Here is a 922,746-nt window from a genome sequence, read left to right as displayed (position 1 = left end):
CCCACGTGCCTGAAATGCAGTTCGCCTGAGGAGCAACCAGACCATGCAAGACGTCGTAATCGTTGCCGCCACCCGCACCGCGGTCGGCAGTTTCCAGGGTTCGCTGGCGAACATTCCCGCGGTCGATCTGGGGGCCGCGGTGATCCGCCAGCTGCTGGCCCAGACCGGCCTGGACGGCGCCCAGGTCGATGAGGTGATCATGGGCCAGGTGCTCACCGCCGGCGCCGGGCAGAACCCCGCGCGCCAGGCCGCGATCAAGGCCGGCCTGCCCCACGCCGTGCCGGCGCTGACCCTGAACAAGGTCTGCGGCTCCGGCCTCAAGGCCCTGCACCTGGGCGCCCAGGCGATCCGCTGCGGCGACGCCGAAGTGATCATCGCCGGCGGCCAGGAGAACATGAGCCTGGCCAATTACGTGCTGCCCGGTGCCCGCACCGGCCTGCGCATGGGCCACAGCCAGATCGTCGATAGCATGATCAGCGACGGCCTGTGGGACGCCTTCAACGACTACCACATGGGCATCACCGCCGAGAACCTGGTGGACAAATACGCCATCAGCCGCGAAGCCCAGGATGCCTTTGCCGCCGCCTCGCAGCAGAAGGCCGTGGCCGCCATCGAAGGCGGACGTTTCGTCGATGAGATCACCCCGATCCTGATTCCCCAGCGCAAGGGCGAGCCCGTGGCCTTCGCCACCGACGAACAACCGCGCGCCGGCACCACCGCCGAATCCCTGGGCAAGCTCAAGCCGGCCTTCAAGAAAGACGGCACGGTCACCGCCGGCAACGCCTCGTCGCTCAACGACGGCGCCGCCGCGGTGATCCTGATGAGCGCCGCCAAAGCCCGGGCCCTGGGCCTGCCGGTGCTGGCGAAGATCGCCGCCTACGCCAACGCCGGCGTCGACCCGGCGATCATGGGCATCGGCCCGGTGTCGGCCACCCGCCGCTGCCTGGACAAGGCCGGCTGGTCCCTGGAGCAGCTGGACCTGATCGAAGCCAACGAAGCCTTCGCCGCCCAGGCGCTGTCGGTGGGCAAGGAGCTGGGCTGGGACGCGAGCAAGGTCAACGTCAACGGCGGCGCCATCGCCCTCGGCCACCCGATCGGCGCCTCGGGCTGCCGGGTGCTGGTGACCCTGCTGCATGAAATGCTCAAGCGCGATGCCAAAAAAGGCCTGGCCACCCTGTGCATCGGCGGCGGCCAGGGCGTGGCATTGGCCATCGAACGCTAACGCTTACCGCGCACCACGGCCGGCCCTCGGACCCACGACATCCGGCGGTTGGCCGGCAATACGCCCGGCGCACCCCATGGTGCGCCGGGTTCATTTTGCGGCCCGGCAGACGCCGCACAGAGGCCGCTGGCAGCCACCCATCCGTCAGCTACATTCAACTCATGCGGCTGGCGAGACTCGTTTTCCACGCCTTCCTGCCCACTGACTCACGGCTGAAACAGTCCAGGCCGGTGCGTGGAGCCTTATCCGTCGAAGCCGAATCACAGCGCTCAAGCCCACATGGGCAGAGCCCGGTATGCCACCCAGCCCTTCGCCTGCTTCATCGACCCGATAACGAGGAGCGGAACATGCGCCCGATCAGATGCCTGCTCTACACCGGCTTTTGCATAGTGCTGGCGGGGCTGGCCAGCCTCCAGGCCAGTGCCGGCCCCTCCTTCGACGCGGACAGAAAAGGACTCGAGAAACTCTCGACCAACGCCGGCGCCGAGCTGCACCGAGGCTTGCAGAAATTCCACGAAATGCTGATGTACCTCGAACTGCGGGACACCCTGCATGCCACCGAGGCCAAGGCAGCGGCCCTGGAGCACTTCAACGAGTCGGTCGCCCTGTACAAGAAAGTCACTGCAAGCGCCCCCGAGCAGAAGATCCTCTACCAGCCCCGGGATGACAGTGAAAAAGACGCCATCAGCGCCTTCCAGAAGCGCTTGCAAGAGTTGGATATCGCGGTGCCCGACACTGAGAAACAGCTGGCCAGCCTGGCCGTCACTGTGGTGACCAGGCATATCCATGTGCTGGAAAGGTCCAGCTTCAAGGCGACCAAGGCTGACTACCCATCCTTGCGCAAGGTCCTGCGCTCACAGGCCCTGTTGCTCGACCTGGGCATCCTCAGCTCGATTGTCTGGAACCTGTCGGCCGATCAGCCCGGCGGGAGCCATTAGCGCCTTGCCCCCCTGAGGCTGTCACTGCGACTTAGGCTTGCCCATCAGCAACAGCAGCGACAAGCCGGCAAACCCGGCCCCAGCGTAGAACGTCAGCGCCGCGCCATGGGCCTGCCACAGCCAGCCGGCGATCACGCTGGCCAGCAGCAGGGCCATTCCGCTCAACAGGTTGAACACACCGAAGGCCGTGCCCTTGAGGTCGGCGGGCGTGGTGTCGGCCACCAGGGTGGCGAGGATGCCCTGACTGAAGCCCATGTGCAGGCCCCACAGGGCGACGCCGAGCAGAACCAGCGGCACCGATTCGGCATAGGCCAGCACCAGGTCGGCGAGGATCAGCAACAGCAGGCCGACGCTGAGCAAGGCGCTGCGGTTGATGCGGTCCGACCATTTGCCGACCGGATAGGCCGAGACCATGTAGAACCCGGCCATGACCACCATCACCAGCGGCACCCAGGCGGCGGAGAAGCCCAGTTGCTGGGCCCGCAGCACCAGGAACGCCTCACTGAAACGGGCCAGGGTGAAGGCCGCGCCGATGGCCACCACCCACCAGTAATGCCGGGAAAACCGCCGCAGCGAGGCCAGCCGCAATGGCGACTGGAAGTGCCGGCTGCCAGGGGCGTGCTCGGGTTCGCGGATGGCGAAGACCAACAGGGCCACGGCCAGCGCCGCGGGAATCACCGCCAGCCACAAAACCTGGGCGATATCGTTGGCCAGCCATAGCATCAGGCCGATGGCCAGGATCGGGCCGAGGAACGCCCCCACGGTGTCCAGCGACTGGCGCAGGCCAAAACAGGCGCCGCGAATTTGTGCCGGGGCCACGTCCGCCACCAGGGCATCCCGTGGCGCGCCGCGAATGCCCTTGCCGATGCGGTCCAGCAGGCGCGCGCTGAACACCAGTTCCGCCGAGCTCGCCAGGGGGAACAGCGGTTTGGTCAGCGCCGCCAGGCCGTAACCCAGTAGCAGCAGTTCCTTGCGCCGGCCGATAAAGTCGCTGAGGGCGCCGGAAAAGACTTTCACGATCAGCGCCGTGGCTTCCGCCACCCCTTCGATGATGCCGACCGCCAGCATGCTGATGCCCAGGGTGCCGACCATGTACAGCGGCAACAGGCTGTGCACCAGCTCGGACGACACGTCCATGAACAGGCTGACGAATCCCAGCGCCCAGACCGTGCGCGGAATGCCGCGGCTCAGGGGCTTTCCGGTGTCGCTCATTGCAGGTTCCGACATGACAGACAGTCCTCAAGGGGTACAAACGCTACCGGTCGCTTCAAGCCTAGGCGCACAACGGCGGCCCTGCTGCCTTCACTCCCGTCGCAGCCGGCGCTCGAGAGCGGCGGCCAACACCGAGGCTTCCTGTTTCAAGGAGGCGCAGAAGGCCTCGACGAAAATCGACGACGGCCGGAAATCCGGGCGGATCAGCATGACCCGGTACGGCACCGACAACTGCAGCGGGCGGATCGCCAGGCCCCTGCCCGCCTCCTCCATGGCACTCAGCGGGTTGATGATCGCCACCCCCAGCTGCTGGCGCACCATGGCGCAGACCGAGGCGGCATTGGTGGTCTCGATCACCACCCGGCGGTCGACGCCGGCCTGGCGAAAATGCTCGTCGAGGGTCTGACGATAAATGTCCAGGCCTGACAGGTTGATGAAATCCACCCCGCGAAAGTCTTCGCTGTGCAGCAGCGGCTTGGCCAGCAACGGGTGCCCTTCCGGCAGGATGCACACCATGTCGGCGCAAAACAGCAGTTCGCCCTGGGTGCCCCGTGGCAGGTGCTCGCTTTCGGTCAGGCCCAGGTCGTGGCGCTGGGCACTGAGGGACTCTTCGAGCAAGGGCGATTCCTGGGCGGTGATGCTCAGGCCGATGCCGGCGTGTTGCTCCTGGAAGTGCTTGCACACCCGCGGCAGCAGGGTCTGGGAGAACAGCGGCAGGCAGGTCAGGCTCAATTGGCCGTGCTCGAAGCGGCGGATCGATTGCGCCACGCTGTTGATCCGCTCCAGGCCGACATAGGCGCGCTCCACTTCTTCCAGCAACAGCATGGCCTGGGCGGTCGGCAGCAGGCGGCCGCCCTCGCGGTCGAACAGGCTCAGCCCGGACAGGCTCTCCAGCCGCGCCAGCTCGCGGCTGACCGTGGGTTGCGAGGTGAACAGCAGGCGCGCGGCGCCGGTGACGCTGCCGGCCTGCATGATGGCGCGGAACACCTCGATATGGCGCAGGGAAATGTCCACCGCTCGCTCCTTGGTTTGAGACGTTGATTTACACAGTCCATATCAAAACTGAATCGAGATACAAAGAATAGATATTTTATTGAATACATCACCCTCGGCATCATGCAGGCCTCCCTCCTCGCCACAGACGATTGCCATGGCCATTCCCTTTTCTCCCGAGCAACTGACCGCCGCCGCCCGCCAGTACGGCACCCCGTTGTGGTGCTATGACGCGCGGACCATCAAGGTGCGCATCCAGCAACTGAAGGCCTTCGACGTGGTGCGTTACGCGCAGAAAGCCTGCTCCAACCTGCAGGTACTGCGCCTGATCCGCGAGGCCGGGGTGCGGGTGGACGCGGTGTCCCTGGGGGAAATCGAGCGGGCCTTGCTGGCCGGGTTCAGCCCGCAAGGCGATCCGGCCGGCATCGTCTTCACCTGCGACCTGTTCGACACCGCCACCCTGCAACGGGTGGTGGAGCTGAACATCGAGGTCAACGCCGGTTCCATCGACATGCTGCGCCAGCTTGGTGAGAAATCCCCGGGCCACCGCGTGTGGCTGCGGATCAACCCGGGCTTCGGCCACGGCCATAGCCGCAAGACCAACACCGGCGGTGAAAACAGCAAGCACGGCATCTGGCACGAGCAGGTCGGCGAAGCCCTCGCGGTGATCCGCCAGTACGGCCTGAAGCTGGTGGGCCTGCACATGCACATCGGCTCCGGCGTGGACTACGGGCACCTGGAACAGGTCGGCGCCGCCATGGTGGCGGCGGTCAAGTCCCTGGACCACGACATCGAGGCCTTCTCCATCGGCGGCGGCCTGTCCACCCCGTACCGCGCGGGCGACGAGCCGGTGGACGTGCGGCGCTATGCCAATGCCTGGCGCCAGGCCCGCGAGGAAATCGAAGCCTGGCTCGGCCACGGCGTGCGCATGGAAATCGAACCCGGGCGTTTCCTGGTGGCCGAGGCCGGCTGCCTGGTCAGCGAAGTGCGGGTGGTGAAAGACGCCGGCAATCATCACTTCGTGCTGGCCGACACCGGCTTCAACGACTTGATGCGCCCGGCCATGTACGGCGCCTATCACGCCATGAGCCTGATCGACGCCAACGGCCAGGCGGTGCAGCGTCCACTGCGGCCCACTGTGGTCGGCGGCCCGCTGTGCGAGTCCGGCGATATCTTCACCCAGGACGACGAAAGCCTGACCCCGCAGTTGCTGCCCCAGGCCCGGGTCGGCGACCTGCTGGTGATCCACGACACCGGAGCCTATGGCGCCAGCATGTCCTCCAACTACAACAGCCGGCCGCTGCTGCCGGAGGTGCTGTTCGAGGATGGCCAGGTGAAACTGATCCGCCGGCGCCAGCCGCTGGCGGACCTGCTGGAACTGGAGATGGGGTTGTAAGGGCCTGAGACGCAACGTCACAGGTAAGCGGGGGACGATCTGCCTGTCCCCCCTTCCAGACATCGCCCCTTGATCGACGCCGGGACTTCGTGGCCAGCCGCTGGAGTGCTGGCCACGCCAATCAAGAAGCCTGCCCCGACGCCGAGTACCGCCTGGCGCTAGCCCTCGACCACCACCAGGAACTGGCTGTAGCGATCGATGCCGTCCTTGGACAGTTCAAGCCCGGTCTCGCCCATGCGCGACATCCACTTGCCGTTGTCGCCACGCAGGGAAATCTGCCCGCTGGCGGTGTCGATGGCATAGGAGAACTGGCAGTACTGATCGATGCTGTCCTTGGACAGTTCAAGCCCCGTCGCCCCCATCCGCGACATGAACTTGTTGGTGTCGCCCTGCAATGCCAGCTTCTTGTCGTTGCCGATCTGGATCAGGGTGACCCTGAATTTGCAGTACTGGTCGATGGCGCCCTTGGACAGTTCGAGCCCTGTCGCGCCCATCCGCGACATGTAGTTGCCCGAGTCGCCGCGTAGCGAGATGACAGTACCGTTTTCAATCACACGTTGAGGAAGAACGATCATGTTTGGCACTCCTTGCTGATTGGGTAGGTTCCCTGGTGTAACCACAGGCGCAGCAATGCCTTGGCAACTCATGACCGTGCTCATCCCGGAGGGATATTCAACACCCCTGGATTGCCTGCCGCAGGCGCAGTGTAGTCGAGCGATTGCCGGCTCCCGGGACGCCCGGGAGACAACTGGACCAACGGTTGCCGCGGCCCCGCCGCCCTCAGATCAAAGCGCTATGCACGGCCAGATGCAGACGCCACGAGGCTATAAAAAACCGCGGAGCGCCCATGCTCCGAAGAGCCAGGAGTCGAGTGCGGGGGCAGCTTCACAGCTGGGCTGTGAAGCCTGTCGGGGGGAAGGATTCAGTCTTGCTGGGGGTTCATGTACCGCGAGAAATTCTCGATGTAGTCGGTGAGGTTCTCTTCCATCATCAGGCGGAATTCCTCGACGAAATAATCCACCGCCTGCTGCTTGGCCGCCGCCAGTTCTTCGGCGTTGCGGCAACCGCAGGCGCTGACCCAGGCGGCGAAACGCGAGTTGGCGTACATCAGCGAGGCACTGGCCTTGCCGCGGCTGCTGTCGCCGATATGGGTGTTTGCCAGTTCGATGATGGCATCGGCGCGGTTGTAGAAATCCTGATCCGTTTCGTTGGCCAAGGGGCATTCCTCTTGAAAGTGGGCAGATGAGCGATAGGCGATGAAACATGAGCCTGAAGAAAGCCGGCGAGTATAAAAGCCTCGCGCCCAACCATCGACGGCTTTTGCTGCCTCGCGCCCTGCCGTATTCAGTCCGGCCAATGCCGCTCCAGCACCTGCGCCACCTGCGGATGGCGGTCGATGCGCTCCAGCAGATCACAACACTCGGGGCGTTCGCGCCGCAGATGCTCGCGCGTGCCGCACCAGCGCGACACCACCGCCGCCTGGAAATCCAGGGCCGCCAGGGGTGAACCGCTGGCGTACAGCTGTGTGGCGAACTGATCGGCGAACACCTCCCAGTTGCGGTGCAGGCGCTCATGGGCCGCGTCCCGTACCCGCGCCCTCAGCGCTTCATCGGCGCCCTGCAGCCAGCGTTCCGGGTAATCGATCACGCTGATCGCCGAGTAGCAATTGGCGGCGATAAACACCAGCCCGCGAATCGCCTGCGCCCGGGCGCTCTCATCCTCGGGCAGCAGCGCCGAGCGCGGATAACGCAAGCCCAGCTCGATCAGGATCGCCGCGCTCTCGGTGAGGACACTGCCGTCCGGCAGTTGCAGGGTCGGGACCTGTTTCAGCGGATTGAGCCGCGCCAGCTCGTCGGCCCCGGGCGACGGCGCCCAGGACGAGGCTTCGACGATGCGGTACGGCACCTGGCAACACTCCAGGGCGATCTCGACGATGGCCGAGCCGGAGCCTTGTGTCCCATAAAGTTGATACATGACCATCCCCTCGCTTGACTGGGCCTTACATCTGACGGGTGGCTTACGTGGGTTGTTCACTCCAGTGCCGGAAGTCCGCGAGGCGATAGGTCGGATGCTGGTGAACAGCCTCGGCCGGCACGCGCAGAACGCTTCCACGGTAGCTCAGGCGATAGGTGAAACCGCCATACATGATCTTGCGGTCGGGGTCCGGATGCGCCTTGAGGAAGGCTTGGCGATCGGGATAACCGGTAGGGTCCGGAAACCGTGCCAGCTTATCGAACAGCACCACGTCCTCGGCCACCTCCTCCTGGGCCATATCAACCAGATAACGAGAATAGGTGATATTCATCGAAGGTAACCGTGGCCCCTTGGCAAGCAACCCATCAAGCCTGCGATCCAGATGCCCGAACACCGCGCGATAAGCACTCACCAGCAGCGCCCGCCGATAAAGGCTCATCGGCTGGGGAGCCCGCATACGCCGCACCAGGGAGTGGATCAATCGGTTGAGCATCCCGAAGCACGCGATCTCCAGCCTCATGCCGCCTTTTACTTCTAAAAACTTGCCGCACGCGGAAAATCGGGTCTTGTGATGGACAAGCTTGTTGCGCACCGTGATCGCGTAATCGAAAACCATGATCTCGATATGCCTGAGCAACGGATCGGGCTGCCGATTCTGGCGCCGGAAAATACTCAGCTTGTCCCGGAACAACTTGTCGCTCGTCCCGTAGTGCTGGTCGACTATCAGGTCCAGATAATCAAAGACCACGGGGAACATCGAGAGATGCTCATGGCTGTCCAGAGACTTGCGGACCAACGAGGGGTGATAGGTTTTTGCATCGAAATAGCTATGCGACACCCCGTCCTTGATCGTGGTTTTCTGACCGTAGACCGCCAGATCATTGGCAATATCGAACCCCTGCAGCAGCTGTTCGGTAAGGCGCAGTTTCTTCTGCAAAAAGACTTCCGTGATAGTCATCAAATACTCTCGTGTTCAGTAGGTCCGGCAACGCAGACATTGCGCTCATTGGCGCGGGGTAGAACCTCGATGCGCAGCACCCCGTGAGCGCCCGTCGAACAGTCGATACGCACCGGTAAAAACGCCTCGATCACCCGGATATTGCTCTGCAGGTGTTCGCTCATGCGCGGGGTGGTGAAGCTCCCGCCGCCGGCCAGGGCCATGGGCAGCAACAGTTGATCGGCCAGGTGCTCGGCCACCGCCGCGCCGGAATCCAGCCACTCGCGGGCCTGGTCGATGGCCCGATCGGCCACGCTTTCGGCCCGCAGGCTGCTCTGGCCAAAACCGCTGAACAGCTCGGTCAGGTGCTCGAAGACAAACTCCAGCAACAACACGTTGCCCGGGCCGCATTGCTCATCCAGGCGCACCGGGCTCAGGTGCTCCCGAGGCAGGTCCAGGCGAGTGCCGACGCGGCGCAATTCGCGCTCCGCCACATGCTCTGGCAGGCCGGCGCTCAGAGCCCAGGCCCGGCGCCCGAGCAGCTCGCCACGCTGTTCCAGGCGCAGGGGTTGCAGGGTCGAGGGCTGGATAAAGGCTTGCAGTTCGCCACCGCCGGCGGGAACAAAGCCATGGCGCAGCAGCTGCAACTCCACCTGCCCACCCATGCGCCGCAATTGCGGCAGCCAGGCCTGCTGGAGGAAATCCACCGGCGGCGCCAGCGGGTTGTGGGTGCCGCCGCTGATGCTCACACGACTGGGCTCCGGGGCTTGCAACAGGGCCGGCAGCAGGGTCTGCAACACCAGGGCGCAGCTGCCGGCGGTGCCGATGGCGAAACGGTAGTCGCCACCGCGAATCGGCCCCGGCTCGAAGGTCAGCGCCCGGGAGCCCAGCTCGGCGCCCAAGACCCTGGCCGCGCAGACCTGCACCGCCGCCAGCACCGCGGTCAGGTGCTGGCGCAGCAACCCCGGGCGACTGCGCCGGGCCCGTATATTGTGGATGCGCAGGGTCTTGCCGGTGAGCATCGACAGACTCAGGGCACTGCGCAGGACCTGGCCGCCGCCGATGGCGCCGTCCAGTTCGATGACATCCTGTTTCATCATATTCCTCAGGCATAACGCCGGACGCTGTCTCGCAAGTAGGCGTCCAGCACAGCGTTGTCTTGATGGGTGCGCGCCAGCTTGGGCACCGGGCGCTCCAGTTCGGCGGCGATAAAGGCGTGCAGCGCCGGGCGCCGCGGCCCGTAAGCGGCCTCGTCGGCGCTGCGTTTCAAGGCCAGCAACTCATCCACTTCGTCCAGCAGTGGCCGATGGTCGACGGTGCCCAGCAGCTCGGCGAAGGTCATCGGTGGTCGGCCGCGCCCCTGATCGATCCAGCGCACCGCCAGCAACGGCCGGAGCACGTAGAAGTACTTCTTGAACCGCACGCTGTCGCCTTGCAGGTAGCCACGGAAGTTCTTCCTGGCCATCGACAGGTAATGATTACGGGCCGCCGGCGGACTGTAGAAGGCCTCCGCCAACTCTCGCAGACGCGCGGTTGCCGCCGGCTCGCTGCGATACACCAGGGGCGAATCCAGCCACTCCAGCAGGGTCGGGTTGGACTTGCGCAGCAACCCGAGGGTCTTGCGCAATTCCCAGCCGCTGATGTCCAGCTCGTCGTCCAGCGGCCGCTCGATCACGTCCCGCCCGGTGTCCACCTGGATGAACCACTCGGGCTTCTCCACATAGACGAACCGCACATCGTAATCGCTGTCGGTGGAGGCAAAACCCCAGGCCCGGCTGCCCGATTCGCAGGCATACAACACCTGCACGTTACGCTCGCGCTCGATCCGCGCCAGCTCATCCAGTACCCGCTCGCGCATGGCGCTGCTCAGCGGGTAGCGTTCATTGAATTGCATGATTCCTTGTCCTGTTCAATCGACGATCGCCAGCACCTCAGCGCTGGCCTGATCGCCTTGTACATCGGTATTCACAACAGGCGCTTGAGCGATCCGCGAGGCACTTCACCGGCCTCCTCCATCGCCTGCAACCGCTGCGCCAGTGCTTCTCGCAGTGGCTTGGGGGTTACCGGGTCGAACATCGCGTAGCGGGCATCGCACCAACGGGCCAGGGCCTCGCGCCAATAAGCAGCTTCGCTGCCCGCCCGATCCAGGCGACACAGCAGGTATTGCAACTGGCGCCAGCCCGGCTTGAGCCCCAGCAAGGCCCAGCGACGCGCCTGCGGCAGCGCATGCCAGTGCTGGTCCAGACGCTGTTCCAGGGCCTCTTCGAACGCCGCCCAGGGCTGCTCGCGCAGCAGGCCGAGGGCGCAGTTGAAGACCTTGTCCGACGGATCGTCCAGGGCCGCCAGCTGCTGGGCCAGGCCACGTTCGCCGAGGGCTTGCAGGGCCAGCAGGCGCACCGTCAGCGCCTTGGAGGCCAGGGCTTGGTGCAGCATGGCGTCGGCCTGCGGCTCCCGCAGTTCCTTGACCAGCCCCAGCAGGCCCAGCCACTGGCGCTTGTTGCCCGGAGCCGGCTGCTGCAACCGGTCCAGCAGCACTTGCCGTGGGTCCAGCCCATGGCGTGGCGCGGCCCAATGGGCCAGGCAACGCAAGGCCCCCGAAGGGTCGAGCAGGGCTTGCGCCAGATACCCGCGACAATCGGCCAAGCGTGACAACAGCAGCCGCAACGCCTTGACCCGCACACTGGCGCCACAGCTGCGCATCACCGCTTCCAGCAAAGGCACCGCCTGCTCGTCGGGCAGTTCGGCGCAGGCATCCACTGCCATCTGCCGCACGCTGACCTCGGGGTGGCGCAACGCCATGGCCAGCAGCGCCGGCCGGTCCTCGACGCCCTTGAGCAACAGCTCGAAGACAAAGCGCGCGGCCTTGCCCCGGCAATCGCCAAAGGCCCCTTGCACTTCGTCGCGCACCTGGGCCAGTTGCAACACCGTGGTGGCCCGCTCCAGAGTCGCGCCGTGGTCGGCCCGCTGCTTGCTGGCAAGGGCCAGCAACGGTGCCAGGGTCTGCAACAGCAGCCCGGCGTGCTCCGGCGCCCAATACGCCTCGACGGCCGCGGCCGCCTCCTGGCGAACCTGGGGCACCCAATCGTTGAGGCGTTCCAGCAAGGCGGCCAAAGCCTCGGCCGATGGCTGCGCGGACAACCCTCGCACCGCCGCCTGCCGCACGAACCCATTGCCGAAGCGGCTCAGTTCCAGCCAGGCGCTGTGCCTGTCCAGGGTGTCCAACACTTCCCGCACCCGGCGGGCTTCGTAGTCGCTCAGCTGGTCATGCCAGCCGGGCGGGGCCGCTATCACTGCGTCCATGTCGTGCATTGTTCTACCCCTTGACGCACACCACCTGACGCAGGGTGTGCAGCACTTCCACCAGCTCGCGCTGGGCGTGCATGACGTGGTCGATGTCCTTGTAGGCCATCGGGATTTCATCGATCACCGCGGTGTCCTTGCGGCATTCCACATGGGCGGTGGCGCGGATCTGGTCGGCCAGGGTGAAGGTGTTCTTGGCCTTGGTGCGGCTCATGGTGCGCCCGGCACCGTGGCTGCAGGAGCAGAACGCTTCCTCGTTACCCAGCCCGCGAACGATGAAGCTCTTGGCGCCCATCGATCCCGGGATGATCCCCAGTTCGCCCTTCTGCGCCGACACCGCGCCCTTGCGGGTCACCAGCACCTCTTCACCGAAGTGGCGCTCCTTCTGCACGTAGTTGTGGTGGCAGTTCACGGCCTCCAGCGCCACCTCGAAAGGCTTGTTGATCACCTTGCGGGTGGCCTGGATCACCAGTTGCATCATCAGTTCACGGTTGTGCCGGGCGAAGTCCTGGGCCCAGGCCACGGCCTCGACGTAATCGTCGAAGTGCTGGCTGCCTTCCTCGAAGTAGGCCAGGTCGCGGTCCGGCAGATTGGCGATGTGCTGGCGCATGTCCGCCTGGGCCAGGTGGATGAACAGGTTGCCGATGGCGTTGCCCACGCCACGGGAACCGCTGTGGAGCATGAACCAGACCCGGTTGGCCTCATCCAGGCAGACCTCGATGAAGTGGTTGCCGCCGCCGAGAGTGCCCAGGTGCTGGCGGTTGTTGCTGTTGGCCAGCGCCGGGTACTTGTCGGTGATCGCCTTGAAGCGTGGCTGCAAGGCCGCCCAGGCGTGGTCGGCCTGGCGCGGCACGTCGCCCCAGGCGCCCTTGTCGCGGCCGCTGCGCGGCGAGGTGCGGCCATGGGGCACCGCCTGTTCGATGGCGCTGCGCAAACCGTGCAGGTTATCCGGCAGGTCGGCTGCGGTCAGCGAGGTGCGGGCGGCGATCATGCCGCAGCCGATATCCACCCCGACCGCCGCCGGGATGATCGCGCCCAGGGTGGGGATCACGCTGCCGATGGTCGAGCCCTTGCCCAGGTGCACATCCGGCATCACCGCCAGGTGCTTGAAGATGAACGGCATCTTCGCGGTGTTCATCAATTGCTGGCGGGCTTCGTTTTCCACGGGCACGCCCTCGGTCCACATCTTGATCGGCTTGCCGTTGGCGACTTCCAGCAGTTGGTAGGTCTTGTGTTCCATGTTCCTGACTCTTTTTTCTGTGGCTGAAAATCCAGCCTTGTTCGGTGGCCGGTGGTCCGGCATAAAACGGCGACCAGTGAAGGCGGAACATGCAGCGCGCTCTGCCACTGAGCTAGCCCCTTGCGGTTGGCGGGAATCGAACCCGCGACCACGCTGTCCTGTAGTTCCACCGGCATTCGCCGGGTCAATCGGTGCAGGCCAGGCCTGCAGGCAGCGACAAGAGAACAGGCACATGCGCTCTACCGACTGAGCTACAGCCTTGCGGCTGGCGGGGTTCGAACCCGCGACACGATGTAGTACCTGTGGCATTCGCTGCCATCCCGCTCGGGCGGGAGAAAAAACTGCGACGACAAGGGTCGATGAAACAGTGCACTCGTGTTCTGACCTTTGAACTACGGCGCCTTTTCAGGCACCGGCGGGACTCGAACCCGCATCACGAATCTGGGATGTAGTTCCATCAGCATTCGTCGCTGAAACCGCAAAAAAGGTGGCACGACAAATGAGGTGACTGATCGCCGGAATCGAACCGGCATAACCATGATGTACAGCCACTGGCATTCGTGCCTTCACAGGCCCTGACAAGATTTGCTGGGACGTCTTTGGATGTAGTCACAGCGGCATTCGGGGCCTATGAACAAAAATTCTTCGGCGTGCGCCGGGTGAGCGGCGCACGGTTTATCTCATGCCTTGCCGATCAGGGCGCCATCGCCTCGATCGCCTCGACCCAGTGCTGCGCACCGTAGTTGCCCGCGGTGAACTGCTGGATCACATCGAACACCGCGTCACTGAAACCGCCGACGTTGAGGATGTCCTCGCGGTCCGGCGCCTGGGTGGTGGCCCCGGGTTGCATATCGATGCACACCAGCCGCGCCTGCGGGTTGATGGCCTTGATCCGCTCCCACTGGCGCAGGGTTTCGGTGGCGCCATGGCGCCGCGCATCGATCCACGACTCGTTGTCCGAGACCAGGATCAGGGTGTCCACCTTGCACTTGGCGTTGGCCAGTTGTGCCAGGGGCTCCGAGCAGTTGGTCCCGCCACCGCCGATGGCCGCCAGTTTCTGCGCATTGCTCATCACGCTGTCCCGCGGGTTGAGGCGGATATCCACCACCCCGACCTCGAACGGCATGACCCGCGCCGCCGGCTGCTTGCGCAACACCGCTGCCGCCACCAGGGCCGCCACATCGATGCAACGCACCGCCGTGGTGGCACCCTGGCGATAACCGGTGACCGGGCTGTGCATCGACCCCGAGACATCCGGGCACACCACCACCGCGCCTTGCAGCGCCGGCACGTTGGCCAGCGACAGCTCCAGGGCATCCTGCAACGCCTCGCGCACCGGTTGCGGCACCTCGTCCCCGGCCATGCGGTAGGCCGCCAGCAACTGGTACGGGTAGACCCGGGCCTTGGCCACCTCGGCGGCATCCGCCAGCCGCGCCGCCACATACTCGGTGCAACCCGGCACCTGGAACGCACCGTGGCGGGCCAGGGTGTTGAGGTTCATGCGCAGCCCCTGCCAGCCCATATTGTGCGCCTGTTCGGCCCATTGCTCGCGGCTCAGGGTTTCATTGCCGAGCAACTGGAACGGCACCTGCGGCACCGCCGTGGTCGCACCGCTGCGAAAGGCCAGCAAGGCGCGGGTCAGCTCAGGCAACGCCTGCGCATCCACCGGCTTGCCGATCAACCAGGCGAAGAAGGCTGCGCGCCAGGCCTCGCCTGGCTTGGGGTGCACCATCTTGACCACGTCCGCCAGCGACGGCTGGTTGCCCACCGCAGCCTGCAACAGCTGACGCTCGGTGGCGCTGTTCAACCAGTTCTGCACCAGGCGCTTGGGCTGCGACCCCAGGGATTTACGCCCGGTCGCCCCGCTGCGCAGGATCTGCACGAAGTTGCGCAGCATCTTGCCGTTGTCCACCACCTGGGCAAACAGCTCCGGCACCAGGGCCGAGCGTTGCGCGGTCAGCGCCGCCAGCAGCAAGGCCGGCATGTCTTTCATATGACCCTGTTGCCGAGCGTAACGCGCGGCCTGGGCGACGAAACGGCTGTCGACCTCGTTCACCAGTTGCAGCACCGCTTCCAGCTGACCTTCGGGCGAGGTGTAGAAGGTCGAGTTCAAGCAACCGGTCACCGCCAGTTGGGCCAGGCGGTGCTTGGCGTTGTAGGCATAGGCCGGGGCCTGGGCGGCGTTCAGGGTGTTGCTCGCTGGCGCTTTGGCCTGTTGGGTGTTGAACAGCTGGAAGTTGGCCATCTTGGCGTCTCGCTCTGTTGTCTTGTTCGTTGCCAGAGAGATTGCAGCCGCTGTGCCAGTTTTATTTTTCTCGGCGAATTATTTTTCAACTTATTGATTTATAACAATTTTATTTTTAAATGATTTTTTCATTGGCGAGTCTTCGAGACAAAGCTGCTGATAATTTTATATCTTTGTTTATCGTTTTTTATCTTTAGGTATAAACATGTCAGGCAAGCCCACGGTCGCCATAGGTTTTGTCGGTTCCACCCTCGATCGCGTCGGCAAGGGCGCCAACCGCTGGAACCATTGGCGCCCCAGTGTCGGCCTGTGCCAGCAGCAGGACGTGCTGATCCACCGCCTGGAGCTGATCCACGGCCTGGACGCCCGGGACGTCAGCCTGGCCGAGCGGGTGGCCAGCGACATTCGCCAGGTATCGCCGCAGACCGAGGTGCGCCTGCACCCCATGGGCCTGAAGAACCCCTGGGATTTCGAAGAGGTGTACGGCGCCCTGCACGACTTCACCAGCGCCTACCCCTTCGACACCGAGCGCGAGGACTACCTGGTGCACATCACCACCGGGACCCACGTGGCGCAGATCTGCTGGTTCCTGCTGACCGAGGCGCGCTACCTGCCGGCGCGGCTGATCCAGACCTCCCCCGCGCGGCGCCGCGACCCTCAGGAGCACGCCACCGGCACCCACGCCCTGATCGACCTCGACCTGTCGCGCTACGACCGCATCGCCTCGCGCTTCGCCGGCAAGCGCCTGGAGGGCCTGGCCTTCCTCAAGTCCGGGATCGCCACCCGCAACGCCGCGTTCAACCGTTCCATCGAACAGATCGAGCGGGTGGCCGTACGCTCCAAGGCACCGATGCTGCTGATCGGCCCCACCGGGGCCGGCAAGTCGTTCCTGGCCCGGCGCATCTATGAACTCAAGCGCGGCCGGCACCAGGTCCAGGGGCGTTTTGTCGAGGTCAACTGCGCCACCCTGCGCGGCGACGGCGCCATGTCGGCGTTGTTCGGGCATATCAAGGGCGCCTTCACCGGCGCCCAGAACGCCCGCGACGGCCTGTTGCGGGCGGCGGACGGCGGCATGCTGTTTCTCGACGAGATCGGCGAACTGGGGCTCGACGAACAGGCGATGCTGCTCAAGGCCATCGAGGAGAAACGCTTCTTCCCCATGGGCTCGGACCAGGAAGTGGACAGCGACTTCCTGATCATCGCCGGCACCCACCGCGACCTGCGCGGCCGGGTCGCCCAGGGCCTGTTCCGCGAGGACCTGTATGCGCGGATCAACCTCTGGACCTTCAACCTGCCGGGGCTGGCCGGGCGGCGCGAGGACATCGAGCCGAACATCGATTTCGAACTGGAACGCCACGCCCGCGAGCAAGGGCGCCTGGTGCGCTTCAACCTCGAGGCGCGGCGGCGCTACCTGGCGTTTGCCAGTTCCAGCGAGGCGGCGTGGCTGGGCAACTTCCGCGAGCTGTCGGCGTCCATTACCCGCATGGCCACCCTGGCCGACAGCGGGCGCATCGACGAAGCCCAGGCCGAGGAAGAAATCGAGCGGCTACGGTATGCCTGGGGCTTGAGCCAGGAGCAGGATCCGCTGGCCACCCTGCTGGGCGACACGGCCGAACTCGACCTGTTCGACCGCCTGCAACTGCAGGCGGTGATCGAAGTCTGCCGCCAGGCCGACAGCCTGTCCGATGCCGGGCGCAAGCTGTTTGGCGTGTCCCGCCAGACCAAGGTCCAGCCCAATGACGCCGACCGCCTGCGCAAGTACCTGGCGCGCTTCGGCCTGGAGTGGAAGCAGATAGTTGCACCAGCGGACTAAGAGGGGTTGCCTGCGAGCGCGAAGCGCTCGCAAAAGCGCCCCACACACCTGCCCTCAGCCACCCGGCACCGCGAACACCGCGTTGGCCCTGGCCACCACCCGCTCGCCGACCTGCAGGGTGACGGTGGCAAAGGCCATCTGCCGGCCGCGCTTGGAATGTTCCAGGCGCACGTCGATCCATTCGCCGACCTGCACCGCGCCGAGGTAGTCCAGGTGCATGCTGGCGGTGATCAGCGGCAGCGGCGGGTCGCTGGCGAAGGCCATGGCGTAGCCCATGCCGATATCGGCCAGGGTGGCGAGGATGCCGCCGTGCACGGTGCCACGCCCGTTGGCGTGACGGCGGTCGGCGCGCAGGCCGATCTCCAGTTGCAAGCCGCTGCCACGGCAATACACCGGGCCGATCAGCTCCAGCAGCGGGCTGCTGCGGGACAAGGGGGCATAACCTTCGGGTAACTCGAGCGAGCTCATGACAGGTCTCCGTTGCCGATGGCGATGACCGAGGCACGGGTCATCGGTCCCCGAGGTGTACCCCGAAGCGGTGCTCGCGCCCAGCCGAATCCATCCGGCAAATCCCTGGCGATAAGTCGCGGCGACACGACATCCGCCCCTCCCCGGGCAATCGACGATAAGATACGCAGCCGTCCCGCCTGCCCCGGGCACGATCATTTATTTCAAGGAGCGACCATGCACCCTCAGGACGACACCCCCACCCCGCTGCGCAGCCTCGCCGTGGTGCTGCTCAGCACCCTGCTGGCCGCCTGTTCCCCCAGCGATCGTTCGTCCTCGGTGGCGGTCGGCGGCGCCCAGGGCAAGGCCGGCGCGCAACTGGCCTATGAACATGAACTGAGCCTGTCGCTGCCCTCGGCGCAGATCGCGCCGCGCCTGGCCGCCACCCGCGAAGCCTGCGAAAACGCCCAGTTCGGCGCCTGCAATATCCTGCGTCTGCAACAAGGCCAGTATCACGCCCAGGTGATCCTGCGCATCGTGCCCGACGGCGTCGAACCGATAGTCGCGCTGGCCGCCCAGGGCGCCGAGATCGGTGAACGCATCACCAGCGCCGAAGACCTGGCCGACGCCGTGGCCGACGTGCAGCGCCAGCAGGAACGGCTCAAGGCCCAGCAGCAACGCCTCGACCAGCTGGCAGCGCGCAAGGACATCACCGTCAGCGACCTGATCGCCCTGAGCAAGGAACAGGCGAGCATCGAGAACGACCTGCAGGCCCTGGCCCAGGTCGCCGCCGGGCACCAGCGCCGGCTCGACACCAACCGCCTGACCCTGAACTTCGTGCCCACCGACAGCAGCCAGCGCGGCTCGAAACTGCAACAGGCCTTCGACAACCTGCTGGACAACCTCGCCTACGGCACCGCCGAAGCCCTGGAGAAAGGCAGCTATGTGCTGCCGTTCCTGATCCTGGCCTTCCCGCTGGTGATGATCTGGGTCTGGCTGTGGCGCCGGTTCGTGCGCCGTCGTTGAGTCGATGGAGCGCAACCCGATAAAAAGCCCGGCCTGATGTGCCGGGCTTTTTTATGTTGGCGTTTGGCAACGGCGGGGCCTGGGATTTTTATCGCGAGCAAGCTCGCTCCTACAGGTAACGCGCAAGGCATGAGACATGGGTGCTGGAGGATGCCGCCCTCTCTGTGGGAGCGAGCTTGCTCGCGATCCGCACCGCGGCCTGCCCTCCGAACTTGATGCGAGGCTCTATTCCAGGCCTTCCCGCAGCTATCATTGGCGTCGATGGTCACCATCGACCCAATGAAATTCTCAAAAAAAATCCGCCACGTAACATCTGCTCCATACCAACCAAACAACACCCCGGAGCACACCACCATGAAACGCCAAATTCTTCTCAGCATCGCTTTCTCGGTTCTTGCAGCAAACGCTTTTGCCGCGTCCTCGGCCTACCCGGTGGTCGCCGAAGGCGGCTCGGATCGCCTGATTGAAAAACGTCTCGCCGAAGGTGGCGCCGATCGCTTGATCGAACGCCGTGTTGCCGAAGGTGGTTCCGATCGCTTGATCGAGCGCCGTGTTGCCGAAGGTGGTTCCGATCGTCTGATCGAACGCCGTGTTGCCGAAGGTGGTTCTGATCGCTTGATCGAGCGCCGTGTTGCCGAAGGTGGTTCCGACCGTCTGATCGAGCGCCGTGTCGCTGAAGGTGGTGCTGATCGTCTGATCGAACGCCGCGTTGCCGAAGGTGGTTCCGATCGTTTGATCGAACGCCGCGTTGCCGAAGGTGGTTCCGATCGTTTGATCGAACGCCGCGTTGCCGAAGGTGGCTCCGATCGTCTGATCGAGCGCCGTGTCGCTGAAGGTGGTTCCGACCGTCTGATCGAGCGTCGCGTTGCCGAAGGTGGTTCCGACCGTCTGATCGAGCGTCGCGCCGTATGATTGCGCGGTCCGCAGTACTCGAAAAAAAGCCCGGCCTTATCAGCCGGGCTTTTTTCATTTCAGGGCGTCGGGATTCCCCGATCGATCGCTATCACCCTCACCTCGCCATGCACCGCTGATACCGCTCGTCCACCCGTTTGGCGAACCAGGCGGTGGTCAGTTTGCGGGTGATCTTCGGGCTCTTCAGCTGGATACCCGGCAGGATCTGCCGCGGCAAAGCCTTGCCCTGGGCCTGATCGGCCAGGGCGAATACCCGCTTGTACAGCTTGGTGTCCTCGAACTCGAGGCTGTTGCCCTTCTCCAGCTGGTTGCGAATGGTCGGGTTGCGCATGTCCAGGGATTTGCCCAGGGCGCGCACCGCCAGCTCGGTGCTGCCGGGCATGATCGAGTCGTAGCGGATCAGGTCGCCGTCCAGCGCCAGGGAAATCCCCGAGGCCACGCTCAGGGCGTTCTGGAACGCGGCATTGCGGCTGGCGTACCAGCCGGCGTTGAAATCGGCGAAGCGGTACAGCGGCTGCGGGTAATTCACCGGGTAACCGAGCAAGTGGGCGATGCCGAAATACATGCCGCCACGCCGGCTGAACACCTCGCGGCGGATCGAGCCGTCCACGCTATAGGGGTAATTGCGCGCCTGCTGCTCGGCGAAGTCGATGCTGACCTGCATCGGCCCGCCGGTGTGCACCGGGTTGAAACCGCCGAACAGGGTCTTGCCCATGGGCACGCTGCCGATGAAGTCGTCGAAGATCGTGCTCAGTTCCTTCTCCGTGCGCGCCCCGGCCAGGCGCTCGCTGTAGGACTTGCCGTTCGGCGAGCGCACCTGTAACGCCGCGCTGACCAGCATCGACGGCACATGCACCTTGGCCGCGCGGCGGTCGATTTCGCTGCGGGCGATCTTGCCCAGCCCCGGCACCGGCGGGTCGACCTGATAGGTGGACTCCTGCTCGGCCACCGCCAGCACCGCGCAGAGGTTGCTCTTGCTCGGCTCGATGCCCTGGGCGGTAAAGGCCACCTGGATATCCCGGGCCCAGCCCTGGCGATCGGCGACCTTGGCCGGCAGCAGGCGCGCCACCTGGGCCTGGACCTGGGCCGGGCTGGGCGCCGGCGCCTTTGAACCGAACTGACCGGCACAGCCGGCCAGGGCCAGCGAGGCCGCGACAGCGGCCCAGCGAAGTGAATGCAGAGGTTTTATAGACATGGCTTCCCAGTAATTCCGAAGGTGGCCCGCGCTTGAGGTGCATGCGTCGCCGCGGATATCGACCCTCAAGGCGCCGCGCTGTTCCGTGCCAGCGACAGGCCATTTGAGCATTCCCCGTGACCGACGGCGAATTTCACCTAATCTGAAACCTCATCGCCCACAGAAAAACAACACAGGGGGCCCATCGTGAGCGTGCAACTCAACCACACCATTGTCTGGTGCCGCGACAAGCAACGGTCGACGGATTTTCTCGTGCAGGTGCTCGGCCTACCGCCGCCTGTGCCCTTCGGCCCGATGCTGGTGGTGCAGCTGGATAACGGCGTGTCCCTGGATTACTACGACAACGACCCGCCCATCGCCTCCCAGCACTACGCCTTTCTGGTCGCCGCCGACGACTTCGAACCGATACTGCAACGCATTCGCCAGCGCGGCCTGGCGTTCTGGGCCGACCCGGGCAAGCAGCGCCCCAATGAAATCAACCGCCACGAAGGCGGACGCCGGGTGTATTTTGATGACCCCGACGGCCACCTGCTGGAAGTGTTCAGCCAGACCTGAGCGTCCTTTACCTGCCCTGGAGTCCCCTGCGCCATGCTCTCACCGGATTTTCTCATCACCTCGCTGATCGTCGTGCTGATCCCCGGCAGCGGCGTGATCCTGACCATTTCCACGGCGCTGGTGGCCGGCAAGCGCGCCAGCCTGTTCACCGCCATCGGCTGTACCGCCGGGATAGTCCCGCACCTGCTGGCCTCGGTGCTGGGCCTGTCGGCCATCCTGCACACCAGCGCGCTGGCCTTCCAGGGCCTGAAGTTCGCGGGGGTCGCCTACCTGCTGTACCTGGCCTACGCCACCTGGCGCGACCGCTCGGCCTTCGCCGTGGACACCCGCTTGCCCGCCACCAGCGCCAGCGGCCTAGTGCTCAAGGCCTGCCTGCTGAACATCCTCAACCCCAAGCTGACGATTTTCTTCCTGGCCTTCCTGCCGCAGTTCATCAGCCACGACGGCCCCTCGCCGGCCATGCAGATGCTCGGCCTGAGCGGTGTGTTCATGGCGATGACCTTCGCCGTATTCGTGATCTACGGCCTGCTGGCCAACCTGTTCCGCAAGGCGGTGATCGAATCGCCCCAGGTGCAGAACTGGCTGCGCCGCAGCTTTGCCGCGAGCTTCGCCGCCCTGGGCCTGAACCTGGCGTTCGCCCAGCGCTGAAACCTGGTACACGAAACCGGCATGACATTGATCTCTCGACGAGGGCAAGGACATGAACCGCAGCGACGTACTGATCATTGGCGCCGGCCCCACCGGCCTGGTTCTGGCGCTGTGGCTGAGCCGGCAAGGGATCAAGGTGCGCATCCTCGACCAGACCGCCGGCCCGGGCACCACCTCCCGGGCCCTGGCGGTGCAGGCCCGGACCCTTGAGCTGTACCGCCAGCTGGACCTGACCCAGTCCATCCTCGACCAGGGTCACCAGGTGCCGGCCGCCAACCTCTGGGTCAAGGGCGAACAGGCCGCCCACCTGCCCCTGAGCAGCATCGGCGCGGACCTGACGCCCTACCCCTTCCTGGAAATCTACCCGCAGGACCAGCACGAACAATTGCTGATCGAGCGCCTGCAGCGTTTTGGCGTGACGGTCGAGCGCCAGACCGAACTGCTGAGCTTCACCGACCACGGCCACCTGGTCAGCGCCCAGCTGCGCGGCGCCGATGGCCAGGAGGAAACCTGCCAGGCCTTCTACCTGGCCGGCTGCGACGGCGCCCGCTCGACGGTGCGCAAGACCCTTGGCATCGACTTTCCCGGCGGCACCTATCAACAGGTGTTCTATGTGGCGGACGTCGACGCCCGGGGCCCGGCGCTCAATGGCGAGCTGCACGCGGACCTCGACGAGGCGGATTTCCTCGCGGTCTTTCCGCTGGCCGGCGAAGGCCGGGCACGGCTGATCGGCACGGTGCGCGATGAACGCGCCGAGCACGCGGAAACCCTGAAGTTCGAGGACGTCAGCCGGCGCGCCATGGACAGCCTCAAGGTCCAGGTCGACCGGGTCAACTGGTTCTCCACCTACCGCGTGCATCATAGGGTGGCCGAGCGCTTCTTCAGCGGCCGCGCCTTCCTGCTCGGCGACGCCGCCCACGTGCACAGCCCGGCCGGCGGCCAGGGCATGAACACCGGGATCGGCGACGCCATCAACCTGGCCTGGAAACTCGCCGCGGTGCTCAGCGGCAAGGCCGAGGAGCACCTGCTGGCGACCTATGAGTTCGAACGCATCGAATTCGCCCGGCGCCTGGTGGCCACCACCGACCGGGTGTTCAGTTTCATCACCGCCGACGGGCCGATCGCCAACCTGCTGCGCACCCGCCTGGCGCCGCTGCTGATCCCCAAGGTGACCGCGGTGGAAGCGGCGCGCGAATTCCTGTTCCGCACGGTGTCGCAGATCACCCTCAACTACCGTGACATGCCCCTGAGCTGCGGCAGCGCCGGCCATGTCCACGGCGGCGATCGCCTGCCCTGGGCCCACGGCGCCGTCACCGACAACTTCGCCAGCCTCGACTACCTGGGGTGGCAGGTGCATGTGTACGGCGTCACCAGCGACGCCCTGCGCGCCTGGTGCGCCGAGCGGCAACTGCCGCTGACGGTGTTCGACTGGGAAACGGCGCACCAGGTCGCCGGCCTGGCGCGCAACGGTTTCTACCTGCTGCGGCCGGACACCTACGTGGCACTGGCGGAAAAATCGGCGGACCCGAAGGTCATGGAGCGGTATTTCGAGGAGCGCAAGATTACGCTGTGAGGGGGGCAGATAAATTCGTCGACGGGATTATGCAGCGCCTGGATTGACGTCATCGCGGGCAAGCCTCGCTCCTACAGATTTTGTAGGAGCGAGGCTTGCCCGCGATAGGGCCCTTGAGGGCGATACATTTACATCTGGAACACCGCTGGAGCGCGTCAGATCCCGGCGAGCGCCAGGTCCATCGCAAAGTAGGTGAAGATCAGGTCGGCGCCGGCGCGCTTGATCGAGCCCAGGCTTTCGCGCACCACCCGCGCTTCGTCGATGGCCCCGGCCAGGGCGCCGAACTTGATCATCGCGTACTCGCCGCTGACCTGATACGCGGTCACCGGCAGGCGCGAGGCTTCGCGGATGTCGCGGATGATGTCCAGGTAAGCACCGGCAGGCTTGACCATCAGCGAGTCCGCGCCTTCCTGCTCGTCCAGCAGCGACTCGCGCACCGCTTCGCGGCGGTTCATCGGGTTCATCTGGTAGCTCTTGCGGTCGCCCTTCAACGCGCTGCCGCCGGCCTCGCGGAACGGACCGTAGAGCGCCGAGGCGAACTTGGTGGAATAGGCCATGATCGCGGTCTGGGTGAAGCCGGCCTCGTCCAGGGCGCGGCGGATGGCCTGGACCTGCCCGTCCATGGCCGCCGACGGCGCGATCACATCGGCGCCGGCGCGGGCCGCGGCCACCGCCTGCTTGCCAAGGTTGACCAGGGTCTGGTCGTTGTCCACTTCATGGCCGTGCAGCACACCGCAATGGCCGTGGTCGGTGTACTCGCAGAAACAGGTGTCGGACATCACGATCATCTCCGGCACCGCGTCCTTGGCAATCCGCGACATGCGCGACACCAGGCCGTTGTCGTTCCAGGTGTCGCTGCCGTTGCTGTCCAGGTGGTGAGAGACGCCGAAGGTCATCACCGACTTGATCCCGGCGCGGGCGTAACGCTCGATCTCCCCGGCCAGCTTCGACTCCGGAATGCGCATCACCCCCGGCATACTCTTGATCGGCACGAAATCGTCGATCTCTTCCTCGACGAAAATCGGCAGCACCAGGTCGTTGAGGCTGAACTCGGTTTCCTGGAACAGGCTGCGCATCTGTTCGCAGCGGCGCAGGCGACGGGGACGGGCTTGGGGGAACTGGCTGGACATGGGACTTCCTCAGGGCAGGCCAAGTAAGACGAGGCTGGGCGCGAAAAGACCGCAGCCAAAAAGAGCGAAGCTTATGCCCCAAGCCCCGACCGGCACAAACACCGCGTCGCCAAAACTGTGTTTGCGCTTTGGTAACAATGCCGTGAAAGCAGCTCGGTACGCCTGTCAGGCAAATGGCCCGGGACGCAACTGTCGGGCCGATTTTTGATCTAACGAACACACGCCCGAGCCGTTCAAGCAGGCATGAAAAGCCTGCGCTCCCAGCACGTATTCGCGGCGTGTGCAGGACCACTCGTCCGTGAACACAGCCCCTGGCCAACCCTCTGCCGGGCAGCGTATCGAGGGCTCCGCCGAGCCCCATCGGCAGCCAGCTGCGCAGGGTGGCTGTCGCGGACGGGAGAACCGGGCCTACAGGCAGGTCAGCCCGGTTCCTGTTCTGGCGTGGCAGGTCGCCCCAGGGAAGGTTCGCGGCCCGCCCTCAACCCGGGAGGAGAAGCGAAAATGGCCAACTCCGTGAAAAAAATGCCGATCCAGACTGAAGACAAGGCCACCCGGCGCTCGACCATGAGCGACCTGTGGCAACCTCTGGAAAAACTGCGGCAACAGGTCGATCACCTGTTCTATGACTTCAATCGCGGCCCCGGCCTGTCTCCCTTCAGCCGCGGGCTGTTCGATGTGGATCCGTTCTGGCGGCGCGAACTGATCGGCCGCGGCATACCCGCCGTCGACATCACCGAGAAAGACGAAAGCTTCGAAATCACTGCCGAATTGCCCGGCATGGATCAGAAGAATATCGAGATCAAACTCTCCGACGGCAGCCTGGTCATCAAGGGTGAAAAGAGAGAGGAAACCCAAGAAAACAGAAAGGGCTACCACCTGAGCGAACGTCATTACGGCTCCTTCGAGCGGGTGTTCAACCTGCCCAAGGGGGTCGATGCCGAAAAGATCGAGGCGAGCTTCAGCAAAGGCGTGCTGAGTATCTCGCTGCCGAAAAAACCCGCCGCCATGACGGCGGACAAGGTCGTGCAGATCAAAGGCGAATGACCCAGGCCAACCAGCCCCTTGCCGGGAAAACGGCAAGGGGCTTTTTTTGTTTGACGATGACTCCAGCCCGGCACTTCGCTGGACTGCGCCTAAGCCAGATACAGCAGGTTTATCAATCACTTAGACGATTTCAACATAGGCCGGTGCTTTCCGAAACCTGACCCGGCTTCCGGTCGCGTGGCGTTAGGCAAGAGCGTGAGAGGTCACGTTTTGTCGTCTTGTCTTATAGAGTCGGCACAGGGGTGCTGCCGTTCAAGGCTGGAATCTTTGAAAACACGTCAGCCATAAAATCCATGAACACGATAGCCCGCGTGGGAAGCAGTCTATTGGCGACATAAACCATCTGCACGGGGACAGGGGGAGCCGCATGGTGGGTGAGAATGACCTGTAATCTCCCGCTGTTCAGCCCGCCCTCAAACAGCCACGCAGGTCCTTGCGCCACACCCAGGCCTGCCGCGACCGCCGCACTCACAGCGTCGGGCGAGTTGACCCTGAGCCTGCCGGCAATCGGAATGTCCGCGTCCCGGAATCGCCAGGTCGCCCCGGACGACAGTAAGGTGTAGATGATGCAATCGTGGTCGCGTAGATCATCCGGGGTCTGCGGAACTCCGCGTTTAGCCAAGTAGTCCTTGCTGGCGACGAAGACCCGGTCGTACCGCCCAAGAGGCCGGGCGCGCAAGGTGCTGTCCTCCAGCTGTCCTATGCGAATGGCGAGTTCGGTGCCTTCATTGACCAGGTCTACGTATCGATCGTTGAGTTGGAGATCCAAGGTCAATTGAGGGTAGCGCTCCAAAAAGGCCGGCACATGCGGCAGCACAAACGCGTGTGCGAGAGCTGTCGGACAGGCTACGCGCAAGAGTCCCGATGGCTCGACGTTGTTCCTGAAGGACGATTCGGATTCATCCACCGCATCCAGGATGCGCCGGATGTCCGCATAGTAGCGTTCGCCCTCCGGCGTCAAGGAGAGCTTGCGCGTTGATCGGTGGAGCAAGCGCGTCTGCAAATGATCCTCCAGAGCCGCTACATAGCGGCTTACATTGGGTTGCCCCAGCCCTAGATCGCGCCCTGCCGCCGAAAAGCTCCCAGTTTCTACAGCACGCGCGAAGCATGTCATCAAAAGAAATCGGTCCACTTCTCCACCTCAATTCATGCCTGATTTGCATGAATCATATGCGAATAGGCAGTCTTATCCGATACGGAGCATAAGCGCATATTTCTCCATGTCGACCGCAGTGGTCGTCATTCACCGGAGAATTCAAATGTCGCGCTTGCAAGGTAAACGTACTCTCATCACTGGCGGCACCAGTGGCATCGGGCTGGAAACGGCAAAGCAGTTCCTGGCGGAGGGTGCTCGCGTGATCGTAACGGGTGTCAACCCCGATTCGATTGCAAAGGCCCAGGCCGAATTGGGCCCGGAAGTGTCGGTGCTGCGCGCCGACTCGGCCAGCGTTGCAGCACAAAAGGAGCTGGCACACGTCATCAAGGAACACTACGGCCAACTCGACGTTGCCTTCCTCAATGCCGGCGTATCCGTCTGGCTGCCCATTGAGGAATGGACGGAAGATATGTTCGACCGCTCTTTCGACATCAACGTCAAAGGGCCGTACTTCCTGATGCAGGCGCTGTTGCCGGTCTTCGCAAATCCTGCTTCCGTAGTGTTGACGACTTCCGTAAGCGCGCATGCAGGGGCAGATCGCTCGTCCGTGTATGCCGCAACGAAGGCCGCATTGCTGAACATGTCGAAGACGCTCTCGACCGAATTGCTGGGCCGTGGCATCCGTGTCAACGCAGTGAGCCCTGGCCCCGTCGAGACTCCGCTTTACGACAAGCTCGGTATTCCGGAAGCTTATCGCGAGCAGCTCAACAAAGAGATCGCGGCAACCATTCCGCTTGGGCGCTTCGGTACCTCCGACGAGGTGGCCAAAGCAGTGCTGTATCTGGCATCCGACGAGTCGCGCTGGACGGTCGGCTCTGAAATCGTCCTTGACGGCGGCCGCCTGCTGAATGGCTAAGCGCGCAGCTCAAGAATTGCGCGAATGCAACATCGCCTGGGCTGAGTCAATCAGGTCCTGAACGCCCGCCTCAGCACTTAGCGACGAACCAGTCCAATCCAGACTGTGCAAACAGCGGTACGCGGGAAACCTCTGCCGCTGTTTCCGCTTGATAAACCATCCACCAGATTTTCGACGGCCTTGCGCGCATTTCGGCTTGGCGTGAGGCGCTTGAGGCGCGCTCCAGCGTAAGGAATGCCGTTGTCGCAGACTATGCCGATCGTTTCCAAACGCATCTGCGCCAACAAGAAGCGCTGATCGCTGCCGCTTAGCCGAAGCGATCAGTCAACCCAAGCCTTTCGATCAGGAGTCGGGAACATGACGAATCCATCAAAAAGCGCTCTGATCATCGTTGAGTATGTCAACGAATGGCTGGCCCCAACGGGTGGACAAACGTGCATGATTCGAAGGTGCCAAGATCCGACCTAAGTTACTGTTCCGTATAGGTGTATGGTTCAAGTCTGTGTGTGTCGAGGACTTGACATAGGCCCTTTTTTGCCAGCCGGCATACCCGCTCAGCGCGAGCTATTGAGCGCCACGGCCGCCAGGATCAGCGCCTTCAAGGCGGCCTCGTCAAGCTTGTCACCCTCATGCAGATCGATCGCCCGCCGGGTATTGCCCTCGAGGCTGGCGTTGAACAGGCCTGCCGGGTCGTCCAGCGCGGCGCCCTTGGCAAAGGTCAGCTTCACCACGCTCTTGTAGGTCTCGCCGGTGCAGAGGATGCCGCCGTGGGACCACACCGGCACCCCGCGCCACTTCCACTCCTCGACCACCTGCGGGTCGGCCTGGCGGATCAGCCTCCGGACCCGGGCCAGCCTCTCGCCGCGCCAGTCGCCCAGCTCTTCAATGCGCCCGTCTATCAGTTGTGAGGCGGAATCGCTCTGCCCTGCCGGCGTGGCGTCGCTGCTCTGTTTCTTCATCCTGGTCATCCTCTGGAGGGGTCGCCCGACATTTGAGTATCGCTGACAGGGCATTTCCCTCCAGGTAACCGACGAGCGTCACACCGGCAGCGCGGTGCCCGGTTTGTTTTTTGGCATGGGGATTTCCGTCGTCAGGCGCCGCATGCCCTTGATGCGGGCTTGCTTCTGGCGTCGCTCGGATACGCTGGCGCCCCTGAGATTGAAGGCAGGAGGCAGTTGTCTTGACAGGAGGGCGTAGCGGGAATCGAGAGCCAGGCACGCCATCCATGCGCACCTGGTTTCTTTACAGCGGGAGGTGAATCAGTTCCACGGACGGTCGCCGTGCTCGTCCTTGACCCGGGTCGGCAGGCCCATCAGGTCCAGCGCCTTGAGGAACGGCTCGGCCGGCAGCTCCTCGACGTTGACCATGCGCTGCACGTCCCACTCGCCACGGGCCACCAGCAGGGCCGCGGCCACCGGCGGTACGCCTGCGGTGTAGGAAATGCCCTGGCTGTCGGTTTCGGCAAAGGCTTCTTCGTGGCAGGCCACGTTGTAGATGAACACTTCGCGCGGCTGGCCATCCTTGGTGCCCTTGACCAGGTCGCCGATGCAGGTCTTGCCGGTGTAGCCCGGCGCCAGCGACGCAGGATCGGGCAGCACGGCCTTGACCACTTTCAGCGGCACCACTTCCAGGCCTTCGGCGGTCTTGACCGGTTGCTCGGAGAGCAGGCCGAGATTCTTGAGCACGGTGAACACGTTGATGTAGTGCTCGCCGAAGCTCATCCAGAAGCGCACGTTGGGCACGTCGAGGTTCTTCGACAGCGAGTGCACTTCATCGTGACCGGTCAGGTACAGGTTCTGCGAACCGACCACCGGCAGGTCGTCGGTACGCTTGACTTCGAACATGGTGTTGCTGGTCCACTGGCTGTCCTGCCAGCTCCACACCTGCCCGGTGAATTCGCGGAAATTGATTTCCGGATCGAAATTGGTGGCGAAATATTTGCCATGGGAACCGGCATTGACGTCGAGAATGTCGATCGAATCAATGCGGTCGAAATACTGTTGCTTGGCCAGGGCCGCATAGGCGTTGACCACGCCCGGATCGAAACCCACGCCAAGAATGGCGGTGACGTTCTTCTGCTGGCACTCCTCGAGGTGCTTCCACTCGTAGTTGCCATACCAGGGCGGCGTCTCGCAGATCTTGCCCGGTTCTTCGTGAATGGCGGTGTCCAGGTAGGCCACGCCGGTATCGATGCAGGCACGCAGCACCGACATGTTGAGGAAGGCGGAGCCGACGTTGATGACGATCTGCGATTCGGTCTCGCGGATCAGCGCCTTGGTCGCCTCGATATCCAGCGCGTTGAGCGCATAGGCCTTGATTTGCGCGGGCTGTTTGAGGCTGCCCTTGGCCTTGACGCTGTCGATGATGGCCTGGCATTTGGAGATGTTGCGCGACGCGATAGCAATACGACCGAGTTCGTCGTTGTGCTGCGCGCACTTGTGGGCCACCACCTTGGCGACACCTCCTGCACCAATGATAAGAACGTTCTTCTTCAATTTCTTTATCTCTCCTTTCCGCCAGCTTACGAGAGGCTGGACAGGTAGTCTTCGAACCCAAATTCACGAACCACCTCGACACTACCGTCGAGTTGTTTCACTACGATGGACGGCATTTTCAGGCCGTTGAACCAGTTTTTCTTGACCATGGTGTAACCCGCCGCGTCAACGAACGACAGCCGATCGCCGATGGTCAGCGGACGATCGAATTGATACTCGCCGAAGATGTCTCCGGCCAGGCAAGACTTGCCGCACACCATGTAGGTGTGTTCGCCCGCGCTGGGCGCCAGCTTGGCGTTCAGGCGATAGATCAAAAGATCGAGCATGTGCGCCTCGATGGAGCTGTCGACCACCGCCAGGTGCTTGCCGTTGTAGAGGGTGTCGAGCACGGTGACTTCCAGCGACGCGCTCTGGGTGATCGCCGCTTCGCCCGGCTCCAGGTAGACCTGCACGCCGTACTTCTCGGAGAACGCCTTGAGGCGCGCGCAGAAGGCGTCCAGGTCGTAGCCTTCGCCGGTGAAGTGGATGCCGCCGCCGAGGCTGACCCATTCGACCTTGTGCAGCAGGTGGCCGAAGCGTTCCTCGATGGTGCCCAGCATCTGGTCGAACAGGCCGAAGTCGGCGTTCTCGCAGTTGTTGTGGAACATGAAGCCGGATATCTGCTCGATGACCGCCTCGACCTTCACCGGGTCCCATTCGCCCAGGCGGCTGAACGGACGCGCCGGGTCGGCCAGCAGGTAATCGGAACTGCTCACCTGGGGGTTGACCCGCAGACCGCGAACCTTGCCCGCGGACGCCTCGGCGAAGCGCTGCAGCTGGCCGATGGAGTTGAAGATGATCTTGTCGCAGTTGTCGAGCATCTCTTCGATTTCGTCGTCGGCCCAGGCCACGCTGTAGGCGTGGGTCTCGCCGGCGAACTTCTGCCGGCCGAGCTTGAGCTCGTACAGCGACGACGAGGTGGTGCCGTCCATGTACTGCTGCATCAGGTCGAACACCGACCAGGTGGCGAAGCACTTGAGCGCCAGCAGGGCCTTGGCGCCGGACTGTTCGCGCACGTAGGCGATCTTCTCCATGTTGCCGAGCAGTTTCTGTTTGTCGATGAGGTAGTACGGCGTTTTGATCATTTCGAGGCCTCCGGCCAGGCCAGCCAAAAAAAGGATGCGCATTGTGCCTTCACTGAAGGCATATCGAAAGGGCGGACGGTCAGTTCGCTGAGTCAGGGCTTCGTCTCATGCTCGGAGCAAGCCGCCCGCAGGTCCGTTCCGGGCATCGCCGGGTACCCTCCGAGGACTGATGACAAATGCCCCGGTGGCAGGTCCGACCGGTCGAACCGCTTTGTGGCCCAGCTACGCAGACAGCCCGATGATTGGCGGTCATTTGCCGACTTGGGCAACCCTCCCCGGCCCCTCGCTTTGCGCGAACACGTATCTGTTTTTCCCCAGTTTCTTGGCCAGGTACATGGCCTGATCCGCGGCCCGTAACAGCTGATCCGCTTCCACCCCATGGGTCTGGTAGAACGCCGCGCCGAGGCTTGCGGAAACATCGGCCTTCACTCCCGAGATCATCAGCGGCTGGCCGACCACATGAATAATCCGGTCGAGAATCGGGGCCACTTCGTCGATCGATCCAAGGTCATCCAGGACCACAACGAACTCATCGCCGCCCACGCGTGCCAGAAGGTCACATTCCCTCAGACAGGACTGCAGGCGATCGGCGATGATGATCAGCAACTGGTCACCCGCCGCATGCCCCAGGTTATCGTTGACCAACTTGAAGCCATCCAGGTCCAGATAGCAGACCACCACCTTGGCGTTGCGCCCTTGCACTCTTTCGAGAATCGCATCGAGCTTCATGCCCAGCAGCCGTCTATTGGGAAGGTGGGTCAAGGGGTCATACATGGCGATTTCCTGCAGTCTTTTTCGCTGCTGGTCCAAGGTCGCCAGGGAGTAAGCGAGCCAGGCCATCAGCGTGGCCCCCAGCAGCACCAGAAAAGCCTGGAACAGCAGCAGACCGGTATTTCGCCAGTCGGCGATCCTGGAAACCCGAAGCTCCCACTGCGCCTCGTACAGGGTTACCGGAATGCGCGCGGCCGCCGCGCCCAAGGGCGCGGCGGATGCCTGGATCACCTCTTCCTGCCCGGTTTCCGGGTTCACCCCGGAAAACCTGTAGGCATAACCCAGCTTCTCCAGGGACGGTAAATCCGAGTCGGCAAAGGCATCCGGAAACTTCAAGGTCACGACCGTGTACCCCCAGAAGTACTTCCTGCCATTCGGTTCTTGCAGAAATACCGGCAACGTTCCTATCGCACCCTGAGGCCCCTGGATCAAGGTGAACGGCCCGCGGAACCGCAACTCGCCTTCGCGAACGTTCTTGATGACTTCGACCCGATCCTTGCCCTCGAAAAGATCATGGTTCTTGACCAGGATATTCGGAGCGGCCGGCTCTATTTGCCGAATCACGCCCTCCGGCGCCAGCGACAATGCAAAGGCGCCTTTGTACATGGGCAGCATGTAGCGCACCAGCCGGTTGAAATGCGGAACCTTGCCCTCCCCCTGATGAACCATGACCGCCAGGGTATGGGTCGATGACAAAGCGTGCTGTATGACTTTTTCGATCGAACTGGCGTAACTGCTGGCTACTTGAATGGTATGGGCCGAGTCAGCCTCGCGCGCGGCCGAATTCAATTTGACGACAACAAAAGCCCCCGCCAACAAACACAGGACAAACATCGACACCGAGACTTTTATCTTGTCGAAGCCAGAGAAAACCTTGGTTACCACTTCTTGCATCACCGGCACCCTGTTTTATTGCTATTGGTCGTAGGGATCTCGACTGGGGCAAAGGCGCTTGCCGCCCCGTCAGACACAGGAAATCATTCCTAATCCTTTACTTCGTCCTTGAAGAACCCAAGCCAGGGCTGGGACATTACCGGGAAGTGCAGCCGTTGACCCTGGTAAAGTCCCTAGGTTCCATGCTCCATTTACCTATTCCAGCACATTGCCGGGCGCCAGGCGCGCCGCACGATGCGGCACGACCTTACCCGGCTCCAGAAGCCTATCGCGGGGCCCGCACCGCTCAATCATCCTCTTGCAATTTGATGCCCCGGGCGTGCAGCAGGTGAGGCACCACCAGCACCAGCAGGGTCAAGCCGAGGAAGGCCGCGGCGATGGGTTGGGTGACGAAGATCGACCAGTCGCCCTGGCTGATGGACAAGGCGTTGCGCAGTTGTTTTTCCGCCATCGGCCCCAGCAGCATGCCGACGATCACCGGCGCGACGGGGAAGTCGAAACGCCGCATCAGCACCCCGCCCCAACCGATCGCCAGCATCAGCAACAGGTCGAAGGACGAATGGCGCATGCCGTACACGCCGATGGAGGCGAACACCAGGATCCCGGCATTGAGGTACGGCCGGGGGATCTGCAGCAGTTTCACCCAGAGCCCGACCAACGGCAGGTTCAGCACCAGCAGGATGAGGTTGCCGATGTACAGCGAAGCCACCAGGGTCCAGACCAGTTCACCGGAAGTCTGGAACAGCAGCGGCCCCGGCTGCAGGTTGTAGTTCTGGAACGCCGCCAACAGGATCGCCGCGGTGGCGGAGGTCGGAATGCCCAGGGTCAGCAGCGGCACCAGGGAACCGGTGGCGCTGGCGTTGTTGGCGGCTTCCGGGCCGGCCACCCCTTCGATGGCGCCCGGCCCTTTGCTGGCGGCAAAGTCCTGCGGGTGCTTGCTCAGCTTGCGTTCGGTGGAATAGGACAGGAAGGTCGGGATTTCCGCACCACCGGCCGGGATCGAACCGAACGGAAAGCCGATCAGGGTGCCGCGCAGCCAGGCGGGAATCGAGCGTTTCCAGTCCTCGCGGGTCATCCACAAGGACGTCAGGCGATGCCGGCCGGACGCTTCCTCCTTTTGATACAACAGGCTGTACAAGGCCTCCCCCACGGCAAACAGGCCGACCGCCACCAGCACCACTTCGATGCCATCGACCAGCTCGGGAACGCCCAGGGTGTAGCGGGCAATGCCCGAGGTCGAGTCGAGGCCGATCAGGCCAATGCCCAAGCCCAGCCCCAGGGAAGCGAATCCTCGCAGCATGGACGCGCCGAGCACCGCCGACACCGTGGTGAAGGACAGCACCAGGATCGCGAAATACTCCGCGGGGCCGAACTTCAGCGCCAGCATGGCGACGATGGGGGCGAACAGGGTCAGCAGCACCGTGGCGATGGTCCCGGCGAAAAACGAGCCGATCGCCGCGGTGGCCAGGGCCGGCCCGGCGCGGCCGTTGCGGGCCATGAGATTGCCCTCCAGGGCGGTGACCATGGACGACGACTCGCCCGGGGTATTGAGCAGGATCGAGGTGGTCGAACCACCGAACTGCGCGCCGTAATAGATGCCGGCGAACATGATCAGCGCACCAGTGGGATCGACCTTGGCGGTGATCGGCAACAGCAGGGCCACGGTCAGCGCCGGGCCGATCCCCGGCAACACGCCGATCGCCGTGCCCAGCAGGCAGCCGATAAACCCCCAGAGCAGATTGATCGGCGCCAGCGCCGCGGAGAAACCTGTCGCCAGGCTCAAGAGAATGTCCACCGTGTGACCTCCTTCGGGCCCGGTTCAGATCCAGGCGTTGACCAGGGGTGGCAGGGCCACGCCCAGCCCGGCATTGAACAGCCAGTAGATCGGCAGGGTCAGGGCGATGCCGATAGCCAGGTCACGCAGCGGACGCCGGCTGCCGAACCCCCGGGCCGAGCAGGCAAACAGCAAGCCGGCAGCCAGGACGAAACCGATCAGGTCGATCAGCACGGCAAGCGCCACCAGGCCGGCGGTGATCCAGGCCACGCCCAGCCTGCCACCGGGCAGGGCCTGGGCGGTTTCGTCGTCATGGGCGGCCAGTTCGCGGAAACCGCCGGTACAGGCCTGATAGCTCAGCAACAGGCCCACGGCGCCGAGGAAGGCGGCGACCGCGCTGGGATAGACATGGGCACCGAGGATGACGAAGCCCATCTCGGGCGGAAAGCGCAAGGCGCCGATGACCAGCACCAGGCTGATGGCGATCAGCCCCAGGCCAATCGCCAACTGCGACAGAACGATCCTGCTGCGCCCGGCCATCTCAAAGCAGCCCGACCTTGACCAGCATCGCTCGCAGGCGCAGGTGTTCCTCGTCGACGAACTGGCCGAACTCGTCACCGGTGAGGACGCTCGGCGACCAGGCGTTGGCTTTCACATTGTCCTGCCAGACCTTGCTGTGGGTGGCGGCCAGCACCGCGTCGGTGACTTGCTTGCGCTGCTCGGCCGTAAGGTTGGCCGCGCCATAGACACCGCGCCAGTTGCCGATGATCACGTCGTAGCCCTTCTCCTTGAGGGTCGGCGCATCGATGCCGGGAACGCGCTCCGGAGCGCCGATGGCGAGCAGGCGGAACTGCTTGGACTGCACGTACTTGGCCAGCTCGGCATAACCGCCGGTGATCACCGTGATGTGGCCGCCCAGGGTCGCGGCCACCACTTCGCCGCCGCCGGCGTAGGCGACGTAGTTCACCTTGTTCACCGGCACGTCCATCTTGCTCGCCAGCTCGGCGATGCCGATATGGTCGATGGAACCCTTGGAGCCGCCGCCCCACTTGATGCTGGCCGGGCTGGCCTTGAAGTCCTTGAGCAGGTCGTCGAGGGTCTTGTAGGGCGAATCCTCACGCACCGCCAGCACGTTGTATTCGGTGAACAGCCGGGCGATCGGCGTCACGTCCTTGAGGCTGATCTGCGGCTTGTTCTGCTCCACCGCCGTGACCATGATCGCCCCCACCACCAGCAGCGCATTCGGGTCGCCCTTGGTGCTGTTGGCGAACTGCGCCAGCCCCAGGGTGCCCCCGGCTCCGCCCTTGTTCTCGAAGGTCACGGACTTGGCCGTGCCGGCCTCGAGCAAGGCCTTGCCCAAAACCCGCGCGGTCTGGTCATAACCGCCGCCCACGGAACCTGGGGCCATGAACTTGACCGTATCCAGGGCAAACGCCGGGGTTGCGAGGGTGAGCGTGGCGAGGCTGGCGGCAAGGGCCATGCCGCGGCTGAATCGACGCAGTGCTGTAAACATCAGGTTTCTCCCGAGACTATTGTTTTTGTTGATACCGGTTGAATGCGCCCAGGGCTGCCGCCCTGTGTGGCCTGCGGTTAAGTGTAGACGGCCGGCGCTTCGTGGCCGCCAGAGCAGCCTAGCTGAACAAAGCCCCCAGGGCCGGGCGCCGCCGCCAAGGGGCCGCCTGGGGAGGCTTGATTGGGAGGGGTTGGCCGGCATGGAGCCCGGCCGGCTGGAGGAAGGCCAGCCGCTTGTGCGGATAAAGCTCGGTCATCCGTTATTACATATCAGGCCATGCAGCACGCCGAAACGCAGCCCCGGCTCGGAAGGCGTCATATGGGTGACGCCAAACACCTTGAACGCCGCCAGCATCACCGCCAGGCCGCCGGGCAGGATGCTCAGGCGATGGGACTGCAGCCCCGCCAGCCTGAGGCGTTTGACATGCCCGGCTTCCAGCAGGCGCAGCGACAGGCGCAACAGCCCGCCGTAGGTGATGCCGTCCTGGCCATAGTCGTTCAGGCCGTTGGCCTTGAGCACCTTGGCCAGGAAGCGGGCGGTGCCCGAGGAACCTATGGCCTGCTGCCAACCCAACTGGCGATAACGCCGGGCGACTTTCTCGAACTTCAGGCTGGCCATGTGCTCGGCTTCCTGCAGGGCATGAGCCGAGACCGCGCCGCCCGGAAAGTAGCGCGCGCCGAAGGTGCCGCTGCCAATGGCGATGCTCTCGGTCAGCAAGGGCTGGGCGCCCTGGCCCAGGATCAACTCGGTGGAACCGCCGCCGATGTCCACCACCAGCCGCATGCTTTCGCTGCCCGGCACCGTATGGGCGACGCCGGCATACACCAGCCGTGCCTCTTCATGCCCGGAGATGACATCGATGCGGAACCCCAGATGACGCTCGGCGCTGGCCAGGAACAACGGCGCATTGTCGGCTTCACGCACGGCGCTGGTGGCCACCGCCCGTACCCGCCCGGCCTCGAAACCGCGCAGCTTCTTGCCAAAGCGCGCCAGCGCTTGCCAGCCCCGGTCCAGCGCCAGCTCGTCCAGGGTTCCCTCCTGGAAGCCCTCCGCCAGGCGTACCGGCTCACGCAGGGTCTTCACTTCCTGGATCATGAACCCCTGGCTGCGCCTGACCGGCTGGCCGATCATCAGGCGAAACGCGTTGGACCCAAGATCAATGGCTGCGAACAGAGAGGCGTCGCCTTTCATGGGGGGATTCCTGGCAGATTCATCAATCGGCAGGCCGCAACCTGTCGAGCACCCAAGAGGGTTTGCGGCGATCTTGCCATGCCGTCGATGACGCCAAGATGACAGCCGCCGTTGCCCGCGCCGGAGTCAGCGGATGCTTGCCCACTCGGGCAAATGCCCATGAAAGAAGTGCAACAACCGCTGATCGAACGGCTGCGGCAGGAAGCCTCGTGCCGCAAGTCTATTGAGGGGCAATCGGCCCCGCCTGTGAATCAGGTGCGGGGCGCGGCCACTGACAGCGTCAACGCGCTGTCATCATTTTGTCATTTTCCGCGGTGACACTCGGGTCATCTACAACGCGTGCTCTCCTTTAAAGCTGCCAACTCGGGCAGCTTTTTTTTGCCTGAACATCCTGGCGGCCATCGAGCGGTCAGGCGCCCTCGCCTACAACCGCAGGCTGCCCTCGATACAGGTCACCGCCGAGCCGCCGATCCAGACGTCATCGCCAAGCCGCTCGACCTGGATGCGCCCAGCCCGGCCCATGCTCAGGCCCTGGCTGACCACGTAGGACGCCGGCGCCAGGCCCGCGCCCAGCAGCCATTGGGCGATGCCGGCGTTGAGGCTGCCGGTGGCCGGGTCTTCCGGCATGCCGTCGCCGGCGATAAAGGCCCGCACTTCGAACTGCGCGGCGTCGCCATCGCGCTCGGGGTTCCAGGGCGCGATCACCCCCACCGCCAGGCCCTTGAGCTGCGCGTAGTCGGGTTGCAGGTCGAGCACCTGGTCGCGCTCGGCCAGCAGCACCGCCAGCCAGCCGGCGCCGTTGTCCACCCATTGCGCGTCGACTATGGCCCCGGGCGCCAGCCTCAGGCCCTGGCGCACCTGCTCCAGCAACCCGGCCTCCACCGGCCCGGACTTGAGCAAGGGCGGCGCGAGAAACGCCAGCTCGGCGCCGTTGCGGCGAATGCGCACCAGGCCCACCGCGCACTCCTGGACGATCTCCTCGCCCTTGGGCACGCCGCCGGACTCCAGCCAGGCATGGCAACTGCCGAGGGTCGGATGGCCGGCGAACGGCAGCTCCTGCAGGGTGGTGAAAATCCGCAGGCGATAGTCGGCCCGCGGGTCCTGGGGTTCGAGGATAAAGGTGGTTTCGCTGAGGTTGGTCCAGTTGGCGAACGCCGCCATGCGCGCATCGCTCAACTCGTCGGCGCCGAACACCACCGCCACCGGGTTGCCCTTGAGCGGCTCGTTGCTGAAGACATCCACCTGCTTGAAATCGAATCGGCTCATTACGGGTCCTTGTCTGAATGAACGCGGTCAGGCCGAAGCCGGCCTGAGCTGCACGAAGCAAATGAAAATCCCTGTAGCCGCTGCCGCAGGCTGCGCTCGACGACGCAGTCGGCGTAAAACCTGACGACGCAAGCTGCCTGGCACAACGCATCAGGCCTTTTTGCGCCGACTGCGTCGCCGGTCGCAGGCTTCGCCAGCGGCTACAAGGTGCGGAGCGGTCAGACGGGCTTGGGAATTTCCAGGCCGCGGATCACCGCCGGGCGCGCGAGGAAACGCTCCAGCACGCGCTGCACGTTGGGGAAGTCCTTGAAGCCCACCAGATCGCCGGCCTCATAGAAGCCGATCAGGTTGCGCACCCAGGGAAAGGTGGCGATATCGGCGATGGTGTAGCGCTCGCCCATGATCCAGTCGCGACCTTGCAGGCGGCCTTCGAGCACGCTCAGCAGGCGGCGGGACTCGGCGACGTAACGGTCGCGCGGGCGCTTGTCCTCGTAGTCCTTGCCGGCGAATTTGTTGAAAAAGCCCAGCTGGCCGAACATCGGGCCGATGCCGCCCATCTGGAACATCAGCCACTGAATGGTCTCGTAGCGCGCGGCGGATTCCTGGGCCAGCAGTTGCCCGCTCTTGTCCGCGAGGTAGATCAGGATCGCCCCCGACTCGAACAGCGCCAGCGGCCGGTCGTCCGGGCCATGGGGATCGAGGATCGCCGGGATCTTGTTGTTCGGGTTCAGGGAAAGGAACTCGGGGGACATCTGGTCTTGGGTTTCGAAGCTGACGCGATGGGGCTCGTAGGGCAGCCCGATCTCTTCGAGCATGATCGAGACCTTGACGCCGTTGGGGGTCGGCAAGGAATACAGCTGAATCCAGTCGGCGTACTGCGCCGGCCATTTCTGAGTGATGGGGAACGCGGAGAGATCGGTCATGACAGGCTTCCAATGACAGTCAGATGAAAGGCCGTGGCCCGGGGCCGGGCGGCGACGGCGCTAGATTACAGGCATAGGTTCGCGGCGCGCATTCTTAAATTCGAAACATCCGGTGGTTAAGCTCCCCGGCAGCCAGACAGCGGTGCGGATAAAGTAACGGGCCCACGCTCGCAGCCCCACGCCCGGATCGAACCAAAAGGCGTCCTGGGACTCAGAGCACTGCCTGCTGGCAGAAACACTCGTTCAACGACAGGGAAAACCACGCGAAGCCGGGAACTCGCCGTGGAAAGGTTTGTCAGCCTTAACCGATTGCGCTGAAGTGCCCACACTCGATGAAGAATCTGCTGAGTTTCACCCAACGCCTGCAACGCCGGTCCTACGTATTCTTTCCGGCGCTGATGCTGACCAGTGCGCTGCTGCTGTCGCTGGAGTCCAGTGAAAGCCGCGCCCAGCCGGTGGACGGCACCCAGACCCTGATCTTCCTGCGCCACGCGGAAAAACCCGCCGGCGGCCTCGGCCAGCTCAACTGCCAGGGCCTGAACCGCGCCATCGACCTGGCGTCCCTGCTGCCGGAAAAATTCGGCAAGGCCAACTACGTGTTCGCCGCCAACCCGACGCGCAATGTCGAGGAAGGCGAGTTCGACAACTCCTACAGCTACATCCGCCCGCTGATGACCATCAGCCCCAGCGCCATCAAGCTCGGCCTGCCGGTGAACATCGAATTCTCGGCCAACGACACCAGTGCCCTGGCCGACGAGCTGCTGCACGACCGCTACCACAACTCGATCATCTACACCGCCTGGTCCCACGGCTACCTGCCGGAGCTGATCAACAAGGTGGCGCGGGAAGCCGTCGGCGAAAAACGCACCATCACCGACGACTGGGCCTCCAACGATTTCGACTCGCTCTACGTGCTGACCCTGACCTGGCACAACGGCAAGGCCACCCTCGACAGCCGCAGCTACAAGCAGGGCCTGGATAACGGCGAGGAAAGCTGCCCGACTTGATGCGCCGGGCACCAGCCTGGTCCCTGTAGCCGCTGCCGAGCCCGCGAGGCTGCGACAGACCCGCAGGGTTTCCAGCGCCCGCCCCCCCACGAGCGTGCCGCTCGATCGCAGCCTGCGGCAGCGGCTACATTCGGTGCTGAGCAAGCCTTTGCGCTAAGATTGCCGGCTTATTGTCTTTGTCCGGAATAACCTCGATGCCCAGCCTTGCCCCTGCCAGCCCCGTCCGGGGCTGGTCGTTCTGGTGGAAACCCGCCCTGTTCGTCCTGGTGGCGTGCGTCGGCCTCTACTTCGTCAAGTGGTCGCCCTACTACGCCAAGGCCTTTGTCGCCGCCGACAGCCACAGCATCGGCGCCTCGATCATCAACGACCAACCCGCCTCGCCATTGAGCGCCGCCCTGGCCTACGCCCAGGTGTATTTCCTGGCGATCTGGAAAGCCGCGGTGCTGGCGGTGATCCTCGGCTCGCTGCTGCAAGTGCTGATCCCGCGGGACTGGCTGCTGCGCCTGTTCGGCCGCGCCGGTTTCGGCTCGACCCTGCGCGGCGGCCTGTTCGCCCTGCCGGGCATGATGTGTTCCTGCTGCGCCGCGCCCGTGGCGGCGAGCATGCGTCGGCAGAATGTCTCGGTGGGCGCGGCGCTGGCCTTCTGGATCGCCAACCCGGTGCTCAACCCGGCGACCCTGGTGTTCATGGGTTTTGTCCTCGGCTGGGGTTTCACCGCCCTGCGCCTGGTGGCGGGCATCGTGCTGGTGCTGGGGGTGTCGCTGGTGGCCCAGCGCATCGCCCGTCCCGAGCAACTGCCGGAAGCGGCGGTGGAGGCCGTGGTCGAGGCCAGCACGGGCAATGACGGTGCGTTCTTCAGCCGCTGGGCGCGCAGCCTGTGGCAACTGTTCTGGAGCACCATTCCGATCTATGTGCTGGCGGTGCTGGTGCTGGGCGCGGCGCGGGTCTGGCTGTTCCCCCATGTCGAGGGCGCGATCGGCGACAGCCTGCTGTGGCTGGTGCCGATGGCGATTGTCGGCACGCTGTTCGTGATTCCCACCGCCGCGGAAATCCCCATCGTGCAGACCATGATGGCGTTGGGCATGGGCACCGGCCCGGCGGTGGCCTTGCTGATGACCCTGCCGAGCATCAGCCTGCCGTCGCTGCTGATGCTGCGCAAGGATTTCGACGCGCGGGTGCTGGTGACCGTGGCCGGGCTGACCATGCTGATTGGCGTGGTGTGCGGGTTGATTGGCGCGGCGCTGTTGTAACCAGAAGTTCGATGGCGTCCGCCCCGACGCCATCGCGGGCAAGCCTCGCTCCTACAGTTGTAAGCATGATTTGATGGCGTTCTTACGGACGTCATCGCGAGCGAGCTCGCTCCTACATGGACGGCGCGGAACCCTGTAGGAGCGAGGCTTGCCCGCGATGGGGCCAAAGGCCCCGCCCTTCTACCGACTCAACCGCGCTGACGAGCCCGTTCGCGCAAATACTCCAGCACCGCCGCCTGCTCGCCGACGAACTCGATCCGCGCGCCTTTGCTTTCGCGCTGGAAGGCATACATCGGGTCGTAATATTCCTTGAGCAACCCTTCGATCCAGGCCCGGTGCAGGTCCACGCTGCCGCTGCGGGCCTGCTCGGCCAGGGCGGCCTCCAGCAGCTGGTACAGGCGCTGGTGACGCTCGCCACCCAGGCGTTTGCGGATATTGTTCAGGCTTTCCAGCAGGCGCTGGGAAAACCGCGCGAAGCCGTCCTCGCCATGCACCGCGACGAACTCCGCGCACAGGTCGATCACGTAGTCGCGCAGGATCCGCTCGATCCGCCCCTCCAGGCCATCCTCCAGCCAGACCATGGGAAACCGCTGCATGCCCTGGTACAGCGGCAACGGCAAGGCGCAACTGCCGATCATGCGGTTCTCGTCTTCCAGCACGAACCCGCCGATGCCGCGGTCGCGCTTTTTCAGGATGTCCACCGCCAGGCGGTTCTCGAAGTCGATGTTCGACGGCTGGCCGCTGGCGCGCTTGCCGAAACTGGAGCCGCGGTGGTTGGCGTGGCCTTCCAGGTCCAGGCCGTTGGCCAACTGATGGAGCACCTCGGTCTTGCCGATGCCGGTCATGCCGCCGAGCAGGACAAAATCACACTCGGCCACAGCGCCCTCGAGGGTGTCGAGCAGGAAGGTACGCATGGCCTTGTAGCCACCGCCGACCCGCGGGTAGTCGATGCCGGCCTCGTCCTTGAGCCACTGCTGGACGATCTGCGAACGCAGGCCGCCGCGGAAGCAATACAGGTAGCCATCGGGGTGGGCCCGGGCGAAGTCGGCCCAGGCCTGGATGCGCTCGGCCTTGATCGCCCCGGACACCAATTGATGGCCGAGGACGATCGCCGCCTGCTGGCCCTGCTGCTTGTAGCAGGTGCCGACCCGCTGGCGTTCGTGGTCGGTCATCAGCGGCAGGTTGACCACGCCGGGAAAGGCGCCCTTGGTGAATTCGATCGGCGCGCGGGTGTCCATCATCGGCCGGTCGTTGAGGAAGATTTCGCGGTAGTCGGTGATATCGATGGGCATCAGATCACCTCGACCGCGTTGCTCTGTCGCTCCACCAGCTCACCGATCGGCGCCAGCTCCAGGCCGAGCTCGGCGGCCAGCGCGAGGAAGGCCGCATTGCCCTCGGGAGTGACGGCGATCAGCAGCCCGCCGCTGGTCTGCGGGTCGCACAGCACCAGTTTGTGCAGGGCCTGGATACGCCCGAGCTTGTCGGCGTAGCTGTCGAAATTGCGCTGGGTGCCGCCCGGCACACAGCCCTGGTCCAGGTAGTACTCGACCCCGGGCAGACGCGGCACGCGATCGTAGTGGATACGCGCGGTCAGGTTGCTGCCGTCGGCCATTTCCACCAGGTGCCCGAGCAGGCCGAAACCGGTGACGTCGGTCATCGCGGTCACGCCGTCGAGCTTGCCGAAGCGGCTGCCGGGCTTGTTCAGGGTGCACATCCAGTCACGGGCCAGGCCAACGTCGGCGCTGCGCAACTTGCCCTTCTTCTCGGCGGTGGTCAGCACGCCGATGCCCAGGGGTTTGGTCAGGTACAGCAGACAACCGGCGGTGGCGGTGTCGTTGCGCTTCATGTGGCGCTTTTCCACCAGGCCGGTGACGGCCAGGCCGAAGATCGGTTCCGGGGCGTCGATCGAATGGCCGCCGGCCAGGGGAATGCCAGCCGCGTCGCACACCGCGCGCCCGCCGCGAATCACCTCGCGGGCGACTTCCGGCGCCAGCACGTTCACCGGCCAGCCGAGGATGGCGATGGCCATCAACGGATCGCCGCCCATGGCGTAGATGTCGCTGATGGCGTTGGTCGCGGCGATGCGCCCGAAGTCGAACGGGTCGTCGACGATCGGCATGAAGAAATCGGTGGTCGAGACCACGCCGCGCTCTTCGTCGATGGCGTACACCGCCGCGTCGTCGCGCGAGGCGTTGCCGACCCAGAGTTTCGGGTCGAGGTTCTGCGCGCCGCTGCCGGCCAGAATCACCTCCAGGACCTGGGGAGAAATCTTGCAACCGCAACCCGCGCCGTGGCTGTACTGGGTCAGGCGAATCGGCTCGCTCATGGGGCACCTCTGGAAGTCGTGGAGCGGCGATTCTAGCAGAGCGACCCGAGCAGAACGTCAAGCACCCTTTCCCTGCACTGCAGAACCAGCATCGAACGAACGCAGCCAGATAGTCAGCGAATACTCGACCCGAGGCCGCGAAGGTCGTTGATTGCCATCACCTCGATGATTGAACGAGGGCGCATCAGCCCTGTGCAAGGCGCCAGCGCCTTCGCCCTTTCTTCGCGCACAACGCCCAGGCGCTGTGCAACGCCCTGACCGAAAAGACAGCTTATGGGTAGGTTTCACCTTTATTTCAATCAGATACTTCAAGTTGGTACAGCATATGCAAACGTTTGCGAGGTCAGCCTTCGAGAGCTTTCGCCGCCAGTTCGGCCAGGCCGGGCCACTCGGGCTTCAGAACCGCACGAACAGGGATTTTCAATGCACGTACCTTTCACCCCCTCCGCGTCCCGCCACACCTTGGTTGTTTCCTTGCTACTAAGCGCCGTTACAGGACTACTCAGCGCTACCGCCCAGGCCGAGGAAAAAACCCTCGACGACTCAGCCCAGGGCGAGAGCCTGAGCCCCGCCGCCGCGCCGGCGAAACCAGGCCCCTACCTGTCGGACTGGTACAACCAGGACCTGACGCTGATCGGCAGCAAGGACATCAGTTTCGGCCCGCAGCCGGCCGACGATATCTACCTGGAATACGAGTACTTCGGCCGCAAGGGGCCGTTCGAGCTGTATGGCTACATCGACGTGCCGAAGATCCTCGGCATCGGCAACAGCCATGACAAAGGCGCCTGGGACCACGGCTCGCCGGTGTTCATGGAGCACGAGCCGCGGATCTCCATCGACTACCTGGCCGGGCGCAGCCTGGCCATCGGCCCGTTCAAGGAGTGGTACGTGGCCTTCGACTGGATCTACGACCACGGCAGCAACAGCGCCAACCGCGCCAATACCCTGTACAGCGGCCTGGGCACCGACATCGACACCCATTCGCGGGTCAACCTGTCGGCCAACTTCTACGGGCGCTACCAGTGGGAAAACTACGGCGCCAGCAATGAGTACTCGTGGGACGGCTACCGGGCCCAGCTCAAGTACATCGTGCCCATCGACAAATTCAGTAACGGCGCGTCGCTGACCTACATCGGTTTCACCAACTTCGATTTCGGCTCGGACCTGCACAAAGACAACCCGGCCCGCACGGCCAACGCCACGGTAGCCACCAATGTGCTGCTGTACTCCTTCACCCACCTGCGGTTCACTCTGGTCGGCCGTTACTTCCACAACGGTGGTAACTGGCAGGACGGCAGCGAGCTGAATTTCGGCGATGGCGATTTCCGCGCCCGGTCCAATGGCTGGGGTTACTACGCCGGCATCGGTTACCAGTTCTGATCACTCAAGCAATGGAGGCTTTCATGCACGCGATGACCCGTCTTTCCCTTTCCGTGGGCCTGGCCTGCGGCGCCCTGCTCGCTTCGACCGCCTGGGCCGCCGAGGCCCAGGCCACGCCGATCAAACCCAAGGTGATGCTGATCACCATGTTCGCCCCCGAGGCCCAGCACTGGATCGAGCGCCTGGAGCTGAAACAGGAAGTGCGCGTACCGGGGCTGTCGGCGGAGTACCCGGCGATACGTTGCAATAGCAAGGACGTGTGCCTGCTGGTCACCGGCATGGGCCAGACCAATGCCGCGGCCTCGACCCTGGCACTGGCGCTGTCGCCGAAATTCGACCTGCGCAAAAGCTATTTCCTGGTCGCCGGGATCGCCGGCATCAGCCCCAAACACGGCACCATAGGCACTGCTGCCTGGGCCCATTACCTGGTGGAGTTCGGTACCCAGTGGGAACTGGATTCGCGGGACGCGCCCAAGGACTGGCCGACCGGCTACCTGGGTATCAACACCAAGGGGCCGAACGAGAAACCTCCGCTGGACTACAAGACCGAGGTCTTCGAGCTCAACCCGAAACTCCAGGCCAAGGCCTTCGCCCTGTCCCGCCGAGTGAGCCTGAGCGAAAGCAAGGAATCGGCGGCCTGGCGCCTCAAGTACCCGGCGGCCCCGGCCAACCAGCCGCCGGTGGTGACCCAGTGCGACACCCTGGCGGGCAACACCTGGTTCTCCGGCACGCGCCTGAGCGAACGGGCCGAGGTCTGGACCCGCCTACTGACCGACAACAAGGGCGAGTACTGCACCACCCAGCAGGAAGACAACTCGACCTACGAGGCCCTGCTGCGCGCCAGCCGCGAAGGCCGGGTGGACGTGCAGCGGCTGGCGGTGGTCCGCGCCGGCTCCGACTTCGACCGCCCCGAGCCGGGCGGCAGCGAGGTCGACAACCTGCTCAAGTACGCCGACCAGGGCGGTTTCGTCCCGGCCCTGGAAAACCTCTATCGCACCGGTAATCCGCTGGTGCAGGACATCCTGAAGAACTGGTCGGCGTGGGAGAAAGGCGTGCCGGAGGCGTAAACCCAGCCCCCTGCCTGTAGCCGCTGCCGCAGGCTGCGATCGACCCGAAGGGGCGTGGCGATCTTGAGTTCGCCGAGCTCCTGCGGAGCTATCGCAGCCTTCGGCAGCGGCTACACAACGCCATGCCCGCCTGCCGACTCATGCAGGCCGGCCGCCCTTACGGCAACAGAATCACCTTCTCGCCACTGCCCCGATTCACCTCGTGATAACGCTCGACGCCCTGCTCCAACGGCGCTTCGAACAGCCCCTGCGGCAATGGCAACAACCCCTCATCGAAGAACCGGCCGAATTGCTCGAGCATGGCCGCGCAGGCCTGCACGCCGTACAGCAGCGAGTTGATCCCGACCACCGAACCGCCCTTGCGATACAGGCCCAGGGCCGGCAGTTGCACATGGCCGTCCACCGGCGCGGCGATGATGGCGATCCGGCCGAACGGCGCCAGGGCCGCGACCGAGGCCGGCAGCCAGAAACCGGTGGTGTCGAAGATCACCTCGGCGCCGCCGGCGAACACGGCGTTGACCTGGGCCCCGAGGTCTTCCGGCTGGTCCAGCCGCAGGGCCTGGAACCCCTGCGCCTGCAAGGCCTTGACCTGCTCCGGGCGCCGCGCGGCGGCCAGCAGCCGGGCTCCGCGGATCTTCGCCAGGGCCAGGGCGGCGCTGCCCACCGCCCCGCCGCCAATCACCAACAAAGTGGTGCCGGCGCTTACCCCGCTGCGTTCCAAGGCATCCCAGGCAGTGGTGTAAGGCACGCCCAGGCTGGCGGCCTGGGCGAAGCTCAGCTGCGCCGGCTTGTGCGCCACGCCCTTGGCCGACAGCGCCACGTACTGGGCATGGGAGCCGTCCGCATAGAACCCCAGCTCCTTGCCGGTGCCCCAGACCTCCTGCCCCACCCACTCCTGCGGCCCCTCCACCACCACCCCGGCAAAGTCCCGCCCGGGAATGCGCGGCAAGGTGGTGTAGGGAAAACGTCCGAGCACGTTTTTCACGTCGCTGGGGTTGAGGCCGGCGGCCTTGATCCGCACCAGTACCTGATCGGCGGCCGGCACCGGGGTCGGCACCTCGACGTAGTGCAGCGACGAGAGATCGCCGGTCTTGGAAAATTGCAGGGCGTGCATAAGCACCTCCATGAACAGGAATATATAAAAGAATCGAAAGGCCTCAGGACAACCAGTTGCTCACCAGCTGCCGGCCCATGGGCCACAGCTGTTCGCCGGCGAGCATGCCGAGCAGCCCGACCAGGGCGATGGCCGGCGGCGCCGGCGAACGAAAATTCAGCGCGCCATAAAGCAGGCCGACGCCGAGACCGATGGCCAGGGAGATGAGGTAATGCATGACGAACTCCAGGCAGTGCGCCGCGCCTCGGCGGCGGTGATTGGGCATGCCGGGAGTCTAGGGAACGCCGAACCGGGCAACCGGCCAAGCACTTCAGGATTTCGGCCAATCTGTGGGTATGAACGAGTAAGAGCGAAGCCTGGCTGCGATGGCCCCGACGTGGAATGTCTGGCATACCGCGTTATCGTTCATCGCGAGCAAGCTTCGCTCCTACGGGATTGCAGCGCCCACACACAATGGATGCCTGTCCGCCAAGCCCCCGTAGCCGCTGCCGAGCCGCGCGAGGCTGCGATCGACTGCGCAGCAGGCGCAAAGCCTGAGAATGCAGTGGGTCTGGATAAACGCGGTGGCCCGATCACAGCCTCGCAGAGCTCGGCAGCGGCTACAGGAATGACAGGCACTCAGGCGCGGGCTTCCCCGGCCGCGTATTGCGACGGGGCCAGCCCCAGCTCGCGGCGGAACATGTCGCTGAAGCTGCCGGGGGAATACCCCAGCTCACGAGCGATGGTGCCGACCGGCACGCCCTGGATCAGCTCGGCGGCGGCCGTGGCCAGTTGCACCTGGCGGCGCCACTCGGCGAAGCCCATGCCCAAACTGTCCTTGAACAGCCGCGCCAGGGTGCGCACGCTGGCGCCCGCCGCCTCGGCGTGGCGTTCGAAGGGAATGTCCAGGGAAGGCGCGGCCATCACCGCCTGGCAGAGGCTGATCAGGCGCCGGTCGGAACTGTCCGGCAGGACGATCTTCAGCTGCGAGCGCCGGGCGCGCTTGAGCTCCAGCAGGGCCAGGCCCACCAGCGCGTCGTAGTACTCCGGCTGCGGCGCGCCGTCATGCTCCACCAGGCGCACGATCAGCTCGCGCAGCAGGTTGTCCACCTGCAACACCTGTACCTGGCTGTCGAGGGTCGCCGCCAGGCACGGGCGCAGATAGATATTGCGCATCTGCAGGTCGGTGACCACGCGGATCCCGTGGGGCACGCCCGGCGGCAGCCACACCGCCCGTTGCGGCGGCACCACCAGCGCCTCGTTCGGCGTCTCGACCCACATCACCCCGCTCATGGCGTACAGCAGCTGCCCCCAGGCGTGTTCGTGGGGCTCGATGAACAGGCCACGCGGATAGGTGCGCGCCAGGGGTTGCACCGGTACGTCGGTGTCGCTGAGGTCGGGAGGTGCGGCAAGGGCCATGGCCGGGCATCGTCGTCAAGCAAGGGGAGCCCATGGTAACCCCGCCGATCCACCTGGAAAACCGCGAGAAAACATCCGAACGGGCGCCGCAGCGACAGGCAATAAGCCGTTCGGATGCTTGCCCGACCACTGCCCGACCGCTGATACCCTTGCTCGACAATCCGAGTGAATTTTTCCCTGCCCGCGCGGGTCACTAAACCATCACAGGGAGGATTGATAGCTTTATGAACAACGCAAAACTTTTCGTCATCGAATACACCCTGCACGGCACCCCCAAGTCCTTCATCATCCGCTCGGAGAAGATGGACAACGCCGAGGCGTGGCACTGGGCAAGCTGCGACGCCGGTGTCGGCCGCATCGGCCGCTTTGGCCTGGAACGGGTGAAAAAGACCAGCAAGCCCCTGGCGGAAAAGTTCGGTATCGAGAACGTCACCTGGCGACCGTCGACCTGAGCCAGGCGAGGTCGATACCTTGTGCGGCGTGCGCTGCCAAAGCCACCGGCCAGCCGCCTGGCCAGCGAAACCGGTACCTGCACCTGCGCAATTGAAAGTGGAGCCACGACAGGCTCCACTGTTTTTTCGCCCCGCCACTGTTGCAGCACGTCAGTGATGCGCGCCCTTGGCGCAATCGCAGCCTTCGGTGGAGGCGCAGGGTTCGCCGTTGGCGTGGTGGCTGGCGCAGGCCTGGCAGCAGTAGTGCTTGCCGTGACGCACGATGGCATGGGCGCCGACCTTGCAGGTGCAGCCCGGACAGGCACAAGTCTCGTTGGACATAAGGTGACTCCTTTGTGGTGGTCGTCGACGACGCGGATGTTGCCGCGTCTCTAGCAGTGTAGTAACTGCCCGCCGCCGCCATTGGCCCCTGGTCGCGGCGGCTTCAGTTCCAGCCTTCCAGGCGCAAGGTCGCGCGCACCAGGCGCTGCTCTTCGTTTTCGATCTCCCGCAGGTTGTCGCAGAGGCCCTGGATATGCGCGATGGCGGCCTTGCGCGCCTGTTCCGGCAGGCGGCCGGTGACGGCGTTGTGGAGCCGCGCGTGCTGGCGGTCGATCTGGCGCTTCTGCGCCTGGCGGTGGTAGAGGTTGTTGACCGAGGCGAACACCGAATTGAGCAGCAGGTCGGTCAACGAACGCAGGGTCTGCACCAGCACCGGGTTGTGCGAAGCCTCGCAGATCGCCAGGTGGAAAGCGTGATCCAGGCGCGCGTGGGCCGAGGCATCAAGGGCCTGGTCGTGGGCGTCCAGCAGCGCCTGGTAAGCACGGCCGATCAGCACGAAATCGGCCTCGGTGCCGCGCAACGCTGCCAGCCGCGCCGACTCGCCTTCCAGCAGGCTGCGCACTTCGAACAGGTCGTAGAGGGTGCGCGGCTGGGAACTGAACAGGTGCATCAGCGCCGAGGTCGTACCCTGCCCCGACAGTTGGGCGACAAACGAGCCCTTGCCCTGTTCGGTTTCGATGATGCCCCGCGCCCGCAGCAGCTTCAGGCCCTCACGCAACGCCGTGCGCGACACCCCGAGTTTTTCCGTCAGGCGCCGCTCCGAGGGCAGCAGTTGGCCGGTCTTCAGTACGCCGTCGACGATCAGGCGCTCGATGCGCTCACAGACCACATCCGCCACCTGATACCGAGTCGAATCCTTGCTGTGCATGCGCCCTCCACTGGTATGACCAGCCACGAAGAAAAAACCCGATCAAACGGATCGCCAAGCCATCTCGCTGAAATGCTTCAGTTTTTATAAAAAACCCGGCATCGCTGGCGAAACAAACTGGTTCGACCAGCGCCCGGCCCCGTGGACAGTAAGGCCAGCCGGGCCAATGATGCAACTGAGCGGCCCAGGGTCTGTTCCCGTTTGGTGACGAGCCGTGTTGTCGGGCCAAACGGGAACAGACCCTGACCAACCGAGCGCCCATAAAAACAACTCAGGGTCGTTAGCCACCCATGAATATCCTCTACGACGAACGCGTCGACGGCGCGCTGCCCCCCGTCGACAAAACAGCACTGCTCCAGGTACTGCGCCAACGCCTGCCCGACCTGGACCTCCTGCACCAGAGCGAAGACCTCAAACCCTACGAATGCGACGGCCTCTCGGCCTACCGCACTACGCCTATGCTGGTGGCCCTGCCGCGGCATATCGAGCAGGTGCAGGAACTGCTGCGGATCTGCCATGAGCGGCGCGTGCCAGTGGTCGCCCGCGGTGCCGGCACCGGCCTCTCCGGCGGCGCCCTGCCCCTGGAACAAGGCGTACTGCTGGTGATGGCGCGCTTCAACCAGATCCTGCATATCGACCCCGCCGCCCGCACCGCGCGGGTCCAGCCCGGGGTGCGCAACCTGGCGATCTCCCAGGCCGCCGCGCCGTTCGGCCTGTACTACGCCCCCGACCCGTCCTCGCAGATCGCCTGTTCGATCGGCGGCAACGTCGCGGAAAACGCCGGCGGCGTGCACTGCCTGAAATACGGCCTGACCGTGCACAACCTGCTCAAGGTGGAGATCCTCAGCGTCGAAGGCGAACGCCTGACCCTGGGCAGCGACGCCCTGGACGCGCCGGGTTTCGACCTGCTGGCGCTGTTCACCGGCTCCGAAGGCCTGCTCGGGATCATCACCGAAGTCACGGTCAAGCTGCTGCCCAAGCCGCAACTGGCCAAGGTGCTGCTGGCGGCCTTCGACTCGGTGGAAAAAGCCGGCCGCGCGGTGGCCGATATCATCGCCGCCGGCATCATCCCCGGCGGCCTGGAAATGATGGACAACCTGGCGCTCCGCGCCGCCGAGGACTTCATTCACGCCGGTTACCCGGTGGACGCCGAGGCCATCCTGCTGTGCGAGCTGGACGGTGTCGAAGCCGATGTTCACGACGATTGCGACCGGGTCCGCGCGGTGCTCGAACGGGCCGGCGCCACCGAGGTCCGCCAGGCCCGCGACGAAGCCGAGCGGGTGCGTTTCTGGGCCGGGCGCAAGAACGCTTTCCCGGCGGTGGGCCGGCTGTCGCCGGACTATTACTGCATGGACGGCACTATTCCGCGCCGCGCACTGCCGGATGTGCTCAAGGCCATCGCCGCGCTGGCCGCCGAGTACCAGCTGCGGGTGGCCAATGTGTTCCATGCCGGCGACGGCAATATGCACCCGTTGATCCTGTTCGACGCCAACCAGCCCGGCGAACTGGACCGCGCCGAAGCCCTGGGCGGCAGGATCCTCGAGCTGTGCGTGGCAGTCGGCGGCAGCATCACCGGCGAACACGGGGTCGGCCGGGAGAAAATCAACCAGATGTGCGCCCAGTTCAACAGCGACGAGCTGACCCTGTTCCACGCGGTCAAGGCGGCCTTCGACCCCGGCGGCCTGCTCAACCCCGGCAAGAACATCCCGACCCTGCACCGCTGCGCCGAATTCGGCGCCATGCATGTGCACGCCGGACAACTGCCCTTCCCCGAGCTGGAGCGTTTCTGATGACGGCACACGCGGATAACGACGCCAGCGGCGAACTGCTGGAACAGGTCGGGCAGGCGCTGGCCGGCAATACCCCGCTGCTGATCCAGGGCGGCAACAGCAAGGCCTTTCTCGGGCGGGTGGGTGCTGGAGAAGTGCTCGACACCCGCGCCCATCGTGGCATCGTCAGCTACGACCCCACCGAGCTGGTGGTGACGGTCCGCGCCGGCACGCCGCTTGCGGAACTGCTGGCCACGCTGGACGCCGCCGGGCAAATGCTGGCCTGCGAACCGCCGGCCTTCGGCGACGGCGCCACGGTCGGCGGCATGGTCGCCACCGGCCTGTCCGGCCCGCGGCGGCCCTGGGCCGGCTCGGTGCGTGACTTCGTCCTCGGCAGCCGGGTGATCACCGGCACCGGCAAGCTGTTGCGTTTTGGCGGCGAGGTGATGAAAAACGTCGCCGGCTACGACCTCTCGCGCTTGCTGGTGGGCAGCTACGGTTGCCTGGGAGTGCTCACCGAGGTGTCGCTCAAGGTCCTGCCCAAACCGCGCCAGTGCCTCAGCCTGAGCCTGGAAATGGACAGCGCCAAGGCCCTGGCCCGGCTCGCCGACTGGGGCCAGCAACCACTGCCCATCAGCGCCGCCAGCCATGACGGCCGGCGCCTGCACCTGCGCCTGGAGGGCGGCGAAGGCTCGGTGACCGCGGCCCGCGACCGCCTGGGTGGCGAGCCGTTGTCCGCCGATTACTGGGCCAATCTCAACGAACAACGGCTGGCATTCTTCGACGAAGGCCTGCCGCTGTGGCGCCTGTCGCTGCCCAATAACACGGGACTTCTGGAACTGCCCGGCCAGCAGTTAATAGATTGGGCCGGCGCCCAGCGCTGGCTGAAATCCGCGGCGCCCGCGGAGCGCATCCGCGACCTCGCCAGCCGCGTCGGCGGCCATGCCACCTGCTACAGCCACGGCCTGGTGGACAGCCCGTTCCAGCCGCTGCCGGCGGTGCTGTTGCGCTACCACCGCCAGCTCAAGGCGCAACTGGACCCGCAAGGGATCTTCAACCCCGGCCGGCTCTACGCCGAGCTCTGAACGCAGACCCCAAGTATGCAAACCACCTTGAGCGAACAGGCGCGCCAGCTGCCCCGCGCCGCGGAGGCCGAGAGCATCCTGCGCACCTGTGTGCACTGCGGTTTCTGCAACGCCACCTGCCCCACCTACCAACTGCTGGGCGACGAGCTGGACGGGCCACGAGGGCGCATCTACCTGATCAAGCAGGTGCTGGAAGGCCACGAGGCCACGGCCAAGACCCAGCTGCACCTGGACCGCTGCCTGTCGTGCCGCAACTGCGAAACCACCTGCCCGTCCGGGGTGGATTACCACAACCTGCTGGACATCGGCCGCGCCGTGGTCGATGCCGCCGTGCCCCGGCCCCTCGGCCAGCGCCTGCTGCGCCAGGGCCTGCGCGCCCTGGCGCCGAACCCGGCGCTGTTCAAGGCGCTGCTCGGCACCGGCGCCACCTTGCGTCCGTGGCTGCCCGAGACCGTGCAAGGCAAGCTGCCGCGCCAGGTCCAGCCGGCCAAGGCGCGTCCGGCCACGGCCCACACGCGGCGTGTCTTGCTGCTGGAAGGCTGCGTGCAAGCCAGCCTGTCGCCCAACACCAACGCGGCGACGGCGCGGGTCCTCGACCGCCTGGGCATTGCCGTGCAAGCCGTGAGCGAGGCCGGCTGCTGTGGCGCCGTGGATTACCACCTGGACGCCCAGGAGGCTGGCCTGGAGCGGGCCCGGCGCAATATCGACGCCTGGTGGCCGCACCTGGAAAACGGCGCCGAAGCTCTGGTGCAGACCGCCAGCGGCTGCGGTGCCTTTATCAAGGATTACGGCCACCTGCTGGCCCACGACCCGCGTTATGCCGCCCGCGCCGAGCGGGTCAGCGCCCTGGCCAGGGACCTGGTGGAAGTGCTGCGCGACGAACCGCTGGAACAGTTGCACGCCCACAGCGACCAGCGCCTGGCCTTCCACTGCCCGTGCAGCCTGCAGCACGCGCAGAAACTCGGCGGCGCGGTGGAGGCCGTGCTCAAGCGCCTGGGCTTCGAGCTCACCGAGGTGCCCGACAGCCACCTGTGCTGCGGTTCGGCGGGCACCTATTCGCTGACCCAGCCCGAGCTGGCGCGGCAACTGCGCGACAACAAGCTCAATGCCCTGGAAAGCGGCCGGCCCGAAGTCATAGCCACCGCCAATATCGGCTGCCAGACCCACCTCGACGGCGCCGGGCGTACCCCGGTGCGGCACTGGATCGAACTGGTCGAGGCCGCCCTGCCCCCCCTGAATGCTTCCCATCAATCAGCTACGCCCTGAAAGGAGCACGCCATGCACAGCAAAGCCGTACTGGGTCAGCGCGAAGTCCAGCGCATCCTGATCGCCGCGCGGGACGAAGCCGAGCGCAACCAATGGGCGGTGAGCATCGCCATCGTCGACGACGGCGGCCATCCGCTGGCCCTCGAACGCCTGGACGGCTGCGCGCCGGTCAGCGCCTACATCGCCATGGAAAAAGCCCGCACCGCGGCCCTCGGGCGGCGCGAGTCCAAGGGTTATGAAGAGATGGTCAACGGCGGACGCACGGCGTTTCTCTCAGCGCCCTTGCTGACCTCGCTGGAAGGCGGCGTGCCGGTGGTGTTCGACGGCCAGGTGATCGGCGCGGTCGGGGTGTCCGGGGTCAAGTCCGGGGAGGATGCCCAGGTGGCGCGGTTCGCCGCCCAGGCACTGGATTGAGTTGCAACGGGCTTGCAAGGCGATGCAGCCGACCCAGGCGGGCCTGGGTCGGCTGCTGCACAGAAGAAAGCACTTCCGGGCGCCTATGCGTCTGGCCCCCAAGACAGAGGCGGCCCCCTCATCGTCAGAACCTGATACTGAGGCTTGCCTTCAGGCCGTGCTGACGCGTGCTGCCGGTGAACTGCCCGTCATAGGACAGGCCGAGACTGGTAGAGGGGGTGATCGCCACGTCGGCCCCCACTTCGACCAGCGCGGCGTTCTTGGCCAGTGGAGCGCCCGCGACGGTAAAGGCGTTGCCGGCCGAGAAGGCATGGGTCGACAGCGGCGTGGTATCGCCCAGGGCATGTCGCCAGCCCAGCGAGCCGCGGGCGGTGGTTTCGATCCCGGCGACATCCAGTTTCGTCGACGCCCTCAGGCCCAGCGTCGTGAACGTGGTATCGGTGCTCTGTGCCTTGCCATGGAGCGCCGCGGCCCCTCCTCGCTCGGAGAAACCTTTGCTGCGCTGGCGGGTATGCGCCAGGTTGACGAAGGGTTCGAGGGACACCGATGGCATGTCGATGCGGTAGCCCAGATCGCCAAAGGCCTGGAGCGTTCCAGCCCGGTAGTCGTCTTTCAGTTTGTCGGAGAAGCCGGGGAACGCAACCGAGCGGCTGGTCTCGATCTGATGCCAGGTATGGCTCAGACCGGTGCGCAGTCCCAGCGTGCCTTGCGGCAGGTTCCAGCGGGTGCCGGCATAGGCGCCCAGGTGGTAGTTGTCACTGTTGCCCGAGGAGGAGCGTTGCGCCACATCGGCACTGGTGCGGCTATAACCGGCGAGCACACCGAGTCGCCAGGTATCGAAGACCGGTGCATCGGCGCCCACCAGCATGCCTTTGGTCGAACGCTTGAGCGCCGCGGCATTGCCATCGCTGTCGGTGTGGCCCCAGGCGCCAAATCCCTGAGCCCAGGCGGCGGCGCGCTCGGTCGTCGGGCTGACCAGTTGCTGCTGCCCGTCTTCATAGGCAATGACCGGCGAAGAAGCGGCGGCCACATCGCCGAAGGCGGCACGCAGGCGATCGGTGGCGGCATCACGGACGATATGGCTTTCCTCGATGAGGGCCGACTTCATCGACGCATGGATTTCACCCGACAGTTGATCGAAGCTGCCGCGGATCAGGTCATGGTCGTCAGGAAGCTGTGCGATCGCATCGTAGACGGCGTGTCCGGCATCGAAGCCGATCGAGTCGATGGCGTTGGCCGTCGCGGTCTGGTTACGAGTCATGGCCACCGAGGCGAACGCCCGGTCCTTGCGGGTGAAGCTGAGGTCGACGGTCCCCAGGTCATAGTTGTAGAGCAGCTTGGGGTCCAGGAAAGCGAAGTCGGAAGTCACCTCGTCGAACGTACCGCCAAGCCCCTTGTCCGAGGCCAGGATGGTGTAAGTAGAGCGCAGCTTGTAGTTGCCTGTCGCGCCGATGTGGGCAACCGTGCCCCCGTCGAGCACGGTATTGCCGCTGACGTGGACCAGATCGGAGTCCTTGCTGTCCGGATCGACCTCGACGACGAAGCGCGAGCCCTTCTGGAAGACCAGGTCGCCATCGACTTTCAGCGTGCCGATCGAGTTGCCCGGCGACAGGCTGGCCGATTCGGCGATGGTGACGGTCGAACCGGCACCGGAGCCGATCGTGCCCGAGCCGGCCAGGGTGCTGCCCGCCAGTACCTGCATCGAGCCACCCAGCTTGCCATTCACCACCAGCTTGCCGTCTTCGACACGGGTCAGGCCGGTGAAGCCCGCGCTGTCTTCTTTCAGCAGCAGCGCGCCGCTGCCGCCTTTGACGAACAGGCCCGCACCGGACAGGGTGCCCGCATAGGCGGCATCGTTCTTCTGCTCGAATGCGAGGTGGGCGCCGGACGCGATGTCCGCGTTGCCGCTGAAACGCTCGGCCGCCGAGGCCAGGCCGCCCGAGCGGATCGACCAGTCGAGCGACGAATGTCCGCCGAGCGTCAGGTTGCCTGCGCCCTGCTTGACCATTTGCCCCTTGCTGTCGTCGAGCCCGGCGATGTTGCCAGCGAAGCCTGCGTCGCTGGCCTGGTCGAAGACCAGCGTGCCGGCATTGCCGATGTTTCCGGAAATCGAAGCGGCATTGCCGATCAGGGTGCCCGCCTGGACCAGGGTATCGCCATAGGCGTTGGCGGCATTGTCCAGACGCAGCGTACCCTCCCCGCGCTTGAGCAGGTCGCCGCTGCCCGAGACCTTGCCGGTCAGGCCAAGCACACTGGCGTCGGCCACGTCGAACTGCCCGGTCCGGGACAGGAGCATGCTGCGACCGGTGTCGAAACTGTCGGTCGTCTTGAGCGTACCGCCGGTGAACGTCAGGCCGCCGGCGGCATCGCCCAGGTTCGCGTCCCGTGCGACCTGCAAAGTGCCACCCGCCAGCGTCGTGCCACCGCTGTAGCTGTTGTCGCCGGAGAGCAGCGTGGTGCCGCTGCCCATCTGGATCACCTGGCCCGTGCCAGAGATGGCGCCCGTGAACGTCAGGCTGTCATTGCGATTGAAGGCCAGTGCGCCGTGGTTGAGTACATCGCCAACGATCGAACCGGTGTTCCCGCCATTGCCGAGTTGCAAGGTGCCATCGGCAATGGTGGTCCCGCCGCTGTAGGTGTTGTCGGCCGAAAGCACCAGGGTGCCGAGCCCTGTCTTGGTCAGGGCCTTGCCGTTCCAGCCGGTGGCGGGGTTGGCGGCCTGGTCGGCCAGCGCGACACCGACATCGAAGGCATCCGTCAGGCTGGCGAGGGTGAACGTACCGTGGGCCAGGTTGTTGCCCGCGGTCCAGCTCAGGCCGTAACTGGCCAGGTATTGTTTCTGGTCGTCCGACTTGCGCGTATTGACGGTGAGGTAGTCCACCGTGCCATTGAAACCGCCCACCGTGATCTTGCCGAAGTCGCCGTCGATGCCGGTCCGGGTGTCTATCAGCACCTTGTCGAGCTGGCTCGCCTCGCTGATGCCGTTCAGATTGAACGTGACATCCTGGCCCAGCGTCATGTGCTGCGCCTGCACGGCGGGCTCCTGCGCATCGGCGGTAATGGACAGTACCGTCTGATCGGCCATTGCCAGGTCATATGCCAGGTCGAGGGTGGCAGGCCCCTTCATCGCGAGCGTGCTGCCCGCACCGCTGACCGAGAGATCGCCCAACTGGCTCTCGCGGCCCGAATTGCCGTCGCCGAACTGCAGGGTCCCGCCGGTCACCCGGGCCGATCCTCTTATCCGGTCCGCAATGACCAGCGTCCCATTGGATACCATCGTCATGCCTCTGTACTCGGCATTGTCGCCAGTCAGGCGGGTAACCCCTGCGATCTGATTCAACTCGGAGTAGCCGGCGTTCGTGGTGACGAGCTCGGCGCCGAACGTATGGTTCGTATCCGTATGATTGAAATTGATCGTCGCACTGCCCTTGCCGAACTTGACCTTGCCGGTATCCAGAATACCCGCCTGGGTCGCCGCCTCACCGGCCGCCGAGCCGATGTTGATTGTGCCGGAGGAACCCGCATCCCTCCCGAGATAGACAGCGTCGGCCGATACGACGCCACCGTCCACCAGATTGAGCGTGCCTTTGCCGACAAAACCGATGTTCAGCTCGTCGGTCGTCAACGAGGAATGCGCGCCGGCGACGGTGGCGGTACTGATGCTGCCGTCCAGGAGACCGATGTCTGTCCTGGCACTCGACACCCGGCCGCCCTGCTCGACGGTCAGCGTACCGTTGCCGGCCACGCCCACGTTCAGTTGGTCGTGAACCTCCAAACTTGCATTCGTGGTGACGTGGACCGCACCGGTGCCGCCTTTAGCGATACCGATGGCTGCATCATACTTATGGACGGAAACCTTGCCTTCGTTCTCGATCGTGAGCGTCCCGGTGCCACGGGTGCCAACTAAGAGGCTGCCCTCGTTCTCCAAGGCAGACCCTGGACCAGACACCCTGACCGTCCCTTTGCCGGTGGCCTCTCTGGCCACGTCGCCGCCCGCGCTGGTCACCTTGCCCCCGTTCTCGATGTCCAGGACACCTTCACCCTGACTGCCGACGTAGAGAGAGATCCGATTGGTCCAGGTCGATCCCGGCCCTGACACAGAAGCATCGCCACGGCTGCCCACGTCGGAACCGAGGACGCCAGTGAAACTGGTGACCGTGCCGCCATCGCGGATGTCCAGCCTTGCCTTTCCCTGACCTCCGACTAACAGATCGGAAGAGTTGTTCCAGAGCGAACCCTGGCCGGTCACGGTGACCGCACCCGAGCCTTGCGCATTGTAGCCAACGAAAGCGCGGTAGTTGGATACCCGACCGCCGTCCTCGATGAGCAGGGTCCCGGTGCCCGAGGAGCCAATGAGCAGCGAAACGGGCTTGCTGGCATCCTGCGGGTCGAGATTCGTCCAGCTCGAGCCCTGTCCCGACACCTTGACGGCCCCCTTGCTGCCCTCTGATACGCCGATGACGCCGTTCTTACTGACGACGCTGCCACCATCCAGGATGTTCAGCGTGCCGGTGCCGCCCCCTCCGATCTCAAGCCTTCCATCGTTACCGGAAGCGGTCATCGACCAGCTCGAGCCCTGTCCCGACACCTTGACGGCCCCCTTGCTGCCCTTTGATAGACCGATGACGCCGTTCTTACTGACGACGCTGCCACCATCCAGGATGTTCAGCGTGCCGGTGCCGCCCCCTCCGATCTCAAGCCTTCCATCGTTACCGAAAGCGGTCATCGACCAGCTCGATCCTGGTCCGGACACCGTTGCGATGCCTTCGCTTCCAGCTTCGGCTCCAATGAAGCCTGGAAGGGCGCTGCTGACCTTGCTGCCTCCATCGACAATCAGCTCGCCCTGGCCGCGCTGGCCCACCCACAAGGCGGACGTTTTCCAGGTCGAGCCCCCCGTGATCCGGGCAAGGCCGAAGCTCCCCGCCTGGTCGCCAATACTGGCGAAGTCATTGGAGACCTGACCACCATCCTCGACATTCAGTGTTCCGTGACCTGCCGCGCCGATCATGAGATGGCCCGCATGGGTCCATGTCGAGCCGGCGCCGGCAATGGTCACGCTGCCCTGGCTTCCGCTCTCTGTGCCGATTCTGCTGGTAAAGCTGAACAGCTTTGCTCCGTCCCTGACGGTCAGGGTGCCGGCGCCCTGCTGGCCGATGTGAAGGACATCATAGACATTCCATTCCGTCACCGGCCCTGCGGGCAACGCGGGGGCGACATCACCGCTGCCCGTGATCGACGCGGCCAGGGCAAGTGTCGGGAGCGTTCCGAGAGAGGCGAATGCCATGACAGCAGCCGATACCGGCGTACGGACGGCCGGGCGGTGCTTGCGCGGAGATGAGCGGCCACCACGTTTTCCTTGCTTGCGAGTGTGCTCACCGACGACCTGCCAGAGGCCGAGGCCACGATTGAAAACGATACGATAGACATGATTCATGATGCTGTTCCTTTTCTGCTTTATCGCCCCCCCGAAAACAGGAACAGACTTGAGTCTTTCCCTGTTTTCAGAAGAAAAAAGCCCCACCCCGAAGTAATCTCGAGGTAAATACCGGGGCCACAATTGCTCCCCCATGAGGGAGTTATGGATGCACTATCGGATGGCGACAGAGGATGCCTGGGCAACTTGGCTGTCGCGTTCATTAAGGAGATGGCAAGGGGGACAGGCGAACCGACTTCAGATGTATGAAGCGGACTTTGCTGACACCGGGCCATATGACTTCATTGAGTCTGCCGGGCTGTTAAGTTGCTGGATCTGTGGCGGCAGAATCGATGAATACAAAGGGCTGACAGGCATATTTCAAGTTCATCAGCCCAACTAGCCATCCACGATCCATGAATGATGGGCGAGTTCAGTTTTATAATTGTTTCGCGCATTCCCTGACTAAGGACATAAGAAATTCCTTAAAAGAATATTCAGACACCTGTCGTCGGAGCACGCTGGGGCGCTACCCACCTGCAAGAACCCAAGTCCTCAAACGCAAGCAATAGCTATATAGAATCGGGGACAACCGTATGGAGGGTGCCAATACGAGCGAGCGGTATGCCGTCGCAATAACGGAATTTGTTTCAATATATGTGCAAAGAGTATCCGGCGTCGTAGCACGCCGAGTAGATATAACAAGTGATGGCAATCCGATACTAACCCAGCGATGAATGAGCCGATCAACAGGGTCAACTTGATATATCACACCACCGACTCTCCAACCCACTCAGCCCGGGTAGTTGTCGAAGAGCAAGTTGCGCCTGCCTGGCTCGACAAGAGAATGCCGAGAGTCGTAGTGCTGACGCAGACAATGAAGCGCTGAACTGATACTTGCTCTAGAACTTGCCACTCAGTTCAAGCATCGCGCCGAAATCCGTATTGCCTGTGGAAGTACTGCCTACCCAGAATGGGTTGGCATTGATCCAATGAAACCGGACATCCTGATATCGAGAACTTGGTGTATCGACACCTGATCGAGTCCGGCCTGACGACATCACTTGTATCTGGGCCCAAGGGCTGCTGTTTCACCTGGATCAAGGGCCCCCCACTTGCGGCTTACATCACCAACTGCGCGATCAACCAGGCGTTGGCGCCGCTGATAACGGCGAACAGGCTCCAGGCGAGGATGCGGGTCGGCCAACGGTTGACGAACACGCCCATCAACTGCGGGTCGCTGGTCATGCGGATCAACGGGTACAGGGCGAACGGCAGTTGCAGGCTGAGCACCACCTGGCTCAGCACCAGCAACTGGCCCACCGCGCCGTCGCCCATCAGCCACACGCCGACGAAGGCCGGCACCAGCGCCAGGCCGCGGGTGATCAGGCGCCGCTGCCAGCACGGCAGGCGCAGGTTCAGGTAGCCCTCCATGATCACCTGGCCGGCGATGGTGCCGGTGAAGGTCGAGCTCTGCCCCGAGGCCAGCAAGGCCACGCCGAACAGCACGCTGGCCAGCGCCCCGCCCACCAGCGGGTCGAGCAGGTGATAGGCGTCCTGCAACTCCACCACCTCGGTGTGCCCGGTGCCGTGGAAGGCCGCGGCGGCGAGGATCAGGATCGCTGCGTTGACCAGCAGCGCCAGGGCCAGGGAGCCGATGGTGTCGATGCGCGCCAGCTTGATCGCATCCCGCCGGCTGGCCTCGTCCCGGCCCACCAGGCGGGTCTGCACGATGGAAGTGTGCAGGTACAGGTTATGCGGCATCACGGTGGCGCCGAGGATACCGATCGCCAGGTACAGCGGCGCGGCTTCGCTGATTGCCGCCAGCGACGGCGTGAAGCCCCGCGCCACGTCCGGCCAGTAGGGTTTGATCAACAGCAGTTCGACGAAAAAGCACAGGCCGATGGTGCCCACCAGCACCAGCATGATCGCCTCCAGGCGGCGGAAGCCGCGGTTCTGCAGAGCGAGAATCAACAGGGTGTCGAAGGCGGTGATGACAATCCCGGTGGTCAGCGAAACGCCGAGCAACAGATGGAACGCCAGGGCGCAACCCAGGACCTCGGCCAGGTCGGTGGCGATGATCGACACCTCCGCCAGCAGCCACTGGGTGCGCGCCGTGCGGGTGCTGTAGCGCTGCCGGCAGAGCTGCGCCAGGTCGCGCCCGGTGGCGATGCCCAGGCGCGAGCACAGGCATTGCACCGCCATGCCCGCGAGGCTCGCCAGCAGCACCACGAACAGCAGGTTGTAGCCATACCGCGAGCCAGCCTCGATGGCGGTGGCCCAGTTGCCGGGGTCCATGTAGCCGATGGAAATCAGCAGGCCGGGGCCGGCGAAGCGCAGGATGCGCTTGAACAACGGCGCGCTGGGATCGACGACTATGGTGCCGGCGACTTCCGGCGGGCAAAAGGGGGCGGTACCGATTTTCGGGAGGGTGAATTTCACGCGGGCATCCGGAAGGCTGGAACGGTGGCCCAGCTTAGACGTTTCAGCGAACCGGCCCAAGCCTTGATAGCGCCCTGCTCCGGCCTTTTGCAGCCTGCCTCTGTAGGAGCGAAGCTGGCTCGCGATAGCGGCATATCAGTCACCACCACAGATGAGCCGGCCCCTTTTCCCAAACCACCCTGCACCGACCGGCCGCTCCTACAGCGCCAGTGTTTTCAGGCATGATGCGGGGCAGCCATCCGCGGAGCCGCGCCATGAACACTCCAGCCCAACCCACTGTCGCCCTGGCGATGCGTTCGTATTCCGGGCAGGTCGAGCTGCACCATCACGATTTTCCGCAGATCGTGCTGCCGCAGTCGGGGGCGATGGAAATCGAGGTGGACGGCCGTGGCGGCAAGGTCGATGCCAGCCAGGGCGTGGTGATTGCGCCGGGAGCCCGGCATAGCTTCCTGGCCGAGCGCCGTAACACCTTTCTGGTGCTCGACCTGGATAGCTCCGGCAACGAGGCGCCTCTGGCCGATAGCCGCTTCTTCGCCATCGACCCGCAGATCCGCCACCTGCTCGGCTATGCCAGCCACAGCGGCGCGTTGCTCAGCTCCTCCAGCCCGGTCGCCAGCGCCTGGAGCGCCCTGCTGCTGGCCTGCCTGGCCCGCCCGACGCCGAGCGCGCCGCAACGCCAGACGCTGGTGCGGGCCCTGACCTACATCGAGCAGCACCTGGGCAGCCCGCTGAGCGCCCGCGCCATCGCCCAGGCCGCGGGGGTCAGCGAGCGCAGCCTGTACCTGCTGTTCGAGCGGGACATGCACAGCACGCCTTTCGCCTACATTTCGACCCTGCGCCTGGACCGCGCCATCGACCTGCTCGGCCGTACCCTGCTGCCCATCAGCGAGATCGCCCAGCGGGTCGGCTACGCCGATCAGAGTGCCCTGACCCACGCCTTGAAGAAGGCGCGCAACCAGACCCCGGCCGCCCTGCGCAAGGCCGCTCGCGACGCCCAGGCGCAGGCTGCGACAAGAGTTCGGCAGGCCTGATCAATACCGCCGTCGCGGCGGCTTCTATGCTGGCCACACCGCCCTTGCCTCGGTGTGTCTATGACCGCAATCCACTCAACCCGCCTCGCCCCCTCCCGCAGCGGCGCCGCCACCGCCATCGGCGTGATCGCGGTGTTCCTCTGGTCATGCCTGGCGCTGCTGACCACCCTCACCGCCGGCATTCCCCCCTTCCAGTTGCTAGCCCTGAGCTTTGCCGTGGCCTGCGGCGCCAGCCTGGTATTGCTCGGCTTGCGGGGGCGCGCCGGTTTTCGTGGCTGGCGCCAGCCTTGGCCGGTCTGGGCCCTGGGGTTCGGCGGGATCTTTGCCTACCACGCGCTGTATTTCTTCGCCCTGAAAGCCGCGCCGGCCGCCGAGGCCAGCCTGATCGCCTACCTCTGGCCGTTGCTGATCGTGTTACTGGCGGCCAGGGCCGGCGGCGAACCGCTGCGCGGCCGGCAACTGACCGGTGCCTTGCTGGGGCTGGCCGGCACCGCGTTCATCATGCAGCAGCGCGCTTCCAGCCAGGTCGGCGCGATGCCGGTGGCGGGTTACCTGGCGGCGTTCGGCTGCGCCCTGGTGTGGTCCGGCTACTCGGTGCTCAACCGCCGTTTCAGCAGCGTGCCCAGCAGCCTGATCGGCGGCATCTGCGGGCTGGTGGCGCTGGCCGGGCTGCTCTGCCACCTGATGTTCGAAAGCCCGGTGCAACCGGACCTCAAGCAATGGCTGGCGATCCTCGGCCTGGGGCTGGGCCCGGTCGGCCTGGCCTTCTTCGCCTGGGACCACGCCACCAAACACGGCAACCTGGCCACGCTCGGCGCGCTGTCGTACCTGGCGCCGTTGATCTCCACCCTGCTGCTGATCGTCATCGGGCAAAGCCCGGCCAGTGTGTGGCTGCTGTTGCCGGCGTTGCTGATTATCGCCGGGGCGGTGCTGGCGACGTCGGGGGCGCGTTCTGCCCAGGGTTGAGCAGCGTCCGATAAGCCCCACGAAGCCGCTCCCGCGGCCTTTTATCCGAAATTTCGTGGCACCGCATATCCCGCTGGAGTGCCCCGCGACAGGCATGGGAAGATGCGCGCCCCAACGCGCTCACTCTGGAGAATCTGCATGTCCCTGTTCGGTAAACACGCCGCGGTCCTGGTCTTCGCGGTGCTGACCGGTTTCAGTGCCCTGGAGGTGTCCGCGGCCCAGCCGACGAACAACAAGGCCAAGGTCGAGACCGTCTCGATGCTTGGCGGCAAGTTCAAGTTCAGCCTGCCCAAGGGTTTCATCGCCAACCCGCTGCCGGCCGGCGACGAAGCCAGCGGCACCGCCGGCGCCACTGGCACTATGTACACCAACGCCAGCACCAAGACCGTGGTCATCGCCGCACAGAACCTGATCCCCGATGCGGTGCAGGCCAAGGACAACGACGCACAGTTCCTCGACAGCGCGGTGTCGGGCTTCCTCTCGCAACAGGCGGCGGCCCTGCCGGACTTCAGCAAGCAGAGCGAAAAAAGCATGACCCGCGGCGGCCTCGGCCTGCGCCAGATCGACAGCACCGCGACCCAGGGTGGCGGCATGACCCAGAGTTCCACCCTGCTGGCCGGCTCGGGCAACCGCATGGCGGTGGTGCAGGTGATTTCGCGGATCGGCGACAAGGCCAATCACGACAAGCTGGTCAGCCAGATCGTCGGCAAGTAAGCGCAGCGGCACAGCGGCCGCGGCGGGTTCACGGCTTCAAGGGTTGAGGCTGAGCAACCAGCGGTTCAGGTCCTGGAGCTCGGTGTCGCTGATGGTATGGCCGATGCCCGGGTAGGCATGGAATTGCGGAGTCAGGCCCAGGCCGCGCAACAGGCTGTCGGCCTCGGAGCCGTCGCTGTAAGGCAGGCGCATGTCCGCGGTGCCATGGGCGATGAAGATCGCCAGCCGCTCCAGGCCCGCGCCGCTCTTGAGCTGCGAGCGCAGCACCGGCAGGATCTTCCCGCTCAGGGCGGCGATCCCGCGGACCGCCTGGGGATGGCGCAGGCCCAGCTCGTAGGCCATGATCGCGCCCTGGCTGAAGCCCACCAGGAACACCCGGTCGGCGCGGGTGTGGTACTTGGCGAGCGCCTGCCGCACGAATTCGTCGATCAGCTTCGCACTGTCGGCCAGCTCGGCGGTCACCCCGTCGTAAGCGCCTTCGCCCTGCTTGTGAAACCACTGGTAACTGCCCTCTTCCACGGTCTGCGGCGCCCGTACCGAGAGGTAGGTGTAATCCGCCGGCAACCCATCCTTGAGGCCGAACAGGTCCTCTTCATTGCTGCCGTAGCCATGGAGAAAAATCACCAAAGGCCGGTCGCGGGAATCGGCCGGGGCCTGTTCCAGGTAGCGCAGCGGCAGGTCGTCGTGCAGCACCGTCTGCGCCTGGGCAGTGGCGCAAACACTTAGCAGCAACAGGGCCAGGAACTTGAACATGGGACGTCCTTGCGGGTGAGAGGGGCTCGCGGTCACCAAGGGCAAAAGCGTTGCCTGGTGGTCTGGCCGCGGAGCGGCCATCGCGAGCCAGCTCGCTCCTATAGTGAGGAGCAGTGAGGAGTGAGGAGCGGTTCGCTCAATCGTTGGTCAGCTTGCCGCTGCGGATCGGCTCGCGGCCGGCGACCTTGGCCTGCCAGATGCCCGGCTCGGTGTAGCGGCTGCGGTCCAGGGCAAACAGTACGCCACTGGTGGCGGCGCGTACCACGCTGACAATGTCGTTCAACGGGTCGACCACCTCGAAGATCGCATCGCCCCGCTCCACCCATTCGCCAGCCTCGCGCAGGAAGCTGACCACCCCATGGTGCGGGGCGAACAGGTATTGGGTGCCTTCGAACGGCATGCCCTCGCAGCAGGCGTCCGGGGTCGCCGGCCATTGGCCGTCGATAAACCCCTGCTCGGCAAGAAAACCGAGGATCGCTTCGCAGTTGGCCTGGGCCTGTTCGACCCGGGTGTCGCCCATGCTGCCCAGCTCCAGGGTGGTGGCGAGGTTGGCCGGGGGAATCGCCGCCCGCGGGAAGTCGCGGGCCAGGCGCAGCCAGGGCGTGGAGCAGGACTCATCGAACGAGCTGCCGCCGGAGTCTTCGCAGAGCAGCGCCACGCCGGCCTTCAGCCGCGCGGCCAGGGGCTGCCACTGCGGCCAGTGCTGGGGCAACGCGTACAGATGGATCGCCGCTTCGAAATCGCAGTGCAGGTCGAGGGTGATGTCGGCGTCGCAGGCGTGGCGCAGCAGCAGGCGTTGCAGGGCCTGGAGTTGCGAGGTCGGGGCCGGCAGAGCGTCGAGGACATCGCCCATGGTCTGGCGGATCAAGGCGACGTTGGCCGCCGCATCGCTGCCCAGGCGGTCACCGATCAGGTCGCCCACCGGGCCGCTGAGCTCGACGAAGGCGCGGTTGAAGTTCTTCCCGCTGCCGCTTTCGAAACGTCCCAGGTGGCTGCTTTGCAGGTGCTGGTCAAGGCCGATGGGGTTGGCCACCGGCACCAGCTCGATCACGCCCTTGAGTTGCCCCTGGGCTTCCAGTTCGCTCAGGCGTTTTTTCAGTTCCCAGGCGGTGCGCATGCCCGGCAACTCGTCGGCGTGCAGGCTGGCCTGGATATAGACCTTGCGGCTGCCGCCGCCAAAACGGAACACGCTGAGCTGGCGCTGGGTGCCCAGGTGGCTCCAGGGCAAGGAATGGTCGATGCGTTGCATGAAGGGCTCCGGAAAAAAAATGGAGTTCGGCGGGGGCCGTAGCCTGAGGCATTTGCGCGGCCGTGAAAAGGTCGTCGTCCGCTGCCAGTTGATGCGAGCTTTCCTGTAGCCGCTGCCGCAGGCTGCGATAAGGCCGAAGGCCTTCAGCGATCTCAAGGCTCCTGCGCCCCCTGCGGGGTCGATCGCAGCCTCGCGGGCTCGGCAGCGGCTACAGGAGCGCCCCATCGCACGGGGTAAATAGCACTCATGAAAAAGGCGGCCCCGGTAAACGGTAGCCGCCTTTTTCAACCCGGCGAATTACTCGCCGTAGACGTCGAACTTGAAGTACTTGTCCTGCACGGCCTTGTACTTGCCGTTGGCGCGGATCTCAGTAATGGCGGTGTTGAATTTCTCGGCCAGGGCGGTATCGCCCTTGCGCACGGCGATGCCGGCGCCGCCACCGAAGTACTTCGGATCGTTGTACTCGGGACCGACGAAGGCGAAGCCCTTGCCGGCGTCGGTTTTCAGGAAGCCGTCATCGAGGTTGACCGAGTCGGCCAGCAGCGCGTCGATGCGACCGGACACCATGTCCAGGTTGGCTTCCTGCTGGGAGCCGTAACGCACCAGGTTGATCCCGGCCGGCACCAGCACCTCGGTGGCGAAACGGTCATGGGTACTGGCGCGCAGCACCCCGACTTTCTTGCCCTTGAGCTCGGTCAGCGGGTCCTTGACCTCGGTGCCTTCCTTCATCACGAAGCGCGCTGGGGTGTGGTAGTACTTGATGGTGAAATCGACGTTCTTCTTGCGGTCGTCGGTGATGGTCATGGACGACAGGATGGCGTCGATCTTGCGCACTTTCAGCGCCGGGATCAGGCCGTCGAATTCCTGCTCGACCCAGGTGCATTTGACGTTCATCTGCTCGCACAGCGCGTCGCCGATATCCACGTCGAAACCGGTGAGCTTGCCGTCGGGGGTTTTCATCGAGAATGGCGGATAGCCGGCTTCGATACCGATGCGGATCGGCTTGGCATCGTCAGCCACGGCGGTCAGGGACAGCATGGACAGTGCCAGGGCACCGAACAGTACAAGCTTCTTCATTTATAACTCCCGTAGACGGAGGCTTTTATTGGCAGAAAGGTTCGATTGGGGGAAATCGAAGTGGCCAGCAGTCTAGAGCGGCGTCCGGGAGGCAAATTGTGTTTATGCGACAAATACTTATATAAAATCCACCTCCGCATTCAGGCGTCGGGCAAGCCGCCCTGCTGCCGTCGTCGGCGTACCGCGAACGCTTCGGGTGTGGGGAGAAGGTGGTCGCCAAGCGATGGGCCGAGCGGGAGAACGTCATCGCGGGCCAGCTCAGCCCTCCTCAATCCTCGGGCTTGCGCAGCAGGTAGGTGTCCATGATCCAGCCATTGGCCCGCCGCGCCGCCTTGCGCACTTGCTGGATCTGCCCCGCGACTTCCTTGAGCCGGCCGGCAATCAGGATTTCCTCTGGCGTGCCGAGGTAGGCGCCCCAGTAGATCTCCAGGTCCTGGTCCGCCACCTGGCGATAGGAGTCCTCGGCGTCGAGCATCACCACCAGGCTGTCGGCATCGCTCACCTGCCCCGCCGCCAGGCGCCGGCCGGTGGTGATCTCCACTGAGCGGCCAATGCGGTTCAACGGCACCTTGTGCTGCGCCGCCAGGGCCTGGACGCTGGTGATGCCGGGGATCACCTCGAACTCGAACGCACAGCGACCGCTGGCCAGGATCGCCTGCAAGATGCGAATGGTGCTGTCGTACAGCGCCGGATCGCCCCAGGCCAGGAAAGCCCCGGTTTCGCCGTCCGCCAGTTCTTCGTCGATCAGCCGCTCGAAGGTGCGCTGCTTGTCGCGGTTCAGCTCGGCGACGCTGGCCTGGTAATCCACCTCGGCGCCGCGCAGTCGCTCCGGGCTTTGCGCTTCGACAAAACGGTAGCCGGGCTGCTCGATGTAGCGCTCGCAGATTTCCCGGCGCAGGTCGATCAGCGCGTCCTTGCTCTGGCCCTTGTCCATCAGGAAGAACACATCAGTGCGATTGAGCGCCTTGACCGCCTGCAGGGTGATGTAGTCGGGGTTGCCGGCGCCGATGCCGATGATCAGAAGGGTTTTCACGTGGGGCAGGTCTCGATGGCGAATCGGAAATGGAGTATGGCCGGGTTGTCGCGGCGCGTCACAAAGCGGCCGCCGGGCGGCCTATCGCGAGCAAGCTCGCTCCTACAAGGGGTTGCACCGTCTTTGCAGGAGCGAGCTTGCTCGCGAAAAAATCCCCAGGCCACGCCGAGCCAAGCCCGCTAATCGCGCTGGTCCAGGCGCAAGCGCCAGCGCCCGTTGAAGCGCAGTTCGACCTGGGCCAGCGGCTCGACATCGATGGCATTGAAGCTCGCCAGCGGGCACTGCATGACGTGCACCAGCGCCGCGCGGATGACCAGCGGATGGGTCACCGCCAGCACATGCCCGGGCTGCTCGCACAGCGACGCCAGCCACGCCGCGACCCGCTCGCACAGCTGCGCCACCGACTCGCCGCCATGGGGCGCCAAGTGGCTGTCGGCCAGCCAGGCTTGCACGGCCTCGGGCTGCTCGCGCTGCAGAGAGTCAATGGACAGGCCCTGCCAGCGGCCCATGTCACAGTCGCGCAACGCCGCCACCGTCTCCACGCTGGCGCCATACAGGGCGGCGGTCTGCCGCGCCCGTTGCTCCGGCCCGCTGAGCAGGCGCGGCGCCCCCTTGAACGCGCCGGCCCGCGAGCCCGCCAGCGCCTGCCAGTCCATCTCCAGCGGTTCGTCCAGCGGGAAACACGCGCGCTTCTGGGCGACGGTCCGGGCATGGCAGATCAGGGTCAAGCGGGTGGCCGGCACGGGGAATCTCTCGACGTTGAATGGACGCAGCGGGCAATGTGGCTGCGTTTGTATCATGGGCCGCCGAGGGATTCCCAACTTGTCGCAGCCGAACCTAGGCGCTGGCGATCCCCGACCGGGCCAGGTACAGCACCTCATAGCGTTCGGCGCCGCGCGTGCTGTCGGGCGCGCTGGCCGACAGGGTGAAGCGCACCAGCTCCCAGGCCTGCAGGTCGAGGGCGACGAACACGGCGAAGGTGTCCGGGTCATCGGCCAGCCGCTGGTTGTGTTCGACCTGCTCGGCCAGCAACCTGGCGCGGTCCGCCAGCGGATCGATCGCCAGCGGCTCGCGGTACAGCGTCCGTGCCTGGTTGGCACGCCCGCGACGCCAATCCAGGGGCAACCAGGACTCGATGTGCGGGCGGCCGAAGGAGTCGATCACGCTGTCGAAACCGCCGCCCATGAGAAACCGGGCGGCGCCCGCCGGATCGGCCCAGAGGTAGATCGAGGCGTACAGGTTATGCCGCGCCCCGTGCACACCCCGCTCCTGCCCGGCGAAGACCTTGAACAGCAAACCGTCGACCTCGTCCCACAAGGGCCCGCGATCCGCGGCGCGGTGGCGGATCACGCCCATGTCGTAATCGGCGGGCAGGCGGTGTGAATATTGTTTGGCCAACATGGCGATGCTCCTGTGCTTGAAGGTGTTGCCAGCTTGCGCGGGGCCAGCCATTACAACAAGATATCGGCACATATATCTGCGATAAACATTCGATATGAGCGAACCCCTCAAGCCGCTGGACATCGACACCGTGCACGCCTTCGTGCTGATCGCCGACTTCGGCAGTTTCACCCGCGCCGCCCAGGCGCTGGACACCTCCCAGGCCGCCATCAGCCTCAAGCTCAAGCGCCTGGAGGAACGCCTCGGCTATCGCCTGTTGGAGCGCACGCCCCGGCATGTACGCCTGACACCGGTCGGCGAGCAATTCATGCAGGCCGCCCGCGACCTGCTGCGCGCCCATGAGCGGGCCCTGGGCGACATGCAGGCGGCGCCGGCGCGACGGCTGATCATCGGCATCAGCGACCACGTGGCCGGCGCGGAACTGCCGCACCTGCTGAGCCGCATCGCCGCCTACGATCCGTTGCTGATCATCGAGGTGCGCATCGCCTCCTCCCGGGACCTGACGGCGGCCTTCGACCGCGAGGAGCTGGACGCAGTCATCGTGCGCAACGAAGGCGCGCGCCAGGATGGCGAAGTGCTGGTGGCCGAGCGCTTCGGCTGGTTCGCCGCGCCGGCCTGGCAGCAGGCACCGGGCACCCCGCTGCGGCTGGCGACCATGGCCGCGCCCTGTGGCGTGCGGCATGTCGCCGTGCGGGTGCTGGACGACGCCGGCATTGCCTGGACCGAGGTCTTTATCGGCGGTGGCGTGATGGCCGTGTGCGCCGCGGTCAGCGCCGGGCTCGGGGTCGCGGCGTTGGCCCATCGGGTGGCGCCGGCCGGCGCGGTGGAAGTCGGCGAACGCCTCGGGCTGCCGGTGCTGCCGGTCAGTGAAATCATCTTGCTCGCGCGGCCCACCGACGCCCGCTCCGAGGAAACCCTGCGCGCCCTCAGCGCCGCCTTTCGCGGCACCCTGCCGCGCTGACGGCGTGCCTCAAAAAACCTCGAACACCCAATAAACCTGGGCTTTCACGCCCCCTTTTGGCGCATTGCAGGGCGCCTTTATTTTTCACTGGACATGTAGCGTAAATTACATAAATACTGTTTTCACTTTCAGTGAAACAAAAACGACATCCACTTGCGAAGGCGTTTTTATGCCGTCTCTCAGAGACCAGATCACCGACCCGGCCCTCGATCTCACGCCTTCGGAGCGCAAGGTCATCCGGGCCCTGCTCGACCATTACCCGCGCAACGGCCTGGGGCCCATGTCGCGGCTGGCCGAGCACGCCGGCGTCAGCGACCCGACCATCGTGCGGCTGGTGAAAAAACTCGGTTTCGGCGGTTATGCGCAGTTCCAGGAAGCGCTGCTCAGCGACATGGACGCTCGCCTGCGTTCACCCAGCACCCTGTTGCAACCGCGGGCCCAGGTCCCTCGGGACGATGCCTGGAGCCATTACCTGCAAGGCAGCCTGCGCAGCCTGGAACAGACCCAGGCCCTGACCCAGCCCGAAGACGTGCGCATCCTGGTCGACTGGCTGCTGGACAGCCGGCACGCGCTGTACTGCTACGGCGGGCGCTTCAGCAGCTTTCTCGCCAGCTACCTGCTCAATCACCTGCGCCTGATGCGCCCCGGCTGCGTGGCCCTGGACGACAACGCGCAACTGCCCGACCGCCTGTATGACGTGCAGCGCCAGGACATCGTCCTGCTGTTCGACTACCGCCGCTACCAGAGCCAGGCCCTGCGCGTGGCCAGCGCGGCCAAGGCGCGGCACGCGCGGGTGGTGCTGTTCACCGACATCTACGCCTCGCCCCTGCGGGAGCTGGCGGACCTGATCATCAGTGCCCCGGTGGAGTCGGCCTCGGCCTTCGACACCCTGGTGCCGGCGTTGGCCCAGGTCGAGGCGCTGGTCGCCAGCCTGACCCTGCGCAGCACCGACCTGGACCGACGCCTGGAGGGCATCGACGCCCTGCGCAACGAATTCGCCACTCACCTGCTGGAGGACAAATAAGGATGGTCTGCCTTCCCCACCAATCGCCCCGCGACCTGCCATTCACCCTCGATCGCACCGCCCTGCTGCTGGTGGACATGCAACGGGCCTGGCTCGAGCCGCAGCTGGATCCGCATTTGCAGGTGCCGGACGCCGAGTACTTCATCAAGCGCACCCGCGAGCAGGTGATCCCCAACCAGCAGAAGCTCCTGGCGGCCATGCGCGGCGCCCGGCAGAACGTGCTGCACACCATTATCGAAAGCCTGACCGCCGATGGCCGCGACCGCTCGCTGGACCACAAGCTGTCGGACATGCACCTGCCCAAGGGCAGCCCGCAGGCGGCGATCATCGATCCGCTCGCGGCGCGGGAGAACGAAATCGTCCTGCCCAAGACCTCCTCCGGGGTCTTCAACTCGACCAACATCGACTACGTGCTGCGCAACCTGCAGACCCGTCACCTGATCGTCGCCGGCATCGTCACCGACCAGTGCGTCGACATGGCGGTGCGCGACGCCGCCGACCGCGGTTACCTGGTGACCCTGGTGGAAGACGCCTGCGCCACCTACACCGACGCCCGGCACCAGGCCTGCCTGAACGCGATCAAGGGCTACTGCTGGATCACCGACACCCAGACCGTGCTCGGCCGCCTGCGGGAGATGCAGGCATGAGCCGGAACAGCGAGCCGTTGCGGCCGGTGGCCATGACCACCCTGCTCACCACCGACCTGATCGGCGTCAGCCGTGGCCGCTCGTTCCCCAGCGACGAACTGGACAGCTACACCAGCGCCGGCTGCGGCTGGGTGCCGGCCAACAGCGCGCTGACCCCGCAGGACATCATTGCCGAACCCAACCCCTGGGGCGCCCGTGGCGATCTGCGGCTGATCCCCGACCTGGCCAGCCGAGTCCAGGTCGGCAACGGCCCGGACGCCAGCGCCTCGCCCCTGGACTTCATCCACGCCGACATCCGCGAGACCGACGGCCAGCCCTGGGCCGCCTGCCCGCGCACCCTGCTGCGCAACGAGGTGCAGCGCTACGCCAGCGAGCTGGGGCTGCAGGTCACCGCCGCCTTCGAGCACGAATTCAACCTGCACAGCGCCACCGCGCAACCGGAACGCCTGGCCTTCTCCCTGCAGGCCCAGCGCCAGGGCGCGGACTTCGGCGGCTGGCTGCTCAGCGCCTTGCGCGCCGCGGGCGTCGAGCCGGAAATGTTCCTGCCCGAATACGGCAAGCACCAATACGAAATCACCTGCCGCCCGACCCAGGGCGTGGCCGCCGCCGACCGCGCGGTGAACGTGCGCGAGATCACCCGCGAGATCGCCCGGCAACTCGGCCATGGCCTGAGCTTCGCGCCCAAGACCGCGGAGCACGCAGTGTGCAATGGCGTGCACCTGCACCTGAGCCTGCAGGACCTGGACGGCGCGCCGGTGCTGTATGACCCACAGAGCGCCGATGGCCTGTCGCTCCTCGGCCAGCGCTGGGCCGCCGGGCTGCTCAAGTACCTGCCGGCGCTCTGCGCCTTTACCGCGCCGACGCCGATTTCCTACGCCCGCTTGCAGCCCCATCACTGGAGCGCCTCCTACGCCTGCCTGGGCCAGCGCAACCGCGAAGCCTCGCTGCGCATCTGCCCCACCGTGAGCATCGGCGGCAAGCCGGTGGCGCCGCAGTACAACCTGGAATTTCGCGCGCTGGACGCCACCGCCTCGCCGCACCTGGCCATGGCCGCGGTGCTGATCGCCGGACGCCTGGGCATTGAACACAAGCTGATCCTGAGCGCCACCACCGACGAAGTGCCGGACGAACTGAGCGCGCAGCAGCGCCAGGACCGCGGCATCGTCGCCCTTCCGGCTTCGTTGCCCCAGGCGCTGGACTGCCTGCGCAACTGTCCGGAACTGCTGCAAGCACTGCCAGCCCCGCTGCTGGACACCTATTTCGCCGTCAAACACAAGGAAGTAGAACTGACCGAGCACCTGACCCCTGCCCAACTCTGTGAGCACTATGCACACCTGTACTGAAACCGCTGAACTGGGGCTGTACACCCAACCGGCCTACCGGCTGCTGCGGGAAGATTCCGCGCACCCGCTGATCCTCGTCTGCGAACACGCCAGCCGTTATATTCCGGCGCAACTCAACGACCTCGGCCTGGACCCGGAAGCGGCGCGTGAACACATCGCCTGGGACCCCGGCGCCCTGGAGCTGGCGCAAAGCCTGTCGCAGACCCTCGGCGCCACCCTGCTGACGGCCAATTATTCGCGGCTGCTGATCGACCTCAACCGCCCGTGCCAGGCCCACGACAGCATTCCGTTGCAGAGCGAGATCTACCAGATCCCGGGCAACCAGCACCTCGACGAAGCCACCCGCGAGTACCGCCGCAAGCAGCTGTTCAGGCCCTTTCATGCACGCCTGAGCGGGCTGATCGACGCACGCCTGGCCGCGGGCCGGCCGGTGCGGGTGGTGGGCATCCACAGTTTTACCCCGCTGTACTACGGCCAGCGCCGCACGCTGGAGATGGGCGTGCTGTTCGACCGCGCCGAGGGTTACGCCCGGCGCCTGCTGGAAGGCATGTCGGTCCACGACGTGAAGATCGCCGGCAACGAGCCATACAAGATCGACGCCCTGGGCGACATGACCGTACCGGCCCACGGCGATGCCCGCGGGCTGGATTCGGTATTGATCGAGGTGCGCAACGACCTGCTGCGCACCCCGCAGGCCATACAGTGCTGGACGGATTATCTGGCACCGCTGTTGTAGAAAAAGCTGTGCATCAGGATGGAGCTGTCGTTGTAAAAAAGCTGTTTGCTGTACCGGTACAACAACTATAAAAAACCGCCGTGGCGTGTCTTTAAACCTGCCAGGTTCAAATACATTGCCTGCCCCTGCAGGTCATCCTTCGACCTCAGCGACAGGCTCCCGCCCCCCCTTTGGCTGACAAGGAGAACCTCTTCATGGAGATTGAAGAATTCGGCTACAAACAGGAACTCAAGCGCGGCCTGACGCTGCGCGACCTGGTGGTCTACGGGATGATTTTCATGATCCCCATCGCCCCGTTCGGGGTCTACGGCTATGTGAACCAGGAAGCACCGGGCATGGTGCCGCTGGCCTACATCATCGGCATGCTGGCGATGCTCTTCACCGCCCTCAGCTACGGCAGCATGGCCCGCGCCTTTCCCATCGCCGGCTCGGTCTATTCCTACGCCCAGCGCGGGCTCAACCCCCATGTCGGCTTCATCGCCGGCTGGCTGATGCTGCTCGACTACCTGCTGATTCCGCCGTTGCTGTACGTCTACGCGGCCATGGCGCTGAACCACCTGTACCCGGACATTCCCAAGGTCGGCTTCATCCTCGCGTTCCTGGTCAGCGCCACCTTCGTCAACCTGCGCGGCATCACCTTCACCGCACGGATGAACATCGTGTTCCTCCTGGCGCAACTGGTGGTGCTGGGGATCTTCCTGTTCTACGCCTGGAACGCCCTGCACGGTGGCGCCGGTAACGGCCAGCTGACCCTGGCGCCGCTGTACCACCCGGAGAATTTCCACTTCGGCATGCTGATGCAGGGCGTGTCGATCGCCGTGCTGTCGTTCCTCGGTTTCGATGCCATTTCCACCCTGGCCGAAGAGATCAAGAGCGAGCCGGGCAAGAGCGTCGGCCGCGCCGCGCTGATCACCCTGCTGGTGATGGGCGCGATCTTTGTGGTGCAGACCTGGATCGCCACCGACCTGGCCGCCGGCATGGGCTTCAAGTCGGCGGACACCGCCTTCTACGAGATCGCCGAAATCGCCGGCGGCAGCTGGCTGGCGACCCTGACCGCGGTGGCCACCGCGCTGGCCTGGGGCGTGGCGGTGGCCATCACCTCGCAAGCGGCCGTGTCGCGCCTGCTGTTCGGCATGGCCCGCGACGGCAAGCTGCCGAAAATCCTGGCCAAGGTCCATCCCAGGCACAACACGCCACACGTCAGCATCTACCTGGTGGCCGTGCTGTCGCTGCTGATCTGCTACCTGTTCATCAACTCGGTGGACACCCTCACCTCCCTGGTGAACTTCGGCGCCCTCAGCGGTTTCATGCTGTTGCACCTGACCGTGATCAATCACTACTGGCGTCGCAACCAGTCGGCCCAGGTACTGCGGCATCTGATTTGTCCGGTGATCGGCTTTCTAATTGTCTGCGCGATCATGTACAACATGGGGGTCGATGCGCAGAAACTCGGTTGCATCTGGATCGCCATCGGCCTGGTCTACCTGTTTTTCCTCAACAAGCTGGGCGCCAATACGGCGCTGGCCGATCCACTTTAATCAACACCCCCGGCCGCCGCGGCACCATGAAGGTGCTCCGGCGAATCCGAGTGGGCGCCGACAGGTGCCTGCGTGCCACCGCCCGCCCATGCGGGCAGTGGCAGTAATGCGTGGAAACCGACAGTGATTGTCAGGTTCGGCGCCCCGGGTTTTGCGACCAGGCGTCGATCATTTTGATACAGGAGTGCATCCATGCTGGTCTTACGCCCAGTTGCGCCAGACGATTTGCCGGAGTTGCAACGGCTGGCCCGTGAAAGCCTGGTGGGGGTGACGTCCCTGCCGGACGATCGACAACACCTTTTGGACAAGATTCTCGACTCCTGCGCCTCCTTCGCCGCCAACGTGCAGGCGCCGGGGCCGGAGAACTATTTTTTTGTCCTGCACGACCCGGCCAGCGGCCAGTTGCGCGGCTGTTCGGAAATCCTCGCCATGGCCGGGTTTTGCGCGCCCTTCTACAGCCTGCGCAACCGGCCCTTCGTCAGCAGCTCGCGGGAGCTGAACGTGCAGCACGGCGTGCCGACCCTGTCGCTGTGCCAGGACCTGAGCAACCACAGCCTGCTGCGCGGCTTTCATATCGACCCGGACCTGGTGGGCACGCCGATGGCGGAGCTGCTTTCCAGGGCCCGCCTGCTGTTCATTGCCGCCCATGGCTCGCGCTTCGCCGACACCAGCATCACCGAGATCGTCGGCTACAGCAGCGACGACGGCCATTCGCCGTTCTGGGATGCCCTGGGCAAGCACTTCTTCGACCTGCCCTATGTCGAGGCCGAACGCCTGTGCGGCCTGCAAAGCCGCAGCTTCCTCGCCGACCTGATGCCGCAGTACCCGATCTACATCCCGATGCTGCCCAAGGCGGCCCAGGACTGTATCGGCCAGGTCCACCCGCAGGGTCGCGAGGCCTACGAGATCCTGCTGCGCGAGGGGTTTGAAGCCAACCACTATGTCGACCTGTTCGACGGCGGCCCAACGCTGTACGCCCGCCACAGTGGCGTCCGCTCCATCCACCAGAGCCTTATCGCCAACGCCTGCCCGGGCCAACAGAGCGGCAGCGGCCGGGCCTGGCTGGCGAGCAACGAACGGCTGGGGCAATACCGGGCCGCCCTGGTGCACCTGGACGAAGCACCGGGGGACCTAGTCAACCTTGACCCGCAAACCTTCCAGGCCCTGCACCTGCAAACCGGCGACCCGGTACGGCTGGTCGCCCTATGAAGAACCCCGGACACGTTTGCATTCGCCGCCTGAACAGGCGCGCAGAAGGAGCTGCATCATGATCGTTCGCCCGGTACGCGTGACCGACCTGCCCGCGTTGATGGCCCTGGCCCGGCGCGCAGGCCTGGGGCTGACCAGCCTGCCGGCCAACCAGGAGCGCCTGACCCACCGGATTCGCTGGGCCCAGCGGACCTTTGCCGAACAGGTGGAACGGGCCGACGCCGACTACCTGTTCGTGCTCGAGGACGACGACCAGCAAGTGATCGGCATCAGCGCCCTGACCGGCGCCGTGGGCCTGCGCGAACCCTGGTACAGCTACCGGGTCGGCATGACCGTCAATTCGGCGCCGCACCTGGGCATCCGGCGGCAGATCCCGACCCTGTTCCTGAACAACGAAATGACCGGCCAATCGGAACTCTGCTCGCTGTTCCTGCGCCCCGACCAGCGCCGTGACACCAACGGCCGCCTGCTGTCCCTGGCGCGCCTGTTGTTCGTCGCCGAGTTCCCGCACCTGTTCGGCGACAAGCTGATCGCCGAGCTGCGCGGCAAGGGCGACGAGAACGGCTGCTCACCGTTCTGGAACAGCCTGGGCCGGCACTTTCTGCAGATGGATTTCGTCCAGGCCGACCACCTGTCCAGCCTCGGCCACAAACCCTTTATCGCCGAACTGCTGCCGCGCCAGCCGCTGTACACCTGCCTGCTCAGCGAACCGGCCCAGGCCGCGATCGGCCAGGCCCACGAAAACGCCGAGGCGGCGCTGGCCATCCTGCGCCACGAAGGTTTTGCCCATCAGGGCCATATCGACATCTTCGACGGCGGGCCAGTGATCGAGGCCGAGCTGAGCAAAGTCCGCGCGGTGCGCGAAAGCCAGGTGCTGCCGCTGCTGGTCGGCACCCCGGACGACGACGCGCCGACCTGGCTGATCCACAACCGCCGGCTGGAAAGCTGCCGCGTCACCCGCGCCCGCGCTCGCCTGGTGTCCGGCTGCCTGCTGGTGGATCGCCTCAGCGCCAAGCGCCTGCAAGTGCAGCCCGGCGACCTGGTGCGCGCCGTGCCGCTGCTGGCCACCCAGGCCAAGGCGGTCGCGGCCGAAAGCCCAAGGACGGCGCTGGCCGATGCCTGAGCGGCGCCAAGGGCCGCATCGGACTCATTCGAGCTTGAACCCGTCATCCAGCGGCACCCGGTAGCCGTTGGCCAGGCGATTGGTTTCGTTGGCCATGCCGACCACCGCCTGCAACTCACCGAACATCGCCTCCGTCATCCCCGCCTTGCGCGCCGCGGCGGTGTGCGAAGCGATGCAATACGGACAGTTGTTGGTGACGCTGACCGCGACGTAGATCAGCTCCTTGGTCAGCGGATCGAGCGCCCCCGGCGCCATGATCTCCTTGAGGCTGTCCCAGGTACGACGCAAGGTCGGCGGATAGGCCGCCAGGCATTTCCAGAAGTTGTTCACCTGGTCGACCCGGCGGGTGCGCATGATGTCGTCGAACACCGCCCGCACTTCCGGGCTGGCGTCGACGTATTCGGTGAGGTGGCTGCTCATTGAAGGCTCCGCTGTGGGGGACGAGGCTTTCGAGTATAGGCAGAGGGATCGCAGGCCCCCGCAGCCATTCCCTTGTAGCCGCTGCCGAGCCTGCGAGGCTGCGATAGGACCGCAGGTCCTCCAGCGGTCTCGAGATCCTTGCGCCTGCTGCGCAGTCGATCGCAGCCTCGCGGGCTCGGCAGCGGCTACAGGTCCGGCCATGCAGACAATGCAGTGCGTCTATTCCTGCAATCAGCGCTTGGCCGACAGCTCCATGATCATCCGCGCCAGCAGATAGATCCGTGGTGCCACGCTCTCGACTTCGGCGTATTCCTCGGGGGTGTGGATATTGCCGCCGACGATGCCGAAGCCATCCAGGGTCGGCGTGCCGACGCCGGCCGAGAGGCTGGAGTCCGCCGCCCCGCCGCTGCCCTCGATGGTCAGCTTGCGCCCCAGTTCGCCGTAGATGCCCTGGGCCATGGCCACCAGTGCATCGGACTTCTCGGTCTGTGGCATCGGCGGCAAACCGCGCTGCAAGGTGGTCTTGACTTCGGTGTCGGCGATCAGCTTGTTGGCCGAGACCCGCACCAGATCCTTCTCGATGCGGTCGAACTCCTCCGGCACCGCCGCCCGCACATCCGCCTTGGCGGTGGCCTGGTCGGGAATCACATTGGTCCGGTCGCCGGCCTTGAGCACGGTGAAGTTGATGGTGGTTTTCTTCTCTTCGTCCCCCAGCTTGCCCAGTTGCAGGATCTGGTGCGCCGCCTCCATCGCCGCGTTGCGCCCCAGCTCCGGCGCGACGCCTGCGTGAGCGGCCTTGCCCTTGACCTCCACCAGCGCCGTGGCGCTGCCCTTGCGCCACACCACCAGGCCATCGGCCGGGCGCCCCGGCTCCAGGTTCAAGGTCACGTCGTGGGCCTTGGCGGTTTTCTTGATCAGCTCGGTGGCGATTTCCGAACCGGTTTCCTCGCTGGCATCGAGCAGGAAGGTGATCTGTGCGTAGTCCTTGAACTTGAGATTATCCAGGACCTTCAGCGCGTAGATCCCGGCGACGATGCCGCCCTTGTCGTCCATCACTCCCGGGCCATAGGCGCGACCATCCTGGATACGGAACGGCCGCTCGGCCGCGGTGCCTTCCTTGAACACCGTGTCCATGTGCGCCATCAGCAGGATCCTGGCCTTGCCGGTGCCCTTGAGCGTGGCCAGCACATGGCTGCCGCCGGCCGTGCCGTTGGGGACTTTTTCGATGCTGGCGCCAAGCTTCTTCAGCTCGGCGATGGCGATGTCGCTCACCTGGTCCAGCCCCGCCTCGTAGCCGGAGCCCGAGTCGATATTCACCAGGCGCTCCAACAGTTTCAGGGCGTCGCCCCGGTATTGCTGCGCATCGTTCTGCACTTGTGGGTGGGGGGCGGCGCTGGCGTGGGTGGCCAGCAGGCCAAGGGCGAGGGTCAGGCCGATACGGGCGGCCAGCAATGAGCGAGGGGGAGTCTGCGTCATGAATCGGTCCTTGTTTCGTGTCGGAAGGTGCCCGCCCACCCTACCTGACAAATTCGCCCCCCTCCATGCTGGCGCAATGCTCTGCGAACGGCCTTACAAGGAGTTCAGCAGGACCTTCGACGAGCAGCCGCCGCGGCGGCAGCTGACCTTGTTGCGGCCGGTGGTCTTGGCCTCGTACAAGGCCTGGTCGGCATCGTTCAACCAGTCCAGGGCATCGCTATGGTCCGGGGAATAGGCGGCCAGGCCGATGCTCAGGCTGACCTCCAGGGCCGGGCTCTGCTCATAGCCCAATCCGCCGAAACGGCAACGCAAAGCCTCCATCAGTTCGGCGGCATGCTCCAGCGGCACGTCCGGCAGGATCACGCAGAACTCGTCGCCGCCATAACGCCCGGCCAGGTCGCTGATCCGCAGGTTCTGCTTGAGCAGCTTGCTCAACTGGCGCAACACGATGTCGCCGGCGACATGGCCGTAGGTGTCGTTGATGGCCTTGAAATGATCGATGTCGATCAGCGCGATGGCGCCGCCCTGGTTCGGGTTCGTCCCCTGGCGCCGGCAACGCTGGAACTCGATTTCCAACTGGTCCTTCCAGGCCCCGTGGTTGAGCAGGCCTGACAGGCTGTCGGTGCGGCTCAGGGCCAGCAATTCGCGCTTGTGCCGGGACAGGACATTGGCCTGCTGGTAGCAGATAAACCCCAGGGCCAGCGGATACAGGGTCAGCATCGGCAAGCAGGCATAAAGTTGCAGCGCACTGGTCTGGGCCTCGAACCCGATGCCGAACAGCAGCAGCCCGAGCGCGACTCCCAGCATCTGCGCCAGACAACCGGCCAGGAAAAAGGGCACGCCACCCAGGGCGATATTGTTCATCGCCATCAACGACAGGGTGGTGGTGGTCGGCAGCGGGTTGAAGTGCATGGCCGCCACCCAGAACCCACCGAGGAAGGCATCCACCAACAGGTTGTGATGCTCGCCGCGAAACGGCACTGGCGAGCAGCGCGCCCACTGGTACGCCAGGTGCGGCCAGATGAACGCGTTGAACGACATGAACGCCCAGACCCAGGGCGATGGATGCAGCGGGTATATGCCCGCGGCCACGCAGAAGAACCCCAGGGCCAACCCCAGAATTCGCGTTTTGTACAGCCTCCTGGCCAGTGAAAGTCCCTTTCCTCCGTTGTGCGGCGTCAAGGCCAAGTCGCCTCCGTTGAACGGTACGCAAGCCATGGAATGCGGTCGTGTTCAGAAGTCTATCAGCGCAACGGCAAATCGCCATCACCGCTCAGCCCCCGGAAAGCGCTGCGGGTTGCCTGGGCGCAAGGGGCCATGCCCGTCCAGCGAAAACCAGCGGATGCCATCGGTCCAGCTGCACGTAGCCACCCTGCCCGCCTGCATTCATTTGCAGAATGAAGTCCGGAAGAAACTTCGTTTGTCAGCACACCCCGCGCCAACCAGAATCAGGCCCAGCCAACACCGCTACCCTCTTTGTCTCACTACGCCGGGAATCCTTGTTTATGAGCCTGCAGAGCTTCGTCAGCCCAGACCTGATCCGCCAACGTTTTTCACGGGCGATGTCGGACATGTACCGCGAGGAAGTGCCGCTGTACGGTGCCCTGATGGAGCTGGTGACCCAGGTCAACGCCGGGGTCCTGGGCAGCGACGAGAGGATCGCCCGGCAGCTGCGCAGCACCGGCGAAATCCAGCGCCTGGACCTGGAGCGCCACGGCGCCATCCGCGTCGGCACCGCCACCGAACTGGCGACCCTGGGCCGCCTGTTCGCAGTAATGGGCATGCAGCCGGTGGGTTATTACGACCTCACCCCGGCCGGGGTGCCGGTGCATTCCACGGCCTTTCGCGCGGTGCACGAAAGCGCCTTGCAGGTCAGCCCGTTCCGGGTCTTCACTTCGCTGCTGCGCCTGGAACTGATCGACAACCCGCAATTGCGTAGCTTCGCCGAATCGGTGCTGGCCCGCCGGAGCATTTTCACCCCGCGCGCCCTGGCCCTGATCGAACAGGCCGAAACCCAGGGCGGCCTCGACGACCGCGCCGCCGGGGAATTCGTCGAGCAGGCCCTGGAAACCTTCCGCTGGCACCACAGCGCCACGGTCACGGCCGGGCAGTACCAGCAACTGAGCGCCCAGCACCGGCTGATCGCCGACGTGGTGGCGTTCAAGGGGCCGCACATCAACCACCTGACGCCGCGCACCCTGGACATCGACCAGGTGCAAGCGCTGATGCCGGCCCACGGCATCACGCCCAAGGCGGTGATCGAAGGCCCGCCGCGCCGGGAATGCCCGATCCTCTTGCGCCAGACCAGCTTCAAGGCGCTGGAGGAAGCCGTGGCCTTCACCGACCAGCCCGATAGCCGCGGCAGCCACAGCGCGCGCTTCGGCGAGATCGAACAGCGCGGCGCCGCCCTCACCCCCAAGGGCCGGGCGCTGTACGACCAGCTGTTGAACGCCGCCCGCGACGCCCTGGGGGACTTTCCCAACGAAGCCAATGCCCAGCGCTACAACACCCTGATGGCCGAACACTTCCGCGCCTTTCCTGATGACCACGAGGCCATGCGCGAACAGGGCCTGGCGTACTTCCGCTACTTCGCCAGCGAACAAGGCCTGGCCGCGCGCCAACAGGCGGATCGACCGACGAACCTGGAGGCGCTGATCCACGCCGGGCATGTGCGGGCCGAGCCGCTGGTGTACGAGGACTTCCTGCCGGTCAGCGCCGCCGGGATCTTCCAGTCCAACCTGGGCGACGATGCGCAAAGCCATTACGCCGGCCACTCCAACCGGCAGGCTTTCGAGCGGGCCCTGGGGCGTCCGACCATCGATGAACTGCAGCTGTACGCCGATACCCAACAGCGCTCGCTCCAGGCATGCGCCGCGACACTGGGCCTGCCCGCTCTCTGATTTTCCGTCCCACAGCATCAGCCAGAACGGCTGATGCTGGCCCTTTCCAGCAGCCACCACAGGGCAATGGCTACAGGGTGTTTCGGCAGCCCTGATCGACAACATGCCGATACGAAACAGCCCGCCTCGCCCACTCCCCTCCTGCTTACCTTTCCATGACCCCTTCAAGCGCACCGTCAGTCGCCTGAGGGTCATCACTCCTTTCAATATTGTCTCTATATGGATACAGTCACTCATGGATTACGAGATCCTGCAGACGACCGCCTTTGCCCGATGGCACACCACGCTACGGGACCTGCGCGCCAGGATAGCCATCGCTCGGCGTATCGAGCGGGCTTCGGCGGGCAACCTGGGCGATGTGAAAAACCTCGGCGGCGGTCTCTCGGAAATGCGCGTGAATATGGGCGCCGGCTACCGCATCTATTTCACGCTTCGCGGCAATACGCTGATCGTCCTGCTGCTGGGCGGCGACAAGTCCACCCAGCCTGCCGATATCTGCCAGGCCCGTTCCCTGGCCAAGGAGTTCTGATATGTCCGACACACTGCTTGCCTTCGACATCGCCACCCTGCTCGACAGCGACCAGGCGATCAGCGAATACCTGTCCCAGGTCCTGGCCGATGGCGATACCGATGAACTGATCCGCGCCCTGGGCCATGTCGCCAGGGCGCGGGGCATGACGCAGATTGCCAAGGCCACTGGCCAGGGCCGGGCCAGCCTCTACAAGGCTTTTGCCCCGGGCGCCAAGCCGCGCTTCGATACCGTGGTCAAGGTCATGCGCGCGCTGGGCCTGCAGCTGTGTACCACCGTGTCCCGAGGCTAAAGCCGACCCGGGCGGCAGGTAATGAAACAACAGGCTGTGTCGGTAAAGAGTCTTGCTGGAGAGAGCCGAGAGTGCTTGGCAACCGCTGGCAACAGGCGTCGAACCTGCGCGAGTCGCATGAACGCAATGGCGGAAATGGTGGGGCGGAAACCCCGAAGAGGGTGTTCGCCCAGTGCTCTGGCCTGGCAATCCATGCACCGGTAAAGAGCCCTTGCACCGGGCGAACGAGAACTATTTTAATCGAACGACAAAAGAAAGTCCGTGCACATATTCTGAAGAATTCTGAACACAAAGCTGGCGGAATTTTTTTTATTTCGCTCACCTTCGTTCAACTCCCCGCACGGACCTCCCGAGATCCGCGCGCCGGCCGCCACAACGACCAGCGCCCGTTCTCAATCAACCTTCGTGCTGGGTCGTAACTTGCAACACATCGGTGTAGGTCACCACCACGCTCTGGCCGACCTTGAGGTCTTTCAGCCGGGCCTGGACTTCCGGTTTTTCCACGGCCAGGACCTTCTTGTTACCCGCCGGCCCCTGGAAGGTCAGCTGGTTGTTCTTCAGGTCGATGTCGGTGATCTTCAGTTGCACCTGCACCTGGCGATAGGCTTCGCCGCCCGGGTTGGGGTTGTCCTTGGTGGCGCGAATCACCCCGGTGCGCTCGGCGGAATCCGGCAGGCCTTTTTCCACATTGGTGTCCAGCACCGCCACCACCGCGTGAGTGACCCGCACATTGACCTGGTCGCCCACCTTCAAATGCCCCAGGTCCTTGGCCTGATCGCTGAGTTGCACATGCACCGGTTGGCCCTGCGCGCCTTCCAGCACCACACGATGCTTGGCGGCATCCACGGAGAGCACCTTGGTCACCAGTTCATCGGCCTCCACGGTACCGGCCAACGGAATGTCGGCGGCGTAGGCATGCAGGCTGGCAGCAGACAACAGAGTGGCCAAGGCAACGGCTTTGGCCAGAGAGTGAAGCGGCTTCATAGACATTCATCCCTGTAATTGAAAACAAGACCCGCGCCGTTCTGGTGCGCGGTGCCGCTTGAGCATAGACGCGGTCCGGAGCGACGTTGGTAACTCCCATCGATTTGTTGCACGCAGCCAGTCTCAGTAACCGGTCATTTCCAGATAACCGCTGCCGGCATGGCTGCCGCTCAATTGCACCGGCCCTTCCCAATAAGGAATGCGCAGGTTCATCCAGGCCTTGGGGTTGAGCGCCTCGGCATTGATATCCAGGCCGCGACCGGGAATGCGCAAACGCCAGCGGGTGGGCAATGGGCGCCCCGCCACCTTGGAGTCCTCCAGCGGGGTGAGCTGGATATCGTCCTTGTGCAGGGTCTGGGTGCGGCCGTCGGGCTCGATCCAGGTGCCGGTGATGTAGGGCGGTTTGTGGTTTTCCCGCACGCGGAACAGCATCAGCCGCTCGCCGCTGTCCAGGTGCAGGGAGAACCAGTCCCACCCGCTCTGCCCGGCCGCCAGGGGCTGGCTGCTCCATTCGCGGTCGAGCCAGGCCGGGCCGCGGACCTGATAGGTCTGGCCGTCGATCTGCAGGCTGCCCTCGGCCTGGAAAAACGGCTGGCTGTAGTAATAGGACGCCTGGCCCTGCTCGGACTTGCGGCTGTAGCCCGCCTCGCCCTGGAGCACCAGGGGCCGGTCGCTGCGCAGCTGCAAGCGGTAGGCGAAACCCGCGCCGCTGGCTTGCAGTTGCATGTGCGCCAGCGGGTCGGCGTCGGCGGACTGGCTGCTGAAACTCCAGTCGTCGATCCAGGCCTTGAACGGCTGCGCGGTCACCCCGGCCTGCCCCACCCCGCCGCGGGCGTAACGTTCGGCGGCGTGATGGGCAGTGGCCGAAGTCGCCGCGGCGTGGCCCAGCCAGACATTCGGCGCCTGCCAGCCGGGCTGGTCGGGTTCGGCGCGCAAGGCACTGCGAAACAGCGTCCACTGCACGCCGAAGCGCTGGCCGTCGCTGGCCCTGAGGTCGGCGGTGAGGTACCACCACTCGATGCGAAAACCGTCATGCACGCCATGGTCGGCCGGGAAGCTGAACACCCGCCCCGGCATCACCTGGGTGAACGCCGCGGCGTCCTCGCCCAGGCCAGCGAAACCTTGCGCCGGCTCGTCGCCTTTATCGCAACCGCACAGGGCCAACACCAGCAACAGGCCAGGCAGCCGTTCAATCTTCATGGGCAAAGGTCCTGAGCAGATCCGCCGGCTGGCTGCGATACAAGCGGAGCAACGGCCAGGCCGATGCAAGCAAGGTGGCCAGCACCGCCAGGGCCAGCAGCTGCACCAGTTGCAGCGGGAACACCCGCAACGGCAGGCGCCAGCCGAAGGCCTGGACATTGATCACCGTGTCCAGGCACCAGGCCAGGGCGATGCCCAGGGGCAGCGCCAGGAGCAAGGTCAGCAGCGCCAGCAACCAGGTCTGCCCGAGGTTGAGCAGCATCAGTTGGCGCCGGCTCACCCCCAGCGCCCACAGCGGCGCGAGCTGGCCCAGGCGGCTCTGGCTCTGGGTCAGCAGGCTGATAAACAGCGCCACGCCGGCCACCCCCAGGGTCAGGCTGTTGAGCGCGGCGGTGGCGGCGAAGGTGCGTTCGAATACCTGGCTCGACCAGCCCTTGAGCTGCGCCTGCTCGACCATGCGGCTGTCGTCGAGGCCAAAGCGCTGCTGCAAGGCACTGACCAGCGGCGCCACGGCGGCTGGCTCGATGCGCAGATTAAAGCGGTTGGGCGTCAACTGCGGCCAGTGCGCCAGCAGGTGCTCGGCATTCACCAGCAGATGGCCCCTGGGGTTGCCGTAGTCGGCATAGATCGCCACCACTTGCGGCGCCCAATGCCCCCCGGGCACAGGGATATCCAGCCGATCGCCCAGCCGCACCTTGAGCCGGCGCGCCGTCTGCTCGCTGAGCATCAAGGTGTCGGCGCTGGACAGCTGGGTCCAGGGCTGCTCGCCCAGGGCTTCGAGCAAGGGCCAATGCTGGCGGTAGCTGGCATGCTCGATCACCCCGTACAAGTCCGCCGGCCAGCCTTGCAGTTGCAGCGCCACCTGCCAGACCGGCAGCACCGCGGCCACGGCAGGCTGCTCGGGCAGCCAGCGTTGCAGCTCCCGCGCCTGCGCCGGGGTCTGCGGGTTGATGTACAGCTCGGCGCTCAGGCGTTGCTCGAGCCAGTCGGCGAAGGTCTGGCGAAAACCGGCGGTCATGCTGCCGGCGCCGATATTGGCGGCGAGCGCCAGCAGCAGCGCCATCAACGCCAGGCTCAGGGCCGGCAACTGCTGCCGGCAATCGGCGAGAAACCACTGCCCGAGCACCGAGCGGCTGCGCCCGAGCAGCGCGCTGAGCAACCCGTTGAGCAACACCGGCAGGCCCAGGGCCGCGCCCAGCAGCAAGCCGGCCATCAGCACGAAACCGCTGCCCAGGCTGTCGCCCCAGGCCCAGGCCGCGCCCGCCAGTACGATCAGGGCCGTGGCGACCCAGGCCTGACGCCGCAGCCAGCGTGCATGCGCCTGATGCCAGGCCTGGGGATCGGCCAGCGCCAGCAACGGCAGGCGCGCCGCCCGCAGCAGACTGTTGGCCCCCGCCAGCAAGGCGCCGAGCAGGCTCAGACCGATGCCGCCCAACCACCACCCGGGGCTCAGGCTCAACTGCCCCGCCACCTCGGCGCCATACAGGCCGCGCAGGCTGGCAGCGACATCCGGCAGCAGCACGCTGGCCAGCAGGTACCCGCTAAGCACCCCGGCCAGGCCACCGAGCAAGGCCAGGCCACCGAGTTCGACACACAGGCAGGCGATCAGCATCCGCGCGCTGACCCCGCAGGCACGCAGGGTCCGCAGCAGGCCGCGCCGCTGCTCCAGGGCCAGGCCGATGGCGGCGTGCACGATAAACAGGCCGACCAGGAACGACAGGAAACCCAGGGCATCGAGGTTCAGGTGAAAGCTCTCGGTCAGGCGCGCCAGATCGTTTTCCTCACTGCCGCGCTTGAGCACCAGCAGGCCCTTGAACGCATCGGGCAAGGCCGGCGCGCTGGCGGCGAAATCCGCCGGCAACAGCAGCCGTGAGATCTGCTGCGGCAAGCCCAGCAGCGGCTGGGCAAAACCGATATCCACCAGCAGCAGCCCCGGCGCCATGTCCGCCTGGCTGTGCAGCGGCGGCAGTGACTGGCCGCTCGCGGTCACCGGCCGATCGCCTTCGCGGTAGCCGAGGGCTTCCAGGGTTTGCGGGGCGATCCAGGTGCTGCCCGGCGGGCTGACGAATTCGACCATCCGCGCGGAATCCAGCACCTGGCCGGCGACCGCCGCACCGGCCGGCAACGACAGCGGCTCGATCCCGAGCAATTGCAGGCGCTGCTGTGCATGGCTCTTGAGCGTCAGCCGGCCTTGCACCACCGGCGACACCGGCCAGCCGGCCCGGCGCAGGCCGACGAACAGGTCCTGGGAAAACGGCGCACCATTGGCCGTGGCCAGGCTGGCCTGGGGCGCGCCGCCGATCAACTGGCTGGCCTTGGCGTAACTGTCCCGCGCCTGGCTGTTGAGCGCCTGCACCCCGGTCAACAGGCTGGTGGCCAGCCACAGCCCGGTCAGCACACTGAAGAACTGCACCGGGTGCCGCCGCCAATGGCTGAGCAGCGCCCGCAGGCTGTGCCAGAACACCCGCACCTCAGTGCTCGCCCGCGCCGACCAGACGCCCGCCATGCAGCAGCGCGATCCGCCCCAGGCGACTGGCTACACGCTGGCTGTGGGTGACCATCAACAGGCTGGTGGGGGTCTCGGCCAATAGCTCCAGCAACAGCTGCAGCACATCGTCGCTGGTGGCTTCGTCGAGGCTGCCGGTGGGTTCGTCGGCCAGCAGCAACCGTGGTTTGCCGGCCAGGGCGCGACCCAGGGCCACCCGCTGTTGCTGGCCGCCGGACAGTTGTTCCGGGTAGCGCCGCAGCAGATCCCCCAGGCCCAAACGCTCCACCAGTTGCGCCTGCCAACGCCCATCGAAACGCCCGGCCAGCCGCGCCTGGAACCCCAGGTTGTCCTCCACCCGCAGGCTGCCGATCAGGTTGAACTGCTGGAACACCAGCCCGACTTCGGTGCGCCGCCAGTTGGCCAACTGATTTTCGTTCATCCGCTCCAGCTGCTGCCCGCCGATGCGGATGCTGCCGCCATCGACCTTGTCCAGGCCGGCGATCAGATGCAGCAAGGTGCTCTTGCCACTGCCCGACTCGCCCATCAGCGCCAGGCTGCCGCCCTGCTCCAGATGCAGGTCGACCCCCTGCAACACCATCAACGGGCCCTGGGGCGTGGCGTAGCTTTTGCGGACGGCGTGTACATCGAGCATGGGTGGGCTCTGGCAACGGAAGGAAGGCTCAAGGATAGCGCTTGTCAGAGCACGAGGGTTTGCGCGCGCAACTCCGCCCAGGGTTCGACCTGCGCTCAGCGGTATTAAAACGGACTGTTCGAACCGCGGATGGGCAGTGGCTGCCCATCCTGGCTAAAAGCGACCCATGGAAGTGACTGCGACGCCGCGGCGGCCTGCTGGGTGAACCCTGTCCGGCGCAGCGTCGTTCCCGCAGGCCTGCTCCGTGAGCAAGCCTTTGTCGGGGGTCGTTACTTCGGTTGCTCCACGGTGCGCAGATAGGGCTTCAACGTCTTGAAGCCTTGCGGGTATTTCTTCCGGGCGTCCTCGTCGGATACCGAGGTAGGAATGATCACGTCCTCGCCCGGGCGCCAGTTCACCGGGGTGGCGACGGTGTGCTTGGCATTCAGTTGCAGGGCATCGAGCAGGCGCAGCACTTCATCGAAATTGCGCCCGGCGCTCATCGGGTAGACCAGCATGGCCTTGACCTTCTTGTCCGGGCCGATGATGAACACCGAACGCACGGTGGCGTTGTCCACGGCGGTGCGCGCGCCGCCACTGGCATTGGGGTGGATCATGTCGTAGAGCTTGGCCACCACCAGGTTTTCGTCACCGATCATCGGGTAGTTGACCGCATGCCCCTGGGTCTCCTGGATGTCGCCGACCCAGGCCTTATGGTCGCTGACCGGGTCGATGCTGAGCCCGACAATCCGGGTATTGCGTTTGTCGAACTCCGGCTTGAGCCTGGCCATATAACCGAGCTCGGTGGTGCACACCGGGGTGAAGTCCTTGGGGTGCGAAAACAGGATTGCCCACTTATCGCCGATCCACTCGTGGAAATGCAGCGGACCTTCGGTCGTGTCGGCAGTGAAATCGGGTGCTTCGTCGCCAATGCGGATTGCCATGTTTGGTCTCCTTGCAGTGACTGGGAGGGGTAGTTGTCAGGGAACTGACGGCTGTTGCGGCGGCGTTCGGGTACGGCTGAACCTGTCGGCGCGAATGAGTATAGGAGACACATCAGGCAAGGCGAGCGCAGACAAAAAAGCCCGGCAGTGTCGCACTGCCGGGCTTTGGTCTCAGGGTAGGCCTTCAAAACCGGTAGTTGGCGCTCAGCTCCAGGGTCCGTGGCGCGCCTGGCGTGATCAGGTCCACCGAGCCATGCGCCGAGGCGTAATAGTCCTTGTCGAAGACGTTACGCAGGCGCAGGGCCATGTCCCATTTCGGCAGGTTGTACAGCAAGGCCGCGTCCACCGTGGTGTAGGCCGGCATGACCACCTGGTTGTCCAGGGCGGTGTAACGGTCATCGACATAGTTCGCCCCCATGCCGACACGCCACTCCTGGGTCAAGGAACGCACCAGCCACAGATTGGCGCTGTGGCGCGGGGTCAGGGTCGGGGTCTGGCCTTCGTTGGCGACCCCGTTGGTGCGGCTGTTGGACTTGGTGATCTCGGCATCCAGGTAGGCGTAGCCGGCATAGACCTGCCATTTGTCGCTCAACTGCCCGCTGGCGGTCAGTTCCAGACCATCGGTACGCTGCTCACCCGCCAGCACCAGCTTGCTCGGGTTCGCCGGATCGGTGGTTTTCATATTGGTGCGTTCCAGGCGGAACAGCGCCGCGGTCAAGGCCAGGCGACTGTCGAACAGGTCCCACTTGCCGCCGATCTCGAAGTTGGTGGTTTCTTCCGGCTCCAGGTCCTGGTTGCTGGTACTCAGGGCGAACATTTCCGCGGACGGCTGGTAGGAACGGCTAACCGAGATGTAATAGGACTGGATCGAGTCAGGCTGATAAACCAGGCCGACGCGCGGGCTCCAGGTGGTGTCCGTCCGGGACAGGCTGCTGTGGGTCAGATCGTCGGAATACTCCTGGTCGAACACGTCATAGCGCACGCCCACCAGGGCTTTCCAGTGTGGCGTCAGTTCGATCAGGTCCTGCACGTAGAACCCGGCGGTGTCCTGGGTGTTGCTGCCCTTGGCGGTCTGCCGGTTGGCCTGGAACGGCACATCGACCAGGGCATCGCGATACACCGGCACCTGCGCCACGTTGGATTGGCTGAACACCGACTGATCCTTCACCTGGCGCCCCAGCTCCACCCCATAGAGCAGGCTGTGGTTCATCCCGGCGAGCACGGCCTGTTGATTGAGCTCGGTCTGGTTGAACCAGCCGTCTTCCTTGCGCTGCACATTGCCGCGGTTGAGCTTCACCAGCAGTTCGCCATTGGGCGCGGTGACAAAGCGGGTCGGGCTGGAGTCGGCCAGCGTGTTGTTGCGATCCAGATCGTAGTGGTAGTAGCGGCTGGTGTTGCTCAGGCTGAAATCGTCGTTGATGCGGTAGTCGATACCGGCCGTGAACGAGAACACCTCGCTGCGGGTGTAGTCGTCATCCGGGTCGGCGGAACCGAAGCGCTTGTCGCGGTCCACATCGACCGGGCGGTTGCCGCGCGCCGGAATGCCGAAGTCGATCAGGCGCTTGTCGTACAGATAGGTAGCGCCCAGGTTCAGTTCCAGATCGTCTGAGAGCTTGAAGTAGGCCGACGGCGCGATGGCCTTGCGGTCGATATAGCCGTCATCGCGGAAGGTGTCGCTGTTCTCCAGCGCCCCGGTGACACGAAAAGCCTTGTCGTTGTGCTGCTGGTCGGCCCAGCCGGCGTCGAACTGCGTGCGCTTCTTACCCTCGCTGTCGAAGCTGCCCCCCACTTCCTGCTTGGGGGCGAAGTTGGGCTTCTTGCTGATGCTGTTGATCAGGCCACCGGATGAGCCGCGACCATAAAGCACCGCCGCGGGCCCCTTGATCACTTCCACCCGCTCGACATTGGACAGGTCGCGGAAATACAGGGCGTCGTCGCGAATGCCATCGACGTACATATCGCCAATGGCGCTGAAGCCGCGGATGGTGACCTGATCGCGCTGGCCGTCGCCGTTGGACAGGCCGACCCCGGGGACATTCTTCAGCACGTCCTCCATCGACTGCGCGCCCTGATCCTTGATCACGCTCTGGGGGATCACGTTGACGGTTTGCGGGATATCACGCAGCGGCGCATCGATCTTCAACGCACTCCTGCTCTCGGTCGGCATGTAGCTCTGCTCGCTGTACTCACTGTTCACAGCGGTGGCCGGAAGGGTTAGAGCAGACTCCGTTTCTGCCTGTAGATCAGGGACGACCAGAATGCCCAGCAACGACAGAGAGGCCGGGTAAATGCGCGATGAGACCACCATGGATACCTTTTTTGTAGGAATTATCTGAAGATCGCGCGAATGATAACGATTATCTTTTGTAAGTAAATACAAACGATTACAATTTTTAATATTGACAGCGTTTGGGACGGGCGTCTCGATTTGGCGGGGGCGCTGTTCAGCTTCAGCTCGTGCTGGTACGGCGCTTATTGCATAGGCAGGAAACTCATTGGTGGCAGGCTTTGCGCGTGGTTCAGGCCGAGGCGCCGGTGGTGTTCGTCGCAGCCCTGCCGGCTGAAACCCTCGAGGCCCAAAGGCAGCCCATAAGCCAGCGCCGTCCCTATCGGCCAGGGGCAACGAACTATTAGTATTGCGGCCCTTTTCTTCATCGCAGGACGCACAGATGAATTACACCCAGGCCCAACTGAAATACCGGCTGGCCATCGCCGCAGGCGCACTGCTGTTTACCGGCGCCTTGATCTCCACCGTGTTTTCCACCCTGAAAATGCTCCACTGGCGCCTGGACAGCTACACCACCGCCGCGGCGACCATCAACCGCCCGATCAAGAACTTCATGTTCACCGTCTACGAAAACACCCGCCCCCTGGACTGGTTCTGGGACAACAGCCCAACCCCCGACTTCATCCGCCTGAGCAACCCGCCCCACTGGAAATTCCTGGTGATCTACCTGCTGATCTTCATCGGCGCCGCCCTGTTCACCTGGGGCCGGACCCTGATGCGCAAAGTCGAAGCAGTCGAACCGCTGATCCAGGCCCGGCTCAATGCGCCAGCAGAGGAAGGTGTCGCGGTCATGACGTTGCAGCAATTGGAGGAGTCGACCCCGGTGGAAGCCGTGCCTTCGTTTTTCTCGCAGGTTCGGGTGCTTTGTGTGCTGCCGGTGGGGATTGGGGTGGTTTACGTTGGGGTGCTGTGGATGTTGCGGATTTTGTAGGTCCGGTGGTGGGTTGAGTTCTTTGTGCTCAGTGGTTGCGCAAATCAAGGAGACTTTTCGGAGCGTTTCTAATGTATGAAGTCGCCAGGGGAGCCAAAACCATAAAATGGTCCACATGCGGCAATGATTTTAATGAGCTGCAAAAATAAATCTGTCGCCATTTTTCTCTCTTTGATTGCCATAGGCAGCTACATTGATAGCAAACTGACACCCATCAGGCTTTCAAGGATGATCCATGCGCATCCAGCACATAGAGATATCTAACTTCCGAAAACTGCTTTCTGTGCGAATTGACTTTGCTAATGAGACCACGCTGCTTGTAGGTGCAAATAACAGCGGCAAATCCTCCGCCATGCTGGCACTCCGGAGATTTTTGGTTTCGAAGGCTTCTGCTTTTCGGCTCCAGGATCTGACTCTTTGTCATCTCGCCAAGCTGGACGAGATTGGTAAGGAGTGGGAGAACCCACCAGCAAATTTTGAAATTCCTACAGCCAAGGACTGGGCCGACTGGCTCCCTAGTCTGGATATTTGGGTGTCGGCAGATCAAGGAGAGTTCCACTTCATCCGCGATCTCATACCCAACTTTGCGTGGCGAGGGGGGCTTGTGGGAATGCGTTTCCTACTTGAACCAGATGATATGAATACGCTGTACACGGACTATCGCAAGGAGCGCGCGAGGGTTGCAGAGCTTGAGGATGCTCTAGGGAAGGAAGACCCGCCTGGTAGTCCGCTGACGCTATGGCCGCAGAGCCTTCATGATTACTTAAACCGTCGGCTGGGAGATAAATTCAAGGTTCGTTGGTACCGCCTAGATCCTCAACAACTTAAGAAGCCTGACAAGTCGACTCGAATGGCTCAAATGCAGCATTTAAGTCCTACTACCCTGCCGCTGGAAAGCAATCCTCTCAGTGGGTTAATTCGAGTACATGAGATCAATGCACAGCGGGGATTCGGCGACCATTCGGACGACAATCAAGGCGATAATGCTAGACCCAGCGGCGCTCGAAAACTCTCGGAACAACTCAGATCCTATTACTCCCGACACCTTGATCCAGGTGACAGCCCAGATATTTCAGATCTCGAAGCATTGCGAGCGATAGAAGCAGCCCAGTCGGCATTCGATACCAGGCTAAGTAGCAGCTTCGAACCTGCTATTAGAGAGGTCGAGGGATTGGGCTACCCCGGCCGTAATGACCCACGCATCAAAGTCGCAAGTCGCCTGGCAGCAACTGACGGCATGAACCATGAAGCGGCCGTCCTTTTTGAGTTGGATTCAATTCAGGGCGCCCCTGGAGCCCCTCCCCTTCATTTACCAGAGACCGCTAACGGGTTGGGATATCAAAACCTGATATCTATGATTTTCCGACTGATGGGTTTTAGGGATGAGTGGCTAAGAAAAACCAGGGCCGCCAGCGCGAAAGAAATAGACCGCGTCGAGCCCATCCACCTCGTGCTCATTGAGGAGCCTGAAGCCCATCTTCATGTTCAAGTGCAACAAGTGTTCGTGCGGCACGCCTACCAAATTCTATGCCGAGACGCTTTGCTTGAACGCTACCCAAATCTGAAGACTCAGCTTTTGGTGAGCACGCACTCCAGCCATGTAACTCATGAAGTGGAGTACCAGAACCTTAGGTATTTCAGGCGACTCCCTGCTGGGATGTATGGCATTGGTGTACCGGTGTCGACGGTTTCTAATCTCTCTAACGTATTCGGTGAGGGAACAAAGACGAAGGAGTTCGTAACCAGGTATCTGCGAGCACAGCACGCAGACATATTCTTCGCCGACGCCGTCATCTTGGTAGAAGGCTCAGCAGAGCGCATGATGCTGCCGCATTTTTTGCGGAATAAGTTTCCATTCCTTGACCGCTGCTACATCACAACCCTCGATATCGGTGGCAGTCACGCACACCGGCTAAGGCCTTTAATTGACGCCCTTGGCATTCTCACCCTCGTTATTACAGACCTTGATGCAGGGCTAAATAAAGCTGCAAAACCGGTGCAAAGAAACGCAGATCAGATTACGAACAATCCGACATTGCGGAGCTGGATGAAACTGATGCATCTGGGCAGCACAGTGGATGAACTGCTTGAGCTGCCAGCAAACCAAAAAGAGCACCAGATCGACGACCTGTACTCGGTACGCATCGCCTATCAAACTCCTATTTCCACCCACTTGCCCGCTACTGGTGAAGCAATACAAGCTCTTCCAAATACCTTTGAAGACAGCTTTGTGCTTAGCAACGCTGGTCACTTTGCGGAAAAGAAAGACGGCACTGGTCTGATGAAGGCTTTCGTAAAAGTTTTGAATGAAGCGCAAACATCGGAAGCCATCGGGGAAGGGTTTTTCAACGAATTACGCGAAGGAAAGAAAGCAGAGTTTGTGTTGCTCGTTTTGGGTGACACAAACTTTCCCAGCCTCGAAATCCCTGAATACATCAGTGAAGGCCTCAACTGGCTTGAGTCCAAATTGCGAAGCAAGCAAAAAGAACTGCTGGTAATTCCGCCCGAGGGCGCGGAGGTGACGCCATGAGCGAGGCAGCCGTCGCAGATGCCGACACCACTATGCAGGCTTGCCTGAACCTGACAGATCCGAAGAGTTTTTTTCTTTACGCAGGTGCTGGCTCAGGAAAAACCCACTCACTTGTCGAGGCTATCCGCGAACTCAAAAAACGCGAGCGAGAACGCCTGACGTTCGAGGGGCGGCGAATTGCGGTGATCACCTATACAAACGCAGCCTGCGACGAGATTCTTCGGAGGCTAGAGTTTGATCCACTCGTGGAAGTCTCGACCATTCACGCGTTCGCCTGGCGCCTAGTCCAAGGATTCGACAACGAGATCAGAGAGTGGCTAAGGATCAAACTTGCCCAAGACATTGAGAAGATCGAGGGCGAGCTAGCACGCTCGAGAGGCGACAATAAAACCTCTCGAGGAAACAGACGGAGGCTACAAAGCAAAATACGCAGACTTGAGAGTCTCGACGAGATTACGAAGTTCATCTACAGCCCCACAGGTGACAACAGAGAGAGGCAAGCACTTAATCATGATGAGGTCATCAAGTTAACTGCAGCATTCGCTCCTGAACGCCCTTTGCTGGATGTTCTAGTAGACCGCTACCCAGTTGTATTGATCGACGAAAGCCAAGACACCCACGCTCCAGTAATGGAGGCTTTTCTGAAAGTCCAGCATTTGACACAGACACGCTTCTGCCTGGGACTACTGGGCGACACCATGCAACAGATTTACGGCCATGGAGTAACGCGCCTTGATAAAGCGATACCAGGTGACTGGCTGAAACCTGAAAAGGTCGTTAATCGCCGCTGCCCTCGAAGGGTGGTAGACCTTATCAACGTGATCCGAAGTGCTGCAGACACTCATCAGCAGACCCCAAAGCCTGATGCCATTGAAGGTGTAGTGCGCATGTACTGCATTAGTCAAAGCCAAGAACAAGCACCAAATCTTGAGGAAGGCATCGCTCATTCGATGGCCGCAATCACCGGCGACGGAGAATGGGCTATTGGCCCTGAAGGCCGAAAGACCTTGATCCTCGAACATAAGATGGCTGGGCGGCGGATGGGGTTCGAGAAGCTGTTCACGCCTCTATACGCGGTTGAGCACCTTCAAACAGGCTTGCTGGATGGAACCCTGCCCGCACTTCGTGTTTTCAGCGAAGGCGTTCTTCCCATCCTTACCGCAAAGGACGATCACTTCCTTCTGCTTGAAGCCGTACGCTCTCGCTCTCCCTTACTCAGCAAGGATGCTATGCGATCAACAGGGGATCAATCGGCCCACATGCAGCATGTCGAGGACGCGACACATGCCCTGCTCTCTCTTTTCGAAAGAAACGATCCAACACTGAGCGAGGTCGCAACACTTCTGTCGCAAACCCAACTACTTGATGTCCCTGAGAGTCTGATTGGGGCAATGGTGATGGGAGTTCCTGGTGAGGCTCCAGATCCTGAAGATACGAACGCGATGACCAACTACGCCTACCAGCTATTCCTTGAGCGTCCATTTTCAGAGCTGGCAGCCTTTGCGAGTTATGTGGATGGCCTTTCACCCTACGGCACACATCAAGGCGTAAAGGGACTGGAGTTTCCACGAGTCATGGTTGTCATCAACGATGAGGAGGCAGGCGGTTTCTTATTCAGCTACGACAAATTGCTGGGTGTAAAAGAACCAACAAAGACTGATCGGGACAACGAACGTGACGGCAAGGACAATGCACTAGCGCGTACTCGTAGGCTGCTTTACGTGACGTGTAGTCGGGCTGAAAAGAGCCTGGCGATTGTCGTATACACACCCCAGCCGACACTGGCCAAGCGAAACGTTGTTGATGCTGGCTGGCTTCAGGAGAGCGAGGTCGAAATCCTATGAGGCTTCCTCCTTAGTCTCGCGATTGCGGTTATCTTGGTTGGATCGGTCGCAGGGGTCGCGGATTCCCTCGATGAGGAACTAGAGGAGTTTTCGCATTGGGACATTTTCTGACCGAGCCACAACTGACAGAAGTCAGAACCGCACTGTCTGAGCCATTCAACTATTTTCCGACCGATTACGACTACATCGCGCGACAGGTCAAAGGCGTCGATCCTGACGTACTCTATGAAATCTTTTATTCAGAAGTGGCGCCCGTGTGCTTCTCCAACCTTGCAGCAGTCTTGCCCTCTGTCTGGACAGGCTTTGACCCCGACTGGCTCAAAGCCAGGATCGAGGAAAGGCTGGCGGTGCGGAAGCGTAATTGGTTACGCAGGCAGTTTGATAAGGTGCTGGTTCTATGGCTGAAATACAACTACGACTACATGTGGAAGGAAATTGCTTGCAGGCTTTGAGGTTCGGTTATGAACTGACATTAGCGCATGATCGACAACAGAAATAAAAAAGGGTCGACACCAATAGGGGGCGTCAAGTCCATATAATTACGCCCGCCACCGTCGCCACCAACACCCCCGACACACCCCCTCAAACATCCCCTCCAATACGCGGTTGCGCCGCTCAAGCGCGGCCCCTATAGTTCGCGCTCGCGGCAAAATCCGCGAACGACCTTGGCCGGTCGAGCATAGGAACGCTTCAGCGTCCAAAACATCATTGCAGGCGCTTTTTTTGTGCCTGCGATTTTGTGTCATGGCGGCTGTGCGTGGGACACCTTCGGGTGTGCCGGTGTCCTATGCCCGGTCGGCCAACCCGCGTACAGCTGCCACCCTTATTCGCTTGGCCGCGAAAGGTGGTTGCTCTATTCATAGGAGCTGCACCGATGATTGACCATCAAACTTCCCGCTTCACCCCCGTCGATACCCACGACGCCGACGCTCCCGTTTTCTACCTCGATAGCAACGCGCCCTTGAGCGATCTGGCGGCTAGCGCAGCCCATCGTTTCACCGTGGTGCGCGACCTGATGGACAGCCTGTCCACGCTTAACCTGAAAGATATTTCCGACTGCGACCTGGCGCGGGTGACCCGAGGGGTGCATTTGCTGACCCGGGAAGGCTGTGCGGTGCTGGAGGTGATTCAGTGGCGCACGGCGCAGGAGCCCTGAGCGCTATTGAGCCTGGGAGGCTGTTTGTAGCCGCTGCCGAAGGCTGCGATCGGCTGCGTAGCAGACGCACATTCTGCCTCCCGGATTTATCTGTTGCACCGCGTCGCCCGGTTTGGCGGGCGCTTCGTCGGAATGCCGCCCAACCCGATCGCAGCCTCATTCTTCGGCAGCGGCTACAGGGAGTGTCAAAGCCTTCGCACCTTATGAGGAGATCCCCGTGCACTATCCCATCTGCATCGAGTGGGGCGACGAGCACACGGCTACCGGCATCCAGATTCCCGACATTCCTGGCGCGGTCACCGCCGGCGACACCTTCGAGGCCGCGTACAGCGCCGCCATCGAAATCGCCCACGTCATGCTCGAAGAACTGGCCCGTGAGGGGCAAGCCATTCCCCTGCCCTCGCCCACCGGCACACACCGCGCCAACCCCGACTTCGAAGGGATGGGCTGGGGCATGCTGGCTATCGATATCACGCCTTACCTGGGCAAAACCGAGAAGGTCAATGTGACCCTGCCGGGCTACGTGATTCAACGCATCGACCGCTTTGTGCGCGAGCACAACATCAAGAGCCGGTCGTCTTTCCTGGCGGATGCCGCGATGGAAAAGCTGGGGCGTTAAACACCCCGAAGCCCACATACAGCCCAAAACCCCAGGCCGGCCGGCAGGCCGCCGTCTTGCTTTTGCTTTGGCTTTTGATCTGAACGCCCCGTTAACCACGCTGGCCGAACGCAGGCATTGAGCCGTGGGTAACCCGGCAGGGATGCCGGGTTAGCCGCCCCAGGCCATGGATGGCCTGTGGCGGCGGCCCACGGATCAATGCCTTCGTTCGGGCATGCCGAGCCTAGGCGAGGCACCGAGTGGTGGGGCAAAGCGTTTTGGTTACTTTGGACTGGGCCGGCTTCCGGATTTTCCAAAGTGACCCGCTGTAAGAGCGGAACCATAAGTAGCCGTTACCGCAGGAACGGATATGCACCCCGTCCAACATCACCAGCGAAACCACTACCGCTATCGCGAGCAAGCTTCGCTCCTACAAAAGCCCATGCAGCAACAGATATGTACCCAAGAAGATCACGGACGACAGCGCCCTACTGCACCGGCAAAAAATTCATCAGCAGCAGACTTTGCGCGTAGTTCAGTCCAATACGCCGGTAACGTTCGTCGAGCATCTGGGTCAGCAGGTCGAGGCGCGCCACAATCTTCCCAAACTCCACCGCAAAACTCAGATTGCTGCCCTCCTCCGAAATCTCGTTGGAAAACAGCAACAACTCCCCATTGGCCCCCTGCCGCTGGCTGAGCATCCAAGTGGCTTTTTCAATATTGCGCGCCGCATTGCTGACAAACTGCGGATCGATAGTGTCGGTCATAAAAAACTCGGTGCGCCCGCCATGGGCGGTCACCAGCATGCTGCCGATCGCATAGATAAAGGCCCCGACCCGGTCGCCACGAAACTCCGGGCTCAGGGCGTAACTCAACGCAGCCAGGTCACGGCGGTTGCCCAAGGCCGGCAAGGCCTTCTGCTGTTCGATGGCCTGGCGGATTTCCCGCTGGGCGCTGGTGGCATCGGTATACCCCCACTCGCGCCACTGGTTGGGGTTGCGCAGGTAGAGCTTGTTCATCAGCAGGTAAAGACTTTGCAGGTTATCGCGCATGCTCAGGGTGGCCATGCGGTCGACGCTGGTCTGGAAGAACTCCTGGGGCTTGCCATTGCTGAACTGGTGGACCATGTCGCGCCCCTGCTGCTGGCTGCAGCCACTGGCGCAGACCATCAAGACAGCGGCCAGCCACAATGGCTGGCGCGGCATACGTAGGCAAAATACGCGCAAGGAATAACGAGAAAGCGGATAAACCATCGGCACCATTCTGGACTCTGGCCGCGCGGGGAGTCGGCGCGGCCTGGCCCTGAATAGAACCGCAAAAACGCAAAAAGTGCGGTGGCCGGGCCAACCGTGTATCGCCGGCCAACCCCGCCCAAGCCCTGGCCGGTAGCGTGCAGGCTCGCCCCAAAACACCATCAAGGCGCCGACGCCAGCCCGCCAATGGCCACGCGCGCCACCCCGCCCATGGCGGCTTGCCGATACGGCTTCGACGACTGATGCAAAACCGGCGGCGGCCTTGCATACTGCGCGCCCCGCACACTGCCCAAGGAAGAAACGTGTTGGCGCCCGCCCCCTCTTTGTCGAACCTGCTTATCCGTCGCCTGTTCACCCTGTGCTCATGGATCAACGCGCTCCTGAGCGGCATCGCCGTGGCCGCCCCGCTGGCGGTGATGGTGATCACCGACCTGCAACTGATCGTCCCGCGGGACGTCAGCGGCACGCTATTTGGTGGGGCCATGGGCTTTCAGCTGTACCTCGGAATCTGGCTCCTCTGCGCCCTTGGCCTGGGCCTGGCCCTGCTCACGCGCATGCCCGGCGCCCGCCTGGCCTGGATCGTCGCCGGCCTGGTGCCGCTGCTGCTGGGCGCCTGGTGGCGGATCAATTACCCGGACGATGCCGACGGCAACCTGATCTTCAGCCCGCAATCCTGGGAACTGGACTACGCCATGGCGATCGGCTGCGGCCTGGTCTTCAGCGGGCTGCACTGGTATCGGCGCGGGCGCCTCAAGCCCCGGCCAGCCGCCACCAGCGCGGATGTACTGTTGCCCCGAATCGTGGGCGCGCTGATCCTGGCCGGCGTGTTCATCCTCCCGGCGCTGAATTTCATCAAGCAGCCCTTGCCCACCTGTGCGTTCAACAAGGCCGGGCAACAAATGAGCGTGTGCCTGAGCGATGACCCGAACGAGCGGGTGATTGTCTACTGAGGGACGGCGCTAGCCCCTCCGGCAAATTGCATTGCATCGCCTGCCGTCGCAGGATGTCGCCCTGACCCACAACCGCTCAAAAGGACGTGCTGATGACAATTCGTGCTGTGGTTTTCGATTTTGGTGGCGTGCTGTTCGACTGGAACCCGCACCACCTGTACCGCCAACTGATCCCCGACGATGCCCGCCGCCAATGGTTCCTCGAGACCATTTGCACCCAGGCCTGGAATACCCAGCAGGACGCCGGGCGGCCACTGGCCGAAGCGACCCGCAGCCTGCTGGCCGAACACCCGGAGCATGCGCCGCTGATCGAGGCCTATTACGGGCGCTGGCCGGAAATGCTCCGCGGCCAGCTGGATGACGGCGTGGCCTTGCTGGAAGAGCTGCACCAGGCGCAGATGCCGCTGTTCGGGCTGACCAACTGGTCCCAGGAGACCTTCCCCTACGCCTGGGACAACTATCCGTTCCTCCAGCGTTTTCGCGACATCGTGGTGTCCGGGCAAGAGCGGCAGATCAAGCCTGACGCCGAGATCTACCAGACCACGCTGCAGCGCATTCGCGTGCACCTGCCAGACGTGGCGCCGCAGGAGTTGGTGTTCATCGACGACCACGCGCCGAATATCGTCGCCGCCAAGGCCCTGGGCTGGAATGCGATTGAGCACCGGTCGGCGGCAGAGACGCGGCGGCAGTTGCAGGTCTTGGGGTTGGCAGTTTGAACTGACGCAGGCGCGCCAGCCTGTCAGGTCGCAGGCTGGTAGCGCGCGCGGTAGCGTCCGGGGCTTTCACCGGTCCATTTCTTGAACGCGCGGTGGAAGGCGCTGGGCTCCTGGAAACCGGTGCGCTCGGCGATTTCGCCGATGCTCGCGCGGCTCTGGCGCAGCAGTTCGACGGCCATGGCGCGGCGCACTTCGTCCTTGATCTCCTGGTACGACACGCCCTCGCGTTCCAGGCGCCGACGCAGGGTGCTGGGGCTGACCTGCACCTCGCCGGCGAAGGCTTCCAGGGTCGGCCACTGGCTGTAATGACTGCGACGCAGGCGTTGATAGACCTGGGTCGCCAGGCCGTGCTGGTTGCGAAAACGGATCACCAGCCACTGCGGCGCGCTGCGCAGAAAGACCTTGAGCGAGGCCAGGTCCTGGACCACCGGCAGGCGCAGGAAACGGCTGGCGAATTCGATTTCGGTGCGCTCGGCGCCGAAGGTCAGGTTCGGCCCCCAGAGCAAGGCATCGTCGCTCAGGGACAGGCGCGGATAACGAAAGTCGGCGCGGTCGATGGCAATGCGCCGCCCGCCGAGCCAGCACAGCAGGCTGATCATCAGCACCAGGAAGGTCTCTTCGCCAAAACGCCCGACGGCGTCATCGCGAGGCTGGCTGTCGAGGCTCAGCACCGCGCGCTTGCCGCGCACGCTGAGGCTGCCACGGAAGTCGCGCAGGAACAGGCCGAAGTTGGCCAGGCACTGGCGCAGGGCCTTTTCCAGGGTCGGCTCCTGGATCAGCCCGCGGCAGATCAGGGCGAACGCCCCCGGCGGCAGGCCGTGGGAATCGAGCTGGAAAAACTCGTCGCCCAGCTCGCGGATCTGGATCAGCCACAGGGCCGCGAACGCGCTGGCCGGCACCCGCGCCTCGGGCTGGCCGAGCAAGGCCGGATCGATGCCCGCCTCGGCCAGCACCGCGGCCAGGCGCTCGGGCCGCTCACGCAAGGCGTGGACCATGACCTGCACGAAGTAGACCGCGACCGAATCCTTTTCCCGCATGGAATGACTGCTCTCTGTGGCTGTGGACATGGCAAAAAACGCCAGCGCGGCTGAGCGCTTTTGGCATAGGCCGGGGTCGGCGCGAGCACTAGACTCGCGCCTCGAAGGTTGCATTGCAAGACGCGCTCGCGCTGCGCTGCGACACGTCCGGACGAAGAAAGAGAAGCCAAGATGAATCTGCAGAATATCGGTGTGATCGGCGCCGGCACCATGGGTAACGGTATCGCCCAGGTCTGTGCCCAGGCCGGGTTCGAAGTGACCTTGCTGGACATCAGCGACAGCGCCCTGCAAAAGGCCCTGGCCACCGTGGCCAAGAACCTCGACCGGCAGATTGCCAAGGGCAGCCTGGACGAAGCGCAGAAACAGGCGACCCTGGGGCGCATCCGCACCAGCACCGACTATGCCAGCCTGGTCGACGCACAACTGGTGATCGAAGCGGCCACGGAAAACCTCGAGCTGAAACGGCGGGTGCTGCAACAGATCGCCGCCCAGGTTGCCAGCACCTGTGTCATCGCCTCCAACACCTCGTCGCTGTCGATCACCCAGCTCGCCGCCAGCGTCAGCGCGCCCGAGCGCTTTATCGGCCTGCACTTCTTCAACCCGGTGCCGGTGATGGGCCTGATCGAAGTGATCCGCGGCCTGCAGACCAGCGACGCGACCCACACCCTGGCCCTGGACATGGCCACCCGCCTGGGCAAGGTCGCGATCACCGCCGGCAACCGCCCGGGCTTCGTGGTCAACCGGATCCTGGTGCCGATGATCAACGAGGCGATCCTGGTATTGCAGGAAGGCCTGGCCAGCGCCGAGGACATCGACGCCGGCATGCGCCTGGGCTGCAACCAGCCGATCGGCCCGCTGGCCCTGGCCGACCTGATCGGCCTGGACACCCTGCTGGCGATCCTTGCAGCCCTCTACGATGGCTTCAACGACAGCAAATACCGGCCCGCGCCGCTGCTCAAGGAAATGGTCGCCGCCGGTTATCTGGGGCGCAAGACCGAACGTGGCTTCCACCGCTATGGCTGAGCGTTGCTCGCGTTTTGCCGAAAGCCGCGACAAGGCTCTGGAGCTGTTCGCCAGCAAGGGCTTCGGCCAGGTCGGCATGCGCGAGCTGGCGAGCCATCTGGGGCTGACCCCGGGCTCGCTGTATCACCATTACCCGAGCAAACAGCACCTGCTGCTGGACCTGATCGAAGAGTTCTACGACGAACTGCTCGGCACCCTGGGGCGCATCGAACGGCGGCGCAAGGCGCCCGACGATCGCCTGCGCACCCTGATCCGCGCCCACCTGAAACTGCACCGGGAACTGCCCCGGCATTTCCGCCTGGTGGAGCGCGACAGCGGCTGCCTGAACCAGGACCAGCAGCAGCGCGTGCGCCAGCTGCGCGAGCAATATGAACGCCGCCTGCTGATGCTCCTCGGCCCGCTGCCGCGGCTCGGCGACGCGGCGTTGCTGGCCACCGGGCATGCCATCGCCAGCCTGCTCAACAGCGCGCCCGGCTGGCTGGACGAGCAGCCACTGACCGAGCACGAGCGCGAAACCCTGCTGGAACACCTGCTCAGCGGCGCCCTGGAACGGCTGTTGAACAGCGCGCCGCAGAGCGCCGTGGCCTGAACCGCGGCGCAACACCAATCGCCGCCCCTGCGACCATCGACTGCCGACCGCACTCCCACAGACAACAACTGCCCCTGTAGCCGCTGCCGCAGGCTGCGCCAAGGCCCGCAGGGGCTTCGGCGTTCGTGCGTTCGCCGCGAGCCTGCGGCTCGATCGCAGCCTGCGGCAGCGGCTACAGGTAAGGCGGATGGCGGGGTACAAAGGAAACTACGGTTTCTGCGCGGCTATCGTCGCTGCAACGCATTACCTCTGGCAAAAAATGACCTCCTGTAGCCGCTGCCGCAGGCTGCGACAAGGCCCGCAGGGGCTTCGGCGTTCTTACATTCGCCGCGAGCCTGCGGCTCGATCGCAGCCTGCGGCAGCGGCTACAGGTGAGCGGATGGCTGGGCATGTAAGTGGTGGTGCCTGCTTGTATTCATTCCTTGTAAGCGGTGGGTCGTTGATTGCCAAACGCGCTATAGGGCCGCGCCAGTTCCTTGTCCTGCCTGGATATATTTTTTCCCGATAACGGCTATTCAAAGTTATTTGTTCCCCCTCGCGTTTGCCCCGTGCCCGGCCTGCTTAACTGCAAAAGCTGCCGGATAGCGCAGTCTCTGCAACCTCCCACGGAAGGCAACGCCATGAGTTCATCCTCGCTCCACCCCGTCACGCCTTATGGCGTGGCGATTCAAGAAGCAATCTCCCTCGGCAACCTGCCGCAGATGAAGTCCCTGCTCAAACAACGCGATACATCCCAGAAAGAATCCAAGGATCTGAGCAGCGCTTACGAGCAGTTGGCACAGGAAGTCGCCCGTCTGGAACGGCGCTAACGCCGTTTCCATTTTCTAATGCACTGGAGGCAATCATGTCCGGTTCCACTTCGTCCAATCTTGGCTTGTTTCCCCTCAGCTACCGGATCGGCACTTCGATCCCCGGCGCGCCGAGCCTCACCCTCGACCTGCTGGTCTACACCCCCGAGCAGAGCGTGCGCGGCACCTCGCTGGTGACCCAGGCCACCAACCCGCCGCTGGAGCTGCAGTCCGATGTGTGGGGGCAATACACCTACCTGACCGTCATGCCACCCAGCACCAGCAAGATCCTGGTCACCGCCCAGGGTAACCAGGGCGGGCCGGGCTCGAACTCGATCATCACCTTCAAGATTCAACTGGTGGTGGATCACGACTGGAAGAACGGCATCGCCAACTACCAGTACTACAACGGCCAGCGCTGGGTATCGGTGGAGAACGTTCCCGCCCACCTCGTCGAGTCGGTGCCCTCCTACGCCTTCTCAGCCTTGCCGATACCGCTGGAGCCCGGCCCGGTCCTGCTGCCCTATCCACCGATCACCCCGCTGTATGCCGCGCCGATCCATGGCGCCATCGCCAGCGGCGACCTGGCCCAGATGAAGAGCCTGGCCAGCCTGGCCCAGCAGCAACTGGAGCAGTTGCCCCAGCTGCGCAGCGCGCTGGACGCGGCCAAGGACGAGATCGGCCGGCTCGAGCGGCGCTGACCATGGCGCGCCAACCCATCCGGCTTCCCTGAACAAGAACAAGGAGTTGCACCATGCAAACTGGACTGTTCCATACCCGCATCCAAGCCACCACGGGGCTGTTGGGTGCCCCGGTTCTGACCCTCGACCTGTTGGTCAACACCGTGCAGAAAAAAGTCAGCGGCGTGGCCCGAGTGTTCAAGAGCACCTACCCGCCGGTGAACTTCTTCGCCGACGTGTGGGGCGACTATTCCCAGTTACAGCTGCACCCGTCGACCGAAGGCCACATCATCCTGAGCCTGACCGGCAACCCCAGCGGCCCGACCAGCCAGATCGCCGCGACCTTCCAGCTGCACGGGATTCTCGGGCTCGACTGGGCCAGTGGTTTCGCCAGCTACAAATACTGCTACCAGGGCAACTGGCAGGACGTGCAGCACGCCACGGTCAGCCAGGCGTCGATCCCGCACCCCGAGCCCGTGCCTCATCACCCCGTGCCGCTGTATGCGGTGGCGGTGCAGCAGGCGCAAAGCAGCGGTGACCTGGCGCAGCTCAAGGCGGTCGTCCGCCAGGGCGAGCAGCAACTGGCCAGCGGCGATGCGCTGCGCAGCGCCTTGCAGCAGCTGAACGCCGAGATCGCCCGCCTCGAAGCTCGCTGAAAGGTGGCGTCCGGGCCTGGCCTTCCTCAGAGCCAGGCCCGGGTCCCCACTGGCAAACCCTTTGTCCGCCCGGGCCGGCATCGCCAGGGACGGCGCGGACATCCGCCAGGTTCGTGCCGCGCGCCTGTGTGCGCGCAAAGGACTGTCCATGTCAGCCAATCGCCCCGCCCGCTACCTCAGCGAAACCGACCTCAAGCGTTACGTACCGGTGCATGTGGTCTGGGAAATCACCCTCGCCTGCGACCTCAAATGCTTGCATTGCGGCTCGCGCGCCGGCCACCGACGCCCCAATGAATTGAACACCCAGGAATGCCTCGACGTGATCGACGCCCTCGCCGCCCTCGGCACGCGGGAAGTCACCCTGATCGGCGGCGAAGCCTATTTGCGCAAGGACTGGACCCGCCTGATCCAGGCCATCCACGACCATGGCATCTACTGCGCGATCCAGACCGGCGGGCGCAACCTCACCCCGGCGAAAATGCAGGCCGCAGTGGAGGCCGGGCTCAACGGCGTGGGGGTTTCGCTGGACGGCCTGGCGCCCCTGCATGACGCCGTGCGCAATGTCCCAGGCTCCTTCGACAAGGCCGTGGACACCCTGCGCCGGGCCAAGCAGGCCGGGCTCGCGGTCAGCGTCAACACACAGATCGGCGCAGCCACCCTGCCCGACTTGCCGGAGCTGATGAACCAGATCATCGAACTGGGCGCCACCCATTGGCAGATCCAGCTGACGGTGGCCATGGGCAATGCGGTGGACCACCCGGAACTGCTGCTGCAACCCTATCAACTGCTGGAAGTGATGCCGCTGCTCGCGCGCCTCTACCGCGAAGGCCAGGAACGCGGCCTGCTGATGAACGTGGGCAACAACATCGGTTACTACGGCCCTTACGAGCATATGTGGCGCGGCTTCGGCGACGAGCGCGTGCACTGGAGCGGCTGCGCCGCCGGGCAAACGGTGCTGGCCCTGGAAGCCGACGGCACGGTCAAGGGCTGCCCTTCGCTGGCGACGGTGGGGTTTTCCGGCGGCAATGTGCGCGACATGAACCTGCACGACATCTGGCACTACAGCGAGGGCATGCATTTTGGCCGCCTGCGTTCGGTCGACGACCTCTGGGGTTATTGCCGCACCTGCTACTACAACGACGTGTGCCGCGGCGGCTGCACCTGGACCTCGCACTCGCTGCTGGGCAAGCCCGGCAACAATCCGTACTGCCACTACCGCGCCCTGGACCTGCAGAAGAAGGGCCTGCGCGAACGCATCGTCAAACTCGAGGACGCCGCCCAGGCGTCGTTCGCGGTCGGTCGCTTCGACCTGATCACCGAACGCATCGACACCGGCGAGACGGTCAGCAGCGTCAGCGACAGCGGCCAGGTGATCAAGCTGGCGTGGATCAACCAGGGGCAGAAATCCCCCGAGGAAGGACGCCTGCCCACCCAGCTGGCGCTGTGCCGCGGCTGCTGGCAGTACATCCATGCCCACGAAACCACCTGCCCGCACTGCTCGGCCGATGTAGCCAGCGCCGAGGCCGACTACCTGGCCGACCGCGCCCGGCAACAGGCGATCATGGACCGCCTGACCGGCCTGCTGGGCATGCCCCAGACCCGGCTGGTGTAGCCACCAGCCTAGGCTCGCCGCCAACCGGGCGGCGGGCCTGACAGGGGGTTGCAGCAAGGGTGATAACCCGCCACGGGGCCATGAGAAATCCGTCTAAAAACAAGCCCACTGCCACACAGGTTTAGGCTTTGCTAGTGAAGGCCTCACCCCATCAGCTTTTGCCAGCGGGCCGGCTCACCCGGCGCGCCCGCGGCCCCTGCCATCCGGGAGTCCCAGCATGAAAATCAATCCCTACCTGATCTTCAACGGCGATTGCGCCGCCGCCTTCAAGTTCTACGCCCAGTGCCTGCAAGGCACCCTCGAAGTGATGATGACCTTCGGCGAAAGCCCCGCTCGCGACCATGTTCCCGCCGAGTGTCACGACCGGGTCATCCACACCCGCCTACTAGTGGGCGACCAGGCCATCATGGGTTCGGACAGCACGCCCGACCGGCCTTATTCGGGTATCCACGGCTGCTCGATATCGCTGAATGTCGACAGCATCGCCGAGGCCGAGCGGGTGTTCGCCGCGCTGGCGGACCAGGGCACTGTGCAGATGCCGCTGGAGGCCACCTTCTGGGCGGCGCGCTTCGGCATGCTGGTCGATCGCTTCGGCGCCTCGTGGATGGTCAACTGCGAAAAGGACCAGTGACAAGCGCCTGTCGTTAAGCCAAGGGGGCCGCGGCGATTCGCGGCCTCTCAGGCCTCGCCCTCGGCCTCCATCGCCTGCAGCGCTCCCAGGCGCTGACGTATGCCTTCGCCGGCCATCGGCCCGGCCTGGACCGTGCACGCCTCCAGCGGCACCGGGCGGCCATCGGCCAGGTCGGCCATCATCGGCCGCACCGGCCGGCCGGTGGCGCGCTCGACGATCTGCACGCTTTCCCCTTCCGGCGCGTAATGGCGATTGCCCCAGGCGACGAACGCCATCAGCACCACACGAAAATCCTCGCCCCGGGCCGTCGGCACATATTGGTAGCGCAACGGCCGCTGGCTGTAGGCCTGACGCTCCAGCAAGCCGTCCTCGACCAGCGAATTCAAACGCCGGGTGAGCATGTTGGGGGCGATCTGCAGGCTGCGGGAAAACTCCTCGAAACGCCGCAGGCCATGCAGGGCGTCGCGCATGATCAGGATGCTCCACCACTCGCCCACCCGTTCCAGACTGCGGGCAATCGGGCATTCGTCGTGAAGGAGGGTCTTGCGTTGCATGGCGGTTCCTCGAATTTCGCAGTTGCGTATTTGTGGTCCGGGCATGTTACTTTCATGATGATAGTGACGTCCATAGAGCGACACACCCTATACGAGATGAAGGAGCACAAAGGTCATGAACAAACGCATTGTCGTCACCGGCATGGGCGCATTGACCCCGCTGGGCTGCGGTGTCGAACAGGTCTGGCAACGCCTGCTGGCCGGGCAGTCGGGTATCCGCCGGCTACCGGAAGCATTGATCGGCGACCTTCCGATCAGCATCGGCGGCCAGGTTCCCGACCGCACCGAGGACCCGCAGGCCGGCTTCGATCCGGACGCGCTGCTGGCGCCCAAGGAACAGCGCAAGATGGACCGCTTCATCCTGTTCGCCCTCGCCGCCGCCCAGGAGGCGCTGGCCCAGGCCGGCTGGGCGCCGCAGACGGCAGAGGCGCAGGAACGTACCGCCACCATCATCGCGTCGGGCGTGGGCGGCTTCCCGGCCATCGCCGACGCCGTGCGCACCACCGACAGCAAAGGGCCGCGCCGTCTTTCGCCGTTCACCATTCCATCCTTCCTCAGCAATATGGCCGCCGGTCATGTGTCGATCCAGCATGGCCTGAAGGGGCCGCTGGGCACGCCGGTGACGGCCTGCGCCGCGGGCGTCCAGGCCATCGGCGACGCCGCGCGGATGATTCGCGCCGGGGAGATCGACGTCGCGGTCTGCGGTGGCACGGAAGCCACGATTCACCGGGTCAGCCTGGCCGGTTTCGCGGCCGCGCGCGCCCTGTCGAGCGATTTCAACGACACGCCGGAACGCGCATCGCGGCCCTTCGACCAGGCGCGCGACGGCTTCGTGATGGGCGAAGGCGCCGGGCTGCTGGTGATCGAGGAGCTGGAACACGCCCTGGCCCGGGGCGCCACGCCGATCGCCGAACTGGTGGGCTACGGCACCAGCGCCGACGCCTATCACATGACCGCCGGGCCGGAGGACGGCGACGGTGCCCGCCGCGCCATGCAGCAGGCGTTGCGTCAGGCCGGCGTCGAGCCGTCGCAGGTCCGGCACCTGAACGCCCACGCGACCTCGACCCCGGTGGGCGACAAAGGCGAGCTGGCGGCGATCAAGAGCGTGTTTGGCAACCACAGCGACCTGGCCATCGCCTCGACCAAGTCGGCCACCGGCCACCTGCTGGGCGCCGCCGGCGGGATCGAAGCGATCTTCACCATCCTGGCGCTGCGCGACCAGATCGCCCCCGCCACCCTCAACCTGGAAAACCCGGATGCCGGCGCCGAAGGCCTCAACCTGATTCGTGGCCAGGCCCAGCCGCTGGCGATGGAATACGCCATGTCCAACGGCTTCGGCTTTGGCGGGGTGAATGCCAGCGTGCTGTTCCGGCGCTGGGGGTAAGCCGGAAAATTCTCGTCGCACAGAAGGAGGTTTCAGCACCGCTTCGCTGAAACCTCAAGGGCCCGGCGCAGTAAACGGCTGCGGGGCCCGCCTCACGGTAACCAAACTGTAATAAACCCAGATTTGTTGCGGCTTGATCCGCCTTTTTCCAGGACGATCGTGCCAATACCCGGCTGCCCGACCCACGCCTTCCAGACGAATGAGTAGCTTGGGCGCAGATTCCGGAGCGCGCAGTCACCAGGCTCCGAAATCCGAGCGAAGAAGAACAAGAAGACTTCAGCTCTTGTTTTTGTTCATGACTTTTTAGTTTGTGAGGGAAAACGAACCATGGCGATATTCGACTACAAGGGCCAAGACGGCCGCGTGCTGATTTCAGATGCCTGGAACCTGGCCACCTACACCAGCGGCGTAGCGACGGTAGGCGCGCTCTACCACTTGCCCGGGGCGGTCCTGGGCGAAGGAAACACCTTTGTCCTGCCCAAGGGCTGGCGCGAGATCAGCGCCAGCGACCTGGGCATCGACGGCAGCCACCTCGACCTGACAGGCAGCTTCAAGGGCGAAAACGTATCCGGCTCCCAGGCCAAGGTATTCGGCCAATACGACGAGAGCGGCAAGCTGGTGAAAATGGGCTTTTCGATTGCCGGCACCAACTCGCCGATGGACTTGCTGGGATACCCGGCAATGATCGACAACTCCTATATCCACGGCTACGACTACCTGCTCGACTCGATCAAGAACTACGCTACCAGCCATAACCTGACAGGCAAGGATGTGCTGGTCACCGGCTACAGCCAGGGCGGCTCCGTGACCAACAGCATGTACCAGGGCAGGGAAAACCTGGCCGACGGCTTTTTCAAGGATTCGGACTACTTTGGCATGGCGTCGCCAAAGGCCAGCAACAGCGACGGTATCTTCAACTTCGGCTTCGAAAACGACATCGTGCACCGGCTCATCGGCGAACAGACCGACCTGAGCGGCGCCATTCTCGCGGCCCTCAAAGGCAGTGACGCCAGCTACACCTCGACCACCGACAACATCGTGCTGTTCGACACGGTCTACGCTTTGCCCACCTGGCCCAACGGCCCCTTCTCCGTGATCAATCCCAACGGTTGGGTGGCGCACCTGGAAGGCGTTTTCATCAACCCCATCCAGCGCATCGGCCAGTCGACGTTCTACGACTACATCGAGCGTGACAGCACCATCGTCATCAGCAACCTCGACCCGGTCAGCCGCAGCTTTACCTGGGTCAGCGACAAATACTCCCCCACCTCCAACCACTTCGGCACACCGGCCTTTCTCCTCGGCACGGACAGCGCGGACAAGCTGCAGGACGGCAGGAACGACGACTTCCTCGACGGCTTCGCCGGCAACGACAGCTTCAGGGTCAGCACCGGCACCGACATTGTCGCCGGCGGCGTGGGCGACGACAAAGTCTTCCTGCAGGGTACGGTCACCAGTTACGAAGCCGTGCGCCTGAGCGATGGCAGCCTGTTTCTCAACGACACCAACGGACGTTACGGCCTCAAGGAGCTGCACGACGTCGAGCATGTCGAGTTCGAAGGCCTCCTGGGCCAGGCCTTGACCCCGGCCTTTACCGTGACCGGCAGCAAGCTCGATTTCGAAGGCCTGTTCGGGTCGGACAAGAGCTACGCCAAGGCCACCGAAGGCACACAGTTGGCAGACCTGCTGAAGGGTACCGCCTCCCGCGACCTGATCTTCGGCCAGGGCGGCGACGACCTTATCGAAGGTGGCGCGGGCAATGACCTGCTGCACGGTGGAAACGGCAACGACACCCTGCTCGGCGGCAATGGCAACGACGCACTCTACGGCGGCGCGCACAACGACATCCTGGTGGGTGGCCTGGGCAACGACACCCTCAGCGGCGGTGTGGGCAGCGATCTGTTTGTCTTCGACGTGGGCGGCTTCGGCCATGACGTGATCAGCGACTTCAACGTTCACCAGAACGGCTTCGATCAGTTGGTGTTTTCCAAGTCCTTGTTCGCCTCCACGGCCGCCGTCCTCAGCGCCACCAGCCAGCAAGGCAGCGACAGCCTGATCGTGGCGGGAGACAGCAGCATCACCCTGGTCGGCTTCAACCCCGCGCAACTGAGCGCGGACATGATCAGCCTGGTCTGACGCTCGATGGGCACACCCTCCGCTCATATGGGGGTGTTGCCCTGACTGACCTGGCCATTGCAGAAACAAAAAGGGCCCACCTGGCGGTGGGCCCTTTTCTATTCTGTTGATTCTGTACGGGGCTGCTGCGTGGAGCAGGCATCTGCACCGATACCCTGCCCGTTAACTACGTTCAGGCCAGTAGCTGCCTCCCGGCCTACCGGTATACCCATACGCTGACGCACTACAGCAACCAGAGTGCCGGATCGAGTGTCCGGTGTTTCGAGAACGGTGTGTAGACCGGTACCGTTCTGGACGCCGAACCCGGATCAAGGATGTACTTGCAATAGGTCGAGAGGGTTCCGGAAGGGCTGACATCCACATAGAGGTTGGGGCCCTCTTGCTCCAGGATTGCCAGGGTTTCCTTGAAATGAATCGGCTCTCTGAGCACCGCATCGAAATGATCGGCCTCATAGGTACGGATGATCGCTTTTTTCTGGCAGGAGAACACCGGCACCAACGGGTGACCGGGTGCACTGTTTCCATAATGCTCGCGCAGTGCCGAGCGGGCAGGATCGATGGCCGATGAGTGGAAACCATACTCGACCGGCAAGCGGCTGGTGATATGGTTGCCCGCCTTCAGATACGCCTCGACCCGCTCTATCGATGTGCTTTTTCCGGCGATTACGAAGTGCCTGTCAAAGGAAACCGATGCCATCTCGCAGTTCTCGTGCAACAGCCGGTCTTCGTCGAACAGCGCTGGCGGTGCAAAGACCGAGAGCATCCCTCCTCGCTCGCAGGTCCGCGCCAGCACCCGGGAGCTGAACGCCAGCAGGTCGATGCATTCTCTGGGGCTCAGCGCCCCGGACACCGCGGCACACACGACCTCCCCCAGGCTCGCACCCAACAGCACATCGGGATAGATACCCCGCGATAACAGGGATTGGGTCAAGGCATATTCAAAACAGAAGACCGCCTGATTGGAGTAAAGGGTGGTGTCGAACGGGATCAGGGCGCTGACCTGGTCGTTGAACACATATTCAATGATCGACCCACCGATCTCGGCCGTCACCCAGAGATCCAGGCGCTTGAGACTGTCACGAAAAACGGGGTCGTGAACAAACAGGGTCTTGCACATGTGAAAGTACTGACACCCTTGTCCTGGGTACATGAAAATGGTTTTGCGTTGGGTCATGGGTTCTGACTCCTCAAGAAACACATAAGCCCGGCAGCTGGCATCTAGGCTGATCGGGCCAAAAAGGTGAAGTCGACAAAGTGTTCGCTGACCAGGGGACATATGCGACGCAGCAGAAGATGCGGGGCGCGCTTCCCATGCCCCGCGCAGCACACGGCGGCCACATGAGTGACGTTCGGCTCGAGCAGGCTGAAATGCCAGCCTGTGGCCTGTTGCCCGGGGTCATCGAACCGGCATTCGATTCGCTCCTCGTCAAGCATATGGAAACCGAAGCAGTCGAACGCCGTCGCAAGGCCCGCCCCCGTGGCTTTGACATAGGCTTCTTTCAGCGTCCAGTAGCCGACATATCGCTGCCATCGTTGCACCGGCGCCAGACGATCGAGGGCCGAGACCTCGTCCGCGCGAAAACAGCGCTGGCCGATGGCGACAAAATCATCGCGTCGCTCATAGGACTCGGTGTCGATCCCCAGCTGGCCGCCTCTCATCACCCCGACCAGCACCACTCCCGCGCCATGGGAAATGTTGAACGACAGCTCACGCTCCTCATCGGACGGGCACAGAATCGTCGGGCGGCCGTGCGCCGTCTTGCCGAACCGCCAATCCGCCGCGGCCCGCAGGCTGTAGCGCGAAAGTACACAACGCACCAGGGCACGGGTGATCAGGTATTGCCGACGATCATGGGCAAAATGAAAGGTCGACTCGATCGCCCTCTCCTCTTCGCAGAGCAACTCCTGGCGATAGCGTTCAAACAGCGCCGGCTCGATTTCGCTGCACGTTGCCATCCATAAGTGGATCTGCCCCCGGGGCAATTCCAGCCGCTCATGCAGGGCATCGACCTGACCGATATGCCTCATACCGTGACCGAAGATTGTGGTCCTTGAGCCAGCAAGGCCAGCAACCGCGGCAGAAACCGGCTGCCGAGCGCCAGTGCCCGTTGCTCCTGGACAACCTCCTGGAGTATCGACGCAGTCGTCAGCGGGTTTGCCAGCACCACGCGCAAGACACTGATCGAGCGGTTTGCCCAGCGCTCCGGCGTCAACCGGGTACGCGAGACAAAGGAGCGTCCGGCATCCCGTTGCCGCTCCTGGATATCGTCGTTCAGCGCATCCAGGCATTCCTGCAAAGCGTCCACCTTTGCAGCGTCAGCCTTGTGCAAGGCCTGCATGACCGGCGACGGGACATAACGATAAGTCAGCAGGCAGAGTTGCGGTTCGCTGAGCAGCTCGAAGTCGTCCTGCTGCTTGATCAGGTCGGCAAAGTAACGGGCGTTGTCGACGCCGTGATCGATCAACTGCTCATATCCCTGACGCCCAAGAAGGTGCAGGTTGGCGTACAGCAACATCGCCATCGCGCTGCGCGAGCCTTCCAGGGTATGGCGCCCCAGGTCCTTGGAGCCCTTGCGCACGATGTAATTGGCATGTTGGCTGATCGCGGCGGTCAGCGTCGGCTGCCTGAAAAAGACCAGGCCGGCCCCCATCGGCACATACAGCTGCTTGTGCGCATCGATAACCACCGAGTCGGCGCGTTCTATTCCCTTGAACAAGGGGCGTTGTCGATCCGACATCAGGCTCGCGCCCCCCCAGGCCGCATCCACATGGAAATGACAACCCGCCTGCGCGGCCACATCGGCCATGGCATCGAGATCGTCGATAGCCCCGGTTTCGGTGGTCCCTGCGATCCCTACAAGCGCAAGCGGCTTGATATTGTCCAGGCGCAACCGCTCAAGGCAGCGTTGCAAGGCATCGATGCGAATACGCTCGGCGCCATCGGTGGGCACGGCAATCAGTTGGTCCTGGCCAATGCCGAGAAGATCGGCCGCTTTTTTCAATGAATAATGACCGCGCTCGGACACCAGCAGGGCCAGGCCATCGTAACCGTAGTGCTTGAGCCCCTTGGCCAGCCCCTCCCGGGCAACGCCCGCGAACCCCTTGTCGGCGGGCAGCAGGTTATTGCGACTGGCCCACAGGGCCGTGATGTTGGCGGTGGTCCCACCTGCGCAGAATGCCCCCAGGGCATGCTCGCCGCTGTGCAACGTCTGTCGGTAGAAATCCTCGTCATTGCCATAGATCAGCCGGTGCAGCATCCCGAGTACCTGACGCTCCAGCGGCGTGAAGGCATTGGAGGTTTCCAGCTTCACCGGGTTCTGATTCAGCGCCGTCATGATCTTTGCCAACGGCAGCAGATACGACGGCAACGCGGAAGTCATGTGGCCGATGAATGACGGCGAGGCCGTCGGCGTGGCGCGGCTGAACACCTGGTTCTGCAGGTACTGGACATGCTCGTCGAGGCACACGGGCGACTCCGGGAGACAGACGCTGGAGAACGCCGACTCCAGCCCCCCCCGAGCGTCACTCCCGAACCCTGGGTTGCTGAAGTAGCCGGCTGGATGTCCCGCGATAGTGCGCTCCAGCTCCTCCAGTACCCTACCGTTGTTCGCAGAGGGACCGAACAGGCGTAGCAGCTGTTGCAAGCGCGGCGATATCGGCTCGCCCTGCCGCGCCCGGCCAGGCACGCTTCGCTCAAACCCGTGCTCTAGCTGCGTCATAGTATTTTCCCAACGAGCTTGGTCAGCACGTCGCCCGGGCCGACCTCCTTGAACCGCGTGACACCGGCTGCCCGCATGTTCAGCACCGAATCCCGCCACATCACCGAACTGCACAGCTGCGCGGACAGCCGCTCCACCAGGTTGCTGTCGCTATAAAAACCGCCGTCGACATTGGACAGTACCGGAACCTGCAACGGGGAAAACCCGATACCCCTCAGGAAATCGGCGAACGCTTCCTTGAGCGGCGCCATCTGGCGGGAGTGGAATGCCGCGCTGACCTTCAGGGGGACGTAGACGATGCCCTGCTCGTCAAACAAGCCATAGGCTGCTGTCAGGTCGGGTTGCAGCCCCGCGATCACAATCTGCGAGTCCGAGTTGTAGTTGGCCACGTCGATACCATCCAGCCCCCCCTGGTTCAGGCAGGCACGGAGCCTGTCGATGTCGCAGTTGATCACCGCCGCCATGCCGCCACCGGAAGCACTGCTCATCAGTTGCGCGCGTTTATGGACGATGCGCAGACCATCATCGAAACCGAATGCTCCAGCGGCTAGAAGCGCGTTGTACTCCCCCAGACTATGACCGGCCAGGCATGCCGCGGGCGTGGGGTCGTCCTGAATGGCTTTCAGGTAACACAGCGTATTGACGGTAAACAGTGCCGGTTGGGTGTAGAGCGTGTTGTTGAGTTGGCGCTCCGGGTCGTTCAGGCACAACTCCTTGATCGAGTAGCCGAGGATGTCATCCGCCATGCGTGTATAAAAATCGAACTCGTCGAACAACTCGCCACCCATGCCCTGGCTTTGCGACCCTTGGCCGGGAAAAATGTAGGCTTTCATTTCCATGCACTCCTTTTCATTAGGGACCGCCGATTGGCGGCTCAGGCCTCGACCGATTGCGCCGACAGGTTTTTTGTCGACCCGGGCGTTACCCTGTCGGTCTTGGCATACAGCCCTTGGCAATAGCTGCCGATCTGGTCCAGGGCCGGTTGCGTGGACAGCATCAACATGTGACACAACGCATCCACCTCGACGACTTCAAGGCTCGGCATCTGCTGCTTCCAGCCTTGTGCGTAGTCGTCCTGCCCCAAGGCACTGTGTTCCCCGCGCACGAACAGATACGGTTGCAGACCACCGAAGTAATTGCCGCCACGGTTGTGCAGGTAATGGCATCGAACGGCCGCAGGATGAGGCAAGGGCAGTATCTGGAAGTTCGTGCTGTCGTAGGCCGACTGCACCTTGGCGTTATGCCGGATACGCTGCATCAGCTGGCCGACCGAAACATCCGAACTGTGCTGGCAGGCCTGCTCGGCGAGGGCCTGCAGGAAGTCATCGTCGCTGACGTCACTGTCGATCCGTTCCTGGTGAATCATGTTCTCCAGCGCCTGTTCCAGGTCGTCGCCATACGAGGCGCCGATGGCGATATTGGCGCTCTGCAGATAAAGCGTCTTGGTTGAAACCCCCGCCCCGCTCATGGCGTGACTGTCCAGGCTGTCGACCATCACCAGGCTGTCCACCGTTTCACCGAGCTCCTGCAACTGCCGCGTCACTTCATAGGCCAGGGCTCCGCCGAGGGAGTAACCGCCCAGGGAATAGGGACCGTCCGGCTGCTGCATCAGGATCAGGTGGCAGTAATAGGTCGCCATCGCCTGCAAGCCCTGGAGTGGCGCACGTTCACTCATGTAGCCGCGGGCCTGGATACCGAAGAACGGGCGCTCGATGCGCTGTGCCAATGCCTGGTAAGCCTCGACACCACCGATGCCGGCATGAATCCAGAACACCGGGCGCCCGCTACGGCCCTGGTTGAGCGCAACCAGCTCCGGGTAACGCCGGCTGAGGTGGCGTACCGGATGCGACTCGATCGAGGCAACCGGCTGTGCGTCCAGCAGGCGAACGATGTCGTTCAGCGTCTGGCACTCACGCAGATCGGCCAGCGCGAACTCGCCGAAGCTCGCACTCAGCCGCTGGTAAAACAGAATGAAGGTCGCGGAGCCCAGGCCGTACTCGCTCAACGCCCGGTCCTCGCGCCAGGTGGTCGCCGGCAGTCCGGTCACTTCCGCGAGGATCCGCCGAATCCTCTCCAGCAGCGGCCCTTGCAGCTTTTCCTCGGCCCATGGCTGCGGCCCCGCTTCTGCCGCCGACGGCGCCGCGCCGACCCAGCAGCGGACCTTGTCGAACGGGTAAAGCGGCAAAGCCACCGGGCGATGACAGTCACTGCCGTCCAGACGTCGCCAGTCGATATCAATACCGTTCGCCCACAGCGCCGCCAACGAGAGCAGATGCTTTTGCCCGACGGCGTCGTCGATCAGGCTGTCGGTGGTGCGATCCTGTGCCAGAGCTTCCAGCAATCGGCTATCGGGCGTCTCGACAGCCCCTGTAAAACCGACACCATCACGTTTCGACCAGTCCTCCGGGTCCGCGCAAAAAGCCTGCAGGCTCCGCGTCAGTTCGCTCACGTCGGACACCACCATCGCCAGCCGGAAGTCCATGGCCTCACGCTGTTGGCGCAGGGCGCGCGCATAGTCGACCAGGCTTGTGGCCAGGCCCGAGCCCAGGGACTGCAGGTGAGCCGTCGCCAGGGACAGCAACGACGAGGGACTAGCGGCGGACAGCACGATCAGTTGCTCTTCGGTGGCCAGCGGTACCGGTGCCGGGCACTGCGGCTGCGCAATCTCGAACGCCTCGACGATGACATGCGCATAGGTTCCGCCTGCGCCAAACGAGTCGATGGCCGCCCGCCTCGGTACGCGACATTCCTTGCCATCGACCGTGAGGATCGGTTGTGGCCAGTCGCGCAGCGTCGATTGCAGTTCAAAAGGCGCCTGCCGCCAATCGATATCGCTGTTCATCTGGCCGATGCCCGGCGTTGGCAGCCACTTGCGATGCTTGAGTTGCAATAGCACCTTGGTCAGTTGCGATAGGCCGGAAGCGGCCTCGGCATGCCCGATGTTGGATTTCACCGTACCAATCGCACAGGCCACCCCAGGCTCGCTGAAGACCTTGCGCAGCGCCAGCATTTCCACGGCATCGCTGAGCGGGGTACCGTTGGCGGCGGCTTCGATGTAACTGATGCTGTTGGCCGCGACGCCGGCCTTTTCCAGGCTTTCCCGGATCAGGGCCGTCTGCGCCTTGACGTTCGGCGTGGCGTAATGGCTGGCCCCGCCGCTGTGACTGACATGGGTCGAACGGATCACCCCCAGCACTTCGTCCTGGTCGCGCAAGGCATCGCTTAACGGCCGAAGCAGCACGGCGCCCACTCCCTCGCACGGCAGATAGCCGCTGCCGTCGCTGAAACTGCGACTGTCGGGCGCGCTGCCCAACATGTTCGATGCCCCCAGGCCGATGTATTTCTTGGGGTGCAACGACAGATTGACACCGCCCACGATGGCGCCCGTGCATTCGCCCCGCAGCAGGCTTTCGTGGGCGTAGTGCAAGGCCACCAACGACGATGAACACATGGTATCAAGCGCAAGGCTCGGCCCGCGCAGATCAAAAACATGGGAAACGCGGTTGGCGATCGAGCTGTAGGAGGAAATCGATACCAGCGACTCACTGAGCAGATCGCTGTCCACGGCGCTGTATTGCTGGTACATCGCGCCGACGAACACCCCCAGCTTCGACTGGTAACGCTCGGCGATACGCTGACGGGTCAGACCGGCGCTGTCGAAAAGGTGTTGAACCGTCTGCAGGAACAGGCGCCCGTTCGGATCGAGAACGCTGGCCTCCCGCGGCGTCAACTTGAAAAACGCCGGATCGAACGCCGCGACCTCTTCCAGGAAACCGCCCCACTTGCAGGTGCTCTTGCCCAACATCGGCGTGCGGGCATAGAAGTCGTCGGCATTCCAGCGCTCGGGCGGGATCTCACTGATGCCGTCGTAACCTTCGGCCAGGCACTTCCAGAACTCATCCACCGAGTCAGCACCGGGATAACGCCCCGCCACCGCCACAATGGCGATCAACGGCGGCTGTTCGGCGTCACCGGCCAGCCCATGCACGGACGCCTCGACACTACGCGGTGCCGGAGGCTGAACCGGCAATGCGGGCGCGTCGGCGCAAACCGCGTCCTTGACCTCTCCTTGTGCAACCTGTCCCGGCGCAACCTGTCCCGGCACAGGCCAGCGACGGGCCACGACCTCGGCATGCTGCGCCACAAAAAAATCGGCCAGTTCCGCCAGCGTCTGGTACTCAAAAAACAGTGTTTTGGGCAAGGAACCGAAATCACTTTCCAGCTGCGCGATCACCCTCATCATCATGACCGAATCGATACCGTACTTGCTGAGCAAGGCATCGACCTGAATCCGCTGTTCGGCAAGCCCCAGTTCCTGCGCCACCAATCGGGTCAAGTGCGTCAGCAGTGCAGAACGCGACCCGGCCCCGGTCTCTCCCCGAGCCACTGGAGTCGCCAGCGGTGTGACGTCCGGAGCCTCGGCCAACGGACTGAAACCATGCAATGTCGTCGCCACCTGACGTATGCGCCGGACATTGCCCTCGACCACCAACACCTGCTCATCGCCCTGGGCCAAGGCCTGATAGAAAGCCTTGAGGGCGTTTTCGGTGGACAGCGCACGCAGGCCGCTTTCCTGCCACATGCGCTCCACCTGCCGTGGCTCCATGCGCATGCCACCGTCCTGCCAATAGGGCCAGTTGATCGACACCGATCGGCCTGTCCCCTGCCCGGAACGCACCCGTTGCGCACGCAGCCGGGCGTAACCGTCCATAAAACCATTGCCCGCGGCGTAATCGGATTGCCCGGCATTGCCCAACACGCTCGATAGCGAAGAGAACAAGGCAAAGAACGACAACGGCAGCGTCCGGGTCGCCTGGTCCAGATTCACGGCGCCACGAACCTTGGGGGAAAGCACCTGTTCGAACTCACTGACTGACTTGTTCAGCAACAGGTTGTCGCGAATGATCCCGGCGCAATGGATCACCCCGTCCAGCCGGCCACAGGTCTCCAGTACCCAACCGATCAAGTTATCGACTTGCTCCGGATCGGCGATATCGGTACGCCGGTAACTGACCAGGACACCGGCACGCGCCCAGGCCTCCAGTTGCTTGCGCGCCTGTTCGTCCACGCTGGAGCGCCCGACCAGGATCACCCGGCTGTTGAACCCCTGGGCCAGAATTTCCTCGATCAACAGGCGCCCTACCGCGCCCAGCCCGCCGGTAATCAGATAGACATGCCCGGCCCTCCAAGGGCTGGGGCAATGATCGAGCAGCGTCAATTCCTGCCAGTCCAGCGCATACCGCTGGTCATCGCGATAAAGGATTTCCACATGGCGATCGCCCGCCTGCGCGTTGCCGCGCAACTTCGCCGTGAGCGTTGCCAGGCTCTCCTGGGCATTGACCGCGATCACCTGCCCGCGAAAGCCGGGGTATTCACTGGTAATGGTGCGAAACAGGCCGGCAATGCCGGAGCGCTGGGCAAACTGCTCCTCGCTGAGGATCACCTGAACCAACGGCAGCTGCTTGTCGCCACGGCGCAAGCATTGATGGACCTGCTCCAGCAACGCCACGGACAGGCGTTCAAAGGACTGCGCCAGGGCAGCGGATGCCCCGTCGCTGAAGTCATGACACTGGGCATCGGGGTAATGCGCGCTCAGGGCGGTGAACGGCAACGAAGCCATGTGGCAAAAATAAATCTGGTGAGCTGAATGCTGCATGTTTTGTCCCTCGGACTTCAAAGGTTGGCCAGCGTCCACCGGGGACTCAGAATCACCAGTGCGTCGTCTTCCAGAGATGGCGTGGCATCGGCGGGCAATCCACGGGTTACCAGGCCGCGCAGCGACAGGCACAGGCCCCCGGCCTGGTCGTACACATCGATATCGGTTTTCGGCCCCAGGGCGTTGAACGCCGGTTGTCGCCGCAGATGCGCCCACAACGTGCCGCGACAGGCCGCGAACAACTCGATGCTGTCCGCCGCGAAAGGCAAGGCTATTGACGGCTGTGGCCCGGCGGCCGCCGCCGGCTCGAACAGGGCCAGTGCCTGCAGAACCCCATCGAGCACACCGGGATCGATCACATAACGCGCATCGGTATAGGCCTGCGGATCTGCGCTCAGGCCCACCAGCAAGCTGTCCGGCTTGCTCCCCAGCCAAGTCAGGGTACGCAACGACGCGCCGTACTCCAGGCCATGCTCGGCCAGTCTTTGGTAGAAATCGGCGGCGCCGAGCGCCAGTGGCGGATAGGCATCGCGCAGGCTGTCGAGATCAACCACGCTCCGGGCCTGGGCTTCAGGGAAGTCGATGCTGCCTTGACAATGGAAGGTCCCCTCGGCCGCAGAGATCGACTGCCCGAGACAGAATTGCAGGTCCGTGGCGGTGCGCTTGAGCACCAACTCCAGGCTCAGCGGCTGCTCGCCGCTGACCGGTGTCACCCACGCAAGGTCCCGTAGGCGCATGGGCATCACGCTATCGACCGCCTGCCCCAGCGCCGAGGTGGCCGCGCAACGAATCATTTCCACCTGCGCGGCAGCCGGTAGCAGACGTTGCCGGGCAACACGGTGATCCCTGAACAGGGGCTCGGAGCCATTGAAATGACTCACATAACGAACGCCCTCCAGGCCAGAACGGTTTTCCTGCAACAGCGGATGCAGCTGCGCGGGCGCCGCCAGTGACGGCAACAGCGCGACCGCCTGCGCCCCCAGGTCGAGCCAGAAGAACTCCTTGGCGAACGGATAGGTCGGCAAGCTCACGCGCCGACCCGGCCGCTCGGCATAAAAGCGCTGCCAGTCCACCTGCAAGCCCTTGACCCATAGGGCCAACAACTTGCCGAGCTTGCCCTTTTCAAACCAGTGATCGATGGTCTGGCGCAGGTCCTCATCGCCCTGCAGCAGGCCCATGGCCTCGCGGTGATCCTGCACGGAGCCCTGGAACAGCTCGCCCCGCTCGACATCGCGCCCTTCGACAAACGCCTTCAGGGTTTCGCAGACCGCTTCCCGCGTCGAAGCGCCGAACGCCAGGCGATGCTCCATGGGTTCGCGCCCCACCTGAAGGGTGTAGGCCAAATCCCGCAGATCGACCTGAGCACCGCTTCCCTGCAAATGCGCCAGCAAACGTTCGGCGCGCTGACGCAACTGGGGAGCCGACTGCGCCGACAACAGGATCAATACCACGCCGGATGCAATGGGAGTCCGCGGTCGCAGGTCCTGGTACTCCTGAATGATCAGATGGGCGTTGGCCCCGCCGGCCCCGAATGATGAAATGCCCGCACTGCGCGCTACGGAGTGCATCTGGCCGTCCACCTCCACCGACAGGCGTTGCCACTCCTGCACGCTGAGTTGCAGCTTGAACGGTGTGCGCGCGAAATCGATACGCGGGTTGCTGCGCTCGCTATGCAGCGTCGGCAACAGTGTGGAGTGCTTGAGCTGCAGCAGCACCTTGGTCACGCTGGCGATGCCGGCGGCGCTTTCGCAGTGGCCGATATTGCTCTTGACCGAACCCAGGGCGCAGAACTGACGCTCGTTGCCAGCGTCGGCAAATGCATCGCTGAGGCCTTTGATCTCGATCGGGTCACCTAGCGGCGTACCGGTCCCGTGCGCCTCGACATAGCTGATCTGGCGCGCGGGAACTCCGGAGCGCCGCAAGGCCTCGCTCACCACCGCGGTCTGCGCCGCCGGGTTCGGCACCGTGAAACCGCTGGTGCGACCTCCGGCATTCATCGCACTGCCCTTGATCACCCCGTAAATGTGATCGCCAGCGGCCACCGCGGCCGACAGCGGCTTGAGCAGAATCGCGCCCACCCCTTCACCGTCGACGAAACCATCGGCGTCGGCACCGAAGGCCCGGCACTGATCGCTCTCCGACAACATCCCCATCAGGGACAGCCCCATGTAGTGGGTCGGACTCATGATCAGATTGACCCCACCGGCAATCGCGCTGTCGCACGACCCCGACAGCAGACTGTCGATTGCCAGGTGAATGGCGCTCAGGGACGAGGAGCACGCCGTGTCGACCGCCAGGCTCGGCCCCTTGAAGTCGAACAGGTAGGAAACCCGATTGGCGATCGACCAGTAGCTGGCGCCGTTGACGTAGTCGGCGTTCATTGCCCCGACAAACACCCCGACCCGGTTTCCGTTCGATAGCGTACCGGGGGTGTAACCGGCCTCCTCGATGCAGGCATACGCCTGTTCGAGGAACAAACGGGACTGTGGGTCCATACGCTCGGCTTCGGTCGGCGATATCTGGAAAAACAACGGGTCGAACGCGTCGATATCGCGGATGAATCCGCCCCATTTGCTGTAGTGCTTGCCCCACTTGCCACGCTGCTCATCGAAATGCTGGCGCCAGTCCCAGCGTTTTGGCGGAATTTCGCTGATGCAGTTGCGCCCCTGGGACAGGTTCTGCCAGAACTCTTCCAGGTCGTCTGCCTGGGCATACCGCCCGCTCATCCCGATAACGGCGATGTCACAGGCGCTGCTCCGGGGATCCGTAACAGCGCTCGGCGCCTGCGGCCAAGCGGCCAGCGGAATCGGCGCCGGTGCTGCGAACGCTGGCGCCGGCGCGACGTCCGACGGCGTCGACTGCACCCCCAGCAATGTCTCCAACTCGAGCCGATGTTTGTTGATGAAATGCATCACCAGGGCGCGGATGTTCTGTACCTCGAAAAACAGTGTATTGCTCACATCGGCGAAGGACTGATTGAGGATCGCAACCAGCCGTACCGAATAGATCGAGTCGATGCCATAGCTGTCCAGCGGTTCGTCGACGTCCAGGCGCTCCACGGGAATCCGCAGCTCCTGCGCGATCAGGCGCTTGAAGTGGACCAGAGCGGCGTCGAGCAGTTGCCCTTCGTGTACCTGGGCGGTCTGAGCCGTCACCGGCGGCTGGCTCGCCTGCGGCGCGTGTTGTGCGTTGGCTGGCGAACGCAACGGCTGACGAATGACCCCATCGCTGACGGCTTCCAGCACCTCGCCGCTGACCGTATCCGACAGCTGCCCCATCACCTTGAAGCCTTCCCGATGCAAGGCCAGGCGCAGCTCGTCGGTGCGTCCATGGCTGGCGACCAACAAGCTTCCCTGGCGTTTGAGCAACACCTTGATGTGGCGCAACGTCAGCCGGAAATCTCCAGCCGCTTGCGCCAGGGCAATGACGAGATCGTATTCCCCCGGTTTCAGGCCTTGCCCGGCGATGTCACATTGCGGGTCGAAAGCCACCGCTTGCAGTCCGCCAACCTGCCCTTCCAGCCCGGCGATCATCAACCGCTCGGCATCGCCATCGTGGCTGCACACATACCGCTGCGTGGCTTGCAGATGCTCCAGCACATCGCCGCGCGCCGCGAAACAGCCCCCCATGTCCAGTATCGATACGGCGGCACCCGGGGTGGCGGCCCACTGGCGCCAGCGCTCGACAACGCTGCCATCGGGGCGGGCAGCCTGGTCCGAGTCATGGCCAGGCAGCCCGGACTGTGCCGCCAGCACCGTCAACTGTTCGTCGGAAGGAATCAGCGCGGGCGGGTTGCGGACCTTGTCCGTGACCTTGAGCAACGCCAGCTGATCGAGGTCGTCGCCAAACAGGTAGTTCAACGCTTCCATGCCATCCACCGGCTCGATGGAGGCAATGCCGTTACGCGCCATGAGTTCACGGTAGTGTGCGGAGGCCGCGATACCGGTATTGCCCCAGAAGCCCCAGTTGATGACTTTGACCCGGCTCGGCAACTCCCGCGCCAGCTGCTCCGCCAGGGCATTCTGGAACAGGCACCCGGCGCTGTAGTTGGCCTGGCCCAGCGGCGGGGTGAACACCACGGTCGAGGAGAAAAACAGCAGGAACTGCGGGGGCGCCTCTCGCAGTGCGATCCCCAGGTTGAGGCTGCTCTGGAGCTTGGCGAAGTACACCCGACGCAGTGTCGCCTCATCCATATTCGCCAGCGTGCTGTCTTCGAGCAGCAACGCCGAATGGATGACGCCATGGATGCTGCCGAAACGCTGGCGAACCTGCTGCAGGCACGCCTGCAGAGCCTCCAGATCGCAAGCGTCGGCCTGGTAATAGACCGGCGCACGCCCTGCCTGGGCACAGCTGTCTATCTGTCGTTGAATATCGGCATCGAGCGCCCGCCGCCCCAGCCATATCACCTGCGCATTGCAGTGGCCAATCGCGTATTCGCTCCACGCGGTGCCCAGCCCGCCTGCCCCGCCGATCACCACATAGACACCGTCCTGGCACAGGTAGTCGCCGCGTGGCGGCTGCTGGAACTCGGTCTTGAGCCATTGGCGGACGTACCAGTGGCCGTTGCGCCGCACTCGTTGCAGGCCCAGAGGGTCACAAGGCTGGCGGAGGATATCCCTGAGGGCTCCCACGCTGTCGCGCTCGATGTCGACGCTGCGGACCCGCCAGCGCGGCGACTCCTTGGCCATGGTACCGACCAGGCCATGCACGCCTGCCTGGGTAAAATTGCTCGCCTGCCCGTCGAAGCTGCTGGTCTCGTACTGCACCACGGTCAACTCGAACACCGTGCTGGCAACCGGCATCTGCTGCAAGGCCTTGAACAAGTTGAACAGGAACATCACCCCGCCCTGCTGCGCCTGCAGGATCTCGGCCTGATCGAAAGGCGAATGCCTGCCGCTGGGGGCCAGCCATATCAGATGCTCGATATCCCGACCTTCGAGCAAGGCCAAGAGCTCGGCACTGCCGCTGTCGGGGCTGACTTGCAGGCAGACCGCATCAGGCTGGCCTTCGACGATTCGCGCAAGGTCTTCCTGCCGGCTCCCCAGGATCAACAGGCGCCGCAGATCATGGGACAACGGACTGGACTCCGGCTGCGCCAGGGTCCACTGCGGCAACAGATAGACCTTCTGCTCGGCCTCGGTCGTGGCGCGGCTGGCCAGGGTGTGCGGGGTTGAGCCGGGGGTGGTCATCGTGGGCCCGGTCGTATCGCCCGACTTGAGCCGTAACGAGCTGAACCCCTTGATGGCGACACAGACATTGCCCGCGCGATTGCACAGATCGATGTCGAACCGGGTGATCGCTTCGCTCTGCGCCGGCTGACGCCGGACGTACGCCCACAGGGTGTTCTCACAAGGGCCGTACAGTTCCAGGCTGTCGATGGCGAACGGCAGGGCCACCGAGAAACCGGCAGGCGCGCCGGGCAGCATCAACCCCGCGCTCGCCTGCAACGCACCGTCCAGCAACGAGGGCGGCACATCGAACGGTTTGGCCTGGCTCGCCTCTCGGGCCTGCGGCATATGCAGTTTGGCAATCACATAGTCATCGCTACCCCACAGCGTCTCGATGCTCTGGAAAGACTCGCCATACTCATAACCGGCCTCCCGGTAGCCTTGATACAGCTCGGCGCCGCTCAGATGGCGACTGCAGCCGGCGATCAATTGCTCGACGTCATGCCGAAGCGAACGCGATGGGCAATCGGCGACAGTGGCCTGGCAATACACACGCTCAGGGTCTTGAGCGTCGACACACCGCAGGTGCCAGTCAGCGGTATCGGGCTCACCCTGTACCTCGATGTCCAGCCGCAGTTCAGCCGTGCGCTGCCAGATCGGCTGCAGCCAGGCCAGTTGGCTCAGGCGTAGCGCAGAACCACCGCGCCCCTGGCGATGACTGAGTTTCGCCGCCGCCGTGAACATCTCGATGGATGCCGCGGCAGGCAAGAGTTTCTCCCCGTTGATGCGGTGTTCGTCGAGAAAAAACTCACGGCCATCGAAGCGGCTGCTGAAGCGTTGCAGGCCGACGCAGGAAGTGTTGCTCTGTACCAGCGGATGCAGTGGCCGTGTTGTCGGCCATTGGCCGGCGCGACCGGCATCGGCCAGCATGGCCGCCTCGACCTCGTCCTCGACCCAATAGCGCTCACGGGCGAACGGATAGGTCGGCAGACTGACTTTTTGCGGGTACGGCTGTGCATACGCCGTACGCCAGTCCACCTCCTGACCCGCGACCCAGGCCGCGACGGCGGCTGGCAGATCGGTCGCGGCGACACTCGGCCCACTGGCCGACGCGGCGCTGACCGTTGCACTTAACAGGCCCGCCGCAACCTTGTCGCCTTGCAACCAGGCCTCCAGTCGAGTCCGCAGCTCCTGGTGAGAGCTCACGCATAGCGCCAGGCGTTCGCTCATCGCTTCGCGTCCGACCTGCAGGGTAAAGGCAATGCCAGACAGGTCCGCTGACGACAATGCCGGGCTGGCCAGCGCCGCCGCCAGCCGCTGCACGGAAAGATGCAGGGCGGTTGCGGATTTTGCCGAAAGCACAATGGCCACGGGCATTGACCTCGCCGTATGCGGCGGCACGCTCGAAGGCAGGTACTCCTCGATCAACAGGTGGGCGTTAGCCCCTCCCGCCCCGAAAGACGAGATCCCCGCCAAGCGGGGCCAGGTCTTTTCAACGGCGTGCTCACTCAGCGTCGGACGCTGCCACGGCGTCAGGCTGCGCTGCACATAGAATGGGCTGCCGGCGAAATCGATGTTGGGGTTGAGGGTCGCCGAGTGCAGCGAAGGGGCCAGTTGTCCGTGCCTGATCTGCAGCAGCACCTTGCTGATCCCGGCAATCCCGGCAGCACTCTCGCAGTGACCGATATTGGACTTCACCGAACCGATGGCACAGAAGCCCCGGTCCTGGGTTTGCCGGGCAAATGCCCGGGACAGCCCGGCGATTTCAATCGGATCGCCAAGTGGCGTGCCTGTGCCATGGGCCTCGATGTAACTCACCGCACGCGCCGGAACCCGGGCCTGGGCCAACGCCGCCGAGATCAGTTCGGCCTGGGCCAGTGGATTGGGGACCGTGTAGCCATTAGTCTTGCCACCGTGGTTGAGCACCGAAGCCTTGATGACGCCGTAGATCTGGTCACCATCGGCAATGGCCTGACGTTTGCGCTTGAGCAATACCGCACCCACCCCCTCGCCCGGCACATACCCCTCGCCACCTTCACCGAAGCTCTCGCAGCGGCCCTTGGCCGACGCGAAGCCACCCTGGCCCAGCATCAGATATTTGTTGGGATGAATGGACACATTAACGCCACCTGCCAACGCCATTTCGCACTCGCCGTCGCGAATGCTGCGACAGGCCAGGTGTAAGGTGGTGATGGAGGACGAGCACATGGTATCGAGCGCGATGCTCGGGCCTTGCAGGTTGAAAATGTAGGACACCCGATTGGCGATCGAGGCCGGATGCCCCGGAACGGCAAAGGGGTAACCGCGCTCAGTCGATTGAGCGCCGAACAGCTGGTACTCCTCGTACATGACCCCGACAAACACCCCGACACTGCGTCCCTTGCCGCCGCCCGGCGCCGCCGGAAGGCTGCTGCGGGTGTAACCGGCATCCTCCAGCGTCTCATAGGCGCACTCCAGGAACAGGCGCTCCTGTGGCTCCATGCCAATGGCTTCACGCGGCGAGATGCCGAAGAACAAGGGATCGAACTTGTCGACATCATTGATGAAGCCACCGTGCTTGCAGTACGTCTTGCCGATGGTGTTCTTGGCCGGGTCATAGAAGCGCTGGTGGTCCCAACGCTCGGCTGGAATTTCACGGATCATGTCCTGGGCGTTCGCCAGGCAGCTCCAGAACTCCTCCATGTTGCGTGCCCCAGGATAGCGCCCCGCCAGACCGATGATCGCGATCTCCTGATCATCGTCTTCATTGGCGGAGCGCATCGGTGCCGGCGCTTCGGACGCGACCACCGAGGCAGGAGTGACGCCGACTACCGCGGGGGGTGGGGTCTGGGTTTCCGGCTCCAGTATTCCTTGCAGTACCGCTGCATGCTCGGCCATGAAGTAGTCCGTCACTTCCCCCAGCGACTGGTACTCGAAGAACAATGTCTTGGACAAACGCCCAAAGGTCTTTTCCAGCTCATCGGTCAGGCGAATGATGATGATCGAGTCGATACCGTACTGCTCCAGTTGCACCTGCTCCTGGATGTCGTCTTCGTTCAGACGCAGGATCCGCGCGAACTGCTGGCGAAAGTAGGCGAGCGCCGCGTAGCGCAGATCCCCGGCCGGCGCGGGTGCGGGTGCGGGTGCGGCAGGGGCTGGCGCCGGCCCTGTGGAAGCAGCGCTGCTGGGCGCCAGCACGCGCGAGGCCAATCCGTGCAACAGCGCCACGGGCTCGCCCTCGGCGTCGAACAGATCGATATCGATCAACTGCAATGCTGCCGAACTCCCGGCTCCCGGCTGTGGCCGCAGCCAGGCCCAGCATGGCGGCGCCGATGCGCGCAGCAGTTCGAAGTGCGCAAGAGCGAAGGGAACGCTCGCCTGGCCCGCGCCCGACACCTGCATATTCAGCCCCAGGGCCGCTTGCAGGGCCGAGTCGAATACTCCCGGATGGACCAGAAAGTCCTCCTGCGCAGGCTCGGTGAGCTCAGGCGCGCGGAGCTTGACCAGGACACCGAAGTCACCGACCCACAGACGCTCCATACACTGGTGGCCAGGACCGTACTCCAGCCCCATGGCGGTCAGTTGCGGATAACACTCGGCTCCTGTGAACTGGCTCTTGGCCTGTTGCTCAAGCGCCGGGATGTCCAGGCGGCTGGCCGTTCGCAAGGGAGCGCAGACCTCAGCCTTGCAGTGCACCACCCATTGACCGTCAGCCGCTCGCGAGCGGACCTCGAGCTGTTGCCCACGCTCGCCCCCCGCCCGCAGAAGCACCTGCAGATCGATCCCGGCGGCATCCCCCCACATCGGTTGCAACCAGAGCAGGTCGCGCAACTGAAAGGGCGCGGCCGGTTGCCCCGCGGCGCGCAGCGCACGGCTCAACAGTTCGATGTACATCACGCCTGGCAAAATCGCCCGGCCATTGAGTCGATGGTCAAGCAGGAAAAACTCGTTGCCGCTCAAATGCGCGTGATGCGTGACTCCACCTTGAGGCTCGGCCTGGGCGAGCTGTTCCGGCTGCGCCCAATGCCGTTCACGTTCGAAGGGGTAACCCGGCAGGCTGGTCCGGCGTACCGCTTGCCCGGCCCAGAGCCCGGCCCAGGGTAGCGTGACTCCGTCGACCCAGGCCCTGGCCAGGGACTCATGGCTGGCCTCGCGGGATTGCTCGACGCTCCATTGCTCGACCCGGGCGCGCTCGGCAACCCCGCTCCAGAACGGTGGTTCAAGCGCTTCGGGCGACTGCACATAGTCCTGGAGCCGGGCAATCAACTGCGTCATGGACACCGCCAGCAACACCAGACGGTGCGGCAAGGCTTCGCGGCCGACCTGGAGCGTATAGGCAATATCGGGCAGCGCCAGATCCGGCCGGCCGAGCACATGCTCGAGCAACTGTTGCGCCAGTACTGGCAGAGTCTGCGCTTGCAACGCCGAAAGCACGATCAGTTGGTCATCACGATCATTCATCAGCAGATTCCTTTGAGAATTCTTCGAAAAGCAGGTGAGCGTTGGTTCCACCGATACCGAACGAACTGAGCCCGGCCATGCGTGGACGCGTGGAGTCGATCAGCCAGGGACCGCTGTCCTCGAGCAGATAGAACGGGCTGTCCTGCAAGTCGATGTAGGGATTGGTGCGCGCACAATGCAGGTTCTTCACCAGCGTTTTGTGCTTGAGGCACAGCAACAACTTGATTGCACCGGCGATCCCGGCGGCGGCCTCGAGGTGGCCGATATTGCTTTTCAAGGCCCCCAGGGCGCAGCGCGCCCCGGATGCGGGCTGATACCCGCCGCGCTGCCAGGCTTCCTTCAGCGCGTTGATTTCAATCGGGTCGCCAATCGGAGTCCCCGTGCCGTGGGTCTCGATGTAACTCACCTGATCCGGGCTGATCCCCACACGCTGGTACAACTGGTGCACCAGATCGGCCTGTGCCTGGGGATTGGGGGCGGTCATCGAATTGGCACGGCCACCGTGATTGACCGCACTACCGCGAATGACGCCATGGATCTGATCGTTATCGGCCAAGGCCTGCTTGAGCGTCTTGAGGACCAGCACCCCGGCCCCCTCGCCTCGCACATAACCATCGGCATCAGCGGCAAAGGTCTTGCAGCGCCCCTCGGGGCTGAGCATCTTGGCCTTGCCCATGGCCAGCGTGATGCGCGGCTCGAGCAAAATATTGACCCCACCCACCAGGGCCCAGCGGCAATCGCCATTGCGAATGGCCTTGACCCCCTCGTGAATCGCCACCAACGAACTGGAGCAGGCGGTGTCGATCGCCACGCTCGGCCCCGTCAGGTCGAGCAGGTAGGACACTCGGTTGGCCAGCATGCTGTGGCCATTACCGAAATTCGCCAGCGGATCGACCTCACCGTTGATCATCAGCTTGCCGGCGTAATCCATTGAACTGACCCCGACAAACACGCCCACCTCACGCTCGGGCAATGTACGCGGCGCATAACCGGCATCTTCCAGGGCATGCCAGGCCGACTCGAGGAACAAGCGGTGCTGCGGGTCCATGAATTCGGCCTCCAGCGGCGACAGGCCGAAGAAGCCGGGAGAAAACTTGTCGACATCGTTGATAAACCCGCCCCAGCGCAAGGCGGCGCCCCCCGGCTGGTCGGCATAGTCCTGCCAACGCCAGCGGGCAGCGGGGGTTTCGCTGACCAGGTCGTTCCCCTCATACAACTGCTGCCAGAAACGGCCCAGGTCATCGGCGCCGGGGAACACCCCGGCCATCCCCACCACCGCGATAGGTTCATCGAGGGCCGCCGAGGTCGGTACAGGCTCACGAGCCTCATCACCGGAGGGCAACGCCAGGCTGGCCAGCCACTTGCGCGGCGTGCCATGGCGATAGAAGTCCGCTGGTGAGCTGTTGACGCCAAACGCAGTGTTCAAGGCGTCGGCCAGGAGTACGAAACGGAATGAATCAAAGCCCAGTTGGTAGAAGTCCTGGTCAAGGCTGAGCTCGCTGGCCGCCACCTGCAGGACTTGCGCAATGGCCTGCAGCAGGCGCGTCGCGTTATCGCTGCCGATTGCCGAGTCCGGGCCGCCAGGCTCGTGTTGCGCGTCGTAGGGCAGCAAGCGAGCCCCCGCCGCCGAGAGGCTCAACCGGTCGACTTTGCCACTGGCCAGTCTCGGCAGTTGCGCCAGCTGATAGAAGCGATTGGGGATCATGTACCGCGGCAAGGTCCGGCCAAGGTGCTCACGCAGGGTGCGACCATCGAGCGCTTCGCTCAGCGTCAGAAACGCTTCCAGTCCCGAGTCTTCACCGACCTGCTTGACCAAGGCTTCCAGGACACCGGCATGCTCTCGCAGCGCGGCTTCAATCTCGCCGAGCTCGATTCGCTGTCCCTTGACCTTGACCTGCTGGTCATGGCGCCCCGAAAGCACCATCTCACCATTCGCCAGCCGATACCCCAGGTCGCCACTGCGAAAGTACCGCCGGGGCCCCGTGGCATCGAGATCCAGCAGCGCAAAACGCTGTTCGTGTTCGTCATCCTGGCCGATGTAACCCAGGGCCAGGGCATCTCCGGCGACCAGCAATTGCCCTGTGACGCCGATGGCGCAGTGACGATCCTGCTCGTCGACGATGACCACGCTCACGTTGTCCAGCTCACGGCCGATGTTGATCTGCTCTTCAGCCCCCGGTGTGACGCGCTTGAAGGTCGCGTCCGCGCTCATTTCGCTGGAGCCGTAGATATTGATCAGTTCGGACTGCGGGCAAAGAGCGAAGAAGGTTTTTGCCAGATCCGCCGACAAGGGTTCGCCGCTACTGAAGCAATAACGCAAGCTGCCGAGCGCCGTAGCGGCCGAAGGCTCCTGCAGCATCGCCCGCAGCAACGACGGGATCACCACCATCCGAGTGATCCGATGCCCCTCGAGAGCCTGGAGAAAAGCCGCCGCGCCACGTTCGCGCAACCAGTGGTCGGGAAGAACCACACTCGGTACGCCCTGCAGCAACGGAGCAAAAAGCTCTGCCACATGGTCGACAAAATTCAGTGAGGTCTTCTGGCAGCAGCACTCCTGTTCTCCATAGGGGAAGGTGTTCCAGCCCCATTGCAGACGGTTGAGCGTGCCACGCTGGCTGCCCTTGACGCCTTTGGGACGGCCACTGGAGCCGGAGGTATAGATCACGTAGCAGAAATCCTGAAACCGGCTGCTCACGCCATCGCTGACATCTTGAGCGTCGATCTGCGCCTGTCGGGCATCAAGGTCCAACTCTGGCACGGCCCATTCCAGGGTTCCCTGCAAACGCTGTCGGGCGGCCCCGTGACTGACCACCAGCAGGCAGCCACTGTCGGCGACCATGTAGGCCAAACGGCTGGTTGGCAGTGCCGGGTCCAGCGCCAGATAGGCCAGGCCGAGTTTCCAGACGGCCAGCGCAGCGGCGACAAACGCCGGCCCCGGCTCCAGCAACAGGCCGATCACGACCTCCTGTTCGCCATAGGCTGGCAGCGCTTGCCGGATCTCGCGGGCCAGTTGATTGGCGCGCTGATTGAGTCGCTGGTAGTCAAGCTGCTGGTCGTCGCAGATCAATGCCACCTGATGAGGCGTGAGCGCCGCTTGCCGTTCGAACAGCGCCGCCAGGCTGGGTTGTGCCGCTGGCGCCACGGCTTGGGGAATACCCTGCGCCGCGGCCAACGCTGGCAGCGTGGCCAACAGCTCCAGGTACTGCCGTTGCAGTTCCTGCATCATCGCCGGCGGATAAATCGCCGCGTCGAAATGACAGAACAGCGTACTCCCCTCCTCGCCTTCGAAAACCTCGAACGCCAGCGGGAAATCGACTTGCTGCTGGATCTGCAGCATGGGCTGCAGGTGTCGTCCACTCGATGCCAGTCGACGCTGGGTCGAGCGCACCCAGTTCTGGTACATGAACACCGCGTCGTAAAGCGGCTGTCCCGGACGCGCCAGTTCCTGGTGCAGGCGCGGGTACGGATAATGGCCATGCTCCAGTGCCTCGAGCAGCTCCTGCTGCAAGGTCGGCAACCAGTCCCCCAGCGCGGACTCCTCGGGAACATCCAGGGGCATCACCAACAAATTGACGAAGTAGCCCACGAGGTCTTCGAACTGCGTATGCGGACGGCCGAAAAAAGGAGTCGCTACACGCAGTTGCCTGGTCGCCCCCAGACGTCGCAACAACAGGCCAAAGGCCGCCAGCATCAAGCTGTAGCTACTCACGTTGTGCTGTTCGGCCATCCGTGCCAACCCTTCAAGGGTACGGGCCGGCAACGCCACCTTGAGCATTTCGGGCTGCCTGTCGCGCCCTTCGCCTGGCTGCTGGCCACGCAGCGCCAGCGGCATATGCGGGGTACTCAGCCGCGAATGCCAGAAGCGACCGGCGCGCACGCCCTCCTCACTGAGCAGCCAGCGCTGCTGCCACTCGACAAAGGCGGAATAATTGCTGCGCGGTGCCGGTACGTCGGCCTCTGGACCTTGTTCGTAAAGCGCCAGGAAGGTGCCCAGGAAGATCGGCAACGAGCTGCCGTCGAACACCGAGTGATGGAACGTCAACATCAGGACCGTGCTGTCCTGGTCGGGTGCCTGGACAAACAGATCGACACGCAATAACGCATCGCTCTCCAGCTTGAACGGCTTTCTGGCAATCGCCCGCATGGACGCTTCCAGTGCCTGATCGTCGGCGCCCTGGTACTCATGAACCGTGCATTGCGGACGTGGGTGGGCGTTGTTACGAACCCACAGGCTCTCGCCTCGCAACTCGAAATTTGCGCCCAGCAAGCTGTGGCGGGCGACGGTTTCTTCGGCGGCAGCGAACAGCCGTCGGGCGTCCACCCGGCCATCAAGCCGGAACGCATAGGGGATGTTGTAACCGGCCTGTTGTGCGAAATACCGTTGCTCGGTCCACAGACCTTGCTGGCCGACACTCGGCGGATGCTCGGCCAGCGCCGACTCGCGAGGTTGAACAGCGACCGTCGCCGGGACCTGGGGCAAGCTGCGGGCCAGCTCGGCGAAATTTCGACAGTTCAACAACTGCGGCAGCCCGGGCCGGATCCCGTAGTGCTCGAAAATCCGGTTCTGCAACATCACCGCGGTCAGCGAGTCGACACCGTACTGCGCAACAGGCCGCTGAAAATCCAGCTCATCGGGTTCCAGTTGCAACAAGCTGGCAAGCATCAGCCGCAACTGAGCTTCGGCGTCCTGCGGCGCGTCGCCGTCATGCCTTACCCGCTCGGCCTCGCTCGGCGTGGCGGCACGGCCTGGGGCCGACAGGTTCGGCATGCTGAAGCCGTCCGTGTGGGCGGGCAGTTTGCAGATGCGTTCATCAAAGACGTAGGCCGGTAGTCGCAGCCCAGGCTGCTCGCTCAGGGCCGGATCAATGTCCAGGGCCACGCCGCAGCACCACAGGCTCGCCAGCCGAGGGTAATCGCGCTGCTCACGCACCCCCTGCAACAATGCCGCGCCCGAGGGGCTTTCAAGCAACTCGTGCAGGGCCGGCGAACGGTTGCTCTCATCACCATAATGACAACCCGGCAGAGACCCCGCTTGTCCCGGCTCGCTGGCAACAAAAGCACGCAAGTGGGTGACGGCTTCCTGAAGAGTGCTCACGACCATCGCCAATCGCACCGGCAACGCGGTCTTGCGCCAGAGGGCGGCGGCCAGTTGCGCCAGGTCCAGGGCTGCGTTGTTTTCCAGAAAGTCCAGCAGCGCTGCCGCACTGCGACGCAACGCCGGGTCCTGCTTGGCACTGAGGACCAGCAACTGCCGCTCGCCTGCCTGGCTTGGCCGCGCGCTGGGTTCATGGACATATTCTTCAAGCACGGCAAATGCATTGACCCCACCAAAACCGAAGCTGTTGACCCCGGCACGGCGTGGGTGGCCGCTCGCCGGCGCCGGCCAGTCGCGCGGCTGCGCGGCAATGCTCAAGCGACTATGGGCCAGCGACAGGTGCTCGCTGGCCTGCGAGAAACCGGGAACCCCCGGGCGCAGGCGGTTGCGCAAGGCCAATGCGGTTTTCATCAGCGCACCGATCCCCGAAGCGATTTCGGCGTGGCCAATCACCGGCTTGAGACTACTCAAGACGCAATCTTCCGGCGCCGCCCCATCGTCGAGGGTCGACTTCAGCGCTTGAATCTCAATGCTGTCGCCGATTTCCGAGGCAATGCCGTGGGTCTCGACATAGGACAGGGAGCCGGGCTCCACGCCAGCACGGTCCAGCGCCTGGACGATTGCCTCCTTCATGCCCTGGGCATTCGGGGACGTCAGCGAAACCCCTTTGCCGCCGTGGGCCACCCCACTGCCCTTGAGCACCGCGTAGATATCGTCCCGGTCGGCGATCGCCTGTTCCAGGGATTTAAGTACCAGTACCCCCACGCCTTCGGAACGGACAAAACCGTCCGCGCCGGCCTGGAATGAACGGGACTGGCCATCGCTGCTGAGAAAGCCCACGGCCCCCAGGTTGATCGCGCCCAGGGGCGACAACACCAGTTGTACCCCGCCGACCAGGGCCTGCTCGCACTCACCGTTGGCCATCGCCACCAGTGCCCGGTGCAGAGCCACCAGCGAGGACGAACAGCCGGTGTCGTAGTGCTCGCTCGGCCCGCGCAGGTTGAACAGGTGAGAAATCCGGTTGGCGACCATCGCCGATGAAATCGACGACGCCACCAGTGGATTGCCCACCGGCAACTGCACGGTGTACGCATACTCGGATGCCCCGACCGCCATGAACACACCGGTTTTCTTCGCGGCAAACCGCTTGAGCGCGACACCGGCATCCTCGATCGCCAGCCAGGCGTGCTTGAGCAGCAGGCGCTGCTGCGGGTCCATCAATGCCGCTTCATAGGGCGACAATTCAAAGAACAGCGGATCGAAGTGGTAGACATTGTCGATAAAGCCGCCCCAGCGTGACTCGGTGCGGGGGTTCGCGCCGTCGCTTTTACCAAAGAACTGCCGCCAGTCCCAACGCTCCTCCGGGATCTCCTGGGTGCAGTCGATTCCCTCCTCGATGTTGTTCCAGAACGCCGACAGCGAATTTGCCCCGGGAAATTGCGCGCTCATGCCGACGATGGCGACATCATGAGGGCGAGGCTTGTGGCTCGGCGTCAGCACTTGGGCCGGCTGCTGGAGAACCGGCGGCGCGACAGCGGCGCAAACCGGCTCGACGGCAGGCGCAGGCGTGACCCTCGACTCGGGCAACAAGCCGGCTACGTGGCTGGCCAGCAGGTTCAGGGTGTTGAACTCGAACAGACCCCCCGCCACCAGCTCCACGTTCAGTTGGGCATTGATCTGCTGTACCAGCTTGACCCCGATGATGGAGTCCAGACCGTAATCGCCCAGAGACTCGTCGCCATCGATATCACTGGTGGGAACCCCCAGGGCCTGGCTGAAGACCTGCGCCAGGGTGCTGCGCACCTGAGCGAACGCCGACGATACGGCCACCTGCGCCGGAGCGGCCTGGCAGGCAACGGTACGTGCCAGCGCCGCACCTGGGCTGGCTGCCGGGGCATGGGGCTGTGCCGGGGCCGTAGCTTCGGGCGCCTGCACCGATGTCCAGCGGCGCGGGGACTGCGGACCGAGACCGAACCCGCTGCTGCGGCCGACGACTACCTGCAGGTCGCTGCGCTTGAGGGCTGCACAGGGAAGGCTGACGCGATCGAAGGCTTGATCCAGCAAGACGCTGCGCCAGCTCGCGGCCGACAATGCCGGGCCATAAGGCATCCGCAACTCAGGATCGGTGAAGCGCCACCAGCCCTCAAGCAAGCCGAACGTCAGGTGGGAGAACAGTGAGTTTTCAGTCAGCTCCAACAGCAGGAACTGACCATGAGTCTTCATCAACGACTGGATATGGCGCACCGAGGTGCGAATGTCCTGAGTCGCGTGAATCACGTTGGCGGCGATCACCACATCGTAGTGTTCAGGCGTCATCCCCTGGGCTTGCGGCTCTTTCTCGGCGTTGAAAATCCGCGTGGCCAGGTACGGATGCTCGGAGCGGTAGCGACGCTCGGCTCGCTGCAGGAACAACTGCGACAGATCGGTGAAGCAGTATTCGCTGATATTTTCGGCAAACGGCTTGAGAGCGGCCAACACATGCTCGGTACAACTGCCGGTGCCGGCGCCCACTTCCAGCAGGCGAATCCTGGCGTCCGGTTGTCGAGCCACAATCGCCTCGATCTGGGCCGCGACCAGCTTGCCGACCACCGAACCGTAGTAGTGGACGACGGGGTTTTCCTTGTAGATGGACTCCACCAGTGCCATCGAACTGTTGGAAAAAAACACGTCGGTGGCTTTCTTGCGCGAGCCCAGCACATCGGGAGTGGCTTGCAGCGCCACGTCGATAAAACGGCTGACCGATGCCAGGAACGGATCTTTTTCCAGCTCGGCCTTGACTGTCTGCCAACGCTCCCAGCTGCTGTCGACCCGATCTTCCAGGGCGCTGGACAGTATGATTTGATCGCCTGAAAGGGTGATTTCCTCGCGGTCTTCGAGAATGCGCAGGCTGGCGTTGAGCCAACGCAGCAGGTAGTGACCGTCGCTGAGCGCCGATTGCAGGTGCTTCAATGAATAGCGGCCGCGACGGTTGCCCGAAGTCAGACCCGCTTCGCCAAGGAACAGGTCGATCTGTCGCCACATCAACGCCCGTAGCAGCGGTGCGATTTCATCCAGCTGGCCATAGGTGATTTCAATCAAGCGTTGCGCCTGGTCCAGCTCGAGCGTCGTCGCAGGCACCACGTCGGCAGCACAGGCCTGCTGCTTGGCGTACACGCCGAAACCGCTGAAGTTCAGCTGTTGCAGCTTGGTTTCACTGGTCAGCCGCAAACTGGCCATGTGCGTGAACGGCTGCGCCAGGAAAGTTTCGAGCTGGGCCATGCCTTGCTCGACAGGCAACACCCCGAACCCCAACCGTGCCAGGTGCTGCCGGACACCCTGGGAGTCCTCGCGCAGTTGCGCGGTCTCCCAATGCGGCCAGTAGACGACTTTCGCGCAACGATCCCTGCGCTGATTGAGCTGGTCGGCCAACGCGCCGATGAAGCTGCCTCCGGCGGCGTATGCACAACTGTTGGGGGCCAGGTAGAAGGCGTTGATCGATGAGAAAAACAACAGGAAATCGAGAGGCTCCTCGCTGAACAGCTGTGCCAGGTTCAGCGCGATGGCAACCTTGGTATTGACCTGACGTTCGAAGTCTTGCGCCGTCTGCTGCTGCAAGACCTGATTCTCACGCACCATCGCCGAGTGCACGACACCGTGAATCCGGGGAAAGCGCTGGCGAATGGCGTTACAGGCCCGCTGCAATTGCTCCAGGTCCGTCGCATCGGCCTGAACATACAGCGGCGCGGGGCCCAGGGCCGCCAGCCGCTCGATGCTGGCCTGCACTTGTGCGTCTGCCGCGCTGCGACCGATCCACACCAGTTGCGCCTGATAGTTGCGCAGCAGGTAAGCGCTCCAGTCCTGCCCGATAGCGCCGGCGCCGCCCACGATCACATACACCCCACCCTGGCGGTACGTCGACCCGGCAAGCCGATCGGGGCTGCCCAGGCTGTCGTCCAGCAGGTGCAACGAAGGCCGGAACCAGTCACCCGCGCGGTACGCCCAGGGCCTGCCGCTACGCTCGAAGGGCAATGCGGCGAAGGCTGTCGTCCACACCACGCCAAGGTCCTCGACATCGACAATCCGCGCCTGCCAGTGCGGGTGTTCCTTGACCACCGTCCCGACCAGTCCATGGGCCCCGCTGTGGGTGGCCACCAGAGGGTCCTGGTCGAAAATCGCCACGCTGCGCCGGGTCACCACCGTAAACTTGAGCGCCTTGCCGTGGTAGCTTCCCCCCAGTGCCTGCAGCAAGGTGGCGCCCCATAACACCCCTCGGTGCTGCTCGGCCTGCATGCCCGCCAATGTACCGATACGGTCCTCGGGCAGTAGCCAGATCAGGTGTTCAAGGTGCGCGTGCTGTTCGAACAGTGTCGCCAGGGCGGCCTGGTCGCTGAAGACCCGAGGGTCGATGTGCAGCATCTCGCCCGGTGCGCCGGGCAAGTCGAGCGCGTCGCAAACGATCGCCGTCCTGCCGCCCTGCTGCGACTCGCCAGCGGGTGAAGGCTCGCGGACCCAGCAGACGGCGCCCTGCAGGGCATGGCTGGCCGTTCCGGCCGGCGGCGCGGGAACGGGCTCGACAGTGTTCTGCAAAGTGGTCGGCATACTGTGCCTTTCGCGGTCAGTGATGAAGGGATAAGTCGGGAGGTGAATGCGCCGTGGCGGTCTGTCGCCGGTTGGCGCTTGGTAGCCCTCGAGGTGGCCACCCTGGACCCAGTGCAGGGCAAGGCTGTGTACGTCGCTCGCGGCGGAGGCGAGCCCTTCGCGGGCGGCCAGCTGGCGACTCGCCCGCCCTCGATGCAACGCATCGTCGGCACGCCCCTCGATACAGTTCGCCAGGGTGCGGCAGAGCTCGTTACGGTCGCTCACAACCATGGCAATACGCTGCGGCCAGGCTTTGCGGCCGACTTGCAGGGTGTAGGCGAGATCGCCGAGATCGAGTGAGGGAGCGCTGTTTTGCACAAAGGCCAGCAACTGCTGCGCGGCCACCCGGCACTTGTCCTCGGTCTTGGCCGACAGCAACACCAGATAAGGGCCCGAGCCCACGGACGCCGGACGCGCGGGCAAGTCGTCGGCGCTGCGGAACAACGCATGGGCGTTGGTACCGCCCACCCCGAAGGAGCTGACGGCCGCGTGCCGTGGTCGCCCCGGCTGCGCCGGCCACGGCCGCAAGCGGTCCACCAGAAAGAACGGCGAGTGCTCAAGGTCGATCTGCCGGTTTGGCGAGTCGATATGCAGTGTCGGTGGGATCTTCTGGTGGGCCAGGCTGAGGATGGCCTTGATCGAGCCGGCGAGCCCCGCAGCCGTGTCCGTGTGCCCTATGTTGCTTTTCACCGAGCCCAGGCCACAAAACCGTAGCGCTCCGGCGCTGCTGGCGTAGGCGTCGCTGAGCGCGGCGAATTCCACGGGGTCGCCCAGCGCGGTGCCCGTGCCGTGGGTCTCGATGTAACCGACCTCTTGCGGCTCGACCCCCGCCTTGTCCAGCACGCGGCCGATGACCGCCGCCTGTCCCGCGACGCTGGGGGCAAAAAAACCGGCCTTGAGGGCCCCGTCGTTATTGACCTGTACTTCCTTGAGCAAGGCGTAGGTCGGGTCGCCATCGGCCAGCGCCAGGCTGGCGCGCTTGAGCAAGAGCATGGCGACACCCTCACCGCTCACCATGCCGTCGGCTTCGGCATCGAATGCGCGGCACTGGCCGCTGCTGGAAAAGTTCAGCCCGGGCTGATGGAGATAACCGGCCATCGACACCGGAAATACCGTTGCCGCGCCCACCAGGGCGTAATCCGCGGCGCCGCTGCGGATACTGTCCAGCCCCGCCTGCAATGCCACCAGCGACGACGAACAGTTGGTCTGCAGGAATACGCTGGGCCCCGACAGGCCGAGCTTGTAGGAGATCATGGTCGGAATGCTGCCGCCCTGCCCCATCAGCCAGCGGACATACTCATCGGCGTCTTCGATAAAGTACGCCGCGTCCGCCGCTCCCTGCTGGCCGCTCATGCTCTGCCCGGCCGAGATATATACCGCCGTGCTCGGGGTCTGTTCAGGGATATAACCGGCATCTTCGAACGCCCGCCAGGCATGCATCAGCAGGTGCTTGAACGCCGGACTCATGAAGCCCGCGTCCCTGGGCGAGAGTCCGAAGAAGGTCGCGTCGAACGCATGCTTATCGTCCAGGATCGCCTTGACCGGAACGAATTGCGGGTTCCGGATCATGGACTCCGGGACGTTCAGCTCACGCAATTGGGCATCGCTCCAACGGGTGACGCAGGCGCGGCCCTGGCAGAGATTGTCCCAGAACGCCTCCAGGTCCACGCTTTGTGCAAACTGGCAGGACATGCCGATGACCGCCGCGGCCCCCTCCAGCGCGTCCGGCAAGCGTTCGGGCGCCTGGGTCAGGCTTGCGTCCGCCATGCTCGGCGCGCCATCGTCGCTCAGGACCGGTGCCAGTTGATTCAGCGCCGCCCCCAGAAGGCTCACCGTTGGGTATTGAAACAGCAGCGTCACCGCCACCTTGTGCTGCAACCGCTCACTCAGCAGCTGTGCGACCTGCACCGCGCTGACCGAATCACCGCCGAAATCGAAAAAGCCGGTCTCGTCATCCTCCACGGGATAACCCAGTACCTGCTGCCAGGCCTGCCGGACCTGCTCTGCCCTCTGCGGCTGGCTGACTGGCGGTGCTGTCGCGACAACCTTGTCCGGCGCCTTTGGCAACATCCGCGCCATCAGCGCCTTGCGGTCGACCTTGCCGTTGGCAGTCATGGGCAGCGCCTGCTCGCAGACAAAGCGCTGCGGCATCATGTACCCGGGAAGGTGTTTGCCCAGCTCGGCCTTGACCGTTGCGATCAGTTGCTGCTGGTCGATAGCAGCACTGTCGGCCTGCAGGTAGGCCACCAGCATCGAGGCGTGCTCACTCGCCTGATGCAGTACGACGACCGCCGACCGCACCGGGCACTGCGCGACGATGCAGGTCTCGATTTCCTCGACATCGATCCGATGCCCCCGCACTTTGACTTGCAGGTCCTGGCGTCCCAGACAGCGGATCTCGCCGTCCTCCAGGCGCAACGCACTGTCGCCGGTAAGGAACATTCGCTGCCCCGGGCGAAACGGGTCGGCGACGAACTTGTCCGCCGTTTGTTCAGCCAGTCGATGGTAACCCGTTGCCAGCCCGGCCCCGGCAATCGCCAGTTCACCCGGCACGCCTATCGGCTGCAGGCGTCGATACTGATTGAAAACATGCAGCTGGGTGTTTGCGATCGGGCCGCCGATGGTCACGCCCCTGGCGTGATCGAGACGCTTGGCGCTGGACCAGATCGTGGTTTCAGTCGGCCCATAGAGATTCCAGACCTGCGCCGACGACGCCTGAAAGCGTTGGAACAACGCCACCGGCATCGCTTCTCCGCCGCACAGCACTTTCAACCGCGAGGAAGGCTGCCAGCCGACCTGGAACAGCAATTGCCAGGTCGTCGGTGTCGCCTGCATCAGGCTTGGATCGCTGTGCTCGATCAACGCCTTGAGGCGCTCGGCATCACTGGCCACGGCGGCATCGCAGAGGACACATTCGGCACCGCGAACAAGCCCGAGAAACAGCTCCAGCCCCGCGATATCGAAACTGAAGGTGGTCACGGCCAGTAAACAGTCGCGCTCATCGACCTGCAGCATCTCAGCCATGCCGTGGAGGAAGTTGTTCAGCGCGCTGTGGGGCACCATCACGCCCTTGGGCTTGCCGGTGGAGCCCGAGGTGTAGATCAGGTACGCCAGATCGCTGTCACTGCGGACCTTGAGTTGCGGTACCTGGCTGTCGGCATACTCTGCGATGCGGGCGCGCTGCTCGTCCAGGCACAGGACGTCACAAGGCACGGGCCAGTCGCGGGTGATCGTCGACTGGCTCAACAACAGACTGGAACCGCTGTCTTCCAGCATGTAGCGCTGGCGTTCGCCGGGATAAGTCGGGTCCAGGGGGACATAGGCCGCGCCGCTGTGCAGGACACCCAGGATGGCCAACGGCAGATCCAGCGAGCGCTCGACACAAATCGCAACCTTCGCCCCCGGCCCGATCCCCCGTGCGTTCAAGAAGTTGCCCAGCGCCTTCGCGCCTTGCATCAGCGCGCGGTAACCGAGCTTGTGTTCCTGATACCGAAAGGCTGTTTTTTCCGGGTCACGCTCGGCCTGTTGCTGCACCCATTCCAGCAGGCTCGCGACCGCCGGCACCTTCAGGTCAGTGTCGTTACAGCGTTGCAGCAGTGCCCGCTCCTGCGCCGCCACAATGTCGTGGTCCGCCAGCGAACGCTGCGGGTCGGCCAGGACCCCTTCCACCAACTGCAGGTAGTGCACGAGCATCCGTTCGATGCGTGCCGGTTCAAACAGAGCGGTGGCGTATTTGAAGTTGATCAGCGCCCCCTCGGCGCTTTCGATGATCTCGAGCTCCAGCTCGTATTCGCCTTCCTGGCGCAACTGCTCGACCATCGTGATGCCCAGCGGCGTGGTGTATTGATGCTCGAGGTGCTGCAGCCAATGACTGCTGGCGAAGTTCTGATGGGCGAACGCGATGTTGAACAGCGGGCGCTGTCGATGGTTGCGGGGCACCTTGAGTGCCTTGAGCAGCGTCGGGAAAGGATAATCGCTATGGTCGACGGCATCGATCATCGTCTCTTGCAGGCGTCGCAAATAGTCACACGCGCTACCGCTTTCGATATCGCGGCTGCGAATCGGCACCATGTTCATGAAGTAGCCGATGCTTTGCCCAAAACACTCTTTGGGGCGCCCCAGCGTCGGCATGCCGACAACGATGTCCTGTTGCTGGGTGTACCGGCTGAGCAACCCATTGAAGACCCCCAGGAAAAATACCGCCCTGGTCAATCCATGTTCGGAGCAAAAGCACTCCAGACGTGCATTCAGTGCCTCAGGCACCGGCTGGCGAAGACTGCTGCCTTCGAACGACACCGTGCTGCTGCGGGCGAAGTCCGTCGTCAGCTCCAGGGGCGGCGGTACTTGTTCCAGCGCGCCTTGCCAATAGTCGAGCAACGGCTGTGCGGCAGGCCCCGCGAGCATTTCGTTTTGCCAGGCGACAAACTCAGCGAAGTGCGCGGACGGTTGCTCGACGCGCGGCGGCAGGCCGCTGACAAGACTCTGGTAGGCATCGAACAAGTGATTCAGAAACAGCAAGGCAGAAGTGCCGTCGAAGACAATGTGATGAACCCGGAACAACCCCCACCATTGCTCGTCCGCCTGGAAGACATGACCATCGATCAACGCAGTCCCTTCCAGCGGCAGGGGCTGTTTGCTCAACCCGTGCAACCTGTCCAGCACCTGTGGCGTGGGCATCCCGCGAACGTCCTCCAGCACCAGGCCGAACCGTGAAACCGCCTGCGGTCGCAGGCTCGGCTGGCCCTGCACCTCATGCAGAACGCTGGTCAGCAACGGATAGCTGGTCAGGACACGCCGGTAAGCCTGTTGCAGCGCCTCGAGGTCCAGTGCTCGGTCGCAACGGAAACACAAGGGAATCTGATAGGCCGTGATGTCCGGCAACGTCTTGTGCAACGCCCACAACCCTTTTTGCCCGGCGGACAGGGGCATGGGTTCGGCGGCAAATAGCAGACTCTTCAATTGTGCGGTCGAAATTTCTCCCGCTTTGTACGCGGCCAGAAGCTGTTCTTTAGTGGCGACTGCATTCATTTCAACAGTTCCTTAACGTCGTCCAGGGATTTCTCGTTTTGGATAATCTGATCGAGCATCGCGATGACTTGTGCATCCTGAAACGGCGCAACCTCGCTCCCGGCCCCATGGGCGAAGTCGGGGTGCTGCTGGATATGCGCATTCAGCGCCGCCAGCGATGGGTTCTCATGAAAGGCTCGCGCGGAAAGTCGCACCTGGAAACGCTGCTCCAGGGCGTGGGCGAGCTTGATGGCCAGAACCGAGTCCATGCCGTACTGGCGCAGCGGTTTGTCCACCACCAGTTGCGCAGGGCTCAGCCCCAGGTGTTGTTCGAGGAATGCCAGGATGAAGGCATGGACATCCTCGTTAGCCTGGCGGGAAGGTTCCGCTCGCACAGGCTGGGCGATCGGGTCGGGCAAGGTATTGGCCGACCAGCACGGGGTCCGCAGGAAAGCGGTCAGGGGCAACGAGATGCGCCGGCCTTCAAGCGCAGGGCGAGCCGGCATCGGTGTTCCCTCCACCCAAGCCGCGGCCAAGGCATGCAGAGCGTCACTGCTCGGCGAATCGGGCCAGGCCGCGGGCGCCAGAGACTCCAGCACCGGGTTATGGCCGCGATACCCCAGCGATACGTCGTCGAAACCGGCCAATACCGTGCGCAATTCGTCAAGCGAATGCACCACCCAGGCGGCACGACACTCCAGCGGCTCGCGGCCCTGCATCAAGGTGAACGCAACGTCCTCGAGCCGCAGCTCAGGGTTATCCGTGATCTGCTGCAACAAACTCTCGGCGAGTTGCGCCAGGCGCGGTGCATCCGGCGCAGACAGCAGCACCAGGTGCGCTGTATAGGCTGGCGCGGGTGCCGTCTCGCAAGGCTGTGGGGCTTCCTCGATCAGGACACAAGCATTCGAACCATTGATCCCGGTGGTGCTGACCAGGCCGCGGCGACGCTCTCCTGGTGCCACCTGCCAGGATTGCCGGCTGAGTACCGGAGCAATGCCGGACCGGTCGAAGCCAATGTATTCGTTGACCTGTCGCAAGCCTTGCAACGCAGGCTTACAGGCATGCCGCAGCGCCATCAACATGGCCAGCAGGTCCACGACCCCCGATGCGGCGAAGCTATGGCCCAACCCCGGTTTTATCGAGCTCAGTGAACAGGGCTGCCGGTTGTCCTGAGCAAATACCTGCTGCAACGCCTGTACTTCGACCGGATCGCCCAGGTGCATGCCGATGCTATGGGCCAGGACCAGCTGGATCTGCCCTGGCTCAAGCCCTCCGGTGGCAAGGGCCTGAGCGAAGAGTTCGGCCTGACGGGCCGGATTCGGCGCCAGAATGCCGTTGGTACGCCCGTCGTAGTTCACCGCACTGCTGCGAATCACGCCGTAAACCTGATCGCCATCGGCCAGCGCCTGGCTCAACGGCTTGAGCACCACGGCAGCCACCGCTTCGGCCGGAACCAGGCCGCTGGCGTCCTGATCAAACACCCGGCACACAGGCTCCTGTGCCAACGGCATGACATCGGCCAATACCCCCAGCTCCCTGGATGAAATCATCAGGCTGACGCCACCAGCCAGGGCGATGGTGCACTCACGGTTATGCAAGGCGCGGCACGCCTGATGTATCGCCATCAGACCTGAGGAGCATGAAGAGGTCAGGCTGTAGTTGGGGCCATTGAGGTCCAGAGCGTAGGCAATTCGCGCCGACAAGGTGGCATTGCGGTTAGCGTTGATGCGGCCTGCATCTGCCAGTTGCTCGCCGTAGAAACTCTCTTCGGCACCGACAAACACACCACACTGGCTGCCACGGATCGAAGCGCCGAGGTAACCGGCGTCCTCGAACGCATGCCAGGCGGCTTGCAGGAACAGACGTTGCTGGGGATCGATCACTGCCGCTTCATGGGGCGAGAGTTCGAAGAACAGCGGGTCGAACGCCTCCACGCCATCGATAAAACCTGCGTAGAGCCGGGACTGCGTGGCAAAACCGGCGCTCTCGGCCCGCAAACCGCGACACGCCGAGGCGGCTTGAATCGCCGATGTGCCCTCGACCCAGTTCCGCCACAACTGCTCCACCGAATCCGCACCGGGGAAACGACCGCTGACGCCGATGATCGCGATCGGCTCATAGGTTTCGGGCGTGTTCGACGACGCCGATTGCGGCGCCATGTGCGGCTTGTCTGCCGGGACAACTGGGGGACTCTGTGGCGCCGGGTCGCGCGTCAGGAAAGCCAGCAGATCATCGACGCTCGGATTAGCAAAAAAGGTCGCGGGGGTCAGTGCGCAGCCCAGTCGTTGCGACAGTTGCTTGCCCAGTTGAGCCAGCTTGATCGAGTCGAAACCCAGCTCTGTCCAGTTCAGGCTCGTCCGGACACGCTCCGCCGGCAGCTTTATCTGCTCTTCGATAGCCTCGAACACCCATTGGCGCACCTGCCGCGCGTCGACCGGGGCCGACGACGGTTGAACCGGTATGGAAACGCCCGGTGCAGGCTCCGCTGCCGGCGCATGGCCCGACAGGCGACGCTGCAATGGGTTGTTGCCACCTACCAGAACGATCGCCTGAGGCACGGCCGAGGCGAGAATCTGCTCGAAAAGCGCCAGGCCGTCGGGGGTCTCCAGATAGTCCTGGCCACTACCGTCCAGGTAAAAGCGTTCTTCGCGGCGGCTGTTGAGCCCCATTGCCCCATCGCGCCACAACGGCCAGTTGATGACGATGTGGCGCGTCTGACTGTCGAGGTTCTTGGCCAGGGCAAATGCGCTCTGGTAACGGTTCGCCACGGCATAGCTGCAGGAACCGAAGTCCCCCAGAATCGCGGACGACGACGAAAACTGCACATGCCAGGTCAGCCCTTCAGGTTCGAACACCCGGGACAGGACGCGCGTTCCTTCGACCTTGGCCGCGAGCACGCGCTGGAAGTCAGCCAGGTCGATCGCCTCCAGCGTGGTGGTCGGTGCAGCCCCCGCCGCATGGATGACCCCATGAACCTGCCCAAAACGCGCTTTGGCTTGCTGTACGGCGCGACGCAGGCTGATTTCATCGCTGACATCGGCCTGCACATAAAGCAGGCGCCCGACACCTCGATCCAGCGCCTCGATGTCCCTGACGAGGGCCGGTGTCAGCGCTGAACGCCCGGTAAGGACCAGGTTCGCTCCCTGGGCATGCAGGCGACGCCATAGAAGCTGCGCCAGAGCCCCCATCCCGCCGGTGATGAACCAGGTCTTTCCCGCCTGTTCGACCCGGGGGCTGTCGACCAGCGCCAAGGCCTCGGTAACAGCCACATGGCGAATGCCATCCCGATAGAACACGCTGTCCTCTTCAGCGGCCAGCGCCTCTGGCAACACATGAAGGGCGAACCAGTCCGCCATCGACAATGCACCTGTGCCGAGGGTGTCCTGGCAGGCCAGCAGGCTGACCCGCGTCTGCGGCATGACCATCGGCAGCGAACGCACAAACCCCATCCAGCTCTCGACCTGGGCCTGCAACCTCGGCAGTGGATAACGAGCCAGCAGGAACAGTCGATGGACCGGTAACTGTGCCGCCATCATTGCCTGGATGCTGTACAGCAATCCTTCATAACGCTCGCAGTAATAGAGATCGCAGGCGCCCAGTGCGTGGTAGCAGATATCCACGTCGGACCAGCGTTGGCGCACCTGTTGAAAGGCCGCGGTGAAGCCCTCCAGGTCGTCACGGGCGAGCGCCACCCCATTGCTCAGGCCAGTGGCTTCGCCGTCGCAGACCAGGAACATCACCGTGCAACCCGGGTGCGCCTGTTCGATGACCAGGTTCAGCGCCTGGCCGCGCTCCGCACGATCGACCAGACACAGGACTCGCCGCACCTGCGCCGACGAATGACGGTTCTGCCGTTCCTGTGGCTGCCAGACTTCCCGGTAAGTCAGCACCGGTTGCTTGGCACGCGCCTCCACCTGCGCGCTTTCCCTGAGCGGTGAAGACGAGTTCCCCACTGCCGTCGGAGTCAGGCGGCGCAGGTCATGGCTCGGTGCAAGCCAATAGCGGTCACGACGGAACGGATAACCGGGCAAACTCAGGCGTTGCGGTTGCCGGACATGGCACTGCGCCCAATCCACCGGGTCGCCCTGCACCCAGTTGTCGATCTGCTGTTGCAGCGCCTGGCTGGTCCATGGCGCTGCGCTATGCACCGGCGGCAACGTGGGCTTGCTGCGGGGCGGAGTATCGCCGATGGCCAGCCAGGCCAGTTGCGACCAGTCGGTATCCAGTATCTGGCCCAGGCATTGGCTCAAATGGGCCATGTCCCGAACGACGAACCCCAGGCGCCACTCCAGGGTCTCGCGGCCTGTCTGTAATGTGAATGCCAGACGACTCAGGTGAGTGTCGTCGAGCCTTTCGTTGTGCAGGTGCCGCGACAGATCGTCGACGCGTTGCCGCAGTTGTTCACGGCTTTGCGCCGACAACACAATCGCACTCACGACAGCGCCAGGCATGTGGGCTGGAGCCTGATCTTCCTCGGCGATCAACAGATGGGCATTGGCCCCTCCTGCCCCGAAGGAGGACAGGCCGGCAATCCGCGGCACCAGCCAGGTCTGGCCGTCCTGTTGCCTGGTCCGACGCTCCCAGGCTTGAGCCGTCTCCACGAGGTGCAACGGCGTCTGGCTGAAATCGATACGCGGGTTGCACGGGTGGGCATGCAGGGTCGGCGCCAGCATGCCGTGTTTCATCTGCAGCAATATTTTGCTCAGGCCCGCCATGCCGGCGGCGCTTTCCGCGTGGCCGATATTGGACTTCACCGAGCCCAGCGCGCAGGTCTGGCCGGATGCCGTCAGCCCCGTATAGGCACCTACCAGCCCCTTGATTTCAATCGGGTCGCCCAGGGCGGTCCCGGTGCCATGGGCCTCGATGTAGCTGACATCCTGGGCCGCGATTCCCCCACGCTCGAGCGCTTTGACCATGAGCTGGGACTGGGATCGTGGACTCGGTACGGTGTAGCCCGACGTGCGTCCCCCGGCGCCGATCATGCTGCCCTTGATCACCCCGTAGATATGGTCGCCTTCTCGCCTGGCCTGCCCCAGGGATTTGAGCATCACCACGCCCACGCCTTCACTGGCGACGAAACCGTCCGCCCGATCGCCGAAGGCACGGCAGGCATCGCCGTGGGAGAGCATCTGCATGTAGGACAGGCTGGAGAGATGCACCGGGTCGGTAATCAGGTTGACCCCGCCCACCAGGGCGCTGGCGCAGCTGCCGCAACGGATGCTTTCGGCAGCCAGGTGCAGCGCACTCAGGGACGAAGAACAGGCCGTATCCAGCGCAATGCTGGGACCTCGAAAGTCAAAGACGTAGGACACGCGGTTGGCGATCGACCAATAGCGCGAAACCAGCGGATAGTCGCTGTTCATGACGCCGACAAACACCCCGACATCCCCTCCGTTCGAAAGCCCTTGGGGGGTGTAGCCGGCATCCTCGATGCAACTGTAGGCGTGCTGCAGAATCAGCCTTTCCTGCGGGTCCATCAACTCGGCCTCGGCCGGAGAAATATGGAAAAAGACTGGATCGAATTCGTCATGCCCCTCGATGAAACCGCCCCAGCGCGTATAGCAGCCGCCGATCAATTCGGGGTCGCTCGAAAAGCCGGTGCGCCAATCCCAGCGCTGCGCGGGAATTTCTTCGATGCAGTGCACCCCCTTGAGCAGGTTGTGCCAGAACGCGGGGAGATCGAGCGCCTGGGGATAACGACCGGCCATGCCGACAATCGCGATATCGTCGTCACGGTTGATTGTCAGCATCGGCAACCGCGGTGCCGCAGACGAGGCCTGTACTGAAGTCGCTGCCCCCTGCTGCGGTGTCTCGAGCAATGGGCCTTGAACGCGGTTGGTGTCGCTAACGTCCGTCTCAGCCCCGAACAGCCTGGCGCAGGTATCGGGCTCGTGAGCCAGGAAATAGTCCGCCACTTCGTCGATGGTCTGGACATCGAACAGCAGGCTGCTGTCGACTTTACCGAACAACTCGCCCAGGGCATTGGTGATGTACACCGCCGAGATCGAGTCAACTCCATAGCGCACCAATGGCGTGCTGTCATCGAGTTGATCGAGCGGAACCTCCAGGGCATTGCTGACCAGGGCTCTCATGCGCAGCACCGTATTGCTGCGCAAATCCGCGCCAGACGACACCGCGGGCTGGCTGCTGGCGGAGGGAGGATCCTCGGCCGTCACACTGCCGAAAAGCCCTGCGTAGACCTGAGGCTGAACCGAAAGAAAATGGTCGGCCAGCTCTTCAATCGTCTGCAGGTCGAACAACAAGGTGCCATCGACCTTGCCGAACACCTCACCCAAGGCGTTGGTGATGTACACCGCCGAGATCGAGTCGACGCCATAACGCACCAGCGGCGTACCGAGATCCAACTCGTCAACAGGCACCTGTAGGGCCTCACTGACCAGAGTCTTCATATGAGCCAACGCCCTGTCGCGCAGATCACGCACCGGCTTTGCCGAGTCTCTCGCTGGCAACGGCGCCAGCCCCCCATTCGCTTCGGCGGGCAACGACGCAGCCAGGGCGGCGACCTGAGGTGCAACGGCCATGGCCGCGCCCAGGGGCTGCGGCAGCAGTGCCTGCATCTGCAGGTCCGCGCGGGCCAGTACCCCGGCCACATCGCTCACCGTGGCGTACCGATCGCCGATTTCCAGCGCACGATCCAGCAGCATGCCCGGCAAGATATTGAGCGCGTTGAAATCGAGCATGCGGATGAAGCCCAGTTGCGAAAGCGAACTGCGCAGCAGGAACTCGACGGCCGCGATGCCCTCGGCGGTATCAATGCAAGCAACGCCGATGTTCGCCATCCGCTGACGATAGTGCTCGGAAGCACCCGCGCCGAACTCGCCCCAGTAGCCCCAGTTCATGATCTTGACCGGGAACCGGCAAACGTTGCGCAAGTGATGGGCAAAGGCATCCTGGAATACCGACCCTGACGTGTAATTGCTCTGCCCCGCGGTCTTGAGGAAGGCCGCCAGAGAGGAGAAGAACAACATGAAGTCGAGCGGTTCATGGCCGAACACCTGCGCCATGTTCACACTGCTTGCGACCTTGGTGCCTAGCACCAGGGCGAACGTTCGCTCCTCCATGCTCAGGACACTCTGATCGTGGAGCACGATGGCCGAATTGATCACGCCATGAATGTGCGCAAAGCGTTGCTTGATCTGCCGATGGGCCTCGGCAAGCGCCGCCGGGTCGGTTGCATCAGCCTGAAAATAGATCGGCACATGAGACAGGTCGCGGAAACTGTCCAGTTCCGCGGTGATGCCTTGCTCCAGGCTGCGCCTGCCAAGCCAGATCACGTTGGCGCTGTAGTGTTCGATCAGATAACGGCTCAGGGCCTTGCCGATGCCACCGGCGCCACCGAGGATCACATACACCCCATGCCGACGGAACGCCCAGGCCTCTTTCGCCAGCGGCTCATGGCACGCCATCAGGCATTGCCGGTACCAACGGCCTGCACGCAAGGCCCAGGTTTCCCCCTTCGAGTCGAAGGGCAGCGTCAGCAGTTGCTCCACTGGCCAGGGGCGAGTCCCGTCCAGGTCAATCATCCGGAAACGCCATTTACGCATTTCCTTGGCAAGCACCCCTACCAAGCCGTGGACGGAGGCATGGGCGGCAAAGACCGGCTCGGCCTCGTGCACCGATTGAGCCTGGGATGTGACCAGCGTCAATGACAACTGACGGGTATGGCAGTCTTGCGAAAACAGCGCCTTGACCAGTCGGAACAGGTTCATCATGCCTGTTTCCTGTTCTTGTATCAGGTCGGCTCCGGGCGTTGGAGCAATCCACAGGATTTCATCGAGCGCCCCTGCGCGGGCCAGCAGGCGATCACACGACTCGCGACTGGCCAGCTCCTGATGGTCGGCATAAACACGCTGCGGCAACAGCCTGGACAGCTCGGCTTCGATTCCATCCTGCGTGCCGATCTGCAATACCTTGAGAGGCGCGGGTGCTGGCGTGGCAAGCCATTCACAAGGTTGCCACTCGACCGCCAAGGACACATTCCTACCCGGCGTGACAGCGACCGGGGCGACCTCGACCGGGACACGTTTCGCCGCAGAGAAATCCTTGATCGTCAATGCGCTGAACAGCGCGCAAAGCCGCCCGTCGACATCGAGCAGCTGGATATCGAAGACCTTGCCGTCCCCTTGCGCCGCATGCGAGACGATGCACCACATCTCGGATGAACAGGCACGATGCAGATCCGCCCGTTCCAGGGCAAAAGGCACCGGTAGCCAGTCGCTATGATCGGCCCCCAGATAAAACCCGATGATCGCCTGGAACGCCCCATCCGCCATTGAAGGATGGAGCTGGTAGCTTGTGTCGAATGGCGCCAGGTTCAGTCTGGCAACTACGTGGTGCACCCCGCGGTGCAGGTATTCAATGGTCTGGTGGCTGCGCCCGTAGTCCAGACCGATACTCGCGAAGTGGCGATAGCACTCAGCCCCCTCATACCGCCGATGACAGTGCTGGCCAATGAATGCCGGTACATCGAGCGCTGGCGGCGCGGATTGCTGCAGCCTGCCGATCGTGCCCCTGGCGCATGTCAGGTAGTCACCCGAGGCGTCCGTGCTTTCAATGATGAATGACTGATGGGCGCTGTCTTGGACGCTCAGGGTAATACGTGTGTCGAGTACTGCGTCTGCCACTTGTGCCGGCCTGGACCAGAGCAGTTTGTGCAGGCTCAGTGGCGCCTTATCGGGCGTCAATGCCTCATGTGCCGCTCTGGCCATCTCCAGATAGGCAACGGCCGGCAGTATCGGGCTGCCGTTGACTTGATGATCGGCCAGGAAAGGCTCCTGACCGCTGAACACTGAAGAAAACATCAGTGTTCCAGACTGATGCTGTCCGAGCAGGGGATGGGCATGAGGTCCATCTACCACTGGCGATGGGTAAGGTGAAAGCCGGGTATCGGTTTTCAACCAGAGCTTGTTCCGGGAAAACGGATACGTCGGCAGGCTGACGCGAGCCGGACGAACCTTGCCATACAGGTTCGCCCAGTCGATATCCGCGCCATCGATCCAGGCGCGCAGGCATTGCTGTGGGTCAGCGCCGCCATGGGTGTCCCCGGGCACCGCCGGACGGGCTGTCGATTCGTTTATCCTGCCGTGCAGAATATGGGCAACCTGCTCATGGGCCCCATCGAGGAACTGCTCCAGTGACGCAATCGCCGCATCCACATCCTGGGCCACGAATCCGAGGCGCCAATCAAAGGCCTCCCTGCCCACTTGCAAGGTGTAGGCACACTCAAGCAGCTCCTGGGAGGTAGCGGCACCGCCCGCCTGGAAGAACTGCAACAACTGCCTGGCCTGGAGCTGCAAGGCCACCTGGTTGGGTGCGGACAACACCAGGACTGGAGGCACCTGCTGGCCTTGCTGAGCGACCGCCTGCGACGGCAGATACTCCGCAATGATCAGGTGGGCATTCGAGCCTCCGGCGCCGTATGAAGACAGGCTGGCCATGCGCGGACGCCGACGGCCCTGCTCGTCGACCGCACACGGCCATGCCTCCAGATTCCGCTGCACATAGAAGGGAGAGTCGGTGAAGTTGAGATCGGGATTGATTTCATCGGCATACAGCGAGGGTGCCAACTGCCCATGTTTCATCTGCAGCAGGATTTTGCTCAGCGCCGCAACACCGGCGGCGCTTTCGGAATGGCCAATGTTCGACTTGACCGATCCGATTGCACAGAACTGTTTATCCTGGGTATAGGCGCCAAAGGCGGTGCTCAGTCCTTGTAACTCGATCGGATCGCCTACCGGCGTGCCGGTGCCATGCGCTTCGACATACTGGATGTGCCGGGGATCGATACCTGCCTTGTCGATGGCCTCCCTGATCAACGCCGATTGCTGCTCGGCGTTGGGCACGTAGTAACCCGTGGAGTGCCCGCCGTGATTTATCACACTGGCCTTGATGACCCCATGGATTCGGTCACCATCGAGCACAGCCTTGGCCAGGGGCTTGAGCACCACGACACCGACACCTTCGCTGGGAATATAGCCATCCCCTCCCCTGGCGAAACTGCGACAGCGCCCCTTTTGCGAAAGGAACTTGTTGTCCTTGAGCAAGCGGTACTTGTTGGGGTGCAAAGAGAGATTGACACCACCGGCCAACGCCACTTCGCACTCTTGCAATTGCAGGCTCTGGCAAGCCAGGTGGATGGCGGTAATCGAGGACGAACACATGGTATCGAGCGTCAGGCTCGGGCCATTGAAACCGCAGAAAAAACTGACCCGGTTCGCAATGGATGCGGCCACACCATTCGCCGCCGTGCCATCGCTGACCAATGAAGCTTCAACTCCGTAGAGTTGATACTCCTGATACATGGCTCCCGCGAAGACCCCCACCCGGCTTTGCCTGGAATGCCGCTCGGCCACCGACTTGCCCAAGGTCCTTCGGGTGTAGCCGGCGTCCTCGATGGCAGCATAGGCACATTGCAGGAAAAGCCGTTCCTGCGGATCGAGCTTGGCGGCATCCCGCGGAGTGATGTTGAAGAACAGCGAATCGAAGCAATCGGCATCCTTCAGGAAACCGCCCCAGGTATCGCCAGAGCGCTCTCGTTGCGGGTGTCCCTGTTGCCAGCGATCTTCGGGCAGCCTGGATACACAGTCGCGACCTGAGGCCAGGTTGCGCCAGAACTCATCAAGGTTTTCAGCCATGGGATAACGACCGGAGACGCCGATGATCGCGATGTCCTGAAAGTCCGCCTGGGGACCGCCGACCTTCTCGTTATCTGGAAAAAATGCTGGTGTATTCATGATGCCACCCGAAAGTTATTCAAATAGTAGGAGGTTGAGGTTTCCATCGGGCACAGGCCGCCTATACCACCAGGACGGGCCACAGTCGGGCTTCATCCAGAGGCAGGGTTAATGCGACGTTGATTCCGGTTTTGGAACGACGACCTCTTGGCGTGAACTCAGTCAGCCATCAGCGGCTCGCGCGCCCAGTGGTCGAGTACCTTGAGTTCGCCGCTTTCCCAGGCCTGGCGACAGGCTTTGCGGCGGACTTTGCCGCTCGATGTCCGCGGTACCTGGCCGGGAGATACCAGCACCACGGCTTGCGGATTGATTTCGTGTTTCATCCAGACTTCCTTCTGGATATCCATCATCATGTCCTGCAAATTGCCATGACGTTGCGTGCGCTCGACTTCGGCGACAATCACCAGGCTTTCCTGAACGTCATGTTCGCTGACGAATGCAGCGCAGCCATTAGCGACCACCTTGGGCTGACTCGTCACGACCGACTGCTCGATGTCTTCCGAATAGAAGTTGCGCCCGGCGATGATGATCATGTCCTTCAAGCGACCGGTCACGTACAGCTCCCCTTCATGCAGAAATCCAAGATCACCGGAGCGAAGGTAAACCTCTCCCGCCTGATCGCTGACGGACTGGAACGCGTGGTTGCTGGCTTGCGCCTGCTGCCAATACCCACGGGCAACACTCGGCCCCGATACGCAGATCTCACCGACACAGCGCTCGGCGCACGGCGAGGCCGTCTCGGGATCGACAATCAGTAACTTCTGCTGGCCGATTACCGGTCCGACGCTGACCAACGAACGCCATACCGGACTGTCCTGGGCCTGTGGAGTCTCGAATTGCTGGTTGATGATTGCGTGCTTTTCATCCTGCAGAATCTGCCGGTCGACCAGCAGACTGGAAGGCTGTTTATCACCGGCATAGCCGGTAACGATCAATGTGCTCTCAGCCAGTCCGTAGCACGGTGCAAAAGCGAAGGGGTCGAAGCCGCTGGCAGCAAAACGCGAGGAGAACTCAGCCATGGTCCGGGCCCTGACAGGCTCCGCGCCATTAAAAGCATGCCGCCAACTGCCAAGATCCAACGTAGACAATTGCTCATTGCTGATGCGCTGACAGCACATGCTGTAGGCAAAGTTGGGAGCACCGCTGATCGTCGCTCGATACCGACTGATCGCGTCCAACCAGACAAACGGGCTATGGGCAAAGGTTTCCGGTGGCATCAACACGCACGGATAACCAGCCATGACCGGCGCCAACAGACCCGCGATCAACCCCATGTCGTGGTAAGGCGGAAGCCAGCTGACCATGACCTCGCCAGGCTTCCCCCCCAGCCATTCGTTGAGCATCCCCAGGTTGTGTTCAATATTCCGGTTGGAAACCATCACCCCTTTGGGGTTTCCCGTACTTCCTGAGGTGTATTGCAGGAATGCGGTGTTTTCAGGAAGTTGAACCGCAGGTTCGGGCAGCCCCTCGACGTATCGCTCACTTGCCTCAATAGTCAGCAAGGCGGAGTCGGGGACGCCCATTTCGGAAAAAAACTCACCGTAACGCCCCATCCCCTTGGCGTTGCAGAGCAACAAGGAGGCCTGGGCATCGTTCAAAATGCTGACGACGCGCGAGACATGCAAACGATTGCGCGGCGGAAATAAAGGAACGGCAACAGCACCCGCATAAAGACAGCCAAAAAACGCCGTGACGTACTCCGGCCCAGGTTGACAGAGAATCAGGACGCGTTCCCCAACACCCGCTCCGGCAGCCTTGAGCATGGCTGCCACTCGACTTGCGGAACGCTTCAGTTCCGCGTAATCCAGAACCTGCTCCGACACACCCTTCGACGACAAAAATTCGAATGCTCTCTGTGAGGAAGAAGTTCTGGCGCGCTCGCAAAGTTTATCAATGATCGAACTCATAAGTATCACCCCCTTCAGGCAACTATTAAGTAGGTACTCTCGGCACTCATCACTGCTATCGATTTTTTTGGGCAACGACAAACCGTCCATCGCTCATACCAAACGATGAATTAGGCCCAGCTCTATCTCCGTCGCAATGACAGTTAAAAATCACAAGATCATTTATTCACTACAACCAGGGCGCGCCGACTTCCAGATTCAATGAAGACAAGACATCAACAATGGAAGTTACCATTGCATGACATAGTCAATGCCAATGATGTTTTCAGACGAACCCCACCCGCCAGTCAAACTCAAGCGTTACTCGAGTTAAACTTTATAATCTTTATCGTGAAATCAATCGTCGTCCAAGAAGCGCTAATGAGATCACCCAGCGCAACACTGTCTCAATTACGGCGAGATACAGGTATAGAGGCATCCACTCCCAGAACCGGAATGAAAGACAAACCACTAGATACGTAAACTTATCGGATTTTACCGGAAGCGAACCGCTTCCAGCAGGCAGGAGGTAGCAAGGAGCGCTAAAGGGAGAGGCGTCGATGGCGAGCGGATCATTTGCATATTCATGATCTATCGTCACATTCATTGACAAGGCACTAATGGCCTTACGAGCAGGGCATTCCACTTTGCAGCAATACGTCGTTAATCCGCTCCCCATGAAGTAACGCTGAACCAACCCGCGCTGCCACTTCCATGCTACATGCGCCACAGTCAGGACAGCATTTCCATGGTTGATGAAAAGCACCTCAATACCCTGCCTACAACCGGAAAAACGCCTACGCTCAGCCATAACCACTCGAGCGAAGCCTGTATCATACAATGCGTGCAACTGCCCAGGCACCGCAACACGAACAAGAGTCCCACGATGCAACGGTTTAAAGCCCTCTACAGAAAGGCTGTAGATCCGATGTATCAAAGACAAGATCAAAGCCCCGTCTCGATAACCATCAGGCAGATGGGCTTTCATAGGAAACCCCTGAAATTACATCCCTGCATATTTCATGATTCCATACCAGTTAACCGTTGACAGGCATGACAGCGCGACTTCATCAATCTTAAGCCAGTCACATACTTTTCATACGCCATCGTTTTTCAAATCAACCACCAACAACCCAACTCTATCAAAGATACTCTTCAAGACCTTATATAAATCGGCGTTTTTTTATCATTTTTAATCAGTGCTCGCGTCGATACACTCTCATATCTAGACACATCCTCCAGACAGATGGATCGACATATTACGCCTCCGCACTCAACGCGGACTCCTTGCACTGCCGGGAGCGACTTGGGGTACAACCGAATCGACGCCGGTAGCTCTGGGTAAAGTACGACTGACTGGAAAAACCACTTGCCATCGCAATATCCACAATGCTCAGCTCGCTATTAAGGAGCAAATGATGGGCATGCAAAATTCGTCTCTCACTGATCCAGGCCCTGGGAGAGACGCCATACACAACTCCAAAAAGATCCTTGAACGTCGTCAAGCCCATGCCAAACTCCCTGGAAAACTGACTTATCCGCCATTCCTTCAGGAAGTACTGCTCCATAAAAAGCTGCAATCGCTCGACGTTCCTGTTGCTCTGCTGACGCAGTAATGACATCAACTCTGCGCCTTGAGGACCAAAGACAAACAGAATCAGCAACTCTTCCACCTTCAACGATGCCAGCATCGGTGGGTGCTCGTGCACAAGCAAATTCTTCAAACTTTTTACACAATCAGCGAGCAATGGATTGCTCTCAAAAGCGATAATATTTACACCTGATTTTTCCCTCCGCTCAACCTCACCCAGCAATGCGCCGAAGCGCTGGATAAAGCCTTGCAGGAACTGGTCTGACAATGGAATCCATAACAAGTCACTTCGCTGCTCCCCAGTTCTCACCAGATAGCTACCCCGCCTGACAACCAATAGCTCGCCAGCTTCAATGTGCCTTGTTACGTTAACATCTCGAATTGTCAGCTCCCCCCTCATCAGAACATAAACACCTTCTACAGAGATGGATAGTGACTGAAACGCAGGAATACACCATCGACACGAAGATACTTTCTGATCAAGCGTGTTAGCACCTTGCATATCATTATAACCCCAACTTGTACAGCACCCCTATGCCGCCATGCTTAAACAGCATGCCAACATCACCCCTATATACTATTACAATTTTTTTGCAGCGCATCATCAACCTGGGCCGACTACGCGCATTCATGATTTAGTGCAATAGCTCTTATTACCCCAGCAGCCGGCAGCGGTGTATATCTTACGCACAAGCAACTATAGATTATTAACCTTTTGGGTAGTACAGACAGGAAGCAGACAGGAAGGCCTTGGACAAATATTTAAATTATTATTGACATTCAACCTGCTCGACATTATTACCAAACCAACAGATAGCATATAGCCATCATCGCCCTTGACCTTAACGGCTCCTCATAAAATGCCAAGCACCATCTAATCATTAAGCGCAGTCTCGCAAGCCACTCCTCTTTTGCCTCTCAGCCAACTAAATCCGGCAACCAAGAAACTACTGCGCCCACCTCTTGTCCATTGAATGCTAACACGCAAGGTACGAAGCACTTTGTCACTGACAGACTTATATTTTAAAAAAAAAGCCACATCTACTCGCAGCCTTTCTCATGAAGTAATCACAAAATCTTACAATGAATCCATCTTATAACTTCAAACTAGCGCTTGATGCATGCTTCATGCTTTACAAGCGTACAGGCTCCCTCTCCACCCAAGCCAAGTACCCCATTGGCAAAGACCCTCTCCCTGGACGGGTCTCCGAACACCCCATTTTTACCCCCAATAAAAGTGGTTTATCGATCACCCTACCCCTCTGCTATCGACAAGGAGAAAACCGGGGCTCGAGCGAATACCTGCCGATCATCCTGCTCTGGTTCTTCTGATCCGCGTCCTCCCCTCGTCTCATCGCCGCGCATGACATGATGCACCGCCCACCCGGGATCAGACCATGAGCCTCTCCCCCTCTTAAACTCCCCACAAGGCCCTACCTGCGCGCAACTTTCGGTTGGCAAGCGCAGCGCAGGATTCGACTGCGGGGACAGGCATAGACCTACGTCGAGGCGAGGGCAATTGATGAAAAATACAGTCGCCACCACAACGAACACCATAAAGGAGACGCACGATGGCGCGACAACCGACACCGGTATCTGCCAAATGACAAATCAACGATGAGGCGCAGAGACGCGTCACAGAGCGGTACCCCAGGAAAAGATCCAGCAGCAGGGGCCATGACGCCTGGATGTGCTGACGTCACGCAGCAGAAACCAACTCGGCGACCAACAAAGCCCACGAACCTCATGAAAACCTGTATTCCCGCCCTGGCGGAAGGATGAGAAAGAGAATCAAGTCATGATTCAGCGAATGCACACCACAACCAGGAAGAAGGTGAGGATTGCAGAGCAAAGGCCTGAAGAGAGAGGATCTTCACTCCTGCGCGAGCCCCCCCCCCCCCGGAGAAGGCTACAGCTGTAGGCAGCTCCCGAACCACAAGGACAGAAGCGCAACCAGGCGCCAGCGAGGCCGGCCTGAAAAGTCGAGAAATAACGTAAAAGTCATGCGCATGAAAAAGCCCAACCTGTGAAGATTGGGCTCAGTCATTGAATTATATGGTCGGGACGGAGTGATTCGAACACTCGACCCCTAGCACCCCATGCTAGTGCGCTACCGGACTGCGCTACGCCCCGACTAGGCGTGTTACTGGGTTCGCTTCTTAACGAAGCGCTAAAGAATATATCGCAAGCTTTTGAAATTTGGAAGTATTTTAAAAGCCGAAAATCACTTCTTGAGCACCACCAGAACGTCCTCCAGTTCGGAGATCATCTGACGGATCAATTGCTTGTACTGGGTGGTGTCGTCTTTGGCTTCATCACCGGAAAGGCGCAGGCGTGCTCCACCGATGGTGAATCCCTGATCATACAGCAACGCGCGGATCTGCCGGATCATCAGCACATCCTGGCGCTGATAATACCGGCGATTTCCGCGGCGCTTGACGGGGTTGAGTTGAGGAAACTCCTGCTCCCAATAACGCAGCACATGCGGCTTGACCGCACAGAGCTCACTGACTTCACCGATGGTGAAGTAGCGCTTGCCCGGAATGACCGGGAGCTCGTCGTTATGACTTGGTTCCAGCATAAGCCTCAACTCGGGCCTTCAACTTCTGCCCTGGACGAAAGGTGACCACACGGCGTGCCGTGATCGGGATTTCTTCACCCGTCTTCGGGTTACGGCCAGGTCGCTGGCGTTTATCCCGAAGATCGAAGTTACCGAAACCGGACAGTTTGACCTGTTCGTTATCTTCGAGAGCGTGCCTGATTTCCTCAAAAAACAGCTCGACCAATTCCTTGGCCTCACGTTTATTCAGGCCCAGCTCTTCGTAGAGACGTTCGGCCATTTCAGCTTTCGTCAGAGCCCCCATACGTCACTTCCTTAACGTGGCGTTCAACCTTTGTTCGAGCGAGGTGAGGATATTTTGCGTCGTGGAGTTCACCTCATCGTCATTAAGAGTGCGCGATGGATGCTGCCAGGTCAAGCCAACTGCAAGGCTTTTTCTATGAGGATCAATGCCTTTACCCTGGTACACGTCAAACAACCTGAGGTCTGTCAGCCATTCACCTGCATTCTCACGGATTACATCCAGTACCGCACTGGCAGCGACATCGCGATCAGCCAGCAAGGCCAAGTCACGACGCACTTCAGGAAAGCGCGACAACTCACGGAATTCAGGCATTTTTCCCGAGGCTACTTCGGCCAGAACCAGCTCGAAAACGAAGACCGGACGGTCGAGACCGAGGGTTTTCGACAACTCAGGGTGGATAGCGCCAATATAACCAACCAGACGACCTTCACGCTCGATGCGCGCGGTTTGACCCGGGTGCAACGCAGGGTGCTTGCCAGGCGCGAAAGTGAACGCATCGAGTGCACCGGCAAAACCCAGCACCGCTTCCACATCAGCCTTGACGTCGAAGAAGTCCACGACATCGCGGCCTTGTGCCCAGCCTTCCGGCAGACGGGTACCGCATACCACACCGGCCAGCATCGGCTCTTGCTTCAAGCCTTCCAGTTGACCGACGAAACGCAGACCGCTCTCAAACAGACGGACACGGTCCTGCTGGCGGTTCAGGTTGTGCTGAAGCGCCTTGACCAGCCCCGGCCACAGCGAGGAACGCATGGCAGCCATGTCGTTGGAAATCGGGTTGGCCAGCAACAGCGGCTCGACTCCCGGATTAAACAACTCGAACTGTTTCGGATCGATGAAGCTGTAAGTAATGGCTTCCTGATAACCGCGGGCCACCAGTAAACGACGCAGCTCTGGCAGATCGCTACGAGCTTCGGCCTTGGCTTGTGGAGCCAGACGTGCCTGAGGGTAGCGAACCGGTAGGCGGTTGTAGCCGTACAGGCGAGCCAGTTCTTCGATCAGATCGACTTCCAGGCTGATGTCGAAGCGATGACTTGGCACCTCAACGCGCCACTGCCCTGCTCCATCGGCGGAAATCTTCAGACCCAGAGCACCGAGCAGACGCTCGACTTCTGCCGCTTCGATTTCCATGCCCAGCATCTGTGTGATGCGCTCGGCACGCAGAGTGACCGGAGCGATCGAAGGCAGGTGCTGCTCGCTGACTGCTTCAATGATCGGGCCAGCTTCGCCACCAGTAATCTCCAGCAGCAAGCCGGTGGCGCGCTCCATGGCTTCACGGGCCAATTGCCAGTCCACACCACGCTCGTAGCGATGCGAGGCGTCGGTGTGCAGGCCATAGGAACGGGCTTTACCAGCGACAGCGATCTGGTCGAAAAAGGCACTTTCCAGGAAAATGTCGCGAGTAGTCGCGGTTACGCCACTGTGTTCGCCGCCCATGACACCGGCAATCGCCAGGGCACGGGTATGGTCGGCGATAACCAGGGTATCGCTGCGCAGGGCCACTTCCTGGCCGTCGAGCAAGACCAGCTTCTCGCCCTCTTCGGCCATCCGCACACGGATGCCTCCGTTGATTTCGGCGAGATCGAAAGCATGCAGCGGTTGCCCCAGCTCCAGCATCACGTAGTTGGTGATGTCCACGGCCGCATCGATGCTGCGCACCTCAGCGCGACGCAGACGCTCGACCATCCACAGTGGGGTCGGCTTGGACAGATCAACATTACGGATAACCCGGCCCAGATAACGCGGGCACGCTGCGGGTGCCAGTACTTCAACCGGACGCACTTCGTCGTGCGCAGGTGCCACAGATAGCACCACCGGACGGGCGACAGGCGCTGCGTAGAGCGCGCCGACTTCACGGGCGAGCCCCGCCAGCGACAGGCAATCACCACGATTCGGGGTCAGGTCGACCTCGATGCTGGCGTCGTCCAGCTCCAGGTACTCACGGAAATCCTTGCCTACCGGCGCATCCACCGGTAGCTCCATCAGACCGTCATTGCCCTCTCCCACCTGCAGTTCTGCCTGGGAGCACAGCATGCCGTTCGACTCGACGCCACGCAGCTTGGCCTTCTTGATCTTGAAGTCACCAGGCAGCTCAGCGCCGATCATGGCGAAAGGGATCTTCAGGCCCGGACGCACGTTTGGTGCACCGCACACGACCTGGAAGCTTTCCGCACCGTTGCTGACCTGGCAAACACGTAGTTTGTCGGCATCAGGGTGTTGCTCGGTGCTCAGCACCTCGCCCACCACCACGCCACTGAAAACACCGGCGGCCGGCGTTACGCTATCGACCTCAAGACCGGCCATCGACAGACGAGCAACCAGCTCGTCGCGACTTACCTGCGGGTTTACCCAGCCACGCAGCCATTGTTCACTGAATTTCATCCTGCTCTCCTGAAAGATTCGTTACGGGCGTGCGACCTAGCGAAATTGCGCGAGGAACCGCAAGTCGTTGTCGAAGAACAGGCGCAAGTCATTCACGCCGTAACGCAGCATGGCCAGACGCTCGGCGCCCATGCCGAAGGCAAAGCCCTGGAACTCTTCCGGATCGATCCCGGACATGCGCAGCACATTCGGGTGAACCATGCCGCAGCCCATGACTTCCAGCCAACCGGTCTGCTTGCAGACACGGCAGCCCTTACCGCTGCACATCACACATTCCATGTCGACTTCGGCGGACGGCTCGGTGAACGGGAAGTACGAAGGACGGAAACGCACTGCCAGTTCTTTTTCGAAGAACACCCGCAGGAACTCTTCGATGGTCCCTTTGAGGTCGGCGAAATTGATGTCGCGATCGATCAGCAGGCCTTCGACCTGGTGGAACATCGGCGAGTGGGTAATATCGGAGTCGCTACGGTACACACGGCCTGGGCAGACGATGCGGATAGGCGGCTGCTGCGATTCCATGGTGCGGACCTGTACCGGAGAGGTATGGGTGCGCAACAGCATGTTCGCATTGAAATAGAAGGTGTCATGCATCGAACGGGCCGGGTGGTGGCCTGGGATGTTGAGCGCCTCGAAGTTGTGATAGTCGTCTTCGACCTCAGGGCCTTCGGCGATGCCGTAGCCGATATGGGTGAAGAACTGTTCAATACGTTCCAGAGTCCGAGTCACAGGATGCAGACCGCCGGAGACCTGGCCACGGCCAGGCAGGGTCACATCGATGGACTCAGCGGACAGCTTGGCAGCCAGCTCGGCTTCTTCAAACAAAGCCTTACGCGTATTGAGAGCCTCTGTAACACGCTCCTTGGCAACGTTGATCAGGGCGCCGACCTGCGGACGCTCCTCTGCCGGCAAATTCCCCAGGGTCTTCATCACCTGAGTCAATTCACCCTTCTTGCCAAGGTACTGAACCCGGATTTGCTCCAGGGCATTGATATCTTCAGCGCTTTGCACAGCCTCTAGTGCTTGAGAGACCAGCGCATCCAGGTTTTCCATGTACAGACTCCAGATACAAAATAGGGGAAGAGCTTGTAGGCTCTTCCCCTATTTATGACGTTTAACACCTGAGCCCACAGAGGTGAGCCCGGGTGACTGTCGGGGGTACTTAAGCCAGAGTGGCTTTAGCTTTCTCGACAATCGCAGCAAACGCCGCTTTTTCGTTCACTGCCAGATCAGCCAGAACCTTACGGTCGATCTCGATGGACGCTTTTTTCAGGCCGGCGATGAAACGGCTGTAGGACAGACCGTTGATACGAGCACCAGCGTTGATACGAGCGATCCACAGAGCGCGGAACTGACGTTTTTTCTGACGACGGTCACGGTAGGCGTATTGGCCTGCCTTGATTACCGCTTGCTTGGCAACACGGAATACGCGGGAGCGCGCGCCGTAGTAGCCTTTAGCAAGTTTCAGAATTTTTTTGTGACGTTTACGGGCAATGACGCCACGCTTTACACGAGCCATGAGTTACTTCCTCTATTCTTGATCCAAAAATTAACGAAGGCGCAGCATGCGCTCGACTTTTGCCACGTCAGACGGATGCAGCAAGCTGCTACCGCGCAGTTGACGCTTACGCTTGGTCGACATTTTGGTCAGGATGTGGCTCTTGAAAGCGTGCTTGTGCTTGATACCGTTAGCAGTTTTCAGAAACCGCTTAGCAGCACCACTTTTGGTTTTCATCTTTGGCATGTTCGGATACTCCGCATTCAGTTGATAAACATAATCAGAAGGCCTGCCGTGCCCTGTTGATTACTTCTTCTTTTTCGGGGCGATGACCATGATCAGCTGGCGTCCTTCCATCTTAGGATGCTGTTCGACCGAACCGTACTCTTGAAGGTCAGCTTCAACCCGCTTGAGGAGTTCCATCCCCAGCTCCTGGTGGGCCATCTCACGGCCGCGGAATCGCAAGGATACCTTGGCCCTGTCCCCGTCACTCAGGAAACGTACCAGGTTGCGCAGTTTTACCTGGTAATCCCCTTCCTCCGTCCCTGGACGAAACTTGATTTCTTTTACCTGAATCTGCTTCTGGTTCTTCTTCGCCGCGGCAATCTGCTTCTTCTTCTCGAAGATCGACTTGCCGTAGTCCATCACACGGCAAACCGGCGGGACTGCGTCGGCGGAGATTTCCACCAGATCAAGCTTGGCTTCTTCAGCAATACGAAGCGCTTCATCAATCGAGACGATGCCAATCTGCTCGCCGTCAGCGCCAATTAACCGAACCTCGCGTGCCGAGATATTCTCGTTGATCGGGGCTTTCGGTGCAGCTCGTTTATCTTGTCTCATTTCACGCTTAATAATAATTACTCCGAATCTGGGCGACCACGCCGGGAAACCGCTTGTGCAAGGAACTCCGAGAATTGGGCGACGGGCATCGAGCCCAGGTCAGCACCTTCACGGGTACGCACAGCGACAGTCTGCGTCTCGACTTCCCGATCTCCAATAACCAAGAGATAGGGAACCTTGAGCAAAGTATGCTCGCGGATTTTAAAGCCGATCTTTTCATTTCTCAAGTCAGACTTGGCACGAAATCCGCTTTGGTTGAGGGTTTTTTCCACTTCGAGGGCAAAATCTGCCTGTTTATCAGTGATATTCATCACTACGGCCTGGGTCGGAGCCAGCCACGCAGGGAACGCCCCTTCGTAATGCTCGATCAGAATCCCGACGAAACGCTCGAAGGAGCCGAGGATCGCCCGGTGCAACATCACCGGATGTTTACGGCTGTTATCTTCGGAAACGTATTCGGCACCCAGACGGATCGGCAGGTTGAAATCGAGCTGCAAGGTACCACACTGCCAGACACGGCCCAGGCAGTCTTTCAGCGAGAACTCGATTTTCGGACCGTAGAACGCCCCTTCGCCCGGTTGCAGGTCATACGGCAGCCCAGCGCTATCAAGCGCGGCAGCCAAGGCATTTTCAGCGCGATCCCACAGCTCGTCGGAACCCACACGCTTTTCAGGGCGGGTGGAAAGCTTCATTTCGATGTCCTTGAAGCCGAAGTCGGCATAGACATCCATGGTCAGCTTGATGAACGCTGCGGATTCAGCCTGCATCTGCTCTTCGGTGCAGAAGATATGCGCATCGTCCTGGGTGAAGGCACGCACACGCATAATGCCGTGCAATGCACCGGACGGCTCGTTACGGTGGCAGGCACCGAACTCGGCCAGACGCATCGGCAACTCGCGGTAGCTCTTCAGGCCCTGATTGAATACCTGCACGTGACACGGGCAGTTCATCGGCTTGATGGCGTAGTCGCGGCTTTCCGACTCGGTGGTGAACATGTTTTCGGCGTAGTTGGCCCAGTGCCCGGATTTCTCCCACAGGCTGCGATCGACCACCTGCGGAGTCTTGATCTCCAGGTAGCCATTGTCGCGCTGCACCTTGCGCATGTACTGCTCGAGCACTTGGTACAGGGTCCAGCCGTTCGGATGCCAGAACACCATGCCCGGCGCTTCTTCCTGGGTATGGAACAGACCCAAACGCTTACCGATCTTGCGATGGTCGCGCTTCTCGGCTTCTTCGATACGCTGGATGTACGCCGCCAGTTGCTTCTTGTCCGCCCAGGCAGTGCCATAGACGCGCTGCAGTTGCTCGTTCTTGGCATCGCCGCGCCAGTAGGCGCCGGACAGCTTGGTCAGTTTGAAGGACTTGAGGAAACGAGTATTCGGCACATGCGGACCACGGCACATGTCGACGTATTCTTCGTGGAAGTACAGGCCCATGGCCTGTTCGTTCGGCATGTCCTCGACCAGGCGCAGCTTGTAGTCTTCGCCGCGAGCCTTGAACACTTCGATCACTTCGGCGCGCGGAGTGACCTTCTTGATGACGTCGTAATCTTTCTCGATCAGCTGCTGCATGCGCTGCTCGATGGCCGCCAGGTCGTCCGGGGTGAAAGGACGCTCGTAGGCGATATCGTAATAGAAGCCTTCATCGATCACCGGACCGATAACCATCTTCGCTGTCGGATACAGCTGTTTGACCGCATGGCCAACCAGGTGAGCGCAAGAGTGGCGAATGATCTCCAGCCCCTCTTCATCCTTTGGCGTGATGATTTGCAGGGTCGCGTCGCTGTCGATCAGATCGCAGGCGTCGACCAGTTTGCCATTGACCTTGCCGGCCACGGTGGCCTTGGCCAGACCTGCACCAATGGATGCGGCGACCTCGGCTACGGAAACCGGATGATCGAATGAACGTTGACTGCCGTCGGGAAGAGTAATAGTGGGCATGGCGCCTCCTCTCCTAGTGGTGACCCCTACCAAAGGTCACGTGGGTTGGGATGAGCCAGTACGCGGTTCGATCCAGGCCGTTCGTGACGAACGCCTGCCTCACAGTGGCAGGAGCCTTGCGGCCAACCGGTAAAACGAACCAGAGTGACTGGAGTTCAAATCAGAAAAAAATAGAGGCATAGACCGCGGTGGGATTGAAACTCGCCCAGAGCCTGAAAACACCCAAGCCGGGCATGCTAGCACAGATGAACGGTCATCGCGCCGTACTTCCCACCGGAACCAGCGTATCCGCGCTTTCTTTCGAGAAAGTGAACTTGGTGTGTACGCAAGGCCTCAAATACACCGAGAATCGCCATTCTTGTACCAATCCCAGGAGAGCTCGACTCATGCGCCTCACCCAACTATTCGCCCTTGCCGCCCCTTTCGCCCTGCTGCTGCCACTGAGCGCGCAGGCCGCCTGGCCAGCCGGGGTACGTGCCGAATACATGAAGGATTGCACGGCTGCCGCCAGCCAGAGCGTTGATGTGAAAAGTGCGGAAAAGCACTGCGCCTGTGGTGCGGACAAGCTCAATGAGAAATTCACTACAGACGAAATCAAACAGCTCATGAGCAAGCAGACTCAACCGGATCCGGCGCTGAGAACCAAGGCCCTGGACGCTATTGCCGCTTGCCGGGTGGTGAAATAAGTCTTTAATGCGCGAGAGACGGTCCTGCTTCAGGCTCGATGCGATCTGAAAACCGGCCTTTTTTCACAATTTACGCAGCTTTTACGGCTTTTTTTATCACCGAATATTTTCAGCGAAAGCCCCTTAAACCGGGGCCTTCAGCCGATCGGAGCAACAAAACGGACTCAACCACCTGGGAATCGGCACGTCCGGGGGGCTCCCAAGTCGAACATTTCGACTATGATAGCCCGGTGTGCCCAGTTGGCCTGAGCAGCACAGTACTACTGAAAATATATGTTTCTTGGAGATACACCATGTCTAATCGCCAAACCGGCACCGTAAAATGGTTCAACGATGAAAAAGGCTTCGGCTTCATCACTCCTCAAGGTGGCGGTGACGACCTGTTCGTACACTTCAAAGCTATTGAAAGCGACGGTTTCAAAAGCCTGAAAGAAGGCCAGACCGTTTCCTTCGTGGCTGAGAAAGGCCAAAAGGGTATGCAAGCTGCACAAGTTCGTCCTGAGTAATTTCTCAGCGAGCTAAAAAAACCCCGTCCATGTGACGGGGTTTTTTATGCAAGGTGCAAAAGCGCTGACGCTATCAGCCGCAGTTGACCCGGGTGACCACCAGATTGGTATCGGTGTTTAGGTTCAGCCGATCGGAACGGTATTCCAGGGTGATCATGTCGTTCGGCTTGAGAATACGGGCGTTCTGCGCACCTGCGCGAGTACGCGCCTGTTCCAGCAGCTCAGGCGAAGCTTTTTTGCCGATGGCGAATTCGACCGCCTTAGCCTCACAGCGGCTATGGCCGCTCTCGGTCGCTACCGGATCCTTATCCGGCGAAGAAGTGCTGCACCCCGTCAAAACGACTGCAGCCAACAAGGTACCGAATGACGCGAGCTTCCAAGGCATGAAGCCTCCTTTTCAAAAATAAGCAGAGATAGTGCGACAACCGCTCTGACTATTGGTTTCACAAACGGACTGGCCAATGGCCTCTTGGCCAGGCAGCGGGCAAGTCTGCATCAGGTACGGCCACGTTTTCATGCAGCAATCGTGACCGGATATGAACAGCCTCAGTAAATATCGATGTAATCGAATGGTGGCTTCGGCCAGTTCTGTTTCAACGCGTTAAAAATCTGCGTCACCCAGACCTCATCGCTGGCCGCTACCCGCCCGACATAACCGGAACCGGCGGCCCAGGTCTCCAGCCTGAACAGCAGGCCGTCGATGTCCGCGCCACCGACCACGCCCGACGAGATATAGGCAATGCCCGCCTTGGTCACTCGCAGCTGGGTATGCACATCGTCACTGGCCGACGCCAGCAACTGGCGCACCGCCTCGAAGGTCAAGGCATCAGGGTTGTTCAAATCGATCTGCACACTGGCACCCTTTGAAAACAGACAATGACCAAGTGTCGCACAGCCCTCCCCTCATGCCTAAGTCGGAGTGCGAAAAGCCCGCCAAGGTGTTTAACTCTACAAGACCGGAAGCCCTCGACAAGCGCCTGTCCGGCCCTATCCTTTCCGAGCTCGCGAGACTTCCATGGCCACCGTGACGATCGACGCCGACATCAAAGCCAAATGGCCCGAAGGCCACTGCTCCTACAGCCCCGGCAGCCCCGAAGAGCTGGCGATCATCGGCATCGACTTACTGATCAGGGAGCTGGGCACCGAAGCAGCCCAGACATTCATCGAGCAGATATTCGAGAAGTATCCCGGCGAGCACTCGGGCACGCCGGGTACAGAGAAGGCGTAACGCCCGACAGGCTGGCACCTGCCGGGAATATCACTTATTTCAGGCGAGCCAGACGCTCGGTCAGCAGATCGAAGAATCCCTGGGCATCGCCATTCTCCACCCAGAACACGTTCTTCTCCTGCTTCAGGCCGTCGTACCAATCGACGATGGTCTGGCCGAAGGTCGGCCCTTCACGGCTGTCGATCACCATGTTGGCCTGGCGCCCGCTGAACAGTTCGGGCTTGAGCAGGTAAGCAACGACGGTCGCGTCATGCACCGGGCCACCCGGGATGCCGTAGTGCTCCATGTCACCCTTGACGTATTCGTTGAGGATATCGCCCACCACCTTGCTGGCATTGTTGTTCAAGGCCGCGATTTTCTGCAGGCGCGCATCGCTGGTCAGCACCTTGTGGGTAACGTCCAGCGGCAGGTAAGTCAGCTTCACGCCGCTCTTGAGCACCACCTCGGCGGCCTGCGGGTCGGCGAACAGATTGAACTCCGCCACCGGGGTGATATTGCCGCCGTTGAAATGCGCCCCACCCATGACCACCACTTCCTTGATGCCTTGAGTGATATCCGGTGCCTGGATCAGCGCCAGCGCCAGGTTGGTCTGCGGCCCCAGCATGGCGATGGTGATGCTGTGGGGCTTGGCGGCGCGCAGGGTGTCGATCAGGTAATTGATCGCACTGCCCTCGGCCAGGCCCTTTTTCGGCTCATGCACCGTGACCCCGGAAATGCCTTCCTTGCCGTGAATATTCTCGGCATAGATCGGCGTGCGCAGCAGCGGCTTAGGCGCGCCGGCGTACACCGGCACCTCTTCGCGCCCCGCCCACTCACGGGCCAGGCGCGCATTACGCGAGGTCTTGTCCAGGCGCACGTTGCCGGCCACCGTGGTCAGCGCGCGGATCTGCAGTTCTTCCGGCGACGCCAGGGCGAACAGCAACGCAACCACATCATCGGCACCCGGATCGGTATCGATGATCAGATCGATTTTTTCTGCCGCATGGGCGCTGGTAGCAGTGAACAGGGACACGAGCAGAACACTCCGGATCAGGTGTTTCAGTAGCTGAGCATAGCGGTGCATGGCGCACTCCTTTGCGTGGTTGAACAGGGAGAGGCAACGCTCAGAACGTCACCCCGGCAATCAAAGCGATGTTGCAATAAGGCTGACACTCCCCCGTGCGAACGATTGCCCGCGCCTGGCGACTGAGCACCTTGAACTCACCGTGGCTCAACAGCTTGCGCGCGCCCAGCGCCCCCTCGGCACTCAACGCCTCGAGCGCTTGCAGGGTCGGGGATTGTCGATCTAGGATCTCCTGCGCCAGCACATGGCCTTCCACTTGCATCTCGCAAAGCACCACCTGCAAGGTGCTGAGGAAATCCGGAATACCCTGGGTCAAGGCCAGGTCGATCAATTCGACGCCCGGCGGTACAGGCAGGCCGGCATCGCCGATAACCACGATATCGCCGTGCCCCAGGGAGGCAATCAGTCGCGACAGGGCGACATTGAGCAAGGGTGTTTTTTTCATGCGGGAGAGAACGCCTGTACGTCGGACAACGTGGGAATGGAAGGTTGCGCACCTGGGCGGGTCACCGACAGCGCTGCCGCGACCTGACCGAAACGAATCGCCTCGGCCTCGCTCTTGCCGGCGGCCAGCGCGGCGGCAAAACCACCGACAAAGGTATCGCCGGCGGCCGTGGTATCGACCGCCTTGACCTTGGGCGCCGGGAAATGCTCGAAGCTCGTGCCATTGGCGAACAGCGAGCCCTGTGCGCCGAGCGTGATGATGACCTTGCCGGCCCCCGCGGCGATCAAGCAGGCGGCCGCAGCTTCGGCGCTCGCCAGGGAATCCACCGGCAAGCCGCTGAGGGCCGCGGCCTCGCTTTCGTTGGGAATCAGATAGTCGATGGACGCGTACCAGTCCGCCGGCAACGGGCCACTGGCCGGTGCAGGGTTGAGGATCACTGTCTTGCCCAGTTCACGACCACGCTTGAGGCTATGCCCCACCGTGGGCAGCGGCACTTCGAGCTGGCAGATGATTACATCGGCCGCCTGCAGCACCTTGTCGAAGCCTCTGACCACTTCTGGCGTGAGCCGACCATTGCCACCGGCCACGATCACGATCGCGTTCTGACTGCTGTCGTCCACCACGATCAAGGCCACCCCACTGGAGCCCGAGACAACGGTGACGGCCTGGCAATCGATCCGTTCGGCGAGCAACGCCGAGCGCAATTGCTCGCCGTAGGCATCATCACCGACACAGCCGACCATCGATACCTGGGCACCCAGGCGGGCCGCCGCCACCGCCTGGTTCGCCCCCTTGCCACCGGAAACCGTGGCGAACGACTGGCCGATCAGGGTTTCACCGGCACGCGGCAGCCGCTCGGCCCGGGTGACCAGGTCCATATTGAGACTGCCTACTACCACTACTTTTGCTGGCATACATCGATACTCACAATTCGATTCAACGGTACTCGGCGAATGCGCCGGCCACGGGCGCCGTCGACTCGCGCAGGACAATGCTTGGGGTGACGATACGCTGGTCGGTCGGCAATCCAGGGGTGGCAATGCGGCGCAGCAACAGCTCCGCCGCCTGCTCGCCCAGTTGCAGGATCGACTGGCCAACTGTAGTCAGCGCCGGATACACATAACGACTCATCTGGATATCGTCGAAGCCGATCACCGACAGTTCGCTCGGCACCCGGATATTGCGCTCCGCCGCCGCACGCAGCACACCGATGCCCATCATGTCGTTGCTGGCAAAAATCGCACTGGGCCGGTTGCGCTCCAGCAATTGGGCCGCCGCGTGATAACCGCCGGTGCTGGTGAAGTCGCTCTGCAGGATGCGCTGCGCAGGCACCTCCACGCCGACCTCGCGCAACGCCCGCTGGAACCCCGCCAGACGCAATTGCGCCACGCTGGTGTAGTCCGGACCGCCGATGCAGGCAATATCGCGATGGCCCAACTCGAGCAGATGACGGGTCGCCAGGTACGCACCGTATTCGTGATCGATACGCACCAGGTCCGCATCCACCCCTTCCAGCCCGCGGTCGACGATCACCATCGGCGTGCGCACGGCGGCCAGGCCCTTGGCCAGCCCGCCGTCGCCACCGGCCGAGGTCACGATCAGGCCGTCAATGCGTTTTTCCAGCAGCACCCGCAGGTAGCTGCGCTGTTTTTCCGGGTCGTCGTCGGAGTTGCAGAGAATCACGCAGTAGCCGTTGCGCTCGCAATAGTCCTCGATCCCTCGGGCCAGCTCAGCGAAATACGGGTTGAGGCTGTTGGGCACCAACAGGCCGATGGTCGCCGTGGTCTTGGCCTTCAGCGAGCGCGCCACGGCGCTGGGCACGTAGTCGAGCTGCTGGATCGCCGCCTCGACCTTGATCCGCACTTCCTCGCTGACCGGACGCGTCTTGTTCAGCACGTGGGAAACCGTGGTGTAGGAAATCCCTGCGAGCGCCGCCACATCTTTGATCGTTGCCATGACTCAGCTCCGCCGGCTTGCGCGCTGGCTGCGATAAGTATCCAGCACCACCGCAATCACGATGACCGCGCCGGTGATAATGCGTTTGGTCGGCTCGGTCGCGCCGATCTGCGCCAGCCCCGCGGCCAGCACCGAGATAATCAATACGCCGAAAAAGGTGCTGATCACCGACCCGCGTCCGCCCATCAGGCTGGTGCCGCCGATCACCACGGCCGCGATCACTTGCAGCTCCAGGCCGGAACCGGCATTCGGGTCCGCAGCTTCCAGGCGGGAAATCTGGAACAGCGCGGCGATGCCCGCCAGCAGCCCCATCAGGCTGAACACCAGGATCTTGTAGGGTTTGGGGTTGATGCCCGCCAGCCGCACCGCCTCCTCGTTGGTGCCGATGCCGATCAGGTAACGGCCGAACACCGTGCGCGTCAGCACTGCCTGGGCGATGAAGATGATCAGCAAGGCAATGATGAACGATGGCGAGATACCGAAGGCGATCGGGTTCGACAACCAGGCGAAGGCATCACCGATATAGGCGGTGCGCGAGCCGGTCATCTGGTAAGCCACGCCGCGGGCCATTTCCAGCACACCGAGGGAGACGATGAACGAAGGAATACGCCAGGCGACAGTGATCGAACCGGTGATGGTCCCGGCCAATGCCGCGCAGCCCATGCCCAGCAATGCCGCCGGAACCACGCTCCAGCCCCAGCCGAGAATCGCCACGCTGACGGTGGAGGCCGCCAGGGCCAGCACCGAGCCGACGGACAAATCGATGCCGCCGATGATCAGGACAAAAGTCATGCCCACCGCCAGCACCATCAGGTCCGGGATCTGATTGGCCAGGGTGCTGAAGGTGTCGTAGGAAAGAAAGTGGCTGCTCAGTGTCGAGAACAGCGCAATCATTGCCAGCAAGGCACCGGCCAGCCCCAGATAGGTGCCGAGGCCGTAATAGTTGCCGCCACGTTTGCCGGCCGAAGATGCAGTTGTCATGGAAGATCCCTAGGCGCCGCTTCGTTGAGCAACGCATCACGTTTTTGATAGCCGGCGAAAGCGGCGGCAAGCAGTTCATCCTGGGTCCAGCTGTCGCGCTCGAAGGTATCGATCAGGCGCCCGGCGGACAGCACGCCAATCCGATCGCAGATCAGCATCAGCTCCCGCAGGTCGCTGGAGACCACCACCAGCGCCTTGCCCTGGCGGGTCAGTTCGCCAAGCAGGCCATAAATATCGAATTTGGCGCCGACATCGATGCCCCGGGTCGGCTCGTCGAACAGCAGCACCGCGCAATCGCGCTCCAGCCAGCGGCCGATGACTACCTTCTGCTGATTGCCCCCGGACAGTTCGGACACCAGCTGCGCAGGCCCCGAACTGCGAATGCGCATGGCATCGATCTGCCGCTGCGCCAATGCCGATTCGTCACGACCATTGACCAGGCCGCCACTGGAGATCTCCGGCATGTTGCCCAGGGCGATATTGGCGCTGATGGATTGCGTCAGCAACAGACCTTCACCCTTGCGGTCCTCGGTGATCAGGGCAATGCCGTGGGCCACTGCATCGACCGGTGAACGGATATTCGCCACCTGCGCCGGATAACCCAGGGCCACCGTGCCGCTGTCAGCCTTGTCGGCGCCGAAGATCAGTCGCAACAGTTCGGTGCGCCCCGCCCCGATCAACCCGGAAATACCGAAGATCTCACCGCTGCGCACCTCGAAAGACACGTCCAGAACCTTGTCGGAACGACTCAGGCCGCTGACCGTCAGGGCCGGCGCGCCAATCTTGCGCGGGCCGAGATCGATGTGTTCGCCCAGCTCGCGCCCTACCATCAGGTTGACCAGTTGCTCGCTGTTGTAATTGGCCATCGGCTCGACACAGACCAGGCAACCGTCGCGCAGCACCGCAATGCGCTGCGCAACCCGGGCCAGCTCTTCCAGGCGATGGGAGATATAGATGATGGCCACGCCACGGGCCTGTAGACGAGTGATCTGCTCGAAGAGCAACTCGACTTCGCGAGCCGTGAGCATCGCGGTCGGCTCGTCGAGGATCAGCACATGGCAGTCGCCGATCAGGTTGCGCGCGATCTCCACCATCTGCTGGTGGCCAATCCCCAGTTCGCCGACCAGAGTATCGGGGTCGATCGCCTCCAGGCCGACCTGGGCCATGGCTTCGATCGCCGCCTTGCGCAACTGCTTGCGACTGATCCAGCCGCCGAGGCTGGGCAGGTTATCGAGAAACAGGTTCTCGGCCACCGATAGCGTCGGCAACAGGTTGAGTTCCTGCATGACCATGCGGATGCCCAGCTCTTCGGCCTGGGTGCGACTGCCAGGACGGTAAGCTTGGCCGTTGAAGCGCATCTCGCCGGTGGTCGGGGTCACCAGGCCACCAATGATTTTCGACAGGGTGCTTTTGCCCGCGCCGTTTTCCCCGGTCAGCGCCAGCACCTCCCCGCGCATCAGCGTCAGGTCGATACCGGTCAATACCGGTTGCGCATAGGTCTTGCCGATACCGCTGACCGAAAGGACAGCGTTCACAGCGGAAACTGACATAAGAAACTCTCCATGCGCCCGCCTGTTCAGGCGGGCGCCGTTGCGCCGCCAGAAAGATTACTGGGTGACCAGCTCAACCGGAGTTTCGATCACGCCATTGGCGCCACCGTCCACCTTCTCGCCCTTGAGGATCTTCAGCGCCGTCTCGATACCGAAGACCGCCTGCTTGGCGGCGAACTGATCGGCGGTCGCCAGCACGCGACCGTCCTTGAGCATCGGTTTGATGGCATTGATGTTGTCGTAGCCGACCACCTTGACCTTACCGGCCTTGCCCGCCGCGCGCACCGCCGAGACGGCACCGACGGCCATGCTGTCGTTGCCGGCCAGCAGCGCCATGAGGTTCGGGTATTCGCTGAGCATGGCGGCGGCGACGCGGTTGCCGGCATCGATTTCCCAGTCGCCGGATTGCAGCGAGACCACCTTGATCTGCGCGGCCTCCATCGCATCCTTGAAGCCTGCGGTGCGCTGCTGGGCGTTGGTGGTGGTGGACACGCCTTCGATAATGCCGACTTCGTCACCGGCCTTCAGGTCCTTGGCCAGGTACTCGCCCACCAGGCGCGCGCCCTTGCGGTTGTCGGGGCCGACAAAAGGCACGCTGATGTTTTTGCTTTTGAGTACGACCGGATCCAACTGGTTGTCGATGTTGATCACGGTGATACCGGCGTCCACCGCCTTCTTGATTACCGGCACCATGGCCTTGGAGTCCGCCGGGGCGATCACCAGCGCGTTGACCTTGGAAACGATCATCTGCTCGACGATACGGATCTGGTTGGCAGTGTCGGTTTCATCCTTGATGCCGTTGGAAACCAGGTCGAAATCGGCGGCATGGTCTTTTTGATAAGCCTTGGCGCCGTCTTCCATGGTGAGGAAAAATTCGTTGGCCAGGGATTTCATGACCAGGGCGACCTTGGGTTTTTCCGGGGCCTCGGCGAATGCCGAAGAGAGGGGAAGCGTAGCGGATGCGGCAGCCAGAACAGCGACAGCGAGAAGACGTCCAGCGAATGGCAGCTTCATGGGTTCACTCCGATCTTATGATTATTGTGAGCAACGCTTGCGCCGGAGTACGCTCGACGACCTTCAGACCCCGATTAACGCGGCTTGAAGCGAACCTGAGAGGTGTATGACTTTTATCGCCCAGGGCCTGCGCAAACGTTTGCGTAAAACGAACTATGCGAACCCTGCCGCTATTTGTCAACGGGGAAGCCAAGCCCATGAGCCGCCCGGAACGCCAGGACAGACGCCCCGTACGACATCACACAATCATGCGGTGGTACTGACCAGTGTGCCTGACGAAGCGTCCTTGCTCAGTTCCTTGACCAGCTTCCCAGCCACTTCCTGCAGCGCGCCGTTGGTATCGACGATCTGGCCTTGAATCGCCATCACCACGGTCGCCTTGGCTTCAGGGGTCGGATAACTCGCCGCCTGGGCAGCGGCCAACTGCTGCTGTTGCTCCTGCAATTGGGCCTGCAGTTCTTTCATGCGCTTGAGCAGCATTTTCACCACCAGGCTTTGATTGTCCCCTTCAGAGCCTTGGGTCTCTGCCTTCTCGGCCTTGGAAGCGGATGCCACTCGCAGCTTGCCCTCTTCATCGATCCCCAGGGCTTGCGCAGCGCTATCGGCGGCGCCCTGGCTCAGAGCCTCGATAGTGGCCGGTGATTTACCGTTGATGGTGATGGCCCCGGCAGCGGGAAAACCGACAGAAATAGACATGTGAGCTCCATAAAGAAACGATCCTTGGAGGGCATCGGCTGCAAGGACCATCTCTTTAATTCAGCATTTTCCTCATGCCAACCAGAACTGTCGGACAACCGAACGCAAATCTTCCGAGCATTCGGAAAACCGGACAACGAAACGGCCATCGAATCCGATAAATAAAAATAAGTTGATATAAATCATTAAGTTAAAAGAGTTTTGCGACCACAGTCCGGCTGGTACAGATCCTGCTGTTCCCTTTCGCCCGCGGCATTCAGATCTGTCTCGGGTGTATCTAGATGAACCTGCACCAGCACCGTCTCACTACTAGAGAGAAAATAATGAAATCTGCTTTCAACACCCTTGTTCCGGGCGCTTTGGCCCTCCTCTTGCTCCTTCCGACTGCATTGCAGGCCAAGGAAGTCGAAACCAAACAGAAGCTGGCCAACGTGGTCGTGCTCGCTACCGGCGGCACCATTGCCGGCGCTGGCGCCAGTGCCGCCAACAGCGCCACCTACCAGGCCGCCAAAGTCGGCATCGAGCAGTTGATCGCCGGGATCCCCGAGCTGAGCCAGGTCGCCAATGTGCGCGGCGAACAGGTCATGCAGATCGCCTCTGAAAGCATCACCAACGAAAACCTGCTGCAACTGGGCCGTCGCGTCGCCGAACTGGCCGACAGCAAGGACGTCGACGGCATCGTCATCACCCACGGTACCGACACCCTGGAAGAAACCGCGTACTTCCTGAACCTGGTGGAAAAGACCGACAAGCCCATCGTAGTGGTCGGATCCATGCGTCCGGGCACCGCCATGTCCGCCGACGGCATGCTCAACCTGTACAACGCCGTCGCCGTCGCCGGCAGCAAGGAAGCCCATGGCAAGGGCGTGCTGGTCACCATGAACGACGAGATCCAGTCGGGTCGCGACGTCAGCAAAATGATCAATATCAAGACCGAAGCCTTCAAGAGCCCATGGGGTCCGCTGGGCATGGTAGTGGAAGGCAAATCCTACTGGTTCCGCCTGCCGGCCAAGCGTCACACCCTGGATTCGGAATTCGACATCAAGACCATCAAGAGCCTGCCTGACGTCGAAATCGCCTATGGCTATGGCAACGTCAGCGATACCGCCTACAAGGCCCTGGCCCAGTCCGGCGCCAAAGCCATCATCCATGCCGGTACCGGCAATGGCTCGGTGTCTTCCCGCGTAGTGCCGGCCCTGCAGGAGCTGCGCAAGAATGGCGTACAGATCATTCGTTCGTCCCACGTCAATGCCGGCGGCTTCGTACTGCGCAACGCGGAACAGCCTGACGACAAATACGACTGGGTCGTGGCCAACGACCTGAACCCGCAGAAAGCCCGCATCCTGGCCATGGTCGCCCTGACCAAGACCCAGGACAGCAAGGAACTGCAGCGGATGTTCTGGGAATACTGATTGGCCCGCCCGACCTGTTCTGGTCGGGCACCGCTCTACCCCGCACTCGCCCGCCCTGGGCGAGTGCTCCGCCCCGGTTGGCCAGCCCTCTTCTTTATCCCGCAGATAAAAAACTCAATCGTTTTGCAGCAATCCGCGGATATCGCTGTCAGAAGAACCTCTTGAATTTTAAGCGGTTGCGAAATTTCCTACAGTAAAATACTGTACGCGCATACAGCTTAATAAGGAATGTTCCGTGCCCGCCGCAGCACCACCAAGCTCTTATGAACGCCTCGGTTTGCGCGTTCAGAAAATCATCAACTCGCCCAACGCACAAAAAGCCAAGGCCGCCCTGATCTTCCGTCAGCCCGACGAAGCGGTCGACGAGTGGGAGCGCCTGCTCGAAGAAATCGCCGAAAACGACAACGTCACCCTCGCCTATCGCGATGACGGCGGTGTGCAGATTTTCTGGGTTGTGCCGAGGGAAGACTGAGTCGATGATTGCCCGCTGTTTTGCTGTACTGCTGTTTTGCGTTGCCCTGAATGCCCACGCCGATGCGCCCCGTACCTTCAACGAAGCGAAGAAAATCGCCTGGAAGCTGTACGCCCCGCAATCCACCGAGTTCTACTGTGGCTGCAAGTACAGCGGCAATAGGGTCAACCTCGCCGCCTGCGGCTATGTCCCCCGCAAGAACGCCAATCGCGCCGCGCGCATCGAATGGGAGCACATCGTTCCCGCCTGGCAGATCGGCCATCAGCGTCAATGCTGGCAGCAAGGCGGGCGCAAGAACTGCACGCGCCACGACCCGATTTATCAACGCGCCGAAGCCGACCTGCACAACCTGGTGCCGAGCATCGGCGAGGTCAATGGCGACCGTAACAACTTCAGCTTCGGCTGGCTGCCGGCGCGGTCCGGCCAGTACGGTTCGTGCCTGACTCAGGTCGACTTCAAGGCCAAGAAGGTCATGCCGCGCCCATCCATTCGCGGCATGATCGCCCGGACCTACTTCTATATGAGCAAGCAGTACAACCTGCGCCTGTCGAAACAGGATCGTCAGTTGTACGAAGCCTGGAACAAAACCTATCCGGTACAACCCTGGGAGCGCCAGCGCAATCAGCGCGTGGCTTGTGTGATGGGGCGTGGCAACGAGTTCGTCGGCCCGGTCAACCTGAAGGCCTGCGGCTGATATCCGTCCGGGTTGCCGATAAACGTCCGGGGCATGGACAGCCCCCTCAAGGATGATTGAGCGCCGGCAAGACCGGCCTTGACCCGGCACCCAAAAGAACGGCTTATTGCGCGACGCGGTGCTCGATTACCTGCGGCTCGATATTGCGCTTCTTGGCCTTGGTCAGCTTCTCGACCAGCTCGGCTTTCTTGGCTTCGGCTTCGGCCTGGGAATCGAACGGGCCGATCAGCACCCGATCCTTGCCATCTTCGACGACGACATAGGAAATGATCCCGTGTTCGATCAGCCAGCCGGCCAGATCGCTCGTCGCCTGAGGCAGGGTGCCGGCGACCAGCACATCCCATTGCGGCGTCGTGGCGGTCTGCGGCGGCTGTGCCTGGACAACCGGCGCCACCTTCTTGTCCACCTCGGCATGCTTGCCTTCACCGCATCCCGCCAATGCCAGGACCGCCATCATCATCGCTACTGTGCGCACAACCTACCCCTTGAAAGTCTGAGGCGGCGATTTTAGCACCCCAATCCCCTGCACAAACGCCACAAAATCAGCGCAAAACAAGGAGAATGATATTTATCGCCTCTGTATAGTTGCACCTCGGGAATTAATACAGCGTCTGCGCGTCAGAAAGAGGCACCCACACAGTGGTACTTCGCAGTAATCTATACGCACTACTACCGACATCTGCACTGTCTGAATCAGGTGCCCTACTAAGCAATCAAGGAGAAGATCATGCTGATACTCACCCGCAAGGTCGGTGAAAGCATAAATATCGGTGACGACATCACGATCACCATTCTGGGCGTTAGCGGCCAGCAAGTCCGGATCGGCATCAATGCCCCGAAAGACGTCGCAGTCCATCGCGAAGAAATCTACCAACGGATCCAAGCCGGCCTCACCGCCCCGGACAAACGCGAAACACCTTGAGCGCCATGAGCGGCCAGCCCTTTGTCTCATCACAATGGCTGGCGCAGCGTCATCGTTGATTGATTCCCCGCAGCATCCTCCCCCTCTTCAAATGGCAGCGGCGCAGTTCAGGCCGCCAGCGCCAGCCCTGGCAAAAGTGCACTACCCAAGCCCTTCACTGATAGCGCTCCATCCCGGCAATCTGTCGATACGACTCGGCCGGGAGAAAGCCCTTCCTCGTTTTTGTATAAATACTCAGTAGCGTGGCAATGAGCAGGAGGAGTAATTTCAAGACCTACCGCCTCCGCGAACCCGCCGAGGCTCCCCCCCTTGCCATCGGCAGATGCTTTACGAACAAGGAGCGGTCATATGCAAGAGTTCGCTTACCTTCTGATCACCAACGACCTGAATGCAATGCGGACCATTGCCGCCTGCTCGACGGAGGGGCTCTACGAAGTCAAACGCGGAATATTCACCTTCCGCTCCGAGGCCAACGTCGACTACCTGCACCGCGTGCTGACTATCGTCAGCGACGAGTTCGGCATCATTCCCGTGCAGCAGGCCGAGTTCAAAACCAACCGAGCCACCATCAGCAAGGCTTTCAGCCAACTCTGCTAGAGCGCGCGGCGCTCGATGACGCGCAACAGCCCGCAGCGAGCCCGAGGACACGCGACTCCTCACCTCATGACTGGCCGAGCATGACCCCACGTGCCATGCCACTGGCCGCCACTACTATCAGCACAATCAGCAGCGCCTGCAGGTGGCTGATGCGCGCAAACAGCGTGGTGCGACCGGTATCGATCGACGCCCCGCGCCCCAGGGCGATTCGCCATTTGATCAGCGCAACCATTGGCCATATTTCGAGCAACAGGATGATGACGAACAAGGTCATCTTGATGTGAAACAGCGGCTGGTGCAGGTAGTAGTCCGTGCCTTTTTCGTATCCAGCAAAGGCGCGCAGCAAGCCGGTGATCAACAACACCGCGGCGGCCAGCCCCCAGCCATTGTCGGCCAGCAGAGCCCGGCGCACATCCGCCCCTTCGGTGACCACGCGGCGCAACGCTGTACCGCGATTGAGCACCGCCGCAAAGGCGACAGCAAAGGCCAACAGGTGTACGGCTGCGAGAAACCAGTGCATGAGCATCGCTCCACTCTCCATTGACGGATGACAAAAAAAGGCCTGTGAGTATTAGCCCATAACCCGCAGCTTTGCCTTGCCCGACACCCAATAAAAAAGGCGCCCGTCATCGGGGCGCCTCTGTACTGCTCCTAGCCGCGCTCACGCACGACGCTGAACCGCCACCTTGGCCCAAAGGGTGAAGGCGACATCCGGAGTCCAGCCGGCGTTCGAGGTGTGCTCTTGAAAGCACAGATACAGATTGCCCTGATAAGTCACACCATCATCTTTGCGATAGTGATGATTCAACTGCCATTCCGGGTATTGCGGGTCAGGCACCCCGCCAGCGGTCTTGATGTTCAGGTTGGTACTGGGCAGCGACTGATTACCCTGGGCGTCCGTGGCGCTGACAAAGTAGCTGTACAGCGTATCGGTTTTCAGCCCCTCGTCCGTCAAGGTCAGCGAGGCCGTCTGGGCCACCGGCTTGCCATCGCGAAACAGGGTGTAGAACTCGATCGGACGAACACCGTGGGCAGCACTCCAGCTCAAGGTCACGCTGTTCTCTGTCTGCGCGGGAGAAAACAGGTTGCCCGGCGCCGAAGGTCGCTCCTCGCCGCTGCCACCATGGATCAGCGGCGCATAACGATCACGGAACTCCCAGTTGTAACGGACGCCGTACTTGTTGAGGCCGTCATCCCAATTGACCGACCAGGTCATCAGGCCCTTGATCGACAATCCGGCACGATCCAGACGCTTGAAGGCATTGCTCACCGCCGCTGGGTCAATGACATACCCGGTCGCTGCCGCGTCGACGTTGGCCGGCAGACCGATCACGAACTTGTCGGCAGGGATGGCGATATAGCCACGCGTACCGGTGACCAGGCTCTCGGTCAGATAAAACAGAAAGTCTTCCTTCAGCGCGTCGTTGTTCTGGGCAATCCAGGCACCCTGCCCGCCGTTGGCTTCCTGGACCCACAGACCGTCGCCGCCCTGGTTGTAGTATTGCGGCGCGATGAAATCGTAGTAGCCATCCAGCGCCTGGATATAACCGACGTATTTGCCGCCGGTGGCGAGGTAGGGAAACTCCGGCGCCATGCTGATGATGAAGTGCTTGCCCTCGCCTGCGTAGTGATCCTTCACCAGCTTGAGCGCCGCCGGCAGCACGATCTTGTTGTCGGCAAAATCGATGGCGCTTTGCTCGAGGTCGATGTCCAGCCCGTCGAAACCATAGGTTTCCACCAGACGGATGATTTCGTTGGCCAGCGCTTGCTCATTGCCCTTGTGCAACTCGATATGAGCGTCCGCACCGCCAAGGGAAATCAACACCGCCCGCCCCTGGCTGTTGAGCACGCCAACCTGACGCCGGAACTCCTCGTCCGACAGGTTGTAGGGCTTGAAGGTGGGAATGCCGTTGCCCTTCATGAAAGCTACCGCCACCACGTTGTATTCCCTGGGTACATCCACCAGGTCGAGGTTGGCGAACTGCCCCTGCTGGTAGCCGTCACTGGGGCCTGCCGGCCAGTTGTGCCAGAAGCCCATGAGGATCTTCTTGCCTGCGATCGACGGCATCAACGATGCCGAATCATTCGCCTGAGTCTTTACCGCTGCAAAGTTGATCTTGTTCACGTTCTAATCCTTCAGAACCATTTAAAGAGAATGACAACTTCTGCTGTTATTCAAAGTCGACTATTTGAAGTCGACGTCGAACGCCTGATAGAACGCATTGCCAGTGTTGGCGACAATCCACGCCAGAACAATCACGTGGTGGCCTTTCTTGTTCTTGGGCAGTGTCACTTGATGTTCGACCTTGGCCTTCATTTCATCGCCGTGCTGGTCATACGGAACTTGTGTGTAGAAGTCCTTGAAGAAAGCCTGCGGCTCCAGTTGCGCACGGCTGATACGCTGTCTCGTGTCCCAGCCATCTTTGGTGATGAACCAGCTGTAACCGCGGGTCACATGAGGAGCGGTGTACTCCCACTTGACCTGAAACACCTGCCCCGGATCGACGTTGAGCAACGGCCAGGAGAACGAACGCCCAAGCTTCCTCGACATTTCTTCATTGGTGAAGTTGAGGCAGTCACGCTCGTCGGTCTTGCCGCCGCTGAGGATATGCCCATCAGCCGGTGGCACAACGCTGGCGACGTCGCTCTCGTATGGTTTCTGAAAAGGTCCGCCCACCAGGGCCGGGAAATTTTTACCGCCTTCCATCTCATTGACCTGCCAGGTGCCGAGCAGCCCCAGCTCGACGGCGACAGCACCACGGCTGGAGGGGGATACGACACGCCCGTGTTTCGGTTGAACTAATGGCTTATTCATTATTTTTCACTCCTTTGATTAAATGAATCTCCTTCTTGAGGAGAACTTTAAACTAGTCCAAATCAGTGTTTTGTCTACTGATCTCCGCATACAAAATGCCGAGCAAATTGTTGCACCTCAACAAAGCCGGGACATCAACGAATAATTACAGCGCAAACCTACAGGAAGAAAGGCAAATAACTTACACAAGCCAATAAATGAGTATTCAACTAGCCTCTTGTTAACCAACCCTTCAAGAAAAACAATGGAAATCTTCAATAAACCATAAACCCGGCAAGAGCCGGGTTCATGATCTGTTTACTGGATAACGTTCAAAAAGGAATTACAGGCAAGTCGCCAATGCGGCCAGTCTACGCTTGGCGACCCAGTTGTCCTGGACCGCGTAATAATTGACGGTGGTACCCGAAGCCTGCCCCCGAATATCGGCAAAGGACTCCGCCGAACGGGTATAGACCGTGTATCCACCCACCTTGGCAGACTCCAGATAGGCCGACGCATCCACACCGAACACCGCTTCGTCCTGCCAGGCAAACTGCACACACTGCGCCACGATTTGCTCCGCCTTGGCCGACGAGAGCACCTTGTAGGGACTCTTCGAACGCGCCTCATTCATCGCCGAGCCGGCACACCCCGCCAGCAGCGCCGCGACCATTACCGCCATCAACACCCGCATCATGCTACCTCGCCGTAAAAACGCGACAGTATCACTCACATGACAAGCCATTGGCATTCGGCTGCGAGAAACTGCTCGCAGACCATTTCGCGTACTGGCCGGAAAAACAAAACCCGCGCAAGGCGGGCTTCTTCATGAATCGATAACACCTCGGTTAAAGGCGGCGTAAAAACGAGCTCACAATACTCTTGGTGGCGGCCGTTGCATCCAGCTCACGGGCAGCCCCATAGGCATGCCAAGCGATGGCCGCAATTTCATTCAAGGGCCGGGCATCCTCGGCATTGGCCACGGCAACCTCGAATACGTGATGCCGTACATTACCGGCGTCGAACTCCAGGATGTAAAGAGGCTCACTGGCATCCAGCCCTGTCTCCTCACGCAACTCACGTATCGCGGCAGCAGCGAGAGACTCCCCAGGCTCGACCTTGCCGCCCGGTAAAGACCATTTTGCGCGATCCTTGCGGACAAAAAGAATTTGCCCTCCATGCGCACAAATCACCGTCGCTCTACTCTTCATACCTGCACCCTACCCGACCACATCCTGCCCGTATTGCGCAGGGAACGTGCATACAGACCGAAAACCGACTTAAAAGTGTCACAAAAATGTCATGAAATGCATAAGCATTAAGGATGCCAAAAAGACAACGGCATAGCCTGGAACAAAACCCTTCCATACAGACGGGCACATTCACTTCAAATAAAAACTGCATGCATCTCTATAGGTATCCGTGCATTCCAGGATTGTTGATGAGGAGAAGTCTCGAGACTCTTTCCATGACAACGAGTTTCCAATCCACATGACCTGTTTGTAATGACCGCCGAGATCAAGATGCATATTCAAATATCGGCCACCGGAGGTCACATAGATACAGCTATTTATAAAACCAACTTTATCGACACCTTGGTGAGTCAATACAAAATAGCTTTTCTCGAAGTTGGTAACAGCTTCCATGGCACCGTCAACCAGCACACCTACCCATTCAGCACCCTCACTTTTAGCTGGCGCGCTAAAAATGCCCATCATGCCCTTGATATCTCGCGGCGAAGGACATGATTCCTGATCACCCGGCCAGTCAGGGATATTGAGGTAATTGCTAGCATGCACGAATGTAAATAGCTGCGAACACAGCAACACCCAACCCAACAATCTAGACACGTTCCATTCCTTCGCAAATATCAGAAGGAAGGTTCTATCAACTAGAACAACTTTAGAATGTAGGACGATTCCTAAAATATTAGATTTTTCTCTTAAGACCAGCAGTCTCTACATCGAAGCGCCCGCTCTTGGTGGTCAGTTGCAAAGTGCAGTCACAACGACGCCCCTGACTAAAGCGTGCTATCCACCTGGACCAGGCCAGCCTCCAACGCCGCGAAGATCGCCAGCCTGAAGTCATCGGTGGACCTTGAAAGAACACTATCAGGAAGGGCACGCCGAAAAAGGAGATCGTGTACCTGGAGGCAGGTGCCGACTTGGCCTTTTGAGTGGTGGCTTTACAAAGGTTTTTAAAACCGCGGACAACAAAAAAGGGCCCACCTTTCGGTGGGCCCTTCCAGACCGCCCAGCAGAGCGGATTTTGTTTGGTAGGCGCGATTGGACTCGAACCAACGACCCCCACCATGTCAAGGTGGTGCTCTAACCAACTGAGCTACGTGCCTGCTGTGAGGCGGCATTCTACGGAATTCCGGAGGGGTGTCAACACCTTTTTTGCAGCTAACCCTCTGAATATGCGAATTTTTATTTTTTGAGCCTGCCAAGAAGATTTTTCAATGGCTGGTAGGCGTTTTTCAACTCAGGTAGGATCCACGCAATCGTCAAGAATATTAAACAGAGGTTGCAGGATGGCGAACACACCTTACCCACAGTCGTATTACGCGGCGTCAGCCAACGCTGCTCCAGCCCGCCCGCTGCTGCAAGATGATGTGGAAACCGATGTCTGCGTGATCGGTGCCGGCTACACCGGCCTTTCCAGCGCCCTGTTCCTGCTTGAGAATGGCTTTAAAGTCACCGTCCTGGAAGCGGCCAAGGTTGGCTTCGGCGCTTCCGGGCGTAACGGTGGACAGATCGTCAATAGCTATAGCCGCGACATTGATGTGATTGAACGCAGTGTCGGCCCCAAGCAAGCTCAACTGCTTGGCCAGATGGCCTTCGAAGGCGGCAGGATCATCCGTGAGCGGGTCGCCAAGTATCAAATCCAGTGCGACCTGAAAGATGGCGGAGTGTTCGCCGCCATCACCAGCAAGCAGATGGGTCACCTGGAGTCGCAGAAGCGCCTGTGGGAGCGCTACGGCCACACCCGACTGGAATTGCTGGATCAGCGCCGCATTCGCGAAGTCGTCGCTTGTGACCTGTACCAGGGCGGCATGCTCGACATGAGCGGCGGGCATATCCACCCACTCAATCTGGCACTGGGTGAAGCGGCAGCCGTGGAATCCCTGGGTGGCGTTATCTACGAACAGTCCCCGGCGGTACGCATCGAACGCGGTGCCAATCCGGTGATACATACCCCACAAGGCAAGGTCAGGGCCAAGTTCGTCATAGTCGCGGGCAACGCCTACCTGGGCAACCTGGTGCCGGAACTGGCCGCCAAATCGATGCCATGCGGCACCCAGGTCATCACCACTGAACCATTGAGCGATGAGCTAGCAAAAAGTCTGCTTCCCCAAGACTACTGCGTCGAGGACTGCAACTATCTGCTGGATTACTACCGTCTTTCCGCCGACAAGCGCCTTATCTTTGGCGGCGGCGTAGTCTACGGCGCTCGCGACCCGGCGAACATCGAGGCGATCATCCGACCGAAGATGCTCAAGGCCTTCCCACAACTCAAGGATGTGAAGATCGACTACGCCTGGACCGGCAACTTCTTGCTGACCCTGTCGCGCCTGCCGCAAGTCGGACGCCTGGGCGATAACATCTACTATTCCCAGGGCTGCAGCGGCCATGGCGTCACCTACACCCATCTGGCGGGCAAGGTACTGGCAGAGGCCCTGCGCGGCCAGGCAGAACGTTTTGACGCCTTTGCCGAGCTGCCGCACTACCCCTTCCCTGGCGGCCAGCTGTTGCGCACCCCATTTACTGCAATGGGCGCCTGGTATTACAGCCTGCGGGACAAGCTGGGGTTCTGATAACCTGCCCCTCTGCAAATAAAAAACCGCCTATAAGGCGGTTTTTTATTTGCAGAGGGGCAATATCGACTGCCTGAGCAGTATCGAAAACGCCGGATTCCAAAAACAAAAAACCCCGGTCTTTCGACCAGGGTCTTTGCTATCGATCCGAAGAGCTTGCGGCTCCTTCGTCACTTGAAGGCGTTCAGTGCTCCTTCAAGTAGATATGGCGCAGCGGACGGGACTCGAACCCGCGACCCCCGGCGTGACAGGCCGGTATTCTAACCGACTGAACTACCGCTGCGTATCGCTTGGACTTGCGTCCATGTGAACCGTTTAAATCATCTGACTGAAAAACTTCGAGGCTTTTCAATCTCAGAGCAGGAACACCTGATCTGTAAAATATGGCGCAGCGGACGGGACTCGAACCCGCGACCCCCGGCGTGACAGGCCGGTATTCTAACCGACTGAACTACCGCTGCGCGTCGGTTGGATGCTTCTATGGAAGCCTCCGTCTTTCTTTCGAAAGGCACTCAAGAAGTGGTGGGTGATGACGGGATCGAACCGCCGACCCTCTGCTTGTAAGGCAGATGCTCTCCCGGCTGAGCTAATCACCCTTTGCTTCGTTGAGGCCGCGAAATTTACGCAGATACCGATGCTAAGTCAATACCCTGCTTGAAGTTTTTCTGAAAAAGACAAAATCACGACAACGCCTGAAAAAGGAATCAACAACACCGACGACCTAAAGCCGTGCTCGTTGCGCCCTCCACACGCCATCAGTCGCGATAAATCATTTTTTTGCTCATACCGCCGTCGACCACGAACTCCTGACCAGTGACAAAACCGGAGTTCTTCGACAACAGCCACGCCACCATCGCCGCCACATCCTCGACCGTCCCTACCCTGCCCGCCGGATGCTGGGCATGATCGGCATCGCTCAGGGGCTCCGCCCGCCGCGCCGCTGGATCCCGGGCATCGATCCAGCCGGGACTGACCGCATTGACCCGGATCTCCGGCCCCAGGCTCATGGCCAATGCATGGGTCAAGGCCAGCAGACCGCCCTTGCTCGCCGCATAGGCTTCGGTGTCCGGTTCCGATTGCCGGGCACGGGTAGACGCCAGGTTGACGATGGCTCCGCCATGAGCGCGCAGATATGGCGCACAGTGCTTGGCCAGGAGCATCGGACCGCTGAGGTTCACCGCCAGCACCCGATTCCAGTAAGCCAGATCGAGGCTTTCCAGGGTGATGTTGCGCGGGTCAGCGACTGCTGCGTTACACACCAGCGCATCGAGGCGCCCGAACTGCCCCAGCACTTCGGCGACCCCCAGGGCGACCTGCGCTTCATCCGCCACATCCATGCCAATGAACCAGGCACTGTCACCCAGGACCTTGGCCACCTGGGAGCCGCGCACGCGGTCCAGATCGGTCAACACCACCTGCCAGCCCTCGCTGATCAGCCAGGCAGCGATGCCCAGGCCGATACCGCGTGCCGCGCCAGTCACCAGCGCGACGCGGCCGTTGGCAACGCTCTGCTGTTCGGACAACTCGATCACAAGGCTGCCAACCCGCGCGCCAGGTCGGCTTGCAGGTCCACCACATCCTCAAGGCCGACAGCGATACGAATCAGGCTGTCACGAATGCCCGCCGCTTCACGCTCTTGCGGCGCCAGACGGCCGTGAGAGGTGGTGCTCGGATGAGTGATGGTGGTCTTGCTATCGCCCAGGTTGGCGGTAATGGAAATCAGGCGAGTGGCGTCGATAAAACGCCAGGCCCCGTCCTTGCCGCCCTTGACCTCGAAGCTCACCACCGCGCCGAAACCACGTTGCTGACGCTTGGCCAGTTCGTATTGCGGATGGCTTGGCAGACCGGCGTAGTGCACCTTCTCGATGCCGTCCTGCTGCTCCAGCCATTCGGCCAGGGCCTGGGCATTGGCACAATGGGCGCGCATCCGCAGGTTGAGGGTTTCGAGGCCCTTGAGGAAGATCCAGGCGTTGAACGGACTCAGGGTCGGTCCCGCGGTACGCAGGAAACCCACCACTTCTTTCATCTGTTCGCTGCGGCCAGCCACCACACCGCCCATGCAACGACCCTGGCCATCGATGAACTTGGTCGCCGAGTGCACCACCACGTCCGCGCCCAGCTTCAGCGGCTGCTGCAACGCCGGAGTACAGAAACAGTTGTCGACCACCAGCATCGCGCCCTTGGCGTGAGCGATTTCGGACAATGCAGCGATATCCACCAGCTCGGCGAGCGGGTTGGACGGCGATTCAACGAACAGCAACTTGGTATTGGCCTTGATCGCCGCATCCCAGCCGGACAGGTCCGCCAAGGGCACGTAATCGACCTCGATACCGAAGCGCTTGAAATACTTTTCGAACAGGCTGATGGTCGAGCCAAACACACTGCGCGAAACCAATACATGGTCGCCCGCGCTGCACAAACTCATGACCACCGAGAGAATCGCCGCCATGCCAGTGGCCGTGGCCACCGCCTGCTCGGCGCCTTCCAGGGCGGCGATGCGCTCTTCGAACGCCCGCACGGTCGGGTTGGTGTAGCGGGAATAGACATTGCCCGGCACTTCGCCGGCGAACCGCGCGGCCGCATCGGCGGCCGTGCGGAACACGTAGCTGGAAGTGAAGAACATCGGATCACCGTGCTCCCCTTCCGGGGTACGGTGTTGGCCGGCGCGCACGGCCAGGGTGTCGAAAGCTACGCCATCAAGGTCGCTGTCCAGCCGACCGGCATCCCAATCCTGACTCATGCCGCCTACTCCTTATGTCTTCTAATGCTCTAGATCAGTTGTTGTACAGATCGATGATCGCACTGACCGCCTGGGTCTTGGCCTTGGAGGCATCGTTACGTGCGTTTTCGATCTTGTTCAGGTAGGCCTCGTCGACGTCGCCAGTGACATATTTGCCGTCGAACACCGCGCAGTCGAAGTTCTCGATCTTGATCTTGCCGCCACCGACCGCCTCGATCAGATCAGGCAGATCCTGGTAGATCAGCCAGTCGGCGCCGATCAGATCAGCCACATCCTGAGTCGAACGATTGTGTGCGATCAGTTCGTGAGCGCTCGGCATGTCGATGCCGTACACGTTCGGGAAACGCACGGCAGGCGCCGCGGAGCAGAAGTAGACGTTCTTCGCGCCGGCTTCACGGGCCATCTGGATGATCTGCTTGCAGGTGGTGCCGCGAACGATCGAGTCATCCACCAGCATCACGTTCTTGCCGCGGAACTCCAGTTCGATGGCATTGAGTTTCTGGCGCACGGATTTTTTCCGTGCGGCCTGGCCCGGCATGATGAAGGTCCGGCCGATGTAGCGGTTCTTCACGAAGCCTTCGCGGAACTTGACGCCCAGGTGGTTCGCCAGCTCCAGCGCCGCGGTACGGCTGGTATCCGGAATCGGGATGACCACATCGATATCGTGATCCGGACGCTCGCGCAGGATCTTCTCGGCCAGCTTCTCGCCCATGCGCAGGCGCGCCTTGTACACCGACACGCCGTCGATGATCGAGTCCGGACGCGCCAGGTAGACATGTTCGAAAATGCACGGAGTCAGTTTCGGATTGGTCGCGCACTGACGGGTGTGCAGCTTGCCGTCTTCGGTGATGTAGACCGCTTCGCCCGGCGCCAGGTCGCGAATCAGGGTGAAGCCCAGCACATCCAGGGACACGCTTTCGGAGGCGATCATGTATTCGACGCCTTCGTCGGTGTGACGCTGACCGAAAACGATCGGGCGAATACCGTGAGGGTCGCGGAAGCCAACGATGCCATAACCGGTGACCATGGCGACTACCGCATAACCGCCAACGCAACGGTTGTGCACGTCGGTCACGGCGGCGAATACGTCTTCTTCGGTCGGTTGCAGCTTGCCGCGCTGGGCCAGCTCGTGAGCGAAGACGTTGAGCAGGACTTCCGAATCGGAATTGGTGTTGACATGGCGCAAGTCAGACTCGTAGATCTCCTTGGCCAGCTGTTCAACATTGGTCAGGTTACCGTTATGCGCCAGGGTGATGCCGTAAGGCGAGTTGACGTAAAACGGTTGAGCTTCGGCCGAAGTCGAGCTGCCAGCGGTCGGATACCGTACATGGCCGATACCCATGTGACCGACCAGGCGCTGCATGTGCCGTTGATGGAAAACGTCACGGACCAGGCCGTTGTCCTTGCGCAGGAATAACCGGCCATCATGGCTGGTCACGATACCGGCAGCGTCCTGGCCGCGGTGCTGGAGGACGGTTAGCGCGTCATACAGCGCCTGATTGACGTTCGACTTACCGACGATACCGACGATGCCACACATGCGACGCAACCCCTACTTAATGAAACTGAACTGAACACATCTTACTGAGGCGTTTTGGCCGGTAAGAGTTGTTCCTTGAACGGTATTTCAGCGGGTACGCTGATACCGCTGGCCAGCCACTGACTGCTCCACCCCAATATGAGGTTTTTTGACCAGTCTGCAACCAATAGAAATTGTGGCACCAGTCGCGACTGCTGCCACCAGGAATCCTGTTGTACCGGCCCCAGGCTCAACAGCCCGACGGCCACGACCACCAGCAACGCGCCACGCGCCGCGCCGAAGGCCATGCCGAGGAATCGATCGGTCCCGGATAGCCCGGTGACGCGAACCAATTCGCCGATAAGATAATTGATCATTGCGCCCACGATTAAAGTGGCGACAAACATGATGGCACAGCCCGCGATCACGCGAGCCGAGGGAGTCTCGATGTATCCGCTGAGGTATTCGGACAGAGAGCCACCAAACATCCAGGCAACGACTCCTGCGACGATCCAGGTAAGCAGCGACAGCGCTTCTTTGACGAAGCCGCGGCTCAAACTGATCAAAGCGGAGATGGCGATGATTGCAACGATCGCCCAGTCAACCCAGGTAAATGGCACAGTGCAGCCTACAGACGGATAAGGCGGCGCATTTTAACAGAGCGCATGGCCGTCGGTAAGCTGCGATTCACTGTGCTTTGCAAATCAAGGCGATAGCCTTAACCGCGCTCAGGCTGGAAGCGCACGACAAAACCCTTGAGGTTCTGCTGACGGCTCAGCAAATCGCGCAGGCGGTCTGCCTCGGCCCGCTCGATCAATGGACCGACGAATACCCGGTTCTTGCCATCGGCGGAACGGATATAAGCGTTGTACCCCTGGCTGCGCAGGGTTTTCTGCAGGTTCTCGGCGCTTTCCCGACTGGACAGGCTGGCCAGTTGCACCGACCAACTGACCGACAGGCCGTTTGCATCGACACGGCTTGGGGTCGCATCGGGCTTGGCTGGCGCTGCGGCAATCGGCTGGGCCGGAGCCGGCTTGGGGGCTGGCGCCGGAGGTGGAGTCACGGGCTTGCTCGCGGCGACTGGCGGTGCCACCGGGACTGGAGCCGGAGCAACCGGAGCGCTTGGCGCAATCGGCATCGAAGGCGCGGCCTGCTGGGCCACTTCTTCATCGCTGGGTACCGGCTCCTGTGGCAGCGCCTGCGGCTCTGGCACCACCACAGGCTCGACTTGCACCTGGGTTACAGCAGGCGCCTGAGGCACTGCTGGCGCCTCGACATTGATATGTCGCTGCTCATCTTCGCGGGAAAACAGCATCGGCAGGAAAATCACCGCCAACGCCACCAGAACCAAGGCCCCAACCATTCGCTGCTTGTAGACGTTATCCAGCATAGCCATGTGCAGCTTCCTCCGTGGAGCGCCGAGCGAGCCACTCGAGCGCCTCGGCAACACAATAAAAAGATCCGAACAGCAGAATCTCGTCTTCGCCCGTAGCCTGCGCACACTGCCCTTCCAAGGCTGCGGCGACACTCTCATAAGACGCTACCGAAGCCCCAAGGTTCTGCAGTGCCGCCTGCAAGTCCGCAACGGGACGCGCACGGGCAGAATCCAGCGGCGCCACCGCCCAATGCTCGACACAGGCATCCAGGCGGGCAACCACGCCCTCCAGGTCCTTGTCCGCCAACAGGCCGAATACCGCCAGGCGCTTGCCCGCCACTGGTCGGCGCATCAGGCGCTCGGCCAGATACTCCGCGGCATGGGGGTTGTGCCCGACATCCAGCAACAGGTTCAGGCGCTTGCCCTGCCATTCGAACTGACGGCGATCCAGGCGCCCGACCACTCGCGTCTGCTGCAAGGCTTCGGCGATGCGTTCGGCCTGCCAAGGCAGCCCCAGCAACAAATAGGCCTGCAAGGCCAGCGCGGCGTTCTCCATGGGCAGATCGAGCAGCGGCAAGTCGCGCAGCTCGACAGCATTGCCCCGCGCATCGAGACCCCGCCACTGCCAGTTCGCCTCGGTGATCCCCAGGTCGAAATCACGACCGCGCAGGAAGAACGGGCAGTTCAATTCACGCGCCTTATCCAGCAGGGGCTGAGGGGGATTCAGGTCACCGCAGAGCGCAGGCGCGCCCTGGCGGAAAACCCCGGCCTTCTCGAAGGCCACGGACTCACGGGTGTCACCCAGATAATCGGCATGGTCGACGCCGATACTGGTGACCAGCGCCAGATCCGCATCCACCAGGTTGACCGCATCCAGGCGCCCACCCAGGCCGACTTCCAGCACCACGGCATCGAGACCGGCCCGCTGGAACAGCCAGAAGGCCGCCAGGGTACCCATCTCGAAATAGGTCAGGGAAATTTCACCGCGCCCGGCTTCGACCGCGACAAAGGCCTCGCACAGCTCGGCATCGCTGGCTTCGACGCCATCGATCTGCACGCGCTCGTTGTAGCGCAACAGATGGGGGGAATTGTAGACACCGACCTTCAGCCCCTGGGCTCGCAGCAAGGACGCCACGAACGCGCAGGTAGAACCCTTGCCGTTGGTACCGGTCACCGTGACGACCCGAGGCGCCAGCCTGCCCAATCCCATGCGGGACGCTACTTCTTGCGAGCGCTCCAGCCCCATGTCGATGGCTGACGGATGCAACTGCTCAAGGTAGGCAAGCCAGTCGCCAAGGGTACGCTCGGTCATATGTTTGCAGGCACCGGTGGCACCACGATCGCCTCGACGGGCGCGGCCACGAACTCAGGCGTCGGCAAGCCCATCAGTTGAGCCAGCAGGTTACCCAGGCGCGGACGCAGCTCCTGGCGCGGGATAATCATGTCGATAGCGCCATGCTCCAGCAGGAACTCGCTGCGCTGGAAACCTTCCGGCAGTTTTTCACGCACGGTCTGCTCGATCACGCGAGGACCGGCGAAACCGACCAGGGCCTTGGGTTCGGCGACAATCACGTCACCCAGCATCGCCAGGCTGGCGGAAACGCCACCGTAGACCGGGTCGGTCAACACGGAAATGAATGGCAGGCCTTCTTCACGCAGACGCGCCAGCACCGCGGAGGTCTTGGCCATCTGCATCAGGGAGATCAGCGCTTCCTGCATCCGCGCACCGCCGGAAGCGGAGAAGCAGACCATCGGGCAACGCTTTTCCAGCGCGTAGTTGGCAGCACGCACAAAACGCTCGCCAACGATGGCGCCCATGGAGCCGCCCATGAAGGAGAACTCGAACGCCGATACCACCACCGGCATCCCCAGCAGGGTACCGCTCATGGAAATCAGCGCGTCCTTTTCACCGGTCTGCTTCTGGGCCGCGGTCAGGCGATCCTTGTACTTCTTGCCGTCGCGGAATTTCAGACGGTCTACCGGCTCCAGGTCGGCGCCCAGTTCGGCACGGCCTTCAGCGTCGAGGAAAATGTCGATACGGGCGCGAGCACCGATACGCATGTGGTGGTTGCACTTGGGGCAGACGTCCAGGGTCTTTTCCAGCTCCGGACGATACAGCACCGCCTCGCAGGACGGACACTTGTGCCACAGACCTTCAGGCACCGAGCTTTTCTTCACCTCGGAACGCATGATCGAAGGGATCAGTTTGTCTACTAACCAGTTGCTCATGCTTTCTTTCTCCAGTACCGGCGGCCCGAACGCTCTGGTTCGCGGCCCCGCGTATGCCCTTGAGCTAAATTCATGTGTGCGGCGATGATCTGTTCGCTACCGCGGTCAGCGCGAGCTTGACCTGCCTGTACCGAACGGCTCCTCAGCCATCCTGACAACCCCCGGATAGAGCGGCTGCCACTTCGATTTACGGCCCGCCCAGCGACGGTGCCGGCCTGTTTTGTACAGTGGTGTTATGGACGGCGGCAGACTGCCAGCCGTCACATCGACTAACAGCTGCCGCGAACGGCCTGCATAAATGCGCGAATCTTTGCGTGATCCTTGATGCCCTTGCTCTGCTCCACCCCGCCGCTGACATCCACGGCGTACGGGCGAACCTGCGCTATCGCCTGGCCGACATTCTCGGCAGTCAAGCCACCGGCCAGGATAATCGGCTTGCTCAAGCCTTGCGGTACCAGTGACCAATCGAAGGCTTCGCCAGTTCCACCCGGCACGCCCTCGACGTAGGTATCGAGCAGGATGCCGCTGGCCCGCGCATAAGCCGCGCAACGGCTGGCAATATCGTCGCCGGCCTTGACCCGCAGCGCCTTGATGTAGGGCCGGTTATAGCCCTCGCAGTCCGCCGGTGCTTCATCGCCGTGAAACTGCAACAGGTCCAGCGGCACCGCATCGAGGATCTCGCCCAGCTCGCAGCGACTGGCATTGACGAACAGGCCCACGGTGGTCACGAACGGCGGCAGCGCGGCAACGATCGCCCGCGCCTGCTGGACGTTCACAGCCCGCGGACTCTTGGCGTAGAACACCAGCCCGATGGCATCGGCCCCGGCCTCGACCGCCGCCAACGCATCCTCAATGCGGGTAATCCCACAAATTTTGCTGCGAACGGCTGACATGTCGTTTAAACCTCAGGGCAAATCCGGGGAAAGTCCCGGATGGTAGCAAATGCTTTTCCGGGCGTCAGCCGTCAAGTTCCGAGAAGCCGGTGAGGAAATGTGGCCCGATGTATCGCTCGGGCAGCTCGAACTCATCGTGATACTCGACCTGCACCAGATACAGTCCGAAAGGATGCGCCGTCACCCCGCCCGTGCGGCGAATCCGGCTCTCCAGCACTTCCCTGGCCCACTCGACCGGACGCTCGCCCGCGCCGATGGTCATCAGCACTCCGGCGATATTGCGCACCATGTGATGCAGGAACGCGCTGGCACGGATATCCAGGACAATCATCTTGCCGTGCCGGGTGACCCGCAGATGGTGGATTTCCTTGATCGGCGACTTGGCCTGGCACTGCCCTGCACGGAATGCACTGAAATCATGGGTGCCCACCAGATGCTGGGCAGCCTCGGCCATCCGCTCGACATCCAGCGGGCGATGATTCCAGGTGATCTCCTCATTCAAGTGCGCCGGACGGATCTGGTCGTTGTAGATCACGTAGCGATAGCGGCGGGCAATCGCCTTGAAGCGCGCATGAAAATGCGCCGGCATGACCTTGGCCCAGCTCACGCTGATGTCGTGGGGCAGGTTGATATTGGCCCCCATCACCCACGCCTTCATCGACCGCTCGGCCTGGGTATCGAAGTGCACCACCTGCCCGCAGGCGTGCACGCCGGCGTCGGTACGCCCGGCGCAAGACAGCAGCACCGGCGAGTCCGCCACCCGGGACAACGCCTTCTCGAGGGTTTCCTGGACACTCGGGACACCGGAAGCCTGACGCTGCCAGCCGCGATAACGCGAGCCCTTGTATTCGACACCCAACGCAATTCTGAAAAAGCCTGCGGCCGCCATTTCGGCGGCCGCGTTATCTATATTTGCCAAGAACTTACAGCCTGCTGATATGCGCAAAGGCGGCCATTATAAGGCGCGCGCAAGCAGACGCCATGCGCGACCCGCTTTTAGTTGATGTTTGCCCACTAAGCGCCGGCGAGCGTAAACAGGATTGCGTGAAAACCAGGACAAACGCTATATAGATGAATATATAACGAAACCCATAAATCCACTCGACCGGGACCTGAGACCAATGACCGCCATCAACAAGGAGGCCGTGGGCCTCGCCTACAGCCTGCAAGGCATGCTCCACGCCAAACGCAAGACCTGGGCAGCCATCGCGCAGATAGCCGCGCGCATCCAGCCAGGCATGCTCGAATCCCAGGCTCGCGCCTTGGGGCTGGAGGTGCTTGCGGAATTGGGCATGGACCGGATCTGGCACCCGGCGCTGGTGCGCTTTGGCGAAAACACCCTGAAGACCTTCAAGCAACGCTCCGAAGGCGATCCGATATTGGGCGACAACGACATCTTCTTTATCGACCTGGGGGTGGTCTGGGACCGCCACGAAGGCGATTGCGGCGCCACCTTCGTCACCGGCAACGATCCCGAGATGCAAGCCTGTGCCACGGCGGCCCAAACCCTGTTCGAACGGGTTCGCGATCACTGGAGCGAGCACAAGGTCGCCGGCCCCGCTCTGTATCGCTATGCCGAAGAACAGGCGAGCGCCATGGGCTGGGTGCTGAACCTGGAGATCAAGGGGCACCGGGTCAGCGACTTCCCCCATGCCATTTATCGAGCGGGTGACCTGGGCAACTTCGGGGCATGCCCCAACGTTGGCCTGTGGATTCTGGAAATCCAGATCGCCCACCCTACCCGGCCGTTCGGCGCCTTCTACGAAGACCTGCTGGCCTAACCGCGCAAGCGCTGCCATGGGCCCAGAAACAAAAACGGCAGCCTCGATGGCTGCCGTTTTTTTGCTGCTAGCGTCGACTCAGGCCAGACGCGCGAGCATTTCCTTGGCTTCGCTTTTCTGACCGTCGTTACCTTCGCTGATGACTTCGCCGAGAATATCCCGCGCGCCATCGTTATCGCCCATGTCGATGTAGGCCTGGGCCAGATCGAGCTTGGTCGCCACTTCATCGGCGCCGGAAAGGAAATCGAAATCCCCTTCGTCGGCACTGCCCGCGGCGTCTTCCGCGGTAAAGGTCGGCTCGGCCAGGTCCGGCTGCTCGAGGCTCTGCGACAAGCGATCCAGCTCGGCATTGACATCGTCCAGCTCGGAAGCGAAAGCATCCTTGGCAGCGGGCTGCGCATCCATCTCGTCAGCCAGGGACAAGTCGAAGTCCGCAGGCAGCTCAAGATCGTCGAGCGCGGCTTCGGTCACCGTAGGCACTTCGGCAGCCGGCAGATCCTTCAGGTCGTCATCCAGGCTGAGCAGGAAATCCTCATCGGCTTGCGCCGCTGCAGGAAGGTCCTCACCCAGGTCCAGGTCGAAATCCGACAGATCGTCCAGGCTTTCCTTGGCTTCGGTTTGCTGCTGCAGCACCGACTCGAAGCTCAGGTCGTCATCCAGCGGGAAGTCGTCCAGCTCGGGCTCAACTTGAGCAGGAACAGCCGGAGCAACTGGCGCCGCTGGAGAGGCGGCCTCCAGATCGTCCAGGCTCAGATCGAAGTCGGTATCCAGGTCGTCGACAACCGGTGCCGGCGCTGGCTCCTGCGGCTCGTCGAGCAACAGTTCCTTGACGTACTGAGCATCCAGCGCCGCCGCCGCGGCTGCTGCGCCGAGACCCGCGGCCGCCACAGCAGCCATTGCCGGGAAGCGACTTTTCAGCTGTTCGACTTCAGCGTGATTCTTGCCATTGGCCACCAGCTGACGCTCCTGGGCCACAAAGGCGCTGCGATCGCCCTGATGACCGTAGACTTCCATCAGCTTCAAGCGCACCTCGCTACGCTGCGGCTCCAGCTTGACGGCCTCCTCCAGGATCGCCGCCGCCTGGTTCAGGCGACCGCCATCGATATGGGACTGGGCCTGATCCAGCAAATCGGCCGGGTGCTCGACTGCGGCAGCCACCGGCGCCGCGTCCACCACAGGCGCCACGACCGGAGCTGGAGCTGGAGCTGGAGCTGGAGCTGGAGCTGGAGCTGGAGCTGGAGCGAGCTTGACGCTCGGCGGTGGAACTTCAAGGCCTTCGAAGCTGCTTTCCGGCAGATCCAGATCCTTGGACAGCTCAGATTCTTCGGACAGGGCGCGAGCCATGCGCAGATGCTTTTCCGCCTCCTGCTGAGCCTTGCGACGGCGAGCCAACAACAGCAGCAACAACAGCACCAGCACTGCCCCGCCGCCCGCCAGCCCCAGGAGGATTGGATTGGTCAGCAGGTCGTTGAATGTGTCCTCATCGGACGCCGGTGTTTGCGCCTGGGCCGGTTCCGCTTCAGCCGGGGCCTCGTCCGACGTTGCCGCAGGATCGGTCACTGGCGCCGCCGGGGTCGCAGGCTGCTCGGCCAGTTGTGCCGGTATGGCCGCGGTCGGTTGTGCTGGCGCCACGGCACCCGCCCCTTGCGCCTGCAATTTGGCCAACTGGTCGTTCTTCAATTCGATCAGACGTTGCAGCTTGTCCAGCTGGCTTTGCAAGTCCGTCAGACGGCTTTTCAGCTCGGCGTTGTCACGCCGGGCCGTATCGAGGCTTTCCTGAGTCACCGCCAGCTTGTTGCTCAGTGCCTGGCTGTCGCCAGCCGCACCCTTGCCCCGCGCCTTGCCGGACTCGGCAGACACCAGGCTCAGATTATCCTTGGCCGCGCCTTGTGCAGGCGCCTTGTCCGCGCCCGCACGCCGGGTGCCATCCAGTTGCTGCTGAGCGCCACGCGGCGCCAGGCGGCGCCCCTGACGCCACGCCGTATTCTGCGCGGCGACCTCGGCGATCGCTTGCGGCTGCGGCAGGCTGGTGCTCTGCACGGCATCGGGCAGGCGCAATACCTGCCCGGTCTTCAGCCGGTTGATGTTGCCGTCGATAAAGGCATCCGGATTCAGCGCCTGGATGGCCAGCATGGTTTGCTGGACCGAACCGCCATTGCGGGCCTTGGCCGCAATTTCCCAGAGGGTATCGCGGGCCGAGGTGGTGTATTGAGCAGGCTTGCCGACACCTGTGACCGGAGCGGCAACCGCTGGAGCCTGTGCCGCGGATTGCGCGGCCGCTTCAGCGGTTTGCGGGGAAAACTTGGAAGGGTCGAGCAGGACGCTGTAGTCGCGCAGCAGACGGCCATTGGGCCACATCACCTGCACCAGGAACTTGACCATCGGCTCGGAGAGCGGCTGGCTCGACGTGACCCGCAGCACGCTCTTGCCGCTGGCATTGAGCACCGGCGTAAAGCTCAGGTCGTTGAGAAAGGCCTGGCGATCGACGCCCGCCTTGGCGAAATCTTCAGGCGAGGCCAGGCTCGGCACCACCTCGGCGGCGGTGAGATCCTTGACGTCCAGCAACTCGATTTCTGCAACCAGTGGCTGGTTCAGAGTCGACTTCAGGGTCAGCTCCCCGAGCCCAAGCGCCTGCGCCATACCGGAGGACAGCGCCGACGCGGCCGCTATTGCTAACACCAGTTTGCGAACTTGAACCATAGCCTCATCCTTTGTTTGAACATTCCTCGGCCAGCGAGAAGGTGTTGTAGCGCTGCCGTAAGGCATTGCGTGCGGCCTGAAGGGCCGCTTCGCGCGATATATGTCTGCATGCCTTGGAAGCCCGCGACAGCAGCTCACCTCCAGCAACCAGCCAAGCATAGCGCCCAGCTAGAATCATTCTGCAAATTGTTGCCAAGTATCTTTTACAGAAGGTCTTTTATCAACAACTCAGCCAGTTGCACGGCGTTGAGCGCAGCCCCTTTGCGTACGTTATCTGACGTCAGCCAGAGATTAAGTTCCGCCGGGTCGTCGATCCCCGCGCGCACCCGACCAACGTAGACCACATCCTGCCCCACCGCATCGCCCACCGCGGTCGGGTAGTCGCCCGCCTCCACCAACTCGATGCCGGGCGCCGCTTCGAGCGCGGCATTGACCGCGTCCAGGTCGATCGCCGTGGCTGACTGCAGGGTCACGCTATAGCTATCGCCAAAAAACACCGGGGCTTGAACACAAGTGACAGAAATCTTTAATAAAGGCTGCGCCAGCACCTCGCGCAACTCCCGGACCAGGCGTTTTTCCAACAAGGTGTGACCTTGCTCGTCGGGCGTGCCGACCTGCGCCAACAGGTTGAATGCCATCTGCCGGTCGAAGAATCGCGGCTCCAACGGACGCGCATTGAGCAGTTCGGCGGTCTGCCGCGCCAGCTCGGTTACCGCTTCACGGCCCTGGGTGGACACCGCGAGGCTGGCGGTCAGGTTGACCCGCTGGATCTCGAACAGGGCCTGCAACGGCGCCAGGACCACCGCCAGCGACGTGGCTGCGGCGCTGGGGCTGCTCAGTTGAACGGGCTTTTCCAGGCTGCTCAGCACCCGCTCGTTGGCTTCCGGCACCAGATTCGGCGCCTGGGCCGAAGGCAATGCGCCCGACAGGTCGATCACCGCGCAATTGGCCGCCGTGGCCCGAGGGGCGAAGCTCAGGGTCACCGCAGGGCCGGCAGCGAAAAACGCCAGCTGCACCTTGCTGAAATCGAACTCGTCGACCTCACGCACGCGCACATTTTTTCCACGAAACGGCACCGAGTGCCCCGCCGACTCGCTGCTGGCCAACAGGTGCAGGTTGGCGATCGGAAAATCGCGCTCTTCGAGAATCTGGACGAGGGTTTCGCCGACAGTACCGGTGGCACCGATCACGGCGATATCGAAGGACTGGTTCATGGTGCTACCTCTGGCGAAACGGGGGGAGCGGCACTTTACCCGGCGCTTGGGGGCGAGGCAATTTATCAGATCTGGCACATCAGACTTTTCGCAAACATGCTCATAGCCAGCAATCAGAGCTGCTCCGATATGAAAAAAGCCCGCGCCTCTTGCAAGGCGCGGGCTCTTTCAACGCATCACAGCATCAACGCTCAAGCAGGATCCGCAGCATGCGGCGCAGCGGTTCGGCGGCGCCCCACAGCAGCTGGTCGCCGACGGTGAACGCGCCGAGGAACTGCGAGCCCATGTTCAGCTTGCGCAGACGGCCTACCGGGATGTTCAGGGTGCCGGTGACCTTGGTCGGGCTCAGCTCCTGCATGCTGATGTCGCGCTGGTTCGGTACCAGCTTGACCCAAGGGTTGTGCTGGCTGATCAACCCTTCGATATCGGCGATCGGCACGTCCTTGTTCAGCTTGATGGTCAGCGCCTGGCTGTGGCAGCGCATGGCGCCGATCCGCACGCAGATGCCGTCGACCGGGATCGGGCTCTTGAAGCGGCCGAGAATCTTGTTGGTCTCGGCCTGGGCCTTCCACTCTTCGCGGCTCTGGCCGTTCGGCAGTTCCTTGTCGATCCACGGGATCAGGCTGCCGGCCAGCGGCACGCCGAAGTTCTCGGTCGGGTAGGCATCGCTGCGCATGGCTTCGGCGACCTTGCGGTCGATGTCGAGAATGGCGCTGGCCGGATTGGCCAGGTCATCCGCCACGGCGGCGTGGGTCGCACCCATCTGCTTGATCAGTTCGCGCATGTTCTGCGCGCCGGCACCGGAGGCCGCCTGATAGGTCATGGCGCTCATCCACTCCACCAGACCGGCTTCGAACAGGCCGCCCAGCCCCATCAGCATCAGGCTGACGGTGCAGTTGCCGCCGATGTAGTTCTTGGTGCCGGAATCCAGCTGCTGGTCGATGACCTTGCGGTTCACCGGGTCGAGGATGATCACCGCGTCGTCCTGCATGCGCAGGCTGGAAGCGGCATCGATCCAGTAGCCCTGCCAGCCGGCTTCGCGCAGCTTGGGGAAGACTTCGCTGGTGTAGTCGCCACCCTGGCAGGTCAGAATCACGTCGAGGGTCTTCAGCTCTTCAATGCTGTAAGCGTCCTTGAGCGGAGCAATGTCCTTGCCCACGGACGGGCCTTGGCCACCGACATTGGAAGTGGTGAAAAACACCGGCTCGATAAGATCGAAGTCTTGCTCTTCCAGCATCCGCTGCATGAGCACGGAACCGACCATACCGCGCCAACCGATCAGACCTACACGTTTCATCGCAACTACACCTATACAAAAGTGGGCCACCGTCTGAGCGGTGGGCCCGAAAGATTACAGATTCCGCAGCGCGGCGACTACTGCATCGCCCATTTCCTGCGTACCCACCTTGGTGCAACCGGCCGACCAGATGTCGCCGGTGCGCAATCCCTGGTCCAGTACCAGGCTCACGGCCTGCTCGATGGCATCCGCCGCGTCGTTCAGGTTGAAGCTGTAACGCAGCATCATCGACACCGACAGAATGGTCGCCAGCGGGTTGGCGATGCCCTGCCCGGCGATGTCCGGCGCCGAACCGTGGCATGGCTCATACATACCCTTGTTGTTGGCATCCAGCGACGCCGACGGCAGCATGCCGATGGAGCCGGTGAGCATCGACGCTTCGTCGGAAAGGATGTCGCCGAACATGTTGTCGGTGACCATCACGTCGAACTGCTTCGGCGCACGCACCAACTGCATGGCGGCGTTGTCGACGTACATGTGGCTCAGTTCGACATCCGGGTAATCCTTGGCCACCTGCTCGACCACTTCGCGCCACAGCTGGCTGGACGCCAGGACGTTGGCCTTGTCCACCGAGCAGAGCTTCTTGCCGCGCACACGAGCCATGTCGAAGCCGACCCGGGCGATGCGGCGGATTTCACTCTCGCTGTACGGCAGGGTGTCGTAGGACTGACGCTCGCCGTTTTCCAGCTCGCGGGTGCCACGTGGCGCGCCGAAGTAGATGCCGCCAGTCAGCTCGCGAACGATGAGGATGTCCAGGCCGGACACGATTTCCGGCTTGAGGCTGGAAGCGTCGGCCAGTTGCGGATAAAGGATCGCCGGACGCAGGTTGCCGAACAGGCCCAACTGCGCGCGAATTTTCAGCAGGCCGCGCTCAGGGCGGATATCACGCTCGATCTTGTCCCATTTCGGGCCGCCCACGGCGCCCAGCAGGACCGCGTCGGCAGCCCGCGCACGATCCAGGGTCTCGTCGGCCAGCGGCACGCCGTGCTTGTCGATGGCCGCGCCGCCGATCACGTCATGGCTCAGCTCGAAGCCCAGGCTGTACTTGTCGTTGGCCAGTTCCAGCACCTTGACCGCCTCGGCCATGATTTCCGGGCCGATACCGTCGCCTGGGAGAATCAGAATCTGCTTGCTCATGCTTTCCTCATTTGCTCTGTCGGTGTGCTGGTTGGCACGCCCGGAAAAATGCTGTTGCCTGGCCTGCGGCGTCCGCTCACCCGTAGAGAACGAAGCGCTGGCCCGAATATCAAGCCGTCACGGCTTTTTTGGGCGGTTGCGGCGAGCAAAAAGCTCGCTCCTACAGGTTTTGTGTCCTCTCCTGCCGGAGCGAGCTGGCTCGCCATCAATGCATCACTTTAACGCCGATCAGGCGTCGCGAAACAACCACGGCTGGCTGGCACGATGCTTGGCCTCGAAGGCGGCAATTGCGTCGCCGTCCTGCAAGGTCAGGCCGATATCGTCCAGGCCGTTGAGCAGGCAGTGCTTGCGGAACGCATCGATCTCGAATTTCAACACCTTGCCATCGGGACGGGTCACGGTCTGGGCCTGCAGGTCGATCTGCAACTGGTAGCCCGGATTGGCCTCGACCTGCTGGAACAATTCATCGACTTCAGCATCGCTGAGGATGATCGGCAGCAAGCCGTTCTTGAAGCTGTTGTTGAAGAAGATGTCAGCGTAGCTCGGGGCAATGATGCTGCGAAAACCATATTCTTCCAACGCCCAAGGCGCGTGCTCACGGCTGGAGCCGCAGCCGAAGTTTTCCCGGGCCAGCAATACACTGGCGCCCTGGTAGCGCTCGGCGTTGAGCACGAAATCCTTGTTCAACGGACGCTTGGAGTTGTCCTGGTACGGCTGGCCGACATCCAGGTAGCGCCACTCGTCGAACAGGTTCGGGCCGAAGCCGGTGCGTTTGATCGACTTGAGGAACTGCTTGGGAATGATCTGATCGGTGTCGACGTTGGCACGATCCAAAGGCGCGACAAGACCGGTGTGCTGGGTGAAAGCTTTCATGCTGCGCTCCTTAGATCAATTCACGGACGTCGACGAAACGACCGTTGACGGCGGCGGCCGCGGCCATGGCCGGGCTGACCAGGTGAGTACGGCCACCGGCGCCCTGGCGACCTTCGAAGTTGCGGTTCGAGGTCGAAGCGCAATGCTCGCCGGACTCCAAACGGTCCGGGTTCATCGCCAGGCACATCGAGCAGCCCGGCTCGCGCCATTCGAAGCCCGCTTCGAGGAAGATCTTATCCAGGCCTTCCGACTCCGCCTGGGCCTTCACCAGGCCCGAACCCGGGACCACGATCGCCTGCTTGATGGTCGAAGCCACCTTGCGGCCCTTGGCAATGACCGCCGCGGCGCGCAGGTCTTCGATCCGCGAGTTGGTGCAGGAACCGATGAATACCCGGTCCAGCTGGATGTCGGTGATCGCCTGGTTGGCGGTCAAACCCATGTATTTCAACGCACGGACGATGGAGTCGCGCTTGACCAGGTCCATTTCCTTGGCCGGGTCCGGCACGTTCTGATCGACCGCCAACACCATCTCGGGCGAAGTGCCCCAGCTGACTTGCGGCTTGATCTGCGCGGCATCCAGCTCGACCACGGTGTCGAACTTGGCGTCGGCGTCGGACACCAGGTCCTTCCAGGCTTCGACGGCGAGGTCCCATTCCGCGCCCTTGGGGGCGAATGGACGACCCTTGACGTATTCCACGGTCTTTTCGTCCGCGGCCACCAGGCCCACACGGGCGCCGGCTTCGATGGACATGTTGCAGATGGTCATGCGGCCTTCGACGGACAGGTCGCGAATCGCGCTGCCGGCGAACTCGATGGCATGGCCGTTACCGCCAGCGGTGCCGATCTTGCCGATCACGGCCAGGACGATGTCCTTGGCGGTCACGCCAAATGGCAACTTGCCCTCGACCCGCACCAGCATGTTTTTCATTTTCTTGGCGACCAGGCACTGGGTGGCGAGCACGTGCTCGACCTCGGAGGTGCCGATACCGTGCGCCAGGGCGCCAAAGGCACCGTGGGTCGAGGTGTGGGAGTCGCCGCAGACCACGGTCATGCCGGGCAAGGTGGCTCCCTGCTCCGGACCGATGACGTGAACGATGCCCTGACGCACGTCGTTCATCTTGAATTCGACGATGCCGTATTCGTCACAGTTGTCGTCGAGGGTCTGAACCTGCAAACGCGAGACCTGGTCGGCGATGGCGCTGATGCCGCCCTTGCGCTCCGGCGTGGTCGGTACGTTGTGGTCCGGGGTCGCGATGTTGGCATCGATGCGCCAAGGCTTGCGCCCGGCCAGACGCAGGCCTTCGAAGGCTTGCGGCGAGGTCACTTCGTGGATGATGTGACGATCGATATAGATCAGCGCCGAGCCATCGTCGCGCTGCTTGACCAAATGCGAATCCCAGAGCTTGTCGTAGAGCGTTTTGCCGGCCATCAGACGGTTCCTCATCATTTTCTATGCCGCGGGTCTCTGACACCGGTCAATAACCCCTTGGCTTGTGAGGCTGATGCTATGGCGTTACATTAAATAACTCAAATTCATATTTTTTATACTTTGGATAACCAACTGGAATACAACCATGGACCTGGCCAACCTCAATGCCTTTATCGCGATTGCCGAAACCGGCAGCTTCTCCGGAGCCGGCGAGCGCCTGCACCTGACCCAGCCGGCCATCAGCAAGCGCATCGCCGGCCTTGAGCAACAGCTCAATGTCCGCTTGTTCGATCGTCTGGGCCGCGAAGTGAGCCTGACCGAGGCCGGGCGCGCCCTGCTGCCGCGGGCTTATCAGATCCTCAACGTGCTGGACGACACCCGCCGGGCGCTGACCAACCTGACCGGAGAAGTCAGCGGCCGCCTGACCCTGGCGACCAGCCACCATATCGGCCTGCACCGCCTGCCGCCCCTGCTGCGCGCCTTTACCCGTCGATACCCGGAAGTGGCCCTGGACATCCAGTTTCTCGACTCGGAAGTGGCCTATGAAGAGATCCTCCATGGTCGCGCCGAGCTGGCGGTGATCACCCTGGCCCCCGAGCCCCATACGCTGGTCAAGGCCACGCCGGTGTGGAACGACCCGCTGGACTTCGTCGCCGCCCCCGAGCATCCGCTGGTGAGCAACGGCACGGTCAGCCTGGCCGATATCGCCCTGCATCCGGCGGTATTTCCCGGCGGCAACACCTTCACTCACCATATTGTCCAGCGCCTGTTCGAGGCCCAGGGCCTGACACCGAACATCGCCATGAGCACTAACTATCTGGAAACCATCAAGATGATGGTGTCCATCGGCCTGGCCTGGAGCGTACTGCCGCGCACCATGCTCGACGATCAGGTGGCGCGCATTCCTTTACCGGGCATACAGCTCACTCGCCAGCTAGGCTATATCCTGCATACCGAACGGACGTTGTCGAATGCTGCGCGGGCTTTCATGGCCTTACTGGATGCACAAGTCGATTGGCCAGGGACCCAGGCGTAAGCGTCCCGGCATGACTTATGCCACCTCTTTGCTTGCCTGAACCTGCGCCTAACGCTCTTTTCAGCCCAAGGCCCGCTGCTCATGCCAAAACCCGCTGACCGTCTACCGCCCATGCCGCGCGTTCACGCGCTCGACCCGAAACAGTCGGAGCAAAGCTGGGAGAGCGCCCCGCAGTTGCTTGCCGCACTCAATGGCGCACGGCTGGGCGCCTGGTACTGGGACATCGAAAGCGGGCAAATCAGCTGGTCGCGGGGCACCCAGGCGCTGTTTGGCTTCGATCCGCGCCAGCCGCTGCCCAAAGACCTGGAATACCTCGACCTGCTGCCCGAGGAAGACCGCGCCAAAACCATTCGCGCCTTCCATTCGGTGCTGGCCGGCGCGCCGCTGGAACAGGCGATGCATCACCGCATCCGCTGGCCCGACGGCAGCCTGCACTGGCTGGAAATCAATGGCAGCGTGCTGCCGGACAAACATGGCAAGCCCCGAATGATCGGGGTGATTCGCGAAATCACCCACCAACGCCAGCGGGAACAAGCCCTCAGCAGTTCGGAAAAACGCTTTGCCACGCTGTTTCACCTGTGCCCGAACATGGTGCTGCTGACCCGCCTGGAAGACGGCCTGATCAGCGAAGCCAACCAGTACTTCGAAAGCCTCTTCGGCTGGCCGGTGCAGCATGTCATCGGCCGCACCACCCTCGAACTGGGCCTGTGGGTCGACCCGGAACAACGCGCGCAAATGGTCAAGGCGGTACAAAAGCGCGGCCAGGCCGCCACCCTCGAGGTGCAACTGCGCGCCAGCAACGGGCAGATTCACGACGGTATTCTCAGTGCCCAGAAAGTCGAGCTGGAAGGCCAGGCCTACCTGCTCAGCACCTTTCTCGACACCAGCGAACGCAAGCTCGCCGAACAGGCCCTCAAGGACAGCCAGGAGCGCCTCGACCTGGCGCTGGACTCGGCCCAGCTCGGCACCTGGGACTGGCACATTCCCAGCGGCATGCTCTACGGCTCGGCCCGCGCCGCGCAATTGCATGGCCTGGAGCCGATGCCGTTCCATGAGTCCTTCGATGCATTTTTCGAGGGCGTGCCCGACGAAGAGCGCAACAGCATGCGCGATGCCTACCGCAGCCTGCGCGAAGGCCCGGCCGGCAATTATCAACTGACCTACCGCGTGCAACTGGCCGATGGCTCGTCACGCTTTCTGGAAAGCCGCGCCCGCCTCTACCGCGATGAGCAGGGCCATCCGCTGCGCATGGCCGGGACCTTGCTGGACATTACCGAACAGGTCGAGCGCGAGCAGCGCCTGGCGACGTCCGAGGAAAAGTTCGCCAGCCTGTTCCAGGTCAGCCCGGACCCGATCTGCGTCACGCTCCAGGAAACCGGGCAGCTCATCGAGATCAACTCCAGCTTCACCCAGACCTTCGGCTGGACCGCCGACGAAGTGCTCAACCGCAGCGCCGATGAAATCGGTCTGTGGGACGACTCCGCCCAGCGCCTGCAACGGGTCGAACAGGTAATCCGCGAACAGGCGCTGAACAATGTCGCGGTGGTGGTCCGGCACAAGGACGGGCACCCCCTGGCCTGCATCATTTCCAGCCGGCAGATCACCGTCGACAAACAGCCGTGCATTGTCACCACGCTGCGCGACATCACCCAACAACAACGCTCCGAGGCCGCGCTCAAGGCCAGCGAGGAGAAGTTCGCCAAGGCGTTCCACTCCAGCCCCGACGCCATCACCATCACCGAACGCGACACCGGGCGTTACCTGGAGGTCAACGACGGCTTCTGCCGGCTGACCGGCTACCGCGCCGAAGAAGTGATCGGCCGTACCGTGTATCAGGTCGGTATCTGGGCCGAGGAAAAACAGCGCTCGATCCTGCTCGCCGAGCTGCAGCTCAAAGGTCGGGTCAATCACCTGGAAATGCTCGGCCGCAACAAGCGTGGCGATATCCTGACAGTCGAGGTCTCGATCGAACCCATTACCCTCAATGAAACCCCCTGCCTGCTGCTCACCGCGCGGGACGTCAGCCTGCTGAAAAATGCCCAGGCACAGATTCGCCACCTGGCCTACCACGACCCGCTGACCAACCTGCCCAACCGCGCGCTGTTGATGGACCGCCTGAGCCAGCAGATCGCCCTGCTCAAGCGCCACAACCTGCGCGGCGCCCTGCTGTTTCTCGACCTGGACCATTTCAAGCACATCAACGATTCCCTCGGCCATCCGGTGGGCGACACCGTGCTGAAGATCGTCACCGCGCGGCTCGAAGCCAGCGTGCGCATGGAAGACACCGTGGCACGCCTGGGCGGCGATGAGTTCGTGGTCCTGCTCAGCGGCCTGGAAGGCAGCCGCAGCGAAGTCAGCGAGCAGGTGCGTGAACTGGCCGATACCCTGCGTGAGCTGCTCTCCGAACCGATGTTCCTCGATGGCCAGCGCCTGCAGGTGACCCCGAGCATCGGCGTGGCGCTGATTCCCGATCACGGCTCGACCCCCACCGACCTGCTCAAGCGCGCCGACATCGCGCTGTACCGGGCCAAGGACTCCGGGCGCAACACCACCCAGATGTTCCACAACACCATGCAGAAAGCCGCCAGCGAGCGCATGCGCATGGAAACCGACCTGCGCCTGGCGCTGTCCCGGGGCGAGTTCAGCCTGCACTTCCAGCCCCAGGTCGATGCCCGCGACAACCGCATCGTCGGCGCCGAGGCCCTGGTGCGCTGGCACCACCCCGAACTGGGGGCGCAATCGCCCACCGAGTTCATCAAGGTCCTGGAAGACAGCGGCCTGATCCTCGAGGTCGGCACCTGGATTCTCGACGAAGCCTGCCAGGCCTTCAGCCAGCTGATCGCCGAAGGCCTGGTGGACCCGCTCGACTTCAGCCTGTGTGTGAACATCAGCCCGCGACAGTTCCGCCAGAACGACTTCGTCGAGCGTATAGAGCACAGCCTGAGCCATTACCAGCTGCCGCCTTCGCTGCTGAAGCTGGAGATCACCGAAGGCATCGTGATCCAGAACCTGGAAGACACCATCGGCAAGATGCGTCGCCTGAAAAAACTCGGCGTGAGTTTCGCCATGGACGACTTCGGCACCGGTTATTCGTCGCTGACCTACCTCAAGCGCTTGCCGGTGGATGCACTGAAGATCGATCAGTCCTTCGTCCGCGATGCGACCCACGACCCCAACGACGCGGAGATCGTGCGCGCCATCGTCGCCATGGCCCGCAGCCTGGACCTGAAGGTGATCGCCGAAGGCGTGGAAACCGCGGAGCAGCTCGAGTTCCTGCAAGGCCTGGGCTGCCATTTGTATCAGGGTTACCTGCACAGCCGACCGCTGCCGCTGGAGGGTTTGAAAGCCCTGCTGGTCTGAGCGGGCGACATGCAATCGCCGGCCTGACAGATCAACGGGGCAGCAATTGCCAGTGTTTGGCACAACCTGTAGGGTCGCGTTTTTTGTGACGCCCACGAGATCGATCATGCAGGATGCAACCCTCCCCCGCCCGGCCCTTCTGGGCATTGACCTTGGCACCACCAACAGCCTGATCGCCGTCTGGCAGGACGGCCGCGCCCAGTTGATCCCCAACGCCCTCGGCGATGTCCTGACCCCGTCGGTGGTCAGCCTCGATGAAGACGACAGCATCCTGGTGGGCAAGGCCGCGCGGGCCCGCCTGACGACCCACCCGGAACGCACGGCCGCGGCCTTCAAGCGCTTCATGGGCAGCGACAAGCGCCTCGAACTGGGCGGCCGGCCGTTCAGCCCGGAAGAACTCTCGGCGCTGGTGATCGGCTCGCTCAAACAGGATGCCGAAGCCTTTCTCGGCCATCCGGTGCAGGAAGCGGTGATTTCGGTGCCCGCCTACTTCAGCGACGAACAACGCAAGCGCACGCTGTTCGCCGCCGAACTGGCGGGCCTGACGGTGTCGCGGCTGATCAACGAGCCGACCGCGGCCGCCATGGCCTACGGACTGCACGAACAGAAGTTCGAACGCACGCTGATCTTCGACCTGGGCGGCGGCACCTTCGACGTCACGGTGCTGGAATACGCACTGCCGCTGATTGAGGTGCATGCCTCCACCGGCGACAACTTCCTGGGCGGCGAGGACTTTACCGAGGCCTTGTTGCAGGCCTGCCTCAAGGACTGGCAACTCACCCCGGCGCAGATCGACGCCCAGGGCATGGCCAGCCTGGGCGACGCCCTGGAGCAGCTCAAGTGCGCACTCGCCGAAGGCACTCAGTCACTGAGCTGGCGCCATGGGGACACCTCGTATGAATGGACGCTGGACGAAGCGCTGGCATTGAAGATCTGGGAACCGCTGCTGGCCCGCTTGCGCGCGCCCATCGAACAGGCCCTGCGCGATGCCCGCCTCAAGCCTCGCGACCTCGACAGCCTGGTGCTGGTGGGTGGCGCAACCCGGATGCCGGCGGTGCAGCAGATGGTCGCCACCCTGTTCGGCCGCCTGCCTTACCGCCATCTCGACCCGGATACGATCGTCGCGCTGGGCGCCGCCACCCAGGCCGCCTGCAAGGCCCGAGACGGGGCCATCGAAGAACTGATCCTGACTGACGTCTGCCCCTACACCCTGGGGATTTCCACCCGTCGCGGCGAACAGGTCAGTGGGGCCTTTTCGCCGATCATCGAACGCAACACGGTAATCCCGACCTCACGGGTGCAGCAGTTCTACACCACACATCCGCATCAGGCGTTTATCCGCATCGAGGTGTACCAGGGCGAGCGGCCCTGGGTACGGGACAATATTTTCATCGACGCCTTCGACGTGCCTCTGACACCCAGCGAGCAGATCCAGTCCCTGGACGTGCGCTTCAGCTATGACATCAATGGCCTGCTCGAAGTCGACGTCACCCTGCTGGCCAGCGGCGAACGCCATAGCCACAGCATCGACCGCAGCCCCACCGGGCTCGATGCGCAATCCCGGCAAACCAGCCATGAGCGGCTGACCGCGCTGAAAATCCATCCTCGCGACGCCCTGCCCAACCGCACCCTGCTGGCACGCCTGGAACGGGCGTGGATGCAAAGCCTGGGCGACGAGCGCGAGCGCATCGCCGACTGGCTGGACACCTTCACCACCGTGCTCGGCGACCAGCAACCAGCGCAAATCGCCAGCCATCGAACCCAGTTGAACAAGGCACTGGACCAACTGCGTCTCTAGCCGTTGAGCCGCCGTAAACAGGCCTGCAAACCACCGGGCAGCGCGTCTTCACCCGCGCTGTCCGGCGGTACGCCATAGCGGTTGGGCAGCTTGTCGCCGGGAAAGGCGAACAGGATCAGCGACAGAAATGGAAAGAACACCGACAGGCCGCCCAGCACCAGCAAGGTCGGAATACCACGCCCCATGTCATGCAGGCGGCGCAGAATCGCCCCGAGCAAAAACAGGCTGCCCAGCAATGACACAACGATCGCGGACAGCGACGTACCGCTGAACAACGCGGCCAGCGGGGTGATCAGCACAGCGCCCAGCACCTGCCAGAAAAACGCCCCGCGTCCCAGCCGTGTGCCCAGACGCCAGAAAGCCGTGGCGGGCGTCGGACGGCTGTCGCCCTTGGCCAGCAGCAGACGCTCGCTCCAGGACAGCAGCGCACTGAAGGCAAAGCGCAGGCCGAGTCCGTGTTCCGGATTGTCCTTGGCCCGCTGCATGCGCAGCAGCACTTTCTGCCGAGGCACCCCGGCACTGCCGTAACGCACCAGCCCCTTGAGCACATCGAGGGCCAGGTAAAAAGCCTCGCTGTCGATCCCTTCGTCTTCGACCAGCGTCTGCTGCGGCGGCCGTGGCGGCTCGCCCTTGATCAAGCCGTGGCGGAAGCCGTCGAACCAGTCCTGGGGATTGGTGATTTCGGTAATCCGGTCGAGCAGGTATCGACGCTGCTGCGCATCGATCACCGGGTCGTGATACAGCACACCGCTCAAGAGCATGCGCCCGAGCAAATCGTCCGCGAAGGCGTGCAGGTCGCTGCGCAGACATGCGAACAAGCGCTCATTGCTCAACAACCGCACACTGTCGAGCGCTTCCTGGACGCCAAGCAATTGCCGGTCGAGCAAGGCATGCAGCGGATCGTCCAATTGCAGCCAGCCGAGCAAAGCGCTCAGGTCGCCCTGTTCGCGCTGTAACTGGGCAAGCTGCGGCTGCAGCCGGCTGAGCGGATGGGACGGATTGAGCGCCAGGCGCTCCAGACACCGCGAGTCGATCAATTGCCACCAGCGTTCCGGCTGCTGCAGCAACGCCATCAGGAACAGCGTATGGGCGTACCAGTGCCAGACAGCCTCTCCCGTCCCTGGCGGCGGCAGCACTACGCCATGCTGGCTCAGTTGCAGCAGCAGGTTCAGTTCCGACAAGTCGCTAGCGGCATCCGTATCGCTCAATTCGAAAGACTCGGCGATACGCTCCAGGGCGGCGTGACCGTAAGGGCGTAATCGGCGCAGCCACACACGACAGATCTGGTGCGGCTCACCGGTTGTCAGCGCAGCGGCCAGTTGTACCGAAGCCGCGCCCTCATCGATGAAGGCCTTCATCGCCAACGGAATCGGCGCCTGGCTCAACCAGCGCAAGTGCTGCCCGGCCTGGTCCTTGAATCCGCTCAGCACCAGGCCTTCGAGGGCATCCAGTGGCTGCGGTTCGTCCAGCACCTGTTGCAACAGGTCTGCTGCGCCACGGTGCAAGGCCCAGGCATGCCGGTACAGGCGCAACAACCGGGTGTCGGTGTTCTGGCCCAGCAACTGCGCCAGCAAGGGCAACTCGTCGCCGGTCATCCGCCAGTCGATAAAGGCCTGCGCCAATCCCTGCAGCTCGAGCCGGCCAACGCCGAGCCAGCGGATCAGCGTCTCGGGACGTTGTGAAGGGCTGCCGTATTCCTGGGTGACATGGGCGAGATCGGTGGACCAGCCGCTGAAATTCTCCAGACGATCAAACGCCTGGATCAGCAGCGGCAAAAAGTCCGGCTGACGTTTGGCGCACAACGCCAGCAATTGGCTCTCGGCCTTGGGATGACGATGCTCCTGCCAAAGCCGGACCCAGCAAGGCAACGCCTGATCGTCCAGCCCCAGCAGGCTGTTCTGGCACGCCAGCAAGTACAGCCAGTCCACATCATCCGGCGCTTCGCGCTGCTGCTCGATGCACAGCTGCAGCAGCCCCTGGCCACCGATGCCGGCCTGGGTGAATTGCACCAGCAAACGCTTGATGAAGAGCGCATCGTTCGGCAACGGCAGGCAGGTGTGTTGGCTGGCGAAGCCTTCGTATTCGTGGAGCGGTCGCCGGTCGAAGATGAAGTCGAGACTGCGCGCGTACCACAGGCTTTCGGTCTGCGCCGGTTCCGACCAATTTCCCATCAGCACCGTGTCGAAAGGGTCCGGGGTCTTGATCCGGTTCAGATAGTCCTCGACATGACGGGCCTGATCGAACCCCAGCTCCAGCAACTGATGCTCCCAGCCCATGCGCTGGGCCAGCAGGCCCGCGCAACGATGGGACAGCGGCCCGGCGTTGGCCGTCCGCCCGAACAACTCCCAGCGCAGGTCATCGAGCATGCCGAGCGGCAGTTGATCCAGTGTCTTGATAAAGGCCTGCCAGGCCTCAGGATTGAAGCGCCGCGCCGGATCACTCAGCAGCGCATCAAAATCGAGGATGGCCTGCGCAGGCGCAGGCTCGTTCTCCTGCGCCGCTTCAAGTTCCTGCGCCTTGTCACGCACCAGCCGCAGGGCACTCTCGTAGGCCTGGCGCAGTGCCTGGAATCCTTCGGGATCGGTCTCCGGGTGATGCTCCGGCAGACGGGCACGATAGGCATTGCGAATCAGCGTTTCATCGGTGGTAGGGTCGATCCCCAACTGTATCCAGCAACTCATGACCAGGCGAACTCCTCAAGCGACGCCGGACGCTGCGGCAAATCGAGATCCAGGTGCCATGGCAAGTCCGCTAGACAATCCGCCATGTTTTGCGCAAGCCCCTGGGCGATCATCAGGCTGTTGGGGTTCTCCCCCTGTCGATCCAGCTCGTAAGCCAGTTCGTCGTCGCTATTGCCCAGGCAACCCCAAAACGCGCGGCCAACCAGGAAACCATTGAAATAGGCGAACCAGCTGCCGTAGTGGTATTGCGCCCTGACCGCCAGCCGGCCGTGCAGCCACAGGCTCTCGGCCAGATCGATCCACTGGTTACGCACGCCGCAACGCAAGAGAAACCCCATTCGCCCGTAATCCCAGGCCAGGATCCCGCCCGGGCCGCAAGCACCAAAGGTACGGCTGGCGAACTCATGCAGGATGCGTTCACGGGGCTCGAGGGTCTCGAGCAGGGCCTGCCACTCGCTCGGCAGGCAGCGCTGCCAGGCGCGATAGGCGTCGTCGAGGCGGGCGGCATGACCGTGGTCAGTCATCTTTTCCAGCATGTCCAGCAACTGCCGTCGGTCACCAATGCCCCAACTGCCTTGCAGGTCGATGGAGTCCGGACCGGGGTAGAACGCGGGGTTGTCGTATCCGGCGCGAGGGTTGAGCGCAACCATCGGCGCAGAGAGGCTCCACAGCCAGCGCTGTTGTATCTCGTCCATGAAAAAGGCTCCAGGCCGACCGGTAAGGAGGGGGGTCGGCAAAACTGCGGCGGATTGTAGAGAAAGCGCCGCAACGCGGCAAAGGCGAACGATGATTTTCCCAGGCATAAAAAAGGCCCCGACTTGTCGGGGCCTTTTTCAGCGACTCAGCGCTCGATCAAACGCCTGTGTGGCGGCGCATGGATCAATGCTGCAGGGCTGGCTTCTGCGTCCCGTTGATCGGGATGCGTTTGGCTTTCGCCTCTTCCGGGATCACTCGCAGCAGGTCGATGCTCAACAGACCGTTGCTCAGGCTGGCGGCCTTGATCTCGATGTGATCGGCCAGACGGAAGGACAGCTTGAAGGCACGCTGGGCGATGCCCTGGTGCAGGAAGGTGACGCCTTCGTTCGCGTCGCGTTTGCCGCCACTGATGGTCAGCACGCCCTTCTCGACTTGAAGCTCCAGGTCTTCTTCCTGGAACCCGGCGGCGGCCACGACGATGCGGTACTGGTCGTCACCGTGCTTTTCGACGTTGTAGGGCGGATAGGTGCTGCCTGGCTCATTGCGCAGGGCGGTTTCGAACAGGTCGTTGAAACGGTCGAAACCCACCGAGGAACGGAACAGTGGTGCGAGGGAAAATGCAGTACTCATGGTTCAAATCTCCTGAAAACAATCAGCAAGTTTTTTTGTCTCCGCGACCCGAATTCGGCATCGCGTAACCCTTAGATAGGGACCGCCGATTGCATTTCAAGAGACTTTTCGCAGATTTTTTCAGGCCGCCTCGGCCACCGGCAAGCCCAGCAAACGCGAGACTTGATCCGGTTCGGTTTCGCGACGCAGGACGGTGAACAGCTCCACCGCCTCGGGATAATTGCGGGTCAGCATCGCCAGCCACTGCTTCAGGCGGCCCGGCGATTGGCGAGCCGTCATCTGCGCCTTGGCTTGCAGCCAGAAGTCCTGGATCAGCGGCATCAGCTCGGCCCAGGTCATCTCGACCACCTCTTCCCCGGCCCGCGCGGCGGCGATTTGCCGGGCCAGGTCCGGACGCGACACCAGGCCACGGCCGAGCATGATGTCTTCCACGCCGCTGATTTCGCGGCAGCGGCGCCAGTCTTCGACGCTCCAGATATCACCGTTGGCGAACACCGGCACCTTGACCACGTCCTGCACCCGCGGAATCCACTCCCAGTGCGCCGGCGGCTTGTAGCCGTCGACCTTGGTCCGCGCATGCACCACGATATGTTCCGCGCCGCCTTCGGCCAGCGCCGTGGCGCACACCAGCGAGCCATCCGGGCTGTCGAAGCCGAGGCGCATCTTGGCGGTCACCGGGATGTGCGCAGGCACGGCACGCCGCACCTGCTCGACGATCTGGTTGAGCAGCTCCGGCTCCTTGAGCAGCACCGCACCGCCACGGGATTTGTTGACGGTCTTGGCCGGGCAGCCGAAGTTCAGGTCGATGACTTCGGAACCGAGCTCGCAGGCCAGGGCGGCGTTTTCCGCCAGGCACACCGGATCGGAACCCAGCAGTTGCACCCGCAGCGGCACGCCGGACGCGGTCCGGGCGCCGTTCAACAACTCGGGGCCGAACTTGTGGAAATAGGCCGGTGTGAGCAACTGATCGTTGACCCGGATGAACTCGGTCACGCACCAGTCGATACCACCGACCCGGGTCAGTACATCCCGCAGGATGTCATCGACCAACCCTTCCATGGGCGCCAAAGCAATTTGCATGAATCACACTCAACGTAAAACGCGGTAAAAAAACGTGCGGCAGTTTACTGGGTTTCGCTGGGAAGCAGGTATTTCAACGGGTGGATGGTCGCGGACCGGTTCAGTTCGCCCCTTGCAACGCCGGCCCATAACCCTCGAGAAACTCCGCCGGCATGCGCTTGGGCTTGCCGCTGGACAGCTCGATGCAGACAAAGGTGGTCTGGGCCCGCAGCAAGGTGCTGCCATCGCTCGGGCGCACCAGTTGGAAGCGCCGCGACATCTTCAGGCGCTGGTCCCAGTCGACGATCCAGGTCGCCAGCTGCAGCTCGTCGCCTTCATAGGCCGCCGCCAGGTAGTCGATCTCGTGGCGTACCACCGCCATGGCCCGATCCAGGCGGCGGTATTCGCTCAGGTCCAGGCCCAGGCGCTGGGAATGACGCCAGGCGCAACGCTCCAGCCAAGTGACGTACACCGCGTTGTTGGCGTGCCCCAAGCCGTCGATGTCTTCGGCGCCTACCTGCAGATCGATGATAAACGGCGTTGCCAGATCCCAGCCCATGCCCCACTCCCGGTCAGATTATTCGACCGGGGCAGTGTAACGGATTGCTCAGGCGGATTGGCGCGCTTGCAGGCTGCGGCCGGCCAACAGCGTCAGCACACCCTCGATCAGCCGCGGATCGGCCAATACGCGCTGATGCCCGCCTTCCTTCAGGCGCAACAAGCGACTGTCGAACCAGGCGTCGTGGATCAGTTCGGACTCCTTGACCGGGACAAAGCAATCATCTTCGGCATGCACGATCAACCCGGGCATGTCCAACTGGTAATGCGCGACATCCAGGGCCGCGGCGCGCATGCCGACATCCTGCTCCACCTGGCGGATAAAGGCCGAGCGTGCCTTGGGTGGCAGGCGCACATAACGGGCGAAGCCGCGCAGGACGCCGAGTATCCGCGCCGGGGCGGCGATGCTGACCAGGGTCTCGGTACGCAAGCCCAGCTGCACCGCCAGCATGGCGCTGGCGCCCCCCATGGAATGGCCGATGACCGCGCGCAGCGGCGGTAACTCCGCGGCGGCTTCGAGCATCGCCCGGGCAAACAGCATCACATTGGCCTCGCGACCGGGAGAACGCCCGTGGGCGGGACCGTCCAGCGCCACGACGCTGTAGCCGGCGCCCACCAGCGCATCGATCAGGCTGGCAAATTGCGTGGGGCGGCCTTCCCAACCGTGCATCAGCAGCACCGCCGGCCCCTGGCCCCAGCGCAATGCCGAGAGCCCGAAGCGCAGGGTAATGCGCTCCGAACGCGCCAGCAGCGGCAGCTCCCAGTCACGCGGCAGCCGCTCGCGCGGCGTCATGAAGGCCAGTCGCATCTTGCTGGCGACCAGCTTCGGTGCAACCCAGCCCAAGGTGCCGTTAACGCCACGAACCCAACTTAACGTGCTCATCGCTTCTCTCCTCAGGCCAGCGCCTCAGGTCATAGCACCGCCGACTTGGCAGCGCGCAGTAAACGGTCCGACAGCTCACCGGCTCCCAGCGCCCGGGCCAGGGACAAGCCGCCCACCATCAGGGCCAGATCGGCCAGGGCCTTGTCGGTGTCTTCGGGGGTGGTCGCCAACTGAGCCAGCATCAGCTCGATGTGTTCATTCAGGACTTTGCGGAAATCGTCCGGCAGGCGCCCCATTTCACCGACCGACGCAGGGATCGGGCAGGCCTGCTCGGTGGAATCGCGGTGCTTGCGCGACAGATAGAACGCTGCCACCAGCGCTCGCCGCTCTTCGCCGGTCAACGATGCGTCCATATCGGCAATCAGGCCCCGGCGCTGGGCCAGCAATTGACTGAACGCTTCCAGCATCAGGGCGTCCTTGCTTTCGAAATGCGCGTAGAAACCACCGACCGTCAGGCCCGCGGCACCCATCACTTCGCCCACGCTCGGCTCGGCCGGGCCACGCTGCACCAGCGCGGTGCTGGCGGCCTGGAGAATGCGCTCGCGGGTTTGAGCTTTTTTATCGTTCATCGTTGCCTCCGAATATTACGATCAAAATATTATTCTCATAATAAATTTTCGCAAGTCGTTAGTGTGACCGTCGGTCAGGAGAACAGTGTGGGGAGAAAGGGAGAATTGGCCAAACGCCAGACAAACAAAAGGGCCATTCAATAATTGAATGACCCTTATAAATCCCGCAGAGCGGGTAAACGTGGCGTCCCCTAGGGGACTCGAACCCCTGTTACCGCCGTGAAAGGGCGGTGTCCTAGGCCACTAGACGAAGGGGACACAAACCCTTCTATACAACTGATCAGTGCTGAGAGCTGATCGATTCAAGGCCGGTGTGGCCAGACCTTGAACTGTAAAATTGGTGGAGCTAGACGGGATCGAACCGTCGACCTCTTGCATGCCATGCAAGCGCTCTCCCAGCTGAGCTATAGCCCCAGATTTTTCGCCTCGCGGCGGAGCGACATCTTGCAACATCGCTTCTGTAAAACTGGCGTCCCCTAGGGGACTCGAACCCCTGTTACCGCCGTGAAAGGGCGGTGTCCTAGGCCACTAGACGAAGGGGACGCAAACCCTTCTAACAACTGATCAGCGCTGAGAACTGATCGATTCAAGGCCGGTGTGGCCAGACCTTGAACTGTAAATTGGTGGAGCTAGACGGGATCGAACCGTCGACCTCTTGCATGCCATGCAAGCGCTCTCCCAGCTGAGCTATAGCCCCTCGTCGGTGAGGACGGGGCGAATCTTAAGGGCGTATCGGAAGGCTGTCAAATTTTTTTTCAGCTTTTTTTAAAAAAATTTGCCGGCATAACAATCACTTACCGCCCTCCCCCGTAAATCCGGGGCTTTTTCCGACCGTTGTGCCCTCCAGCAACGGTCGCGATCTCACTTCTTGCGCAGGTCCGTGGGAGCCAGCATGCCGGCTCCCGCGAATCAGCAGGCTGAATCAGGCGATCGCGCCCAGCAGCTTTTCCCACTCTTTGTTTTCTTTCTTCGACACGCCACCCAGCAGGTCGATGGCCTGGCGCAGGCGGAAACGGGTCAGGTCCGGGCCCAGAATTTCCATGGCATCGAGCACCGAGACCGAGCTGGCCTGACCGGTGATAGCGGCGAACATCAGCGGCATGGCATCACGCAGCTTCAGTTCCAGGGATTCGACCACGGCCTGGATGGTCGCGGTGATGCTGTCCTTTTCCCACTGGCGCAGGCTTTCCAGCTTCCACAGGATCAGTTGCATCAGTTGCCGCACCTGATCGCCCGAAAGCTTCTTCGACTCGAACAGCTTGGCATCCGGGGTCACGCCACCGGCGAAGAAGAACCCGGCCAGCGGTGCGATCTGGCTGAAGGTTTCCACCCGGCCTTGCACGTGCGGCGCGATCTTCATCAGGTATTCGGGGTTCAACGCCCAGGTCTGCACGCGGCTGGCAAACTCTTCCACCGGCAGGTCGCGCAACCACTGGCCATTGAGCCAGGACAGTTTCTCGATATCGAAAATCGGTCCACCCAGGGAGACGCGCGACAGGTCGAAGTTGTCGACCATTTCCTGCAGCGAGAACTTCTCGCGCTCGTCCGGCATCGACCAGCCCATGCGGCCCAGGTAATTGAGCATGGCTTCCGGCATGAAGCCCATGCGCTCGTAGAAAGTCACGGAGGTCGGGTTCTTGCGCTTGGACAGCTTGCTCTTGTCCGGGTTGCGCAGCAGCGGCATGTAGCACAGCTGCGGCTGCTCCCAGCCGAAATACTCGTAGAGCAGAATCAGTTTCGGCGCCGAAGGCAGCCATTCTTCGCCACGCAATACGTGGGTGATGCCCATCAGGTGGTCGTCGACCACGTTGGCCAGGAAGTAGGTCGGCAGGCCATCGGTCTTCATCAGCACCTGCATGTCCATGCGATCCCACGGGATCTCGACATCGCCACGCAGCATGTCCGGCACCACGCAGACGCCTTCGCTCGGCACCTTCATGCGGATCACGTGCGGTTCGCCAGCGGCCAGGCGCCGCGCGACCTCTTCCTTGGACAGCAGCAGCGCGCGACCGTCGTAGCGCGGCGTCTCGCCACGGGCCATCTGCTCGGCGCGCATCTGGTCCAGTTCTTCGGCGGTGCAGAAGCACGGGAAGGCATGGCCCATGTCGACCAACTGCTGGGTGTACTTCTGGTAGATCTCGCTACGTTCGCTCTGCCGGTAAGGGCCGTGCGGGCCGCCCACGTCCGGGCCTTCGCTCCAGTTGATGCCCAACCAGCGCAAGGCGTCGAAAATCTGCTGCTCGGACTCGCGGGTCGAACGCAGTTGATCGGTGTCTTCGATGCGCAGGATGAACTCACCGCCATGCTGCTTGGCGAAGCAGTAGTTGAACAAGGCGATGTAAGCGGTACCTACGTGGGGGTCCCCGGTAGGCGATGGCGCGATGCGCGTGCGGACGGTGGTCATGGCATGTCTCGGAAAGAATATGAAAAGCGAAGATCAAACAAGAGGCGAATGGTAACAGGCGATGCCGGCCCCGCTCCAGTGAGCAGGGCATTTAAGCCAAGGTTGAGGCCACTCGAGTCGCCCGGGCCGCCGAACCGTCGATTGTCCGCCCGTGGCATTTACCACTGGTCGGCCGTATGCCAGATTCGCCCTCTGACAAATTTCCTTACATTTACCTGAGCTCAGCCTGCCGCCCCATGCCAGTTCAACTCAAGCGTCGCCTGTTTATTTTCCTGTTCCTGGTCCTGCTGATTGCCCTGGGCTTTCTGGCGCAGTGGTTTTTCCATGGACGCTTTTATGAAAGCACCGATAACGCCTATGTCCAGGGTGAAATCACCCGCGTTTCCAGCCAGCTTGGCGCGCGCATCGACGAGGTGCTGGTGCAGGACAACCAGCACGTCGAAAAAGGCCAGTTGCTGATCAGGCTCGAAGGCGATGATTTCCACCTCGCCGTGGATCGCGCCAATGCCACCCTGGCCACCCGCGAGGCCGAACGCCTGCAAGCCCAGAGCAGACTCACGCAACAGGCCAGCCTGATCGCCGCCGGCGAGGCCCAGGTGGCCTCCAGCCAGGCCAGCCTCGGGCGCTCGCAGATCGACCTGTCCCGCGCGCAAACCCTGCGCAAACCGGGTTATGTCTCCGAAGAGCGGGTCACCACCCTGTCCGCCGACAACCATATCGCCCGCTCGCAAGTGGCCAAGGCCCAGGCCGACCTGCAAGGCCAGCGCCAGCAGGTCAATGCCCTGAGCGCCGAGATCAAGCGCCTCGACGCGCAGATCGCCAATGCCCGCACCGACCTGGCCCAGGCCGAGCTGAACCTGACCCGCAGCGAAATCCACGCCCCCATCAGCGGCCTGATCGGCCAGCGCGCGGCGCGTAATGGCCAGTACGTACAGGCTGGGGCCTATCTGCTGTCGATCGTGCCGGACCAGGACATCTGGGTTCAGGCCAACTTCAAGGAAACCCAGATCGGCCATATGCAACCGGGACAAAAGGCCGAGCTGCTGTTCGACGCCTACGGCGACACGCCGATCGAAGCCCGCGTCGACAGCCTGTTCGCCGCCTCGGGCGCGCAGTTCAGCCTGCTGCCGCCGGACAACGCCACCGGCAACTTCACCAAGGTGGTGCAGCGCATTCCGGTGAAACTGACCTTTGCCGCCGACAACCCGCTGCACGGCAAGATCCGCCCGGGCATGTCAGTCACCGTCAAAGTGAATATCCAGCCCCTGAACCCAGAACCCTCGAACGATGGCCGGTGACCAACTGTTGCGCCCGGTCGGCGAACCGACCCGGCGCGACTGGATCGCGGTGATGAGCGTGATGCTCGGCGCCTTCATGGCGGTGCTGGACATCCAGATCACCAACGCCTCGCTCAAGGACATCCAGGGCGCGCTGTCGGCAACCCTCGAAGAAGGCTCGTGGATCTCCACTTCCTATCTGGTGGCGGAGATCATCATGATCCCCCTCACCGCCTGGCTGGTGCAGCTGCTGTCGGCGCGGCGCCTGGCGGTCTGGGTCTCGGCGGGCTTCCTGATCGCCTCCCTGCTCTGCTCCATGGCCTGGAGCCTGGAAAGCATGATCGTGTTCCGCGCCCTGCAGGGCTTTACCGGCGGCGCACTGATCCCGCTGGCGTTCACCCTGACCCTGATCAAGCTCCCCGAGCACCATCGCGCCAAGGGCATGGCCATGTTCGCCATGACCGCCACCTTCGCCCCGTCCATCGGCCCGACCCTGGGGGGCTGGCTCACGGAGCACTGGGGCTGGGAATACATCTTCTATATCAACATCCCGCCCGGCCTGATCATGATCGCCGGCCTGCTCTATGGCCTGGAGAAGAAGGAAGCCCATTGGGAGCTGCTGAAAAGCACCGACTACGCCGGCATTCTCACTCTGGGTGTCGGCCTCGGTTGCCTGCAGGTGTTTCTCGAGGAAGGTCACCGCAAGGACTGGCTGGAATCGAACCTGATCGTCAGCCTGGGCAGCATCGCCCTGCTGAGCCTGATCACCTTTGTCATTGTCCAGGTGTCCAAGCCCAACCCGCTGATCAACCTGGGCATCCTGCGCAACCGCAACTTCGGCCTGTCGAGCATTTCCAGCCTGGGCATGGGCGTCGGGCTGTACGGATCCATCTATCTGTTGCCGCTGTACCTGGCGCAGATCCAGAGCTACAACGCCTTGCAGATCGGCGAAGTGATCATGTGGATGGGGGTGCCGCAGCTGTTCCTGATTCCGCTGGTGCCGAAGCTGATGCAGTTCATCTCGCCCAAATGGCTGTGCACCTTGGGCTTTGGCCTGTTCGGCCTGGCGAGTTTTTCTTCGGGGGTGCTCAACCCGGACTTCGCCGGACCGCAGTTCAACCAGATCCAGATCATCCGCGCCCTGGGGCAGCCGTTGATCATGGTCACCATTTCTTTGATCGCCACCGCCTACATCCTGCCGCAGGACGCCGGCTCGGCCTCCAGCCTGTTCAACATCCTGCGCAACTTAGGCGGTGCAATCGGCATCGCCCTGCTCGCGACCCTGCTGGATGCGCGGACCAAGACTTACTTCGACTACCTGCGCGAATCCATAGTGCCGAGCAACCCGCAAGTGGCCGAACGCCTGGCGACCCTGGCCGAGAAGTTCGGCAGCGATACCGCCGCCCTCGGCAAACTCAGCGAAATTACCCACCAGCAGGCGCTGATCATGGCCTACAACGACGCCTTCCATTTTGTCGGGATCGCCCTGGGCGTCAGCATGCTGGCGATTCTGCTGACCAAGGCGTTGCCGGCCGGGATCAAGGCCGGGGAAGCGCACTGACTTGCCAAGGTAACCGCTGTAGCCGCTGCCGCAGGCTGCGATAGGTCCGAAGGACCTTCAGCGGTAGTAATACCGCCTCGGCCGTACCGGCCAATCGCAGCCTGCGGCAGCGGCTACAAGATCAGACCGTCAGCAAACGCTCGCGCAGCTTGCCGATTTCGTCGCGCATCTGCGCCGCGGCTTCGAACTCCAGGTCGCGGGCCAACTGGTACATCTTCTCTTCGAGCTGGCGAATGCGCTTGGTGATCTCGCTGGGCGAGCGCAGTTCGTTTTCGTAGCGGGCGTTTTCCTCGGCAGCCTTGGCCATGCCTTTGCGCTTCTTGCTGCGCGAACCGGGCACGGTGGCGCCTTCCATGATGTCGGCGACGTCCTTGAACACGCCTTTGGGGGTGATGCCATTGGCCAGGTTGAAGGCGATCTGCTTGTCGCGACGGCGCTCGGTCTCGCCAATCGCCCGCTCCATGGAGCCGGTAATGCGGTCGGCGTAGAGAATCGCCCGGCCGTTGAGGTTACGCGCGGCACGGCCAATGGTCTGGATCAGCGAGCGCTCGGAGCGCAGGAAACCTTCCTTGTCCGCATCGAGAATCGCCACCAGCGACACTTCCGGCATGTCCAGGCCTTCGCGCAGCAGGTTGATCCCTACCAGCACATCGAAGGTGCCCAGGCGCAGGTCGCGGATGATCTCGACCCGCTCCACGGTGTCGATGTCCGAGTGCAGATAACGCACCCGCACACCGTGATCAGCGAGGTAATCGGTCAGGTCCTCGGCCATGCGCTTGGTCAGGGTGGTCACCAGGACCCGCTCTTCCACGGCCACGCGCTTAGTGATTTCCGACAGCAGGTCATCGACCTGGGTCAGCGCCGGACGTACTTCCACCTGCGGGTCGACCAGGCCGGTCGGGCGCACCACCTGCTCGACCACGCGGCCGGCATGCTCGGCTTCATAGTTGCCCGGCGTGGCCGAGACGAAGATGGTCTGCGGGCTGACCCCTTCCCACTCGTCGAAGCGCATCGGCCGGTTGTCCAATGCCGAGGGCAGGCGGAAACCGTACTCCACCAGGGTTTCCTTGCGGGAGCGGTCGCCTTTGTACATGGCGCCGACCTGCGGCACGCTGACGTGGGATTCGTCGATCACCAGCAAGGCGTCCGCCGGCAGGTAATCGTACAGGGTCGGCGGCGCGGCCCCGGCAGGCCGCCCGGACAGGTAGCGCGAGTAGTTTTCGATGCCGTTGCAGTAACCCAGCTCGAGGATCATCTCCAGGTCGAAACGGGTGCGCTGCTCCAGGCGCTGGGCTTCCACCAACTTGTTGTTGCTGCGCAGGTACTCCAGGCGTTCCTGCAACTCGACCTTGATCCCCTCGATGGCATCCAGCAGGGTTTCCCGCGGCGTCACGTAGTGGCTCTTGGGATAGAAGGTGAAACGCGGCAGCTTGCGGATCACTTCGCCGGTCAGCGGGTCGAAAGCGGAGATGCTTTCCACCTCGTCATCGAACAGCTCGATGCGGATCGCCTCCAGGTCGGATTCCGCCGGGTAGATATCGATCACATCGCCGCGCACGCGGAAGGTGGCGCGGGCAAAATCCATGTCGTTGCGGGTGTATTGCAGGTCGGCCAGGCGGCGCAGCAAGGCGCGCTGGTCGAGCTTGTCGCCGCGATCGACGTGCAACACCATCTTCAGATAGGTTTCCGGGCTGCCCAGGCCGTAGATGCACGACACCGTGGTGACGATGATCGCGTCCTTGCGTTCCAGCAGCGCCTTGGTCGCCGACAGGCGCATCTGCTCGATATGGTCGTTGATCGAGGCATCTTTCTCGATAAAGGTGTCGGACGAAGGTACATAGGCTTCCGGCTGGTAGTAGTCGTAGTAGGAAACGAAGTACTCCACCGCGTTGTTCGGGAAGAACGCCTTGAACTCGCCGTACAACTGCGCGGCCAGGGTCTTGTTCGGCGCCAGCACCAGGGTCGGGCGCTGTACCTGGGCGATCACGTTGGCGATGCTGAAGGTCTTGCCCGAGCCGGTCACACCGAGCAGCGTCTGGTGCGCCAGCCCGGCCTCGATGCCCTCGACCATCAGCCGGATGGCCTCCGGCTGGTCGCCGGCGGGCTGGAAGCGGGTGACTAGCTGGAATTCAGACATAACGTACCTCTGGGTTCACTCCAGCACGACGCCGCCGCACAGGAACGAGAAAGACCATAAACGACGAGTGTCGCCGGGAAAATACTGGATTGTGCTGGATGTGGAGGCAAATTCCACAGCTTTCAAGGCAAAGGTCCCAGGGCCCTGTACGACTTTGACGTTGCAATAAGACTAACGGTCGAAAAATAAACCGAAAAACTTGCCGGAAAAGCCCTTTCAGCTGTCGCCGCGCACAGTGATGGCCTCTATACTAGCTCCCCGTTTGTGCACCGCTCTAGTGCATTCGGCTGGAGCGCGACACGTCCCTCCACACTCCATTCAGAGCCGCCGTAATAATGAGCCTGTTCTCCGCTGTCGAAATGGCACCACGCGATCCTATCCTGGGCCTCAACGAAGCATTCAACGCCGATACCCGTACCAACAAGGTCAACCTGGGGGTCGGTGTTTACTGCAACGAGGAGGGGCGAATTCCACTCCTGCGCGCCGTTGTCGAAGCCGAGACGATCCGCGCCGCTCAACATGCCTCCCGTGGCTACCTGCCGATCGACGGTATCGCCGCCTACGACCAGGCCGTGCAGAAGCTGCTGTTCGGCAACGACTCGCCGCTGCTGGCCGCCGGTCGCGTGGTCACCACCCAGGCCGTCGGCGGTACCGGCGCGCTGAAGATCGGCGCCGACTTCCTCAAGCAACTGCTGCCTGACGCGGTCGTGGCCATCAGCGACCCAAGCTGGGAGAACCACCGCGCGCTGTTCGAAACCGCCGGTTTCCCGGTGCAGAACTACCGCTACTACGACGCTGCCACCCACGACGTGAACCGCGTCGGCCTGCTGGAAGACCTGAATGCCCTGCCAGCCCAGTCGATCGTGGTCCTGCACGCCTGCTGCCACAACCCGACCGGCGTCGATCTGAGCCCGGAAGACTGGAAAAATGTGCTGCAGGTGATCAAGGCGAAAAACCTGGTGCCGTTCCTCGACATGGCCTACCAGGGCTTCGGTGACGGCATCGCCGAAGACGCCGCCGCCGTGCGCCTGTTCGCCGAATCGGGCCTGACCTTCTTCGTCTCCAGCTCGTTCTCCAAGTCGTTCTCGCTGTACGGCGAGCGCGTTGGCGCCCTGTCGATCGTCAGCGAATCGAAAGAAGAAAGCGCGCGCGTGCTGTCGCAGGTCAAGCGCGTGATCCGCACCAACTACTCCAACCCGCCGACCCACGGTGCAAGCATCGTCGCCGCCGTGCTCAACAGCCCGGAACTGCGCGCCCAATGGGAAGCCGAACTGGCCGAAATGCGCCTGCGGATCCGCGGCATGCGCCTGCAGATGGTCGACCTGCTGGCCAAGGGCGCGCCACAGCGCGACTTCAGCTTCGTGGCCCGTCAGCGCGGCATGTTCTCCTACTCCGGCCTGACCGTCGAACAAGTGACACGCCTGCGCAACGAGTTCGGCATCTACGCCCTGGACACCGGCCGTATCTGCGTGGCCGCGCTGAACCAGAACAACATCGACGTCGTGACCAAGGCCATCATCCAGGTGATCTGAGCCACGCGCGGTGAGTGAAAGGGGGAAGCCTTTGGGCTTCCCCCTTTTTTGTGGGCCGCCCTCGCCGACCCGATGCCCACTAGACTGAATTCAGCTTGCCTTCTTCCCTATCGAGAACGCCCCATGAGACACGACGACCTGCGAGCCGACCGCGACGAACTGGACCACTTCCCCCGCCCGCAGAAACGCGAAAGGAACCTGGTCCTGCAAATTGCCCTGGGGGTATTTCTCGGTGGCCTGGCGCTGTGGCTGGTGCAACTGGCGGCCACATCGCTGGCCGCGAAGTTCATGCTGGGCACCTTCACTTTCGGCGGTTGAGAATGCTCAACCGGCCAGTTCAGCGCTGCGCTGGCTGGCGGCATCATCGAAGGCCACGTACAGCGACTCGGCGACCTGGCTCTTGATGGCCTTGGCGCTTTCCAGCCCGAGGACAAAACCTTCGGCCTTGCCACCCGCGCGGTTCAATTCAGCGGCCGATCCGGCCTGGGTAATGGCATCCCACAGTTTCATGGCCTGGGGACCGACGCCTTTGGGCAGGCTGATCTGCTCGATGCTCATAAAACCTCCTCAGGCAGAGGCGACAGGGCAAGCAGTGTGGCGGGTAAAAACTTGAACAGGGTCATGAGCGTTACCTTTTCGGCTGGAAGCCGGGAGCGCGTGAAACCACTGCCGGGGCGCCATGGTAGACCTGTGCCGCGATTCCGGTAACCGCCAACGGCCAAATAGCCGCGGATTGGCACAATGGCCAGGGTCGACCAGGCTCACTCAAGCGAAAAATTATTTGGGGATGCTTGACTTCTCCTTCTTAATCAGTAAGATACGCCGCATTCCGCGATAGCTCAGTTGGTAGAGCAAGTGACTGTTAATCACTGGGTCCCTGGTTCGAGTCCAGGTCGTGGAGCCATCTTCCTACACTGATTGGCCAGCAACACTTCAAGGAGCGCCCTGCTCCTGCGGCGAATCAGTTCAGCGTCACCCTCCCCCAAGATCGATTCAGCGCATGCCAGACCGGCATGCGGATACGCGTTTGCGCTGCAGCCGATTGCCTGTCTCCGATTGCCTGGCGCCAGCGCCTGAAGTAGGCTGTGCCCCTTCTCACGTCAGCCGTCACGACTCATGTTTTTCCCCGCACAGCCCCATCACAGCTTTCTCTCGATGAGCCCATCGCAGACCTTCGCGGTGTCGCAATCCGACTGCGCGATCAATCGACGCCGCCGCAGCGTGCTGTTCGCCTTCACTTTCTCCCCTCACGCCTGAACCCCACCGTTGCGCCTGAAGCCGGCGCGGACCTGATACAGCTGCAGCGCTTGTTCGCCGCGCACCGCCCCATCCGCCGCTTTGCACCGCAGAAACCCGGCCCGACCTACGCCCGCGTATGCCGAACCGCAACCCTGCCCGAGCAAAAGCGCCGCGCCACAACAAACCGTTTTTAAGCACCCGCCCCGTCGGGTGCAGGTGTATTCCATGAATAAAACCCTGCTGGCCGCGCTGATCCTCGGCATCTCGATTGTCGGCCTGAGCATCGGCTCCACCGTGCCGGTCATTGCCTTGCGCCTGTATCAGGCCGGCGCCTCGAACACCCAGATCGGCATCATGTCGGCCCTTCCCGCCGCCGGCATGATGCTGTCGGCGTTCCTGGTGAACGGCCTGTGCCGGAAACTCAGCCGCCGGCAGATCTACCTGCTGTGTTTCAGCCTGTGCGCCCTCAGCATCGGTGCCCTGGAACTCCCCGGGATCAGCCTGACCGGCCTGGGGCTGGCGCGGATCGTCATGGGCTTCGGCGCCGGGCTGATCATCATCCTGGGAGAAACCTGGGTCAACGAGATGGCCGCGGACGCCGTGCGCGGCCGAGTGATCGCGGTCTACACCACCTGTTTCACCGTGTTCCAGATGATCGGCCCCGGCCTGGTGGCCCTGCTCGGCACCGAGGGGCCGGCGGTGATCGCCACGGTCAGCACCGGTTACCTGCTGGCCATTGCGGTGATCTGGCTGACCCTGCCACGCCAGCGCCCCGTTGCCGGACACGCCACAAACAAAAGCTTCTCGGTGCTGGGCTTTATCCGGGTGGCGCCGGCACTGTGCGTGGGCATCCTGTTCTTCGCCTTCTTCGATACGGTGATTCTCTCGCTGTTTCCGGTCTACGCCGCGACCCACGGCTACGCCATCAAGCTCGCGGCGCTGATGGTCAGCATCATTCTGCTGGGGGATGCGGCGTTCCAGTTTCCTCTGGGCTGGCTGTCGGACAAGGCCGGACGCGCCGCCATCTACCTGGGCTGCGGCGTGGTGTCGTTGGTGATCGGCCTGGGGCTGCCATTGTTGATGAACTACCCGGCGCTGCTCTGGCCGAGCCTGGTGATACTCGGCGCGGCGGCCGGCGGGGTGTACACCCTGGCGATCATCCTGATCGGCCAGGAGTTCAGCGGCCCCGACCTGGTCACGGCCAACGCCAGCGCGGGCTTGTTGTGGGGTATCGGCAGCCTGCTGGGGCCGCTGCTCAGCGGTGCAGCCATGAGCGGTGGCGCCCACGGCCTGCCCTTGACGCTGTCGGCGGCAGCCGCCGTGGTGGTGCTGTTCGCCTTGGCGCTGGTCCGGCAAGGGCTGCCGGAGCGGGTCGCGGAGTAGCTAGCCGGCCAGGACTGGACTGATTGCGTCCAGCCTGGCGATTCGGCCGGCCCTAGACCTTGCTGGTTTCGACCGCGCCCGAGGCATGGGACGACGCCTGATGAGCAGCCGGAGCATGCTCGCCATGGGACGTATCCACCACCGGAATCTCGTTGCCCTCGGCATCGTGCAGCTTGCCGCCGCTGAAATAATCGCCCTCACGCAACGCTGCCAGGTCCTGGTAGCGCAGGGTGCGCTCGGACGCCACGGCAAACACCGATTGCTGGTCCGAGTTGCCCAGGGTGAAGTGGTTGAAGGTGAGGTTCAGCACAATGGCCATGATCGCCGAGGAGCTGATGCCGGAATGGAAGATGGTGGCGAACCAGCTCGGGAAATGGTCGTAGAAGTTCGGCGCGGCGATGGGAATCATGCCGAAGCCGATCGAGGTGGCAACGATGATCAGGTTGACGTTGTTGCGGTAGTCGACCTTGGACAGGGTCCGGATACCGCTGGCCGCCACGGTGCCGAACAGCACGATACCGGCCCCGCCGAGCACCGAAGTCGGTACGGCGGCAATCACCCGCCCCATGAACGGCAGCAGGCCGAGGATCACCAGGAACACCCCGCCGGTGGCCACCACATAACGGCTCTTGATCCCGGTCACCGCCACCAGCCCGACGTTCTGCGCGAAGGCGCTCTGGGTGAAGGAGCCGAAGATCGGCGCGATCATGCTCGACAGCATGTCGGCGCGCAGGCCGTTGCCCAGGCGCTTGGAGTCGACCTTGGTGTCGATGATTTCACCCACCGCGAGGATGTCGGCCGAGGTTTCCACCAGGGTCACCATGACCACGATGCACATCGACAGGATGGCGGCGAAATGGAAAGTCGGCATGCCGAAATGAAACGGCGTCGGGAAGCCGAACATCGGCCCCTGGGTGACCATGGAGAAATCGGCCATGCCCAGGAACACCGCGATGATCGTGCCCACCACCATGGCCAGCAGGATCGACAGCCGGGAGATGGTCGCGCTGCCGATCTTGCTCAGCAGCAACACCAGGACCAGGGTGATCGCCGCCAGGCCGATATTGGCCATGCTGCCGAAGTTTTCCGCATGGCTGTTGCCCCCCATGGCCCAGCGCGCCGCCACTGGCATCAGGGTCAGGCCGATGGTGGTGATCACGATGCCCGTGACCAGCGGTGGAAAGAACTTGGTGATGCGTGAAAACACCGGAGTGATCAGCAGACCGATCAACGAGGCGGCGATCACCGCCCCGAGAATCGACTGGAAGCCCCCTTCGCCACCGCTGCTGACAATCGCCACCATGGTCGCCACGCCCGAGAAGGACACGCCCTGGACCAGCGGCAGCTGACAGCCGAAAAACGGCAGGCCGAGGGTTTGCAGGAGAGTTGCCAGACCGCCGGCGAACAGCGACGCCGCGATCAGCAGACCGATGTCCGCCGGCGCCAGGCCCGCGGCCTGGCCAACGATCAAAGGCACCGCAACGATACCGCCGTACATGGTCAGGACATGTTGCAGGCCGTAAGCCATATTCGCGCCAAGACCCAGGTTTTCATCTTCAGGCCGTTGCGGTGAAACAGAGGGCGTTTTCATGGTTGGGGGGTTCCCTGATTTTTGTTATGGGGCACACTGTATTCAACAGTCGGGACAAATGTCTATAGAGTTGTATACACTTTATTCGGCGCCGCCCAACCTCAAAAACCAGCGAAACCTGATCGCCAGCCTCTGCCTTTTTCCCGCCGAACCCCGTCCCAGACAGCCACCCTGATAGAATCCCAGCCCCACGGCGCCCACATAGGTGACGCCCTCCGTCCGCGCATGGAAGCGATCGAATGAATCATCTCTGGCATACCTTCCGCCTCGCCTATGGCAGCTTCCGCACGGTGCTGGCCTTGCAAGGCTTTGTGCTGGCCGTGTTCAGCGCCAGCTTCGCCGACAGCCTGTGGCAAGGTTTCTGGGCTGGCCTGGGGACCTTTGCCCTGTTCGTCGCCGGCGGTGCGATATTCGGCTTTCTGCCCATGGCGCTGGCGTTTACCCCGCTGTATGCCCTGCTCCGCGCCAAAGGCCTGGCCAATTGGTTCAGCAGCCTGCTGCTGGGGTTGTCGATCGCCGGTGTACTTTGCCTTCATCCGGCCTTGCGCCTGCTGATGCCGCTCTGGCTGCTGGACAGTGCGTTGATTGCGCTGCTGACTCACTGGACGTATCGCCGCCAGCTGAAGGATGGTTATGAGCAGATGCCTTTATGGCGCTGACCCTGAGCTGCCTGGGGGCTTTGCTCAGCAAAAGAGTGCTCAGCCTGGAAGGAATCGCCACGTGAACAGATGCCTCTCGACCCTGATCAGCCCTGCGTTATTGATGCTGGCGTCCGGCGCCCAGGCCGCGCCGGTCTGCGGCGACTTTCTGGCACGGATCGGCAACAAACCCGCCTTTATCGAGTTCCTCGAATGTCACGCCGAACCCGAGTTGCAGACCAAGCCGCTGCGCGCCACCTATCGTCTGGCGGGGCGGGATGCCCAGGCTGCCGAACGCTACCTGAGCGAGCAGTTCCGGATGCCGCCCCTGCGGCGCTCCTGTTGTGTCTGGGATGCGCCGCCTGGCTTCTACCGCGACCCGCGCAGCCAGTTGGGCTACAGCCTGTTCATGGGGTCGGCGGAAACCTTCGTCGATCGCCGCGAAGCCTGGGGGGATATCGACTATTTCTATCTGACTATCGACCTCGACACCGAGGAACCCTGAAGCCCGGACCGATCAGGCCGGTTGCGGCAGCGCGAGCAATTCGCCAAGGACCTCTCGCAGCCGCGGGCGCTGCGGCACCCGAATGGCGAACTCGTTCTGCAACAGGGCAATCAACTCGTCGGGGTCGGTGATCTGCCGCCGCTCGCTGTCCTGACCCAGGCGATGCACGGCGTAGCTGCCGTTATTCAGGGTCCGGCGCAGGCCTTCGCCCATCAGCGCGACTTTCAGCTGACCGAGAAACGGCGAGTTCTTGTGGGTCGAGACGAACCAGTTACCCATTTCGTAATCCACGGCCTCCTGGCGCTGCAGGTCGAATACATACATCGCCCGCCACTCGCCGGCGACCTTGGCGCGCAGGGTGTAACTGCCATCACGTTCGGTGATTCGATAGGGCTCGTGGGGCGTGGCCTGCTCGTCCTCGGTATCGAGCAGCAGCGGCGCGGTGGGCACCATGCCGCCAAAGCCGACATCCGAAACATAACGCACACCGTCCAGGGTCAGCAGCACCAGGCGGTGAGCGCGCGCGGACCAGGCATCTTCCGGCCCGCCCATCACCACTCGCCCGGTAATGCCCCGCGCCTCATAGCCCAGGTGCTGCAACAGCACCTGGTACATCTGGTTGAGTTCGTAGCAGTAGCCACCACGGCCCTCATGCAGGACCTTGTGCTCCACCGAAGCCAGGTCGATCGGCACCGGCACGCGCAACAGGGTCGACAGGCTTTCAAAAGCGAAGGTGCTGGTGTGGCGCAACTGCAGCTCGCGCAAGGTCGTCAGGGTCGGTGGCGGTGCGCTGTCGTAGCCTAGCCGTTGCAGGTAAAGCGCGAAGTTCATCAGGTGGGGCTGGCTCATGGAGTTGTCCTTATGCATGAGGTGTCGCGTATCGGCGCTATGTATAAGCCATAAAAGCCCCGAACCGACAATTGATTTGGCCAATATCCCTGCTCGAAACAGCCCATGAATGGACCTTGCCAAGGCTTAGGTGTCTGCCTGTAATAGACGGCCGAAGCCCACTCCTTCACTGCTGGAAAAAACCTGCCATGGACATACTGGAAGGCCCGCGAATCCTCCTGCGACCGCTGCAACTCTCCGACGCCGACGCCCTGGTCAAGGCCGCCGAGGATGGCCAGTTGTGGAACCTGCCGTTCACCGTGGTGCCGTCCAGCGCGACGGTGGACGACTATTTGCAGATCGCCCTCAGCGGTCGCGACGCCGGTACTGTCCTGCCCTTCGCCACGGTCCTCAAGGCCAGCAACGAGGTGATCGGCTGCACCCGCTTCTGGAAGATCGACCGCAAGAACCGCAAACTGGAAATCGGCAGCACCTGGATCGCCACGCGCTGGCAGAAAACCTTCGTCAACACCGAAGCCAAGTACCTGATGCTGCGCCACGCCTTCGAGATGCTCGACTGTGTGCGGGTGCAGTTCACCACCGACGAAATCAATGAAAAGTCGCGCAACGCCATTCTGCGCCTGGGAGCAAAACAGGAAGGCATCGTGCGTCATGAACGGATCATGCCCGATGGCCGCAAGCGCAACTCGGTGCGTTTCAGCATCATCGACGATGAATGGCCTGGCGTGAGGCAACATCTCGAACACAAGCTGGGCTAACCGGATCAGGACTGAGCGCCCAAAGGCACAGGCAACGAGCTGTCAGCGATCCGAGCGGGCCAACGGTTGGCTGACGCTCTCGATCGCCACCTGATTGCGCCCGGATTTCTTGGCCTGGTACAGCGCGGCATCGGCGTGCTCGAGGAACGCTTCGATGCTGTCGTGCCCGTTCGGCACGAAGCAGTAGCAACCCAGGCTGAGGGTGACTCGTGCAAAGGGCGAGCCGGTATGCGGGATGTTTTTCTCCATGACGCCGCAGCGAATCTGCTCGGCCATGGCCAGCGCCCCGTGCATCTCGGTATCGGGCAACAGGATCACGAATTCCTCCCCGCCATACCGCACCGCCAGGTCGGCCTTGCGCTGACAGCAATCCCTCAGCACCTGCGCCACCTCGGCCAGGCACTGATCCCCGGCGACATGGCCGTAGGTGTCGTTGTAGCGCTTGAAGAAATCGATATCGAGCATGATCAGGCTCAGCGGGCTCGCCTGCCGCCCGCCGCGCCCGAACTCGGTTTCCAGCGCCCGCTCGAGCAGCCGACGATTGGCCAGGCCGGTCAGGCTGTCATGGGTCGCGATCACCTCCAGCGCTGCCTGTGCGGTCCGCAGGTCGGCCTCGATACGCTCGCCGTTGCGTACCTGGTGCACGAAGACCCAGCCGAACAAGCCGATCCCCAATACCACCAGGGCGACAATGGCGCTGGACTGGTAGGCGCTGGCGTACCAGTCCTTGAGGACCGCATCCTTCGAACTCGCCGCGCTCACCACCAGCGGGTAGGCGTCCAGTTGCCGATAGCCGTAGAGCCGCATCTTTCTGTCGACCAGCGAACGAATCATCGCAGTGCCCGAAGAAGACTCAGGCAAGTACTTGCTGAAAATTTCCCCGCGCGCCAGGGATGCGCCGATCTGCCGCTCCTCCAGCGGACGCCGCGCCAGCAGGGTGCCATCGGACAGGGCGAGGAACATGCTGCCGTTGTCATCGATGTCGAAGCTTTTGAAGAACTGGTCGAAATAGGCCAGCCGGATACCAGCCAGCAGCACGCCTTCGAAATTGCCCTGCTTGTCGTTCAGGCGCCGCGTCAGCGGAATGATCCACTCGCCGTTTTCCCGACTGCGGATCGCAGGCCCGACGTGGGCCAGCAAGGAAGCGTTCTGCTGATGAAAGCGGAAGTAATCGCGATGGGCCACGCCTGCGCTGCGTGGCAAGCGCTCGAACGAGGTGACCACCCAATGCCCCGCCCGGTCGAACAGGAACAGGCCATGCAGCTGTTTGAGCGCTTGCGCCCTCTGCGCAAAGATCTTCTGCAGGAAAGGCTTCTGCTCAGGGCCATAACCATCCTTCTGAATCCAGTCGGCCAGGCTGGCCAGCACCAGGTCGGCCTCGATGAAGGTGTCCTCGGCCTGTTGCGCCATGGCCCGGGTCAGGTTCGACGAGGCGACCTGCGCCCGCGCCATATCGTAGTGATAGGACTGCGCCAGCTGCAGATAAAGCAGGCCGCACAGGCACAGGCAAACCATCGAAATGAATACCACCGCGGCCTTGAGCAGCGGAAGCCGTTTCAAGGTTCGATCGGAGGCATGGTGAGGATCGTGAATCGGGATAGGCAAAGCATCATCCTGGCAGGGTAAGGCATCCAATGCAGCCGGGCCGGCCAATCCTAAGAGGTAATAGCGGACAGTTCAGGGTGGCGACGTCTGAAAATGTAGAGCATTTTTCTGATGCTCATCAGGGATATATAAAAAACACCCTGCCACAATACAAACATCGGCATCCAGCAGATGGTCATGAATCGCTGGCCACCCTCCGCCAAGGTAAAGTACCTTCCGAGACTACACTTACCCTCACATCACGATAGGAAGTCGGAATGAGTAAGGTCGATGAACTCGCCGCAAGGCTGAAACAAAAACAGGACAGCTGGGCCAAGGAAGACATCTCGGCAGACAAGGCCATCGAGCTGTGGCCTGCACAGGTCTATGAGATGTACCACCAGGTCGAGACCTGGCTGACTCCACTTTCAGAGGTCGGCCTGAATATCCGGCGCGTCCCCACTCGCGTGTTCGAGAGCCACCCCTCTGGTGCGACCTTCAACTATGCCATCGATCAACTGCTGATCGAGGGCAACCACCAGAGCATCCTCCTCGACCCTATCGCCCGCTTCACCACGGGTGGCGCCGGGCGTGTCGAAATCCACGGCAAAGGCCCTGAACGCTACCTGCTGCGCAACGGCAGCGAACATGGAGAGGGGCACTGGCTGATCCAGACGGTTCCCGGCTCCGGTAAATCCAGGCCGGACCCGTTCGAACTCAATGAAGACACCTTGTTGTCCGTGATCCAGGAAGGCCTGGACCTCTGAACCCCGCTCAAGCGACTGCCCCTCGGGCAGTCGCGCCGCTGAAGCCGACGGCTAGAGCCGCCGCGCCGCACAATACGCCACTATCACCTGGGACAACGCAGCCACTATGCCCTGATCGGCATCCTTGGCCGTGAACAGCCGAAACTCCGCGTCAGGCAGTACCGGCAAGCCATGCTCAGCCCCCAATACCGCAAGCCCTTGCCCCAACTGACTGGTGGCTATCGGCGCCACCGCGAACCCGGAGAGGGCCGCCGTGCGCAACGCCGCGGTGCTCGGGCAAAGCATTGCCGTGCGCTGGGCGATTCCCGCTTGCGCCAGACGCTGCAGGGCTACCGCCCGATAAGGGCATGGCTCGGGAAACAGTGCCAGTGGCAGCGGAGTCGGCAAGCGACCCACCAGATAAGCGGAACTGGCCCATACCAGCGGCTCCTGCCACAACAGCAGGCCCGGCTCACGGGTTTCACACAGCGAACCTATGACCACCTCCAGGCCGCCCTGCTGCATGCGCTCCAGCAGCGTGCCGGGAATATTCACCTGTATATCGATTTCCATGCCCGGATACTGCGCCGCGAACTCCTGCAAAAGGCGCAGCAGGCGGGGCTCGACAAAGTCCTCGGACATGCCGATCCGCACCCGGCCGTGAAATGGCGAACGCGTCAGCTCGGCCCAGGCATCGCGGTTCAAGGCGAGGATGGCTCGCGCATAGGCCATCAGGCGCTCGCCATCGGCAGTCAAGTGCTGGGAACGCGTGGTACGGGTCAGCAGCGGCTTGCCGACCTGCTCTTCCAGGCGTCGCAGATGCCCGCTGACCGCCGACTGCGTCAGGTGCAGCCGTTCGGCGGCACGGCTGAAGCCTTCCTCGTCCACCACCGTTACAAAGGTCTTGAGCAACAGAACATCGAACATATAATGATACGTAATCAATCAGCCATTTATTTACAATTTATATTCCGCAAATCGCTATGTTGCAATGTCGGCATTCCTCATCCGAGATGCCGTCATGACCCGCCTGCTGCATATCCAATGCTCCCCCCGCAAAGAGCGCTCCGCCTCGCAACAAATCGCCCGAGGCTTTATCGATCGCTATCAGACCCACCATCCACACACCGAAGTCAGCACCCTGGACCTGTGGAGCCTGGACCTGCCGGAATTCGACCAGCACGCCATGGACGCCAAGTACGCCGGCCTGCAAGGCATGGCCCTGTCCCCCGACCAGCAAGACGCCTGGAACACCCTCGAAACTCTCGCCGCCCACCTGCACCATGCCGATCTGCTGGTACTTTCCGTACCCCTGTGGAACTACAGCATCCCCTACAAGCTCAAGCACTTCATCGACCTGGTCACGCAGAAAGACATCCTCTTCAGCTTCACCGCCGAACACGGCCTGCGCGGCCTGCTGCACAACAAAACCGCGGTCGTCGCCTACGCCCGCGGCCTCGACTTCTCGCCGCTATCCGACACGCCTGCGGAACGCTTTGACTTCCAGAAGCCCTACGTCGAGGCCTGGCTGAAGTTCATCGGCGTCACCCAGGTCCACGCGCTGATCGTGGAAAAGACCATCCTGGGGCATGAGGTGGATCAGGTGGCGCGGCGAGAGGCCGGGAATCGGGCCAGGGAACTGGCGGACAGCTTCAAGTGATTCAAATGCAGCGAACATTCGCCTAGCCATGCGGCTATCGAATCACACAAAAAAGCGGGCGACCTTAAGATCGCCCGCTTTTTATTAGCCTGCCGTTGTTCATACAACCGACCGGAATATAGGAACCGAAGACCATTCAACTTCCTGGTACGCGCGCCCTTGCAACCCCGGAACTCCATTCCTGATAAACTTCCCCTCCTTCGCCTCCCCCATCCAGATTGCCCAATGCTCTTATCTCCTGCTCCAACTGCCTCGCCAGCCCTCTCCCGCCGCTTTTCCGTGGCGCCGATGATGGACTGGACTGACAGGCACTGCCGCTTCTTCCTGCGCCTGCTGTCCAAGCAGGCCCTGCTCTACACCGAGATGGTCACCACCGGTGCGTTGCTCAATGGCGACCATGAGCGTTTTCTGCGTCACGACGAGTCCGAGCATCCCCTGGCGTTGCAGTTGGGTGGCAGTACGCCGGCGGATCTGGCGGCTTGCGCGCGGATGGCGCAGGAGCATGGTTACGACGAGGTGAACCTCAACGTTGGCTGCCCGAGCGATCGGGTGCAGAACAATATGATCGGCGCCTGCCTGATGGGGCATCCGGGCCTGGTGGCCGATTGCGTGAAGGCGATGCGCGATGCGGTGAGCATTCCGGTGACGGTCAAGCATCGGATCGGCATCAATGGCCGCGACAGTTATGAACAACTGTGCGATTTCGTCGGCCAGGTGCGCGAAGCTGGGTGCACCAGCTTTACCGTACATGCGCGGATCGCGATTCTTGAGGGGCTGTCGCCGAAGGAAAACCGTGACATTCCTCCCCTGCGTTATGACGTGGCAGCACGCTTGAAAGCGGATTTCCCCGAGCTGGAAATCATCCTCAACGGCGGCATCAAGACCCTGGAAGCCTGCCATGAGCATCTACAGACTTTCGACGGGGTGATGCTGGGCCGCGAGGCCTATCACAACCCCTACTTGCTGGCCGAGGTGGATCAGCAGCTGTTCGGCAGCACCGCACCGGTGATTTCCCGGGCCGAAGCGTTGGCGCAGTTGCGGCCTTATATCGCCAGGCACCTGGCCACGGGCGGCGCCATGCACCACATCACTCGCCATGTATTGGGGCTGGGCACCGGTTTTCCGGGGGCGCGCAAGTTCCGCCAGTTGCTCTCGGTGGACATTCACAAGGCCAAGGATCCGCTGGCGCTGCTGGATCAGGCCGGGCAGTTGCTCGAAGGTCGCTAACGATCACTCGGGTTGAACCTGATGGGTGTTTTGGCATCGTAGTAAACGGATAGCGCCCCAGCATTCAAACACCTGTTTTTCAGGTTGTTGCCCTTGGGGCTCGTTTAGGCATCCGGTTACGCATTCGCGCCCTTGAGCGGCTGTCAGCGCTCGGGTAATGTCAACAGACCCACAGGACAGAGCACTCTCATGACTTCCAAGCTGGAACAACTCAAGCAGTTCACCACCGTGGTTGCCGACACCGGCGACTTCGACGCTATCGCCCGGGTCAAACCGGTAGACGCCACCACCAATCCTTCCCTGTTGCTCAAGGCCGCGGCCATTCCGGGTTACGCCGAGCTGCTGAACGCCTGCGTCAGTGACGTCAAGGGCGATGTCGGCCTGGCCAGCGACCGTTTTGGCGTCGCCGTGGGCAAAGAAATCCTGAAAGTGATCCCCGGCCGCATTTCCACCGAAGTGGATGCCCGCCTGTCGTTCGACACCGATGCCATGCTCAAGCGCGCCCATCGCCTGATCGAGCTGTACGACAAGGCCGGCATCGGCCGCGAGCGTGTACTGATCAAGATCGCCTCCACCTGGGAAGGCATCCGCGCCGCCGAGCAGCTGGAACGCGAAGGCATCCAGACCAACCTCACCCTGCTGTTTTCCTTCGCCCAGGCGATCGCCTGCGCCGAGGCCGGGGTGTTCCTGATCTCGCCGTTCGTGGGCCGCATCTATGACTGGTACAAGAAGGCCAGCGGCAACGACTACACCGGCGCCGACGATCCGGGCGTGCAGTCGGTGACCCGCATCTACAACTACTACAAGGCCAATGACTACAAGACCGTAGTCATGGGCGCCAGCTTCCGTAACCTGAACCAGATCGAGCAACTGGCCGGCTGCGACCGTCTGACCATCAGCCCGGACCTGATCGAGAAACTGGCCGCCGACACTGGCAAGCTGGAGCGCAAACTGGCGCCGGGCCACGCTGGCGAAGCTCGCCAGAGCCTGAACGAAGCGCAGTTCCGCTGGGCCTCCAACGAAGACGCCATGGCCACCGAAAAACTGGCCGAAGGCATCCGTCAGTTCGCCCGCGACCAGGAAAAACTCGAGGCACTGCTGGCCGCCAAGCTCTGACCGAGCGAGCGCCAACGCAAAAAGGGCGGACCCTCACGGGTTCGCCCTTTTTTATGTGCTGCCGCTTTATAGGATCAGTTGCGTTCCAGGGCATTCACCAGATCGTGGAAAGCCTCGCGGTTGGAGTCGTTCAAGCCCATGAGGATCTTGTGCGCCTCCAGCACCTTGAGCCGCACCACCTCTTCCGACTGGTCCTGGGATGGCAGGTCGGTCAGGCATTCCGGGCATGGGATCGGACGATCAACGATGTTGAACACCTGATCGAAGCCCATGGACTGCAGCAGTCGAGTGATGTCTTCGTGGGTGGTGACGACGGTCGGCAACAGGCCGACCTTCTGCCGCGACAGGATCGACAGCTTGGCCAGCAGGCCCAGGGTGGTGCTGTCGATGCTGCGGGTTTCGGTCAGGTCGATCACGATCGCCGAGAAGTTCAGCGCCGTGAAGATTCGCTCAATAGTCGCATCCAGCGCCGAACACAGGGTCAGGCGCACTTCACCGATAAACTTCAGGACAAAGGTGCCGTCCTGCTCGGCGAACTGGATTCTACCGGTACTCATTAAAGATTCCTGCTCAACACCAACAGGGCGATATCATCCGGCATCTCCCCTAGCGTGGCCAATCCAAAAACCTGCCGCAGACCATCCAGGCTGCCGCCGGCCGTTCTCACCCGTTCAGGTAAGGCGGCCTCTTTCTCTTTGAGTGTGGGTTCCGGCAAAAGGTCCAGAATGCCATCAGACATCAGCGTCAAGCTGAAGCTCGGAGGCAGTTCCAGAATGTGGTCTTCATAGGTGGCTTCATTGAACAAGCCTACCGGCAGACCCCGCCCTTCCAGGTAACGCACACTGTCTGGCGTGTACAACACAGGCAATGGCAGGTGTCCGCCAATGCTATAGGTCAACAAGCCCGTCTCCTCGTCGATGACGCCACCGACCATTGTCACGTGTTTGCCCAGCTTACAGCTGATCAGGCCACGGTTGATATGGCCCAGGACTTCCGACGGCTTGAATTCCGGCAAAGTGCCGTTGCGCTTGGACTCGAACAGCAAGCGCGTGGTCATGAACTTGAGCAGCACCGTGACAAAGGCCGAAGACGCGCCATGCCCGGAAACATCCGCCAGGTAAAAGGCTACGCGGCGCTCGTCGACACGAAAGTAGTCGACAAAATCGCCGGACAGGTACAACGACGGAATGATCTGGTGCGCGAACTTGAACTCATCGATGGTCCATGGGCTCACCGGCAGCATGTTCATCTGCACCTGGCGCCCGGCGTTCTGATCTTCCTGCAGCAGGCTCAGGCTGGCTTCGAGCTCGCGGTTGGCGGCTTCCAGCTTCTCCCGGTAGCGCTGGTTTTCCAGCAGCAGGCGCGCACGATCCAGGGCCCGGCGCACCGAGTGCTCCAGCACCGCGAGGTCTTCCAGCGGCTTGATCAGGTAGTCCGCCGCGCCCAGGCGCAAGGCCTCGACGGCATCGTTCATCACACCGGCACCGGAAACCACGATGACCGGGGTTTGCGGTTCGATGTCGGTTACCTGACGGATAAGTTCGAGGCCGCCCATCTGCGGCATGCGCAGATCGCAGATCACCAAGTCGGGCCTTTCCTGCTCGAACACCTGAAGTCCCTGCTGACCGTTACTGGCCTGCAGGACGCTGAAGCCACTGTCTTCCAAATAGGCCGCGAGGCTCGCGCGCACTACTTCGTCGTCATCGATTATCAGCAGCGTGGCACTGGTTTTTGGCATGTGGGCAAACGGCGCCAGAATTAGGTTGGCGTAGGTGGCTGGGCACGAGGCCTGGACACACACTACTGGATTCGCTTTCTAGCCACTCTGGAAATGGAGTCAGGGCCCGTAGCCCTGCACGCTCGACCATCAGAGGTGCCCTTCTAAGGCGCAGACGGTACTCCCATCCGCGGGGCGTTTCAAGCTCATGCCGATGGTCGCCGGACGTCTTTACACCTCAAATCACCGGGAGTTATAAGAACAGGCAAATCCGCAACTTAAACGCAGGTTGGAGCCTATGAGCCCAAACGATCGTGACTACAGTGAAAAGCGCGATTACATCCGCATGCGAGTGGATGCAGAGGTCACGCTGATCCACCAGGGCCAGGTGATTGCGGCCGTCTGCATCGACCTTTCCAGCAGTGGCATGCAGGTTCAGGCTCCGCGCTCATTCAAGGTCGGCGACCTGCTCAGCGTGCGTATCGATTCCGAGCACGCCGCCCTCAGGGGACTGGAAGCGGACACCGAAGTGGTCTGGGTCACCGAGCTGGAAGGCAAGGGCCAGAAACTTGGCCTTACAATCCTGAAGATGAGCTGATTCTAAGATCAACAAAAAAGGCGGCCCCAAGGGTCGCCTTTTTCATGGACAGGTCGCTTAAAAATCGTCTTCGACCTTGCCGTCCTTGACCTTGAATTCGCGGTTCTGCAGGTACGCATTGCGAATGAAGGTGTACTTGTCGCCACTGATCAGCTTCTCGCTCGACAGCAGGCTCGCGCGGGTGTCGACGACCTCCAGGGCAAACACGCTGTTACGCACCGGCACGTCGTTCACATAACGGTAACCGTCGGTGAAGCTGTCGACATACTTGGCCGGCGCATCGCGCAGGGTGCTCGGACCGAAGAACGGCAGCATCACGTAAGGACCACTGCCGACGCCCCAGTAACCCAGGGTCTGGCCGAAGTCTTCATCGTTACGTTGCAAGCCCATCTTGGTGCCCACATCGAAGAAACCCGCCACGCCGATGGTGGTGTTCATCAACAGCCGCGCGGTGTCGACGGCAGCGGCATGGGGCTTGGCTTGCAGGATATCGTTGGCCAGGTTGCCGACATCACCGATATTACGGAAGAAGTTGTGAATGCCGTCTTCGAGAAATTGCGGCGTTACTGCCTGATAACCTTGCGCCAGAGGTTTCAGCGCATAGGTGTCGATGGTGTCGTTGAACGTGAAGATCGGGCGGTTGATGCTTTCCCACGGATCGTCTTCCGCAGCGTGGGTCAAAACCGGCACCAGCAGCATGCCGGCACACATAAGCTGAGCGAGACGATTGCTCCAGCGCATAGCAGAAACTCCTTGGATTGTACTGTCGCGGGCGCTATGCCCTGGCGGTAAGCGCGCTAGTATAAGTCGGATATATCCATTTATGCAGCACTGGTGCAGTGCTTCGCCCTCTCCCCCTCATTTGCATGGCCTGTTCACAGGGATGTCATCCAACGGTCATCTGTCGTCGATACTCTTGCAAGGTATTTCAGGGACGTCACGATGCCTCACGCCGAAGCCTTGCCTGTATCCGCCCCCACCTTGACCGCCGTGCTCTTTGGCCTCAGCGGTTGCCTGGTGGATTTCGGCGCGCGGATGCGCCTGCACAGCGCCGACCACCCGGTCCTGGAACAGGCCCACGCCACTCACGGCGCCCTGGACATCCTGCACAGCCTGCAACATCAAGGCGTGCCTTGCGCCTGGCTTGACGAGTTGCCCGCCACCCTCAGCCAGCACCTGGCAAGCTCACTACCCGACTGGGTCACCCCGTCCCCCAACACAGGCTCCCGCTGGCCGGCTCCCGATGCCTGCTGGCAGGCGCTGATGGCCCTGAATGTCAGCCGCCTGGACGGCTGCGTGCTGGTCAGCGGCGAACCGCGCCTGCTGCAATCGGGCCTCAACGCCGGCCTGTGGACCATCGGCCTGGCGTCCTGCGGTTCGCTCTGCGGGATGAGCCCGACACAATGGCAGGCACTGAACCAGCAGGAGCGCGAACTCAAGCGCGGCAAGGCCACCCTGCATCTATTCAGCCTCGGCGTGCACTCGGTGATCGACCATCTGGGCGAGCTGCCAACCTGCCTGGCCGATATCGGCCAGCGTCGCCAGAAAGGTGAAAAACCCTGACTTGATCAAGATCATGCACATTGCCCGCGAGTGGATTACGCTAAGGCTCAGACATGGACCTTTAGCGAATCGGCGCGGTCCATGGCTGTGCCTATCAATGAAGGGAGAACGCCATGCCTGCCCGCGAACTGCAAGAACAGCTCAATACCCTGCGCGAGCAATTGGAGCAGAACCCACCGCTTTCGGAAGCAGAACGCGCCAATCTGCAGGAATTGATGCAACAGATCGAGCTCGAGCTCAAACTGGAAAACGCCACCCAGGACACCAGCCTGGCCGACGGGGTCAACCTCGCCGTCGAACGCTTCGAGCTTGAACACCCCGCCATTGCCGGCACCTTGCGCAACATCGTGCAAACTCTCGGCAACATGGGGATTTAACCCCTTACAGACAAAAAAGCCCCGCTACCAGAGCGGGGCTTTTCATTACTGGCGAACCAGTCGGAAGTTGGCGAAACTCGCGGTTTCGGTGCTGCGGTACGGGTTGATGTCCAGGCCACCACGACGCACATAACGCGCATACACCGTCAGCTTCTCCGGCTGCAGCAAACGCTGCAGGTCGAGGAAGATCCGCTCCACGCATTGCTCATGGAAGTCCGAGTGCTGGCGGAAGCTCACCAGGTAGGCCAGCAGGCTGGCGTGGTCCAGCGCCGGGCCACGGTACTCCACCACCACGCTGCCCCAGTCCGGCTGGCTGGTGACCGGGCAATTGGATTTGAGCAGATGGCTGTGCACGCTCTCCTCGACGATCCGCGACCTGTCGCACTGCAGCAGTTCCGGACGCGGGTGTTCATAGCTGCTGACGCTGATATCCAGCTCGTCGATGCAGGCACCCGGCAAGGCCACCACTCCTTCCGCCTCCACTTCGCCCAGGCTGCGGATGCGCACGCCCACCGGCTTGCCGGCCGCCGCAGAGAGGTCGGCACGCAAGGTTTCCTCCAGGCTCTGGCGATCCGCGAAAGGGGTCTGGTTCAGTGAGTTGAGGTACAGCTTGAACGACTTCGACTCGATGATGTTCGGTGAGTCCGCCGGAATGCTGAACTCGGCGATGGCCACCACCGGCTTGCCGGAGGGCAACAGCCAGGACAGCTCGAAGCAGTTCCAGAAGTCCACGCCTTTATAAGGCAGGGTGTCGGCGCTCAGGCCCAGCTCGGCCCATTTTGCCGCCCGCGGGATCGGGAACAGCAAGGATGGCGTGTAGGTAGAGACGTATTCACTGGACTTGCCCAGCGGCGAATGTTCGGCTGCGGGATGCATGGCGGAAACCTGACTGAAGAATCAGGCGATTCTATCAGTCTTTGCCTCCGCCTTTGAGCCCCAGGCGCTTACTGGCTGACCGTCAGCTTGCCGACCATGCCTGCCTGATAGTGCCCCGGGATATTGCAGGCGAACTCCAGGCTGCCGGCCTTGCTGAAGGTCCAGGTCAGCTCAGCGGTCTTGCCCGGCTCCACCAGCACGCTGTTCGGGTCGTCGTGCTTCATGCCGGGCATCGCGCCATGGCCCATGGCGGCGTGATCCATGGCCCCAGCGGGCATGTTCTTCATCGCGGTGGGCGTGAGCATGCCGCTCTGCTGCATCTTCAGCATTTCCTGCTGGTGCTCGGCATGCATGGTCGCGGTACCGATATTGAGCTCATGCAGCAACTGGCCCTTGTTGATCAAGACAAAACGCACGGTTTCGCCAGCCTTGATGTCCAGGCTCTTGGGGGTGTAGGACATGTCGTTCATGACCACTTCCACCGTACGCGTGGCCTTGGCCGCCGAGGCCGCCTGACCGAAATCGTAGGTCTGCGCCGGCGATGCCCAGGCCGGCGCACCCAATGCCAGCAAACACGCGGCCAGCGTCAACGAACGAGGTAAAACACCCTTGGACAAAAACATAATCGCACTCCAACAAGATGAGGTTCAGCTTGTGTGAAACTCTAAGGCCGCAGCGCTGCCAGCCAGCTGACTGCTAGATTACAACTTTGTCAGCTTGTGCCCTGCGGCCGTCACCCAGGGTATAAAGCCCGCGTTCCATTTGCCATGAGCCGCCCATGAAACTGCTGATCGTCGAAGACCAACCGAAAACCGGCCACTACCTGCGCCAGGGCCTGAGCGAGGCAGGCTTCAACGCCGAACTGGTGGCCGATGGCACCACCGGCCAACACCTGGCGTTGACCGGCGACTATTCCCTGTTGATTCTCGACGTGATGCTGCCGGGCCGCGATGGCTGGCAGATCCTGCAAGCCGTGCGCGGCGCCGGGCTGGAGATACCGGTGCTGTTCCTGACCGCGCGCGATGCGGTGGAAGACCGGGTCCACGGCCTGGAGCTGGGCGCCGACGATTACCTGGTCAAGCCTTTCGCCTTCTCCGAACTGCTGGCCCGGGTCCGCAGCCTGCTGCGTCGCGGCAGCTCCACGCCCCAGGAAACCACCCTGCAACTGGCGGACCTGCGCCTGGACCTGATTCGCCGACGGGTCGAACGCAACGGCCAGCGCATCGACCTCACCGCCAAGGAATTCTCGTTGCTGGAAATGCTCCTGCGGCGCCAGGGTGAAGTGCTGCCCAAGACGCTGATCGCCTCCCAGGTCTGGGACATGAACTTCGACAGCGACACCAACGTCATCGAGGTGGCGATCCGCCGCTTGCGCCTGAAGATCGATGACGATTACCCGAACAAACTGATCCACACCGTGCGTGGCATGGGCTACGTGCTCGAAGAGCGCCAGGCCTGATGCGCCGCTTGACCCTGAGTGGGCGCCTGGCCCTGTTGTTCGCCGGCTGCACCGCGGTGGTTTCGCTGCTGGCCGGGGTGCTGTTCAGCCGCGCCAGCGAAGCGCACTTCATCGAACTCGACCAGCAACTGCTGGAAGGCAAACTGATCGCCATGCGCAGCGCGCTGCTGGGCGCCGACGACCCGCAACGCTTTGTCGAACGCAAGGCGCAGCTGCAGGATGAACTCAGCCATCAACCGGACCTGACGCTGCGGGTCACAGGCGCGGATGGCGCCCTCTGGTTTGACAGCGCCAAGGGGTTGCCGGCCGCTCCGGCCCAGCCGACCGGGCTGCACAGCCTGCAACACGACGGTACCGCCTACCGCATCTACAGTGCGGCCCTGGAACCTGGCCAGGCCGGCTCGCCAGAGCTGACCCTGATGCTCGACATCACCCACCACCAGCACTTTCTGCAGCGTATGCAGCACCTGATCTGGCTGACCGTCGGCCTCTCGGCCCTGGCCACCGCGCTGCTCGGGGCCTGGGCCGCGCGCAGCGGCTTGCGTCCGCTGCGGCGGATGAGCGAGGTCGCCGCGGGCGTGTCCGCCAGCTCCCTGACCCAGCGCCTGCCGGAGCAGCAGATGCCCGGCGAACTGGCCGAACTGGCCCAGGCCTTCAATGCCATGCTCGGGCGCCTGGACGACTCCTTCCAGCGCCTCTCCGCGTTCTCGGCGGACATCGCCCATGAGCTGCGCACCCCGCTGTCGAACCTGCTGACCCACACCCAGGTCACCCTCACCCGCCCACGGGCGCTGGAAGACTATCGCGAAGCCCTGCACAGCAACCTCGAAGAGCTGCAATGGATGGCCCAGCTGGTCAACGACATGCTCTACCTGGCCAAGGCCGACCACGGCCTGCTGACGCCGAAACGCGAAGCCCTGGAGCTGGGTGAGGAAACCGACATGCTGCTGGAGTTCTATACGCCGCTGGCCGAAGACGCCGGTATCGCCCTCGGGCGCGAAGGCAGCGCGAAGATCCAGGGCGACCGCAGCATGTTGCGCCGCGCCCTTTCCAACCTGCTGGACAATGCCCTGCGCTTCACCCCGGCCGGCGGCGAAGTGCGGGTGCGGCTTGGCGAGACCGCCAAGGGTTCATTCCTGCGGGTGGAAAACACCGGCGAAGGCATTGCGCCTGAACGCTTGCCACGGCTGTTCGACCGCTTCTACCGCGCCGACCCGGCGCGCCATGAAGGCAGCAGTGAACATGCAGGCTTGGGACTGGCCATCACCCAATCGATCATCCGTGCCCATGGTGGGCAGATTCGTTGCCAATCGGCGCAAGGCCGGACGAGCTTTGTGATTGAGTTGCCGAGGCAGGAATAACGCAGGGTTGGCGAGCAAGCTCCCTCGTAGGAGCGAGCTTGCTCGCGATAGCGAGATTACGAATAACGCAATGCAGTCGCCGGCTCGACCTTCGCCGCGCGCCAGGCTGGATACAGGGTCGCCAGGAAGCTCAGGACAAAACCCGCGGTGCAGATCAGGGCCACGTCGCCGCCCTGCAGCTCGGAAGGCAGGTTGCTGACGAAGTACACGTCGGAACTGAAGATGTGCTGGCCGCTGACCCGCTCCAGCCAACCCACCAGCGCACTGACGTTCAACGCCGCGATTACCCCCAGCACGCCGCCGATCAAGGTGCCGACGATACCGATCACCGTACCCTGGACCATGAAGATCGCCATGATCTGCCGTGGCGTGGCGCCGATGGTGCGCAGGATCGCGATGTCCGCACCCTTGTCGTTCACCACCATGATCAGCGTGGCGATGATGTTGAACGCGGCCACGGCCACGATCATCAACAGCAACAGGCCGATCATGGTCTTTTCCATCTTCATCGCACTGAACAGGCTGCCCTGGGTGTGGGTCCAGTCATCGGCCTTGAAGCCAGCGCCCAGGCTGGCAGCGATGTCGCTGGAAACCTTGGGCGCGGCGTACAGGTCCTTGACCGCCAGGCGCACGCTCTGCACCTGGTTTGGCTGCCAATGCTGCATCTCGGCGGCATCGGCCACATGGATCAGCCCCATGGAACCGTCGAGCTCGGCCCCGACCTTGAACACGCCGACTACGTTCAAGCGCTGCATGCGCGGGGTGATGCCGCCCGGCGCGGAGCTGATTTCCGGCACGATCAGGGTCAGCTTGTCGCCGACATTCAGGCGAAAGCGCCGTGCCGTGATCTCACCGATCACCACCCCGAACTCGCCCGGCTTCAAGGCATCCAGACGGCCCTGGACGATGTGCTGGGCAACGATGGAGACCTTGCCTTCCTGGGCCGGGTCGATGCCGCTGATCTGGATCGGCTGCATCGAGCCCTTGTAGGAGAGCATGCCTTCCATCTCGGTGAACGGCACCGCAGCCGTCACCTCGGGATTTTTCATCGCCGCGGCGGCCACCGGCTGCCAGTCGTCGATCGGCTTGACGCCGACGATGGTGGCGTGGGGCACCATGCCGAGGATGCGCGAGCTCATTTCGCGCTGGAAACCGTTCATCACCGACAGCACCACGATCATCGCCAGCACGCCCAGGGCGAGGCCGATCATCGAGGTCATGGAGATGAAGGAAACAAAGCGATTGCGGCGCTTGGCGCGGGTATAGCGCGTGCCGATAAAGATCGATAACGGTCTGAACATTCGCTGGGGCACCGTATGGAAATTAAAGACCCAGCGCCTGTTTCAGGCGCCGGGCTGCGGCCAATCAGATGGGCGTCAGGAAACCTTCCTGCAGGTGCAGGACGCGGTCCATCTGGCGAGCCAGGTTCATGTCGTGGGTCACCACCAGGAACGCGGTACGCATCGAGGTGCTGAGTTCCAGCATCAAGTCCTGGATGCCTTGCGCGGTGTGGGAGTCGAGGTTGCCGGTCGGCTCGTCGAGCATCACCAGCCCTGGCTTGTTGACCAGGGCACGGGCGATAGCCACACGCTGGCGCTCACCACCGGACAGTTCGGCCGGCTTGTGCTCCAGGCGATGGGCCAGCCCTACCCGCTCCAGCAAGGCGGTGGCCCGCTGACGAGCTTCCGGGATCGCGGTCTTGCCGATCAGCAGCGGCATGCAGACGTTTTCCAGGGCGGTGAATTCCGGCAGCAGGTGGTGGAACTGGTAGACAAAGCCAAGGGCGCGGTTGCGCAGCAGGCCGCGGCCCTTCTCGCTCAGCGCCGAAAGCTCCTCGCCGTCGAGCCAGACGCTGCCCTTGGTCGGCGTGTCGAGGCCACCCAGCAGGTTGAGCAAGGTACTTTTGCCCGAACCTGAGGTACCGACGATCGCCACCCGCTCGCCCGGGTGCAACTCCAGTTGCAGGCCGGACAACACCACCACCGATTCCGGACCTTCCTCGTAGGACTTGCCCAGGTCGCGGCAGCTCAGAATTGCTTTTTCACTCATGCCCAACTCACTCATAACGTAGCGCCTCCGCCGGCTGGGTGCGCGCGGCACGCCAGGCTGGATACAGGGTGGCGAGGAAACTCAGGACCAGTGCCGCGCCGCAGACCATCAACACATCCTCGGCCATCAGTTGCGATGGCAGGTAGTCGATGAAGTACACGTCGGCATTGAGGAATTTGTGCCCGATCAGGCCTTCGAGGGCGGAGATCGCCGCGCTCACGTTCAACGCCGCGAACATCCCGACCACGGCGCCGATCAAGGTACCGATCACGCCGATCACCGTGCCCTGGACCATGAAGGTCGCCATGATGCTGGCCGGCGTCGCCCCCAGGGTACGGAGGATCGCGATATCGCCCTTCTTGTCGTTCACCACCATCACCAGGGTGGAGATGATGTTGAAGGCGGCCACGGCGACGATCAGCAGTAACAACAGGCCGATCATGGCTTTTTCCATGCGGATGGCCTGGTACAGGTTGCCGTGGGTACGGGTCCAGTCACGGGCGTAGTACTGGTTCTCGCCCAGTTGCTCGGCAATTTCCCAGGCGGTGCGTGGCGCCTGGAACAGGTCGTCGAACTTCAGGCGCAGGCCCTGCACCTGGTCCGGTTTCCAGCGGTGCAGGCGGCCCAGGTCGTCGAGGTTGGTCAGGCCCAGATAGCCGTCCAGCTCGCCGGCGCCGACATGGAAGATGCCGACCACGGTAAAACGCTTCATGCGCGGGAACATCCCGGCCGGGGTCACCGTGACCTCGGGCGCGACGAAGGTCAGCTTGTCGCCCAGGCCAACCCCCAGCTTGGTCGCGGCCTTGTCACCGATCACGATGCCGAAGCTGCCAGGGGCCAGGTCGTCCAGCTTGCCCTGCTTCATGAAGTTATCGATGATCGAAACCTGGCGTTCCTTGGCCGGATCGATGGCGTTGAGCAGGACTTTCTGCACCTGGCCGTTATTGGTCAGCAACCCCTGCATCTGGGTGAACGGCGCAACCGCCAGCACCTTGGGGTTCTGCTTGACCTTGTCGGCCAGGCCTTGCCAGTCGCTGATCGGCTCACCGGATTCGATGGTCGCGTGGGGCACCATGCCCAGCACGCGGGTGCGCATCTCATGGTCGAAGCCGTTCATCACCGACAGCACGACGATCATCACGACCACGCCAAGGGCGAGTCCGATCATCGAGGTCAGGGAAATGAATGACACGAAATGATTGCGGCGCTTTGCACGGGTATAACGCGTGCCAATAAATACGAAGAGAGGTCTGAACATGTCGGGGCTTGTTCGGAGGAAAAGAAGACGTCCTTGTGGCGGGTCCTGGTAAGCAGCTTTACACTCAGACCACCGCCGCTACCATGGGTTCGCCATGTCGACATTAGATGAAGAAGATCGCCGCGAATACTACCGTATCGAGGACACGATCGCACTGGAAATTAGCCCCTTGTCCGCCCACGAAGCGGCGAGCAAGGAAGTGTTGCAGGATGCGTCGCCGCTGTTCAACCTGCTCAGCGAGCTGCATCTGAGCGAATTCGAATCGCAGCACCTGCTGCGCCAGGTCAGCGAGCGCGACCGGACCCTGGCCAACTACCTCAAGTCCATGAACAAGCGCATCGACCTGCTTAGCCAGGTGGTGGCGCAGACCGTGCTCGGCAAGTTCGGCGAACCGCAGCGGGTGATTCTCTCCGAAGGCGGCATCGAGTTCGAACATCACCTGTCCTACCCGGCCGGCACCCACCTGGCGGTCAAGCTGCTGCTGATGCCCCAGGCCTTGGGCCTGTTGTTGCGGGCCAAGGTCACCCATTGCGAAACCCGCAGTTTCGGCACGTTCGAAATCGGTACCGAGTTCGAATCATTGACCGACGCCCAACGCCAGTTGCTGGCGCGCTATATCCTGCAGAAGCAAGCCCAGGAACGTCGCCAGGCCCGAGAACAGAACGACCCGGCAGCCGATTGACCTGCGGCCCCACCGCGCAGCACCGATCATCTAATGGAAAAATTTCCGTGAAGGAGCAATCGTGACCCTGATTTATGGCCACCGCGGCGCTAAAGGCGAAGCACCGGAAAACACCCTGACCAGCTTCCAGCAGTGCCTCAAGCATGGCGTGCGCCGCTGCGAACTGGACCTGCACCTGTCCATGGACGGCGAGCTGATGGTGATCCACGACCCGACCCTCAAGCGCACCACCGACCGCCGCGGCAAGGTGGTCGAACACAGCGCCGAAGAACTGATGTCCTATGACGCTCGCAAGGGCGGCCCGGGCTGGGTCACGCCCTGCCCGATCCCGCGCCTGGAAGAACTGTTCGAAAAATGCGACTTCGAGCACTGGCAGCTGGAGGTCAAGAGCGCCTCGCGCACCCGTGCCGCCACCACGGTGCTGGCGATTCGCGAGATGGCGCAGCGTTTCGGCCTGCTGGACAAGGTCACCGTCACCTCCAGCTCACGGGAAGTGCTCAAGGCGGCTGTCGAGCTGACCCCGGATCTGTCGCGCGGGCTGGTCGCCGAATACGCCTGGCTCGACCCGTTGAAGGTCGCGCAAAGCTACGGCTGCGAGATTCTGGCGTTGAACTGGACACTCTGCACCCCGGAACGGCTGCAACGGGCGCAGCGGCAGGGCTTGCATGTGTCGGTATGGACAGTCAACGAGCCTGCGCTGATGCGCAGGCTCGCCGACTTCGGCGTAGACAGCCTGATTACAGACTTTCCCGGTTTGGCCAGCGCCACGCTCGAGAGTTACTGAAATCGGTCTCCCCGGCCGGCTCAGGCCACCGGCCGGAGTCGCTCAAAAAAGCCGGTTGAGGCCGTCGTAAGCGGCTACCCGATAGGCTTCGGCCATGGTCGGGTAGTTGAACGTAGTGTTGACGAAGTACTTCAGGGTATTGAGTTCGCCCGGCTGGTTCATGATCGCCTGGCCGATGTGCACGATCTCCGAAGCCTGGTAACCGAAGCAGTGCACGCCCAGGACTTCCAGGGTTTCGCGGTGGAACAGGATCTTCAGCATACCTTGCGGCTCACCGGCGATCTGCGCGCGGGCCATGCTCTTGAAGAAGGCCTTGCCCACTTCGTACGGCACCTTGGACTGGGTCAGTTCCTGCTCGTTCTTGCCGATCGAACTGATCTCCGGAATGGTGTAGATCCCGGTCGGCACGTCGTTGACGAAGCGCCAGCTGCCGTTGTCGACGATGCTGCCGGCGGCCGAACGCCCCTGGTCATGGGCGGCACTGGCCAGGCTCGGCCAGCCGATCACGTCGCCGGCGCCGTAGATGTTCGGCACGCAGGTGCGGTAGTTCTCGTCCACCTCGATCTGGCCACGGCTGTTGACCTTGACCCCGATGTTTTCCATGCCCAGCCGGTCGGTATTGCCGGTCCGGCCATTGCACCAGAGCAAGGCGTCAGCCTTGATCTTCTTGCCCGACTTGAGGTGCAGGATCACGCCATTGTCGAGGCCTTCGACTCGGTCGTATTCCTCGTTGTGGCGCACGGTGATGTTGTTGTTGCTGAAGTGGTAGCTCAGCGCCTGGGAGATCTCGGAGTCCAGGAAGCTCAGCAACTGGCCGCGGTTGTCCACCAGCTCGACCAGTACCCCCAGGCCACTGAAGATCGAGGCGTATTCACAACCGATCACGCCAGCGCCGTAAACGATGAGTTTGCGCGGGGTGTGGCCGAGGCTGAGGATGGTGTCGCTATCATAGATACGCGGGTGGTGGAAATCGATATCGGCCGGGCGATATGGACGCGAGCCGGTGGCGATGATGATGTGCTTGGCCACCAGCTTCTCGACCACGCCGTTGGCGCAGACCACTTCGATGGTCTGCTCGTCGGCGAAGCTGCCGGTGCCGAAGAACACGTCGACCCGGTTACGCGCGTAGTAGCCGGTGCGCGAGGCGACCTGCTTGGAGATGACCTTCTCGGCGCTTTTCAATACGTCGGGGAACGAGAACCAGCGTGGCTCGCCAATGGCCCGGAACATCGGGTTGGTGTTGAACTGCATGATCTGCCGGACCGAGTGACGCAAGGCCTTGGACGGGATGGTGCCCAGGTGGGTGCAGTTACCGCCGACCTGGCGACGGCTATCGACCATCGCTACCTTGCGCCCAGCTTTCGCGGCGTTCATCGCCGCACCTTCTCCAGCGGGGCCTGAACCCAGCACCACTACGTCGTAGTTGTAGACAGCCATGCGTACTCCTCAGAACAGGCCGCGGCACCCGATGTGGCACCTGCGGCTAAATCATGCCGCGGCCAGCGGCATGAAGGATCAATTTGGCTCGGTTACGAACCCGGGCACAGTCTATAGAAGCGTCAACGCCGCGCACATTAACCCTTGGTCGCGTCGCCGGCTACTTTTGCCTGCGACATCGCGCCGCGGCACCGCGCAAGATTACTGCTTTTGTCCGGCAAACAGGCGATCAAACGCGCGGTTGCTGCGTGTGACGAAGCCTGTATCGGCGCGAATCACAAAAAATGCGGCGATATCGTGTTTTTCCGCGTAATCCCAACCGCGCTCGGGACCGAGGATCAGCAGCAGGGTCGACAGACCATCGGCCATCACGGCCGCGGGATGAATCACCGTGACCGAAGCCAGCCCATGCTCGACAGGCCTGCCGGTGCGGGCGTCGAAGGTGTGGGAATAACGCTGTCCGTCGCGCTGGAAATAATTGCGGTAGTCGCCGGAAGTCGAAACCCCATAACCATCGACGGCGATGACCCGCTCGGCCAGCTGTCGATCGTCCCGCGGCTCCTCCAGGGCAATGCGCCACGCCGAACCGTCGGGTTTCCTGCCGACGGCCTTGAGTTCGCCGGTGGCTTCGACCAGGTAACTGTCGATGCCCATTTCCGCGAGCCTGGCAGCAATCCGGTCCACCGCATGACCGGCGGCGATGCTGTTGAAATCCACCTCGACCGCGGCGTCCTTGCACAGCTGGTCGCCCTCGATACGCAGATGGGTATAGCCGACTCGCTGCCGCACCTGCGCCAGCGCCTCGTCGCTAGGCACCGCCTCCCCGCGCCCCTGCGGACCGAAGCCCCAGAGGTTGAGCAACGGCTCGACCGTCAGATCGAAGGAGCCCTGGCTGTCCCGCGACAGCTGCTGGCCAATCTCGATCAATCGCAGGACCGCCGCCGGCATCGCCTGGCAGCTATTGGCCGGCAGATCGTTGAAGCGTTCGATGTCCGAGTCGCTGCGATAGGTCGACATCTGCCGGTCGACCTGCGCAAGTATCCGCTCGACCTGGGCCTGCACCTCACTCGGCGCAGCCAGGCCTGCCCGCCTCACGTACTTGATCGAGTAGGTGCTGCCCATGGTCGGGCCGCCAAAGCTTTCCAGCGAGTCGCCCCGACCGCATCCGGCCAGGGCCATTGCCAAAACGACAGGAAGCCACCCTCGCACCCAAGATCCACCCAGCAAGACTTCGCCTCCCGACAATCGATTTCCCTCTCGGCTTCGTCCGACCAGGGCGGGTCATTATGCGGTAGCCAGCGCGGATTTGATGCAGGCCGAACCCGGCTCATCGCGAGCTCGCTCCTGCGGGTTCATTCCGCGAACTGGCGGGCAATAAATCCCAAGCCGTCCATCTACTTAGCAAGCAAGCTAAGAGTTTTTGTTGCCTCGGCAGACTCGTACACATATTGTTACAAACTGTCTGGCCTGCGGCTTAGCCGCCCCAGACCGTGCAGCCAGGACGGATAACGACCAGGGATCGCTAACAAAATAGCCAAAGTGAGTGAATAAAATGTCCACGACCACGGGCAAAGGCAAGGCGATCTTTCGCGTTGTCAGCGGCAACTTTCTGGAGATGTTCGACTTCATGGTCTACGGCTTTTACGCCACGGCCATTGCCAAGACCTTCTTCCCTGCCGACAGTGCTTTCGCGTCATTGATGCTGTCGCTGGCGACCTTCGGCGCCGGCTTCCTGATGCGCCCGCTGGGCGCGATCTTTCTTGGCGCTTATATCGACCGTCATGGCCGGCGCCGGGGCCTGATCATCACCCTGCTGCTCATGGCCGCGGGCACCGTGCTGATCGCCTGCGTCCCGGGTTATGCTACCCTCGGCGTCGCCGCGCCGTTGCTGGTGCTGCTCGGCCGCTTGCTGCAGGGCTTCTCTGCCGGTGTGGAACTGGGTGGCGTCTCGGTTTACCTGGCGGAAATCTCCACCCCGGGCCGCAAGGGCTTCTTCGTCAGCTGGCAATCGGCGAGCCAACAGGCCGCCGTGGTCTTCGCCGGCCTGCTGGGCGTTGGCCTGAACCACTGGCTGAGCCCGGAACAAATGGGCGACTGGGGCTGGCGCATGCCGTTCCTGGTGGGCTGCATGATAGTGCCGGCGATCTTCATGATCCGTCGTTCGCTGGAAGAAACCCCGGAGTTCCAGGCACGCAAGCACCGCCCTACCCTGCAGGAAATCATCCGCTCCATCGGCCAGAACTTCGGCATCGTCCTGGCCGGCATGGCACTGGTGGTGATGACCACTGTGTCCTTCTACCTGATCACCGCCTACACCCCGACCTTCGGCAAGGCCGAATTGCAGCTGTCGGACCTGGACGCTCTGCTGGTCACCGTGTGCATCGGCCTGTCGAACTTCTTCTGGCTGCCGGTGATGGGCGCTGTCTCGGACAAGGTCGGGCGCAAGCCACTGCTGCTGGCGGCGACCGTCCTGGCGATCCTCACGGCTTACCCGGCCCTGTCCTGGCTGGTGGCCAACCCGAGTTTCAGCCACCTGCTGATCGTCGAGCTGTGGCTGTCCTTCCTCTATGGCTCGTACAACGGCGCCATGGTGGTGGCTCTCACCGAAATCATGCCGGTTGAAGTGCGCACCACCGGCTTCTCCCTGGCCTACAGCCTGGCCACCGCCACCTTTGGCGGCTTCACACCGGCGGCCTGCACCTACCTGATCCATGCGCTGGACAACAAGGCGGCGCCGGGGATCTGGCTCAGCGGCGCGGCGGTGCTGGGCCTGATCGCGACCCTGGTGCTGTTCCGCGGCAACAAGCATGAACTGCGCACTGCGCAGGCAGCAGTAGTGGGTGGCGCCTGATCGACCGCGAAAAGACCCGCCCAATCAACTCATCCCTCCAGCCATCAAACGCCACAAACAAAAACGCCCCGACAAGTCGGGGCGTTTTCATGTGCGGCTAAGGCTTAGCGCGGGAACGCAGGCGGGTTCACACCGGCCATGTCTTCCATCACGCGAACCACCTGGCAGCTGTAACCGAATTCGTTGTCGTACCAGACGTACAGAACAACGCGGTTATCCTGGGTGATGGTCGCTTCAGCGTCCACCACACCGGCGTGGCGCGAGCCCACGAAGTCGGTGGAAACCACTTCCTGGGAATTGACGAAGTCGATCTGCTTGTGCAGATCGGAGTGCAGCGCCATGTAGCGCAAGTACTCGTTCATCTCTTCACGGGTAGCGGCTTTCTCAAGGTTCAGGTTGAGAATGGCCATCGACACGTTTGGCGTCGGAACGCGGATCGCGTTACCGGTCAGCTTGCCGGCCAGCTCAGGCAGGGCCTTGGCGGCAGCGGTGGCAGCACCGGTCTCGGTGATTACCATGTTCAGCGCGGCGCTACGGCCACGACGATCGCCCTTGTGGAAGTTGTCGATCAGGTTCTGGTCGTTGGTGTACGAGTGAACGGTTTCGACGTGACCGTTGACGATGCCGAACTTGTCGTTCACGGCCTTGAGCACCGGCACGATGGCGTTGGTGGTGCAGGAAGCGGCGGAAACGATCTTGTCGTCAGCGGTGATTTCGGCGTGGTTGATACCGTGAACGATGTTCTTCAGCTTGCCTTTGCCAGGCGCGGTCAGAACGACACGGTCGATACCCGGGCAGGCCAGGTGCTGACCCAGGCCGTCGGCGTCACGCCATACACCGGTGTTGTCCACCAGCAGCGCGTCTTTGATGCCGTACTGGGTGTAGTCCACCTCGGTCGGATTCTTCGCGTAGATAACCTGGATCAGGTTGCCGTTGGCGGTGATGGTGTTGTTGGCTTCGTCGATGGTGATGGTGCCGTTGAACGAACCGTGCACCGAATCGCGACGCAGCAGGCTGGCGCGTTTGGTCAGGTCGTTTTCGGCGCCTTTGCGCACCACGATGGCGCGCAGGCGCAGGCCGTCGCCACCACCGGTTTTCTCGATCAGGATGCGCGCCAGCAGACGGCCGATACGACCGAAGCCGTACAGGACCACGTCGGTGCCTTTGCGGGGCGAAGCGTTTTGCTGGCCAACCACGTCAGCCAGTTCTTCGCGAACGAATTGCTCGGCGGTGCGGCCATTGCCTTCGTTACGGAATTTGAACGCCAACTTGCCCAGGTCCACCGAAGCCGCGCCGAGCTTGAGCTCGCTCATGGCCTTGAGCAGTGGGAATGTTTCGTGGACGGAGAGTTCGCTATCGTCGGAAGAGCGATGGCGAGCAAAGCGGTGAGCTTTGAGAATCGCGATGACAGACTGGTTGATCAGGCTGCGGCCATAGATCGAGCTCACCACATTGTTATTGCGGTAGAGCTGACCGATAAGCGGAATCATCGCTTCTGCGAGCGCTTCACGGTCGATCCATTCACCAAGACACTGGTCGGGCTTCTGAGTCACGGGAACCTTCCACATGTAGGGGCTGAAAAAAGGGGCTACATTATGCAGCCGAGTCCCCTGCGTAGCAATGCGCGCCTGTCGCGCGGAACGTAACAAAAACCCATCAGGAAAAAACACACCCCGCTCCAGCCCAGTAAATACGCGGGTTCCAGAAAGGCCTCATTTTGCGCGGCATCCCAGCGTTGTCTGTAACCCTCCGTAACACCGCCCCGATTCGGCACTACATTTCCCGCCAAGAAACGCGTTTTTTTGTCATAACCACTACATTTTCCGCAACCGCGTAATAGACACATCAGCAACTGACAGCCGGTACGCCGGACCGCTACAATTACCGACTTTGTCGCAACGCTGGAGCTCAACCTTCCGTGCCCGTTCTGCGTCTACCGCAACTCCCTGCCGCCGCCGGCAAACAGCACTGGGGCAATCTGCCCGGTGCCGCCCTCAGCCTCGCCATTGCCGAGGCTGCCAGCGCCGCCAAGCGCTTCACCCTGCTGCTGACCGCCGACAGCCAAAGTGCCGAACGGCTGGAGCAGGAGCTGAGTTTCTTCGCCCCGGATTTGCCCGTGCTGCATTTCCCGGACTGGGAAACCCTGCCCTACGACCTGTTCTCGCCGCACCAGGACATCATCTCCCAGCGGATCGCCAGCCTGTACCGGCTGCCGGAGCTGGAGCATGGCGTGCTGGTGGTGCCGATCACCACGGCCCTGCATCGCCTGGCGCCGACCAAGTTCCTGCTGGGCAGCAGCCTGGTGCTGGACATCGGCCAGAAGCTGGATGTCGAACAGATGCGTACCCGCCTGGAAGCCAGCGGCTATCGCTGTGTCGACACGGTCTACGAGCACGGCGAGTTCGCGGTGCGCGGCGCCCTGATCGACCTGTTCCCGATGGGCAGCAAACTGCCTTATCGCATCGACCTGTTCGACGATGAAATCGAGACCCTGCGCACCTTCGATCCGGAAAACCAGCGCTCCATCGACAAGGTCGATTCGGTGCGCCTGCTGCCGGCGAAAGAATTCCCGCTGCAGAAAGAAGCCGTCACCCGCTTCAAGGCCCGCTTCCGCGAACGCTTCGACGTCGATTTCCGCCGCTGCCCGATCTTCCAGGACCTGAGCAGCGGGATCACTCCGGCCGGCATCGAGTATTACCTGCCGCTGTTCTTCGAAGACACTTCGACCCTGTTCGACTACCTGCCCCAGGACACCCAGGTGTTCTCCCTGCCGGGCATCGAGCAGGCGGCCGAAAACTTCTGGAACGACGTGCGCAACCGTTACGAAGAACGCCGCGTCGATCCGTCCCGTCCTTTATTGCCGCCCGCCGAGTTGTTCCTGCCGGTGGAAGACTGCTTCGCCCGCCTGAAAAGCTGGCCGCGGGTAGTCGCCAGCCAGCAGGACATCGAGGCCGGTGGCGGCCGCGAGCGCTTCCCGGCGCAGCCCCTGCCCAACCTCGCCATCGAAGCCAAGGCCAACCAGCCGCTGGCGGCTCTGGCGAATTTCCTCGACGAGTTCACCGGACGCGTGCTGTTCACCGCCGAATCCGCCGGGCGCCGCGAGGTGCTGCTGGAGTTGCTGGAACGCCTGAAGCTGCGGCCGAAGACCGTCGACAGCTGGCCGGACTTCGTCGCTGGCAAGGATCGCCTGGCGATCACCATCGCACCGCTGGACGAAGGCTTGCTGCTGGACGATCCGGCCCTGGCGCTGGTGGCCGAAAGCCCGCTGTTCGGCCAGCGCGTGATGCAGCGCCGGCGCCGGGAGAAACGCGCCGACGCCAACAACGATGCGGTGATCAAGAACCTCACCGAGCTGCGCGAAGGCGCGCCGGTGGTACATATCGATCACGGCGTGGGCCGCTACCTGGGCCTGGCCACCCTGGAGATCGACAACCAGGCCGCGGAATTCCTCACCCTCGAATACGCCGAGGGCGCCAAGCTCTATGTGCCGGTGGCCAACCTGCACCTGATCGCCCGCTACACCGGTAGCGACGACGCCCTGGCGCCACTGCACCGCCTGGGTTCGGAAACCTGGCAGAAAGCCAAGCGCAAGGCCGCCGAGCAGGTGCGCGATGTCGCCGCCGAACTGCTGGACATCTACGCTCGCCGCGCGGCCCGCGAAGGTTATGCCTTCGCCGATCCGAAAGCCGACTACGCCACCTTCAGCGCCGGCTTCCCGTTCGAAGAAACCCCCGACCAGCAAACCACCATCGAGGCGGTGCGCGAGGACATGCTCGCGGCCAAGCCGATGGACCGCCTGGTCTGCGGCGACGTCGGCTTCGGCAAGACCGAAGTGGCGATGCGCGCCGCTTTCATCGCCGTGCACGGCGGCAAGCAAGTGGCGATCCTGGTGCCCACCACCCTGCTCGCCCAGCAGCACTACAACAGCTTCCGCGACCGCTTCGCCGACTGGCCGGTGAGCGTGGAAGTGATGAGCCGCTTCAAGTCCGCCAAGGAAGTGAATGCCGCGGTGGCCGACCTGGCCGAAGGCAAGATCGACATCGTCATCGGCACCCACAAGCTGTTGCAGGACGATGTGAAGATCAAGAACCTCGGTCTGGTGATCATCGACGAAGAACACCGCTTCGGCGTGCGCCAGAAAGAACAGCTCAAGGCCCTGCGCAGCGAGGTCGACATCCTGACGCTGACCGCGACGCCGATTCCGCGCACGCTGAACATGGCGGTGTCGGGCATGCGCGACCTGTCGATCATCGCCACGCCACCGGCCCGGCGCCTGTCGGTGCGCACCTTCGTCATGGAGCAGAACAAGAGCACGGTCAAAGAGGCCCTGCTGCGCGAGCTGCTGCGTGGCGGCCAGGTCTATTACCTGCACAACGATGTGAAGACCATCGAGAAATGCGCCGCCGACCTCGCCGAACTGGTGCCGGAAGCGCGCATCGGCATCGGCCACGGGCAGATGCGCGAACGCGAACTCGAACAGGTGATGAGCGACTTCTACCACAAGCGCTTCAACGTGCTGATCGCCTCGACCATCATCGAGACCGGCATCGACGTGCCGAGCGCCAACACCATCATCATCGAGCGCGCCGACAAGTTCGGCCTGGCCCAACTGCACCAGTTGCGCGGCCGGGTCGGTCGCAGCCACCACCAGGCCTACGCCTACCTGCTGACGCCACCGCGCCAGCAGATCACCCCGGACGCGGAAAAGCGCCTGGAGGCGATCGCCAACACCCAGGACCTCGGCGCCGGCTTCGTGCTCGCCACCAACGACCTGGAGATCCGCGGCGCCGGCGAACTGCTGGGGGATGGCCAAAGCGGCCAGATCCAGGCGGTGGGCTTCACCCTTTATATGGAAATGCTTGAGCGCGCGGTGAAAGCCATCCGCAAGGGCGAGCAGCCGAACCTCGACCAGCCCCTGGGTGGCGGTCCGGAAATCAACCTGCGCCTGCCGGCACTGATTCCCGAAGACTACCTGCCGGATGTGCATGCGCGGCTGATCCTCTACAAGCGCATCGCCTCGGCCACCGACGAGGACGGCCTGAAAGACCTGCAAGTGGAGATGATCGACCGCTTCGGCCTGCTGCCAGAACCGACCAAGAACCTGGTACGCCTGACCCTGCTGAAACTGCAGGCCGAGCAACTGGGGATCAAGAAGGTCGACGGCGGCCCGCAGGGCGGTCGTCTCGAGTTCGCCGCCGATACCCCGGTGGACCCGCTGGCGCTGATCAAACTCATCCAGGGCCAACCCAATCGCTACAAATTTGAAGGCGCCACGCTGTTCAAATTCATGGTGCCGATGGAACGTCCGGAAGAACGCTTCAACACATTGGAGGCGCTGTTCGAGCGCCTCACCCCGAAAACTGCTTGAAGGACGCCCCATGCGCCTGTTTCGCTCACTGACCTTGCTCCTGACCCTGGTCGCTCCCTCGGCGTTTGCCGACATGTATCAGGTCGAAATGATTCTGGTCCGGCAGAACGCGGTTCCCGCCATCGTCAGCCGCGCCGCCCCCGAAGACTGGGCCGCCGGCGCCCAACGCCTGGGCGCCGACAGCCAGCGCACCCCGGCGCTGGGCGGCGTGGTCGAGAAACTCACCGCCAGCGGCGACTACAGCGTGCTGATGCACAAGGCCTGGCAACAGGCGCTGGGCGAAAACCCGGTGAAAGTCGCGGTCAGCGAGGGCCAGGAACAGTTCGGCCAGTTCCCGATCGAGGGCACCCTGACCCTCAAGCTCGGGCGCTTCACCGATGTGGATGCGCAGTTCTGGGTCAACCGGATCGACAGCAACGGCCTGGTGACCGCCAGCGAACGCCTGAAACAGGAAAGCCACACCAAGAACGGCCAGCTCAACTACCTCGACAACGGCCACCTGGCCCTGCTGATCAAGATCACCTCGCTGTCGGCCCCCACGCCGCGCGAGGCGCCGCCTGAAATCGTGGACTGACAGAAGTCCCTATGCCCCCGACCCTGACCAAACCCCTGGCACCTTCCTGGGTCAGCCGATTCAAGGAACAAGCCCTGGAGCGTGGCCGCCGCTACGCCCTGGAGAACCGCGTCAGGATCGTCCAGGCCGGCGACAGCGTCATCACCGCCAGTTGCGAGGGTTCGGGGGGCAACGTCTATCGACAGACCATCAGCCTGCGCGAGTCGGCCAAGAACACCTTGCTGATGGTCGAAGCTTCCTGCACCTGCCCGGTGCGCAGTAATTGCAAACACATTGCCGCGGTGCTGCTGAAAATCGAGGAGACCCTGGCCTACCCGGCGGCGGCGAAAGACGCCGAGCTGCTGGAAAAACTCCAGGCAGTCCTGGAAAACCGCAGCCCCGCCCCGCTGCCACAACAGATCGTCGACAACGTGCAACCGGTGCCCCGGCTGTGGCTGGCCAGTATCGAGTTCAGCGCCTTCGAACCGCGCAACGGCAAGATGCAGCGCTACATCCAGCACCGTGCCGCGCTGTCGTTCAGCTACCTGGAGGAATACGTCAGCGGGCAGAAAAACGCCGACGTGGTGATTCGCCAGGAACACCAGACCCTGCGCATCAAGCGCCAGCCGGAAGTCGAACAAGGCTATCGCGAACAGCTGCGGGCGCTGGGTTTCAAGATTGCCACCCGGCAAAGCAAAGCCCTGCCGGAAAGCGCTGGCGAGCTGTATGAAATGGTCAACGACAGCGCCTGGCTGACCTTCACCCTCAACGAACTGCCCAAGCTGCGCACCCAGGGCTGGGAGCTGCAGATCGACGACGACTTCGGCTTCGACCTGACTGCCGTGGACGACTGGTACGCCACGGTGGACGAAGCGCCGGGGCGCGACTGGTTCGACCTGGAACTGGGCATCATCGTCAACGGCGAGCGCCTGAGCCTGTTGCCGATCCTGCTCAACCTGATGCGCTCCCACACCGAGATCCTCAACCCGGAACGCCTGGCCAGACGCCGCGACGACGAACTGATCCTGGTGAACATTCCCGGGCGCCCCAACTCGCCCAACGGCCCCCTGCAAGTGGCGCTGCCCTATGGCCGGCTGAAGCCGGTGCTGGCCACCCTGGGCGAGTTCTATCTGCAGGAACCCGGCGAAACCACACTGCGCCTGAGCAGTGCCGACGCGACCCGCCTCAATCCGCTGGAAGACCTGCCCCTGCTCTGGGAAGGCGGCGAACACATCCGCTCCTTCGCCCAGCGGCTGCGCGACATCAAGGACTACTCGGCCCCCGCGCCGGAGGGCCTGAACGCCACGCTGCGCCCCTATCAGCTCGAAGGCCTGAGCTGGATGCAGTCCCTGCGCCAGCTGGAAGTCGGCGGCATCCTGGCCGACGACATGGGCCTGGGCAAAACCCTGCAGACCCTGGCCCATGTGCTCAGCGAAAAGAACGCCGGGCGCCTGGACCGGCCGTGCATGGTGGTGATGCCCACCAGCCTGATCCCCAACTGGCTCGACGAGGCGGCGCACTTCACGCCGCAACTCAAGGTCCTGGCCCTGTATGGCGCCGGCCGCCATAAGCACTTCGCCCGGCTGAGCGACTACGACCTGATCCTGACCACCTACGCGCTACTGCCCAAGGATGTCGAGCAACTCGCCGCCCTGCCCCTGCATGTCCTGGTGCTGGATGAGGCGCAATACATCAAGAACCCGTCGAGCAAGGCGGCCCAGGCCGCGCGCGCGCTCAATGCCCGGCAGCGCCTGTGCCTAAGCGGCACGCCACTGGAGAATCACCTGGGCGAGCTGTGGTCGCTGTTCCATTTCCTGCTGCCCGGCTGGCTGGGGGACGTGAAGAGCTTCAATCGCGACTACCGCGTGCCGATCGAAAGGCATGCCAGCGAAGTGCGCCTGCAGCACCTCAATGGGCGGATCAAGCCCTTCCTGTTGCGCCGCACCAAGGAACAGGTGGCCACCGAACTGCCGCCCAAGACCGAGATCATCCATTGGGTGGAGCTCAATGAAGCCCAGCGCGATGTGTACGAAACCATGCGCCTGGCCATGGACAAGAAAGTCCGCGACGAGATCACCCGCAAGGGCGTGACCCGCAGCCAGATCATCATTCTTGAAGCGTTGCTGAAACTGCGCCAGGTGTGCTGCGACCTGCGCCTGGTCAACGAAGACGCGGTGCCGGCGCGAGGCAGCTCCTCCGGCAAGCTCGACAGCCTGATGGAGATGCTCGAGGAACTGTTCGACGAGGGTCGGCGCATCCTGCTGTTCTCGCAATTCACCTCGATGCTGAGCCTGATCGAAGCCGAGCTTAAACGGCGCAATGTCGCCTACGCCCTGCTGACCGGGCAGACCCGCGATCGCCGCACGCCGGTCAGGGACTTCCAGGGCGGAAAGCTGCAGATCTTCCTGATCAGCCTGAAAGCCGGCGGCGTCGGCCTCAACCTGACCGAAGCCGACACCGTGATCCACTACGACCCCTGGTGGAACCCGGCCACGGAAAACCAGGCCACCGACCGCGCCTATCGAATTGGCCAGGAGAAGCCGGTGTTCGTCTACAAGCTGATTGCCCGCGGCACGGTGGAAGAGAAAATCCAGCACCTGCAGCAGGAGAAGTCCGACCTGGCCGCGGGCGTACTGGATGGGCGCAAGGCCGGGGACTGGAAGCTGCAGAGCGAAGACATCGAAGCCCTCTTCGCCCCGCTGCCCGACAAGAAAGGCGGACGCTGATCTGGAGCGGCTGGTGCAGCCTGCGATCGGCTGTGCAGCAGACGTAAATACCGCGGATTCAGGTTTTGCGAGCGCTACGCACTCGGTCGCAGCCTTCGGCAGCGGCTACAGGTTTGCCGCGAGGACCCGCGCCAGCGTCGCCTGCACCTTGCCCATACCATCCTGCAACGCTTGCTCGATCTCGGCCATGGTAATCACCGTCGCGGACTTGCCCGCCGCGGGGTTCACCACCAGCGCCAGGCAGGCGTAGTCCAGCTCCAGCTCACGGGCCAGCGCCGCTTCCGGCATGCCGGTCATGCCGACGATGTCGCAGCCGTCACGCTCCAGGCGGGCGATCTCCGCCACGGTTTCCAGGCGCGGCCCCTGGGTGCAGGCGTACACGCCCTGACTGCTGAATTCGCAGCCTTCGGCGGCCAGCGCGGCAATCAATTGCTGGCGCAGCGACTCGCTGTAGGGATAGCTGAAGTCGATGTGAGTGACCTGCTCCAGGTCGTCGGCAAAATAGGTGTGCTCACGACCGCTGGTGTAGTCGATCAGCTGATGCGGCACGCAGAAATGCCCGGAGCCCATCGCCGGATGAATGCCACCCACCGCGTTGACCGCCAGAATCGCCTCGGCGCCAGCCTGCTTCAGCGCCCAGAGATTGGCCCGATAGTTCACCTGATGCGGCGGGAAGCGATGGGGATGACCGTGACGCGCCAGAAACAGCACCTCGCGCCCGGCGTATTCACCCTTCTGGATATCCGCCGACGGAGCGCCATAGGGCGTATCCAGGGGCAAGGATTGGTGAATGCTCAAGCCTTCGAGCCGGGTCAGGCCGGTACCGCCGATAATCGCGTAGACCGTCATCGCAAAAGCCCTTAATCGATCAATTGGGCATCTTTGAGTGCGCCGAGCGCCGTCAGCCAACGCGGATCCTGACGATAGTCGGTGCAGGCAAACGCCTGGCCACGCATCCGCGCAATACGCGCCGACGGCGTCACTTTCAGACGCTGGGCCGCGCTCAGGGCCAGCTCGGCCGCCGCCCGGTCGTTACACACCAGGCCCATGTCGCAACCGGCCGACAGCGCCGCTTCGATCCGGCTCGCGGCATCGCCCACCACATGGGCACCGGCCATCGACAGATCGTCACTGAAGATGACACCGTCGAACTGCAATTCACCACGCAGGATCTCCTGCAACCAACGGCGGGAGAACCCGGCTGGCTGGGCATCGACCTGAGGGTAGATGACGTGGGCCGGCATCACCGCCGCCAGCTGCTTGCTCAGGCGCGCGAAAGGCACCAGGTCCTTGGCGCGAATCTCGTCGAGGCTGCGCTCGTCATTGGGGATCGCCACGTGGGAGTCCGCCTCGGCCCAGCCGTGCCCGGGAAAATGCTTGCCCGTGGCCGCCATGCCGGCGCTGTTCATGCCACGGATAAAGGCGCCTGCCAGCAAGGCGGCGCGCTCGGGATCGCCCTCGAAGGAACGGGTGCCCACCACGGCGCTGCGCTGATGATCGAGGTCCAGCACCGGCGCGAAGCTAAGGTCCAGGCCGACGGCCAGCACTTCGGTGGCCATGATCCAGCCGCACTGCTCGGCCAGGTACTCGGCATTCGGGTTGTCGGCAATGGCGCGCATGGCCGGCAGCCGCACGAACCCCTGGCGCAGGCGTTGCACGCGACCGCCCTCCTGGTCAACCGCAAGCAGCAGGTCCGGGCGAATCGCCCGGATGGACGCGCTCAGCTCACGCACCTGCCGCGGATGCTCGATATTGCGGGCAAAGATGATCAGCCCACCCACTTCGGGCTGGCGCAGGAGTTGGCGATCTTCAGCCGTCAGCCAGGTACCGGCGACATCCACCATCAAGGAGCCTTGCAGGCCTGTGGTCATAGCAATTCCTTAGTAACGAAGTACGCGCACGGCACCGCAATGAATGCTGGCGTGGCGCGGACGCACGAGCCCATTGCCGGCGGCAAGGCCCGGCAAGCGACGATCGGCGAAAGGTGTGAAGAGAGGTAGGAAACGAGAGTTGGCATGGGCGGCTAGCTTAGCGGATGTAAGCTGCCGCGCCCACCCGGACGGTCAGGCCTTGGCGACCGCCGGAGTCGATTTGCTGCGCGGCTTGAGCTGCGCCGTGGCCATGGCGTCGTCGGTGACGCCGGTTTCGGCGCGCATGCCGGCCGCAAGGAATGGCACCATCAGGCGCATTACCTGCTCGATCGAGGTATTGACCCCGAAGTCGGTCTCGGCAATCGCACGCAAGGCCTTGATCCCCGACATGCTGAACGCCGCCGCCCCCAGCATGAAGTGCACACGCCAGAACAGTTCGATCGGTGGAATACGTGGAGCGGCTTCGTTGACCAGCAGCATGTAGCGGCGGAACACCTTGCCGTACATGTCTTCCAGATAACGTCGCAGGTGCCCCTGGCTCTGGCTGAAGGCCAGGCCCAGAAGGCGCATGAAAATGGACAGGTCGTTGCCGCTGCGAGGCTGGACCACCAGGGCCTGCTCGACGAGGATTTCCAGCAGCTCTTCGAGGCTTGGCTTGCTGTCCGGCTTGGCCGAACGCCGCTCCAGCTCACGGTCGAGGCTGACGCAGAACGGCCCGAGGAAGCGCGAGAACACCGCCTGGATCAAGGCCTTCTTGGAACCGAAATGATAATTCACCGCCGCCAGGTTGACCCCGGCCTTGCTGGTGATCAGCCGCAATGAGGTTTCGGCAAAACCTTTTTCCGCGAACAACTGCTCGGCAGCATCGAGAATGCGTTCAACGGTTTCCGACTGGGCCATGGCTACTCCGCCTGACAAACACTTGTTTGAAACATACGTTTCAGCCCCAGCCTTGTCAAGCCTGCCTGTCCGTTTTGCGGCCGGTCAGTCAGCTATTTAATCATACCTGCCGCTTCCTGTAGCCAGCCACGCGACACCAGGCATGCGCAGCGGCGACCCGACCGTCCAGCGGCGATTGGAAAAAGGAGGATTGCCAAGCGGCATTCACTGTATATAATTCCAGTCACTGTATAAAAAGACAGAGCGATCGACATGCTAAAACTGACGCCACGCCAAGCTGAGATTCTGGCTTTTATCAAACGCTGCCTCGAAGACAACGGCTACCCACCGACCCGCGCGGAAATCGCCCAGGAACTGGGTTTCAAGTCGCCCAACGCCGCTGAAGAACACCTCAAGGCGCTGGCCCGCAAGGGCGCGATCGAAATGACTCCAGGCGCCTCCCGCGGCATTCGCATCCCGGGGTTCGAAGCCAAGCCCGACGACTCCAGCCTGCCCATCATCGGCCGGGTTGCCGCCGGTGCTCCAATTCTCGCCGAGCAGCACATCGAAGAGTCCTGCAATATCAATCCGGCCTTCTTCCATCCACGTGCCGACTACCTGCTGCGGGTTCACGGCATGAGCATGAAGGACATCGGCATTTTCGATGGCGACCTGCTGGCCGTGCACACCACTCGCGAGGCCCGCAATGGCCAGGTCGTCGTCGCCCGCATTGGCGATGAAGTCACCGTGAAACGCTTCAAGCGCGAAGGCAGCAAAGTCTGGCTGATTGCCGAAAACCCTGAGTTCGCCCCTATCGAGGTCAACCTGAAAGATCAGGACCTGGTGATCGAAGGCTTGAGTGTCGGCGTCATTCGCCGCTAAAGGAGGCTGTATGCAGTTCCCTCACACACCACAGCATGCACAACTGCCACTGTTCGAAGCGTTCATGGCCCAACCCCTGGCGCCTATCCTCAAAGAGGTCGTCGAATCGCCCTGGAGCAACGAACCGGAAGCCTTCAGTGAACTGTCGTTACGCGGTGCCGCCGGGAACTGCCTGAGCCTGCTGGCGCCCATCCTCAGGGAACTGAGCCAGGACCAGGATGCGCGCTGGCTGACATTGATTGCCCCACCGGCCAGCCTGACCCAGGCCTGGTTGCGGGATGCCGGCCTGAACCGCGAACGGATTCTGCTGCTGCACCCGCGCGGCGCCCAAAGCGCGCAACAACTGGCTTGCGAGGCTCTGCGCCTGGGACGCAGCCACACCGTTGTCAGCTGGCTCAACCCGTTGAACAGCAGCGCCCGTCAGCAACTTATCAGCGCAGCCCGCACGGGCGACGCACAAAGCCTGAATATTCGTCTGGGCTGACCGCTAGAAGCGTCGATGGACACGCTTGAATGACACAAGGCTTCTCCAGGATTGAGAAGCCGAAAGGAGGCGACGAACGACAGCAAAAAAACCGACAAACGGACTCAGTGAAGAATCCGTGGCCCCTCTTCTTTCTCCAATTCGCCTTCAACCAGGCGACCCGCCATCTGCACACCCACGCTCAACATGGCCTTGGCCACCTCGACATGCTGGCCTTGCAAGAAGGCTTTGGCATCCTCTGAAAAGTCCAGAGTGACCAGAGAACCCTCGTCCTCGGCCCTGCGCAGCTCGATACGACCGTCTGGCAATTCGACAATTTCTAGAAAGGACGTTGGCATAAAGGTCTGTTCTCCACGAAAGGCCGGGATTATATCAGTCATCACCCCGACCTCGCGCGGGCCCAAACGGTTTTCTTTATTGGCCCGGCGTTACAAACAGGCATTTGCCATCAGAAATTCGGCTTGTAATCAAAACTCGCGGCGGCTTCCTTATCGGAAAACGGCGTAATAGCCTGCCTCTTGTTGATGACCGCGTTGACCATCGAACTGGGGAACATCTGGATGCAGTTATTGAACTCCTCGACGGTCCGGTTGAAGACCGTAACGGCGGCTGCAATGTTCACCTGCTGTTCGACGATTTCCTTCATCAACCCACTGACGATTCCCGCCGCCTTGAGTTCCGGATAGGCCTCAAAGGCCATGTTCAGGCCCCCCACCAGTTCCCGGGTGGCCATCTGCGTCGACTTCAGCGCTTCGCCACTGGCCGCCTCAGGCAACCTCCCGAGGGCCGAACGCAGGCCCACCACTTTCTCCAGCACGTTGCTTTCGTAGATCTTGAAGCTGGAAGCCTGCTCCTCCAGGGCATCCAGCACCTTGATCTTCTGCCGCTCATACACGAGCACATCGGCCCATGCGCGCTGAGCACGGTTCCCTGCTCCGACAATCTTGTTGTAGTAGTACCAGAGGAGCCAGGCCACCAGTATCGCTGTAAGAAGGATGATCATTTACTGCTCCATGTCCTGCGTTCTTTTCTTCGGTAGATTGAAATTGTCGTCATGCAACTCGGCAAACTGGTGCAACAGCTCCAGCACCGGCCTCAGGCGCGGCATCGTCGCCCCCTGCATCAAGCCGGCATGAAAGGCGACCGGCTCCGCAAGGCTTACCGCCGAGGTAGCGATGCCGACCACATCATCATTGTTGAAGCTCACGCATAGGCGGCTCTGGGAGGAGAACTCGAAACTGACGTCTTTCAGCTCCTTGGCGATCTGCAGCAACTTGAGCACGGTGACCGGTGTGGCGAAAGTCGCGCAGGCCATCTCCGTCGCGCCAGTCAGGGTGAAGGCAGAATTGAATTCCCGAGTCGTGGTCTTGTAGAGATGCTCGCGATCCATGGATCGATGCTTGTCACCACGAACGGCAACCTCGGCCGTCCAGGGAAAGTCGAACACCAGGCTATAGCGGTCATACCCAACATAGCGGGTTCTGGTTTCCCTTCGAGAACCGCCCTTGCCGTCGGAAACCGATACTTCGTAGGTTTCCATATCGACGTAATGCAGATGGTGGAAAGCGTAAGGCAGATCGTGCACCGCACCGTTATAAACGCCCAGCAGCGTGTTCTTGAGCTCACGGGAATAGTTACCCCGACGATAGTGCGCAAACTCATTCATCATCACGGCCAGAGTGAAAATCCCCGAAGCCGACGCATCATCTACGCCAGCGCTGAGCAGAGCCGCTTTGCGAATGATCTTCTGCGATAGCGCCTTCACCACATCCGGATGAATGAAGTGGTTGGCGCCGCGCCGGCGCATCAGGTAGATCCCGGGAATCAGCAACGGCCAGACCAGTATTCCGGCAATGCACAGGCACCAGGCCAGTTTTTTTGAATTGGGATCTGAACGACTAAGGACAATAGGTTCGGGAAAATCGCGAATCTGCTCCACCGCCTTGAGCAGATCCCGGGACGAAGCGGCCGCGGCCGCCAGACGATCGACACGATCGAACAGCGCAGGCAGCGCATTCGTCTCTGTAGCTGAAGCCATTACTCATCCTTGAATGATTGGTCGTACTCGAAGATATCCGCTAGCGGCGGCTCAACACTCATTCAGGCCGTCACGGAAGCGAATCGCCAAAGCCTTGAGGTTCTGACGCCATTGCTCCAGCTCTTCCCGGCTCAGCTGCGGTGCCTGCTCGTCTTCATCGAGGTTCACTGCGACAATCAACGGCTGGGTGACATCGCCCTTGGGTTTATGCGGCACCCGCGGTGGCTGGAACATCGCCGAATGGGCGGCCAGCAGCTTCGCCAGCCAGGTCTCCGGGTTATGGGCCAGTTCCACCAGCTCGGCCAGCTCGGGGATGGCGATGCTTTCCAGCACCTCACGGGTCAGCAGCAGCTCCGCGCGGGGCGCATTGGCCTGCGGGAGGCGATAGAAGCCAGCAATTTCATGGCACAAGCCAAGCAGCGCGCCATACAAGTGAAACAACACCGACTCTCGTCCCGCCTGCACCAGCGCCTGAGCATTCATTGCCCCGCCCGCTTCGGCTCGCGCCAAGGCTTCCAGCGACAGGCCGGCGAAATAAATTTTCTGGTTGGTACGGGTATAGAGTTCGTGGGCCATGACGGCAATCTCCACAACGAATAGATACAGCAGGCTGGCCTTACAGTGTCATGGAACACTCCAGCCCACCGCAAGCCCAAAAGAAAGGCCGCGCACCCTTGAGAGGTTTACGCGGCCTTTTCAGAAGCGTCCGATGCGGACCTTAACGCTTGTCTTCGACCTTCCAGCTACCACCGTCGTAGAACGCGCGCCAACCAGTCGGCTTGCCGTCGACTTCAGTCTGCACGTACTGCTCCTTGGTCTTGCGGCTGTAACGGATCACCGCCGGGCGACCGTCCGGGTCCTTCTTCGGCGCTTCGCAGAGGAAGTGATACTTCGGATCGATCTCGTCCTTGTGCGGGATCAGCTCAAGCACCAGCGGTGCGCGGGTTTCACGGTTTTTCGGGAACTGGCTGGCCGCCAGGAACAGACCCGATGCCCCGTCGCGCAGGATGTAGGTGTCGTTGACCTTCTCGCATTTCAGCTCGGGCATCTTCACCGGATCCATCTTCGGTGGTGCCGCGTCACCGCTCTTGAGCAGCTTGCGGGTGTTCTTGCAGGTTGGGTTGGTGCACCCGAAGAACTTGCCGAAACGGCCGGTCTTGAGCTGCATCTCGCTGCCGCACTTGTCGCATTCCAGGCTCGGACCTTCGTAGCCCTTGATGCGATAGCTGCCCTCTTCGATCTCATAGCCCGCGCAATCCGGGTTGTTACCGCAGATGTGCAGCTTGCGTTTCTCGTCCAGCAGATAGGCGTCCATCGCCGTGCTGCAGATCGGGCAACGGTGCTTGCCGCGCAGTACCAGCGACTCGGATTCACCCTCGTCGTCCGCGGCGATCTCATCGCCCGGCACCAGGTTGACGGTAGCCTTGCAGCGTTCTTTCGGCGGCAGGCTGTAACCCGAACAACCGAGGAATACACCGGTGGACGCGGTACGAATCTGCATCGGACGGCCACAGGTGAGGCACGGGATATCGGTCATCACCGGCTGGTTGGCGCGCATGCCGCTGTCGCTGCCTTCGGCCACTTCGAGCTTCTTCTTGAAGTCACCGTAGAACTCGTCGAGGACGTTTTTCCAGTCGCGCTCGCCCTGGGCCACGTCATCGAGGTGCTCTTCCATGCCCGCGGTGAAGCCGTAGTCCATCAGGTTGGAGAAGCTCTCGGACAGACGCTCGGTGACGATGTCGCCCATCTTTTCCGAATAGAAACGACGATTGTGCAACGCCACGTAGCCGCGATCCTGGATGGTGGAAATGATCGCCGCATAGGTCGAAGGACGACCGATGCCACGTTTTTCCATTTCCTTGACCAGGCTGGCTTCGGAGTAACGCGCCGGCGGCTTGGTGAAGTGCTGGCTCGGGTCGAGCTTGATCAGTTTCAGCACATCGCCCTGCGCCATATCCGGCAGGACATCGTCGTCGCCCGGCTTGCTCATCTGCGGCATGACCCGGGTGTAACCGTCGAACTTGAGGATGCGGCCCTTGGCACGCAGCTCGAAGCCGCCAGCGGCGACGCTGACGGTGGTCGACAGGTATTGTGCCGGCAGCATCTGGCAGGCCACGAACTGGCGCCAGATCAGCTCGTAGAGGCGCTCGGCGTCACGCTCCATGCCCGACAGCTTGCTTGGATGGGTGTTCACGTCGGACGGACGAATCGCTTCGTGCGCCTCCTGGGCCCCTTCCTTGCTGCTGTAGAAGTTCGGCGAGGACGGCAGGTATTTGTTGCCGAACTCTTCTTCGATATAGGTCCGCGCCATCGTCAGGGCATCAGCCGAGAGGTTGGTCGAGTCGGTACGCATATAGGTGATGTAGCCGGCTTCATACAGACGCTGGGCCATCATCATGGTTTTCTTCACCCCGAAGCCCAGGCGGTTGCTCGCGGCCTGCTGCAGGGTGGACGTAATGAAGGGGGCCGACGGCTTGCTGCTGGTCGGTTTGTCTTCGCGCTTGGCGATGGTGTAGGTCGACGCCTTGAGCTTCTCCAGTGCCGCCATGGCCTGGGCTTCGTTCAGCGGCTTGAAGGCCTCGCCGTTTTCCCGCGCCACTTCGAAGCGCACATTGGCGCCCTTGGCGGTGCCGAGGTCGGCATGAACTTCCCAGTACTCTTCAGGGATGAAGGCACGAATTTCGCGCTCACGCTCCACCACCAGCTTCACCGCCACCGATTGCACACGGCCGGCAGACAGGCCACGGGCGATTTTCGCCCACAGCAGCGGCGAGACCATGTAACCCACCACGCGGTCGAGGAAACGACGCGCCTGCTGAGCGTTGACCCGATCGATATCCAGCTCGCCCGGCTGGGAGAAGGCTTCCTGGATCGCCTTCTTGGTGATTTCGTTGAACACCACGCGCTTGTAGCGGCTGTCATCCCCACCAATGGCTTCCCGCAGGTGCCAGGCAATGGCCTCCCCTTCGCGGTCCAAGTCCGTTGCGAGATAGATGGTGTCAGCATCCTTGGCGAGCCGGCGCAGCTCTTCGATGACTTTTTCCTTGCCTGGAAGGATCTCGTACTTGGCTTTCCAGCCGTGGTCCGGATCGACTCCCATGCGCGAGACCAGCTGCTTGCGCGCCTTCTCCTTGGCCGACAGCGCCGGTGCTTCACCAGCAGCCGCCTTGCCACGCTTGGCGGCAGGCTCTTTGGCGGCGCTCGCCGAACCACTGGTGGGCAGGTCTCGGATATGGCCGATACTCGACTTCACCACGTATTGGTTACCCAAGTACTTGTTGATGGTCTTGGCCTTAGCCGGGGATTCCACAATGACCAGCGATTTGCCCATGGATCGGAAAATTCCTGAATTCGAGAAGTGAGAGGCGGTTGGCGCCTGACGCGGCACCGCTATATATAGTGGCAACAAGGTGAGGTCAAGCGCAGGGTTCTGCGCGACCTCAGCTTAAGGCTGCGAAAAAAGACTGGGTTCGGCCTGCACCAAAGCAAAGCGTGGCACCTGCTCGCCGTCAACCTCGACCGACTCCAGGAACATGCTCAAGGGGCGCACCCAAAAGCCGTAATCGCCATACAGGGCTTGATAGAACACTACTTCCTCTTCCGTCTCGGAATGCCGCGCCACGCTGAAAACGCGGTACTGCGGTCCCTTGTAATGCTGATAGAGCCCGGGTTGTAATTGCATGTTCTGGCCCTCGTGCAAAATAAAAAATAATAAATCTTCAGAAAAACAAAAACCGGGGCACTGGGCCCCGGCTTCCATCAACGCAACGCTTAAACGCGTTCGAAGACAGTGGCAATGCCCTGGCCAAGGCCAATGCACATGGTGGACACGCCAAAGGTGCCGCCATTCTGCTTCATGACATTGAGCAAGGTGCCGGAGATACGCGCACCGGAACAGCCGAATGGGTGACCCAGGGCGATCGCGCCGCCGTGCAGGTTAACCTTCTCGTTCATCTTGTCGAGCACTTTCAAATCTTTCAGCACCGGCAGAGCCTGCGCCGCGAAAGCTTCGTTGAGCTCGAAGAAGTCGATATCGGCGATTCCCAGGCCCGCGCGCTTCAGTGCTTTCTGCGTGGCCGGTACTGGACCATAGCCCATGATCGCCGGATCCACACCCGCCACCGCCATCGAACGGATCACCGCCAGCGGCTGGATGCCCAGGTCCTGGGCACGCTGCGCCGACATCACGATCATGCACGAAGCACCGTCGGTGATCTGCGACGAAGTACCGGCCGTCACAGTGCCGCCCTTCGGATTGAAGGCCGGCTTGAGGGCCGCCAGGCTTTCCAGGGTGGTCTCGGGACGAATGGTCTCGTCGTAGTCGAACAGTTTCAGGAAACCGTTCTCGTCGTAACCCTGCATCGGGATGATTTCGTCCTTGAACTTGCCTTCCACCGTCGCCTTGTGGGCGAGTTGGTGGGAGCGCAGGCCGAAGGCATCCTGTTGCTCACGGGTAATGCCGTGCATCTTGCCGAGCATCTCGGCAGTCAGGCCCATCATGCCCGAGGCTTTCGCCGCGTACAGGGACATGTGCGGGTTCGGGTCGACGCCGTGCATCATGCTCACGTGGCCCATATGCTCGACGCCACCCACCACGAAGACGTCACCGTTGCCGGTCATGATCGCCTGGGCGGCGGTGTGCAGCGCGCTCATCGACGAGCCACACAGACGGCTGACGGTCTGGCCGGCCGAGGTGTGCGGGATCTGGGTCATCAGCGACGCCATGCGCGCGATGTTCCAGCCCTGCTCCAGGGTCTGGTTCACACAGCCCCAGATCACGTCTTCGACTTCCGCCGGATCGACCTTGGCGTTGCGTTCCAGCAATTTGCTGATCAGGTGCGCCGACATGTCTTCGGCGCGGGTATTGCGGTGCATGCCGCCCTTGGAGCGGCCCATCGGAGTACGACCGAAGTCGACAATCACGACGTCTCTAGGATTCAAGCTCATATATTCACTCTCGCTCTAGTAGGGGGCGCTTAACCGAAGAAGCTCTGGCCGTTCTTGGCCATCTCGCGCAGCTTCGCGGTCGGGTGGTACAGCGCGCCCAGATCGGCGTACTGGTCGGCCAGGGCAACGAACTGGGCAACACCGATCGAGTCGATGTAGCGCAGCGCACCGCCACGGAATGGAGGGAAACCAATACCGTACACCAGGCCCATGTCGGCTTCGGCCGCGGTTTCGACGATGCCGTCTTCCAGGCAACGAACGGTTTCCAGGCACAGCGGGATCATCATCCAGTTGACGATATCCTCGTCAGTGACTTCACGCTGCTCGTACACGATAGGCTTGAGCACTTCCAGCACCGACGGGTCGGCCACTTTCTTCTGCTTGCCTTTCTTGTCGGCCTCGTAGGCGTAGAAACCCTTGCCATTCTTCTGGCCCAGGCGCTTGGCTTCGTAAAGCACATCGATAGCCGAACGACGATCGTCTTTCATGCGATCCGGAAAACCTTCGGCCATCACGTCACGACCGTGGTGGCCAGTGTCGATACCGACCACGTCCATCAGGTAGGCCGGGCCCATCGGCCAGCCGAACTTTTCCATGACCTTGTCGATGCGCACGAAGTCCACGCCGGCGCTGACCAGCTTGGCGAAACCGCCGAAGTACGGGAACAGCACGCGGTTGACCAGGAAGCCCGGGCAGTCGTTGACCACGATCGGGTTCTTGCCCATTTTCTTGGCGTAGGCAACGGTGGTGGCCACGGCCAGCTCGCTGGACTTCTCGCCACGGATGACTTCGACCAGCGGCATCATGTGCACCGGGTTGAAGAAGTGCATGCCGACGAAATTCTCCGGACGCTTGAGGGCCTTGGCCAGCAAGCTGATGGAAATGGTCGAGGTGTTCGAAGCGAGGATGGTGCCCTCCTTGACCTGGTCTTCGACTTCGGCCAGAACCGCTTGCTTGACCTTAGGGTTCTCGACGACCGCCTCGACCACCAGGTCGACGTGGCCGAAGTCACCGTAGGACAGCGTTGGGCGAATGCCGTTGAGCACTTCGGCCATCTTCGCCGCGGTCATGCGACCTTTATCGACACGGCCGACCAGCAGCTTGGCGGCTTCCGCCAGGCCTTGCTCGATACCGTGTTCGTTGATGTCTTTCATCAGGATCGGCGTGCCTTTGGACGCCGACTGGTAGGCGATACCGCCACCCATGATGCCGGCGCCGAGTACGGCGGCCTGCTTCACGTCCTGGGCGATTTCGTCGTAGGCCTTGGCCTTTTTCTTCAGTTCCTGGTCGTTCAGGAACAGGCCGATCAGGCTCTGCGCGGCAGAGGTCTTGGCCAGTTTGACGAAGCCTGTTGCCTCGACTTCCAGCGCCTTGTCACGACCGAAGTTGGCGGCTTTCTGGATGGTCTTGATGGCTTCGACCGGCGCCGGGTAGTTCGGGCCAGCCTGGCCGGCGACAAAACCCTTGGCGGTTTCGAAGGACATCATCTGTTCGATGGCGTTGAGCTTGAGCTTTTCCAGCTTCGGCTGACGCTTGGCCTTGTAGTCGAACTCGCCGGAGATGGCGCGCTTGACGGTGGCCAGGGCCGCTTCATGCAGTTTTTCCGGAGCGACGACAGCGTCGACCGCACCGACTTTCAATGCGTCTTCAGCACGGTTTTCCTTGCCGGCGGCAATCCATTCGATGGCGTTGTCGGCACCGATGATGCGTGGCAGGCGAACGGTACCGCCGAAGCCCGGGTAGATGCCCAGCTTGACTTCCGGCAGGCCGATCTTGGCGCTGGAGGACATGACGCGATAGTCAGCTGCCAGGCACATTTCCAGACCGCCGCCCAGCGCGATGCCATTGATCGCGGCAACGGTCGGAACGTTGAGGTCTTCGAAATCGCTGAAAATCTTGTTGGCTTCGAGGTTGCCTGCGACAAGCTCTGCATCCGGCAGCTTGAAGTTGTCGACAAATTCGGTGATGTCGGCGCCGACGATGAAGACGTCCTTGCCACTGCTGACGATCACACCCTTGACCGACGCATCTGCCTTGATGGCGTCCACGGCCGAACGCAATTCGTTCAGGGTAAGACGGTTGAACTTGTTGACGGACTCACCCTTGAGGTCGAAATTCAATTCGACGATGCCACTTTCAAGAGCCTTAACCGTGATGGCTTTACCTTCGTAAATCATCAACTGATCTCCACGATATGGAAGCTGAACAGTACACGTCGGACGCTAACTTCTGACTCGGCAGCGACGTTTCCATCGATGCTACGCCAATCCGCCAGGCACACCCGCCAACGCGATAGTCGGGATTCTGGAAGAGCCGTCTGGTAATACAAACGCTCAATTCATACGCCCGTTTGATTTGGGTACGCCACATTCAGGCAAAATCCGACAATTGTCAATCGCCCAAAAGGTTGTTTGAAACGCGACTTCTTAGTCATTCCAGACGGGCATGCACCATCAACAAGCCTGCTCATCTCAGGACATTCATAGAATCAATCTTTAGAAAAGTCGCCCTAATACGTCGCCCCATAACCGATTCGCGGCTACGCTGGCACAATCCTGGAGCAAAAATGTGGATGCCTGGCCGAAAACCAGGCGTAAGATCAGCGACAACTCTCATCCCCCGCCGCTCAGAACCAGGGGATCAGAAAGGATTTACCGGCCTGCCTGGCCAACCCAGCCCGACCTTGTCGGGCTTTTTATTGCCTGCCTTTCAATAACCTGTGCCATTGCGGCGCAGGTCATGCTTCACGCCAGCGCCTTGAGCACTGCGGCAATGTCTTGCAAAACACTGGCTTCGCCACGTTCGCCCCAATACAAGACGATCATCTGCCGGTCGGCCTCGACCTTGAACACGTTGGCCGGCAGCGTGCGAAAGCGCTCGAGCAAGGCAGGATCCGCACAGACTTCCCGCCATTGGTTGACCCACACGCCCGGCGCACTTTGCCAGTAGGCCCAGCAGGCCGGTTGTGTGCCGCGCCGCGGCCGATGGTATTGCGCACAGGGGCTTGGAGGCTGCGGATCCATCCAGTGCGGCCACTCCTGAGGTGCCAGTTGCATGCCCAGGCCCATGCGGCGCGCCTCCATGCGCAGGGCGATCTGCCCGCTCTGGCGGCGCGACGGGCGCAGCCATGCCAGCGGGCTCAACACCACCGCGAGGATTGACACCACTATCCAGACCGTCATATCTGTACTCCCGATTCTTGATGAGCCGATTGATCCAGGTCGGAACCAATCCGCTTGAAACCAGCCATACTTGAAGCTATTGCAATCCTCAGGAGGAGCACCTCATGCCCTACCACCATATTCTGGTCGCCGTAGATCTAACCGAAGAGTGCGATCCTGTTATCCACCGGGCTCGCGAGCTGTCGGTCAGCAACAGCGCCAAATTGTCCCTGGTGCATATCGTCGAGCCGATGGCCATGGCGTTCGGCGGCGACGTACCGATGGACCTGTCCCAATTGCAACAGCAGCAGTTCGACCAGGCCAAGGAACGCCTCGATCGCCTCATCACCAAATATCCTGAGCTGTCCAAGGAATACAGCCACCTGACCTATGGCCAGCCACGCCAGGAAATCCATCATCTGGCCAAGGAACAGGAATGCGACCTGATCGTGGTCGGCAGCCATGGCCGGCACGGCCTGGCGCTGCTGCTGGGCTCGACCGCCAACGACGTGCTGCACGGCGCCCCTTGCGACGTGCTGGCCGTGCACCTGGTCAAACGCTGAGCCCGCCGGCGGAATGCTCCGCCCGCACCGGCCCTGCAAAAAGCCCGACATGAATGTCGGGCTTTTTTATTGCCGCCAGGTCACTCAGGCATCCAGCTCGGCCCAACGCTCGACCATCACATCCAGTTCAGCGTTGAGCTGTTCCAGCTGGGCGATGACCGCCGTGGTCTCGGCCGCAGGACGCTGATAGAAGCCAGCGTCGGCCATTTCCGCTTCCACGGTGGCGATCTGCTGCTCCATGGCTTCGATCTGGCCAGGCAACGCCTCGAGCTCGCGCTGCAACTTGTAGCTGAGCTTCTTCTTGGCCGCAGGTGCTTCCTGTGCCGCGGCAGGTGCCGCCGCCACAGGCGCAACCACCGCCGAGTTCAGCTCGGCCTTGCCCGACTTGTTCTCGGTCACGCCCAGCAGGCGTGGCGAACCGCCTTGGCGCAACCAATCCTGATAACCGCCGACGTATTCGCGAACCTTGCCTTCACCTTCGAACACCAGGGTGCTGGTCACCACGTTATCGAGGAATGCCCGGTCGTGGCTGACCATCAGCACGGTGCCCTGGAAGGTCAGCAGCACTTCTTCCAGCAGCTCGAGGGTTTCCACGTCCAGGTCGTTGGTCGGTTCGTCGAGCACCAGCAGGTTGGCCGGTTTGCTGAACAGCTTGGCCAGCAACAAGCGAGCACGCTCGCCACCGGACAGCGCCTTGACCGGCGTGCGGGCACGCTGCGGGCTGAACAGGAAATCCCCCAGGTAGCTGAGCACGTGGCGGCTCTGGCCATCGATATCGATAAAGTCGCGACCTTCGGCGACGTTGTCGATCACGGTCTTTTCCAGGTCCAGCTGGTGACGCAGTTGGTCGAAGTAGGCCACGTCGATACGCGTCCCCTCCTCGACCTTGCCGCTGCTCGGCACCAGGCCGCCCAGCATCAGTTTGAGCAGCGTGGTCTTGCCGGTACCGTTGGCGCCGAGCAGGCCGATACGGTCGCCGCGCTGCAGGACCATGGAGAAATTCTTGACCAGGAACGGACCGCCCGGATGAGCGAAGCTCACGTCTTCGAGCACCATGACCTGCTTGCCGGACTTGTCGGCGGTTTCCAGCTGGATATTGGCCTTGCCGGTACGCTCGCGACGCTCGCTACGCTCGACACGCAGGGCCTTGAGGGCACGCACACGGCCTTCGTTACGGGTGCGGCGGGCCTTGATGCCTTGGCGAATCCAGACTTCTTCCTGGGCCAGGCGCTTGTCGAACAGCGCGTTGGCCGTCTCTTCAGCCGCCAGCACGGCCTCCTTGTGCACCAGGAAGCTGGCGTAGTCGCCGTTCCAGTCGATCAGCCCACCACGGTCCAGCTCGAGAATCCGGGTCGCCAGGTTCTGCAGGAAGGAACGGTCGTGGGTAATAAAGAGGACGGCGCCCTGGAAGTCCTTCAGGGCTTCTTCCAGCCAGGCGATGGCGCCGATATCCAGGTGGTTGGTCGGTTCGTCGAGCAGCAGCAGGTCCGGTTCGGACACCAGGGCCTGGGCCAGCAGGACACGACGACGCCAGCCACCGGACAACTCGGCGAGGGTCTTGTCGGCCGGCAGCTGCAGGCGGCTCAGGGTGCTATCCACCAGGGTCTGCAAGCGCCAGCCGTCACGGGCTTCGAGGTCATGCTGGACGTGCATGAGCTTTTCCAGATCGGCATCGGTGACGATGTTCTGGCTCAGGTGGTGATACTGCGCCAGCAATTCGCCAACGCCATCGAGGCCCTGGGCGACCACGTCGAACACCGTCCGCTCGTCGGCCACTGGCAATTCCTGCGGCAATTCGCCGATTTTCAGACCGGGCGCGCGCCATACGGAACCGTCGTCGGGCTTCTGATCGCCCTTGACCAGCTTCAGCATGCTGGATTTGCCAGTGCCGTTGCGGCCGATGATGCACACCCGCTCACCACGGGCGATCTGCCAGGACACCTTGTCCAACAACGGCATAGCGCCGAACGCAAGGGACACATCGCTGAATTTGAGCAGGGTCATGAGCTTCTCCAAAAACCGGGCGCGCATTCTACCTGAGTTGAGGCCTCAGAAGGCCGGCATTTTCACTCCTGAAGCACCCTGAACAACATTTGCAGCGAACTGCCGACAAGAGGCCGGCAAAGCTTTCACCCGCTGCTGGCAAAAGGCTAAGCTAGGGAATAATCAGTGTTGGCATTGTCGGCACTTGTCATGATTTCTCTGCCCGGATGTCTCATGCGCAGTCGCCTTTTCAGTCTTTTATCCTGCCTGCTTCTTTCTGCCTCTGCCGTGCACACCGCTCAGGCCGCGGACCTCTCACTCCAGCGTCAATATTACGATGAAGCCAAGCGCGCCCTGGCCAAGGGCGACTCCGGTCCGTATTTCCGCTACAGCCAGGTCCTGGCCGACTACCCGCTCGAGCCCTATCTGGCCTATGACGAACTGACCGCCCGGCTAAAGACCGCCAGCAACGCCGAGATCGAAAAGTTTCTCCGTGAACACGGCGACCTGCCCCAGGCCAACTGGATGAAACTGCGCTGGTTGCGCTGGCTGGCCGAACGCGGCGACTGGGCCACCTTCGTCAAGTATTACGACCCCAAGCTCAACTTCACCGAACTGGACTGCCTGAATGCGCAATACCAGTTGGGCCACAACCTCAAGGCCGAAGGTTACGCCGCCACCGACAAGCTCTGGCTCAGCGGCAAATCCCTGCCCGCCACCTGCGACGCGTTGTTCGCCCAGTGGGCCGCCGAAGGCCAGTTGACCGAACAGAAGCGCTGGCAGCGCGCCAAGCTGGCCGCCGAGGCCCGCAACTATCCGCTGGCCAATAGCCTGGTCAACAGCATGACCACCCTCGCCCCTCAGGGTCGGCTGCTAGTAGACGTTGCCCAGAAGCCCGAACTGCTCAGCCAGCCGTCGCGCTTCACTCCAGCCAGCGAAGCCATGTCCGACGTGGTCGGCCTGGGTCTGCGCCGCCTGGCCCGCCAGGATCCGGACAGGGCCATGGCCCTGCTCGACGGTTATGCCAGCAGCATGCACTTCTCCCGTGACGAAAAAGTGGCGATCGCCCGGGAAATCGGCCTGACCCTGGCGCGGCGCTTCGACAGCCGCGGCCTTGAAGTGATGACCAAATACGATCCCGAGCTGCGCGACAACACGGTTTCCGAATGGCGCCTGCGCCTGCTGTTGCGCCTGGCTCGCTGGGAAGATGCCTACCAGCTAACCCGCAAGCTGCCCCAGGACCTGGCGACCACCAACCGCTGGCGCTACTGGCAAGCGCGCAGCCTGGAACTGGCCCAACCGCAGAACCCCCAGGCCCAGACCCTCTACAAAGGCTTGGCCAACGAGCGCGATTTCTATGGTTTCCTCGCGGCCGACCGCACCCAGTTGCCTTATCAGCTGAACAACAAACCGCTGATGCTCAGCCAGCAAGTGATCAACAAGGTACGCAATACGCCCGGCGTGCGGCGCGCCCTGGAGTTTCATGCCCGTGGCCAGATCGTCGATGGACGGCGTGAGTGGTACCACGTCAGCCGTCATTTCAACCGTGACGAAATGGTCGCCCAGGCCAAGCTGGCCTATGACCTGAAATGGTACTTCCCGGCCATTCGCACCATCAGCCAGGCGAAGTACTGGGACGACCTGGACATCCGCTTCCCGATGGCCCACCGCGATACTCTGGTGCGCGAAGCCAAGGTCCGTGGCCTGCACTCGAGCTGGGTCTTCGCGATCACCCGCCAGGAAAGCGCGTTCATGGACGACGCTCGCTCGGGCGTCGGCGCGGCCGGCCTGATGCAACTGATGCCCGGCACCGCGAAGGAAACCGCACGCAAGTTCAGCATCCCGCTGGCCTCGCCGCAGCAAGTGCTGAACCCGGACAAGAACATCCAGCTCGGCGCCGCCTACCTGAGCCAGGTGCACAGCCAGTTCAACGGCAACCGGGTGCTCGCCTCCGCCGCCTACAACGCCGGCCCCGGACGCGTGCGCCAATGGCTCCGTGGCGCCGACCACCTGAGCTTCGACGTCTGGGTGGAGAGCATTCCGTTCGACGAAACCCGCCAGTACGTGCAGAACGTGCTGTCCTATTCGGTGATCTACGGCCAGAAGCTCAATTCGCCACAGCCACTGGTGGATTGGCATGAGCGGTATTTCGACGATCAGTAAGCGATAACGCCTCATAGAAAATGCCCGCAGCGATGCGGGCATTTTCGTTTCCAGCGCAAGATCAGGACACAGACTGGCCATCGCTGAACTGCAAGGCCGCCAGGCGCGCATACAGTGGATTGCTGGCGATCAGCTCCTGATGGGTGCCCACCGCCACCAGCCGGCCCTGATCCATCACCGCGATCCGGTCGGCGTTCTTCACCGTGGCCAGGCGATGGGCGATCACCAGGGTGGTGCGATTCTTCATCAGGCTCGGCAAGGCTTGCTGGATCAAATGCTCGCTCTGGGCATCCAGGGCGCTGGTGGCTTCATCCAGCAACAGGATCGGCGCATCCACCAGCAGCGCCCGGGCAATCGCCAGGCGCTGGCGCTGGCCGCCGGACAGTCCCAGCCCCGCATCGCCGAGATGGGTCCGGTAACCCTCGGGCATGTTCTCGATGAAGTCATGGGCGTAGGCGATCCTTGCCGCCTCCCTGACCTGCTCCGGGGTGGCCGAGGGTTTGCCATAACGAATGTTCTCCTCGATGCTGCCGAAGAACAGCGCCGGGCTTTGCGACACCAGGGCAAAACAGCGACGCACATCCTGCGGGTCGAGCTGGGTCAAGGGCACGCCATCGAGCAGGATGCGCCCCTGCTCCGGGTCGTAGAAGCGCAGCAGCAGATCGTAGAGGGTCGACTTGCCCGCCCCCGACGGCCCGACCAGCGCCAGGGTTTCTCCCTCGTGGATAGTCAGGCTCAAGCCATCGACGGCGTAACTGTCCGGACGCGACGGATAAGAGAAGCGCAAGTTCTCCAGCACCAGTTCGCCCCGCACCCGCTCGGGCAAGCTGGCCGGGCCGTCGCTCGGCGGCTGGATCAGGTTTTCCGAACGCAGCAACTCGGCAATCCGCTCCGCCGCGCCGGCGGCCCGTTGCAGCTCGCCGATCACCTCGCTCAGGGTGCCGAAGGCACTGCCGACGATCAGGCTGTAGAAGACAAAGGCCGCCAGCTCGCCACTGGAAATACGCCCGGCGATCACGTCCATGCCGCCGACCCAGAGCATCACCCCGACCGCCCCCAGCACCAGCACAATCACCAGGGTGATCAGCCAGGCGCGCTGGACAATACGCCGGCGCGCGGTGTTGAACGCCTCTTCCACCGTCTGGGCAAAGCGTTGCTCATCCTGGGGCTGGTGGTTATAGGCCTGGACGGTCTTGATCTGGCCCAGGGTTTCCGCCACGTAGCTGCCGACATCGGCGATACGGTCCTGGCTCAAGCGCGACAGGCTGCGCACCCGGCGGCCGAAAATCAGGATCGGCGCCAGCACCAGGGGCAAGGCGATCACCACGATGCTGGTGAGCTTGGGGTTGGTGACAAACAGCAGCACGATGCCGCCGATGACCATCAGCGCATTACGCAAAAACAGCGAGAGTGACGAGCCGATCACCGATTGCAGCAAGGTGGTATCGGCGGTCAGTCGCGACTGGATCTCCGAGCTGCGATTGTTCTCATAGAAGCCCGGGTGCAGGTAGATCAGGTGATTGAACACTTGCCGACGGATGTCCGCCACGCAACGCTCGCCAATCCATGACACCAGGTAGAAACGCACGAACGTCCCCACCGCCAGCCCCAGCACCAATAACAGAAACAGACCGATGGACTGGTTGAGCAAATCCGGCGACCCGGTCATGAAGCCCCGGTCCACCAACAGGCGGATGCCCTGCCCCATGGACAAGGTGATGCCCGCGGTCACCACCAGCGCCAGCAGCGCCCCCAGGGCCTGCCAGCGATAAGGCGCGATGAAACGACTGGCCAGGCGAATCGCCCGGCGTTGACGCGAAGAAAGCATGAAGTTCATCCGGGAGCACACCTGGGAACGGCCCCGCCCCATTCACCACCGCGTGATCCAGCAAGGCGATGAGGTTGAGCCCTGTTTGTCGGAACCGATTTTCCTGGAAACTGATTCTTGGAACCTGCATTTCCTGGAACTTGGGTAAATCAAAATGAGTCAGGTTAATTATGTCCGCCAACACTAGAGCCTAGATGCTATTGGTCTAAGGTCCGAGTGGAAGTCCACAGACATTTCTGTTGGACTGAGGACTCCCCGGATAGAAAACGCCGTAGTGGGACCTTGCAGGGAGTTGTCACAGCTTGGTCACCTGGCGGTTTTAAAGTAAGCGCACAACCTGATGAGGAGACAGGCCATGTCCTTGCAAAACAGCAGCAATGACAAGATTGAAGTGATTCGTACCCACCCCGACCAGTCTCTGGGATGCGCCATCATTGACGCTCAGGGGCGCGAAGTACCGATCACCGAAGACATGATCCAGAACGCCTGCCGCGAACTGGAAAAGCGACTGGTCAAGCCTGCGCAGCAAGATTGACACATAGCCTCACGTCCTCTTGACCCGGCCCTGAAGCCGGGTTTTTTATGCCTGCCGGATTCCTTGTCGCTCCGTCACAAACGACTGGGCTCGAGCCTTCAGCGAACCGACACCGCGCCCAAGGCCGAGACGATCTGCTGCAAGCCTGGCGCTTCGCCCTGGATGCGCACGGCCAACCCATCGATTTCACGTCGCGGCGGATAACCCTTGCGCAACGCATCGAAGGCCGCGCGCTGCTCGGCCACGCTGCCCACCAGGCTGCGGCGGAAATCCGCATCGTCGCGCCGCGGGTCGTAGACCGCTCGGCAGATCATCGCCAGGGACCAGGCCGGGTCGCTATGGGCATCGAGGCTCACCTCCGACAACCATGGCCGGGGCAGCAGGTCGCGCAAATGAATCGCTTGCGGCTGCCCAAGGTAATCGCACAGCGCCTGATAGATCTGCGCCGTCCCGCGCTGCCGGCCATCGAGGCTGTAACCGGCGATGTGCGGCGTGGCCAGCACGCACAGGTCGGCCAGGGCCACGTCGACCTGGGGCTCGCCCTCCCAGACATCCAGCACCGCCTGTAGGTCTTCACGCTCGAGCAACACCTCGCGCAGAGCGGTGTTATCCACCACCGCGCCACGGCTGGCGTTGATCAGCCAGGCGCCGGGGCGCAGTTGCCGCAGGCGCTGCTTGTCCAGCAGATGCCAGGTCGGCAGCTCGCCGGCCTTGGTCAAGGGGGTGTGCAGGCTGATGACATCGCACTGGGCGAGGATCTGTTCCAGGCTGACGTAGTCGCCACCTTCCGCCAGCTGCCGTGGCGGGTCGCAGACCAGGACCTTCCAACCCAGGCCGCGCAGCACCTCGATCAGCCGTCCACCGACCTCGCCCGCGCCCACCACGCCGTAAGTGCGTTGCGTCAGGTCGGCACCTTCGATTTCCGCCAGGGTCAGCAGGCTGCCCAGCACATAGTCGACCACCCCGCGCGCATTACAGCCTGGAGCGCTGGACCAGCGAATGCCCGCCTCCTGGAAATACTCGAGGTCCAAATGGTCGGTGCCAATGGTGCAGGTACCGACAAACCGCAGCTGGCTACCCTCGAGCAGGGCACGGCTGACCTGGGTCACCGAACGCACCAGCAGCACATCGGCGCCCTCGATGGCGGCGCGGTCGATGGCCCGCCCCGGGAAGCGGCGGATCTCGCCGAAGCCGGCAAAAAAGGCATCGAGCAGGGGAATATTTTCGTCGGCAACAATCAGCATGGCAGGCTCCTTTCGCGGAGCCGCAGTTTAGGCGTAGAAGGCCATTTTCGGCCAGCGAGCAATCCACTCCGTCAACCGCCGCCAGCACTTACAAATCGACAACAGAGGTTTTTTCCTGACTCATCCGTCAATGCGTAGAATACGCCGCCCTGCGCATCAACCCTGTGGACGCTTCGCCTGTGAATTCCGTGACCAATACTCCTGCCACCTCCCTCAACCGCCCGGCCCGGGTGCGCCTTGAACTGCGCAGCCTGCTGGCCCTGGCCTTGCCGATCATGATCGCGCAGCTGGCGACCACGGCCATGGGCTTCGTCGATGCGGTGATGGCCGGACGGGTCAGCCCACGGGACCTGGCGGCGGTGGCGCTGGGCAACTCGATCTGGATCCCGGTGTTCCTGTTGATGACTGGCACCCTGCTGGCCACCACGCCCAAGGTGGCCCAGCGGGTCGGCGCCGGCACCTATGGCGAGATCGGCCCGATCGTGCGCCAGGCGCTGTGGCTGGCCCTGGCGGTTGGCCTGAGCGCCAGCCTGATTCTGGTCAATGCCGAGCCGGTGCTGCACCTGATGAAGGTCGACCCGACACTGATCGGCCCCTGCATGGAATACTTGCACGGCATCGCCAGCGGCCTGCCGGCGGTAGCGCTGTATTACGTGCTGCGTTGCTGCAGCGATGCCCTGGGCCGCACCCGGCCAAGCATGGTCATCGGCCTGTTCGGCCTGGCCCTGAACATCCCCATCAACTACGTGTTCATTTATGGCCACCTCGGCGTGCCGGCCATGGGCGGCGTCGGTTGCGGCTGGGCCACGGCCATCGTGATGTGGGCGATGATGCTGGCCATGGCGGGCTGGACCCGCTGGGCCCCGGCCTACCAGAGCAGCCAGCTGTTCAAGCGTTTCGACTGGCCGCAATGGGCGGTGATCAAGCGTTTGCTGAGCGTCGGCCTGCCGATCGGCATCGCGGTGTTTGCCGAATCGAGCATCTTCGCGGTGATCGCCCTACTGATCGGCAGCCTCGGCGCCACGGTGGTGGCCGGGCACCAGATCGCCCTCAACATCAGCTCCCTGCTGTTCATGATTCCGTATTCCCTGGGCATGGCAGTCACGGTGCGGGTCGGCCAGGCCCTGGGCGCAGGCAACCCGTATCAGGCACGCTTCGCCGCCGGCGTCGGCCTGGGTGCGGCGCTGGCCTTCGCCCTGTTCTCCGCGAGCCTGATCCTGCTGCTGCGTGAGTCCATCGCCTCGATCTACACCCCGGACACCGCGGTAATCCAGGTGGCGGCGATGCTGATCGTGTATGCCGCGCTCTACCAGTTCTCCGACGCGATCCAGGTGATCTGCGCCGGCGCGCTGCGTGGCTACCAGGACACCCGGGTGACCATGGTCCTGACGCTGCTCGCCTACTGGGGCATCGGTTTGCCGGTGGGGTATGTGCTGGGGCTGACCGACTGGTTCGGCCCTGCCAGCGGCCCGAGCGGGCTGTGGGAAGGCCTGATCGCCGGCCTGAGTTGCGCGGCGCTGATGCTGTCGATCCGCCTGGCGCGCAGCGCGCGCAAGCGGATCCGCATCAGCCGTGCGGTGGCTTAACCGGACTTCTTGCGAATCCAGTACAGATAGGTGCCGGCCTCTTCCTGCTGGGCGACCAGCTCATGGTCGAGGAACACGCAGAACTTGGGGATGTCGCGGCGGGTCGAGGGATCGGTGGCGATCACCTTGAGCAGGCCGCCGGGCTGCAGGTCACGAATATGCTGGTGCAGCATCATGACCGGTTCCGGGCAATTGAGCCCGGTGGCGTCCAGCGTGCCGTCGACCGGCGTATCGATGATTTGACTCATAACTCACTCCTGAAACTGGCCGGCATTGTCGCGCAATGCCGGCATCGACGCTATCTGTGACATTGCGCCGCAACCACGATCAACGGGCCTTGGGCTTCTTTTCATCCAGCCGGCGCAGGTGGCAGGTCACTTCTTCGCGGTCGTGGTACAGCTGCTTGCAGCCAATGGCCACGCGAATGCCGCGGGCCTTGAAGCCGTCCTCGATCCGCTCGAGCAAGCGCTTCACTTCCGCGTAACGCTGCTTCATCGGCAGCTTCAGGTTGACCACCGCTTCGCGGCAGTGGCCTTCGCCGATCCAGGTTTCCAGCAAGGCGGCGTTGCGCGCCGGTTTCTCGACGATGTCGCAGACCATCCAGTCCACCGGCTGCTTGGGCTTGAAGGTGAAACCGTCGGCCATCAGGTGCTGCACCAGGCCGGTGTCCATCAGGCTTTCGGCCATAGGCCCGTTATCGACAGCGGTGACCAACATGCCGCGGTTGACCAGTTGCCAGGTCCAGCCACCCGGGGCGGCGCCCAGGTCGACGCCAGTCATGTCGCCGTGCAGACGCTCGTCCCACTGATCACGAGGAATGAAATGGTGCCAGGCCTCCTCCAGCTTCAGGGTCGAGCGGCTAGGCGCCTCACGGGGGAACTTCAGGCGCGGAATGCCCATCGGCCACATGGCCGAATTGCCTGCGTCCGCCAGGCCGACAAACACCTCGCGGCCGCTTTTGAAGGTCAGCAGCAAGCGCGGCTTGCCGGCATCGTCCACCAGCTTGCCGGCCGCCGTCAGGGCCTTGCGCAGCGGTGCTTCGAATTTCTTGCAGAAGTTCGACAGCTCCTTGCCGTCATTGGTATCCAGCACTTCCAGCCACAGGCTGCCGCAGGTCGGGAAGCTCACCAGGTGGGCCAGGATCACACTGATGCGGTCGGTTTCCGGCAGATCGACGAAGACGCCCCGCGCCCATTGCCGCGGGAAGACCAGCTCGGCGAAACGCAGCTCGCGCATCAGGCGCTCGGCGCCGTCTTCTTCGCTGCACACAAACTCGGCACAGGCGGTGCTCGGCTTGGCCTTGGCGTACCCGGCCACGTTCAGGCGCGCGGCATGGTCGGCGATCTCGGAACAGACTTCGCCTTCGAAGCCCGGCCGGCAGTGCATAAAGAGGGTGTTCATCGAATCTCCTGGGCAATGGGCAATGAATCATGCGCAAACCTGCCCGAAGTGCGCGCAAAGCCTGTCACGAAAACCGGCGCATGATAGCCGAGTTCGGAACCTTGGACTTGTCCATAGAGTCCAGTTATTAGCCAGCTACTGAAAACAGGGCTAGGTTAAGAGCTCTGCCCGTCCCGTCAGGTCCGTAGCCGTGCGGACCAAAAGGAGTGATTCAATGCCGTCCCTCGATAGCCTGAAAACCCTTAAAACATTAAAAATCGACGACAAGACCTACCACTACTTCAGTCTGCCGGAAGCCGCCAAGCGCCTTGGCGATCTCGACAAATTGCCGATGTCGTTGAAAGTCCTGCTGGAAAACCTGCTGCGCTGGGAAGACGAAAAGACCGTCACCGGCGCCGACCTCAAGGCCCTCGCCGCCTGGCTCAAGGAGCGCCGCTCGGATCGCGAGATCCAGTACCGCCCGGCGCGGGTGCTGATGCAAGACTTTACCGGCGTGCCGGCGGTGGTCGACCTGGCGGCCATGCGCGCGGCCATGGCCAAGGCCGGCGGCGACCCGCAACGCATCAACCCGCTGTCACCGGTGGACCTGGTAATCGACCACTCGGTGATGGTCGACAAGTTCGGCAGCAACACCGCCTTCGAACAGAACGTCGACATTGAAATGCAGCGCAACGGCGAGCGTTATGCCTTCCTGCGCTGGGGCCAGAGCGCCTTCGACAACTTCAGCGTGGTGCCGCCGGGCACCGGGATCTGTCACCAGGTCAACCTGGAATACCTGGGCCGCACGGTCTGGACCAAGGACGAAGGCGGCCGCACCTACGCCTTCCCCGACACCCTGGTCGGCACCGACTCCCACACCACCATGATCAACGGCCTCGGCGTACTCGGCTGGGGCGTGGGCGGCATCGAGGCCGAGGCGGCGATGCTCGGCCAGCCGGTGTCGATGCTGATCCCGGAAGTCATAGGTTTCAAACTGACCGGCAAGCTCAAGGAAGGCATCACCGCCACCGACCTGGTGCTGACCGTCACCCAGATGCTGCGCAAGAAAGGCGTGGTCGGCAAATTCGTCGAGTTCTATGGCGACGGCCTGGCCGACTTGCCGCTGGCCGACCGCGCCACCATCGCCAACATGGCCCCGGAATACGGCGCCACCTGCGGCTTCTTCCCGGTGGATGACATCACCCTGGAATACCTGCGCCTGTCCGGCCGACCGGACGCCGTGGTGAAACTGGTGGAGGCCTACAGCAAGACCCAGGGCCTGTGGCGCCTGCCGGGCAAGGAGCCGGTATTCACCGACAGCCTGGCGCTGGACATGGGCACCGTGGAAGCCAGCCTGGCCGGGCCGAAGCGGCCGCAGGACCGGGTCTCCCTGCCCAACGTCGGCCAGGCCTTCACCGACTTTCTCGATCTGCAGTTCAAGCCCACCAGCAAGGAAGAAGGCCGCCTGGAAAGCGAAGGCGGTGGCGGCGTGGCCGTGGGCAGCGCCGACCTGATAGGTGAAGTCGATTACGCCCACAATGGTCAGACCTACCGCCTGAAAAACGGTGCGGTGGTGATCGCCGCCATTACCTCCTGTACCAACACCTCCAACCCCAGCGTGATGATGGCCGCCGGCCTGGTGGCGAAAAAGGCTGTGGAAAAAGGTCTCAAGCGCAAGCCCTGGGTGAAGAGTTCGCTGGCGCCGGGTTCGAAAGTGGTCACCGACTACTACAAGGCCGCCGGGTTGACCCAATACCTCGACGCCCTGGGCTTCGACCTGGTGGGTTATGGCTGCACCACCTGCATCGGCAACTCCGGCCCCTTGCCGGAGCCGATCGAGAAAGCCATCCAGAAAGCCGACCTGACCGTCGCCTCGGTGCTGTCCGGCAACCGCAACTTCGAAGGCCGCGTGCACCCGCTGGTGAAAACCAACTGGCTGGCCTCGCCGCCGCTGGTGGTGGCCTATGCCCTGGCCGGCAGCGTGCGCATCGATATCAGCAGCGAGCCGCTGGGCGAAGGCAAGGACGGCAAGCCGGTCTACCTGCGCGACATCTGGCCGAGCAGCCAGGAAATCGCCGAGGCCGTCACCCAGGTCAACACCCGGATGTTCCACAAGGAATACGCCGAGGTGTTCGCCGGCGACGCCCAGTGGCAAGCCATCGAAGTACCGCAGGCCGCGACCTACGTGTGGCAGGCGGATTCCACCTATATCCAGCATCCACCCTTCTTCGACGACATCGCCGGCCCGCTGCCGGTGATCAAGGATATCGAGGGCACGCGGGTCCTGGCGCTGCTGGGCGACTCGGTGACCACCGACCACATTTCCCCGGCCGGTAACATCAAGGCCGACAGCCCGGCCGGCCGCTACCTGCGCGAGCAGGGCGTGGAACCGCGGGACTTCAACTCCTACGGCTCGCGGCGCGGCAACCATCAGGTGATGATGCGCGGCACCTTCGCCAACATCCGCATCCGCAACGAAATGCTCGGCGGCGAAGAAGGCGGCAACACGATCTACATCCCCACCGGCGAGAAACTGGCGATCTATGACGCGGCCATGCTGTACCAGCAATCGGCTACGCCGCTGGTGGTGATCGCCGGCCAGGAATACGGCACCGGCTCCAGCCGCGACTGGGCCGCCAAGGGCACCAACCTGCTGGGGGTCAAGGCGGTGATCGCCGAGAGCTTCGAGCGCATCCACCGCTCCAACCTGGTGGGCATGGGCGTGCTGCCGCTGCAGTTCAAGCTCGACCAGAACCGCAAAAGCCTGAACCTCACCGGCAAGGAAACCCTGGATATCCAGGGTCTGACCGGCGTCGAGCTGACGCCGCGGATGAACCTGACCCTGGTGATCACCCGCGAGGATGGCAGCCAGGAAAAAGTCGAGGTGCTGTGCCGCATCGACACCCTGAACGAAGTGGAATACTTCAAGTCCGGCGGGATCCTGCACTACGTCCTGCGGCAACTGATCGCCGCGTAACGCCATGCCGCAACACCAACACCGCCTACGGGCGGTGTTTTTTTGTTTCACTTATTCATCGCCCGCGCCTCGTTATACTGGCCGCCCGCTCGTTCTATCCAGTAACCGCCCCGACGCAGGTTGCGCGAGCGGCTGATTCCATTCTTCGCAACAAGGATTTCACATGACTGTTCTGCCATGGATGTACCTGGCACTTCTCTCCATTGGTTACGCCCTGGCCCTGAGCTACGGCCAACTGGGCCTTTTGGCGGCGGTTTCCGTCGCCTTGCTGCTGTGCGCGGGCTTTGCCGTGCGCCAGCAGAAAAGCCCTTACGCGCGCTACCTGGGACACGGCCTGTTCGTGGTGCTGGCCCTGGCGCTGGCCATGCACTGGCTCCCCGGTTTCTACAATGGCCGGGCGATCGGCCCGCAACGCTTCACCGCCGATGCCGTGCCGTTTTCCATGTACCTGAACCAGGACAAGCCACTGATCGGCTTCTGGCTGTTGCTGGTCTGCCCCTGGATCATCGGGCGCCGCTCGCTGCGCCTGTCCCTCTATACCACTGCCCTGGCCTTGACCCTGACCGCCCTGGCGGCCCTGGGCGGCGCGGTGTTGCTGGGCATCATCAGTTGGGCGCCGAAATGGCCGGACCAGGCCTGGCTGTGGGTGCTGAACAACCTGCTGCTGGTCACCCTGGTGGAAGAAGCGCTGTTCCGTGGCTACATCCAGGGCGGCCTGAGCCGTCGCCTCAAGCACCTGCCCTATGGTGAAAACCTGGCACTGATGTGCGCGGCCCTGCTGTTCGGCCTGGTGCATGTGGGCGCCGGCTGGCAATGGTGGCTGCTGGCGAGCATCGCCGGGGTCGGCTACGGCCTGGCCTACCGCTTTGGCGGCCTGGGCGCCGCGGTGGCCACCCATTTCGGCTTGAACCTGCTGCACTTCGGGCTGTTCACCTACCCGATGCTCGCGGGTTGACCCTGGCCAAGCCGGGGCTCCCTGGACGGGCCTCGGCTTCGCCGCTTCCCCTCACCCCCCCCTTGCAAAATAAGGCATCTGTCAATGAGGCACTTCTCAAATTACTGAAAAAAACCTCAATAATTGGCGAAGGCCGCCGACAACCTATCAAAGCCTTGCGGATAGAAAAACCATGCGTAACAACCAGCCCGTCACTCAGCGCGAACGTACCTTTCCGACTCAGCAACGGTTGATCTCCACCACCGATGCCAAAGGCGTGATCACCTACTGCAACGATGCCTTCGTTGAAATCAGCGGGTTTTCTCGTGAGGAACTGGTCCGCGCACCGCACAACCTGGTCCGTCACCCCGACGTCCCGGCCGCGGTGTTCGCGCACATGTGGGCCACCCTGAAACAAGGCTTGCCATGGATGGGCATTGTCAAGAATCGCTGCAAGACCGGTGACCACTACTGGGTCAACGCCTACGTGACACCGGTCTTCGAAGGCCAGCAAGTGGTCGGCTACGAGTCGGTGCGGGTCAAACCCACCGCCGAGCAGATCCGCCGCGCCGAAGCGCTTTACCAACGCATCAACCAGGGCAAGTCGGCCATTCCGAAACGCGACAAATGGCTGCCGATACTTCAGGACTGGCTGCCATTCATCCTGATCAGCCAGCTGAGCTTCCTGATTGGCGCCTGGCTCAACTCTTCCTGGGGCTTTGCCCTCGCCGCCGGCCTTTGCGTGCCGCTCGGCCTGCTCGGGCTGAGCTGGCAACAGCGCGGCCTCAAGCGTTTGCTGCGCCTGGCCGAGCAGACCACCTCCGACCCGCTGATCGCCCAGATGTACACCGACAGCCGTGGCGCCCAGGCGCGCCTGGAGATGTCGATCCTCAGCCAGGAAGCCCGCCTGAAAACCTGCCTGACCCGCCTGCAGGATACCGCCGAGCACCTCAACGAGCAGGCGCGGCAGTCCGACACCCTGGCGCACAACAGCTCCAGCGGCCTGGAACGCCAGCGCGTGGAAACCGAACAGGTGGCCACCGCGGTCAACCAGATGGCCGCCACCACCCAGGAAGTGGCCAGCCACGTGCAGCGCACCGCCGATGCCACCCAGGAAGCCAATCGCCTCACCGGGCGCGGTCGCGACATCGCCGGGGAAACCCGCGAAGCGATCCAGCGCCTGTCGGTGGTGGTGGGCGAAACCGGCCTGACCGTGACCCAGCTGGCCAAGGACAGCGACGAAATCGGTGGCGTGGTCGATGTGATCAAGGGCATCGCCGACCAGACCAACCTGCTGGCGCTGAACGCGGCCATCGAAGCGGCTCGCGCCGGGGAAATGGGCCGCGGCTTCGCGGTGGTGGCCGACGAGGTTCGCCAACTGGCGCAACGCACCAGCGAATCCACCGGGCAGATCCACACCCTGATCGCCAAGCTCCAGCAAACCGCCAGCACGGCGGTGCAAACCATGGACGCCGGACACCGTCAGGCCGAGGAAGGCGTGGCCCGGGTGCTGGAAGCCGACCAGGCGCTGGTGGGCATCAGCGAAGCGGTGGCCAACATCACCGACATGACCACCCAGATCGCTGCCGCCACCGAAGAGCAAAGCGCCGTGGCCGAGGAGATCAGCCGCAACATCAGCACCATCGCCCAACTGGCCGACCAGACCTCGGAGCAGGCGCAGCATTCGGCGCAACTCAGCGAAGAGCTGACCCGCACCGCCAACACGCAGTACTCGTTGGTCGAACGCTTCAACCGCTAAGCCGAAGCCAGACAAAAAACCCGGAAGGTTCGCCTTCCGGGTTTTTATTGCCTGTTTTCCAGCACCACGCGCGTCTTCTGTATCTGTAGGAGCGAAGCTTGCTCGCGATGGAGCTTGGCAGTCGCCACCGTTGTCGCCTTGAAAAACAATCGCGAGCAAGCTTCGCTCCTACAGTCAAAAAAGCGTTCAGCCATTCAGTTGACGCAAAACCTCGGCAACTTTCTGCGCCGCCGCTTCCAGGTGCTGCTCATGGGTGAAGCCTGAGGCCTTGAGCGGTTTCAGGTCATGGTCGGCCGCCGCCAGCCAGAACAGCTCGATAGCCGGCGCCAGCGCATAGGCTTCGACCGCCGCCCGGTTACCGAGGGCGTCGCGCTCGCCCTGGACGATCAGGGTCGTGGTGCGCAATTCGGCCAAGTGAGCGACCCGCGGTTTCTCCGGCTTGCCGGCGGCATAAAACGGATACCCCAGGCACACCAGCGCATCGGCGCCCAGCTCATCGGCGAGCAAACTGGCCATGCGCCCGCCCATGGACTTGCCGCCGATGGCCAACTGCCCAGCGACATGAGGTCGCACCTGGGCATAGACCTCGCGCCAGCACTCCAGCAGCTTCGGCGCCGGGTTAGGCGGCCGTTTGCCACCATCGAGGCGACGCTGAGCCATGTAGGGAAACTCGAAGCGCAGGACGTTGACCCCATGCGCCGCAAGGCGTGCGGCCATATCGTTCATGAAAGCACTGTCCATCGGCGCGCCAGCGCCATGGGCCAGGATCAGGGTCAGCGGTTCGCCGGCCAGCGACTGCTGCGCGACATCCCAGAGCCAGCCCCGTTCCCGCACGCACTGCGCCCATTGATCCCCGTCAATAACAGGCCCTTGCCGTTTGCCCATGCTTACCTCGCTTTTAGTCTGCCTATAACTCCAGAAGAAGTGAGCGCGCCTTGCCGTGCGCAGTCGCTTTCACTTCAGCTGAACCGTGGATGGGGAACCATGAACACTTCTATCAGTACCGCCTACAACTACAAGGTGGTCCGCCAATTCGCCATTATGACGGTGGTGTGGGGCATCGTCGGCATGGGGCTCGGGGTTTTTCTCGCTGCCCAGTTGGTCTGGCCCGAACTCAACTTCAACCTGCCCTGGACCAGTTTCGGTCGCCTGCGCCCGTTGCACACCAACGCGGTGATCTTCGCCTTTGGCGGCTGCGCCTTGTTCGCCAGCTCCTTCTACTCGGTGCAACGCACCTGCCAGACCCAACTGTTCGCGCCGAAAATCGCCGCATTCTGCTTCTGGGGCTGGCAGCTGGTAATCCTCCTGGCGGCCATCAGCCTGCCGCTGGGCTACACCAGCTCCAAGGAATACGCCGAGCTGGAATGGCCGATCGACATCCTCATCACCATCGTCTGGGTGGCGTACGCCATCGTGTTCTTCGGCACGGTGATGAAGCGCAACACCAAGCACATCTACGTCGGCAACTGGTTCTTCGGCGGTTTCATCATCACCGTGGCCATCCTGCACATCGTCAACAACCTGGAACTGCCCGTCAGCCTGACCAAGTCCTACTCGGTGTATGCCGGTGCGACCGACGCCATGGTGCAATGGTGGTACGGCCACAACGCGGTGGGCTTCTTCCTGACTGCGGGCTTCCTGGGGATGATGTACTACTTCGTGCCCAAGCAGGCCGAGCGTCCGGTGTATTCCTATCGCCTGTCCATCGTGCACTTCTGGGCGCTGATCACCCTGTACATCTGGGCCGGCCCGCACCACCTGCACTACACCGCGCTGCCGGACTGGGCGCAGTCCCTGGGCATGGTGATGTCGCTGATCCTCCTGGCACCGAGCTGGGGCGGCATGATCAACGGCATGATGACTCTGTCGGGTGCCTGGCATAAGTTGCGCAGCGACCCGATCCTGCGGTTCCTGGTGGTGTCCCTGGCGTTCTACGGCATGTCGACCTTCGAAGGTCCGATGATGGCGATCAAGACCGTCAACGCCCTCTCCCACTACACCGACTGGACCATCGGCCACGTCCACGCCGGCGCCCTGGGCTGGGTGGCGATGATTTCCATCGGCGCGCTGTACCACATGATCCCGAAAGTCTTCGGTCGCCAGCAGATGCACAGCATCGGCCTGATCAACGCGCACTTCTGGCTCGCCACCATCGGCACCGTGCTCTACATCGCCTCGATGTGGGTCAACGGCATCGCCCAGGGCCTGATGTGGCGCGCCGTCAACGAAGACGGGACGCTGACCTACTCCTTCGTCGAAACCCTGGTGGCCAGCCACCCAGGCTTCATCGTGCGGCTGGTCGGTGGCGCGATCTTCCTCTTCGGCATGTTGCTGATGGCCTACAACACCTGGCGCACCGTGCGCGCGGCCCAGCCTGCCGAAATCACCGCCGCTGCGCAGATGGCCTGAGGAGTCCGCCATGAAACACGAAGTTATCGAGAAAAACGTCGGCCTGCTGATGCTGCTGATGGTATTTGCCGTGAGCATCGGCGGTCTGACCCAGATCGTCCCACTGTTCTTCCAGGACGTCACCAACAAGCCGGTGGAAGGCATGAAGCCCTACACCGCCCTGCAACTGGAAGGCCGCGATATCTACATCCGCGAAGGCTGCGTCGGCTGCCACTCGCAGATGATCCGCCCGTTCCGCGCCGAGACCGAACGCTACGGCCACTACTCGGTCGCCGGCGAAAGCGTCTGGGATCATCCGTTCCTGTGGGGCTCCAAGCGTACCGGTCCGGACCTGGCCCGGGTCGGCGCCCGCTACTCCGACGACTGGCACCGCGCGCACCTGTACAACCCGCGCAACGTGGTGCCCGAGTCGAAGATGCCGGCCTACCCATGGCTGGTCACCCAGCCGGTCGACAGCAGCCACACCGAGACCAAGCTGCGCGCCATGCGCACCCTCGGCGTGCCGTACAACGACGACGATATCGCCGGTGCCGTCGCCTCCCTCAAGGGCAAGACCGAGATGGACGCCCTGGTCGCCTACCTGCAAGTGCTTGGCACTGCGATCAAGAGCAAGAGGTGAGCCATGGTTCTTGAACTCGATAGCGGCATGATCCGCGGGCTCGGCACGCTGGTGGTGATGATTGCCTTCATCGGCCTGTCGATCTGGGTCTTCAACGCCAAGCGCAACCCGGAGTTCGCCCAGGCGCGCCTGCTGCCCTTCGCCGACGAACCTTCGCCGCAAGTGCACGGCAATCCATCTGATGACGCTCAATCCGAAGAGCACGCGACAAGGAGCATTCGGCCATGACCACCTTCTGGAGTACGTACATCTGCGTACTGACCATAGGCAGCCTGATCGGCCTGACCTGGCTGTTGATCGGCACGCGCAAGGGCGAGACCAAGGGCAGCGTCGACCAGACCATGGGCCACAGCTTCGACGGCATCGAGGAGTACGACAACCCGCTGCCGCAGTGGTGGTTCATGCTGTTCGCCGGCACCCTGGTGTTTTCCGTCGGCTACCTGATCCTCTACCCGGGCCTGGGCAACTGGAAAGGCATCCTGCCCGGCTATGAAAATGGCTGGACCGGCGTGCACGAGTGGGAAAAGGAAATGGACAAGGCAGACGCCAAGTTCGGCCCGATCTTCGCCAAGTTCGCCGCCATGCCCGTGGAAGAAGTGGCCAAGGATCCGCAGGCGCTGAAAATGGGCGGACGCCTGTTCGCTTCCAACTGCTCGGTGTGCCACGGCTCGGATGCCAAGGGCGCCTTCGGCTTCCCTAACCTGGCCGACAACAACTGGCGCTGGGGCGGCAACGCCGACACCATCAAGGCCACCATCATGGGCGGTCGCATGGCGGCCATGCCGGCCTGGGGTGAAGTGCTGGGCGAGGACGGGGTGAAGAACGTCGCGGCCTATGTGCGTCACGAACTCGCCGGCCTGCCGTTGCCCGCCGACAGCAGCGCCGACCTGGTCGCCGGCAAGCAGGCGTTCAGCACTACTTGCGTCGCCTGTCACGGCGCCAACGGCCAGGGCACGGAAATCATGGGCGCGCCGAACCTGACGCAACCGGCGGGCTTCATCTACGGCACCAGCCTGACCCAGCTGCAACAGACCATTCGCCATGGTCGCCAGGGCCACATGCCGGCGCAGAGCGAACTGCTGGGCAACGACAAGGTGCAGCTGCTCGCGGCCTACGTCTACAGCCTGTCCCACAACGCGGCCAGCCAGCCGCAGACCGAGACCCCAAGCGAGCAATAGCCGCTCCCCCCACTGCCGCATCGCTCGATGCGGCAGTTCCCTGCCTCTGCGCGACCAAGTGTCGCACCCTCTCTACCCTCTGCCTTTCCACTCTCCGGATTCAGGTCTAAGCTGCTTCGCAGTGGACTGGCAATGGCCGGTCACAGACCAGAAGTAGCCGTTCCATTCGAAGCCGTCGTTCGAGGACAGGCCGCAAAGGCTGGTGTATACCGGCTGTCGTGCCACTTACCGTCTGTCGCTCGCTCAATGGCTTTCCACACACCCGGTTACAACTGACCTGTACCCCCTCGCCTTTTTCATCCGCTGCGACATTTTGTCCTGGGCCGATTTTGTCCTTACTCCGCGCATGGAAAGGCCGCAGAATCAGCTTTTGAAAGCATTGACCCAGGTCATGGCGCGTTGCAATGACCCCCTGCTTTCTCCATACTTGCGGCCGATTTTTACTCCTAATAAAACACCCAAACCGTGGAACCTTAGAATGAGCACAGCAATCAGTCCGACTGCTTATAACTATAAGGTAGTCCGCCAGTTCGCCATCATGACGGTGGTCTGGGGGATCCTTGGCATGGGGCTCGGTGTCTTCATCGCCTCGCAACTGGTCTGGCCGGAGTTGAACTTCGGTCTGCCATGGACGACCTTTGGACGCCTGCGCCCGCTGCACACCAACCTGGTGATTTTCGCCTTCGGTGGATGTGCGTTGTTTGCCACTTCTTACTACGTCGTGCAGCGAACCTGCCAAACGCGACTGATTTCCGACAGCCTGGCGGCCTTCACCTTCTGGGGTTGGCAAGCCGTGATCGTCGGCGCGATCGTTACCTTGCCGCTGGGTTACACCACCACCAAGGAATACGCGGAACTGGAATGGCCCCTGGCTATCCTGCTGGCCATCGTCTGGGTCACCTACGGTCTGGTGTTCTTCGGCACCATCGTCAAGCGCAAGACCAAGCACATCTATGTGGGTAACTGGTTCTACGGTGCCTTCATCGTGGTCACCGCGATGCTGCACATCGTCAACCACGCTTCCCTGCCGGTCAGCTTCTTCAAGTCCTACTCGGCCTACTCGGGCGCAACCGACGCCATGATCCAGTGGTGGTACGGCCACAACGCGGTGGGCTTCTTCCTGACCACCGGCTTCCTGGGGATGATGTACTACTTCGTGCCGAAACAGGCCGAGCGTCCGATCTACTCCTATCGCCTGTCCATCGTGCACTTCTGGGCGCTGATCACCCTGTACATCTGGGCCGGCCCGCACCACCTGCACTACACCGCGCTGCCGGACTGGGCACAGTCCCTGGGCATGGCCATGTCGATCATCCTGCTGGCGCCAAGCTGGGGCGGCATGATCAACGGCATGATGACCCTCTCGGGCGCCTGGCATAAGCTGCGCACCGACCCGATCCTGCGGTTCCTGGTGGTGTCCCTGGCGTTCTACGGCATGTCGACCTTCGAAGGTCCGATGATGGCGATCAAGACCGTCAACTCGCTGTCGCACTACACCGACTGGACCATCGGCCACGTACACGCCGGCGCTCTGGGCTGGGTAGCGATGATCTCCATCGGCGCCCTGTACCACATGATCCCGAAAGTCTTCGGTCGCCAGCAGATGCACAGCATCGGCCTGATCAACACCCACTTCTGGCTGGCAACCATCGGTACCGTGCTCTACATCGCCTCGATGTGGGTCAACGGCATCACCCAGGGCCTGATGTGGCGTGCAATCAACGATGACGGCACCCTCACCTACTCCTTCGTCGAAGCCCTGCAGGCCAGCCACCCTGGTTTCATCGTGCGCGCCCTGGGCGGTGCGTTCTTTGCCGCCGGCATGCTGTTCATGGCGTACAACGTGTTCCGCACCGTTCGCGCCTCGAACCCGGCTGAAGCTGAAGCCGCCGCTCAGATCTCTGTAGTTGGAGCTCACTGATGAAGCATGAAGCAGTAGAGAAGAATATCGGCCTGCTGGCCTTCTTCATGGTCATCGCCGTCAGCATCGGCGGCCTGACCCAGATCGTCCCGCTGTTCTTCCAGGACGTCACCAACAAGCCGGTGGAAGGCATGAAGCCGCGTACCGCCCTGGAACTGGAAGGCCGCGACGTCTATATCGCCAACGGCTGTGTCGGCTGCCACTCGCAGATGATCCGTCCGTTCCGTGCCGAAACCGAACGCTACGGCCACTACTCGGTCGCCGGCGAAAGCGTCTGGGACCACCCGTTCCTGTGGGGTTCCAAGCGTACCGGTCCGGACCTGGCCCGCGTCGGCGGTCGTTACTCCGATGACTGGCAGCGTGCGCACTTGTACAACCCGCGCAACGTTGTACCCGAGTCGAAAATGCCGGCTTACCCGTTCCTCGTAGAAAACAAGCTCGACGGCAAAGACACCGCGAAAAAAATGGAAGTCTTGCGCACGCTCGGCGTCCCTTACACCGACGAAGACATCGCCGGTGCCAAGGATGCCGTGAAGGGCAAAACCGAAATGGACGCGCTGGTGGCCTATCTGCAAGGCCTTGGCACCATCATCAAAAGCAAACGGTGATTTAGATGGATATCGGGATGATTCGTGGCCTGGGCACCGTAGTGGTGATGGTGGCCTTCATCGGCCTGGCGCTGTGGGTATTCAGCCCCAAGCGCAAGTCCGAGTTCGAAGACGCGACCTTGCTGCCGTTCGCGGATGATCCCGAAGCCATCAAGCACGTCGAGCAAGCTTCTAGGAGTAACAAAGAATGACTACGTTCTGGAGTCTGTACGTCACAGTCCTCAGTCTGGGTACCATTTTCGCCCTGACCTGGCTGCTGCTGTCGACCCGCAAGGGCCAGCGCGCCGAGCAGACCGACGAGACGGTCGGCCACGCCTTCGACGGGATCGAGGAGTACGACAACCCGCTGCCGAAATGGTGGTTCATGTTGTTCGTCGGCACCATCGTCTTCGCCCTGGGTTACCTGGTGCTCTACCCGGGCCTGGGTAACTGGAAAGGCCTGCTGCCAGGCTACAACTACCTGGACACCGAAAAGCAGACCCCCTTCGCCAACGGCCAGACCGGCTGGACCGGCGTGCACGAGTGGGAAAAGGAAATGGCCAAGTCGGACGCCAAGTTCGGTCCGATCTTCGCCAAGTTCGCCTCCATGCCGATCGAAGAAGTCGCCAAGGACCCGCAAGCCCTGAAGATGGGTGGCCGCCTGTTCGCCTCCAACTGCTCGGTCTGCCACGGTTCCGACGCCAAGGGCGCCTATGGCTTCCCGAACCTGACCGACGCCGACTGGCGCTGGGGCGGCGAGCCGGAGACCATCAAGACCACCATCATGGGCGGTCGTCACGCGGTGATGCCGGCCTGGGCCGAAGTCATCGGCGAACAAGGCGTCAGCGATGTGGCCGCCTACGTGCTGACCAACCTCGATGGCCGCAAGCTGCCGGAAAGCGCCAAGGCCGACCCGGCCAACGGCCAGAAGATCTTCGCCGCCAACTGCGTGGCGTGCCACGGTCCGGCCGGTAAAGGCACCCCAGCCATGGGCGCGCCTGACCTGACCCACCCGGGTGCGTTCATCTACGGCTCGAGCTTCGCCCAACTGCAGCAGACCATCCGTTACGGCCGCCAGGGCCAGATGCCTGCCCAGGAACAGCTGCAAGGCAACGACAAGGTCCACCTGCTGGCCGCTTACGTCTACAGCCTGTCCCACAGTGACAAGCCGGCGGACGCCGAGTAAGGCAGACACCTTCGGGTAACAGAAAAGGCCCCGCCAATGTCCATTGGCGGGGCCTTTTTATTTTCCTCTCCCCTCACGTCCGTCGCTCTGCCCCCGCTTGAGATTGCCGCCTCCCCGCCAAGAGTAGTAACGTTGCTACATGAAATTTTTGTCGAGGATATGACGATGCCTACCACCACCATCTCCAGTCGCGAATTCAATCAGGACACAAGTGGTGCCAAAAAAGCCTCAAGAAACGGCCCGGTCATCATCACCGACCGTGGCAGGCCCGCCCATGTGCTGCTAAGCATTGAGGACTACGAAAAACTGAGCGGCCTGAACACCAGCATCGTCGACATGCTGGTCATGCCTGAAGCGCCTGAAATCGATTTCGAAACAGAGCGCGCAACCATCATTCCTCGCGAGATCGATCTGTCCTGATGTTTTTGCTCGATACCAACATCGTGTCCGAATTACGCAAGCCCAACGCTGATCGCAAGGTAGTGGCCTGGGCTCAGACCGTGGCGCCAACCAGCCTGTTTTTGTCAGTCATTACGTTATTGGAACTGGAAACCGGCATCCTGCGATTGGAACGCCGCGATCGCACCCAAGGGGCGCTGCTGCGTGCCTGGCTGGAACTGCACGTGATGCCCGCTTTCAATGGACGAATACTGGCCATTGACCCTGCTGTCGCGATGCGCTGCGCCCGATTGCACGTTCCTGATCGCAGTAATGAATGCGATGCCCTGATTGCGGCGACCGCCCTGGAACATGGGCTGACAGTCGTTACCCGCAACATCGCCGACTTCCAGTCCAGCGGTGTGCAACTGCTCAACCCGTGGAACGATTGAACGCGGTCGCGGCGAAAAGCGTCCATAATTCACAAGTCAATTGATTCAAGTCATTACACCATCAATTGATTTCCCCCAACGCGACCAAAGGTCGCACCCTTGAGCTAGAGCGACAGGCGTATCATTGCGCCACTGCAACACCCCTACTTGATCGCGGTCGGCACGTACTGACCGGGGCATTTCTCCACTGCCGTGGGATGCAATGATGAGCAACCAGATTCCGGTACATGACGTCACCCCTCCTGCCAAGAATTCGAACAACAGCGTAGACCTCTACGCCTCTCGGGAAAAAATCTACACACGCGCTTTCACCGGCCTCTTCCGCAACTTGCGGATGGTTGGCGGTGCGGCCCTGTTCCTGCTGTATTTCGGTACGGTGTGGCTCAACTGGGGCGGCCACCAGGCCGTCTGGTGGAACCTGCCGGAACGCAAGTTCTTCATCTTCGGCGCCACCTTCTGGCCCCAGGATTTCATCCTGCTGTCGGGGCTTTTGATCATCGCCGCCTTCGGCCTGTTCTTCATCACTGTGTATGCCGGGCGCGTCTGGTGCGGCTATACCTGCCCGCAAAGCGTCTGGACCTGGATCTTCATGTGGTGCGAGAAGGTCACCGAAGGCGACCGCAACCAGCGCATCAAGCTCGACAAGGCGCCGATGAGCGCCAACAAATTGCTGCGCAAGTTCAGCAAGCACAGCCTCTGGCTGCTGATCGGCTTCGTCACCGGCATGACCTTCGTCGGTTACTTCTCGCCGATCCGCGAGCTGGTCATCGACTTCTTCACCGGCCAGGCCGATGGCTGGTCGTATTTCTGGGTCGGCTTCTTCACCCTCGCCACCTATGGCAACGCCGGCTGGCTACGCGAACAGGTGTGCATCTACATGTGCCCGTACGCCCGCTTCCAGAGCGTGATGTTCGACAAGGACACCCTGATCGTCTCCTACGACCCGCGTCGCGGCGAAGGTCGCGGCCCGCGCAAGAAAGGCGCCGACTACAAGGCCATGGGCCTGGGCGATTGCATCGACTGCACCATGTGCGTGCAGGTCTGCCCGACCGGCATCGACATCCGTGACGGCCTGCAGATCGAGTGCATCGGCTGCGCCGCCTGTATCGATGCCTGCGACAACATCATGGACAAGATGGACTACCCGCGCGGCCTGATCAGCTACACCACCGAACACAACCTGTCCGGGCAGAAAACCCATAAACTGCGTCCACGCCTGATCGGTTATGCGCTGGTGCTGCTGGCGATGATCAGCCTGCTGGTCACGGCCTTCTTCATGCGCTCGCTGGTGGGCTTCGATGTCAGCAAGGACCGCGTGCTCTATCGCGAGAACGCCGAAGGCCGGATCGAAAACGTCTACAGCCTGAAGATCATGAACAAGGACCAGCGCGACCATACCTACGTACTGGACGCCGCCGGCCTGCCGGACCTCAAGCTGCAAGGCCGGCGCGAGATCAAGGTGGCGGCCGGCGATATCGTCAGCATGCCGGTCGAGCTGTCGAGTTCGCCGGAACAACTGCCGTCGAGCACCAACGAGGTGAAGTTCATCCTCAAGGACGCCGACGACGAAAGCGTCCACGTTGAAGCCAAGAGCCGGTTCATCGGCCCACAAATTCGTTAAGAGAAGTCATCATGCCCGCAGCGACCGCCACAAGCCCCTGGTACAAGCACCTCTGGCCCTGGATCATCATCGGTATCCTGGCCTGCTCGGTGACCTTGACCCTGTCCATGGTGACCATCGCGGTGAACAACCCGGACAACCTGGTCAACGACAACTACTACGAGGCCGGCAAAGGCATCAACCGCTCCCTGGACCGCGAGCTGCTGGCCCAGACCCTGCAACTGCGCGCCAGCGTGCACCTGGATGACCTCACCGGCGAAGTCGACCTGCGCCTGAGCGGCAACAGCGCGCCCGCCACCCTGGAGCTGAACCTGATCTCGCCGACCCAGCCGGAAAAAGACCGCAAGATCACCCTCGCCCGCAGCGAAACCGAACAAGGCCGCTACATTGGCCAGTTGAGCGACAAGGTCGATGGCCGCCGGTTTGTCGAACTGCTGGGTGTCGAGGGCGACAAGACCTGGCGCATGTTCGAAGAGGAACAGGTCAGCCACGACAAGGACCTGCTGCTGGGTGACGAACCGCTGCAAGGCGCGGAACACCTGGACAAGTAAGCGCCCTCCGAACATCGCCGGCAGGCTGCTGCTTCCCAGGCAGCGGCCTGCCGGCGATGAGGTCCGCCCCTGGAACAAAGACCCGCGATGACCACGCCACTGCCCTGCTACCACTGCGCCCTGCCCGTTCCCGCCGGCAGCCGCTTCACCGCCGTCGTGCTCGGCGCCTCCCGCGAGTTCTGCTGCCCGGGCTGTCAGGCAGTGGCCGAAGCCATAGTCGCCGGCGGCCTGGAGAGCTACTACAGCCATCGCAGCGAAGCCTCGGCCAACCCGGAGGCGCTGCCGGTGCAACTGGTGGACGAACTGGCGCTGTACGACCGGGCGGACGTGCAGCAACCCTTCGTCCGGCATGAGGGGGAACTGGCCGAAACCACCCTGCTGATGGAAGGCATCAGCTGCGCCGCCTGTGGCTGGCTGATCGAGAAACACCTGCGCAGCCTGCCGGCGGTGGCCGAGGCGCGGCTGAACCTGTCCAACCATCGCCTGCATGTGCGCTGGGCCGACAGCCAGTTGCCACTGAGCCAGGTGCTCAGCGAGCTGCGCCTGATCGGCTACGCCGCACACCCCTATCAGGCCGACCGTGCTTCCGAGCAACTGGCCAGTGAAAACCGCCTGGCCCTGCGCCAACTGGGCGTGGCCGGACTGCTGTGGTTCCAGGCGATGATGGCGACCATGGCCACCTGGCCGGAATTCAATATCGACCTGAGCCCCGAGCTGCACACCATCCTGCGCTGGGTTGCGTTGTTTCTCACCACGCCGATCGTGTTCTACAGCTGCGCGCCGTTTTTCAAGGGCGCCCTGCGCGACCTGCGCACTCGCCACCTGACCATGGACGTTTCCGTGTCGCTGGCGATTGGCGCCGCCTACATCGCCGGGATCTGGACCTCGATCACTGGCGTCGGCGAGCTGTACTTCGATGCCGTGGGCATGTTCGCCCTGTTCCTGCTGGCCGGACGCTACCTGGAGCGCCGTGCCCGCGAACGCACCGCCGCCGCTACCGCGCAACTGGTGAACCTGCTGCCGGCCTCGTGCCTGCGCCTGGGCGCCGATGGCCAGAGCGAACGCATCCTGCTCAGCGAACTGCGCCTGGGCGACCAGGTGCTGGTGCATCCCGGCGCCATCCTGCCGGCCGACGGCAAGATCCTCGATGGCCAGTCGAGCATCGACGAATCCCTGCTCACCGGTGAATACCTGCCGCAACCGCGCAACATCGGCGATGCGGTTACCGCCGGCACCCTCAACGTCGAGGGCGCGCTGACCGTGGAGGTCCTGGCCCTAGGTCAGGACACGCGCCTGTCGGCCATCGTCCGCCTGCTGGACCGGGCCCAGGCGGAAAAACCGCGCCTGGCGGAGATCGCCGACCGCGCCGCCCAATGGTTCCTGCTGTTCTCCCTGATCGCCGCGGCCGCCATCGGCCTGCTCTGGTGGCAGCTGGACGCCTCCCGGGCCTTCTGGATCGTCCTGGCCATGCTGGTCGCCACCTGCCCCTGTGCGCTGTCCCTGGCCACCCCGACCGCGCTCACCGCCGCCACCGGCACCCTGCACAAACTCGGCCTGCTGCTGACCCGCGGCCATGTACTCGAAGGCCTGAACCAGATCGACACGGTGATTTTCGACAAGACCGGCACCCTCACCGAGGGGCGCCTGGCCTTGCGCTCGATTCTTCCTGTGGGCGACCTCGACAGCCAGCAGTGCCTGGGCCTGGCCGCCGCCCTGGAAAACCGCTCCGAACACCCGATTGCCCGAGCCTTCGGCCGTGCGCCGCTGGCCGCGGAAGAAGTGCTGAGCATGCCCGGGCTGGGCCTGGAAGGACTGGTGGGCGAACAGCGTCTGCGCATCGGCCAGCCCGCCTTCGTCTGCGAGCTCAGCGCCTGTGCGGTCCCGGCGATGCCGGACGAAGCCGGCCAATGGCTGCTGCTGGGCGATAGCCAAGGGCCGCTGGCCTGGCTGGTCCTCGACGATCGCCTGCGCAGCGATGCTCCGGCACTGCTGGCCGCCTGCAAGGCGCGCGGCTGGAACACCCTGCTGCTCTCGGGCGACAGCTCGCCGATGGTCGCCAGCGTCGCCGCCGAACTGGGCATCGACGAAGCCCGCGGCGGCCTGCGTCCCGACGACAAGCTGCAGGTGCTGCAACAACTGCATCGCCAGGGCCGCAAAGTGCTGATGCTCGGCGACGGGGTCAACGATGTGCCGGTGCTGGCCGCCGCCGATATCAGCGTGGCCATGGGCTCGGCCACCGACCTGGCCAAGACCAGCGCCGATGCGGTGCTGCTGTCCAACCGCCTGGATGCGCTGGTGCAGGCCTTCGGCCTGGCCCGCCGCACGCGTCGGATAATCATCGAGAACCTGCTGTGGGCCGGGCTGTACAATGGCCTCATGCTGCCGTTCGCCGCCCTCGGCTGGATCACTCCGGTATGGGCCGCCATCGGCATGTCCATCAGTTCGTTGACCGTGGTGCTCAATGCCCTGCGCCTGACTCGCCTGCCGCGTCAGCCCCAGGCCGAGGCCACGACCCAAACCCGCCCGCTGCCGGCCTGAGCCGCGCGGGCATGGAGCCTACCCATGCCAGCTCTCTACGTGATGATCCCGGCGGCGCTGCTGATCGTGGCCATCGCCATCTACATCTTCTTCTGGGCGGTCGACAGCGGTCAGTACGATGACCTCGACGGCCCCGCCCACAGCATTCTGTTCGACGACCAGGACCCCAAGCACACTGCCGCGGTCGACGAGGCCAAGGGCTCACCGACGGCCGAGCAGCCACCACACAAAGACCAGGCGCCGCCCCATGCTTGAGCTGGCACCGCTGCTGGTTTCCGCGGTGATTCTCGGCCTGCTCGGCGGCGGTCACTGCCTGGGCATGTGCGGCGGCCTGATGGGCGCCCTGACCCTGGCCATTCCCCCGGAGCAACGCAGCCGGCGTTTTCGCCTGCTGCTGGCCTACAACCTGGGACGCATCCTCAGCTATGCCACCGCGGGCCTGCTGATCGGCCTGGCCGGCTGGGCCGTGGCCAGCAGCCCGGCGGCCATGGCCATGCGCGTGCTGGCCGGCCTGCTGCTGATTGCCATGGGCCTGTACCTGGCCGGCTGGTGGAGCGGCCTGACCCGCATCGAAAGCCTCGGACGCGGCCTGTGGCGCCATATACAGCCGGTGGCCAACCGCCTGCTGCCGGTGTCGAGCCTGCCACGCGCCTTGCTGCTGGGCGCGCTCTGGGGCTGGCTGCCGTGCGGCCTGGTCTACAGCACCCTGCTGTGGTCCGCCAGCCAGGGCAATGCCCTCGACAGCGCCTTGCTGATGCTGGCCTTCGGCCTGGGTACCTGGCCGGTGCTGCTGGCGACCGGGCTCGCAGCGGAACGGGTCACCGCGCTGCTGCGTCGGCGCAGCGTGCGCATGGCCGGCGGCCTGCTGGTGATCCTGTTCGGCATCTGGACCTTGCCCGGTCCACATCAGCATTGGTTGATGGGGCACTGAGGCAACCCTTCCCGCTGCCTCCGCCCTTCGGCAGCGACGACGCAAGACTCGTATGACAGGTTCCGCGCCCCCGCCAGCCTTGATGCAAATCAAGATGGTCCGGGCGCCAACCCCCTAGACTCGCGAACACTGCCAGCCTACCGGGGGAATTCCCGCATGCTCGACGCCATTCGTTGGGACACCGATCTGATCCGCCGTTACGACCTGGCGGGACCGCGCTACACCTCCTACCCCACCGCTGTGCAATTCCACAGCCAGGTGGGCACCTTCGACCTGCTCCACGCCCTGCGCGAGAGCCGCAAGGCGCTACGGCCGCTGTCGCTGTACGTGCACGTGCCGTTCTGCGCGAACATCTGCTACTACTGCGCCTGCAACAAGGTCATCACCAAGGACCGCGGGCGCGCCCTGCCCTACCTGCAGCGCCTGGAACAGGAAATCCAGCTGATCGCCTGCCATCTCGACCCCGGGCAAAAGGTCGAGCAACTGCACTTCGGCGGCGGCACCCCGACCTTTCTCAGCCACGATGAACTGCGGCAGCTGATGAGCCACCTGCGCCAGCACTTCAACCTGCTGGACGACGATTCGGGCGACTACGGCATCGAGATTGATCCCCGCGAAGCCGACTGGTCGACCATGGGCCTGCTGCGCGAGCTGGGCTTCAACCGCGTCAGCATCGGCCTGCAGGACCTCGACCCGGCGGTACAGCGCGCGGTCAATCGCCTGCAGAGCCTGGAAGAAACCCGGGCGGTGATCGAAGCGGCGCGCACCCTGCAGTTTCGCTCGATCAACATCGACCTGATCTACGGCCTGCCAAAACAGACGCCGGACAACTTCGCCCGCACTGTCGAGGAAGTCATCAACCTGCAACCGGACCGGCTGTCGGTGTTCAACTATGCCCACCTGCCGGAGCGCTTCATGCCGCAACGGCGGATCAACAGCCACGAGCTGCCGGAACCGGCGGAAAAACTGCAGATGCTGCAGCGCACCATCGAACAGCTGACGGCTGCGGGCTACCGCTACATCGGCATGGACCACTTCGCCCTGCCCGACGACGAACTGGCGATCGCCCAGGAAGAGTCGACCCTGCAACGTAATTTCCAGGGCTACACCACCCATGGCCACTGCGACCTGATCGGCCTGGGCGTCTCGGCCATCAGCCAGATCGGCGACCTGTACTGCCAGAACAGCAGTGACCTGACCCAGTACCAGAATCTGCTGGGTGGCGCGCAACTGGCCACCAGCCGCGGCCTGGTGTGCAATCAGGACGACCGCGTCAGGCGCGCGGTGATCCAGCAGTTGATCTGTAATTTCAGCCTCGGCTTCGAGGCCATCGAGCAGCAGTTCAACATCGACTTTCGCGGTTACTTCGGCGACCTCTGGCCACAACTGCAAGCCATGGCCGAAGACGGCCTGATCAAGCTGAGCAACGAAGGCATTGAAGTGCTGCCGGCCGGGCGCCTGCTGGTGCGTTCGGTGTGTATGGTGTTCGACACGTATCTGGAGCAACAGAATCGACAGCGTTTTTCCCGGGTCATCTAAGGCGTCATGAGCCGCAACCTGACCGTTCGGCGCGGCAACTTGTCGCAGGTGACGGGCAAAAACTGTCGGGACAGACAAGGCGCAAACAAGCCTGATACTTGACGCTGGGATAATCGGCGGCTGCAAGTGACGGTCAGCGCTGGAAATACCCTGAATGGACTGCACGAGCGCATTTTTCCGCAGTGGCCTGGAAGCTACAAACGGACAGCTTTACGACTAAGCGCCAATACGGCACGGACTGGCCGGAACCTCCTCCCGTGAGTTACCCTTACGGCTTATGTGTGTTTTCCCACAAGGATTCTATTGAATGTCCGAGCCAGTAAAACTGCGCGCTCACAACCAGGCCCATTGCAAGGATTGCAGCCTGGCCCCCCTCTGCCTGCCACTTTCTCTGAATCTGGAAGACATGGATGCGCTGGACGAAATCGTTAAACGCGGCCGCCCCCTGAAAAAAGGCGAGTTCCTGTTTCGCCAGGGCGACGCCTTCGACTCCGTCTATGCAGTGCGCTCCGGTGCCCTGAAGACCTTCAGCCTCAGCGACGGCGGCGAAGAACAGATCACCGGCTTCCACCTGCCCAGCGAACTGGTCGGCCTGTCCGGCATGGACACCGAGATCCACCCGGTTTCCGCCCAGGCCCTGGAAACCACGTCGGTCTGTGAAATCCCCTTCGAACGCCTCGACGAACTGGCCCTGCAGTTGCCCCAACTGCGCCGCCAGCTGATGCGGGTGATGAGCCGCGAGATCCGTGACGACCAGCAGATGATGCTGTTGCTGTCGAAAAAGACCGCCGACGAGCGCATCGCCACCTTCCTGGTCAACCTGTCGGCACGCTTCCGCGCCCGCGGCTTCTCGGCCAACCAGTTCCGCTTGAGCATGTCGCGCAACGAGATCGGCAACTATCTGGGCCTGGCGGTGGAAACCGTGTCCCGGGTGTTCACCCGCTTCCAGCAGAACGCGCTGATCGCCGCCGAAGGCAAAGAGGTGCACATTCTCGACCCGATCCAGCTGTGCGCCCTCGCCGGCGGCTCCCTGGAAGGCTGAGGCAGAGCCCCGCCCGAGCCAAGCGGCTCGGGCGGGGCTATACTGGCGCGCTCCACTTCATGCCCGCCAGGACACCGCCACGATGGCCTTCGACTCCTTCGACATCAAATCCCTGATCCGCCCAGTCATCGACTTCCCCAAACCGGGCGTGATCTTCCGTGACATCACTCCCCTGTTCCAGTCGCCCAAGGCCTTGCGCCTGGTCGCCGACACCTTTGCCCAGCGTTATGTCGAAGAAGACTTCACTCACGTCGGTGCCATGGATGCCCGCGGCTTCCTGATCGGCTCGATCATCGCCTACCAGCTGAACAAACCGCTGATCCTGTTCCGCAAGCAAGGCAAGCTGCCGGCCGATGTGCTTGCCGAGGGTTACCAGACCGAATACGGCGAAGCCTTCCTGGAAGTGCATGCCGACAGCCTGTGCGAAGGCGATTCGGTGCTGATGTTCGATGACCTGATCGCCACCGGCGGTACTCTGATCGCCGCGGCCAACCTGGTGCGTCGCATGGGGGCAAAAGTCTACGAGGCCGCCGCCATCATCGACCTGCCTGAGCTGGGCGGCTCGCAACGCCTGCGAGACATGGACATTCCAACCTTCTGCCTGACGCAGTTCTCGTTGAGCGAGCGTTAAATCGCCGCCACTTGGGTTGTCAGGGCCGGCGCTATCGCGAGCAAGCTTCGCTCCTACAGAGATGGCGCCCCACGCCTTCAGCTGGCCTACAACCCCATCTGCTTGCTGATGATTTCGTTCATCACTTCCCGGGTGCCGCCGCCGATGGACAGGATGCGGTTGTCGCGATACAGCCGCTCCACCAGGCTTTCGCGCATGTAACCCAGCCCGCCGAGAATCTGCACGGCATCGTGGGTGATGCGGTCGGCGGTATCGGTGGCGAAGTTCTTGGCCATGGAAATCTCCTTGATCACGCTCTGGCCCGCCGCCATCTTAGCCGCCTGGCGATAAGTGAACTCGCGGGACACCTCCAGCGCGGTCGCCATCTCCGCCAGGCGATGCTTGATCACCTGGAACTTGCCGATGGGCTTGCCGAAGGCCTCGCGCTCCCGGGCCCACTTCAGGCTCTCTTCCAGCGCCAGCTGAGCGGTCATGTTGGCCATTAGCGCCAGCGCCAGGCGCTCGCTCTGGAAGTTGCCCATGATGCAGGCGAAGCCCATGTTCTCGACCCCGATCAAATGACTGGCCGGCACTCGGCAATCGTCGAAAAACAGCTCGGCGGTATCCGACGCCCACCAGCCCATCTTCTTCAGTTGCCGGCCGACGGTGAATCCCGGTGTGCCCTTGTCGATCAGCAGCAGGCTGATGCCGCCGAAACCGGGCTCGCCGGTACGCACCGCCACGGTGTAGAAATCGGCGCGCACGCCACTGGTGATAAAGGTCTTGCTGCCGCTGACGCGGTAGAAGTCGCCGTCACGCAGCGCCCGGGTCTGCAGATTGGCCACGTCCGAACCGCCGCCGGGCTCGGTGACCGCCAGGGCGCTGATCTTCTCCCCCGCCAGTACCTGTGGCACCACCCGCTCGCGGACCTCAGGCCGCGCCCATTTGACGATCGGCGGCAAACCGATGTCCAGCGAACCCAGGCCCGCCACCAGGCCGCCGGAGCCACAGCGCATCAGCTCCTCGCTGGCGGCGATCTTGGCGAACAGGTCGCCCTCGTGGCTGCCCCCCAGGGCCTCGGGATAGCCGATACCGAGGATGCCGGCCGCGCCAGCCTTGAGGTACAGCTCGCGGGGGAAGCCTTGCGCCTCCTCCCACTGATCGATGTCCGGGAGGATTTCCCGCTCGACGAAACGTCGAACGCTGTCGCGGACCAACTGATGGCTAGGGTCGAAGTATTCCTGGCAGGCAGACATCGGCAAGCTCCTCTGAAGGTTGAGGAAACTTACCTAGCGCTTGCTTGGTTTTCAAGAAGGACCGCACGAAACGCCCTGCAGGAGCCAGCTTGCTGGCGATGCAGGCGACGCGGCGCGCCAGGTCGGGCGGCCATCGCGAGCAAGCTCGCTCCTACAGTAGTTTTTTGCTCACAGCCGAAACACTTACAGCGCGATCGGCTTGCGCCCGGCAAACGAGTGCGCCAGGGTGCCGCCGTCCACCAGTTCCAGCTCGCCACCCAGGGGCACGCCATGGGCGATACGCGAGGTGATCAGGCCTTTGTTGGTCAATAGCTGGGCAATGTAATGGGCAGTCGCCTCGCCTTCCACCGTCGGGTTGGTGGCCAGGATCACCTCGGTGAAACTGCCTTGCTCTTCGATCCGCGCCAGCAGCTGGGGAATGCCGATGGCTTCCGGGCCCAGGCCGTCGAGAGGCGACAGGTGGCCTTTGAGCACGAAATAGCGACCGCGATAACCGGTCTGCTCCACCGCGTAGACATCCATCGGCCCTTCGACCACGCACAACAGCGTGTCGTCGCGCCGTGGATCGGCGCATTGCGGGCACAGGTCGTCCTCGGTCAGGGTGCGGCACAGGCGGCAGTGGCCGACGCCCTCCATGGCCTGGCTCAGCGCCTGGGCCAATCGCGTACCACCGCTGCGGTCGCGCTCCAGCAGCTGCAAGGCCATGCGCTGGGCGGTTTTCTGACCCACACCCGGCAAAGTGCGCAGGGCATCGATCAGTTGGCGAATCAGGGGGCTGAAGCTCATGGGTAAAGGTCCGACAAAACGACGAGACGCGGTTTATACCCGCGCCTCCGATTAGCGTCAAATGCTCAGTCCGGGGCGACCCGCACCACCAGCTTGCCGAAGTTGCGCCCTTCCAGCAGCCCGATGAAGGCTTGCGGCGCGTGCTCCAGGCCGTCTACCACATCCTCCTTGAACTTGACCTTGCCCTGCAGCACCCACGGCGCCATGGCGCTGACAAACTCCGGCTGTCGATCGCCGTAGTCGTCGAACACGATAAACCCCTGGATGCGCACGCGCTTGGTCAACAGCTGACGCTGCAACAGTGGCAGGCGATCAGGTCCTGGCGGCAACTCCTGAGCGTTGTACTGGGCGATCAGCCCGCACAGCGGAATCCGTGCCTTGGGGTTGAGCAACGGCAGCACCGCATCGAATACCTTGCCACCGACGTTTTCAAAGTAGATGTCCACGCCCTCGGAGCAGGCCTGCGCCAGTTCGTCGGCAAAGTCCGGGCTGTGGTGGTCGATACAGGCATCGAACCCCAGCTCCTCGACCACATAGCGGCACTTGTCGGCACCGCCCGCCACACCGATCACCTGCAGCCCCTTGATCTTGGCCACTTGCCCCACCACCGAGCCCACGGCGCCCGACGCCGCGGCCACCACCAGGGTTTCCCCGGCCTTGGGCTGGCCGATGTCCATCAGGCCCATGTAGGCGGTCATGCCCGGCATACCCAGCACGCCCAGGGCCATCGAAGGGCTGGGCAAACCCGCCGGCACCGGTATCAGGTTACGCCCGTCGCAAATGCTGTGGCTCTGCCATCCGGTAGCGCCCACCACCAGGTCGCCCTCCTGGAATTTCGGATTCAGCGAGCGCTCGACCCGGCTGACTGCGCCGCCGGTCATCACTTCGTTGATTTGCACCGGGGGGGCGTAGGACGGCGCATCACTCATGCGCCCGCGCATATAAGGGTCCAGCGACAGGTAAAGGGTCTTGAGCAACACCTGGCCATCCGCCAGGTCCGGCAGCGCCACCCGCTCCAGGCGGAAGTTTTCCGGCACGGGCGCGCCCTGGGGCCGGGAGGCCAGAACAATGCGCTGGTTGAGGGTCAATGCTTGCGACATCAGAGCAACTCCTTATCGAGAATTGAATCGGGCCATACAGAGTGCAGACCATCGTACTGCGATCGGCGTTCGATATTTCTCCTACCCTCACCTGCGGCAGCGGCTACAGGCGCCACAAACAAAAATGCCAGGCGCGATGCCTGGCATTTTCGAGTCCGACCGATGCGCGGGCGCGAATCAGAACGGCAGTTTCATACCCGGTGGCAGTTGCATGCCAGCGGTCACGCCGGACATCTTGTCCTGGCTGTTGGCTTCGATCTTGCGCACGGCGTCGTTGACGGCGGCGGCGAATAGATCTTCCAGCACTTCGCGGTCATCTTCGCTGACGCCTTCCAGCAGGCTTGGGTCGATGCTCACGCGCTTGATGTCGTGACGACCGGTCATGACCACGGTGACCATATCGCCACCCGCCTTGCCGGTGACTTCGGCGTTGGCCAGCTCTTCCTGCATCTTGGCCATCTTTTCCTGCATCTGCTGCGCCTGCTTCATCAGGCCGGCCATGCCACCTTTCATCATGGGAATCACCTCAAAGTACTTGGATAAAAACAGCGCCCGGCCTCAAGGCCCGGCGCCCTTCAGTTATTAACCCTGGCTGACCAGGGCCTCGACAGGTTCAATAGTATCGTGACGGACCACCGCGCCGAACTCCCGCACCATCTGCTGGATGAACGGATCGCCGTGGATCGACTCCTCGGCCTCGCGCTGGCGATTGGCACGGCGGCGTGACGCGGCCTGGGCCGGGGTCTCCTGCTCGGGCTTGATCAGCTCGATGCTCACCGTCAGCGTGCGCTGGTGGTACTGGTTCAGGGCGTCGTTCAGGCGCCGCTGCTGGGTGGCGTTGAACAGGGCGCTGTGGGCCGGGTCCAGGTGCAGCAACCAGTTGTCGCCCTCGGCGGCGATCAAGGTGCAGTTGGCGGCAATGCTCGCCGTCATCCCGGAAATCGGCAGCTTCGGGAACAGCTCCAGCCACTCCAGCGCCAGGCCGGTGGCCGGCTGGGCGGCTGGCAACGGCTCGGGTTCCGGCTCGGGATCCGCGGCGTGCTCGCTGGCCAGTTCGTCCAGGTAGCTGTAGGCCGAATCCATGTCCGGCTCGATGTAGTCTTCGTCCAGCGGCGGCTCGTCGTCCAGATCGATACCCGGTGTCGCGGCATCGACCTCGGCAACGCTGGGCTCCGGCACCGGGGCGCTGACCCATTCCGGCGCATCCGGCACCACGCTGTCCGGGGTCGGGGTCGGCATCGGAGTCAGCTCAGGCTGCTCTGCAGCGGTCTCCAGCACGGGCTCGACGGCCGGTTGCTGCACGACGACCGGTTCGACCGGGTCGTTCCACGGCAGGTCGACCACCTCTTCGGCGACGATAGGCGCTACCTCTGGCGGCGTCTCGACCACAGGTTGCGGTGCAGGCGCCACCGGCGCCACAGAAACAGGTGCGGGCGTTGCAACCGGGGCCGCGGCAGGTACGGCCACGGGAGTGGCCTCGACCACCGGCGCCGCAACCGGCGCGGCGGCGGCAACTACCGGCGCAGCAACGGCTGCGCCAGCCACGGATTGGGCGGAATCAACTGTGGCCTGGCTGATCCCCACTGGCTTTAGCGGTTGTCTCGGCGCGTCTGCCGAGTCCGCTGGCCGGAAGGCCAGCATCCGCAGCAGGACCATCTCGAAACCACCGCGCGGGTCCGGCGCCAGCGGCAAGTCGCGCCGGCCGATCAGGCCCATCTGGTAATAGAACTGCACATCTTCGGCCGGCAACGCCTGGGCCAAAGCCAGCACCCGGTCGCGGTCGCCATGCCCGTTGTCGACACCGTCCGGCAAGGCCTGGGCAATGGCCACACGGTGCAGGACATTGAGAATCTCCGACAGCACACCGTTCCAGTCCGGGCCCTGTTCGGCCAGGTGGCGCACGGCCTCCAGCAAGGCCTTGGCATCGCCGTCGATCAGCGCATGCAGGACGTCGTAGACCTGACCGTGATCGAGGGTGCCGAGCATCGCCCGGACATCGGCGGCCATGACCTTGCCTTCACCGAAGGCGATGGCCTGGTCGGTGAGGCTCATGGCATCGCGCATCGAACCGTCGGCGGCGCGGCCCAACAGCCACAGCGCGTCGTCTTCGAACGGCACGTTCTCGACGCCCAGCACGTGAGTCAGGTGCTCGACCACTCGCTCCGGGGTCATGTTCTTCAGGGAGAACTGCAGGCAGCGCGAAAGAATCGTTGCCGGAAGTTTCTGCGGATCGGTGGTCGCCAGAATGAATTTGACGTAGGGCGGCGGCTCTTCCAGGGTCTTCAACAAGGCGTTGAACGAGTGACTGGACAGCATGTGCACTTCGTCGATCAGGTAGACCTTGAAGCGCCCGCGGCTCGGGGCGTATTGCACGTTGTCCAGCAGCTCGCGCGTGTCCTCGACCTTGGTCCGGCTCGCGGCGTCGATCTCGATCAGGTCGACGAAACGCCCTTCGTCGATCTCGCGGCATACCGAGCAGGTGCCACAGGGCGTGGAAGTAATGCCTGTTTCACAGTTCAGGCATTTGGCAATGATCCGCGCGATGGTGGTCTTGCCCACCCCGCGGGTGCCGGTAAACAGATAGGCATGGTGCAGCCGCTGGCTGTCCAAGGCATTGATCAGAGCCTTGAGCACATGGGTCTGGCCGACCATTTCGCGGAACGAGCGCGGACGCCATTTACGTGCAAGAACCTGATAACTCATCGAAAACCGTCGCAACTGGGAAGCGGAAGCCCGTAATGCTAGCGGAGCAAGGGCGAAATTGCATCCGGTGCGCTCGTCTAATCTGGCTAAGCTGCTCTTTGTCGGGCTCGTCAGTGGCCTTTTCCTGCGTGGAGACTCTATGCGTTTAGCCTTGGGCGCCTTTCTGCTGGTTGCCATGAATGGTTTTGCCGCAGAACCGGCCCTGCGCTTCTCGATCCCCGACAGCTGGGCCATGCCCGTGGTACAGATCGAACACGGCCGGAGCACCCAGGGCATTCTCCACGACCTGATGGCCAGCCTTGCCACCCAGGTTGGCAACCCAGCCGAATTCCATGTCCTGGCCCGGGCCCGCGTACAAGCAGCCATGGATCATGGGGAAATCGATATCCGCTGCTATGCCGCCCAGTCCTGGCTGTCCAACCCGTCCGGCGATTACATCTGGAGTATCCCGCTGTTCGTCCAGCGCGACCTGCTGGTCAGCCGCGAGCAGCCCCCGCTCCCGGTCATTCCCAGGGACCTGCCGACGCAGCCCATCGGCACCGTCCTCAGCTACACCTACCCTTCCCTGCAACCCTTGTTCGACAGCCGCCAGTTGATCCGCGACGACGCGCGCAACCAGGAACAGGTGCTGCAAAAACTCTGGGCCGGCCGCTACCGGTACGCGGTGAGCAACCAATGGACGCTGGACTGGTTCAATCAGACCCTGCCAGCCGACCAGCAGTTGCACGGCGTAGTCATCCTCCAGGAACAGGCGGTCGGCTGCGTCATCCGCAACGATCCGGCGCTACCGGTGCAACGAGTGCTGCGCACTTTGTTGCGCATGAAGATGTCAGGAGAGATCGACGACATCATCGGCCTGTACACCGGCCGCAGGCCGACCGAGAGCGTCCCGCAAAGCTATGGGGCGCCGTAGCTGTCAGCCGGCTTCGTCCTGCGGACACCACTCCAGCGGCGGCAGGAAAGTCGCCACCCAGCCCGGCACCTCGCTGGCCGGCATGGGCGGGGCGATGAAATAGCCTTGCGCCACATCGCAGCCCAGCGACATCAGCAACTCGCCATGCTCCATGGTTTCCAGGCCTTCGGCCACCACCTGCCGGTCAAACGCCCGGGCCAGGCCGATCAGGGCCTGGGTCAGCGCCAGGTCGCCCTTGTCGTGCAGCATGTCGCGCACGAACATGCGGTCGATCTTGATGGTCTGGGTGCGCAAGCGCTTGAGGTAGCTCAGCGACGAATGCCCGGTGCCGAAATCCCCCAGGGAGAATTGCACGCCCAGCGCCTGGCAGGCCTCGAGGCAAGCGCTGACGTGCTGGAGATTCTCCACCGCCACCGCCTCGACGATTTCCAGGTCCAGCAACTGCGGGGCAATCTGCGGATGGCGCTCGAGCACCGCCTTGAGCCGGTCGACGAAATCCCCACGCTGGAAATGCCGCGCGGCGATATTGACGCTGATCGGCCAACGCTGTCCGGCCAACTGCCATTGCCGCAACTGGGCCATGACCTGCTCCATCACCCACTCGCCGATATCGACGATCAGGTCGGTTTCCTCCACCAGCGGCAGGAACTCCCGAGGCGCAACCATGCCCCGCTGCGGATGCTGCCAACGCAGCAGCGCCTCGAAACCCACCACCTCACCGCTGCGCATATTGACCTTGGGCTGAAAGTGCAGGCACAGCTCGCCGGCCGCCAGCGCCTGCCGGACCCGCTCCACTGTCTGGTGGGTGGCCTTGACCTCGCGGTCCCGCGACACATCGAACAAGTGGAAGCGATTGCGCCCGCTCTGCTTGGCCACGTACATCGCCTGGTCGGCATGCCGCAGCAAGGTGTCGGCATCGTCATTGTCAGCGGGAAACAGCGTGACGCCGATGCTGGCGCAGACGTTGATCTCCTTGTCCTGGATCTGATAAGGCGTGGCGATTACCCCCAGCACCCGGTGCAGCGCCGCCCGCAACTCGCGAATGTCACGCACATGACGCAGGATCAGCACGAACTCGTCCCCGGCCAGCCGCGCCACCACGTCTTCGCCGCGAATGATCGAGCGCAGGCGCGCCGCTACCTCCACCAATAACAGGTCGCCACTGGCATGCCCGTAGCCATCGTTGACCGCCTTGAAGCCGTCGAGATCGAGCATGCACACCGCCAGCGCAATGTTCTCCTTGCGCGAGTAGTCCAGCGCCTGGTTGAGCAGATCGGACAGAAAGGAACGGTTGGGCAAACCGGTCAGCACATCGTGCCCGACCCGCCATTGCAGCGAGTGCAACAAGCGCCGTTTTTCGCTGATATCGAAACGGATCGCCACATAACGCTGGACCCGACCAGTGGCCTCATCGAGCAAGGGCACGACAGTGCTGTCGACCCAATACAAGGTCCCATCCTTGGCCCGGTTGCAGATCTCGCCCTTCCAGACCTGGCCCAGGGCAATGGTGCGCCACATGCTGCTGAAAAATTCGGGAGGGTGCAGGCCGGAGCCGAGGATCCGGTGATTGGCGCCCAGCAGCTCTTCACGGCTGTAGCCGGAAATCGAACAGAACTGGTCGTTGACGTAAGTGATCCGGCCGGTCAGGTCGGTCTCGGAAAAAATGGCGGCTGCGTCCACGGCCCTGCGGTATTTCTCATCCATGAGTCTGGCTCACTGTCGCTAGCGGTTGAACCGCTCGACCAAGGCACGAGGCCCGGAAGAGATGTTTGGGCGTTCATCCTCACTCACTTCGCAAACCCAGGCAGGCTTAGGCTGCTGGTCCGAAGGTATCTGCTGAACAGAGGTGACCGGCACATTCAGACGCACGTTAAAACTCCATAGACAGCATTCGACAATGCCAGCCCAGACAAGCCGGCAAGAGGCCGACCGAGGAAAATGGCGCACCGTCTCGCCCCACCTGACGCAATTGCAACCGTACAGCGATCGGCACCGTCATTGACCTTCGAATCGACGAAGATCAACTAAAATCAGTCAGGGATCAGCCGAATTTGGCGGGTGGGACACTGGCAATCATCAGCGAGACGTTCGCGCCTGCGCCATACCCTCGATTCTGGTGAACAAGGAAAATGCAATGAGTTCTTGTTTCATCAGTTCATCTTCTGAAACTAGATCACCAAATGCCTGTCCGAAGCGTCGATTCTACGAATTGCATCACATTTTGCAAGGCAAGGTGATGAATCATGGCGTTGCCTAATGCAAAGATTTATCGTTAAGTTCTTGATTCTAAATGGGAATTGAGCGATGCAAATTTCAAGTTTGGGTCCAGCCATCAGGCGTTACCGCAAGGTAGCGGGGCTTACTCAGGCTGAACTAGGCGAAAAAACCGGTTTTGACCCTAAAACCATCAGCCGCTTCGAAACCGGCACCTACACCCCCAGTGTGGAAGCCCTGTTCCTGCTGGCCGATGTACTCGGGGTGAAGCTGAAAGCCTTTTTCGCAGATCTGGGCGACGAAGACGAACAGCGGGCGTATCTGTTCGGTGTCATTCACAAAGCCACCCCGAAGGACCTGGGAAAGCTGATAGCAGCGGTAGACCTGGCCTTGTCCAAGCCTTAGAGCCGAGCAACACGCAGAGGAGGCAGATCTATCGAAGCCGATAGCCTGCCTCCTCTTCATTTCCGCCAGACGACTCCTGACAGGAACTGACAGCGGCGCCCCTTAAGCTGGCGTGCGCAGCCCAACCTTCCCAGGAGTCCAGATGATCGCTACCAGCACTTACCTTCTGCTTTACGTCGACAGCCCCGCCACCAGCGCCAACTTTTACAGCCGCCTGCTGGACAGGCCACCGGTCGAGCTGTCGCCGACCTTTGCCCTGTTCATTCTTGATTCGGGGCTCAAGCTCGGCCTCTGGTCCAGACAGGATGTCGAGCCAGCCACCCAAGTCACCGGCGGTGGCGGCGAACTGGCCCTGGCCGTGGCCGATAAGCAGAGCGTCGACCTGCTGCACGGCCAATGGGCCGAATCCAGCGTGAACATTGCCCAGGCCCCGACCACCCTGGACTTCGGCTACACCTTCGTCGCCCTGGACCCGGACGGGCACCGGCTCAGGGTGTTTTGCCTCACCCCGGAGTGAACAGGAGCCGTGCCGATAGTGTCCGGCAGCACGGAGCGGCGCCGCGCCCAGCGCCCCTCCAGCTGCATCGCCATTACGCTGCCGAGGACGATCGCCGCCCCCACGATCACCGCGCCATGCACCCGCTCATGCAGGACCAGCGCCGCCAGCAGCATGGCGATCGGCGGTATCAGGTACATGGCGATGGATGCCCGGCTGACTTCGACTCGCGCCAGCACATAGGCCCACGCCAGGTAAGCCAACGCACTGGGAAACAGCCCCAGCAGCAATACCGCCAGGTTCACCCGCCACGGCGCCTGGACCACCGCGGCCGTCAGCCCCGGCCAATACAGGCTCAACAGCAAGGTGCCGGCCCAGACCATGTAGCACACGACGGTCAGCAGGTCGTAACGTCCCGAATAGCGCCGCTGCAAAACGAAGTACAAGCCCCAGGAGAAGGCCGCCAGCAGCACCAGCAATCCCCGGGGCTCGATCGACGCCACGCCCTGGTCGCCCCAGACCACCACGACCGCCCCCAGCAACCCCAGCCCGACACAACCCCAGCGCCAGCCGCTGACCGGCTCTCTCAACCAGAAAAACGCAATCAGAGTGCTGAAGATCGGCGCCGACTGCGCCAGCACACTGGATGCCCCCGCGCTCAAACCCTGCTGGCCATAGTTGAGGCTGACGTGATGCAGGGCGATGGCGAAAAAGCCCAGCACCAGCAACCAGGGCAGATCGCGCCAGCGCGGCAGGGAGATTCTTTTCACCAGGGCGATTGCCCCCATGAACAGCGAAGCAATCAGAAAGCGCAGCAACGCCAGATGGCCAGGTTCGTAGCCTTCCAGCCCAATGTGGATACCCACCGGGGAGTAGGCCCAACACAGAATGACCGCGGCGGTCGCCAGGACCAGCTTCAACGCAGGAGAGATGTTCAAGACACAGGCACTCGGCAGCACAAGGAAGGCCTTCAGTCTCCCGCCCGCCACAACTCACCACAATTAACGGATACTGAGACCAGACCTCACTGGAAATGAGCAATGGAACTGAGCCAACTGAAAATGGTGAAAGCGGTCGCCCGCACCGGCAGCATTGCCCGAGCGGCCGAACAACTGCATTGCGTGCCCTCCAACATCACCAACCGCCTCAAGCAACTGGAAGGCGAGTTGGGCGCCCGCCTGTTTATCCGTGCCGGCCGCGGGCTGAAAATCAGCCCGGACGGGGAAATCTTTCTCGGCTACAGCGAGCGCATCCTGGCCCTGGTGGATGAGGCCAAACGGGCGGTCGACTGCAAGGCCGAACCCAGCGGTATCCTGCGCATCGGCGCCATCGAATCCTGCGCCGGCGGGCGCTTGCCGCCCCTACTGGCGGAATTCCATCAGCGCTTTCCACAGGTCACCCTGGAGCTGGTAACCGGCACCTGGTCGCAGCTGTTCGAGGAACTGCAACATCACCGGATCGATGGCGCACTGGTCGCGGTCGACACCCTCCCCCCGAAACTGGAGCGCACCGCCCTGTACAGCGAGCCCCTGGTGCTGGTTACCAGCGCCGACGCCGCGCCCGTGCTGAACCCGCGGGACCTGCAAGACCAGACCCTGTTCATGTGGCCCGGCGGCTGCCCTTATCGCCGCGCCCTGGAGCATTGGCTGAACGCCCACGACGTGACCGCGACCATCATCGGCTACGCGAGCTGGGGCACCATTATCGACTGCGTCAGCGCCGGCGCCGGCATGACCCTGGCCCCGGAAGGCGTGCTCGACCGCTACACCCTGTCCGCAGGCCTGGCGCGCCACCGCTTCGCCGACCTGCAGCCGATCGACATTCGTTTTGTCTGGAACAAGGAAATACAACGCCACACCGCACGGGACGCGTTTGCGCAGTTATTGCAGGAACGATTGGGGAAATGAAACGAACGACCGGCGAGAGACCAGATCAGGTAAAACAGGGGGGGAATTCAGAATATTCGTCGAGGACCGACAGAGGGCGTTATGGAGGCAACCCCACCAGCCACACCCCGGCACACAATGTCACCGCTGCGGCTGCTCCCTTCCAGGCCTGACCGGGTTCACGGCTGATCGTTGCGAGGGGACCAATGGGGTCACCATAACGACGCTCACCTGACGGCGAGCCGCGCCATTGTACCTATCTGCGGCGAAGTTACAACCGCTCTGTAAAGATTAAAAAATCTGAACGGCTTCAAGTACTTGGATCATTACCCCGCTCGCTTGCCGATTCCTGTAGCCGCTACCGCAGGCTGCGATCGACGGCGAAGCCGTCGCCAACCATTGGTCGAGCAGCAACGAAATGCCCTGTTGTCCGCCATTGCGGCCGCTGCGCGACCGATCGCAGCCTGCGGCAGCGGCTACAGGGACCGCGCATGAGCGAGATGGCAGTTTTGCGGCGAGCCGGCAGTCGATTTTTCGCTTTGTTTTGTAAGGGACTTCCTAGAAACTCTGGAACGCCTTTGGGCGGGTTGTACCCCTGAATTTGATCGGGCAGTCTGCGGGGGTCGTTGCAATTTCAACGACCCGGATGTGGAAGTCCGGAAAAGTCATTGGTACAGCGCTCAACAGCGACTGCTGGCGTTTTGCGTCCGCAGATCCGTGTTATGGCGACCATGCGTGGGGCACTTTCGAGTGCGCCGGGCTTTGGGTACCAAGGACTCCCCGGTCTTCCACACCCACGCATGGCTGCCACCCTCTCGCGTGGAAGCGAGACTGTCGGCTTTCACCTTCAGAGAGTCGTAGGTACCCACATGAAAAAGCTCGTCCCCGATCCGCCACTCATCTACCCCGCGCCGACTACGCGATCCCGAACTGGATGCGGCGAATATCTCCCTGCTCCTGTCGCTCAACGACCAGAACCAACCGCTGCTCACACAACTGCAAGAAACCCGCAGCCAGCCGTTCGGCCTGCGCGACGCCCAGCAACGGCCGCTGTTCGCGGTGCAGGCCGGGGTGAATGCCGAAGAAGCCTTGATGCATGTCTCGCTGCGGCTCAAATGCGCCGAAGAAGTCTCGGATGAAATCACTGAACAGGGCAGCGGCATCGAACGCGGGCTGATCTGGTCCATGGGGCATTCCGTGGAGATGGCTCGCGCGGTGGTCGATGCCCTGCTCGATGGCGTGCGCACCAGCCGCTAACCGCCCTTGGTAGGAGCGAAGCTTGCTCGCGAAAACATCGCCGCGGTCTTCTGCCGGACCGAGTCGCTTGCATCGCGAGCAAGCTTCGCTCCTACAGAAGCAAGTGGTGGGCTCAGGCCTGTTCGAGTACTTCGTCGGCCTTGCCGCCGGCCTGCTGGATCACCAGGTGGATGAAGTGCAGCTTGGTGATCACCGCCGGCGGCAGGATGAAGGGATAGAAATCCGGCTGACCCATGCTGCGCGACAGTTCGTTGAGCATGCCGGCCAGTTCGATCCAGGCGTTGACGAAGGCCAGGAACGCCGGGCCGCCAGGGTGCTGCGGGTCATACAGGGTATCCAGCGGGAACGGCTGGTAGTCGAAGTCCATTTCCCGGGCGCTCATGCCGAAGCCCAGCGCGGTATCGACCGCGTCCATCATGTGCAGGTAATGGGCCCAGGTTTCCGCCCAGTCCTCCCAGGGATGCATGGTGGCGTAGGCGCTGACGCAGGTCTGCGACCAATCGTTCGGCGCGCCCTGTTGGTAATGCCGGTCCAGGGCTTCGGCGTAGCTCGCGCGTTCGTCGCCGAACAGCGCGCGACAGGGTTCCAGCCAATGGCTGCCTGCGATCAGGCGATCCCAGTAGTAATGCCCCACCTCATGCCGGAAGTGACCAAGCAAGGTGCGATAGGGTTCGCGCATCTGCACCCGCACCTGCTCGCGATACGCATCGTCGGCCTCCTTGATGTCGAGGGTGATCAGGCCGTTGGCGTGGCCGGTCATGGGCGCCCTGCCCTGCAGATCGATGCCGACAAAATCGAAAGCCAGGCCGGCCTCTTCATCCTCGGCCTTGGCGATCAGCGGCAAGCCCAGGCTCACCAGTTGCGCCACCAGGCGGCGCTTGGCGATTTCCACCATGCGCCAGCGCTCGGGGTTTTCCGGCACGCCAAGGTCGGGAATGGTCCGGTTCAGCCTGCACGCCACACACAGGGTAGCGGCGCCATGCGCAGGCAGCAGCCAGTTGCAGGCCGCCGGGGTATCGAGGTTGGCACAGCGCCGGAACAGCCCGGCTTGCGGATCGACGTCCAGCCGCCAGGTATCGGCCTCCGGCCCTGGCTGCAGCGACGACAAGCGACTCTGCTCAGGCTGATAACCCAAGGCCGCCGAACAGGCCAGGCACTGACTGTTGCGAAAGAACAGCGATTGCCCGCAACGACACCGCCAGACCTTGCTGTTGCGGCTGCCCTCACGGACAAAGGGTGCGGCGATACGGGAACTGAGCTGTTCGAAGAAGCGGTACATGGCGATCTCTCCCTGGGCGTGCCAAGACTAGATCATATGGACGAGATGATCGTTCCATCGCCTTCAGGGCGTTCCTGCCGGGGGAACGCCATTCCATGTAGCCGCTGCCGCAGGCTACGACAAGGTCCGCAGAACCTTCTGGCACCCGACAGAGCAACGCCCGCTGCGCGGTCGATCGCAGCCTTCGGCAGCGGCTACAGGGTTATACCGAGATGCCGTGCTGGCCGAGGAAGCTCACGAAGGTTTCTTCGTCCAGCACCTTGAGGCCCAGCTCGTTGGCCTTGGCCAGCTTGGAGCCGGCACCGGGACCGGCCACCACGCAGTAGGTCTTGGCCGAAACGGAACCGGCGACCTTGGCGCCCAGGCTTTCCAGCTTGTCCTTGGCCACGTCGCGGCTCATCAGCTCCAGGGAGCCGGTGAGCACCCAAGTCTGGCCAGCCAGCGGCAGCCCTTCCACCACTTTCTTCTCGCTCCGCCAGTGCATGCCGAAGGCTTGCAGCTGCGCCTCGATGGCCAGTGCCCGCTCGGCGTTTTCCGCGATGTCGAAGAACTCGCGCACGGCCTTGGCCTGCTTCTCCGGCAGGGTCTGGCGCATGTCCAGCCAGTCCGCCTTGACCACACCGTCGAGGGTCGCGAACTTGTCCGCCAGCTTCTGCGCCGCACCCGGCCCCACCGATGGAATGTTCAGCTTGTCGAGCATGCCCCCCAGGGTGGTGCTGGCAGCGAACTCGGCGCCCAGATCGCCCTGATCCTGCAACTGCAGCCCGCACTGCTGCGGATCGAGCAGGGCACCGATCACCTGCTGGTTATGGCTGTCCTCGAAGAAGCTGTGAATCTCGTGAGCCACTTCCAGGCCGATATCCGGCAGGTAGGTCAGCACTTCCGGCAAGGCCTGCTGCACGCGCTCCAGAGAGGCCAGGGAGCGCGCCAGGACCTTGGCCGTCTCCTCGCCCACATCGGGAATGCCCAGGGCGTAGATGAAACGCGCCAGGCCCGGCTTCTTGCTGTCTTCGATGGCCTTGAGCAGCTTGTTGCTGGAGACTTCGGCGAAGCCTTCCAGATCGATGATCTGTTCGTACTTGAGCTTGTAGAGATCGGCCGGCGAACCAATGAGCTTTTCGTCCACCAGCTGTTCGATGGTCTTGTCGCCCAGCCCTTCGATATCCATCGCCCGACGGGAAACGAAGTGGATGATCGCCTGCTTGAGCTGCGCGCCACAGGCCAGGCGACCGACACAGCGGTACACCGCGCCTTCGCTGATGGTTTCCTTGCCCTTGCTGCGCTTGATCAACTGCGTGCGCTCGACATGGGAGCCGCACACCGGGCAGGTCTGCGGGATATGCACCTTGCGCGCATTTTCCGGACGACGCTCGACGACCACCTGCACCACTTGGGGAATCACATCGCCCGCACGACGGATGATCACGGTGTCGCCGATCATCAGGCCCAGGCGCGCCACTTCGTCCATGTTGTGCAGGGTCGCGTTGGAGACGGTGACACCCGCCACCTTGACCGGTTTCAGACGGGCCACCGGGGTCACCGCGCCGGTGCGGCCAACCTGGAATTCCACGTCCAGCAGCTCGGTCAACTCTTCCATCGCCGGGAATTTATGAGCGATCGCCCAGCGCGGCTCGCGAGCCCGGAAGCCCAGCTCGCGCTGCGAGGCAATGCTGTTGACCTTGAACACCACGCCGTCGATTTCATAAGGCAAGCCGTTACGGCGCTCGCCGATATCGCGGTAGTAATCCAGGCATTCGTCGATCCCCTTGGCCAGTTTCAGCTCGCGACTGACGGGCATGCCCCAGTGCTTGAGCTGCTCCAGATTGCCGATATGGGTGTCGGCGATATCCGCAGTGACCTGGCCGATCCCGTAGCAGCAGAATTCCAGCGGGCGGCTGGCGGTGATCTTCGAGTCCAGCTGGCGCAAGCTGCCGGCCGCGGCGTTCCGCGGGTTGGCGAAGGTCTTGCCGCCAACTTCCAGCTGCGCGGCATTGAGCCGCTCGAAACCGGCCTTGGACATGTACACCTCGCCGCGCACCTCCAGGGTCGCCGGCCAGCCACTGCCGTGCAGCTTCAGGGGGATGTTGCGCACGGTGCGCACGTTGACGCTGATGTCTTCGCCAGTGGTGCCGTCGCCGCGAGTCGCGCCGCGCACCAGCACGCCGTCCAGGTACAGCAGGCTGACCGCCAGGCCATCGAGCTTCGGCTCGCAGCTGTATTCCACCGCCGCACCGCCACCGAACAGATCGCCCACCGGCAGGTCGAGCCCCTCGGTCACCCGGCGATCGAACTCGCGCATGTCGGTTTCTTCGAAGGCGTTGCCCAGGCTGAGCATGGGGATTTCGTGGCGCACCTGAGTGAAGGCCGAGAGCGCCGCGCTGCCGACACGCTGGGTGGGCGAGTCGCTGCTGACCAGTTCCGGGTGTTCGGCTTCCAGTGCCTTGAGTTCATGGAACAGGCGATCGTATTCAGCGTCGGGGATGCTCGGTTCGTCGAGTACGTGGTAGCGATAGTTGTGCTGATCCAGCTCAGCGCGCAGCTCAAGAATGCGGGTTTCGACGGCGGTCATGATGTTCTCTCAAAAAGCAAAAGAGCAGCCTAGGCTGCTCAATATTTGTCTGGGTGGGCCCTTCGGCCCTGTCGCGAGCCCGCTCCGGCAGGCCAAGGGTTATGCCGGAGCGGCTGGCTCGCGAAGCGCTCAGCGCTTCTGGGTCAGGGCGCGACGTTCGAATTCGACGATGCGCTGACGGTAGTGCTCGATGGTCTGGGCGGTCAGCACGCTGCGCTGGTCATCCTTCAGCTCGCCATTCAGTTCCTGGGACAGCTTGCGCGCCGCGGCCACCATCACGTCGAAAGCCTGCTTCGGATGACGCGGGCCTGGCAGGCCGAGGAAGAAGCTCACGGCAGGGGTGCTGAAGTGGTCGATGTCGTCCAGGTCGAATACGCCCGGCTTGACCGCGTTGGCCATGGAGAACAGCACTTCGCCATTGCCAGCCATGCTTTCGTGACGGTGGAAAATATCCATCTCGCCAAAACGCAGGCCGCTTTCCAGGATGTTCTGCAACAGCGCCGGACCCTTGAAGCCGCCGGCATCACGGCAGATCACGCTGATCACCAGCACTTCTTCGGCTTGCGGCTGGTCCTTGTCGGCGTAACCGGAAGCCTTGGTTTCATCCGGGAAGTCGTCGTCACGGCTGCTGAAGCTCGGGCCGCCGTCCAGATCCAGGTTGAGGTTCAGGTCGCCCTGCTGTGGCTCGCTGGCACGCTTGCCACGCTTGGAGCCAGATTCGCGCGGTTCGCGCGCCGGCGCGCTCATCGACGGCAGGTCGTGCTCGTCGAGTTGCGGTTCCTTATGGGTATCCAGCACGCGGGGCGGGCCCAGCAGTTCGGCACTGCTGTCGTCGTCCGGCAGGTTGGACAGGCTACGATCCAGACGGAATTTCAACTTTCCCTTGCCGCCGCGCATACGGCGCCAGCCATCAAAAAGAATACCGGCAATGACAATGATGCCGATGACGATCAGCCACTCGCGCAGACCGATTTCCATGTAATCCCGTGCCTCTATGAAAAATGCTGAAAAATAAGAGGTTTAGCAAACTGCAAACCGCTTTAAAACGTGGCGCCAACTCTATGTTCTGACTGGCCTTTTGCCCACGTATAGGAAAAATTGACATTAAACTAGCACGACCAAAGACAACTTTACACCGTCTGTCGCAACGGCTTCATTCAATATGTCGATCAGCCAGTACTCGGCACAGGTAAAAACCTCTTACTTGTCACTTACATACCGGCTGTGGTCGCCCGGATATCAGGCGTCCACCATCGCCATCGCCTCCTCGACATCCACTGCTACCAGGCGCGAACAGCCGGGTTCGTGCATCGTCACGCCCATCAATTGATCGGCCATTTCCATGGCGATCTTGTTGTGGGTGATATAGATGAACTGCACCGTCTGCGACATCTCTTTAACCAGCCTTGCGTAGCGTCCAACGTTAGCGTCATCCAGCGGGGCGTCAACTTCGTCGAGCATGCAGAACGGCGCCGGGTTCAACTTGAAGATGGCAAATACCAGCGCCAGGGCCGTCAATGCTTTCTCACCACCGGACAACAAATGAATGGTGCTGTTCTTCTTCCCTGGCGGACGCGCCATGATCGTTACCCCTGTATCGAGTAGATCTTCGCCCGTCAGTTCCAAATAAGCGCTGCCGCCACCGAAAACTTTTGGAAAGAGCGCCTGTAAACCGCCGTTAATCTGATCAAAGGTATCCTTGAAACGATTACGGGTTTCCTTGTCGATCTTGCGAATCACGTTTTCCAGGGTTTCCAGGGCTTCCACCAGATCGGCGTCCTGGGCGTCCAGATAACGTTTGCGCTCGGACTGCTGCTGGTACTCATCGATGGCCGCGAGGTTGATCGCCCCCAGGCGCTGAATGCGCGCGGCAATCCGCTCGAGTTCTTCCTCGGCCTCTTTCTCGCTGGCCTGCGCGGTCAGCGTGGCGAGCACGCCCTGCAAGTCGTAGCCGTCTTCCAGCAACTGGTCCTGCAAGGTCTTGCGACGCACGCTCAGGGCCTGCCATTCCATACGCTGCTGTTCGAGCTGGCCACGGATCAACTGCGATTGCTGCTCGGCCTGGGTCCGACGTTTTTCCGCGTCGCGCAATTCGCGGTCGGCATCCTCCATGGCGATCTGCGCGCTCTTGAGCTCGACGTCGACAGTCATGCGTTTTTCCAGCAACTCCTCGAGCTTCAGGCGCAGCTCTTCCAACGGCGCGGCACCCTCCTCCAGGTTCAGGCTGAGCTGTTCGCGCTTCTCTGTCAGGCGTTCCGATTGCAGCTCCAGGCGCTCCAGGGCCTGGCGGGTGGAATCGTGCTGGGCCTTGAGCGACCCCAGGCGCACCGCCAACTGATGAGCGTGATCCTTGTGCTGGCGCGCCTCCTGGCGCACCCGGTCCAGGCGCTCGCGCAAACTGTCGCGCTGGGCCAGCAGCAATTCGCGCTGCTCGGTGTCCAGGGCCATGCTGTCGAGGGCTTCCTGCAACTGCAGACGGGCTTCGCCCACTTGCTCGTGTTCCACCGCGCGCTGCTCGCCCAGCTCCGCCACTTCTTCATCCAGGCGGGTACGGCGCAGGGCCAACTGCTCGGCCTTGGCCTTGCCGGCGGAAAGCCTGGCTTTCAATTCACCCTGCTGACGGGCTTCGTCCTGCAACAGACGGCGCAGGTGTTCGCGACCGTTCTCTTGCTGGCGCTGTTGCGCACGCAGGTTCTGCAACCGGGTTTCCAGGTCTTCCACGCTGGCTTCGCGCTCGTCGCGCTCCAGGCTCAGTTGTTCGATTTCCTGGTTGCGCGCGAGCATGCCGCTTTCCGCTTCGCTGGCGCGGCGCACTCGCAGAAAATGCCGGCCGACCCAGAACCCGTCACGGCTGATCAGGCTCTCACCGGCCGCCAGTTGGCCACGCAGGGCCAAGGCCTGTTCAAGGCTTTCCACCGGCTTGACCTGGCCCAGCCAGGGCGCCAGATCGACCTGGGCATCGACCTTGTCCAGCAGGCTGCCCGGCATCCGCGCCCCCTCGCCCGCCAGCTGGAGCAGGCGCAGGTCGCCCTGCTCGAAGCCGGCCAGGTCGAAGCCGGCAAAATCGTCGACCAGTACCGCTTGCAGGTCGGCGCCGAGCACGGTTTCCACCGCCAGCTCCCAACCGGCCTCGACCTTCAAGCCTTCGGCCAGCCGCGGACGCTCGGCCAACTGTTGCTCCTGCAGCCATTGCGCGGCGCCGGTCCCCGGATTGAGCGCTGCCTGCTGCAAAGCCTCCAGCGAGGCCAGGCGCCCATTGAGACGCTGTAGTTCGCCCTGGGCCTGCTGCTGGGCCTGGGTCGCCTGATGCAGCTCCTGGCGCAGTTGCTCCAGGCGCTCGACTTGAGCGTCTTCGCTGGCCTGCAAATCTTCCAGGGTCGCCTCGCTGGCCGCGAGTTGTTCATTGAGTTCGAGGATCGCCGCGTCTTCCGGGTCGGCGGCGAGCAACGCGCGCTCCTCCACCAGGCGCCGCTGGCGCTCGCCCAGGCGTTCCATGCTGCCTTCGAGCTGCTGGATACGCGACTGCTGCACCTCGGCCTGACGCCGTGGCTCGGCGGATTTGAGGTTGAAACCGTCCCACTGCTCCTGCCAGCCGTGCATGGTGGTTTCGGCTTCTTCCAGGGCCGCGGCGGCCTCTTCGGCGGCGGCGCTGGTGCCTTCCTGCTCGGGCTCGAGCATTTCCAGCTCTTCACCGAGGGTGGCGAGCAAGGTGCGGTCGTGGCCCAGGTGGGATTCGGTCTCCTGGCGTGCACGCTCGGCTTCGCGCAAGTCGTCCTGCAACTGGCGTAAACGCTGCTGGCCGTGCTGGATGCTCTGCTCGACCCGGGCGATATCGCCGCCGACCGAATAGAAGCGCCCCTGCACCAGATTGAAGCGCTCGGACAACTCATGGTGACCGTCGCGCAGGCGCTCGATGGCGGCGTCGGCATTGCGTTGCTCCGCCACCAGGGCTTCAAAGCCGACTTCCTGGTTGCCGATGATCGATTCGCGCTGGCCGACCTGCTCGTTAAGCTCCTGCCAGCGCAGTGCCGACAGCTGGGCCTTGAGCTGACGCTCCTCGGCTTTGTATTCCTGGTACTTCTCGGCCGCCTGGGCCTGGCGGTGCAGGCGTTCGAGCTGGCGCTCCAGCTCCTCGCGCAGGTCGGTCAGGCGCGCCAGGTTTTCGTGGGTACGGCGGATGCGGTTTTCGGTTTCCCGGCGGCGCTCCTTGTACTTGGAAATCCCGGCGGCTTCTTCGATGAAGTTGCGCAGGTCTTCCGGCTTGGCTTCGATCAGCTTGGAGATCATGCCCTGCTCGATGATCGAGTAGCTGCGTGGCCCCAGGCCGGTGCCGAGGAAAATGTCGGTAATGTCGCGACGGCGGCACTTGGCGCCGTTGAGGAAATAGCTGTTCTGGCTGTCGCGGGTGACCTTGCGGCGGATGGAGATTTCCGCGTAGGCCGCGTACTCGCCGACCAGGGTACCGTCGGAGTTGTCGAAGACCAGCTCGATGCTGGCCTGGCTCACCGGCTTGCGGCTGGTGGAGCCGTTGAAGATGACGTCGGTCATCGACTCGCCGCGCAGGTTCTTGGCCGAGCTCTCGCCCATGACCCAGCGCACGGCGTCGATGATGTTCGACTTGCCGCAACCATTGGGCCCGACCACCGCCGCCATGTTACTGGGGAAGTTCACCGTGGTCGGGTCGACGAAGGACTTGAACCCCGCCAGCTTGATGCACTTGAGCCGCACGCTCAGGCAACCGTCAAGGCGGCGACTACCAGGTCGCAACTGCGCCGGGCATAGGCCGTCAGCACCAGGCGGATCGTCGGCAGGTCACGGGCCAGCACGGCGGCCAGCAGTTGCTCGAACAGGTCGAGGAATTCGCTCATTTCCGCCTTGCGCTGCTCCAGGGCCAGGAAATAGGCACGGCTCATCGCCGGCTGCAGGTTCTCGACGGTTTCCTGCAGGTACGGGTTGTCGGCGAACGGGTAGGCGGCGCGCATCACATTGAAGCTGTCTTCGACGAAACTGCGGATGTCCTGGCGCTCGTAGGCGGTGATCAATCGCTGCTGGATCTGCAGGAACGGCGCCATGTCGGCCTGCAGTTCCCAGCCATTGGCCACCGAGTTGCCCAGTAGGATGTACAGCTCGCTCATCAGGGTGCACAGGCTCCGCACCTTGTGCGGGGTGAGTTCGGTCACATGGGCGCCACGACGCGGCAGGATGGCGATCAGGTGACGGCGTTCGAGGATCAGCAGGGCCTCGCGGACCGAGCCGCGGCTGACGTTGAGGGCCAGCGTGACCTTCTGTTCCTGAATGCGCTCCCCAGGCTTGAGCTCGCCGCGAATGATGCGTTCGGCGAGGTGGTGAGCGATTTGCTCGGCGAGGCTGTCCGGCGCCTTGAACGTCATGGTTTTCCTTCAAACTCTCAGATCGGTACAAGCGGCGCAGTGTAGCGCAATTGCTACCTCATGGCGGAGTGCCCAAGGGCCTGAATTTGGCACGGAATAAGCAAAAAGCACTGCGGCCCGGGAGGGTCAATACTGTTTGAAAGCGCGTGTTGATCGGCAAAAAATGATTTCCTGACCTTTAAGTCAGAAAATCATTGACCGAAAAGTCAGACATGACTAAATTCGGCCCCAGTCGGTTAACAACAATAATGAGTCTGCGAGGCCTTCCGTGATCCAGTTTTTACTCAACCAGGAACTCCGTAGCGAGCACACCCTGGACCCGAATCTGACGGTGCTCAATTATCTGCGCGAGCATCTGGGCAAGCCCGGCACCAAGGAAGGCTGCGCCAGTGGCGACTGTGGCGCCTGCACCGTGGTGGTCGGCGAATTGCAGACCGACGACACGGGCGCGGAGCACATCCGTTATCGCAGCCTCAACTCGTGCCTGACCTTCGTCTCGTCGCTGCACGGCAAACAGCTGATCAGCGTCGAAGACCTCAAGCACCAGGGCCAGTTGCACAGCGTGCAGAAGGCCATGGTCGAATGCCACGGCTCGCAGTGCGGCTTCTGCACGCCGGGCTTCGTCATGTCGCTGTTCGCCCTGCAGAAGAACTCCGAACAACCCGACGCGCACAAGGCCCACGAAGCCCTGGCCGGCAACCTGTGTCGCTGCACCGGCTACCGCCCGATCCTCGCCGCCGCCGAGCAGGCCTGCTGCGGCAAGCAGCCGGACCAGTTCGACGCCCGCGAAGCCGAGACCATCGCCCGCCTGAAAGCCATCGCCCCCAGCGACACCGGCGAACTGAACAGCGGCGACAAGCGCTGCCTGGTACCGCTGACCGTATCCGACCTGGCCGACCTGTATGACGCCTACCCGCAAGCCCGGCTGCTGGCTGGCGGCACAGACCTGGCGCTGGAAGTCACCCAGTTCCACCGTCCGCTGCCGGTGATGATCTACGTCGGCAACGTCGCCGAAATGAAACGCGTCGAGCGCTTCGACGACCGCCTGGAAATCGGCGCCGCCACCGCCCTCTCCGACTGCTACGACGCCCTCAAGGCCGAATACCCGGACTTCGGTGAACTGCTGCAACGCTTCGCCTCGTTGCAGATCCGCAACCAGGGCACCCTGGGCGGCAACATCGGCAACGCTTCGCCCATCGGCGACTCACCGCCCTTGCTGATCGCCCTGGGCGCGCAGATCGTCCTGTGCAAGGGCAACACCCGCCGCTCCCTGGCCCTGGAAGACTATTTCATCGACTACCGCGTCACCGCGCGCCAGGAAAGCGAGTTCATCGAGAAGATCATCGTGCCACGGGCCAGCGCCCAGCAGCTGTTCCGCGCCTACAAAGTGTCCAAGCGCCTGGACGACGATATTTCCGCGGTCTGCGCGGCCTTCAACCTGCGTATCGAGAATGGCGTGATCGCCGACGCCCGCGTGGCCTTCGGTGGCATGGCCGCCACCCCGAAACGCGCCAAGCACTGTGAGGCCGCGCTGCTCGGCGCCCCGTGGAGCGAGACCACCGTCGAACGTGCCTGCGCCGCCCTGGGCGAAGACTTCACCCCGCTTTCGGACTTCCGCGCCAGCAAGGAATACCGCCTGCTCAGCGCCCAGAACCTGCTGCGCAAATACTTTATCGAACTGCAAACACCGCACATCGAAACCCGGGTGACCGCTTATGTCTAATCATCACAAAGTCGAGAAGACTCAAGCCGAACTGAGCGCCCTGTTTCAACAGGACCTGGCCACCGGCGTCGGGCGCAGCGTCAAGCACGACAGTGCCGCCAAGCATGTATCCGGCGAAGCGGTGTATATCGATGACCGGCTGGAATTCCCCAACCAGCTGCATGTGTATGCGCGCCTCTCGGACCGTGCCCACGCCAAGATCCTCAGCATCGACACCGCGCCCTGCTACGCCTTCGAAGGCGTGCGTATCGTCATCACCCACAAGGACATTCCGGGGCTGAAAGACATCGGCCCGCTGCTGCCCGGCGACCCGCTGCTGGCCATCGACGACGTGCAGTTCGTCGGTCAGCCGGTGCTGGCCGTGGCCGCCCGCGACCTGGAGACCGCGCGCCAGGCGGCCATGGCCGCGGTCATCGAATACGAGGACCTGGAGCCGGTCCTGGACGTGGTCGAAGCCCTGCGCAAACGTCACTTCGTCCTCGACAGCCACACCCACCAGCGCGGCGACTCGGCCAAAGCCTTGGCCAGCGCCGAGCATCGCCTGCTGGGCACGCTGCACATCGGCGGCCAGGAACACTTCTACCTGGAGACCCAGATTTCCTCGGTGATGCCCACCGAAGACGGCGGCATGATCGTCTACTGCTCGACCCAGAACCCCACCGAGGTGCAGAAGCTGGTGGCCGAGGTGCTGGACGTGTCGATGAACAAGATCGTGGTCGACATGCGCCGCATGGGCGGTGGTTTCGGCGGCAAGGAAACCCAGGCCGCCAGCCCGGCATGCCTGTGCGCGGTGATCGCGCACCTCACCGGCCAGCCAACCAAGATGCGCCTGCCACGGGTCGAAGACATGCTGATGACCGGCAAGCGCCACCCCTTCTATATCGAGTACGACGTCGGCTTCGACAGCACCGGGCGCCTGCATGGCATCCAGCTGGAGCTGGCCGGCAACTGCGGTTGCTCGCCGGACCTGTCGGCCTCGATCGTCGACCGGGCGATGTTCCACGCCGACAACTCGTACTACCTGGGCGACGCCACCATCAACGGCCATCGCTGCAAGACCAACACCGCGTCGAACACCGCCTACCGTGGTTTCGGCGGCCCGCAAGGCATGGTCGCCATCGAGGAAGTGATGGACGCCATCGCCCGCCATCTCGCCCTCGACCCGCTGGCCGTGCGCAAAGCCAACTACTACGGCAAGACCGAACGCAACGTCACCCACTACTACCAGACCGTCGAGCACAACATGCTCGAAGAGATGACCGCCGAACTGGAAGCCAGCAGCCAGTACGCCGAGCGCCGCGAAGCGATCCGTCGCTACAACGCCGGCAGCCCGATCCTGAAAAAGGGCCTGGCGCTGACCCCGGTGAAATTCGGCATTTCCTTCACCGCCAGCTTCCTCAACCAGGCCGGCGCGCTGGTGCACGTCTATACCGACGGCAGCATCCACCTCAACCACGGCGGCACGGAAATGGGCCAAGGCCTGAACACCAAGGTGGCGCAGGTGGTGGCCGAGGTGTTCCAGGTGGAGATCGACCGGGTACAGATCACCGCGACCAACACCGACAAGGTGCCCAACACCTCGCCGACCGCCGCCTCCAGCGGTGCCGACCTGAACGGCAAGGCGGCGCAGAACGCAGCGGAAATCATCAAGAAACGCCTGGTGGAGTTTGCCGCCCGGCAGTACAAGGTCAGCGAGGAAGATGTGGAGTTCCACAACGGCCATGTGCGGGTCCGCGACCAGATCCTGAGCTTCGAGGAGCTGATCCAGCAGGCCTATTTCGCCCAGGTCTCGCTGTCCAGCACCGGCTTCTACAAGACCCCGAAAATCTACTACGACCGTGCCCAGGCCCGTGGCCGGCCGTTCTACTACTTCGCCTACGGCGCCGCCTGCGCCGAGGTGATAGTCGACACCCTGACCGGCGAGTACAAGATGCTGCGCACCGACATCCTGCATGACGTCGGCGCCTCGCTGAACCCGGCCATCGACATCGGCCAGGTAGAAGGCGGCTTTATCCAGGGCATGGGCTGGCTGACCATGGAAGAGCTGGTGTGGAATGCCAAGGGCAAGCTGATGACCAACGGCCCGGCCAGCTACAAGATCCCCGCTGTGGCCGACATGCCGCTGGACCTGCGGGTCAAGCTGGTGGAAAACCGCAAGAACCCGGAAGACACGGTGTTCCACTCCAAGGCCGTGGGCGAACCGCCGTTCATGCTCGGCATCGCCGCCTGGTGCGCGATCAAGGACGCCGTGGCCAGCCTTGGCGATTACCGGCACCAGCCGAAGATCGACGCGCCGGCCACGCCGGAGCGAGTGTTGTGGGGCTGCGAGCAGATGCGCCAGTTGAAGGTGGCGAAGGCCGTGGAGACCAAGGCGGAACTGGCTTCCCTGTAAATCCCATCGCGAGCAAGCTCGCTCCTACAGATATCGCACCCTCCTGTAGGAGCGAGCTTGCTCGCGATGACGACATTGCAGACGACAACGTTGCAAGAGGTGAAACATGTACAACTGGATCAGCGCCCTCGCCGACCTGCAAACCCGCGGTGAACCCTGCGTGCTGGTGACCATCATCGAAGAGCTGGGTTCGACGCCACGCAATGCCGGCTCGAAAATGGTCATCAGCGCCACCCAGAGCTTCGACACCATCGGCGGCGGCCACCTGGAATACAAGGCCATGCAAATCGCCCGCGAGATGCTCGCCAGCGGCAAGCAGGATACCCACCTGGAGCGCTTCAGCCTGGGCGCCAGCCTCGGCCAGTGCTGCGGTGGGGTAACGGTGTTGCTGTTCGAACCCATGGGCCAGGTCCAGGCGCAGATCGCGGTCTTCGGCGCCGGCCATGTCGGCCGCGCCCTGGTGCCGCTGCTGGCCAGCCTGCCGTGCAAGGTGCGCTGGATCGACTCGCGGGAACAGGAATTCCCCGAGCAGATCCCCCAGGGCGTGCGCAAGATCGTCAGCGAAGAGCCCGTCGATGAAATCGATGACCTGCCTGCTGGCAGCTATTGCATCGTCATGACCCACAATCACCAGCTCGACCTGGAGCTCACCACCGCGATCCTCAAGCGCAACGACTTCGCCTACTTCGGCCTGATCGGCTCGAAGACCAAACGGGTGAAGTTCGAACACCGCCTGCGCGAGCGCGGCTTCGACAGCGGCGTGCTGCAACGCATGCGCTGCCCGATGGGGCTCGGCGAAGTCAAAGGCAAGTTGCCTGTGGAAATCGCCATCTCCATCGCCGGCGAAATCATCGCCACCTATAACGCCAATTTCGGCCAGCACAGTGCCCGCGCCGAACCCATTGCCAAGCTACTGCCGGCCTCGCGCCGCAGCCATGCCACTCATTAAAAAGCCACGAACCGAGACTGCCTCATGCCTCTGACTCGCAAAGCCTACCGTGCCGCCATCCTGCACAGCATCGCCGACCCCGCCGAGGTCGGCATCGAAGCCTCCTACGAGTATTTCGAGGATGGCCTGCTGGTGGTCGACAACGGCCAGATCAGCGCCCTCGGCCACGCCAGCGAATTGCTCGCCAGCCTGCCCGCCGATATCGAGATCACTCACTACCAGGATGCGCTGATCACCCCAGGCTTTATCGACACCCATATCCACCTGCCGCAGACCGGCATGGTCGGTGCCTATGGCGAGCAGTTGCTGGACTGGCTCAACACCTACACCTTCCCCTGCGAAAGCCAGTTCGCCGACCAGGCCCATGCCGAGGAAGTGGCGGGGATTTTCATCAAGGAACTGCTGCGCAACGGCACCACCACCGCCCTGGTCTTCGGCAGCGTGCATCCACAATCGGTGAACGCCTTTTTCGAAGCGGCGCAGAAGCTCGACCTGCGGATGATCGCCGGCAAGGTGATGATGGACCGCAACGCCCCGGACTACCTGACCGACACCGCCGAATCCAGCTACCTGGAAAGCAAGGCGCTGATCGAGCGCTGGCATGGCAAGGGCCGCCTGCACTATGCGGTGACGCCACGTTTCGCCCCGACCAGCACCCCGGAACAACTGACCCTCGCCGGGCAATTGCTCGGCGAATACCCCGACCTGTACATGCAGACCCACATCAGCGAGAACCTGCAGGAAGTCGAATGGGTCAAGGAGCTGTTCCCCGAGCGCAAGGGCTACCTGGACGTGTACGACCACTACCAGTTGCTGGGCGAGCGCTCGGTGTTCGCCCACGGCGTGCACCTGTGCGACGACGAATGCGCGCGCCTGGCGCAGACCGGTTCGGCCGTGGCCTTCTGCCCGACCTCGAACCTGTTCCTCGGCAGCGGCCTGTTCAACCTGCCGATGGCCGAGAAGCACAAACTGAATGTCGGCCTGGGCACCGACGTCGGCGGCGGCACCAGCTTCTCGCTGCTGCAGACCCTGAACGAAGCCTACAAGGTCATGCAGTTGCAGGGCGCGCGCCTGAGTCCGTTCAAGTCGCTGTACCTGGCCACCCTCGGCGGCGCGCGCGCACTGCGCCTGGAAGAGCGGATCGGCACCCTGCAGCCAGGCACCGACGCCGACTTCCTGGTGCTCGACTACAACGCCACGCCACTGCTGAGCTATCGCCTGAAACAATCCAAGAGCATCGCCGAGACGCTGTTCGTGCTGATGACCCTGGGCGATGACCGCACCGTGGCGCAGACCTATGCCGCGGGCAATCTGGTGCACCAGCGCTAAGTTGTTCCAGGCATAAAAAATCCCCCGTGATCGTTGGATTCCGGGGGATTTTTTTGTGCCTTTCAGGCCGTCATCGCGGGCAAGCCTCGCTCCTACGCGAACGTCGCAATCCGTAGGCGCGAGGCTTGCCCGCGAAGGGCCCGCGGCAATGTCTCAGAGCTTGGCGGGAGAGCGGCCCGGCTTCTTGGTTTGCAGCAGGTGCGAGAACACCGCGTGCAGGTCGTCCGAGGCGCTTTCTTCGTCGAGGTTGAGCTTGCTGTCGATGTGATCCATGTGATGCATCATCAGGGTCACCGCCAGCTCCGCGTCGCGGGCCTCGATGGCGTCGATCAACTGGGTGTGCTCATCGTAGGAACAGTGCGAACGGTTGCCGCTTTCGTACTGGGCGATGATCAGCGAGGTCTGCGACACCAGGCTGCGCTGGAAGCTGATCAGCGGAGCATTCTTCGCCGCCTCGGCAAGTTTGAGGTGGAACTCGCCCGACAAGCGGATACCGGCGCCGCGATCGCCGCGGGAAAAACTGTCGCGCTCGTCGTTGACCATCTGCCGCAGCTCGGCAAGCTGTTCGGCCGTGGCGTGCTGCACCGCCAGCTCGGTGATCGCCCGCTCCACCAGCCGGCGCGCCATGAACACCTGGCGGGCTTCCTCGACACTCGGGCTGGCCACGACCGCGCCGCGATTAGGCCGCAGCAGCACCACGCCTTCATGGGCCAGGCGCGACAGCGCACGACGAATGATGGTACGGCTGACCCCGAAAATTTCCCCCAGCGCCTCTTCGCTCAACTTGGTGCCGGGCGCCAGGCGCTGTTCGAGGATGGCCTCGAAGATATGCGCGTAGACAATATCGTCCTGGGTCCCGCTGCGACCGGCCTTGCCTGCTCGCGGTTGTTTCTTGAGGGGTTGCAACTGTTCGTTCATGGGCACTCGAGTCGGGAGAACTGCGGCGAATTGACCGTGACTGTAATACGGCACAGCGGGTCGCTGACAAGTATCGCGTAAAAACAATGGCACATTGTACACAACCCATGGGGTCCATTCGCAATAACTGTATGGGCCACAGGCGGTCACAACGACTGTACGGCCATTTGCCGCCCTGGCTGTATTGCAATGAACGGTTACTTTTACGTTTAGGCTTGGCCCCTGCTTTCGTCACCCAACGCCCCTGCGCCGGGCTTTCGGGCGACAGATATCTTTATCAGAACAAGGAACAGTGCTCCATGTCCGACGCCTCCCTCGCGCCGTTACGCCCCCTGGCCGATACTTCGCCCTCGGCCGTAGTCGCCGGCTTCATCGCCATGATGACCGGCTACACCAGCTCCCTGGTGCTGATGTTCCAGGCCGGACAGGCCGCCGGGCTGACCAGCGGGCAGATTTCCTCGTGGATCTGGGCCATCTCCATCGGCATGGCCATCTGCAGCATCGGCCTGTCCTTGCGCTACCGCACCCCGATCACCGTCGCCTGGTCGACCCCCGGCGCCGCGCTGCTGATCACCAGCCTGTCCGGGGTGAGCTACGGCGAAGCCATCGGCGCCTATATCACCTGCGCGGTGCTGGTAACCATCTGTGGCCTGACCGGCAGCTTCGAACGCCTGGTCAAGCGCATCCCGGCCTCCCTCGCCGCGGCACTGCTGGCGGGCATCCTGTTCAAGATCGGCAGCGAGATCTTCGTCGCCGCGCAGCACCGCACCGGCCTGGTGCTGGGCATGTTCTTCAGCTACCTGCTGGTCAAGCGCCTGTCGCCACGCTATGCGGTGCTCGCCGCGCTGCTGATCGGCACTGCATTGGCCGGGGTGATGGGCCTGCTGGACTTCAGCCAATTCCACCTGGAAGTCGCCACGCCGGTGTGGACCACCCCGCACTTTTCCCTGGCAGCGACCATCAGCATCGGCATCCCGCTGTTCGTGGTGGCCATGACCTCGCAGAACATGCCCGGGGTCGCCGTGCTGCGCGCCGACGGCTACAACGTCCCGGCCTCGCCACTGGTCACTACCACCGGTATCGCCTCCCTGCTGCTGGCGCCGTTCGGCTCCCACGGCATCAACCTGGCGGCCATCAGCGCGGCGATCTGCACCGGCCCTCATGCCCACGAGGACCGCAACAAGCGCTACACCGCGGCGGTCTGGTGCGGGATTTTCTACGGCATCGCCGGGGTCTTCGGCGCCACGCTGGCGGCGCTGTTCGCGGCCCTGCCCAAGGAGCTGGTGCTGTCGATCGCCGCACTGGCGCTGTTCGGCTCGATCATCAACGGCCTGAGTATCGCCATGAGCCAGGTGAAGGAACGCGAGGCGGCGCTGATCACCTTTATGGTGACGGCCTCGGGCCTGACCCTGTTCTCCGTCGGCTCGGCGTTCTGGGGAATCGTGGCCGGCGTGCTGACCCTGGTAATCCTGAACTGGAACAACGAATAAGCCTGTAGCCGCTGCCGCAAGCTGCGATAAGCCCGAAGGGCTTCAGCGATCTCAAGACCTTGCGCGTCCTTCGGTCGCGATCGCAGCCTACGGCAGCGGCTAAAACTCGCCCACGCGAAATCCCGGAAAACAGGCCCGAGGCATATAAAGGTTCTGCGGGGGAAATAAATAGAGAAGGCTGTACCGCGACAGCCGTGAGTCGGCGACCCGGACGGGCCACCGACTCAGCACATCAGGCTACCGGATTGATCGAGTTTTCCGGGTACCAGACGTCCAGCAGCGGGCTGACTTCAACGCTGGTCAGCTCGGTGCGGGCCTTGAGCCAGGCTTCGACCTTGGCACGTTGCTCTTCGCTGACCGAACCGCGTTTGCTCAGGCAAACCAGGCCGAAGTCATCGCCACCAACATAGCCGAGGCCGTTGGCTTCCATCGCTTCTTTCAGGAACGCGTCGAGGAAAGCGTCAATAGCCTCTTCGGCCAGATCTTCTTTGAAATCCAGGTTCAGCTCAAAACCCAGCTCCTGAAATTCATCTACGCACAGTTTTTTGCGCAGACGGCGGGAACGGTTAGTGGCCATGGAACAATCCTCATAAGTAATAACGGGCGGCACTTTACCAGTTTAAGCAACCGATTGCCTGACTCTATGAGGGCCTTGGCCTGCCATTGGGAAAAAAATAGCGCATTAGCCCGCCGCGGCACGGCACAAGCCGCTATACCTTGGGGCATAATGCCGACACTTTCGTGACCACTGAGGGAATTTATCGTCATGCCCTCGTCTTTTCTCCCCTCGGCTGTAGGGTTTTACTTCACATGATCAAATCTTTGCGTCCACTTTTTCTTGCCGGTCTTCTTCTGCCCCTGGCCATTTCCGTTTCCGCCGCCCCCGTCAACACCACCCTTTCGCCCAAGGTTCAACAGGCCCTCAAGGCCAGCAAACTGCAAGACAACGCCCTGTCGCTGGTGATGATCCCACTCAGTGGCCCGGGCACGGCCACCGTTTACAACGCCGATGTGTCGGTCAACCCGGCCTCGACCATGAAACTGGTTACCACCTACGCCGCCCTGGAAATGCTCGGCCCGACCCACCAGTGGAAAACCGAGTTCTACACCGACGGCACCCTGAGCGGCGGCATCCTCAATGGCAACCTGTACCTCAAGGGCGGCGGCGATCCCAAGCTGAACATGGAAAAACTCTGGTTGCTGATGCGCGACCTGCGGGCCAACGGCGTGCAGCAAGTGACCGGCGACCTGGTGCTGGACCGCAACTTCTTCGTGCAGCCGCAGCTACCGCAGTTCAACGACGACGGTAACGACGAGAACAAGCCATTCCTGGTCAAGCCCGACGCCCTGCTGGTCAACCTCAAGGCCCTGCGCTTCGTGGCGCGCAACGATTCGGGCAAGGTGCTGATTTCCGTCGAGCCGCCGATTGCCAGCATTCGCATCGACAACCAGGTCAAGGCCATCGGCGGCAAACAGTGCACCGGCAACGTGCGCTACAACCCGGTCCCACAGGCGGACGGCAGCGTCACCGTGACCGTCAACGGCCAGCTGGGCGACGGTTGCAGTTCGCAGACCTACCTGTCGCTGCTCGACCACGCGACCTACACCGCCGGCGCCGTACGCGCCATCTGGAAGGAACTGGGCGGCAGCATCCAGGGCAAGGACCGCCTGGCCGCCGTGCCATCCAGCGCCAAGGTGCTGGCCCGGGCCTTCTCGCCGGACCTGGCGGAAATCATCCGCGACATCAACAAATACAGTAACAACACCATGGCCCAGCAACTGTTCCTCAGCCTCGGCGCGCAATACCGCACCGAAGCCGATGGCGACGATGCCAAGGCGGCGCAACGGGTGGTGCGTCAGTGGCTGGCGAAGAAAGGCATCACCGCGCCGCACCTGGTGATGGAGAACGGTTCGGGCCTGTCCCGTGCCGAACGGGTCAGTGCCCGCGAAATGGCCTCCATGCTGCAAGCGGCCTGGAGAAGCCCGTACTCGGCGGAGTTCATCAGTTCGATGCCGATCGCCGGCATGGACGGCACCATGCGCAAGCGCCTGAAGCGCACCGCGATGTCCGGTGAAGCCCACGTGAAGACCGGGACCCTGAACACCGTCCGCGCCATCGCCGGCTACAGCCGCGACAGCAACGGCAACACCTGGGCCGTGGTAGCGATTCTCAACGATCCGAAGCCCTGGGGCGCGTCCTCGGTGCTCGATCAAGTGCTGCTGGATCTGTACCGCCAGCCGAAACTGGCAGACACCGCTTCGACCCTGTAAGCCGTCACTCAGGTGGCGCGAGGGCAACCTCGCGTCACCCCACTTCCGCGTCCCTGCCTACCCCATCTCGGCCTCGACCCGGTCGCGCCCAGCCTGCTTGGCCGCATAGACCCCGGAATCCGCCCGCAGCAACAGCCCGTCGGCCCCTTCGTGCTCCCGCCAGCTGGCGATGCCGAAACTGGCCGTGACAATGCCCACACCATCGATCGGCGAGCTGCGCAGCCCGCGCCACAGCTCCTCGGCCAGGACATAGGCTTGCTGGCCATCGGTGTCCGGGCACAGCACCATGAACTCTTCGCCGCCCAGCCGGCAAAACACATCCGTGCGCCGCAGACGAAGGCCGATGCGCTCACAGACGCCGCGCAGCACCATGTCGCCGATGGCATGCCCGTACTGGTCGTTGATCCGCTTGAAGTGGTCGATATCCAGCATGATCACCGCCAGGCTGCCCACCCCGCGCTCGACCCGCGCCATTTCCGTCTGCAGGCGCTCCTGGAAATAGCGGCGGTTGTGGATACCGGTCAGCGAGTCGGTGACCGACAGGGCCCGCAACTCTTCCTCGACCCGCTTGAGGTCGGAGATGTCCGACAGATAGCCATGCCACAGCACCCCGCCCCCTGCCAGCTTTTCCGGGGTCGCTTCACCGCGTATCCAGCGCAGGCCGCGCTGTGGCAACTGCACCCGATATTCCTCGCGCCAGGGGCTGAGTTTTTTCGCCGAGGTCCAGATCGAGCCGCGCACCCGGGCCGCATCGTCCGGATGAATACGCTCGAACACCGGGTTGGCATCGCGCTGCAACTGCTGTGGATCGATCTCGTAGATATCGCGGATGCCGTCACTGACGTAGCTGAAGCTGGAATGGCCTTCGGCATCCACCTGGAACTGATAGATGGCGCCCGGTACATGGGCGCTGAGTTTCTTCAGCAGGCGATCGCGGGCCGCCAGCGCCTCGTGGACCCGCTTGCGTTCGGTGATGTCGATACAAATCGCCAGGTGCCCGACCCATAAACCGTGATCGTCCAGGACCGGGGTGGCCAGCATATTCACCACCAGATGGCTGCCATCGCGGCGCATCAGGGTCCACTCGCGGGTTGCCTCGCCCCGCTCTTCGGAACCGTCCACCAGCATCGCCTGGCACATCGGGATCTGCCGGCCGTAACGCTGGCTCAGGGCTTGCGCGCGCGCATTCAGCTCCGCGGGCAGGTGCAGGCTTTCCAGGGTCAAGTGGCCCACCACCTCGGCGCTGTTGTAGCCGAGCATATGTTCGGCGCCGGCATTGAAGGTGCTGATCACGCCCCGCAGGTCGGTGGCGATGATCGCCACCTGGGTCGCCGCATTGAGCACGCTGCGCAGCTGTCCGTGGGTGCCGCGCAATTCCTGCTCCCTGGCCCGCAGCTCCCCGGTGCGCTGCTCCACCAACCGCAGCGCGCGCTGCCGCTGGCTGACCAGGACATACAGCAAGGCACTGAGCAGCAGGCTCAGCAGCGTGCCCAGGACCACCTGGCTGGACACCGAAGAATGGTTGGCCTGGAGGAACACCGCGCTGGGGCGGATGTTCACCTGGTAATCATGGTCGGCCAGGCTCAGCACCCGGCTCACCGCCAGTGGGCTGTCCCCCGGGCCGTTGCTCGATTCATAGAGTTTGCCGTACGACTCGGCGGTCGACAGGTCGATGATCTGCACGAACAGGTTGTCCTGACTCTGCTCGGGCAGACCATCGACCACCAACTGGCGCATGCTGATCACCGCGATCACATAACCGTAAGGCTCGGGGGTCGACATGGCCACATCGGCACGCAGGCTGACGGGAGTCGCGAGGATGATGCCGCGCGCGTAGGAAGGCTCGACTCCGACCAAGCGCACCGGCTGCGAAACCGCCACGCCGCCACGCCGCCGTGCCCGCTCGAGAGTGTCGCGGCGCATTGGCTGGGCCAGCAGGTCGAACCCCAGGGGCGAGCCCAGCGGGCTTTGGGTCTGACTGTAGAGCACCGGTATGTACTCATCGCGCTCGGCGGCTCGCTGCAGCTTGCCTTCGGCATTCAGGTCGGCAATGAAATAATCCGGCGCCCCCTGTTCCTGCGCCATGCGCTCGAACAGCGCACGCTCGGCACCGCTGACGCGCGGCGCCCAGGCGTAGGCCTGGGTACGATGCAAGAGCGGTTGGGTGTAGCCGTCGAAATCCTGGCGCGAGACCGCGCCGGAATTGATGAAGAAGCGCTTGAGACCATCCAGGCGCTGCTCCTGATCTTCGAAGCGCTCTTCGATGCGGCTATAACGTTCGCTGGCCAGCAGCTGGAAGCGTTGGCGCAACTGCTGCTGATACAGATTGAGGGTCGACCAGGCCAGCAGCCCGGTCAATACACAGCCAAACAGCAATACCACTAACGCGACCAGCCAGGCCGACACGTCTTCGCTGATGAAGCCCAGGATTTTCGGGCGTACCGAGTGCAACGACATAAGCAAAACTCATAACGCCAGCGAACGTGAGCGTCACATGGGCTTGCATTGAGTTATAGCTATTCGCCACTAATTTGGCTAGAGCAAAGAGCCTTGAAAATCAAGGCTCTGTGGATCCAATCAACCTCAGCGGGCGGTGATTTTCCAGGCCCGGTGGATCTTGCCGTTACGGGCGAAATCCGGGTCGATGGTCTTGGCGGTGATCTCCTCGACGGCATAACGCGCCGCCAGGTTTTCCTCGAGCTGGAACTTGCGGAAGTTGTTGGAGAAATACAGCACGCCACCGCTGGCCAACCGGGCCATGGCCAGGTCGAGCAGTTGAACGTGGTCACGCTGCACGTCGAACACCCCTTCCATGCGCTTGGAGTTGGAGAAGGTCGGCGGGTCGATGAAGATCAGGTCGAACTCATCGCGGCAGGTCTCCAGCCAGGCCATGACATCGCCCTGCTCCAGACGATTCTTGTCGGAGAAACCGTTGAGCGACAGGTTGCGTCGCGCCCAGTCCAGGTAGGTTTTCGACAGGTCGACGCTGGTGGTGCTGCGCGCGCCGCCCTTGGCCGCGTGCACACTGGCGGTGGCGGTGTAGCAGAACAGGTTGAGGAATCGTTTGCCGGCGGCTTCTTTCTGGATCCGCAGGCGCATCGGCCGGTGGTCGAGGAACAGCCCGGTGTCGAGATAGTCGGTGAGGTTGACCAGCAGCTTCACGCCACCTTCGCTGACCTCGGTGAACTTGCCCTGGGCGCTCTGGCGTTCGTACTGCTTGGTGCCGCTCTGGCGTTCGCGGCGCTTGATCACCACCCGGCTCTTGTCGACGTTCAACGCTTGCGGAATGGCCGCCAGGGCATCGAACAGACGGGCCTGGGCCTTTTCCGGGTCGATGGATTTCGGCGCGGCGTATTCCTGCACGTGCACCCAGTCGTGGTACAGGTCGATGGCCAGGGAATATTCCGGCATGTCGGCATCGTAGACGCGATAGCACTCGACGCCTTCGCGCTTGGCCCACTTGCCCAGCAGCTTGAGGTTCTTCTGCAGGCGGTTGGCGAACATCTGCCCGCCTTCGCTCAGGCGCGCCTGCTCGACCACGGGGGCTGGCGCCGGCGCCGGTTTGATCGGGTTGCCGTTCTTGTTGTACTGGCGCTCCTGCGGAACCAGCGGCGCCTTGTCGGCCTCGGCCTGTTCACGCTCGATCTGCCGTTGCTCCGGGGTACGCCGCTCACCAGTGACGAACTGGTCTGGCTGCACCTTGATCAACAGTAGCTTGCACGGCAAGGCGCCGTTCCAGAACGAATACTGCTTGTGGCTGCGGATGCCCATGCGCTTGCCCAGGTCCGGTGCGCCGGTGAATACCGCCGCTTCCCAGCCCAGGCAGGCCTGACGCAGGCGCTCGCCAAGGTTCTGGTAGAGATACAGCAGGCTGGCTTCGTCACCCAGGCGCTCGCCGTAGGGCGGGTTGCTGATCACCAGGCCTTTCTGGTTCTGGTCCGGGCGCGGCTCGAAGGTCGCCACTTCGCCCTGGTAGATCTTGATCCACTCACTGAGGCCGGCGCGCTCGACGTTGTTGCGCCCTGGCTGGATCAGCCGCGGGTCGGCTTCGTAACCGCGAATCCACAGCGGCGGCTTGGCCAGGCCGGCCTGGGCCCGCGCCTGGGCTTCTTCATGCAGCTTGCGCCACAGGGCCGGGACGTGACCGAGCCAGGCAGTGAAACCCCATTGCTCGCGCTTGAGGTTGGGGGCGATGTCGGCGGCGATCATCGCAGCTTCCACCAGGAAGGTCCCCACGCCGCACATCGGGTCGGCCAGGGCGCCGCCATTGGCCGCGATACGTGGCCAGCCGGAACGGATCAGGATCGCCGCCGCGAGGTTTTCCTTCAGCGGCGCCGCGCCCTGCTGCAGGCGATAGCCGCGCTGGTGCAGGCTGTGGCCGGACAGGTCGAGGGAGAGGATGGCTTCGCCGCGATCCAGGCGCAGGTGAATGCGCAGGTCCGGGTTGAGCTTGTCGATGGAGGGACGCTCGCCGGTCGGCGTGCGCAGCCGGTCGACGATGGCGTCCTTGACCTTCAAGGCGCCGAAGTGAGTGTTGTCGATGCCCGAGCCGTGGCCGCTGAACTCCACAGCCAGGGTGCCGTCCGCCAGCATGTGGTCCTGCCAGTCGACGTCATGCACGCCGTGATAGAGGTCTTCGGCGTCCTTCATCGGGAAGCGCTTGAGCACCAGCAGTACCCGGTTGGCCAGGCGCGACCAGAGGCATAGGCGGTAGGCGGTCTCCATGTCGGCCATGCCGCGCACGGCCGAGGTATGTTCGCGCGCGTCTTCAAGGCCAAGCCCGGCGGCTTCCTCGATGAGCAGGCCTTCAAGGCCTTTGGGACAGGTGAGGAAGAGTTCGTAGCGATCCGACATGGGAGTTCAGGGCCTTTAGCAATAAGTGAACGGACAACGCATCGTCCGCCCGGTTTTCAATCAAGCGCTTTTCTTGAAGAGCGCTCGCGTGGCACGAATCTGTGCCGTCCCGCCCCTGCTGTTCAGCTCGCCGCTAGCGGTGACCACTGGGGTCAAAAGAGCTTAGATGCCGGGGCAGATAATAAAGTCAGCGAAACAAAAGGTCATAACTCGACCTTTCATCGAATAATACCTGAGTGCAACGGAATGGAATTCTCACTAAAGCATTAAGCCCATCATCCAGTAAGAGGCTGATCAGAGCGAGGTTTGCCTGATCAACCCGATGTAAAGCAGGCCGTTCTTATGGCCTCAACATCATTATCGTTACGTCCTTATGACAAAACGATCATTCCATCGTTGTGACGCATTGGTTAGAAATCAACTCAGGTTGGCGCCGCAATGACGCCAACGCCACGCTCGCGACGCCGGCAGCGAGCACCAACGGCAGAAGCATTCTGCCCGGCCTCAAACGAGGCCGACGGGACATAAGACAGTCAACAAGTGAGGGAAACACCCTATGAGAAGACTTAAGCGTGATCCGTTGGAAAGAGCATTTTTGCGCGGATATCAGTATGGCGTTCATGGCAAGTCCCGTGAGCTTTGCCCATTTACTCTACCGTCGGTACGCCAAGCCTGGATCAATGGCTGGCGCGAAGGACGCGGCGACAACTGGGACGGTATGACCGGCACTGCGGGAATCCACAGACTCAACGAACTTCACGCCGTCGGCTAAAACAGGGCACACATTCCGACACCAAAATCTGAATACGTAACGACTTAACCACGCACGTCCCATCCGGACGGCGGGCTGCGGCCCAGGGGCTCCTTTCAGGAGCCCTTTTTATTGGCCGCGCAAAAAGCCGCTGTCCTCAGCGCAACGCCGCGATCGCGTCCACCGACTCGCGAATCAGCGCCGGGCCCTTGTAGATGAAGCCCGAATACAACTGCACCAGGCTGGCGCCGGCAGCGATCTTTTCCGCCGCATGCTTGCCTTCGGTGATACCGCCCACCGCAATGATCGGCAAACGCCCGGCCAGCTCGCCCGCCAGCACCTTCACGGTGTGGGTGCTCTTGTCGCGCACCGGCGCGCCGGACAGGCCGCCCGCCTCGTCGCCATGCTCCATGCCTTCGACGCCAACGCGGCTCAGGGTGGTGTTGGTGGCGATGACCGCGTCCATTCCGGTCTCGATCAGCGCTTGCGCCACTTCGGCGGTTTCTTCGTCGGTCATGTCCGGGGCGATCTTGATCGCCAGCGGTACCCGCTTGCCATGCTGCACCGCCAGCTCTTGCTGACGCTGGCTGAGAGCGCCAAGCAACTGCTTGAGCGACTCGCCGAACTGCAGGCTGCGCAGGCCCGGGGTGTTGGGCGAACTGACGTTGACCGTCACGTAGCTGGCGTGGGCATACACCTTGTCCAGGCAGATCAGGTAATCATCCACCGCACGCTCGACCGGGGTGTCGAAGTTCTTGCCGATGTTGATCCCCAGCACGCCCTTGTACTTGGCCGCCACCACCCGGGCCAGCAGGTGATCGACGCCCAGGTTGTTGAAGCCCATGCGGTTGATGATCGCCTCGGCTTCCGGCAGGCGGAAGATCCGCGGCTTGGGATTGCCCGGCTGCGGACGCGGAGTGATGGTGCCGATTTCGACGAAGCCGAAACCCAATTGGGCGAAGCCGTCGATGGCCGCACCGTTCTTGTCCAGGCCGGCCGCGAGGCCGACCGGGTTCGGGAAGTCCAGGCCCATGACCTTCACCGGCATCTGCGCCGGCGCCTTGCACAGCAAGCCATTGAGGCCCAAACGCCCGCCCGCGCCGATCAGGTCCAGGGACAGATCGTGGGAGGTTTCCGGGGAGAGTTTGAACAACAGCTGGCGGGCCAGGGTATACATGGGCGGGCTTGACTCGGTGGCGGCGAAATGAGGCGGCGATTATAGCCGGGCATGGGGGCCGCAGGCGAGGCACGCGGCGAAATCAGCGGTGAATGGCATATGCCTTGCACCACAACCTGCATCAGCACCCAGGCCAATGGCGGCGTGGGTCGAAAGACAAAGGCGTCGTTACCCCGCCGGCTCTGCCTGGCGTGCGGGTGCGACGTTTTTTTATGGAAGCTTTTTATCGAGGGCGCCACCCCATGAATGAACTCCCCGTCAGCCCGCTGGCCTGGGTCAACGGCAGCGATGCCCCGGAAAAGACCGCGATCAACCTCGGCTTCATGGCCTTGAGCGACTGCGCCTCGGTGGTGGTCGCCGCCACCCAGGGCTTCGCCCAGCCTTACGGCCTGACCCTGAACCTCAAGCGCCAGGCGTCCTGGGCCAACCTGCGGGACAAGCTGGTGAGCGGCGAGCTGGATGCCGCCCACAGCCTGTACGGCCTGATCTACGCCGTGCACCTGGGCATCGGCGGGGTCAACGCCAGCGACATGGCGGTGCTGATGGGCCTGAACCAGAACGGCCAGAGCATCAACCTCTCGCGGGAGCTGCAAGCCCTGAACGTGACCACTCCTGAAGCGCTTCACCGGCACGTGCACCAAAGCCGGGCAAGGCTGACCTTCGCCCAGACCTTCCCCACCGGCACCCACGCCATGTGGCTGTATTACTGGCTGGCCGCCCAGGGCATCCACCCGTTGCAGGACGTCGACAGCGTGGTGGTGCCGCCGCCGCAAATGGTCGCGCACCTGCAGGCCGGGCGCATCGACGGTTTCTGTGTGGGCGAACCCTGGAGCGCCAGCGCGGTGAACCAGAACCTGGGCTTCACCCTGGCCACCAGCCAGGCGATCTGGCCCGACCACCCGGAAAAAGTCCTCGGCTGCACCCGCGCCTTCGTCGAGCAGTACCCGAACACCGCGCGGGCTCTGGTCATGGCGATCCTCGAGGCCAGCCGCTTCATCGAGCAGAGCCGCGAGAACCGCCAGAGCACCGCGCAACTGCTGAGCGCCCGCGAGTACCTCGATGCGCCGCTGGACTGCATCGAGCCGCGCCTGCTCGGCGAATATACCGACGGCCTTGGCCACCGCTGGCAGGACCCGCACGCGCTACGCTTTCATAATGAAGGCGCGGTCAACCTGCCGTATCTGTCCGACGGCATGTGGTTCATGACCCAGTTCCGCCGCTGGGGCCTGCTGCGCGAAGACCCCGATTACCTGGGCATCGCGCGCCAGGTGCAGCAACTCGAGCTCTATCGTGAAGCCGCCACCGCCGTCGGCGTCGCGTCCTGGGGCCAGGACATGCGCAGCAGCCAGTTGATCGACGGCAAGCTATGGGACGGTTCGGACCCGGCCGCCTATGCCCGCAGCTTCCAGCTGCACGCCATGAGCGACAGCTCCCCTCTTCTCGCCAGCCGCTGACAGGAGCCCGAGACCATGTTGCGTATCCTGCTGATCAACGACACCGCCAAGAAGGTCGGTCGGCTCAAGGCGGCCCTGATGGAAGCCGGTTTCGAGGTGATCGACGAGTCGGGCCTGACCATCGACCTGCCGACGCGCGTCGAAACGGTGCGTCCGGACGTGATCCTGATCGATACCGAATCACCGAGCCGCGATGTGATGGAGCAAGTGGTGCTGGTCAGCCGCGACCAGCCACGGCCGATCGTGATGTTCACCGACGAGCACGACCCCGACGTGATGCGCCACGCCATTAAGTCCGGGGTCAGTGCCTACATAGTCGAAGGCATCCAGGCCCAGCGCCTGCAGCCCATTCTCGATGTGGCCATGGCCCGGTTCGAGAGCGACCAGGCCTTGCGCGCGCAGCTGCAGGCCCGGGACCAGCAACTGGCCGAGCGCAAGCGCATCGAGCTGGCCAAGGGCCTGTTGATGAAGATGAAAGACTGCAACGAAGAACAGGCCTACACCCTGATGCGCCGCCAGGCCATGAGCCGCCAGCAGAAGCTGATCCAGGTGGCCGAGCAGATCATCGCCATGAGCGAGTTGCTGGGCTGAATCCCGCAACTGTGGGGCAGTGGCCTATCGAGGGCAAGCCTCGCTCCTACGGAGACGACCGTGAGTTTCTGCAGGAGCGAGGCTTGCCCGCGATCCGGGACACCTGGACTGCAACTCTTGGCACAAATCTGGCTATGTAATCGGCACAGGTAACCAACGGCGGTTGCCCCACCTACGACAAAGACGTCGCACACCCTTCTCGCTCCAGGCGATGCGGGTTGCGGCGTTTTTTCGTTTTGGCCCCACAGCCCGGGGCCGGTGGAGCGGCCGTAATGGCGCCCCACGCAAAAGCTCATGACTCCTTTCGAGACTCTTAACAGCTGAGGTGCGCGATGAATTCAAGCTTCTGGAAATCCGGCCACACCCCGACATTGTTCGCGGCCTTCCTCTACTTCGACCTGAGCTTCATGGTCTGGTACCTGCTCGGCCCACTGGCCGTGCAGATCGCCGCCGACCTGCAACTGACCACCCAGCAGCGCGGGCTGATGGTGGCCACGCCGATCCTGGCCGGCGCCGTGCTGCGGTTCGCCATGGGCCTGCTGGCCGATCGCCTGTCCCCCAAGACCGCCGGGCTGATTGGCCAGGTGATTGTCATCGGCGCGCTGTTCTGCGCCTGGAAGCTGGGCATCCACAGCTATGAACAGGCCCTGCTGCTGGGGCTGTTCCTGGGCATGGCCGGCGCTTCGTTCGCCGTGGCCCTGCCGCTGGCCTCGCAATGGTATCCACCACAGCACCAGGGCAAGGCGATGGGCATCGCCGGGGCCGGCAACTCCGGCACGGTATTCGCGGCGCTGTTCGCGCCCTTGCTGGCCGGTGCCTTCGGCTGGAGCAACGTGTTCGGCTTCGCCCTGATCCCACTGATCCTGACCCTGGTGCTGTTCGCCTGGCTGGCCAGGAACGCCCCGGAACGGCCCAAGGCCAAATCCATGGCCGACTACTTCAAGGCCCTGGGCGACCGCGACAGCTGGTGGTTCATGTTCTTCTACAGCGTGACCTTCGGCGGCTTCATCGGCCTGGCCAGCGCCCTGCCCGGCTACTTCAACGACCAGTACGGCCTGAGCCCGGTCACCGCCGGCTACTACACCGCCGCCTGCGTGTTCGGCGGCAGCCTGATGCGCCCGCTGGGCGGCGCGCTGGCCGATCGTTTCGGCGGCATTCGCACCCTGCTGGTGATGTACAGCGTCGCGGCGGTATGCATCGCCGCGGTCGGTTTCAACCTGCCCAGCTCCTACGCGGCCCTGGCCCTGTTCGTATGCACCATGCTCGGCCTGGGTGCGGGTAACGGCGCGGTCTTCCAGTTGGTGCCGCAACGCTTTCGTCGCGAGATCGGGGTGATGACCGGGCTGATCGGCATGGCCGGCGGCATCGGTGGTTTCGCCCTGGCCGCGGGCATGGGCGCGATCAAGCAAAGCACCGGCAGCTATCAACTGGCCCTGTGGCTGTTCGCCAGCCTGGGCGTGCTGGCCTGGTTCGGCCTGCACGGGGTGAAACGCCGCTGGCGGACCACCTGGGGCTCCGCCGCTGTCACCGCGGCGCGGGTCTGAGCCGTCCATGAGCCTGCAACTGAGCCACGCCCAGGCCAGCGCCATCGGTCCGCGCGCGGAGAACCAGGACGCCTTGCGCATGGTCACCCCGGCGCCGACCCTGGCCGCCAGCAAGGGCCTGCTGTTCGCCATCGCCGACGGTGTCAGCCAATGCGCCGATGGCGGCCTGGCCGCGCGCTCGACCTTGCAGGCGCTGGCGCTGGACTACTACGCCACCCCGGAAACCTGGGCCGTGGCCCAGGCGCTGGAACGCCTGCTGCTGGCGCAGAATCGCTGGTTGCAGGCCAACGGCGGCGGCCAGCCGCTGCTGACCACCGTCAGCGCCCTGGTGCTGCGCGGCCGGCGCTTTACCCTGGCCCATGTCGGCGATTGCCGGGTCTATCGCTGGCATGCCGATCAGTTGCAACGCATCAGCGACGATCATGTCTGGGACCAACCCGGCATGCAGCATGTGCTCAAGCGTGCCCTGGGCCTGGACCAGCACCTGGTGGTGGACTTCCTCGACGGCGAGCTGCGGGAAAACGAAAGTTTCCTGATGCTCAGCGATGGCGTCTGGGCGACCCTGGGCGACACCGCCATCGCCGCGATCCTGCGCGACCAGCCCGACCTCGACAGCGCGGTGCAGACCCTGGTCAGCGCCGCGCACCTGGCCGGCAGCCAGGACAATGCCAGCGCCCTGCTGGTGCGGGTCGAAGCCCTGGGCGAAAGCTCCATCGGCGACGCCCTGATTCACTTGCAGCAATGGCCACTGCCGCCGCCTCTCAAACCGGGCCAGCACTTCGAAGGCTGGCAGGTCGTCGAGGTGCTCGGACAGAGCCAGCAATCCCTGCTGTACCGCGTGCTCGATGCGCAACAACAACCCTGGCTGCTGAAAACCCTGCCCGGTCATCTGCACGACGATCATCAGGCCGGGCAATCGCTGCTGTCAGAGGAGTGGTTCCTGCGTCGGGTGGCCGGCCGGCACTTTCCCGAAGTGCATGCCGCGACCAGCCGCCAGCATCTGTATTACGTGATGCGCGAATACCCGGGGCAGACCCTGGCCGAGCATCTGCAACAACATGGTCCCTTGCCGCTGGCGCAGTGGCAGGACCTGGCCGAGCGCCTGCTACGGGCCGTGGGTCTGCTGCACCGCCGGCAGATCCTGCACCGCGACATCAAGCCGGAAAACCTGCTGCTCGGGGACGACGGCGAACTGCGCCTGCTGGATTTCGGCCTGGCCTATTGCCCCGGCCTGTCCGAGGACCAGGCGCACCTGCTGCCCGGCACCCCGAGCTATATCGCCCCAGAGGCTTTCAACGGCGTGGCGCCGACACCGCGGCAGGACCTGTACGCGGTAGGCGTGACCCTCTACCACTTGCTGACCGGGCATTTTCCCTACGGCGAAATCGAAGCCTTCCAGCGCCCGCGCTTCACCACCCCGGTCAGCGCCAGCCGCTATCGCCCGGACCTGCCGGACTGGCTCGAACAGAGCCTGGAACGCGCGGTACAGGCCGATCCGGCCCAGCGTTATGAAACCGCCGAAGAGTGGTTGCTGGCGCTGGAACAGGGCGAGCGCCGCAGCCTCAGCGTGCGCCCCAGACCGCTGCTGGAACGCGAGCCCTTGAAAGTCTGGCGCACCCTGGCGCTGGTCTCGCTGTTGCTCAACCTGCTGTTGCTGTACCTGTTCCTGCATCACTGACCTCACTGTTTTCCTGTAGCCGCTGCCGCAGGCTGCGACCGGCACCGCAGGGGCCGCAAAACCTGACGACGCGGTTTTACCCGCAGGTAGGGGATAGCGCCTTACGCCGGCTACGCCGTCGATCGCAGCCTGCGGCAGCGGCTACAGGGATAGCGCAGCGTGCGCCAGAAACGGGCAAGACGCTTTGAATCGGTGCAGAAAATCCTCCCTGCTGGCCAGAGGCAGGCTTTCAGCCCTGCTGAAACCGCCATTGGCGGAACTTGGCACAACCGCTGCATTAACTCTCCCAACAGCACATACGACCCGGCCTTCAACGACGAAGGATGGGTTTTCCCGAGAGAACGGGACCGGACAAAGGCGTCCTGCCAGGCAACTGGCGGGGCGCCTTTTTTGTTTGTGCAACGTTTATCGAGCCAGGCCCGGCATGCCCGACGGTCTGTCTACGCGGAGAGCGAAATGAACAAACTCAAGCTGGTGATGATCGGCAACGGCATGGCCGGGGTCCGTACCCTGGAAGAGCTGCTCAAGCTGAGCAATGAGCTGTACGACATCACGGTCTTCGGCGCGGAACCCCACACCAACTACAACCGCATCCTGCTCTCCCCGGTACTGGCCGGCGAACAGACCTTCGAAGAGATCGTGCTCAACGACCTGAGCTGGTACCTGGACAACCACATCAAGCTGCTGCTCAACCGCAAGGTGGTGCAGATCGACCGGGTCAAGCGCCGGGTGATCGCCGAAGACGGCAGCGAAGCCGAGTACGACCGCCTGCTGATCGCCACCGGCTCGACCCCGTTCATCCTGCCGATTCCCGGCAACGACCTGCTGGGCGTGATCGGCTACCGCGATATCGCCGACACCCAGGCGATGATCGACACCGCCAAGACCCACAAGCACGCAGTGGTCATCGGCGGCGGCCTGCTCGGCCTCGAAGCCGCCAACGGCCTGATGCTGCGCGGCATGGACGTGACCGTGGTGCACATCGGCGAATGGCTGCTGGAGCGCCAGCTGGACAAGACCAGCGGCCAGCTGCTGCAAAGCGCCCTGGAAAGCCGCGGCCTGAAATTCCGCCTGAGCGAACAGACCCAGGCCCTGCACGACGCGGGCAATGGCCGGGTCGGCTCGGTGCAGTTCAAGAACGGCGACATCATCCCCGCCGACCTGGTGGTGATGGCCGCCGGCATCCGGCCCAATACCGAGCTGGCGGAAAAAGCCGGGCTGCCGTGCAGCCGCGGGATCCTGGTCAACGACACCCTGCAGACCTACGACCCACGCATCTACGCCATCGGCGAATGCGCCAGCCATCGCGGCATCGCCTACGGCCTGGTGGCGCCGCTGTTCGAACAGGCCAAGGTCTGCGCCAACCACCTCGCTCAACTGGGCTTCGCCACTTACAAGGGCTCGGTGACCTCGACCAAGTTGAAAGTCACCGGCATCGACCTGTTCTCCGCCGGCGACTTCATGGGCGGCGAAGGCACCGAGACCATCACCCTCTCCGACCCCATCGGCGGCGTGTACAAAAAACTGGTGATCAAGGACGACATCCTGGTCGGCGCCTGCCTGTATGGCGATACCGCCGACGGCGGCTGGTACTTCCGGCAGATCCGCGAGAACCACGCCATCGGCGAGATCCGCGACCACCTGATGTTCGGCGAGAACGCCCTGGGCGATGTCGGCCACCAGGGCCAGGACAAGGCCATGAGCATGGCCGACAGCGCCGAAGTCTGCGGCTGCAACGGCGTGTGCAAGGGCACCATCGTCAAGGCGATCCAGGAGCACGGCCTGTTCAGCGTCGACGAGGTCAAGAAGCACACCAAGGCCGCCAGTTCCTGCGGCTCCTGTGCCGGCCTGGTGGAACAGATCCTGATCAACACCGTGGGTGGCGCGGCCGACGTCAAGCCGAAAAGCGAGAAAGCCATCTGCGGCTGCAGCGACCTCAACCATGGGCAGATCCGCCAGGCGATCCGCGAACAGCACCTGCTGACCATCGCCGGCACCATGAGCTACCTGAACTGGCGCACGCCCAACGGCTGCGCCACCTGCCGCCCGGCGCTGAACTACTACCTGATTGCCACCTGGCCGGGCGAAGCCAGGGACGATCCGCAATCGCGCCTGATCAACGAGCGGGCCCACGCCAATATCCAGAAAGACGGCACCTATTCGGTGGTGCCGCGGATGTGGGGCGGCGTCACCACCGCCTCCGAACTGCGGCGTATCGCCGACGTGGCGGACAAGTACCAGGTGCCGATGGTCAAGGTCACCGGCGGCCAGCGCATCGACCTTTTGGGTATCAAGAAGCAGGATTTGCCCGGGGTCTGGAAAGACCTGGACATGCCCTCCGGCCACGCCTACGGCAAGTCCATCCGCACCGTGAAAACCTGCGTCGGCAGCGAGTTCTGCCGCTTCGGCACGCAGAACTCCACCCAGCTGGGCATCGAGCTGGAGCATGACCTGTTCAACATGTGGTCGCCGCACAAGGTCAAGCTGGCGGTCTCCGGCTGCCCACGCAACTGCGCCGAGGCCGGGATCAAGGACGTCGGCATCATCGGCGTCGACTCGGGCTGGGAGATGTATATCGGTGGTAACGGCGGGATCAAGACCGAGGTCGCGGAGTTCTTCGTCAAGCTGAAAACCGCCGACGAAGTGCGCGAATACAACGGCGCTTTCCTGCAGCTGTACCGCGAGGAAGCCTTCTACCTGGAGCGCACTGTGCACTACCTGCAGCGGGTCGGCATGGCGTACATCAAGCAGGCCATCATCGAAGACCCGCAACGGCGCAAGGCCCTCAACGAGCGCCTGCAATTCTCCCTGTCCTTCGAACAGGACCCGTGGAAGGAGCGCCAGGAACAGCCGCAGCTGAAAAAAGAGTTCGAGCCGATCCGCGTCAAGCAACTGGAGGTGCTGCCATGAACTGGCTGGATATCTGCGCCCTGGACGAGATCAACGCCCTGGGCTCGCGCATCGTCAACGGCCCCAGGGGCGATATCGCGATCTTTCGCACCAGCGACGACGAAGTCTTCGCCCTCGACGACCGCTGCCCGCACAAGGGCGGGCCGCTGTCCCAGGGGCTGATCTACGGCAAGACGGTCGCCTGCCCGTTGCATAACTGGCAGATCGACCTGGAGTCCGGCGAAGCGCAGGCGCCGGATATCGGCTGCGCCCATCACCATCTGGCGCGGGTGGAAAACGGCCGCGTGCTGCTGGCCCTGCGGGATGCCGGCTGATGAACCGCCAGACGACCGCCTCGACCTGCTGTTACTGCGGCGTTGGCTGTGGCGTGCTGATCGAGCACGACGGCGAACGCATCCTCGGCGTCAGTGGCGACCCGAGCCACCCGGCCAACCACGGCAAACTGTGCAGCAAAGGCTCCACCCTGCACCTGACCGGCGACCTCGCGGCCCGCGCCCTGTATCCGGAATTGCGCCTGGGCAAGGCCCTGGCGCGCAGCCGCACCGACTGGGACACCGCACTGGAACACGCGGCCAACCTGTTTGCCGAAACCATCGCCGAACACGGCCCGGACAGCGTGGCCTTCTATATCTCCGGGCAATTGCTTACCGAGGATTACTACGCCTTCAACAAGCTGGCCCGGGCCCTGGTGGGCACCAACAACATCGACAGCAATTCGCGGCTGTGCATGTCCTCGGCGGTGGTCGGCTACAAACGCAGCCTGGGCGCCGACGCCCCGCCCTGCAGCTACGAAGACCTCGAACTGAGCGATTGTGTGATGATCGTCGGCAGCAACATGGCCTACGCCCATCCGGTGCTGTTCCGCCGCCTGGAGCAGGCCAAGCGCCTGCGGCCGCAGATGAAAGTGATCGTCATCGACCCGCGGCGCACCGACACCTGCGACCTGGCCGACCTGCACCTGGCGATCCTGCCCGGCACCGATGTCGCACTGTTCCACGGCATCCTGCACCTGCTGCTGTGGCAGGACTGGATCGATCGCGACTTCATCCAGGCGCATACCGAAGGCCTGGCCGAGCTGAAGAACCTGGTCCACGACTACACCCCGCATATGGTCGCGCAGCTGTGCGGCATCAGCGTCGAGCAACTGCGCCAGTGCGCCGAATGGGTCGGCACCTCGCCGAGCTTCCTGTCGCTGTGGTGCATGGGGCTGAACCAGTCCAGTTCCGGCAGCGCGAAAAACAGCGCACTGATCAACCTGCACCTGGCCACCGGGCAAATCGGCCGCCCCGGGGCCGGCCCTTTCTCCCTCACCGGCCAGCCGAATGCCATGGGCGGCCGGGAAACCGGCAGCCTGTCGAACCTGTTGCCGGGACACCGGGACGCCGCAAACCCGGAGCACCGGGCTGAAGTCGCGGCCTACTGGGGCGTCGAGCAATTGCCGGCCAACCCCGGCCTGAGCGCGATCGAGCTGTTCGAACAGCTGCGCGGCGGCAAGATCAAGGCGCTGTGGATCGCCTGCACCAACCCGGCGCAATCGCTGCCCGACCAGAACGCGGTGCGAGAGGCCTTGCTGGCCTGCCCGTTCGTGGTCCTGCAGGAAGCCTTTCGCACCACCGAGACCGCGACCTTTGCCGACCTGCTACTGCCCGCCGCCAGCTGGGGCGAGAAGGAAGGCAGCGTGACCAACTCGGAACGGCGCATCTCCCATGTGCGCCGCGCCGTGGCCGCGCCGGGCGAAGCACGCCCGGATTGGGCCATCACCCTGGACTTCGCCCGGCGCCTGGAACAGCGCCTGCGCCCGCAACGGCCCAGCCTGTTTGCCCTGGATACGCCTGCCCAGCTGTTCGATGAGTACAAACAGCTGACCCGCGGCCGCGACCTGGACCTTTCCGGCATCAGCCACGCACTGATCGACCGTATCGGTCCGCAGCAATGGCCCTTCCCCGCCGGTGCCGAACAAGGGACGCCGCGGCTGTACGTCGACGGCCGCTTCCCGACCGCCAGCGGGCGGGCGCACTTCGTCAGCGACCCGTATCGCGCGGCCAAGGAACAGCGGGATGCGCGCTTCCCCCTGACCCTGATCACCGGCCGCCTGCGGGATCAATGGCACGGCATGAGCCGCACCGGCACCGCGGCCCAGCTGTTCGGGCACGTCAGCGAGGCCGTCCTCAGCCTGCACCCGGACGAACTGCGCCGGCAGAACCTGCAAGCGGGTGACCTGGTCTCGCTGAAAAGCCGTCGCGGCAGCGTGATAGTCGCGGTAGCGGATGACGACAGCGTGCGCCCGGGCCAGGCTTTCCTGCCGATGCACTGGGGCGATCGGTTTCTCAAGGGCGGCGTCAATGCCGTGACTCAGCCGGCGTTCGATCCACTGTCCAAACAGCCGGAACTCAAGCACAGCGGTGTACGCCTGGAACCGGTCCAGTTGCCGTGGCAATTGTTCGCCCTGATCGAAGGCGACGTGCAGCGGCATTTCGAAGCCCTGCGCCTGCTCTGCGAAAGTTTCGCCTACGTCAGCCTGAGCCTGGCCGGTCGCGAACGCCCGGCCCTGCTGCTGCGGGCGGCCAACGCCGAGGCGCCGGCGGCGCAACTGCTCAAGGACATCGACCAGTTGCTGGGGCTCAACGCAGGCCCGGTGCTGGCCTATGACGATCCTCGGCGCTCCATCGGCAAGCGGGTACGCATCGAACAGGGGCGGATCACCGCCATTCGCCTGGCCGGTGAAACCCTCGCCCGGCACTGGCTGCAGAACCTGTGGCTGGAAGGCAAGGCCGATGAGCAACTGCGCCGCTGGCTGCTGGCGCCGATGAGCGCGCCGCCGGGGGCGGCCGGGCTCGTCTCGAGCGGCAAGACCTTGTGCAACTGCAAGAACGTCAGCCAGAGCGCGGTCTGTGCCGGGATCTCCCGCGGCCTGGACCTCGATGGCCTGAAACAGGAGCTGGGCTGCGGCACTCAATGCGGCTCCTGCGTCCCCGAAATCAAACGTCTGCTGGCCAGCTCGGCACAGCCCGTCGCAATCCCCCTGTGAGGAAACAAACATGAGCGCAAAAGTCTGGCTGGTGGGTGCGGGCCCTGGCGATCCTGAACTACTGACCCTCAAGGCCGTGCGTGCCCTGGGCGAGGCGGATGTGGTGCTGATCGACGATCTGGTGAATCCGACGGTGCTGGAGCACTGCCCCCGGGCACGGGTTATTGCCGTGGGTAAACGCGGAGGCTGTCGTTCGACACCCCAGGCGTTCATTCATCGGCTGATGCTGCGCTACGCCCGGCATGGCAAGTGCGTGGTACGCCTCAAGGGCGGCGATCCGTGCATCTTCGGCCGTGGCGGTGAAGAAGCGCAGTGGCTGCAGGAACGTGGCGTCGAGGTGGAACTGGTGAACGGCATCACGGCCGGCCTGGCGGGAGCTACCCAGTGCGGTATCCCGCTGACCCTGCGCGGTGTCGCCCGTGGCGTCACCCTGCTGACGGCCCATACCCAGGACGACAGCAGCCTGAACTGGCAAGCCCTGGCACAAAGCGGTACGACGCTGGTGATCTATATGGGGGTGGCAAAACTGGGCGAGATCCGTGAACAGCTGATCGCTGGCGGCCTGGCACCGCATACCCCGGTGGCCATGATTGAAAACGCGTCCCTGCCCGAGCAACGACTGTGTCGGAGCGATCTGTACGCCATGCAGGACGATGCCCATGCCTTCCAGCTGAAAAGCCCGGCCATCCTGGTCGTCGGCGAAGTGGCCGCTTGCGGTGCACAACTGCCCGCCCTTTCCGAAGCGGCCCTGGCGGCGGCATTCTCGGCCTGACTCCAGGCGCGTTCATCAAATCGCGGACAAAGAAAAACCCGGCCTAGGCCGGGTTTTTCAAAGCTGCAAGCTACAGATTACTGAGCTTGTTGAGCTTGTGCTTCAACCTGCGCTTCTACGCGACGGTTTACAGCGCGGCCAGCTTCAGTTGCGTTGTCAGCAACTGGGCGGGACTCACCGTAACCAACGGATTGAACGCGGCTCGACTCAACACCGTACTGGCTGGTCAGAACTTGCTTAACGGCGTTTGCACGACGCTCAGACAGTTTCTGGTTGTAAGCGTCAGGACCGACGGAGTCAGTGTGACCTTCAACAACGGTGGTGGTTTGTGGGTACTGCTTCATGAAGTCAGCGAGGTTCTTGATGTCAGCGTAGCTGTTAGGCTTAACGACCGACTTGTCGAAGTCGAACTTCACGTCCAGCTCAACACGAACAACTTCAGCAACCGGAGCTTCTGGTTCTGGAGTTGGCTCTGGAACTGGAGCAGGAGCTGGAGCAACCTTGCCAGCGTTGCCGCCGAAGTTCACACCCAGACCAACCAGAGCGGAGTAGTCCCACTTGCCGTTGTCCATTGCGTAGTCGGCTTCAACGCCGGCACGAGCGAACAGGTTGTCGGTGAAGTAGTACTTAACACCGGTACCGATGATAGCCAGGGTCGACTGGTCGCGACCGCTGTGGCCGTCAGCCAGGACGTTGGTACGGCTCTGGTGACCGAAACCACCGGAAACGTATGGACGCAGGGAGTCCACGCCAGCTTGACCGAAGTGGTAGGTAGCCAGCAGGCTGCCGGTGTCACCTTTGATCTTCTGGTTGCCAGTGCCGTCGTTCGAACGGGTGTGGTTGGTTTTGTCGTAGTTCAGGTCCAACGACAGGTCATCGGTCAGGAAGTAGCCGATACGAGCGCCTGGGTTGAAGCCGTCTTCGATGTGCTTAACGCTGTCGTTGTACTGTTTTTTGTAAAACAGTTCACCCTCGACCGCGCCTTGGCCTTGCGCCAGAACGCCGAACGAAGTCACGGCAACAATAGAACCAATGGCAATGCCCAAGGTGTTTTTCAGTTTCATCCGTTAAATCCCCATCTGGTGATTGTAAAGCAGTCCCACATACCGGGGGACAACTCGGCGGTAAGTCTATCAGAACTTACCTAGACGTAAGAGATATTTGCGCCGAACTAAGTTTCAGCAATGCCTGCAAATTTCTCACGCAATTTATCAAGCGCACGCTTGTACCGCATTTTCGTAGCACTCAACCCCATGTGCATGATGTCTGCAATCTCCTGGAACTCCAGTTCTGCGACGAATCGTAGCACCAGAATCTCCCGATCGATCGGGTTCACATGCACCAACCAGCGGTCAAGTCCGCCCTTTTCCTCAGGTTTCGGCGCCTTATCTTCAGACGCTTCCTCGAGGGGATCAAGACTTAACGCATCCATCAAGCGGCGTTTCCGCCGTTCTTTCCGATACTGCGTGATGCATTCGTTGTACGTGATGCTATAGAGCCATGTCTTGAACTTCGATTTCCCCTCGAAGTTCTTGAGGCCATACAGCACCTTCAACATCACCTCCTGACAGACATCGTCAGCATCACGATCGTTCCCTAAATAACGTGCACAAACGTTGAAGAGGGTTCGCTGATAGCGTCGCATCAACTCTTCATACGCACGCGTTACGTGAAACAGCTCCGTGTGCGAGCGCGCAACCAACTCCTCGTCAGAGAGCTCACGGGGGTCATAGCGCGTGGATAGCGATTGGGCTTTATTCAAAACGAGTCGGGCCGACAGTCAGGTCAATGTCCACCGCAGCCCAGACACGGGCATTTTGCGGCGGCATACATTAGCAGGGTTTGCCGGGTTAGCGGCTACTTACATGCTGCTCCAGCATGATCCGATTGGAGAGCGAGACCAGCTCGCCCTCATCGGTCAGCAGTGTAGTCTTAACCGTGCCGATCTCCTCGATCTGCCCTTCGACCTCACCAACTCGCACTTGTTGCCCAACCTGATACAACTCACGCACATAGATTCCCGCAAGAATCTGACCGGCAATATCCCGGCTTCCCAACCCCATGGCCAAGGCAACAGCCAGACCAACGGTAATCAAAACGATCACGATCACATGGTTGAGCAGGTCGGTTTTGACCTCCAACTGACTGATCGCAACGGAAATACTGATGATGATCACCAGGCCCTGGGCGATTCGCCCCAGGCCACTGGCGTAATCCAGACCGACCCCTTCGGCCGCTCCGCGCACCAGCCCATTGGCCAATTGCGCCAGCAATACCCCCACCAACAGCACCAGCGCGGCCCCGAAAACCTTCGGTAAATACAACGCCAGCATGTCGAGCGTAGCCGAAACCCGCTCCAGGCCAAGGGATTCTGCAGCAGAAACCAGAAAAATCAGTAATACGAACCAATACACGATTTTACCGATCAAGGTAGAAATCGGCACTTGCAGACCCGCCCGGGACAGCAGTTTGGTCAAACCGGTACCGCCCATCAAACGGTCCAGGCCCAGTTTGGCGAGCAATTTGGAAAGCAGGGTATCAAGCAGTTTGGCAACCACAAAACCCAGCAGCAGCACGACCAGCGCGCCAAACAGATTGGGAATGAAGTTCGCTACCTTGGTCCACAACGCAGTCATCGCAGTGACGAGGCTCTGAGTCCAGAGATCAAGTTCCATATTCAATCAGCCTTATCAGCAGTGCGAGCAGTAGGTTTACGACGGGAAACCGGCGAGATATGGGCCGATCCGTTATTCAGAGCAATCATCAGCGCCGGCAACCAGCGGCCGAGCAGGCTGAACAGATCGCCCGCCCCCACCTGCCGGTTGGCGGTTTTCAGGACGCGGCCCAGGCACGCATCGTCGTCCCGGGTGGACGGTGTGGCCTTGAGCATGTCACGCAACGACTGTTCAAACGGATCGTGCATACGCACCTCTCGATATGTCAGTGAAAGACGCGATCAAAATTCCCTGGGTCACATAGTTCATGATCAGACCCAGCGCAAACGTCGGAATAACCACCACTGTCCCAGCGCGACCAGCGCCATCAGCAGGCAGGCCACCAGAAACCCGTAGGGGCTGTTGGAAAGCGGAATGCCTCCCACATTGATCCCCAACAAACCGGCCAGAAAACTCATCGGCAGAAAGATTCCGGTGATGATCCCGAAGCGAAACATGATGCGGTTCATGCGCACGCTCAGGCGCCGGTCTTCGGCCTCCAGCACAAGCCCCACGCGCTCTCGGGTCAATTCGAGCTCTTCCAGGTAGCGGGTCAGGCTGTTGTTCAATTCGTTCCAGTAATCGCCATCGTCATCGGCGAACCAAGGCAGCCTGATGCGGCTGAGCTGACCGAAAATATCCCGCTGCGGAGCGAGGAAACGCTTGAGTCCGGCAGCCCGTCGACGAATCTGCAGAATGTTGCTGTGCTCGGGGGTATACCGTTCGTCGGCATCCAGTTTTTCTTCCTCGGCATCGACCACTTCCGACAGGTCGCTGACCAGGTCCTGCACTTTATGGGTCAGGTACTCAGCCATATAAAGGATGAGCTCGGAGGCGGTTTTCGGTCCCTTGCCTTCGCCCAGTTGCACCAGCAGCTCATCGGTCGCGCGCAATGGCCGCAGGCGCAGGGAGATCACTCGCTGGGCCGAACCGAAGATGCGTACCGAAACCATGTCCTCCGGCTCGGCGCCCGGGTTGAGGTTGATGCCGCGTAAAAACAGCAGGAACTCGGAGTCCGGCAGCGCCAACAGGCGCGGCCGGGTATTTTCTTCGAGTAAAAGGTCACAGCTGAACTCGCTCAGACCGCTGGATTTACGCAGCCAGGTCTGGGTTTGCGGATGGCTGCGATCCCAATGCAGCCAGAGGCTCTCATGGGCTTGCAGCTGCAAGTCGTCCAGTTCAGTTCGGGCAATCGCACGCGCACCACCTTTACCATCCAGCACCAAGGCATGTACCAGCCCCCATTGCGCGTTGTCTTCCTCGAACATCCTCATCCCTTGCTTGGTCGACTGCTTATTCGGGCATTTTCAGCGGGCTTGGCGAAACGATCACGCCATTGTTGTCGGCATAGACATATTCGCCCGGACGGAACGTCACCCCGGCAAACGTCACCACCACGTTGAGATCGCCAATGCCGCGCTTGTCGGTTTTCATCGGGTGACTGGCCAGCGCCTGAACGCCCAGGTCGGTTTGCGCGATGACATCGACATCACGGATGCAACCGTAGATCACCAGCCCTTCCCAACCGTTCTTCGCCGCCTTCTCGGCCAGCATATCGCCCAGCAGCGCACAGCGCAGGGACCCGCCACCGTCGACCACCAGCACCTTGCCGTGGCCCTTGAGCTCGACCTGTTCCTTGACCAGCGAGTTGTCTTCGAAGCATTTGATGGTCACGATTTCGCCGCCGAAGGAGTCGCGGCCACCGAAATTGCTGAACATCGGTTCAACCACCTGTACCAGATCCGGGTAGGTGTCGCACAGGTCGGGAGTGAGGTAATGATTCATCGAGAAACTCCTGTAATGGAAAGAACACGTCGCGGTGTCGGAATTCGCAGGGTTCATGCTGAGTGATACGAGGGCAGACGGAGAATGTTTAACATTTCAGCTAGCCCTCACCATACGCCAATTTCAGCAGGCTCGGCGGCACGAACAAGATGCTTGATCGGCGACCGAATATGACCAGAACCGCTCAACGCGTCATATCTTAGCCGCAAGTGCATCGGAACGAAATGCTCTTGTCAGAGCCTGACAACTCAACTCGCGGCAGCCAGTTCGGTGCCCGACGCCAACAACGGGCTCTGCTGATCCTTCAACCATCGCGCGACCAAAGGCCAGACTTCGGCCTGGGCCGCTTTGCTCACCAGCATCTCCACATGTCCGAAATTGCCGCTGAACCCTTGTTCGCGTCCCAGGCAGACAAACTGCTTATGCTCGGAACTCAACTGGTCAAACAGTTTGCGACAAGCCCAGGTCGGATCCTGATGATCCCCCGCCGCACTCACTGCCAATACCGGCAGCGAAACATCGGACAAGCCGGCCCACCAGTCCTTCTGCCCATCGCCGAAACGCCCGAACAGCCCGTACCAGCGCATGCCTTCCAGGGCCAGGCCAATGGGCTCGTCCTCGGGACCGCGCTTGAGTCGCGAGCCGGACAACTGGGCAAAACGCTTGAGAATGAAACGACCGCCCCACTCCACCGCCGGGATTTTCAATGGCCAATAGGTGCGGCTGACCTGACAGCCGAACAGCGCCGCCGACGCCACTGCCGGCTCTCCCAGGTACTGGCCGCCCAAGGCCGCCGCCAGGGTAATGCCACCCAGGGAATGACCAATCCAGTGCGGAACCTGGCCGCTTTGTTCCCGCACGAAGGCGCCAATGGCAGGCAGATCGTATTGCGCATAGTCGGCGACGCGATTCTTGCGGTAGTCGGCATTGCGTCGCGACAGGCCATGACCACGCATCTCGGGGATCCATACATCGAAGCCCATGCGCGCCAGATACGCGCCCAGGCCGATGCCCTTGGGCGAATACCAGAAACGCCGATTGGAGAAGCTGCCGTGCAGCAGGATCACCGGGACACCACGAGATTCGGGCTCATCCGCCATCCCCAGGCGGGTAACGGCCAGCTCGACCGTGGCGTCCGGGCTATTGCCGGGCTTCAGGCGGTAGACGTCTTCACTCAGGTCGCCTCGACGTTCGGCACTGATCAAGGCGACGGGAAACAGGTTGCTGCTGCTTTGCATAATGCTCTTGCACAAAAAAGGGCGGCTTCCAGATGGAGCCCGCCCTACTTGAATCTCAAAGCACCGGCCAGCCCGAAGGCTGGCCAGTGCTTCATTCCGCTTAGACCGCACCCTGCCCCTCGGCCAGGAAGAACCAGGTTTCCAGTACGGAATCCGGGTTCAGCGAGACGCTTTCGATGCCCTGCTCCATCAGCCACTTGGCCAGGTCCGGATGGTCGGACGGGCCCTGGCCGCAAATACCGATGTATTTGCCAGCCTTGTTGCAGGCGGCGATGGCGTTGGCCAGCAGTTTCTTGACCGCCGGATTACGCTCGTCGAACAGGTGCGCGATGATGCCCGAATCGCGGTCCAGACCCAGAGTCAGCTGGGTCAGGTCGTTGGAGCCGATGGAGAAGCCGTCGAAGAACTCGAGGAACTCTTCGGCCAGGATCGCGTTGGAAGGCAGCTCGCACATCATGATCACGCGCAGGCCGTTTTCACCGCGCTTGAGGCCGTTTTCAGCCAGCAGATCCACCACCTGGCTGGCTTCACCCAGGGTGCGGACGAACGGCACCATGATCTCGACGTTGGTCAGGCCCATGTCATTGCGCACGCGCTTGAGGGCACGACATTCGAGCTCGAAGCAGTCACGGAAGGCTTCGCTGATGTAACGCGAAGCACCGCGGAAGCCCAGCATCGGGTTTTCTTCTTCCGGCTCGTAGAGCTTGCCGCCGATCAGGTTGGCGTATTCGTTGGACTTGAAGTCCGACAGGCGCACGATGACCTTTTTCGGCCAGAAGGCCGCAGCCAGGGTGCTGATGCCTTCAACCAGCTTGTCGACGTAGAAACCGACCGGCTCGTTGTAACCGGCGATGCGCTTGTCGACGCTGTCCTTGATTTCATGGGGCAGGCCGGCGTAGTTCAGCAGTGCCTTGGGGTGCACGCCGATCATGCGGTTGATGATGAACTCCAGGCGGGCCAGGCCGACACCGGCGTTCGGCAGCTGGGCGAAGTCGAAGGCGCGGTCCGGGTTGCCGACATTCATCATGATCTTGAACGGCAGCTCCGGCATGGCGTCGACGGAGTTTTTCTTCACGTCGAAGCCCAGCTCGCCTTCGAAGATGAAACCGGTGTCGCCTTCAGCACAGGACACGGTCACGCCCTGGCCGTCTTTCAACAGTTCGGTGGCATTGCCGCAACCGACAACGGCCGGAATCCCCAGCTCGCGCGCAATGATCGCGGCGTGGCAGGTACGGCCGCCACGGTTGGTGACGATGGCGCTGGCGCGCTTCATCACCGGCTCCCAGTCCGGGTCGGTCATGTCGGATACCAGCACGTCGCCGGCCTGGACCTTGTCCATCTCCGACACGTCCTTGATGATCCGCACCTTGCCGGCGCCGATGCGCTGGCCGATGGCGCGACCTTCCACCAGCACGGTGCCGGTTTCCTTCAACAGGTAACGTTCCATGACGTTGGCCTGGGTGCGGCTCTTCACGGTTTCCGGACGGGCCTGGACGATGTACAGCTTGCCGTCGTCGCCGTCTTTGGCCCATTCGATGTCCATCGGGCACTTGTAGTGCTTTTCGATGATCATCGCCTGCTTGGCCAGCTCGCTGACTTCGGCGTCGGTCAGGCAGAAACGCGCGCGATCGGCCTTGTCGACGTCGACGGTCTTGACCGAGCGACCGGCCTTGGCTTCGTCGCCGTAGATCATCTTGATCGCCTTGCTGCCCAGGTTGCGGCGCAGGATGGCCGGGCGACCGGCTTGCAGGGTGCCTTTGTGGACGTAGAACTCGTCCGGGTTCACCGCACCTTGAACGACGGTTTCACCCAGGCCGTAGGCGCCGGTGATGAACACCACGTCACGGAAGCCCGACTCGGTGTCGAGGGTGAACATCACGCCGGCGGTACCGGTTTCCGAACGCACCATGCGCTGCACGCCGGCAGACAGGGCGACCAGCTTGTGGTCGAAGCCCTGGTGCACGCGGTAGGAAATGGCACGGTCGTTGAACAGGGAAGCGAAGACTTCCTTGGCGGCACGAATGACGTTCTCGACGCCACGGATATTGAGGAAGGTTTCCTGCTGGCCGGCGAAGGAAGCGTCCGGCAGGTCTTCGGCGGTAGCCGAGGAGCGCACGGCCACGGCCATGTCAGGGTTGCCCGCGGACAGCTTGGCGAACGCGGTGCGGATTTCGCTATTCAGTTGCTCGGGGAACTCGGCTTCCATGATCCATTGACGGATCTGCGCGCCGGTCTTGGCCAGGGCATTCACGTCATCGACGTCCAGGGCGTCGAGCGCGGCGTGGATCTGGTCGTTAAGACCGCTCAATTCGAGAAAATCACGATAGGCCTGGGCCGTCGTGGCAAAGCCTCCAGGGACGGATACACCGGCGCCTGCAAGGTTACTGATCATCTCGCCCAGGGATGCGTTCTTGCCCCCCACATGCTCTACATCATGGACGCCGAGCTTATCGAGGGAAACTACGTACTCTACCAAGGTGATCTCTCCACTAACTGTGTTGGAAAAGCTCAGAAGCCGGCTGCTCGGGGGAGCGCTTGCCAGCTGTATGGCCTGGACCTGGAAAATAAGTGAGAATGCGGGCCATTGGAGGCCGGCAAATCGCGCCTATCATATCCAAGATTCGTCACTAGCTTAAGGCCCAAGGTGCAAATGAAACGATCTGCTTTCTTTATCTCCGACGGTACCGGCATCACCGCTGAAACCCTCGGCCAGAGCCTCCTGGCGCAGTTCGAAAACATTACCTTCAGCAAAATCACGCGACCGTATATCGACAGCGTAGATAAAGCGCGGGCCATGGTACAACAAATCAACATCGCCGCCGAAAAGGACGGATTTCGCCCGATTATCTTCGACACCATCGTCAATCAGGACATCCGTGAGATCCTCGCGACGTCCAATGGTTTCATGATCGACATCTTCTCGACCTTCCTCGCCCCCCTGGAGCTGGAGTTGAGCGAGCACTCGTCGTACTCGGTCGGCAAGTCCCACTCCATTGGCGGCAACTCCAACTATATGGAGCGGATCGAGGCGGTGAACTTCGCCCTCGATAACGACGACGGCGCCCGCACCCACTACTACGACAAGGCCGACCTGATCCTGGTCGGCGTGTCGCGCTGCGGCAAGACCCCGACCTGCCTGTACATGGCCATGCAGTTCGGGATCCGCGCCGCCAACTACCCGCTGACCGAAGACGACATGGAACGCCTGCAACTGCCGACGGCCCTGCGCGCGCACCAGCACAAGCTGTTCGGCCTGACCATCGACCCCGACCGGCTCACCGCCATCCGCAACGAGCGCAAGCCCAACAGCCGTTATTCGAGCTACGCCCAGTGCGAGTTCGAAGTGCGCGAGGTGGAAAACCTGTTCCGCCGCGAGAACATTCCGCACATCAATTCCACCCATTTCTCGGTGGAAGAGATCTCGGCGAAGATCCTCGTGGAAAAAGGCGTCGAGCGGCGCTTCAAGTAGCGTTATCTGACCAATAGAAGGCTATCGCGAGCAATCGAGCGTCGACCGGCTGCTCCTGCATGGTTTACAAGATCTTGTAGGAGCGAGCTTGCTCGCGATCGGACCAACGGTCCGCCCTGCTCTCAAATCACCAACAGGTCCACGAACCGGTGCACCGCCGTGGCTTCCAGCTGCGCCTGGTCCTTGCACAGGGCAAAGATCTGCGCTGAACGCTGGGCCGTGAAGCGGGTGGCCAGGTTGGCCTTGAACTTGTCTTCCAGCAGCGCAATGCCTTCGGCGCGACGCCGGCGATGGCCAATCGGGTATTCCACCACCACCTGCTCGGTGCTCGAGCCATCCTTGAAAAACACCTGTAGCGCATTGGCGATGGAGCGCTTGTCGGCCTCCAGGTACTCGCGGGTGTAGCGCGGCTCTTCGACTATCTGCATCTTCTCGCGCAACTGATCGATGATCGGGTGGGCGGCATGGAAGCCGTCTTCATAGTGCTCGGCCACCAGGTTGCCGAACGCCAGCGGCACGGCGGTCATGTACTGGATGCAGTGGTCGCGGTCGGCGGCATTGGCCAGCGGGCCGACCTTGGAAATGATGCGGATCGCCGATTCGTGGGTGGTGATGACGATCCTGTCGATCTCGTGCAGGCGATTGCGCACCAGCGGGTGCAGGGTCACCGCCGCCTCGCAGGCGGTCTGCGCATGGAACTCGGCCGGGAAGCTGATCTTGAACAGCACGTTTTCCATCACATAGCTGCCGTACTGCTGCGACAGGCTGAAACGGCGCTGGTCTTCGGGCTTGAGCGCCAGGTCCTTGTTGGTGTGGCTGAACAGCACGTCGTAGAAGCCCCACTGCGGCGCACTCAGCACTCCCGGGATACCCATCTCGCCACGCAGGGCGATATCCGCCAGGCGCACGCCACGGCTGGTGGCATCGCCCGCCGCCCAGGATTTGCGCGAACCGGCGTTCGGCGCATGGCGATAGGTACGCAGCGCCTGGCCATCGACAAAGGCATGGGACAGCGCCGCCAGCAACTGCTCGCGGTTGGCCCCCATCAACTTGGCGGTGACCGCGGTCGAGGCGACTTTCACCAGCAAGACATGGTCGAGGCCGACCCGGTTGAAGGAGTTTTCCAGGGCAATCACCCCCTGGATCTCATGGGCCATGATCATGGCCTCGAGCACCGCGCGCATGGTCAGCGGCGCCTCGCCATTGGCCACGCGTTTTTGCGACAGGTGATCGGCCACGGCGAGGATGCCACCGAGGTTGTCGGAAGGATGGCCCCACTCGGCGGCGAGCCAGGTGTCGTTGTAATCCAGCCAACGGACAATGCAGCCGATATCCCAGGCCGCCTTGACCGGGTCCAGGCGCAAGCGGGTGCCCGGCACCCGCGCGCCAAACGGCACGAGCGTGCCCTCCACTATCGGCCCCAGGTGCTTGGTGCACTCGGGAAAGCGCAGGGCCAGCAAGCCACAGCCGAGGGTGTCCATCAGGCAGTTGCGGGCGGTATCCAGAGCCTCGCGGGACTCGATCCGATAGTTCAGAACGTAGTCGGCGATGTCCTGCAGGACCTGGTCATAATCGGGGCGTTCGTTCAGATCAACATTGGCGCTCATGGGCAGTTCACTCCATCAAGGGTTGGGTTGCATCCTCAAGGTCAGGCTGATCGGGTTACTTTTTTATTCACCCCATTGTAGGAGCGAGCTTGCTCGCGATGACGGATGGACTGTCGACATCGATGTCGACCGTGGTATCGCTATCGCGAGCAAGCTCGCTCCTACAGGGGCCGTTTATGATTTAGAACGCGTCGCCGGGCACACGTACCCAGCCTTCCATCAAGACCCGCGCGCTACGACTCATGATGGCCTTGGTCACGCTCCATTCGCCGTTGTCCTGCACGGCCTCGGCGCCGACGCGCAGGGTTCCCGACGGGTGGCCGAAACGCACCGCGCTGCGCTCTCCGCCGCCGGCCGCCAGGTTGACCAGGGTCCCGGGGATCGCCGCCGCCGTGCCAATGGCCACCGCGGCGGTGCCCATCATCGCGTGGTGCAGCTTGCCCATGGACAGCGCGCGCACCAGCAGATCGACATCCGCGGCCTGCACCGCCTTGCCACTGGAAGCCTGGTAGCCCGCGGGCGGCGCGACAAAGGCGACCTTGGGCGTGTGCTGACGCTTGGCCGCTTCATCCAGATTCTGGATCAGCCCCATGCGCAGCGCGCCGTGGGCGCGGATGGTCTCGAACATCGCCAGCGCCTTGGGGTCGCCGTTGATATCGCCCTGCAGCTCGGTACCGTTGTAGCCGATGTCGCGGGCGTTGATGAAAATCGTCGGGATCCCGGCATTGATCATGGTGGCCTGGAAAGTCCCGACACCCGGCACCTCCAGGTCGTCCACCAGGTTGCCGGTAGGGAACATCGAACCGCCGGCGCCCTCTTCCTCGGCCGCCGGGTCAAGGAACTCCAACTGCACTTCGGCCGCCGGGAAAGTCACCCCGTCCAGCTCGAAATCGCCGGTTTCCTGGACCGCGCCGTTGGTCATCGGCACATGGGCGATGATGGTCTTGCCGATATTGGCCTGCCAGATGCGCACCACCGCCACGCCGTTCTGCGCAATGCGCTCGGCATCCACCAGGCCGCTGCTGATGGCGAAGGAACCGACCGCCGCCGACAGGTTGCCGCAGTTGCCGCTCCAGTCGACGAAAGGCTTGTCGATGGACACCTGGCCAAACAGGTAATCCACGTCGTGGCCGGGCTTGATGCTTTTCGACAGGATCACCGTCTTGCTGGTGCTGGACGTGGCACCGCCCATGCCGTCGATCTGCTTGTCGTACGGGTCGGGGCTGCCGATCACCCGCAACAGCAACGCATCGCGGGCCGCGCCCGGCAGCTGCGCCGCCTCGGGCAGGTCCTGCAGGCTGAAGAACACACCCTTGCTGGTGCCGCCCCGCATGTAGGTGGCGGGAATCTTGATTTGCGCTACGAAAGCCATGAGTTCTCGGTCCTGATAAAGACCGAGGGCGGCGCCTTGCGGCCCGCCCCCGGTACGTCACTTAACTGGCCACAGCCGATTCGAGGAAGTCCTGGGCAAAGCGCTGCAACACGCCGCCCGCTTCGTAGATCGACACCTCTTCGGCGGTGTCGAGCCGGCAGGTCACCGGCACCTCGACCCGCTCGCCGTTCTTGCGCTGGATCACCAGGGTCAACGTGGCGCGCGGCTTGCGCTCGCCCACCACATCGAAGGTTTCGGTGCCGTCGATGCCCAGGGTCTTGCGGTCGGTGCCCGGTTTGAACTCCAGCGGCAGCACGCCCATGCCCACCAGGTTGGTGCGATGGATGCGCTCGAAGCCTTCGGCGGCGATGGCTTCCACCCCGGCCAGGCGCACGCCCTTGGCCGCCCAGTCACGGGACGAACCCTGGCCGTAGTCGGCGCCGGCGATGATGATCAGCGGCTGCTTGCGCTGCATATAGGTTTCGATGGCTTCCCACATCCGGGTGACCTGGCCTTCCGGCTCGATCCGCGCCAGCGAACCCTGCTTGACCTTGCCGCCCTCCTGGACCATTTCGTTGAACAGTTTCGGGTTGGCGAAGGTCGCGCGCTGCGCGGTCAGGTGGTCGCCGCGGTGGGTCGCGTAAGAGTTGAAGTCCTCTTCCGGCAGGCCCATTTTCTCCAGGTACTCGCCCGCCGCGCTGTCGAGCATGATGGCGTTGGACGGCGACAGGTGATCGGTGGTGATGTTGTCCGGCAGCACCGCCAGCGGGCGCATGCCAGTCAGGCTGCGCACTCCGGCCAGGGCACCTTCCCAGTACGGCGGACGGCGGATGTAGGTGCTCATCTCACGCCAGTCGTACAACGGCTCGACCTTGGGCCCGGTGTCCTCATGAATGGCGAACATCGGGATATACACCTTGCGGAACTGCTCGGGTTTCACCGATGCCTTGACCACCGCGTCGATCTCTTCGTCGCTCGGCCAGATGTCCTTGAGGCGGATTTCCTTGCCGTTGGCGTCCAGGCCCAGCACGTCCTTCTCGATGTCGAAACGGATGGTCCCGGCAATCGCATAAGCCACCACCAGCGGCGGCGATGCGAGGAACGCCTGCTTGGCGTATGGATGGATGCGCCCGTCGAAGTTGCGGTTGCCCGAAAGCACCGCGGTGGCATACAGGTCGCGGTCGATGATCTCTTTCTGGATCACCGGGTCCAGCGCGCCGGACATGCCGTTGCAGGTGGTGCAGGCAAAGGCCACGACGCCAAAGCCCAATTGCTCCAGTTCCTTGGTCAGGCCCGCTTCGTCCAGGTACATGGCGACGGTCTTGGAGCCCGGGGCCAGCGACGACTTGACCCAGGGTTTGCGGGTCAGGCCGAGCTTGTTGGCATTGCGCGCCAGCAGGCCGGCGGCGATCACGTTGCGCGGGTTGCTGGTGTTGGTGCAGCTGGTGATGGCCGCGATGATCACTGCTCCATCGGGCATTTGCCCCGGCACCTCTTCCCACTGGCCGGCGATGCCCTTGGCCGCCAGGTCGCTGGTCGCCACCCGGGCGTGGGGGTTGCTCGGGCCCGCCATGTTGCGCACCACCGAGGACAGGTCGAACTGCAAGCCACGCTCGTACTGCGCGTTCTTCAGGCTGTCGGCCCACAGGCCGGCCTGTTTGGCATAGTTCTCGACCAGTTGCACTTGCTCGTCTTCACGACCAGTGAGCTTGAGGTAGTCGATGGTCTGCTGGTCGATGTAGAACATCGCCGCGGTGGCGCCGTATTCCGGGGCCATGTTGGAGATGGTCGCGCGGTCGCCCAGGGTCAGCGCCGCGGCGCCCTCGCCGAAGAACTCCAGGTAGGCACCCACCACCTTCTGCTTGCGCAGGAACTCGGTCAGCGCCAGCACCATATCGGTGGCGGTGATGCCCGGTTGCAGCTTGCCGGTCAGCTCGACGCCAACGATTTCCGGCAGGCGCATCCAGGACGCCCGGCCGAGCATCACGCTTTCGGCTTCCAGGCCGCCGACGCCGATGGCGATCACGCCCAGGGCATCCACGTGCGGGGTGTGGCTGTCGGTGCCGACGCAGGTATCGGGGAAGGCTACGCCATCGCGCGCCTGGATCACCGGGGACATTTTCTCCAGGTTGATCTGGTGCATGATGCCGTTGCCCGGCGGGATCACGTCGACGTTCTTGAAGGCCTTCTTGGTCCAGTTGATGAAGTGGAAACGGTCTTCGTTGCGCCGGTCTTCCACGGCGCGGTTCTTGGCGAACGCATCCGGGTCGAAGCCGCCGCACTCCACCGCCAGCGAGTGGTCGACAATCAACTGGGTCGGCACCACCGGGTTGACCTGGGCCGGGTCGCCACCCTGGTCGGCGATGGCATCGCGCAGGCCGGCCAGGTCCACCAGGGCAGTCTGGCCAAGAATGTCGTGGCACACCACGCGGGCCGGAAACCACGGGAAGTCGAGGTCGCGCTTGCGCTCGATCAGTTGCTTCAGGGAAGCGGTCAGGGTCGCCGGATCGCAACGCCGCAGCAGGTTTTCCGCGAGCACGCGCGAGGTGTACGGCAGGCTGTCGTAGGCGCCGGGCTGGATGGCCTCGACAGCCGCGCGGGTGTCGAAGTAGTCCAGTCGGGTACCGGGTAACGGTTTACGAAATTCAGTGTTCATCGTCAGGACTCGGTCACGGTGATTGCAAAAGGTGGGGCTGGCACCGGCACTGAACCGCCCTCTGTAGGAGTGAAGCTTGCTCGCGAAGACGGAATGACATTCAACATCTATGTCGACCGTTACACCGCTATCGCGAGCAAGCTCGCTCCTACAGGGCTTTGGGTTCAGCCGGTGACGGCAGCCACCATTCAGCGACGTTCGATTGGCACGAACTTGCGCTGTTCAACGCCGACGTACTCGGCGCTTGGACGGATGATGCGGTTGTTGGCGCGCTGTTCGAACACATGGGCGGCCCAGCCGGTCAGGCGCGAGCAGACGAAGATCGGGGTGAACAGCTTGGTCGGGATGCCCATGAAGTGGTACGCCGAGGCATGGTAGAAATCGGCGTTGGGGAACAGCTTCTTCTGCTCCCACATGGTCTTGTCGATGGCTTCGGAAACCGGGAACAACACCTTGTCGCCCACCTCAATGGCGAGCTTTTTCGACCAGCCCTTGATCACCTCGTTGCGCGGGTCGTTGTCTTTGTAGATCGCGTGGCCGAAGCCCATGATCTTGTCCTTGCGCTCGAGCATGCCGAGGGTGCCCTTGATCGCCTCTTCCGGCGAAGCAAAGCGCTCGATCATCTCCATCGCCGCCTCGTTGGCACCGCCGTGCAGCGGGCCGCGCAGCGAACCGATGGCCGCGGTGACGCAGGAGTACAAGTCCGACAGGGTCGAGGCACAGACTCGGGCAGTGAAGGTCGAGGCGTTGAATTCGTGTTCGGCGTAGAGGATCAGCGACACGTTCATCACCTTGGTGTGCAGCTCGCTCGGTTTCTTGCCGTGCAGCAGGTGCAGGAAGTGGCTGCCGATGCATGGCTCGTCGGTCACGCAATCGATGCGTTTGCCGTCGTGGCTGAAGCGGTACCAGTAGCACATGATCGCCGGGAAGGCGGCCAGCAGACGGTCGGTTTTGTCGCGCTGCTCGGAGAAATCCTGTTCCGGCTCGATATTGCCGAGGAACGAGCAACCGGTGCGCATCACATCCATCGGATGGGCGTCCGCCGGAATGCGTTCCAGCACTTCCTTGAGCGCCTGCGGCAGGTCGCGCAGCTTGCTCAGCTTCCGGGTGTAGGCGTCCAGTTGCGCCTGGGTCGGCAGCTCGCCGTACAGCAGCAGGTAGGCCACTTCCTCGAACTGCGCGTCGGCCGCCAGTTCGCGTACGTCGTAACCCCGGTAGGTCAGCCCGGCACCGGCCTGGCCCACGGTCGACAATGCAGTCTGTCCGGCCACCTGGCCACGCAGGCCAGCGCCACTCAATACTTTTGCTTCGGCCATTGCTCTCTCCAATCTTGAATTTGTTAGGGAATCGGCAAATCGTCAAAACCAATACTGCTTTCTGTAGCCGCTGCCGCAGGCTGCGACAGGACCGAAGGTCCTCCTGCGTCGAGAGGCGCGCCGCGGCCGTGCCTGCCGATCGCAGCCTGCGGCAGCGGCTACAGGTTTTGCATCAGTACGGCATCACCCCTTCTTCTGGGAGAACAGCGCATCGAGCTTCTGCTCGAAGGTGTGGTAGTCGATGCGGTCGTACAGTTCCATGCGGGTCTGCATGGTGTCGATCACGTTCTGCTGGGTACCGTCGCGACGGATCGCGGTGTAGACGTTCTCCGCCGCCTTGTTCATGGCGCGGAACGCCGACAGCGGGTACAGCACCAGGGAAACATCCACGGATTTCAGTTGCTCGGTGGTGTACAGCGGCGTGGCGCCGAACTCGGTGATGTTGGCCAGGATCGGCGCTTTCACCCGGCTGGCGAAGATCTTGTACATCTCCAGTTCAGTGATGGCTTCCGGGAACACCATGTCGGCGCCGGCTTCGATGCAGGCGGCGGCGCGATCCAGGGCCGACTCCAGCCCCTCCACCGCCAGGGCGTCGGTGCGGGCCATGATCACGAAGCTGTCGTCGGTGCGGGCATCCACCGCGGCCTTGATGCGGTCGACCATTTCCTGCTGGGAAACGATCTCCTTGTTCGGCCGGTGGCCGCAGCGCTTGGCGCCGACCTGGTCCTCGATATGAATCGCCGCCGCGCCGAACTTGATCATCGACTTGACGGTGCGCGCCACGTTGAACGCCGACGAACCGAAACCGGTGTCCACGTCCACCAGCAGCGGCAGGTCGCAGACGTCGGTGATGCGGCGCACGTCGGTCAATACGTCGTCCAGCCCGGTGATGCCCAGGTCCGGCACGCCGAGGGAGCCAGCCGCCACCCCGCCACCGGACAGGTAGATCGCCTTGAACCCGGCGCGCTTGGCCAGCAGCGCATGGTTGGCATTGATGGCGCCGACCACCTGCAACGGTCGTTCGCTGGCGACCGCATCGCGAAAGCGCTGGCCTGGAGTGCTCTTGTTGTTGGAACTCATGACTCACCTCGTGGAGTGGCTGTCTGCGGGGCGCCGTCCTGGTAATGACGGGCAATGTTGCGTTTGGAAGCGCCGATGTGACGGCGCATCAACAACTCGGCCAGTTCGCCGTCGCGATCGGCAATGGCATCGAGAATCCGGTGGTGCTCGGCGAACGCCTGGTGCGGGCGGTTGGGCGTGGCGGAAAACTGGATGCGGTACATGCGCACCAACTGGTACAGCTCGCCACAGAGCATCTGCGTGAGGGTGCGGTTGCCCGCGCCCTGGATGATCCGGTAATGGAAGTCGAAATCGCCTTCCTGCTGGTAGTAGCCGAGCCCGGCCTGGAACGCCGCGTCGCGCTCGTGGGTATCGAGGACCCGGCGCAGCTCGTCGATTTCCTCGTTGGTCATGCGCTCGGCGGCCAGGCGGCAGGCCATGCCTTCCAGGGATTCGCGGATTTCATAGAGCTCGATCAGCTCGGCATGGCTCAGGGACACCACCCGCGCCCCGACATGGGGCACCCGCACCAGCAGGCGCTGGCCTTCCAGGCGGTGGATCGCCTCGCGCAAGGGGCCACGGCTGATGCCGTAGGTGCGCGCCAGTTCCGGCTCGGAAATCTTGCTGCCCGGGGCGATCTCGCCCTTGACGATGGCCGCCTGAATGCGTCTGAAGACGTTTTCGGACAAGGTTTCCGAATCGTCCTGCGTCACGGCGGGGGGATCGAGCTGATCCAGCATATTGTCGACACCTTGAAAATCAATGCGACAAAAACTAGCCAATACAACCGATGCAGTCAAAGGAAAAATCGATATTGTCGACAATCGTCTAATAACCCTTTGCACCAAACCGGCACAAAAGCCCCCGCCCCGCCGCTGGCGCCATAAAACCAGCATGCTAGAATGCCGCCCGCATTTGCCTGTCACATTAATAAGGCAGCACACGAGGGAGCTTGCGCAGCAATGCCAGTCGCCTTGAACTGAAGAACCCATGCAACGCACCAGGATCTATGAGACTCAAGGCCTTCTCCATACTGTTCTGCCTGCTCGGCGTGCCGGGCCTGAGTGCCGCCGCCGGCAAGACCGTTTACGGTCTGAATGAATACGCCAGACTGTCCGGGATCGACCTGGAAGTCGCCGCCAAGCTCGACACCGGCGCCAAGACCGCCTCTCTCAGCGCCCGCGATATCAAGCGCTTCAAGCGCAATGGCGAGTCCTGGGTACGCTTTTACCTGGCCATCGACGCCGCCCATTCCCACCCCATCGAACGTCCGCTGGCCCGCGTCAGCAAGATCAAGCGCCGCGCCGGCGACTACGACCCCGATGAGGAAAACAACAAGAAGTACACCGCGCGCCCGGTCATCGAGCTGGATATCTGCATGGGCGGTGCCCTGCGCAGCATAGAAGTGAACTTGACCGACCGCAGTGCATTCCAATACCCGCTCTTGATCGGTTCCGAAGCGCTCAAACGCTTCGATGCACTGGTCGACCCCAGTCTTAAATACGCTGCTGGCAAACCTGCCTGCGCCACCGACGCTCATACCGCAGAGTAATTCCAATGCGCTCTCTTACCCTCCATCTGAAAATCCTGATCGCCATCCTGGTGGTGCTGGGCATTTCGATCACGGCCTATCAGATTTTCGTGCTCGGCATCCCGGTGACCGAAGACGCCACCGACGACCTGTGGAACATCGACGCCAAGGTCGAGTTCGTCGCCAACGCCAAGGACCCGATCAAGATCCAGATGTTCGTGCCGCCCCTGAGCCGCGACTACGTCAGCCTGAACGAGAGCTTCATCTCCAATAACTACGGGGTGGCGGTGAACCGCGTCGACGGCAACCGCAAGGTGACCTGGTCGGCCCGCCGCGCCAAGGGCAACCAGACCCTCTATTACCGCCTGGTGCTGACCAAGCGCTACACCGCGGAAAAAGCCAAGATCAAGGGCCCGACCTTCCGCGACAGCATCGCCGTCGAAGGCCCGGAAAAGATCGCCGCCGAAGCCCTGCTCGCGCCGATCCGCCAGCATTCGGCCGACGTCGAGACCTTCATCAGCGAAGCCATCAAGCGGGTCAACAACACCAACGACGATAACGCCAAGATGCTCCTGGCGGGCGATCCGTCGCCGGCGAACAAAGCCAAGATCGTCGACCTGCTGCTGTCCATCGCCCACGTGCCGATGGAAAAGGTCCACACCATTCGCCTGGTGGCCGACCAGCCGCAGGCCCCGGAACTGTGGCTGCGCAGCTTCAACGGTACCGACTGGCTGTACTTCAACCCGGAAACCGGCGAACAGGGCCTGCCCAGCGACCGCCTGCTGTGGTGGATCGGTGACGACAACCTGATCACCGTCGATGGCGGCAAGAAAGCCACCGTCACCTTCAGCCTGAACAACAGCGAAATGAACGCCATTCGCCTGGCCAAGCTGACCGACGAGAACACCGACGCCAACTTCCTCGAATACTCGCTGTACGGCCTGCCGCTGCAGACCCAGCAGACCTTCATGATCATGGTGATGATCCCGATCGGCGTGCTGGTGATCCTGGTGCTGCGCAACCTGATCGGCCTGCAGACCCTGGGTACCTTCACCCCGGTGCTGATCGCCCTGGCCTTCCGCGAAACCCAGCTGGGCTTCGGTATCGTGCTGTTCACGGTGATCACCGCGCTCGGGCTGTCGCTCAGGTCCTACCTGGAACACCTGAAGCTGCAGATGCTGCCGCGGCTGTCGGTGGTGCTGACCTTCGTCGTGGTGCTGATCGCCGCCATCAGCCTGTTCAGCCACAAGCTCGGCCTGGAACGCGGCCTGTCGGTGGCCCTGTTCCCGATGGTGATCCTGACCATGACCATCGAACGCCTGTCGATCACCTGGGAAGAACGGGGCGCCGGCCATGCGATGAAAGTCGCCATCGGCACGCTGTTCGCCGCCTCCCTGGCGCACCTGATCATGAGCGTGCCGGAGCTGGTCTACTTCGTCTTCACCTTCCCGGCGATGCTGCTGATCCTGGTGGGCTTCATGCTGGCGATGGGTCGCTACCGCGGCTACCGCCTGACCGAGCTGATCCGTTTCAAAGCCTTCGTCAAGGCTGATTCATAATGTTCGGCCTGTGGAAGACCTGGAAGGCCCTGGAAGCCCGGGGCATCATGGGGATCAATCGGCGTAATGCGGACTACGTGCTCAAGTACAACAAGCGCAGCCTGTACCCGATCGTCGACGACAAGATCATCACCAAGGAACGCGCGATCAAGGCCGGCATCCATGTGCCGGAACTGTACGGCGTGATCTCCACCGAGAAGGAAATCGACAAGCTCGACGAGATCATCGGCGGGCGCAACGACTTCGTGATCAAGCCGGCGCAAGGCGCCGGCGGCGACGGCATCATCGTGATCGCCGACCGTTTCGAGGGTCGCTACCGCACGGTATCGGGCAAGATCATCAGTCATGAAGAAATCGAGCACCACATCTCCAGCATCCTCACCGGCCTCTATTCCCTGGGCGGCCACCGTGACCGGGCGCTGATCGAGTACCGGGTGACCCCGGACCAGATCTTCAAGAGCATCAGCTACGAAGGCGTACCGGACATCCGCATCATCGTGCTCATGGGCTACCCGGTGATGGCCATGCTGCGCCTGCCGACCCGCCAGTCCGGCGGCAAGGCCAACCTGCACCAGGGCGCCATCGGCGTCGGCGTCGACCTGGCCACCGGACTGACCCTGCGCGGCACCTGGCTGAACAACATCATCGCCAAGCACCCGGACACCACCAATGCGGTGGACGGCGTGCAACTGCCCTACTGGGACGGTTTCATGAAGCTGGCGGCCGGCTGCTACGAGCTGTGCGGCCTGGGCTACATCGGGGTGGACATGGTGCTGGACCAGGAAAAGGGCCCGTTGATCCTCGAGCTCAACGCCCGCCCCGGCCTGAACATCCAGATCGCCAACGACTGCGGCCTGACCCAGCGCACCCACGCGGTCGAAGCGCACCTGGCAGAGCTGAAAGCCCGCGGCATCAGCGAAACCGTCGAACAGCGCGTGCAGTTTGCCCAGGACCTGTTCGGCCATATCCCGGCGGTGGAAGGCTGATCCACAGCAACGGAAAACCCTGTAACCGCTGCCGCAGGCTGCGCCCGACCGCGAAGCGGGCGCCGCTTTCGACATCACCGAGGACCTTCGGTCCTTTCGCAGCCTTCGGCAGCGGCTACAGGGTATGCGGCGAGGCGGGCAATGCGTCGTAAACCGGGCAATCCCCGCCATCCCCACTAGGAGCAAATCCCTGAGGGGACTACAATCGCCAGCCGCGCTCCTCCGATGGCTGATCCGCCCCGCATGTCGACCTGCTCCGTACACCCGCTGCCCTATCGCACCAACCCCGCCGAGTATTTCGCGGCGATCCGCCATGCCCCTGGCGCCGTCCTGCTCGACAGCGGCCGGCCCAGTGCCGAACGCGGCCGCTATGACCTGCTCAGCGCCTGGCCACGGACGCAGTTGGCCGTCCTCAAGGACGAAAGCGGCGAAGATTTCCTGCAACGCCTGCGGCTCAACCTGGACCAATTGGGTCAGGCGGCGATCCCGGCGCCTTACCAGTTGCCTTTCGCCGGCGGGCTGATCGGCTACCTGAGCTACGACTTCGGACGCCATCTGGAACGCCTGCCCAGCCAGGCCCTGGATGACCTGCAACTGCCCGATGCGCGCTTCGGCCTCTACGACTGGGCGCTGATCAGCGACCATCAGCAGCGCACCAGCCAACTGGTGCTCCACCCCGCCCTCGCCGCCAGCGAACGCCAGCGCCTGATCGACCTGTTCGGCCAGGCGCCGGCCGGCGCCTACGACAGCTTCAAGCTCAGCGGGCCGATGCTGCCTGACCTCAGCGCCGCGCAGTACCAACAGGCGTTCGAGCGCATCCAGGGGTACATCCAGGCCGGTGACTGCTACCAGGTCAACTTCGCCCAGCGCTTTCGTGCGCCCTGCGCTGGCGATCCGTGGGTTGCCTACTGCGCGTTGCGCGCGGCCTGCCCGACGCCTTTTTCCGGGTTCCAGAGCCTGCCGGAAGGTGGCGCGGTGTTGAGCCTGTCGCCGGAGCGCTTCGTGCGGATCAGTGAGCGCCAGGTGGAAACCCGGCCGATCAAGGGCACCCGCCCACGCAGCCAGGATGCCGCCGAAGACGCGGCGAACGCCGCCGAACTGCTGGCCAGCCCCAAGGACCGCGCGGAAAACCTGATGATCGTCGACCTGCTGCGCAACGACCTGGGCCGCACCTGCCGCATCGGCTCGGTGCGGGTACCGGAGCTGTTCAGCCTGGAGAGTTACCCCAACGTGCATCACCTGGTGAGCAGCGTCACCGGCGAGCTGGCGGACGACAAGGACGCCCTGGACCTGATCGCCGGCAGCTTCCCCGGCGGCTCGATCACCGGCGCGCCGAAGATCCGCGCGATGCAGATCATTGACGAGCTGGAACCGACCCGGCGCGGGCTGTATTGCGGTTCGCTGCTGTACCTGGACGTGCGTGGCGAGATGGACAGCTCGATCGCCATCCGCAGCCTGCTGGTCAAGGATGGGCAAGTCTGCTGCTGGGGCGGTGGCGGGATTGTCGCGGACTCGGACTGGCAGGCCGAGTATCAGGAGTCCATCACCAAGGTGAAGGTCCTGCTGGAGACCTTGCAGGGCCTCTGATCTGTAGCCGCTGCCGCAGGCTGCGAACGGTCCGGGCCGCACTCGGAGTACGGCCGCGACGTACTCACTGGCGCCGAGGACCTGCGGTCCTATCGCAGCCTGCGGCAGCGGCTACAGCGATGCCTTTAGAGGTTCAACTCACGCTTCGACGCCTTGAGGAACTCCTGCTTCAGCTCGGCAAAGCTGTGCACCGCCGGGAACTGCGGAAACTCGCGAATCACGTTGTCCGGGGCATGGAACAGAATGCCGGCATCGGCCTCGCCGAGCATGCTGGTGTCGTTGTACGAATCCCCCGCCGCAATCACCCGGTAATACAGGCTCTTGAAGGCCAGCACCGACTGGCGCTTGGGGTCTTTCTGGCGCAGCTGGTAACCGGTCACTCGGCCGCTGTCGTCGGTGACCAGGCGGTGGCACAGCAGCGTGGGAAAGCCCAGCTGGCGCATCAGCGGCTGGGAAAACTCATAGAAGGTGTCGGACAGAATCACCACCTGGAAACGCTCGCGCAGCCAGTCGACGAACTCGATGGCGCCGTCCAGCGGCTTGAGGGTGGCGATCACTTCCTGAATGTCCGACAGCTTCAGGCCGTGCTCGTCGAGAATCCGCAGGCGCTGCTTCATCAGCACGTCGTAATCGGGGATATCCCGGGTGGTCGCCTTGAGGGATTCAATCCCGGTTTTTTCGGCAAAGGCGATCCAGATTTCCGGGACCAGTACACCTTCCAGGTCGAGACAGGCAATTTCCACAAGACACTCCCATTTGTATTGGTTATTCGAGCGAGCAAAAGGACTGCCGAACTCTAGCGATTCACCCTGGCCCACGCAACGCGAGGAGCGCGCCAGCCGGGGGCGGATTTTGTTACCATCGCCAGTATCTAGAGCGCTCAGCGCCACCGACCTGTAGGAAACCGCCCTGATGAGCCCATCGTTCAATGTCGCTGAACTCGCCGCGACCTATGCCCAAAAATCCGCCCAGGACATTCTCAAACTGGCGTTCGCCGAGTTCGGCGATGACCTGTGGATCTCTTTCAGTGGTGCCGAGGATGTGGTGCTGGTGGACATGGCCTGGAAGCTGAACAAGAACGTCAAGGTGTTCAGCCTCGACACCGGGCGCCTGCACCCGGAAACCTACCGCTTCATCGAGCAGGTACGCGAGCACTACAAGATCGACATCGAAGTGGTTTCGCCGGACCACACCAAGCTCGAACCCTTCGTCAAGGAGAAAGGCCTGTTCAGCTTCTACAAGGATGGCCACGGCGAGTGCTGCGGCATCCGCAAGATCGAACCGCTGCGCCGCAAGCTGTCCACCGTCAGCGCCTGGGCCACCGGCCAGCGCCGCGACCAGAGCCCGGGTACCCGCAGCCAGGTGGCGGTACTGGAGATCGACAGCGCCTTCTCCACCCCGGAACGCACCCTGTACAAGTTCAACCCGCTGGCGCAGATGACCAGCGAAGAGATCTGGGGGTACATCCGCATGCTCGAGCTGCCGTACAACAGCCTGCACGAACGCGGCTTCATCAGCATCGGCTGCGAGCCTTGCACCCGCCCTGTGCTGCCGAACCAGCATGAGCGCGAAGGCCGCTGGTGGTGGGAAGAAGCCACGCAGAAGGAATGTGGCCTGCACGCCGGCAATATCATCAGCAAGGGCTAAAGCCCCAATTCCTCTTTCTTCTGTAGGAGCAAAGCTTGCTCGCGAGACGGTGTATCTGACACACCGCTTCGCGAGCAAGCTTCGCTCCTACAGAAGCCCCTCCTCCCGGTAAAAATTCTGTACACATAAGTGTCACCACAGGTGCCATTTTTGTGTGCACTTTATGCCTCTACGCCCCAAAAAGTTACACCCTCCTCCCTGGGCCATTCTCCACCGCGCTCACACCCTGCCCCCTCGAAAAATAAATACCTGTTCGAACGGTCAATTTATAACTTCGTAATTTCAGTCATTTAGAAATTATCAAGAACAAAGCGAAATTATCGGTCACTTGCTTAGATTGGGATCTGGCACGGAAGTGGCTTAAGTCGCTTCGCATCCTGTATACAACTTAAATAAAAAATACATACACTTTATATCCGCAAGCCGGGTTCCCGAATCCGCCTGCAGATGCCCAGAACCCAGTGATTCCCGGACTGCGCCGAAGACTGCCGAGCCTTGCGCTCAAGCACAGTCAGCGCGGGTCCGCGATCAGGAGCCTGCCGGAATGCGTACCAGTCCTTCCAATAACATCGCACTGGATTTGCCCTCCTCCCATACCCACGCCAACCTCGACCCCAGCATCGCCCACGGCACCGCTTCGCCGGTCGACCTCAGCCCGCGCCTGCACAATCGCGACCTGGCGCCGACCAAGGTCGAAGGCCGGCGCTGGGGTGGCTACAGCATCTTTGCCCTGTGGACCAATGACGTGCACAACATCGCCAATTACTCCTTCGCCATCGGCCTGTACGCCCTGGGCCTGGGCGGCTGGCAGATCCTCCTGTCCCTGGGGATCGGCGCGGCGCTGGTGTACTTCTTCATGAACCTGTCCGGCTACATGGGCCAGAAGACCGGCGTGCCCTTCCCGGTGATCAGCCGTATCAGCTTCGGCATCCATGGCGCGCAGATTCCGGCGCTGATCCGCGCGGTGATCGCCATCGCCTGGTTCGGTATCCAGACCTACCTGGCCTCAGTGGTGTTCCGGGTATTGCTCACGGCCATCCACCCCGGCTTCGCCGACTACGACCACAACTCGATCCTCGGCCTGTCGAGCCTGGGCTGGGTGTGTTTCGTGGCGATCTGGCTGGTGCAGCTGGCGATCCTCGCCTACGGCATGGAGATGGTCCGGCGCTATGAGGCCTTTGCCGGCCCGGTGATCCTGGTGACCGTTGCCGCCCTCGCCGCCTGGATGTACACCCAAGCCAACGCCAGCATCGCCTGGTCGATCCGCGAGCCGTTGAGCGGTGGCGAGATGTGGCGCCAGATCTTCGCCGGCGGCGCGCTGTGGCTGGCGATCTACGGCACACTGGTGCTCAACTTCTGCGACTTCACCCGCTCCTCGCCCTGCCGCCGGACCATCAAGATTGGCAATTTCTGGGGGCTGCCGGTGAACATCCTGGTGTTCGCAGCCATCACCGTATTGCTCTGCGGCGCGCAGTTCCAGATCAACGGCAAGATCATCGAAAGCCCGACCGAAATCATCGCCTCGATCCCCAACACCTTCTTTCTGGTGCTCGGTTGCCTGGCATTCCTGATCGTCACCGTGGCGGTGAACATCATGGCCAACTTCGTCGCCCCGGCCTTCGTGCTCAGCAACCTGGCGCCGAAATACCTGACCTTCCGCCGCGCCGGGCTGATCAGCGCGACCCTCGCGGTGCTGATCCTGCCGTGGAACCTCTACAACAGCCCGCTGGTGATTGTGTACTTCCTGTCCGGGCTCGGTGCCCTGCTGGGGCCGCTGTACGGGGTGATCATGGTCGACTACTGGCTGCTGCGCAAAGGCCGGATCAACGTGCCCGAACTGTACAGCGAGCACCCGCAAGGCGCGTATTTCTACAGCCATGGGGTCAACCTGCGGGCGGTGGCGGCATTCGTTCCCTCGGCGCTGATCGCCATCGTCCTGGCCCTGGTGCCGGGGTTTGCCAGCGTCTCGCCCTTCTCCTGGCTGATCGGCGCCGGCATTGCCGGTCTGCTGTACCTGATCGTCGCCAAACGCCAGCCCTACTATGCGGATGTCAGCGGCGAATCGATCGCCGTCGATAACGTCAGCCACTAACCTTGAACGGCCCGCCTGCGGCGGGCCCCGAATGCCTCAACGATAAGGACAGCCCATGCGAATTCTCGTGGTCAACGTCAACACCACCGACTCCATCACCCAGGCCATCGCCCGCCAGGCCCAGGCCGTGGCCGCGCCCGGCACCGAAATCATCGGCCTGACCCCACACTTCGGCGCCGACTCCATCGAAGGCAACTTCGAAAGCTACCTGGCCGCCATCGCCGTCATGGACCGCGTGTTGTCCTACGACCAGCCCTACGACGCGGTGATCCAGGCCGGTTATGGCGAGCACGGCCGCGAAGGCCTGCAGGAGCTGCTCAACGTGCCGGTGGTGGACATCACCGACGCCGGCGCCAGCACCGCGATGTTCCTCGGCCACGCCTATTCGGTGGTGACGACCCTGGATCGCACCGTGCCGCTGATCGAGGACCGCCTGAAACTCTCCGGCCTGTACGACCGTTGCGCCTCGGTTCGGGCCAGCGGGCTGGCGGTGCTGGAGCTGGAAGAGGACCCGGCGCGCGCCGTGGAAGCCATCGTGCGCCAGGCCGAACTGGCGGTCAGTGAAGACAAGGCCGAGGTGATCTGCCTGGGCTGTGGCGGCATGGCCGGCCTGGACGAACAGATCCGCCAGCGCACCGGCGTGCCGGTGGTGGACGGCGTGACCGCAGCGGTGACCATCGCCGAATCCCTGGTACGGCTGGGGCTGTCCACCTCCAAGGTGCGCACCTACGCCACGCCACGGCCAAAAACCATCATCGGCTGGCCCGGGCGCTTCGGGCGCTGAGCCTTCGCTTGTCGCGAGCAAGCCCGCCTCTATTAGGGAAGCGGGTTTGCGCGCCTCTTCAAACCGCGCTGAAGCGTTGCTCCAGGCCCTGCTCGGCGAACTGCTCGATCACGAAGTCGACGAAGGCCCGGGTCTTGCCCGGCAACAGTTTGTGCTCGGCGTAGTAGATCGAGATGTTGCCGTCGTCGACGTACCAGTCCGGCAATACCCGCACCAGGGTGCCGGCGCTCAAGTAACCGACGGCGAACGGCATGCTCACCAGGGCCACCCCCAGGCCCTGGGCGGCAGCGGCGCAGGCCGCTTCCGAATCGCTCATGGTCATCCGCGCCTTCAGGTTCAGCGGGCTTTGCTGCCGGGTGCGGCTGGTCAGGGCCCAGGAGCGCACCCGCCCGGTCTGTGGCGAGCGGATCAGGATGCCTTCGCAATATTGCAAGTCCTCGGGCTGCTCGACCGCCGCACAGCGCGCCAGATAGTCCGGCGAGGCCACCAGGATGCGGTGAGCCGGGGTCAGCCGTCGCGCCACCACCCCCTGGGGCAGCTCAAAGCCGCCGCCGATCGCCGCGTCGAAACCCTGGCCGATCAGGTCCACCTGACGGTTATCGAAATGCCAGTCCGGACTGATCTCTGGGAAACGCCGCAGGAATTCGCCGAGCATGGGCACGATGTACAGCCGCCCGAACACCGTACCCATGCTGACTTTCAGGGTGCCCGCCGGGCGTCCTTCGGCACTGGCCAGGTTGGCCACGGCGTTCTGGATGGTGTACAGGCTGGCGCTGACCTCGCCGAGAAACAGCTTGCCGGCCTCGGTCAGGGTCAGGCGGCGGGTGCTGCGCTGAAACAGCCTGACCCCGAGCCGGGCCTCGAGCTTGGCCACGCTTTTACCCACCGCGGCGGGGGTCAGGCTCAAGCGGCGCGCGGCTTCGGCAAAGCTGCCGACTTCGGCGCTGCGCACGAAGCATTCGATACTGCTGAAGGTTTCCATGGCGCCTCACTATAAACTTCTGGTTTACACAGACTAGAGCGATTCCTATCTACACAGCACCTAATTCGAGGTCGATACTCGACTCCAACCACAAGGCAGCCCGCCTTGGACTTTTTTGGAGAACGACATGACCACTCAATCCTTCAGCGGCAAAGTAGCCCTGGTTCAAGGCGGTTCCCGCGGCATTGGCGCGGCCATCGTGCAACGCCTGGCGGCCGAAGGCGCCGCTGTCGCCTTCACCTATGTCAGCTCCACCGCCAAGGCCGAAGCCTTGCAGGACAGCATCACCGCCGCTGGCGGCAAGGCCCTGGCGATCCTCGCCGACAGCGCCGATGCCGCGGCCATCCGCCAGGCGGTCGAGAGCACGGTCGAAACCTTTGGTCGCCTGGACATTCTGGTCAACAATGCCGGCGTCCTGGCTATCGGCCCGCTGGAAGACTTCAAGCTGGAAGACTTCGACCGGACCCTGGCCATCAACATCCGCAGCGTGTTCGTCGCCACCCAGGAAGCGGCCCGGCATATGGGCGAAGGCTCGCGCATCATCAACATCGGCAGCACCAACGCCGAACGCATGCCCTTTGCCGGCGGCGGCACCTATGCCATGAGCAAGTCGGCCCTGGTCGGCCTGACCAAAGGCCTGTCCCGCGACCTCGGCCCACGGGGCATCACCATCAACAATGTGCAACCCGGCCCGGTCGACACCGACATGAACCCGGCCCACGGCGATTTCGCCGAAAGCCTGATCCCGCTGATGGCCATCGGGCGCTATGGCCACGCGGAAGAAATCGCCAGCTTCGTGGCTTACCTGGCAGGCCCGGAAGCGGGTTACATCACCGGCGCCAGTCTGACGATCGACGGCGGCTTCAGCGCCTGATTCCTGCGCCCATGAAAAACGCCGGGCCACCCTCATCAGGTGGCCCGGCGTTTTTGTAGCCGCTGCCGCAGGTTGCGATCGACTCCACAGAAGGCGCCGCACTTGAGACCGCTGAAGCCCTGGCGGGCTTATCGCAGCCTGCAGCAGCGGCTACAGGTTCAGCTCCATTGCAGCAGCGGCAAACCACAGGCCGCCGGCTGGAACCCCTTCAGCGAACGCAGAATGGCATCGGCATGGGCGTACTTGGCGTCCGCCATCGCCGGATCGGGAATAGCAATCGCGGTCATCCCCGCCGCCTTCGCCGCGGTGACACCAAAGGGCGAATCTTCGAACACCAGGCAATCCTCGGGGGCAACGCCCAGGCGCCGCGCGGCGGTCAGGAAGATATCCGGCGCCGGCTTGGCCGCGCCCACTTCCGGGTCGTCGGCGGTGACTATGGTGTCGAACAGCGCGAACCAGTCGCCGTGCAAGGTGGTTTTCTGGGCGAAAGACTGGCGCGAAGAACTGGTGCCCACGGCAATCGGCACGTTATTGGCCTTGAGGTGCTGCACCAGCTCCTGCGCGCCCGGCATCGCCAGCGCCCGGGGAAAGCGTTCGCGCATCAGTGGCTCGCGAATCACCAGGAACTCCTCGGGGGTGATCGGCAGGTCCAGGGCTTGCACCACGTAGCGGGCCAGGTCCGCGGCGCCACGGCCAATGATGTTCTGCTTGATCGTCCAATCGAAGGTGCGGCCATAACGATCGGCGATCAGCTGGGTCACCTCGGTGTAGATGCCTTCGGTGTCCAGCAGCAAACCGTCCATATCGAAAATCACGGCCTTGATCGGGCCCACATCATTCAACTGTGCATTCATCGCATCTGATCCGTTAACAAAAAACATCCCGGGGAGCGGCTCAGGTACGGCCAGTTTTTTGCCCGATTAAAGGGTTCAGCAGCATAGCCGCGGCGGATGACAGGGAGCAACCTCAGGCCAGCGCGCAGGCAGACAAAAGCCCGGACAGGTCGGGCTCACTGGTCTCGACATCATGAGTGAACAAAGCACGCTAGCGTCCTGCCCGTCCGCTGCCGCCTCCTGGCCCCCCGGTGCCACCGCCCGCGCTGCCGGTTCCACCACCGGCACCGCCACCGCCCATGATGGAACCATTGACGCCAGTGGAGCCCATGCCGCTGCCCTGACCGGAAGAGCCGCGCGACTTGTCGGCCCGTGAACGGCTGTCCGTGACACCTACACCATTCCCGCCCAGGGCTCCTGGTCGCAGCATGAGACCGTTGCCGGAACCGCCCTCGAACGACCGCAGCGAAGGATTGGCCGGGGCCCGTCCGTCAGCGGATTCTGCCAGGCTGGAGAAACAGAAAATCGACACCAGGGCGACCAGCACCAGGCTCAGCAGTTTTGCACGGCTCACGACGCGCCTCCCGGAGCGGTGCGCCGCTTGCTCCTGGCCGCCTTGCGCTGCGGCTCGGGTCGAGACAGCTCCTGCTCGGCGTTGGCATCCGGGAGGATCTGCTCGGGACTCAGCGCATCCGTGGGGGAAGGCAGCGGATATTCGGGCGTGTCATCCCGGTCGATTGGTTTCGGATCATGCTTCATAGGCACCTCACACCGCTCATGCCGGCGTGCTGGAAGCAGACTTCACGGGCCCTTTTCCTCCGACTCGTCTGCCTCATCGTCATCGCTCAGCGGGACCAGGGCGTCATCCATCAGCGAGCCTGGGTCTTCATTGCCCGGATCGTTGACCAGGGGCACGCCCGAGGAATCGTCTTCTTTCTTGCCAGCAGTTTCCGGAGTCATGGCAAACCTCGTCGACACAATGTGTCCATCATTGAATTCGAGGGGCTGGAGCGATATTCGTTCCCATAAAAAAGCCCGGCACAAGGCCGGGCTTTTTTATGCACTGCTGCAGAATCAATCGTGCTTGTGCTTGTGTTTATTCTTGTGCTTTTTGCCGCCGCCGGAGTGATGGCCATCGTCACCCATGCTGCTGCCCAAAGCGCCACCGGCCGCGCCGCCCAGGCCTGCGCCGATGGTCGAGCCAGTGCTGCCGCCCAGCTTGTTGCCAATCACCGAGCCACCGGCCGAACCCAGCCCGCCACCAATGGCCGCCTCGGTACGGCTGCCTTTACGGGCACCGACCGCGCTGCCGGCAGCGCCGCCAAGACCCGCACCCACCGCGGCGCCCGTGCTGCCGCCAATCTGTTGTCCCACCACATTGCCCAGCGCGCCACCCAAACCGCCGCCGACCGCAGCAGTGCCATCACCGGCGGCCATCGCACCTTGAGCAGCCAGAAGCCCCAAAACCAGAGCAGGCAGTGTTAAACGCATGATGTAAACCTCGAAAAAGATGCTGGAGAGTCATTCTATAGCGGTGTCTGACTAAAGCTGAGCGGCGACAGCAGAACGCTGTGATCCTTTTAGTCACAGTGTTGGACCGTTTTTGCGCAAAGAGTTTTCAGCCAGGCAAAAAAAAGCCCGCTGGGGAGACGGGCTAATAGGATTTGCTTTAACGGATGAGTCGAGCCTACGCAGTCGTTTGTGAATAAATTGTGAAAACCCCGCTACCCTGTGCAACGGATAAGACGAAAGGTCCAACTTCATTCAAATCAATCGCGGCGGCCCATTGTTCAGGTAACAAAAACCCCGCCCGGAAGCGGGGTCGTTCGGTATGTATGAAGGCTACCTTCTCTTAGGAAGCGCCGCTTTCGGGAAAAACTTTGTCTGGGTCACCCTGGGTAATGCACTGGCCCTGGTCTTGCCTACCGACGCCTTGGCCGGTGGCTCGCTGTCAAACGCTGCCTGACCGCAGCGCACCAGGTTGTTGATTGGGAACTCATCCCCGTTGTCCTCGATATAAGGATCGCTCATCTCCCTGCTCCCTCCAACAACCGGTCGATACCGGCAAGCACCTGACTGCCTAGAAAATATCGACCGTCACGGCGTTTCAGACTAGACGGTCATTTAAAGACTTGTAGTTCACGAGAGAAAAGACCGACGAATGGCCCAAGCTGGAGTTCTTCGTCCAAGGGTGTGGATCGTCGTTGAAAAAGGAGCTGATGGTGTGCATCAGCTCCTTTGCGACTGTGTTTCGCCTAGACCTTACGAGCGTAGTTGCTGGCCCCGAACCAGTCGACCACCACCACGGTTTCATCCCCCACCACCCAGGCGTCATGCCCCTTAGGCAGGGAGGTGATATCACCCGGCCCGGCGATGATTTCGGTGCCATCATCCATCAGGATCGCCAGCCTGCCGGCCACGTGATACTGAAAATGCGGTGCCTGGCAACTCGGTGTCTGCGCCAGCGGTTTAATGTCGTTCGACCAGCGCCAGCCCGGCTTGAACGTGAAGCGTCCCACTTCACACTGACCGATCTTCAGGATCTCTGCCTTGCCATTGGAAAACTCGCGGGTCTCATCCGGTTCGGAGAAGGACTTATGCTCGGTGACCTGTTCGTGCGTGGACATGATGGTGTTCTCGATTGAGTAGCTGCAAAGCCTGCCGACGCCGGCAATATCACCCCTCGCCCGCAGACAACCAGCATCGCCCCACTCGATGCGCATGACCATTCTAGACCTGAAAGCGTGGAGCGCCTGCGACAAACGCTAAACGTAAGGTTGCCCGCCAAACCCCCGAGGCAGACGCTGCAACCCGGCCATGGCCGTCAGCCGCTGGGTCCAGGCTGCACGCCAGTCGCTTGCCGCGTGCTCTGCCTTGGCTTTGCGCGCCGCCCGACGTGCCGCATTGCGCTGATTCTTACGGGCTTCCTTGAACACCTCGGTATTGCGGCAACTGCGGCATTTGACCCGCGCCGGCTCGGTGCTGGATATGAGATTGGAACCCTTGTGGCCGCAGGCCAGATGCCCGGCGACCTTGAAGTGAATGACCATTACGCGTCTCCTCGTAGCCAGTACGGGGCACAGAAAACCCCACGCTGATGCCCGCCTGATATCGGCGGAAAACCTCACCTTCAAGGTGACCTGACCGCCAGGTTTCGCAGGGGTAACAAAGCCAAAGACCACTCAAGTATCCAGCGTGATCGATACCTTGCTGGAGCAACTTTGGCTGTTGCGAACTCGTAATGATTTTGACCATCGCGGGGAAACGGCGTTCAGCAAAGAAGCCGCTCGCCCACTGCGGCGATTAAGCAGCCCCAGAAAGCACAAAACCCCTGATTTCTCGAGGAAATCAGGGGTTTTGCGTAGATCGAATATGGCGGTTGAGGAGGGATTCGAACCCTCGATACAGTTTCCTGTATACACACTTTCCAGGCGTGCTCCTTAAGCCACTCGGACACCCAACCGTGTCTCGTCAAACCGATTCAGTCTGTCGAGGCGCGCTAATGTAGTCGAAAGCTTTTCTGATGGCAAAGGTTTTTTTGAGAATTTTCATGCGCTTAAGACATTTCTTCGGATTGTGGTACTGCGCTGGCATCAGCGCCATGGCAAACCGGCCAATCTCTGGCCTGGCTGGCAGCTATATAGGAGGGCCGATCCGCGCCCCAGGTGGCCGGCTACGCTTGTCAGGCCAGAAAGGGCTGACTCACCAGTCAGTCACAGCGCTTTACCTGACCTGTGACCGTGGGTAACGTCTGCCCCACTTCAATACAAGGAATTGCGTCATGAGTGAGTTGATTTCTTACCACCTCGAAGACGGTATCGCGACCCTGACCTTGAGCAATGGCAAGGTCAATGCCATTTCCCCGGACGTGATTGCCGCCTTCAATGCCGCGCTGGACCAGGCCGTCACCGATCGCGCGGTGGTGATCATCACCGGGCAGCCCGGCATTCTGTCGGGCGGCTACGACCTGAAAGTGATGACCGCCGGCCCTAAAGAAGCCGTAAGCCTGGTGACCTCGGGTTCGACCCTGGCCCGTCGCCTGCTGTCGCACCCCTTCCCCGTCATCGTCGCCTGCCCTGGGCACGCCGTGGCCAAGGGCGCGTTCCTGCTGCTGTCCGCGGACTACCGCATCGGCGTCGAAGGCCCGTTCAGCATTGGCCTGAACGAAGTGCAGATCGGCATGACCATGCACCACGCCGGCATCGAGCTGGCCCGTGACCGCCTGCGCAAATCCGCGCTGCACCGCTCGGTGATCAATGGCGAGATGTTCGACCCGCAAGGCGCGGTGGATGCCGGTTTCCTCGATAAGGTGGTGAGCGTCGAGGAGCTGCAGGGCGCCGCCCTGGCCGCCGCGCGCCAGTTGAAGAAGATCAACATGACCGCCCACAAGAACACCAAGCTGAAAGTGCGCAAGGCGCTGCTGGAAGCCCTGGACAACGCGATCATCCTCGATCAGGAACACCTGGGCTGAAGCCTGGGCCCGCCGCCCACCAGCCCGACCTGCGCGTCGGGCTTTTTTATGCCCGCACCTTTATGCCCGCACCGCGAGAAAGACTGTGCGACGCTCTAGTTCGCCGCTGAGCAAAGAGTCGGAAACATGCGCTTAAACATCGGCCATCTTCTCCTTCTATACAGGTAATTGCCGAAAACAGTGCACATCCGTACACTGCGCCACCTTTTGTCCCCGGTGGGCCTGTAGATGCTGTATCTGTTTCGTATGTTATTGATGGGCCTGCATTTTGTTGCAGCGGGGATTCTCGGCGTAGTGCTGGGGCTATGCCGCCCGTTCAACCCGGATAACAGCCGCCTGTGCGCGCGCCTGTATGCCTTGCCGGCCATGTGCATTCTGCGCCTGCGGGTCAAGGCCGAAGTCGGGCCGCTGATGGACAAGCCCAAGAGCTGCGTGATCATCGCCAACCACCAGTCCAACTACGACCTGTTCGTGTTCGGCAACGTGGTGCCCCGGCGCACCGTGTGCATCGGTAAAAAGAGCCTGAAATGGGTGCCGCTGTTCGGCCAGTTGTTCTGGCTGGCGGGCAATGTGTTGATCGACCGTGGCAACGCGCACAAGGCGCGCCGCTCGATGCTGACCACTACCCACACCCTGCAACACAAGGACACCTCGATCTGGGTCTTCCCGGAAGGCACCCGCAACCTCGGCGAGGACCTGCTGCCGTTCAAGAAAGGCGCCTTCCAGATGGCCATCGCCGCCGGCGTGCCGATCGTCCCGGTGTGCGCCAGCAGCTACATCCGCCACATGCGTCTCAACCGCTGGCGCAGTGGCAGGATCCTGATCCGCTCGCTGCCGGCGATCCCCACCGCCGGGCTGAGCCTGGACGACATGCCGAGGCTGATCGAACAGTGTCGCGAACAGATGCGCGAGTGCATCGAGTCGATGGACCGCCAGCTACAGACCGCCTGAAAACAGCCCGCCGCGAGCGGGCTTTTTTATTGCCGGCGAACTCCGCCCAACAGGCTGACTCTGATCAGTCATGGGGCTAAGCTGCACGAAGTCTCACTCCTCATTTCGATAAGAAGAAGCGAACAGGAACCATGGGTAGAGTTGTTGCCGCCGCAGTCTACAGCGCGGGTAAAAAAGTCACTGACATCACCCTCGACGAAGGGGCGGCCTGGGCTGCCAAACCCGGGCACTTCGTCTGGATCGGCCTCGAAGAACCCAACGCCCAGGAACTGGCCAATCTGCAACGCCAGTTCAACCTGCACGAACTGGCCATCGAGGACGCCCTGGAAAAACACAGCCGGCCGAAACTCGAAACCTTCGGCGACGCGCTGTTTATCGTCACCTACTCCCCGGTGCGCGAAGCCGGCAAGCTGGAGTTCATCGAAACCCATATCTTTGCCGGCAATGGCTACATCATCACTGCCCGCAATGGCCACTCCAAATCCTATGGGTTCGTGCGTCAGCGCTGCGAGGCACGACCGCTGCTGCTGGAGCACGGCGAAGACTTCGTGCTCTACGCGCTACTGGATTTCGTCACCGAGAACTACCAGCCGGTCAGCGAAGCGATCCATGCCGAGATCGACGAACTGGAGCACAGCGTGCTGTGCAGTTCGCTCAACGAGGGGGATATCCAGCACCTCCACAGCCTGCGCCGCGATGTGCTGCGCCTGCGCCGTTATGTAGCGCCCATGGTGGAGATCAGCGAAGAGCTGCAGAAGCTCAGCTTCCCCTTTATCGACAAGAACATGCGCCCGTACTTTCGCGACGTGCAGATCCATGTCACCCGGCAGATGGAAGACCTGGCGACCTTGCGCGACATCGCCAGCCAGACCATCGAGATCGGCGTCCTGCTGGAGGCTTCGCGACAAAGCGTGGTGCAACGCAAGTTCGCCGCCTGGGCGGCGATCCTCGCGTTCCCGACCGCAGTGGCGGGGATCTACGGAATGAACTTCGACAACATGCCCGAGCTGAAGATGCACTACGGCTACTTCGGTGTGCTGGCGTTTCTGGTGCTGGGCTGTACGGGGTTGTGGGCGAGCTTCAAGCGCTCGGGGTGGCTCTGACAACGGAACCGGGCTGGACGCTCCTGCAAGGGCCTTGAGGCCGTTGTAGAAGCGAGCCGGCCAGCGATGCGGCTATGGATTCAAACCGATCCGGCCTGCGGCTTGTGCGCCACAAAACGCATCATCCACTCGGCAACGGTGCTGCCGTGATGATCCCGGTCCAGACTGGCGATGCCCTTTTGATAGACCTGTTCGCCCAGGTGCTGCTGGCGCAGGTCCAGCAAGGCTCGCGAATAGTCATGGATGAACTCCGGGTGGCCCTGGAAGCACAGCACCTGGTCATTGATGTGATAGGCGGCGAACGGGCAGAAATCGCTGGACGCGATCACCGTGGCGTTTTCCGGCAAGGCAGTCACCTGGTCCTGATGGCTGATCAACAGCGTCAACTCTTCCACCACCGGGCTCATCCACGGCGCCTTGGCCGCCAGCTTGTAGTTGTGGGTACCCACGCCCCAGCCCTGGGTCGCGCGTTCGCTCTTGCCGCCCAGCAGCAACGCCAGCAACTGATGGCCAAAGCAGATGCCCAGCAGTTTGTCGCCGCGCTGATAGCGCTCCAGCAGGTAGGTCTTGAGGGTTTGAATCCAAGGGTCGGTACCGAAGGAGTCGGCCTTGCTCCCCGTGACCAGGTAAGCGTCGAAGCTTTGGTCGTCGCTCGGGTAGTGGCCCTGCATCACGTTGTAGACGGTAAATTCGGCAGCGATGGGCTGCTGTGAAAACAGGCGCTGAAACATCTGCCCGTAACCCTGATATTGATCGACCAATTCTGGACGCAGGATGTCGGTTTCCAGAATGCAGATGCGTAGCGACATAAAAAATACCTGACACGTGATGGGAATAATGAACACCCCAGAGCCTGCCTTGAAACGCCCGATCAAGGCAAGCCCCGCGATGCATCACTTCAGTCCCTTCAGCCTCAGAACAACTGGCCCTTGGCGGCCTTCTCCAGCAGCAGCGCCGGCGGCGCGAAACGCTCGCCATATTGCTCGGCCAGGTACTGGGCCCGGGCGATAAAGTCCTTCAGGCCGTACTGGTTGATGAACTGCAAGGCCCCGCCAGTCCAGGCCGCGAAGCCGATACCGAAGATCGAGCCGATATTGGCATCGGCCGTCGAGCGCAATACGCCCTCCTCCACACAACGCACGGTTTCGATGGCCTGCACGAACAACAACCGATCGCGCACGTCCTGCGGCGAAATCTGCCCATCGGCTTTCTCGAAGCGGGTTTTCAGCTGCGGCCACAAGTGTTTCTGCGCCCCGGCCGGGTAGTCGTAGAAACCGCCGCCCGCGGCCTTGCCTGGGCGCTTGTATTCATTGAGCAGCAGGTCGATCACGGCGAAGGCCGGATGCTCCGGCAACGGCTTGCCTTCGGCCTGCAGGTCCTTGGCGGTCTGTTGGCGGATATGGCTCAGCAGGCTCAGGGAAACCTCGTCGCAGATCGCCAGCGGGCCGATCGGCATACCCGCCTTGCGCGCCTCGGTCTCGATCATCGGCGCGGCCACACCCTCACCGAGCATGGCGATACCTTCGTTGGTGAAAGTGCCGAACACCCGCGAAGTGAAAAAGCCGCGGCTGTCGTTGACCACGATCGGGGTCTTCTTGATCTGCTGGACGAAGTCGAAACCGCGCGCCAGGGTTTCGTCACTGGTCTGCTCGCCCTTGATGATTTCCACCAGGGGCATTTTTTCCACCGGGCTGAAGAAATGCAGGCCGATGAACTTGCCTTGATCCGGTACGGCCCTGGCCAGGCCGCTGATCGGCAAGGTCGAGGTGTTGGACGCAATCACCGCCTGTGCCCCCACCACCTGCTGCGCCGCCGCCGAGACCCTGGCCTTGAGCTCGCGATCCTCGAACACCGCCTCGATAATCAGGTCGCACCCGGCCAGGTCGGCGTCCTGCTCGGTGGTTCGGATCCGCGCCAGCGTGGCGTCACGCTGCTCGGCGCTCAATTGGCCACGGGCGACCTTCTTCTCCAGCAACGCCGCCGAATGGGCCTTGCCCTTCTCGGCCGCCGCCAGGCTGATGTCCTTGAGCACCACCTCGATGCCGGCCACAGCGCTGACATAGGCAATCCCGGCGCCCATCATCCCGGCACCGAGCACCCCGACCTTCCTGGTCACATAGGGCGCGAAGCCTTGGGGCCGGGAGCCACCGGCATTGATCTCGTTGAGCTGGAACCAGAAGGTGCCGATCATGTTTTTCGCCACCTGGCCGGTGGTCAGCTCGGTGAAATAGCGGGCTTCGATCAACTGCGCGGTATCGAAATCGACCTGGGCGCCCTCCACTGCCGCACAGAGAATTTTCTCCGGCGCCGGCAGGCAGCCCTGGGTCTTGCTGCGCAGAATCGACGGCGCGATGGCCAGCATCTGCGCGACTTTCGGGTGCGACGGCGTGCCCCCGGGGATCTGGTAGCCGGCCACGTCCCAGCGCTGCTTGGCCGCCGGGTTGGCGACAATCCACGCCCTGGCCTTGGCCAGCAGGTCGTCGCGGTCGCTGGCCAGTTGGTCGATCAGGCCGGCTTTCAGCGCCTGCTGCGGTCGGACCTTCTTGCCTTCCAGCAGATACGGCAGGGCTTTTTCCAGCCCCAGCAAACGCACCATGCGCACCACCCCGCCACCGCCCGGCAGCAGGCCGAGGGTCACTTCCGGCAGGCCGACCTGCAGCGACGAATCGTCCAGCGCCACCCGGTGATGGCAGGCCAGGCAGATCTCCCAGCCACCGCCCAGGGCCGCGCCGTTGATCGCCGCTACCACCGGCTTGCCCAGGGTCTCCAGGGCCCGCAGCTGGCCCTTGAGAGTCAGCACCATGTCATAGAAGGCCTGGGCTTCGGGCTTGCCGACCTTGATCAATTCATTGAGGTCGCCGCCGGCGAAGAAGGTCTTTTTCGCCGAAGTGACGATCACCCCGGCAATCGATTCCTGCTCGGCTTGCAGGCGGGCCACGCAGGCGGCCATGGCCTCGCGGTACACCGCGTTCATGGTGTTGGCGCTCTGGCCCGGCATGTCGATGGTCAGAACGACGATCTGGTCCTGGCCCTTTTCGTAACGGATGGCTTGGGTCATGAAAGTGTTTCCTTGAAGTCAGGGCTCAGAGGCGTTCGATGATGGTGGCGATACCCATGCCGCCACCAACGCAGAGGGTCGCCAGGCCGTAACGCTGGCGCCGTGCTTCCAGCTCGTCGAGCAAGGTGCCGAGGATCGCGCAGCCGGTGGCGCCCAGCGGGTGGCCCATGGCGATGGAGCCGCCATTGACGTTGACCTTGCCAGGGTCGATGGCCATGTCCTTGATGAACTTCAGTACCACCGAGGCGAAGGCCTCGTTGACCTCGAACAGGTCGATGTCCTCGACCCGCAGCCCGGCCTTGGCCAGCGCCTTGCGGGTGGCTGGCGCCGGCCCGGTGAGCATGATGGTCGGATCGGTGCCGGTGACCGCCGTGGCGACGATCCGCGCCCGCGGCTTGAGGCCCAGCGCCTGGCCCTTGGCTTCGGAACCGATCAGCATCAGCGCCGCGCCGTCGACTATCCCTGAGCTGTTGCCCGGGGTGTGCACGTGGTGGATGCGCTCGACATGGCTGTAGACCCGCAAGGCGGTGGCGTCGAAACCCATCTGGCCGATCATCTCGAAGCTGGGCTTGAGCTTGCTCAGGCCGTCGAGGGTGGAATCGGCGCGTATGAACTCATCATGATCCAGCAGGACGATGCCGTTCTGGTCTTGCACCGGCACCAGGGACTTGCTGAAAGCCCCCGCCGCCCTGGCCCGCGCGGCCTTTTGCTGGGACTGCAGGGCAAAGGTATCGACATCCTCACGGCTGAAGCCTTCCAGGGTCGCGATCAGGTCCGCGCCTATGCCTTGCGGGGTGAAATGACTGTGCATATTGGTTTGCGGGTCAAGCACCCAGGCACCGCCGTCGCTGCCCATGGGCACCCGCGACATCGACTCGACGCCGCCGACCACCACCAGGTCCTCGAAGCCGGAGCGCACTTTCATCGCGCCCAGGTTCACCGCCTCGAGGCCCGAGGCGCAAAAGCGGTTGATCTGCACTCCGGCCACGCTGACGTCCCAGTCGGCGACCAGCGCCGCGGTCTTGGCGATGTCGGCCCCCTGGTCGCCGATCGGCGTCACGCAGCCGAGCACGATGTCGTCGACCTGGCTGGTGTCGAGTTCGCTACGCCGCTGCAGAGCATCGAGCAGCCCGGCCAGCAGGTTCACCGGCTTGACGCTGTGCAAGGCGCCGTCGGCCTTGCCTTTGCCACGGGGGGTGCGTAATGCATCGAATATCAAAGCCTGGGTCATGACGTCCTCGAACCGCTGTGCAGATGAATGATGACAGGGCTCCCACTCTTGGCCCCGAGAGCCCCGGATTCAATGACCGATGCGCTCACTGACCTTGACGGTCACGCTCAGACGAACGGTAGTGAGCTAATGGATTCCGCCCGCCGCATAACGGAACTGTCTAGACAAAGGCCGGGCAAGAAGATGGCAATAAGCCTCATGCGTTTTTTAAAGCATTCGTCTATTAGCTGATATGAAATGGATCTAAGCCAAGGGTTACAAGGCCCCTAAGGTAGGAACTGTAGGCAGTGAATCGTTGCAGCCGGGTCTTGCCGGTGCACGCGTAAAAAAGGGACACATCGCCTGACCAGAGTGAAGCGGCAGGCATGCATTTGATGTTCAGGAATAACAACAAAAGGCATTCAGCCATGTTCAAGCATTCGAAAGTCCGTCAAGCGGGGCTCATTCTGTTCGCAACCACCTTGCTTCTGATTTTGCCGAATCTCACCAAAGTGATCGGCTAGAGGCGTGGCCATCCCGTCACGCAATTGCATCTTTGTGCTCCGGTTCGCTACCGAGGCAGGCGCTTGTGTGCCACTCTTTCTGACGCCGCGGCCACGCTGAATCAGGGTGTCGTCGCGCTTATCAGAAAACTGGAGACAGGCCGTACGCGCTGCTCTCCACCCCTGCGACGGAACAGCGATCAATTGAAATCTCTTATCCTCCTGTGCAGCGCCCTGCTGCTCACCACACCCGTGCATGCCGCGCAGCTGACCCTGGAACTGGGGGCCGGCAGTCGCACCTGGCAGACCGAAGAACTGCTCAAGCACCCTCAGGCCCGGACCGTCACCGTCAAGGATGACGTGTCGTACAAACGCGACATGAGTTACCGCGCGGTGCCGATCTCGGCCCTGCTCACCGACATCAAGGCTGATGACCATCTGCAGGCTGTCGCCCTGGACGGTTTCGCCGCCGAGTTGCCCGCCGCCCCCCTGCTCAACCAGGACGGCGCCCAGGCCTGGCTGGCCATCGAAGACCCGGCCAAGCCCTGGCCGCCCCTGGCTGAAGGCAAGCACAGCGCCGGGCCTTTTTACCTGGTGTGGACCAACCCGCAGGCCGGTCATATCAGCCCCGAGCAATGGCCGTTCGAAGTGGCGAGTATCAAGCGCCTGGCGCCGGTGGCCGAGCGTTTTCCGGTCCTGCGCCCGGACCCCACACTGGCGGCCGGCGACCCGGTGAACCAGGGCTTCGCCCTGTTCCAGAAGAACTGCCTGGCTTGCCATCGCCTCAACGGCGCCGGCGACTCGCAGTTCGGCCCGGACCTGAATATCCCCTACAGCCCCACCGAGTATTTCGGTGCGGACTTCCTCAAGCGTTATATCCGTGACCCACAGAGCCTGCGCCGCTGGCCACAGGCGAAGATGCCGGCCTTCGCAAGCAGCGTATTGCCGGATGCCGAGCTGGAGTTGCTGGTGGGGTATCTGAAGCATATGGCGGGACGCAAGCAGCCTGGGCAATAAAGCTGGCTTGGTGAGGTGCTGTCCAGAATGCCATCGCAGGCAAGCCTCGTTCCTTACAGTCGGGCGTGCTCCCCGGCAAGCGCTCCATTGCAATGCAGTGGCTATCGACGGCATAGCCAGACTTGATTTCACCGCTTGGGCAAAACTGCGCAAAATTCGCTGCAGCAGCGCAGATGACCTCAGTACCACCACGGTGCGCAGTCGACGCCCCACCCTTCATGGCGCCAATGGCAGCCGGCCCCGGAATGTCCCCGACCGGTTTCCTCTCCTACCGGTCTTCCCTTTTGGCCACCCTCAGCGGGTGGCCTTTTTTTACCCGCTTTTTTGTAGGATCCCGGGGGCAGAAACGAAATCGGCCGACCCGAAGGTCAGCCGATGCTGAGTCTTGACGCTATTCATATGCACTAAACGAGTCGCCCTCGAACCTCCTGCTTCACGCCCCAACCTTCAATGATCCCGCCCAGGGGCGCGACCACCGCTTCAAAGTCCTGCTCGAAATCGCCGATGCCGCCGTAGGTGGCGTACATCACCTTGCTCAGCTCCAGGTACCAGGCGCCGTCATCGCGCACGCTGACCTGGGCATTCAAGGATTCACCGCGGAACTGCCCTGCCGCCCTGCGTGCCCGCTCCTCGTCCGGGAAAATGGCGTAGAACTCGATGGGATGGAATCGTGAAAAGTCGAAACCGCCTTCTTTCATGCGGCGCAGCACGCTGCTGCTGATGTCTTCTTGATAGGCTGTGCTCATGAAACGTCCTCCTCAAACCGATGGATAGACTTTCCGTACTCCCTTGCCTGTCACCGCACGGTGCAGGCTTGCGGCGAGAAGATCGCCGCCAGGAAACAAGCATGTAGCTGACAAGACCAGACCTTAGCGATTCATTCGCTGATCTCGAATGCAGAGTAGCGCCAAGACGCAGGCGCTGCCAAGGTCTGGGTTAAAGCTCGGTGGAGCTTTGCGCATTAAAGATTAAATCGGCGTAATGCTGAGGATTTGAATGCTGTTCTGATCTTTCAGGCTCTTGAGCGTAGGGTCGTCGGTGCGCCCTTCCAGATCGTTGAGGTCAAGCTCGGCCGGAACCGGCAGAAGCTTTGCGCGAATCAATTGTGCCGCCTCCTCCATGCTGGGCTGCTGCTCACAGTCGAACTGCTCGACTGACTGGACACCATGATCGTCAACGAAAGTGACTTGCCACTTTTGCATCAGTGCCTCCTTGATGAAGCCCATGGATGGACTCACAAGATGTCGACCCTGAAGAACCAAGGATCGTTCAAACCAAAGGCCCGGCGGTGCCATTAAAAAAGGCTGCCCTGGGGCAGCCTTTTCGCAACGGTCGGCGCTTACGGTTTCTCGGCGCGCGCCTTCAATGCCTTGAGGGTGTTGAACGGCGCATCCACGACAAACTTGTTGGCCAGCCAGGACGGCACGCTGCCGCCCGGTTCGGTGTGCACCTGATAGGTCACTTCGACCTGGTCCGCGCCCTTGGGCACGAACTTCCAGAAGCCTTCGACCTGGGCGACACGCACGAAACCTTTCTCCTCGGGAATGTAGGTCGGTACGCCTTCGAGCTTGCGGGTCAGGCTGCCGTCGGCCGCTTCGCTGGTGGTGACGTGCAGCACCGAATCACGCGGTGTGACCGGCCATGGGGTATTGAACTGAGTGTAGGTCCAGCTCTGCTCGCCTTCGTGCTTGAGCAGTTTCTGCGACTTGCATTCGTGAATCCAGGCGCAGGCGCCCGTCACGTCGTCCTGCAAAGCGCGCAGCTTGGCCACGCTGGTTTTCATGGTGGTCACGCCCCGGTAGGCCTTGTATTTGGAGCCGGCCACTTCACTCAAGGAGACCTTGATGCCGTCTTCATCCTTGGCCGTTTGCCAATCTTCGGCGTGGGCGGTTGCCGAGAGCAGAACGGTCAACCCACAGAGCACAGCAATTCGATGCAGCGAACCCATTGTCTTATTCCTTATTGTTGAAGTTCCGTTCATTTCAAACACTTCACGCCGCCGTCATTTGCTCCCACCAGCCCAACAAGCGGATAGCCTCTTCCCGGCTGTCGCCGCAGACTTCGACATCGGCCTGGAACGCACCACAGACGGCGGGCCGTTCGGGTTGGCCGAACAAACCGCACAGCAGTTCGACAGAAAGATGGATGCAACGTTCTCCGGCCGGTTTGCCATTGGGCATTCCAGGAATCGGGGTACTGATGGAAGGGGCAATGCAACAGGCGCCACAGCCTTCACGGCAGTTCATGACGACAAGCTCCTCGCGACGGGCAAAGTATTGAAATGACGCGGACTAGAGTAACCGCTAAAACAGCCGTTTGAAATTGGCCGCCCACTGGTTTTTATGCTCAGGCTCGCGTGACTGACCAGTCTCCGACAAAGCGTCAGGGCTGCGGGTCACAGTCAGGATGAGGGTTTACTGCTTGAACTCGAAATCCAGCGCCGCGCCTTCCACATCACGCCGTTCGTCATTGCGCAGCTGCAACTGCATTTCGTTGCTCAGCAAGCGACCGTTGAGCTGGAACGGACTGTCGTCCTTGGGTTTCTCGCCGAACATCGGCGGCAGCAACGGGGTGCGCTTGGGCTGGTTGACCGAACCGATCGGCTGCAATTGCTTGACCATTTCCGGCGGCAGGCTCAGATCCACATTGGCCGAAGGCAAACGCGTCTTCACGATCTCACTGGCAGGCTTGGACTTGGAAGCGATCGGCGCGCGCCTTTTCTGTGCCTTGGCCTTGGGCTTGGCCTTGCTGGTCACTGCCGCCTTCTTTACCGGCGCGGCTTTCTTGGCTGCCGCGGTTTTCTGCGATTTATTCGCGGTGGCGCTTGCCGCGACCTTTTCCTGGGCCGGAGCCGCCAGAACGCTGGCCATGCCGAAAGCACTCAATACACTGACCAATACCCAGGCAACAGGAAAAATCGCTTTCATAGAGAGACAACAGGATCGGCGGCAAAGAGCCATATGCTCGCCTGTTGACCGCGCGAAAACAAGCGCGGTAACCGATCCTTCAAAAACCGCCCGCGGCCTCCTGGCACAGTTGGCTGGCCAGCATGCCCAGGGTCATCAGTGCCCGTTCGGCCTCGCGATTCCATGGGGTACCGCAGTTGAGGCGAATGCAGTGGTTGAACTGCTCGGTATTACTGAAGATCAGCCCCGGCGCGATACTGATGCCCTGCTGCAATGCCCGGACATGCAATTCCTGGGTATTGACCCGCCCCGGCAGGCTGACCCACAGAATGAAACCGCCGTTCGGACGGGTAATCTGCGTGCCCTCCGGGAAGTACTGCTGCACCGCCAACTGAAAGGCGCTGAGGTTCTTGCGGTACTCCTGGCGGATAAAGCGCAGATGCCGGTCGTAACCGCCGTTCTCCAAGTAGGCCGCGACGCCCATCTGGGTGACGCTGCAGGCCGAATGAGTGCTGAAGGTCTGCAAGCGCTGGATTTCCTGCTGGAACTTGCCGGCAATCATCCAGCCGATGCGCACGCCGGGTGACAGGGTCTTGGAAAAGCTCGAGCAATAGATCACCCGATCCAGCCGGTCATAGGCTTTCAGCGCCTTGGTACGACCGACCTCGAACATCAGTTCGCCGTAGATATCGTCCTCGACCACCTGGATATCGAAATCCGAGGCCAGGCGCAGCAATTGTTTCTGCCGCTCTTCCGGCATCGTGCCGCCCAGTGGATTGCTCAAGCGCGTGGTCAACACCAGGGCCTTGATCGACCACTGGTTGGCCGCCAGTTGCAGCGCTTCCAGGCTCATGCCGGTGGAAGGGTCGCTGGGAATCTCGATGACCTTGAGCCCCAACAGGTCGGCCAGTTGCAGCAGGCCGTAGTAAGTCGGCGACTCCGCCGCGATCAGGTCGCCCGGGCGGGTCAGCACGCGCAACGACATCTGCAAGGCATCCACGCAGCCGTGGGTGATCACCACTTCGGACGGATCGACCACCACGCCAGCGTCGCGCATGCGAATCGCCACCTGTCGGCGCAACGGCTCGAAGCCGGGGCTGAACATGTAGCTGAAGGCGCGCGGGCTGTGGAAACGGGTGACCTTGGCCAGTTGCTGGTGCAGCGCCCGCACCGGCAGGTAATCGACGCTCGGCACCGCGGCGCCCAGCGGAAACACGCCTTCACGGCGCGACTCCACCAACACCTGATGAATGATGCTGCTGCGCGTCACCAGGCCCGGCCGTTCGACCCGGGCGATGTCCGGGGTCGGCGCGGTCAGCGCCGGGGTCTGGTGCACGTAATAGCCCGACTGCGGACGGGCGCGGATCAGCCCCTGGTCCTCGAGATTGGCGTAGGCCTGGAGCACCGTGGCATGGCTGACGTTGAGCTGGGAACTCATCTTGCGTACCGAGGGTACGCGTTCCCCGGGTTGGTACACACCACGACGGATATCTTCAGCCAGCTGCTGAGCGATACGTTGATAAAGCAAGAGATTGGTCATGACGCTGCACTCGATTTCACCGGCATTTTATTCTTGTGGATGACGATACCGGAACAGTTCATAAGTGTACTGGGACAGTTGCCACAATAGTCGACCGTACAGGGCAGTGTCAGCAAAAACTGTACTGTTTTGTGTGCCAATCGTCAGGCACAAAAAAACCCGGCTCCACGAGGGAAACCGGGTTGTTTTGACGGCCCGCGTCTTAGCGCGCGGCGCCTAACTGGCCTTTCTCGTCGGAGAAGACAATTTCCACCCGACGGTTCTGCGCCCGCCCACGTTCCGAGGCGTTGGCCTCGACCGGGTACTCATCGCCATAACCTTCGACCTGGACCCGTTTCTCCTCGACCCCCAGGTCGACCAGGATATCGGCCACGGCCTGGGCCCGGTCGCGGGATAGTTTCAGATTGCTCTGCTTGTCGCCAGTGTTGTCCGTGTAGCCCTCGATCCGCACCACACGCTTGGGGTTGAGCTGGAGAAACTGCACGACCTTGAGCACAGTGCGGTTGGCCGAGCTCTTCAGCTCCGCTTCGCCGGTGTCGAACAGCACATCGCCCAGGGTCATCACCAGCCCACGATCGGTCTGGGTCGTGGCCAGGTTGATGATCTGCTCTTCCAACCACTTGCCCTGCTGCTGCACGCTCAGCAGCTTGGCCTCGCGCAGGGCCAGTTGCAGGCGCTGGCGTTCGAGTTCGAGCTTGGCCGCCTGCTCCTGGTTCAGTGCCTGGTTGGTGTGCTCGCGGGCGATTTCGCTGTAGCGCTGGCTGAGGTAGGCGTAGTGCACCACATCCGAACCGCTGCCCCAGTAGCTGGACAGGCGATCGGCCCGGGCCAGGGACTCACCGGCGCGGATCACATCCTTGGGCGCGATGCGCAGCACATTGGAATCTTCCTTGACCTTCTGGAAGTCCTCGCCGGCCTGTTCCAGCGCTGCTTCGCTGCGTTGCCCGGCACAGCCGTAGAGGCCGGTGCAGGCGATCAGCAGCACGCCACCCAATACTCGAGTCAGGCGATTCATTGGGCATCTCCCAACTGCTTGCGCAGACGAGTGATGCGGGTCTGGACGAGGTTCAGCTGTTCCTGGCTTTTCAGGGTCAGGACCCGCGCCTCGGCCAGGCGCGCATCCAGTTCCGCCTGCTCGGCACGCATGCGCGCGTGCTTGAACGACTCTTCCTGCATGTTGCGTTGGGCGCGGGCGAATTTGTCCTCGGCCAGTTTCATTTCCGGCACATCCTCTGCCGTGGCTCCCACGGCCTTGGCCTGGGCCAGGGTTTGTTCGGTCAGGCGCATTTGTTCATTCGGCGCCGGATCGGCTGCGCAACCCGCCAGAGCCAGGACGGCCAGGGCAGCGAAAAGAGGTCGAATACTCACTAGAAATCCCTACTGTTTGGGGGTGCTGACAGGTTGCTGCAACTGTGCCTTCCAACGCTCGAGATTGCGCTGCAGCACGGCTTCCGTCAGACCGGACGCGGGCAATTCTGTCATCTTTTTTGCCAACTGTCCGCGCAACCATGGGTCATTGCAGGCGGAGTTGTGCGAGATGGCCAGGAACAGCCCAGGTTTGTCGGCAGGCTGCGGGAATACCAGCAGATCGTTGGCCATGCCCAGCGACTGGGCCAGGGCCATGCCGGCGTAGCGTCCGGCCATTACGTACTCCACCTCCCCCAGCAACAGTTTCTGGAATGCCTGGGTCAGATTCGGCATGCGGGTCAGGCTCAATTGCTCCTTGGCGAAGGCCTCGAAGGGCGGCGTCAGGCGCGCCCTTTCCGACAATGCGCCGGTATGCCCATGCAGGTCCGACGGCTGGCTGTAGCTCAGCGTCGAGCCCTTGCGGGTCCAGACCAGGAAATCGTTCTCCAGCAGCGGTGGATGAATGTAGTCCAGCGCTTCCAGCTCACTCACCGTCAGCGGCGCGTCAGCCAGCATGTCCATGCGCCCGCTGCGCACTTCGTCCAGGGCGGCGGAGCGTTTGCCGGCATACAACAACTCGACCTTGATCCCCAGTTCCTGCGCCACGTGCTGCAGCAGTTCGGCGCTGGCGCCAATCAGGTGGCTGGGGTCCTGCGGGTCGCGCCACAGATACGGCGGGGCATCCGGACTGCCGGTCACCACCAGGCGCTCGCATTTACCGGCGGCCATCGACGACAACGGCATCAGTGTCAGTCCCAACAGCACTGACAGGCCACCCAGGCGACGCAGATCCATGGCGAAATTCTCCCACTCAAATCCCAGACAATAAAAAAGCCCGGCCAAAAGACCGGGCTCTCTTATAAGTGAAGCCGCTGGATTAGACCAGCTTCTCCAGCTCTGGTACGGCTTCGAACAAGTCCGCCACCAGGCCGTAATCGGCCACCTGGAAGATCGGCGCTTCTTCGTCCTTGTTGATCGCAACGATCACCTTGGAGTCTTTCATACCGGCCAGGTGCTGGATCGCGCCGGAAATACCGACGGCGATGTACAACTGTGGCGCAACGATCTTGCCGGTCTGGCCGACCTGCATGTCGTTGGGTACGAAACCTGCGTCGACCGCGGCGCGCGAAGCACCCACGGCAGCGCCCAGCTTGTCGGCCAGGGCGTACAGGTGTTTGAAGTTGTCGCCGTTCTGCATGCCGCGGCCGCCGGAAATGACGATCTTGGCAGCAGTCAGTTCAGGACGGTCGGACTTGGCCAGCTCTTCGCCGACAAAGCTCGATTTGCCTGCGTCGTGAGCGGCAGCAACCGCTTCGACAGCGGCCGAACCGCCTTCGGCGGCAACCGGATCGAAACCGGTGGCGCGCACGGTGATGACCTTCACGGCGGCGTTCGATTGCACGGTAGCGATGGCGTTACCGGCATAGATCGGACGCTTGAAGGTGTCGGCGCTTTCTACCGAGATGATCTCGGAGATCTGGTCGACGTCCAGCTGCGCGGCCACGCGCGGCAGGATGTTTTTGCCGTTGGAAGTGGCGGCGGCCAGGATGTGGCTGTAGCCCTTGCCTAGCTCTGCTACCAGAGGGGCAACGTTTTCCGGCAGTTGGTGAGCGTAAGCGGCGTTGTCGGCGGACAGGACTTTGCTCACGCCAGCGATTTTCGCGGCGGCCTCAGCCACAGCGCCAGCGCCCTGGCCAGCGACCAGGACGTGGATGTCGCCACCGATTTTGGCAGCGGCGGCAACGGTGTTCAGGGTGGCCGGAGCCAGCACCTTGTTGTCGTGTTCAGCGATTACCAAGATAGTCATGATCAGATTACCTTCGCTTCGTTTTTCAGTTTCTCGACCAGTTCAGCGACCGACTTGACCTTGATACCCGCGCTGCGTGCAGCCGGCGCTTCGACTTTCAGGGTCTTGTTGGTAGAGGCGGTGGAAACGCCCAAAGCATCAGGAGTCAGCACTTCAAGCGGCTTCTTCTTGGCTTTCATGATGTTTGGCAGAGACGCGTAGCGCGGCTCGTTCAAACGCAGGTCGGTGGTGACGATCGCGGGCAGGTTCAGCGAAACGGTTTGCAGGCCGCCGTCGATTTCACGGGTCACGGCAACCTTGTCGCCCGACACTTCGACCTTGGAGGCGAAGGTGCCTTGAGCGTAACCGCTCAGGGCTGCCAGCATCTGGCCGGTCTGGTTGTTGTCGCTGTCGATGGCTTGCTTGCCAAGGATCACCAGTTGAGGCTGTTCCTTGTCGACCACGGCCTTGAGCAGCTTGGCCACGGCCAGGGAGTTCAGTTCATCAGCGGACTCGACGAGGATGGCACGATCGGCACCCAGCGCCAGGGCGGTACGCAGTTGCTCTTGAGCAGTAGCGGGACCGATGGAGACGACGACGATTTCAGTCGCTACGCCTTTTTCTTTCAGGCGTACGGCTTCTTCCACTGCGATTTCGCAGAAAGGGTTCATCGACATCTTGACGTTGGCGAGGTCGACGCCGGAATTGTCCGCCTTGACGCGAACCTTGACGTTGTAATCGACAACGCGTTTGACAGCTACAAGAACCTTCATGGATTCCTCGTTACTCTCCGGTGAAAAGAAAGTCGCCTAGGCGAACCTGGCGGTTGATGCTCATCGGGCACAAGGGCACCTCTAAAAACGCTGGCATGGACTCTTGCAACAGCAGACAGATGACCTTGCTCACGGGATGATGACCGTTCGTCAGTAGCGACTGGCCGGTCATTCTTTATCGCGGCGTGTAAACTGCGCGTTGCGTCACCTTGTACTGCCTTCGCCCTGTCTTTAGAGGTGCTCTTGAAACCAACAGTCAGCCTACGGCGAGCGCAAAACCGACCGTATCTTGACCGGAACGCCTATTCTGGTCAATACGCCAAAATGGCCAGTCATAAGCCGCGCTTCTTTGATTTACATGGGCTGCAGCAAATTCAAACAAACGTTTGTATTGGACGCTAAGAGTGGTGTAGATATAATGCGCCGCCTAGAGAGAAAGGCGGGTCGTTCATTGTCCCCTCCCCTGTTTGGCGGAGAAAACCATCGATGCGACACCCAACCTCCAATTAGAAAAAAACCGTTGAGCCTTGAGTAGGAGATAGCCTAGTGGAACGCGAATACATGGAATTCGACGTGGTCATCGTCGGTGCCGGCCCCGCTGGCTTGTCCGCCGCCTGCCGACTGAAGCAGAAGGCCGCCGAAGCCGGTAAGGAAATCAGCGTCTGCGTGGTCGAGAAAGGCTCCGAAGTCGGTGCTCACATTCTTTCCGGCGCCGTGTTCGAACCGCGCGCCCTGAACGAGCTGTTCCCGGACTGGAAGGAACTCGGCGCCCCGCTGAACACCCCGGTCAAGCGCGATGACATCTATGTCCTGAAAAACGCCGACAGCGCGACCAAAGTTCCCGACTTCTTTGTGCCCAAGACCATGCACAACGAAGGCAACTACATCATCTCCCTGGGCAATCTATGCCGCTGGCTGGCCCAGCAGGCCGAGAACCTGGGCGTGGAAATCTATCCGGGCTTCGCCGCCCAGGAAGCACTGTTCGACGAGAACGGCGTGGTCCGCGGGATCATCACCGGCGACCTGGGTGTCGACCGCGAAGGCAATCCGAAGGAAGGCCTGTACACCCCCGGCATGGAACTGCGTGGCAAGTACACCCTGTTCGCCGAAGGCTGCCGTGGCCACATCGGCAAGCAACTGATCAAGCGCTTCAACCTGGACAGCGACGCCGACGCCCAGCACTACGGCATCGGCCTCAAGGAAATCTGGGAAATCGATCCGGCCAAGCATCAGCCAGGCCTGGTGGTCCACACCGCCGGCTGGCCGCTGGACATCATGGGCACCGAGAACACCGGCGGCTCCTTCCTTTATCACCTGGAAAACAACCAGGTGGTGGTCGGCCTGATCGTCGACCTGTCCTACAGCAACACCTACCTGTCGCCGTTCGACGAATTCCAGCGCCTCAAGCATCACCCGGTGCTCAAGCAGTACCTCGAAGGCGGCAAGCGCGTCAGCTACGGCGCGCGCGCCATCTGCAAAGGCGGCCTGAACTCGCTGCCGAAAATGGTGTTCAAGGGCGGCGCGCTGATCGGTTGCGACCTGGGCACCCTGAACTTCGCCAAGATCAAGGGCAGCCACACCGCCATGAAGTCCGGCATGCTCGCCGCTGACGCCGTGGCCGATGCGCTGTTCGCCGGTTCCGAAGGCGCCGACGAGCTGAACACCTATGTAGAAGCGTTCAAGTCCAGCTGGCTGTACGAAGAACTGTTCGCCAGCCGCAACTTCGGCCCGGCGATCCACAAGTACGGCGCTATCGTCGGTGGCGGTTTCAACTGGGTCGACCAGAACCTCTTCGGTGGCAAGCTGCCGTTTACCCTGCACGACACCAAGCCGGACTACGCCTGCCTGAAGCTGGCCGCGGACTGCAAGAAGATCGACTACCCGAAACCGGACGGCAAGCTCAGCTTCGACAAACTCAGTTCGGTGTTCATCTCGGGCACCAACCATGAAGAAGAACAGCCTTGCCACCTGAAGCTGACCGATCCGAGCATCCCGATCGGCAAGAACCTGCCGCTGTACGATGAGCCTGCTCAACGCTACTGCCCGGCCGGGGTGTATGAAGTGATCACCAAGGAAGACGGCGAGAAGCGCTTCCAGATCAACGCCCAGAACTGTGTGCACTGCAAGACCTGCGACATCAAGGACCCTGCGCAGAACATCACCTGGGTCGCGCCGGAAGGCGCGGGCGGTCCGACTTACCCGAACATGTAAGGCGTACGCTTGAAGAAAAAAGGCTCCCGAATGGGGGCCTTTTTTATTGCCGGCGCCACTGCCCTGCTTCTGTAGGAGCACAGCTCGCGTGCGATAAGGACTTGGCGATGTATCTGTCAGAACATCTCACCCTTCATCGCGGGCAAGCCTCGCTCCTCCAGACGAGCGCCCCCATCACGCTGCTCGCTCATCCCCCGGATTGCGCTCGAAGTAGCGCTTGTATTCACGGCTGAACTGCGAGGTGCTCTGGTAGCCCACCCGATGCGCCACCTGGGCCACGCCCAGCCCTTCTCCCAGCAGCAACTGCTGCGCCCTGAGCAAGCGCAGGCGCTTGAGGTACTGCACCGGCGACAGCAGCGTGCTGCGCTTGAAGTGCTCATGAAAGGTCGAGGTGCTCATGTTCGCGCAACGGGCCAGGGTCTCGACGTTCAGCGGCTCGGTGTAATGCTCGTGCAAGTGATTCAGCGAGGCGGAAATCCGCGCGAACTGCCCGTGCTGCTCCACCAGCGCGCGCAGCACATCGGCCTGCGGCCCGCGCAAGACGGTGAACATCAATTCGCGCAAGCGCGCCTGGCCCATCACCTTGCACTCCAGAGGATCGTGCAGGCAGCGCAGCAGGCGCTCCACGCAACCGCGCATCGTGTCGTCGAGCACCACCGAGGTCATCGACTCCGGGGTCTGCGCCTGGGCACTGCGCCCCGCGGCAACGCCCATCGCCAGCACCAGCTCGCCCAACAGCGCCCGGTCGATGGCGATGGACACCCCCAGCAACGGCGCATTGGGCATGGCGAAGGTCTCGCACTCGAAGGGCACCGACAGCGCCTGGATCAGGTAATGCCCAGCGCCGTACTCCAGGGTCCGCGGGCCCAGATACGCCAGCTTGCTGCCCTGGACGATGATCATCAGGCTCGGCTCGTAGATATGCGGGCCGCGGGCCACGTCGCAACTGGCTCGCAACACCTGGACCCCAGGCAGCCCCGTGGGAACGAAACCGTCGCGGGTCGCAAGAGGCTGGATCAGGGACACCAGGGTGGCATTGGCATCGAGATGGCGGGTCAACAACATGGGGAAAACTTCACGGGAAAAGGGATGAAAACATCATCGCAGGTCTGCACGCCAATGCCGCGCGCAAATGGCCGATGGCGGAGGAATAGGCATGACATGCCGAGGAATCGCCATGTTCGCGCCAGGGAGCGGCGCCGAGAATGGCCCGCCTCACCTGTCAGTGCTTTTGCGAGGTTCATCATGTACACAGCCATCGGTTACGCCGCCCAGTCCGCCACCACTCCCCTCGCCCCCATGAGTTTTCAGCGCCGCAGCCCGCGTCCCGACGACGTGGCCATCGAGATTCTCTACTGCGGCGTCTGCCACTCCGATATCCACCAGGCCCGCAATGAATGGGGCATCGCCGTGTACCCGCTGATGCCAGGCCACGAAATCGTCGGCAAGGTCACCGCCGTCGGCGCCCAAGTGACCAGGCACAAGGTGGGCGACCTGGTCGGCGTCGGCTGCATGGTCGACTCCTGCCGGCATTGCGAAGCCTGCGCCGCCAACCTGGAGCAATACTGCCTGGAAGGCCCGACCATGACCTACGCCACCCCGGACCGGGTCGACGGCAGCAACACCATGGGCGGGTACTCCGACAGCATCGTGGTCAACGAGCACTTTGTCGTGCGCATTCCCGAGAAACTCGACCTGGCCAGCGCCGCGCCGATCCTCTGCGCGGGCATCACCACCTACTCGCCGCTCAAGCATTACGGGGTGAAGGCCGGCGACAAGGTGGGCATTCTCGGCATGGGTGGCCTGGGCCACATGGGTATCAAGTTCGCCAAGGCCCTGGGCGCGCAAGTGACCCTGTTCACCCGTTCGGCGAGCAAGGCCGAGGAAGCCCGTCGCCAGGGTGCCGATCATGTGATCGTCTCCACCGATGCCGAGCAGATGAAGGCCGCGGCCGGCCGCTTCGACTTCCTGCTGGACACTATCCCGGTGCAACACGACCTCAATCCCTACCTGGATACCCTGCGTTTTGACGGCGTACACATCCTGGTCGGCCTGATCGAGCCGGTGGACCCGCCCGTGCACGCGGCCAAGCTGGTACTGGGCCGTCGCGTGCTGGCCGGCTCGCTGATCGGCGGCATCGCCGAAACCCAGGAAGTGCTGGATTTCTGCGCCGAGCACAACATCACCTGCGACATCGAAATGCTCGACATCCGCCAGATCAACGAGGCTTACGCGCGGATGATCGCCGGCGATGTGAAATACCGCTTCGTCATCGACATGGCGACCCTCAAGCAATAAACGCAGTCCCGTAGGAAGCTGCCCGCGATGGCGATAGACCTGGAAAAATGCCATCGCGGGCAAGCTTCGCGCCTATGGAAGCCTGAGTCGGCCGCCGAGTTCGGCGGAGATGCCAGCGGCGACCTGCTGATCGACAAAACCACCCCACTCGATGTCCTCCACGCCAACAGCGCCGCCCGTCTGCTGGCCGTCAACCAACTGCTGGAAAGCCTGTCGCGGCTAGACATGAAAGCCGCCGACAACACCGACTGCAACACCTGGCCAGCGCCATCCTGTTGCGCGACAGCTGCGATCTACTGGATGTGATGGGCTGGCACCTGCAGGCCTGAGCCCTGGTCGAACGACGGCAGCCCTGAACTTGAGGGCTGCCTTGAGAATGGAGTGGACTGTCAGGATTGCTATCGCGAGCAAGCTCGCTCCTGCACGAAAGAAGCGCCGGGTAAATCAGCCCTGGGCGAACGCGCGCAGCACATCGCCATCCATGCGATACCTCACCCACTCTTCCTGGGGCTGGGCGCCCAGGGATTTGTAGAACTGGATCGCCGGTTCGTTCCACTCCAGCACGCTCCACTCGAAGCGCCCACAACCGTTGTCGCAGGCGATCCGCGCCAGGTGCCGCAGCAGCTGTTTGCCAGCGCCGCCGCCGCGTTGTGCGGGGGTGATGTAGAGGTCTTCCAGGTACAGGCAATTGCTGCCCAGCCAGGTGGAATAGCTGAAGAAAAACACCGCGAAGCCGATCGGCACGCCATCGCGCAGGCAGATCAGGCCGTGGGCCGTGGCGCCCTCGCTGAACAGGCTGCGCTCGATGTCGGCGACGCTGGCGATGACCTCATGGCGCGCACGTTCGTAATCGGCCAACTCCCTGATGAAGGCAAGGATTTGCGGTGCATCGCTGGGCACGGCTGGACGGATTTCGACGGACATCGGCGGGTCTCGATTGGAAGGCAGGCGGCCATATTAGATCGACAGGGGAAGGACATGCACGGGTATTTCACAGGGATATGCCTGGAGGTCGTGGCGGGTGATTGTCCATGTCGGAATTGCCCGATACCTGTAGCCGCTGCCGCTGGCTGCGATCGGTCGCGAAGCGCACGGCACTTTTATCGGCGCCCGAAGGTCCCGCGGGCCTTATCGCAGCCTGCAGCAGCGGCTACAGTGTGCGCCTGTATTTTTTACTGCCTGGCTGAAATGACTTCCCACGCTTTTGCTCCCCTGCCCGATCTCGCCAACACCCTGCTGCCCCACGCGCTGGAGCCCGTCGACGATGGTGCCCACGACCTGTCGCACCTGCAGCGGGTGTGGGCCAATGCGCGGCGCATCGCCCGGGAAGACGGCGGCGATCTGCAAGTGCTGCTGGCCGCCACCCTGCTGCACGATTGCGTCGCCGTGGAAAAGAGCTCACCGCTGCGCGCCCAGGCCTCGCGCCTGTCAGCGGAAAAGGCCTCGGCCCTGCTGCACCGACTGGGCTGGCCCGAAGCGACGATCGCCGCGGTGGCCCACGCCATCGAAGCCCACAGTTTTTCCGCCGCAATCGAGGCTCGCACCCTGGAGGCGAAGATCCTGCAGGACGCCGACCGTCTCGACGCCCTGGGCGCTCTCGGCGTGGCCCGCACCTTCTATGTCGGCGGCCGGTTGAACCGAGCCTTCTACGATCCCCACGACCCGCACGCCGAACACCGCGACTACGACGACCTGAACTTCACCCTCGACCACTTCCACACCAAGCTGCTGCACCTGGCCGAGGGCTTCCAGACCGTGACCGGAGCGCGCCTGGCGCAGGTGCGCCATGCCCGCCTGAAGCGCTTCATGGACGAATTCATCGATGAGATCGGTGGCTGACTTACTCCACTGCGGGCTAATCCTGAAGCCTGCAAGATCACCACGACTCAGCAGGTCGGATGGTTGAAGCGATTGATCATGTTGCCGTAGGTGCGGTTGTAGCGGTTGGCCGAGCGGACGATGCTCGAACTCTGCATCTGTGCCGGCAGGTTCTTCATCGCGCCCTCGGGAGCGCGCTTGTACACCCCGTCCTTGACGTCGCGGACGATCGAACGCGACTGGCCGATGAACTCATTGATTTCCAGCATGCCGCCACCGCACGACTTGCCGCTCTGTGCGGCCTGGGCGCTGACCTTGCCATTCCAGCCCGCGGCCGCGTCGGCCACCAGTGCCAGGGACTTCTCGAAGGCTGCCAGGGCCTGCGGATCGTTCGGTTCGGCGAACAGCGTCTCGGCATCGGCGGTGTTGAGTTTGCCGTAGTAGATCAACCCGGCCCGGTAGTAGGCCGCGGTGTCTTTCGGCGCCTCATCGAATGCCTGCTTGGTCAGCGCCAGGTCACGCGCGCCCAGGCCGGTGTAGAAGTCCTGCTCCTTCTCGCTGACCGCAGTCAGGGCGGCCAGATAGGCCTGGCTCTGGCGACGGGCCAGGTCGCCGTTGTCGCTCAGGTAGCCCTTGGAAGTGGCGTAGGTCTGCAGTTCATGGCTCAACGGCGAGAGGGTTTTCAGCGCCGCGGAAAAGGCCTGGGCCGCCTGATCCACTTCCGGGATTGGCGTATCGATGGCCAGGGCGCCATCCAGGGCCCGGCTCAGGCGATCGATGAGGATATCGTTGCCGACGCTGAAAGCGGTGATCGGCGCCTTGCCCGTCAGGGCCGGCACCTCATACTGCTGGTAACGCTGGAGGAAGGTCTGGAAGGGTTCGCTGATGCTGTTCGCCGCACCGACGTACTGGTTGTATTTATCGATTTCCTGCTGCCGGGCATCGACCTGTGCCGCGGGCTGGCTGACCTTTTCACTCTTGTCACCACAACCGGCCAGCAGCACGCTGCCGCCCAACAGGGCCGCAGCCAAAAACATCCGGGTATTCATTGGTTCATTCCTTTAAAAACAGGCCACGACCACACCGCACGGCAGCGGCAGACCGGTGACGGGGTTGGATTTGCACAACAGGGGATTGATAGCGGGCGTACTGTGTCGATCAGCTGCCCCTGATCTGGGGCGCAAGAATCATCCATGAGCATCTCGCGAAAAGGCCTGACGACTCGTCAGACGCATCCATTTCCGGGGCAGGCATTGTGCGAGACTTCCCCCGCCCTGGCAAACCTTGGGCCGCCCAGGCCTGCCCCTCTTGCGCGAAATGCCGCGCTTCTGTGATAGCGATCACACCCTCTGGCAGGGTATCCAGAGCCCATCCGTCGATTCCCGGGCACTTATCGGCCTTTTTCCCGCCCCAACTTCAGGTACCCATTGCCAAAGGAGAGCCCTCATGCCTCGTGGAAGCAAAGCCAAATACACCGCCGAACAGAAGCGCAAGGCCGCGCATATCGAAGCCGGCTACGAAGCCAAGGGCGTGCCCAAGGACGAGGCCGAAGCGCGCGCCTGGGCCACGGTGAACAAGCAGTCCGGTGGAGGGGAACGGGCTGGCGGTTCCGGGCAACGCACACCGGCCTCGGAAAAAACCGCCGCGCGCCAGTCCTCGGCCAGGCGTGCCGTCGCCAGCCGTGAAGGACATGCCCGCAACAGCACGACGTCGCTGAGTACCCAGACGAAGGACAGCCTGCTGAAGGAGGCCCGAACGAAGAACATTCGCGGCCGCTCGACCATGAGCAAGCAGGAACTGATCGAGGCATTGCGCAAGGCGGGATAAACCATGGATCGCGAGCAGGCCTACTCCCGGCGGGAACGAGCTTGCTCGCGATCGCTCTCGTTCAGCCGGCAAACGCCTAGGCTCGGACGCTATCCCCATTGACCAGCGCATCCACCTCCGCAGCACCCGGCGCGGTGGCCGGCCCCCAGCGAGTCACCGCCAGGGCCGCCGCGGCGTTGGCCCGGCGCGCCGCCTGCACTGGCTCCAGCCCCTGCGCCAGCGCTGCGACGAAGACTCCGGCATGGGCATCGCCGGCGCCGTTGCTGTCCACCGCCCGGACCTTGAAGCCCGGCACATGGGCGCTATGGCCATGCTGGCTGACCCAGCAGCCCTGCGGCCCGTCCCTGACCACCAGCAACACCTCCTGCGACAGTTCGTCATGCAGGCGTCGCAGGGCTTCGGCGATGGTCGAGGTCCCGGTGAAGCGCAAGGCCTCGACGCTGTTGCTGGTCCAGATATCGATACGCGGCAGCAGCCGGCGCATGGCCGCGGAGTCCGGCGATTCCACCAGCGGGCCCGGATCGAACACCACCTGGATCCCCTGCGGCAAGGCCAGCAGCCAGTCCAGCAAAGCCTCGGCCTTGCCGACATGCAGCAGGCTGTAGCCGCTGACATAGACAAAGTCATCGGCCTGCACCGCGACACCGTCCAGGTCCTCGGCCGACAGCTGGCCTTCCACCCCGATATAGGAAATGAAGCTGCGTTCGGCCGTAGCTTCGGTCAGCGCCACGCACAGACCGGTGTCCTCGGTACGGCTGGCCTCGAGAGCGATCCGGATGCCCTCGGCGCGCATCGCCTCACGTGCCAGATCCCCGAAGCGGCCGTTGCCGTGTCGCCCCAGGTACAGCACCGGCAAGCCGTTTCGCTGGGCGGCAGCCATCACGTTGAAGCCGCCGCCGGCCTCGAAGCTGGCGGACTGCGCCAGCACATCGCCGCCGGAGCTCGGCAGGCGCTCCACGGACATCACCAGATCGACGATAACCTGGCCGGTGTGCAGCATTCTAGGCATTGGCATTCTCGACAAAAGCACCGCGGCGATCCCTGGCCCCGCCCAGCACGGCATACACGCCGCCGGCTACCAGGAAGGTGACGATCCAGCCCAGGCCGTTATGGCCCAGCCAGGAATCGGCCAGCGGCCCGGCGAACCAGACGTTCTCGGCGCTGGTGCCGATGGTGGTGAAGCTGAAACCCAGCACTATAGCCAGTGCCCAGGCACCGAAGGCCCGCCATTCGACACCGCCGCGATACCAGTAGGCGCTGCTCGGGCTGACGTCCAGCAGATCCTTGGGGCTGTAGTAGTGACGGTGGATCAGGTCGACCACGAAGATCCCGACCCAGGCGGTTAGAGGCACCGCCAGCAAGGAAATGAAGGTAATGAACGGCCCATAGAAACTCTCGGCGATCAGCATGAAGTAGATGGAGCCGGCGAAGATCGCCACGATGTCCACCACCACCGCGTACACCCGCTTGACCTTGAGCCCCAGGGTCAGGGTGGTCAGGCCGGCCGAGTACACCGACAGATTGTTCGACAGCAGCAGACCGCCGAAAGCGGTGATCAGGTACGGCACCGCCATCCAGGTCGGCAGCATGTCGCGAATCGCCACAATCGGGTCGGTGGCCGAGGCCAGGTCATCGTTGCCCACCGACAGCAGGCCACCCAGGGTAATCAGCAGCACCAGCGGAATGCCGGCGCCGAAGGCCGCCGATGCCACCAGGCGCGAGGCCTTGACGCTGCTGTGCTGGTAACGCGACATGTCGGCACCGGTATTGGCCCAGCCGATACCGGTGCCCGCGGCCATGGTGCCGATACCGATGATCATCGCGCTCAACGGCGCCGGGGTGGCGTTGAACACCGCGCTCCAGTCGATGGTGGCGCAGAGGAAGCCGCCCACCAGCAGGTTCAGCGCGCCGAACACATAGGTGGCCCACTTCTGGATCACCAGCAAGGTGGCGTGGCCGAGGCCGGAGACGGCCAGGGTCAGCAGCACGAAAATGCCGATGAACAGCAGGGTCAGCAGCGGCGCACTCTTGGCTTCCACCGGCGAGCCGAACAGGATCGAACACAGCGACAGCAGGACGAAGGCAGCGGTAGTGGTGTTGACGGTTTCCCAGCCCACCCGCGACATCAGCGACACCAGGGTCGGGCCGATATTGCCGCGCACGCCGAAGATCGCCCGCGACAGCGTCAGGCTCGGCGCCCGCCCGCGACGCCCGGCGATGGAGATGATCCCCACCACCGCGAACGAACCGGCGGCGCCGAGGATGGCAACGATGATCGCCTGCCAGATCGACAGGCCACGAAAGGCCACCAGGGTCGCCCCCAGCGGCAAGCCGAGGATGCTGATATTGGCGGCGAACCAGACCCAGAACAGTTGCAGCGGATGGCCGTTGCACTCGCCTTCCGGCACCGGCTCGATGCCGCGGGTTTCCAGTTGCCCGGCGCTTTGCCCGGGGTTCGATGCACTCATGAAAAAGCTCCTGTTGCCCTTGTTGTGATTGTCGGCAATTTCGGAAGTCGATCAGACATCCCGGCACTCCTCGCCGTTTCCTGCTATCCATGGCAAAAATGCTTCAGCGACGGCTCGCGCACAGGTGGTGGGAACCTTGGCCATGCAGCCAGTCTTTAACGCAGGGCCAGCAGCCCCTGCACCAGCGGTTCGAGGTCCAGGTCGTTGACCAGCTTGATCTGCTCGATCAAGGCGGCCGGCCAGCACTCCATCCCCTGGCAGGCACCGAGCATCGCGCCGAGGATGGCGGCAATGGTATCGGTGTCGCCTCCAAGGCTCGCGGCCATACACAGCGCCTCGAACGCCTGCAGCTCGCCGATGGCCACCTGATGCGCCAGGGCGAAGGACACCACCACCGATTCCTGGGACGCGACGGAGGTGCCGATCACGTCGTACAGCAGATCGGCCAGCAGCGCCTTGTCGCTTTCGACGCTGAGGGTGCGCGCCCAACTGATGCGCGTGGCGATACGGCCGCCAGCCACCCAGTGACCATGCCGCTCCGCTTCCAGGGCGATCTGCACACCGATCTGCAAGGCGTCACCCAGCGGCACGCCATTGATCCCGGCGGATACTACCGCCGCCACCGCCGCCGCGCTGGAGATACCCAGCGTGGTGTTATGGGTGACCTGGCAAGCTTCCACCACCGCGCGGATGAAGCCCTGGACATCGTCGACGTTCGCTGCGATGCCCACCGGGGTGATGCGCATCGCCGCGCCGTTGGTGGTGCCGTAGCGCCCGGCCTCTTCCGCGGTATGGCCGGCGAGGATCATCTCGATGGCGCGCTTGGTCGAGGGGCCCAAAAGGTCCTGGGAGCCCTTGGCCTGCATCGCCGCTTCCCACTCGATCAGGCTGTGGGCCAACGCCGCCGGTTCGATCCGGCCCTTGCCCGCGACCAGCAGGTCGCCGACCAGGATCGCCTGCTCGGTGTCGTCGGTGATCGAGCCCTTGGGCATGTTGGCGGCAATCGGCTGATCGGGGCCGGCGTCCTCCAGGCGATGGATGGCACCGAAACGCTGCTTGATCTGCTGTCGGCTCAAGGATTGGGTCGGCATGCCCAGGGCATCGCCCAGGGCCAGCCCGTAAAAGGCGCCCAGAGCGCGATCCAGCGGGATCATTTCTGTGCTCCGAATTCCAGGTGCAGGCGAAAGTGCAGCGGGTCGAGAAAACTCTCCACCTGTTCCATGAAACGCCCGCGGCGGTCATAGGTGGTCCGCAGGGCCTTGAGAAACACACTGCCGGCCGGACGTCCCAGCAGTCGTGCCTCTTCTTCACCCAGTGGCTCGGCGCCAATCCATTGATCGCCGCGCTCGCCGATATAGCCGTAGGCGGCCAGGGTAATGGTCAGGGAATCATCGATCAGCCCTACTCGCGGCAGGCTTTCCAGGCCACCGGTGGCAGGCATCAGGGAACGTTCAAGGGAAACCACGGTGCCGTCGGTAGAGCGTCGGCGCCGGTCCAGGGCGATGAACTGGTCAGTGCCGAAGCGACTGAGCAGGTCGGGACGCTGCACCGCTTCCAGGCGCAGCAGCTCGGTGTTGATCAGCGCCCCGCTGTCCGCCAGGGCCTGGGCCCAGCCGTTTTGCTGGTCCAGCACCACACCGTCAAAGGTGACGATGGAGCCGACCCCGCTCTGGGTGGCGATGTAGTTGCGGCGTTTGAGTTCGGCCAGGGCCTCACGCAGGGTGCCACGACTCACCGAGAATTCCTGGGCCAACTGATGCTCGCCCGGCAGCAGGAAACCGTCCTCCATGAGGCCGCTTTCGATGCGTCGGATCAGCTCGTCGACCACGCGTTTTTTCTTGTCAAATCGAACATGTCTAATCATGTACAAATTGATACCCGAAACGGGATCTTCGTCGCAAGATATTTATTCGATCTACAAGAGGTTTCGCAGCTCAGGGCTCCAGGCCGATCGGGAAGAACACCCCGCCGCTCCAGACGCCCAGCCAGTTCTGACCGTCGATCGGACGGCTCACCGCCAGCTCCACCAGTTGGTAGAACACATTGCGGTGCACCAGCGCCTCCAGATTGCTGCGTACATGAACGTAAGGCGCCGGCTCCTGGGTCTGCGGGTCGATCACCACTCGCAGCGGATGCTCGCTGCCGGCGCTGACCTGCTCGTCGACGTTGGTGGTAAAGCGCAGGACCTGGGCCTCGCCTTCCCCTTCTACCTCCAGGGTGACGGCGACAAAAGGCGCGTCATCGACCTTGATGCCGACCTTTTCCACCGGGGTGATCAGGAAATAGTCGTCGCCGTCGCGGCGAATGATGGTGGAGAACAGCTTGACCATCGGTTTGCGGCCAATGGGGGTACCCAGGTAGTACCAGGTGCCGTCGCGGGCGATACGCATGTCGATATCGCCACAGAAGTCGGGGTTCCACAGGTGGACCGGCGGCAAGCCCTTCTGCGCCTTGGGAATCTGCGCCAACAGATCGTTGGCTTTGCCCGGACCACTCATGCTGCTCTCCTCGTGCTTGGCTTAATCGCTCAAGCCTAACAGGCTGCGGGCGTATTGTTCGAGCGGCGGGCCAAGCAGGTCTTCCGGCTTTTTGTCGTGGAACGTCAGTAAACCGCCACGACTGCGAATCCGCGCGGTGTCGATCAGATACTGGGTACTGGTCTCGATCAGCATGATCTGAATCACACCGTTGTCGATCCCCAGGCGATCCACGGCTTCCTGGTCGAACCATTCATCGGAGTTGCCGATGCGGTCGTCGGCCTTGGCGAAACGGGTGTACAGCAGGTAATGCGCACCCACCTCACGGGCCTCGGCCATGGCCTGGTCCAGACCTTCCGGCGCCCGGGCGCGGCGGACCATGGGGAAGTATTCGATAAAGCCCTTGAAGGCTTCCTCGGCCACCACGTTGGGGCGCGGGTAAGCGCTACCCGGCGGCGCAAAGGCGCCCTGGGCGATGAAAATGAACGAGTCCGGTTGAACGCGGAACGAGTTGGAGCGCTGGGTATTACTGTGATCGAGAAAACCCGCATCACTCATGTGATAGCGAACGCCCTCGCCCATATCGCTGACATTCATGCAGCCGCCGAGCCCCAAAAAAGCCAGCAGCAAAACCAGGCTACGCATCCTTCCCTCCAGAAGCCGGTGACGGAAAACCGGCGAATGGCCACGAGATGCAGCTTCCGCGCCAGCTCATGCTCCTCTAGCCGCTGCCGCAGGCTGCGAATGGCTGCGCAGCAGCCACAAACCTGGTGAAGGCTATTGGCTGGAGAGAAATAGGTCGCCTGGATTGGCGAGGGCTACGCCCTCGATCGCAGCCTGCGGCAGCGGCTACAGAGGACGGGGATCAGGGAGATGGGGTTTAGCCGCCGATGATTTTCATCACCGTCGCACCACCGGAGAATGCCACGTCCTGCTTGTCGCCCAAGGCTTTGACCAGCAAGCGCTGCAAGGCCGGCAAGGCCTGGTGGCGCGGCTTGTCCAGCAGATCGCCGACGTAATGCCGGTTACTCGACGACAGGCAACCGTGCAGCCAGCCGGTGGACGACAGCCGCAGGCGCGAGCAGGTCCGGCAGAACGGTACGCTTTCGTTGGCGATCACGCCGAAATGGCCCTGCCCCGGAATTTCATAGCGTACTGCGGTGGCGTCCACCGGCGCATCGGCCTGCAGGTATTCGTAGCGCTCGCCGATCAGGCTCAGCAGCTGCTGCAGACTGACGAACTGCTGCAGGAAAGCGTTGGAATCGCTGGCCAGGTGGCCCATGCGCATCAGCTCGATAAAGCGCAGTTCATAGTCACGCTCCAGGCAGTAGTCGAGCAGCGGCATTACCTGGTCCAGGTTCTGCCCGCGCAGCGGCACCATATTGACCTTGATTTTCATGCCCGCCGCGCGAGCCTGGTCCATGCCGTCGAGCACGGTCGCCAGATCGCCGCCACGCGCAATGCCGCGGAAAGCCGAGGCGTCCAGGGTATCGAGGGAAACATTGATGCGCCGGATACCGGAATCCACCAGCAACGGCAGCTTGCGTGCGAGCAATTGGCCATTGGTGGTCAGGCTGATGTCTTCCAGCCCCATTTGCCCCACCGCCGCCATGAAGGCTTCGAGTTTCGGACTGACCAGGGGCTCGCCGCCGGTGATCCGCAGGCGTTCGATGCCTGCGGCCTCGATCAGATAGGCCACGCCGCGCGCCATGGCCTCGGCCGACAACTCGTCCTGGGCAGCCACCAGCCGCTTGCCGTTGGGCACGCAGTAGGTACAGGCGTAGTTGCAGGCAGAAGTCAGGCTGATACGCAGATTGCGAAAACGCCTGCCTTGACGATCAACGATCATGGATGACTCCGGCGAAGGAAGAGTGAACCGACCAAAACCTGACTCAAAAATCAGGTTTTGGCAAGTCCCATGCCTGAGTATATTCCTGGGACACTGCGCCATATAGAAAAATCATGGCGCCATAAGGCCATTGAATGAATCAGCTGCCGGAGCTATCGGGGTCGCGCTTGCGCTTGTTGCCCATGCGCACGCCGATGTCCATCAGGAACTGGAAGAAGCCTTCCTGGTCTTCCAGCACGTTGCTCCAGAACGGCGAGTGATACAGCGCCACCGCGCCATGCACCAGCGCCCAGGCCGCGCAGTAGTGGAAGTAAGGCGGCACGTCTTCGAGCTTGCCTTCGCTGATGCGGCCCTTGATCAACAGGGTCAGGCGTTCGAAGTTGGAAGCACGGATCTTGTGCAGTTCCTCGACCATTTCCGGCACCTGGTTGCCCTTGACCACCTTCTCTTCCAGGCGATCGAACAGCCGGTAACGCTGTGGATCACGCATGCGGAATTCGAAGTAGGCCCGGGACAGGGCTTCCTTATCCTTGTCGACATCGGCAGAGTGCAGCAGCTCGTTCAGGTCGCGCTCATAATCGAGCATCAGGCGCAGATAAATCTCCGCCTTGGACTTGAAGTGCTTGTAGATGGTCCCTTTGCCGATACCAACGGCATCAGCGATCATCTCGACGGTGACGCTGTCTTCACCTTGATCGAGGAACAGCTTGAGCGCGGTATCGAGAATTTCTTGCTCACGGCGACGAAACTCACGGACCTTACGAGGTTCTTTCTGCATAAGAAAAGGTCTGTCGGGGTCAAAATCGAAGCCGCGTATTATGCCTAAATTGCGCCAAAATGCACGGATCATCCGACCATGACTATGTTTCTTGATGAATTTGTACAGGCCCCGGGCCTGCGTTATTTGAATCACGCAGCTGTCGCCCCCTGGCCAAATCGGGCCGCCGAAGCCGTGGCGCGCTTCGCCAAAGAGAACGTTTTGCTGGGCGCCCGGGATTATCCGGACTGGATGGCCCTTGAGCAACGCCTGCGCGAACGCCTGATGCGCCTGCTAAATGCACCGTCAACGGATGACATCGCGCTGGTCAAAAATACTTCGGAGGCGCTGTCATTCGTCGCCTTTGGTCTGCCTTGGGAACAAGGTGACCAGATCGTCATCAGCGACGAGGAATTCCCCTCCAACCGCGTCGTCTGGGAAGCCCTGGCCAGCCAGGGTGTGGAAGTGCTGCAGGTCGGCCTCAAGGGCGACGATCCGGAAGGCGCTCTGCTGGCCGCCTGCGGGCCGCGCACCCGGCTGATGGCGATCAGCGCGGTGCAGTTCGCCAGCGGCCTGCGCCTGGATCTGCAGCGCCTGGGCGCAGGCTGCAAACAACAGAACGTGCTGTTCTGCATCGACGCCATCCAGCAACTGGGCGCCCAACCCTTCGATGTCCAGGCCTATCAATGCGACTTCGCCATGGCCGACGGCCACAAATGGATGCTCGGGCCTGAAGGCCTCGGCGTGTTCTATTGCCGCAGCGAGCTGCGCGCGCAGCTCAAGCTCCATGAGTTCGGCTGGCACATGCTGGAACACATGGGCGATTACAGCCGCAGCGAATGGGAACCGGCCAAGAGCGCGCGGCGCTTCGAGTGCGGCAGCCCGAACATGCTCGGCGCCATGGCCCTGGAAGCAAGCCTGTCGTTATTGGAAGAAGTGGGCATGGAGCACGTGGCGACCTTGATCGCCGAACGGGTCCAGTGGCTCCAGGATGGCCTGAATGCTATCCCCGGCGTACGCCTGCACACCCCGCTCAACCCTGCCCGACGCGGCGGAATTTTCTCGTTCAGTATCGATGGCATCGATAATCAGGCAGTTCATGAGGCGCTGCAACAGCAGCAGGTGGTGTGTATTCCCCGTGGCCCAGGGGTTAGATTTTCACCGCATTTCTATACTGAAAAGCGCGTAATCGACGAAACTCTTGCCATCGTGGCTGATATCGCCCGGCAATGAGAACTCAAGCGAAGCGCTCGTATTCCAAATTTGTTTAAAAAACGAGCAAGGCCAACTGGACTGAATTCAATAGTGATCAATACTTGAAATGTCGGCGTGACATCTCCCCCAAGTGAAGCGCCGATGAAGGTACCAAGGGATGGCGTGCCTTTGTTTTACTCCTAATGGTCTTAACCCGGATTCACCCCCCAGAACCCGGGTTTTTTTTGCCTGCGATTCAGCCCTTGACGTGCGCCAGCGGGAACAGACGCTTGAAGTTCTCGGTGGTCTGTTCGGCAAAACGCTCGTAGGGCTCCCCACGCAGCATGGCCAGGAACTCGGCGACTTCACGCACGTACTGCGGCAGGTTGGGCTTGCCGCGATAAGGAATCGGCGCCAGGTACGGCGAATCGGTTTCCACCAGCAAACGGTCGGCCGGCACCTGGCGCGCCACGTCCCGCAGTGCATCGGCATTGCGGAAAGTGACAATCCCGGACAGGGAAATGTAGAAACCCAGGTCCAGCGCGGCCTTGGCCATGTCCCAGTCTTCGGTGAAGCAGTGCAGGACCCCGGCTTGCGGCAACGCCGCTTCGCGCAGCAGAGTCAGGGTATCGGCGCGCGCGCCACGGGTGTGGACGATCACCGGCTTGCCGGTCTGCTGGGCGGCTTGCAGGTGCAGGCGGAAGGATTCCTGCTGCAACTGCGCGGCTTCCGGCTCGTAGTGGTAATCCAGGCCGGTCTCGCCGATGGCCACCACCCGCGGGTGATTCAACTCCCGCAGCAGCCAGTCGAGGGCTGGCGCGGCGCCAGGCTGGACATCCAGGGGATGGACACCCACCGAGCAATCGACGTCGTCATAACGCTCAGCCAACGCCTTGACGTCGGCCGCATTGTCGGCACTGACGCCAATGCACAGGAAATGCCCGACACCGCGCTGACGAGCAGCGTCCAGGGCGGCATCCAGGGAGCCGTCATGAGCGGCGAGGTCGAGGCGATCGAGGTGACAATGGGAATCTACAAGCATAAGAAGCGACAACCACATTCGGTCAATGAACAGGCCGGCCCGAGTGGCAGCCGGCGATTCGGTTTGTTTCCAGGCGCCGCCGTCAGTTGCGCGCGGGCAGTGCGGCCCACTGCACCAGCAAGGCTTCGAGCAACAGCACCCGATTGAGGTTGGCCTTGTTCAACACCTTCTGGCGCTGCGCAAGGATCCAGTCCTGGATCTCCAGAACCTTGGCCTGGGAGGACTTCTGCGCGAGGTACTGCACCACTTTGCGCATATCGGCCAATCCCAGCCCCTCCTCGTCCTGCGTCAGCTGATAGCGCAGGATCAGGCTCGACCAGTCGCAGAACCAGTCGAACAGCAGCAACAAGGGTATCGCATTCCAGCCTTCGGCCAGCTGGGTCGGCGATTGCTGCTGCTTGAGCAACTTCTTCACCCCGTCGACCACCTGCGCCCGCTGCTCGCGCGCGCCCTGGGCTTGCAGGCTGACAGCCGCCAGGGGCGAACCGGCCGCCAGGGTCAACAGCTCGACCCGCTCCTCTTCCGAGCAGTCCGGCAGGGCCTTGCTCAGCCATTGCAGGCTCATGGCCTCACTGGGCAGAGGACAGGCCTGCTGCACGCAGCGACTCTTGATGGTCGGCAACAAGCGGCTCGGCTGGTGGCTGACCAGCAGCAACACCGTATCGCCGGACGGCTCTTCGAGGCTTTTCAGCAGCGCGTTGGAAGCGTTGATGTTCATCGACTCCACCGGTTCGATCAGCACCACCTTGCGCCCGCCCAGTTGCGCGGTCTGCACCACGAAGCTGACCAGCTCGCGCACCTGGTCGACCTTGATCGCCTTGTCCGCTTCCTCCGGCTCCAGCACGTAGTTGTCCGGATGGCTGCCGGCCTGCAGCAGCAAGCACGACTTGCATTGCCCGCAGGCATCCAGCCCGGCCGGACGCTGGCACAACAGACGCGCCATCAGGCGCTCGGCCAGCGCACGCTTGCCGATGCCCGCCGGGCCATGGAGCAGATAGGCGTGGGCATGCTGCGCTCGGCCCGCCAGCTGCTGCCAGAGTTCGTCCTGCCAGGGAAAGGCCTCAGCCACGGTGCAGCTCCAGCAATTTCGGCAACAGGGCGTCCAGTGCTTGCTGGACCTGGGACAGCGGCTGCGCCGCATCCACCAACAGGTAACGAGCCGGATCGGCCGCCGCGCGCTTCAGGTACGCCTGGCGTACCGCATCGAAGAACACCCGGCCTTCCAGCTCGAAACGGTCCAGACGGCCACGAGCGCTGGCGCGGGCCAGACCCACTTCGACCGGCAGGTCGAACACCAGGGTCAGGTCGGGTCGCAGCTCACCCTGAACGAACTGCTCCAGGGTCGCGATGCGCTCCACGGATAAACCACGACCACCGCCCTGATAGGCGTAGGTGGAGTCGGTAAAACGGTCGCACAACACCACCGCGCCACGGGCCAGCGCCGGACGAATCACCTCGGCCAGATGCTGGGCGCGCGCGGCGAACACCAGCAACAGCTCGGTATCGGGATTCATGACCTCGTCGCCGGGGGTCAGCAGCACCTCGCGGATCCGCTCGGCCAAGGGCGTACCGCCCGGCTCGCGAGTCAGCAACACCTCGATGCCAGCGGCGCGCAGGCGCTCGGCCAGGTATTCGCGGTTGGTGCTTTTACCCGCGCCTTCCGGGCCTTCCAGAGTAATAAACAAGCCAGTCACAGGCAGTCCTTAATCAAAGTCATTGCGGGCTTTTCGGCTCGGGCTCGACGGGAGTTTCGAGCGGTGCTTGCGGCGGTACTTCCGGGCTCACCTGGGGAGCCTCCTGAGAGGGCTCTTCAGGGGACGTCTGCGGAACTGCCTCGGGTGCCGTATCGGGTGACACCGCCGGGGTCGACTCCGGAGTTTCGGAAGCCGCCGGGCTGCCCGCCGGTGCCGGGCTGGAACGATAATCGGCGCGACGCTTGAGCTGGAACTCGCGCACGGCATTGTTATGCGCATCCAGATCGTCGGAGAACACATGGCTGCCATCGCCACGCGCCACGAAATACAGACTGCTGCCCGGCACCGGGTTGAGCGCGGCATGGATCGCCTCGCGACCGACCATGGAAATCGGGGTCGGCGGCAAGCCACTGATCACGTAGGTGTTGTAGGGGGTCGCCTCCTTCAGCAGGGCGCGGGTCAACTTACCGTTGTAACGCTCACCCAGACCATAGATCACCGTCGGATCGGTTTGCAGCAACATACCCACCTGCATGCGGCGCACGAATACCCCGGCAATCTGTCCGCGCTCCTGGGGCATGCCGGTTTCCTTCTCCACCAGCGAGGCCATGATCAGCGCCTGATAAGGCTCGGTATAAGGCACATCGGCCGAGCGCTTGTTCCATTCCTTGGCCAGCACCTCGTCCAACCGGCTGTAGGCTTTTTCCAACAGCTCGGCATCGGTCATCCCACGCACGAAACGGTAGGTATCGGGAAAGAACCGGCCTTCGGGGAAAACTCCGCCGTGACCGAGCTTTTCCATGACTTCACTGTCACTCAACCCATTCAGGGTCTGCTCGAGCTTGTCATGCCTGGCCAACGCGGCGCGCACCTGACGGAAGGTCCAGCCTTCCACCAGGGTCAGGCTGTACTGCACCACTTCACCGCGCTGCCAGACCCCGATCAGGCCTTGCGCGGTCATCCCTGGGGTCATGCGGTATTCACCGCTGTGCAGTGGCTGCCCTTCCATGTTGAAGCGCCAGTACAGGCGCAGCCAGAACGCGTCCTTGAGAACGCCATTGGCTTCCATACGGTTGAAGGTACCGCCTGGCGTCGAGCCAGCCGGCACGTCGAGCAATTGCTCTTGGGTCAGGTTGAGAGGCTGCTCCAGCGCCGAGTTCAACTTCCAGGCCGAGGCGCCCAGCGCCAGACCTGCCAGAACCAGTCCGGTCTCCAGCAGAAGCAATAGTTTACGTCTCACAAATCAGGCATCCAGTAGCGTGCGGGCAATGCGTTGCAGTTTACGGGTGAGCGGTCCGGCCGACCAGCGCAGCGCGCCACAGGCAAGCACCGGCCAAATGCCATAGACACTGTTGCAGACAAAGACTTCGTCGGCCTGTTGCAACTGTTCGAGACTGATGTCGGCGATTTCCGTGGGAATAGCCAACGACGCGGCCTGAAACAATATTTCAGCGCGCATCACTCCGGCGACCCCGCAACGGCTCAGATCGGCCGTGAATAAGGCACCGTCGCGCACCAGGAACAGATTGCTGAACACGCCCTCGATCACCCGCCCGGAAACGTCGAGCATCAAGCCTTCGGCATGCTCGCTGTCCTGCCACTCGGAACGGGCAAGAACCTGCTCCAGTCGGTTGAGGTGTTTGAGGCCGGCGAGCAAGGGCTGCTCGGACAGGCGGGTGGTGCAAGGGAACAGTCGAACCCCCTGCTCGGCATGCGTCGCCGGATAAGCGGCCGGCGCATTGCCCTGGAGGATTCGCCGCGGCTGCGCTCGCGGGTCGGCGGCATAACCGCGCTGGCTGTCACCCCGGGTGAGGATCAGCTTGAGCACGCCCTCCCCCAGCAGCGAGGCGTAGGCGGTGAGCTCGCTGCGGATCAACGCCTGATCGGCAGCGATGGCCAGGCGCGAACAGCCCTCGGCCAGGCGCAGCAGGTGTCGCTCCAGCAACAAGGGCTGGCCTGCCCTTACCGCGATGGTCTCGAACAGGCCATCGCCATAAGCCAGGCCGCGGTCCTTGAGCGACAGAACGTCAGCCGGCTGACCGTCGACCCAGCTGTCCATCAGCCGGCGAACCGGCGGAACACCAGGGAGCCGTTGGTACCGCCGAACCCGAAGGAGTTGGACAGCACCACGTCGATGTCCATGTTGCGTGCGGTGTGTGGCACGAAATCCAGGTCGCAACCTTCATCCGGCTCATCGAGGTTGATGGTCGGTGGCGCTGCCTGGCTGTTGATCGCCAGCACGCTGAAGATGGCCTCAATGGCACCCGCGGCACCCAGCAGATGGCCGGTCATGGACTTGGTGGAGCTGATCGCCAGCTTGTAGGCGTGATCGCCGAACACGCTCTTGATCGCCTCGGCTTCCGCCAGGTCACCGGCAGGGGTCGAGGTACCGTGGGCGTTGATGTACTGCACCTGCTCGACGTTCAGCTTGGCATCACGCAGCGCATTGGCGATGCAACGCGCCGCACCGGCGCCATCGGCGGGTGGCGAAGTCATGTGGTAAGCGTCGCCGCTCATGCCAAAACCGATCAGTTCGGCATAGATGGTCGCGCCACGGGCCTTGGCATGCTCCAGCTCTTCGAGCACCAGCGCGCCGGCACCGTCGGACAGCACGAAGCCATCACGGCCCTTGTCCCAAGGACGGCTGGCACGGGTTGGCTCGTCATTGCGGGTCGACAGCGCACGGGATGCGCCAAAGCCGCCCATGCCCAGACCGCAGGCGGCCATTTCAGCGCCACCGGCGATCATCACGTCGGCTTCGCCGAAGGCAATATTGCGGGCCGCCATGCCAATGCAGTGGGTACCTGTGGTACAGGCCGTGGAAATCGCGTAGTTCGGCCCCTGGGCACCCAGATGGATGGACAGGAATCCGGAAATCATATTGATGATCGAGCCAGGCACGAAGAACGGAGAAATTCGACGCGGGCCGGAATCATGCAGCGTGCGGCTGGTTTCTTCGATATTGGTCAAACCGCCAATACCCGACCCCATGGCAACGCCGATTCGCTCGCGGTTGGCATCGGTCACTTCCAGGCCGGCATTACGCACTGCCTGAAAACCGGCCGCCAAGCCGTATTGAATGAACAGGTCGAGCTTGCGGGCCTCTTTGACCGACAGGTATTCCTCGACATTGAAGCCCTTTACCGAGCCGCCAAAACGGGTGGAATAGGCAGAAAGGTCGGTGTGTTCGATCAGACCAATGCCACTGCGGCCAGCCAGAATGCCCTGCCAACTGCTCGGAACATCCGTACCCAGTGGCGACAACATACCCATACCGGTGACTACGACGCGTCTACGCGACACAGCACTCTCCTTTTTTCTAATGACGACACTTTGCATCAGGCCTAAAGAAAAAACCGCACGCCGTAACGGCAGTGCGGTTTTTCCATGACAGCAAAAGACGACTAAATACGATTAAGCCTGGTGGCTGGTAACGTAGTCGATAGCTGCTTGAACGGTAGTGATCTTTTCAGCTTCTTCGTCAGGGATTTCGGTCTCGAATTCCTCTTCCAGAGCCATCACCAGCTCAACGGTGTCAAGGGAGTCGGCACCCAGGTCTTCAACGAAGGAAGCGGTGTTAACAACTTCTTCTTCTTTAACGCCCAGTTGCTCAGCAACGATTTTCTTGACGCGCTCTTCGATGGTGCTCATACCTTGTTTTCACTCCTAATGGACAAATTCAGGCAGCTGGCCAGTGGGTAAGTGTATAGAAAGGCTTTTCAGCTTTTCAACTGAAAGCTTCACTCCTCAAACCCTTTGGCCACCTGCCTATAAATTGATTGCAGCTTTATAACGGATTTTAGACAGCTCGTATGACATTTTTTTGAAGCAATCCGTCACATTTAACTCACATGTACATCCCGCCGTTCACCGGGATTGTAGCCCCGGTCACGTATGCCGCACCGTCGGATGCAAGAAAAGCGACCACTTGCGCGATCTCTTGAGCCTGCCCCAGACGACCCAGCGGAATTTGTGTTTGCAGCGCTTCACGCTGCGCTTCAGGCAAGTCGCGGGTCATGTCGGTATCGATGAAACCCGGAGTCACCGAGTTCACGGTAATCGACCGCGAGCCAACCTCACGCGCCAGAGCACGACTGAAACCTTCCAGGCCCGCCTTGGCGGTGGCGTAGTTTACTTGGCCAGCGTTGCCCATGGCACCCACCACCGAACCAATACTGATGATTCGACCCCAGCGAGCCTTGGTCATGCCGCGCAGAACGCCCTTGGACAGGCGATACAGACTGTTCAGGTTGGTATCGATCACGTCGTACCACTCGTCGTCTTTCATGCGCATCATCAGGTTGTCACGGGTAATACCGGCGTTGTTCACCAGGATCGCCGGTGCGCCGAACTGCTCCTGAATGCTGGCCAGTACGGCAGCAACGGACTCGTCGCTGGTGACATTGAGTTCAAGGCCTGCGCCCTGAATGCCGTTTTCCTTCAAGGTGGCAGCAATACCCTCGGCCCCCGAAGCGGAAGTTGCGGTACCCACAACGATCGCGCCCAGGCGACCCAGCTCAAGCGCGATGGCCTGGCCAATACCGCGGCTGGCGCCGGTAACCAATGCAACTTTACCTTGCAGACTCATGCAGGCTTCTCCTAATTCAGACCACCGCTGCGCAAGCGGCAGCGAAGGCATCTGGGGTGTTCAGGTTAGAGGTCGATACGCCTTCGGCGCAGCGCTTGTTGAGACCCGCCAGGACCTTGCCCGGACCGCACTCGACCAACTGGGTGGCGCCCTTGGCGGCCAGGGTCTGCACCGACTCCACCCAACGCACCGGCTTGTACAACTGCTCCAGCAGGTCGCGCTTGAGGGTTTCGAGATCCGGCGCCACATCGGCGCTGACGTTCTGTACCAACGGAATCTGTGGCGCCTGCCAGTTGATGGCGGCAATCGACTCGGCGAAACGCTCGGCAGCCGGACGCATCAGCTCGCAGTGTGATGGCACGCTGACGGGCAATGGCATGGCGCGCTTGGCGCCACGTGCCTTGCAACCCTCGATGGCGCGCTCGACAGCGGCCTTGGCGCCGGCGATCACCACCTGGCCCGGGGAGTTGAAATTGACCGCGCTGACCACTTCGCCTTGTGCGGCTTCGGCACAAGCGGCCAGCACATCGGCATCTTCCAGGCCGAGAATCGCCGCCATGCCGCCCTGCCCTGCAGGAACGGCTTCTTGCATCAACTGACCGCGACGCTCTACCAGCTTCACGGCTTCGCCCAGAGTCAGGCTGCCAGCGGCAACCAGCGCGCTGTATTCACCCAGGCTATGGCCGGCAACGAACGCCGGACGCGCCCCGCCTTCCGCCAGCCACAGACGCCACAGGGCGATAGAGGCAGTCAGAATGGCCGGCTGGGTCTTGTCGGTTTGATTGAGCAGCTCCTCGGGACCCTCTTGGGTCAAGGCCCAGAGATCGTAGCCCAGAGCATCGGAAGCTTCTTTGAAGGTTTCGAGGATCAACGGGTACTGCGCGCCCAACTCGGCCAACATGCCGAGGGACTGCGAGCCCTGTCCAGGAAAGACGAATGCGAGGGATGCAGACATGTAACAAGCCCCTAATGATCTTGTCGTCGGAGAATTGACGCCCCACCGTGGTGGACGCAAGAAACTGACAGTTGGATGGCCAATTGAACTGAGCGGTCACATTTAAGCATTTCCGAGTGCAAACGCCTAAAGCAACAGATCTTCGAGCCGCCCATGCAGGCGCTCCGGGAGGTTTTCCTGGATCTCGATCAACGCCCGTTGAATCGCACTCTGGAAACCCTGAACCCCTGCCGAACCGTGGCTTTTCACGACTATTCCCTGCAAGCCGAGAAAACTCGCGCCATTGTGTCGCGCCGGCGCCAGATCGGCCTGCAGACGCCGCATCAGCGGCAGCGCCAGAGCACCGACCACACGGGAAACCGCGTTTTGCTTGAACAGGGATTCGATGCGCGCGGCAATCATGGTCGCCAGCCCCTCGCTGGACTTGAGCAGGATGTTGCCGACAAAACCGTCGCACACCACCACGTCCGCCTCGCCGCGATACAACCCGTCGCCCTCGACAAAACCGATGTAATTCAGACCCCGGGCATTCTGCAGCAGGCTAGCTGCCAGCTTGACCTGCTGATTGCCCTTGATGTCTTCAGTACCGATATTGAGCAACGCCACTCGCGGACGAACGACCCCCAGCGTCTCGGCTGCCACCGACCCCATGACCGCGAACTGGAACAGGTGCTCAGCGCTGCAATCGACGTTTGCCCCCAGATCCAGCAGTTGGCAATAGCCGCGCTGGGTTGGAATAGCCGCCACCATCGCCGGACGATCGATGCCCGGAAGGGTTTTCAACACATAACGCGACAACGCCATCAGCGCACCGGTATTGCCGGCGCTGACACAGGCCTGGGCCTTGCCATCACGCAGCAGCTCTAACGCCACCCGCATGGAGGAGTCCGGCTTGCCACGCAGAGCCTGGGAAGGTTTTTCATCCATGCCAATGACTTCTGCGGCGGGCACAACCGTCAGGCGCGCGCGATCCACAGCCGAATGACCGGAAATCAGTTCTTCTAAAAGGAAAGGTTGGCCGACAAGGGCCAGGTGCAGCGAGGGGGTGGCAGATAGGCAAGCAAGGCTGGCCTGAACAATGCTGCGGGGACCGAAGTCCCCGCCCATTGCGTCAATCGCGATGACTTGAGCGGACAAGGATTACTCGTCAGCGCCCTTGTCGATCACTTTACGACCACGGTATACGCCTTCTGGCGATACGTGGTGACGCAGGTGAACTTCACCAGTGGTCTTTTCTACGGACAGGGTGCTAGCCTCGAGAGCGTCGTGCGAACGACGCATGTCACGGGCAGAGCGGGATTTTTTGTTCTGCTGAACAGCCATAATTGATTAACTCCTAAACGTTTGGGTCACGCTTTAACTGCGCCAATACACTGAACGGGTTGGACCGCGTTACCTCGTCCTCGCTCGGTTCGGGCTCATCGAGACCCGCCGGCTGCTGGCATTCTTCCGGATGATGAGCAGGCACGATGGGCAAGGCGAGCAAAAGCTCCTCCTCGATCAAAGCCTGCAGATCCAAAGGATCTTCGCCCAGTTCCAGCACGTCATAACCTTTCGGCAACGACTGGGTATTCGCACCCTCCTTCACCACAGCGTAACTGCATTCGCTGTGGATCGGCAGGGTGACCAGCTCAAGACAACGCTGGCAAACCATTTTGACTTCAGTGTCGATAAAGCTGTGGATCACCACAGATTTACGTTCATCTCGTTCAAAAACGAATTTAGCCTGCACCGTACCGACATCGTCGGAAAGCGGGTCGCAGAGTCTCTTCAAATCGGCCAGCAGCAGTTCACCTTGAAGGGTGGTGCCACGGTCAGCCAATTTGCGCGGGTCAACGTGAGGTGGAATCGGGTCATTCAACATAGGCGCAGCATTATAGGGATGCCCCCGGCCATGTCAAAGGAAATTCAGCCCTGTCCGTCACTTGCAAGCCCCGCTAGAATTCGCGGCCAGCCTCAGGAGATGCGCATGCTGCCTTTATTACTTGCCTCAAGCTCGGCCTACCGGCGCGAATTGCTGACCCGCCTGCGCCTGCCATTCACCTGCAGCTCTCCAGATATCGACGAAAGCCACCGCCCCGGGGAATCCGCCAGCGGCCTGGTCAAGCGCCTCGCCGAAGAGAAAGCCCGAGCACTGGCCATCACCCACCCGGGACACTTGATCATTGGCTCGGACCAGGTTGCAGTGCTCGGCGAGCGCATCATCGGCAAGCCCCACACGTTCGAAAAGGCGCGCGAGCAATTGCTCGCCGCCAGCGGCGCCAGCGTGACCTTTCTCACCGGCCTGGCGCTGCTCAACAGCAAGAGCGGCCACTGCCAGGTCGACTGCATACCCTTCACCGTGCATATGCGCGAGCTGAGCCCTGCCCGCATCGAACGCTACCTGCACGCCGAACAGCCTTATGACTGTGCCGGCAGCTTCAAGGCCGAGGGCCTGGGCATCAGCCTGTTCCGCAGCACCGAGGGCAGCGACGCCAGCAGCCTGATCGGCCTGCCGCTGATCCGCCTGGTAGACATGCTGCTCGCCGAAAGCGTGGAAATCCCCTGACCACCCACACTAAAAAAGCCGGCCATAGGGCCGGCTTTTTTTAAAACAGCGCAATCAACGCACTGTCGGCCCCTGAAAGCCCATCCACATGGCCAGATGCTCGGCAACACTGGCACCCAGCTTTTTCGAGAAGCGATCGAAAGGCGACTCCTGCACGGTGAAATCCACCAACTCCTTCTCGCCGACCACATCCCGGGCAACCGAGCTGGCACTCCCCAGCCCATCGATCAAGCCCAGTTGCAGCGCCTGCTCGCCGGACCAGACCAGGCCGGAGAACAGCTCCGGATGATCCTTATCCTTGAGACGCTCGCCACGCCCCTGCTTGACGCTGGCGATGAACTGGCGATGAGTGGTATCCAGCACGCCCTGCCAGAACTGGGTTTCCTCGGGCTTCTGCGGCTGGAACGGGTCCAGGAACGACTTGTGCTCACCCGAGGTGTAGGTACGACGCTCCACACCCAGCTTCTCCATGGTGCCGACGAAACCATAACCGGCCGCCGTAACCCCAATGGAACCGACCAGGCTCGCCTTGTCGGCATAAATCTGATCGGCAGCGCTTGCAATGTAGTAGGCGCCGGAAGCCCCCAGGTCGGAAATCACTGCATACACCTTGATATCCGGATGCAAGCCACGCAGGCGACGGATTTCGTCATAGACATAACCCGACTGTACCGGGCTACCGCCAGGACTGTTGATACGCAGCACAATGCCTTTGACCTTCGAGTCCTCGAAAGCCGCACGCAAGCCGGTCACGATGTTGTCGGCGCTCGCCGACTCCTTGTCCGCGATCACGCCCGTCACCTCGATCAACGCCGTGTAACCGGCCCCGCGGGTGGCGGTTTTTTCCATATCCATCAACGGCGTAAACAGCGCCAGGGCCACAAGCAGATAAACAAAGGTCAGGAGCTTGAAGAAAATCCCCCAGCGCCGCGAACGCCGCTGCTCTTGCACACCGGCCAGCAGGGTCTTTTCCAGCAGCTTCCAGCTCTTGTCGTCAGCACTGTCGGCAGCCGATTTACTCGGCGCTTTCCATTCGTCGCTCATGCTTTTACCCCAAAAGACTCAATTGCCCCGCTGGCCGAGCCAGGCATGCAATTGAGGAAAACTATCGATAGACAGGCGCGGCTCGTAAGCCTGCAAGACTTCCAGCGATTGCGCACCATAACCGACCGCAACCGATGCCATGCCCGCGTTACGCGCCATCAGCAGGTCGAAAGAGGAATCCCCGACCATCAACGCCTGCTCGGGGCGCACCTCGCAATGCGCCAGGATCTGCTCGAGCATCAGCGGATGAGGCTTGCTCGCGGTTTCGTCGGCAGCGCGGGTGATGTCGAAATAATCTTCCCAGCCATGCGCCTTCAACACCCGATCCAGGCCACGCCGCGCCTTACCGGTCGCTACCGCCAGATGATATCCCTCGCCCCGGAAAGCTTCGAGAGACTGCACCACCCCGGCAAACAACGGAGAAGGCTCGGCCTCGAGAGCGATGTAGTGATCGGCATAATGCTGGCGAAAATCTACCAGCTCGGCATCGCTGATGTGCGGATACAGCGTGCGGATCGCCTCTGGCAATCCCAGGCCGATAATGCCCTTGACCGCAAAATCGTCGCACCGGGCAAACCCCGAGCGATCGGAGGCCACATGCATGGCCTCGACTATCCGACCAATGGAGTCTGCCAGGGTGCCGTCCCAATCAAAGATCAGCAGCTTGTAATCAGGGTGCACTCAGGCGCTCCACGGTCTTGGCCCACATTTCATCCACCGGCGCCTGCAATTTCAGCTCGCCGCCATCGGGCAACGGCACGGTCAGCATGTAGGCATGCAGAAACAGGCGCTTACCGCCCAGGTCACGGATTTCCTTGGTGAAATCGTCATCGCCATACTTGCTGTCGCCGGCAATGCAATGCCCAGCATGCAGGGTATGCACACGGATCTGGTGAGTACGACCGGTCACCGGTTTGGCTTCGACCATGGTGGCAAAGTCACCGAAGCGGCGCAGCACCTTGAACACGGTCAAGGCCTCCTTACCCTCTTCGTTCACTTCGACCATGCGCTCGCCGGAACGCAGGTTGCTCTTGAGCAGCGGCGCACGGACCTGCTTGATCGAGGTCGCCCAGTTGCCGCGCACCAGCGCCATGTAGCGTTTGTCGACACCATCGCCGCGCAAGGCTTCATGCAAATGACGCAGCATGCTGCGTTTCTTGGCAATCATCAGCAGGCCGGAAGTATCGCGGTCGAGGCGATGGACCAGCTCCAGCTCCTTGGCGTCCGGGCGCAACTGACGAAAGGCTTCGATCACCCCGAAATTCAGGCCGCTGCCGCCATGCACAGCGATGCCGGCGGGCTTGTTGATCACGATCAGGGCTTTGTCTTCATAGACAATCGAAGCCTCCAGGCGCTGCAACAAACCCTGCGCCACGGGCACGGGTTCGTCACGCTCCGGCACGCGCACCGGCGGCACGCGCACGATATCGCCCGCCTGCAGCTTGTATTCGGGCTTGATCCGGCCCTTGTTCACCCGCACTTCGCCTTTGCGCAAAATGCGGTAAATCAAGGTCTTGGGCACGCCTTTGAGCCGAGCGAGGAGGAAATTGTCGATTCGTTGGCCGGCATATTCCGGCGAGACCTCAAGCAGTTGAACGCCTGGGGTCGAGGGGGCATTAGTCGTCATGGCGCAAATGATAACAATTTTTTATGGAATTGAAGCACTTAATGATTACTGCTATAGTCGCGAACGCCGCCAAAAGCGGCCTGGACAGCGGACAAACGGCCAACAGCCGGCCCTGACCAACGCAATTCACCAGGATGCGAGGCCGTCCTACGGGGCTTTCGCTACGAACGGTGGAGTTTTGCAGTTGTAACAAGCGCAGGTGACATGAGGCCTGAAGCACGCCGAAAAGCAGAGTTTCCACTCGCCTTTCGAGCAAATATTCACGGCCAGTTCACAAAGTGCAGTCAGCTACGAACGAACCCGAGCGAGCGCTTCGGAAACACCGCCTAAATTAGCCATGATGCGTGAGCTCCCCTTTCGGAGCTCACGGTAAATGCCAACCCGCTGCGGATTCTGCGCGCGGCAGCACCCGAATTATCAGGGATACGTGTAGGGTGGAGATGCACAACCGTCGGACTGTGTAGCATTAGGCTTTATCAAGACGCTTCATCTCGTCCACAGTCGCCGGTTGATTCCTCCTCCTGATTGAGCTTTTGCTTAAGAGGTGCCTTTTGTCACCCCAGCAAGCAGGACGCGTGAGTCGCGAGTTCGCCCCAACTGGCCGGATTTCGCTAGACACTGGAGCGGCCAACCGCTCCTGACGCACCTGACACCGACCGTGAGAAGTCGTGTGTGCCGAACGCCGTTTCCGGCAGCCCGGAAACCGACGGTACTACATGAAAAGAATGCTGATTAACGCAACTCAACCCGAAGAGTTGCGTGTTGCACTGGTAGATGGCCAACGCCTCTACGACCTGGACATCGAATCCGGTGCACGCGAGCAGAAGAAGGCCAACATCTATAAAGGCCGTATCACTCGCATCGAACCAAGCCTCGAGGCTGCCTTTGTCGATTTCGGCTCTGAGCGCCACGGCTTCCTGCCCCTCAAAGAAATCTCCCGCGAATACTTCAAGAAAGCTCCCGAAGGCCGCGTCAATATCAAGGACGTCCTGAGCGAAGGCCAGGAAGTCATCGTTCAGGTCGAAAAAGAAGAACGTGGCAACAAGGGCGCTGCCCTGACCACCTTCATCAGCCTGGCCGGTCGTTACCTGGTGCTGATGCCGAACAACCCGCGTGCCGGCGGCATCTCCCGTCGCATCGAAGGCGAAGAGCGCAACGAACTGCGCGAAGCCTTGAACGGCCTGGTCGCCCCTGCCGACATGGGCCTGATCGTTCGCACTGCCGGCCTGGGCCGCAGCAGCGAAGAAATGCAGTGGGACCTCGACTACCTGCTGCAACTCTGGACCGCCATCAAAGAAGCCTCGCTGGACCGCGCAGCGCCTTTCCTGATCTACCAGGAAAGCAACGTGATCATCCGCGCCATCCGTGACTACCTGCGCCAGGACATCGGCGAAGTGCTGATCGACAGCGTTGAAGCCCAGGACGAAGCCCTGACCTTCATCCGCCAGGTGATGCCGCAGTACGCCAGCAAGATCAAGCTGTACGAAGACAGCGTTCCGCTGTTCAACCGTTTCCAGATCGAAAGCCAGATCGAAACCGCCTTCCAGCGCGTCGTCGAACTGCCTTCCGGCGGCTCCATCGTTATCGATCCGACCGAAGCCCTGGTGTCCATCGACATCAACTCGGCGCGCGCCACCAAAGGCAGCGACATCGAGGAAACCGCCCTGCAGACCAACCTGGAAGCAGCGGAAGAAATCGCTCGCCAGCTGCGCCTGCGTGACATCGGCGGCCTGATCGTCATCGACTTCATCGACATGACCCCGGCCAAGAACCAGCGCGCCGTGGAAGAGAAAGTCCGTGAATGCCTGGAAGCCGACCGCGCTCGCGTCCAGGTCGGTCGTATCTCGCGCTTCGGCCTGCTGGAAATGTCCCGCCAGCGCCTGCGTCCATCCCTCGGCGAAAGCAGCGGCATCGTCTGCCCACGCTGCAACGGCACCGGCATCATCCGCGACGTCGAATCGCTGTCGCTGGCGATCCTGCGCCTGATCGAAGAAGAAGCCCTGAAAGACCGCACCGCCGAAGTTCGCGCCCAAGTGCCGATTCCGGTCGCGGCCTTCCTGCTCAACGAAAAACGCAACTCGATCACCAAGATCGAACTGCGCACCCGTGCTCGTATCGTCATTCTGCCGAACGACCATCTCGAAACGCCGCACTTCGAAGTCCAGCGTCTGCGTGATGACAGCCCGGAAGCCGGCATCAACCAGTCCAGCTACGAAATCGCCGCTGCCGCTGCCGAAGCCGAAGAAGTCCAGCCAGCCGCCGCGACCCGCACCCTGGTTCGCCAGGAAGCCGCCGTCAAGACCGCTCCAGCCCGCGCCAACGCACCGGTTCCAACCGAAGTGGCCGCCGCCCCGGTTGCCGCTCCGGCCGCCGTTGCCGAGCCAAGCCTGTTCAAAGGCCTGGTGAAATCCCTGGTCAGCCTGTTCGCCACCAAGGAAGAGCCAGCCGCTCCGGTCGTGGTTGAAAAGCCGGCCACCGAGCGTCCTGCGCGCAACGAAGAACGCCGCAACGGTCGTCAGCAGAGCCGCAATCGCAACGGTCGCCGCGACGAAGAGCGCAAGCCACGCGAAGAACGCGCCCCTCGTGAAGAGCGCGCACCGCGCGAAGCCCGCGAAGAGCGTCAGCCACGCGAAGTCCGCGAGGCTCGCGAGGAAGTCCAGGCCACCGCTCGCGAAGAGCGCGCGCCACGTCCGCCACGGGAAGAGCGTCAACCACGCCCACCACGTGAAGACCGCAAGCCACGCGGCGAGCGCGAAGAACGCGTGCGTGAACTGCGCGAACCGCTGGACGCTGCTCCTGCCGCTGCCGCCGAAGAACGCCCGGCTCGTCAGCCACGCGAAGAGCGTCAACCGCGCCCACCGCGTGAAGAGCGCCAACCTCGCGCCGAACAGGCCGCTGCCGTAGCTGAAGAAGAGCTGCTGCCGAACGAAGAGCAACTGCAGGAAGACGGTCAGGAGAACGCCGAGGGCGATCGTCCGCGCCGCCGCTCCCGTGGCCAGCGTCGTCGCAGCAACCGTCGTGAGCGTCAGCGTGACGCCAACGGCAATGTGATCGAAGGTTCGGAAGAAAACAGCGAAGAGCCAAGCAGCGCCGATCTGGCCGCAGGCCTGGCGGTAACCGCTGCCGTTGCCAGCACCGTGATCAGCGCCCCGGCCGAAGCCCAGGCTCACGAGCAGGCCGAACGTGCCACTGCTACCGTCCAGGAAGCCGCACCGACCGTCGAAGCACCGGTCGTCGAGGCCACCACTGCGGTAGAGATTCCAGCAGCACCTGCTGTTGAAGTCGCCCAGGTTCGTGAAGAACAGCACGAAGAACAGGCTGCGCAACCTGCAATTGTTGCAGAACAACCTGCAGTCGTTGCCGAGCCAGTGGTCGAAGCGCCAGTCGCCGAAGCACCAGCGGCAGAGCCAGCCCAGGAAGCGCCTCGTGCCTTCGAGCGTGCCGCCGAGGCGATCGTTGCCGAAGCGCCTGCACCAGTCGCAGAAGTTGTGGCTGAAGCAGTCGTGGCTGCTGAACCTGTAGTTGCCGAGCCTGTGGCTGCCGCACCGGCAGCGCCGGTCGAGGCACCTGTCGCCGAAGTGGCTGCACCGGTTGTCGAGGCCGCTCCGGCCAGCGCCCTGACCAGCACCGGTCGCGCGCCAAACGACCCGCGTGAAGTGCGTCGTCGCAAGCGCGAAGCCGAGCGTCTGCAGAAGGAAGCCGAACTGGCTGCCGCTGCTGCCGCTGAAGCTCCGGTAGAAGCCGTAGTGGCCGCCGAGCCTGCGCCGGTGGTTGCCGAGGCGGTCGAGGTAGCTCCTGCTGCCGAACTGGCCATCGAGCAACCTGCGCCTGCCGCCGACGAAGCCCCGCGCTCCGTCGAAGAAGTGGTAGAGCACAAGCCCAAGGCCCAGGAAGAAGAGCACGAGCCTAAACCCCTCGTCTGATTCCTAGCCCGATAAAAAGCCCCGCCTGGTCACCCAGGCGGGGCTTTTTCATGCCTGCAATTCTTCGATCAACATCTTCGCCGCGAAAGCGAGCCCAGCGATCTCAACCGCTAAAAACCAACGCCTGCGGCGTATCCACATCCCACAACACGCCTGCATCCGTCAGTTCCACCTCGACGACCTGCCCCACGGCAAACAGCGGCCTGGCTCCTCGATCCCCGGTCAGGCCCTGCAACGCCTGCCCAAAGGCCGCGCCAAAAGCCACCGGGTGACCATAGGTCCCCTTATAAACAGGCACCCGGATCATTTGCTCGCTCAGCCCTTGCAGCACGCTCTCGATACTCGACGGCAGGATAAAGGGCATGTCCCCCAGCACCACCAGCCAGCCACTGGCATCGGCACAGGCTGCGACGGCGGCCGCGAGGCTGTCGCCCATGCCCGGCGAATCCAGAAGCACCACCTGGCAGCCATAGGCTTCAGCCAAGGCAATCACCTCGGTACGGTCCGGCGTTGTCACCAGGACTCTACGGGTCAGCAGTTCGGGCAAACTCCTCAGGACCTGCTCGACTACCGGCCTGATCACCGCGTCTCGTCCCAGGCATGGAGCCAGCAACTTGTCTTGCCCGCCCCCCGCCGCCTGCCGATAACGGCTGCCCTGCCCCGCGGCCAGGATGACCGCGCACAGCGACTCGCTCACGCGCTCACCTGCGCAGTGACTTGAGGCGGCTTTTTCTGCAACAGGTCGATGCCGTTCTTGATGGCGACGATCTCCGACATCACCGACAGGGCAATCTCCGCCGGTGTATGGCTGCCGATATGCAGGCCGATGGGCCCGTGCAGGCGTTCGATGGCCTGCGGCTCCAGCCCCAGCTGGGTCAGATTCTCCCGACGCTTCTGACTGTTGACCCGAGAGCCCAGCGCCCCGACGTAAAACGCCCGGGAATTGAGCGCGGTCAACAGCGCCATGTCATCCAGCCGGGGGTCATGGGTCAGCGCGACAATGGCTGTACGCTCGTCGGTCTCGATATTCAGCACCGCATCGTCCGGCATTCCCGGCACAAAACGCCCGTGCTGCTCTTCCCAGCCGTAGACAAACTCCTTACGCGGATCGCAGATCAGTACTTCGAAGTCCAGCAGCCGCGCCATTTCTGCCACATACCGCGACAACTGCCCGGCGCCGATCAGCAACAGCCGCCAGCGCGGGCCATAGATCGCCCGCAGGGTGGTGTCATCGAAGCTCAGCACGTCGGTCTTGCTGGCCGGCTTTAGCAGCACTTCACCGCTGCTCAGGTTCAACTCCCGGGCGACGATTTCATGCGCCTCGCAACGAGCCAGCAGTTCCGCGACCCAGCCCGGATCGCCAACCCGCTCCTCGGTCAGGCGCAAGGTGCCGCCGCACGGCAGGCCAAAACGCGCGGCCTCCTCGCGGCTCACGCCATAGGTCACCAGTTGCACCGGCGGCCCGTCCAGAGGCAGGCGGCCATCGTGCAAACGGGCGATCAGGTCGTCCTCGATGCAACCGCCCGAGACCGAGCCGATCACCATGCCGTCTTCGCGCAAAGCCAGCATGGCCCCCGGTGGCCGCGGCGCGCTACCCCAGGTCTGGACCACGCTGTACAAGGTCACGCGCTGCCCCGCACGGCGCCATTCCAGCACGCTGCGCAGGACATTCAGATCAACGCTGTCCATCAGGCCTTGCCCGCCTGTTGCCAGCCCTGCAGTTGGTAACGCACTGGCAGGTTGCGAATGCGCTTGCCGGTGGCGGCAAAGATCGCGTTACACAGGGCCGGCGCGATCGGCGGCACGCCCGGCTCACCGACACCGCCCAGCGGCACATCGCCTGGTGGCGTCACCAGGTGCACGGCGACTTCCTTCGGCGCCAGGGACATGCGCGCCACTTCATACATATGGAAGTTGTCCTGCTGGACCTTGCCGTCCTTGAAGCTGATCTCGCCCACCACCGCATTGCCCAGGCCCATCACACAGGCGCCCTCGAACTGCGAGCGGATACGCTCGGGATTGATCTGCGGACCGCAGTCCACGGCGATATCGGCCTTGTGCACGATCAAGGTGCCATCATCCTTGACCTCGACTTCGATCACCGCCGCCACGTAAGTGACGAAACTGTAATGCACCGCCAGCCCCAGGCCGCGGCCCTTGGGCAGGCTGCGGCCCCAGCCCGCCGCCTTGGCCGCGGTCTCCAGCACGCCACGCATACGGGCGGTGTCGATCGGGTAACGCTCCGGCGACTCACCGTAGTTCCACTCTTCGCTCAAGGTCCGTGGATCGATCCGGCGATCCGGCCCGAGCAGTTTGAGCTGGTACTTCAACGGGTCCTGGCCCGCCTTATGGGCCAGTTCGTCGACAAAGCTCTGGATGGCGAAACCGTGGGGGATGTTCGACACCGAGCGATACCAGCCAACCCGGGTATGCGCAGCGGCCTCGGGGTTTTCCAGGCGCACGTTGGGAATCGCATAGGCCAGGTTGGTAAAGCCCATGCCCAGTTCGAAGGCGGCCTCATGGTTCATGCCCGGGGCGAACAGCGCGGTGATGCTCGGCGCCACGGTGCGGTGCAGCCAGCCGGACGGCATGCCGTCCTTGTTCAGGCTGGCCTTGAGGTATTCCGCCGACACGGTGTGGAAGTAGGAGTTGTGAATGTCGTCTTCGCGGGTCCATTGCACCCGCACGGCCTTGCCCGGCACTTCCTTGGCGAGAATCGCCGCCTCGAGAATGAAGTCGGGCTTGGATTTACGCCCGAAGCCACCGCCGAGCAAGGTGATGTTGACCGTCACCTTGTCGAAGGGAATGCCCAGGCGCTCGGCAATACGTTCGCGGGTCACCTGTGGCGCCTGGCTCGGAGCCCAGGCTTCGCACTGGCCGTCCTTGAAGCGCGCCACGGCGACCATCGGTTCCATCGGCGCCTGCGCCAGGTGCGGCAGGTAGTAGGAGGCCTCCAGGCTGCTGTCGGCGCTGCCCATGGCGTCGTCGATATTGCCGGTGCTGCGTACTACCTTGCCGGGCTTGAGCGCCGCGGCTTCCAGTTCCTTGCGGTAGGCAATCGAGTCGTAGCCGGCGTTGACGCCATCGTCCCACTCGATCTTCAACGCATCGCGGCCCTTGATCGCCGCCCAGGTATTGCTGGCGATCACCGCCACACCACCCAGCGGCTGAAACTCGGAAGGCAGCGGGCGACTGTCGATCTGCACCACCTTGATCACGCCCGGCACCTTCAGCGCCGCGCTGCCATCGAAGGATTTGACCTTGCCGCCATAGACCCGTGGGCGCGCAACCGTCGCGAAGAGCATGCCGTCGAAATGCACGTCGGCGCCGTAGACCGCCTGACCATTGACGATGTCCGCACCGTCGATGGCGCGGGTGCCCTCCTTGCCGATGTAGCGGAATTCGCTGGGTTGCTTCAGACGCAGGCTGTCGCGGGCCGGCACCGCCAGGGCGCTCGCCGCGGCGGCCAGGGCACCATAGCCCAGTTCACGGCCGCTCGGCTGGTGGACCACTTTATGCAACTGCGCCCGGCACTCGGCCAGCGGGACTTTCCACTGCTCGGCCGCCGCCTGCTCGAGCATGGTCCGCGCCGCCGCACCGCAGCGCCGCATCGGCTCGTACCAATGGCGCATGCTGCGCGAACCGTCGGTGTCCTGGTTACCGAACAGCGCCTCGTCGCCCGGCGCCTGCCTGACCTTCACCAAGGCCCAGTCGGCCTCCAGTTCGTCAGCGACCACCATGCTCAGGCTGGTACGCACGCCCTGGCCCATTTCCGAACGGTTGCAGAGCACGGTCACACTGCCATCGGCGGCGATGCTCACGTACACCTTGGGGTCATCGACCCAACCGTTGGGCATGCCGTCGGCACCGAACTTCTTCTCTTCGGCGAAAGCGTCCTGCCAGCCCCAGCTGGCCGCCAGTACCAGTGCGCCGGTAGCTCCGACGCCTTTGAGAAAACCGCGGCGGCTGAGGTTGCTCAGGGCAAAATCATTCGGCAGCTGGCTCATGCCTTGGCCTCCTTCAGGTGGGTGGAGGCCTGGCGGATCGCCGTCTTGATCCGGTTGTAGGTGCCACAGCGGCAGATGTTGCCAACCATGGCGGCCTCGATCTGTTCGTCGCTGGGGTTGGGGTTGACCTTGAGCAAGGCAGTGGCCGACATGATCTGCCCGCCCTGGCAGTAGCCGCACTGGGCCACCGCGCTGTCCAGCCAGGCCTGCTGCACGACTTTGCCGACCGGGTCGCTGTGCAGGTTGTCGATGGTGCTGACATTCTGCCCGACCACCGAGCCGATCGGCGTGATGCAACTGCGCGCCGGGGAGCCGTCGATATGGATGGTGCATGCGCCGCACAGGCCCATGCCGCAACCGAACTTGGTGCCGTTGTAGCCCGCCACGTCGCGGATAGCCCAGAGCAGCGGCATGTCCTCGGTGACATCCAGTGGGTGATCTTGACCGTTGAGTTTCAGGGTAATCATGGGCACGCCCGCATATTTTCCGTTTATGGGGTCGAGCAATCTGCCGTTGAGTACAACGACTTGCAGGAGCAGATCGACTCAGGCTAATGGGCTCTCTTATGAAGACGGGGAGTCTTCACCGGGCCTTTGGGGGTACAAATAGTTGCATTGTTAGCAGGCTAAGTTAAGCCGCAATTAACAAAAAAGCCTTGCAGGGTGTGAACCCGTGCAAGGCTTTGCTGGCGCGTCTTGAGCGTAGCTCAACAGGCTCAATAGAGATTGGGCTCCATCTCCAGCTGCACATGGAAGCGCTCGGCAATATCCTGCTGGATCCTTCGTGCCAGGCTTAACAACTGCAAGCCCGTGGCACCGCCATAGTTGACCAGCACCAGCGACTGCAAACGATGCACCCCGGCATCGCCATCGCGAAAGCCCTTCCAGCCCGCCTGTTCGATCAACCAGCCAGCGGCCAGCTTCACCTGCCCGTCCGCCTGTAGATAACCTACCAGCCCCGCATGCCGCTGCCTGATCTCGGCCGCCAGCGCAGCGGACACCACCGGGTTCTTGAAGAAACTGCCGGCATTGCCCAGTACCGCCGGGTCCGGCAGTTTTTCGCTGCGGATGCTGCAAATGGCGCGACTGACATCGCTGGCCGTCGGCTGCTCGATGCCCTGCTCGCTCAAGCGCTGGCGCACCGGGCCATATTCCAGATGCAGATGCTCGCTGCGGGCCAGGGCAAAACGCACCCGCAGAATCAGCCAGCGGCCGGCCTCTTGCTTGAACAGGCTGTCGCGGTAGGCGAACTGACATTCTTCCAGGCTGAAATCGCGCAACTCACCGCTCTGCCGATCCAGTGCGGTGAGGCCGGCGAACACATCCTTGATCTCGACTCCGTAGGCACCGATGTTCTGCATCGGTGCGGCGCCCACAGTCCCCGGAATCAGGCTGAGGTTTTCCAGGCCGGACAAGCCCTGTTGCAAGGTCCACTGCACGAAGGGATGCCAGGTTTCACCCGCTTCGGCTTCGACTACTACCTGCTGGCCATCGTCGCTCAGCAGACGAATACCGCGGGTACTCATGCGCAAGACCAGCGCTGGAATATCCGCGGTCAGCAGCAGGTTGCTGCCGCCGCCAATCACCAGCAGCGGCAGTCGATGCTGCGCCGAACAGGCCAGCGCCTCACGCACGTCAGCGTCGCTGTGGGCCTCGGCGAACAGCTGCGCGCGCACATCGACGCCGAAGGTGTTGAAAGGCTTGAGGGAAACCTGGGACTGCAGATGCAAGCTCATAGCCGCCCCTTCAGCTCGATCACCAGCCGGTCGCTGGCGTACTCGATCAGGTCCAGCACCTGCTCGAAACCTTGTTCACCGTCGTAGTAAGGATCCGGCACTTCGTCCACCGCCGCCTCGTAGCGGCGCAGGAACAGGTCCAGCTCGGCCTTGCCCTGGGCCGGCTGCAGCGCCTTGAGGTTGCGCAGGTTGCTCTCGTCCATGGCCAGGATCAGGTCGTAGCGAGCAAAGTCCGCGCTGCTGACTTGCTGCGCGCGCTGGGCCGACAGGTCGTAGCCGCGCAACAGCGCCGCGCGCTGGCTGCGCTTGTCCGGCGCCTTGCCGATGTGCCATTCGCCGGTCCCCGCGGACGCGACTTCGACCCGGTCGGCCAGCCCCGCTTCACGTAACTTGTGGCGCAGTACGCCCTCCGCCGTCGGCGAACGGCAGATATTGCCCAGGCAGACAAACAGAACCCGCATCAGGCCTCCAGCAGGCGACGAACGCGCTCAAGGTCTTCGGCGGTATCGACACCACCAGGCGGGGCTTCCAGGGCATCAGCGACATGGATACGCACGCCGTGCCACAAGGCCCGCAACTGCTCCAGCGACTCGGTGTTCTCCAGCCAGCACGGACCCCAGCTGACGAAGTCATGCAGGAAGCCGGCGCGGTAGGCATAGATGCCGATATGGCGGCGATAAGGCACGCCTTCCGGTAGCAGGTCGCGATTCTTCGCAAAGGCGTCGCGCGCCCACGGCAAGGTGGCGCGGCTGAAGGTCAGCGCCAGACCATTGATGTCGCTGACCACCTTGACCACGTTCGGGTTGAACAGGGTCTCGACGTCCTCGATCGGCTCGGCCAGGGTGGCCATGCTCGCTTCAGTGTGGGCGGCCAGGTTGGCGGCCACCTGGTCGATCACCGCCGGCGGGATCAACGGCTCGTCGCCCTGGACATTGACCACGATGGCATCCGCGGCCAGGCCCAGCTGGCTGGCGACTTCCGCCAGGCGATCGGTCCCGGAGTTGTGGTCCTCGCGGGTCAACACCGCTTCGGCGCCGAAGCCCTGGCAGGCTTCGACGATTCGCGCGTCGTCAGTTGCTACCACCACACGCTGGGCGGCGCTCTTGCAGGCCTGTTCCCAGACGTGCTGGATCATCGGCTTGCCGGCGATCATCTGCAGCGGTTTACCCGGCAGGCGGGTGGAGGCGAATCGGGCTGGAATGACAACGGTAAAGGCTGTGGTCATTTATCCAGGCGCTCGTCGGTACTGAGGGTGCGGGCTTCGCTTTCCAGCATGACCGGGATGCCATCACGAATCGGATAGGCCAGGCCGGCGCCCTTGCTGATCAGCTCGGTCTTGTCGGCGCTGAGCTTGAGCGGTCCCTTGCAGATCGGGCAAGCGAGGATATCAAGCAATTTGGTGTCCATGAGAATTCCCTGGATAGAAGCGTTAAGGCAGAAGACGAGCGGGCAACAGGCGCATCAGCTGCGTATCGAACCAGGCCACGAAGGCCGGGGATGGCACAGCATCCACCGCCAGGTACCACCAGTCGGGAGCCGCGAAGGCGCGGCACTTCACCGCATCCTTTTCGGTCATGACCAGCGGCAACGCCGGGGTGAAACTCAGCGCCTGCGCGCTGTATTCGGCGTGGTCGGCGAAAGCATGCGGGACAGGCTGCCAGTGTAGCGTTTCAAGGGTAGTGAAGAAACGTTGCGGATTGCCGATACCGGCCACCGCGTGCAATGCCTGCCCCGGCGCGAAGTGCTCAAGCCCGCGACGTTCGCCGCTTTGCAGATTGACCAGGGCGGTGGGCACCAGGCGAAAGGCGAAGCCATCCTCGCGATCGTCGCTGGCGCCGTTGTAGAGCACTGCGTCGACGCTTTGCAGGCGCTCGACCGGCTCGCGCAGCGGCCCGGCCGGCAGGCAACGCCGATTGCCCAGCCCGCGCGCGGCGTCGATCAGCACCAGTTCGAGGTCGCGGGCCATGCGGTAATGCTGCATGCCGTCGTCGGAGAGAATCAGGTCCAGCGGTTCGGCGGCCAGCAGGGCCCGCACGGCGCGACTGCGATCGGGGTCGATCATCAGCGGCACGCCGCTGCGCTGGACGATCAGCAAAGGCTCGTCGCCGGCGACTGCGGCGCTCTGCTCGGCGGCGACCCGCCATGGCCACTGCGGCGGCTTGGCGCCGTAACCACGGCTGACCACGCCGACCCGCAGCCCGCTGCGCTGGCAATGCTCGATCAGCCACAGGATCAGCGGCGTCTTGCCGGTACCGCCCACGGTGATATTGCCGACCACCACCAGCGGCACCGGCGGCTGGTAAACATTGCCCTCACCGGCCAGGAAGCGTTCGCGCTTGCGCACCACCACCCGGCGATAGAGCCACTCCAGGGGCTGCAGCAGTTTCAGCGCGGGATGGCCGTTGTACCAGGCAGCGAGCAAGCGATCGGACATGGCCATCAGGGTGCTGGCGCCGCCTCGACGGTGGTCATGCGCAGATGGCTGAAACCGAGCTTGCCGGCGGCGTCCATCGCGGTAATGACGGCCTGGTGCTGGGCCTTGCCGTCGGCACTGATGGACAGCGGCAGGTTGGTGTCGCCCGCCGACTCCTTCTGCAAGGCTTCGATCAGGCTGGCCAGGTCGCTCTTGGGCAGCACCTGGTTGTTCACCGAAAACACCCCGTCGGCGCTGATGGCGATATCTAGTTGTTTGGTCTGCTGGTCTTCGGCCGGCGAGCCGCTGACGGCCTCCGGCAACTCGACGCGCAACTGGGTTTCCCGGGTAAAGGTGGTGGTCACGACGAAAAACAGCAGCAGGATAAACACCACGTCGATCAACGACGCGAGGTTGATATCGATGGTTTCCCGTGGCTTGCGGCGGAATTTCACGCTTTGCCCTCGGCCAGATCGACGTCGCGGTCACCCTGCACCACTTCGACCAGTTTGATGGCTTCCTGCTCCATGCCAACCACCAGCTCATCGACCCGGCGTTGCAGGAAACGGTGGAAGAACACTGCCGGAATACCGACCATCAGGCCGGACGCGGTGGTGATCAACGCCTTGGAAATACCACCGGCCAGCACCGCGGCATTGGTGGTCATCCCCGAGCCCATGAACGAGCTGAAAATATCGATCATGCCCAGCACCGTACCCAGCAAGCCCAGCAGCGGGGCCATGGCGGCGATGGTGCCGAGGGCATTGAGGTAGCGCTCCAGTTCGTGGATGACCCGGGCGGCGGCTTCCTCGATGCACTCTTTCATGACCTCGCGGCCATGCTTGGAGTTGGCCAGGCCGGCGGCCAGGATCTCGCCCAGGGGCGAATGGGCGCGCAGCTCCTTGAGCTTGTCCTTGTTCAGCTGTTTGTCCTTGATCCAGCGCCACACCTGGCCCAGCAGATGAGGCGGGGTAACGCGGCTGGCCCGCAGGGTCCACAGACGCTCGGCAATGATGCCGACCGCGACAATGGAACTCAGAATGATCGGCAACATCATCCAGCCGCCGGATTTGACCAATTCCCACACAGTGACAGTCCCCTCGAAAAAGTGCGCCACTCTAACATAGGGGCCGAATGCACCGAAGAACCTGATGTCGCATGCCTTCAGGCTTTAATAACTCACGGTTATTTAAGGAGATAGTGGCCATTTGCGCCAAAAGCGCCGCTGCGCCCGCAGGCTCGTCGGTTCGGTGTAAGTGCCCAGCATCAGCCGCAGCGCTCCCTGCTCCGCACTGTCGTAAATGGCGGTCCCTTGCTGGCGATAACGTTCGACGACCTGCGGGTGCGGATGCCCAAACCCATTGCCGTGCCCACGGGAGATCAGCACCGCCGAAGGTGCAAGGGCCTTGAGCAGGGCCGCGGACGACGAGCTGCGACTGCCGTGGTGCGGCGCCTGCAACCAGTGGGTCTCGACGGCCAGCGGGGTATCCAGCAAGGCGCGTTCGGCCAGGGCATCGATATCCCCCGTCAGCAGCAAACGCTCGCCCTGGGCCTCGACCTGCATCACGCAGGACTTCTGGTTACCGTTCTGCGCACCCGCCCATTGCCACAGGGAAAAACGCACCCCGTCCCATTGCCACTGCTCGCCGCTGGCGCAAGGCTCTGCCGGTAAATATGCCGGCAAACCCTCGGGATCGCCGCTGACCAGCCTGGCCACCGGCAAGCCGCGCTGAATGGCGTCGGCGCCACCGGCATGATCGGCATCGGCGTGGCTGAGCAGCATCAGGTCGAGGCGCGCGACGCCCAGCTTGCGCAAGGACGGCAGCACCACCCGCGCGCCCAGGTCGGAATCGCCAAAACGCGGACCGGCGTCATACAGCATCGCGTGCTCGCGAGTCCGTACCAGCACCGCCAGGCCCTGCCCGACATCCAGCTGCCAGACTTCCGCCTCGCCATATGGCAGCGTGTTTTTCGGCGGGAACACCACCAACAGCAGCATCGGCCAGCCCAAGGGACGCAGCGGCACGCCCGCAGGCAGCAACAGCAGCAAGGCTCCCAGCGCGCTGATGCTCCAGGCCCAGAGCGGTATGGCCGGCGCTACCCACGCCGGCCACTGGGCAGCCAGCAGGGTCAGGCCGCGGAACAGCAGGTCCAGCAAGCCACCGGCCAGCCAGAGCAAACCTTCGCCCAGGTAAGGCACCGCCAGCAACAAGGTGCCGAGCAACGCCGGCGGCAGCACCAGCAGGCTGATCCAGGGTTCCGCCAGCAGATTGGCCAGCGGCCCGCTGAGACTGATGGGCAACCCCAGCGCCAGCAGCACCGGGCACAGGCCGATGGCGATCAACCATTGAATACGGGTCCAGGACTGCCACCAGCGCCAGCCCCCCAGGCGCCCGCCAAAGATCAGGATCAGCACCGCCACCGCGGTAAAGGACAGCCAGAAGCCTGGCTGCAGGCTGGCCAGCGGCTCGAACAACAGCACCGCATTCAATGCCAGCAAGAACGGCCACCAGGCACCCAGGTGGCGAAAGCGCAGGCGCCAGATCAGCACCAGGGCCACCATCACACAGGCACGGCGCACCGGCACATCGAACCCCGCCAGCAACCCGTACCCCAGGGCCGAGGCGAATGCCAGCCCGCAGGCCCAGGGCAGCCAGGGCCAGCGTCCGGGCCACAGGCCGTAGCGGGCCAGCCCCGCCACCAGGGCGTACATCACTGCGGCCAGCAAGCTGATGTGCTGCCCGGAAATCACCATCAGGTGCACGGTCCCGGTGTCTTGCAAGACACGCCAGTCTTCCTGGCTCAACCCGGAGCCGTCGCCCAGTACCAGGGCCGCCAGGCCGCCGGCGCGCCCGTGGGCATCGACTTGCAGCAAGCGCTGGCGAATGCGCGCGCGCCAGCCGCCCTCCGCGGCAACCAGCAGTTGCCCATCCTTGACCGTGCCCGTGGCGCCGATGCGCTGGGCCAGCAACCAGGCCTCATGATCAAAGGCTTGCAGATTGACCAGGCCGGCAGGTCGCTTGAGCTTCACCGCCAGGCGCCAGCGTTCGCCGCTGTGCACCGGCGGCCCGCCATACCAGGCCAGGCGCAGGCGTTGCGGGATCCGGCCGCGCCGCGCCCGCCCGTCTTCCAGCTCGAAACGCACCAGCCCCTCGGCCTGCTGCGGCAGCCCCACCACTCGACCTTCGAGCCAGCGAGTCTGCCCGTCGAGCGGTTCCGCCAAACGATCATCCAGCGCCGATTGCGCGCTGATGCAGGCCCACGCCAGGCCCAACAGAAAAAGGGCCAATGGATAGGTGCGAAACGGCAACAGCATCAAGGCCACTACCGGTAGCACCGCCAGCCATCCGATCGCTGGTAGCGCCGGCAAAAAGCGCAGGCACAAAAGCCCCGCCGCCAACGCCAGCATCCCTGTGCGCATAAGCCCGTCCTTGAGCAGTTTTTGAGTGTTGTCACTCCTTGGCTTAGCTCAGCGGACCGGGCGCCGGCTTTATCATTTGTCACAAAGTCTGAATGGGCGCCTTCTAGAATCCGGGCATACTTGCCGCTTGAACTGACCGAGAAGCCTTATGCCCCGGCGCCTATTCAAACGTTACATGCCAGATCCGACCAGCATCAGGGAACACAAGTCCTTACGCTTTCTTGGCACGTTGCTGCATGACCCCAACCTCTGGCACCTCAACCGGCACTCCGTGGCGCGCGCCATGGCGGTCGGCCTGTTCGCGGCCTTTATGCCGATCCCGGCGCAAATGCTGCTGGCAGCCGTGCTGGCCATTTCCGTGCGCGGCAACATGCCGATTGCCGTGAGCCTGGTCTGGCTGACCAATCCGATCACCATGCCGCCGGTGTTCTTCTGCACCTATCAGATCGGTGCCTGGTTGATGAACGTACCCGCCCGGACCCTGCCCGACGAGCTGACCTGGGAATGGATCAGCGGCGAACTCTCGACCCTCTGGCAACCCTTCCTGCTGGGCTCGCTGGTGGCTGGCCTGGTGCTGGGCGCCCTCGCCTATTGCCTGACCATGCTGTACTGGCGCTGGTGGGTCAGCCGGCAATGGCGCCGCCGCAAGCAGAGCCGACTGTAGAAACGCAAACGGCCTCCCGAGGGAGGCCGTTGTCGTTTCTGCGCGGGCTTACTGGCGCATGCCGCGACCACTGACCAGCAGGCGGGCACAACCGAAGTACAGGACCACGGTCGCCACCAGCATGAAGGTAATGGCCACGCTGATCTGGATGTCGGAAACCCCGAGGATGCCGAAACGGAAGGCGTTGACCATATGCAGCACCGGGTTGGCCAGCGACACCGTCTGCCAGAACGGTGGCAGCAGGGTGATGGAGTAGAACACCCCGCCCAGGTAGGTCAGCGGGGTCAGCACGAAGGTCGGGATGATCGAGATATCGTCGAAGTTGCGCGCGAACACCGCGTTGATAAAGCCCAACAGGGAAAAAATCGTCGCGGTGAGGACCACCACCAGCAAGGTGATGCCCAGGTGATGCACCTGCAGGTGGGTGAAGAACAACGACAGCAGGGTCACGATCACCCCCACCGCCAACCCCCGCAGGACACCGCCCAGGGTGTAGCCGATAAGGATGGTGTGCGGCGACACCGGCGACACCATCAACTCCTCGATGGAGCGCTGGAACTTGCTGCCGAAGAAACTCGAGACCACGTTGCCGTAGGAGTTGGTGATCACCGACATCATGATCAGGCCCGGCACGATGTACTCCATGTAGGTGAAACCACCCATGTCGCCGATCTGCCGACCGATCAGGTTACCGAAGATCACGAAGTACAGAACCATGGTGATCGCCGGCGGCAGCAGGGTCTGCGGCCAGATCCGGGTAAAACGCCGGACTTCGCGATAGACGATAGTGTTCAGCGCGACAAGGTTGGGCCGTAGCTCGGAACTCATACCGCCACCTTCGACAGGTTTTTCTCCACCAGGGACACGAACAGCTCCTCAAGGCGATTGGTTTTGTTACGCAGGCTCAGCACTTCGATGTTCTGCTGGGCCAACTGGCTGAACAGCGCGGTGATGCCCACGGCTTTGTCGACCTGGACTTCCAGGGTGTGGCTGTCCAGCAGCTTGCTTGGATAACCGATCAGTTGCGGCGCCACCTTCAGGTCGGTCTTCAGGTCGAGCAGGAAGGTTTCCACATGCAGCTGGCTCAGCAGCTGGCGCATGCTGGTGTTCTCGACGATGGTGCCGTGGTCGATGATGCCGATATTGCGGCACAGCTGCTCAGCCTCCTCCAGGTAATGGGTGGTGAGGATGATGGTGATGCCTTTCTGGTTCAGCTCGGTAAGGAAGGTCCACATCGAACGGCGCAGCTCGATGTCCACGCCGGCAGTCGGTTCGTCGAGGATCAACAGGCGCGGTTCGTGCACCAGGGCGCGGGCAATCATCAGGCGGCGCTTCATGCCGCCGGACAGCGAGCGCGACGGCACATCGCGCTTGTCCCACAAGCCGAGCTGGGTCAGGTACTGCTCGGCCCGCTCCTTGGCGACCTTGGTCGGGATACCGTAGTAACCGGCCTGGGTCACCACGATATCGAAGGTTTTCTCGAACTGGTTGAAGTTGAATTCCTGTGGCACCACGCCGATGCAGCGCTTGAGCGCGGCGGGCTCGCGATCCAGGTCATGGCCGAAGACATTCACCGTGCCGCTGGTCTTGTTCACCAGGGTCGAGAGGATGCCGATGGTGGTGGATTTGCCGGCACCGTTAGGGCCGAGCAAGGCGAAGAAGTCACCTTCGGCGACATCCAGATCGATACCACTCAGGGCCTGGAAACCGTTGCCGTAGGTTTTGGTTAGCTGCCGGATGGACAGAGCGGAACTCATATCGGATTTACGCACCAAGAAGGGAGAACATTATAGGTAAGGGCGGACCGCCTGCATTGCAACGGCGCCGGATACACCCAATGGTGCTTGCCGACGCCGCACAAGTACAGTCACCCGTATTGATAGTCAGTATTAAGTCAACGCAGTCATCACCGCCTTGCGGTAGGCCGGACGCTGTTGCAGGCGGGCGTACCAGGCTTGCAGATTAGACAATTGCGGGCGCTCGATGGGCATTTCGAACCAGGCATAAATGAAGCTGCCCAGAGGGATATCGCCGATGCCGATTTCCTCGCCGGACAGGTAGGGATGTTCGGCCAGGGCCTGGTCGACCACGGCCAGCAGTTCGCCGCAGCTGTTCAGCGCGGCATTGATCTTGTCCCAGTCCTGCTGCTGTGCCGGCGTGCGCAGCACACCCCAGAACAGGTGCCGGAAGGGTTCGGCGAAGGTCGAGGTGGTCCAGTCCATCCACTTCTCGGCCGAAGCCCGCGCCTGTACATCGCTCGGGTACCAGGCCGTGCCGGCGGCATGGCGCGCGGCGAGATAACGCACGATGGTGTTGGACTCCCACAGCACAAAGCCGTCGTCCTCGATCAGCGGAATCCGCCCATTGGGATTCATCGCCCGATATTCCGGGGTATCCACCACACCGAAGGCACCACCGGCATCCACCGCCTCGTAGGTCAGCCCGAGCTCTTCGGCGCACCACAATGCTTTCCTGACATTCGACGAGTTTTTCCGACCCCAGATCTTCAGCATGACCGCTCCTCAGTGATGAATGCCGAGGCAGTCTACGCCGGATCAGACCTGACTCAAATCACTCTGCATGTCGCCCAGCAGCAACGGCATCTGCTCGGCGAACAGATGCGGATAACACTTCTCCAGGTGTTTGAAGAAGAAGGTCTCGGGGACGTCGGCGAATTGTCCGTGGTCCAGCACGTATTCCATCATCTGCTCGCCCTGGCGATTGAACGGGTGGAACACGCTGTCATGACGGCCATCGAATTCCAGTGGCGCTACATCGTACATCTCGCAGAGTTTCCGGTTGAACGCCGGCGTGGCCTTGACCCAGCGTCCTTGCAGGTACAGCTCGGTATAGCCGTGCATGGCAAACACATCACTGCGCAGCAACTCCAGCAAACGCGGGGTCGACAAGTGATTGCGCACGTCCGCCAGGCCGATCCGCGCGGCGATCCCGCAATGCCGCGCGCAGCCGGCAAGTAGGGTGGCCTTGGGCACGCAGTAACTTTCGCCGGTAGCCAGGGCATGGCTGCCACGCAGGGTCTCGGGGTCGCGACTGAAGGTGTAGGGGTTGTAGCGCACGGCCTCGCGCACCGCGTAATAGAGGTTCACAGCCTGCTCCAACGGATCGCTGCTGGCGCCACGATGAGTTTCCGCGAACTCCACCACCGCGGGGTGGTCACTATCGATGAAGCGGCTGGGACTCAGGTACTCGTGCATGGGGATGATCTCCGAGTGAAGTCCCGAGTCTAACGACGGCCTCATCCCAGCGATAACGACGTTTCGGCCAAATATCAGAGGCTGCCGCTTCGAGCCTGACAAGATCGACACGCTGCTGACCCGATGCCTGACGTCTGCGTCCGCTTCTTCTTACCGCTGCAAGCGCACTGCCCTGTCACCCCTTTTGTCGGATGCCGACTAAGCTCTGTGGGTGATTTTGCCCCTGGTTTCACGGAGGATTAAATATGCTGTTGTTGTGGATACTGGTTCTGCTGGTCGGTATTGCCTACCTGGCCCACCGCCGCATTGCGCCCCTGCCCGCCCTGGGTGTGGTGGCCGTCTACCTGCTGGCCATGGGCGCCTTCAGCCGTGCACCGGGCTGGCTGCTGCTGATCTTCTGGGTATTGCTGGCCGCGGTGGCAGCGCCCTTGCTACTGCCCGACCTGCGCCGCAAGTACTTCAGCGCCCCGCTGTTCAGTTGGTTCCAGAAGGTCCTGCCACCGATGTCGCAAACCGAACGCGACGCCATCGATGCCGGCACGGTCTGGTGGGACGGTGAACTGTTCAGCGGCCGTCCGGACTGGGACAAGCTGCTGGCCTACCCGAAAGCGCAACTGAGCGAAGAGGAACAGGCCTTCATCGACGGCCCCACCGAAGAGCTGTGCGCCATGGTCAGCGACTGGCAGATCGGCCAGTCCATGGACCTGCCGCCCGCCGCCTGGGAGCACATCAAGCAACACGGTTTCTTTGCCCTGATCATCCCCAAGGAGTTCGGTGGCAAGGGGTTCTCCGCCTATGCCCACTCACAGGTGGCGATGAAACTGGCGACCCGCAGCGGCGACCTGGCGTCCACCGTGATGGTCCCCAACTCCCTCGGCCCGGCCGAGCTGCTGCTGCATTACGGCACCGACGAACAGCGTAACCACTACCTGCCGCGGCTGGCCCGTGGCGACGATATCCCCTGTTTCGCCCTCACCGGCCCGCTGGCCGGTTCCGACGCCGGCGCCATGCCCGATACCGGGGTGATCTGCAAAGGCCAGTGGCAAGGCGAGGAAACCCTCGGCCTGCGCCTGAACTGGGAAAAGCGCTACATCACCCTGGGCCCGGTCGCCACCCTCCTCGGCCTGGCCTTCAAGGCCTACGACCCGGACCATCTGCTGGGTGACGATGAAGACCTGGGGATCAGCCTGGCGCTGATTCCGACCGACACCCCCGGCGTGGAAATCGGCCGTCGCCACCTGCCGCTCGGCGCTGCCTTCATGAACGGTCCGAACTCCGGCAAGGACGTGTTCATTCCCCTGGACTTCCTTATCGGCGGCCAGGAAATGCTCGGCAAGGGCTGGATGATGCTGATGAACTGCCTGTCGGTCGGCCGCTCCATTTCCCTGCCGGCCGTCGGCACTGGCGCGGCCAAGTTCACCAGCCTGGTGACCGGCCAATATGCCCAGGTACGTGAGCAGTTCAATGTCCCGCTCAATGCCTTCGAAGGCATCCAGGAAGCCCTGGCCCGCATCGGCGGCAACGCCTGGCTGATGGACAGCGCGCGCATGCTCACGGCCAATGCCGTCGACCTGGGGGAAAAGCCCTCGGTGCTGTCGGCGATTCTCAAGTACCACCTGACCGAGCGCGGTCGCGAATGCATCGGCCACGCGATGGATGTGCACGGCGGCAAGGCCATCATCATGGGCCCGAACAACTACCTGGGCCGCAGTTGGCAAGGCGCGCCGATCTTCATCACCGTGGAAGGCGCGAACATTCTCTCGCGCAACCTGATGATCTTCGGCCAGGGCGCCATTCGCTGCCATCCGTTCGTGCTCAAGGAAATGGCCCTGGCCGGTCGCGAAGACCACGATCAGGCGCTGGTCGAATTCGACGGCCTGCTGCTCAAGCACATCGGTTTTGCCGTGGGCAACGCGGCCAGCACCCTGGTGCTGAACCTGGGCCTGGGGCACTTCGAACAGGCGCCGGGGGACAAGCTCAGCCAAGGTTATTTCCGCGCCCTCAACCGCCAGGCCGCGGCCTTCGCCATGCTGGCCGACCTGAGCATGATGTTGCTGGGCGGCGAGCTGAAGCGTCGCGAACGCCTGTCGGCACGCCTCGGCGATGTGCTCAGCCACATGTACCTCGCCTCCGCCGCACTCAAGCGCTACCACGACCTGGATTCGCCGGAGCATCTGCAGCCGCTGTTCACCTGGGCTATGGAAGAAAGCCTCGGCCAGTCGGAACGAGCCCTGGACGAACTGCTCGAGAACTTCCCTAACCGGGTGCTGGGTTGCCTGCTGCGGGTGGTGGTATTCCCGTTCGGCCGCCGTCACAAAGGCCCGTCCGACCAGTTGGACGCCGAGGTCGCCGCGATCATCGGCCGGGCCAAGGGCGACCCGACCCTGGAAGAGCTGCTGGCCGGCTGCTACCGCCCACAATCGGCGCAGGACCCGGTCGGCGCCCTGCAACACGCCTTCGACTCGTTGAACGCCAGTCACCCGCTGCAGAAAAAACTGCACGAGGCGCTGAAAAGTGGCCAGGTCAAACCGGTGGCCGGCGAACATGCCATCGACGCCGCGCTGGAGGCCGGCGTGTTGCAACCGGTGGAAGCCCAGACCCTGCGCGAGGCTGAAGCCGCCCGCCGCAAAGTCATCGATGTCGATGACTTCGCCAAGGAAGAGCTGACCCTGAGCGAAGGGAAAACCCGCTAAGGCGCAGGACCGTCAGGCGGATTATGAAACCGGGCGCAGGAGCTATATACTCCCGCGCCCGTTTTGCTGTTGAGGACTCATGTCATGTCCAACGTCGTCGCCGATCATCTCGTCCTGCTCGACCATTTGCGCAGTATCCTGGTCGCCGTGGGTGAAGCCGAGCAGGTTCCCGAAGAAAGCCATGCCTTGTTCCTGGAACGCTTCGACGAACTGCGCGCCTCGCTGCCGATCGACCCGATCGAAAGCCAGTACCTGGGCCAGGATCTGCTGTGCCAGGTGATGCAGCGTTATCCACAGGTCGCCCATCTGGTACCGCGCGACCTGCTGTGGTTCTTCGCTGGGGATTGCCTGCACTACATGCCCGACGAGGAAATCGACCTGTACCAGGCGCTCGAAGAGCGTCGCTACGAAGCCGAGCAGAATGATGAACCGTTCGACTGGAACCAGGAAAAGCAGCTGCTGGCGCTCTCCGCCCAGGACAGCAAGCACTGAGTCCGGCCCGGACACTACAAAGGCCCGCACGGTTGAACCGGCGGGCCTTTTTTCTACCCATGAGCGGCTGGCTCAACCCGCTCCATCGCCTTCGGGCTGTTCGTAGCCTTTCGCCTCCTGCTTGCCCTGCCGGCTCAAGGTCGGCTCCTTGGCCAGGCACTCCACCAGGTAATCGATGAATACCCGCAGCTTCGGCGGCAGGTAACGGGTTGGCGAATGCAACAGCCAGGCACCGCCATGGTAGGAAGCGAGAAACGTCCAGTCCGGTAGAACCTGCACCAGCAAGCCCTGCTCCAGGGCATGCCGCGCGGTGAAGTACGGCAAGCTGCCGATGCCGATATGCTCCAGCACCGCCCCCAGCCGTACCCCGGTGTGATTGGCCGCATAACGCCCACGCACGCCAACCGTCACCGACTTGCTGCCCTTCTTGAACTTCCAGCGCGCATCGCTGGGGGTTTCACCCAGGTAAATGCAACTGTGGTTGAGCAGATCCTGGGGATGGCTGGGCGTCCCGTGCTCGGCCAGGTACTGCGGCGTGGCGCACAGCATATGATCGATGGTCAGCAACTGGCGCCCGACCAGCCCCGCCGGCGGCCGATCGGTGATGCGGATGGCCAGGTCCACGTTGTCGTCGATCAGGTCGATGTTGCGATCTTCCAATAACAACTCGACATCGACCTTGGGGTAACGCCGCAGAAACTCGGGCATGTACGGATGCACGACAAAACGCCCCACGGCCTTGGGCACGCTGACCCGCACCAGCCCTTCGGCCTCGTGGGTGAACTGACCGCTGATTTCCATCACCGACTTGGCGGCGCTGACCATTTCGCTGCAGCGCTTGAACACCTCCTCGCCCCCTTCGCTCAAGCGCAACTTGCGCGTGGTGCGTTGCAGCAAGCGAGTCGCCAGCGCCTTCTCCAGACGGGAAATGCTGCGACTCACCGCCGAGGGTGACGAACCCAACTGGCGGGCGGCTTCGGAGAAGCTGCCGACCTCGACGACCTTGACGAAAATCGCCATTTCGCCCAGCAGCGGAAGGGGGAGATTTATGCTCACAGCACAACAGTCCTTTGAGGTTTGAACGGATTATCACGCAATTCCGCCGCGCCATATAATTAAAAAAGGTATTTTAATAAGGGCACGGAATATGACGCTTCGCCTCTTTTTTCATAATGATGAACTCAAGGCCAACGTTGAAGTGCTCGAATGCACCCCGCAGGACAACGAATTCGCGGTGATCCTGCGTGCCACGATCTTTCATCCCCAAGGCGGCGGCCAACCCTGCGACACCGGCTGGATCGGCGAAAGCCAGGTGTTGCGCGTGGTCCAGGAACCCGAGCGAATCATTCATTACGTCAGCCAGCCGGTGCAACCGGGCATGGTCCAGGTCCAGGTCGATGAACAGCGCCGCCAGTTCAATACCCGCATGCACTCGGCCGGGCACCTGATCGGTCATTTCGGCGAAACCCGCGGCTGGGTCCCGGTCAAGGCCCATCACTGGCCTGGTGAGGGCCGCGTGTCCTTCAAGCCCGGGGACAGCCCGCAGGAACTCGACGTCGACAGCCTGCAGAGTGGCATCGATCACTGGATTGCCGCCGACCTGCCGCGCCTGGTCTCGCTGCGTGAAGGCTCGCGGGAAATCGGTTTCGGCGAGCTTCCCGCCTATGGCTGCGGGGGGACCCATGTGAAGCGCCTGAAGGAATTGGGCAACGTCACTATCGCCTCCCTCTCGCAGAAGAAAGGAATGCTTTCGGTTCACTACCACGTGGACTGATTCATCGGCGGTGTCGCCTTGCACATCACGCGACGCATCGCCTGACACAGGGGAAACCCGCGTGCGCGGGTTCGACGATTATCGGATAGAGGGATCTGCAGATGATGCTTGACGTCGAGCGTCTCGATGAGACGTGCATAAAGAAACTGGCCCAGGAACAAGTGCTCGCCCTGCGCATCAAGAATTTCCTGCCGCACACCCAGGCGATCCAGCTGGGTGACAAGATTCTCGCTCCCGGCTTCGAGGGCTACATCAACGCCCCCAGCATCGGGCGGATCGGCATGGCGTTTTATGAGGCGGAAAACCAGCCGCTGCTGATCGAAGACTATTTCGAACGCGCCACCGCCAACATCGCCGAACTGCGCACGCGTTGCGCGCCCTATGCGTCTCCCGTCGACACCCTGCGCTGCATGCTCGACGAGTCCTGGCCGGCCGGCGCCCACCTGGAAAACCTGTACGGGCGCAAGATGTACGTTGGCCTGTCGCGGGTGGTGAAACCCGGGGTGTGCTTCCTTGCCCATCACGACATTTTCGCCAAGGACGCCCCCGACAGCTTCCAGGCCCACAGCCTGGAGGCGCAGTTCGCCTGCAACCTCTACCTGAACATGCCTGACGCGGGTGGCGCCCTGCAGATGTGGAATCACGATATTTCCCCGGACCAGTTCGACGACATGCGCGGCGACAGCTACGGCATCGAGCCCGCCCTGCTCGGCACACCCTCGCTGGAGATCCGCCCGGAGCCCGGAGATTTCATCATGTTCAACTCAAGGCGCATGCACGCAGTCACCTCGGGGGTGGCCAACCCGCGCCTGAGCCTTTCCTTTTTTGTCGGCTATCGCGGCAGCTCGTCCCCCCTGACCTTCTGGAGTTGAAATGCTTTCCAACTATCTAGGCGAATTCCTGGCCCTGGCGACCATCCACTTTCTCGCCGTGGTGGCTCCCGGGCCTGACTTTGCCGTGACCATCCGCCAGAGCGTGCGCTTTGGCCGGGTGGTCGGGCTGTGCACGGCCATCGGCATCGGCGCGGGGATTTCCGTGCATGTGCTGTACACCCTGCTGGGGGTCGGTGCGCTGATGCATACCACGCCATGGCTGCTGAACGTGGCCAAGGTGGTAGGCGGCGCCTACATTCTTTATCTCGGGGTCAGCCTGTTGCGCAGCAAACCCAAGACATCGATCGAGGGCAGCGACACGAACAACGATCAGGTGCAGCGGCAGACCTTGCCCAAGGCCTTCATGACCGGTTTCCTGACCAACGCCACCAACCCCAAGGCCACGCTGTTCTTCCTGGCGATTTTCACCACGGTGATCAGCGCCACCACGCCCCTCAAGGTGCAGGCGCTCTACGGTGTATGGATGTGTTGTGTGAACGCGCTGTGGTTCGTGATCGTCGCGCTGTTCTTTTCCAGCCCGCGGGTGCGCTTGCTGTTCATGCGCATGGGCCACTGGTTCGAGCGAACCATGGGAGTGATCCTGATTCTGTTCGCCGGGCGCCTGATCCTGTCGATGTAAGCCGCATCCCAACGCCTTGCTCAAGCGAGCCGCCAGCAACTGGCGGCTCGACACAGGCTTGCTAAGTTCCGATCCCCGATCAGTTGGCGGATGACAAGGCCTGAAGCAAGATTCCCTGCGGTTTTGCCATTTCGTCCAGTACTGAAAAGTGCGTGCAGCCCGGCACGTGAATCAGCTGCACAGACTCTCCCCGGGCCAACGCCTGCTTGGCGTACTCATCAGACTGGCGGACCAGTTCCGACAGTTCGTCGGCACCTACCGCCACCCATGTATGGGCGCCCTTACTGATATGGTGCAGCGGGCTATAGGCATTGATCTCCGCTTCCGAGAGACTCAGTTTCTGGTTGAGCCACGACAGGCTTATGGGTTCCAGGTCGACCAATGCGCTGATCGCCAGGACATCGGTCACCCATGGGTGCGAACGGAACTGGATCGCCAGGTGGCCTCCTGCCGAGTGCCCGCTCAGGACCACCTTGTGCCCCGCAATACCCAGGTGATCAACGTCGGCCTGAAGATGCTCGAGCAGGCTGCCAATTTCGCTGACGATCTGTGTCATCGAGGCCTGCGGCGCGAGCGTATATTCGGCCAGGACGACGTTGAACCCCGCAGCCAGGGGACCGGCGGCGATGAAGGCGAAATCTTCCTTGCTGCAATTCTGCCAATACCCGCCATGGATGAAGATGAACGTCGGGGCGTCGGCTTTGCCACAGGGCAACCAGTCATAACGCTGCCTGGAGCCGGTGCCGTAAGGCAGATCGAGCCGGCCGGCCACAGAGGCGTAGAAATTGGCGCTACGCGCCTGCAGGGCTGCGTAGATACCGGGGAAATCCGGCACTGCCTCAGTGTTGTTATACGCCGCATCGAGCTGGGCTTGATTCATGTCGCGATAGAGAATGGTCATGGTCATCTCCGATGGAAGGAATGTTTAAAAAGGCTTGGTCAGCGGCCTGCGGTTGGTGCGGACGTGTCCGTCATCGGGCAGGAAGGTTTCAGGGGAGCGGCTTCGCTGTCCACGGCTGCTCTCTGTGAGAGGAATGCCACGCGTGGTTGGGGACTGTAGGCAGGGTGGTGGGCGGAACGCGGCTCGAATGCGCTAAAGAGTGAGTGGAGCCCAGGTCAGACGTAAATCAGCCGAATCTTAAATTTCTCTAGGATTTATCTTGCCATGGCCGCCCTGGGTGAACGGCGCAACGGCATATCAACTTGAAGCGGGGAGATACTCAGGCGGGGGCCATGCAGGCCAGCGCGATGTTGGGAAAGCCGGCGCTGAGTGCGTCCGGCCCGCTCAGTCAGCACCGCGATTATCCAGGATGGGGTGCTCGGAATACTGTCCTGATGACCGGTTCGCCGCGCTCAAGCCCGTGCAGGGGCTCGTTGAGTATTCTCCAGGGCCTGCCTCAGCACCTGCTGGGTCAGGGGCTTGAACACCACCTCATCCATCCCGGCGGCCAGGCAGCGCTGGATTTCCGCGTCCTCGGCACTGGCGGTCGCCCCCAGGATCCAGCAGCGCCGGCGCCCCTTCTCGCGCTCCATCTGGCGGATGCGCACGGTCAAGTCATAGCCGCCCAGGCGTGGCATCTGGCTGTCGGTGATCAACACATCGTACTCGGCGGCCAGCCAGGCTTCCCACGCCGCCTGCCCATCCTCGACCAGCGTCACGCGATGCCCCAGAACCAGCAATTGCTCTTCCAGCGTCAACCGGCTGAACGCATTGTCCTCAGCAACGAGGATATTCAGCGAAAGCGGCTCCGTGCTCGCCTGCGGTACTTCTGCCGCGGCTTCGGCAGGCGCCTCGGCCAGAGGCAGTTGCAGGGTCACGCTGAAGCAGGAGCCTATATCCGGTTCACTGCTCAGGACGATAGTGCCGCCCATGAGTTCGACCAGCCGCCGGGTGATATTCAGCCCCAGCCCACTGCCAAAGGTTTGCCCGGCCTGAGCCGAACTGACCTGGGAGAATGGCTGGAACAATCTGGCCTGGTCCTGCTCCGAGATGCCGATACCGCTGTCGATGACCTCCAGCAACAGGTGCAGATGTTCTGCCTCCCGGCTGCCCGAGGCATGCAGCGTCACCCGGCCGCGCTCGGTGAACTTGATGGCATTGCTCAGCAGGTTGAACAGCACCTGTTTCAAATGCAGCGGGTCGATCAGCACCCATTGCTCCATGTCGCCGGTGAAGCGCATCTCGAACGCCAGCTGCTTCTGCCGCGCCATGCCGACCACCAGGGGCGCGATCGCTTCGATCTGGGCCTTGAGCAGCACGGCCTCGGGCGCCGAGTCGATCATCCCCGACTCGATCCGGTTCAGGTCGAGCACATTGCCGAGCAACAGCAGCAGACCCTGTGCCGCCTCCTGAGCGACGGCCAGCGACGCCAGGTCCAGCTCGCCCCGTTCGGCCTTCTGCTGCACCACTTCCTGCAGGCCGATGATGGCGTTCAGCGGGGTACGGATCTCATGGCTCATGGTGGACAAAAAGATGCTCTTGGCCTCGTTGGCCGCTTCGGCCTTCTCCCGCGCCAGCGCCAGCTCACCTTCGGCCTGGCGAGTCTTGCGCACCTGCCGGGTCAGGTAGAACCCCCAGATCAGCGACAACAGGACCAGCAAGCCGAAGACACCGCCAAGCCGGAGGATATTACTGCGATGATCCCGCCAGAAATGGCTGCCCAAGGTGGAAATACGCGGCTCCCACTGTTCCACGATGTCCGCCACTTCCTCCGGGGTGATCGCCACCTGGGCCTTCTCCAGGATGCTGCGCAGTTCTTCCTGCCCCTTCAGCACCCCAAGGCTGACCGGGCGGGAGAACTCGTCGAGAATGCCGATTACGCGCAAGCGGTTGTTGAAACGCTGGGCGGACAGGAAACGACCGGTGTAGTCACTGCCAATGAACGCGTCGCTACGCCCGTCGTCGACACTGCGCATGGCCTCCAGAAAGTTGGGATAGATCTGTAAGCGGATATCCGGATAGTTCTGCTGGATGATCTGATTGACGAAATAACCCGGGACGCTGGCCAGGCGCTTGCCTTGCAGGTCATTCAGGCTGTGGAAAGAACTGCCCTGGGTACGGGCTGCCTTGGGTCCGGCCATCAGTACCACCGAGCTCCTCAGATAAGGAAGAAGGATATCCATATAGGCCTCGGTGTCGGTGTCGGCAGACGTAACCGAGGTCATCAGGGTCTTGCCCTCGGTTATCTGCGCGTTCATCTCGGCATAATTCTGCGCGCGGACAGGGCGGAACGTCAGGCCGCTGCGCTGGCTGAGCAACTTGAGATAGTCGGGGCCGATACCCCGCACCTGCCCACTGTTGTCCAATTGTCCCAAGGCGCCGAGAGAGTCATGGACAGTCACCGGGATTTCCGGATGGGCGGTCAGCCAACGGTTCTCGGCGGGCGTCAGCGTCACGCGTTGCTGGGTCAGGCGCAGGCTGCTCCCCGCACTCCAATTGCGCAGAATACTTTCGCTATGGCGTGAGCGAATGGTCGGAAGGGCTCGTTCGATCACGGCATGCAGGCGAGTATCGGAGGCGCGCACCAGGAAGCCGAAACCACGGCTTTCCACCGGCGCGAAGTTTTCGATGTGCAGGTCCAGCAGGTAGTTGATGTTGATCAGATAGTGGGCCGATACCGCATCATCGATCACCCCATCGACCTCTCCCAGGCTCAACGCCTCGAGCGCGCGCAGCGGCGAGGCGAATGGCAGGATCTGGCTGTACGGATAAACCGCGGAGACCTTTTCCTCGACACGGTAGCCGGCAAACACCCCCAGCCGGGTGCCGGGTGCCTGTGGGTCGTAAGGATGGCGTTCGGCTGTCACCAGCACCGGTTGGTTCGGTTCATAGGCCTGGGTCAGTAGCAGACCGTTATCCTCGGCATCCATCGCGGAGCCACCGCCGACCAGGTCAATCTCACCATTGTGCAGCGCGTCCAGCGCCGCCTGCCTGGAAGGGAATTGACGGACCTTGGGGGGGATCTCGAACAACAGGGCGAGGTAATCCGCGGTGATGCCCTGGAAACGATTGACGTCAAGCATGCCCAGCGGCGGATAGTCGGGCAATGCCACTCCGATCGTGAGTGGGCCTCTGCTTGCCAGCCACTGCCGGTCTACTTCACTCAGCCATGGCCGGCTGGTCACTGCCACCCTTGAGACGAGGGAAATATCGGGTTCCTGTGCGACCAGGGCGGGTGACAGAACAAGTAACAGGCAGAGAGCGACCATCCGACAACACGCTGGAATCATGGAATACCTTCCTGTGAATCGAACCCCGGCAACCTGCGCAAATGGGCCGTTGTCCCACGAGCAACAGCGTCACCCTCTTATGGAGAGTGCCGCTTTGATCTGTGGCAATGGGGGATGGATCAAGAGTGATCCGTCGGTATTCTAGCCGGGCGCCGGCGGTTGTGACATCGAGCGGCGAAAGCCTTTCTCGACTATGCGCGCCCTTGTGCTCTGATGGACTCGGGAAGGCTGGACAGCAACTGGCTCGCGATAGCCATCCGATCGGGGCAGGCAACAGGTCGTCGAGCAGAAGAATATGTGCCCGCCACCGATGACGATCAGTTGTAGTTGAGAACGAAGCTCATGGTCGCATCGCCCTTGCCCGGTTTTATCTCGCCACCTGTCGGAACGTATTTGGCACTGCCGGAGAACCGGTAAATGGAGCCCTCCGCCACCTCTCTATTCCAATCGAGGGCGACGGACCTGGCAATATCGAACGGCAACTTGACGCCCTTGTTATTGACCAGGGAAATACCCACCCCCGACGCGACACCCGCCTGGCCCAGCTTGGAAAGCTTGAGCATGCCATCGGCCTGGGAGCTACCTTCGAAGTAGACTTTTACCGGAACCTTTGTATTAGGTTTCAAACCATCACAACGGACATCGAAGTTGAACGGCACCTCTCTGACGCTACCCTTGGCAATATTTTCGATGGTCTGTTTACCCATCGGTACATTGACCGCCGCCCCTACCGATTCGCATCCGGCGAAAAACACATCGTTGACCAGTTCGGTACCGCCTTGTGATCTGACCACAAGGGATCTGTCTCCCATTTGCCAGTTCACCTTGAGGTCCATCGGAACATTACCTGAGGCTACGGCGCGATTGGTACGAACGAATATCACATCGATGAACTTGGGAAGGATCGCTGATGAGCTTGAGCCAACAGAATAAGAGTATGGAGCACACCAAGTGTCGTCGTTAAAACTAAGCGCCAGGCAGAATTTAACACCGACGCCTTTAATACCGGTTTCATAGACCTTGGGCAGTGCCGATGGCGTAAACGCGGTATCTACTGTAATAGAAACATCAGTTTTACTGGAACAACTTGCCAGCCCACTCCAGAGGCTCGTTCTGTATGTTGCAAGTACCTGCCCAACGGGAGCAGCCTTGATGATCATTTTAGAGGGAAGAATCATATCCATTGTGAGTTGCGCTGGAGGATAGCCGGTCCAGGTGCAAGTAACTGCAAGTACATCCCGGGCACACAGGCTGGATAAAAATATCAAGATAAACATTATCTTGCGCACATATAGAGTTCCTTCCCAGGCCACATTAAGTGCCCAGATACACATCGATGATGACCCAAAAGAAGTAGCGAGAAAGTTCTCGTCGCCACTAATAAAAGACGCCAAGCCTCAGCTAGAGATAACACCGTCGTATTTGAGGATTCCACCGAAATCGCCAATGACTTCGAATTCAACCTTGAGGTCGTTAGCCTGGACGCCGCTCGGCAGTTCCGCCATCTCGACCCGGGAAGTCGCGGCCGGCGCGACCATATCGATCGGTGCGGTGAAACTCTTGCTTCCCATCCGCAACGTGATCGCGGCAAAAGACAAATGGAAAGCCGACGGGTTGGCCACTTCCAGATAGGGTTTGCCGTCTTTGGCAAGCAGGCGCCACTTCAGTTGCTGGGGGGCCTCCGCGACCTTGCCCGGTAGCCCGGCCGGCCGGTAGAACAGCTTGAGGCGCTGCTGCACGGCGATTTGCAGGGTGTTTTCCTCCCGGGACTTTTGCGGAATCTCCCGCACGTTCAGCCAGTACACCGACTCCTTGTCGGTCGGCAGGCCCTTGCCGCTGTAGAGGATGCGCAACACCTGCTGCTGTTCGCCAGCCAGGCGCTTGAGCACCGGGGTGATGGCGAAAGGCACATCCTCGCTCTTGTCGGCCGACTCGATCCAGGCCTGGAACATCAAGTCCTCGGTCGCGCTGTTCTTGATCACCAGGGACGCTTCCTTGCTCGGCGCCGCAAGCACCACACGGGTGTTTTCCAGGTTGATGCCAGCCTGGGAACAAGCAGGCAAAAACAGGGCGAAGCTGGCCAGAATCAATCCGGCGATGACTGGAGTCTTCACGGTAAATTCTCTACCTCGGTATGCGTCGAAGGGCGGCCCCCCCGTTGTTACGCGCCATGCAAAAACATCGATGGACTCGACGAAGCGAACCGTGCGGGTATTCGTGACGTTCGAGAAAGTCAGGAGGCGGGAAAACTACATTAGATAGGCGTCGTAATCAGTAGGACGATTCCTAAAAGGAACAAAATGCTCACTCACTATGCGAAAGCCGAAAAGAGCGAACAGAATAAGCAATCATCCTCAGAGCCCATATTGATGGATACCTGTCTGCGCATCAGTGCTTTCTAAAAACAAGTGTTTTCGATCCATAAGCTCCAGATCGAAGGTATTTCTATTAGCCCTGACATTCAAAATTTCATGCCATCATGGATCTGATATTTCCCGACATGAATGAAGTATCAACCCTGTCGGCTTACATCCTGATTTTAACTTAGAAACCCCTCTCACAGAACAAAAGCACCGCAACCCGAACTGCCCAGGCTCGACGATCGAGAAGGCCTGCCAGGCAGGCCTAAAGCCCTGGCCCGCTGATTGTGAGATGCCTCCCAAAGCGGAGAAAGCAGCGGTTCCCCCAGGGAATCGCGCTCCTGATTCTGCCACGCCATCGGGCATCAGGCTGCAAGGACTTCAATATGACGAGCGCAATAGCTTGCCCTCTTACTTCAACTAGGAAAGAGCCGTATACCAGTTAAGAAAGTTCTGGTTTTTTATTTTATTTCCTTTTGTTAATTAATAGACCCCTCTGAGCAACCAGGCATTTACATGCAAATAACTCCAGCCTCAACGCTGGCGCGTACAGGCTCGCAATCAACTCTCCCGCGAAATCAGATAATCCTTCGAAACAGTCGAATAGCCACTTTTTAGACGTTATGTAGCAGGTCTCATCTGACAAAAAAACTCATGGGTCTCCCTTGCTTGGAAGCCCATGAAATCAAGCGCGGCTTGAGACAAACAACTTCCCTCCCGCATGGAGGAAATGGCGCCCCGGCTTTGCGTGATCGCCTTGGCGCCTGCCCCGCATCCGTTGTACCCGTTCTGCTGGGGGGATCAGCAGAGTATTCATATAGAGGACGCACCATGAACAAAAGCTATGCACTGATCTGGAACCAGGCCACTGGTTGCTGGAACGTCGCCAGCGAAGGAACCCGGCGCCGAGGCAAATCCAGTCGCCTCAAGGCCGTGATCGCCGCCGGCTTCTCGCTGCTGGGCCTGCTGGCCCAGGCTCCGGCCTTTGCCTTGCCGAACGGAGCGGCGATAGTCGCGGGCGACGCCGGCCTCCATACCACGGTCGACGGCAAACACATGACCATCGACCAACAGAGCAACAAACTGATCACCAACTGGAACGAGTTCAGCGTCGCTGGCGACGAAAGCGTCAGCTTCCACCAGCCCGGTAGCCAATCGATCGCCCTCAACCGGGTACTCGGCACCAATGGCAGCGATATCCAGGGCCGTATCAATGCCAACGGCAAAGTGTTCCTGATCAACCCCAATGGCGTGGTCTTCGGCAAGTCCGCCCAGGTCAACGTCGGCGGCCTGGTGGCCTCCACCCAGAACATCAGTGACAAGGATTTCCTCGACGGTACTTACCGCTTTACCGGGAACTCCAGCTCTGCCGTGAGCAACGCCGGCCAGATCACCGCCAACGAGGGCGGCAGCGTCGCGTTGCTAGGTGCCCAGGTCAGCAACAGCGGGGTAATCCAGGCGCAGATGGGCAGTGTCGCACTGGGCGCGGGCAAGGACTTCAGCGTCAACTTCGACGGCAACGGCCTGCTCAACCTGCAGGTGAACGGTGCCGCGGTGGATGCCCTGGTGCAGAACGGTGGCCTGCTCAAGGCCGACGGCGGCCAGGTGTTGATGACCGCCAGCAGCGCCAGCAGCCTGCTGAAAAACGTGGTGAGCAACCAGGGCGTGATCGAGGCCAAGACCTTGCAGAACAAGGCCGGCAAGATTGTCCTGGACGGTGGCGACAACGGCATCGTCCAGGTGGCCGGACGCCAGGACGCCAGCGCCCTGGGCGGCCAGGGCAACGGTGGCGTGGTGGAAAACCGCGGCGCCCGGGTCGAGGTCCAACTGGCTGCGCAAGTGGATACGCACGCCGACCAGGGCACCACCGGCACCTGGAAGATCAGCACGGACGAGGTGAGTGTTTCCAAGGCAGAGAACGGCACGCGTGGCGGCAATACCGGCCCTACCCTGCACGCCGATACCCTGGCCCAGAACCTGGCCCGGACCAATGTCGAACTGAACAGCAAGGGCAACCTGTCGGTCAACAAGGCGCTGTCCTGGAACAGCGGCAACAAGCTCGGCCTGACCGCCGAGCGCGGCGACATCCAGGTGAACGCGGCATTGAGCGCCACCGGCAACGGCGCGGCCCTGGCCCTGAATGCCGCGCAGGGAGGCATTCGCCTGAATGACGATGTCGCGCTGACCGGAACGGGAGCGAGCCTGGAGCTGAACTCCAAAAACGGCCACAGCCTCAAGGATGACAAGAGCGTCACCCTCTCCGGTGCGGATGCCCGCTTCAGCGCCAACGGCGAGTCCTACCAGGTGGTGCAGAACCTGAAGCAGTTGCGCGATATCGAAAACAACATGAATGGCCGCTATGTACTGGGTAACCGGATCACCGGCCAAGGCAGCTTCAGGACACTTGGCGAAGGTCGCTCCTTCACCGGCAAGCTCGATGGCCTGGGCAATACCATCAGCGACCTGTCGCTCTATAGCAGCACCGCCTTTGTCGGGCTGTTCGGTACCAACCTGGGGCAGATCAGCAACCTGAACCTCGAACGCATTTCAGCCAGTGGTGCTTATTCCACCTACTACAACACCCAGGTCGGCACCCTGGCCGCGGTGAACATGGGTAGCATCCGCAACGTCAAGGCCAAGGACGTGCGGGTGACCGGAGCCTCTCATCTGAACTCGCTGGGTGGCCTGGTCGCGCTCAACCTGAACGGCGACATCGCCAACTCCTCGGCCAGCGGCCTGGTGATCGGCAACCAGTACACCTTTGCAATGGGTGGCCTGGTGGGCGAAAACGTCTCCAGCGCAGGTGGCGTGGCAAAAATCACCAATAGCCATGCCAATATCGCCCTCAGGGGGCAGATGAATTCTGGCTCCAGAGGCGCGGGTGGATTGGTGGGTTCGAACCGCGGAGTCATCGCCAATGCCTCCAGCACCGGCACGATCGACCTCGCCGGCGCCAACCTGAACATCGGTGGCCTGGCCGGCGAAAATACTGGCGATGGCAGCATCAGCAACTCCCGCTCCAGCACCAATGTCTCGGGTAGCCGGGCTGGTCGGATCGGTGGCCTGGTCGGCTCCAACCAGGGTTCGCTGGCCAACTCTCACGCCAGCGGCGACGTAACCGGCAATGGCACGGAAGCGATCGGCGGCCTGGTTGGCAAGAATCAGGGTGGCTCGATTGCCAACAGCTCTGCCAGCAACAACGTGTCCGACCTGTACAGCAAAAATGTGGGCGGCCTGATTGGCCATAACCAGGGCGGCCGCGTCGATAACGCGTTGTTCTCCGGCGCGGTGAAAGGCGGCAGGAATGCCAATATCGGCGGCCTGATCGGCACGAACCAGAATGGCTCGATCAGCAACAGCTCGGCCAAAGGCAATGTGTCCGGTCTGTACGGTAGCAATGTGGGTGGCCTGATTGGCTACAACCAGAACAGCCGTATCGATAATGTAACGGTGGCCGGCACGGTGAAAGGCGATAGCAAGGCCAATATCGGCGGGCTGATCGGCTACAACGAAAAGTCCTCCATCGCCAACGCGTCCTCCACCTCCCTGTCCGTTACCGGCGGCAATGACGCCCTTATCGGTGGCCTCGTCGGCTATAGCCTGAACAGCAATATCGCCAACTCATCGGTATCTGCCACAGTGACCGCCGGCAACGGCAGCCAGAGCGGTGGTCTGGTCGGTTACAGCAAAAATACCGATATCACCAACGCCTCGGCAGCCGTCCTGGTGACCGCCGGCGACAATAGCCAGGTCGGCGGCCTGGTGGGCCACAGCCAGGATGGCCGTATCATCAACGCCTCCGCATCCGGCACGGTGAGCAGCGGCAACAATAGCCAGGTTGGTGGCCTGGTCGGTTACAACCAAGACAGCAACATCACCAACGCCTCGACATCCGCCACGGTGAACGGCGGTGACGATAGCCAGGTCGGCGGCCTGGTTGGCAGACAGCAGGGCAAGGTCGCCAACTCCTCCGCCAAAGGTTCGGTCAACGGCGGTCGCTATAGCAGTGTGGGTGGCTTGGCCGGGATGAATGAAGGGGAGATCAGCAACTCCAAAACCACCAGTAACGTCAGCGGCGGTTACGGCGCGCGCCTGGGCGGGCTGGCGGGGATGAACTTCGGTACGCTGCGCCTGTCATCGGCAGGCGGCAAGATCGATGGTTCCCACGCCTCCGGACAGTTCTACGGTGGCCTGGTCGGCATCAACTTCAATTCGGACCAGCAATCCAGCAACAGCGTCTTTGGTGAAGCGACCAAGGTGCCGCAGGTTGGCCTGCAGTTCTGAGAGCTGAAGCTCTGCCCCCCGTCATAGGGAGGCAGGGCTTGTTGTCTGAGTGAAAAAAAGGGGGCAATGATTCAGCCGAATCATTGCCCCCTCTTTTTGCCTGGCGCCTCTCGGCGCCCTATTCCAGAGCTCTATTTCTCTGTCACGACCTCAGCACCGTCGGCGCCCGAAGCGCTGGACCGGGTCAGGCGGTAGATGGATGCGCAGTAGAGCAGCAGCGCCAAGGTCGCCAGCAAGCCGCCGGCCAAGCCGATATAGGCGAACCCGAGTTGGCCCCCTACCCAGCTGCCAAGCAGCGCGCCGCCGCCGATGCCGATATTGTAGATCCCCGAAAACAGCGCCATTGCCACATCGGTAGCGTCCGGAGCGAGCACCAGGACCCTGGACTGCAGCGCCAGCCCGAAGCCCATGATCGCCATCCCCCAGATCAGGCTGAGCCCGCCCAGGTACGAGACCTCCCCGCTCAACGGCAACAGCAATGCCAGGCACAGAATGAGCAACGTCACCGTCACCAGCAGAAAGCGCTGCGGGCTGTAGCGGTGAAACCTGCTGAACAACAGCGAGCCGAAGATACCGGCGCCACCGAACAGCAGCAGGATGAGGGTCACCACATCGCCACTCAAGCCGGCCACCACCTTGATGAAAGGCTCGATATAGCTATAGGCCGTGAACTGCGCGGTGACCACCAGGGCCGTCAGTACATAGAGCGCCATCAGCGCAGGCCGCTTGAACAGCACCGGCAGGCTTCTGAGAGAACCCGAGTTCTGGCTGGGCAACAACGGCAGGCTCCTGGCCAACCAGAACACCAGCGCGGTAGCCAGGCCAGCAATCACAATAAAGGTGGTCCGCCAGCCCATGGCCTCGCCCAGCAACCTGCCGAGGGGAATACCCAGCACCATCGCCAAGGAAGTACCGGTGGCCAGCAAGCCCAGGGCCTGGACCTGTTTTCCCGGTGGTGCCAGACGCACCGCCAGGGACGCGGTAATGGACCAGAACAGCGCATGGGACAAGGCCACACCGACCCGGCTCAGCAACAGCATGCCGAAACTCGTGGCCAGCCCCGACAGGATGTGACTGGCGATAAACATCCCGAACAGCACGAGCAACAGCTTGCGTCGCTCGACGTTGCGCGTCAGCAACATGACTGGCAGCGAAGTCAGGGACACTATCCAGGCATAGAGAGTGAGCATCAGACCGACCCGGGCCGTCGACAGGTCGAAGCTGCTGCCGATCGAACTCAATAGCCCGACGGGGACGAACTCCGTGGTGTTGAACACAAAGGCCGCCAACGTCAGTGCGATGACCGCCCGCCAATTACCCTTAGTTGTCGCCACGGAGATACTCATTTAAAGGTGCACCACTCTATCGATGGTCAATCAGGCCCAGACCTTCGCAAACCCTGTGCCAAACGCCTACTCACAAAGACTGAGCGCACGGTCAGGAGCATGCAGGCGCCGAACAGGATCTGCGCCAGCGTACAGGACAAGGGGAAAGCAGCGTCATCCCGCACTACAGAGGAGCAATGGACCGAAACGCGGCCACTGCCGACGGAAACGAAAAAAGGGTCCCGAATGGGACCCTTTTTCGATGAGCTACAGACCTTTGATAATCTGTAGCTCTATGTTTGGAGCGGGAAACGAGACTCGAACTCGCGACCCCGACCTTGGCAAGGTCGTGCTCTACCAACTGAGCTATTCCCGCAAATGGCGTCCCCTAGGGGACTCGAACCCCTGTTACCGCCGTGAAAGGGCGGTGTCCTAGGCCACTAGACGAAGGGGACACGCTACAACATTCACTCCCTGCCGCGTTTCACTGTGTGCTTTACGCTGCAAGTGGCGCGCATTCTATGGATGGATTGGAGGGTCGTCAACCCCCTGATATAAATTTATTTAAATCAATGACTTCGGGGTGGTTTGCGAGCCCTTTCGGGCATTTGTGCAGCCTGTGCCTTGACGCCTATATTCTGACACTCGACAAGACGCTATAGTCCACATCCTTAGGTGATGGCAATATGAAACCAGCCAGACATTTCCTATATAAGCAGAGAATCGGCCTGTTTCTGCTCGTCGACCTGCGCTAGGCGCCCCAAGGCTAAGTCACTACACTCGCCACTCGTACGCGAACCCCAGAAAGAGGTCTTACACGGTGACACCACTCATGATCACCCTGCTAGTAGTAGCCGGGATCGTAATATTGATCGCCATTGGCTACATGAACCATGTGGTGGAAAACAATAAACTGGAAAAGGCCCGTACCAAGGTCGAACTCAATGACCGCCTGCGCCGCTGCGGCGAAATCACCGAGACCTTCCCCGGCCAGTTCATGTCGCCAGGGCTCAAGCTGCTGATGACCCGCCTGGAGCTCAACGTCGTTCAGCGTCTGTTGAACCTGAACAAGTCCGATGCCGCGCTCAAGGCGCGTATCGCCGAGTTGAACGCGCTGGTCGGCCAGGGCGAATCGATTCCGGTCAACAACCCGCCCTGCCCGATCCAGACCGAAGCCAAGGCCAAGGACGTGCGCTTTCTTCTGGAAGCCCTGCATGGCCAGGTGACTCGCGCCGCCCAGGACGGCTTCCTGCCGACCAACGAAGCCAAGCACTGGATCCGGGAAATCCGCCACATCCTGGTGCTGCTGCACATCGAGTTCTTCAACAACCTCGGCCAGTACGCCCTGCAGCAGGAACAACCCGGCCAGGCGCGCCTGGCGTTCGAGCGCGGTGTGCAATACCTGCGCAAGCAGCCGGATCCGGCGGTCTATCGGGAACAACTGGAGTACCTGGAAAAACTCCTGGCCCGCTCCAACGCGATGGTGCTGACCAACACCCAGCCGGTCGAAGGCGAGGTCAACCAATTGACCGAAGGCCTGAAGGTCGTCGAAGCCGACGCCGACTGGAAGAAGAAAGCCATTTACGACTGACCGGCAACAGCCGCGCGAGCAATACGCGCGGCACGGCCTACAGGCTGCGCCCCTGGCGGCGCAGCCTGTAGCAAGCATCAGCGGCATTACAACCGGAAATGCCCGACCATCCCCTTCAACTCCGCCCCCAACTGCGCCAGCTCGATGCTCGACGCCGCATTGCCCTGCATGGCCAGTGACGACTGATCGGCGCTGGCGCGGATGCTGGTGACGCTGCGGTTGATCTCTTCGGCGACCGAGCTTTGTTGCTCGGCGGCCGCGGCGATCTGCTGGTTCATCTGCTGAATCAGCGACACCGCCGTGGCAATGCTGCCCAGCGCGCTTTCGGTCTGCAGCGCATCGCTGACCGCCAGCTTGACCAGTTCGCCGCTGCTCTGGATCTGCTGCACCGAGGACTGCGCCGCCGAACGCAGGGCACTGACCAGGCGTTCGATCTCTTCAGTGGATTGCTGGGTGCGCTTGGCCAGGGCCCGCACTTCGTCGGCCACCACCGCGAAGCCCCTGCCCTGCTCGCCGGCACGCGCCGCTTCGATGGCCGCGTTCAGCGCCAACAGGTTGGTCTGCTCGGCGACACTCTTGATCACGCTGAGCACGGTGCCGATGTTCTGGATCTCGGCGCTGAGGCTTTCAATGCTGGAGCTGGCGCTGGTGGCCGAATCCGCCAGCTGTTCGATGCGCTGCATACTCTGGCGCACCACCTGCTGGCCACTTTCCACCTTGTCGTCGGCGGTCTGCGCCGCCTGCGCGGCTTCTTCGGCGTTGCGCGCGACGTCGTGCACGGTGGCGGTCATCTGGTTCATCGCAGTCGCCACCTGCTCGGTTTCTTCCTTCTGGCTGCTGACTTCCAGATTGGTCTGTTCGGTCACCGCCGACAGCGACTGGGCCGAGCTGGCCAACTGTTCGATGCCTGCCTGCAGGCCGCTGACAATACCGCTCAGGCCGCTGCCCATCTGTTGCATCGCCAGCATCAGCTGGCCGATTTCGTCCCGGCGCGTCACCTCCACCGTCGCGCTCAGGTCACCGGCGGCGATCTGCTGCGCCACGCGCATCACGCTGCGCAGCGGAGTGACGATCAAGCGGGTAATGATCCAGGCCGCCAACACGCCCACCAGCAACGCCAGGGCCGAAGACGCGACGATCAACAGCGAGTTCTTTTTCAGCTCCGCCTGCATCGACTGATCCTGCGCACCGTACGCCTGGTCGACCCGCTCCATCACCTGCGCGGCGCGCTCGTGCAGTTGCTGATAGACCTTTTTCTCCTGCGCCAGCAAGCCGGTGTATTCGGCGAGCTTCTCGCTGAAACCACCGATATGCCCGACCACTTCGTTGAGCACCGTCTGATAACCGGCGTCCTTGACCAGGGTCTTGAGCTGCTCGGCCTGGGCCAGGGCCTGGTCGGCCTGTTCGATCTTGCCCTGCTCGACCTCTTCCTCGCCCTTGCGGCTCTGGTCCAGGCGCACCCGGGCTTCGTTCATGGCTTGCAGCATCAAGCGCGAAACCTGACTGACCTGATTGGCCTGCTCGACGAACTCGCTGCCCTCCTTGCCGGCGGACTCCTTGAGGCTATAGGTGCCGTCATCAGCCAGACCGGCCTGCAGCACGTCGAGGTTGTTGGCCACGCTGGACACTGACCAACTGGCCATTTCCAGCGCCAGGTCCTTGGCCTGGGTCAGCTCGACGAACTCATCGAAGGCCTTGCGGTAAGCCCCCAGCGCCTGCTCGACATCGGTCATCACCGGCACATTCGCCGCCGAACGCTCCTTGAGCTGCGCCGCCAGAGCCAGCAGGCCATCGACGCCTTCGCGCAAGGCGTCCGCGGTTTTGGCGTCGCCGTGCAAGGCATAGTTCTGTTCGAGCAGGCGGACCTTGAGCAAGCCGCTGTTGAGTGACGACATCTGCTTGAGGCCATCGAAACGCTGGCTGATGGTCTGCAGGGACCAGACGCCGATGGCGGCTACCAGCGCCGTCAGCAGCAGCACCAGTGTGAAGCCGACACCCAGTTTTTTCGCCATGCCGAGGTTGGCAAAACGTCCGTTCGTGGCCGAATTCATTGCGCTCAGTCCCCTTCCAGTCCCCAATGGCAACAGGGCCATTGTCCAGTTTTGCAGGTTCGCAACGGGCTGCACTGGAGCACAAGTCTCTGGCGTCGGAATAATGGCAAAAAGCTACGTTCAGGTCGTTTTCAGAATGGTCGAGGTCGATCCGGTACAACCCAGGCAACGCTTGGTCACCAGGGCCGTCCCTAAGACAGGCGAGCGTCAGATGGCGGTGGCACCACCGTCGACCGCCAGCGCATGGCCGGTGGTGAAGGCCGCGCCGTCGCTGCACAGATACAGCACCGCGCTGGCGATTTCCTCGACCTTGCCGAGCCGCCCGACCGGGTGCATGGCCGCGGCGAATTCGGCTTTCTTCGGATCGGCCTCGTAGGCACGGCGGAACATATCGGTGTCGATCACCGCCGGGCACACCGCGTTAACCCGGATTTTCTTCTTCGCATACTCGATGGCCGCCGACTTGGTCAGGCCGATCACCGCATGCTTGGAGGCGGCATAGATGCTCATCTTCGGCGCCGCGCCGAGGCCGGCCACCGACGCCGTGTTGACGATGGCCCCGCCGCCCTGGGCGAGCATCAGCGGCAACTGGTGCTTCATGCACAGCCAGACGCCCTTGACGTTGACTCCCATGATCGCGTCGAACTCATCCAGGGTGCCGTCCGCCAGCTTGCCCTTCTCGATTTCGATCCCGGCATTGTTGAAGGCATAGTCGAGACGGCCGTAGCTGCTCACCACCTGGGCCATCAGGTTCTGCACATCCGCCTCGTCGGTAACGTTGCAGCGCACGAACAGTGCCTCGCCACCGGCGGCGCGAATCAATTGCACCGTACCCTCGCCACCGGCGACGTCGAGGTCGGCCGCCACCACTTTCAGCCCCTGCGTGGCGAACGCCAGGGCCGTGGCCCGGCCAATACCCGCCGCTGCGCCGGTGACCAAAACGACCTGGCCGGAAAACGTCATGCTCATGGTGATGCCCTCGATGGAATGCATGGATCGGATTCGCCCAGTCTAGGCACAGGCAACGAGCACGCGGCAGCACTATCAGAGGGCCGGTTGCCCACTTATCCGCAATGGTGATGAAGGCTGCCATACCACCATCACGCCTCTGGATCGCCCCCTATTCGCTACAGCGGCAAACCTTGCGGCATCAGGGCTGAAGGTCTATCAACTAGGGTTCCATCGATCCTCGAGTGCCTGCCATGACCACCCAGACCAATCGCCAGTTTCTGCTCGCCAAACGCCCGGTGGGCGCGGCAACCCGCGAAACCTTTACCTACCAGCAGGTTCCCGTCGGCGAACCGGCGGCCGGGCAGATCCTGGTGAAGAATGAGTACCTGTCCCTCGACCCGGCCATGCGCGGCTGGATGAACGAAGGCAAGTCCTACATCCCGCCAGTGGGCATCGGTGAAGTGATGCGCGCCCTGGGCGTGGGCCAGGTGATCGCCTCGAACAACCCCGGCTTCGCCGTCGGCGACTACGTCAATGGCGCCCTGGGCGTGCAGGACTATTTCCTCGGCGAGCCGCGCGGCTTCTATAAGGTCGATCCGAAACTGGCGCCGCTGCCGCGCTACCTGTCGGCCCTGGGCATGACCGGCATGACCGCCTATTTCGCCCTGCTGGACGTCGGTGCGCCAAAAGCCGGTGAAACCGTGGTGCTGTCGGGCGCGGCCGGCGCGGTGGGCAGCATTGCCGGGCAGATCGCCAAGATCAAAGGCTGCCGGGTGGTCGGCATCGCCGGCGGCCAGGACAAATGCAAGTTCCTGATCGACGAACTGGGCTTCGACGGGGCCATCGACTACAAGAGCGAAGACGTCCATGCCGGCCTCAAGCGCGAATGCCCGAAAGGCGTCGACGTGTATTTCGATAACGTCGGCGGCGACATCCTCGATGCGGTGCTCAGTCGCCTGAACTTCAAGGCCCGGGTGGTGATCTGCGGCGCCATCAGCCAGTACAACAACAAGGAGGCGGTCAAGGGACCGGCCAACTACCTGTCGTTGCTGGTCAATCGTGCGCGCATGGAAGGTTTTGTGGTGATGGACTATGCGGCCCAGTTCGCCGCCGCCGGGCAGGAAATGGCCGGCTGGATGGCCAAGGGGCAGCTCAAGAGCAAGGAGGATATCGTCGAAGGCCTGGAGACCTTCCCGGAAACGCTGATGAAGCTGTTCAGCGGCGAGAACTTCGGCAAGCTGGTGCTGAAGGTTTGAACGTGGCTCTTTGAATCAGGCTGTCTGTACGATCGTTTCGCGAGCAAGCTCGCTCCTACAAGGGCCTATGCACTCTCTGTAGGAGCGAGCTTGCTCGCGATAGCGCGAAGCGCGCTTGCACTATCGCCGACAGCCAGCACTCTGCTGCCGGATTCAGGCCAACTCGGCCACCACGGCCGCCAGGGCCTTGGCCGGATCCGCCGCCTGACTGATCGGACGGCCGATCACCAGATAGTCGGAACCGGCATCCAGCGCCTGGCGCGGGGTGAGGATGCGCCGCTGGTCGTCCTGGGCGCTGCCCGCCGGACGGATCCCCGGGGTCACCAGTTGCAGCGACGGGTGCGCGGCCTTCAGCGCCTGGGCTTCCAGGGCCGAACAGACCAGGCCGTCCATGCCGGCCTTTTCCGCCAGGGCGGCCAGACGCAGCACCTGCTCCTGCGGTTCGATATCCAGGCCGATGCCGGCCAGGTCTTCACGCTCCATGCTGGTCAGCACGGTCACGCCGATCAGCAGCGGTTTCGGGCCGCTGCGCTGGTCCAGCACTTCGCGGCAGGCCGCCATCATGCGCAAGCCGCCGGAGCAGTGCACATTGACCATCCATACGCCCATCTCCGCGGCGGCCTTGACGGCCATCGCGGTGGTGTTGGGGATGTCATGGAATTTCAGGTCGAGGAAGACTTCAAAACCCTTGTCTCGCAGGGTGCCGACGATTTCCGAAGCACAACTGGTGAACAGTTCCTTGCCGACTTTGACCCGGCACAGCTTGGGGTCCAGCTGATCAGCCAGTTTCAGTGCGGCGTCACGGGTGGGAAAGTCCAGGGCGACGATGATAGGAGTCTGGCAAGCGGACATGAAGGGGCTCTCAGGCAAGTCGAAATCGGCGCGGATTGTAGCGCAAGCGACGACGCTCCGGGACCCGATGATCGGTAATTCATCGCCAACGGCAGCTTGCGTATCGATAAAACCGTGCAAATGCCCGACCCTGGCGGTAATTGTGTCGAGCCCGATACACTCCCGACACGCCGGCAACAACCCGCCCGGCTACCCTCGCCAGCCGCAACACTCCCGAACAGCACTTCCAGCCCCAGGGCCGGACGCCTATGCTGAAGCCACCACCTCGCCGCCCATCTTTGTGGTTGGCAGCCTACCTGGCAGACGATCGCACGCATGCACAACATTCCAGCTCCCCTCAATGACGATCAGAAAGCACCTGGCACGGGTGACGACAAGCGCTGGAACACCCGGGCGCTGATCGTCGACGACGATGTACCGATCCGCGAACTGCTGATCGACTACCTGGCCCGCTTCAATATCCACGCCACCGGCGTGACCGACGGCGCGGCGATGCGCCAGGCCTTGCAGGCGGAACACTTCGACGTGGTGGTGCTCGACCTGATGCTGCCCGGCGAGGATGGCCTGTCCCTGTGCCGCTGGCTGCGCACCGAGTCGGACATCCCGATCCTGATGCTCACCGCCCGCTGCGAACCCACCGACCGGATCATCGGCCTGGAACTGGGGGCCGACGACTACATGGCCAAGCCCTTCGAGCCCCGGGAACTGGTGGCGCGGATCCAGACCATCCTGCGCCGGGTCCGCGACGACCGCACCGAGCAGCGGGCCAATATCCGCTTCGACAACTGGCGCCTGAACAGCGTGCTGCGCCAGTTGATCTCCGCCGACGGTCTTGTCGTACCGCTGTCCAACGCCGAATTCCGCCTGCTCTGGGTGTTCATCGAACGCCCGCGCCGGGTCCTGAGCCGCGAACAGTTGCTGGACGCCGCCCGTGGCCGCTCCATCGAAGCCTTCGATCGCAGTATCGACCTGCTGGTCTCGCGCCTGCGGCAGAAGCTTGGCGACGACCCGAAATCGCCGCAGTTGATCAAGACCGTGCGCGGCGAAGGCTACCTGTTCGACGCCCGAGACATCGGCTGATGCGTGGGCGCTTCGATACGCTGTTCGGCCGCCTGTTCGGGGTGCTGCTGATCGCGATCGTGCTCGCCCACCTGCTCGCCTTCTTCTGGTTCCGTCTCTACGGCCCGCCTCCGCGCCCGCCGGCCAGCGAATTCAGCGGCCAGCCACAGCCCGGCGGCGGGCGTTTCGAGCCGCGGCCACCACGTCCCTGGTTCGGCGGCCCGATCGTGCCGCTGACCTTCCAGTTCATCTCGCTGATCATCGCCGCCTGGTACGGCGCCAAGCTGTTGACCCGGCCGATCCAGCGCCTGAGCGATGCCGCCGAGCGCCTCAGCGAAGACCTCGACAGCCCGCCACTGGACGAGTCCGGCCCACGGGAAGCGCGGCAGGCGGCCCACACCTTCAACCTGATGCAACGGCGCATCCAGGAGCAGGTCAAGCAACGCGGGCGCATGCTCGGCGCGGTCTCCCACGACCTGCGCACGCCGCTGTCGCGCCTCAAGTTGCGCCTGGAACAGATCGCAGACAACAAGCTGCAGGGCCAGATGCGCCAGGACCTCGACGACATGATCAGCATGCTCGACGCGACCCTGAGCTACCTGCACGAACAGCGCACCAGCGAGGCCCTGCAGTGGATGGATGTGCAGGCGCTGGTGGAATCGCTCTGTGAAAACGCCCAGGACCAGGGCGCCGACGTGCAGACCGACGGCCATTGCGCGCCCCTGCAGGTGCAGCCGATGGCGTTGCGTTCCTGCCTGAACAACCTGCTGGACAACGCCCTGCGCTATGCCGGGCATGCCCGCATCAGCCTGCAGGACAGCCGCGAGCAGGTGCTGATCCGGGTCATCGACCATGGCCCGGGCATCGCCGAAGACCAGCGCGAAGCCGTGTTCGAACCCTTCTACCGGCTGGAAGGCTCGCGCAACCGCAATTCCGGCGGCGTCGGCCTGGGCATGACCATCGCCCGCGAGGCCGCCGAACGCCTGGGCGGGCAACTGCACCTGGAAGAAACCCCCGGTGGCGGCCTGACCACCGTGGTGCGCCTGCCCCGCGTCTGAGTCGCCCGTGTGCCGGGCGGTACCCGGCTCCCGTCCACGAACCTTGCCCCCGGCGGCGTTGACGTCGCCGCCTGATCATCAGCCACCACCGTACCGCTGTAGCCGCTGCCGAGCAGCGGCTACAGGCGCTTGTCTTCACCCCGCGCCTGGCTCGCGCTCCAGTCGGTCAACAGGCTGTAGGCCACGGCCAGCAGGGTCGGGCCGATGAACAGGCCGATGAAGCCGAACGCGATCAGCCCGCCGAAGACCCCGAGCAGCACGATCACCAGCGGCAGGTTGCCGCCGCGGCTGATCAGGTAGGGCTTGAGCACGTTGTCGACGCCACTGATGATGAAGGTGCCCCAGATACCGAGGAACACCGCCATCCCGTATTCGCCCTTCCAGGCCAGCCAGGCGGTGGCCGGAATCCATACCAACGGTGGGCCCATGGGAATCAGGCTAAGCAGGAAGGTGACGATCCCCAGCACCAGCGCACCCGGCACGCCGGCGATCAGGAACCCGATCAGGGCCAGGACTGCCTGGGCCGCGGCGGTGCCGATCACACCGTTGACCACCCGCTGCACCGTACCGGCCACCAGCTCGATGTAGTAGCCGGCGCGGTCGCCGATCAGGCGCTCCAGCAGCCCGTGGACGAACGCCGCCAGGCGCGGCCCGTCGCGATAGAAGAAAAATACGAAGACGATGCTCAGGGTCAGCTCGAGGATCCCGCCACCGATCTGCGCGCTGCGGGCCAGCAGCCAGTTGCCGACCTGCCCCAGGTAGGGCTTGATCGCCAGCATCATCGCCGCGCCCTGCTGGTCGATGCTGTTCCACAGCCCCACCAGCCGTTCACCGACGAAGGGCACGCCGGCCAGCCAGCTCGGCGCTGCGGGCAGGCCATCGACCTGCACATCCTTGATAAAGGCGGTGGCGTCACGCACATGGTCGGCCAGGTTGAAGCCGAGCCAGACCAGCGGCGCCGCCACCAGCAGCATCCAGCCCAGGGTCAGCACGGCCGCAGCCAGGGCCTCGCGGCCATTGAGCCAGCGGGTCAGCAAGCGCATCAGCGGCCAGCTGGCAAACGCCAGGACCGCCCCCCAGAACAACGCGGACCAGAACGGCGCCATGACCCAGAAGCTGGCGCCGAACAGCACCAGAAGCAGGATCTGCACCAACAGGCGATCATTATTGAGCATTTGGGATCTCGAGAAAGGTCAACTCACCAAGCGTAGGCGAACGGTGGATGCCCGTTCGCCCAAGCCCGTTCAATGCAGCGGTTCAGCGCAGCAGCTCAAGACGCAAACCAGGCGCCTCGCGGCTGCCGCTTTCCATGCGTGCCGCACGCACGCCCTGGCCGATCAGGGCCTGGCGCCAGGCTTCGGCATTCGGCCCGGAAACACTGACCCGCAAGGTGGTATCGAGGTTCAACCCGCGCGACAGCAAGGTCAGCCAGGTCGGCTGGGGCTCGCCGCCGAGCTTGGGCAGGTCCAGCTCGCCGGTGTCCTTGAGCTGGCGCAACAGGGTGGCCGAGGTCGGCAACAACTCGCCCAGGGGGGTGCTGGCGTCGAATTGCTCGACATGCAGGTACGCCCGGCGGTTGCCGCGGGTAATGCTGTACAGGGCCACCAGCGAATTGTCGTTGGGCGCGGCCAGGCGCAACAGCAGGTACGCCTGCTGGGCATCGGCGCCATACAGCTTGGCGTTGCCGAACACCTCGTTGGCCCACAGGCTGCTTTCCCCGCAATCGCGGGCCTGGCACCAGAACAACAGTTCGGCGCCCTGCCCCTGCAAGGCTTCGCGGGCGGCGGTAAAGGCCGCGGTCGAGGAATGTTCCGGCGGCAACTCGTAGGTCACCGAAGTCGTGGTGCCACGAGCGCCGACCTGGCCATCGAAACGCAGCTGGCCGCTGATCTTGCGGATCGAGCCCATGGGGTAGATCCGCTCCATCTCGGCCGCCGGACGATAGTCGACGATCTGCGCGTCAGGCATGCGCGGCACGATCGGCAAGTCATGGCTGCCGGGCAAATCGGCGGCGAACAGCAAGGGGCTGACAGCGGACAACAGCAGGACACTGAATAAACGCATGGGTGCTCTCATCGGATCAGCATGGCCTGGGCGCCCTTGATGACACTGGCGTCATCCGTGCGTTGCGGGACCAGCAGCCCGCGCTGCACCGCCGGCCGCGCCTCGAGGGTCGCCATCCAGCGTTGCAGGGCCGCCAGGCCGTCCACCGAAACCCCGGACCATTCATGGCCGCGCACCCAGGGAAAGGTGGCGATATCGGCAATGCTGTAGTCGCCGGCAAGGAACTCGACCTCCTGCAAGCGGCTGTCGAGCACCTCGTACAGGCGCCGGGTTTCATGCTGGTAACGATCGATGGCGCCCTGGAGCTTTTCCGGAAAATAACGGAAGAACACGTTGGCCTGGCCCTGCATCGGACCGATGCCGCCCATCTGGAACATCAGCCACTGGATCACCCGGGAACGGCCCTGGGGATCGCTGGGCAGCAGTTGCCCGCTGAGTTCAGCCAGGTAGATGAGAATCGCGCCGGACTCGAACACCGCGAAATCACCGTTGGCGCGGTCGACAATCGCCGGAATCCGGCCATTGGGATTGATCTTGAGAAAGCCTGGAGCCTTTTGTTCCTTCTTGTCGAAACTCAGGGCATGCACCGTATAAGGCAGGCCGAGTTCCTCGAGCACGATAGAGACCTTGTGGCCATTCGGGGTCGCAGCGGTATAGAGATCTATCATGGTTGTCTCCCATTTCAACCCGCCCAGCCTCGACAGTTGCCCGCTGCAAGTCAAGAAACGGCGAAAAACCTATTGAAACAGTCTGCAACAAGGGTGGCACCGTCTTCGTCGTTCAAGTGCAGGTGATGGCCTCCGGGCAGCTGTTCCCGGCTGAAGGGTAGCCGCTCCAGCAAGTCTGTGTGCTTGGCCAGCATGCCGTCGGCCGCCACCACCAGATGGGCCGGACAGGCCAGGCGCTGGACGAACGTCAGGGCCTGCTCCTGGGTCAGGCGCAGCGGCGAAGCCAGGGTCAGGCGGCTGTCGCTGCGCCAGGTGTAGCCCCCCGGGACCGGCATCAGGCCGCGTTGCGCGAGCAGTTCGGCGGCTTCGCGGCTGACCGCGACCATGCCCTTCATCCGCGCCTCGATGGCGCGGTCCAGGGTGGCGTAGACCGGCTTGCGCTTGTCCCGCAGGTCCAGCTGGGCCTGCAGGGCCATGCCCATGCGCTCGGCGGCGTTTTCCCCGCTGGCGGTCGGCGGAATCACCCCATCGATCAGCGCCAGGTGGCTCACCCGCTCGGGCAACGAGCCGGCCAGCACCAGCGAGACGATCGCCCCCAGGGAATGCCCGAGCAGGCCAAAGCGTTTCCAGCCCAGTTGCTCGGCGACCTGCAACACGTCATACACGTAATCCCAGAGCGCATAGCTGGAGCCCAGGGGGCGGTGTCCGGAATGGCCATGCCCGGCCATGTCCAGGGCGACGATGCGCAAGCCACGCAGCCGGGGCGCCAGCCGCGCAAAGCTGTTGGCGTTGTCCAGCCAGCCGTGCAAGGCAATGACCGGCAGGCCGTCCTCGGGGCCGAACAGGTGCGCCGCCAGCTCGATATGCGGCAGGCTCAGGCGGACTTCTTCCACCGCGGCGCTCATGCGCAGCTCCGTTCGGCGCGGGCTTGCCAGCGGCTGAAGAGTTTTTTCAGCAGGGCCGCGGTGTCCTGCGGGCGCTCCAGCGGGAACATGTGCCCGCCCGGCATGCTCAGGGACTCACCATGGGGCATGCGCCCGACACTGCTGGCGTGGTGCTTCATCACCACCCGGCTCTGGCGCCCGCGCACTACCGCCAGCGGCACCTTCAACTGCCGGGGGCGGCCCGGGCTGGTGTGCGGCACGCCGCGATAGATACTGATCTCGGTGGCCGGGTCGAAACGCAACCGCAAACGGCCGTCGACCTGATGCAGGCCATGTTGCAGGTAGGCGTCGAAACACTCGGGGTCGAAGCCGCGGAACAGGGTCTTGCCGGCAAAATACTTGCGCGCCGACTCCAGGTCGCTGAACTCCTCGCGGCGGCCCAGGGTCCGGCCGGCGGGGGTCAGGCGATCGATGAAACCGAACCGCTTGGCGGCGCGAATCACCCATTGATCGGCGCGGGTCAGCACCGGCGAATCGAGCATCACCACCCCGCGATACAGCTCCGGACAACGCAGCGCCGCATGCAGATGCAGGACGCCGCCGAAGGAATGGCCGACACCCCACACCGGCTCGGCCTGCTGTTGCAGATGGTGGATCAGTTCGTCCACCAGGTTCAGCCAGTTGTCGTCCGCCGGAAAGCGCGGATCGTGGGCGTGCTGCTGCAAATGCGCCACCTGATATTCGGGTGCCAGGGCGGCGAACAACTTGCCATAGGTACCCGAGGGAAATCCGTTGGCGTGAGTGAAAAACACCTGTTGCGACATACCGGCTAACTCATGAACAAAAAACGATGGCTGATTGTCCGCATGCCATTACCCGGCGGCAATGACAGTAACGGTCAAGAATGATGACACTCCGCTTCAGCCTATGGGTACCACTCAACGTGCCGGCGGCGTCTGCCCCAGCGGCACTACGGCCATGGTCAGGCGCGATACGCAGCTGACCTTGCCTTCGTCGCTGCAGAGGCGAATATCCCAGACATGGGTGGTACGCCCGATATGAATCGCCCTGGCCACCGCCGTCACCCGGCCGGAGCGCAGGCCGCGCAAATGGTTGGCATTGATCTCCAGGCCCACGCAGTAGAACTTGCTGGCGTCGATGCACAGGTAGCTGGCCATGGAGCCGACCGTTTCCGCCAGCACCACCGAGGCGCCGCCGTGCAGCAAGCCATAGGGTTGATGGGTGCGATGGTCGATCACCATGCTCGCGGTCAGGGATTCGTCGTCGAAGGACTCGAAGCGGATGTCCAGCACCTCACCGATGGTGTTTTTCTGGATCGCGTTCAGTTGCTCGATGTTCGGGGTGGTACGCCATAGGCTCATCACTGCATCCTTTAGGGAGGTTATCCGCGCTCAATCCTGCCACAGCACCGCTTCGGAGCGCTCGCTCCACTCTTTGAAGCGCTCGCCGTAGGCGGCTTCGATGACATTGCGCTTGATCTTCAGGGTCGGGGTCAGAAAGCCGTTTTCCACCGCCCAACTGTCCTTCACCACCACCAGGCGGTGCAAGCGTTCATGTTTGTCGAGCGCGCCATTGACCTCGTCAAGCAGGCTTTCCAGGCTCGCATGCAGGCCACCACGGGCGTTGCCTGCGGCGTCCTGCAAACCGGCCGCGGACAACACGCACAAGCCCAGCGGCGCACTCAGGCCATCGCCGACCACGCACACCTGCTCGATCCGCGAATGCACCGCCAGGCGGTTCTCGATCGGCGCCGGGGCCACGTACTTGCCCTTGCTGGTCTTGAAGATCTCCTTGAGCCGCCCGGTCAGGCGCAGATTGCCATCGGCGTCCTGCTCGCCCTTGTCGCCGGTACGCAGGAAACCATCCGCGGTGACGGTTTCCGCGGTCTTCTGCGGGTCCTTGAAGTAGCCGAGCATGGTCGCCCCGCTGCGCACCTGGACCTCTCCGGCCTCGTCGATCCGCACCTCGACATCCGGGCAGGGCCGGCCGATCCAGCCGGGTACATGCTGGCCGCTGCGGCCGATATGGGAATAACCGCAACTTTCGGTCATGCCGTACACCTCCAGCACGTCGAGGCCCAGGCGCTGGTACCAGTCCAGCAGGGTCTGCGGCACCGGCGCGGCGCCGGACAAGGCGACTCGCAGGGCGTCCAGCCCCAGCCCGGCCAGCACCTTGTGCCCGACCCGCTTGCCGATGAAAGGCAGGCCCAGCAGGAACTCCAGGCGCTTGGCCGGGACCTTGCTGTACACGCCCATCTGGAACTTGGTCCAGATCCGCGGCACGCCGAACAGCGCCGTGGGCCGCGCCCGCTGCAAGTCGGTGAGAAAGGTCTCCAGGCTCTCGGCGAAGAACACCGTCTGCCCGGTATAGATCGCCGCCATCTCGACGAACATGCGCTCGGCCACATGGCACAGCGGCAGGTAGGACAGCAGCCGGTCCGTCGGCCCGAGGCCGAACAGCTGGGTGCCGCGTGAAGCCGCGAAACCCAGGGTGCCGAAGCTGTGCATCACGCCCTTGGGCAGGCCGGTGGTGCCCGAGGTGTAGATGATGGTCGCCAGTTGCTCGGCGGCGGGGTTGGGGTCGTCCTGGATCGGCGAGCACTGCTGCAACTCGTCCCAAGTGAAGTCGAAGCGGCCTTCGGGACAGATCGGCAGGCTGATGGTGGGCAGCCCGGGCTTCACGCCGGGGGCCATCGCCGGCCAGTCGTCGAGCTTGCCGATGAACACCAGGGCCGACTCGGAATGCTCCAGCACCTGGGCCACCGAATCGGCGGTCAGGTTGGGATACAGGGGCACGGAAACGTGACCGGCCATCCAGATCGCCAGGTCGGCGATGATCCAGTGGGCGCAGTTCTTGGAAATGATCGCGACATGACTGCCCGGTGGCAGCTCGCGGGCGCGCAGCCAGTGGGCGGCGCAGCGGGCCTGGTGGCCGACGTCGGCCCAGGTCAGTTCTTCGACCCGGCCACCACCCAGGGGCTGGACCAGGAAACGTTGGCGGGGATGACGAGCTTCGCGCTCGTAGAACACTTCCAGCGGCAAACGAAAAGCAGCAGACATGCGACTCGCTCCTTTGTTTTTGTTCTGATCGTGAGGCTAGCCAACCAAGCACTTGCTCGGGCGACTATTCCACGCACAAAGGAACGCTGCAAGTTAAGAAATGTAGCGAAAAGAACAGATCGTGGTAGGAGCGAGGCTTGCCCGCGATGAAGGCGGACGCGCTGCTTCGGACAGTCCGCGCCGCTTCCTTCGCGGGCAAGCCTCGCTCCCACGAGTTCAAGGGCTCTGGCTCAGGGATTCCTGATGCTGTTGAGGGTCATCAGGCCGGCTAGCGGCCAGTCGCCTTCGAGTTCCGCCAGGCCCGCGGTGTGCATCGGCTGGGGATTGCGCAGATGGCCGTGCTGCAGGAGGCCGATCAGGTTGCCCACCAGCGGCTGGTGGCTGACCAGCAGCACGTTGTCCGCCGAGTCGAGCTGGGCGACCACCGACAGCGGGTTGTTGTCCGGCGTCAGCCAGGAGACGGTGCGGATTTCCGCTTCGAAGCCCAGGGCTTCGCGCACCAGCTTCGCCGTCTGCTGCGCCCGCGCATAAGGGCTGGCGATGATCGCGCTGAGCGGCTGGCCGATCAGGTGAGCGGCGCTGCGCAGCGCCTCCTCGCGGCCATGCTCGGTCAGGTTGCGCTCGGCGTCGCTGCGCGCGTGAGGCTCGGCTTCACCGTGACGCAACACCCAGAGCTTCACAGCTTGGGCTCCTCGTCACGCACCGGATGGGGCGCCGGTGGCACCACATGCGGCGCTTCACCTTCAGGGGCCCGCGGGGCCGGCCAGTCGGCGAACGGCCAAGGCTTCTGGTCGGTATGGAAACTGCCGAAACGACCGATCTGCGCCAGGAACTGGCTCAGGCTGTCGCCGAAGTTCATCAGGCTGGCGCTCGGCGAGCCGTAGATCAGCCGGTAGATCAGTTGCACCAGCACCAGCGCGCCAAGGATGAATTGCGCCACTTGCCAGACCAGCACGAACACCAGCATCCACAGCACACGCAGCAGGATGGATTCGTACTTGGCTTCGGAATTCGTATCGTTCATGTCTCGCTCCTGTCCTGCTCAGTTGAAACCACTGGTGGAGATAAAATCGACATCGGTTTTCGGCTCGCCGCGCATCAGCAGCTCGATGACCTGGTTCAGCGTGCGCCCCTCAAACAGGATGGCATGTAATCCGGCCACCAGCGGCATATATACGCCCACTTCCTGCGCCTTGACCTTGAGCACCTTGAGGGTGTTCACGCCTTCGGCCACCTCGCCGAGCCGGTCCACCGCCTCTTCCAGGCTCAGGCCTTCGCCCAGGGCAAAACCGACCTGGTAGTTGCGGCTCTTGGGCGACGAGCAGGTGACGATCAGGTCACCGACCCCCGCCAGGCCGAGGAAGGTCATCGGGTTGGCGCCCTGGCTGACGGCGAAACGGGTCATTTCCGCCAGCGCCCGGGTAATCAGCATGCTCTTGGTGTTTTCCCCCATGCCCAAGGCCACAGCCATGCCGGCAATGATCGCGTAGACGTTCTTCAACGCCCCGCCCAGCTCGACGCCGAAGCGGTCGGCGCTGGCATAGACGCGGAAGGTCCGGCCATGCAAGGCCGCCTGCACACGCTGGCAGAGTTCTTCGTCTTCACTGGCAACCACGGTGGCGGTCAAGGCGTGCTCGGCCACTTCACGGGCCAGGTTCGGCCCGGACAGCACGCCGATCCGCGCTTGCGGGGCGATGTCTTCGAGGATTTCGCTCATCAGCTTGAAGGTCTGTGCTTCGATGCCCTTGGTCAGGCTGACCAGCAGCTTGCCGGCGAGCAACTGCGCATGGGGCGCCAGCACCGAGCGCAGGGCGCTGGAGGGCAAGGCGACAAAACACAGGTCACTGTCGTTCAGGGTGGCCAACAGATCGGTCACCGGCTCCACCGCCGGATGAATCTTGATGCCTTTGAGGTAACGCGGATTTTCGCGATGAATGCGAATGGCCTCCGCCTGCTCCGGGTCACGCATCCACTGCCGCACCCGATGACCGTTCTCGGCCAGCAGATTGGCCACGGCGGTACCAAAGCTTCCGCCTCCCAGGACCGCGATAGGGCGCTGTTCAGTCATATGCAATCCGTCAATCCATACAGTGGCGATGGCGGCATTATACGGGGCGCCCCTGCGGCGGCCAGCCCTGTGAACAATTAGGCACAAATGCCGGGAAAACACCGATTAGGACGGGGAATGTCGGGGTTATCGACTGGAAAACCCGGTCATCTCGGTTAACATGCGCGGCAATTACTCGTTATCAAGGCTGTGCCGTGTATCCTGGCCCTCCCCTCTCCCGCCCATCCCTGTTGCTGGCGCTGCTTTGCAGCACCCCGGTGCTGGCCGACGATCTGTTCCTGGACAGCCAGCCGCTGCCGGAAATCCTCACCGCCACCCGTCTGAAACAGTCTCCTGCGGCCGTGCCCGGCAGCATGACCGTGCTCGACAGCGAACTGATCAACGCCAGCGGCGCCCGCGACATCAGCGAGCTGCTGCGCCTGGTGCCGGGGATGATGGTCGGCAATATCAGCGGCAACCAGGCCGCGGTGAACTATCACGGCACCAATGCCAGCGAAGCGCGCCGCATGCAGGTGCTGATCGATGGGCGCTCGGTGTACCGGGCAGGCCTGGCCACCGTGGACTGGAGCGACATCCCGGTGGCCATGGAGGACATCGAGCGCATCGAGGTATTTCGCGGCCCCAATACCGTCAGTTACGGCGCCAACGCGCTGATGGCGGTGATCAACATCATCACCCGCTCGCCCGCCAACAGCCACGGCACGCGGGTCAAGGTCACCCGCGGCCAGCGCGGTATCAGCGACTGGTACGCCAGCCAGGGCACCGGCTGGGACAGCGGCGACCTGCGCCTGTCGCTGTCCGGGCAGGAGGACGACGGCTTCGACAGCGATCGCAACGGCACCGACTACCGCGATAGCCGGCGCTTGAACCGCTTCAGCCTGTCGGTCAGCCAGATGCTCGACGAGCGGCAGAGCATCGACTGGCAACTCAGCGCCAAGGAAGGCAGCAACCAGCGCCCCTATACCTACCGGCCGGTGTTCTCCGGCATCACTTCAGCCGGCTATAACTCCGACGTGATCGCCAAGGACTATGCCGGCTCGCTGCGCTGGAACCTCGACATCAACCCGGAGCACAGCCTTTATATACAAGGCTCGGCCCAGCACTGGGACCGCCAGCAGAACTGGCGCGCCTGTGACGCCGAAGTGTCGTTCAGCCCGGAACTGACCCGCCTCTGGCAGCTCAACCCGAACTACGCCGAACTGCTGGCCCGGCACATGGACAACTTCACTGGCTCCGGCGCCCCTCCAGGCACCGCGGCCGAACAGGCCCTGGCGAACCAGGTACTGACGCAATGGAAGGACGGCGCCAAGCGCACGGTCTGCGGGGATATTGACCAGAGCGCCCGCGAATCGCGCTATGACCTCGAACTGCAGGACACCCTGAGCCTGTCCGATGGCGTGCGCCTGGTCAGCGGCCTGAACTATCGCTACGACCGCGCCGACTCGCAAACCTATTTCAACGGCACCCTCGACGACAGCACCTGGCGCGCCTTCGGCCAGCTGGAATGGCGCGCCACCGAGCACTGGCTGTTGCAGGGCGGCGCCATGTTCGAGGACTCGCAGCTGAGCGGCAGCTCGCTGACCCCGCGGGTGGCGGTCAACTATCTGATCAACCCGCGCCACGGCCTGCGGGCGGTGTATTCGGAAGCGATCCGCTCGCCGGACATGTTCGAGAACAACGTCAACTGGAGCTACCGGGTCACCAAGCTGAGCCCCACCGCCTACGGCCAGCCCAGCGCCCAGTACTTCGTCAAGACCCGCGGCCCGGGCAACCTCGACCAGGAACGCATGCGCTCACGGGAACTGGGCTACAACGGCTTTTTCGCCGATCTCGGGCTGAACCTCGATGTGAAGCTGTTCTACGACGAAATCAGCGGGATGATCAGCGAGCCGCTGCGCAACAACCAGTACATCGCCAGTAACAGCAACAGCTCACGCTTCGCCGGCACTGAAACCCAATTGGACTGGCGCCTGAACCCGGCGGACCGGCTGCGCCTGACGTACGCCTATGTCGACGCCGAAGCCAGCAACCCGCTGGACGAGCAATTGACCGCGCGCCACAGCGGCTCGGCGGGCTGGTTGCGCGACTGGGGCCAGGGCTGGTCCAGCGCGCTCTTCTACTATGGTTCCAGCGCGCTCAACGGGTATCGCTTCGAACGGGTCGATACCCGCGTCGCCAAGCGTATCCCCCTGGGCAAGGGCAGCCTGGAGCTGGCCGGCGTGCTCCAGCAACGGCTCGACGACGAGCCCACTACCTTTGTCGACAACAACTATGACTCGCACCACGTCCTCTACTTCAGTGCGGAGTTGACGTTCTAGCATGAGCCACCGTCAGTCAGGGATGACGCCTGCCTTGAACCGTTTCCGGGTTCGCCTGCTGCTGTTCTGTTGCCTCTGGGGTGCATTCCCCGCATGGGCGGCCCAGGTGTTGCTGACTGGCGCCGAAGACAGCACCGGTGTGCGGGCCTTCGCCCAGGCACTGGCGCAACAGCGGCCACAGGACGAAGTGCGCTTCGAACTCCTGGCCAACCTGCCTGCCCCCGGTCAATTGCCAGCGGGCACCCGGCTGATCCTGCTCGACCCGGCCAGCCTGGAGTGGCGCCAGAAAGATACCCAGGGCCCGGCCACCCTGGTGCTGCGCATCGGCCGGATCCAGGCTCAGCAGCGCCTGGGGACAACGTCTTCGCCCCGGCTGAGCCTGTTATGGAGCGACCCGCCGCTGGCTCGGCAATTGCGGCTGATCCGCAAGATCCTGCCCCAGGCCCGGCGGATCGGCGTGCTCTACGGCGCCGACAGCGAATTCCTGCTCAAGGAGCTGCACCAGGCCGCCCATCCCCTGGGGCTGGAAATCGTCGCCGAGCGCTGGGACGACACCAATGACAGCCGTCCGCTGCAAAGCCTGCTGAAAAGCAGCGACGTTCTGCTGGGGCTGGACGATCCGCAGCTGTACAACCCGAAAACCGCGAAGAACCTGTTATTGAGCAGCTATGCCCGGCAACTGGCGCTGATCGGCCCCAATGCCGGCTTCGTCAAGGCCGGCAGCCTGGCCAGCACCTACAGCGACCAGGAAGACTGGCTGCAGGTGCTTGACGATTTGCTGGACCGGCCCACGACCCACTGGCCGCGTACCCTGTATCCACAACCGTTCAAGGTGTTGAGCAACCCGCAAGTGGCACGCTCCCTGGGTGTCGAACCGATTGACGAGCAATCGGTGGCGACCCAGCTGGCCGAAGGAGAAAAACGCCCATGACCTTCCGTCGCCGTTGGGACATCAGTACCCGCACCCAGATCATCTGCCTCGGCCCGGCGCTGCTGCTGACCCTGCTGCTGATCAGCTTCTTTACCTTCGTACGGATCCAGGATCTGCGCCAGGAGCTGAACCACACCGGCCAGTTGATCGCCAACCAGCTGGCGCCGGCCACCGAATACGGGGTGATCTCGGGCAACAGCGAAGGTCTCGAGAGCCTGCTCAAGGCCACCCTGGCCACGCCCCATGTGCGCTTTCTCGAAGTCCAGGACAGCCGCAACAAGATCCTGGTGTACGTCGAGCAGCCTTCGGAGACCCACAACCGCTCACAGCAGGTCGAAGTGTTCCAGGCCCCGGTGCGCCTGCAACGCATCCAGCTCAGCAACGACTTGTTCCAGGACGACCCGAGCGCCAGCGTGAGCGCCAGCGAGGACTACCTGGGGCGGGTGATCGTCGGCATGTCCAACGACGCCTTCAGCCAGCGCCAGCAGGAGATTCTGTTCAAGGCCGGCATCCTCGCGCTGTTCGCCCTGCTGTTCACCTTCCTCCTGGCCCGCCGCCTGGCGGCCAGCCTGTCGCAGCCGATCAGCGCCATGGGCACCGCGGTCAAGGCCATTCAACAGGGTGACTTCAAGACTCCGCTGCCGATCGTCGACGATGCCGAGCTGGGCGATCTTTCGCGGCATATCAACAACCTGGCCGCCGGCCTCGAGCAGGCCAGCCGCGAGCAGCACCAGGCCATGGCCCAGTTGATCCAGACCCGCGAAGAAGCGGAGCGGGCCAACAACGCCAAGTCGGATTTCCTGGCGATGATGAGCCATGAACTGCGCACGCCCATGAACGGCGTGCTGGGCATGCTGCAACTGCTCGAAACCACCGAAATGACCGATGAACAGCACGAATACGCGGCGCTGGCCTCCGAGTCCACCGAGCACCTGCTCAAGGTGATCAACGACATCCTCGACTTCTCGCGCATCGAGCGCTCGGCCCTGGAGCTGGAGCACATCCCGTTCAACCTCGCCGAACTGATCAGCAGCTCGGCCCAGGCCTTCCAGCACAGCGCCGCGCAACGCGGGCTGGACCTGCAACTGCGACTGCCGCCCGGCATGGAGTCGCTGCAGGTCAAAGGCGACCCGACGCGCATCCGGCAGATCCTGGTGAACCTGATCGGCAACGCCTTGAAGTTCACCGAGCAAGGCAGCGTCACCGTCGAGCCGCAATGGCAGGCCCTGGACCACGAGCTGCTGTGGTTCACCTGCAGCGTGCGCGACAGCGGGATTGGCATCAGCACCGAAAGCCTGGAACTGATGTTCAACGCCTTCCAGCAGGCCGACAGTTCGATTTCCCGGCGTTATGGCGGCACCGGCCTGGGGCTGCCGATCGCCCGCACCCTGGCCGAACGCATGGGCGGCACCCTGCGCGCCCAGAGCGAGGAAGGCAGCGGCTCGGTGTTCACCCTGGAGATCCCGCTGGCGCTGTACCAGCAAAGCTTGCCGGTGCTGGCGCCACGGGTGCACAGCGGGCATGCCCATGGCGAAGGACGCAACGTACTGCTGGTGGAAGACAACCCGGTCAACCAGACCGTGATCCAGGCCATGCTGCGCAGCCTGGGCTTCACGGTCAGCATCGCCACCGATGGCGCCCAGGCCATTCGCAGCGCCGAGAGCCTGATCTTCGAGGCGATCCTGATGGATTGCCGGCTGCCGCTGATCGACGGCTACGAGGCCACCCGGCAGATCCGCCAACTGCCCGGATGCGCCGATCTGCCGATCATCGCCTTGACCGCCAACGCCTTGCAGGGCGACCGCGAAGCGTGTTTGTCGGCGGGAATGAACGATTACCTGGCCAAGCCGTTCAAACGCACGGATCTGCAGCAAATTCTCCAACGCTGGGTGCAGTAGCGGCCACTTATCGACCATCTGCGACTGGCGTGGCGGGCGAAAGTGCGGCAGTCTTAGGCACCCGAACAGGCCCCTCACAGGGCCTGTATAATAATTTCAGTGCACAAGTGTACATTCATGTCCCTTGTGCTGTGACTTTCACCACAACGCAATAGTCTATGAGTAGGCTGCCGGCTCGAGGCATGAACGCTTCGATCGGCCGGGAAGATTTGCCCCACCCTGCCGCATGGGACTATTGAGGAGCTCGCATGACCAAACAAAACGCCTTTACTCGGGAAGATCTGCTGCGCTGCAGTCGCGGTGAGCTGTTCGGCCCAGGTAACGCGCAACTGCCCGCCCCGAACATGCTGATGGTGGATCGCATCACTCATATCAGCCAAGAGGGCGGCAAGTACGGCAAAGGTGAATTGGTCGCCGAGCTGGATATCACCCCTGACCTGTGGTTCTTCGCCTGCCACTTCGAAGGCGATCCGGTGATGCCGGGCTGCCTGGGCCTTGACGCCATGTGGCAACTGGTCGGTTTCTTCCTGGGCTGGCAAGGCCTGCCGGGCCGCGGTCGCGCCCTGGGCTCGGGCGAAGTGAAGTTCTTTGGCCAGGTGCTGCCGACCGCCAAGAAAGTCACCTATAACATTCATATCAAGCGCGTCCTCAAGGGCAAGCTGAACATGGCCATCGCCGATGGTTCGGTCAGCGTCGACGGCCGCGAAATCTACACCGCCGAAGGCCTCCGGGTCGGCGTTTTCACCTCCACTGACAACTTCTAAGGGTTATCCGCATGCGCCGCGTCGTTATCACTGGTCTGGGCATCGTTTCGTGCCTGGGCAATGACAAAGAGACCGTCTCCGCTAACCTGCGTGCAAGTCGCCCTGGCATCCGCTTCAACCCGGAATATGCCGAAATGGGTCTGCGTAGCCAGGTTTCCGGCTCCATTGACCTCAATCTCGAAGAGCTGATCGATCGCAAGATCTATCGCTTCGTCGGCCACGCGGCGGCTTACGCCTACCTGGCCATGAAAGACGCCATCGCCGACTCCGGCCTGACCGAAGAGCAGGTTTCCAACCCGCGTACCGGCCTGATCGCTGGCTCTGGCGGCGCCTCTACCCTGAACCAGATGGAAGCACTGGACATCCTGCGCGAGAAAGGCGTCAAGCGCGTCGGCCCATACCGCGTGACGCGGACCATGAGCAGCACCGTTTCCGCATGCCTGGCCACGCCGTTCAAGATCAAGGGCCTGAACTACTCCATCGCTTCCGCCTGTGCCACCAGTGCTCACTGCATCGGTACCGCCATGGAACAGATCCAGATGGGCAAGCAGGACATCGTGTTCGCCGGCGGCGGTGAAGAAGAACATTGGAGCCAGTCGTTCCTGTTCGACGCCATGGGCGCCCTGTCCAGCAAGCGCAATGACACCCCGGAACAAGCCTCCCGCGCCTACGATGCCGACCGTGACGGCTTCGTCATCGCCGGCGGTGGCGGCATGGTGGTGGTCGAGGAGCTGGAACACGCCCTGGCCCGTGGCGCGAAGATCTACGCCGAAATCGTTGGCTACGGCGCGACGTCCGACGGCTACGACATGGTGGCGCCAAGCGGCGAAGGTGCAATCCGTTGCATGCAGATGGCCATGTCCACTGTCGACGCACCGATCGACTACCTGAACACCCACGGCACCTCGACTCCGGTCGGCGACGTCGCGGAAATGAAAGGCGTGCGTGAAGTGTTCGGCGACAAGGCTCCAGCCATCAGCTCCACCAAGAGCCTGTCGGGTCACTCCCTGGGCGCCGCCGGCGTTCACGAAGCGATCTACTGCCTGCTGATGATGGAAGGCAACTTCATGGCCGGTTCGGCCAACATCGACGAGCTGGATCCGGAAGTAGCCGACATGCCGATCCTGACCAAGACTCGCGAAGACACCACCATCAACACCGTGATGAGCAACAGCTTCGGCTTCGGCGGCACCAACGCCACCCTGGTCCTGAAGCGCTGGCAGGGCAAGTAAGCCCCGCCTTTGCCACATGAAAAACGCCCCGACTGGTTCGGGGCGTTTTTTATTGGGCGGCTGTTTTCCCCCGCGTAAAAGCACTTACACCGAGAAACGCGCCACCAGGGTGTTCAGGTCCACCGCCAGCCGTGACAGCTCCTGGCTCGCGGCGCTGGTCTGGTTGGCCCCGGCCGAGGTCTGCATGGCCAGGTCGCGGATGTTCATCAGGTTGCGATCCACCTCCCTGGCCACCGCCGCCTGCTCCTCCGAGGCGCTGGCGATCACCGTGTTGCGCTCGTTGATCAGGGTGATCGCCCCGGCGATTTCCTCCAGCGCCGTCCCCGCCGCCTTGGCCAGCTCCAGGGTCGAGCGGGCCCGACTGTTGCTCTGCTGCATGGAGCTGACAGCCTGCTCGGTGCCCAGCTGAATGCCGCCGATCATCTGCTCGATCTCCTGGGTCGATTGCTGGGTGCGATGCGCCAGCGCCCGCACCTCGTCCGCCACCACCGCGAACCCGCGACCGGCATCCCCGGCCCGCGCCGCCTCGATGGCGGCATTCAGGGCCAGCAGATTGGTCTGTTCGGCCACCGAACGAATCACATCCAGCACCTTGCTGATGCCATACACCTTCTGCGCCAGCTCTTCGACCTGGGAGGCGTTGGCAGTCACGTCGTCGGCCAGGGACTCGATGGACTGTACCGTCTGGCGCACCTGCTCACGCCCATGCTGGGCAATCAGGTCGGACTGGCGGGAGGCTTCGGACGTTGCCACGGCATTGCTGGCCACCTCCTCCACCGCAGCGGTCATCTGGTTCACCGCAGTCGCCGCCTGTTCGATTTCCTGGCTCTGCTGGTGCAGGCCGCGGGTGGCGTCCTCGGTCACGCAACTGAGTTCCTCGGAAGCGGAAGCCAGCTGGCTGGAAGACTCGGAAATACGCCGGATGGTCTCCCGCAGGCTGTGCTGCATGGCCTTGAGCGCCTGCAGCAGGCGCGCCGGCTCATCCTTGCCACTGATGCGAATGTCCTCAGTCAGGTCGCCACCGGCCACCACCTCGGCCACGTTCAGCGATTGCGAGAGCGGCAGCACAATGCTGCGGGTGAGCAACAGCGCCAGGACAATGGTCATCAGGCCCGCCACCACAATCATCACCACCACCCAGACCTTGGCATTGCTGAACACCGCCCTGGCCAGCTCGGTGGCCAGGTTGGCGTTGTGCCGGTTGAGGGCCACCAGCTCATTGAGGGTGCCCGCCAGCTCATCGGCCAGCTGGCTCATCTCGCCATTGACCACCGCAACCGCATCCTCGACCCGCCCCTGCTGCGACAGCGCCATCACCTGGTTCTGATGCTCGAGGTAGCGCTTCTCGGCGGCCTTGTAGCGATCGAATAGCACACGCTCTTCCGGCAGCACAATCAGCGCGTTATAGCGCTCCTGGGCCACCGTCATGCCGCGCTTGATCTCATTGAGTTTGCTTTCGTTCTGCGCCAGGGCCTGGGGGCTGCGGTTGATCAGCAAGCGCATGGTCAGCGCCCGGACCCGCAGCAGGTCCTGATTCATTTCGCCCACCGACATCACACTGGGTAGCCAGTTGTTGTCGACCTCGTCGGACTGCGCGCGCATGTTCGACATCTGCAGCAGGGCGAACGCCCCCAGGCCGAACACCATCAGCGCCAGCAGGCCGAAGCCCAGGCCCGCGCGCGGTGCAATGTTGAGACTCCTGATGCTCATTCTCCGGTTCCTTCCAAAAGCGCTGCATTCGCCATACAGCGGGCTGCTCTTGAAGGTATCGGGTCGCGGAAAATTTGCTTAAGACGAAAACGTGATATCAAAACGCCCAAGCACTCCGATGCCTGGGCGTAAACGATTCAGCGTACGGTAAAACGCTGCTGGACCAACAAACGGTCGCCCTGGAATACCATGAAACGCCACTCGCCGGGGATCACCTCATGACTCTCGGTGAACTCATAGGCCATGATGTCCTGCGGCGCGCCCGGCACCAGTTTCTGGGTCACTTCGAGCTTGTCGTGACGCTGGCCATCCGGGGTACGGATGCCCGGCGTGAAATACAACAGGGTCAGTGGCACATCCTCGGCCACCTTGCCGGCCAACTGATAACGCAGGCCGAACTTAGTGCCCAGCCGCGCGGGCACGATCTCGGTCTGCTCGATGTTTTCGTTGCTGCGCCGCAGCACCCGCTCACCCGACTGCAACGCGGCCTTCGGCCCCTCGAACACACCATATTCCACCGGGCCTTCGACACGGACTTCGGCACTGGCAAGGCCACTGAGCATCATCAGCGCCGCCAATGCGCTTAAACGGGTGAGGTGCATATCGCGCTCCTTGATTGAGATGGCGCGAGCCTATGACGCAGGCATGACAGGCTGATGACAAACCTGCATCACCAGCGCCTTGGCAACGCCCACGAACCGGAGCCACCCAGGATCAACGTGCGCGCGGCAGCACGGCGAGGAAGTTGTCCCGGGCCACCTTGCGCGCCACGGCCTCCGGCAAGGCATCGAGAAAGGGATCGAAGCCGCGCATTTCCCGCCCCAGCTTGTTGAAACGCCCGACAACGTCCGAACCCAGCATGAAGCGCTCGGGAAAGCGCTCCACCAGCTTCAGCCACTGCGCCCGAGGCACGCCCTGCTCATCCAGCAGATATGGCCTGAGCACACTCCAGGACAGGTCGATGTAGAGGTTGGGATAAGACTCGAGCATCCGCGCCAGGGTCGGCAGGAGAAATTCCAGCTGCACCTGATGCCGGTGGATCTCCATGCTGGTGCCCGCGTGGGCCCAGATAAAGCGCGTGTGGGGATGATTGCGCAGCGGCTCTTCGATTTCCGCCAGGTACAGCGGGTTCTTCTCGCGCTTGGAGGTGATGTTGGAATGCAGCATCACCGGCAGGTCGTTTTCCGCCGCCAGGTGATAGATCCGCGTCATCGCCTCGTTATTGGCCCGCGGTGTATCGCCGGAGGTCAGCGCGGTCAGGTCGTCGTGGCGGGTGAACACTTCGCCGATGCCCTGCCACAGCCCCGGATTGAGGTCGAGCATGCGCTGGATATGGGCGTCGGAGTTCTTGTCGTTGGGGTTGAAGCCGGACAGGAACGGATGAAAATGCTGGCGCTGCTCGGGCGTCAGGCGGTTCACCGCGGCAGCGACAATCACATCGGTGGCGCTGTACCAGTAGGCATCGGCGTCGTCGCCGGCGTAGTAACGCGGCCGCTTGGGTTCGTCTTCATGCCATTTCTTGGCCACCGGGATACCGGAAATCATCACATGTTCGATGCGATTGTCGGCCATGGCCTTGAGCAGCTTGTCCATGCCCGCCGACTCCTGGAAGAAGTCGACGTAATGCAAGTGAGCATCGCTGTAGGCGTAGTCGCGGGCCTGGGCCCAGGCGCTCGGCAGCAGTAACAGCAAGGTGCTCAGGTAGATCCAGTGCATGGGCGGGCTCCCGTCGGTTGACGCTGGGTAGACCCTGCCCCGCAGGTGACGGTTCAGAAAAAGGGGAACGCACGGCAAGCGTAATGCTCTATAACTGCACCACCTTTCAATGTCTGTTCCGACTGCTCACCACTGCCCGAGGTCCGCCATGACTATCACCGTCAACACCGAGTCCAGCGAAGGTTTCCGCCACAGCATCCAGATCGATGACCATCAATTGTTCGCCGACCTGCCCAAGACCCTGGGCGGCGAAGGCTCCGCGCCGGAACCCCACGACTTTTTCGATGCCGCCCTGGGTGCCTGCAAGGCCCTGACCCTCAAGCTGTATGCGCAGAAAAAAGAGATTCCGCTCACCGGCGTCACGGTCGAGGTCAAGCACGACAACAGCCAGGAGCAGAAAGGCAAATATGCGCTGCACGTCAAGCTGACCCTCAAGGGCGTGCTCACCGACGCCCAACGTGAAGAACTGCATCGCGTCGCCGACCGCTGCCCGGTGCACAAGCTGATGACCACCGCCGAGGTGAGCATCGAGACCCACCTCTCCGAAGGCGCCTTCAGCCAATAGCGCCAAGGGTTGCACAAGCGGGTTATGCTCCCGGGCATAACCCGATCAGCCTGGAATGCACCATGAACACACCGCTCGTGATTCGCCCTCGCGCCGAGGACGTCGAAGGCCAACCCATCCTGCGTCCGCTGCCCTCGGCCCAATGCCGCAGCGTCGGGCCCTTCGTGTTTTTCGATCATATGCTGCAAACCCGCTACCCCGCGGGCAAGGGCATGAATATCCGCCAGCATCCGCATATCGGCCTGTCGACCCTGACCTACCTGTTCCAGGGGCAGATCCAGCACAAGGACAGCCTCGGTTCCGACCAGGTGGTGAACCCGGGGGATGTCAGCTGGATGACCGCCGGCAGCGCCATCGCCCACGTCGAGCGTACCCCGCAGGCGCTGATCGACAGCGATTTCAGCATGCACGGCCTGCAGGTCTGGCTGGCTTCGCCCAAGGCCCATGAACAAGGCCCGGGGCACTACAGCCATCACCCGGCCGCGACCTTGCCGGTCAGCGACAACCTCGGAGTCAAGATCCGCATGATCGCCGGCAGCGGTTTCTGCCTGGAATCGCCGGTGCCGGTGCTCTCCCCGACCCTGTATGCCGAAATACAGTTGCAGACCGCGACCACCCTGCTGATCCCTGCCGAACATGAAGAGCGGGCCCTGTACGTGCTCGAAGGCGACGCCCAGCTGGATGGCGAGCCCGTCGAGCCGCATGCGCTGGTGATCCTGCCCACCGGAACCACTCCCACCCTGTTCGCCGACAGCGATTGCCATGCCGTGCTGTTCGGCGGCGCGCCGCTGGACGGTCCGCGGCGGATCAACTGGAACTTCGTCTCCAGCGACCCGGCCCGTATCGATGAAGCCCGCCAGCGCTGGGCTGCTGGCGATTGGCCGACGGTGCCGGGAGAAAGCGAACGAATCGAACTGCCCAAGGGCAAAGGCTCGCCGTCACCCCTGTAGCGCCGGGCGCTCGGTGATCCGGACAGGTCAAGCGCCGGGCCAGGCTTCCCCCGCCGCCTGGTTGCGCAACCAGGTACCGGCCGGCGCGAGCGGTTGCGGGTAGCCGGATCCCGGCCTATGGTCCAAGCGATGCATTGCCTGCGACCGGCGCGCGATGATTCGCCGTGGGTCGCCCATCCAGCGCAGCTTTGCGTAGCGAGGTGACGACATGCCGAACGACTCCCGTCCCGCCGTACTCGAACTGATCGGCAACACGCCGCTGGTGCGTGTCAGCCGTTTCGATACCGGCCCCTGTACGCTGTTTCTCAAGCTTGAATCGCAAAACCCCGGTGGCTCGATCAAGGACCGCATCGGCCTGGCGATGATCGATGCCGCCGAGCGCGATGGCCGCCTGCGACCCGGTGGCACCATAGTCGAAGCCACCGCCGGCAACACCGGCCTCGGCCTGGCCCTGGTCGGCCGCGCCAAGGGTTATCGAGTGGTCCTGGTGGTGCCGGACAAGATGTCCACCGAGAAAGTCCTGCATCTCAAGGCGATGGGCGCCGAAGTGCACATCACCCGCTCCGATGTCGGCAAGGGCCACCCTGACTACTACCAGGATATGGCCGCGCGACTGACCAAGGAGATTCCCGACGCGTTCTTCGCCGATCAGTTCAACAACCCGGCCAACCCGCTGGCCCACGAATGCAGCACCGCGCCGGAAATCTGGGCGCAGACCCAGCATGACGTGGACGCCATCGTGGTCGGCGTCGGCTCGGCCGGCACCCTGACCGGCCTGACCCGGTTCTTCCGCCGGGTGCAGCCGGACCTGGCCATGGTCCTGGCCGATCCGGTCGGCTCGGTGATGGCCGAATACAGCCGCAGCGGCGCCCTCGGCACGCCCGGTTCCTGGGCGGTGGAAGGCATCGGCGAAGACTTCATTCCGTCCATCGCCGACCTTTCCAGCGTGCGCAAGGCCTATTCCATCAGTGACGAGGAAAGTTTCGAGCACGCCCGCCAGTTGCTGCGCGCCGAGGGTATTCTCGGTGGCTCTTCGACCGGTACCCTGCTGGCCGCAGCTCTGCGCTACTGCCGCGAGCAGACTGAGCCGAAGCGGGTGGTCAGCTTCGTCTGCGACACCGGCACCCGCTACCTGTCGAAGATCTACAACGACCAATGGATGAACGACCAGGGCCTGCTGCAACGCAAAGGCTACGGTGACCTGCGCGACCTGATCGCGCGGCGCTTCGAGGACGGCCGGGTAATCAGCGTGGGGCCGGACGATACCCTGCTCACCGCCTTCCAGCGCATGCGCCTGGCCGACGTCTCGCAACTGCCGGTGCTGGTGGACGGGCAGCGGCTGGTCGGGGTGATCGACGAGTCGGACATCCTGCTGGGCGTGCACGAAGATGCTTCACACTTTCGCAAGACCGTGGCCAGCGCCATGACCGATCAGCTGGAAACCCTGCCTCCCGGCGCCAGCCTGGCCGAACTGGAGGCGGAACTCGACCGTGGCTTAGTGGCGATCATCGCCGACGCTTCGGGCTTCCACGGCTTGATTACCCGGGTCGACATGCTCAACCACTTACGGAGATCACTGTCATGAGCCAACAGGATGAAAGCGGCGCGCCACGCGCCTTCGCCACCCGGGTAATCCATGCGGGGCAAACGCCGGACCCTTCCACCGGGGCGCTGATGCCGCCGATCTATGCCAACTCCACCTATGCCCAGCAAAGCCCCGGGGTGCACAAGGGGCTCGACTACGGGCGCTCGCACAACCCCACGCGCTGGGCCCTGGAACGCTGCGTGGCGGACCTCGAGGGCGGCACCCAGGCCTTCGCCTTCGCCTCCGGGCTGGCAACGATTTCCACCGTGCTCGAACTGCTCGACGCGGGCGCGCATATCGTTTCCGGCAATGACTTGTACGGCGGGACGTTCCGTCTCTTCGACAAGGTGCGCCAACGCAGCGCCGGCCATCGCTTCAGCTTCGTCGACCTGACCGATCTGTCGGCTTTCGAAGCGGCGCTGCAGGACGACACCCGGATGGTCATGGTCGAGACCCCGAGCAACCCCTTGCTGCGCCTCACCGATCTCGCCGCCATCGCGCGCATCTGCCGGGCGCGGGGCATCATCTGCGTCGCCGACAACACCTTTGCCAGCCCGTGGATCCAGCGTCCGCTGGAGCTGGGCTTCGATATAGTGCTGCACTCGACGACCAAGTACCTCAACGGCCATTCCGACGTGATCGGCGGTATCGCGGTGGTCGGGCAGAACCCCGACCTGGTCGAGCGCCTGGGCTTCCTGCAGAACGCCGTGGGAGCGATCGCCGGGCCGTTCGACGCCTTCCTCACCCTGCGCGGGGTAAAGACCCTGGCGCTGCGCATGGAACGCCACTGCAGCAACGCCCTGGAGCTGGCGCAATGGCTGGAACGCCAGCCACAGGTGGCGCGGGTCTACTACCCGGGCCTGCCGTCCCACCCGCAGCACGCACTGGCACGGCGGCAGATGCACGGTTTCGGCGGGATGATTTCCCTCGACCTGGACTGCGACCTGGCCGGCGCCAGGCGTTTTCTCGAGAGCGTGCGGATCTTCGCCCTGGCCGAGAGCCTGGGCGGTGTGGAAAGCCTGATCGAGCACCCGGCGATCATGACCCACGCCAGCATTCCCGCAGACACCCGGGCGCAGCTCGGCATCGGCGACGGGCTGGTGCGTTTGTCCGTGGGGGTCGAGGATGTGGAGGATCTGCGCGCCGACCTGGCCCAGGCACTGACGCGAATCTGAATGGCCGACAGGCACAAAAAAGCCCGCCTGGCGTACAAGGCGGCTCACTGAGAGCCGCATTGCATCGCCAAGCGGGCTTGTCGTTCCCGGGGCTCAGCCCTTGAACACTTCATCCAGCAGGTTGTGCATCGAGGTGAAGGCGCGACGGGCGGTCTTGGCGTCGTACATCATCTTGCCCGGCACATTGGCGTGCGGATCGGTGAAGGAATGCACCGCGCCGCCGTAGCTCAGCAGTTGCCAATCCACCCCCGCGGCATTCATTTCCTCTTCGAAGGCCGGCAATTGCTCTTTCGGCACCAGCGGGTCGGAAGCGCCGTGCAGCACCAGCACCGAGCCCTTGATGTTCCGGGCGTCGGCCGGGTTCGGCGTATCCAGGGTGCCGTGGAAAGACACCGCGGCTTTCAGCGGCGCGCCGCTGCGCGCCAGCTCCAGGGAGCAGCAGCCGCCGAAGCAGAAACCGAAGGTGGCCAGCCTGGCCTTGTCCACCGCGGCTTCCTGCTGGCTTTGCAGCGCCTCGAAAGCCGCCTGCATGCGCTTGCGCAGCAGGGCCCGGTCATCCTTCAGCGGCATCATGGCGGCGCCCGCCTCGTCGCCGTTGCTCGGACGGACCTGTTGCCCGTACAAGTCGGCGATCAGCACCACATACCCCTTGGCGGCCACCGCCTCGGCGATCTTCTCGGCACCGGCGCCGACACCCATCCAGTTCGGCGCCATCAACAACCCCGGACGCGGGCCCTGCTGGCTGACATCGAACGCCAGGCGGCTTTCATAGGATTGACCATCAATCTGGTAGACCAGGGAACGAACAGTGACTTGGCTCATTTCAGACTCCTGATTCAAAAACACCGGAATGAAAAAACCCGCCGAAGCGGGTTTTTATACAACGCAGTTAAACCGACAGTTCAACCAGCAGCTTGTTCAGACGACGCACATAGGCGGCCGGGTCTTTCAAGCTGTCGCCGGCCGCCAGGGCCGCCTGATCGAAGAGGATGTGCGACAGGTCGCCGAAGCGCTCGTCGCTCTGCTCGCCGTCGAGTTTCTCGATCAACGGGTGAGCCGGGTTGAATTCGAAGATCGGCTTGGAATCCGGCACCTTCTGCCCGCTGGCCTCGAGGATCTGGCGCATCTGCAGGCCCAGGTCCTGCTCGCCGATCGCCAGGATCGCCGGGGAGTCGGTCAAGCGGTGGGAAACCCGCACTTCGCTGACGGTATCGCCCAGGGCGGTCTTGATCCGCTCCACCAGGCCTTCCTTGCTCTTGGCGACTTCTTGCGCGGCCTTCTTGTCCTCTTCCGAGTCCAGGTTGCCCAGGTCCAGGTCACCACGCGCCACGTCGACAAAGCTCTTGCCGTCAAAGTCGCTCAGGTAGCTCATCAGCCACTCGTCGATGCGGTCGGTCAGCAGCAGCACTTCGATGCCTTTCTTGCGGAAGACTTCCAGGTGCGGGCTGTTCTTGACCTGCGCGTAGGTTTCGCCGGTGAGGTAGTAGATCTTGTCCTGGCCTTCCTTGGCGCGTGCCAGGTACTCGGCCAGGGAAACATTCTGCTCGCCGTCGTCGCCCTGGGTGGAGGCGAAGCGCAGCAGGCCGGCGATCTTTTCCTTGTTGGTGAAGTCTTCGGCCGGGCCTTCCTTCATCACCTGGCCGAAGTTTTTCCAGAAGCCCTTGTATTGCTCAGGCTCGTTCTTCGCCAGTTTTTCCAGCATGTCCAGCACGCGCTTGGTCAGCGCCGACTTCATGGAGTCGATGATCGGGTCTTTCTGCAGGATTTCCCGCGACACGTTCAGCGACAGGTCGTTGGAGTCGACCACGCCCTTGATGAAGCGCAGGTACAACGGCAGGAAGGATTCCGCCTGGTCCATCACGAACACGCGCTGCACGTACAGCTTCAGGCCTTTCGGCGCTTCACGCTGGTACAGGTCGAATGGCGCACGAGCCGGCACGTACAACAGCGAGCTGTATTCCAGCTTGCCTTCGACCTTGTTGTGGCTCCAGCTCAGCGGGTTCTCGAAATCATGGGCGATGTGCTTGTAGAACTCCTGGTATTCCTCGTCCTTGATTTCGGTACGCGGACGGGTCCACAGGGCACTGGCGCGGTTGACGGTTTCCCATTCCTGCGCAGGCTTCTCCTCGCCCTCAGCGGCAGCGGCCTCTTTCGGCAGCTCGATCGGCAGGGCGATATGGTCGGAGTACTTCTTGATGATGTTGCGCAGGCGCCAGCCGTCGGCGAACTCGTCTTCGCCGGACTTCAGGTGCAGGACGATGCGGGTACCGCGGTCGGCCTTGTCGATGGTCGCGACTTCGAACTCGCCTTCGCCCTTGGAGGACCAATGCACGCCTTCGCTGGCGTCAAGGCCGGCGCGGCGGCTGAAGACATCGACCTTGTCGGCGACGATGAAGGCGGAATAGAAGCCCACGCCGAACTGACCGATCAGGTGCGAATCCTTCTTCTGGTCGCCGGTGAGGTTTTTCATGAAATCGGCGGTGCCGGACTTGGCGATGGTCCCCAGGTGGGTGATCACATCGTCCCGGCTCATGCCGATACCGTTGTCTTCGAGGGTGACGGTCTTGGCGTCCTTGTCGAAGCTCACACGGATTTTCAGCTCCGCGCCACCTTCCAGCAACTCAGGCTTGGACAGGGCTTCGAAGCGCAATTTGTCGACAGCGTCAGAGGCGTTCGAGATCAGTTCGCGAAGGAAGATTTCCTTGTTGGAATACAGCGAATGGATCATGAGGTGCAGCAGTTGCTTTACCTCGGTCTGGAAGCCCAGGGTTTCCTTTTGAGTTTCCACACTCATGGTCATCAAACTCCAATCAGATGGCATAAGCCGCGCCCGAAGGGCTTACGGCGGGATGTCCACAGAGTTGGGGGCTATACCTGAGATTTCAAGACCCTGGACTTTCTTCGAGCTTGAAATGTGCGCGGGCGGTGGCAATCGGCTCCTCCGCGCGGCTCTGCCAGGCGGTGATGGCCACGTTCGCCACCCGCCGTCCCTGGCGGCAGACCTGGCACCTGGCATAGGTATCGCGAAATTGCCCAGCACGCAGGTAATCGAGGGAAAAATCGATGATCTTCGGCACACCCGGCGAGCCGGTGCCAATCAGCAGATGCAGGGCCGCGGCCAGCTCCATGAATCCGGCGATCACCCCACCGTGCAGGGCCGGCAGCAACGGGTTGCCGATATTGTCGCGGTTGGCGGGCAGGCGAAACAGCAACTCATCGCCCTGCCGCGAACACTCGATGCCAATCAGTCTGGCGTAGGGAATCAATTGCAGCAGCGCGGCGTAATCGCCTTGCTGGTGGGCATGCAGCACTTGCTTCTGGAAATCGTCGCTCATGGCTGCTCACCCTTGATGGCACCGGCAAAACCTTTGCTGCCCTTGATGCCCTTGCCCATGCGCATGAAGGTGCCCACCACATGGGCAACAGGGTGCTCCGGGTCGTCCTGATAGGCAAAACCACGGGTGAAAATCACATCGGTGGTCACCCGGTAGCACTGGGCAAAGCCATACACGCTCTTGCCCGGCTGTGCCGGGTGCATGTAATCGATGCGCAGGTCCAGGGTCGGGCAGACCTCGAACTCCGGCAGGACGCACAAGGTCGCCATGCCACAGGCGGTGTCCATCAACGAGGTCAGCGCGCCACCGTGGATCACTCCGGTCTCGGGGTTGCCGACTATCTGCGGGCTGTAAGGCAACATCAGGGTGATGCCGTCTTTTGAGGCGCTGTGCACGCTCATGGCCAATACCTGGCAATGGCGCAACGCCGACAAAAATCGCGTCGCACGCTCAAAAACAGGGTTTTGCTCCATAAGGAAATTCTCTAGTTGGTGTCAAAACCGCTCGGTTAACGCGGCAGGTAAAAGTTCCATATTGCTGGCACTTTATATATCTTTAACTTTCAAGGAACTTAACCTGTAGAGCCATGCTCGAAAGGCCAGAAGATATCTTCAATAAGGAGAAACACCCCATGCGTAAGACTTTAGCTATTGCCCTGATGCTGACCGCTTCCCTCGGTCTCGCTGCCTGCGATAAAAAATCCGAGGACAAAGCTCAAGATGCCAACCAACATGCTGAGCAAGCTCAACAGAAAATGAATGAAGCTCAGGATAAAGTGAACGAAGCTGCAAAAGAAAACGCCGAAGCAGCCAAAGATCAGGTTGAATCGAGCAAAGCAGCGGCTGAAGAAGCTGCCAAGGAAGCCGCTCCTAAAACCAACTAATCCGGTTTTAGTGCAGCAAAAAGAAAGCCCGCCTAGTGCGGGCTTTACTTTGTCTGCAATAACGCTAAGCCAACAGGCTGCGAAAAGTCGGACTAAGCATCAGCAGCAATGAGCAGAGCAGACCGATAAACCAGACCAGACTGCGCTGCCAGGCAAGATCCGCCCAATAGCAAAGCAGATAGATAACCCGAGTAATGACGAAGACGATCGCCAGGCCGTCGATCAACCAGCCCTGAGTCTGGGTGGTATGGGCCATCAGGACCCCGACCGCGAATAACATGAAGGCTTCGAAACTGTTCTGGTGCGCCGCCACTGCCCGGGCGCCGAACCCTGTGAGTTGTGTCTGTTGCTGGCGTGGCAGGTGATTGTCGTAACCGCCCTGCTCTTTCATCGCTCTGGCTACTGGTATGCGCGCCACGTAAATCAACAGCGCGCTGATAAACACACACCAAAACGCAATACTCATCAGGCTATCTCCTTGTTCGCCTCGGGCAATGGCGCCTCTGTAGGGGTATAGACCATCACGTCCAACACGTCGGAATGAAACTCCCGGCGGTACAGCACCAGCACCACACCCGCACTCATCAACATAAACAGCCAGGGGCTGACGAACCAGGCCAGCATGCTCATGCCGAAGTAATAGGAGCGCAGACCGAAGTTGAACTGGTTGGCGGCCATGGAAATTACTCGCGCGGCCCGCATTGCAAAGGCTTTTCGCTCCTGTTCGGAAACATGCCGCTCACCGATCATCGGTGCCGAGCCCACGAGAATGGCCGCGAAGTTGTACTGGCGCATGCACCAACTGAAGGTGAAAAAGGCATAGACGAACACCAGGGCCAGGCACAGCAGCTTGATCTCCGACATGCCCTGGGAGGCCTGCTGAACCATGGGAATGTCGGCCAGCAGCGACACCGCACGCTCGGAAGCGCCAAGCACGGTGAGGATACCGGCGAGGATAATCAGGGTGCTGGAGGCAAAGAACGAGGCGTTGCGCTCCAGGTTGCCGATCACGCTGGCGTCGGCAATGCGGTTATCGCGCAGCAGCATGCGGCGCATCCAGTCTTCCCGGTACAAATGCAGCACGCTGGCCAGGCACGCGGTGTCGCGGCCCTTCCACGTGGCGTAGCGGGTGTAGCCGCCCCAGCAGATGACAAACCAGAGTGCGGCGATGAGATGGATCAGGTTGGCTTCGACGAACGACATGCAGGTTCCCGGATAGGCGTTGGCAGAGTGCGGATACAACTGGCACTGCTTCGACGTTGATCGAGGAAAAAAGACACCATTGGCCGCCCATAAAAAATGCCCCGTATCGCGGGATACGGGGCATTTTCATGGCTACTCGGTGCCCGCTTGTGACAGGCCCCGGCAGATAGCGGTTTAGGCCAGCGCTTCGCTGCGCTTGCCCAGCAGGCGGTCGCAGGCTACCGCGACCACCAGGGTCATGACCGAAGGCACCAGCCACGCCAGGCCCTGCTCGCTCAGCGGCAGGTGCATCAACTGGGTTGGCATCCAGTCCGCCAGGCCGGCGCCCTTGAGGGCGTCGATCAGGCCGAACAGGAAGGACACCAGCATTACCGGACCGACGATGCGGCCTTGCTCATGCCAGAAGTCCTTGCAGAAGCTCAGGGCCACCAGGGCGATGCACGGTGGGTAGATCGCGGTCAGCACCGGGATGGAGAAGGCGATCAGCTTGGTCAGGCCCAGGTTGGACACCAGCAGCGAGAACGCCGCCAGGATGATCACCAGGGTCTTGTACGACAGCGGCAGTACGCGGCTGAAGTACTCCGCGCAAGCGCAGGTCAAACCGACCGCGGTCACCAGGCAGGCCAGGGAAATCAACACGGCGAGGAAGCCGCTGCCCAGGGAGCCGAAGGTGTGTTGCACATAAGCGTGCAGCACCGCCGCGCCATTGGTGGCACCGGCCGCGACTTCATGGCTGCCCGAACCCAGGCGGAACAGGCTGACATACACCAGCGCCAGGCCGATACCGGCAATCAGCCCGGCGATGATCGCGTAACGGGTGATCAGGCGTGGCGACTCGACACCGCGGGAACGGATGGCGTTGACGATGACGATGCCGAACACCAGCGCGCCCAGGGTATCCATGGTCAGGTAACCATTGATGAAGCCTTGGGAGAACGGCGCCGCGACGTATTCGGGCGTCGCAACACCGATATCACCGGCCGGCAAGGCGAACGCGGCGATGCCCAGTACGGCCAGGGCGATGATCTTCAGCGGTGCGAGGAAACGCCCAACGGTATCCAGCAGGCGTCCCGGGTAGAGAGAGATGAAAAACACCAGCAGGAAATACACCGAGCTATAGAGGAACAGCGCCAGCGGGCTTTCGCCGGTCAGGGGCGCCAGGCCTACTTCGAAGGACACGGTCGCGGTACGCGGCGTCGCGAACAACGGGCCGACCGCCAGGTAGCAGACCGCCGCCAGCAGGCCACCGGCGATCTTGCCGATCGGGCTGCTCAGCGCGTCCATCGCCCCGCCGACCTTGGCCAGCGCAATGACAGTCACCACCGGAAGGCCCACAGCGGTGATCAGAAAGCCCAGCGCCGCGATCCAGACGTTAGGTCCGGACTGCAAGCCGACGATAGGCGGGAAGATGATATTGCCGGCCCCGACGAACAGGGCAAAGGTCATAAAACCCAGTGCCAGAATGTCCTGGCCTTTCAACACTTTCATTAAGGAAATACCACACTACTGAATCGGAATTTAGAGAGGGATTTCCCTTATGGGTGAGGGAAATGCTGTCGGTCCGTATAGGACTGACCCGTTTAGCGCGCGGCTTCCTTGTGGGACGCAGACGCAAAAGAGGCGGCTAGACTACCGAATTTGTAAGACAAACGCACTGTTAGAGGGCGAACTGTCCGATCAGCGACATTTGCGTGTCGCGTTTACGTATCAAAAGCAGCTGCAAGGTACAAGTTTCAAGCGACAAGCTTCTCTTGCAGCTTGTCGCTTGAGGCTTTGCAACTGCTCTTAACGAACAAAGGCCACCCGAAGGTGGCCTTTGTTGGTGGAGCGTCAGCTAAGCGCGAGGCTTACTTGACAGCCCAGCCAGTCAGCTCGGCCAGGGCCTTGCCGATGTCTGCCAGCGAACGCACGGTTTTCACGCCTGCGTCTTGCAGAGCAGCGAATTTCTCGTCTGCAGTGCCTTTGCCGCCAGAGATGATTGCGCCAGCATGGCCCATGCGCTTGCCCGGAGGAGCAGTCACACCAGCGATGTAGGAAACAACCGGCTTGGTCACATTAGCCTTGATGTAGGCAGCCGCTTCTTCTTCAGCCGAACCGCCGATCTCACCGATCATCACGATCGCTTCGGTCTTCGGGTCTTCCTGGAACAACTTCAGGATATCGATGAAGTTGGAGCCTGGGATCGGGTCACCACCGATGCCGACGCAGGTGGACTGACCGAAACCGGCGTCAGTGGTCTGCTTCACGGCTTCGTAAGTCAGGGTGCCGGAACGGGAAACGATACCGACCTTGCCTGGCAAGTGAATGTGACCTGGCATGATGCCGATCTTGCATTCGCCTGGAGTGATCACGCCTGGGCAGTTAGGGCCGATCAGGGTAACACCCAGCTCGTCGCACTTAACTTTAGCGTCCAGCATGTCCAGGGTAGGAATGCCTTCGGTGATGCAGACGATCAGCTTGATGCCGCCGAAAGCCGCTTCCAGGATGGAGTCCTTGCAGAAAGGAGCTGGAACGTAGATCACGCTGGCGGTGGCGCCAGTGGCAGCTACAGCGTCTTTCACGGTGTTGAAGACAGGCAGGCCCAGGTGCTCGGTGCCGCCTTTGCCCGGAGTTACGCCGCCAACCATCTTGGTGCCGTATTCGATGGCTTGCTGGGTGTGGAAACTACCTTGCGAACCGGTAATACCCTGGCAGATAACTTTGGTGTCTTTATTGATCAGGACGCTCATTATTTGCCCTCCGCAGCTTTGACAACTTGTTGAGCAGCGTCGGTCAGGCTGGTAGCAGCGATGATGTTCAAGCCGCTTTCTGCCAGTACTTTAGCGCCCAGTTCAGCGTTGTTGCCTTCAAGGCGAACAACAACCGGGATTTTCACGCCGACTTCTTTCACTGCACCGATGATGCCTTCGGCAATCATGTCGCAACGAACGATGCCGCCGAAGATGTTGACCAGTACTGCAGCGACGTTGGTGTCGGACAGGATGATCTTGAAGGCTTCGGTCACGCGCTCTTTGGTAGCACCACCACCTACGTCGAGGAAGTTGGCTGGCTTGCCGCCGTGCAGGTTGACGATGTCCATGGTACCCATGGCCAGGCCGGCACCGTTGACCATGCAGCCGATGTTGCCTTCCAGCGCTACGTAGTTCAGTTCGAACTTGGCAGCGTGCGCTTCGCGCGGATCGTCCTGGGACGGATCGTGGAAAGTCTTCAGCTTAGGCTGACGGTACATGGCGTTGGCGTCGATGTTGATCTTCGCGTCCAGGCAGTGCAGATCGCCATCAGCCTTGATCACCAGCGGGTTCACTTCCAGCAGTGCCAGATCGTGGTCCTGGAACAGTTTGGCCAGGCCTACGAAGATCTTGGCGAACTGAGTGACTTGCTTGCCTTCCAGGCCCAGCTGGAAAGCCAGCTCGCGACCCTGGAATGGCTGAGCGCCAACCAGTGGATCGATAGTGGCTTTCAGAATTTTTTCTGGAGTGTCGTGAGCGATTTTCTCGATGTCCACGCCACCTTCGGTGGAAGCCATGAACACGATGCGACGGCTCGAACGGTCGACGACAGCGCCCAGGTACAGCTCTTTAGCGATATCAGTGCACGATTCAACCAGGATCTTGGTGACTGGCTGGCCATTGGCGTCAGTCTGGTAAGTCACCAGACGCTTGCCCAACCACTGTTGAGCGAATGCTTTAGCGTCTTCTTTGCTGCGAACCAGCTTTACGCCGCCCGCTTTACCGCGACCACCGGCGTGAACCTGGGCTTTGACAACCCACTCGGAGCCGCCGATCTTGTCGCAAGCTTCTGCTGCTTCTTCCGGGGTGTCTACCGCGTAGCCTTTGGATACTGGCAGGCCGTATTCAGCGAACAGCTGCTTACCCTGATACTCGTGAAGATTCATGCTTTTTACCGTCTTCGTTAGGTACTGCGCATTCGGCGCTGCGCTCTTGATGAGTGCCGCGCCACCTGTGACCGCTCCTCACCGGACTCCCCTGCCCCGCATCCGCAGCCTGGGCTGCGGCACAGTGCATGAAGATTCCCGTGAGGTCGAGTCCAGCGGACGTTCCGCGGTGAGTCTTGCTCGCAAGGCTCACGACGGGCAATCCGCCGTGGTTTCTTATTGTCTTAACGCTTTTTGCGGTTGGCGATGTGGATGGCGCCGCCATTCACTGCCAGTGCTGCTTCGTGCAGGGCTTCGGACAGGGTCGGATGGGAGAAAACCATCATGCCCAGGTCTTCGGCGCTGGTGCCGAATTCCATGCCGATCGCACCTTGCTGAACCAGTTCTGCCGCGCTTGGGCCGATCACGTGAACGCCCAGTACACGGTCAGTCTTGGCATCAGCGATGACTTTTACGAAACCGCCGGTGTCGTTGGCTGCCATGGCACGGCCGCTGGCTGCGAACGGGAAGGTGCCGACGTTAACTTCAACGCCTTCAGCTTTCAAGGCCTGCTCGGTCTTGCCGACCCACGCGATTTCCGGGTGAGTATAAATAACCGAAGGGATCAGGTCATAGTTCATCTGAGCCTTGTGGCCCTTGATGCGCTCGACGACCATGATGCCCTCTTCCGAGGCCTTGTGAGCCAGCATCATGCCGCGAACCACGTCGCCGATCGCGTAAACGCCCGGTACGGTGGTAGCGCAGTGATCGTCAACGTGCACGAAACCGCGCTCGTCGAGGGTCACGCCGCAATCGGCAGCCAGCAGATCAGTGGTCACTGGACGGCGACCAACGGCTACGATCAGCTTGTCGAAAGTGATGTTCTGTTCGCCGTTGGCATCGGTGTAGGTCACGACCACTTCTTCGCCGTTGACCTTGGAGCCGGTGACGCGAGCGCCCAGCTTGATGTCCAGACCCTGTTTGGTCAGGGTTTTCAGCGCTTCCTTGGAGACGGCGGTGTCGGCAGCCATCAGGAAGGTGTCCAGGGCTTCCAGGACGGTCACTTCAGCGCCCAGACGGGACCATACCGAACCCAGCTCCAGACCGATCACGCCAGCGCCGATCACGCCCAGGCGTTTTGGTACGGATTGGAATTCCAGGGCGCCGGTGGAGTCGACGATCACTTTCTGATCGACCGGAGCCGGTGGAATGTCGATTGGACGGGAGCCCGGCGCCAGGATGACGTTCTCGGCTTCGATCACTTCCACCGAGCCGTCAGGCTTGGTGACTTCGACTTTCTTGCCGGCCAGCAGTTTGCCGTGGCCCTGGATGGAGGTCACGCCGTTGGCCTTGAACAGGGTGGCAACACCGCTGGTCAGGTTTTTCACGATATTGGCCTTGCGGCCGACCATCGCAGGCACGTCCATGGACACGCCAGCGTGGCTGATACCGTGGATCGCGAAACCGTCTTGGGCTTCGTGGAATTTCCAGGAGCTGTCCAGCAGCGCCTTGGAAGGGATGCAGCCGACGTTCAGGCAAGTACCGCCGAGGGCCAGCTTGCCCTCCTGGTCGGTATATTTCTCGATGCAGGCAGTCGTGAGGCCGAGTTGCGCAGCTTTAATGGCAGCTACATAGCCGCCAGGGCCTGCGCCAATCACTACCACGTCGAATTTCTGAGTCATGTGTCATTCCTTCTCGAATCAAACCGGACGGCCTCTTGTGGAGGCCGTCGTGGGACGAAGCTGTTCGTTTCGGCGAAAGGCCGATCATCGCTGATCGGCCCATGCTACGAAATCAGATATCCAGCAGCAGACGAGCCGGGTCTTCCAGCAGGTTCTTGATGGTAACCAGGAAGGTCACTGCTTCTTTGCCGTCGATCAAACGGTGATCGTAGGACAGAGCCAGGTACATCATCGGACGGATAACCACCTGACCGTTGATCGCCATAGGACGCTGCAGAATGTTGTGCATGCCCAGAATCGCCGCTTGTGGCGGGTTGACGATCGGAGTCGACATCATCGAACCGAAAGTACCACCGTTGGTGATGGTGAAAGTACCGCCGGTCATCTCTTCCATCGACAGTTTGCCGTCACGGGCTTTCTTGCCGAAGGTGGCGATGCCGCCTTCGATTTCAGCCAGGCTCATCAGTTCGGCGTTACGCAGAACCGGAACCACCAGGCCGCGGTCGCTGGACACGGCAACACCGATGTCGGCGTAGCCGTGGTAAACGATGTCGGAGCCGTCGATCGAGGCGTTGACCGCAGGGAAACGCTTCAGCGCTTCGGTAGCAGCCTTGACGAAGAACGACATGAAGCCCAGGCGTACGCCGTTGTGGGACTTCTCGAACAGATCCTTGTACTTCGAACGCAGGGCCATGACTTCGGTCATGTCGACTTCGTTGAAAGTGGTCAGCATCGCCATGTTCGACTGGGCTTCGACCAGGCGCTCGGCAACCTTGGCACGCAGGCGGGTCATCGGAACACGCTTCTCGACGCGGTCGCCAGCAGCGAATACCGGAGCAGCGGCGGCAGGAGCTGCGGCCTTGGCAGGCGCGGCAGCCGGAGCGGCTTTCTTGGCGGCAACGGCCGCAACCACGTCTTCCTTGGTCACGCGACCGCCTTTGCCGGTACCGGCAACGGAAGCGATGTTGATGCCGTTCTCTTCAGCCAGCTTGCGCGCGGCAGGAGCAGCGATTGGATCGTCTTCGCCTTCAGCGGCAGGCGCTGCAGCCTGGGCGGCAGCGGCTGGAGCAGCAGCGGCTGGAGCAGCAGCGGCGGCAGCGCCTTCGGCGATGGAGCCCAGGACTTCGTCGGACAGAACGGTGTCGCCTTCGTTCTTGACGATAGCGCCCAGCACGCCGTCAGCGGTGGCCAGAACTTCCAGCACGACCTTGTCGGTTTCGATGTCGACGATCAGCTCGTCGCGCTTGACGGCGTCGCCCGGTTTTTTGTGCCAGGTGGCAACGGTGCCATCGGCAACCGATTCCGGGAAAGTGGGGGCTTTGATCTCGATAGCCATTATCTGTGGTTCCTTAAATTCGGTTTCAGGTGCGCGAAGGCGTTAAACAGTGAAAGCATCTTGCAGCAGTTTTTCCTGCTGCTCGGCGTGCATCGACGCGTAACCGCATGCAGGTGCAGCAGAGGCTTCACGGCCCGCGTACTCGAGTACGAGCGACTTGTCGTGATTGCCAACGATGCGGCGCATGTGGTGCTGGCTGCAGTACCAGGCACCCTGGTTCATCGGCTCTTCCTGACACCAAACGACATGCTTGAGGTTGGTGTACGGAGCCAGGACTTCGTTCAAGTCGTCCTCAGGGAATGGGTACAGCTGCTCGATACGCACGACGGCGATGTCGTCGCGGCCTTCGGCACGGCGTTTTTCCAGCAGGTCGTAGTAGACCTTGCCGCTGCACAGAATCAGACGATTCACGTCTTTTGGATCCTGGGCATCGATTTCCGGAATAACGGTCTGGAACGAACCTTCCGCCAGATCTTCCAGGGTCGAGATGGCCAGTTTGTGACGCAGCAGCGACTTCGGAGTCAGAACCACCAGCGGCTTGCGCAGCGGGCGAATCACCTGACGACGCAGCAGGTGGTAGATCTGGGCCGGGGTGGTCGGCATGCAGACCTGGATGTTGTGCTCTGCGCACAGCTGCAGGTAACGCTCCAGGCGAGCCGAAGAGTGCTCCGGACCCTGACCTTCATAACCGTGCGGCAGCAGCATGGTCAGGCCGCAGAGACGGCCCCACTTGTGCTCGCCACTGGTGATGAACTGGTCGATCACCACCTGGGCACCGTTGGCGAAGTCGCCGAACTGGGCTTCCCAGATCACCAGCGCGTTTGGCGTGGTGGTCGAGTAACCGTATTCGAACGCCAGTACGGCTTCTTCGGACAGGAACGAATCGTACAGATCGAAACGTGGCTGGCCGTCGTACAGGTGCTGCAGCGGAATGTAGGTGCTGGCGTCTTTCTGGTTGTGCAAGACCGCATGACGGTGCGAGAACGTACCGCGGCCGATGTCCTGGCCGGTCATGCGAATCGGGTGACCTTCGAACGCCAGGGTCGCGTATGCCATGGTTTCGGCATAACCCCAGTTGATCGGCAGGCCGCCGGCTTGCATCTTCTGACGGTCTTCGTAGATCTTCGCGACCTGGCGCTGAACCACGAAACCTTCCGGCAGTTCCAGCAGCTTGGCGGACAGTTCCTGCAGGGTCTTCAGATCGAAGGTGGTGTCGTGACGCGCAGTCCAGGCGTGGCCCAGATATGGACGCCAGTCCACGAACAGCTCTTTGTTCGGCTCTTTGACCAGGCTCTTCACTACGTGCAGGCCGTTGTCCAGCGCGTTGCGGTATTCGTCGACTTTCGCCTGAACACGCTCGGCGTCGAGCACGCTTGCCTGGACCAGACGATCGGCATACAGCTCACGGGTGGTGCGCTGCTTGGCGATCTGCTGGTACATCAGAGGCTGGGTGCCGCTTGGCTCGTCCGCTTCGTTGTGGCCGCGACGACGGTAGCAGACCAGGTCGATCACCACATCGCGCTTGTACTGCATGCGGTAGTCGATGGCCAGCTGGGTCACGAACAGTACGGCTTCCGGATCGTCACCATTCACATGGAGGATCGGCGCCTGGATCATTTTCGCGACATCGGTGGCGTACTCGGTGGAGCGCGAGTCCAGCGGGTTGCTGATGGTGAAACCGACCTGGTTGTTGATCACGATGTGCACGGTGCCGCCGGTCTTGAAACCGCGGGTCTGCGACATCTGGAAGGTTTCCATCACCACGCCCTGGCCTGCGAAAGCAGCGTCACCGTGGATCGAGATTGGCAGAACCTTGTCACCGGTCTGGTCGTTGCGGCGATCCTGACGGGCGCGCACCGAACCCTCGACCACTGGCGAAACGATCTCCAGGTGGGACGGGTTGAAGGCCATGGCCAGGTGAACTTCACCGCCGGTGGTCATCACGTTGGACGAGAAGCCCTGGTGGTATTTCACGTCACCGGAGCCCAGTTCGACCTTCTTCTTGCCTTCGAACTCGTCGAACAGCTCGCGCGGGTTCTTGCCGAAGGTGTTGACCAGGACGTTGAGGCGACCACGGTGGGCCATGCCGATCACGACTTCCTTGGTCCCGTAGGAACCGGAACGCTGGATCAGCTCGTCGAGCATCGGGATCAGGCTTTCGCCGCCTTCCAGGCCGAAACGCTTGGTGCCCGGGTACTTGGTGCCCAGGTATTTCTCGAGGCCTTCAGCTGCGGTGACGCGCTCGAGCAGATGACCCTTGATATCCGTGGAATAGGTCGGACGGCCGCGTACGCTTTCCAGACGCTGCTGGAACCACTGGCGCTGCTCGGAATCGGTGATGTGCGTAAATTCAGCGCCGATGGTGCGGCAATATGTCTGCTGCAACGCTTCGTGAATTTCGCGTAGGCTCGCTTCCTCTTTGCCGATGAACAGGTCGCCGGCACGGAAGGTCGTATCAAGATCGGCATTGGTCAAGCCGTAATGATTGATTGACAGGTCTGCAGGTGCAGGACGCTGCCACAGCCCCAGCGGGTCCAGCTGGGCTGCCTGGTGGCCACGCATACGGTAGGCCTGGATCAATCGCAGCACTTCAACTTGCTTCTTCTCGTGCTCGCTGCTCACGCTACCGGCGGATACCGGCTGGGCGCGGCGCTGGTTCTTTGCCAGCAACACGAAATGATCGCGGATTGTCGAGTGCGAAACATCGATGGCAGTGCTGCCGTCGGTAGGCAACTTCTGGAAGTAAGTGCGCCACTCTTCTGGCACAGCGTTAGGGTCGTGCAGGTAGAGCTCGTAGAGCTCTTCCACATAGGCAGCGTTACTACCGGATAGGTAGGCGCTGTTCCACATGCGCTGCATCACGCTTTCTTGCATGCTTGGTCACCCTCGGTTAGGGGAACACCACCGGCGAAGACACCGAGCAAACTTGCAAAAGTCCGAGTGCAGCGACCAAAACAAGCCACTTAGGATCACGCTGATAGTCCGGGTACCAGCCCGGATGCCCCTGCTTGTCTCATTTCTTCAAAATACGAGCGGCAACTTTGTGAGCTGCTGCTCAGCTTAAAACTACGGCGCCGGTTGAAGCCTGCGCCGTAGCCTCTACGGGTACAGCGGTCCTGCCTTTACAACAACTGGGTTACAGCAGCTGAATCACACGCCGCTCGAGAGCAGCATGTTACGTATGTGACCGATGGCCTTAGTCGGGTTCAGGCCTTTCGGACAAACGTTGACGCAGTTCATGATGCCGCGGCAGCGGAATACGCTGAACGGATCATCCAGCGAAGCCAGGCGCTCGGACGTCTTGGTGTCGCGGCTGTCTGCCAGGAAGCGATAGGCTTGCAGCAGGGCAGCTGGACCCAGGAACTTGTCCGGGTTCCACCAGAAGGACGGGCAGGAAGTCGAGCAGCAAGCGCACAGGATGCACTCGTACAGACCATCGAGCTTTTCGCGCTCTTCAGGGGACTGCAGACGTTCGATGGCCGGAGCCGGCGTGTCGTTCTGCAGGAATGGCTTCACCTTCTCGTATTGCTTGTAGAAGATGCTCATATCGACGACCAGGTCACGAATAACCGGCAAACCTGGCAGCGGACGAACAACCAGCTTGTTGTTCTTCACCACGGCAGACAGCGGCGTGATGCAGGCCAGGCCGTTCTTGCCGTTGATGTTCATGCCGTCGGAACCGCAAACGCCTTCACGGCAGGAGCGACGATAGGAGAAACCTTCGTCCTGCTCTTTGATCAGCGCCAGTACGTCCAGCACCATCAGATCCTTGCCACCGGTGTCGACCTGGAAAACCTGGGTTTTCGGCGCGGAGTCGGTGTCAGGGTTGTAACGATAAACTTCGACTTGCAACATATCGATCACCCTTTAGTAAGTCCGGACTTTTGGTTCAAAAGTCGGAACAGTCTTCGGCGAGAAGTTAACGGCACGCTTGGCAACGCGCTTCTCACCCGGGAAGTACAGGGTGTGGCACAGCCAGTTTTCGTCGTCGCGGTCTTCGAAGTCTTCACGGGCGTGGGCGCCGCGGGACTCTTTACGCACTTCGGCAGCGATGGCAGTGGCTTCGGCCACTTCCAGCAGGTTCTGCAGTTCCAGTGCTTCGATACGTGCTGTGTTGAACGCCTGCGACTTGTCGTTGATCTTGACGTTGGCGATGCGGGTACGCAGCTCGGCCAGCTGGGCGATGCCCTTCTGCATGTATTCGCCGGTGCGGAATACGCCGAAGTAGTTCTGCATGCAGCTTTGCAGCTCGCGACGCAGGGTCGCCACGTCTTCGCCGTCGGTACGCTCGTTGAGGGCGGACAGACGTGCCAGGGCCGCATTGATGTCGGCGTCGGTGGCGTCGTCGTATTCGATACCGTCGGTCAGCGCTTTTTCCAGGTGCAGGCCGGCAGCGCGGCCGAATACCACCAGGTCGAGCAGCGAGTTGCCGCCCAGACGGTTGGCACCGTGAACCGATACGCAAGCCACTTCACCCACTGCGAACAGACCAGGGATGATTTCGTCGTTGCCTTCGGCGTTCTGGGTGATCGCCTGACCATGAATGTTGGTGGCAACGCCGCCCATCATATAGTGGCAAGTCGGAACAACCGGAACCGGAGCAACCACCGGGTCAACGTGTGCGAAAGTCTTGGACAGTTCGCAGATACCTGGCAGACGGCTGTGCAATACTTCCTCGCCCAGGTGGTCGAGCTTGAGCATCACGTGGTCGCCATTCGGACCGCAACCGTTGCCGGCGATGATTTCTTTCACCATCGAACGGGCAACAACGTCACGACCGGCAAGGTCCTTGGCGTTCGGAGCATAACGCTCCATGAAACGCTCGCCATGCTTGTTGATCAGGTAACCGCCTTCACCACGGCAACCTTCGGTAACCAGTACACCGGCGCCGGCGATGCCGGTCGGGTGGAACTGCCACATTTCGATGTCTTGTACCGGCACGCCGGCACGCAGCGCCATGCCGACACCGTCACCGGTGTTGATCAGGGCGTTGGTGGTGGATGCGTAGATACGCCCTGCACCGCCGGTCGCCAATACGGTGGCTTTCGCGCGGATGTAGGTGGTTTCGCCGGTTTCGATGCAGATCGCGATCACACCGACGAACGCGCCGTCCTGGTTCTTCACCAGGTCAACAGCGTAGTACTCGTTCAGGAAGGTGGTGCCGGCTTTCAGGTTGCCCTGATAAAGGGTGTGCAGCAGCGCGTGACCGGTACGGTCGGAAGCCGCGCAGGTACGGGCAGCCTGGCCGCCTTTACCGTAGTCCTTGGACTGGCCGCCGAAAGGACGCTGGTAGATACGACCGGTTTCGGTGCGGGAGAACGGCAGACCCATGTGGTCCAGCTCGAAAACCGCGGCCGGGCCTTCCTGACACATGTATTCGATAGCATCCTGGTCACCGATATAGTCGGAACCCTTGACGGTATCGTACATGTGCCAGCGCCAGTCATCGTTCGGGTCGGCCGACGCGATGGCGCAGGTGATGCCGCCCTGGGCCGACACAGTGTGCGAGCGGGTCGGGAACACCTTGGTGATCACTGCAGTCTTGTGGCCGCCCTGGGCCAGCTGCAATGCGGCACGCATGCCGGCACCGCCGCCACCAATGATGATGGCGTCGAAAGAAATCGTTGGAATGTTAGCCATGAATCAGATACCCCAGAGAATCTGCACACCCCAGACGAAGTAGGCGAACATTGCAACGCCGCATACTGCCTGGAAAAGGAAACGTACTGCAGTCGCCGACTTGCCCAGCGCCATCGGCGTCAGGTAGTCGGTCGAAATGGTCCACATGCCGACCCAGGCGTGAGCGCCCAGAGCAACCATGGCCAGCAGGCTGAAGATACGCATCCAGTTGTTGGAGAACAGTGCGTGCCATTGCTCGTAGCCAAGGCCCGGGTTCGCAACGAGGTATCCGATCAGGAAGATGAAATAAGCCGCGAGAACGACCGCAGACACACGTTGTGCCATCCAGTCATAGAGGCCCGAACGCGACAGGTTCGTGACGTTAGTTACCATATCCAAACTCCTGCCAGAACGATTACCACCACGGATACGGCGATAACGATTTTAGAGCCCAGCTTGCCGCCTTCCAGCGTCTCACCGATGCCCATATCCATGATCAAATGGCGCACACCGGCAACCAAGTGATACAGCAAGGCGGACAGGATGCCCCAAATCACTAGCTTGGCTAGCGGACTGGTCAGACACGCTTTCACCTCGCCGAAGCCTTCCTCGGAGCTGAGCGACTTGTCCAATGCATAAAGCATGATGGCAAGGCTCACAAAGAGGATGACACCGGAAATACGGTGAAGGATGGACGTGTAAGCAGTGACTGGGAGTTTGATGGTCCTTAGGTCTAGGTTTACAGGTCGTTGGCTATTCACGGCTTTTTTCACACTGAAGAGCCCCTAACAATCAGGGCAAAGTTGTTGGGGAGTGCACTGGTCAGGTACCCACCACCCAGGGAGTGACGACCCCCATCAAACCGGGCCCGAAAGCCCATGGCGGTCGGTGGCCGAGTATAGACAGTTAGGCTACTAATGACAACGCAATCACCTTCCCCTAATAGCTCATTGCGTTAGGCGGATAAAAGGCGTAAATGGCGGGGAATTTCGAGGAAAAAGTCCGGTTAAAGCCTTCTGGGGCAAGACTTTAGGCAAATTGACATTCGGATTTATCTCACTATAGTGGTGCGGGCCCTGCGTGGGGGGTCTGTCTGATGATTTCAAGCATAAATAGGAGGCCACATGGCTGACAAAAAAGCGCAGTTGATCATCGAGGGCGCAGCCCCCGTCGAGCTGCCCATTTTAACCGGCACCGTTGGTCCCGATGTAATCGATGTTCGGGGCTTGACGGCCACGGGCCGCTTCACCTTTGACCCGGGTTTCATGTCGACCGCCTCCTGCGAGTCGAAAATCACCTATATCGACGGCGACAACGGCATTCTGTTGCACCGCGGCTACCCGATCGAACAGCTGGCTGAAAAGTCGGACTACCTGGAAACCTGCTACCTGCTGCTCAACGGCGAATTGCCGACCGCAGAACAGAAGGCCCAGTTCGTCGGCAACGTGAAGAACCACACCATGGTTCACGAGCAGTTGAAGACCTTCTTCAACGGCTTCCGTCGCGACGCCCACCCGATGGCGGTCATGTGCGGCGTAGTCGGCGCCCTCTCGGCCTTCTACCACGACTCCCTGGACATCAATAACCCGCAGCATCGCGAAATTTCCGCGATCCGCCTGGTTGCCAAGATGCCGACCCTGGCCGCGATGGTTTACAAGTACTCCATGGGCCAACCCATGATGTACCCGCGCAACGACCTGTCATACGCGGAAAACTTCCTGCACATGATGTTCAACACCCCGTGCGAGATCAAACCGATCAGCCCGGTGCTGGCCAAGGCAATGGACCGGATCTTCATCCTCCATGCCGACCACGAGCAGAACGCATCGACCTCCACCGTACGCCTGGCGGGCTCCTCGGGCGCCAACCCGTTCGCCTGTATCGCTGCCGGTATCGCTGCACTCTGGGGCCCGGCTCACGGCGGCGCCAACGAAGCCGTACTGACCATGCTCGACGAAATTGGCGATGTATCGAACATCGACAAGTTCATCGCCAAGGCCAAGGACAAGAACGATCCGTTCAAGCTGATGGGCTTCGGTCACCGCGTCTACAAGAACCGCGACCCGCGCGCCACCGTCATGAAGCAGACCTGCGACGAAGTGTTGAAGGAACTGGGCATCACCAACGATCCGCAACTCGAACTGGCCATGCGCCTGGAAGAGATCGCCCTGACCGACCCGTACTTCATCGAGCGCTCGCTGTACCCGAACGTCGACTTCTACTCGGGGATCATCCTCAAGGCCATCGGCATTCCGACCAGCATGTTCACCGTGATCTTCGCCCTGGCGCGTACCGTCGGCTGGATCTCGCACTGGAAAGAAATGCTCTCCAGCCCTTACAAGATCGGCCGTCCTCGCCAGCTGTACACCGGCTACGAGTCGCGCGACATCACCAAGCTGGAAGACCGCAAGTAAGACCTGTTGCCTTGCGCTAACGTCTTGACTGCAGCGGATACGGCCTCTTTATAGAGGCCGTATTTGTTTGTGCCCCCCTCCCCCGCCATTTCCCTGTAGCTGCCTGCATTCGGCCGCACAGCGGATGTGGAATGCCAACTCCACATCACTCTCACGCTGAACGAGCTTGCGAGCGCTGCGCACTCGATCGCAGGCTGCGCCAGCGGCTACAAAGGGCGACGCCAATAAATAATGCCCCTGTCTCTCGACAGGGGCACTGGTTTGCAACTCAGCTTATATATAGAAGCCGATACACAGGGGCCTTAGTGCGATACCGCCCCGCTGGCTCCCAGGCCGGTCTGCGAGCGTACGAACTGCGGGAAGAACAGCGCCCGCTCATTGTCAGCCGCAGTGGACTTGTCGGTGATGGAGAAGAACCAGATCCCGATAAAGGCAATGATCATCGAGAACAGCGCCGGGTACTCGTAAGGGAAGATGGCTTTTTCATGCCCCATGATCTGCACCCAGATGGTCGGGCCGAGGACCATCAGGCCAACGGCGCTGACCAGGCCCAGCCAGCCACCAATCATGGCGCCGCGGGTGGTGAGCTTCTTCCAGTACATGGAAAGCAGCAGTACCGGGAAGTTGCAGCTCGCCGCGATGGAGAACGCCAAGCCGACCATGAACGCGATGTTCTGGCTCTCGAACAGGATGCCCAGGGCAATCGCCAGCACACCCAGGCACACGGTGGTGATCTTCGAGACGCGGATCTCATCCTTCTCGTTGGCCTTGCCCTTCTTGATCACGCTGGCGTACAGGTCATGGGAAACCGCCGAGGCACCGGCCAGGGTCAGGCCAGCCACCACCGCCAGGATAGTGGCGAAGGCCACCGCCGAGATGAAGCCGAGGAACACGCTGCCGCCCACGGCATTGGCCAGGTGCACCGCCGCCATGTTATTGCCGCCGAGCAGAGCGCCCGCCGCGTCCTTGAACGCCGGGTTGGTGCTGACCAGGAGGATCGCGCCAAAACCGATGATGAAGGTCAGGATGTAGAAGTAGCCGATGAAGCCGGTGGCATACAGCACGCTCTTGCGCGCTTCCTTGGCGTCGCTCACGGTGAAGAAGCGCATCAGGATGTGCGGCAGGCCCGCGGTACCGAACATCAGCGCCAGGCCCAGGGAGAACGCCGAGATCGGATCCTTCACCAGGCCGCCCGGGCTCATGATCGCTTCACCTTTGGGGTGAACCTTGGTGGCTTCGGAGAACAGCATGTTGAAGTCGAAGTTGACATGCTTCATGACCATCAACGCCATGAACGAGGCACCGGACAGCAGCAGGACCGCCTTGATGATCTGTACCCAGGTGGTCGCCAGCATGCCGCCGAACAGCACGTACAGCACCATCAGGATACCCACCAGGATCACCGCCACATGGTAATCGAGGCCGAACAGCAGCTGGATCAGCTTGCCGGCACCGACCATTTGCGCGATCAGGTAGAACGCCACCACCACCAGCGAGCCGCAGGCCGACAGCGAGCGGATCTGGGTTTGCCCGAGGCGATAGGACGCCACGTCGGCAAAGGTGTACTTGCCCAGGTTGCGCAGGCGCTCGGCGATCAGGAACAGAATGATCGGCCAGCCCACCAGGAAGCCGATCGAATAGATCAGGCCATCGTAGCCGGAGGTGAACACCAGGGCGGAAATCCCCAGGAAGGACGCCGCCGACATGTAGTCACCGGCAATCGCCAGGCCGTTCTGGAAACCGGTGATCTTGCCCCCCGCGGCATAGTAGTCGGCCGCCGACTTGTTGCGCTTGGAGGCCCAGTAGGTAATGCACAGGGTGGCTCCGACGAACAGCACGAACATGATGATCGCAGAGACATTGAGGGGTTGTTTATGCACTTCGCCGGTCAGGGCGTCGGCCGCCCAGAGACTGGGAGCAAAGGCCGCGACGCTAAAAAAAGCCAATAGACGCCGGATCATTGCTGAGCCTCCTTGAGAATCGCATTGTTCAGGTCGTCGAATTCGCCATTGGCGCGCCGCACGTAGATACCGGTCAGGACAAAGGCCGCGACAATCAACCCGACACCAATGGGAATGCCCCAGGTGATGGATGATCCAGGACTGAGTTTTGCCCCCAGCACATGGGGTCCGTAGGCAATCAGCAGGATGAAGCCCGAATAAAGCCCGAGCATGATCGCCGACAGTATCCAGGCGAATCGTTCGCGCTTGCTGACCAGCTCCTTGAAACGCGAGCTGTTTTGAATCGAGAGGTAAATGCTGTCGTTCATTGTTTTTATCCTCGCAGCACAGATTTTAGTTGGAACCGAGGGTCTGTTGGCGCTTGGTGACGACCGCGACGGCGGCCCACTGGGTGCAGGGCAAGGCAAGAGGAACGCAGTTTGGTTGTTCCAAATAAGTTCCGAGTAACGCCGCCCTGCGCCCAGTGGGCCCCGTCCCTTCGGGTTGCGTGCCAACTTGCGCGAGGCTGCGTTGCGGGATTTGCCAAGGGAACAACCATTGGCGGCATCCCGCGCCTTGCCTCGCACAAGTTGGCCCAGCAACGCGGTTCGTCACCAAGCGTCAACAGACCCTCAGCCACTCTATGCAGCTCTGGAGCCGGTTCCAGACGACCTTAGTATTAGAACGACAGTACCCCTGACACGGGCTTTTGCGCCGGGCAAAACAAAAGGCCGCCGGGTGCGAACACCCGGCGGCCTCGAGACCTGCGAGCTAGACGCTTCCCGGTCAGTTAGCGGTCCACTCGGCAACGCGCTCAGGGTGCTTGGCCACCCAGTCCTTGGCCGCCGCTTCCGGCTTGGCGCCCTCTTGAATAGCCAGCATCACCTCGCCGATTTCATCCTTGGAGGCCCACTGGAACTTCTTCAGGAAAGCCGCAACCTCCGGCGCCTTCTTCTCCAGGCCTTTGCTACCGATGCTGTTGACGGTTTCAGCGGCGCCGTAAACGCCTTTCGGATCGTCCAGGAAGCGCAGCTTCCACTTGGCGAACATCCAGTGCGGCACCCAGCCGGTGACCGCGATGGATTCGTTCTTCTCTTCGGCGCGGGTCAACTCGGCAATCATTGCCGCGCCCGAGCTGGCTTGCAGTTTGTAGTCCAGACCGTAGTCCTTGATGGCCTGGTCGGTCTTGAGCATCACGCCCGAGCCGGCATCGATACCGACGATCTTGTTCTTGAAGGTGGTGTCACCCTTCAGGTCGGCAATGCTCTTGGCCTTGACGTACTCCGGCACGATCAGGCCGATTTTCGCGTCCTTGAAGTTGGGACCGTAGTCGACCACCTTGTCCTTGTTCTTGGTCCAGTACTCGCCGTGGGTCACCGGCAGCCAGGCCGACAGCATGGCGTCCAGCTTGCCGGTGGCCACGCCCTGCCACATGATCCCGGTCGCCACGGCCTGCAACTTCACGTCATAACCGAGTTTCTGCTTGATCACCTCAGACGCTACATAGGTGGTCGCCACGCTGTCCGACCAACCGTCGACATAGCCGATGCTCAGGGTTTTGCTATCGGCGCTGGCCAGGGTTGAACTGATCGCAAGTACCAGACCGGCACCTGCGCCTAAGAGTCGTCGCATCTTCATCGTTACTTCCCCGAAAGTGCTGCGCCCGACGGATGCCGAGCCGCGTCAACCTGTTGTTATGGTGCACAGCGCCCTCATCACGCCCCACCAACTTGCTCGAACATCAGCGCGATTGCCCTATGAGAGCTCTGACGCGTCGATCATCAACCTGACGCCAAAGGCGACCTGCTCTGACTGCGACCTCAAAACATTCAGCAACGACACCAGTTCGCCAGTAATCAGGGCATGCCCAAAACAGTCGCCCAATCCCGCCCGAACTTTGCATGTCAAAATCATGCAGGCCACCTGGGCAGCGGCAAATCCGGGTAAGATGCCCCGCTTTGTTTCCTGACGGCCTGACCATGCCCTCGATTGCCCGCTTCCCGCTCCTGCCCTATCTATTCGCCTGCCTGCTGGGAGTCTTCGCGCTCTGCGGTTTCTGGTACGGCCTCGGCCAGCCGGTGGTGCTGCCGGATGTCGCCAGCGCCAGCCACAAGCTGCAATGCGCGTCCTACACGCCGTTCGACAAGGACCAGTCGCCCTTCGACCAGCCGTTCAAACTGCGCCCGGAGCGCATGGACGCCGACCTGGCGCTGCTGGCGACCCGCTTCGAGTGCATCCGCACCTACTCCATGACCGGCCTCGAAGCCCTGCCGGACCTGGCGCGCAAGCACGGCCTGAAACTGATGATCGGCGCCTGGGTAAACAGCAACCCGGTGGACAGCGAAAAAGAGGTCGACCTGCTGATCGCCTCGGCCAATGCCAACCCGGACGTGGTGAGCTCGGTGATCGTCGGCAACGAAGCCCTGTTGCGCAAGGAAGTCACCGGCCCGCAACTGGCCAGGCTGATCAACAAGGTCAAGGCCCACGTCAAGCAGCCGGTCACTTACGCGGACGTCTGGGAGTTCTGGCTCAAGCACCCGGAAATCGCGCCGGCGGTGGACTTCCTGACCATCCACCTGCTGCCCTACTGGGAAGACGATCCGTCCAACATCGATGCCGCACTGAACCATGTGGCGCAGGTGCGCCAGGTGTTCGGCAACAAGTTCGCGCCCAAGGACGTGATGATCGGCGAGACCGGCTGGCCCAGCGAAGGCCGCCAGCGTGAAACCGCCCTGCCGAGCCGGGTCAACGAGGCCAAGTTCATCCGTGGTTTTGTGGTCATGGCCGAACAGAATGGCTGGCATTACAACCTGATCGAAGCCTTCGACCAGCCGTGGAAGCGCGCCAGCGAAGGTGCGGTCGGCGGTTACTGGGGGCTGTTCGATGCCGATCGCCAGGACAAGGGCGTACTCGCCGGGCCGGTGTCGAACCTGCCTTACTGGCCATTGTGGCTGGGCGTGGGCGGGGCGATCTTCGTTGCCACGCTGATCCTCGGTGGCCGGGTCCGCGGTACTCGCGCGGCGCTTACCCTGCCACTGCTCGGCGCCCTGGCTGCCTGTTCCATCGGCGCCTGGGGCGAGCTGGCGCGGGTCACCAGCCGCTTTGCCGGGGAATGGTTCTGGGCGGGCCTGCTGCTGGCCCTGAACCTGCTGGTGCTGGCCCACGCGGCACTGAGCCTGAGCACCCGCGCCGGCTGGCGCCAACGTATGTTCAATCGCCTGGAAAAGCATGCGGGCTGGCTGCTCGCCAGCGCCGGTTTCGCCGCCGCGGTGATGATGCTGGAGCTGGTGTTCGACCCGCGTTATCGCAGCTTCCCCAGCGCCGCCCTGCTCCTGCCGGCCCTGGTCTACCTGTGCCGCCCGGTGCGGGTGCCGCGTCGCGAAATCGCCCTGCTGACCTTTATCGTCGGTGCCGGCATCGCTCCCCAGCTGTATCGCGAAGGCCTGGAAAACCAGCAGGCCTGGGGTTGGGCCCTGGTCAGCGTGCTGATGGTCGCCGCCCTGTGGCGCAGCTTGCGGGCTCGCAAAGCCTGATGCCCGCGATGGCAGCACCGCGGTGTAGCAGCAATACCGCGCCATCGTTCATCGCGAGCAAGCTTCGCTCCTACGCCACCGCGCGAGGCGCTCGCACCAGCCGCAAGGCGCCGATCACGATGGCAAACACCGCCAGACTGGTGTTGTAGAGCGCCAACGCCGGAAAGCCGAACAGCAGCGCCAGCACCGCCAGGCCCCAGCCGGAACGGCCCGGCACCACGAAGGCGATCAGGGACGCCGCCAGCGCCGCCCAGCCCATGACCTTGAAGTGGATCAGCAACCCCAGGCTGGAACGCGCCTGGCACTCCCAGCGGCTGGCCTCGTCGACACAGACGCCGACCCATCGAGCGTCCTCCATGAAGCCGTAGCGCACGCCATAACTGGCGGCCAGCCACAACGGCAGGACAACAAGCAGCAGAATCAGGGGAAGACGGCGGGACATGAAGCACTCCGATAAGCGAAAACGGCGCCCAGCATAATCGCCCGAGGCCGGTAAGCAAGCTTGTTACACAGATAACTGTTGAGCAAACAGCGGCAAAGTGTATCGTCTGGCAACTATTACCGCCGATCCGGCTTTGCGCTGCCTTGATCGTTTTTTGTGCCGTGCCATGGCACTTCGGCAGCAACCCGGTGGTCATAGCCTGCGAACTTCACCCGGCACCTTCCTCTACAGGGATTTAGTCATGCTCCGTTCCTTGCGCTTCGCTGCCCTGTTTGGCGGCCTTATTTCGAGTGCGTCCGCGCTCGCGGTCGACATCGATGCCGCCAGCTATGGCTACCCCTTGACCAATCCGTTCGAGGCGACCATTGCCACCACTCCGCCGGACCTGCGTCCGAAGCTGCCGAGTGACGACGACATCAATCAGGCGGACCGCAGCCTGACCTTGCGCCCCGAGCGCGAGTTCATCCTGCCGGACAACTTCTGGGCCGTGAAGAAGCTCACCTACCGCATCGCCGAGCAGGATCATGCCGCGCCGCTGATCTTCCTCATCGCCGGCACCGGCGCGCGCTATGACAGCAGCCTCAACGAGTACCTGAAGAAGCTCTATTACCAGGCCGGCTACCATGTGGTGCAGCTGTCCTCGCCCACCAGCTTCGACTTCATCAGCGCCGCCTCGCGGTTCGCCACCCCCGGCGTGACCAAGGAAGACGCCGAAGACCTCTACCGTGTGATGCAGGCAGTGCGCGCGCAGAACCCGAAACTGCCGGTCACCGACTTCTACCTCACCGGCTACAGCCTCGGCGCCCTGGATGCGGCCTTCGTCAGCAAGCTGGACGAAACCCGACGCAGCTTCAACTTCAAGAAAGTCCTGCTGCTCAACCCGCCGGTCAACCTCTATACCTCCATCACCAACCTCGACAAGCTGGTGCAGACCGAGGTCAAGGGCATCAATAACACCACCACCTTCTACGAGCTGGTACTGAACAAGCTGACCCGCTACTTCCAGCAGAAGGGCTACATCGACCTCAACGATGCCCTGCTCTACGACTTCCAGCAGTCCAAGCAGCACCTGAGCAACGAGCAGATGGCGATGCTGATCGGCACCTCGTTCCGCTTCTCCGCCGCCGATATCGCGTTCACCTCGGACCTGATCAACCGCCGCGGCCTGATCACCCCGCCCAAGTACCCGATCAGCGAAGGCACCAACCTCACGCCGTTCCTCAAGCGCGCCCTGCAATGCGACTTCGACTGCTACCTCACCGAGCAGGTGATTCCGATGTGGCGCGCCCGCACCGACGGCGGCAGCGTGCTGCAACTGATCGACCAGGTGAGCCTGTACGCACTCAAGGATTACCTGCAGGACAGCCCGAAAATCGCCGTGATGCACAACGCCGACGACGTGATCCTCGGCCCGGGCGACCTGGGGTTCCTGCGCAAGACCTTTGGCGACCGGCTGACGGTCTACCCCCATGGCGGCCATTGCGGCAACCTCAACTACCGCGTCAACAGCGACGCCATGCTGGAGTTCTTCCGTGGCTAAACATTTCCTGCTCATCGCTGCGTTGTTCTGCGCAGGCTATGCCAATGCCGACAACAGCAAGGCCGCGACACCCGTGGTCGCAGACGGGGACGGCTTCACCCAGCCGCTCAAGCGACTCAAGTTCAACCCGGGCCTGGACCAGCGCGAGTTCGAGCGCTCGACCCTCAACGCGCTGAACGTCTACGACCCGCTGGAGTCGTGGAACCGTCGGGTGTACCACTTCAACTACCGCTTCGATCAGTGGGTGTTCCTGCCGGTGGTCGACGGTTACCGCTACATCACCCCGAGCTTCCTGCGCACCGGTGTGAGCAACTTCTTCAACAACCTGGGCGACGTGCCGAACCTGGTCAACAGCCTGCTGCAGTTCAAGGGCCAGCGCTCGCTGAACACCACCGCCCGCCTGCTGGTCAACACCACCCTCGGTATCGGCGGTCTCTGGGACCCGGCCACCCGCATGGGCCTGCCACGCCAGAGCGAAGACTTCGGCCAGACCCTGGGCTTCTACGGCGTGCCGGGCGGCGCCTATTTCGTCCTGCCGATCCTCGGGCCCTCGAACCTTCGCGACACCGCCGGATTGGCCGTGGATTACACCACCGAGTCGGCGATCAACTTCCTCAACGTGTCCGAGGTCAGTTCGAATCACCCGGAACTCTGGGTCCTGCGCGCTATCGACAAGCGTTATCAGACCAGCTTCCGCTATGGCCAGCTGGACTCGCCGTTCGAATACGAGAAAGTCCGCTACGTCTACACCGAATCGCGCAAGCTGCAAATCGCCGAGTGATCCCTCCAGGGCCCTGCCATCCGCGCAGGGCCCTTTTCTTCGCCCTTCCCTCACCACCTGTACCTTCTCCGGCCCCGGAAAAATCCTCATTGGAATTTTCCAGGCAAGTAGATACGATGCTAATCATTAGCTAGCTATCTATGTGCCTTGCAAATGAAAAGCCTCGCCCTGCGAATCCCCGATTTCTGGCTGGCCGTCCTGGCTCCCAGCCGCAACGACCTGCTGTTCGCCATCAGGAACATGATCGCCGGGGTCATTGCCTTGTACCTGGCCTTTCGCTTCAACCTCGAGCAGCCGCAATGGGCCCTGACCACGGTATTCATCGTCAGCCAGCCCAGCAGCGGCATGGTCCTGGCCAAGGGCGCCTTCCGCCTGCTCGGCACCTTCAGCGGGGCCGTGGCCTCGATCGTGCTGATCGGCCTGTTCGGCCAGGCGCCCCTGCTGTTTCTGCTGGCGATGGCGCTGTGGCTGGCCTTCTGCACCACCGGTGCCTCGCTGCTGCGCAATCACGCCTCCTACGGCTTCGTACTGGCCGGCTACACCGCAGCGATCGTCGCCCTGCCCGCCACCGCACATCCGCTGCTGGTGTTCGACCAGGCCGTGGCCCGCTGTTCGGAAATCAGCCTGGGGATCATCTGCGCGGCGATCGCCAGCACCGTGCTCTGGCCACGCCGGGTCGAACAGGCGTTGGCCACCCAGGGCAAGCTCGCGTGGCAAGCCGGCATGCGCGCCGCGGCCTCCGAACTGATCGGCCAGGACCAGCGCAAGGGGCTGCTGGAAGCCCTCGGCAAGCTGGTGGCGGTCGATGCCCAGCGCGATCACGCCTGGTTCGAAGGCCCCCAGGGACGGCGACGTTCACAGGCCCTGCGGGTGCTCAGTCGCGACTTGCTGAGCCTGCTGCGTGCGGCCCGTGGCGTGGCCCGCCAGCGGCTGATGCTCGACAGCGCGGCGAATGCCAGCGTGGCTCCCCTGATCGAACAGCTGGCCACGGCCCTGGAACACAGCCACGAGCAAGACATCGCCCAACTGTCCTCACGCCTTCAAGAGGCGCTGCAGGACCGCAGCTTGCCTCAGGACGCGCATCTGTGCCTGATGCAACTGGCACAAGTGCCGGTGCTGCTCGAACGCAGCGCGCAAACCCTGCAAGCCGTCGAGCAAGCCCGAGTGCCCCTTGGCGCGCCTGGCGCCCTGTCCTGGCACCGCGATATCGAGCAAGGCATCCTTGGCGGCCTGCGCAGCGCCCTGGCGTTTCTCGCCGTGGCCGGCTTCTGGGTACTCTCGGCCTGGCCCTCAGGCCTGGGCGCGGTATCGATCTGCGGGGTGGTGCTGAGCCTGTTCGCCGGCCGGGAAAACCCTTCTGCCTCCAGCCTCAACTTTCTCAAGGGCATCGCCCTGTCGGTGCCGGTCGCCGGCTTCGTCGGCCTGGGATTGCTGCCTGGCTGGGACGGTTTCCCGCTGCTGTGCATGGGCCTGGGGGTGCCGCTGTTTTGCGCCTCGCTGTGCATGAGCAAGCCGCGGATGGCGCCGATCGCCTCGGCGTTCTGCATCTTTTTCATCAACAACGTCGGCCCCGGCAACCTGATGACCTACGACCTGGCCAACTTCCTCAACAAGGCCATGGCCACCCTGGTTGGCGTCGGCATCGCGGTCCTGGTGTTCCGCCTGGTCAGCCTCAACCCCGGCGAACATCACTATCGGCGGATGTTCCGCGCCTCGCTGTTCGACCTGGCGCAACTCACCTCGCGCCCGCTGGAGCAAGCCGAGAGCTGGTTCGGCGGGCGCATGGCTGACCGCCTGATCCGCCTGGCGCGCTATTCCGAAAGCCTACCCCAGGAACGCCGCCAGCACTGGGACAACGGCCTGCTCGGGCTCGACCTGGGCGACGAACTGCTGCAACTGCGCGCCAGCCTGGGCGCGGCGACCGGCGCCCTGGCCGTGGAACGCGGGCACTACCTGCAAAGCATCGCCACGCTGCTCAAGTCAGGCGGACCGACGCCACGCCGCAGCGATCGACTGGACGCCCCGACCGTCGCCCTGCTCAAGGCCCTGGAACAGGCGCCGCAACTGCCGGAACAGGATCTGGAAATGGCCAGGGCGGCGCTGCTGCAACTGCAATTCACCTGGCACAAATGGTGCCGCCTGACTCGCCACGAACCCGGCGTGGCGGCGGTTGCCCAGGGGTAATGAGCGGGCAAAAAAAACCGCCACGCGCCGGTGGCGGCGGGTGGCGGCATAACGCCCTGCGAGAGCCCCTCAGGCTTGCAGCAACGGGAACAGCGAAATCACCAGCAGCAACGCCATGCCGTAGTTGAACAGGCGCAGCCAGCGCGGATCGCGCAGGACGTTGCGCAGCACGCTGCCGAACCCGGCCCAGACCCCGACGCTCGGAGCGTTGATCAAGGCAAACAGGCTGGCAATCACCACCACGTTGAAAAAGTAACCCTGCAACGGCGTGTAGGTGCTGATGGCCCCCAGCGCCATGACCCAGGCCTTGGGGTTGACCCACTGGAACGCCGCGGCGCCCCAGAACCCCAGCGGCCGGCCCTTGCCGTCGACTTCCTGGGACACCGGCCCGGAACGGGCGATGTTCCAGGCCAGATACAGCAGATAGGCCGCACCGACGTAGCGCAGCACCTTGTACAGCACCGGGTAGGCCTCGAACACCGCGCCCAGGCCCAGGCCCACGGCCAGCACCAGCACCAGGAACCCCGAACTGATCCCGAGGATATGCGGCACCGTGCGGCGGAATCCGAAATTCACGCCCGAAGCCAGCAGCATGGCGTTATTCGGTCCGGGGGTTACCGAGGTGACAAAGGCAAACAAGGCGAAAGCCAACAACAAGTCGATCGACAACGGCATACAGTCATCCTGAGAAGTACATGCTCCGAACAGAGCCCTGAGTCATTGTTTTCGCCCCGGCGATCGCCACGGGCGAGGCTTATCCACGCTTACAGCAAGGACCCGATGAAGCCCGCGGCGACCATCGCGTAGAACGCGCCGCAGACCAGGCCGAAAGCCTTGCGCGTGCGGACGAAAAACGGCTCCGCCGAACGCGCGGAAAAGGCCAGGGCATAGGCGCAGAAAATCACGAAACCGGCGACCGCACAGCTGCCCACCAGCACGAAGCTGGCCCAGGACGGCGCCGTGGCGCTGAGGCCGACGGTGGTCACGGTGAACCAGGTCAGGGCCGCCTTGGGGTTGGTCAGGTGGATGCCCAGCCCTTGCAGGTAGAACCCCAGCGTGCGGCTCTGTTTGGCCCGGGCGCGGTTGAGGTTGACCGCGCTCGAGCTCAGGGCACCGCGGATGGATTTGTAGGCCAGCCACAACAGATAGCAGGCGCCGAGGATCTTCAGCCAGACCAGCACCTGGGTGTTGGACATCAGCAAGGCCGAGACGCCCGCAGCCGTCATCGCGCCCCAGCACAACGAACCGGAAATGACCCCGGCCGCCAGCGCCAACCCCGGGGTACGCCCGTAGCTGAGCGAGGTGTTGGCAATCGCCAGGTTACCCGGGCCAGGGCTGGCGGTTCCGATGACATAAACGGCCATAGCAGCACCAAAGCTCGATAAATCAAACATTTGACGGTCTCTCGTAGAAGTCGCGGGAGCAGGGTTTACCAACCGGGGATGCCGCCCCGCTCGGGCCGGCATCCATCCTCGCTACTTGAAGCAGCGATGATCGGGTTCTTCGGCCCGGATCTTTTCCATCCAGGGCTTGAGTTCGGATTGCTTGTACAGCCGCTCGCCCCAGCGCTCGGGCGAAACCGGCAGCGGACGGCCTTGCAGGATGTAGTCGGTCAACAGATGGATGAACTGCTGCAGGCAATAGGCGCCGACATGCAGGCGCAGCGAAGACGCGGTTTCCGCCGGGGCGATATTGAAACGCGCAACATGGATGATGTCGCCGCTGTCCACCGAGGGCGCCAGGTGATGGCAGGTCGAGCCGTAGGTTTCATCCTGGTAGTAGATCGCGTAGTGCTGGCTGCCCAGGCCGCGGTACTTGGGCGGCGCCGGGTGCAGGTTGATTGCGCCCTTGCGGGCCCGCTGATAGATGCTCGGCGGGAAGATGAAGTCGCCACGATAGGAAATGATCCAGTCGCCTTCCCAGTCTTCCAGGTGATACGGATAGGGGTCGCCCGGGTCCCAACAGAACACTTCCAGGTTGGAAAAAACCGTCTTGGCGAATTCAACGCCGTGATCGCACCAGTCCATGGTGCACACCGACAATAGAACTTTGTCCTTGCATGGTTCGATGGTCTGCATAGTCTTTTCCACTATTGGCTGTTGGTACATTTCGAAAACACCCCCGGTCCGCCCTCCCGCTAACCCTGCTGGCAGGCCTCGACCACCGCCGTGAAGCGCTCGACCATTTCGGCGATTTCCGCTTCGCTGGAGATGAACGGCGGCGCGAACAGCACGTGGTTACCGTGAACACCGTCGGCGGTTCCGCTGCCCGGATAAATCAGCAGCCCTTGTTCCAGCGCCTGCGCCTTGAGGCTCGCGGCGTAACGGCCGCCACCGTGATAGGGCTCGCGGGTGTCGCGGTCCTGAACGAACTCGACGCCGACGAACAGCCCACGCCCGCGCACATCGCCGACATGCTCGAAGCGCGCCAGGCACTCGCGCAGGCCGTGGCGCAGTTGCTCGCCGCGCAGGCGCACGGCCTGCAGCAGGTTCTCGTCCTCGATGACTCGCTGCACCTCCAGCGCAACGGCGCAGGCCAGCGGGTGGTTGACGTGGGTCTGGCCGTTGCCCAGTACCCCGGAGTTGCCCGCCATGGCCTCATGCACCTGGCTGCTGACCAGCAACGCCGAGATCGGCTGGTAACCGGCCGCCAGGCCTTTGCCGACCGCGACCATGTCCGGCACGATGCCGTCGTCCTCGTAGGCGAAGAACCTGCCGGTACGGCCCATGCCGGCCATCACCTCGTCGAGGATCAGCAGCACGTCGTGGCGCTCGCACACCGCCTTGATCTTGCGGAAGTACCCCGGCACCGGCGGCACCGCGCCATTGGTGGAGCCGACCACGGTCTCGGCGAAAAACGCCGCGACCCTGTCGCTGCCCAGCGCCCGGATTTTTTCGTCCAGTTCCAGCGCCAGGCGCGTCCCGTACTGCTCGTCGCTTTCATCGGTCCCCTGATGGCGATAGGCATAACAGGGCGAGACGAATTCGGCGGCTCCCAGCAACGGCTCGAAGACCCCGCGACGCTGCAGGTTGCCGGATATCGACAAGGTCCCCAGGGTGCTGCCGTGGTAGCTCTGCTGCCGCGAGATAAAGATCGATTTGCCCGGCAGCCCGCGCTCGCACTGATACTGGTAGGCAATTTTCATCGCCAGCTCCATGACCTCGGAGCCGCCGGAGAGAAACTGCGCCTTGGCCAACCCGCCGGAGGACCCCACCAGCAGGTCCGCCAACTCCTCGGCGGCGGCTGTGGTGAAGCTGCCGGCGTGGGCCCAACTGAGTTTTTTCGCCTGCTGCTCGATGGCCGCGGCGATCCGTGGGTGTCCATGTCCCAGGCTGGAAACGGCCACCCCGCCGCACGTGTCGAGGTAGCGTTTGCCCGAGGCATCCTCAAGCCAGACCCCAGCACCATTGACGGCGAGAATCGGTGAGGCATTCAAGTTCTTGTAGATGACCGTTGACATGGATCCGAGCCCTTGCAGTTATGCGGCCTAACGGGTGTTTTCCGGGTGGTCCCACGCCGTCGAGCCTTGATGGAAACGCTGGCTGAAGCGCGAGGAATTGAATATCCGGCGCGCCCAGCCGATCGGTAGCAACACCACAGCGAACATCAACAACGAAAGCAACCTGAGCATGGCCTTGTCTCCTGAATAAAAAGTGAGTGAGCGATCAGTCCAGCGGGATCTCGTTGCGCCAGTCGACCTCTTCGACGAACTCCGGCTGGGTCGTGCGCTCGAGAATGAAGTTGCCCAGTACCAGCACATCCATCTCGGTGCGCATGAAGCAGGCGTAGGCTTCTTCCGGCTTGCACACGATCGGCTCGCCGCGCACGTTGAACGAGGTGTTGACCAGTACCGAGCAGCCGGTGCGCTTCTTGAAACTGCGCAGCAGATGGGTGAACGGCGCGTTGTTTTCTTCGGTCACTGTCTGCACCCGCGCCGACAGGTCGACGTGGGTCACCGCCGGCAGTTGCGAACGGATCGAGTTGATGCTGCCCAGGCCACGCTCAGGGCCACCCGGCTTGCGCGATTCCTCGGTCTTGATCGAGTCGGTGACCTGCGAAACCATCAACATGTACGGACTCTTCTCGCAGATGTCGAAGTAGACCTGGGCGTCCTCGTCCAGCACCGCCGGGGCAAAGGGCCGGAAGGATTCGCGGTACTTGATCTTCAGGTTCATGGTGCGCTGCATCTCGGGATTGCGTGGATCGCCGAGGATCGAGCGCGCGCCCAGGGCTCGCGGGCCGAACTCCATGCGTCCCTGGAACCAGCCGACCACGGCGCCGTCGGCCAGGTGCCGCGCGGTTTCGTCATACAGCTCGGCACCCTCGAAGCGCCGGTATGGATACTGGTTGGCGTCGAGAAACGCCTGGATCTCTTCATCGCCAAAGCCCGGCCCCAACAGGCTGCCGCTCATGGCGTCGAGCTTCTTGCTGCCCAGGTGCGGGCGCCCGGTGCGCTTGACCGAATAATCCATGGCCGCCCCCAGGGCACAACCGGCGTCGCCGGCCGCGGGTTGAATCCAGATCGCGTCGAAACGTCCGGAACGGCTGAGCACGCCGTTGGCCACGCAGTTGAGCGCCACGCCACCGGCCAGGCACAGGTTGCGGTAACCGGTCTGCCGCACGGCCGCGGTGGCCAGCCCCAGCACCACTTCCTCGGTCACCTGCTGTACCGAGGCCGCCAGGTCGCATTCGCGCTGGGTGATCGGGCTCTCCGGCTTGCGCACCGGACCGCCGAACAACTCCTCGAATGCCTCGCCGACCATGCGCTCACCACGCAGGTACTCGAAGTACTTCATGTTCAGGGTGAAGGAGCCGTCGGCGCGGATGTTGATCAATTCCTTGCGGATCTTGTCGGCATAGATCGGCCGGCCGTAAGGCGCCAGGCCCATGAGCTTGTACTCGCCGGAGTCGACCTTGAAGCCGCAGTAATAGGTGAACGCCGAGTAGAACAGGCCGACCGAGTGCGGATAGGAAATCGAGTTCATCAGGTCGAGCTTGGAACCGTCGCCCTTCCAGATCGTGGTCGAATGCCATTCGCCGATGCCGTCGATGCACAGCACCGCCGCCTGCTCGAACGGCGACGGGAAAAACGCCGCCGCGGCATGGGAACGGTGGTGCTGCGAGGCGATGGTGAGCGGACCGGTACCACGCCCCAGTTCCTCGAGCTTCTCGTCGATGAACTTGAGCACATTGAGCTTCCAGCGGATCCATTCCGGCATGGTGCTGATGAAGGTGCGCGCGCCGCTGATACCGCCACTGGCGAAGGAGGAAATCATCCGCGAGAACTTTTCCTGCGGGTCTTCGTAGTAGACCACGGCGGTCAGCTCATCGAGGCCGATACCCTCGGCGTCCAGGCAGTACTTGATGGCATTGGCCGGAAACGCCGCGTCGTGCCGCACCCGCGTGAAGCGCTCTTCCTGGGCCGCCGCCACCGGCACCCCGTCCTTCACCAACGCTGCTGCGCTGTCGTGATAGAACGCCGAAATCCCTAATACGTAAGTAGCCATTTAAACGCTCATCCTCATAGCTTCATGCCAATCCATGGAAATTCCCTGTGTCTGTGCACAGTCCGTCATCCGTGCAACCAACTTGAGACCGGCAGGCTTTTTAATGCCGGAATCAACGACACCACCAACAACACACTCATTGAAATATTGAACAGCCGCAGCCGGTTCGGCTCGCTGAGAAAGCGCCGCAAATAACGTCCGAACAGCACCCAGACCATCGAGCAGGGCGAGCCGAAGAGAAAGAAGATCAAGGCGATCAGCAGGATCTGCGCACTGTAGGAACCGACCGGTGTGGTGTAGGCCAGGACCGCGCCCACCGCCATGATCCAGGCCTTGGGGTTGACCCACTGGAACAGCGCGGCGCCGGTGAAGCCCAGCGGGCGCCCGCCCTGGTCATCGAGATCGACCGTGGGCGCCGTGGCGATCCGATAGGCCAGGTACAGCATGTACAGGGCACCGACCACCTGCAGGATGTCGTGCAGGCTGGGATAACGATGGAATACCGCGCCGGCGCCGAGTCCCACCGCGATCAGCATCAGCGGAAAGCCGATGTTGATGCCCGCAACGTGGCGCAGGGTGCGGCTGATGCCGAAGTTGACCCCGGAGGACATCAGCATCACGTTGTTCGGCCCCGGCGTCACGCAGGTGGAAATCGCGAACAGGATGACGGCGTAGTAGTCCAGATTCTGCATGCCCCAGGCTCCGCTCAACGATAGTCTTCAAGGGTGCCGCGGCGACGAATGTCGACCGACACGCAATGGAAGCCGCCACTGAGGCTGCGGGCATGGCGCATTTTCAGCGGCGCCACATCGATACCGTGTTTTTCCAGGGCGCGAATCAGCGGCACCTGCTGGTCGTTGATCACCGCCAGCGCCGGGTTGACCATGATGAAGTTCATGCCCTGCCAGATCGATGCGCGCGGGTAGGACCAGCAATAGCCGGTGTCGACCATTTCCGGCGCCCAGATGATGTCCCAGTTCTTGAACAGCGCCGGCACCTGGTCCTTGCGGATCCGCTCCGGACACAGCACCACCAGCCCCGGGCGGACCACGGTGATGGTGGTATCCAGGTGCGTGCCGTCGTATACGCCGCTCACCGGGTGCACCCGGTAACGCTCGCCCAGCACCCGCTGCAACCACTGGCAGCCCAGTTCGTTGCCGCTGCGGGAAACCAGATAGAGGATGTCCTCGCCGATGCGGATCACGTTGGCGGCGTCGAAGATCGGCTCGTCATTGGCAATGATCGAGCCGTCCTTGGGGTTGATCCGGTAGGTGCTGTCCAGCAGCTGCGGCTTGGGCGCGGAGATCCAGTTGGAGCCGCTGGCAAAGTATTCGGCCAGGTGCCGGCGATAGGCGAACGGCTCCAGGTAACGGCTGCGCAGCGCCATCGGCGCCTCGATGATGGTCTGGCCGATGGGCAGCAGCACATCCCGTGGGCAATAGTTGTATTCGCCGTCGGTTTTCCAGGCTGGGGTGCCGAATACCGCGCGATGATCAGTGACGTCCGGCCGCCGCACTATGACCCCGTGGGAACGCAGAAAGGCGGCAAAGGCGTCCAGGTCCTCGCTGGCCTCCTCGATGACCTGCTGCGGATAGGGGCCGGATGGAATCTCCTCGATGTAATCGTGCTGCTCGCTGTAGTCCAGGGCGAACAGCCCGCGATCAGGCCGCGGCACCTGTGCGCCCTGGGCGACACCGACGATCATTTCTTCCAGCGGATCCCACTCGTTGTGCACATTGACCAGAGACATGGACACTCCTTGATGTTCAGGCCGTTACGCCCACCGGCGCGGCAGGGACAATAGGTTCGTGATGAAACAGCGCCTGGTCCTCGCCCCGCGTCTTGCTCCGGGGCAGCACCGCACCCGCGGAGCCGATACCCAGGCGCCGCAACCAGGACGTCAGGCGGTCCGGCTGCGGTGCCAGGGACTCGTAGCCGACGCGGACCCGCTGCCAGTGCTCTGCCAGCTCCGCCGGCTTCGACGCGGCGACCTGGCGCATGTAAGCGTCGATGGCGTCCACCGCCCAGGCCGAATGCCCGGTGGAGACGTTATCGATGGTGTTGTGCAGGTCGACGAACGCGGTGCTGAAGCCGTAGTGCCTGAGGAAGCGCCGGGCCGAGCGATAGCTGCCGCCCACCCCCGACAGCTCCATCGCCAGGTTCATGCCGAGGATTTCCGGCATGAAGGTCACCGGCAACTTGCCCAGGCACAGCCAGTAGACCGGCAAGCGGAACGACGCCTCGCGCAGCCGCTCATCCTCGGCGAACTCGCGGGCACCGGTAGGCGCCAGCTCCAGGCCCATCTGGCGCAGGCCGTCGCGGTAGATTTTCGGATGGTTCAACGCATAGGAGCCGTTACCCAGCTCATCCCAATAGGTCTGGAACAGCGCGTAACCGACATGGGACGAGGCCAGCGTCAGGTCGGTGAAACCCTGGAGCCAGGCGCCGTCGATCAGGGTCAGTGGTGCCAGTTGCAGGGTCGAGTCGACGATTTCTTCGCGCGACGGCATGGCCGCCGGGTCGCTTTCTTCGAACTCCTGGCCGTGGCGGTCGTGCTTGTCCAGCAACCATTCGCGCAAGACGCCGACATTCCAGGCTTCAGGCAAAGTGCGTTCGGAGCTTTGCAGCGAGCGCCGCGACTGTTCCAGCCAACGGGTCACATAAGCCTGGGCAAAAGCCTGGGTGCGCGGCGCCAGCGCCCTGCCCTGCAAGACGAAATAGGCCTCGCGCAAGCTCTTGGGCCACTGGCCCTGCTCTGCAATGTTCTCGCCCAGCACCTGCCGAACCACTGCATTGCAAGGGGTTGGCGCTGGTGCTTCGGCAGCTTCCGCACGCTGGATCGGGCCGGACAGGCCATCGATCCACTTGCGGATGACGCTCAGGTCAGCCTCGCTGAAAATCCGGAACATGCGCCCGTTCGGCGCGACCAGTGTATTGACCAGCAGGCTCTTCTCGGCATTGCCCGGCACGATCAGGCGGCTGCGCGAAAGCATTTCCAGCAGCGGCACGGGGTCGACCTGGGCCTCACGCAGCCACTGCGCCAGGCTGCGGCCTTCCATCTTGTAATCCTGGTGATAGACCGCGCCGGCCCGGGCCATGCGCTGGATCATCTTGCCCATCAGGCGCTCGGGCGATACCGCGGCCCGGCAGTGCGCCAGCAATCGTTCGTTGAAGGTTTTCAGGGCCGCGAACAACCATTGGGCGCCCGCCTCCAGTTGCAGGCGGCGAAGGCTGCCCTGGCTGGCGACCTGCTCGCAGACCCACTGGGAGACTTCCAGCGCCGAACTGTCGCCCGCGCTTTCATCCAGCTGGTTCAGGTCGAGCCGGCGGACATCCAGTTGCTGCGCATCCAGCACCGACCACCATGGGCTCAGCCCCAGGGCACGCCAGGCATAATCGATGCCGCACAGGGTGTCGCCAAAGGCATCGCTGCGGCGGCTGACCGCTTGCAGCAATGCAGGTAATTCGAACAGTTCGTCAGGCAAGTCGGGGAGCGTGGAAAGTTCGAACGGCGAAACCGCATAGGCGGTCAGCCCCGACTGTACCAACAGCGATTTGAAGTGATCGGCGCGCGATGCCAGCGGCCGCCCGACGCCCACGTCGTGGGCCAGCAACTCCATGAGCTTGAGCTGCGCGCTGTCCTCGAAGACACCGGGGGCGCTCATGCCTTGCAACCAGCAGCCCAATACCGAGGCCAGTGGCGCCGAGTGCGCCAGCAGCGCCTCGGCGAATTCCCGTTGGTTGCCCAGTTCCGCGGCCTGGCTGGCCAGTTCGCGGTAAGCCCGGGCCTGCTCGTCACGCCAGTGCTCGATCTGTACCCGCAACTCGGCCAGGCCACCCGCACCGGCTTCACCCGGTGCGGCCAGGCCCATCAGTCGCCGAATACTGACATCCCCCAGAAAGCTCTCGGGATTGCTGACTGATCGATAAAACTGGCGCCACATACTGTTTACTTCCCTTCCAGGTTGGAGACCAAGGCAATCCATTGCCGGCCCTCAGTCATCGGCAAGCAATGACGTCGGGTGTCGAGATCAGAACATCGGGTAGATCGAAGAGTCCGGCTTCTTCTTTTTCTTCTTGCCGAACAGGCGTTGGAACAAGCTCTTGATGTAACTCATGGCAGACTCCTTTAAAGAACATCGAGGATGATTTTCGAGACGAAATCGTTCCCCTGGTCGGTGAAGTGAATACGGTCGACGAACAACCACTGTTCAGGCCGCAGGGCCTCGGACAGCAGCGGTGTAATGTTCACGAAACGCACGCCCATCTTCTGTGCGCCTTCGCGCAGGCGGGCGGCATAGGCCTCGCAGACGCTGGGCTGCAGGATGTCGCCATAGACCTCGCTGAAACTGCCGGCGCGATCCAGCTCGGCGAACAGCTGTTCTTCCTCGTCGCACCCCTTTTCCCGGACCCAGCCGGCCAGCGGCTGCAGAATGAAGGTCAGCTTGGCGCCCATGTCGGCCGCCAGTGCGCGCCAGGTATCCAGATGACGCAGGGTCAGGTCGGCGGCGTAGTCGATCTGCTCTTCCATGGTCGGTGGAGGCTCGGGCGTCGGCTCTTCCTGTTCCTTGCCGAGCAAGGCGCGGAACATGCCGCGCTTGGGGGCCTGAGTCTCCGGACGCATGGCGTCGAAGAACTGATTGCAGTTGAAGAAAGCGCCGTGTTCGCCACGGCTGCTGTGTGGCTGGCGGGCCAGCCCCAGGTTGTTGAACCCGGAAAACAGCACGATCTCGTCGACCTTGGGCAGCAAATGACGATAAAGGGTGAAAAGCGTCAGCTCCTGGGTCGAGTTGAAGCTGCGTCCGCCGAAGTTGATCCAGGGTTTGCTGTCCGGATCGTTCTCGGCCAGGCGCGAAGGCAGTGTCCAGGCATCCGAGCTGGCACCGATGCCAAACACGGTCGAGCTGCCGGCCAGCACCCGCACGCTCTTGGCGTGGCGGCTGTTGACCACCGAATACTGTATGCCCAGCAACTCCGAATAGCGGAAGCCCGAGGCATCTGTATTGACCACCTCCGAACGGTGGTCGGTAGGATGGAAGTACATCAAATAAGGCAGCCAGCGAACCTCACCACCGTCGGTGAATTTCTGCTCGTACTCAGCCATCTGCGGAGTCAGTTTGATCCTTGCCGTCATTACCCTGCTCTTCCTTGAGAAGTCATCGTCTAAAGTAGCCTGAGGGGGAAGCCCGTTCGGGGGGACTCTGAATTGCGCCGCAACTGTATTTAAGAACAACCAGTACAGCGCGATGCGGGCCATCTTCCCAAAGGCAACCACTGTCTTATAGGTACACGCCGGATGATTTTTCTCAGTACAGATTGCCTTTTCGCCCTGAAAAATTTTCAAAAAAAGTGAAATCTGTAACTTTTTATACGACAGATGAGTCGCTACAGTCCCCCGCATGACTCGATACCTGAATCTCGCCGAATACATCAGCAGCCGCATTGAGCAGGGGTTATACGGACCGGGGGAGCGTCTGCCTTCGGTGCGGGCCCTGAGCCTCGAGCACGGCGTCAGCCTCACCACCGTGCAACAGGCCTATCGGGTTCTGGAAAGCTCGGGACTGGCTATTCCCAAGCCCAAGTCGGGCTATTTCGTCCCAGCCGGCCGGCGCTTGCCGGAGCTGCCAAAGATGGGACGGCCGTCGTTGCGGCCTGTGGATATCTCCCAGTGGGACCTGGTGCAGGAGCTGATGCGCCAGGAGCAGAACGCCAATGCCATTCAACTGGGTTGCGGCATGCCCGACACCACCGCGCCGACCCTCAAGCCGCTGCTGACCGCCCTGGCGCGGATCAGCCGGCGCAGCGACAGCCCTAGCCTGCAATACAACCACCTGCAAGGTGTGCTGAGCCTGCGCGAGCAGATTGCCCGCCTCGGCGTCGATTCCGGTTGCCGCCTGACGCCTGCGGAAATCGTCGTCACCAGCGGCTGCCAGGAAGCCCTGTCCATCGCCATCCGCGCCCTGTGCGAACCCGGCGACATCGTGGCCATCGCCTCCCCCTGCTTCCACGGCATCATCCAGTTGCTCAAGGCCGCCGGCCTCAAGGCCCTGGAGATTCCCACCGACCCGGTCACCGGCATCAGCCTGGAAGCCATGGAAATGGCCCTGGAACAATGGCCGATCAAGGCCATCCAGCTCACGCCCAATTGCAACAACCCGCTGGGCTACATCATGCCGGACGATCGCAAGCGCGCGATGATCCGCCTGGCCCAGCGCTACGACGTGCCGATCATCGAAGACGATATCTATGGCGACCTGGCGTTCCGCTACCCGCGGCCGCGCACACTGAAGTCATTCGACGACGACGGGCGCGTGCTGCTGTGCAGTTCGTTCTCGAAAACCCTGGCGCCAGGACTGAGGATCGGCTGGATCGCCCCGGGACGTTACCTGCCGCAAGTGCTGCACATGAAATACGTCGGCTCCGGCACCACCGCTACCCAGCCACAGCTGGCGGTGGCCGAATTCATTGCCAAGGGTCACTACCTGCCGCACCTGCGGCGGATGCGCAAACAGTACCAGCGCCATCGCGACCTGATGACCGAGTGGGTCAGCCGCTATCTGCCGGAAGGCACCCGGGTCAGCAAACCCCAGGGCGGGTTCACCTTGTGGGTGGAGCTGCCGGACGAGTTCGACACCTACACCCTGAACCGGCTGCTGGAAGCCGAGGACATCCAGATCGCCAACGGCAATATCTTTTCCGCGGCCGGCAAGTACCGCAATTGCCTCAGGCTGAACTTTGCCGGCGTGCCCAACCGCAAGATTGAACAGGCGATCAACAAGATCGGCCTGGCGGTCGCGCAACTGCTCCCCGCCTGACACCCCTCGCACCTGCCCCTCGCCACCGCGGCGAGGGGCAGGTGCGAATCAGGCCCTGGCCGCGCGCCACAGCTTGCCGCCCAGCGACACCACGACCAGTACCGCGGCGCCGGCGATGATGCCGGCCACGGCATTGAGCAGCGTCGGCATGATCAGCGAAAACCCGCCAACCGCCTCGGCCATGTGCGCGGTGACAGTCTCGATCCAGTGATGCGCCGCCGGCACGCCATGGGTCAGGATGCCGCCGCCGACCATGAACATGGCCGCGGTGCCGATCACCGAGAGGCTTTTCATCATGTAGGGCGCCGCGCGCAGGATCGCGCCACCGATGCTTTTCGCCACCTGGCCCGGCTTCTGCGTCAGCCACAGGCCAAGGTCGTCGAGCTTGACGATGCCGCCCACCAGGCCATACACGCCGACGGTCATGACGATGGCGATGCCCGAAAGCACCACCACCTGCTGCATCAACGGTGCGTCGGCGACGGTGCCCAGGGTAATGGCGATGATCTCGGCCGAGAGAATGAAGTCGGTACGGATCGCGCCCTTGATCTTGGTCTTCTCGAAGGCCACCAGATCGGTGGCCGGGTCCGCCACGGCTTCGATCAGTTGCTGGTGCTCGGCCTGATCCTCGGCCTTGCTGTGGAGAAACTTGTGGGCGAGCTTTTCAAAGCCCTCGAAGCACAGATAGGCACCGCCGAGCATCAGCAGCGGTATCACCAGCCAGGGCGCGAAGGCACTGATGGCCAGTGCCGCGGGTACCAGGATCAGCTTGTTCAGGAACGAGCCCTTGGCCACCGCCCAGACCACCGGCAACTCACGCTCGGCGCGCACCCCGGAGACCTGCTGGGCATTGAGCGCGAGGTCGTCCCCCAGCACCCCGGCGGTCTTCTTCGCCGCCATCTTGGTCATCAGCGCCACGTCGTCGAGTACCGCGGCAATATCGTCGATCAGCACCAGCAAACTGCTTCCGGCCATGGATCAGGGTTCCTTGAGGTGATAAATGCTGCGAAGCATAACGCGCAACGAGGGCCGCCGGGGCATTCTTGAGCCTCGCGCAAGGCCGGTGCTACCATGCGCAACCGCCCGAACAGGCAAGGAATCACCTGGTTTATGAGCACCATCCGCGAGCGCAACAAAGAACTGATCCTGCGTGCCGCCAGTGAAGAGTTTGCCGACAAAGGCTTCGCTGCGACCAAAACCAGCGATATCGCGGCCAAGGCAGGATTGCCCAAACCCAACGTCTACTACTACTTCAAATCCAAGGAAAACCTCTACCGCGAGGTCCTGGAAAGCATCATCGAGCCGATCCTCCAGGCTTCGACCCCGTTCAACGCCGACGGCGTGCCCAGTGAAGTGCTGAGCGGCTACATCCGCTCGAAGATTCGCATCTCCCGCGACCTGCCCTTCGCCTCCAAGGTGTTCGCCAGCGAGATCATGCACGGCGCTCCGCACCTGAGCCCGGACCAGGTCGAACAACTCAACGCCCAGGCCAAGCACAACATCGATTGCATCCAGACCTGGATCGATCGTGGCCAGATCGCGCCCATCGACCCGCACCACCTGATGTTCAGCATCTGGGCCGCGACCCAGACCTACGCCGACTTCGACTGGCAGATCTCGGTGGTGACCGGCAAGGCCAAGCTGGACGAGTCCGATTACGAAGCCGCCGCCCAGACCATCATCCGCCTGGTGCTCAAGGGCTGCGAAACGGACAAGTAAGCCAGCCCTTGTAGCCGCTGCCGCAGGCTGCGATAAGGCCGAAGGCCTTCAGCGATCTTCAGATCTTGCGCACCCGTTGTGTGCGATCGCAGCCTGCGGCAGCGGCTACACGGCTACAGATCAGGCGCTCACGCCCGCATCCGCCTGCAAGCCCTGCGCCTCGATGGCGCTGATCGCGCATTGCTCGTCGATGTCCGAGGTGTCGCCGCTGATGCCGATCGCCCCCACCACCGCCCCCTGCCGATCACGAATCAATACCCCACCCGGTGCCGGCACCACGCTGCCCTGCCCCAGGCTGTTGAGCGCGGCAATGAACGCCGGCCGCTGCTGCGCATCCAGCGCCAGCAGGCGCGAGCCCTTGCCCAGGGCGATCGCGCCCCAGGCCTTGCCGATGGCGATCTGTGGCCGCAGCAAGCTGGCCCCGTCTTCGCGCTGCAAGGTCACCAGATGCCCGCCGGCGTCGAGTACCGCGATGGTCAAGGGTGCCGCGCTGATCTCGCGGCCGAAGGCCAGGGCCTTGCCGGCCAGGCTGACTGCAACGTTCAAGGTTAAAGCGCTCATGGGTGCCGTCCTTATTTTGTTATTGGGAAAAATCCGGGAGTTCCGATAAGAAGATCGATACAACAAATAGAACACAACAAATTTTGTTTTTGTATACAATAATTTTCGTAAATCCCTGCTTCCGACGAAAAGCCGCCTGTTTACCGGCACCGGACGAACGCACCCCAGCGCTAGAGAAAATGGATTGACCTGCGACGCTCGCCGTGAATACACTCTGCGCAAAGCCACTTGTATACAATTACAAAACGTAAGAGGCACAAAACCATGAGCAAAATGAGAGCAATCGAAGCCGCCGTTCTGGTGATGCGCCGTGAAGGGGTCGATACCGCCTTTGGCATCCCGGGTGCCGCCATCAACCCGCTGTACTCCGCCCTGCAAAAGGTCGGCGGCATCGATCACGTCCTCGCTCGCCACGTCGAAGGCGCCTCGCACATGGCCGAGGGTTACACCCGCACCAAGGCCGGCAATATCGGCGTGTGCATCGGTACTTCCGGCCCTGCCGGCACCGACATGGTCACCGGCCTGTACAGCGCCTCGGCCGACTCGATCCCGATTCTCTGCATCACCGGCCAGGCCCCGCGTGCCCGCCTGCACAAGGAAGACTTCCAGGCCGTCGACATCACCAGCATCGTCAAGCCGGTGACCAAGTGGGCGACCACCGTCCTGGAACCCGGCCAGGTGCCCTACGCCTTCCAGAAAGCCTTTTATGAAATGCGCTCCGGCCGCCCCGGCCCGGTGCTGATCGACCTGCCGTTCGACGTGCAGATGGCCGAGATCGAATTCGACATCGACGCCTACCAGCCGCTGCCGCTAGCCAAGCCTTCGGCGACCCGGGTCCAGGTCGAAAAAGCCCTGGCCCTGCTGGATCAGGCCGAGCGTCCGCTGCTGGTCGCCGGTGGCGGCATCATCAATGCCGATGCCAGTGAGCTACTGGTGGAGTTCGCCGAGCTGACCGGCATCCCGGTCATTCCGACCCTGATGGGCTGGGGCAGCATCCCCGACGATCACCCGCAGATGGTCGGCATGGTCGGCCTGCAGACCTCCCACCGCTACGGCAACGCCACCCTGCTCAAGTCTGATGTGGTCCTGGGCATCGGCAACCGCTGGGCCAACCGCCACACCGGTTCGGTGGACGTCTACACCGAGGGCCGCAAATTCATCCACGTGGACATCGAGCCGACCCAGATCGGCCGGGTGTTCACCCCGGACCTGGGCATCGTCTCCGACGCCAGCTCGGCGCTGACCGTGTTCATCGAAGTCGCTCGCGAATGGCAGGCCGCCGGCAAGCTGAAGAACCGCAATGCCTGGCTGCAGGATTGCCAGCAGCGCAAATCGAGCCTGCAACGCAAGACCCACTTCGACAACATGCCGGTCAAGCCACAGCGCGTGTATGAAGAGATGAACCAGGTGTTCGGCAAGGACACCTGCTACGTCAGCACCATCGGCCTGTCGCAGATTGCCGGCGCGCAGTTCCTGCACGTGTACAAGCCACGCCACTGGATCAACTGCGGCCAGGCCGGCCCGCTGGGCTGGACCATTCCGGCGGCGCTGGGGGTGGTCAAGGCCGATCCATCGCGCAAAGTAGTGGCGCTGTCCGGCGACTACGACTTCCAGTTCATGATCGAAGAACTGGCCGTGGGCGCGCAGTTCAAGCTGCCATACATCCATGTGGTGGTGAACAACTCCTACCTGGGCCTGATCCGCCAGGCACAGCGCGGTTTCGACATGGACTACTGCGTGCAGCTGTCCTTCGACAACCTCAATGCCCCGGAACTCAACGGCTATGGCGTGGACCACGTCGCGGTCGCCGAGGGCCTGGGTTGCAAGGCGCTGCGGGTATTCGAGCCGTCGGGCATCCAGCCGGCCCTGCGCCAGGCCCAGGAAATGCTCGAACAGTTCAAGGTGCCGGTGATCGTCGAGATCATCCTGGAGCGTGTCACCAACATCTCCATGGGCACCGAAATCAACGCGGTCAACGAATTCGAAGACCTGGCGCTGGTCGGCAACGACGCCCCGACCGCGATTTCCCTGCTCGACTGACCCCCTATGTAGCCGCTGCCGAAGGCTGCGATCGCATCCGCAGGATGCGCAAGATCTCAGGATCGTCGAAGGACTTCGGCCTTATCGCAGCCTGCGGCAGCGGCTACAGGGATTGATACCTCTACAGGAGACCACCATGCCGCGTTTTGCCGCCAACCTGTCCATGCTGTTCACCGAACAGGACTTCCTCGCCCGCTTCAAGGCCGCCGCCGAGGCTGGCTTCAGTGGTGTCGAATACCTGTTCCCCTACGAATTCAGCTCCGCCGAGATCAAGGCGCAACTCGACGCCCACGGCCTGACCCAAGTGCTGTTCAACCTTCCCGCGGGCGATTGGGTGAAAGGCGAGCGCGGCATCGCCTGCCTGCCGGACCGGGTCGAAGAGTTCCGCGCCGGGGTCGACCTGGCCATCGCCTACGCCCAGGTGCTGGGCAACACCCAGATCAACTGCCTGGCTGGCATTCGTCCGCAAGGTTTCGACGATGCCACGGTGGAAAAGACCTTCGTCGCCAACCTCAAGTACGCCGCCGAAAAACTCCAGGCCGCGGGCATCAAGCTGATGATGGAAGCGATCAACACCCGCGACATTCCGGGCTTCTACCTGAACAACACGGCCCAGGCCCTGTCGATTCGCGAACAGGTCGGCAGCAGCAACCTGTACCTGCAATACGACATCTACCACATGCAAATCATGGAGGGCGATCTGGCCCGGACCCTGTCCGGGCACCTGGACGCGATCAACCATGTCCAGCTGGCGGACAACCCGGGGCGTCACGAACCGGGGACCGGCGAGATCAACTACCGCTTCCTGTTCGGGCACCTGGACAAGATCGGCTACCAGGGCTGGGTCGGCTGCGAATACAAGCCGCTGACCACCACCGAGGCGGGCCTGGGCTGGCTCAAGAGCCACAACGCAATCTGATCGGCAACCGCGTCATCGTTTATCGCTGTAGGAGCGAGCTTGCTCGCTCCTACAGAGGGCGTGCTACCTAACAAAAAGAGGATTTTCTCATGGCTAAAATCGGATTCATCGGCACCGGCATCATGGGCCACCCAATGGCCTCCAACCTGCAGAAAGCCGGTCACAGTCTGTTCCTGTCCCAGCACCACGACGCGGCCCCGGCCGACCTGGTCGCCGCCGGCGCAGTCGCCCTGGCCAGCCCCAGGGAAGTGGCCCAGGAAGCCGAATTCATCATCGTCATGGTCCCGGATACCCCGCAGGTCGACGACGTGCTGTTCCGCGCCGACGGCGTGGCGGCGGGCGTCGGCCCGGGCAAGGTGGTGATCGACATGAGCTCGATCTCGCCGACCGCGACCAAGGCCTTTGCCGCCAGGATCAACGAGAAAGGCGCGCAGTACCTGGATGCCCCGGTATCCGGCGGTGAAGTCGGCGCCAAGGCGGCGACCCTGAGCATCATGGTCGGCGGCGACAGCCAGGCCTTCGAGCGCGCCCTGCCGCTGTTCCAGGCCATGGGCAAGAACATCACCCTGGTCGGCGGCAACGGCGACGGCCAGACCGCCAAGGTGGCGAACCAGATCATCGTCGCCCTGAACATCCAGGCGGTGGCCGAGGCCCTGCTGTTCGCCGCGAAAAACGGCGCCGATCCGGCCAAGGTGCGCGAGGCGCTGATGGGTGGCTTCGCCTCCTCGAAGATCCTCGAGGTGCACGGCGAGCGCATGATCAAGGGCACCTTCGACCCGGGCTTCCGTATCAGCCTGCACCAGAAGGACCTGAACCTGGCCCTGCAAGGCGCCAAGGAGTTGAACATCAACCTGCCGAACACCGCCAACGCCCAGCAAGTGTTCAGCACCTGCGCGGCCATCGGCGGCAGCAACTGGGACCACTCGGCGCTGATCAAGGGCCTGGAACACATGGCCAACTTCTCGATCCGCGACCAGTAAGAGAACGCCAGGAAATCCCCTGTAGCCGCTGCCGAAGGCTGCGATCGCCTGCGCAGCAGGCGTGCACTTGCACATCGCAGGAAGGTTCTTCGAACCTTATCGCAGCCTTCGGCAGCGGCTACAGGCTGCGTTACAGCCACACCTCGAATAACAAGAAATCCGGGAGCCCGCCATGTCGGTCGATCCGCAACAATTCCTCCGTGAGCTGTTCGCCACAGCCATCGACGCCGCCCACCCGCAGCACGTCCTCGAAGCCCACTTGCCCAGCGACCGCAGCGGCCGGGTGATCGTCATCGGTGCCGGCAAGGCCGCCGCGGCCATGGCCCAGGTGGTCGAACGCTGCTGGTTGGGTGAAGTCAGCGGGCTGGTCGTCACCCGCTACGGCCACGGCGCGCCCTGCGAAAAAATCGAAGTGGTCGAAGCCGCCCATCCGGTGCCCGATGCCGCCGGCCTGGCCGTGGCCAAGCGCGTGCTGGAGCTGGTCAGCGACCTCTCGGAACAGGACCGGGTGATCTTCCTCCTGTCCGGCGGCGGTTCCGCGCTGCTGGCCCTGCCCGCCGCGGGCATCAGCCTGGCGGACAAGCAGTCGATCAACAAAGCCCTGCTCAAGTCCGGCGCCACCATCGGCGAGATGAACTGTGTGCGCAAACACCTCTCGGCGATCAAGGGCGGCCGCCTGGCCAAGGCCTGCTGGCCGGCCACCGTCTACACCTACGCGATTTCCGATGTACCGGGCGACCTGGCCACGGTCATCGCTTCCGGCCCCACCGTGGCCGACCCCAGCACCTCGGCCGAGGCCCTGGCGATCCTCAAGCGCTATGCCATCGAGGTCCCGGCGGCGGTGCGCACCTGGCTGCAAAGCCCGGAGTCGGAAACCGTCAAGCCCGGCGACCCGAGCCTGGCCCGCAGTCACTTCCAGCTGATCGCCCGGCCGCAGCAGTCGCTGGAGGCCGCCGCGGTGAAAGCCCGCCAGGCCGGTTTCAGCCCGCTGATCCTCGGCGACCTGGAAGGCGAGTCCCGCGAGGTGGCCAAGGTCCACGCCGGCATCGCCCGCCAGGTGGTGCTGCATGGCCAGCCGCTGGCGGCGCCCTGCGTGATCCTGTCCGGCGGCGAAACCACGGTCACCGTGCGCGGCAATGGCCGCGGCGGGCGTAATGCCGAGTTCCTCCTGAGCCTCACCGACAGCCTCAAGGGCCTGCCCGGCGTCTACGCCCTGGCCGGCGATACCGACGGCATCGACGGCTCCGAAGACAACGCTGGCGCGATCATGGCCCCGGACAGCCATGCCCGCGCCGCCGCCCTGGGCCTGAGTGCCAGCGACGAGCTGGACAACAACAACGGCTATGGCTACTTCGCGGCCCTGGATGGGTTGATCGTCACCGAGCCGACCCGCACCAACGTCAACGACTTCCGCGCCATCCTGATCCTCGAGAGCCCAAAACATGACGCCTGACAAAAAGGTCAAAATCCTCGCCACCCTCGGCCCGGCCATCGACGGCATCGACGATATCCGCGAGCTGGTGCAGGCCGGGGTGAATATCTTTCGCCTCAATTTCAGCCACGGTGACCACGCCGATCACGCCCAGCGTTACCAGTGGATCCGCGAAGTCGAAAAACAGCTGAACTACCCGCTGGGCATCCTCATGGACCTACAAGGCCCGAAACTGCGGGTCGGCACGTTCGCCGAAGGCAAGGTCCAGCTGCACCGTGGCCAGGCCCTGCGCCTGGACCTGGACAGCACCCCGGGCGACCAGCGCCGGGTCAACCTGCCCCACCCGGAAATCCTCAAAGCCCTGGAGCCGGGCATGGACCTGCTGCTGGACGATGGCAAGCTGCGCCTGCGGGTCACCGCCAAGCACGCCGACGCCATCGACACCACGGTGCTCAACGGTGGCGAGCTGTCGGACCGCAAGGGCGTCAACGTCCCGCAGGCGCTGCTCGACCTCAGCCCGCTGACCGCCAAGGATCGCCGCGACCTGGAATTCGGCCTGGAACTGGGGGTGGACTGGGTCGCCCTGTCGTTCGTGCAGCGCCCCGAGGACATTCGCGAAGCCCGCGCGCTGATCGGCGACAAGGCGTTCCTGATGGCCAAGATCGAGAAACCCTCGGCGGTCACCCAACTGCGCGAGATCGCCGAACTGAGCGACGCCATCATGGTGGCCCGTGGCGACCTGGGCGTCGAAGTGCCGGCCGAAAGCGTGCCGCAGATCCAGAAGAACATCATCGGCACCTGCCGCCAGCTGGGTAAACCGGTGGTGGTGGCCACGCAGATGCTCGAATCCATGCGCTTCTCCCCTGCCCCGACCCGGGCCGAGGTCACGGATGTGGCCAACGCGGTGGCCGAAGGCGCCGACGCGGTGATGCTCTCGGCGGAAACCGCCTCCGGCGAATACCCACTGGAAGCGGTGCAGATGATGAGCAAGATCATCCGCCAGGTGGAAAGCGGCCCGGACTACCAGGCCCAGCTCGACGTCAGCCGGCCCCAGGCCGAAGCCACGGTGTCCGATGCCATCAGCTGCGCGATCCGCCGTATCAGCAGCATCCTGCCGGTGGCGGTGCTGGTGAACTACAGCGAGTCCGGCAGCTCCAGCCTGCGCGCGGCCCGGGAACGGCCGACGGTGCCGATCCTCAACCTGACGCCGAACCTGTCCACCGCGCGGCGCCTGACGGTGGCCTGGGGCGTGCACTCGGTGGTCAACGACCGCCTGCGCCAGGTCGACGAGGTCTGCTCCACCGCCCTGGAGATCGCCCAGGCGCAAGGCATGGCCAAACGTGGCGACACCCTGTTAATCACCGCCGGCGTGCCGTTCGGCCAGCCGGGCTCGACCAACTCGCTGCGCATCGAAACCCTGATCTGAGCATGTAGCCGCTGCCGAGCCTGCGAGGCTGCGCTCGAAAACGCAGTCTTCGCCAGGCCCGAGCACTGGACTTGCCTGTGGAACACGGCATTGCCTGATTGACGGCCGCTACGCGCCCGATCGCAGCCTCGCTGCGCTCGGCTGCGGCTACAAGAGCCACCCTCATGCCTTCAGAACACTTCAACGCGCACTGCCCCGACTGGGCCACCGCCCTGCTCAACGGCTTCAGCCAGATCTTCCTCCAGCGCCATCCGCTGTGCGGCCTGCTGTGCATGCTGGCCATCCTGCTGAGCGCTCCGGCGTTGCTCGGTGGCGCGCTGCTGGGCGGCGTGGCCGGGCTGCTCACCGCGCAGCGCCGGGGCTATGCCAAGGCCGACCGGCAAGCCGGGCTGTTCAGCTACAACGGGGTCCTGCTCGGCCTGCTCCTGAGCCTGCGCTTCGACTGGTCGGTGCTGCTGCCACCGCTGATCATCGCCTGCGGCGGCGTCAGTGCGATCCTCACCCGGCAATGGCTCAAACGCGCCCGCGATCAATATTGCCTACCGGCCTACACCGCGCCCTTCGTCGGCCTCGGCTGGTTGCTGCTGGGCCTGGCCGCGCCACTGCCTGCGGGTGCCGCCGCGCCCTGGGTCGAGCCCGATGCGCTGGCGCTGCTGCAGGTACTGATCCAGGGGCTTGGCCAGGTGATGTTCCTCGAGCATCCGCTGGCCGGGGTGCTGATCGCCCTGGGGTTGCTGCTGGCTGATCGCCGGGCGGCCGCCTGGGCGCTGTTCGGTTCGGCGGCGGGCCTGGGCTTCGCCCTGCTGCAACAGGACCACGCCGGCGCCCTGCCGGGCCTTGGCGGCTACAACTGTGCCCTGGTCGCCCTGGCCCTGAGCCAGGACCGCCGCCGATCCTGGTTGGCCCTGCCGGGAATGCTCCTGGCGCTGCTGCTCGCCCCGGGCTTCGCCGCGCTGGGCCTGCCCGTGCTCACCGCACCCTTTATCCTCGCCTGCTGGCTGGTTCGCGCCGCGCTGCGGGTGCTGCGCCAGGCCGCCGTGGACAGCACGCCTTGCGCTACCGGGGCCAATCCCCCTAGGCTTCGCTGACCTTCGATTCAGGCGAACAACATGGACAGCAACACGGACAACAACCGGCACTGGCGCGAGCATCTCTACGTCATGATTTTCCAGACCGACACCGTGGCCGGTCGACGCTTCGACAGCACCCTGTTGCTGATCATCCTCGCCAGCCTGGTGATCGTGATCCTCGACAGCATCGACGAGGTGCATCAGAACTACGCCAATGTGCTGGCCTATATCGAATGGGGTTTTACCCTGATCTTCGCCATCGAATACGGTCTGCGCCTGTATTGCTCGCCCAAGCCGTTGCGCTACGCCTTCAGTTTCTACGGCTTGGTGGACCTGCTGGCCATCGTGCCGGGGATCCTCGCCCTGTATTACAGCGACGCCCAGTACCTGCTGATCATCCGGGTGATCCGCATGCTGCGCATCTTCCGCGTGCTCAAGCTCAGCCCGTATCTCAAGCAGGCCAACTACCTGATGTCGGCGCTGCGCGGCAGCAAGCAGAAAATCATCGTGTTCCTGCTCAGCGTATCGACCCTGGTCACGGTGTTCGGCACCCTGATGTATGTGGTCGAGGGGCCCGAGCACGGGTTCACCAGCATCCCCAAGGGCATCTACTGGGCCATCGTCACCCTGACCACCGTGGGTTTTGGCGACATCGTGCCGAAGACGCCGCTGGGCCAGGTGATTTCATCGATGGTGATGATCACCGGTTACTCGATCATCGCCGTGCCCACCGGGATCTTCACCGCGGAACTGGCCAATGCCCTGCGCGGCGAACAGCTCAAGCACGACTGCCCGGTGTGCAGGAAGAACGACCATGAGCACGGCGCCGCGTTCTGCTCGCGGTGTGGCAATGCGTTGTTCCCGAAAGTGGTTCAGGGAAACTGAATAAGCAAAGCACTTTTTAATCTTTAAAGAGATATACCGCCCCGGCTATAGTCGGCGGCAAATTGCCTTCACTCTCTAATAAAAGGAATGTGCAGTGAAAAAACTCGTTAGCGCCTCTCTCCTGGCCGCCGGCCTGGCACTGGGCAGCGCCGCCCAGGCCGCTCCGACCCTGCTCAACGTTTCCTATGACGTGATGCGAGACTTCTACAAGGACTACAACACTGCCTTCCAGAAGCACTGGCAGGCCGAGCACAACGAGAACATCACCCTGCAGATGTCCTTCGGCGGTTCCAGCAAACAGGCGCGCTCGGTGATCGACGGCCTGCCGGCCGACGTCATCACCATGAACATGGCCACCGACATCAACGCCCTGGCGGACAACGGCAAGCTGGTGCCGGACAACTGGGTGACCCGCCTGCCGAACAACAGCGCGCCCTTCACCTCGGCCACCGTGTTCATCGTGCGCAAGGGCAACCCCAAGGCCCTGAAAGACTGGCCGGACCTGCTCAAGGATGGCGTGCAGGTGATAGTGCCGAACCCCAAGACTTCGGGTAACGGCCGCTACACCTACCTGTCGGCCTGGGGTTATGTGCTGAAGAACGGCGGCGACGAGAACAAGGCCAAGGACTTCGTCGGCAAGCTGTTCAAGCAGGCACCGGTGCTCGACACCGGCGGCCGCGCCGCGACCACCACCTTCATGACCAACCAGATCGGCGACGTGCTGGTGACCTTCGAGAACGAAGCGGAAATGATCGCCCGCGAATTCGGCCGCGATCAGTTCGAAGTCATCTACCCGAGCGTCTCCGCCGAAGCCGAGCCGCCGGTGTCGGTGGTCGACAAAGTGGTCGACAAGAAAGGCTCGCGCGCCGCGGCCGAGGAGTACCTGAAGTACCTGTGGTCGCCGCAAGGCCAGGAAATCGCCGCCAACAACTACCTGCGCCCACGGGACCCGAAAGTCCTGGCCAAGTACACCGACCGTTTCCCGAAAGTCGACTTCCTCTCGGTGGAAAAAACCTTCGGCGACTGGCGCACCGTGCAGAAGACCCACTTCAACGATGGCGGGGTCTTCGACCAGATCTACGGCGATAAGTAACAACACCTGTAGCCGCTGCCGCAGGCTGCGATAAGGCCGAAGGCCTTCAGCGATCGTCAGATCTTGCGCACACGCTGTGTGCGATCGCAGCCTTCGGCAGCGGCTACCGTATTTTGCGGGTCAGGAATCTAAAGCCCGGCGGCAGCTTCGAACAGCACCGCCTTCCCCGCCTGATGCAGCTCAGGCAACATCGCCTCCGCCTCGATCTCGATCAGCCACTCGGGCAAGGACAGGCCGCTGACGATGATCCACGAGGACGCCGGCGGCTGCTGGGGGAAACGCTGCAACAGCACCTGGCTGATCTGTTCCTGCTGGTCGCGGGCTGCCTCGGCAATGTAGATCCGCAGCATGACCACGTGACTCAGGTCGCCGCCCGCCGCCGCCAGGACCCGGGCGATATTGTCGAAACTCTGCTCGGTCTGCTCGCGCAGCCCCGGGCCGACGCAGACCTCGCGCTCATCGACACCCACCTGGCCGGACAGCAGCAGGCGCCGCCCACCGCGCACCTCCACGGCCTGGCTGAAACCGTACTGCAGGGAATTGAAGACACTGGGCGGATTGAAGACTGATGTGTGCATGGGACCTCCGCTGCGATAGACGACCGCAAACCCTAAACCAAGCCCCTGCACAAGACCATCCGAAACCAGGCCGTTGAAATACCTGGCAACGTAACCGCCAGCCAGCTACATCGGCGGCGTCACCCCATCCTTGCCGGCGGAGATCGATTGCGCGGTGAGCGTGCCGTCCGCGCTCTGGGAGACGAACATCACCACCTTGACCCCGGCCTTGAGCAGGCTGCGGTCACCCGGCACCAGGTTGACGATGGGCACATCGTCCGGCACCAGGATCGTCTGCTGGCCGCCCTTGTAGTTGACGGTCAGGGTCCGGCCGTTGCTCACCACCAGGTCGCCGACGCGGCCATTGGTCATGCTGCTGCCCTTGACCAGATCGAAAGGCCGATGACCGTCGCCGGTGCCGGCCATCTGCGGTGGAAACACATGGACCTCCAGCGCCTTGAGGCTGCCATCGGCCTGCGGCACGGCGGCCGAACCTATGTAGCTGCCGGGCTTGATGTCCTCGATATTGGCCAGGGTCACGGCGCGGACCTGGGTCTGTGGTGTGAGGTTGATGGTGACGTTCTCGCCACTGTTGACGTGCACCCGCACCGCGTCGCCGGCGATGCTGGTGATTTCCCCGCGCACGCCGATGCGCATGCCCGGCGCGTCCTGGGCCTGGACCGGGCCGGCCAGCAGCAGTGCGCCGAGGGTGATCGCTTGGGCGCCGCCGAGCAGGCGGCGAAGACACAGATTCATGGGACGGGCTTCCTGTGATGAAAGGTGGCACAGAGGTCTAAACGAAAGCACTCCAGTGTCCGCGGAACAATGAGCGAGCTATGGAACTGAATGTAAGTAAATGTATCATCGCAACGCGATCCCGGTCGTCGTCTGCCGCTCTCGGCCGGCCCCGCCAGGCATTTATTCCTCCCGGGCATGAATGCTATCGCTCGTCAGCTTCTACCGCGTCACGGGCCAGCCCCTTAGCCTCGTCCGCATCCTTTTCGCTGCAACGAGAATCGCCATGACTTCCACGACCCAGGGGCTGCCCGCCGCCACCACGACCATGACCCGCGGCATGGTGCTGCTGTTCGCCTTCTGCTGCGGCGCCATCGTCGCCAACATCTACTATGCCCAGCCGATCATCGAGCTGATCGCCCCGGACATCGGCCTGAGCAGCACCATGGCCAGCCTGATCGTGTCCCTGACCCAGATCGGCTACGCCCTGGGCCTGTTCTTCCTGGTGCCCCTGGGCGACCTGCTGGAAAACCGCCGGCTGATGATCCTCACCAGCCTGGTGGCCATCGCCAGCCTGCTGGGCGCCGGGTTCACCGAGCAACCCAACGCCTTTCTGCTGGTCTCGCTGCTGATCGGCTTCAGCTCGGTGTCGGTACAGATCCTGATTCCCCTGGCCGCGCACCTGACGCCGGAGGAATCCCGTGGCCGGGTGGTCGGCGGCATCATGGGCGGCCTGCTGCTGGGCATCCTGCTGGCACGCCCGGTGTCCAGCGTGGTGGCCGACCTGTTCGGCTGGCGCGCAATGTTTATCGCCGCCGCCGTGCTGATGGCCGCCATCAGCCTGGTCCTGCTGCTGACCGTGCCCAAGCGCCAGCCTGCCCACAGCGCCACCTACGGCCAGTTGCTGGGTTCGTTGGGCACCCTGCTGCGCCAGCAACCGGTGCTGCGCCAGCGGGCGTTTTACCAGGCCTGTATGTTCGCCACCTTCAGCCTGTTCTGGACCGCGGTGCCGCTGGAGCTGGCGCGCAACCACGGCCTGTCGCAAAGCCAGATCGCCCTGTTCGCCCTGGTCGGAGCCATCGGCGCCATCGCCGCGCCCATCAGCGGACGCCTGGCGGATGCCGGCCACACCCGTGTCGCCTCGTTGCTGGCCATGCTGTTCGCCGCCTTGAGCTTCCTGCCGGCCTTTGTCCACCCGGCCTACAGCGTCATCGGCCTGGCAGTGACCGGCGTGGTCCTGGATTTCTGCGTGCAGATGAACATGGTCCTCGGCCAGCGCGCGGTCTACGCGCTGGATGCCCATAGCCGTGGCCGCCTCAACGCGCTGTACATGACCAGCATCTTCATCGGCGGCGCGGTCGGCTCGTCGATTGCCAGCGCGGTGTACGAACACGCCGGCTGGCTGGGCATAGTCGGCGTCGGCAGCGCCTTGCCGTTGCTGGCCCTGCTGCGTTTCCTGGGCACTTCGCAGAAGGCGCTGCCTGTCACGGCCTGAGCCCGGGCTCAAGCCACAGCCTGATCGATGTCCTCACCGGTGCGGTCGCGAATCCACAGCAACACCAGGGTGGACAAGGCGACCGTCGCCATCATGTACCAGGCCGGCGCCAGCGCCTGCTCAGTCACCTGCAGCAGCCAGGTGACAAAAAACTGGGCGAAGCCGCCAAACACCGAGACCCCGATACCGTAGGCCGCCGCCATGCCGGTGGTGCGCACCGACTTGGGGAACATCTCCGGCAACATGGTGATGCCCGGCACCGTCTGCAGGGTCAGCAACACCGAGAGCAGGCCGATGATCAGCAGCAGGTTGAACAGGCTGGGGGCGGCGATCAGCCACTGGAAACACGGCACTATCACCAGCAGAGTCAGCAGGCGCGAGCAGAAAATCACCCGCTTGCGCCCACAGCGATCGGCCAGCCAGCCCACCAGCGGCGACAACACAAAACAGACCGCCCCCACCACCACGCTGGCCAGCAGGCTGGAGGTGGTCGGCAGGCCCAGCACCCTGGCGGCATAGGCCGGCATGTAAAAGGCGATGATCTGGGTCGAGACCATGGCCCCGAGCATCAGCAGCACGCTTTTGCCCAATGCCCGCTTGTGCTGGCCGAACAGCTCGCGCAGCGGACTGCTGCGGGCCGCATGTTCCCTGGCCTGCTGGCTGTGGGCAGTCGACAGCCCGAGCACCAGGGTGTCTTCCAGGTGGCGACGGATGTACCAGCCCACCGGGGCGGTGAGCATGCCGATGAAAAACGGCACCCGCCAACCCCACTCGCTCATCGCCTGTTGATCCAGCCCCGCCACCAGCGCCGCAACCATGATCGCGCCGAGGAAGATCCCCAGCGACTGGCTGCCGAACTGCCAGCTGGCATAAAAACCCCGTTGCGATGCGGGGGCGTGTTCCACCAGCAGGGTGGTCGCCGCCCCCACTTCGCCACCGGCGGCAAAACCCTGGATCAGTCGCGCCAGCGCCATGATCAGGGGCGCGGCCATGCCGATCTGGCCATAGGTCGGGGTCAAGGCCATCAGGCCGCAGCCCAGGCCCATCAGGAACAGGGTCAGGGTCATCGCCGAGCGACGGCCGAAGCGGTCGGAGTAGGAACCGATCAGCAGCGCGCCGACCGGGCGCATCAGGAAACCCACGCCAAAGGTCGCGGTGGTCAGCAGCAACTGCCCGTAAGCGGACGCCGCAGGGAAAAACAGCGGCCCGATAAACAGCATCAGAAAGCTGAACACCGTGAAATCGAAAAACTCCAGGGCGTTACCGATAGTGGTACCGACAATCACTCGCCGACGGGAAACACACAGATTCGTCGCCGCAACCGGCGCGAAGGATTCGGAAACAACGGCCATGACATTCTCCTTGCAGACAAGGGCTACGCACCCACGACCGGCCGGGCCCGAACAGGTCCGGCCGGAGCGATCACCAGAGGCTGCGGGTCAGTCGACCGGCTCGAGAAAGGCACTCACCAGCTTCACCCAGTAGCTGGCGCCGTAAGGCAGGCAGGCGTCATTGAAGTCATAGGCCGGGTTATGCAACAGGCAGCCGCCCGCCGTCCCTTCGCCGTTGCCCATGATCAGGTAGCTGCCGGGACAGGCTTGCAGCATGAAAGAGAAATCCTCGCTGCAGGTCATCGGCTGCATATCGGCGACCAGCCCCTCCTCGCCCAGCCACTCCAGGGCCACCGCCCGCGCCAGGGCGGTTTCCCGCGGGTGGTTGTAGAGCACCGGGAACGCGTTGGCGCTGACCGTAACCTCAGCAGTCGCGCCGAATGCCTGGGCCTGGGCGTGGGCCAGCGCCTCGATGCGCTGTAGCAACAGCTCACGGGTCGTCTCTTTCAATGCCCTGACCGTCACCGCCAGCTCGACGCGAGTGGGAACCACCGACGAACTGCTGCCGCCGTGAATCGCCCCGACCCCGACCACGCCCATTTCCAGGGGCGGCAGGTTGCGCGCCACCACGGTCTGCAACGCCATGACCAGCGAGGCCGCGGCGACTATCGGGTCGACCGTGTCCTGGGGCATGGCGCCGTGACCGCCACGGCCGTTGATGCCAATCGTCACGGTGTCGGCCGAGGCCATGAACGGCCCGGGGAGAAAACCGAACTTACCCACCGGCAACCCCGGCCAATTGTGCATGGCAAAGACCGCATCGCAGGGAAACAGCTGAAACAGCCCATCCTCGATCATCTTCCGCGCGCCCACATGCCCTTCCTCGGCGGGCTGGAAGATCAGGCGCACGGTGCCATCGAAGTCGATGCTCTGGGCCAGGCACTGGCCGGCGGCCAGCAGCATCGCGGTGTGCCCGTCATGGCCACAGGCATGCATCTTGCCGTCATGCCGGCTGGCGTAGGGCAAGCCGCTGGTTTCCAGGATCGGCAAGGCGTCCATGTCCGCGCGCAGGCCGATGACCCGGTTGCCCCGGCCCTTGCGCAACGACGCCACGACGCCGGTGCCGGCCAGCCCGTGGTGAACCTCATAACCCCAGCCGCGCAGCTTGTCGGCGACCAGGCGGCTGGTTTCGAACTCCTCGTAGCTCAGTTCAGGATGGGCGTGCAGATGCTGGCGCAGCGCAACCATGGGCGTCGTCAGCTCGCGTATCTCAGGCAGGATCGTTGGGCTCGGCATGGGTTTCTCCTCAGCAGTGATAGATGGCCTGATCGTCGGCTGAGACGCTGTCAGGCTCTTGTAGGTCTTTCAGGCAGATCAGGCTGGCGGCCAGATCTGTGGGAACCAGTCCTGGCGCAGGCGCTGACCTGCTTGCATACCGTGGTCAGGGTACGGCGGCGAGGTCCTGCCAGGGCGCTCGGCATAACGCACGTCCTCGCCCAGCCAGCGCAGCGACAGCACGCGCCGGCGGGCCTGGCTGAGATTGCCGCGTGCGCCGTGCACGGTGCGGAAGTCGAACAGCACCGCGTCCCCCGGCTCCATCTGCCACTCCAGCACCTGCATGCCGGGTTCGACATCCGGGTCCGGCACCGGCCGATAGCGGCTGACATCCTCGTAAAAGCTGCTGTCGTCCTTCCAGCGCAGCGGCAGCACCCATTGCGGCCAGAGGTGGGAGCCGGCGATCAGGCGCAAGGTCGCCTCGCGCACCGGGTCCACCGGGATCCACAGGCTGACGGTCTGCTCGCCATCGAGAAAGTAATAGGGAATGTCCTGGTGCCAGGGTGTCGGCTTCTGGGTGCCCGGCTCCTTGACCAGTACATGATCGTGAAAGAACTGCGCACTGGGCGACTGCATCACCGCTGCCGCAATCGCCGCCGCGGGCGACTCACGGACCATGGCGACGAATTCGGGAATGCGCTCCCAGTTGCAGTAATCGTCGAAAAACCCACCCGGCTCGCCGGCCGCCACCACGTTGGTGGCATAGGGGCCCGGCTCGCGCTGGTTACGCTCGATACCTGCGGCGATCGACCCGACCCAGTCCTTGAACACACCACGTAGACAAATGGCGCCATCGCGTTGAAAAGCTGCGATATCCGCCGCTGATACCAAAGGGCTGACTGACCTGTTCATAGGGGCTCCTGCGTGACGGCCGCCATGATCGCGGCGACCACGGCCAGACTATTGCCCCAGGCTCATCCAAAAATAAAATAATATGATCCGATCTGGCTCCTCGGAATTTCTTATGAAGATCAGTCTGCGCCACCTGCGCTGCGCCCTGGCGGTCACCCGCCACGGCAACATCACTCAGGCCGCCGAGCATCTGAACGTATCGCAGCCGGCGGTCTCCGCCGCCCTCAGCGAACTGGAAGGACACCTGGGGCAAGTGCTGTTCATTCGCCAGCGCGGACAGGGAGTGACGCTGACGCCGTTCGGCCGCCTGGCGATGGACAAGGCCCAGCAGATAGTGGCCGGCGTGCATGAGCTGGAACGCCTGGCGGACGACGACGACACCTTGTCCGGCGAACTGATGCTGGCCTGCTTCGAGGACCTGGCGCCCTATTGCCTGCCGCAGCTGTTGCGCGGCCTCAAGGAACGCCACCCGGCGATCGAGGTGACGATTCGCGAATACGGCTTCGACCAGATCGGCAAGCAATTGAGCAACGGCAGCCTGGACGCCGCGCTGAGCTATGACCTGGGCTTGCCGGATGGGGTACAGAGCACAGTGCTGTGCGAACTGTCGGCCCATGCGCTATTGCCGGCCGAGCACCCCCTGGCCGGTCACCGCGAGGTCAGCCTGCGCCAGCTCTGCGATTACCCCCTGGTGCTGACCGAACAGGCCTACAGCTGGCAGCATTTCCTCGACCTGTTCCGCTTCCATGGCTTGCAGCCGCAAAACTTCAGCAAGACCTATTCTTTCGAACTGCAGCGCGGGCTGGTGGCCAACGGCTTTGGCGTGGCCGTGGCCTATACCCGGCCTTTCGGCGACCACAGCTATGACGGGCGGCCGCTGGCGATCCGGCCGATTGCCGAACCGCTGCCGCTGCAACGCATCGTGCTCGCCCAGTCTCGGGCCCGCAGCCATTCGCCGCTGGTCAACGCCCTGCGGGAACAGGCCCGGCAATGGTTCGGCGAAAGCCCGGGGTTTGGCTGGCACCCATAAGCGGCGCCGCGGCTCGACGGCGTTCCACACAACACTCGATCGTTCACACACAAGGAGTCCCAATGGACCGGCTGGCAGCCATGCAAACCTTCGTTCATGTGGTGGAAAGCGGGTCCTTTTCCGCCGCCGCCCGGCTTCTGGATATCGGCCAGCCGGCCGTATCGAAAACCATCGCCCAGCTGGAGGCGCGGCTGGCGGTGCGGCTGTTGCTGCGCTCGACTCGCGGCCTGACGCCCACCGAGGCCGGCATGGCGTTTTTCGAGCGGGCCAGGCGGGCCCTCGAAGAGGCCGACGAAGCCGATCTCGCGGCGCGCGGGGCCGGTACGGGGCTGCGCGGCACGCTGCGAGTCTGCGCCGCGGTGACCTTCGCCCGCCTGCACATCGTGCCGCACCTGGGGACCTTTCTCGAACACCACCCCGAGCTCGACATCGACGTGGTGCTGGATGACCGCAATATCAATCTGGTGGAGGCCGGCATCGACGTCGCCCTGCGCATGGGCCCCTTGAGCGACTCCGGGCTGACCGCGCGGCGGATCGGCGAATGCCGGCGCGTGGTATTGGCCACCCCGGACTACTTCGCCCGCCACGGCGAACCCGCCTGCCCCGCCGACCTGAGCAAGCACCAGGCGATCGTCTACAGCCTCGGCGGCGGTGCCCACTGGCGCTTCGAACGGGGCGACGAACAGCAATCGGTGACGGTCCGCGGGCGGATTCGCGTCAGCGCCGCGGAGGGGTTGCGCGAGTCGGTGCTGGGCCATCAGGGGCTGACCATGGCCTCGCAATGGATGTTCGCCCCCGAGCTGGCCAGTGGCACGGTGCGCGAAGTGATGTCGGACTGGACGCTGCCCCGCCAGGAGCTATGGGCGGTGTTCCCTACCGGGCGGCTGACCAGCGCCAAGGCCCGGGCCTTCGTCGACTTTGTCCAGCAACTGCTGACCCGCCCGGATGCCACTCAAGGTTGAGCGACGTCAGATTCGCCCACGTACCAGCACTTCGACCTTGGCCGCCTCGCCCCAGCGTTGGACCCGTTCGATCAGCGCAGGGTCGGTTTCGCCCACCAGATACAAGGTTTCGATCGATTGGGCAGCCGCCCACTCGACAAACCCGCACTGCTCGAAGGTGTCGATAGCCGCCAGCTGGAACTCGTTTTCGTAGAAGCCGGGCACCACGGCGACCTGGGCATCGACGGCACTGACTTCAGGCAGGAACGGACAGGCCAGGTGCACCACGTCCCACTTCGCCACGCGCCAGTTGCGCAGCGCTTCGTCGAAGCGGCTGCGAGCGCCGCGGACAAACCCCAGGCCATCGATCACCATGCGCCGGTTGATGATCATCCACACTTTGCGTTTGCGCGGGGCCTTGAGCAGCACCTCGCCGGTGACCTTCGAGGCGCGCAGCGCCAGGGCGAACACCAGCAATACTGGAACGAAGTAGCGATAAACCGTCTCCGTCTCGGTGGCGCGGGTCAGCTCATACAGCCTGGAAACCTCGCCCCGGACCTTACGCTGGTCGCCCAGGGTTTCATCGAGGCGGCCGAGCCAGGCCAATACGGGCGGCGCCGAATACCGGGCGCGAAGCTCATCCAGCGCCTGGACCACCGTCCCCACCGAGAGCGCCGTCAGCCGCTCCTGCGCCGTTCTCTCTAACCTGGCAAAACGCTGACAGAGCTCGCTCACCTGCGCGGCATCGGCGGCGCTATAGAGAGTCGCGGCGGCACGGCAATGCTCCGGGCCCAGCAGATCGTCGATCTCGGCCTTGAGGCGCCTCTGGGTCGAGGCTTCATGGGACTCGGCCAGTCGATAGTCGCTCTGGAACCATTCGGTCCTGACGCTCTGGGTCTCGCCGATCAGCGCCAGCGACGCCAGCAACAGCCAGCCGTAGTCCACGCGCTTCCAGCCGATCTCGCCCAGGGGAAAGACCGAGATGAAGCTCCAGCAGAAGAAGTAGTAGAGGAAGATAAACAGCACCAGCAAATACACCGGTGCCAGGGAGAAGTAGATCAGCTGCGGCACTTCGACATCGGCGAAGCCATGCAGGGCGAGCAACACAGCGACAACACAGAGCCCGAAGGCCATGGGTGCGAAATAGGGTTTGTTCAGGCTTTTCTTCATCGGGCGCTCGGATGGCGATACTCAGGAACACCCTGGGGTATCGGCCATCCAACCGGCTGCTTGAACCGGACCCGCCCGCGGTCCGCTCAGTGGTCGCCGCTTACTGAGAGCCGCTTACTGGAACTGGCGCCCCAGGCCCGATGGCACGCCGTGGATATCGGTCTCTTCCCATGGCCCGTCGGGGCTGATGGAACGGCTCCAGCCGTTGTTCCAGCGGTAGTAGGTGCGCTGGCGGTAGAAGGTGTTGGTCTGGTTATCCAGCACATAGACGCCCAGGCGCGGGTCCCAGTGGCTGTTGCCGCCCGGTGGCGGCGCGAAGCTCGCGGAAGTGCGCGGCAACGGCTTGGCCGGCTTGATCGGCGTGGCGGGTTTGCTCGGGGTGCCGGGCGTCGGCTTGGTAGTGGGTTGCGCGGGCGGAATCGGTGGCAGCGTCTCGGGCGGCGTCGGCTGCTGGACCGCACAGGCGCTCAACCCCAGGACCAGTGTTAACAGGGTGATGCGGGCAATGGCGGTCATGGCGGCTTCTCTTATTTATCCGGGCTGTCGATGGTCAGTTGTTGCGGCGCGGTGGTGCTGCTGGCCAGGGGCTTGCTGCGACCGACCCACTCGCCGGCAGTCGGTTGGCCGGCGCGGGAAATGCGTGCAACCAGTTGGACTTCCGGGAAGTTCGACAGTTTCAACTGCGGCATCATCGCGTCGGCATCCCCCAGCTCCACCGTCACCGGCAGGTCGGCCACGGTCAGGCGCTTGGCCGCCAGTGGCGCCGGCGGCCCGGAAGTGGCGCGGGCAAAGATGAACACGCTGTCGCCCGGCTGCACCTTGGCTTTCAGCTCGGCGGCCAGGTCGACACGCACCTTGAGCAGCGCGGCGGCCTTGGGCGCGGGCGCCTGGGCCACTTTGCCGCCGCTGGCCAGCAGCTTCTCGGTGGCCCGGTCGATACCGCCCTGCAGCGCGGCGCGCGAGTTGTCGTCCGCCGGCAATTGCGCCAGCAGGCGGTTCCAGTAATCGATGGCCTCTTGATAACGCTCGCCTTCGAAGGCGGCGATGCCCAGCAGGCCGAGGCTGGTGACTTCCTTCGGATCGGCCTTCAGCGCTTCGTCGGTCAGGGCCTGGACCTTGTCCGACCACCGCTTGCCGTCGGCGAAATACTGCGCCTGCGCCCACTGGCCGAGCAGTTCCGGCTGGCGCCCGGCCAGGGCCACGGTGCGCTCGAAGATCTTCGCCGCGTCCGCTGGGCGGTCCTGGGCCATGTAGGTACGACCGAGGAAGTACAGGCCCTCGGCGGAATCCGGCTGGGCGGCGACCGCGCGCTCGAGGCGGCGGGTCATCTCTTCCATGGATTGCGGGGCCTGGGCGAATTCACGGGTCAGCTCGACCTTGTCGCTGGCGCCGAAATGCAGGTACAGGCCCAGGCCCAATAGCGGCACCAGCAGCGCCGCCAGCAATGGCAGCGGCTTGCCCAGGCGCGATACCCCAGCCAGTTCCGCGCCCTCGGTATCGGCCAGCAGTTCGCGCGCGGCTTCGGCGCGGCCGCTGTCCATCTGCTCGGCGCTGAGCACGCCTTCGGCCTGCTGGCCTTGCAGCTCGGCCACGCGTTCTTGATAAAGCGCCACGTTCAGCGCGGTACGATCCTCTTCACGCTGGGCGCGACGGCCGCGTAGAACCGGGATCAGCAGAAAACTCAGGGCTACCAGGAGCAGCAGGCCTGCGGCGAGCCAGAAATCAATCATTCGCGGTCTTTATCCAACAGTTGGTCGAGGCGCTGACGCTCCTCGGCGGAAAGTGTGCTCGGGTTGTCGCTGCGCTGCACGCGCCGACGCCGGACGATCACGGCGATGATCACCACGCCCCCCAACAGCAGGCCGGCGGGGCCGAACCAGAGCAAGGCGGTCTTGCCGGTCAGGGCCGGCTTGTAGCGCACGAAGTCGCCATAGCGGTCGACCATGAAATCGATGATCTGCTGGTTGTCCTTGCCTTCGCCGAGCATGCGGAAGATCTCCTTGCGCAAGTCCGCGGCGATCGGCGCATTGGAGTCGGCGATGTCCTGGTTCTGGCACTTGGGGCAACGCAGCTCTTTGGTCAACTCGCGAAAGCGCTCGCGCTCGGCGTCGTTGGCGAATTCGTAGGTATCGATCGCGGCGTGGGCCACGCCAGCGATACTCAGGCCCAGGACGGCCGCGGCCAGCCAACGCTTCATGGCTTGGCCTCGTCGGCCAGGGCTTGATACTTCGCGGCCAGCTTCTCGCGCCACACCGTTTCGTCGATCACCCCGACGTATTTGTCGCGGATGATGCCCTTGGCGTCGATGAAGAAGGTTTCCGGCGCGCCGTACACCCCGAGGTTCAGGCCCAGGGTGCCCTCCTCGTCACGGATATCCAGCTGGTAAGGGTTGTGGAATTCGACCAGCCACTTCAGGGCGTCGGCGTTGACGTCCTTGTAGTTGACGCCGTAGATGGTCACGCCCTGCTGCGCCAGCTTGTTCAGCACCGGGTGCTCGACCCGGCAGGAAATGCACCAGGTACCCCAGACGTTGACCAGCGCCGGCTTGCCCAGCAGGTCGGCGCGGGTCAGGGTCTTGTCGCCCTGCACCGACGGCAGGGAAAACTCCGGGAACGGCTTGCCGATCATCGCCGACGGCAGCTCGGCCGGGTCCAGGTACAACCCGCGGTACAGGAACACCGCCACCAGCAGGAACAGCGCCAGCGGCAACAACATTATCCAGCGTCTCATGCAGTGGCTCCTGTCATGCCCAGGGCTTCGCGCACCCGGGTCTTCACCTTGACCCGGTAACGCCGGTCGAGGGCCGCCAGCAGGCCGCCGAAACCGGTGAGCAGGCCGCCGAACCAGATCCAGCGCACGAACGGCTTGACGTGCACCCGCACGGCCCAGGCGCCATCGCCCAGCGGCTCGCCGAGGGCGACGTAGAGGTCACGGGTGAAGCCGGCGTCGATGCCGGCCTCGGTCATCACCGAGTTCTGTACCGTGTAGAGGCGTTTTTCCGGGTGCAGCACAGCAACCTCCTTGCCGTCGCGGACCACCCGCACCGTGCCCTTGTCGGAGGTGAAGTTGGGGCCTTCGAAATGCTTGGCGCCCTCGAAGACGAAGTGATAACCGGCCAGGTCCATGGACTCGCCCGGCTCCAGGCGCAGGTCGCGCTCGGCGCTGTTCTGGCTCGACAGCACCACGCCCAGGGCGCAGACCGCGATGCCCAGGTGCGCCAGTTGCATGCCCCAGTAGCTGCGGGTCAGGCCCGGCAGGCCCTTGACCAGGCCTTTGTGGCGGGTCTTGTCGAAGATGTCGCGGACCCCGGCGAGCAACACCCAGGCCGCCAGCATGAAGGTCGCCAGCACTGCCCAGTTGAAGTCGCCGTAGACGATACCGGCCACCACCGCCAGTGCGGCGCTGCCCAGCAGCACCGGGGTCAGCATGCTTACCAGCCATTTCACCGGGGTGTCTTTCCAACGCACCACCACGCCCACCGCCATCACCACCATCAGCAGCGCCATCAGTGGAATGAACAGCGCATTGAAGTACGGCGGGCCGACCGACAGCTTGGCCCCGGTCAGGGCGTCCAGTACCAGCGGGTACAGGGTGCCCAGCAGGATCATCGAGGCCGCCACCACCAGCACCAGGTTGTTGCCCAGCAGCAGGGTTTCCCGCGACCACAGGTTGAAGCCGACCTGACTCTTGACCACCGGCGCGCGCAGGGCGAACAGGGTCAGCGAACCGCCGACCACGAACAGCAGGAAGATCAGGATGAACACGCCGCGCTCGGGGTCCGAGGCGAAGGCGTGGACCGAGGTCAGCACCCCGGAACGCACCAGGAAGGTCCCCAGCAGGCTCAGGGAGAACGCGGCGATGGCCAGCAGCACGGTCCAGCTCTTGAACACGCCGCGCTTTTCGGTGACCGCCAGCGAATGGATCAACGCGGTGCCCACCAGCCACGGCATGAACGAGGCATTTTCCACCGGGTCCCAGAACCACCAGCCACCCCAGCCGAGTTCGTAGTAGGCCCACCAGGAGCCGAGGGTGATACCGATGCCGAGGAATGCCCAGGCGACTATGGTCCAGGGCCGCGACCAGCGCGCCCAGGCCGCGTCCAGGCGACCGCCAAGCAAGGCTGCGATGGCGAAGGCGAAAGCCACGGAGAAACCGACATAGCCCATGTAGAGCATCGGCGGGTGCACGATCAGGCCGATGTCCTGCAGCAGCGGGTTGAGGTCGCGGCCGTCGCCGGGCACCTGCGGCAGAATCCGCGCGAAGGGGTTGGAGGTGACGATCAGGAACAGCAGGAAGCCGGTGCTGATCATGCCCATCACCGCCAGCACCCGCGCCAGCATCACTTGCGGCAACTGTCGGGAGAACACCGACACGGCGAAGGTCCAGCCCCCGAGGATCAGCGCCCAGAGCAGCAACGAGCCCTCGTGGGCGCCCCATACCGCGCTGAACTTGTAGTACCAGGGCAAGGCGCTGTTGGAGTTGCTGGCGACATAGGCCACCGAGAAATCGTCGACCATGAAGGCATAGGTCAGGCAGCCGAAGGCGAAGGTCAGAAAGGCGAACTGCCCCCAGGCCGCGGGCTGCGCCAGGCCCATCCACAGACGGTCGCCACGCCAGGCGCCGAGCAGCGGCACCACGGCCTGGACCAGGGCAAAACACAGGGCCAGGATCATCGCCAGATGGCCGAACTCGGGAATGAAGATTGCGGATGTCATCGCTCAGCCCTCCTTGGCCGGAGCCGGCGCCATTTGCCCACTGTCTTTCAGGGCCTTGGTCACTTCCGGCGGCATGTACTTCTCGTCGTGCTTGGCCAGCACTTCGTCGGCCACCACCACGCCGTCGGCGTTGAGCTTGCCCAGGGCGACGATGCCCTGCCCTTCGCGGAACAGATCCGGGAGGATGCCGCGGTAGGTGATGGTCACGGCCTTGTTGAAGTCGGTGACCACGAAGCGCACGTCCAGCGAGTCCGCCGAGCGTTGCAGCGAGCCCATCTGCACCATGCCGCCGGCGCGGATCCGCGTGTCATGGGGGGCTTCGCCGTTGGCGATCTGGGTCGGGGTGTAGAACAGATTGATGTTCTGTTGCAGGGCGCTCAGCGCCAGACCGACGGCAACGCCCACGCCGCCCAGCACACCGAGGATGATCAACAGACGCTTTTTACGCAGCGGATTCACTGATTGTTCTCCCGGCGCAGACGACGCGCCTCTTGTTGCAGGTAACGCTTGCGGGCCAGCAACGGCACCGCCACGTTGAGGATCAGCACCACCAGGCAGATGCCGTAGGCTGACCAGACATACAGGCCATGATGGCCCATGGCGAGAAAGTCGGCGAAGGACGAAAAACTCATGATGCCGCCTCCAGGCTGTTCTGCACTTCGGCCCTGACCCAGCTGGCGCGGGCTTCGCGCTTGAGCACTTCGAGACGCATGCGCAGCAACAGCACGGCGCCGAAGAAACAATAGAAGCCCAGCACGGTCAGCAACAGCGGCAGCCACATCTCGACGGGCATCGCCGGCTTTTCGGTGAGGGTGAAGGTCGCGCCCTGGTGCAGGGTGTTCCACCACTCCACCGAGTATTTGATGATCGGGATGTTGATCACCCCGACGATGGCCAGCACCGCGCAGGCCTTGGCCGCACTGTCGCGATTGCTGATGGCGTTGCCCAGGGCGATCAGGCCGAAGTACAGGAACAGCAGGATCAGCATGGAGGTCAGGCGCGCGTCCCAGACCCACCACGAGCCCCAGGTCGGCTTGCCCCAGATGGCCCCGGTGACCAGCGCCACGGCGGTCATCCAGGCACCGATGGGCGCCGCGCATTGCAGGGCGACGTCGGCCAGTTTCATCTTCCACACCAGGCCCACCACCCCGCACACCGCCAGCATCACGTAGATGGACTGGGCCAGCATGGCGGCGGGAACGTGGATGTAGATGATGCGAAAGCTGTTGCCTTGCTGATAGTCCGGCGGCGCGAAGGCCAGGCCCCAAACGACGCCGACGGTGATCAGCAGCAAGGCTGCGATGCTCAGCCAGGGCAACAGCTTGCTGCTGATGCCGTAAAACCACTTGGGCGAGCCGAGCTTATGAAACCAGGTCCAGTTCATACTGTTTCCATCACGGGTGCCGCGCGTTGTCACGCACAGCCAGGGTCTTTACTGATCAAAATTTGATCAGACCTCATTATTCGCCGACGCTGATCTTCAGGCCAGCCGCTATTGCAAAAGGTGTCAGCGTTACTGCCAGGGCGGTCAGGCTCCCAAGCCACAGCAGGTAACCGGTCGCCGGCATGCCCTGCAAGGCCGCCTGCAAGGCGCCGCTGCCGAGAATCAATACCGGGATGTACAAAGGCAGGATCAGCAGCGCCAGCAACAGGCCGCCACGCTTGAGTCCTACCGTCAACGCCGCGCCCACCGCTCCCAGCAGGCTGAGCACCGGAGTGCCCAACAGAAGGGACAGCAACAGCACCGGCAGACAGGCTGTGGGCAGACCGAGCATCAGTGCCAACAGGGGCGCAAGCAATACCAGTGCCAGGCCGGAAAAGGCCCAGTGTGCCAGCACCTTGGCCAGAACCAGAAGAGGCAGGGGGTGCGGCGAAAGGACCCACTGCTCCAGGGATCCGTCCTCGAAATCACTGCGAAAAAGCCCGTCCAGCGAGAGCAAAACCGATAATAAGGCCGCTACCCAGACTAGCCCTGGAGACAAGGTTTGCAACAATTGTGTCTCAGGTCCCACCGCCAACGGGAACAGTGAGACAACGATGGCGAAAAACACCAGCGGGTTGGCCAGTTCGGCGGGACGGCGGAACAGCAGCCGGGATTCGCGGGCAACCAGCAGTCCGAAAACACTCATACGGCCCAATGCCCCAGATCGATGTCGCGATAGCCGGCCGGCAGGCGGCTCAGTGTGTGGTGGGTGGTGAGGATCACCATGCCGCCGCGTTCGCAGTGGCCGGCCAGGTGTTCTTCCAGTTGCGCCACGCCCTGTTTGTCCAGGGCGGTGAAGGGTTCGTCGAGAATCCACAGCGGCGGGCTGTCCAGGTACAACCGGGCCAGCGCCACCCGGCGCTGCTGGCCGGCGGACAGGGTATGACAGGGCACATCCTCGAAACCGCGCAGGCCGACCGCCGCCAGGGCCTGCCAGATCGCCTCGCGATCGGCGGGCTGATGCAGGGCGCAGAGCCAGCTGAGGTTTTCCTCGGGGGTCAACAGGTCCTTGATCCCCGCCGCATGGCCGATCCACAACAGGTTGCGCGCCAGCTCCGCGCGCTGGGCGTTGAGCGGCTGGCCGTTGAGCAGCACCTGGCCGCTGGTCGGCTGCATCAGCCCTGCCAGCAGGCGCAACAGGCTGGTCTTGCCGCTGCCGTTGGGACCGCTGATCTGCAACATGTCGCCGCTGGCCAGACGCAGTTCGAGCTTTTCGAAGAGCAGCCGCAGGTCGCGCTCACAGGCAAGCGCTACGGCTTCTAGAAGAGGACTGGTCAAATGATCGCGGGCCTTTACGGTTCAAGTCGGCGGTGGAGCAGCCGTTAAAGAGATGCAGAATAAACGCATCGGCGGCCTGTTCCAGAGAGCTGCGTCAAACTTTTGCGATGTTTTCGCCACGCTCCCCGAAGACGGGCGGCATTATACATGCGATGCCCTACTCTCAAGAGGGCTTATTTCTCCACAGGTTGTGTCCAGATGACAGGTGAAATCACCCTTCCTCCGCTGCCCCAACTGACGCCGGGAACCGTGCGCGCGCTGCCGATCAGCGGTGAGCTGCTCAAGTTGCTGCAGCCCCTGGAAGGCCTGATCGCCGCCGGCCAATCGGCCAAGGCCGAAGTACTGTCGCTCAAGCAGGCGGACCAGACGTTCCAACTGTTGCTCAAGCTGACCCTCGACAGCGGCCGGCAGACCACCGTCCAGGCCACCAGCAACCAGGCGCTGCCCCTGGGCACCAGCCTGGCGGTGACCCAGCCCTCGGCCGGCAACCTGGCCATCACCGTGCAGCAGGCGATTGCCGCCAGCGTCGCCACCCTGACCCGCCTCGACACCGCACAGCTTCCCGTGGGCACCCTGCTGCAAGGCAAGGTGCTGACCACCCAGCTACAACCCCAGGCAGCCGGACAACCGGCGGTCTACCGCTCACTGGTGAGCCTGCTCAACACCGCCTTGAGCGGCAGCACCCTGAGCATCGACAGCCCGCAACCCCTGCGCATCGGCAGCCTGCTGAGCGCCCTGGTGCAAGGCTCGCAGAGCTTGAGCTTCGTGCCGCTGAGCGGGCGTCAGGAGCAACTGGCGATCGCCCAGCAACTGGCCGCCCAGCAAAGCCGCCAGGCCTCGCTGACGGGCCTGATCAATGCGTTGCAGAACCTGCCGCCCTCCGACGACACCTCCAGCGAACTGCGCGCCGCGGTGGACAAGTTGCTCGCCGGCCTGCCCGACCTGCAGCAACTGAGCAATCCCAAGGCGCTGGCCCTGGCCCTGGGTAACAGCGGCGCCTTCTTCGAGTCGCGGCTGCTGGCCGGCGACAATCCGGCCCTGGCGGCTGACCTGAAAGGCAACCTGTTGCGCCTGATCGCCCAGATGACGCCGGGCCTGCCGGCCAGCACCAGCTTCAACGCGATCATTGCCGCCAACACCCTGGCCCAGGTGCTGCCGAGCTTCGTGCGCAGCGCCCTGGGGACCCTCGGCCAGGTCAGCGCCAGGCCCCAGCCCGGTGGCTTCCCCCTGCCCTCGCGGCTGCTGCAAAGCCTTGAGGAGGAAGGCGACCTGGAACACCTGCTGCGCCTGGCCGCGGCCGCTGTTTCGCGCCTGCAGAGCCATCAGCTGGCGAGCCTGGAACAGAGCGGCCTGACCGATGACGGGCGGCTGCTGACCACCTGGCAACTGGAGATCCCGATGCGCACGATGCAGGACGTCGTGCCCCTGCAGGTCAAGTTCCAGCGCGAAGACCCGGCGGAAAAACCGCCCGAGGAAAAACGCGAGGAACGCGAACCGAAACAGCAGCTGTGGCGCGTCGAACTGGCGTTCGACCTCGAGCCCCTGGGCCCGCTGCAGGTGCAGGCGCAATTGCTCAAGGGCCGCCTGTCCAGCCAGCTCTGGGCGCAGCGGCCATTTACCGCGAGCCTGATCGAAAGCCATCTGGGCAGCCTGCGTGAACGGCTGCTCGCGTCCGGCCTGGATGTGGGCGATCTGGACTGCCATCTCGGCACACCGCCGCAGGGCCCGAAAACCCGACTGGAACAACGCTGGGTCGATGAAACCGCATGAATAATCCCAACCCGCCACGCCAGGCCATCGCCCTCAAGTACGACGGCCAGCACGCCCCCACGCTGACCGCCAAGGGTGACGACGAACTGGCCGAAGCCATCCTGAAAATCGCCCGCGACTGTGAAGTGCCGATCTATGAGAACGCCGAGCTGGTGAAACTGCTGGCGCGCATGGAACTGGGCGACAGCATTCCCGAGGAGTTGTACCGGACCATTGCCGAAATCATCGCCTTCGCCTGGAACCTCAAGGGCAAGTTCCCGGCCGGGCATGAGCCGCAGGAAGCGGCGCTGGAGAAAGATGTGACGGAAAGCGGGGAGGATTACTGAAGAGCTACAAGCTACAAGCTACAAGCTACAAGCTACAAGCTACAAGCTACAAGCTACAAGCTACAAGCTACAAGCTACAAGCTACAAGATTCCAGCTTGAAGCTTGCGGCTTGTAGCTTGCAGCTAGCTTCTATGTAACTTACTCATCAACTCGGCCTCGGCCTGGGTCAAGCCGCAGGACTGAGTCAGTTCGTCGACGCTGGCGCCCATGCCCACCAGGCGCGCGGCCTGGGCGAAGGACAGGCTCGACGGATCGCGCTGTTCCAGCTGGGCCAGCTTGTCCGGCAACGGGCCGACCACCGCGCGCAGCTCATGCAGGTCTTCGCCCATGCGCACCGTACCGTTCTGGTAATCGTCGACGCGCTTGGCCAGGTCCTTGATGCGCTGATCGCGCAGCGCATCGCCCTGGGCCTGCTGGGCGGCGATCTGCCGCTGAGCACGGATATAGGCCAGGAACATCGCCAGTGTGCCTGCCCAAAAGAGGAACAGGACAATAACCGCAACCTCGAGAATCAATCAGATACTCTCCAGTTCCGACCACTCTTCTTCGCTCATCATCTTGTCCAGCTCAACCAGAATCAGCAGCTCGCCGTTCTTGTTGCACACGCCCTGGATGAACTTGGCCGACTCTTCGTTACCGACGTTCGGCGCGGTCTCGACTTCCGACTGACGCAGGTAAACCACTTCCGCCACGCTGTCGACCATGATCCCGACCACTTGCTTGTCGGCTTCGATGATCACGATACGGGTGTTGTCATTGACCTCGGTCGGCACCAGGCCGAAGCGCTGGCGGGTGTCGATCACGGTCACCACGTTGCCGCGCAGGTTAATGATGCCCAGCACGTAGCTCGGGGCACCCGGTACCGGTGCGATCTCGGTGTAGCGCAGGACTTCCTGCACGCGCATCACGTTGATGCCGTAGGACTCGTTATCCAGCTTGAAGGTTACCCATTGCAGGATCGGATCTTCGGAACTCTGTGCAGACGACGACTTATTCATACCCCTGACCCCTCAAAAAACCGTTGGAAACGGTGTGTGTTCTGTGTGGCCGCACCGTCGGCGCAGCCTGTTGTTGGTCTATATCGGCTTCGGCGCCGGTTTACTGATAGCCATGTGTTTCGCGCCGCCGCTGGCGATCAGCTCGGCCAGCTCGGAAACGTCCAGCAGCGCGCACATATGCTCGATGACCGTGCCCGCCAGCCATGGCCGCTGGCCACGGTGGCTGCGCCATTTGATTTCGTTCGGGTCCAGGCGCAACGAGCGGCTGACCTGATGCACCGCCAGCCCCCACTCGTAGCCCTGGACCGAGATCACGTATTGCAGGCCCTGACGGAAGTCGTCGCGGTAGCGATCCGGCATCACCCAGCGCGCGGTATCCAGCACCTTCAGGTTGCCGGCCTGGCTCGGCAGGATCCCGAGGAACCACTCCGGCTGACCGAACAGCGGCGTCAGTTCATGCCCCGCCAGGGAGTAGATCGACCCCAGGCAGACCAGCGGCACCGCCAGGGTCAACCCGGCGACATCGAACAGCAGGCACTCGAAGGGTTCCGCCGCCCAGCTCGGCCGGTCGTCACCCGCCACCGGGGGTGGCGTGCTGCTGGGTGGCCGATGCACCTCGACCACCGGTTCGACCAGGCCTTGCAACAAGGGCGCAACGGTCGACACGGTGGCCGGCAATGGCGCGGGCGCCTCCAGCACGGGGGCGACCACCGCTTCCTCGACCCGCACTACCGGCGCGACAACCGCAGCCGGCGCACGCTGGACCTGGGCATCGCGAGCCTGTTCTTCGAGCACCGCGGCCTGGAACTCATCCAGGACCTCGCTCGACACCGCCACCTCTGCAACGGCTGCCTGAACCTGCGGCAGCGCCTCGGGAACCGCGAACTCTTCTTCGGTGGCGTCCTGCAGCAACGCGTCCAGGTAGGATTGCAGCGCCAACTGCGGCCGGGACGTGACGTCGACAGGACGGTTCATAAGGATGCCCACGGATAAAGCCCAGCACAGTGACCTGTAGGGTTTATCGGCCAGACCGGCAGCAGACTTGAATGCTCCGCCACGTCAGGCCACCTGCGGGACAAGTTGCTGGGCTAGCAGGTGCTTGAGCAAGGCGCGATAGGCCAGTACGCCGCGACTCTTGCCGTCGAACTGCGAAGGCGTCAACCCGGCCCGGCTGGCATCGCGCAGGCGCGTGTCGACCGGGATATAGCCTTGCCAGATCTCATCCGGGAACTTGTCGCGCAGCACCCGCAAGGTGCCCAGGGACGCCTGGGTGCGGCGGTCGAACAGGGTCGGCACGATGCTGAACGGCAGCGCCTGTTTGCGCGAGCGGTTGATCATCGCCAAGGTATTGACCATGCGCTCCAGGCCCTTGACCGCCAGGTGCTCGGTCTGCACCGGGATCACCAGTTGCTGGCTCGCCGCCAAGGCATTGACCATCAGCACGCCGAGCAACGGCGGGCTGTCGATCACCGCATAGTCGAAATCCTGCCACAGCTGCGCCAGGCTCTTGGCGATCACCAGGCCCAGGCCGCTCTGCCCCGGCGACTGGCGCTCCAGGGTAGCCAGCGCGGTACTCGAGGGCAGCAGGGAAATACGTTCGTCGCTGGTCGACAGCAGCAACTGCCCGGGCAAGCCCTCGGGAACGCTGCCCTTGTGCAGGAACAGGTCGTAGTTACTGTGTTCCAGGCTGTCGGGGTCATAGCCGAAATAGCTGGTCATGGAGCCGTGGGGGTCGAGATCGACCACGACCACGCGCTTGCCCGCCTCGGCCAGCAACCCGGCTAAAGCGATGGAACTGGTGGTCTTACCGACGCCACCCTTTTGATTGGCAACTGCCCAGACTCTCATTCAGATTGTTCCTCCCGGCAGGCACGGGCCCACCGAGAAATAGCACCCAGTTATAAAGCCGGTGACGGAGAATTGACGGCACTCTCGCGTCCCGGCGTCTTGACTGACGTAGGTGCAGTTTGTGTGCCAGCCCGCTTCAATGCCGCATCCGGTGTCGCATGGGCGGTGCCGGTGCCCGTCAGGCTGCGGCGTACGTCGAGATTGCGCGACACCACCAGCACCACCCGACGGTTGCGGGCACGGCCATCGGCCGTCGCGTTATTGGCTACCGGCTGGAACTCGCCGTAGCCCACCGAAGCCAGGCGCTGCGGATTGACCCCCTGCATCGCCAGCATCCGCACGATGCTCGCCGAGCGGGCCGACGACAGTTCCCAGTTGGTCGGGTACTGCGCGGTCTGGATCGGCTGGTTGTCGGTAAAGCCCTCGACGTGAATCGGGTTGTCGAAGGGTTTGAGGATCGCCGCCACCTTGTCGATGATGTTGAACGCCAGGTCGCTGGGCATGGCATCGCCGCTGCCGAACAACAGGCTGGAGTTGAGTTCGATCTCGACCCACAGCTCGTTGCCGCGCACGGTCATCTGGTTGGAACTGATCAGGTCGCCAAAGGCCGCGCTGATATCGTCGGCGATGCTTTTCAGCGGATCGCTGGCACCGGCGATACCGGCGTCGGTCTGCTCGCTGTCCTTGACCAGCGGCTTGGCCGGGGTCACGGTCTGGGGCCGCTCCTCACCGATGGGAATCGGTTTGAGGGCGCGGTCCGAATCGGTGAACACACCGATCAGCGCTTCGGAAATGACCTTGTACTTGCCCTCGTTGATCGAGGAGATCGAGTACATGACCACGAAAAAGGCGAACAGCAAGGTGATGAAGTCCGCGTAGGACACCAGCCAACGCTCGTGGTTGACGTGTTCTTCATGCCGGCGACGACGGGACATAGTCCATTACCCCCATCAATCCATGAAGCCTTGCAGCTTCAACTCAATGGAACGAGGGTTTTCACCTTCGGCAATCGACAGGATTCCTTCAAGCAACATTTCGCGATAACGCGACTGCCGCAAGGCTATGGACTTGAGCTTGGCGGCGATCGGCAGCAACACCAGGTTGGCGCTGGCCACGCCGTAGATGGTCGCGACGAAGGCCACGGCGATGCCGCTGCCCAGCTGCGAAGGGTCGGCCAGATTGCCCATCACATGGATCAGGCCCATGACCGCCCCGATGATACCGATGGTCGGCGCGTAGCCGCCCATGCTTTCAAAGACCTTGGCCGCCTCAATGTCGCGGCTTTCCTGGGTGTAGAAATCCACCTCCAGGATACTGCGGATGGATTCCGGCTCGGCGCCGTCCACCAGCAGTTGCAGGCCCTTGCGCGAATAGGTGTCGGGCTCGGCATCGGCCACGCCTTCCAGGCCCAGCAGGCCTTCCTTGCGGGCGGTCAGGCTCCAGTTGACGACGCGGTCGATGCCCCCGGGCAGGTCGACTCGCGGCGGAAACAGGATCCAGCCGAGGATCTGCATCGCGCGCTTGAAGGCGCTCAGCGGCGATTGCAGCAACGCCGCACCGATGGTCCCACCCAGCACGATCAGCGCCGCCGGACCATTGGCCAGGGCCGACAGATGACCGCCTTCCAGGTAGTTGCCACCGATGATGGCGACGAACGCCATGATGATCCCGATGAGGCTTAGAACATCCATCAGAGACAGGCCTCGACCAGATGCTTGCCGATGTCGTCCAGGCCGTACACCGCATCCGCCAGCTCCGCCTTGACGATCGCCATCGGCATCCCGTAGATCACACAGCTCGCCTCATCCTGGGCCCAGACCGCGCTACCGCCCTGTTTGAGCAGGCGCGCGCCTTCGCGACCGTCGGCGCCCATGCCGGTGAGGACCACCGCCAGAACTTTGTCGCCGTAGGACTTGGCCGCCGAACCGAAGGTGATGTCCACGCACGGCTTGTAGTTCAGGCGCTCGTCGCCCGGGAGGATTTTCACCGCGCCACGGCCGTCGACCATCATCTGCTTGCCGCCCGGAGCCAGCAGCGCCAAGCCCGGACGCAGGATGTCGCCGTCCTCGGCTTCCTTGACGCTGATCCGGCAAAGCTTGTCCAGGCGCTCGGCGAACGCCTTGGTGAAGGCCGCCGGCATGTGCTGGATCAGCACGATCGGCGCCGGAAAGTTGGCCGGCAACTGGGTCAGCACCCGCTGCAGCGCCACCGGGCCACCAGTGGAGGTACCGATGGCCACCAGTTTGTAGGCCTTGCGCTTGGGCGCCGGCGACGACGCGCCAGCGGCCGGCGTACGAGCGGGAATCGGCGTCGCCGCCGGGCGCGCCGGGGCCGTGCCGCCGAAACTGCTGGTGCTCGTTGGCGCAGGCTTCGGTGCCGCCGCCGGTTGTGGCGCCGGCGCACTGTAGCTGCTGAAACGACGGTTACTGCGCGAGATGCTATGGACCTTCTCACACAGCAGTTGCTTGACCTTCTCGGGATTGCGCGAGATGTCTTCGAAGTTCTTCGGCAGGAAATCCACCGCGCCGGCATCCAGCGCATCCAGGGTTACCCGGGCGCCTTCATGGGTCAGCGAGGAGAACATCAATACCGGTGTCGGGCAGCGCTGCATGATGTGCCGCACGGCCGTGATGCCATCCATCATCGGCATCTCGTAGTCCATGGTGATCACGTCCGGCTTGAGCGCCAGCGCCTGATCGATCGCCTCTTTGCCGTTGGTCGCGGTACCGACGACCTGGATATTGATATCCGCTGAAAGAATTTCCGAGACGCGGCGGCGGAAAAAACCCGAATCATCCACCACCAGGACCTTGACTGCCATAAACACTCCGTTAGGCGGGGCAAGGCAAATGGCCCCGCCCCTCCGGTATTCAAATACGCCGTGCGGCGTAACGCTTGAGCATGCTCGGAACATCGAGAATCAGGGCGATGCGGCCGTCACCGGTAATGGTGGCGCCCGACATGCCTGGAGTCCCCTGGAGCATCTTGCCCAATGGCTTGATGACGACTTCTTCCTGGCCGACCAGTTGATCGACGACGAAGCCGATCCGCTGGGTGCCGACCGAAAGGATCACCACGTGGCCTTCGCGCTGCTCTTCGTGAGCGGCGGAACTGACCAGCCAGCGCTTGAGGTAGAACAGTGGCAGCGCCTTGTCGCGGACGATCACCACCTCCTGGCCGTCGACCACGTTGGTGCGCGACAGGTCCAGGTGGAAGATTTCGTTGACGTTGACCAGCGGGAAGGCGAACGCCTGGTTGCCCAGCATCACCATCAGGGTCGGCATGATCGCCAGGGTCAGCGGCACCTTGATGACGATCTTCGAACCCTGGCCCTTGGTCGAGTAGATGTTGATCGAACCGTTGAGCTGGGAAATCTTGGTCTTCACCACGTCCATGCCCACGCCGCGACCGGACACGTCGGAGATCTCGGTCTTGGTCGAGAAGCCCGGGGCGAAGATCAGGTTGTAGCACTCGGTGTCGCTCAGGCGATCGGCGGCATCCTTGTCCATCACCCCACGCTTGACCGCAATGGCGCGCAGGACGTTCGGGTCCATGCCTTTGCCGTCGTCGGAGATCGACAGCAGGATATGGTCACCTTCCTGCTCGGCCGCCAGCACCACCTTGCCGCCACGGGACTTGCCCGCTTCCTCGCGCTCTTCCGGCGACTCGATACCGTGGTCGACGGCGTTGCGCACCAAGTGCACCAGCGGGTCGGCCAGGGCCTCGACGAGGTTCTTGTCGAGGTCGGTCTCTTCGCCGACCAGCTCCAGGTTGATCTCTTTCTTGAGCTGGCGGGCCAGGTCGCGAACCAGGCGCGGGAAGCGCCCGAAGACCTTCTTGATCGGCTGCATCCGGGTCTTCATCACCGCGGTCTGCAAGTCGGCCGTGACCACGTCGAGGTTCGACACGGCCTTGGACATGGCTTCGTCGCCGCTGTTGAGCCCCAGGCGCACCAGGCGGTTACGCACCAGCACCAGCTCGCCGACCATGTTCATGATTTCGTCCAGCCGCGCGGTATCGACCCGCACGGTGGTTTCGGCTTCGCTGACCGGCTTTTCCGCCGGGGCGGCAGCCGGAGCACGAGCAGGCGCCGCAGCAGCGGCTGGAGCCGGTTTTGGCGTTTCGGCCTTGGCTTCGGGCTTCTTCACCGCTGGCTTGGCGACGGCGGCAGGCGCCGGAGCCGTGACGGCCGTTGCGCTACCCACGGTCGCCGCGGCAGCGGGCACTTCAGAGAACTTGCCCTTGCCATGCAGCTCGTCGAGCAGGGATTCGAATTCCTGGTCGGTGATCAGGTCGCTACCGGCGGCGGCCGCGCTTGGCGCAGCCGGCGGTACCGCCGCTGCTACCGCGGAGTCCAGCGCATCGACCGCAAAGTTGCCTTTGCCATGCAGCTGATCCAGCAGGGCTTCGAACTCGTCATCGGTGATTTCGTCGCTGGCCGCGGTTTTTTCCGCAGCCGGCGCCGTGGCCGAAGGGGCCACCGCATCCGGTGCGAACTGGCCCTTGCCATGCAATTGATCGAGCAGCGACTCGAACTCGGCGTCGGTGATTTCGTCGCTGGCCGCTTCGCTGCCGGCGGCAGGTGCCGCGGGAGCGACAGCAGCCGGGGCTTCGGCCTCGGCCTTGGCGGCATTGAGCGAATCGAGCAACTGCTCGAACTCGCTGTCGGTGATATCGCCGGACTCGCTTTCGGTCGATTCGGCGACCGGCTCGGCAACGGCTTCAACAACTGCCTCAACGTCGGCCACCGGCGCGGCGACCTCCTCGGCCCCCGCAGGCTCGGCCAGACGGGCCAGGGCAGCCAGCAGCTCCGGAGTGGCGGCGGTGATCTCGGTACGCTCGCGCACCTGGCCGAACATGCCGTTCACCGCGTCCAGCGCTTCGAGCACTACGTCCATCAGTTCCGCGTCGACGCGACGCTCACCCTTGCGCAGGATGTCGAACACGTTCTCGGCGATGTGGCAGCACTCCACCAGCTCGTTGAGCTGGAGGAAGCCGGCGCCCCCTTTTACAGTGTGAAAACCGCGAAAAATTGCGTTGAGCAGATCCGCATCGTCCGGCCGGCTTTCCAGCTCGACCAGTTGTTCGGACAGTTGCTCTAGAATCTCGCCGGCCTCAACCAGAAAATCCTGAAGGATTTCTTCATCGGCGCCGAAGCTCATGTATGGGTGCTCCTAGAATCCAAGGCTGGAAAGCAAATCGTCGACATCGTCCTGACCGGATACAACGTCTTCACGTTTATCGGCATGAATCTGCGGACCTTCACCCTTGGCCAGATGTTTTTGCGGATCTTTTTCAGCGAGGATCGATTCACGGTCATGTTCGATGCCGGCAAAACGATCGACCTGGCTGGCCATCAGGACCAGTTTGAGCAGGTTGCTCTCGACTTCGGTGACCAACTGGGTCACGCGCTTGATCACCTGACCGGTCAGGTCCTGGTAGTCCTGCGCCAACAGAATGTCGTTGAGGTTGCTCGATACCGCGCGCGTGTCTTGCTCGCTGCGGGTCAGGAAACCGTCCACCCGGCGGGCCAGGTCGCGGAATTCCTCGGCGCCCAGTTCGCGGCGCATGAAACGCCCCCAATCGGCGCTCAGGGCCTGGGCTTCGCTGCTCAGGCCATTGACCAGCGGGGTGGCGCTCTCGACCAGATCCATGGTGCGGTTGGCCGCGGCCTCGGTCAGCCTGACCACATAGGACAGGCGCTCGGTGGCATCCGTGATCTGTGAAACTTCCTCGGCTTGCGGCATATGCGGGTCAATCTGGAAATTGACGATGGCGCTATGCAGCTCGCGGGTGAGCTTGCCGACCTCCTGGTACAGGCCGCGGTCACGGGTCTGGTTGAGCTCATGGATCAGTTGCACGGCTTCGCCGAACTTGCCTTTTTCAAGGCTGTCGACCAGTTCGAGTGCGTGTTTTTTCAGGGTCGATTCGAAATCGCCCAATGAAGATTCGTTGTGCTCCATAGCTCCCCCGTGGCGGAATGATTCCACTCTCAACCGATGCGTTCGAAGATCTTCTCGATCTTCTCTTTCAACGCCTGGGCCGTGAAGGGCTTGACCACATAACCGTTTACGCCGGCCTGGGCAGCTTCGATGATCTGTTCGCGCTTGGCTTCAGCGGTCACCATGAGTACCGGCAGGTGCTTGAGTTTTTCATCGGCGCGCACATGGCGCAGCAGATCGATACCGGTCATGCCGGGCATGTTCCAGTCCGTTACCAGAAAGTCGATGCTCCCACTGTTGAGGACCGGAATGGCGGTGGTGCCATCGTCAGCCTCGACCGTGTTGGTGAAACCCAGGTCACGCAACAGGTTTTTTATGATCCGCCGCATCGTTGAGAAGTCATCAACGATGAGGATTTTCATGTTCTTGTCCAATTCGACCTCCAAGCAGTCTTAAACGCGTCCAGCACCTGAACGCGCCATTCAATCAATCAGGCAGAGCACTCAACGACTGCATGGAATACACACCGCAAGTCCGGCCACGTCGTGCCAGTCTCGCCCGCAGTGTCCCCCACACTGCCTGTCAGCGCGCTCGCCACTCTCCCAAACGCCCCCGCAAACGGGCCGCGCACTGGCTGTGTAACTGGCTGACCCGCGATTCGCTGACTCCCAGGACCTCACCGATTTCCTTGAGGTTCAGCTCTTCGTCGTAGTACAGCGCCAAGACCAGTCGCTCACGCTCCGGCAAATTGGCAATCGCGTCCGCCAGCGCGGCCTGGAAACGTTCGTCCTCCAGGTCGCGCGACGGCTCGAGATGAGCACTCGCGCCATCCTCATGCAGCCCTTCATGCTCGCCGTCCTGCAACAGATCGTCGAAGCTGAACAGGCGACTGCCCAAGGTGTCGTTCAAAATCCCGTAATAATCGTCGAGACTCAATTGAAGTTCGGCCGCAACTTCATGATCTTTAGCGTCACGACCGGTTTTAGCTTCAATTGCGCGAATGGCATCGCTCACCATCCGGGTATTGCGATGTACCGAACGCGGCGCCCAGTCACCTTTACGGACCTCATCGAGCATCGCACCACGGATACGGATACCCGCGTAGGTCTCGAAACTCGCGCCCTTGCTCGCGTCGTACTTGGTCGACACTTCGAGCAGACCGATCATCCCGGCCTGGATCAGGTCTTCGACCTGGACACTGGCCGGCAGGCGCGCCAGCAAGTGATAGGCAATACGCTTGACCAGAGGCGCATAGCGCTCGATCAATTCGTACTGGCTGTCACGTGCCGACTTTTTGTAAAGGTTGTAGCCGCTGGCGCTCATAGCACCGGTCCCGCTGTCTGATGCACGAGCCGCTCGACGAAAAATTCCAGATGTCCACGTGGGTTGGCCGGCAACGGCCAGGTATCGACCTTCTGCGCGATGGCCTTGAATGCCAGCGCGCATTTCGAACGCGGAAACGCTTCATAGACCGCACGCTGCTTTTGCACGGCCTTGCGCACGCATTCGTCGTAAGGCACGGCGCCGACATATTGTAGGGCCACGTCCAGGAAGCGATCCGTGACCTTGGTCAACTTGGCGAACAGGTTGCGCCCTTCCTGCGGGCTCTGCGCCATGTTGGCGAGCACGCGGAAGCGGTTCATGCCGTAGTCGCGGTTGAGCAGCTTGATCAGCGCGTAGGCGTCGGTGATCGAGGTCGGCTCGTCGCAGACCACCAGCAACACTTCCTGGGCCGCGCGGACGAAGCTGACCACCGAGTCACCGATGCCGGCGGCGGTGTCGATCACCAGCACATCGAGGTTGTCGCCGATGTCGCTGAAGGCCTGGATCAGGCCGGCATGCTGCGCCGGGCTCAGATGAACCATGCTCTGGGTGCCGGACGCCGCCGGCACGATACGGATTCCACCCGGCCCCTGCAGCAGCACATCGCGCAGCTCGCAGCGGCCTTCGATCACGTCGGCGAGGGTCCGTTTGGGGGTCAGCCCCAATAGCACGTCGACGTTGGCCAGGCCCAGGTCGGCGTCCAGCAGCATGACGCGCCGGCCGAGCTCCGCTAGGGCCAGGGACAAGTTCACTGACACGTTAGTCTTGCCGACGCCACCTTTGCCGCCGGTCACCGCGATCACCTGTACGGGATGCATGCTGCCCATGTTCGTTCTTTACCTTGTCTTACTTAGACGGGGCCACATAACTGGCTGCGCGTTCACCAACGGAACAATGCCTGGCAGACCATCGATGTAGGTACATTGCAATCTTTTCATGATTCCCTCAGCCAACCCGCTTGGTCGGGTTGTGGTAGAGGTCAGCGAACATGTCAGCCATGGCTTCTTCGCTGGGTTCTTCCTGCATCTGCACGCTCACCGCACGACTGACCAGCTGGTGACGGCGCGGCAAGTGCAGATCGTCCGGAATCCGCGGGCCATCGGTCAGATAGGCAACGGGGAGTTCATGACTGATCGCCAGGCTCAACACCTCACCAAGGCTGGCGGTTTCATCCAGTTTAGTCAGGATGCAGCCGGCCAGCCCGCAACGCTTGTAGCTGTGGTATGCGGCGGTTAGAACCTGTTTCTGGCTGGTGGTTGCCAAGACCAGATAATTTTTTGCCCGGATGCCACGTCCGGCCAGGCTTTCCAGCTGCATGCGCAGGGCCGGGTCGCTGGCTTGCAGGCCGGCGGTGTCGATCAGCACCACACGCTTGCGCAGCAGCGGATCGAGGGCTTGCGCCAGGGACTGGCCCGGGTCGACATGGGTCACCGAGACGTTGAGGATCCGACCCAGGGTCTTGAGCTGTTCCTGGGCGCCGATGCGGTAGCTGTCCATGCTCACCAGCGCGATGTTCTGCGCGCCGTACTTGAGTACATAACGCGCGGCCAGCTTGGCCAGGGTGGTGGTCTTGCCCATGCCGGCGGGGCCGACCATGGCGATCACCCCGCCCTCCTCCAGTGGCTCGACTTCCGGGGTCACGATCATCCGCGCCAGGTGGGCCAGGAGCATGCGCCAGGCCTGGCGGGGTTCGTCGATTTCAGTGATCAGCGCCAGCAGGTCGCGGGCCAGCGGACCGGACAAGCCGATACGCTGCAGGCGCCGCCACAGGTTGGCCTGTTCGGGCCGGCTGCCTTGCAGCTGGCTCCAGGCCAGGGAGCCGAGCTGGACTTCCAGCAGCTCGCGCAGGCCATTGAGTTCAAAACGCATCGAGTCCAGTGCCCGCTGATCGACCGCCGGCGCGGCGACTACCGGGGCCGGGCGCTGGGGCTCGTTGAATGTAGGTTCGATCAGCGGCTCGGCGGCGGTCAGCGGCAGGCCGGCGAACAGCTGGCGATTGGTGCTGGCATCGCCGTCGCCACGCAGGCTCAGTTCGGCCTGGGCGGTGACGATGCGCGACTGAGTCTTGCGCAGTTCGTCCTCGAGCTCCATGTTCGGCACCCGTGGCGCCAGCGCCGACAGCTTGTAATCCAGGGCAGCCGTCAGCTCGACACCGCCGGCGATGCGGCGATTGCCAATGATGGCGGCGTCGGCGCCCAGCTCATCACGAACCAGCTTCATGGCCTGACGCATATCGGCGGCGAAAAAACGCTTAACTTGCATAACCCACTACCTCAGCCGTTGGGCCCTACTGTCGCAACGATGGTCACTTGCTTGTTGTCAGGGATTTCCTGGTACGCCAACACGTGCAAGCCCGGGACCGCCAGGCGCCCGAACCGCGAGAGCATCGCGCGGACCGGACCGGCTACCAGCAGAATCACCGGTTGACCTTGCATTTCCTGGCGCTGCGCGGCTTCGATCAACGAACGCTGCAGCTTCTCAGCCATGCTTGGCTCCAACAGGACACCCTCTTCCGAGCCTTGTCCTGCCTTCTGCAGACTATTGAGCAAAATCTGTTCCAACCTGGGCTCCAAGGTGATCACAGGCAGCTCGGACTCAGTCCCTACAATGCTTTGCACGATGGCGCGCGACAATCCGACACGCACCGCGGCCACCAAAGCGGCAGTATCTTGACTCTTGGCGGCATTGTTCGCGATGGCCTCGGCAATGCTGCGGATATCGCGCACCGGCACCTGTTCGGCCAGCAGCGCCTGCAGCACCTTGAGCAGTTGGGACAACGAAAGCACGCCCGGCACCAGCTCTTCCGCCAGCTTCGGCGAACCCTTGGCCAGCAATTGCAAGAGCTGCTGGACTTCTTCGTGGCCGATCAGCTCGCTGGAGTGCTTGTACAGAATCTGGTTGAGGTGGGTGGCGACCACGGTACTGGCGTCGACCACGGTGTAGCCCAGCGACTGCGCCTGAGCACGCTGGCTGATCTCGATCCACACCGCCTCCAGGCCGAAGGCCGGATCTTTGGCGTTGATGCCGTTGAGCGTGCCATAGACCTGCCCCGGGTTGATCGCCAGCTCGCGATCCGGGTAAATCTCGGCCTCGGCCAGGATCACCCCCATCAGCGTCAGCCGGTAGGCGCTGGGCGCCAGGTCGAGGTTGTCGCGAATATGCACGGTGGGCATGAGGAAGCCCAGGTCCTGGGACAGCTTCTTGCGCACGCCCTTGATCCGCGCCAGCAATTGCCCACCCTGGTTGCGGTCCACCAGGGGAATCAGGCGATAACCGACTTCCAGGCCGATCATGTCGATCTGGGTCACGTCGTCCCAGCCCAGTTCCTTGGTTTCCAGGGCGCGGGCCGGCGAAGGCAACAGCTCCTGCTGGCGCTTGACCTCTTCCAGCGCCTTGACCTTGACCACGTTCTGGCGTTTCCAGAACAGGTACGCGGCACCGGCCGCCAGGGCCGCCATGCTCAGGAAGGAAAAGTGCGGCATGCCCGGCACCAGGCCCATAACCGCCATCAGGCCAGCGGCGACAGCCAGGGCCCGGGGCGAAGCGAACATCTGCCGGTTGATCTGCTTGCCCATGTCTTCGGAACCGGAAGCACGGGTCACCATGATCGCGGCCGCGGTGGACAGCAGCAGCGATGGCAATTGCGCCACCAAACCGTCACCGATGGTCAGCAAGGCGTAGACCCGGCCGGCATCGCCGAAGGACATGTGGTGCTGGAAGATGCCGACCGCCATGCCGCCGATCAGGTTGATGAACAGGATCAGCAGGCCGGCGATGGCGTCACCGCGGACGAACTTGCTGGCACCGTCCATGGAACCGTAGAACTCGGCCTCCTGGGCCACTTCCGAGCGGCGGGCCTTGGCCTGGGCCTGGTCGATCAGGCCGGCGTTGAGGTCGGCGTCGATGGCCATCTGCTTGCCCGGCATCGCATCGAGGGTGAAACGCGCGCTCACCTCGGAAATCCGCCCGGCACCCTTGGTCACCACCACGAAGTTGATGATCATCAGGATCGCGAACACCACGATACCGACCACATAGTTACCGCCGATCACCACCTCGCCGAAGGCCTGGATCACTTTACCGGCGGCGGCGTGACCGTCCTGGCCGTGGAGCATCACCACCCGCGTGGAGGCCACGTTCAGCGCCAGGCGCAACAGAGTCGCCACCAGCAGGATGGTCGGGAATACCGCGAAATCCAGCGGCCGCAGGGCATACACACAGACCAGCAGCACGACGATCGACAGGGCGATGTTGAAGGTGAAGAACACGTCCAGCAGGAACGGCGGCACCGGCAGCATCATCATGGCCAGCATGACCAGCAGCAACAGCGGCACCCCCAGGTTCCCTCGACTGAGGTCGGCCAGGTTAGTGCGAGCCGTACTGATTAACTGAGAGCGATCCACCGGTATTCCCCGTTCCCTTGAAGCAAACTTTTGACGCCTGGAGGCGGCGCAGGGCGGGTATTGCAAGAAGCCTTCCAACTTTGGCCTGGAACACAAACTGATTTATGGCGTTGCGCCATCAGTCGTCACACAAGGCGCTTTCGCGCCATCGCGAGCAAGCTCGTTCCTACAGGCCGGGCGTGGATTCTGTAGGAGCGAGCTTGCTCGCGATAACGTCGGCACAGCCAACGCCGATCTCAGGAATCGCGACGCAAATCCGGCGGAATCGGCAGGTCCTTGAGCGGATCGGGACGCTTGCCTTTACCGGCCCGGTGCTGGCGAATCTGATAGACATACGCCAGCACCTGGGCCACCGCCAGATAAAGCCCGGCGGGGATTTCCTGCTCCAGCTCGGTGGAGTAGTAGATCGAACGCGCCAGCGCCGGCGATTCCAGCAACAGCACCTCGTTGGCCACGGCGATCTCGCGGATCTTCAGCGCCAGGAAATCGCTGCCCTTGGCCAGCAACACCGGCGCCCCACCCTTCTCGGCGTCGTACTTGAGCGCCACGGCGTAGTGGGTCGGGTTGGTGATGACCACATCCGCCTCGGGAATCGCCGCCATCATCCGCCGCTGCGACATCTCGCGCTGGACCTGGCGAATCCGCTGCTTGACCTCCGGACGCCCCTCCTGATCCTTGTGCTCGTCACGCACTTCCTGCTTGGTCATCAGCAGCTTCTTGTAGCTCTGGTACAGCTGCACCGGCACGTCCACCGCGGCGATCAGGATCAGCCCGCAAGCCATCCACAAGGTGCTCCAGGCCACCACTTGCACACTGTGGATAATCGCCTGCTCCAGCGGCTCGTGGGCGATCCGCAGCAGGTCGTCGATGTCCGAAGACAGCACCGACAAGGCCACGATCAAGATCACTACGAACTTGGCGAAGGCCTTGAGCAACTCGATCAGCGAGGTCGGGGACACCATGCGCTTCATGCCGCTGAGCGGGTTCATGCGGCTGAACTTGGGCGCCAGGCTCTTGGTGGAAAACAGCCAGCCGCCCAGGGAGATAGGACCGATCAGCGCCGCCAGCACCAGGGGCAGCAGGATCGGCATCGCGGCGATAATCGCGATCTTGCCCGAATGCAGCAGGTACAGGCCCATGGCGCCGGGGCTGAGCAGCACCTCGCGCGGCAGGGAGAAATTCAGGCGCATGATTTCCAGCAGGTCCCGGGCCACTCCCGCGCCGTAGATCAGCAGGCCGGCGGCGCCGATCATGGTGATCGCCAGGGTATTGAGTTCCTTGGAGCGGGCAATCTCACCCTTTTCCCGGGAGTCCTTCTTGCGTTTCTCCGTGGGGTCTTCTGTCTTGTCCTGACCGCTCTCGCTCTCAGCCATGGCTCAACGCGCCTGTGCCAGGTTGCGTAGCAACTGCAGGGCCTCGACGGCCAGCGGTTGGTACTGGTTGAGAATGTCGCCCAGGCTGACCCAGAAAATCACCAGGCCCAGCACCAGGGTCAGCGGAAAGCCGATGGAGAAAATGTTCAACTGCGGCGCCGCGCGGGTCATCACGCCAAAGGCGATGTTCACCACCAGCAACGCGGTGATCGCCGGCAATACCAGCAACAGCGCGGCGCCCAGCACCCAACCCAGCTTGCCGGCGATGTCCCAGAAATGGTTGACCAGCAGCGCGCTACCCACCGGCAAGGTAGTGAAGCTCTCGGTCAGCACCTCGAAAACCACCAGATGCCCATTCATGCCGAGGAACAGCAAGGTCACCAGCATGGTCAGGAACTGCCCGATCACCGCCGCCGAAACACCGTTGGTGGGGTCGACCATGGAGGCGAAGCCCATACCCATCTGCGTCGAAATGATCTGCCCGGCGATCACGAAAGCCTGGAAGAACAACTGCAGGGAGAAACCGAACAAGGCACCGATGATGATCTGCTCGGCAATCAGCAGCAGCCCGCCGAGATCCAGTGCATTGACCGCCGGCATGGGCGGCAGGCCCGGCACCACCACGACCGTGATGGCCAGGGTGAAATACAGGCGGATGCGGGTCGGCACCAGGGTCGTGCCGAAGACCGGCATGGTCATCAGCACGGCGCCGATACGAAACAGCGGCAGCATGAAGCTGGCGACCCAGGTGCTGATCTGCGTATCGGTAAGCGCCAGCAGAGACATGATTCAGCCGATCAACTGCGGAATACTGCCGTACAACTGCAGGATGTATTCCATGAAGGTCTGCACCAGCCAGGGACCGGCGACGATCAGCGTCACCAGCATCACCAGCAGGCGCGGCAGGAAGCTCAGGGTCTGTTCGTTGATCTGGGTGGCGGCCTGGAACATCGCCACCAGCAAGCCCACCAGCAGGCTGGGGATCACCAGGATGGCGACCATCATGGTGGTCAGCCAGAGCGCTTCGCGAAACAGGTCTACCGCAATTTCAGGCGTCATTGCGCACCACCCGCCAACAAGGTTTTAAACACCGCCGAAACTGCCCGCCAGGGTGCCGATGATCAGCGCCCAGCCATCCACCAGCACGAACAGCATGATCTTGAACGGCAGGGAAATGATCAGTGGCGAGAGCATCATCATGCCCATGGCCATCAGCACACTGGCGACCACCAGGTCGATGATCAGGAACGGAATGAAGATCATGAAACCAATCTGGAACGCGGTCTTCAGCTCCGAGGTGACGAAGGCCGGCACCAGTATTGTCAGCGGCGCCTGGTCCGGCGTCGCGATATCAGTGCGCTTGGACAGGCGCATGAACAGCTCCAGGTCGCTGCTGCGGGTCTGGGCCAGCATGAAGTCCTTGATCGGCACCTGGGCCTTGGCCACCGCGTCCTGGGCGCTGAGCTTCTCCGCCAGGTACGGCTGCAGGGCATCCTGGTTCACCCGGTCGAACACCGGGGCCATGATGAACATCGTCAGGAACAGCGCCATGCCGGTGAGGATCTGGTTCGACGGCGTCTGCTGCAGGCCCAGGGCCTGACGCAGGATCGAGAACACGATGATGATCCGGGTAAAGCTGGTCATCAGCATGACGAACGCCGGAATGAAGCTCAGCGCGGTCATGATCAACAGGATCTGCAGGCTGACCGAGTATTCCTGCTGGCCGTCGGCATTGGTGCCGAGGGTGATCGCCGGGATCGACAACGGGTCGGCCGCCAGCGCCAGCGGCGCCGCCAGCATCAGGGCCAACATCAAGAGGAGGCGCAACGGCATTACTTCTTATCCTTCTGATCCTTGCCCAGCAGCTCCATCAGGCGCTGGGCAAACTCCGGAGTCGCCTGCTCGGTGCTCGGCACCTGCACCGGCTCCTTGAGCACATGCAACGCAGTGATGGTGCCCGGCGTCAGGCCGAGCAGAATCTGTTCGTTGCCGACCTGCACCAGGACCAGCCGGTCCCGCGGGCCAAGCGCACGCGAACCGATCAGCTCGATGACCTGGCCCTTGCCGGCCGGTCCGGCCTGCTGCACCCGGCGCAACAGCCAGGCGAGGAAGAAGATCAGCCCCACCACCAGCAACAGGCCCAGCACCAGCTGGGTCAGCTGCCCGGCCACGCCGCTGCTGCCAACCGCTGGCGCGGCGGTACCGGCCACCGGCTCGGCGGCCAGGGCCCAGAGCGGCCAGGCCAGGAACAGCGCGAGTGCCTTTCTCACTTAGCGCAGCTTCTTGATGCGTTCGCTCGGGCTGATCACGTCGGTCAGGCGGATGCCGAACTTCTCGTTGACCACCACCACTTCGCCATGGGCGATCAGCGTGCCGTTGACCAGCACGTCCAGCGGCTCGCCGGCCAGGCGATCGAGTTCGATCACCGACCCCTGGTTGAGTTGCAGCAGGTTGCGAATGTTGATGTCGGTGCTGCCGACCTCCATGGAGATCGATACCGGGATATCCAGGATCACGTCCAGGTTCGGACCGTCGAGGGTCACCGGCTCGTTGTTCTTCGGCACGCTGCCGAACTCTTCCATCGGCAGGCGATTGGACGCCGGCGCGCTGGCCGCATCGGCCGCCAGCAAGGCATCGATATCGTCTTGCCCGGCGTCGCCGGTTTCCTGCAGGGCAGCCGCCCACTCATCAGCCAGGGCCTGGTCTTCTGCGGAAGTCATTTCGTGTTCGTCAGCCATGTTGTCCTCGGCGGGCAAAAAATCATTAACAAAGCGAATTCATAACAACGCCGCTCAACGGCGCTCGATCGGCTCGATCACTTGCAGGGCCAGGTTGCCCTTGTGCGAACCGAGCTTGACCTTGAACGCCGGTACGCCGTTGGCGCGCATGATCATGTCTTCAGGCAGCTCCACCGGGATCACATCCCCTGGCTGCATGTGCAGGATGTCGCGCAGGCGCAACTGCCGGCGGGCCACCGTGGCGCTCAAGGGCACATCCACATCCAGCACGTCTTCGCGCAGGGCCTTGCTCCAGCGCTCGTCCTGGTCGTCCAGGTCCGACTGGAAGCCGGCGTCGAGCATTTCCCGCACCGGCTCGATCATCGAGTACGGCATGGTCACGTGCAGGTCGCCACCACCGCCATCGAGTTCGATATGGAAGGTCGAGACCACGATCGCTTCGCTCGGGCCGACAATGTTGGCCATGGCCGGGTTCACTTCGGAGTTGATGTACTCGAAGTTGACTTCCATGATCGCCTGCCAGGCTTCCTTCAGGTCGACGAAAGCCTGCTCCAGCACCATGCGCACCACGCGCAATTCGGTCGGGGTGAATTCACGGCCTTCGATCTTGGCGTGACGACCGTCGCCGCCGAAGAAGTTGTCCACCAGCTTGAACACCAGCTTGGCGTCGAGGATGAACAGCGCGGTACCGCGCAGCGGCTTGATCTTCACCAGGTTGAGGCTGGTCGGCACGTACAGCGAGTGCACGTATTCGCCGAACTTCATCACCTGCACGCCGCCCACCGCCACGTCCGCCGAACGGCGCAGCATGTTGAACATGCTGATACGGGTGTAGCGGGCAAAACGTTCGTTGATCATCTCCAGGGTCGGCATGCGTCCGCGGACGATGCGATCCTGGCTGGTCAGGTCGTAGCTTTTGACGCTGCCGGGCTCGGCGGCGTGTTCGGTCTGTACCAGACCGTCATCGACGCCATGCAGCAGCGCGTCGATCTCATCCTGGGACAGCAGGTCCTGCACGGCCATGTCGTGTTCCTACTGCAGTACGAAGTTAGTAAAGAGCAACTGCTCGACCACCACTTTGCCGACCTCTTTCTGTGCCACTTCCTGCACGCTGGCGGTGGCCTTCTGACGCAGCATTTCCTGACCGACCGGAGTCGCCAGGGTGTCGAAGCTCTGGCCGGAGAAGAGCATGACCAGGTTGTTGCGGATCACCGGCATATGCACTTTCAGCGCGTCCAGATCGGCCTGATTGCGCGCCAGCAGGGTGATGCTCACCTGCATGTAGCGCTGGCGGCCGTTCTGCGTGTAGTTGGCCACGAAGGCTGGCGCCATGGGCTCATAGATGGCCGCCGGCTTGACGCTGCTGGTCGCCTCGGTCGTCTCGGCAGGCTTGCTCTGGGCACTGCTGTGCATGAAGTACCAGGTCGCCCCGACGGACAAACCGATCGCCAGCAACAAGGCCAGAACAATCAAGAGGATAAGCTTGAGTTTGCCTTTCCCGGCGGGTGTTTTCTCTGCTGCTTCGCTCTTCGCCATGCCAATAATCCGTCACTAATCGGGTTTTCACAGTCGCACGGCAAGGCAAGAGCAAGTGTTATGCCAGATTTGTCTGAACCGGGATGAACTGAAGGGATAGGGGAAGCGCAAAGCAAAAGATCGCCAGCCGCGGCGTCACACGGCTGGCGATCTTCTGTTCAATGACGCCCGAAGCGGGTCAGGCGTAATAGTCGACGGCGCTGCTGCCGATGACCGTGCTGGTGCTGGCGGCGACTTCGGCGACGCTCGGCGGCAACTCTTCATCCACCCCATCCAGGCGCCCACCGCTGGCGCTGGCTCCGTTGCTGCGATGCTGCCCCTGCTGGGCCTGCTCCTGGCCACCCTGCCAGTTGCGCGACTGGTCGGAGACGTTGACGTCCACCTGCCCCATGCCTTGCTGATGGAACATGTCGCGCAGGCGATGCATCTGCCCTTCGAGGGCCTCGCGCACGCCGACATGGGCACTCATGAAGGTCACCTGGGTCTGCTGGTCCGGCACCATGTTCACGCGAATGTCCAGGCGCCCCAGCTCGGCCGGCTGCAACTGGATCTCGGCCGACTTCAGATTGACGCTGGACAGGTACATGACCCGGTTGACCACTTCTTCGGTCCAGCCGCTCTGATGCATGGCCAGCGGCTGGTTCACCGGGACCGCATTGGCGGTCTTGGGCGTGGCCGCCTGGGTCAGGGCTGCCAGGCGGTTGGCGAAATCGTCGACGCGGGTGTCGCTGGCAGCGCCCTTGAGGTCCTTGAGACCGTCATCGAGCAGGCCGCTGAAAGCCTTTTCGCCGCCCTGCTCGGTGCTGTCCTTGTCCACCTGCAGGTCCAACATAGTGGCCATGCCGCTGGCGAAGGTCTGGGCCGAAGTCGGTCCGTCATCGGCCACCACAGTCGGCGACGCCTTGTTCTGCGCCTGGCTGGAAGCCGAGACATGGCCGCTCTGCTCCATGGCCAGGCGCACCACCGGCAGCGCATCCAGCGGATCGGCTTCAGGATCGAATTCCGGATCGACCGGCACCGGCGTCGCGGTGCTGGCCACCACCGGTATCACCGGCTGCGTTTGCGGCTGCACTGGCGGCTGTGCCGGAACCGGCGCGGCCGCCACTTCCGGCTCAGGCGCCGGCAACGGCTGGGTCGCCTGCATCAGCGCCGGATCGAGGGTCGGGTCGACCGGCGTGCTCTCGGCCAGCGGCTTATCGCTGCTCGCGACCTGGTCATCGGCGACTTTTTCGTCACTGGCAACAGCCTTGTCGGCAGGCAAGGTTTTGCCGCTATCGGCAACCGCAGGCTCGGAGGCGGCAGTCTTGCCCTTGCCCGGATCCACCTTGGCAGCGCTTTCGCCCCCCTTGTCGCGAGCCGGCTTGATCGGGCCGTCGGCAGCCGCTACCGGCTTGCCGAGTGCCTCCTTGGCGAACACCCGGGCAAAGCTTGCGCCTTTGTCCCCGGGCTCGGCGGCGCTGGCCTGGGGGGTGGCGGAAGCCGCTTGAGTCTTGGCCTGGGAGGCGGCCTGAAGAAGCATGTTCGGGGTAAGGGGCATGAAAACGGTCTCCGCTGCACTGGGATCGTAGGTACAGTTGGGAAACTTGATTGCAAAGGTCGAGCCAGCTTTGCTGGCTCGCGGGGAAAAGCCTGGATTGCAGCGGTTTTTCAGCAGTGAAAACGCTGGCGCTCCTGCTCGCACAGCTGGCGGACAATGGCGAATTCGCCATCGATCTCGCCCACCAACTGCTCGATACCGCGCAACGACGAGCCCTGGGCACGCTGCTCCAACTGATGACAGAGCTCGGCCAGGCGAATCGCCCCCATATTGCTGCTGCTGCCCTTGAAGCTGTGGGCAGTGGCGACAAGTTGACGGGGGTCGTCGACCTTGTGCAACTGGCGCAAACGCTCTTCGGAGTCACAGAGGAAGGTGTCGAGCAACAACGGATACTCATCCTCCATGACTTCCTGCAATGCGTTCAGCACCTCGTGATCCAGATGAATCTCAGACACTTGCTCACTCCTTGATCAAGAATCGGCGAATTATGCCAGAGGCTCCCAAGAAAACTCCACGCAGGCACTACGACCATCGTCAGACCAGCTGGCACGCCGGCTGAGCTGACGGATCAGGCTGACGCCGCGCCCGGAAAGACGATCGCCATCGATGGGCCGCGCCATCACTCGCCCGACATCGAAACCGCTGCCACTGTCCTCGACCCGGATCAGCAAACGACCGCCAGCCCCTTGAGGCTCCACTTGCAGGTGCACCCGCACAAACCCCTCCTGCAAGGCTTCGAGGCGTACCGCGCGCTCCCGGTAATAGCGGGAAAACCCCTGGGCATCGCGCTTGAGACTCGAGTCCAGGCCCAATACGCCATGCTCCAGGGCATTGGAATACAACTCGGCCAACACACTGTAGAGCGCCCCGCTCTGCGCCCGCAGGCCATGCACCTCCAGCAGCAGTTGCAACAGGTAAGGCAAAGGATTGAAACGTTTGAGGGTCGCGGCGCGATACTCGAAACTCACCGACCAGTCCAACGGGCAGGACTGACCGCTGTCGGAGTACACCAGCGCCGGCGGCGTCAGCTGCCGGGCCTCGAGCAGGCTGACCTCGACCATGCTCACATCGTCCCGCGCATCCCCGCCAAACTCGCTCAGGGCCTGCTGGATCTCCTCGAACAACAGGTCCGGCTCGCGGTTGGCGGCAAACACCCGCTGCAGGCGCTCGACACCGAACAGTTGCTCGTTGGCATCGCAGGTGTCGATCACCCCATCGGACAACAGGAAAACCCGGTCGCCCAGGGCCATGGGAAAGACTTCGGTGCGGTCGTCGAATGCCTCGGCGCCCAGCACCCCCAGCGGCAAATGGTGCGCCACCAGCGGCACCCGCTCCCCGCTTGCCAAACGATGCAGGTAGCCATCCGGCATGCCGCCGTTCCACACCTCCACCGCCCGCCGCTGGAAACTCAGGCACAGCAGCGTCGCACAACAGAACATGCCGACCGGCAGAATGCGCTTGAGCTTGGCATTCATCTCGCGCAGGGTTTCGGGCAGCCCGTAACCCTTGGCCGTCATGCCGTAAAACACCTCGGCCAGGGGCATCGCGCCCACCGCCGCTGGCAAGCCGTGGCCCGTGAAATCCCCCAACAGCACATGCATGTCGCCTGTCGGGGTAAAGGCAGCCAGCAGCAAATCGCCATTGAACAGCGCGTACGGCGACTGCAGGTAGCGGATATTCGGCGCGCTCAGGCAGCCGGAATGCGCCACCTTGTCGAACACCGCCTTGGCCACCCGCTGCTCGTTGAGCAGGTAGTCATGATGCTGGGTGATCTGGTCGCGCTGCTGCAGCACGGTTTCCTGCAGGCGCCGCAAGCGATCCATGGCTTTGATCTTGGCGGCCAGGATCACCGGGCTGTAGGGTTTTGCCAGAAAATCGTCGCCACCGGCTTCCAGGCAGCGCGCCAACGCCTCGCTCTGGGTGAGCGAGGTCAGGAAAATGATCGGCACCAGCGCTTCGCCAGCCAGACGCTTGATCTGCCGGGCGGCCTCGAAACCGTCCATCACCGGCATCATCGCGTCCATCAACACCAGGTGCGGGCGCTGCTGGACGAATAGTTCCACCGCCTCGGCGCCGTTACTCGCCGTCAGCACTTCGTGCCCCTGGCGCCGGACGATGCTCGACAGCAACATGCGGTCGCTGGTGCCGTCCTCGGCGATCAGCACGCACAGAGGTGCCTCACTCGACTGCATGTCGATCAACTGATGTCGAACAGCTTGTCGAAATTGGAAATGGCGAGAATCTTGCGCACGTCCGAGTTGCTGTTGATCACTCGCACGTCGGAATCGTCGCCGCCGGCGTGATCGCGCAGCAACAGGAGCATGCCCAGGGCGGAACTGTCGAGGTAGGTGGCGTCTTTCAGGTCCACCACTATGGAGTCGGGCCTTTTGTTGAGGCGCTCGTAGGACTCGCGAAACTCTTGATGACGGCCGAAATCGAAACGCCCCTTGATCGAAATCGTCAGTTTGTGCCCGTCCGGTGAAACTTCAGTAACGACTGACATGATTCGCTTCCTTGTGATTGGCAATCTGTACAAGGTTTAGCACCCCGTACAAGCCTGGGCAACCCGAACCGCCGAAGCGTCGCTGACGAGCGCCTGGCGGCGACGAGTGGGGTGGCGCTCAGTACGGATCCTGGCGCGGCAGGCGCTGGGACAGCTCGTCGAGCAGCTTCTGCTCGCGCTTGTCTTCCAGTTGGCGGGCCTCATCGATGTAGCGTTGCACCAGCTTGCGCAAACCCTCGACCCGGGCATAGGCCTGCTGCCAGGTTTCCCGGGCGCGGTTGAGGTTGTTCTGGTGCCAGGCCAGGCTTTGCCGCTGCTGGCCCACGGCGGTTTCCAGCTGATTGAGAAAGTGCTGGTAGTTCATCAGCCACTGGCCGGAAACCCCAGCACTGCCCCGCTCGATCCACTGTTGCTGGTATTCGGCACGAAAGCGTTCCAGGTCCCCCAGCTTGCTTTCCGCCAGGCGCACCTGGCCCTGGAAATGCCCCAGGCGCTGGGCGGCGGTGCGCTCGGCGCTTTCGGCCATGTCGACCACCGGCGCCAGACGCGCGGCACGGCTGTTGGCCATGACGAATTAACCGCCCGGCGCCGGAGCGAAAACCATCTCCAGATGGGCTTCGCTTTCACCCAGGCTGATGCTGTCGTTGAGCCCCTGGCGCAGGTACGCGACCATCGACGGCTGCAGCGAGATGGCGGCGTCGGTTTCGCGATCGCCGCCCGGTACGTAAGCGCCGACGCTGATCAGGTCGCGCGCCTGTTGGTAACGCGACCACAGCTGCTTGAAATACTGGGCGCGAGTCATGTGATCCGGGGTCACCACCGCCGGCATGACCCGGCTGATGGACGCCTCGATATCGATCGCCGGGTAATGCCCCTCCTCCGCCAGGCGCCGCGACAGCACGATGTGCCCGTCGAGTACGCCACGCGCCGAGTCGGCGATCGGGTCCTGCTGGTCGTCGCCTTCGGACAACACGGTATAGAACGCGGTGATCGAGCCGCCACCGGCCTCGGCGTTGCCCGCGCGCTCCACCAGTTTCGGCAGCTTGGCGAAGACCGACGGCGGATAGCCCTTGGTCGCGGGCGGCTCGCCGATGGCCAGGGCGATTTCCCGCTGGGCCTGGGCGAAACGGGTCAGGGAATCCATCAGCAACAGGACGTTCTTGCCCTTGTCCCGAAAGTATTCGGCGATACGCGTGCAGTACATGGCCGCGCGCAGGCGCATCAGCGGCGCATCGTCCGCCGGCGATGCCACCACCACGGAGCGCTTGAGCCCCTCTTCACCGAGGATGTGTTCGATGAACTCCTTGACCTCACGGCCCCGCTCACCGATCAGACCGACCACGATGATGTCGGCCTCGGTAAAGCGGGTCATCATGCCCAGCAGCACACTCTTGCCCACACCGGTACCGGCGAACAGGCCGAGACGCTGACCGCGGCCCACCGTCAATAATCCGTTGATGCAGCGAATGCCCACGTCCAGCGGCCGGCTGATGGGGTCGCGCTTGAGCGGGTTGATGGTCGGACCGTCCATCGGCACCCAGTCCTCGGCCTTCATCCCGCCTTTGCCGTCCAACGCACGGCCAGCACCGTCGAGGACCCGCCCGAGCATGCTCATGCCCATCGGCAGGCGGCCAGTATCGGCCAGCGGCACGACCCGGGCGCCGGGCGCGATGCCGGCGACGCTGCCGACCGGCATCAGGAATACCTTGCTGCCGGAGAAGCCCATCACCTCGGCCTCGACCTGCACCGGGTGATAGCTGTCGTCGTTGATCACCATGCAACGCGTGCCCATGGCCGCCCGCAGGCCTTCGGCCTCCAGGGTCAGGCCGACCATGCGCAGCAGACGGCCTTCGAGAATCGGCTGGTTCGGCAGTTCGGTGGCTTCGGCGTAGCTGCTCAGGCGCTTGCCGAAGCTGGTGCGGTCAAGGCGCATCGGCAGGGTCCTGCGCGGGGTCGACAGAGTCGACATCCGCGGCGGGCTTGCCGGTGGCGGCCCCCAGCTCGACGCTCAGGTCCGATTCGGCGGGATGCAAAGCCTGCTCATGAAGCTGGTCGGACAGCTTGTCCATGATCTTGGCGATCCGGGTTTCCATGGTCGCGTCGATCCGGCTGTGCTCGGTCTCGACCCGGCAGCCGCCCGGCAACATGGCTTCGTCCTCGACGATGCGCCAGCTTTCCTCATGGCGCTCGCGCAGGCTTTTGACCTGGGCGAAATCCTGCGGATTGATGTACAGCCGCACGTTGCCCACACCCAGCGGCAGCAACTTGAGGGCTTCGCGCATGACATGCTCGATCTGGCTGGAGTCGATGGCCAGCTCGCGCTGGATCACCTGGCGCGTCATGTGCTGCACCAGGTTGACCAGGGCCTTTTCAATCTGTGTGTCCTGCTCGGCGATGGGTTCGAACAGATTGCCCATCAGCGTTTCCAGCGCCTCCAGCTTGGCACTCAGGGCCACGTCGGCTTCCTGGCGGACCTTCAGCGTGGTGCTGTGGAAACCTTCCTTTTCGCCCGTGGCGAAGCCTTCGTTATAGGCTTCCTGGCGAATGCTCTCGAGCTCTTCGAGGGTCAGTGGCTGGACTTCTTCCAGCGGCACTTCCTCGATCTGCGCCGGCGGCTCTTCCACCGGCTCCGGCTCGGGCTCGGGCTCGGGTACATGGGGGTCGAAACTGGGCAGCGCCCAGACGTCGAAACCACCGACGTCCCGAGCGCGAATCAGGTCGCTGTGGGATTCATCACTGCTGGACGACATAACGCGACCTTAGATCATTTCTTCGCCGCCCTTCCCGCCGAGAACGATTTCTCCGGCTTCGGCCATACGGCGGGCAATGGTGAGGATTTCCTTCTGCGCGGTTTCCACATCGCTGACGCGCACCGGGCCCTTGGCCTCGAGGTCGTCGCGCAGCAGTTCGGCAGCCCGCTTGGACATGTTCTTGAAGATCTTTTCCTTGACGCCTTCGTCCGACCCCTTGAGGGCCAGGACCAGCACGTCGGAAGACACTTCGCGCAGCAATGCCTGGATGCCGCGGTCGTCGACATCGGCGAGGTTGTTGAACACGAACATGAGGTCTTCGATCTGGCCGGACAGGTCTTCGTCGACTTCGCGGATCGAGTCCATCAACTGGCCTTCGATCGAGCTGTCGAGGAAGTTCATGATGTCGGCAGCGCGCTTGATACCACCCAGGGTGGTACGCGAGGCGTTGGAGTTGCCGGCGAACTGCTTCTCGAGAATCTGGTTGAGTTCTTTCAGGGCGGCCGGCTGCACGGTATTGAGCGAGGAAACCCGCAGGATGATGTCCAGGCGCGCCTTGTGGTCGAAGTTGCCAAGCACTTCGCCCGCCTGGTCCGGATCGAGGTACGCCACCACGATCGCCTGGATCTGCGGGTGCTCGTAACGGATCACGTCCGCCACGGCGCGCGGTTCCATCCACTTCAGGCTGTCCAGGCCGCTGGTGTTGCCACCCAGCAGGATGCGGTCGATCAGGCCGTTGGCCTTGTCCTCGCCCAGGGCCTGGGTGAGCATCTTGCGCACATAGTCGTCGGAGCCCACGCCCAGGCTGGTCTGGTCGCCGACGATGTCGACGAACTCGCTCATCACCTGCTCGACCTGCTCGCGATGCACGTTGCCCATCTGCGCCATGGCCACGCCCACTCGCTGGACCTCTTTGGGGCCCATGTGGCGCAGCACCTGCGCGGCGTCGGTGGAACCCAGGGACAGCAGCAGGATCGCGGCCTTGTCGACCCGGGTCAGTTTGGCGGTAGCGGCTCGGTTATCACTCATCTGCGTTAATCCACTCTTTCACGACCTGGGCCACTCGACCCGGGTCTTCTGCCACCAGACTCTTGATTGCGTTCAACTGTGCGTCATAGCCTTCGCTCGGGCTAGGCAGCAGGATGCTTTGCGGGCCGCCGAGGCTGACGCGATCGTTGGCCAGCTCGCCATCCAGGCCGCCCATGCCGCCGAGTTCGACATCGCTGCCCAGACCCGCCAGTTGCTTGCCCTTGCCGCCACCGGTGATGTTGTTGAGCACCGGACGCAACACGCCGAACACCAGGACCAGGATAAACAGCACACCCAGGACCTGCTTCACGATGTCCCAGAACCAGGGCTGCGAGTAGAACGGAATGTCGGCGATCACCTCGCCGCGATCGGCCGAGAACGGCACGTTGATCACGCTGACGCTGTCGCCACGGCTGGCGTCGAAGCCCACGGCGTCCTGCACCAGGCGGGTAAAGCGCGCCAATTCGTCGGCGCTCCACGGCGCACGGCTGGTTTCGCCGTTGGCCGGATTGACCTTGACCTGATCGTCCACCACCACCGCCACCGACAGCCGGTTCAGACGCCCCTGCTGTTGCTTGGTGTGGCTGATGGAGCGATCCAGTTCGAAGTTCTTGGTGGATTGTTGACGCTTGTCGTTCGGGTACGGCGCCAGCATCGGCTGGCCGGTGGCCGGGTCCATGATCTGCTGGCCGTTGGCATCCAGCAGCGGCTGGCCTGGCTGCACCATGCCGGCGGCAGCGGTGGCGCCACCGGTGGTCTGCGGTGCGCTGGCCGGCGACGGCGGCTGGTTGCTCAGGGCGCCAGGAACGCCTTGCGGGCCCAGGCTGCTGGAGCGTTGTTCGTTGACCGACTGCTCGCTGCGCAAGGCCGGCTGGTCCGGGTTGAACTGTTCGGAGGTCGACTCGACAGCACTGAAGTCCACATCGGCGGACACTTCAGCCTTATAGCGGTCGTTGCCGAGGATCGGCTGCAGGATGTTGTGCACACGCTGGGTCAGCATGCTTTCCATGCGGCGGCTGTAGTCGAATTGCTTGCCGGCCATGGTCAGTTCGGAGTTTTCCGCCTGGTCGGAGAGCAGGTTGCCCTTCTGGTCGACCACGGTGATCTGCGACTTGCTCAACTCGGGAACGCTGGTCGCCACCAGATTGACGATGGCCACCACCTGGCCCGGTTCCAGCGAACGGCCGGAATACAGCTCGACCAGTACCGAAGCGCTGGGCTTGCGCTCGTCGCGCACGAACACCGAGCTTTTCGGAATCGCCAGGTGCACGCGTGCGCCCTTGACGTTGTTCAGGCTGGAAATGGTCCGCGCCAGCTCGCCTTCCAGGCCGCGACGGTAGCGGGTCGCCTCCATGAACTGGCTGGTGCCCAGGCCCTGCTCTTTATCGAGAATCTCGAAACCGATATTGCCGTCGCCCGGAGCCACGCCGGCAGCGGCCAGCTTGAGGCGCGCGCGCGACAGGTCGTCGGCCTTGACCAGCAAGGCACCGGAGTTGGGTTCGACGGTGTAGGGAATGTCGGCGGAGGCCAGGGTGTCCATGACCTGCTTGGCGTCCATGCCGGCAAGGCTGCCGTACAACGGACGGTAATCGGGTTGCTGGGACCACAACACCACGGCAAAACCAATCGCCACGCTGGCAGCCAGACCGACCATGAGGCCAACCTGACGCAACATGGTCATCTCGGAGAGGTTTTCCAGAAAGGACAACCCGAACAGCGGCGGCTTGCCTTCTGTCGGAGTGGCCTTGGCCGGTACGTTATCGGCGACTGCTTCTGCCATGACTCAATCTCGTCCTTAAACCGGCATCTGCATGATGTCTTGGTACGCCTGAACCAGCTTGTTGCGCACCTGGGTCAACGCCTGGAAGGACACACTGGCCTTCTGCGAGGAAATCATCACGTCGGTCAGGTCGACACCGCTCTTGCCGATCTCGAAGGCACTGGCCAGCTGGCTGGACGCCTGCTGAGTGTCGTTGACCTTGTTCACCGCCTGCCCAAGCATGTCGGAAAAACTGCTGCCGCTCACCTGCGACACCGCGGCCGATTTTGGCTGGGCCATGGCGTCCATTTGCATGGCCCGCATGTCCAACATCAACCGATTAAATTCAATACCTTGGCTCATGGTCTACTCTCTCCGACGACCCGCAATTTTTTGACACTCACGCAGCGGTTAGTGAGGTGTTAGCAACAAGGGTGCCAGCTCCGCGGCGACACCGAACAAAAGCCTGCATGGCTTCAGCCTTAAACGACTCATGTTGCAAACAGATACGCCTCGACATCCATTCCGGCATCGCGCATTTGCGCCAACTTGTAGCGCAAGGTTCGCGGGCTGATACCCAGGCGCTCGGCCGCCTCCTTGCGTCGGCCGCGCTCGGTGCGCAAGGTGTCGATGATCATCTGGAACTCCCGACGCCGCAGATCGTCGCCCAAGGCCCCCGCCGACTCGGCTGGCGGCAGCTCGGCCTCCACCGGCGCACTGCGCACCGTCGCCACCGCGGCGGGCGCCATGGCAGGCAGCGGCGCACAGGCCAGCGGTCCGCCCAGGCAGAAATCTTCCGGCTGGATCAGGCCACCCTGCTGCAGGATCAGTGCGCGCTGAATGGCGTTGTCCAGTTCGCGCACGTTGCCCGGCCATGGATAACCGAGCAGGCACGCCTGCGCTTCGGCCGACAGCCGCGCGGCGGCGTGTTTCATTTTATTGACGTGCTTGGCCAGCAGGCGCTCGGCCAGCGGCAGGATATCGGCGGTACGCTCGCGCAGCGGGCGCCAGGCCAGCGGGAATACCGACAGCCGATAGTAAAGGTCTTCCCGGAACCGCCCCGCCGCCACTTCGCCGGCCAGGTCGCGGTTGGTGGTCGCCACCACCCGGATATCCAGGGCGATGGGCTTGCGCGCCCCTACCCTCTCGACTTCGCGCTCCTGCAGCACCCGCAGCAGCTTGGCCTGCAGGGCCAGGGGCATTTCGGAAATCTCGTCCAGCAGCAGGGTACCGCCATCGGCCTGTTCGAACTTGCCGGGCTGGGCGGCGATGGCGCCGGTAAAGGCGCCCTTCTCGTGACCGAACAGCGTGGCTTCGAGCATGTTGTCCGGAATCGCCGCGCAGTTGATAGCGATAAAGGGCTGGCTGGAGCGATGGGACTGCTGGTGGATGTAACGCGCCAGCACCTCTTTACCGGTACCGGACTCGCCCGAGATCAATACGGTGGAATCGCTGCGAGCGACCCGCGCCGCCAGTTCGAGCAGTTGAGCGCTGGCCGGCTCGAATGCCACCGGCCCTTCGCCCTCGGCAGCCCCAAGGCAACCCAGGGCATGTCGCGCCACCAGATCCAGCAGGGCCTTGGGCTCGAAGGGCTTGACCAGGTAGTCGGCGGCGCCTTGACGCATGGCATCGACCGCACGCTCGACCGCGCCATGGGCGGTCATCAGCAATACCGGCAATTGCGGCTGGCGCGCACGCAGCACGCCCAGCAACTGATGACCGTCCATGCCCGGCATGTTGACGTCGCTGACCACCAGGCTGAACGACTCGCCAGACACCGCCTCCAGCGCTTCCTCCGCACTGCCGACCGCCTTGTAGTCATGACCGGCCAACAGCAGCGTATCCGCCAGGGCTTCGCGCAGGGCGCGATCGTCTTCAACCAGTAGAACCTTGATTGCCATTACCTTCACTCCACTCCTTGAGCGCCGCAGAACAGTGGCAGAACCACCAGCGCACATGTACCGCGCCCAGGACGCGAGCGCAGCAGCAATTCTCCCTGGTGGGCACGCGCCACCGCCTTGACGACTGTCAGCCCCAGTCCGGTTCCCGTGGTCTTGGTGGTGAAAAACGGTTCACCCAAACGCGCCAGTACCGCAGCGTCGATACCGCTGCCGCTATCGCTGATGCACAATCGCAAGCTGTTGCCACGGGTATAAAGATGGACCTTCAGGCGCACCTGGCCGGCACTGGCCTGGATCGCGTTCTCGATCAGGTTGAGCACCGCCCCCACCAGCGTGTCGCGACTGCACAGCAACTCGCCCGCATGGCTGTCGCACTGCCAGCGCACGGGCACGTCCTGCACATGGGTCAGGGCCGCCGCCTGCAACGACTGCAACAACGCCTTGGGCGTCACGCGATCGGTCAGCGGCAACTCGCCCCGGGCAAACACCAGCATGTCGCGGACCTGATGCTCCAGCTCATGCAAGCGCTCCTTCAGCCGCCCGGCAAAGCGCTGCTGGGTGGCGACAGGCAGTGCCTGCTCGGTCAGGTGACTGGCATACAGCAGTGCGGCGGACAATGGCGTACGGATCTGATGCGCCAGGGACGCCACCATGCGTCCCAGGGACGACAGGCGCTCATGGCGGGCCAGTTGATCTTGCAGGTGACGGGTTTCAGTCAGGTCGTTGAGCAGCACCAATTGGCCCGGCTCGGCATCCAGCGAACGGGTGGCGATCGACAGCCGCCGCCCATCCTTCAACGAGATCTCATGGCCGTCGTCTTCCCGTGGCGCGAAACAACGAGCGATGACATGCCGCCAGAGCTCGCCCTCGAGAGGCAGGCCCAGCAGGTCGCAAGCGGCAGGATTGGCTTCGCGGACAATGCCCTGGGCGTCGATGACAATGACGCCGCCAGGCAACAGATCGAGGAGGTTTTGCAGGCGGTTGGCCAGACGCTCTTTTTCCGCCAGCTCCTGCATGCGCTGGGCGCTGACCACGGCCAGTTCGCCCTTGAGCTCGGTCACCCGAGCCTCAAGCATGCTGTAGGAGTCGGTAAGCTGGCTCGACATCTGGTTGAACAAGGCGAACGCCTGCTCAAGGCCAAGCCGGCTTGCCTGCTCTACGGACGACGTTTGCCCCTGGCTTTCAGGAACAGGAGACATCTGGGCGGCTTGGGGCATCGTGCTCTCTCGCGTGGCTGACCGTCAGTTAAACGGAACGTTGAGAGAGACTTAGCAATACCCGTGCCGGAAAAAAACCGCCCGGTTTTCAACAGGTTAAAAAACAGGCGTCAATCATCCGCCTGTTCATCACCCTCGCGACGGCTCATGCCGTACTTGCGCATTTTTTCCACCAGCGTGGTGCGGCGGATACGCAGGCGCTCCGCAGCCCGCGCGACAATGCCATTGGCGTCGTCGAGCGCCTGCTGGATCAGGCCCTGCTCCAGACCACCGAGGTAGTCCTTCAGGTCCAGGCCTTCCGGCGGCAGCATGGCGGTGGCGGCGAAGTCCGGCGTATGGCCATTGATCGCCACCCGCTCTTCCAGATCACTGCGCAGGCTGTCCACCAACTGCTCGTCTTCGTCGTCGACATAGCGGAATTTCTTCGGCAATTCGACCACGCCGATCACGCCGTAGGGATGCATGATCGCCATGCGCTCCACCAGGTTGGCCAACTCGCGGACGTTGCCCGGCCAGCCATGGCGGCAGAGCGACATGATCGCCGCGGAGTTGAAGCGGATCGAACCGCGCTTCTCGTGCTCCATACGCGAGATCAGCTCGTTCATCAGCAGCGGAATGTCTTCCACCCGCTCACGCAGCGGCGCCATCTCGATCGGGAACACGTTCAGGCGGTAGTACAGGTCTTCGCGGAAACTGCCGACCTCGATCATGCTCTCGAGGTTCTTGTGAGTCGCGGCGATAATCCGCACATCGACGCTCTGGGTCTTGTTGCTGCCCACGCGCTCGAAGGTACGCTCCTGCAGCACGCGCAACAGCTTGACCTGCATCGGCAGCGGCATATCGCCGATTTCGTCGAGGAACAGGGTGCCGCCGTTGGCCAGCTCGAAACGCCCGGCACGGCTGGTGATGGCCCCGGTGAAGGCGCCCTTCTCATGGCCGAACAGTTCGCTCTCCAGCAACTCGGCCGGAATCGCACCACAGTTGACGGGCACGAACGGCGCTTCGCGACGCTTGGAGTGATAGTGCAGGTTACGCGCCACCACTTCCTTGCCAGTCCCGGACTCGCCGAGGATCAGCACGCTGGCGTCGGTATCGGCCACTTGCTGCATCATCTGCCGGACATGCTGGATCGCCCGGCTGGTGCCGACCAGACTGCGAAAGAGGTTGGGTTCGCGATGGCGACCGCGCTCACGGGCCTGGTCGTACATCTCACGATAGACCTGGGCGCGATGCAGGGAATCGAGCAACTTGCTGTAGCTGGGTGGCATTTCCAGGGTGGAAAGCACTCGACGACGCTGGTCTTCCGGCAAGTCAATGGAAGAATTATCGCCCATTAACAAAACTGGAAGGAACTCATCCCAGGTTGAGAGTGTCTTTAACAGGCCCAAAAGTGCACCAGGAGCATTTACAGTCCCGATGAGGACACAGATTACTTCACGACTGGATGACAATGAGCCGACAGCCTGCTGCCAGTCATGGCTACCGCAGGGTAAATTTTCTTCGCCAAGAAAATTTAAAATCACCGCCAGGTCGCGGCGGCGGACGCTATCGTCATCAATCAGCAGAATTTTGGTTTCACGCCACATGCAATAGCAACTTCCCTAGTCAACTCAATGCCCGGAATCAGGGCAAGCTAGACGCTTGTAGGCATTTTGAGCCTGATAGACGTCTGAAATCTGAAAACAGCCACTAGTTAAGTCAAAAAAGCGTGCACAGTCAAATTTATGGCGCACTGGATTCGGATTAACTTAGGGGTTAATTAACCGAACAGATGGTAAACCTTTGCCGCGTTCTGTGCTTGATGGATCTGCGACATCTCGTCGACTATCGCCTGACGCTCCCCTGTCGTCACTTCAAGAAGCTGCCGATAAACCCCCAACAGTTCCTGCAAATTCTCGCGCAACGCGGCTTCATCTTCCGGAGCTTCACTCAAGATGTCTTCCATGCAGGAACGGCAGGCCAGATCCAACTGACCGATCGCTTCCCAATTACGCTCGGCCAGGGCGGCGACCAGTGCTTCACGGGTTTCTTCGATGCGCTGCAATACAAGACTCATGGTGATCTCCTTAGAACTGCGGACCCGGCGCAGCGATGGCATCCCAGCCTTCCTTGACGGTGCGCAGCAGATCGGCGACCTCGTCGAGAATCTTTGGATCGGTCTTGATGTTCGCCTCGGTGAGGCGCGTCATCATGTAGGTGTACAAGCCATCCAGATCGCCCAGGGTGTCGAGTGAGTTTTCCAGATCGAGCCCTTCACGCAAGCCGCCGATAATGCCGATGGCCTTGCTGATGAACACACCCTTGCCGGGAATATCCTTGCGCTCCATCGCCCCCTTGGCCTGGGCGATACGATCCAGGCCGCCTTCCATCAGCATCTGCACCAGACGATGGGGGCTGGCTTCGGAAGTCTGCGCCTGGGCACCAATCTTCTGGTATTGCCGAAGGGCTAACATCGGATTCATGTTCTACCTCATCAAAACTCAAGGGTTCGTATAACCAGCGTATCGACCGGGCGTCAAAAAACTTTAGATCAAAAGCCAAAAGCCCGGAACGCTACAAACGTTGCCGAGCTTTTGGCGCCTGGTATCAATCAGCCTTTCTGTTGCGCAGTCAATGCCTCGAACATCGAGGTGATGTTGCTCGCGGTGGCTTTCAACTTGCCCACCAGGGTGTCCATGTCGTTGTACTTCTTGGTCAGTACCGTCGTCAGAGTTTCGATACGACGATCCAGGGCCTCCTGATCCAGGGTCAGCTTGGCCTTGGCCTTGTTCAGCTCAGTGGTGCGCTGATCGAGAACACCGCCAGTCTGGGCAAAAGGCTTGATGGCGTCGTCCATGCGGCTTAGCAGGCCGTTTTCACCGGTGAACAGGGTCTGCACCTCGCCACCCAGCTTTTTGTCGTTCATCGCCGCGGTGAACTTGGTGGAATCGAAATCCAGGGCACCGGTCTTCGGGTTGGTGGTAACCCCCAATTGCGACAGAACGGTCAGCTTGTCACCAGACCCGACCTCAGACAGCGGCGCACGAATGGCCGCCAGGATCGAACGCGGCAACGAGTCGCCGGTCAGCTGCGCCGGGATAGTCAGCTTGCCATTGTCATCCAGGGACGGCTTGGTCAGCGCGGTCACACTGTTGGCCACCGCGTTGTAGGCGTCGACGAACTTCTGGATCGAAGCCTTCAAACCATCGGTATTGGCCGCGACGGTGATGGTCGAGGTGCCTGGCGCGACCAGATTGAAGGTCATCCCGGAAACCGCCTTGTCCACGGCGTTGCTCTTGCTGGTCAAGGCCATGCCGTCAACAGTGAAATTGGCATCCCTGGCCAGGGCACCAATGGAACCGGCGGAAGTGGCGGTCATCGGCGAACCGGAAGCGCCCACGACGTTGCTACCGTCGATTTCCAGACCGGCAATGCCACTCAGAGAAATATCGGACCCCGCACCGGTAGTGGTCGAACCCACCACCAAACGCGATCCAAAGGAATCGGTCACGATGTTCGCGCTGATACCCGCGCTCTTGAGCGATGCGTCGGCGTTGATCGAGTCACGTACCGACTGCAAGGTAGCGCCAGCTTTTATATCGAGATTGTAGTTAGTGCCATTTTGACTGATTTTCAGGGTACCAGTCGGAATAGCACTGGTAGCGCCACCAGCGAAGGCAGCACTGGTGACTTTCGAGGCGGTCGCAAGATTGCCGACCGAGACGACATAGTTGCCGTTGACCGCGGTGTTGCCAGCGACCGCCGTTACATACTTGTTGTCGGAAGTGGTGGCGGCATAGCCGGGAAATTGCGGATTGGTCTTGCTGCTGAGTTCGGTAATGGTGGTCCGAAAGGTCGACAACAAAGACTTCAAGGTGCCGATGCCGGAGATGCTTGCGGTGTTGTTCGCAGTTCCCCGGTCGATCTGACCTTGCTTGGGCGCTTTGTCAGCGTTTACCAAGGCTTTGACGATAGCACCAGTATCGAGGCCGGAGCCTAGACCGGTACCCGGTAGAATTGGACTTGCCATGGAGATCTCCCTTCAGTGTGTCGCCGGTCTTTTGACCATTACAACGCCCAAAAGAACATAGCAACAAATTTCATGCCAGCTGTCAGACTTTAGCGCTGAACAACAAGCTGCTCGCATCATTCAAACTATTGGCCAACTTCAGGACTTCTTCGTTGGGGATCTGACGAATCACCTCACCGGAGTCGCTGGCAATGACCTTGACGACGACCTTGCCAGAAGGCTCGTCGATAGAGAATTCCAGATTACGTTTGACCGATTGCACAAACTTTTCAATTTCCTGAATGGCCATTTTCAGTTTGTCCTGCTCGGTTTGCGCACTCTTACTCTCTTCCTTGACAGTCGACAGCGCCACAACGTCCGCTTGAGGCTTCTCCACAGGCTTGTCAGCAACAGGCGTTGCCGGCTTGGCTGTTGGATAAGACAAGTTCAGCTTCATGCTCATATCCATGTCCATCACCTCTTAAAGTAAAAAGCGAGAGAGTGCGACCAGCGCACTCCCCCGCCAAAGCTTAGCCAGCTATTACTGAAGCAGTTTCAGTACAGCGGACGGCAGTTGGTTGGCCTGGGCCAGAACTGCGGTGGAAGCTTGTTGCAGAGTCTGCTGCTTGGTCATCTGCGCAGTTTCAGCAGCGAAGTCGGTATCTTGTACGCGACCCAGTGCAGCACTGGCGTTTTCGTTGATGTTCTGCAGGTTGGAAATGGTGCTGGTCAGACGGTTTTGTGCAGCACCGAGGTCAGCACGGCTGGAGTTGATGGTTGCCAGGGCCTTTTCGATTGCGTCGATCGAAGCCTTGGTGCTGGCTTCGGCGGTGGCGCTGCTGTTACCGGTGATGGCGATGGTTGCAGAACCTACGCTCAGAGTTGCAGCGTCGAAGCCGCTGGCCAGAGTGATGGTGATCTGGTTGGTAGCACCGGTGTTGGAACCGACCTGGAAGGTCATGGTGCCAGCACTGCCGTCGATCAGGTTCTTGCCGTTCAGGTTGGTCGACTTGGCGATACGAGTCAGCTCGTCCGACATCGAAGCGAATTCTTTGTTCAGTGCAACACGGTCAGCGGTACCGTTGGAGTCGTTTCGCGATTGAATAGCCAGTTCGCGCATACGTTGCAGGATGTTGGTGGATTCCTGCATCGCGCCTTCAGCGGTCTGAGCGATGGAGATACCGTCGTTGGCGTTTTTGATCGCCATGGTCTGACCGCGGATCTGCGAAGTCATACGGGTAGCGATTTGCAGGCCGGCGGCGTCGTCTTTTGCACTGTTGATTTTCAGGCCGGAAGACAGGCGAGTCATCGAAGTCGACAGAGCGTCGGAAGCGCGGTTCAGGTTCTTCTGAACGTTCAACGATGTGACGTTAGTGTTTACTGTTAAAGCCATGACGAATTCCTCGTTGGTTGGGTACTGCGGCTTCCGGCCCTGGCAACCGCCGGGTATGGCCTAGAGAACCTTCGTAATAGTTATCGTCGGCAATGCAAGTTGCTTTAGGGGATTTTCAAAAAAATTTGCCATCAGCGTGCCACCCCCCGTAAATCAAGGGCTCGGCATTTTTAAATACGTGGAAAAATGGCGCCAGGAAAATGCCGGAGAAGGTCCGGGCGCGGAGATCACCCGGGCAGGCAGGGAATGCCTCAGCCAGCAGAGAGGGAGCGCAGCACTTCAACGCATTCATATTGCAGGTAGTCGGCCAGGGCCAGCCAGTTTTGCCCTTGCTGACATTCGAACATCAGGCCAAGCAAAGTCTCCCAGTCCTGGCGCTGCGCTGGCGGCGCGGTATCGATCAGCGGCTGGATCGCCCCCATCAACTGGACCATGGTCACGGCCGTCTCGACATCGTGCCCCAGGCGGAAGCCCTCGGCGCATTGCTGCAAGCGGGCGATCAGCCCCTCGATCGCGCTCATTGACTGAACTCCGGATGATAGGTCGTCCCGGCAATCATCGCCCCGTCCCGACTGCTGTTATAGAAGCGCACCCGTGGATGACCGGCGATAAACCGCTCCAGCTCGCACAGGTAACTGCGGAAATTGAGTTGGGTCCTGACCCGCTGGCCATGCCCGTCCAGCACCCAGTGCCGGGCCGCGCCCAGCTGCGGCCCCAACTCGCCGTCGAGCCAGCCGGCATGCGTCTTGTTCATCGGGAAGGCAAAGTCGGCACCGAACAAGGTGACCTGCTCGGCGCCCATTTTTACCGCCAGGTCCACCGCGGGATGAATCACGCTGCCACCGACATACAGCTGCGCCTTGGGCAATTGCTCGCGTATCCGCGTGTAAATCGGGCTGGCGGAATACCCTACGTAACGCGGTCCCTGCCAGAGCGCCAGAATCTGCGGGTCGACCATCGGCAGATAGACCAGGGTGATGGCTGCCGATTTTTCTGGCGGCAGGTGCAGGCTGGAAATCCGGTGATCGATGCTGACCACGATATCCGGCTCGATCCCCTGTTTGAGCAATGGTCGGTAGGCGGTATCGACACAGATAAACAGGGGCCGCCGGGCCTGGGCGCGAATCTCGCGCAAGCGTTCGAAATGCCGCTCCAGGCTCGGCCCGGTGGCAATCACAAAGATCTCGCGCCCCGGCTGGCTACCGAACAGCTGCGCCACGTCATTGTCGCTGGCCACCAGCTCGGCACTCGCTTGCAGGCGTTGGGCGACCTCCGGGGAATCGACCACGAAGTCGCGGTTATTGAAGGCCAGGTGCACCTCACTGACCAGGCGATCGCGGATCTTGGCGTTGTAGTCATCCGCCAGCACCAGCTCGGAGGGCAAGGCGAAGAACGGCAGCTGGATTTCCGCCAGATCGCCGGCATAACTCAGTTCCACTCGAGGATCGTTCAACCAGGCCTGCTGATCGAGCAATTGCAGCACCAGCGCAAACACCGCGCCGTTCAAGATGTGCACCTGCAAGCGTTGCAGCGCCGGGTTTTCCAGCAGTATCTGCTGCAAGTCGCCCAAGCCGGTGCCGTACAGATGGATCACCGGGCTATCGGCCGGCAGGCTCGCCGCCTGGGTTCGTGCTTCCGCCGTGCGATCGTGGCGACTGGTGAGCTGAATGCCGGAAATACTCAAGGTCGAACCCAGCCCTTCGACCAGATCCGCCTGCAACGCAGCACTGTCCTCCGCCAGCAACCGCTCGAGCAGTCGCGGCCAGCGAGCCTGTATTGCCTGGGCATTGCCCTCGAAGCTTTCGCTCATGCTGTCTCGCCTATCTTCATGCAAAAAAAATAGCGCTCAGGGTACACCCTGGGCGCTATTTTTGGATGCCGCGGGATCAACTCATGGGCGATAGATAATTGCCGAGCCCCAGGACAGCCCTACACCGAAGCCACTCAGGGCCACACGTTGCCACTTCGACTCGAGCACGTGCTTTTCCAGCAGCAGCGGAATGCTCGACGATACAGTATTACCGGTCTCGACCATGTCCTTGATGAACTTCTCCGGCTCGCCTTCGAAACGGCGCGCCACGGCATCGACGATCGCCGCACTGCCCTGGTGGATACAGAACGCATCGATCTGCTCCGCCTTCAGGCCGGACTCATCCAGCAGCTCATTCAAATGCGCCGGGACTTTCAGCAGGGCAAAATTGAACACTTGGCGGCCATTCATGAAAAACACGCCATCGGTGACTTTCAGGTGCGGAGCGCCGGAACCGTCGGTGCCGAATTTGGCCTTGCCCAGCTGCCAGGGAGCGTCTTCGCACATCCAGGTAGCAGTCGCCGCATCGCCGAACAGCATGGTGGTGTTGCGGTCTTGCGGATCGACGATCTTCGAGTAAGGGTCGGCGGTGACCAGCAGGCCGTTCTTCAGGCCCGCGGCTTCCATGAAGCCCTTGAGCGCGTAGATGCCATAGACATAACCGGAGCAGCCCAGGGAAATATCGAAGGCCGCGACGTGGGTCGGCAGGCCCAGCTTGTCCTGGACGATGGCGGCGGTGTGCGGCAGGCCTTCTTCGTCACCGTTCTGGGTGACGACGATCAGCGCGTCGATCGACTCGCGCGACAGTTGCGGGTTGTTGGCGAACAGCGCATTGACTGCTTCGACACACAGGTCCGAGGTTTCCTGCGTGGCGTCTTTGCGCGGCAGGAAGGCCGAACCGATCTTGCCCAGGATGAACTCTTCATCCTTCTCGAATTTTGCACCTTGTGCGTAATTGTCTACGCCGGCTACAGGCACGTAGCTCGCAATGCTCTTTATGCCAATCATTACGGCTTCCCAATAATAAACAGCTGAATACCCCGACCACCGGACCGGGGCTGCCGACAAACAGACATCCTGGCGCCCCTGACAGGCGACAGCGGGAAGAATAAAAGGCTATCACTGCGCCGTTTACCGGCCAGGCGCCATCTCCCCGATCAATACAATACAGTGAAGATGCGCGTTATGACTCGCAGGTCACGCTATTTTGCCGAATCAGCCATACAAACGGCTATTCGACAAATGCCCAATCCAGTGCGGTACCGCGCTTGAGGGTCTGGCGCGCGCAACGCCCGAGGACCGCGTCGATGTGCTTGGGGGCCAGCCCCAGGCCCGGACGGATGGCCCGGACGTTATCGCTACTGAACACCTCCCCCGCCGCCATATCGCGGGTGACATAGAGGGAACGGCGGTACAACACCGACTGCAGCTCGGCCTCGGTCGCGCCGTAACGCACCTGGCCCAGGGCCTGCCAGGCACGTTCGGTTTCCACCACCAGGCTGTGCAGCTCCGCCGGTTCCAGGGAAAAACTCGCATCCACCCCGCCAGCGGCGCGGTCAAGGGTGAAGTGTTTCTCCACCACAGTAGCGCCCAGCGCCACGGCGGCCACTGAAACCCCGACTCCCATGGAGTGGTCGGACAAACCGACCTCGCAGCCGAACAGCTGGCGCAGATGGGGAATGGTCAGGATGTTGCTGTTTTCCGGCGAAGCCGGGTAGGTGCTGGTGCACTTGAGCAGCACCAAATCCTTGCAGCCGGCCTCCCGGGCGGCGCGCACGCTTTCGTCCAGCTCGGCGATGCTGGCCATGCCGGTGGAAATGATCAGCGGCTTGCCGGTGGCCGCCACCCGACGAATCAGCGGCAGGTCGGTGTTTTCGAAACTGGCGATCTTGTAGGCCGGCACCTCGAGGCTTTCGAGGAAGTCCACCGCGCTCTCATCGAACGGCGTGGAGAACGCCAGCATCCCCAGTTCCCTGGCGCGGGCGAAGATCGGTGCGTGCCACTGCCAGGGTGTGTGGGCTTTTTCATACAGGGCATACAGCGAAGAGCCGGCCCAGAGACTGGCCGGATCCTTGATGAAGAATTCGCCGTGGTCCAGGTCCAGGGTCATGGTGTCGGCGGTATAGGTCTGCAACTTCAAGGCATGGGCGCCGGCCTTGGCCGCGGCCTCGACGATCTGCAGGGCAACGTCCAGCGACTGGTTATGGTTGCCGCTCATCTCGGCAATGATGAACGGCGGCGAGCCGGCGCCGATCGAGCGCGAGCCGATGTTGAAACTAGTCATTGGGGTTTTCCTTCGATTCACGCGTAAATTCGCCAGTGGCCGGTGCATCACCGACGCGGCGCAATGGGTTGCCGGTCATCTCGAACAGGGCTGTCGCCACCCGCGATGCACCCTGCCCGTCCACCAGTTGCCGGGAGCGCTGCGCCAGGCTCTGGCGCAACGGGTAATCGCCAACGAGCGCCGCGACCGCCTGGCGGATCAGCTCGACACTCACCTGCTCGCTGGGCCCCAGGTAGACATGCGCGCCCGCCTCGGCCAGCAGCCGGGCATTGGCCTCTTGATTGCCGGCCACGCTGATGCACAGGGTCGGCAGGCCCAGGGCGGCGCGCTCCCAACTGGTGCCGCCACCGGCGCCGATAAACAGGTCCGCTTCGGCCATCAAGCGGGAAAAATCGCTGACATAGGCGTGCAAACGCCAATGCCCGCGACCGGCCGCCAGTTCCTGCATCTGCGCCCAGGCCGGGTTGCCGGCCCCGGCGACAAAGTCCACCTGCAGGTCGTCGAACGCACTCAAGGCCAGCATCGTCTTGTGGGTCTGGCTGGCCGCATCGAAGCCGCCGAAATTCACCAGCACCCGACTCGCTCGCTCGCGAATGGCAATCGGCGGACAACGGAACTCCTCGCGCAGCAAGGCGAAGTGCGGCCCCAGCAACGCCCGGCACTCGGCGTCGATCAGGCCGGCATAGGCCTGGGGCGTGCCGCTGAAGTTCTGGTCGAGCAACAGATCGACCCCGTGCCGCCGGTTGGCCAGGTCATCGATGGCGGCAATCCGTGGCGCCCATTGCCGCGCCGCCTGCTGCCACTGCCGGTCGAGGCCATAGTGATCGACCAGCACCCAATCGAATCGCGGCTGATCCTGCAACGCTGCCCGCAAGGCGGCGATATCCGCCTGCCAGGGCAAGGGCGCCTCGATGTCCTGCGCGCATTCACCCGGATAACTCGCCGGCAGGGCGAACGTCTGGAAACCCAGTCCGGCCAGGCGGTCCAATTGCTGCCCGGGCAAGCTTCGGCAAGCGAAAGCCACTGTGGCGCCCAGCTCGCGCAAAGCCCTGGCCAGGGTCAGGCAGCGGGCGATATGGCCGCTGCCAATGGTCGGCGAGGCGTCGGCCCGGATCAGCACTCTCACTCCAGCTCTCCACCGGCTTTCAGCGCCGCGTACAGATACTCCGCGCGCAGCCAGTCTTCCTCGGTGTCGATGTCCTGCACCAGATGGCGCGGCAGGATCACCGGCAGGCTGAGCGGGGAAAACACCAGGTCGCCGCGCAACCAGGCCTCGCTGCGCCCCCAATAGAACTGCCCGGCGTCCTGATAGGCCGGCGGCAGGTCCTGGGAGCGTGTGTTGCGAAACTCCGGATAAAGCGCAGTCAACGCGCCCTGCTCGTCCAGGGTCAGGGCGCGCTGCACCGGAAACGCAAAGCTGCACACGGAAAAGGCGAAGGACTTTTCAGGCTGAGCCTCCAGCGCCGCCAAGCCCTGGCGCAGGTAGCGCAGTTGCAACAAGGGCGCGGTGGCGTAAATGCAGCAGGCGTAATCGAAGGTCTCGCCACGCTCGCGCAACGCATTCAAGGCATGCACGATCACCGGCCCGGTGCCGGTGAAATCGTCCGCCAGCTCGGCCGGACGCATGAATGGCACCGTGGCGCCGCTGGCCCTGGCCAGCTCGGCGATCTCCGGGTCGTCGGTACTGACCAGCACCTGATCGAACAACCCGCAGCGCAGCGCCGTGGCAATCGAGCGGGCAAGCATCGGCACGCCGTCGAACGGCTTGAGGTTCTTGCGCGCTATGCGTTTGCTGCCGCCACGGGCGGGAATGATGGCGATGGCACTCAAGGCTGGGCGGGCTCCTGGATAAGCTGGCGCAATTGCTCGACCACATACGTCTGCTGCTCATCGTCCAGCGCCGGAAACAGCGGCAGGCTGATGGCTTCGCCGTAGTAGCGCTCGGCCTCGGGGAAATCCCCCACGGTGAATCCCAGGTCGCGGTAATACGGCTGCAGATGCACCGGGATGTAATGCAGATTGACCCCGACCCCGGCCTCGCGCAATGCCTCGAACACCTCGCGATGGGTGCGGCGGATGCGCTCGGGCTGCAAGCGCACCACGTACAGATGCCAGGCCGACTGCGCCTGCTCCTGAGCCTGTGGCAGGGTCAGCGGCAGATCGGCCAGCAGGCGGTCATAACGGGCCGCCAGCTGCCGGCGCCGGGCAATGAAAGCGTCGAGCTTGTCCAGTTGGGACAAGCCCAGGGCTGCCTGCAGATCGGTGATGCGGTAATTGAAACCCAGCTCGGTCTGCTGGTAGTACCAGGGGCCGTGGCTGGGCTCGGTCATCTGCGCCGGGTCGCGGGTCATGCCGTGGCTGCGCAAGCGGCGCAAGCGGTCCGCCAACTGCGGGCTGTTGGTCAGGACCATGCCGCCCTCGGCGCTGGTGATGATTTTCACCGGATGAAAGCTGAACACCGTCATCGCCGCGAATTCGCCACAGCCCACCGGCCGCCCGGCATAGGAGGCGCCCACCGCGTGGGAGGCATCCTCGATCAGCACGAAGCCATAACGCTGCGCCAGCTGCGCCATGGCACGCATGTCGCAGCTTTGCCCGGAAAACGCCACCGCCACCACCACCTTGGGCAGTCTGCCCGTGCGCTCGGCGGCCTCAAGCTTATGCGCCAACGCCCGGGCATCCATGTTCCAGGTGTGCGGGTCGATATCGACGAAGTCCACCTCGGCGCCGCAATAACGTCCGCAGTTGGCCGAGGCCAGGAAAGTATTGGGCGTGGTCCACAGCCGGTCTCCCGGCCCCAGACCGGCGGCCAGGCAGGCGATGTGCAAGGCCGCCGTGGCATTGCACACCGCCACGCCATGGCCGGCCTCGCAGCGAGCGGCCATGGCCTGCTCGAAGCGTTCGATGGTCGGCCCCTGGGTCAGCCAGTCGGACCGCAGCACCGCGACCACCGCATCGATGTCCGCCTGGTCGAGACTCTGGCGCCCGTAGGGAATCATGCCGGCAACCTGGCATGCAGCTCGGCGATCTGGCCCACCGAGAGGAAATGCGGATTGGTGTCGGAGCGGTATTCGAACGCCTCGCCCACCGGCCGCCCCTGTTCGCCCAGGCCGTCCACGGCAAAGTCGACGTTGACGTTGGTAAAGCGGATCGACGGCTGGATGGTGTAGTGATCGGTGAACTCCAGGGTCATGCGCGCGTCATCCAGCGGCACCATCAGCTCGTGGAGTTTTTCCCCCGGACGAATGCCCACCTGCTTGTGCGGCAGGTTTTGCGCCATGCCACGCGCCAGGTCGACGATCCGGATCGACGGGATCTTCGGCACGAAGACTTCACCGCCATGCATGCGCGAGAAGCTGTCGAGCACGAACTGCACCCCGTGATCCAGGGTGATCCAGAAACGGGTCATGCGCGCGTCGGTGATCGGCAACTCGCGGGCGCCTTCGGCGATCAGCTGGCTGAAAAACGGCACCACCGAGCCCCGGGAGCCAGCTACGTTGCCGTAGCGCACCACGGCAAAACGGGTCGGCTGGTCGCCGGCGATATTGTTCGCCGCGACGAACAACTTGTCCGACAGCAGCTTGGTCGCGCCGTACAGGTTGACCGGGCTCGCCGCTTTGTCGGTGGACAGGGCGATGACTTTCTTCACGCCGTTGTCGATGGCCGCGGCAATGATGTTTTCCGCGCCGTTGACGTTGGTGCGGATGCACTCGGTGGGGTTGTATTCCGCCGCCGGCACCTGCTTCAGGGCCGCAGCGTGCACCACATAGTCGATCCCGCGCATGGCCTGGCGCAGACGCTCGGCGTCACGCACGTCGCCGAGGAAATAACGCATGCAGGGCGCATTGAAGGTCTGCTGCATTTCGTACTGTTTCAGTTCATCGCGGGAGAACACCACCACCCGCTTGGGCTGGTATTGCTCCAGCAGGCGCCGGATGAAATTGCGCCCGAACGAGCCGGTGCCGCCAGAGATGAAAATCGATTTGCCGTTGAACATGTCTTGAGTCCTTTTTCCTGTCAGCCAGGCTTATGCGAGCAGCTGCGCCCAGTCGACACTGGCAGGAGCGCCAGGAGTGAAGCCCTTGCCGGTCCGGCTCAGGTTCTGGTTGCAGGCCACATCGTGTTCGAAGCGCGCCTGCCATTTGTCACGCAGCGCCGCCGCGACCTGGGTATCGTCCGCCAGGATGCCCGGATGGAGGATCTGCACCTGCGGGGTCCAGACCGTCAACAGGCCGGCATCGGCCACTTTCAGGCACAGGTCGACATCAGCGAATGCCTCGGCGAAGTGTTCTTCGTCCAGGCCACCGACAGCGTTGTAGGCCTCCTTGCGAATCATCAGGCAGGCGCCGGAGACCGCCGAATAGTTCTGCTCGGCGAGCAAACCATTCAGGTAGCCGCTGGCGCCTTTCGGCTCACCGGCGAACGCCGCCCCCAGATGCCCGTTCAACCCGAGAACCAGGCCAGCCGAGGTGGTCGCGCCCTTGGCGTCGACCAGGCGCGCACCGACAATCCCCACTTCCGGCCGCTGCGCCTGATTGAGCAGACTCTCCATCCAGTCGGCATTGACCACTTCGCCGTTGGCCGCCAGCAGCACCAGGTACTCGCCCCGGGCCTCCTGGCTCGCCGCGTTGTACAGCGCCGAGGCGTTCAGGCGCCGCGGGCTGCGCAGCACGCGGATACGATCACCCTTCTGCTCCAGGCTGGCGAGCCAGTTGGCCAGCTCTTCGGACTGGCTATGGTTGTCGGCGATGACCACTTCGTAGCGTTGGTAGCGCGTGCGTTGCAGCACGCTGACCAGGCAACGCTGCAGCTGCTCCAGATTGTCCTCGCTGCGCAGGATGATCGAGGCCAGCGGACGCTCGGCATGGCCGTAGTTGATCTGGTAGACCCCAGGCTGCGCCGCGCTGACCTGGGCCCGGTAGCCACGGTTGCCCAGATGACGGGTCAACGCCTGGCTTTGTTGGGTGTTCTCCTCCACCGTCGGGGCCTGGCCGATCAACAGCGGTTCGGCCAAGTGGGCCAGGCCCGCCAGCCCGCCGTCTTCGATCAGGCGCAGCAGCAGGTCGTATTCCATGGCTTGTGGAAAGGCCGTCGAATAGCCGCCGGCAGCCGCCAGCACATCCCGGCGAATCAGCCAGTGGCCGGCCATCAGGTCCGGCACGCTTTGCAGCAGGTCGAGGTTGACGCCCGGGCGGAACACATCCTTCAGCGCGCCATCGGCGCCGTAGTGGATTTCGTCCATGGCCACCGCGCGGCAACCTTGCGCGCCGAGCAGTTCCAGGCTGGCGCGCAGCAGGCCGCTGGCGGTGAAACGCTCGCCGGCACGGGCCAGGAGCAACCAGTCGCGGGAGGATTGCGTCGCGATCTGGTTGATGCGCTCCACATAGTTGCTGGTGCTGACCTTGACGAAATGCACGGTGTCCTGGGCGGTGGTGGTCGCCGGCAGGTCGCCCGTGGTGAAGACCACCACCTGGAAAGACCGGCAATGGCCGTTGACCAGGCTGTCGAAGGTCGCCTGCAGCTTGACCATGTCCGCGTCTAGGTCGAGCAGCAGGATGCCGAAGCTCGGGCCACCGTTGTGCCGGGCCAGGTGCTCGTTGATCGCCTTGAGCTGCTGCGCCTCGGGGTTGCGCGCCTCCAGCCACGTCAGCAGGCGCCCCGAAGGCATGTTCTCCAGCAGCCCCGGGCTGTCCTGGAAAGGCAGCGACGCCAGGCGCTCGGCCCAGGCCTGCAATTTGCGGGCATCGTTCTGCTCCTCGGAATCCTGCTCCGCGGAAGCCTGCAGCGAGGCCGCCAGACGCCGGACCACCTCAAGGTTGAACAGGTTGCACGACAGCGCCTCCCACAGGCGGCTGCGCAGGGTACGCTCGGTGTCGTTGGGTTGTACCTGCATCAGTTCCTGCTGCTTGAGCAGCACGCCTTCGAGTTCCTGCAGTTGCAGGCGGCCGGCCGGCATCCCATGCATGAGGAATTCGAATTCGGTCAACAGGTCGAACATCGGCTTGTTGTAGAACGGCATCTCGACGAACTGCTCCGGGCCGAACGAACGCACCGGCTCGGCCCCCGGCTCGAGCCAGGCCGAACGGAAAATCATCTTGCCGTTGAGCGAGCGCCCGGTGAGCAGGCACTCGGCCATGGCCGTGAAGCTGTCCAGGGCAATCTGTTTGGCCCGCTGTGGGTCCAGGCCGCTCAAGCCGGTAGGCAACGACGCCAGGAACCCGGCGAACGCCTCGCGCTGGGCCACCGACTTGGCGTCGCCGTAGGTCAGCACCGTCAACACATCGGTGTTGTGCTCCGAGGCGTTGTAGTTGACTTCCCGCACGGCGAACGGGATCGGCAGGATCCGCGCCTTGGCCGAGGCCAGCAGGAAGAAGGTATGGCCGATCTCCTGCCATTCGAAACTGGTCCCCGGCGGCAGCAGGCTGTACCACTGTTGCAGCAGGTCGGTGCGGGTCACCGCGTAGAACGGCGGCAGGAAATGGCTCATGAACGCCATGACCCGCTCGCCGGCATCTGCCGAGGCGTAGTCCTCGATCACCCGGCAATCGCGCCGGTAGTAGTTCACCTCGGCGGCGCGGGCCAGGTACATCATCCCGTAGCCATGGCACAGGCCGTAGTCGGGGTTGGCTTCGAGAAACTCCACCGACTCGGTCAGCGCGCCATGGAGCAGGAAGTCGTCGTCGGCGGCAAATACCATGTACGGCGTGGTCACCTGCCCGACACCGTAGGTGAGCTTGTCCTGCAGGCCCTTGTAGGTGTACTGCGGCAGATGCCGGTAGTCGACCAGGGGGAACTGCCCGGCCAGGCTTTCGTCGGCGTGCAGCGAAGAGTCCAGCACCAGGATCTTGCAGGGGTAGGTGCTGTAGTACTGCAAGGTGCGGCGCAAGAACGCCTTGCGATTGTGGGACATCACCACCAGCGTGAAACGCTCGCTCAACGGTGCGCTAGTGTTTTGAGCCTTGTCTTGAACCTGCATCAGTGTTTCCCCACAACCGGCAAAGTGCTGTTACCTGCAAACCATTGAATTCAACGAACGCGACGCAGATAGCCATCCGGCGCCACGGTGATCAGCAGCTTGTTCTGCATCTGGTAGTCGATCTCGAAGTCGCGGTTCTCTTCCAGGTAGGCCCAGACCGCGGTTTTCGGGTTGTCGCCCGGGCCCCATGGACGGTCCGGGAAGAAGTCCGCCGGCATGTCCTCGACCACGGTGTCCATCACCACGCAGTAGCTGTCCACCGACACCAGCGGCGCGTACAAACGCAACTCCTCGAGCACGTGCTCGTGGGTGTGGTTGGAGTCGAGTACCAGAATCACTTTTTTGCCTTCGGCGGCGGCGCGCACCTTGGCGGCAATCGCCGGATCGATGCTCGAGCCTTCGATCATCGAAATGCGCTTGCTCATCGGATGGCTTTCGATGGCTTCGCGGTTATGCGCGCGGATATCCAGGTCGATGCCCAGCACTTCGCCGTGGCCCTGCAGTTCGAGCAGCGAGGCGTAGTAGATGATCGAGCCGCCGTGGGCGATGCCGCATTCGATCACCAGGTCCGGCTTGACCCGCCAGATGATCTCCTGCATGGCCATCATGTCCTGGGGCAGCTGGATGATCGGGCGGCCCATCCAGGAGAAGTGATAGCTGTACTTGTGGCCGGCGGACTCGTTGAAGAAGTCGCGCGCCAGGCCCTTGAGTTTCTGGTCTTCGCCCTGGGCGCGGATCTGCTCCTGACACTCGGCTTCGAAGGCTTGGATAATGCTGTTGTCGGTCATGGTCGGGTCTCAATAAACGTCATTTGAACGAAGCGCTGTCGACTGCGTGATAGACATAACGCCCATCGGTCATGCGCTTGATTTCGTCGAGATAGTTGGAATTCATCACAAACAGGTGAGCGCCCTCGGACAAGGTCGCCATGGCCTCTTCGGGGGACGATACGCGGGCGCCGCTCAGGGGCAGGTAACGGCCCTGCTTGGCCGGATTGATATCCACCACCTGGTCCACCGAAACGCCCGCGCGCTGCAGGAACAGCGAATAGATCACACCCTTGGAAGACGCGCCCCAGATCGCCGAGCCCGCCTCGGGTTGGGCCTGGATGATCTGCTTGGCCCGCTCGAGGCTGGCAGTGAAATCCAGCGGCATCTTCAGGCGCTCGACCGGCGTCTCGCCGGGCTCGCGCAAGGTGCCGAGGTCGGCCACCACGTACAGGTACTGGCCGCCGAACAGGTGGCCGGCTTCGTGCACTGTGCCGAACATCCGGCGCAGGTCGTCCAGGCGGAAGTAGTTGACGTGCTCGTAGAACACGTCGAACCAGGCGCGATGCTCGACGATCCAGTCGAAGCACGGCACTTCGATGTAGATCTGCCCGCCCTGGTTGGCCTCGGCCATCTGTGCCAGGAACGCCCGCGGGTCGGCAATATGCTCCAGCACATGGCGCAACACCACGGCATCGGCCGACAGGCCCAGGCCAGAGGTAAAGGGCGCCTTGATCACATCGGCGTTATCGCCTTCGTAGGCCGGGTCGATGCCGGTGATGCGATAGCCCCGCTCACGCAGCAGCTCAAGGAAATAGCCCTTGCCGCAACCGACCTCGATCAGCTCGCGACCCTTGAAATGCCGGGCGATGATGCCCTCGACATCCAGCAGGTGACGCTGGAACTGCGCCGAATGGGCCTGCTCGTTCTGGTAGTCGCTGTCGTAGCTCAGCTTGTCGGGGTCGAAGGCCTGGTTGAAGATCAGGCCGCTCTCCTCGTCCTGCACCAGCACCATGTCGGCACAGGCCGACGCCCTGGCGCTCTGCGCGTCGGCGAAGGTGCGATTCTGCAGCACCGGCAGGTCCATGACCCGATACAACTCATGCCCCATGTTCTGCTCCCAATAGTTGTTGCAGGCGCTCGTTCGCCCCCCAGAACGCCATGGGTTCGTGGGCGGGATAGGGGTAATGCCCCAGGTTCAGGCGGATCATCGAGCCGCGCTCGCGCACCCGTCGCTCGACCAGCGCACGAACCGATATCGGCTGGCCGCTGGAACAGTTGACCACCCCGGAAAAATCCCGCCGTTGCAGCAACGCCGCCAGGCTGGCAGCGGCGTCTTCGATGGCCAGGTAATCGCGCAGCTGTTCGCCGGCGGACATGTCGAACACCGCATCGCCGGCGTCGATCGCCCGGTCCAGGGCGGCCAGCAGGCTGTTGGGGTTCTGCCCGGCGCCATGCAGGTAGAACAGCCGCGCCCATTGCAGGGTGAAAGGCAGTTGCTGCTGCAGGTTTTCCAGGAACAGCCGCAGGCTGTGCTTGGCCAACCCATAGGGATTGCTCGGCTGCGCCGGCGTCTGCTCGTCGAGCGGACCGCTCTGCATACCGTATTCGAAACAGGTGCCGGTGATCATGACCTGGGGCACGCCCGCCTCGACCGCGGCCTTGATAAACCGGTAGTCGGCCATCAGGTTGTGCTCGAAGTGGAACAGCGCCTTGTAATTCGGCAGCCCCGGCCAGGCCAGGTGCGCCAGGGCATCGACGCCCTCGACCAGGGCGGCGATATCGGTGTCGGCGGCATGCACGTCCGCGGCCACCCGCTCCACCGCTCCAACCCAGGGCATGGCGGCCAGCTTTTGTGGGTCACGGGCCAGCGCCCGCACCTGGCAGCCGCGGGCCAGCAAGGCGGCGACCAGATGCCGGCCGACAAACCCGCTGGCCCCGGTGACCAGTACCTTCAGGCCACTCACAGCAGCTTCAACTCGGGCACGGCGATCACGAAACGCCCACCCCACTGGCGAACGTGGGCCAGTTGCTCGCTGACTTCCGACAGCAGGTTCCACGGCAACACCAGCACATAGTCCGGGCGCTCGCTATCGATACGCTCGGGCGCGACCACCGCAATCCTGCTGCCGGGCAGGAACTTGCCCTGCTTGTGCGGGCTGGCGTCGGCGACCCAGGCCAGCAAGTCCGGCTTGACCCCGGCGTAATTGAGCAAGGTGTTGCCCTTGGCCGCGGCGCCATAACCCACCACGCGCTTGCCTTCGGCCTTGGCCTGGAGCAGGAAGCGCAACAGGTCATGCTTGATGCGTTCCGCAGCGGGTGCCAGCGTGGCGTAGAACTCGGGGGTCTTCACGCCCGCGTCGAACTCGGTTTGCAACTGCTGCTGCACCGCCGGTTGCACGGCGCGGCGTTCGCCGTCCTTGCGCTGGACGAAAACCCGCAGCGAACCGCCATGGGTGGTCAGTTGACTGACGTCGAAGACTTCCAGTCCGTTGCGCTCGCACAGTGCCTGCACGGCGGTCAGCGACAGATAGGAATAGTGTTCGTGATAGAGCGTGTCGAACTGCGCGCCGGCCATCAGCGTCAGCAGTTGCGGGAATTCGAAGGTGGCCACGCCGGTCGGCTTGAGCAGCGTCGCGAAACCGCCGAGGAAATCGTTGATGTCCGGTACATGGGCCAGCACATTGTTGGCCGCCATCAGGTCGGCGGCCCAGCCTTGGTTTTTCAGCTGCGCGGCAGTGTCGCGACCGAAGAACAGCTCACGAATCTCCAGGCCTTTTTCCCGCGCGGCTTGCGCGGTGCTGCGGGTCGGCTCGACGCCCAGGCACTTGATCCCGCGAGCGGCCACGTACTGCAACAGGTAACCGTCGTTGGCGGCGACTTCCACCACACGGCTGTCAGCCATCAAGCCAAAGCGCTCGACCATCTCGGCCACATAGCGCTCGGCGTGGGCCAGCCAAGTGCTGGAGAAAGAACTGAAATAGGCGTACTCGGCATCGAACAGGCTTTCGGCGCTGGTGTAATCCTCGGTCTGTACCAGCCAGCATTGCTGGCACACGGCGACCTTCAGCGGCACCCATTGCTCGGCCTGTTCAAGACGATCGGCATGCACATAGGCGTTGGACGGTGGCGAGGTGCCGAGGTCGATCAGCGGCAGGCTCAGCGGTGCGGCGCACCCACGGCAGTTCATAGACGCACTCCAGCAAAGTGTTGATCGAGCGCGGGATGGCTGGAATCCCGGGCCGACAGATTATTGACAGGCAACGGCCAGGCAATCGCCAGCCGTGGATCGTTCACCGACAGACCGCCCTCGTGCTCCGGCGTGTAATCGGCGCTGTGCAGGTAGAGCAGCTCGGCGTCGTCGGTGAGGGTCTGAAAACCGTGGGCGAATCCGGCCGGGATCAGCAGGCTACGGCCATCGCCGGCCTTCAGGTGCTCGGCGTGCCAGTGCAGAAAGGTCTCGGAGTCCGGACGCAGATCCACCGCCACATCCCACACCTCGCCGCGCAGGCAGGTGATCAGCTTGGCTTCCGGCGCATTGGCGTTCTGGTAATGCAGGCCGCGCGCACTGCCCTTCTCGCGGGTACAGGAATGGTTGATCTGACGGATATGAAACTCGCTGCCGAATGCACTCAGACTGCCTTCGCAGAACAGCCGGGCGAAATGTCCGCGCTGATCTTCGAAGCGCTTGTGCTGGACGCTGAACAGCCCGGCCAGCGGCAGCTGTTTCAAGGAAAACTCGCTCACAGCGCGCCCCGGTACAGGTTCAGTTGAGCGAGGGTCACAGCGCGCATGTCGTCGCCACGCTGCCAGGCCAGGTGCCAGTCCAGGGTCTGCGCCAGGCATTGCTGCAGCGACCAGCGCGGTTGCCAGGCCAGCAGCTGGCGTGCGCGGCTGCTGTCCAGGCGCAACAGGCCGGCTTCGTGCAGCTCGCTCGGCTCGATCCGCAGCCCGGGGGCGGCCGGCCAGCGCGCGGCCAGCAACTCGACCACTTCACCGACGCTGCACATGTCCGCTTCGCTTGGCCCGAAGTTCCAGGCCCCGGCGAACCGCGGCCCTTGTTCGTAGAGGCCGGCGGCCAGTTGCAGGTAGCCGGCCAGTGGCTCCAGGGCGTGCTGCCATGGGCGCACCGCCTGCGGGTAGCGCAGGGTCACCGGCTCGTCGGCCGACCAGGCCTTGAGCACATCGGGGATCAGCCGTTCCGGGGCAAAGTCGCCGCCGCCCAGTACGTTGCCGGCACGCGCCGTGGCCAGGGCCAGGCCGTGTTCGGCGTACTTGTCGGCCGGGAAGAACGACGCGGCATAGGACTGCGCCAGCAACTCGCAGCACGCCTTGCTGCTGCTGTAGGGATCATGCCCGCCCAGGGCTTCGTTTTCACGGTAGGGCCACAGCCATTCCTGGTTGGCGTAGACCTTGTCGGTGGTCACCAGCACACAGGCACGCACGCCGCCGACCTGACGGATCGCTTCCAGCAGGTTCAGGGTGCCCATCACGTTGCTGGAGTAAGTACCCAGCGGGTCGCGATAGCCCTCGCGTACCAACGGTTGCGCCGCCAGGTGCAGGACGATTTCCGGCTGCGTCTCGGCGATCAGCTCCAGCAAGGCGCCAAGGTCGCGCAGGTCGCCACGCTGGTCGTTGATACCCTCGGCAACCCGCGCCAGCTCGAACAGGCTCGGCTCGGTCGCAGGGTCTAGGGAGAAGCCACTGACTTCGGCCCCCAGGCTGTGCAGCCACAGGGTCAGCCAGCTGCCCTTGAAACCGGTGTGGCCGGTCAGCAGGACCCGCTTGCCGCGCCAGAATTGCGCGCTCAGTCCCACTGCTTCCATGGGGCCTCCCCGCTCTGCCAGAGTTGCTCCAGGTGGTTCTTGTCACGCAGGGTGTCCATCGGATGCCAGAAGCCGTCGTGCTGGAAGGCATGCAATTGGCCTTGCCCGGCCAGCGTGGTCAGCGGCTCGGCTTCCCACACCGTGTCGTCGGCCGTTAGCAGCGGCAACACCTTGGGCGACAGCACGAAGAACCCGCCATTGATCCAGCCACCGTCACCTCGGGGCTTTTCGGTAAAGCCCAGGACGCTGTCGCCATCGCGTTCCAGGGCGCCGTAACGGCCAGGCGGCTGCACCGCGGTGACGGTCGCGTGCTTGCCATGGGCCAGGTGGAAGTCCACCAGGGCGCCGATATTCAGGTCGGAAACGCCGTCGCCGTAGGTAAAGCAGAAGGCTTCTTCGTTCTCCAGGTAGCGCCCGGCCCGACGCAGACGGCCACCGGTCATGGTTTCCTCACCGGTGTCGATCAGGGTCACGCGCCAGGGCTCGCTGTAGTTCTGATGAACGTCCATACGGTTTTCCCGCATGTCGAAGGTGACGTCGGAGGTGTGCAGAAAGTAGTTGGCGAAGAAATCCTTGATCGCGTACCCCTTGTAGCCCAGGCAGATCACGAAGTCGTGAATACCGTGGGCCGAGTACTGCTTCATGATGTGCCAGAGAATTGGCTTGCCGCCAATCTCGATCATCGGCTTGGGCTTGAGATGGGACTCCTCGCTGATGCGCGTGCCCAGGCCACCCGCCAAAATAACTGCCTTCATCGTCTCCCCTCTTGTTCGTCACAGGGCTCTGCCAAGCTGTACCGAGCTTTTTGCGGGCCTTCTGGATAAAACCTTGTGCCGTTGGCGGCGCTTCGCTGTTTGACGCAAGCGCTCGTTTTATGGCGATTTCGAGGGGGCTTGCAGGAAACGCGCCAGCTCCTGGGTCCCGGCCCATGGCCCTGACACCGTGGAGAACCCGGAAGGCGACGCCACAAGGATCGCCTTCAGCAGCGAGAAAACCGGCGCACCCTCCCCCTCGATCGCCGCCATAAAAAAGCCAGGCATCGAAAGCCTGGCTTGTTTAGTTACCGCCCCGGATCAATCCGGCAACCACCCCTGCATCCACAGATTCAGGTTGTTGCCCCGCAGCATGTAGTCACGCAAGACTTCTTCGCGCAGCGCATCGCCCATGCGATAGCTGGCTTCGGGGTCGGCCAGGTGCATGCGGATCGCGCCGATCCATTCCTGGGTGCTGTTGCTTACGACCTTGGTACACGGCAGGTAGCCGCGATAGGCCTCGGTGTCGGTGCAGATCACCGGGTAACCGCAGGCGCCGTATTCCAGGAGCCGCAGGTTGCTCTTGCAGTCGTTGAAGATGTGGAACTCCAGCGGCGCCAGGGCCAGGTCGAGATTGAGGCTGGCCAGTTTGAACGGATAGGCCTGCAGGCCTATCACCGGGTGGAACTCATGCACGTAGGGCCGCAACTCATCCGGGCACATGCCGAAGAACACCCACTCGACTTCATTGGCCAGCTCGCGCACTGTCTCGGCGATGATTTCCAGGTCGCCCGTATGGCTGGTGCCGCCGCCCCAGCCCACCCGCGGCTTGCGGGAGGTTCCGCGGCGGCTGGTGAGGGTAGCCCAGGGGTCGGCCGGCAACATGTTCGGCACCACACGGATATCGCTGTGCATGCTCGACAAGACATCGGCCAGCGGCTGGGTGGTCACCACCACGCGGTCACACAGGGCTATGCCCTGGCGCAGCATCTCTTCGGTATTCAGCGGCTGGTTGCGCGCATGGGTGTTTTTCTTCGGCGCGCTGACCACATAGTCGTCGAGTTCAAAGACCCGCAGCGCACTGGAATACTTCTTCATGCGCAGGATGTCGCTCACCGCACCGTCGCTGTAGCGGCATTGCAGGATGATCGAGTCCGGGGCGATACGCTCGATTTCCACGGTCGAGGGCGATTCATAGGCCACCCGGCCGATCAGCCTGCCCGTCGCCTCCAGTTCGGCCAGCGGCGCCGTGACCCGATAGTGGCCCACCGCCGAACTGTTGACCGGCAAACCCAGTACCAGCGGCACAGCGCGGCTACAGAACGGATTCCAGTTATTGCGCAGGCCAGCCTCCAGACTGAAACTGGAGTAGCCCAGGCTCAACGCCGGGTTGTACGCCGGGTCGCGGGCGATTTTCGGCATCCAGCGACGATAGAATGTATCGTGCTCGCGCTCCTGCAAGGCCAATTGCCCGGGCTCTTGCGATACCTCGCGGGCGGCGGTCAGCAGCACGCTGGCATACGGCGTCCAGACCACCAGATAGCCGTTGTCATTGATCCGCAGGCACAGGTCGACATCACCCAGCCCGGAAACGTAATGGACCTCGTCGAGCCCACCGACGCTGTCGAACACTTCCTTGCGCACCATCAGGCAATCGCCGCTGACCGCACTCCAGCTCTGCGGCACCTGCAGACGCTGCATGTAACCGCGGGCGCTGGCGGCTTCGCCATAAAACGGCGAGCTTGCCGCCCCGGCCAGGCCAAGAATCAACCCGGCATGCATGATCGAACCGTCCAGGCCGAGCATCCGCGCACCGACCACACCGACCTCCGGACGCTGGGCATGATTGAGCAATTCGTCCAGCCAGTCGCCAGCGCCAATCAGGCTGTTCGCGCTGAGCAGCAACAGGTATTCGCCACGAGCCTGTTGCGCCGCGTAATTGCCAGTTGCCGCCGAACCGCCAGCACCGGCAAAACGCAGCACCCGCAGCATGTCCGCGCCCAGTTGCGCCATGGCCTGCAACCAGTCCGCCATGGCCGGGTCGCGGCTGCCACTGTCGACGATCAGGATCTCGTAATGGCTGTAGGCGGTCTTCTCGATCAGGCTCTCGGTGCAACGCTGCAGCGCTGCCAGCGAATCCCCGGCCTGGATGATGATCGAGACCAGCGGCCGCCGCGAGTGCAGATAGTCGATGTGGTTGATCAGTGGCAGCTCGTCGTGGCTGATCCGGTGCTCCACGCCGATGCGTTCCAGATGCGCACCGACCAGCCCGGCATTGCCCTCGATCACCTCGGGCAACGACAACCAGTCGGCATAGTTGAACAGCGATTCGAGCTGGATTTCGGCGATGTGCTCGATGGTTTGCGGCCCGGCTTCCTCTACCAGACGCCACAGCAGATCGTGGGGCGCCAGCTCGCCGAAATGCGCCTGGAACCCGCCCAGGGCCATGAAGCGCTGGCGCTCGAAGGCCAGAGCCCGCCCGACATAGGGATAGCCGCGCATCAGATCCAGGTTGAAGTCGGGCTTGAATACCGGGTCGCTGGATTCGCCGTCGACCAGCGCGCCTTCGTCGCTGTAGATGCACAGGGCGCCCGGGATCCCGGCGATGCGCTCGGCGAGGATCAGCAGCGCCGATTCCTTCAGGGTGTCGCCGGCGCGCAGCAGGTAAAACCAGTGGCAGCCTTCCAGTTGCGGCACCAGCGCATTGAGCTGCTGTGGCCACTGCGTTTCCAGCGGCAGTTGCAGCACGCGTTCGTGCTCCGCGCACTCGGCATCGGACAGGACCAGGATCGCCTGCGGCGCGTACAACTGCTGCGCCAGGCTCTGCAAGGTCGACTCCAGGGCCACGCCATCGGCAGCCACGTCGATCACAATGGGCACGATCTGCGGTCGCACCGGCCAGCTGCCGATTCGCTGCGGCAGATTGCGCTTCTCGGTCTCGGAGAAAGAGCGGATCGCCAGCCACTCCTGGTAGAACTCGGCATAACTTTCGCTCTCGCCGCCGACCCGACCACTGACCACGGTGTTGCGGTTGCCGAGCACCCGGGTCACGCAGAGTTCGTCCCACCGCCAGGATGGCTCGGACATTTTTGCCAGGTCGACAGAACGCACCCAGCCCGAGGCCGGGGCCGACTCGCCGCTGCGCGCGGCGAGCATCTGCGCCAGCCAGTCCCATTCAAGCTTCTCCGCCCGCTGCATTTCCGGCTGCTTGCTCAAGCGTTCCGGATACAGGCGCTCAGTGCTCAGCACGGTGTTGAGTAGCGCCAGGTTGCCACGCCGCATCAGGCACACGAACAGCGCCAGATCCAGCAGCGCGACAAACCCCGCGCCCTCTTGCGTCAAGGCCGGCAGCAACTCGAGCACATCGGCGCGGCGCATCAGGGTCGAACTGAAATTGCCGAGGAAGTTGCGCGGCGTGCTCTCGAGGATCGCCAGCATGTCGTCGCCCTTGAGCATGGCGTCATTCGGCGACAACCGGGCGTTCTCGACCCGCGGCGGCAGAATGAAGTTGCCGGCGTCGCTCATCATGCGCAAGCCGCAGACCAGATTGATCTCGGGATGATCGACCAGCACCTGGGCCTGCATGGCAATGCTCGGGGCGAACAGGCGGTCGTCATCGCAGAGAATCTTGATCAGCTCGCCCTGCGCCTCTTCGACGCAGCGCAGCAGGTTCTTCTGCATGCCCAGGCGCCGTGGGTTGCGCAGATAACGCACCGGATGGGGCGGCTCGGAGATGGCGTCCACCGCCTGACGGATCTCATCACCGGCCGAGTCGTCGCAGATGACGATTTCGACCCGCTCCCAGGTCTGGGCCAGCGCACTCTCGAACGCCTGGCTGAAGAAGCGCGGATTGAAGGCAGGGATGACGATGCTGACTAGCGGGTGTTGATTCACGACGGGAAACTCTCGAGCGGCGGGCCCGGCCTGGTCAGGCGGGCCGCAGAACCGCTTAATGAAGACGGTTGACGGCTCGACGGCGCGGCCGCGCTCACAGGAGCGCGACCGGACTCAGGCTCAGACCTTGTTGAACAGGCCCAGCTGGGCAATCTTGCTGAAGGCCAGTTGCGAGGCTTGCAGCATGGTCTGTTGCAGGGTCAGGCGGGTCATCACCTCGGCCGGGTCGGAATCGCGTATCGCCGACTGGGTCTGGGTGTTGGCCGAGCTCAGGCTCAGGTTGGTTTCGTTCTGAATCTCCAGCGCCGAACCCCGACCACCGATATCACTGACCGCGCTCGCCACCTGGTTGGCGCCGCTGGCCAGATTGGCCATCCCCGCCTGCAACCCCGCGTTGAGTTTCTGGATGGCGATCGGATCACCGTTGGTCGGTGTATCCAGCACCGTACGCAGCTGGCTAATGGTGTCGAGGACGTTCTGGGTCTGGTGGTTGTTGACCGCCACCACATACTGGTCGCCCGCCGCCGGCGTACCGCTGAAGGTGAAGCCCACGCCAGACGCCGTGGCAGTGGAGCCGGCCATGGTGCCGGTGGAAACCGGCTTGCTGTCGGCGGTCAACGGCGACGCGTACAGCTCGTAGTCGGTGGCGCTGGTGAACTTGAGGATCGCACCACCGCTCGGGAAGCTGGCGTTGTAGGCGTTGCTGTTGCTGACGCTGGCACCAGTGACTACCGCGGTCGACGGGTTGCCCGGACTGCGTGAGACGTTGAAGGAATCGGGCTTGGCCGCCAGGGTGAAGCTGTGACCGGCGATCTCCGTGTTCGGGGGGGTAGCATCGCCGGGTTTCAGGTTGATGCTCAAACGCAGATCGACGCCGCGGAAACTGACGGTCTGCGCTTCTGCGCCTTTGCTGGAGCTGAAGGAGCCATTCTGGCTGGCCTCGGATGTCACGTCGTTGCCGGCGCTGTCGGTGATCTTGAACTGAGTACTGCTGAGGAAGCTGATGGTGTACGGCTCGCCGCTGCGGAACTCGCTGTTGTACTTCGGATTCGAAGACACCTGGCCGTTGGACAGCGTCACCCGGCCATCATCCACCGCCGGAGCGGTCATGCTGACCTGGCTGCGGCTGGTGTTGATGGCTTGCTGGAAGGCGGCCCAGCCAGTGGTGTTGGTGGCCATGGACATAGTGTCGCCCACCGGCAGGTTCAGCGTGGTCTGGTCACCGTTGTAACTGTAGGTGCCGTCGGAGTTGCGGGTGAACGGCACGGTGTCGCCCTGGGAGCCGGCAAAAATGTACTTGCCGTTTTCATCCTGGGTATTCATCAGGCTCAACAGCTGCTCTTCGATCTGCGCCAGCTCGGCGGCGTTGGCCTTGCGGTCGGCGTCAGTGTAACCGGCGTTGCCGGCTCCGCTCGCCAGTTCCTGGGCACGCGCCAGAACGCTGGTGATGCTGGTCAGGACCGATTCGGCCTGGCCCAGGGACGCTTTGATCGAGGTGGTGTTGGCCGAATACTGGCTCAGCAGCGAAGCCTGCTGGCCCAGTTGCAGCAGGCGCGAGGCGCCTACCGGATCGTCGGCCGCGGTGTTGACGCGAATCAGGCTGCTGGCCTCTTCGCTGCTCTTGACCGCATTGGCGAAGTTCTTCTGGTAGTTGGCAGCCGAGGACTCGTAAAACTGGGCGGTGGAAATACGCATGGACTACGACTCCTTAAAGGCTGTTGATCAGGGTGGCGAAGGTTTCCTGCGCCGCCTTGATGATCTGCGAGGACGCGGTGTAGTACTGCTGGTACTTGACCAGGTTGCCGGTTTCTTGATCCAGGTCGACCCCGGACAACGAATCCCGCGCGCCCTTGGCGTTGGCCAGGATCGTCTCGGTGGCCGCGCTGTCGAGCTTGCCCTGGCTGGCCTTGGCACCGACGTTCTCCACCAGCTTGCCGTAGGCATCGACCAGGGTGATGCCCTTGCTGGCCGAACCGGTATCCACCGTCTGCTTGCTCTGCAGGCCCGCCAGGGCGGTGCCGTTGCGGTTGTCGGTGGAACCGGCGCCGTTGAACTTGACGTTCAGCCCTTCGCCTTCCTTCGGCGAACCGGCGACGCTCATTTCCACGGTGAAGGTTTTCTGCACCGGCGGTGTGCCGCCGTCGGTGATCGGGTTGCCGCTGGCATCGACCATCTTGATCTGCAGGTTCAGGGTGTTGTTCTGCCCCGGGACGATCGAACCGGTGCCCATCAACGTGCCCTTGGCATCGTAGTATTTGTAGCCCTGGCTGCCGCCCGCGGGGGCGTCGAAGACCAGCTTGACCGGTACCGAATTCTTGATCGCGGTCTGCATCTCGGTTTTGGCGGCCGAGTTGTAGATGTCCAGCGCCGGCTTGACTGTCGGCAGGCCCGGAATACTCAGCGAACCGGTGGCCCCCGGCAGTACCTCGGCATTCAGCGGCGCGGCGATGGCCAGGCGCTTGGCGTCGGTCAGCTCGGTCTTGATAGTGGTGGCCGCGTTACGGGTCGGGGTGATCTTGAAACTGTCGCCGGCGCTCATCGCCCCGCCGTTGAGGCTCAGGGTGAAACCGTCGATCACCGGTGGCGGCGTGGTGGTGGTGCTGAACGCGCCCAGGCTGGTGCCGTCGGAGCGCTTGACCGTGTAGTCGGTGGCGCTGGTGAAGGTCACCTGGTAGTCGCTGATGGTCAGCTTGCCGGTGTCCTTGATGGTCACGTCGAGGTTGCCCGAGCCTGCGCTGTTGTTGCCGTTGGCAATGCTGCGCTGGCTGATCAGGGCCGCACTGTTGATGTTGTTGAACAGTGCCGCGCCGAACTCGCCGTTCTTGTCGATACCTTGTCCGAGCTGGCTGTTGACCTGGTCGGCGATTACCAGGGCCACGCGCCCCAGTTCGTTCATCGCCGGGTCCAGCACCTCGTTGCGATAGCGCAGCAGGCCGCCGATCTCGCCACCGGTGACCACCGAGGTCACATCGATAGTGCTCGAGCCGCGATTGAGCTGCAGCGAGGAACGGGTCGGGTCGGTCTTGCCGGCGACCACTTCCAGCTTGCTGGTGGTGTTACCCACGACCAGCGGCTGGCCGCTGCCCAGGTACAGGTCGACGCTCGAGCCGCGCTCCGAGACATCCACCTTGACGAACTGCGACAGCTGGCGCAGCGTCTCGTTGCGCTCGTCAAGCAGGTTGTTGGGCATGCCGCCGCCACCGGAGACTTCGGAAATCTTCTGGTTCAGCAGGGCGACAGTGGCCGCCAGCTTGTTGACCTGGTCAGCCATGCTGCTCAGGTTGCCGTTGATGTTGGCGTTCTGCTCGTTCAATTGGCTGGAAACCGAGTTGAAGCGGTTGCTCAGGGCCTGCGCATCGCTGAGCAGCAATTGGCGCGAGGCGTCGTCGGTCGGCTTGGCGTTGACGTTCTGCATCGAGGCAAAGAACTTGGTCAGCGCGCCGGTGATACCGGTGCCGCTGTCCGACAGCAGCTTGTCCACCGGGGTGATCTGCCCCAGGTAGGCGGCGGCATCGCTGTTCAGCGAGGTGGTGGTCTGCAGCTGGGCGTCCAGATAGCTGTTGTACACCCGGCGCACGTCGGCCAGGGTGGTACCGCTGCCGATGAAGACATTGCCGTACTGGTTCGAAGCCTTGCTGCCCTGCACGGTCTGCTGGCGCGAATAACCGGCGGTATCGGCGTGGGCGATGTTGTTACCCGTGGTCATCAACGACATTTGGCTGGCTGACAGCCCCGACATCCCGATATTGAGCAAACTCATGATTCAGACCTTATAAATTCGTGGAAGCGCCCGCCGCAGCGTAGTTCTCGTAGCTCTTCATCTGCTTGGCAATCTGCGAAATCTTGCTTGCGTAGTCCGGGTCGGTTGCATACCCGGCCTTTTGCAACTCGCGTACAAACTGTTCGGGGTTATCGGCCGACTTCAGCACTTCTTGATAGCGATTATTGCTCTGCAACAAGGTCACCAAGTCGTGGAAGCTGTCCTGATACGAGGCATAGGAACGGAACTCGGCCGTCTCCTTGACCATCTGGCCATTTCTGAATTCGCTGGTGATCGCCCGCGCCTGGTCGCCCTTCCAACTGCTGCCGGCCTTGATGCCGAACAGGTTGTGGCTGCTGCTGCCGTCCTGCTGGCGCATCACCGATTTGCCCCAGCCGGTTTCCAGCGCGGCCTGGGCGACCAGGTAGCGCGGATCGACACCGATGCGGTCGGCGGCCTGCTGCGCCATCGGCAGCATGGTGGCGACGAATTCGTCCGCCGAGCTGAAGGCTTTCTTCGCCGGCGCCAACGGTGGCTGGGCCACGGCGCGACCGTAGATCTGCATGCGTCCGTGGGGCACCGCGGCAAAGCTGCGCGAGCTGTTCTTGACCAGCGCGTCGGTAGCGGCCGTGGTGCGTTCCGGCAAGGCCGTCCGGTTGGCGGCGGCACTGTCGGCCGACGGCACGATGCCCGCCAGCAGGCGATCGGTCAGCTTGCTCGGCAGGGAAATACGCCGCTGATTGAGCAGCGCCATATCGTTATGGGGACCGCTGTCGGCGGCGCGCTGCGGTTCCAGTGCACGAGACGCCCACAACGGGCGCTGACCATTGACCCGCGACAACGGCCCGCCCAAAGCGGTGGTGCCGGCAGCGATGGCGGTTGGTGTCGCGACCTTTTCAGTCAGCGCGACCTTTTCAGCCTGGGCGCCGGGCAGGGTCGCCGCCGCGGCAGGATTAGTAGATTTGTTCTTCGACATCTGGCGCATCAGCACATCGGCCAGGCCGATGCCACCACCCTCGCGGGACATGGAAACCGCCAGCTGCTGGTCGTACATTTCCTGGTATTGCTTGGCCGCGGGCGTGTTGAGCGGGTTGTCCTTGCCCAGCGCTTCGGTGGCCGAACGCATGGACTTGAGCATTTCGTTGAGGAACAGCGACTCGAACTCCTGCGCCACCTTGCGCATGTTGGCGTCGCTGTTCTTGTCGCCGACCTTGAGCTGGTTAAGCCGGTTGAGGTCCGAGTAGGAACCCGAATCGCCGCTGCTGACCAGACCGCTCTTGCGAATATCCATGGCCCCTACCTCAAATCACGATCAGGTCGGCTTGCAGCGCGCCGGCCTGTTTCAAGGCTTCGAGGATCGCCATCAGGTCGCCCGGTGCCGCGCCGACCTGGTTCACCGCACGCACGATTTCGTCGAGGGTGGTGCCCGGGCCGAACTTGAACATCGGCTTGGCTTCCTGTTCGGCGTTGACCCGCGAGCGTGGCACGACCGCGGTCTGGCCACTGGACAGCGGGCCAGGCTGGCTGACGATCGGGTCTTCGGTGATGGTCACGGTAAGGCTGCCGTGAGTCACGGCGGCTGGCGACACCTTGACGTTCTGGCCGATGACGATAGTGCCGGTGCGCGAGTTGATGATGACCTTGGCCACCGCCTGCCCCGGATCGATTTCCAGGTTCTCGAGGATCGACAGATAGTCGACGCGCTGGCTCGGATCGAGCGGCGCGGTAACGCGAATCGAACCGCCGTCGATGGCCTGGGCCACGCCCGGGCCGAGCATGTCGTTGATCTTGTCGACGATGCGCTTGGCGGTGGTGAAGTCGGAACGGTTGAGGTTCAGGGTCAGGCTGTTGCCCTGGTTGAAACCGCTCGGTACCGCGCGCTCCACCGAGGCACCGCCAGGGATGCGACCGGCCGACGGAACGTTGACCGTGATCTTCGAACCGTCACGCCCCTCGGCGTCGAAACCGCCCACCACCAGGTTGCCCTGGGCGATGGCGTAGACGTTGCCGTCGATCCCCTTGAGTGGCGTCAGCAGCAAGGTGCCACCGCGCAGGCTCTTGGAGTTGCCGATGGAGGACACGGTGATATCCACCTGCTGCCCCGGCTTGGCGAACGCTGGCAGATCGGCGCTCACCGATACCGCCGCGACGTTCTTCAACTGCACATTGCCGGAGCCCGGCGGCACCTTGATGCCGAACTGCGACAGCATGTTGTTGAAGGTCTGCAGGGTGAAGGGTGTCTGGGTCGTCTGGTCGCCGGTGCCGTTAAGCCCGACCACCAGGCCGTAGCCGATCAACTGGTTGGAACGCACGCCGGAAATGCTGGCGATGTCCTTCAGCCGTTCGGCTTGAGCGTGGCAGGCTGCCGAAAGCAACAGCGCAGCCAGCATGAGGCGTTTGAAATTCAACGTAGCCACCTAGAAAGGGAACAGCGGGCTGAGGAAGAAACGGTCGAACCAGCCCGGCTGGCTCGCATCGGCAAAGGCACCGGTGCCCGAATAGGTGATGCGGGCGTCGGCGACGCGGGTCGAGGAAACCGTGTTGTCGGTGGCGATATCGTCGGCGCGCACCAGGCCGGCAATGCGCACCAGCTCGTCGCCGGTGTTGAGGGTCAGCCACTTCTCGCCGCGCACGGCGATGATGCCGTTGGGCAGCACGTCGGCCACCGTCACGGTGATCGAACCGGTCAGGCTGTTGCTCTGGCCGGACTTGCTGTCGCCCTTGGTGGCCCGGTCGCCGCTGTAACCGACGTCCAGGCTCAGGTCGCCGCCGCCCACCGGGTTATTGGTGCTCAGGCCGCCACCGAAAAACGAGGTCAGGCCGATGCCGGTCTTGCTGTTTTTGTCGACCTGCGAGTTGGCATTCTTGCTCGCCTGGGTCCGCTCGTTGAGGGTGATGGTGATGATGTCGCCCACGCGGAACGCCTTGCGGTCGCTGTAGAGGTTCTGCTCGAAGCCGGCCTGGTAGATCGAGCCGTTGTTGGCCGCAGCCGGCAACGGAGTACGTGGCAACACCGGAGCGTAATACGGGTCATTGGGCTTCGGCGTCGGGGCCACGCAGCCTCCGAGTACGACGAACCCACTCAGTGCGAGAACAGATACAAAGCGATTCATGACCCTACCTCATGGTGTTGCAGGCGGCCGCTGGGCCGCCCCAGGACTTGATTACAGATTCTGCGTGACGAACGAGAGCATCTGGTCGGCGGTGGAGATCACCTTGGAGTTCATCTCGTAGGCACGCTGGGTGGTGATCATGTTGACCATCTCCTCAACGGTGCTGACGTTGGAGGTTTCCAGGGTGTTCTGCAGGGTGGTGCCGAAACCGTTGAGGCCCGGGGTACCGACTTGCGGCGCGCCGCTGGCGGCGGTTTCCAGGAACAGGTTGTTGCCCGTCGCTTGCAGGCCGGCCGGGTTGATGAAGTCAGCGGTCTGCAGGTTGCCGATCACTTGCGAGGCCGGGTTGCCGGCTGTGGTGATCGAGACGGTGCCGTCCTGGCCCACGGTGAAGGTCTGGGCGTCGTTCGGCACAACGATCGCCGGCTCCAGCGTGAAGCCGTTGGCGGTGACGATCTGGCCGTTGGAATCCAGGTGAAAGGTGCCGTCACGGGTGTAGGACGTGGTGCCGTCCGGTTGCAGGATCTGGAAGAAACCGCGGCCGTTGATGGCCATGTCCAGCGGCTGCTCGGTGGTCTGCAGGCTGCCGGCGGTGAAGTTCTTCTGGGTGCCGACGATGCGCACACCGGTACCCAGTTGCAGGCCCGACGGCAGCTCGCTGTCCTGGGTCGACTGGGCGCCAGGCTGACGCTTGATCTGATACAGCAGGTCCTGGAACTCGGCGCGATCACGTTTGAAACCCGTGGTCGAAACGTTCGCCAGGTTGTTGGAAATGGTGGTCAGGTTAGTGTCCTGGGCGGACAGACCTGTTTTGGCAACCCACAGAGCCGGAAGCATTCGATTCTCCTCGTGCGCCTGTTTTACGGCGCGACGTACTGGTAATTAGCTGATCTGCAAGACCCGAGCCATGGCCTGGTCGTCTTCTTTGGCGGTGTTCATCATCTTGATGTGCAGCTCGAACTGCTTGGAGAGCGCCAGCACCGAGGTCATTTCCTCGACCGCATTGACGTTGCTCGACTCGAGGAATCCCGAGACCAGTTGCACATTGGCGTCAGCCGCTGCCGGCTGGCCGTCCTTGGTATGGATCGAACCGTCCAGACCCTTGGTCATGTTCTTCAGGTCCGGGTTGACCAGCTTGATGCGGTCGACCTCGGCCATCACCCGTGGGCCTTCGCCCATGGCGCGGATGCTGATGGTGCCGTCCTGGCCGACTTCCACCTGCTGCTCCGGCGGCACGGCGATCGGGCCGCCGTTGCCGATCACCGGCATGCCGTTGCCGGCGCGCAGCACGCCCAGGGCGTCGATGTTCAGGCTGCCGGTGCGCACGTAGCTTTCACCGCCCTCCGGGGTCTGCACGGCGATCCAGCCATTGCCGCTGACCGCCACGTCGAGGTCGCGACCGGTTTCCACCAGCGAGCCCGGGGTGAAATCGGTAGCCGGCCGTTCGGACATGGCAAAGGCCCGCGCCGGAAAGCTGTCACCAAACACCGGCATCGAACGCGCCTGCTCCAGGTCGCGCTGGAAACCGTTGGTGGAGATGTTCGCCAGGTTGTTGGCATGCGCCTTTTGCGCCAGCGCATTCTGGCTGGCACCGGTCATGGCCACATAAAGGTACTTGTCCACAGTCTTTCCTCTGCATGTCGGACGTTTGCCGTCCACCGCTGTACTGCTGAGCCATAAGCAATAAGCGCACCAACTTGTTTTTCGGACGGCCGAAGGCAGGAAATCCGGGAACTTGAGGGCGTTCGAAGGGAATCGGCGGATTGTGTCAAAGACGAAAAACCGGCGCAGACATGCCGCTTACGGCAAGCCTCGGCCTCCAGGGCACTCCCCTGCCTCGCCGCTGCTCCTGTAGCCGCTGCCGCAGGCTGCGATCGAGGCCGCAGGACTCGCAAGGCTGGCAAGGCATGACCTCGACCCGATCGCAGACTTAAGGTCTGGCGCCTGCTGCGCAGCCGATCGCAGCCTGCGGCAGCGGCTACAGGATTCAGTTTTCGTCGGTGTTCTTGCCGACTTCGTATTCGCGCAGTTTGTTGGCGATGGTGGTATGCGACACGCCCAGGCGCTTGCCCAGCTGGCGGCTGCTGGGGTGCTCGGAATACAGGCGTTCGAGCACCGCCTTTTCGAAGCGCCCGACGATGTCGTCGAGCCCGCCTTCCAGGGAGAAGTCACCAAGGGGTTGGCGCACGCCATAGTCCGGCAGGCGGATGTGCTCGGCCTTCACCGTACCGCCGTCGCACAGGGACACCGCCTGGAACAGCACGTTTTCCAGCTGCCGCACGTTGCCCGGCCAGTGGTAATGACTGAGGCGCTCCATGGCCGCTGGCGCCAGCCTGGGCAAGGCGCAGCCGATCTGCCGGCTGGCCTGGTCGAGGAAGTGCTCCACCAGCGGTGTCAGGCCGTCGAGGCACTCGCGCAGCGGCGGGATGTGCAACGACAAGACGTTGAGGCGGTGATACAGGTCCTGGCGGAACTCGCCGCGGGCGCACAGCTCGGACAAATCGACCTGGGTCGCACAGATCACCCGCACGTCCAGGTACACCTCTTCGTCGCTACCGACCCGACGGAAGCAGCCGTCCTGCAGAAAACGCAGGAGCTTGACCTGCAAGCGCGGGCTCATCTCGCCCACCCCATCGAGAAACAGCGTGCCGCCGGCGGTCAGTTCCAGCAGCCCGAGCTTGCCTTCGGCCCGCGCACCTTCGAAGGCCCCCGGCCCGTAGCCGAACAGCTCGGTCTCGGCCATGGATTCCGGCAGGCCGGCGCAGTTGAGCGCCATCAGCGGCGATTGCCCGCGCGGGCTGGCCAGGTGGCAGGCGCGCGCCAGCAGTTCCTTGCCGGTGCCGGTCTCACCCTCGATCAGCAGCGGCGCGTCCAGCGGTGCCATGCGCCGCGCTTCACGGACCACCGCGGCCATGACTTTCGAGCTCTGGAAGATGCTGTCGAAGCCTCGCAGTTCCTGCTTGCGCACGTTATAGATGCGCTCGCCGACCCGGTCCGCGCGGTGCAGCGTCAGCACCGCGCCGGCCATGGCCTCGCTGTCGTCGTGCTCCGATTGCAGCGGCGCGATGTCCGCCAGAAACACGTCACCCTTGACCTTGACCCGCAGGCCGTTGATCCGCGATTTGTTGGCCCGTACCAGTTCCGGCAGGTCGAAATCCTCGGCATAGCGCGACAGTGGAATCCCCGGCACCTCGTCCACCCGCACGCCCAACAGTTGCGCCGCCGCGCGGTTGGCGGCGACGATGGAACCGCCCATGTCGATGGACAACACCGGAAACTCCAGGGCCCCGAGCAAGGCATTGAGTTCCATGTGCCGTCGCTCGCTGGGCATCAGCCCGACCCGCTTGACCCCGAACACCCCGGCGATCGACTCGAACTTCGGCCGCAATGCCTGGAACTGCAGATTGATCAGGTTCGGGCAATGCAGGTAGATGGCATTGCCATGCTCCCCGCCCACCTCGCCCCGGGCCACGTTGATGCCGTACTCCACCAGCAGGTTGAGAATGTCGCGCAGGATGCCGATGCGATTCTGGCAGTGGACTTTGATACGCATAGAAGGAAGGCCCGAGACAGGTAATAGAGGGCGTGAATGCCAGAAAGCGGCACTTTTGGCACCGTTCGACAGGAACTTTCTGCGGTGTGACGCAGATAATCGTCAAGATTATGTGACAGTCGCCGGCCTTTTCAAATCGACTATTCTCAGTAATAGCGGACCCGCAACGCTTTCGTAACGAAAACTTTACGAAATCAGCCCTGATCCGCCCATTACGTTCACGTCAACCTGCTGCATGGGCTGCAACCTTGGGTTATCTCTAGCGTCAACTGATAACAAGAAGCAGCCCCTGACAGGAGAGCAGCATGAAGCAGACGCAGTACGTGGCCCGCGAGCCCGACGCGCAAGGTTTTATCCACTACCCCGATGAAGAACACGCGGTGTGGAACACCCTGATCACCCGTCAGTTGAAAGTGATCGAGGGTCGCGCGTGCCAGGAATACCTGGACGGCATCGAGAAACTCGGCCTGCCCCACGACCGCATCCCGCAGCTGGGCGAAATCAACAAGGTGCTGGGCGCAACCACCGGCTGGCAGGTCGCCCGGGTGCCGGCGCTGATTCCCTTCCAGACCTTCTTCGAATTGCTCGCCAGCAAACAGTTTCCGGTCGCGACCTTTATTCGTACCCGCGAAGAACTGGACTACCTGCAAGAGCCGGACATCTTCCACGAGATCTTTGGCCACTGCCCGCTGCTGACCAACCCCTGGTTCGCCGAATTCACCCACACCTACGGCAAGCTCGGCCTGCAGGCCACCAAGGAAGAACGGGTGTACCTGGCGCGCCTGTACTGGATGACCATCGAATTCGGCCTGCTGGACACCCCGCAAGGCCAGCGCATCTACGGCGGCGGCATCCTTTCCTCGCCGAAGGAAACCGTCTACTGCCTGTCGGACGTGCCCGAGCACCAGGCCTTCGACCCGCTGGAAGCGATGCGCACCCCGTACCGCATCGACATCCTGCAACCCATCTACTTTGTGCTGCCCAACCTCAAGCGCCTGTTCGACCTGGCCCATGAAGACATCATGGCCCTGGTGCACCAGGGCATGCAGATGGGCCTGCACGCCCCCAAGTTTCCGCCCAAACCCAAGGCGGCCTGAGCGCCCTGCCCTCGCGCGGCGCTCATAAAACCCGTAATTTCCAACAAGAACCGATTTCAGGAACCCACCATGACCGCTCTCAACCAAGCCCATTGCGAAGCCTGCCGCGCCGATGCCCCACAAGTCAGCGACGAAGAACTGCCGGTACTGATCAAGCAGATCCCCGACTGGAACATCGAAGTGCGCGATGGCGTCATGCAACTGGAAAAAGTCTTCCTGTTCAAAAACTTCAAGTTCGCCCTGGCCTTTACCAACGCAATGGGTGAAATTTCCGAGGCAGAAGGTCATCATCCTGGCCTGCTCACCGAATGGGGCAAGGTCACCGTGACCTGGTGGAGCCACTCCATCAAGGGCCTGCACCGCAACGACTTCATCATGGCCGCTCGCACCGACGAAGTGGCCAAGACCGCAGAAGGACGCAAGTAATGCATTTCGACGCCATAGGCCGAGTACCCGGCGACCCGATTCTTGGCCTGATGGAGGCCTATGCGTCGGACAGCAACCCACGCAAGTTCGACCTCGGCGTCGGTGTCTACAAGGATTCCCAGGGCCTGACGCCGATCCCTCGGTCGGTCAAGCTGGCCGAGCAGCGCCTGGTCGACCGGCAGACCACCAAGATCTACATCGGCGGCCACGGCGACGCGGCCTTTGGCAAGGTGATCAATGAACTGGTGCTGGGCGCCGATTCGCAACTGATCGCCGAACGCCGCGCCGGCGCCACCCAGACCCCGGGCGGCACCGGCGCACTGCGCCTGAGCGCCGACTTCATCGCCCACTGCCTGCCGGGCCGTGGCGTGTGGTTGAGCAATCCGACCTGGCCGATCCACGAAACCATCTTTGCCGCCGCCGGCATCCAGGTCAGCCACTACCCTTACGTCGGCAGCGACAACCGCCTCGACGTCGAGGCCATGCTGGCGACCCTGAACCAGGTGCCCAAGGGCGACGTGGTACTGCTGCACGCTTGCTGCCACAACCCCACCGGTTTCGACCTGAGCCACGACGACTGGCATCGGGTGCTGGACGTGGTGCGCAGCCGCAACCTCCTGCCGCTGATCGACTTCGCCTACCAGGGCTTCGGCGACGGCCTGGAGCAGGATGCCTGGGCGGTCCGCCTGTTCGCGGCCGAACTGCCCGAGCTGCTGATCACCAGTTCCTGCTCGAAGAACTTCGGCCTGTACCGCGACCGCACCGGCGCGCTGATCGTCTGCACCCGGGACGCGGAAAAGCTGCTGGACGTACGCAGCCAGCTGGCCCACATCGCCCGCAACCTGTGGTCCACCCCGCCGGATCACGGCGCCGCGGTGGTCGCCACCATCCTCGGCGACCCGGAGCTGAAAAGCCTCTGGGCCGACGAAGTGGAAGCCATGCGCCTGCGCATCGCCCAGTTGCGTTCAGGCCTGGTGGAGGCGCTGCAACCCTTCGGCCTGGCCGAGCGCTTCGCCCACATCGGCGTGCAACGCGGGATGTTCTCCTACACCGGCCTGACGCCGGAACAGGTCGGCAAACTGCGCGATCAGCACAGCGTGTACATGGTCAGCTCCGGCCGGGCCAACGTCGCTGGCATCGACGCCACCCGCCTGGACCTGCTGGCCGAAGCCATCGCCGAAGTCTGCAAGTGACACCCTGATCGCGAGCAAGCTCGCTCCTACAAAAGCACCTGCCTGTAGGAGCGAGCTTGCTCGCGATGCTCTTCAATGATCCCCCGTCCGATGAAACTCCTTTCATCCTAAAAGCCGTGATAAAAATCTTTTTGTCATTTCCAGTGCTGTATCCTGCCCAGGCTTTTTAAAAGCGCGGATCTACCCAGCGATTTAAAAAACAGACCTTGCGAGGAGCAACGAACATGCACGAGATTCCTAATCTCCCCTTCCCAAGCCTGCACGAAACTGAGCAGACAACCCCGCAACAAGCCGGCGCCCAACAGCCCGAGCCGAAAGAAGCCGCACCCGGTCACAAGGCCGACAGCGAAGACTGACCGCAACACCCAGACCGTGTGGAAAGCGCTCTTTGATGCGCTTTCCACACCGCCTGAAACCCGCTTTCGAGAACCGCCTCCATGACCGACGCCTTCAGCGAAACCCAAGCCAGCGTTTTGATCGGCACCGCCGAAAAGATGATCGAGATCTGGAACCGCCTGACGCCGGAAAAACAGGCCGCCCTGCTGGCCCGCTTCGGCACCCAGGAAAACGCCCTGGCCGCCCTGGTCACCACGCAATTGCTGGCCCCAGCCCAAGCCTGAACCCGTGGCGCGCAAAAACTTGCGCCAACCCATCGATTTCTCCACCTGAATCGTTTCAACCCTCGGTATCATAAGCAGCCTATCTATCTCTGCCGCGTCCGTGGACCTTTCCCATGCCAGATACCCAGCGCCCCTTGGCGGTCACGCTGCAAGTCGTCTCCATCGTCCTTTTCACCTTTATCGGCTACCTGAACATCGGCATCCCTCTGGCCGTGCTGCCGGGATACGTGCACAGCGAGCTGGGCTTTGGCGCGGTGATCGCCGGGCTGGTGATCAGCGTGCAATACCTGGCCACCCTGCTCAGCCGCCCCTATGCCGGGAAGATCATCGACAACCTGGGCAGCAAGCGCGCGGTGATGTACGGCCTGGCCGGCTGCGGCCTGAGCGGTGTGTTCATGCTGTTGTCGGCATGGCTGCACAGCTTGCCGGTGCTGAGCCTGGCCAGCCTGCTGGTCGGGCGCCTGGTGCTGGGCAGCGCCGAGAGCCTGGTGGGCTCGGGCTCCATCGGCTGGGGCATCGGCCGCGTCGGCGCGCAGAACACCGCCAAGGTGATTTCCTGGAATGGCATCGCCAGCTATGGCGCACTGGCCGTCGGCGCGCCGCTGGGGGTGTTGCTGGTGGATCGCCTGGGGCTGTGGAGCATGGGCGTGAGCATCATCCTCCTGGCGCTCCTGGGCCTGGCGCTGGCCTGGCCGAAACTGGCGGCGCCGATCGTCGCCGGCGAGCGCTTGCCGTTCATCCATGTCCTGGGCCGGGTGTTCCCTCACGGCTGCGGGCTGGCCCTGGGCTCGATCGGCTTTGGCACCATCGCCACCTTCATCACTCTGTATTACGCCACCCAGAACTGGTCCAACGCGGTGCTGTGCCTGAGCCTGTTCGGCGCCAGCTTTATCGGCGCGCGCCTGCTGTTCGGCAACCTGATCAACCGCCTCGGCGGCTTTCGCGTGGCAATCGCCTGCCTGTCGGTGGAAACCCTGGGCCTGTTGCTGTTGTGGCTGGCGCCGGATGCCCATTGGGCGCTGGCCGGCGCGGCGTTGAGCGGCTTCGGCTTCTCCCTGGTGTTCCCGGCGCTGGGGGTGGAAGCGGTCAACCTGGTTCCCGCCTCCAGCCGTGGCGCGGCGGTGGGTGCCTATTCGCTGTTCATCGACCTGTCACTGGGAATCACCGGACCGCTGGCCGGGGCGATCGCCGCCGGTTTCGGTTTTGCCTCGATCTTCCTGTTCGCCGCCCTCGCCGCCTGCAGCGGTTTGCTGCTGAGCCTCTACCTGTACCGCCAGGCGCCGAAGTATCGCGAGGAGCGCAGCGAGCGTTAGTAGTCGACCTTGCCGCGACCGGCCTTGATGTTGCCCCGCTTGCTCTTGGACTCCAGGCGCCGGGTCTTCGAGCCCAGGGTCGGCTTGGTCGGCCGACGCTTCTTCTCCACCTTGATGGCGCCGAGGATCAGCTCCACCAGACGCTCCAGGGCATCGGCGCGGTTCTGCTCCTGGGTCCGGTATTGCTGGGCCTTGATGACGATCACCCCGTCGCTGGTAATGCGACTGTCGCGCAGCGCCAGCAACCGCTCCTTGTAGAACGGCGGCAGCGACGAGGCCGGAATGTCGAAGCGCAGGTGCACCGCGCTGGAGACCTTGTTGACGTTCTGCCCACCCGCGCCTTGCGCGCGAATGGCGGTCAATTCGATCTCGGCATCCGGCAGATGCACGTTGTTGGAAATCACCAGCATGGAAAAGGCATCCGCTTTCAGGGCGTTCAGGATACCGCGCCTGCGGATTTGCAGCGCCCACAAAAAACCCGGCCAAAGCCGGGTTTTCCGTTACCGCGCGAGCCTCACTTCAGTGAAGCGTTGGCCGCCTGCAGGCTGTGCTGCGCGCTGCGCTTGTTCTTGATGCCGTAGCAGACCCACATGAAAGCGACCCAGACCGGAATCGCGTACACCGAGATCTGGATGCCCGGGATCATCAGCATGATGCCGAGGATGAACACTACGAACGCCAGGCAGACGTAGTTGCCGTAGGGGTACCACAGCGCCTTGAACAACGGCGATTGTTTCGTGCGGTTCATGTGCTGGCGGAACTTGAAGTGCGAGTAGCTGATCATCGCCCAGTTGATCACCAGGGTGGCGACCACCAGCGACATCAGCAGCTCCAGGGCGTGCTGCGGGATCAGGTAGTTGAGCACCACGGCGACGAAGGTCACCACCGCCGAGGCCAGGATCGACATCACCGGCACGCCGCGCTTGTCGATCTTCGCCAGGACTTTCGGCGCGTCGCCCTGCTCGGCCATGCCCAGCAGCATGCGACTGTTGCAGTAGGTGCCGCTGTTGTACACCGACAAGGCCGCGGTCAGGACCACGAAGTTGAGGATGTGCGCCGCGGTATCGCTACCCAGCATCGAGAACACCTGGACGAACGGGCTGCCGCTGTAGGCATCGCCGGAGGCATTCAGGGTCTCCAGCAGGCTGTTCCATGGGGTCAGGGACAACAGCACCACCAGGGCACCGATGTAGAAAATCAGGATGCGGTAGATCACCTGGTTGATGGCCTTGGGAATCACGGTCTTCGGCTTGTCGGCCTCGGCCGCGGTAAACCCGAGCATCTCCAGGCCGCCGAAGGAGAACATGATGATCGCCATGGCCATCACCAGGCCGCTGACGCCATTGGGGAAGAACCCGCCGTGCTCCCACAGGTTGCTCACCGAAGCCTGCGGGCCGCCGTGACCGCTGACCAGCAGGTAGCTGCCCAGGGCGATCATGCCGACGATGGCCACCACCTTGATGATCGCGAACCAGAACTCGGCTTCACCGAAGACTTTGACGTTGGCCAGGTTGATCAGGTTGATCAGCACGAAGAACGCCGCAGCCGAGGCCCAGGTCGGCACGTCCGGCCACCAGTAGTGCACGTACTTGCCGACCGCGGTCAGCTCCGACATACCCACCAGGATGTACAGAATCCAGCAGTTCCAGCCCGACAGGAAACCGGCGAAACCGCCCCAGTACTTGTGCGCGAAATGGCTGAAGGAACCGGCCACCGGCTCTTCGACGATCATCTCGCCGAGCTGGCGCATGATCATGAAAGCGATGAAGCCGCAGATGGCGTAGCCGAGGATCATCGACGGCCCGGCCGACTTGAGCACGCCGGCGGAGCCCAGGAACAATCCGGTACCGATCGCGCCGCCCAGGGCGATCAGTTGAATATGGCGATTTTTCAGGCCGCGCTTCAGCTCGCCTGAATGCGAGTTTTGTCCACTCATGAAAAGGGTCTCACGCAAGGTTTGATGATGTTCGATAGACGTTGCAGCCGACAGCAGGCTTAAGCAGCGCGGATCAAACCCCAGCGCAGGCACCAGGAGTTCAGCGTTTGTTTAACGGTCATGCGTCACCTGTTTGTTTTTATCTGTGACGAAATCGAACCCACCACGCTTGTGACGTGGCGGAGTGAACAAGGCGGATAGCCTTGAGATTATTGGCCTTGGGAGCGTGTCTCGAGCATTCGAGCCAGAGCTCGTCACGCGTCGAAACCAGTCGTTGAGGCGCAAAATGCGCGGATACGCAGTTGGGTCACAGTTAAAACGCCGCGCATTGTACACCCCTGACTCCCTGCCGCCAGACGCGGCTTATCAGCGCGTCGGGTGCCGGAATCGCACGGGGCCAGCTCGATGCTCGGCATCGGCGGCAAGGTTCGGGACAGACCCGTCGGGGTCGTCGACGAAGGTACGACAGCAATCGCCCTTCGGAGGGAATCGGTTGAGGTGAGCCACGGCGTTCATTGCGCCTCCTTCTTGTTATGCACCTGCACACAGGCATGGGCTGCATCACACCTGCCTTGAGGCCGCGGAACAAGCGGCTTGGAGCCCGGCGGCGGGCTGTATCGAGGCAACAACGGAAGGTTTTTCTTACAGCGCCGAACAAGGGTCGATTCGATGAATCGATAGCGGGTTTTTCGTAAGCATTTCTTTACAAGGCGGAACGTATTTTTTCCACTTCAGATCAGTGACATCGGCGACTGCAAATTGACGGCCAGCGCTTTTTTATCTGTCTGCTCGCTCAGCTTTTTGTTTTTTCTTGATAATTTTCCAGCACAAAAACAGAACAAAAAGTTCAATAAAAATAATTCAATTATTTTTTTGCATTTCAAAAAACCCTGGACTAGGTTTCCAGCCACTTGCCGGACCACACCCCTGGCAAGCCGAGCGGCCACGTTGAGCAGTTGGGGCTTTCAAGCACTCCCCGTAGAACGCCCGAGCCGTCTCACCGACTGCTTATCCGAAACTGCTTTTATCCGAAAAAGTCATCTAGGAGATTCACGATGCAAGCACTGGAAAAAGACTTGGACACTGAACTGCAACTGGACGATTGGTTTGAAGCAGCGACCCACGAGGCCGCGGTGGAAATGATGCAGGCCGACGCGGTAGTACCGTTCGGCACGGCGATGTGGCCTTTGTAAAAAGGGCCTTCAGGCAGGAGCGGCCCGGCGGTCGCCCCTGCCTCCATCCGCTGTCTGTCAGGGAGGATCCATGGACAACACCGCTGCCATCCGGCATTTCCTTTACTACCTCGAACACCATCCGGCCCTGGCCGAGCGCCAGAGCGCCAGGGTCCTGATCGGCCACACCGCCGAATATGCCGCCACCAGCGCCGCCATCATCGAGCAGGCCGGTGAGCCCTTCAGTTTCACAGCCCTGCACCTCGACCTCGAACCCACCTCGGCGCTGGCCCAGGCCATCGCCGACTGCGATCTGTATATCTTCTTCTACGACTCCTCCACCCTCTCGCCGCCCCGCCCGCAAGGCCCGGAGTTCATCCAGGCGCTGCAGGGCGTGATGGCCGAGAACTGGAAGAAGTCGCTGCTGTTCAAGGACTACGGCGACTACTTCTACGACACCTTCAGCGTCGAGCCGCAACGCATCGCCGAGCTCAACGCGACCCTGATCCAGCATATGTCCGAGGCCACCACCCTGAGCTTTCGCGACGACCACGGCTCGTACTTCGAAGCACCGCTGGACAGCATCAAGAAGTGGACCAACATCAACGGCGTGGGCAACTACGACCTGGCGCCCGGAGAAATCGCCAGCCACAGCGAGGCCATCAATGGCCGGGTGAAATTCGTCGGCACCTTCCTCGGCACCATCCCCTTCGCGCGCAAGTACGGCGTGCTGCAATCGCCGCTGGAACTGTGGATCGACAACTCCACCATCAGCCGCATCGCCACCGACGTGCCGGGGCTGGCGGAGGACTTCAACAAATACCTGGATGCCAACCCATCCAACCGGCGCATCGAGGAACTGGGCATCGGCACCAACGAAGGAGTGAAAGACCTCTACGCGCGCAACTCGGGTTTCGAGGAGCGCCATTGCGGCCTGCACCTGGGGCTGGGCGGTGGCGCCAAGGGCAGCCATCACCTGGACCTGATCTTTGCCAGCGGGGTGCTGGCGCTGGACGACAAGCCGGTGTTCGATGGCAGGTTCGTGTTCTGAGCCAGCGGCTACATAGAGGCAAAAAAAAACGCCAACCCTGAGGTTGGCGTTTTTTCTTGTCGCTTACAGCTTGCGGCTCAAGGCTGCCTCACTCGGGCTTGCGGCGACCGAACCCCGGGCGCTGGCCGGAACCGGCCGGGGCGCCACGGCGCTTGCCCGACGGTGCGTCCTTGTCGACCAGGACGATGCCCGGACGCTTGGACTTCGGCGCTGGCTTGGCCGGGCGCTTGGTGTCGCTCGGACGATCCGCCACTGGCGTACCACGACCCGATTCCCCCCGACCGGCAGCCGGACGCGGCGCCCGTGGAGCGCGCTCGCCATCCTGGCGTGGCGCGGGCTTGCGGCCTGGACGCTCGCCTTCGATCTGCGGCTCGCGCGACGGGCGCGGGGCACCAGCAGCAGGCGCGCCATGGGCCGGACGCAGAGTCCGCACGCGCTCGCTCTTGCCCACCGGGCGCGAGGATTTGCGCTGCATGCGTTCCAGCTTGTCCTTGCTCTTGGCGTTGAGCTGCGGCATCGCCACCGGCGTCAGGCCAACCTCGGCGCTGAGGACGTCCACTTCGTACTGGCTCATTTCGCGCCAGCGGCCCATCGGCAGGTCGGAGTTGAGAAACACCGGACCGAAACGCACGCGCTTCAGGCGGCTGACCACCAGGCCCTGGGATTCCCACAGGCGACGTACTTCACGGTTGCGGCCTTCCATCACCACGCAGTGGTACCAGTGGTTGAAACCTTCACCACCGGGCGCCTGCTGGATGTCGGTGAACTTGGCCGGGCCGTCTTCGAGCATCACGCCGGCTTTCAGGCGCTCGATCATCTCGTCGTCGACTTCGCCACGCACACGTACCGCGTACTCACGGTCCATTTCATAGGACGGGTGCATCAGGCGGTTGGCCAGCTCACCGTCGGTGGTGAACATCAGCAGGCCGGTGGTGTTGATGTCGAGGCGACCGATATTGATCCAGCGGCCTTCTCGCGGACGCGGCAGCTTGTCGAACACGGTCGGGCGGCCTTCCGGGTCGTCACGGGTGCAGATTTCGCCGTCGGGCTTGTTGTACATGATCACGCGGCGGACCGATTCGGACGCCTCTTCGCGCTTGATCACCTTGCCATCGATGGAGATGGCGTCGTGCAGGTCGACGCGCAGGCCAAGGGTGGCCTCTTTGCCATTGACCTTGATCCGGCCCTGGCTGATCCAGGACTCTACGTCACGGCGCGAGCCGACACCGATACGGGCGAGGACTTTCTGCAGCTTTTCGCCTGCTGGGCCGATTTCCTGTTGGTCTTGCTGATCTTCACTCATCTGGGCACCTCCCGGTGTGTCGATTCAGGCTTGAGCGGCCTGAACAGTAATAAAAACAGGTCTTGTGGCGAAGGGATCGCCAAAGGGTCGCGAATCATACGCTCATGGCGTCGGTTGCGCATCAGAGACTAGCCGATAAGTGGTGGCCTACCGATTTTTCCGCTGGCCGGTGGCAGCGCAGGCACCTGGGCGACCGAGGCGTCTCAATCGTCTTCGAGCAGGCGTCTTTCGTTCTCGATGGCCTCGGCCAGCGCCAGGGCTTCGGCCTCTTCGTCGCTCAGTTCCGGAGCCGGCGGTTCCAGTGCCGCCACGGCGGCCAGCAGCTTGGCGCGGGCTTCGGCGACGCCGAGCACATCGTCATCGACTTCCTGTTCGTCGTCGGCGTCCGCTTCGAGTTCGGTATCGTGCTCGACTTGTACTTCGGCTTCGGCACGAGTGTGCGCTTCGGCCCTGATCTCGGCGCCCACCTCGGCGCCGGCAATCACATCGTCCCCGGACGAATCCACCGCGCCATCGCGATGCAGATCGTCGAAGTCGGTCTTGATCCCCTCCTCCATCGAGTCCAGCTCCAGCAGCAAGGTGTGGAAACTGGTCTCTTCCTTCGGCTCTTCCGGTTCGGCGCTGGCGTCGGCCAGGGCTTGCAGGCTGGCGGGCACCGGTACGTCGTCGAAGTCGAGGACCGGCTCGGTCTCGATCTCGCGCAGCTCGGCCAGCGGCGGCAGGTCGTCGAGGTTCTTCAGGTTGAAGTGATCGAGAAATGCCTTGGTGGTGGCGAACATCGCCGGCTTGCCCGGCACGTCACGGTAGCCGACCACCCGAATCCACTCGCGCTCCAGCAAGGTCTTGACGATCTGGCTGTTGACCGCCACGCCCCGCACATCCTCGATCTCGCCACGGGTGATCGGCTGACGGTAGGCGATCAGCGCCAGGGTTTCCAGCATCGCCCGGGAGTAACGCTGGGGCCGTTCTTCCCACAGCCGGCCGACCCAGGGCGCGAACTTTTCCCGCACCTGCAGGCGATAACCGGAGGCCACTTCCTTGAGTTCGAAGGCCCGCCCCTCGCAGGACTTGCCCAGAATGGTCAGGGCCTTCTTGAAGACCGCGGGGTCCGGCCGCTCGCCTTCCTCGAAAAGTTCGAACAGGCGCTCCATGGATTGCGGTTTTCCCGAGGCCAACAGAAAGGCTTCAAGCAATGGCGCCAGCTCGCGGGGTTCATTCAGATTCATTGTTTCAGCTCGTTATTCGGCTCGTGCCCGCACATGGATAGCCGTGAAGGGCTCATTCTGTACCAGCTCGACCAGGGATTCCTTGACCAGTTCGAGGATCGCCATGAAGGTCACCACCACCCCCAGGCGTCCTTCTTCCGCGGTGAACAGCTCGACAAAGGGCACAAAACCACCGCCCTTGAGCCGCTCCAGCACCTCGCTCATGCGCTCGCGGGTGGACAGCGCCTCGCGACTGACCTGATGGCTTTCGAACATGTCGCCACGGCGCAACACCTCGGCCATGGACATCAGCACCTCTTCCAGGGCGACATCCGGCAACAACTTGCGCGCCCGGGCTTCCGGGGCGTCGAGCTTGGGCACTATGACGTCGCGGCCGACCCGGCTCAGGCCGTCGATGCCTTCGGCGGCGGCCTTGAAGCGCTCGTACTCCTGCAGGCGACGGATCAATTCGGCGCGCGGGTCTTCCTCTTCCTCTTCCACCTCGGCCGAGCGCGGCAACAGCATGCGCGACTTGATCTCGGCGAGCATGGCCGCCATCACCAGGTATTCGGCGGCCAGTTCCAGGCGCACCGACTGCATCAACTCGACATAGCCCATGTACTGGCGGGTGATTTCCGCCACCGGGATGTCGAGGATGTCGATGTTCTGTTTGCGGATCAGATACAGCAGCAGGTCGAGCGGGCCTTCGAAGGCTTCGAGAAAGACTTCCAGGGCGTCCGGCGGGATGTACAGGTCCAGCGGCATTTCCATGACCGCCTGGCCATAAACCATCGCAAAGGGCAGCTCCTGCTGCGCTCCGGCCTGGTCGTCGACGTGTTCCACTGCGGACATTCAGGCCTCGACCATGAAGGGAGCCGGGTCGCCGCAGCCGATACGGATCACTTCCGGCTCGCCATCGGCCAGGTTGATCACGGTGGAGGCCATGATGCCGCCAAAACCGCCATCGATGATCAGGTCGACCTGATGCTCGAGCAGTTGGCGCATTTCATAAGGGTCGTTCATCGGCTCGGTTTCGCCGGGCATGATCAGGCTGACGCTCATCAGCGGCTCGCCGAGTTCGGCCAGCAGCGCCAGGGCGATCGGATGGCTCGGCACCCGCAGGCCGATGGTGCGTTTCTTCGGGTGCAGCAACAGCCGCGGCACTTCGCGGGTGGCGTTGAGGATGAAGGTATAAGGCCCAGGCAGATGCGCCTTGAGCAGGCGAAAGGTGCCGGTATCGATCTTGGCGAACAGACCCAGCTGCGACAGGTCGCTGCAGATCAGCGCGAAGTTGTGTTTGTCATCCAGTTGCCGCAGGCGCCGCACGCGCTCGACCGCGCTCTTGTCGCCGATCTGGCAGCCAATGGCGTAGGACGAGTCGGTCGGGTAAATCACCACGCCCCCTGAGCGGATGATTTCGACAGCCTGTTTGATCAGGCGCGGTTGCGGGTTTTCCGGATGAATCTGGAAAAATTGACTCACATTCTCTACCTGTTCAGACGGCGGCAATAATTGGGTCATGTTTGAACCGACACCAGAGCGGCGGCAGATCCTCCGGAACAGGGCGATACTCGCCTATCTCGGACCAGCCTCCAGGGCCATGAAAATCACTGCCGGCGCTCACCAGCAGACCGAACTCCCGAGCAAGGATGGCCAGGCTGCCCACCTGCTCGGCGGGTTGATGGCCGTTGACCACCTCGATCGCGTGGCCACCTGCTTGAATATAGTCGGCAATCAGGCGGCGACGTTTGCTGCGGGTGAAATCGTAATGCCAGGGATGCGCCAGGCTGACCCAGGCCCCCGCCGCGCGCAACGTCTCGACGGTTTCCTCGAGGGTCGGCCAGTGCTGCTTGACGTCGCCCAGCTTGCCGGCCCCCAGCCATTTGCGAAAAGCTTCGGCGCGGTCCTTCACGAAACCGGCGCGCACCAGGTAATCGGCGAAGTGCGGCCGGGCCGGCGCATTGCCGCTATCGCCCAGTTCCTGCTGGATCGCCCGGGCCCCTTCGAGGGCGCCCGGCATTCCTTTGAGCGCCAGCTTGCGGCTTATTTCTTCGGACCGCAGCCAGCGACCGTCGTGCAATTTGCCGATGGCTTCGACCAATGACGGTGCATTGACGTCGAAGCCGTAGCCCAGCACATGAATGGTCGCCCCACCCCAGGTGCAGGACAATTCGACGCCATTGACCAGTTGCATGCCCAGTTCATGGGCCGCCAGGCGCGCCTCGTCGAGGCCTTCCAGGGTGTCATGATCGGTCAGGGCCAGGACTCGCACGCCTTTCTCGAACGCACGCGCAACCAGAGCCGCGGGCGCCAGGGCGCCATCGGAGGCCGTGCTGTGGCAGTGCAAATCAACATTCACGGGACTGTTCAACCTCAAGTCAGCTGGCGCTTTCGCTACCATGGATGTTTGTTATTATGCCGCCACATCCTGCTTCTGGCTGCCACTGTGAAACAATTCATCGACTTCATCCCGCTGTTCCTGTTTTTCATCGTCTACAAAATCGATCCCCGAGTCGTCGACATTGCCGGTCAACAACTGACCGTAGGCGGTATCTACAGCGCCACGGCGGTGTTGATCATCAGTTCCCTGGTGGTCTACGGCGCGCTGTTCATCTCCCAGCGCAAGCTGGAGAAAAGCCAGTGGCTGACCCTGGTCGCCTGCCTGGTGTTCGGCAGCCTGACCCTGGCCTTCCACAGCGAGACCTTCCTCAAGTGGAAAGCACCGGTGGTCAACTGGCTGTTCGCCCTGGCCTTTATCGGCAGCCATTTCATCGGCGACCGCCTGCTGATCAAGCGCATCATGGGCCACGCGCTGAGCCTGCCGGATCCGGTCTGGACCCGCCTGAACATCGCCTGGATCGCCTTCTTCCTGTTCTGCGGCGCCGCCAACCTGTTCGTCGCCTTCACCTTCCAGAGCATCTGGGTCGACTTCAAGGTCTTCGGCAGCCTGGGCATGACCGTGCTGTTCCTGGTCGGCCAGGGCATTTACCTGTCGCGCCATCTTCACGACACCGAACCCACCACGTCGAAAACCGAGGACTGACATGCTTTACGCAATCATTGCTACAGACGTCGCCAACTCCCTGGAAAACCGCCTGGCCGCGCGCCCGGCGCATCTGGAGCGGTTGCAGCAGCTCAAGGCCGAAGGTCGCGTGGTACTGGCCGGGCCACACCCTGCTGTCGACAGCAATGATCCTGGCGCCGCGGGTTTCACCGGCAGCCTGATCGTCGCCGAATTCGACTCGCTGAACGCCGCCCAGGCCTGGGCCGACGCCGACCCTTACGTCGCCGCCGGTGTCTATGCCAACGTCGTGGTCAAGCCGTTCAAGCAAGTCCTGCCGTAAATCCTCTCCCCCGCGGTGAACCTTATCGGTTCATCGCGCTCTCAATCGCTCATTATTCTCGTTTGACTGCCGACAACCTGCCCAACACTCGATTGGAATCAGGAGTTGCGATGCGCCAAGGTCTGTTGTGCCTGTTGTTGGTCATGTTAACGATCGGGGCGAGCGCCTCCGCCGAAGAAACCACGGACCCTGGGCATTCGACGCCTTTGTCCCTGAGTGCCGGCAGCCAGATCAACGAATTGCAGCAGCGCCTCAAAGACAGCGAGCGCCAGCGTGAAGAGCTGACCCGGCAATTGCAGGGTGCCGACAGCGAGCGCGAAAGCGCCCAGCTGAGCCGCCTGCGCCAGGAGAATCAGCGCCTCAAGCTGCAACTGCGCGAAGTCCAGGCCAGTTCCGTGCCGCGCCTGCTGACCGAGCAGCAACAGTGGTTCGTCACCGGCGCCGGGGTAGCGCTATTGGCCCTGCTCTGCGGTATCTTCGCCAGTGGTGGACATAGAAAGCGTCGACAATGGCTAAATTGAGTGATTCATGAGCGACCTGTTACTGATTGACGATGACCAGGAGCTCTGCGAGCTCCTGACCAGCTGGCTGGGCCAGGAGGGTTTTCAGGTACGGGCCTGCCACGATGGCCTGAGCGCCCGTCGCGCCCTGGCCGATCACGCCCCGGCGGCGGTGGTGCTGGACGTGATGCTGCCCGACGGCAGCGGCCTGGAACTGCTCAAGCAACTGCGCAGCGACCACCCGGACTTGCCGGTGCTGATGCTCTCGGCCCGCGGCGAGCCCCTGGACCGCATCCTCGGCCTGGAGCTGGGCGCCGACGACTACCTGGCCAAACCCTGCGACCCGCGTGAACTGACCGCCCGCCTGCGCGCTGTGCTGCGCCGCAGCCACCCGACCGCGGTGTCCAGCCAGATGGAGCTGGGCGACCTGTGTTTCAGCCCGGTACGCGGCGTGGTCAGCATCGACGAACAGGACATCACCCTCACCGTTTCCGAAAGCCGCCTGCTGGAAGCCTTGCTCAAGCAACCGGGCGAACCGCTGGACAAGCAGGAACTGGCGCAGATCGCCCTGGGCCGCAAGCTGACCCTGTACGACCGCAGCCTGGACATGCACGTCAGCAACCTGCGCAAGAAGATCGGCCCGCACCCCGACGGCCGCCCGCGCATCGTCGCCCTGCGCAGCCGCGGCTACTACTACAGCCTCTGACTCTGAACTGATCCCTGGTCCTGCAGCCGCTGCCGCTGCCGCTGCCGCTGCCGCTGCCGCAGGCTGCGATAGGGCGCCGCCGTCCTGCATTCGCAAGATCCCCGCGAGCGTACCGGTCGTTCGCAGCCTCGCGGGCTCGGCAGCGGCTACAGGGGTTATGTCAGTTTCGCCAAAAAACGTCTTTACCCAAGCTTTACCCTTCGCTGACCGCCGCTGACCTTGCTCTGCGTAATCTGCACACATCCGGAACTGACCGGGAATGAGACAAGGAGATACACCATGCGCAAGACCCTGATCGCTCTGATGTTCGCCGCCGCCCTGCCGACCGCGGCCATGGCCATGCCGGAAGGCGCAGGCCCCATGGGGCCGATGGATGGCCCGCGCCACAGCGAACACATGCGGGGCAAAGGCCCTTACAGCCAGCTGGACCTGAGCCACGAACAGCGCCAGCAGATCCGCAAGCTGATGGGTGAGCAGATGCACGAGCGCAAGCAGCTGGTGCAGAAGTACCTGGAAAAACTGTCGCCGGCCGACCAGAAAGCCATGAAGGACGAGATCGCCGCCAAGCGCCAGAAAACCGAAGCCGATATCCGCGCCCTGCTCAAGCCGGAACAGCAGAAAGAGTTTGACGCCATCCAGAAGAAACACGCCGAGCGCCGCGCCGAATGGGCTGAGTTCAAGGCCTGGAAAGCGCAACAGCCGCAAAAAGCGCAATAATGCTTTAGCGCTTATCCCACAGCCCAGTGGCGCTCCCACTGGGCTTTCCTTGTTTGAGGACTTCCCGTGCGTTCATTGTTCTGGCGCATCCTCGCCAGCTTCTGGCTGGCCATCACTCTGGTTGCAGGGCTGTCGATTCTGCTTGGCCACATGCTGAACCAGGATGCCTGGATCCTCAGTCGCCATCCGGGCCTCAATACCCTGGCCGAAGAGTGGACGCGCACCTACGAAGAACAAGGCGAAGACGCCGCCCAGGAGATCCTGGAGCAGCGCAAGCACCAGTATCACGTCAACGTGCAAGTGCTCAACGACGCCGGCGACCCGGTGGTCCGTGGTACCTTCCCGCGCCGCGCGGCCGCCTTGGAGGCCCGGCAGAACAACGATGACCGGCGCCTGCCCTGGCGGCGCCTGACCGCCGAATACACCAGCCCGAAAACCGGCGAGACCTACCTGCTGATCTACCGCATCCCCCATCCGGAACTGGACGCCTGGCACCGCGACAGCCTGCTGTGGCCGCTGAGTGCCCTGACCATCGCGCTGGTGGTGCTGACCCTGTTCAGCCTGCTGGTGACCCTGTCCATCACCCGCCCCCTCAGCCGTTTACGCGGTGCGGTGCATGACCTGGGGCAGGCCACCTACCAACAGAACAGCCTGGCCCGCCTGGCCGCCCGCCGCGACGAGTTCGGCGTGCTGGCCAAGGACTTCAACCGCATGGGCTCGCGCCTGCAAAGCCTGATCGGCAGCCAGCGCCAACTGCTGCGCGACGTCTCCCACGAGCTGCGCTCGCCGCTGGCGCGCCTGCGCATCGCCCTGGCACTGGCCGAGCGCGCCACAGTCGAGGAGCGCGAGCGCCTGTGGCCGCGCCTGATCCGCGAGTGCGATCGCCTGGAAGCGCTGATCAGCGAAATCCTGGTGCTGGCCCGGGTCGATGCCGACAACGCCAGCGCCGAAGAGGTGGACCTCAACGCCCTGCTCGATAACCTGCAGAAGGATGCCCAACTGGCCTGCCCGGAACAGCCGGTGAACATCCAGGCCGAATCGCAACTCAGCCTCAAGGGCTGGCCGACCATGATCGAGCGGGCGGTGGACAATCTGCTGCGCAATGCCCAGCGCTTCAACCCGGCCGGACAGCCGATCGAAGTACAGGCATTGCGTCAGGGGGACAGGATCGTGCTCAGCGTCCGCGATCACGGCCCCGGTGTGGAGGCCGAACATTTGCGCCAGCTGGGGGAACCCTTCTACCGCGCCCCGGGCCAGACCGCGCCGGGTCACGGGCTGGGCCTGGCCATCGCCCGACGTGCCGCGGAACGCCATGGCGGCAGCCTGACCCTAGACAATCATCCGCAGGGTGGTTTTATCGCCAGCCTGGCGTTGCCGTTGGTGCCAGGCGTTAGCGCTCAGGCCTGAAAAGCATCGCGGGCAAGTCGGAGCGAGGCTTGCCCGCGATTGGCTATCCGCTACACCGCGACTCTAGGATCAGGCCTTGCCCGACCAGGCGCTGACGAACTCCGCCGTATCCACCTTGGGCGCGACCCGTGGCTCGTTCAGTGGTGTGCCCAGATACAGGAAGGCGATGATCTCTTCACCTTCGCCCAGGCCAAGGCCCTTGGCGACATGGGGCGAATAGGACAGCTCGCCGGTACGCCATACCGCACCGATACCCTGGGCATAGGCCGCCAGCAGGATGCCGTGGGCGGCACAGCCGGCCGCCAACCGTTGCTCCGACTTCGGCACCTTGACGTGTTCCTGCAGGCGAGCCACCACAACCACCACCAACGGCGCGCGCAATGGCATGGCACGGGCCTTGTCCAGGGCCGCCTGGGTCACTTCGCCCCCCTGCAATTGCACCGCCTCCACCAGCAGCTCGCCCAACTGTTCGCGGGCCGCGCCTTCCACCGTCAGAAAGCGCCACGGCCGCAACTGACCATGATCCGGGGCGCGCAATGCCGCCGCGAACAGCGCTTCGCGTTGCGCCGCCGTCGGCGCCGGGTCCACCAGACGCGGTACGGAAACACGGTTGAGCAATGCGTCGAGAGCCTCCATCGGCCACCTCCTGAAAAAAATGTCCGGCCATTCTACCGGGAAGTGCCTTCCGGGTGCCGGTTTACATGCTCTGCGCCGCAGGTAGAATGGCGCCCTCCTTATCAGCCCCGAGCGGACCTCATGGCGTTGCCGACCCTACGGATCATTGGTTTCATCATCGGCATTTTCCTGATCACCCTGGCCATCGCCATGGTCATTCCGATGGCGACCCTGGTGCTGTTCGAACGCACCGGCGACCTGCCGTCGTTCCTCTGGGCCAGCATGATCACTTTCGTCGCCGGCCTGGCCCTGGTGATACCGGGGCGTCCGGAACATGTGCACCTGCGTCCGCGGGACATGTACCTTCTGACGGTGTCCAGCTGGCTGGTGGTGTGCATCTTCGCCGCCCTGCCGTTTTTGCTGACCCAGCACATCAGCTACACCGACTCGTTCTTTGAAAGCATGTCCGGCATCACCGCCACCGGCGCCACCGTGCTCAGCGGCCTGGACAACATGTCGCCGGGCATCCTGATGTGGCGCTCCCTGCTGCACTGGCTCGGCGGCATCGGCTTCATCGGCATGGCGGTGGCGATCCTGCCGCTGCTGCGCATCGGTGGCATGCGCCTGTTCCAGACCGAATCTTCGGACCGCTCGGAAAAGGTCATGCCGCGCTCGCACATGGTGGCGCGGCTGATCGTGGCGGCGTATGTCGGCATCACCATTCTCGGCAGCCTGGCCTTCTGGTGGGCCGGGATGAGCCTGTTCGACGCGATCAACCACGCGATGTCGGCGATTTCCACCGGCGGCTTCTCCACCTCCGACAGCTCGCTGGCGCACTGGCCGCAACCGGCGGTGCACTGGGTGGCGGTGGTGGTGATGATCCTCGGCAGCCTGCCGTTCACCCTGTACGTCGCCACCCTGCGCGGCAACCGCCGGGCGCTGATCAAGGACCAGCAGGTCCAGGGCCTGCTCGGGATGCTGCTGGTGACCTGGCTGGTGCTCGGCACCTGGTACTGGTGGACCACCCAGCTGCATTGGCTGGAAGCCCTGCGTCACGTTGCGCTGAACGTCACATCGGTGGTCACCACCACCGGTTTCGCCCTGGGCGACTACAGCCTGTGGGGCAACTTCTCGCTGATGCTGTTCTTTTACCTGGGCTTCGTCGGCGGCTGTTCCGGCTCGACCGCCGGCGGGATCAAGATCTTCCGCTTCCAGGTCGCCTATATCCTGCTCAAGGCCAACTTGAACCAGCTGATCCACCCGCGCGCGGTGATCAAGCAGAAGTACAACGGTCACCGTCTCGACGAGGAAATCGTCCGTTCGATCCTGACCTTCTCGTTCTTCTTCGCCATCACCATCTGCGTGATCGCCCTGGCGCTGTCGCTGCTGGGTGTGGACTGGATGACCGCCCTGACCGGCGCGGCCAGTACGGTGTCGGGGGTCGGCCCGGGCCTGGGCGAAACCATCGGTCCGGCCGGCAACTTCGCCACCCTGCCGGACGCCGCCAAGTGGATTCTGTCCCTGGGCATGCTGCTCGGCCGGTTGGAGATCATCACCGTATTCGTACTGTGTATTCCGGCATTCTGGCGTCACTGACAGCGGCCCCGGATTCCTGCAATCGCGCCCGGTATTCGCCGGGCGTGGCATCGAACCAGCGGCGAAAAGCGCGGAAAAAGTTGCTCGGATCGGCAAACCCCAACAGATAGGCAATCTCCAGCAGGGTCATGCTCGGCTGCGCCAGGTACTGCTCGGCCAGCTCACGACGGGTGTCGTCGAGCAGAGTCTGGAAACTGGTGCCCTCCTCCTGCAGACGCCGTTGCAGGGTGCGCTGGGACAGGTGCAGGGTCTGGGCCACGGTTTCGCGCTTCGGCTCGCCCTGGGGCAGCAACCGGCACAACGCCTGGCGGGCCTTGTGTGTCACCCGGCTTTCGGAGAACCGCGCCAGGTACTCACCGGCAAAGCGGTCATGCAGCCGCGCCATGGCCTCATTGGCGGTCGGCAACGGCGCTTCCATATCGGCCCGCTCGAAAATCAACGCATCGTAAGGCGCGTTGAACACCAGCGGCGCATGAAACGCCTGCTTGTAGGGCTCCAGATCGACCGGTACCGCCCCCTGCATCAGGACCTGGCGCGGCTGCAGCGTACGCCCGGTCAGCCAGCCACACAGCGCCAGCGCGCAGGCCAGCGAGGCTTCGGCACTTTGCCGGGTCGGCGGCAGATGATCGCCGTGCACCGTCAGAATCAGCGCATAACCTTCAGGTAAAAGCCGGAAACTCAGGTCAGCGCTTTCCGCGATGATCCGCTGATAGCGCACCAAACGCTGGAAACCCTCGACCAGGGTACGACTGGACATCAGGGCATACCCGGCCACGTTGAAGGAGGCCGGTCGCACCACCTTGCCCATGTTCAGGCCGATCGCCGGGTTGCCGGACTGCTCCACCGCACGCTGCCAGAGACGCGTCATCGAGTCCTGGGGGAAGCGTGCGTCCGGGTCGTCCAGCGCGGCATAGTCGAGCCCGATCTGCTTGAACAATGCACGGCAATCCAGGCCGTCCATCTCCAGAGCTTTGACAATTCCCATCGCCCAGCTTGCAGAAGTCGTTCGTTCGCTCATGGTGGGTTCTTTTACATGATGAGCCGCATGCCACGGCCGATTTCCCAAGGATACCAACCCATAGAGCGTAATTTACATCGCTTTATTTACAAGGGTTCCAGGCAGTTCATCTTAGCCAGTTAGGGATCGATAGAAGCTATGGGACTCCGCAATGCCAATATAATGGCATTGCGCCCTTCCATCTCGTGCTGTCCAATAGGCTGAATAGAATCCTATCGCCAATGGCAATCCGCATGAGCATCATGTAATGTGCATGCCAATTTATATACCGTTCCGTGCAAAGGACCGCAGCAAATGCTCCTGTTTTTTTCCGCTCTTCTACTGTGCATTCCTTTGCGAATCTTTGTTCCAGCTTTGGGTGTCGAGATTGCCCCGGCTGATGTACTGTGCCTATTTGCGCTGTTCTATGTATTAACAATCCACCCTAAAATAAACCGCTGGCTTCTTCTTAGTATTTTCCTGTCACTCACCTCACTAATCTTCGTCCAATCGATATACATGCCTGGCAATATCGGTCGCGCATTACTTTCCATGGCTTTTTTCTTCAAACCATATTTAATCTACCTGCTAGGACAAAGCCTTGGAGTACGAAACTTTCAGCCAGAAAAGTTCAACAAGACAATCATCTTGCTTCTTTCTATCACAGCCTTTGCAGCCACTGTCGACGCCATATTCGTCAAACATCATGTAGCTGCAATTGCAGAATTCGAAAGGATACCTGGAGAGTGGATTCTGGGCGGTATATTCGATCCTACTTTCTTTGGTTTGAAATTCCACGGCAGTAATGGCATCAATGGAATTGCCGTATTCTTTTCTTTTGCATTTATGACGTTGCTAGCGCTCGGCGTCGTTATGAAACCCGTAAAAAATGTAAAAATCATTGCATGCATCGGCATGCTATGTTGCTTGATTCTGGTTCTTGGCAGTGGCTCAAGACAAGCCGCCTTTGGCGTGCTGATCAGCGGTATTTGTTATTTGCTCATGGGAAAAATGACAACTAACAGACTATTTTGGGCGAACCTTTCCGGGGTTTTCGCGATACTGGTGACACTAGTCGTAATAACCTTCTTCTCACAATATTTCGTCGAACTGTTTGCGAAGGCTCGAATAATGGCCGAGAACATCTCCGATGGAAACTGGGACGCCGTATCCTCTGGAAGACTGGGTCTATATGTAATCCTTGTCGAAGATTTGTTAAAAAGCCCAATATTCGGCACCGGGTTCAGCGGCTATGGCATTTTCGACTCTGGACTGGGTTACTTTGAAAATGATGTCAGTACTTCCGGGTACACCCCTCACAATCAGTACCTGGGCGCACTGTGGAAAATGGGGGCTCTCGCGGGGATCTTCTACTTCGCCTTCCTTTGGAATATTACCCGCCCATTCTTTAGAAACCCACAAAAAACCAAGTACCAACGCAATCTATATATCGCGACAGCTATTCTTATCGTTCCATTTTTCACTGTATTCAATGTGTTCCAGGATGGCTTGTCCTCACCATCCACTGGACCATTACTGCTTTTCCTCATTGGTTACTACAGGCGAGGGCTCGAATTGAGCTATCTGGATACCAATGAGACTCCAGATAACAAACCGGCCCAGCCGGTTGATGCCAAGCTACCGACATAAGGTGGCTGGCAGCCCCCCTTGTGCGCTACAGCTAGCCAAGGTCACTACGAACCGCCTGCCCCGGCTGTCCCAATAGCTCACTGGCCCAACGCAAGCCTCCACCATCCAGCCCCCAGAGCGGCCCTCCCCTTGCTGGAGAACTCAGAAGAAACCCGGCACGTTACTCGAACCGGGCTTGCCGTGCCTGCGCTTCAAGGCTGCGGCGTCGGTTGGAGGAACATCCGCTGCAAGTTGCGTAACAGCTCATAAGGACTGAACAGCAATCACAAGAATGTATCGCTGCTGGATATCTTCACCTGAGACAAAGGCAGATTAGGTGCGGAAGCATTTCTCAAAGACAAAAGGACTATGGCCATATAGCCTCTAAACCTTATTTCCCGAGTTTCATTCCAAGGATACTAAAGTGGCGCCTATTGTCACTGGCCCCAGCCATTGATGACTCTAGACTCAAATAAGCTCCCCGCAGAGCGTCCCGCTGGCAGAACAACAACCACAGAGATCGCAGTCGTGGATAACATCAAGCAGTTCAATAGCTTCGCCGAGTTCTATCCGTATTACCTGAGCGAACACAGCAACAGCACCTGCCGCCGCCTGCACTTCGTGGGCACGACCCTGGTGATCTTCATCCTCGCCTTCGCCATCGGCAAAGGCGCCTGGCTATTGCTGCTGGCCCTGCCGGTGGCCGGCTACAGCTTCGCCTGGGTCGGTCATTTCTTCTTCGAGAAGAACCGCCCGGCCACCTTCCAGCATCCGTTCTACAGCCTTGTGGGCGATTTCGTCATGTACCGCGACATGCTGACCGGCAAGGTGCCGTTCTAGGCCTGGCCGGACAGCAAGCCGTCCTGCACAGCCAGTGCAGGATTGGATCCAAGGCATAGACTCCCATCGTTGCGCAAAAAAACAACAAGAGGATGGCCGATGAACGCTCACGCCCGTTTCACCCACATGAAGGATGGCACCCAGGAAGACTGGGCGATCATCGCCGCGGATTTCAGTGCCTATGCCAAGCAGTTGCCGGCGCGCATCGTGGCGCACCTGAAGTTGCTCGAGGGCGATTTTGGCGGCTTCCCGGTGGACCGCCTGACCCACTCGCTGCAAACCGCCAGCCGGGCCTGGCATGACGGCCGCGACGAGGAATACGTAGTCTGCGCCCTGCTCCACGACATCGGCGACACCCTGGGTTCCTACAATCACCCGGACATCGCCGCGGCGATCCTCAAGCCCTTCGTCAGCCCCGAGAACCTATGGATGGTGGAGAAGCACGGGATCTTCCAGGGCTACTACTTCTTCCATCACCTGGGCATGGACCGGCACCTGCGCGAACAATTCAAGGACCACCCGCTGTATCTGCAGACCGCCGAGTTCTGTGCCAAGTACGACGCCGCGGCGTTCGATCCAGGCTACGACAGCCTGCCCCTGAGCTTTTTCGAACCCATGCTCGAACGCCTGTTCGCCCAGCCGAAAAACTCGATCTACAAGGCGGCCATAAAGGAACACGCACCGGCCTGAGGACAGCAGAGCGGCCATCGCGAGCAAGCTCGCTCCTACAAGTAGGAGCGAGCTTGCTCGCGATACTATTCAGGCCAGCTCCGCGACCTTGGCCTGTTCGGCCTTGCGCTGCGCCTCCCGCGCCTGGGCGTCGGCCAGGCGATACAGTTCGATGGTGCCGTCCCAGTGCTCGATCAGGGCGGTGCACGACTCGACCCAATCCCCGCAGTTGAGGTAGTCCACCTCGCCGACCTTGCGGATCTCGGCATGGTGAATGTGCCCGCACACCACGCCGTGCAACTCGCGCTTCACGCATTCGTGAGCGATGGCTTCCTCGAAGTCGCTGATAAAGCTGACCGCGGTCTTGACCTTGTGCTTGAGGTAGGCCGACAACGACCAGTAACCGTAGCCGTAACGCGCCCGCCAGTGATTCAGCCAGCGATTGAGGGTCAGGGTGAACTCGTAGGCCGAGTCGCCGAGAAAGGCCAGCCAGCGATGGTAGCGGGTGATGACATCGAACTGGTCGCCATGGATCACCAGCAGGTGCCGGCCGTCGGCGGTGACGTGCACCGCCTCGTCCACCAACTGGATATTGCCCAGGATCAGCTTCGAATAACGGCGCAGGAATTCGTCGTGGTTGCCGGTGACATAGATCACCTCGGTGCCGCGCTTGCTCATGGTCAGCAGGCGGCGGATGACGTTGGTGTGTGCCTGGGGCCAGTACATGCCGCCGCGCAGCTTCCAGCCGTCGATGATGTCGCCGACCAGGTAGATCCGGTCGGCGTGATAGCCCTTGAGGAACTGCGACAGATGCTCCGCCTGGCAGTCCCGGGTGCCCAGATGCACATCGGAAATCCACAGGGTGCGCACGCGTTGTTTACGGCTGGGTCTGGCGAGTTCGGCACTGGTCATGGGCACGCTCCTGCATTTTCTGCGAGCTTGCGCCCCAGCGATTAATCGCCTGTGACAGAAATACGGCAGTCCGATGACAACGCTGAAGCCCGGGCCGCCGGTGTAGACTGCCGTTCTGCCAAGGAGACTGCGATGAGACCGATCCTCACGCTACGCCAATACAGCCACGACCTGATCGTCCACAGCCACGAACACGCGCAACTGGTGTTCGGCCTGTCGGGCCAGCTCGACTTCGAGGTCGACGGCCAGGGCAGTCAGGTGGTCCAGCAGAGCTTCGTGGTGGTGCCTTCCGGCGCCCATCATGCCTGCGGCAGCCCCAACGGCAGTCGCTGCCTGGTGCTCGACGTGCCCGACGAACATTGGCTGCTGCAGTCGCTGGGCGATCACGCCGATGCCAGTCGCCGCCTGCTCGACAACCCTGGGCGCCTGCCCCTGGATACGGCGCAGAGCCAGCTGGTCAACTGGCTCGCCGGCAGCCCGGTCAACGACCCGCTGATTGCCCAGCAAGGCGCCGTGCTGTTACTGGCCAGCCTCAACCAGGCCAGCCCCGCCAGCGTCGGCGGCCGACGCCTGCCCTATGCCGCCTTGAATGCCCATATCGATAAACACGCCGCCCATCCGCTGCAAGTGGCCGACCTGGCGCAAATCGCCGGACTGTCCAGCGCTCGCCTGCATGCGCGGTTTGTCGCCGAATGCGGGCAGACGCCGATGGACTACATCCGCAGCCGGCGCCTGCACATGGCCGCCGGGCTGTTGCGCGATTCGGCACTGCCCATCGGCGAAATCGCCAGCCGCGTCGGCTACAGCTCCCAGAGCGCCTTCGCCGCCGCGGTGCTGCGCGAGTTCGGCGTCTCCCCCGGCAAGCTGCGGCGCGCGACGGGCCAGCGCTAGACTGTCGACAAAAAACGCGAGGATCGCGACAGACCGGGTCCTGCCCAGGCTTTTAGACTGGCACCGCTCCGCTCAACCGTTTTGAAGGATTGAAATGACTCCGCGTACTGCCCTTGGCGCCCTGCATATCGGCGCATTGATGTTCGGCCTCACCGGTGTATTCGGCAAACTCGCCGCCGCTTCGCCGGCCATCATCGTCTTTGGTCGCGCGGCGTTCGCGGTGCTCGCCCTGGCGTTCTTCGCCCGCTGCGCCAGCAGCATCCGCTGGCAACGGCTGCAGGCCACGGACTGGTGGCGCCTGTTGCTCAGCGGCCTGCTGCTGGCCGGGCACTGGGTGAGTTTCTTCATCGCGGTGAAAGTCGCCGGCGTGGCCATCGCCACCCTGGGCTTCGCCAGCTTCCCGGCCTTCACGGTGATCCTCGAGGGGCTGATCTTTCGTGAGCGGATCCGCCTCAACGAGATCGTCCTGGTGGCCCTGGTCAGCGTCGGCCTGGTGCTGGTTACGCCGGACTTCGACCTCGCCAGCGAAGCCACCAGCGGGCTGCTCTGGGCCGTGGGATCGGGTCTGCTGTTCGCCCTGCTGTCACTGAACAATCGCGCCAGTTCCGCGCGCATCCCGGCGGTGCAGGCGGCACTATGCCAGAACGTGGTGGTTGCCTTGTGCTTGCTGCCGGTGGCGGCCCCAGGACTGAGCGAGGTCCGGGCCCTCGACTGGTTGTGGATCAGCTTGCTCGGCATCTTCTGCACCGGCCTGGCCCACAGCCTGTTCGTCGCCAGCCTCGCGGTGATCAAGGCCCGCACTGCGGCGGTGGTGTTCGCCCTGGAGCCGGTCTACGGGATTACCGTGGCCTGGCTGCTGTTCAACGAGACGCCGACGCTACGGATGCTGATCGGTGGCGTCTTGATCATCCTCGCCATCGTGGTCTCCAGCAGCCTGTCCGGCTCAAGCAAAAAAGCGCCAGTGGCAGAAGTCGCGTCTCACTGAGTGCGGTCGTTGTGGCCGAGGTCGCGCTGCGGATCGATCTGGTCGCGCACCCGCTGCTTGAGTACCTTGGCTTCGGGAAAACCGCCATCGGCCTTGCGTTCCCAGATCTGTACGCCGTCGCAGGTAATGCGGAACGTGCCGCCGGTGGCCGGCTCCAGGGACACCTTGCCCAGGTCGTCGCTGAAGGTGCTCAGCAGTTCCTGGGCCAGCCAGGCGGCGCGCAGCAGCCACTGGCACTGGGTGCAATAGGTGATGACCACTTCGGGTTTACGTTCTGACATGGTGCTGCCGACTCCTGGGCTCAAGGGCGTCGTTATAATAGCCGCCTTTATCGCTCGCCCCGAGATCCATGATGCGTCGTTTGCTGTCCTGCCTGCTCCTGTGTTTGCTCCCCGTGTTCCTGCACGCCGCCGAAGCGCCACGGCCGAAGATCGGCCTGGTGTTGTCCGGCGGCGCCGCCCGTGGCCTGGCGCATATCGGCGTGCTCAAGGCCCTGGAGGAGCAAGGCGTGAAGATCGATGCAATTGCCGGCACCAGCATGGGCGCGGTGATCGGCGGGCTGTACGCCTCGGGCTACAAGATCGACGAGCTGGAAAAACTGGCCCTGAGCATCGACTGGCAACAGGCGCTGTCCGACGCGCCACCCCGGGAAGACATACCGTTTCGTCGCAAGCAGGATGACCGCGACTTCCTGGTAAAACAGAAACTCAGCTTCCGCGACGACGGTAGCCTCGGCCTGCCGCTGGGGGTCATCCAGGGCCAGAACCTGGCGCTGCTGCTGGAAAGCATGCTGGCCCATGCCAGCGATACCCGGGACTTCGACAAGCTGCCGATCCCCTTCCGCGCGGTCGCCACCGACATCGCCAGCGGCGAGAAAGTAGTGTTCCGCAAGGGCCACCTGCCCCGGGTGATCCGCGCCAGCATGTCGATCCCGGCGGTGTTCGCTCCGGTGGAAATGGATGGCCGGCTACTGGTGGACGGTGGCATGACCGACAACATTCCGCTGGATGTGGCCCGCGACATGGGCGTGGACATCGCCATCGTGGTCGACATCGGCACCCCGTTGCGCTCGCGCCAGCAGTTGGCGACCGTGGTCGATGTGCTGAACCAGTCGATCACCCTGATGACCCGGCGCAACTCCGAGGAACAACTGGCGACCCTGCACAAGAATGACGTGCTGATCCAGCCGCCCCTGGCCAGTTTCGGGGTCACCGACTTCGGCCGCGCCCAGGAAATGATCGACGCCGGCTACCGCGCCACCCGCATCCTCGACCCCCGCCTGGCGCCGCTGAGCCGGGCCGAACCGATGGATGCCGAACTCAGCGCCGCGCGCACGCCGAGCCAGCGCACCCCGATCATCACCGCGATCCGGGTGGAAAACGATTCGAAGGTCAGCGACGACGTGATCCGTTACTACATCCGCCAGCACATCGGCGAGCCTCTGGACCTGGGCCGGCTGCAGACCGACATGGGCACGCTGTATGGCCTGGACTACTTCGAGCAGGTGCAATACCGCGTGGTCCACAAGGGCAATGACCACACCCTGGTGATCAACGCCCGGGGCAAACGCAGCGGCACCGACTACCTGCGCCTGGGGCTGAACCTGTCCGACGACATGCGCGGCGACAGCGCCTTCAACCTGGGCGCCAGCTACCGGGTCAACGGCATCAACAGCCTCGGCGCCGAATGGCTGACCCGGGTGCAGATCGGTGATCAGCAGGAGCTCTACAGCGAGTTCTATCAACCATTGGATGTCGGCTCGCGCTACTTCATCGCGCCTTACATCGGCATCGAGTCGCAGAACATCGAAGCCGTGCTGGATAACGACCCGATCGCCGAATACCGCCTGGAGCGCTACGGTTTCGGCCTCAATATCGGGCGCCAGATCGGTAACAGCGGCGAGATCCGCTTCGGTGTCGGCGAGGCCTGGGGCAAGGCCGATGTCCGCGTCGGCGACCAGGACCTGCCCAGCGAAAGCTTCAACGAGGGCTACTACGAACTGCGCTACTCGTTCGACTCCCTGGACAATGTCTACTTCCCCCATGAGGGCGAGGACATCGGCCTGTCGCTGCGCCAGTTCGAACCCAGCCTGGGCTCGGACAAGCGCTACCGGCAGTGGGAGTTCAAGCTGGACAAGGCCCTGAGCAGCGGCCCGAACACCTTTATCCTCGGCGGTCGGTATGGCCGGACCCTGGATGAGGCCGAAGTGGTGACCTCAAGCTTCGTGCTCGGCGGCGCCCGCCAGCTGTCGGGCTTCCGCCAGGATGCGCTCTCGGGCCAGAACATCAGCCTGATGCGGGGCGTCTACTACCGGCGGCTGACACCCCGCTCCTACCTGCCCCTGGACTTCCCGCTGTATATCGGCGGTTCCCTGGAGCGAGGGCGGGCCTGGAACAACGACAACGAGTTCGACAGTGGCTACATCAACGCCGCCAGCATCTTCCTTGGTTTCGACACGCCGCTGGGGCCGCTGAATTTCAGTTACGGCATCAACGACGACAACCAGAAAGCGGTCTACCTCAACTTGGGCCAGACGTTCTGAGGCTTAGTGTCCGACTCGGCTTCGGCCTTGCTGCCGGCGCCCGGCTCGTCTGGCTCCTCCAGGCGCCAGACGATCGAATCGGCATTGAATGGCGCCGGTGCTGCGGTAGGAGACGCCGGAACGCTGGAGGGCTCGGAAGGTGCGATCAGGTCCCAGTCGACATCGATCGACGGCTCGCGATCAGCCAACCGATCTCCTGCCACGGGCTGTACCGGAGCAACAGGGGGCGTTGATCTGAACGACTCCTGGGCTGCCACCGTCGTCACAGCACTGGCCAGCGTTCGTGTGGGCCGACTCTCGGGGGCCATCTGTGCCTCCGGTACGGCGGCGGACTGACGACGGCGACGCACGACCAACACCACCAGCCAGGCCGTCAACAGCAAGGCAGCAAGCATCAGCCAGGGATTCGAGCCTTCATCAGTCTCCGGGGCCTGTTCGGCTGGCTGGGGTGGGCTGGCGGCGGTGGGTGTCACGGCCCCGGGCGCCGGGGCAGGATGATCGGCAGGCTTGCTCCGGGCTTCGGCCAACTGACGTTGCAACTCCACCAGCTGTTGCTGCTGGCGCGCCAGTTGTTCGTCCCGCTGCTGCAATGTGTTGCGCAACTCTTGGGCCTGGTCCTGCAATTGCTGGTTGGCCTGCAGGGCTTGCGCCAATTGTCCGGCCGCGGGATCGCTCGCCTTGGCCGCCGCGGGTGGCGCCTGGGTGGCGATCGCCGGTTCGGGTTTTGCTACCCCCCTGACCGGGGCCGGCACTATCTCGGGGCTGCCCGGGGGATCGATCAGCAGCGTGTATTCGCGCAACTGCCGGCCATTGGCCTGGTTCACCTGCAGCAGGAAATCCAGGAACGGTTCGTTCACCGGCTTGCTCGACACCACCCGGATTACCCTGCGCTCGCCCTGCAAAACCTGGGTAAAACGCAAATCTTCGAGAAACGGCAAGCGCTCGATACCGGCCTGTTTGAACTCGCCGGCCGTCGCCAGGCTGACCGACAACTCGCCCTCCTCCAGGCCTTGCGCCTGCACCAGGGCGATCTCCGCCTCCAGCGGCTGGTTCAGCGCCGAATGCACGGTGATTTCACCCAGGCCCACCGCCGAGGCCAGGGACGAATACAAGGCCGCCAGCACCGGCAGAAGGAACAAGGAACGATTCTTCGCCACCCAGGACGACCCGACGAAACCGCGCAGAGCGGCCAGCAGACTCTGGAACATGAGCACCCTTTTTGAGGACCGAAAGCGAGCACAGCGGCGATACGCTGGCTGCGCATGCCGCTGTGGACCTGGTATTTCTTATAGTCCGCCGGTGTCGGTAGCTCAAAAATCCGCGGCGCTAGTTATGCCTCAAGACTTTTCCAGATTGGCCAGGATGTGCGCATGAACCCGCATGCATACCCGCATATCCTCTTCATCGACACCGACGAACAATTCACTGCGCAGGGCTGTGGCGATGGTTTCGATCTGTTCGATCAAGGGCAGCGCCGGGGCGCACAGAACGATCTTCTTCGCCCGGCGATCCTCGACCACCGACTGCCGTTGCACCAAACCCTGGGTTTCCAGGCTGTCGAGCAGCCGCGCCAGGGTCGGTCCTTCGACGCCGACACTCTGGGCAAGTTCACGCTGGGTCGGGGCTTCATCGAAACGGGCGAGGTGCAGCAGCACCAGCCAGCGGGCCTGGGACAGGCCAAGTCCGGCCAGACGGCGATCCAGTTCGGCGCGCCAGCCTCGGGACATCTGCGCCAACTGCATGCCAAAACGGTGTTGATCGGTTAACGGCATAAACAACTCATGAGTTAGTAGACTGAAAATTAAGAAAAACTAATTATTAGTCAGCTAAGCATGACAGTTGCCGAGTGGCAAGGTTTGGCATGAACTGAATCGTTACATCTTGCCGCCGTGGGACTCACATCTCGAATTCCGATTCCAGCGCCGCACGCACGCAATACAGCACACCTTCCGGCACGCGACCGGCAAACAGCTCGGCCACTTCGCTCACCGAGGGCAGCTCGCCTTCGCCATCGAGAAAGGCGTCCTGGATCTCGCCGAGCAGGTCTTCCGGCAGATCCAGCGCCTGCTCCAGGGATAGCTGCTGCTTGCCCACAGCTTCGGCGAGCATCGTGTAAACGTTCTTTTCCGAGCACTGCAATTGCCCGGCTATCTGCAGTGGCGTCATGCCGGCGCGGGCCAGGGTAATCAGCTCGTGGCGGATGTCGGCCACCACTTTCGGCGCCTCCACCTGGCCGCCCAACACTTCGAGGAAGGCCTCGCCGTAGCGCTCCAGCTTGCGCGCGCCGACGCCGCTGACCCGGGCCATTTCCGCCAGGGAGCCGGGCTGGCTGCGGAGCATTTCCAGCAGGGTGGAATCGGGGAAAATGACATAGGGCGGCACGCCATGTTCTTCCGCCAGCTTGCGCCGCAAGGCGCGCAAGGCTTCCCACTGTTCGCGCTCTTCGCCACGTACCAGTTGGCTGGCCTGGCTGGTGCTGCTCTTGGCGGCGGTCTGCGGCTTTATGTCGCGGCGCAGCTCCAGGCTCACCTCGCCCTTGAGCAGCGGCCGGCAGCTGTCGCTCAGACGCAGGCCGCCGTAGCCTTCCAGATCGATGTCGGCCAGACCGCGGGCCACCAGTTGGCGGAACAGCGAGCGCCATTCGCCTTCGCTGCGCGCCTTGCCCACGCCGAACACGGAAAGATGCTGATGGCCGAAGCTGCGGACCTTTTCCGTGTCCTTGCCCAGCAGCACGTCCACCAGGTGGCCGACACCATACCGCTGGCCAGTGCGATAGATAGCCGACAGCGCCTGGCGCGCCGGCTCGGTGGCATCCCAGGTCTGCACACCATCGACGCAGTTGTCGCAATGGCCGCATGGCTGTGGCATGTCTTCGTCGAAATAGGCCAGCAGGGTCTGGCGCCGGCAGCGGGTTTCCTCGCACAGCGCCAGCATGGCATCGAGCTTGTGCTGCTCCAGGCGTTTGTGGCGTTCGTCGCCCTCGGAATTCTGCAGCATCTGCTTGAGCATCAGCACGTCCTGCAGGCCGTAGGCCATCCAGGCATCGGCAGGCAGGCCGTCACGCCCGGCACGCCCGGTTTCCTGGTAATAGGCCTCGAGGGACTTGGGCAGGTCCAGGTGCGCCACGAAGCGCACGTTGGGTTTGTCGATGCCCATGCCGAAAGCGATGGTCGCGACCATGATCAGCCCTTCCTCGTTGAGGAAACGCTTCTGGTGATAGGCCCGCAGCTCGCTGGGCAACCCGGCGTGATACGGCAGCGCCGGAAAGCCCTGCTCGCAGAGGAAGGCGGCAACCTCGTCGACCTTCTTGCGCGACAGGCAATAGACGATGCCGGCGTCGCTGCGTCGTTCGCTGAGGAACGCCAGCAGTTGCTTGCGCGGCTGCTCCTTGGGAACGATGCGATAGAAGATGTTCGGACGGTCGAAACTGGAGAGGAAACGCTCGGCATCCTGCAGGTGCAGGCGATTGACGATTTCCTCGCGGGTGCGCTTGTCGGCGGTGGCGGTCAGGGCGATGCGCGGCACCTGGGGGAACATTTCCGCCAGCTGGCCCAGTTGCAGGTACTCCGGACGGAAATCATGCCCCCACTGGGACACGCAATGCGCCTCGTCGATGGCGAACAGGGCGATGTCGAGGTTCTGCAGGAACGCCAGCATCCGCGGCTGCACCAGGCGCTCCGGCGCCAGGTACAGCATCTTCACCTTGCCCCGCCGGATGCGCGCGGCCAGGTCGCGCTGCTGTTCGGCGCTCAGGGTGGAGTTCAACGCCGCCGCGGCGACCCCGAGTTCCTCCAGGGTCGCGACCTGATCGTCCATCAGCGCGATCAATGGCGAGACCACCACCGCCAGGCCTTCACGCAGCAGGGCCGGGACCTGGAAGCACAACGACTTGCCGCCGCCGGTAGGCATCAGTACCAGGGCGTCGCCGCCACTGGCCACACGCTCAATGATCGCACCTTGGCGGCCACGGAAACTGTCGTAGCCGAAGATGTCCTTGAGGACGCGTTGAGCCTGTTCGAGCATGAAAAACTCCAAAAATCGCTGAAATCCCTGTGCGCAGGCTGGCCGAAAAGGCCACGGTTTTCACTGACAAATCCGTTAGCGGACTTTTCCTGGACCGTCATGACGCCTGCCGGGCATCACAAAACGCGCAAGTATACCCGAGCACTTGCCGGCGAAGGGTGCCGACAATGGACCGCCGGTAACCTTCAGGCTCTGCATGAAAAGTGGCTGCGCGCTGGGCGCCTTCGGCGCTACGCAGGCCATGCTGCGTTAAAAACAGGCTCGGAATGCTCATTTAGGAACCTAAAGTCGGATGCGACCCCAGCCGTTTCTCGCCTGTTTGCTCTATCGACCTTCGCTCGCCGACTTTTCCTGCAACCCCTGGAAGCGTGCAAATCTGCGCTGCGGCTGGCCTGGGCGCTCAAGAAGGCCTAGAATTCAGCATCGTTTATTCCCAAGGTAGTCCTTCAATGTCCTTCGCTGAGCAATTAACCCGCCTGCAAGCCTTCCTCGACGCCGATGAGCTGCATGACGAGGCGCTGGACTATGTGGCCGCCCATGGCTACCTGACTGCGCTGTCCATCTGTTCCGAAAGCGTGCCCGATCGTGAGTGGATCGACGCCCTGTTCGCCGAGGAGCCGCACTACAGCGACGCCGCCCAGCGCGAAGAGATCGAGTCCACCCTGATCGCCCTCATGGCCCACATCGCCCGCCAACTGGCCTCCGACGAAGAGTTCGAGCTGCCGTGCGACCTCGACCTCGGCGACGAGCCGGACGACTCCGACCTGCGCGGCTGGTGCATCGGTTTCATGGAAGGCGTGTTCCTGCGCGAAGCAGCCTGGTTCGAAACCGCCGAGGAAGAAGTCAGCGAAATGCTCCTGCCGATCATGGTCGGCTCCGGTCTGTTCGACGAACAACCCGAGTTCTCCGACATCGCCAGCGATGCCAACCTGATGGACGACATGATCGTGCAGATCCCGGAAGCCCTGACCGCGCTGTACCTGCTGTGCAACGCGCCGGACGAAAAACCGGCCATTCTCAAGCCCCGTCACCACTGAGTCACCGCCTATGGCCAAGCCCATAGGCAACCGCCCCCTGATCCTGCGTTACGTTCTGCTGGCCATCGGCTGGCTGAGCGTAGTGCTGGGGGTGACCGGTATCTTCCTCCCGGTATTGCCCACTACCCCCTTCCTGCTGCTGGCCGCCGCCTGCTTTGCCCGCAGTTCGCCGCGCTTCTATCGGTGGTTGGTGGAACATCCGCGGCTCGGCCCGTGGATCCGCGATTACCTGGACGGCCACGGCATTCCGCTCAAAGGCAAGGTCTACGCCATCGGCCTGATGTGGCTGAGCATCGGCCTGTCCTGCTACCTGGTGCCCCTGCCCTGGGCCCGCGGCTTCATGCTGACCAGCGCGGTGCTGGTGACGATCTACATCCTGCGCCAGAAGACCCTGCACAAGCCTTGAACCCGGCCCTGCGCGCCGCCTTCCTCCGTTCGTGGCAACCCGACCAACTGCCCATGCTCGCGAAAAATACCGCCTAGACTTCAGAAACCTGCATTCGAGCAGCCCGCCATGCCCGCACGTTCGCGTCGCCCCGAGTGGACACTGCTCCGGTTTCGGCTGGCCGGCTGGTCGCTGTTGCTGGTCTGTTTGTGGACCGACCCGGGCAATGTGCGGGCGAACTGGGAATTCGTTTCTGCCCTGAGCACCTTCGAGTACCGTCATCAGGTCCTGGGCCCGGCCCGGGAGCGTCTCGAGGCCTGGAACCAGTTATTGCGGGACCTGACCGGGCGAGCGGAATACGAACAACTGAATGCCATCAACCGCTTCTTCAACCAGCAACTGAGCTTCAAGGAGGACCAGCGCACCTGGCAGCAGAGCGACTATTGGGCCACGCCGATCGAGGCCCTGCTCAAGGGCGCCGGGGATTGCGAGGACTATGCACTGGCCAAGTATTTCAGCCTGCGCAGCCTGGGGGTCTCCAGCGACAAACTGCGCCTCACTTACGTCAAGGCCAGGCGCGGCAACCGGCCGCACATGGTCCTGGCCTATTACCCCAGCCCCGGCGCCGGACCGCTGATACTGGACAACCTCAGCAGCGACATTCGTTCCGCCGCCCAGCGCCAGGATCCGAACCCGGTATACGCCTTCAATGCCGAGGGGCTGTACCTGCCCGGAGTGGCTGGCGACACGCGCAGCATCGACCCGAAAAAACTCTCGCGCTGGCAGGACGTACTGAAAAAGATGCGGGACGAGGGCTTCACGGTGGGTAATGGCTGATCCGACAAGGAGTGCCGAATGTCGCTACTCAAGCAACTGTTCATCGCCATCTGCCTGTTCCTGCTGGTGGCCTTCAGCGGCAGTTTTTTTGTCAGCCTGGAAAGCTCCCGCGAGCAGATGCTCAACCAGCTGCGCTCCCACGCCCAGGATGCGGCCACCGCCCTGGGCCTGTCCCTGACCAGCCAGGTCGACGACCCGGCGATGATGGAACTGATGGTCAGTTCGGTCTTCGACAGCGGCTACTACAACAGCATCCGGGTGGTGAACATCGAAGACGAAAGCATGCTGGTGGAGCGTTCGGTGCCTGCCAGGATCGAGGGCGTACCCCAGTGGTTCGTCAGGCTGGTGAGCCTGCGCCCACAAGGTGGCGACGCCCTGGTCATGCGTGGCTGGGAACAGGTGGCGCGGGTGGAAGTGCTGAGCAACCCGCAGTTCGCCCTGGCCAGGCTCTGGGACAGCAGCGTCGGCAGCCTGCTCTGGCTGCTGGTGTGCGGCTTGCTCAGCGCGATATTCGGCGGCTGGCTGCTGCGGCGCCAGTTGCGGCCGCTGGACGCCATGGTCAAGCAGGCCGAAGCCATCAGTCATCGCGAGCTCCTCAGCCTGCCGACGGTGCCGCGCACGCCCGAGCTCAAACGGGTGGTCCTGGCTATGAACCAGATGGTGGAAAAACTCAAAGCCCTGTTCGCCGAAGAGGCCGCGCGCAGCGAGAAACTGCGGGCCGAGTCCTATCAGGACTGCCTGACCGGCCTGGCCAACCGGCGCCTGCTGGACGAACAGCTCGGCGATCAGTTGCTGCTCAACGAGCAGAGTGGCGATGGTTATCTGCTGATGCTGCGGGTCAATGACCTCAGTGGCCTGAACCAGCGCCTGGGTGGCCAGCGCACCGACGCCCTGATCAAGAGCATCGGCGATCTGCTCAAGCGCATCAGCGCCCAGGCCGACCGCCGCCACTGGCTGGCGGCGCGCAATCGCGGCGGCGAATTCAGCCTGCTGACACCGGGCCTGGACAGCCGCGGCGCCGAGCGCCTGGCCATGGAAATCAGCGCCACCCTGGAGAACCTGCGCCTGACCGCGGCCAGCGACTGCACACCGGTGGCGCACCTGGGCATAGTCGCCTACCGGCCCGGCGACCCGCTGAGCGGCGTCTGGTTGCGCCTGGACCAGGCGCTGGCGCAGGCCCAGCAGCACCCCGAGCGTCCCTGGGCATTGCTGCAGGCGTTCGCCGCCGGCCCCAGCCAGCCGCAGCATGACTGGCGCGCCTGGATCGACGATGCCCTGAGCAACGGCAAGTTGAAGTTGTATTTCCAGCCGGTGGTGCAGTGCGCCGACACCAGCGAAGTGCTGCATCACAAAGTGCTGGCGCGCTTGCTCGACCCGCAGGGCGAAGCCATTGCCGCCGGGCATTTCCTGCCGTGGATCGAGCGCCTGGGCTGGTCAGCACGCTTCGACCTGGCCATGCTCGAACACACCCTGGATTATCTGCTCGAGCATGCCTGGCCGCTGGCCCTGAGCCTGTCTGGCAGCACCCTGCGCGACCCCGACGCCTTGCAGCGGATCCTCGACCAGCTCAAGGCCCTGCCCGACCTGGCCAAGTTACTGACCCTGGAAATCGACGAACGCCAACTGCCCTCGGCCAGCGAGCTGCAGCAATTGAGCCAGCGCCTGCGGGACAGCGGCTACCGGATCGGCCTGCAACATTTCGGCGGCAACTTCAGCCAGATCGGCAACCTCGCCCACCTCGGCCTGGCCTACCTGAAAGTCGATGGCAGCTACATCCGCGACATCGACCGGCAAAGCGACAAACAACTGTTCATCGAGGCGGTATTTCGCGCCACCCACAGCATCGACCTGCCGCTGATCGCCGAACGGGTCGAAACCCAGGGCGAACTGGACACCCTCAAGGCCCTGGGCCTGTTCGGGGTCATGGGGCGGCTGATCGGCCCACCGGAACCGATGTAGCCCCTTCCCCCGCACAGCCCCGGCGCCGACCTCGGTCGAGGCTGGCGCCGGGCCCGCCGGGCCTCAGACGGTATCGACCTTCAACGAATGGTCGTTGAGCATGCCGTTGATGATGGTCGCGGTATCCGCGCCCCCCGCGATCACTCCGCCCGCGCCCGGCGTCACCCCGTAGTGCTCCGCCAGGTTGACCCCGGCCAGATCGATGGTCTGGGTCGGCGAGGCCCCCGCCGCCGCGCTGACGTCGATACTGGTGATCAGCGACGGACCGCTGCCAGTGACCGTGAAGTGCAGGTAATCATCCAGCGATGCGCTGCTGGCGTTCTCGCCCTGCAACAGTTGCGACAGGTCGAGTTTGTCGATACCCGGCGTGAAGTCGGTGACCAGGTCATGCCCGCTGTTGCCCTGCTGCCACTGGAAGGTGTCGCTGCCGCTGCCACCGGTCAGGGTGTTGTTGCCCATCCCGCCGATCAACAGGTCGTCGCCGCCACCGCCGTTGAGCACATCGTTGCCCAGGCCGCCGGTGATGATGTTGGCGTTGTTGTCGCCGGTCAGGGTGTCGTTGTAGCTGGAGCCCACCAGGTTTTCGATGGCGGTCAGGGTATCGGTCCCGGCGCCACCGGTGTTCTGCGCACCGAGCAGCGAGAGGTCGACCGTGACCCCGGCACTGGCATGGGCGTAGCTGGCGGTGTCGTTGCCCGTGCCGCCGTCGAGCAGGTCGTTGCCCGGCCCGCCGAACAGCAGGTCGTTACCCGCTTCGCCATGCAGGGTGTTGTTGCCGCTGCCGGCGATGAGCACGTCGTTGCCGTCGCCGGCATTGATCAGGTTGTCGTCGCTGCCGGCCAGCAGCACATCGTCGCCAGCGGTGCCGGTCAGGGTATGGCCGTTCTGATAGCTGATGCTCACCGCCGCGCTGTCGCTGCCGCCATGGCTGTCGCTGGCGGTGTAGGTGCCGTGGTAATCCGGCGTGGATTCCTGGCCACCCGCGTAGTTGACGGTCATGGTCAGCTGGTAGTTTTCCGAACCGTTGGCGTTGCCGCCGCTGGGGTTGGTCAGGTTGGTGATGTGGATCTGGTAGGTGCCGTCCGCCCCCGCGGTGAACGAGCCGCCATCGGCGATCGCGGTGTAGGCCCCGCCATTGAAGGCATACTCCATGCCCACCCGGCCCGCCGTCAGGTTGTGATCCAGGTTCAGGGTCTCGCCCTGCTTCAGGTTGACGCTGATCACATCCTCGTCGTTGTCATTGCCGTTGTTGATGCTACCCAGGAAGCCGCTGATCACCACCGCGGCCGTCATCGCCGCCGTATTGGCATTGAACGAGGCCCGGGCGACGGTCAGGGTCTGGTTGGACCCTCCGGTGAAGCCGATGGTCTGCAGGCTGCCGGCGGTAAAGTCCGCCCCAGGGGACAGCCAGCCGGTGTTGAAGCTGGTCGGCGCAGCCGTCAGCGGATCGCCGTTGGCGTCACTGTCGTTGGCCAGCAGGGCATCGGCCGGCACCACGATAGTGCCCGACAGAATGTTGGTGATGATGTGGTCGTCGCCCGCCACCGGCGCCGCGTTCGGATTGACCTTGACCACCAGGGTCGAGCTGGCCAGGTCGCCGTCGTTATCGCTGGCGGTGAAGCCGACTGTCTCGGTCAGCACCACGCTGGTGACTTTCTGCGAGGTGTAGGTGTAATCGCCGGTGTCGAGTTTCACCACCAGCGTGCCGCCATTGTTGGTGGCGATGCTGAGGCTGTTGTCCAGGGTATTGAAGGTGCCGTGGTTGACCCCGCCGCTGAAGCTCAGCGAGCCCTGGTTGCTATTGCCGTTGGGGTCATAGGTGTAGGTGGTGCCATCGACCACCAGGGTCTTGATGAAACCGCCATCGGCGCCGAACGAGCCACCTTCGCCGAGCAGGCTGCCGGTGACCGGGGTGCCCTGTACCGTACCGGCCAGTACCGAGTCGAGCTGGTTCAGGTCGGTGACCACCACCGCATTGGTATCGATGTGGGTACTGCCGTCATAGGCCAGCGGGTCGAGGTTGCTGTTGCTGACACCGCTGCCCAGGCCGATTGCATAGTTCTTGATGCCGTTGGCGTCGAGGAAGGCTTTCCAGGCGGTCTCGTCGGCAGTGCCGATCTCCTGGCCATCGGTGGGTTTGCCGTCGGAGAAGAAATAACCGACGTTCTGCGCCCCACTGATCTGGCCACTGGTGACAAACGCCAGCTTCGCCGCGGCCACGGCCGCATCGTAGTTGGTGCCGCCGCCCGCGGTCAGGGAGGCGATGATCGACTTGGCCGTCGCCACATCGACCCAGATCGGCGTCTTGTCCGTGGCGCTGCTGCTGAAGGTGACAATCTGCACCTTCACATCGCCCATGTCGTCGTACTTGTCGAGCAAGGTGCTGATCGCCTGCTTGGCCAGTTCCAGGCGCGACAGGCCGGGGACACCCGACGGGTCGGCCATGCTGCCGGATACGTCGATCACCAGCAGCAGGTTGGAATCGACCTCCAGCGCAGTGACCGCCCGCTCGCTGGCGACCGCCTGGGGTACATCGTCGACGATGCTGATCTGGATGGTGCTGGTGGTGGTATTGCCCACCGCGTCAGTGGCCTTGTAGGTGAAGCTTTCGCTCAGCACGTTCGGGCCGTCGTTGGCGTTCGGCGAGGTTTTCGGCGCCGAGGTCAGGGTGTAGCGGTAGGTGCCGTCGGGGTTGAGCAGGATCTGCCCGTAAGTACCGGTGGCGCTGCCGACCAGGGTGTAGGTAATCGCACCGCTGCCGCCGGTGACCGAGCCGACCAGGGTGCCGGTGGCGGTTTCGCCGGTATTGCCCGGGTCACTGCCGGTCACCGTACCGGCCGCCAGGTCCTGGCCGTCCTTGCTCAGGTCCAGGGCCTTTTCGAAGACAGTGATGTCCTGGTCAGTGACCGCCCTGAGTTCGTTGCCGCAGATCTGGATGGTGATGGTGGTGGTGCTTTCATCGCCGTCCGCGTCACGCACGGTGTAGACGAACACATCTTGCGAATCGGGAGCGGTGACCGAGTTCGGATTGCTGTGATAGGTCGCGTTGCCGAAGGCGTCCAGGGTCAGCGTGCCATACAGGCCGTTGATGGTAGTGTTCAAGCCGCCAATGGCCGAGGTCGAGGTGTCGCTGCCGGCGCGCACGCCGACCACCGCGCCAGTGATTGCCGGGCCATCGGCGCCGCCAATGTCGTTACCCAGCACGTTGCCGCTGATGGTCGTGCCTTCGTCGGCCATCACCACATCAGGGTGAGCGGTGGGCAGGTCGTCGACGATATTCACATCCAGCACCCCAGAGGCGCTGCTGCCATCGCCATCGCTGGCGAACACATTGAAATGCTCGGCGATGCTGTTGGCCCCCAGCGCCGTCGGATGGCTTTCATTGTCGAGCAGGGTGTAGCTGTAGGCGACGACACCGATACTGGCGTCGTAGCCGGTAATGGTCAGCACGTTACCCAAGGCCGTCAGGATCGATTGCGGGAAGCTCGCGGCCACCCCGCCCGTTACCACGTTGATCCCGCCCACCGTCAGGGTTTGCAGGCCGTCCGGTGCGTTGACCAGAAAGAAGCCGCTCTGGGTCAAGGCCGGGGCGTTGGGGCTGGTGCCATCGCTGAGGTGCTTCTCGTAGACCGTCAGCTCGCCGCCCTCGATATCCAGGCAGTGCAGGGTCACGCAGTCGTCGTTGTTATGGACGTTCAGCACCAGGTTGGCGGTGCTCGGGTCGCCGTCGGCGTCGGTGATGGTGTAGGCAAAGGTCTCGGTAGCGCTGCCATTGCCCTGCAAGGCCTTGAAGTCGGCATCCGCGGTGTTGAGCGTGTAGGTGTAGGTGCCATCGGCTGCGAGGACCAAGGTGCCGTAGGTACCGGTGAAGGTACCGGCGGTCACTGGGCCGGTGGGGACCCGGTCGGCGCCTTGCACGTCGTTGGTCAACACATTGCCGCTGAGCACCAGCTGGCTTTCCGAGGCCACGCCATTGCTGTCATCGACTGCCATTGGCAGGTCGTCCACCACATTCACATCCAGCGAACCGCTGGCCGTGCTGCCATCGACATCGGTCGCCACCACATTGAAGTGTTCGCTGAGGCTGTTGGCGCCATTGGCGGTTGGGTGATCCTCGTTGTCCGTCAGGGTGTAGCTGTAGCTGATCACCCCGGTGGCGGCGTTGTAGCCCGTGATGGTCAGGGTGTTGCCCAAAGCGGTGGTCGCCGATTGCGGGAAGCCCGCGGCCACCCCGCCCGTTACCACATTGATCCCGCCCACCGTCAGGGTTTGCAGGCCATCCAGCGCGGTCACAGTGAAGGTGCCGCTCTGGGTCAGTGCCGCGGCATCCGGGCTACTGCCGTCCGCCAGGTTTTTCTCGTAGACCGTCAGTTCGCCGCCCTCGATATCCAGGCCATCGAGGGTCACGCCGTCGTCGTTGTTATGGATGTTCAGCACCAGGTTGGCGGTACTCGGGTCGCCATCGGCGTCGGTGAGGGTGTAGGCGAAGGTTTCGGTGCCGTTGCCATTGCCCTGCAAGGCCTTGAAGTCGGCGTCCGCGGTGTTGAGGGTATAGGTGTAAGTGCCATCGGCCGCGAGGACCAGGGTGCCGTAGGTGCCCGTAAAGGTACCGGCGGTCACTGGGCCGGTGGGTACCCGGTCGGCGCCTTGCACGTCGTTGGTCAACACATTGCCGCTGAGCACCAACTGGCTTTCCGAGGCCACACCATTGCTGTCATCGACTGCCGTCGGCAGGTCGTCCACCACATTCACATCCAGCGAACCGCTGGCCGTGCTGCCATCGGCATCGGTGGCGACCACATTGAAGTGTTCGCTGAGGCTGTTGGCGCCATTGGCCGTCGGGTGGGCCTCATTGTCGGCCAGGGTATAGCTGTAGCTGATCACCCCGGTGGCGGCGTTGTAGCCCGTGATGGTCAGGGTGTTGCCCAAGGCCGTGGTCACCGATTGCGGGAAGCCCGCGGCCACCCCGCCCGTCACCAGGTTGATCCCGCCGACCGTCAGGGTCTGCATGCCGTCCAGCGCGGTCACGGTGAAGGTGCCGCTTTGGGTCAACGCGCCCGCATCCGGGCTGCTGCCGTCCGCCAGGTTCTTCTCGTAGACCGTGACTTCGCCGCCTTCGGCATTGAGGCCCTGAATCACCACCGTGTCGTCGTTGTTGTGCACCTGCAACACCAGGTTGGCGGTGCTGCTGTCGCCGTCGGCATCGGTCAGGGTGTAGGTGAAGCTGTCCGTACCGTTGCCGCCGCCCTGAAGCGCGAGGAACGCCGGGTCGCTGGTATGCACGGTGTAGGTATAGGTACCGTCGGCGGCCAGCACCAGGGTGCCGTAGGTGCCGTTGAAGGTGCCGGCGCTGATCGGTCCGCTGGGCACCCGGTCGGCGCCTTGCACATCGTTGGTCAGGACATTGCCGCTCAGGGTCAGTTGGCTTTCCGAGGCGACGCCATTGCTGTCGTTGAACGCCTGGGGCACATCGTCGGTGATATTGATATCCAGCGAGTTGCTCGCCGAATCGCCATTACTGTCGCTGGCGACCACGGTGAAATGTTCGCTCAGGTTGTTGGCACCGTCGGCGGCGGAATGGATTTCGTTGCCGACCAGAGTGTAGCTATAGCTGACCGTACCCGTGGCAGGATCGAAACCGGTGATGGTCAGGGTGTTACCGAGGGCGGTGGTGATCGACTGCGGGAAGCTGGCGGCCACCCCGCCACTGACCACGGCGATCCCGCCCACGCTGAGGCTGAGCAGCCCGTCGGGCGCGGAAACACTGAAGGTGCCGTTCTGCACCAGCGCCGCGGGATTGCTCGCCGAGCCTTGGGGCAGATTGGCTTCGCTGAGGGTCAACTCGCCATTGGCGACCGACAGGCCGCCCAGGGTGACCGGGTTGTTCGGTGGCGGTGGCGGTGCGATACCGCCGTCGTCGCTAGGCGGTACGGCGGCAATCCGCTCAGGCACGAACTCGGGAATGCCGTTGAAGCCCGCGGTGGGGAAACCAATGATCGGCTCGACCCGACCCGCGACTTCTTCAAGCAGTACAAAGGTATGCCCGCCACCCAGGGCGCCAGCGGTGCCACCCGTAGCACCAGGGCCGGCCGCGGTGGCTTCGCCAGTCTGCGTCGGGTCGGCGCCGGCAGCGATGGCTTTCTGCAGTTGCTCGACATCGGTCAGTTGCGCCTCGCTGGGGGGCACGACTTCCGGAGCCTGCACATGGGGCGCCTGGTTCGCCAGCAGTTGCGGGGTCAATTGCAGGCTGCTGTCGCGCCCGAGGGTCAGTTCCTGGCCGTTCTGCAGATGCACGGCTACCGCGCCCTGCGCACCGGTCACCAGTTGATCCCCTGCAAACAGACGATCGCCTTCTACCAGAACGCGCCGGCTGCCATCCGCCGCGACCGCTACCACCTGCCCGATTACCTTACTGACGACACCGATTAACCTAGCCATGAGCACTTCCTCCGCTGCCGACCGCTATCGGCATCTGGTTGCACGGAAAAGTGCTATGGCGTTATCGGGTCACCGACGGGAAACGCCAGCCTGAAGGTTCGCTGATTGCTGCTCAGTCGAACCTGCGCACCGGCCTGTCCCTCTCGCTCGTCCCTCGCTGGCCTGCTGTTTCTGCCGAAGGCAAAACCGAATGCAATCAAACACACCCAGGCTTCGGACAGCCCTCCCGCGAAAGTCACGACACGGATTCAAACACTGCGAGTGACAAAAAAATGTCGCTGTAAAATCCGTATCACACCCTCCCCACCGCTCCTCTCCCGCCCTATGTCGCAAATTTTGTTGAACCTTTTCAAGCCCCTGAAAAGCCCTCTAGAGCCTATAAATACTGGGCTTGCGAACTGAACAATGTGCTGGATTTCACAGAGTGCATAAGTTTTTTTCAGCATAAGCCTTATGAGAAATTCTTCTTAGCTTGCGCTCAGGATGTTCTTAGCTCTGTTGTTACAAGCCTGAAACGGTTTGACCTATAAAGTTCGTCATTTTTTTGGCGACTGCAAAGCACCATACATGGACCAGGGAGATGTACCTCATGCGCGTTTTTACCCCCCTCAGTAGCGCGATTTTATTAGCCATGGCCTGCATTCATCAGGCCCAAGCCATGTCTCTGACGGAGGCGATTCAAAGCACGCTGGACAACCACCCGGAACTGCGCGCGAGCCAGAACAACCGTCTGTCGGCTGATGAGGACGTCAAGGTCGCCAAAGGGGGCTTCTATCCATCGCTGGACCTGAATGCTGCCTATGGCCGTGGCTACAGCGACAACACCACCACGCGCGCGTTGGGCAACCATCACACCGAGACCCTGACCTATACCCAGTCGGAGTTGCGCCTGCGGCAAATGCTCTTCGACGGCTTCAATACCGCCAACGAAGTCGGGCGTACCCAGTCGGTCTCCAACTCGCGGGCCTACTACACCCGCGGTACCGCCGAGAGCCTGGCCCTGCGCACCATCGAGGTGTACCTGGAAGTGCTCAAGCGCCGCGAACTGGTGACCCTGGCCAAGAACAACCTGCAGGCGCACCTGCGGGTCAACGACCAGATCGGCCTGCGCAGCGAACGTGGCGTCGGCAGCACCGCCGACCTCGACCAGTCCAAGGCCCGTCGCGCCCTGGCGGAAAACAACTACGACACGGCGCAGGTCGACCTGGCCGACGCCGAGGCCAACTTCTTCAGCGCCGTGGGCCGTATGCCCGACGAACTGGAAAGCCTGCCTTCGGTGCGCGGCGAGATCCCCGCCAGCCTGCCGGATGCCCGGCAGAGCATGCTGGAGAACAACCCCTACCTGAAATCGGCCCAGGCCGACGTACAAGCGGCCGAGAGCCAGTACGAGGTCGCCAAGTCGCCGTTCTACCCTCGCTTCGATGCCGAGGCCGCGGTGGGCGCCAACGACAACGTGCAGGGCGACAAGGGCCACGACAATGAATGGCGAGTGGGCGTGGTGATGAACTACAACCTGTTCCGCGGCGGCAGCGACAAGGCCCGCCTGCAATCGGACGCGCACAAGATCAACCAGGCCATGGACATCCGCAACAACGCGCTGCGCATGCTCAACGAGAACATCACCCTGGCCTGGAACGCCATGCTCAACGCCAAGAAGCAGACCCCCACCGCTCGCGAATACGCAGAAACCACCACCCGCGTACGGGCCGCTTACCAGGATCAGTTCGGCCTCGGCCAGCGTACCCTGCTCGACCTGCTGGACAGCGAAAACGAGCTGTACAACGCCAACCGCCGCTACACCGAGGTGCGTTACACCGAGGAGTTTTCGATGTATCGCGTGCTGGCGAACATGGGCGAGTTGTTGAACAAGGAAAAAGTCGTGGTGCCAGCCGAAGCGATCGCCCAGACCGAAGTGAAGAGCGAAGCCCGACTGCCTGAGATGCGTTAAGTCCTCGGAGGACTTCAATGTGACCAGCATGGAACCCGGGAGCTCAGGCGTCGATCCGCGCCTGAGCTTTGATGACCCGTTGTTGGACGGATTGTTGATCCTCTGCAAACTGCACGACTGCACCGTCAGCCGGGCCAGCCTCAGCGCGGGGCTGCCCCTGGCCCAGCAACGCCTGAGCCTGGACCTGCTGCCCCGCGCCGCGGCCCGCGCCAGCCTGCAGGCCCGCCTGCTGCGTCGTGAGCTGTCGGCGATCTCCAGGCTCAACCTGCCGGTGCTGCTGATCCTCAAGCATGGCCGCTGTGCGGTCCTGCGCCGCTGGGGCGATGACGGCCAGGCGCTGATCCTGCCCAGCGAAGCCGAAGGCGGCGAGCAATGGGTCAGCCAGGCGGATCTGAACGATGACTACAGTGGCCAGGCGCTGTTCGCCCGGCCACGCCACGAACTGGAAGAACTGCGCAATTCCCTGGTGCCGCGGGTCGAAGCCTGGTTCCGCGACACCCTCAAACTCTCGCGCTGGCTGTACAGCGACGCGATCCTCGCCAGCCTGCTGATCAACCTCCTGGGGTTGATGGTGCCGCTGTTCGTCATGCAGACCTACGACCGCGTGGTGCCCAACCAGGCCACCTCGACCCTCTGGGTGCTGGCCATCGGCCTGTTGATCGGCACCGGCTTCGAGCTGGTGCTGCGAGTGGTGCGCGCCCATCTGCTGGACAGCGCCGGCAAGCGCACCGACGTGATTCTCTCCGCCACCCTGTTCGAGCGCATCACCGGCATGGCGATGAAAGCCAAGCCGGCGACCATCGGCGGCTTCGCCCAGAGCATCCATGACTTCCAGGGCCTGCGCGAGTTTCTCACCGCCGTGACCCTGACCAGCCTGATCGACCTGCCCTTCGCCGTGCTGATGCTGCTGGTGATCGGCCTGCTCGGCGGCTGGCTGGTGGTGATCCCGCTACTGGCGTTTCCCCTGACCATCGTCTTCGCCATGCTGATCCAGGCCCGCCTGCGCGACACCGTGCAAAAGAGCCTGAGCCTGGGCGCCGAACGCCAGGCGCTGCTGATCGAGACCCTCGGCGGCCTGGAAACCCTCAAGGCCTGCAGCGCCGAAAGCGAACGCCAGCACCGGTGGGAAAGCACCCATGGCGCCCTCACTCGCCTCGACAGCCACGCGCGCAATCTCTCGGCCCTGGCCACCAACGGCACCCTGTTCATCCAGCAGTTCTGCGGCATGGCGACCATAGTCGCCGGGGTCTACAGCATCATCGCCGGCAACCTCAGCGTCGGCGCGCTGGTCGCCACCTACATGCTCGGCAGCCGGGTCCTGGCACCGCTGGGGCAGATCGCCGGGCTGATCACCCGCTACCAGCAGGCGCAACTGACCATGCGCAGCACCGACGCCCTGATGGCCTTGCCCCAGGAGCGCGATGCCCGCCAGCGCCCGCTGGAGCGCACGCAACTGCAAGGCGCGCTGGCGCTCAATCAGGTGACCTTCCGTTATCAGGGGCAGAATGCCGCGGCCCTGAGCAATATCAGCTTCAGCATGCAGCCCGGCGAACGCATCGGCATCATCGGCCGCAGCGGCTCCGGCAAGAGCACCCTGGGGCGCCTGGTCATGGGCTTCTATGCCCCCGAGGAAGGCCAGTTGCTGCTGGACGGCCTGGACCTGCGCCAACTGGACGTGGCCGACCTGCGCCAGCAGATCGGCTATGTCGCCCACGACCTGCCGCTGCTGGCCGGTAGCCTGCGCGACAACCTGACCCTCGGCGCCCGCTACATCAGCGATGCGCGCATGCTCGAGGTCGCCGAACTGACCGGAGTCACCGAACTGGCCCGCCAGCATCCCCAAGGCTTCGACCGGCCGGTGGGCGAGCGTGGCCAGTTGCTGTCCGGCGGCCAGCGCCAGGCCGTGCTGCTGGCCCGGGCGCTGCTGCTGGACCCGCCGATCATGCTCCTGGACGAACCCACCAGCGCCATGGACAACAGCAGCGAAGACGCCCTGCGCCAGCGCCTGCACGCCTGGGTGCAAGGCAAGACCCTGCTGCTGGTGACCCACCGCACCTCGATGCTCAGCCTGGTGGAGCGGCTGGTGGTCCTGGACAACGGGCGGATCGTCGCCGACGGGCCGAAAGAAGCGGTCATCGATGCACTGCGCAAGGGCCGTGTCGGCTCTGCAGCGGTCTAGGAGTCGCCCCATGCCTGCCTCATCGCAATCACGCGGCTACTTCGCCAGCCTGCGCAAAAGCGCGGAAAGCGAGTTCATGCCCGAAACCGCCGGCGCCTCGCTGCAGGATTCGCCCCGCGGCTCACGCATCGTCGTCTGGCTGACCACCGGGCTGCTCGTCAGCGCCCTGCTCTGGGCCAAGTTCGCGGTGCTTCAGGAAGTCACCACGGGCGAAGGCAAGGCCATCCCGTCGAGCAAGGTGCAGGTGGTGCAGAACCTGGAAGGCGGCATCGTCACCGAGATCTTCGTGCGCGAAGGGCAGATGGTGAACAAGGGCGACACCCTGCTGCGCCTGGACGACACACGTTTCCTGTCGAACAAGGGCGAAAGCGAGGCCGACCGCTATGCCTTGATGGCCCAGGTCGAACGCCTGTCCGCCGAAGCCGAGGGCCGACCGTTCAAGCCGTCCGACGAAGTGGTGGCCAAGGCGCCCCAGGTGGCGGAGGACGAACGCTCGCTGTACGAACAGCGCCAGCGCCGCCTGGCCAGCGAACAACGGACCCTGAGCGAACAGCTGCGGCAAAAGACCCAGGAACTGGCGGAATTCCGTTCGAAACAGGGGCAATTCAGTTCCAGCCTGGCCCTGCTCAACCAGGAGATGAACATGTCGGCGCCGCTGGTAAGTACCGGCGCGGTGTCACCAGTGGAGATCCTGCGTCTCAAGCGCAGCGCGGTGGAAATCCGCGGCTCGCTGAATGCCACGACCCTGGCCATTCCCCGGGCGGAATCGGCGATCAACGAAATCAGGAGCAAGATCGACGAGTCCGAACAGGGCTTCCGTTCCGACGCCGCCAAGGAACTCAACGAGAAACGCACTGACCTGTCGAAAATCACCGCCTCGAGCATCGCCATCGACGACCGGGTGACCCGCACCACCGTGACTTCGCCGGTGCACGGGGTAATCAAGCAGCTCAAGGTCAACACCATCGGCGGCGTGGTCCAGCCGGGCAGCGACATGCTGGAAATCGTGCCGCTGGAGGACAACCTGCTGATCGAGGCCAAGGTGCGGCCACAGGACGTGGCCTTCCTCCATCCCGGGCAGAAAGCCATGGTCAAGTTCAGCGCCTACGACTACACCATCTACGGTGGCCTGAGCGCCAAGCTGGAACTGATCGGCGCCGACACCATCGCCGACGACAAGGGCAACAGCTTCTATCTGATCCAGGTGCGCACCGACAAGAACCATCTGGGCGGCGACCTCAAGCCGCTGCTGATCATCCCCGGCATGGTCGCCACGGTGGACATCATCACCGGCGAGAAAAGCGTGCTCGACTACCTGCTCAAGCCGGTGCTCAAGGCGCGGACCGAGGCGATGCGCGAACGCTGATAACACGTCCCCTGTCGCCGCTGCCGCAGGCTGCGCCGGGGCGCGCAGCGGCCCCTGGGCCTGACACCGCGTACCTCCTAAAAGACCAAGGCGCCTGGATCGGCGCCCGCTTCGCGGTCGATCGCAGCCTGCGGCAGCGGCTACAGGTCTTTTGTCTGTTGGTGGTTGCGTTGGTAGGTGTCTTCGCCCATCGCCGCGATCTGTCCGTCGATCAAGGCCTCGAAAGGCTTCAGCAAGGGCGCGAACGTGGCCGGTGCCTCCAGGACCTGCAGGGCCTGGGCGATGGCCTCGATGGTCGACAGGGCCCCCGGCCCGGGCGCCTTGCGCAGCCGGTAACGGGACACCGTGCCTTCGGCCAGGGTCACCCGGGGCAACGCGGCCAGCAGCGGATTGAGGTGCAGCAACTTGCGCGCCTTGCGCCAGGTACCATCGGGCACCACCAGCAGCAAGGGCTGCTCGTCCGGCACGCTGGAATAGGCCTGCAACGGCTGCGCGTCCTCCGCCGGGAACAGCAGGCGCGCCTGATACCCGGGACAGTTCAACAGCTTCGGCAGATCGGCAAACACCTCGCCAACGATCAACTCGGCATTGTTCAACCCCAACGCCGCCAGCCGCGCGGTGTTCAGCGCGTGGTTCACTTCGCTGGGATGCTGCAACAGGAGTATCCGGGTGCGGCTGTCCAGCCGTGGAATCAGCGGGCACAGGCAATGGGTTTTCGGGCGCAGGCAACGCGGGCATTGAATTCTCGACATGGACGCCTCCTCAGGCCTGATTGAGCTGCGCCTTGAGCAGGTCGCGGAACGTCTGGATCAACGGTTCGCGGCTGCGCCCACGGCGGACGATCATCGAAAACGGCGCCTGATAACCGAAGGTCGCCGGCAGCAGCACGCGCAAGTCGCCCTTGTCGGCCCAGGCCTGGGCGTAATGCTCCGGCAGGTAGCCGATGTAGGCGCCGGACAGCACCAGGATCAGCTGCGCCTCCATACTCTCCACCGTCGCCGCGCTGTGCTTGAAGCCGTGGCGCGCCAGCTCGGCCTGGCTCCAGTAGCCACGGCCGACCATGCGCTGCTGGGTGATCACCTGCTCGGGGATACGCCGCTCGTTGAACAGCGGGTGCCGGCTGCTGCAATACAGCCAGTGCTGCTCGCGGTACAGCGGCATGTACACCAGCCCACTCATGCGCGTGGAGAACGCACCGATGGCCAGGTCCAGGCGGTTGTCCTGCACGCCGAGCTGCAATTCATAGGGGCTGAGTACCGACAGATGCAAATGCACCGCCGGGTGTTCCTGGCTGTAGGCGCCGATGGCTTCGGCGAACGGCAGGGCCTTGTCGCTCACCGTCGAGTCGATCACCCCCAGGTTGAGGGTGCCGCGCAGTTCGCCCTTGAGCGCCGCGGCGTACTGCTCGAAACCCTCCAGCTCGCCCAGCAGGCGCAGGGTTTCCTGGTGGAACAGCTCGCCCTTGCTGGTCAGGCTGAAACCGCCGCGGCCACGGTGGCACAGGACCAGCCCCAGGGCCGATTCGAGCTGGCTCATATAGGTGCTGATAGCCGACGTGGAGAGGTTCAGTTCGTGCTGGGCATTGGCGAACCCCTGATGCCGCACCACGCTGACGAAGATGCGCAATAGTTTCAGATCAGGTAAAGCGTTGGCCATGGGAGCTCCACAAGGAAAATCGACAACGGGGATCGGGTGTCAGGGTCATCCAGACCTCATTGGCGTTCCTTCATGAACAGCGTCGCGGCGCCGATTATGACCGCTGTGCGGCCAATCGCGGGCAAGCCTCGCTCCTGCTTCTGTAGGAGCGAGGCTTGCCCGCGAATGATCTCCGGTCCGGGCAGTGCCGCTCTCACAGGGCCAGAGTCTATCCTTTACACCCGCCCTTAGTTTAGAAAAATCTGAACTAAGTATTTGCCCGTAGCGATTCTTCCCGCCCACTACATTTCGCAGAATCGGCCCCACTCGGTTTCGCCGGCAGTCATCGCCGCGCCACAAACCCCATAAATAAAACAACGATGAGGCCAATCCCGTGGACAAGATTCTCCACCAACCACTGGGCGGCAACGAAATGCCGCGCTTCGGCGGCATCGCCACCATGATGCGTCTTCCCCATGTACCTACCCCGGCCGGCCTGGATGCCGCCTTCGTCGGCGTCCCGCTGGACATCGGCACCTCGCTGCGCGCCGGCACCCGCTTCGGGCCCCGTGAAATCCGCGCCGAATCGGTGATGATCCGTCCGTACAACATGGCCACCGGCGCCGCGCCCTTCGACTCGCTGAACGTGGCCGACATTGGCGATGTGGCGATCAACACCTTCAACCTGCTGGACGCCGTGCGCATCATCGAAGAAGCCTACGACGGCATCCTCGAGCACAACGTGATTCCGCTGACCCTGGGCGGCGACCACACCATCACCCTGCCGATCCTGCGCGCCATCCACAAGAAACACGGCAAGGTCGGCCTGGTGCACATCGACGCCCACGCCGATGTCAACGATCACATGTTCGGCGAGAAGATCGCCCACGGCACCACCTTCCGCCGCGCCGTCGAAGAAGGCCTGCTGGACTGCGACCGCGTGGTGCAGATCGGCCTGCGCGCCCAGGGCTACACCGCCGAAGACTTCAACTGGAGCCGCAAGCAGGGCTTTCGCGTGGTGCAGGCCGAAGAGTGCTGGCACAAGTCGCTGGACCCGCTGATGGCCGAAGTACGGGCGAAAGTCGGCGACGGCCCGGTGTACCTGAGCTTCGACATCGACGGCATCGACCCGGCCTGGGCGCCAGGCACCGGCACCCCGGAAATCGGCGGCCTGACCACCATCCAGGCGATCGAGATCGTCCGTGGCTGCCAGGGCCTCGACCTGGTCGGCTGCGATCTGGTAGAAGTCTCGCCGCCGTACGACACCACCGGCAACACCTCGCTGCTGGGCGCCAACCTGCTGTACGAAATGCTCTGCGTGCTGCCGGGCGTGGCGCGTCGCTGAGGCCCGGCCATGAGCGAGCGCGAGCAGGTCCTCAAAGCCGCCGCCGAACTGGTGGCGGCCTTCGCCCGTAACGATCGCGAAGCCTACTTCGGTGCGTTCAGCACCGACGCCAGCTTCGTCTTCCACACCCTCGCCCAGCCCCTGCTGTCCCGCGACGCCTACCAGGCGCTGTGGGACAGCTGGCGCCGCGAGGACGGCTTCGAGGTGCTGTCCTGCACCTCGAGCAACGCGTTTGTCAGCCTGCAGGGGAACACCGCGGTATTCATTCATGACGTCGCCACCGAGCTGCGCATGCAAGGGGAGCAACACTTCAGCCAGGAGCGCGAGACCATTGTTTTTTGCAAACAAGGGTCCGGCACACAACAACAAGGCCTATGGCTGGCCTGCCACGAACATTTGTCCGCAATGCCGGAAGGGCTGCCACCCCCTTAGCCAGAAAGGTGACGCTCACGCACGATGAGCGCGCCCTAGTGATCGGAGCAGATCATGAATAACAACAACAAAGAAAAAAGCCTTAGCAGCATCGAAACGAACGGGGTCGAACAGATCCCCGACCATGAACGCGACGCCCGGCCCAGCGACCTGTTTCGCCTGATCTTCGGCGGCGCCAATACCTTCGCCACCGCCGTGCTCGGCAGTTTCCCGGTGCTGTTCGGCCTGTCCTTCCAGGCGGGTGTCTGGGCGATCGTGCTGGGCGTGATCCTGGGGGCATTGATCCTCGCGCCGATGGGCCTGTTCGGGCCGATCAACGGCACCAACAACGCCGTCTCTTCCGGTGCGCACTTCGGCGTGCACGGGCGGATCGTCGGCTCGTTCCTGTCGTTGCTGACCGCCATCGCCTTCTTCTCCCTCTCCGTATGGAGTTCGGGGGACGCCCTGGTGGGCGGCGCCAAGCGCCTGGTCGACCTGCCGGAAACCGACCTGACCCTGGGCCTGGCCTACGGACTGTTCGCGATCCTGGTACTGACGGTGTGCATCTACGGCTTTCGCTTCATGCTGTGGGTCAACCGCATTGCCGTCTGGGCGGCGAGCCTGCTGTTCCTGCTGGGGATCTTCGCCTTCGCGCCAGCCTTCGACAGCCAGTTCGCCGGTACCCTGGCCCTCGGCCAGGCGGGTTTCTGGGCGGCCTTCATCGGTGCCGCGCTGGTGGCCATGAGCAACCCGATTTCCTTCGGCGCGTTCCTCGGCGACTGGTCGCGCTACATCCCCCGCGAAACGCCGAAAGGCCGGATCATGCTGGCGGTGATCGCCGCCCAGATCGCCACCCTGATTCCCTTCCTGTTCGGCCTGGCCACCGCCACCATCGTGGCGATCAAGGCGCCCGACTACATCGTCGCCAACAACTACGTCGGCGGCCTGCTGGCGGTCTCGCCGAGCTGGTTCTTCCTGCCGGTGTGCCTGATCGCGGTGATCGGCGGCATGTCCACCGGCACCACCTCGCTGTATGGCACCGGCCTGGACATGTCCAGCGTGTTCCCGCGGGTGCTGTCGCGGGTCAAGGCGACCCTGTTGATCGGCGTGCTGTCGATCGCCTTCATCTTCATCGGGCGCTTCGCCGCCAACCTGGTGCAGAGCGTGTCGACCTTTGCCGTGCTGATTATCACCTGCACCACCCCGTGGATGGTGATCATGCTGATCGGCCTGCTGGTACGTCGCGGCTTCTACTGCCCGGACGACCTGCAAGTCTTCACCCGTGGCGAGCAAGGTGGCCGCTACTGGTTCCAGCACGGCTGGAACTGGCGTGGCCTGGGGGCCTGGATCCCCAGCGCGCTGGTCGGCCTGTGCTTCGTCAACCTGCCCGGGCAGTTCGTCGGTCCGCTGGGCAACCTGGCCGACGGCATCGATATCAGCCTGCCGGTGACCCTGGGCCTGGCCTCGCTGGTGTACCTGGCCCTGCTCAACCTGTTCCCGGAGCCGGCCGCGGTCTACGGCCCCAACGATCCACGCAGCAAGAGCACGGATTCGCTCGGTAAACCCGTCATGCGCCAAGCCGCCTGACTCAAGCATGACCTGTAGCGGCAGGCTCGCCGGCAATCACGCCTCACACGACGGGTCCGCCAGACCGCGTCGCCTTGATTGCGGCAAGCCTCGCTTCTACAGCAAGCCACTATAAGAAAGACAATCGGAGACACGCCATCATGGCTTTAGATCTATTCGTCGTACTCATCTATGCCGCCGGCATGCTGGTGCTCGGCTATTACGGCATGCGCAAGGCCAAGACCCACGAGGACTACCTGGTAGCCGGCCGCAACCTGGGCCCGACCCTGTACATGGGCACCATGGCCGCCACCGTGCTGGGCGGTGCCTCCACCGTCGGCACCGTGCGCCTGGGCTATGTCCACGGCATCTCCGGCTTCTGGCTGTGCGCGGCGCTGGGCCTGGGCATCATCGCCCTCAACCTGCTGCTGGCCAAACCGCTGCTCAAGCTGCGGATCTTCACCGTTACCCAGGTCCTGGAAAAACGCTACAACCCGATGGCCCGCCAGGCCAGCGCGGTGATCATGCTGGCCTACGCGCTGATGATCGGCGTGACCTCGATCCTCGCCATCGGCACCGTGCTGCAAGTGCTGTTCGGCCTTCCGTTCTGGATTTCGGTGCTGCTGGGCGGCGGCGTGGTGGTGATCTATTCGGCGATCGGCGGCATGTGGTCGCTGACCCTGACCGACATCGTCCAGTTCGTGATCAAGACCGTCGGCCTGATGTTCATCCTGCTGCCGATCTGCCTGTACCGCGTCGGCGGCTGGGATGAGCTGGTGGCCAAGCTGCCGGCGTCCAGCTTCAGCTTCACCACCATCGGCTGGGACACCATCGTCACCTACTTCATGATCTACTTCTTCGGCATCCTGATCGGCCAGGACATCTGGCAACGGGTGTTCACCGCCAAGACCGAAAAAGTCGCGCAATACGCAGGCACCGTCGCCGGCTTCTACTGCATCCTCTACGGTCTGGCCTGTGCCCTGATCGGCATGGCCGCGCATGTCTTGCTGCCGGACCTGGACAACGTCAACAACGCCTTCGCCGCCATCGTCAAAGCCTCCCTGCCGGACGGCATCCGTGGCCTGGTGATCGCCGCGGCCCTGGCCGCCATGATGTCCACCGCCAGCGCCGGCCTGCTGGCCGCCTCCACCACCCTGACCGAAGACCTGTTGCCCAAGCTGCGTGGCGGCAAGCAGTCGAGCCTGGGGATCAACCGCCTGTTCACCCTGCTGACCGGCATCGTGGTCCTGGGCATCGCCCTGGTGGTCAACGACGTGATCAGCGCCCTGACCCTGGCCTATAACCTGCTGGTGGGCGGCATGCTGATCCCGCTGATCGGCGCCATCTTCTGGAAACGCGCGACCACCGCCGGCGCCATCGCCAGCATGGGCCTGGGCTTCCTCACCGCGCTGGCGTTCATGTTCAAGGACGGCCTGGATGCCAACACCCCGATCTACTACAGCCTGGCTGTCGGCCTGATCAGCTTCGTGGTGGTGAGCCTGTTGTCTCGTCGTCCGGCAACCCTGGCCAACGCGATCTAACCTCAGGTCAGACGCCGTACATTTTTCTTCGGCGGGTGCAGCGTCGGTGGCTGCACCCGTTTTTTTTCGCCTGGAGGAAAGTCGATGAAGATTGTCAGTCGCGACCGCTGGTTCGAAGTCAGAAGCCTGAGCGACGGGATTCGGCTGATCCACGAGCCCTATATCCGGCCGTTCTATCGCTGCAACCTGTGGCATATCCAGGGTCGCGACAGGGACCTGCTGCTGGACAGCGGCTCCGGCCTGGTCAGCTTGCGCGAACAGTTGCCCTGGCTCACCGAACGGCCCTTGCTGGCGGTGGCCAGCCATTGCCATTTCGACCATATCGCCGGGCATCACGAATTCCCCGAACGCCTGGTGCACCCGGCCGAGGCGCAGATTCTCGCCGCGCCCGACGGGGCCAATACCTTGTCGGCCGCCTACGTTGGCGACGCGATGTTCGAGGCCCAGCCGGATTGCCCGCTGTGCTACGCCGAATATCGGGTCAAGGCCGCCCCGGCGACGCGCCTGATCGAGGAAGGCGACGTGCTCGACCTGGGCAACCGTAGCTTCCAGGTGCTGCATACGCCCGGCCATTCCCCCGGGGGGATCAGCCTCTGGGAAGCCGCCAGCGGCACCCTGTTCAGCGGCGACATCATCTACGACGGCCCGTTGGTCGAAGACGCCTACCACTCCAACCTGGAGGACTACGCTGCCAGCCTGAGACGCCTGTACCAGCTGCCGGTACAGACTGTGCATGGCGGCCATTTCGGCAGTTTTTCGGGAACGCAGCTGCGCAGGATGATCGAGGATTGGATCCGCCGGCACCCATGAAGCTGTGCTGTACTGCACACAATCGCGCCCGCTTCAAAGCCCCTGCGCAGGCCCCTGGCGAAAAGAGCGACATGAATAGAGCCGAAGTCCGACAAGCCGTGCATGACTTCATCAGCCGTCTGCTGGATGGCAACGACGGATTTGCCGACGATGTGAGCCTGCAGGAGCTGGGGCTGGACAAGCAGGATATCGAGGACCTGATCTTCCACCTGGAAGATCAGTTTGGACTGACCGCCTTCACCCACGAAGAAGACCAGATGCTCAAGGCGGCGAACAGCGCCAATGACTTGAGCCGGTTTCTGCTGAAGATTTCACGGCACTGAAGATTCCATGGCGCCAAGCACCATGGGCGGGTTGCGAGTTGACGGGTTTGGATCAGAAGGCGGCAACCGTTCGCGAGTGAACCTGCCCTCGCGCGGCTGAAAAGTGGCGGGAGCAGGCTGGATGCCTGCCCCATTCCCGAGCCGATGGTTAGCGGCGACGCTGTTGCCGACGCCGTTGTTCGTCGTCTGTGCGGATTGGCACCGGCTGCAATGGCGGCTCGATCAGCCCCAGTGCGACCCCGAGGTCGTGAAGCCAGTTTTGCAGTTTCTCTTTCATAGTGCCCCCCTTAAGGGTCGTGCCTGGCGGCTGGGTTCTGAAGCCGCTTCGCTCTGATAATAGCGCTAACTTTCGCCCAGTGCTCCCCCCGGATAGCAATGATCTGTTACCGGATTAATCCGAATCAGCCAGCCCGTTTCAGGCCGTCGCCCGCTGATCCGTCTGACTCGCCTGTTGCAGTTCGATCCAGGCATTGAGGTTGGCGCCGAGCATGCCCTTGCGCCACATCAGCCAGGTGGTGGCACTGGCGAATGGCTCGGCCAGCGGGTGAACCGCCACGCTCTCGCGACCGGGCAGGCTGGCGAGCATCGACGCCGACATCAGCGCCACCCCGGACCCGGCAATCACGCAGGCCAGCATCCCCTGATAGGACTCGATTTCTATCGCCCGCCCCATGGCCGCTTGGTAGTGGGCGAACCAGGACTCCAGGCGCAGGCGGTACGAGCAGCCACGGCGAAAGGTAAATACCGCACGCCCTTCGACATCCCGGGCACTGCGGATCGGCGGGTGGTCCGCTTCGCTGATCAACACCAGCTTTTCATCGCACAGCGGCACCCCGTCCAGGCTGGCCAGCTCCAGCGGGCCGTCCACCAGCACTGCATCCAGGCGCCCGGCCAGCAAGCCTTCGAGCAACTCGCTGCTGGGCGCCGATTGCACCTGCAGGTTCACCGCCGGGTAGGCGCGGTGGTAACGCGCCAGCAGCGCCGGTAATTGAATCGCTGCCGTGCTGTACATGGTGCCCAGTACGAAATCCCCGGCCGGCTGACCGCCCTGCACCGCCCCATGGGCCTCATCGCGCAAGGCAAACAGGCGCGCGGCGTAATCGAGCAGCACCTTGCCCGCCGGCGACAGTTGCAGCCGCTGCCGTTCCCGCAGGAACAGCTCGACCCCCAGTTGCTCTTCCAGTTGCTTGAGCCGCGTCGACAGGTTGGACGGCACCCGATGCAAGCGCTCGGCCGCCCGAGTGATGGAACCTTCCTCGGCGACCGCCTGGAAGATGCGCAACTGGCTGAACTCCACGACCATTCTCCAAAAGCGAACAAGTTACTTAATATTATTCATTTTTATAGAAAGTCAATCAGTCCTAGCCTGACGCTCATCGCCTCTTCGACGGAGCCCGGACCATGTCACCGCTGATTCGCTTACTCGCCAGTTTCATTGCCCTGATGATGGCCATGGGCATCGGTCGCTTCGCCCTCACCCCGCAACTGCCGCACCTGCTGAGCGAAGGCCAGGTCGACCTGACCGACACTGGCCTGATCGCCGCCGCCAACTACCTGGGGTATTTCATCGGCGCGCTGGATGCCATGTTCGCCCGCCGCCCGGCCCAGGTTCGCCGGCGTCTGTTGGGTGGGCTGTGGCTGTGCGTGCTGCTGACCCTGGCCTCGTTCTGGGCTGGCGGCTTCTGGGCACATTCGGTATTGCGCTTCGGCACCGGCGTGGCCAGTGCCTGGGTGATGGTGATGATCGCCGCCCTGAGCCAGCCGCTGGCCCTGGCCGCCGGCCGGCCACGCCTGGGCGCCCTGGTGTTTGCCGGGCCCGGGCTGGGGATTTTCCTCACCGGCCTGCTGGCCCTGGGCTCAAACCTGCTGGGGCAAAGCTCCGCGACCCTGTGGCTGGTGTACGCCGCGGCCGGCCTGCTGATGCTGCTGGTGATCCTGCCAATCCTGCCGCAACCCGCCATGCCCGCACTGACCGCCCAGATGCCACACGCCTCGAACCACAGCGGCATCCCCCGCCTCGGGCTGATTTATGCGCTGTACGGCCTGGGTTACATCATCCCGGCAACCTTCCTGTCACAGATGGCCAGCGCACGCTTTCAAGGGCAATGGCAGGCCGACCTGTTCTGGCCGTGCTTCGGTCTGGCGGCGGCCATCGGCGTGGGGCTGGTCAGCCTGCGCCGACACAGCCCGAACGCCACCCGTCACTGGCTGATGGCGACCTTGTGGCTGCAAGCCGCCGGGGTCTTCGCCTGTCTGCTGGGCAGTGGCGCCGGCCTGGCGCTGGGGGTGATTCTTTGCGGCGCGCCGTTCCTGGCCTGCATGCAGTTGGTGATGCAGCGCTCGCGGGAGTTGGCGCCCCATGCGGCCCAGCGCAACGCCGGTTTGCTCACGGCCTGCTTCGCCATGGGCCAGTTGAGCGGGCCACTGCTGGCGGCCCTGAGCAGCCATTTCAGCGGTAGCCTGCAACCGGCGCTGATCGTCGCCGGCAGCAGCCTGCTGCTGGCGGGGGGCTTGCTGTCGAGGCAACAACCGCTTGCCCGGGAATGCCACGCCACCGCATGAGCCTGGGGTTACAACAGGCTGCGGATCCGCCGGCGCAACCACTGTTCGGCGCTGACGAAGGTGATGCCCAGCAACACCAGCACCGCACCGATGACGAAATTGAAGCTCAGGGGTTCGCCCAGCAACAGGACCCCGAAGGTGACACCGAACAGCGGCGTCATGAAGGAAAACACCGCCAGGTTGGCGGCCAGGTAACGGCGCAGCAGCCAGAACCAGGTCAGGTAGCTGAAAAAGGACACCACCAGCCCCTGGAACAGCACGCTGGCCACCGCCACCGGGGTCAGGTCGACATGGGTGACCTGGCCGCTCAGCACGGCGATCAGCAGCAGGCCGACAAAACCGACGATCAGCTGATAGAACAGGGTCAGGGTCGCTGGCGCCTCGGACAGGCGCGACGCGCGCACCACCACCGTGGTCGCGCCCCAGGCCAGGCCGGCCAGCACGCCCAGGGCGTCGCCAAGCAGCATGCGCGTGTCCAGGTTATCCAGAGAAATGCCACCGGCGAAGGCCACGCCAATGCCGATGAACGCCAGCAGAATCCCCAGCCACTGCAAGGGCCTGAGGCGCTCGCTGGGCAGCAGCCAGTTCACCCCCAGCGCGGTGAAGATCGGCGCGGTATAGAGAAACACCGACATGTGCGCCGCGCTGGTGAGCTTGAGCCCTTCGGCGATAAACAGGAACTCCAGGCCAAACAGGCTGCCGGCCAGCAAGCCGCCGCGCCAGGTGCTGCCGATCTGCGACCAGCCGCCCTTCCAGCACATCAGCAAGGCCACCAGCAGCGCCGAAATGCCCGAACGCGCGGCCGCCTGCATCACCGGTGCGATATCCGCTGCGGCCCACTTGATCATCACCTGCTGCACGCCCCAGATCAGGCACAGCCCCAACATCACTTGCAGTGCGAAACCGTCGGCGCTGCGCCGCTCGATACTCACCGCAGCCCCTCGGGCAGATTCATAGACATGGCAGTTACTCGACAGAAACGACAAAGCCCCGGAACCGGTCCGGGGCGAAGAATGGATGTGCTGTCGATTATCAACCAAACGGACAGAAAAAGACGCCTGGAAAAGACCTTTTCCTGGCCGCGCCGTCAGCTCGACGCCGTCGGGCTCAGCCTCAGGGATGGCAGGGCCTCACGGCGCGCGAGGAGAAAAAACAGCGCGCCACCGAGGAAACACCCGGTGAACCAGGCGAAGTTGGCCATCGGCTGCAATGCTGGCGTGAAGGTGATCGCCACGCCCATCAGGGTCGCCGGCACCAGCGCCTTGACCGCGGTCCAGTTGACCCCGCCGCTGTAGTAATAACGCCCGTCCGGGCCGTCGTTGAACAGCGCGTCGATATCGATCTGCTGCTTTTTGATCAGGTAGTAGTCCACCAACAGAATGCCGAACAGCGGGCCGATAAAGGCGGCCAGCACGTCGAGGGTGTAGTGGATTACCTGCGGGTTGTTGAATAGGTTCCAGGGGGTGATGAAGATCGAGGCCAGGGCCGCGATCATGCCGCCCGTGCGCCAGCTGATCCGGCTCGGAGCGACGTTGGCGAAGTCAAAGGCCGGCGAGACGAAGTTGGCGACGATGTTGATGCCGACGGTGGCAGTGACAAAAGCGAAGGCGCCGAGCAGCACCGCGACGTCGTTGTCGATCCGCGCCACGGTGGCGATCGGGTCATGGAGCATTTCACCGAACACCGGCAGGGTGCCGGAGACAATGACCACGGTCACCAGGGAGAACGCCAGGAAGTTCACCGGCAGCCCCCAGAAGTTGCCGCGTCGTACATCCTGCATGCTGCGGCAGTAGCGGCTGAAGTCGCCGAAGTTCAGGGTCGGCCCGGAGAAGTAGGACACCACCAGCGCCGTGGCGACGATCACCTGGCCGAATGCCTGCCAGCCCGACAGCGACTTCTCCCCCAGGGTGAAGCTGATGTTGCTCCAGCCGGCCTTCCAGACGATCCAGCCGGCGAGGAGGAACATCACCGCGTAGACCACCGGCCCCGCCCAGTCGATAAAGCGCCGGATCGACTCCATGCCGGCCCAGAACACCAGGGCCTGGACCAGCCACAGCGCCAGGAAACCGAACCAGCCCAGGTAGGACAGCCCGGCAAAATGCGGCTCGGCATAGGCCGCCATGGCCGGGAAAAAGCGCAGCACCACAATGATCAGGGCGCTGGATGCCAGGTAGGTCTGGATCCCATACCAGGCCACCGCGATCAGGCCGCGAATCACCGCCGGGATATTCGCCCCGAATACACCGAACGCCAGCCGGCAGATCACCGGGTATGGCACCGCCGCCTGCTGGCTGGGCCTGGCCACCAGGTTGGCGATCAGTTGCACGATGCAGATCCCCGCCAGCAGGGCCACCAGCACTTGCCAACTGGCCAGCCCGAGGGCGAACAGGCTGGCGGCGAACACATAACCGCCGACGCTGTGCACGTCGCTCATCCAGAAGGCGAAGATGTTGTACCAGTTCCACTTCTGCGGCAGCGGCCCCAGGTCCTGGTTGTACAAACGCGGGCTGTAGCCCTTGGGTAGTTGCTCGCTCATTGCAAGGCTCCTTGTTGGACAGGCCCTGCCCCCGCGATTGGCCTTGCGACCACACTGCGTACGGGAGCCGGCATGAGTTGTATACGAAGCGCTACGCAGAATGCGTGCCATACCGGAAAAATCTGTAGGTGAACGGCGTGGATCGCTTGTCCATCAAGGGCTGGGCCTTGGCTACACAACGATGATCAGCAGCCGGGATCAGCGGCAGACATGCCCACTGACTGTGCACGACTGCCTGATATCAGTGCATCAGGATTGGCTTGAAACTGTATACAGCGACCATGACAACGATCGAAGACGCCGACTCTGACGTCCTTCAACGCAGCCAGGAAAAAAGGCAATAAAAAACCGCTGCCGGAACCGGCAGCGGTTTTTTCGGACAGCCCCGTGGGTCGTTAGCGCCGCCGAAGGTTCTTCGACCGCAACTACGCCAGGGAGGAACGAATCAGCTCAGTTCAATGCGGTCGGCATGAATAATGATCTGGCCATTCTTGTACAAGGCACCGATGGCCTTCTTGAAGTTGCCCTTGCTGACGCCGAACAGGCCACTGATCACCGTCGGATCGCTCTTGTCGCTGACCGGCAGGGTGCCATTGTTTTCCCGCAACTTGGCGAGGATCTTCGCGTTCAGGCTGCTGGCCAGTTCTTCGCCCACCGGTTGCAGGCTGAGGCTGATCTTGCCGTCGGCGCGGATCTCTTTGATGAAACCCTTTTCCTGTTTGCCCGGACGCAGGAACTTGAACACTTCGTTCTTGTGGATCAGGCCCCAGTGCTTGTTGTTGATGATCGCCTTGAAGCCCATGTCGGTGCTCTCGGCCACCAGCAGATCGACTTCCTGGCCGACCTTGTAGGTCACCGGAGCCTTGTCCAGGTAGCGGTCCAGACGGGCCGTGGCGGTGATGCGACGGGTGTGCTTGTCGAGATAGACGTGCACCACGCAATACTCGCCGGCGGTCAGTTGACGCTTTTCCTCGGAGTACGGCAGCAGCAGGTCCTTGGGCAGGCCCCAGTCGAGGAACACACCGATACTGTTAACTTCCACGACTTTAAGACTGGCGAATTCACCGACTTGAACTTTTGGTTTTTCGGTAGTTGCAATTAACTTGTCGGCGCTATCCAGATAAACGAAAACATTCAACCAGTCTTCATCTTCACTGGGAATATCCTTGGGGATATAACGATTGGGCAGCAATATTTCACCATCCGCCCCGCCGTCCAGATATAAACCGAAGTTAGTGTGTTTAACCACTTGCAAACTGTTGTAGCGCCCGACTAAAGCCATTTCCAATACCCTCATTGCGTGGGCGGCATTCTACCCGGTTTTCCGCTCCTGGTTGGCCCGAGTCGCCGGATAGCAGCGGATATTTTCCTGAATGCCTTGATTTTTATGGCTTTGCGCCAGCAACCGGTTCCGCCCGTCAGGCCAGCCGGCAGCGACTTTTGCCTCAGCGCCGCCGAGCAAGCCGCTCTTTGTGCCATTGTCTTTATTTAAAACAGCAGCTTATGGGGATATCCCCGAGATCAACTTAGGATTATTCGGGAGTTTTCCACTGTTATTCCAGGAGGATATTTACCAAGCAATTGTCAAGCATTTCATGTATGATGGCTGGCCAAATTAATTTTCTGAAGGTTAATGGCCGCCATGCGTGTAAAAGCATCCAACAGCAAAGCAAAGCCAGCTCCAGCCGTTGAAACCAGCGAATCGATCAACGATCAGATTGCTGCTTTCCTGAAATCCGGCGGCGAGATCCAGCAAATTGCCAAAGGCGTCAGCGGCCAGACTTTCGGCCCGTCCAAGCAGATCAGCCTGGGCAAGAAGTAATCCCCCCGCCACACCTCCTGGTCCCTATGCGCTTTGAGCCTCAAAGCGCTAGGACTAGAGTTCTGACTCCTCCCCTCCCATAAAAATCGACGAACGGCCCTCATCCCCGAGGTTTCGCCGGTATCCTTGCACACGTCTAGATCGGGCATTCCAGTAGGTTCCGCGGTTCCTGCTCCTCGCATTTCATGGAGTGAAGCATGCTCAAATCCTCCCATGTGCTGCTTGCCAGCCTTCTCGCCAGCCCCTTGGCCCACGGGCAGATCTTCCAGCGCGAACTGGGGGACTTCGACCTCAAGCTCAGCAGCACCCCGAGCCGCAGCATGGCCCAGGGCCTGGTCAAACCCTCGGCCACCGGCTCGTTCCATGGCGGCCTGGACCTGACCCATGACAGCGGCTGGTACATCGGCCAATGGTCGCCAAGCATGGGCCTGGGCGAGAGCGACCTGGAAGTGGACTCCTACCTGGGCTTCAAGCGCCCCTTCGATCAGACCCTGGGTTATGAGGTGGGGATGATCCAGTACAACTACCCGCAACTGGCCCCGCAGGACAGCCAGGAGTTCTATGGCGGCCTGACGCTGCTGGGCAGCCGCTTCGGCGCCGCGTTCAGCCAGGAACCGGACAAGCGCAACAGCACCCTGTTCGCCGACCTGGGCGGCAACCAGCCCTTCGGCATCGTCGTCAGCATCAAGTACACCACTCATCAGCTGGGCAACCCGGTTTCGGTGAGCAGCGGCTACGTCAGCAGCTTCAACGACTGGTCGATCAAGTTCTCCCGCCCCTGGATGGGCATCGACCTGAAACTGATCTACAGCGACTCCAACCTCAACGGCAGCGATTGTTCGGCCTATTCTGGACATAACGCGCAATGCGACGGTCTGCTCACCTTCAAGGCCGAGCATTCGTTCTATTGAGCGGCTGAACTGCCGGAAGCTTTCCGGGTTCAGATAAGAAACCCATGCTTACAAACCCAGGCCTTCGCAAGGACTTGCCATGTCGCGCCGGCTGCAACACCTCACCCTGCTACTGCTGTTGAGCCTGGTGCTGACCTCCTGCAATCGTGTCGGCCTGGCTTACCGCAACCTCGATGTGATCATTCCCTGGACGCTCAATGACTACCTGGAAATGAACCGCGAGCAGAAGATCTGGTTCAACCAGCGCCTCAAGGAACACTTGAGCTGGCACTGCAGCACGCAGTTGCCCGGCTACCTGGACTACCTGGACCGTCTGCAGCAGATGGTCGCACGCAATCAGGTCAACGATGCCGAGCTGCAAGAGCTCACCCGCGGAGCCAAGCAGGCCATTGCCCAGACCGCCCGCGCGATCGCGCCTTCGGCCATCGAGTTGCTGCGGGGCCTGGACGACCGACAGGTCGCGGAAATGAAGTCGGCCTTCGCCAAGGACATGCGCCAACGTCGCAGCAAAAACCTCAAGCCACCACTGGAGCAACAGATCAGGCTGCGCACCGAACGCATGGACAAGCGCCTGACCACCTGGCTCGGCCCCCTCACTCCTGAACAGACCCAGCGGGTGGCGGACTGGTCAACGTCCCTCGGCGAACAGAACCAGCTCTGGCTCTCCAATCGGGCCAACTGGCAGGCACAGTTCAGCGCCGCGCTGGAGCAACGCCAGAACAGCGACTTCGACAGACGCATCAAGCGCCTGCTGGTGGATCGTGAAAGCTTCTGGACACCGGCTTATCGCCAGGCCTACGCCAACAGCGAACAGGCGGCGCGCAGCCTGCTGGTGGACGTGATGGCCAAAAGCACGCCAGCCCAGCGCGAGCATCTGCGCAACAAACTGCAGAACGTGCGCGATGAGTTCGAAGCGTTGAAATGCATGAAGACGGTACGCCAGGAGTGACGCCTGAATAGCCGTTCAGCGAAGTGCGGCAGGCGGGCGACCGTTGGGCGGAACCGTCCGGCGGCTGTCGATTTGCCCACGGGCGAAACGACTAGCCTGTGTAGGCACTGTCGCCGCGCACCTTTGCCGCAGGAGAAGACGTCATGCACCTCAACGATCATCCGGTCGTATCCCGGGAACAATGGATACAGGCCCGCAAGCAGCACCTGATTCACGAAAAGGCGTTCACCCGCCAACGCGACCAGCTCAGCGCCGAGCGGCGTGCCCTGCCCTGGGTGAAAATCGACAAGCCCTACCGCTTCCAGGGCCCCCACGGAGAACTGAGCCTGGCCGACCTGTTCGGCGATCGCAGCCAGCTGGTGGTCTACCACTTCATGTTCGCCGAAGGCTGGGACGAAGGTTGCCCGGGCTGCTCCTTCCTCTCCGATCACATCGACGGCGCCAACCAGCACCTGGCCCACCACGACATCGCACTGGTGGCGGTGTCCCACGCGCCCTTCGCCGAGTTCCAGGCGTTCAAGCGGCGCATGGGCTGGAAGTTCGACTGGGTTTCGTCCGCCGGCTGTGATTTCAACTACGACTTCGGGGTCTGCGCCCGGGCCGACGAGGTCGCCGCCGGCACCGCCACCTACAACTACGAAAAAACCGACGGCGCCGAGGAAGAGCTGCCTGGCCTCAGCGTGTTCTATCGCAATGAAGCCGGTGAGATCTTCCACACCTACTCCACCTACGCCCGTGGCCTGGACCTGCTGGTGGGGGCCTACAATTACCTGGACCTGACGCCCAAGGGGCGCAACGAAGAACAGATCATGGACTGGGTCAGGCACCATGATCGTTATGACGACAAACCGGCCGCCAGTTGCTGCCATGGCGGGTCCTGAGCGCCGGACAGCGATCGCGGGCCTGCAGGAGCGGGCTCGCGATCACGTTCGTCCGGCCGGTGGAAAAAACCCGCCCGGCACAAACCCGTGGCCTGGCCCCCGGCTAAACTTGGCTCCATGAGCCCCGCCTACCACAGCCTCCACGAATACACCCAACGCATGAACCGGGTGCTGGAGCATATCGACCAACACCTGGACCAGCCGCTGGAGCTGGCGGAACTCGCGCAGGTCGCGCATTTTTCGCCCTTTCACTTTCATCGCCTGTTCACCGCCTGGGTCGGCGAAACCCTGGGCGACTACCTGCGCCGACGCCGCCTGGCCTGTGCTGCCTATCAGCTGGCCAGCCATCCAGAAATGAGCATTCTGGAGGTGGCCCTGGAAGTCGGCTTCAGCTCCGGCGAAGCGTTCTCCCGGGCGTTCAAGCAGCATTTCTCGGTCACCCCGAGCACCTGGCGCAGCACCGAACCCAAGCGCTGGCACCGCCGCCTCAGCGACGTCCGCGAACGGCGCCTGCGGGAATTGAGCAATCCTGATCAGACGCACATCCCGGCCTTCGACGATCCTGACGCCTTCATTCACCTGAAGGAGCCTTTGATGAACGTCACCCTCAAGGAACTGCCACCGGTCCGCGTCGCCTACCTGCGTTATATCGGCTCCTACGGGCCGGGCATCGGCACCTTCTGGCGCGACACCGTCGCCCCCTGGATGGTCGAAAACGGCCTGTTGGGCCGCGTGCGCTACGGCATCGGCCACGACGATCCCTACGTCACCCCACCCGAAAAATGCCGCTACGACGCCTGCGTCGAAGTCCCCGACGACTTCAAGACCAGCGCCCCCGCCGTCGTCACCACCCTGCTCGGCGGCCTCTACGCCATCGCCCACTACCAAGGCAAAGGCCCCGACATCGCCGACGCCTGGACCGAACTGTGCCGCGACTGGCTGCCCAAGAGCGGCATGCAATTCGACGCCCGACCAGCGTTCGAGCGTTATCCGGTGGACGTAAAATACGACATGAAGACGGGGGAACTGGAGTGTGAAATCTGTATTCCGGTGAAGGCGTTGTAAGCCGCGCCGGGCTTGGGCGAAACGATACGGGGCGGCCTGTGCTACCCGTTTTTTGTTCCTCAAGCATGCTCTAGAGGCTATTGCCCAGAGTTCTTTGTGGGAAGCCGTACTCTAAAAAACGCACAGGGTGTTTTATTGGGTATTGGAGCTGCCCGCCAAGCCGACAGCTTCCTCCTGGGTGAATCAGAAAAGCCCTACAGCCTGCAGTGCACTCCCCTTATTCCTGCCAACCACAGTGCGGCTTACAGTCGATAGGTCGCCCAGATGGCGACCGGGTTTGGCGACCCGAGAGACACAAGTAGGCTGCGTATTCTGCAATAAGGCAGAATACGCTCCTGCGAGCGCAGGCCTTTACTTTATGGCAGCTGTGCGTGGGAGACCTTCGGGTCTGCCGGTTTCTTGTGTCGCCGGTTCGCCAACCTGCGTACAGCCGCCACCCATTCGTTTGGCGACGGATGAGTAGCGACACTCAGACAGGCACAAGGATAGAAACCATGAATCGCTACATGCCCATTACCGGCCACGACTGCAATATTCCCTACCTGCTTATCGATACCCAAGCACCAATCGATGTGCTGCACGATGCAGCGGCTTATCGCATTCGTGCGGTGACTCAGTTGCTGGAAAACTTTGTGGAATCTGAAAGTGCTGGAGGCCACCCTGTGGTTCTTCAAGAGTTGACATTGGTCTGCACTATTCTGTTGCGTGACGGTTGCGATCTTCTAGATGTAACTGGACGGAAGTTACAGGAATAGACTTCAGCATAAGCAAGAGCGGGCGATCTTAAAATCGCCCGTTTTTCCTTTCGAGGTTTACCGTATTCAATTGTAAGTTCCCCGTACCTTTTTTGAAACCAATCAGGCCTTAGCATCACCCGACCAGTGCTCTGGATTAGACTACGCGGGCCAAATGATTGCCAAACTTATTCAATCAATGCCTCTCGCAATTTAACTTTCAACTCCTTAGCCACAAGCAATATTTCAGGTTCTTCACTCAGTAAATGTTCACTATTAACAAGAACAGATAAAAGCCTTCGAACCAAAAGCTCATTACCAGACCAATAGCTTGATGGCAAGTCATTGATCAAGACCAGTAACTCCCCATCATCAAAAAAACCTGAGAGCGGGTCTTTTGAAAGAACATCAATCGCAATTGGCAGTAATTCCAATGAGAATAAATCCTGCCTCAAAGCCCGACATAGATCCTCAAGCCCAAGCTCCTCAATAGGTATATCGCGAACGGACAAGTACCACAGAGTCAAAGACGAAGGTTCGCTTTCCGGCTCCCATTTAGAGCCCATACTGGCCGCTATTGAACGAAATGTCTTTCTCATATCCCCACTCCCATGATGGCGCCTTCGATACGCTCAAAGAAGGCTATTTCAACACGGGCCAGGCGAGCAGTGCCGACTTGATTGGAGTTTTCCTAGAGATGGCTTGAAGTAGTCATGTATTTCTATTGAAAATTGCTGAACCCCACTGTGACTTGCAACCACGCCTTAAGAAAGCATGCTCTCAAACCACTATAACTTATTGCTGCAGCATGCCCCCCAACGCCAGCGGTAATACTAGAAGACCATAGGCACTCTATCGATACATCCTAGTAAAAACCCCACTTATATCACTATTCCTGAAAATCCTATCACTCCCGAAGTCCGCGCTATCGGAAACGACAATTCCACGGCGTAGAGCCTCAGGAAAGTCAGCCACCCCTGCCATAACGGTAGGAACCAGGTGCCTAAAATAGTCACCCATTTCAGTTACTCCAGAGTAACGAGCTTTTATTACCCCGCTCGCATCTGCCTCACCAATAACCTCAGTTACACGAACATTCGGCGATCGCAAATAGTGTCCCCCTACTGCTCTTTGCCCGACTATATCGCCACCACTGTATATTGGTTTAACCTCGCCATCGAGTATGTGCCCTAATTCGATATCGGCTACACGTTTTGGCTGTCCTGGAGCATCCTGCACAAGCTGAAGGGGTGTAGATGAGGATTGTGTGTTTGAAACAATCAACTCACCCTCGGCCTTACTCGCACCTGACGAGCCAGCCCCCTTTGCACCAAGACTCTCCGCTTCAGCCGCAGCAACCTTCTTCGCAGCCTGCCTTTCTGCTACAGCTTCCAATATCGCCTTGAGAGTAGCCTTGGCCCACACCATGAACCTGCTCTCCTTCAGGAACTAACCTTGGTTTGCAGCATCATGCTACGCGATGGGTGTGATTTGATGGATGTGACGGGACAGCGGCTGCAAGAAAAGCTTTCAAGCTAAATAGCAATGGGCGGCGTTAAGCCGCCCTGATCTCCCTTTCGATTACGGCAAAACGGAGCTCCCCTAAGAAAAAGGGGACTCTTTAATTACTGCCAAAGACATAATAACCTGATCTGGTGCATCATTCAGATCTCCCCCACAGCCACTAACCTCTAAGCCACCATAATTTTTATCAGTGTAAAACCACTCTTCAGCACCATCAAACTCTAACCCTGTATATGGCAATAATTCCCGCACATAACTCCCAAGCCCAATGCCTCCTGACAACTCCCCTTGATATGAATTGACAGGCTTATCACCCACATTAAGACACTCAAACATCCACGCTTTAATAGCATGAATTTTCCATCCACTAGTAAGTACGTGAAGCGCTCGCGTTTCAACACCAGGATGACTTTTGCTATCATAGTACAGACGCCAATTCGTCAGCTCTAAATCAACGACATAAAATCCATATCCACCATCCCCACTTGAATCAAATCTCTTCTCCATCCTCAAAACTGGAGAACCAACAAACCGATATAAACCTTCCACCTCATCAATAACATACTTACTAAGACTTCTCTCAAAGTCTTCCACATGCGCACCCAACGGGATTCCTGCAAGTGAATGAGATGGAACGACCGGAGCCGACCACGAGATAATAAAACAGTTAGTGCTTGTCATTGAGGCGTCCATAAATTTTGCGAAGCATCAAATTTAACATTCTGCCCCTGTGGGTTCAGGTAAACCGTATTTTTATCATAAACAGGCTGTCCCCTCTCAAAAGTTGGCCGATATGTGGCAGGCTCAACAATCTTGATTTTACTACCATCCGCATAGGTCAACTTATAATATTCACCTATATGCGTTGACTGTTTAACAGCGCCAGCAGTTGACGGACTATATTGCACTTCTACAATTTTAGAAACCCCACCATCACTAGAGCTAACTTTAAATACCTGGGCATTACCAGAGGTACCGCTTTTAGTTGAAGACGTCACAATAAAACGGTCTAGGAGAAATGACTGTTTAAGATCATCTATCGACTTACCCCAAATACTTGTAGGAGCCTCGGCAATATTGCGAGGTATACCGATTTGCGCAGCAAGATTATTACGCAATCCCTCACGAGCAATAGCTGAGGTTGCAGGTATTTCTCTTTCAAGCTCACTTATTACCCCTCCAGCACCTTTGGCACCAAGGCTCTCAGCTTCCGCCGCCGCAACCTTCTTCGCCGCCCGCCTTTCCGCTACAGCTTCCAATATCGTCTTGAGAGTAGCCTTACCTCCGACCACTCCACCCAGCGACAGGATGACATCGTCGATAATACTCACCGACTCCGTATTCTTCACCGCCAGCGTCAATATCCGATCAGCGGCATTTTTCGAGGCTAGGTTGTTACTCGAGAAATCCAGGATTTCCTTGCTGTATGCCTCAGCCTGAGCTTTCCCATACTGCTTCCATTTTTCGGCCGCCGTCAGTTCGCCGTAATAACCCTTTCCAAGGCCGTTGAACAAACCTGAGTCATTAAACTGCTCTGGCGTCGAGGCGAACGCATAGACAGGGTTACCATAGGCAATGATCGGCTTGCCATCTGCCCAAGTCAGCGGGATTTTTTGATCCACCAACTGTTTTACGGCGTTTTTTGCAACATCCAGATCGCGCTTGAACCAATCCGTGGTCGGGTCACTCCCCCACTTCTCAACCAAGGCTTCCAAGCGCGCTTTTTCAACTGCGTCAATTTTTTCACCACTGGCGAGGAGGAGCAGATCCTCCCAAAGGGCGTCAGACTTCGGTTTGCCCAGTGTCTGCTCCAGCTCCTCGGCTTTTTTCTTCAGCAGCGGAAGTTCTTGATCACGATGATGCTGGCGATTATTAACCTCGACCCCTGCCCCGCTACCGCCACCTGCGATTGCTCCGGCAGTACCTCCCAGCGATCCGGCCGATGCTCCAAGCCCCGTGGCGATGAGTGTTGCAATAGCTTCCTGATTGCTCTGTTCAATACCACTTTTGCCCAAGGCCTCTGCAATCGCAGGCATCAGCGCCGCCGACGCTCCCGCTCCCAACGCACCGCTCTGTACAGAGCCGCTCGACAGCCCCATCGCAGCACCGGCCAAGGCGTGAAGCAATACCCGGGCAGCACCACCTTCAGCCCATGCCGCTCGGCTGGTGTCATCGGCAGCATTGCGCTTCTGTGCATCAGCGTAATCACCAATCTTTTTGAAGGTGTCATTGGCCGTGGTATTGGCAACGATGCCAACTGCAGTCGTGCCACCAACGCCTCCAAGGCCCGCCGCGATCAAGCCCGAGGCGATGTCGGCCATGATGCGTTTATCACCGCCAACGCTCCAACTAGCAGCATCCGCCAGGGCCGCGTTGGCCTCCGTCACCTGCTCAGGGGTTTTGGCTTTGCTTAGTAACTCTTTGGCAGAATCAGCCTTGGCTTTAGCCACCAAGTTGATAGAGGTACTCGCTAGCTGCGCGGAACTCTGGATCAGGTCCATGCGCTCCTGCATCTTCTTCTCGTCCGGCCGGTCAAGATGCTGATTCGCATTACTGGTGTCGCGATTCAGCCCTACCAGATCCTGCGAGCCCGCTGGATCACGGATCGTGATCGTCCCCTCGCTGACAGCACTGCGGGTGCTGCTGTGATCGGACTCCTTGAGCGCCAGCGGCAGCGTGCCGCCCATGTCGGAATGCGCCCATTTTCTTTCACTGTCCGGCGTCTGCGGTCCGCCCGGCTTGTCCCACTTGGTACTGGTGTAAGAAGCACTCAGACTGGCCGATTGGCTTTTGATCTCACTGGTGTTCTTGATGTCGCTGACGATCAAGCGACCTGTATCGAGATGGTTCTTGTCGGCACTGGCTTCACTGGCAATCACTCCGCCTTGCAGTTGGGTGTTGGCCCCAACATAAATGTCGTATCCCCCTTTACCTGCATAGAGTCCGGTCTGGTCAGTCACCGCCTGGTAATCGCTGTTCATCTTGCTGCCAGCAATATTGCCGCTGGCGGTCACTATGGAGCCGTAGCAGAACGGCGGTACACAGATGCTGGCGCCGAAACCTCCACTCGTCTGTCGGTTTTTCTGATCAGCTTCGTCCTGCCGGGAGACGATATTGAGATTGCCTCCCACATCCGCCTTGATGGTATCGGCCCGTACCTGGGCGCCGGCCAAGGTGGTGTCCTGACCACTTTTCAGCATGAGCAAGCCGGTATCCACGGTGCTGTTGACCTGGGTAACCGAGTGCCCCTTACCCATGCCTTTGGCCATCTGTGCGCCGAGATCCAGAGTGAAGCCGTTCTGATCACCAATATTGAAGCTGGCGCCGATACTGGTCTTGCTGTTGCGGCTCTGGTTATCCCATTGCGCACGGTCCTGCGCGCTTTCCAGAGTGATGTCATTTTTCGCCATCAACAGCGTATCTTTTGCCTTGAGGCTACTACCCACGACATGAATATCGCCCTGGGTACCCGCCGCATCCCCTACCGCCGAAATGACCAGACCCGCACCACTGGTCAAGCTCGATTGCTTGGCCGTTTCACTGCGATACTCGCTGGTACTTTTACTCCGGGTCGAACCCAACTCGGTCCCAATCTTGATAAGCGAACCACTGCTGTTGGCTGGCTTACCTTGGGATTGATTCGCCGCATCGGCGCTGAAGCTGTCGGCCGCGTTGTAGGCAGAGAGCAATGCCTGCGCCCCCTTGACCGCTTTCAAACGACTATCATCTGCATCCCTGGCCGCACGTACATCATTGCGAATGCTCTTGTACGTATCGACCACCATGCCACCGACTACCCGGCCCACTGCAAGACTCTTCGAGCTGTCAGTGCTGCTTTGCGTGGCAGTTTCCACACCCGCGGCGATGGTCACATTGGAACCGGTAAGATTCATCTCCTTGGTGCTGACCAAATCACTGGCCACCACCTTCAGTTCGCGCCCAGCCTCAAGTCTCACACTACCTTCACTCGATCCCACGGTACTGCCCGTCAAGGTGGTTTGCGCCGCCTTACCGGTGTGGTTCCCGCTCCTGATCGACAGATGCTGGTTGCCCGTGATGTCGTCCACGCCCAGATTGTTGGCCGTGAGAACTCCCGTCAGGTCACGGTTCTTCTGCTTATGCAACTCACTACGGGTGAAGGTGTTTTCGGCCGCATCGATGGTCAGGTCGCGCCCGGCCTGAACTGCCAGGTCCTGAGTACTGACCAATGCCGAGCCTGTTACGGTCGCGTCGCGCTTGGCCGCCACTTCCACGGTGTTGCCGGAGATGACGCTGCCGACTGCCGTGGTTTGGGTCTCGGCTACCTGATCCTTGACCTTGCTCGACTTCAGACCACCCCAGCTGCTTTTGCTTTTACTGCTTTCGTGACGGGCACTATTTGAGTCGCTAACAGCCAGGATTTGAACGTCATTACCCGCCATCAACTTCGCGGCACCTTTTTCCGCGGTGACATCACTACCCTTGATCAGCAAGTCATTCCCTGCGACCAGTACACTGTCGGTTCCCGAGGTAACAGAACTGGCGATGTTGGTGGTGCTAGCCACCTCATCAAGCCGACTCTTCTTGCCCGACGAGCTCTTCTTGGTCTTGCTGTAGAAGTTGTAGTTGCTGTCCTCCGCGGACTCCAGCGCCAGGTTGCCACCGGCCACCAGATACGCCTCGTCTCCGGCACTCACCCGACTGGCAATCAGTTCCAGATCCTTGCCGGCACTGAGGGCCACACTGCCACCTGCGGTCACCGCCGTGGCAACCTGGCTGACTTTGTCGGACTGGCCCTTGTACTTCTTCGAGCTGGAGTACGAGTGCTGTTCGTCCGCTGCCGAGGCCAGGGTCAGGTTGCCGGTGGCGGCCATGGCGAGGTTGCGTTTGGCGTCGATCTGGCTGGCGATGGCCGACAGGTCGCGGCCGCTGTTGATCGTCAGGTCGCGGCCGCTGGTGAGCACCGAGCCGTGCTGGCTGGTGCTGGTGTGCAGGGAGTTGGTCCGAGTCTCGTTGTCCTGCTGTTCGACAGCGGAGAGGTTGGCGTCCCGGCCGGCGTTGATGGTGGTGTCACGCGCGACTTGCAGCACGCCAGCGGCGTTATTGAAATCGCGACCGGCCTTGAGCGTCAGGTCATTGGCGGCTTCGATACGCGCGGCGCTGTCGAGGAAGTCACGCCGTTGTTGCAGATCGCCGCCGCTGTTCTGGTGGCTGGTGACCGTGCGTTCGTTGATCAGGTCGCCGTTGAGCGCGCTCAGGTTCACATCGCGACCGGCGATGATGCCGCCCGCCTTGTTCACCAGGTTGTTGCCCGCCAGCAGGTCCAGGCGATTGCCGGCTTCGATCAGGCCACTATTGACCAAGTCGTTGCCGGCCTTGGCCGAGAGGTTGTTGGTGGCGCGCAGGGTGCCGGCGTTGAGCAGGTCCTTGCCGGCGATCAGGCTGATGTCCTGCCCGGCGATCAGCGCGCCGTTGGCGGCCAGGCGGTTGTTGGCGTGGGCCATGTACAGCACCGGCACCAGCACGTTCTCGCCATTTACCGGGTGCGATTCGAGCCAGACGATGTCGTGGGTCAGGGCCGCGACCTGCTCGGAGGTCAGCGAGGTGCCGATCGCCAGGTTGAGCTGCTGCTTGCTCTGCAGCGCGTTATCCATCAGGTACTTGAACAGTTTCTCGTCGGAGTCCTGGCCATCGATGAAACGTTGGCCGGTGCGGGCGACCACCGCCTGCTGGATCAGCCGTTGTTCGTAGAAACCGTCGCCCAGGCGTTTCCAGCTGTTGTCGGGGTTGTAACCCAGGTTCGACAGCAGGTAGTCCGAGCTCATGAACTGTTTCAGGTTGGTCAGCGCCGGGTTGGTTTCAACCAGGTATTTGTGCGCTTGAGGGGGATTGTCGAGCATCGGGATGCCCTGGACCCGCACAATGCTGCCTTGCACCTGTTGCGCCGGGGTACGGCTGTATACCGGCCCTTGAGTAGCCGTTCCACTGTCCGTCGGGGTCGTGACGCTAATCATCGGCAGACTGGCATCGACACCAGGCTGCACCGCGCCAACCTGCGCCAGCTTGCGCTCAGTCGCGGCCACCGGAACCAGCGAATCGACCTGGAGCGCCCGCGCCTGACTCTGGGCCAGGTTCTGCTCGCGCTCAGCGAATCTCAGGCTGATGCTGCCCATGCTCCAGTCCATCGGTGCCGGGTTGCGCTGGGTCGCCGCGGTGTCGCCGGCTCCTTCGCTGCTCAGGCGGAACAGGCCGTGTTGCCCGACCGGCAACGTGAAGCCTGGCAGGGCCAAGGGGTTGACCTGCTGCTTGGCCAGATCCGGCGGCAATTGCGAGTTGATATAGATCGGCGTCGAATACTGACTGCCCGTCGAAGTGTCGCCGGTCTTCTTGCCGCCGCCGACATAGGCGTAGTAACCACGCACCACGCCGTTGTCGATCTTCTCCGAAGCGTTGAGCTGGACGCTGGCGCCGGACTGGATGATGGCGTCGAAGCGCTTGCCGTCGCTGCTTGCCAGAGCCTTGGTACCACCACCCGCCAGTTTTCGAGTACCGGTCATCAGGGCATTGAACCGCGCCAGGTCGGCTTCGAAAGTAGCAGACGGCTTGGTGCCATTTCTGGCATTGAAGGCAGCCACCGCAGCGACCGCACCTTGGTACTCATCCACATGGTTGTATTTGATGGTGGTGGTTTCAATGTCCTGGGGCACCACCCCCTGGTTCTTGATGCTGACGGCGTTAATCGCCAGGTTGCCGGAGGAAGCGATAAAACTGCTTTCGTTACTCAGCTCCTGGGCACCGATGTCCAGCTGCCCGCCGCTGGAGATACTGGAGGCCGCCGTACTGGCGGTCACCTGCAGGCGATCACGCTCGGTGAGCTGCCAGACCGCATTACGCCGATTGCCATGCTTCTTGACATGGCATACCCCAAAGGGGCCGCACGGCAACTCAGTGATTGCGGCGTAGTACTTCTCGTGTTCCGAGTAGGTGAGGATGTCCATGACGTTCTTCACCGTCATGGCGCGAATGGTCATGTCACCCAGGCTTTCGAGGGTGCCGGAGCGGTTTTCCAGCAGGCTCGACTGGGCCTGCCCGGCATTGGCGGCCACCAGCAGGCTGCCCATGCTGAAAACGTCGGCATAGCGATTACTGAAGGTGTTGCCCAGCAACTGCATGTCGCCGCCGCTGAAGATCGAGCTGTGCTCGGCATCGCTGACACCGGCATTGAGCAGCGTCCCGAAATTGAGGGTCAGCGCCCCGGCGCTGCCGAGGGAGCCATAGTTATTGATTGCCCCGGCATTGACCGTCAGCCCCTGGGCGGAGCTCAGGCGTCCGCGATTGGTGAGCACTCCGCCGACATTGATCCGGGTGTTGCCACCACCGGCGATAGTCGCGGTGCCTGGCAGGTCGAGCTGGGCGGCGCCGAAGCTCATGTCGCCCAGGCTGGTCAGTCGCCCATTGCCACCGTAGGCGCCGGACAGTTGCAGGCTCAGGCTGCCGTCACTGGCGATCAGGCCATCGTTGTTCCAGTTGCCGCCACCGCCCTCAAAGCTGTCGGAGGCCAGCAGCTGGCCGCCGGCACTCTGGTAGAAGTTGTTGACGTTGACCTTCAGGCGTCCAGCCTGGATCACGCTGGTGTTGCTCCACGAGTCGGCATTGAGGGTCAGCCCCCCTTGGGTGACCAGGGTGCCGCCCGCCCCGCTGACGTTGGCCATCGAGATATCGAATTGCCCCTTGCCGGAGTGCAGCAGGGTGCCGCCGGCATTCTGCAAGCTCGTCGCGCCGAGGCCCAGGTCGGTACTGGCCACTTCGATGCGGCCGTTACGGTTGTCCAGCAAACCGCCGATCTGGAACAGGCTCTTACCCCCGCTCCCGGCGGCCCGTAGCTGACCCTGAGCGTTGTCGATACTGGCCGCTCGGATGAGCAGCGAGGTGTCGCTCTCGATAACCCCCAGGCGGTTGTTCAATGCACCGCTCAAGCCGAGATCGATGCCTTGACCGGCAACCTGCCCGCCCTTGTCGCCGCCGTTGTCGAACGTAGTCGCGGTGACGCCAAGCTGGCCGCTGGCATAAAGCCCGCCATTGCGGTTGTCGAAGCCGGCGGCGTTGACGATGACATCGCCCTGGCGCGCGGCAATGCGCCCCCCGTTGTTGTTCAGCCCGGCCAAGGCACGCAGATTCAAGCGCTGGGCTTCGATCACGCCACGCTGGCGCTGGTCATTCAGGTCATAACCGTTGAGCAGCACGCCACTGATATGGGTTTCAAGCGCGCCCTTGAGGCTCGACAGCACCCCGCCACGGTTGTCGAGGTTGACCGCGGTAATGCTGACCGCGCCGTCCTGACCGATGACCTTGCCGCCCTGGTTGTTGAAATCGCCGCTGATATTCAGCGTCAGGCCGTTCTGGCTTTGCACCGCGGCCTTGCTGTTGTCGAGGCTGGCAGCCTTCAGCTCGAGGCCCGCATCACGGCTGTAAATCAAGCCGCCCAGGGCATTCTGGACAGCTCCCGCGACAGTCAGGGTGGCTTGCCGGTTGGCCGCCACGGTGCCGTGGTCTCGGTTGTCCAGGCTGTCGGCGTTGAAGGTCAACAGATCCTGGCCGATCAGTTTGCCGCCGCGGTTATCGACGTGGGCCGCGCGCTTGAGCAGCAAGGCCCCGTCACTGCTGAGGGTACCCAGGACGTTGTCCAGGCTGGCCGCCACGTCCAGGGTCAGGGCACCTTTGGTCGCCAGGCTGCCGCTACTGTTGTCCAGGCTGCCGGCGCGCAGATCGACCGATTGCAACGCACTGAGGTTGCCGGCCTTGTTGTTCAAGGTTGCCGCCTTGAGATCAAGGGTGGCACCACTGTCGAGCAGACCGCCGCCCGTGTTATTCAGCAGGCCGGCGACCGTGAGCGTCTGGCCGCCGACACTGGAGACCACCCCTTCGCCGCTGTTGTCCAGGCTCGCGGCGCTCAGCTTGAGCGTGCCATTGCTGGCCAGGGCGCCGGCGCCGCTGTTCAGCAGGGCGCCGCTGACGTCAACGGCCAGGTTGCCCTCCTTGCTGGAGAGCGTCCCGTGGTTGCGGTTGTCCAGGCTCCCTGCCTCGACGGTCAGGCCCTTGATCCCCGACACCAGGCCATTGGCATTCAGCAACTGGCCGGACACGACACCCAGCGCCGCCTCACTGATCAACTTGCCTTGGGTGTTATCCAGGGTGCGACCCGTCAGCGTGAAGCCTTGGCGACTGGACAGGGTCCCCTGCTGGTTCTTCAGGTCCTGCAGTTGCTTGATGCTCAACAAGCCTTTGGCATTCAGTCGGCCGAGGCTGTTGTCGAGATCGCCATTGGCCAGGTCCAGGGTCACCGCGCCGTCGCCCAACAGGCGACCGCCACGCTGCGTCAACCCCGTGACCTTGAGGTTCATGTCGCCCTTGGCCGACACCTCGCCGGCATCGCTTGAGTCCAACTGGTGCGCGGTCAGCTCCAGCGCGCCTTTACTGTTGATCAGCCCGCTGTCCGTGTTGTTCAGCGCCTTGGCCGACAGGTTCAGCCAGTCACCCGCCAGCACGGAACCGTGGCGGTTGTTCAAGTCACCGCTGGCGATGCTCAAGCCGTTGATAGCGTCGATCAGCCCCTGGTCCTGGTTGGTCAGTTGCCCCTGTACCGTCAGTTTCAACCCCGAACGGCTGGTCAATTCGCCGGCACTGTTATCCAGGCTGGCGGCCTGTACTTCCAGCGCCGCGGCACCGATCTTGCCCTTGATGGAGCTGAGCGTCTGTTCGATACGCAGGGTCAACGCCTGGTTACCGAGCAGTTGGCCGCCATCGTTGTTCAGGCTCTTGGCGTTGAGTTCGTAGGCCGCGTCGCTGGAGATTTCGCCGTTGCGGTTGTCGAGGTCACTGAGGTTTTTCAGCAGCAGCGCACCCGGCGCGTGAATGAAACCGTCCCGGTTGTTCAGCCGGCCATGGTTCAGGTCCAGGCTCAGGCTGGTGTTGCTGAACAGACTGCCGCCCTGCTGTTCAAGGCTGCTGACCTTCGCGGTCAGTGCCTTGTCACTGCCGATGCGCCCGGCCGCGTTGGTCAGTTTTGCCGCCGTCAGGTCCAGGGTGTCGCCACTGTCGAGGCTGCCGGCCTGGCTGTTATCGAAGTCGCCAGTGGTGACCTGTACCACGCCCTTGCCGCTGATCACGCCTTTGTGGCTGTTGTCCAGGCTGGCGCTGCGCAACTGCACGCCGCCCTCGCTCACCAGCTTGCCGCCCACGTTGCTCAAGGCGCCACGAGCGCCGAGGTCCAGCGCAGCAGCGCTCATGAAACGACCGTCGCTGTTGTCCAGGGTTGCCGCGGCCACATCAAGGGTGCTTTGGCTATCGATCAACCCTTGGTTGTTTTGCAGGTCGCCCTTGAGTGTGAGGTCCAGGCCTTGCTGGCTTTTGATTTTCCCACTGCGGTTATCGATACGCCCGCCCGTGATCGTCAGCTCGGCCAGCGCATTGATCAAGCCGGCAGCCTGGTTGATCACCTCATCGACCTTGAGCGTCAGCGTGTCATGGGCCTCGACCAGACCCTGGTCGCTGTTATCCAGCTGCTTGCCTGTCAGGCTCAGGCCGGCCTGGGTAGAAAGCTCGCCGCTTCGGTTATCGAGCGTATCGACCTTGAGTTTCAGCGCTTTTGTAGCCCCTACCAGACCGCCTTGGCGGTTATCGAGGCTCGCCCCCGTCAGGTCCAGCACGCCAGTGGCGATCAACTTGCCGCCCTGATTGTCCAGGGTGCCGATCCGAGCGGTCACATCCTGTTTGCCGGAGATATCGGCAGCGCGGTTGTCCAGGCTGGCGGCGGTGAGCAGCAACGCGCCGTCGGCGACAACGGTGCCCCGCTGGTTAGCGAAAACCGTATCGACCTTCAGGTCCAGGTCGCCGGTCGTGCCGAGCACGCCATCAGTGTTGTCCAGGCTGGCGCTGTGGCTGTCGAGGGAACTGGCGCTGACCAGGCCCTTCACGTTACTCAGGGCCTCGGCGATACGCAGGGTCAGCCCCTGGTCACTGATCAGCTTGGCACCGTTGTTATCCAGGCTTTGCGCTTCCAGGCTGAAAGCCCGGGCGCTGGAAATCTCACCCTTTCGGTTGTCGACGCCCTTCAGGTTCTTGAGCTGCAGGGCTCCCGGCGCATGGATGTAGCCACCCTGGTTATTGAGCTGGCCGTTGTTCAGGTCCAGGCTCAGGGCGGCTTCGCTGAACAGCTCCCCGTGTTGCTGATCGAGCCCGGTCACGCTGGCCGTGAGGTCCTGGGCGCTGCTGATGCTGCCACCGGCGTTATTGACCTGGGTGGCGATCAGGCCAAGGCTGCTTTCACTGCGCAGGCTTCCACCCTGGCTGTTGTTGAAGGTCGTCGCGGTGATTTGCGTGGCGTGCTTGCCGGACAGCAGGCCCTTCTGGCTGTTATCGAGAGGGCCGCTGGCGACAGTCAGGCCCTTCTCGGACTTGATGGAGCCACCCTGATTGAGCAGTTCGCCACGGCTGGTGATCGACAGGTCTTCCACGCTCTCAATACGGCCGGCGGTGTTCGTCAGTTTGCTGGTGCCCAGGGTCAGGGGGCGGTCGCTGCGGACCAGCCCGCGGGTGTTGTCGAGCCCACCGGCCAGGGTGATCTCCAGCCCGTTGTGGCTGTCGATCTCGCCATCGGTGTTATCCAGGCTCTGGCTGTTCAGCGTCGTGGTGCCCTTGCCTTGGATCAACCCCTTGCTCTGATTGATAAGACGGCCAACCTTCAGCTCCAGATCGCTACCGGCCAGGACTCTGCCGCCGTCACTGTTGTCGAGCTGCTGGCCGTCAACTTCAGTGGTGATTCCGCTGGACAGTTTTCCGGCGCGGTTGTCGATGCCCTGAACCTTGAGTTTCAGCGCTTTTGTCGCCGCGACCAGGCTGTTGTCCCGGTTGTCGAGAACACTGCCAATCAACGTCAGGTTGCCTTGCGCCACCAGGGTGCCGCCCTGCTGTTGGAGGGTGTCGACGGTCGCATGTACATCGCCTTGGCTGGCGATTCGCCCCAGGGCGTTTTGCACGTTCTGAGCCTTGAGCGTCACTGGGCCGACGGCGCTGAGCAAGCCGCCGCGGTTGTCCAGGCGGGTACCGGTCAGGCCGATCCCTGCCTGACTGGTGATCACGCCTTTGTCGCGATTGTCGAGCTGGCGCACATCGAGTTGCAGGTGCTTGTCGGTGCGTACCTTGCCTGCGCGGTTGTCCAGCAAAGCCGTGTCCAGGCTCAGGCGATCCTTGCCGGTCAGGCTGCCGCCACGGTTGTCGAGACTACCAGCCTGCAGGTCCACCACCCCCTTGGCACCCAGGTCTCCTGCGCTCTGGTTATCGAACAGGCCCACGATCCGCGTGGTCAGGCTGCCATCGCTGGCCAGGCTGCCTGCATGGCTGTTATCCAGGCTGGCGGCGCTGATGCTCACACGCTTGGCGGAACCCAGGACACCGCCCTGGTTGTTCAGGGCGCCGATCAAGCCGATGTTCAACGCCACGTCACCGGTGACCTGACCGCCGCTGTTGTCCAGGCTGTTGGCCGTCAGGGTGGTGATACCGACGCTGGAGACTTCGCCATCGTGGTTATTCAGATGGCCCAATGTGGCGCTGAGGTTGCCGTCGCCGCTGATCAGGCCCCGGCCGTTGAGCACCTGACCGGCCGTGAGTTCGAGACTACCGCTGCTCAGCACCCGCCCCTTGTTCTGGTTATCCAGGGTGCCCGCGCGCACGTTCGCGTTTTGTTTCGCGCTCAGGGTACCGCCCTGATTGTTCAGGGCTTGCGCCGTGGCCACCGTCAGATTGCGACTGGCGATCACGCTCTTGCCGCTGTTATTGAGGGTCTGCGCGCTCAGGCTGACATCGCCATTGGCATTGCGGCTGTTATCGGCGTTGACCCCGACTTCGATGATGCCGCTGTTGCTCAGTCGCCCTCCGGCGCTGAGGCTGATGCTGTCGCGCGCGGTCAGGTTTTGCCGGTTATTCAGGTCGCCCTGGGTTTGCACTGTGAGTGCGCTACCGGCATGGACCGATCCTTGGGCATCCAGACTCGCCGCCTGGACCTTGACCGCGCCATTGGCCGCCGAGGCGTCGACCATGCGCAGTTGGCCATTGGCATCGAGCTGGATATCGCCGCCGCTGGCGATCAACTTGCCGTCGAGTTTTACCCCGACCCCGGCCTCGGTGCCCACCAGCCTGATCGCCCCGGCGTACATGCCGCCCAGGGCCGAGGAGTCGATCGCCAGTTCCGGCTTGGCGCTGCCGTCGTCGGCGCGGGCCGTGGCGTTCAGGGTGCGGGCATCGACGTCGTTGCGGCCGGTGACGATGGTCAGGTTGTTCGCCTGGATCTCGGCATTGATCTTGGCGCTGCGGGTGATGATTTCGAAGCGGTCGACGTTGCTGGCGTTGAGCGTCGCACCGTCGATGGTCACCTGCCCCTGATCGACCTGGTAACGGCTGAGCTGGCCGTTTTCGATCACCGGCTTGCCGGTGGTCAGGGTGGCTTTCGGGGTGTTGATGAAGCCGCAGCCGTTGCAGCTGATGCCATAGGGGTTGGCGACGATCACATGGGCCGACTGCCCCGCCACTTCGGTGTAGCCGCGCAGCTGGCTCGGGCTGCCGCCGTTGACTTCGTTGAGGATGGTTTGCGCCGCGACGCCCTTGAGGTTCGGGTTGCCGACGATGATCCCGCCCAGCTGGGTGCTCTGCGTGCGGTCGGTGGCGTTGTTGAGGATCAGCCCCTGCTGGCCAACGTTGTAGTCGTGGAACTGGTTATGCGACAGGCCGCTGCCATTGGGCGTGGCGATATTGACGATGGGTACGCCGTTGCCCGCCTGGCCCAGGCTGGTGCCCGGCGCGCTGACCACGATGCCTTCCGCCTGGGCCCACAGCGGTTGCCAGAACATGGCGTTGGCCAGGATGAACGCCAGGCCGCGCTTGGGCATGCCCCAGAAGTGCTCGCGGGTTTTCAGGGCGGCAGAAGGCTGGCGGGCCAGGAAAGCGAATTGGCGAACATCCATGTCGAAGGTCTCGGAAAAACGCGAATCAGAGGAAGAAATCCAGGCGGAAGTAGATCGGCGCTTCGCGCTCGCTCAGGACATCCGGGCGTTCAAGGGAATGGGCGAAGGTCACGCTGGTCGCCAGGTGCCGGCCGCGGGCGAACAGCTCCAGGGAGTTGCTCGACAGGCGCCCGTGCTGCTCACCGTTGTAGCGATCGCCACGGATGACGCCCTGGTCGTAGCCCAGGCTGCTGCCGTACTCAGTGAACAGTGGCTGTAGCCAGGCCCAGGTCACCGGACGGCTCCAGCGCAGGTCGTTGCGCCAGTACCCGCCGCTGTCGCCGGACAGCGACTGATCCTTGTACCCGCGAATCGACGACTGCCCGCCCAGGCTGGTGCGCTGCGGGCTGAACAGCACGTCTTCGCTGCGCTGGCCGGTCATCAGGCTGCTGAAGCTGAACGACTCGCCCCACAGCTTGAACGGCTGCAGGTAACTGAGGGTGGCGGTGTATTTGCGGTAGCGCGCATTCGGCTCGCCGGGTCCCGGGTGGCCATTGTCCTGGGCATCGAAGGCGCCAATGCCGTGCTGCATGCCCAGGTCGAGGTTGACGAAGGCACCGCCGATGCGCCGGCCATGGTTGATGCCGAACTGGGCTTCGCTGAGGCGATTGCTGCTCAAGGCCAGCTTGCTGTCTTCGATGAAGTTATTGGTGCGCAGGTAGGCCAGGCCGGCATTCAGCGAGGTCTTGCTCACCGCGTCACGCAGGATCACCCGCTCGGCGCGCAGCTGGTGGTTCTGGCTGTCGCCGGTCTGCTTGAAGCTGAAACCATTGGCCTGGGCCTGGGAGCGGTACTCACTCTGGCTGTAGGTGTAACTGAAGTTCCACCAGCCCCAGGGCAGGTTGTAATAGAGCATGGCGTTGTTGGAGCTGTGCTGGTGATCGCTCATGGCATCGTGGCCACCGCGCAACATCAGCTGGTCGGCCAGCCCCAGCGGGCTGTCCCAGTCGAAGGTGGTGCCCCACTGCTGCTCGCCGGTGCTGCGCTGGCCGTCGTTGCTGCGCGACAGCCCGGCCCGCCAGGGCTTTTGCGCGGTGTTCTTGACCAGCACTTCGCTGCCACCGACCTCCTTGCCGGGGGCCAGCTCCATTTGCGCCTGGTTCGACGGCAGGCGGTTGAGCTGGTCCACCAGTTGTTCGATTTCCCGCAGGTTGACCCGCTCGCCGACCTGGCCAGGAAAGGCCATGGCCAGCTCGCGCTCGGACAGTTGGCTGTCGGCCGCGCCCTTCAAGCCTTCGAGCCGGCCCTCGACCACCAGCACCTTCAAGTGGCCGCCGGACAGGTCCTGCTGCGGCAGGTAGGCACGGCTGGTCACCAGGCCCTTCTCGAGGTAGTGATCGGTGATGACCTTGAGCAGCTCGTTGAGCTGGCTGACACCCAGGCACTGGCCGATATAAGGCTTGAGCAGGCGCGCCTGCTCGGCGGCGGACAGGCTGTCGGCGCCCTTGAGCTCGATGTCCTTGATCGGGAAACAGCGGGTGTCGGCAGGCGCGGTCGGCGCCGTGGGGGCGGCCTCTTTACCGGGCAAATCCTTGAGTTCTTCCAGGCGCCGGCGCTGCTCTTCGAGCAGGCGATCCTGGCGTTCGCGGATCAGGTCGGTGTCACCGGGGGTGGGAGCGGCATGAACGAGGTGTAGCGGAGTCAAGCACAGCAAAGCCAGGCACAACCTCCCCGCGAGGGCGGGTGAGTACATGTTCGGTCCCTCGAGACGCATTAGTGTCAAAATGATATCAATATGTTAATTGGCCATCATTTTGGCGTCAATCATTCATCCTGCCGGCTGATGCAGGAGAGAGGCTCTGCAACGGGGGTTCCAGCGAAGAACTTAAGTCGTCGAAGGGTCTGCCCCGATAAGGCCCAGCCAAGCCTGCTTCCGCCCTGAACTCAAGATCGCCCCTCACCTGATCAACCGCTGAACTTTTCCAAGTTCCTGGCCCTCAACCGCATAACCCTGTCGCCCCGATCAAGAGGCCACCCCCATGAAATCGCTCCTCTCCTTCAGCATCGCCACCACCCTGCTCTGCACCCTGCCCGCCTGGGCCTGCACCCTTGACGAGGCCACCGCCAAGCGTGAGCAACTGGCCCAGGAAGTGACCAGGCTCACCGAGCAGAACCCGGCCAAGGCCAAGGAAATCAACGACGAGTTGCAGAAGATGGACCTGAGCACGGCCAGCAAGGATCTGCCGGACAAGTGCCAGTTGATCGACCAGCGCCTGAAAGAGCTGGGCGCGGCCGAGAAGAAGGCCGACAGCTGATCGCCGGCCAATAAAAAGCCCGGACAGGGTCCGGGCTTTTTCTGTTGCGCTACGGCTTATTCGGCAGCCGGTGCTGGCTTGCGGCGCTTGAGCGGCGCCATGCCGTCCTGGCTGACCAGGGCATCGCTTTTCGGCCGGTTGGCGGTCTTGCGCTTGGTCGGGGCCTTGGCCGCGGTTTTTTTCTTGTCGCCCTTGGCGTCGGTCTTTTTCTTCTTCACGCCCGCGGCCTTGCCGGAGGCCTTGACCTTCTTCGGCCCGCCGTAGGTGCCTTTGACTTCCTTGATGGTGCGACGCTCGAAGTTCTGCTTGAGGTAGCGCTCGATGCTCGACATCAGGTTCCAGTCGCCATGGCAGATCAGCGAGATGGCCAGGCCGTCGTTGCCGGCACGCCCGGTACGGCCGATGCGGTGCACATACTCGTCGCCGCTGCGCGGCATGTCGAAGTTGATCACCAGGTCCAGGCCGTCGACGTCCAGGCCGCGGGCGGCGACGTCGGTGGCGACGAGGATTTTCACCCCACCCTGCTTCAGGCGGTCGATGGCCAGCTTGCGGTCCTTCTGGTCTTTCTCACCGTGCAGGACGAATGCCTTGTACTCCTGGGCCACCAGGCGGCCGTAGATGCGGTCGGCCATGGCGCGGGTGTTGGTGAAGACGATGGCCTTCTGGTAGGTCTCGTTGGCCAGCAGCCAGTTGACGATTTGCTCTTTGTGCTGGTTGTGGTCAGCGGTGATGATCTGCTGGCGGGTGGTGTCGTTCAGCTGGCTGACCGCGTTCAGCTGCAGGTGCTCAGGGTTGTTCAGGACCTTGGCGACCATCTCGCGCAGGCCCGAGCCGCCGGTGGTGGCGGAAAACAGCATGGTCTGCTGCCGGTTCGGGCACTCGTCCACCAGGCGCTGCACGTCGTCGGCAAAGCCCATGTCGAGCATGCGGTCGGCTTCGTCAAGGACCAGCACTTCCACTTCTTTCAAATCGAGGTTGCCGGCGTTCAGTTGCTCGATCAGGCGGCCCGGGGTGCCGATCAGGATGTCCGGCACCTTGCGCAGCATGGCGGCCTGGACCTTGAAGTCTTCGCCACCGGTGATCAGGCCGGCCTTGATGAAGGTGAACTGCGAGAAGCGTTCGACTTCCTTCAGGGTCTGCTGCGCCAGTTCGCGGGTCGGCAACAGGATCAGGGTCTTGATGCTGACGCGGATCTTCGCCGGACCGATCAGGCGATTGAGAATCGGCAGGACGAACGCGGCGGTCTTGCCGCTGCCGGTCTGTGCCGTCACCCGCAGGTCACGCCCCTGGAGCGCGAGCGGAATGGCCGCTGCCTGCACAGGCGTTGGCTCGACAAATTTAAGCTCGGCCACGGCTTTGAGCAGGCGTTCGTGCAGGGCGAATTGGGAAAACACGGGTGCTACCTCGAAGATATGCAAAAAAACAGCTGCATAGGGTAACGGTTTCGGGCGCGAAGGCCGAGTTTCTTTCACGCAAACCACGGTAAACAATTGGTTTTTGTCAGCGATTTGTCCTTAACGGTAACTTTCGACGGCTTAAATGTTCTAATCGATCCGTCTCGTCTCATAGAGGAAGCTTCTGACCCCATGGATTTCAAACAGCTCTGGCTCAACGTTCAAGACCTCTGGGGGGCGCTCGATGAGCACCCGCTCCTGCATTCCAGCCTGGCCCTGGTCATCCTGCTGGTGGTGGCGCTGCTCGTCGGACGAGTGGCGCGCTACCTGATCCTGCACGCGGTCAAGCTGCTCGGCCACCAGCCGTCCCTGCACTGGCTCAACGATCTGCGCCAGAACAAGGTGTTCCATCGCCTGGCGCAGATGACCCCGTCGCTGGTGGTCCAGTTCGGCCTGCACCTGGTGCCGGAGCTGAGCAAGACCAGCCTGGTGTTCCTCGGCAACCTGGCGCTGGCCTTCACCATCCTGTTCCAGGTGCTGGCCATCAGCGCCCTGCTCAACGCCCTGCTGGACATCTACGCGCGCACCGAACATGCGCGCACCCGTTCGATCAAGGGTTATGTGCAGCTGGCGAAGATGGTGCTGTTCGTGTTCGGCGCGATCATCATCGTCGCCACCCTGATCGACCGCTCGCCGCTGCTGCTGTTGTCCGGCCTGGGCGCCATGTCGGCGGTGATCCTGTTGGTCTACAAGGACACCCTGCTGTCGTTCGTCGCCAGTGTGCAGCTGACCAGCAACGACATGCTGCGGGTCGGCGACTGGATCGAAATGCCCCAGGTCGGCGCCGACGGCGATGTGGTGGATATCACCCTGCACACGGTCAAGGTGCAGAACTTCGACAAGACCATCGTCTCGATCCCCACCTGGCGCCTGATGTCCGAGTCGTTCAAGAACTGGCGCGGCATGCAGCAGTCCGGCGGCCGGCGGATCAAGCGCAGCCTGTACATCGACGCCAGCGGCGTGCGTTTCATCAACGATGAGGAAGAAGCGCGCCTGGGCAAGGTCCACCTGCTCACCGACTACATCAGTCGCAAGCAGGCCGAGCTCAAGAGCTGGAACGAAGCCCAGGGCAATGTCGCCGCCATGTCGGCCAATCGCCGCCGCATGACCAACCTGGGCACCTTCCGCGCCTATGCCCTGGCGTACCTCAAGAGTCATCCGGACATCCAGCCGAACATGACCTGCATGGTCCGCCAGATGCAGACCACCGCCCAGGGCATTCCGCTGGAAATCTACTGCTTCACCCGCACCACGGCGTGGACCGACTACGAGCGTATCCAGGGCGATATCTTCGATTACCTGCTGGCGGTGATGCCGGAATTCGGCTTGAGCCTGTATCAACAGCCGAGCGGCAACGACCTGCGCGCCGGCCTGCTGCCGGCGGTGCTGGGCGCCAGTCATATCCCCGAAGTGGAAAAACGCGCGCTGTAATTCCCGCCTGATCGCCCCGTCCCCGGGGCGATCCCCCTCTATCTGCCTATCTGCCTATTTGCCTATTTGCCTATTTGCCTATCTGTAGGAGCGAAGCTTGCTCGCGATCCGCGCAGCGGCCTGACCCCGCGGTGTCTGTCAGGTCGCTATCGCGGGCAATCGAGCGTCGACCGGCCGCTCCTACAGAACTGCGGCGGTTTTCGTGCCGCGACGGCTGATCCACACCGCCGCCAGAATCACCAGCGCCCCGAGGAACAGGCGCCCCAGTTCTTCGTGCTGGTTCCAGATCAACAGGTTGATCAGCAGCCCCACCGGCACATGCAGGTTGTTCATCACCGCCAGGGTCGCGCCAGTGACCAGGCAGGCGCCCTTGTTCCACCAGTACAGCCCCAGCGCGGTGGACACCAGCCCGAGAAACAGCAGCACCGCCCATTGCAACGGCGCTTCGGGCAGGAAGTCCGGCTTGCCGAACAACAGGAAAGCTGGCAACACCACCGCCAGAGCCCCCAGGTAGAAGTAGCCGAAACGCCGGTAATGCGGCAGGTCGCTCGGATGGCGCGCCACCAGGTGCTTGTACAGCACCTGCCCGGCGGCGTAGGTGAAGTTGGCCAGTTGCAACAGCAAGAAGCCCATGAAGAAGTCCGGGCTGATGCGGTCGTAGCGGATCACTGCCGCCCCGGCCACCGCCACCAGCGCCGCCAGCAGGCCCCAGGGGTTGAAGCGGCGGTTGAGCGCATCCTCGATCAGGGTCACGTGCAGCGGCGTGAGGATGGTGAACAGCAGCACCTCCGGCACCGTCAGCACACGGAAACTCAGGTACAGGCAGACGTAGGTCACGCCGAACTGCAAGGCGCCGATCAGCAGCATGCCGCGCATGAACGCCGGCTCCACCTGGCGCCAGCGGGTCAGCGGGATAAACACCAGCCCGGCCAGCAGCACCCGGACCAGCACCGCGAAGTAACTGTCGACATGCCCGGCCAGGTATTCGCCGATCAGGCTGAAGGAAAACGCCTGGATCAGCGTGACAAAAAGTAGATAGCCCATTGCTCGCCTCGTCTTGAAGAGGCGGCGACGATAGCGGTTTTGCCCCATCCGGCGCAAAACACCTCGCCTCCCCGTGCTTGCCGTAGCCGCTGCCGAGCCCTGCGAGGCTGCGATCGATGGCGCAGCCGTCGCCACACCAGGCGCCGCGCAATTCCTGACGCATCGCGGTCGCTGGGTTTACGGCTGCTACGTCGGAATGCCGCCCAACCCGATCACAGCCTCGCCAGGGCTCGGCAGCGGCTACAAAGAACGTGATAAATCGTGGGCAAAAAAAAGCCCGATCTCGCAAAGCGTTCAATCGGGCAGGAGCACTCAGGAGCAACAAGTGCAAAGGGAGGTTCGATGCGCAAACAAACTTGAAGGGGAGCGCAGGGCCTACTAGACCACTGCGCGATTATCTGGCGATTAACGGATCAGGCGACCTGGGCCAGTTTGGCGTTGGCCTGGTTCAGGCCCTTCTCCTGGAAGTCGCCGCCCAGGTTCATGCCTTCGGCGTGAATGAACTCGACGTCGTGGATCCCGATGAAACCCATGACCTGGCGCAGGTAGGGTTCCTGGTGGTCCGCGGTGCTGCCGGCGTAGATGCCGCCACGGGCGGTCAGCACATAGGCACGCTTGCCGTTGAGCAGGCCCTGGGGACCGGTCTCGGTGTACTTGAAGGTCACACCGGCACGCAGCACGTGGTCCAACCAGGCTTTGAGGGTGCTCGGGATGGCGAAGTTGTACATCGGCGCGGCCATCACCAACACGTCGGCGGCCAGCAGTTCGTCGGTCAGTTCGTTGGAGCGCTGCAGCGAGGCCTCTTCGATCTCGTTGCGCTGCCCGGCGGGTTTCATCCAGCCGCCCAGCAGGTTGATATCCAGGTGCGGCACCGGGGTTACCGCCAGGTCACGCACGGTGATCTGGTCGTCCGGGTGGGCCGCTTGCCATTGCTTGATGAAGGTCTGGGTCAGCTGACGGGAAACGGAATCCTGCTGACGGGCACTGCTTTCGATGATCAGAACGCGGGACATGGGATGTAGCCTCCATCGGGAATGCTGTAGGTCGATGGAGCGCAGATTAAACAGAGTCATATCGATGAAAAAGCGCAAATAACTGCTATAACCAATCAATAAATTCGTTTATAAGCGGAGCAGGTCGCGCACCCTGCTCCGCTTTGCGCTTATTTGGCGGTACAGGTCAGGTCGATGCGCAGCTTGATGATGCTGCGGTTGAACTTGGCCGTGGCGTTCTTGAACTTGCCGGCCGCCACTTCCACCTTGCGCGTGCGCGGGGCTTCGGGACCGTTGCGAAAGACCACCGTGCAGGCGGCGTCGGTGGTGCCGTAGTTGTTCACCTGGATCGAACCGATGTCGGCATCGGTGTCGTAGGCGGTGTAGTCGATGCTCACGCCTTCGAGGTGTTTCTTCACGTCGATGGGATAGGCGAACGCACTGAGCGGCAGCAGGGCCAGCAACACACAACAGAATTTTCTCATTCGGCAGTCTCCAATAAGGAGCGCCAGCTTAGGACAAGAGGAGCTCCTCATGAAAGCGCCCCGCGTTACCCTCGATCAATGGCGAACGCTGCAGGCCGTGGTCGACCACGGCGGCTTCGCCCAGGCGGCCGAAGCGCTGCACCGTTCGCAATCCTCTGTCAGTTACACCGTGGCGCGCATGCAGGACCAACTGGGCGTGCCGCTGCTGCGTATCGATGGGCGCAAGGCCGTGCTCACCGAAGCCGGCGGCGTGTTGCTGCGGCGCTCGCGGCAACTGGTGAAACAGGCCAGCCAGCTGGAAGACCTGGCCCACCACATGGAACAGGGCTGGGAAGCCGAAGTGCGCCTGGTGGTGGACGCCGCCTACCCCAGCGCGCGCCTGGTCCGCGCGCTGACCGCCTTCATGCCGCAAAGCCGTGGCTGCCGGGTGCGCCTGCGCGAAGAAGTGTTGTCCGGGGTCGAAGAAGTGCTGCTCGAAGGCGTGGCCGACCTGGCCATCAGTGGCTTCAATATCTCCGGCTACCTGGGCACGGAAATGAGCTCGGTGGAGTTCGTCGCCGTGGCCCACCCGGAACACGCCCTGCACCGCCTGAACCGCGAGCTGAATTTCCAGGACCTGGAAAGCCAGTTGCAGGTGGTGATCCGCGACTCCGGCCGCCAACAGCCGCGGGATGTCGGCTGGCTCGGCGCCGAACAGCGCTGGACCGTCGGCAGCCTGGCCACCGCCGCCACCTTCGTCGGCAGCGGCCTGGGCTTTGCCTGGCTGCCGCGGCATATGATCGAGCGCGAACTCCGGGAGGGCCTGCTCAAGGTGCTACCGTTGGACCAGGGCGGCAGCCGCCACCCGACCTTCTACCTGTACTCGAACAAGGACAAACCCCTGGGCCCGGCCACGCAGATCCTCGTCGAGCTGCTGCGCACCTTCGACACCGCGCCGCTGGACGCGCCGTTCGCCGCCCCGGAACAAGCCTGACCCCGTACTTGAACCCTCCACGCGCCTGAACAGGAATTCAGCCATGGCCTATTTCGAACACGAAGGATGCACCCTGCACTATGAGGAATACGGCCATGGCGAACCGCTGGTGCTGGTCCACGGGCTCGGCTCCAGCACCCGTGACTGGGAAAAGCAGATCGCCGAGCTGTCCGCCCATTACCGCCTGATCCTGCCCGACGTGCGCGGCCATGGCCGCTCCGACAAACCCCGCGAGCCCTACAGCATCGCCGGGTTCAGCGCCGACCTCATCGCCCTGCTGGAGCACCTGAACCTGTCGCGGGTGCACTTGGTAGGCCTGTCCATGGGCGGCATGATCGCCTTCCAGGTCGCGGTGGATCAGCCCGGGCTGCTGAAAAGCCTGTGCATCGTCAACAGCGCGCCCGAGGTCAAGATCCGCAGCGCCAACGATGCCTGGCAATGGTTCAAGCGCTGGAGCCTGATGCGCCTGCTCAGCCTGGAAACCATCGGCATTGCCCTGGCCGGCAAATTGTTCCCCCTACCTGCGCAGGCCGAGCTGCGGCAAAAGATGGCCGAGCGCTGGGCAAAAAACGACAAACGTGCTTATCTCGCAAGCTTTGATGCCATCGTTGGCTGGGGGGTCCAGGAACGACTTTCGCAAGTCGCCTGTCCAACCCTGGTCATCAGCGCCGACCGTGACTACACCCCGGTCGCACTGAAAGAAAGTTATGTGAAACTGCTGCCCGACGGGCGCCTGGTGGTGATCGCCGATTCGCGTCACGCCACGCCGCTGGACCAGCCGCAACGCTTCAACCAAACCCTGCTCGAGTTTTTAACCGCAGTCGACACCACCCCCCAGGATCACTGACCCATGCTGAAAAAAATCGCCCTCGTCGCCGGCTCCGTTCTGTTTGCTGCCAACCTGATGGCCGCCCAACCGGCCAAGGCGCCTCACGTCCTGCTGGACACCAGCTTCGGCAAGATCGAAGTCGAACTGGACCCGGTCAAGGCCCCGATCTCCAGCAAGAACTTCCTCGACTACGTCGACAGTGGCTTCTACACCAACACCATCTTTCACCGGGTGATCCCGGGTTTCATGGTCCAGGGCGGCGGCTTCACTCCGCAGATGGTGCAGAAGGAAACCCGCGACCCGATCAAGAACGAAGCCAGCAACGGCCTGCATAACGTACGCGGCACCCTGTCCATGGCCCGCACCTCGAACCCGAACTCGGCCACCAGCCAGTTCTTCATCAACGTCGCCGACAACGCCTTCCTCGACCCGGGTCGCGATGCCGGTTACGCGGTGTTCGCCAAAGTGGTGAGCGGCATGGACGTGGTCGACCAGATCGTCAATTCGCAGACCACCACCAAACAAGGCATGCAGAACGTGCCGATCGACCCCGTGCTGATCAAGTCGGCCAAGCGCATCGACTAATGTGTCACCGGGAGTCCCGGCGCAGCGCTGACACAGTGCTGCGCCTGCTTACTGATAAGGAGAGCCCGCCACGCGGGCGTCAGATCCCATGCTCTATCGTCGTTTTGAACAGCTGATCGATATTTTCCGCGACGCTCCCACTGCCGCTCCCCCCAACCGCGTACTGCCCTTCTACCTCTACTACATCAAGCAGGTCTGGCCGAGCTTCGTCGCCCTGCTGGTGGTCGGCCTGTTCGTCGCGCTGATCGAAGTGTCGCTGTTCAGCTACCTGAGCACGATCATCGACCTGGCCCAGGGCACGCCGAATGTCGAGATCTTCAAGACCCACGGCCTCGAGCTGGCCTGGATGGCGGTGGTCGCGCTGATCTTCCGCCCGCTGTTCGTCGCCCTGCACGACCTGCTGGTGCACCAGACCATCAGCCCGGGCATGACCAGCCTGATTCGCTGGCAGAACCACAGCTACGTGCTCAAGCAGAGCCTGAACTTCTTCCAGAACGATTTCGCCGGGCGCATCGCCCAGCGCATCATGCAGACCGGTAACTCGCTGCGCGATTCGGCGGTGCAGGCGGTGGACGCGCTGTGGCACGTGCTGATCTATGCGGTCAGCGCCCTGGTGCTGTTCGCCGAGGCCGACTGGCACCTGATGATCCCGCTGCTGATCTGGATCGCCAGCTACATCGGCGCGCTCTGGTACTTCGTGCCGCGGGTCAAGGAGCGCTCGGTGATCTCCTCGGACGCCAACTCCAAGCTGGTCGGCAGGATCGTCGACGGCTACACCAACATCACCACCCTCAAGCTGTTCGCCCACACCCACTTCGAGCAGAACTACGCGCGCGAAGCCATCGGCGAACAGACCGAGAAAAGCCAGCTGGCCGGGCGCGTCATCACCAGCATGGACGTGGTGATCACCGCCATGAACGGCCTGCTGATCGTCTCCACCACGGGCCTGGCCCTGTGGCTGTGGACCCAGTCGCTGATCTCGGTCGGCGCCATCGCCCTGGCCACCGGCCTGGTGATTCGCATCGTCAACATGTCCGGCTGGATCATGTGGGTGGTCAACGGCATCTTCGAGAACATCGGCATGGTCCAGGACGGCCTGCAGACCATCGCCCAGCCCATCAGCGTCAGCGACCGCGAGCAGGCGCCACGCCTGGCGGTGGCCAGCGGCGAAGTGCGTTTCGAGCATGTGGATTTCCACTACGGGAAAAAGGCCGGGGTCATCAGCGACCTCAACCTGACCATCCGGCCCGGGGAAAAGATCGGCCTGATCGGCCCGTCCGGCGCCGGCAAGTCGACCCTGGTCAACCTGTTGCTGCGGCTCTATGACCTGGAGAGCGGACGCATCCTGATCGACAACCAGAACATCGCCGACGTGACCCAGGAAAGCCTGCGCGAGCGGATCGGCATGATCACCCAGGACACCTCGCTGCTGCACCGTTCGATCCGCGACAACCTGCTGTACGGCAAGCCCGACGCCACCGACGAGGAACTCTGGGAAGCGGTGCGCAAGGCCCGCGCCGACGAGTTCATCCCGTTGCTTTCCGACGCCCAGGGCCGCACCGGCTTCGATGCCCATGTCGGCGAACGCGGGGTGAAACTCTCCGGTGGCCAGCGCCAGCGCATCGCCATTGCCCGGGTGCTGCTCAAGGACGCGCCGATCCTGATCATGGACGAGGCCACCTCGGCCCTGGACTCGGAAGTCGAGGCGGCGATCCAGGAAAGCCTGGAGACCCTGATGCAAGGCAAGACCGTGATCGCCATCGCCCACCGCCTCTCGACCATCGCCCGCATGGACCGCCTGGTGGTCCTGGAAAAAGGCCTCATCGCCGAGACCGGCAGCCATGCCGAGCTGTTGGCCCACGGCGGTTTGTATGCGCGCCTCTGGCAGCATCAGACCGGGGGGTTCGTCGGTATCGATTGATCCACCCCGCCCCAAAAAACGCCAGCACCCTTCGGGGTCCTGGCGTTTTTTGCGCCACCCTTCACCCGTAGCCGCTGCCGAGCCCGTGAGGCTGCGATCGGCGGCGTAGCCGTCGCAAACCGGTGAATGCGCTCCTTCAGGCAGATCAGGGTTACAGGCTTTGCGAGCGCTGCGCGCTCGATCGCAGCCTTCGGCAGCGGCTACAAAAACGCTACATCAGGGCCCGACATTTTTTCGCTCCCCTGTAGCCGCTGCCGAGCCCGCGAGGCTGCGATCGGCGGCGTAGCCGTCGCAAACCGGTGAATGCGCTCTTTCAGGCAGATCAGGGTTGCAAGATTTACGACCGCTGCGCGGCCGATCGTAGGCTGCGCCAGCGGCTACAGAAAATGCCAGAGCCCCGTGAACAGGGCCCTGGCGTTTTTTTTTGCACTGGATTTGTAAAAAAAGCCTGCTGTACTGAGCCTAGGTTCTGGAGCAGGGCCTGTAGCCAGGCTGCACGGCTGCATAACGGCTTTATCGGATCGATAAGGAATAACTTCTATGTCGCTGTTCAAACGTTCAGTCACTGAGTTGTTAGGCACCTTCTGGCTGGTATTGGGTGGTTGCGGCAGCGCCGTACTGGCGGCCGCGTTTCCGGATGTCGGCATCGGCCTGCTGGGCGTGGCGCTGGCCTTCGGTCTTACCGTGCTGACGATGGCCTTCGCCATCGGCCATATCTCCGGCTGCCATCTCAACCCCGCGGTGTCCGTCGGCCTGGTGGTCGGCGGGCGTTTTCCGCTCAAGGAACTGCCCGCCTATGTGATCGCGCAAGTGATAGGCGGGGTGATCGCCGCGGCGCTGCTGTACTTCATCGCCAGCGGCAAGCCTGGCTTCGAGCTGGCCAGCGGGCTGGCCTCCAACGGCTATGGCGAACATTCGCCGGGGGGCTACTCACTGGCGGCGGGCTTTGTCAGCGAGCTGGTGATGACCGGGATGTTCGTGGTGATCATCCTCGGCGCCACCGATAAACGTGCTCCGGTGGGCTTCGCGCCGATCGCCATCGGCCTGGCGCTGACGCTGATCCACCTGATCTCGATTCCGGTGACCAACACCTCGGTCAACCCGGCGCGCAGCACCGGGCCAGCCTTGATCGTCGGCGGCTGGGCGATCCAGCAACTGTGGCTGTTCTGGCTGGCGCCGATTCTCGGCGCGGTGGTCGGCGGTGGCCTCTATCGCTGGCTGGGCAAGGAAGACAGCTGACAGCAACCCCGAGGGTCACGCCTGCCGATACGGCAGCGCGGCCCTCGCCTCTTCGGCGTAAGCCAGCACGCCCACCCGCTCCTGCTGGAGAAAATCCTTCACCGCCGCTTTCAAGCCGGGGTGTCGCAGGTAGTGCCAGGACCGGGTAATCACCGGCTCGAACCCCCGAATCAACTTGTGCTCGCCCTGGGCCCCAGCGTCGAAACGCTGCACCCCCTGGGCGATGGCGTAATCCATGCCCTGGTAGAAACAGGTTTCAAAATGCAGGCGATCGAATTCCGCCAGGCAGCCCCAGTAACGCCCGTAGAAACTGTCGCCACCGATCAGGCTGAAGGCCATGGCTACCGGCCTGGCGTTCTGCTTGGCCAGCACCACGCGAATGGCCTCGGGCATGCGCTCGGCCAACAGGCTGAAAAAGGCCCGGGTCAGGTAGGGTGACTGGCGCCGCACCGCATAGGTATTGGCATAACAGGCGTAGACAAAATCCCACTGCGCTTCGCTGAGCTGGCGGCCTTCGAGCCACTCGAATTCGATGCCCTGCCCCGCCACCTGTTCGCGCTCCTTGCGCATCTGTTTGCGCTTGCGCGAGCTGAGGGTATCGAGAAAGTCCTGGAAGTCCCGGTAACCGCGGTTCTGCCAATGGAACTGGCAACCCAGGCGCTGCAACCAACCGGCTTGCCCAACCAGGGCGGCATCGGTAAAGGCGTCGGTGAAGTTGATATGGGCGCTGGAAAGCCCTTCGATCTCCAGGTAACCGGGCAGGCTTTGCAGCAGTTCAAGGCCGTCTTCCAGGCTTGCCGCCAGCAGCCGCGCGCCGCTGACCGGGCTGAAGGGCACGGCGCTCAGCAGCTTGGGGTAATACTCGATGCCGGCCCGGGCGCAGGCATCGGCCCAGCCATGGTCGAACACGTACTCGCCGTAGGAATGCCACTTGCGGTAGCTGGGCAGCGCCGCGATCAGGCGTCCGTCTTGCACATGCAGCAGGTGCTCGGCCTGCCAGCCAGAGTTCGGGCCGAGGCTGCCGCTGTCTTCCAGCGCGCTGAGAAAGGCGTGGCGCAGAAACGGCTGGCCGTCACTGAGCAAACCGTCCCATTGCTGCGGATCGACGGCGGCCAGGCTGGTCAAGGATTGCAACGGCATTGGGTTCCCCGCGAGTGTGGTCCACGAACGCGCCGAGTATCGCCGATCACTGCCCCAGGTGCAGCAACAGGAAATCGATGAACGCCCGCGACTTGTGCGGCAGGTGCGAACTGTTGGGAAACACCACGTTCACCGACTGCGAAGGCAAGGCGTAGTCGGGCAGCAGGCGCACCAGCCGGCCGCTGGCCAGGTCGTCCTCGACCACCCAGCCGGGCAGTACCGACACCCCCAGGGACGACAGGGTCATGGCGCGAATGGCGGTGGAGGAATTGGATTCGAAATGATTGGGCCCGCTGACTTCGACCTGGCCCCGTTGCGGGTGGCTCAGGGTCCAGTTGGTGGGCCCTTGCAGGTTGCTGTTGGCGATCCACGGCACGCTGTTCAGGTCCAGGGGCTCGCCCACCGGATGGCGCGCCAGAAAGTCCGGGCTGCCCACCAGGACGATGTCGTAATCGGCCAGCTTGCGGCTCTTGAAAGCCGAGTCGGCGAGGTTGCCCAGGCGGATCACCAGGTCGAGTTTTTCCGCCACCAGATCATTCAACGAAGAGTTGAAGTTATAACAAAGACGGATCTCCGGATAACGCTCGGTGAACTTGGAAATGATCGGCAGTATATAGCGCTCGCCATATTCACTAGTTGAACTGAAACGCAACTTTCCAGAAATACGATTATGCCCATGCAGGACATTTTCGAAGGCATTGTCGATATCCGCGACAATCCCCTTGAACTCGTTATAAAAGTCCTGGCCTATTTCCGTCAGGGATATATTGCGGGTATTGCGGATCAACAGGGTCGCCGACAAAACTTCCTCGAGCGCCTTGACATGCAGGCTGGCCATGGCTTTGCTGATGCACAGGTAGTTGGCCGCCTTGGTATAGGAGCCGAAATCGACAACCGCCAGGAATGTCTGGACGCGATTTAGATGCGTGTGCATGTTATAGCTCACCGTGTTGTAAATCATTGTCAAATTCCACCAAACAATGTTTCAAGTATAGGCGTATCGACACCCTCGGTCTATCGCTCCTATGATCCCGCCGCAAAAGGGAGATCATATGACTTATCGCTACAAAGTGGCTCTTATATTCCTCATCGGATTCTTTATCGACTGTATAAACATATTCATGTCGGCCGTGGCTTTACCGAGTATTGCCCATGAGATGCACGTCTCGACTTCATCCGTGGCCTGGGTGGCCAATGCCTATATTCTCGGCCTGACCCTGATCATTCCGGTGAGCACCTGGCTGGCCGGACGTTTCGGCAGCCGCGAAACCCTCACCGCCTCGATGCTGGTGTTCAGCACCGCCGTGTGGATGTGCGGGATGGCCGGCAGCTTCCATGAACTGGTGATCTGGCGTTTCGTCCAGGGCATCGGCGGCGGCCTGCTGATCCCGGTGGGCCAGGCCCTGACCTTCAACCTGTTCCAGGGCCCGCAGCGGGCCAAGATCTCCACCCTGGTGATGGCCGTCGCCCTGATCGCCCCGGCCATTTCGCCGACCATCGGCGGCGTGATCGTCGACAGCAGCTCCTGGCGCTGGGTGTTCCACAGCAACATTCCGTTCTCGCTGATCGCCGCCGCCCTGTCCTGGCTGTGGATCAAGGAAGCCCGGCCCGCCAGCCTGGCGCGCCCGGACATCAAGGGCCTGCTGCTGGTCAGCGCAGCCCTGGGCAGCCTGCTGATGGGCATGTCGCTGTACGGCGGCGACTACCCACCGCTGGCCGCCCTGAGCTGCCTGATGCTGGGGGTCACCTGTGTGGTGCTGTATGTCCTGCACTACCGCCGCTGCGACAACGCCATCGTCGAGTTGAGCCTGCTCAAGAGCAAGAAGCTCAGTACCTCGATCTTCATCTATTACGCGATTCCCGGAGTGTTCACCGGGGTCAACCTGCTGAGCATCTTCTTCCTGCAGAACAGCCTGCACTTCAGCGCCCAGCTGACCGGCATGTTCATGATCCTCTACGCCAGCGGCGCCTTCATCGCCATGCTGGTCTGCGGCCGGGTCTACAACCGCTTCGGCGCCCGGCGCCTGTTCACCCTCGGCATGCTGCTGCACAGCGCCGGCATCGCCACCCTGTACCTGGTCGACAGCGCCGCCGACCTGCCGATCATCGTCATCGCCTACTGCCTGATGGGCATCGGCGGCGGCATCGGCGCCAATACCGCGCAAACCACTTCGCTGATGGATTTCGAAGGTGCCGATACCCACAAGGGCAGCGTGATCTGGAACATCAACCGGCAGATGTCCTTCAGCATCGGCGCCGCGCTGTTCCTGATGATCTACAACCTGCTGCTCGCCCGCCTGGCGTCTACCCCGGCCTATCACCTGACCTTCGTCATCGCGGCGGTGATGGGTCTGTTACCCCTGTTGCAGATGAGCAACCTGACCACGCAAAAGGAATGTCATGCACAACACAATCGTTGAACAGGCCAAACACAGCATCCATGCGGTCCACGACCTGATCCACGCGGTCTTCACCGACCAGGACGGCAACGGCGCCGCCGCCATCGACCGCCTGCTGCCGGCCTTCGCCGAGCACTTCAGCATGGTCACCACCGCAGGCGCCATCGTCAGCCGCGAGCAGGTCGAACAGATGTTCCGCGGCGCAGTCGGTGCCCGCCCCGGCCTGGAAATCCTCGTCAGCGACCTGCACACCGTGTGGCACGAAGGCCACAGCGCGGCGATCCGCTACAAGGAAACCCATCGCCTGGACCAGAAGGAAACCTCGCGCCTCTCGGTGGTGGTGATCCGCATCCATGAGCACTCGGCCCAGTGGCTGTACCTGCATGAAACACCGTTAAGCTGACAGCGAGTCACCCCATGAATTACCAGATCACCCAGTGCCTGATGCTCTCGCCAAGCATCAAGGAAATCACTCTGGCGCCTCTTGTGCCGGCCCCCTGCGAGACCACCGCCGGGGCCCACTTCAAATGGTGGATTCCCACGCTCGAGCAATGGCGTCACTACTCCCGGGTCGAACTGGCCGAACATGAGCTGCCCCCGGGCAGCCTGGTGTTCGCCATCCGCCTGAACCCCGACTCGCCCAGCAGCGCTTATATCCGCCAACTGAGCGTTGGCGATCAGGTACGGCTCGACGGCCCGTTCAATGCCTTCGACTACCAGCTGGACGACAGCGATGGCGCCGACATCGCCCTCGCCGGCGGCATCGGCATCACGCCGTTGACCGGCATCCTCGGGCATCTGCGAGCCCGGCAGCGCCCGGCGCGGCTGCACTATTTCGCCAAGAGCGCGGGCGACGCCGCCTATGCCGCGCAGATGCGCGAGCTGCTGCAGGACAGCCTGAGCCTGCACTGCTCCGATTCGGCCGAAGGGCGCCCGTCGGTGGCCGCGGTGCTGGGCCAGTTGCAACCCCGGGACCGCCTGTACGTCTGTGGCCCGCAAGCCATGCTCAACGACGTGTTCAGCCATGCCCAGAGCCTGGGTTTTCCCCGCGAGCGCATCCACTTCGAAGTCTTCAACACCTGCCTGGCCGAGGATGACCCCGGCTTCGCCGTGCACGCCGCGGACTCCGGCGTCGACCTGCGGGTGCAGCCCGGCCAGTCCCTGCTCGACGCCCTCGAAGAGGCCGGCCTGGAGCCGCTCTACGACTGCCGTCGTGGCGAATGCGGGGTGTGCGAGCTGGACGTGCTGGAAGGTGAAGTCGATCACCGCGATTTCATCATGAGTCCGCAGCAGGCCGCCTGCAGCAACAAGATCTACCCCTGCGTATCCCGGGCCAAAAGCCCAAGCCTGAAACTGGTCATCTAAAGAGAGAACCTCGTTGGACAACTACTTCAACGGCAAGGAAGTGCATCGCACGCTGTTCCTTGATCCGTCGCTCTTCGAGCGAGAACAACAACAGGTATTCGCCGCCAGCTGGTGCTACCTGGGCCATGAAAGCCTGGTCCCGGAAACCGGCGACTTCTTCACCGGCGAGATCGCCGGACAACCGCTGGCCATGGTCCGGCAGAAAAACGGCGAGATCGTCGTGCTGCACAACCGCTGCCCGCACAAGGGCGTGAAAGTGCTGGCCGAGCCGCAAGGCAATGTCGGCCGGTTCATCCGCTGCCCGTACCACGCCTGGACCTTCAAGACCGACGGCCAGTTGCTGAGCATCCCGGTGAAAAAAGAATACGACGACTGCGACCTCAGCAGCTGCGCCGCCCACAAGGGCATGCAGCCGGTGGCCGCGGTGGAGAACTACCGGGGCTTCGTGTTCGTGCGCCTCAAGGAGCAAGGCGTCGGCTTCAGCGAGTTCTTCGGCGACTCGCTGTCGACCCTGGACAACATGGTCATGCGCTCGCCCCAGGGACAGTTGCGCGCCATCGGCCAGCCCCTGCTGCACCGCCATCGCTGCAACTGGAAGATGGTGGTCGACAACCAGACCGACACCTGCCACCCGATGGTCGCCCACGAATCCTCGGCCGGCGAAGCCATTCGCCTGTGGAAGGAAACCGGGCACAACGGCCAGCCGCCGATGGCTGTCGAGCTGTTCTCGCCGTTCATGGCGTCCTACGAGTTCTTCAGCGCCATGGGCATCCGCACCTGGCCCAACGGCCATGGCCACACCGGCGTCAGCAACTCGATCCACAAGGCCTATTCGAGCATTCCCGGCTACTGGGAGCTGATGGTCGAGAGCTACGGCGAAACCCAGGCCGCGGCGATCCTCGACGACACCCGGCACAACACCGTGTATTTCCCCAACCTGATGGTCAAGGGACCGATCCAGACCCTGCGGGTGATCCGCCCGATCTCGGCCAGCGAAACCGTGGTCGAGTCGTGGATCTTCGAACTGGTAGGCGCGCCGGTGCAACTGCTGGAAAGAACCGTGCAGTACAACAACCTGATCAACTCGCCATGCTCGATGGTCGCCCACGACGACGTGGAGATGTACGAGCGGGCCATGGACGGGCTGCGCAGCCAGGCCAACGACTGGGTGAATGTCGCCCGCCTGTTCGAACCGGGCGAAGCCTTTGAGCAGACCCAGGTGGTGTCCGGCACCAGCGAACGGGCCATGCGCAACTTCTACAACACCTGGCAGCAACTGATGCAGGCCCCAGACGGATCGACCGCCCATGGATAACTCGCCCCTCGAACAGCTGATCTACCAAGAGATCGCGCTTCTCGACCAACAGGATTTCGACGCCTGGCAACAACTGCTGTGCGACGACTTCCACTACTGGATTCCCCTGCGCCACGACCAACCCTGCCCGTTGCGCGAATCCTCGCTGCTGTATGAGGACCGCTTCCTCACCACCCTGCGCATCAACCGCCTGGCCAGTGCCCGCAACTTCTCGCAGCAGCCCAAGAGCCGCGGCCTGCACATTGCCCAAAGGCCAACGATCAGCCTCGATGCGGATGGCCTGAGTGCCCATTGCCGGACCCCCATGCTGTATTGCGAAGCCCGGGGCGACAGCGAATGGCATTACCCGGTGACCGTGGAACACCAACTGCTGTGCCTCGCCGGCCAGTGGAAGATCCAGCGCAAGAAAGTCCTCCTGCTCAACCCTTCCCGCGCGTTTGAAAGCCTGCAGCTCATCATCTGATTTCCGAGACCCTTACCTGTGAACTCCTCCCACTCCGGTTTCGAAGAAACCCAAGGCACCCGCTCGTTCCCCAACATCGACCTGTTGTACGACTATGGGCAATTCCTGCGCCGTGCCACCCAGGCCATCGGTCACCTGCCGCCGGCGATTGCCGACAAGCACGTCGGTATCGTCGGCGCCGGCCTCAGCGGACTGATCGCGGCCTATGAACTGCTGCGCGCCGGCGCCACCCGCATCACCCTGTTCGAAGCCTCGAAAGACCACCTTGGCGGGCGTTTCCTGACCCAGTGCTTCGACGAAACACAACCGCAGTTCATCGCCGAGATGGGCGCCATGCGCTTCCCGCCGAGCGAAGTCGGCCTGTTCCATTACCTGGACCGCTTCGGCATCGGCACCACCGAGGCCTTTCCCGACCCTGGGGTGGTCGACACCGAAATCCACTACCGTGGCGAAACCCACCACTGGCCGGCCGGGGAAAATCCACCGCCGATCTTCAACACCGTGCACCAGGGTTGGAACGCCTTTCTCAAGGAAGGCGTGCGCCTGGACGACGGCACCTTCCTGGCGCCGCCGCTGCTGCTCACCGATCTTCTGGAAAAGCAGCAGTACGCCGAGGTGCAGCCGGAGTGGCAACGCTACCTGGACTGCTTTGGCGACCACTCTTTCTACTCGGCCATGGTGCAGATCTTCACCTCGAACAACCCGCCGGGCGGCAAGCGCTGGCGCAAGCCGGAAGACTTCCACCTGTTCGGTTCCCTGGGCATCGGCTCGGGTGGGTTCCAGTCGGTGTACCGGGCCTCGTTCACCGAGATCCTGCGGCTGGTGATCAACGCCTTCGAAGTCAACCAGCGGCTGGTGCCCAACGGCATTTCCACCCTCTGGGAGCGAATCGCCGACGAGGAATTCCACGGCATCGCCCTGCGCGACCGGATCTGCCGCACGCGCATCGAATCCATCAGCAAGGGCGCCGACGGGCAGATCCTGCTGCAAGGCTGCAACGGTGAAACCTATGGCTGCGACCGGGTGATCACCACCGCCACCACCCGCGCCCTGCAAGTCAACATGCGCCTCACCCAGGCCGAGCAGTTCGTCAATCGCGACGTGGCCCGGGCGATCAACGAAACCCACATGGTCGGCTCGTCCAAGCTGTTCATCCTGACCCGCGACAAATTCTGGCTCAAACATGGCCTGGCGCAGAACATCCAGACCGACACCCTGGTCAAGGGCGTCTACTGCCTGGACTACGCCCCGCAGGACCCGGACTCCTGGGGCGTGGTGCTGATCAGTTACACCTGGGAAGACGACTCGCACAAAATGGTTTCGATGACCGACAAGGTCCAGCGCTGCAAGCGCCTGGTGGACGAACTGGCGATGAGCGCGCCGCAGTTCGCTAGCCACCTGGTGCCGCTGGACGGCGACTACCAGCGTTGCGTACTGGAATACGACTGGCTCACCGACAAGCAGGCCCTGGGTGCCTTCAAGCTGAATTTCCCCGGCGACGACCTGTACTCCCAGCGCCTGTTCTATCAGTTCAAGACCGCCCTCGACCCGCAGCAGGACACCGGCCTGTACCTGGCCGGCTGCGGCAGCTCGTTTACCGGCGGCTGGGCCGAAGGCGCGGTACAGACCGCCCTGAACGGTGCCTGCGCGGTGATCGCCAGCCTCGGCGGCGAACTGCTCGAAGGCAACCCGCTGTTCGATCTGCAATCGCACTTCCGCTATTGCTGAGCCCAGGCCCCTACCGACTTTCGTTGAGACTTTTTCATGTACAGCCAGCATTCGATCGAAGCGCTCGTTGACGGGTTTCGCCAGGGCAGCCTCTGCCTGGATTCCTGGCACCGCGCGCTACTCGAGCAATACGCCGACGCCAGGCACCTGAACAGCTTCATCAGCTTCGCCGCGCAGGCGTTCAGCGGCGACACCGGCACGCCAGAGCAGCGCCAGGCGCCGCTCTACGGCATCCCGGTTTCGTTCAAGGACAACATCAATGTCAGTGGCCTGGCGACCACCGCCGGCACCCCCGGCCTGGCCGACTACCAGCCGGCCGCGGACGCCGGCATCGTCCAGCGCTTCAGGGCGCTGGGCGCGCGGGTCGCCGGCAAGAACAACATGCACGAGCTGTCGTTCGGCGTGACCTCGGCCAACCTGAGCTACGGCGCGGTGGTCAACCCGCGCCACCTGCAACACAGCGCCGGCGGCAGCAGCGGTGGTTGTGCCGCGGCCGTGGCCGCCGGCCTGGTGCCCTGCGCGGTGGGCACCGACACCGGCGGCTCGGTGCGGATTCCCGCGGCCTTCTGCGGTGTGGTGGGCTTCCGGCCGAGCACCGGGGCCTACCCGGGCGACGGCATCGTCCCGGTGTCCCAGACCAAGGACTCACCGGGCCTGCTGACCCGCAGCCTGGAAGACGCGCTGTTCGTCCATCGGCATCTGACCGGCACTTCCTTCACCGCGCCGACCGAGCCCAAGCGCCTGCGCATCGGCATTCCCCAGCGGTTCTTCTGGTCCGAGCTGGAGACCAAGGTGCACAGCGATTGCCGCGCGGCGATCGATAGCCTGGCCGATCAGGGCGTGGAAATGGTGCCGGTGGACGACCGCCTGATCGGCGAGATCAACGAAAGCATCCAGTTCCCGCTGCCGATCTTCGAGTTCTTCATCGACTTCCCGCGCTTCCTGCTGAAGGCCGGCTGTGGCGAGCGGTTCCTCGAGATCCTGGCGCAGATCCGCGACCCGCAGATCAAGAAGACCCTGATGGCGCAGTTGGAGAGCCCGGCCATTTCCTACGAGGACTACGTGCAGGCCTTGATGAGCAAGATCCGCCTGGATCGCGAATACGCCGGGCTGTTCCAGCAGCACCGCCTGGACCTGATCGCCTACCCGACCGTCAGCTGCACCGCGCCGCTGCTGAGCGACAGCGGCGCCCAGGAGCATTTCGAGCGTTTCGTGCGCAACACCGACCCGGCCAGCAACCTGGCGGCGCCGAGTATCAGCGTGCCGGTGGCCGAGCCGGGCAGCCTGCCGGTCGGGCTGTCGTTCGACGCCTTGCCCGGGCAGGACCACCGGCTGCTACAGATGGCGCAGCAACTGAGCCGCCTGCTGGCTCTGCGCTGATTTGTCGCCCGGGTGCACGGGAGCCGGCCTGCCGGTATTCCGCACACCCGAGGCGCCCCCTCGCTACCTCCAATAACAATTTCATTGCAGGCCTTGCCATGCGCGGTACGTCCATCGCTTCATCCCCTTCAACCTCCCACTGCACGGTCGCCGAACGCCGGCCTTCGGTCATCGGCGGCGCCATGATCATCGGCGGCACCATTGTCGGAGCGGGCATGTTCTCGCTGCCGGTGATGATGTCGGGGCTGTGGTTCCAAGGCTCCCTCGCGGTGCTGGCGCTGTCGTGGTTCTGCACCCTGCACTCGGGGCTGATGATCCTCGAAGCCAACCTCAACTACCGGCCGGGGGCGAGTTTCTCGACCATCACCCGCGACCTGATCGGCCGGCGCTGGAGCCTGTTCAACGGCGCCACCCTGGTGTTCGTCCTGTACATCCTGACCTATGCCTATATCTCGGCCAGCGGCTCGGTGATCCGCCACACCGCCCACACCCTGGGCCTGGAGATTTCCTCGCGCAACGGCGGCCTGCTGTTCGCCCTGGCGGTGGCCCTGGTGGTCTGGCTCAGCACCGCGGCGGTCAGCCGCATCACCACCCTGGTGTTCGGTGCCAAGATCCTCGCCTTCTTCCTGACCTTCGGCGGCCTGCTCGGCCATGTGCAGCCGCAGGTTTTGCTCGATCGCGGCAACCCGCAACCGGACTACCTGCCCTATCTGTTCATGACCCTGCCGTTCTGCCTGACCTCCTTCGGCTTTCACGGCAACGTGCCGAGCCTGATGAAGCACTACGGCAAGGACCCGCAGCGCATCCGCAACTGCCTGCTGATCGGCACCCTGATCGCCCTGGTCCTGTACACGGTATGGATGCTCTGCACCATGGGCACCCTGCCCCGCGAGCAGTTCAAGGACATCGCCCGCCAGGGCGGCACCATCGATGTGCTGATCAGCGCCCTGGGCAGCATGCTCGACAGCGCCCGGGTCGACCTGCTGCTGACCCTGTTCTCCAACTTTGCCGTGGCCTGTTCGTTCCTCGGCGTCACCCTGGGGTTGTTCGACTACATCGCCGACTCCCTGGGCTTCGACGACAGCCCCCGGGGCCGCCTGAAAAGCGCGCTGGTCACCTTCGCCCCGCCGATCGGCTGCGCGCTGATCTGGCCGGAAGGCTTCATCCTTGCCATCGGTTTTGCCGGCCTGGCGGCGACCGTCTGGGCGGTGATCACCCCGGCCCTGCTCGCCCACACCTCGCGTAAACGCTTCGCCAGCCCGCTGTACCGGGTCTGGGGCGGCACGCCAATGATCGTCCTGGTGCTGCTGTTCGGCCTGGCCAACGCCCTGGCCCACCTGCTGTTCAGCTTCGACCTGCTGCCGGTCTGGCGTTAGCCGGGAGACGGGCAAAAAAAAGCCCCGCCGAAGCGGGGCTGAAACGAAAGGAGCTTTAACGGATGAGAAAGAGCTCTTTACAGCGGTAAATGAACCTTAGAACACGTACTGCGCGCGAACGATGAAGCCGTCGCCGTCGTCGTCACCGGTACGCGCGGCTGGAGTACCACCGCTGGCGGCCGTGGCGTTGGTGACCTTGTCGGTCTTGGCCTTGACGTAGGTGGCGGAGATTTTCACTGCTTCGTTGGCGTACCAGTTCACACCCAGGTTGTGCACCTTGACTTCGGCATCGCCGACGTCGCGGGTCAGGCTGGCGGTGGTGATGTTGTCGTCTTCGACAGTCATGCTGTCGTAGCGATAGAACAGTTCCCAGGCGCCGAAGGCCTTGTTGGCCGGCTTGATGGCGTCGAACTTGCCCACCTTGTAGCCGCGGGATTCGCCGGTCAGGGTGTAAGCGCCCTGCACGTAGAAGCCGTGGCCCTTGATGTCTTCGTAGGCGTTGGAATCAGCCTTGGTCTTGCGGGTGATGTATTCACCCTGGATCGAGGCCGGGCCCATGGCGAACGCGGCTTCCAGGCCAAAAGCGGTGTCACGGTCGTAGGAGCCGGCCGGCGAACTGGAACTGCCGCCCAGCACCGGACGGTTGCCGTTGGTGCCGGCATCGTTGCCGCCCAGGGTCTCGACGCCACGCATGCCCATGCGGGTGCGATAACGGGAGTCGAACGCGGTGTCGGAGACATCACGCGAAGCCACGTTCACACCGAAGTGCAGGACGTTGCCGGCATCGTGCATCGGGGCGAAGACGAAGCGACCGTTGACCTGCTTGACGCTGTCGCCGTCGGTGTCGTCGGTGTCCTTGCTGAACACGCCGGCCGAGGCATAGAAGGAATCGGCGAAGGTGCTGGAAGCCTGCAGGCCCATACCGTTCTGGTGGGTGTTGGCCCAGTCGACCATGTCGTAGGCGATGTTACGTTCCGGCGCGGTCACCCACTTGGAGCTGGTGGCTTTTTCCAGGCCGAAGTCCGGGTCGAAGCGACCGACCTTGATCGACACCGGCTTGAAGCCGTTGTAAGCCAGCGAGGCTTCGTCGAAGTAGCCGTTATCGGAGTCGCCGGTGTTGTGGGAGAAGTCGTAGTTGATGGTGTAGGCCCAGTCGGTGTACAGCACGCCGGACAGTTCGAGGAAGGCGCGACGGAAGTAAGCGGCGTCGGCGCTGTCACCGTTCTTGGTGTAAACACCGTCGAAGCGGCTGTAGTCGGCTTGCAGGCGGCCACCGAGCTTGAAGCTGAACTCTTTGTCTGTGGTGGCGACCTCAAGGCCGCCCTTGGTCTTGACTACGATATCGGCGCCATCGGTGGTAACGGTGCCAGCGAAAGCCTGGGCGGTAACTGCCAGGGCCAGGGCGCTGGCGGCAAAACCGGCGAAGTGCTTACGGATCATCGAAGATTTCCCCTAATTGGTGGTCTGTAGCGCTGGAAAAAACACGCGAGTCAGGCCCGCTTGTGTTGGGAGGGAATCTTGGCGGCGGGTTATTTCAGGGGAGTTGCCGATAGATAAAGATTTGATGACAGCGGAACTTTTTTACTTCCAAACGAAATAAGGCAAAAAGCCTGTACTAGAGCGGTCGGCGGGGTATTTGGGAGGAAACGAAACCCTGTAGCCGCTAGCGAAGCCCGCGATCGGCCGAACGGTCGCAGCGACTTCAAGATCGCTGAAGGCCTTCGGCCTTATCGCAGCCTACGGCAGCGGCTACAGGAACTCGTACACCTTGCAGGCGTTGGTGTAGCCGCTGGCGAAGCCTGCGATCGAGCGCGAAGCGGCCGCAGTGACTTCAAGATCGCTGAAGGCCTTCGGCCTTATCGCAGCCTGCGGCAGCGGCTACAGGAACTCGTACACCTTGCAGGCATTGGTGTAGCCGCTGGCGAAGCCTGCGATCGAGCGCGAAGCGGTCGCGCTCTTGAGGACCTTGAGGCTTCAGCGACTACGGGAGGATTGTCGGGTGAAATCAGGCGTTGCGCTTGCGCTCGGCGGCCAGGCGTTCGGCCAGCGCATCGATATCGGCGATGGGCGCTTGCGGCATCTTGCGCAAGGTGGCCTGCATCAGGCGCATCTGCCGCAGGAAACGCCGGCAATTGGGGCAGAACAACAGGTGATGGCGCTGGATCAGGCGCTGGCGAAAGCTCAGCTGACCATCGAGATAGTCGCTGGAACGTGCCACTTGTTCCTTGCAGGTCAGCATTGGCCGGTCTCCTCGAAGTGCTCCACCGTGGCAAAAATCTTCAGCCGCGCCCGGTGCAGCAGCACCCGGACATTGGAGAGGGAAATATCCAGAAGATTACAGATCTCCTCCAGCTCCAGGCCCTGGCGCTCGCGCAGGGTCAACACGCTGCCTTGCAGTTCCGACAGGCTCAGCAAAGTGTGCTCCAGGCATTCGCGCAGTTCGGCCTCGGTAAGCAGGGCTTCCGGGGTGTCGGCGTGCCAGGCGAACGGCGCCACCAGCCAGTGCCCGTCAGAGGAAGAAAAACGCTCGTCGCCGATGGTGCCGTGGGGTGCCGGCAGGTCATCCAGCAGGACTTCGCGGCGGTTCTGTTTGTAGCGGCTTTTCGCCGAGTTGGCGGTGATGGTCAGCAGCCAGGTCTTGAGGCTGGAACGCCCCTGGAAACCGACCAGGTTGCGCACCACCGACAGCCAGGCATCCTGCACCACTTCGTCGGCGTGGCGCTGGCCGACAATGGCGTAGGCCACGGCGCGCATCGCGCTCTGGTAGGTGCCGACCAGTTCCTTGTAGGCCTTTTGCTCGCCGGCCAACAGGCGTTCAAGCAGTTGCGTGTCGTCAGCTGCGGACATTCATGCCTCGTAATCGGAATCCAGGATCGCAACCGCTGAATCCAGCGGCTGCGATCCATAAGACTGTCAACGCTTGCGCAGAAGCACACTGCCAATCGAATAACCGGCGCCGAACGAGCTGAGCACCGCCAGCGAGCCGCTGCTCAGGTCGTCCTGATTCTTGTGGAACGCGATCACCGAACCGGCCGAACTGGTGTTGGCATAGGTGTCGAGAATCACCGGTGCTTCTTCTTCGGTGGCCTCGCGGCCCAGCAGCTTCTTGACGATCAGGTGGTTCATGCTGAGGTTGGCCTGGTGCAGCCAGAAACGCTTCACGTCGCTGACGTTCAGCTGGTTTTCCTGCAGGTGCTCGGCAATCAGTTCCGCCACCATCGGGCAGACGTCGCGGAACACCTTGCGGCCTTCCTGCACGAAGAGTTTGTCCGGCGCGCCGATACCCTCTTCCGCGGCGCGGTTGAGGAAGCCGAAGTTGTTGCGGATGTTGTTGGAGAACTTGGTCAGCAGCTTGGTGCTGATGATGTCGAACTGGTACGGCGAGGTGGCCAGGTCTGCCCGCTCGATGATCACCGCGGTGGCCGCGTCGCCGAAGATGAAATGGCTGTCGCGGTCACGGAAGTTCAGGTGGCCGGTACAGACTTCCGGGTTGACCATCAGGATCGCCCGGGCCTGGCCCAGTTGCACGCTGTTGCAGGCCGCCTGGATGCCGAAGGTGGCCGAGGAGCAGGCCACGTTCATGTCGAAACCGAAACCTTCGATGCCCAGGGCTTCCTGGACTTCGATGGCGATGGCCGGGTAGGCGCGTTGCAGGTTGGAGCAGGCGACGATCACCCCGTCGATGTCCGCGGCGGTCTTGCCGGCGCGTTGCAGGGCCTGTTCGGCGGCGCCGATGGCCATCTGGCAGAGCACCGACCATTCGTCGTTGGAACGCTCGGGCAGGCGCGGGGCCATGCGCTGCGGATCGAGGATGCCGTCCTTGTCCATGACAAAGCGGCTTTTGATGCCGGAGGCCTTCTCGATGAAGGCCGCGCTGGATTCGGTCAGGGCCTGAACCTCGCCGCGCTCGATCGCTTGCGCGTTGTCGGCGTTGAACTGATGCACGTAGGTGTTGAAAGACTCCACCAGCTCTTCGTTGGAGATGCTGTTGGCCGGGGTGTACAGGCCAGTGCCGCTGATGACGACGTTATGCACGGTCGTTCCTCTATTCTGTTCAGGCAGAAGGTATTGGCACCGTCGTACCAAACCGTAAATGGTCTATCCCGACGGGCGGAATAGGACCTGACATCGCTTTATTCCGCTTTGCCCGGGCGGCGAACGCTCAAAACCGCGGGGCCGGCATTTATAACGGCGAAGTTTGCCATAAACGCCGGCGTTTGGCCCCATCGGCAAGCGTAGTCGGCGCAACATCGCCGATCCTGTAGCCGCTGGCGAAGCCTGCGATCGAGCGCGAAGCGGTCGCGCTCTTGAGGCCCTCGAGGCCCCTGCGGGGCCTTACGCAGCCTGCGGCAGCGGCTACAGCGCATCAGGCTTCCACCTGGCTCCACTGCTTGTTCAGGCGCTTGTCGGAAATCGGCGCCTTGGTGCCCAATTGCTGGGCGAACAGCGAGACCCGGTATTCCTCCAGCCACCAGCGGTACAGCTCCAGTTGCGGGTCGCGCTTGCCTTCCTGGGCATGTTTGCTCGCCCGCGCCTGGTACTGGTTCCACAGGCCGGCCAGTTCGGTGCTCCAGACCCGGTCCTTCTGCACCTGGCTGCCGAGCTTCTCAAAGCGCAGCTCCACGGCCTTGAGGTAACGCGGCAGTTCCTTGAGCCACTGCGCCGGGGTCTCGCGGACAAACCCCGGGTACACCAGATGGCTTAGCTGCGACTTGATGTCGTTCAGCGCCACCGCCTGGGCCAGGTCGATCTTGCCCTTGAAGCGCTTTTGCAGGCCATGCCAGAGCTTGAGGATCTCCAGGGTCAGGCGCGCCAGGCGCTCGGCGTGCTCGGTCCAGCTGCCGCGCTTGCGCTCGGCCAGCGAGGCCAGGCCGGCGCCATCGCGCGGCAGGCTGTCCTCGCCTTCCAGCACGCAGCTGTCGAGGCTGGCCAGCAGGATGTCTTCCACCAGGGCATCGACACGCCCCAGCTCGCGATACAGCAGGCCCAGCTCGGTCAGCCCCGGCAGCTTGTTGCGCAGGAACTTGGCCGGCTCGGCCAGCTGTTGCAGCAGCAGGCGCTGCAAGGCGCGGCGATGCTGGAACTCGGCTTCGGCCGGGGTCGAGAAACGCCCTTCCTTGACCGTGCCACCCTCTTCCACCAGCGCCGGATACACCGTCATCGACAGCCCGGCGATCTTCTGCTGGGTTTTCTCCGCCACCGCGGCGAACACCTTGGCTTCCACCGGCTGCTGGCTTTTCGCGGTTTGCGGCACGGCCAGGGCGGCCTGGCTGGCCTCGGCGAAACGCGCGGTCAGCTCGGCCAGGTCGCGGCCTTCGCCGAGGAACTTGCCCTGGGCATCGACGATTTCCAGGTTCATCCGCAGGTGGCTTTCCACCTGTTGCGCCGACTCGGCCCAGGCCTCGTCGCTGACCCGCGCCCCGGTCATGCGCAGCAGTTCGCGGCCTAGGGCCTGGGGCAGCGAGCCCTGGGCGAAATCGATACGCGCCAGGGCCGCCTTGACGAAGTCCGGCACCGGTACGAAGTTCTTGCGCAACGCCTTGGGCAGGTTGCGCACCAGGGCGATGCACTTGGCTTCCACCAACCCCGGCACCAGCCATTCCAGGCGCTCGGCGGGCAAGGCCGGCAGCAGCGGCGCCGGCACCCGCAGGGTCACGCCGTCCCGTGGATGGTTGGGCTCGAAGTGGTAACTCAGGGCCAGTTCCAGATCGCCGATCTGCAAAGTATCCGGGTACTGCATGGCGGTGACTTCGCTGGCCTCGCGGGCCAGCACGTCTTCCTCGCGCATGATCAGCAACTGCGGGTCTTTCTGGCTATGCACCCGGTACCAGCTGTCGAAAGTCGCGGTCTGGTGGATCTCCGCCGGCAGGCGCGCGTCGTAGAAGGCGAACAGGGTTTCCTCGTCGGCGAGGATGTCGCGGCGCCGGGCCTTGGCTTCCAGTTCGTCGAGCTGCTCCAGCAGCCGCGTATTAGCGCTCAGGCACTTGGCTTTCGACTGGATTTCGCCACGCACCAGGCCCTCGCGGATAAACAGCTCGCGCGACACCAGCGGGTCCACCGGGCCGTAATGCACCGGGCGACGACCGACCACGATCAGGCCGAACAGAGTGATCTGCTCGTAGGCCACCACCTGCCCGCGCTTCTTCTCCCAATGGGGTTCGAAGTGGTTTTTCTTGATCAGGTGCCCGGCCAGCGGCTCGATCCAGTCGGCGTCGATCTTCGCCACCATGCGCGCGTAGAGCTTGGTGGTTTCCACCAGTTCGGCGGTCATCAGCCATTGCGGGCGCTTCTTGCCGATCCCCGACGACGGGTGAATCCAGAAGCGCCGCTGGCGGGCGCCGAGGTAATCGCCTTCCTCGGTCTTCTGCCCGATCTGGCTCAGCAGCCCGACCAGCACTGCCTTGTGCAGCTTCGGATAATCGGCCGGCTCTTTGTTCAGGCTCAATTGCAGGTCGCGGCAGATCAGGCTCAGTTGGCGATGGGAGTCGCGCCACTCGCGCAGGCGCAAGTAGTTGAGGAAATTCTTGCGGCACCAGTTACGCAACGGGCTGGCGGTCAGCGCCTGGCGCTGCTCTTCGAAGCCGCGCCACAGATTGACCAGCCCGGCGAAATCCGAGTCGGCGTCCTTCCACTGCGCGTGGGCCTGGTCGGCCGCCTGCTGGCGCTCCGGCGGCCGCTCGCGCGGGTCCTGGATCGACATGGCACTGGCGACGATCAGCACTTCCTGCAGACTGCCCAGCTTCGCCGCTTCCAGCAGCATGCGGCCCATGCGCGGGTCCACCGGCAGCCGTGCCAGCTGGCGGCCCAGCGGCGTCAGCTGGCTGTTGCGATCCACCGCCGAGAGCTCTTGCAGCAGGTTGAAACCGTCGCTGATGGCCTTGCCATCCGGTGGCTCGATAAAGGGGAAGGCAGTGATTTCACCAAGGCGCAGATGGAGCATCTGCAGGATCACCGCCGCCAGGTTGGTGCGCAGGATTTCCGGGTCGGTGAATTCCGGACGGCCGTTGAAATCCTCTTCGCTGTACAGGCGCACGCAGATGCCCGGCTCGACCCGGCCGCAGCGGCCTTTGCGCTGGTTGGCGCTGGCCTGGGAAATCGCCTCGATGGGCAGGCGCTGGACCTTGGCCCGGTAGCTGTAGCGGCTGATGCGCGCGGTGCCGCTGTCGATCACGTAGCGGATGCCCGGCACGGTCAGCGAGGTCTCGGCGACGTTGGTCGCCAGCACTACCCTGCGGCCCGGGTGCGACTGGAAAATCCGCTGTTGCTCGGCCGGCGACAGGCGCGCGTACAGCGGCAGGATCTCGGTGTGCTTGAGCTGGGCCTTGCGCAGCATTTCGGCGGCGTCGCGAATCTCCCGCTCGCCCGGCAGGAACACCAGCACGTCACCCGGGCTGCGGCGCTCGCTGCGCTCATGGGCGGCGATTTCATCGAGGGTGGCGAGGATCGCCTGGTCCACCGTCAGGTCGTCCTCGACCCGGTTGCCCTCTTCGTCCTGCTCCAGGGTCAGCGGGCGGTACCAGGTTTCCACCGGGAAGGTGCGGCCGGAGACCTCGACGATCGGCGCGTCGTCGAAGTGCCTGGAGAAGCGCTCCAGGTCGATGGTCGCCGAGGTGATGATGACCTTGAGGTCCGGACGCCGCGGCAGCAGGGTCTTCAGGTAGCCCAACAGGAAGTCGATGTTCAGGCTGCGTTCGTGGGCTTCGTCGACGATGATCGTGTCGTAGCGTTCCAGGTAGCGGTCGTTCTGGGTTTCCGCCAGCAGGATGCCGTCGGTCATCAGCTTGATCAGGGTGTTGGAATCGCTCTGGTCTTCGAAGCGCACCTGGTAACCCACCAGGGCACCCAGCGGCGTCGCCAGCTCTTCGGCGACCCGGCTGGCCACGCTGCGCGCGGCGATCCGCCGGGGCTGGGTGTGGCCGATCAGGCCGTGCTGGCCGCGGCCGATTTCCAGGCAGATCTTCGGCAACTGGGTGGTTTTGCCCGAGCCGGTTTCGCCAGCGATGATCAGCACCTGGTGCTTTTGCAGCGCCGCCTTGATCTCGTCGCGCTTGGCGGCGATCGGCAGGCTGTCGTCGTAGCGAATCGACGGCACGCTGGCGCGCCGCGTCAGCACCTGGGCGCAGGACGCCTGCATGCGCTCGACCCACTGCACAAGCTTGGCCTCGTCGGGCTTCTTGCGCAGCTCAAGCAGCTGCCGACGCAACCGGTGGCGGTCAGCAAGCATGGCGTGGTCGAGGTTTTTCAGCAGTTGGTCGATTGCAGGCGATTCGGAAGTCATAGGAAAGCAGCGGCAAGCTTCAAGCGAAAAGCCGCAAGATTAACGCAGCTTTACGCTTTTAGCTTGCAGCTTGTAACTTGCCGCTGCCCCTTCTATTCGTTATCCCGGTCCTTGCGCCGGTACGGGAACACATCGATCACCTTGCCGGCGCGAATGGCCTCCTGCAGGCCTTTCCAGTAATCGGCGTTGTACAACTCGCCGTGCAACTGGTCGAACAGCTTGCGCTGCCCGGCGTCGGCGAACAGGAACGGTGGGAACTCCTCGGGGAACACGTCCAGCGGGCCGATGGAATACCAGGGCTCGGAGGCCATCTCGTCCTCCGGGGTACGCGGCGCCGGGATGTGGCGGAAGTTGGCTTCGGTGAGGAAGCAGATCTCGTCGTAGTCGTAGAACACCACCCGGCCATGGCGGGTGACGCCGAAGTTCTTCAGCAGCATGTCACCGGGAAAGATGTTGGCCGCGGCCAGTTGCTTGATCGCCAGGCCGTAGTCCTCCAGCGCCTCGCGCACCTGGGCCGGGTTGGCGTGGTCCAGGTAAAGGTTGAGCGGGGTCATGCGCCGCTCGGTCCAGCAGTGACGGATCAGCACCGTATCGCCTTCCACCGACACCGTGGACGGCGCGACTTCCAACAGTTCCTCCAGGCACGCGGGGTCGAACTTGCCCAGGGGAAAGCGGAAATCGGCGAACTCCTGGGTATCGGCCATGCGCCCGACCCGGTCGACGCTTTTCACCAGGCGGTACTTCTCGATCACCGTGGCGCGGTCGACGTTTTTCGACGGCGAGAAGCGGTCCTTGATGATCTTGAACACGGTGTTGAAGCCCGGCAGGGTGAACACGCTCATGACCATGCCGCGCACGCCCGGGGCCATGATGAACTGGTCGTCTGTGTTGGCCAGGTGGTTGATCAGCGCCCGGTAGAACTCGGACTTGCCGTGCTTGTAGAAACCGATGGAGGTGTACAGCTCGGCGATGTGCTTGCCCGGCAGGATGCGCTTGAGGAAACCGATGAACTCCGCCGGCACCGGCACGTCGACCATGAAATAGGAGCGGGTGAAGGAAAAGATGATCGACACATCGGCTTCGTCGGTGATCAGCGCGTCGATCTGGATCCCCCGCCCTTCGCGGTGCAGCAGCGGAATCACCAGCGGCCACTGCTCGTCGTGGGTGTAGATGCGGCCCACCAGATAGGCGCCCTTGTTGCGGTACAACACCGAGGAAAACAACTCCACCGCCAGCTCCGGGTCCTTGCACACCCAGTCCGGCAGGTTCTCCCGCAGCTGCGACTCCAGGCGCCGCAGGTCGCCAGGCAGATCGGCATAGGCTTCGCTGAAGCTGTAGTCGACGAAGATCTGTTCGAGCATCGTCGACAGATGACCTTGCGGCCGGTAGGTGCGGGTCTGCGCGGCCCGGGCGCGGCGCAGGCTCGGCCGCGTGGTGTGGATGAACATACAGCCGTCGCTGATCAGGTCATGGCTGAACAGGCCGCAGAAGGCCGAGTTGTACCAGGTCTCGGACAGCTCATCGTCGAAGCGCAGGTCGATCAGGCTGATATAGGCGCTTTTCACAAGCGGCCACTGATTGACGTCGAGCAGGGTCTCCAGGTCGAAGGTCGTACGCAGCCGCTGCACGGTCTCGCTGACCTTTTCCTCGTACAGGTTGATCCGTGCCGCCGAGGCGGTCTGCGCCTCCTGCCACTGCGCCTGCTCGAAGCGTGCCCGGGCACCGTCGGTGATCTGGCGAAAATGCTCGCGGTAATCGTCGAAGCCATCGAGGATCGTTCGAGCGATATCGGCGGCGGGCCATTTCTGCGGCATGGTGAGACCTCTGCGGGAATTCGGAAAGGCCTGAGCTTAGCCAGTGAACCGGGTACAGGAGAAGTGCAATTTTGCGCAGATAGCAAAGGCGGCCGCCAATTCAACCGCAAGATAGCGATTGCCCGCGTCCCGTCTCTCGGCAACACTCTCGCCCTGCTGAAAAAAGGGCCGTTGAACGGCCTATTAAAGGAGTTGCGCCGTGAGACTTGTCGATACCCTGCGTTTGTTGTCCCTGGCCGCGATCTGGGGCGCGAGTTTTCTGTTCATGCGCATCATCGCTCCAGTGATCGGCAGCATTCCCACGGCATTCTTTCGTGTCTCCATCGCCGCCACCGGCCTGCTGGTGATCCTCGCGCTGATGCGCATCAGCTGGGACTTCCAGGGCAAGTTCAAGACCGTGCTGCTGCTCGGCGTAATCAACTCCGGCATCCCCGCCACTATGTATTCGGTGGCGGCCCTGGTGCTGCCGGCCGGTTATTCGGCGATCTTCAATGCCACCACGCCGTTGATGGGCGTACTGATCGGCGGGTTGTTCTTCCATGAAAAACTGACCCCGCCAAAAATCGCCGGGGTCAGCCTGGGCCTGTTTGGCGTGGGCATCCTGACCCGCGCCGGCCCCATGGCATTCGACCTGGAACTGCTGCTGGGCGCGCTGGCCTGCCTGCTCGCCACCACCTGCTACGGCTTCGCCGGCTTCCTCGCGCGACGCTGGCTGGACCAGGCCGGCGGCCTCGACAGTCGCCTCTCGGCCCTGGGCAGCATGCTCGGTGCCAGCCTGTTCCTGCTGCCGGTCTTCGCCTACAGCGCCATCAGCCAGCCGCCCGCCAACTGGGGCGGCTGGAGCGTCTGGCTGTCGTTGCTGGGCCTGGGCCTGGCCTGCACCGCCTTTGCCTACATCCTGTATTTCCGCCTGCTGAGCTCGATCGGCCCGGTCAAGTCCATGACCGTGACCTTCATGATCCCGCCGTTCGGGGTGCTGTGGGGCGCGTTGCTGCTGGACGAGCCGCTGTCCATGGCTCACCTGTATGGCGGCGTGCTGATCGCCGCGGCCTTGTGGCTGGTCCTCAAGCCAGGGGCCCGGGTCGCCTCGCCCCGGGAACTGGCGGATCGCTGATCGCGTCGATTCCCCGGCATTGCGAGCGGTCCTGAAACATGGGCGCGCTCGCCACTTGCATGACAGTCTCGATCAGGCTTGAGCGGAATCGAACTGCCTATCGGACACCGTAACTTCCGACCTTCGGCAAAAGAACTTAAAACAATAAAAAATCATCACCTTCTAAAAACAAATACTGCTCTCTCAACAAAAACATCCCCTCAAGCAAAAAAAATCATTACCCCGCCGTCTTTATTTTTTACCCCCTTCTTTCACCCCCTCGTCCAAACCCCATAAAACTTGAATGCAATTCGCAAAAGAAGCCCGCACCAGAGAGTTCCACTGATAACAACAACGAACTAACCATTACCAACAAAGATTATTCTCGATCACCATAAAGATATTTCTGAAAAGCTTCAAAAAAGTTCCCAACCTCTCTCCCCACGTATATTCCCGCCTTCTTCTTTATTAAGTTACCGGCCCGTTCACAACTTGCCAGGACAACTTGATCAGTTATTCAACGCTTATGAACAGATCACTCAGGCCGCACTGTTACAGCACCGGTCCTATTGCACTTCATAGCCAGAAAACTCCTCTCCCGGCCAAAAGGCGCTTCGCGCTTCCGTGCGGCCATCGAACGCTTTCAACCCCCGGCGCGCGCCGCTGATCCATAGCGCACTCAACGCCATTTTCCCCCTCCGACCACACAGGCACCGCCTTGGAAAAGAAAACCATGACACCCCATAATTTCAGCCCCTCCAGCACCGCGCTCGCCGTCGCCCTGGCGTTGAGCTCCTTCGCCCCAGCCGTATTCGCCACGACGAACTGGACCGGAGACGCCCATCACATTGTCTATGACGAAGACGGTAATCCCCATCGCGTCGACGACAGCAACGCCTGGGAAAACAGTGGCAACTGGAGCAACGGCGCTCCCGCCAGCGATGAGGCGGTCAACATCGACCGGCCGCTCGCCGGGCGCAACAACCAGGTCGCGCAACTGGACAGCGCGCGAACGGTCGGCAGCCTGAACGTCGGCACCGCCAACAATGGCCTGGGCCAGTTGAATGTCGGCGCCAACGGCAAGCTGAACATCGGTGACAGCTTCACCCTGGGCACCGTCCAGGGCGCCACGGGCAAGGCCACCTTCAACAACGGCGCGACAGTGAACACCGGCGGCGACCTGATCGTCGGCAAAGGCGGATCGGCCGACCTGACCCTCAAAGACGGCTCCAAGGCCCGCTCCCAGGGCGATACCCTGATCGGCGCAGACCGCGGTGCCTCCGGCACCCTTATCGTCGACAGCGGCTCGACGCTGACCAGCGACAAGCGGCTGGTAGTCGGCGGCGCCGGCAACGGCACCCTGCAGGTCAAGAACGGCGGCCAGGTAGAGAGCCAGGACAGCATCATCGCCGCCGACCTGGGCGCCAATGGCAGCGCCAGCCTCGATGGCACCGGCAGCCTGTGGAAGACCCTCGGCGACATGATCGTCGGCCAGGCCGGCAACGGCTCGCTGTCGCTTACCAACGGGGCCAAGGTGCAGACCGCTGGCAATACCGTCCTCGGTGCGCTCAGAGGCGGTAGCGGTACGGTCAGCGTCGACAACGGCACGCTGTCCACCGACAAGACCCTGATCGTCGGCGGCGCCGGCAACGGCACCCTGCAAATCAAGAACGGCGGCCAGGTCACCAGCCAGGACAGCATCATCGCCGCCGACCTGGGCTCCAATGGCAGCGCCAGCCTCGATGGCGCCAACAGCCTGTGGAAGACCCTCGGCGACATGATCGTCGGCCAGGCCGGCAACGGCTCGCTGTCGCTCACCAACGGGGCCAAGGTGCAGACCGCTGGCAACACCGTCCTCGGCGCACGCAAAGGTTCAAGCGGTACGCTCAGCGTCGACAACGGCACGCTGTCCACCGACAAGACACTGATCGTCGGCGGCGCTGGCAACGGCACCCTGGAGATCAAGAATGGCGGTCAGGTAAACAGCCAGGACGGCATCATCGGTGCCAACCAGGGCGCCAATGGCAGCGCCAGCATCGACGGCGCGGGCAGCCTCTGGGAAACCCTCGGCGACCTGACTGTGGGCCAGGGCGGTAACGCCAGCCTGGTGCTCGCCAACCAGGGCGTGGCCAAAGTCGGCAGCGGCATCCTACGGATCGCCGCCGACGGCACCTCCAATGCCGCTCTTTATGTGGGAGCGACCAGCGACAAAGCCGCCGACGCCAAGGGCGCGGGCAAGCTGGAAGCCAAACGCGTGGTCTTCGGCCAGGGCCAGGGCCTGGTCCAGTTCAACCACAACGACCGTGACTACCAGTTCGATGCCGGATTCGAAGGTCAGGGCCGCATCAATCATATCGCCGGGCAGACCGTGTTCAACGGTGACTCCAGCCGCTTCACCGGCCAGTTGAATGTCAAAGGCGGCGAACTGCTGCTGAACAACGTCATGGCCGGGCAAGTACAGGTCGACAAGAACGCCAGCCTGCACATCGGTGCCTTCAACGGCAGCCAAGGTGAAGTGCTCAGCGATATCGGCAACGATGGCAAGGTGGTGTTCGACCGTAACAACCAGTACCAGTACGACCACGTCATCTACGGCAGCGGCTCGGTCGAGCAGCGCGGCACGGGGACCACCGTGCTCACCGGCGAAAACACCTACAAGGGCGGCACGCTGATCAGCAACGGCACCCTGCAACTGGGTGCCGGCGCGAACGGCGGCAACAGCGGCTCGATCCTTGGCGACGTGCAGATCGACGCGCCCGGCAGCCTGGTGTTCAACCGTGCCAACGGCTACACCTTCGGCGGCGCCCTCTCCGGCACCGGCACGCTCTATAAGCGCGGCGCCGGGCGCACCGAGCTGAGCGGCGACAGTTCCGCCTTCCACGGCCGCAGCCTCGTCGAATCGGGCATCCTCGCCGTCAACGGCAAGCTCGGCGGCTCGACCGACGTGTATGACGGCGCGACCCTGGCCGGCAACGGCCAGGTCGGCAACGTCACCCTGCACAAAGGCGCGACCATCGCCCCCGGCAACTCCATCGGCACCCTGACCCTGGCCGGCGATCTCGACCAGCACAGCGGTTCGACCTTCCACGCCGAACTGCTGAGTACCGGGGCCAACGACCGGCTGCTGGTGAACGGCGCGGCGCGGCTCGAGGACGGCAGCATCATCAAGGCGGACAAACTCGACAGCAAACGCTACGAGCTGGACCGTCGCTACCTGGTGCTGGCGACCGAGAAAGGCCTGAGCGGGCGCTACAAGCTGACGGGTGATACCTGGGTCTCGACCTTCTATGACCTGGTGGACAACTACGACAGCCACAACGCCTACCTGGATGTGCAACAGACGCGCCTGTTCCAGGAAGCCGCCTTCACCCCCAACCAGCGGGCCACGGCCACTGCGGCACAAAGCCTGAAAGGCGCGGCCGTGCCGGCGCTGACGCCACCGGTGCACAACAAGCTGTTCGAGGCCATCGCCTATCTGCCCGATGACCACCAGGCTCGCGATGCCTTCGATCAACTGTCCGGCGAGTTCCACAACTCCACCCGTTCGGCGCTGGTCCAGGACAGCCGCCTGGTTCGCGACGCGGCGAACACCCGCCTGCGCTCGGCGAGCGCCGCCCAGGCCCGTGACACCGCGAGCGACACTCACTCCAGCCTGACCCCGTGGATCACCACGCTGGGCAACTGGGGCGAAGTCAAGGGCGACAGCAATACCGCCAACCTGCGCAGTGACACCAAGGGCTTGCTCACCGGGGTCGATACCGCGGTCGGCGACCGCGGCCATGTCGGCGTGCTGACCGGCTACAGCCGCACCGAACTGAAGAGCTCGTCACGCGACTCCTCGAGCGACAACGACAACATCCACCTGGGTGTCTATGGCGGAACACAGGTCAGCGGCTTCGACCTGCGCGGCGGCATGGCGTACACCTGGAGCCGGATCGACGCCAAGCGTTCGGTGAACTTCGCCGGCTACAGCGACCACCTGAAGTCCAAGCATGACGCCAACACCCTGCAAGCCTTCGGCGAACTGGGCCGGCGCTTCGACCTCAGCCCTTCGGTACAGCTGGAACCCTTCGCCAACCTGGCCTATGTGCAGGTCAAGAGCGAAGGCTTCAAGGAAAGTGGCGGCCCCGCGGCCCTGCGCGCCAAGCACGCGTCGGACGAGCAGACCTTCTCCACCCTGGGTCTGCGCGCCAGCGCCGACAAGCAGCTGGACAACGGCAAGTTGCTCACCGTGTTCGGCAGCGCCGGCTGGAAACACGCCCTGAACGGCATCACACCGTCCAACACCTACCGTTTCGACGGCAGCGATGCGTTCCGTATCGAAGGTGCGGCCTACTCGCGTAATAGTGCAGTGGTCGAAGCCGGAGTGGAAACCCGGGTGACTCCCGAGCTGAGCCTGGGCGCCGCCTACAACGGGCAACTGGGCAGCGGTGCCAGCGAGCATGGCCTGAGCCTGAACGCCAGCTACCGCTTCTAACCCCGCCCTGATCACGCAGCGGCGGCCCCGCCGCTGCGTGTTGTGGATTGACCGGCAAGGTACACTTGCCGGTCTTTTTTTTGCCTTTCGTCAAGGCATGCCTCCAGCAACAACGGGGGCATCCGTGACGGTCATTCAATACCCGGCGCTCTAGCGCCGGGCATTGGCCTATACCTGACTTATGGCGACGTCAAGGTAATCAGGTACATCCCCGAGTTGACCGGTTTGCCCGCCTCATCGACCAACGCATATTGCTGATCGTAGTAGCGCCCTTCCTTGCCGCTGTCCGTGACCAGCTTGACGTTGACTGGCGATTTGCCGATGGCCGTCACCGAGCTCGATGGGCCGACGCCGTGTACACGAATGTCGTTGCTGCGGGAAAACTGCGGGCACTGGCGAAGACTCAACGCAGCCCCGCCTTGGGCAGTCGAGCTTGGCGTGCAAGGCTCCTCGACGATGCTGCCGTGAAAATAAATCGTTCCCTGGATGCTTTGAGGGGCTGCGGAACAGATTCCACTCAAGCCTAGAAACATGCCGACACCTGCCAAAACCAGCTTGGTACTCATTCTGACTTTCTCCATTGGGCCTGAAGAGTATGTCGTCAGTGTAGAAGAAATCTTTAATTTTTAAGGTTTGTCCTATTCCCAAATAACCAATAAATAGGGTAAAAGCGAATACAAATTAATGGCAATGAGCCATCATTGCTATCGGCCAGCCCTGGCCAATCTGAAGGGTCCGCCCAGGCAAAAAAAGGCGCAGCCCTCGCTCAAGTCGAAAGCTGCGCCCGGCCCTCATGAATCAGCCGTTTTTGCGGAACACGAACACCAACCCGATGATGATCAACAGCATGCCGAGCACGCTCAGCAGCGCCAGCCGATTACCGAAGAACAGGTAGTCCATCACGGCCGTCACCGCCGGCACCAGGTAGAACAGGCTGGTGACATTCACCAGATTGCCGCGAGCGATCAGCCGGTACAGCAGCAAGGTCGCCAGCACCGAGACCACCAGCCCCATCCACAGCGCCGGGACGATAAAGCCGACACTGTGCTCGAAGTGAAACGGCTGGAACGGCACGAACAGCGCGCACAGCAACAGCCCGGCCAGGTACTGCACCGGCAGGGTGCCCAGTGGGTTGTCGCTGATGCGCTTCTGCATGATCGAGCCCAGGGTCATGCTCACCAGGGCCAGCAGGCCGAAGAGCATCCCGGCCAGCGACATGCCGGCCAGGCCGATGCCCTGATAGACCACCATGATCAACCCGGCCAAACCCAGCGCCAGGCCGAACATCCGGCTCCAGGAGCGCTGACGCTCCATGATCACCACGGTGAGGATGGGTTGTACTCCCATGATGGTGGCCATCACTCCGGGGGTGACCTTCAGGTCCAGGGCCAGCAGGTAGAAGATCTGGTATGCCCCCAGCAACACCAGCCCGGTGGCCACCGCGTACAGCATCGGCTTGCGTCCGCGGGGCAAACGCAGCTTGAGCAGGGGAATCAACAGCACCAGCCCGCACAGGGCGATGGCAAAACGGAACAGCAGGAAGGCAAAGGGCGAGGCATGGGCCAGCCCCCATTTGGAGAAGATCGCCCCACTGCTCCAGAGCAGGACGAACAGGCTCGTGGAAGCCGCCGCAAGCGCGGACTTTTTCGATATGAACAACATGAATACCACCTGTAATCAGGCAAATAGCCAACTCAGCCGAGGCTGAAATTCAGTAGTTTTTTCTGGCGGGCGCGGGCAACAGCAGAGGTTGCCGATCAGCCCCGTACGACGACGCCCGGCGGCGATACGACGGCGCACACCGGCGTGCTACTGACAGGTGGGGGGTAATGACTGATCTGCACAGGCTGCGGGTTCCCGCACGGCACGACGCCAGCGTTGACCGCTGAATCGACTACCGCGTTGATGAGGGAATGAGGCATGTGCTGATCTTTCTGAAGTGGAAGGTGAATCTTCTGATACACCGGGCGCCGACTATAACCAGCGCCCGATATTCATTGCAACGCCTTATCCGAACAACCAGTAACCCAGGGCGGTCAGGACCACCACCGCCAGCACCGGACGCATGACGCGGTAGAGCTTCGGATTGCGGCGTTTCCATTGCTTGACCACGCCACTGATGCGATCGCTGAAGCGCTTGCTCCAGGCATAGGCCTGGTTGATCCCGCCGACGCGCTCGTCGTCGAGGTTCTGCGGCGCGGTGGCACGCCCCAGCCAGGCGCTGATCCAGCGGTTGATGCGGGTCATCAGCGGGTTGCTCAGCGGACGCTCGATGTCGCAGAACAGAATGACCCGGGTCTTGTCGGTCTCGTTTTTGACCCAGTGCACATAGGTTTCATCGAACATCACGTCTTCGCCATCGCGCCAGGCGTAGACCTGGCCGTCGACGAAAATCCGGCAGTCGTCGGAGTTCGGCGTGGACAGGCCCAGGTGATAGCGCAGGGAGCCGGCGAACGGATCGCGGTGCGGGTTCAGATGGCTGCCACCGGGCAGCAGGGCGAACATCGCGCCCTTGACGTTGGGAATGCGGCTGACCAGTTCAACGGTCTTCGGGCACAGCAACTCGGCCGACGGCAGCGGTTTGTCGTACCACTTGAGGTAGAAACGCTTCCAGCCCTTCTTGAAGAACGAACCGAAACCGGCGTCGTTGTTCTTCTCCGCAGCGCGGATGTAACCCTCGTCGAACAAATGCATGGCTTCGTCGCGGATCACTTCCCAGTTGTCCTTGAGCACATCCAGCTCGGGGAACTTGCTGCGATCCAGATAGGGCTTGGAAGGCACACCGGAAAACAGGTACATCAAGGCGTTATAAGGAGCGAACAGCGCCGAATGGTTGACGAACTGACGCAGCACCGGCAGTCGAGCCTTGCCGCGTAAATGCACGTAGAGAGTGCTGCCGATGAATAGCAGCAACACCGCGGACTTGGCGGCAAACGAAAGGCTCATGCAATATCTCCTTGAAATAATTACCGGCGGGGCAGCATTCATCCGGCATGGCAGCCGGCCATGATAAACACTCCTGGCCCCTGGAAAAACCCGCACAAACCGACAATCAGTGTTAACAGTCGTGCAATAAAACGCTGATTAACATACGCCAGCTGAACGCCAGCTGATGCAGGTCAGTACCCATGCAACATGCCCTGCAACGCCTTCGATCGCCGGCAAGCGGGCTCCTGCGGAGCCTGCCGGCGATCACCTTCCCACTGCCTTACTGCTGGTTCTCCTGCTCGGTGAACAGGTCGCTGAACAGCATGCTCGACAGATAACGTTCACCCGAATCCGGCAGCACCACCACTATGGTCTTGCCTTGCATCTCGGGGGTCTCCGCCAGGCGCACCGCCACCGCCATCGCCGCGCCGCAGGAGATGCCACAGAGGATCCCCTCCTCCTGCATCAGGCGCAGGGCCATGGCCTTGGATTCCTCGTCGCTCGCCAGCTCGACCCGGTCGACCATCGACAGGTCGAGATTGCTCGGCACAAAACCGGCACCGATGCCCTGGATCTTGTGCGGGCTGGGCTTGATCTCTTCGCCGGCCAGCTTCTGGGTGATCACCGGCGAGACGCTCGGCTCCACCGCCACCGACAAGATAGGTTTGCCCTGGGTCTTCTTGATGTAGCGGGAAACCCCGGTGATGGTGCCGCCGGTGCCGACGCCCGCCACCAGCACGTCCACCGCGCCATCGGTGTCATTCCAGATTTCCGGACCGGTGGTTTTCTCGTGGATCGCCGGGTTGGCCGGGTTATCGAATTGTTGCGGCATGAAGTATTTGTCAGGATCGCTGGCGAGGATTTGCGCGGCCTTCTCGATCGCCCCTTTCATGCCCTTGGCCGGCTCGGTCAGCACCAGTTCGGCCCCCAGGGCCTTGAGCACCTTGCGCCGCTCGATGCTCATCGACGCCGGCATGGTCAGGACCAGCTTATAACCACGGGCCGCGGCGACGAACGCCAGGCCGATACCGGTGTTACCCGAGGTCGGCTCGATGATGGTCATGCCCGGCTTGAGTTTGCCGCTGCTTTCCGCGTCCCAGATCATGTTCGCGCCGATCCGGCACTTCACCGAATAACCCGGGTTGCGCCCTTCGATCTTGGCCAGGATGGTGACGCCGCGGGGCGCGATGCGGTTGATCTGCACCAGCGGCGTATTGCCGATGGAATGGGCGTTGTCAACGAAAATGCGGCTCATGGCTGGGTCCTTGTACAGCGTGAAAGGAAGTCTTCAAGGGTATGCCTCGCACCCATGAGCGTCCAGTCGGGACGAACGTCTGCGATGCCGGGGAGTCAATCGCTATAAGGCACATGGCTGGAGACTCACGCTCATGAAACGTCGCTACAGTTGGCCCCTGTGGACCCTCGCCGGGGTGCTGGTGCTGCTGGTTGCCCTGCATATCGCCCTGCCCTATCTGGTGCGCGATTACCTCAATGACCGGCTCGCCAACATGGGCGACTACCGCGGCCAGATCGCCGATGTCGACCTGGCCCTGTGGCGCGGTGCCTACCGGATCAACGGCCTGAAAATCGTCAAGGTCGACGGCAAGGTGCCGGTGCCGTTCGTCAATGCACCGCTGGTCGATCTGTCAGTGAGCTGGCGCTCCCTGTGGTACGACCATGCGGTGGTGGCCGAAGTGCAATTCGTCGGGCCGCAGGTCAACTTCGTCGACGGTGCCACCAAAAAGAACTCGCAAACCGGTGAAGGCACCGACTGGCGGGCCCAGCTGAACAAACTGCTGCCCATCACCCTCAACGAAGTACAGGTCAGCGACGGCAAGATCAGTTTCCGCAACTTCAACTCCAAACCGCCGGTGAACATGAGCGCCACCCAGGTCAACGCCAGCGCCTACAACCTGACCAACGTGGTCGACACCCAAGGCAAACGCGACGCCCGCCTCGAAGGCAAGGCCCTGCTGCTGGGGCATGCGCCGCTGGAAACCAACGCCACCTTCGACCCACTGAGCGACTTCCAGGACTTCGAGTTCCGCCTGCGCGTGCGGGATATCGAACTCAAGCGCTTGAACGACTTCGCCGCCGCCTATGGCAAATTCGACTTCAACGCCGGCCACGGCGACCTGGTGATCGAAGCCGAAGCCAACAAGGGCCAGCTCACCGGCTATATCAAGCCGCTGCTGCGCGATGTCGATGTGTTCAATTGGCAACAGGATGTCGAGAACAAGGACAAAGGGATATTCCGTTCGATCTGGGAAGCCCTGGTGGGGGTCAGCGAAACCGTGCTGAAAAACCAGGGGAAAAACCAGTTCGCCACCCGGGTCGAACTCAAAGGCAACGTACATCAGCGTGATATCAGCGCATTCCAGGCTTTTTTGCAGATTTTACGCAATGGTTTCATCGAGGCCTTCAATGCCCAGTATGAGCGTCCCAAACCATCCGCTGACTGAGTCACCACGTGACGCCCCATTCAGAGACTGAATGGGGCGTCTGCGTTCACAGTCGGCCGGGCGGCGCGCTATAGTCGGCCATTCGTGTTTTATTCTTCCGACCTGCTCGATGCACGTCGGCGTTACCGTTCGAGGAATTGCAGATGAAGTTCGAAGGCACCAGCGCGTACGTCGCCACCGATGACCTGAAGCTGGCAGTCAATGCCGCCATCACCCTGGAGCGGCCGCTGCTGGTCAAGGGCGAACCGGGCACCGGCAAGACCATGCTCGCCGAGCAACTGGCCGAATCCTTCGGTGCCAGGCTGATCACCTGGCACATCAAGTCCACCACCAAGGCTCACCAGGGCCTGTACGAATACGACGCAGTGAGCCGCCTGCGCGATTCGCAGCTGGGCGTGGACAAGGTGCATGACATCCGCAACTACCTGAAGAAAGGCAAGCTGTGGGAGGCCTTCGAATCCGAGGAGCGGGTGATCCTGCTGATCGACGAGATCGACAAGGCCGACATCGAGTTCCCCAACGATCTGTTGCAGGAACTCGACAAGATGGAGTTCTACGTCTACGAAATCGACGAGACCATCAAGGCCAAGCAGCGCCCGATCATCATCATTACCTCCAACAATGAGAAAGAGCTGCCGGACGCTTTCCTGCGCCGCTGCTTCTTCCACTATATCGCCTTCCCCGACCGCACCACCCTGCAGAAAATCGTCGACGTGCACTACCCGGACATCAAGAAGGACCTGGTCAGCGAAGCGCTGGACGTGTTCTTCGATGTGCGCAAGGTGCCGGGCCTGAAGAAGAAGCCTTCTACCTCCGAACTGGTGGACTGGCTCAAGCTGCTGATGGCCGACAACATCGGCGAAGCGGTGCTGCGCGAACGCGATCCGACCAAGGCCATCCCGCCGCTGGCCGGTGCCCTGGTGAAGAACGAGCAGGATGTACAGCTGCTCGAACGCCTGGCGTTCATGAGCCGTCGTGGCACCCGCTGAGAGGGCATTGTCATGCTGCTCAACCTGTTCAATGAAATGCGTGCCGCCAAGGTTCCGGTGTCGGTGCGCGAGCTGCTCGACCTGATCAACGCGCTCAAGCAGCGCGTGACCTTCGCCGACATGGACGAGTTCTATTACCTGTCCCGGGCGATCCTGGTGAAGGACGAACGGCACTTCGACAAGTTCGACCGCGCATTCGGCGCCTACTTCAACGGCCTGGAAAAACTCGACGACCACCTGCAGGCGCTGATCCCCGAGGATTGGCTGCGCAAGGAGTTCGAACGCTCGCTGAGCGATGAGGAACGGGCGCAGATCCAGTCCCTCGGCGGCCTGGACAAGCTGATCGAAGAGTTCAAGAAGCGCCTGGAAGAACAGAAGGAACGCCATGCCGGCGGCAACAAGTGGATCGGCACCGGCGGCACCAGCCCCTTCGGCTCCGGCGGTTTCAACCCGGAAGGCATCCGCGTCGGCGATGCCGGCAAGCGCCAGGGCAAGGCGGTCAAGGTCTGGGACCAGCGCGAGTACAAGAACCTCGACGACTCGGTGGAACTGGGCACGCGCAATATCAAGGTGGCCCTGCGCCGCCTGCGCAAGTTCGCCCGCCAGGGCGCGGCGGACGAGCTGGATATCGACGGTACCATCGACCACACCGCCCGCGACGCCGGCCTGCTGAACATCCAGATGCGCCCGGAACGACGCAACAGCATCAAGCTGCTGTTGCTGTTCGATATCGGCGGCTCCATGGATGCCCACGTGAAGATCTGCGAGGAGCTGTTCTCGGCCTGCAAGACCGAGTTCAAGCACCTGGAGTACTACTACTTCCACAACTTCATCTATGAGTCGGTGTGGAAGAACAACCTGCGCCGCGGCTCTGAACGCACCTCGACCCAGGACGTGCTGCACAAATACGGCGCCGACTACAAAGTGATCTTCGTCGGCGACGCCGCCATGGCGCCCTACGAAATCACCCAGGCCGGCGGCAGCGTCGAGCACTGGAACGAAGAAGCCGGTTATGTGTGGATGCAGCGCTTCATGGAGAAGTACAAGAAGCTCATCTGGATCAACCCCTACCCGAAAGACACCTGGGGCTACACCGCCTCGACCAACATCGTGCGCGAACTGATCGAAGACCAGATGTACCCGCTGACCTTGCGCGGCCTGGAAGAAGGGATGCGGTTTCTCTCCAAATAGGATCCCATCCAACGCGATCCCTGTAGCCGCTGCCGCAGGCTGCGGCAGCGGCTACAGGGATCAGGCGAAGCGCCGCAGAAACTCGATCTGCTGCCGATACGCCGTCTCCTGCACCACCGGCGTCAGGCGCACTTCGCTGCCCGGCAGGCATTGCGCCAGCCGCGCCAGCGCCAGGGGCGTCAAGGCCCCCAGCCGCGGATACCCGCCAATGGTCTGCCGGTCGTTGAGCAGCACGATCGGCTGGCCGTCCGGCGGCACCTGGATCGCGCCCAGGGGAATGCCCTCAGAGATCATCGGCGCCCCCTGATAACGCAGTGACGGCCCCAGCAGGCGCATGCCCATGCGGTCGGCGCGACTGTCCAGGGCCCAGGCGCTGTTGAAGGCATCGAACAGGCTCTGCCCGCTGAACTGCCCAATCTGCGCCCCGAGAATCACCTCCAGCGGCGCCTTCGATTGCAGGTCCGGCAGTTGCTTGCCCGACAGCACCTTGAGGTTCACCCCTGCCCCGCAATACTCCAGCCGCGCGCCCGCGGCCAGTGGCCGGCCGAAGCCGTCGAGCCCGCCCAGTTCCTCGCGGACCACACTGGCGCAACTGCCCAGCACCTTGGGCGCATTGAAACCGCCGGGCGCCGCCAGATAGGCCCGCGCGCCCAGGTACGGCTGGGTGAAACGCAACCGCTGGCCTTTTTGCAGGATAAAGCTGCGCCCCGGGCTGAGCGGACGCTCGTCGATACAGGCCCCCAGGTCGGCGCCCGCCAGTGCCAGCAGGCACAACTCCTCGGCGACCACGCTGAAACCACCCAGGGTGATCTCGATCACCGGCGCATCCAGGGCGTTGCCCAGCAGCCAGTTGGCCCAGGACATCGACACCCAGTCCAGCGCGCCGCCCTGGGTCACGCCCAGGTGCCGCACGCCAAAGCGACCGGCATCCTGCAACAGGCACAAGGGCGTGCTGGCTTCGATCGTCAGGCGGCTCATGCCAGTGCCTCCGGAAGTGGCGTGTCGTCACCGCCCAGGCGGATGAATTCGGCGTGGTCCACCGCGGTGAAACGCACGCTGTCGCCCGGTTGCATCAGGCTGTAGCCATCGCGCTCGCGATCGAACAGGCGGCTCGGTGTGCGCCCGATCAGGTTCCAGCCTCCCGGCGACACCACCGGATAAGCCGCGGTCTGCCGTTCGGCAATGCCCACGCTGCCCGCCGCCACCCGCTTGCGCGGGGTATCCAGGCGCGGCGCGGCCAGCACTTCGTCCACCAGCCCCATAAAGGCGAAACCCGGGGCGAACCCCAGGGCGAACACCTGGTATTCACGCTCGCTGTGGCAACGGATCACCTCGTTCACCGACAGGCCGCTGCGCCGCGACAACAGGCTCAGCTCCGGGCCGACGCTGAGGTCGTACCAGACCGGCAGCACATGGCGCTGGCCGCCGGTGCGCGAGTCCGGCGTGAGGTCGGTCAGGGCCAGATCGATCAGCTCCCGCGCCTGGGACGGGCTCAGGGCCCGCAGGTCGTAGTGCACCATCAGCGTGGTATAGGACGGCACCAGATCGATCAACTGCCCGCCGAAGGCCGTCCGCAGGCGCTCGCTGGCAGCGAGCATCCACGGCATGTTGGCCTCGGCGATGGCATCGAACAGGCGCACCATCAGGCAATCGATGGCCACCACTTCAAGGCGTATTTTCATGCTGGCAACTGCGCAAGGGCCGCGCGAATACGCTGCACGGCGGCCACCGAACTGGCGTTGTCGCCGTGCACGCACAGGGTATTGGCCTGCAGGTGCAAGGCGCTGCCGTCACTGGCCAGCAGCGCGTCGCCGCGGGCGATGGTCAAGGCCTGGGCAATGATCTTTTCCGGGTCGTGATGCACCGCCCCCGGCAGTTGCCGCGAAACCAGGTGACCGGCGTTGTCGTAGGCACGGTCGGCGAAGGCTTCGAACCACAGGGTCACGCCGAACTCGTCGCCCAGGGCCTGGGCCGCGCCGTTGTCACGGGTGGCCATCAACATCAGCGGCAGTGTCTTGTCGTAGGCGGCAACCGCCTGGATCACCGCGCGCAGCTGCGCCGGGTTGGCCATCATGTCGTTGTACATGGCGCCATGGGGTTTGACGTAGCTCACCCGAGTGCCCTGGGCCCGGCAGATGCCGTCGAGGGCTCCGATCTGGTAGTGCAGCAGGTCCTGCAGTTCCTGGGCGCCGTAGGCCATGGAACGGCGGCCGAAACCGGCCAGGTCCTGGTACGCCGGGTGCGCACCGATGCGCACGCCATTGGCCAGGGCCAGGCTGACGGTCTTGCGCATGATGCTCGGGTCGCCGGCGTGGAAACCGCAGGCGATGTTGGCGCAATCGATGAACGGCATCACCTCGGCATCCAGGCCCATGGTCCAGTTGCCAAAGCTTTCGCCGATGTCGCAATTCAATAACAGGCGGCTCACGGTCAGTGCTCCTGTAGCGTTTGTCATGTTGGCTGCGGGGATCGCGCGGGATGCCCACAGATTATCAGTTAGCGCGCTTCGAGTTGTTTGCCACGGGTTTCCGGCAGGCTCAGGGCCGCCAGGACCACGATGCCGTAGGACACAGCGGCGAAGGTGCCGATGGCCGCGCCCAGCGGGATGTGCTGGCTGAGCAGCCCGATCAGCAGCGGGAACAGGGCCGCCAGCGCCCGGCCGCTGTTGTAGCAGAAGCCCTGGCCCGATCCGCGGATCCGCGTGGGGAACAGCTCCGTCAGGAAGGCGCCCATGCCGCTGAAGATCCCCGAAGCGAAGAAGCCCAGGGGAAAGCCCAGCCACAGCATCACCGCGTTGCTCACCGGCATTTGCGTGTACAGCAGGACGATGGTGAACGAGCCGGCGGCGAACAGGACGAAGTTCTTCTTGCGCCCGAGAATGTCGGTCAGATAGGCGCTGATCACATAACCCACATAGGAGCCGAAGATCACCATCGCCAGGTAGCCGCCGGTGCTCAGCACGCTCAAGCCCCGCTCGGTCTTGAGGAAGGTCGGCAGCCAGAACGTGATGGCGTAATAACCGCCCTGGGCGCCGGCCGCGAGCAGCGACGCGCGCAGGGTGGTGCTGAGAATGCCGGGGGCGAAAATCTCGTAGAAGCGCGAGGGGTTGTCGGGCACTTCCCGGGCCCGGGTTTGCCGGTAGATCTCCGGGTCCTTGACCAGGCGGCGGACGAAGATCACGAAGATCGCCGGCAGGATGCCCAGCAGGAACAAGGCGCGCCAGGCGTCTTCCGGCGGCAGCAGGGAATACATCAGCGCATAGAGCAGTGCCGTGATGCCCCAGCCCAAGGCCCAGCCGGACTGCACCATGCCCACCGCCTTGCCGCGGTTTTCCGCGCGGATCACTTCGCCGATCAGCACCGCGCCGGCGGTCCACTCGCCGCCGAAACCGAAGCCCATCAGGGTCCGGGCTATCAACAGTTGCTCGTAGTTCTGCGCCAGGCCACACAGGAAGGTGAAGAAGGCGAACCAGAGCACGGTCAGTTGCAGGGTGCGCACCCGGCCGATGCGATCGGACAGGATGCCGGCGATCCAGCCACCCAGGGCGGAAGCCAGCAAGGTGCTGGTGTGGATCAGGCCGGCCTCGGCGGAGCTGATGCCCCACAGCGCAATCAGGGTCGGGATGACGAAGCTGAGCATCTGGGTGTCCATGCCATCCAGGCCGTAACCGGCCTTGCAGCTCCAGAACGTGCGGCGCTCCTGCTGATTGATGTCGCGGTACCAGTCGAAGGGGCCGGCGCGGCCTTTGGCCTTGCTGGCGGCGAGCGTGTCGGGCGCACTCATGGCAAATCTCCACTTTATTAATATTGTTCTGGGTCCCGACGACGCTTATCGTGAGACGCAGCGATTTTTGGCGCCCGCGCCCTGCTCCGTCCAACTAATAAAAACCGCCTCCAGACATAAGAAAAGTTGATCGCATGAACCTCAAGTTTCTTGAAACCTTTGTCTGGGTGGCGCGCCTGAAAAGCTTTCGCCTGACCGCCGACAAACTCTTCACCACCCAGGCGTCGATCTCCAGCCGCATCGCCGTGCTCGAGGGCGAACTGGGGGTCAAGCTGTTCCTGCGCGACTCGCGCGGCGTGACCCTGACCCCGGAAGGCCTCAAGGTACTCGACTATGCCGAGCAGATGATGGACACCATGCAGGCGCTCAAACAGTCGATCGAGACCCGCTCGAGCAAGGTCGGGCGGATTCGCATCGGCGTCATGGACACGGTGATCCACACCTGGCTCAGCCCCCTGGTGGCGCGGATGATGGACAGCTATCCCCAGGTGGAAATCGAGCTGGTGGCCGACACCTCGCTGAACCTCTGCGACCAGTTGCAGAAAGGCTTTCTCGACCTGGTGCTGCAAACCGACCTGCTGCGCCAGGAATCCATTCGCAGCCTGGAACTGGCCAGCCACCCGATGGGCTGGATAGTCGCCAGCCACTCGATCTACAACCGCGAGTACGCCAACCTGGCCGAGCTGGCCCGGGAACGCATCATCACCTACTCGAAGAACTCCCTGCCGCACCAGGAAGTGCTGAGCCTGATGCAGGCCAACGGGGTGACCGCGCCACGGCTCAACTGCGTGAACTCGGTGTCGGCCATTACCCGCCTGCTGCGCGACGGTTTCGGCATCGGCGCCTTGCCGCCGGTGCTGGTCAGCGAGGAACTGGCGCGCGGCGAACTGACCCTGCTGGCCATCGACCAGCGCCCGCCGAACCTGCAGGTGGTGGTGTCATGGCGGGTGGGGGTCGAACTGGTGGAAGAGGTGGTGGTGCTGTGCCAGCAAGTGCTGGAGCGTTATGCGCAAAAGGTCGGCGAGAACTACATCGTCCTGGCGGGCTGATCCGCCGCGAATGCTTTTGTAGCCGCTGCCGCAGCTGCGATCGCGGGCGCAGCCTGCGTGAACCGGCTCGATGAGCGTTTGTGAGCCAGCCATCTTTGCGCTTGCTGCGCAACCGATCGCAGCCTGCGGCAGCGGCTACAGGGATCGCGGCGTCCGTGTAGCCGCTGCCGAGCCTGCGAGGCTGCGAACGGCAACGCAGTTGCTGCGTAACCTGCATCCGCGATCTGCCTGGAAAAACGCGTCGGCTGGTTTACGACGGCTGCGCCGTCGATCGCAGCCTGTGGCAGCGGCTACATCACAAGCCCTTCAAGTCACGCTCTTCGATCGGCCGGCTCTGGCGCAGGCGCTTGCCGCCGAGCACCACCCAGTCGATCAGGCGATACAGGCATTCCAGGCCGAACGACAGCAGCAAGGCGCCGCTCATGGCCCAGATCATCGCTTGCGGGGTCAGCAGGATCTGGTAGCTGTAGCCGTTCCAGGTTTCCTGGCGGATATCCGGGTCGGCAGCCAGCACCACTTGCAGCAGGCGGATGTACCACGGGCCCTGCATGGCCTGGAACTGCTTGTCCAGGGCGCGCTGGCGAACCAGCAGATTGCCCAGGCTGTCGGCGTCGCTGCGAAACACCGGATCGTCGCTGGCCCGATAGTGGGCGACCAGCGCCTGCAGATCGCCCTTGAAGAACTGGTTGGCGGTGCCCTGGAACCCTTGCAGGCCGGCCTGGGCCTCGATCAGGTGAGCCTCGACGCGCTTGGCGTAATCGCTGATGAAACCCGGCACCTGTACACCGATCAACAGGCCCGCCGCAAACAGCACCAGCCGCAGATAACTGAGCAACATAGGGGATGTCCTTATTCGGTCTGGCCGTGCAGGACGCATTCACCGCGCCGCCACAGGCTCCATTGGCCCGGCTCGTAGCGAGTCCAGGTTTCGTTTTCGGTCAAAGGTTCGGTGGCGATCACCGTCACCACGTCGTTGGGCGTGGTTTCCGCCTGGAAGTCGACGATCACATCGACATCCTTCAGGCGGGCCGGGCCAAAGGGCGCGCGGCGGGTGATCTGCGCCAGCTTGGTCGAGCAATAGCAGAACAGCCAGTCGCCATCGCTGAGCAGGCAGTTGAACACGCCCTTGCCGCGATATTCGGCGCAGGCGGCCACCAGCGACGGTAGCAGTTCCTCGACTTCCACCGGCTCGGGAAAGGCTTCGCGCACCCGGTTGAGCAGGTCGCAGAAAGCCGCTTCGCTGTCGGTATCGCCCACCGGACGATAGAAGCTGGTGGGAGGCTGGAAGTCCGCCAGCTGGCCGTTGTGGGCGAAACACCAGTTGCGCCCCCACAGCTCGCGCACGAACGGATGGGTGTTGGACAGGCAGACCTTGCCGACGTTGGCCTGGCGAATGTGGCCGATCACCACTTCGCTCTTGATCGGGTAGCGCTGCACCAGGTTGGCCACTTCCGACTCGCTGCTCGCCGCCGGGTCCTGGAACAGGCGCAGGCCGCGGCCCTCGTAGAAAGCGATGCCCCAGCCGTCGCGATGCGGGCCGGTGCGCCCGCCGCGCTGCATCAGCCCGGTAAAGCTGAACACGATATCGGTCGGTACATTGGCGCTCATGCCCAATAACTCACACATGCTCGGACTCTCGCTTCAATGCGTGTTACAGGCGCGGTTCGATCCGCGAACGCTGGGGGTTGCTGGGCACTGGCGGGCGGCCGTAGCGATCGTCGCCGGCACCGCCGAAAGGCTGGTCGTCCGACTCTTCGGCACGGGCCGCGGCCTTGGCGGCCTCGGCCTGTTCCTTGCGGGCCTTGGAGGCGCGCTCGATCGGCCAGCGGATCAGGACGAACACCAGGTAGATGCCGAAGGCGATCACGCCATACATGAACAGGTCGGAGACCGCGCGCCAGGCGTTGTTGCCGACCTTGAACAGCATGTCCAGGGCGGTGATGGCCACGGCCGGGGCGAACATCTCCTTGGCCGGGTCGACCACGGTCGGGCTGAACAGCAGCACCGCCACCAGCACTCGCAGCGGCTCGCGCAGCCAGCGCCACATCCAGCGGGTCAGGCGCATCCACACCAGCAGGCAGCCCAAGGCGGCGAAGGCGTAGAGCCCCCAGGCGATCAGATAGTCGTTCTCGGTCATGGTGTCCATGGCAAGGCAGGCAAAGAGGCGCTTATGATAACGGCTTTTCGCATGCCAGGCTGCACCGCCGTCTGCCGCGCCCTTAATTGTCACCGCCCCGAGAGCCCTTCATGCCCGTATCCGCCCACGTCACCAGCGCCCCGATCGCCCGCAAGGCCGAAGGCCCGGACCCGTACGCCTGGCTCCAGGAGCGCGACACCGATGCCGTGCTCGATTACCTGAAGGCCGAAAACAGCTACCAGGAAGCGGCCCTCGCCGACCAGGCGGCGCTGCGTGAAACCCTGTTCCAGGAAATCAAGGGCCGGATCCTCGAGACCGACCTGTCCCTGCCCTCCCCCTGGGGCCCGTACCTGTATTACACCCGCACCACCGCCGGCGACGAATACGCCCGGCACTACCGCTGCCCACGCCCGGCCGACGACAGCCTGAGCGTCGACGAAAGCCAGGAACAGCTGCTGCTGGACCCCAACGAGCTGGCCAAGGGTGGTTTCTTCTCCCTCGGCGCCTTCAGCATCAGCCCCGACCACCAGCGCCTGGCCTACAGCCTCGATACCAGCGGCGAAGAGGTCTACACCCTGTTCGTCAAGGAGCTGTCCAGCGGCAAGGTCAGCGAACTGGCGTTCGCCGATTGCGACGGCAGCATGACCTGGGCCAACGACAGCCTGACCCTGTTCTTCGGTGAGCTGGACGACACCCACCGCCCGCACAAACTGTTCAGTTATCGCCTGGACGGCACCACCGCCGAAGAGGTGTTCCATGAGCCGGACGGGCGCTTTTTCCTGCATTGCTACCGCTCAAGCTCGGAGAAACAGCTGCTGCTGTCCCTGGGCAGCAAGACCACCAGCGAGGTCTGGGTACTCGACGCGGCGCAGCCGCAGCAGGCCTTTACCTGCCTGGCGCCGCGGGTCGAACACCATGAATACGACGTCGATCACGGTTTGCTCGACGGCCAGTGGACCTGGTTTATCCGCAGCAACCGCGACGGCATCAACTTCGCCCTCTACCAGGCGCCGGACCAGGGCACGGTGCCGGGTGAAGCCGACTGGCAGAACCTGATCCCCCACAGCAATAGCGTGATGCTCGAAGGCCTGAACCTGAACAGCTCGGCCATGACCCTGAGCCTGCGCGAAGGCGGCCTGCCGATCATCGAGGTGCACCCCGAGGGCCTGCCAGCCTATCGCGTGCAACTGCCGGATGCGGCCTACAGCCTGCATGTGCAAAACAGCCTGGAATTCGTCAGCCAGCGCATCCGCCTGCGCTACGAAGCGCTGAACCGTCCGGCGCAGATCCGCCAGCTGGATCTGGCCGGCGGCGCACAGAAAGTGCTCAAGGAAACCCCGGTGCTCGGCGTGTTCGACCCGGACGCCTATGTCAGCCAGCGCCTGTGGGCGACCGCGGCCGACGGCACCCAGGTGCCGATCAGCCTGGTGATCAAGCGCGAAGCCCTGGGCCGGCCGGCACCGCTGTACCTCTACGGCTACGGCGCCTACGGCGAAAGCCTCGACCCGTGGTTCTCCCATGCGCGCCTGAGCCTGCTGGAGCGCGGCGTGGCCTTCGCCATTGCCCACGTGCGTGGCGGCGGCGAGCTGGGCGAAGCCTGGTACCGCGCCGGCAAGCAGGAACACAAGCAGAACACCTTCAGTGACTTCATCGCCTGCGCCGAACACCTGATCGCCCAGGGCCTGACCACTTCCGAGCAGTTGGCCATCAGCGGCGGCAGCGCCGGCGGACTGTTGATCGGTGCGGTGCTCAACCAGCGCCCGGAACTGTTCAAGGCGGCGATCGCCGAGGTGCCGTTCGTCGATGTGCTCAACACCATGCTCGACCCCGAGCTGCCGCTGACCGTCACCGAGTACGACGAATGGGGCAACCCGGAGGAGCCCGAGGTCTACGCGCGGATCAAGGCCTACGCGCCTTATGAGAATGTCGAGGCCAAGGCCTATCCGGCGACCCTGGTGATCGCCGGCTACAACGACAGCCGCGTGCAGTACTGGGAGGCGGCCAAGTGGGTGGCCCGGTTGCGCGCCACCAAGACCGACGACCACCTGCTGCTGCTCAAGACCGAGCTCGGCGCCGGCCACGGCGGGATGAGCGGGCGTTACCAGGGATTGCGTGACGTAGCGCTCGAATATGCATTTGTTTTCAAGATTCTGGGCATTGCCTGAGGAACTCCGGCCGGCGCTCCTGTCTTAACCCAGGACCGCCGGCCCCGAGCCATACCGCACCTGCCCGGGACCGCAACAGACACAAGAAAAAGACCGTGACGACATGCCAGAACCTACCTTGTTGAACAATGAAATCCGCGACTGGCTGATGGACTGCGGATTGTTCGATCAGCTCTTGCCGGCCGACTTCAATGCCGCCGCTGGCTACTTCAGCATCAGCAGCATCGCCCAGGGCCAGGAGATCTTCCGCGAAGGCGATGCCGGCAGCTTCATGTGCATCATCCATTCCGGCCAGGTGGCGGTGCAGAAGACCAACAGCGAAGGCGTGCGCGTGACCATCGCCACCCTGCGCAGCGGTCGGGCCTTTGGCGAGATGGCGGTGCTCGATGGCGAACGGCGTTCGGCCAGTTGCGTGGCCGCCAGCGATTGCCGGCTGCTCAACCTGGGCAAGGACTCGCTGGAGAAAATGCTCAACGACGCGCCGAAGATCGCCGCCAAGATCATCCGCGCCCTCGCCGTGTCACTGTCCAGGCGCCTGCGCATGGCCGACGGGCAGTTGCTGTCGCAACAGGTCTAGCTGCCCGGGGTCCTGGTTTTCGTCTCGTTCTGCTGCAACCCTGGCAAGGTCTGGTCCTTCGGCGGCTTGGGCATGTCGATCGGCGGCAGCAATGGCGCACCGCCATGGGCCGTGGCCTTGGGGGTGCTGGGGGGTGTGATTTGCGGATAAGGGGTCGGGGTCGCGGTGCCGGGCGAGCCAGCGGCGGGGACCGGAGTCACGGGCACCGCCTGCAGTTCCTCGGCGTGCACGGCGCTCATCGCGAGCGCCGCACTTAGCAAGAGCGCTGCGCGGGCAATGACCGTTAGAATAGTGCGCTTCATCAATGGCTCCATCGCTATTGTCAGCCCTCAGGCTACTCCCAACCGGGGCGGTTTGCCTTCCTCATTGAGACCCTCATGAAACGTTTCGTTCTGCTGGACACCACCCCGATTCCCGAAAATGGCGGTGCCTTGTGCCTGTTCGAATACGGCGAGGATTTTGTCATCAAGATCCAGGGCGGCGACGGCGGGCAATTGATGAACACCCGCATGCACGGCTCCGAAGACGCCCTGGCGGAGATCCCCTGCCGCAAGGTCGCCGGGCGGCCGAATTCGCGGGTGCTGATCGGCGGCCTGGGCATGGGCTTCACCCTCGCCTCGGCCCTCAAGCACCTGGGCAAGGGCGCCGAAGTGGTGGTCGCCGAGCTGGTGCCGGGGGTGGTCGAATGGAACCGCGGACCGCTCGGGGAGAAATCCGGCCGGCCGCTGCTCGACCCGCGCACGGTGATCCGCCTGGAAGATGTGGCCAAGGTGCTGCAGGCCGAACCCCAGGGGTTCGACGCGATCATGCTCGACGTCGACAACGGCCCCGAAGGCCTGACCCAGAAGGCCAACAGCTGGCTGTACTCCGCCGCCGGGCTGGCGGCCTGCGCCAGGGCCCTGCGGCCCAAGGGTGTGCTGGCCGTGTGGTCGGCCAGTGCCGACAAGCAATACTCCGACAAGCTGCGCAAGGCCGGCTTCAAGGCCGAGCAAGTGCAGGTCTTCGCCCACGGCAACAAGGGCACCCGCCACACCATCTGGATTGCCGAGAAGCTCAAGGCCTGAGCTAAACTGGGCTCATTACCGTCATTAGTCTTTGCATAAAGGTGAACCCATGAGTTCGACCAACACCTCCAAGCTCGACCGCATCCTCGCCGACGCCCAGCGCGACCGCGAGATGGGCTACCGCGACAAGGCCCTGAAGATGTACCCGCACGTCTGTGGACGCTGCGCCCGCGAGTTCTCCGGCAAGCGCCTGAGCGAGCTGACTGTGCACCACCGCGACCACAACCACGACAACAACCCGCAGGACGGTTCCAACTGGGAACTGCTGTGCCTGTACTGCCATGACAACGAACACTCGCGCTACACCGACCAGCAGTACTTCGGCGAAGGCTCCCTGAGCACGCCGAAAGTCGCCAAGGCCACCCACAACCCCTTCGCCGCGCTGGCGGGGTTGATGAAGAAAGACGAAGAGTAACCTCCGCTCTTTCCGGTTCGACAGGACCGGTCTCTCGCGGGCAAGCGGCGCACCGGCAGACACTGATCCTGCAGATGCGCCGCTTGCCCGCGATGCATTTGCCGGATCCAACCGCCGGCCGACAATCCCCGTATAATCGCGATTTTTCTCGAAGGCACCCCGCTCGTGGCAAACAAAAGGTACAGCTGCATTGGTTTGTATAACCCCAAGTCACCGGAGAACGTCGGTTCGGTGATGCGCGCCGCCGGTTGCTATGGCGTCGCGTCGGTGTTCTACACCGGCAAGCGCTATGAACGGGCCCGCGACTTTGTCACCGACACCAAGAAGGTCCACCAGGACATCCCGCTGATCGGCATCGACGACCTGAAGAGGATCCTGCCCCTGGGCTGCGTGCCGGTGGCGGTGGAACTGGTGGAAGGCGCCCGCTCGCTGCCGGAATACACCCACCCGGATCGCGCGCTGTACATCTTCGGCCCGGAAGACGGCTCCCTGGACAAGGACATCCGCGACTGGTGCGAAGACGTGGTCTACATCCCGACCACCGGCTGCATGAACCTCGCCGCCACCGTCAACGTGGTGCTCTACGACCGCCTGGCCAAGGGCAACAACACCCGCTCCGGCCCCAAGTTCTGAGCACTGCTTCAAGTTCGCGGTACATTCGATGGAACGAGCGCCGTGCCAGCGCAGTCAGCTTTATATCCATCCCCCCTGGAGACAGATCATGAGCGACAGCAAACAACTGGAACCCATCGCAACCACCCCTTTCCAGAGCCCGGCGGAGCAGAACGTACAAGGCTGGGAGCGCATCGGCTCGCTGGCCGGCGGCGTAGTAATGGTCGGCAAGGGCCTGCGCCGTGGCGGTGTGTTCGGCCTGATCCAGGTCGCCATCGGCGGGGTCGCCCTGGCCCGTGGCATCACCGGCCACAGCTCGGCGAAAAGCCTGCTGGAGAAGAGCCGCCAGGATATGAATAACGTGCGGGCGAAGATCGAGCGTGCCGGCGCGGAGCTGAAAACCCTCAAGGCCAATGCCGAGGCGGCCACCCGTACCGCGACCGTAACCGGCAACGATTCGTTGAAATCGCCCAAGGCCGGGGTTTGATCGGCGGCCTCGAACGCCGCGTTGAATGAACCGGCGCTATCGCGAGCAAGCTCGCTCCTACAGGGGATTGCGCAAAACCTGTAGGAGCGAGCTCGCTCGCGATGACCGCAAAGCGGTCGACCCCACTAGCGCAACAAATCGCTGTCGAGCACCTTCGACGAGCCGTCCAGCACGCTCTCGCTGAGCTGGATGAACTCTTTGGTGCTGACACGCTCCAGACGCATCACCGCCCGGGTCACGTCATCCAGCGAACGCTTGTTGCGGGTCTTCAGGCGGATCTCCCGATCCAGTTCCTGCAACAGCAGCACCGCCCTGGCCACCACCGGCGCGTCCACCTGTTCGCCACGCAGGCTGCTGACGCCGTGGCCGCTCTTGGCCAACCGGGTCTCCAGGGCCTGGTAACGCTCGTCGCTCATGCCGCCGGCGCGGCGCATCAATTCGATGGCGTAGTACTCCGCCAGGCCCTCGCCGATCCAGTCGCTGCGCTCGCTGTCATTGATCCGGGCAAAGACCTGGATCACTTCGCGCAGCAGCGGGCTGGCGCCGCTCTCGCTGACCAGCGGCAGGCGGCTGTGCAAGAACAGCGAATCGTGCCCGGCCAGGCTGCCGCGCCACATCGGGTCGGCCGCGCCGACGATCAGCAACTTGGTTGGATGACGGGGAAAGGTCGCCTGGATCTGCGGCCAGACAAAGGTCAGCAGGGTCAGCACATCCATGCGCCGCATGCCCTGCCCTTGCGGCGAGGCCACCGTGACTTCGGTCTCCCCCAGCCGGGTGCGACGACTGCCCAGGGCACCGGCCAGCACCCAGCCGGTGGGCCGGTCGAACAGGCGCGCGGGATTATCGATACGGAAACGGTTCTTGCCGATCCGCGGCCAGGCGGTTTCCACGCTTTTCCAGCCCGCGGGCAACTCGAACTCCAGGCGCGACACCAGCTCGATGCCGTCCTGCTGGTCGAGCTTCGCCGCCGGCACCAGCGTGTCGCCACGCAACAAGGCCCAGTGCGGGGTCATGCGGCTGTCGAAGCTGTCCTTCTTCAGGCTGTGGCTGATCCGCACCCGGTAGCTCAGGCTGGCCTTGCCGCCGACCGGGCGCCATACGCCGCGCTGTACCGCGGGAGGCTTGGGCGCGCCGGACTGCCATTGGCCGTCGGCCTTGAAGTCGCTGTAATCGCCATGCGTGCCCAGGTCGAAATCCAGGCTGCGCACCGCCGCGCCGTCCGCCAGGGTCAGGCGCACCTCGGCCTGGTCGCTCTGCGGCAACAGGCGCACGTGGTAATCCAGATCGACTTTTTTCGCCGCCCACCCCGGCGCACTGAGCACCAGCAGCCAGCCGGCCAGCGCCAGCCTTGCCCCCACAGCCATACACACTCCTTCGTGAAACAACCTTGAACGCGAGCGCGGCGTACCCTCAGCCGGCGCGGAAAATCAGATGATCTTCCCAGTCTTCCTCGGCCACGCTGCCTTCGGCGAGCATCCGTCCGGATTGGGAAATACGCTCGTGGTGCACCGCATCGCGGTCACCGCACACCAGATGGTGCCAGAGCGGCAGGTCCTTGCCCTCGCTGACCAGGCGATAACCGCAGGTCGGCGGCAGCCATTTGAACTCATCGGCCTTACCCGGGGTTAGCTGGATACAATCCGGCACCGAGGCCCGGCGGTTGGCGTAGTCGCTGCACTGACAGGTCTTCAGGTCCAGCAGTTTGCAGGCGATGCGGGTGTAGTAGACGCTGTTGTCTTCTTCATCCTCGAGCTTCTGCAGGCAGCACAGGCCACAACCGTCGCACAACGACTCCCACTCCTCCTGATCGAGTTGTTCGAGGGTTTTGCGGATCCAGAAGGGTTCAACTTTGGCGGCCATGGCTCAGGTAATCGGTATCGGACAGGGAAAAGGCCGCCAGTCTAGTGCCCAAGGCCCCGCGGGCCAAGCGCTGGCGACTGTCGGTAAGGCACTACTTGTCAGGTGGCATGCCGCGCAGTAGCTTTGCCTGTCGCAAAGCCCTATGTCCGCGTGCCATTAACGCTCGACCGCGTCGCACCGGTGAATCGCCCAGGGTCAGGAAAAACCCCGTTGCTCAGTTCAACTGCGCTTGCCGGTTTATCCACCTTTCATTCTCAAACGTAGCCAGGAATCCCTGTCATGAGCGCCAATCCCCGCGTTGCCGAGTACGCCATCCACCCGCAGTTCACCGAGCGCTGGTCGCCGCGCGCCTTCACCGGCGAAACCATTCCCGAGGAAACCCTGCTGAGCTTCTTCGAAGCCGCGCGCTGGGCGCCGTCGGCCTACAACTCGCAGCCGTGGCGCTTCCTGTATGCGCGCCGCGACACGCCGAACTGGGAACGTTTCCTCGGCCTGCTCAACGAGTTCAACCGTGGCTGGGCGCAGCACGCCTCGGCATTGGTGATCGTGATCTCGAAAACCACCTTCACCGCGCCTGGCGCCAGCGAGGAAACCCCGGCCCTGTGGCACACCTTCGACACCGGCTCGGCCTGGGGCCACCTGGCCCTGCAAGCCAGCATCAGCGGCTGGCACACCCACGGCATGGCCGGGTTCGACCAGGAGCTGACCCGCAAGGAGCTGAAGATTCCAGAAGGTTATGCCCTGCATGCCGCCGTGGCCGTCGGCAAGCTGGGTGACAAGGCGAGCCTCGCCGAATACTTGCAGGCCCGCGAAGAGCCAAGCCCGCGTCGCCCGCTGAGCGAAACCGCGGCCGAAGGCGATTTCAGCCTGTAAACCAGCAACCTGTAGCCGCTGCCGCAGGCTGCGATAAGGCCCGAAGGGCCTTCCGAGGCCCTCAAGAGCACGTCGCCTTCGGAGCCGGTCGCAGCCTGCGGCAGCGGCTACAGGGTCCACGCAAAAGGCGGCATCAGCCCCCCTCTGCGCAGCGCCTCAATACCCGCGGGTGAAATCCACTTCGCCACGCAACGCCGTGTCGGCCTGATAGGCCCGCAGGTTGTCGATGAACAGCTGCGCCATCAGGGTCGGCGAGGTCGGCGCCGAGCTGTGGCCGGTCAGCAGCAGGCCCCAGGCGGTCCAGAACGGATGGCGCTGCGGCAGCGGTTCCTGGCGGCAGACGTCGATCACCGCCCCCGCCAGATGCCCTTCCTTCAAGGCTTCCACCAGATCCGCATCGACCACCGCGACCCCGCGACCGACGTTGATGAACAGGCCGGTCGGCTTGAAACGCTTGAACAGCGCCGCGTCGTACAGGTCATGGGTGTGCGGGGTGTTGGGCAGCAGGTTGACCACATAATCCACTTCGCCCACGAGGCGTCCCAGCTCCGCCAACGCCGCCACTTCGACAAACGGCGCCTGCTCCCGGGCTTCGCTGGCGATGCCGTACAGCTCGACGCCGAATGGCAGCAGGAACTGCGCCACGCTCTGGCCGATATCGCCCGCGCCGACGATCAGCACCTTGCGCCCGGCCAGGCTCTGGCCCGTGCGGTTATCCCACTTGCGCTCGACCTGGCTGACCAGGCGCGCCAAGACTTCGCGCTCGTGACCGAGCATGTAGGTGAGCACGTATTCGGCCATGACCTGGCCGAAGATCCCCACGGCGCGGGTCAGACGGTAATGGCGTGGCAGGCCGTCGGCGAGCAGCGGCGTGATGCCGGCCCAGGTCGATTGCAGCCACTGCGGCTGGTGGCCCTGGCGCAACAGGGTGGCCAGCAGGTCCGGCTGGCCGAGCCAGACCGGGCAGTCCGCGGCCAGCTTCGACAGCTCGGCGGAATCGCCGCTGGTGAGCACTTCCAGGTCAGGTGCCAGCTGACGCAACAAACGGGCATAAATAGCGTGATCGTGTTCGGCAATCAGAACGCGCATGGTTCAAACCTTACAAAACGGTGCAGGCAGCCACCGACGGAGTATCGCTCCATCGATCGCGGCAGCCGCCAGATAGAATCAGTTCCATTTTCAACGATGCCCCGGACAGGGCCTCTACAGGTGTCCGTCAGACCGGATCATTACGGCGCAGCAGCTCTTCGGGCAAGTGCTCGATGTACTCGTCCTCGGCCGGTGGCATCTGCAGGTGGTAACCCTGCTTCTCAAGGTTTTCCAGCACCTGGTGGATGTCCTCGCGCGACAGCTTGCGCTCCGGGCTCAGCACCAGGTCGAAGGCGTGCTGCGGCTTGCCGAACGCCGCCAGCAGGTTTTCCGGCACGCGCTCCAGGGCATCGCTCTTGAGCACATAGAGGTACATCTCGTTCTTGCGCGGGCTTTTGTAGATCGAGCAGATACGTTTCATGGCTGTTCTCCGGCGGTGGCCAGGCTGTCGAGCAGCGCCTGGCCCATCAATTCGCGGCGCCAGCCACGCAGCGAATCGGGCAATTGGTAGGGTCCGTTGGGAAAGCCGCTCTTGAGCAGGCTTTCCAGGGTTTTCTTGCGCAGCATCAGTTCCGGGGCGATGCCCAGGCGCTCGGCTTCGGCCTGGCCCACGGCGCGTAGGCGCTTGAGCAGGGCCGAGGCTTCCATCGGCAACGGCTCGGGGACGGCCGGCGGCCACTGGTCAGGGCTGACGCTGGCGGCACGCTTGATCAGGCCCAGCAGGAACTCGCCGTCCTGACGCACAGTGCGCGGGTGCATGTCTTCGATTTTCGCCAGGGCGCCGAGGTTGTCCGGCTGGCTCTTGGCCAACGGCCACAGCGAGTGCTCGCGCACGATCCGGTTGCGCGGCAGGTCCCGTGCCCGCGCCTCACGCTCGCGCCAGGCGCAGAGCTCACGCAGCACCGCCAGTTGCGCGCGGGACAGTTTCCAGGCCAGCTTGGCCTCGCGGTAGACCTCATAGGGATCGACTTCGCGGCGCAGGTTGGCCACCAACTCGGCGCCGTCTTCCAGCACCCAGTTGTATTTGTCCTCGGACAGTTTCGGCCGCAGCCGGGTGAAGACCTCCGCCAGGTGCACGGCGTCTTCGGCGGCGTAGCTGACCTGGGTTTCCGACAGCGGGCGTTGCAGCCAGTCGGAGCGGGTCTCGCCCTTGGGCAACTCGATGCCCAGCACTTCCTGGACCAGCCGCGAGTAGCCCATGGAGAAACCCAGGTTCAGGTAGGCGGCCGCCAGTTGCGTGTCGAACAACGGTGCCGGCAGGCTGCCGGTCAGGCGCAGCAGGACTTCGAGGTCCTCGCTGCAGGCGTGCACCACCTTGACCACCGCGCTGTTCTCCAGCAAGGCTGCCAGCGGCTGCCAGTCGTCGATGGTCAAGGGGTCGATGAGGTAAGCGCGCTGGCCATCGCCGACCTGCAACAGGCCGGCGATCGGATAGAAGGTGTCGACCCGCATGAATTCGGTGTCGAGGGCGACGAATGGCAGCTTCTGCCACTCGGTGCAGAATTGACCGAGGCTATCGTTGTCGCGAATCCAGTGAATATCGATGGCCACACGGCTCTCCCTTGAAGAATGGCGCGCAGTATATATCGCCCTCGGCGATTTCTGAGCATTCACTCGACAAGAGCCTGCGCGAAATCGGCGCCCGGGCCACAAGAATAGTCCGAACGCCGTCGGCTACCCCTGTTTGCGCAGGACGTAAACCCGCCAGGCGGCGCAGCCGGGAATGAAATCCTGGTGGCTGAGCACTTCGAACCCCGCGCCCTTGAACTCGGCCTCGACCCGCGCCCGGCTGACGTCCATGCGTGGAGCACGCTGCAATTGCAGGGTGTCGTTGCCCTCCAGCCGGTCGCGCATGACTTTCAAGCGACTGTCGATGCGCACCGCGAGGATCACCGAGTCGCGACTGACCCGATGGAATTCGCCCAGCAACGCCAGCCGCGCCTCGCTGCTGGCGACATGGGGGAACAGTTGCAGGCAAACGATGCAGTCCACCGCGTTGGCCGACAGGCCGATGCTGAACGACGAACTCTGGAAAGTCCTGACCCGCCTGAGCAGGCTCGCCGGGTGATGGGTCTGGGCGTGGTTGAGCATGTCCTGGGACGGGTCCGCCGCCAGGATCACCCGATTACTGTGCTCGCCCAGCACCGGCCAGAAACGCCCCGCGCCGCACGCAAGATCGAGAATCAGCCCCGGCTCGCCCGCCACCTTCAACGCGCGGCGAACCAGCCACTCGTCGCGCCACAACGACAGGCGCCGCCCCAGCCCGAGCGGGCGCTCGTCGCCACAGACGCGCGCGTGCGCCTGGTCATAACGCCTGGCGAACTCGAGCTCGAGGGGGGATGGAGGGTGCGCGGACATGGATCTGCTGGCTCTTGTAAGTCTTGGATGAAAAACAGGTTACTGCCCCGATCGTGAAAAAAAGGTCGAACGCCGATCAAGGCTTCATTGCCGCGCCAGCACGCCGTCGACCACGCTACCCCGGCAGCCGGCGAACAGGTCCAGGTCGGGCTGGTAGACCCGGCTGTCGACCTCCAGCAGACCGAGCATCGAGTGGAACAGGTTGTCCTGGCTCAGCGGTTTTTCCCGGCTCAGTTGCAGGCAATGGGTGTCCACCGAGAAGGCCTTCTGATAGCTGTCCGAGAACCAGGCCAGCATCGCCACATGTTTCTGCTGCGACGGCGCGAGCATGTAGGGCGTGCCATGCAGGAACAGGTTGTATTCGCCCAGGGACTCGCCGTGGTCCGACAGATAGAGCATGGCGGTATCGACCTTGTCCTGGTTGCTGCGCAACAGGTCGATCAGGGTCGCCAGCACGTGGTCGGTGTACAGCAGCGTATTGTCGTAGCCGTTGACGATGCTCTCGCGGCTGCAATTGTTCAGGGCGTTGCTCTGGCACACCGGGGTGAAGCGCTCGTATTGCTTGGGGTAGCGCTTGAAGTATTCCGGCCCGTGGCTGCCCATCTGGTGCAGGACCAGCACGGTGTCCTTGTCCAGGGTATCGATGAAGTGCTGCAGGCCCTGGAGCAGGATCTCGTCGCGGCATTCGCTGTTGGCACAGAGCGCCGGGTCCTTGAGTTTGCTGACGTCATCGAGGGTCACCCGGTCGCAGGTGCCCTTGCAGCCGGACTGGTTGTCCCGCCAGATCACCTCGAGCCCGGCGCGCTTGAGCACGTCCAGCAGCCCTTCCTCGTTCTTCGCCTTGCTGGCGTCGTAGTTCTTGCGCCCCATGTTGGAGAACATGCAGGGCACCGAGACCGCGGTCTCGGTGCCGCAGGAAGACACATCGGTAAAGGCGATCAGGCCGTTTTCCTGGCTGAGTTTCGGCGTGGTGTCGCGCTCGTAGCCCAGCACGCCGAAGTTCTCGGCCCGGGCACTTTCGCCGACCACCAGCACCGTCAGCGACTTGCGCGCATGGTTTTGCCAGGTCGGATTGCGCTGGGCATCTTCCCCGATCTTGACGAAGGGCTGGCGCGCCGAGACCACTTGCTCACGCAGATAACCGAAGGAAGCGCCCACGTAGTTGCTCGGCACTATCATCAGGCGCAATTCATGGTGATTGCGAAACAACGAGGCCAGCCCCTGATAGTTGGCCAGGGCGACCCCGCCAATGGCCGCCGCGCACATAACGGAAACCAGCAACTTGCTCAATAACTCGCGGTGCCAGCGACGATAATTGATCGGGGCTTTCCACAATAACCAGGAAGGCAATACACCCAGCAGCAGAATATAAACAAGCAACTTCAGGGAAAGTAAGTCACGCACTTCCGTTGCATTGGTTTCGGCAAAGTTGCGAAACATTCCGGCATCTATCAGCACTCCGTACTGGCTCATGAAATAAGCCACGCCGGCACTGACCATAAACAATAAAACCAGCACCGGCTTAAATATCCGGCGAAACGCCAGCCAGGTCAGGATAAGGTTGAAGGCACAGAAGATCATCACCCCGAAAGCCACGCGCATGGCAATGCCGCGGGTGTCCGAGGCGGTAATGCTAAACAGGTGCTGCCAGAGCACAAAGTTGCAGCCAAGCAATAAAAAGGCGCAGGCAATCAACGTCACCCATTCGGGACGCAGGGGTTTGATGTTTAGCATGACGATCGACTTGTTCCTTGAAAGAAGTGCGTCGTCAGGCCTGTTATTCAATGACCGCCCACGACAGCACGAACTTTAGGTAGCCGACCATCAACGTTTCGTGAAAAAGAAGCCAACAAATAGTTGGATAGCCCTTTGCCAAAACTTTTTTCGGCGAAAACGACCCGCGCGCACTGGCGAGCGATGCGCCTTGCCCCATTCGAGCCTGGCGCAAATAATGAGCCGCCCTCGGCCACTCCCTCGTCATCAAGGATCGACCGCATGAAAGCACGCCTTCTGCTCTGCTCGCTGCTGACCCTCAGCGCCCCGGCCTTTGCCGCGCCAAGCACCTCGCACCTGGATCAGGTCATCGAACGCGGACACCTGAACGTCTGCACCACCGGCGACTACAAGCCCTACACCTACCTGCGCGCGGACGGTGCCTACGAAGGCATCGACATTTCGATGGCGCAGTCCCTGGCGCAAAGCCTGGGGGTCGAGGTGAAGTGGGTGAAGACCACCTGGAAAACCCTGATGCCGGACTTCCTGGCAAACCAGTGCGACATCGCCGTGGGCGGTATTTCCGTGTCCCTGGAGCGGCAGAAGAAAGCCTTCTTCAGCGACACCCTGGGCGTCGACGGGAAAATCCCCCTGGTGCGGTGCGCCGACAAGCAGCGCTACCAGACCGTCGAGCAGATCAACCAGCCTTCGGTGCGCCTGATCGAACCGCCGGGAGGCACCAACGAAATCTTCGCCCGGGCCCACCTGCCCAAGGCCAGCCTGACCCTGTTCGCCGACAACGTGACCATCTTCGAGCAACTGCTGGAGAACAAGGCCGACGTGATGATCACCGACGCTTCCGAAGCGCGCTTCCAGCAGAAACTCAAGCCGGGGCTGTGCGCGGTGAACCCCGAGCAGTACCTGCAATACAGTGAAAAAGCCTTCCTATTGCCACGGGACGACGTCGCCTGGAAAAGCTACGTCGACCAGTGGCTGCACCTGAGCAAGGCCACCGGTTTCTACAGCGGCGTGGTCAATCAGTGGCTGGCGGCGCCCACGCCCTGAGCCGTCAGCCGCTCGCGACAAGCAGCCGTCAGCAGCTCGCGAAAAGCCTGGCACGCGGCGCTGCGATAAGCGCCCTTGCGCCCCAGCAGCGCCACGCTGCGGGGCGCCAGGGGCGGTTGCAGGATCACCGGCCTCAGGCCCGGCTGCTCCTGGGTAATGGCCAGCGGCAGGATGGTCGCCAGTTGTCCGCGGCGAACGATTTCGACAATAGCGCCGATGGAGTTGGCTTCGATGGCGATGCGCGGCGTCATGCCCTGCTCGCGGCAATAACGGTCGATATGCTGGCGGGTGGCGAAATCGCCGCTGAGCAGCACCAGCGGCTGCCGCTCCAGCTCGGCCGCCGTCAGTTCCCGCGGTAGCTCGGGCTGCTGCTCGCGGCTGACCATCAGGCTCAGGCTCTCCTCGAACAACAGCTGGCTGTCGATGTCCGGCAGGTGCTGCCCGGCAAAGGCAATGCCCAGGTCCAGGCGGTCTTCGGCCAGGGCCGCTTCCAGTCGGTCCTGGGTCATCTCTTCAAGGCTCAGGGCGATCCCCGGATACCGCTGGTTGAAACGGGTCAACAGCGGCCCCGCCAGGTAAGTGCTGAAGGTCGGGGTCATGCCCAGGCGCAACGAGCCGCGCCGCAGATCCTGCACATCATGCATGGCGCGCCTGGCAGCCTCCAGGTCCTGCAGGGCCAGCCGCGCATAACGCACATAGGCCTCGCCGGCGTCGGTCAGGCGCACGGTGCGCCCCGAGCGGTCGAACAGCGGCGCGCCGAGGCTGTCCTCCAGTTGCCTGATCTGTTGCGACAGCGTCGGCTGGGACACGTGCAAGGCTTCGGCGGCGCGGGTGAAGTTGCCGTGCTCGGCGACGGCCAGCAGGTAACGGATATGACGTAGCAGCATGGTGTCTCCAGGCCAGGACCGCCAACTATAGGCAGTACTTATGGCCAGCATAACAAGCCAGTCTTGGACGCTATAGCTGAAATTTCCCATCCTTGCGCCATCAGCGATGCAAGGAGAACCACCATGCGGCACATCATCGACGGCTTCCTCAAGTTCCAGCGCGAAGCCTTCCCGAAACGCAGCGAGCTGTTCAAGCAACTGGCCACCACCCAGAACCCCGGCACCCTGTTCGTCACCTGCTCCGACAGCCGGGTAGTGCCGGAACTGCTGACCCAGCAGGAGCCAGGCGATCTGTTCGTGATCCGCAACGCCGGCAATATCGTGCCCTCCTACGGGCCGGAACCGGGCGGTGTGTCGGCCACCGTGGAGTACGCGGTGGCCGTGCTCGGGGTCAGCGACATCGTGATCTGCGGGCATTCGGACTGCGGCGCCATGACCGCCATCTCCACCTGCAAATGCCTGGACCATCTGCCGGCCGTGGCCAACTGGCTGCGCCATGCCGAGTCGGCCAAGGTGGTCAATGCCGCCCGCAGCCATGCCTCGGACGCAGCCCGCCTGGATGCCCTGGTGCGGGAAAACGTGATCGCCCAGTTGGCTAACCTGAAGACCCATCCCGCGGTCGCCCTGGCCCTGGAACAGGGCCGGCTGAACCTGCACGGCTGGGTCTACGACATCGCCAGCGGCGCCATTGCCGCGCTGGACGGCCCGAGCCAGGGCTTCGTGTCCCTGGCCGAACACCCCGACGCCTGCGCCTTGGTCGGCAAACCGCGACACGCGGCGTGAGTGCTCTCTTTTCACAAGCCTTTTTCAACGGCTCGTTCAACAACCGTTTCACCATCCCCAACGAGGAACTCGACATGCTGCAATCCCAATTCGCCCAAGCCCCACGCCTGGCCCTGGCCGACACCATCATCGACGCCAAGGCGCGCAAGAACCTGTCGTGGCAACAGCTCACCGACGGCACCGGCCTGAGCCTGGCGTTCGTCACCGCCGCCCTGCTCGGCCAGCATGCCTTGCCGGCCGCGGCCGCCGACCTGGTCTGCAGCAAGCTCGACCTGGACCAGGACGCCAGCCGCCTGCTGCAAAGCATTCCGTCGCGCGGCAGCATCCCCGGCGGCATCCCCACCGACCCGACCGTGTACCGCTTCTATGAAATGCTCCAGGTCTACGGTTCGACCCTCAAGGCGCTGGTCCACGAGCAGTTCGGCGACGGCATCATCAGCGCCATCAACTTCAAGCTCGACATCAAGAAAGTCGAAGACCCGGAGGGCGGTTCCCGCGCGGTGATCACCCTGGATGGCAAGTACCTGCCGACCAAGCCGTTCTGATCGCCCGAGGCCCGCGCACCGTCGCGGGCCTCTGTAGCCGCTGCCGCAGGCTGCGATCCAGGCCGCAGGACTGGCCCGGGCAACGTGGTGCTTCCGGCAGACCGCGTGTGCAGGTTTGGGGGCTGCTTCGCAGCCCAGCGCAGCCTGCGGCAGCGGCTACAGGTGTTATTTGATTTCTAGATAGTCCTGCACACTTTCTGATTTGCTCCGGCCACGCCCCTCCCCGCCTAATCAGCGCCTGAATTGTTCAAGGTCTGGTTATGGAAAACGTTCGCGCGACAACCCGCCCCGTCTTCTGGCTGATGCTCAGCGTGACGCTGGTGGCCTTGAACCTGCGGCCGTCGATGGCCGCCGTCGGCCCCCTGCTGTCCGGGATTCGTGGTGATATCGCCCTGAGTTTCAGCGGCGCCGCGCTGCTGACCATGCTGCCGGTCATGGCCATGGGCCTGGCGATGTTCTTCGGCGTGCGCATCGGCCAGCGCCTGGGCGACCACCGCAGCGTGGTGGTTTCGCTGCTGGTCATTGGCCTGGCCACCCTGTCGCGGCTGTTCCTCGATTCGGCCGCCGAACTGATCCTCAGCGCCGTGCTCGCCGGCCTCGGCATCGCCCTGATCCAGTCGCTGATGCCGGCACTGATCAAGTCGCGCTTTCCCGAGAATGTCTCGCTGTTCATGGGCCTGTACGTCACCTCGATCATGGGGGGCGCGGCGGTCGCGGCGTCCTTTGCCCCGCTGGTGATGAGCCGCACCGGCAGCTGGCGGCTGGGCCTGGCGATCTGGGCGGCGCTGGCGGTCCTGGCGCTGCTGTTCTGGTACGCGCAACGGGCGGCCATGCCGAAACTGCCGGGCGCCGCGACGCACCACGAATCTTTTGCCGGCAACCGTCGCGCCTGGCTGCTGGCGATCTTCTTCGGCCTGGGCACGGCGTCCTACACCTGCGTCCTGGCGTGGCTGGCCCCCTATTACGTGGAACAGGGCTGGAGCGAACAGGACGCCGGCCTGCTGCTGGGATTTCTCACCGCCATGGAGGTGGTCTCGGGCCTGGTGACGCCGGCCATCGCCAACCACAGCCAGGACCGTCGCCGGGTGCTGGTGGCCTTGCTGGTGCTGATCATCGCCGGCTTCTGCGGGCTGATCCTCAGCCCCCGGCACCTGAGCCTGCTCTGGCCGTTCCTGCTCGGTCTGGGTATCGGCGGGCTGTTTCCCATGAGCCTGATCGTGTCCCTCGACCACCTGGACAATCCGCGGCGCGCCGGTGGCCTGACGGCCTTCGTGCAAGGCATCGGCTACCTGATCGCCGGCCTGTCGCCGCTGCTCGCCGGGATCATCCGCGACCGCCTGGGCAGTTTCGAATGGGCCTGGTGGTCGCTGACCGCGGTCATGGCGCTGATGATCCTGATGGTCCTGCGCTTCGATCCGCGGCACTACCACCGCCACTTCCAATGACCCGGAGAACGCGCTCATGAAGCCCACCAGCTTGCTCAACGCCCATCTCGGCATGCTGCTGTGGGCGGTGTTGATCGCCGCTTCTTTTTTCGCCGCGGCCCGGGTCAGCCAGGCCGTCGACCCGCTGTTGCTGACGGGCCTGCGCCTGCTGTTGTCGGCCCTGATGTTCGTGCCGGCGCTGTGGCTCAACGGCACGTTCCGGATCAACCGCGCCGGGCTGCGGGCGCATGCCATGCTTGGGTTGCTGCTGGCGATCTATTTCGCTTCGCTGTTCGAGGCCCTGCGGCATACCTCGGCGGTCAATACCGGCATCCTGTTCGCCCTGGTACCGCTGCTGACCCTGCTGTTCGAGGGCCTCCTGCTGAGCGACAACCCAGCAAAAAACCGCCTGTTGCCGATGCTGCTGGCGGCCGCCGGGGCCATGCTGCTGACCTTCAGGGGCTCGGGCCCCGAGGGCATGCCGTCGCTCTACGCGGTCGGCGTGTATGGAGTCGGTTGCCTGGCCATGGCCGGTTATTCACCGCTGAGCCAACGGCTGAAAACCACCAGCCTGAAAGATCGCAGCCCGGCCGCCATGACCTTCTGGAACATGCTGTTCGGCGCGCTGTTCCTGTTCGCCTTCTGCCTGCCGGGTGGTGGCTGGCGCAGCGCCGTCCTGCTCACGCTCAACGACGGTGTGTGGCTGCTGTACCTGGCCTTGTTCGCCACCCTGGCGACTTTTTGGCTGCTGCACCGGGCCATCGGGGTGATCGCACCGGCCACGGTGATTTCCTACATCTACCTGAGCACCCTGTTCATCACCCTCTTCCACTGGTTCGGGCTGGGCCGGCATCCCTTGCCGAGCGAGCTGCTCGGCGCGCTGCTGGTGGGCCTGGGCATGCTCGCCCTGATCCTCGGCAGCCGCCGGCCAGTCCCGGTGCCCGGTTGAAGGCACAACACCAAGGGACAAGCCGCTACGCGCCGCGCCATACCGCACAGGTCGTGTTCTCGGAATTAATTGTCCCTTCGCTATCCGTGAAACCCCGGGGCAAGGATTCAATTAGGACGATCGTTCCGTTAGCATCAGGCAGGTTTGCGCACGACCGCGCGAGGTGCTCAACGAGACGGAACTGATGCTGAACAGTAACTTGCTTAGAAAGCTCGATATGCAGGACCTGATGGTGTTCGTCGCCGTGTACGAGCAAAGCAGCGTGACCGGGGTCTCGGAAACCCTGTGCGTGAGTCAGTCGACCGTCAGTTACTGCCTGAAAAAACTGCGCACCGGCTTCGAGGACGAGCTGTTCATCAATACCCGCACCGGCATGCGTCCGACCTACAAAGCCACCACCATGTACAGCCATGTGCTGAAGATTCTCGAGAGCATCAACCTGTGCCATTCCGGGGTCCAGGCTTTCGACCCGACCCGCCAGGCCGTTACCTTCAACATCTGCGCGCCGGAATACTTCGAACTGCTGATCCTGCCCCGCCTGCTCAAGGGCTTCGACTTCGCCGACCTGCCGGTGTCGGTCAATGTGCACAAGCTGGAAACCGACATCCCCGCCGAGGAACTGCGCGATGGCAGCCTGGACCTGGTGATCTGCTTCGGCCCGAACTTTCACCACAACCACCCCGACCTCAAGTCTCAGGTGCTGCTCGAGGATGACCTGGTGTGTGTCTTCGACAAGCGCGCGACACCGCCGCTGGAGCCGCGTTTCAGCCTGCAGTCGTTCGTCGAGCGCCGGCACGTCTACCCCACGCCCTGGACCTCGACCACCAACATGGTCGATGGCTGGCTGGCCCGCCAGGCCCACCGGCGGCAGATCGTCGCGCGCTCCAACAGCTACAGCGCGGCGCTGAAAATGATCACCGGCACCGACTTCATCCTGACCCTGCCGCGGCGCATCCAGGCGCTGCTGACCAACGACGCGGTGTTCAGCCATTGCGAAGCGCCCAACGGCCTGCCGGGCTTTACCCTGGACATGCAATGGAGCGCCCACACCGACCAGGACAGCGCCAACACCTGGTTCCGCGAGCAAGTGGTCAAGGTCTGCGCGCAGCAGGGCCTATTGTAGGTCCAGGCCCTGTGGCATTCCGGCTCAGTGGCCGATGCTGAGCTTGCCGTAGGACTCGCGGTCGATATCCAGGATCTCCACCGCCAGTTGCAACTCGACGCCAGCCGGCCATTCACAGAGTTCCTGCAGCACCGCCAGCAGGCTTTGCGAAAGCTGCTTCTTGATCTCTGGCGAACGCCCGCTGAGCAACGACAGCTTCACATGCACGAACGCCCGCTCGCCGAGGCCGGTGCCGACGCGAAACGTCTCGACCTTGCGCGCGCGGCTCTTGATGTCGTATTCAGCGAACTGCCCGGATGCCACCAACGCGTTGTTGAACCGCAGCAAGGCCTTGTCGGCATCCAGTTGCGACAGGTTGGCGGTGTATTCCATATGCAGATGAGGCATGGCGGAGCTCCCTGAAAGGTGGGGGTGAAAAGGCGCTCCATACTACACGCCTCGCGACCGCCTGCCTGAGTCCTCTACGAAGGGATAAGAGTTCAACGCGCCTTGAGCGGCGCCAGGTCACGGTCGCTCATGAACGCCTCCAGCCGCGAACGCAGCCAGCGTTCGGCCGGGTCGGTGTCGACATGGCTGAGCCAGACCATGGACAGGTCCAGGGTCGGGGTCTTGAACGGAAACGGCTCCTGGAACAACTGCCCCGACGCCGCCATGGCCGCCGCCGTGTAGTCCGGCAGGCTGGCGATCATGTCGGTCCCCGCCAGCAACGCCGGCAGCGAACTGTACTGCGGCACCGACAACACCACATGGCGCTGTCGACCGATCTCGGCCAGCCATTCATCGGCAAAGCCGCTGACATTGGCCGTGTGCGACACCAGCACATGCGGACGGGAACAGTATTCGTCGAGGGTCAGTGGCGTGTCGCTGGCATCGGCGCGCAGCACGCTGGGCTGGATATGCCGCAGCAGCTTGCGCTTGGCATTGGCCGGCAGCCCGCGGGTCTGGCTGATGCCCACGGTGATGTCGCCGGCGGCCAGCAGGTCCGGGATCCGCCAGTAGTCCGCGTGCTGCACCACGAACACCACCTTCGGCGCTTCCTGGCGCAAGGTCCGCAGCAGCGGCGGCAACAGGCCGAACTCGACGTCGTCGGACAAGCCGATGCGAAAGGTCATGGTGCTGCTGGCGGGATCGAAATCGTGGGTCAGGCTCAAGGCCGAGGACAAGGCATCCAGCGCCGGCGACAGGTGCTGGATCAGCTCCTCGGCGCGGGCGGTCGGCTCCATCCTGTGGCCCACACGAATGAACAGCGGATCGTTGAAGATCGCGCGCAAGCGATTGAGCGCCGAACTGATGGTCGGCTGGCCGAGAAACAGCTTCTCCGCCGCCCGGGTCACATTGCGCTCGAGCATCAGGGTTTCGAACACCACCATCAGGTTGATATCGGCCTTGCGCAGTTCGTTGCGATTCATCCGCGTGCTCCATCCCCAGGTCGGAGCCCAGTGTAGAAAGGCCCCGCAACGGCGTCTATCGCCATCGAAGGGGCTTGGTTCAACCCTGAATGACTCAGGGGAAGGTAAAGGTGAACTCCGCCGCGCCATCGGCGTCGCCGACCTTGACCTCGGCATCGCTGCCGGTGCGGATGTAGCCGGCCCGCAGCGGGATGATCGCGCTGTCGCCCACCCGTTGCATGTCGTAGCGGGTGCCGTCGTATTTGACCCGCTGCCCGTTCAGGTCGTTGATCATGATGATGCCGAAGCCCTTGGCGCTGTTGGGCGAAGCCGCCAGGTTGAGTACCGACGGGTCGGTGTGAGCGGCAACTTTGTCGGTGAAGGTGATCTGCGGCCTGGCATTCAATGCGCACTGGCTCAGCTCGATGCGAAACGGTACCGGCGACGAGGTCGAACCCACCTTGGGAAAATTGGCCAGGGAGAAACGCCCGAGCTTCACCGGGATGGTCCTGTACGACTCCACCACGCAGGTGTTGGGAACGGTGATCCCGCCTCCCCCGCCCATATTGATGATGGCGGGGCCCATCAACGAGTAGGGCTTGCGGCAGATGCCGATGGGCATGTTGTCGCTCGGGATGGTGACCTCCCCTCCCAGGCTGGCCACCCCCTTGAGCAGGTCGACCGCATACAGCATCAGCCCCGAGCTGCCGGCGACACGGTCGATCACCAGCTCGCCGCTGGGCAACTGGCTGGGGGGCACCGTGAGGATCAGCGATTGCAGATAGTTGGTCACCATCAGCGAGCGCTGGTTCTGGCCTGCGCTGGGGTCATAGATAACCTGGTTCTTTTCCAGCGCTACGGGTTTGGACACCTGGGTGATATTCCTGAGGACGCCGTCGGAGGAGTTCACCGCGATCTTGAAACCGATGCCGTCGATGTTGGTCGGGGCGATGGCGTCGGGCAGCGGGGTACCCGCGGTCCAGTATCCGGCAGAGACCAGCTCATGGGCCTTGTTACCCGTAGCCCCGCCATATCGGTAGTTGGTGATCAGGGCCACCGGTCGTTGCCACAGGACGGAGCCTACCGGCGTGGTGCTGGTCAACGGCGTCACTTCCACCCAGGGCCGGCCGGCACCGTTACTGAACGAGCAGTCGATCGCCTGGCTTTCCACCAAGGCGGCCTGGGCCGTCGCGCCGATCAAGCCCGGGAGCAGACAAGCCAGTACCTGGGCACTGCGGTAGAACCGACGTACGTGGCCGGCGGGCCTCAACGCCAATAGGTGGGTCATGGGGCCATTCTCCATGCTCTGCTTGAGCCCGGCCGTGTTGGCCGACCGGGTTTCGTTGCTCATGGAAGACCCGCATCGCGGGTCATCCTGAAAGAGGTGATGAATCCTGAAAAACCGATACGCCATGCCGCGGCATGACGTATCGGGAACCCGCGATACCTGGGTATCAGCGGGTGGTGCCGAGGGTTACTGGATGATTCCCAGGTTCATGCCGGAAAGCGGTACCTGGGCAGCCTCGCCCAGTGCCGAGTTGTATTTCATCTCGCCATAGTTGACGCCGACCAGGCCGCCGTAAGTCTGGTAGCTCGGGTAATTGGCGTTGATCTTGCCACTGGCCACCGATTGACGAACTTTGCCCATGTTCAGCCCCACCAGGCCGCCGAGCCTGGTGTAGTAACCGCCGCTCACCGAGCCCAGGGCCAGGGAGTTGGAGATCTGGCCATGGTTCTGCCCCACCAACCCACCGATGTTACTGTCCCGATCACCGTAGACAGTGCCCTTGGCCGTAGCGGTTTCGATAGTCGAGCCCAGGGTGCGACCGTTGGTACCCACCAGGCCACCCACGAAGCTGTTGCTCCCGGCCCGGACTTCACCACTGGCTTCGACCGAACTCAGGTCACCGTCGTTGTTGCCGATCAGCCCGCCGACATTGCTGTTGCTGCCTGCCACGACCTTGCCGCGAGCCACGACGTGGCTGACGGTACCGCCGTAGTTGCTGCCGATCAGCCCGCCGGTATTGCTGTTGGCGCCCGCGGTGACATTGGCCAAGGCCTCGGCGGTGTCTATTTTGCCGTAGAAGTTCTGGCCGACCAGGCCACCGACATTGGTGCCCGAAGTGTCGTAGACCGTACCGCTGGTCTTGACGTCGTTCAGCGTGCTGTTCTGGTTGTAACCGATCAGCCCGCCTGCCGAGGCACTGCCGTAACCGTTGACCTTACCGCTGAAGCTGGACTCCCTGACCGCACTGTTGGTGTTGAACCCGATCAGGCCGCCAATGTTGCTGGCGCTGTGACCCTGCACCGTTGCCGAGGAGCTGGACCGCTCGACCGTGCCTGCCTGGTTGTAACCGATCAGCCCGCCTATATTCGTGCCCACATAACTGTACGAGTAGTTACCGACTGAACCGCTGCTGGAAGAGTCGGCGATATAACCGCCCCTGTTGGTACCGACCAGGCCGCCCGCACCACCAGCGAAGTTGCGCGCCAGGTACCCGCCGATGGCGACATTCGCCAAACTGTTGGTAATGCTCGCGGAACCCGCACCCCCTGAAACGTTTTCACCGACCAGGCCACCCACCGACGTGGTATAGCTGTTGCCATTCACGTAGGAGTTGCCCCCCACCGATGCGCGATCGATCGCACCGCCAGCATTGAGCCCGACCAAACCACCCACGACGTTGGTGTTCGAGGCGTTGGCGTTGACGCGCAGGCCAGTGGCGCTGACGTTGGTCAGGGTCCCGGTGTTCACCCCCACCAGGCCGCCGATATAGCTGAAGCCCACTCCGGAGGTAGTGCCATTGACGGTCATGTTGGCCAGTTTCAGGTTACTGATACTGCCCGAGTTGCCGGCGAACAGACCAACCATAGGCCCGGTATTGGTCACCGTGAAACCGCTGACGGTATTGCCCAGGCCATCGAAGACGCCAGAGAAGGTGCCATTGCCACCAATGGACTTGAAGTTGCCGTACCCCTTGATGTCGGTCCCCAGGACATACAAGCCATTGAGGTTGTTATTGACCGCCTGCAACTGGGCGGTGTTTTGAATGACATCGTAAAGCGCGCCGTTCGAATCGAACGAGGCCCCGGTACCGGACAGAGTGACCTTCGCGTCCTGCCCCAGGGCATAGCCGCTGCCATGGTTCATCCCGAGGCTGGCATTGGCCCCACTGAGGGTCACGTTGCCGTTGAGCCGGATGGCTTTATCGGCATTCATCTCGACCCGGGCCTTGATACCGGTGCTGGCCAGTCCGCCATTGACCTCGATGTCGCGCTTGGAAGACAGCTTCAGCTGATTGCCACTGTTCCAGGTGACGGGACCACCCACCACCACATCGCCGGCACTGCTGGCCAGTTCGATATTGGTGGTCGCCAGGTTGTTCGACAAGGTATCAGCGTAGGCGGTGTCGCTGCCCGATGCCGCTGTCGGGTTGACCTTGACCTCGCGCGAGGTGATCTTCCAACTGCCGGTCTGGCCGTTGCTGGCCTGGGTATTGACCCGGGTCGCCAGTTGCACCTCGGTATTCGCGCCTTTGGTCTCGATCACACCGCCATTACCCACGGCGCCGATGGCACTGGCAGTCATCGCCCCGCCCACCAGCACCTTGCCCATATCGCCGCCATCGAGGGTGATCTTGCCGGCTGTGCCACGCAGGGTATTGGCCTCGATGGTGCCCTGGTTGTTGACCACGGTCCGCAACATGTCGCCGGCACTCTTGGCGGTCATCAGCACCTGGCCGCCGTCAGCCTTGAGCAGGCCACCGTTTTTCACCAGGGCATCCACTGCGGCACCATCGACTTGCAGGTTGAGCAGGTTGTTGCCGTCGAAGTTCACGGTGAACTTGTCCCCCGCCCCCAGTACCACCCGCCCCATTTGCGCCTGGATCACCCCATCGTTGCGAACGTTGGTCCCCAGCAGCGCCACGTTGCCGCCCTGGTCGGCAATGATGTCGCCGTTGTTGATGATCTCCGCCGACGAGTTGCCCGAGAAATTGTATTTGCCGGCCTTGAAGTCATCGTCGCTGATGCTTCGGGTCGAAGCCACCAGACCACCCACGTTGACCTGGGCGCCCTGGCCGAACACTACGCCGTTGGGGTTGACCAGAAACACCTGGCCATTGGCATTGATCCGGCCCTGGATGTTACTGGCATTGGTTCCGATGACGCGGTTCAGCGCAACCGAGCTTTTACCGGGCTGGTTGAAGGTAACCCTCTCGCCCTTTGCGACGCTGAAGTCGTTCCAGTTGGTGATCAGCTTGTCGGTATGCTGGTTGATCGACATTTCCTTGTTATTGTCGAAGATCAGAATATCGCCCGTACCGTGCACCACGGTTCCCCCCGTCGGCAGGGCGAATGCCGAGGACATGGCGCCCGCTCCCAGCAGGCTGACAGCCGCCACGACCATCCCCTTGCGCGCACCCGACTTGCGCCGGCGACGTGCCCCTTCATGAGCCACATTCCAGCATGCCAGGGCCTGGTTCCAAACCAGTGCATACATTTTGTTCACGGTAACGCCCTCTTCACTAAAGAACGTTCTGCAAACCATTTGCAGAACGACACCACTCCTGCTACGAGCAGGTACTAGAAATATTGCGTCGCGTTCATCCAGACCTGGGGGCGGCGCTCCGGCTTGTCCCGGGTCTTGCCGTTGTCATGCAGCGGCCAGGCGAGCGTCAGGTTGACTTGCTGCGAAGGCCCCGCCCAGCTGGCACCGATACCGGTCGCCGTGATCCGGCGGGTATTGTTTTCGGAGGTCCAGGGTTGGCGATCGACCTTGACCGTGCCGTTGTCGGCGAAGGCGCTGAGCTGCCAGCGCGGGGCCAGGGCGTAGCGCAGTTCGGCACTGGCCTGCCAGCCCTGGTCGCCGCTGCCGGCGCCCAGTGGATAGCCACGCACACCGTAGGGACCGCCAAGGCCGAGCTTTTCCGAGTTGTCCAGGTTGCTGTTGGCCCATTGCGCACTCAGTCGGGTATAGAGCTGGAAACGGTCGCTCAGGCGCTGCAGGCGCGCAGCGTTGAGATTGAGCTTGGCGAACCCGCCCGAGCTGCCCGCGGTACGACCATCGCGAACCTCTTCCTCGGGGTCGCCAAAACGCAACCGGCCGCTGCCGTAGGACAGATCGAAGAAGTTCTGGCCTCCCCGGAAAAAACGGTCCTGGCTGTTGCCGCTGAGGCTCAGCGTCCACAGGCCGATCCGCTTGCGGTTACTGAATTCGAACAGGTCGATATCGTCGCGTAGCCGTTTGTCTTCGTATTGCAGTTGCGCAGTGAGGTCGAAGGTGCGACTGCGCACCAGCGGCTGGGCGACGAAAAAACTGCGGAAGCTGGCGGTACCGTGGTAGTCGAGGACCTCGAAGTCCCTGTACAGGCGGTAGCTCATTTCCGAGTACGCACCGCCGATGCGGGTCGACCAGGGCCCGACCGGTAACTGGTAGGCCGCACGGTAATAGCGCTGCGATTCGTCGCTGCGCATCGCCCGCAGGCTGAGCTGGTCGCCGAGGCGCAAGGGGTTGTTGAGGTTGAGGCTGCCGCCCAGGCGGTATTCACCGGTGTAGTAGCCACCGAAGTTGTCCGCCTCCAGGGTGCCGTTCAGCAGAGGCCCGGGCTCGGCGTCGATCACCAGGTCGGTGGTCCCGTACTCCTGGCCAGGACGCAAGGTGCCGCGAGCCTGGACCCCGGGCAGGTCGCTCAACAGCAAGAGGCTGCGCTCCAGGTCCGCGTCGTATACCGCCTCGCCGCTGTTCAGCGCCGACAACGGCGCATGCACCACCTGATCCAGGGCGCGCGAACGGTTCTGCACTTCGATGCGTCCGTAACGCCCCTCCACCACGGCGATCCGCACCAGGCCGTTTTCAATGTCCTGGGGCGGCAGGAAAGCGCGGGCCAGTACATAACCCCGCTTCTGGTAGTAGTCGGTAATACGCTGCGCGGCTGCGCGCAAACCGTTCAGGTCCAGCTCCTGGCCCTGCAGGTCGGCCAGCAGCGGCTGCAGACGCTCGGTGGCGAAAACCTGGTTGCCCTCGATGGCAAACGCCTGGACCTGCACCCGGATCCCGGAGGTGTCCGGGGCTGCGGGCGCGGCGGGCGTCTCGGCCTTGGGCAGATCCAGTTCCAGCTCCGAAGGGACTGGCTGGACCGGCTGGACCGACTCGATGTCACGCATCGCCTGACCGGCGCTAGGCACCTGCAAGGCCAGGGCGATATCGGGCACCGCCAGGGGCAGCAGCGCCGCCAGCACGAAACACGACCCACGCCGCCCCAGACTCATGCCCACCGGTCGCGCACCCTCGGGCGCTCGACCGCAACCGCATGACGATGCACTCGCCGCGAATCTGTCCATCGCAAAACTACTGTTGTAACCGCGCACTTCCACTCAGCGTCTCCCCGCTGTCTATCGCCACCTGGTAACGAACGACCGTCGCATTGGCGACGGCTGCCTTTTTTGTTGCGGGCAGGGCGATACGTGTCGTGCCAAAAGGCTCGAGCGTGATCCCCTGCCAACTGATCGATTGAGCCCCGCTGCCCAGTTCCAACTGCGGGATGGACACGTAGTAAGGCGCCCGGCTGGTGGCCTGCAGCGCCATCTGCCCGTCCGCTCCGGGTGCCTTGTCGAGGCTCCAGACCACTTGCCCGATTGCCTCGTCCGCCTTGCCGGCAAGGCCCGAAGGGCGGTACAGCAGCTTCATGCGCATGCGATAGGCCAGGCGCAGCACATTGCTGTCGCTGGTCGTCACCGGTGGCACTTCAAGGAAGTTGATCCAGAACACCGACTCGCGATCGCCGGGCAAGGGCTCACCGGTGTAACGCACCACCAGGGCGCTGCGCTGTTGCGGGTCGAGCCGTGAAATCGGCGGCGACAGTACGAACGGCACCGTCAAACGACTCGGGTCGGCGCGCGTATCCCCCCGGTCCAGCCAGGCTTGCAGGAGGATCGGCGCATCGCCGGTGTTGCCGACCCTGACCGTCAACGCCGGGGTATTGGCCGGGTAGATGAAGCGCGTACCGGTAATGGCCAGCGCCGCCTGGACGTCGGCGCAAAGCGACATCAGCAGCCAGGCCGCCATCAGGCCCTCACAGATTCGCCGAGCCATGGCCGAGGGGCAGCACAAGCCGCCTGCCTGTCGCATCAGCCGCTCCTCGCCTGAGCGGGCGCGCCGGCAGCGTCGGGAGGTAGCGGGCGGCATGGCAGGTCGAATACCTCATAGCCCTTCGCCTCAGCCGCCTTGGCAGACGCTGCATCGCGTTTGGACAAGCGGTAGTCGATCAGGCATTGCTGCCCAGGCTGATCACCCCATTCGACGCGGATCGAACCCTGGTCCTTTTCGCTGCGCAGCACCAGGCGACTGCCCTGGCCGACCGCGCCCATTTCCACCCCGCTCTCGGCGTCGGTCGCGATCGCGGCAAACGGCAGGAGCGCGCCATTGGGTTGCAGGCTGTTGATCAGGAAAGCGCGCGCCTTGCGGGTCGGGTAAGACAGCATCACCACGGCTCCCGCCACCGGCGCGGTGTTGCGCGAACTGACCTGCAGCTCGACGTCGTCGGGCATGCCTTGCGGGTCGATATCCACGGTGTTGAGCTGGAAAGGCGTCAGGCTGGGCACCACCGCGTAACCGCTGCCATTCACCCGCGCGCCGCTGTAGCCGACACCTGCGCCCTTGGCATGAGGCGCGTAGACCAGGCCGCTGGTCTCGCTCAGGGTCTGGGCAAACGTCAGGCCGCCGGGGTGCAGGATCATGCCGCCGGACGCACCGATGGAGCCCTGGCGGTAATCGCTGCCCTGGGAAAAACTGGAACTTAAGGCCACCTGGGGCAAGGAATAATTGAGACTAGCGTTGTGGCTGGTTTCCCGTTGCTTGTCATCACGGGAAACGGACACGGCATAGGATGCTTTGCCCGCGTCGTCCACTGTCCCGGAAACGCCGCTGGTCAGATGAGTTCCCGTGCTCTGGTCGTGACTGACGAAGTTATTGAGCACCGTTGCGCCCCGGGTCTCACGGCCCAGCGGGATCGTAAGGGTCAAACTCAAGGTCGTATTGCTACTGACTGCCCGACGCCCTGAATACCGGTTCTGACCCAGCGTGCGCTGTACGGCGAAGGAATAGCTATTGCCCCGCCACTGATTGCTGTAACCCGTGGAAAAGCTCAGGGCCTTGCCTTGTCTGTTCCAATAATTGAGCGCCGAACCACTGGCATAGAAATGCCCGCCAGTGGCCTTCAACTGCTGACTGATATTCACATCCAGCCGGTCACGCATTCGGGAGAAGGCTTCCACCCGTTCGCCGCTCTCGACGAAGTCCTGCAACGCGACCGCGTCATGCAGTCCCAAATAACCACGGGTCGAGTAGCGATAAGCCAGTAACGAGAAGTTGGTACCGCTATTGGGCAGGTTCTTGCTATAGGACAGACGCAGGCTCGTCCCCTTCAGACGGCCCCTTCTGGGCACGTTGGTTTTGGCCTGGGTCACATCGAAAGCAAAGCCCCCCACATCGGTATTGAGCGCACTCCCCATCAGCACCGACATATAACTGCCCGTGACAGCACTGCCGATGTACCCGGTAATGTCGTTATCCAGACCGTGCTGGGCTGTCCCTTGCAGCACATACTGGTTATTGCCACGCAGTCCAGGATCGATGATCTGGCCGGCGGTGAAGCCATATCGGGAGTTTCCAGGACGCAGTAACTGAACAGTCGTGGCAAAGGGCACGATGAAGCTGCTGCTCTTCCCGTTAGCCTCGGTCACGGTGACGCTCAGGTCGCCACCGAAGCTGGCGGCCTGCAGATCGCTGATCTCGAATGGCCCTGGCGCCACCGAGGTTTCGGAGATCAGATAACCGCGCTGATAGACCGACACCTTGGCGTTCGAACTGGCTGTACCGCGCACCACAGGTGCGTAATAACGATCAGTGTCAGGAAGCATCCGATCGTCACTGGACAACTGCACACCACGGAACGACACCGAGTCGAACAGATCCGCATCGGTGGCGCTCTCTCCCACCAGCAGCTGCGAGCGCCAGCCTGGCAGCTCGGTCTGGGCATAAACTTGCCCGCGCTGATAATGGCCACCCGTTTGCGGCGACCAGGTCAGGGTGCCGTTATGCCGCAAGCGCACCGAGCCGGCATTGACCCCCATGTTCAGCCCGGCATAACCATTGGTCATGGTGCGGCCGCTGTTTTGCACGCTGAACAGGTTAGTGTTGTAGTTGAGTAGCCCCGCGGAAACGCCATGATCCCAATTGGCCGGATCGACGTAGGTTTTCGACAGGTTCTTCTGCAGGAAATATTGTGGGACCGAAAGATCGATCGTCAGCTCCTTGAGATCGATTTTCGTGGTGAGACCCGGAATGTAGCGAGCCAGGTCGGCGCAATAGGTGCCCTCCGGCATGCTTTCTGCGGAAGGTTGCGCCGAAGCCGCCTTGTCCAGATCGATACCAGCGCGGACCAGCAACGAACGCTCATAACAAGGCTGGCCGCCTTGCGGCCCATGCGTGTCGCGAAACTCGATGTTCTGCGTGGCACGCCACTGACCATTTACCAGCAGGTCGATACGGTAATTGCCCGGAATGAGAAAGCCCTGGCGCTCAAAGCGGCTGGTATCGATGGGGGCACCTTCGGTCTGAAACAACATCTGCGAATCGAATACCACGCCCTGCCCCGCGGGCTCGGCAGTGGAAGTTTCAGCCCATGTTTCAGTCGTCATGACAATAGCCGCCGTAGAAACAAGACATAGAAAAAACCGACCTGAGCTCAAACCGTACGAAACTAACGCACAAGCAAAAACAACCAGATAACTACGCTGGACGTTCAACATATTCGATACCGGCATGCAGCCAGGTCATAGAAATGACAGAACTGCAGGGTGAGAAAAGTTACAGGGACAACGGTTTTTCAAGTACGCGCCGCCCACCGAAGTCATTAATGACCTCGTAATGAACAGAGGCTTTTCGATAAGCCTGAGGAGCCTGTTCGGGCAATGAAAAAAAACCACTACTGAAAGGCGCGATCATTTCATCTTTAACTGCAATCCGTCGCCCATCCAGAGCAACTTCGACCTTGCCGAAAGAAACGTAATACGCCGTCGGATTGCTTACCTGAATCCCCAGGCGATGCCCGACTTTGCCTTTTCCATCCGAAGGACTGGCTTGCTTGAATTGCCAATCGAGCTTGTTCGCCACCAAGTCCACATCCGACTTCAAGTTCTTGGGTCTAAAGAACACTTTGATTCTAGTTCTGAACGTAAATTGCAAGACATTTTCATCGACTTCCTTGCGCGGAGGCGTTTCCAGCACATTGAGCCAGAACAAGGACTCCCGATCTTCTGCAAGTTTTTCACCCGTATAGGAAACACGCAGTGAAGCCGAACTACCCGGATCCAGACGGATCACCGCAGGGGACAGCAAAAATGGAACCTTTATTTCCTCGGGGCCTTTAGTTGAATCGCCATCATCAATCCAACTTTGGGCCAATGCAGCAGAGACACCGGTATTGTTCATTTTTATAGTAACTTCACGAGCATCCGACGGATAAACCAGCCGAGTGCCCTGGATGACTACCGACGCCTGCACGATTCCAGAACATACGCCCAAGAACATGACGCCGAGAACGAAAGAAGAAAAAATACGCGCTTTCGGCGTCATGACCCACTCCTCGGGCGCTGGCCTTTACTTATACGACAGGGTGTATCGAACGAAGGAGTTACCCGAACCCGCGCCAACGCTAGCAGCGGTCGCGACATAGTTCGCCTTGAACTTCAGGGTTGCCGTGTTGCCTGCAACGGTGGCGACCTGTGGCGTGGCCTCCGACATACCGAGTGGGACTTTCGTGCCAGCAGCGACATTGTCGTTGTACACCTGAATCTGCACGCCGGTAGCAGGCGCGGCGCCGATCAGCTTGAGGTTTCCGGTCGCCGCGTCGACGTTGCCCACCTGGTCAAAATCAACGACGACCTTGGTTCCATTGGAACAATCCGCGCCGGACAGCACCAATTGGAAGCCCTTGAACGGAGAAGCATCGCCAATGGCCTTGAAGATCGAAGGAGAGATGCGCCCCAGTTCCACGTTGGTGACGTTGTCTTCACCCGGGGCCTTGCCGTTGATATTGCAAGTCACGTCAGTGATGCTGCCAGAGAAGTTAACCACGCCATCAGTGGCATGAGATAACGAAGGAACAAGTGCGGCAAGCATCAAGCTGGAAGTTGCCAGGGATAGTAAAGATGTTCGTTTCATGTGATTTCCTTGTTCACGTTGATCGGCAAAAGAAGTGCAATCTATTTGATCGTCCTCCCGGTTCAGCCATGACCAAATCACGCCAGCCATAGCAGCCCTAGCCTCTCTCATTCAAAGTCTAAGTCGATTGGTCGACAACAATAGCAAGCCCCCTTGGCAGCCCATGAAGGACGCCCAAAGGAAGCCGTAGCTTACCGATCAACCTTCGAATTTGAATTGAGAGACGGCCGAAGCACCCATCAGAAATATCTTAATAAACCGCCCATTGATTTCGTCTTTACTTATGAGGCAAGACTGTGTACTTCTTCAACGCATTGCGTTCAGCTGAACTCTGCCAAGTGCTCGCATCACAGTAGCCTGAGTCAGGCTAACTAAACTAATCAATAAAAATGAAAGGAGTCTACCCCGCCGGCCTGCGCAGTGAGCGCCGACAAAAGGCCCAACCTCAATGAGAAGAATTGAATATAGAGAGTAAAAATATAAAACCTACACGCATAATCAATATAGAGAGAGCACACTATGGGATCCATAGTAATAGTCGACGACCACCCCCTGGTCAGAGTCGCATTGAAAGTCATTCTTGAGCGTAACGGTCACAATATCGCCGCCGAGGCAGACAATGGCGTCGATGCCATTCAAGTCGTTCGCATACATAAACCGGACCTGGTGATACTTGACCTCGATCTACCGCAACTGGACGGGTTATCGGTACTCACTCACTTCAAGGCAAATAACTTCCTGGTAAAAACGCTGATATTGACTTCCAGTGACTCAAAGAATTTTGCCGTACGTTGTTTGCATGGAGGCGCAGCAGGTTTCATTTGCAAGGACGAAGCGCTGGATGAGGTCGGAGATGCAGTAAAGGCACTGTTATCGGGGCATACCTATTTCCCTGAAAGTTCTCTGCTCCTGTTGCAGGAAAGCATTCACACCAACCAGATGCAAAGTATTGCCGCTTCCCAGCTGACCAACAGGGAAATCACCACATTAAGGTTATTGGCACAGGGTCTTAACAATAGGGAGATTGCAGCGACTCTGCTTATCAGTCATAAAACAGTCAGCACTTACAAAGTAAGACTCTTGAAGAAATTCAACACCACCAACCTTCTGTCCCTGATTGAAATAGCCAGGCAGAAAGGAATCATATAGGCCTCTTGCGAAACCCAGCAGCGCATGGACATCTGTCCGTTTCAGAATCGGCGTCTTATCGGTTTTGCGACGGGACATCGAGTACTACTCCCTTAGAGCAGCAGAGGAATCAGCGCTCACGAGGCAGTTCTCTCAGATTGATTGGCCCATCATCCTGTATGGCTACAAGACAGATGTCCTTGAGGTTGAGCAACGCCTGCTCGACCAACTGCACCCTTTCCAACAGCACCGGCCAACTCCCCGCGAGACTGACGTCCCTCAACTGCTGGCAGCTGGAAATCAGCGGCTGGTACTTCAACACACAAGCTGCACCCGCCATCTTGTGGCACAGCCTGGCAATGGCCTGCCGATCGTTTTGTGCGCAGTACGCCCGCAACAACTCGAGGTCTTTGATCTGGTAGGTCCTTACGTCGTCTATGAGCCGTCGTGCGATTTGTTCATTGTCGCCAGCAAGGTCCATGAGCCTGCCAAGCACCTCTAGCAACGACACGGCGGAACCGACCCGGATAGCCTGAAGCACCTCGTCATCCGCGCTCACGCCCGCGTTGAAATCTGCCGCCTCCGGCGTTGCACCGGCCTGTACATCCAGCCTATTCATATCCGCCTCCCTGCCTCACCTGAATATGCCACGGTGCATTCACCGAATACGGGTCAGGCTAGGCAAAACTCCTTGAAGCGAATATCAGACATTTCTCAAAGCGCGGGACAGGCAACTTTGTTCAGGGGCGCCACGCCCCAGGCATCGAAATCCGGACAGCCTGAAAAATCCCGACAGAAAAATGCTCTGGAGTTTTTTTAATAACTGACACTGCAGTTTGCCGCTGCCCAGCACTGGCAGACGCAGCCAGCCCTTGCCACATAAGGGTTTCAGCTCATTGAGCCGCATCAGTGCCGGGTGCTTGCGAGCATTTCGCCAAAAACACATCGACATAATATTGACACCAAAACATCCGCCTGTCGGAATATTGGCACTTCGTACTGTTACTCCCGGTTAACACCTTTACAAGGCCTGACCCCACAACTAAACAACTATCAAACTGATATCAGGAAAGGCCGTATCCCTGAATCAGAACGACCCCAAGACACGGCTTCATCCAGCCATTACTTCAGGAGTCCCTTTCATATGGGTGCTCTCAGGCTATTGCGCACCATGCGCAGCGCAGCCCCGGGCTTGGGCCCATGTTCGCCCAACCGCGCCTGCGATTCGCTTCTCAAGCACGGCGAACTTCTTCACCAGCACGCCATCTGCGTCCCTCTTCCGGCAGGCCCAGGCGGCCGACGATGTCCGGGATCAGCTCGCACCGCTCCTTGACACCCTGAGCGGTACAAGCACGGGACTTCGTCCTGTCAACAGGACCTGGCAATTCTAAAAAAAGCATTTTCGGGAGAAAGACATGGCTACCACCACAACGACCAGCGGCGGCACCACAACCTCGTTTTCCAATACACCGCAGGCGCAGGACGACATTTTCACTACCGGCGTCATTGGCACGAGCAGCGCAAGCATCACTGAAGACCTGCTGGGAGTCGTGTATCTGGACGTCATGTCCAATGACCTGGGCGGCAATGCAAAGACACTCTGGTCACTCGATAACGCAACCAGCCTTTCTACTGCCACCAAGGTTTATGCTCCGGCCGATCTCCTGGTCCAGGACACGGGCAGAGTCGAGGCGACGAGTTCTGACACCAGCTTCAATGGTGCAAAAATCTGGATTACGTCCGATGGAAAAGTCGGCTACGACGCCGCGACTTTATCGACTGCTTTCAAGGCGCAACTTCAGGCGCTTGCTGCCGGAGCATCCCTGACAGACAGCTTTACGTATGCGATTCGTCTCGGCAATGGCACGCTCAGTTGGGCCACTGCGCAGGTGCAATTTGCAGGTGCGAATGACAGCGTGACGATGAGCCTTGGCGCCCAGGCCGGTACCGTAACCGAAGATGCGGCCACGACACCTAGCCCGACCGACTCGCACAGCGCGACGGGCACGATTGCGTTTAACGATGTCGATCTGAGCGACACGCATACCGCCTCTTTCGTGGCGGCGCCAGGCAATGCCACAGCGCTGGGCAACTTCGTCCTCGCTTCGGTGACTGAAGCCGCCAACGCGGCCAACGGCACCGTCAACTGGACTTATACCTTGAATAACGCGGCAGCCCAGTCCCTGGCCCAGGGGCAGACGGCCAGCGAAACTTATGTGGTCACCATCAGTGACGGGCATGGCTCGTCGACAACGCAGAATGTGATCATCACCATCACCGGCACCAACGACCAGGTGCAAATCACCAGCGGCGTGCAGGCCGGAGAGGCCAAGGAAGACAGCGGCGACTACGCTGCCAGCGGCAACATCACCTTTACCGACGCCGACCTGATCGACACCCACAGCGTTACCGTCACGCCGGGTGCTTCGGGCTACCTGGGCAGCTTCACTACAGACCCGCTGAACGACAGCACCGGCACGGGCAGCGGCTCGCTGGGCTGGCACTTCGCGGTAGACAACGCCGCCCTGCAGTTCCTGGGTGAAGGCCAGACCCTCACCCAGACCTATGACGTGGCGATCGGCGACGGCGCGGTGCAAACCGTGACCATTACGATCACCGGCACCAACGACCGGCCGACGCTGACGATTGCCGACACTGCCGGCGCCATGAGCGAAGGCAACGCTGCGGCCACACTGAGCGACAGCGGCGCCCTGAGCTTTGCCGACCTGGACAACATCGACGCGGTGACGGTGTCGCACACCGCCAACGGCAACATCGCCTGGAGTGGTGGCACGCTCAACGCGGGCGTGGCTTCGGCGCTGGTGGCCGGCTTCTCGGTCGATCAGAACAGCTGGGACTACAGCAGCAACCAGAACCTCGACTTCCTCGGCGCGGGTGAAACCATCACCTTCTCGTACACGGTCGTCGCCACCGATGACAGCGGCGCGGCAAACGCGACCTCGGCGACGCAGACCGTCAGCATCACCATTACCGGCAGTAACGACGCCCCGGTGCTCAGTTTCGCAACGGGCAATGATCTCGGCGCCGTGCAGGAAGACACTACCCTCAGCGTCAGCGGCCAGTTCAGCTCGGCTGATATCGATCACGCTGCCACGGCCACCTGGAGCATTGCCGGGTCAAACACCGGCACCTACGGCTCGATTACCGTGGACGGCACCGGCCAGTGGACCTACACCCTGGCCAACGGCACCGATGGCGTTGCCAGTGCCGTGCAGTCGCTGAAGGCGGGCGAGAGTCATGATGAGGTGTTCAGCGTGCAGGTCAGCGATGGCCTGGGCGGCGTGGATACCCAACTGGTAACCATTACCGTCACCGGGAGCAACGACGCGCCGGTACTCAATTTCGCCACTGGCAACGATGTCGGCACAGTGAAGGAAGACACCACCCTTAGCGTCAGCGGCCAGTTCAGCTCGACCGATATCGACCACGCAGCCACGGCCACCTGGAGCATTGCCGGGTCAAACACCGGCACCTACGGCTCGATTACCGTGGACGGCACCGGCCAGTGGACTTACACCCTGGCCAACGGCACCGATGGCGTTGCCAGTGCAGTGCAGTCGCTGAAGGTGGGCGAAAGTCACAACGAGGTGTTCAGCGTGCAGGTCAGCGATGGCCTAGGCGGCGTCGACACCCAACTGGTGACCGTCACCGTCACCGGCAGCAACGACCAACCAACCCTGACCATTGCCGACACCACCGGAACGATGAACGAAGGTGATGGCACTGCCACACTGAGCGACAGCGGCGCCCTGAACTTTGCCGATGTGGACAATACCGACACGGTGACGGTGTCGCACACTGCCAACGGCGACATCGCCTGGAGTGGCGGCATACTCAATGCGAGCGTGGCTTCGGCACTGGTCGCCGGTTTTTCGGTCGATCAGAACAGTTGGGACTACAGCAGCAGCCAGAACCTCGACTTCCTCGGCGCCGGTGAAACCATCACCTTCTCGTACACGGTGGTTGCCACCGATGACAGCGGCACGGCTAACGCTGCATCGGCAACACAGACCGTGACCATCACCCTCACCGGCACCAACGACCAACCAACCCTGACGATTGCCGACACCACCGGAGCGATGAATGAAGGTGATGGCACTGCCACACTGAGCGACAGCGACGCCCTGAGCTTTGCCGACCTGGACAACATCGACGTGGTGACTGTGTCGCACACCGCCAACGGTGACATCGCCTGGAGCGGTGGCACACTCAATGCGGGCGTGGCTTCGGCACTGGTCGCCGGCTTCTCGGTCGATCAGAACAGCTGGGACTACAGCAGCAGCCAGAACCTCGATTTCCTCGGCGCCGGTGAAACCATCACCTTCTCGTACACGGTGGTCGCCACCGATGACAGCGGCGCGGCTAACGCGGCTTCGGCGACGCAGACGGTCAGCATCACCATTACCGGCAGCAATGACGCGCCGGTACTCAGCTTCGCCACCGGCAACGATGCCGGCGCCGTGAAGGAAGACACCACCCTCAGCGTCAGTGGTCAGTTCAGCTCGGCCGACATCGACCACGATGCCACGGCCACCTGGAGCATCGTCGGAACAAATACCGGCAGCTATGGCTCGATCGCCGTGGACAACAGCGGCCAGTGGACCTACACCCTGGCCAACGGCACCGATGGTGTTGCCAGTGCCGTGCAGTCGCTGAAGGCCGGCGAAAGTCATGACGAAGTGTTCAGTGTGCAGGTCAGTGATGGCCTCGGCGGCGTGGATACCCAACTGGTGACTGTCACTGTCACCGGTACCAATGACGCTGCCGTGCTTTCCTCGGCCAGCGTCACGCTGAGCGAAACCAATGCTCCGCTGACCACCGGCGGCAGCCTGACCGTCAGCGATATCGACAGCCCGGAAAGCTTCCAGGCGCAAATCGACACTGCCGGCAACTACGGCCAATTCTCCATCGGCACCGGCGGTGCCTGGACCTACGTCGCCGATACCGCCCACAACGAGTTCGCCGCAGGTACCACCTACACCGACACCTTCGCGGTAAGCAGTGCCGACGGCACCCTCACTTCGGTCACGGTGCATATCCTCGGCACCAACGATGCCGCCGTGCTGTCCGCCGACATCGCCAATCTCACCGAGACCAATGCCGCCGTCGACATCTCCACCACCGGCACCCTGACCATCAGCGACGTCGACAGCGCCGCGACCTTCGTCGCCCAGACCAACACCGTCGGCAGCTACGGCCAATTCTCCATCGGCACCGGTGGCGCCTGGACCTACGCCGCCGACTCCGCTCACAACGAGTTCGCCGCTGGCACCACCTACACCGACACCTTCGCGGTAAGCAGTGCCGACGGCACCCTGACTTCGGTCACGGTACATATCCTCGGCACCAACGATACCGCCGTGCTGTCCGCCGGCATCGCCAACCTCACCGAGACCAATGCCGCCGTCGACATCTCCACCGCCGGCACCCTGACCATCAGCGACGTCGACAGCGCCGCGACCTTCGTCGCGCAGACCAACACCGTCGGCAGCTACGGCCAATTCTCCATCGGCACCGGCGGTGCCTGGACCTATGTCGCCGATACCGCCCACAACGAGTTCGCCGCCGGCATCACCTACACCGACACCTTCGCGGTGAGCAGTGCCGATGGCACCCTCACCTCGGTCACTATGCATATTCTCGGCACCAACGATGCGGCCGTGCTGTCCGCCGGCATCGCCAATCTCACCGAGACCAATGCCGCCACTGACATTTCCACCGCCGGCACCCTGACCATCAGCGACGTCGACAGCGCCGCGACCTTCGTCGCGCAAACCAACACCGCCGGCAACTATGGCCAATTCTCCATCGGCACCGGCGGTGCCTGGACCTACGTCGCCGATACCGCCCACAACGAGTTCGCCGCCGGCATCACCTACACCGACACCTTCGCGGTGAGCAGTGCCGATGGCACCCTCACCTCGGTCACTGTGCATATTCTCGGCACCAACGATGCGGCCGTGCTGTCCGCCGGCATCGCCAATCTCACCGAGACCAATGCCGCCACTGACATTTCCACCGCCGGCACCCTGACCATCAGCGACGTCGACAGCGCCGCGACCTTCGTCGCGCAAACCAACACCGCCGGCAACTATGGCCAATTCTCCATCGGCACCGGCGGTGCCTGGACCTACGTCGCCGATACCGCCCACAACGAGTTCGCCGCCGGCATCACCTACACCGATACCTTCGCGGTGAGCAGTGCCGATGGCACCCTCTCTTCGGTCACCGTGCATATCGCCGGCAGCAATGATTTGCCGACTATCACCTCCAACGGTGGGGGTGCGACAGCTTCGGCCAACGTGGCGGAGAACGGCACGGCAGTCACGACAGTGGCGGCAACCGATGTTGATCTACCCGCACAAACACTGAGCTACAGCATCGTCGGCGGAGCGGATGCCGCGAAGTTCTCGATCGTTTCAGGCACAGGCGCGCTGAGCTTTATCTCTGCACCCAACTTTGAAGCGCCGGCGGATTCGGGAACGAACAATGTCTATGACGTGATTGTGCGGGCGTCGGACGGCACGCTGTTTGACGACCAGGCGATCGCGGTAACCGTGACGGGCGTCAACGACAACAGCCCGGTGATCACCTCCAACGGCGGTGGTGCGACGGCTTCGGTCAACGTGGCGGAGAACACTGCGGCGGTCACAACAGTGGTGGCGACCGATGCTGATCTACCAGCGCAGACGCTGAGCTACTCGATCCTGAATACGGCCGGGACGGACTTCGGCAAATTCTCGATCAGTTCCAGCGGAGTGCTGACGTTCAATTCGGCGCCCGATTACGAGAATGCCCAGGATGTCGGCGGCACCGACGGCGACAATGCCTACGTCGTGGACGTTCAGGTGGCCGACGGCAATGGCGGAACCGATACGCAGACCATTACGGTGAATGTGCAGAACGTCGTCGAGACGCCAGTCGACAGTGTGCCGCCAACGGTGACGGTGACGGGGACAGCCTTAGGCAGTTCGATCGGCTCGACGTCGACGGTCACATTCCAGTTCAGTGAGACAGTGAGCGGTTTCAACCTCTCGGATGTCTCGGTGACTACGACGAGCGGAGCGCCCCGCGGAACCTTCAGTAACTTTACCCAGGTCGATGGCGATACCTACACCGCGACGCTGACCAGAACGCTGGGCGGTAGCATAAAAGTCGACGTTGCCGCGAACAGCTACACCGACCTGGCGGGTAATCCCGGGGCTGCCGGGAGCAGTGCAAACCTTCCGGCAGGCGTTGCCGGCGAACCCATCAATCTGGCCCTCGACATTCCACTGGCCGAGATTAACGGCCCCGTAACGGTGGCCATCAGTGGCATTCCTTCGGGGTGGGTGTTCAATGCTGGAACCGACAACGGCGACGGCACCTGGACCGTGCAGACCAACGATCCCGGCGCCTTGACCGTGACAACCCCAAGCGACTTCGCAGGTGCGTTGGTACTTGATGTCAACATGTACTGGAGCAACAGTGACGGCAGCACCGCAAGCGCCTACGTGTTCAACAACGTCGAAGTCTATGCCCCAGGCTCGCCGATCTTTGCCTTGTCCGCTGATGACAACCTGACCGGTTCGTCCGGTGCCGACACGTTCGTCTTCGCCCAGCCAATCGGTAACAACCAGATCTACAATTTCGACGTCATGGCGGACAAGATCGACTTGATCGGCTTCACAGGCGTCACCACCTTCGCTGACTTGAGCATCAGCAACGACGTAAACGGCAATGCCCTGGTCAGCATCGGCTCCGGCCAGACGGTCACCTTGAGAGGTGTCGATGCAGCGGACCTGAGCGAAGCGAACTTCCAGTTCGATAGGGACCCGCTTACCAGCAACACCGGCACCCTCACCATTGCCGACGGCGCGATCATGCCGTTCGGTGGCAGCCTCGATAATAGCGGCACCATCGAACTCGGCTCCGCTGGCAACGAGACCCGTCTTGAGATTCTGTTCCGTGGCGCGACCTTGACCGGTGGCGGCCAGGTGCTGCTATCCGACAACGCGCAAAACGTGATTTTCGGCGGTAGCGCCGACACCGTGCTGACCAATGTCGACAACCGCATTTCCGGCGCCGGCCAGTTGGGCGCCGGGCAAATGATACTGGCCAATGCGGGGCTGATCCTCGCCAGCGGCTTGAACAGCCTGGTGCTCGACACCGGCACCCACACCATCACCAACAGTGGTGTGCTGGAGTCCACAGGCACAGGCGGCATGACGGTGGCGAGCACGGTCGAAAACACCGGCCATCTGTGGGCCAACGGTGGTGACCTGCACCTGCTGGCCGACGTGACCGGCAATGGCAGCGCAACCATCGACGGCAATGCCAGCCTGACCTTCGCTGGCGCCGCACACACCTCCGTCGCCTTTCACGGCGAAGGTGCGGGCTCGCTGGTGATCGCCCAGGCTGAAGCAGCGGGCTCGCTGGTCGGCATCCTCGGCCTCGAGAGCGATGACTTGCTGACGTTCGGCGATCTCGCTTTTGGCGCCAACACCCAGCTCGGCTACACCGCCAACGCCTCTGGCGCCGGTGGCCTGCTGACGGTGGACGATGGTACGCATCGAGCCGAGGTGAACCTGCTGGGGCACTACTCGGTAGAAGACTTCCAGGTCACCGACGGTGGCGAAGCCGGCACCCAAGTCAGCTTCCACGGCGAATCCAGCGGCACACTGGTGGGCAGCATGCTCGCGGATACGCTCAGTGGCGGCGACGGCAACGACATCATCGTGGGTCGTGGCGGCGAGGACACCCTCAGCGGCGGCGCGGGAGCCGACGTGTTCGCCTACCTCAACGCGAATGAAGGCGGCGACCATATCCTCGACTACAACTTTGCCGAAGGTGACACCGTCGACCTCTCCACGCTGCTCAACGCCAACTTCGTCAGCGGCACCAGCCAGGTAGCCGACTTTGTCCAACTGGCGCAGTCCGGCAGCGACATCACGGTGCAGGTGGATCCCGATGGCGCCAACAATGGCAAGCACTTCGTCGATGTGGCGGTGCTTGACCACGCTGGCACCCCCAGCCCCGATCTGGTACGCACCTGGTTCGGGGAGGCCGACCATACGCTGACCGCGTGATGCATTGGGCTGGAGCTGGCTGGGAGGGTCAGTATGCTCGATGTGAATCGAGTGGCCCCGCAGTCAGCTTTTCGAAATCCAGATGGGGGAACAAGCGGGGGGAATAAAAACAGCCAGAAACGACAAAGCCCCTGAAAACGTTAACGTTTTCAGGGGCTTCGGCTACTTCAATAATGGCGGAGAGATAGGGATTCGAACCCTAGGTACCCGCGAAGGTACAACGGATTTCGAATCCGTCCCATTCGGCCACTCTGGCATCTCTCCAACGGCGCGCATCATAACAGCACCTTTGCCCGAAGCGAAGCCCCTCGGGCAAATTTTTTCCGTGCTATCAGTCGGTTGCGTCGATTACAGCGGTACGCCCAGACGCTTTGCGACTTCTTCGTAGGCTTCGATCACATCACCGAGGCCCTGACGGAAGCGGTCCTTGTCCATCTTCTTCTTGGTGTCCTTGTCCCAGAGGCGGCAACCGTCCGGGCTGAATTCGTCACCCAGGACGATGGAGCCGTCGCTGAACACACCGAACTCCAGCTTGAAGTCCACCAGCAGCAGGCCAGCGTCGTCGAACAGCTTGCTCAGGACTTCGTTGACCTTGAGCGACAGTTCTTTCATGCGCGCCAGTTGCTCGGCGGTGCCCCAGCCAAAGGCCACGACGTGGGATTCGTTGATGAACGGGTCGCCCTTGGCGTCGTCCTTCAGGAACAGTTCGAAGGTGTATGGATTGAGCTTCAGGCCCTCTTCCACACCCAGGCGCTTGACCAGGCTGCCGGCGGCGTAGTTACGCACGACGCATTCGACCGGGATCATGTCCAGCTTCTTCACCAGGCACTCGTTGTCGCCCAGCAGCTTGTCGAACTGAGTCGGCACGCCGGCCTCTTCGAGCTTCTGCATGATGAAGGCGTTGAACTTGTTGTTCACCATGCCTTTGCGATCGAGTTGCTCGATACGCTTGCCGTCGAACGCCGAGGTGTCGTTGCGAAACAGCAGGACCAGGCGGTCGGCGTCGTCGGTCTTGTAAACCGATTTGGCTTTGCCACGGTAGAGTTCTTCACGTTTTTCCATGATGGGCTCCGCTTGCTAAGTAGGTGGGCTAGGCGATGTGGCGCCAGTCGAGCCCTGAATCTTGATCGGCCAGTTGCAGCCAGTCCGGGTCGCACCCGAGGGTGTCGACAAAACATTGCCGGGCCAGCTGCGGCAGGTTGTTCTTGCTGCTGAGATGGGCCAGTACCAGATGCTGCAGGTCCTGCCAGCCCAACTCGGCCACCAGGCTTGCGGCCTGATGGTTGTTCAAATGTCCCATTTCCCCACCGACCCGCTGCTTGAGGAAATACGGGTAGTAACCTCGGGCCAGCATGTCGCGGCAGTGATTGGCCTCGATCATCAAGGCATCCAGCCCGCGATAGCGGTCGATCACCGTGTTGCAGTAGGAACCCAGGTCGGTCAGCAGGCCAAAACGCCGCCGGCCGTCACTGAACACGTACTGCACAGGCTCCAGCGCATCGTGGGCGACGCGGGTCACGTCGATGCTCAAGGCACCGACCTGAAGCGTCTCGCCCCCGGCGAGAAAACCCGCAGCGTCCACCGGTTTGCGCATCCCGCGCAACGTGCCGCGACTGAGGTAGACCGGTAAATTGTAGCGCCGAGACAGTAAACCCACGCCATGCACGTGGTCGGCATGTTCGTGGGTTACCAGAATCGCGCTCAGCTGCGCGGGGGCTACCCCCAGGCGCAGCAGGCGCCGCTCGGTTTCGCGCAAGGAGAAACCACAATCCACCAGGACGTAGGTGTCGTCACTGGCTATCAGCGTGCCATTCCCTTGACTGCCACTGCCGAGAACGGCGAAACGCATCGGATCAGCCCAGGTTGTCCTGAATCACAGTCAAGACCTTGCGCGCCACTTCAGGCGGAGCAACGGTGTTGATGTCTTTCTCGACGGTGACCTGGACGTTGTCGCCCACCTTACTCAGGCGAACCTGATAACGCTCGGCGCGGGCCTCGATTTCTTCCTTGGCCGGTGCGCTGCCGAACAACTTGCCGAAGAAGCCCGGCTCGTCGTTTTTCTTCTCGGCTTTTTCCGCCAGGTTGATGTAGTACAGGCCCAGGCTGCGGTTGATGTCTTCAACGCGCCACTCGCCCTGTTCCAGGGCACGGCCGACGCTCGACCAGGCGCGGTCGAGGTCTTCGCCGAGGTTGAGCACCACGTTGCCGCTGCCGTCTTCGGTGAGGCTGACACGGCTAGGGGTATCGAAATCACGCGCGGCCAGCAGGGAGACCGAACCGCCCTTCTCGGCGCTGCGGCTCATGCTGGCGAGCATTTCGTCGACCAGCGCGGCATCCAGGCTGGTGTTGACCGAGCGGTTGGTGAAATCGACGTTGGAGGTGCTGCCGACAGGACGTTCGGCGCTGACCACGTAGACTTCACTGGTATTGCGCTGCACGCCTGGCTCGATACGCACCCGCACGCGGGTTTCGTTATCGGCCGAACCTACGCTGCCCAGGCGCTTGGCCATGGATGCGGAGAGTTCGTCGGAACGCTGCCAGGCGGTGGTGAACTCGCCGGTTTGCGGACGTTGTTCGTCAATACGGAAACCGTTGTCCTGGAAGAACTGCATGGCCACCGGCCAGACTTCGGCCGGGGCGTGCTGGGCCATGACCCAACGCGCATCGCCGCTCTTCTGCAGGGTGTAGTCGCTGGCATCGGCCACCGAGCCCAACGGCTGCGGACGCGGCACGATGTATTCGCCCTTGACGGTGTCGTCGGCCACATTGCGCGGAATCGGCAGCAGCGGATCGAGGCGCTTGGAGGTGCTGACATCCGACGGCAGTTGCATCGGTGCGGTCTGTTGCGCTTGCAGGTAATCGCTGCCGCGGTCACGGAAGTAGCCTTCCGGCCCCCAAATCCAACCGCAGCCACTGGTGCTGGAGATAATCAAGGCAAGTGCGGAAAGTCCGGCCAATCGCTTCATGCGTAGTACTTCCTCAATTAAACCAATACGCCGGACTGGCGCATGGCCTGCCGCAGCGGTTCGTGACAGGCAGCACTGAGCCAGGTGAGCGGCAGACGGATACCGTTCGCCATCAAGCCCATCTCGCACAGGGCCCATTTCACGGGAATAGGGTTGGATTCGATAAACAGAGTCTTGTTGAGCGGCATCAGCTTCTCGTGGATCGCCCGGGCGGTGGCGGCATCGCCACGCATCGCGGCGGCGCACATCTCGCTCATGGTTTTTGGCGCCACGTTGGCGGTCACCGAAATATTGCCCTTGCCACCCAGCAGGATCAGTTCGACGGCGGTTGCGTCGTCACCGGAGTACACCAGGAAGTCGCTGCTCACGCCGGCCAGGATGTCCTTGGCGCGCTGCAGGTCACCGGTGGCTTCCTTGATGCCGATGATGTTCGGCACGGTCGACAGGCGAATCACGGTCTCGGCCTGCATGTCGCAAGCGGTGCGGCCCGGCACGTTATAGAGGATCTGCGGGATATCGACGGCTTCGGCGATGGCACGGAAATGCTGATACAGGCCTTCTTGCGTCGGCTTGTTGTAATAAGGGGTCACCAGCAGACATGCGTCGGCACCGGCGATCTTCGCATTGGTGGTCAGCTCGATCGCTTCGCGCGTCGAGTTCGCGCCGGTACCGGCGATCACCGGGATACGCCCTGCAACCTGAGCGACCACGCGACGAATCACTTCGATGTGTTCGTTCACATCGAGGGTAGCCGACTCACCTGTAGTGCCGACCGCCACAATGGCGTTGGTGCCCTCTTGCAGGTGGAAGTCCACCAGTTTGCTCAGGCTGTCCCAGTCGAGACGACCCTGTGCATCCATGGGTGTGACCAGTGCCACCATACTGCCCGCAATCATGCAACCGCTCCTGCCGGAAAAAGAGAGCGGTAATGGTACTGGCGCCAAGATGCTTGCACAAGCGAAGTACCGCGCTGCGAGCATTCCCCTGAGCGATGTATTTCGCTACCCTTCAGGCTTTGATCGGTACTGCTAAGCTTGTACGCCGGGTTCCAGCCTCCCTTTTCGGCATCCGAAGCCCCAATCCTGTGTTGCCGCCCCTCGCTCTCGCCTTTTATGGAGCTCGTCGCAACCTGGCGGTTCAGGGCTTCTGAAACCGCATCCGGACGTTTACCCAGTACTCGAGCCTGCAAAAGTATCGACCGCTCATCGCTTTAGGAATGCTGCATGTCCACCCCCACAGTCCGCGAACAATTCCTTGTCATCAGTGCCCTCGGCGCCAACCCCATGGAGCTGACCAACGTCCTGTGCCGCGCCAGCCATGAAAACCGCTGCGCCGTGGTGACCTCCCGCCTGACCCGCCATGGTGAGTGCAGTGCGCTGGTCCTGGAGGTTTCCGGCAGCTGGGATGCCCTGGCGCGCCTGGAGGCCGGCCTGCCGTCGCTGGCGAAGAAATACGCCTTCACCGTCAACGTGGTGCGCAGCGCGGCCCTGGAAAACCGCCCGCAGGCCCTGCCTTATGTGGCTTACGTCAGCGCCGCCTACCGCCCGGACATCGTCAATGAACTGTGCCAGTTCTTCATCGATCACCATGTCGAGCTGGAAAACCTGACCTGCGATACCTATCAGGCCCCGCAGACCGGCGGCACCATGCTCAACGCCACCTTTACCGTGACCTTGCCGGCCGGCACCCAGATCAGCTGGCTGCGCGATCAGTTCCTGGACTTCGCCGACGCAATGAATCTCGATGCGCTGATCGAACCCTGGCGCCCACAGAACCCAATGTAAGGAAGCCCTAATGGCCGTTGCCATCGACCAACCTGTTGCCCACTTCGAAGCCCCGGCCACCAGCGGTCAGACCGTCAGCCTCGCCGCGCTCAAGGGCAAGCAGGTGGTGATCTACTTCTACCCCAAGGACAGCACCCCGGGTTGCACCACCGAGGGCCAGGGCTTTCGCGATCAATACGCCGCGTTCAAGGCCGCCAACACCGAGGTGTTCGGCGTCTCCCGCGATGGCCTGAAGTCCCACGAGAACTTCAAGTGCAAGCAGGAATTCCCCTTCGAGCTGATCAGCGACAAGGACGAAGCCGTCTGCCAATTGTTCGACGTGATCAAGCTGAAGAAGCTCTACGGCAAGGAATACATGGGTGTCGATCGCAGCACCTTCCTGATCGACAAAAATGGCGTGCTGCGCCAGGAATGGCGTGGCGTGAAAGTGCCAGGCCACGTGGATGCGGTACTGGCTGCTGCGCAGGCGCTGAACAAGGCCTGAGCGTGGTAGCCGACTAAAAGGTAACCGATTAAAAAAAGGGGGGCGGCTGATTCAGCCGCCCCCCTTTTTCATTTCCAGAGCAGGGCCGCTCTAGAGCAAGGGCGCCACAACCGGCTCCTTGCGCGGCCAGGCATCCAGTACCGCCTTGAACAGGGTGGCCAGGGGAATCGCGAAAAACACCCCCCAGAAGCCCCACAGCCCGCCAAACAACAGTACTGCACAGATGATCGCCACCGGATGCAGGTTCACCGCCTCGGAGAACAGCAGCGGCACCAGCACGTTGCCGTCCAGGGTCTGAATGATCCCGTAGACCGCCATCAGATAGATGAACTGGTCGCTCCAGCCCCACTGGAACAAGGCAATCAGCGCCACCGGCACGGTCACCACCACCGCCCCGACGTAGGGCACCACCACCGAAATCCCCACCAGCAGCGCCAGCAGGGCCGCGTAGTTCAGTCCCAGGGCCACGAAGGCGATGTAGGTCACCCCGCCGCAAATGACGATCTCGATCACCTTGCCACGAATGTAATTGGCGATTTGCCGGTTCATCTCCTGAGCCACCCGGGTGATCAGGGCCCGCTCGCGCGGCAGGTAACCGCGCACCCACTGGCTGATCATCGCCCGGTCCTTGAGGAAGAAAAACACCAGGATCGGCACCAGCACCAGATAGATCATGATGTTGACCAGCAGCGGCAGACTGGACAGCGAGAAGGTCAGCGCCCACTGGCCGAACTTGCCGATCTCGCCGCGTGCCACCTCGATCGCCTGCAACACCTGTTCGTCGGACACCAGGTGCGGATAACGCTCCGGCAACAACAGAAGCAACGATTGCCACTTGGCGAGCATTCCCGGCAACTCGTTGAACAAGGTAATCAATTGATGCCACAACAGCGGTACGACGACCACGATGAACACCAGCAGCAGCCCCATGAACAAGGCAAAGACCAGGCCCACCGCCGCCCCACCAGGCAAACGCCAGCGTTCCAGCGTGAGCACCAGCCCCTGCATCAGATAGGCCAGCACCATCCCCGCCAACACCGGCGCGAGCATACCGCCCAGGGTCAGCACCGCGGTGAAGGCCAGGAACAACAGAACGGCCAGTACCACGGCCTCTTCATCGGAGAAGTAGCGCTGAATCCAGTCGCGTAACACTTTGAACATCAATGATCCTTAGACAGAGGCGCGATGATTTCCGGGGCGGTTCAAGCCTTCTTCAGCCAGTAACGATAGACCCCGGCTTCGTCTTCCTCGCGAAGCAGGGTATGACCGGCCAAACGGGCAAAGGTGCGAAAGTCGCGCTGGGAGCCGGCATCCGTGGCGATCACCTTGAGCACCGCGCCGCTGGCCAGGCGATTGAGTTCCATCTTGGCCTTGAGCAGCGGCAGCGGGCAGTTCAGTCCGCTGGCATCGAGCTCGGCGTCGTGGGCTACAGCATCAGTCATTGCGTCACTCCGGGAGGGTCGTCGAGGTGCCTAGAATATCTGGTCCAAGGCCTGGTGTCCGGCTACAGTAGACTCTTTGTCGACTAAGGCTTTGTGCATGACTTTTTTGCGCCCTACCCTGCTGACGCTCGCTTGCCTGCTCGCCTCACCAGGCTTCGCCGACGACCTGCCATCACTCGGTGACGCCAGTTCTGCCATTGTCTCGCCCCAACAGGAACACCAACTGGGCCGCGCCTGGCTGGCGTTGCTGCGCAGCCAGGTTTCGCAACTCAACGACCCGCAACTCAAGGATTACGTCGAAACCAGCGTCTACAAACTGGTCGAGACCAGCCAGGTCAACGACCGACGCCTCGAGTTCATCCTGATCAACAGCCCGCAGCTCAACGCGTTTGCCGCTCCCGGCGGGATTGTCGGGGTCAACGGTGGACTGTTCCTCAACGCCCAGACCGAAGGCGAATATGCCTCGGTTCTGGCTCACGAATTGGCGCACCTGTCGCAACGCCACTTCGCCCGTGGCGTCGAGGCTTCGCAACGCATGCAGGTGCCGATGATGGCCGCCCTGCTGGCCGGGATCGTGATCGCCGCGGCGGGCGGTGGCGACGCCGGGATCGCCGCCATTGCCGGCACCCAGGCCGCGGCCATCCAGGAACAACGGCGCTTCTCCCGGCAGAACGAGCAGGAAGCCGACCGCATCGGCATCCTCAACCTGGAAAAGGCCGGTTATGACCCGCGCTCCATGCCGACCATGTTCGAGCGCCTGATGCGCCAGTACCGTTTCGACGCCAAGCCGCCGGAGTTCCTGCTGACTCACCCGGTCACCGAATCGCGGATCGCCGACACCCGCAACCGCGCCGAACAGGCCAAGGCCGGCGGCAAGGAAGACAGCCTGCGTTACCAGCTGATTCGCGCACGAGTACAGCTGATCTACGAAGAGTCCCCCGGCATGGGTGCCAAGCGTTTCCGCGCCCAGCTCGACGAAAACCCGAAAAACGACATCGCCCGCTACGGCCTCGCCATCGCCCAGATCAAGGGCAGCCAGTTCAACGACGCCCGGGAAAACCTCAAGCAGCTGCTGGCCAAGCAACCTAACGACATCACTTACAACCTGGCCCAGATCGACCTGGATACCGCCACCAGCCGCTTTTCCGACGCCCAGGCCCGGGTAGATAAAATGCTTGCGCAGTATCCTGGCAACTACCCACTGAACCAGGTCAGGGTCGACCTGCTGCTCAAGCAGAATCGCCCGGCGGACGCCGAAAAGGCCCTGGAAAGCCTGCTCAAGACCCGCTCCGACGATCCGGACGTCTGGTACTCGGTGGCGGAAACCCGCGGTCTGTCGGGCAATATCATCGGCCTGCATCAGGCGCGGGCCGAATACTTTGCCCTGGTCGGCGACTATCGCCAGGCGATCCAGCAGCTGGATTTCGCCAAACGTCGCGCCGGCAGCAACTTTCCCCTGTCTTCACGGATCGATGCACGTCAGCGTGAGCTGATGGACCAGGAGCAGATGGTCAAGGACATGATGCGCTGAGCCCAACCGGCGCCCACAAAAAAGCCCGCCTCTTTCGAGGCGGGCTTTTTATTGCGCGATCAATCCGCTACACGGACTACTCGGCCAGCTTGAAGGTAATGAAGCTGGCACGTCCCTGACGCAGAACCCGCATCGATACCGAACGGTTCTTCGGCAGCGCCTGGGCGATTTCAGTGAAGTTCTTGGTCGAAGTGATCGCCTGATTGTTCAGGTGAGTGATCACGTCGCCCGGCTGCAGGCCGATCAGCGCGGCTGGGCCATCCTGAACTTCCTTGATCACCACACCGCCCTTGAGGTCGTAGGTTTTCTTCTGCTCATCGGTCAGCTCGACCACCGCAACGCCCAGACGGTTGCTGCTGCGCTCAGCACCGGACTTGCCAATGGCGTCCAGGGCCTTGTCTTCGTCCGGAATCGCACCAACGGTCAATTCGACGTTCTTGCGCTTGCCGTCACGAATCACTTCCAAATTGGCTTTCGCACCCGCCTTGAGGGCACCGACCAGATGCGGCAGGTCCGCCGACATGATAATCGGTTGACCGTTCATGCTCAGGATCACATCACCCACCTGCAAGCCGCCCTTGGCCGCCGGGCCGTCGTCCTGGATCTGGGCCACCAGCGCACCGGCCGGTTTCTCCAGGCCGAAGGACTCCGCCAGGTCTTTGTTCACTTCCTGGATAACCACGCCCAGCCAGCCGCGGCTGACTTTGCCACCGGCTTTCAGCTGGTTGGAAACGTCCATGGCGACATCGATCGGGATAGCGAAGGACACACCCATGAAGCCGCCGGAACGGGTGTAGATCTGCGAGTTGATACCCACCACTTCACCGGCCAGGTTGAACAGCGGACCACCGGAGTTACCTGGGTTGATCGGCACGTCGGTCTGGATGAACGGCACATAGTTTTCGTTCGGCAGGCTACGACCGATGGCACTGACGATGCCCTGGGTGACGGTGTGGTCGAAACCAAACGGCGAGCCGATAGCCACTACCCACTGGCCGGCCTTCAGGTCCTGGGATTTGCCCAGCTTCAGCACCGGCAGGTCCTTGCCATCGATCTTCAGCAACGCCACGTCGGAGCGTGGATCGGTGCCAATCAGCTTGGCTTTCAATTCGCTGCGGTCGGCCAGGCGGACCAGGATTTCATCCGCGTCGGCAATCACATGGTTGTTGGTCAGGATGTAACCGTCCGACGAAATGATGAAACCAGAACCCAGGGACTGGGCTTCACGCTGGCGATCACCCCGTGGCGAACGCGGCTGCGGCGGCATGCCACGCTCGAAAAACTCGCGCAGCATCGGCGGCAGACCTTCGAGGTCCGGCATCTGGGCGGAAACCTTGCGGTCCGGGAGCTTCTGCGTGGTACTGATGTTGACCACTGCAGGCGACGCCTGCTCGACCAGTTGTGTGAAGTCAGGCAAGTCCGCCGCCTGCGCGGTAACGGCCTGACCGAGCACCAGCACAGTAGCGAAAATGGAGAGATAGGATTTCAAACGTGGTATCGACATACGGCTCCCATTACAACGAGCGTGATTAAGCGATAGGGACAAGAAATACCAGGCGATTCGCGCAGTACTTTTGTCCCGGAAACGACAAACAAGGCCAGAACCTAGTGGCTCTGACCTATAAGAAAAAACAGGGGGTTTTGCAAATGAAAATGCTCACCGAACATTTAGATATCTCGATTGCAGAGCTGGCATTGCAGACCTCTTACACAACCAACATTAACGCTCGATGAACACCCGGGGCTTACTCACTGCGCCTTGGGCGCAGCGGCGTCGGTACGCATCGACAAGGCGATCCTTTCGGCGGTACCGATAGGTATCTCACCCACCACCGTTACCATCATTTCGCCTTCAGGCGTGGTCAGGCGTCGGGATACCGCCACGGTCGGACCCAGTTGAGTGCGGGTGTCGGTCACCGTCGCGCCATTGAGCGGTTCGAGGAACACCGAGAAGCGGGCCAGGCCATCGTCATACATGAGGCTGTTGACCATGGTCTTGGTGTCGGGATCTTTACGCGCACTGCTGCTGGTCAGCTCGAAGCCTGGCGGCAGCCAGTCGGAATGCCAGGCCTGCGCAGCCTTCACCGCGGAGGCCTTGTCGCTGTCCAGGGCCACGGCCTTGCATTCGGCGCTGGCCTGCAGCTCGCTGTCCTTCGGCACATCCGCCGTATCCAGGCGAGTGAACTGGAAACGCTCGAGCAACTGCCCCTTATCGTTCAACAGCAGCGATTTCAGCGGCAGGCCCGTCTCGCGGTCCAGATGCAATTCAAAACCATAACGGTGCTGGTCCCGCGGGGTCAGGGAAACAATGACCGCGGAGCGCCCAGCCACACGCGACTTGCCGATGACGGCAAGGTCGTACCAATTCTTGAGTTTTTCTGGATCGAGTGAGTGGGCCGAAGAGTTGGGGGCGTCCCCCAGTCCAGCCACCAGCGTACCGCTGACACATTGGGTACGCCCATCAACACGCACAACCTCTTGAGCGGAACCGTCGAGCTGAATCAGTCGCTCGCGGACCTGGCCATCCTGGACGCGATGCCAGATGTTATGGGTAGAAAAACTACCATTACGCTCGTAGACGAAAGTACCCTGAAAGCTTTGCTGCTGTTCGGCTTGCCCAAGACGTTTCAACCAATCCTGAGCTTCGTCGGCGTGGGCTGGAACAATGAACCAGCCACTGAGCAGAAGCGAGAGTAGAGGGATGGCGCGCATGATCCTCCTTAACGGTTTTCCAGGCTCGCCGCACGAGCATAAGGCAGAGCGCTTTCAGTGCCCTTCAGTGCAGCTTGTTGAGCATGCTGACGCAGGTAGCTTGGCAGACGCTGATCGTGCCAGCCTGGCTGACCTTGCAATACGCCGTTGGCCATAGGGCCAGGGGCTTCCGAACTCTCATTGTAGCCGGCCAATACAGCTGGGCCTTTTACTTGAGGAGCGGCCAGGGTTGGCTGGTTCGATTGCTGTGCCAGTTCGACACCAGCGATCTCATCCTGGTTGTACAGGCGAACACCCGCCAATACGGCAACGGTCACCGATGCGGCAACAGCCAGGCGACCCAGGCTACGCCATGGACCACGAGTGGCCTTGGCCGGTACGGCTTCGTCAGCCAGCGCAGCAGAAACAGCCGCGGCGATGTCCAGACGCGGAAGCAGCAATTCCTTGTGCATGGCCGCCCGGGCGATCTGGTAACGAGCCCAGGTCTCACGGGTTTCCACTTCGTCGACGGCATTCAATACCCGACGTAATTCCAGTTCGTCCGCTTCGTTATCCATCACCGCGGACAGCGATTCCTGCAGGGCTTCACGACTCATGGCGGTTCCTCTCTTGGCTGTCGCCGCTGTCTCAGGTTTCCTGCAACAACGGCTGCAGGGCTTTGTCGATGGCTTCCCGAGCGCGGAAAATCCGGGAGCGCACGGTACCCACCGGACACTGCATGACGCTGGCAATGTCCTCGTAACTCAGACCATCGAATTCACGTAAAGTTAAAGCCGTACGCAAATCTTCTGGCAGTTGCTGAATGGTTCGATGGACGGTGCCTTCGATCTCATCCCGCAGCAATGCGCGCTCCGGCGATTCGAGATCCTTGAGGCCATGATCGCCATCGTAGAACTCCGCATCCTCGGAACTGACATCGCTATCCGGCGGCCGGCGGCCGCGCGAAACCAGATAGTTTTTCGCCGTGTTGATGGCGATACGATACAGCCACGTATAAAACGCACTGTCACCGCGGAAATTACCAAGCGCACGGTAAGCCTTGATAAAGGCTTCTTGTGCAACATCCTGGGCTTCATGGGTGTCGTGCACAAAACGCACGATCAACCCGAGAATTTTGTGCTGGTATTTCAGCACTAGCAGATCGAAAGCTCGCTTGTCGCCGCGCTGAACGCGCTCGACCAGCTGCTGATCCTCTTCCTGGGTTAGCATGAACACTCCTCGATAAGCTCGGAGGAGGCTTGCATAACTAAACGATCAGGCTTGCAAACATAGACTCGGGCTTTTCGCAAAAGTTCTCCCCCTCCAAGCAAGTTTCCTGCGGGCTCTGATTTGGCACGCACGAAAAACGCAGCGCGGGCAAGGCCGGCTGCGCGAATAATCCTGTCGTCGAATTGAGCTGCATGACCACGACACAAGTCCTGCATAAAACCGACGCTGTCCCTTCTATCAGGCAACCTTCTATTGAGTTTGGGGCCGTGTCAAAAGTTCCCAATCTTTATAGCCGTACGGAGCGAACATTGTGTAACCATGAAGAGAAAAAGGTTGCTACATCTTCGATACAGTCGCCAGCTCCCCGATTTGACGGAAAAATCGAGCCACCCATCACTGCCTCGCCAGACCGCTTTTCTCGCCCTCATAATTTCATAATGCCACGAAGGCACCGCTATTGTGCCGATCCCCCCCTCTATATACTAGTGGGCTGCATGGCTGCTTTGACTCGCCGATCCAGGCGTCTTGCGCCAACCCCGACCCGGGTCGCTTTTGAGCGGAATCTTCCAATGAGCCAACAGTTTCAACACGATGTTCTGGTGATAGGCAGCGGCGCTGCCGGTTTGAGCCTTGCGCTGACCTTGCCTGGTCATCTGCGCATTGCCGTATTGAGCAAGGGCGATCTCGCCAATGGCTCGACCTATTGGGCTCAGGGTGGCGTCGCGGCAGTGCTGGACGACACCGATACCGTCGAATCCCACGTCGACGACACCCTCAATGCCGGCGGCGGCCTGTGCCATGAAGACGCCGTGCGGTTTACCGTCGAGCACAGCCGCGAGGCCATTCAATGGCTGATCGACCAGGGCGTACCCTTCACCCGTGACGAGCAATCGGGCAATGAAGACGGCGGTTTCGAATTTCACCTGACCCGCGAAGGCGGCCACAGCCATCGCCGCATCATCCATGCCGCCGACGCCACCGGCGCGGCCATCTTCACCACATTGCTGGAGCAGGCCCGGCAACGCCCGAATATCGAACTGCTGGAACAACGGGTCGCCGTCGATCTGATTACCGAAAAGCGCCTGGGACTGGAAGGCGATCGCTGCCTCGGCGCTTACGTACTCAACCGCGCCACTGGCGAGGTCGATACCTACGGTGCGCGTTTTGTCATCCTCGCTTCCGGCGGTGCCGCCAAGGTCTACCTCTATACCAGCAACCCCGATGGCGCCTGTGGCGATGGCATCGCCATGGCCTGGCGCTCGGGCTGCCGGGTGGCCAACCTGGAGTTCAACCAGTTCCACCCGACCTGCCTCTACCATCCGCAGGCCAAGAGTTTCCTGATCACCGAAGCCCTGCGCGGCGAGGGCGCGCACCTGAAGCTGCCCAACGGCGAACGCTTCATGCCGCGTTTCGACCCGCGTGCCGAACTGGCACCACGGGATATCGTCGCCCGGGCCATCGACCATGAAATGAAGCGCCTGGGTATCGATTGCGTGTACCTGGACATCAGCCACAAACCGGAAGCCTTTATCAAAAGCCACTTCCCGACCGTGTACGAGCGCTGCCTGGAATTCTCCATCGATATCACCAAACAGCCGATCCCGGTGGTACCAGCCGCGCATTACACCTGCGGCGGGGTGATGGTCGACCAGCAGGGCCGCACCGACGTTCCGGGCCTGTATGCCATTGGCGAAACCAGTTTTACCGGCCTGCACGGCGCCAACCGCATGGCCAGCAACTCACTGCTGGAATGCTTCGTCTATGCCCGTTCCGCGGCAGCCGACATTCTCGAACAACTGCCGCAGATCGCCATTCCGATCGCCCTGCCCGTCTGGGACGCCAGCCAGGTCACCGACTCCGACGAAGACGTGATCATTGCGCACAACTGGGACGAACTGCGGCGATTCATGTGGGACTATGTCGGCATCGTACGCACCAACAAGCGCCTGCAACGGGCTCAGCACCGGGTCCGTCTGCTGCTGGACGAAATCGATGAGTTCTACAGCAACTACAAGGTCAGCCGCGACCTGATCGAGTTGCGCAACCTGGCCCAGGTCGCCGAGCTGATGATTCGTTCAGCCATGGAGCGCAAGGAAAGCCGGGGCCTGCACTACACCCTCGATTACCCGAACCTGCTGCCCGAGGCACTGGACACTATTCTGGTGCCGCCCACCTACGGCGACTGAACTTGAGCCGCACGCGCAGGCGCCGATGCACATCGGCCGCCTGCGCGTCCCGTGGCACACAGACCGACCTCACCCAGCGCTCGCCCGGCAGGCGAAAACGCAACACCACCAGCAGCGGCAGCGCCAGGCTGTCAGGCCGCAGTTGCACCGGCCGCCAGCCCTGCCCGGCGCACCACAACTGCCAGCCATCGGCATTACGACGCAGACCGCTGAAGGCCGAGGGATGATTCAGCAAAATCCGCCGCGGCAACGCCCAGACTCCGTGGCCCAGGCACAGCAGCACCCCGAGCAGACGGGCCCAGAGTGGAATATCGAGCATCAGCAAGACGCCCAGCGCGAACAGCTGGGCCAGGAGATAGGCCGCCAGCAATTGCCTGGAAGGCTGCCAGCGGCATTCGAAGGCGTTACTTGGGTTGGACACGATCCAGGATCATGCGGACCATGCGTTGCAGCTCGGGATCTTCGGATTCGGAGCGTTCCATGAACCAGCCGAACATGTCCTGATCTTCGCATTCGAGCAGCCTGACGTAGCAGGCACGATCAACATCGTTCAGATGCGGATAGACTTCTTTCACGAATGGCACCAGCAACACGTCCAGTTCCAGCATGCCGCGGCGGCTGTGCCAGTAGAGGCGGTTCAATTCAACATCTTCGACCATGGAGCGCTCCTCAAATAGAGCGCAAGTATACAGCCCGACGGACACCAGAACAGTCGGCTTTGGTCGGTCACCACCCATCCTTTGTGAACTACCCATTTCAAGGGCGCCCCCTTATGATGTTCGCCAGACTTTTTACCCTGCGATGACCCATGGCTGATTCCGCTTTTTTCTGCTCCCTGTCCCACGAGGGCGTTCTCGCCGTCCGCGGCCCCGATGCCAGCAAGTTCCTTCAGGGCCAGCTGACCTGCAATCTCAATTACCTCAGCGATAGCCAATCCAGCCTGGGCGCCCGTTGCACCCAGAAAGGCCGCATGCAATCGAGCTTTCGCATCCTGCTCGAAGGCGATGGCTGCCTGCTGGCCATGGCCACCGAGTTGCTGGAGCCGCAACTGGCGGACCTGAAAAAATACGCCGTGTTTTCCAAGGCCAAGCTCAGCGATGAAAGTGCCCTGTGGGCGCGCTTCGGCCTGGGCAACGCCGATACGCTGCTGGCCGGTCTCGGGCTGGAACTGCCGCCGGAAGACGGCGCGGTCGCCCGCAACGACGGCCTGATCGCCATTCGTGTTTCAGCGGACCGGACCGAGCTCTGGGCCCCCGCAGATCAAGCTGAGGTCTTGCGCGAACAGCTGTCCGCGCAACTGCCCGAAGGCGACCTCAATCAATGGTTGCTGGGCCAGATCCGCGCCGGCATCGGCCAGGTCATGCCGGCCACTCGTGAGCTGTTCATCCCGCAGATGCTCAATCTGCAGGCCATCGGCGGCGTCAGTTTCAAGAAAGGCTGCTATACCGGCCAGGAAATCGTCGCGCGCATGCAGTACCTGGGCAAACTCAAGCGCCGCCTCTACCGCCTGGCCTTGAACGCCGAAGAATTGCCGGAACCCGGCACCCCGCTGTTCTCCCCGACCCACGGCAGCGCCATCGGTGAGGTAGTGATCGCCGCGCGTGCCGAACAAAACATTGAACTCCTGGCCGTACTGCAAGCCGAAGCTGCAGAGGATGGCAATCTCCATCTTGGCGCGCTCGAAGGTCCCGGGCTGCACCTGCTGGACCTGCCTTACCAGCTGGATCGCGATCGAGAAATCCAGCGCTGATTGCCGCAACTTCCTGCAATACCCCTAGAGAACAGAAATGAGTGAGCTGGCGGAAAAGGTCCAACAGGATTTGGTTGAGGCCATCGACAACGATGACCTGGTTCTGCCAACGCTACCGGAAGTGGCCCTGCAGATTCGCCGGGCCGCTGAAGATCCGGAAATCAGCGTCAGTACCCTGAGCAAAGTGATTGGCCGTGATACGGCGCTGTCGGCGCGCCTGATCAAAGTGGTCAACAGCCCCCTGCTGCGCGCCACCCAGGAAGTCACCGACCTGCACACCGCGATTACCCGGCTGGGCGTGAACTACAGCAGCAACCTGGCCATCGGCCTGGTCATGGAACAGATTTTCCATGCCCGCTCGGAGGTGATCGCGCAAAAGATGCATGACGTCTGGCGCAAAAGCCTGGAAGTGGCCGGAGTCAGTTATGCCCTGTGCCGCAGCCATACCCAGTTGAAGCCCGACCAGGCCGCCCTCGGCGGGCTGGTGCACCAGATCGGCGTACTGCCGATCCTGACCTATGCGGAAGATCACTATGAGCTGCTGTCCGACCCGGTCAGCCTCAACCACGTGATCGAGCACATCCATCCGTTGCTGGGCGACAAGCTGCTGCAAGTCTGGGAGTTTCCGGAACAGCTGGCCAAATTGCCGGGGCAGTACCTGGACTTCCAGCGCCAGTCCGCGCGCCTGGACTACGTCGACCTGGTGCAGATCGCCAGCCTCTATTGCCACAAGGACACCGACCACCCACTGGCGAAGATCGATATCCTCAGCGTGCCAGCCTTCAAAAAACTCGGGATCGACCCCGAGAACAAAGTGATGTGCAGCGATCTGGCCGAGTCGCAGTCAATGTTCTATTGAATCAATGCTCTACTGAACCTGTGCCACAAGCCTCTAGCCCGCGTTAAAACTCACCCGCACCTTCAGCCCCGCCTGCGCGCCATCGTGCAGGCTGATCTGCGCCAGATGGGCGCGACAGATTTCACCGACGATCGCCAGGCCCAGGCCGGAACCGGCGACATGGGGGTTGCGTCGGTAGAAGCGCTCGAATACCCGGTCGCGGTCTTCCAGGGGAATCCCCGGGCCGTCGTCCTCCACCTCCAGCACCGCCGGCGCGCTGACCCGCAGGATCACGTTTCCGCCCGGCTTGGTGTGGGCCAGGGCATTGTCCACCAGGTTGCTCAGCAGTTCGTTCAAGAGGGTTGGTTCGCCGCGCAGCCACACCGGCTCATCGGCTTCCAGGGCCAGGGCGATACCCCGGGCGTGGGCCAAGGGCGCCATGGCCATGCCCAACTCGCGGGCCAACTGGCTGAGATCAAGCAATTGCGCGCCGCCCTCGGCAATCGCCCGGGCGCCGTTTTCAATCCGCGCCAGGGACAACAGTTGATTGGCCAGATGGGTCAGACGATCGGTGCCCTGGGCGGCGCTTTCCAGGGTATTGCGCCAGGTCTCGGGCTCCGAGGCCCGCAGCCCCAATTCCAGGCGCGCCTTCAGCGCCGCCAGGGGGGTGCGCAATTCATGGGCGGCGTCAGCGATGAACTGCGCCTGACGCTCGAACTGGCCACGCAGTCGCTCGGTGAAGTGATTGAGCGCCCGCACCAAGGGCCACAACTCGCGTTGCACCTCGACCAGCGGCAAAGGCCGCAAGTCGTCGGGCTGGCGCTCCTCCACCGCGCTGCGCAAACGCTCCAGCGGACGCAACGCGGCGCTGACCGCGAACCACACCAGCAACAACGCACCGATGGCCAGCATGCCCAGGCGCAACAGGGTATCGGCCATCAGACTGCGCGCCATGCGGACCCGCGCCTCGTCGGTCTCCGCCACGCGAATCTCCGCCATGCCGTTCATGTTCGGCTCGCTGACCGCCTTGAGCAGGCTCACCACTCGGACGTTCTGCCCTTGATAAGTAGCATCGTAGAACCGCGCCAGCGCCGGATAATCGTCGGTGCGCGGCGTGCCCGGCGGCGGACCGGGCAGGTTTTCGTAACCGGAAATCAGCTTCTGATGGATATCGTTGACCTGGTAATAGATCCGCCCGGCACTGTCATAGGCGAAGGTATCGAGGGCGACATAGGGCACATTGGCGCTCAGGCCACCGTCACGCTGGGACAAACCGGCAGCGATGGTCCGGGCCGAGGCCAGCAAAGTCCGATCGTAAGCCGTATCTGCCGCCTCGCGGCCGTTCCAGTAGGCACTCAGGCCGCTGGCCAGCATCAGCACCACCAGCAGCAGCGCCAGGTTCCACAGCAGGCGCCAGCGCAGGCTGCTGGGCCTATGCATCGCGGCTTTCCAGCAGGTAGCCAAGCCCGCGGAAGGTAACGATGGCCACCGGCTGGCCGTCGAGTTTCTTGCGCAAGCGATGGACATAGATTTCGATGGCGTCCGGGCTGGCCTCTTCATCCAGGCCGAACACCTGGGACGCCAGTTGCTCCTTGCTCATGACCCGACCCGGCCGGGCGATCAGCGCCTCGAGTACCGCCTGCTCGCGGGAGGTCAGGGTCAGCAGCTCTTCACCCAGGGTAAAGCGCCGGGTATCGAGGTCGTAGGCCAGCACCCCGCAGCGCTGCACCCGCTCACCGCCGAGCACGCTGCGCCGCAGCAGGGCCTTGACCCGTGCTTCCAGCTCGGTCAGTTCGAAGGGCTTGGCCAGGTAGTCGTCCGCCCCCAGGTTGAGGCCGTGGACCCGGTCCTTGACATCGCTGCGCGCGGTCAGCATCAGCACCGGCAGGTTCTTGCCCCGGGCACGCAGGCGCGCCAGCACTTCGAAACCATCCATGCGCGGCAGGCCCACATCAAGGATCGCCATGGCGTAATCCTCGCTGCCCAGGGCCAGGTCCGCGGCGACTCCGTCGTGCAGCACATCCACGGTCAAACCCGTGCTCTTGAGCGCCTGGGCGACACTTTCAGCCAGCTGCAGGTGGTCTTCGACGAGAAGCACACGCATGGATTTCCTACCTCGTTCAGGGGATCGACGGCACTTTTTATTGCCGCGGAGTTTACAGCCGGGACCGCTGCTGTGAAGCCCGAAAACCGTGAAAGTCTGCTGAAAGGTTAGCGAAAGGTTGGCCCTTTAGAGTCCTGTCACGGATTGTTTCGACTTCCGTGGCTACCTCCCGGTGGCCTCCCGAAAAACGCCTCGAAGCGTTTTCGCCAATAAGAACAATAACGGAGTACAACACGATGCTGTCCATGCAGCCTCAGGCTTGCCAGCCTGTTCGTTTTTCCCGTCTCAGCCACACCGCCCTCGCCAGCGCCGCCGCCCTTGCCGGTTTCTCACCGATCAGCCAGGCCGCCTTCTTCGAAGACAGCAGCGCCACCCTCGAAACCCGCAACATGTACTTCAACCGCGATTTCCGCAGCGGTACCAGTGCCCAGCAATCCAAGCGCGACGAATGGGCCCAGGGCTTCATGCTCAACCTGCAATCGGGCTACACCGACGGCACCGTGGGCTTTGGCGTCGACGCGCTGGGCATGCTCGGCATCAAGCTCGACTCCAGCCCCGACCGCACCGGCACCGGCCTGCTGCCGACCCACGACGACGGGCGCGCCGCCGACGAGTACTCCAAAGTCGGCCTGACCGGCAAAGTGAAAATCTCCGCCACCGAACTGAAGATTGGCAGCCTGATCCCGGAACTGCCGACCATCAAGCCCAACGACGGGCGCATCCTGCCGCAGACCTTCGAGGGCGGCCTGCTGACCTCCAGGGAAATCAAGAACCTGACCTTCACCGGCGGCCGCCTGGAGAAAGCCAAGGATCGCGACAGCACCGACTTCGAGGACATCGCCCTCAACAACAAGAACAGCCGCTTCGCCGGCACCGTCGCCGGCAAGCACTTCGACTTCGGCGGCCTGGACTACAAGTTCACCGACAAGATCACCGGCAGCTACCACTTTGCCCAGCTCGCCGAGGTCTACAACCAGCACTTCTTCGGCCTGCTCGCCTCGCAGCCGATGGGCCCGGGCACCTTCGCCACGGACCTGCGCTTCGCCGTCAGTGACGACCAGGGCCAGGCCCGCGGCGGCAAGATCGACAACAAATCCCTCAACGGCCTGGTGAGCTACGCCCTGAACGGGCATAAACTCAGCGCCGGCTACCAGCACATGTCCGGCGACAGCGCCTTCCCCTACCTCGACGGGGCCGACCCGTACCTGGTCAACTTCGTGCAGATCAACGACTTCGCCGGCGCCGAAGAACGCTCCTGGCAAGCCCGCTACGACTACGACTTCGGCAAGCTCGGCATCCCCGGCCTGACCTTCATGACCCGCTACCTGAGCGGCGACAACATCGCCCTGAAAAACGGCGATACCGGCAAGGAATGGGAACGCAACACCGAGATCAAGTACGTGGTGCAAAGCGGCACCTTCAAGGACGTCGCGGTGCGCCTGCGCAACGCCACCTACCGCTCCAACTATTCGGCCCGCGATGCGGATGAAGTGCGCCTGCTGGTGAGCTACAGCCTGGCGCTCTGGTAATCGACCGACCTTGAGCAGGCGCCACGCCTGCCAAGGCCCCTGGCATGCAACACACAACAACAACTCCTGTGGAGACAAGCATGAACCCATCACTGCGTAAATTGGCCCTCGCCGCCGGCTGTATGCTGTTCGCCGGTCAACTGCTCGCCGCCGCCAGCGCCGAACCCAAGCGCCCGGAATGCATCGCCCCGGCCTCCCCCGGCGGCGGTTTCGACCTGACCTGCAAACTGGCGCAGAGCGCGCTGGTCAACGAAAAGCTGCTGACCAAGCCGATGCGCGTGACCTACATGCCCGGCGGTGTCGGCGCGGTGGCCTACAACGCGGTGGTGGCCCAGCGCCCTGCTGACGCTGGCACGCTGGTGGCCTGGTCCAGCGGTTCGCTGCTGAACCTGGCCCAGGGCAAGTTCGGCCGCTTCGATGAAAGCGCGGTGCGCTGGCTGGCCGCGGTCGGCACCAGCTATGGCGCCATCGCGGTGAAGAGCGACTCGCCGTACAAGACCCTCGACGACCTGGTCAAGGCGCTGAAGAAAGACCCGAGTTCGGTGGTGATCGGCTCCGGCGGCACCGTCGGCAGCCAGGACTGGATGCAGACCGCGCTGATCGCCAAGGCCGCCGGGATCAACCCGCGCGACCTGCGCTACGTGGCCCTGGAAGGCGGCGGCGAAATCGCCACCGCGCTGCTGGGCGGGCACATCCAGGTTGGCAGTACCGACATTTCCGACTCCATGCCGCACATCCAGAGCGGCGACATGCGCCTGCTCGCGGTGTTCTCCGACAAGCGCCTGGACGAGCCGGAAATGAAGGACATCCCGACCGCCAAGGAGCAGGGCTACGACATCGTCTGGCCAGTGGTGCGCGGCTTCTACCTCGGGCCGAAGGTCAGCGACGAAGACTACGCCTGGTGGAAAGACGCCTTCGACAAGCTGCTGGCTTCCGAAGAGTTCGCCAAGCTGCGCGACCAGCGCGAACTCTTCCCGTTCGCCATGACCGGGCCGGAACTGGACGCCTACGTGAAGAAACAGGTGGCCGACTACAAGACCCTGGCCAAAGAGTTCGGCCTGATCCAGTAATCGCCCCTGTCTAGCGGCCCTGCCCCTTTCTCGGGGGCGGGGCCCAGGAGTTTCCCATGCTCTTACAACGCCTTTTCGCCTCGCTGCTGCTCCTGGTCTGCCTGGGCCTGGCACTGATGGCCTGGCCCTACCAGGCCGCCTTTTCCTACGAACCGGTCGGCCCGCGCGCCTTTCCCCTGCTGATGCTCGGCCTGATGGGCCTGGCGCTGCTGTACATGGTGTTTCGCCCGGCGCCGATCAAGCACAGCGAAGACGAGCCGCCACTGGACCGTGAAACCCTGACCAAAATCAGCATCTGTGTGCTCCTGCTGCTGATCTTCGCCGGTCTGTTCGAACCCCTGGGTTTCATTCTCAGCAGCATCCTGATCGGCATTCCGATGGCGCGCCTGTACGGCGGTCGCTGGGTGCCCAGCGCCGTGGTCACCACGCTGATGGCCATCGGTCTGTACGTGCTCTTCGACCGGGTGATGGACGTACCACTGCCCCTGGGCCTGCTCGACGTTCTGGAGAACTGATATGGATACGCTTGGCTATTTGGGCCAGGGTTTCGGCGTCGCGCTGAGCCCCTACAACCTGGTCACCGCCCTGACCGGCACCCTGATCGGCACCGTGGTCGGCCTGCTCCCGGGCCTGGGCCCGATCAACGGCGTGGCACTGCTGATCCCGATCGCCTTCGCCCTCGGCCTGCCACCGGAGTCGGCGCTGATCCTGCTGGCGGCGGTTTACCTGGGTTGCGAATACGGTGGCCGGATCAGTTCGATCCTGCTGAACATCCCGGGCGAAGCCTCCACCGTGATGACCACCCTCGACGGCTACCCGATGGCGCGCCAGGGCCTGGCCGGGGTGGCTCTGTCGCTGTCGGCCTGGAGCTCGTTCATCGGCGCCTTCATCGCCACCTGCGGCATGGTGATGTTCGCCCCGCTGCTGGCGAAATGGGCGATCGCCTTCGGCCCGGCGGAGTACTTCGTGCTGATGGTGTTCGCCATAGTCTGCCTCGGCGGCATGGCCGGCGATCGTCCGATCAAGACCTTTATCGCCGCACTGATCGGGCTGTTCCTGTCGTCGGTCGGCATCGACGCCAACAGCGGCGTGTACCGCTTCACCGGCGATAACATCCACCTCACCGACGGCATCCAGTTCGTGGTGCTGGTACTGGGCCTGTTCTCCATCAGCGAAATCCTGTTGCTGCTGGAAAAAACCCATCGCGGCCAGGAAGCGGTGAAAGCCACTGGGCGCATGATGTTCAACTTCAAGGAAGCGGCGTCGGTGTTCGTGGTGAACATCCGTTGCGGCCTGCTGGGCTTCATCATGGGCGTCTTGCCGGGTGCCGGCGCGACCCTGGCCAGCGCCGTGGCCTACATGACCGAAAAACGCATCGCCGGCGCCAGCGGCAAGTTCGGCCAGGGCGACAAGCGCGGCCTGGCGGCACCGGAAACCGCGATCGGCGCCTCGGCCTGCGGCGCCCTGGTACCGATGCTGACCCTCGGCGTCCCGGGTTCGGGCACCACCGCGGTGATGATCGGCGCCCTGTCGCTGTACAACATCACCCCGGGTCCGCTGCTGTTCCAGCAGCAGCCGGACATCGTCTGGGGCCTGATCGCCTCGTTGTTCATCGCCAACATCATGCTGGTGATCCTCAACATTCCGATGATCCGCGTCTTCACCCGCATCCTCGCCGTGCCGAACTGGGCCCTGGTGCCGGTGATCGCAATCATCACCGGGATCGGCGTCTACGCGGTGCACGCCACCACCTTCGACCTGTTCCTGATGGTCGGCATCGGCATCTTCGGCTACATCCTGCGCAAGCTGGATTTCCCGCTGTCGCCAGTGTTGCTGGGCTTTATCCTCGGCGGGTTGATGGAACAGAACCTGCGTCGCGCACTGTCGATCTCCAACGGCGCGATGGAAATCCTCTGGTCCAGCCCGATCACCGTCGGCGTCTGGGTGCTGACCGTGATCATGCTGCTGATGCCGATGATCCGCATCTGGCGCAAGCGTTCGGCCCTGCAACGCGCCGTGGCCGATGTCTGAGGTCAGCTTCAAACAGTGGTGGGGTACGCCCCTGGTCGGTCTGGCCGGCGGTTACCTCGCCAGCCAGATCGGCTGGCCGCTGCCGTGGATGGTCGGCTCGTTGCTGGCGATCATCCTGGTGCGCTGCCTGACGCCCTGGCAATTGGGGGAAATTCCCGGCGGCCGCAAATGCGGGCAATGGGTGGTGGGGATCGGCATCGGCCTGCACTTCACACCAGTGGTGATGGAACAGGTCATGAGCCACTTCGGCCTGATCTTCTTCGGTGCCCTGGTCACCAGCCTGTCCAGCGTGGTCGGGGTCTGGCTGCTGCGGCGCACCGGTGAGGACCGGGCCACCGCGTTCTTCTCCAGCATGCCGGGCGGCTCCGGCGAGATGGTCAACCTCGGCGCGCGCAACGGCGCGGTGCTCAGCCGCGTGGCGGCCGGGCAGAGCCTGCGGGTGCTGGTGGTGGTCCTGTGTGTACCGGCGGCCTTCAAGTACCTGCTCGGTGAAGGCGTGCCCCAACTGCATCCGGCCAGCGTCGATTGGCGCTGGCTGGCCGTATTGTTTCCGGCGGGCGCCCTGCTCGCCTGGCTCTGGCAACGCCTGCGCCAGCCCAACCCCTGGCTGTTCGGGCCGCTGCTGGTCAGCGCCGCGGTCAGTATCGGCTGGGACCTGCATATCGGCCTGCCGGACGGCGGCAGCCAGATCGGCCAGTGGCTGATCGGCAGCGGCCTGGGTTGTCACTTCAATCGCCAGTTCTTCCGTCGCGCGCCCTCATTCATGGGCCGCACCCTGATCGGCACGGCGCTGACCATGCTGATCGCCAGCCTCGCGGCCGTGGCCCTGAGCGCCTTGACTCATCTGGACTTGCGTTCGCTGACGTTGGGCATGATGCCCGGCGGCATCGCGGAAATGAGCCTGACGGCCGAGACCCTGCAACTGTCGGTGCCGCTGGTGACGGCGATGCAGGTGATGCGCTTGCTGTTCGTGCTGTTTCTGGCCGAGCCGCTGTTCCGGCATTGGGACAAGAAACCGGACTGAAGCCGGTCCCCTGTAGCCGCTGCCGCAGGCTGCGAGGGGCGCGATGTTCAGCGTCGCCGAGGTCCTTCGGACCTATCGCAGCCTGCGGCAGCGGCTACAGGGTTTTGCGTTGATTCTGCAGGAGCGAGGCTTGCCCGCGATAACGGCCTTCAACCCCCCATCAAACCGCCGGCAACCGCCATTCGATCGGCGTCTCGCCATTCTGCTCGAGGTACTTGTTGGTCCGGCTGAAATGCCCGCAACCGATAAAGCCGCGGTAGGCCGACAGGGGCGACGGGTGCACCGAGGTCAGCACCAGGTGCTTGGTGGCATCGATCAGCTTCTGCTTGCTCTGGGCATGGGCCCCCCACAGCAGGAACACCAGGTGCGGCTGGTGCTCGCTCACCACTTCGATGATCCGGTCGGTGAAGTGCTGCCAGCCCCTGCCCGCGTGAGAAGCGGCGTTGGCCCGTTGCACGGTCATGGTGGTGTTGAGCATCAGCACGCCCTGGTCGGCCCAGCTCTGCAGGTAGCCGTGGTTGGGCATGTCGATGTTCAGGTCGCGCTTGAGCTCTTTATAGATGTTCACCAGGGACGGCGGCGCCGGTACGCCCGGCTGCACCGAGAAGCACAGGCCGTGGGCCTGGCCCGGGCCGTGGTAGGGGTCCTGGCCGAGGATCACCACCTTGACCTTGTCCAGCGGGGTCGAATTCAGCGCATTGAAAATCAGCGGGCCCGGCGGGTAGATCTCCTTGCCAGCGGCATGTTCCTGACGCAGGAACTCGCGCAACTCCGCCATATAAGGCTGGTCGAATTCGGCACGCAGCGCCTGCTTCCAGCTGGGTTCGAGTTTGATACGGTCGTCATCGGTCATGGTTGCACCCGGTAAAATCAATGGGCGCACCCTAGGAAAGCCCACCACGCTTGTCAATTGATCTGACGCAGAACCGCCACTTTCGCCTATAGCGATCATACTGAACGCTCAAATTCCCGATCGAGGTCACGATGAATCTGCACTTCGAAGAACTCACCGGCACCGACGGCGCGCGCATCGCAATTGCCAGCCTGGATGCCGAACACTCCCTCAACGCCTTGTCCCTGCCAATGATCCATCTGTTGAGCGACCGCCTGGAAGCCTGGGCCAAGGACCCGCAAGTGGTCTGTGTGCTGTTGCGCGGCAACGGCGCCAAGGCCTTTTGCGCCGGCGGCGAAGTGCGCAGCCTGGTCCAGGCCTGCCTGGCCCACCCCGGCGAAGTACCGCCGCTGGCCGCGCAGTTCTTCGCCGCGGAATACCGTCTCGACTACCGTCTGCACACCTACCCGAAACCGCTGATCTGCTGGGGCCACGGCTATGTGCTCGGTGGCGGCATGGGCCTGCTGCAAGGCGCCAGCATTCGTATCGTCACACCGAGCAGCCGCCTGGCGATGCCGGAAATCAGCATCGGCCTGTACCCGGATGTCGGCGCCAGTTGGTTCCTCTCGCGCCAGCCAGGCAAGCTCGGGCTGTTCCTCGGCCTGACCGGCGCGCACATCAACGGCCGCGACGCCATCGACCTGGACCTGGCCGACCGCTTCCTGCGAGACGACCAGCAAGAAGCGCTGATCGACGGGCTGCTGCAGCTCAACTGGCAGGAACAGACGCCGATGCAGCTCAACAGTCTGCTCAAGGCCCTGCAACAGGAGGCCGTCGAACAAATGCCCGCAGCCCAGTGGCTACCACGGCGCCAGCAGATCGACGAGTGGCTGGACGTCAGCGACGTACGCTGTGCCTGGCGAGCCATCAGCCAGTTGCACAATCACTCCGATGCCCTGCTGGCGCGGGCGGCGAAAACCCTCAGCGAAGGCTGCCCGCTGACCGCCTGCCTGGTCTGGGAACAGATCCAGCAGGCCCGGCACCTGTCCCTGGCCCAGGTGTTCCAGATGGAATACACCCTGAGCCTGAACTGCTGCCGGCATCCCGAATTCAGCGAAGGGGTGCGGGCGCGCCTGATCGACAAGGACCACAAGCCCCGCTGGCACTGGCCGGACATCAACAGCATCCCCGACGCCGTGGTCGAGGCGCATTTCCACAAGGCCTGGGAAGGCCGTCACCCCTTGGCGGATCTGTCGGATTTCTGAAAACCAGCCATGAAAAAGCGGCGCTCCAGGCGCCGCTTGTTTGTTATAGGCAGATCAGCGGTTGTGATGGCGGTCACGGCGGTGATCGTCGCGACCGCGATCGCTCCAGTCTCGACCGCCACGCCGGCCGTCATGGTCGCGGCGGCCGTCATGCCGGTAGTCGTTGTTCCAGCCCTGGCGGTGGCCATCCCAGCCACGGTTCGGGTAGGCGCGATAAACGGCCCGCGGCGCCGACTGGTAGTAACGCGGTGCCGGCTGGTAATACCGGGGCTGGTAGTACCGTGGCGCTGGTTGGTAATAACGCGGCGCGTAATAGCCGCGGCCGGAAGAATAATAGGAACCGCCGTAGTAGACCGGCGCCGGCGTCGTATAGACCTCAGAGCGGTAGTAAGTGGAACCTCCGTCGTAGTCGTAATAGGGAACGCAGGCAGAAAGAGCCAAACCCAGGAACGCAGTGAGAAGAATTCGACGATACATGGCGGCCTCCTGGACCGCTGATGGGCCATGCCAGCGACGCTGGCCGGCGGCAGCCAAGGATGTTCTGGCTGACGGAATATCTGACCGCGAAAACCGGGTCTGGTGCGATTTTGGTTACACCTTGATACAAGTCGCCAGGCAAGGATTTTGGATCCGAAAACGCCCGGTTTTCGCGGGCTGTGTGCCATTGCTGGCGAGCGATCAAATGGCGCAGCTACCCGTCGGCGCGACCACTAGAATGCTTGCATCGGGTCACTGCCACGGAGTCGCCCATGCCGCTTAGCTCCCCGCTGTATTCGCAACGCTGGCTGATCATCACGCTCATCGCGCTGCTGGGCGGCGGTTTTATGGCCACGTCCTTACTCAGCTATTACGCCTCGCGAACCTCGATCCGCGACAACATCGTCAACACCGAGCTGCCGCTGACCTCCGACACCGTGTATTCGGAGATCCAGAAAGACCTGGTACGACCGATCCTGATTTCTTCGATGATGTCCCGCGACACCTTCATGCGCGACTGGGTGATGGCTGGCGAACGCGATCCAGAGCAGATGACCCGCTACCTCAATGAGGTGATGACCCACTACGGCGCCTACACCGCCTTCTTCGTCTCCAACAGCAGCCTGACCTACTACCACGCCAAAGGCGTGCTGAAGAAAATCGCTCCTGATACCCCCCGCGACGCCTGGTATTTCCGGGTCCGCGACATGGCCACCCCGTATGAAATCAACGTCGATCCGGATCAGGCCAACCAGAACAACCTGACGTTTTTCATCAACTACAAGGTCTACGACTACCAGGACAATTTCATCGGCGCCGCCGGTGTCGGCCTCAAGGTAGATGCAGTGATCAAGCTGATCGACCGCTACCAGCAGCGTTATCAGCGCAGCGTGTATTTCGTCGATACCCAGGGCCGGATCGTCCTCACCGGGGCCGAGGGCGGCCCGCAGGGCGCTCGGGCCGGACAGTTGCTGTTCGAACTGGAAAACCTGCGCGACCTGCAGGCCAGGCTGCCCAAGCCCCACAGCGGCAACTATGAGTACAGCGCCCCAGACCAGCGGCACTTCCTCAATGTGCGGTTCATTCCCGAACTGAACTGGTACCTGCTCGTCGACAAGCGCGAGGACAGCGCCCTGGGCGATATCCGCCGCTCGCTGTATCTCAACCTGCTGATCTGCCTGGCGATCACCCTGATCGTGCTGACCCTGCTCAATAGCGTAGTCAGACGCTTCCAGCGCAAGATCGAAACCCAGGCCACCCTCGACAGCCTCACCGGCCTGCCCAACCGCCGCGGCTTCGACTTGCTGGCCGCCCAGGCCATGCTCGAAGCCCAGCGTGAGCCCAAGCCGCTGGCCGCCCTGCTGCTCGACCTGGACCACTTCAAACGCCTCAACGACACCTACGGCCACCTCGCCGGCGACCAGGTGTTGAGCGGCTTCGCCCGGCACCTGGCAAGCTGCCTGCGCCAGTCCGATATCGTTTGCCGTTGGGGCGGCGAAGAGTTCATCGTGCTGCTCAAGGACACCGACAGCGCCACGGCGCTGAAGATCGCCGAGAAAATCCGCCTGCTGATCGAGCAACAGCGCTACACCTATGAGGGCAGGAATATGCGGCTGACCGTCAGCATCGGCGTGACCACATTGCAGGCGGACGATACCCTGCACAGCCTGCTATCGCGCGCCGACCATGCGATGTACCGTGCCAAGCAGACCGGCCGTAACCGAACCTGCGTGGAAATGCCTCACTCCCGTTATGAATGAACCGACCCTGAACAACCCCAGCCTCTGCCCGGCCTGCGGCGCCCGCAACGACTGCAGCCTGGCCGACCCGCGTACCGCCGACCAGGCCTGCTGGTGCTACAGCGTGAGCATCGACCCGGCGGTGCTCGAAGCCCTGCCGCCGGAGCTGCGCGATCGCGCCTGCCTGTGCCCGCGCTGTGCCCGGGTCGATGCGCAACTGCAAGCGGCCGCCCGGCCGATCCCGTAAGATGCGCAGCCTTTTGCCAGCCTGCCGATAGCCATGCGCGTTGACCGTTTCCTCAGTAACCTGCCCCGCTTCAACCGCCAGCAGGTGCGCCTGCTGCTGGTGGCAAAGCGCATCCGTATCGACGGCCAGGTGGTCAGCGACCCCCATGCCGAGGTGCGCGAGTTCAGCCGGGTCGAGCTCGACGACGAAGTGCTGCAGGCCGGCAAGCCGCCGCGCTATTTCATGCTGCACAAACCCATGGGCTGCGTCAGCGCCACCCGCGATCCCGAACACCGCACCGTGCTCGACCTGCTGGACGAACCGGACAAGCACGAGCTGCACATCGCCGGTCGCCTGGACTACAACACCACCGGTTTGCTGATCCTCACCAACGATGGCAGCTGGTCGCGGCGCTTGACCCAGCCGCAGACCAAACTGCCGAAGCGCTACTACGTCGAGACCGAGCAGGACATAGGCCCGGAGTACGCCGAGACCTTCGCCCGGGGCCTGTACTTCGCTTTCGAGGACCTCACCACCCTGCCCGCCGAACTGCAGATCCTCGGCCCCCAGTGTGCGCGGCTGAGCATCGTCGAAGGCCGCTACCACCAGGTCAAACGCATGTTCGGTCATTTCGACAACAAGGTCTTGCGCCTGCACCGCGAACGCATGGGACCGCTGGCCCTCGACGAAAACCTGGCGCCCGGCGAGTACCGGCCGCTGACCGATGAAGAAATCCGCCTGGTCTGAGCGCCTACAATTTCCGTAGCCGCTGTAAGCCATCGACGATGCGATGACCATTCAGCCGAAGTTGTCGAACAATTTACCAACGGCACTTGCGAGACGGCGTTCTCCCTGCTTGAATCAGTCCGTCGGCCGAAATGTGACCGATGAGTCACGAATATACTTCTAAGAAATCCTTTGCCGTCCGAGCCGCCTGTGCTCATTCCTGTTGTCCGGCAAATTGCCCGCCTATAACAACACCCGTCGACCATCTGTGCGGATCGACATGGGCTAAAAAATTCCAGGCGTATGCCTACCTGTCACAAATCTCGTGCACCCTCGGTTGCGCGCATACCCGCTTGCCAGGAGTCTTATGACATGAGGCCAGAAATCGCTGTGCTGGATATACAAGGTCAGTATCGGGTTTACACGGAGTTCTATCGCGCAGATGCCGCAGAAAAGACCATCATTCTGGTCAACGGCTCAATGGCCACCACTGCCTCTTTTGCGCAGACCGTGAAGAACCTGCATCCGCAATTCAATGTGGTGCTCTACGACCAGCCCTATGCCGGTCGTTCGAAAGCCCACAACAGGCACGAGAAAATGCTCACCAAGGAAGTCGAGGGGCTGATCCTGCTGGAGCTGATCGACCACTTCGCCGCCGAGCACGTGATGTCGTTTTCCTGGGGTGGCGCGCCGACGCTGCTCGCCCTGGCGCAGCGCCCGCGGCGCATTGAAAAGGCGGTGATCAGCTCGTTCTCGCCAGTGATCAACGAGCCGATGCGCGACTACCTCGAACGCGGTGTCGATTACCTCGGCAGCCGGGACGGCGACCGTGTCGGGCACCTGGTCAACGAGACCATCGGCAAGCACCTGCCGTCACTGTTCAAGCGTTTCAACTATCGCCACGTCAGCACCCTGGCCGAGCATGAATACGGGCAGATGCACTTCCACATCAGCCATGTCCTCAGCAGCGACCGCCAGTGCTACCTGAAAGCGGCGAAGAACATCGAGGTACCGGTGCTGTTCATGAACGGTGAATGGGACGAATACACCGCCGCCAATGACGCCCGGCTGTTCGGCAACCATGTCCGGCACTCGACGTTCAGCACCATCCAGGCCGCCGGGCACTTCCTCGACATGGAACACAAGGCCGCCTGCCGGGACAGCCGTAACGCGCTGATGGGGTTCCTCAAACCGACCCAGCACACCAGTCGTCCGCGTTATCACTACCTGCAGGACCACCATGCCCTGGCTATCTGAAGTGGCGTCATCGCGAGCAACTCGTCCCCTGCCCCAGAAGCGAGCTTGCCCGCGATAGACCGCAAGCCGGTCTTCGCCCCGTCGCCCCGTCGCCGCGATGACGGCGTAGAAGCGTGCCTGCGTGCATTTCCCACCGCTTCGCAAACACAGGCCCGGCAAAGAAAAACTTCAAATCCGCGCGCACTTCTGGTACAAAGTCAGCCGCTCCGAGCGGGTGTCGTATAATGGCATTACTCCAGCTTCCCAAGCTGATAACGAGGGTTCGATTCCCTTCACCCGCTCCACTTCATTCGAGTCCAGCGTCAGGCCCTGCCGACGCGGGATACAGAAACAAAAAAACCGGTCCTCGAGTGACCGGTTTTTTTATGGGCGCCTTATCAACCTGCGGCCACGATAAACGAGCGCGGAAATGGCAATAACCCCGAATAGCCCCGTGCTGTCCTCCAACGCCTCGGCCGGGTTCGCTCATCTTCAAAGATGACCATCGAGTACTCCTGTCGGTCCTCAACGCAATCAGCTTGGCCAGTACTTCGGCAGATATCGCGGTTCGAGAAGGATCCTGCAACACAGCCAGCGCTTTTATCCGCCGCGTTCCAAACTCGCTCTTTCTACACTTCAGCCTGCGGAGTTCCCCTGCCAACGACCGTCGGGCGGGCCAGGTATTGAACACATTTTTTTGGTAGGTATAGTAACCACCGGCATCACAAGGAGGTGATGTGGACAGTCGGTATTTGATCGGCCAAATCGTCGCAGACGGTTGGTATCTGGTCAGGGTCAGAGGCAGTCACCATCATTTCAGGCATCCCAGTAAACCGGGGCTGGTGACAGTGCCACATCCCAAAAAGGACCTGCTGAGAAAAACCGCCATCAGCATTCTGAAACAGGCGCTGCTTATGTGAAGGTGATTCACCGCGCCCTGGAGGTTCCGCACATGCTTTACCCGATTGCAATTTCAATGGGCGATGACGAACACGCCTGGGGGGTGGAAGTCCCCGATATTCCTGGCTGTTTCTCGGCCGGTGACGACCTCGACGACGCCATGGCCATGGCCCGCGAAGCCATCGAAGGGCACTTCGAGATTCTCGCCGAAGACGGTGCCCCCATCCCGCACGCCAACAAGGTCACCCTGCACGCGGCCAACCCTCAGTACGCAGGCTGCACCTGGGCGCTGATCGACATCGATGTCACCAAGTACCTGGGCAAGGCGCAGAAGCTCAACATCACCCTGCCCGGTTACTTGCTGAACCGCATCGACGAATACGTGCTGCATCACCCGGAAGCCAAGAGCCGCTCGGGGTTTCTCGCTTCGGCTGCACTGAAGGTTTTGCAGCAAGACTGAACACACCGCCCTGACCGAAGAACGTGAATAGCCAATAAGGCTGTTGGTGGCCGCTCAACGCTGGACCGGCTAGCGCTCGCGCAAAAGAAGAATCGGCCCGGCGTGGCCGATTCTTTTGTCCCCCAGCGCTGCCTCGGCAACGAACTGCAAACGAATATAAGCAAGGACCCATTCGGTATTTAAAGCCGCCCCACCCGCCCCGTTATAGTCGGCCCTCCCCAGGTTAAACAGACAGGAGGCCCAGGTGGCCAAGTCTTCTCCGTTGTTCGACTCGCTGCAGGCCGATATCGACGCCCTGGCCAGGCAACTGGGCGTCAGCTCGATCCTGATCATGCGTTCGCTGCCCCAGCACATGCAGGTCGAAGCTTCGGGCGGGCGGCATGAGGACACTTATCCGATTGGTGCCCAGGGCCAGAAAAGCAGCCTCGCGCACAACGGCCAGGCGCTGTATTGCGAGCGCGTGGTGGACAGCGGCCAGCCGCTGTACGTCAAGGATTCGCGCCTGGAAGCCGAGTGGGCAGGCAACGAGGACGAGGTCGAATTCGGCCTGAGCAACTACCTGGGTTACCCGGTGCGCGATGCCGATGGCGAGGTGTTCGGCACCGTCTGCGCACTGGATGAAAGCGCCAGGCAATACAGCGCCGAGGAACAGGCCGCGCTGGAGGCGTTCCGGCAAAAGGTCGAGGCCCTGCTCGCCCGTTCGCCGCGGTGAAACTTTAGTCGTACAGGTCGCCCACAGGCACGCGCGGACGAGTACGGCTAAGCCCAGGTCGCATCCGGCGCATCGGCAACGCTCGAAACTTCTACGATGAACCCTCGCCTTTCACCGTAGAGACCGCCCATGCGCCTGATCCTGCTCGCTCCCTTGCTCGCACTTTCGTTGGCCGCCGGCAGTTGCCTGGCGGGCCCGTCGTTCGATCATCTCTACGCCTTCGGCGACAGCTACTCCGACAACGGCGCCAGCGACCGCTTGACCCGGGACATGCTCGCCCAGCAGTTCAAGGACGCCCAGCAACTGCCCGGCGAGCTGTATTGGCAAGGCCACTGGAGCAACGGCCCGACCGCCGTGGAAGTACTTGCCAAAAGCCTGCGGTTGCCCCTCACCGACCACGCCGTTGGCGGCGCGAAAAGCGGGCAGAACAATTACTACGCCTGGATGACTGCGTACCGCGACACAGGAGTGAGCGGGCAGATCGACGACTACCTGGCCAACGCCAAAGGCCAGGCCGACCCTCGCGCGCTGTACTTCATCTTCATCAGCGCCAACGACTTTTTCGAGCATGCCGACTTCGGCCACAAGGAGCCGATCGACGAACTGGCCACCAGCAGCATCGACCATATCCAGAATGCCGTCAGTCGTCTGGCCAAGGCCGGCGCCAGGCATTTCCTGGTGGTCGGCAGCACCGACCTGCGCCATGCCCCGGCGGTGGTGGCCAGCGGGCAGAGCGAACAGGCGCTGCGCTATCAACGGATACTTGAACGGCAACTGCCGTCGCTGCTGGTGGCCGAGAGCAAAAAGCTCAATGTAAAAATCACCTACTTCGACCACATCGCCTTCAGCGATCAACTGCGCCGCCGGCCTGCCGAGCATGGCCTGGCCCAGCTCGACCGACCGTGCCAGCCGACCTATCCCGAGGTGAAGCCGGCGTGCGCCCATCCAGACGAATATTTCTATTGGGATGAATGGCACCCGACCCGCAAAGTCCATGCCCTGGCGGGCGAAGCCATGGCCAAGACCCTCGGCCAGGCCCGCTAAGGCACAGCCTCGCCGGCGAGCAGCAGGCCTGCCCTAGACACAAAGCTGCAACGGGAACCGGTTCGCCCCGCTCCAGGCCAGGAAGCGTTCCTGCAGCATCGGCCTGGCGAGGAAATAACCCTGGGCTTCATCGCAACCGAACGTGTAGAGCATCTGCAAACATTTGAAACTCTCGATGCCCTCGGCCACGGTGCGATAACCCAGCTCGCGGGCCAGGCTGATGATCGAGCGGGTGATCTTCTGGTGCTGGGTGTTGCGCTCAAGGTCAGTGATCATCGACTTGTCGAGTTTCACCACGTTGGCCGGGATCTGGTGCAGGTAGGCAAAGTTGCTGTAGCCAGTGCCGAAATCATCGATGGCCACGTCCATGCCCAGCTCGCGAATGCGCGTCAATTGCGCCAGGACATTCGGGTTGGAACGCAGCCACTCGCCCTCGGTGATCTCCACTTCGAGCCGCCGTGGGTCGATGCCATGCAGCTCACAGGCGCGGCGGATCAGCTCGGCGATATCCTGGTCCTCGAAATCCTTGGGCGACAGATTGATCGACAGCTTGCAGCTCTCGGGCAGGCCCCAGGTGCGCAACTTGCTCAACACCGTATCGATGACCCAGCGGGTCACCTGATGAATCAGGCCGTTGCGCTCCATCACCGGAATGAACTCGGCGGGCGAGATCGGCCCCAGCCACGGATGTTCCCAGCGCAGCAAGGCTTCGGCACTGACCTGGGCTCCGTCGGGCAGGGCGAAGCGTGGCTGGAACATCAGGTAGATCTGGCCACTGTGCAAGGCGTCGTTGAGGTCCGACGCCAGGTTGAACGCGCGGCGCTGGGCGTGATCGCGCCCGGCATCGTAATGCGCCCAGAAACTGCGCCCGGCCATGGCCAGCTCCAGGGCGAACATGGCCTTGCGCAAGGCATCGTCCACCGACTGGGTATCGATCTCGAACTCCACGGTTCCGGCGCATACCGTGGGAATCATGGGAAACCCCAGCCCGGGCGGCTGGCGACGCAGGCGACTGACCAGCGCATCGAGCAGTCTATCGAGCCCCTCGGCCGGCGCCGGCAGCAGGAAGCCGAAGCGCTTGACCGACACGTGATAGACCCGCACATGCCGCCCCAGGTACTCCTGCAAACGCAGCGCGAGAAAACGGATGATGGTCTCGAAAGGCGCCAGTCCCAGGGCCAGGGTCAGTTCGTGGGCCACCTTCATGTCCAGGGCATCGATCAGCACCAGCACGCGCTGTTCGCCGATGTGGTGCTCGACCAGGTCACGCAGGTCGCTCTGGAACTGCTCGCGATTGGCCAGGCCGCTGACCGGGTCGCGACGACGCTGGCGCTGGCGCTGCTCGACCTGCTCCATGACCATCGCCGCCATGTCCCGCAACTGCTGGCGTTCGACGATGCTCAACTGCTGCTCGACCTTGTCGATGATGCACAGGCTGCCGATGGCATAACCGGACGCGGTCAACAGCGGCGCCCCGGCGTAAAAGCGGATGCCCTGGCCTCGGGTCACCAGCGGGTTGTCCTGGAAGCGCGGATCGAGCGCCGCGTTGCGCACCTCCAGCACTTCGCGGCCTTGCACCGTGAAGGCGCAGAACGACTGGCTGATGGGGGTCTGCGGCTCATCGAAACCCACCCGCGACTTGAACCACTGACGATCACGGTCCACCAGGCTGATCAAGGCGGTAGGCACCTTGAAGTACTCGGCCGCCATGCGGCAGATCCGGTCGAAATTCTCGCAACTGGCGGTGTCCAGCAACTCCAGGGCATGCAGGGCGGCCAGGCGCCGCTCCTCGGCAATCGCCTTATCGGGCATACACGACCTCGGGCCGGGACAACGCGATCATCACAATAAACAACCTATTCGCAGGGAGGCTGGAGGGGGAGCGACGGGGATGAAAGCGATAGTGGCATTAGGACATCCCGGCCACCAGAATGACTGACGGGCAGGCGCTTGCCAAACCCATCCGTCGGACGAACGGTATTGGTTACAAAAAAGCTTGGTTCTCAAGACCTTCGAGCTAGAGCGCTTCGAGGGTTGACGACGTTGCTCTCAGGCGCCGAAACGAGCGATCGCCGCATCGACGAAGTGCCGCAGCTTGGCGGTCATCTGCCGGTCCGGCCGGTACAGCAGATGCATGGCGCGACTCGGCGCCTCATAGCCGGGTAGCAACTGCACCAACTCCCCCGCGGCCCGCGCCGGTTCGAGAAAATCCGCCGGCCCCAGGATGATGCCGAAGCCATCCACGGCCGCCGACAGCAGGGCCTTGCTCTCGTTGACCTGCAAGCGGCTGCGCACCTGAACCTCATGTACCTGGCCGTCGCGGCGGAACTGCCATTGGTTGTCCGCTGGCCGCGACCAGTAGGCGTACCCCAGGCACTCATGCTGTTCGAGATCGGCCGGCACCCGTGGCGTGCCCCGGGCGGCGAGGTAGGCAGGTGCCGCGCAGGCGATCAGGCGATAGGGCGCCAGCGGCCTGGCGGTCAGGCTGGAATCGGCCAGCGGGCCGATACGAAAGGCCGCCTCGTAGCCCTCCTCCACCAGGTCGATGTAGCGATCGGTGAGGTGCAGGTCGATTTCCACCTGCGGATGCTCGCGCAAAAACGCCGTCACGAACGGCATGAGGCTGTAGGAGCCGAAGGTCACCGGCGCACTGATGCGCAACTTGCCCCGGGGCGTGGCGTTCATGATCTGCGCCAGGGAATCGGCAGCCTGGGCTTCGCCGAGGATGTGCTTGCAGCGCTCGAGGTAGGCACTGCCCAGCTCGGTCAGGCTCTGCCGGCGCGTGGTGCGGTTGAGCAGGCGCGCGCCCAGCCGCTGCTCCAGCGCCGCCACATGCTTGGCGACCATCTGCGGCGACAGTCCCAGGCGGGTCGCCGCACGAGCGTAGGAACCGCTTTCGGCGGCCGCGACAAAGGCCTCCATGCTGGTCAGACGATCCATCATTCAACACTCCCAGTAACGAGACCAAGTACCAGGCGCTTATTTATCGCCATCTAGTGTCGAATCATCATAGCCGCTCGACCCTTTCAACGGAGCATGGACATGCGTATCGGCATTATCGGAGCAGGTTTTATCGGGCGCGCCGTGGCGCAACTGGCCCTGGCGGCGGGGCATGAGGCGATGCTCAGCAACTCCCGCGGCCCGCAGACCATGAGCAGCGTGGCCAGCGGCATTCGCGGCAGCCGCATCGGCAGCGTCGAAGACGCCGTACAGTTCGGCGAGCTGGTGCTGGTGGCCATCCCGCTGGCCCATTACCGTAGCCTCCCCGCGGCCCTGCTGGCCGGCAAGACGGTGCTGGACGCCAATAACTATTACCCAAACCGCGACGGCCATATCGAAGCCCTGGACCGCTTCGAAACCACCACCAGCCAATTGCTCGCCGAACACCTCGAAGGCGCCAGGGTGGTGAAGGTGTTCAATGCCATCCTCGCCCAGGACCTGCTGACCGACGCCCGCCCCGGCGGTGCCCCTGATCGCCGCGCCCTGCCGATTGCCGGCGACGATCCGCAGGCCAAGGCGCAGGTCGTGCAATTGCTCGACGAGCTGGGTTTCGACACGGTCGATGGCGGCGGCCTGGCGGACAGCTGGCGTTTCGAACGGGCCAAACCGGCCTACTGCATCCCGCTGGATAAACCGGGGCTGCGCGCGGCCCTGGCACAGGCGCAACGAGAAGTCGAACTGCCCGAAGGTTCGTGGCGCTCCTGACGCCAAGGCATGCAGCGTTCTGCGAGCGCAAAAAAAAACGACCCGTTCGGGTCGTTTTCATAGGTTTGCCTGTGTGCCGGTTCGCCTTCGCTCAACTGGCCCAGCCACCCGCATGCAGGTGCCAGCCATCGCCGCGACGCTCCCAGAACGGGTGCACATAATGGTACCCGGGACGCAACGGCTCCCAGTGACCATGGACCGCCACATACTGCCGGCCATCCCAGTGCCAGTAAGCCCTGGACCAGACATAACCCGGGCGATGCATGGGCTCGACTTCGATGACCCGCACCGGCGGTGGCTGCGGCGCAACCACCTCGGCGTATTCCACCGGCGCCGCGCGTTCGACCACCCGCCGCTCATGCACCACCCGTTCCTGCACACACCCGGAGGCCACTACGACCACCGCCACCAGAGCCGTGTAACGTAACAACATGCTGCCTCCCCGGCGCTTGACGCCGACGCTTGAACTGCTGACAACGCCCCCTGCAACCACCCGGCTCCTGCCAGGCGTAAGACGTGTTTTAACAGCTCGAAACTGTCTGCTAGCTGAACTTGATAGCAGCAGGCAGATAGCGGCAGCAAGGTGGCGACAAACGGCCAGTCAGCGGCGGCAGATCAACGTCCTCGGGCGTCGAAATCCGCCCGGGTCATCTCGAAAAACTTGCTCGGCAGTCCCTCGAACTCGCCATCGCGCACAAAACGAAAACCCAGCTTGCGCGCCACCCCCAGCGAGGCCTCGTTCAAGGCATGGGCATCGGCGACGATGCGCTCGACCCTTGCCCCGAGAAAAGCGTGCTCGACGATGCGCCCCGCCGCCTCGGACGCAACACCCCTGCCCCACGCCCGGCGCACCAGGCGCCAGCCCATTTCCAGTTCCGGGCCGACAGCCTCGTAGGGAATGAACGACACCCAGCCGAGAAACTCCTCCGGCGCGGACTTGGCAAAGATCGCCCAATAGCCGCAGTGCTCACCAAAATCGCGCTCCATACGCGAACGCACGAAATCGCGGTGCTCCTCGCCACCGTCCCAGGGGCCGGGAAGGTAACGGGTGACGTGCGGATCGAGGTCCATGGCGATGCACGCCTCGAAGTGTTCGAGGGTACGCGGGCGCAGCAACAGGTTGGGGGTTTCGAAGTGAAGGTTCATCAACTGGATATCCGTATTCAGGAAGATTGAAACGAGCGATGAACGATAACAAAGCCCCCCCTGCTATCAGCTATAATTTCCCATCACTCGCACAGAGGGGCCGGATATGGAAAAGCTGAGTTTTCAAGCTAAAAAAGCCTACTTCGCCAAGCATCGTAAATCCAACTTCAGCGCCAGTCTGCGCCTTGAAGGTTTCGCCACATCGCTCAACGATGAGGAATGCAAACTGCCCTCCCGCAAAGCAGCACTCAAAGCCGTTCAACAACTCAAAGTGTGAATACCGACAAGTACGGCGTTGGCCATGACCCGGATTGCTACCCGGGAACCGATGTCCTGAAAAACCTCCTGGATTTGCGTGATGAGCGAGACCTCAACGAGGCAGAACGCTATCTCACCGAGAAGTGCGCAACGCAGTTCGAATTCCAGGAACCGCCCTACAGTCTGGCAACCTTGAAAGACATCCATCACACGCTGTTTTCGCGGATCTACAGTTGGGCAGGCGAACTGAGAACAGTGAAGATCAGCAAGGGTGGCAATCAGTCCTGTATCCCCGAGCGCATCGAACCGGAAGCGACCAAAGAATTCAGCCGGCTCAAGGCTGCAGGCTGGTTTGACGGTTATTCACGTGAACAGCTGGTAGTTGCCTGCGCCGAGTCTTACGGAACGATCAACGTCCTGCATCCCTTCAGGGAAGGCAACGGGCGAACCCAACGCATCCTTTTCGAATGGATCATCGTCAACGCCGGCTATGAAATCGATTGGTGGGCGGTTGACCAACAAGAATGGGTTGCAGCCAACATCAGTTCATTCCACGGCAATGATCACCATCTGAATCAGATATTCGAGCGCTGCATCGGTATGCCGATTCAAGAAGACGTTCATTCATAGCCCGGAACTGAAACGATCACTTGTTGAACGATTACGGCCCCTCTGTAGATGAGCTTGCTCGCTACAAGAATCGCGGTTACTGCGCCAACAGCGCCTGGATATCGTTGAACAGCGCGCGGGGGATCTTTACGCCGTGTTGCGTGCTGCGGGCCCTGGCTTCGAAACGCCGCTGCGACGGCAGCCGCGCGCCCTGCCCCGTGATGGCCGCGAACAGTCCTTCGGCGCGTTCCAGACCTTTCTCGTAGTCCTGCCCCAAAAACACCTGCGGATCGAACGCCAGGATCAGCTCGCCATGGCAAGGCGCGGCGCCGACGCCAGCGTCGAAGGCCATGGACTCAGCGCTGGTGAGGTCGCCGATCAGCGCGCCGGCCAGCAGTTCGATCATCGCCGCCAGGGCTGAACCCTTGTGCCCGCCGAAGGTTTGCATGGCGCCTTGCAGGGCTGCCCTGGCATCCGTGGTCGGTTGGCCCTGGGCGTCGATGGCCCAATGCTCGGGGATAGCCTTGCCTTGGCGCGCGTGCAATTCGATATCGCCGCGGGCGATGGCGCTGGTGGCGAAGTCGAACACGAACGGCTGGCCCGCCGGCCGTGGCCAGGCGAACGCCAGGGGGTTGGTGCCAAACACCGGCTTGCTGCCGCCGGCCGGCGCCACCCAGCTGTGGCTGGGGTTCATGGCGATGCCCACCAACCCCTCGGCGGCAATCGCCTCGACCTCCGGCCACAGCGCCGAGAAGTGGAAACACCGCTTGATCGCCATGGCCGCCAGCCCCTGATTGCGGGCCTTTTCCGCCAGCAACGGCAAGCCGGTCTGGAACGCCAACAAGGAATAGCCGTAGTGCGCATCCACCTCCAGCACGCCCGCGGAAATAGACCGCAGGCTCGGCTCGGCCAGCGGGTCGACCTTGCCCTCGCGCACGGAGCGCACACAACCCAGCAGGCGGTACACCCCGTGGGAATGGCACTCGTCGCGCTGGCCCTGGGTGATGACCTCGGCAATGGCCCGGGCATGGGCATTGGACAGGCCGTGGCGGGTCAGCACCTTGAGGGACAGCTCATGGACTTCGGCGAGGGAAAGAGTGACGAGATCGGACATGGGGTTTGTGCTCCGATAAAAACCGTGGGGGCCGGGAAACCCGGCCCTATGGAGTTGAGGGTGAGAACGCCGCAGGCCTGCGGTCTGATCGAAGCCTGCGGCAGCGGCTACAACGGGCGCTCGCCGTTGAGACGCTGTGGAACCTGCCAGGGGTTGTCGTTGCGCAAAGCCTGCGGCAGCAGTGCTGGCGGCAAGTCCTGGTACGACACCGGGCGCAGGAAACGCTGGATCGCCAGGCTGCCCACCGAGGTGGTGCGCGTATCCGAGGTGGCGGGGAACGGCCCGCCATGGACCATGGCATGGCCAACTTCGACACCGGTGCCAAAACCGTTGACCAGCAGGCGGCCGGCCTTTCGCTCCAGCAACGGCAACAGTTCCCGGGCTTGCGGATGGTCGTCGTCACTCAGGTGCAGGGCGATGGTCAGCTGACCTTCCAGGCTCGCCAGCAGCGCTTTCATCTGCGCGGCATCGCTGCAACGCACGATCAACGAGGCCGGGCCGAAGACCTCCTCGCGCAGTGCAGCGCGGGCCATGAAGGCCTCGGCCGATGTGGCGAACAGCGCGGCACGGGCCTGATAGCGCTGGCCATCGGCGCCCTGCCCCAAGGGCTCCACCTCGGCATGCCGCAGCAGCCGCTCGACGCCCTGGCAGTAGCTGCCATGAATACCTGGCGTCAACATGGTCTGCGCCGGCGCCAGCTTGAGCACGGCTGCCGCCGCGGCTTCGAATGCGCGCAACGCCGGGCTGTCGACCGCGAGGAGCAAACCCGGGTTGGTGCAGAACTGCCCGGCGCCCAGGGTCAGGGAGCCGACAAAGGCCTGGGCGATGGCTTCGCCGCGCTCCGCCAGTACATTGGCCAACAGCAGCACCGGGTTGATCGAACTCATCTCGGCATAGACCGGGATCGGTTCCTCGCGGGCCGCGGCGATCTTCATCAACGCCACGCCGCCGTTGCGCGAACCGGTAAAGCCCACGGCCTTGATCCGACTGTCCGCCACCAGCCCCTGGCCAATGCTGCGGCCGGCATCGAACAGCAGCGAGAACACCCCTTCCGGCAGCCCGTGGCTGTGCACCGCCTGCTGGATCGCCTGCCCTACCAGTTCCGAAGTACCGGGGTGCGCCGAATGCGCCTTGACCACCACCGGGCAACCGGCGGCCAGCGCCGAGGCGGTGTCGCCGCCGGCCACGGAAAACGCCAGGGGAAAGTTCGAGGCACCGAACACCGCCACCGGCCCGATGGCGATCTGGCGCAGGCGCAGATCCACCTTGGGCAAGGGCTGGCGCTCCGGCTGGGCCGGGTCGATGCGCGCCTCCAGGAAGCTGCCGTCGCGCACCACCGCCGCGAACAACCGCAGCTGGCCTACGGTGCGCCCGCGCTCGCCTTCCAGGCGGGCACGGGGCAAGCCGGTTTCACTCATGCAGCGCTCGATCAGCTCATCACCGAGGGCGAGGATGTTGCCGGCGATGCTCTCCAAAAAAGCCGCCCGTTGTTCCAGGCTGATTTCCCGGTAGCGGTCGAATGCCGCCTCGGCCAGGGCACAGGCGCGTTCCAGGTCGTTCGGGCCGGCGCCGCCAAAACCCGGCGCCAGGATCTCGCCGGTGGCGGCAGCCAGTGCATGCACTTCGCCGTGGCCACCCCGCACGCGGGTTTGGCCGATCAGCAGTTGTCCTGTTACAGGCATGGGTTACCTCTCTGAATAAATGGCGTGAGCTGAATGGATGCCTGGGCTGTGCTCATTCGTCTGCCCCTTCCAACAGCAGCTTGCTGCCTGGCACCCCGGTGTTGGCGCCCCAGTAGTAGATGCACAGGGCCATGAGGGTGACGACCAGGGTGTCGTAGGGGTGAGTGAGCACGCCGATCCCGCCGAAGCTGCCCAGGTAGGAAATGACCATGGTCAGGGCGTAAAAGGCGATCAGCCACAGGGACGAGCGTACCTGTTCGGTCAGGCTCAGGTGGTCGGTGGGTACCAGGCGCCTGCAGCCCAGGTAGATGACGAACATCAGGATCTGCAGGCCCAGCAGCCAGGACACCGTGCTCCAGCCGGACCAGTAGACGATCAGCGCGGCGATGACGAAGGACACCGGCCCCAACAGGCCGAAGCCACTGACCCGGAACGGCCGCGGCAGGTCCGGCGCACTCTTGCGCAGCGCCGCCACGCTGATCGGGGCAATCGCGTAACTCAGCACCAGGGCCGCCGACACCACATTGATCAGCGCTTCCCAGGACGGGAACGGCAAGGTCCAGAACACCGACAGGCCGAAGGTCAGCCACAGCGCCGGGCGCGGGATGCCGGACTGCTCGTCGATGCGGGTGAAGATCTTGAAAAAAGTCCCGGTCTTCGCCCAGCCGTACACCACCCGTGGCGTGGCGTTCATGTAGATGTTGCCGCAGCCGCTGGGGGAAATCACCGCGTCGGCCACCACCAGGTAGGCCAGCCAGCCGACGCCCAGGGTCAGGGCGATGTCGCGGTACGGCAGGGAGAATTGCTTGCTGATGCTGCTCCAGCCGTTGGCCAGCATGTCGGTGGGAATGCTGCCGAGGAACGCCAGTTGCAGCAGGCCGTAGATCAGGGTCGAGAGCAGGACCGAAAGGATCAGCGCGATGGGAATGGTGCGCTGTGGATTGCGCACTTCGCTGGCCACCGAAATGATCGGCGTCAGGCCCAGGTAGGCGAAGATGATGCCACCGGCGGAGACCGCCATTTCGATGCCGGACAGCCCGAAGGGAGCAAAGCCCTGGACGTGGAAATTCTCCGCTTTGAAGAAGGTGAACAGCACGCTGATGACCAGCAGCGGCACGACGAACTTGAACAGGCTGATGAGGTTGTTGGACTTGGCGAAGGTCTTGACGCTGGAGTAATTGAGCCAGAAGAACAGGCACAACAGGGCGAACTGCACCAGCCAGCCGAGCAGGGTCGGGTTGCTGTTGCCGGCATGGGTCAGCCCCGGAAACCAGGCCGCTGCGTATTGCCGCGCCGCCACCACTTCAATGGCCACCAGGCTGGAAAACGCGATCAACGTGATGAAGCCCATCAGGTAGCCCAGCAGCGGCCCATGGGAGAACACCGGATAACGCACCACCCCGCCCGCTCGCGGCAGGGCCGCGCCCAGTTCGCAATAGACGATGCCCAGCAGCAGGACGGCGAAACCGCCGAGCAGCCAGGAGAAGATCCCCGCCGGCCCGGCGATGGCCGAGACATGGCTGGCGGCGAACAACCAGCCGGAACCGAAGATCGCCCCCAGGCCGATGAAGGTGAGGTCAACCAGAGAGAGCTGTTTCTTGAATTTGCCTTGGCCTGACATAGGCGCGCCTTCTTATTGAGTTATTGGAGTAGGCAGATCGAATGTCGCGCCGGCCTCCTGCGAGCAGGCTGCCGACGGGGTGAAACACGGCACTGCGCGAGTGCCTGATGGTTCTTCTCGTGGACCAGGCCGCCCCGCGAGCCACTGCGCGGGGCGGCCTGTCGGCTGGCTTACAGACCGACGTCCGGCAACTGCGGACGCTCGGCCAGGGCCTTGGCGACTATCGCCTTGACCTCGGCCAGGGTCTCGCCCTGCAGGGCCAGGCGCGGCGGGCGGGTGATCGAGGAACCGCGACCGACCAGTTCCTCGCAGAGCTTGATGCACTGCACCAGGTCCGGACGCGCATCCAGGTGCAGCAGCGGCATGAACCAGCGGTACAGCGCCAGGGCTTCCTCGAAGCGTTTTTCCCTGGCCAGGCGGAACAGGGTTTCGCCCTCTTTCGGGAAGGCGTTGGACATCCCGGAGACCCAGCCTTCGGCGCCGACGGCGATGCTTTCCACTACCACGTCATCCAGGCCGGCGAACAGCACGAAGCGGTCGCCCACGGCATTGCGCAGGTCGATGAAGCGCCGGGTGTCGCCGGAGGAGTCCTTGAAGCAGACGATGTTTTCGCAGTCCTGCAGGGCGATCAACACGTCCGGGGTGACGTCGTTTTTGTAGATCGGCGGGTTGTTGTAGACCATCACCGGCAGGTCGGTGCCGGTGGCAATGGCGCGAAAGTGCGCGGCGGTTTCATGGGACTTGGCCGAATACACCAGGGCCGGCATGACCATCACCCCGTCGACCCCGACCTTGGCCGCTTCGCGCACGGTGTTGCGGGCGAACTCGGTGGTGAACTCGGCGATCCCGGCGATCACCGGTACGCGGCCGCCGGCGGCGTCCTTGGCGACCTCGATCACCGAGAGTTTTTCCGCGGTGCTCAGCGAGGTGTTTTCGCCCACGGTGCCGCACACCACCAGGCCCGACACACCGTCGGCCACCAGGTTGCGCATGACGCTGTGGGTGGCGTCCAGGTCCAGGGAAAAGTCGGGTTTGAACTGGGTGCTGACGGCAGGGAACACACCGCTCCAGTGGATGGCTTTACGGCTCATGGTCTTGTCCTTGTTGGTTGAGTCGGCCGGGCCGACAGGCGTTGGAAACGAAAAACAGATTCCGCCTTTCACCGCCCTGGAGCTTGAGGTTTTTCCCGCTCAAGCAAGACGAAATCGGCACATTTACCCAATCGTCCACCGACCTTTTCCGTCCATTGCGCCTCCTTCGACCCGCCTGCCCCCCTGCACCAGCAGCCGCACTGCACACCTGTGCCGATTTCGTCATCCGCCGCAGAGAAAACCCACAAGCGATGCGGCCCTTTCCCGAGCCACTCTGTAGGCCTTTTCCGTCAGGTGCTGCCATGAAAAAAATAACCGTCATCGATTCACATACGGGGGGCGAGCCGACTCGCCTGGTTGTCGACGGCTTTCCCGACCTGGGCAACGGTTCGATGGCCGAACGGCTGGCCGTCCTGCAAGCACGCCACGATCGTTGGCGCACGGCCTGCGTGCTGGAACCACGGGGCAGCGATGTGCTGGTGGGGGCCCTGCTGTGCGAACCCCAGGCGGCGGATGCCTGTGCCGGGGTGATCTTCTTCAACAACAGCGGTTACCTGGGCATGTGCGGCCACGGCACCATCGGCCTGGTGCGTTCGCTGTATCACCTGGGGCGCATCGAACCCGGCGTGCACCGCATCGAAACCCCGGTGGGCACCGTCAGCGCCACCCTGCACGACGACCTCTCGGTCAGCGTGCGCAACGTGCCGGCCTACCGATACCGCAGCGGCGTCGAACTGCAACTGCCCGGCCACGGCAAAGTCCGTGGCGATATCGCCTGGGGCGGCAACTGGTTCTTCCTGATCAGCGAGCATGGCCAGCGCATCGCCCTGGATAACGTCGAAGCCCTGACCCACTACACCTGGGCCGTGCGCGAAGCCCTGGAGACCGCCGGCATCAGCGGCGCCGACGATGGTGTGATCGACCATATCGAGCTGTTCGCCGACGACCCGCAGGCCGACAGCCGCAACTTCGTGCTGTGCCCCGGCAAGGCCTACGACCGCTCCCCCTGCGGCACCGGCACCAGCGCCAAGCTGGCCTGCCTGGCCGCCGACGGCAAACTCGCGCCCGGGGCGATTTGGCGTCAGGCCAGCGTGATCGGCAGCCAGTTCAGCGCCAGCTACGAGCAGGCAGGCGAGCAGGTCATCCCGACCATCCGCGGCACCGCCCACATCAGCGCCGAAGCCACCTTGCTGATCGAAGACAGCGATCCTTTCGGCTGGGGCATCGTCTCGTGAGCCAGCCGGCCGAAGCCGACGTCCTGGTGATTGGCGGCGGCATAGTCGGGGCCGCCTGCGCCCACGAAATGGCCCGCCGCGGCCTGCGGGTGCGGGTGCTCGACAACGCCAGCGGCGGCGCCACCGGCGCGGGCATGGGCCACCTGGTGGCGATGGACGACAACCGCGCCGAACTGGCGCTGAGTCACTACTCCATCGGCCTGTGGAACCAGCTGCGCGCGCAACTGCCGGCCACCTGCGCCTACCGCAATTGCGGCACCCTGTGGCTGGCCGCAGACGCTGCGGAAATGGACCTGGCCCGGGCCAAGCAAATCAACCTGGCCCAGCACGGAGTGGCGGGCGAATTGCTCGACAGCGCGACCCTGGCTGCACTCGAACCCCTGTTGCGCAAAGGTCTTGGCGGCGCCCTGAAGATCCCCGGCGACGGCATTCTCTACGCCCCGGCCACCGCCCACTGGCTGTTGCACAACACGCCAGGGATCAGCTGCGAGCGGGCCACGGTCAGCGCCATCGCCGACCACCGCGTGGCGCTGGATGACGGCCGCGTGCTGCGTGCCGAGTACGTGGTGCTGGCCAACGGTCTGGCGGCGAAGAACCTGCTGCCGGAGTTGCCGCTGCGGCCGAAGAAAGGCCATTTGCTGATCACCGATCGTTACCCCCGGCAGGTATCCCACCAACTGGTGGAGCTGGGCTACGCCGCCAGCGCCCACGCCAGCAACGGCACCTCGGTGGCGTTCAATGTGCAGCCACGGCCAACCGGGCAATTGCTGATCGGCTCGTCCCGGCAGTTCGACAGCCTCGACCCGGCCATCGAGCCCGAAGTGCTGACCCCAATGCTGCAACGGGCCGTGGCCTATCTGCCGGGGCTGGCGCAATTGAATGGCATCCGCGCCTGGACCGGCTTTCGCGCCGCCACCCCGGACGGCCTGCCGATCCTTGGCCAACATCCACGCCACACAGGCCTGTGGCTGGCGGTCGGGCATGAAGGCCTGGGCGTCACCACCGCCCCCGGCAGCGGCCGGCTGCTGACCCAATTGCTGCTCGGCGAACGGCCGGATATCGACGCCCAGGCCTATCGCCCCGCACGCTTCGCCGAGCTGACCGCCTCCCTGACTGGAACTGCCCCATGATCATCTACCTGGACCGTCAGGCGCTGACCGTACGCGATGGCCTGAGCGTCGCCGCCGCCGTCGCCGCCAGCGGCGACCCACGTACCCGAACCTCCTGCACCGGCCAGCCCAGGGCGCCCTTCTGCGGCATGGGCATCTGCCAGGAATGCCGCATGACCATCGACGGCCGGCGCCAACTGGCCTGCCAGACCCTGTGCCGCGAAGGCATGCACGTGGAGCGCACGCCATGAGTCAACAGCGCCTGAGCTGCGACATCCTTATCGTCGGCAGTGGCCCGGCCGGCCTCGCGGCGGCCCGGGCGGCGAGCCGCAGCGATCTCTCCATCGTCCTGCTCGACGACAACCCGCGCCCCGGCGGCCAGATCTGGCGCAACGGGCCGGGCGTCACGCTCGCCGGCATCGCCCGCGACGCCTTGCAGGTGCTGGAGCATCCTCGGTTGCGTTACCTGCCGGGCACCCGGGTGGTGGCCGGCGCCGGCGCCAATGCCCTGCTGCTGGAAAATGCCGAGCAGGCTTTGCTGGTCCGCTACCAGAGCCTGATCCTGTGCTGCGGCGCCCGCGAACTGCTGCTGCCCTTCCCCGGCTGGACCTTGCCCGGAGTGACGGGCGCGGGAGCCTTGCAAGCGCTGCTGAAAAACGGCCTGACGCTGGCCGGCGAGCGAGTGGTCATCGCCGGCAGCGGGCCGTTGCTGCTGGCCAGCGCCGCCACCGCCCGCCAGGCCGGCGCCCGGGTGCAGGCGGTCCTGGAGCAGGCCCCGCTGGCCGCACTGGCGACATTCGCCGCCGGGCTCTGGCGCTGGCCGGCCAAGCTCGGCCAGGCCGCCGGGCTGGCCACCACGGCCTATCGCTACAACGCCCATGTGCTCGAAGCCCTGGGTGAAGATCGCCTGCAAGCGGTGCGTATCCAGCAGGGCGAGCAGGTTCGGGAAATACCCTGCGAACGTCTCGCCTGCGGTTTCGGGCTGGTGCCCAACACCACCCTGGCCAGTCACCTCGGCTGCCAGCTGCAGGCCAATGCCATTGCCGTGGATCGCTACCAGGCTACCAGCCTCACCCAGGTCTACGCGGCCGGCGAATGCACCGGGGTCGGCGGCAGCGAACTGGCGAGGGTCGAAGGCGAGATCGCCGGGCTGGCCGCCAGCGGGCAGACCCGGGAGGCCATCGCGCTGATCCAGCGTCGGGCCCATTGGCAGGCTTTCGCCGAGCGAGTGCGGGAAACCTTCGCCCTGCGACCCGCGCTTCTGCGCCTGTCGCGACCTGATACGCTGCTGTGCCGCTGCGAGGATGTGCCCTACGCCGAGGTAGCTGGCGAAGCGAGCTGGACCGAGGCCAAACTGCACAGTCGCTGCGGCATGGGCGCCTGCCAGGGGCGAGTCTGCGCCACGGCGGCACAGGCCCTGTTCGGCTGGGCCGCGCCGACGCCACGAGCGCCCCTGGTGCCGGCGCGGATCGAGACGCTGCTGATGGAATCGTCGACGCCCGGCGTGAAGTGAGGCGCAGACCGTTGCCGTGGGCCGCCCGCCAACGGCGCCGCGCAATTCAAGGATGAGCCAGTAGACCCAAAGTCGCGGGGCGCGCCCCACCCCATAACAAGAGCAGCCCTTGATGATCGATACCGCTCAGCTGCACCGTCTGCCCGAAGCCATCGCCAGCCAGGCGCCCGAGGATATTCACAGCCTGCTGGGCAGCATGGCCCTGGTGATCCCGCTGCTCGACACCCTGCCCAACGCGGTGTTTTTCATCAAGGACCTGCAGGCCCGCTACCTCACCGCCAACCTGACCCTGGCCCAGCGCTGCGGCTTCAAGAACGTCGCGCCGCTGCTGGGCAAGACCTCGGCCGAGGTGTTTCCCGCCGTGCTCGGCCCGGTCTATACCGAGCAGGACCAGCGCGTGCTGCGCCAGGGCGTCACCATCAAGGGCCAGCTGGAACTGCACCTGTACGGCAGCCGCGAACCCGGCTGGTGCCTGACCCACAAGCTGCCGCTGCACGGACGCGACGGGCAGATCATCGGCATGGCCGGCATCTCCCTCGACCTGCAGGCCGCCCGCGACGCGCACCCGGCCTACCAACGCCTGGCCGCGGTGGACCGGCATATCCGCGAGCACTACAACGAAGCGATCCGCCTCGACGACCTGACCCATATCGCCGACCTGTCCATCGCCCAGCTGGAGCGCTACTGCAAACGCATCTTCCACCTCACCCCACGGCAGATGATTCACAAGGTGCGCCTGGAACACGCTTCGCGCCTGCTGCTCGGCGAACTGCCGATCACCGACGTCGCCCTGCAATGCGGCTACACCGACCACAGCGCCTTCAGCCGCCAGTTCAAGGCGCTGACCGGCATCAGCCCACGGCAGTTCCGGCAGAACGCCACGCATTGAGCGAAGTGTTTGCCCACCACCTGCTCATTCGCGGTAAAAGGTCGTGTACCCGAACAAAGCGTCGAACCCCGCCTTCCGGTAGATCGACAGCCCCTCCTGGGAGGCCTCCAGCACACACAGGCTCATCCCCTGTTTTTTCGCATACGCCAGCGCTTGTCGAATCAGTGCGCTGGCATAGCCCCGGCCCTGGTATTCGGGCCGGGTGCCGATATCATCCAGACGCGCCACCGCCTGCCCCAACGACAGGGTCAGCGAACTGACGGGCAGCGACTGCTCATATAGGGTGAAATGCATCAACGGCTGGCCGTTTTGCAGCGCCACCCGATGCCGGGCCAGGTATTGCCCCGCTCCCGCATCACCCGACTCGAAGGCACTTTCCACGGGATCGGCCCAATCCTCGAGCAGCTCATCGGTACAGCGAATGTCGAAGCTCACCGCCACATCCGGTGGCAATTCATGGACGCTCAGATCGACCCACATCGACGTGGTTCTATCGCCTTCCAACAAGTGCTGCTCCAGCAGCAGGTCACGGACCTGCGCCACCAGGTTATCCTGCACAACCACACAAAAAGGCAGCCCCGCGCGTTCAAGAAACCCGATGCCTGCAAGCACCCCCACGGCCAGGTCCGGCCCTGTTCGCTTGACGAACAGCAGGTTCAGACTGCTGGCGACAACACCCGTGCAGTACGCCGCAAGACTATCGTTAAAATGCCAGTTTTCTTGTGAAATGGCCGAGAAAAAAAGGTCCTCTGCCTGATGATAGAGAGCGACCGTACGGGACTGCGTAACGCTGGACATCGTGTTCACTCCTGAATCTGCTCGCGCCCCCTGTGTCGCGCTCTTCAATCCACGGTAACCCCGAGCACCTGGGCCCTCCAGAAAAATTCTGTTTTAGAGTGTGAAGGTGTGTGTTCGTCGATAGAGCAACCTGATCCGCTGGCGCGAAACCAGCCTGTCGCAGAGCTTCGAAACCGCGGTGGTGTTCTACAGGTTCATCAGTGGCCAGGGCAACGGCCCCCCACTCCACGCAAGGCCACCGCCTGAATGGCGGTTCCCAACCCCAGCAACCCTTGGGTGCCCAGCTGTCAGAAAGTGGACAACTAACACGGGTCGTCCGAAATCCTGGCCTGCGGCAGGCAGAGTGCCGCGCATTGACCCCGTCTACCGGCCTACTCGGTCCAACCCCGGCCAAAACAGGCTGTGGCCGGCCAGAGGTCCTTTTCCCTCGCAAGGGCACAGAAGGCACCCGGATGAATTTCGTGAACGCCAGGACTTGCGATGAATTATGATGCGCGCCCTTTCGGCTAGCGTTTCAGCGCAGGCTCACAGCGCCCCCTCGTTCGTAATCCCAGGTCAGGAACCCTACATGCTTCACCTCAGGAGCTTCACCCGAACGCTGCATCGACAGCAGATCGATGGCGTGACCTTCCATTTCGATCCATCCCATCGGCACGAACTGGCCCCGCTGCTACGGCGTTTTCTGGCCAAGCCCGAGCAATATCCCACGCTGGATATTCCGGAAGACACCCGGGGCGTGTTCCTGCTCGAAGGCGAACGCCAATGGGTGCTCAAGCGCAACCGCCTGACTCACTGGAAAAAGCAGCTGCAGAACTTCCTCGGCCTCAAGCGCAGCTTCGGCCTGCACGACCTGACCAATGAATTCATCAACCTGTCGGTGGTGTCGGGCAAATCCGCCCTCTCGCCCCGGGTCTCGGCGTTTGGCTACAAGGGGCGTTTTCCGTTCCTGCGCGAAGAGTACTTGCTGGTGGGTTTCTGGGCAGATCATTGCAGCGTCGACGACCGCCTGCTGGCCCATCCCGAGCAGGCTGAAACCCTGTTGTCGGCAATCTTCCGGCTGTTCGGCCAGATGCTCGACGACGACTTCGTGCACATGGACCCCCACCCGAAAAACATTCTGCTCGCCGCCGATGGCCGCCTGCGCCTGATCGACTTCGAGTGCTGCGCCCACTCGGTACTCGACCGCGACTTCAGCCTGGGTTTCCTGCTGGGTTACTTCTACCGCTTCTGGTTCCGGCGCTTCATCGCGCAGCAGGATTACGACCGACTTTGCGAGGCGTACCTGAACGCGGAGCACCCCAACCTGGATCGCACCGTCTTCCAGCCGGTGTACCGGCGCTTTCGCGACCAAACCGTCTCACGCAGCACACGCTACCGCATCCTCACCTGCGCCCGGGCACAAGCGGCGTTCCAGCGCGAAATCAGCGGCTTCCACGGCTAATCCGCGATCCCGTTCAAGTGCTCTTGATGAGTGTTTTTTTCTATCGCCAAGCGGCCCCTTTGGCGGATCTATACCGGGCAACGTCAGACAGCAGGCAGGGAGCCAGCTCGACTGAAGAGAAAAAGAATTTTCCCTCTACCGCCGCTGTCTGAATTTCAGATGCCGCCGCACAGGGGAAACGCCAATGAAATTCGCCAAACTCTCGCAGAAGCTGTCGCTGTGGGCCGGCAGTCCGGGGACCTTTCTGATCGCGCTGGCATTGATTGCAATCTGGGGCATGAGCGGGCCGGTCTTTGGTTTTAACGATACCTGGCAGCTGGTCATCAATACCTCTACCACCATCATCACCTTCCTGATGGTGTTCCTGATCCAGAACACCCAGAACCGCGATAACGACATCCTGCACTTGAAGATCGACGAACTGCTGCGCGCCACCAAGGATGCGCACAATGCGTTGCTGAGCCTGGATGGGCTGGATCTCGAGCAGTTGGAGAAACTGCGCCAGGAATACAAGGAAATCGGCGAGGGCGAGCCCTTGAAGCTGGATGAACTACCGCCGGAGCAACAGCAGAAGCCGAGTTGAATCGATGCTGAAAATGCCAGGGAGAGACGGCGACACCGGACGCGACGCGCCTTCAGATTAGGCCCGAAGGCGCATCGGCGGTGGGACGGCACTCAGCCATCCAACTGATCCAGGGGCTGGCCAGCTTTGAGGGCCTTGGCCATTTGCAGGTGATTGCGCAGTTTCGGCAGGGTCTCTTCGGCGAAGGCCTTGAGTTCGGGGACCTCGGTGATTTCGGCCTGTTGCTGGATCTGTTCGATGGCTTCTTCGGTGGCCTTGACCTGGCTCTCGGCATAGGCGGCATCGAAGGCTTCGCCTTCCGGAACCTCGGGGATCAGCGCCTTGGCCTTGTTGATCACTTCTTCCCGGGGCGCCACGGGCAGGTCGAGTTTCCTGGCGATTTTCGCCAGGTGCTGGTTGGCGGTGGTGCGGTCGTTGATGACCACGATGGTGTAGTCCTTGACCGCATTGGAAGAGGTCTTCTGGTGGGCCAGGCGACTGGCCTCGATGTCTGCCATGCCCTTGGCCGAAGCCTCATCGATAAACTCCGCGGGGGACTGGGCGAATGCCGCGCTGGCGCTCAGGCCGAGCAGCAGCGCGAGGCAGGTGCGGGACAGATGGGTGGCCATGAAGCTCATGGTATCGGCCTCCTTTGATCAGTTGACGGCGCACGGCGCCTGCACAGAGTGAGAGTTTTCAGGCCATCGAAGGTTTGAAAAAGTTGCATCGGCCACGACGAACGGTTGGCAAAAAAACACCCTGATCGGCCGCTTCTTTCAGGCCCGGGACGGGCTCCGCTGGGCGCGCTTGGCCGCGTACATCGCCTCGTCGGCGTGCTTGAACAGCTGCTTTTCGTCATGGCCGTGTTCGGGGAACAGGCCGATGCCGATGCTCGGCAGAATGCTCAACTGATGGCCATCCAGGCGCAGCGGCTCGTCGAGCGCCCGGCGAATTTTCCCGGCGACGATGCCGGCATCTTCCGCATGCTGGATACAGCCGAGCAGCACCACGAACTCATCGCCACCGATCCGCGCCACGGTGTCGCTCTCGCGCACGCAGGCCTTGAGCCGGTTGGCCACCGCCTGCAACAACATGTCGCCGACGGCGTGGCCAAGTGTGTCGTTGACCTGCTTGAACCGGTCCAGGTCGACGTAGAGCAAGGCCATGCGCCCGGACTCGCGACGAGCACGGGCCAGGGCACTGCGCAGGCGCTCGCGGAGCAATTCGCGGTTGGGCAACTGGGTCAGCTGGTCGTACTGGGCCATGTACTGCAGGCGCGCATGCAGCTGCTTGCGCTCGATGGCGGTGGCGAGCTGGGCGCAGACGTATTGCAGCAGCTCCTTGTCCTGCTCGGTGTATCGCTCGTCGCCCGGCGCGCTCTTGACGATCAGCGCGCCGATGGTGCCTTTCTGCGAATTGAGTGGCACCCCGAGCCAGCAGGGCGAGTACGGGGCGGCGGCATCCGACGGCGGGGACAGCGGCCCATAATTGCCGGGAGTCAGCAGCAACGGCTGGCCACTGCGGATCACCTCGGTGCACAGGCTGCCGGTCAGCGTGCCCGGCTGCTCCGGACAACGCTCGCGGTCGTCGACGTGATAGGGAAAGCTCAGCGCCTGGCATTGCTCGTCGTACAGCGCGACGGAGAAATTCAGCGCCGGCAGCCATTCACCGATGATCCGGTGCACGCGCCGGAACAACGCCAGCAGGTCCTCGGTGGCATGGGCCGCTTCGGAAATCGCATACAGCGCCGCCTGCCGCGACTCGGCCTGCTTGCGCTCGGTGATGTCACGGGCCACGGCGATGCGCAGCTGGTCGACCTCGGACCAGCGCGCCGACCAGAGGATATGCGCGACCTGCCCGTCCTTGCGCAGGTAACGGTTCTCGAAGTTGGGCATGGGTTCGCCAGCCATGATCCGCTCGGCGGCCTGCAGCGTGCGCAGGCGGTCCGCGGGGTGCACCAGCTCGATCATGCGCCGGCCGACCAGTTCGTCCGGCGTATAACCGAAAATCCGCTCGCAGGCGGCGCTGACGAAGACGAAACGACCCTCCACATCCACCGCACAGACGGCGTCCAACAGAAGGTCGATGAAACTGGCCAGGGGCTCGGAATTGTTGGTTGCCATCAGGGAACGACACTGCCTGTGAAGATAAAGCGCCGAGTATCAATCCCTGGGTTCCGGCAGCGGCGCAAAGCCGTTGCTTGTCCGTGGCTGTCGCAACCTTGCGGACAGCCTTTATGCCTTGTTCGCCAGCAATCCCGGAACGGCATGCAGCAAGGCGTTGATGGCAAACCCGATGAACATCACGCCGCAAAGCCGGGTGATCGCCAGCTCGTGGCGCTGATACAGGGTCCGCACCCGCCGCGCACCGACGATGCCAATCAGAATAGCGTATGCGCCGATGCCGCCGAGGAAACTGAGGAAGATCAGCCAGGGCAGCATCGACCAGTTGAGCAGCTCGGCACGACTGGACAGCAGCGCGGTGAAAGTCGCCACGGCCACCGGGTACGCCTTGGGGTTGGTCAGGCCGAACAGGATGCCGTGCCAGAACGGCTGGCGCGCCGGGCCCTGGGGTTCCTGCCCGTTGCTGCGTTGGCTGCGGATCGCCCGCAGGCCGAGCCAGAACAGATAAAGGCCGCTGAGCACGCCGAGCACATCGAAGGCGCTGCTGCCGATCTCCTTCGCGCCGACGATGGCGATCAGCGCGGTGCTGCACCAGATCACGTCGCCCAGCAGATGCCCGCAGAGAAAGCCGGCCCCGGCGCGCCGCCCGCGCGCCGCGCCGATACCGAAGACCGCCAGCACGCCCGGCCCGGGAGTAATGCCGTAGATAAAGCCCGAGGCGAGAACGGCCAGTAACAGCGAAGAAGTCATGCCACACTCCGAAGCGCCGAAGGTGGCGCGGTTTTGATCGCAGGATTCTGCCGGCTTGTGCGCTCCCGCACCACCCCACCAGGGTCACCATAACGACAGCCAGCCGTCTTGAAGCGGCGGCGAGCGGTCATTCGTCGGTAAAGATCGTCATCCCGGCATAGGGCTGCTGCCGGCAGGCGCGCAGACGCGAGGCCAGATCGCCGACATGGGCTTCCAGCTGGTGGCCGTCGGGGTCGAGGAAATAGAACGAGGCGCCTTCGCTGCGGTTGTCGCGCCACTCCCGCACGCCAGCAGCCCGCAGGCGCTGGACGAACGCCAGGAAATGCCCGGCCTCGATGCCGAAGGCATAGTGGGTGTAGTCCGGCACTTCGGCCAAGCGGCGCGACGGGTCCAGCAACAGGCACAACCACAGGCCCGGCAGCGACAGATAGGCGCCGCTGTCCCAACTGGCGTCCAGGCGCAGGCCCAGCAGGTCGTGGTAGAACCCCAGGCTGCGGTTCAGGTCGGTCACGGCGAGGGTCAGATGGTTGAGGCCGGTCAGCATGCAAAGTCCTTGTAAGAGGAAGGTCCTGAATCGTCTTGAATCAAAGCAGCGCTCGCACTGGACGAATGGCTCTGGCGGCGAGCCACGGGTGGCGATGTAGTGTGCTGCATCACACACCACTACATCGAGATCACCCTGTCCGTCATGTCCTTGCGCCTGCCCGATGATCTTGCCAACTCCCTGGCTCACTTGGCCAAGGCGACAGGCCGCAGCAAGTCATTCCTCGCTGTGGATGCACTGAAAGAATATCTGGCCCGCGAAGCCTGGCAAATCGACGAGATCCAGAAAGCCCTGACTAAAACAGAGGCAGGCGACTTCGCCTGGTTCCCAATCGTCCTTACCTGATCCCCTACCGCGTACGTCAGGGACGCCTGCAGATACTGCGGATTTTCCATACCCGGCGCTTGCCGCCTGCCGGTTGGCAAGGCGACCGCCAATAGCTCGTGCATTGGGGCCTGCGGCGGTGCGCCCAGGACAGCAAGGGCCCGAGCGCGCGGTAGAACATCTGTAGGTATCAGAACGCGCTGCGGAAGATCTCTTCGATCTGGCGCTGGTCGGCGGTGCGTGGGTTGGTCAGGCCGCAGGCGTCTTTCAGGGCGTTGGCGGCCAGGACCGGAATGTCCGTCAGCTTGGCGCCCAGGTCACGCAAGCCGCTGGGGATCTCGACATCCCGGGCCAGGTTGCGAATGGCGCTGATGGCTGCCTGCGCGCCCTCCTCCGGGCTGAAGCCACGGATGTCCGCGCCCATAGCGTGGGCCACGTCGGTCAGGCGCCCGGCGCAGACCATGGCATTGAAACTCTGCACATGGGGCAGTAGCACGGCGTTGCACACGCCGTGGGGCAAGTCGTAGAAACCGCCCAGCTGGTGCGCCATGGCATGCACGAAACCCAGCGACGCATTGTTGAAGGCCATGCCGGCGAGGAACTGGGCGTAGGCCATGTTTTCCCGGGCGACCAGGTCGTTGCCGTCGTGCACCGCCTGGCGCAGGTTCTGGCTGATCATGGTCATGGCTTTCAGCGCGCAGGCATCGGTGATCGGGTTGGCCGCGGTGGACACATAGGCTTCGATCGCGTGGGTCAGCGCGTCCATGCCAGTGGCGGCGGTCAGGCCCTTGGGCATGGCGACCATCAGCGCCGGGTCGTTGACCGACAGCAGCGGCGTGACGTTACGGTCGACGATGGCCATTTTCACGTGGCGCTGCTCGTCGGTGATGATGCAGAAACGGGTCATTTCGCTGGCGGTGCCGGCAGTGGTGTTGATGGCGATCAACGGCAGTTGCGGCTTGGCCGAACGGTCGACACCCTCGTAGTCGCTGATATGCCCGCCATTGGTGGCGCACAGGGCGATGCCCTTGGCGCAGTCATGGGGCGAACCGCCGCCGAGGGAGACCACGAAGTCGCAGCTGCTCTGCTGCAATTGCGCCAGGCCCTTCTCGACGTTGCCGATGCTCGGGTTGGGCTTGGCGCCGTCGAAGATCACCGAATCGATGTCCTGCATCGCCAGCTTCTCGGCAATCATCCCGGCCACCCCGGCCTTGGCCAGGCCGGTGTCGGTGACGATCAGCGCCTTGCGAAAACCGTAGTTGCGAATCGCGACCATGGCCTCGTCGAGACAGTCGATACCCATGATGTTCACGGCGGGAATGAAAAAAGTGCTGCTCATGGCGCGTCCTCCAGGCTGGGATTGGATCAGCCGTGCCGATCCGGCAAATGCGCACAGGATCGACCCATCGGTCACGCGCGTTGTTGATCTGGCTCAAGGGTCGGTCGTGATAAAGTCGGCGCCCTGTACACCTTCTGCCTTGAGACGACGAACCGCGATGATGGATTTCCAGGAATTTGATGCCGACCTTGAAGACTGGAACGCCTTGCGCGCCAGCACGCCGATCACCGGCCTGCTGATCGGCAACGGCGCCAGCCGCGCGGTGTGGGAAGACTTCGCCTACGATTCGCTGTTCGAGAACGCCCGCACCGTCGAGGAAAAGCCCCTGAGCCCCTCCGAGCTGAGCGTGTTCGAAGCCCTGCAGACCCGCAGTTTCGAACAGGTGCTGGGCGCGCTGAAGACCACCAGCCGGGTCAACAAGGCCCTGGCCGTCAGCTCCGCGGCGCCGCGCAATCGCTACTACGCAATCAAGGAAGCGCTGATCAATACCGTGCACGCGGTGCACATTCCGTGGCGCCTGGTACAGCCGGCGACGCTGTCGCAGATCAACCAGGAACTGCGCCGCTACCGCACGGTGTTCACCAGCAACTACGACCTGCTCAACTACTGGGCGATCCAGCACGATGCCCAGGGCATCGACGACCTGTTTCAGGGCGCCGACCCGAGCTTCGACATCAGCCAGACCGCCAGCGAACGGACCCGCGTGCTGTACCTGCACGGCGGCCTGCATCTGGTGCGCAACCAGGACGGCACCGCGCGCAAGCTGGGTTCCACCGAAGGCACGCTGCTGGGCAACTTCGCCATCAACAACACCCTCAAGACCCTCGACGATGTGCCGCTGTTCGTCAGCGAGGGCCCGGTGGCGGACAAGCTCAAGACCATTCGCGGCAGCGACTACCTGTCGTTCTGCTACCAGCAGTTGCTGAATCACAGCGACGCGCTGTGCATCTTCGGCCACGACCTCGGCTCCCAGGACAGCCACCTGGTGAGTGCCATCCGCCAGTCCAAAGTGCGGACCCTGGCGATCTCGATCCAGCCGCGCAGCAAGGCCTTCATCCAGAACCAGAAGCGGCGCTACGCCAAGCTGTTCGCAGGGATGGAAGTGACGCTGCGCTTCTTCGATTCGAAGAGCCATGCGCTGGGCGATCCTGCGCTGTCGGTGCCGGTCGAGCGCTGAAAGATCGCGGGCAGGCGTCTGCGGAGCGCCACCTCTGTAGCCGCTGCCGAGCCCGCGAGGCTGCGATCGACCCCGAAGGGGGCGCACGGTGTTGAGATCGCTGAAGGCCTTCGGCCTTATCGCAGCCTTCGGCAGCGGCTACATCGTGTCCCTTATTCCTCGCCGCTGTGCACCACCACCAGCAACTGCGCCTGCACCTCGCCCACCGAGCGCAGGCGGTGGGGTTTCTGCGCGTTGAAGTGCAGCGCGTCGCCCCGGTTGAGGATCACCCGCTCGTTCATGAAATCCACTTCCACCTGCCCTTCGTGGACAAACAGAAACTCCTCCCCCAGGTGTTCCTTGAAGCTCTTGTCGGTGAACTCCCTGGGCGGGTAGATGATGAACGGCAACAGGCTGCGCTCGCTGACCTGATGCGCCAGCACCGCATAACCCGGCGCCTGGTCGTTGGCCGCCAGCGACTGGCGTTCGTCGCTGCGCACCAGGCTGTAGCTGTCGAGGCTGACCTTGTCTTCGGCGAACAGCTCCTCGACGTTCACGTTCAACGCCTTGGCCAGTTTCAACGCCGCGGCGATCGAGGGCGTGTTCAGGCCGCGCTCGACTTTCGACAGGTAGCTCTTGGTCATGCCGGATTTCTCGGCCAGGGCCTCCAGCGTCACGCCAAGTTTTTTTCTCAATAATTTCAAACGGATAGACATGTAGAACGGTTAACCCATCAAGGAGGCGACGATTTGCCCTTGCCAATGACACAAAGTGTCATATAGCCTCTTTAGTGTCATTTGCTTTCACCCAACGACCTTGCGAGCAGCGGGGGCTGGCAAATCCGACGTCCATTGCAACGACCAAAGGACACCGATATGGCCAAGACATTAGCACTACCCAAAGAGCAACTGGTCAGGCAAGCCCTGACCCAGATGCAAAACACCCTGGCGGATAATACGTGGACCGACCGGCAAAAGCTGGCCCTGACCTGCCGCATCCTGTTCGAGAACGGCCACGACTCCGGTCTTGCCGGGCAGATCACCGCCCGTGGCCCGCAACCGGGCACTTACTACACCCAGCAACTGGGCCTGGGTTTCGACGAGATCACCGCGGGCAACCTGCTGCTGGTCAACGAAGACCTGGAGGTGCTCGAAGGCCACGGCATGCCCAACCCGGCCAACCGTTTCCACAGCTGGGTGTACCGCGCCCGCCCCGATGTGAACTGCATCATCCACACCCACCCGACCCACGTCGCCGCGTTGTCGATGATCGAAGTGCCGCTGGAAATCTCCCACATGGACCTGTGCCCACTGTACGACGACTGCGCCTTTCTCGAGGCCTGGCCGGGCGTGCCGGTGGGTAACGAAGAAGGCGAGATCATCTCCGCGGCCCTGGGCGAGAAGCGCGCCATCCTGCTCTCGCACCACGGCCAGCTGTCCACCGGCGCCAGCATCGAGGAAGCCTGCGTGATCGCCCAACTGATCGAGCGCGCCGCCAAACTGCAATTGCTGGCCATGGCCGCCGGCACCATCAAACCGATCCTGCCGGAGCTCGGCCGCGAGGCCCATGACTGGATCTCCAAGCCCAAGCGTCACGCCGCCGCCTTCAACTACTACGCTCGGCAGAACCTCAAGCAACACGCCGATTGCCTGAACTGAACCCACCTCATTTGCTAAAGGAGCGTCGCCATGTCGAACGCCAACATTCACGGCATCATCGGCTACACCATCACCCCGTTCACCGCCAACGGTGAGCAACTGGACCTGGACACCCTCGGCCGTTCCATCGATCGCCTGATCGACAGCGGCGTGCAGGCCATCGCGCCCCTGGGCAGCACCGGCGAAGGCGCTTACCTGAGCGACGCCGAGTGGGACCAGGTCGCCGAGTTCAGCATCCGCCACATCGCCAGGCGCGTGCCGACCATCGTCAGCGTTTCCGACCTGACCACCGCCAAGGCCGTGCGCCGCGCGCGGTTTGCCGAGGCCAAGGGCGCCGATGCGGTGATGGTCCTGCCGACGTCCTACTGGAAGCTCAGCGAAGCCGAGATCCTCGCCCACTACCGCGCCATCGGCGACAGCGTCGGCGTGCCGATCATGCTCTACAACAACCCGGCCACCAGCGGCACCGACATGTCGGTGGAGCTGATCCTGCGGATCTTCCATGCGGTGGAAAACGTGACCATGGTCAAGGAGAGCACCGGCGACATCCAGCGCATGCACAAACTGCAACTGCTGGGCGAAGGCCAGGTGCCGTTCTACAACGGTTGCAACCCGCTGGCCCTGGAAGCCTTCGCCGCTGGCGCCAAGGGCTGGTGCACCGCCGCGGCGAACCTGATCCCGCAGCTCAACCTGGACCTGTACCAGGCGGTGCTGGACAACGACCTGGAGCGCGCGCGCGAACTGTTCTACCGCCAGTTGCCGGTGCTCGACTTCATCCTCAAGGGCGGCCTGCCGACCACCATCAAGGCCGGGTTGAACATGACCGGTCTGCAGGTCGGCGACCCGCGCCTGCCGGTGTTCCCGCTGAATGAAACCGGGCGCAATCAGTTGCAGGCCATGTTGAACGCAGTGCGCTGATCGGGCCCTGGCTGTAGGGGCAAGCTTGCGGGCCTCATCGCCGGCAAGCCTGGCTCCTACAGGTCCGCGCGCCCAGGCTTGCGTAGGAGCGAGGCTTGCCCGCGATAGCGCTGCATCAGGCACAACACACATTGCCTGGGCTCCCACAAAATCACCGCCCAACAAAAAGCCCGGCAGGTTGTCCTGTCGGGCTTTTTTGTTTCAGTGCAAAACGTCAGGCGGTCTTGTCTTTGATGGTCGTGCTCGGACCGTTGGTCTGCACGCTGGCAATGCCCGCGTCGCGCGCCGCCTCGGACGAATAGCGCTGGCTATTGCCGATGATCTGGTGGTTCGCGGCCTTGAGGTTGAAATAAGGTTTGCCGTCCTTGGAGACTTCCTTGGCGTAGCGGGCCTCGTTGGGACTGTTGGTCTGCACCGAAGCGATGCCGTTTTCGGCGGCGCTGCGGGAGGAATACAACTCACTCGTCAAAATGGTTTCAGCATTGCCAGCCTTGAGAACGAAGCGGAACTGCCCGTCACTGCTTTTGCTCAATTCATACCATCCAGCCATGGTCCTGCTCCTGAGTGTCCAAAGATGCGAATGCACTTCGGATTAAAGCTTGTCTTTGCCGGTTTACCAGCGTTTGGGGTGTGTTGCTGAGGCACGCAGCATCAGACAGGAAAAATCGCATCCGGTTCATGACGCGAAACTCATGCAGACAAATAGTAATAATTCTCGATATCATTCACGACCTTTCTGCCCGGCAGTACTTGCGAAGGATTTTCATGTCTCGCTTCAAGCCCGACCCCACCTCGGCGGACCCCGTCCGCGGGTTCTATGCGGACATCCTGCATTACCTGCGTAAACGCACGGACAACGCCTGCGATGCGGCGGACATGACCCAGGACGTCTTCACCCAATGGCTCGATTACCGCGACCGGGCCAAGGTCGAACAACCCCGCGCCTTTCTGTTCCAGATGGCGCGCAACCTGCTGCGCGACCACTGGCGCCGGCAGAAGGTCAGGCACAAGGTGCACCACGAACCGCATGCAACAGAACCCGAGCCGCTGGCCGACGAACACCACGAGCCACTGCCCGCGGCCCAGCGCCTGCAACGCCTGGAGCGCTTGAAGAGCGTGCTCGCCGAACTCTCGCCGCGCCGCCGCGAAGCCCTTATGCTGCACCGCTTCGAAGGCCTGAGTCAGGCGCAGATCGCCGAACGCATGGGCATCTCCCTGAGCATGGTGGAAAAACACATCGCCTTTGCCCTGCTGCACTGCAAGCAGCGCCTGGAGCAGGAACACGGCAAGGAGCAAGCCCAATGACCCGCCCCCGCGACCCTCAACATGAGCACGAGCAGCAGATCGACAGCATCGATGCCCAGGCGGCCGGCTGGTTCACCCGCAATCGCGACGATCGCAGCCAGGCCACGCGCGACGCCTTCAAGATCTGGTCCCGCGAACCGGCCCATGCCCGAGCCTACGCCGAGTTCGAGCGCTTGTGGGCCGACCTGGCCGAACTCGAACCACTGAACCAACCGACGCCGCTGCCGGTGCGCAAAAAGCCGCGCTGGCGCCCGGCCCTGGCGGTGGCCGCCGCATTGGTCTGCGCGCTGCTGGCCATCGAGCTGGGCGCCCCGCCGGCGATCCATTCGCAACAGATCGCCGCCCAGAGCACGGGCATGCGCAGCTTCAACCTGCCCGATGGCAGCACCCTGTACGTCAACGCCAACACCCGCCTGCGCATCGACTTCACCGCGCAGCAACGCAACCTCTACCTGGACCAGGGCCAGCTGTACCTGGAAGTGGCCGCCGACAAGGAACGGCCGCTGTGGGTGCATGCAGGCAACGCCCGGGTGCGGGTGGTCGGCACCGGCTTCGATGTGCGCCGCGGTGAGAAACAACTGGTGGTCAGCGTCGCCCACGGCCAGGTGGCGTTCGTTCCCGACGCGCAGAAGCCCGATTCGCTGCTGCTCGGCGCCCGCCAGCGCGGCATCTATGACTACGCCAGCGGCACCCTGCGGGAACAGGCGGTGAACCTCGATGAGGTCGCCGACTGGCGCGGCGGCCACCTGGCCTTTCGCAATCGCGACCTGGCCAGCCTGGTGGACGAGCTGAACCTCTATCGCCGCCAGCCGGTGTTGCTGGCCGATGGCGCGCTGGGCAACTTCAAGGTCTCGGGCAACCTCGATGTGCAGGACCCGGACGCCCTGATCAAGGCCCTGCCGGCGCTGATCCCGGTGAAAACCGTGGCCCTGGCCGACGGCCGCGTGCGTATCGAAGCCCGACGCTGAAACCTATATGCGAATATTTTGCATTCGCATATGAGGTTTTATTTTGCTGACGCGTCTTCCTCCGGTCTGCGTTGTTTACGCACACCTTTTCTGGCCTTTGTCGCCGCTCCGGGGGATTTCATGTTTCGCGCGCCTTATCACTTGCAGCTCATCTGTTCGCGTCCGACCCTGCTCGCCACCTGCCTGGCGTTCAGCCTGCAGGCCCAGGCCCAGGTTCAAGTCGAATCGTTCAACTTTGCCCTGCCCGCCCAACCGCTGGCGGCCTCGCTGAGCCAGGTGGCGCAGCAGGCGAAGATCCAGTTGCTGTTCGACGAAGAGTTGCTGCGCAACGTGAAGGCCCCGGCGCTGAAGGGCGATTTCAGCCCCGAGGCGGCGATCCGGCAACTGCTGGGTGGCAGCGAGTTCAGCCTGGTCAAGGTCGACAAGACCTACGTGGTGCGCCCCGCGGAAAACAGCAGCACCCGCAGTTCGGCGCTGCAGCTGGGGGCCATGAGCGTCATCGGCAGCGGCCTGGAAGTGGACTCCGCCACGGTCGGCCGCTCGACCCTGAACCAGGCCGAGATCGATCGCCACCAGGCCACCAACATTCCCAGCCTGATCGCCACCCTGCCCGGCGTCAGCCTCGGCGGCTCGCTCAAGCCCGGCGGCCAGACCATCAACATCTGGGGCCTGGGCGACGCCGAAGACGTGCCGATGAGCGTCGACGGCGCGACCAAGAGCGGCTTCGAACGCTACCAGCAGGGTTCGATCTTCATCGAGCCGGAACTGATCAAGCGCATCGAAGTGGAAAAGGGCCCGCACTCGCCCGAGACCGGCAACGGTGGTTTCGGCGGCACCGTGCACATGGAGACCAAGGACGCCCCCGACCTACTGCAGGAAGGCCGCGACAGCGGCGCCATGCTCAAGTACGGCTACAGCAGCAACAGCCATGAGCAGGCCTACACCGGCGCGGTGTACGGACGCACCGAGGACCGGCGTTTCGATGCCCTGGCCTACTGGACCAAACGCGACGGCGACGACATGAAGCTGGCCAGCGCCCAGCCGGACCCGCGCAACGCCTACCCGATCAACCCCAAGCGCCTGCCCAACACCGCCCAGGACCTGGACGGCGAGCTGTTCAAGCTGAACATGCAACTGACCGACGAACATCGCCTGGGCTTGAGCTACATGCGTTCCAACAGCGATATCTGGGCGCCCTTCTCGGCCAAGAGCTACCCGACGCCACCGACCCAGAGCGATATCGACAAGTACGGCTACGACGGCGCCACCCGGCGCTTCCTGGCCCAGCGCAATACCGTCGACACCACCTGGCAGGCCAAGTACCAGTACACGCCGCTGGACAACCCGTGGATTGACTTCGAGGCCAAGTACTCCGATTCCAAGACCGACCAGACCGACGAGCGCGGCCCGAACGCCTATACCCAGCCCGCCTCCGGTGGACGCAAGATCACCGTGGGTTACGAGGACAGGATCCTCTCGCTGAAAAACACCAGCCGCTTCAACACCGGCCCGCTGGAACATGCCCTGACCCATGGCATCCAGATCCGCAAGCACACCCGCGAGGTGGACATGTGGATGCCGGGCAAGACCTATGAGGTGCCCAAGTACAACAACGGGCATTACCAGCCGGGCTTCATGCCCCATGGCAAGGTCGACAACAACGCCTTCTATATCCAGGACGCGATCACCCTGGGCGACTTCACCCTGACCCCGTCCCTGCGCTACGACCATGTGCGCAACCGTGGGCAGAAAAACGACGCGCCGATCTATAACAGCCCCAACCCGGTGGTCGGCCACGATTATGGCGACAAGACCTACACCGGCTGGTCGCCACGGCTGTCGGCGTTCTGGACGGTCACCCCGCAATTCGCCCTGTTCGCCGACTACAGCAAGACCTGGCGCGCGCCAGTGATCGACGAGCAGTACGAAGTCCAGGCGCCGGGCACCACCCGCTCGGCCACCAGCCGCGACCTCGACCCGGAGCGCATCACCGCGTTGCGCGCCGGTAACATCACCAGCTTCGCCAATGTGTTCAGCGATGCCGATAGCGTGCAGATTCGCACCACCGTGTTCCGCAATGAGATCAAGGACGAAATCATGAAGAACCTGGGGATCGGCTGCCCCGAGCAACTGAGCAGCGGCAAGAACATCGGCCAGGTGTGCAACCAGCCGACGATCGGGGTCTACCGCAATATCGGCGACCTGACCATCAAGGGCTTCGAGGTCGAGAGCTTCTACGATTCGACCTACCTGTTCGGCTCGCTGTCCTACTCCTGGATCACCGGCAAGCATGAAGGCGCCTACACCAATCCCTGGGGGCCGAATGTCTGGGCGCGGGACATTCCGCCGCGCAAGTGGGTCGCCACCCTGGGGGTGAAAATCCCGCAGTGGGATGCGCAGGTGGGTTGGCAGGGCCAGTGGGTACGCCAGACCGACCGCGTGCCGAGCGACGTCTACCCGAGCGGCCCGGCCAGCGCCTTGGGCGACTCCTACTGGGACCAGTACGAGAACGACCGCTACAACGTGCAGGGCCTGTTCGCCAACTGGAAACCGCAGCAGCCGTACCTCAAGGGCACGGAAGTCAACTTCACCCTGGACAACATGTTCAACCGCGATTACCGCCCGCCCCTGAGCGGCGAAAACGCCTCCAGCCTTGGGCGTAACGCCAAGATCAGCGTGACCCGGTTCTTCTGACTGCATCCGGCTGCGGTGTACTCGATGCACCGCAGCATGCAGATCGCCCGCACCTGCCGCTGGCCGCCAAGGATGTGTTGCAAGCCTTTAGCCAAGCCCTCCTGCCCGCTCCTGCCGGGCTAAGATCGATCTCCCCCTGAAAACCACAGGGATGCCTTCGGGCGCTTTCAGTTGATTTCCTGTTGAATTCGTACGACAAGTATCGTACAAACGAGAAAGCATCATGGACAGAGGCTTCAGGCAGGTCCGGAGAGACCTGATCAGCGCGCTGCAAACGGAAAACTATCTGCATGCGGCGCGTGGCTCGATCGAGATCAAGAACCTGCTGGCCACAGGCGAGGTCTCGGCCCGGCAATTGATCGAGATCATCAGCGCCTGCAAGGGCACGGACCACAGTTGCAGCGCACATCACAGCGTCCCGGGCATCGCGGTCCATGTGCTGAAAAAGGCGGGCTGGTACATCAAGTTCTACTTTATCGAACCCGATGCGTGGTTCATCAGCGTTCACCGATGAGGGCACCCCATGAAACTTTTTCTGCAGGGCGACCAAGGCAAGGCGCTCTGTGAGCATTGCCAACAGGTCGTCGGCATCACCTACATCCGTCGCGACGTCCCTTTCAGCGATGGGCATGGCCAGGCCCGGGAGATCCTGGTGGGAGTCTGCGACCACTGCGCCACCACGGTGGCCATCCCGCCCCAGTCGACACCAGCGATCAAGGACGCCCGCAAGCAGCAACTGACCTCCATCGAGGCGCGGCTGCCTGCGGTCTACCTCGACGTCCTGGATGCCGCGATGCACTCCGTGGCCCAGGACGCCGGGGTGCAGATGCGCAAACTGTTCTTCAGCTACTACTTCAGCGCACCCGCCGTGTCTGGTCTGGAGCAGGTGCATAGCGGCTTCGCCGCGTATCTGGCGGAGCAGGTCGAGGCCCGCCAGTTGCCTGCCGCCCGTTCGATGAAGCGCCTGTCGCTGAAAGTGAACCATTATGTGGCCGAGGATCTCGCCCGCCTGCTGGAGACGACCCGGATGACCCAGACCGAGTTGCTGAAATCGCTGATCGCGCAGATTCGCCTGGATGTGCTCGAAGGGGGCAACCCGGCGGTGATCGCCGACCTGCGCCAACTGACGCGCCTGGCGCTCTAGCCCTCAGCCTTTACCCCTGCCAACGACCCTGCCCGCCCGAAGGAAATCCCCCAGCGCCGCACCAGATAGTTGTGCTCGTCCATCACTGAGTTCCACACGGCGATATGCCCCATGCGCTGCTGATAGGAACCGCCATCGCGGGTTTCGCCGATATCGATCAGCGGCCCGCCGTCACTGCCCGGCAACTCTTCCCGGGCCGGCTTGCCGTCGTACCAGTAATCCCACTTCGGCGCTGCTCTGGTGATCGCGAGAGCACCCGCCCCACCAACTGCGCCACCTGTAGCCGCTGCCGAGCCTTGGCGAGGCTGCGATCGGGGCCCAGCCCCGTAAAACCTGACGACGCGGTATGCCTGGAACGATGCCGCCTGCTCAGTGGCTCAGGTGGCGCTCTCGGGTCCATCGCGAGCAAGCTTCGCTCCTACGGGTAGGGTGTTGTCTGGCTTGGCGCCCACTGCGTCGGAGTGCCGCCCAAGTCGATCGCAGCCTCGCAGGCTCGGCAGCGGCTACAGGGTGCGGGGTTATTGGGTGGCGCTGCGCACCACGCTGAGTTCCGGCGTGGCGCTGCGGCGCTGGCTCAGGTAGCGGGTGCAGCTGACCCGCAGGAACGAGGCGAAATTCACCACTTCGCCGCGGTAGTCCATCACCTCTTCGTAGAGCTTGGCGATCAGCTGGTTGGTGGTCATGCCATCGACCTCGGCGATTTCGCTGAGGATGTCCCAGAACTGGTTTTCCAGGCGCAGGGTGGTGACCACCCCGCAGATGCGCAGCGAGCGCGAACGGGACTCGTAGAGGATCGGGTCGGCTTTGACGTAGAGCTCGCACATGCTGGGCGCTCCTCGGTTGTAGGGGTAGGACGATGGCGCTGCTTCCTGACAGAAAAGCAGCGCCGGCGGCTCATCCGCTTACAGGGTGATTTGGGTGCCCAGCAAACCGAGGAAACCGGCCAGCCAGCTGGGGTGCGCCGGCCAGGCCGGGGCCGTCGCCAGATTGCCTTGGACGTGGCTGTCCGTCACGGGAATATCGATGTAGGTACCGCCGGCCAGGCGCACTTCCGGGGCACAGGCCGGGTACGCACTGCACTCGCGGCCTTCGAGAATGCCCGCCGCGGCCAGCAGCTGGGCGCCGTGGCAGACGGCGGCGATCGGCTTGCCGGCCTGGTCGAAGGCTTGCACCAGTTGCAGGACTTTTTCGTTCAACCGCAGGTATTCCGGGGCGCGACCGCCGGGGATCAGCAGCGCGTCGTAATCGGCGGCCTCGACCTTGGCGAAGTCAAAATTCAGGGCGAACTGATGGCCCGGTTTTTCGCTGTAGGTCTGGTCGCCTTCGAAGTCGTGGATCGCGGTGCGCACGGTCTGCCCGGCCTTTTTGTCCGGGCACACCGCATGCACGGTGTGGCCGACCATCAGCAGCGCCTGGAACGGCACCATCACTTCGTAGTCCTCGACGTAATCGCCGACCAGCATGAGGATTTTTTTCGCGGCCATGGAGATGACTCCTCTTCAAGGGAAAACAGGAGTATTCAAGGTAGTCCCTATCCGCGGGGCCGGGTAATAACCCGGTACTACGCCTGCAACGTATCCGTACATCGCGTCATCGTTTTTCGCGGGCAAGCCTCGCTCCTACAGCAGCAGGCAACCCTCAGCCCAGGTAGCCGTCGGCCCGCAACAGGGTTTCCAGGCAGTGCTCGCTGATGTGGTAGAACGCCTTGAGCTCGCCGATCTTCGCCAGCAGCTGGGTCGGGTCCTGGGGCTCGGCGCGTTTGACCGCGAGGATCATCTTGTTTTTGTTGGTGTGTTCCAGGGAGATGAACTCGAAGACCTTGGTCTCGTAGCCGCAGGTTTCGAGGAACAGCGCGCGCAGGCTGTCGGTGACCATCTCCGCCTGCTGGCCCAGGTGCAGACCATATTGCAGCATCGGCTTGAGCAGCACCGGGCTCTGCATCTGCGGGCGGATCTGCTTGTGGCAGCACGGCGAGCACATGATGATCGCCGCGCCGGAACGAATGCCGGTGTGGATCGCGTAGTCGGTGGCGATATCGCAGGCATGCAGGGCGATCATCACATCCAGCTCGCTCGGCGCCACGCTGCGCACGTCGCCACACTTGAACTCCAGGCCCTGATGGTCGAGGCGCGCCGCCGCGGCGTTGCACAGGGTCACCATGTCTTCGCG

General features: G+C 62.7%; 793 protein-coding genes, 16 tRNA genes, 1 other RNA gene and 8 pseudogenes (2 of these 818 cut by a window edge). 319 read left to right on the top strand and 499 right to left on the bottom strand.

Annotated elements, in window-relative coordinates; translation table 11 throughout:
- The 3 genes from AC3RCP_RS12040 to AC3RCP_RS12030 all read left to right on the top strand — a co-directional run.
- Positions 1-29, top strand: partial view of a CoA transferase subunit B gene (locus AC3RCP_RS12040; RefSeq protein WP_007920581.1) — the end only. It extends 631 nt beyond the left edge of the window; only the last 29 of its 660 coding nucleotides appear in the window; the start codon falls outside the window, past its left edge; the stop codon is at positions 27-29.
- Between the two features lie 14 nt (positions 30-43).
- On the top strand, positions 44-1,222 hold the full coding sequence (locus AC3RCP_RS12035; protein WP_007924669.1) for an acetyl-CoA C-acetyltransferase: 1,179 nt from the start codon (positions 44-46) through the stop codon (positions 1,220-1,222).
- Between the two features lie 347 nt (positions 1,223-1,569).
- Positions 1,570-2,160, top strand: coding sequence for a hypothetical protein (locus AC3RCP_RS12030; protein WP_492571543.1), 591 nt, complete (start codon positions 1,570-1,572; stop codon positions 2,158-2,160).
- A 21-nt stretch (positions 2,161-2,181) separates the two neighbouring features.
- Here AC3RCP_RS12030 and AC3RCP_RS12025 read toward each other — a convergent pair whose 3' ends face one another.
- Both AC3RCP_RS12025 and AC3RCP_RS12020 read right to left on the bottom strand, forming a co-directional pair.
- Entirely contained in the window at positions 2,182-3,372 is a 1,191-nt protein-coding gene (locus AC3RCP_RS12025; RefSeq protein WP_371860884.1) for an MFS transporter, read from the bottom strand.
- Positions 3,373-3,462: 90 nt separating this feature from the next.
- The gene (locus AC3RCP_RS12020) at positions 3,463-4,386 is read right to left on the bottom strand and encodes a LysR family transcriptional regulator (protein WP_007932667.1); all 924 of its coding nucleotides are present in this window, start codon (positions 4,384-4,386) and stop codon (positions 3,463-3,465) included.
- 136 nt (positions 4,387-4,522) lie between these two features.
- Here AC3RCP_RS12020 and lysA point away from each other — a divergent pair, with 136 nt between their 5' ends.
- Positions 4,523-5,761: a diaminopimelate decarboxylase gene (gene lysA / locus AC3RCP_RS12015; protein ID WP_274336255.1), complete on the top strand. Its 1,239-nt coding sequence runs from the start codon at positions 4,523-4,525 to the stop codon at positions 5,759-5,761.
- 158 nt (positions 5,762-5,919) lie between these two features.
- On the opposite strand, the gene AC3RCP_RS12010 is transcribed toward lysA, so the two are convergent.
- The 10 genes from AC3RCP_RS12010 to AC3RCP_RS11965 form a co-directional block, all read right to left on the bottom strand.
- Positions 5,920-6,336, bottom strand: a complete 417-nt coding sequence (locus AC3RCP_RS12010; protein ID WP_007932660.1) for a fascin domain-containing protein — start codon at positions 6,334-6,336, stop codon at positions 5,920-5,922.
- A 347-nt stretch (positions 6,337-6,683) separates the two neighbouring features.
- Positions 6,684-6,977, bottom strand: a complete 294-nt coding sequence (locus tag AC3RCP_RS12005; RefSeq protein ID WP_007932658.1) for a DUF3144 domain-containing protein — start codon at positions 6,975-6,977, stop codon at positions 6,684-6,686.
- A gap of 128 nt (positions 6,978-7,105) precedes the next feature.
- On the bottom strand, positions 7,106-7,735 hold the full coding sequence (locus tag AC3RCP_RS12000) for a glutathione S-transferase family protein (protein ID WP_053260614.1): 630 nt from the start codon (positions 7,733-7,735) through the stop codon (positions 7,106-7,108).
- A gap of 43 nt (positions 7,736-7,778) precedes the next feature.
- On the bottom strand, positions 7,779-8,693 hold the full coding sequence (locus AC3RCP_RS11995) for a hypothetical protein (protein ID WP_492571542.1): 915 nt from the start codon (positions 8,691-8,693) through the stop codon (positions 7,779-7,781).
- Entirely contained in the window at positions 8,693-9,769 is a 1,077-nt protein-coding gene (gene rtcA / locus AC3RCP_RS11990; protein ID WP_492571541.1) for an RNA 3'-terminal phosphate cyclase, read from the bottom strand. Before rtcA ends, AC3RCP_RS11995 begins: the two co-directional genes overlap by 1 nt.
- A gap of 8 nt (positions 9,770-9,777) precedes the next feature.
- Positions 9,778-10,566, bottom strand: a complete 789-nt coding sequence (locus AC3RCP_RS11985; protein WP_492571540.1) for a nucleotidyltransferase domain-containing protein — start codon at positions 10,564-10,566, stop codon at positions 9,778-9,780.
- Positions 10,567-10,637: 71 nt separating this feature from the next.
- Positions 10,638-11,981 (bottom strand): HEAT repeat domain-containing protein, encoded by a 1,344-nt coding sequence (locus AC3RCP_RS11980; protein WP_492571539.1) that lies wholly within the window; start codon positions 11,979-11,981, stop codon positions 10,638-10,640.
- 4 nt (positions 11,982-11,985) lie between these two features.
- The gene (locus AC3RCP_RS11975; RefSeq protein WP_492571538.1) at positions 11,986-13,212 is read right to left on the bottom strand and encodes an RtcB family protein; all 1,227 of its coding nucleotides are present in this window, start codon (positions 13,210-13,212) and stop codon (positions 11,986-11,988) included.
- Positions 13,213-13,336: 124 nt separating this feature from the next.
- A tRNA-OTHER gene (locus AC3RCP_RS11970) sits at positions 13,337-13,473 on the bottom strand.
- Positions 13,474-13,906: 433 nt separating this feature from the next.
- On the bottom strand, positions 13,907-15,457 hold the full coding sequence (locus tag AC3RCP_RS11965) for an RNA-binding protein (RefSeq protein ID WP_492571537.1): 1,551 nt from the start codon (positions 15,455-15,457) through the stop codon (positions 13,907-13,909).
- Positions 15,458-15,662: 205 nt separating this feature from the next.
- Between AC3RCP_RS11965 and rtcR the strand changes: the two genes are divergently transcribed.
- Positions 15,663-17,270: an RNA repair transcriptional activator RtcR gene (gene rtcR, locus AC3RCP_RS11960; protein ID WP_492571536.1), complete on the top strand. Its 1,608-nt coding sequence runs from the start codon at positions 15,663-15,665 to the stop codon at positions 17,268-17,270.
- Positions 17,271-17,324: 54 nt separating this feature from the next.
- Here rtcR and AC3RCP_RS11955 read toward each other — a convergent pair whose 3' ends face one another.
- Positions 17,325-17,738, bottom strand: coding sequence for a PaaI family thioesterase (locus AC3RCP_RS11955; protein ID WP_007932643.1), 414 nt, complete (start codon positions 17,736-17,738; stop codon positions 17,325-17,327).
- A 216-nt stretch (positions 17,739-17,954) separates the two neighbouring features.
- Here AC3RCP_RS11955 and AC3RCP_RS11950 point away from each other — a divergent pair, with 216 nt between their 5' ends.
- Together AC3RCP_RS11950 and AC3RCP_RS11945 are read left to right on the top strand one after the other, a co-directional pair.
- A complete protein-coding gene (locus tag AC3RCP_RS11950) occupies positions 17,955-18,743 on the top strand; it encodes a DUF4349 domain-containing protein (protein ID WP_101337448.1) in 789 nt (262 codons plus the stop codon).
- Between the two features lie 354 nt (positions 18,744-19,097).
- Entirely contained in the window at positions 19,098-19,655 is a 558-nt protein-coding gene (locus tag AC3RCP_RS11945; RefSeq protein WP_492571535.1) for a phage infection protein, read from the top strand.
- A 97-nt stretch (positions 19,656-19,752) separates the two neighbouring features.
- Here the strand turns inward: AC3RCP_RS11945 and AC3RCP_RS11940 are convergent, their stop codons facing one another.
- A complete protein-coding gene (locus tag AC3RCP_RS11940) occupies positions 19,753-20,850 on the bottom strand; it encodes a DUF1615 domain-containing protein (protein ID WP_492571534.1) in 1,098 nt (365 codons plus the stop codon).
- Between the two features lie 186 nt (positions 20,851-21,036).
- Between AC3RCP_RS11940 and AC3RCP_RS11935 the strand changes: the two genes are divergently transcribed.
- The 3 genes from AC3RCP_RS11935 to AC3RCP_RS11925 are packed head-to-tail and all read left to right on the top strand — an operon-like array spanning position 21,037 to position 23,626.
- Complete coding sequence (locus AC3RCP_RS11935) at positions 21,037-21,405, top strand: VOC family protein (protein WP_053260518.1); 369 nt, start codon at positions 21,037-21,039, stop codon at positions 21,403-21,405.
- A 33-nt stretch (positions 21,406-21,438) separates the two neighbouring features.
- Positions 21,439-22,053 carry a LysE family translocator gene (locus AC3RCP_RS11930; RefSeq protein ID WP_492571533.1) on the top strand — a complete coding sequence of 205 codons (615 nt, stop codon included), beginning with the start codon at positions 21,439-21,441 and terminating at the stop codon, positions 22,051-22,053.
- Positions 22,054-22,105: 52 nt separating this feature from the next.
- Positions 22,106-23,626, top strand: coding sequence for an FAD-dependent oxidoreductase (locus AC3RCP_RS11925; RefSeq protein WP_492571532.1), 1,521 nt, complete (start codon positions 22,106-22,108; stop codon positions 23,624-23,626).
- 155 nt (positions 23,627-23,781) lie between these two features.
- On the opposite strand, the gene hemB is transcribed toward AC3RCP_RS11925, so the two are convergent.
- Positions 23,782-24,756: a porphobilinogen synthase gene (hemB, locus tag AC3RCP_RS11920; protein ID WP_492571531.1), complete on the bottom strand. Its 975-nt coding sequence runs from the start codon at positions 24,754-24,756 to the stop codon at positions 23,782-23,784.
- Positions 24,757-25,257: 501 nt separating this feature from the next.
- Between hemB and AC3RCP_RS11915 the strand changes: the two genes are divergently transcribed.
- Entirely contained in the window at positions 25,258-25,800 is a 543-nt protein-coding gene (locus AC3RCP_RS11915; RefSeq protein ID WP_492571530.1) for an Hsp20/alpha crystallin family protein, read from the top strand.
- A 223-nt stretch (positions 25,801-26,023) separates the two neighbouring features.
- On the opposite strand, the gene AC3RCP_RS11910 is transcribed toward AC3RCP_RS11915, so the two are convergent.
- Positions 26,024-26,932: a LysR family transcriptional regulator gene (locus tag AC3RCP_RS11910; protein ID WP_492571529.1), complete on the bottom strand. Its 909-nt coding sequence runs from the start codon at positions 26,930-26,932 to the stop codon at positions 26,024-26,026.
- A 127-nt stretch (positions 26,933-27,059) separates the two neighbouring features.
- Here AC3RCP_RS11910 and AC3RCP_RS11905 point away from each other — a divergent pair, with 127 nt between their 5' ends.
- Positions 27,060-27,812 carry an SDR family oxidoreductase gene (locus AC3RCP_RS11905; RefSeq protein ID WP_492571528.1) on the top strand — a complete coding sequence of 251 codons (753 nt, stop codon included), beginning with the start codon at positions 27,060-27,062 and terminating at the stop codon, positions 27,810-27,812.
- Positions 27,813-28,366: 554 nt separating this feature from the next.
- Here the strand turns inward: AC3RCP_RS11905 and AC3RCP_RS11900 are convergent.
- From AC3RCP_RS11900 to AC3RCP_RS11865, 8 genes are all read right to left on the bottom strand, one after another.
- A complete protein-coding gene (locus AC3RCP_RS11900) occupies positions 28,367-28,771 on the bottom strand; it encodes a DUF1801 domain-containing protein (RefSeq protein ID WP_492571527.1) in 405 nt (134 codons plus the stop codon).
- A 300-nt stretch (positions 28,772-29,071) separates the two neighbouring features.
- Positions 29,072-30,307, bottom strand: a complete 1,236-nt coding sequence (locus AC3RCP_RS11895) for a saccharopine dehydrogenase family protein (protein WP_037036272.1) — start codon at positions 30,305-30,307, stop codon at positions 29,072-29,074.
- 26 nt (positions 30,308-30,333) lie between these two features.
- Complete coding sequence (gene nspC, locus AC3RCP_RS11890) at positions 30,334-31,431, bottom strand: carboxynorspermidine decarboxylase (protein WP_053260613.1); 1,098 nt, start codon at positions 31,429-31,431, stop codon at positions 30,334-30,336.
- A gap of 249 nt (positions 31,432-31,680) precedes the next feature.
- Positions 31,681-33,096: a sensor domain-containing diguanylate cyclase gene (locus tag AC3RCP_RS11885; RefSeq protein ID WP_101337439.1), complete on the bottom strand. Its 1,416-nt coding sequence runs from the start codon at positions 33,094-33,096 to the stop codon at positions 31,681-31,683.
- A 286-nt stretch (positions 33,097-33,382) separates the two neighbouring features.
- Positions 33,383-34,891: a tripartite tricarboxylate transporter permease gene (locus AC3RCP_RS11880; protein ID WP_101337438.1), complete on the bottom strand. Its 1,509-nt coding sequence runs from the start codon at positions 34,889-34,891 to the stop codon at positions 33,383-33,385.
- Positions 34,892-34,915: 24 nt separating this feature from the next.
- Positions 34,916-35,410 (bottom strand): tripartite tricarboxylate transporter TctB family protein, encoded by a 495-nt coding sequence (locus AC3RCP_RS11875; protein ID WP_492571526.1) that lies wholly within the window; start codon positions 35,408-35,410, stop codon positions 34,916-34,918.
- Position 35,411: 1 nt separating this feature from the next.
- Positions 35,412-36,383, bottom strand: coding sequence for a Bug family tripartite tricarboxylate transporter substrate binding protein (locus AC3RCP_RS11870; protein WP_492571525.1), 972 nt, complete (start codon positions 36,381-36,383; stop codon positions 35,412-35,414).
- Positions 36,384-36,635: 252 nt separating this feature from the next.
- A complete protein-coding gene (locus AC3RCP_RS11865; protein WP_492571524.1) occupies positions 36,636-37,574 on the bottom strand; it encodes a Ppx/GppA phosphatase family protein in 939 nt (312 codons plus the stop codon).
- A gap of 159 nt (positions 37,575-37,733) precedes the next feature.
- Between AC3RCP_RS11865 and AC3RCP_RS11860 the strand changes: the two genes are divergently transcribed.
- The gene (locus AC3RCP_RS11860; RefSeq protein ID WP_492571523.1) at positions 37,734-37,892 is read left to right on the top strand and encodes a hypothetical protein; all 159 of its coding nucleotides are present in this window, start codon (positions 37,734-37,736) and stop codon (positions 37,890-37,892) included.
- A gap of 105 nt (positions 37,893-37,997) precedes the next feature.
- On the opposite strand, the gene AC3RCP_RS11855 is transcribed toward AC3RCP_RS11860, so the two are convergent.
- Positions 37,998-38,840 (bottom strand): PhzF family phenazine biosynthesis protein, encoded by an 843-nt coding sequence (locus AC3RCP_RS11855; RefSeq protein WP_492571522.1) that lies wholly within the window; start codon positions 38,838-38,840, stop codon positions 37,998-38,000.
- Positions 38,841-39,058: 218 nt separating this feature from the next.
- Positions 39,059-39,763, bottom strand: coding sequence for a glutathione S-transferase family protein (locus tag AC3RCP_RS11850; protein WP_492571521.1), 705 nt, complete (start codon positions 39,761-39,763; stop codon positions 39,059-39,061).
- Between the two features lie 332 nt (positions 39,764-40,095).
- Between AC3RCP_RS11850 and AC3RCP_RS11845 the strand changes: the two genes are divergently transcribed.
- Positions 40,096-40,770 (top strand): histidine phosphatase family protein, encoded by a 675-nt coding sequence (locus tag AC3RCP_RS11845; RefSeq protein WP_492571520.1) that lies wholly within the window; start codon positions 40,096-40,098, stop codon positions 40,768-40,770.
- A 194-nt stretch (positions 40,771-40,964) separates the two neighbouring features.
- The gene (locus tag AC3RCP_RS11840) at positions 40,965-42,020 is read left to right on the top strand and encodes a permease (RefSeq protein WP_492571519.1); all 1,056 of its coding nucleotides are present in this window, start codon (positions 40,965-40,967) and stop codon (positions 42,018-42,020) included.
- A gap of 188 nt (positions 42,021-42,208) precedes the next feature.
- Here the strand turns inward: AC3RCP_RS11840 and mnmH are convergent, their stop codons facing one another.
- Together mnmH and selD are read right to left on the bottom strand one after the other, a co-directional pair.
- Positions 42,209-43,312: a tRNA 2-selenouridine(34) synthase MnmH gene (gene mnmH, locus AC3RCP_RS11835; protein WP_492571518.1), complete on the bottom strand. Its 1,104-nt coding sequence runs from the start codon at positions 43,310-43,312 to the stop codon at positions 42,209-42,211.
- The gene (selD, locus tag AC3RCP_RS11830) at positions 43,312-44,346 is read right to left on the bottom strand and encodes a selenide, water dikinase SelD (protein WP_025804065.1); all 1,035 of its coding nucleotides are present in this window, start codon (positions 44,344-44,346) and stop codon (positions 43,312-43,314) included. Before selD ends, mnmH begins: the two co-directional genes overlap by 1 nt.
- 423 nt (positions 44,347-44,769) lie before the next feature.
- On the opposite strand from selD, the gene AC3RCP_RS11825 reads away from it, so the two are divergent.
- Complete coding sequence (locus AC3RCP_RS11825) at positions 44,770-45,726, top strand: nucleoside-specific channel-forming protein Tsx (RefSeq protein ID WP_492571517.1); 957 nt, start codon at positions 44,770-44,772, stop codon at positions 45,724-45,726.
- A gap of 23 nt (positions 45,727-45,749) precedes the next feature.
- Positions 45,750-46,793: a purine-nucleoside phosphorylase gene (locus AC3RCP_RS11820; RefSeq protein ID WP_492571516.1), complete on the top strand. Its 1,044-nt coding sequence runs from the start codon at positions 45,750-45,752 to the stop codon at positions 46,791-46,793.
- Positions 46,794-46,950: 157 nt separating this feature from the next.
- Here AC3RCP_RS11820 and AC3RCP_RS11815 read toward each other — a convergent pair whose 3' ends face one another.
- From AC3RCP_RS11815 to AC3RCP_RS11805, 3 genes are all read right to left on the bottom strand, one after another.
- Complete coding sequence (locus AC3RCP_RS11815; protein ID WP_492571515.1) at positions 46,951-47,907, bottom strand: quinone oxidoreductase family protein; 957 nt, start codon at positions 47,905-47,907, stop codon at positions 46,951-46,953.
- Between the two features lie 43 nt (positions 47,908-47,950).
- Entirely contained in the window at positions 47,951-48,124 is a 174-nt protein-coding gene (locus AC3RCP_RS11810; protein WP_007930748.1) for a DUF1427 family protein, read from the bottom strand.
- 401 nt (positions 48,125-48,525) lie between these two features.
- Positions 48,526-49,305, bottom strand: coding sequence for an AraC family transcriptional regulator (locus AC3RCP_RS11805; protein ID WP_087088335.1), 780 nt, complete (start codon positions 49,303-49,305; stop codon positions 48,526-48,528).
- Positions 49,306-49,529: 224 nt separating this feature from the next.
- On the opposite strand from AC3RCP_RS11805, the gene AC3RCP_RS11800 reads away from it, so the two are divergent.
- On the top strand, positions 49,530-49,757 hold the full coding sequence (locus AC3RCP_RS11800) for a DUF6555 family protein (protein ID WP_007930743.1): 228 nt from the start codon (positions 49,530-49,532) through the stop codon (positions 49,755-49,757).
- A gap of 150 nt (positions 49,758-49,907) precedes the next feature.
- On the opposite strand, the gene AC3RCP_RS11795 is transcribed toward AC3RCP_RS11800, so the two are convergent.
- Complete coding sequence (locus AC3RCP_RS11795) at positions 49,908-50,078, bottom strand: metallothionein (RefSeq protein WP_007930741.1); 171 nt, start codon at positions 50,076-50,078, stop codon at positions 49,908-49,910.
- A 103-nt stretch (positions 50,079-50,181) separates the two neighbouring features.
- Positions 50,182-50,946: a transcriptional regulator GlcC gene (glcC, locus tag AC3RCP_RS11790; RefSeq protein ID WP_492571514.1), complete on the bottom strand. Its 765-nt coding sequence runs from the start codon at positions 50,944-50,946 to the stop codon at positions 50,182-50,184.
- Positions 50,947-51,236: 290 nt separating this feature from the next.
- Here glcC and glcD point away from each other — a divergent pair, with 290 nt between their 5' ends.
- Genes glcD through AC3RCP_RS11770 form a run of 4 tightly spaced genes read left to right on the top strand, consistent with a single transcriptional unit; the run spans position 51,237 to position 55,480 of the window.
- Positions 51,237-52,736, top strand: coding sequence for a glycolate oxidase subunit GlcD (glcD, locus tag AC3RCP_RS11785; protein ID WP_492571513.1), 1,500 nt, complete (start codon positions 51,237-51,239; stop codon positions 52,734-52,736).
- Complete coding sequence (gene glcE / locus AC3RCP_RS11780) at positions 52,736-53,800, top strand: glycolate oxidase subunit GlcE (RefSeq protein ID WP_492571512.1); 1,065 nt, start codon at positions 52,736-52,738, stop codon at positions 53,798-53,800. The genes glcD and glcE overlap by 1 nt, the downstream gene beginning before the upstream one ends.
- Before the next feature lie 15 nt (positions 53,801-53,815).
- On the top strand, positions 53,816-55,066 hold the full coding sequence (gene glcF / locus AC3RCP_RS11775; RefSeq protein WP_492571511.1) for a glycolate oxidase subunit GlcF: 1,251 nt from the start codon (positions 53,816-53,818) through the stop codon (positions 55,064-55,066).
- 12 nt (positions 55,067-55,078) lie between these two features.
- Positions 55,079-55,480, top strand: a complete 402-nt coding sequence (locus AC3RCP_RS11770; RefSeq protein ID WP_274301037.1) for a heme-binding protein — start codon at positions 55,079-55,081, stop codon at positions 55,478-55,480.
- Positions 55,481-55,604: 124 nt separating this feature from the next.
- Here the strand turns inward: AC3RCP_RS11770 and AC3RCP_RS11765 are convergent, their stop codons facing one another.
- Both AC3RCP_RS11765 and AC3RCP_RS11760 read right to left on the bottom strand, forming a co-directional pair.
- On the bottom strand, positions 55,605-60,914 hold the full coding sequence (locus tag AC3RCP_RS11765) for an autotransporter domain-containing protein (protein WP_492621370.1): 5,310 nt from the start codon (positions 60,912-60,914) through the stop codon (positions 55,605-55,607).
- A 1,101-nt stretch (positions 60,915-62,015) separates the two neighbouring features.
- Positions 62,016-63,335: an Nramp family divalent metal transporter gene (locus AC3RCP_RS11760; RefSeq protein ID WP_101337421.1), complete on the bottom strand. Its 1,320-nt coding sequence runs from the start codon at positions 63,333-63,335 to the stop codon at positions 62,016-62,018.
- 254 nt (positions 63,336-63,589) lie between these two features.
- On the opposite strand from AC3RCP_RS11760, the gene AC3RCP_RS11755 reads away from it, so the two are divergent.
- From AC3RCP_RS11755 to AC3RCP_RS11745, 3 genes are all read left to right on the top strand, one after another.
- The gene (locus AC3RCP_RS11755; RefSeq protein WP_087088348.1) at positions 63,590-64,366 is read left to right on the top strand and encodes an AraC family transcriptional regulator; all 777 of its coding nucleotides are present in this window, start codon (positions 63,590-63,592) and stop codon (positions 64,364-64,366) included.
- 60 nt (positions 64,367-64,426) lie between these two features.
- The gene (yddG, locus tag AC3RCP_RS11750; RefSeq protein WP_101337419.1) at positions 64,427-65,332 is read left to right on the top strand and encodes an aromatic amino acid exporter YddG; all 906 of its coding nucleotides are present in this window, start codon (positions 64,427-64,429) and stop codon (positions 65,330-65,332) included.
- A gap of 138 nt (positions 65,333-65,470) precedes the next feature.
- Positions 65,471-66,046 (top strand): DcrB/PsbP domain-containing protein, encoded by a 576-nt coding sequence (locus tag AC3RCP_RS11745; protein ID WP_492571509.1) that lies wholly within the window; start codon positions 65,471-65,473, stop codon positions 66,044-66,046.
- A gap of 36 nt (positions 66,047-66,082) precedes the next feature.
- On the opposite strand, the gene AC3RCP_RS11740 is transcribed toward AC3RCP_RS11745, so the two are convergent.
- The 6 genes from AC3RCP_RS11740 to AC3RCP_RS11715 all read right to left on the bottom strand — a co-directional run bounded on the left by AC3RCP_RS11740 (position 66,083) and on the right by AC3RCP_RS11715 (position 71,559).
- Positions 66,083-66,799 carry an alpha/beta hydrolase gene (locus AC3RCP_RS11740; RefSeq protein ID WP_492571508.1) on the bottom strand — a complete coding sequence of 239 codons (717 nt, stop codon included), beginning with the start codon at positions 66,797-66,799 and terminating at the stop codon, positions 66,083-66,085.
- A 136-nt stretch (positions 66,800-66,935) separates the two neighbouring features.
- Positions 66,936-68,048 (bottom strand): succinylglutamate desuccinylase/aspartoacylase family protein, encoded by a 1,113-nt coding sequence (locus AC3RCP_RS11735; protein ID WP_284168751.1) that lies wholly within the window; start codon positions 68,046-68,048, stop codon positions 66,936-66,938.
- A gap of 297 nt (positions 68,049-68,345) precedes the next feature.
- Positions 68,346-69,125 carry an ABC transporter substrate-binding protein gene (locus tag AC3RCP_RS11730; protein ID WP_007932592.1) on the bottom strand — a complete coding sequence of 260 codons (780 nt, stop codon included), beginning with the start codon at positions 69,123-69,125 and terminating at the stop codon, positions 68,346-68,348.
- Between the two features lie 268 nt (positions 69,126-69,393).
- The gene (cobF, locus tag AC3RCP_RS11725; protein WP_492571507.1) at positions 69,394-70,158 is read right to left on the bottom strand and encodes a precorrin-6A synthase (deacetylating); all 765 of its coding nucleotides are present in this window, start codon (positions 70,156-70,158) and stop codon (positions 69,394-69,396) included.
- A 179-nt stretch (positions 70,159-70,337) separates the two neighbouring features.
- On the bottom strand, positions 70,338-70,901 hold the full coding sequence (locus AC3RCP_RS11720; RefSeq protein WP_492571506.1) for a histidine phosphatase family protein: 564 nt from the start codon (positions 70,899-70,901) through the stop codon (positions 70,338-70,340).
- Positions 70,902-70,995: 94 nt separating this feature from the next.
- On the bottom strand, positions 70,996-71,559 hold the full coding sequence (locus AC3RCP_RS11715) for a DUF4865 family protein (protein WP_492571505.1): 564 nt from the start codon (positions 71,557-71,559) through the stop codon (positions 70,996-70,998).
- A 94-nt stretch (positions 71,560-71,653) separates the two neighbouring features.
- Between AC3RCP_RS11715 and AC3RCP_RS11710 the strand changes: the two genes are divergently transcribed.
- From AC3RCP_RS11710 to astA, 8 genes are all read left to right on the top strand, one after another.
- On the top strand, positions 71,654-72,520 hold the full coding sequence (locus AC3RCP_RS11710) for a LysR family transcriptional regulator (RefSeq protein WP_085530383.1): 867 nt from the start codon (positions 71,654-71,656) through the stop codon (positions 72,518-72,520).
- 169 nt (positions 72,521-72,689) lie between these two features.
- Complete coding sequence (locus tag AC3RCP_RS11705) at positions 72,690-73,544, top strand: MurR/RpiR family transcriptional regulator (protein ID WP_062822904.1); 855 nt, start codon at positions 72,690-72,692, stop codon at positions 73,542-73,544.
- Positions 73,545-73,546: 2 nt separating this feature from the next.
- Positions 73,547-74,191, top strand: coding sequence for a cysteine hydrolase family protein (locus tag AC3RCP_RS11700; protein ID WP_492571504.1), 645 nt, complete (start codon positions 73,547-73,549; stop codon positions 74,189-74,191).
- Positions 74,188-75,534, top strand: a complete 1,347-nt coding sequence (locus AC3RCP_RS11695) for a type I glutamate--ammonia ligase (RefSeq protein ID WP_492571503.1) — start codon at positions 74,188-74,190, stop codon at positions 75,532-75,534. The genes AC3RCP_RS11700 and AC3RCP_RS11695 overlap by 4 nt, the downstream gene beginning before the upstream one ends.
- Positions 75,518-76,270, top strand: a complete 753-nt coding sequence (locus tag AC3RCP_RS11690; RefSeq protein ID WP_492571502.1) for an N-formylglutamate amidohydrolase — start codon at positions 75,518-75,520, stop codon at positions 76,268-76,270. Before AC3RCP_RS11695 ends, AC3RCP_RS11690 begins: the two co-directional genes overlap by 17 nt.
- A 194-nt stretch (positions 76,271-76,464) precedes the next feature.
- The gene (locus AC3RCP_RS11685; RefSeq protein ID WP_102681114.1) at positions 76,465-77,808 is read left to right on the top strand and encodes an APC family permease; all 1,344 of its coding nucleotides are present in this window, start codon (positions 76,465-76,467) and stop codon (positions 77,806-77,808) included.
- A gap of 192 nt (positions 77,809-78,000) precedes the next feature.
- The gene (locus AC3RCP_RS11680) at positions 78,001-79,017 is read left to right on the top strand and encodes an arginine N-succinyltransferase (RefSeq protein WP_492571501.1); all 1,017 of its coding nucleotides are present in this window, start codon (positions 78,001-78,003) and stop codon (positions 79,015-79,017) included.
- Between the two features lie 58 nt (positions 79,018-79,075).
- Entirely contained in the window at positions 79,076-80,140 is a 1,065-nt protein-coding gene (gene astA, locus AC3RCP_RS11675; RefSeq protein WP_492571500.1) for an arginine N-succinyltransferase, read from the top strand.
- Positions 80,141-80,164: 24 nt separating this feature from the next.
- Here astA and AC3RCP_RS11670 read toward each other — a convergent pair whose 3' ends face one another.
- From AC3RCP_RS11670 to AC3RCP_RS11660, 3 genes are all read right to left on the bottom strand, one after another.
- Positions 80,165-80,560 carry a carboxymuconolactone decarboxylase family protein gene (locus AC3RCP_RS11670; RefSeq protein WP_492571499.1) on the bottom strand — a complete coding sequence of 132 codons (396 nt, stop codon included), beginning with the start codon at positions 80,558-80,560 and terminating at the stop codon, positions 80,165-80,167.
- A 231-nt stretch (positions 80,561-80,791) separates the two neighbouring features.
- Positions 80,792-82,036, bottom strand: a complete 1,245-nt coding sequence (locus AC3RCP_RS11665; protein ID WP_492571498.1) for a M20/M25/M40 family metallo-hydrolase — start codon at positions 82,034-82,036, stop codon at positions 80,792-80,794.
- Between the two features lie 93 nt (positions 82,037-82,129).
- Positions 82,130-83,254 carry a diguanylate cyclase gene (locus AC3RCP_RS11660; RefSeq protein ID WP_052034467.1) on the bottom strand — a complete coding sequence of 375 codons (1,125 nt, stop codon included), beginning with the start codon at positions 83,252-83,254 and terminating at the stop codon, positions 82,130-82,132.
- A gap of 287 nt (positions 83,255-83,541) precedes the next feature.
- On the opposite strand from AC3RCP_RS11660, the gene hglS reads away from it, so the two are divergent.
- The 3 genes from hglS to AC3RCP_RS11645 all read left to right on the top strand — a co-directional run bounded on the left by hglS (position 83,542) and on the right by AC3RCP_RS11645 (position 85,757).
- A complete protein-coding gene (gene hglS, locus AC3RCP_RS11655) occupies positions 83,542-84,936 on the top strand; it encodes a 2-oxoadipate dioxygenase/decarboxylase HglS (protein ID WP_492571497.1) in 1,395 nt (464 codons plus the stop codon).
- 235 nt (positions 84,937-85,171) lie between these two features.
- Positions 85,172-85,465 (top strand): type II toxin-antitoxin system RelE/ParE family toxin, encoded by a 294-nt coding sequence (locus AC3RCP_RS11650; RefSeq protein ID WP_492571496.1) that lies wholly within the window; start codon positions 85,172-85,174, stop codon positions 85,463-85,465.
- 1 nt (position 85,466) lies between these two features.
- Positions 85,467-85,757 carry an addiction module antidote protein gene (locus AC3RCP_RS11645; protein ID WP_007923531.1) on the top strand — a complete coding sequence of 97 codons (291 nt, stop codon included), beginning with the start codon at positions 85,467-85,469 and terminating at the stop codon, positions 85,755-85,757.
- A gap of 396 nt (positions 85,758-86,153) precedes the next feature.
- Here the strand turns inward: AC3RCP_RS11645 and AC3RCP_RS11640 are convergent, their stop codons facing one another.
- The 6 genes from AC3RCP_RS11640 to AC3RCP_RS11615 all read right to left on the bottom strand — a co-directional run bounded on the left by AC3RCP_RS11640 (position 86,154) and on the right by AC3RCP_RS11615 (position 94,312).
- The gene (locus tag AC3RCP_RS11640) at positions 86,154-86,741 is read right to left on the bottom strand and encodes a hypothetical protein (RefSeq protein WP_007923530.1); all 588 of its coding nucleotides are present in this window, start codon (positions 86,739-86,741) and stop codon (positions 86,154-86,156) included.
- A gap of 123 nt (positions 86,742-86,864) precedes the next feature.
- The gene (locus AC3RCP_RS11635) at positions 86,865-87,941 is read right to left on the bottom strand and encodes a lipocalin-like domain-containing protein (RefSeq protein WP_492571495.1); all 1,077 of its coding nucleotides are present in this window, start codon (positions 87,939-87,941) and stop codon (positions 86,865-86,867) included.
- Entirely contained in the window at positions 87,931-90,447 is a 2,517-nt protein-coding gene (locus AC3RCP_RS11630) for an ABC transporter permease (RefSeq protein ID WP_492571494.1), read from the bottom strand. The genes AC3RCP_RS11635 and AC3RCP_RS11630 overlap by 11 nt, the downstream gene beginning before the upstream one ends.
- Positions 90,413-91,081, bottom strand: a complete 669-nt coding sequence (locus AC3RCP_RS11625) for an ABC transporter ATP-binding protein (protein WP_492571493.1) — start codon at positions 91,079-91,081, stop codon at positions 90,413-90,415. Before AC3RCP_RS11625 ends, AC3RCP_RS11630 begins: the two co-directional genes overlap by 35 nt.
- 269 nt (positions 91,082-91,350) lie before the next feature.
- Positions 91,351-92,004, bottom strand: a complete 654-nt coding sequence (locus tag AC3RCP_RS11620) for a peroxiredoxin (protein ID WP_007923518.1) — start codon at positions 92,002-92,004, stop codon at positions 91,351-91,353.
- Positions 92,005-92,188: 184 nt separating this feature from the next.
- Positions 92,189-94,312, bottom strand: coding sequence for a TonB-dependent receptor (locus tag AC3RCP_RS11615; protein ID WP_492571492.1), 2,124 nt, complete (start codon positions 94,310-94,312; stop codon positions 92,189-92,191).
- Between the two features lie 361 nt (positions 94,313-94,673).
- Between AC3RCP_RS11615 and AC3RCP_RS11610 the strand changes: the two genes are divergently transcribed.
- The 6 genes from AC3RCP_RS11610 to AC3RCP_RS11585 all read left to right on the top strand — a co-directional run bounded on the left by AC3RCP_RS11610 (position 94,674) and on the right by AC3RCP_RS11585 (position 101,371).
- Positions 94,674-95,222 (top strand): YniB family protein, encoded by a 549-nt coding sequence (locus tag AC3RCP_RS11610; protein WP_277590746.1) that lies wholly within the window; start codon positions 94,674-94,676, stop codon positions 95,220-95,222.
- Positions 95,223-95,457: 235 nt separating this feature from the next.
- Positions 95,458-97,752 (top strand): AAA family ATPase, encoded by a 2,295-nt coding sequence (locus AC3RCP_RS11605; protein WP_492571491.1) that lies wholly within the window; start codon positions 95,458-95,460, stop codon positions 97,750-97,752.
- The gene (locus AC3RCP_RS11600) at positions 97,749-99,596 is read left to right on the top strand and encodes a UvrD-helicase domain-containing protein (RefSeq protein ID WP_492571490.1); all 1,848 of its coding nucleotides are present in this window, start codon (positions 97,749-97,751) and stop codon (positions 99,594-99,596) included. Before AC3RCP_RS11605 ends, AC3RCP_RS11600 begins: the two co-directional genes overlap by 4 nt.
- 95 nt (positions 99,597-99,691) lie before the next feature.
- Positions 99,692-100,048 (top strand): DUF7079 family protein, encoded by a 357-nt coding sequence (locus AC3RCP_RS11595; RefSeq protein WP_492571489.1) that lies wholly within the window; start codon positions 99,692-99,694, stop codon positions 100,046-100,048.
- A gap of 422 nt (positions 100,049-100,470) precedes the next feature.
- Positions 100,471-100,752 carry a hypothetical protein gene (locus AC3RCP_RS11590; protein WP_028682899.1) on the top strand — a complete coding sequence of 94 codons (282 nt, stop codon included), beginning with the start codon at positions 100,471-100,473 and terminating at the stop codon, positions 100,750-100,752.
- Between the two features lie 217 nt (positions 100,753-100,969).
- The gene (locus tag AC3RCP_RS11585; RefSeq protein ID WP_101337382.1) at positions 100,970-101,371 is read left to right on the top strand and encodes a type II toxin-antitoxin system HicB family antitoxin; all 402 of its coding nucleotides are present in this window, start codon (positions 100,970-100,972) and stop codon (positions 101,369-101,371) included.
- Positions 101,372-101,838: 467 nt separating this feature from the next.
- On the opposite strand, the gene AC3RCP_RS11580 is transcribed toward AC3RCP_RS11585, so the two are convergent.
- The gene (locus AC3RCP_RS11580) at positions 101,839-102,603 is read right to left on the bottom strand and encodes a hypothetical protein (RefSeq protein WP_097140360.1); all 765 of its coding nucleotides are present in this window, start codon (positions 102,601-102,603) and stop codon (positions 101,839-101,841) included.
- Positions 102,604-102,905: 302 nt separating this feature from the next.
- On the opposite strand from AC3RCP_RS11580, the gene AC3RCP_RS11575 reads away from it, so the two are divergent.
- Both AC3RCP_RS11575 and AC3RCP_RS11570 read left to right on the top strand, forming a co-directional pair.
- Entirely contained in the window at positions 102,906-103,553 is a 648-nt protein-coding gene (locus AC3RCP_RS11575; protein WP_492571488.1) for a hypothetical protein, read from the top strand.
- Between the two features lie 92 nt (positions 103,554-103,645).
- Positions 103,646-104,269, top strand: a complete 624-nt coding sequence (locus tag AC3RCP_RS11570) for an HAD family hydrolase (protein WP_101337380.1) — start codon at positions 103,646-103,648, stop codon at positions 104,267-104,269.
- 23 nt (positions 104,270-104,292) lie between these two features.
- On the opposite strand, the gene AC3RCP_RS11565 is transcribed toward AC3RCP_RS11570, so the two are convergent.
- Positions 104,293-105,306 carry an AraC family transcriptional regulator gene (locus tag AC3RCP_RS11565; RefSeq protein WP_492571595.1) on the bottom strand — a complete coding sequence of 338 codons (1,014 nt, stop codon included), beginning with the start codon at positions 105,304-105,306 and terminating at the stop codon, positions 104,293-104,295.
- 171 nt (positions 105,307-105,477) lie between these two features.
- Between AC3RCP_RS11565 and AC3RCP_RS11560 the strand changes: the two genes are divergently transcribed.
- The 7 genes from AC3RCP_RS11560 (at position 105,478) to AC3RCP_RS11530 (ending at position 111,285) form a co-directional block, all read left to right on the top strand.
- Entirely contained in the window at positions 105,478-106,329 is an 852-nt protein-coding gene (locus tag AC3RCP_RS11560; RefSeq protein ID WP_101337379.1) for a 3-hydroxybutyryl-CoA dehydrogenase, read from the top strand.
- Positions 106,322-106,918, top strand: coding sequence for a TetR/AcrR family transcriptional regulator (locus AC3RCP_RS11555; RefSeq protein WP_062822931.1), 597 nt, complete (start codon positions 106,322-106,324; stop codon positions 106,916-106,918). Before AC3RCP_RS11560 ends, AC3RCP_RS11555 begins: the two co-directional genes overlap by 8 nt.
- A gap of 620 nt (positions 106,919-107,538) precedes the next feature.
- Positions 107,539-107,727 (top strand): DUF1843 domain-containing protein, encoded by a 189-nt coding sequence (locus AC3RCP_RS11550; protein WP_007932306.1) that lies wholly within the window; start codon positions 107,539-107,541, stop codon positions 107,725-107,727.
- Between the two features lie 35 nt (positions 107,728-107,762).
- Entirely contained in the window at positions 107,763-108,407 is a 645-nt protein-coding gene (locus tag AC3RCP_RS11545) for a DUF1842 domain-containing protein (RefSeq protein WP_101337378.1), read from the top strand.
- Between the two features lie 53 nt (positions 108,408-108,460).
- A complete protein-coding gene (locus tag AC3RCP_RS11540) occupies positions 108,461-109,042 on the top strand; it encodes a DUF1842 domain-containing protein (RefSeq protein WP_087088417.1) in 582 nt (193 codons plus the stop codon).
- A gap of 148 nt (positions 109,043-109,190) precedes the next feature.
- Positions 109,191-110,654, top strand: a complete 1,464-nt coding sequence (locus tag AC3RCP_RS11535; protein WP_007932309.1) for a GDL motif peptide-associated radical SAM/SPASM maturase — start codon at positions 109,191-109,193, stop codon at positions 110,652-110,654.
- A gap of 217 nt (positions 110,655-110,871) precedes the next feature.
- Positions 110,872-111,285 carry a VOC family protein gene (locus tag AC3RCP_RS11530; RefSeq protein WP_053260434.1) on the top strand — a complete coding sequence of 138 codons (414 nt, stop codon included), beginning with the start codon at positions 110,872-110,874 and terminating at the stop codon, positions 111,283-111,285.
- Positions 111,286-111,332: 47 nt separating this feature from the next.
- Here AC3RCP_RS11530 and AC3RCP_RS11525 read toward each other — a convergent pair whose 3' ends face one another.
- Complete coding sequence (locus tag AC3RCP_RS11525; protein WP_101337376.1) at positions 111,333-111,839, bottom strand: winged helix-turn-helix transcriptional regulator; 507 nt, start codon at positions 111,837-111,839, stop codon at positions 111,333-111,335.
- Between the two features lie 115 nt (positions 111,840-111,954).
- Between AC3RCP_RS11525 and fabF (AC3RCP_RS11520) the strand changes: the two genes are divergently transcribed.
- Positions 111,955-113,223: a beta-ketoacyl-ACP synthase II gene (fabF, locus tag AC3RCP_RS11520; RefSeq protein WP_007932312.1), complete on the top strand. Its 1,269-nt coding sequence runs from the start codon at positions 111,955-111,957 to the stop codon at positions 113,221-113,223.
- 327 nt (positions 113,224-113,550) lie between these two features.
- On the top strand, positions 113,551-115,359 hold the full coding sequence (locus AC3RCP_RS11515; RefSeq protein ID WP_492571486.1) for a calcium-binding protein: 1,809 nt from the start codon (positions 113,551-113,553) through the stop codon (positions 115,357-115,359).
- Positions 115,360-115,582: 223 nt separating this feature from the next.
- Here the strand turns inward: AC3RCP_RS11515 and AC3RCP_RS11510 are convergent, their stop codons facing one another.
- The 20 genes from AC3RCP_RS11510 to thrS all read right to left on the bottom strand — a co-directional run bounded on the left by AC3RCP_RS11510 (position 115,583) and on the right by thrS (position 172,816).
- Positions 115,583-116,533 carry an acyltransferase domain-containing protein gene (locus AC3RCP_RS11510; RefSeq protein ID WP_157832247.1) on the bottom strand — a complete coding sequence of 317 codons (951 nt, stop codon included), beginning with the start codon at positions 116,531-116,533 and terminating at the stop codon, positions 115,583-115,585.
- A 44-nt stretch (positions 116,534-116,577) separates the two neighbouring features.
- Positions 116,578-117,387, bottom strand: coding sequence for a 4'-phosphopantetheinyl transferase family protein (locus AC3RCP_RS11505; protein WP_493150784.1), 810 nt, complete (start codon positions 117,385-117,387; stop codon positions 116,578-116,580).
- Positions 117,384-119,078, bottom strand: coding sequence for a pyridoxal-dependent aspartate 1-decarboxylase PanP (gene panP, locus AC3RCP_RS11500; protein WP_492571594.1), 1,695 nt, complete (start codon positions 119,076-119,078; stop codon positions 117,384-117,386). Before panP ends, AC3RCP_RS11505 begins: the two co-directional genes overlap by 4 nt.
- Entirely contained in the window at positions 119,075-119,911 is an 837-nt protein-coding gene (fabD, locus tag AC3RCP_RS11495) for an ACP S-malonyltransferase (RefSeq protein ID WP_492571484.1), read from the bottom strand. The genes panP and fabD (AC3RCP_RS11495) overlap by 4 nt, the downstream gene beginning before the upstream one ends.
- Positions 119,912-119,952: 41 nt before the next feature.
- Positions 119,953-124,734, bottom strand: a complete 4,782-nt coding sequence (locus AC3RCP_RS11490) for an SDR family NAD(P)-dependent oxidoreductase (protein WP_492571483.1) — start codon at positions 124,732-124,734, stop codon at positions 119,953-119,955.
- Positions 124,735-124,751: 17 nt separating this feature from the next.
- On the bottom strand, positions 124,752-134,342 hold the full coding sequence (locus tag AC3RCP_RS11485; protein WP_492571482.1) for an SDR family NAD(P)-dependent oxidoreductase: 9,591 nt from the start codon (positions 134,340-134,342) through the stop codon (positions 124,752-124,754).
- Complete coding sequence (locus AC3RCP_RS11480; protein ID WP_492575579.1) at positions 134,335-149,082, bottom strand: amino acid adenylation domain-containing protein; 14,748 nt, start codon at positions 149,080-149,082, stop codon at positions 134,335-134,337. The genes AC3RCP_RS11485 and AC3RCP_RS11480 overlap by 8 nt, the downstream gene beginning before the upstream one ends.
- Positions 149,079-159,815, bottom strand: a complete 10,737-nt coding sequence (locus AC3RCP_RS11475; RefSeq protein ID WP_492571480.1) for an SDR family NAD(P)-dependent oxidoreductase — start codon at positions 159,813-159,815, stop codon at positions 149,079-149,081. The genes AC3RCP_RS11480 and AC3RCP_RS11475 overlap by 4 nt, the downstream gene beginning before the upstream one ends.
- 158 nt (positions 159,816-159,973) lie before the next feature.
- Complete coding sequence (locus tag AC3RCP_RS11470; protein WP_157832246.1) at positions 159,974-161,722, bottom strand: fatty acyl-AMP ligase; 1,749 nt, start codon at positions 161,720-161,722, stop codon at positions 159,974-159,976.
- A 325-nt stretch (positions 161,723-162,047) separates the two neighbouring features.
- Entirely contained in the window at positions 162,048-162,689 is a 642-nt protein-coding gene (locus AC3RCP_RS11465; protein ID WP_492571479.1) for a hypothetical protein, read from the bottom strand.
- 271 nt (positions 162,690-162,960) lie between these two features.
- Positions 162,961-163,794, bottom strand: a complete 834-nt coding sequence (locus AC3RCP_RS11460; protein ID WP_037033539.1) for a helix-turn-helix transcriptional regulator — start codon at positions 163,792-163,794, stop codon at positions 162,961-162,963.
- Between the two features lie 1,554 nt (positions 163,795-165,348).
- Positions 165,349-165,425: transfer RNA gene (locus tag AC3RCP_RS11455), tRNA-Pro, on the bottom strand.
- Between the two features lie 91 nt (positions 165,426-165,516).
- Positions 165,517-165,873, bottom strand: coding sequence for a MerR family transcriptional regulator (locus AC3RCP_RS11450; RefSeq protein WP_007920509.1), 357 nt, complete (start codon positions 165,871-165,873; stop codon positions 165,517-165,519).
- A complete protein-coding gene (ihfA, locus tag AC3RCP_RS11445) occupies positions 165,854-166,156 on the bottom strand; it encodes an integration host factor subunit alpha (RefSeq protein WP_002553164.1) in 303 nt (100 codons plus the stop codon). The genes AC3RCP_RS11450 and ihfA overlap by 20 nt, the downstream gene beginning before the upstream one ends.
- Positions 166,157-166,159: 3 nt before the next feature.
- Entirely contained in the window at positions 166,160-168,538 is a 2,379-nt protein-coding gene (pheT, locus tag AC3RCP_RS11440) for a phenylalanine--tRNA ligase subunit beta (RefSeq protein ID WP_492571478.1), read from the bottom strand.
- Between the two features lie 36 nt (positions 168,539-168,574).
- The gene (gene pheS / locus AC3RCP_RS11435; protein ID WP_007920512.1) at positions 168,575-169,591 is read right to left on the bottom strand and encodes a phenylalanine--tRNA ligase subunit alpha; all 1,017 of its coding nucleotides are present in this window, start codon (positions 169,589-169,591) and stop codon (positions 168,575-168,577) included.
- 109 nt (positions 169,592-169,700) lie between these two features.
- Positions 169,701-170,057 carry a 50S ribosomal protein L20 gene (gene rplT / locus AC3RCP_RS11430; RefSeq protein ID WP_007905879.1) on the bottom strand — a complete coding sequence of 119 codons (357 nt, stop codon included), beginning with the start codon at positions 170,055-170,057 and terminating at the stop codon, positions 169,701-169,703.
- A 30-nt stretch (positions 170,058-170,087) separates the two neighbouring features.
- Positions 170,088-170,282, bottom strand: a complete 195-nt coding sequence (rpmI, locus tag AC3RCP_RS11425; protein WP_002553160.1) for a 50S ribosomal protein L35 — start codon at positions 170,280-170,282, stop codon at positions 170,088-170,090.
- 60 nt (positions 170,283-170,342) lie between these two features.
- Positions 170,343-170,894, bottom strand: coding sequence for a translation initiation factor IF-3 (gene infC / locus AC3RCP_RS11420; protein WP_169914426.1), 552 nt, complete (start codon positions 170,892-170,894; stop codon positions 170,343-170,345).
- Complete coding sequence (gene thrS / locus AC3RCP_RS11415) at positions 170,894-172,816, bottom strand: threonine--tRNA ligase (protein ID WP_053260360.1); 1,923 nt, start codon at positions 172,814-172,816, stop codon at positions 170,894-170,896. Before thrS ends, infC begins: the two co-directional genes overlap by 1 nt.
- 386 nt (positions 172,817-173,202) lie before the next feature.
- On the opposite strand from thrS, the gene AC3RCP_RS11410 reads away from it, so the two are divergent.
- Together AC3RCP_RS11410 and AC3RCP_RS11405 are read left to right on the top strand one after the other, a co-directional pair.
- Positions 173,203-173,502 (top strand): hypothetical protein, encoded by a 300-nt coding sequence (locus tag AC3RCP_RS11410; protein WP_009043058.1) that lies wholly within the window; start codon positions 173,203-173,205, stop codon positions 173,500-173,502.
- A gap of 293 nt (positions 173,503-173,795) precedes the next feature.
- A complete protein-coding gene (locus AC3RCP_RS11405; protein WP_003179963.1) occupies positions 173,796-174,008 on the top strand; it encodes a cold-shock protein in 213 nt (70 codons plus the stop codon).
- Between the two features lie 73 nt (positions 174,009-174,081).
- Here the strand turns inward: AC3RCP_RS11405 and AC3RCP_RS11400 are convergent, their stop codons facing one another.
- On the bottom strand, positions 174,082-174,393 hold the full coding sequence (locus AC3RCP_RS11400) for an I78 family peptidase inhibitor (RefSeq protein ID WP_492571477.1): 312 nt from the start codon (positions 174,391-174,393) through the stop codon (positions 174,082-174,084).
- A gap of 161 nt (positions 174,394-174,554) precedes the next feature.
- On the bottom strand, positions 174,555-174,860 hold the full coding sequence (locus AC3RCP_RS11395; RefSeq protein WP_007920522.1) for a hypothetical protein: 306 nt from the start codon (positions 174,858-174,860) through the stop codon (positions 174,555-174,557).
- A 163-nt stretch (positions 174,861-175,023) separates the two neighbouring features.
- Here AC3RCP_RS11395 and AC3RCP_RS11390 point away from each other — a divergent pair, with 163 nt between their 5' ends.
- Positions 175,024-175,236, top strand: a complete 213-nt coding sequence (locus AC3RCP_RS11390) for a hypothetical protein (RefSeq protein WP_101337363.1) — start codon at positions 175,024-175,026, stop codon at positions 175,234-175,236.
- A gap of 34 nt (positions 175,237-175,270) precedes the next feature.
- Here the strand turns inward: AC3RCP_RS11390 and AC3RCP_RS11385 are convergent, their stop codons facing one another.
- From AC3RCP_RS11385 to AC3RCP_RS11350, 8 genes are all read right to left on the bottom strand, one after another.
- A complete protein-coding gene (locus AC3RCP_RS11385; protein WP_007920524.1) occupies positions 175,271-176,299 on the bottom strand; it encodes a nucleoside hydrolase in 1,029 nt (342 codons plus the stop codon).
- Positions 176,300-176,339: 40 nt separating this feature from the next.
- On the bottom strand, positions 176,340-176,744 hold the full coding sequence (gene rbsD, locus AC3RCP_RS11380) for a D-ribose pyranase (RefSeq protein WP_007920525.1): 405 nt from the start codon (positions 176,742-176,744) through the stop codon (positions 176,340-176,342).
- Positions 176,741-177,658, bottom strand: a complete 918-nt coding sequence (gene rbsK, locus AC3RCP_RS11375) for a ribokinase (RefSeq protein ID WP_492571476.1) — start codon at positions 177,656-177,658, stop codon at positions 176,741-176,743. Before rbsK ends, rbsD begins: the two co-directional genes overlap by 4 nt.
- Positions 177,659-177,680: 22 nt before the next feature.
- Positions 177,681-178,700: a LacI family DNA-binding transcriptional regulator gene (locus tag AC3RCP_RS11370; RefSeq protein ID WP_101337360.1), complete on the bottom strand. Its 1,020-nt coding sequence runs from the start codon at positions 178,698-178,700 to the stop codon at positions 177,681-177,683.
- A 3-nt stretch (positions 178,701-178,703) separates the two neighbouring features.
- On the bottom strand, positions 178,704-179,681 hold the full coding sequence (locus tag AC3RCP_RS11365; protein WP_053278214.1) for an ABC transporter permease: 978 nt from the start codon (positions 179,679-179,681) through the stop codon (positions 178,704-178,706).
- Positions 179,678-181,231, bottom strand: a complete 1,554-nt coding sequence (locus tag AC3RCP_RS11360) for a sugar ABC transporter ATP-binding protein (RefSeq protein ID WP_101337359.1) — start codon at positions 181,229-181,231, stop codon at positions 179,678-179,680. The genes AC3RCP_RS11365 and AC3RCP_RS11360 overlap by 4 nt, the downstream gene beginning before the upstream one ends.
- Before the next feature lie 57 nt (positions 181,232-181,288).
- Positions 181,289-182,245: a sugar ABC transporter substrate-binding protein gene (locus AC3RCP_RS11355; protein ID WP_492571475.1), complete on the bottom strand. Its 957-nt coding sequence runs from the start codon at positions 182,243-182,245 to the stop codon at positions 181,289-181,291.
- A gap of 246 nt (positions 182,246-182,491) precedes the next feature.
- A complete protein-coding gene (locus AC3RCP_RS11350) occupies positions 182,492-182,941 on the bottom strand; it encodes a hypothetical protein (RefSeq protein WP_492571474.1) in 450 nt (149 codons plus the stop codon).
- 323 nt (positions 182,942-183,264) lie between these two features.
- On the opposite strand from AC3RCP_RS11350, the gene AC3RCP_RS11345 reads away from it, so the two are divergent.
- From AC3RCP_RS11345 to AC3RCP_RS11335, 3 genes are all read left to right on the top strand, one after another.
- On the top strand, positions 183,265-184,353 hold the full coding sequence (locus tag AC3RCP_RS11345) for an asparaginase (protein ID WP_007920539.1): 1,089 nt from the start codon (positions 183,265-183,267) through the stop codon (positions 184,351-184,353).
- A gap of 235 nt (positions 184,354-184,588) precedes the next feature.
- Positions 184,589-184,825 carry a DUF1654 domain-containing protein gene (locus AC3RCP_RS11340; RefSeq protein ID WP_274306130.1) on the top strand — a complete coding sequence of 79 codons (237 nt, stop codon included), beginning with the start codon at positions 184,589-184,591 and terminating at the stop codon, positions 184,823-184,825.
- Between the two features lie 4 nt (positions 184,826-184,829).
- Entirely contained in the window at positions 184,830-185,519 is a 690-nt protein-coding gene (locus tag AC3RCP_RS11335; RefSeq protein ID WP_492571473.1) for an endonuclease, read from the top strand.
- A 103-nt stretch (positions 185,520-185,622) separates the two neighbouring features.
- Here AC3RCP_RS11335 and AC3RCP_RS11330 read toward each other — a convergent pair whose 3' ends face one another.
- Positions 185,623-185,979, bottom strand: a complete 357-nt coding sequence (locus tag AC3RCP_RS11330; protein ID WP_101337355.1) for an SPOR domain-containing protein — start codon at positions 185,977-185,979, stop codon at positions 185,623-185,625.
- Between the two features lie 267 nt (positions 185,980-186,246).
- Between AC3RCP_RS11330 and csrA the strand changes: the two genes are divergently transcribed.
- Together csrA and AC3RCP_RS11320 are read left to right on the top strand one after the other, a co-directional pair.
- Positions 186,247-186,441 carry a carbon storage regulator CsrA gene (csrA, locus tag AC3RCP_RS11325; protein ID WP_007920550.1) on the top strand — a complete coding sequence of 65 codons (195 nt, stop codon included), beginning with the start codon at positions 186,247-186,249 and terminating at the stop codon, positions 186,439-186,441.
- 348 nt (positions 186,442-186,789) lie between these two features.
- Positions 186,790-187,038, top strand: coding sequence for a hypothetical protein (locus AC3RCP_RS11320; protein WP_492571472.1), 249 nt, complete (start codon positions 186,790-186,792; stop codon positions 187,036-187,038).
- Positions 187,039-187,102: 64 nt separating this feature from the next.
- On the opposite strand, the gene AC3RCP_RS11315 is transcribed toward AC3RCP_RS11320, so the two are convergent.
- From AC3RCP_RS11315 to AC3RCP_RS11285, 7 genes are all read right to left on the bottom strand, one after another.
- Entirely contained in the window at positions 187,103-187,564 is a 462-nt protein-coding gene (locus AC3RCP_RS11315; protein WP_492571470.1) for a DUF2214 family protein, read from the bottom strand.
- A gap of 135 nt (positions 187,565-187,699) precedes the next feature.
- Positions 187,700-189,106: a carbohydrate-binding protein gene (locus AC3RCP_RS11310; RefSeq protein ID WP_492571593.1), complete on the bottom strand. Its 1,407-nt coding sequence runs from the start codon at positions 189,104-189,106 to the stop codon at positions 187,700-187,702.
- Positions 189,107-189,223: 117 nt separating this feature from the next.
- Positions 189,224-189,853, bottom strand: coding sequence for a lytic polysaccharide monooxygenase auxiliary activity family 9 protein (locus AC3RCP_RS11305; protein WP_101337352.1), 630 nt, complete (start codon positions 189,851-189,853; stop codon positions 189,224-189,226).
- Positions 189,854-190,175: 322 nt separating this feature from the next.
- Entirely contained in the window at positions 190,176-190,526 is a 351-nt protein-coding gene (locus AC3RCP_RS11300) for a hypothetical protein (RefSeq protein WP_101339404.1), read from the bottom strand.
- A 154-nt stretch (positions 190,527-190,680) separates the two neighbouring features.
- Positions 190,681-191,043 (bottom strand): NUDIX hydrolase, encoded by a 363-nt coding sequence (locus AC3RCP_RS11295; RefSeq protein WP_007920559.1) that lies wholly within the window; start codon positions 191,041-191,043, stop codon positions 190,681-190,683.
- Between the two features lie 171 nt (positions 191,044-191,214).
- Positions 191,215-191,682 (bottom strand): DUF3757 domain-containing protein, encoded by a 468-nt coding sequence (locus AC3RCP_RS11290; RefSeq protein ID WP_178081055.1) that lies wholly within the window; start codon positions 191,680-191,682, stop codon positions 191,215-191,217.
- Positions 191,683-192,105: 423 nt separating this feature from the next.
- Positions 192,106-192,182: transfer RNA gene (locus tag AC3RCP_RS11285), tRNA-Val, on the bottom strand.
- Between the two features lie 183 nt (positions 192,183-192,365).
- Here AC3RCP_RS11285 and AC3RCP_RS11280 point away from each other — a divergent pair.
- Positions 192,366-193,649 (top strand): NAD(P)/FAD-dependent oxidoreductase, encoded by a 1,284-nt coding sequence (locus AC3RCP_RS11280; protein ID WP_101337339.1) that lies wholly within the window; start codon positions 192,366-192,368, stop codon positions 193,647-193,649.
- 206 nt (positions 193,650-193,855) lie between these two features.
- Here the strand turns inward: AC3RCP_RS11280 and AC3RCP_RS11275 are convergent.
- From AC3RCP_RS11275 to truA, 12 genes are all read right to left on the bottom strand, one after another.
- Positions 193,856-193,932, bottom strand: a tRNA-Asp gene (locus AC3RCP_RS11275).
- Between the two features lie 101 nt (positions 193,933-194,033).
- Positions 194,034-194,110, bottom strand: a tRNA-Asp gene (locus AC3RCP_RS11270).
- A 59-nt stretch (positions 194,111-194,169) separates the two neighbouring features.
- Positions 194,170-194,245: transfer RNA gene (locus tag AC3RCP_RS11265), tRNA-Val, on the bottom strand.
- A gap of 159 nt (positions 194,246-194,404) precedes the next feature.
- Positions 194,405-195,172, bottom strand: coding sequence for an SDR family oxidoreductase (locus tag AC3RCP_RS11260; RefSeq protein WP_219734949.1), 768 nt, complete (start codon positions 195,170-195,172; stop codon positions 194,405-194,407).
- A gap of 5 nt (positions 195,173-195,177) precedes the next feature.
- Positions 195,178-196,389, bottom strand: coding sequence for an O-succinylhomoserine sulfhydrylase (locus AC3RCP_RS11255; protein WP_007921971.1), 1,212 nt, complete (start codon positions 196,387-196,389; stop codon positions 195,178-195,180).
- Positions 196,390-196,423: 34 nt separating this feature from the next.
- Positions 196,424-197,929 carry an amidophosphoribosyltransferase gene (gene purF / locus AC3RCP_RS11250; protein ID WP_007921973.1) on the bottom strand — a complete coding sequence of 502 codons (1,506 nt, stop codon included), beginning with the start codon at positions 197,927-197,929 and terminating at the stop codon, positions 196,424-196,426.
- Between the two features lie 41 nt (positions 197,930-197,970).
- On the bottom strand, positions 197,971-198,528 hold the full coding sequence (locus tag AC3RCP_RS11245) for a CvpA family protein (protein ID WP_007921975.1): 558 nt from the start codon (positions 198,526-198,528) through the stop codon (positions 197,971-197,973).
- 98 nt (positions 198,529-198,626) lie between these two features.
- The gene (locus AC3RCP_RS11240) at positions 198,627-199,304 is read right to left on the bottom strand and encodes an SPOR domain-containing protein (RefSeq protein WP_087088522.1); all 678 of its coding nucleotides are present in this window, start codon (positions 199,302-199,304) and stop codon (positions 198,627-198,629) included.
- On the bottom strand, positions 199,288-200,595 hold the full coding sequence (gene folC, locus AC3RCP_RS11235) for a bifunctional tetrahydrofolate synthase/dihydrofolate synthase (protein WP_101337338.1): 1,308 nt from the start codon (positions 200,593-200,595) through the stop codon (positions 199,288-199,290). Before folC ends, AC3RCP_RS11240 begins: the two co-directional genes overlap by 17 nt.
- Positions 200,592-201,512: an acetyl-CoA carboxylase, carboxyltransferase subunit beta gene (gene accD, locus AC3RCP_RS11230; RefSeq protein WP_007921980.1), complete on the bottom strand. Its 921-nt coding sequence runs from the start codon at positions 201,510-201,512 to the stop codon at positions 200,592-200,594. Before accD ends, folC begins: the two co-directional genes overlap by 4 nt.
- 269 nt (positions 201,513-201,781) lie before the next feature.
- Positions 201,782-202,405 carry a phosphoribosylanthranilate isomerase gene (locus AC3RCP_RS11225; protein WP_101337337.1) on the bottom strand — a complete coding sequence of 208 codons (624 nt, stop codon included), beginning with the start codon at positions 202,403-202,405 and terminating at the stop codon, positions 201,782-201,784.
- A gap of 64 nt (positions 202,406-202,469) precedes the next feature.
- Positions 202,470-203,294, bottom strand: coding sequence for a tRNA pseudouridine(38-40) synthase TruA (gene truA, locus AC3RCP_RS11220; RefSeq protein ID WP_016704910.1), 825 nt, complete (start codon positions 203,292-203,294; stop codon positions 202,470-202,472).
- Positions 203,295-203,526: 232 nt separating this feature from the next.
- Here truA and AC3RCP_RS11215 point away from each other — a divergent pair, with 232 nt between their 5' ends.
- Complete coding sequence (locus AC3RCP_RS11215) at positions 203,527-204,186, top strand: M24 family metallopeptidase (protein WP_492571599.1); 660 nt, start codon at positions 203,527-203,529, stop codon at positions 204,184-204,186.
- Between the two features lie 78 nt (positions 204,187-204,264).
- Here the strand turns inward: AC3RCP_RS11215 and AC3RCP_RS11210 are convergent, their stop codons facing one another.
- From AC3RCP_RS11210 to leuC, 6 genes are all read right to left on the bottom strand, one after another.
- Positions 204,265-206,886: a motility hub landmark protein FimV gene (locus tag AC3RCP_RS11210; RefSeq protein ID WP_492571600.1), complete on the bottom strand. Its 2,622-nt coding sequence runs from the start codon at positions 206,884-206,886 to the stop codon at positions 204,265-204,267.
- 203 nt (positions 206,887-207,089) lie between these two features.
- Positions 207,090-208,100: an aspartate-semialdehyde dehydrogenase gene (locus tag AC3RCP_RS11205; protein ID WP_087088530.1), complete on the bottom strand. Its 1,011-nt coding sequence runs from the start codon at positions 208,098-208,100 to the stop codon at positions 207,090-207,092.
- A gap of 184 nt (positions 208,101-208,284) precedes the next feature.
- On the bottom strand, positions 208,285-209,397 hold the full coding sequence (gene asd, locus AC3RCP_RS11200; protein WP_007921989.1) for an aspartate-semialdehyde dehydrogenase: 1,113 nt from the start codon (positions 209,395-209,397) through the stop codon (positions 208,285-208,287).
- Positions 209,398-209,451: 54 nt separating this feature from the next.
- Positions 209,452-210,534: a 3-isopropylmalate dehydrogenase gene (gene leuB / locus AC3RCP_RS11195; protein WP_009043028.1), complete on the bottom strand. Its 1,083-nt coding sequence runs from the start codon at positions 210,532-210,534 to the stop codon at positions 209,452-209,454.
- 228 nt (positions 210,535-210,762) lie between these two features.
- On the bottom strand, positions 210,763-211,407 hold the full coding sequence (leuD, locus tag AC3RCP_RS11190; protein WP_007921993.1) for a 3-isopropylmalate dehydratase small subunit: 645 nt from the start codon (positions 211,405-211,407) through the stop codon (positions 210,763-210,765).
- A 10-nt stretch (positions 211,408-211,417) separates the two neighbouring features.
- The gene (gene leuC / locus AC3RCP_RS11185; protein WP_009043027.1) at positions 211,418-212,836 is read right to left on the bottom strand and encodes a 3-isopropylmalate dehydratase large subunit; all 1,419 of its coding nucleotides are present in this window, start codon (positions 212,834-212,836) and stop codon (positions 211,418-211,420) included.
- A gap of 145 nt (positions 212,837-212,981) precedes the next feature.
- Here leuC and AC3RCP_RS11180 point away from each other — a divergent pair, with 145 nt between their 5' ends.
- From AC3RCP_RS11180 to AC3RCP_RS11170, 3 genes are all read left to right on the top strand, one after another.
- Entirely contained in the window at positions 212,982-213,872 is an 891-nt protein-coding gene (locus tag AC3RCP_RS11180) for a LysR family transcriptional regulator (protein ID WP_101337333.1), read from the top strand.
- A gap of 81 nt (positions 213,873-213,953) precedes the next feature.
- Positions 213,954-217,232 (top strand): sensor domain-containing protein, encoded by a 3,279-nt coding sequence (locus AC3RCP_RS11175; protein WP_101337332.1) that lies wholly within the window; start codon positions 213,954-213,956, stop codon positions 217,230-217,232.
- A gap of 106 nt (positions 217,233-217,338) precedes the next feature.
- The gene (locus tag AC3RCP_RS11170) at positions 217,339-219,030 is read left to right on the top strand and encodes an Hsp70 family protein (RefSeq protein ID WP_492571601.1); all 1,692 of its coding nucleotides are present in this window, start codon (positions 217,339-217,341) and stop codon (positions 219,028-219,030) included.
- On the opposite strand, the gene AC3RCP_RS11165 is transcribed toward AC3RCP_RS11170, so the two are convergent.
- The 12 genes from AC3RCP_RS11165 to gltX all read right to left on the bottom strand — a co-directional run bounded on the left by AC3RCP_RS11165 (position 219,027) and on the right by gltX (position 228,510).
- Complete coding sequence (locus AC3RCP_RS11165; RefSeq protein ID WP_492571602.1) at positions 219,027-221,711, bottom strand: molecular chaperone DnaJ; 2,685 nt, start codon at positions 221,709-221,711, stop codon at positions 219,027-219,029. The genes AC3RCP_RS11170 and AC3RCP_RS11165 overlap by 4 nt on opposite strands.
- Positions 221,708-222,406, bottom strand: a complete 699-nt coding sequence (locus AC3RCP_RS11160) for a DUF1266 domain-containing protein (protein ID WP_492571603.1) — start codon at positions 222,404-222,406, stop codon at positions 221,708-221,710. The genes AC3RCP_RS11165 and AC3RCP_RS11160 overlap by 4 nt, the downstream gene beginning before the upstream one ends.
- A gap of 184 nt (positions 222,407-222,590) precedes the next feature.
- Positions 222,591-223,037 (bottom strand): Hsp20 family protein, encoded by a 447-nt coding sequence (locus AC3RCP_RS11155; protein WP_101337328.1) that lies wholly within the window; start codon positions 223,035-223,037, stop codon positions 222,591-222,593.
- Between the two features lie 120 nt (positions 223,038-223,157).
- Positions 223,158-224,117 carry a tRNA dihydrouridine synthase gene (locus AC3RCP_RS11150; protein WP_053260332.1) on the bottom strand — a complete coding sequence of 320 codons (960 nt, stop codon included), beginning with the start codon at positions 224,115-224,117 and terminating at the stop codon, positions 223,158-223,160.
- Positions 224,118-224,217: 100 nt separating this feature from the next.
- Positions 224,218-224,655, bottom strand: coding sequence for an acyl-CoA thioesterase (locus AC3RCP_RS11145; protein ID WP_085530321.1), 438 nt, complete (start codon positions 224,653-224,655; stop codon positions 224,218-224,220).
- Positions 224,656-224,703: 48 nt separating this feature from the next.
- Positions 224,704-225,537, bottom strand: coding sequence for an alpha/beta fold hydrolase (locus tag AC3RCP_RS11140; RefSeq protein WP_053260331.1), 834 nt, complete (start codon positions 225,535-225,537; stop codon positions 224,704-224,706).
- 29 nt (positions 225,538-225,566) lie between these two features.
- Complete coding sequence (locus AC3RCP_RS11135) at positions 225,567-226,106, bottom strand: TetR/AcrR family transcriptional regulator (protein ID WP_007922012.1); 540 nt, start codon at positions 226,104-226,106, stop codon at positions 225,567-225,569.
- 182 nt (positions 226,107-226,288) lie between these two features.
- Positions 226,289-226,364, bottom strand: a tRNA-Glu gene (locus tag AC3RCP_RS11130).
- A gap of 80 nt (positions 226,365-226,444) precedes the next feature.
- A tRNA-Ala gene (locus AC3RCP_RS11125) sits at positions 226,445-226,520 on the bottom strand.
- 53 nt (positions 226,521-226,573) lie between these two features.
- Positions 226,574-226,649, bottom strand: a tRNA-Glu gene (locus AC3RCP_RS11120).
- Positions 226,650-226,727: 78 nt separating this feature from the next.
- Positions 226,728-226,803 (bottom strand) — tRNA-Ala (locus AC3RCP_RS11115).
- Between the two features lie 225 nt (positions 226,804-227,028).
- A complete protein-coding gene (gene gltX / locus AC3RCP_RS11110; RefSeq protein ID WP_007922014.1) occupies positions 227,029-228,510 on the bottom strand; it encodes a glutamate--tRNA ligase in 1,482 nt (493 codons plus the stop codon).
- Positions 228,511-228,746: 236 nt separating this feature from the next.
- On the opposite strand from gltX, the gene AC3RCP_RS11105 reads away from it, so the two are divergent.
- A complete protein-coding gene (locus AC3RCP_RS11105; RefSeq protein ID WP_037004583.1) occupies positions 228,747-229,808 on the top strand; it encodes an HlyD family secretion protein in 1,062 nt (353 codons plus the stop codon).
- Positions 229,798-231,348, top strand: a complete 1,551-nt coding sequence (locus AC3RCP_RS11100; protein ID WP_492571604.1) for an MDR family MFS transporter — start codon at positions 229,798-229,800, stop codon at positions 231,346-231,348. Before AC3RCP_RS11105 ends, AC3RCP_RS11100 begins: the two co-directional genes overlap by 11 nt.
- A 121-nt stretch (positions 231,349-231,469) precedes the next feature.
- Here the strand turns inward: AC3RCP_RS11100 and uvrB are convergent, their stop codons facing one another.
- The gene (uvrB, locus tag AC3RCP_RS11095; protein ID WP_007923725.1) at positions 231,470-233,485 is read right to left on the bottom strand and encodes an excinuclease ABC subunit UvrB; all 2,016 of its coding nucleotides are present in this window, start codon (positions 233,483-233,485) and stop codon (positions 231,470-231,472) included.
- A gap of 335 nt (positions 233,486-233,820) precedes the next feature.
- Here uvrB and AC3RCP_RS11090 point away from each other — a divergent pair, with 335 nt between their 5' ends.
- Both AC3RCP_RS11090 and AC3RCP_RS11085 read left to right on the top strand, forming a co-directional pair.
- Entirely contained in the window at positions 233,821-235,017 is a 1,197-nt protein-coding gene (locus AC3RCP_RS11090; protein ID WP_007923727.1) for an amino acid aminotransferase, read from the top strand.
- A gap of 123 nt (positions 235,018-235,140) precedes the next feature.
- Positions 235,141-235,335 (top strand): hypothetical protein, encoded by a 195-nt coding sequence (locus tag AC3RCP_RS11085; RefSeq protein ID WP_007923732.1) that lies wholly within the window; start codon positions 235,141-235,143, stop codon positions 235,333-235,335.
- A 6-nt stretch (positions 235,336-235,341) separates the two neighbouring features.
- Here the strand turns inward: AC3RCP_RS11085 and AC3RCP_RS11080 are convergent, their stop codons facing one another.
- The gene (locus AC3RCP_RS11080; RefSeq protein ID WP_007923734.1) at positions 235,342-235,575 is read right to left on the bottom strand and encodes a hypothetical protein; all 234 of its coding nucleotides are present in this window, start codon (positions 235,573-235,575) and stop codon (positions 235,342-235,344) included.
- Between the two features lie 270 nt (positions 235,576-235,845).
- Between AC3RCP_RS11080 and AC3RCP_RS11075 the strand changes: the two genes are divergently transcribed.
- A tRNA-Asn gene (locus tag AC3RCP_RS11075) sits at positions 235,846-235,921 on the top strand.
- Positions 235,922-236,481: 560 nt separating this feature from the next.
- A complete protein-coding gene (locus AC3RCP_RS11070; protein WP_101337322.1) occupies positions 236,482-237,639 on the top strand; it encodes an MFS transporter in 1,158 nt (385 codons plus the stop codon).
- 52 nt (positions 237,640-237,691) lie between these two features.
- Here AC3RCP_RS11070 and AC3RCP_RS11065 read toward each other — a convergent pair whose 3' ends face one another.
- Positions 237,692-239,230 carry a nucleobase:cation symporter-2 family protein gene (locus AC3RCP_RS11065; RefSeq protein WP_101337321.1) on the bottom strand — a complete coding sequence of 513 codons (1,539 nt, stop codon included), beginning with the start codon at positions 239,228-239,230 and terminating at the stop codon, positions 237,692-237,694.
- Positions 239,231-239,469: 239 nt separating this feature from the next.
- On the opposite strand from AC3RCP_RS11065, the gene AC3RCP_RS11060 reads away from it, so the two are divergent.
- Together AC3RCP_RS11060 and AC3RCP_RS11055 are read left to right on the top strand one after the other, a co-directional pair.
- A complete protein-coding gene (locus tag AC3RCP_RS11060) occupies positions 239,470-239,889 on the top strand; it encodes a hypothetical protein (protein ID WP_492571605.1) in 420 nt (139 codons plus the stop codon).
- A 61-nt stretch (positions 239,890-239,950) separates the two neighbouring features.
- Positions 239,951-240,373: a DUF4952 domain-containing protein gene (locus AC3RCP_RS11055; protein WP_492571607.1), complete on the top strand. Its 423-nt coding sequence runs from the start codon at positions 239,951-239,953 to the stop codon at positions 240,371-240,373.
- A 12-nt stretch (positions 240,374-240,385) separates the two neighbouring features.
- Here AC3RCP_RS11055 and AC3RCP_RS11050 read toward each other — a convergent pair whose 3' ends face one another.
- Positions 240,386-241,222: an arylamine N-acetyltransferase family protein gene (locus AC3RCP_RS11050; RefSeq protein WP_492571608.1), complete on the bottom strand. Its 837-nt coding sequence runs from the start codon at positions 241,220-241,222 to the stop codon at positions 240,386-240,388.
- Between the two features lie 188 nt (positions 241,223-241,410).
- Here AC3RCP_RS11050 and AC3RCP_RS11045 point away from each other — a divergent pair, with 188 nt between their 5' ends.
- Positions 241,411-241,980, top strand: coding sequence for a GNAT family N-acetyltransferase (locus AC3RCP_RS11045; protein ID WP_492571609.1), 570 nt, complete (start codon positions 241,411-241,413; stop codon positions 241,978-241,980).
- Positions 241,981-242,022: 42 nt separating this feature from the next.
- On the opposite strand, the gene AC3RCP_RS11040 is transcribed toward AC3RCP_RS11045, so the two are convergent.
- Positions 242,023-243,585 carry a sensor domain-containing diguanylate cyclase gene (locus tag AC3RCP_RS11040; RefSeq protein WP_492571610.1) on the bottom strand — a complete coding sequence of 521 codons (1,563 nt, stop codon included), beginning with the start codon at positions 243,583-243,585 and terminating at the stop codon, positions 242,023-242,025.
- Positions 243,586-243,842: 257 nt separating this feature from the next.
- On the opposite strand from AC3RCP_RS11040, the gene AC3RCP_RS11035 reads away from it, so the two are divergent.
- Positions 243,843-244,331 (top strand): hypothetical protein, encoded by a 489-nt coding sequence (locus AC3RCP_RS11035; RefSeq protein ID WP_101337315.1) that lies wholly within the window; start codon positions 243,843-243,845, stop codon positions 244,329-244,331.
- Between the two features lie 51 nt (positions 244,332-244,382).
- Here the strand turns inward: AC3RCP_RS11035 and AC3RCP_RS11030 are convergent, their stop codons facing one another.
- Positions 244,383-245,237, bottom strand: a complete 855-nt coding sequence (locus AC3RCP_RS11030; RefSeq protein WP_101337314.1) for a LysR family transcriptional regulator — start codon at positions 245,235-245,237, stop codon at positions 244,383-244,385.
- 94 nt (positions 245,238-245,331) lie between these two features.
- Here AC3RCP_RS11030 and AC3RCP_RS11025 point away from each other — a divergent pair, with 94 nt between their 5' ends.
- From AC3RCP_RS11025 to tal, 3 genes are all read left to right on the top strand, one after another.
- Complete coding sequence (locus AC3RCP_RS11025) at positions 245,332-245,970, top strand: FMN-dependent NADH-azoreductase (protein WP_457275982.1); 639 nt, start codon at positions 245,332-245,334, stop codon at positions 245,968-245,970.
- Positions 245,971-246,195: 225 nt separating this feature from the next.
- Entirely contained in the window at positions 246,196-247,197 is a 1,002-nt protein-coding gene (gene dusA / locus AC3RCP_RS11020) for a tRNA dihydrouridine(20/20a) synthase DusA (RefSeq protein WP_277588244.1), read from the top strand.
- Between the two features lie 189 nt (positions 247,198-247,386).
- Positions 247,387-248,313, top strand: coding sequence for a transaldolase (gene tal, locus AC3RCP_RS11015; protein ID WP_007926971.1), 927 nt, complete (start codon positions 247,387-247,389; stop codon positions 248,311-248,313).
- 74 nt (positions 248,314-248,387) lie between these two features.
- Here tal and rssC read toward each other — a convergent pair whose 3' ends face one another.
- Positions 248,388-248,870: an anti-sigma factor antagonist RssC gene (gene rssC, locus AC3RCP_RS11010; protein WP_007926970.1), complete on the bottom strand. Its 483-nt coding sequence runs from the start codon at positions 248,868-248,870 to the stop codon at positions 248,388-248,390.
- The gene (rssB, locus tag AC3RCP_RS11005; protein ID WP_492571611.1) at positions 248,870-250,051 is read right to left on the bottom strand and encodes a two-component system response regulator RssB; all 1,182 of its coding nucleotides are present in this window, start codon (positions 250,049-250,051) and stop codon (positions 248,870-248,872) included. The genes rssC and rssB overlap by 1 nt, the downstream gene beginning before the upstream one ends.
- A 277-nt stretch (positions 250,052-250,328) precedes the next feature.
- On the opposite strand from rssB, the gene AC3RCP_RS11000 reads away from it, so the two are divergent.
- Complete coding sequence (locus AC3RCP_RS11000; RefSeq protein ID WP_101337311.1) at positions 250,329-250,628, top strand: PilZ domain-containing protein; 300 nt, start codon at positions 250,329-250,331, stop codon at positions 250,626-250,628.
- Between the two features lie 57 nt (positions 250,629-250,685).
- Here the strand turns inward: AC3RCP_RS11000 and AC3RCP_RS10995 are convergent, their stop codons facing one another.
- A complete protein-coding gene (locus tag AC3RCP_RS10995; protein WP_101337310.1) occupies positions 250,686-251,369 on the bottom strand; it encodes an MlaA family lipoprotein in 684 nt (227 codons plus the stop codon).
- A gap of 201 nt (positions 251,370-251,570) precedes the next feature.
- Between AC3RCP_RS10995 and pcrP the strand changes: the two genes are divergently transcribed.
- Both pcrP and AC3RCP_RS10985 read left to right on the top strand, forming a co-directional pair.
- Positions 251,571-252,191 (top strand): HAD superfamily inactivated hydrolase PcrP, encoded by a 621-nt coding sequence (pcrP, locus tag AC3RCP_RS10990; RefSeq protein WP_492571612.1) that lies wholly within the window; start codon positions 251,571-251,573, stop codon positions 252,189-252,191.
- Positions 252,192-252,304: 113 nt separating this feature from the next.
- Positions 252,305-252,568, top strand: a complete 264-nt coding sequence (locus AC3RCP_RS10985) for a DUF4404 family protein (protein ID WP_007926964.1) — start codon at positions 252,305-252,307, stop codon at positions 252,566-252,568.
- A gap of 45 nt (positions 252,569-252,613) precedes the next feature.
- On the opposite strand, the gene queF is transcribed toward AC3RCP_RS10985, so the two are convergent.
- Positions 252,614-253,444 carry an NADPH-dependent 7-cyano-7-deazaguanine reductase QueF gene (gene queF / locus AC3RCP_RS10980; RefSeq protein ID WP_007926963.1) on the bottom strand — a complete coding sequence of 277 codons (831 nt, stop codon included), beginning with the start codon at positions 253,442-253,444 and terminating at the stop codon, positions 252,614-252,616.
- 68 nt (positions 253,445-253,512) lie between these two features.
- Positions 253,513-254,067 (bottom strand): copper-resistant cuproprotein CopI, encoded by a 555-nt coding sequence (copI, locus tag AC3RCP_RS10975; RefSeq protein WP_101337308.1) that lies wholly within the window; start codon positions 254,065-254,067, stop codon positions 253,513-253,515.
- Positions 254,068-254,222: 155 nt separating this feature from the next.
- Here copI and AC3RCP_RS10970 point away from each other — a divergent pair, with 155 nt between their 5' ends.
- Complete coding sequence (locus tag AC3RCP_RS10970; protein WP_007926961.1) at positions 254,223-254,903, top strand: heavy metal response regulator transcription factor; 681 nt, start codon at positions 254,223-254,225, stop codon at positions 254,901-254,903.
- The gene (locus AC3RCP_RS10965) at positions 254,903-256,264 is read left to right on the top strand and encodes a heavy metal sensor histidine kinase (RefSeq protein ID WP_492571613.1); all 1,362 of its coding nucleotides are present in this window, start codon (positions 254,903-254,905) and stop codon (positions 256,262-256,264) included. Before AC3RCP_RS10970 ends, AC3RCP_RS10965 begins: the two co-directional genes overlap by 1 nt.
- Before the next feature lie 56 nt (positions 256,265-256,320).
- Here the strand turns inward: AC3RCP_RS10965 and AC3RCP_RS10960 are convergent, their stop codons facing one another.
- The 3 genes from AC3RCP_RS10960 to AC3RCP_RS10950 all read right to left on the bottom strand — a co-directional run bounded on the left by AC3RCP_RS10960 (position 256,321) and on the right by AC3RCP_RS10950 (position 259,571).
- On the bottom strand, positions 256,321-257,565 hold the full coding sequence (locus AC3RCP_RS10960) for a lipoprotein-releasing ABC transporter permease subunit (RefSeq protein WP_009047979.1): 1,245 nt from the start codon (positions 257,563-257,565) through the stop codon (positions 256,321-256,323).
- 64 nt (positions 257,566-257,629) lie between these two features.
- Entirely contained in the window at positions 257,630-258,313 is a 684-nt protein-coding gene (gene lolD / locus AC3RCP_RS10955) for a lipoprotein-releasing ABC transporter ATP-binding protein LolD (RefSeq protein WP_164523762.1), read from the bottom strand.
- 7 nt (positions 258,314-258,320) lie between these two features.
- Complete coding sequence (locus AC3RCP_RS10950) at positions 258,321-259,571, bottom strand: lipoprotein-releasing ABC transporter permease subunit (RefSeq protein ID WP_007926943.1); 1,251 nt, start codon at positions 259,569-259,571, stop codon at positions 258,321-258,323.
- A 94-nt stretch (positions 259,572-259,665) separates the two neighbouring features.
- On the opposite strand from AC3RCP_RS10950, the gene AC3RCP_RS10945 reads away from it, so the two are divergent.
- The gene (locus tag AC3RCP_RS10945) at positions 259,666-260,253 is read left to right on the top strand and encodes a PilZ domain-containing protein (protein WP_007926941.1); all 588 of its coding nucleotides are present in this window, start codon (positions 259,666-259,668) and stop codon (positions 260,251-260,253) included.
- 61 nt (positions 260,254-260,314) lie between these two features.
- Positions 260,315-261,037 (top strand): glycerophosphodiester phosphodiesterase, encoded by a 723-nt coding sequence (locus AC3RCP_RS10940; protein ID WP_101337306.1) that lies wholly within the window; start codon positions 260,315-260,317, stop codon positions 261,035-261,037.
- 42 nt (positions 261,038-261,079) lie between these two features.
- Here the strand turns inward: AC3RCP_RS10940 and sthA are convergent, their stop codons facing one another.
- Together sthA and AC3RCP_RS10930 are read right to left on the bottom strand one after the other, a co-directional pair.
- The gene (gene sthA / locus AC3RCP_RS10935) at positions 261,080-262,474 is read right to left on the bottom strand and encodes a Si-specific NAD(P)(+) transhydrogenase (protein ID WP_492571614.1); all 1,395 of its coding nucleotides are present in this window, start codon (positions 262,472-262,474) and stop codon (positions 261,080-261,082) included.
- 201 nt (positions 262,475-262,675) lie between these two features.
- A complete protein-coding gene (locus AC3RCP_RS10930; protein WP_492571615.1) occupies positions 262,676-263,653 on the bottom strand; it encodes an FAD:protein FMN transferase in 978 nt (325 codons plus the stop codon).
- Positions 263,654-264,026: 373 nt separating this feature from the next.
- Between AC3RCP_RS10930 and AC3RCP_RS10925 the strand changes: the two genes are divergently transcribed.
- On the top strand, positions 264,027-265,325 hold the full coding sequence (locus AC3RCP_RS10925) for an MFS transporter (RefSeq protein ID WP_009042989.1): 1,299 nt from the start codon (positions 264,027-264,029) through the stop codon (positions 265,323-265,325).
- A gap of 104 nt (positions 265,326-265,429) precedes the next feature.
- Here the strand turns inward: AC3RCP_RS10925 and AC3RCP_RS10920 are convergent, their stop codons facing one another.
- Entirely contained in the window at positions 265,430-266,893 is a 1,464-nt protein-coding gene (locus tag AC3RCP_RS10920) for a glyceraldehyde-3-phosphate dehydrogenase (RefSeq protein WP_007921292.1), read from the bottom strand.
- A 350-nt stretch (positions 266,894-267,243) separates the two neighbouring features.
- On the opposite strand from AC3RCP_RS10920, the gene mfd reads away from it, so the two are divergent.
- From mfd to AC3RCP_RS10905, 3 genes are read left to right on the top strand one after another with little or no spacing between them, the layout of a single operon-like run.
- Positions 267,244-270,693: a transcription-repair coupling factor gene (gene mfd / locus AC3RCP_RS10915; RefSeq protein ID WP_492571616.1), complete on the top strand. Its 3,450-nt coding sequence runs from the start codon at positions 267,244-267,246 to the stop codon at positions 270,691-270,693.
- A 10-nt stretch (positions 270,694-270,703) separates the two neighbouring features.
- Positions 270,704-271,267, top strand: coding sequence for a CsiV family protein (locus AC3RCP_RS10910; RefSeq protein WP_085530301.1), 564 nt, complete (start codon positions 270,704-270,706; stop codon positions 271,265-271,267).
- Between the two features lie 11 nt (positions 271,268-271,278).
- Positions 271,279-273,972, top strand: coding sequence for an SNF2-related protein (locus AC3RCP_RS10905; RefSeq protein ID WP_492571617.1), 2,694 nt, complete (start codon positions 271,279-271,281; stop codon positions 273,970-273,972).
- A 105-nt stretch (positions 273,973-274,077) separates the two neighbouring features.
- On the opposite strand, the gene AC3RCP_RS10900 is transcribed toward AC3RCP_RS10905, so the two are convergent.
- The 3 genes from AC3RCP_RS10900 to AC3RCP_RS10890 form a co-directional block, all read right to left on the bottom strand.
- Positions 274,078-274,821: an S-methyl-5'-thioinosine phosphorylase gene (locus AC3RCP_RS10900; protein ID WP_274306079.1), complete on the bottom strand. Its 744-nt coding sequence runs from the start codon at positions 274,819-274,821 to the stop codon at positions 274,078-274,080.
- Between the two features lie 11 nt (positions 274,822-274,832).
- Positions 274,833-275,831: a beta-N-acetylhexosaminidase gene (gene nagZ / locus AC3RCP_RS10895; protein ID WP_175534822.1), complete on the bottom strand. Its 999-nt coding sequence runs from the start codon at positions 275,829-275,831 to the stop codon at positions 274,833-274,835.
- 204 nt (positions 275,832-276,035) lie between these two features.
- Positions 276,036-276,743: a TetR/AcrR family transcriptional regulator gene (locus AC3RCP_RS10890; RefSeq protein ID WP_007921300.1), complete on the bottom strand. Its 708-nt coding sequence runs from the start codon at positions 276,741-276,743 to the stop codon at positions 276,036-276,038.
- Positions 276,744-276,995: 252 nt separating this feature from the next.
- On the opposite strand from AC3RCP_RS10890, the gene lexA reads away from it, so the two are divergent.
- Together lexA and sulA are read left to right on the top strand one after the other, a co-directional pair.
- Complete coding sequence (gene lexA, locus AC3RCP_RS10885; RefSeq protein WP_007921301.1) at positions 276,996-277,604, top strand: transcriptional repressor LexA; 609 nt, start codon at positions 276,996-276,998, stop codon at positions 277,602-277,604.
- A 10-nt stretch (positions 277,605-277,614) separates the two neighbouring features.
- Positions 277,615-278,088, top strand: coding sequence for an SOS-induced cell division inhibitor SulA (gene sulA, locus AC3RCP_RS10880; protein WP_007921302.1), 474 nt, complete (start codon positions 277,615-277,617; stop codon positions 278,086-278,088).
- A 104-nt stretch (positions 278,089-278,192) separates the two neighbouring features.
- On the opposite strand, the gene AC3RCP_RS10875 is transcribed toward sulA, so the two are convergent.
- From AC3RCP_RS10875 to AC3RCP_RS10835, 9 genes are all read right to left on the bottom strand, one after another.
- Complete coding sequence (locus AC3RCP_RS10875) at positions 278,193-278,426, bottom strand: hypothetical protein (protein WP_009042980.1); 234 nt, start codon at positions 278,424-278,426, stop codon at positions 278,193-278,195.
- Positions 278,427-278,536: 110 nt separating this feature from the next.
- Positions 278,537-279,091: a LemA family protein gene (locus AC3RCP_RS10870; RefSeq protein WP_492571618.1), complete on the bottom strand. Its 555-nt coding sequence runs from the start codon at positions 279,089-279,091 to the stop codon at positions 278,537-278,539.
- Positions 279,092-280,126, bottom strand: coding sequence for a hypothetical protein (locus AC3RCP_RS10865; RefSeq protein ID WP_492571619.1), 1,035 nt, complete (start codon positions 280,124-280,126; stop codon positions 279,092-279,094). It lies immediately after the preceding gene.
- Positions 280,127-280,177: 51 nt separating this feature from the next.
- Positions 280,178-280,702 (bottom strand): DUF6586 family protein, encoded by a 525-nt coding sequence (locus AC3RCP_RS10860; protein WP_101337300.1) that lies wholly within the window; start codon positions 280,700-280,702, stop codon positions 280,178-280,180.
- Positions 280,703-280,844: 142 nt separating this feature from the next.
- Positions 280,845-283,457, bottom strand: coding sequence for a type I DNA topoisomerase (gene topA / locus AC3RCP_RS10855; RefSeq protein WP_007921310.1), 2,613 nt, complete (start codon positions 283,455-283,457; stop codon positions 280,845-280,847).
- 114 nt (positions 283,458-283,571) lie between these two features.
- On the bottom strand, positions 283,572-283,808 hold the full coding sequence (locus tag AC3RCP_RS10850; protein WP_007921312.1) for a DUF1653 domain-containing protein: 237 nt from the start codon (positions 283,806-283,808) through the stop codon (positions 283,572-283,574).
- An 89-nt stretch (positions 283,809-283,897) separates the two neighbouring features.
- A complete protein-coding gene (gene fadA / locus AC3RCP_RS10845) occupies positions 283,898-285,073 on the bottom strand; it encodes an acetyl-CoA C-acyltransferase FadA (RefSeq protein ID WP_007921313.1) in 1,176 nt (391 codons plus the stop codon).
- Positions 285,074-285,102: 29 nt separating this feature from the next.
- Positions 285,103-287,250: a fatty acid oxidation complex subunit alpha FadB gene (fadB, locus tag AC3RCP_RS10840; protein WP_101337299.1), complete on the bottom strand. Its 2,148-nt coding sequence runs from the start codon at positions 287,248-287,250 to the stop codon at positions 285,103-285,105.
- A gap of 567 nt (positions 287,251-287,817) precedes the next feature.
- Entirely contained in the window at positions 287,818-288,255 is a 438-nt protein-coding gene (locus AC3RCP_RS10835) for a hypothetical protein (RefSeq protein WP_492571620.1), read from the bottom strand.
- 104 nt (positions 288,256-288,359) lie between these two features.
- On the opposite strand from AC3RCP_RS10835, the gene AC3RCP_RS10830 reads away from it, so the two are divergent.
- Positions 288,360-288,797 (top strand): universal stress protein, encoded by a 438-nt coding sequence (locus tag AC3RCP_RS10830; RefSeq protein ID WP_007921319.1) that lies wholly within the window; start codon positions 288,360-288,362, stop codon positions 288,795-288,797.
- Between the two features lie 84 nt (positions 288,798-288,881).
- Here AC3RCP_RS10830 and AC3RCP_RS10825 read toward each other — a convergent pair whose 3' ends face one another.
- A complete protein-coding gene (locus AC3RCP_RS10825) occupies positions 288,882-290,801 on the bottom strand; it encodes an ATP-binding cassette domain-containing protein (protein ID WP_007921321.1) in 1,920 nt (639 codons plus the stop codon).
- Between the two features lie 213 nt (positions 290,802-291,014).
- Between AC3RCP_RS10825 and AC3RCP_RS10820 the strand changes: the two genes are divergently transcribed.
- Positions 291,015-292,943, top strand: a complete 1,929-nt coding sequence (locus tag AC3RCP_RS10820) for a transglycosylase SLT domain-containing protein (protein ID WP_492571621.1) — start codon at positions 291,015-291,017, stop codon at positions 292,941-292,943.
- A 61-nt stretch (positions 292,944-293,004) separates the two neighbouring features.
- Here the strand turns inward: AC3RCP_RS10820 and AC3RCP_RS10815 are convergent, their stop codons facing one another.
- The gene (locus AC3RCP_RS10815) at positions 293,005-294,780 is read right to left on the bottom strand and encodes an ABC transporter transmembrane domain-containing protein (protein WP_162136160.1); all 1,776 of its coding nucleotides are present in this window, start codon (positions 294,778-294,780) and stop codon (positions 293,005-293,007) included.
- A 346-nt stretch (positions 294,781-295,126) separates the two neighbouring features.
- On the opposite strand from AC3RCP_RS10815, the gene AC3RCP_RS10810 reads away from it, so the two are divergent.
- Complete coding sequence (locus tag AC3RCP_RS10810) at positions 295,127-295,306, top strand: PA1571 family protein (protein ID WP_007921326.1); 180 nt, start codon at positions 295,127-295,129, stop codon at positions 295,304-295,306.
- A gap of 98 nt (positions 295,307-295,404) precedes the next feature.
- Here AC3RCP_RS10810 and pdxB read toward each other — a convergent pair whose 3' ends face one another.
- The gene (gene pdxB / locus AC3RCP_RS10805) at positions 295,405-296,550 is read right to left on the bottom strand and encodes a 4-phosphoerythronate dehydrogenase PdxB (protein ID WP_492571622.1); all 1,146 of its coding nucleotides are present in this window, start codon (positions 296,548-296,550) and stop codon (positions 295,405-295,407) included.
- Positions 296,551-296,729: 179 nt separating this feature from the next.
- Between pdxB and AC3RCP_RS10800 the strand changes: the two genes are divergently transcribed.
- Positions 296,730-298,136 carry an MATE family efflux transporter gene (locus tag AC3RCP_RS10800; protein ID WP_007921328.1) on the top strand — a complete coding sequence of 469 codons (1,407 nt, stop codon included), beginning with the start codon at positions 296,730-296,732 and terminating at the stop codon, positions 298,134-298,136.
- Here AC3RCP_RS10800 and tusA read toward each other — a convergent pair.
- Positions 298,133-298,384 (bottom strand): sulfurtransferase TusA, encoded by a 252-nt coding sequence (tusA, locus tag AC3RCP_RS10795; protein ID WP_007921329.1) that lies wholly within the window; start codon positions 298,382-298,384, stop codon positions 298,133-298,135. The two genes, AC3RCP_RS10800 and tusA, sit on opposite strands and share 4 nt — an antisense overlap.
- A 79-nt stretch (positions 298,385-298,463) precedes the next feature.
- Positions 298,464-299,537, bottom strand: a complete 1,074-nt coding sequence (rlmM, locus tag AC3RCP_RS10790) for a 23S rRNA (cytidine(2498)-2'-O)-methyltransferase RlmM (protein WP_492571623.1) — start codon at positions 299,535-299,537, stop codon at positions 298,464-298,466.
- Between the two features lie 214 nt (positions 299,538-299,751).
- On the opposite strand from rlmM, the gene acnA reads away from it, so the two are divergent.
- From acnA to AC3RCP_RS10775, 3 genes are all read left to right on the top strand, one after another.
- On the top strand, positions 299,752-302,493 hold the full coding sequence (gene acnA / locus AC3RCP_RS10785; protein WP_492571624.1) for an aconitate hydratase AcnA: 2,742 nt from the start codon (positions 299,752-299,754) through the stop codon (positions 302,491-302,493).
- Between the two features lie 163 nt (positions 302,494-302,656).
- Complete coding sequence (locus tag AC3RCP_RS10780) at positions 302,657-303,448, top strand: CPBP family intramembrane glutamic endopeptidase (protein WP_053260294.1); 792 nt, start codon at positions 302,657-302,659, stop codon at positions 303,446-303,448.
- A 172-nt stretch (positions 303,449-303,620) separates the two neighbouring features.
- Entirely contained in the window at positions 303,621-305,186 is a 1,566-nt protein-coding gene (locus AC3RCP_RS10775) for a methyl-accepting chemotaxis protein (RefSeq protein ID WP_007921342.1), read from the top strand.
- 186 nt (positions 305,187-305,372) lie between these two features.
- Here the strand turns inward: AC3RCP_RS10775 and AC3RCP_RS10770 are convergent, their stop codons facing one another.
- On the bottom strand, positions 305,373-306,071 hold the full coding sequence (locus AC3RCP_RS10770; protein WP_101337293.1) for an alpha/beta family hydrolase: 699 nt from the start codon (positions 306,069-306,071) through the stop codon (positions 305,373-305,375).
- A 99-nt stretch (positions 306,072-306,170) separates the two neighbouring features.
- Here AC3RCP_RS10770 and ccoN (AC3RCP_RS10765) point away from each other — a divergent pair, with 99 nt between their 5' ends.
- The 18 genes from ccoN (AC3RCP_RS10765) (at position 306,171) to AC3RCP_RS10680 (ending at position 322,769) form a co-directional block, all read left to right on the top strand.
- Complete coding sequence (ccoN, locus tag AC3RCP_RS10765; protein ID WP_009042964.1) at positions 306,171-307,595, top strand: cytochrome-c oxidase, cbb3-type subunit I; 1,425 nt, start codon at positions 306,171-306,173, stop codon at positions 307,593-307,595.
- 10 nt (positions 307,596-307,605) lie between these two features.
- Complete coding sequence (gene ccoO, locus AC3RCP_RS10760; protein WP_062823107.1) at positions 307,606-308,214, top strand: cytochrome-c oxidase, cbb3-type subunit II; 609 nt, start codon at positions 307,606-307,608, stop codon at positions 308,212-308,214.
- A 3-nt stretch (positions 308,215-308,217) separates the two neighbouring features.
- Entirely contained in the window at positions 308,218-308,442 is a 225-nt protein-coding gene (locus AC3RCP_RS10755) for a cbb3-type cytochrome oxidase subunit 3 (RefSeq protein WP_007921351.1), read from the top strand.
- Positions 308,439-309,392, top strand: a complete 954-nt coding sequence (ccoP, locus tag AC3RCP_RS10750; RefSeq protein ID WP_007921353.1) for a cytochrome-c oxidase, cbb3-type subunit III — start codon at positions 308,439-308,441, stop codon at positions 309,390-309,392. The genes AC3RCP_RS10755 and ccoP (AC3RCP_RS10750) overlap by 4 nt, the downstream gene beginning before the upstream one ends.
- Before the next feature lie 478 nt (positions 309,393-309,870).
- Entirely contained in the window at positions 309,871-311,313 is a 1,443-nt protein-coding gene (gene ccoN / locus AC3RCP_RS10745; RefSeq protein WP_007921354.1) for a cytochrome-c oxidase, cbb3-type subunit I, read from the top strand.
- Positions 311,313-311,921 (top strand): cytochrome-c oxidase, cbb3-type subunit II, encoded by a 609-nt coding sequence (gene ccoO, locus AC3RCP_RS10740; RefSeq protein ID WP_009042961.1) that lies wholly within the window; start codon positions 311,313-311,315, stop codon positions 311,919-311,921. The genes ccoN (AC3RCP_RS10745) and ccoO (AC3RCP_RS10740) overlap by 1 nt, the downstream gene beginning before the upstream one ends.
- 5 nt (positions 311,922-311,926) lie before the next feature.
- Entirely contained in the window at positions 311,927-312,112 is a 186-nt protein-coding gene (locus AC3RCP_RS10735; protein ID WP_003175465.1) for a CcoQ/FixQ family Cbb3-type cytochrome c oxidase assembly chaperone, read from the top strand.
- Positions 312,109-313,086, top strand: coding sequence for a cytochrome-c oxidase, cbb3-type subunit III (gene ccoP / locus AC3RCP_RS10730; protein ID WP_062823108.1), 978 nt, complete (start codon positions 312,109-312,111; stop codon positions 313,084-313,086). The genes AC3RCP_RS10735 and ccoP (AC3RCP_RS10730) overlap by 4 nt, the downstream gene beginning before the upstream one ends.
- A gap of 165 nt (positions 313,087-313,251) precedes the next feature.
- Entirely contained in the window at positions 313,252-313,506 is a 255-nt protein-coding gene (locus tag AC3RCP_RS10725; protein WP_007922405.1) for a type II toxin-antitoxin system Phd/YefM family antitoxin, read from the top strand.
- Entirely contained in the window at positions 313,506-313,916 is a 411-nt protein-coding gene (locus AC3RCP_RS10720) for a type II toxin-antitoxin system VapC family toxin (RefSeq protein ID WP_101337291.1), read from the top strand. Before AC3RCP_RS10725 ends, AC3RCP_RS10720 begins: the two co-directional genes overlap by 1 nt.
- A gap of 205 nt (positions 313,917-314,121) precedes the next feature.
- The gene (ccoG, locus tag AC3RCP_RS10715) at positions 314,122-315,537 is read left to right on the top strand and encodes a cytochrome c oxidase accessory protein CcoG (RefSeq protein WP_007922401.1); all 1,416 of its coding nucleotides are present in this window, start codon (positions 314,122-314,124) and stop codon (positions 315,535-315,537) included.
- Positions 315,538-315,548: 11 nt separating this feature from the next.
- Entirely contained in the window at positions 315,549-316,088 is a 540-nt protein-coding gene (locus tag AC3RCP_RS10710) for a FixH family protein (protein ID WP_007922399.1), read from the top strand.
- A gap of 87 nt (positions 316,089-316,175) precedes the next feature.
- Positions 316,176-318,626 carry a heavy metal translocating P-type ATPase gene (locus AC3RCP_RS10705; RefSeq protein ID WP_101337289.1) on the top strand — a complete coding sequence of 817 codons (2,451 nt, stop codon included), beginning with the start codon at positions 316,176-316,178 and terminating at the stop codon, positions 318,624-318,626.
- Positions 318,627-318,650: 24 nt separating this feature from the next.
- Entirely contained in the window at positions 318,651-318,881 is a 231-nt protein-coding gene (gene ccoS / locus AC3RCP_RS10700) for a cbb3-type cytochrome oxidase assembly protein CcoS (RefSeq protein ID WP_007922395.1), read from the top strand.
- Positions 318,874-319,557 (top strand): sulfite exporter TauE/SafE family protein, encoded by a 684-nt coding sequence (locus AC3RCP_RS10695; protein ID WP_007922394.1) that lies wholly within the window; start codon positions 318,874-318,876, stop codon positions 319,555-319,557. Before ccoS ends, AC3RCP_RS10695 begins: the two co-directional genes overlap by 8 nt.
- A 156-nt stretch (positions 319,558-319,713) precedes the next feature.
- Positions 319,714-321,096: an oxygen-independent coproporphyrinogen III oxidase gene (gene hemN, locus AC3RCP_RS10690; RefSeq protein ID WP_492571625.1), complete on the top strand. Its 1,383-nt coding sequence runs from the start codon at positions 319,714-319,716 to the stop codon at positions 321,094-321,096.
- Positions 321,097-321,403: 307 nt separating this feature from the next.
- Positions 321,404-322,138, top strand: coding sequence for a fumarate/nitrate reduction transcriptional regulator Fnr (gene fnr / locus AC3RCP_RS10685; RefSeq protein WP_009042954.1), 735 nt, complete (start codon positions 321,404-321,406; stop codon positions 322,136-322,138).
- Between the two features lie 82 nt (positions 322,139-322,220).
- Positions 322,221-322,769: an adenine phosphoribosyltransferase gene (locus AC3RCP_RS10680; RefSeq protein ID WP_007922389.1), complete on the top strand. Its 549-nt coding sequence runs from the start codon at positions 322,221-322,223 to the stop codon at positions 322,767-322,769.
- An 86-nt stretch (positions 322,770-322,855) separates the two neighbouring features.
- Here AC3RCP_RS10680 and AC3RCP_RS10675 read toward each other — a convergent pair whose 3' ends face one another.
- The 5 genes from AC3RCP_RS10675 to dnaX form a co-directional block, all read right to left on the bottom strand.
- Complete coding sequence (locus AC3RCP_RS10675; RefSeq protein WP_007922387.1) at positions 322,856-324,004, bottom strand: acyl-CoA dehydrogenase family protein; 1,149 nt, start codon at positions 324,002-324,004, stop codon at positions 322,856-322,858.
- A gap of 183 nt (positions 324,005-324,187) precedes the next feature.
- Positions 324,188-324,790 (bottom strand): recombination mediator RecR, encoded by a 603-nt coding sequence (gene recR / locus AC3RCP_RS10670; RefSeq protein WP_007922386.1) that lies wholly within the window; start codon positions 324,788-324,790, stop codon positions 324,188-324,190.
- 65 nt (positions 324,791-324,855) lie between these two features.
- Positions 324,856-325,890, bottom strand: a complete 1,035-nt coding sequence (gene curA, locus AC3RCP_RS10665) for an NADPH-dependent curcumin/dihydrocurcumin reductase (protein ID WP_492571626.1) — start codon at positions 325,888-325,890, stop codon at positions 324,856-324,858.
- Between the two features lie 177 nt (positions 325,891-326,067).
- A complete protein-coding gene (locus AC3RCP_RS10660) occupies positions 326,068-326,406 on the bottom strand; it encodes a YbaB/EbfC family nucleoid-associated protein (RefSeq protein ID WP_007922383.1) in 339 nt (112 codons plus the stop codon).
- 66 nt (positions 326,407-326,472) lie between these two features.
- Positions 326,473-328,593, bottom strand: coding sequence for a DNA polymerase III subunit gamma/tau (dnaX, locus tag AC3RCP_RS10655; protein ID WP_492571627.1), 2,121 nt, complete (start codon positions 328,591-328,593; stop codon positions 326,473-326,475).
- 139 nt (positions 328,594-328,732) lie between these two features.
- Here dnaX and AC3RCP_RS10650 point away from each other — a divergent pair, with 139 nt between their 5' ends.
- Positions 328,733-329,506, top strand: coding sequence for a substrate-binding periplasmic protein (locus AC3RCP_RS10650; protein ID WP_492571628.1), 774 nt, complete (start codon positions 328,733-328,735; stop codon positions 329,504-329,506).
- 3 nt (positions 329,507-329,509) lie between these two features.
- Here AC3RCP_RS10650 and AC3RCP_RS10645 read toward each other — a convergent pair whose 3' ends face one another.
- A complete protein-coding gene (locus tag AC3RCP_RS10645; RefSeq protein ID WP_101337283.1) occupies positions 329,510-331,210 on the bottom strand; it encodes a putative bifunctional diguanylate cyclase/phosphodiesterase in 1,701 nt (566 codons plus the stop codon).
- A 600-nt stretch (positions 331,211-331,810) separates the two neighbouring features.
- Between AC3RCP_RS10645 and AC3RCP_RS10640 the strand changes: the two genes are divergently transcribed.
- Positions 331,811-332,125, top strand: a complete 315-nt coding sequence (locus tag AC3RCP_RS10640) for a helix-turn-helix domain-containing protein (protein ID WP_007922376.1) — start codon at positions 331,811-331,813, stop codon at positions 332,123-332,125.
- Positions 332,126-332,267: 142 nt separating this feature from the next.
- On the top strand, positions 332,268-332,642 hold the full coding sequence (locus tag AC3RCP_RS10635) for a VOC family protein (RefSeq protein WP_101337282.1): 375 nt from the start codon (positions 332,268-332,270) through the stop codon (positions 332,640-332,642).
- Here the strand turns inward: AC3RCP_RS10635 and AC3RCP_RS10630 are convergent.
- Entirely contained in the window at positions 332,576-333,559 is a 984-nt protein-coding gene (locus AC3RCP_RS10630) for a DMT family transporter (RefSeq protein WP_492571629.1), read from the bottom strand. The genes AC3RCP_RS10635 and AC3RCP_RS10630 overlap by 67 nt on opposite strands.
- 102 nt (positions 333,560-333,661) lie before the next feature.
- On the opposite strand from AC3RCP_RS10630, the gene AC3RCP_RS10625 reads away from it, so the two are divergent.
- Complete coding sequence (locus AC3RCP_RS10625) at positions 333,662-334,528, top strand: LysR family transcriptional regulator (RefSeq protein ID WP_492571630.1); 867 nt, start codon at positions 333,662-333,664, stop codon at positions 334,526-334,528.
- A gap of 91 nt (positions 334,529-334,619) precedes the next feature.
- Here the strand turns inward: AC3RCP_RS10625 and ffs are convergent.
- An RNA gene (gene ffs, locus AC3RCP_RS10620) (signal recognition particle sRNA small type) lies at positions 334,620-334,716 on the bottom strand.
- Positions 334,717-335,376: 660 nt separating this feature from the next.
- On the opposite strand from ffs, the pseudogene AC3RCP_RS10615 reads away from it, so the two are divergent.
- A pseudogene (locus AC3RCP_RS10615) lies at positions 335,377-335,764 on the top strand (DUF3077 domain-containing protein).
- Positions 335,765-335,876: 112 nt separating this feature from the next.
- On the opposite strand, the gene AC3RCP_RS10610 reads toward AC3RCP_RS10615, so the two are convergent.
- The 5 genes from AC3RCP_RS10610 to AC3RCP_RS10590 all read right to left on the bottom strand — a co-directional run bounded on the left by AC3RCP_RS10610 (position 335,877) and on the right by AC3RCP_RS10590 (position 345,002).
- Positions 335,877-337,043: a zinc-binding metallopeptidase family protein gene (locus AC3RCP_RS10610; protein ID WP_492571631.1), complete on the bottom strand. Its 1,167-nt coding sequence runs from the start codon at positions 337,041-337,043 to the stop codon at positions 335,877-335,879.
- Positions 337,044-337,245: 202 nt separating this feature from the next.
- Complete coding sequence (ligA, locus tag AC3RCP_RS10605) at positions 337,246-339,612, bottom strand: NAD-dependent DNA ligase LigA (protein ID WP_492571632.1); 2,367 nt, start codon at positions 339,610-339,612, stop codon at positions 337,246-337,248.
- A 129-nt stretch (positions 339,613-339,741) separates the two neighbouring features.
- Entirely contained in the window at positions 339,742-340,590 is an 849-nt protein-coding gene (zipA, locus tag AC3RCP_RS10600; protein WP_007922364.1) for a cell division protein ZipA, read from the bottom strand.
- A 261-nt stretch (positions 340,591-340,851) separates the two neighbouring features.
- Positions 340,852-344,340 (bottom strand): chromosome segregation protein SMC, encoded by a 3,489-nt coding sequence (gene smc, locus AC3RCP_RS10595; RefSeq protein ID WP_492571633.1) that lies wholly within the window; start codon positions 344,338-344,340, stop codon positions 340,852-340,854.
- A gap of 2 nt (positions 344,341-344,342) precedes the next feature.
- Positions 344,343-345,002, bottom strand: a complete 660-nt coding sequence (locus AC3RCP_RS10590) for a GntR family transcriptional regulator (RefSeq protein ID WP_492571634.1) — start codon at positions 345,000-345,002, stop codon at positions 344,343-344,345.
- A 268-nt stretch (positions 345,003-345,270) separates the two neighbouring features.
- On the opposite strand from AC3RCP_RS10590, the gene xdhA reads away from it, so the two are divergent.
- The 4 genes from xdhA to guaD all read left to right on the top strand — a co-directional run bounded on the left by xdhA (position 345,271) and on the right by guaD (position 351,395).
- Entirely contained in the window at positions 345,271-346,725 is a 1,455-nt protein-coding gene (xdhA, locus tag AC3RCP_RS10585) for a xanthine dehydrogenase small subunit (RefSeq protein WP_101337276.1), read from the top strand.
- Entirely contained in the window at positions 346,718-349,117 is a 2,400-nt protein-coding gene (xdhB, locus tag AC3RCP_RS10580; protein ID WP_492571635.1) for a xanthine dehydrogenase molybdopterin binding subunit, read from the top strand. Before xdhA ends, xdhB begins: the two co-directional genes overlap by 8 nt.
- Before the next feature lie 106 nt (positions 349,118-349,223).
- Entirely contained in the window at positions 349,224-350,066 is an 843-nt protein-coding gene (gene xdhC / locus AC3RCP_RS10575) for a xanthine dehydrogenase accessory protein XdhC (RefSeq protein WP_101337274.1), read from the top strand.
- A gap of 24 nt (positions 350,067-350,090) precedes the next feature.
- On the top strand, positions 350,091-351,395 hold the full coding sequence (gene guaD / locus AC3RCP_RS10570; RefSeq protein WP_097140471.1) for a guanine deaminase: 1,305 nt from the start codon (positions 350,091-350,093) through the stop codon (positions 351,393-351,395).
- A 153-nt stretch (positions 351,396-351,548) separates the two neighbouring features.
- On the opposite strand, the gene AC3RCP_RS10565 is transcribed toward guaD, so the two are convergent.
- The gene (locus AC3RCP_RS10565) at positions 351,549-352,313 is read right to left on the bottom strand and encodes a GntR family transcriptional regulator (RefSeq protein ID WP_007932193.1); all 765 of its coding nucleotides are present in this window, start codon (positions 352,311-352,313) and stop codon (positions 351,549-351,551) included.
- 299 nt (positions 352,314-352,612) lie between these two features.
- Between AC3RCP_RS10565 and AC3RCP_RS10560 the strand changes: the two genes are divergently transcribed.
- Complete coding sequence (locus AC3RCP_RS10560) at positions 352,613-353,803, top strand: benzoate/H(+) symporter BenE family transporter (protein WP_092418163.1); 1,191 nt, start codon at positions 352,613-352,615, stop codon at positions 353,801-353,803.
- A 232-nt stretch (positions 353,804-354,035) separates the two neighbouring features.
- On the opposite strand, the gene AC3RCP_RS10555 is transcribed toward AC3RCP_RS10560, so the two are convergent.
- Entirely contained in the window at positions 354,036-354,380 is a 345-nt protein-coding gene (locus AC3RCP_RS10555) for a YggL family protein (RefSeq protein WP_007932191.1), read from the bottom strand.
- A gap of 233 nt (positions 354,381-354,613) precedes the next feature.
- Here AC3RCP_RS10555 and dacB point away from each other — a divergent pair, with 233 nt between their 5' ends.
- Complete coding sequence (gene dacB, locus AC3RCP_RS10550; protein WP_007932190.1) at positions 354,614-356,074, top strand: D-alanyl-D-alanine carboxypeptidase/D-alanyl-D-alanine endopeptidase; 1,461 nt, start codon at positions 354,614-354,616, stop codon at positions 356,072-356,074.
- A 57-nt stretch (positions 356,075-356,131) separates the two neighbouring features.
- Here the strand turns inward: dacB and AC3RCP_RS10545 are convergent, their stop codons facing one another.
- Both AC3RCP_RS10545 and rlmKL read right to left on the bottom strand, forming a co-directional pair.
- The gene (locus AC3RCP_RS10545) at positions 356,132-358,531 is read right to left on the bottom strand and encodes a sensor domain-containing diguanylate cyclase (RefSeq protein WP_492571636.1); all 2,400 of its coding nucleotides are present in this window, start codon (positions 358,529-358,531) and stop codon (positions 356,132-356,134) included.
- A gap of 126 nt (positions 358,532-358,657) precedes the next feature.
- A complete protein-coding gene (rlmKL, locus tag AC3RCP_RS10540; RefSeq protein ID WP_007932188.1) occupies positions 358,658-360,928 on the bottom strand; it encodes a bifunctional 23S rRNA (guanine(2069)-N(7))-methyltransferase RlmK/23S rRNA (guanine(2445)-N(2))-methyltransferase RlmL in 2,271 nt (756 codons plus the stop codon).
- Positions 360,929-361,484: 556 nt separating this feature from the next.
- On the opposite strand from rlmKL, the gene rmf reads away from it, so the two are divergent.
- Positions 361,485-361,700: a ribosome modulation factor gene (gene rmf, locus AC3RCP_RS10535; RefSeq protein WP_002553055.1), complete on the top strand. Its 216-nt coding sequence runs from the start codon at positions 361,485-361,487 to the stop codon at positions 361,698-361,700.
- A 136-nt stretch (positions 361,701-361,836) separates the two neighbouring features.
- Here the strand turns inward: rmf and AC3RCP_RS10530 are convergent, their stop codons facing one another.
- Positions 361,837-362,856, bottom strand: a complete 1,020-nt coding sequence (locus AC3RCP_RS10530; RefSeq protein WP_492571637.1) for a quinone-dependent dihydroorotate dehydrogenase — start codon at positions 362,854-362,856, stop codon at positions 361,837-361,839.
- A 242-nt stretch (positions 362,857-363,098) separates the two neighbouring features.
- Here AC3RCP_RS10530 and AC3RCP_RS10525 point away from each other — a divergent pair, with 242 nt between their 5' ends.
- The 8 genes from AC3RCP_RS10525 (at position 363,099) to cobA (ending at position 374,833) form a co-directional block, all read left to right on the top strand.
- Positions 363,099-364,310, top strand: a complete 1,212-nt coding sequence (locus tag AC3RCP_RS10525) for a CmpA/NrtA family ABC transporter substrate-binding protein (protein WP_101337271.1) — start codon at positions 363,099-363,101, stop codon at positions 364,308-364,310.
- 15 nt (positions 364,311-364,325) lie between these two features.
- Positions 364,326-364,901: an ANTAR domain-containing response regulator gene (locus tag AC3RCP_RS10520; protein WP_007932173.1), complete on the top strand. Its 576-nt coding sequence runs from the start codon at positions 364,326-364,328 to the stop codon at positions 364,899-364,901.
- Between the two features lie 332 nt (positions 364,902-365,233).
- The gene (locus AC3RCP_RS10515) at positions 365,234-366,445 is read left to right on the top strand and encodes a nitrate/nitrite transporter (RefSeq protein WP_009042928.1); all 1,212 of its coding nucleotides are present in this window, start codon (positions 365,234-365,236) and stop codon (positions 366,443-366,445) included.
- A gap of 7 nt (positions 366,446-366,452) precedes the next feature.
- Complete coding sequence (locus AC3RCP_RS10510) at positions 366,453-368,123, top strand: bifunctional protein-serine/threonine kinase/phosphatase (protein ID WP_492571638.1); 1,671 nt, start codon at positions 366,453-366,455, stop codon at positions 368,121-368,123.
- 456 nt (positions 368,124-368,579) lie between these two features.
- Positions 368,580-371,033, top strand: a complete 2,454-nt coding sequence (nirB, locus tag AC3RCP_RS10505) for a nitrite reductase large subunit NirB (protein WP_492571639.1) — start codon at positions 368,580-368,582, stop codon at positions 371,031-371,033.
- Positions 371,030-371,347 (top strand): nitrite reductase small subunit NirD, encoded by a 318-nt coding sequence (nirD, locus tag AC3RCP_RS10500; protein ID WP_007927531.1) that lies wholly within the window; start codon positions 371,030-371,032, stop codon positions 371,345-371,347. Before nirB ends, nirD begins: the two co-directional genes overlap by 4 nt.
- Entirely contained in the window at positions 371,347-374,061 is a 2,715-nt protein-coding gene (locus AC3RCP_RS10495) for a nitrate reductase (protein WP_492571640.1), read from the top strand. Before nirD ends, AC3RCP_RS10495 begins: the two co-directional genes overlap by 1 nt.
- A gap of 10 nt (positions 374,062-374,071) precedes the next feature.
- Positions 374,072-374,833, top strand: a complete 762-nt coding sequence (gene cobA, locus AC3RCP_RS10490) for a uroporphyrinogen-III C-methyltransferase (protein ID WP_101337266.1) — start codon at positions 374,072-374,074, stop codon at positions 374,831-374,833.
- 77 nt (positions 374,834-374,910) lie between these two features.
- Here cobA and AC3RCP_RS10485 read toward each other — a convergent pair whose 3' ends face one another.
- The 8 genes from AC3RCP_RS10485 to ppsA form a co-directional block, all read right to left on the bottom strand.
- Positions 374,911-375,897 (bottom strand): OmpA family protein, encoded by a 987-nt coding sequence (locus AC3RCP_RS10485; RefSeq protein ID WP_007927525.1) that lies wholly within the window; start codon positions 375,895-375,897, stop codon positions 374,911-374,913.
- Between the two features lie 107 nt (positions 375,898-376,004).
- Positions 376,005-376,595: an RNA polymerase sigma factor SigX gene (sigX, locus tag AC3RCP_RS10480; RefSeq protein ID WP_009042922.1), complete on the bottom strand. Its 591-nt coding sequence runs from the start codon at positions 376,593-376,595 to the stop codon at positions 376,005-376,007.
- An 88-nt stretch (positions 376,596-376,683) separates the two neighbouring features.
- A complete protein-coding gene (locus AC3RCP_RS10475) occupies positions 376,684-377,508 on the bottom strand; it encodes a mechanosensitive ion channel family protein (RefSeq protein ID WP_007927520.1) in 825 nt (274 codons plus the stop codon).
- A 2-nt stretch (positions 377,509-377,510) separates the two neighbouring features.
- On the bottom strand, positions 377,511-377,756 hold the full coding sequence (locus tag AC3RCP_RS10470) for a hypothetical protein (protein ID WP_007927518.1): 246 nt from the start codon (positions 377,754-377,756) through the stop codon (positions 377,511-377,513).
- Positions 377,757-377,819: 63 nt separating this feature from the next.
- Positions 377,820-378,815 carry a zinc transporter ZntB gene (locus AC3RCP_RS10465; RefSeq protein WP_009042920.1) on the bottom strand — a complete coding sequence of 332 codons (996 nt, stop codon included), beginning with the start codon at positions 378,813-378,815 and terminating at the stop codon, positions 377,820-377,822.
- Positions 378,816-378,840: 25 nt separating this feature from the next.
- A complete protein-coding gene (rraA, locus tag AC3RCP_RS10460; RefSeq protein ID WP_101337265.1) occupies positions 378,841-379,332 on the bottom strand; it encodes a ribonuclease E activity regulator RraA in 492 nt (163 codons plus the stop codon).
- A 248-nt stretch (positions 379,333-379,580) separates the two neighbouring features.
- Entirely contained in the window at positions 379,581-380,570 is a 990-nt protein-coding gene (locus AC3RCP_RS10455; protein ID WP_007927509.1) for an alpha/beta fold hydrolase, read from the bottom strand.
- 100 nt (positions 380,571-380,670) lie between these two features.
- Positions 380,671-383,046 (bottom strand): phosphoenolpyruvate synthase, encoded by a 2,376-nt coding sequence (gene ppsA / locus AC3RCP_RS10450; RefSeq protein WP_101337263.1) that lies wholly within the window; start codon positions 383,044-383,046, stop codon positions 380,671-380,673.
- A gap of 174 nt (positions 383,047-383,220) precedes the next feature.
- Between ppsA and ppsR the strand changes: the two genes are divergently transcribed.
- Positions 383,221-384,039 carry a posphoenolpyruvate synthetase regulatory kinase/phosphorylase PpsR gene (gene ppsR / locus AC3RCP_RS10445; RefSeq protein WP_007927505.1) on the top strand — a complete coding sequence of 273 codons (819 nt, stop codon included), beginning with the start codon at positions 383,221-383,223 and terminating at the stop codon, positions 384,037-384,039.
- Between the two features lie 122 nt (positions 384,040-384,161).
- On the opposite strand, the gene prpD is transcribed toward ppsR, so the two are convergent.
- From prpD to AC3RCP_RS10415, 6 genes are all read right to left on the bottom strand, one after another.
- Positions 384,162-385,646 (bottom strand): 2-methylcitrate dehydratase, encoded by a 1,485-nt coding sequence (gene prpD, locus AC3RCP_RS10440; RefSeq protein ID WP_492571641.1) that lies wholly within the window; start codon positions 385,644-385,646, stop codon positions 384,162-384,164.
- Between the two features lie 181 nt (positions 385,647-385,827).
- A complete protein-coding gene (prpF, locus tag AC3RCP_RS10435) occupies positions 385,828-387,018 on the bottom strand; it encodes a 2-methylaconitate cis-trans isomerase PrpF (RefSeq protein WP_492571642.1) in 1,191 nt (396 codons plus the stop codon).
- 61 nt (positions 387,019-387,079) lie between these two features.
- Positions 387,080-389,674 carry a Fe/S-dependent 2-methylisocitrate dehydratase AcnD gene (gene acnD, locus AC3RCP_RS10430; RefSeq protein WP_492571643.1) on the bottom strand — a complete coding sequence of 865 codons (2,595 nt, stop codon included), beginning with the start codon at positions 389,672-389,674 and terminating at the stop codon, positions 387,080-387,082.
- 188 nt (positions 389,675-389,862) lie between these two features.
- Complete coding sequence (gene prpC / locus AC3RCP_RS10425; protein ID WP_087088669.1) at positions 389,863-390,990, bottom strand: bifunctional 2-methylcitrate synthase/citrate synthase; 1,128 nt, start codon at positions 390,988-390,990, stop codon at positions 389,863-389,865.
- A 183-nt stretch (positions 390,991-391,173) separates the two neighbouring features.
- A complete protein-coding gene (prpB, locus tag AC3RCP_RS10420) occupies positions 391,174-392,070 on the bottom strand; it encodes a methylisocitrate lyase (RefSeq protein ID WP_492571644.1) in 897 nt (298 codons plus the stop codon).
- Positions 392,067-392,789 (bottom strand): GntR family transcriptional regulator, encoded by a 723-nt coding sequence (locus tag AC3RCP_RS10415; RefSeq protein ID WP_101337259.1) that lies wholly within the window; start codon positions 392,787-392,789, stop codon positions 392,067-392,069. The genes prpB and AC3RCP_RS10415 overlap by 4 nt, the downstream gene beginning before the upstream one ends.
- Before the next feature lie 269 nt (positions 392,790-393,058).
- Here AC3RCP_RS10415 and rloA point away from each other — a divergent pair, with 269 nt between their 5' ends.
- From rloA to pabB, 4 genes are all read left to right on the top strand, one after another.
- The gene (rloA, locus tag AC3RCP_RS10410) at positions 393,059-393,601 is read left to right on the top strand and encodes a retropepsin-like aspartic peptidase RloA (protein ID WP_101337258.1); all 543 of its coding nucleotides are present in this window, start codon (positions 393,059-393,061) and stop codon (positions 393,599-393,601) included.
- Positions 393,602-393,606: 5 nt separating this feature from the next.
- Positions 393,607-395,139 (top strand): osmotic stress tolerance membrane protein RloB, encoded by a 1,533-nt coding sequence (gene rloB / locus AC3RCP_RS10405; RefSeq protein WP_101337257.1) that lies wholly within the window; start codon positions 393,607-393,609, stop codon positions 395,137-395,139.
- Positions 395,139-396,125 carry an alpha-L-glutamate ligase-like protein gene (locus AC3RCP_RS10400; RefSeq protein WP_007930638.1) on the top strand — a complete coding sequence of 329 codons (987 nt, stop codon included), beginning with the start codon at positions 395,139-395,141 and terminating at the stop codon, positions 396,123-396,125. The genes rloB and AC3RCP_RS10400 overlap by 1 nt, the downstream gene beginning before the upstream one ends.
- Before the next feature lie 243 nt (positions 396,126-396,368).
- Positions 396,369-397,712 carry an aminodeoxychorismate synthase component I gene (gene pabB / locus AC3RCP_RS10395; protein WP_101337255.1) on the top strand — a complete coding sequence of 448 codons (1,344 nt, stop codon included), beginning with the start codon at positions 396,369-396,371 and terminating at the stop codon, positions 397,710-397,712.
- A gap of 125 nt (positions 397,713-397,837) precedes the next feature.
- On the opposite strand, the gene thrH is transcribed toward pabB, so the two are convergent.
- Positions 397,838-398,455 carry a bifunctional phosphoserine phosphatase/homoserine phosphotransferase ThrH gene (gene thrH, locus AC3RCP_RS10390; protein WP_101337254.1) on the bottom strand — a complete coding sequence of 206 codons (618 nt, stop codon included), beginning with the start codon at positions 398,453-398,455 and terminating at the stop codon, positions 397,838-397,840.
- A 169-nt stretch (positions 398,456-398,624) separates the two neighbouring features.
- Here thrH and AC3RCP_RS10385 point away from each other — a divergent pair, with 169 nt between their 5' ends.
- From AC3RCP_RS10385 to AC3RCP_RS10375, 3 genes are all read left to right on the top strand, one after another.
- Positions 398,625-399,359 (top strand): phosphoadenylyl-sulfate reductase, encoded by a 735-nt coding sequence (locus tag AC3RCP_RS10385; protein WP_277588203.1) that lies wholly within the window; start codon positions 398,625-398,627, stop codon positions 399,357-399,359.
- 544 nt (positions 399,360-399,903) lie between these two features.
- A complete protein-coding gene (locus tag AC3RCP_RS10380) occupies positions 399,904-401,451 on the top strand; it encodes an NCS1 family nucleobase:cation symporter-1 (protein ID WP_492571645.1) in 1,548 nt (515 codons plus the stop codon).
- A 55-nt stretch (positions 401,452-401,506) separates the two neighbouring features.
- Positions 401,507-402,235, top strand: coding sequence for an aspartate/glutamate racemase family protein (locus AC3RCP_RS10375; RefSeq protein WP_007930633.1), 729 nt, complete (start codon positions 401,507-401,509; stop codon positions 402,233-402,235).
- 58 nt (positions 402,236-402,293) lie between these two features.
- On the opposite strand, the gene AC3RCP_RS10370 is transcribed toward AC3RCP_RS10375, so the two are convergent.
- A complete protein-coding gene (locus tag AC3RCP_RS10370) occupies positions 402,294-403,217 on the bottom strand; it encodes a LysR family transcriptional regulator (protein WP_492571646.1) in 924 nt (307 codons plus the stop codon).
- 127 nt (positions 403,218-403,344) lie between these two features.
- Between AC3RCP_RS10370 and AC3RCP_RS10365 the strand changes: the two genes are divergently transcribed.
- Entirely contained in the window at positions 403,345-404,091 is a 747-nt protein-coding gene (locus tag AC3RCP_RS10365; RefSeq protein WP_492571647.1) for a 3-oxoacyl-ACP reductase family protein, read from the top strand.
- A gap of 158 nt (positions 404,092-404,249) precedes the next feature.
- Here the strand turns inward: AC3RCP_RS10365 and AC3RCP_RS10360 are convergent, their stop codons facing one another.
- The 9 genes from AC3RCP_RS10360 to AC3RCP_RS10320 form a co-directional block, all read right to left on the bottom strand.
- A complete protein-coding gene (locus AC3RCP_RS10360; RefSeq protein WP_007923013.1) occupies positions 404,250-404,945 on the bottom strand; it encodes an HAD-IA family hydrolase in 696 nt (231 codons plus the stop codon).
- Between the two features lie 190 nt (positions 404,946-405,135).
- Positions 405,136-405,498 carry a hypothetical protein gene (locus AC3RCP_RS10355; RefSeq protein ID WP_492571648.1) on the bottom strand — a complete coding sequence of 121 codons (363 nt, stop codon included), beginning with the start codon at positions 405,496-405,498 and terminating at the stop codon, positions 405,136-405,138.
- Positions 405,495-405,683, bottom strand: a complete 189-nt coding sequence (locus tag AC3RCP_RS10350) for a hypothetical protein (protein WP_492571649.1) — start codon at positions 405,681-405,683, stop codon at positions 405,495-405,497. Before AC3RCP_RS10350 ends, AC3RCP_RS10355 begins: the two co-directional genes overlap by 4 nt.
- A 42-nt stretch (positions 405,684-405,725) precedes the next feature.
- A complete protein-coding gene (locus AC3RCP_RS10345) occupies positions 405,726-405,884 on the bottom strand; it encodes a hypothetical protein (protein WP_007923000.1) in 159 nt (52 codons plus the stop codon).
- A 114-nt stretch (positions 405,885-405,998) separates the two neighbouring features.
- Complete coding sequence (locus AC3RCP_RS10340) at positions 405,999-406,415, bottom strand: hypothetical protein (RefSeq protein WP_075118753.1); 417 nt, start codon at positions 406,413-406,415, stop codon at positions 405,999-406,001.
- 351 nt (positions 406,416-406,766) lie between these two features.
- On the bottom strand, positions 406,767-406,955 hold the full coding sequence (locus AC3RCP_RS10335) for a hypothetical protein (RefSeq protein WP_007922997.1): 189 nt from the start codon (positions 406,953-406,955) through the stop codon (positions 406,767-406,769).
- Between the two features lie 224 nt (positions 406,956-407,179).
- Positions 407,180-407,647, bottom strand: coding sequence for a cupin domain-containing protein (locus AC3RCP_RS10330; RefSeq protein WP_223815873.1), 468 nt, complete (start codon positions 407,645-407,647; stop codon positions 407,180-407,182).
- Between the two features lie 42 nt (positions 407,648-407,689).
- On the bottom strand, positions 407,690-407,974 hold the full coding sequence (locus tag AC3RCP_RS10325) for a hypothetical protein (protein WP_053260242.1): 285 nt from the start codon (positions 407,972-407,974) through the stop codon (positions 407,690-407,692).
- A 323-nt stretch (positions 407,975-408,297) separates the two neighbouring features.
- A tRNA-Ser gene (locus tag AC3RCP_RS10320) sits at positions 408,298-408,387 on the bottom strand.
- A gap of 318 nt (positions 408,388-408,705) precedes the next feature.
- On the opposite strand from AC3RCP_RS10320, the gene AC3RCP_RS10315 reads away from it, so the two are divergent.
- The 3 genes from AC3RCP_RS10315 to AC3RCP_RS10305 all read left to right on the top strand — a co-directional run bounded on the left by AC3RCP_RS10315 (position 408,706) and on the right by AC3RCP_RS10305 (position 411,449).
- Positions 408,706-409,395 carry a crotonase/enoyl-CoA hydratase family protein gene (locus tag AC3RCP_RS10315; RefSeq protein ID WP_007928161.1) on the top strand — a complete coding sequence of 230 codons (690 nt, stop codon included), beginning with the start codon at positions 408,706-408,708 and terminating at the stop codon, positions 409,393-409,395.
- A 228-nt stretch (positions 409,396-409,623) separates the two neighbouring features.
- Entirely contained in the window at positions 409,624-410,346 is a 723-nt protein-coding gene (locus AC3RCP_RS10310; RefSeq protein WP_007928160.1) for a lysophospholipid acyltransferase family protein, read from the top strand.
- A gap of 131 nt (positions 410,347-410,477) precedes the next feature.
- On the top strand, positions 410,478-411,449 hold the full coding sequence (locus AC3RCP_RS10305) for a magnesium and cobalt transport protein CorA (RefSeq protein ID WP_101337248.1): 972 nt from the start codon (positions 410,478-410,480) through the stop codon (positions 411,447-411,449).
- Between the two features lie 80 nt (positions 411,450-411,529).
- Here AC3RCP_RS10305 and AC3RCP_RS10300 read toward each other — a convergent pair whose 3' ends face one another.
- From AC3RCP_RS10300 to AC3RCP_RS10290, 3 genes are all read right to left on the bottom strand, one after another.
- Entirely contained in the window at positions 411,530-412,258 is a 729-nt protein-coding gene (locus AC3RCP_RS10300) for an amidotransferase (RefSeq protein ID WP_101337247.1), read from the bottom strand.
- Between the two features lie 104 nt (positions 412,259-412,362).
- Positions 412,363-414,507, bottom strand: a complete 2,145-nt coding sequence (locus tag AC3RCP_RS10295) for a 3-hydroxyacyl-CoA dehydrogenase NAD-binding domain-containing protein (protein WP_101337246.1) — start codon at positions 414,505-414,507, stop codon at positions 412,363-412,365.
- Positions 414,508-414,532: 25 nt separating this feature from the next.
- Positions 414,533-415,738 (bottom strand): acetyl-CoA C-acetyltransferase, encoded by a 1,206-nt coding sequence (locus tag AC3RCP_RS10290; protein ID WP_492571650.1) that lies wholly within the window; start codon positions 415,736-415,738, stop codon positions 414,533-414,535.
- A gap of 686 nt (positions 415,739-416,424) precedes the next feature.
- On the opposite strand from AC3RCP_RS10290, the gene AC3RCP_RS10285 reads away from it, so the two are divergent.
- A complete protein-coding gene (locus tag AC3RCP_RS10285) occupies positions 416,425-417,237 on the top strand; it encodes a c-type cytochrome (RefSeq protein WP_492571651.1) in 813 nt (270 codons plus the stop codon).
- 404 nt (positions 417,238-417,641) lie between these two features.
- Here the strand turns inward: AC3RCP_RS10285 and AC3RCP_RS10280 are convergent, their stop codons facing one another.
- The 11 genes from AC3RCP_RS10280 to AC3RCP_RS10230 form a co-directional block, all read right to left on the bottom strand.
- The gene (locus AC3RCP_RS10280; protein WP_009042886.1) at positions 417,642-417,983 is read right to left on the bottom strand and encodes a ribonuclease E inhibitor RraB; all 342 of its coding nucleotides are present in this window, start codon (positions 417,981-417,983) and stop codon (positions 417,642-417,644) included.
- Positions 417,984-418,205: 222 nt separating this feature from the next.
- Entirely contained in the window at positions 418,206-418,463 is a 258-nt protein-coding gene (locus tag AC3RCP_RS10275) for a hypothetical protein (protein WP_007928144.1), read from the bottom strand.
- Positions 418,464-418,576: 113 nt separating this feature from the next.
- Entirely contained in the window at positions 418,577-419,185 is a 609-nt protein-coding gene (locus AC3RCP_RS10270; RefSeq protein ID WP_009042885.1) for an START domain-containing protein, read from the bottom strand.
- A gap of 43 nt (positions 419,186-419,228) precedes the next feature.
- Entirely contained in the window at positions 419,229-419,483 is a 255-nt protein-coding gene (locus AC3RCP_RS10265; RefSeq protein ID WP_009042884.1) for a YkgJ family cysteine cluster protein, read from the bottom strand.
- Positions 419,484-419,651: 168 nt separating this feature from the next.
- Positions 419,652-420,164, bottom strand: a complete 513-nt coding sequence (locus AC3RCP_RS10260) for a translation initiation factor 2 (RefSeq protein WP_492571652.1) — start codon at positions 420,162-420,164, stop codon at positions 419,652-419,654.
- 79 nt (positions 420,165-420,243) lie between these two features.
- Positions 420,244-421,683: an aminotransferase-like domain-containing protein gene (locus tag AC3RCP_RS10255; protein WP_007928140.1), complete on the bottom strand. Its 1,440-nt coding sequence runs from the start codon at positions 421,681-421,683 to the stop codon at positions 420,244-420,246.
- Positions 421,684-421,885: 202 nt separating this feature from the next.
- Positions 421,886-422,698, bottom strand: coding sequence for an OmpA family protein (locus tag AC3RCP_RS10250; RefSeq protein ID WP_101337242.1), 813 nt, complete (start codon positions 422,696-422,698; stop codon positions 421,886-421,888).
- The gene (locus tag AC3RCP_RS10245) at positions 422,695-423,051 is read right to left on the bottom strand and encodes a DUF4398 domain-containing protein (protein WP_009042881.1); all 357 of its coding nucleotides are present in this window, start codon (positions 423,049-423,051) and stop codon (positions 422,695-422,697) included. Before AC3RCP_RS10245 ends, AC3RCP_RS10250 begins: the two co-directional genes overlap by 4 nt.
- Positions 423,052-423,060: 9 nt before the next feature.
- Positions 423,061-423,885: a substrate-binding periplasmic protein gene (locus AC3RCP_RS10240; protein ID WP_492571653.1), complete on the bottom strand. Its 825-nt coding sequence runs from the start codon at positions 423,883-423,885 to the stop codon at positions 423,061-423,063.
- Positions 423,886-423,967: 82 nt separating this feature from the next.
- Positions 423,968-424,897, bottom strand: coding sequence for an electron transfer flavoprotein subunit alpha/FixB family protein (locus AC3RCP_RS10235; RefSeq protein WP_009042879.1), 930 nt, complete (start codon positions 424,895-424,897; stop codon positions 423,968-423,970).
- 2 nt (positions 424,898-424,899) lie between these two features.
- Positions 424,900-425,649 carry an electron transfer flavoprotein subunit beta/FixA family protein gene (locus AC3RCP_RS10230; RefSeq protein ID WP_007928126.1) on the bottom strand — a complete coding sequence of 250 codons (750 nt, stop codon included), beginning with the start codon at positions 425,647-425,649 and terminating at the stop codon, positions 424,900-424,902.
- Positions 425,650-426,195: 546 nt separating this feature from the next.
- Between AC3RCP_RS10230 and AC3RCP_RS10225 the strand changes: the two genes are divergently transcribed.
- Positions 426,196-427,860 carry an electron transfer flavoprotein-ubiquinone oxidoreductase gene (locus AC3RCP_RS10225; RefSeq protein ID WP_062823162.1) on the top strand — a complete coding sequence of 555 codons (1,665 nt, stop codon included), beginning with the start codon at positions 426,196-426,198 and terminating at the stop codon, positions 427,858-427,860.
- Between the two features lie 174 nt (positions 427,861-428,034).
- Here the strand turns inward: AC3RCP_RS10225 and AC3RCP_RS10220 are convergent, their stop codons facing one another.
- The gene (locus AC3RCP_RS10220; protein ID WP_101337240.1) at positions 428,035-428,925 is read right to left on the bottom strand and encodes an AraC family transcriptional regulator; all 891 of its coding nucleotides are present in this window, start codon (positions 428,923-428,925) and stop codon (positions 428,035-428,037) included.
- Between the two features lie 180 nt (positions 428,926-429,105).
- Between AC3RCP_RS10220 and AC3RCP_RS10215 the strand changes: the two genes are divergently transcribed.
- Together AC3RCP_RS10215 and AC3RCP_RS10210 are read left to right on the top strand one after the other, a co-directional pair.
- Positions 429,106-430,158 carry an NAD(P)-dependent alcohol dehydrogenase gene (locus AC3RCP_RS10215; protein WP_101337239.1) on the top strand — a complete coding sequence of 351 codons (1,053 nt, stop codon included), beginning with the start codon at positions 429,106-429,108 and terminating at the stop codon, positions 430,156-430,158.
- A gap of 123 nt (positions 430,159-430,281) precedes the next feature.
- Positions 430,282-430,487, top strand: a pseudogene (locus AC3RCP_RS10210) (short-chain dehydrogenase).
- Between the two features lie 115 nt (positions 430,488-430,602).
- Here the strand turns inward: AC3RCP_RS10210 and AC3RCP_RS10205 are convergent.
- Entirely contained in the window at positions 430,603-431,082 is a 480-nt protein-coding gene (locus tag AC3RCP_RS10205; RefSeq protein ID WP_007928100.1) for a GNAT family N-acetyltransferase, read from the bottom strand.
- Between the two features lie 264 nt (positions 431,083-431,346).
- Here AC3RCP_RS10205 and AC3RCP_RS10200 point away from each other — a divergent pair, with 264 nt between their 5' ends.
- Positions 431,347-431,997 (top strand): HD domain-containing protein, encoded by a 651-nt coding sequence (locus AC3RCP_RS10200; protein ID WP_101337238.1) that lies wholly within the window; start codon positions 431,347-431,349, stop codon positions 431,995-431,997.
- Between the two features lie 47 nt (positions 431,998-432,044).
- On the opposite strand, the gene AC3RCP_RS10195 is transcribed toward AC3RCP_RS10200, so the two are convergent.
- Entirely contained in the window at positions 432,045-433,025 is a 981-nt protein-coding gene (locus tag AC3RCP_RS10195; protein WP_492571654.1) for a DUF3829 domain-containing protein, read from the bottom strand.
- Positions 433,026-433,422: 397 nt separating this feature from the next.
- Here AC3RCP_RS10195 and AC3RCP_RS10190 point away from each other — a divergent pair, with 397 nt between their 5' ends.
- Positions 433,423-433,803 (top strand): Rho termination factor N-terminal domain-containing protein, encoded by a 381-nt coding sequence (locus tag AC3RCP_RS10190; RefSeq protein WP_053260217.1) that lies wholly within the window; start codon positions 433,423-433,425, stop codon positions 433,801-433,803.
- A gap of 76 nt (positions 433,804-433,879) precedes the next feature.
- On the opposite strand, the gene AC3RCP_RS10185 is transcribed toward AC3RCP_RS10190, so the two are convergent.
- The 8 genes from AC3RCP_RS10185 to AC3RCP_RS10150 all read right to left on the bottom strand — a co-directional run bounded on the left by AC3RCP_RS10185 (position 433,880) and on the right by AC3RCP_RS10150 (position 441,375).
- Positions 433,880-434,812 (bottom strand): PfkB family carbohydrate kinase, encoded by a 933-nt coding sequence (locus AC3RCP_RS10185; protein ID WP_492571655.1) that lies wholly within the window; start codon positions 434,810-434,812, stop codon positions 433,880-433,882.
- Positions 434,805-436,271: a purine-cytosine permease family protein gene (locus AC3RCP_RS10180; RefSeq protein ID WP_101337235.1), complete on the bottom strand. Its 1,467-nt coding sequence runs from the start codon at positions 436,269-436,271 to the stop codon at positions 434,805-434,807. Before AC3RCP_RS10180 ends, AC3RCP_RS10185 begins: the two co-directional genes overlap by 8 nt.
- A gap of 155 nt (positions 436,272-436,426) precedes the next feature.
- Positions 436,427-437,425, bottom strand: coding sequence for an ADP-ribosylglycohydrolase family protein (locus AC3RCP_RS10175; RefSeq protein WP_492571656.1), 999 nt, complete (start codon positions 437,423-437,425; stop codon positions 436,427-436,429).
- Complete coding sequence (locus AC3RCP_RS10170) at positions 437,422-438,135, bottom strand: GntR family transcriptional regulator (RefSeq protein WP_007928081.1); 714 nt, start codon at positions 438,133-438,135, stop codon at positions 437,422-437,424. Before AC3RCP_RS10170 ends, AC3RCP_RS10175 begins: the two co-directional genes overlap by 4 nt.
- 70 nt (positions 438,136-438,205) lie before the next feature.
- Complete coding sequence (locus AC3RCP_RS10165) at positions 438,206-438,769, bottom strand: DUF1285 domain-containing protein (protein WP_085530238.1); 564 nt, start codon at positions 438,767-438,769, stop codon at positions 438,206-438,208.
- A 21-nt stretch (positions 438,770-438,790) separates the two neighbouring features.
- The gene (locus tag AC3RCP_RS10160) at positions 438,791-439,393 is read right to left on the bottom strand and encodes a DUF4823 domain-containing protein (RefSeq protein WP_007928079.1); all 603 of its coding nucleotides are present in this window, start codon (positions 439,391-439,393) and stop codon (positions 438,791-438,793) included.
- Between the two features lie 235 nt (positions 439,394-439,628).
- Positions 439,629-440,597 carry a GTP 3',8-cyclase MoaA gene (locus tag AC3RCP_RS10155; RefSeq protein WP_492571657.1) on the bottom strand — a complete coding sequence of 323 codons (969 nt, stop codon included), beginning with the start codon at positions 440,595-440,597 and terminating at the stop codon, positions 439,629-439,631.
- Positions 440,598-440,736: 139 nt separating this feature from the next.
- Positions 440,737-441,375 (bottom strand): TetR/AcrR family transcriptional regulator, encoded by a 639-nt coding sequence (locus tag AC3RCP_RS10150; protein WP_007928069.1) that lies wholly within the window; start codon positions 441,373-441,375, stop codon positions 440,737-440,739.
- 78 nt (positions 441,376-441,453) lie between these two features.
- Between AC3RCP_RS10150 and AC3RCP_RS10145 the strand changes: the two genes are divergently transcribed.
- A complete protein-coding gene (locus tag AC3RCP_RS10145; protein ID WP_007928066.1) occupies positions 441,454-442,587 on the top strand; it encodes an aminotransferase class V-fold PLP-dependent enzyme in 1,134 nt (377 codons plus the stop codon).
- A gap of 217 nt (positions 442,588-442,804) precedes the next feature.
- Here AC3RCP_RS10145 and AC3RCP_RS10140 read toward each other — a convergent pair whose 3' ends face one another.
- The 12 genes from AC3RCP_RS10140 to AC3RCP_RS10085 all read right to left on the bottom strand — a co-directional run bounded on the left by AC3RCP_RS10140 (position 442,805) and on the right by AC3RCP_RS10085 (position 452,691).
- The gene (locus AC3RCP_RS10140; protein WP_277588180.1) at positions 442,805-443,590 is read right to left on the bottom strand and encodes a TatD family hydrolase; all 786 of its coding nucleotides are present in this window, start codon (positions 443,588-443,590) and stop codon (positions 442,805-442,807) included.
- A gap of 82 nt (positions 443,591-443,672) precedes the next feature.
- Positions 443,673-444,659 carry a DNA polymerase III subunit delta' gene (locus AC3RCP_RS10135; RefSeq protein ID WP_009042853.1) on the bottom strand — a complete coding sequence of 329 codons (987 nt, stop codon included), beginning with the start codon at positions 444,657-444,659 and terminating at the stop codon, positions 443,673-443,675.
- Positions 444,652-445,284: a dTMP kinase gene (gene tmk / locus AC3RCP_RS10130; protein ID WP_007928062.1), complete on the bottom strand. Its 633-nt coding sequence runs from the start codon at positions 445,282-445,284 to the stop codon at positions 444,652-444,654. The genes AC3RCP_RS10135 and tmk overlap by 8 nt, the downstream gene beginning before the upstream one ends.
- A gap of 19 nt (positions 445,285-445,303) precedes the next feature.
- Positions 445,304-446,524: an endolytic transglycosylase MltG gene (gene mltG, locus AC3RCP_RS10125; protein ID WP_492571658.1), complete on the bottom strand. Its 1,221-nt coding sequence runs from the start codon at positions 446,522-446,524 to the stop codon at positions 445,304-445,306.
- Positions 446,525-446,527: 3 nt separating this feature from the next.
- Positions 446,528-447,343: an aminodeoxychorismate lyase gene (pabC, locus tag AC3RCP_RS10120; protein WP_007928057.1), complete on the bottom strand. Its 816-nt coding sequence runs from the start codon at positions 447,341-447,343 to the stop codon at positions 446,528-446,530.
- Entirely contained in the window at positions 447,343-448,587 is a 1,245-nt protein-coding gene (gene fabF, locus AC3RCP_RS10115) for a beta-ketoacyl-ACP synthase II (RefSeq protein ID WP_007928055.1), read from the bottom strand. Before fabF (AC3RCP_RS10115) ends, pabC begins: the two co-directional genes overlap by 1 nt.
- A gap of 111 nt (positions 448,588-448,698) precedes the next feature.
- Positions 448,699-448,935 (bottom strand): acyl carrier protein, encoded by a 237-nt coding sequence (gene acpP / locus AC3RCP_RS10110; RefSeq protein WP_003175607.1) that lies wholly within the window; start codon positions 448,933-448,935, stop codon positions 448,699-448,701.
- Positions 448,936-449,131: 196 nt separating this feature from the next.
- Positions 449,132-449,872 (bottom strand): 3-oxoacyl-ACP reductase FabG, encoded by a 741-nt coding sequence (fabG, locus tag AC3RCP_RS10105; RefSeq protein ID WP_007928054.1) that lies wholly within the window; start codon positions 449,870-449,872, stop codon positions 449,132-449,134.
- A gap of 16 nt (positions 449,873-449,888) precedes the next feature.
- The gene (gene fabD / locus AC3RCP_RS10100) at positions 449,889-450,827 is read right to left on the bottom strand and encodes an ACP S-malonyltransferase (RefSeq protein ID WP_492571659.1); all 939 of its coding nucleotides are present in this window, start codon (positions 450,825-450,827) and stop codon (positions 449,889-449,891) included.
- Positions 450,828-450,953: 126 nt separating this feature from the next.
- Positions 450,954-451,964, bottom strand: a complete 1,011-nt coding sequence (plsX, locus tag AC3RCP_RS10095; protein ID WP_009042849.1) for a phosphate acyltransferase PlsX — start codon at positions 451,962-451,964, stop codon at positions 450,954-450,956.
- Positions 451,965-451,967: 3 nt separating this feature from the next.
- Positions 451,968-452,150: a 50S ribosomal protein L32 gene (gene rpmF, locus AC3RCP_RS10090; protein WP_003179396.1), complete on the bottom strand. Its 183-nt coding sequence runs from the start codon at positions 452,148-452,150 to the stop codon at positions 451,968-451,970.
- A gap of 13 nt (positions 452,151-452,163) precedes the next feature.
- Positions 452,164-452,691, bottom strand: coding sequence for a YceD family protein (locus AC3RCP_RS10085; RefSeq protein ID WP_007928051.1), 528 nt, complete (start codon positions 452,689-452,691; stop codon positions 452,164-452,166).
- A 105-nt stretch (positions 452,692-452,796) separates the two neighbouring features.
- Between AC3RCP_RS10085 and AC3RCP_RS10080 the strand changes: the two genes are divergently transcribed.
- Positions 452,797-453,375: a Maf family protein gene (locus AC3RCP_RS10080; protein WP_492571660.1), complete on the top strand. Its 579-nt coding sequence runs from the start codon at positions 452,797-452,799 to the stop codon at positions 453,373-453,375.
- Between the two features lie 54 nt (positions 453,376-453,429).
- On the opposite strand, the gene sppA is transcribed toward AC3RCP_RS10080, so the two are convergent.
- Genes sppA through rluC form a run of 3 tightly spaced genes read right to left on the bottom strand, consistent with a single transcriptional unit; the run spans position 453,430 to position 456,046 of the window.
- Positions 453,430-454,419 carry a signal peptide peptidase SppA gene (gene sppA, locus AC3RCP_RS10075; RefSeq protein ID WP_492571661.1) on the bottom strand — a complete coding sequence of 330 codons (990 nt, stop codon included), beginning with the start codon at positions 454,417-454,419 and terminating at the stop codon, positions 453,430-453,432.
- 18 nt (positions 454,420-454,437) lie between these two features.
- Positions 454,438-455,100, bottom strand: coding sequence for an HAD-IA family hydrolase (locus AC3RCP_RS10070; protein ID WP_007928046.1), 663 nt, complete (start codon positions 455,098-455,100; stop codon positions 454,438-454,440).
- Complete coding sequence (gene rluC / locus AC3RCP_RS10065; RefSeq protein ID WP_101337226.1) at positions 455,090-456,046, bottom strand: 23S rRNA pseudouridine(955/2504/2580) synthase RluC; 957 nt, start codon at positions 456,044-456,046, stop codon at positions 455,090-455,092. The genes AC3RCP_RS10070 and rluC overlap by 11 nt, the downstream gene beginning before the upstream one ends.
- 716 nt (positions 456,047-456,762) lie before the next feature.
- On the opposite strand from rluC, the gene rne reads away from it, so the two are divergent.
- Positions 456,763-459,969: a ribonuclease E gene (gene rne / locus AC3RCP_RS10060; protein ID WP_492571662.1), complete on the top strand. Its 3,207-nt coding sequence runs from the start codon at positions 456,763-456,765 to the stop codon at positions 459,967-459,969.
- 103 nt (positions 459,970-460,072) lie between these two features.
- Here rne and AC3RCP_RS10055 read toward each other — a convergent pair whose 3' ends face one another.
- The 12 genes from AC3RCP_RS10055 to AC3RCP_RS10000 form a co-directional block, all read right to left on the bottom strand.
- The gene (locus AC3RCP_RS10055; RefSeq protein WP_492571663.1) at positions 460,073-460,666 is read right to left on the bottom strand and encodes a nucleotidyltransferase family protein; all 594 of its coding nucleotides are present in this window, start codon (positions 460,664-460,666) and stop codon (positions 460,073-460,075) included.
- Positions 460,663-461,658: an XdhC family protein gene (locus tag AC3RCP_RS10050; protein ID WP_007931676.1), complete on the bottom strand. Its 996-nt coding sequence runs from the start codon at positions 461,656-461,658 to the stop codon at positions 460,663-460,665. Before AC3RCP_RS10050 ends, AC3RCP_RS10055 begins: the two co-directional genes overlap by 4 nt.
- The gene (locus AC3RCP_RS10045; RefSeq protein ID WP_492571664.1) at positions 461,658-463,976 is read right to left on the bottom strand and encodes a xanthine dehydrogenase family protein molybdopterin-binding subunit; all 2,319 of its coding nucleotides are present in this window, start codon (positions 463,974-463,976) and stop codon (positions 461,658-461,660) included. The genes AC3RCP_RS10050 and AC3RCP_RS10045 overlap by 1 nt, the downstream gene beginning before the upstream one ends.
- Positions 463,973-464,443 (bottom strand): (2Fe-2S)-binding protein, encoded by a 471-nt coding sequence (locus AC3RCP_RS10040; RefSeq protein ID WP_007931672.1) that lies wholly within the window; start codon positions 464,441-464,443, stop codon positions 463,973-463,975. Before AC3RCP_RS10040 ends, AC3RCP_RS10045 begins: the two co-directional genes overlap by 4 nt.
- 248 nt (positions 464,444-464,691) lie before the next feature.
- Positions 464,692-465,711 carry a UDP-N-acetylmuramate dehydrogenase gene (murB, locus tag AC3RCP_RS10035; RefSeq protein ID WP_492571665.1) on the bottom strand — a complete coding sequence of 340 codons (1,020 nt, stop codon included), beginning with the start codon at positions 465,709-465,711 and terminating at the stop codon, positions 464,692-464,694.
- On the bottom strand, positions 465,708-466,172 hold the full coding sequence (locus AC3RCP_RS10030) for a low molecular weight protein-tyrosine-phosphatase (protein WP_007931667.1): 465 nt from the start codon (positions 466,170-466,172) through the stop codon (positions 465,708-465,710). The genes murB and AC3RCP_RS10030 overlap by 4 nt, the downstream gene beginning before the upstream one ends.
- Positions 466,172-466,936 (bottom strand): 3-deoxy-manno-octulosonate cytidylyltransferase, encoded by a 765-nt coding sequence (kdsB, locus tag AC3RCP_RS10025; RefSeq protein ID WP_007931665.1) that lies wholly within the window; start codon positions 466,934-466,936, stop codon positions 466,172-466,174. Before kdsB ends, AC3RCP_RS10030 begins: the two co-directional genes overlap by 1 nt.
- Positions 466,933-467,118, bottom strand: coding sequence for a Trm112 family protein (locus tag AC3RCP_RS10020; RefSeq protein ID WP_007931663.1), 186 nt, complete (start codon positions 467,116-467,118; stop codon positions 466,933-466,935). Before AC3RCP_RS10020 ends, kdsB begins: the two co-directional genes overlap by 4 nt.
- A gap of 22 nt (positions 467,119-467,140) precedes the next feature.
- Complete coding sequence (gene lpxK, locus AC3RCP_RS10015; protein ID WP_492571666.1) at positions 467,141-468,151, bottom strand: tetraacyldisaccharide 4'-kinase; 1,011 nt, start codon at positions 468,149-468,151, stop codon at positions 467,141-467,143.
- Positions 468,151-468,579, bottom strand: coding sequence for an ExbD/TolR family protein (locus AC3RCP_RS10010; RefSeq protein WP_007931660.1), 429 nt, complete (start codon positions 468,577-468,579; stop codon positions 468,151-468,153). The genes lpxK and AC3RCP_RS10010 overlap by 1 nt, the downstream gene beginning before the upstream one ends.
- Complete coding sequence (locus AC3RCP_RS10005) at positions 468,576-469,211, bottom strand: MotA/TolQ/ExbB proton channel family protein (RefSeq protein WP_173679740.1); 636 nt, start codon at positions 469,209-469,211, stop codon at positions 468,576-468,578. Before AC3RCP_RS10005 ends, AC3RCP_RS10010 begins: the two co-directional genes overlap by 4 nt.
- 102 nt (positions 469,212-469,313) lie before the next feature.
- A complete protein-coding gene (locus AC3RCP_RS10000) occupies positions 469,314-471,545 on the bottom strand; it encodes a DNA internalization-related competence protein ComEC/Rec2 (protein WP_492571667.1) in 2,232 nt (743 codons plus the stop codon).
- A gap of 148 nt (positions 471,546-471,693) precedes the next feature.
- Here AC3RCP_RS10000 and AC3RCP_RS09995 point away from each other — a divergent pair, with 148 nt between their 5' ends.
- On the top strand, positions 471,694-472,209 hold the full coding sequence (locus tag AC3RCP_RS09995) for a DUF2062 domain-containing protein (protein ID WP_007931653.1): 516 nt from the start codon (positions 471,694-471,696) through the stop codon (positions 472,207-472,209).
- A gap of 48 nt (positions 472,210-472,257) precedes the next feature.
- On the opposite strand, the gene AC3RCP_RS09990 is transcribed toward AC3RCP_RS09995, so the two are convergent.
- The 4 genes from AC3RCP_RS09990 to AC3RCP_RS09975 all read right to left on the bottom strand — a co-directional run bounded on the left by AC3RCP_RS09990 (position 472,258) and on the right by AC3RCP_RS09975 (position 475,424).
- Positions 472,258-473,037: an ABC transporter permease gene (locus AC3RCP_RS09990; protein ID WP_007931651.1), complete on the bottom strand. Its 780-nt coding sequence runs from the start codon at positions 473,035-473,037 to the stop codon at positions 472,258-472,260.
- The gene (locus AC3RCP_RS09985) at positions 473,034-473,966 is read right to left on the bottom strand and encodes an ABC transporter ATP-binding protein (RefSeq protein WP_007931649.1); all 933 of its coding nucleotides are present in this window, start codon (positions 473,964-473,966) and stop codon (positions 473,034-473,036) included. The genes AC3RCP_RS09990 and AC3RCP_RS09985 overlap by 4 nt, the downstream gene beginning before the upstream one ends.
- 132 nt (positions 473,967-474,098) lie before the next feature.
- Positions 474,099-474,722, bottom strand: a complete 624-nt coding sequence (locus tag AC3RCP_RS09980) for a glutathione S-transferase family protein (protein ID WP_009042835.1) — start codon at positions 474,720-474,722, stop codon at positions 474,099-474,101.
- Positions 474,723-474,764: 42 nt separating this feature from the next.
- Positions 474,765-475,424, bottom strand: coding sequence for a transglutaminase-like domain-containing protein (locus AC3RCP_RS09975; RefSeq protein WP_007931646.1), 660 nt, complete (start codon positions 475,422-475,424; stop codon positions 474,765-474,767).
- A 245-nt stretch (positions 475,425-475,669) separates the two neighbouring features.
- Here AC3RCP_RS09975 and AC3RCP_RS09970 point away from each other — a divergent pair, with 245 nt between their 5' ends.
- Both AC3RCP_RS09970 and AC3RCP_RS09965 read left to right on the top strand, forming a co-directional pair.
- Positions 475,670-478,117: an acyl-CoA dehydrogenase gene (locus tag AC3RCP_RS09970; protein ID WP_492571668.1), complete on the top strand. Its 2,448-nt coding sequence runs from the start codon at positions 475,670-475,672 to the stop codon at positions 478,115-478,117.
- 84 nt (positions 478,118-478,201) lie between these two features.
- Positions 478,202-478,609: a PA2817 family protein gene (locus AC3RCP_RS09965; RefSeq protein ID WP_007931642.1), complete on the top strand. Its 408-nt coding sequence runs from the start codon at positions 478,202-478,204 to the stop codon at positions 478,607-478,609.
- Positions 478,610-478,681: 72 nt separating this feature from the next.
- Here the strand turns inward: AC3RCP_RS09965 and AC3RCP_RS09960 are convergent, their stop codons facing one another.
- Complete coding sequence (locus tag AC3RCP_RS09960; RefSeq protein WP_007931640.1) at positions 478,682-479,665, bottom strand: LysR family transcriptional regulator; 984 nt, start codon at positions 479,663-479,665, stop codon at positions 478,682-478,684.
- 91 nt (positions 479,666-479,756) lie between these two features.
- Here AC3RCP_RS09960 and AC3RCP_RS09955 point away from each other — a divergent pair, with 91 nt between their 5' ends.
- From AC3RCP_RS09955 to AC3RCP_RS09945, 3 genes are all read left to right on the top strand, one after another.
- Positions 479,757-480,383 carry an alanyl-tRNA editing protein gene (locus tag AC3RCP_RS09955; RefSeq protein ID WP_007931638.1) on the top strand — a complete coding sequence of 209 codons (627 nt, stop codon included), beginning with the start codon at positions 479,757-479,759 and terminating at the stop codon, positions 480,381-480,383.
- A 101-nt stretch (positions 480,384-480,484) separates the two neighbouring features.
- Positions 480,485-481,255 (top strand): 2OG-Fe(II) oxygenase, encoded by a 771-nt coding sequence (locus AC3RCP_RS09950; protein WP_492571669.1) that lies wholly within the window; start codon positions 480,485-480,487, stop codon positions 481,253-481,255.
- Position 481,256: 1 nt separating this feature from the next.
- Complete coding sequence (locus AC3RCP_RS09945; protein ID WP_009042830.1) at positions 481,257-481,895, top strand: LysE family translocator; 639 nt, start codon at positions 481,257-481,259, stop codon at positions 481,893-481,895.
- Between the two features lie 79 nt (positions 481,896-481,974).
- Here the strand turns inward: AC3RCP_RS09945 and AC3RCP_RS09940 are convergent, their stop codons facing one another.
- From AC3RCP_RS09940 to AC3RCP_RS09925, 4 genes are all read right to left on the bottom strand, one after another.
- On the bottom strand, positions 481,975-482,796 hold the full coding sequence (locus tag AC3RCP_RS09940) for an alpha/beta hydrolase (protein ID WP_492571670.1): 822 nt from the start codon (positions 482,794-482,796) through the stop codon (positions 481,975-481,977).
- Between the two features lie 452 nt (positions 482,797-483,248).
- Positions 483,249-486,125, bottom strand: coding sequence for an ATP-binding protein (locus AC3RCP_RS09935; RefSeq protein WP_101337215.1), 2,877 nt, complete (start codon positions 486,123-486,125; stop codon positions 483,249-483,251).
- A gap of 317 nt (positions 486,126-486,442) precedes the next feature.
- Positions 486,443-487,414 carry a fimbrial protein gene (locus tag AC3RCP_RS09930; protein WP_101337214.1) on the bottom strand — a complete coding sequence of 324 codons (972 nt, stop codon included), beginning with the start codon at positions 487,412-487,414 and terminating at the stop codon, positions 486,443-486,445.
- Positions 487,415-487,522: 108 nt separating this feature from the next.
- Positions 487,523-488,239: a fimbrial biogenesis chaperone gene (locus AC3RCP_RS09925; protein ID WP_101337213.1), complete on the bottom strand. Its 717-nt coding sequence runs from the start codon at positions 488,237-488,239 to the stop codon at positions 487,523-487,525.
- Between the two features lie 1,077 nt (positions 488,240-489,316).
- Here AC3RCP_RS09925 and AC3RCP_RS09920 point away from each other — a divergent pair.
- Entirely contained in the window at positions 489,317-492,769 is a 3,453-nt protein-coding gene (locus AC3RCP_RS09920) for a GLUG motif-containing protein (RefSeq protein ID WP_101337212.1), read from the top strand.
- A gap of 131 nt (positions 492,770-492,900) precedes the next feature.
- Here AC3RCP_RS09920 and AC3RCP_RS09915 read toward each other — a convergent pair whose 3' ends face one another.
- From AC3RCP_RS09915 to AC3RCP_RS09905, 3 genes are all read right to left on the bottom strand, one after another.
- Entirely contained in the window at positions 492,901-494,115 is a 1,215-nt protein-coding gene (locus AC3RCP_RS09915; RefSeq protein ID WP_492571671.1) for a sugar transporter, read from the bottom strand.
- A 279-nt stretch (positions 494,116-494,394) separates the two neighbouring features.
- Positions 494,395-494,470: transfer RNA gene (locus AC3RCP_RS09910), tRNA-Gly, on the bottom strand.
- A gap of 3 nt (positions 494,471-494,473) precedes the next feature.
- Positions 494,474-494,549 (bottom strand) — tRNA-Glu (locus AC3RCP_RS09905).
- A 365-nt stretch (positions 494,550-494,914) separates the two neighbouring features.
- Here AC3RCP_RS09905 and AC3RCP_RS09900 point away from each other — a divergent pair.
- A complete protein-coding gene (locus tag AC3RCP_RS09900) occupies positions 494,915-495,685 on the top strand; it encodes a hypothetical protein (protein WP_007931618.1) in 771 nt (256 codons plus the stop codon).
- Positions 495,686-495,771: 86 nt separating this feature from the next.
- On the opposite strand, the gene AC3RCP_RS09895 is transcribed toward AC3RCP_RS09900, so the two are convergent.
- The 3 genes and pseudogenes from AC3RCP_RS09895 to AC3RCP_RS09885 form a co-directional block, all read right to left on the bottom strand.
- Positions 495,772-496,635, bottom strand: a complete 864-nt coding sequence (locus tag AC3RCP_RS09895) for a methyl-accepting chemotaxis protein (RefSeq protein ID WP_371860901.1) — start codon at positions 496,633-496,635, stop codon at positions 495,772-495,774.
- A pseudogene (locus tag AC3RCP_RS09890) lies at positions 496,636-497,697 on the bottom strand (HAMP domain-containing protein); the annotation flags it as partial.
- Positions 497,698-497,943: 246 nt separating this feature from the next.
- Positions 497,944-498,705: an SDR family oxidoreductase gene (locus AC3RCP_RS09885; RefSeq protein ID WP_492569774.1), complete on the bottom strand. Its 762-nt coding sequence runs from the start codon at positions 498,703-498,705 to the stop codon at positions 497,944-497,946.
- Between the two features lie 233 nt (positions 498,706-498,938).
- Between AC3RCP_RS09885 and AC3RCP_RS09880 the strand changes: the two genes are divergently transcribed.
- Positions 498,939-499,943 (top strand): NADP-dependent oxidoreductase, encoded by a 1,005-nt coding sequence (locus AC3RCP_RS09880; protein ID WP_101337209.1) that lies wholly within the window; start codon positions 498,939-498,941, stop codon positions 499,941-499,943.
- Positions 499,944-500,096: 153 nt separating this feature from the next.
- Here AC3RCP_RS09880 and pyrF read toward each other — a convergent pair whose 3' ends face one another.
- Positions 500,097-500,795 (bottom strand): orotidine-5'-phosphate decarboxylase, encoded by a 699-nt coding sequence (gene pyrF / locus AC3RCP_RS09875; RefSeq protein ID WP_007931610.1) that lies wholly within the window; start codon positions 500,793-500,795, stop codon positions 500,097-500,099.
- 315 nt (positions 500,796-501,110) lie between these two features.
- Here pyrF and AC3RCP_RS09870 point away from each other — a divergent pair, with 315 nt between their 5' ends.
- Both AC3RCP_RS09870 and AC3RCP_RS09865 read left to right on the top strand, forming a co-directional pair.
- A complete protein-coding gene (locus AC3RCP_RS09870; RefSeq protein ID WP_007931608.1) occupies positions 501,111-501,875 on the top strand; it encodes a response regulator in 765 nt (254 codons plus the stop codon).
- Positions 501,875-502,912, top strand: a complete 1,038-nt coding sequence (locus AC3RCP_RS09865) for an ATP-binding protein (RefSeq protein WP_007931605.1) — start codon at positions 501,875-501,877, stop codon at positions 502,910-502,912. Before AC3RCP_RS09870 ends, AC3RCP_RS09865 begins: the two co-directional genes overlap by 1 nt.
- Before the next feature lie 119 nt (positions 502,913-503,031).
- On the opposite strand, the gene AC3RCP_RS09860 is transcribed toward AC3RCP_RS09865, so the two are convergent.
- The 10 genes from AC3RCP_RS09860 to AC3RCP_RS09815 all read right to left on the bottom strand — a co-directional run bounded on the left by AC3RCP_RS09860 (position 503,032) and on the right by AC3RCP_RS09815 (position 511,676).
- Positions 503,032-504,087, bottom strand: coding sequence for an AI-2E family transporter (locus AC3RCP_RS09860; RefSeq protein WP_053260176.1), 1,056 nt, complete (start codon positions 504,085-504,087; stop codon positions 503,032-503,034).
- 82 nt (positions 504,088-504,169) lie between these two features.
- Positions 504,170-504,976, bottom strand: coding sequence for a DUF4892 domain-containing protein (locus tag AC3RCP_RS09855; protein WP_173679741.1), 807 nt, complete (start codon positions 504,974-504,976; stop codon positions 504,170-504,172).
- Between the two features lie 8 nt (positions 504,977-504,984).
- A complete protein-coding gene (locus AC3RCP_RS09850; protein ID WP_007931599.1) occupies positions 504,985-505,644 on the bottom strand; it encodes a glutathione S-transferase family protein in 660 nt (219 codons plus the stop codon).
- A gap of 50 nt (positions 505,645-505,694) precedes the next feature.
- On the bottom strand, positions 505,695-506,549 hold the full coding sequence (locus tag AC3RCP_RS09845) for an alpha/beta hydrolase (RefSeq protein WP_492569754.1): 855 nt from the start codon (positions 506,547-506,549) through the stop codon (positions 505,695-505,697).
- Positions 506,546-507,352 carry an alpha/beta fold hydrolase gene (locus AC3RCP_RS09840; protein ID WP_053260173.1) on the bottom strand — a complete coding sequence of 269 codons (807 nt, stop codon included), beginning with the start codon at positions 507,350-507,352 and terminating at the stop codon, positions 506,546-506,548. Before AC3RCP_RS09840 ends, AC3RCP_RS09845 begins: the two co-directional genes overlap by 4 nt.
- 114 nt (positions 507,353-507,466) lie before the next feature.
- Complete coding sequence (locus tag AC3RCP_RS09835; protein WP_492569752.1) at positions 507,467-507,910, bottom strand: hotdog fold thioesterase; 444 nt, start codon at positions 507,908-507,910, stop codon at positions 507,467-507,469.
- A 30-nt stretch (positions 507,911-507,940) separates the two neighbouring features.
- Entirely contained in the window at positions 507,941-509,608 is a 1,668-nt protein-coding gene (locus tag AC3RCP_RS09830; protein WP_492569750.1) for an AMP-binding protein, read from the bottom strand.
- 230 nt (positions 509,609-509,838) lie between these two features.
- Complete coding sequence (gene sixA / locus AC3RCP_RS09825) at positions 509,839-510,288, bottom strand: phosphohistidine phosphatase SixA (RefSeq protein WP_009042809.1); 450 nt, start codon at positions 510,286-510,288, stop codon at positions 509,839-509,841.
- Positions 510,285-510,632, bottom strand: a complete 348-nt coding sequence (locus tag AC3RCP_RS09820; RefSeq protein ID WP_007931570.1) for a DUF4389 domain-containing protein — start codon at positions 510,630-510,632, stop codon at positions 510,285-510,287. The genes sixA and AC3RCP_RS09820 overlap by 4 nt, the downstream gene beginning before the upstream one ends.
- An 18-nt stretch (positions 510,633-510,650) precedes the next feature.
- Positions 510,651-511,676 (bottom strand): NAD(P)H-dependent glycerol-3-phosphate dehydrogenase, encoded by a 1,026-nt coding sequence (locus AC3RCP_RS09815; RefSeq protein ID WP_007931569.1) that lies wholly within the window; start codon positions 511,674-511,676, stop codon positions 510,651-510,653.
- Positions 511,677-511,870: 194 nt separating this feature from the next.
- Here AC3RCP_RS09815 and AC3RCP_RS09810 point away from each other — a divergent pair, with 194 nt between their 5' ends.
- The 5 genes from AC3RCP_RS09810 to fabB all read left to right on the top strand — a co-directional run bounded on the left by AC3RCP_RS09810 (position 511,871) and on the right by fabB (position 518,819).
- Complete coding sequence (locus tag AC3RCP_RS09810) at positions 511,871-513,994, top strand: TonB-dependent receptor plug domain-containing protein (RefSeq protein ID WP_101337203.1); 2,124 nt, start codon at positions 511,871-511,873, stop codon at positions 513,992-513,994.
- A 1-nt stretch (position 513,995) separates the two neighbouring features.
- Positions 513,996-514,925 carry an ABC transporter substrate-binding protein gene (locus AC3RCP_RS09805; RefSeq protein WP_177323811.1) on the top strand — a complete coding sequence of 310 codons (930 nt, stop codon included), beginning with the start codon at positions 513,996-513,998 and terminating at the stop codon, positions 514,923-514,925.
- The gene (locus AC3RCP_RS09800) at positions 514,922-516,823 is read left to right on the top strand and encodes an ATP-binding protein (RefSeq protein WP_492569746.1); all 1,902 of its coding nucleotides are present in this window, start codon (positions 514,922-514,924) and stop codon (positions 516,821-516,823) included. The genes AC3RCP_RS09805 and AC3RCP_RS09800 overlap by 4 nt, the downstream gene beginning before the upstream one ends.
- 248 nt (positions 516,824-517,071) lie before the next feature.
- On the top strand, positions 517,072-517,587 hold the full coding sequence (gene fabA / locus AC3RCP_RS09795; protein ID WP_007931558.1) for a 3-hydroxyacyl-[acyl-carrier-protein] dehydratase FabA: 516 nt from the start codon (positions 517,072-517,074) through the stop codon (positions 517,585-517,587).
- 11 nt (positions 517,588-517,598) lie between these two features.
- Positions 517,599-518,819: a beta-ketoacyl-ACP synthase I gene (fabB, locus tag AC3RCP_RS09790; protein WP_101337201.1), complete on the top strand. Its 1,221-nt coding sequence runs from the start codon at positions 517,599-517,601 to the stop codon at positions 518,817-518,819.
- Between the two features lie 84 nt (positions 518,820-518,903).
- Here fabB and AC3RCP_RS09785 read toward each other — a convergent pair whose 3' ends face one another.
- The 4 genes and pseudogenes from AC3RCP_RS09785 to AC3RCP_RS09770 form a co-directional block, all read right to left on the bottom strand.
- Positions 518,904-519,767, bottom strand: a complete 864-nt coding sequence (locus AC3RCP_RS09785) for a methyl-accepting chemotaxis protein (protein WP_492569772.1) — start codon at positions 519,765-519,767, stop codon at positions 518,904-518,906.
- A pseudogene (locus AC3RCP_RS09780) lies at positions 519,759-520,529 on the bottom strand (MCP four helix bundle domain-containing protein); the annotation flags it as partial. The gene AC3RCP_RS09785 and the pseudogene AC3RCP_RS09780, both read right to left, overlap by 9 nt.
- Before the next feature lie 137 nt (positions 520,530-520,666).
- Positions 520,667-521,131, bottom strand: coding sequence for a DUF3859 domain-containing protein (locus tag AC3RCP_RS09775; RefSeq protein ID WP_007931553.1), 465 nt, complete (start codon positions 521,129-521,131; stop codon positions 520,667-520,669).
- Between the two features lie 112 nt (positions 521,132-521,243).
- Positions 521,244-522,245, bottom strand: a complete 1,002-nt coding sequence (locus AC3RCP_RS09770; RefSeq protein ID WP_492569744.1) for an amidohydrolase family protein — start codon at positions 522,243-522,245, stop codon at positions 521,244-521,246.
- Between the two features lie 148 nt (positions 522,246-522,393).
- Here AC3RCP_RS09770 and AC3RCP_RS09765 point away from each other — a divergent pair, with 148 nt between their 5' ends.
- The 4 genes from AC3RCP_RS09765 (at position 522,394) to AC3RCP_RS09750 (ending at position 526,520) form a co-directional block, all read left to right on the top strand.
- A complete protein-coding gene (locus AC3RCP_RS09765) occupies positions 522,394-522,810 on the top strand; it encodes an OsmC family protein (protein WP_007931549.1) in 417 nt (138 codons plus the stop codon).
- 62 nt (positions 522,811-522,872) lie between these two features.
- Positions 522,873-523,760: a pirin family protein gene (locus AC3RCP_RS09760; RefSeq protein WP_123363735.1), complete on the top strand. Its 888-nt coding sequence runs from the start codon at positions 522,873-522,875 to the stop codon at positions 523,758-523,760.
- Between the two features lie 208 nt (positions 523,761-523,968).
- Positions 523,969-525,345 (top strand): pyridoxal-phosphate dependent enzyme, encoded by a 1,377-nt coding sequence (locus tag AC3RCP_RS09755; protein ID WP_492569742.1) that lies wholly within the window; start codon positions 523,969-523,971, stop codon positions 525,343-525,345.
- Positions 525,342-526,520, top strand: a complete 1,179-nt coding sequence (locus tag AC3RCP_RS09750; protein WP_007931537.1) for a trans-sulfuration enzyme family protein — start codon at positions 525,342-525,344, stop codon at positions 526,518-526,520. Before AC3RCP_RS09755 ends, AC3RCP_RS09750 begins: the two co-directional genes overlap by 4 nt.
- A 93-nt stretch (positions 526,521-526,613) precedes the next feature.
- Here AC3RCP_RS09750 and AC3RCP_RS09745 read toward each other — a convergent pair whose 3' ends face one another.
- From AC3RCP_RS09745 to AC3RCP_RS09730, 4 genes are all read right to left on the bottom strand, one after another.
- Complete coding sequence (locus AC3RCP_RS09745) at positions 526,614-527,342, bottom strand: dienelactone hydrolase family protein (RefSeq protein WP_492569740.1); 729 nt, start codon at positions 527,340-527,342, stop codon at positions 526,614-526,616.
- Positions 527,343-527,409: 67 nt separating this feature from the next.
- Entirely contained in the window at positions 527,410-529,314 is a 1,905-nt protein-coding gene (htpG, locus tag AC3RCP_RS09740) for a molecular chaperone HtpG (protein ID WP_492569739.1), read from the bottom strand.
- 88 nt (positions 529,315-529,402) lie between these two features.
- The gene (locus AC3RCP_RS09735; protein WP_492569737.1) at positions 529,403-529,855 is read right to left on the bottom strand and encodes a PaaI family thioesterase; all 453 of its coding nucleotides are present in this window, start codon (positions 529,853-529,855) and stop codon (positions 529,403-529,405) included.
- Positions 529,852-530,328 (bottom strand): PaaI family thioesterase, encoded by a 477-nt coding sequence (locus tag AC3RCP_RS09730; protein ID WP_053260157.1) that lies wholly within the window; start codon positions 530,326-530,328, stop codon positions 529,852-529,854. The genes AC3RCP_RS09735 and AC3RCP_RS09730 overlap by 4 nt, the downstream gene beginning before the upstream one ends.
- 158 nt (positions 530,329-530,486) lie before the next feature.
- Here AC3RCP_RS09730 and AC3RCP_RS09725 point away from each other — a divergent pair, with 158 nt between their 5' ends.
- Positions 530,487-530,738, top strand: coding sequence for a hypothetical protein (locus AC3RCP_RS09725; RefSeq protein WP_007931529.1), 252 nt, complete (start codon positions 530,487-530,489; stop codon positions 530,736-530,738).
- A gap of 64 nt (positions 530,739-530,802) precedes the next feature.
- Here AC3RCP_RS09725 and AC3RCP_RS09720 read toward each other — a convergent pair whose 3' ends face one another.
- The 12 genes from AC3RCP_RS09720 to sdhC all read right to left on the bottom strand — a co-directional run bounded on the left by AC3RCP_RS09720 (position 530,803) and on the right by sdhC (position 545,225).
- The gene (locus AC3RCP_RS09720; RefSeq protein ID WP_009042792.1) at positions 530,803-531,204 is read right to left on the bottom strand and encodes an MAPEG family protein; all 402 of its coding nucleotides are present in this window, start codon (positions 531,202-531,204) and stop codon (positions 530,803-530,805) included.
- A complete protein-coding gene (locus tag AC3RCP_RS09715) occupies positions 531,204-531,941 on the bottom strand; it encodes a DUF599 domain-containing protein (protein WP_007931525.1) in 738 nt (245 codons plus the stop codon). The genes AC3RCP_RS09720 and AC3RCP_RS09715 overlap by 1 nt, the downstream gene beginning before the upstream one ends.
- 174 nt (positions 531,942-532,115) lie before the next feature.
- A complete protein-coding gene (gene brnQ, locus AC3RCP_RS09710) occupies positions 532,116-533,429 on the bottom strand; it encodes a branched-chain amino acid transport system II carrier protein (RefSeq protein WP_007931515.1) in 1,314 nt (437 codons plus the stop codon).
- 359 nt (positions 533,430-533,788) lie between these two features.
- On the bottom strand, positions 533,789-534,670 hold the full coding sequence (gene sucD / locus AC3RCP_RS09705; protein ID WP_007931513.1) for a succinate--CoA ligase subunit alpha: 882 nt from the start codon (positions 534,668-534,670) through the stop codon (positions 533,789-533,791).
- Complete coding sequence (sucC, locus tag AC3RCP_RS09700; RefSeq protein ID WP_007931510.1) at positions 534,670-535,836, bottom strand: ADP-forming succinate--CoA ligase subunit beta; 1,167 nt, start codon at positions 535,834-535,836, stop codon at positions 534,670-534,672. Before sucC ends, sucD begins: the two co-directional genes overlap by 1 nt.
- A gap of 224 nt (positions 535,837-536,060) precedes the next feature.
- Positions 536,061-537,497, bottom strand: a complete 1,437-nt coding sequence (lpdA, locus tag AC3RCP_RS09695) for a dihydrolipoyl dehydrogenase (RefSeq protein ID WP_009042790.1) — start codon at positions 537,495-537,497, stop codon at positions 536,061-536,063.
- Positions 537,498-537,609: 112 nt separating this feature from the next.
- Positions 537,610-538,833 carry a 2-oxoglutarate dehydrogenase complex dihydrolipoyllysine-residue succinyltransferase gene (gene odhB / locus AC3RCP_RS09690; protein WP_492569734.1) on the bottom strand — a complete coding sequence of 408 codons (1,224 nt, stop codon included), beginning with the start codon at positions 538,831-538,833 and terminating at the stop codon, positions 537,610-537,612.
- Between the two features lie 42 nt (positions 538,834-538,875).
- Positions 538,876-541,707, bottom strand: a complete 2,832-nt coding sequence (locus tag AC3RCP_RS09685; protein ID WP_007931503.1) for a 2-oxoglutarate dehydrogenase E1 component — start codon at positions 541,705-541,707, stop codon at positions 538,876-538,878.
- Between the two features lie 276 nt (positions 541,708-541,983).
- Positions 541,984-542,688, bottom strand: coding sequence for a succinate dehydrogenase iron-sulfur subunit (locus AC3RCP_RS09680; RefSeq protein ID WP_007931501.1), 705 nt, complete (start codon positions 542,686-542,688; stop codon positions 541,984-541,986).
- Between the two features lie 12 nt (positions 542,689-542,700).
- Positions 542,701-544,473, bottom strand: a complete 1,773-nt coding sequence (gene sdhA, locus AC3RCP_RS09675; RefSeq protein ID WP_007931499.1) for a succinate dehydrogenase flavoprotein subunit — start codon at positions 544,471-544,473, stop codon at positions 542,701-542,703.
- Positions 544,474-544,476: 3 nt separating this feature from the next.
- Positions 544,477-544,845 carry a succinate dehydrogenase, hydrophobic membrane anchor protein gene (sdhD, locus tag AC3RCP_RS09670; RefSeq protein ID WP_007931497.1) on the bottom strand — a complete coding sequence of 123 codons (369 nt, stop codon included), beginning with the start codon at positions 544,843-544,845 and terminating at the stop codon, positions 544,477-544,479.
- Positions 544,839-545,225 carry a succinate dehydrogenase, cytochrome b556 subunit gene (gene sdhC / locus AC3RCP_RS09665; protein ID WP_169915034.1) on the bottom strand — a complete coding sequence of 129 codons (387 nt, stop codon included), beginning with the start codon at positions 545,223-545,225 and terminating at the stop codon, positions 544,839-544,841. The genes sdhD and sdhC overlap by 7 nt, the downstream gene beginning before the upstream one ends.
- 351 nt (positions 545,226-545,576) lie before the next feature.
- Here sdhC and gltA point away from each other — a divergent pair, with 351 nt between their 5' ends.
- Entirely contained in the window at positions 545,577-546,866 is a 1,290-nt protein-coding gene (gene gltA, locus AC3RCP_RS09660; protein WP_007931493.1) for a citrate synthase, read from the top strand.
- A gap of 302 nt (positions 546,867-547,168) precedes the next feature.
- Here gltA and AC3RCP_RS09655 read toward each other — a convergent pair whose 3' ends face one another.
- The 3 genes from AC3RCP_RS09655 to AC3RCP_RS09645 all read right to left on the bottom strand — a co-directional run bounded on the left by AC3RCP_RS09655 (position 547,169) and on the right by AC3RCP_RS09645 (position 550,444).
- Positions 547,169-548,827, bottom strand: a complete 1,659-nt coding sequence (locus tag AC3RCP_RS09655; protein WP_007931491.1) for a cation acetate symporter — start codon at positions 548,825-548,827, stop codon at positions 547,169-547,171.
- Positions 548,824-549,135, bottom strand: a complete 312-nt coding sequence (locus tag AC3RCP_RS09650; protein ID WP_492569731.1) for a DUF485 domain-containing protein — start codon at positions 549,133-549,135, stop codon at positions 548,824-548,826. The genes AC3RCP_RS09655 and AC3RCP_RS09650 overlap by 4 nt, the downstream gene beginning before the upstream one ends.
- 457 nt (positions 549,136-549,592) lie before the next feature.
- Positions 549,593-550,444: a glycine betaine ABC transporter substrate-binding protein gene (locus AC3RCP_RS09645; protein WP_007931479.1), complete on the bottom strand. Its 852-nt coding sequence runs from the start codon at positions 550,442-550,444 to the stop codon at positions 549,593-549,595.
- A 341-nt stretch (positions 550,445-550,785) separates the two neighbouring features.
- On the opposite strand from AC3RCP_RS09645, the gene AC3RCP_RS09640 reads away from it, so the two are divergent.
- Complete coding sequence (locus AC3RCP_RS09640; RefSeq protein ID WP_492569729.1) at positions 550,786-552,339, top strand: glycoside hydrolase family 17 protein; 1,554 nt, start codon at positions 550,786-550,788, stop codon at positions 552,337-552,339.
- A 70-nt stretch (positions 552,340-552,409) separates the two neighbouring features.
- On the opposite strand, the gene AC3RCP_RS09635 is transcribed toward AC3RCP_RS09640, so the two are convergent.
- Positions 552,410-552,781 carry a hypothetical protein gene (locus AC3RCP_RS09635; protein ID WP_009042785.1) on the bottom strand — a complete coding sequence of 124 codons (372 nt, stop codon included), beginning with the start codon at positions 552,779-552,781 and terminating at the stop codon, positions 552,410-552,412.
- Positions 552,782-553,022: 241 nt separating this feature from the next.
- On the opposite strand from AC3RCP_RS09635, the gene AC3RCP_RS09630 reads away from it, so the two are divergent.
- The 3 genes from AC3RCP_RS09630 to AC3RCP_RS09620 all read left to right on the top strand — a co-directional run bounded on the left by AC3RCP_RS09630 (position 553,023) and on the right by AC3RCP_RS09620 (position 557,286).
- Positions 553,023-554,321 carry a hypothetical protein gene (locus AC3RCP_RS09630; protein ID WP_007931472.1) on the top strand — a complete coding sequence of 433 codons (1,299 nt, stop codon included), beginning with the start codon at positions 553,023-553,025 and terminating at the stop codon, positions 554,319-554,321.
- Positions 554,314-555,102, top strand: a complete 789-nt coding sequence (locus AC3RCP_RS09625; protein ID WP_101337192.1) for an MlaA family lipoprotein — start codon at positions 554,314-554,316, stop codon at positions 555,100-555,102. The genes AC3RCP_RS09630 and AC3RCP_RS09625 overlap by 8 nt, the downstream gene beginning before the upstream one ends.
- Positions 555,103-555,255: 153 nt before the next feature.
- Positions 555,256-557,286: an FUSC family protein gene (locus tag AC3RCP_RS09620; protein WP_492569726.1), complete on the top strand. Its 2,031-nt coding sequence runs from the start codon at positions 555,256-555,258 to the stop codon at positions 557,284-557,286.
- Between the two features lie 69 nt (positions 557,287-557,355).
- Here the strand turns inward: AC3RCP_RS09620 and AC3RCP_RS09615 are convergent, their stop codons facing one another.
- The 10 genes from AC3RCP_RS09615 to AC3RCP_RS09570 form a co-directional block, all read right to left on the bottom strand.
- Positions 557,356-557,961 (bottom strand): LysE family translocator, encoded by a 606-nt coding sequence (locus tag AC3RCP_RS09615; protein ID WP_007931467.1) that lies wholly within the window; start codon positions 557,959-557,961, stop codon positions 557,356-557,358.
- An 89-nt stretch (positions 557,962-558,050) separates the two neighbouring features.
- On the bottom strand, positions 558,051-558,680 hold the full coding sequence (locus AC3RCP_RS09610; protein WP_007931466.1) for a LysE family translocator: 630 nt from the start codon (positions 558,678-558,680) through the stop codon (positions 558,051-558,053).
- A gap of 81 nt (positions 558,681-558,761) precedes the next feature.
- The gene (locus AC3RCP_RS09605; protein WP_007931465.1) at positions 558,762-559,364 is read right to left on the bottom strand and encodes a formyltransferase family protein; all 603 of its coding nucleotides are present in this window, start codon (positions 559,362-559,364) and stop codon (positions 558,762-558,764) included.
- Between the two features lie 59 nt (positions 559,365-559,423).
- Complete coding sequence (locus AC3RCP_RS09600) at positions 559,424-560,746, bottom strand: aspartate aminotransferase family protein (protein WP_492569724.1); 1,323 nt, start codon at positions 560,744-560,746, stop codon at positions 559,424-559,426.
- Positions 560,747-560,773: 27 nt separating this feature from the next.
- Complete coding sequence (locus tag AC3RCP_RS09595; protein WP_007931463.1) at positions 560,774-560,917, bottom strand: hypothetical protein; 144 nt, start codon at positions 560,915-560,917, stop codon at positions 560,774-560,776.
- Positions 560,918-560,951: 34 nt separating this feature from the next.
- Complete coding sequence (locus AC3RCP_RS09590; RefSeq protein WP_007931462.1) at positions 560,952-562,793, bottom strand: carbamoyltransferase family protein; 1,842 nt, start codon at positions 562,791-562,793, stop codon at positions 560,952-560,954.
- 65 nt (positions 562,794-562,858) lie between these two features.
- Positions 562,859-563,485 (bottom strand): LysE family translocator, encoded by a 627-nt coding sequence (locus AC3RCP_RS09585; protein ID WP_007931461.1) that lies wholly within the window; start codon positions 563,483-563,485, stop codon positions 562,859-562,861.
- A 14-nt stretch (positions 563,486-563,499) separates the two neighbouring features.
- Positions 563,500-564,543, bottom strand: coding sequence for an inosamine-phosphate amidinotransferase (locus AC3RCP_RS09580; RefSeq protein ID WP_007931460.1), 1,044 nt, complete (start codon positions 564,541-564,543; stop codon positions 563,500-563,502).
- 16 nt (positions 564,544-564,559) lie between these two features.
- A complete protein-coding gene (locus AC3RCP_RS09575) occupies positions 564,560-566,737 on the bottom strand; it encodes an iron-containing redox enzyme family protein (protein ID WP_492569721.1) in 2,178 nt (725 codons plus the stop codon).
- A gap of 185 nt (positions 566,738-566,922) precedes the next feature.
- Complete coding sequence (locus AC3RCP_RS09570; protein ID WP_007931458.1) at positions 566,923-567,927, bottom strand: SGNH/GDSL hydrolase family protein; 1,005 nt, start codon at positions 567,925-567,927, stop codon at positions 566,923-566,925.
- A gap of 265 nt (positions 567,928-568,192) precedes the next feature.
- Here AC3RCP_RS09570 and AC3RCP_RS09565 point away from each other — a divergent pair, with 265 nt between their 5' ends.
- Positions 568,193-569,608 (top strand): aminotransferase-like domain-containing protein, encoded by a 1,416-nt coding sequence (locus AC3RCP_RS09565; RefSeq protein ID WP_007931457.1) that lies wholly within the window; start codon positions 568,193-568,195, stop codon positions 569,606-569,608.
- A gap of 48 nt (positions 569,609-569,656) precedes the next feature.
- On the opposite strand, the gene AC3RCP_RS09560 is transcribed toward AC3RCP_RS09565, so the two are convergent.
- The gene (locus AC3RCP_RS09560) at positions 569,657-570,583 is read right to left on the bottom strand and encodes a DUF808 domain-containing protein (protein ID WP_492569719.1); all 927 of its coding nucleotides are present in this window, start codon (positions 570,581-570,583) and stop codon (positions 569,657-569,659) included.
- Positions 570,584-570,718: 135 nt separating this feature from the next.
- Between AC3RCP_RS09560 and AC3RCP_RS09555 the strand changes: the two genes are divergently transcribed.
- Complete coding sequence (locus AC3RCP_RS09555; protein WP_007931453.1) at positions 570,719-571,327, top strand: TetR/AcrR family transcriptional regulator; 609 nt, start codon at positions 570,719-570,721, stop codon at positions 571,325-571,327.
- A gap of 120 nt (positions 571,328-571,447) precedes the next feature.
- Here AC3RCP_RS09555 and AC3RCP_RS09550 read toward each other — a convergent pair whose 3' ends face one another.
- Positions 571,448-571,888 carry a GlcG/HbpS family heme-binding protein gene (locus AC3RCP_RS09550; RefSeq protein WP_101337187.1) on the bottom strand — a complete coding sequence of 147 codons (441 nt, stop codon included), beginning with the start codon at positions 571,886-571,888 and terminating at the stop codon, positions 571,448-571,450.
- Between the two features lie 264 nt (positions 571,889-572,152).
- Between AC3RCP_RS09550 and gcl the strand changes: the two genes are divergently transcribed.
- The 8 genes from gcl to AC3RCP_RS09510 all read left to right on the top strand — a co-directional run bounded on the left by gcl (position 572,153) and on the right by AC3RCP_RS09510 (position 581,733).
- A complete protein-coding gene (gcl, locus tag AC3RCP_RS09545; protein WP_492569718.1) occupies positions 572,153-573,928 on the top strand; it encodes a glyoxylate carboligase in 1,776 nt (591 codons plus the stop codon).
- A 136-nt stretch (positions 573,929-574,064) separates the two neighbouring features.
- Positions 574,065-574,847, top strand: coding sequence for a hydroxypyruvate isomerase (gene hyi / locus AC3RCP_RS09540; RefSeq protein ID WP_492569716.1), 783 nt, complete (start codon positions 574,065-574,067; stop codon positions 574,845-574,847).
- Positions 574,848-574,936: 89 nt separating this feature from the next.
- Positions 574,937-575,827: a 2-hydroxy-3-oxopropionate reductase gene (locus AC3RCP_RS09535; RefSeq protein ID WP_007922096.1), complete on the top strand. Its 891-nt coding sequence runs from the start codon at positions 574,937-574,939 to the stop codon at positions 575,825-575,827.
- Positions 575,828-575,999: 172 nt separating this feature from the next.
- Positions 576,000-577,280, top strand: a complete 1,281-nt coding sequence (locus AC3RCP_RS09530; RefSeq protein ID WP_007922094.1) for a glycerate kinase type-2 family protein — start codon at positions 576,000-576,002, stop codon at positions 577,278-577,280.
- Positions 577,270-578,685, top strand: coding sequence for a pyruvate kinase (pyk, locus tag AC3RCP_RS09525; RefSeq protein WP_101337185.1), 1,416 nt, complete (start codon positions 577,270-577,272; stop codon positions 578,683-578,685). The genes AC3RCP_RS09530 and pyk overlap by 11 nt, the downstream gene beginning before the upstream one ends.
- Before the next feature lie 164 nt (positions 578,686-578,849).
- Positions 578,850-579,773 carry an urea transporter gene (locus AC3RCP_RS09520; RefSeq protein ID WP_492569713.1) on the top strand — a complete coding sequence of 308 codons (924 nt, stop codon included), beginning with the start codon at positions 578,850-578,852 and terminating at the stop codon, positions 579,771-579,773.
- Positions 579,774-579,794: 21 nt separating this feature from the next.
- Entirely contained in the window at positions 579,795-580,640 is an 846-nt protein-coding gene (locus AC3RCP_RS09515) for an ion transporter (protein WP_492569711.1), read from the top strand.
- A gap of 94 nt (positions 580,641-580,734) precedes the next feature.
- Positions 580,735-581,733 (top strand): sulfate ABC transporter substrate-binding protein, encoded by a 999-nt coding sequence (locus AC3RCP_RS09510; RefSeq protein ID WP_492569709.1) that lies wholly within the window; start codon positions 580,735-580,737, stop codon positions 581,731-581,733.
- Between the two features lie 128 nt (positions 581,734-581,861).
- Here AC3RCP_RS09510 and AC3RCP_RS09505 read toward each other — a convergent pair whose 3' ends face one another.
- Entirely contained in the window at positions 581,862-582,311 is a 450-nt protein-coding gene (locus AC3RCP_RS09505; protein ID WP_277588135.1) for a RidA family protein, read from the bottom strand.
- Positions 582,312-582,416: 105 nt separating this feature from the next.
- Positions 582,417-583,046 (bottom strand): DUF5666 domain-containing protein, encoded by a 630-nt coding sequence (locus AC3RCP_RS09500; RefSeq protein ID WP_492569707.1) that lies wholly within the window; start codon positions 583,044-583,046, stop codon positions 582,417-582,419.
- 265 nt (positions 583,047-583,311) lie between these two features.
- Here AC3RCP_RS09500 and AC3RCP_RS09495 point away from each other — a divergent pair, with 265 nt between their 5' ends.
- The gene (locus AC3RCP_RS09495; protein ID WP_087088839.1) at positions 583,312-584,520 is read left to right on the top strand and encodes an MFS transporter; all 1,209 of its coding nucleotides are present in this window, start codon (positions 583,312-583,314) and stop codon (positions 584,518-584,520) included.
- A gap of 8 nt (positions 584,521-584,528) precedes the next feature.
- On the opposite strand, the gene AC3RCP_RS09490 is transcribed toward AC3RCP_RS09495, so the two are convergent.
- The 3 genes from AC3RCP_RS09490 to AC3RCP_RS09480 all read right to left on the bottom strand — a co-directional run bounded on the left by AC3RCP_RS09490 (position 584,529) and on the right by AC3RCP_RS09480 (position 588,038).
- Positions 584,529-585,872, bottom strand: a complete 1,344-nt coding sequence (locus AC3RCP_RS09490) for an MFS transporter (RefSeq protein ID WP_101337181.1) — start codon at positions 585,870-585,872, stop codon at positions 584,529-584,531.
- An 87-nt stretch (positions 585,873-585,959) separates the two neighbouring features.
- Positions 585,960-587,147, bottom strand: coding sequence for a M20 aminoacylase family protein (locus tag AC3RCP_RS09485; RefSeq protein WP_007922066.1), 1,188 nt, complete (start codon positions 587,145-587,147; stop codon positions 585,960-585,962).
- 78 nt (positions 587,148-587,225) lie between these two features.
- Positions 587,226-588,038 (bottom strand): phytanoyl-CoA dioxygenase family protein, encoded by an 813-nt coding sequence (locus tag AC3RCP_RS09480; protein WP_087088845.1) that lies wholly within the window; start codon positions 588,036-588,038, stop codon positions 587,226-587,228.
- A 112-nt stretch (positions 588,039-588,150) separates the two neighbouring features.
- On the opposite strand from AC3RCP_RS09480, the gene AC3RCP_RS09475 reads away from it, so the two are divergent.
- Together AC3RCP_RS09475 and AC3RCP_RS09470 are read left to right on the top strand one after the other, a co-directional pair.
- Positions 588,151-589,068, top strand: coding sequence for a LysR family transcriptional regulator (locus tag AC3RCP_RS09475; RefSeq protein WP_492569705.1), 918 nt, complete (start codon positions 588,151-588,153; stop codon positions 589,066-589,068).
- 62 nt (positions 589,069-589,130) lie between these two features.
- Positions 589,131-590,030 (top strand): LysR family transcriptional regulator, encoded by a 900-nt coding sequence (locus AC3RCP_RS09470; protein ID WP_492569704.1) that lies wholly within the window; start codon positions 589,131-589,133, stop codon positions 590,028-590,030.
- A gap of 6 nt (positions 590,031-590,036) precedes the next feature.
- Here AC3RCP_RS09470 and AC3RCP_RS09465 read toward each other — a convergent pair whose 3' ends face one another.
- The 11 genes from AC3RCP_RS09465 to ccmA all read right to left on the bottom strand — a co-directional run bounded on the left by AC3RCP_RS09465 (position 590,037) and on the right by ccmA (position 598,655).
- Entirely contained in the window at positions 590,037-591,179 is a 1,143-nt protein-coding gene (locus AC3RCP_RS09465; RefSeq protein ID WP_492569702.1) for a hypothetical protein, read from the bottom strand.
- A 114-nt stretch (positions 591,180-591,293) separates the two neighbouring features.
- Complete coding sequence (locus AC3RCP_RS09460) at positions 591,294-591,695, bottom strand: hypothetical protein (protein WP_007922056.1); 402 nt, start codon at positions 591,693-591,695, stop codon at positions 591,294-591,296.
- Between the two features lie 11 nt (positions 591,696-591,706).
- Positions 591,707-592,909, bottom strand: coding sequence for a c-type cytochrome biogenesis protein CcmI (gene ccmI, locus AC3RCP_RS09455; protein ID WP_053260138.1), 1,203 nt, complete (start codon positions 592,907-592,909; stop codon positions 591,707-591,709).
- Complete coding sequence (locus AC3RCP_RS09450) at positions 592,906-593,376, bottom strand: cytochrome c-type biogenesis protein (protein WP_007922049.1); 471 nt, start codon at positions 593,374-593,376, stop codon at positions 592,906-592,908. Before AC3RCP_RS09450 ends, ccmI begins: the two co-directional genes overlap by 4 nt.
- Entirely contained in the window at positions 593,373-593,909 is a 537-nt protein-coding gene (locus AC3RCP_RS09445; protein ID WP_007922047.1) for a DsbE family thiol:disulfide interchange protein, read from the bottom strand. The genes AC3RCP_RS09450 and AC3RCP_RS09445 overlap by 4 nt, the downstream gene beginning before the upstream one ends.
- Positions 593,906-595,894: a heme lyase CcmF/NrfE family subunit gene (locus AC3RCP_RS09440; RefSeq protein WP_101337177.1), complete on the bottom strand. Its 1,989-nt coding sequence runs from the start codon at positions 595,892-595,894 to the stop codon at positions 593,906-593,908. Before AC3RCP_RS09440 ends, AC3RCP_RS09445 begins: the two co-directional genes overlap by 4 nt.
- A gap of 3 nt (positions 595,895-595,897) precedes the next feature.
- A complete protein-coding gene (gene ccmE / locus AC3RCP_RS09435; protein WP_009047728.1) occupies positions 595,898-596,353 on the bottom strand; it encodes a cytochrome c maturation protein CcmE in 456 nt (151 codons plus the stop codon).
- Positions 596,350-596,526, bottom strand: coding sequence for a heme exporter protein CcmD (ccmD, locus tag AC3RCP_RS09430; protein WP_007922041.1), 177 nt, complete (start codon positions 596,524-596,526; stop codon positions 596,350-596,352). Before ccmD ends, ccmE begins: the two co-directional genes overlap by 4 nt.
- A complete protein-coding gene (locus tag AC3RCP_RS09425; protein WP_007922035.1) occupies positions 596,523-597,278 on the bottom strand; it encodes a heme ABC transporter permease in 756 nt (251 codons plus the stop codon). Before AC3RCP_RS09425 ends, ccmD begins: the two co-directional genes overlap by 4 nt.
- A gap of 76 nt (positions 597,279-597,354) precedes the next feature.
- Entirely contained in the window at positions 597,355-598,023 is a 669-nt protein-coding gene (ccmB, locus tag AC3RCP_RS09420; RefSeq protein WP_007922033.1) for a heme exporter protein CcmB, read from the bottom strand.
- Positions 598,020-598,655: a cytochrome c biogenesis heme-transporting ATPase CcmA gene (gene ccmA, locus AC3RCP_RS09415; protein ID WP_007922031.1), complete on the bottom strand. Its 636-nt coding sequence runs from the start codon at positions 598,653-598,655 to the stop codon at positions 598,020-598,022. The genes ccmB and ccmA overlap by 4 nt, the downstream gene beginning before the upstream one ends.
- 198 nt (positions 598,656-598,853) lie before the next feature.
- Between ccmA and fliK the strand changes: the two genes are divergently transcribed.
- Positions 598,854-600,425 carry a flagellar hook-length control protein FliK gene (gene fliK, locus AC3RCP_RS09410; RefSeq protein WP_101337176.1) on the top strand — a complete coding sequence of 524 codons (1,572 nt, stop codon included), beginning with the start codon at positions 598,854-598,856 and terminating at the stop codon, positions 600,423-600,425.
- Positions 600,422-600,751, top strand: a complete 330-nt coding sequence (locus AC3RCP_RS09405; RefSeq protein ID WP_053260133.1) for an EscU/YscU/HrcU family type III secretion system export apparatus switch protein — start codon at positions 600,422-600,424, stop codon at positions 600,749-600,751. The genes fliK and AC3RCP_RS09405 overlap by 4 nt, the downstream gene beginning before the upstream one ends.
- 123 nt (positions 600,752-600,874) lie before the next feature.
- On the opposite strand, the gene AC3RCP_RS09400 is transcribed toward AC3RCP_RS09405, so the two are convergent.
- The 65 genes and pseudogenes from AC3RCP_RS09400 to AC3RCP_RS09080 form a co-directional block, all read right to left on the bottom strand.
- Entirely contained in the window at positions 600,875-601,267 is a 393-nt protein-coding gene (locus AC3RCP_RS09400; RefSeq protein WP_087088858.1) for a DUF2802 domain-containing protein, read from the bottom strand.
- Complete coding sequence (locus tag AC3RCP_RS09395; protein WP_007922496.1) at positions 601,268-601,750, bottom strand: chemotaxis protein CheW; 483 nt, start codon at positions 601,748-601,750, stop codon at positions 601,268-601,270.
- Between the two features lie 78 nt (positions 601,751-601,828).
- Positions 601,829-602,725, bottom strand: a complete 897-nt coding sequence (locus tag AC3RCP_RS09390; RefSeq protein ID WP_101337175.1) for a CheW domain-containing protein — start codon at positions 602,723-602,725, stop codon at positions 601,829-601,831.
- An 84-nt stretch (positions 602,726-602,809) separates the two neighbouring features.
- Complete coding sequence (locus tag AC3RCP_RS09385) at positions 602,810-603,598, bottom strand: ParA family protein (protein ID WP_007922498.1); 789 nt, start codon at positions 603,596-603,598, stop codon at positions 602,810-602,812.
- 50 nt (positions 603,599-603,648) lie between these two features.
- The gene (gene motD, locus AC3RCP_RS09380) at positions 603,649-604,533 is read right to left on the bottom strand and encodes a flagellar motor protein MotD (RefSeq protein WP_007922499.1); all 885 of its coding nucleotides are present in this window, start codon (positions 604,531-604,533) and stop codon (positions 603,649-603,651) included.
- Positions 604,534-604,548: 15 nt separating this feature from the next.
- A complete protein-coding gene (locus AC3RCP_RS09375) occupies positions 604,549-605,289 on the bottom strand; it encodes a flagellar motor protein (RefSeq protein ID WP_007922500.1) in 741 nt (246 codons plus the stop codon).
- Positions 605,289-606,419 carry a protein-glutamate methylesterase/protein-glutamine glutaminase gene (locus tag AC3RCP_RS09370; RefSeq protein WP_150049663.1) on the bottom strand — a complete coding sequence of 377 codons (1,131 nt, stop codon included), beginning with the start codon at positions 606,417-606,419 and terminating at the stop codon, positions 605,289-605,291. The genes AC3RCP_RS09375 and AC3RCP_RS09370 overlap by 1 nt, the downstream gene beginning before the upstream one ends.
- A 49-nt stretch (positions 606,420-606,468) precedes the next feature.
- Positions 606,469-608,760, bottom strand: coding sequence for a chemotaxis protein CheA (locus AC3RCP_RS09365; protein ID WP_492569696.1), 2,292 nt, complete (start codon positions 608,758-608,760; stop codon positions 606,469-606,471).
- 12 nt (positions 608,761-608,772) lie between these two features.
- Positions 608,773-609,561 carry a protein phosphatase CheZ gene (locus tag AC3RCP_RS09360; RefSeq protein ID WP_007922504.1) on the bottom strand — a complete coding sequence of 263 codons (789 nt, stop codon included), beginning with the start codon at positions 609,559-609,561 and terminating at the stop codon, positions 608,773-608,775.
- A gap of 29 nt (positions 609,562-609,590) precedes the next feature.
- Positions 609,591-609,962, bottom strand: coding sequence for a chemotaxis response regulator CheY (locus AC3RCP_RS09355; protein WP_003183998.1), 372 nt, complete (start codon positions 609,960-609,962; stop codon positions 609,591-609,593).
- 160 nt (positions 609,963-610,122) lie between these two features.
- Positions 610,123-610,863, bottom strand: a complete 741-nt coding sequence (gene fliA, locus AC3RCP_RS09350; protein ID WP_007922505.1) for an RNA polymerase sigma factor FliA — start codon at positions 610,861-610,863, stop codon at positions 610,123-610,125.
- Positions 610,860-611,690 (bottom strand): flagellar synthesis regulator FleN, encoded by an 831-nt coding sequence (gene fleN, locus AC3RCP_RS09345; RefSeq protein WP_007922506.1) that lies wholly within the window; start codon positions 611,688-611,690, stop codon positions 610,860-610,862. The genes fliA and fleN overlap by 4 nt, the downstream gene beginning before the upstream one ends.
- A gap of 118 nt (positions 611,691-611,808) precedes the next feature.
- Positions 611,809-613,125, bottom strand: coding sequence for a flagellar biosynthesis GTPase FlhF (gene flhF, locus AC3RCP_RS09340; RefSeq protein WP_007922507.1), 1,317 nt, complete (start codon positions 613,123-613,125; stop codon positions 611,809-611,811).
- A gap of 11 nt (positions 613,126-613,136) precedes the next feature.
- Positions 613,137-615,266 carry a flagellar biosynthesis protein FlhA gene (gene flhA, locus AC3RCP_RS09335; RefSeq protein WP_037033952.1) on the bottom strand — a complete coding sequence of 710 codons (2,130 nt, stop codon included), beginning with the start codon at positions 615,264-615,266 and terminating at the stop codon, positions 613,137-613,139.
- A 236-nt stretch (positions 615,267-615,502) separates the two neighbouring features.
- The gene (gene flhB, locus AC3RCP_RS09330; protein ID WP_007922509.1) at positions 615,503-616,639 is read right to left on the bottom strand and encodes a flagellar biosynthesis protein FlhB; all 1,137 of its coding nucleotides are present in this window, start codon (positions 616,637-616,639) and stop codon (positions 615,503-615,505) included.
- Positions 616,640-616,642: 3 nt separating this feature from the next.
- On the bottom strand, positions 616,643-617,425 hold the full coding sequence (gene fliR / locus AC3RCP_RS09325) for a flagellar biosynthetic protein FliR (protein ID WP_007922510.1): 783 nt from the start codon (positions 617,423-617,425) through the stop codon (positions 616,643-616,645).
- A gap of 3 nt (positions 617,426-617,428) precedes the next feature.
- The gene (gene fliQ / locus AC3RCP_RS09320) at positions 617,429-617,698 is read right to left on the bottom strand and encodes a flagellar biosynthesis protein FliQ (protein WP_492569691.1); all 270 of its coding nucleotides are present in this window, start codon (positions 617,696-617,698) and stop codon (positions 617,429-617,431) included.
- 24 nt (positions 617,699-617,722) lie between these two features.
- Positions 617,723-618,472, bottom strand: coding sequence for a flagellar type III secretion system pore protein FliP (gene fliP / locus AC3RCP_RS09315; protein ID WP_007922525.1), 750 nt, complete (start codon positions 618,470-618,472; stop codon positions 617,723-617,725).
- Positions 618,472-618,909, bottom strand: a complete 438-nt coding sequence (gene fliO, locus AC3RCP_RS09310) for a flagellar biosynthetic protein FliO (RefSeq protein WP_087088873.1) — start codon at positions 618,907-618,909, stop codon at positions 618,472-618,474. Before fliO ends, fliP begins: the two co-directional genes overlap by 1 nt.
- Positions 618,910-619,377: a flagellar motor switch protein FliN gene (fliN, locus tag AC3RCP_RS09305; RefSeq protein WP_009042742.1), complete on the bottom strand. Its 468-nt coding sequence runs from the start codon at positions 619,375-619,377 to the stop codon at positions 618,910-618,912.
- Positions 619,378-619,431: 54 nt separating this feature from the next.
- Complete coding sequence (fliM, locus tag AC3RCP_RS09300) at positions 619,432-620,400, bottom strand: flagellar motor switch protein FliM (RefSeq protein WP_009042741.1); 969 nt, start codon at positions 620,398-620,400, stop codon at positions 619,432-619,434.
- A 9-nt stretch (positions 620,401-620,409) separates the two neighbouring features.
- Positions 620,410-620,913, bottom strand: a complete 504-nt coding sequence (gene fliL, locus AC3RCP_RS09295) for a flagellar basal body-associated protein FliL (protein WP_007922529.1) — start codon at positions 620,911-620,913, stop codon at positions 620,410-620,412.
- A 178-nt stretch (positions 620,914-621,091) separates the two neighbouring features.
- On the bottom strand, positions 621,092-622,450 hold the full coding sequence (locus AC3RCP_RS09290; protein WP_492569689.1) for a flagellar hook-length control protein FliK: 1,359 nt from the start codon (positions 622,448-622,450) through the stop codon (positions 621,092-621,094).
- 110 nt (positions 622,451-622,560) lie between these two features.
- On the bottom strand, positions 622,561-622,905 hold the full coding sequence (locus tag AC3RCP_RS09285) for an Hpt domain-containing protein (protein ID WP_007922619.1): 345 nt from the start codon (positions 622,903-622,905) through the stop codon (positions 622,561-622,563).
- A 30-nt stretch (positions 622,906-622,935) separates the two neighbouring features.
- A complete protein-coding gene (locus tag AC3RCP_RS09280) occupies positions 622,936-624,642 on the bottom strand; it encodes an ATP-binding SpoIIE family protein phosphatase (RefSeq protein WP_492569687.1) in 1,707 nt (568 codons plus the stop codon).
- Between the two features lie 5 nt (positions 624,643-624,647).
- Positions 624,648-624,953 carry an STAS domain-containing protein gene (locus AC3RCP_RS09275; RefSeq protein ID WP_007922622.1) on the bottom strand — a complete coding sequence of 102 codons (306 nt, stop codon included), beginning with the start codon at positions 624,951-624,953 and terminating at the stop codon, positions 624,648-624,650.
- 118 nt (positions 624,954-625,071) lie between these two features.
- On the bottom strand, positions 625,072-625,521 hold the full coding sequence (gene fliJ, locus AC3RCP_RS09270; protein WP_007922624.1) for a flagellar export protein FliJ: 450 nt from the start codon (positions 625,519-625,521) through the stop codon (positions 625,072-625,074).
- Positions 625,522-625,527: 6 nt separating this feature from the next.
- A complete protein-coding gene (gene fliI / locus AC3RCP_RS09265; protein ID WP_009042736.1) occupies positions 625,528-626,886 on the bottom strand; it encodes a flagellar protein export ATPase FliI in 1,359 nt (452 codons plus the stop codon).
- Entirely contained in the window at positions 626,876-627,703 is an 828-nt protein-coding gene (gene fliH / locus AC3RCP_RS09260; RefSeq protein ID WP_492569685.1) for a flagellar assembly protein FliH, read from the bottom strand. The genes fliI and fliH overlap by 11 nt, the downstream gene beginning before the upstream one ends.
- A gap of 9 nt (positions 627,704-627,712) precedes the next feature.
- Positions 627,713-628,732 (bottom strand): flagellar motor switch protein FliG, encoded by a 1,020-nt coding sequence (gene fliG / locus AC3RCP_RS09255; RefSeq protein WP_007922630.1) that lies wholly within the window; start codon positions 628,730-628,732, stop codon positions 627,713-627,715.
- Positions 628,725-630,512, bottom strand: coding sequence for a flagellar basal-body MS-ring/collar protein FliF (gene fliF, locus AC3RCP_RS09250; RefSeq protein WP_007922632.1), 1,788 nt, complete (start codon positions 630,510-630,512; stop codon positions 628,725-628,727). Before fliF ends, fliG begins: the two co-directional genes overlap by 8 nt.
- 15 nt (positions 630,513-630,527) lie before the next feature.
- Positions 630,528-630,854 (bottom strand): flagellar hook-basal body complex protein FliE, encoded by a 327-nt coding sequence (fliE, locus tag AC3RCP_RS09245; RefSeq protein ID WP_101337170.1) that lies wholly within the window; start codon positions 630,852-630,854, stop codon positions 630,528-630,530.
- 128 nt (positions 630,855-630,982) lie between these two features.
- On the bottom strand, positions 630,983-632,392 hold the full coding sequence (locus AC3RCP_RS09240; protein ID WP_492569683.1) for a sigma-54-dependent transcriptional regulator: 1,410 nt from the start codon (positions 632,390-632,392) through the stop codon (positions 630,983-630,985).
- A 5-nt stretch (positions 632,393-632,397) separates the two neighbouring features.
- A complete protein-coding gene (locus AC3RCP_RS09235; protein WP_492569681.1) occupies positions 632,398-633,609 on the bottom strand; it encodes a sensor histidine kinase in 1,212 nt (403 codons plus the stop codon).
- A gap of 110 nt (positions 633,610-633,719) precedes the next feature.
- Entirely contained in the window at positions 633,720-635,195 is a 1,476-nt protein-coding gene (locus tag AC3RCP_RS09230; protein ID WP_007922638.1) for a sigma-54 dependent transcriptional regulator, read from the bottom strand.
- A 173-nt stretch (positions 635,196-635,368) separates the two neighbouring features.
- Positions 635,369-635,665 carry a flagellar protein FliT gene (gene fliT, locus AC3RCP_RS09225; RefSeq protein ID WP_007922640.1) on the bottom strand — a complete coding sequence of 99 codons (297 nt, stop codon included), beginning with the start codon at positions 635,663-635,665 and terminating at the stop codon, positions 635,369-635,371.
- Positions 635,666-635,675: 10 nt separating this feature from the next.
- Positions 635,676-636,071 carry a flagellar export chaperone FliS gene (fliS, locus tag AC3RCP_RS09220; RefSeq protein WP_007922642.1) on the bottom strand — a complete coding sequence of 132 codons (396 nt, stop codon included), beginning with the start codon at positions 636,069-636,071 and terminating at the stop codon, positions 635,676-635,678.
- A 128-nt stretch (positions 636,072-636,199) separates the two neighbouring features.
- The gene (gene fliD / locus AC3RCP_RS09215) at positions 636,200-637,618 is read right to left on the bottom strand and encodes a flagellar filament capping protein FliD (RefSeq protein WP_007922643.1); all 1,419 of its coding nucleotides are present in this window, start codon (positions 637,616-637,618) and stop codon (positions 636,200-636,202) included.
- Positions 637,619-637,700: 82 nt separating this feature from the next.
- The gene (locus AC3RCP_RS09210) at positions 637,701-638,066 is read right to left on the bottom strand and encodes a flagellar protein FlaG (RefSeq protein ID WP_007922645.1); all 366 of its coding nucleotides are present in this window, start codon (positions 638,064-638,066) and stop codon (positions 637,701-637,703) included.
- A gap of 72 nt (positions 638,067-638,138) precedes the next feature.
- Complete coding sequence (locus tag AC3RCP_RS09205; RefSeq protein ID WP_007922647.1) at positions 638,139-638,990, bottom strand: flagellin domain-containing protein; 852 nt, start codon at positions 638,988-638,990, stop codon at positions 638,139-638,141.
- Between the two features lie 251 nt (positions 638,991-639,241).
- Positions 639,242-639,511, bottom strand: a complete 270-nt coding sequence (locus AC3RCP_RS09200; protein ID WP_007922648.1) for a hypothetical protein — start codon at positions 639,509-639,511, stop codon at positions 639,242-639,244.
- Complete coding sequence (locus tag AC3RCP_RS09195) at positions 639,508-640,800, bottom strand: motility associated factor glycosyltransferase family protein (RefSeq protein ID WP_492569677.1); 1,293 nt, start codon at positions 640,798-640,800, stop codon at positions 639,508-639,510. The genes AC3RCP_RS09200 and AC3RCP_RS09195 overlap by 4 nt, the downstream gene beginning before the upstream one ends.
- A gap of 81 nt (positions 640,801-640,881) precedes the next feature.
- The gene (locus tag AC3RCP_RS09190) at positions 640,882-641,808 is read right to left on the bottom strand and encodes a ketoacyl-ACP synthase III (RefSeq protein ID WP_101337166.1); all 927 of its coding nucleotides are present in this window, start codon (positions 641,806-641,808) and stop codon (positions 640,882-640,884) included.
- Positions 641,809-642,031: 223 nt separating this feature from the next.
- Positions 642,032-643,084, bottom strand: coding sequence for a pseudaminic acid synthase (gene pseI / locus AC3RCP_RS09185; RefSeq protein ID WP_492569675.1), 1,053 nt, complete (start codon positions 643,082-643,084; stop codon positions 642,032-642,034).
- Positions 643,085-643,169: 85 nt separating this feature from the next.
- Positions 643,170-644,210, bottom strand: a pseudogene (pseG, locus tag AC3RCP_RS09180) (UDP-2,4-diacetamido-2,4,6-trideoxy-beta-L-altropyranose hydrolase); the annotation flags it as partial.
- On the bottom strand, positions 644,207-644,914 hold the full coding sequence (gene pseF, locus AC3RCP_RS09175; protein WP_492569673.1) for a pseudaminic acid cytidylyltransferase: 708 nt from the start codon (positions 644,912-644,914) through the stop codon (positions 644,207-644,209). The pseudogene pseG and the gene pseF, both read right to left, overlap by 4 nt.
- The gene (gene pseC, locus AC3RCP_RS09170) at positions 644,911-646,083 is read right to left on the bottom strand and encodes a UDP-4-amino-4,6-dideoxy-N-acetyl-beta-L-altrosamine transaminase (protein ID WP_492569671.1); all 1,173 of its coding nucleotides are present in this window, start codon (positions 646,081-646,083) and stop codon (positions 644,911-644,913) included. Before pseC ends, pseF begins: the two co-directional genes overlap by 4 nt.
- Positions 646,080-647,081 carry a UDP-N-acetylglucosamine 4,6-dehydratase (inverting) gene (gene pseB / locus AC3RCP_RS09165; protein ID WP_009042721.1) on the bottom strand — a complete coding sequence of 334 codons (1,002 nt, stop codon included), beginning with the start codon at positions 647,079-647,081 and terminating at the stop codon, positions 646,080-646,082. Before pseB ends, pseC begins: the two co-directional genes overlap by 4 nt.
- 30 nt (positions 647,082-647,111) lie before the next feature.
- The gene (locus AC3RCP_RS09160) at positions 647,112-650,060 is read right to left on the bottom strand and encodes a TIGR00180 family glycosyltransferase (protein WP_492569669.1); all 2,949 of its coding nucleotides are present in this window, start codon (positions 650,058-650,060) and stop codon (positions 647,112-647,114) included.
- 50 nt (positions 650,061-650,110) lie between these two features.
- Entirely contained in the window at positions 650,111-650,848 is a 738-nt protein-coding gene (locus tag AC3RCP_RS09155; protein WP_101337160.1) for a cephalosporin hydroxylase family protein, read from the bottom strand.
- Positions 650,849-650,867: 19 nt separating this feature from the next.
- Positions 650,868-651,938, bottom strand: a complete 1,071-nt coding sequence (locus AC3RCP_RS09150; protein ID WP_007922662.1) for a class I SAM-dependent methyltransferase — start codon at positions 651,936-651,938, stop codon at positions 650,868-650,870.
- Entirely contained in the window at positions 651,928-652,785 is an 858-nt protein-coding gene (locus AC3RCP_RS09145) for an NAD-dependent epimerase/dehydratase family protein (protein ID WP_178081097.1), read from the bottom strand. Before AC3RCP_RS09145 ends, AC3RCP_RS09150 begins: the two co-directional genes overlap by 11 nt.
- Positions 652,786-652,790: 5 nt before the next feature.
- Positions 652,791-654,017 carry a class I SAM-dependent methyltransferase gene (locus AC3RCP_RS09140; RefSeq protein ID WP_101337158.1) on the bottom strand — a complete coding sequence of 409 codons (1,227 nt, stop codon included), beginning with the start codon at positions 654,015-654,017 and terminating at the stop codon, positions 652,791-652,793.
- Positions 654,014-654,574 carry a dTDP-4-dehydrorhamnose 3,5-epimerase family protein gene (locus AC3RCP_RS09135; RefSeq protein ID WP_101337157.1) on the bottom strand — a complete coding sequence of 187 codons (561 nt, stop codon included), beginning with the start codon at positions 654,572-654,574 and terminating at the stop codon, positions 654,014-654,016. The genes AC3RCP_RS09140 and AC3RCP_RS09135 overlap by 4 nt, the downstream gene beginning before the upstream one ends.
- A complete protein-coding gene (gene rfbG / locus AC3RCP_RS09130; RefSeq protein ID WP_101337156.1) occupies positions 654,571-655,653 on the bottom strand; it encodes a CDP-glucose 4,6-dehydratase in 1,083 nt (360 codons plus the stop codon). The genes AC3RCP_RS09135 and rfbG overlap by 4 nt, the downstream gene beginning before the upstream one ends.
- On the bottom strand, positions 655,635-656,408 hold the full coding sequence (gene rfbF, locus AC3RCP_RS09125) for a glucose-1-phosphate cytidylyltransferase (protein ID WP_007922676.1): 774 nt from the start codon (positions 656,406-656,408) through the stop codon (positions 655,635-655,637). Before rfbF ends, rfbG begins: the two co-directional genes overlap by 19 nt.
- Positions 656,409-656,726: 318 nt before the next feature.
- Positions 656,727-660,299, bottom strand: coding sequence for a glycosyltransferase (locus AC3RCP_RS09120; RefSeq protein ID WP_492569665.1), 3,573 nt, complete (start codon positions 660,297-660,299; stop codon positions 656,727-656,729).
- 120 nt (positions 660,300-660,419) lie between these two features.
- Complete coding sequence (locus AC3RCP_RS09115) at positions 660,420-661,994, bottom strand: flagellar hook-associated protein 3 (protein ID WP_101337154.1); 1,575 nt, start codon at positions 661,992-661,994, stop codon at positions 660,420-660,422.
- A 13-nt stretch (positions 661,995-662,007) separates the two neighbouring features.
- The gene (gene flgK / locus AC3RCP_RS09110) at positions 662,008-664,059 is read right to left on the bottom strand and encodes a flagellar hook-associated protein FlgK (RefSeq protein ID WP_101337153.1); all 2,052 of its coding nucleotides are present in this window, start codon (positions 664,057-664,059) and stop codon (positions 662,008-662,010) included.
- Positions 664,060-664,069: 10 nt separating this feature from the next.
- The gene (gene flgJ / locus AC3RCP_RS09105) at positions 664,070-665,350 is read right to left on the bottom strand and encodes a flagellar assembly peptidoglycan hydrolase FlgJ (protein ID WP_101337152.1); all 1,281 of its coding nucleotides are present in this window, start codon (positions 665,348-665,350) and stop codon (positions 664,070-664,072) included.
- 10 nt (positions 665,351-665,360) lie between these two features.
- Complete coding sequence (locus tag AC3RCP_RS09100; RefSeq protein ID WP_101339397.1) at positions 665,361-666,449, bottom strand: flagellar basal body P-ring protein FlgI; 1,089 nt, start codon at positions 666,447-666,449, stop codon at positions 665,361-665,363.
- A 27-nt stretch (positions 666,450-666,476) separates the two neighbouring features.
- On the bottom strand, positions 666,477-667,172 hold the full coding sequence (flgH, locus tag AC3RCP_RS09095) for a flagellar basal body L-ring protein FlgH (RefSeq protein ID WP_007922701.1): 696 nt from the start codon (positions 667,170-667,172) through the stop codon (positions 666,477-666,479).
- Between the two features lie 51 nt (positions 667,173-667,223).
- Positions 667,224-668,009 carry a flagellar basal-body rod protein FlgG gene (gene flgG, locus AC3RCP_RS09090; protein ID WP_025805167.1) on the bottom strand — a complete coding sequence of 262 codons (786 nt, stop codon included), beginning with the start codon at positions 668,007-668,009 and terminating at the stop codon, positions 667,224-667,226.
- Positions 668,010-668,054: 45 nt separating this feature from the next.
- Positions 668,055-668,795, bottom strand: coding sequence for a flagellar basal body rod protein FlgF (locus AC3RCP_RS09085; RefSeq protein WP_007922703.1), 741 nt, complete (start codon positions 668,793-668,795; stop codon positions 668,055-668,057).
- Positions 668,796-669,159: 364 nt separating this feature from the next.
- Positions 669,160-670,725, bottom strand: coding sequence for a sigma-54-dependent phenylalanine hydroxylase transcriptional regulator PhhR (locus AC3RCP_RS09080; protein ID WP_007930099.1), 1,566 nt, complete (start codon positions 670,723-670,725; stop codon positions 669,160-669,162).
- Positions 670,726-671,030: 305 nt separating this feature from the next.
- On the opposite strand from AC3RCP_RS09080, the gene phhA reads away from it, so the two are divergent.
- From phhA to AC3RCP_RS09050, 6 genes are all read left to right on the top strand, one after another.
- Positions 671,031-671,822 carry a phenylalanine 4-monooxygenase gene (gene phhA, locus AC3RCP_RS09075; protein WP_007930098.1) on the top strand — a complete coding sequence of 264 codons (792 nt, stop codon included), beginning with the start codon at positions 671,031-671,033 and terminating at the stop codon, positions 671,820-671,822.
- 69 nt (positions 671,823-671,891) lie between these two features.
- Positions 671,892-672,248: a 4a-hydroxytetrahydrobiopterin dehydratase gene (locus AC3RCP_RS09070; protein WP_007930096.1), complete on the top strand. Its 357-nt coding sequence runs from the start codon at positions 671,892-671,894 to the stop codon at positions 672,246-672,248.
- Complete coding sequence (locus tag AC3RCP_RS09065; protein ID WP_087088926.1) at positions 672,248-673,441, top strand: amino acid aminotransferase; 1,194 nt, start codon at positions 672,248-672,250, stop codon at positions 673,439-673,441. Before AC3RCP_RS09070 ends, AC3RCP_RS09065 begins: the two co-directional genes overlap by 1 nt.
- Before the next feature lie 224 nt (positions 673,442-673,665).
- On the top strand, positions 673,666-673,797 hold the full coding sequence (locus AC3RCP_RS09060) for a hypothetical protein (RefSeq protein ID WP_007930094.1): 132 nt from the start codon (positions 673,666-673,668) through the stop codon (positions 673,795-673,797).
- 81 nt (positions 673,798-673,878) lie between these two features.
- A complete protein-coding gene (locus tag AC3RCP_RS09055) occupies positions 673,879-674,061 on the top strand; it encodes a hypothetical protein (RefSeq protein WP_053277930.1) in 183 nt (60 codons plus the stop codon).
- A 113-nt stretch (positions 674,062-674,174) separates the two neighbouring features.
- Positions 674,175-675,374: an MFS transporter gene (locus AC3RCP_RS09050; RefSeq protein WP_101337150.1), complete on the top strand. Its 1,200-nt coding sequence runs from the start codon at positions 674,175-674,177 to the stop codon at positions 675,372-675,374.
- Here AC3RCP_RS09050 and arfB read toward each other — a convergent pair.
- Both arfB and AC3RCP_RS09040 read right to left on the bottom strand, forming a co-directional pair.
- Entirely contained in the window at positions 675,371-675,784 is a 414-nt protein-coding gene (gene arfB, locus AC3RCP_RS09045) for an alternative ribosome rescue aminoacyl-tRNA hydrolase ArfB (RefSeq protein ID WP_007930091.1), read from the bottom strand. The genes AC3RCP_RS09050 and arfB overlap by 4 nt on opposite strands.
- A 104-nt stretch (positions 675,785-675,888) precedes the next feature.
- Positions 675,889-677,310, bottom strand: coding sequence for an amino acid permease (locus AC3RCP_RS09040; protein ID WP_007930090.1), 1,422 nt, complete (start codon positions 677,308-677,310; stop codon positions 675,889-675,891).
- 1,055 nt (positions 677,311-678,365) lie between these two features.
- Here AC3RCP_RS09040 and AC3RCP_RS09035 point away from each other — a divergent pair.
- Positions 678,366-678,503 (top strand): hypothetical protein, encoded by a 138-nt coding sequence (locus AC3RCP_RS09035; RefSeq protein WP_007930088.1) that lies wholly within the window; start codon positions 678,366-678,368, stop codon positions 678,501-678,503.
- 70 nt (positions 678,504-678,573) lie between these two features.
- Positions 678,574-679,533 (top strand): CgnE/CgnB domain-containing protein, encoded by a 960-nt coding sequence (locus AC3RCP_RS09030; RefSeq protein ID WP_492569660.1) that lies wholly within the window; start codon positions 678,574-678,576, stop codon positions 679,531-679,533.
- Between the two features lie 88 nt (positions 679,534-679,621).
- Here AC3RCP_RS09030 and rluB read toward each other — a convergent pair whose 3' ends face one another.
- From rluB to AC3RCP_RS09005, 5 genes are all read right to left on the bottom strand, one after another.
- A complete protein-coding gene (gene rluB / locus AC3RCP_RS09025; protein WP_007930085.1) occupies positions 679,622-680,836 on the bottom strand; it encodes a 23S rRNA pseudouridine(2605) synthase RluB in 1,215 nt (404 codons plus the stop codon).
- Between the two features lie 203 nt (positions 680,837-681,039).
- Complete coding sequence (scpB, locus tag AC3RCP_RS09020; RefSeq protein ID WP_492569658.1) at positions 681,040-682,062, bottom strand: SMC-Scp complex subunit ScpB; 1,023 nt, start codon at positions 682,060-682,062, stop codon at positions 681,040-681,042.
- Positions 682,063-682,074: 12 nt separating this feature from the next.
- Positions 682,075-682,893 carry a segregation and condensation protein A gene (locus AC3RCP_RS09015; protein WP_007930082.1) on the bottom strand — a complete coding sequence of 273 codons (819 nt, stop codon included), beginning with the start codon at positions 682,891-682,893 and terminating at the stop codon, positions 682,075-682,077.
- The gene (locus AC3RCP_RS09010) at positions 682,894-683,523 is read right to left on the bottom strand and encodes an L-threonylcarbamoyladenylate synthase (RefSeq protein WP_009042694.1); all 630 of its coding nucleotides are present in this window, start codon (positions 683,521-683,523) and stop codon (positions 682,894-682,896) included.
- 13 nt (positions 683,524-683,536) lie between these two features.
- Entirely contained in the window at positions 683,537-684,400 is an 864-nt protein-coding gene (locus AC3RCP_RS09005; RefSeq protein ID WP_007930079.1) for a PHP domain-containing protein, read from the bottom strand.
- A gap of 87 nt (positions 684,401-684,487) precedes the next feature.
- On the opposite strand from AC3RCP_RS09005, the gene AC3RCP_RS09000 reads away from it, so the two are divergent.
- From AC3RCP_RS09000 to AC3RCP_RS08975, 6 genes are all read left to right on the top strand, one after another.
- The gene (locus tag AC3RCP_RS09000; RefSeq protein ID WP_053260088.1) at positions 684,488-685,084 is read left to right on the top strand and encodes a septation protein A; all 597 of its coding nucleotides are present in this window, start codon (positions 684,488-684,490) and stop codon (positions 685,082-685,084) included.
- Position 685,085: 1 nt separating this feature from the next.
- Positions 685,086-685,385: a YciI family protein gene (locus tag AC3RCP_RS08995; protein ID WP_087088936.1), complete on the top strand. Its 300-nt coding sequence runs from the start codon at positions 685,086-685,088 to the stop codon at positions 685,383-685,385.
- 110 nt (positions 685,386-685,495) lie between these two features.
- The gene (locus tag AC3RCP_RS08990; RefSeq protein ID WP_101337147.1) at positions 685,496-685,906 is read left to right on the top strand and encodes an SH3 domain-containing protein; all 411 of its coding nucleotides are present in this window, start codon (positions 685,496-685,498) and stop codon (positions 685,904-685,906) included.
- Positions 685,907-685,913: 7 nt separating this feature from the next.
- Positions 685,914-686,591: a response regulator transcription factor gene (locus AC3RCP_RS08985; protein WP_007930075.1), complete on the top strand. Its 678-nt coding sequence runs from the start codon at positions 685,914-685,916 to the stop codon at positions 686,589-686,591.
- A gap of 279 nt (positions 686,592-686,870) precedes the next feature.
- Entirely contained in the window at positions 686,871-687,308 is a 438-nt protein-coding gene (locus AC3RCP_RS08980) for an LTXXQ domain protein (protein WP_492569655.1), read from the top strand.
- A 66-nt stretch (positions 687,309-687,374) separates the two neighbouring features.
- Entirely contained in the window at positions 687,375-688,715 is a 1,341-nt protein-coding gene (locus AC3RCP_RS08975; RefSeq protein WP_492569653.1) for a sensor histidine kinase, read from the top strand.
- A 69-nt stretch (positions 688,716-688,784) separates the two neighbouring features.
- On the opposite strand, the gene AC3RCP_RS08970 is transcribed toward AC3RCP_RS08975, so the two are convergent.
- Positions 688,785-689,351: a nitroreductase family protein gene (locus AC3RCP_RS08970; RefSeq protein ID WP_007929740.1), complete on the bottom strand. Its 567-nt coding sequence runs from the start codon at positions 689,349-689,351 to the stop codon at positions 688,785-688,787.
- 120 nt (positions 689,352-689,471) lie between these two features.
- Between AC3RCP_RS08970 and AC3RCP_RS08965 the strand changes: the two genes are divergently transcribed.
- Positions 689,472-690,926: a TrkH family potassium uptake protein gene (locus tag AC3RCP_RS08965; RefSeq protein WP_009042687.1), complete on the top strand. Its 1,455-nt coding sequence runs from the start codon at positions 689,472-689,474 to the stop codon at positions 690,924-690,926.
- Here the strand turns inward: AC3RCP_RS08965 and AC3RCP_RS08960 are convergent.
- Positions 690,883-691,944, bottom strand: coding sequence for an AraC family transcriptional regulator (locus AC3RCP_RS08960; protein ID WP_101337145.1), 1,062 nt, complete (start codon positions 691,942-691,944; stop codon positions 690,883-690,885). The genes AC3RCP_RS08965 and AC3RCP_RS08960 overlap by 44 nt on opposite strands.
- A gap of 294 nt (positions 691,945-692,238) precedes the next feature.
- Here AC3RCP_RS08960 and AC3RCP_RS08955 point away from each other — a divergent pair, with 294 nt between their 5' ends.
- The 3 genes from AC3RCP_RS08955 (at position 692,239) to AC3RCP_RS08945 (ending at position 695,082) form a co-directional block, all read left to right on the top strand.
- Positions 692,239-693,573: an O-antigen ligase family protein gene (locus AC3RCP_RS08955; RefSeq protein ID WP_101337144.1), complete on the top strand. Its 1,335-nt coding sequence runs from the start codon at positions 692,239-692,241 to the stop codon at positions 693,571-693,573.
- Between the two features lie 507 nt (positions 693,574-694,080).
- Positions 694,081-694,392, top strand: coding sequence for an Mpo1-like protein (locus tag AC3RCP_RS08950; protein ID WP_101337143.1), 312 nt, complete (start codon positions 694,081-694,083; stop codon positions 694,390-694,392).
- Positions 694,393-694,491: 99 nt separating this feature from the next.
- Positions 694,492-695,082: an HD domain-containing protein gene (locus AC3RCP_RS08945; RefSeq protein WP_007929745.1), complete on the top strand. Its 591-nt coding sequence runs from the start codon at positions 694,492-694,494 to the stop codon at positions 695,080-695,082.
- Between the two features lie 69 nt (positions 695,083-695,151).
- On the opposite strand, the gene AC3RCP_RS08940 is transcribed toward AC3RCP_RS08945, so the two are convergent.
- A complete protein-coding gene (locus AC3RCP_RS08940; RefSeq protein WP_101337141.1) occupies positions 695,152-695,973 on the bottom strand; it encodes a UDP-2,3-diacylglucosamine diphosphatase in 822 nt (273 codons plus the stop codon).
- 132 nt (positions 695,974-696,105) lie between these two features.
- Here AC3RCP_RS08940 and AC3RCP_RS08935 point away from each other — a divergent pair, with 132 nt between their 5' ends.
- Together AC3RCP_RS08935 and AC3RCP_RS08930 are read left to right on the top strand one after the other, a co-directional pair.
- Positions 696,106-696,864, top strand: a complete 759-nt coding sequence (locus tag AC3RCP_RS08935; protein ID WP_053260082.1) for a helix-turn-helix transcriptional regulator — start codon at positions 696,106-696,108, stop codon at positions 696,862-696,864.
- 94 nt (positions 696,865-696,958) lie between these two features.
- On the top strand, positions 696,959-697,849 hold the full coding sequence (locus AC3RCP_RS08930) for a DMT family transporter (protein ID WP_007929748.1): 891 nt from the start codon (positions 696,959-696,961) through the stop codon (positions 697,847-697,849).
- Here the strand turns inward: AC3RCP_RS08930 and AC3RCP_RS08925 are convergent.
- The gene (locus AC3RCP_RS08925; protein WP_007929749.1) at positions 697,843-698,130 is read right to left on the bottom strand and encodes an Rdx family protein; all 288 of its coding nucleotides are present in this window, start codon (positions 698,128-698,130) and stop codon (positions 697,843-697,845) included. The two genes, AC3RCP_RS08930 and AC3RCP_RS08925, sit on opposite strands and share 7 nt — an antisense overlap.
- Before the next feature lie 71 nt (positions 698,131-698,201).
- On the opposite strand from AC3RCP_RS08925, the gene AC3RCP_RS08920 reads away from it, so the two are divergent.
- Positions 698,202-700,391, top strand: a complete 2,190-nt coding sequence (locus AC3RCP_RS08920; protein WP_492569649.1) for a patatin-like phospholipase family protein — start codon at positions 698,202-698,204, stop codon at positions 700,389-700,391.
- Here the strand turns inward: AC3RCP_RS08920 and AC3RCP_RS08915 are convergent.
- The 3 genes from AC3RCP_RS08915 to recQ form a co-directional block, all read right to left on the bottom strand.
- Entirely contained in the window at positions 700,364-701,599 is a 1,236-nt protein-coding gene (locus AC3RCP_RS08915) for a type IV pilus assembly protein FimV (RefSeq protein ID WP_492569647.1), read from the bottom strand. The genes AC3RCP_RS08920 and AC3RCP_RS08915 overlap by 28 nt on opposite strands.
- Before the next feature lie 129 nt (positions 701,600-701,728).
- Positions 701,729-702,163 (bottom strand): MarR family transcriptional regulator, encoded by a 435-nt coding sequence (locus AC3RCP_RS08910; protein ID WP_007929752.1) that lies wholly within the window; start codon positions 702,161-702,163, stop codon positions 701,729-701,731.
- A gap of 124 nt (positions 702,164-702,287) precedes the next feature.
- The gene (gene recQ, locus AC3RCP_RS08905) at positions 702,288-704,414 is read right to left on the bottom strand and encodes a DNA helicase RecQ (protein WP_492569645.1); all 2,127 of its coding nucleotides are present in this window, start codon (positions 704,412-704,414) and stop codon (positions 702,288-702,290) included.
- On the opposite strand from recQ, the gene AC3RCP_RS08900 reads away from it, so the two are divergent.
- From AC3RCP_RS08900 to lapD, 5 genes are all read left to right on the top strand, one after another.
- Positions 704,397-704,828, top strand: coding sequence for a hypothetical protein (locus tag AC3RCP_RS08900; protein ID WP_492569643.1), 432 nt, complete (start codon positions 704,397-704,399; stop codon positions 704,826-704,828). The genes recQ and AC3RCP_RS08900 overlap by 18 nt on opposite strands.
- 35 nt (positions 704,829-704,863) lie before the next feature.
- Entirely contained in the window at positions 704,864-705,451 is a 588-nt protein-coding gene (locus tag AC3RCP_RS08895; protein WP_492569642.1) for a UPF0149 family protein, read from the top strand.
- A 10-nt stretch (positions 705,452-705,461) separates the two neighbouring features.
- A complete protein-coding gene (locus tag AC3RCP_RS08890) occupies positions 705,462-705,857 on the top strand; it encodes a YbaN family protein (RefSeq protein WP_007929758.1) in 396 nt (131 codons plus the stop codon).
- A gap of 108 nt (positions 705,858-705,965) precedes the next feature.
- On the top strand, positions 705,966-706,673 hold the full coding sequence (locus AC3RCP_RS08885) for a transglutaminase-like cysteine peptidase (RefSeq protein WP_101337137.1): 708 nt from the start codon (positions 705,966-705,968) through the stop codon (positions 706,671-706,673).
- 18 nt (positions 706,674-706,691) lie between these two features.
- Positions 706,692-708,632 (top strand): cyclic di-GMP receptor LapD, encoded by a 1,941-nt coding sequence (gene lapD / locus AC3RCP_RS08880; RefSeq protein ID WP_492569640.1) that lies wholly within the window; start codon positions 706,692-706,694, stop codon positions 708,630-708,632.
- 63 nt (positions 708,633-708,695) lie between these two features.
- Here lapD and AC3RCP_RS08875 read toward each other — a convergent pair whose 3' ends face one another.
- Complete coding sequence (locus AC3RCP_RS08875) at positions 708,696-715,070, bottom strand: retention module-containing protein (RefSeq protein ID WP_492569638.1); 6,375 nt, start codon at positions 715,068-715,070, stop codon at positions 708,696-708,698.
- A gap of 589 nt (positions 715,071-715,659) precedes the next feature.
- Between AC3RCP_RS08875 and AC3RCP_RS08870 the strand changes: the two genes are divergently transcribed.
- The 3 genes from AC3RCP_RS08870 to AC3RCP_RS08860 are packed head-to-tail and all read left to right on the top strand — an operon-like array spanning position 715,660 to position 720,563.
- Positions 715,660-717,018: a TolC family outer membrane protein gene (locus tag AC3RCP_RS08870; RefSeq protein ID WP_007920684.1), complete on the top strand. Its 1,359-nt coding sequence runs from the start codon at positions 715,660-715,662 to the stop codon at positions 717,016-717,018.
- 19 nt (positions 717,019-717,037) lie between these two features.
- Positions 717,038-719,197: a type I secretion system permease/ATPase gene (locus AC3RCP_RS08865; RefSeq protein ID WP_101337134.1), complete on the top strand. Its 2,160-nt coding sequence runs from the start codon at positions 717,038-717,040 to the stop codon at positions 719,195-719,197.
- A gap of 10 nt (positions 719,198-719,207) precedes the next feature.
- Positions 719,208-720,563 carry an HlyD family type I secretion periplasmic adaptor subunit gene (locus AC3RCP_RS08860; protein ID WP_007920682.1) on the top strand — a complete coding sequence of 452 codons (1,356 nt, stop codon included), beginning with the start codon at positions 719,208-719,210 and terminating at the stop codon, positions 720,561-720,563.
- A gap of 140 nt (positions 720,564-720,703) precedes the next feature.
- Here AC3RCP_RS08860 and AC3RCP_RS08855 read toward each other — a convergent pair whose 3' ends face one another.
- A complete protein-coding gene (locus AC3RCP_RS08855; RefSeq protein WP_492569636.1) occupies positions 720,704-721,315 on the bottom strand; it encodes a tRNA-uridine aminocarboxypropyltransferase in 612 nt (203 codons plus the stop codon).
- Positions 721,316-721,325: 10 nt separating this feature from the next.
- Positions 721,326-722,219: a LysR family transcriptional regulator gene (locus AC3RCP_RS08850; RefSeq protein ID WP_007920680.1), complete on the bottom strand. Its 894-nt coding sequence runs from the start codon at positions 722,217-722,219 to the stop codon at positions 721,326-721,328.
- A gap of 373 nt (positions 722,220-722,592) precedes the next feature.
- Between AC3RCP_RS08850 and speB the strand changes: the two genes are divergently transcribed.
- The 6 genes from speB to AC3RCP_RS08820 all read left to right on the top strand — a co-directional run bounded on the left by speB (position 722,593) and on the right by AC3RCP_RS08820 (position 728,194).
- The gene (speB, locus tag AC3RCP_RS08845) at positions 722,593-723,543 is read left to right on the top strand and encodes an agmatinase (RefSeq protein ID WP_007920678.1); all 951 of its coding nucleotides are present in this window, start codon (positions 722,593-722,595) and stop codon (positions 723,541-723,543) included.
- Positions 723,544-723,552: 9 nt separating this feature from the next.
- Entirely contained in the window at positions 723,553-723,975 is a 423-nt protein-coding gene (locus tag AC3RCP_RS08840; RefSeq protein ID WP_007920677.1) for a YybH family protein, read from the top strand.
- A gap of 54 nt (positions 723,976-724,029) precedes the next feature.
- Positions 724,030-725,541, top strand: coding sequence for a purine-cytosine permease family protein (locus tag AC3RCP_RS08835; protein WP_492569634.1), 1,512 nt, complete (start codon positions 724,030-724,032; stop codon positions 725,539-725,541).
- Positions 725,542-725,681: 140 nt separating this feature from the next.
- A complete protein-coding gene (locus tag AC3RCP_RS08830) occupies positions 725,682-727,061 on the top strand; it encodes a sodium:solute symporter family protein (protein WP_087088967.1) in 1,380 nt (459 codons plus the stop codon).
- Positions 727,062-727,145: 84 nt separating this feature from the next.
- The gene (locus AC3RCP_RS08825) at positions 727,146-727,871 is read left to right on the top strand and encodes an MBL fold metallo-hydrolase (protein ID WP_492569632.1); all 726 of its coding nucleotides are present in this window, start codon (positions 727,146-727,148) and stop codon (positions 727,869-727,871) included.
- A 71-nt stretch (positions 727,872-727,942) separates the two neighbouring features.
- Positions 727,943-728,194: an acyl carrier protein gene (locus AC3RCP_RS08820; RefSeq protein WP_492569630.1), complete on the top strand. Its 252-nt coding sequence runs from the start codon at positions 727,943-727,945 to the stop codon at positions 728,192-728,194.
- Between the two features lie 148 nt (positions 728,195-728,342).
- Here the strand turns inward: AC3RCP_RS08820 and AC3RCP_RS08815 are convergent, their stop codons facing one another.
- Together AC3RCP_RS08815 and ptrR are read right to left on the bottom strand one after the other, a co-directional pair.
- Positions 728,343-728,471, bottom strand: a complete 129-nt coding sequence (locus AC3RCP_RS08815; RefSeq protein WP_009042667.1) for a PA1414 family protein — start codon at positions 728,469-728,471, stop codon at positions 728,343-728,345.
- 138 nt (positions 728,472-728,609) lie between these two features.
- On the bottom strand, positions 728,610-729,491 hold the full coding sequence (ptrR, locus tag AC3RCP_RS08810; protein ID WP_007920672.1) for a putrescine utilization regulator PtrR: 882 nt from the start codon (positions 729,489-729,491) through the stop codon (positions 728,610-728,612).
- A 104-nt stretch (positions 729,492-729,595) separates the two neighbouring features.
- Between ptrR and AC3RCP_RS08805 the strand changes: the two genes are divergently transcribed.
- Positions 729,596-730,756: an MFS transporter gene (locus AC3RCP_RS08805; protein ID WP_492569628.1), complete on the top strand. Its 1,161-nt coding sequence runs from the start codon at positions 729,596-729,598 to the stop codon at positions 730,754-730,756.
- Between the two features lie 8 nt (positions 730,757-730,764).
- Here the strand turns inward: AC3RCP_RS08805 and AC3RCP_RS08800 are convergent, their stop codons facing one another.
- From AC3RCP_RS08800 to AC3RCP_RS08790, 3 genes are all read right to left on the bottom strand, one after another.
- A complete protein-coding gene (locus tag AC3RCP_RS08800; RefSeq protein ID WP_492569626.1) occupies positions 730,765-731,688 on the bottom strand; it encodes a DMT family transporter in 924 nt (307 codons plus the stop codon).
- Positions 731,689-731,843: 155 nt separating this feature from the next.
- Positions 731,844-733,292, bottom strand: coding sequence for an NCS1 family nucleobase:cation symporter-1 (locus AC3RCP_RS08795; protein WP_492569624.1), 1,449 nt, complete (start codon positions 733,290-733,292; stop codon positions 731,844-731,846).
- 445 nt (positions 733,293-733,737) lie between these two features.
- Positions 733,738-734,574, bottom strand: a complete 837-nt coding sequence (locus tag AC3RCP_RS08790; RefSeq protein ID WP_492569622.1) for a CvfB family protein — start codon at positions 734,572-734,574, stop codon at positions 733,738-733,740.
- 351 nt (positions 734,575-734,925) lie between these two features.
- Between AC3RCP_RS08790 and AC3RCP_RS08785 the strand changes: the two genes are divergently transcribed.
- The 6 genes from AC3RCP_RS08785 (at position 734,926) to AC3RCP_RS08760 (ending at position 739,675) form a co-directional block, all read left to right on the top strand.
- The gene (locus AC3RCP_RS08785) at positions 734,926-735,114 is read left to right on the top strand and encodes a PFL_1563 family small protein (RefSeq protein ID WP_016702300.1); all 189 of its coding nucleotides are present in this window, start codon (positions 734,926-734,928) and stop codon (positions 735,112-735,114) included.
- A 197-nt stretch (positions 735,115-735,311) separates the two neighbouring features.
- On the top strand, positions 735,312-736,025 hold the full coding sequence (locus tag AC3RCP_RS08780) for a TorF family putative porin (RefSeq protein WP_492569620.1): 714 nt from the start codon (positions 735,312-735,314) through the stop codon (positions 736,023-736,025).
- 79 nt (positions 736,026-736,104) lie between these two features.
- Positions 736,105-736,974, top strand: coding sequence for a DUF6279 family lipoprotein (locus tag AC3RCP_RS08775; RefSeq protein ID WP_492569618.1), 870 nt, complete (start codon positions 736,105-736,107; stop codon positions 736,972-736,974).
- 143 nt (positions 736,975-737,117) lie between these two features.
- The gene (locus AC3RCP_RS08770; RefSeq protein ID WP_007920657.1) at positions 737,118-737,855 is read left to right on the top strand and encodes a DUF899 domain-containing protein; all 738 of its coding nucleotides are present in this window, start codon (positions 737,118-737,120) and stop codon (positions 737,853-737,855) included.
- A 117-nt stretch (positions 737,856-737,972) separates the two neighbouring features.
- Positions 737,973-738,920 carry an AraC family transcriptional regulator gene (locus AC3RCP_RS08765; RefSeq protein WP_492569616.1) on the top strand — a complete coding sequence of 316 codons (948 nt, stop codon included), beginning with the start codon at positions 737,973-737,975 and terminating at the stop codon, positions 738,918-738,920.
- A gap of 494 nt (positions 738,921-739,414) precedes the next feature.
- Complete coding sequence (locus tag AC3RCP_RS08760) at positions 739,415-739,675, top strand: hypothetical protein (protein ID WP_492569614.1); 261 nt, start codon at positions 739,415-739,417, stop codon at positions 739,673-739,675.
- A 167-nt stretch (positions 739,676-739,842) separates the two neighbouring features.
- On the opposite strand, the gene AC3RCP_RS08755 is transcribed toward AC3RCP_RS08760, so the two are convergent.
- The 4 genes from AC3RCP_RS08755 to AC3RCP_RS08740 form a co-directional block, all read right to left on the bottom strand.
- Positions 739,843-740,253 (bottom strand): contact-dependent growth inhibition system immunity protein, encoded by a 411-nt coding sequence (locus tag AC3RCP_RS08755; protein WP_492569612.1) that lies wholly within the window; start codon positions 740,251-740,253, stop codon positions 739,843-739,845.
- A gap of 1,003 nt (positions 740,254-741,256) precedes the next feature.
- Positions 741,257-741,859 (bottom strand): hypothetical protein, encoded by a 603-nt coding sequence (locus AC3RCP_RS08750; protein WP_125737989.1) that lies wholly within the window; start codon positions 741,857-741,859, stop codon positions 741,257-741,259.
- Positions 741,856-755,172, bottom strand: a complete 13,317-nt coding sequence (locus AC3RCP_RS08745) for a two-partner secretion domain-containing protein (RefSeq protein ID WP_492569610.1) — start codon at positions 755,170-755,172, stop codon at positions 741,856-741,858. The genes AC3RCP_RS08750 and AC3RCP_RS08745 overlap by 4 nt, the downstream gene beginning before the upstream one ends.
- Before the next feature lie 25 nt (positions 755,173-755,197).
- Positions 755,198-756,904 carry a ShlB/FhaC/HecB family hemolysin secretion/activation protein gene (locus AC3RCP_RS08740; RefSeq protein WP_125737987.1) on the bottom strand — a complete coding sequence of 569 codons (1,707 nt, stop codon included), beginning with the start codon at positions 756,902-756,904 and terminating at the stop codon, positions 755,198-755,200.
- Positions 756,905-757,190: 286 nt separating this feature from the next.
- Between AC3RCP_RS08740 and AC3RCP_RS08735 the strand changes: the two genes are divergently transcribed.
- Positions 757,191-757,466, top strand: a complete 276-nt coding sequence (locus AC3RCP_RS08735; protein WP_492569608.1) for a hypothetical protein — start codon at positions 757,191-757,193, stop codon at positions 757,464-757,466.
- 56 nt (positions 757,467-757,522) lie between these two features.
- On the opposite strand, the gene AC3RCP_RS08730 is transcribed toward AC3RCP_RS08735, so the two are convergent.
- The gene (locus tag AC3RCP_RS08730) at positions 757,523-758,860 is read right to left on the bottom strand and encodes a DEAD/DEAH box helicase (RefSeq protein ID WP_007920640.1); all 1,338 of its coding nucleotides are present in this window, start codon (positions 758,858-758,860) and stop codon (positions 757,523-757,525) included.
- A gap of 192 nt (positions 758,861-759,052) precedes the next feature.
- On the opposite strand from AC3RCP_RS08730, the gene AC3RCP_RS08725 reads away from it, so the two are divergent.
- Positions 759,053-760,351 carry a mechanosensitive ion channel family protein gene (locus AC3RCP_RS08725; RefSeq protein WP_492569606.1) on the top strand — a complete coding sequence of 433 codons (1,299 nt, stop codon included), beginning with the start codon at positions 759,053-759,055 and terminating at the stop codon, positions 760,349-760,351.
- Between the two features lie 180 nt (positions 760,352-760,531).
- On the opposite strand, the gene AC3RCP_RS08720 is transcribed toward AC3RCP_RS08725, so the two are convergent.
- The 3 genes from AC3RCP_RS08720 to AC3RCP_RS08710 all read right to left on the bottom strand — a co-directional run bounded on the left by AC3RCP_RS08720 (position 760,532) and on the right by AC3RCP_RS08710 (position 762,872).
- Entirely contained in the window at positions 760,532-761,395 is an 864-nt protein-coding gene (locus AC3RCP_RS08720) for a carboxylate/amino acid/amine transporter (RefSeq protein ID WP_097302453.1), read from the bottom strand.
- A 413-nt stretch (positions 761,396-761,808) separates the two neighbouring features.
- A complete protein-coding gene (locus tag AC3RCP_RS08715) occupies positions 761,809-762,408 on the bottom strand; it encodes an FMN-dependent NADH-azoreductase (RefSeq protein ID WP_007920630.1) in 600 nt (199 codons plus the stop codon).
- Between the two features lie 149 nt (positions 762,409-762,557).
- Positions 762,558-762,872 carry a hypothetical protein gene (locus AC3RCP_RS08710; RefSeq protein WP_007920629.1) on the bottom strand — a complete coding sequence of 105 codons (315 nt, stop codon included), beginning with the start codon at positions 762,870-762,872 and terminating at the stop codon, positions 762,558-762,560.
- 49 nt (positions 762,873-762,921) lie between these two features.
- Here AC3RCP_RS08710 and AC3RCP_RS08705 point away from each other — a divergent pair, with 49 nt between their 5' ends.
- The 5 genes from AC3RCP_RS08705 to aqpZ all read left to right on the top strand — a co-directional run bounded on the left by AC3RCP_RS08705 (position 762,922) and on the right by aqpZ (position 768,419).
- Positions 762,922-763,845 carry a PA3225 family LysR-type transcriptional regulator gene (locus AC3RCP_RS08705; RefSeq protein ID WP_007920628.1) on the top strand — a complete coding sequence of 308 codons (924 nt, stop codon included), beginning with the start codon at positions 762,922-762,924 and terminating at the stop codon, positions 763,843-763,845.
- Positions 763,846-763,888: 43 nt separating this feature from the next.
- On the top strand, positions 763,889-764,692 hold the full coding sequence (locus AC3RCP_RS08700) for an alpha/beta fold hydrolase (protein ID WP_492569604.1): 804 nt from the start codon (positions 763,889-763,891) through the stop codon (positions 764,690-764,692).
- Positions 764,693-764,695: 3 nt separating this feature from the next.
- Positions 764,696-765,259: a peptidylprolyl isomerase A gene (locus AC3RCP_RS08695; protein WP_007920626.1), complete on the top strand. Its 564-nt coding sequence runs from the start codon at positions 764,696-764,698 to the stop codon at positions 765,257-765,259.
- 88 nt (positions 765,260-765,347) lie between these two features.
- Positions 765,348-767,180 (top strand): ABC transporter ATP-binding protein, encoded by a 1,833-nt coding sequence (locus AC3RCP_RS08690; protein WP_101337122.1) that lies wholly within the window; start codon positions 765,348-765,350, stop codon positions 767,178-767,180.
- 540 nt (positions 767,181-767,720) lie between these two features.
- Positions 767,721-768,419, top strand: coding sequence for an aquaporin Z (aqpZ, locus tag AC3RCP_RS08685; protein ID WP_007920624.1), 699 nt, complete (start codon positions 767,721-767,723; stop codon positions 768,417-768,419).
- Positions 768,420-768,434: 15 nt separating this feature from the next.
- Here the strand turns inward: aqpZ and AC3RCP_RS08680 are convergent, their stop codons facing one another.
- Together AC3RCP_RS08680 and AC3RCP_RS08675 are read right to left on the bottom strand one after the other, a co-directional pair.
- Positions 768,435-769,559: a GNAT family N-acetyltransferase gene (locus AC3RCP_RS08680; protein ID WP_492569601.1), complete on the bottom strand. Its 1,125-nt coding sequence runs from the start codon at positions 769,557-769,559 to the stop codon at positions 768,435-768,437.
- A 46-nt stretch (positions 769,560-769,605) separates the two neighbouring features.
- On the bottom strand, positions 769,606-770,493 hold the full coding sequence (locus tag AC3RCP_RS08675; RefSeq protein ID WP_492569599.1) for a LysR family transcriptional regulator: 888 nt from the start codon (positions 770,491-770,493) through the stop codon (positions 769,606-769,608).
- 118 nt (positions 770,494-770,611) lie between these two features.
- Between AC3RCP_RS08675 and AC3RCP_RS08670 the strand changes: the two genes are divergently transcribed.
- The 8 genes from AC3RCP_RS08670 to mtr all read left to right on the top strand — a co-directional run bounded on the left by AC3RCP_RS08670 (position 770,612) and on the right by mtr (position 779,585).
- A complete protein-coding gene (locus AC3RCP_RS08670) occupies positions 770,612-771,979 on the top strand; it encodes an MFS transporter (protein WP_007920621.1) in 1,368 nt (455 codons plus the stop codon).
- Positions 771,960-772,361 carry a hypothetical protein gene (locus AC3RCP_RS08665; protein WP_007920620.1) on the top strand — a complete coding sequence of 134 codons (402 nt, stop codon included), beginning with the start codon at positions 771,960-771,962 and terminating at the stop codon, positions 772,359-772,361. Before AC3RCP_RS08670 ends, AC3RCP_RS08665 begins: the two co-directional genes overlap by 20 nt.
- A 14-nt stretch (positions 772,362-772,375) precedes the next feature.
- Positions 772,376-773,323 carry a flavin reductase family protein gene (locus AC3RCP_RS08660; protein WP_101337120.1) on the top strand — a complete coding sequence of 316 codons (948 nt, stop codon included), beginning with the start codon at positions 772,376-772,378 and terminating at the stop codon, positions 773,321-773,323.
- Positions 773,324-773,336: 13 nt separating this feature from the next.
- Entirely contained in the window at positions 773,337-774,638 is a 1,302-nt protein-coding gene (locus AC3RCP_RS08655; RefSeq protein WP_492569597.1) for an aromatic ring-hydroxylating dioxygenase subunit alpha, read from the top strand.
- Complete coding sequence (locus AC3RCP_RS08650; protein ID WP_009042645.1) at positions 774,631-775,101, top strand: aromatic-ring-hydroxylating dioxygenase subunit beta; 471 nt, start codon at positions 774,631-774,633, stop codon at positions 775,099-775,101. The genes AC3RCP_RS08655 and AC3RCP_RS08650 overlap by 8 nt, the downstream gene beginning before the upstream one ends.
- An 18-nt stretch (positions 775,102-775,119) precedes the next feature.
- Positions 775,120-776,829 carry an NAD(P)/FAD-dependent oxidoreductase gene (locus tag AC3RCP_RS08645; RefSeq protein ID WP_457275837.1) on the top strand — a complete coding sequence of 570 codons (1,710 nt, stop codon included), beginning with the start codon at positions 775,120-775,122 and terminating at the stop codon, positions 776,827-776,829.
- A gap of 36 nt (positions 776,830-776,865) precedes the next feature.
- A complete protein-coding gene (locus AC3RCP_RS08640) occupies positions 776,866-778,209 on the top strand; it encodes an amidase family protein (RefSeq protein ID WP_101337118.1) in 1,344 nt (447 codons plus the stop codon).
- Positions 778,210-778,307: 98 nt separating this feature from the next.
- Entirely contained in the window at positions 778,308-779,585 is a 1,278-nt protein-coding gene (gene mtr, locus AC3RCP_RS08635) for a tryptophan permease (protein ID WP_101337117.1), read from the top strand.
- A gap of 96 nt (positions 779,586-779,681) precedes the next feature.
- On the opposite strand, the gene AC3RCP_RS08630 is transcribed toward mtr, so the two are convergent.
- The 6 genes from AC3RCP_RS08630 to aceK form a co-directional block, all read right to left on the bottom strand.
- Positions 779,682-781,025 carry an OprO/OprP family phosphate-selective porin gene (locus AC3RCP_RS08630; protein ID WP_492569594.1) on the bottom strand — a complete coding sequence of 448 codons (1,344 nt, stop codon included), beginning with the start codon at positions 781,023-781,025 and terminating at the stop codon, positions 779,682-779,684.
- A gap of 565 nt (positions 781,026-781,590) precedes the next feature.
- Positions 781,591-781,824: an anti-sigma factor family protein gene (locus tag AC3RCP_RS08625; protein WP_007926855.1), complete on the bottom strand. Its 234-nt coding sequence runs from the start codon at positions 781,822-781,824 to the stop codon at positions 781,591-781,593.
- Positions 781,818-782,432 (bottom strand): RNA polymerase sigma factor, encoded by a 615-nt coding sequence (locus tag AC3RCP_RS08620; RefSeq protein ID WP_101337115.1) that lies wholly within the window; start codon positions 782,430-782,432, stop codon positions 781,818-781,820. Before AC3RCP_RS08620 ends, AC3RCP_RS08625 begins: the two co-directional genes overlap by 7 nt.
- A 66-nt stretch (positions 782,433-782,498) precedes the next feature.
- Complete coding sequence (locus AC3RCP_RS08615) at positions 782,499-783,620, bottom strand: beta-ketoacyl-ACP synthase III (RefSeq protein ID WP_101337114.1); 1,122 nt, start codon at positions 783,618-783,620, stop codon at positions 782,499-782,501.
- 331 nt (positions 783,621-783,951) lie between these two features.
- Positions 783,952-787,863 carry an ATP-dependent RNA helicase HrpA gene (gene hrpA, locus AC3RCP_RS08610; RefSeq protein WP_492569591.1) on the bottom strand — a complete coding sequence of 1,304 codons (3,912 nt, stop codon included), beginning with the start codon at positions 787,861-787,863 and terminating at the stop codon, positions 783,952-783,954.
- A gap of 92 nt (positions 787,864-787,955) precedes the next feature.
- Positions 787,956-789,677, bottom strand: a complete 1,722-nt coding sequence (gene aceK / locus AC3RCP_RS08605; RefSeq protein WP_053260022.1) for a bifunctional isocitrate dehydrogenase kinase/phosphatase — start codon at positions 789,675-789,677, stop codon at positions 787,956-787,958.
- Positions 789,678-789,876: 199 nt separating this feature from the next.
- Here aceK and AC3RCP_RS08600 point away from each other — a divergent pair, with 199 nt between their 5' ends.
- Both AC3RCP_RS08600 and AC3RCP_RS08595 read left to right on the top strand, forming a co-directional pair.
- The gene (locus AC3RCP_RS08600) at positions 789,877-790,791 is read left to right on the top strand and encodes a DMT family transporter (RefSeq protein ID WP_101337112.1); all 915 of its coding nucleotides are present in this window, start codon (positions 789,877-789,879) and stop codon (positions 790,789-790,791) included.
- A 712-nt stretch (positions 790,792-791,503) separates the two neighbouring features.
- Complete coding sequence (locus AC3RCP_RS08595) at positions 791,504-795,247, top strand: autotransporter family protein (RefSeq protein ID WP_492569589.1); 3,744 nt, start codon at positions 791,504-791,506, stop codon at positions 795,245-795,247.
- A gap of 179 nt (positions 795,248-795,426) precedes the next feature.
- On the opposite strand, the gene AC3RCP_RS08590 is transcribed toward AC3RCP_RS08595, so the two are convergent.
- The 4 genes from AC3RCP_RS08590 to cysK form a co-directional block, all read right to left on the bottom strand.
- Positions 795,427-795,813 (bottom strand): type 1 fimbrial protein, encoded by a 387-nt coding sequence (locus AC3RCP_RS08590; protein WP_492569587.1) that lies wholly within the window; start codon positions 795,811-795,813, stop codon positions 795,427-795,429.
- A gap of 232 nt (positions 795,814-796,045) precedes the next feature.
- On the bottom strand, positions 796,046-796,909 hold the full coding sequence (locus AC3RCP_RS08585; protein WP_492569585.1) for a DMT family transporter: 864 nt from the start codon (positions 796,907-796,909) through the stop codon (positions 796,046-796,048).
- A gap of 345 nt (positions 796,910-797,254) precedes the next feature.
- Positions 797,255-798,193 carry an aspartyl/asparaginyl beta-hydroxylase domain-containing protein gene (locus AC3RCP_RS08580; RefSeq protein ID WP_009042631.1) on the bottom strand — a complete coding sequence of 313 codons (939 nt, stop codon included), beginning with the start codon at positions 798,191-798,193 and terminating at the stop codon, positions 797,255-797,257.
- 262 nt (positions 798,194-798,455) lie between these two features.
- A complete protein-coding gene (cysK, locus tag AC3RCP_RS08575) occupies positions 798,456-799,430 on the bottom strand; it encodes a cysteine synthase A (protein WP_007926882.1) in 975 nt (324 codons plus the stop codon).
- 133 nt (positions 799,431-799,563) lie between these two features.
- Between cysK and AC3RCP_RS08570 the strand changes: the two genes are divergently transcribed.
- The 3 genes from AC3RCP_RS08570 (at position 799,564) to AC3RCP_RS08560 (ending at position 802,817) form a co-directional block, all read left to right on the top strand.
- Positions 799,564-800,637 (top strand): DUF748 domain-containing protein, encoded by a 1,074-nt coding sequence (locus AC3RCP_RS08570; protein WP_492569583.1) that lies wholly within the window; start codon positions 799,564-799,566, stop codon positions 800,635-800,637.
- Positions 800,638-800,780: 143 nt separating this feature from the next.
- Entirely contained in the window at positions 800,781-801,626 is an 846-nt protein-coding gene (locus tag AC3RCP_RS08565) for an AAA family ATPase (protein ID WP_053260017.1), read from the top strand.
- A gap of 12 nt (positions 801,627-801,638) precedes the next feature.
- The gene (locus tag AC3RCP_RS08560) at positions 801,639-802,817 is read left to right on the top strand and encodes a vWA domain-containing protein (RefSeq protein ID WP_007926886.1); all 1,179 of its coding nucleotides are present in this window, start codon (positions 801,639-801,641) and stop codon (positions 802,815-802,817) included.
- A gap of 60 nt (positions 802,818-802,877) precedes the next feature.
- Here AC3RCP_RS08560 and AC3RCP_RS08555 read toward each other — a convergent pair whose 3' ends face one another.
- The 4 genes from AC3RCP_RS08555 to AC3RCP_RS08540 all read right to left on the bottom strand — a co-directional run bounded on the left by AC3RCP_RS08555 (position 802,878) and on the right by AC3RCP_RS08540 (position 806,600).
- The gene (locus AC3RCP_RS08555; RefSeq protein ID WP_492569582.1) at positions 802,878-803,795 is read right to left on the bottom strand and encodes a 5-oxoprolinase subunit C family protein; all 918 of its coding nucleotides are present in this window, start codon (positions 803,793-803,795) and stop codon (positions 802,878-802,880) included.
- Positions 803,792-804,499 carry a 5-oxoprolinase subunit B family protein gene (locus AC3RCP_RS08550; protein ID WP_492569580.1) on the bottom strand — a complete coding sequence of 236 codons (708 nt, stop codon included), beginning with the start codon at positions 804,497-804,499 and terminating at the stop codon, positions 803,792-803,794. The genes AC3RCP_RS08555 and AC3RCP_RS08550 overlap by 4 nt, the downstream gene beginning before the upstream one ends.
- Positions 804,496-805,245 (bottom strand): 5-oxoprolinase subunit PxpA, encoded by a 750-nt coding sequence (locus AC3RCP_RS08545; protein WP_007926891.1) that lies wholly within the window; start codon positions 805,243-805,245, stop codon positions 804,496-804,498. Before AC3RCP_RS08545 ends, AC3RCP_RS08550 begins: the two co-directional genes overlap by 4 nt.
- A 68-nt stretch (positions 805,246-805,313) precedes the next feature.
- Positions 805,314-806,600, bottom strand: a complete 1,287-nt coding sequence (locus tag AC3RCP_RS08540) for an MFS transporter (protein ID WP_007926893.1) — start codon at positions 806,598-806,600, stop codon at positions 805,314-805,316.
- 134 nt (positions 806,601-806,734) lie between these two features.
- Between AC3RCP_RS08540 and AC3RCP_RS08535 the strand changes: the two genes are divergently transcribed.
- The gene (locus AC3RCP_RS08535) at positions 806,735-807,649 is read left to right on the top strand and encodes a LysR family transcriptional regulator (RefSeq protein ID WP_007926895.1); all 915 of its coding nucleotides are present in this window, start codon (positions 806,735-806,737) and stop codon (positions 807,647-807,649) included.
- A gap of 295 nt (positions 807,650-807,944) precedes the next feature.
- Here AC3RCP_RS08535 and AC3RCP_RS08530 read toward each other — a convergent pair whose 3' ends face one another.
- From AC3RCP_RS08530 to AC3RCP_RS08520, 3 genes are read right to left on the bottom strand one after another with little or no spacing between them, the layout of a single operon-like run.
- Complete coding sequence (locus AC3RCP_RS08530) at positions 807,945-808,487, bottom strand: DUF2937 family protein (RefSeq protein WP_009042623.1); 543 nt, start codon at positions 808,485-808,487, stop codon at positions 807,945-807,947.
- Positions 808,488-808,498: 11 nt separating this feature from the next.
- Positions 808,499-809,275 (bottom strand): class II glutamine amidotransferase, encoded by a 777-nt coding sequence (locus AC3RCP_RS08525; RefSeq protein ID WP_007926899.1) that lies wholly within the window; start codon positions 809,273-809,275, stop codon positions 808,499-808,501.
- Between the two features lie 25 nt (positions 809,276-809,300).
- Positions 809,301-809,795: an MFS transporter gene (locus tag AC3RCP_RS08520; RefSeq protein WP_492569577.1), complete on the bottom strand. Its 495-nt coding sequence runs from the start codon at positions 809,793-809,795 to the stop codon at positions 809,301-809,303.
- A gap of 101 nt (positions 809,796-809,896) precedes the next feature.
- On the opposite strand from AC3RCP_RS08520, the gene AC3RCP_RS08515 reads away from it, so the two are divergent.
- Entirely contained in the window at positions 809,897-811,951 is a 2,055-nt protein-coding gene (locus AC3RCP_RS08515) for a S9 family peptidase (protein WP_492569576.1), read from the top strand.
- Between the two features lie 103 nt (positions 811,952-812,054).
- A complete protein-coding gene (locus AC3RCP_RS08510; protein ID WP_007926904.1) occupies positions 812,055-812,528 on the top strand; it encodes a cyclic nucleotide-binding domain-containing protein in 474 nt (157 codons plus the stop codon).
- Here AC3RCP_RS08510 and AC3RCP_RS08505 read toward each other — a convergent pair.
- Positions 812,525-812,830 carry a hypothetical protein gene (locus AC3RCP_RS08505; RefSeq protein WP_492569574.1) on the bottom strand — a complete coding sequence of 102 codons (306 nt, stop codon included), beginning with the start codon at positions 812,828-812,830 and terminating at the stop codon, positions 812,525-812,527. The two genes, AC3RCP_RS08510 and AC3RCP_RS08505, sit on opposite strands and share 4 nt — an antisense overlap.
- A gap of 75 nt (positions 812,831-812,905) precedes the next feature.
- Between AC3RCP_RS08505 and AC3RCP_RS08500 the strand changes: the two genes are divergently transcribed.
- The 4 genes from AC3RCP_RS08500 (at position 812,906) to AC3RCP_RS08485 (ending at position 815,106) form a co-directional block, all read left to right on the top strand.
- On the top strand, positions 812,906-813,592 hold the full coding sequence (locus tag AC3RCP_RS08500) for a spermine/spermidine synthase domain-containing protein (RefSeq protein ID WP_007926906.1): 687 nt from the start codon (positions 812,906-812,908) through the stop codon (positions 813,590-813,592).
- A 49-nt stretch (positions 813,593-813,641) separates the two neighbouring features.
- Positions 813,642-814,007 carry a YajD family HNH nuclease gene (locus AC3RCP_RS08495; RefSeq protein ID WP_009042617.1) on the top strand — a complete coding sequence of 122 codons (366 nt, stop codon included), beginning with the start codon at positions 813,642-813,644 and terminating at the stop codon, positions 814,005-814,007.
- A 165-nt stretch (positions 814,008-814,172) separates the two neighbouring features.
- The gene (locus AC3RCP_RS08490) at positions 814,173-814,640 is read left to right on the top strand and encodes an RNA methyltransferase (protein ID WP_101337105.1); all 468 of its coding nucleotides are present in this window, start codon (positions 814,173-814,175) and stop codon (positions 814,638-814,640) included.
- Between the two features lie 88 nt (positions 814,641-814,728).
- Entirely contained in the window at positions 814,729-815,106 is a 378-nt protein-coding gene (locus AC3RCP_RS08485) for a YgaP family membrane protein (RefSeq protein WP_007926910.1), read from the top strand.
- Positions 815,107-815,231: 125 nt separating this feature from the next.
- Here AC3RCP_RS08485 and AC3RCP_RS08480 read toward each other — a convergent pair whose 3' ends face one another.
- Together AC3RCP_RS08480 and AC3RCP_RS08475 are read right to left on the bottom strand one after the other, a co-directional pair.
- Positions 815,232-816,470: a hypothetical protein gene (locus tag AC3RCP_RS08480; RefSeq protein WP_492569571.1), complete on the bottom strand. Its 1,239-nt coding sequence runs from the start codon at positions 816,468-816,470 to the stop codon at positions 815,232-815,234.
- A gap of 46 nt (positions 816,471-816,516) precedes the next feature.
- Positions 816,517-816,966, bottom strand: coding sequence for a YcgN family cysteine cluster protein (locus tag AC3RCP_RS08475; protein ID WP_007926912.1), 450 nt, complete (start codon positions 816,964-816,966; stop codon positions 816,517-816,519).
- Positions 816,967-817,245: 279 nt separating this feature from the next.
- Here AC3RCP_RS08475 and AC3RCP_RS08470 point away from each other — a divergent pair, with 279 nt between their 5' ends.
- The gene (locus tag AC3RCP_RS08470; protein ID WP_087089047.1) at positions 817,246-817,839 is read left to right on the top strand and encodes a nitroreductase family protein; all 594 of its coding nucleotides are present in this window, start codon (positions 817,246-817,248) and stop codon (positions 817,837-817,839) included.
- A 156-nt stretch (positions 817,840-817,995) separates the two neighbouring features.
- Here the strand turns inward: AC3RCP_RS08470 and AC3RCP_RS08465 are convergent, their stop codons facing one another.
- From AC3RCP_RS08465 to AC3RCP_RS08445, 5 genes are all read right to left on the bottom strand, one after another.
- On the bottom strand, positions 817,996-818,928 hold the full coding sequence (locus AC3RCP_RS08465; protein ID WP_062823327.1) for a D-2-hydroxyacid dehydrogenase: 933 nt from the start codon (positions 818,926-818,928) through the stop codon (positions 817,996-817,998).
- Positions 818,929-819,055: 127 nt separating this feature from the next.
- Complete coding sequence (locus AC3RCP_RS08460) at positions 819,056-819,349, bottom strand: YcgL domain-containing protein (protein WP_007926915.1); 294 nt, start codon at positions 819,347-819,349, stop codon at positions 819,056-819,058.
- Positions 819,346-820,479, bottom strand: coding sequence for a ribonuclease D (gene rnd, locus AC3RCP_RS08455; protein WP_007926916.1), 1,134 nt, complete (start codon positions 820,477-820,479; stop codon positions 819,346-819,348). Before rnd ends, AC3RCP_RS08460 begins: the two co-directional genes overlap by 4 nt.
- Positions 820,480-820,602: 123 nt before the next feature.
- On the bottom strand, positions 820,603-821,286 hold the full coding sequence (locus tag AC3RCP_RS08450) for a class I SAM-dependent methyltransferase (protein ID WP_007926917.1): 684 nt from the start codon (positions 821,284-821,286) through the stop codon (positions 820,603-820,605).
- A gap of 84 nt (positions 821,287-821,370) precedes the next feature.
- On the bottom strand, positions 821,371-823,020 hold the full coding sequence (locus AC3RCP_RS08445; protein WP_492569568.1) for a phosphoethanolamine transferase: 1,650 nt from the start codon (positions 823,018-823,020) through the stop codon (positions 821,371-821,373).
- Positions 823,021-823,281: 261 nt separating this feature from the next.
- On the opposite strand from AC3RCP_RS08445, the gene AC3RCP_RS08440 reads away from it, so the two are divergent.
- Entirely contained in the window at positions 823,282-824,064 is a 783-nt protein-coding gene (locus AC3RCP_RS08440; protein WP_087089057.1) for a transporter substrate-binding domain-containing protein, read from the top strand.
- Here AC3RCP_RS08440 and cynR read toward each other — a convergent pair.
- On the bottom strand, positions 824,037-824,951 hold the full coding sequence (gene cynR, locus AC3RCP_RS08435) for a transcriptional regulator CynR (RefSeq protein WP_492569566.1): 915 nt from the start codon (positions 824,949-824,951) through the stop codon (positions 824,037-824,039). The genes AC3RCP_RS08440 and cynR overlap by 28 nt on opposite strands.
- A gap of 123 nt (positions 824,952-825,074) precedes the next feature.
- On the opposite strand from cynR, the gene AC3RCP_RS08430 reads away from it, so the two are divergent.
- The 5 genes from AC3RCP_RS08430 to AC3RCP_RS08410 all read left to right on the top strand — a co-directional run bounded on the left by AC3RCP_RS08430 (position 825,075) and on the right by AC3RCP_RS08410 (position 829,775).
- Complete coding sequence (locus AC3RCP_RS08430) at positions 825,075-825,734, top strand: carbonic anhydrase (protein ID WP_114759809.1); 660 nt, start codon at positions 825,075-825,077, stop codon at positions 825,732-825,734.
- Positions 825,735-825,808: 74 nt separating this feature from the next.
- Entirely contained in the window at positions 825,809-826,279 is a 471-nt protein-coding gene (gene cynS, locus AC3RCP_RS08425) for a cyanase (protein ID WP_009042607.1), read from the top strand.
- Between the two features lie 260 nt (positions 826,280-826,539).
- Entirely contained in the window at positions 826,540-827,724 is a 1,185-nt protein-coding gene (locus AC3RCP_RS08420; protein ID WP_101337100.1) for a cyanate transporter, read from the top strand.
- 16 nt (positions 827,725-827,740) lie between these two features.
- A complete protein-coding gene (locus tag AC3RCP_RS08415; protein ID WP_492569564.1) occupies positions 827,741-828,652 on the top strand; it encodes a DMT family transporter in 912 nt (303 codons plus the stop codon).
- A gap of 184 nt (positions 828,653-828,836) precedes the next feature.
- Positions 828,837-829,775, top strand: coding sequence for a LysR family transcriptional regulator (locus AC3RCP_RS08410; protein ID WP_062823335.1), 939 nt, complete (start codon positions 828,837-828,839; stop codon positions 829,773-829,775).
- A 24-nt stretch (positions 829,776-829,799) separates the two neighbouring features.
- On the opposite strand, the gene AC3RCP_RS08405 is transcribed toward AC3RCP_RS08410, so the two are convergent.
- The 9 genes from AC3RCP_RS08405 to AC3RCP_RS08365 form a co-directional block, all read right to left on the bottom strand.
- On the bottom strand, positions 829,800-830,162 hold the full coding sequence (locus tag AC3RCP_RS08405; RefSeq protein ID WP_087089065.1) for a 5-carboxymethyl-2-hydroxymuconate Delta-isomerase: 363 nt from the start codon (positions 830,160-830,162) through the stop codon (positions 829,800-829,802).
- 92 nt (positions 830,163-830,254) lie between these two features.
- A complete protein-coding gene (locus AC3RCP_RS08400; protein WP_007928849.1) occupies positions 830,255-831,184 on the bottom strand; it encodes a LysR substrate-binding domain-containing protein in 930 nt (309 codons plus the stop codon).
- Between the two features lie 94 nt (positions 831,185-831,278).
- Positions 831,279-832,451 (bottom strand): fimbrial protein, encoded by a 1,173-nt coding sequence (locus AC3RCP_RS08395; protein ID WP_037035347.1) that lies wholly within the window; start codon positions 832,449-832,451, stop codon positions 831,279-831,281.
- A 186-nt stretch (positions 832,452-832,637) separates the two neighbouring features.
- Positions 832,638-835,673 carry a two-partner secretion domain-containing protein gene (locus AC3RCP_RS08390; protein WP_101337098.1) on the bottom strand — a complete coding sequence of 1,012 codons (3,036 nt, stop codon included), beginning with the start codon at positions 835,671-835,673 and terminating at the stop codon, positions 832,638-832,640.
- Between the two features lie 74 nt (positions 835,674-835,747).
- Positions 835,748-837,433, bottom strand: a complete 1,686-nt coding sequence (locus AC3RCP_RS08385; RefSeq protein WP_101337097.1) for a ShlB/FhaC/HecB family hemolysin secretion/activation protein — start codon at positions 837,431-837,433, stop codon at positions 835,748-835,750.
- A 79-nt stretch (positions 837,434-837,512) separates the two neighbouring features.
- Positions 837,513-838,292 carry a fimbrial biogenesis chaperone gene (locus AC3RCP_RS08380; RefSeq protein WP_101337096.1) on the bottom strand — a complete coding sequence of 260 codons (780 nt, stop codon included), beginning with the start codon at positions 838,290-838,292 and terminating at the stop codon, positions 837,513-837,515.
- Positions 838,292-840,862 (bottom strand): fimbria/pilus outer membrane usher protein, encoded by a 2,571-nt coding sequence (locus tag AC3RCP_RS08375; RefSeq protein WP_492569562.1) that lies wholly within the window; start codon positions 840,860-840,862, stop codon positions 838,292-838,294. Before AC3RCP_RS08375 ends, AC3RCP_RS08380 begins: the two co-directional genes overlap by 1 nt.
- A 169-nt stretch (positions 840,863-841,031) precedes the next feature.
- Entirely contained in the window at positions 841,032-841,799 is a 768-nt protein-coding gene (locus AC3RCP_RS08370; RefSeq protein WP_492569560.1) for a fimbrial biogenesis chaperone, read from the bottom strand.
- Positions 841,800-841,823: 24 nt separating this feature from the next.
- On the bottom strand, positions 841,824-842,387 hold the full coding sequence (locus AC3RCP_RS08365) for a fimbrial protein (protein ID WP_007928840.1): 564 nt from the start codon (positions 842,385-842,387) through the stop codon (positions 841,824-841,826).
- A 519-nt stretch (positions 842,388-842,906) separates the two neighbouring features.
- Here AC3RCP_RS08365 and AC3RCP_RS08360 point away from each other — a divergent pair.
- Positions 842,907-843,536, top strand: a complete 630-nt coding sequence (locus AC3RCP_RS08360) for a response regulator transcription factor (RefSeq protein WP_007928839.1) — start codon at positions 842,907-842,909, stop codon at positions 843,534-843,536.
- A 109-nt stretch (positions 843,537-843,645) separates the two neighbouring features.
- Here the strand turns inward: AC3RCP_RS08360 and AC3RCP_RS08355 are convergent, their stop codons facing one another.
- Entirely contained in the window at positions 843,646-844,134 is a 489-nt protein-coding gene (locus tag AC3RCP_RS08355) for an Hpt domain-containing protein (protein WP_007928838.1), read from the bottom strand.
- A gap of 796 nt (positions 844,135-844,930) precedes the next feature.
- Between AC3RCP_RS08355 and AC3RCP_RS08350 the strand changes: the two are divergent.
- Positions 844,931-845,419: pseudogene (locus AC3RCP_RS08350) on the top strand (hypothetical protein); the annotation flags it as partial.
- Positions 845,420-845,437: 18 nt separating this feature from the next.
- Positions 845,438-852,604, top strand: coding sequence for a VCBS domain-containing protein (locus tag AC3RCP_RS08345; RefSeq protein WP_493151117.1), 7,167 nt, complete (start codon positions 845,438-845,440; stop codon positions 852,602-852,604).
- A gap of 174 nt (positions 852,605-852,778) precedes the next feature.
- Here AC3RCP_RS08345 and AC3RCP_RS08340 read toward each other — a convergent pair.
- From AC3RCP_RS08340 to dapA, 5 genes are all read right to left on the bottom strand, one after another.
- Positions 852,779-852,868 (bottom strand) — tRNA-Ser (locus tag AC3RCP_RS08340).
- Between the two features lie 84 nt (positions 852,869-852,952).
- Positions 852,953-853,666: a phosphoribosylaminoimidazolesuccinocarboxamide synthase gene (purC, locus tag AC3RCP_RS08335; RefSeq protein ID WP_101337092.1), complete on the bottom strand. Its 714-nt coding sequence runs from the start codon at positions 853,664-853,666 to the stop codon at positions 852,953-852,955.
- 28 nt (positions 853,667-853,694) lie between these two features.
- Positions 853,695-854,453 carry an MBL fold metallo-hydrolase gene (locus tag AC3RCP_RS08330; protein ID WP_053259949.1) on the bottom strand — a complete coding sequence of 253 codons (759 nt, stop codon included), beginning with the start codon at positions 854,451-854,453 and terminating at the stop codon, positions 853,695-853,697.
- A gap of 4 nt (positions 854,454-854,457) precedes the next feature.
- On the bottom strand, positions 854,458-855,570 hold the full coding sequence (gene bamC / locus AC3RCP_RS08325; protein WP_007930240.1) for an NlpB/DapX family lipoprotein: 1,113 nt from the start codon (positions 855,568-855,570) through the stop codon (positions 854,458-854,460).
- 17 nt (positions 855,571-855,587) lie between these two features.
- Positions 855,588-856,466 (bottom strand): 4-hydroxy-tetrahydrodipicolinate synthase, encoded by an 879-nt coding sequence (dapA, locus tag AC3RCP_RS08320; protein WP_492569552.1) that lies wholly within the window; start codon positions 856,464-856,466, stop codon positions 855,588-855,590.
- A 327-nt stretch (positions 856,467-856,793) separates the two neighbouring features.
- Between dapA and AC3RCP_RS08315 the strand changes: the two genes are divergently transcribed.
- Positions 856,794-857,354: a glycine cleavage system transcriptional repressor gene (locus AC3RCP_RS08315; RefSeq protein WP_007930238.1), complete on the top strand. Its 561-nt coding sequence runs from the start codon at positions 856,794-856,796 to the stop codon at positions 857,352-857,354.
- 10 nt (positions 857,355-857,364) lie between these two features.
- Complete coding sequence (locus tag AC3RCP_RS08310; protein WP_007930237.1) at positions 857,365-857,838, top strand: peroxiredoxin; 474 nt, start codon at positions 857,365-857,367, stop codon at positions 857,836-857,838.
- A 90-nt stretch (positions 857,839-857,928) separates the two neighbouring features.
- On the opposite strand, the gene AC3RCP_RS08305 is transcribed toward AC3RCP_RS08310, so the two are convergent.
- The gene (locus tag AC3RCP_RS08305) at positions 857,929-858,999 is read right to left on the bottom strand and encodes an AI-2E family transporter (RefSeq protein ID WP_007930236.1); all 1,071 of its coding nucleotides are present in this window, start codon (positions 858,997-858,999) and stop codon (positions 857,929-857,931) included.
- 41 nt (positions 859,000-859,040) lie between these two features.
- The gene (locus tag AC3RCP_RS08300; protein WP_007930235.1) at positions 859,041-859,280 is read right to left on the bottom strand and encodes a sulfurtransferase TusA family protein; all 240 of its coding nucleotides are present in this window, start codon (positions 859,278-859,280) and stop codon (positions 859,041-859,043) included.
- A gap of 97 nt (positions 859,281-859,377) precedes the next feature.
- On the opposite strand from AC3RCP_RS08300, the gene AC3RCP_RS08295 reads away from it, so the two are divergent.
- The gene (locus AC3RCP_RS08295; protein ID WP_007930234.1) at positions 859,378-860,811 is read left to right on the top strand and encodes a M48 family metalloprotease; all 1,434 of its coding nucleotides are present in this window, start codon (positions 859,378-859,380) and stop codon (positions 860,809-860,811) included.
- A 76-nt stretch (positions 860,812-860,887) separates the two neighbouring features.
- On the opposite strand, the gene AC3RCP_RS08290 is transcribed toward AC3RCP_RS08295, so the two are convergent.
- The 4 genes from AC3RCP_RS08290 to rpoE form a co-directional block, all read right to left on the bottom strand.
- Entirely contained in the window at positions 860,888-862,315 is a 1,428-nt protein-coding gene (locus AC3RCP_RS08290; protein WP_007930233.1) for a DegQ family serine endoprotease, read from the bottom strand.
- 245 nt (positions 862,316-862,560) lie between these two features.
- Complete coding sequence (locus AC3RCP_RS08285; protein WP_007930232.1) at positions 862,561-863,523, bottom strand: MucB/RseB C-terminal domain-containing protein; 963 nt, start codon at positions 863,521-863,523, stop codon at positions 862,561-862,563.
- A gap of 8 nt (positions 863,524-863,531) precedes the next feature.
- The gene (locus AC3RCP_RS08280) at positions 863,532-864,119 is read right to left on the bottom strand and encodes a sigma-E factor negative regulatory protein (RefSeq protein WP_007930231.1); all 588 of its coding nucleotides are present in this window, start codon (positions 864,117-864,119) and stop codon (positions 863,532-863,534) included.
- Positions 864,120-864,150: 31 nt separating this feature from the next.
- Positions 864,151-864,732 (bottom strand): RNA polymerase sigma factor RpoE/AlgU, encoded by a 582-nt coding sequence (rpoE, locus tag AC3RCP_RS08275; RefSeq protein WP_007930230.1) that lies wholly within the window; start codon positions 864,730-864,732, stop codon positions 864,151-864,153.
- A 569-nt stretch (positions 864,733-865,301) separates the two neighbouring features.
- On the opposite strand from rpoE, the gene nadB reads away from it, so the two are divergent.
- Positions 865,302-866,918: an L-aspartate oxidase gene (gene nadB, locus AC3RCP_RS08270; protein WP_007930229.1), complete on the top strand. Its 1,617-nt coding sequence runs from the start codon at positions 865,302-865,304 to the stop codon at positions 866,916-866,918.
- On the opposite strand, the gene AC3RCP_RS08265 is transcribed toward nadB, so the two are convergent.
- Positions 866,887-867,339: a protein YgfX gene (locus AC3RCP_RS08265; RefSeq protein WP_492569548.1), complete on the bottom strand. Its 453-nt coding sequence runs from the start codon at positions 867,337-867,339 to the stop codon at positions 866,887-866,889. The genes nadB and AC3RCP_RS08265 overlap by 32 nt on opposite strands.
- On the bottom strand, positions 867,323-867,577 hold the full coding sequence (locus AC3RCP_RS08260; protein WP_007930227.1) for an FAD assembly factor SdhE: 255 nt from the start codon (positions 867,575-867,577) through the stop codon (positions 867,323-867,325). Before AC3RCP_RS08260 ends, AC3RCP_RS08265 begins: the two co-directional genes overlap by 17 nt.
- Before the next feature lie 149 nt (positions 867,578-867,726).
- Here AC3RCP_RS08260 and ygfZ point away from each other — a divergent pair, with 149 nt between their 5' ends.
- Entirely contained in the window at positions 867,727-868,668 is a 942-nt protein-coding gene (gene ygfZ / locus AC3RCP_RS08255; RefSeq protein WP_492569546.1) for a CAF17-like 4Fe-4S cluster assembly/insertion protein YgfZ, read from the top strand.
- 37 nt (positions 868,669-868,705) lie between these two features.
- Positions 868,706-869,527 (top strand): HDOD domain-containing protein, encoded by an 822-nt coding sequence (locus AC3RCP_RS08250; protein WP_492569544.1) that lies wholly within the window; start codon positions 868,706-868,708, stop codon positions 869,525-869,527.
- A 33-nt stretch (positions 869,528-869,560) separates the two neighbouring features.
- On the opposite strand, the gene AC3RCP_RS08245 is transcribed toward AC3RCP_RS08250, so the two are convergent.
- Positions 869,561-870,946, bottom strand: a complete 1,386-nt coding sequence (locus tag AC3RCP_RS08245) for a sensor histidine kinase (RefSeq protein WP_007930222.1) — start codon at positions 870,944-870,946, stop codon at positions 869,561-869,563.
- Positions 870,939-871,610, bottom strand: coding sequence for a response regulator (locus AC3RCP_RS08240; protein ID WP_007930220.1), 672 nt, complete (start codon positions 871,608-871,610; stop codon positions 870,939-870,941). Before AC3RCP_RS08240 ends, AC3RCP_RS08245 begins: the two co-directional genes overlap by 8 nt.
- Positions 871,611-871,846: 236 nt before the next feature.
- Here AC3RCP_RS08240 and AC3RCP_RS08235 point away from each other — a divergent pair, with 236 nt between their 5' ends.
- The 5 genes from AC3RCP_RS08235 (at position 871,847) to AC3RCP_RS08215 (ending at position 877,264) form a co-directional block, all read left to right on the top strand.
- Positions 871,847-873,139 carry an OprD family porin gene (locus AC3RCP_RS08235; protein ID WP_009042579.1) on the top strand — a complete coding sequence of 431 codons (1,293 nt, stop codon included), beginning with the start codon at positions 871,847-871,849 and terminating at the stop codon, positions 873,137-873,139.
- An 80-nt stretch (positions 873,140-873,219) separates the two neighbouring features.
- Positions 873,220-874,209, top strand: a complete 990-nt coding sequence (locus tag AC3RCP_RS08230; protein WP_023968150.1) for a Bug family tripartite tricarboxylate transporter substrate binding protein — start codon at positions 873,220-873,222, stop codon at positions 874,207-874,209.
- 56 nt (positions 874,210-874,265) lie between these two features.
- Positions 874,266-874,724, top strand: a complete 459-nt coding sequence (locus AC3RCP_RS08225) for a tripartite tricarboxylate transporter TctB family protein (RefSeq protein ID WP_007930215.1) — start codon at positions 874,266-874,268, stop codon at positions 874,722-874,724.
- A 1-nt stretch (position 874,725) separates the two neighbouring features.
- Entirely contained in the window at positions 874,726-876,240 is a 1,515-nt protein-coding gene (locus AC3RCP_RS08220; protein ID WP_007930213.1) for a tripartite tricarboxylate transporter permease, read from the top strand.
- Positions 876,233-877,264 carry an AbrB family transcriptional regulator gene (locus AC3RCP_RS08215; RefSeq protein WP_101337085.1) on the top strand — a complete coding sequence of 344 codons (1,032 nt, stop codon included), beginning with the start codon at positions 876,233-876,235 and terminating at the stop codon, positions 877,262-877,264. Before AC3RCP_RS08220 ends, AC3RCP_RS08215 begins: the two co-directional genes overlap by 8 nt.
- A 160-nt stretch (positions 877,265-877,424) precedes the next feature.
- Here the strand turns inward: AC3RCP_RS08215 and ung are convergent, their stop codons facing one another.
- Positions 877,425-878,117 carry a uracil-DNA glycosylase gene (gene ung / locus AC3RCP_RS08210; protein ID WP_007929398.1) on the bottom strand — a complete coding sequence of 231 codons (693 nt, stop codon included), beginning with the start codon at positions 878,115-878,117 and terminating at the stop codon, positions 877,425-877,427.
- Positions 878,118-878,248: 131 nt separating this feature from the next.
- Between ung and dspII the strand changes: the two genes are divergently transcribed.
- A complete protein-coding gene (dspII, locus tag AC3RCP_RS08205) occupies positions 878,249-879,361 on the top strand; it encodes an enoyl-CoA hydratase/isomerase DspII (RefSeq protein ID WP_492569540.1) in 1,113 nt (370 codons plus the stop codon).
- Between the two features lie 54 nt (positions 879,362-879,415).
- Here the strand turns inward: dspII and AC3RCP_RS08200 are convergent, their stop codons facing one another.
- Complete coding sequence (locus tag AC3RCP_RS08200) at positions 879,416-879,838, bottom strand: hypothetical protein (protein ID WP_097136559.1); 423 nt, start codon at positions 879,836-879,838, stop codon at positions 879,416-879,418.
- 272 nt (positions 879,839-880,110) lie between these two features.
- On the opposite strand from AC3RCP_RS08200, the gene AC3RCP_RS08195 reads away from it, so the two are divergent.
- From AC3RCP_RS08195 to AC3RCP_RS08155, 9 genes are all read left to right on the top strand, one after another.
- Positions 880,111-881,598 (top strand): sensor domain-containing diguanylate cyclase, encoded by a 1,488-nt coding sequence (locus AC3RCP_RS08195; RefSeq protein WP_492569538.1) that lies wholly within the window; start codon positions 880,111-880,113, stop codon positions 881,596-881,598.
- Positions 881,599-881,605: 7 nt separating this feature from the next.
- Positions 881,606-881,824 (top strand): cysteine-rich CWC family protein, encoded by a 219-nt coding sequence (locus tag AC3RCP_RS08190; RefSeq protein ID WP_274306756.1) that lies wholly within the window; start codon positions 881,606-881,608, stop codon positions 881,822-881,824.
- A gap of 33 nt (positions 881,825-881,857) precedes the next feature.
- Positions 881,858-882,550 (top strand): pseudouridine synthase, encoded by a 693-nt coding sequence (locus tag AC3RCP_RS08185; protein ID WP_492569536.1) that lies wholly within the window; start codon positions 881,858-881,860, stop codon positions 882,548-882,550.
- Between the two features lie 351 nt (positions 882,551-882,901).
- Positions 882,902-883,786, top strand: coding sequence for an alpha/beta fold hydrolase (locus tag AC3RCP_RS08180; protein WP_101337082.1), 885 nt, complete (start codon positions 882,902-882,904; stop codon positions 883,784-883,786).
- A 210-nt stretch (positions 883,787-883,996) separates the two neighbouring features.
- Positions 883,997-884,070 (top strand) — tRNA-Gly (locus AC3RCP_RS08175).
- Positions 884,071-884,502: 432 nt separating this feature from the next.
- A complete protein-coding gene (locus tag AC3RCP_RS08170; protein WP_087089111.1) occupies positions 884,503-884,685 on the top strand; it encodes a type II toxin-antitoxin system HicA family toxin in 183 nt (60 codons plus the stop codon).
- A 32-nt stretch (positions 884,686-884,717) separates the two neighbouring features.
- Positions 884,718-885,125, top strand: a complete 408-nt coding sequence (locus AC3RCP_RS08165; protein ID WP_007929416.1) for a type II toxin-antitoxin system HicB family antitoxin — start codon at positions 884,718-884,720, stop codon at positions 885,123-885,125.
- Positions 885,126-885,369: 244 nt separating this feature from the next.
- A complete protein-coding gene (locus tag AC3RCP_RS08160; RefSeq protein WP_007929417.1) occupies positions 885,370-885,837 on the top strand; it encodes a GAF domain-containing protein in 468 nt (155 codons plus the stop codon).
- A 129-nt stretch (positions 885,838-885,966) separates the two neighbouring features.
- Complete coding sequence (locus AC3RCP_RS08155) at positions 885,967-886,881, top strand: SGNH/GDSL hydrolase family protein (RefSeq protein WP_101337081.1); 915 nt, start codon at positions 885,967-885,969, stop codon at positions 886,879-886,881.
- A 33-nt stretch (positions 886,882-886,914) separates the two neighbouring features.
- On the opposite strand, the gene AC3RCP_RS08150 is transcribed toward AC3RCP_RS08155, so the two are convergent.
- Both AC3RCP_RS08150 and AC3RCP_RS08145 read right to left on the bottom strand, forming a co-directional pair.
- Entirely contained in the window at positions 886,915-888,693 is a 1,779-nt protein-coding gene (locus AC3RCP_RS08150; RefSeq protein ID WP_492569533.1) for a sensor domain-containing phosphodiesterase, read from the bottom strand.
- A 237-nt stretch (positions 888,694-888,930) separates the two neighbouring features.
- Positions 888,931-889,821 carry a LysR family transcriptional regulator gene (locus tag AC3RCP_RS08145; RefSeq protein ID WP_492569769.1) on the bottom strand — a complete coding sequence of 297 codons (891 nt, stop codon included), beginning with the start codon at positions 889,819-889,821 and terminating at the stop codon, positions 888,931-888,933.
- A 102-nt stretch (positions 889,822-889,923) separates the two neighbouring features.
- On the opposite strand from AC3RCP_RS08145, the gene AC3RCP_RS08140 reads away from it, so the two are divergent.
- Entirely contained in the window at positions 889,924-890,586 is a 663-nt protein-coding gene (locus tag AC3RCP_RS08140) for an NADPH-dependent F420 reductase (RefSeq protein WP_101337080.1), read from the top strand.
- Positions 890,587-890,677: 91 nt separating this feature from the next.
- Here the strand turns inward: AC3RCP_RS08140 and AC3RCP_RS08135 are convergent, their stop codons facing one another.
- Entirely contained in the window at positions 890,678-891,019 is a 342-nt protein-coding gene (locus tag AC3RCP_RS08135) for a YXWGXW repeat-containing protein (protein ID WP_087089123.1), read from the bottom strand.
- A 182-nt stretch (positions 891,020-891,201) separates the two neighbouring features.
- On the bottom strand, positions 891,202-891,732 hold the full coding sequence (locus AC3RCP_RS08130) for a GNAT family N-acetyltransferase (protein ID WP_101337079.1): 531 nt from the start codon (positions 891,730-891,732) through the stop codon (positions 891,202-891,204).
- Between the two features lie 106 nt (positions 891,733-891,838).
- Here AC3RCP_RS08130 and AC3RCP_RS08125 point away from each other — a divergent pair, with 106 nt between their 5' ends.
- Positions 891,839-892,009 carry a YhfG family protein gene (locus tag AC3RCP_RS08125; protein WP_007929425.1) on the top strand — a complete coding sequence of 57 codons (171 nt, stop codon included), beginning with the start codon at positions 891,839-891,841 and terminating at the stop codon, positions 892,007-892,009.
- Positions 892,006-892,620: a Fic/DOC family protein gene (locus AC3RCP_RS08120; RefSeq protein WP_492569767.1), complete on the top strand. Its 615-nt coding sequence runs from the start codon at positions 892,006-892,008 to the stop codon at positions 892,618-892,620. Before AC3RCP_RS08125 ends, AC3RCP_RS08120 begins: the two co-directional genes overlap by 4 nt.
- Before the next feature lie 76 nt (positions 892,621-892,696).
- On the opposite strand, the gene AC3RCP_RS08115 is transcribed toward AC3RCP_RS08120, so the two are convergent.
- From AC3RCP_RS08115 to AC3RCP_RS08100, 4 genes are all read right to left on the bottom strand, one after another.
- Positions 892,697-893,713: an Ldh family oxidoreductase gene (locus AC3RCP_RS08115; protein WP_492569530.1), complete on the bottom strand. Its 1,017-nt coding sequence runs from the start codon at positions 893,711-893,713 to the stop codon at positions 892,697-892,699.
- Positions 893,714-893,820: 107 nt separating this feature from the next.
- Positions 893,821-895,395: an aldehyde dehydrogenase (NADP(+)) gene (locus tag AC3RCP_RS08110; protein ID WP_492569529.1), complete on the bottom strand. Its 1,575-nt coding sequence runs from the start codon at positions 895,393-895,395 to the stop codon at positions 893,821-893,823.
- A gap of 52 nt (positions 895,396-895,447) precedes the next feature.
- Positions 895,448-897,016, bottom strand: coding sequence for an APC family permease (locus tag AC3RCP_RS08105; RefSeq protein ID WP_492569527.1), 1,569 nt, complete (start codon positions 897,014-897,016; stop codon positions 895,448-895,450).
- A gap of 170 nt (positions 897,017-897,186) precedes the next feature.
- Positions 897,187-898,107, bottom strand: coding sequence for a dihydrodipicolinate synthase family protein (locus AC3RCP_RS08100; protein ID WP_007922738.1), 921 nt, complete (start codon positions 898,105-898,107; stop codon positions 897,187-897,189).
- A 302-nt stretch (positions 898,108-898,409) separates the two neighbouring features.
- Between AC3RCP_RS08100 and AC3RCP_RS08095 the strand changes: the two genes are divergently transcribed.
- From AC3RCP_RS08095 to AC3RCP_RS08075, 5 genes are all read left to right on the top strand, one after another.
- Positions 898,410-899,342, top strand: coding sequence for a 4-hydroxyproline epimerase (locus AC3RCP_RS08095; protein ID WP_492569525.1), 933 nt, complete (start codon positions 898,410-898,412; stop codon positions 899,340-899,342).
- Complete coding sequence (locus tag AC3RCP_RS08090) at positions 899,339-900,472, top strand: NAD(P)/FAD-dependent oxidoreductase (RefSeq protein ID WP_101337073.1); 1,134 nt, start codon at positions 899,339-899,341, stop codon at positions 900,470-900,472. Before AC3RCP_RS08095 ends, AC3RCP_RS08090 begins: the two co-directional genes overlap by 4 nt.
- Positions 900,469-900,702, top strand: coding sequence for a 2Fe-2S iron-sulfur cluster-binding protein (locus AC3RCP_RS08085; protein ID WP_101337072.1), 234 nt, complete (start codon positions 900,469-900,471; stop codon positions 900,700-900,702). The genes AC3RCP_RS08090 and AC3RCP_RS08085 overlap by 4 nt, the downstream gene beginning before the upstream one ends.
- Complete coding sequence (locus AC3RCP_RS08080) at positions 900,699-901,964, top strand: FAD-dependent oxidoreductase (protein ID WP_492569524.1); 1,266 nt, start codon at positions 900,699-900,701, stop codon at positions 901,962-901,964. The genes AC3RCP_RS08085 and AC3RCP_RS08080 overlap by 4 nt, the downstream gene beginning before the upstream one ends.
- A gap of 112 nt (positions 901,965-902,076) precedes the next feature.
- Positions 902,077-902,853 (top strand): helix-turn-helix domain-containing protein, encoded by a 777-nt coding sequence (locus AC3RCP_RS08075; protein ID WP_492569522.1) that lies wholly within the window; start codon positions 902,077-902,079, stop codon positions 902,851-902,853.
- Positions 902,854-902,877: 24 nt separating this feature from the next.
- Here AC3RCP_RS08075 and AC3RCP_RS08070 read toward each other — a convergent pair whose 3' ends face one another.
- Positions 902,878-903,651, bottom strand: coding sequence for a GNAT family N-acetyltransferase (locus tag AC3RCP_RS08070; protein WP_101337069.1), 774 nt, complete (start codon positions 903,649-903,651; stop codon positions 902,878-902,880).
- 127 nt (positions 903,652-903,778) lie between these two features.
- Between AC3RCP_RS08070 and AC3RCP_RS08065 the strand changes: the two are divergent.
- From AC3RCP_RS08065 to AC3RCP_RS08055, 3 genes and pseudogenes are all read left to right on the top strand, one after another.
- A pseudogene (locus AC3RCP_RS08065) lies at positions 903,779-903,954 on the top strand (AidA/PixA family protein); the annotation flags it as partial.
- Positions 903,955-904,219: 265 nt separating this feature from the next.
- The gene (locus AC3RCP_RS08060) at positions 904,220-905,092 is read left to right on the top strand and encodes an AarF/UbiB family protein (RefSeq protein ID WP_492569520.1); all 873 of its coding nucleotides are present in this window, start codon (positions 904,220-904,222) and stop codon (positions 905,090-905,092) included.
- Between the two features lie 184 nt (positions 905,093-905,276).
- Positions 905,277-905,675 (top strand): low affinity iron permease family protein, encoded by a 399-nt coding sequence (locus AC3RCP_RS08055; protein ID WP_101337067.1) that lies wholly within the window; start codon positions 905,277-905,279, stop codon positions 905,673-905,675.
- Between the two features lie 92 nt (positions 905,676-905,767).
- On the opposite strand, the gene AC3RCP_RS08050 is transcribed toward AC3RCP_RS08055, so the two are convergent.
- The 4 genes from AC3RCP_RS08050 to fos all read right to left on the bottom strand — a co-directional run bounded on the left by AC3RCP_RS08050 (position 905,768) and on the right by fos (position 909,071).
- On the bottom strand, positions 905,768-906,292 hold the full coding sequence (locus AC3RCP_RS08050; RefSeq protein WP_492569518.1) for a DUF4142 domain-containing protein: 525 nt from the start codon (positions 906,290-906,292) through the stop codon (positions 905,768-905,770).
- A gap of 138 nt (positions 906,293-906,430) precedes the next feature.
- Complete coding sequence (locus AC3RCP_RS08045) at positions 906,431-907,777, bottom strand: diguanylate cyclase domain-containing protein (protein ID WP_492569516.1); 1,347 nt, start codon at positions 907,775-907,777, stop codon at positions 906,431-906,433.
- Positions 907,778-907,888: 111 nt separating this feature from the next.
- Positions 907,889-908,527 (bottom strand): LysE family translocator, encoded by a 639-nt coding sequence (locus AC3RCP_RS08040; protein WP_007922230.1) that lies wholly within the window; start codon positions 908,525-908,527, stop codon positions 907,889-907,891.
- A gap of 127 nt (positions 908,528-908,654) precedes the next feature.
- Positions 908,655-909,071, bottom strand: coding sequence for a fosfomycin resistance glutathione transferase (fos, locus tag AC3RCP_RS08035; protein WP_492569514.1), 417 nt, complete (start codon positions 909,069-909,071; stop codon positions 908,655-908,657).
- Between the two features lie 135 nt (positions 909,072-909,206).
- Between fos and AC3RCP_RS08030 the strand changes: the two genes are divergently transcribed.
- Positions 909,207-909,416 (top strand): CopG family ribbon-helix-helix protein, encoded by a 210-nt coding sequence (locus tag AC3RCP_RS08030; RefSeq protein WP_101339394.1) that lies wholly within the window; start codon positions 909,207-909,209, stop codon positions 909,414-909,416.
- 169 nt (positions 909,417-909,585) lie between these two features.
- Here the strand turns inward: AC3RCP_RS08030 and yiaY are convergent, their stop codons facing one another.
- Positions 909,586-910,734: an L-threonine dehydrogenase gene (gene yiaY, locus AC3RCP_RS08025; protein ID WP_101337064.1), complete on the bottom strand. Its 1,149-nt coding sequence runs from the start codon at positions 910,732-910,734 to the stop codon at positions 909,586-909,588.
- Positions 910,735-910,891: 157 nt separating this feature from the next.
- Here yiaY and AC3RCP_RS08020 point away from each other — a divergent pair, with 157 nt between their 5' ends.
- Positions 910,892-911,911 carry a DUF4917 family protein gene (locus tag AC3RCP_RS08020; RefSeq protein ID WP_101337063.1) on the top strand — a complete coding sequence of 340 codons (1,020 nt, stop codon included), beginning with the start codon at positions 910,892-910,894 and terminating at the stop codon, positions 911,909-911,911.
- 152 nt (positions 911,912-912,063) lie between these two features.
- On the opposite strand, the gene AC3RCP_RS08015 is transcribed toward AC3RCP_RS08020, so the two are convergent.
- Positions 912,064-912,606 (bottom strand): helix-turn-helix domain-containing protein, encoded by a 543-nt coding sequence (locus AC3RCP_RS08015; protein ID WP_007922237.1) that lies wholly within the window; start codon positions 912,604-912,606, stop codon positions 912,064-912,066.
- Between the two features lie 159 nt (positions 912,607-912,765).
- Between AC3RCP_RS08015 and AC3RCP_RS08010 the strand changes: the two genes are divergently transcribed.
- Entirely contained in the window at positions 912,766-913,548 is a 783-nt protein-coding gene (locus AC3RCP_RS08010; RefSeq protein ID WP_492569511.1) for an aldolase, read from the top strand.
- Between the two features lie 30 nt (positions 913,549-913,578).
- Positions 913,579-914,466: a dihydrodipicolinate synthase family protein gene (locus AC3RCP_RS08005; protein ID WP_101337062.1), complete on the top strand. Its 888-nt coding sequence runs from the start codon at positions 913,579-913,581 to the stop codon at positions 914,464-914,466.
- 214 nt (positions 914,467-914,680) lie between these two features.
- On the opposite strand, the gene AC3RCP_RS08000 is transcribed toward AC3RCP_RS08005, so the two are convergent.
- Positions 914,681-915,016: a YegP family protein gene (locus AC3RCP_RS08000; protein ID WP_007922249.1), complete on the bottom strand. Its 336-nt coding sequence runs from the start codon at positions 915,014-915,016 to the stop codon at positions 914,681-914,683.
- Positions 915,017-915,231: 215 nt separating this feature from the next.
- Between AC3RCP_RS08000 and AC3RCP_RS07995 the strand changes: the two genes are divergently transcribed.
- The 5 genes from AC3RCP_RS07995 (at position 915,232) to AC3RCP_RS07975 (ending at position 920,577) form a co-directional block, all read left to right on the top strand.
- Entirely contained in the window at positions 915,232-915,771 is a 540-nt protein-coding gene (locus AC3RCP_RS07995; RefSeq protein ID WP_101337061.1) for an RNA polymerase sigma factor, read from the top strand.
- Positions 915,768-916,739, top strand: a complete 972-nt coding sequence (locus AC3RCP_RS07990) for a FecR family protein (RefSeq protein ID WP_101337060.1) — start codon at positions 915,768-915,770, stop codon at positions 916,737-916,739. Before AC3RCP_RS07995 ends, AC3RCP_RS07990 begins: the two co-directional genes overlap by 4 nt.
- Positions 916,740-916,859: 120 nt before the next feature.
- On the top strand, positions 916,860-919,433 hold the full coding sequence (locus tag AC3RCP_RS07985) for a TonB-dependent receptor (RefSeq protein ID WP_101337059.1): 2,574 nt from the start codon (positions 916,860-916,862) through the stop codon (positions 919,431-919,433).
- Positions 919,434-919,656: 223 nt separating this feature from the next.
- Complete coding sequence (locus AC3RCP_RS07980) at positions 919,657-919,947, top strand: hypothetical protein (protein ID WP_178081052.1); 291 nt, start codon at positions 919,657-919,659, stop codon at positions 919,945-919,947.
- A gap of 9 nt (positions 919,948-919,956) precedes the next feature.
- Positions 919,957-920,577, top strand: a complete 621-nt coding sequence (locus AC3RCP_RS07975) for a hypothetical protein (RefSeq protein WP_087089164.1) — start codon at positions 919,957-919,959, stop codon at positions 920,575-920,577.
- On the opposite strand, the pseudogene AC3RCP_RS07970 reads toward AC3RCP_RS07975, so the two are convergent.
- The 4 genes and pseudogenes from AC3RCP_RS07970 to AC3RCP_RS07955 all read right to left on the bottom strand — a co-directional run.
- Positions 920,574-920,853 (bottom strand): annotated as a pseudogene (locus AC3RCP_RS07970) (signal peptide prediction); the annotation flags it as partial. The gene AC3RCP_RS07975 and the pseudogene AC3RCP_RS07970 sit on opposite strands and share 4 nt — an antisense overlap.
- A gap of 242 nt (positions 920,854-921,095) precedes the next feature.
- Positions 921,096-921,401, bottom strand: coding sequence for a ribbon-helix-helix domain-containing protein (locus AC3RCP_RS07965; RefSeq protein WP_097136505.1), 306 nt, complete (start codon positions 921,399-921,401; stop codon positions 921,096-921,098).
- A gap of 78 nt (positions 921,402-921,479) precedes the next feature.
- Positions 921,480-922,061, bottom strand: coding sequence for a DJ-1/PfpI family protein (locus tag AC3RCP_RS07960; protein WP_007927432.1), 582 nt, complete (start codon positions 922,059-922,061; stop codon positions 921,480-921,482).
- A 154-nt stretch (positions 922,062-922,215) separates the two neighbouring features.
- A protein-coding gene (locus tag AC3RCP_RS07955) for a class I SAM-dependent methyltransferase (protein WP_492569508.1) crosses the window boundary here: on the bottom strand, positions 922,216-922,746 show its end. Its footprint extends 687 nt past the window's final position; 531 of the gene's 1,218 nt are visible here — the last part of the coding sequence; the start codon falls outside the window, past its right edge; its stop codon occupies positions 922,216-922,218.

This window comes from Pseudomonas sp. GW822-FHT05A08 (genome assembly GCF_058800485.1).
Note: the sequence above shows the minus strand (reverse complement) of the source record. Positions and strands in the feature narration are given on the sequence as shown.

Excerpts from the sequence above, each read along its gene's own strand:
- AC3RCP_RS11410 (WP_009043058.1), top strand. The coding sequence starts at position 173,203 with ATGCGCCTCACCCAACTATTCGCCCTTGCCGCCCCTTTCGCCCTGCTG.
- AC3RCP_RS10695 (WP_007922394.1), top strand. The coding sequence starts at position 318,874 with ATGCTTGAGCTGGCACCGCTGCTGGTTTCCGCGGTGATTCTCGGCCTG.
- AC3RCP_RS08380 (WP_101337096.1), bottom strand. The coding sequence starts at position 838,292 with ATGCGACAGGCAGGCGGCTTGTGCTGCCCCTCGGCCATGGCTCGGCGA.
- AC3RCP_RS11140 (WP_053260331.1), bottom strand. The coding sequence starts at position 225,537 with ATGAGCACGTTAAGTTGGGTTCGTGGCGTTAACGGCACCTTGGGCTGG.
- glcE (WP_492571512.1), top strand. The coding sequence starts at position 52,736 with ATGACGGCACACGCGGATAACGACGCCAGCGGCGAACTGCTGGAACAG.
- AC3RCP_RS08180 (WP_101337082.1), top strand. The coding sequence starts at position 882,902 with ATGAGGCCAGAAATCGCTGTGCTGGATATACAAGGTCAGTATCGGGTT.
- AC3RCP_RS09755 (WP_492569742.1), top strand. The coding sequence starts at position 523,969 with ATGCCGAACGACTCCCGTCCCGCCGTACTCGAACTGATCGGCAACACG.
- rbsD (WP_007920525.1), bottom strand. The coding sequence starts at position 176,744 with ATGAAAAAAACACCCTTGCTCAATGTCGCCCTGTCGCGACTGATTGCC.
- hrpA (WP_492569591.1), bottom strand. The coding sequence starts at position 787,863 with ATGACTTCCGAATCGCCTGCAATCGACCAACTGCTGAAAAACCTCGAC.
- AC3RCP_RS10495 (WP_492571640.1), top strand. The coding sequence starts at position 371,347 with ATGAACCGCCAGACGACCGCCTCGACCTGCTGTTACTGCGGCGTTGGC.
- AC3RCP_RS10680 (WP_007922389.1), top strand. The coding sequence starts at position 322,221 with ATGGCCTTCGACTCCTTCGACATCAAATCCCTGATCCGCCCAGTCATC.
- AC3RCP_RS09615 (WP_007931467.1), bottom strand. The coding sequence starts at position 557,961 with ATGCCGTTGTCGATCGACTTGTTGTTGGCTTTCGCCTTGTTTGCCTTT.
- fliA (WP_007922505.1), bottom strand. The coding sequence starts at position 610,863 with ATGAGCGCCAGCGGCTACAACCTTTACAAAAAGTCGGCACGTGACAGC.
- AC3RCP_RS08620 (WP_101337115.1), bottom strand. The coding sequence starts at position 782,432 with ATGTCCGCAGCTGACGACACGCAACTGCTTGAACGCCTGTTGGCCGGC.
- scpB (WP_492569658.1), bottom strand. The coding sequence starts at position 682,062 with ATGAATCTGAATGAACCCCGCGAGCTGGCGCCATTGCTTGAAGCCTTT.
- AC3RCP_RS08870 (WP_007920684.1), top strand. The coding sequence starts at position 715,660 with ATGCGCGTTTTTACCCCCCTCAGTAGCGCGATTTTATTAGCCATGGCC.
- tusA (WP_007921329.1), bottom strand. The coding sequence starts at position 298,384 with ATGAGTCAAATCATCGATACGCCGGTCGACGGCACGCTGGACGCCACC.
- AC3RCP_RS09040 (WP_007930090.1), bottom strand. The coding sequence starts at position 677,310 with ATGAGTGGACAAAACTCGCATTCAGGCGAGCTGAAGCGCGGCCTGAAA.
- AC3RCP_RS10650 (WP_492571628.1), top strand. The coding sequence starts at position 328,733 with ATGCGTTTAGCCTTGGGCGCCTTTCTGCTGGTTGCCATGAATGGTTTT.
- fliF (WP_007922632.1), bottom strand. The coding sequence starts at position 630,512 with ATGGCAGAAGCAGTCGCCGATAACGTACCGGCCAAGGCCACTCCGACA.
- AC3RCP_RS11160 (WP_492571603.1), bottom strand. The coding sequence starts at position 222,406 with ATGGACGAGATACAACAGCGCTGGCTGTGGAGCCTCTCTGCGCCGATG.
- AC3RCP_RS08970 (WP_007929740.1), bottom strand. The coding sequence starts at position 689,351 with ATGGAGGCTCTCGACGCATTGCTCAACCGTGTTTCCGTACCGCGTCTG.
- flhB (WP_007922509.1), bottom strand. The coding sequence starts at position 616,639 with ATGGCTGAGAGCGAGAGCGGTCAGGACAAGACAGAAGACCCCACGGAG.
- AC3RCP_RS09800 (WP_492569746.1), top strand. The coding sequence starts at position 514,922 with ATGACCTTCCGTCGCCGTTGGGACATCAGTACCCGCACCCAGATCATC.
- AC3RCP_RS10150 (WP_007928069.1), bottom strand. The coding sequence starts at position 441,375 with ATGCAGAAAGAACCTCGTAAGGTCCGTGAGTTTCGTCGCCGTGAGCAA.
- AC3RCP_RS09750 (WP_007931537.1), top strand. The coding sequence starts at position 525,342 with ATGAGCCAACAGGATGAAAGCGGCGCGCCACGCGCCTTCGCCACCCGG.
- nspC (WP_053260613.1), bottom strand. The coding sequence starts at position 31,431 with ATGATCAAAACGCCGTACTACCTCATCGACAAACAGAAACTGCTCGGC.
- AC3RCP_RS10375 (WP_007930633.1), top strand. The coding sequence starts at position 401,507 with ATGCGAATTCTCGTGGTCAACGTCAACACCACCGACTCCATCACCCAG.
- AC3RCP_RS10240 (WP_492571653.1), bottom strand. The coding sequence starts at position 423,885 with ATGGATCTGCGTCGCCTGGGTGGCCTGTCAGTGCTGTTGGGACTGACA.
- AC3RCP_RS09360 (WP_007922504.1), bottom strand. The coding sequence starts at position 609,561 with ATGGAGCACAACGAATCTTCATTGGGCGATTTCGAATCGACCCTGAAA.
- AC3RCP_RS10050 (WP_007931676.1), bottom strand. The coding sequence starts at position 461,658 with ATGGACAGCGTTGATCTGAATGTCCTGCGCAGCGTGCTGGAATGGCGC.
- AC3RCP_RS08110 (WP_492569529.1), bottom strand. The coding sequence starts at position 895,395 with ATGCCTGTAACAGGACAACTGCTGATCGGCCAAACCCGCGTGCGGGGT.
- AC3RCP_RS11035 (WP_101337315.1), top strand. The coding sequence starts at position 243,843 with ATGAGTAAGGTCGATGAACTCGCCGCAAGGCTGAAACAAAAACAGGAC.
- AC3RCP_RS09975 (WP_007931646.1), bottom strand. The coding sequence starts at position 475,424 with ATGCACGAGTACCTGAGTCCCAGCCGCTTCATCGATAGTGACCACCCC.
- ligA (WP_492571632.1), bottom strand. The coding sequence starts at position 339,612 with ATGACCGCCGTCGAAACCCGCATTCTTGAGCTGCGCGCTGAGCTGGAT.
- AC3RCP_RS12000 (WP_053260614.1), bottom strand. The coding sequence starts at position 7,735 with ATGTATCAACTTTATGGGACACAAGGCTCCGGCTCGGCCATCGTCGAG.
- AC3RCP_RS08580 (WP_009042631.1), bottom strand. The coding sequence starts at position 798,193 with ATGAGCCTTTCGTTTGCCGCCAAGTCCGCGGTGTTGCTGCTATTCATC.
- AC3RCP_RS11730 (WP_007932592.1), bottom strand. The coding sequence starts at position 69,125 with ATGAAGAAGCTTGTACTGTTCGGTGCCCTGGCACTGTCCATGCTGTCC.
- AC3RCP_RS08875 (WP_492569638.1), bottom strand. The coding sequence starts at position 715,070 with ATGGCTAGGTTAATCGGTGTCGTCAGTAAGGTAATCGGGCAGGTGGTA.
- AC3RCP_RS08885 (WP_101337137.1), top strand. The coding sequence starts at position 705,966 with ATGCCCGCACGTTCGCGTCGCCCCGAGTGGACACTGCTCCGGTTTCGG.
- AC3RCP_RS07980 (WP_178081052.1), top strand. The coding sequence starts at position 919,657 with ATGGACAGAGGCTTCAGGCAGGTCCGGAGAGACCTGATCAGCGCGCTG.
- AC3RCP_RS09070 (WP_007930096.1), top strand. The coding sequence starts at position 671,892 with ATGACCGCTCTCAACCAAGCCCATTGCGAAGCCTGCCGCGCCGATGCC.
- AC3RCP_RS08780 (WP_492569620.1), top strand. The coding sequence starts at position 735,312 with ATGCTCAAATCCTCCCATGTGCTGCTTGCCAGCCTTCTCGCCAGCCCC.
- AC3RCP_RS08740 (WP_125737987.1), bottom strand. The coding sequence starts at position 756,904 with ATGTACTCACCCGCCCTCGCGGGGAGGTTGTGCCTGGCTTTGCTGTGC.
- AC3RCP_RS09850 (WP_007931599.1), bottom strand. The coding sequence starts at position 505,644 with ATGATAGATCTCTATACCGCTGCGACCCCGAATGGCCACAAGGTCTCT.
- AC3RCP_RS11710 (WP_085530383.1), top strand. The coding sequence starts at position 71,654 with ATGAGCGAACCCCTCAAGCCGCTGGACATCGACACCGTGCACGCCTTC.
- AC3RCP_RS10290 (WP_492571650.1), bottom strand. The coding sequence starts at position 415,738 with ATGACCCAGGCTTTGATATTCGATGCATTACGCACCCCCCGTGGCAAA.
- AC3RCP_RS09210 (WP_007922645.1), bottom strand. The coding sequence starts at position 638,066 with ATGGATATGAGCATGAAGCTGAACTTGTCTTATCCAACAGCCAAGCCG.
- AC3RCP_RS08795 (WP_492569624.1), bottom strand. The coding sequence starts at position 733,292 with ATGAGCGAGCAACTACCCAAGGGCTACAGCCCGCGTTTGTACAACCAG.
- AC3RCP_RS11530 (WP_053260434.1), top strand. The coding sequence starts at position 110,872 with ATGAAAATCAATCCCTACCTGATCTTCAACGGCGATTGCGCCGCCGCC.
- AC3RCP_RS09050 (WP_101337150.1), top strand. The coding sequence starts at position 674,175 with ATGCCAGATACCCAGCGCCCCTTGGCGGTCACGCTGCAAGTCGTCTCC.
- AC3RCP_RS09535 (WP_007922096.1), top strand. The coding sequence starts at position 574,937 with ATGGCTAAAATCGGATTCATCGGCACCGGCATCATGGGCCACCCAATG.
- AC3RCP_RS11715 (WP_492571505.1), bottom strand. The coding sequence starts at position 71,559 with ATGTTGGCCAAACAATATTCACACCGCCTGCCCGCCGATTACGACATG.
- AC3RCP_RS08085 (WP_101337072.1), top strand. The coding sequence starts at position 900,469 with ATGATCATCTACCTGGACCGTCAGGCGCTGACCGTACGCGATGGCCTG.
- AC3RCP_RS11025 (WP_457275982.1), top strand. The coding sequence starts at position 245,332 with ATGACCCGCCTGCTGCATATCCAATGCTCCCCCCGCAAAGAGCGCTCC.
- ung (WP_007929398.1), bottom strand. The coding sequence starts at position 878,117 with ATGACCGATGACGACCGTATCAAACTCGAACCCAGCTGGAAGCAGGCG.
- fadA (WP_007921313.1), bottom strand. The coding sequence starts at position 285,073 with ATGAGCTTGAATCCTAGAGACGTCGTGATTGTCGACTTCGGTCGTACT.
- AC3RCP_RS08330 (WP_053259949.1), bottom strand. The coding sequence starts at position 854,453 with ATGCGTTTCGCCGTTCTCGGCAGTGGCAGTCAAGGGAATGGCACGCTG.
- rlmKL (WP_007932188.1), bottom strand. The coding sequence starts at position 360,928 with ATGTCGGATCGCTACGAACTCTTCCTCACCTGTCCCAAAGGCCTTGAA.
- glcD (WP_492571513.1), top strand. The coding sequence starts at position 51,237 with ATGAATATCCTCTACGACGAACGCGTCGACGGCGCGCTGCCCCCCGTC.
- AC3RCP_RS11695 (WP_492571503.1), top strand. The coding sequence starts at position 74,188 with ATGAGCCGGAACAGCGAGCCGTTGCGGCCGGTGGCCATGACCACCCTG.
- AC3RCP_RS11080 (WP_007923734.1), bottom strand. The coding sequence starts at position 235,575 with ATGAGCATCGAGCAGATCAGCCTGCCCAAAGGCGTCGGTCCCCAGGCC.
- flgH (WP_007922701.1), bottom strand. The coding sequence starts at position 667,172 with ATGAATCGCTTTGTATCTGTTCTCGCACTGAGTGGGTTCGTCGTACTC.
- AC3RCP_RS10675 (WP_007922387.1), bottom strand. The coding sequence starts at position 324,004 with ATGTCTGCCTGCCAGGAATACTTCGACCCTAGCCATCAGTTGGTCCGC.
- ppsR (WP_007927505.1), top strand. The coding sequence starts at position 383,221 with ATGAAACGATCTGCTTTCTTTATCTCCGACGGTACCGGCATCACCGCT.
- AC3RCP_RS10085 (WP_007928051.1), bottom strand. The coding sequence starts at position 452,691 with ATGTTGAATGACCCGATTCCACCTCACGTTGACCCGCGCAAATTGGCT.
- AC3RCP_RS09290 (WP_492569689.1), bottom strand. The coding sequence starts at position 622,450 with ATGCCCCTTACCCCGAACATGCTTCTTCAGGCCGCCTCCCAGGCCAAG.
- AC3RCP_RS11650 (WP_492571496.1), top strand. The coding sequence starts at position 85,172 with ATGGATTACGAGATCCTGCAGACGACCGCCTTTGCCCGATGGCACACC.
- AC3RCP_RS09475 (WP_492569705.1), top strand. The coding sequence starts at position 588,151 with ATGAAGATCAGTCTGCGCCACCTGCGCTGCGCCCTGGCGGTCACCCGC.
- AC3RCP_RS10930 (WP_492571615.1), bottom strand. The coding sequence starts at position 263,653 with ATGGCCCTGGCCGGATGCGGTCGGGGCGACTCGCTGGAAAGCTTTGGC.
- AC3RCP_RS10590 (WP_492571634.1), bottom strand. The coding sequence starts at position 345,002 with ATGACGTTCAAGGCGCCGGACAGCCTCGCCGAGCAAATCGCTCACCAC.
- AC3RCP_RS08220 (WP_007930213.1), top strand. The coding sequence starts at position 874,726 with ATGGATACGCTTGGCTATTTGGGCCAGGGTTTCGGCGTCGCGCTGAGC.
- AC3RCP_RS09445 (WP_007922047.1), bottom strand. The coding sequence starts at position 593,909 with ATGAGACGCTGGATAATGTTGTTGCCGCTGGCGCTGTTCCTGCTGGTG.
- AC3RCP_RS10400 (WP_007930638.1), top strand. The coding sequence starts at position 395,139 with ATGTTCGGCCTGTGGAAGACCTGGAAGGCCCTGGAAGCCCGGGGCATC.
- AC3RCP_RS08410 (WP_062823335.1), top strand. The coding sequence starts at position 828,837 with ATGCTGAACAGTAACTTGCTTAGAAAGCTCGATATGCAGGACCTGATG.
- AC3RCP_RS08570 (WP_492569583.1), top strand. The coding sequence starts at position 799,564 with ATGAAACGTCGCTACAGTTGGCCCCTGTGGACCCTCGCCGGGGTGCTG.
- AC3RCP_RS11280 (WP_101337339.1), top strand. The coding sequence starts at position 192,366 with ATGGCGAACACACCTTACCCACAGTCGTATTACGCGGCGTCAGCCAAC.
- AC3RCP_RS09685 (WP_007931503.1), bottom strand. The coding sequence starts at position 541,707 with ATGCAAGAAAGCGTGATGCAGCGCATGTGGAACAGCGCCTACCTATCC.
- AC3RCP_RS11860 (WP_492571523.1), top strand. The coding sequence starts at position 37,734 with ATGAAAGAAGTGCAACAACCGCTGATCGAACGGCTGCGGCAGGAAGCC.
- guaD (WP_097140471.1), top strand. The coding sequence starts at position 350,091 with ATGCCTCTGACTCGCAAAGCCTACCGTGCCGCCATCCTGCACAGCATC.
- AC3RCP_RS10370 (WP_492571646.1), bottom strand. The coding sequence starts at position 403,217 with ATGGAAACCTTCAGCAGTATCGAATGCTTCGTGCGCAGCGCCGAAGTC.
- AC3RCP_RS08475 (WP_007926912.1), bottom strand. The coding sequence starts at position 816,966 with ATGGCCGCCAAAGTTGAACCCTTCTGGATCCGCAAAACCCTCGAACAA.
- AC3RCP_RS08165 (WP_007929416.1), top strand. The coding sequence starts at position 884,718 with ATGCTTTACCCGATTGCAATTTCAATGGGCGATGACGAACACGCCTGG.
- AC3RCP_RS09440 (WP_101337177.1), bottom strand. The coding sequence starts at position 595,894 with ATGACATCCGCAATCTTCATTCCCGAGTTCGGCCATCTGGCGATGATC.
- AC3RCP_RS11560 (WP_101337379.1), top strand. The coding sequence starts at position 105,478 with ATGAATCTGCAGAATATCGGTGTGATCGGCGCCGGCACCATGGGTAAC.
- AC3RCP_RS09280 (WP_492569687.1), bottom strand. The coding sequence starts at position 624,642 with ATGCAGTCGAGTGAGGCACCTCTGTGCGTGCTGATCGCCGAGGACGGC.
- AC3RCP_RS08835 (WP_492569634.1), top strand. The coding sequence starts at position 724,030 with ATGAATAACAACAACAAAGAAAAAAGCCTTAGCAGCATCGAAACGAAC.
- AC3RCP_RS10330 (WP_223815873.1), bottom strand. The coding sequence starts at position 407,647 with ATGCGCATCGAGTGGGGCGATGCTGGTTGTCTGCGGGCGAGGGGTGAT.
- AC3RCP_RS08145 (WP_492569769.1), bottom strand. The coding sequence starts at position 889,821 with ATGGATCGTCTGACCAGCATGGAGGCCTTTGTCGCGGCCGCCGAAAGC.
- AC3RCP_RS10810 (WP_007921326.1), top strand. The coding sequence starts at position 295,127 with ATGTCCTTGCAAAACAGCAGCAATGACAAGATTGAAGTGATTCGTACC.
- AC3RCP_RS11850 (WP_492571521.1), bottom strand. The coding sequence starts at position 39,763 with ATGACCGATCTCTCCGCGTTCCCCATCACTCAGAAATGGCCGGCGCAG.
- AC3RCP_RS08290 (WP_007930233.1), bottom strand. The coding sequence starts at position 862,315 with ATGTCGATACCACGTTTGAAATCCTATCTCTCCATTTTCGCTACTGTG.
- AC3RCP_RS08360 (WP_007928839.1), top strand. The coding sequence starts at position 842,907 with ATGGGATCCATAGTAATAGTCGACGACCACCCCCTGGTCAGAGTCGCA.
- AC3RCP_RS09965 (WP_007931642.1), top strand. The coding sequence starts at position 478,202 with ATGTCCAACGTCGTCGCCGATCATCTCGTCCTGCTCGACCATTTGCGC.
- AC3RCP_RS08430 (WP_114759809.1), top strand. The coding sequence starts at position 825,075 with ATGCGGCACATCATCGACGGCTTCCTCAAGTTCCAGCGCGAAGCCTTC.
- fabB (WP_101337201.1), top strand. The coding sequence starts at position 517,599 with ATGCGCCGCGTCGTTATCACTGGTCTGGGCATCGTTTCGTGCCTGGGC.
- AC3RCP_RS12035 (WP_007924669.1), top strand. The coding sequence starts at position 44 with ATGCAAGACGTCGTAATCGTTGCCGCCACCCGCACCGCGGTCGGCAGT.
- AC3RCP_RS11525 (WP_101337376.1), bottom strand. The coding sequence starts at position 111,839 with ATGCAACGCAAGACCCTCCTTCACGACGAATGCCCGATTGCCCGCAGT.
- AC3RCP_RS09015 (WP_007930082.1), bottom strand. The coding sequence starts at position 682,893 with ATGTCCGCAGTGGAACACGTCGACGACCAGGCCGGAGCGCAGCAGGAG.
- AC3RCP_RS09605 (WP_007931465.1), bottom strand. The coding sequence starts at position 559,364 with ATGCAGACCATCGAACCATGCAAGGACAAAGTTCTATTGTCGGTGTGC.
- AC3RCP_RS11145 (WP_085530321.1), bottom strand. The coding sequence starts at position 224,655 with ATGGGCTGGGATCTGGCAACGCCGTTTATCATCGATCTGCAGGTAGGC.
- hemN (WP_492571625.1), top strand. The coding sequence starts at position 319,714 with ATGCTCGACGCCATTCGTTGGGACACCGATCTGATCCGCCGTTACGAC.
- AC3RCP_RS08015 (WP_007922237.1), bottom strand. The coding sequence starts at position 912,606 with ATGTCTATCCGTTTGAAATTATTGAGAAAAAAACTTGGCGTGACGCTG.
- AC3RCP_RS08815 (WP_009042667.1), bottom strand. The coding sequence starts at position 728,471 with ATGAAAGAGAAACTGCAAAACTGGCTTCACGACCTCGGGGTCGCACTG.
- AC3RCP_RS08000 (WP_007922249.1), bottom strand. The coding sequence starts at position 915,016 with ATGGCTGGATGGTATGAATTGAGCAAAAGCAGTGACGGGCAGTTCCGC.
- dapA (WP_492569552.1), bottom strand. The coding sequence starts at position 856,466 with ATGATTGCGGGCAGTATGGTGGCACTGGTCACACCCATGGATGCACAG.
- AC3RCP_RS10965 (WP_492571613.1), top strand. The coding sequence starts at position 254,903 with ATGCGCCGCTTGACCCTGAGTGGGCGCCTGGCCCTGTTGTTCGCCGGC.
- AC3RCP_RS10140 (WP_277588180.1), bottom strand. The coding sequence starts at position 443,590 with ATGCTTGTAGATTCCCATTGTCACCTCGATCGCCTCGACCTCGCCGCT.
- fliQ (WP_492569691.1), bottom strand. The coding sequence starts at position 617,698 with ATGACGCCTGAAATTGCGGTAGACCTGTTTCGCGAAGCGCTCTGGCTG.
- AC3RCP_RS08630 (WP_492569594.1), bottom strand. The coding sequence starts at position 781,025 with ATGATCCGTAAGCACTTCGCCGGTTTTGCCGCCAGCGCCCTGGCCCTG.
- ihfA (WP_002553164.1), bottom strand. The coding sequence starts at position 166,156 with ATGGGGGCTCTGACGAAAGCTGAAATGGCCGAACGTCTCTACGAAGAG.
- AC3RCP_RS08150 (WP_492569533.1), bottom strand. The coding sequence starts at position 888,693 with ATGCCCGATAAGGCGATTGCCGAGGAGCGGCGCCTGGCCGCCCTGCAT.
- AC3RCP_RS08215 (WP_101337085.1), top strand. The coding sequence starts at position 876,233 with ATGTCTGAGGTCAGCTTCAAACAGTGGTGGGGTACGCCCCTGGTCGGT.
- AC3RCP_RS08825 (WP_492569632.1), top strand. The coding sequence starts at position 727,146 with ATGAAGATTGTCAGTCGCGACCGCTGGTTCGAAGTCAGAAGCCTGAGC.
- mtr (WP_101337117.1), top strand. The coding sequence starts at position 778,308 with ATGCGCGGTACGTCCATCGCTTCATCCCCTTCAACCTCCCACTGCACG.
- AC3RCP_RS09155 (WP_101337160.1), bottom strand. The coding sequence starts at position 650,848 with ATGACCGACAACAGCATTATCCAAGCCTTCGAAGCCGAGTGTCAGGAG.
- AC3RCP_RS10565 (WP_007932193.1), bottom strand. The coding sequence starts at position 352,313 with ATGAACGAACAGTTGCAACCCCTCAAGAAACAACCGCGAGCAGGCAAG.
- AC3RCP_RS10080 (WP_492571660.1), top strand. The coding sequence starts at position 452,797 with ATGCTGCCTTTATTACTTGCCTCAAGCTCGGCCTACCGGCGCGAATTG.
- AC3RCP_RS11480 (WP_492575579.1), bottom strand. The coding sequence starts at position 149,082 with ATGAATGCAGTCGCCACTAAAGAACAGCTTCTGGCCGCGTACAAAGCG.
- AC3RCP_RS09385 (WP_007922498.1), bottom strand. The coding sequence starts at position 603,598 with ATGAGAGTCTGGGCAGTTGCCAATCAAAAGGGTGGCGTCGGTAAGACC.
- AC3RCP_RS09065 (WP_087088926.1), top strand. The coding sequence starts at position 672,248 with ATGCATTTCGACGCCATAGGCCGAGTACCCGGCGACCCGATTCTTGGC.
- AC3RCP_RS10705 (WP_101337289.1), top strand. The coding sequence starts at position 316,176 with ATGACCACGCCACTGCCCTGCTACCACTGCGCCCTGCCCGTTCCCGCC.
- AC3RCP_RS10175 (WP_492571656.1), bottom strand. The coding sequence starts at position 437,425 with ATGATCCCGCTGGATCGCGCTCTGGGCGCCTTTTACGGGCTGGCCCTG.
- AC3RCP_RS11660 (WP_052034467.1), bottom strand. The coding sequence starts at position 83,254 with ATGGCTTGCGTACCGTTCAACGGAGGCGACTTGGCCTTGACGCCGCAC.
- yddG (WP_101337419.1), top strand. The coding sequence starts at position 64,427 with ATGACCGCAATCCACTCAACCCGCCTCGCCCCCTCCCGCAGCGGCGCC.
- AC3RCP_RS09940 (WP_492571670.1), bottom strand. The coding sequence starts at position 482,796 with ATGACCATTCTCTATCGCGACATGAATCAAGCCCAGCTCGATGCGGCG.
- AC3RCP_RS09720 (WP_009042792.1), bottom strand. The coding sequence starts at position 531,204 with ATGAGTATTGCGTTTTGGTGTGTGTTTATCAGCGCGCTGTTGATTTAC.
- aqpZ (WP_007920624.1), top strand. The coding sequence starts at position 767,721 with ATGTCGCTGTTCAAACGTTCAGTCACTGAGTTGTTAGGCACCTTCTGG.
- AC3RCP_RS10415 (WP_101337259.1), bottom strand. The coding sequence starts at position 392,789 with ATGCTGGATCAGCTCGATCCCCCCGCCGTGACGCAGGACGATTCGGAA.
- AC3RCP_RS08965 (WP_009042687.1), top strand. The coding sequence starts at position 689,472 with ATGGCGTTGCCGACCCTACGGATCATTGGTTTCATCATCGGCATTTTC.
- astA (WP_492571500.1), top strand. The coding sequence starts at position 79,076 with ATGATCGTTCGCCCGGTACGCGTGACCGACCTGCCCGCGTTGATGGCC.
- AC3RCP_RS10735 (WP_003175465.1), top strand. The coding sequence starts at position 311,927 with ATGGATATCGGGATGATTCGTGGCCTGGGCACCGTAGTGGTGATGGTG.
- lpdA (WP_009042790.1), bottom strand. The coding sequence starts at position 537,497 with ATGACTCAGAAATTCGACGTGGTAGTGATTGGCGCAGGCCCTGGCGGC.
- AC3RCP_RS11615 (WP_492571492.1), bottom strand. The coding sequence starts at position 94,312 with ATGGTGGTCTCATCGCGCATTTACCCGGCCTCTCTGTCGTTGCTGGGC.
- fnr (WP_009042954.1), top strand. The coding sequence starts at position 321,404 with ATGTCCGAGCCAGTAAAACTGCGCGCTCACAACCAGGCCCATTGCAAG.
- AC3RCP_RS08940 (WP_101337141.1), bottom strand. The coding sequence starts at position 695,973 with ATGACCAGTGCCGAACTCGCCAGACCCAGCCGTAAACAACGCGTGCGC.
- AC3RCP_RS09835 (WP_492569752.1), bottom strand. The coding sequence starts at position 507,910 with ATGAGCCTATGGCGTACCACCCCGAACATCGAGCAACTGAACGCGATC.
- AC3RCP_RS10340 (WP_075118753.1), bottom strand. The coding sequence starts at position 406,415 with ATGCGTTTAACACTGCCTGCTCTGGTTTTGGGGCTTCTGGCTGCTCAA.
- AC3RCP_RS09190 (WP_101337166.1), bottom strand. The coding sequence starts at position 641,808 with ATGATTGGCATAAAGAGCATTGCGAGCTACGTGCCTGTAGCCGGCGTA.
- AC3RCP_RS11795 (WP_007930741.1), bottom strand. The coding sequence starts at position 50,078 with ATGTCCAACGAGACTTGTGCCTGTCCGGGCTGCACCTGCAAGGTCGGC.
- AC3RCP_RS10960 (WP_009047979.1), bottom strand. The coding sequence starts at position 257,565 with ATGTTCAGACCGTTATCGATCTTTATCGGCACGCGCTATACCCGCGCC.
- AC3RCP_RS11320 (WP_492571472.1), top strand. The coding sequence starts at position 186,790 with ATGCAAGAGTTCGCTTACCTTCTGATCACCAACGACCTGAATGCAATG.
- AC3RCP_RS08315 (WP_007930238.1), top strand. The coding sequence starts at position 856,794 with ATGTCCACCCCCACAGTCCGCGAACAATTCCTTGTCATCAGTGCCCTC.
- AC3RCP_RS11580 (WP_097140360.1), bottom strand. The coding sequence starts at position 102,603 with ATGGTTTATCCGCTTTCTCGTTATTCCTTGCGCGTATTTTGCCTACGT.
- AC3RCP_RS11915 (WP_492571530.1), top strand. The coding sequence starts at position 25,258 with ATGGCCAACTCCGTGAAAAAAATGCCGATCCAGACTGAAGACAAGGCC.
- truA (WP_016704910.1), bottom strand. The coding sequence starts at position 203,294 with ATGGCGGCCGCAGGCTTTTTCAGAATTGCGTTGGGTGTCGAATACAAG.
- AC3RCP_RS08790 (WP_492569622.1), bottom strand. The coding sequence starts at position 734,574 with ATGGCTTTAGTCGGGCGCTACAACAGTTTGCAAGTGGTTAAACACACT.
- AC3RCP_RS10555 (WP_007932191.1), bottom strand. The coding sequence starts at position 354,380 with ATGGCCACTAACCGTTCCCGCCGTCTGCGCAAAAAACTGTGCGTAGAT.
- AC3RCP_RS08480 (WP_492569571.1), bottom strand. The coding sequence starts at position 816,470 with ATGGCTGTGGGGGCAAGGCTGGCGCTGGCCGGCTGGCTGCTGGTGCTC.
- AC3RCP_RS11645 (WP_007923531.1), top strand. The coding sequence starts at position 85,467 with ATGTCCGACACACTGCTTGCCTTCGACATCGCCACCCTGCTCGACAGC.
- gltA (WP_007931493.1), top strand. The coding sequence starts at position 545,577 with ATGGCTGACAAAAAAGCGCAGTTGATCATCGAGGGCGCAGCCCCCGTC.
- AC3RCP_RS10920 (WP_007921292.1), bottom strand. The coding sequence starts at position 266,893 with ATGTGGAAGGTTCCCGTGACTCAGAAGCCCGACCAGTGTCTTGGTGAA.
- AC3RCP_RS11755 (WP_087088348.1), top strand. The coding sequence starts at position 63,590 with ATGAACACTCCAGCCCAACCCACTGTCGCCCTGGCGATGCGTTCGTAT.
- copI (WP_101337308.1), bottom strand. The coding sequence starts at position 254,067 with ATGTTTTTGTCCAAGGGTGTTTTACCTCGTTCGTTGACGCTGGCCGCG.
- AC3RCP_RS11300 (WP_101339404.1), bottom strand. The coding sequence starts at position 190,526 with ATGCGGGTGTTGATGGCGGTAATGGTCGCGGCGCTGCTGGCGGGGTGT.
- AC3RCP_RS08520 (WP_492569577.1), bottom strand. The coding sequence starts at position 809,795 with ATGGACACCATGACCGAGAACGACTATCTGATCGCCTGGGGGCTCTAC.
- AC3RCP_RS09080 (WP_007930099.1), bottom strand. The coding sequence starts at position 670,725 with ATGCGTATCAAAGTCCACTGCCAGAATCGCATCGGCATCCTGCGCGAC.
- topA (WP_007921310.1), bottom strand. The coding sequence starts at position 283,457 with ATGGGCAAATCGCTGGTCATTGTGGAATCCCCGGCTAAGGCCAAGACC.
- AC3RCP_RS08485 (WP_007926910.1), top strand. The coding sequence starts at position 814,729 with ATGAGCGACAGCAAACAACTGGAACCCATCGCAACCACCCCTTTCCAG.
- AC3RCP_RS09160 (WP_492569669.1), bottom strand. The coding sequence starts at position 650,060 with ATGCAGGTTCAAGACAAGGCTCAAAACACTAGCGCACCGTTGAGCGAG.
- AC3RCP_RS08700 (WP_492569604.1), top strand. The coding sequence starts at position 763,889 with ATGGCCTATTTCGAACACGAAGGATGCACCCTGCACTATGAGGAATAC.
- AC3RCP_RS09865 (WP_007931605.1), top strand. The coding sequence starts at position 501,875 with ATGCGTGGGCGCTTCGATACGCTGTTCGGCCGCCTGTTCGGGGTGCTG.
- AC3RCP_RS10235 (WP_009042879.1), bottom strand. The coding sequence starts at position 424,897 with ATGACTATCTTGGTAATCGCTGAACACGACAACAAGGTGCTGGCTCCG.
- AC3RCP_RS08050 (WP_492569518.1), bottom strand. The coding sequence starts at position 906,292 with ATGAGCTTCATGGCCACCCATCTGTCCCGCACCTGCCTCGCGCTGCTG.
- rssB (WP_492571611.1), bottom strand. The coding sequence starts at position 250,051 with ATGCCAAAAACCAGTGCCACGCTGCTGATAATCGATGACGACGAAGTA.
- prpB (WP_492571644.1), bottom strand. The coding sequence starts at position 392,070 with ATGAGTTCCAACAACAAGAGCACTCCAGGCCAGCGCTTTCGCGATGCG.
- AC3RCP_RS11555 (WP_062822931.1), top strand. The coding sequence starts at position 106,322 with ATGGCTGAGCGTTGCTCGCGTTTTGCCGAAAGCCGCGACAAGGCTCTG.
- AC3RCP_RS11640 (WP_007923530.1), bottom strand. The coding sequence starts at position 86,741 with ATGAAGCCGCTTCACTCTCTGGCCAAAGCCGTTGCCTTGGCCACTCTG.
- AC3RCP_RS10520 (WP_007932173.1), top strand. The coding sequence starts at position 364,326 with ATGTTGCGTATCCTGCTGATCAACGACACCGCCAAGAAGGTCGGTCGG.
- AC3RCP_RS10970 (WP_007926961.1), top strand. The coding sequence starts at position 254,223 with ATGAAACTGCTGATCGTCGAAGACCAACCGAAAACCGGCCACTACCTG.
- AC3RCP_RS11805 (WP_087088335.1), bottom strand. The coding sequence starts at position 49,305 with ATGGCCCTTGCCGCACCTCCCGACCTCAGCGACACCGACGTACCGGTG.
- AC3RCP_RS10310 (WP_007928160.1), top strand. The coding sequence starts at position 409,624 with ATGCTGTATCTGTTTCGTATGTTATTGATGGGCCTGCATTTTGTTGCA.
- flgK (WP_101337153.1), bottom strand. The coding sequence starts at position 664,059 with ATGAGTTTGCTCAATATCGGGATGTCGGGGCTGTCAGCCAGCCAAATG.
- tal (WP_007926971.1), top strand. The coding sequence starts at position 247,387 with ATGACTTCCAAGCTGGAACAACTCAAGCAGTTCACCACCGTGGTTGCC.
- AC3RCP_RS09375 (WP_007922500.1), bottom strand. The coding sequence starts at position 605,289 with ATGGATGTTCTAAGCCTCATCGGGATCATCATGGCGTTCGTCGCCATC.
- sulA (WP_007921302.1), top strand. The coding sequence starts at position 277,615 with ATGCAGTTCCCTCACACACCACAGCATGCACAACTGCCACTGTTCGAA.
- AC3RCP_RS11065 (WP_101337321.1), bottom strand. The coding sequence starts at position 239,230 with ATGAAAACGCCCTCTGTTTCACCGCAACGGCCTGAAGATGAAAACCTG.
- AC3RCP_RS10040 (WP_007931672.1), bottom strand. The coding sequence starts at position 464,443 with ATGATTACCCTGAAACTCAACGGTCAAGATCACCCACTGGATGTCACC.
- folC (WP_101337338.1), bottom strand. The coding sequence starts at position 200,595 with ATGACCGAGCGTACCCTTGGCGACTGGCTTGCCTACCTTGAGCAGTTG.
- AC3RCP_RS09425 (WP_007922035.1), bottom strand. The coding sequence starts at position 597,278 with ATGAACTGGACCTGGTTTCATAAGCTCGGCTCGCCCAAGTGGTTTTAC.
- lolD (WP_164523762.1), bottom strand. The coding sequence starts at position 258,313 with ATGAGTGAAAAAGCAATTCTGAGCTGCCGCGACCTGGGCAAGTCCTAC.
- AC3RCP_RS09920 (WP_101337212.1), top strand. The coding sequence starts at position 489,317 with ATGAACAAAAGCTATGCACTGATCTGGAACCAGGCCACTGGTTGCTGG.
- AC3RCP_RS11925 (WP_492571532.1), top strand. The coding sequence starts at position 22,106 with ATGAACCGCAGCGACGTACTGATCATTGGCGCCGGCCCCACCGGCCTG.
- AC3RCP_RS10300 (WP_101337247.1), bottom strand. The coding sequence starts at position 412,258 with ATGTCGCTACGCATCTGCATTCTGGAAACCGACATCCTGCGTCCAGAA.
- AC3RCP_RS08420 (WP_101337100.1), top strand. The coding sequence starts at position 826,540 with ATGGAAAACGTTCGCGCGACAACCCGCCCCGTCTTCTGGCTGATGCTC.
- selD (WP_025804065.1), bottom strand. The coding sequence starts at position 44,346 with ATGAGCGAGCCGATTCGCCTGACCCAGTACAGCCACGGCGCGGGTTGC.
- AC3RCP_RS09365 (WP_492569696.1), bottom strand. The coding sequence starts at position 608,760 with ATGAGCTTCGGCGCCGATGAAGAAATCCTTCAGGATTTTCTGGTTGAG.
- AC3RCP_RS08670 (WP_007920621.1), top strand. The coding sequence starts at position 770,612 with ATGACTTATCGCTACAAAGTGGCTCTTATATTCCTCATCGGATTCTTT.
- AC3RCP_RS09650 (WP_492569731.1), bottom strand. The coding sequence starts at position 549,135 with ATGAACGACAGCATTTACCTCTCGATTCAAAACAGCTCGCGTTTCAAG.
- AC3RCP_RS10525 (WP_101337271.1), top strand. The coding sequence starts at position 363,099 with ATGAATGAACTCCCCGTCAGCCCGCTGGCCTGGGTCAACGGCAGCGAT.
- AC3RCP_RS08715 (WP_007920630.1), bottom strand. The coding sequence starts at position 762,408 with ATGTCCCGCGTTCTGATCATCGAAAGCAGTGCCCGTCAGCAGGATTCC.
- AC3RCP_RS10045 (WP_492571664.1), bottom strand. The coding sequence starts at position 463,976 with ATGAGCCAGCTGCCGAATGATTTTGCCCTGAGCAACCTCAGCCGCCGC.
- AC3RCP_RS12010 (WP_007932660.1), bottom strand. The coding sequence starts at position 6,336 with ATGATCGTTCTTCCTCAACGTGTGATTGAAAACGGTACTGTCATCTCG.
- AC3RCP_RS11770 (WP_274301037.1), top strand. The coding sequence starts at position 55,079 with ATGCACAGCAAAGCCGTACTGGGTCAGCGCGAAGTCCAGCGCATCCTG.
- AC3RCP_RS08935 (WP_053260082.1), top strand. The coding sequence starts at position 696,106 with ATGAGACCGATCCTCACGCTACGCCAATACAGCCACGACCTGATCGTC.
- flhF (WP_007922507.1), bottom strand. The coding sequence starts at position 613,125 with ATGCAAGTTAAGCGTTTTTTCGCCGCCGATATGCGTCAGGCCATGAAG.
- AC3RCP_RS11820 (WP_492571516.1), top strand. The coding sequence starts at position 45,750 with ATGCACGCGATGACCCGTCTTTCCCTTTCCGTGGGCCTGGCCTGCGGC.
- AC3RCP_RS08095 (WP_492569525.1), top strand. The coding sequence starts at position 898,410 with ATGAAAAAAATAACCGTCATCGATTCACATACGGGGGGCGAGCCGACT.
- AC3RCP_RS11975 (WP_492571538.1), bottom strand. The coding sequence starts at position 13,212 with ATGGAACACAAGACCTACCAACTGCTGGAAGTCGCCAACGGCAAGCCG.
- AC3RCP_RS08225 (WP_007930215.1), top strand. The coding sequence starts at position 874,266 with ATGCTCTTACAACGCCTTTTCGCCTCGCTGCTGCTCCTGGTCTGCCTG.
- AC3RCP_RS10635 (WP_101337282.1), top strand. The coding sequence starts at position 332,268 with ATGATCGCTACCAGCACTTACCTTCTGCTTTACGTCGACAGCCCCGCC.
- AC3RCP_RS09745 (WP_492569740.1), bottom strand. The coding sequence starts at position 527,342 with ATGAGCCAAGTCACTGTTCGTTCCCTGGTCTACCAGATTGATGGTCAA.
- AC3RCP_RS09640 (WP_492569729.1), top strand. The coding sequence starts at position 550,786 with ATGCCCTCGATTGCCCGCTTCCCGCTCCTGCCCTATCTATTCGCCTGC.
- AC3RCP_RS10360 (WP_007923013.1), bottom strand. The coding sequence starts at position 404,945 with ATGAATGCACAGTTGAATGATGTGGGCCCGATCAAGGCCGTGATTTTC.
- murB (WP_492571665.1), bottom strand. The coding sequence starts at position 465,711 with ATGAGCTTGCATCTGCAGTCCCAGGTTTCCCTCAAGCCTTTCAACACC.
- AC3RCP_RS11590 (WP_028682899.1), top strand. The coding sequence starts at position 100,471 with ATGATTGACCATCAAACTTCCCGCTTCACCCCCGTCGATACCCACGAC.
- AC3RCP_RS09860 (WP_053260176.1), bottom strand. The coding sequence starts at position 504,087 with ATGCTCAATAATGATCGCCTGTTGGTGCAGATCCTGCTTCTGGTGCTG.
- AC3RCP_RS08750 (WP_125737989.1), bottom strand. The coding sequence starts at position 741,859 with ATGACAAGCACTAACTGTTTTATTATCTCGTGGTCGGCTCCGGTCGTT.
- AC3RCP_RS08755 (WP_492569612.1), bottom strand. The coding sequence starts at position 740,253 with ATGAGAAAGACATTTCGTTCAATAGCGGCCAGTATGGGCTCTAAATGG.
- cysK (WP_007926882.1), bottom strand. The coding sequence starts at position 799,430 with ATGAGCCGCATTTTCGTTGACAACGCCCATTCCATCGGCAATACGCCG.
- dusA (WP_277588244.1), top strand. The coding sequence starts at position 246,196 with ATGCTCTTATCTCCTGCTCCAACTGCCTCGCCAGCCCTCTCCCGCCGC.
- AC3RCP_RS09470 (WP_492569704.1), top strand. The coding sequence starts at position 589,131 with ATGGACCGGCTGGCAGCCATGCAAACCTTCGTTCATGTGGTGGAAAGC.
- AC3RCP_RS08960 (WP_101337145.1), bottom strand. The coding sequence starts at position 691,944 with ATGAGCGAACGAACGACTTCTGCAAGCTGGGCGATGGGAATTGTCAAA.
- AC3RCP_RS10295 (WP_101337246.1), bottom strand. The coding sequence starts at position 414,507 with ATGACCCAAGCCATCCGTTACGAAAAGGGCCAGGACCAGATCGTCGTT.
- AC3RCP_RS10180 (WP_101337235.1), bottom strand. The coding sequence starts at position 436,271 with ATGAGTGCATCGAACCCCGGGCAAAGCGCCGGGCAACTGGAAACCCGC.
- leuB (WP_009043028.1), bottom strand. The coding sequence starts at position 210,534 with ATGAGCAAGCAGATTCTGATTCTCCCAGGCGACGGTATCGGCCCGGAA.
- AC3RCP_RS09460 (WP_007922056.1), bottom strand. The coding sequence starts at position 591,695 with ATGACCGCCATTGCCCGCATCACCCTGTTAACACTGGTCCTGGGGTTG.
- motD (WP_007922499.1), bottom strand. The coding sequence starts at position 604,533 with ATGTCCCGTCGTCGCCGGCATGAAGAACACGTCAACCACGAGCGTTGG.
- rtcA (WP_492571541.1), bottom strand. The coding sequence starts at position 9,769 with ATGAAACAGGATGTCATCGAACTGGACGGCGCCATCGGCGGCGGCCAG.
- AC3RCP_RS10870 (WP_492571618.1), bottom strand. The coding sequence starts at position 279,091 with ATGATCATCCTTCTTACAGCGATACTGGTGGCCTGGCTCCTCTGGTAC.
- sucD (WP_007931513.1), bottom strand. The coding sequence starts at position 534,670 with ATGAGCGTCCTGATCAATAAAGACACCAAAGTTATCTGCCAGGGTATT.
- AC3RCP_RS11605 (WP_492571491.1), top strand. The coding sequence starts at position 95,458 with ATGCGCATCCAGCACATAGAGATATCTAACTTCCGAAAACTGCTTTCT.
- AC3RCP_RS10325 (WP_053260242.1), bottom strand. The coding sequence starts at position 407,974 with ATGGTCATTCACTTCAAGGTCGCCGGGCATCTGGCCTGCGGCCACAAG.
- hglS (WP_492571497.1), top strand. The coding sequence starts at position 83,542 with ATGAGCCTGCAGAGCTTCGTCAGCCCAGACCTGATCCGCCAACGTTTT.
- AC3RCP_RS08370 (WP_492569560.1), bottom strand. The coding sequence starts at position 841,799 with ATGACGCCGAAAGCGCGTATTTTTTCTTCTTTCGTTCTCGGCGTCATG.
- AC3RCP_RS10215 (WP_101337239.1), top strand. The coding sequence starts at position 429,106 with ATGTACACAGCCATCGGTTACGCCGCCCAGTCCGCCACCACTCCCCTC.
- fliG (WP_007922630.1), bottom strand. The coding sequence starts at position 628,732 with ATGAGTGATAACCGAGCCGCTACCGCCAAACTGACCCGGGTCGACAAG.
- AC3RCP_RS08555 (WP_492569582.1), bottom strand. The coding sequence starts at position 803,795 with ATGAGCCGCCTGACGATCGAAGCCAGCACGCCCTTGTGCCTGTTGCAG.
- fliJ (WP_007922624.1), bottom strand. The coding sequence starts at position 625,521 with ATGGCCAACAGCCGTGCCGCGCGTCTGGCGCCGGTGGTCGACATGGCC.
- acnA (WP_492571624.1), top strand. The coding sequence starts at position 299,752 with ATGCCGTCCCTCGATAGCCTGAAAACCCTTAAAACATTAAAAATCGAC.
- AC3RCP_RS08045 (WP_492569516.1), bottom strand. The coding sequence starts at position 907,777 with ATGGCAACCAACAATTCCGAGCCCCTGGCCAGTTTCATCGACCTTCTG.
- AC3RCP_RS11050 (WP_492571608.1), bottom strand. The coding sequence starts at position 241,222 with ATGAGCCAGCCCCACCTGATGAACTTCGCGCTTTACCTGCAACGGCTA.
- AC3RCP_RS08690 (WP_101337122.1), top strand. The coding sequence starts at position 765,348 with ATGCTCTATCGTCGTTTTGAACAGCTGATCGATATTTTCCGCGACGCT.
- AC3RCP_RS09730 (WP_053260157.1), bottom strand. The coding sequence starts at position 530,328 with ATGGAGCAAAACCCTGTTTTTGAGCGTGCGACGCGATTTTTGTCGGCG.
- AC3RCP_RS11670 (WP_492571499.1), bottom strand. The coding sequence starts at position 80,560 with ATGAGCAGCCACCTCACCGAATACGTCGACGCCAGCCCGGAAGTGCGG.
- hemB (WP_492571531.1), bottom strand. The coding sequence starts at position 24,756 with ATGTCCAGCCAGTTCCCCCAAGCCCGTCCCCGTCGCCTGCGCCGCTGC.
- AC3RCP_RS09995 (WP_007931653.1), top strand. The coding sequence starts at position 471,694 with ATGCCCCGGCGCCTATTCAAACGTTACATGCCAGATCCGACCAGCATC.
- AC3RCP_RS10640 (WP_007922376.1), top strand. The coding sequence starts at position 331,811 with ATGCAAATTTCAAGTTTGGGTCCAGCCATCAGGCGTTACCGCAAGGTA.
- AC3RCP_RS08005 (WP_101337062.1), top strand. The coding sequence starts at position 913,579 with ATGTCGAACGCCAACATTCACGGCATCATCGGCTACACCATCACCCCG.
- AC3RCP_RS07960 (WP_007927432.1), bottom strand. The coding sequence starts at position 922,061 with ATGGCCGCGAAAAAAATCCTCATGCTGGTCGGCGATTACGTCGAGGAC.
- AC3RCP_RS08300 (WP_007930235.1), bottom strand. The coding sequence starts at position 859,280 with ATGACTGATGCTGTAGCCCACGACGCCGAGCTCGATGCCAGCGGACTG.
- AC3RCP_RS11885 (WP_101337439.1), bottom strand. The coding sequence starts at position 33,096 with ATGCAAGAAGTGGTAACCAAGGTTTTCTCTGGCTTCGACAAGATAAAA.
- AC3RCP_RS11550 (WP_007932306.1), top strand. The coding sequence starts at position 107,539 with ATGAGTTCATCCTCGCTCCACCCCGTCACGCCTTATGGCGTGGCGATT.
- AC3RCP_RS09575 (WP_492569721.1), bottom strand. The coding sequence starts at position 566,737 with ATGTGGCGCCAGTTTTATCGATCAGTCAGCAATCCCGAGAGCTTTCTG.
- AC3RCP_RS08295 (WP_007930234.1), top strand. The coding sequence starts at position 859,378 with ATGACTTTTTTGCGCCCTACCCTGCTGACGCTCGCTTGCCTGCTCGCC.
- AC3RCP_RS11310 (WP_492571593.1), bottom strand. The coding sequence starts at position 189,106 with ATGCCGTCGATCGCAGGCAAGAAGATCCTCATGGGCTTCTGGCACAAC.
- AC3RCP_RS09480 (WP_087088845.1), bottom strand. The coding sequence starts at position 588,038 with ATGAACAGGTCAGTCAGCCCTTTGGTATCAGCGGCGGATATCGCAGCT.
- AC3RCP_RS11800 (WP_007930743.1), top strand. The coding sequence starts at position 49,530 with ATGAACAACGCAAAACTTTTCGTCATCGAATACACCCTGCACGGCACC.
- fliP (WP_007922525.1), bottom strand. The coding sequence starts at position 618,472 with ATGCCGTTGCGCCTCCTCTTGATGTTGGCCCTGATGCTGGCGGCGCCG.
- AC3RCP_RS08055 (WP_101337067.1), top strand. The coding sequence starts at position 905,277 with ATGAAATTCGCCAAACTCTCGCAGAAGCTGTCGCTGTGGGCCGGCAGT.
- AC3RCP_RS11995 (WP_492571542.1), bottom strand. The coding sequence starts at position 8,693 with ATGACTATCACGGAAGTCTTTTTGCAGAAGAAACTGCGCCTTACCGAA.
- aceK (WP_053260022.1), bottom strand. The coding sequence starts at position 789,677 with ATGCCGCAGAAATGGCCCGCCGCCGATATCGCTCGAACGATCCTCGAT.
- AC3RCP_RS10315 (WP_007928161.1), top strand. The coding sequence starts at position 408,706 with ATGAGTGAGTTGATTTCTTACCACCTCGAAGACGGTATCGCGACCCTG.
- AC3RCP_RS11305 (WP_101337352.1), bottom strand. The coding sequence starts at position 189,853 with ATGAATAAGCCATTAGTTCAACCGAAACACGGGCGTGTCGTATCCCCC.
- AC3RCP_RS09775 (WP_007931553.1), bottom strand. The coding sequence starts at position 521,131 with ATGCACCTCACCCGTTTAAGCGCATTGGCGGCGCTGATGATGCTCAGT.
- rloA (WP_101337258.1), top strand. The coding sequence starts at position 393,059 with ATGAGACTCAAGGCCTTCTCCATACTGTTCTGCCTGCTCGGCGTGCCG.
- AC3RCP_RS11390 (WP_101337363.1), top strand. The coding sequence starts at position 175,024 with ATGGCCACCGTGACGATCGACGCCGACATCAAAGCCAAATGGCCCGAA.
- AC3RCP_RS10560 (WP_092418163.1), top strand. The coding sequence starts at position 352,613 with ATGTCCGACGCCTCCCTCGCGCCGTTACGCCCCCTGGCCGATACTTCG.
- AC3RCP_RS10660 (WP_007922383.1), bottom strand. The coding sequence starts at position 326,406 with ATGATGAAAGGTGGCATGGCCGGCCTGATGAAGCAGGCGCAGCAGATG.
- mnmH (WP_492571518.1), bottom strand. The coding sequence starts at position 43,312 with ATGCCCATCGATATCACCGACTACCGCGAAATCTTCCTCAACGACCGG.
- AC3RCP_RS08720 (WP_097302453.1), bottom strand. The coding sequence starts at position 761,395 with ATGGGCTATCTACTTTTTGTCACGCTGATCCAGGCGTTTTCCTTCAGC.
- AC3RCP_RS10890 (WP_007921300.1), bottom strand. The coding sequence starts at position 276,743 with ATGGCCCAGTCGGAAACCGTTGAACGCATTCTCGATGCTGCCGAGCAG.
- flgG (WP_025805167.1), bottom strand. The coding sequence starts at position 668,009 with ATGCTTCCGGCTCTGTGGGTTGCCAAAACAGGTCTGTCCGCCCAGGAC.
- AC3RCP_RS11105 (WP_037004583.1), top strand. The coding sequence starts at position 228,747 with ATGCCAGTTCAACTCAAGCGTCGCCTGTTTATTTTCCTGTTCCTGGTC.
- AC3RCP_RS08890 (WP_007929758.1), top strand. The coding sequence starts at position 705,462 with ATGGCCAAGCCCATAGGCAACCGCCCCCTGATCCTGCGTTACGTTCTG.
- AC3RCP_RS08710 (WP_007920629.1), bottom strand. The coding sequence starts at position 762,872 with ATGAGAAAATTCTGTTGTGTGTTGCTGGCCCTGCTGCCGCTCAGTGCG.
- AC3RCP_RS11945 (WP_492571535.1), top strand. The coding sequence starts at position 19,098 with ATGAAACGCCAAATTCTTCTCAGCATCGCTTTCTCGGTTCTTGCAGCA.
- phhA (WP_007930098.1), top strand. The coding sequence starts at position 671,031 with ATGAAGCAGACGCAGTACGTGGCCCGCGAGCCCGACGCGCAAGGTTTT.
- gcl (WP_492569718.1), top strand. The coding sequence starts at position 572,153 with ATGAGCAAAATGAGAGCAATCGAAGCCGCCGTTCTGGTGATGCGCCGT.
- AC3RCP_RS08020 (WP_101337063.1), top strand. The coding sequence starts at position 910,892 with ATGATGGATTTCCAGGAATTTGATGCCGACCTTGAAGACTGGAACGCC.
- ccoN (WP_007921354.1), top strand. The coding sequence starts at position 309,871 with ATGAGCACAGCAATCAGTCCGACTGCTTATAACTATAAGGTAGTCCGC.
- AC3RCP_RS11745 (WP_492571509.1), top strand. The coding sequence starts at position 65,471 with ATGTCCCTGTTCGGTAAACACGCCGCGGTCCTGGTCTTCGCGGTGCTG.
- fos (WP_492569514.1), bottom strand. The coding sequence starts at position 909,071 with ATGCTGACCGGCCTCAACCATCTGACCCTCGCCGTGACCGACCTGAAC.
- AC3RCP_RS08100 (WP_007922738.1), bottom strand. The coding sequence starts at position 898,107 with ATGAGCCGTAAAGCCATCCACTGGAGCGGTGTGTTCCCTGCCGTCAGC.
- brnQ (WP_007931515.1), bottom strand. The coding sequence starts at position 533,429 with ATGAAAGTGTTGAAAGGCCAGGACATTCTGGCACTGGGTTTTATGACC.
- rplT (WP_007905879.1), bottom strand. The coding sequence starts at position 170,057 with ATGGCTCGTGTAAAGCGTGGCGTCATTGCCCGTAAACGTCACAAAAAA.
- dspII (WP_492569540.1), top strand. The coding sequence starts at position 878,249 with ATGAATCTGCACTTCGAAGAACTCACCGGCACCGACGGCGCGCGCATC.
- ygfZ (WP_492569546.1), top strand. The coding sequence starts at position 867,727 with ATGGCTGATTCCGCTTTTTTCTGCTCCCTGTCCCACGAGGGCGTTCTC.
- gltX (WP_007922014.1), bottom strand. The coding sequence starts at position 228,510 with ATGACCACCGTCCGCACGCGCATCGCGCCATCGCCTACCGGGGACCCC.
- AC3RCP_RS08625 (WP_007926855.1), bottom strand. The coding sequence starts at position 781,824 with ATGCTGACCTGCAAGGAACAAGTGGCACGTTCCAGCGACTATCTCGAT.
- AC3RCP_RS08680 (WP_492569601.1), bottom strand. The coding sequence starts at position 769,559 with ATGCCGTTGCAATCCTTGACCAGCCTGGCCGCCGTCGATCCGCAGCAA.
- csrA (WP_007920550.1), top strand. The coding sequence starts at position 186,247 with ATGCTGATACTCACCCGCAAGGTCGGTGAAAGCATAAATATCGGTGAC.
- AC3RCP_RS10365 (WP_492571647.1), top strand. The coding sequence starts at position 403,345 with ATGACCACTCAATCCTTCAGCGGCAAAGTAGCCCTGGTTCAAGGCGGT.
- AC3RCP_RS09820 (WP_007931570.1), bottom strand. The coding sequence starts at position 510,632 with ATGAACGATACGAATTCCGAAGCCAAGTACGAATCCATCCTGCTGCGT.
- AC3RCP_RS10185 (WP_492571655.1), bottom strand. The coding sequence starts at position 434,812 with ATGCCTAGAATGCTGCACACCGGCCAGGTTATCGTCGATCTGGTGATG.
- fleN (WP_007922506.1), bottom strand. The coding sequence starts at position 611,690 with ATGGGCAGCATGCATCCCGTACAGGTGATCGCGGTGACCGGCGGCAAA.
- AC3RCP_RS09955 (WP_007931638.1), top strand. The coding sequence starts at position 479,757 with ATGACGCTTCGCCTCTTTTTTCATAATGATGAACTCAAGGCCAACGTT.
- lpxK (WP_492571666.1), bottom strand. The coding sequence starts at position 468,151 with ATGGCCATGTCCGATCGCTTGCTCGCTGCCTGGTACAACGGCCATCCC.
- AC3RCP_RS08305 (WP_007930236.1), bottom strand. The coding sequence starts at position 858,999 with ATGTTCAAAGTGTTACGCGACTGGATTCAGCGCTACTTCTCCGATGAA.
- AC3RCP_RS12025 (WP_371860884.1), bottom strand. The coding sequence starts at position 3,372 with ATGAGCGACACCGGAAAGCCCCTGAGCCGCGGCATTCCGCGCACGGTC.
- rssC (WP_007926970.1), bottom strand. The coding sequence starts at position 248,870 with ATGAGTACCGGTAGAATCCAGTTCGCCGAGCAGGACGGCACCTTTGTC.
- AC3RCP_RS09200 (WP_007922648.1), bottom strand. The coding sequence starts at position 639,511 with ATGAGCGCGATCGAGGGGCTGATCGCCCGCTTGCAGCAATGCGCCGAG.
- AC3RCP_RS08925 (WP_007929749.1), bottom strand. The coding sequence starts at position 698,130 with ATGTCAGAACGTAAACCCGAAGTGGTCATCACCTATTGCACCCAGTGC.
- acpP (WP_003175607.1), bottom strand. The coding sequence starts at position 448,935 with ATGAGCACCATCGAAGAGCGCGTCAAGAAAATCGTTGCTGAGCAACTG.
- AC3RCP_RS09970 (WP_492571668.1), top strand. The coding sequence starts at position 475,670 with ATGCTGTTGTTGTGGATACTGGTTCTGCTGGTCGGTATTGCCTACCTG.
- yiaY (WP_101337064.1), bottom strand. The coding sequence starts at position 910,734 with ATGAGCAGCACTTTTTTCATTCCCGCCGTGAACATCATGGGTATCGAC.
- AC3RCP_RS10000 (WP_492571667.1), bottom strand. The coding sequence starts at position 471,545 with ATGCGCACAGGGATGCTGGCGTTGGCGGCGGGGCTTTTGTGCCTGCGC.
- AC3RCP_RS09830 (WP_492569750.1), bottom strand. The coding sequence starts at position 509,608 with ATGTCTGCTGCTTTTCGTTTGCCGCTGGAAGTGTTCTACGAGCGCGAA.
- rbsK (WP_492571476.1), bottom strand. The coding sequence starts at position 177,658 with ATGCCAGCAAAAGTAGTGGTAGTAGGCAGTCTCAATATGGACCTGGTC.
- pdxB (WP_492571622.1), bottom strand. The coding sequence starts at position 296,550 with ATGCTGATTGTTGCCGACGAAAATATTCCCCTGCTCGATGCCTTTTTT.
- AC3RCP_RS08530 (WP_009042623.1), bottom strand. The coding sequence starts at position 808,487 with ATGTTGCTCAGTTATCTGCGGCTGGTGCTGTTTGCGGCGGGCCTGTTG.
- AC3RCP_RS08235 (WP_009042579.1), top strand. The coding sequence starts at position 871,847 with ATGCTGTCCATGCAGCCTCAGGCTTGCCAGCCTGTTCGTTTTTCCCGT.
- bamC (WP_007930240.1), bottom strand. The coding sequence starts at position 855,570 with ATGAAGCGATTGGCCGGACTTTCCGCACTTGCCTTGATTATCTCCAGC.
- AC3RCP_RS11045 (WP_492571609.1), top strand. The coding sequence starts at position 241,411 with ATGGACATACTGGAAGGCCCGCGAATCCTCCTGCGACCGCTGCAACTC.
- AC3RCP_RS10195 (WP_492571654.1), bottom strand. The coding sequence starts at position 433,025 with ATGAATACCCGGATGTTTTTGGCTGCGGCCCTGTTGGGCGGCAGCGTG.
- AC3RCP_RS10485 (WP_007927525.1), bottom strand. The coding sequence starts at position 375,897 with ATGAAACTGAAAAACACCTTGGGCATTGCCATTGGTTCTATTGTTGCC.
- AC3RCP_RS09915 (WP_492571671.1), bottom strand. The coding sequence starts at position 494,115 with ATGAGTATCTCCGTGGCGACAACTAAGGGTAATTGGCGGGCGGTCATC.
- AC3RCP_RS11295 (WP_007920559.1), bottom strand. The coding sequence starts at position 191,043 with ATGAAGAGTAGAGCGACGGTGATTTGTGCGCATGGAGGGCAAATTCTT.
- AC3RCP_RS09555 (WP_007931453.1), top strand. The coding sequence starts at position 570,719 with ATGAGCACCATCCGCGAGCGCAACAAAGAACTGATCCTGCGTGCCGCC.
- ccoS (WP_007922395.1), top strand. The coding sequence starts at position 318,651 with ATGCCAGCTCTCTACGTGATGATCCCGGCGGCGCTGCTGATCGTGGCC.
- AC3RCP_RS08345 (WP_493151117.1), top strand. The coding sequence starts at position 845,438 with ATGAGCCTTGGCGCCCAGGCCGGTACCGTAACCGAAGATGCGGCCACG.
- AC3RCP_RS08895 (WP_492569642.1), top strand. The coding sequence starts at position 704,864 with ATGTCCTTCGCTGAGCAATTAACCCGCCTGCAAGCCTTCCTCGACGCC.
- ccoN (WP_009042964.1), top strand. The coding sequence starts at position 306,171 with ATGAACACTTCTATCAGTACCGCCTACAACTACAAGGTGGTCCGCCAA.
- AC3RCP_RS11665 (WP_492571498.1), bottom strand. The coding sequence starts at position 82,036 with ATGACGCAGACTCCCCCTCGCTCATTGCTGGCCGCCCGTATCGGCCTG.
- AC3RCP_RS09680 (WP_007931501.1), bottom strand. The coding sequence starts at position 542,688 with ATGTTGCAAGTCGAAGTTTATCGTTACAACCCTGACACCGACTCCGCG.
- AC3RCP_RS08125 (WP_007929425.1), top strand. The coding sequence starts at position 891,839 with ATGGAAAAGCTGAGTTTTCAAGCTAAAAAAGCCTACTTCGCCAAGCAT.
- AC3RCP_RS09485 (WP_007922066.1), bottom strand. The coding sequence starts at position 587,147 with ATGCCGAGCCCAACGATCCTGCCTGAGATACGCGAGCTGACGACGCCC.
- AC3RCP_RS08990 (WP_101337147.1), top strand. The coding sequence starts at position 685,496 with ATGCGCCAAGGTCTGTTGTGCCTGTTGTTGGTCATGTTAACGATCGGG.
- AC3RCP_RS11400 (WP_492571477.1), bottom strand. The coding sequence starts at position 174,393 with ATGCCTTGGAAGCTCGCGTCATTCGGTACCTTGTTGGCTGCAGTCGTT.
- AC3RCP_RS11510 (WP_157832247.1), bottom strand. The coding sequence starts at position 116,533 with ATGACCCAACGCAAAACCATTTTCATGTACCCAGGACAAGGGTGTCAG.
- dnaX (WP_492571627.1), bottom strand. The coding sequence starts at position 328,593 with ATGAGTTATCAGGTTCTTGCACGTAAATGGCGTCCGCGCTCGTTCCGC.
- AC3RCP_RS11735 (WP_284168751.1), bottom strand. The coding sequence starts at position 68,048 with ATGCAACGCATCGACCATTCCTTGCCCTGGAGCCACCTGGGCACCCAG.
- AC3RCP_RS10850 (WP_007921312.1), bottom strand. The coding sequence starts at position 283,808 with ATGCAATTACAACCCGGGCTCTATCAGCATTACAAGGGACCGCAGTAC.
- recQ (WP_492569645.1), bottom strand. The coding sequence starts at position 704,414 with ATGCTCGAACAGGCTCAACGCGTCCTCAAGGACATCTTCGGCTACGAC.
- AC3RCP_RS11610 (WP_277590746.1), top strand. The coding sequence starts at position 94,674 with ATGAATTACACCCAGGCCCAACTGAAATACCGGCTGGCCATCGCCGCA.
- xdhB (WP_492571635.1), top strand. The coding sequence starts at position 346,718 with ATGTCTAATCATCACAAAGTCGAGAAGACTCAAGCCGAACTGAGCGCC.
- AC3RCP_RS08560 (WP_007926886.1), top strand. The coding sequence starts at position 801,639 with ATGCTGCTCAACCTGTTCAATGAAATGCGTGCCGCCAAGGTTCCGGTG.
- AC3RCP_RS09855 (WP_173679741.1), bottom strand. The coding sequence starts at position 504,976 with ATGCGTTTATTCAGTGTCCTGCTGTTGTCCGCTGTCAGCCCCTTGCTG.
- rluC (WP_101337226.1), bottom strand. The coding sequence starts at position 456,046 with ATGACGACTAATGCCCCCTCGACCCCAGGCGTTCAACTGCTTGAGGTC.
- fliI (WP_009042736.1), bottom strand. The coding sequence starts at position 626,886 with ATGCGCCTTGACCGCACCAGCTTCGGCAAGCGCCTGAGCAGCTACGCC.
- AC3RCP_RS08450 (WP_007926917.1), bottom strand. The coding sequence starts at position 821,286 with ATGTCCGCGCACCCTCCATCCCCCCTCGAGCTCGAGTTCGCCAGGCGT.
- hyi (WP_492569716.1), top strand. The coding sequence starts at position 574,065 with ATGCCGCGTTTTGCCGCCAACCTGTCCATGCTGTTCACCGAACAGGAC.
- AC3RCP_RS08785 (WP_016702300.1), top strand. The coding sequence starts at position 734,926 with ATGGCCGCCATGCGTGTAAAAGCATCCAACAGCAAAGCAAAGCCAGCT.
- AC3RCP_RS10710 (WP_007922399.1), top strand. The coding sequence starts at position 315,549 with ATGCCCGCAGCGACCGCCACAAGCCCCTGGTACAAGCACCTCTGGCCC.
- AC3RCP_RS08725 (WP_492569606.1), top strand. The coding sequence starts at position 759,053 with ATGGATTTCAAACAGCTCTGGCTCAACGTTCAAGACCTCTGGGGGGCG.
- AC3RCP_RS08980 (WP_492569655.1), top strand. The coding sequence starts at position 686,871 with ATGCGCAAGACCCTGATCGCTCTGATGTTCGCCGCCGCCCTGCCGACC.
- AC3RCP_RS08445 (WP_492569568.1), bottom strand. The coding sequence starts at position 823,020 with ATGCTAAACATCAAACCCCTGCGTCCCGAATGGGTGACGTTGATTGCC.
- AC3RCP_RS08130 (WP_101337079.1), bottom strand. The coding sequence starts at position 891,732 with ATGAACCTTCACTTCGAAACCCCCAACCTGTTGCTGCGCCCGCGTACC.
- AC3RCP_RS08155 (WP_101337081.1), top strand. The coding sequence starts at position 885,967 with ATGCGCCTGATCCTGCTCGCTCCCTTGCTCGCACTTTCGTTGGCCGCC.
- AC3RCP_RS09725 (WP_007931529.1), top strand. The coding sequence starts at position 530,487 with ATGCGTAAGACTTTAGCTATTGCCCTGATGCTGACCGCTTCCCTCGGT.
- rmf (WP_002553055.1), top strand. The coding sequence starts at position 361,485 with ATGAGAAGACTTAAGCGTGATCCGTTGGAAAGAGCATTTTTGCGCGGA.
- pseB (WP_009042721.1), bottom strand. The coding sequence starts at position 647,081 with ATGTTCAACGGCAAATCGATTTTCATCTCTGGCGGCACCGGCTCGTTC.
- AC3RCP_RS09585 (WP_007931461.1), bottom strand. The coding sequence starts at position 563,485 with ATGCAGAATCTGGACTACTACGCCGTCATCCTGTTCGCGATTTCCACC.
- AC3RCP_RS10900 (WP_274306079.1), bottom strand. The coding sequence starts at position 274,821 with ATGACGGTCTACGCGATTATCGGCGGTACCGGCCTGACCCGGCTCGAA.
- ccmB (WP_007922033.1), bottom strand. The coding sequence starts at position 598,023 with ATGAGTGTTTTCGGACTGCTGGTTGCCCGCGAATCCCGGCTGCTGTTC.
- AC3RCP_RS09805 (WP_177323811.1), top strand. The coding sequence starts at position 513,996 with ATGAGCCACCGTCAGTCAGGGATGACGCCTGCCTTGAACCGTTTCCGG.
- rloB (WP_101337257.1), top strand. The coding sequence starts at position 393,607 with ATGCGCTCTCTTACCCTCCATCTGAAAATCCTGATCGCCATCCTGGTG.
- AC3RCP_RS08665 (WP_007920620.1), top strand. The coding sequence starts at position 771,960 with ATGCACAACACAATCGTTGAACAGGCCAAACACAGCATCCATGCGGTC.
- AC3RCP_RS08955 (WP_101337144.1), top strand. The coding sequence starts at position 692,239 with ATGCTCCTGTTTTTTTCCGCTCTTCTACTGTGCATTCCTTTGCGAATC.
- AC3RCP_RS10770 (WP_101337293.1), bottom strand. The coding sequence starts at position 306,071 with ATGGGCAAACGGCAAGGGCCTGTTATTGACGGGGATCAATGGGCGCAG.
- AC3RCP_RS10530 (WP_492571637.1), bottom strand. The coding sequence starts at position 362,856 with ATGTATACCCTGGCCCGCCAGCTGTTGTTCAAACTCTCCCCGGAAACC.
- AC3RCP_RS09240 (WP_492569683.1), bottom strand. The coding sequence starts at position 632,392 with ATGGCAATCAAGGTTCTACTGGTTGAAGACGATCGCGCCCTGCGCGAA.
- AC3RCP_RS11170 (WP_492571601.1), top strand. The coding sequence starts at position 217,339 with ATGCAGGATGCAACCCTCCCCCGCCCGGCCCTTCTGGGCATTGACCTT.
- fabD (WP_492571659.1), bottom strand. The coding sequence starts at position 450,827 with ATGTCTGCATCCCTCGCATTCGTCTTTCCTGGACAGGGCTCGCAGTCC.
- AC3RCP_RS11825 (WP_492571517.1), top strand. The coding sequence starts at position 44,770 with ATGCACGTACCTTTCACCCCCTCCGCGTCCCGCCACACCTTGGTTGTT.
- AC3RCP_RS08355 (WP_007928838.1), bottom strand. The coding sequence starts at position 844,134 with ATGAATAGGCTGGATGTACAGGCCGGTGCAACGCCGGAGGCGGCAGAT.
- AC3RCP_RS09465 (WP_492569702.1), bottom strand. The coding sequence starts at position 591,179 with ATGAAGAAAAGCCTGAACAAACCCTATTTCGCACCCATGGCCTTCGGG.
- AC3RCP_RS08775 (WP_492569618.1), top strand. The coding sequence starts at position 736,105 with ATGTCGCGCCGGCTGCAACACCTCACCCTGCTACTGCTGTTGAGCCTG.
- leuC (WP_009043027.1), bottom strand. The coding sequence starts at position 212,836 with ATGGCCGGCAAAACGCTCTACGACAAGCTCTGGGATTCGCATTTGGTC.
- AC3RCP_RS10610 (WP_492571631.1), bottom strand. The coding sequence starts at position 337,043 with ATGTACCGCTTCTTCGAACAGCTCAGTTCCCGTATCGCCGCACCCTTT.
- AC3RCP_RS08595 (WP_492569589.1), top strand. The coding sequence starts at position 791,504 with ATGACACCCCATAATTTCAGCCCCTCCAGCACCGCGCTCGCCGTCGCC.
- AC3RCP_RS09055 (WP_053277930.1), top strand. The coding sequence starts at position 673,879 with ATGACCGACGCCTTCAGCGAAACCCAAGCCAGCGTTTTGATCGGCACC.
- AC3RCP_RS10470 (WP_007927518.1), bottom strand. The coding sequence starts at position 377,756 with ATGCACGATCCGTTTGAACAGTCGTTGCGTGACATGCTCAAGGCCACA.
- AC3RCP_RS10200 (WP_101337238.1), top strand. The coding sequence starts at position 431,347 with ATGACTTCCCACGCTTTTGCTCCCCTGCCCGATCTCGCCAACACCCTG.
- AC3RCP_RS09580 (WP_007931460.1), bottom strand. The coding sequence starts at position 564,543 with ATGTCTCTGGTCAATGTGCACAACGAGTGGGATCCGCTGGAAGAAATG.
- lysA (WP_274336255.1), top strand. The coding sequence starts at position 4,523 with ATGGCCATTCCCTTTTCTCCCGAGCAACTGACCGCCGCCGCCCGCCAG.
- ccoP (WP_007921353.1), top strand. The coding sequence starts at position 308,439 with ATGACCACCTTCTGGAGTACGTACATCTGCGTACTGACCATAGGCAGC.
- AC3RCP_RS10275 (WP_007928144.1), bottom strand. The coding sequence starts at position 418,463 with ATGGGCTTCATCAAGGAGGCACTGATGCAAAAGTGGCAAGTCACTTTC.
- AC3RCP_RS08310 (WP_007930237.1), top strand. The coding sequence starts at position 857,365 with ATGGCCGTTGCCATCGACCAACCTGTTGCCCACTTCGAAGCCCCGGCC.
- fadB (WP_101337299.1), bottom strand. The coding sequence starts at position 287,250 with ATGATTTACGAAGGTAAAGCCATCACGGTTAAGGCTCTTGAAAGTGGC.
- fliM (WP_009042741.1), bottom strand. The coding sequence starts at position 620,400 with ATGGCCGTGCAGGACCTGCTGTCCCAGGATGAGATCGACGCGCTGCTG.
- AC3RCP_RS10305 (WP_101337248.1), top strand. The coding sequence starts at position 410,478 with ATGGGTAGAGTTGTTGCCGCCGCAGTCTACAGCGCGGGTAAAAAAGTC.
- pabC (WP_007928057.1), bottom strand. The coding sequence starts at position 447,343 with ATGGACAGCTGGGTCGACGGTCAGCCGGCTGACGTTCTGTCGCTCAAG.
- AC3RCP_RS10345 (WP_007923000.1), bottom strand. The coding sequence starts at position 405,884 with ATGACTCCGGAAACTGCTGGCAAGAAAGAAGACGATTCCTCGGGCGTG.
- AC3RCP_RS09945 (WP_009042830.1), top strand. The coding sequence starts at position 481,257 with ATGCTTTCCAACTATCTAGGCGAATTCCTGGCCCTGGCGACCATCCAC.
- AC3RCP_RS08765 (WP_492569616.1), top strand. The coding sequence starts at position 737,973 with ATGAGCCCCGCCTACCACAGCCTCCACGAATACACCCAACGCATGAAC.
- AC3RCP_RS09530 (WP_007922094.1), top strand. The coding sequence starts at position 576,000 with ATGTCGGTCGATCCGCAACAATTCCTCCGTGAGCTGTTCGCCACAGCC.
- AC3RCP_RS10280 (WP_009042886.1), bottom strand. The coding sequence starts at position 417,983 with ATGAGCACAGCCTATCAAGAAGACATCAGCAGCAGCGTGCTGCGCCGC.
- AC3RCP_RS08760 (WP_492569614.1), top strand. The coding sequence starts at position 739,415 with ATGAATCGCTACATGCCCATTACCGGCCACGACTGCAATATTCCCTAC.
- AC3RCP_RS11515 (WP_492571486.1), top strand. The coding sequence starts at position 113,551 with ATGGCGATATTCGACTACAAGGGCCAAGACGGCCGCGTGCTGATTTCA.
- AC3RCP_RS11815 (WP_492571515.1), bottom strand. The coding sequence starts at position 47,907 with ATGCACGCCCTGCAATTTTCCAAGACCGGCGATCTCTCGTCGCTGCAC.
- AC3RCP_RS09815 (WP_007931569.1), bottom strand. The coding sequence starts at position 511,676 with ATGACTGAACAGCGCCCTATCGCGGTCCTGGGAGGCGGAAGCTTTGGT.
- AC3RCP_RS08535 (WP_007926895.1), top strand. The coding sequence starts at position 806,735 with ATGAACCTCAAGTTTCTTGAAACCTTTGTCTGGGTGGCGCGCCTGAAA.
- AC3RCP_RS08650 (WP_009042645.1), top strand. The coding sequence starts at position 774,631 with ATGGATAACTCGCCCCTCGAACAGCTGATCTACCAAGAGATCGCGCTT.
- AC3RCP_RS08840 (WP_007920677.1), top strand. The coding sequence starts at position 723,553 with ATGAGCGAGCGCGAGCAGGTCCTCAAAGCCGCCGCCGAACTGGTGGCG.
- AC3RCP_RS09655 (WP_007931491.1), bottom strand. The coding sequence starts at position 548,827 with ATGATCCGGCGTCTATTGGCTTTTTTTAGCGTCGCGGCCTTTGCTCCC.
- AC3RCP_RS11545 (WP_101337378.1), top strand. The coding sequence starts at position 107,763 with ATGTCCGGTTCCACTTCGTCCAATCTTGGCTTGTTTCCCCTCAGCTAC.
- AC3RCP_RS09395 (WP_007922496.1), bottom strand. The coding sequence starts at position 601,750 with ATGAATAAGTCGTCGTCTGCACAGAGTTCCGAAGATCCGATCCTGCAA.
- xdhC (WP_101337274.1), top strand. The coding sequence starts at position 349,224 with ATGTACAACTGGATCAGCGCCCTCGCCGACCTGCAAACCCGCGGTGAA.
- queF (WP_007926963.1), bottom strand. The coding sequence starts at position 253,444 with ATGCATCCCGCAGCCGAACATTCGCCGCTGGGCAAGTCCAGTGAATAC.
- AC3RCP_RS08460 (WP_007926915.1), bottom strand. The coding sequence starts at position 819,349 with ATGAAACGTATCTGCTCGATCTACAAAAGCCCGCGCAAGAACGAGATG.
- AC3RCP_RS09235 (WP_492569681.1), bottom strand. The coding sequence starts at position 633,609 with ATGCCCCAAGCCGCCCAGATGTCTCCTGTTCCTGAAAGCCAGGGGCAA.
- AC3RCP_RS11070 (WP_101337322.1), top strand. The coding sequence starts at position 236,482 with ATGAATAAAACCCTGCTGGCCGCGCTGATCCTCGGCATCTCGATTGTC.
- AC3RCP_RS09990 (WP_007931651.1), bottom strand. The coding sequence starts at position 473,037 with ATGAGTTCCGAGCTACGGCCCAACCTTGTCGCGCTGAACACTATCGTC.
- AC3RCP_RS09630 (WP_007931472.1), top strand. The coding sequence starts at position 553,023 with ATGCTCCGTTCCTTGCGCTTCGCTGCCCTGTTTGGCGGCCTTATTTCG.
- ccmI (WP_053260138.1), bottom strand. The coding sequence starts at position 592,909 with ATGATTGATTTCTGGCTCGCCGCAGGCCTGCTGCTCCTGGTAGCCCTG.
- AC3RCP_RS08185 (WP_492569536.1), top strand. The coding sequence starts at position 881,858 with ATGCGCGTTGACCGTTTCCTCAGTAACCTGCCCCGCTTCAACCGCCAG.
- AC3RCP_RS07975 (WP_087089164.1), top strand. The coding sequence starts at position 919,957 with ATGAAACTTTTTCTGCAGGGCGACCAAGGCAAGGCGCTCTGTGAGCAT.
- sdhD (WP_007931497.1), bottom strand. The coding sequence starts at position 544,845 with ATGGTAACTAACGTCACGAACCTGTCGCGTTCGGGCCTCTATGACTGG.
- cynS (WP_009042607.1), top strand. The coding sequence starts at position 825,809 with ATGCTGCAATCCCAATTCGCCCAAGCCCCACGCCTGGCCCTGGCCGAC.
- AC3RCP_RS10945 (WP_007926941.1), top strand. The coding sequence starts at position 259,666 with ATGTCGACATTAGATGAAGAAGATCGCCGCGAATACTACCGTATCGAG.
- AC3RCP_RS08745 (WP_492569610.1), bottom strand. The coding sequence starts at position 755,172 with ATGGATGTTCGCCAATTCGCTTTCCTGGCCCGCCAGCCTTCTGCCGCC.
- AC3RCP_RS08930 (WP_007929748.1), top strand. The coding sequence starts at position 696,959 with ATGACTCCGCGTACTGCCCTTGGCGCCCTGCATATCGGCGCATTGATG.
- AC3RCP_RS08040 (WP_007922230.1), bottom strand. The coding sequence starts at position 908,527 with ATGACTTCTTCGCTGTTACTGGCCGTTCTCGCCTCGGGCTTTATCTAC.
- AC3RCP_RS10230 (WP_007928126.1), bottom strand. The coding sequence starts at position 425,649 with ATGAAGGTTCTTGTAGCTGTCAAACGCGTTGTCGATTACAACGTCAAG.
- AC3RCP_RS09550 (WP_101337187.1), bottom strand. The coding sequence starts at position 571,888 with ATGAGCGCTTTAACCTTGAACGTTGCAGTCAGCCTGGCCGGCAAGGCC.
- ccmD (WP_007922041.1), bottom strand. The coding sequence starts at position 596,526 with ATGAGTTTTTCGTCCTTCGCCGACTTTCTCGCCATGGGCCATCATGGC.
- AC3RCP_RS09205 (WP_007922647.1), bottom strand. The coding sequence starts at position 638,990 with ATGGCTTTAACAGTAAACACTAACGTCACATCGTTGAACGTTCAGAAG.
- AC3RCP_RS11740 (WP_492571508.1), bottom strand. The coding sequence starts at position 66,799 with ATGTTCAAGTTCCTGGCCCTGTTGCTGCTAAGTGTTTGCGCCACTGCC.
- AC3RCP_RS09620 (WP_492569726.1), top strand. The coding sequence starts at position 555,256 with ATGAAAAGCCTCGCCCTGCGAATCCCCGATTTCTGGCTGGCCGTCCTG.
- AC3RCP_RS11565 (WP_492571595.1), bottom strand. The coding sequence starts at position 105,306 with ATGCGGGAAAAGGATTCGGTCGCGGTCTACTTCGTGCAGGTCATGGTC.
- AC3RCP_RS08440 (WP_087089057.1), top strand. The coding sequence starts at position 823,282 with ATGAAAGCACGCCTTCTGCTCTGCTCGCTGCTGACCCTCAGCGCCCCG.
- AC3RCP_RS10950 (WP_007926943.1), bottom strand. The coding sequence starts at position 259,571 with ATGTTCAGACCTCTCTTCGTATTTATTGGCACGCGTTATACCCGTGCA.
- sppA (WP_492571661.1), bottom strand. The coding sequence starts at position 454,419 with ATGAGCGACGAATGGAAAGCGCCGAGTAAATCGGCTGCCGACAGTGCT.
- AC3RCP_RS09600 (WP_492569724.1), bottom strand. The coding sequence starts at position 560,746 with ATGTCAACGGTCATCTACAAGAACTTGAATGCCTCACCGATTCTCGCC.
- AC3RCP_RS08070 (WP_101337069.1), bottom strand. The coding sequence starts at position 903,651 with ATGTCCAGCGTTACGCAGTCCCGTACGGTCGCTCTCTATCATCAGGCA.
- ccoG (WP_007922401.1), top strand. The coding sequence starts at position 314,122 with ATGAGCAACCAGATTCCGGTACATGACGTCACCCCTCCTGCCAAGAAT.
- fabG (WP_007928054.1), bottom strand. The coding sequence starts at position 449,872 with ATGAGTCTGCAAGGTAAAGTTGCATTGGTTACCGGCGCCAGCCGCGGT.
- AC3RCP_RS10155 (WP_492571657.1), bottom strand. The coding sequence starts at position 440,597 with ATGATCGTTGATCGTCAAGGCAGGCGTTTTCGCAATCTGCGTATCAGC.
- fabA (WP_007931558.1), top strand. The coding sequence starts at position 517,072 with ATGACCAAACAAAACGCCTTTACTCGGGAAGATCTGCTGCGCTGCAGT.
- AC3RCP_RS09275 (WP_007922622.1), bottom strand. The coding sequence starts at position 624,953 with ATGTCAGTCGTTACTGAAGTTTCACCGGACGGGCACAAACTGACGATT.
- thrS (WP_053260360.1), bottom strand. The coding sequence starts at position 172,816 with ATGCCCACTATTACTCTTCCCGACGGCAGTCAACGTTCATTCGATCAT.
- AC3RCP_RS10755 (WP_007921351.1), top strand. The coding sequence starts at position 308,218 with ATGGTTCTTGAACTCGATAGCGGCATGATCCGCGGGCTCGGCACGCTG.
- AC3RCP_RS10190 (WP_053260217.1), top strand. The coding sequence starts at position 433,423 with ATGCCTCGTGGAAGCAAAGCCAAATACACCGCCGAACAGAAGCGCAAG.
- AC3RCP_RS11175 (WP_101337332.1), top strand. The coding sequence starts at position 213,954 with ATGCCAAAACCCGCTGACCGTCTACCGCCCATGCCGCGCGTTCACGCG.
- AC3RCP_RS08375 (WP_492569562.1), bottom strand. The coding sequence starts at position 840,862 with ATGACGACTGAAACATGGGCTGAAACTTCCACTGCCGAGCCCGCGGGG.
- glcF (WP_492571511.1), top strand. The coding sequence starts at position 53,816 with ATGCAAACCACCTTGAGCGAACAGGCGCGCCAGCTGCCCCGCGCCGCG.
- AC3RCP_RS11350 (WP_492571474.1), bottom strand. The coding sequence starts at position 182,941 with ATGTCTATTTCTGTCGGTTTTCCCGCTGCCGGGGCCATCACCATCAAC.
- cobA (WP_101337266.1), top strand. The coding sequence starts at position 374,072 with ATGAGCGCAAAAGTCTGGCTGGTGGGTGCGGGCCCTGGCGATCCTGAA.
- uvrB (WP_007923725.1), bottom strand. The coding sequence starts at position 233,485 with ATGTCTGAATTCCAGCTAGTCACCCGCTTCCAGCCCGCCGGCGACCAG.
- AC3RCP_RS08510 (WP_007926904.1), top strand. The coding sequence starts at position 812,055 with ATGCCAGAACCTACCTTGTTGAACAATGAAATCCGCGACTGGCTGATG.
- AC3RCP_RS08855 (WP_492569636.1), bottom strand. The coding sequence starts at position 721,315 with ATGTCGAGAATTCAATGCCCGCGTTGCCTGCGCCCGAAAACCCATTGC.
- AC3RCP_RS10830 (WP_007921319.1), top strand. The coding sequence starts at position 288,360 with ATGCCCTACCACCATATTCTGGTCGCCGTAGATCTAACCGAAGAGTGC.
- AC3RCP_RS09030 (WP_492569660.1), top strand. The coding sequence starts at position 678,574 with ATGGACAACACCGCTGCCATCCGGCATTTCCTTTACTACCTCGAACAC.
- AC3RCP_RS08405 (WP_087089065.1), bottom strand. The coding sequence starts at position 830,162 with ATGCCTCATCTGCATATGGAATACACCGCCAACCTGTCGCAACTGGAT.
- AC3RCP_RS11135 (WP_007922012.1), bottom strand. The coding sequence starts at position 226,106 with ATGAACGATAAAAAAGCTCAAACCCGCGAGCGCATTCTCCAGGCCGCC.
- AC3RCP_RS11165 (WP_492571602.1), bottom strand. The coding sequence starts at position 221,711 with ATGAGTTGCTGGATACAGTTGGGGATCGACCCTACCACCGATGAAACG.
- AC3RCP_RS11955 (WP_007932643.1), bottom strand. The coding sequence starts at position 17,738 with ATGAGCTCGCTCGAGTTACCCGAAGGTTATGCCCCCTTGTCCCGCAGC.
- AC3RCP_RS08400 (WP_007928849.1), bottom strand. The coding sequence starts at position 831,184 with ATGAATCGCAACGAACTGCGCAAGGCCGATATCAACCTGATGGTGGTG.
- AC3RCP_RS11345 (WP_007920539.1), top strand. The coding sequence starts at position 183,265 with ATGAAATCTGCTTTCAACACCCTTGTTCCGGGCGCTTTGGCCCTCCTC.
- fliN (WP_009042742.1), bottom strand. The coding sequence starts at position 619,377 with ATGGCTGACGAACACGAAATGACTTCCGCAGAAGACCAGGCCCTGGCT.
- AC3RCP_RS10865 (WP_492571619.1), bottom strand. The coding sequence starts at position 280,126 with ATGGCTTCAGCTACAGAGACGAATGCGCTGCCTGCGCTGTTCGATCGT.
- AC3RCP_RS11700 (WP_492571504.1), top strand. The coding sequence starts at position 73,547 with ATGGTCTGCCTTCCCCACCAATCGCCCCGCGACCTGCCATTCACCCTC.
- rfbG (WP_101337156.1), bottom strand. The coding sequence starts at position 655,653 with ATGGAAGCAGTGGGACTGAGCGCGCAATTCTGGCGCGGCAAGCGGGTC.
- AC3RCP_RS09610 (WP_007931466.1), bottom strand. The coding sequence starts at position 558,680 with ATGTTTGATTTATCGAGCTTTGGTGCTGCTATGGCCGTTTATGTCATC.
- glcC (WP_492571514.1), bottom strand. The coding sequence starts at position 50,946 with ATGCACAGCAAGGATTCGACTCGGTATCAGGTGGCGGATGTGGTCTGT.
- AC3RCP_RS08285 (WP_007930232.1), bottom strand. The coding sequence starts at position 863,523 with ATGCGCGCCATCCCTCTACTCTCGCTTCTGCTCAGTGGCTGGTTCATT.
- AC3RCP_RS09845 (WP_492569754.1), bottom strand. The coding sequence starts at position 506,549 with ATGAGCGCCGCGGTGGAAGAAGTCCGCCTGAGCCTGCCGCATATCGAG.
- AC3RCP_RS08920 (WP_492569649.1), top strand. The coding sequence starts at position 698,202 with ATGCGTCGTTTGCTGTCCTGCCTGCTCCTGTGTTTGCTCCCCGTGTTC.
- AC3RCP_RS11155 (WP_101337328.1), bottom strand. The coding sequence starts at position 223,037 with ATGAGTACTGCATTTTCCCTCGCACCACTGTTCCGTTCCTCGGTGGGT.
- AC3RCP_RS07995 (WP_101337061.1), top strand. The coding sequence starts at position 915,232 with ATGTCTCGCTTCAAGCCCGACCCCACCTCGGCGGACCCCGTCCGCGGG.
- pheT (WP_492571478.1), bottom strand. The coding sequence starts at position 168,538 with ATGAAATTCAGTGAACAATGGCTGCGTGGCTGGGTAAACCCGCAGGTA.
- curA (WP_492571626.1), bottom strand. The coding sequence starts at position 325,890 with ATGTCGCAAGCATTGACCCTCAACCAGCGCATTGTTCTGGCCTCCCGG.
- AC3RCP_RS10380 (WP_492571645.1), top strand. The coding sequence starts at position 399,904 with ATGCGTACCAGTCCTTCCAATAACATCGCACTGGATTTGCCCTCCTCC.
- lexA (WP_007921301.1), top strand. The coding sequence starts at position 276,996 with ATGCTAAAACTGACGCCACGCCAAGCTGAGATTCTGGCTTTTATCAAA.
- AC3RCP_RS11875 (WP_492571526.1), bottom strand. The coding sequence starts at position 35,410 with ATGGCCGGGCGCAGCAGGATCGTTCTGTCGCAGTTGGCGATTGGCCTG.
- AC3RCP_RS11680 (WP_492571501.1), top strand. The coding sequence starts at position 78,001 with ATGCTGGTCTTACGCCCAGTTGCGCCAGACGATTTGCCGGAGTTGCAA.
- AC3RCP_RS09885 (WP_492569774.1), bottom strand. The coding sequence starts at position 498,705 with ATGAGCATGACGTTTTCCGGCCAGGTCGTTTTGGTCACCGGCGCAGCG.
- AC3RCP_RS11630 (WP_492571494.1), bottom strand. The coding sequence starts at position 90,447 with ATGGCGGGCGTCTGGTCGGCGCGGGCGAGCACTGAGGTGCGGGTGTTC.
- sucC (WP_007931510.1), bottom strand. The coding sequence starts at position 535,836 with ATGAATCTTCACGAGTATCAGGGTAAGCAGCTGTTCGCTGAATACGGC.
- AC3RCP_RS09560 (WP_492569719.1), bottom strand. The coding sequence starts at position 570,583 with ATGGCCGGAAGCAGTTTGCTGGTGCTGATCGACGATATTGCCGCGGTA.
- AC3RCP_RS10775 (WP_007921342.1), top strand. The coding sequence starts at position 303,621 with ATGCGTAACAACCAGCCCGTCACTCAGCGCGAACGTACCTTTCCGACT.
- AC3RCP_RS09735 (WP_492569737.1), bottom strand. The coding sequence starts at position 529,855 with ATGAGCGACGATTTCCAGAAGCAAGTGCTGCATGCCCACCAGCAAGGC.
- purC (WP_101337092.1), bottom strand. The coding sequence starts at position 853,666 with ATGGAAAAACGTGAAGAACTCTACCGTGGCAAAGCCAAATCGGTTTAC.
- AC3RCP_RS11625 (WP_492571493.1), bottom strand. The coding sequence starts at position 91,081 with ATGCTCGATGTACACGCCGTCCGCAAAAGCTACGCCACGCCCCAGGGC.
- AC3RCP_RS08465 (WP_062823327.1), bottom strand. The coding sequence starts at position 818,928 with ATGCGCGTTCTGATTGCCGAACACGATCACGCTATTTATGCCCGTTTG.
- AC3RCP_RS10510 (WP_492571638.1), top strand. The coding sequence starts at position 366,453 with ATGAGCCTGCAACTGAGCCACGCCCAGGCCAGCGCCATCGGTCCGCGC.
- AC3RCP_RS10910 (WP_085530301.1), top strand. The coding sequence starts at position 270,704 with ATGCGCCTGTTTCGCTCACTGACCTTGCTCCTGACCCTGGTCGCTCCC.
- fliE (WP_101337170.1), bottom strand. The coding sequence starts at position 630,854 with ATGAGCCAAGGTATTGAATTTAATCGGTTGATGTTGGACATGCGGGCC.
- AC3RCP_RS09500 (WP_492569707.1), bottom strand. The coding sequence starts at position 583,046 with ATGAATCTGTGTCTTCGCCGCCTGCTCGGCGGCGCCCAAGCGATCACC.
- htpG (WP_492569739.1), bottom strand. The coding sequence starts at position 529,314 with ATGAGTGTGGAAACTCAAAAGGAAACCCTGGGCTTCCAGACCGAGGTA.
- AC3RCP_RS09390 (WP_101337175.1), bottom strand. The coding sequence starts at position 602,725 with ATGAACCGTCCTGTCGACGTCACGTCCCGGCCGCAGTTGGCGCTGCAA.
- AC3RCP_RS07965 (WP_097136505.1), bottom strand. The coding sequence starts at position 921,401 with ATGTGCGAGCTCTACGTCAAAGCCGACCCGATCCTCTACGAGTCCCGT.
- ccoO (WP_062823107.1), top strand. The coding sequence starts at position 307,606 with ATGAAACACGAAGTTATCGAGAAAAACGTCGGCCTGCTGATGCTGCTG.
- AC3RCP_RS11225 (WP_101337337.1), bottom strand. The coding sequence starts at position 202,405 with ATGTCAGCCGTTCGCAGCAAAATTTGTGGGATTACCCGCATTGAGGAT.
- AC3RCP_RS09645 (WP_007931479.1), bottom strand. The coding sequence starts at position 550,444 with ATGAAGATGCGACGACTCTTAGGCGCAGGTGCCGGTCTGGTACTTGCG.
- AC3RCP_RS11690 (WP_492571502.1), top strand. The coding sequence starts at position 75,518 with ATGCACACCTGTACTGAAACCGCTGAACTGGGGCTGTACACCCAACCG.
- AC3RCP_RS08240 (WP_007930220.1), bottom strand. The coding sequence starts at position 871,610 with ATGCGTGTGCTTCTCGTCGAAGACCACCTGCAGCTGGCTGAAAGTGTC.
- rpoE (WP_007930230.1), bottom strand. The coding sequence starts at position 864,732 with ATGCTAACCCAGGAAGAGGATCAGCAGCTGGTCGAGCGCGTTCAGCGC.
- AC3RCP_RS11940 (WP_492571534.1), bottom strand. The coding sequence starts at position 20,850 with ATGTCTATAAAACCTCTGCATTCACTTCGCTGGGCCGCTGTCGCGGCC.
- AC3RCP_RS09785 (WP_492569772.1), bottom strand. The coding sequence starts at position 519,767 with ATGCAGCACAGCCTGCGGGAGACCATCCGGCGTATTTCCGAGTCTTCC.
- AC3RCP_RS10270 (WP_009042885.1), bottom strand. The coding sequence starts at position 419,185 with ATGGGTTCGCTGCATCGAATTGCTGTGCTCTGTGGGTTGACCGTTCTG.
- AC3RCP_RS11085 (WP_007923732.1), top strand. The coding sequence starts at position 235,141 with ATGAGACACGACGACCTGCGAGCCGACCGCGACGAACTGGACCACTTC.
- AC3RCP_RS10860 (WP_101337300.1), bottom strand. The coding sequence starts at position 280,702 with ATGGCCCACGAACTCTATACCCGTACCAACCAGAAAATTTATTTCGCC.
- nirD (WP_007927531.1), top strand. The coding sequence starts at position 371,030 with ATGAACTGGCTGGATATCTGCGCCCTGGACGAGATCAACGCCCTGGGC.
- fliK (WP_101337176.1), top strand. The coding sequence starts at position 598,854 with ATGACAGGTGAAATCACCCTTCCTCCGCTGCCCCAACTGACGCCGGGA.
- AC3RCP_RS11600 (WP_492571490.1), top strand. The coding sequence starts at position 97,749 with ATGAGCGAGGCAGCCGTCGCAGATGCCGACACCACTATGCAGGCTTGC.
- AC3RCP_RS11840 (WP_492571519.1), top strand. The coding sequence starts at position 40,965 with ATGCCCAGCCTTGCCCCTGCCAGCCCCGTCCGGGGCTGGTCGTTCTGG.
- AC3RCP_RS11405 (WP_003179963.1), top strand. The coding sequence starts at position 173,796 with ATGTCTAATCGCCAAACCGGCACCGTAAAATGGTTCAACGATGAAAAA.
- AC3RCP_RS08080 (WP_492569524.1), top strand. The coding sequence starts at position 900,699 with ATGAGTCAACAGCGCCTGAGCTGCGACATCCTTATCGTCGGCAGTGGC.
- AC3RCP_RS11470 (WP_157832246.1), bottom strand. The coding sequence starts at position 161,722 with ATGAGTTCGATCATTGATAAACTTTGCGAGCGCGCCAGAACTTCTTCC.
- AC3RCP_RS08060 (WP_492569520.1), top strand. The coding sequence starts at position 904,220 with ATGCTTCACCTCAGGAGCTTCACCCGAACGCTGCATCGACAGCAGATC.
- AC3RCP_RS08280 (WP_007930231.1), bottom strand. The coding sequence starts at position 864,119 with ATGAGTCGTGAAGCCCTGCAGGAATCGCTGTCCGCGGTGATGGATAAC.
- AC3RCP_RS09980 (WP_009042835.1), bottom strand. The coding sequence starts at position 474,722 with ATGCTGAAGATCTGGGGTCGGAAAAACTCGTCGAATGTCAGGAAAGCA.
- accD (WP_007921980.1), bottom strand. The coding sequence starts at position 201,512 with ATGAGCAACTGGTTAGTAGACAAACTGATCCCTTCGATCATGCGTTCC.
- asd (WP_007921989.1), bottom strand. The coding sequence starts at position 209,397 with ATGAAACGTGTAGGTCTGATCGGTTGGCGCGGTATGGTCGGTTCCGTG.
- AC3RCP_RS08260 (WP_007930227.1), bottom strand. The coding sequence starts at position 867,577 with ATGGTCGAAGATGTTGAATTGAACCGCCTCTACTGGCACAGCCGCCGC.
- AC3RCP_RS09140 (WP_101337158.1), bottom strand. The coding sequence starts at position 654,017 with ATGAACTGCCGTGGGTGCGCCGCACCGCTGAGCCTGCCGCTGATCGAC.
- AC3RCP_RS11240 (WP_087088522.1), bottom strand. The coding sequence starts at position 199,304 with ATGGCTATGCTGGATAACGTCTACAAGCAGCGAATGGTTGGGGCCTTG.
- AC3RCP_RS08415 (WP_492569564.1), top strand. The coding sequence starts at position 827,741 with ATGAAGCCCACCAGCTTGCTCAACGCCCATCTCGGCATGCTGCTGTGG.
- AC3RCP_RS09515 (WP_492569711.1), top strand. The coding sequence starts at position 579,795 with ATGGACAGCAACACGGACAACAACCGGCACTGGCGCGAGCATCTCTAC.
- AC3RCP_RS09765 (WP_007931549.1), top strand. The coding sequence starts at position 522,394 with ATGACTATCACCGTCAACACCGAGTCCAGCGAAGGTTTCCGCCACAGC.
- AC3RCP_RS09370 (WP_150049663.1), bottom strand. The coding sequence starts at position 606,419 with ATGGCAGTCAAGGTCCTGGTGGTGGATGATTCGGGTTTTTTCCGCCGC.
- AC3RCP_RS09355 (WP_003183998.1), bottom strand. The coding sequence starts at position 609,962 with ATGAAAATCCTCATCGTTGATGACTTCTCAACGATGCGGCGGATCATA.
- AC3RCP_RS10350 (WP_492571649.1), bottom strand. The coding sequence starts at position 405,683 with ATGAAGCATGATCCGAAACCAATCGACCGGGATGACACGCCCGAATAT.
- AC3RCP_RS10250 (WP_101337242.1), bottom strand. The coding sequence starts at position 422,698 with ATGAATCGCCTGACTCGAGTATTGGGTGGCGTGCTGCTGATCGCCTGC.
- AC3RCP_RS10720 (WP_101337291.1), top strand. The coding sequence starts at position 313,506 with ATGTTTTTGCTCGATACCAACATCGTGTCCGAATTACGCAAGCCCAAC.
- AC3RCP_RS08105 (WP_492569527.1), bottom strand. The coding sequence starts at position 897,016 with ATGTCAGGCCAAGGCAAATTCAAGAAACAGCTCTCTCTGGTTGACCTC.
- AC3RCP_RS09490 (WP_101337181.1), bottom strand. The coding sequence starts at position 585,872 with ATGGCCGTTGTTTCCGAATCCTTCGCGCCGGTTGCGGCGACGAATCTG.
- ccoO (WP_009042961.1), top strand. The coding sequence starts at position 311,313 with ATGAAGCATGAAGCAGTAGAGAAGAATATCGGCCTGCTGGCCTTCTTC.
- rpmI (WP_002553160.1), bottom strand. The coding sequence starts at position 170,282 with ATGCCAAAGATGAAAACCAAAAGTGGTGCTGCTAAGCGGTTTCTGAAA.
- AC3RCP_RS10335 (WP_007922997.1), bottom strand. The coding sequence starts at position 406,955 with ATGAGCGATCCTTATATCGAGGACAACGGGGATGAGTTCCCAATCAAC.
- AC3RCP_RS10165 (WP_085530238.1), bottom strand. The coding sequence starts at position 438,769 with ATGAGTGGTCCGGGCAAAGCCAACGATCTGTTGGCGCAGATTCCCAAG.
- AC3RCP_RS12030 (WP_492571543.1), top strand. The coding sequence starts at position 1,570 with ATGCGCCCGATCAGATGCCTGCTCTACACCGGCTTTTGCATAGTGCTG.
- AC3RCP_RS08915 (WP_492569647.1), bottom strand. The coding sequence starts at position 701,599 with ATGTTCCAGAGTCTGCTGGCCGCTCTGCGCGGTTTCGTCGGGTCGTCC.
- AC3RCP_RS10645 (WP_101337283.1), bottom strand. The coding sequence starts at position 331,210 with ATGGATGAGAAATACCGCAGGGCCGTGGACGCAGCCGCCATTTTTTCC.
- pseI (WP_492569675.1), bottom strand. The coding sequence starts at position 643,084 with ATGACTAGTTTCAACATCGGCTCGCGCTCGATCGGCGCCGGCTCGCCG.
- AC3RCP_RS08195 (WP_492569538.1), top strand. The coding sequence starts at position 880,111 with ATGCCGCTTAGCTCCCCGCTGTATTCGCAACGCTGGCTGATCATCACG.
- AC3RCP_RS11030 (WP_101337314.1), bottom strand. The coding sequence starts at position 245,237 with ATGTTCGATGTTCTGTTGCTCAAGACCTTTGTAACGGTGGTGGACGAG.
- AC3RCP_RS08230 (WP_023968150.1), top strand. The coding sequence starts at position 873,220 with ATGAACCCATCACTGCGTAAATTGGCCCTCGCCGCCGGCTGTATGCTG.
- AC3RCP_RS08495 (WP_009042617.1), top strand. The coding sequence starts at position 813,642 with ATGAGTTCGACCAACACCTCCAAGCTCGACCGCATCCTCGCCGACGCC.
- AC3RCP_RS08660 (WP_101337120.1), top strand. The coding sequence starts at position 772,376 with ATGAATTACCAGATCACCCAGTGCCTGATGCTCTCGCCAAGCATCAAG.
- AC3RCP_RS10995 (WP_101337310.1), bottom strand. The coding sequence starts at position 251,369 with ATGCGCTGGAGCAATCGTCTCGCTCAGCTTATGTGTGCCGGCATGCTG.
- AC3RCP_RS09715 (WP_007931525.1), bottom strand. The coding sequence starts at position 531,941 with ATGTCGTTCGTCGAAGCCAACCTGATCCATCTCATCGCCGCACTCTGG.
- AC3RCP_RS11540 (WP_087088417.1), top strand. The coding sequence starts at position 108,461 with ATGCAAACTGGACTGTTCCATACCCGCATCCAAGCCACCACGGGGCTG.
- fliD (WP_007922643.1), bottom strand. The coding sequence starts at position 637,618 with ATGGCAAGTCCAATTCTACCGGGTACCGGTCTAGGCTCCGGCCTCGAT.
- AC3RCP_RS10205 (WP_007928100.1), bottom strand. The coding sequence starts at position 431,082 with ATGTCCGTCGAAATCCGTCCAGCCGTGCCCAGCGATGCACCGCAAATC.
- AC3RCP_RS09195 (WP_492569677.1), bottom strand. The coding sequence starts at position 640,800 with ATGAGCGAAAGCTTCGAGGGCAATGCCCAGGCAATACAGGCTCGCTGG.
- AC3RCP_RS10815 (WP_162136160.1), bottom strand. The coding sequence starts at position 294,780 with ATGAACTTCATGCTTTCTTCGCGTCAACGCCGGGCGATTCGCCTGGCC.
- AC3RCP_RS08540 (WP_007926893.1), bottom strand. The coding sequence starts at position 806,600 with ATGAGTGCGCCCGACACGCTCGCCGCCAGCAAGGCCAAAGGCCGCGCC.
- AC3RCP_RS10825 (WP_007921321.1), bottom strand. The coding sequence starts at position 290,801 with ATGACCCTGCTCAAATTCAGCGATGTGTCCCTTGCGTTCGGCGCTATG.
- AC3RCP_RS08640 (WP_101337118.1), top strand. The coding sequence starts at position 776,866 with ATGTACAGCCAGCATTCGATCGAAGCGCTCGTTGACGGGTTTCGCCAG.
- AC3RCP_RS11180 (WP_101337333.1), top strand. The coding sequence starts at position 212,982 with ATGGACCTGGCCAACCTCAATGCCTTTATCGCGATTGCCGAAACCGGC.
- AC3RCP_RS08500 (WP_007926906.1), top strand. The coding sequence starts at position 812,906 with ATGAAACGTTTCGTTCTGCTGGACACCACCCCGATTCCCGAAAATGGC.
- AC3RCP_RS08525 (WP_007926899.1), bottom strand. The coding sequence starts at position 809,275 with ATGTGTGAGTTATTGGGCATGAGCGCCAATGTACCGACCGATATCGTG.
- AC3RCP_RS08820 (WP_492569630.1), top strand. The coding sequence starts at position 727,943 with ATGAATAGAGCCGAAGTCCGACAAGCCGTGCATGACTTCATCAGCCGT.
- AC3RCP_RS08565 (WP_053260017.1), top strand. The coding sequence starts at position 800,781 with ATGAAGTTCGAAGGCACCAGCGCGTACGTCGCCACCGATGACCTGAAG.
- fliT (WP_007922640.1), bottom strand. The coding sequence starts at position 635,665 with ATGAGTCTTGTATTGCAGCGCATCGAAGAAACCCGTGAAGCACTGGTC.
- AC3RCP_RS09520 (WP_492569713.1), top strand. The coding sequence starts at position 578,850 with ATGCCTTCAGAACACTTCAACGCGCACTGCCCCGACTGGGCCACCGCC.
- AC3RCP_RS10905 (WP_492571617.1), top strand. The coding sequence starts at position 271,279 with ATGCCCCCGACCCTGACCAAACCCCTGGCACCTTCCTGGGTCAGCCGA.
- odhB (WP_492569734.1), bottom strand. The coding sequence starts at position 538,833 with ATGGCTATCGAGATCAAAGCCCCCACTTTCCCGGAATCGGTTGCCGAT.
- AC3RCP_RS09570 (WP_007931458.1), bottom strand. The coding sequence starts at position 567,927 with ATGACGGCAAGGATCAAACTGACTCCGCAGATGGCTGAGTACGAGCAG.
- AC3RCP_RS09495 (WP_087088839.1), top strand. The coding sequence starts at position 583,312 with ATGACTTCCACGACCCAGGGGCTGCCCGCCGCCACCACGACCATGACC.
- flgJ (WP_101337152.1), bottom strand. The coding sequence starts at position 665,350 with ATGGATATTCGCAAGAGCGGTCTGGTCAGCAGCGGCGATTCGGGTTCC.
- cynR (WP_492569566.1), bottom strand. The coding sequence starts at position 824,951 with ATGCTGCTACGTCATATCCGTTACCTGCTGGCCGTCGCCGAGCACGGC.
- AC3RCP_RS11210 (WP_492571600.1), bottom strand. The coding sequence starts at position 206,886 with ATGGTTCAAGTTCGCAAACTGGTGTTAGCAATAGCGGCCGCGTCGGCG.
- fliL (WP_007922529.1), bottom strand. The coding sequence starts at position 620,913 with ATGGCGAAGAGCGAAGCAGCAGAGAAAACACCCGCCGGGAAAGGCAAA.
- AC3RCP_RS10160 (WP_007928079.1), bottom strand. The coding sequence starts at position 439,393 with ATGCGTAGCCTGGTTTTGCTGCTGGCTTTTTTGGGGCTCGGCGGCTGC.
- AC3RCP_RS08770 (WP_007920657.1), top strand. The coding sequence starts at position 737,118 with ATGCACCTCAACGATCATCCGGTCGTATCCCGGGAACAATGGATACAG.
- AC3RCP_RS08075 (WP_492569522.1), top strand. The coding sequence starts at position 902,077 with ATGATCGATACCGCTCAGCTGCACCGTCTGCCCGAAGCCATCGCCAGC.
- nirB (WP_492571639.1), top strand. The coding sequence starts at position 368,580 with ATGAACAAACTCAAGCTGGTGATGATCGGCAACGGCATGGCCGGGGTC.
- AC3RCP_RS10265 (WP_009042884.1), bottom strand. The coding sequence starts at position 419,483 with ATGAACTGCCGTGAAGGCTGTGGCGCCTGTTGCATTGCCCCTTCCATC.
- AC3RCP_RS10170 (WP_007928081.1), bottom strand. The coding sequence starts at position 438,135 with ATGATTAGACATGTTCGATTTGACAAGAAAAAACGCGTGGTCGACGAG.
- AC3RCP_RS11315 (WP_492571470.1), bottom strand. The coding sequence starts at position 187,564 with ATGCTCATGCACTGGTTTCTCGCAGCCGTACACCTGTTGGCCTTTGCT.
- AC3RCP_RS08245 (WP_007930222.1), bottom strand. The coding sequence starts at position 870,946 with ATGCATAGGCCCAGCAGCCTGCGCTGGCGCCTGCTGTGGAACCTGGCG.
- AC3RCP_RS09840 (WP_053260173.1), bottom strand. The coding sequence starts at position 507,352 with ATGTCGCAACAGGTGTTTTTCACTCACGCCAACGGATTTCCCTCGGGT.
- AC3RCP_RS11985 (WP_492571540.1), bottom strand. The coding sequence starts at position 10,566 with ATGCAATTCAATGAACGCTACCCGCTGAGCAGCGCCATGCGCGAGCGG.
- AC3RCP_RS10725 (WP_007922405.1), top strand. The coding sequence starts at position 313,252 with ATGCCTACCACCACCATCTCCAGTCGCGAATTCAATCAGGACACAAGT.
- AC3RCP_RS11335 (WP_492571473.1), top strand. The coding sequence starts at position 184,830 with ATGATTGCCCGCTGTTTTGCTGTACTGCTGTTTTGCGTTGCCCTGAAT.
- AC3RCP_RS11810 (WP_007930748.1), bottom strand. The coding sequence starts at position 48,124 with ATGCATTACCTCATCTCCCTGGCCATCGGTCTCGGCGTCGGCCTGCTT.
- AC3RCP_RS09450 (WP_007922049.1), bottom strand. The coding sequence starts at position 593,376 with ATGAAGCGTTGGCTGGCCGCGGCCGTCCTGGGCCTGAGTATCGCTGGC.
- AC3RCP_RS10030 (WP_007931667.1), bottom strand. The coding sequence starts at position 466,172 with ATGCGGGTTCTGTTTGTCTGCCTGGGCAATATCTGCCGTTCGCCGACG.
- AC3RCP_RS10925 (WP_009042989.1), top strand. The coding sequence starts at position 264,027 with ATGTCCACGACCACGGGCAAAGGCAAGGCGATCTTTCGCGTTGTCAGC.
- AC3RCP_RS09230 (WP_007922638.1), bottom strand. The coding sequence starts at position 635,195 with ATGTGGCGTGAAACCAAAATTCTGCTGATTGATGACGATAGCGTCCGC.
- AC3RCP_RS08850 (WP_007920680.1), bottom strand. The coding sequence starts at position 722,219 with ATGGCCAACGCTTTACCTGATCTGAAACTATTGCGCATCTTCGTCAGC.
- AC3RCP_RS11570 (WP_101337380.1), top strand. The coding sequence starts at position 103,646 with ATGACAATTCGTGCTGTGGTTTTCGATTTTGGTGGCGTGCTGTTCGAC.
- AC3RCP_RS09100 (WP_101339397.1), bottom strand. The coding sequence starts at position 666,449 with ATGCTGGCTGCGCTGTTGCTTTCGGCAGCCTGCCACGCTCAAGCCGAA.
- AC3RCP_RS08515 (WP_492569576.1), top strand. The coding sequence starts at position 809,897 with ATGCCCGTATCCGCCCACGTCACCAGCGCCCCGATCGCCCGCAAGGCC.
- pheS (WP_007920512.1), bottom strand. The coding sequence starts at position 169,591 with ATGGAAAACCTGGATGCGCTGGTCTCTCAAGCACTAGAGGCTGTGCAA.
- AC3RCP_RS10875 (WP_009042980.1), bottom strand. The coding sequence starts at position 278,426 with ATGCCAACGTCCTTTCTAGAAATTGTCGAATTGCCAGACGGTCGTATC.
- AC3RCP_RS10255 (WP_007928140.1), bottom strand. The coding sequence starts at position 421,683 with ATGACCAATCTCTTGCTTTATCAACGTATCGCTCAGCAGCTGGCTGAA.
- AC3RCP_RS10455 (WP_007927509.1), bottom strand. The coding sequence starts at position 380,570 with ATGCAAAGCAGCAGCAACCTGTTTCCCGTCGCCTTGATCAGTGCCGAA.
- AC3RCP_RS11255 (WP_007921971.1), bottom strand. The coding sequence starts at position 196,389 with ATGAGTCAGGATTGGGATGCCGGTCGGCTGGACAGCGACCTTGATGGC.
- AC3RCP_RS11485 (WP_492571482.1), bottom strand. The coding sequence starts at position 134,342 with ATGAATGATCGTGATGACCAACTGATCGTGCTTTCGGCGTTGCAAGCG.
- fabD (WP_492571484.1), bottom strand. The coding sequence starts at position 119,911 with ATGAAAGCCTACATTTTTCCCGGCCAAGGGTCGCAAAGCCAGGGCATG.
- AC3RCP_RS08470 (WP_087089047.1), top strand. The coding sequence starts at position 817,246 with ATGAGCGCCAATCCCCGCGTTGCCGAGTACGCCATCCACCCGCAGTTC.
- pabB (WP_101337255.1), top strand. The coding sequence starts at position 396,369 with ATGTCGACCTGCTCCGTACACCCGCTGCCCTATCGCACCAACCCCGCC.
- prpD (WP_492571641.1), bottom strand. The coding sequence starts at position 385,646 with ATGAGCGCCAATGTTGATCTGAACGAACGCCCCGATTATGACCAGGTC.
- AC3RCP_RS11490 (WP_492571483.1), bottom strand. The coding sequence starts at position 124,734 with ATGCAGCATTCAGCTCACCAGATTTATTTTTGCCACATGGCTTCGTTG.
- AC3RCP_RS08010 (WP_492569511.1), top strand. The coding sequence starts at position 912,766 with ATGGCCAAGACATTAGCACTACCCAAAGAGCAACTGGTCAGGCAAGCC.
- AC3RCP_RS08365 (WP_007928840.1), bottom strand. The coding sequence starts at position 842,387 with ATGAAACGAACATCTTTACTATCCCTGGCAACTTCCAGCTTGATGCTT.
- AC3RCP_RS10515 (WP_009042928.1), top strand. The coding sequence starts at position 365,234 with ATGAATTCAAGCTTCTGGAAATCCGGCCACACCCCGACATTGTTCGCG.
- AC3RCP_RS11620 (WP_007923518.1), bottom strand. The coding sequence starts at position 92,004 with ATGGCAATCCGCATTGGCGACGAAGCACCCGATTTCACTGCCGACACG.
- rfbF (WP_007922676.1), bottom strand. The coding sequence starts at position 656,408 with ATGAAGGCAGTTATTTTGGCGGGTGGCCTGGGCACGCGCATCAGCGAG.
- AC3RCP_RS10465 (WP_009042920.1), bottom strand. The coding sequence starts at position 378,815 with ATGTTCGAGGAAGACAACGCGCAATGGGGGCTGGTACATGCCTTGGTG.
- AC3RCP_RS11370 (WP_101337360.1), bottom strand. The coding sequence starts at position 178,700 with ATGGCAACGATCAAAGATGTGGCGGCGCTCGCAGGGATTTCCTACACC.
- AC3RCP_RS11965 (WP_492571537.1), bottom strand. The coding sequence starts at position 15,457 with ATGGCCAACTTCCAGCTGTTCAACACCCAACAGGCCAAAGCGCCAGCG.
- AC3RCP_RS08585 (WP_492569585.1), bottom strand. The coding sequence starts at position 796,909 with ATGTTGTTCATATCGAAAAAGTCCGCGCTTGCGGCGGCTTCCACGAGC.
- AC3RCP_RS10545 (WP_492571636.1), bottom strand. The coding sequence starts at position 358,531 with ATGTCGTTGCACTCGGTACGCCCGAAAATCCTGGGCTTCATCAGCGAA.
- AC3RCP_RS08695 (WP_007920626.1), top strand. The coding sequence starts at position 764,696 with ATGCTGAAAAAAATCGCCCTCGTCGCCGGCTCCGTTCTGTTTGCTGCC.
- AC3RCP_RS11465 (WP_492571479.1), bottom strand. The coding sequence starts at position 162,689 with ATGAAAGCCCATCTGCCTGATGGTTATCGAGACGGGGCTTTGATCTTG.
- recR (WP_007922386.1), bottom strand. The coding sequence starts at position 324,790 with ATGAGCTTCAGCCCCCTGATTCGCCAACTGATCGATGCCCTGCGCACT.
- AC3RCP_RS09985 (WP_007931649.1), bottom strand. The coding sequence starts at position 473,966 with ATGAGTTCCGCTCTGTCCATCCGGCAGCTAACCAAAACCTACGGCAAC.
- AC3RCP_RS09590 (WP_007931462.1), bottom strand. The coding sequence starts at position 562,793 with ATGGCTACTTACGTATTAGGGATTTCGGCGTTCTATCACGACAGCGCA.
- AC3RCP_RS07990 (WP_101337060.1), top strand. The coding sequence starts at position 915,768 with ATGACCCGCCCCCGCGACCCTCAACATGAGCACGAGCAGCAGATCGAC.
- AC3RCP_RS09880 (WP_101337209.1), top strand. The coding sequence starts at position 498,939 with ATGACCACCCAGACCAATCGCCAGTTTCTGCTCGCCAAACGCCCGGTG.
- AC3RCP_RS11705 (WP_062822904.1), top strand. The coding sequence starts at position 72,690 with ATGCCGTCTCTCAGAGACCAGATCACCGACCCGGCCCTCGATCTCACG.
- pseC (WP_492569671.1), bottom strand. The coding sequence starts at position 646,083 with ATGATTCCCTACGGGCGCCAGAGTCTCGACCAGGCGGACATCGATGCG.
- AC3RCP_RS08550 (WP_492569580.1), bottom strand. The coding sequence starts at position 804,499 with ATGAAAATACGCCTTGAAGTGGTGGCCATCGATTGCCTGATGGTGCGC.
- fliR (WP_007922510.1), bottom strand. The coding sequence starts at position 617,425 with ATGTCTCTGCTGGCGCTTACCGATACGCAGATCAGCACCTGGGTCGCC.
- rne (WP_492571662.1), top strand. The coding sequence starts at position 456,763 with ATGAAAAGAATGCTGATTAACGCAACTCAACCCGAAGAGTTGCGTGTT.
- acnD (WP_492571643.1), bottom strand. The coding sequence starts at position 389,674 with ATGAACACTGAATTTCGTAAACCGTTACCCGGTACCCGACTGGACTAC.
- AC3RCP_RS10625 (WP_492571630.1), top strand. The coding sequence starts at position 333,662 with ATGGAACTGAGCCAACTGAAAATGGTGAAAGCGGTCGCCCGCACCGGC.
- AC3RCP_RS11950 (WP_101337448.1), top strand. The coding sequence starts at position 17,955 with ATGCACCCTCAGGACGACACCCCCACCCCGCTGCGCAGCCTCGCCGTG.
- AC3RCP_RS11765 (WP_492621370.1), bottom strand. The coding sequence starts at position 60,914 with ATGAATCATGTCTATCGTATCGTTTTCAATCGTGGCCTCGGCCTCTGG.
- AC3RCP_RS09760 (WP_123363735.1), top strand. The coding sequence starts at position 522,873 with ATGAACACACCGCTCGTGATTCGCCCTCGCGCCGAGGACGTCGAAGGC.
- AC3RCP_RS08395 (WP_037035347.1), bottom strand. The coding sequence starts at position 832,451 with ATGACCCACCTATTGGCGTTGAGGCCCGCCGGCCACGTACGTCGGTTC.
- prpF (WP_492571642.1), bottom strand. The coding sequence starts at position 387,018 with ATGGCTTTCGTAGCGCAAATCAAGATTCCCGCCACCTACATGCGGGGC.
- AC3RCP_RS10145 (WP_007928066.1), top strand. The coding sequence starts at position 441,454 with ATGACTATGTTTCTTGATGAATTTGTACAGGCCCCGGGCCTGCGTTAT.
- AC3RCP_RS11060 (WP_492571605.1), top strand. The coding sequence starts at position 239,470 with ATGAATCATCTCTGGCATACCTTCCGCCTCGCCTATGGCAGCTTCCGC.
- AC3RCP_RS08705 (WP_007920628.1), top strand. The coding sequence starts at position 762,922 with ATGAAAGCGCCCCGCGTTACCCTCGATCAATGGCGAACGCTGCAGGCC.
- AC3RCP_RS09635 (WP_009042785.1), bottom strand. The coding sequence starts at position 552,781 with ATGTCCCGCCGTCTTCCCCTGATTCTGCTGCTTGTTGTCCTGCCGTTG.
- AC3RCP_RS09950 (WP_492571669.1), top strand. The coding sequence starts at position 480,485 with ATGATGCTTGACGTCGAGCGTCTCGATGAGACGTGCATAAAGAAACTG.
- nadB (WP_007930229.1), top strand. The coding sequence starts at position 865,302 with ATGAGCCAACAGTTTCAACACGATGTTCTGGTGATAGGCAGCGGCGCT.
- AC3RCP_RS11900 (WP_492571527.1), bottom strand. The coding sequence starts at position 28,771 with ATGAAGAAACAGAGCAGCGACGCCACGCCGGCAGGGCAGAGCGATTCC.
- AC3RCP_RS10780 (WP_053260294.1), top strand. The coding sequence starts at position 302,657 with ATGACTGTTCTGCCATGGATGTACCTGGCACTTCTCTCCATTGGTTAC.
- AC3RCP_RS08250 (WP_492569544.1), top strand. The coding sequence starts at position 868,706 with ATGAGTGAGCTGGCGGAAAAGGTCCAACAGGATTTGGTTGAGGCCATC.
- AC3RCP_RS08135 (WP_087089123.1), bottom strand. The coding sequence starts at position 891,019 with ATGTTGTTACGTTACACGGCTCTGGTGGCGGTGGTCGTAGTGGCCTCC.
- AC3RCP_RS11365 (WP_053278214.1), bottom strand. The coding sequence starts at position 179,681 with ATGACAACTGCATCTTCGGCCGGCAAACGTGGCGGCAACTATTACGGC.
- rlmM (WP_492571623.1), bottom strand. The coding sequence starts at position 299,537 with ATGAACACCCTCTTTATGCACTGCCGGCCGGGCTTCGAAGGCGAAGTC.
- AC3RCP_RS08200 (WP_097136559.1), bottom strand. The coding sequence starts at position 879,838 with ATGTATCGTCGAATTCTTCTCACTGCGTTCCTGGGTTTGGCTCTTTCT.
- AC3RCP_RS11505 (WP_493150784.1), bottom strand. The coding sequence starts at position 117,387 with ATGAGGCATATCGGTCAGGTCGATGCCCTGCATGAGCGGCTGGAATTG.
- AC3RCP_RS08385 (WP_101337097.1), bottom strand. The coding sequence starts at position 837,433 with ATGAGTCTGGGGCGGCGTGGGTCGTGTTTCGTGCTGGCGGCGCTGCTG.
- sdhA (WP_007931499.1), bottom strand. The coding sequence starts at position 544,473 with ATGGCTAACATTCCAACGATTTCTTTCGACGCCATCATCATTGGTGGC.
- rraA (WP_101337265.1), bottom strand. The coding sequence starts at position 379,332 with ATGAATCATTACCTCACTCCCGACCTGTGCGACACCTACCCGGATCTG.
- AC3RCP_RS08995 (WP_087088936.1), top strand. The coding sequence starts at position 685,086 with ATGCTTTACGCAATCATTGCTACAGACGTCGCCAACTCCCTGGAAAAC.
- AC3RCP_RS10220 (WP_101337240.1), bottom strand. The coding sequence starts at position 428,925 with ATGTTGTTGACCCGCCATCTCGATGCCAATGCCACCCTGGTGTCCCTG.
- fliS (WP_007922642.1), bottom strand. The coding sequence starts at position 636,071 with ATGAATCCGATGTTAGCCCTTCGGCAATACCAGAAGATTGGTGCCCAG.
- AC3RCP_RS10260 (WP_492571652.1), bottom strand. The coding sequence starts at position 420,164 with ATGAAAGCGATTTTTCCTGTTGCCTGGGTATTGGTCAGTGTATTGAGT.
- AC3RCP_RS09935 (WP_101337215.1), bottom strand. The coding sequence starts at position 486,125 with ATGATTCCAGCGTGTTGTCGGATGGTCGCTCTCTGCCTGTTACTTGTT.
- AC3RCP_RS09895 (WP_371860901.1), bottom strand. The coding sequence starts at position 496,635 with ATGGGCAGCGGCCTGAGCGGTATTGTCAGCGGCCTGCAGGCAGGCATC.
- AC3RCP_RS09565 (WP_007931457.1), top strand. The coding sequence starts at position 568,193 with ATGACTCGATACCTGAATCTCGCCGAATACATCAGCAGCCGCATTGAG.
- AC3RCP_RS11635 (WP_492571495.1), bottom strand. The coding sequence starts at position 87,941 with ATGAAGATTGAACGGCTGCCTGGCCTGTTGCTGGTGTTGGCCCTGTGC.
- AC3RCP_RS07985 (WP_101337059.1), top strand. The coding sequence starts at position 916,860 with ATGTTTCGCGCGCCTTATCACTTGCAGCTCATCTGTTCGCGTCCGACC.
- AC3RCP_RS08675 (WP_492569599.1), bottom strand. The coding sequence starts at position 770,493 with ATGCACACGCATCTAAATCGCGTCCAGACATTCCTGGCGGTTGTCGAT.
- AC3RCP_RS10835 (WP_492571620.1), bottom strand. The coding sequence starts at position 288,255 with ATGACGGTCTGGATAGTGGTGTCAATCCTCGCGGTGGTGTTGAGCCCG.
- AC3RCP_RS10475 (WP_007927520.1), bottom strand. The coding sequence starts at position 377,508 with ATGGAACTTGATCTCTGGACTCAGAGCCTCGTCACTGCGATGACTGCG.
- fliH (WP_492569685.1), bottom strand. The coding sequence starts at position 627,703 with ATGTCGTCCAGCAGTGATGAATCCCACAGCGACCTGATTCGCGCTCGG.
- rpmF (WP_003179396.1), bottom strand. The coding sequence starts at position 452,150 with ATGGCTGTTCAGCAGAACAAAAAATCCCGCTCTGCCCGTGACATGCGT.
- pcrP (WP_492571612.1), top strand. The coding sequence starts at position 251,571 with ATGCCTCACGCCGAAGCCTTGCCTGTATCCGCCCCCACCTTGACCGCC.
- AC3RCP_RS11205 (WP_087088530.1), bottom strand. The coding sequence starts at position 208,100 with ATGAACCAGTCCTTCGATATCGCCGTGATCGGTGCCACCGGTACTGTC.
- AC3RCP_RS10820 (WP_492571621.1), top strand. The coding sequence starts at position 291,015 with ATGCGCAGTCGCCTTTTCAGTCTTTTATCCTGCCTGCTTCTTTCTGCC.
- AC3RCP_RS08860 (WP_007920682.1), top strand. The coding sequence starts at position 719,208 with ATGCCTGCCTCATCGCAATCACGCGGCTACTTCGCCAGCCTGCGCAAA.
- AC3RCP_RS11685 (WP_102681114.1), top strand. The coding sequence starts at position 76,465 with ATGGAGATTGAAGAATTCGGCTACAAACAGGAACTCAAGCGCGGCCTG.
- AC3RCP_RS11460 (WP_037033539.1), bottom strand. The coding sequence starts at position 163,794 with ATGCAAGGTGCTAACACGCTTGATCAGAAAGTATCTTCGTGTCGATGG.
- AC3RCP_RS08830 (WP_087088967.1), top strand. The coding sequence starts at position 725,682 with ATGGCTTTAGATCTATTCGTCGTACTCATCTATGCCGCCGGCATGCTG.
- pyk (WP_101337185.1), top strand. The coding sequence starts at position 577,270 with ATGACGCCTGACAAAAAGGTCAAAATCCTCGCCACCCTCGGCCCGGCC.
- rtcR (WP_492571536.1), top strand. The coding sequence starts at position 15,663 with ATGTCAGGCAAGCCCACGGTCGCCATAGGTTTTGTCGGTTCCACCCTC.
- AC3RCP_RS11355 (WP_492571475.1), bottom strand. The coding sequence starts at position 182,245 with ATGAAGCTGCCATTCGCTGGACGTCTTCTCGCTGTCGCTGTTCTGGCT.
- AC3RCP_RS11215 (WP_492571599.1), top strand. The coding sequence starts at position 203,527 with ATGACCGCCATCAACAAGGAGGCCGTGGGCCTCGCCTACAGCCTGCAA.
- AC3RCP_RS08945 (WP_007929745.1), top strand. The coding sequence starts at position 694,492 with ATGAACGCTCACGCCCGTTTCACCCACATGAAGGATGGCACCCAGGAA.
- AC3RCP_RS08735 (WP_492569608.1), top strand. The coding sequence starts at position 757,191 with ATGAAATCGCTCCTCTCCTTCAGCATCGCCACCACCCTGCTCTGCACC.
- prpC (WP_087088669.1), bottom strand. The coding sequence starts at position 390,990 with ATGGCCGAAGCAAAAGTATTGAGTGGCGCTGGCCTGCGTGGCCAGGTG.
- AC3RCP_RS09115 (WP_101337154.1), bottom strand. The coding sequence starts at position 661,994 with ATGCGTATTTCCACCGCCCAGTTTTACGAGTCCTCGGCTGCCAACTAC.
- AC3RCP_RS11360 (WP_101337359.1), bottom strand. The coding sequence starts at position 181,231 with ATGTCAGTTTCCGCTGTGAACGCTGTCCTTTCGGTCAGCGGTATCGGC.
- AC3RCP_RS09770 (WP_492569744.1), bottom strand. The coding sequence starts at position 522,245 with ATGCACTGGATCTACCTGAGCACCTTGCTGTTACTGCTGCCGAGCGCC.
- AC3RCP_RS09870 (WP_007931608.1), top strand. The coding sequence starts at position 501,111 with ATGCACAACATTCCAGCTCCCCTCAATGACGATCAGAAAGCACCTGGC.
- pyrF (WP_007931610.1), bottom strand. The coding sequence starts at position 500,795 with ATGTCCGCTTGCCAGACTCCTATCATCGTCGCCCTGGACTTTCCCACC.
- AC3RCP_RS11450 (WP_007920509.1), bottom strand. The coding sequence starts at position 165,873 with ATGCTGGAACCAAGTCATAACGACGAGCTCCCGGTCATTCCGGGCAAG.
- rluB (WP_007930085.1), bottom strand. The coding sequence starts at position 680,836 with ATGAGTGAAGATCAGCAAGACCAACAGGAAATCGGCCCAGCAGGCGAA.
- leuD (WP_007921993.1), bottom strand. The coding sequence starts at position 211,407 with ATGAAAGCTTTCACCCAGCACACCGGTCTTGTCGCGCCTTTGGATCGT.
- AC3RCP_RS09595 (WP_007931463.1), bottom strand. The coding sequence starts at position 560,917 with ATGCTCAGGTTGCTTTCGTTGTTGATGTTCGCTGTGGTGTTGCTACCG.
- purF (WP_007921973.1), bottom strand. The coding sequence starts at position 197,929 with ATGTGTGGCATCGTCGGTATCGTCGGTAAGTCGAACGTCAATCAGGCG.
- AC3RCP_RS11100 (WP_492571604.1), top strand. The coding sequence starts at position 229,798 with ATGGCCGGTGACCAACTGTTGCGCCCGGTCGGCGAACCGACCCGGCGC.
- AC3RCP_RS09405 (WP_053260133.1), top strand. The coding sequence starts at position 600,422 with ATGAATAATCCCAACCCGCCACGCCAGGCCATCGCCCTCAAGTACGAC.
- AC3RCP_RS09060 (WP_007930094.1), top strand. The coding sequence starts at position 673,666 with ATGCACGAGATTCCTAATCTCCCCTTCCCAAGCCTGCACGAAACTGAG.
- AC3RCP_RS08115 (WP_492569530.1), bottom strand. The coding sequence starts at position 893,713 with ATGTCCGATCTCGTCACTCTTTCCCTCGCCGAAGTCCATGAGCTGTCC.
- AC3RCP_RS10385 (WP_277588203.1), top strand. The coding sequence starts at position 398,625 with ATGAGCCCATCGTTCAATGTCGCTGAACTCGCCGCGACCTATGCCCAA.
- AC3RCP_RS11385 (WP_007920524.1), bottom strand. The coding sequence starts at position 176,299 with ATGCACCGCTATGCTCAGCTACTGAAACACCTGATCCGGAGTGTTCTG.
- AC3RCP_RS11475 (WP_492571480.1), bottom strand. The coding sequence starts at position 159,815 with ATGAATACACCAGCATTTTTTCCAGATAACGAGAAGGTCGGCGGTCCC.
- arfB (WP_007930091.1), bottom strand. The coding sequence starts at position 675,784 with ATGCTGGTGATTTCCAACAACGTGCATCTGCCGGATGCCGAGATCGAA.
- AC3RCP_RS11330 (WP_101337355.1), bottom strand. The coding sequence starts at position 185,979 with ATGATGATGGCGGTCCTGGCATTGGCGGGATGCGGTGAAGGCAAGCAT.
- sthA (WP_492571614.1), bottom strand. The coding sequence starts at position 262,474 with ATGGCTGTCTACAACTACGACGTAGTGGTGCTGGGTTCAGGCCCCGCT.
- AC3RCP_RS11865 (WP_492571524.1), bottom strand. The coding sequence starts at position 37,574 with ATGAAAGGCGACGCCTCTCTGTTCGCAGCCATTGATCTTGGGTCCAAC.
- AC3RCP_RS08910 (WP_007929752.1), bottom strand. The coding sequence starts at position 702,163 with ATGCCGTTAACCGATCAACACCGTTTTGGCATGCAGTTGGCGCAGATG.
- AC3RCP_RS08985 (WP_007930075.1), top strand. The coding sequence starts at position 685,914 with ATGAGCGACCTGTTACTGATTGACGATGACCAGGAGCTCTGCGAGCTC.
- AC3RCP_RS09505 (WP_277588135.1), bottom strand. The coding sequence starts at position 582,311 with ATGCACACATCAGTCTTCAATCCGCCCAGTGTCTTCAATTCCCTGCAG.
- AC3RCP_RS08805 (WP_492569628.1), top strand. The coding sequence starts at position 729,596 with ATGTCACCGCTGATTCGCTTACTCGCCAGTTTCATTGCCCTGATGATG.
- AC3RCP_RS09150 (WP_007922662.1), bottom strand. The coding sequence starts at position 651,938 with ATGGGGCATGAGTTGTATCGGGTCATGGACCTGCCGGTGCTGCAGAAT.
- AC3RCP_RS11845 (WP_492571520.1), top strand. The coding sequence starts at position 40,096 with ATGAAGAATCTGCTGAGTTTCACCCAACGCCTGCAACGCCGGTCCTAC.
- AC3RCP_RS10020 (WP_007931663.1), bottom strand. The coding sequence starts at position 467,118 with ATGGACACCAAATTGCTTGATATCCTCGCTTGCCCGATCTGCAAGGGA.
- dacB (WP_007932190.1), top strand. The coding sequence starts at position 354,614 with ATGATCAAATCTTTGCGTCCACTTTTTCTTGCCGGTCTTCTTCTGCCC.
- AC3RCP_RS08590 (WP_492569587.1), bottom strand. The coding sequence starts at position 795,813 with ATGAGTACCAAGCTGGTTTTGGCAGGTGTCGGCATGTTTCTAGGCTTG.
- zipA (WP_007922364.1), bottom strand. The coding sequence starts at position 340,590 with ATGGAAATCGGTCTGCGCGAGTGGCTGATCGTCATCGGCATCATTGTC.
- AC3RCP_RS09035 (WP_007930088.1), top strand. The coding sequence starts at position 678,366 with ATGCAAGCACTGGAAAAAGACTTGGACACTGAACTGCAACTGGACGAT.
- AC3RCP_RS11535 (WP_007932309.1), top strand. The coding sequence starts at position 109,191 with ATGTCAGCCAATCGCCCCGCCCGCTACCTCAGCGAAACCGACCTCAAG.
- AC3RCP_RS08140 (WP_101337080.1), top strand. The coding sequence starts at position 889,924 with ATGCGTATCGGCATTATCGGAGCAGGTTTTATCGGGCGCGCCGTGGCG.
- AC3RCP_RS11090 (WP_007923727.1), top strand. The coding sequence starts at position 233,821 with ATGAGCCTGTTCTCCGCTGTCGAAATGGCACCACGCGATCCTATCCTG.
- AC3RCP_RS11930 (WP_492571533.1), top strand. The coding sequence starts at position 21,439 with ATGCTCTCACCGGATTTTCTCATCACCTCGCTGATCGTCGTGCTGATC.
- fabF (WP_007932312.1), top strand. The coding sequence starts at position 111,955 with ATGAACAAACGCATTGTCGTCACCGGCATGGGCGCATTGACCCCGCTG.
- AC3RCP_RS08505 (WP_492569574.1), bottom strand. The coding sequence starts at position 812,830 with ATGAAGCGCACTATTCTAACGGTCATTGCCCGCGCAGCGCTCTTGCTA.
- lapD (WP_492569640.1), top strand. The coding sequence starts at position 706,692 with ATGTCGCTACTCAAGCAACTGTTCATCGCCATCTGCCTGTTCCTGCTG.
- ccoP (WP_062823108.1), top strand. The coding sequence starts at position 312,109 with ATGACTACGTTCTGGAGTCTGTACGTCACAGTCCTCAGTCTGGGTACC.
- panP (WP_492571594.1), bottom strand. The coding sequence starts at position 119,078 with ATGACGCAGCTAGAGCACGGGTTTGAGCGAAGCGTGCCTGGCCGGGCG.
- AC3RCP_RS11855 (WP_492571522.1), bottom strand. The coding sequence starts at position 38,840 with ATGAGCCGATTCGATTTCAAGCAGGTGGATGTCTTCAGCAACGAGCCG.
- AC3RCP_RS11980 (WP_492571539.1), bottom strand. The coding sequence starts at position 11,981 with ATGCACGACATGGACGCAGTGATAGCGGCCCCGCCCGGCTGGCATGAC.
- AC3RCP_RS10985 (WP_007926964.1), top strand. The coding sequence starts at position 252,305 with ATGCCTGCCCGCGAACTGCAAGAACAGCTCAATACCCTGCGCGAGCAA.
- AC3RCP_RS11870 (WP_492571525.1), bottom strand. The coding sequence starts at position 36,383 with ATGTTTACAGCACTGCGTCGATTCAGCCGCGGCATGGCCCTTGCCGCC.
- AC3RCP_RS11905 (WP_492571528.1), top strand. The coding sequence starts at position 27,060 with ATGTCGCGCTTGCAAGGTAAACGTACTCTCATCACTGGCGGCACCAGT.
- AC3RCP_RS11000 (WP_101337311.1), top strand. The coding sequence starts at position 250,329 with ATGAGCCCAAACGATCGTGACTACAGTGAAAAGCGCGATTACATCCGC.
- kdsB (WP_007931665.1), bottom strand. The coding sequence starts at position 466,936 with ATGACCACAGCCTTTACCGTTGTCATTCCAGCCCGATTCGCCTCCACC.
- AC3RCP_RS11150 (WP_053260332.1), bottom strand. The coding sequence starts at position 224,117 with ATGCAAATTGCTTTGGCGCCCATGGAAGGGTTGGTCGATGACATCCTG.